Origin of the sequence: Pseudomonas bubulae (assembly GCF_037023725.1) — a bacterium.
Taxonomy (GTDB): Bacteria; Pseudomonadota; Gammaproteobacteria; order Pseudomonadales; family Pseudomonadaceae; genus Aquipseudomonas; species Aquipseudomonas bubulae.
Window position 1 is genome coordinate 2,814,907 of the sequence record NZ_CP146077.1, and the last position, 922,746, is coordinate 3,737,652.

General features: G+C 58.3%; 763 protein-coding genes, 4 tRNA genes, 27 pseudogenes and 4 riboswitches (2 of these 798 cut by a window edge). Of the genes and pseudogenes, 363 read left to right on the forward strand and 431 right to left on the reverse strand.

The genetic code is table 11. From position 1 onward, the window contains the following. From pseG to V6L81_RS13090, 7 genes are all read right to left on the reverse strand, one after another. Positions 1 to 892: the 5' portion of a UDP-2,4-diacetamido-2,4,6-trideoxy-beta-L-altropyranose hydrolase gene (gene pseG / locus V6L81_RS13060; protein ID WP_338660012.1), read on the reverse strand. It extends 206 nt beyond the left edge of the window; the window shows 892 of its 1,098 coding nt (coding positions 1–892); the start codon lies at positions 890 to 892; its stop codon lies beyond the left edge, outside the window. Between the two features lie 11 nt (positions 893 to 903). Beyond that, positions 904 to 1,599, reverse strand: a complete 696-nt coding sequence (pseF, locus tag V6L81_RS13065) for a pseudaminic acid cytidylyltransferase (RefSeq protein ID WP_240881291.1) — start codon at positions 1,597 to 1,599, stop codon at positions 904 to 906. Beyond that, entirely contained in the window at positions 1,596 to 2,756 is a 1,161-nt protein-coding gene (gene pseC, locus V6L81_RS13070; protein ID WP_338660013.1) for a UDP-4-amino-4,6-dideoxy-N-acetyl-beta-L-altrosamine transaminase, read from the reverse strand. Before pseC ends, pseF begins: the two co-directional genes overlap by 4 nt. A 3-nt stretch (positions 2,757 to 2,759) precedes the next feature. Further along, positions 2,760 to 3,758: a UDP-N-acetylglucosamine 4,6-dehydratase (inverting) gene (gene pseB / locus V6L81_RS13075; protein WP_235574709.1), complete on the reverse strand. Its 999-nt coding sequence runs from the start codon at positions 3,756 to 3,758 to the stop codon at positions 2,760 to 2,762. Between the two features lie 44 nt (positions 3,759 to 3,802). Then, positions 3,803 to 5,047, reverse strand: a complete 1,245-nt coding sequence (locus V6L81_RS13080) for a hypothetical protein (protein ID WP_338660014.1) — start codon at positions 5,045 to 5,047, stop codon at positions 3,803 to 3,805. 239 nt (positions 5,048 to 5,286) lie between these two features. Then, a complete protein-coding gene (locus tag V6L81_RS13085; RefSeq protein ID WP_338660015.1) occupies positions 5,287 to 7,515 on the reverse strand; it encodes a polysaccharide biosynthesis tyrosine autokinase in 2,229 nt (742 codons plus the stop codon). 40 nt (positions 7,516 to 7,555) lie between these two features. Further along, positions 7,556 to 8,020 (reverse strand): low molecular weight protein-tyrosine-phosphatase, encoded by a 465-nt coding sequence (locus V6L81_RS13090; RefSeq protein WP_095000567.1) that lies wholly within the window; start codon positions 8,018 to 8,020, stop codon positions 7,556 to 7,558. Positions 8,021 to 9,128: 1,108 nt separating this feature from the next. Here V6L81_RS13090 and V6L81_RS13095 point away from each other — a divergent pair. The 7 genes from V6L81_RS13095 to V6L81_RS13125 all read left to right on the forward strand — a co-directional run bounded on the left by V6L81_RS13095 (position 9,129) and on the right by V6L81_RS13125 (position 20,974). Continuing rightward, positions 9,129 to 9,476 (forward strand): DUF6124 family protein, encoded by a 348-nt coding sequence (locus V6L81_RS13095; RefSeq protein ID WP_095018130.1) that lies wholly within the window; start codon positions 9,129 to 9,131, stop codon positions 9,474 to 9,476. Between the two features lie 666 nt (positions 9,477 to 10,142). Continuing rightward, positions 10,143 to 12,347, forward strand: coding sequence for an OsmC domain/YcaO domain-containing protein (locus V6L81_RS13100; protein ID WP_095018129.1), 2,205 nt, complete (start codon positions 10,143 to 10,145; stop codon positions 12,345 to 12,347). Between the two features lie 165 nt (positions 12,348 to 12,512). Beyond that, positions 12,513 to 14,303: a bifunctional diguanylate cyclase/phosphodiesterase gene (locus tag V6L81_RS13105; protein ID WP_095000564.1), complete on the forward strand. Its 1,791-nt coding sequence runs from the start codon at positions 12,513 to 12,515 to the stop codon at positions 14,301 to 14,303. 136 nt (positions 14,304 to 14,439) lie between these two features. Beyond that, positions 14,440 to 19,125 carry a dermonecrotic toxin domain-containing protein gene (locus tag V6L81_RS13110; protein WP_338660016.1) on the forward strand — a complete coding sequence of 1,562 codons (4,686 nt, stop codon included), beginning with the start codon at positions 14,440 to 14,442 and terminating at the stop codon, positions 19,123 to 19,125. 72 nt (positions 19,126 to 19,197) lie between these two features. Beyond that, positions 19,198 to 19,497 carry a DUF5629 family protein gene (locus V6L81_RS13115; RefSeq protein ID WP_095000562.1) on the forward strand — a complete coding sequence of 100 codons (300 nt, stop codon included), beginning with the start codon at positions 19,198 to 19,200 and terminating at the stop codon, positions 19,495 to 19,497. After that, positions 19,487 to 20,659, forward strand: coding sequence for a lactonase family protein (locus V6L81_RS13120; RefSeq protein WP_138738922.1), 1,173 nt, complete (start codon positions 19,487 to 19,489; stop codon positions 20,657 to 20,659). Before V6L81_RS13115 ends, V6L81_RS13120 begins: the two co-directional genes overlap by 11 nt. Positions 20,660 to 20,710: 51 nt before the next feature. Continuing rightward, positions 20,711 to 20,974, forward strand: coding sequence for a hypothetical protein (locus V6L81_RS13125; protein WP_130871612.1), 264 nt, complete (start codon positions 20,711 to 20,713; stop codon positions 20,972 to 20,974). 79 nt (positions 20,975 to 21,053) lie between these two features. Here the strand turns inward: V6L81_RS13125 and V6L81_RS13130 are convergent, their stop codons facing one another. Then, positions 21,054 to 21,785, reverse strand: a complete 732-nt coding sequence (locus tag V6L81_RS13130) for an anti-sigma factor (protein ID WP_095026882.1) — start codon at positions 21,783 to 21,785, stop codon at positions 21,054 to 21,056. Further along, positions 21,782 to 22,288: a sigma-70 family RNA polymerase sigma factor gene (locus V6L81_RS13135; protein WP_095000559.1), complete on the reverse strand. Its 507-nt coding sequence runs from the start codon at positions 22,286 to 22,288 to the stop codon at positions 21,782 to 21,784. Before V6L81_RS13135 ends, V6L81_RS13130 begins: the two co-directional genes overlap by 4 nt. Positions 22,289 to 22,449: 161 nt before the next feature. Between V6L81_RS13135 and V6L81_RS13140 the strand changes: the two genes are divergently transcribed. Then, on the forward strand, positions 22,450 to 23,532 hold the full coding sequence (locus V6L81_RS13140; RefSeq protein WP_095018125.1) for a catalase family peroxidase: 1,083 nt from the start codon (positions 22,450 to 22,452) through the stop codon (positions 23,530 to 23,532). Further along, positions 23,529 to 24,071, forward strand: coding sequence for a cytochrome b (locus V6L81_RS13145; protein ID WP_095018124.1), 543 nt, complete (start codon positions 23,529 to 23,531; stop codon positions 24,069 to 24,071). The genes V6L81_RS13140 and V6L81_RS13145 overlap by 4 nt, the downstream gene beginning before the upstream one ends. Before the next feature lie 109 nt (positions 24,072 to 24,180). Here the strand turns inward: V6L81_RS13145 and V6L81_RS13150 are convergent, their stop codons facing one another. The 11 genes from V6L81_RS13150 to V6L81_RS13200 form a co-directional block, all read right to left on the reverse strand. After that, entirely contained in the window at positions 24,181 to 24,777 is a 597-nt protein-coding gene (locus V6L81_RS13150) for a glutathione S-transferase (protein ID WP_150628706.1), read from the reverse strand. Continuing rightward, positions 24,774 to 28,415 (reverse strand): AAA family ATPase, encoded by a 3,642-nt coding sequence (locus V6L81_RS13155; protein WP_338660017.1) that lies wholly within the window; start codon positions 28,413 to 28,415, stop codon positions 24,774 to 24,776. Before V6L81_RS13155 ends, V6L81_RS13150 begins: the two co-directional genes overlap by 4 nt. Beyond that, positions 28,412 to 29,656: an exonuclease SbcCD subunit D C-terminal domain-containing protein gene (locus tag V6L81_RS13160; RefSeq protein WP_095018121.1), complete on the reverse strand. Its 1,245-nt coding sequence runs from the start codon at positions 29,654 to 29,656 to the stop codon at positions 28,412 to 28,414. Before V6L81_RS13160 ends, V6L81_RS13155 begins: the two co-directional genes overlap by 4 nt. A gap of 66 nt (positions 29,657 to 29,722) precedes the next feature. Then, positions 29,723 to 31,357: a BatD family protein gene (locus tag V6L81_RS13165; RefSeq protein WP_095025998.1), complete on the reverse strand. Its 1,635-nt coding sequence runs from the start codon at positions 31,355 to 31,357 to the stop codon at positions 29,723 to 29,725. Then, on the reverse strand, positions 31,354 to 33,096 hold the full coding sequence (locus tag V6L81_RS13170) for a VWA domain-containing protein (protein ID WP_338660018.1): 1,743 nt from the start codon (positions 33,094 to 33,096) through the stop codon (positions 31,354 to 31,356). Before V6L81_RS13170 ends, V6L81_RS13165 begins: the two co-directional genes overlap by 4 nt. Beyond that, the gene (locus V6L81_RS13175; protein ID WP_095025859.1) at positions 33,093 to 34,166 is read right to left on the reverse strand and encodes a VWA domain-containing protein; all 1,074 of its coding nucleotides are present in this window, start codon (positions 34,164 to 34,166) and stop codon (positions 33,093 to 33,095) included. Before V6L81_RS13175 ends, V6L81_RS13170 begins: the two co-directional genes overlap by 4 nt. Next, positions 34,159 to 34,653 (reverse strand): DUF4381 domain-containing protein, encoded by a 495-nt coding sequence (locus tag V6L81_RS13180; protein WP_095000550.1) that lies wholly within the window; start codon positions 34,651 to 34,653, stop codon positions 34,159 to 34,161. Before V6L81_RS13180 ends, V6L81_RS13175 begins: the two co-directional genes overlap by 8 nt. After that, positions 34,650 to 35,594 (reverse strand): DUF58 domain-containing protein, encoded by a 945-nt coding sequence (locus V6L81_RS13185; protein WP_095000549.1) that lies wholly within the window; start codon positions 35,592 to 35,594, stop codon positions 34,650 to 34,652. The genes V6L81_RS13180 and V6L81_RS13185 overlap by 4 nt, the downstream gene beginning before the upstream one ends. Before the next feature lie 3 nt (positions 35,595 to 35,597). Next, positions 35,598 to 36,557 (reverse strand): MoxR family ATPase, encoded by a 960-nt coding sequence (locus V6L81_RS13190; protein WP_016780594.1) that lies wholly within the window; start codon positions 36,555 to 36,557, stop codon positions 35,598 to 35,600. 320 nt (positions 36,558 to 36,877) lie between these two features. After that, on the reverse strand, positions 36,878 to 37,624 hold the full coding sequence (locus V6L81_RS13195; RefSeq protein ID WP_095020999.1) for an amidohydrolase: 747 nt from the start codon (positions 37,622 to 37,624) through the stop codon (positions 36,878 to 36,880). A gap of 91 nt (positions 37,625 to 37,715) precedes the next feature. Then, complete coding sequence (locus tag V6L81_RS13200; protein WP_095000542.1) at positions 37,716 to 38,072, reverse strand: hypothetical protein; 357 nt, start codon at positions 38,070 to 38,072, stop codon at positions 37,716 to 37,718. Positions 38,073 to 38,505: 433 nt separating this feature from the next. On the opposite strand from V6L81_RS13200, the gene V6L81_RS13205 reads away from it, so the two are divergent. Then, positions 38,506 to 43,362, forward strand: coding sequence for an NAD-glutamate dehydrogenase (locus tag V6L81_RS13205; RefSeq protein ID WP_095020998.1), 4,857 nt, complete (start codon positions 38,506 to 38,508; stop codon positions 43,360 to 43,362). Between the two features lie 77 nt (positions 43,363 to 43,439). Here the strand turns inward: V6L81_RS13205 and V6L81_RS13210 are convergent, their stop codons facing one another. Further along, positions 43,440 to 43,703, reverse strand: coding sequence for a DUF4404 family protein (locus V6L81_RS13210; protein WP_095000540.1), 264 nt, complete (start codon positions 43,701 to 43,703; stop codon positions 43,440 to 43,442). Between the two features lie 297 nt (positions 43,704 to 44,000). Here V6L81_RS13210 and V6L81_RS13215 point away from each other — a divergent pair, with 297 nt between their 5' ends. The 3 genes from V6L81_RS13215 to rssC all read left to right on the forward strand — a co-directional run bounded on the left by V6L81_RS13215 (position 44,001) and on the right by rssC (position 46,696). Beyond that, on the forward strand, positions 44,001 to 44,690 hold the full coding sequence (locus V6L81_RS13215) for a VacJ family lipoprotein (RefSeq protein WP_095000539.1): 690 nt from the start codon (positions 44,001 to 44,003) through the stop codon (positions 44,688 to 44,690). A 342-nt stretch (positions 44,691 to 45,032) separates the two neighbouring features. Then, the gene (gene rssB / locus V6L81_RS13220) at positions 45,033 to 46,217 is read left to right on the forward strand and encodes a two-component system response regulator RssB (RefSeq protein ID WP_095000538.1); all 1,185 of its coding nucleotides are present in this window, start codon (positions 45,033 to 45,035) and stop codon (positions 46,215 to 46,217) included. Beyond that, positions 46,214 to 46,696, forward strand: a complete 483-nt coding sequence (rssC, locus tag V6L81_RS13225; protein WP_095000537.1) for an anti-sigma factor antagonist RssC — start codon at positions 46,214 to 46,216, stop codon at positions 46,694 to 46,696. The genes rssB and rssC overlap by 4 nt, the downstream gene beginning before the upstream one ends. A gap of 95 nt (positions 46,697 to 46,791) precedes the next feature. Here rssC and V6L81_RS13230 read toward each other — a convergent pair whose 3' ends face one another. Beyond that, positions 46,792 to 47,913 (reverse strand): aryl-sulfate sulfotransferase, encoded by a 1,122-nt coding sequence (locus V6L81_RS13230; RefSeq protein ID WP_095025858.1) that lies wholly within the window; start codon positions 47,911 to 47,913, stop codon positions 46,792 to 46,794. 82 nt (positions 47,914 to 47,995) lie between these two features. On the opposite strand from V6L81_RS13230, the gene V6L81_RS13235 reads away from it, so the two are divergent. After that, positions 47,996 to 49,066, forward strand: coding sequence for a helix-turn-helix domain-containing protein (locus V6L81_RS13235; RefSeq protein WP_338660019.1), 1,071 nt, complete (start codon positions 47,996 to 47,998; stop codon positions 49,064 to 49,066). Positions 49,067 to 49,122: 56 nt separating this feature from the next. On the opposite strand, the gene V6L81_RS13240 is transcribed toward V6L81_RS13235, so the two are convergent. Then, positions 49,123 to 50,031, reverse strand: coding sequence for a LysR family transcriptional regulator (locus V6L81_RS13240; RefSeq protein WP_130871603.1), 909 nt, complete (start codon positions 50,029 to 50,031; stop codon positions 49,123 to 49,125). A 124-nt stretch (positions 50,032 to 50,155) separates the two neighbouring features. On the opposite strand from V6L81_RS13240, the gene V6L81_RS13245 reads away from it, so the two are divergent. The 9 genes from V6L81_RS13245 (at position 50,156) to dctM (ending at position 59,074) form a co-directional block, all read left to right on the forward strand. Then, the gene (locus tag V6L81_RS13245; protein WP_095026873.1) at positions 50,156 to 50,983 is read left to right on the forward strand and encodes a MaoC family dehydratase N-terminal domain-containing protein; all 828 of its coding nucleotides are present in this window, start codon (positions 50,156 to 50,158) and stop codon (positions 50,981 to 50,983) included. A gap of 21 nt (positions 50,984 to 51,004) precedes the next feature. Then, positions 51,005 to 52,168, forward strand: a complete 1,164-nt coding sequence (locus tag V6L81_RS13250) for an acyl-CoA dehydrogenase family protein (protein WP_095000532.1) — start codon at positions 51,005 to 51,007, stop codon at positions 52,166 to 52,168. A gap of 16 nt (positions 52,169 to 52,184) precedes the next feature. Further along, positions 52,185 to 52,577 (forward strand): VOC family protein, encoded by a 393-nt coding sequence (locus V6L81_RS13255; protein WP_095018112.1) that lies wholly within the window; start codon positions 52,185 to 52,187, stop codon positions 52,575 to 52,577. Further along, a complete protein-coding gene (locus V6L81_RS13260; RefSeq protein ID WP_095025855.1) occupies positions 52,574 to 53,944 on the forward strand; it encodes an MmgE/PrpD family protein in 1,371 nt (456 codons plus the stop codon). Before V6L81_RS13255 ends, V6L81_RS13260 begins: the two co-directional genes overlap by 4 nt. Then, the gene (locus V6L81_RS13265; RefSeq protein ID WP_150629041.1) at positions 53,941 to 55,146 is read left to right on the forward strand and encodes a CaiB/BaiF CoA-transferase family protein; all 1,206 of its coding nucleotides are present in this window, start codon (positions 53,941 to 53,943) and stop codon (positions 55,144 to 55,146) included. Before V6L81_RS13260 ends, V6L81_RS13265 begins: the two co-directional genes overlap by 4 nt. A 16-nt stretch (positions 55,147 to 55,162) precedes the next feature. Next, a complete protein-coding gene (locus V6L81_RS13270) occupies positions 55,163 to 55,990 on the forward strand; it encodes a CoA ester lyase (RefSeq protein WP_338660020.1) in 828 nt (275 codons plus the stop codon). 76 nt (positions 55,991 to 56,066) lie between these two features. Further along, entirely contained in the window at positions 56,067 to 57,059 is a 993-nt protein-coding gene (locus tag V6L81_RS13275) for a TRAP transporter substrate-binding protein (RefSeq protein ID WP_095000527.1), read from the forward strand. A 99-nt stretch (positions 57,060 to 57,158) separates the two neighbouring features. Next, entirely contained in the window at positions 57,159 to 57,797 is a 639-nt protein-coding gene (locus tag V6L81_RS13280; protein ID WP_338660021.1) for a TRAP transporter small permease, read from the forward strand. Continuing rightward, positions 57,794 to 59,074, forward strand: coding sequence for a C4-dicarboxylate TRAP transporter large permease protein DctM (dctM, locus tag V6L81_RS13285; RefSeq protein ID WP_095000525.1), 1,281 nt, complete (start codon positions 57,794 to 57,796; stop codon positions 59,072 to 59,074). The genes V6L81_RS13280 and dctM overlap by 4 nt, the downstream gene beginning before the upstream one ends. Before the next feature lie 399 nt (positions 59,075 to 59,473). Here dctM and V6L81_RS13290 read toward each other — a convergent pair whose 3' ends face one another. Together V6L81_RS13290 and V6L81_RS13295 are read right to left on the reverse strand one after the other, a co-directional pair. Then, a complete protein-coding gene (locus V6L81_RS13290; RefSeq protein WP_338660022.1) occupies positions 59,474 to 60,007 on the reverse strand; it encodes a peroxiredoxin-like family protein in 534 nt (177 codons plus the stop codon). 4 nt (positions 60,008 to 60,011) lie between these two features. After that, positions 60,012 to 60,524, reverse strand: a complete 513-nt coding sequence (locus V6L81_RS13295; RefSeq protein ID WP_095023521.1) for a MarR family winged helix-turn-helix transcriptional regulator — start codon at positions 60,522 to 60,524, stop codon at positions 60,012 to 60,014. A gap of 112 nt (positions 60,525 to 60,636) precedes the next feature. Here V6L81_RS13295 and V6L81_RS13300 point away from each other — a divergent pair, with 112 nt between their 5' ends. Continuing rightward, positions 60,637 to 61,848, forward strand: a complete 1,212-nt coding sequence (locus V6L81_RS13300) for a YeeE/YedE family protein (RefSeq protein ID WP_095000522.1) — start codon at positions 60,637 to 60,639, stop codon at positions 61,846 to 61,848. 38 nt (positions 61,849 to 61,886) lie between these two features. Here the strand turns inward: V6L81_RS13300 and V6L81_RS13305 are convergent, their stop codons facing one another. From V6L81_RS13305 to V6L81_RS13325, 5 genes are all read right to left on the reverse strand, one after another. Further along, positions 61,887 to 62,252 carry a hypothetical protein gene (locus V6L81_RS13305; RefSeq protein WP_165484574.1) on the reverse strand — a complete coding sequence of 122 codons (366 nt, stop codon included), beginning with the start codon at positions 62,250 to 62,252 and terminating at the stop codon, positions 61,887 to 61,889. 197 nt (positions 62,253 to 62,449) lie between these two features. Next, complete coding sequence (locus V6L81_RS13310; protein WP_095000520.1) at positions 62,450 to 63,964, reverse strand: nucleobase:cation symporter-2 family protein; 1,515 nt, start codon at positions 63,962 to 63,964, stop codon at positions 62,450 to 62,452. A 96-nt stretch (positions 63,965 to 64,060) separates the two neighbouring features. After that, complete coding sequence (locus V6L81_RS13315; protein ID WP_095000519.1) at positions 64,061 to 65,419, reverse strand: 8-oxoguanine deaminase; 1,359 nt, start codon at positions 65,417 to 65,419, stop codon at positions 64,061 to 64,063. Positions 65,420 to 65,979: 560 nt separating this feature from the next. Then, the gene (locus tag V6L81_RS13320; RefSeq protein ID WP_095018105.1) at positions 65,980 to 67,683 is read right to left on the reverse strand and encodes an amidase; all 1,704 of its coding nucleotides are present in this window, start codon (positions 67,681 to 67,683) and stop codon (positions 65,980 to 65,982) included. 215 nt (positions 67,684 to 67,898) lie between these two features. After that, complete coding sequence (locus V6L81_RS13325) at positions 67,899 to 68,768, reverse strand: LysR family transcriptional regulator (protein ID WP_095000508.1); 870 nt, start codon at positions 68,766 to 68,768, stop codon at positions 67,899 to 67,901. Between the two features lie 154 nt (positions 68,769 to 68,922). Between V6L81_RS13325 and V6L81_RS13330 the strand changes: the two genes are divergently transcribed. From V6L81_RS13330 to V6L81_RS13360, 7 genes are all read left to right on the forward strand, one after another. Beyond that, on the forward strand, positions 68,923 to 69,960 hold the full coding sequence (locus V6L81_RS13330; protein WP_095000507.1) for an amino acid ABC transporter substrate-binding protein: 1,038 nt from the start codon (positions 68,923 to 68,925) through the stop codon (positions 69,958 to 69,960). Positions 69,961 to 69,973: 13 nt separating this feature from the next. Further along, positions 69,974 to 71,128, forward strand: coding sequence for an amino acid ABC transporter permease (locus V6L81_RS13335; protein WP_095018094.1), 1,155 nt, complete (start codon positions 69,974 to 69,976; stop codon positions 71,126 to 71,128). A gap of 2 nt (positions 71,129 to 71,130) precedes the next feature. Then, complete coding sequence (locus tag V6L81_RS13340) at positions 71,131 to 72,228, forward strand: amino acid ABC transporter permease (RefSeq protein WP_095000505.1); 1,098 nt, start codon at positions 71,131 to 71,133, stop codon at positions 72,226 to 72,228. Continuing rightward, positions 72,225 to 73,001, forward strand: a complete 777-nt coding sequence (locus V6L81_RS13345) for an amino acid ABC transporter ATP-binding protein (protein WP_095000504.1) — start codon at positions 72,225 to 72,227, stop codon at positions 72,999 to 73,001. Before V6L81_RS13340 ends, V6L81_RS13345 begins: the two co-directional genes overlap by 4 nt. Continuing rightward, entirely contained in the window at positions 72,998 to 73,957 is a 960-nt protein-coding gene (locus tag V6L81_RS13350; protein ID WP_095000503.1) for an isoaspartyl peptidase/L-asparaginase family protein, read from the forward strand. The genes V6L81_RS13345 and V6L81_RS13350 overlap by 4 nt, the downstream gene beginning before the upstream one ends. A 65-nt stretch (positions 73,958 to 74,022) precedes the next feature. Further along, the gene (locus tag V6L81_RS13355) at positions 74,023 to 74,328 is read left to right on the forward strand and encodes an NIPSNAP family protein (protein ID WP_095000502.1); all 306 of its coding nucleotides are present in this window, start codon (positions 74,023 to 74,025) and stop codon (positions 74,326 to 74,328) included. 29 nt (positions 74,329 to 74,357) lie between these two features. Next, a complete protein-coding gene (locus tag V6L81_RS13360) occupies positions 74,358 to 74,768 on the forward strand; it encodes an SRPBCC family protein (RefSeq protein ID WP_337859057.1) in 411 nt (136 codons plus the stop codon). A gap of 557 nt (positions 74,769 to 75,325) precedes the next feature. Here the strand turns inward: V6L81_RS13360 and gudD are convergent. Together gudD and V6L81_RS13370 are read right to left on the reverse strand one after the other, a co-directional pair. After that, positions 75,326 to 76,675 (reverse strand): glucarate dehydratase, encoded by a 1,350-nt coding sequence (gene gudD / locus V6L81_RS13365; RefSeq protein ID WP_095020980.1) that lies wholly within the window; start codon positions 76,673 to 76,675, stop codon positions 75,326 to 75,328. A 13-nt stretch (positions 76,676 to 76,688) separates the two neighbouring features. Further along, positions 76,689 to 78,029 carry an MFS transporter gene (locus V6L81_RS13370; RefSeq protein WP_095020979.1) on the reverse strand — a complete coding sequence of 447 codons (1,341 nt, stop codon included), beginning with the start codon at positions 78,027 to 78,029 and terminating at the stop codon, positions 76,689 to 76,691. 321 nt (positions 78,030 to 78,350) lie between these two features. Between V6L81_RS13370 and V6L81_RS13375 the strand changes: the two genes are divergently transcribed. Further along, on the forward strand, positions 78,351 to 79,061 hold the full coding sequence (locus V6L81_RS13375; protein ID WP_095018091.1) for a FadR/GntR family transcriptional regulator: 711 nt from the start codon (positions 78,351 to 78,353) through the stop codon (positions 79,059 to 79,061). 6 nt (positions 79,062 to 79,067) lie between these two features. On the opposite strand, the gene V6L81_RS13380 is transcribed toward V6L81_RS13375, so the two are convergent. The 13 genes from V6L81_RS13380 to V6L81_RS13440 all read right to left on the reverse strand — a co-directional run bounded on the left by V6L81_RS13380 (position 79,068) and on the right by V6L81_RS13440 (position 95,017). Beyond that, positions 79,068 to 81,401, reverse strand: a complete 2,334-nt coding sequence (locus V6L81_RS13380; RefSeq protein WP_095025848.1) for a tetratricopeptide repeat protein — start codon at positions 81,399 to 81,401, stop codon at positions 79,068 to 79,070. Positions 81,402 to 81,425: 24 nt separating this feature from the next. Next, the gene (locus V6L81_RS13385; RefSeq protein WP_338660023.1) at positions 81,426 to 83,912 is read right to left on the reverse strand and encodes a fused MFS/spermidine synthase; all 2,487 of its coding nucleotides are present in this window, start codon (positions 83,910 to 83,912) and stop codon (positions 81,426 to 81,428) included. Positions 83,913 to 84,056: 144 nt separating this feature from the next. Beyond that, positions 84,057 to 85,643, reverse strand: a complete 1,587-nt coding sequence (locus V6L81_RS13390) for an arylsulfatase (protein WP_095000495.1) — start codon at positions 85,641 to 85,643, stop codon at positions 84,057 to 84,059. A 51-nt stretch (positions 85,644 to 85,694) separates the two neighbouring features. After that, entirely contained in the window at positions 85,695 to 86,780 is a 1,086-nt protein-coding gene (locus V6L81_RS13395; RefSeq protein WP_252342275.1) for an HAD family phosphatase, read from the reverse strand. Continuing rightward, on the reverse strand, positions 86,777 to 87,829 hold the full coding sequence (locus tag V6L81_RS13400) for a hypothetical protein (protein WP_338660024.1): 1,053 nt from the start codon (positions 87,827 to 87,829) through the stop codon (positions 86,777 to 86,779). The genes V6L81_RS13395 and V6L81_RS13400 overlap by 4 nt, the downstream gene beginning before the upstream one ends. Beyond that, on the reverse strand, positions 87,826 to 89,403 hold the full coding sequence (locus tag V6L81_RS13405) for a VWA domain-containing protein (RefSeq protein ID WP_338660025.1): 1,578 nt from the start codon (positions 89,401 to 89,403) through the stop codon (positions 87,826 to 87,828). The genes V6L81_RS13400 and V6L81_RS13405 overlap by 4 nt, the downstream gene beginning before the upstream one ends. Before the next feature lies 1 nt (position 89,404). Beyond that, positions 89,405 to 90,397 (reverse strand): VWA domain-containing protein, encoded by a 993-nt coding sequence (locus tag V6L81_RS13410; RefSeq protein ID WP_338660026.1) that lies wholly within the window; start codon positions 90,395 to 90,397, stop codon positions 89,405 to 89,407. Then, positions 90,384 to 90,872, reverse strand: a complete 489-nt coding sequence (locus V6L81_RS13415) for a DUF4381 domain-containing protein (RefSeq protein ID WP_338660027.1) — start codon at positions 90,870 to 90,872, stop codon at positions 90,384 to 90,386. Before V6L81_RS13415 ends, V6L81_RS13410 begins: the two co-directional genes overlap by 14 nt. Beyond that, positions 90,869 to 91,819 carry a DUF58 domain-containing protein gene (locus V6L81_RS13420; protein WP_095023536.1) on the reverse strand — a complete coding sequence of 317 codons (951 nt, stop codon included), beginning with the start codon at positions 91,817 to 91,819 and terminating at the stop codon, positions 90,869 to 90,871. The genes V6L81_RS13415 and V6L81_RS13420 overlap by 4 nt, the downstream gene beginning before the upstream one ends. Further along, positions 91,819 to 92,799 carry a MoxR family ATPase gene (locus tag V6L81_RS13425; RefSeq protein ID WP_095000489.1) on the reverse strand — a complete coding sequence of 327 codons (981 nt, stop codon included), beginning with the start codon at positions 92,797 to 92,799 and terminating at the stop codon, positions 91,819 to 91,821. Before V6L81_RS13425 ends, V6L81_RS13420 begins: the two co-directional genes overlap by 1 nt. A gap of 24 nt (positions 92,800 to 92,823) precedes the next feature. Further along, positions 92,824 to 93,339: a hypothetical protein gene (locus V6L81_RS13430; protein WP_338660028.1), complete on the reverse strand. Its 516-nt coding sequence runs from the start codon at positions 93,337 to 93,339 to the stop codon at positions 92,824 to 92,826. Further along, positions 93,336 to 94,097 (reverse strand): DUF2092 domain-containing protein, encoded by a 762-nt coding sequence (locus V6L81_RS13435; protein WP_338660689.1) that lies wholly within the window; start codon positions 94,095 to 94,097, stop codon positions 93,336 to 93,338. The genes V6L81_RS13430 and V6L81_RS13435 overlap by 4 nt, the downstream gene beginning before the upstream one ends. A gap of 11 nt (positions 94,098 to 94,108) precedes the next feature. Next, on the reverse strand, positions 94,109 to 95,017 hold the full coding sequence (locus V6L81_RS13440; RefSeq protein ID WP_095000488.1) for a transporter: 909 nt from the start codon (positions 95,015 to 95,017) through the stop codon (positions 94,109 to 94,111). Between the two features lie 375 nt (positions 95,018 to 95,392). On the opposite strand from V6L81_RS13440, the gene V6L81_RS13445 reads away from it, so the two are divergent. Both V6L81_RS13445 and V6L81_RS13450 read left to right on the forward strand, forming a co-directional pair. Then, positions 95,393 to 95,746, forward strand: coding sequence for a hypothetical protein (locus V6L81_RS13445; protein ID WP_165446478.1), 354 nt, complete (start codon positions 95,393 to 95,395; stop codon positions 95,744 to 95,746). 7 nt (positions 95,747 to 95,753) lie between these two features. Continuing rightward, the gene (locus V6L81_RS13450) at positions 95,754 to 98,117 is read left to right on the forward strand and encodes a DNA polymerase II (protein WP_095023539.1); all 2,364 of its coding nucleotides are present in this window, start codon (positions 95,754 to 95,756) and stop codon (positions 98,115 to 98,117) included. Here the strand turns inward: V6L81_RS13450 and V6L81_RS13455 are convergent. The 3 genes from V6L81_RS13455 to V6L81_RS13465 all read right to left on the reverse strand — a co-directional run bounded on the left by V6L81_RS13455 (position 98,114) and on the right by V6L81_RS13465 (position 99,154). After that, a complete protein-coding gene (locus V6L81_RS13455; protein ID WP_016781210.1) occupies positions 98,114 to 98,395 on the reverse strand; it encodes a hypothetical protein in 282 nt (93 codons plus the stop codon). The two genes, V6L81_RS13450 and V6L81_RS13455, sit on opposite strands and share 4 nt — an antisense overlap. Before the next feature lie 84 nt (positions 98,396 to 98,479). Beyond that, positions 98,480 to 98,848, reverse strand: a complete 369-nt coding sequence (locus V6L81_RS13460) for a type II toxin-antitoxin system HigA family antitoxin (RefSeq protein WP_095018083.1) — start codon at positions 98,846 to 98,848, stop codon at positions 98,480 to 98,482. A 3-nt stretch (positions 98,849 to 98,851) separates the two neighbouring features. Next, the gene (locus V6L81_RS13465; RefSeq protein ID WP_338660029.1) at positions 98,852 to 99,154 is read right to left on the reverse strand and encodes a type II toxin-antitoxin system HigB family toxin; all 303 of its coding nucleotides are present in this window, start codon (positions 99,152 to 99,154) and stop codon (positions 98,852 to 98,854) included. A 248-nt stretch (positions 99,155 to 99,402) separates the two neighbouring features. On the opposite strand from V6L81_RS13465, the gene crcB (V6L81_RS13470) reads away from it, so the two are divergent. Together crcB (V6L81_RS13470) and crcB (V6L81_RS13475) are read left to right on the forward strand one after the other, a co-directional pair. Beyond that, complete coding sequence (gene crcB, locus V6L81_RS13470) at positions 99,403 to 99,783, forward strand: fluoride efflux transporter CrcB (protein WP_095018081.1); 381 nt, start codon at positions 99,403 to 99,405, stop codon at positions 99,781 to 99,783. Positions 99,784 to 99,798: 15 nt separating this feature from the next. Continuing rightward, the gene (gene crcB, locus V6L81_RS13475; RefSeq protein WP_095018080.1) at positions 99,799 to 100,203 is read left to right on the forward strand and encodes a fluoride efflux transporter CrcB; all 405 of its coding nucleotides are present in this window, start codon (positions 99,799 to 99,801) and stop codon (positions 100,201 to 100,203) included. A gap of 59 nt (positions 100,204 to 100,262) precedes the next feature. Here crcB (V6L81_RS13475) and kch read toward each other — a convergent pair whose 3' ends face one another. From kch to V6L81_RS13530, 11 genes and pseudogenes are all read right to left on the reverse strand, one after another. Beyond that, positions 100,263 to 101,438, reverse strand: coding sequence for a voltage-gated potassium channel protein (kch, locus tag V6L81_RS13480; RefSeq protein ID WP_095026517.1), 1,176 nt, complete (start codon positions 101,436 to 101,438; stop codon positions 100,263 to 100,265). A gap of 90 nt (positions 101,439 to 101,528) precedes the next feature. Further along, on the reverse strand, positions 101,529 to 102,587 hold the full coding sequence (locus V6L81_RS13485) for a HoxN/HupN/NixA family nickel/cobalt transporter (protein WP_095000482.1): 1,059 nt from the start codon (positions 102,585 to 102,587) through the stop codon (positions 101,529 to 101,531). 27 nt (positions 102,588 to 102,614) lie between these two features. Beyond that, positions 102,615 to 103,595 carry an urea transporter gene (yut, locus tag V6L81_RS13490; protein ID WP_338660030.1) on the reverse strand — a complete coding sequence of 327 codons (981 nt, stop codon included), beginning with the start codon at positions 103,593 to 103,595 and terminating at the stop codon, positions 102,615 to 102,617. Positions 103,596 to 103,785: 190 nt separating this feature from the next. Continuing rightward, the gene (locus V6L81_RS13495; RefSeq protein WP_095000480.1) at positions 103,786 to 104,748 is read right to left on the reverse strand and encodes an urease accessory protein UreD; all 963 of its coding nucleotides are present in this window, start codon (positions 104,746 to 104,748) and stop codon (positions 103,786 to 103,788) included. Beyond that, positions 104,745 to 105,392: an urease accessory protein UreG gene (ureG, locus tag V6L81_RS13500; protein WP_016781201.1), complete on the reverse strand. Its 648-nt coding sequence runs from the start codon at positions 105,390 to 105,392 to the stop codon at positions 104,745 to 104,747. Before ureG ends, V6L81_RS13495 begins: the two co-directional genes overlap by 4 nt. Positions 105,393 to 105,457: 65 nt before the next feature. After that, positions 105,458 to 106,144 carry an urease accessory protein UreF gene (locus tag V6L81_RS13505; protein WP_095000479.1) on the reverse strand — a complete coding sequence of 229 codons (687 nt, stop codon included), beginning with the start codon at positions 106,142 to 106,144 and terminating at the stop codon, positions 105,458 to 105,460. Between the two features lie 21 nt (positions 106,145 to 106,165). Continuing rightward, complete coding sequence (gene ureE, locus V6L81_RS13510) at positions 106,166 to 106,837, reverse strand: hypothetical protein (RefSeq protein WP_095018078.1); 672 nt, start codon at positions 106,835 to 106,837, stop codon at positions 106,166 to 106,168. 80 nt (positions 106,838 to 106,917) lie between these two features. Further along, on the reverse strand, positions 106,918 to 108,636 hold the full coding sequence (locus V6L81_RS13515) for an urease subunit alpha (RefSeq protein WP_095000477.1): 1,719 nt from the start codon (positions 108,634 to 108,636) through the stop codon (positions 106,918 to 106,920). A gap of 203 nt (positions 108,637 to 108,839) precedes the next feature. Then, positions 108,840 to 109,136, reverse strand: a pseudogene (locus tag V6L81_RS24205) (urease subunit beta); the annotation flags it as partial. Between the two features lie 159 nt (positions 109,137 to 109,295). Next, positions 109,296 to 109,598 (reverse strand): urease subunit gamma, encoded by a 303-nt coding sequence (locus tag V6L81_RS13525; protein WP_016781195.1) that lies wholly within the window; start codon positions 109,596 to 109,598, stop codon positions 109,296 to 109,298. 431 nt (positions 109,599 to 110,029) lie between these two features. Then, positions 110,030 to 111,130, reverse strand: coding sequence for an FUSC family protein (locus V6L81_RS13530; RefSeq protein WP_095000476.1), 1,101 nt, complete (start codon positions 111,128 to 111,130; stop codon positions 110,030 to 110,032). A gap of 315 nt (positions 111,131 to 111,445) precedes the next feature. Here V6L81_RS13530 and V6L81_RS13535 point away from each other — a divergent pair, with 315 nt between their 5' ends. The 8 genes from V6L81_RS13535 to V6L81_RS13570 all read left to right on the forward strand — a co-directional run bounded on the left by V6L81_RS13535 (position 111,446) and on the right by V6L81_RS13570 (position 122,352). Continuing rightward, a complete protein-coding gene (locus tag V6L81_RS13535; protein ID WP_095023544.1) occupies positions 111,446 to 112,354 on the forward strand; it encodes a LysR family transcriptional regulator in 909 nt (302 codons plus the stop codon). Between the two features lie 312 nt (positions 112,355 to 112,666). Next, on the forward strand, positions 112,667 to 114,205 hold the full coding sequence (locus V6L81_RS13540; protein WP_130871580.1) for an MFS transporter: 1,539 nt from the start codon (positions 112,667 to 112,669) through the stop codon (positions 114,203 to 114,205). Further along, a complete protein-coding gene (locus V6L81_RS13545) occupies positions 114,202 to 115,266 on the forward strand; it encodes an HlyD family secretion protein (RefSeq protein WP_095000473.1) in 1,065 nt (354 codons plus the stop codon). Before V6L81_RS13540 ends, V6L81_RS13545 begins: the two co-directional genes overlap by 4 nt. Then, complete coding sequence (locus V6L81_RS13550) at positions 115,263 to 116,693, forward strand: efflux transporter outer membrane subunit (RefSeq protein WP_338660031.1); 1,431 nt, start codon at positions 115,263 to 115,265, stop codon at positions 116,691 to 116,693. Before V6L81_RS13545 ends, V6L81_RS13550 begins: the two co-directional genes overlap by 4 nt. 182 nt (positions 116,694 to 116,875) lie before the next feature. Further along, positions 116,876 to 118,195 carry an MFS transporter gene (locus V6L81_RS13555; protein WP_095018075.1) on the forward strand — a complete coding sequence of 440 codons (1,320 nt, stop codon included), beginning with the start codon at positions 116,876 to 116,878 and terminating at the stop codon, positions 118,193 to 118,195. Positions 118,196 to 118,279: 84 nt separating this feature from the next. Beyond that, entirely contained in the window at positions 118,280 to 118,774 is a 495-nt protein-coding gene (locus V6L81_RS13560) for a sigma-70 family RNA polymerase sigma factor (protein WP_095000470.1), read from the forward strand. Between the two features lie 23 nt (positions 118,775 to 118,797). After that, complete coding sequence (locus V6L81_RS13565) at positions 118,798 to 119,775, forward strand: FecR family protein (protein ID WP_338660032.1); 978 nt, start codon at positions 118,798 to 118,800, stop codon at positions 119,773 to 119,775. Between the two features lie 228 nt (positions 119,776 to 120,003). After that, positions 120,004 to 122,352 carry a TonB-dependent receptor gene (locus V6L81_RS13570; RefSeq protein WP_232527615.1) on the forward strand — a complete coding sequence of 783 codons (2,349 nt, stop codon included), beginning with the start codon at positions 120,004 to 120,006 and terminating at the stop codon, positions 122,350 to 122,352. Between the two features lie 114 nt (positions 122,353 to 122,466). Here the strand turns inward: V6L81_RS13570 and V6L81_RS13575 are convergent, their stop codons facing one another. Beyond that, positions 122,467 to 123,618 (reverse strand): MFS transporter, encoded by a 1,152-nt coding sequence (locus V6L81_RS13575; protein ID WP_338660033.1) that lies wholly within the window; start codon positions 123,616 to 123,618, stop codon positions 122,467 to 122,469. A 146-nt stretch (positions 123,619 to 123,764) separates the two neighbouring features. On the opposite strand from V6L81_RS13575, the gene V6L81_RS13580 reads away from it, so the two are divergent. Further along, on the forward strand, positions 123,765 to 124,187 hold the full coding sequence (locus V6L81_RS13580; protein ID WP_095024768.1) for a RidA family protein: 423 nt from the start codon (positions 123,765 to 123,767) through the stop codon (positions 124,185 to 124,187). A gap of 113 nt (positions 124,188 to 124,300) precedes the next feature. Here the strand turns inward: V6L81_RS13580 and uvrB are convergent, their stop codons facing one another. Further along, positions 124,301 to 126,316: an excinuclease ABC subunit UvrB gene (gene uvrB, locus V6L81_RS13585; protein ID WP_095000466.1), complete on the reverse strand. Its 2,016-nt coding sequence runs from the start codon at positions 126,314 to 126,316 to the stop codon at positions 124,301 to 124,303. A gap of 323 nt (positions 126,317 to 126,639) precedes the next feature. Between uvrB and V6L81_RS13590 the strand changes: the two genes are divergently transcribed. The 3 genes from V6L81_RS13590 to V6L81_RS13600 all read left to right on the forward strand — a co-directional run bounded on the left by V6L81_RS13590 (position 126,640) and on the right by V6L81_RS13600 (position 128,725). Beyond that, complete coding sequence (locus V6L81_RS13590) at positions 126,640 to 127,836, forward strand: amino acid aminotransferase (protein WP_338660034.1); 1,197 nt, start codon at positions 126,640 to 126,642, stop codon at positions 127,834 to 127,836. A gap of 65 nt (positions 127,837 to 127,901) precedes the next feature. Beyond that, positions 127,902 to 127,977: transfer RNA gene (locus V6L81_RS13595), tRNA-Asn, on the forward strand. A 73-nt stretch (positions 127,978 to 128,050) separates the two neighbouring features. Further along, entirely contained in the window at positions 128,051 to 128,725 is a 675-nt protein-coding gene (locus tag V6L81_RS13600; RefSeq protein WP_095026509.1) for a hypothetical protein, read from the forward strand. 74 nt (positions 128,726 to 128,799) lie between these two features. Here the strand turns inward: V6L81_RS13600 and V6L81_RS13605 are convergent, their stop codons facing one another. Genes V6L81_RS13605 through V6L81_RS13615 form a run of 3 tightly spaced genes read right to left on the reverse strand, consistent with a single transcriptional unit; the run spans position 128,800 to position 134,496 of the window. Then, entirely contained in the window at positions 128,800 to 131,031 is a 2,232-nt protein-coding gene (locus V6L81_RS13605) for a DEAD/DEAH box helicase (RefSeq protein ID WP_338660035.1), read from the reverse strand. Further along, the gene (locus V6L81_RS13610; protein WP_153326118.1) at positions 131,006 to 132,301 is read right to left on the reverse strand and encodes an ATP-binding protein; all 1,296 of its coding nucleotides are present in this window, start codon (positions 132,299 to 132,301) and stop codon (positions 131,006 to 131,008) included. The genes V6L81_RS13605 and V6L81_RS13610 overlap by 26 nt, the downstream gene beginning before the upstream one ends. Beyond that, complete coding sequence (locus V6L81_RS13615) at positions 132,298 to 134,496, reverse strand: TerB N-terminal domain-containing protein (RefSeq protein WP_095026507.1); 2,199 nt, start codon at positions 134,494 to 134,496, stop codon at positions 132,298 to 132,300. Before V6L81_RS13615 ends, V6L81_RS13610 begins: the two co-directional genes overlap by 4 nt. Before the next feature lie 468 nt (positions 134,497 to 134,964). On the opposite strand from V6L81_RS13615, the gene V6L81_RS13620 reads away from it, so the two are divergent. The 8 genes and pseudogenes from V6L81_RS13620 to V6L81_RS13655 all read left to right on the forward strand — a co-directional run. Continuing rightward, the gene (locus tag V6L81_RS13620; RefSeq protein ID WP_153379295.1) at positions 134,965 to 135,675 is read left to right on the forward strand and encodes an HpcH/HpaI aldolase/citrate lyase family protein; all 711 of its coding nucleotides are present in this window, start codon (positions 134,965 to 134,967) and stop codon (positions 135,673 to 135,675) included. Between the two features lie 17 nt (positions 135,676 to 135,692). Further along, positions 135,693 to 137,780 carry a TonB-dependent siderophore receptor gene (locus V6L81_RS13625; RefSeq protein WP_338660036.1) on the forward strand — a complete coding sequence of 696 codons (2,088 nt, stop codon included), beginning with the start codon at positions 135,693 to 135,695 and terminating at the stop codon, positions 137,778 to 137,780. Positions 137,781 to 137,854: 74 nt separating this feature from the next. Beyond that, positions 137,855 to 139,054, forward strand: coding sequence for a siderophore biosynthesis protein PvsA (locus V6L81_RS13630; protein ID WP_338660037.1), 1,200 nt, complete (start codon positions 137,855 to 137,857; stop codon positions 139,052 to 139,054). Further along, a complete protein-coding gene (locus V6L81_RS13635; protein ID WP_322213016.1) occupies positions 139,051 to 140,832 on the forward strand; it encodes an IucA/IucC family protein in 1,782 nt (593 codons plus the stop codon). Before V6L81_RS13630 ends, V6L81_RS13635 begins: the two co-directional genes overlap by 4 nt. Then, positions 140,817 to 141,959 carry an MFS transporter gene (locus tag V6L81_RS13640; protein ID WP_338660038.1) on the forward strand — a complete coding sequence of 381 codons (1,143 nt, stop codon included), beginning with the start codon at positions 140,817 to 140,819 and terminating at the stop codon, positions 141,957 to 141,959. The genes V6L81_RS13635 and V6L81_RS13640 overlap by 16 nt, the downstream gene beginning before the upstream one ends. Then, complete coding sequence (locus V6L81_RS13645) at positions 141,956 to 143,716, forward strand: IucA/IucC family protein (protein ID WP_338660039.1); 1,761 nt, start codon at positions 141,956 to 141,958, stop codon at positions 143,714 to 143,716. The genes V6L81_RS13640 and V6L81_RS13645 overlap by 4 nt, the downstream gene beginning before the upstream one ends. Further along, positions 143,713 to 144,897, forward strand: coding sequence for a type III PLP-dependent enzyme (locus V6L81_RS13650; protein ID WP_130871571.1), 1,185 nt, complete (start codon positions 143,713 to 143,715; stop codon positions 144,895 to 144,897). Before V6L81_RS13645 ends, V6L81_RS13650 begins: the two co-directional genes overlap by 4 nt. A gap of 76 nt (positions 144,898 to 144,973) precedes the next feature. Beyond that, positions 144,974 to 145,081 (forward strand): annotated as a pseudogene (locus V6L81_RS13655) (GNAT family N-acetyltransferase); the annotation flags it as partial. A 58-nt stretch (positions 145,082 to 145,139) separates the two neighbouring features. Here the strand turns inward: V6L81_RS13655 and V6L81_RS13660 are convergent. The 3 genes from V6L81_RS13660 to aroE all read right to left on the reverse strand — a co-directional run bounded on the left by V6L81_RS13660 (position 145,140) and on the right by aroE (position 148,094). After that, entirely contained in the window at positions 145,140 to 145,517 is a 378-nt protein-coding gene (locus tag V6L81_RS13660) for a DUF1640 domain-containing protein (protein ID WP_095000458.1), read from the reverse strand. 257 nt (positions 145,518 to 145,774) lie between these two features. Continuing rightward, positions 145,775 to 147,217, reverse strand: coding sequence for an MFS transporter (locus V6L81_RS13665; protein WP_338660040.1), 1,443 nt, complete (start codon positions 147,215 to 147,217; stop codon positions 145,775 to 145,777). 61 nt (positions 147,218 to 147,278) lie between these two features. Beyond that, positions 147,279 to 148,094 carry a shikimate dehydrogenase gene (aroE, locus tag V6L81_RS13670; RefSeq protein WP_322213013.1) on the reverse strand — a complete coding sequence of 272 codons (816 nt, stop codon included), beginning with the start codon at positions 148,092 to 148,094 and terminating at the stop codon, positions 147,279 to 147,281. 204 nt (positions 148,095 to 148,298) lie between these two features. Between aroE and V6L81_RS13675 the strand changes: the two genes are divergently transcribed. Then, positions 148,299 to 148,988, forward strand: a complete 690-nt coding sequence (locus V6L81_RS13675) for an HAD-IA family hydrolase (RefSeq protein ID WP_095000455.1) — start codon at positions 148,299 to 148,301, stop codon at positions 148,986 to 148,988. Positions 148,989 to 149,014: 26 nt separating this feature from the next. On the opposite strand, the gene V6L81_RS13680 is transcribed toward V6L81_RS13675, so the two are convergent. Further along, positions 149,015 to 149,485 carry an FAD/FMN-containing dehydrogenase gene (locus tag V6L81_RS13680; RefSeq protein ID WP_095020054.1) on the reverse strand — a complete coding sequence of 157 codons (471 nt, stop codon included), beginning with the start codon at positions 149,483 to 149,485 and terminating at the stop codon, positions 149,015 to 149,017. 150 nt (positions 149,486 to 149,635) lie between these two features. Here V6L81_RS13680 and yghX point away from each other — a divergent pair. After that, positions 149,636 to 150,519, forward strand: a pseudogene (gene yghX / locus V6L81_RS13685) (YghX family hydrolase). Positions 150,520 to 150,524: 5 nt separating this feature from the next. Here the strand turns inward: yghX and V6L81_RS13690 are convergent. Together V6L81_RS13690 and V6L81_RS13695 are read right to left on the reverse strand one after the other, a co-directional pair. Then, positions 150,525 to 150,707, reverse strand: a complete 183-nt coding sequence (locus V6L81_RS13690) for a DUF1289 domain-containing protein (protein WP_095018063.1) — start codon at positions 150,705 to 150,707, stop codon at positions 150,525 to 150,527. 3 nt (positions 150,708 to 150,710) lie between these two features. Beyond that, entirely contained in the window at positions 150,711 to 151,082 is a 372-nt protein-coding gene (locus V6L81_RS13695) for a hypothetical protein (protein WP_095000451.1), read from the reverse strand. A 411-nt stretch (positions 151,083 to 151,493) separates the two neighbouring features. Between V6L81_RS13695 and mqo the strand changes: the two genes are divergently transcribed. Next, positions 151,494 to 153,140 carry a malate dehydrogenase (quinone) gene (gene mqo, locus V6L81_RS13700; RefSeq protein WP_095018062.1) on the forward strand — a complete coding sequence of 549 codons (1,647 nt, stop codon included), beginning with the start codon at positions 151,494 to 151,496 and terminating at the stop codon, positions 153,138 to 153,140. Between the two features lie 80 nt (positions 153,141 to 153,220). Here the strand turns inward: mqo and V6L81_RS13705 are convergent, their stop codons facing one another. The 7 genes from V6L81_RS13705 to V6L81_RS13735 all read right to left on the reverse strand — a co-directional run bounded on the left by V6L81_RS13705 (position 153,221) and on the right by V6L81_RS13735 (position 157,931). Continuing rightward, complete coding sequence (locus tag V6L81_RS13705; protein WP_095000449.1) at positions 153,221 to 154,072, reverse strand: CAP domain-containing protein; 852 nt, start codon at positions 154,070 to 154,072, stop codon at positions 153,221 to 153,223. A 49-nt stretch (positions 154,073 to 154,121) separates the two neighbouring features. Next, positions 154,122 to 154,802: a GNAT family N-acetyltransferase gene (locus V6L81_RS13710; protein ID WP_095018060.1), complete on the reverse strand. Its 681-nt coding sequence runs from the start codon at positions 154,800 to 154,802 to the stop codon at positions 154,122 to 154,124. 191 nt (positions 154,803 to 154,993) lie between these two features. Beyond that, entirely contained in the window at positions 154,994 to 155,548 is a 555-nt protein-coding gene (locus V6L81_RS13715) for a UPF0149 family protein (protein WP_095020053.1), read from the reverse strand. 47 nt (positions 155,549 to 155,595) lie between these two features. Then, the gene (locus V6L81_RS13720; RefSeq protein ID WP_338660041.1) at positions 155,596 to 155,940 is read right to left on the reverse strand and encodes a hypothetical protein; all 345 of its coding nucleotides are present in this window, start codon (positions 155,938 to 155,940) and stop codon (positions 155,596 to 155,598) included. A 126-nt stretch (positions 155,941 to 156,066) separates the two neighbouring features. Further along, positions 156,067 to 156,468, reverse strand: a complete 402-nt coding sequence (locus tag V6L81_RS13725; protein ID WP_095000642.1) for a hypothetical protein — start codon at positions 156,466 to 156,468, stop codon at positions 156,067 to 156,069. A gap of 26 nt (positions 156,469 to 156,494) precedes the next feature. Beyond that, entirely contained in the window at positions 156,495 to 156,950 is a 456-nt protein-coding gene (locus tag V6L81_RS13730; RefSeq protein WP_169917009.1) for a GNAT family N-acetyltransferase, read from the reverse strand. 15 nt (positions 156,951 to 156,965) lie between these two features. After that, on the reverse strand, positions 156,966 to 157,931 hold the full coding sequence (locus V6L81_RS13735; RefSeq protein ID WP_095000444.1) for a threonine dehydratase: 966 nt from the start codon (positions 157,929 to 157,931) through the stop codon (positions 156,966 to 156,968). Between the two features lie 85 nt (positions 157,932 to 158,016). On the opposite strand from V6L81_RS13735, the gene V6L81_RS13740 reads away from it, so the two are divergent. After that, entirely contained in the window at positions 158,017 to 159,390 is a 1,374-nt protein-coding gene (locus V6L81_RS13740; RefSeq protein ID WP_095020051.1) for a PLP-dependent aminotransferase family protein, read from the forward strand. An 80-nt stretch (positions 159,391 to 159,470) separates the two neighbouring features. Further along, positions 159,471 to 159,695, forward strand: a complete 225-nt coding sequence (locus tag V6L81_RS13745) for a hypothetical protein (protein ID WP_095000442.1) — start codon at positions 159,471 to 159,473, stop codon at positions 159,693 to 159,695. 154 nt (positions 159,696 to 159,849) lie between these two features. Here the strand turns inward: V6L81_RS13745 and V6L81_RS13750 are convergent, their stop codons facing one another. Together V6L81_RS13750 and V6L81_RS13755 are read right to left on the reverse strand one after the other, a co-directional pair. Continuing rightward, entirely contained in the window at positions 159,850 to 160,527 is a 678-nt protein-coding gene (locus tag V6L81_RS13750; RefSeq protein ID WP_323165693.1) for an RES family NAD+ phosphorylase, read from the reverse strand. Beyond that, a complete protein-coding gene (locus V6L81_RS13755) occupies positions 160,527 to 160,928 on the reverse strand; it encodes an MbcA/ParS/Xre antitoxin family protein (protein WP_095000440.1) in 402 nt (133 codons plus the stop codon). Before V6L81_RS13755 ends, V6L81_RS13750 begins: the two co-directional genes overlap by 1 nt. A 245-nt stretch (positions 160,929 to 161,173) precedes the next feature. On the opposite strand from V6L81_RS13755, the gene V6L81_RS13760 reads away from it, so the two are divergent. From V6L81_RS13760 to V6L81_RS13775, 4 genes are all read left to right on the forward strand, one after another. Continuing rightward, entirely contained in the window at positions 161,174 to 162,952 is a 1,779-nt protein-coding gene (locus V6L81_RS13760; RefSeq protein ID WP_095018053.1) for a type I secretion system permease/ATPase, read from the forward strand. Further along, entirely contained in the window at positions 162,921 to 164,246 is a 1,326-nt protein-coding gene (locus V6L81_RS13765; protein ID WP_095018052.1) for an HlyD family type I secretion periplasmic adaptor subunit, read from the forward strand. The genes V6L81_RS13760 and V6L81_RS13765 overlap by 32 nt, the downstream gene beginning before the upstream one ends. A gap of 2 nt (positions 164,247 to 164,248) precedes the next feature. Beyond that, complete coding sequence (locus V6L81_RS13770; protein WP_095018051.1) at positions 164,249 to 165,631, forward strand: TolC family outer membrane protein; 1,383 nt, start codon at positions 164,249 to 164,251, stop codon at positions 165,629 to 165,631. A gap of 363 nt (positions 165,632 to 165,994) precedes the next feature. Beyond that, on the forward strand, positions 165,995 to 166,678 hold the full coding sequence (locus V6L81_RS13775) for a response regulator transcription factor (protein WP_095000436.1): 684 nt from the start codon (positions 165,995 to 165,997) through the stop codon (positions 166,676 to 166,678). Between the two features lie 61 nt (positions 166,679 to 166,739). On the opposite strand, the gene V6L81_RS13780 is transcribed toward V6L81_RS13775, so the two are convergent. Then, positions 166,740 to 172,382: a DUF5801 repeats-in-toxin domain-containing protein gene (locus V6L81_RS13780; protein ID WP_338660042.1), complete on the reverse strand. Its 5,643-nt coding sequence runs from the start codon at positions 172,380 to 172,382 to the stop codon at positions 166,740 to 166,742. A gap of 226 nt (positions 172,383 to 172,608) precedes the next feature. On the opposite strand from V6L81_RS13780, the gene V6L81_RS13785 reads away from it, so the two are divergent. Continuing rightward, a complete protein-coding gene (locus V6L81_RS13785; RefSeq protein WP_169917002.1) occupies positions 172,609 to 173,622 on the forward strand; it encodes a GlxA family transcriptional regulator in 1,014 nt (337 codons plus the stop codon). Positions 173,623 to 173,703: 81 nt separating this feature from the next. Beyond that, complete coding sequence (locus V6L81_RS13790) at positions 173,704 to 174,378, forward strand: MgtC/SapB family protein (RefSeq protein WP_095000434.1); 675 nt, start codon at positions 173,704 to 173,706, stop codon at positions 174,376 to 174,378. A 1-nt stretch (position 174,379) separates the two neighbouring features. On the opposite strand, the gene V6L81_RS13795 is transcribed toward V6L81_RS13790, so the two are convergent. Continuing rightward, complete coding sequence (locus V6L81_RS13795) at positions 174,380 to 174,676, reverse strand: addiction module antidote protein (RefSeq protein WP_095000433.1); 297 nt, start codon at positions 174,674 to 174,676, stop codon at positions 174,380 to 174,382. Between the two features lies 1 nt (position 174,677). Further along, positions 174,678 to 174,971: a type II toxin-antitoxin system RelE/ParE family toxin gene (locus tag V6L81_RS13800; protein ID WP_095000432.1), complete on the reverse strand. Its 294-nt coding sequence runs from the start codon at positions 174,969 to 174,971 to the stop codon at positions 174,678 to 174,680. Positions 174,972 to 175,128: 157 nt separating this feature from the next. On the opposite strand from V6L81_RS13800, the gene V6L81_RS13805 reads away from it, so the two are divergent. Continuing rightward, positions 175,129 to 175,371, forward strand: a complete 243-nt coding sequence (locus tag V6L81_RS13805) for a hypothetical protein (protein WP_307988251.1) — start codon at positions 175,129 to 175,131, stop codon at positions 175,369 to 175,371. A 656-nt stretch (positions 175,372 to 176,027) separates the two neighbouring features. Here V6L81_RS13805 and V6L81_RS13810 read toward each other — a convergent pair. Together V6L81_RS13810 and V6L81_RS13815 are read right to left on the reverse strand one after the other, a co-directional pair. Beyond that, entirely contained in the window at positions 176,028 to 176,684 is a 657-nt protein-coding gene (locus tag V6L81_RS13810) for a CoA transferase subunit B (RefSeq protein WP_095000431.1), read from the reverse strand. A 50-nt stretch (positions 176,685 to 176,734) separates the two neighbouring features. Next, positions 176,735 to 177,433: a CoA transferase subunit A gene (locus V6L81_RS13815; RefSeq protein WP_095000430.1), complete on the reverse strand. Its 699-nt coding sequence runs from the start codon at positions 177,431 to 177,433 to the stop codon at positions 176,735 to 176,737. A gap of 133 nt (positions 177,434 to 177,566) precedes the next feature. On the opposite strand from V6L81_RS13815, the gene V6L81_RS13820 reads away from it, so the two are divergent. Next, the gene (locus V6L81_RS13820; protein ID WP_095000429.1) at positions 177,567 to 178,448 is read left to right on the forward strand and encodes a LysR family transcriptional regulator; all 882 of its coding nucleotides are present in this window, start codon (positions 177,567 to 177,569) and stop codon (positions 178,446 to 178,448) included. A 103-nt stretch (positions 178,449 to 178,551) separates the two neighbouring features. On the opposite strand, the gene V6L81_RS13825 is transcribed toward V6L81_RS13820, so the two are convergent. The 3 genes from V6L81_RS13825 to V6L81_RS13835 all read right to left on the reverse strand — a co-directional run bounded on the left by V6L81_RS13825 (position 178,552) and on the right by V6L81_RS13835 (position 182,934). Continuing rightward, positions 178,552 to 180,681 (reverse strand): FAD-dependent oxidoreductase, encoded by a 2,130-nt coding sequence (locus tag V6L81_RS13825; protein ID WP_095018046.1) that lies wholly within the window; start codon positions 180,679 to 180,681, stop codon positions 178,552 to 178,554. A 76-nt stretch (positions 180,682 to 180,757) separates the two neighbouring features. Beyond that, entirely contained in the window at positions 180,758 to 181,585 is an 828-nt protein-coding gene (locus tag V6L81_RS13830) for an alpha/beta fold hydrolase (protein WP_095000427.1), read from the reverse strand. A gap of 17 nt (positions 181,586 to 181,602) precedes the next feature. Continuing rightward, on the reverse strand, positions 181,603 to 182,934 hold the full coding sequence (locus V6L81_RS13835; RefSeq protein WP_095020041.1) for an MFS transporter: 1,332 nt from the start codon (positions 182,932 to 182,934) through the stop codon (positions 181,603 to 181,605). 379 nt (positions 182,935 to 183,313) lie between these two features. On the opposite strand from V6L81_RS13835, the gene V6L81_RS13840 reads away from it, so the two are divergent. From V6L81_RS13840 to V6L81_RS13910, 15 genes are all read left to right on the forward strand, one after another. Further along, positions 183,314 to 184,048: an SDR family NAD(P)-dependent oxidoreductase gene (locus tag V6L81_RS13840; protein ID WP_095000425.1), complete on the forward strand. Its 735-nt coding sequence runs from the start codon at positions 183,314 to 183,316 to the stop codon at positions 184,046 to 184,048. 30 nt (positions 184,049 to 184,078) lie between these two features. Next, entirely contained in the window at positions 184,079 to 184,852 is a 774-nt protein-coding gene (locus V6L81_RS13845; RefSeq protein ID WP_095020040.1) for an SDR family NAD(P)-dependent oxidoreductase, read from the forward strand. 10 nt (positions 184,853 to 184,862) lie between these two features. Next, a complete protein-coding gene (locus V6L81_RS13850) occupies positions 184,863 to 185,492 on the forward strand; it encodes a nuclear transport factor 2 family protein (protein ID WP_095000423.1) in 630 nt (209 codons plus the stop codon). 9 nt (positions 185,493 to 185,501) lie between these two features. Further along, positions 185,502 to 186,575 (forward strand): alkene reductase, encoded by a 1,074-nt coding sequence (locus V6L81_RS13855; protein ID WP_095000422.1) that lies wholly within the window; start codon positions 185,502 to 185,504, stop codon positions 186,573 to 186,575. Continuing rightward, complete coding sequence (locus tag V6L81_RS13860; protein ID WP_338660043.1) at positions 186,572 to 188,434, forward strand: long-chain-acyl-CoA synthetase; 1,863 nt, start codon at positions 186,572 to 186,574, stop codon at positions 188,432 to 188,434. The genes V6L81_RS13855 and V6L81_RS13860 overlap by 4 nt, the downstream gene beginning before the upstream one ends. Next, positions 188,427 to 189,512, forward strand: coding sequence for an MBL fold metallo-hydrolase (locus V6L81_RS13865; RefSeq protein WP_153379326.1), 1,086 nt, complete (start codon positions 188,427 to 188,429; stop codon positions 189,510 to 189,512). Before V6L81_RS13860 ends, V6L81_RS13865 begins: the two co-directional genes overlap by 8 nt. A gap of 64 nt (positions 189,513 to 189,576) precedes the next feature. Beyond that, the gene (locus V6L81_RS13870; protein WP_095023571.1) at positions 189,577 to 191,244 is read left to right on the forward strand and encodes a DUF1302 domain-containing protein; all 1,668 of its coding nucleotides are present in this window, start codon (positions 189,577 to 189,579) and stop codon (positions 191,242 to 191,244) included. A gap of 140 nt (positions 191,245 to 191,384) precedes the next feature. Next, entirely contained in the window at positions 191,385 to 192,596 is a 1,212-nt protein-coding gene (locus tag V6L81_RS13875) for a thiolase family protein (RefSeq protein WP_095018040.1), read from the forward strand. 5 nt (positions 192,597 to 192,601) lie between these two features. Beyond that, complete coding sequence (locus V6L81_RS13880; RefSeq protein ID WP_338660044.1) at positions 192,602 to 193,540, forward strand: OB-fold domain-containing protein; 939 nt, start codon at positions 192,602 to 192,604, stop codon at positions 193,538 to 193,540. Positions 193,541 to 193,742: 202 nt separating this feature from the next. Further along, a complete protein-coding gene (locus tag V6L81_RS13885; protein ID WP_338660045.1) occupies positions 193,743 to 194,633 on the forward strand; it encodes a VOC family protein in 891 nt (296 codons plus the stop codon). A gap of 10 nt (positions 194,634 to 194,643) precedes the next feature. Beyond that, on the forward strand, positions 194,644 to 195,519 hold the full coding sequence (locus V6L81_RS13890; RefSeq protein ID WP_095000415.1) for a CoA transferase subunit A: 876 nt from the start codon (positions 194,644 to 194,646) through the stop codon (positions 195,517 to 195,519). Positions 195,520 to 195,530: 11 nt separating this feature from the next. Further along, complete coding sequence (locus tag V6L81_RS13895; protein WP_095000414.1) at positions 195,531 to 196,328, forward strand: CoA-transferase subunit beta; 798 nt, start codon at positions 195,531 to 195,533, stop codon at positions 196,326 to 196,328. Positions 196,329 to 196,343: 15 nt separating this feature from the next. After that, the gene (locus V6L81_RS13900; protein ID WP_095000413.1) at positions 196,344 to 197,249 is read left to right on the forward strand and encodes an enoyl-CoA hydratase; all 906 of its coding nucleotides are present in this window, start codon (positions 196,344 to 196,346) and stop codon (positions 197,247 to 197,249) included. Continuing rightward, positions 197,246 to 198,352 (forward strand): nitronate monooxygenase family protein, encoded by a 1,107-nt coding sequence (locus tag V6L81_RS13905; protein WP_095000412.1) that lies wholly within the window; start codon positions 197,246 to 197,248, stop codon positions 198,350 to 198,352. Before V6L81_RS13900 ends, V6L81_RS13905 begins: the two co-directional genes overlap by 4 nt. A gap of 120 nt (positions 198,353 to 198,472) precedes the next feature. After that, entirely contained in the window at positions 198,473 to 201,445 is a 2,973-nt protein-coding gene (locus V6L81_RS13910; RefSeq protein WP_338660046.1) for an RHS repeat-associated core domain-containing protein, read from the forward strand. 140 nt (positions 201,446 to 201,585) lie between these two features. Here the strand turns inward: V6L81_RS13910 and V6L81_RS13915 are convergent, their stop codons facing one another. From V6L81_RS13915 to V6L81_RS13930, 4 genes are all read right to left on the reverse strand, one after another. Next, complete coding sequence (locus tag V6L81_RS13915) at positions 201,586 to 202,353, reverse strand: SDR family oxidoreductase (protein ID WP_095018034.1); 768 nt, start codon at positions 202,351 to 202,353, stop codon at positions 201,586 to 201,588. Between the two features lie 23 nt (positions 202,354 to 202,376). Then, entirely contained in the window at positions 202,377 to 203,444 is a 1,068-nt protein-coding gene (locus tag V6L81_RS13920; RefSeq protein WP_095023575.1) for a phosphotransferase family protein, read from the reverse strand. A 201-nt stretch (positions 203,445 to 203,645) separates the two neighbouring features. Further along, complete coding sequence (locus V6L81_RS13925) at positions 203,646 to 203,960, reverse strand: SCP2 sterol-binding domain-containing protein (RefSeq protein ID WP_095000408.1); 315 nt, start codon at positions 203,958 to 203,960, stop codon at positions 203,646 to 203,648. 57 nt (positions 203,961 to 204,017) lie between these two features. Continuing rightward, positions 204,018 to 204,728 (reverse strand): histidine phosphatase family protein, encoded by a 711-nt coding sequence (locus tag V6L81_RS13930; protein WP_095023576.1) that lies wholly within the window; start codon positions 204,726 to 204,728, stop codon positions 204,018 to 204,020. A 207-nt stretch (positions 204,729 to 204,935) separates the two neighbouring features. On the opposite strand from V6L81_RS13930, the gene sohB reads away from it, so the two are divergent. Together sohB and V6L81_RS13940 are read left to right on the forward strand one after the other, a co-directional pair. Then, positions 204,936 to 205,955, forward strand: a complete 1,020-nt coding sequence (gene sohB / locus V6L81_RS13935) for a protease SohB (RefSeq protein WP_095000406.1) — start codon at positions 204,936 to 204,938, stop codon at positions 205,953 to 205,955. A gap of 179 nt (positions 205,956 to 206,134) precedes the next feature. Continuing rightward, a complete protein-coding gene (locus tag V6L81_RS13940) occupies positions 206,135 to 211,231 on the forward strand; it encodes an NEL-type E3 ubiquitin ligase domain-containing protein (protein ID WP_338660047.1) in 5,097 nt (1,698 codons plus the stop codon). Between the two features lie 55 nt (positions 211,232 to 211,286). On the opposite strand, the gene V6L81_RS13945 is transcribed toward V6L81_RS13940, so the two are convergent. From V6L81_RS13945 to V6L81_RS13955, 3 genes are all read right to left on the reverse strand, one after another. Further along, positions 211,287 to 211,781, reverse strand: a complete 495-nt coding sequence (locus V6L81_RS13945) for a DUF934 domain-containing protein (protein ID WP_095000404.1) — start codon at positions 211,779 to 211,781, stop codon at positions 211,287 to 211,289. Then, entirely contained in the window at positions 211,765 to 213,423 is a 1,659-nt protein-coding gene (locus tag V6L81_RS13950) for a nitrite/sulfite reductase (protein ID WP_016781107.1), read from the reverse strand. Before V6L81_RS13950 ends, V6L81_RS13945 begins: the two co-directional genes overlap by 17 nt. A gap of 527 nt (positions 213,424 to 213,950) precedes the next feature. Further along, positions 213,951 to 214,169: a DUF2970 domain-containing protein gene (locus tag V6L81_RS13955; protein WP_338660048.1), complete on the reverse strand. Its 219-nt coding sequence runs from the start codon at positions 214,167 to 214,169 to the stop codon at positions 213,951 to 213,953. A 145-nt stretch (positions 214,170 to 214,314) separates the two neighbouring features. Between V6L81_RS13955 and V6L81_RS13960 the strand changes: the two genes are divergently transcribed. Next, positions 214,315 to 220,836: an NEL-type E3 ubiquitin ligase domain-containing protein gene (locus V6L81_RS13960; protein ID WP_338660049.1), complete on the forward strand. Its 6,522-nt coding sequence runs from the start codon at positions 214,315 to 214,317 to the stop codon at positions 220,834 to 220,836. Positions 220,837 to 220,931: 95 nt separating this feature from the next. Here the strand turns inward: V6L81_RS13960 and metH are convergent, their stop codons facing one another. Beyond that, the gene (gene metH / locus V6L81_RS13965) at positions 220,932 to 224,642 is read right to left on the reverse strand and encodes a methionine synthase (RefSeq protein ID WP_338660050.1); all 3,711 of its coding nucleotides are present in this window, start codon (positions 224,640 to 224,642) and stop codon (positions 220,932 to 220,934) included. 154 nt (positions 224,643 to 224,796) lie between these two features. Between metH and V6L81_RS13970 the strand changes: the two genes are divergently transcribed. Both V6L81_RS13970 and nfuA read left to right on the forward strand, forming a co-directional pair. Next, complete coding sequence (locus V6L81_RS13970; RefSeq protein ID WP_338660051.1) at positions 224,797 to 227,094, forward strand: fatty acid cis/trans isomerase; 2,298 nt, start codon at positions 224,797 to 224,799, stop codon at positions 227,092 to 227,094. Positions 227,095 to 227,206: 112 nt separating this feature from the next. Beyond that, a complete protein-coding gene (gene nfuA, locus V6L81_RS13975; RefSeq protein ID WP_016781101.1) occupies positions 227,207 to 227,791 on the forward strand; it encodes a Fe-S biogenesis protein NfuA in 585 nt (194 codons plus the stop codon). A gap of 86 nt (positions 227,792 to 227,877) precedes the next feature. On the opposite strand, the gene cobM is transcribed toward nfuA, so the two are convergent. The 5 genes from cobM to V6L81_RS14000 form a co-directional block, all read right to left on the reverse strand. Beyond that, positions 227,878 to 228,624: a precorrin-4 C(11)-methyltransferase gene (cobM, locus tag V6L81_RS13980; RefSeq protein ID WP_095000399.1), complete on the reverse strand. Its 747-nt coding sequence runs from the start codon at positions 228,622 to 228,624 to the stop codon at positions 227,878 to 227,880. Between the two features lie 76 nt (positions 228,625 to 228,700). After that, a complete protein-coding gene (locus V6L81_RS13985) occupies positions 228,701 to 229,114 on the reverse strand; it encodes a cobalamin biosynthesis protein (protein ID WP_095000398.1) in 414 nt (137 codons plus the stop codon). After that, positions 229,111 to 229,812 carry a CbtA family protein gene (locus V6L81_RS13990; RefSeq protein ID WP_095023581.1) on the reverse strand — a complete coding sequence of 234 codons (702 nt, stop codon included), beginning with the start codon at positions 229,810 to 229,812 and terminating at the stop codon, positions 229,111 to 229,113. The genes V6L81_RS13985 and V6L81_RS13990 overlap by 4 nt, the downstream gene beginning before the upstream one ends. A gap of 11 nt (positions 229,813 to 229,823) precedes the next feature. Then, positions 229,824 to 230,012, reverse strand: coding sequence for a CbtB-domain containing protein (locus tag V6L81_RS13995; RefSeq protein ID WP_095000396.1), 189 nt, complete (start codon positions 230,010 to 230,012; stop codon positions 229,824 to 229,826). 95 nt (positions 230,013 to 230,107) lie between these two features. Beyond that, positions 230,108 to 230,319, reverse strand: a riboswitch (cobalamin riboswitch). A gap of 147 nt (positions 230,320 to 230,466) precedes the next feature. Continuing rightward, a complete protein-coding gene (locus V6L81_RS14000) occupies positions 230,467 to 230,832 on the reverse strand; it encodes a response regulator (protein ID WP_095024740.1) in 366 nt (121 codons plus the stop codon). A gap of 164 nt (positions 230,833 to 230,996) precedes the next feature. On the opposite strand from V6L81_RS14000, the gene V6L81_RS14005 reads away from it, so the two are divergent. The 5 genes from V6L81_RS14005 (at position 230,997) to V6L81_RS14025 (ending at position 237,525) form a co-directional block, all read left to right on the forward strand. After that, on the forward strand, positions 230,997 to 234,473 hold the full coding sequence (locus V6L81_RS14005) for a response regulator (RefSeq protein WP_095018158.1): 3,477 nt from the start codon (positions 230,997 to 230,999) through the stop codon (positions 234,471 to 234,473). Continuing rightward, on the forward strand, positions 234,474 to 235,289 hold the full coding sequence (locus V6L81_RS14010) for a protein-glutamate O-methyltransferase CheR (protein ID WP_095000394.1): 816 nt from the start codon (positions 234,474 to 234,476) through the stop codon (positions 235,287 to 235,289). A gap of 17 nt (positions 235,290 to 235,306) precedes the next feature. After that, complete coding sequence (locus V6L81_RS14015; protein ID WP_095000639.1) at positions 235,307 to 235,894, forward strand: chemotaxis protein CheB; 588 nt, start codon at positions 235,307 to 235,309, stop codon at positions 235,892 to 235,894. Further along, entirely contained in the window at positions 235,888 to 237,081 is a 1,194-nt protein-coding gene (locus tag V6L81_RS14020) for a hybrid sensor histidine kinase/response regulator (protein WP_095000638.1), read from the forward strand. The genes V6L81_RS14015 and V6L81_RS14020 overlap by 7 nt, the downstream gene beginning before the upstream one ends. 66 nt (positions 237,082 to 237,147) lie before the next feature. Beyond that, positions 237,148 to 237,525 (forward strand): response regulator, encoded by a 378-nt coding sequence (locus V6L81_RS14025; protein ID WP_095000393.1) that lies wholly within the window; start codon positions 237,148 to 237,150, stop codon positions 237,523 to 237,525. 120 nt (positions 237,526 to 237,645) lie between these two features. On the opposite strand, the gene V6L81_RS14030 is transcribed toward V6L81_RS14025, so the two are convergent. The 4 genes and pseudogenes from V6L81_RS14030 to V6L81_RS14050 all read right to left on the reverse strand — a co-directional run bounded on the left by V6L81_RS14030 (position 237,646) and on the right by V6L81_RS14050 (position 243,868). Then, the gene (locus V6L81_RS14030; protein WP_095023583.1) at positions 237,646 to 238,701 is read right to left on the reverse strand and encodes a tetratricopeptide repeat protein; all 1,056 of its coding nucleotides are present in this window, start codon (positions 238,699 to 238,701) and stop codon (positions 237,646 to 237,648) included. 106 nt (positions 238,702 to 238,807) lie between these two features. Further along, a complete protein-coding gene (gene mrdA, locus V6L81_RS14035) occupies positions 238,808 to 240,703 on the reverse strand; it encodes a penicillin-binding protein 2 (RefSeq protein ID WP_095020025.1) in 1,896 nt (631 codons plus the stop codon). Positions 240,704 to 240,977: 274 nt separating this feature from the next. After that, a pseudogene (locus tag V6L81_RS24210) lies at positions 240,978 to 242,884 on the reverse strand (M60 family metallopeptidase). A 21-nt stretch (positions 242,885 to 242,905) separates the two neighbouring features. Next, positions 242,906 to 243,868 (reverse strand): IS30-like element ISPpu17 family transposase, encoded by a 963-nt coding sequence (locus V6L81_RS14050; RefSeq protein ID WP_004577240.1) that lies wholly within the window; start codon positions 243,866 to 243,868, stop codon positions 242,906 to 242,908. 359 nt (positions 243,869 to 244,227) lie between these two features. On the opposite strand from V6L81_RS14050, the gene V6L81_RS14055 reads away from it, so the two are divergent. Beyond that, entirely contained in the window at positions 244,228 to 245,151 is a 924-nt protein-coding gene (locus V6L81_RS14055) for a 1-aminocyclopropane-1-carboxylate deaminase/D-cysteine desulfhydrase (RefSeq protein WP_095000389.1), read from the forward strand. Here V6L81_RS14055 and V6L81_RS14060 read toward each other — a convergent pair. Next, a complete protein-coding gene (locus tag V6L81_RS14060; RefSeq protein WP_095000388.1) occupies positions 245,148 to 245,696 on the reverse strand; it encodes a cytochrome b in 549 nt (182 codons plus the stop codon). The two genes, V6L81_RS14055 and V6L81_RS14060, sit on opposite strands and share 4 nt — an antisense overlap. Positions 245,697 to 245,790: 94 nt before the next feature. Continuing rightward, positions 245,791 to 246,747, reverse strand: coding sequence for a DUF1853 family protein (locus V6L81_RS14065; RefSeq protein WP_095018024.1), 957 nt, complete (start codon positions 246,745 to 246,747; stop codon positions 245,791 to 245,793). A gap of 101 nt (positions 246,748 to 246,848) precedes the next feature. On the opposite strand from V6L81_RS14065, the gene V6L81_RS14070 reads away from it, so the two are divergent. The 6 genes from V6L81_RS14070 (at position 246,849) to pepN (ending at position 253,481) form a co-directional block, all read left to right on the forward strand. Then, on the forward strand, positions 246,849 to 247,739 hold the full coding sequence (locus tag V6L81_RS14070) for an NAD(+) kinase (protein ID WP_095000386.1): 891 nt from the start codon (positions 246,849 to 246,851) through the stop codon (positions 247,737 to 247,739). Further along, positions 247,739 to 248,710, forward strand: a complete 972-nt coding sequence (locus tag V6L81_RS14075) for a metallophosphoesterase (RefSeq protein WP_095000385.1) — start codon at positions 247,739 to 247,741, stop codon at positions 248,708 to 248,710. The genes V6L81_RS14070 and V6L81_RS14075 overlap by 1 nt, the downstream gene beginning before the upstream one ends. Then, the gene (locus V6L81_RS14080; protein ID WP_338660052.1) at positions 248,707 to 249,579 is read left to right on the forward strand and encodes a rhomboid family intramembrane serine protease; all 873 of its coding nucleotides are present in this window, start codon (positions 248,707 to 248,709) and stop codon (positions 249,577 to 249,579) included. The genes V6L81_RS14075 and V6L81_RS14080 overlap by 4 nt, the downstream gene beginning before the upstream one ends. A 144-nt stretch (positions 249,580 to 249,723) precedes the next feature. After that, positions 249,724 to 249,984, forward strand: a complete 261-nt coding sequence (locus tag V6L81_RS14085) for a YeaC family protein (protein ID WP_016780738.1) — start codon at positions 249,724 to 249,726, stop codon at positions 249,982 to 249,984. Then, complete coding sequence (locus tag V6L81_RS14090) at positions 249,981 to 250,811, forward strand: DUF2797 domain-containing protein (protein WP_095000383.1); 831 nt, start codon at positions 249,981 to 249,983, stop codon at positions 250,809 to 250,811. The genes V6L81_RS14085 and V6L81_RS14090 overlap by 4 nt, the downstream gene beginning before the upstream one ends. A gap of 12 nt (positions 250,812 to 250,823) precedes the next feature. Next, complete coding sequence (pepN, locus tag V6L81_RS14095) at positions 250,824 to 253,481, forward strand: aminopeptidase N (protein WP_095018021.1); 2,658 nt, start codon at positions 250,824 to 250,826, stop codon at positions 253,479 to 253,481. 50 nt (positions 253,482 to 253,531) lie between these two features. Here the strand turns inward: pepN and V6L81_RS14100 are convergent, their stop codons facing one another. Then, positions 253,532 to 254,767: an alkaline phosphatase family protein gene (locus V6L81_RS14100; RefSeq protein ID WP_338660053.1), complete on the reverse strand. Its 1,236-nt coding sequence runs from the start codon at positions 254,765 to 254,767 to the stop codon at positions 253,532 to 253,534. A gap of 157 nt (positions 254,768 to 254,924) precedes the next feature. Further along, positions 254,925 to 257,039 (reverse strand): TonB-dependent siderophore receptor, encoded by a 2,115-nt coding sequence (locus V6L81_RS14105; protein WP_338660054.1) that lies wholly within the window; start codon positions 257,037 to 257,039, stop codon positions 254,925 to 254,927. 290 nt (positions 257,040 to 257,329) lie between these two features. On the opposite strand from V6L81_RS14105, the gene V6L81_RS14110 reads away from it, so the two are divergent. Then, the gene (locus V6L81_RS14110; RefSeq protein WP_095000379.1) at positions 257,330 to 258,514 is read left to right on the forward strand and encodes a sugar transporter; all 1,185 of its coding nucleotides are present in this window, start codon (positions 257,330 to 257,332) and stop codon (positions 258,512 to 258,514) included. A gap of 235 nt (positions 258,515 to 258,749) precedes the next feature. On the opposite strand, the gene mhpT is transcribed toward V6L81_RS14110, so the two are convergent. Further along, positions 258,750 to 259,964, reverse strand: coding sequence for a 3-(3-hydroxy-phenyl)propionate transporter MhpT (mhpT, locus tag V6L81_RS14115; protein WP_338660055.1), 1,215 nt, complete (start codon positions 259,962 to 259,964; stop codon positions 258,750 to 258,752). Positions 259,965 to 260,261: 297 nt separating this feature from the next. Between mhpT and V6L81_RS14120 the strand changes: the two genes are divergently transcribed. Further along, positions 260,262 to 261,545 (forward strand): OprD family porin, encoded by a 1,284-nt coding sequence (locus V6L81_RS14120; protein WP_095000377.1) that lies wholly within the window; start codon positions 260,262 to 260,264, stop codon positions 261,543 to 261,545. A 245-nt stretch (positions 261,546 to 261,790) separates the two neighbouring features. Here the strand turns inward: V6L81_RS14120 and V6L81_RS14125 are convergent, their stop codons facing one another. After that, a complete protein-coding gene (locus tag V6L81_RS14125; protein WP_095000376.1) occupies positions 261,791 to 262,279 on the reverse strand; it encodes a MarR family winged helix-turn-helix transcriptional regulator in 489 nt (162 codons plus the stop codon). A gap of 201 nt (positions 262,280 to 262,480) precedes the next feature. On the opposite strand from V6L81_RS14125, the gene V6L81_RS14130 reads away from it, so the two are divergent. From V6L81_RS14130 to V6L81_RS14165, 8 genes are all read left to right on the forward strand, one after another. Further along, positions 262,481 to 263,311, forward strand: a complete 831-nt coding sequence (locus V6L81_RS14130) for a p-hydroxycinnamoyl CoA hydratase/lyase (protein WP_019822412.1) — start codon at positions 262,481 to 262,483, stop codon at positions 263,309 to 263,311. Between the two features lie 72 nt (positions 263,312 to 263,383). Then, positions 263,384 to 264,832: an aldehyde dehydrogenase gene (locus tag V6L81_RS14135; RefSeq protein ID WP_338660056.1), complete on the forward strand. Its 1,449-nt coding sequence runs from the start codon at positions 263,384 to 263,386 to the stop codon at positions 264,830 to 264,832. A gap of 97 nt (positions 264,833 to 264,929) precedes the next feature. Continuing rightward, positions 264,930 to 266,813 carry a feruloyl-CoA synthase gene (locus V6L81_RS14140; RefSeq protein WP_095026478.1) on the forward strand — a complete coding sequence of 628 codons (1,884 nt, stop codon included), beginning with the start codon at positions 264,930 to 264,932 and terminating at the stop codon, positions 266,811 to 266,813. Beyond that, complete coding sequence (locus V6L81_RS14145) at positions 266,810 to 268,051, forward strand: thiolase family protein (RefSeq protein ID WP_338660057.1); 1,242 nt, start codon at positions 266,810 to 266,812, stop codon at positions 268,049 to 268,051. The genes V6L81_RS14140 and V6L81_RS14145 overlap by 4 nt, the downstream gene beginning before the upstream one ends. Positions 268,052 to 268,060: 9 nt before the next feature. Further along, a complete protein-coding gene (locus V6L81_RS14150) occupies positions 268,061 to 269,818 on the forward strand; it encodes an acyl-CoA dehydrogenase (protein WP_338660058.1) in 1,758 nt (585 codons plus the stop codon). A 443-nt stretch (positions 269,819 to 270,261) separates the two neighbouring features. Continuing rightward, entirely contained in the window at positions 270,262 to 271,593 is a 1,332-nt protein-coding gene (locus V6L81_RS14155) for an MFS transporter (protein WP_095026520.1), read from the forward strand. A 119-nt stretch (positions 271,594 to 271,712) separates the two neighbouring features. Next, positions 271,713 to 272,939 carry an OprD family porin gene (locus tag V6L81_RS14160; RefSeq protein WP_095000371.1) on the forward strand — a complete coding sequence of 409 codons (1,227 nt, stop codon included), beginning with the start codon at positions 271,713 to 271,715 and terminating at the stop codon, positions 272,937 to 272,939. Between the two features lie 235 nt (positions 272,940 to 273,174). Then, entirely contained in the window at positions 273,175 to 273,888 is a 714-nt protein-coding gene (locus tag V6L81_RS14165; RefSeq protein WP_095000370.1) for a GntR family transcriptional regulator, read from the forward strand. A 3-nt stretch (positions 273,889 to 273,891) separates the two neighbouring features. Here V6L81_RS14165 and V6L81_RS14170 read toward each other — a convergent pair whose 3' ends face one another. The 3 genes from V6L81_RS14170 to V6L81_RS14180 all read right to left on the reverse strand — a co-directional run bounded on the left by V6L81_RS14170 (position 273,892) and on the right by V6L81_RS14180 (position 276,782). Continuing rightward, on the reverse strand, positions 273,892 to 274,842 hold the full coding sequence (locus V6L81_RS14170) for a PDR/VanB family oxidoreductase (RefSeq protein WP_338660059.1): 951 nt from the start codon (positions 274,840 to 274,842) through the stop codon (positions 273,892 to 273,894). 64 nt (positions 274,843 to 274,906) lie between these two features. Continuing rightward, positions 274,907 to 275,965 carry an aromatic ring-hydroxylating dioxygenase subunit alpha gene (locus tag V6L81_RS14175; RefSeq protein ID WP_095000368.1) on the reverse strand — a complete coding sequence of 353 codons (1,059 nt, stop codon included), beginning with the start codon at positions 275,963 to 275,965 and terminating at the stop codon, positions 274,907 to 274,909. A gap of 379 nt (positions 275,966 to 276,344) precedes the next feature. Further along, positions 276,345 to 276,782: a hypothetical protein gene (locus V6L81_RS14180; protein WP_095000367.1), complete on the reverse strand. Its 438-nt coding sequence runs from the start codon at positions 276,780 to 276,782 to the stop codon at positions 276,345 to 276,347. 265 nt (positions 276,783 to 277,047) lie between these two features. On the opposite strand from V6L81_RS14180, the gene V6L81_RS14185 reads away from it, so the two are divergent. Genes V6L81_RS14185 through V6L81_RS14200 form a run of 4 tightly spaced genes read left to right on the forward strand, consistent with a single transcriptional unit; the run spans position 277,048 to position 280,740 of the window. Further along, complete coding sequence (locus V6L81_RS14185) at positions 277,048 to 277,944, forward strand: TauD/TfdA family dioxygenase (RefSeq protein ID WP_338660060.1); 897 nt, start codon at positions 277,048 to 277,050, stop codon at positions 277,942 to 277,944. A 25-nt stretch (positions 277,945 to 277,969) separates the two neighbouring features. Continuing rightward, positions 277,970 to 278,989 carry an ABC transporter substrate-binding protein gene (locus V6L81_RS14190; RefSeq protein ID WP_095024728.1) on the forward strand — a complete coding sequence of 340 codons (1,020 nt, stop codon included), beginning with the start codon at positions 277,970 to 277,972 and terminating at the stop codon, positions 278,987 to 278,989. Between the two features lie 5 nt (positions 278,990 to 278,994). Beyond that, positions 278,995 to 279,855: an ABC transporter ATP-binding protein gene (locus V6L81_RS14195; protein ID WP_338660061.1), complete on the forward strand. Its 861-nt coding sequence runs from the start codon at positions 278,995 to 278,997 to the stop codon at positions 279,853 to 279,855. Positions 279,856 to 279,873: 18 nt separating this feature from the next. Beyond that, positions 279,874 to 280,740: an ABC transporter permease gene (locus V6L81_RS14200; protein ID WP_095023836.1), complete on the forward strand. Its 867-nt coding sequence runs from the start codon at positions 279,874 to 279,876 to the stop codon at positions 280,738 to 280,740. Positions 280,741 to 280,831: 91 nt separating this feature from the next. On the opposite strand, the gene V6L81_RS14205 is transcribed toward V6L81_RS14200, so the two are convergent. The 9 genes from V6L81_RS14205 to V6L81_RS14245 form a co-directional block, all read right to left on the reverse strand. Beyond that, positions 280,832 to 281,452 (reverse strand): TetR/AcrR family transcriptional regulator, encoded by a 621-nt coding sequence (locus V6L81_RS14205; protein WP_095020006.1) that lies wholly within the window; start codon positions 281,450 to 281,452, stop codon positions 280,832 to 280,834. A gap of 55 nt (positions 281,453 to 281,507) precedes the next feature. Then, positions 281,508 to 282,605, reverse strand: coding sequence for an endonuclease/exonuclease/phosphatase family protein (locus V6L81_RS14210; protein ID WP_338660062.1), 1,098 nt, complete (start codon positions 282,603 to 282,605; stop codon positions 281,508 to 281,510). Positions 282,606 to 282,669: 64 nt separating this feature from the next. Then, a complete protein-coding gene (locus V6L81_RS14215; protein ID WP_095023838.1) occupies positions 282,670 to 283,929 on the reverse strand; it encodes a NupC/NupG family nucleoside CNT transporter in 1,260 nt (419 codons plus the stop codon). 41 nt (positions 283,930 to 283,970) lie between these two features. Then, a complete protein-coding gene (locus tag V6L81_RS14220; protein WP_338660063.1) occupies positions 283,971 to 284,387 on the reverse strand; it encodes a cytidine deaminase in 417 nt (138 codons plus the stop codon). Further along, positions 284,384 to 286,117, reverse strand: coding sequence for a bifunctional UDP-sugar hydrolase/5'-nucleotidase (locus tag V6L81_RS14225; RefSeq protein WP_240881187.1), 1,734 nt, complete (start codon positions 286,115 to 286,117; stop codon positions 284,384 to 284,386). Before V6L81_RS14225 ends, V6L81_RS14220 begins: the two co-directional genes overlap by 4 nt. A 19-nt stretch (positions 286,118 to 286,136) precedes the next feature. Beyond that, positions 286,137 to 286,784, reverse strand: a complete 648-nt coding sequence (locus V6L81_RS14230) for a MotA/TolQ/ExbB proton channel family protein (RefSeq protein WP_095000357.1) — start codon at positions 286,782 to 286,784, stop codon at positions 286,137 to 286,139. 65 nt (positions 286,785 to 286,849) lie between these two features. Continuing rightward, positions 286,850 to 289,090: a TonB-dependent receptor gene (locus tag V6L81_RS14235; protein ID WP_248097818.1), complete on the reverse strand. Its 2,241-nt coding sequence runs from the start codon at positions 289,088 to 289,090 to the stop codon at positions 286,850 to 286,852. 44 nt (positions 289,091 to 289,134) lie between these two features. Next, the gene (locus V6L81_RS14240; protein ID WP_095023841.1) at positions 289,135 to 289,893 is read right to left on the reverse strand and encodes an energy transducer TonB; all 759 of its coding nucleotides are present in this window, start codon (positions 289,891 to 289,893) and stop codon (positions 289,135 to 289,137) included. Positions 289,894 to 289,896: 3 nt separating this feature from the next. Then, positions 289,897 to 290,304 carry a biopolymer transporter ExbD gene (locus V6L81_RS14245; protein ID WP_095000354.1) on the reverse strand — a complete coding sequence of 136 codons (408 nt, stop codon included), beginning with the start codon at positions 290,302 to 290,304 and terminating at the stop codon, positions 289,897 to 289,899. Between the two features lie 480 nt (positions 290,305 to 290,784). Between V6L81_RS14245 and V6L81_RS14250 the strand changes: the two genes are divergently transcribed. Next, positions 290,785 to 291,771, forward strand: coding sequence for a hypothetical protein (locus tag V6L81_RS14250; RefSeq protein WP_095018007.1), 987 nt, complete (start codon positions 290,785 to 290,787; stop codon positions 291,769 to 291,771). Between the two features lie 19 nt (positions 291,772 to 291,790). Here the strand turns inward: V6L81_RS14250 and V6L81_RS14255 are convergent, their stop codons facing one another. The 5 genes from V6L81_RS14255 to V6L81_RS14275 form a co-directional block, all read right to left on the reverse strand. Next, positions 291,791 to 292,228 (reverse strand): YqaA family protein, encoded by a 438-nt coding sequence (locus V6L81_RS14255; protein ID WP_095023842.1) that lies wholly within the window; start codon positions 292,226 to 292,228, stop codon positions 291,791 to 291,793. A 147-nt stretch (positions 292,229 to 292,375) separates the two neighbouring features. Next, positions 292,376 to 293,257 carry an alpha/beta hydrolase gene (locus tag V6L81_RS14260; RefSeq protein WP_095026468.1) on the reverse strand — a complete coding sequence of 294 codons (882 nt, stop codon included), beginning with the start codon at positions 293,255 to 293,257 and terminating at the stop codon, positions 292,376 to 292,378. 19 nt (positions 293,258 to 293,276) lie between these two features. Beyond that, positions 293,277 to 295,499, reverse strand: a complete 2,223-nt coding sequence (locus tag V6L81_RS14265; protein ID WP_338660064.1) for a TonB-dependent siderophore receptor — start codon at positions 295,497 to 295,499, stop codon at positions 293,277 to 293,279. A 187-nt stretch (positions 295,500 to 295,686) separates the two neighbouring features. Further along, positions 295,687 to 297,033 (reverse strand): sensor histidine kinase, encoded by a 1,347-nt coding sequence (locus V6L81_RS14270; RefSeq protein ID WP_338660065.1) that lies wholly within the window; start codon positions 297,031 to 297,033, stop codon positions 295,687 to 295,689. Continuing rightward, positions 297,033 to 297,731: a response regulator transcription factor gene (locus tag V6L81_RS14275; RefSeq protein ID WP_307988197.1), complete on the reverse strand. Its 699-nt coding sequence runs from the start codon at positions 297,729 to 297,731 to the stop codon at positions 297,033 to 297,035. The genes V6L81_RS14270 and V6L81_RS14275 overlap by 1 nt, the downstream gene beginning before the upstream one ends. Positions 297,732 to 297,948: 217 nt before the next feature. Here V6L81_RS14275 and V6L81_RS14280 point away from each other — a divergent pair, with 217 nt between their 5' ends. Continuing rightward, on the forward strand, positions 297,949 to 299,160 hold the full coding sequence (locus V6L81_RS14280; RefSeq protein WP_095026464.1) for a M24 family metallopeptidase: 1,212 nt from the start codon (positions 297,949 to 297,951) through the stop codon (positions 299,158 to 299,160). Positions 299,161 to 299,523: 363 nt separating this feature from the next. Beyond that, a complete protein-coding gene (locus tag V6L81_RS14285; RefSeq protein ID WP_404824672.1) occupies positions 299,524 to 300,765 on the forward strand; it encodes an MFS transporter in 1,242 nt (413 codons plus the stop codon). A 61-nt stretch (positions 300,766 to 300,826) separates the two neighbouring features. Here V6L81_RS14285 and V6L81_RS14290 read toward each other — a convergent pair whose 3' ends face one another. Beyond that, on the reverse strand, positions 300,827 to 301,822 hold the full coding sequence (locus V6L81_RS14290; protein ID WP_095000345.1) for a GlxA family transcriptional regulator: 996 nt from the start codon (positions 301,820 to 301,822) through the stop codon (positions 300,827 to 300,829). A 144-nt stretch (positions 301,823 to 301,966) separates the two neighbouring features. Then, on the reverse strand, positions 301,967 to 302,941 hold the full coding sequence (gene tauA, locus V6L81_RS14295) for a taurine ABC transporter substrate-binding protein (protein WP_338660067.1): 975 nt from the start codon (positions 302,939 to 302,941) through the stop codon (positions 301,967 to 301,969). Positions 302,942 to 303,209: 268 nt separating this feature from the next. On the opposite strand from tauA, the gene V6L81_RS14300 reads away from it, so the two are divergent. Continuing rightward, complete coding sequence (locus V6L81_RS14300) at positions 303,210 to 305,252, forward strand: c-type cytochrome (protein ID WP_338660068.1); 2,043 nt, start codon at positions 303,210 to 303,212, stop codon at positions 305,250 to 305,252. 140 nt (positions 305,253 to 305,392) lie between these two features. Here the strand turns inward: V6L81_RS14300 and V6L81_RS14305 are convergent, their stop codons facing one another. From V6L81_RS14305 to V6L81_RS14335, 7 genes are all read right to left on the reverse strand, one after another. Continuing rightward, the gene (locus tag V6L81_RS14305; RefSeq protein WP_095026460.1) at positions 305,393 to 306,802 is read right to left on the reverse strand and encodes an efflux transporter outer membrane subunit; all 1,410 of its coding nucleotides are present in this window, start codon (positions 306,800 to 306,802) and stop codon (positions 305,393 to 305,395) included. Further along, complete coding sequence (locus V6L81_RS14310) at positions 306,799 to 309,978, reverse strand: efflux RND transporter permease subunit (protein WP_338660069.1); 3,180 nt, start codon at positions 309,976 to 309,978, stop codon at positions 306,799 to 306,801. The genes V6L81_RS14305 and V6L81_RS14310 overlap by 4 nt, the downstream gene beginning before the upstream one ends. A gap of 15 nt (positions 309,979 to 309,993) precedes the next feature. Next, positions 309,994 to 311,238 (reverse strand): multidrug efflux RND transporter periplasmic adaptor subunit MexE, encoded by a 1,245-nt coding sequence (gene mexE / locus V6L81_RS14315; protein ID WP_095000340.1) that lies wholly within the window; start codon positions 311,236 to 311,238, stop codon positions 309,994 to 309,996. Between the two features lie 541 nt (positions 311,239 to 311,779). Next, complete coding sequence (locus tag V6L81_RS14320) at positions 311,780 to 316,243, reverse strand: SpvB/TcaC N-terminal domain-containing protein (protein ID WP_338660070.1); 4,464 nt, start codon at positions 316,241 to 316,243, stop codon at positions 311,780 to 311,782. After that, positions 316,240 to 320,973 (reverse strand): neuraminidase-like domain-containing protein, encoded by a 4,734-nt coding sequence (locus V6L81_RS14325; protein ID WP_338660071.1) that lies wholly within the window; start codon positions 320,971 to 320,973, stop codon positions 316,240 to 316,242. The genes V6L81_RS14320 and V6L81_RS14325 overlap by 4 nt, the downstream gene beginning before the upstream one ends. A 34-nt stretch (positions 320,974 to 321,007) precedes the next feature. After that, positions 321,008 to 323,629, reverse strand: coding sequence for a Tc toxin subunit A (locus V6L81_RS14330; protein WP_338660072.1), 2,622 nt, complete (start codon positions 323,627 to 323,629; stop codon positions 321,008 to 321,010). Positions 323,630 to 323,832: 203 nt separating this feature from the next. Then, entirely contained in the window at positions 323,833 to 326,016 is a 2,184-nt protein-coding gene (locus V6L81_RS14335; RefSeq protein ID WP_338660073.1) for a TonB-dependent siderophore receptor, read from the reverse strand. 614 nt (positions 326,017 to 326,630) lie between these two features. Between V6L81_RS14335 and mtlD the strand changes: the two genes are divergently transcribed. Both mtlD and V6L81_RS14345 read left to right on the forward strand, forming a co-directional pair. After that, entirely contained in the window at positions 326,631 to 328,757 is a 2,127-nt protein-coding gene (gene mtlD / locus V6L81_RS14340; RefSeq protein WP_338660074.1) for a bifunctional mannitol-1-phosphate dehydrogenase/phosphatase, read from the forward strand. 61 nt (positions 328,758 to 328,818) lie between these two features. Next, complete coding sequence (locus V6L81_RS14345) at positions 328,819 to 329,829, forward strand: Ldh family oxidoreductase (protein WP_095026453.1); 1,011 nt, start codon at positions 328,819 to 328,821, stop codon at positions 329,827 to 329,829. Between the two features lie 90 nt (positions 329,830 to 329,919). On the opposite strand, the gene V6L81_RS14350 is transcribed toward V6L81_RS14345, so the two are convergent. From V6L81_RS14350 to V6L81_RS14380, 7 genes are all read right to left on the reverse strand, one after another. Beyond that, positions 329,920 to 330,837 carry a dihydrodipicolinate synthase family protein gene (locus V6L81_RS14350; RefSeq protein ID WP_095000333.1) on the reverse strand — a complete coding sequence of 306 codons (918 nt, stop codon included), beginning with the start codon at positions 330,835 to 330,837 and terminating at the stop codon, positions 329,920 to 329,922. Positions 330,838 to 331,055: 218 nt separating this feature from the next. Beyond that, positions 331,056 to 332,087, reverse strand: coding sequence for a trans-3-hydroxy-L-proline dehydratase (locus V6L81_RS14355; RefSeq protein WP_095000332.1), 1,032 nt, complete (start codon positions 332,085 to 332,087; stop codon positions 331,056 to 331,058). 9 nt (positions 332,088 to 332,096) lie between these two features. Next, positions 332,097 to 332,819, reverse strand: coding sequence for an amino acid ABC transporter ATP-binding protein (locus V6L81_RS14360; protein ID WP_095017989.1), 723 nt, complete (start codon positions 332,817 to 332,819; stop codon positions 332,097 to 332,099). Next, entirely contained in the window at positions 332,812 to 333,462 is a 651-nt protein-coding gene (locus tag V6L81_RS14365; RefSeq protein WP_095000330.1) for an amino acid ABC transporter permease, read from the reverse strand. Before V6L81_RS14365 ends, V6L81_RS14360 begins: the two co-directional genes overlap by 8 nt. Positions 333,463 to 333,471: 9 nt before the next feature. Further along, a complete protein-coding gene (locus V6L81_RS14370) occupies positions 333,472 to 334,137 on the reverse strand; it encodes an amino acid ABC transporter permease (protein WP_095000329.1) in 666 nt (221 codons plus the stop codon). Continuing rightward, a complete protein-coding gene (locus V6L81_RS14375; protein ID WP_338660075.1) occupies positions 334,130 to 335,899 on the reverse strand; it encodes an aconitase family protein in 1,770 nt (589 codons plus the stop codon). Before V6L81_RS14375 ends, V6L81_RS14370 begins: the two co-directional genes overlap by 8 nt. Before the next feature lie 10 nt (positions 335,900 to 335,909). Continuing rightward, a complete protein-coding gene (locus tag V6L81_RS14380) occupies positions 335,910 to 336,728 on the reverse strand; it encodes a transporter substrate-binding domain-containing protein (protein WP_095026449.1) in 819 nt (272 codons plus the stop codon). 310 nt (positions 336,729 to 337,038) lie between these two features. Between V6L81_RS14380 and V6L81_RS14385 the strand changes: the two genes are divergently transcribed. Further along, complete coding sequence (locus V6L81_RS14385) at positions 337,039 to 337,464, forward strand: hypothetical protein (RefSeq protein WP_176464261.1); 426 nt, start codon at positions 337,039 to 337,041, stop codon at positions 337,462 to 337,464. A 200-nt stretch (positions 337,465 to 337,664) separates the two neighbouring features. Here V6L81_RS14385 and V6L81_RS14390 read toward each other — a convergent pair whose 3' ends face one another. Next, positions 337,665 to 338,336 carry a GntR family transcriptional regulator gene (locus tag V6L81_RS14390; protein WP_231386332.1) on the reverse strand — a complete coding sequence of 224 codons (672 nt, stop codon included), beginning with the start codon at positions 338,334 to 338,336 and terminating at the stop codon, positions 337,665 to 337,667. 379 nt (positions 338,337 to 338,715) lie between these two features. On the opposite strand from V6L81_RS14390, the gene V6L81_RS14395 reads away from it, so the two are divergent. From V6L81_RS14395 to V6L81_RS14420, 6 genes are all read left to right on the forward strand, one after another. Next, positions 338,716 to 340,008, forward strand: a complete 1,293-nt coding sequence (locus tag V6L81_RS14395; RefSeq protein WP_095023859.1) for an MFS transporter — start codon at positions 338,716 to 338,718, stop codon at positions 340,006 to 340,008. A gap of 13 nt (positions 340,009 to 340,021) precedes the next feature. Further along, a complete protein-coding gene (locus tag V6L81_RS14400) occupies positions 340,022 to 341,497 on the forward strand; it encodes a sucrose-6-phosphate hydrolase (protein WP_130871520.1) in 1,476 nt (491 codons plus the stop codon). Between the two features lie 100 nt (positions 341,498 to 341,597). After that, positions 341,598 to 342,596, forward strand: coding sequence for a LacI family DNA-binding transcriptional regulator (locus tag V6L81_RS14405; protein ID WP_095000324.1), 999 nt, complete (start codon positions 341,598 to 341,600; stop codon positions 342,594 to 342,596). A 162-nt stretch (positions 342,597 to 342,758) separates the two neighbouring features. Then, positions 342,759 to 343,769: a zinc-binding alcohol dehydrogenase family protein gene (locus V6L81_RS14410; RefSeq protein WP_338660076.1), complete on the forward strand. Its 1,011-nt coding sequence runs from the start codon at positions 342,759 to 342,761 to the stop codon at positions 343,767 to 343,769. Positions 343,770 to 343,798: 29 nt separating this feature from the next. Further along, entirely contained in the window at positions 343,799 to 345,328 is a 1,530-nt protein-coding gene (locus V6L81_RS14415) for an altronate dehydratase family protein (protein ID WP_338660077.1), read from the forward strand. Positions 345,329 to 345,420: 92 nt separating this feature from the next. Continuing rightward, the gene (locus V6L81_RS14420; protein ID WP_095019978.1) at positions 345,421 to 346,131 is read left to right on the forward strand and encodes a FadR/GntR family transcriptional regulator; all 711 of its coding nucleotides are present in this window, start codon (positions 345,421 to 345,423) and stop codon (positions 346,129 to 346,131) included. 80 nt (positions 346,132 to 346,211) lie between these two features. On the opposite strand, the gene V6L81_RS14425 is transcribed toward V6L81_RS14420, so the two are convergent. Further along, positions 346,212 to 346,367, reverse strand: a complete 156-nt coding sequence (locus tag V6L81_RS14425; protein WP_153326233.1) for a hypothetical protein — start codon at positions 346,365 to 346,367, stop codon at positions 346,212 to 346,214. Between the two features lie 234 nt (positions 346,368 to 346,601). Here V6L81_RS14425 and V6L81_RS14430 point away from each other — a divergent pair, with 234 nt between their 5' ends. Further along, positions 346,602 to 347,966 carry an MFS transporter gene (locus V6L81_RS14430; protein ID WP_095000320.1) on the forward strand — a complete coding sequence of 455 codons (1,365 nt, stop codon included), beginning with the start codon at positions 346,602 to 346,604 and terminating at the stop codon, positions 347,964 to 347,966. A gap of 65 nt (positions 347,967 to 348,031) precedes the next feature. Here V6L81_RS14430 and V6L81_RS14435 read toward each other — a convergent pair whose 3' ends face one another. The 3 genes from V6L81_RS14435 to V6L81_RS14445 form a co-directional block, all read right to left on the reverse strand. After that, positions 348,032 to 348,523 (reverse strand): GNAT family N-acetyltransferase, encoded by a 492-nt coding sequence (locus tag V6L81_RS14435; RefSeq protein ID WP_323165882.1) that lies wholly within the window; start codon positions 348,521 to 348,523, stop codon positions 348,032 to 348,034. Positions 348,524 to 348,532: 9 nt separating this feature from the next. Further along, entirely contained in the window at positions 348,533 to 348,694 is a 162-nt protein-coding gene (locus tag V6L81_RS14440; protein WP_095031598.1) for a DUF2986 domain-containing protein, read from the reverse strand. 259 nt (positions 348,695 to 348,953) lie between these two features. Beyond that, on the reverse strand, positions 348,954 to 349,556 hold the full coding sequence (locus tag V6L81_RS14445; RefSeq protein ID WP_338660078.1) for a flavin reductase family protein: 603 nt from the start codon (positions 349,554 to 349,556) through the stop codon (positions 348,954 to 348,956). Between the two features lie 116 nt (positions 349,557 to 349,672). On the opposite strand from V6L81_RS14445, the gene V6L81_RS14450 reads away from it, so the two are divergent. Next, on the forward strand, positions 349,673 to 350,884 hold the full coding sequence (locus tag V6L81_RS14450) for an MFS transporter (protein ID WP_095017977.1): 1,212 nt from the start codon (positions 349,673 to 349,675) through the stop codon (positions 350,882 to 350,884). A gap of 29 nt (positions 350,885 to 350,913) precedes the next feature. Here V6L81_RS14450 and V6L81_RS14455 read toward each other — a convergent pair whose 3' ends face one another. Continuing rightward, positions 350,914 to 351,828: a LysR family transcriptional regulator gene (locus tag V6L81_RS14455; RefSeq protein ID WP_095000309.1), complete on the reverse strand. Its 915-nt coding sequence runs from the start codon at positions 351,826 to 351,828 to the stop codon at positions 350,914 to 350,916. A gap of 278 nt (positions 351,829 to 352,106) precedes the next feature. On the opposite strand from V6L81_RS14455, the gene V6L81_RS14460 reads away from it, so the two are divergent. The 4 genes from V6L81_RS14460 to V6L81_RS14475 all read left to right on the forward strand — a co-directional run bounded on the left by V6L81_RS14460 (position 352,107) and on the right by V6L81_RS14475 (position 358,952). Further along, positions 352,107 to 353,141 (forward strand): zinc-dependent alcohol dehydrogenase family protein, encoded by a 1,035-nt coding sequence (locus V6L81_RS14460; RefSeq protein ID WP_338660079.1) that lies wholly within the window; start codon positions 352,107 to 352,109, stop codon positions 353,139 to 353,141. A 320-nt stretch (positions 353,142 to 353,461) separates the two neighbouring features. Further along, positions 353,462 to 354,901 (forward strand): hypothetical protein, encoded by a 1,440-nt coding sequence (locus V6L81_RS14465; RefSeq protein WP_232527587.1) that lies wholly within the window; start codon positions 353,462 to 353,464, stop codon positions 354,899 to 354,901. Positions 354,902 to 355,053: 152 nt separating this feature from the next. Then, on the forward strand, positions 355,054 to 356,703 hold the full coding sequence (locus V6L81_RS14470; RefSeq protein WP_338660080.1) for a VRR-NUC domain-containing protein: 1,650 nt from the start codon (positions 355,054 to 355,056) through the stop codon (positions 356,701 to 356,703). After that, on the forward strand, positions 356,700 to 358,952 hold the full coding sequence (locus tag V6L81_RS14475; RefSeq protein ID WP_338660081.1) for an ATP-dependent DNA helicase: 2,253 nt from the start codon (positions 356,700 to 356,702) through the stop codon (positions 358,950 to 358,952). Before V6L81_RS14470 ends, V6L81_RS14475 begins: the two co-directional genes overlap by 4 nt. A gap of 61 nt (positions 358,953 to 359,013) precedes the next feature. Here the strand turns inward: V6L81_RS14475 and V6L81_RS14480 are convergent, their stop codons facing one another. Beyond that, positions 359,014 to 359,289 carry a peptidylprolyl isomerase gene (locus V6L81_RS14480; protein WP_083369510.1) on the reverse strand — a complete coding sequence of 92 codons (276 nt, stop codon included), beginning with the start codon at positions 359,287 to 359,289 and terminating at the stop codon, positions 359,014 to 359,016. 72 nt (positions 359,290 to 359,361) lie between these two features. Next, positions 359,362 to 360,213, reverse strand: a pseudogene (locus V6L81_RS14485) (sensor histidine kinase); the annotation flags it as partial. 282 nt (positions 360,214 to 360,495) lie between these two features. Here V6L81_RS14485 and V6L81_RS14490 point away from each other — a divergent pair. After that, the gene (locus V6L81_RS14490; protein WP_095000303.1) at positions 360,496 to 361,797 is read left to right on the forward strand and encodes an OprD family porin; all 1,302 of its coding nucleotides are present in this window, start codon (positions 360,496 to 360,498) and stop codon (positions 361,795 to 361,797) included. A 118-nt stretch (positions 361,798 to 361,915) separates the two neighbouring features. Here V6L81_RS14490 and V6L81_RS14495 read toward each other — a convergent pair whose 3' ends face one another. The 8 genes from V6L81_RS14495 to V6L81_RS14530 all read right to left on the reverse strand — a co-directional run bounded on the left by V6L81_RS14495 (position 361,916) and on the right by V6L81_RS14530 (position 371,371). Further along, positions 361,916 to 362,854, reverse strand: coding sequence for a carbohydrate kinase (locus V6L81_RS14495; RefSeq protein WP_095000302.1), 939 nt, complete (start codon positions 362,852 to 362,854; stop codon positions 361,916 to 361,918). 5 nt (positions 362,855 to 362,859) lie between these two features. Continuing rightward, on the reverse strand, positions 362,860 to 364,353 hold the full coding sequence (gene xylB, locus V6L81_RS14500) for a xylulokinase (protein WP_338660082.1): 1,494 nt from the start codon (positions 364,351 to 364,353) through the stop codon (positions 362,860 to 362,862). A gap of 133 nt (positions 364,354 to 364,486) precedes the next feature. Next, positions 364,487 to 365,962 (reverse strand): mannitol dehydrogenase family protein, encoded by a 1,476-nt coding sequence (locus tag V6L81_RS14505; protein ID WP_338660083.1) that lies wholly within the window; start codon positions 365,960 to 365,962, stop codon positions 364,487 to 364,489. Positions 365,963 to 365,979: 17 nt separating this feature from the next. Beyond that, complete coding sequence (locus tag V6L81_RS14510) at positions 365,980 to 367,083, reverse strand: ABC transporter ATP-binding protein (RefSeq protein ID WP_095019970.1); 1,104 nt, start codon at positions 367,081 to 367,083, stop codon at positions 365,980 to 365,982. A 22-nt stretch (positions 367,084 to 367,105) separates the two neighbouring features. Next, entirely contained in the window at positions 367,106 to 367,936 is an 831-nt protein-coding gene (locus tag V6L81_RS14515) for a carbohydrate ABC transporter permease (RefSeq protein WP_153380607.1), read from the reverse strand. A 10-nt stretch (positions 367,937 to 367,946) separates the two neighbouring features. Then, entirely contained in the window at positions 367,947 to 368,873 is a 927-nt protein-coding gene (locus V6L81_RS14520) for a carbohydrate ABC transporter permease (protein WP_095000297.1), read from the reverse strand. Between the two features lie 111 nt (positions 368,874 to 368,984). Next, complete coding sequence (locus V6L81_RS14525; protein WP_338660084.1) at positions 368,985 to 370,295, reverse strand: sugar ABC transporter substrate-binding protein; 1,311 nt, start codon at positions 370,293 to 370,295, stop codon at positions 368,985 to 368,987. 140 nt (positions 370,296 to 370,435) lie between these two features. Further along, complete coding sequence (locus tag V6L81_RS14530) at positions 370,436 to 371,371, reverse strand: AraC family transcriptional regulator (protein ID WP_095024697.1); 936 nt, start codon at positions 371,369 to 371,371, stop codon at positions 370,436 to 370,438. A gap of 85 nt (positions 371,372 to 371,456) precedes the next feature. Between V6L81_RS14530 and cobF the strand changes: the two genes are divergently transcribed. Both cobF and V6L81_RS14540 read left to right on the forward strand, forming a co-directional pair. Continuing rightward, positions 371,457 to 372,218, forward strand: a complete 762-nt coding sequence (gene cobF, locus V6L81_RS14535; protein ID WP_095038827.1) for a precorrin-6A synthase (deacetylating) — start codon at positions 371,457 to 371,459, stop codon at positions 372,216 to 372,218. 192 nt (positions 372,219 to 372,410) lie between these two features. Continuing rightward, positions 372,411 to 374,672: a glycoside hydrolase gene (locus V6L81_RS14540; RefSeq protein WP_095038852.1), complete on the forward strand. Its 2,262-nt coding sequence runs from the start codon at positions 372,411 to 372,413 to the stop codon at positions 374,670 to 374,672. Here V6L81_RS14540 and V6L81_RS14545 read toward each other — a convergent pair whose 3' ends face one another. Further along, on the reverse strand, positions 374,673 to 375,965 hold the full coding sequence (locus V6L81_RS14545; protein ID WP_095024696.1) for a glycosyltransferase: 1,293 nt from the start codon (positions 375,963 to 375,965) through the stop codon (positions 374,673 to 374,675). It abuts the gene before it with no gap. Between the two features lie 167 nt (positions 375,966 to 376,132). After that, positions 376,133 to 376,314, forward strand: a riboswitch (cobalamin riboswitch). 93 nt (positions 376,315 to 376,407) lie between these two features. Here V6L81_RS14545 and cobW point away from each other — a divergent pair. The 4 genes from cobW (at position 376,408) to V6L81_RS14565 (ending at position 383,087) form a co-directional block, all read left to right on the forward strand. Continuing rightward, entirely contained in the window at positions 376,408 to 377,478 is a 1,071-nt protein-coding gene (gene cobW / locus V6L81_RS14550; protein WP_315262947.1) for a cobalamin biosynthesis protein CobW, read from the forward strand. A gap of 3 nt (positions 377,479 to 377,481) precedes the next feature. Beyond that, on the forward strand, positions 377,482 to 381,252 hold the full coding sequence (gene cobN, locus V6L81_RS14555; RefSeq protein WP_095000293.1) for a cobaltochelatase subunit CobN: 3,771 nt from the start codon (positions 377,482 to 377,484) through the stop codon (positions 381,250 to 381,252). Between the two features lie 177 nt (positions 381,253 to 381,429). Continuing rightward, on the forward strand, positions 381,430 to 382,434 hold the full coding sequence (locus tag V6L81_RS14560) for an ATP-binding protein (protein WP_130871506.1): 1,005 nt from the start codon (positions 381,430 to 381,432) through the stop codon (positions 382,432 to 382,434). A 98-nt stretch (positions 382,435 to 382,532) separates the two neighbouring features. Continuing rightward, a complete protein-coding gene (locus V6L81_RS14565; RefSeq protein WP_271351153.1) occupies positions 382,533 to 383,087 on the forward strand; it encodes a VWA domain-containing protein in 555 nt (184 codons plus the stop codon). Between the two features lie 48 nt (positions 383,088 to 383,135). On the opposite strand, the gene V6L81_RS14570 is transcribed toward V6L81_RS14565, so the two are convergent. Further along, positions 383,136 to 383,402, reverse strand: a complete 267-nt coding sequence (locus V6L81_RS14570) for a hypothetical protein (protein ID WP_095000290.1) — start codon at positions 383,400 to 383,402, stop codon at positions 383,136 to 383,138. 333 nt (positions 383,403 to 383,735) lie between these two features. Here V6L81_RS14570 and V6L81_RS14575 point away from each other — a divergent pair, with 333 nt between their 5' ends. Then, positions 383,736 to 385,061, forward strand: coding sequence for a sigma-54 dependent transcriptional regulator (locus V6L81_RS14575; RefSeq protein WP_095000289.1), 1,326 nt, complete (start codon positions 383,736 to 383,738; stop codon positions 385,059 to 385,061). A gap of 48 nt (positions 385,062 to 385,109) precedes the next feature. Here the strand turns inward: V6L81_RS14575 and V6L81_RS14580 are convergent, their stop codons facing one another. The 21 genes from V6L81_RS14580 to V6L81_RS14680 form a co-directional block, all read right to left on the reverse strand. Then, entirely contained in the window at positions 385,110 to 386,399 is a 1,290-nt protein-coding gene (locus V6L81_RS14580; protein ID WP_095019208.1) for a transporter, read from the reverse strand. Positions 386,400 to 386,445: 46 nt separating this feature from the next. Next, a complete protein-coding gene (locus V6L81_RS14585) occupies positions 386,446 to 387,183 on the reverse strand; it encodes a hypothetical protein (protein ID WP_301448526.1) in 738 nt (245 codons plus the stop codon). Positions 387,184 to 387,229: 46 nt separating this feature from the next. Then, positions 387,230 to 387,910, reverse strand: coding sequence for a C39 family peptidase (locus V6L81_RS14590; protein ID WP_095000286.1), 681 nt, complete (start codon positions 387,908 to 387,910; stop codon positions 387,230 to 387,232). 62 nt (positions 387,911 to 387,972) lie between these two features. Further along, the gene (locus V6L81_RS14595; RefSeq protein WP_095000285.1) at positions 387,973 to 388,773 is read right to left on the reverse strand and encodes a hypothetical protein; all 801 of its coding nucleotides are present in this window, start codon (positions 388,771 to 388,773) and stop codon (positions 387,973 to 387,975) included. Between the two features lie 70 nt (positions 388,774 to 388,843). Continuing rightward, positions 388,844 to 389,419 carry an adhesin gene (locus V6L81_RS14600; RefSeq protein WP_301448525.1) on the reverse strand — a complete coding sequence of 192 codons (576 nt, stop codon included), beginning with the start codon at positions 389,417 to 389,419 and terminating at the stop codon, positions 388,844 to 388,846. A 1-nt stretch (position 389,420) separates the two neighbouring features. After that, positions 389,421 to 389,861, reverse strand: coding sequence for a hypothetical protein (locus tag V6L81_RS14605; RefSeq protein ID WP_338660085.1), 441 nt, complete (start codon positions 389,859 to 389,861; stop codon positions 389,421 to 389,423). A gap of 362 nt (positions 389,862 to 390,223) precedes the next feature. Beyond that, the gene (locus V6L81_RS14610; RefSeq protein WP_095019956.1) at positions 390,224 to 390,778 is read right to left on the reverse strand and encodes an AAA family ATPase; all 555 of its coding nucleotides are present in this window, start codon (positions 390,776 to 390,778) and stop codon (positions 390,224 to 390,226) included. Beyond that, entirely contained in the window at positions 390,775 to 391,338 is a 564-nt protein-coding gene (gene pnuC, locus V6L81_RS14615) for a nicotinamide riboside transporter PnuC (protein WP_095019203.1), read from the reverse strand. Before pnuC ends, V6L81_RS14610 begins: the two co-directional genes overlap by 4 nt. A gap of 109 nt (positions 391,339 to 391,447) precedes the next feature. After that, complete coding sequence (locus tag V6L81_RS14620; protein ID WP_095019955.1) at positions 391,448 to 393,055, reverse strand: glycosyltransferase family 39 protein; 1,608 nt, start codon at positions 393,053 to 393,055, stop codon at positions 391,448 to 391,450. A 75-nt stretch (positions 393,056 to 393,130) separates the two neighbouring features. Further along, positions 393,131 to 394,489: a UDP-glucose/GDP-mannose dehydrogenase family protein gene (locus V6L81_RS14625; protein WP_338660086.1), complete on the reverse strand. Its 1,359-nt coding sequence runs from the start codon at positions 394,487 to 394,489 to the stop codon at positions 393,131 to 393,133. Further along, positions 394,486 to 394,887 carry a 4-amino-4-deoxy-L-arabinose-phosphoundecaprenol flippase subunit ArnF gene (gene arnF, locus V6L81_RS14630; RefSeq protein WP_095000279.1) on the reverse strand — a complete coding sequence of 134 codons (402 nt, stop codon included), beginning with the start codon at positions 394,885 to 394,887 and terminating at the stop codon, positions 394,486 to 394,488. Before arnF ends, V6L81_RS14625 begins: the two co-directional genes overlap by 4 nt. Continuing rightward, positions 394,884 to 395,228: a 4-amino-4-deoxy-L-arabinose-phosphoundecaprenol flippase subunit ArnE gene (gene arnE, locus V6L81_RS14635; RefSeq protein ID WP_095000278.1), complete on the reverse strand. Its 345-nt coding sequence runs from the start codon at positions 395,226 to 395,228 to the stop codon at positions 394,884 to 394,886. The genes arnF and arnE overlap by 4 nt, the downstream gene beginning before the upstream one ends. Next, positions 395,225 to 396,874: a lipid IV(A) 4-amino-4-deoxy-L-arabinosyltransferase gene (gene arnT, locus V6L81_RS14640; protein WP_095019953.1), complete on the reverse strand. Its 1,650-nt coding sequence runs from the start codon at positions 396,872 to 396,874 to the stop codon at positions 395,225 to 395,227. The genes arnE and arnT overlap by 4 nt, the downstream gene beginning before the upstream one ends. Next, positions 396,871 to 397,755: a 4-deoxy-4-formamido-L-arabinose-phosphoundecaprenol deformylase gene (gene arnD, locus V6L81_RS14645; protein WP_095019952.1), complete on the reverse strand. Its 885-nt coding sequence runs from the start codon at positions 397,753 to 397,755 to the stop codon at positions 396,871 to 396,873. Before arnD ends, arnT begins: the two co-directional genes overlap by 4 nt. Beyond that, positions 397,755 to 399,746 carry a bifunctional UDP-4-amino-4-deoxy-L-arabinose formyltransferase/UDP-glucuronic acid oxidase ArnA gene (arnA, locus tag V6L81_RS14650; RefSeq protein ID WP_338660087.1) on the reverse strand — a complete coding sequence of 664 codons (1,992 nt, stop codon included), beginning with the start codon at positions 399,744 to 399,746 and terminating at the stop codon, positions 397,755 to 397,757. Before arnA ends, arnD begins: the two co-directional genes overlap by 1 nt. Continuing rightward, positions 399,743 to 400,756, reverse strand: a complete 1,014-nt coding sequence (arnC, locus tag V6L81_RS14655) for an undecaprenyl-phosphate 4-deoxy-4-formamido-L-arabinose transferase (protein WP_095000274.1) — start codon at positions 400,754 to 400,756, stop codon at positions 399,743 to 399,745. The genes arnA and arnC overlap by 4 nt, the downstream gene beginning before the upstream one ends. A 478-nt stretch (positions 400,757 to 401,234) precedes the next feature. Continuing rightward, entirely contained in the window at positions 401,235 to 402,059 is an 825-nt protein-coding gene (efeO, locus tag V6L81_RS14660; RefSeq protein ID WP_095038819.1) for an iron uptake system protein EfeO, read from the reverse strand. A gap of 25 nt (positions 402,060 to 402,084) precedes the next feature. Next, the gene (efeB, locus tag V6L81_RS14665; RefSeq protein WP_095026274.1) at positions 402,085 to 403,395 is read right to left on the reverse strand and encodes an iron uptake transporter deferrochelatase/peroxidase subunit; all 1,311 of its coding nucleotides are present in this window, start codon (positions 403,393 to 403,395) and stop codon (positions 402,085 to 402,087) included. Between the two features lie 17 nt (positions 403,396 to 403,412). Beyond that, entirely contained in the window at positions 403,413 to 404,606 is a 1,194-nt protein-coding gene (gene efeO / locus V6L81_RS14670; RefSeq protein ID WP_338660088.1) for an iron uptake system protein EfeO, read from the reverse strand. Between the two features lie 8 nt (positions 404,607 to 404,614). Beyond that, on the reverse strand, positions 404,615 to 405,457 hold the full coding sequence (gene efeU, locus V6L81_RS14675) for an iron uptake transporter permease EfeU (protein ID WP_338660089.1): 843 nt from the start codon (positions 405,455 to 405,457) through the stop codon (positions 404,615 to 404,617). A gap of 161 nt (positions 405,458 to 405,618) precedes the next feature. After that, complete coding sequence (locus V6L81_RS14680) at positions 405,619 to 406,626, reverse strand: DNA-binding protein (protein WP_095000269.1); 1,008 nt, start codon at positions 406,624 to 406,626, stop codon at positions 405,619 to 405,621. A 178-nt stretch (positions 406,627 to 406,804) separates the two neighbouring features. On the opposite strand from V6L81_RS14680, the gene V6L81_RS14685 reads away from it, so the two are divergent. From V6L81_RS14685 to ahpF, 3 genes are all read left to right on the forward strand, one after another. Further along, the gene (locus V6L81_RS14685; RefSeq protein WP_095000268.1) at positions 406,805 to 407,743 is read left to right on the forward strand and encodes a site-specific integrase; all 939 of its coding nucleotides are present in this window, start codon (positions 406,805 to 406,807) and stop codon (positions 407,741 to 407,743) included. 172 nt (positions 407,744 to 407,915) lie between these two features. Continuing rightward, the gene (gene ahpC / locus V6L81_RS14690; RefSeq protein WP_016780891.1) at positions 407,916 to 408,479 is read left to right on the forward strand and encodes an alkyl hydroperoxide reductase subunit C; all 564 of its coding nucleotides are present in this window, start codon (positions 407,916 to 407,918) and stop codon (positions 408,477 to 408,479) included. Between the two features lie 127 nt (positions 408,480 to 408,606). Next, entirely contained in the window at positions 408,607 to 410,169 is a 1,563-nt protein-coding gene (ahpF, locus tag V6L81_RS14695) for an alkyl hydroperoxide reductase subunit F (RefSeq protein ID WP_095000267.1), read from the forward strand. Positions 410,170 to 410,225: 56 nt separating this feature from the next. On the opposite strand, the gene gloA is transcribed toward ahpF, so the two are convergent. The 3 genes from gloA to V6L81_RS14710 form a co-directional block, all read right to left on the reverse strand. After that, positions 410,226 to 410,747, reverse strand: a complete 522-nt coding sequence (gloA, locus tag V6L81_RS14700) for a lactoylglutathione lyase (protein WP_095019190.1) — start codon at positions 410,745 to 410,747, stop codon at positions 410,226 to 410,228. Between the two features lie 541 nt (positions 410,748 to 411,288). Then, entirely contained in the window at positions 411,289 to 411,648 is a 360-nt protein-coding gene (locus tag V6L81_RS14705) for a histone-like nucleoid-structuring protein, MvaT/MvaU family (RefSeq protein WP_095019215.1), read from the reverse strand. A gap of 243 nt (positions 411,649 to 411,891) precedes the next feature. After that, entirely contained in the window at positions 411,892 to 413,439 is a 1,548-nt protein-coding gene (locus tag V6L81_RS14710; RefSeq protein ID WP_138737997.1) for an EAL domain-containing protein, read from the reverse strand. Positions 413,440 to 413,776: 337 nt separating this feature from the next. Between V6L81_RS14710 and hppD the strand changes: the two genes are divergently transcribed. Next, positions 413,777 to 414,853 (forward strand): 4-hydroxyphenylpyruvate dioxygenase, encoded by a 1,077-nt coding sequence (hppD, locus tag V6L81_RS14715; protein ID WP_095000264.1) that lies wholly within the window; start codon positions 413,777 to 413,779, stop codon positions 414,851 to 414,853. A 57-nt stretch (positions 414,854 to 414,910) separates the two neighbouring features. On the opposite strand, the gene V6L81_RS14720 is transcribed toward hppD, so the two are convergent. From V6L81_RS14720 to V6L81_RS14730, 3 genes are read right to left on the reverse strand one after another with little or no spacing between them, the layout of a single operon-like run. After that, positions 414,911 to 415,546: a DUF1345 domain-containing protein gene (locus V6L81_RS14720; RefSeq protein ID WP_095000263.1), complete on the reverse strand. Its 636-nt coding sequence runs from the start codon at positions 415,544 to 415,546 to the stop codon at positions 414,911 to 414,913. Between the two features lie 52 nt (positions 415,547 to 415,598). Beyond that, a complete protein-coding gene (locus tag V6L81_RS14725) occupies positions 415,599 to 418,700 on the reverse strand; it encodes an efflux RND transporter permease subunit (protein WP_095000262.1) in 3,102 nt (1,033 codons plus the stop codon). 2 nt (positions 418,701 to 418,702) lie between these two features. After that, positions 418,703 to 419,857 (reverse strand): efflux RND transporter periplasmic adaptor subunit, encoded by a 1,155-nt coding sequence (locus V6L81_RS14730; protein ID WP_095000261.1) that lies wholly within the window; start codon positions 419,855 to 419,857, stop codon positions 418,703 to 418,705. Positions 419,858 to 420,027: 170 nt separating this feature from the next. Here V6L81_RS14730 and V6L81_RS14735 point away from each other — a divergent pair, with 170 nt between their 5' ends. Next, on the forward strand, positions 420,028 to 420,729 hold the full coding sequence (locus tag V6L81_RS14735; protein ID WP_095000260.1) for a response regulator transcription factor: 702 nt from the start codon (positions 420,028 to 420,030) through the stop codon (positions 420,727 to 420,729). Between the two features lie 4 nt (positions 420,730 to 420,733). Continuing rightward, a complete protein-coding gene (locus V6L81_RS14740; protein WP_095019187.1) occupies positions 420,734 to 422,029 on the forward strand; it encodes an ATP-binding protein in 1,296 nt (431 codons plus the stop codon). Positions 422,030 to 422,045: 16 nt separating this feature from the next. On the opposite strand, the gene rarD (V6L81_RS14745) is transcribed toward V6L81_RS14740, so the two are convergent. From rarD (V6L81_RS14745) to V6L81_RS14755, 3 genes are all read right to left on the reverse strand, one after another. Continuing rightward, positions 422,046 to 422,927 carry an EamA family transporter RarD gene (gene rarD / locus V6L81_RS14745; RefSeq protein WP_095019186.1) on the reverse strand — a complete coding sequence of 294 codons (882 nt, stop codon included), beginning with the start codon at positions 422,925 to 422,927 and terminating at the stop codon, positions 422,046 to 422,048. Between the two features lie 320 nt (positions 422,928 to 423,247). Next, on the reverse strand, positions 423,248 to 424,132 hold the full coding sequence (rarD, locus tag V6L81_RS14750) for an EamA family transporter RarD (RefSeq protein ID WP_095000257.1): 885 nt from the start codon (positions 424,130 to 424,132) through the stop codon (positions 423,248 to 423,250). A 203-nt stretch (positions 424,133 to 424,335) separates the two neighbouring features. After that, positions 424,336 to 425,649 (reverse strand): MFS transporter, encoded by a 1,314-nt coding sequence (locus V6L81_RS14755; protein WP_095000256.1) that lies wholly within the window; start codon positions 425,647 to 425,649, stop codon positions 424,336 to 424,338. Positions 425,650 to 425,807: 158 nt separating this feature from the next. Here V6L81_RS14755 and V6L81_RS14760 point away from each other — a divergent pair, with 158 nt between their 5' ends. From V6L81_RS14760 to pssA, 3 genes are all read left to right on the forward strand, one after another. Beyond that, positions 425,808 to 426,905 (forward strand): sugar diacid recognition domain-containing protein, encoded by a 1,098-nt coding sequence (locus tag V6L81_RS14760; RefSeq protein WP_338660090.1) that lies wholly within the window; start codon positions 425,808 to 425,810, stop codon positions 426,903 to 426,905. Positions 426,906 to 427,013: 108 nt separating this feature from the next. Further along, entirely contained in the window at positions 427,014 to 428,150 is a 1,137-nt protein-coding gene (locus V6L81_RS14765; protein ID WP_095000254.1) for a glycerate kinase, read from the forward strand. A gap of 163 nt (positions 428,151 to 428,313) precedes the next feature. Continuing rightward, positions 428,314 to 429,657 carry a CDP-diacylglycerol--serine O-phosphatidyltransferase gene (gene pssA, locus V6L81_RS14770; protein ID WP_338660091.1) on the forward strand — a complete coding sequence of 448 codons (1,344 nt, stop codon included), beginning with the start codon at positions 428,314 to 428,316 and terminating at the stop codon, positions 429,655 to 429,657. A gap of 246 nt (positions 429,658 to 429,903) precedes the next feature. Here the strand turns inward: pssA and V6L81_RS14775 are convergent, their stop codons facing one another. Then, entirely contained in the window at positions 429,904 to 430,563 is a 660-nt protein-coding gene (locus V6L81_RS14775) for a metalloregulator ArsR/SmtB family transcription factor (protein ID WP_095000252.1), read from the reverse strand. A gap of 124 nt (positions 430,564 to 430,687) precedes the next feature. Between V6L81_RS14775 and V6L81_RS14780 the strand changes: the two genes are divergently transcribed. The 3 genes from V6L81_RS14780 to V6L81_RS14790 all read left to right on the forward strand — a co-directional run bounded on the left by V6L81_RS14780 (position 430,688) and on the right by V6L81_RS14790 (position 433,469). Next, positions 430,688 to 432,091 carry an MFS transporter gene (locus V6L81_RS14780; protein WP_338660092.1) on the forward strand — a complete coding sequence of 468 codons (1,404 nt, stop codon included), beginning with the start codon at positions 430,688 to 430,690 and terminating at the stop codon, positions 432,089 to 432,091. Between the two features lie 278 nt (positions 432,092 to 432,369). Beyond that, a complete protein-coding gene (locus V6L81_RS14785; RefSeq protein WP_016780913.1) occupies positions 432,370 to 432,975 on the forward strand; it encodes an SCO family protein in 606 nt (201 codons plus the stop codon). A 29-nt stretch (positions 432,976 to 433,004) separates the two neighbouring features. Continuing rightward, the gene (locus V6L81_RS14790; protein WP_095019180.1) at positions 433,005 to 433,469 is read left to right on the forward strand and encodes a copper chaperone PCu(A)C; all 465 of its coding nucleotides are present in this window, start codon (positions 433,005 to 433,007) and stop codon (positions 433,467 to 433,469) included. Between the two features lie 61 nt (positions 433,470 to 433,530). Here the strand turns inward: V6L81_RS14790 and V6L81_RS14795 are convergent, their stop codons facing one another. The 8 genes from V6L81_RS14795 to V6L81_RS14830 all read right to left on the reverse strand — a co-directional run bounded on the left by V6L81_RS14795 (position 433,531) and on the right by V6L81_RS14830 (position 441,832). Further along, a complete protein-coding gene (locus tag V6L81_RS14795) occupies positions 433,531 to 434,874 on the reverse strand; it encodes an OprD family porin (RefSeq protein ID WP_095019179.1) in 1,344 nt (447 codons plus the stop codon). Further along, positions 434,871 to 435,311, reverse strand: coding sequence for a pseudoazurin (locus V6L81_RS14800; RefSeq protein WP_338660093.1), 441 nt, complete (start codon positions 435,309 to 435,311; stop codon positions 434,871 to 434,873). The genes V6L81_RS14795 and V6L81_RS14800 overlap by 4 nt, the downstream gene beginning before the upstream one ends. 22 nt (positions 435,312 to 435,333) lie before the next feature. Then, the gene (locus V6L81_RS14805; RefSeq protein WP_133144610.1) at positions 435,334 to 436,095 is read right to left on the reverse strand and encodes an ABC transporter ATP-binding protein; all 762 of its coding nucleotides are present in this window, start codon (positions 436,093 to 436,095) and stop codon (positions 435,334 to 435,336) included. Beyond that, positions 436,092 to 437,108, reverse strand: coding sequence for an iron ABC transporter permease (locus V6L81_RS14810; protein ID WP_338660094.1), 1,017 nt, complete (start codon positions 437,106 to 437,108; stop codon positions 436,092 to 436,094). The genes V6L81_RS14805 and V6L81_RS14810 overlap by 4 nt, the downstream gene beginning before the upstream one ends. After that, the gene (locus tag V6L81_RS14815; protein ID WP_095024681.1) at positions 437,105 to 438,118 is read right to left on the reverse strand and encodes an ABC transporter substrate-binding protein; all 1,014 of its coding nucleotides are present in this window, start codon (positions 438,116 to 438,118) and stop codon (positions 437,105 to 437,107) included. The genes V6L81_RS14810 and V6L81_RS14815 overlap by 4 nt, the downstream gene beginning before the upstream one ends. Before the next feature lie 115 nt (positions 438,119 to 438,233). Further along, positions 438,234 to 438,432, reverse strand: a riboswitch (cobalamin riboswitch). Between the two features lie 33 nt (positions 438,433 to 438,465). Continuing rightward, positions 438,466 to 439,623, reverse strand: coding sequence for a DUF1624 domain-containing protein (locus V6L81_RS14820; protein ID WP_095019936.1), 1,158 nt, complete (start codon positions 439,621 to 439,623; stop codon positions 438,466 to 438,468). Positions 439,624 to 439,725: 102 nt separating this feature from the next. Further along, positions 439,726 to 441,024 carry an MFS transporter gene (locus V6L81_RS14825; protein WP_095019175.1) on the reverse strand — a complete coding sequence of 433 codons (1,299 nt, stop codon included), beginning with the start codon at positions 441,022 to 441,024 and terminating at the stop codon, positions 439,726 to 439,728. Positions 441,025 to 441,058: 34 nt separating this feature from the next. Continuing rightward, positions 441,059 to 441,832: an SDR family NAD(P)-dependent oxidoreductase gene (locus tag V6L81_RS14830; protein ID WP_095000241.1), complete on the reverse strand. Its 774-nt coding sequence runs from the start codon at positions 441,830 to 441,832 to the stop codon at positions 441,059 to 441,061. Between the two features lie 182 nt (positions 441,833 to 442,014). Here V6L81_RS14830 and V6L81_RS14835 point away from each other — a divergent pair, with 182 nt between their 5' ends. Beyond that, positions 442,015 to 442,350 (forward strand): RcnB family protein, encoded by a 336-nt coding sequence (locus V6L81_RS14835; RefSeq protein WP_095000240.1) that lies wholly within the window; start codon positions 442,015 to 442,017, stop codon positions 442,348 to 442,350. Positions 442,351 to 442,445: 95 nt separating this feature from the next. On the opposite strand, the gene V6L81_RS14840 is transcribed toward V6L81_RS14835, so the two are convergent. From V6L81_RS14840 to V6L81_RS14870, 7 genes are all read right to left on the reverse strand, one after another. Beyond that, complete coding sequence (locus tag V6L81_RS14840) at positions 442,446 to 442,949, reverse strand: PaaI family thioesterase (RefSeq protein ID WP_338660095.1); 504 nt, start codon at positions 442,947 to 442,949, stop codon at positions 442,446 to 442,448. A 77-nt stretch (positions 442,950 to 443,026) separates the two neighbouring features. Next, the gene (locus V6L81_RS14845; protein ID WP_095000238.1) at positions 443,027 to 443,473 is read right to left on the reverse strand and encodes a MaoC/PaaZ C-terminal domain-containing protein; all 447 of its coding nucleotides are present in this window, start codon (positions 443,471 to 443,473) and stop codon (positions 443,027 to 443,029) included. Continuing rightward, a complete protein-coding gene (locus tag V6L81_RS14850) occupies positions 443,470 to 445,107 on the reverse strand; it encodes an AMP-binding protein (protein ID WP_338660096.1) in 1,638 nt (545 codons plus the stop codon). Before V6L81_RS14850 ends, V6L81_RS14845 begins: the two co-directional genes overlap by 4 nt. Before the next feature lie 29 nt (positions 445,108 to 445,136). Beyond that, entirely contained in the window at positions 445,137 to 446,522 is a 1,386-nt protein-coding gene (locus V6L81_RS14855) for a GntP family permease (RefSeq protein ID WP_095000237.1), read from the reverse strand. 105 nt (positions 446,523 to 446,627) lie between these two features. Then, positions 446,628 to 449,687, reverse strand: coding sequence for an efflux RND transporter permease subunit (locus tag V6L81_RS14860; RefSeq protein WP_338660097.1), 3,060 nt, complete (start codon positions 449,685 to 449,687; stop codon positions 446,628 to 446,630). A 9-nt stretch (positions 449,688 to 449,696) separates the two neighbouring features. After that, positions 449,697 to 450,809: an efflux RND transporter periplasmic adaptor subunit gene (locus tag V6L81_RS14865; protein ID WP_338660690.1), complete on the reverse strand. Its 1,113-nt coding sequence runs from the start codon at positions 450,807 to 450,809 to the stop codon at positions 449,697 to 449,699. Positions 450,810 to 450,898: 89 nt separating this feature from the next. Further along, a complete protein-coding gene (locus V6L81_RS14870; RefSeq protein WP_338660098.1) occupies positions 450,899 to 452,446 on the reverse strand; it encodes an efflux transporter outer membrane subunit in 1,548 nt (515 codons plus the stop codon). 241 nt (positions 452,447 to 452,687) lie between these two features. Here V6L81_RS14870 and V6L81_RS14875 point away from each other — a divergent pair, with 241 nt between their 5' ends. The 7 genes from V6L81_RS14875 (at position 452,688) to V6L81_RS14905 (ending at position 461,763) form a co-directional block, all read left to right on the forward strand. Further along, positions 452,688 to 454,124, forward strand: coding sequence for a coniferyl aldehyde dehydrogenase (locus V6L81_RS14875; protein WP_095019932.1), 1,437 nt, complete (start codon positions 452,688 to 452,690; stop codon positions 454,122 to 454,124). Between the two features lie 112 nt (positions 454,125 to 454,236). Continuing rightward, complete coding sequence (locus V6L81_RS14880; RefSeq protein ID WP_095019168.1) at positions 454,237 to 455,406, forward strand: acyl-CoA dehydrogenase family protein; 1,170 nt, start codon at positions 454,237 to 454,239, stop codon at positions 455,404 to 455,406. 32 nt (positions 455,407 to 455,438) lie between these two features. After that, a complete protein-coding gene (locus V6L81_RS14885) occupies positions 455,439 to 457,301 on the forward strand; it encodes a long-chain-acyl-CoA synthetase (protein ID WP_338660099.1) in 1,863 nt (620 codons plus the stop codon). A gap of 136 nt (positions 457,302 to 457,437) precedes the next feature. Next, positions 457,438 to 458,679 carry a LuxR C-terminal-related transcriptional regulator gene (locus V6L81_RS14890; protein ID WP_095026257.1) on the forward strand — a complete coding sequence of 414 codons (1,242 nt, stop codon included), beginning with the start codon at positions 457,438 to 457,440 and terminating at the stop codon, positions 458,677 to 458,679. 101 nt (positions 458,680 to 458,780) lie between these two features. Further along, complete coding sequence (locus V6L81_RS14895; protein WP_095000229.1) at positions 458,781 to 459,818, forward strand: Rieske 2Fe-2S domain-containing protein; 1,038 nt, start codon at positions 458,781 to 458,783, stop codon at positions 459,816 to 459,818. A 23-nt stretch (positions 459,819 to 459,841) separates the two neighbouring features. Then, positions 459,842 to 461,032, forward strand: coding sequence for an MFS transporter (locus tag V6L81_RS14900; RefSeq protein WP_338660100.1), 1,191 nt, complete (start codon positions 459,842 to 459,844; stop codon positions 461,030 to 461,032). Positions 461,033 to 461,151: 119 nt separating this feature from the next. Beyond that, complete coding sequence (locus V6L81_RS14905; RefSeq protein ID WP_095019163.1) at positions 461,152 to 461,763, forward strand: dTMP kinase; 612 nt, start codon at positions 461,152 to 461,154, stop codon at positions 461,761 to 461,763. A 21-nt stretch (positions 461,764 to 461,784) separates the two neighbouring features. Here V6L81_RS14905 and V6L81_RS14910 read toward each other — a convergent pair whose 3' ends face one another. Next, positions 461,785 to 462,750 (reverse strand): endonuclease, encoded by a 966-nt coding sequence (locus V6L81_RS14910; protein WP_130871479.1) that lies wholly within the window; start codon positions 462,748 to 462,750, stop codon positions 461,785 to 461,787. 118 nt (positions 462,751 to 462,868) lie between these two features. Continuing rightward, a complete protein-coding gene (locus V6L81_RS14915) occupies positions 462,869 to 464,692 on the reverse strand; it encodes an NAD(P)/FAD-dependent oxidoreductase (RefSeq protein WP_133144619.1) in 1,824 nt (607 codons plus the stop codon). A 243-nt stretch (positions 464,693 to 464,935) separates the two neighbouring features. Here V6L81_RS14915 and V6L81_RS14920 point away from each other — a divergent pair, with 243 nt between their 5' ends. From V6L81_RS14920 to V6L81_RS14935, 4 genes are all read left to right on the forward strand, one after another. Then, complete coding sequence (locus V6L81_RS14920) at positions 464,936 to 466,831, forward strand: sigma-54-dependent Fis family transcriptional regulator (protein ID WP_338660101.1); 1,896 nt, start codon at positions 464,936 to 464,938, stop codon at positions 466,829 to 466,831. 263 nt (positions 466,832 to 467,094) lie between these two features. After that, positions 467,095 to 468,465, forward strand: coding sequence for an amidohydrolase family protein (locus V6L81_RS14925; protein ID WP_337859237.1), 1,371 nt, complete (start codon positions 467,095 to 467,097; stop codon positions 468,463 to 468,465). A 28-nt stretch (positions 468,466 to 468,493) separates the two neighbouring features. Then, complete coding sequence (locus V6L81_RS14930) at positions 468,494 to 469,123, forward strand: glutathione S-transferase family protein (RefSeq protein ID WP_095026252.1); 630 nt, start codon at positions 468,494 to 468,496, stop codon at positions 469,121 to 469,123. 484 nt (positions 469,124 to 469,607) lie between these two features. Further along, complete coding sequence (locus tag V6L81_RS14935; protein ID WP_338660102.1) at positions 469,608 to 471,071, forward strand: MFS transporter; 1,464 nt, start codon at positions 469,608 to 469,610, stop codon at positions 471,069 to 471,071. A 197-nt stretch (positions 471,072 to 471,268) separates the two neighbouring features. Here V6L81_RS14935 and V6L81_RS14940 read toward each other — a convergent pair whose 3' ends face one another. Beyond that, positions 471,269 to 472,276: a hypothetical protein gene (locus V6L81_RS14940; protein WP_095038796.1), complete on the reverse strand. Its 1,008-nt coding sequence runs from the start codon at positions 472,274 to 472,276 to the stop codon at positions 471,269 to 471,271. Between the two features lie 271 nt (positions 472,277 to 472,547). On the opposite strand from V6L81_RS14940, the gene V6L81_RS14945 reads away from it, so the two are divergent. The 3 genes from V6L81_RS14945 (at position 472,548) to V6L81_RS14955 (ending at position 477,124) form a co-directional block, all read left to right on the forward strand. Next, on the forward strand, positions 472,548 to 473,036 hold the full coding sequence (locus tag V6L81_RS14945; protein ID WP_095019918.1) for a GNAT family N-acetyltransferase: 489 nt from the start codon (positions 472,548 to 472,550) through the stop codon (positions 473,034 to 473,036). Between the two features lie 1,897 nt (positions 473,037 to 474,933). Continuing rightward, positions 474,934 to 476,220 carry a site-specific integrase gene (locus tag V6L81_RS14950; protein WP_338660103.1) on the forward strand — a complete coding sequence of 429 codons (1,287 nt, stop codon included), beginning with the start codon at positions 474,934 to 474,936 and terminating at the stop codon, positions 476,218 to 476,220. Positions 476,221 to 476,260: 40 nt separating this feature from the next. Next, positions 476,261 to 477,124, forward strand: a complete 864-nt coding sequence (locus V6L81_RS14955; protein WP_338661103.1) for a hypothetical protein — start codon at positions 476,261 to 476,263, stop codon at positions 477,122 to 477,124. Here the strand turns inward: V6L81_RS14955 and V6L81_RS14960 are convergent. Then, positions 477,114 to 478,076 carry an IS30-like element ISPpu17 family transposase gene (locus V6L81_RS14960; protein WP_004577240.1) on the reverse strand — a complete coding sequence of 321 codons (963 nt, stop codon included), beginning with the start codon at positions 478,074 to 478,076 and terminating at the stop codon, positions 477,114 to 477,116. The two genes, V6L81_RS14955 and V6L81_RS14960, sit on opposite strands and share 11 nt — an antisense overlap. 846 nt (positions 478,077 to 478,922) lie before the next feature. Between V6L81_RS14960 and V6L81_RS14965 the strand changes: the two genes are divergently transcribed. The 4 genes from V6L81_RS14965 (at position 478,923) to V6L81_RS14980 (ending at position 483,946) form a co-directional block, all read left to right on the forward strand. Continuing rightward, positions 478,923 to 479,201 (forward strand): DEAD/DEAH box helicase family protein, encoded by a 279-nt coding sequence (locus tag V6L81_RS14965; protein ID WP_232527586.1) that lies wholly within the window; start codon positions 478,923 to 478,925, stop codon positions 479,199 to 479,201. Positions 479,202 to 479,234: 33 nt separating this feature from the next. Next, entirely contained in the window at positions 479,235 to 479,957 is a 723-nt protein-coding gene (locus tag V6L81_RS14970) for a DUF6602 domain-containing protein (protein ID WP_198821510.1), read from the forward strand. Positions 479,958 to 480,070: 113 nt separating this feature from the next. Further along, the gene (locus V6L81_RS14975) at positions 480,071 to 481,708 is read left to right on the forward strand and encodes a Shedu anti-phage system protein SduA domain-containing protein (protein ID WP_198821512.1); all 1,638 of its coding nucleotides are present in this window, start codon (positions 480,071 to 480,073) and stop codon (positions 481,706 to 481,708) included. A gap of 600 nt (positions 481,709 to 482,308) precedes the next feature. Continuing rightward, positions 482,309 to 483,946: a hypothetical protein gene (locus V6L81_RS14980; RefSeq protein WP_130871466.1), complete on the forward strand. Its 1,638-nt coding sequence runs from the start codon at positions 482,309 to 482,311 to the stop codon at positions 483,944 to 483,946. 702 nt (positions 483,947 to 484,648) lie between these two features. Here V6L81_RS14980 and V6L81_RS14985 read toward each other — a convergent pair. The 4 genes from V6L81_RS14985 to V6L81_RS15000 all read right to left on the reverse strand — a co-directional run bounded on the left by V6L81_RS14985 (position 484,649) and on the right by V6L81_RS15000 (position 488,287). Further along, positions 484,649 to 485,017, reverse strand: a complete 369-nt coding sequence (locus V6L81_RS14985) for a histone-like nucleoid-structuring protein, MvaT/MvaU family (protein ID WP_198821514.1) — start codon at positions 485,015 to 485,017, stop codon at positions 484,649 to 484,651. Positions 485,018 to 485,094: 77 nt separating this feature from the next. Beyond that, on the reverse strand, positions 485,095 to 485,496 hold the full coding sequence (locus tag V6L81_RS14990) for a hypothetical protein (RefSeq protein ID WP_198821517.1): 402 nt from the start codon (positions 485,494 to 485,496) through the stop codon (positions 485,095 to 485,097). Beyond that, a complete protein-coding gene (locus V6L81_RS14995; protein WP_130871463.1) occupies positions 485,489 to 485,992 on the reverse strand; it encodes a 3'-5' exoribonuclease in 504 nt (167 codons plus the stop codon). The genes V6L81_RS14990 and V6L81_RS14995 overlap by 8 nt, the downstream gene beginning before the upstream one ends. 36 nt (positions 485,993 to 486,028) lie before the next feature. Then, complete coding sequence (locus V6L81_RS15000) at positions 486,029 to 488,287, reverse strand: hypothetical protein (protein ID WP_198821519.1); 2,259 nt, start codon at positions 488,285 to 488,287, stop codon at positions 486,029 to 486,031. 139 nt (positions 488,288 to 488,426) lie between these two features. On the opposite strand from V6L81_RS15000, the pseudogene V6L81_RS15005 reads away from it, so the two are divergent. Next, positions 488,427 to 489,069: pseudogene (locus V6L81_RS15005) on the forward strand (histidine phosphatase family protein). A 59-nt stretch (positions 489,070 to 489,128) separates the two neighbouring features. On the opposite strand, the gene V6L81_RS15010 reads toward V6L81_RS15005, so the two are convergent. Next, positions 489,129 to 489,782 carry a hypothetical protein gene (locus V6L81_RS15010; RefSeq protein ID WP_198417390.1) on the reverse strand — a complete coding sequence of 218 codons (654 nt, stop codon included), beginning with the start codon at positions 489,780 to 489,782 and terminating at the stop codon, positions 489,129 to 489,131. Between the two features lie 714 nt (positions 489,783 to 490,496). On the opposite strand from V6L81_RS15010, the gene V6L81_RS15015 reads away from it, so the two are divergent. Further along, a complete protein-coding gene (locus V6L81_RS15015) occupies positions 490,497 to 491,933 on the forward strand; it encodes a hypothetical protein (protein WP_338660105.1) in 1,437 nt (478 codons plus the stop codon). Positions 491,934 to 491,995: 62 nt separating this feature from the next. On the opposite strand, the gene V6L81_RS15020 is transcribed toward V6L81_RS15015, so the two are convergent. Further along, positions 491,996 to 493,146, reverse strand: a protein-coding gene (locus V6L81_RS15020) for an IS3 family transposase (protein ID WP_104502081.1) whose coding sequence is annotated in 2 segments (ribosomal slippage) — positions 491,996 to 492,912 and positions 492,912 to 493,146 — 1,152 coding nt in all. Because the reading frame shifts where the segments join, the coding sequence is not laid out codon by codon here. An 11-nt stretch (positions 493,147 to 493,157) separates the two neighbouring features. On the opposite strand from V6L81_RS15020, the gene V6L81_RS15025 reads away from it, so the two are divergent. Genes V6L81_RS15025 through V6L81_RS15035 form a run of 3 tightly spaced genes read left to right on the forward strand, consistent with a single transcriptional unit; the run spans position 493,158 to position 496,567 of the window. Beyond that, positions 493,158 to 493,982 carry a hypothetical protein gene (locus V6L81_RS15025; RefSeq protein WP_338660106.1) on the forward strand — a complete coding sequence of 275 codons (825 nt, stop codon included), beginning with the start codon at positions 493,158 to 493,160 and terminating at the stop codon, positions 493,980 to 493,982. Continuing rightward, positions 493,983 to 495,518 carry a hypothetical protein gene (locus V6L81_RS15030; protein WP_198821523.1) on the forward strand — a complete coding sequence of 512 codons (1,536 nt, stop codon included), beginning with the start codon at positions 493,983 to 493,985 and terminating at the stop codon, positions 495,516 to 495,518. Further along, complete coding sequence (locus tag V6L81_RS15035; RefSeq protein ID WP_130871458.1) at positions 495,518 to 496,567, forward strand: hypothetical protein; 1,050 nt, start codon at positions 495,518 to 495,520, stop codon at positions 496,565 to 496,567. The genes V6L81_RS15030 and V6L81_RS15035 overlap by 1 nt, the downstream gene beginning before the upstream one ends. Before the next feature lie 19 nt (positions 496,568 to 496,586). Here the strand turns inward: V6L81_RS15035 and V6L81_RS15040 are convergent. Together V6L81_RS15040 and V6L81_RS15045 are read right to left on the reverse strand one after the other, a co-directional pair. After that, positions 496,587 to 496,703, reverse strand: a pseudogene (locus V6L81_RS15040) (IS3 family transposase); the annotation flags it as partial. 303 nt (positions 496,704 to 497,006) lie between these two features. Further along, positions 497,007 to 497,241: pseudogene (locus tag V6L81_RS15045) on the reverse strand (transposase domain-containing protein); the annotation flags it as partial. 1,153 nt (positions 497,242 to 498,394) lie between these two features. Here V6L81_RS15045 and V6L81_RS15050 point away from each other — a divergent pair. Then, positions 498,395 to 498,955, forward strand: coding sequence for a hypothetical protein (locus tag V6L81_RS15050; protein WP_338661104.1), 561 nt, complete (start codon positions 498,395 to 498,397; stop codon positions 498,953 to 498,955). A 405-nt stretch (positions 498,956 to 499,360) separates the two neighbouring features. Here the strand turns inward: V6L81_RS15050 and V6L81_RS15055 are convergent, their stop codons facing one another. After that, entirely contained in the window at positions 499,361 to 501,319 is a 1,959-nt protein-coding gene (locus V6L81_RS15055; protein ID WP_338660107.1) for a hypothetical protein, read from the reverse strand. A 673-nt stretch (positions 501,320 to 501,992) separates the two neighbouring features. On the opposite strand from V6L81_RS15055, the gene rmuC reads away from it, so the two are divergent. Together rmuC and V6L81_RS15065 are read left to right on the forward strand one after the other, a co-directional pair. Then, a complete protein-coding gene (rmuC, locus tag V6L81_RS15060; RefSeq protein ID WP_198821529.1) occupies positions 501,993 to 503,792 on the forward strand; it encodes a DNA recombination protein RmuC in 1,800 nt (599 codons plus the stop codon). A gap of 283 nt (positions 503,793 to 504,075) precedes the next feature. Then, positions 504,076 to 505,225: pseudogene (locus V6L81_RS15065) on the forward strand (IS3 family transposase). Positions 505,226 to 505,583: 358 nt separating this feature from the next. On the opposite strand, the gene V6L81_RS15070 reads toward V6L81_RS15065, so the two are convergent. The 4 genes from V6L81_RS15070 to V6L81_RS15090 form a co-directional block, all read right to left on the reverse strand. Beyond that, the gene (locus tag V6L81_RS15070; RefSeq protein WP_130871456.1) at positions 505,584 to 507,149 is read right to left on the reverse strand and encodes a PAS domain-containing methyl-accepting chemotaxis protein; all 1,566 of its coding nucleotides are present in this window, start codon (positions 507,147 to 507,149) and stop codon (positions 505,584 to 505,586) included. 288 nt (positions 507,150 to 507,437) lie between these two features. After that, positions 507,438 to 508,970 carry a diguanylate cyclase gene (locus V6L81_RS15075; protein ID WP_338660108.1) on the reverse strand — a complete coding sequence of 511 codons (1,533 nt, stop codon included), beginning with the start codon at positions 508,968 to 508,970 and terminating at the stop codon, positions 507,438 to 507,440. A 778-nt stretch (positions 508,971 to 509,748) separates the two neighbouring features. Next, the gene (locus tag V6L81_RS15085; protein WP_130871454.1) at positions 509,749 to 510,171 is read right to left on the reverse strand and encodes a DUF6691 family protein; all 423 of its coding nucleotides are present in this window, start codon (positions 510,169 to 510,171) and stop codon (positions 509,749 to 509,751) included. A gap of 2 nt (positions 510,172 to 510,173) precedes the next feature. Further along, positions 510,174 to 510,608 (reverse strand): YeeE/YedE family protein, encoded by a 435-nt coding sequence (locus V6L81_RS15090; protein ID WP_198821531.1) that lies wholly within the window; start codon positions 510,606 to 510,608, stop codon positions 510,174 to 510,176. A gap of 472 nt (positions 510,609 to 511,080) precedes the next feature. Here V6L81_RS15090 and V6L81_RS15095 point away from each other — a divergent pair, with 472 nt between their 5' ends. Together V6L81_RS15095 and V6L81_RS15100 are read left to right on the forward strand one after the other, a co-directional pair. Continuing rightward, the gene (locus tag V6L81_RS15095; protein WP_130871452.1) at positions 511,081 to 512,955 is read left to right on the forward strand and encodes a DUF294 nucleotidyltransferase-like domain-containing protein; all 1,875 of its coding nucleotides are present in this window, start codon (positions 511,081 to 511,083) and stop codon (positions 512,953 to 512,955) included. A 2-nt stretch (positions 512,956 to 512,957) separates the two neighbouring features. Then, positions 512,958 to 513,680 carry a 3'-5' exonuclease gene (locus tag V6L81_RS15100; protein WP_095019783.1) on the forward strand — a complete coding sequence of 241 codons (723 nt, stop codon included), beginning with the start codon at positions 512,958 to 512,960 and terminating at the stop codon, positions 513,678 to 513,680. 90 nt (positions 513,681 to 513,770) lie between these two features. On the opposite strand, the gene V6L81_RS15105 is transcribed toward V6L81_RS15100, so the two are convergent. From V6L81_RS15105 to V6L81_RS15120, 3 genes are all read right to left on the reverse strand, one after another. After that, on the reverse strand, positions 513,771 to 515,435 hold the full coding sequence (locus tag V6L81_RS15105) for a BCCT family transporter (protein ID WP_095023404.1): 1,665 nt from the start codon (positions 515,433 to 515,435) through the stop codon (positions 513,771 to 513,773). A 188-nt stretch (positions 515,436 to 515,623) separates the two neighbouring features. Beyond that, on the reverse strand, positions 515,624 to 516,025 hold the full coding sequence (locus V6L81_RS15110; RefSeq protein ID WP_232527585.1) for a hypothetical protein: 402 nt from the start codon (positions 516,023 to 516,025) through the stop codon (positions 515,624 to 515,626). Positions 516,026 to 516,610: 585 nt separating this feature from the next. Then, positions 516,611 to 516,976, reverse strand: a complete 366-nt coding sequence (locus V6L81_RS15120) for a histone-like nucleoid-structuring protein, MvaT/MvaU family (RefSeq protein WP_130871451.1) — start codon at positions 516,974 to 516,976, stop codon at positions 516,611 to 516,613. A 688-nt stretch (positions 516,977 to 517,664) separates the two neighbouring features. Here V6L81_RS15120 and chrA point away from each other — a divergent pair. From chrA to ppa, 3 genes are all read left to right on the forward strand, one after another. Beyond that, the gene (gene chrA, locus V6L81_RS15125) at positions 517,665 to 518,858 is read left to right on the forward strand and encodes a chromate efflux transporter (protein ID WP_130871789.1); all 1,194 of its coding nucleotides are present in this window, start codon (positions 517,665 to 517,667) and stop codon (positions 518,856 to 518,858) included. Between the two features lie 72 nt (positions 518,859 to 518,930). After that, positions 518,931 to 518,991: riboswitch (Fluoride riboswitch) on the forward strand. A gap of 137 nt (positions 518,992 to 519,128) precedes the next feature. Continuing rightward, positions 519,129 to 519,512 carry a fluoride efflux transporter CrcB gene (crcB, locus tag V6L81_RS15130; RefSeq protein WP_130871450.1) on the forward strand — a complete coding sequence of 128 codons (384 nt, stop codon included), beginning with the start codon at positions 519,129 to 519,131 and terminating at the stop codon, positions 519,510 to 519,512. A 165-nt stretch (positions 519,513 to 519,677) separates the two neighbouring features. After that, entirely contained in the window at positions 519,678 to 520,208 is a 531-nt protein-coding gene (gene ppa / locus V6L81_RS15140) for an inorganic diphosphatase (protein ID WP_095019787.1), read from the forward strand. A gap of 216 nt (positions 520,209 to 520,424) precedes the next feature. Here ppa and V6L81_RS15145 read toward each other — a convergent pair whose 3' ends face one another. Together V6L81_RS15145 and V6L81_RS15150 are read right to left on the reverse strand one after the other, a co-directional pair. After that, positions 520,425 to 520,859: a universal stress protein gene (locus V6L81_RS15145; protein ID WP_130871449.1), complete on the reverse strand. Its 435-nt coding sequence runs from the start codon at positions 520,857 to 520,859 to the stop codon at positions 520,425 to 520,427. A gap of 67 nt (positions 520,860 to 520,926) precedes the next feature. Continuing rightward, the gene (locus V6L81_RS15150; protein WP_338660109.1) at positions 520,927 to 523,659 is read right to left on the reverse strand and encodes a cation-transporting P-type ATPase; all 2,733 of its coding nucleotides are present in this window, start codon (positions 523,657 to 523,659) and stop codon (positions 520,927 to 520,929) included. Positions 523,660 to 524,576: 917 nt separating this feature from the next. Between V6L81_RS15150 and nhaA the strand changes: the two genes are divergently transcribed. Further along, entirely contained in the window at positions 524,577 to 525,779 is a 1,203-nt protein-coding gene (nhaA, locus tag V6L81_RS15155; protein ID WP_130871447.1) for a Na+/H+ antiporter NhaA, read from the forward strand. 112 nt (positions 525,780 to 525,891) lie between these two features. On the opposite strand, the pseudogene V6L81_RS15160 reads toward nhaA, so the two are convergent. Beyond that, positions 525,892 to 526,112 (reverse strand): annotated as a pseudogene (locus tag V6L81_RS15160) (DNA mismatch repair protein MutT); the annotation flags it as partial. A 125-nt stretch (positions 526,113 to 526,237) separates the two neighbouring features. Here V6L81_RS15160 and V6L81_RS15165 point away from each other — a divergent pair. Further along, on the forward strand, positions 526,238 to 526,807 hold the full coding sequence (locus tag V6L81_RS15165) for a MepB family protein (RefSeq protein WP_130871446.1): 570 nt from the start codon (positions 526,238 to 526,240) through the stop codon (positions 526,805 to 526,807). 393 nt (positions 526,808 to 527,200) lie between these two features. Here V6L81_RS15165 and V6L81_RS15170 read toward each other — a convergent pair. After that, positions 527,201 to 527,290: pseudogene (locus V6L81_RS15170) on the reverse strand (DNA mismatch repair protein MutT); the annotation flags it as partial. Positions 527,291 to 527,566: 276 nt separating this feature from the next. Here V6L81_RS15170 and V6L81_RS15175 point away from each other — a divergent pair. After that, a complete protein-coding gene (locus V6L81_RS15175) occupies positions 527,567 to 529,024 on the forward strand; it encodes a TrkH family potassium uptake protein (protein WP_198821535.1) in 1,458 nt (485 codons plus the stop codon). A gap of 134 nt (positions 529,025 to 529,158) precedes the next feature. On the opposite strand, the gene crcB (V6L81_RS15180) is transcribed toward V6L81_RS15175, so the two are convergent. From crcB (V6L81_RS15180) to V6L81_RS24215, 8 genes and pseudogenes are all read right to left on the reverse strand, one after another. Further along, a complete protein-coding gene (crcB, locus tag V6L81_RS15180; RefSeq protein ID WP_198821537.1) occupies positions 529,159 to 529,563 on the reverse strand; it encodes a fluoride efflux transporter CrcB in 405 nt (134 codons plus the stop codon). Positions 529,564 to 529,579: 16 nt separating this feature from the next. Next, entirely contained in the window at positions 529,580 to 529,882 is a 303-nt protein-coding gene (locus V6L81_RS15185) for a CrcB family protein (protein ID WP_338660110.1), read from the reverse strand. Between the two features lie 474 nt (positions 529,883 to 530,356). Beyond that, a complete protein-coding gene (locus V6L81_RS15190) occupies positions 530,357 to 531,430 on the reverse strand; it encodes an ArsO family NAD(P)H-dependent flavin-containing monooxygenase (protein WP_338660691.1) in 1,074 nt (357 codons plus the stop codon). A gap of 148 nt (positions 531,431 to 531,578) precedes the next feature. Beyond that, positions 531,579 to 532,292 (reverse strand): arsenical resistance protein ArsH, encoded by a 714-nt coding sequence (gene arsH / locus V6L81_RS15195; RefSeq protein ID WP_198823145.1) that lies wholly within the window; start codon positions 532,290 to 532,292, stop codon positions 531,579 to 531,581. A 46-nt stretch (positions 532,293 to 532,338) separates the two neighbouring features. Beyond that, a complete protein-coding gene (locus tag V6L81_RS15200; RefSeq protein ID WP_338660111.1) occupies positions 532,339 to 532,809 on the reverse strand; it encodes an arsenate reductase ArsC in 471 nt (156 codons plus the stop codon). A 432-nt stretch (positions 532,810 to 533,241) separates the two neighbouring features. Further along, on the reverse strand, positions 533,242 to 533,706 hold the full coding sequence (locus V6L81_RS15205) for a DUF3429 domain-containing protein (protein ID WP_198823143.1): 465 nt from the start codon (positions 533,704 to 533,706) through the stop codon (positions 533,242 to 533,244). A 575-nt stretch (positions 533,707 to 534,281) separates the two neighbouring features. Then, positions 534,282 to 534,959 carry a glutathione S-transferase family protein gene (locus tag V6L81_RS15210; RefSeq protein WP_198823142.1) on the reverse strand — a complete coding sequence of 226 codons (678 nt, stop codon included), beginning with the start codon at positions 534,957 to 534,959 and terminating at the stop codon, positions 534,282 to 534,284. Positions 534,960 to 535,048: 89 nt separating this feature from the next. Further along, positions 535,049 to 535,348 (reverse strand): annotated as a pseudogene (locus V6L81_RS24215) (TetR family transcriptional regulator C-terminal domain-containing protein); the annotation flags it as partial. A 375-nt stretch (positions 535,349 to 535,723) separates the two neighbouring features. On the opposite strand from V6L81_RS24215, the gene V6L81_RS15215 reads away from it, so the two are divergent. After that, positions 535,724 to 539,437 carry a PAS domain S-box protein gene (locus tag V6L81_RS15215; RefSeq protein WP_198823141.1) on the forward strand — a complete coding sequence of 1,238 codons (3,714 nt, stop codon included), beginning with the start codon at positions 535,724 to 535,726 and terminating at the stop codon, positions 539,435 to 539,437. A gap of 277 nt (positions 539,438 to 539,714) precedes the next feature. On the opposite strand, the gene V6L81_RS15220 is transcribed toward V6L81_RS15215, so the two are convergent. Then, positions 539,715 to 540,671 (reverse strand): aromatic alcohol reductase, encoded by a 957-nt coding sequence (locus tag V6L81_RS15220; RefSeq protein WP_198823140.1) that lies wholly within the window; start codon positions 540,669 to 540,671, stop codon positions 539,715 to 539,717. 96 nt (positions 540,672 to 540,767) lie between these two features. Here V6L81_RS15220 and V6L81_RS15225 point away from each other — a divergent pair, with 96 nt between their 5' ends. Then, positions 540,768 to 541,226 carry a helix-turn-helix domain-containing protein gene (locus V6L81_RS15225; protein ID WP_046809916.1) on the forward strand — a complete coding sequence of 153 codons (459 nt, stop codon included), beginning with the start codon at positions 540,768 to 540,770 and terminating at the stop codon, positions 541,224 to 541,226. A gap of 24 nt (positions 541,227 to 541,250) precedes the next feature. On the opposite strand, the pseudogene tnpC reads toward V6L81_RS15225, so the two are convergent. Beyond that, positions 541,251 to 541,892, reverse strand: a pseudogene (gene tnpC / locus V6L81_RS15230) (IS66 family transposase); the annotation flags it as partial. 274 nt (positions 541,893 to 542,166) lie between these two features. On the opposite strand from tnpC, the gene V6L81_RS15235 reads away from it, so the two are divergent. The 4 genes and pseudogenes from V6L81_RS15235 to V6L81_RS15250 form a co-directional block, all read left to right on the forward strand. Further along, a complete protein-coding gene (locus V6L81_RS15235) occupies positions 542,167 to 542,631 on the forward strand; it encodes a thiol-disulfide oxidoreductase DCC family protein (RefSeq protein ID WP_046809914.1) in 465 nt (154 codons plus the stop codon). A 153-nt stretch (positions 542,632 to 542,784) separates the two neighbouring features. After that, positions 542,785 to 543,345, forward strand: coding sequence for a GTP cyclohydrolase I FolE (folE, locus tag V6L81_RS15240; protein ID WP_046809913.1), 561 nt, complete (start codon positions 542,785 to 542,787; stop codon positions 543,343 to 543,345). Between the two features lie 36 nt (positions 543,346 to 543,381). Further along, positions 543,382 to 544,092, forward strand: a complete 711-nt coding sequence (locus tag V6L81_RS15245; protein WP_198823138.1) for an SDR family NAD(P)-dependent oxidoreductase — start codon at positions 543,382 to 543,384, stop codon at positions 544,090 to 544,092. Positions 544,093 to 544,106: 14 nt separating this feature from the next. Next, positions 544,107 to 544,275, forward strand: a pseudogene (locus V6L81_RS15250) (metal ABC transporter ATPase); the annotation flags it as partial. A gap of 69 nt (positions 544,276 to 544,344) precedes the next feature. Here V6L81_RS15250 and V6L81_RS15255 read toward each other — a convergent pair. Beyond that, positions 544,345 to 544,548 carry a hypothetical protein gene (locus V6L81_RS15255; protein ID WP_082113429.1) on the reverse strand — a complete coding sequence of 68 codons (204 nt, stop codon included), beginning with the start codon at positions 544,546 to 544,548 and terminating at the stop codon, positions 544,345 to 544,347. 623 nt (positions 544,549 to 545,171) lie between these two features. Between V6L81_RS15255 and V6L81_RS15260 the strand changes: the two genes are divergently transcribed. After that, complete coding sequence (locus tag V6L81_RS15260; RefSeq protein WP_198823137.1) at positions 545,172 to 545,618, forward strand: thiol-disulfide oxidoreductase DCC family protein; 447 nt, start codon at positions 545,172 to 545,174, stop codon at positions 545,616 to 545,618. A 532-nt stretch (positions 545,619 to 546,150) separates the two neighbouring features. Here the strand turns inward: V6L81_RS15260 and V6L81_RS15265 are convergent. Then, positions 546,151 to 546,930: an EAL domain-containing protein gene (locus V6L81_RS15265; RefSeq protein ID WP_046809910.1), complete on the reverse strand. Its 780-nt coding sequence runs from the start codon at positions 546,928 to 546,930 to the stop codon at positions 546,151 to 546,153. A gap of 377 nt (positions 546,931 to 547,307) precedes the next feature. Here V6L81_RS15265 and V6L81_RS15270 point away from each other — a divergent pair, with 377 nt between their 5' ends. Continuing rightward, the gene (locus tag V6L81_RS15270; RefSeq protein WP_198823136.1) at positions 547,308 to 547,769 is read left to right on the forward strand and encodes a PAS domain-containing protein; all 462 of its coding nucleotides are present in this window, start codon (positions 547,308 to 547,310) and stop codon (positions 547,767 to 547,769) included. A 654-nt stretch (positions 547,770 to 548,423) separates the two neighbouring features. On the opposite strand, the gene V6L81_RS24220 is transcribed toward V6L81_RS15270, so the two are convergent. Further along, positions 548,424 to 548,861: a methyl-accepting chemotaxis protein gene (locus tag V6L81_RS24220; RefSeq protein WP_404824673.1), complete on the reverse strand. Its 438-nt coding sequence runs from the start codon at positions 548,859 to 548,861 to the stop codon at positions 548,424 to 548,426. A 99-nt stretch (positions 548,862 to 548,960) separates the two neighbouring features. Continuing rightward, positions 548,961 to 549,776 (reverse strand): annotated as a pseudogene (locus tag V6L81_RS24225) (PAS domain-containing protein); the annotation flags it as partial. 247 nt (positions 549,777 to 550,023) lie between these two features. Between V6L81_RS24225 and V6L81_RS24230 the strand changes: the two are divergent. The 4 genes and pseudogenes from V6L81_RS24230 to V6L81_RS15290 all read left to right on the forward strand — a co-directional run. Beyond that, positions 550,024 to 550,247: pseudogene (locus V6L81_RS24230) on the forward strand (DUF393 domain-containing protein); the annotation flags it as partial. A 176-nt stretch (positions 550,248 to 550,423) separates the two neighbouring features. Beyond that, positions 550,424 to 550,757: pseudogene (locus V6L81_RS15280) on the forward strand (cryptochrome/photolyase family protein); the annotation flags it as partial. Positions 550,758 to 551,087: 330 nt separating this feature from the next. Beyond that, positions 551,088 to 551,633, forward strand: a complete 546-nt coding sequence (locus V6L81_RS15285) for a thioesterase family protein (protein ID WP_046809907.1) — start codon at positions 551,088 to 551,090, stop codon at positions 551,631 to 551,633. A 231-nt stretch (positions 551,634 to 551,864) separates the two neighbouring features. After that, a pseudogene (locus tag V6L81_RS15290) lies at positions 551,865 to 552,017 on the forward strand (DUF2946 family protein); the annotation flags it as partial. A 16-nt stretch (positions 552,018 to 552,033) separates the two neighbouring features. On the opposite strand, the gene V6L81_RS15295 reads toward V6L81_RS15290, so the two are convergent. Then, on the reverse strand, positions 552,034 to 552,330 hold the full coding sequence (locus V6L81_RS15295; RefSeq protein ID WP_046809906.1) for a hypothetical protein: 297 nt from the start codon (positions 552,328 to 552,330) through the stop codon (positions 552,034 to 552,036). Between the two features lie 158 nt (positions 552,331 to 552,488). Next, positions 552,489 to 553,049: pseudogene (locus V6L81_RS15300) on the reverse strand (recombinase family protein). A gap of 341 nt (positions 553,050 to 553,390) precedes the next feature. Here V6L81_RS15300 and V6L81_RS15305 point away from each other — a divergent pair. Together V6L81_RS15305 and V6L81_RS15310 are read left to right on the forward strand one after the other, a co-directional pair. Then, the gene (locus V6L81_RS15305; protein WP_148561553.1) at positions 553,391 to 553,843 is read left to right on the forward strand and encodes a hypothetical protein; all 453 of its coding nucleotides are present in this window, start codon (positions 553,391 to 553,393) and stop codon (positions 553,841 to 553,843) included. 547 nt (positions 553,844 to 554,390) lie between these two features. Beyond that, positions 554,391 to 554,530, forward strand: a pseudogene (locus tag V6L81_RS15310) (IS3 family transposase); the annotation flags it as partial. A gap of 686 nt (positions 554,531 to 555,216) precedes the next feature. On the opposite strand, the gene V6L81_RS15315 reads toward V6L81_RS15310, so the two are convergent. The 4 genes from V6L81_RS15315 to V6L81_RS15330 form a co-directional block, all read right to left on the reverse strand. After that, positions 555,217 to 555,585: a hypothetical protein gene (locus tag V6L81_RS15315; protein ID WP_130871444.1), complete on the reverse strand. Its 369-nt coding sequence runs from the start codon at positions 555,583 to 555,585 to the stop codon at positions 555,217 to 555,219. 49 nt (positions 555,586 to 555,634) lie between these two features. Beyond that, a complete protein-coding gene (locus V6L81_RS15320; protein ID WP_130871443.1) occupies positions 555,635 to 556,039 on the reverse strand; it encodes a DUF6957 family protein in 405 nt (134 codons plus the stop codon). A 112-nt stretch (positions 556,040 to 556,151) separates the two neighbouring features. Continuing rightward, the gene (locus V6L81_RS15325) at positions 556,152 to 556,880 is read right to left on the reverse strand and encodes a metallophosphoesterase (protein ID WP_130871442.1); all 729 of its coding nucleotides are present in this window, start codon (positions 556,878 to 556,880) and stop codon (positions 556,152 to 556,154) included. 3 nt (positions 556,881 to 556,883) lie between these two features. Continuing rightward, a complete protein-coding gene (locus tag V6L81_RS15330; protein WP_130871441.1) occupies positions 556,884 to 557,387 on the reverse strand; it encodes a hypothetical protein in 504 nt (167 codons plus the stop codon). A 326-nt stretch (positions 557,388 to 557,713) separates the two neighbouring features. On the opposite strand from V6L81_RS15330, the gene V6L81_RS15335 reads away from it, so the two are divergent. Next, on the forward strand, positions 557,714 to 558,172 hold the full coding sequence (locus V6L81_RS15335; RefSeq protein WP_130871440.1) for a helix-turn-helix domain-containing protein: 459 nt from the start codon (positions 557,714 to 557,716) through the stop codon (positions 558,170 to 558,172). A gap of 204 nt (positions 558,173 to 558,376) precedes the next feature. Continuing rightward, complete coding sequence (locus V6L81_RS15340) at positions 558,377 to 558,589, forward strand: hypothetical protein (RefSeq protein ID WP_130871439.1); 213 nt, start codon at positions 558,377 to 558,379, stop codon at positions 558,587 to 558,589. A 623-nt stretch (positions 558,590 to 559,212) separates the two neighbouring features. On the opposite strand, the gene V6L81_RS15345 is transcribed toward V6L81_RS15340, so the two are convergent. From V6L81_RS15345 to V6L81_RS15360, 5 genes and pseudogenes are all read right to left on the reverse strand, one after another. After that, positions 559,213 to 559,758 (reverse strand): hypothetical protein, encoded by a 546-nt coding sequence (locus V6L81_RS15345; RefSeq protein WP_198822686.1) that lies wholly within the window; start codon positions 559,756 to 559,758, stop codon positions 559,213 to 559,215. A 93-nt stretch (positions 559,759 to 559,851) separates the two neighbouring features. After that, positions 559,852 to 560,274, reverse strand: a pseudogene (locus V6L81_RS24235) (hypothetical protein); the annotation flags it as partial. A 1-nt stretch (position 560,275) separates the two neighbouring features. Further along, the gene (locus V6L81_RS15350) at positions 560,276 to 561,007 is read right to left on the reverse strand and encodes a hypothetical protein (protein ID WP_130871437.1); all 732 of its coding nucleotides are present in this window, start codon (positions 561,005 to 561,007) and stop codon (positions 560,276 to 560,278) included. Beyond that, on the reverse strand, positions 561,004 to 561,876 hold the full coding sequence (locus V6L81_RS15355; RefSeq protein ID WP_130871436.1) for a TniB family NTP-binding protein: 873 nt from the start codon (positions 561,874 to 561,876) through the stop codon (positions 561,004 to 561,006). The genes V6L81_RS15350 and V6L81_RS15355 overlap by 4 nt, the downstream gene beginning before the upstream one ends. Before the next feature lie 2 nt (positions 561,877 to 561,878). After that, positions 561,879 to 563,708, reverse strand: coding sequence for a Mu transposase C-terminal domain-containing protein (locus tag V6L81_RS15360; protein ID WP_338660112.1), 1,830 nt, complete (start codon positions 563,706 to 563,708; stop codon positions 561,879 to 561,881). 840 nt (positions 563,709 to 564,548) lie between these two features. Between V6L81_RS15360 and V6L81_RS15365 the strand changes: the two genes are divergently transcribed. Beyond that, complete coding sequence (locus V6L81_RS15365; protein WP_004577240.1) at positions 564,549 to 565,511, forward strand: IS30-like element ISPpu17 family transposase; 963 nt, start codon at positions 564,549 to 564,551, stop codon at positions 565,509 to 565,511. Positions 565,512 to 565,850: 339 nt separating this feature from the next. Here the strand turns inward: V6L81_RS15365 and V6L81_RS15370 are convergent, their stop codons facing one another. Continuing rightward, positions 565,851 to 566,051 carry a hypothetical protein gene (locus V6L81_RS15370; RefSeq protein WP_338660113.1) on the reverse strand — a complete coding sequence of 67 codons (201 nt, stop codon included), beginning with the start codon at positions 566,049 to 566,051 and terminating at the stop codon, positions 565,851 to 565,853. A gap of 20 nt (positions 566,052 to 566,071) precedes the next feature. On the opposite strand from V6L81_RS15370, the gene V6L81_RS15375 reads away from it, so the two are divergent. Next, positions 566,072 to 566,275 carry an AbrB/MazE/SpoVT family DNA-binding domain-containing protein gene (locus V6L81_RS15375; RefSeq protein ID WP_240881102.1) on the forward strand — a complete coding sequence of 68 codons (204 nt, stop codon included), beginning with the start codon at positions 566,072 to 566,074 and terminating at the stop codon, positions 566,273 to 566,275. A gap of 6 nt (positions 566,276 to 566,281) precedes the next feature. After that, the gene (locus V6L81_RS15380) at positions 566,282 to 566,563 is read left to right on the forward strand and encodes an XRE family transcriptional regulator (protein WP_338660114.1); all 282 of its coding nucleotides are present in this window, start codon (positions 566,282 to 566,284) and stop codon (positions 566,561 to 566,563) included. A gap of 332 nt (positions 566,564 to 566,895) precedes the next feature. On the opposite strand, the gene V6L81_RS15385 is transcribed toward V6L81_RS15380, so the two are convergent. Next, a complete protein-coding gene (locus V6L81_RS15385) occupies positions 566,896 to 568,461 on the reverse strand; it encodes an alkaline phosphatase D family protein (protein WP_338660115.1) in 1,566 nt (521 codons plus the stop codon). Positions 568,462 to 568,643: 182 nt separating this feature from the next. Here V6L81_RS15385 and V6L81_RS15390 point away from each other — a divergent pair, with 182 nt between their 5' ends. Both V6L81_RS15390 and V6L81_RS15395 read left to right on the forward strand, forming a co-directional pair. Then, positions 568,644 to 569,126: a cupin domain-containing protein gene (locus tag V6L81_RS15390; RefSeq protein WP_095019149.1), complete on the forward strand. Its 483-nt coding sequence runs from the start codon at positions 568,644 to 568,646 to the stop codon at positions 569,124 to 569,126. A 276-nt stretch (positions 569,127 to 569,402) separates the two neighbouring features. Then, the gene (locus tag V6L81_RS15395) at positions 569,403 to 571,823 is read left to right on the forward strand and encodes a glucose/quinate/shikimate family membrane-bound PQQ-dependent dehydrogenase (RefSeq protein WP_338660116.1); all 2,421 of its coding nucleotides are present in this window, start codon (positions 569,403 to 569,405) and stop codon (positions 571,821 to 571,823) included. An 874-nt stretch (positions 571,824 to 572,697) separates the two neighbouring features. Here V6L81_RS15395 and V6L81_RS15400 read toward each other — a convergent pair. Continuing rightward, entirely contained in the window at positions 572,698 to 574,263 is a 1,566-nt protein-coding gene (locus tag V6L81_RS15400; protein WP_095019147.1) for a TerC family protein, read from the reverse strand. 261 nt (positions 574,264 to 574,524) lie between these two features. Next, positions 574,525 to 575,421 carry a LysR substrate-binding domain-containing protein gene (locus tag V6L81_RS15405; protein WP_338660117.1) on the reverse strand — a complete coding sequence of 299 codons (897 nt, stop codon included), beginning with the start codon at positions 575,419 to 575,421 and terminating at the stop codon, positions 574,525 to 574,527. Between the two features lie 156 nt (positions 575,422 to 575,577). Here V6L81_RS15405 and V6L81_RS15410 point away from each other — a divergent pair, with 156 nt between their 5' ends. Next, positions 575,578 to 576,879: an FAD-binding oxidoreductase gene (locus V6L81_RS15410; RefSeq protein WP_095023383.1), complete on the forward strand. Its 1,302-nt coding sequence runs from the start codon at positions 575,578 to 575,580 to the stop codon at positions 576,877 to 576,879. Positions 576,880 to 576,929: 50 nt separating this feature from the next. Then, positions 576,930 to 578,018 carry a polyamine ABC transporter substrate-binding protein gene (locus tag V6L81_RS15415; RefSeq protein ID WP_095023382.1) on the forward strand — a complete coding sequence of 363 codons (1,089 nt, stop codon included), beginning with the start codon at positions 576,930 to 576,932 and terminating at the stop codon, positions 578,016 to 578,018. A 3-nt stretch (positions 578,019 to 578,021) separates the two neighbouring features. Here the strand turns inward: V6L81_RS15415 and V6L81_RS15420 are convergent, their stop codons facing one another. Further along, a complete protein-coding gene (locus V6L81_RS15420; RefSeq protein ID WP_095000205.1) occupies positions 578,022 to 578,219 on the reverse strand; it encodes a PLDc N-terminal domain-containing protein in 198 nt (65 codons plus the stop codon). Between the two features lie 83 nt (positions 578,220 to 578,302). Next, complete coding sequence (xerC, locus tag V6L81_RS15425; protein WP_178110299.1) at positions 578,303 to 579,271, reverse strand: tyrosine recombinase XerC; 969 nt, start codon at positions 579,269 to 579,271, stop codon at positions 578,303 to 578,305. Between the two features lie 269 nt (positions 579,272 to 579,540). On the opposite strand from xerC, the gene V6L81_RS15430 reads away from it, so the two are divergent. Then, positions 579,541 to 580,017, forward strand: coding sequence for a hemerythrin domain-containing protein (locus tag V6L81_RS15430; protein WP_095019143.1), 477 nt, complete (start codon positions 579,541 to 579,543; stop codon positions 580,015 to 580,017). A 21-nt stretch (positions 580,018 to 580,038) separates the two neighbouring features. Here the strand turns inward: V6L81_RS15430 and V6L81_RS15435 are convergent, their stop codons facing one another. Then, positions 580,039 to 580,677: a LysE family translocator gene (locus tag V6L81_RS15435; protein ID WP_095000204.1), complete on the reverse strand. Its 639-nt coding sequence runs from the start codon at positions 580,675 to 580,677 to the stop codon at positions 580,039 to 580,041. Between the two features lie 129 nt (positions 580,678 to 580,806). On the opposite strand from V6L81_RS15435, the gene V6L81_RS15440 reads away from it, so the two are divergent. Further along, a complete protein-coding gene (locus V6L81_RS15440; RefSeq protein WP_095019911.1) occupies positions 580,807 to 582,210 on the forward strand; it encodes a PLP-dependent aminotransferase family protein in 1,404 nt (467 codons plus the stop codon). Here the strand turns inward: V6L81_RS15440 and V6L81_RS15445 are convergent. Together V6L81_RS15445 and V6L81_RS15450 are read right to left on the reverse strand one after the other, a co-directional pair. Beyond that, positions 582,197 to 582,832 (reverse strand): response regulator transcription factor, encoded by a 636-nt coding sequence (locus V6L81_RS15445; protein WP_296300995.1) that lies wholly within the window; start codon positions 582,830 to 582,832, stop codon positions 582,197 to 582,199. The two genes, V6L81_RS15440 and V6L81_RS15445, sit on opposite strands and share 14 nt — an antisense overlap. Positions 582,833 to 582,834: 2 nt before the next feature. Then, on the reverse strand, positions 582,835 to 584,640 hold the full coding sequence (locus tag V6L81_RS15450; RefSeq protein WP_095026232.1) for a PAS domain S-box protein: 1,806 nt from the start codon (positions 584,638 to 584,640) through the stop codon (positions 582,835 to 582,837). 180 nt (positions 584,641 to 584,820) lie between these two features. Here V6L81_RS15450 and V6L81_RS15455 point away from each other — a divergent pair, with 180 nt between their 5' ends. Both V6L81_RS15455 and V6L81_RS15460 read left to right on the forward strand, forming a co-directional pair. After that, positions 584,821 to 586,443: an acyl-CoA synthetase gene (locus V6L81_RS15455; protein ID WP_095000200.1), complete on the forward strand. Its 1,623-nt coding sequence runs from the start codon at positions 584,821 to 584,823 to the stop codon at positions 586,441 to 586,443. Between the two features lie 139 nt (positions 586,444 to 586,582). After that, the gene (locus tag V6L81_RS15460) at positions 586,583 to 588,355 is read left to right on the forward strand and encodes an acyl-CoA dehydrogenase C-terminal domain-containing protein (protein ID WP_095026231.1); all 1,773 of its coding nucleotides are present in this window, start codon (positions 586,583 to 586,585) and stop codon (positions 588,353 to 588,355) included. A gap of 66 nt (positions 588,356 to 588,421) precedes the next feature. On the opposite strand, the gene V6L81_RS15465 is transcribed toward V6L81_RS15460, so the two are convergent. Next, on the reverse strand, positions 588,422 to 588,718 hold the full coding sequence (locus tag V6L81_RS15465) for a putative quinol monooxygenase (RefSeq protein ID WP_095026230.1): 297 nt from the start codon (positions 588,716 to 588,718) through the stop codon (positions 588,422 to 588,424). A 26-nt stretch (positions 588,719 to 588,744) separates the two neighbouring features. Beyond that, on the reverse strand, positions 588,745 to 588,981 hold the full coding sequence (locus tag V6L81_RS15470) for a YdcH family protein (protein WP_095000197.1): 237 nt from the start codon (positions 588,979 to 588,981) through the stop codon (positions 588,745 to 588,747). Between the two features lie 517 nt (positions 588,982 to 589,498). Here V6L81_RS15470 and bcsE point away from each other — a divergent pair. The 9 genes from bcsE (at position 589,499) to bcsC (ending at position 603,356) form a co-directional block, all read left to right on the forward strand. Continuing rightward, positions 589,499 to 591,046 carry a cellulose biosynthesis protein BcsE gene (gene bcsE / locus V6L81_RS15475; RefSeq protein ID WP_338660118.1) on the forward strand — a complete coding sequence of 516 codons (1,548 nt, stop codon included), beginning with the start codon at positions 589,499 to 589,501 and terminating at the stop codon, positions 591,044 to 591,046. After that, a complete protein-coding gene (gene bcsF / locus V6L81_RS15480; RefSeq protein ID WP_095000196.1) occupies positions 591,043 to 591,243 on the forward strand; it encodes a cellulose biosynthesis protein BcsF in 201 nt (66 codons plus the stop codon). The genes bcsE and bcsF overlap by 4 nt, the downstream gene beginning before the upstream one ends. After that, positions 591,230 to 592,876, forward strand: coding sequence for a cellulose biosynthesis protein BcsG (gene bcsG / locus V6L81_RS15485; protein ID WP_095000195.1), 1,647 nt, complete (start codon positions 591,230 to 591,232; stop codon positions 592,874 to 592,876). Before bcsF ends, bcsG begins: the two co-directional genes overlap by 14 nt. Beyond that, positions 592,846 to 593,082: a cellulose biosynthesis protein BcsR gene (bcsR, locus tag V6L81_RS15490; protein ID WP_095000194.1), complete on the forward strand. Its 237-nt coding sequence runs from the start codon at positions 592,846 to 592,848 to the stop codon at positions 593,080 to 593,082. The genes bcsG and bcsR overlap by 31 nt, the downstream gene beginning before the upstream one ends. Then, positions 593,079 to 593,801, forward strand: coding sequence for a cellulose biosynthesis protein BcsQ (gene bcsQ, locus V6L81_RS15495; RefSeq protein ID WP_095000193.1), 723 nt, complete (start codon positions 593,079 to 593,081; stop codon positions 593,799 to 593,801). The genes bcsR and bcsQ overlap by 4 nt, the downstream gene beginning before the upstream one ends. Next, positions 593,798 to 596,398 (forward strand): UDP-forming cellulose synthase catalytic subunit, encoded by a 2,601-nt coding sequence (gene bcsA, locus V6L81_RS15500; RefSeq protein ID WP_095000192.1) that lies wholly within the window; start codon positions 593,798 to 593,800, stop codon positions 596,396 to 596,398. The genes bcsQ and bcsA overlap by 4 nt, the downstream gene beginning before the upstream one ends. Before the next feature lie 97 nt (positions 596,399 to 596,495). Beyond that, positions 596,496 to 598,721 carry a cellulose biosynthesis cyclic di-GMP-binding regulatory protein BcsB gene (gene bcsB, locus V6L81_RS15505; protein WP_338660119.1) on the forward strand — a complete coding sequence of 742 codons (2,226 nt, stop codon included), beginning with the start codon at positions 596,496 to 596,498 and terminating at the stop codon, positions 598,719 to 598,721. Positions 598,722 to 598,725: 4 nt separating this feature from the next. Next, positions 598,726 to 599,838, forward strand: a complete 1,113-nt coding sequence (gene bcsZ, locus V6L81_RS15510; protein WP_095038781.1) for a cellulose synthase complex periplasmic endoglucanase BcsZ — start codon at positions 598,726 to 598,728, stop codon at positions 599,836 to 599,838. Continuing rightward, positions 599,826 to 603,356 carry a cellulose synthase complex outer membrane protein BcsC gene (gene bcsC / locus V6L81_RS15515; RefSeq protein WP_095038780.1) on the forward strand — a complete coding sequence of 1,177 codons (3,531 nt, stop codon included), beginning with the start codon at positions 599,826 to 599,828 and terminating at the stop codon, positions 603,354 to 603,356. The genes bcsZ and bcsC overlap by 13 nt, the downstream gene beginning before the upstream one ends. A gap of 107 nt (positions 603,357 to 603,463) precedes the next feature. On the opposite strand, the gene gorA is transcribed toward bcsC, so the two are convergent. Beyond that, complete coding sequence (gorA, locus tag V6L81_RS15520) at positions 603,464 to 604,822, reverse strand: glutathione-disulfide reductase (protein WP_095000188.1); 1,359 nt, start codon at positions 604,820 to 604,822, stop codon at positions 603,464 to 603,466. Positions 604,823 to 604,956: 134 nt separating this feature from the next. After that, complete coding sequence (gene galU / locus V6L81_RS15525) at positions 604,957 to 605,796, reverse strand: UTP--glucose-1-phosphate uridylyltransferase GalU (RefSeq protein ID WP_016780941.1); 840 nt, start codon at positions 605,794 to 605,796, stop codon at positions 604,957 to 604,959. Between the two features lie 225 nt (positions 605,797 to 606,021). Between galU and V6L81_RS15530 the strand changes: the two genes are divergently transcribed. Further along, positions 606,022 to 606,204, forward strand: coding sequence for a hypothetical protein (locus tag V6L81_RS15530; protein ID WP_095000187.1), 183 nt, complete (start codon positions 606,022 to 606,024; stop codon positions 606,202 to 606,204). A gap of 31 nt (positions 606,205 to 606,235) precedes the next feature. Beyond that, complete coding sequence (locus tag V6L81_RS15535; RefSeq protein WP_095000186.1) at positions 606,236 to 606,517, forward strand: hypothetical protein; 282 nt, start codon at positions 606,236 to 606,238, stop codon at positions 606,515 to 606,517. A 40-nt stretch (positions 606,518 to 606,557) separates the two neighbouring features. On the opposite strand, the gene V6L81_RS15540 is transcribed toward V6L81_RS15535, so the two are convergent. The 3 genes from V6L81_RS15540 to V6L81_RS15550 all read right to left on the reverse strand — a co-directional run bounded on the left by V6L81_RS15540 (position 606,558) and on the right by V6L81_RS15550 (position 608,664). Continuing rightward, positions 606,558 to 607,481 (reverse strand): c-type cytochrome, encoded by a 924-nt coding sequence (locus tag V6L81_RS15540; RefSeq protein ID WP_338660120.1) that lies wholly within the window; start codon positions 607,479 to 607,481, stop codon positions 606,558 to 606,560. Beyond that, positions 607,478 to 608,128, reverse strand: coding sequence for a cytochrome c (locus V6L81_RS15545; RefSeq protein ID WP_095019908.1), 651 nt, complete (start codon positions 608,126 to 608,128; stop codon positions 607,478 to 607,480). The genes V6L81_RS15540 and V6L81_RS15545 overlap by 4 nt, the downstream gene beginning before the upstream one ends. A gap of 182 nt (positions 608,129 to 608,310) precedes the next feature. Beyond that, on the reverse strand, positions 608,311 to 608,664 hold the full coding sequence (locus tag V6L81_RS15550; protein ID WP_095000183.1) for a hypothetical protein: 354 nt from the start codon (positions 608,662 to 608,664) through the stop codon (positions 608,311 to 608,313). A gap of 209 nt (positions 608,665 to 608,873) precedes the next feature. Between V6L81_RS15550 and V6L81_RS15555 the strand changes: the two genes are divergently transcribed. The 6 genes from V6L81_RS15555 (at position 608,874) to modC (ending at position 612,681) form a co-directional block, all read left to right on the forward strand. After that, the gene (locus tag V6L81_RS15555; protein WP_048379727.1) at positions 608,874 to 609,176 is read left to right on the forward strand and encodes a DUF1883 domain-containing protein; all 303 of its coding nucleotides are present in this window, start codon (positions 608,874 to 608,876) and stop codon (positions 609,174 to 609,176) included. Between the two features lie 19 nt (positions 609,177 to 609,195). Beyond that, positions 609,196 to 609,363, forward strand: coding sequence for a hypothetical protein (locus V6L81_RS15560; protein ID WP_095000182.1), 168 nt, complete (start codon positions 609,196 to 609,198; stop codon positions 609,361 to 609,363). Between the two features lie 3 nt (positions 609,364 to 609,366). Continuing rightward, positions 609,367 to 610,017, forward strand: coding sequence for a DNA oxidative demethylase AlkB (alkB, locus tag V6L81_RS15565; protein ID WP_095018547.1), 651 nt, complete (start codon positions 609,367 to 609,369; stop codon positions 610,015 to 610,017). Positions 610,018 to 610,141: 124 nt separating this feature from the next. Continuing rightward, positions 610,142 to 610,909: a molybdate ABC transporter substrate-binding protein gene (modA, locus tag V6L81_RS15570; protein ID WP_095019906.1), complete on the forward strand. Its 768-nt coding sequence runs from the start codon at positions 610,142 to 610,144 to the stop codon at positions 610,907 to 610,909. Next, positions 610,910 to 611,590 (forward strand): molybdate ABC transporter permease subunit, encoded by a 681-nt coding sequence (modB, locus tag V6L81_RS15575; protein ID WP_095000179.1) that lies wholly within the window; start codon positions 610,910 to 610,912, stop codon positions 611,588 to 611,590. A gap of 2 nt (positions 611,591 to 611,592) precedes the next feature. Beyond that, entirely contained in the window at positions 611,593 to 612,681 is a 1,089-nt protein-coding gene (modC, locus tag V6L81_RS15580; RefSeq protein WP_095000178.1) for a molybdenum ABC transporter ATP-binding protein, read from the forward strand. Here the strand turns inward: modC and V6L81_RS15585 are convergent. Beyond that, the gene (locus V6L81_RS15585) at positions 612,656 to 613,954 is read right to left on the reverse strand and encodes a Wzz/FepE/Etk N-terminal domain-containing protein (protein ID WP_338660121.1); all 1,299 of its coding nucleotides are present in this window, start codon (positions 613,952 to 613,954) and stop codon (positions 612,656 to 612,658) included. The genes modC and V6L81_RS15585 overlap by 26 nt on opposite strands. Positions 613,955 to 614,303: 349 nt before the next feature. Here V6L81_RS15585 and V6L81_RS15590 point away from each other — a divergent pair, with 349 nt between their 5' ends. Continuing rightward, a complete protein-coding gene (locus V6L81_RS15590; protein WP_095024650.1) occupies positions 614,304 to 615,239 on the forward strand; it encodes a LysR family transcriptional regulator in 936 nt (311 codons plus the stop codon). Here the strand turns inward: V6L81_RS15590 and surE are convergent. Then, positions 615,236 to 616,012, reverse strand: a complete 777-nt coding sequence (gene surE, locus V6L81_RS15595; RefSeq protein WP_338660122.1) for a 5'/3'-nucleotidase SurE — start codon at positions 616,010 to 616,012, stop codon at positions 615,236 to 615,238. The genes V6L81_RS15590 and surE overlap by 4 nt on opposite strands. Positions 616,013 to 616,093: 81 nt before the next feature. Further along, positions 616,094 to 617,068 carry a porphobilinogen synthase gene (hemB, locus tag V6L81_RS15600; protein ID WP_095000174.1) on the reverse strand — a complete coding sequence of 325 codons (975 nt, stop codon included), beginning with the start codon at positions 617,066 to 617,068 and terminating at the stop codon, positions 616,094 to 616,096. A 250-nt stretch (positions 617,069 to 617,318) separates the two neighbouring features. Between hemB and V6L81_RS15605 the strand changes: the two genes are divergently transcribed. From V6L81_RS15605 to V6L81_RS15620, 4 genes are all read left to right on the forward strand, one after another. Beyond that, on the forward strand, positions 617,319 to 617,615 hold the full coding sequence (locus V6L81_RS15605; protein WP_019822791.1) for a helix-turn-helix transcriptional regulator: 297 nt from the start codon (positions 617,319 to 617,321) through the stop codon (positions 617,613 to 617,615). A 54-nt stretch (positions 617,616 to 617,669) separates the two neighbouring features. Continuing rightward, positions 617,670 to 618,680: an NAD(P)-dependent alcohol dehydrogenase gene (locus V6L81_RS15610; RefSeq protein ID WP_095018544.1), complete on the forward strand. Its 1,011-nt coding sequence runs from the start codon at positions 617,670 to 617,672 to the stop codon at positions 618,678 to 618,680. An 80-nt stretch (positions 618,681 to 618,760) separates the two neighbouring features. Further along, positions 618,761 to 619,234 (forward strand): YbaK/EbsC family protein, encoded by a 474-nt coding sequence (locus V6L81_RS15615; RefSeq protein WP_338660123.1) that lies wholly within the window; start codon positions 618,761 to 618,763, stop codon positions 619,232 to 619,234. Between the two features lie 173 nt (positions 619,235 to 619,407). Further along, positions 619,408 to 621,279, forward strand: coding sequence for a DUF3857 domain-containing transglutaminase family protein (locus V6L81_RS15620; RefSeq protein ID WP_153380291.1), 1,872 nt, complete (start codon positions 619,408 to 619,410; stop codon positions 621,277 to 621,279). A 61-nt stretch (positions 621,280 to 621,340) separates the two neighbouring features. On the opposite strand, the gene pgm is transcribed toward V6L81_RS15620, so the two are convergent. Then, the gene (gene pgm, locus V6L81_RS15625; RefSeq protein WP_095000170.1) at positions 621,341 to 622,981 is read right to left on the reverse strand and encodes a phosphoglucomutase (alpha-D-glucose-1,6-bisphosphate-dependent); all 1,641 of its coding nucleotides are present in this window, start codon (positions 622,979 to 622,981) and stop codon (positions 621,341 to 621,343) included. Positions 622,982 to 623,178: 197 nt separating this feature from the next. Between pgm and eco the strand changes: the two genes are divergently transcribed. Continuing rightward, positions 623,179 to 623,661, forward strand: a complete 483-nt coding sequence (gene eco, locus V6L81_RS15630) for a serine protease inhibitor ecotin (protein WP_095000169.1) — start codon at positions 623,179 to 623,181, stop codon at positions 623,659 to 623,661. A 114-nt stretch (positions 623,662 to 623,775) separates the two neighbouring features. Here eco and V6L81_RS15635 read toward each other — a convergent pair whose 3' ends face one another. From V6L81_RS15635 to V6L81_RS15660, 6 genes are all read right to left on the reverse strand, one after another. After that, a complete protein-coding gene (locus tag V6L81_RS15635) occupies positions 623,776 to 624,873 on the reverse strand; it encodes a PQQ-dependent sugar dehydrogenase (RefSeq protein WP_370688636.1) in 1,098 nt (365 codons plus the stop codon). A gap of 69 nt (positions 624,874 to 624,942) precedes the next feature. After that, on the reverse strand, positions 624,943 to 625,296 hold the full coding sequence (locus V6L81_RS15640; RefSeq protein ID WP_095019900.1) for a hypothetical protein: 354 nt from the start codon (positions 625,294 to 625,296) through the stop codon (positions 624,943 to 624,945). Between the two features lie 81 nt (positions 625,297 to 625,377). Continuing rightward, complete coding sequence (locus V6L81_RS15645; RefSeq protein ID WP_232527584.1) at positions 625,378 to 625,836, reverse strand: hypothetical protein; 459 nt, start codon at positions 625,834 to 625,836, stop codon at positions 625,378 to 625,380. Between the two features lie 246 nt (positions 625,837 to 626,082). Further along, entirely contained in the window at positions 626,083 to 626,397 is a 315-nt protein-coding gene (hdeA, locus tag V6L81_RS15650; RefSeq protein ID WP_095000165.1) for an acid-activated periplasmic chaperone HdeA, read from the reverse strand. Positions 626,398 to 626,475: 78 nt separating this feature from the next. Continuing rightward, positions 626,476 to 627,516 (reverse strand): zinc-dependent alcohol dehydrogenase family protein, encoded by a 1,041-nt coding sequence (locus V6L81_RS15655; protein WP_095000164.1) that lies wholly within the window; start codon positions 627,514 to 627,516, stop codon positions 626,476 to 626,478. Between the two features lie 142 nt (positions 627,517 to 627,658). Further along, positions 627,659 to 627,934: a DUF2798 domain-containing protein gene (locus V6L81_RS15660; protein ID WP_095000163.1), complete on the reverse strand. Its 276-nt coding sequence runs from the start codon at positions 627,932 to 627,934 to the stop codon at positions 627,659 to 627,661. Positions 627,935 to 628,060: 126 nt separating this feature from the next. Between V6L81_RS15660 and V6L81_RS15665 the strand changes: the two genes are divergently transcribed. The 6 genes and pseudogenes from V6L81_RS15665 (at position 628,061) to V6L81_RS15690 (ending at position 633,630) form a co-directional block, all read left to right on the forward strand. After that, the gene (locus V6L81_RS15665; protein ID WP_307988200.1) at positions 628,061 to 629,032 is read left to right on the forward strand and encodes a LysR substrate-binding domain-containing protein; all 972 of its coding nucleotides are present in this window, start codon (positions 628,061 to 628,063) and stop codon (positions 629,030 to 629,032) included. A gap of 178 nt (positions 629,033 to 629,210) precedes the next feature. Next, positions 629,211 to 629,378 (forward strand): hypothetical protein, encoded by a 168-nt coding sequence (locus tag V6L81_RS15670; RefSeq protein ID WP_165446468.1) that lies wholly within the window; start codon positions 629,211 to 629,213, stop codon positions 629,376 to 629,378. 470 nt (positions 629,379 to 629,848) lie between these two features. After that, a pseudogene (locus tag V6L81_RS15675) lies at positions 629,849 to 630,067 on the forward strand (hypothetical protein); the annotation flags it as partial. A 20-nt stretch (positions 630,068 to 630,087) separates the two neighbouring features. After that, positions 630,088 to 631,674 (forward strand): ABC-F family ATPase, encoded by a 1,587-nt coding sequence (locus V6L81_RS15680; RefSeq protein WP_029611422.1) that lies wholly within the window; start codon positions 630,088 to 630,090, stop codon positions 631,672 to 631,674. 231 nt (positions 631,675 to 631,905) lie between these two features. Further along, a complete protein-coding gene (locus tag V6L81_RS15685) occupies positions 631,906 to 633,093 on the forward strand; it encodes an MFS transporter (protein ID WP_338660692.1) in 1,188 nt (395 codons plus the stop codon). A gap of 147 nt (positions 633,094 to 633,240) precedes the next feature. After that, positions 633,241 to 633,630: a tail fiber domain-containing protein gene (locus tag V6L81_RS15690; protein WP_095000160.1), complete on the forward strand. Its 390-nt coding sequence runs from the start codon at positions 633,241 to 633,243 to the stop codon at positions 633,628 to 633,630. Between the two features lie 2 nt (positions 633,631 to 633,632). On the opposite strand, the gene V6L81_RS15695 is transcribed toward V6L81_RS15690, so the two are convergent. Then, positions 633,633 to 634,703, reverse strand: a complete 1,071-nt coding sequence (locus tag V6L81_RS15695; RefSeq protein ID WP_338660124.1) for a dienelactone hydrolase — start codon at positions 634,701 to 634,703, stop codon at positions 633,633 to 633,635. A gap of 138 nt (positions 634,704 to 634,841) precedes the next feature. After that, the gene (locus V6L81_RS15700; protein WP_095000158.1) at positions 634,842 to 635,453 is read right to left on the reverse strand and encodes an FMN-dependent NADH-azoreductase; all 612 of its coding nucleotides are present in this window, start codon (positions 635,451 to 635,453) and stop codon (positions 634,842 to 634,844) included. 126 nt (positions 635,454 to 635,579) lie between these two features. Here V6L81_RS15700 and V6L81_RS15705 point away from each other — a divergent pair, with 126 nt between their 5' ends. After that, complete coding sequence (locus tag V6L81_RS15705; protein ID WP_095000157.1) at positions 635,580 to 636,488, forward strand: LysR substrate-binding domain-containing protein; 909 nt, start codon at positions 635,580 to 635,582, stop codon at positions 636,486 to 636,488. 5 nt (positions 636,489 to 636,493) lie between these two features. Continuing rightward, positions 636,494 to 636,838, forward strand: a complete 345-nt coding sequence (locus V6L81_RS15710) for an MmcQ/YjbR family DNA-binding protein (RefSeq protein WP_095018561.1) — start codon at positions 636,494 to 636,496, stop codon at positions 636,836 to 636,838. On the opposite strand, the gene V6L81_RS15715 is transcribed toward V6L81_RS15710, so the two are convergent. Both V6L81_RS15715 and V6L81_RS15720 read right to left on the reverse strand, forming a co-directional pair. Beyond that, on the reverse strand, positions 636,827 to 637,243 hold the full coding sequence (locus V6L81_RS15715) for a DUF1294 domain-containing protein (protein ID WP_169916327.1): 417 nt from the start codon (positions 637,241 to 637,243) through the stop codon (positions 636,827 to 636,829). The genes V6L81_RS15710 and V6L81_RS15715 overlap by 12 nt on opposite strands. Further along, on the reverse strand, positions 637,240 to 638,070 hold the full coding sequence (locus V6L81_RS15720) for an undecaprenyl-diphosphate phosphatase (protein WP_338660125.1): 831 nt from the start codon (positions 638,068 to 638,070) through the stop codon (positions 637,240 to 637,242). The genes V6L81_RS15715 and V6L81_RS15720 overlap by 4 nt, the downstream gene beginning before the upstream one ends. A gap of 283 nt (positions 638,071 to 638,353) precedes the next feature. Between V6L81_RS15720 and V6L81_RS15725 the strand changes: the two genes are divergently transcribed. Next, positions 638,354 to 639,988, forward strand: coding sequence for a methyl-accepting chemotaxis protein (locus V6L81_RS15725; RefSeq protein ID WP_095000154.1), 1,635 nt, complete (start codon positions 638,354 to 638,356; stop codon positions 639,986 to 639,988). A 62-nt stretch (positions 639,989 to 640,050) separates the two neighbouring features. Here V6L81_RS15725 and V6L81_RS15730 read toward each other — a convergent pair whose 3' ends face one another. The 6 genes from V6L81_RS15730 to V6L81_RS15755 form a co-directional block, all read right to left on the reverse strand. Beyond that, positions 640,051 to 641,901, reverse strand: a complete 1,851-nt coding sequence (locus tag V6L81_RS15730) for a polyurethanase (protein ID WP_338660693.1) — start codon at positions 641,899 to 641,901, stop codon at positions 640,051 to 640,053. A 25-nt stretch (positions 641,902 to 641,926) separates the two neighbouring features. Then, positions 641,927 to 643,282, reverse strand: a complete 1,356-nt coding sequence (locus tag V6L81_RS15735) for a TolC family outer membrane protein (RefSeq protein WP_338660126.1) — start codon at positions 643,280 to 643,282, stop codon at positions 641,927 to 641,929. Between the two features lie 13 nt (positions 643,283 to 643,295). Then, positions 643,296 to 644,606 (reverse strand): HlyD family type I secretion periplasmic adaptor subunit, encoded by a 1,311-nt coding sequence (locus V6L81_RS15740; RefSeq protein WP_222434747.1) that lies wholly within the window; start codon positions 644,604 to 644,606, stop codon positions 643,296 to 643,298. Between the two features lie 17 nt (positions 644,607 to 644,623). Next, positions 644,624 to 646,366 carry a type I secretion system permease/ATPase gene (locus V6L81_RS15745; protein ID WP_338660127.1) on the reverse strand — a complete coding sequence of 581 codons (1,743 nt, stop codon included), beginning with the start codon at positions 646,364 to 646,366 and terminating at the stop codon, positions 644,624 to 644,626. A 121-nt stretch (positions 646,367 to 646,487) separates the two neighbouring features. After that, positions 646,488 to 646,877, reverse strand: a complete 390-nt coding sequence (locus tag V6L81_RS15750; RefSeq protein WP_095018535.1) for an AprI/Inh family metalloprotease inhibitor — start codon at positions 646,875 to 646,877, stop codon at positions 646,488 to 646,490. A 57-nt stretch (positions 646,878 to 646,934) separates the two neighbouring features. Further along, positions 646,935 to 648,377, reverse strand: coding sequence for a serralysin family metalloprotease (locus V6L81_RS15755; protein ID WP_338660128.1), 1,443 nt, complete (start codon positions 648,375 to 648,377; stop codon positions 646,935 to 646,937). A 659-nt stretch (positions 648,378 to 649,036) separates the two neighbouring features. On the opposite strand from V6L81_RS15755, the gene V6L81_RS15760 reads away from it, so the two are divergent. From V6L81_RS15760 to V6L81_RS15780, 5 genes are all read left to right on the forward strand, one after another. Continuing rightward, positions 649,037 to 650,065, forward strand: coding sequence for a LacI family DNA-binding transcriptional regulator (locus V6L81_RS15760; protein ID WP_095000621.1), 1,029 nt, complete (start codon positions 649,037 to 649,039; stop codon positions 650,063 to 650,065). A gap of 83 nt (positions 650,066 to 650,148) precedes the next feature. Next, positions 650,149 to 650,931: a TIM barrel protein gene (locus tag V6L81_RS15765; protein ID WP_338660129.1), complete on the forward strand. Its 783-nt coding sequence runs from the start codon at positions 650,149 to 650,151 to the stop codon at positions 650,929 to 650,931. Then, positions 650,924 to 651,895, forward strand: coding sequence for a sugar kinase (locus tag V6L81_RS15770; protein WP_095000148.1), 972 nt, complete (start codon positions 650,924 to 650,926; stop codon positions 651,893 to 651,895). The genes V6L81_RS15765 and V6L81_RS15770 overlap by 8 nt, the downstream gene beginning before the upstream one ends. Before the next feature lie 48 nt (positions 651,896 to 651,943). Beyond that, positions 651,944 to 653,239: an MFS transporter gene (locus V6L81_RS15775; RefSeq protein WP_095018532.1), complete on the forward strand. Its 1,296-nt coding sequence runs from the start codon at positions 651,944 to 651,946 to the stop codon at positions 653,237 to 653,239. A 20-nt stretch (positions 653,240 to 653,259) separates the two neighbouring features. Continuing rightward, the gene (locus tag V6L81_RS15780) at positions 653,260 to 654,234 is read left to right on the forward strand and encodes a D-glycerate dehydrogenase (RefSeq protein WP_095000620.1); all 975 of its coding nucleotides are present in this window, start codon (positions 653,260 to 653,262) and stop codon (positions 654,232 to 654,234) included. Here the strand turns inward: V6L81_RS15780 and V6L81_RS15785 are convergent, their stop codons facing one another. The 4 genes from V6L81_RS15785 to V6L81_RS15800 are packed head-to-tail and all read right to left on the reverse strand — an operon-like array spanning position 654,235 to position 658,015. Next, positions 654,235 to 655,314, reverse strand: coding sequence for a polyamine ABC transporter substrate-binding protein (locus V6L81_RS15785; RefSeq protein ID WP_095000146.1), 1,080 nt, complete (start codon positions 655,312 to 655,314; stop codon positions 654,235 to 654,237). A gap of 54 nt (positions 655,315 to 655,368) precedes the next feature. Then, entirely contained in the window at positions 655,369 to 655,710 is a 342-nt protein-coding gene (locus V6L81_RS15790; protein WP_095000145.1) for a cupin domain-containing protein, read from the reverse strand. Positions 655,711 to 655,741: 31 nt separating this feature from the next. Next, positions 655,742 to 657,148 carry an FAD-dependent oxidoreductase gene (locus V6L81_RS15795; RefSeq protein ID WP_338660130.1) on the reverse strand — a complete coding sequence of 469 codons (1,407 nt, stop codon included), beginning with the start codon at positions 657,146 to 657,148 and terminating at the stop codon, positions 655,742 to 655,744. 48 nt (positions 657,149 to 657,196) lie between these two features. After that, complete coding sequence (locus tag V6L81_RS15800) at positions 657,197 to 658,015, reverse strand: helix-turn-helix domain-containing protein (protein ID WP_338660131.1); 819 nt, start codon at positions 658,013 to 658,015, stop codon at positions 657,197 to 657,199. A 241-nt stretch (positions 658,016 to 658,256) separates the two neighbouring features. On the opposite strand from V6L81_RS15800, the gene V6L81_RS15805 reads away from it, so the two are divergent. Beyond that, a complete protein-coding gene (locus V6L81_RS15805) occupies positions 658,257 to 658,535 on the forward strand; it encodes a DUF1652 domain-containing protein (protein ID WP_176464278.1) in 279 nt (92 codons plus the stop codon). A gap of 86 nt (positions 658,536 to 658,621) precedes the next feature. Here V6L81_RS15805 and ggt read toward each other — a convergent pair whose 3' ends face one another. After that, positions 658,622 to 660,397, reverse strand: a complete 1,776-nt coding sequence (gene ggt, locus V6L81_RS15810; RefSeq protein ID WP_338660694.1) for a gamma-glutamyltransferase — start codon at positions 660,395 to 660,397, stop codon at positions 658,622 to 658,624. A 68-nt stretch (positions 660,398 to 660,465) separates the two neighbouring features. Further along, entirely contained in the window at positions 660,466 to 662,937 is a 2,472-nt protein-coding gene (locus V6L81_RS15815; protein ID WP_338660132.1) for a UvrD-helicase domain-containing protein, read from the reverse strand. A gap of 257 nt (positions 662,938 to 663,194) precedes the next feature. Here V6L81_RS15815 and V6L81_RS15820 point away from each other — a divergent pair, with 257 nt between their 5' ends. From V6L81_RS15820 to V6L81_RS15835, 4 genes are all read left to right on the forward strand, one after another. Then, on the forward strand, positions 663,195 to 663,890 hold the full coding sequence (locus V6L81_RS15820; RefSeq protein WP_338660133.1) for a pirin family protein: 696 nt from the start codon (positions 663,195 to 663,197) through the stop codon (positions 663,888 to 663,890). A gap of 463 nt (positions 663,891 to 664,353) precedes the next feature. Further along, the gene (locus tag V6L81_RS15825) at positions 664,354 to 664,701 is read left to right on the forward strand and encodes a DUF6124 family protein (RefSeq protein ID WP_095023364.1); all 348 of its coding nucleotides are present in this window, start codon (positions 664,354 to 664,356) and stop codon (positions 664,699 to 664,701) included. A 272-nt stretch (positions 664,702 to 664,973) separates the two neighbouring features. Then, complete coding sequence (locus tag V6L81_RS15830) at positions 664,974 to 665,720, forward strand: outer membrane beta-barrel protein (RefSeq protein WP_095000140.1); 747 nt, start codon at positions 664,974 to 664,976, stop codon at positions 665,718 to 665,720. A 244-nt stretch (positions 665,721 to 665,964) separates the two neighbouring features. Beyond that, entirely contained in the window at positions 665,965 to 666,381 is a 417-nt protein-coding gene (locus V6L81_RS15835; RefSeq protein ID WP_095000139.1) for a hypothetical protein, read from the forward strand. Positions 666,382 to 666,453: 72 nt separating this feature from the next. Here V6L81_RS15835 and V6L81_RS15840 read toward each other — a convergent pair whose 3' ends face one another. The 7 genes from V6L81_RS15840 to V6L81_RS15870 form a co-directional block, all read right to left on the reverse strand. Next, the gene (locus tag V6L81_RS15840; protein WP_338660134.1) at positions 666,454 to 668,667 is read right to left on the reverse strand and encodes a TonB-dependent siderophore receptor; all 2,214 of its coding nucleotides are present in this window, start codon (positions 668,665 to 668,667) and stop codon (positions 666,454 to 666,456) included. 112 nt (positions 668,668 to 668,779) lie between these two features. Further along, positions 668,780 to 669,775, reverse strand: coding sequence for a siderophore ABC transporter substrate-binding protein (locus V6L81_RS15845; protein ID WP_095019886.1), 996 nt, complete (start codon positions 669,773 to 669,775; stop codon positions 668,780 to 668,782). After that, complete coding sequence (locus tag V6L81_RS15850) at positions 669,772 to 670,551, reverse strand: ABC transporter ATP-binding protein (RefSeq protein WP_095026216.1); 780 nt, start codon at positions 670,549 to 670,551, stop codon at positions 669,772 to 669,774. Before V6L81_RS15850 ends, V6L81_RS15845 begins: the two co-directional genes overlap by 4 nt. After that, the gene (locus V6L81_RS15855) at positions 670,548 to 671,498 is read right to left on the reverse strand and encodes an iron chelate uptake ABC transporter family permease subunit (protein ID WP_095038905.1); all 951 of its coding nucleotides are present in this window, start codon (positions 671,496 to 671,498) and stop codon (positions 670,548 to 670,550) included. The genes V6L81_RS15850 and V6L81_RS15855 overlap by 4 nt, the downstream gene beginning before the upstream one ends. Then, a complete protein-coding gene (locus V6L81_RS15860) occupies positions 671,495 to 672,436 on the reverse strand; it encodes an ABC transporter permease (protein WP_138738086.1) in 942 nt (313 codons plus the stop codon). Before V6L81_RS15860 ends, V6L81_RS15855 begins: the two co-directional genes overlap by 4 nt. Then, positions 672,436 to 674,196 (reverse strand): ABC transporter ATP-binding protein, encoded by a 1,761-nt coding sequence (locus tag V6L81_RS15865; RefSeq protein WP_338660135.1) that lies wholly within the window; start codon positions 674,194 to 674,196, stop codon positions 672,436 to 672,438. The genes V6L81_RS15860 and V6L81_RS15865 overlap by 1 nt, the downstream gene beginning before the upstream one ends. After that, positions 674,190 to 675,977, reverse strand: coding sequence for an ABC transporter ATP-binding protein (locus V6L81_RS15870; RefSeq protein WP_338660136.1), 1,788 nt, complete (start codon positions 675,975 to 675,977; stop codon positions 674,190 to 674,192). The genes V6L81_RS15865 and V6L81_RS15870 overlap by 7 nt, the downstream gene beginning before the upstream one ends. A gap of 193 nt (positions 675,978 to 676,170) precedes the next feature. Between V6L81_RS15870 and V6L81_RS15875 the strand changes: the two genes are divergently transcribed. The 7 genes from V6L81_RS15875 to glcF all read left to right on the forward strand — a co-directional run bounded on the left by V6L81_RS15875 (position 676,171) and on the right by glcF (position 681,955). Beyond that, positions 676,171 to 676,794 carry a TetR/AcrR family transcriptional regulator gene (locus tag V6L81_RS15875; RefSeq protein WP_095023357.1) on the forward strand — a complete coding sequence of 208 codons (624 nt, stop codon included), beginning with the start codon at positions 676,171 to 676,173 and terminating at the stop codon, positions 676,792 to 676,794. A 151-nt stretch (positions 676,795 to 676,945) separates the two neighbouring features. After that, positions 676,946 to 677,113 (forward strand): hypothetical protein, encoded by a 168-nt coding sequence (locus V6L81_RS15880; RefSeq protein WP_165446467.1) that lies wholly within the window; start codon positions 676,946 to 676,948, stop codon positions 677,111 to 677,113. 33 nt (positions 677,114 to 677,146) lie between these two features. Continuing rightward, positions 677,147 to 677,356: a hypothetical protein gene (locus tag V6L81_RS15885; RefSeq protein WP_095000131.1), complete on the forward strand. Its 210-nt coding sequence runs from the start codon at positions 677,147 to 677,149 to the stop codon at positions 677,354 to 677,356. A gap of 90 nt (positions 677,357 to 677,446) precedes the next feature. Continuing rightward, positions 677,447 to 677,992: a DUF4410 domain-containing protein gene (locus V6L81_RS15890; RefSeq protein WP_095000130.1), complete on the forward strand. Its 546-nt coding sequence runs from the start codon at positions 677,447 to 677,449 to the stop codon at positions 677,990 to 677,992. Positions 677,993 to 678,173: 181 nt separating this feature from the next. Beyond that, the gene (gene glcD, locus V6L81_RS15895) at positions 678,174 to 679,673 is read left to right on the forward strand and encodes a glycolate oxidase subunit GlcD (RefSeq protein ID WP_095026212.1); all 1,500 of its coding nucleotides are present in this window, start codon (positions 678,174 to 678,176) and stop codon (positions 679,671 to 679,673) included. Beyond that, a complete protein-coding gene (gene glcE, locus V6L81_RS15900; RefSeq protein ID WP_095023355.1) occupies positions 679,673 to 680,734 on the forward strand; it encodes a glycolate oxidase subunit GlcE in 1,062 nt (353 codons plus the stop codon). The genes glcD and glcE overlap by 1 nt, the downstream gene beginning before the upstream one ends. Positions 680,735 to 680,737: 3 nt before the next feature. Continuing rightward, the gene (gene glcF, locus V6L81_RS15905; RefSeq protein ID WP_338660137.1) at positions 680,738 to 681,955 is read left to right on the forward strand and encodes a glycolate oxidase subunit GlcF; all 1,218 of its coding nucleotides are present in this window, start codon (positions 680,738 to 680,740) and stop codon (positions 681,953 to 681,955) included. Here glcF and V6L81_RS15910 read toward each other — a convergent pair. Both V6L81_RS15910 and V6L81_RS15915 read right to left on the reverse strand, forming a co-directional pair. Further along, positions 681,952 to 682,767, reverse strand: coding sequence for an alpha/beta fold hydrolase (locus V6L81_RS15910; RefSeq protein WP_240055604.1), 816 nt, complete (start codon positions 682,765 to 682,767; stop codon positions 681,952 to 681,954). The genes glcF and V6L81_RS15910 overlap by 4 nt on opposite strands. Positions 682,768 to 682,875: 108 nt before the next feature. Continuing rightward, entirely contained in the window at positions 682,876 to 683,769 is an 894-nt protein-coding gene (locus V6L81_RS15915; RefSeq protein ID WP_095000125.1) for a LysR family transcriptional regulator, read from the reverse strand. A gap of 105 nt (positions 683,770 to 683,874) precedes the next feature. On the opposite strand from V6L81_RS15915, the gene V6L81_RS15920 reads away from it, so the two are divergent. Genes V6L81_RS15920 through V6L81_RS15935 form a run of 4 tightly spaced genes read left to right on the forward strand, consistent with a single transcriptional unit; the run spans position 683,875 to position 687,066 of the window. Next, complete coding sequence (locus V6L81_RS15920) at positions 683,875 to 684,555, forward strand: RraA family protein (RefSeq protein ID WP_095018515.1); 681 nt, start codon at positions 683,875 to 683,877, stop codon at positions 684,553 to 684,555. Further along, the gene (locus V6L81_RS15925; protein WP_095000123.1) at positions 684,555 to 685,217 is read left to right on the forward strand and encodes an RraA family protein; all 663 of its coding nucleotides are present in this window, start codon (positions 684,555 to 684,557) and stop codon (positions 685,215 to 685,217) included. Before V6L81_RS15920 ends, V6L81_RS15925 begins: the two co-directional genes overlap by 1 nt. Next, entirely contained in the window at positions 685,217 to 685,855 is a 639-nt protein-coding gene (locus tag V6L81_RS15930; RefSeq protein WP_095000122.1) for an RraA family protein, read from the forward strand. The genes V6L81_RS15925 and V6L81_RS15930 overlap by 1 nt, the downstream gene beginning before the upstream one ends. Next, a complete protein-coding gene (locus V6L81_RS15935; RefSeq protein ID WP_338660138.1) occupies positions 685,852 to 687,066 on the forward strand; it encodes a pyridoxal phosphate-dependent aminotransferase in 1,215 nt (404 codons plus the stop codon). Before V6L81_RS15930 ends, V6L81_RS15935 begins: the two co-directional genes overlap by 4 nt. Positions 687,067 to 687,210: 144 nt before the next feature. Here V6L81_RS15935 and V6L81_RS15940 read toward each other — a convergent pair whose 3' ends face one another. The 10 genes from V6L81_RS15940 to V6L81_RS15985 all read right to left on the reverse strand — a co-directional run bounded on the left by V6L81_RS15940 (position 687,211) and on the right by V6L81_RS15985 (position 696,450). After that, positions 687,211 to 688,680 (reverse strand): TolC family protein, encoded by a 1,470-nt coding sequence (locus V6L81_RS15940; RefSeq protein WP_338660139.1) that lies wholly within the window; start codon positions 688,678 to 688,680, stop codon positions 687,211 to 687,213. Between the two features lie 31 nt (positions 688,681 to 688,711). Then, positions 688,712 to 690,754 (reverse strand): MacB family efflux pump subunit, encoded by a 2,043-nt coding sequence (locus V6L81_RS15945; RefSeq protein ID WP_338660140.1) that lies wholly within the window; start codon positions 690,752 to 690,754, stop codon positions 688,712 to 688,714. Positions 690,755 to 690,812: 58 nt separating this feature from the next. Continuing rightward, entirely contained in the window at positions 690,813 to 691,940 is a 1,128-nt protein-coding gene (locus tag V6L81_RS15950; RefSeq protein ID WP_095026208.1) for an efflux RND transporter periplasmic adaptor subunit, read from the reverse strand. Positions 691,941 to 692,346: 406 nt separating this feature from the next. Continuing rightward, positions 692,347 to 693,627 (reverse strand): translesion error-prone DNA polymerase V subunit UmuC, encoded by a 1,281-nt coding sequence (gene umuC, locus V6L81_RS15955; protein ID WP_095018511.1) that lies wholly within the window; start codon positions 693,625 to 693,627, stop codon positions 692,347 to 692,349. Then, complete coding sequence (locus tag V6L81_RS15960) at positions 693,617 to 694,045, reverse strand: LexA family transcriptional regulator (protein ID WP_095018510.1); 429 nt, start codon at positions 694,043 to 694,045, stop codon at positions 693,617 to 693,619. The genes umuC and V6L81_RS15960 overlap by 11 nt, the downstream gene beginning before the upstream one ends. Before the next feature lie 105 nt (positions 694,046 to 694,150). Then, positions 694,151 to 694,645: a GNAT family N-acetyltransferase gene (locus V6L81_RS15965; RefSeq protein ID WP_338660141.1), complete on the reverse strand. Its 495-nt coding sequence runs from the start codon at positions 694,643 to 694,645 to the stop codon at positions 694,151 to 694,153. Positions 694,646 to 694,656: 11 nt separating this feature from the next. After that, the gene (locus tag V6L81_RS15970; protein ID WP_133145164.1) at positions 694,657 to 695,094 is read right to left on the reverse strand and encodes a GNAT family N-acetyltransferase; all 438 of its coding nucleotides are present in this window, start codon (positions 695,092 to 695,094) and stop codon (positions 694,657 to 694,659) included. 4 nt (positions 695,095 to 695,098) lie between these two features. Then, on the reverse strand, positions 695,099 to 695,362 hold the full coding sequence (locus V6L81_RS15975) for a hypothetical protein (protein WP_240881043.1): 264 nt from the start codon (positions 695,360 to 695,362) through the stop codon (positions 695,099 to 695,101). A 45-nt stretch (positions 695,363 to 695,407) separates the two neighbouring features. Further along, complete coding sequence (locus V6L81_RS15980; RefSeq protein WP_095024628.1) at positions 695,408 to 695,803, reverse strand: GFA family protein; 396 nt, start codon at positions 695,801 to 695,803, stop codon at positions 695,408 to 695,410. Further along, positions 695,803 to 696,450 (reverse strand): class I SAM-dependent methyltransferase, encoded by a 648-nt coding sequence (locus V6L81_RS15985; RefSeq protein WP_095023346.1) that lies wholly within the window; start codon positions 696,448 to 696,450, stop codon positions 695,803 to 695,805. Before V6L81_RS15985 ends, V6L81_RS15980 begins: the two co-directional genes overlap by 1 nt. Before the next feature lie 146 nt (positions 696,451 to 696,596). Here V6L81_RS15985 and V6L81_RS15990 point away from each other — a divergent pair, with 146 nt between their 5' ends. From V6L81_RS15990 to V6L81_RS16000, 3 genes are read left to right on the forward strand one after another with little or no spacing between them, the layout of a single operon-like run. Continuing rightward, a complete protein-coding gene (locus V6L81_RS15990) occupies positions 696,597 to 698,015 on the forward strand; it encodes an FAD-binding oxidoreductase (RefSeq protein ID WP_095018507.1) in 1,419 nt (472 codons plus the stop codon). Between the two features lie 52 nt (positions 698,016 to 698,067). Further along, complete coding sequence (locus V6L81_RS15995; protein WP_095000111.1) at positions 698,068 to 699,006, forward strand: LysR family transcriptional regulator; 939 nt, start codon at positions 698,068 to 698,070, stop codon at positions 699,004 to 699,006. A 47-nt stretch (positions 699,007 to 699,053) separates the two neighbouring features. Further along, complete coding sequence (locus tag V6L81_RS16000; RefSeq protein WP_095023344.1) at positions 699,054 to 700,382, forward strand: MFS transporter; 1,329 nt, start codon at positions 699,054 to 699,056, stop codon at positions 700,380 to 700,382. Positions 700,383 to 700,391: 9 nt separating this feature from the next. Here V6L81_RS16000 and V6L81_RS16005 read toward each other — a convergent pair whose 3' ends face one another. Beyond that, positions 700,392 to 701,420 carry an LLM class oxidoreductase gene (locus tag V6L81_RS16005; protein WP_095032103.1) on the reverse strand — a complete coding sequence of 343 codons (1,029 nt, stop codon included), beginning with the start codon at positions 701,418 to 701,420 and terminating at the stop codon, positions 700,392 to 700,394. Between the two features lie 14 nt (positions 701,421 to 701,434). Further along, the gene (locus V6L81_RS16010; protein ID WP_338660695.1) at positions 701,435 to 702,058 is read right to left on the reverse strand and encodes a glutathione S-transferase family protein; all 624 of its coding nucleotides are present in this window, start codon (positions 702,056 to 702,058) and stop codon (positions 701,435 to 701,437) included. Between the two features lie 139 nt (positions 702,059 to 702,197). Here V6L81_RS16010 and V6L81_RS16015 point away from each other — a divergent pair, with 139 nt between their 5' ends. Next, positions 702,198 to 703,085 (forward strand): LysR substrate-binding domain-containing protein, encoded by an 888-nt coding sequence (locus V6L81_RS16015; RefSeq protein WP_338660142.1) that lies wholly within the window; start codon positions 702,198 to 702,200, stop codon positions 703,083 to 703,085. Here V6L81_RS16015 and V6L81_RS16020 read toward each other — a convergent pair. From V6L81_RS16020 to V6L81_RS16030, 3 genes are all read right to left on the reverse strand, one after another. Continuing rightward, positions 703,060 to 703,554, reverse strand: a complete 495-nt coding sequence (locus tag V6L81_RS16020; protein WP_095000106.1) for an ATP-binding protein — start codon at positions 703,552 to 703,554, stop codon at positions 703,060 to 703,062. The two genes, V6L81_RS16015 and V6L81_RS16020, sit on opposite strands and share 26 nt — an antisense overlap. A gap of 159 nt (positions 703,555 to 703,713) precedes the next feature. Beyond that, positions 703,714 to 704,913, reverse strand: coding sequence for a collagen-like triple helix repeat-containing protein (locus tag V6L81_RS16025; RefSeq protein WP_338660143.1), 1,200 nt, complete (start codon positions 704,911 to 704,913; stop codon positions 703,714 to 703,716). A 280-nt stretch (positions 704,914 to 705,193) separates the two neighbouring features. Beyond that, a complete protein-coding gene (locus V6L81_RS16030; RefSeq protein WP_338660144.1) occupies positions 705,194 to 706,039 on the reverse strand; it encodes an SDR family oxidoreductase in 846 nt (281 codons plus the stop codon). Between the two features lie 155 nt (positions 706,040 to 706,194). Here V6L81_RS16030 and V6L81_RS16035 point away from each other — a divergent pair, with 155 nt between their 5' ends. Beyond that, positions 706,195 to 707,100: a LysR family transcriptional regulator gene (locus V6L81_RS16035; protein WP_095000103.1), complete on the forward strand. Its 906-nt coding sequence runs from the start codon at positions 706,195 to 706,197 to the stop codon at positions 707,098 to 707,100. Positions 707,101 to 707,162: 62 nt separating this feature from the next. Here the strand turns inward: V6L81_RS16035 and V6L81_RS16040 are convergent, their stop codons facing one another. Then, complete coding sequence (locus V6L81_RS16040) at positions 707,163 to 707,858, reverse strand: class I SAM-dependent methyltransferase (RefSeq protein WP_095000614.1); 696 nt, start codon at positions 707,856 to 707,858, stop codon at positions 707,163 to 707,165. Between the two features lie 238 nt (positions 707,859 to 708,096). Here V6L81_RS16040 and V6L81_RS16045 point away from each other — a divergent pair, with 238 nt between their 5' ends. Genes V6L81_RS16045 through arsH (V6L81_RS16060) form a run of 4 tightly spaced genes read left to right on the forward strand, consistent with a single transcriptional unit; the run spans position 708,097 to position 710,937 of the window. Beyond that, positions 708,097 to 708,444 (forward strand): metalloregulator ArsR/SmtB family transcription factor, encoded by a 348-nt coding sequence (locus V6L81_RS16045; RefSeq protein ID WP_095018501.1) that lies wholly within the window; start codon positions 708,097 to 708,099, stop codon positions 708,442 to 708,444. A gap of 8 nt (positions 708,445 to 708,452) precedes the next feature. After that, positions 708,453 to 709,736 carry an arsenic transporter gene (locus V6L81_RS16050; protein WP_095018500.1) on the forward strand — a complete coding sequence of 428 codons (1,284 nt, stop codon included), beginning with the start codon at positions 708,453 to 708,455 and terminating at the stop codon, positions 709,734 to 709,736. Positions 709,737 to 709,759: 23 nt separating this feature from the next. Continuing rightward, on the forward strand, positions 709,760 to 710,230 hold the full coding sequence (locus V6L81_RS16055; protein ID WP_153380111.1) for an arsenate reductase ArsC: 471 nt from the start codon (positions 709,760 to 709,762) through the stop codon (positions 710,228 to 710,230). Positions 710,231 to 710,241: 11 nt separating this feature from the next. After that, the gene (gene arsH, locus V6L81_RS16060; protein WP_095000099.1) at positions 710,242 to 710,937 is read left to right on the forward strand and encodes an arsenical resistance protein ArsH; all 696 of its coding nucleotides are present in this window, start codon (positions 710,242 to 710,244) and stop codon (positions 710,935 to 710,937) included. Between the two features lie 56 nt (positions 710,938 to 710,993). Here arsH (V6L81_RS16060) and V6L81_RS16065 read toward each other — a convergent pair whose 3' ends face one another. The 3 genes from V6L81_RS16065 to V6L81_RS16075 form a co-directional block, all read right to left on the reverse strand. After that, positions 710,994 to 711,302, reverse strand: a complete 309-nt coding sequence (locus V6L81_RS16065) for an AzlD family protein (RefSeq protein WP_095000098.1) — start codon at positions 711,300 to 711,302, stop codon at positions 710,994 to 710,996. Continuing rightward, positions 711,299 to 712,009: an AzlC family ABC transporter permease gene (locus tag V6L81_RS16070; protein WP_095000613.1), complete on the reverse strand. Its 711-nt coding sequence runs from the start codon at positions 712,007 to 712,009 to the stop codon at positions 711,299 to 711,301. Before V6L81_RS16070 ends, V6L81_RS16065 begins: the two co-directional genes overlap by 4 nt. Before the next feature lie 102 nt (positions 712,010 to 712,111). Next, entirely contained in the window at positions 712,112 to 712,462 is a 351-nt protein-coding gene (locus V6L81_RS16075; RefSeq protein ID WP_095018497.1) for a DUF2834 domain-containing protein, read from the reverse strand. A 114-nt stretch (positions 712,463 to 712,576) separates the two neighbouring features. Here V6L81_RS16075 and V6L81_RS16080 point away from each other — a divergent pair, with 114 nt between their 5' ends. Continuing rightward, a complete protein-coding gene (locus V6L81_RS16080; protein ID WP_338660145.1) occupies positions 712,577 to 713,383 on the forward strand; it encodes a helix-turn-helix domain-containing protein in 807 nt (268 codons plus the stop codon). Between the two features lie 7 nt (positions 713,384 to 713,390). On the opposite strand, the gene V6L81_RS16085 is transcribed toward V6L81_RS16080, so the two are convergent. Further along, a complete protein-coding gene (locus V6L81_RS16085) occupies positions 713,391 to 713,921 on the reverse strand; it encodes a glyoxalase superfamily protein (protein ID WP_095000095.1) in 531 nt (176 codons plus the stop codon). Between the two features lie 226 nt (positions 713,922 to 714,147). Between V6L81_RS16085 and V6L81_RS16090 the strand changes: the two genes are divergently transcribed. From V6L81_RS16090 to V6L81_RS16110, 5 genes are all read left to right on the forward strand, one after another. After that, positions 714,148 to 714,588, forward strand: coding sequence for an EamA family transporter (locus tag V6L81_RS16090; RefSeq protein ID WP_095000612.1), 441 nt, complete (start codon positions 714,148 to 714,150; stop codon positions 714,586 to 714,588). Positions 714,589 to 714,716: 128 nt separating this feature from the next. Continuing rightward, positions 714,717 to 715,946 (forward strand): alanine racemase, encoded by a 1,230-nt coding sequence (gene alr, locus V6L81_RS16095; protein ID WP_095018494.1) that lies wholly within the window; start codon positions 714,717 to 714,719, stop codon positions 715,944 to 715,946. Positions 715,947 to 716,135: 189 nt separating this feature from the next. Further along, positions 716,136 to 716,648 carry a sigma-70 family RNA polymerase sigma factor gene (locus V6L81_RS16100; RefSeq protein ID WP_095000093.1) on the forward strand — a complete coding sequence of 171 codons (513 nt, stop codon included), beginning with the start codon at positions 716,136 to 716,138 and terminating at the stop codon, positions 716,646 to 716,648. After that, positions 716,645 to 717,616 carry a DUF4880 domain-containing protein gene (locus V6L81_RS16105; RefSeq protein WP_095000092.1) on the forward strand — a complete coding sequence of 324 codons (972 nt, stop codon included), beginning with the start codon at positions 716,645 to 716,647 and terminating at the stop codon, positions 717,614 to 717,616. The genes V6L81_RS16100 and V6L81_RS16105 overlap by 4 nt, the downstream gene beginning before the upstream one ends. Positions 717,617 to 717,727: 111 nt before the next feature. Further along, the gene (locus V6L81_RS16110) at positions 717,728 to 720,139 is read left to right on the forward strand and encodes a TonB-dependent siderophore receptor (protein WP_338660146.1); all 2,412 of its coding nucleotides are present in this window, start codon (positions 717,728 to 717,730) and stop codon (positions 720,137 to 720,139) included. Between the two features lie 45 nt (positions 720,140 to 720,184). On the opposite strand, the gene nikR is transcribed toward V6L81_RS16110, so the two are convergent. Beyond that, positions 720,185 to 720,592 carry a nickel-responsive transcriptional regulator NikR gene (gene nikR / locus V6L81_RS16115; protein ID WP_095000090.1) on the reverse strand — a complete coding sequence of 136 codons (408 nt, stop codon included), beginning with the start codon at positions 720,590 to 720,592 and terminating at the stop codon, positions 720,185 to 720,187. Between the two features lie 90 nt (positions 720,593 to 720,682). On the opposite strand from nikR, the gene nikA reads away from it, so the two are divergent. The 5 genes from nikA to V6L81_RS16140 are packed head-to-tail and all read left to right on the forward strand — an operon-like array spanning position 720,683 to position 725,596. Beyond that, a complete protein-coding gene (gene nikA / locus V6L81_RS16120; protein ID WP_338660147.1) occupies positions 720,683 to 722,257 on the forward strand; it encodes a nickel ABC transporter substrate-binding protein in 1,575 nt (524 codons plus the stop codon). Between the two features lie 3 nt (positions 722,258 to 722,260). Further along, positions 722,261 to 723,202, forward strand: coding sequence for a nickel ABC transporter permease subunit NikB (gene nikB / locus V6L81_RS16125; RefSeq protein WP_095000088.1), 942 nt, complete (start codon positions 722,261 to 722,263; stop codon positions 723,200 to 723,202). Continuing rightward, the gene (nikC, locus tag V6L81_RS16130) at positions 723,199 to 724,044 is read left to right on the forward strand and encodes a nickel ABC transporter permease subunit NikC (protein WP_095038887.1); all 846 of its coding nucleotides are present in this window, start codon (positions 723,199 to 723,201) and stop codon (positions 724,042 to 724,044) included. The genes nikB and nikC overlap by 4 nt, the downstream gene beginning before the upstream one ends. After that, positions 724,041 to 724,814: an ATP-binding cassette domain-containing protein gene (locus V6L81_RS16135; RefSeq protein ID WP_095000086.1), complete on the forward strand. Its 774-nt coding sequence runs from the start codon at positions 724,041 to 724,043 to the stop codon at positions 724,812 to 724,814. The genes nikC and V6L81_RS16135 overlap by 4 nt, the downstream gene beginning before the upstream one ends. After that, on the forward strand, positions 724,811 to 725,596 hold the full coding sequence (locus V6L81_RS16140; RefSeq protein WP_095000085.1) for an ATP-binding cassette domain-containing protein: 786 nt from the start codon (positions 724,811 to 724,813) through the stop codon (positions 725,594 to 725,596). Before V6L81_RS16135 ends, V6L81_RS16140 begins: the two co-directional genes overlap by 4 nt. Positions 725,597 to 725,757: 161 nt before the next feature. Here V6L81_RS16140 and V6L81_RS16145 read toward each other — a convergent pair whose 3' ends face one another. After that, complete coding sequence (locus tag V6L81_RS16145) at positions 725,758 to 726,852, reverse strand: polyamine ABC transporter substrate-binding protein (protein ID WP_338660148.1); 1,095 nt, start codon at positions 726,850 to 726,852, stop codon at positions 725,758 to 725,760. Beyond that, a complete protein-coding gene (locus V6L81_RS16150; protein ID WP_338660149.1) occupies positions 726,849 to 727,673 on the reverse strand; it encodes a carbon-nitrogen hydrolase family protein in 825 nt (274 codons plus the stop codon). Before V6L81_RS16150 ends, V6L81_RS16145 begins: the two co-directional genes overlap by 4 nt. 93 nt (positions 727,674 to 727,766) lie before the next feature. Between V6L81_RS16150 and V6L81_RS16155 the strand changes: the two genes are divergently transcribed. Then, complete coding sequence (locus V6L81_RS16155) at positions 727,767 to 728,549, forward strand: helix-turn-helix transcriptional regulator (RefSeq protein ID WP_095000082.1); 783 nt, start codon at positions 727,767 to 727,769, stop codon at positions 728,547 to 728,549. 103 nt (positions 728,550 to 728,652) lie between these two features. Continuing rightward, positions 728,653 to 730,392, forward strand: a complete 1,740-nt coding sequence (locus tag V6L81_RS16160) for a dipeptidase (RefSeq protein WP_095023327.1) — start codon at positions 728,653 to 728,655, stop codon at positions 730,390 to 730,392. A gap of 77 nt (positions 730,393 to 730,469) precedes the next feature. Here V6L81_RS16160 and V6L81_RS16165 read toward each other — a convergent pair whose 3' ends face one another. The 10 genes from V6L81_RS16165 to V6L81_RS16210 all read right to left on the reverse strand — a co-directional run bounded on the left by V6L81_RS16165 (position 730,470) and on the right by V6L81_RS16210 (position 744,447). Then, positions 730,470 to 731,570: a P1 family peptidase gene (locus V6L81_RS16165; RefSeq protein WP_338660150.1), complete on the reverse strand. Its 1,101-nt coding sequence runs from the start codon at positions 731,568 to 731,570 to the stop codon at positions 730,470 to 730,472. 88 nt (positions 731,571 to 731,658) lie between these two features. Then, on the reverse strand, positions 731,659 to 732,759 hold the full coding sequence (locus tag V6L81_RS16170) for a polyamine ABC transporter substrate-binding protein (protein ID WP_095000079.1): 1,101 nt from the start codon (positions 732,757 to 732,759) through the stop codon (positions 731,659 to 731,661). A 269-nt stretch (positions 732,760 to 733,028) separates the two neighbouring features. Then, complete coding sequence (locus V6L81_RS16175) at positions 733,029 to 734,615, reverse strand: FadD3 family acyl-CoA ligase (protein ID WP_095019854.1); 1,587 nt, start codon at positions 734,613 to 734,615, stop codon at positions 733,029 to 733,031. Between the two features lie 19 nt (positions 734,616 to 734,634). Next, positions 734,635 to 735,666, reverse strand: a complete 1,032-nt coding sequence (locus tag V6L81_RS16180; RefSeq protein WP_338660151.1) for a ferredoxin--NADP reductase — start codon at positions 735,664 to 735,666, stop codon at positions 734,635 to 734,637. Between the two features lies 1 nt (position 735,667). Beyond that, complete coding sequence (locus tag V6L81_RS16185) at positions 735,668 to 736,429, reverse strand: SDR family oxidoreductase (protein ID WP_095000076.1); 762 nt, start codon at positions 736,427 to 736,429, stop codon at positions 735,668 to 735,670. Continuing rightward, a complete protein-coding gene (locus V6L81_RS16190) occupies positions 736,426 to 738,147 on the reverse strand; it encodes an FAD-binding protein (protein WP_095024614.1) in 1,722 nt (573 codons plus the stop codon). The genes V6L81_RS16185 and V6L81_RS16190 overlap by 4 nt, the downstream gene beginning before the upstream one ends. Beyond that, positions 738,144 to 739,889, reverse strand: coding sequence for an FAD-binding protein (locus V6L81_RS16195; RefSeq protein WP_095023322.1), 1,746 nt, complete (start codon positions 739,887 to 739,889; stop codon positions 738,144 to 738,146). Before V6L81_RS16195 ends, V6L81_RS16190 begins: the two co-directional genes overlap by 4 nt. A gap of 56 nt (positions 739,890 to 739,945) precedes the next feature. Next, positions 739,946 to 741,133: an acyl-CoA dehydrogenase family protein gene (locus V6L81_RS16200; RefSeq protein WP_095000073.1), complete on the reverse strand. Its 1,188-nt coding sequence runs from the start codon at positions 741,131 to 741,133 to the stop codon at positions 739,946 to 739,948. 219 nt (positions 741,134 to 741,352) lie between these two features. Further along, positions 741,353 to 742,918, reverse strand: a complete 1,566-nt coding sequence (locus tag V6L81_RS16205) for an amidase (protein WP_095000072.1) — start codon at positions 742,916 to 742,918, stop codon at positions 741,353 to 741,355. Between the two features lie 92 nt (positions 742,919 to 743,010). Beyond that, positions 743,011 to 744,447 carry a coniferyl aldehyde dehydrogenase gene (locus V6L81_RS16210; protein WP_095000071.1) on the reverse strand — a complete coding sequence of 479 codons (1,437 nt, stop codon included), beginning with the start codon at positions 744,445 to 744,447 and terminating at the stop codon, positions 743,011 to 743,013. A 173-nt stretch (positions 744,448 to 744,620) separates the two neighbouring features. On the opposite strand from V6L81_RS16210, the gene V6L81_RS16215 reads away from it, so the two are divergent. From V6L81_RS16215 to V6L81_RS16240, 6 genes are all read left to right on the forward strand, one after another. Beyond that, positions 744,621 to 745,601 carry a flavin reductase family protein gene (locus V6L81_RS16215; RefSeq protein WP_095000070.1) on the forward strand — a complete coding sequence of 327 codons (981 nt, stop codon included), beginning with the start codon at positions 744,621 to 744,623 and terminating at the stop codon, positions 745,599 to 745,601. A 30-nt stretch (positions 745,602 to 745,631) separates the two neighbouring features. After that, positions 745,632 to 746,405, forward strand: coding sequence for a glucose 1-dehydrogenase (locus V6L81_RS16220; protein ID WP_338660152.1), 774 nt, complete (start codon positions 745,632 to 745,634; stop codon positions 746,403 to 746,405). Positions 746,406 to 746,507: 102 nt separating this feature from the next. Continuing rightward, complete coding sequence (locus V6L81_RS16225; RefSeq protein ID WP_095000068.1) at positions 746,508 to 747,299, forward strand: fumarylacetoacetate hydrolase family protein; 792 nt, start codon at positions 746,508 to 746,510, stop codon at positions 747,297 to 747,299. A gap of 21 nt (positions 747,300 to 747,320) precedes the next feature. After that, complete coding sequence (locus V6L81_RS16230; protein ID WP_095000067.1) at positions 747,321 to 748,250, forward strand: acetaldehyde dehydrogenase (acetylating); 930 nt, start codon at positions 747,321 to 747,323, stop codon at positions 748,248 to 748,250. A 10-nt stretch (positions 748,251 to 748,260) separates the two neighbouring features. After that, a complete protein-coding gene (dmpG, locus tag V6L81_RS16235; RefSeq protein ID WP_095018480.1) occupies positions 748,261 to 749,283 on the forward strand; it encodes a 4-hydroxy-2-oxovalerate aldolase in 1,023 nt (340 codons plus the stop codon). A gap of 71 nt (positions 749,284 to 749,354) precedes the next feature. Continuing rightward, complete coding sequence (locus tag V6L81_RS16240) at positions 749,355 to 750,668, forward strand: MFS transporter (RefSeq protein WP_338660153.1); 1,314 nt, start codon at positions 749,355 to 749,357, stop codon at positions 750,666 to 750,668. Here V6L81_RS16240 and V6L81_RS16245 read toward each other — a convergent pair. Together V6L81_RS16245 and V6L81_RS16250 are read right to left on the reverse strand one after the other, a co-directional pair. Next, entirely contained in the window at positions 750,641 to 751,723 is a 1,083-nt protein-coding gene (locus V6L81_RS16245) for a nitronate monooxygenase family protein (protein ID WP_095024610.1), read from the reverse strand. The genes V6L81_RS16240 and V6L81_RS16245 overlap by 28 nt on opposite strands. Before the next feature lie 142 nt (positions 751,724 to 751,865). After that, positions 751,866 to 753,425: a murein L,D-transpeptidase gene (locus V6L81_RS16250; RefSeq protein ID WP_095000063.1), complete on the reverse strand. Its 1,560-nt coding sequence runs from the start codon at positions 753,423 to 753,425 to the stop codon at positions 751,866 to 751,868. 144 nt (positions 753,426 to 753,569) lie between these two features. On the opposite strand from V6L81_RS16250, the gene V6L81_RS16255 reads away from it, so the two are divergent. Together V6L81_RS16255 and V6L81_RS16260 are read left to right on the forward strand one after the other, a co-directional pair. Beyond that, positions 753,570 to 754,289 (forward strand): murein L,D-transpeptidase catalytic domain family protein, encoded by a 720-nt coding sequence (locus tag V6L81_RS16255; protein ID WP_095000062.1) that lies wholly within the window; start codon positions 753,570 to 753,572, stop codon positions 754,287 to 754,289. 53 nt (positions 754,290 to 754,342) lie between these two features. Next, positions 754,343 to 755,200 carry a GNAT family N-acetyltransferase gene (locus tag V6L81_RS16260; protein WP_095000061.1) on the forward strand — a complete coding sequence of 286 codons (858 nt, stop codon included), beginning with the start codon at positions 754,343 to 754,345 and terminating at the stop codon, positions 755,198 to 755,200. A gap of 164 nt (positions 755,201 to 755,364) precedes the next feature. Here the strand turns inward: V6L81_RS16260 and V6L81_RS16265 are convergent. The 3 genes from V6L81_RS16265 to V6L81_RS16275 form a co-directional block, all read right to left on the reverse strand. Continuing rightward, positions 755,365 to 755,439, reverse strand: a tRNA-Gln gene (locus V6L81_RS16265). A gap of 274 nt (positions 755,440 to 755,713) precedes the next feature. After that, positions 755,714 to 756,196 (reverse strand): anti-virulence regulator CigR family protein, encoded by a 483-nt coding sequence (locus V6L81_RS16270; protein WP_338660154.1) that lies wholly within the window; start codon positions 756,194 to 756,196, stop codon positions 755,714 to 755,716. An 87-nt stretch (positions 756,197 to 756,283) separates the two neighbouring features. After that, positions 756,284 to 756,796 carry a GNAT family N-acetyltransferase gene (locus tag V6L81_RS16275; protein WP_338660155.1) on the reverse strand — a complete coding sequence of 171 codons (513 nt, stop codon included), beginning with the start codon at positions 756,794 to 756,796 and terminating at the stop codon, positions 756,284 to 756,286. Between the two features lie 396 nt (positions 756,797 to 757,192). On the opposite strand from V6L81_RS16275, the gene V6L81_RS16280 reads away from it, so the two are divergent. Next, positions 757,193 to 758,029 carry an endonuclease gene (locus V6L81_RS16280; RefSeq protein ID WP_138737922.1) on the forward strand — a complete coding sequence of 279 codons (837 nt, stop codon included), beginning with the start codon at positions 757,193 to 757,195 and terminating at the stop codon, positions 758,027 to 758,029. Between the two features lie 126 nt (positions 758,030 to 758,155). Here V6L81_RS16280 and V6L81_RS16285 read toward each other — a convergent pair whose 3' ends face one another. The 5 genes from V6L81_RS16285 to V6L81_RS16305 form a co-directional block, all read right to left on the reverse strand. After that, positions 758,156 to 758,704, reverse strand: a complete 549-nt coding sequence (locus V6L81_RS16285; RefSeq protein WP_323166274.1) for an AAA family ATPase — start codon at positions 758,702 to 758,704, stop codon at positions 758,156 to 758,158. A 185-nt stretch (positions 758,705 to 758,889) separates the two neighbouring features. Beyond that, positions 758,890 to 759,201: a dihydrofolate reductase family protein gene (locus tag V6L81_RS16290; RefSeq protein WP_337859203.1), complete on the reverse strand. Its 312-nt coding sequence runs from the start codon at positions 759,199 to 759,201 to the stop codon at positions 758,890 to 758,892. A gap of 13 nt (positions 759,202 to 759,214) precedes the next feature. Then, positions 759,215 to 760,111, reverse strand: coding sequence for a serine hydrolase (locus V6L81_RS16295; protein ID WP_095038876.1), 897 nt, complete (start codon positions 760,109 to 760,111; stop codon positions 759,215 to 759,217). 133 nt (positions 760,112 to 760,244) lie between these two features. Further along, positions 760,245 to 760,595 (reverse strand): DUF6124 family protein, encoded by a 351-nt coding sequence (locus tag V6L81_RS16300; RefSeq protein WP_095018473.1) that lies wholly within the window; start codon positions 760,593 to 760,595, stop codon positions 760,245 to 760,247. Positions 760,596 to 761,456: 861 nt separating this feature from the next. Continuing rightward, positions 761,457 to 761,705, reverse strand: coding sequence for a hypothetical protein (locus V6L81_RS16305; protein ID WP_338660156.1), 249 nt, complete (start codon positions 761,703 to 761,705; stop codon positions 761,457 to 761,459). 439 nt (positions 761,706 to 762,144) lie between these two features. Between V6L81_RS16305 and V6L81_RS16310 the strand changes: the two genes are divergently transcribed. From V6L81_RS16310 to V6L81_RS16320, 3 genes and pseudogenes are all read left to right on the forward strand, one after another. Next, a complete protein-coding gene (locus tag V6L81_RS16310; RefSeq protein WP_095018471.1) occupies positions 762,145 to 762,429 on the forward strand; it encodes a helix-turn-helix domain-containing protein in 285 nt (94 codons plus the stop codon). Positions 762,430 to 762,653: 224 nt separating this feature from the next. Next, positions 762,654 to 762,797 (forward strand): annotated as a pseudogene (locus V6L81_RS16315) (ribbon-helix-helix domain-containing protein); the annotation flags it as partial. 108 nt (positions 762,798 to 762,905) lie between these two features. Further along, on the forward strand, positions 762,906 to 763,475 hold the full coding sequence (locus V6L81_RS16320; RefSeq protein WP_338660157.1) for a DJ-1/PfpI family protein: 570 nt from the start codon (positions 762,906 to 762,908) through the stop codon (positions 763,473 to 763,475). Between the two features lie 115 nt (positions 763,476 to 763,590). On the opposite strand, the pseudogene V6L81_RS16325 reads toward V6L81_RS16320, so the two are convergent. Then, positions 763,591 to 763,704: pseudogene (locus V6L81_RS16325) on the reverse strand (integrase); the annotation flags it as partial. Between the two features lie 101 nt (positions 763,705 to 763,805). Between V6L81_RS16325 and dusA the strand changes: the two are divergent. Then, entirely contained in the window at positions 763,806 to 764,816 is a 1,011-nt protein-coding gene (gene dusA / locus V6L81_RS16330) for a tRNA dihydrouridine(20/20a) synthase DusA (protein WP_095000053.1), read from the forward strand. A gap of 80 nt (positions 764,817 to 764,896) precedes the next feature. Here dusA and V6L81_RS16335 read toward each other — a convergent pair whose 3' ends face one another. Continuing rightward, positions 764,897 to 766,486, reverse strand: coding sequence for a tannase/feruloyl esterase family alpha/beta hydrolase (locus tag V6L81_RS16335; RefSeq protein ID WP_338660158.1), 1,590 nt, complete (start codon positions 766,484 to 766,486; stop codon positions 764,897 to 764,899). A 177-nt stretch (positions 766,487 to 766,663) separates the two neighbouring features. Beyond that, positions 766,664 to 767,326, reverse strand: a complete 663-nt coding sequence (locus tag V6L81_RS16340; protein ID WP_095000039.1) for a TetR/AcrR family transcriptional regulator — start codon at positions 767,324 to 767,326, stop codon at positions 766,664 to 766,666. Positions 767,327 to 767,539: 213 nt separating this feature from the next. Between V6L81_RS16340 and V6L81_RS16345 the strand changes: the two genes are divergently transcribed. The 3 genes from V6L81_RS16345 (at position 767,540) to V6L81_RS16355 (ending at position 770,435) form a co-directional block, all read left to right on the forward strand. Continuing rightward, the gene (locus tag V6L81_RS16345) at positions 767,540 to 768,379 is read left to right on the forward strand and encodes a TauD/TfdA family dioxygenase (RefSeq protein ID WP_095000038.1); all 840 of its coding nucleotides are present in this window, start codon (positions 767,540 to 767,542) and stop codon (positions 768,377 to 768,379) included. A 51-nt stretch (positions 768,380 to 768,430) separates the two neighbouring features. Further along, positions 768,431 to 769,201 (forward strand): class II aldolase/adducin family protein, encoded by a 771-nt coding sequence (locus tag V6L81_RS16350; RefSeq protein ID WP_095021136.1) that lies wholly within the window; start codon positions 768,431 to 768,433, stop codon positions 769,199 to 769,201. Positions 769,202 to 769,331: 130 nt separating this feature from the next. Further along, on the forward strand, positions 769,332 to 770,435 hold the full coding sequence (locus V6L81_RS16355; RefSeq protein WP_338660159.1) for an alkene reductase: 1,104 nt from the start codon (positions 769,332 to 769,334) through the stop codon (positions 770,433 to 770,435). 48 nt (positions 770,436 to 770,483) lie between these two features. Here V6L81_RS16355 and V6L81_RS16360 read toward each other — a convergent pair whose 3' ends face one another. The 3 genes from V6L81_RS16360 to V6L81_RS16370 all read right to left on the reverse strand — a co-directional run bounded on the left by V6L81_RS16360 (position 770,484) and on the right by V6L81_RS16370 (position 773,098). Continuing rightward, positions 770,484 to 771,431: a LysR family transcriptional regulator gene (locus V6L81_RS16360; protein WP_153326635.1), complete on the reverse strand. Its 948-nt coding sequence runs from the start codon at positions 771,429 to 771,431 to the stop codon at positions 770,484 to 770,486. A 161-nt stretch (positions 771,432 to 771,592) separates the two neighbouring features. Then, positions 771,593 to 772,036, reverse strand: coding sequence for a nuclear transport factor 2 family protein (locus tag V6L81_RS16365; protein WP_095000034.1), 444 nt, complete (start codon positions 772,034 to 772,036; stop codon positions 771,593 to 771,595). A 168-nt stretch (positions 772,037 to 772,204) separates the two neighbouring features. Next, positions 772,205 to 773,098, reverse strand: a complete 894-nt coding sequence (locus tag V6L81_RS16370; protein WP_095018463.1) for a LysR family transcriptional regulator — start codon at positions 773,096 to 773,098, stop codon at positions 772,205 to 772,207. Positions 773,099 to 773,207: 109 nt separating this feature from the next. Here V6L81_RS16370 and V6L81_RS16375 point away from each other — a divergent pair, with 109 nt between their 5' ends. From V6L81_RS16375 to V6L81_RS16385, 3 genes are read left to right on the forward strand one after another with little or no spacing between them, the layout of a single operon-like run. Continuing rightward, positions 773,208 to 773,867, forward strand: a complete 660-nt coding sequence (locus V6L81_RS16375; RefSeq protein WP_095000032.1) for an ankyrin repeat domain-containing protein — start codon at positions 773,208 to 773,210, stop codon at positions 773,865 to 773,867. Positions 773,868 to 773,886: 19 nt separating this feature from the next. Next, a complete protein-coding gene (locus tag V6L81_RS16380; RefSeq protein WP_095021140.1) occupies positions 773,887 to 774,348 on the forward strand; it encodes a nucleoside deaminase in 462 nt (153 codons plus the stop codon). Beyond that, positions 774,335 to 775,531, forward strand: a complete 1,197-nt coding sequence (locus V6L81_RS16385) for a CynX/NimT family MFS transporter (RefSeq protein ID WP_095018460.1) — start codon at positions 774,335 to 774,337, stop codon at positions 775,529 to 775,531. The genes V6L81_RS16380 and V6L81_RS16385 overlap by 14 nt, the downstream gene beginning before the upstream one ends. Here the strand turns inward: V6L81_RS16385 and V6L81_RS24240 are convergent. The 10 genes from V6L81_RS24240 to V6L81_RS16430 all read right to left on the reverse strand — a co-directional run bounded on the left by V6L81_RS24240 (position 775,463) and on the right by V6L81_RS16430 (position 793,868). After that, complete coding sequence (locus V6L81_RS24240; RefSeq protein WP_404824627.1) at positions 775,463 to 775,627, reverse strand: colicin E5-related ribonuclease; 165 nt, start codon at positions 775,625 to 775,627, stop codon at positions 775,463 to 775,465. The genes V6L81_RS16385 and V6L81_RS24240 overlap by 69 nt on opposite strands. Positions 775,628 to 776,134: 507 nt before the next feature. Further along, entirely contained in the window at positions 776,135 to 776,605 is a 471-nt protein-coding gene (locus V6L81_RS16390; protein ID WP_095024599.1) for a hypothetical protein, read from the reverse strand. An 893-nt stretch (positions 776,606 to 777,498) separates the two neighbouring features. Next, positions 777,499 to 777,858: a hypothetical protein gene (locus V6L81_RS16395; RefSeq protein WP_338660160.1), complete on the reverse strand. Its 360-nt coding sequence runs from the start codon at positions 777,856 to 777,858 to the stop codon at positions 777,499 to 777,501. A 3-nt stretch (positions 777,859 to 777,861) separates the two neighbouring features. Next, the gene (locus V6L81_RS16400; protein ID WP_338660161.1) at positions 777,862 to 788,034 is read right to left on the reverse strand and encodes a hemagglutinin repeat-containing protein; all 10,173 of its coding nucleotides are present in this window, start codon (positions 788,032 to 788,034) and stop codon (positions 777,862 to 777,864) included. A 333-nt stretch (positions 788,035 to 788,367) separates the two neighbouring features. Next, positions 788,368 to 789,639, reverse strand: a complete 1,272-nt coding sequence (locus V6L81_RS16405; protein WP_095018457.1) for an OmpP1/FadL family transporter — start codon at positions 789,637 to 789,639, stop codon at positions 788,368 to 788,370. 538 nt (positions 789,640 to 790,177) lie between these two features. Continuing rightward, positions 790,178 to 790,253: transfer RNA gene (locus tag V6L81_RS16410), tRNA-Gly, on the reverse strand. Positions 790,254 to 790,316: 63 nt separating this feature from the next. Beyond that, the gene (pgsA, locus tag V6L81_RS16415) at positions 790,317 to 790,874 is read right to left on the reverse strand and encodes a CDP-diacylglycerol--glycerol-3-phosphate 3-phosphatidyltransferase (protein ID WP_016781234.1); all 558 of its coding nucleotides are present in this window, start codon (positions 790,872 to 790,874) and stop codon (positions 790,317 to 790,319) included. 32 nt (positions 790,875 to 790,906) lie between these two features. Then, entirely contained in the window at positions 790,907 to 792,730 is a 1,824-nt protein-coding gene (uvrC, locus tag V6L81_RS16420) for an excinuclease ABC subunit UvrC (protein WP_338660162.1), read from the reverse strand. Between the two features lie 2 nt (positions 792,731 to 792,732). Then, positions 792,733 to 793,371: a UvrY/SirA/GacA family response regulator transcription factor gene (uvrY, locus tag V6L81_RS16425; protein WP_095000027.1), complete on the reverse strand. Its 639-nt coding sequence runs from the start codon at positions 793,369 to 793,371 to the stop codon at positions 792,733 to 792,735. A 116-nt stretch (positions 793,372 to 793,487) separates the two neighbouring features. Next, complete coding sequence (locus V6L81_RS16430; RefSeq protein ID WP_095000026.1) at positions 793,488 to 793,868, reverse strand: helix-turn-helix domain-containing protein; 381 nt, start codon at positions 793,866 to 793,868, stop codon at positions 793,488 to 793,490. A gap of 81 nt (positions 793,869 to 793,949) precedes the next feature. Here V6L81_RS16430 and V6L81_RS16435 point away from each other — a divergent pair, with 81 nt between their 5' ends. The 7 genes from V6L81_RS16435 (at position 793,950) to V6L81_RS16465 (ending at position 800,617) form a co-directional block, all read left to right on the forward strand. Next, positions 793,950 to 794,192 (forward strand): DNA-binding protein, encoded by a 243-nt coding sequence (locus V6L81_RS16435; RefSeq protein ID WP_095018455.1) that lies wholly within the window; start codon positions 793,950 to 793,952, stop codon positions 794,190 to 794,192. Positions 794,193 to 794,846: 654 nt separating this feature from the next. Next, positions 794,847 to 795,935: a 3-deoxy-7-phosphoheptulonate synthase gene (locus tag V6L81_RS16440; RefSeq protein WP_095000025.1), complete on the forward strand. Its 1,089-nt coding sequence runs from the start codon at positions 794,847 to 794,849 to the stop codon at positions 795,933 to 795,935. Between the two features lie 109 nt (positions 795,936 to 796,044). Then, positions 796,045 to 796,926, forward strand: a complete 882-nt coding sequence (locus V6L81_RS16445) for a triacylglycerol lipase (RefSeq protein WP_095018453.1) — start codon at positions 796,045 to 796,047, stop codon at positions 796,924 to 796,926. 106 nt (positions 796,927 to 797,032) lie between these two features. Next, the gene (locus V6L81_RS16450; protein WP_016781241.1) at positions 797,033 to 797,314 is read left to right on the forward strand and encodes a peptidylprolyl isomerase; all 282 of its coding nucleotides are present in this window, start codon (positions 797,033 to 797,035) and stop codon (positions 797,312 to 797,314) included. A 123-nt stretch (positions 797,315 to 797,437) separates the two neighbouring features. Further along, positions 797,438 to 798,208, forward strand: a complete 771-nt coding sequence (locus V6L81_RS16455; protein ID WP_186348372.1) for a 3-hydroxybutyrate dehydrogenase — start codon at positions 797,438 to 797,440, stop codon at positions 798,206 to 798,208. 147 nt (positions 798,209 to 798,355) lie between these two features. After that, positions 798,356 to 799,462 (forward strand): enoyl-CoA hydratase/isomerase family protein, encoded by a 1,107-nt coding sequence (locus V6L81_RS16460; protein ID WP_338660163.1) that lies wholly within the window; start codon positions 798,356 to 798,358, stop codon positions 799,460 to 799,462. A gap of 3 nt (positions 799,463 to 799,465) precedes the next feature. Continuing rightward, positions 799,466 to 800,617 carry an acyl-CoA dehydrogenase family protein gene (locus V6L81_RS16465; protein WP_095000022.1) on the forward strand — a complete coding sequence of 384 codons (1,152 nt, stop codon included), beginning with the start codon at positions 799,466 to 799,468 and terminating at the stop codon, positions 800,615 to 800,617. 118 nt (positions 800,618 to 800,735) lie between these two features. Here the strand turns inward: V6L81_RS16465 and V6L81_RS16470 are convergent, their stop codons facing one another. The 5 genes from V6L81_RS16470 to V6L81_RS16490 are packed head-to-tail and all read right to left on the reverse strand — an operon-like array spanning position 800,736 to position 806,308. Further along, positions 800,736 to 801,509: an enoyl-CoA hydratase gene (locus V6L81_RS16470; protein ID WP_095026169.1), complete on the reverse strand. Its 774-nt coding sequence runs from the start codon at positions 801,507 to 801,509 to the stop codon at positions 800,736 to 800,738. Positions 801,510 to 801,525: 16 nt separating this feature from the next. Then, positions 801,526 to 802,653, reverse strand: coding sequence for an acyl-CoA dehydrogenase (locus V6L81_RS16475; RefSeq protein ID WP_095021148.1), 1,128 nt, complete (start codon positions 802,651 to 802,653; stop codon positions 801,526 to 801,528). 9 nt (positions 802,654 to 802,662) lie between these two features. Beyond that, the gene (locus V6L81_RS16480; RefSeq protein ID WP_338660164.1) at positions 802,663 to 803,856 is read right to left on the reverse strand and encodes an acetyl-CoA C-acyltransferase; all 1,194 of its coding nucleotides are present in this window, start codon (positions 803,854 to 803,856) and stop codon (positions 802,663 to 802,665) included. Between the two features lie 10 nt (positions 803,857 to 803,866). Further along, entirely contained in the window at positions 803,867 to 804,634 is a 768-nt protein-coding gene (locus V6L81_RS16485; RefSeq protein WP_095021149.1) for an SDR family NAD(P)-dependent oxidoreductase, read from the reverse strand. Positions 804,635 to 804,649: 15 nt separating this feature from the next. After that, positions 804,650 to 806,308: an AMP-binding protein gene (locus V6L81_RS16490; protein ID WP_338660165.1), complete on the reverse strand. Its 1,659-nt coding sequence runs from the start codon at positions 806,306 to 806,308 to the stop codon at positions 804,650 to 804,652. A 201-nt stretch (positions 806,309 to 806,509) separates the two neighbouring features. Here V6L81_RS16490 and V6L81_RS16495 point away from each other — a divergent pair, with 201 nt between their 5' ends. The 3 genes from V6L81_RS16495 (at position 806,510) to V6L81_RS16505 (ending at position 807,759) form a co-directional block, all read left to right on the forward strand. Next, positions 806,510 to 806,869, forward strand: a complete 360-nt coding sequence (locus tag V6L81_RS16495; RefSeq protein ID WP_095021151.1) for a VOC family protein — start codon at positions 806,510 to 806,512, stop codon at positions 806,867 to 806,869. Between the two features lie 265 nt (positions 806,870 to 807,134). Further along, positions 807,135 to 807,527 (forward strand): type II toxin-antitoxin system RelE/ParE family toxin, encoded by a 393-nt coding sequence (locus V6L81_RS16500; RefSeq protein ID WP_306452835.1) that lies wholly within the window; start codon positions 807,135 to 807,137, stop codon positions 807,525 to 807,527. Further along, entirely contained in the window at positions 807,457 to 807,759 is a 303-nt protein-coding gene (locus V6L81_RS16505) for an addiction module antidote protein (protein ID WP_095000014.1), read from the forward strand. Before V6L81_RS16500 ends, V6L81_RS16505 begins: the two co-directional genes overlap by 71 nt. A gap of 60 nt (positions 807,760 to 807,819) precedes the next feature. Here the strand turns inward: V6L81_RS16505 and V6L81_RS16510 are convergent, their stop codons facing one another. The 10 genes from V6L81_RS16510 to V6L81_RS16555 all read right to left on the reverse strand — a co-directional run bounded on the left by V6L81_RS16510 (position 807,820) and on the right by V6L81_RS16555 (position 819,206). Further along, the gene (locus tag V6L81_RS16510; RefSeq protein ID WP_232527576.1) at positions 807,820 to 809,202 is read right to left on the reverse strand and encodes a DUF1329 domain-containing protein; all 1,383 of its coding nucleotides are present in this window, start codon (positions 809,200 to 809,202) and stop codon (positions 807,820 to 807,822) included. A gap of 88 nt (positions 809,203 to 809,290) precedes the next feature. Continuing rightward, the gene (locus tag V6L81_RS16515) at positions 809,291 to 810,979 is read right to left on the reverse strand and encodes a class I adenylate-forming enzyme family protein (RefSeq protein ID WP_130871347.1); all 1,689 of its coding nucleotides are present in this window, start codon (positions 810,977 to 810,979) and stop codon (positions 809,291 to 809,293) included. Between the two features lie 37 nt (positions 810,980 to 811,016). Then, positions 811,017 to 812,156: an acyl-CoA dehydrogenase family protein gene (locus V6L81_RS16520; protein WP_095018447.1), complete on the reverse strand. Its 1,140-nt coding sequence runs from the start codon at positions 812,154 to 812,156 to the stop codon at positions 811,017 to 811,019. Positions 812,157 to 812,167: 11 nt separating this feature from the next. Continuing rightward, positions 812,168 to 813,358: an acyl-CoA dehydrogenase family protein gene (locus V6L81_RS16525; protein WP_338660166.1), complete on the reverse strand. Its 1,191-nt coding sequence runs from the start codon at positions 813,356 to 813,358 to the stop codon at positions 812,168 to 812,170. Positions 813,359 to 813,500: 142 nt separating this feature from the next. After that, the gene (locus V6L81_RS16530; RefSeq protein ID WP_095018445.1) at positions 813,501 to 814,670 is read right to left on the reverse strand and encodes an acyl-CoA dehydrogenase family protein; all 1,170 of its coding nucleotides are present in this window, start codon (positions 814,668 to 814,670) and stop codon (positions 813,501 to 813,503) included. Next, positions 814,671 to 815,849: a lipid-transfer protein gene (locus tag V6L81_RS16535; protein WP_095000008.1), complete on the reverse strand. Its 1,179-nt coding sequence runs from the start codon at positions 815,847 to 815,849 to the stop codon at positions 814,671 to 814,673. A gap of 17 nt (positions 815,850 to 815,866) precedes the next feature. Then, positions 815,867 to 816,286, reverse strand: coding sequence for a MaoC family dehydratase (locus tag V6L81_RS16540; RefSeq protein WP_095018444.1), 420 nt, complete (start codon positions 816,284 to 816,286; stop codon positions 815,867 to 815,869). Next, positions 816,258 to 817,391, reverse strand: a complete 1,134-nt coding sequence (locus V6L81_RS16545) for an acyl-CoA dehydrogenase family protein (RefSeq protein WP_095021155.1) — start codon at positions 817,389 to 817,391, stop codon at positions 816,258 to 816,260. Before V6L81_RS16545 ends, V6L81_RS16540 begins: the two co-directional genes overlap by 29 nt. Positions 817,392 to 817,401: 10 nt before the next feature. After that, the gene (locus V6L81_RS16550; RefSeq protein WP_095021156.1) at positions 817,402 to 818,379 is read right to left on the reverse strand and encodes a bifunctional MaoC family dehydratase N-terminal/OB-fold nucleic acid binding domain-containing protein; all 978 of its coding nucleotides are present in this window, start codon (positions 818,377 to 818,379) and stop codon (positions 817,402 to 817,404) included. Between the two features lie 53 nt (positions 818,380 to 818,432). Continuing rightward, positions 818,433 to 819,206 (reverse strand): SDR family oxidoreductase, encoded by a 774-nt coding sequence (locus tag V6L81_RS16555; RefSeq protein ID WP_095018441.1) that lies wholly within the window; start codon positions 819,204 to 819,206, stop codon positions 818,433 to 818,435. A gap of 143 nt (positions 819,207 to 819,349) precedes the next feature. Between V6L81_RS16555 and V6L81_RS16560 the strand changes: the two genes are divergently transcribed. After that, a complete protein-coding gene (locus tag V6L81_RS16560) occupies positions 819,350 to 820,135 on the forward strand; it encodes an enoyl-CoA hydratase (protein WP_169917220.1) in 786 nt (261 codons plus the stop codon). Between the two features lie 59 nt (positions 820,136 to 820,194). On the opposite strand, the gene V6L81_RS16565 is transcribed toward V6L81_RS16560, so the two are convergent. Further along, positions 820,195 to 821,622: an FAD/NAD(P)-binding protein gene (locus V6L81_RS16565; protein ID WP_338660167.1), complete on the reverse strand. Its 1,428-nt coding sequence runs from the start codon at positions 821,620 to 821,622 to the stop codon at positions 820,195 to 820,197. Between the two features lie 74 nt (positions 821,623 to 821,696). Then, positions 821,697 to 823,099: pseudogene (locus tag V6L81_RS16570) on the reverse strand (LLM class flavin-dependent oxidoreductase). 261 nt (positions 823,100 to 823,360) lie between these two features. Here V6L81_RS16570 and V6L81_RS16575 point away from each other — a divergent pair. Beyond that, positions 823,361 to 824,587 (forward strand): acyl-CoA dehydrogenase family protein, encoded by a 1,227-nt coding sequence (locus V6L81_RS16575; RefSeq protein WP_095018437.1) that lies wholly within the window; start codon positions 823,361 to 823,363, stop codon positions 824,585 to 824,587. Positions 824,588 to 824,681: 94 nt separating this feature from the next. On the opposite strand, the gene V6L81_RS16580 is transcribed toward V6L81_RS16575, so the two are convergent. From V6L81_RS16580 to V6L81_RS16635, 12 genes and pseudogenes are all read right to left on the reverse strand, one after another. Beyond that, complete coding sequence (locus tag V6L81_RS16580; RefSeq protein ID WP_338660168.1) at positions 824,682 to 825,659, reverse strand: ABC transporter permease; 978 nt, start codon at positions 825,657 to 825,659, stop codon at positions 824,682 to 824,684. Beyond that, on the reverse strand, positions 825,656 to 826,651 hold the full coding sequence (locus tag V6L81_RS16585; RefSeq protein WP_095032379.1) for an ABC transporter permease: 996 nt from the start codon (positions 826,649 to 826,651) through the stop codon (positions 825,656 to 825,658). The genes V6L81_RS16580 and V6L81_RS16585 overlap by 4 nt, the downstream gene beginning before the upstream one ends. Beyond that, positions 826,638 to 828,182 (reverse strand): sugar ABC transporter ATP-binding protein, encoded by a 1,545-nt coding sequence (locus tag V6L81_RS16590; protein ID WP_095026156.1) that lies wholly within the window; start codon positions 828,180 to 828,182, stop codon positions 826,638 to 826,640. The genes V6L81_RS16585 and V6L81_RS16590 overlap by 14 nt, the downstream gene beginning before the upstream one ends. Beyond that, positions 828,179 to 829,126, reverse strand: a complete 948-nt coding sequence (locus V6L81_RS16595; RefSeq protein WP_238705493.1) for a sugar ABC transporter substrate-binding protein — start codon at positions 829,124 to 829,126, stop codon at positions 828,179 to 828,181. The genes V6L81_RS16590 and V6L81_RS16595 overlap by 4 nt, the downstream gene beginning before the upstream one ends. 251 nt (positions 829,127 to 829,377) lie before the next feature. Beyond that, positions 829,378 to 830,304: a catechol 1,2-dioxygenase gene (gene catA / locus V6L81_RS16600; RefSeq protein WP_095018433.1), complete on the reverse strand. Its 927-nt coding sequence runs from the start codon at positions 830,302 to 830,304 to the stop codon at positions 829,378 to 829,380. Between the two features lie 42 nt (positions 830,305 to 830,346). Further along, complete coding sequence (gene catC, locus V6L81_RS16605) at positions 830,347 to 830,637, reverse strand: muconolactone Delta-isomerase (protein WP_095018432.1); 291 nt, start codon at positions 830,635 to 830,637, stop codon at positions 830,347 to 830,349. A 127-nt stretch (positions 830,638 to 830,764) separates the two neighbouring features. Further along, complete coding sequence (locus tag V6L81_RS16610; protein WP_095018431.1) at positions 830,765 to 831,883, reverse strand: muconate cycloisomerase family protein; 1,119 nt, start codon at positions 831,881 to 831,883, stop codon at positions 830,765 to 830,767. 27 nt (positions 831,884 to 831,910) lie between these two features. Next, entirely contained in the window at positions 831,911 to 832,672 is a 762-nt protein-coding gene (locus V6L81_RS16615; protein WP_095018430.1) for a 1,6-dihydroxycyclohexa-2,4-diene-1-carboxylate dehydrogenase, read from the reverse strand. A 20-nt stretch (positions 832,673 to 832,692) separates the two neighbouring features. After that, positions 832,693 to 833,705, reverse strand: a pseudogene (benC, locus tag V6L81_RS16620) (benzoate 1,2-dioxygenase electron transfer component BenC). Positions 833,706 to 833,774: 69 nt separating this feature from the next. Beyond that, on the reverse strand, positions 833,775 to 834,263 hold the full coding sequence (benB, locus tag V6L81_RS16625; RefSeq protein WP_094999990.1) for a benzoate 1,2-dioxygenase small subunit: 489 nt from the start codon (positions 834,261 to 834,263) through the stop codon (positions 833,775 to 833,777). Continuing rightward, complete coding sequence (gene benA / locus V6L81_RS16630; protein ID WP_094999989.1) at positions 834,260 to 835,618, reverse strand: benzoate 1,2-dioxygenase large subunit; 1,359 nt, start codon at positions 835,616 to 835,618, stop codon at positions 834,260 to 834,262. Before benA ends, benB begins: the two co-directional genes overlap by 4 nt. A 214-nt stretch (positions 835,619 to 835,832) precedes the next feature. Further along, the gene (locus V6L81_RS16635; RefSeq protein ID WP_095023288.1) at positions 835,833 to 836,789 is read right to left on the reverse strand and encodes an AraC family transcriptional regulator; all 957 of its coding nucleotides are present in this window, start codon (positions 836,787 to 836,789) and stop codon (positions 835,833 to 835,835) included. 191 nt (positions 836,790 to 836,980) lie between these two features. Here V6L81_RS16635 and V6L81_RS16640 point away from each other — a divergent pair, with 191 nt between their 5' ends. Further along, on the forward strand, positions 836,981 to 838,315 hold the full coding sequence (locus V6L81_RS16640) for an amidohydrolase (RefSeq protein WP_095018428.1): 1,335 nt from the start codon (positions 836,981 to 836,983) through the stop codon (positions 838,313 to 838,315). 539 nt (positions 838,316 to 838,854) lie between these two features. Beyond that, positions 838,855 to 839,184, forward strand: a complete 330-nt coding sequence (locus V6L81_RS16645; RefSeq protein WP_094999986.1) for a hypothetical protein — start codon at positions 838,855 to 838,857, stop codon at positions 839,182 to 839,184. A gap of 52 nt (positions 839,185 to 839,236) precedes the next feature. Here the strand turns inward: V6L81_RS16645 and V6L81_RS16650 are convergent, their stop codons facing one another. From V6L81_RS16650 to V6L81_RS16685, 8 genes are all read right to left on the reverse strand, one after another. After that, positions 839,237 to 839,698, reverse strand: coding sequence for a hypothetical protein (locus tag V6L81_RS16650; RefSeq protein WP_095021165.1), 462 nt, complete (start codon positions 839,696 to 839,698; stop codon positions 839,237 to 839,239). Between the two features lie 198 nt (positions 839,699 to 839,896). Next, a complete protein-coding gene (locus V6L81_RS16655) occupies positions 839,897 to 840,826 on the reverse strand; it encodes an FAD-binding protein (RefSeq protein ID WP_338660169.1) in 930 nt (309 codons plus the stop codon). A gap of 2 nt (positions 840,827 to 840,828) precedes the next feature. Further along, positions 840,829 to 841,578 (reverse strand): electron transfer flavoprotein subunit beta/FixA family protein, encoded by a 750-nt coding sequence (locus tag V6L81_RS16660; RefSeq protein ID WP_133145057.1) that lies wholly within the window; start codon positions 841,576 to 841,578, stop codon positions 840,829 to 840,831. Positions 841,579 to 841,614: 36 nt separating this feature from the next. Then, positions 841,615 to 843,042 carry a cytosine permease gene (locus tag V6L81_RS16665; protein ID WP_095039041.1) on the reverse strand — a complete coding sequence of 476 codons (1,428 nt, stop codon included), beginning with the start codon at positions 843,040 to 843,042 and terminating at the stop codon, positions 841,615 to 841,617. Positions 843,043 to 843,119: 77 nt separating this feature from the next. Next, positions 843,120 to 844,262 carry an acyl-CoA dehydrogenase family protein gene (locus V6L81_RS16670; protein ID WP_095020696.1) on the reverse strand — a complete coding sequence of 381 codons (1,143 nt, stop codon included), beginning with the start codon at positions 844,260 to 844,262 and terminating at the stop codon, positions 843,120 to 843,122. Beyond that, positions 844,259 to 845,419 (reverse strand): CaiB/BaiF CoA-transferase family protein, encoded by a 1,161-nt coding sequence (locus V6L81_RS16675; protein ID WP_095018698.1) that lies wholly within the window; start codon positions 845,417 to 845,419, stop codon positions 844,259 to 844,261. The genes V6L81_RS16670 and V6L81_RS16675 overlap by 4 nt, the downstream gene beginning before the upstream one ends. Before the next feature lie 292 nt (positions 845,420 to 845,711). Next, positions 845,712 to 846,464, reverse strand: a complete 753-nt coding sequence (gene hutC / locus V6L81_RS16680; protein ID WP_095018697.1) for a histidine utilization repressor — start codon at positions 846,462 to 846,464, stop codon at positions 845,712 to 845,714. Between the two features lie 80 nt (positions 846,465 to 846,544). Beyond that, on the reverse strand, positions 846,545 to 847,249 hold the full coding sequence (locus V6L81_RS16685) for a YoaK family protein (RefSeq protein ID WP_095023745.1): 705 nt from the start codon (positions 847,247 to 847,249) through the stop codon (positions 846,545 to 846,547). Positions 847,250 to 847,509: 260 nt separating this feature from the next. Here V6L81_RS16685 and V6L81_RS16690 point away from each other — a divergent pair, with 260 nt between their 5' ends. Together V6L81_RS16690 and V6L81_RS16695 are read left to right on the forward strand one after the other, a co-directional pair. Next, on the forward strand, positions 847,510 to 848,184 hold the full coding sequence (locus V6L81_RS16690; RefSeq protein ID WP_095003338.1) for a histidine phosphatase family protein: 675 nt from the start codon (positions 847,510 to 847,512) through the stop codon (positions 848,182 to 848,184). Positions 848,185 to 848,372: 188 nt separating this feature from the next. Continuing rightward, positions 848,373 to 848,594, forward strand: a complete 222-nt coding sequence (locus V6L81_RS16695) for a YgdI/YgdR family lipoprotein (protein WP_338660170.1) — start codon at positions 848,373 to 848,375, stop codon at positions 848,592 to 848,594. A 44-nt stretch (positions 848,595 to 848,638) separates the two neighbouring features. Here V6L81_RS16695 and V6L81_RS16700 read toward each other — a convergent pair whose 3' ends face one another. The 3 genes from V6L81_RS16700 to V6L81_RS16710 are packed head-to-tail and all read right to left on the reverse strand — an operon-like array spanning position 848,639 to position 851,405. Further along, complete coding sequence (locus V6L81_RS16700; RefSeq protein WP_338660171.1) at positions 848,639 to 849,931, reverse strand: FAD-dependent oxidoreductase; 1,293 nt, start codon at positions 849,929 to 849,931, stop codon at positions 848,639 to 848,641. Then, positions 849,928 to 850,584 carry an amino acid ABC transporter permease gene (locus tag V6L81_RS16705; protein ID WP_095003335.1) on the reverse strand — a complete coding sequence of 219 codons (657 nt, stop codon included), beginning with the start codon at positions 850,582 to 850,584 and terminating at the stop codon, positions 849,928 to 849,930. The genes V6L81_RS16700 and V6L81_RS16705 overlap by 4 nt, the downstream gene beginning before the upstream one ends. Before the next feature lie 59 nt (positions 850,585 to 850,643). After that, entirely contained in the window at positions 850,644 to 851,405 is a 762-nt protein-coding gene (locus V6L81_RS16710) for an ABC transporter substrate-binding protein (RefSeq protein WP_095018695.1), read from the reverse strand. 171 nt (positions 851,406 to 851,576) lie between these two features. Here V6L81_RS16710 and V6L81_RS16715 point away from each other — a divergent pair, with 171 nt between their 5' ends. Next, a complete protein-coding gene (locus V6L81_RS16715; RefSeq protein WP_338660172.1) occupies positions 851,577 to 852,353 on the forward strand; it encodes an IclR family transcriptional regulator in 777 nt (258 codons plus the stop codon). 133 nt (positions 852,354 to 852,486) lie between these two features. On the opposite strand, the gene V6L81_RS16720 is transcribed toward V6L81_RS16715, so the two are convergent. The 8 genes from V6L81_RS16720 to punC form a co-directional block, all read right to left on the reverse strand. Further along, positions 852,487 to 853,500 (reverse strand): AraC family transcriptional regulator, encoded by a 1,014-nt coding sequence (locus tag V6L81_RS16720; protein ID WP_338660173.1) that lies wholly within the window; start codon positions 853,498 to 853,500, stop codon positions 852,487 to 852,489. Positions 853,501 to 853,627: 127 nt separating this feature from the next. Further along, positions 853,628 to 854,665: a Rieske 2Fe-2S domain-containing protein gene (locus V6L81_RS16725; RefSeq protein WP_095003331.1), complete on the reverse strand. Its 1,038-nt coding sequence runs from the start codon at positions 854,663 to 854,665 to the stop codon at positions 853,628 to 853,630. Positions 854,666 to 854,873: 208 nt separating this feature from the next. Next, positions 854,874 to 855,707: an SDR family NAD(P)-dependent oxidoreductase gene (locus V6L81_RS16730; protein WP_095003330.1), complete on the reverse strand. Its 834-nt coding sequence runs from the start codon at positions 855,705 to 855,707 to the stop codon at positions 854,874 to 854,876. A gap of 16 nt (positions 855,708 to 855,723) precedes the next feature. Beyond that, on the reverse strand, positions 855,724 to 856,491 hold the full coding sequence (locus tag V6L81_RS16735; RefSeq protein ID WP_095003329.1) for an SDR family oxidoreductase: 768 nt from the start codon (positions 856,489 to 856,491) through the stop codon (positions 855,724 to 855,726). A gap of 89 nt (positions 856,492 to 856,580) precedes the next feature. Further along, positions 856,581 to 857,825 carry a helix-turn-helix transcriptional regulator gene (locus V6L81_RS16740; RefSeq protein ID WP_370688638.1) on the reverse strand — a complete coding sequence of 415 codons (1,245 nt, stop codon included), beginning with the start codon at positions 857,823 to 857,825 and terminating at the stop codon, positions 856,581 to 856,583. 155 nt (positions 857,826 to 857,980) lie between these two features. Beyond that, complete coding sequence (locus V6L81_RS16745; RefSeq protein WP_095003327.1) at positions 857,981 to 860,407, reverse strand: RND family transporter; 2,427 nt, start codon at positions 860,405 to 860,407, stop codon at positions 857,981 to 857,983. Then, the gene (locus V6L81_RS16750) at positions 860,404 to 861,381 is read right to left on the reverse strand and encodes a YCF48-related protein (RefSeq protein ID WP_095023740.1); all 978 of its coding nucleotides are present in this window, start codon (positions 861,379 to 861,381) and stop codon (positions 860,404 to 860,406) included. Before V6L81_RS16750 ends, V6L81_RS16745 begins: the two co-directional genes overlap by 4 nt. Before the next feature lie 261 nt (positions 861,382 to 861,642). Then, positions 861,643 to 862,824 carry a purine nucleoside transporter PunC gene (punC, locus tag V6L81_RS16755; protein WP_095003344.1) on the reverse strand — a complete coding sequence of 394 codons (1,182 nt, stop codon included), beginning with the start codon at positions 862,822 to 862,824 and terminating at the stop codon, positions 861,643 to 861,645. Between the two features lie 119 nt (positions 862,825 to 862,943). On the opposite strand from punC, the gene punR reads away from it, so the two are divergent. After that, positions 862,944 to 863,903, forward strand: coding sequence for a DNA-binding transcriptional activator PunR (gene punR / locus V6L81_RS16760; protein WP_095003325.1), 960 nt, complete (start codon positions 862,944 to 862,946; stop codon positions 863,901 to 863,903). On the opposite strand, the gene V6L81_RS16765 is transcribed toward punR, so the two are convergent. Together V6L81_RS16765 and V6L81_RS16770 are read right to left on the reverse strand one after the other, a co-directional pair. After that, positions 863,839 to 864,450, reverse strand: coding sequence for a LysE family translocator (locus V6L81_RS16765; RefSeq protein ID WP_338660174.1), 612 nt, complete (start codon positions 864,448 to 864,450; stop codon positions 863,839 to 863,841). The two genes, punR and V6L81_RS16765, sit on opposite strands and share 65 nt — an antisense overlap. A 227-nt stretch (positions 864,451 to 864,677) precedes the next feature. After that, complete coding sequence (locus V6L81_RS16770) at positions 864,678 to 865,214, reverse strand: DUF4174 domain-containing protein (protein WP_095018690.1); 537 nt, start codon at positions 865,212 to 865,214, stop codon at positions 864,678 to 864,680. Positions 865,215 to 865,440: 226 nt separating this feature from the next. Between V6L81_RS16770 and V6L81_RS16775 the strand changes: the two genes are divergently transcribed. The 3 genes from V6L81_RS16775 to V6L81_RS16785 are packed head-to-tail and all read left to right on the forward strand — an operon-like array spanning position 865,441 to position 867,343. Continuing rightward, positions 865,441 to 865,980, forward strand: coding sequence for a DUF3455 domain-containing protein (locus V6L81_RS16775; RefSeq protein WP_095003322.1), 540 nt, complete (start codon positions 865,441 to 865,443; stop codon positions 865,978 to 865,980). A gap of 50 nt (positions 865,981 to 866,030) precedes the next feature. Further along, complete coding sequence (locus V6L81_RS16780; protein ID WP_404824632.1) at positions 866,031 to 866,624, forward strand: sigma-70 family RNA polymerase sigma factor; 594 nt, start codon at positions 866,031 to 866,033, stop codon at positions 866,622 to 866,624. Then, positions 866,621 to 867,343: an anti-sigma factor domain-containing protein gene (locus V6L81_RS16785; RefSeq protein ID WP_095003320.1), complete on the forward strand. Its 723-nt coding sequence runs from the start codon at positions 866,621 to 866,623 to the stop codon at positions 867,341 to 867,343. The genes V6L81_RS16780 and V6L81_RS16785 overlap by 4 nt, the downstream gene beginning before the upstream one ends. Here V6L81_RS16785 and V6L81_RS16790 read toward each other — a convergent pair. Both V6L81_RS16790 and V6L81_RS16795 read right to left on the reverse strand, forming a co-directional pair. After that, entirely contained in the window at positions 867,330 to 867,926 is a 597-nt protein-coding gene (locus V6L81_RS16790) for a DedA family protein (RefSeq protein WP_095003319.1), read from the reverse strand. The two genes, V6L81_RS16785 and V6L81_RS16790, sit on opposite strands and share 14 nt — an antisense overlap. A gap of 46 nt (positions 867,927 to 867,972) precedes the next feature. Beyond that, on the reverse strand, positions 867,973 to 869,019 hold the full coding sequence (locus V6L81_RS16795; RefSeq protein WP_095020707.1) for an EamA family transporter: 1,047 nt from the start codon (positions 869,017 to 869,019) through the stop codon (positions 867,973 to 867,975). Positions 869,020 to 869,309: 290 nt separating this feature from the next. Between V6L81_RS16795 and V6L81_RS16800 the strand changes: the two genes are divergently transcribed. Then, positions 869,310 to 869,396, forward strand: a tRNA-Leu gene (locus V6L81_RS16800). Between the two features lie 198 nt (positions 869,397 to 869,594). Here the strand turns inward: V6L81_RS16800 and V6L81_RS16805 are convergent. Then, a complete protein-coding gene (locus V6L81_RS16805; protein WP_095020708.1) occupies positions 869,595 to 870,023 on the reverse strand; it encodes a MarR family winged helix-turn-helix transcriptional regulator in 429 nt (142 codons plus the stop codon). After that, on the reverse strand, positions 870,020 to 870,445 hold the full coding sequence (locus V6L81_RS16810) for an SRPBCC family protein (protein ID WP_095018644.1): 426 nt from the start codon (positions 870,443 to 870,445) through the stop codon (positions 870,020 to 870,022). Before V6L81_RS16810 ends, V6L81_RS16805 begins: the two co-directional genes overlap by 4 nt. Before the next feature lie 2,067 nt (positions 870,446 to 872,512). Here V6L81_RS16810 and V6L81_RS24245 point away from each other — a divergent pair. From V6L81_RS24245 to V6L81_RS16855, 10 genes and pseudogenes are all read left to right on the forward strand, one after another. Then, positions 872,513 to 873,238, forward strand: a pseudogene (locus V6L81_RS24245) (ESPR-type extended signal peptide-containing protein); the annotation flags it as partial. A gap of 39 nt (positions 873,239 to 873,277) precedes the next feature. Then, entirely contained in the window at positions 873,278 to 877,966 is a 4,689-nt protein-coding gene (locus V6L81_RS16815; protein ID WP_338660175.1) for a YadA-like family protein, read from the forward strand. 105 nt (positions 877,967 to 878,071) lie between these two features. Next, positions 878,072 to 878,962, forward strand: coding sequence for a hypothetical protein (locus tag V6L81_RS16820; RefSeq protein WP_338660176.1), 891 nt, complete (start codon positions 878,072 to 878,074; stop codon positions 878,960 to 878,962). A gap of 553 nt (positions 878,963 to 879,515) precedes the next feature. Further along, positions 879,516 to 880,379: a MurR/RpiR family transcriptional regulator gene (locus V6L81_RS16825; protein ID WP_153326693.1), complete on the forward strand. Its 864-nt coding sequence runs from the start codon at positions 879,516 to 879,518 to the stop codon at positions 880,377 to 880,379. Positions 880,380 to 880,417: 38 nt separating this feature from the next. Beyond that, on the forward strand, positions 880,418 to 880,969 hold the full coding sequence (gene ddpX, locus V6L81_RS16830) for a D-alanyl-D-alanine dipeptidase (RefSeq protein ID WP_095002831.1): 552 nt from the start codon (positions 880,418 to 880,420) through the stop codon (positions 880,967 to 880,969). A gap of 150 nt (positions 880,970 to 881,119) precedes the next feature. Next, a complete protein-coding gene (locus V6L81_RS16835; protein ID WP_150628153.1) occupies positions 881,120 to 882,700 on the forward strand; it encodes an ABC transporter substrate-binding protein in 1,581 nt (526 codons plus the stop codon). A gap of 75 nt (positions 882,701 to 882,775) precedes the next feature. Further along, the gene (locus tag V6L81_RS16840) at positions 882,776 to 883,792 is read left to right on the forward strand and encodes an ABC transporter permease (protein WP_338660177.1); all 1,017 of its coding nucleotides are present in this window, start codon (positions 882,776 to 882,778) and stop codon (positions 883,790 to 883,792) included. Position 883,793: 1 nt separating this feature from the next. Then, the gene (gene ddpC / locus V6L81_RS16845) at positions 883,794 to 884,675 is read left to right on the forward strand and encodes a D,D-dipeptide ABC transporter permease (RefSeq protein WP_095018638.1); all 882 of its coding nucleotides are present in this window, start codon (positions 883,794 to 883,796) and stop codon (positions 884,673 to 884,675) included. A gap of 2 nt (positions 884,676 to 884,677) precedes the next feature. Then, positions 884,678 to 885,670 carry an ABC transporter ATP-binding protein gene (locus tag V6L81_RS16850; protein WP_095002835.1) on the forward strand — a complete coding sequence of 331 codons (993 nt, stop codon included), beginning with the start codon at positions 884,678 to 884,680 and terminating at the stop codon, positions 885,668 to 885,670. Beyond that, entirely contained in the window at positions 885,667 to 886,638 is a 972-nt protein-coding gene (locus V6L81_RS16855) for an ABC transporter ATP-binding protein (RefSeq protein WP_095002836.1), read from the forward strand. Before V6L81_RS16850 ends, V6L81_RS16855 begins: the two co-directional genes overlap by 4 nt. An 83-nt stretch (positions 886,639 to 886,721) precedes the next feature. Here the strand turns inward: V6L81_RS16855 and V6L81_RS16860 are convergent, their stop codons facing one another. Beyond that, complete coding sequence (locus tag V6L81_RS16860; protein WP_095020714.1) at positions 886,722 to 888,077, reverse strand: MATE family efflux transporter; 1,356 nt, start codon at positions 888,075 to 888,077, stop codon at positions 886,722 to 886,724. A 210-nt stretch (positions 888,078 to 888,287) separates the two neighbouring features. On the opposite strand from V6L81_RS16860, the gene V6L81_RS16865 reads away from it, so the two are divergent. The 11 genes from V6L81_RS16865 (at position 888,288) to V6L81_RS16915 (ending at position 904,011) form a co-directional block, all read left to right on the forward strand. Further along, positions 888,288 to 888,971 carry a response regulator transcription factor gene (locus V6L81_RS16865; RefSeq protein ID WP_016780653.1) on the forward strand — a complete coding sequence of 228 codons (684 nt, stop codon included), beginning with the start codon at positions 888,288 to 888,290 and terminating at the stop codon, positions 888,969 to 888,971. Further along, positions 888,949 to 890,337: a HAMP domain-containing sensor histidine kinase gene (locus V6L81_RS16870; protein WP_095002838.1), complete on the forward strand. Its 1,389-nt coding sequence runs from the start codon at positions 888,949 to 888,951 to the stop codon at positions 890,335 to 890,337. Before V6L81_RS16865 ends, V6L81_RS16870 begins: the two co-directional genes overlap by 23 nt. 550 nt (positions 890,338 to 890,887) lie before the next feature. Further along, the gene (locus V6L81_RS16875) at positions 890,888 to 892,711 is read left to right on the forward strand and encodes an ABC transporter ATP-binding protein (protein WP_095039033.1); all 1,824 of its coding nucleotides are present in this window, start codon (positions 890,888 to 890,890) and stop codon (positions 892,709 to 892,711) included. Positions 892,712 to 893,380: 669 nt separating this feature from the next. Then, entirely contained in the window at positions 893,381 to 894,190 is an 810-nt protein-coding gene (locus tag V6L81_RS16880) for an energy transducer TonB (RefSeq protein WP_095002840.1), read from the forward strand. A gap of 53 nt (positions 894,191 to 894,243) precedes the next feature. After that, entirely contained in the window at positions 894,244 to 894,948 is a 705-nt protein-coding gene (locus V6L81_RS16885) for a MotA/TolQ/ExbB proton channel family protein (protein ID WP_095002841.1), read from the forward strand. Next, on the forward strand, positions 894,948 to 895,349 hold the full coding sequence (locus V6L81_RS16890) for a biopolymer transporter ExbD (RefSeq protein WP_016780647.1): 402 nt from the start codon (positions 894,948 to 894,950) through the stop codon (positions 895,347 to 895,349). Before V6L81_RS16885 ends, V6L81_RS16890 begins: the two co-directional genes overlap by 1 nt. Positions 895,350 to 895,569: 220 nt before the next feature. Continuing rightward, positions 895,570 to 898,296 (forward strand): TonB-dependent receptor, encoded by a 2,727-nt coding sequence (locus tag V6L81_RS16895; protein WP_095018633.1) that lies wholly within the window; start codon positions 895,570 to 895,572, stop codon positions 898,294 to 898,296. 136 nt (positions 898,297 to 898,432) lie between these two features. Further along, a complete protein-coding gene (locus tag V6L81_RS16900) occupies positions 898,433 to 900,310 on the forward strand; it encodes an extracellular solute-binding protein (protein WP_095002843.1) in 1,878 nt (625 codons plus the stop codon). A gap of 1 nt (position 900,311) precedes the next feature. Beyond that, entirely contained in the window at positions 900,312 to 901,382 is a 1,071-nt protein-coding gene (locus tag V6L81_RS16905) for a microcin C ABC transporter permease YejB (RefSeq protein WP_095002844.1), read from the forward strand. Next, on the forward strand, positions 901,382 to 902,404 hold the full coding sequence (locus V6L81_RS16910; protein ID WP_095002845.1) for an ABC transporter permease: 1,023 nt from the start codon (positions 901,382 to 901,384) through the stop codon (positions 902,402 to 902,404). The genes V6L81_RS16905 and V6L81_RS16910 overlap by 1 nt, the downstream gene beginning before the upstream one ends. 8 nt (positions 902,405 to 902,412) lie before the next feature. After that, positions 902,413 to 904,011 (forward strand): ABC transporter ATP-binding protein, encoded by a 1,599-nt coding sequence (locus V6L81_RS16915; protein WP_095002846.1) that lies wholly within the window; start codon positions 902,413 to 902,415, stop codon positions 904,009 to 904,011. A gap of 78 nt (positions 904,012 to 904,089) precedes the next feature. On the opposite strand, the gene V6L81_RS16920 is transcribed toward V6L81_RS16915, so the two are convergent. Then, positions 904,090 to 904,827 (reverse strand): hypothetical protein, encoded by a 738-nt coding sequence (locus tag V6L81_RS16920; RefSeq protein WP_095002847.1) that lies wholly within the window; start codon positions 904,825 to 904,827, stop codon positions 904,090 to 904,092. A gap of 207 nt (positions 904,828 to 905,034) precedes the next feature. Here V6L81_RS16920 and V6L81_RS16925 point away from each other — a divergent pair, with 207 nt between their 5' ends. The 3 genes from V6L81_RS16925 to V6L81_RS16935 all read left to right on the forward strand — a co-directional run bounded on the left by V6L81_RS16925 (position 905,035) and on the right by V6L81_RS16935 (position 907,376). Further along, a complete protein-coding gene (locus tag V6L81_RS16925) occupies positions 905,035 to 905,841 on the forward strand; it encodes an ABC transporter substrate-binding protein (RefSeq protein WP_095002848.1) in 807 nt (268 codons plus the stop codon). A gap of 134 nt (positions 905,842 to 905,975) precedes the next feature. Then, positions 905,976 to 906,704, forward strand: coding sequence for an amino acid ABC transporter permease (locus tag V6L81_RS16930; protein ID WP_095020718.1), 729 nt, complete (start codon positions 905,976 to 905,978; stop codon positions 906,702 to 906,704). A 3-nt stretch (positions 906,705 to 906,707) separates the two neighbouring features. Then, the gene (locus V6L81_RS16935) at positions 906,708 to 907,376 is read left to right on the forward strand and encodes an amino acid ABC transporter permease (RefSeq protein WP_095002850.1); all 669 of its coding nucleotides are present in this window, start codon (positions 906,708 to 906,710) and stop codon (positions 907,374 to 907,376) included. Positions 907,377 to 907,480: 104 nt separating this feature from the next. On the opposite strand, the gene V6L81_RS16940 is transcribed toward V6L81_RS16935, so the two are convergent. From V6L81_RS16940 to V6L81_RS16955, 4 genes are all read right to left on the reverse strand, one after another. Further along, entirely contained in the window at positions 907,481 to 907,816 is a 336-nt protein-coding gene (locus tag V6L81_RS16940) for a DUF3325 domain-containing protein (protein ID WP_095002851.1), read from the reverse strand. Position 907,817: 1 nt separating this feature from the next. Beyond that, on the reverse strand, positions 907,818 to 909,356 hold the full coding sequence (locus V6L81_RS16945) for a PepSY domain-containing protein (RefSeq protein ID WP_095032049.1): 1,539 nt from the start codon (positions 909,354 to 909,356) through the stop codon (positions 907,818 to 907,820). Continuing rightward, a complete protein-coding gene (locus V6L81_RS16950) occupies positions 909,353 to 909,643 on the reverse strand; it encodes an iron transporter (protein WP_095002853.1) in 291 nt (96 codons plus the stop codon). The genes V6L81_RS16945 and V6L81_RS16950 overlap by 4 nt, the downstream gene beginning before the upstream one ends. 103 nt (positions 909,644 to 909,746) lie before the next feature. Next, the gene (locus tag V6L81_RS16955) at positions 909,747 to 912,005 is read right to left on the reverse strand and encodes a FepA family TonB-dependent siderophore receptor (RefSeq protein ID WP_095020720.1); all 2,259 of its coding nucleotides are present in this window, start codon (positions 912,003 to 912,005) and stop codon (positions 909,747 to 909,749) included. A 306-nt stretch (positions 912,006 to 912,311) separates the two neighbouring features. Here V6L81_RS16955 and V6L81_RS16960 point away from each other — a divergent pair, with 306 nt between their 5' ends. The 3 genes from V6L81_RS16960 (at position 912,312) to V6L81_RS16970 (ending at position 914,592) form a co-directional block, all read left to right on the forward strand. Beyond that, positions 912,312 to 912,653 carry an FKBP-type peptidyl-prolyl cis-trans isomerase gene (locus V6L81_RS16960; RefSeq protein WP_095002855.1) on the forward strand — a complete coding sequence of 114 codons (342 nt, stop codon included), beginning with the start codon at positions 912,312 to 912,314 and terminating at the stop codon, positions 912,651 to 912,653. A gap of 35 nt (positions 912,654 to 912,688) precedes the next feature. Next, the gene (locus tag V6L81_RS16965) at positions 912,689 to 913,798 is read left to right on the forward strand and encodes a DUF1615 domain-containing protein (protein WP_338660178.1); all 1,110 of its coding nucleotides are present in this window, start codon (positions 912,689 to 912,691) and stop codon (positions 913,796 to 913,798) included. Positions 913,799 to 914,052: 254 nt separating this feature from the next. Further along, the gene (locus V6L81_RS16970) at positions 914,053 to 914,592 is read left to right on the forward strand and encodes a DUF1523 family protein (RefSeq protein ID WP_095002857.1); all 540 of its coding nucleotides are present in this window, start codon (positions 914,053 to 914,055) and stop codon (positions 914,590 to 914,592) included. Positions 914,593 to 914,682: 90 nt separating this feature from the next. On the opposite strand, the gene V6L81_RS16975 is transcribed toward V6L81_RS16970, so the two are convergent. Further along, positions 914,683 to 915,984, reverse strand: a complete 1,302-nt coding sequence (locus V6L81_RS16975; RefSeq protein WP_095002858.1) for an MFS transporter — start codon at positions 915,982 to 915,984, stop codon at positions 914,683 to 914,685. 273 nt (positions 915,985 to 916,257) lie between these two features. Further along, on the reverse strand, positions 916,258 to 917,121 hold the full coding sequence (locus V6L81_RS16980; RefSeq protein WP_095018626.1) for a sensor domain-containing diguanylate cyclase: 864 nt from the start codon (positions 917,119 to 917,121) through the stop codon (positions 916,258 to 916,260). 183 nt (positions 917,122 to 917,304) lie between these two features. Here V6L81_RS16980 and V6L81_RS16985 point away from each other — a divergent pair, with 183 nt between their 5' ends. Beyond that, positions 917,305 to 917,676 (forward strand): GFA family protein, encoded by a 372-nt coding sequence (locus V6L81_RS16985; protein ID WP_338660179.1) that lies wholly within the window; start codon positions 917,305 to 917,307, stop codon positions 917,674 to 917,676. A 57-nt stretch (positions 917,677 to 917,733) separates the two neighbouring features. On the opposite strand, the gene V6L81_RS16990 is transcribed toward V6L81_RS16985, so the two are convergent. Further along, a complete protein-coding gene (locus V6L81_RS16990) occupies positions 917,734 to 918,114 on the reverse strand; it encodes a RidA family protein (RefSeq protein WP_095002861.1) in 381 nt (126 codons plus the stop codon). A 160-nt stretch (positions 918,115 to 918,274) separates the two neighbouring features. Here V6L81_RS16990 and V6L81_RS16995 point away from each other — a divergent pair, with 160 nt between their 5' ends. Next, positions 918,275 to 919,177, forward strand: a complete 903-nt coding sequence (locus V6L81_RS16995) for a LysR family transcriptional regulator (protein ID WP_095020727.1) — start codon at positions 918,275 to 918,277, stop codon at positions 919,175 to 919,177. Here the strand turns inward: V6L81_RS16995 and V6L81_RS17000 are convergent. Continuing rightward, a complete protein-coding gene (locus V6L81_RS17000; RefSeq protein ID WP_095018624.1) occupies positions 919,125 to 919,709 on the reverse strand; it encodes a TetR/AcrR family transcriptional regulator in 585 nt (194 codons plus the stop codon). The two genes, V6L81_RS16995 and V6L81_RS17000, sit on opposite strands and share 53 nt — an antisense overlap. Before the next feature lie 105 nt (positions 919,710 to 919,814). On the opposite strand from V6L81_RS17000, the gene V6L81_RS17005 reads away from it, so the two are divergent. After that, positions 919,815 to 920,315: an HPP family protein gene (locus tag V6L81_RS17005; protein WP_095002864.1), complete on the forward strand. Its 501-nt coding sequence runs from the start codon at positions 919,815 to 919,817 to the stop codon at positions 920,313 to 920,315. A gap of 202 nt (positions 920,316 to 920,517) precedes the next feature. Continuing rightward, complete coding sequence (locus V6L81_RS17010; protein WP_338660180.1) at positions 920,518 to 922,668, forward strand: TonB-dependent receptor; 2,151 nt, start codon at positions 920,518 to 920,520, stop codon at positions 922,666 to 922,668. Between the two features lie 42 nt (positions 922,669 to 922,710). On the opposite strand, the gene V6L81_RS17015 is transcribed toward V6L81_RS17010, so the two are convergent. Further along, on the reverse strand, positions 922,711 to 922,746 hold the 3' portion of the coding sequence (locus tag V6L81_RS17015; protein ID WP_095026701.1) for a RidA family protein. It continues 468 nt past the right edge of the window; only the last 36 of its 504 coding nucleotides appear in the window; its start codon lies off the right edge, out of view — the gene reads right to left on this strand; the stop codon is at positions 922,711 to 922,713.

The following is a 922,746-nucleotide window of genomic DNA, read 5'->3' on the forward strand; positions in this document are numbered from 1 at the left end:
GGGCCTGGTTATCCGCCAGCACCACCATAATGGTAGGCAACCCCAGGCAGCAGCGCTCCCATGACGTTGCGCCCGCCGCACCAATAGCCAGATCGCTTTCGGCCATCAGTTGTGCCATGTCGCTGATACCGACTTTCACCGTGGTCGGCCAGGGCATTTTCCCGGCCAGTTGCTGAACTTCTGCCAGCCATGGCGCGGTACTGCCCATCACCACGCTGAAATGACAATCCGCCGGCAGATCCGTGTTTTTCAGTGCCTGCAGGATTTTCCCGGTGGCGTTGTCCTTGTCCACACCGCCCATGGTGATCAGCAGGTGTTGCAGTTGCGGGTTGCGCCGACGCTCGAGGCTGAAGTCTCGCAAGGCTGCGAATTCGGGCCGCAGTAGCGAAAATTGCGAGCCACAGAGCAGGGTGCATGTCTGCGGGGTCCAGGGGGCATAGTCGCTGGCGTCTCGGCCGAAGGTCTGATCCAGCAGCAGGTCACTGATATGTGGCCGGTCTGCCAGGTCGTCGATCACCATCAATTTGCGGTAATACGCCGCCAGCGCGGCTTCCCATCGGGCATCCAGCGCGTAGTGATCCACGATAAGCCAGTCGGGTTTGAGCTGACGAATAATGGATGTGCATTGCTGTGCATCTTCTTCTTGCGTGGCCCCGAGCCAGGCTGCATGTGCCAGTACGGGGCCATCGATGGCTATCGAACCCGTAGAGGGCAGTTCATGCACATCAAAACCCTGGCTGCGGATATGTCCTATCAGGTTGCCAGCATGTTCCCTGCAGATGAATTCGCATTTATTGCCTTGCTGCTTGAGTGCGTTGGCCAGGGTCAGGCAGCGCATGACATGACCTGTGCCCATTTGCAGCGAGGCATCGACACGCAAAACAATCTTCATCGGGGTTGTGCTCACTGCGCTTCGGCCTGCATGGCCTTGAACAACCACTCGGCACGTACCCAATCTTCGGGTGTGTCGATATCCTGTACCCGGTGACGCGGTAGCGGCACAGGCACAGAGCCAGTACCGAAGATCATTCGCCCTTGAAGCCACGCATCTGCGGTGCCCCAGTAGAACTGACCGGCATCGTGAAACGCCTCTTCAAGATCCTGGGAGCGGATGTTGAAGTACTCGGGATTGAACATCTGCACCCGACCTTCATCATTGAGGCGAATTGCCCGCTGGATGGGGAAGGCATAGCTGGTCACTGAGAAGGCGTAATCGCTTTGGGTGGCGTCCAAGATGTCAAGGCCGCGATTGATATCTTCAGCGCTGACAAAAGGGGCCGTGGCATACAGGCAACATGCCTGCTCGACGGGTTGGCCCTGGGCATTGACCCATTCAATGGCATGCTGGATCACCGGAACAGTACCGGTGTGGTCGTCAGACAGTTCGGCTGGGCGCATAAAAGGCACCGTTGCGCCGTACTGACGTGCGACCTCGGCAATCTCTTGATCATCAGTGGACACTATGACCTGATCAAAGCAGCCACTTTGCAGGGCTGCATCAATGGACCAGGCGATCATCGGCTTTGCGCAGAACAGCTTGATGTTCTTGCGTGCAATACGCTTGCTGCCTCCGCGTGCGGGGATGATCGCCAGTTTCATGCCTGCACCGCTACGCGCAGAGCAGCAATTACTTCATCCTGCTGCTCATCCGTCATGGTTTGAAACATCGGGATGCTGATTGCTTCCTGATAGTAGGTTTGCGACTGCGGGAAGTCGTCCGGTTTAAAGCCCATGCGCTCATAATAAGGCTGGGTGTGTACCGGAATGTAGTGCAGGTTTACGCCGATACCCAATTCGCGCAGCGCTTCGAACACCTGGCGATGGGTCTTCTGGATCTTGTCCAGTTGCAAGCGGATTACATACAGGTGCAGACCGGAGTAGCTGTCGGCATGCTGCCATGGTGCGGTTACGGGCAAGCCGGTCAGCAGGTCGTCATAGCGACGGGCCAGTTGATGGCGGCGAGCAACGTACTGGTCCAGGCGCTCCATCTGGGTCACGCCCAGAGCGGCCTGCAGTTCGGTCATGCGGTAGTTGAAGCCCAGATCGATCTGCTGGTAGTACCAAGGACCATCCGCTTCGCGGGTCATCTGCGCCGGGTCACGGGTAATGCCGTGGCTGCGCAGCAGGGCCATTTTATTGGCCAGTGCTTCATCGTTGGTCAACGCCATGCCGCCTTCGGCGGTGGTGATGATTTTTACCGGATGAAAGCTGAATACGGTGATGTCGCTGTAACGGGAGTTACCGATGAACTCACCCTGGTATTTGCCACCAATGGCGTGAGATGCATCTTCAATAATCTTGAATCCATAGCGCTGGGACAGGGCATGGATGGCTTGCATATCGCACGGCTGACCACACAAGTGAACGGGAACGACGACTTTAGGCAGAGTGCCTTCGCGTTCGGCCTGTTCCAGCTTGAGGGCAAGCGCCTGCGGGCAGAGATTGTAGGTGCGTGGGTCGATATCGACAAAATCCACGTCGGCGCCACAGTACAGCGCGCAGTTGGCCGAAGCCACGAACGTGATTGGCGTTGTCCACAACCGGTCGCCCGGGCCAAGCCCGAGGGCCAGGCAGGCAATGTGCAATGCCGAGGTGGCACTGTTGACAGCCAGGGCATGGGTGGCACCCACATGCTGCGCCACGCTTTGTTCAAAGCGGGGGACCATGGGGCCCTGGGTCAGAAAATCGGATTGCAGTACCCCCACGACCGCATCGATATCGGTCTGGGTGATGTCTTGGCGGCCGTAGGGAATCATGCTTTAGATGCTCCCGATCTTGGCGCGGTTGATTTCGATCCAGTTTTCCAGATCGGCATCGCTCATCCACTCAGTGTTGTTGTCACTGGCGTAGACGAAGCCTTCAGGTACCCGCACACCATCCTTGATGCGTTTAGGGCAGTCTGCCCAACCGTTGATGGTCGGCAGGATCTTGAAGTGTTCCGGGTATTCGTAGGTGTAGTAGGCGTCTTCAGCGCTGATCATCTGCTCGTGCAGTTTTTCGCCCGGGCGAATACCGATAACTTTTTGCTCTGCTTCAGGGGCTACTACGCGGGCCAGATCCGTGACTTTCATCGACGGGATCTTTTTAACGTAGATCTCACCGCCTTCCATATCTTCAAAGGCGTGCCAAACCAGTTTCACTGCATCTTCCAGCGAGATCATGAAACGGGTCATGCGCTCATCAGTAATCGGCAGCACGCCTTTGTCCTTGATGGACATAAAGAATGGGATGACCGAACCGCGCGAGCCCATTACGTTGCCGTAACGCACTACGGAGAAGGTTGAGTCATGGCTGCCGGAGTAGGAGTTGCCAGCCACGAACATTTTGTCGGAGGCCAGTTTGGTGGCGCCGTACAGGTTGATCGGGCTGCTGGCTTTGTCAGTGGACAAGGCAACGGTGCGATGAACGCGCTTGTCGATACAGGCATCGATAAGGTTCATGGCGCCATTGATATTGGTTTTTACGCATTCGAACGGGTTGTACTCGGCAGTCGGTACAATTTTGGTCGCTGCGGCATGCACCACATAATCCACGCCGTCCAGAGCACGGTACAGACGCTCCTTGTCACGCACATCACCGATGAAGAAGCGTACACGGGAGTCGCCTTCAAACTTCTTGGCCATATCCCACTGTTTCATCTCGTCACGGGAGAAGATGATGATTTTTTTCGGGTTGTACTTGGCCAGGGTCATCGGTACGAAGGTATTACCGAAAGAGCCGGTGCCGCCAGTGACAAGAATCGTTTTGTTGGTAAGCATTCAACAGGTTCCTTTGTGAAATTCTTTAAGGGATGGATAAGGTATTACCGGTACTGCGCCGGGGTTAAGCGGACAAACGCCAGGCATTTCCACAGCAAGATAAACAGGAAGGCTATGCACAGGCCTGCAGGTACTGCTTGCAAGGGCCAGTAACGCGACAGTAGCCAGGTGACTGGAATAAACATCAGCAAGCTCGTGATATGGCTATGAATTATGGGGCGGTCAAGGCCTTGAGCATATAAGGCGTAATGCGGGATCATACCGAGCGAGTAAAGCAGTGTTATTGATAGTGTCCACGGGAACAGATTTTTATGGTCCAGGTAGATAGGCTTGTTCAGCCAGACCAAGAGCGGATCTATTATAAGCAGTGCAACGATCGCGAATACACCAGAAAAAAGCAGGGTTTGCAAAAGTAAGGCGCGCAACTTTTGTTTGAATGCGGCGGCATCTTTATTGTGGTGCGCGCTGATAAGACCTGGATAGATGAATGCAAATACACCGGCATCGAGGAACGATACGAGTGCGCTGCTGATGCCCATGAACAATACATAGGCCCCCAGCGTCTCCAAACTTGCAAGGTCCGCAAACCAGTAGCGATCAACTGTAAATAATCCGCGCAGGGTCAAGGTTGCAACCAGTAAAGGGACGGCAATTTTTAGCCCTTTGCCTATCCATTGCCAGTCAATGCTTTTTTCCCATCCTGATATATTCAATTGCTTCAGGCGATAAGCCCCCAGCACCAAGGCTGAGAAACTACCTAGCGTCCATGCACCGAGCACCATGTTCAAATCGCGAGTGTCTGAACGCAAGAGCATTATGGCAGTGACGATGACGGCCCAAATGCCGGAGCGAAGAAACAGCATGACACTGGCAAGCAGTTGTTCGGAAATAGTGATTAGCAGTCGACTTATTTCTTGTGTCAAATGTTCCAGCACCAATAGCACGAAAAACCAGCCTGCAATATTCCAGGGCAAAAGCCCTTTAACGAAAATCAAGCTAAGCAATGGCAAAAAAATGGCATACAAAATAACTGACAGTGCCCCTTGATCCTTGAGCAGGCCACCCCATTCATCACGCTCGCGCTTCAAAATCTCCCGAGTTGTGAAGGTGTAAAAATCGAGACCAAGTAAATAAAGCGCGTAGCTGACAGTGACGACAAGCAAGCCATAAAGACCCAATTCTTTCGGCTCAAGAAACTTGGCGAGAAAGAAAATCAACAAAAACTTGCTGGCGAGAGTTATGCCGCGCAGTGCGATATTGATAAAACGTATGAGGCTTTGCTTCGGCATGAGTCGTGATGCCTTTTAATAAACGTTTGAAATATTGGGTTTGCCAATTGGGTAGTGTCACTGTGCCATATGTCGCTGCTCGGCATTTACAGTCGTTCAGGCACGCTACCGCCACAAGATTAATCGCCAGTCCTTGAGGGCGGTATATTTGATTGGAATGTATTGTTACTTGGGGCTTGAGGCATTAAAAGAGCGCCCTGAAAAAGCGGGGCGCTCGGGGTTATTTGAAGCTGCTGTAATTAAACGCTGTCGGATTTGTATTCGTAGTTGTAATAGCCGTATGCACCATAGCCATATTTGGCTGATGCCCGTTTTTCAACGCCGTTGAAGATGGCGCCTTTAAGATCAATGCCATTTTGGGCAAAGCGACGCATGGTCAGCTCTACTTCACGGGCCGGGTTTAGCTCAAAGCGGGTCACAATCAAGTTGGTACCGGACTGGCGGCCGACAATGGCGGCATCAGTCACCGCGAGGAATGGCGGTGTATCGAGAATGACCTGGTCGTAGTCGGCACTAACTTGCTCAAGGAACTCGGTAAAGTTCTTATGCATCAGCAACTCGGACGGATTTGGCGGAATTTGACCTCGGCCAATGACATCAAGGTTTTCAACTTCTGTTTTATGAATGGCGGTGTTCAGATCGCAGCGTTTTGCCAATAAATCGGACAAGCCATTTTCAACCGGGATGCCAAACATTTTATGGATATAGCCTTTACGCATATCCACGTCTACCAGCAGTACACGCTGGCCGGATTGTGCAATCACTGCGGCCAGGTTGGCAGAGACAAAGGATTTACCAACCTTGGGGCTTGGGCCGGAAATCATCAGGCGGTTATTATCCGCTTCCAGCATGGCGAAGTGCAGGCTGGTACGCAGGCTGCGCAACCCTTCAATCGCCAGATCTGTTGGATGGCTACTTGCTAGTAGCGGGGTAACACGTGTACCACGGCCACCTGGGCTCTTTTCATCTTCAACTTTTTGCAGAGAACTGAAGGGGATCGAGGCGTAGACCGGTAGACCGAGTTTTTCGATATCGTCCGGGTTTTGTACGCCGCGGTTCAATGCCTTGCGGAACAACACATAGCCGATGGCCAGAAAGGCGCCGAGCAAAGTGGCGATCAATACGATCAGGGCCTTTTTAGGCTTGACCGGGAAGCGAAGGTCTACGTCTGCAGTATCGATCAGGCGAACGTTGCCCACTGCGCCGGCGCGCATTACATCCAGCTCCTGGGACTTGTTAAGTAACTGGGTATAGATCTCGGTGCTGACTTTCAGGTCGCGGGTCAGGCTGAGCAATTCCTGTTGGGTGCTGGGCAGGCCTTCAACTTGTTTGGCCAGACGGTTTTGTTTGGCGGTCAGCTCAGCCAGTTGACCCATCAGCGCGCGGTAGGCCGGATGCTGAGGCGTAAACTTGCGATCCATCTCGGCTTGTTGCAGTTTCAGGGTCGAGATGCTTGTGTCCAGTGCCACGATTTGATCGAGGATGGCTTTGGCTTCCAGGCTGATATCAATCGATTTGCTGCGAATCTGGAAGGCATTCAGTGCGTTTTCGGCTTTTTCCAGATCCTTGCGAACCTGTGGCAGCTGGTCTTTCAGAAAGCCCAGGCTTTGCGCGGCTTCGGCCGAAGTGCGCTCAATATTCTGCTGTACATAAAGGCGGGCGATTTCATTGAGGGTCTGAATGGCGACTTCAGGATTGGTATCTTCCAGCGCCATGCCGATCATGCCGGACTCTTTGCCGCGCTCGGAGATATCCAGCGCTTTCTGATAAGCCATGATGGTAGTCAGGCGGGGCTGACGGACCACGCTGAATGTTGTTCCTGGGTTGGTTTGCAGTGTTTCTACCAACAGCCTGACGCCATTTTCATTAATGGCCGTACCCACTTGGCCTTTGGCTAGTACGTTGTCGTCTTCATTCAGCAGGGTAAAGCTGCCTGCGTCACCACTGATCAGTGTCAGTTCCTCGCCCAGCAATTCCTTGGGCAATTCCAGCTCGGCAATCTTCAGTTTTTCACCACCCCATGCATAGCTGCTCATACCGAACAATGGGCTGGCCACAGAATTTTCTGCATCCGGCTTGAAGCGTCGTGCCATAAACTCGCCGATCAGCGGAAAGTAATTGGGTTCAACTTCAATGTCCAGCTTCAGATTATCTACGGCAGCACCGATATTTCTGCGGGACTTGATCAGCTCGATTTCTGTAGCCGATGGCGACTCTTTACCCAGCATGCTGCTGATATCGGAGAAGCCCAGAGGGTCATTCTTCTTGGCCTCCACCTGAATCAACGCATTAGCCTGGTACACCGGTGTAGCCAGTAGGGCATAAGCAACCCCAGCAGCCATAAACACGCCCGTGACGCCGGCAATCAGCCATTTATGGTCGATCAGCGTACCCAACAACCCCATCAGGTCGATTTCGTCGTTGTCGTCATCTTGTTCATGGGGCTTTGTCACGGGTGTTTGCTGCATAAGTCGGTTTCTTATCTTCACAGGTAATTCGAGGAATGACTCAGCGTTTGATCCGCTGGGCCCATGCATTTACGGCGGCGTCAATCAGTGCGTACGCATGCACAAAAGCAGGCTTGCCCTGGCGGTACGGGTCGTTGATTTCGCGGTTGTCTTGCCATTTGCCCAGCAGAAAAACTTTGCCCCGAGCCTCTGGAGCGAGGCTTAGGACACCATTAATATGATGTTGTTCCATGACCAAAATAAGATCGGCTTCATTTATTTTGGCGGCGGTCAGCTGGGTGGAGATATGTTCAGGCACAGCGTGGCCATGTTCTTCAAGAACGGCCGCCGCTGTGGCTTCGATGGGCTTGCTTTTTACGGCGCTCAGGCCTGCGGAGCTCACGACGATGTCGGTAGGCGCAAGGGCGACCCGCAAGAGATGCTCGGCGGTAGGGCTGCGGCAAATATTGCCAATGCAGACAATCAAGATTCGTTTAAACAAGGCAGCTTCCTTTGTGCCATACATGCTCAGCCGGCGAGAGCACTTAACGAATCGTCACGACCAATACTCCCTGTCCAGGGAGTGGCTGTGCCTATCAATAAAGGCTGCCGGCATCAGTATGATGTGGCGATGGCCTGGGCAGGAGCACAGTTGCTCCGGCTTTATTACAGATAAAGGGTCGGTACGAAATTGAACGGGCAAAATATTAACTGCGAACCGATTGCAATATCAACCTTTAAATCTGCAGGCGATTTTGTTTGAGCTATATAGCTGTATTTCAATATCTATTGTTCGACAATAAATAACATTTCGGCCATTTTCGACCAAAAATAACTCCGCTCAATGGCAGGTCTCTTGAGCCGGGCCCTTTGCTGGCGGGCGCTGCCCCGGACTTGGGTGCGGCCCTTGCCGGGGCCGTGTACAGACGGGTGGTGTGCGCAGGCCGGTGTTTATGGGCCCGAAATCGGGTGTTTTTACCGCAGGTTTGTGCCACGCCCTAGCCCTGCCAGGGCTCGGTCGGGTGGGATAGTGGCACTATGATATGTCTGTGTAAATAGTGTTTTAGAACTTGTTTCGGGGCAGGGCAGGCATGGCTTATAACCCTGGAATAATAGTTCTGACTATAAAGCTATATAATTTAAATGATGGCTTAGTTGCTGCGTTAAGTTAGTGCATGTTTCAAAGTTGTGCCCGGGATTGTGTCAGTACAGTGACTTGAATATGGCTTATGGTCGCGATAGGGGCGGCGCAGGGGTGAATATTCACAGTTTGCTGCTTGGGAGGTGGGTTGTCGTTGTTGGGTGGTACGGGGCCAGGTGGGGTTTTTTGACCTTTGTTTTCAGGCGTTTCGTACGACGTTTCGCTTTCATTGCCGTGAAACATCCTAGAAAATCCCCCTGGCTTGCGCCTGTCCAGTTCGGGGCATAGTCTCGGCCCATCGCTGCCTTTCAGCGGTCGGGTTTAGTCGCTCGGCTGGTAAACTTGACGCAAAATGCCATTGTTATGGTGGCCGTGCGTAGGGCACCTTCGTGTGCGCCGGTTTCCAAGTTTTCCGGTCGACTAACCTGCGTACGGCTGCCTTCCCATTCGTTTAGTCGCGATCAAGGGCAGCTCCATAAATTTGGAGAACCCCATGAAAAAGATCACCCCCGATCCACCCGTGTTAGCCCTCGCTGCTGCTGAGGCTAACGACCCGTTGCTGGACCGTGCCGCCGCTGAGCGCGCGCTCAATTACTACCTGCAAAACCATAAGCCTCTTCGCCCCTTGGGCACGGCCTTGTTTGCCATCCCGCACAGTGTCAATTCAGAAGCGGCCCTGGCCCAGGCGTCAGACTTGTTGCGTTGTGCGGGTGCCTGCGCGAATGAGGCGGGGAATGGCTTGAGCGGGCCCGCGCGCGATCTGGTGTTGTCGGTCATGCACTTGGTGGAGCTGGCCAAGGGGTATGTCGACAAGTCGCTGGATACGCTGGCAACGCACTGAAGCAGCACGCGCCTGATTGGCGACAGGCGCGTTATTCAGGCTTGTTGGGGTCGTAATACTACTGATCCACTGCGTACATATCCGGCATTTGTGTCTAACTGGAATATTGGTTTCGCTCTTACAGCGAGTCCCTTTTGGAAGGACCCAAAATGAACCAAAAGGTCCTCGCCCCATCGTACGGCCTTCGCTGCGCTCAGGTTCCCTCGCTCCGGTCCTGCTCCGTGGGCACGCCGTCACGGGCCATCCATGGCCCATCACGGCTCTCCCGGCATCCATGCCGGTCGACCCACTCCACAGAACCTCCTCTCGGCCTCCCGGGAGGGCAGGCAGATCAAAAGCACTGCGCCCCGAGGCGGCCGACCGGCCGGCCTGTTCAGTTCGCGTGTACTGCTCTATTGCTGTAGTCGCTGACGAGGAACGAAGGCTGCGTTCGGCGTGATGCGGCACTCCGACGAAGTCGTCGCAAAATCAGGCAATGTGTTGTGTCTGTTAAATCAGGTTCGCAGGGTTTACGGCTGCTGCGCAGTCGATCGCAGCCTCGTTCCTTCGGCAGTTGCTCCAGGAGCGGGGGCGCTTGGCCGCGGGTTATGCGCAAAAGCACAACACTTCACGCGTAAAAGCCGGATAATGGCCGCCATTATTTGTTAGCAACTCTGGTAATCCCGCATGGAAATCAAGGTCAACTTTCTCGACAACCTCCGACTTGAAGCCAAGTTCGATGACTTCACCGTGGTTGCCGATCAGCCCATCCGCTACAAGGGCGATGGTTCGGCTCCTGGTCCGTTCGATTACTTTCTGGCTTCGTCGGCGCTGTGCGCGGCTTACTTTGTGAAGTTGTACTGCTCGACACGCAATATTCCCACCGAGAATATTCGCCTGTCGCAGAACAATATTGTCGACCCCGAAAACCGCTATAACCAGATTTTCAAGATTCAGGTCGAGTTGCCGGCGGATATTTCCGAGAAGGACCGTCAGGGCATTCTGCGTTCCATCGACCGCTGCACGGTAAAGAAAGTGGTGCAGGCCGGCCCCGAGTTTGTCATTGAAGAGGTGGAGAACCTCGACGCCGATGCCCAGGCCCTGTTGATGCCGGCGTCCGGTTCTGAAGGCGGTACCTTTATCGCCGGCAAGGACCTGCCCCTGGAGCAGACCATCGCCAATATGTCCGCCATTCTGGCTGGCCTGGGGATGAAGATCGAAATCGCTTCGTGGCGCAATATCGTGCCCAATGTGTGGTCGCTGCATATTCGCGATGCGCAGTCGCCGATGTGTTTTACCAACGGCAAGGGCGCTACCAAGGAGGGCGCGCTGGCGTCGGCCCTGGGCGAGTTTATCGAGCGCCTGAACTGTAACTTCTTCTATAACGATCAGTTCTGGGGCGAGGAGATCGCCAATGCCGAGTTTGTGCATTACCCGGACGAGCGCTGGTTCAAGCCGGGGCCCGAGGATGAGTTGCCGGGCGAGATTCTCGACCCGTACTGCCTCAAGGTTTATAACCGCGAAGGTGAGCTGCGCGGCTCCCATCTGATCGATACCAACTCGGGTAATGAAGCACGCGGGATCTGTTCGCTGCCTTTCGTGCGCCAGTCAGATGGCGAAGTGGTGTACTTCCCCTCCAACCTGATCGAAAACCTGTTCCTGAGCAATGGCATGAGTGCCGGTAACACTCTGGCCGAAGCCCAGGTGCAGTGCCTCTCGGAGATTTTCGAACGGGCGGTCAAGCGCGAAATCATCGAGGGTGAGTTCGCCCTGCCGGATGTACCCCAGGCGGTGCTGGCCAGGTACCCGTCGATTCTGGCCGGGATCCAGGCGCTGGAAGAGCAGGGCTTCCCGGTGCTGGTCAAGGATGCGTCGCTGGGCGGTGAGTTCCCGGTGATGTGCGTGACCCTGATGAACCCGCGTACCGGTGGAGTGTTCGCTTCGTTCGGGGCGCACCCGAGCCTGGAAGTGGCGCTGGAGCGCAGCCTGACCGAGTTGCTGCAGGGCCGCAGCTTTGAGGGGCTTAACGATTTGCCACAGCCGACCTTCGAAGGTCAGGCGGTAACCGAGCCGAACAACTTCGTCGAGCACTTTATCGATTCCAGCGGTGTGGTGTCGTGGCGCTTCTTCAGTGCCAAATCCGATTACGAGTTTGTCGACTGGGATTTCACCAGTCAGGGCGAAAACGCCAATGCCGAAGAAGCCGCGACCCTGTTCGCGATTCTCGAGGGCATGGGCAAGCAGGTGTATATGGCGGTGTACGAGCATATCGGCGCCAAGGCCTGCCGCATTCTGGTTCCGGATTATTCGGAAATCTACCCGGCTGACGATCTGATCTGGGACAACACCAACAAGGCGCTGTTTTTCCGTGCCGATATCCTTGACCTGCATCGCCTTGACGAAGAAGCGCTGCAGGGGCTGGTCGAGCGCCTGGTGGAAAGCGAGCTGGATGATTACACCGATATCACCACGTTGATCGGTATCGAGTTTGACGACAATACCGCCTGGGGCCAGTTGACCATCCTGGAGTTGAAGCTGCTGATCTGGCTCGCCCTTGAGCAGTATGAAGAGGCGAAAGAGGCGGTGGAGATGTTCCTGCAGTACAACGACAACACCGTGGAGCGCGGTTTGTTCTACCAGGCGGTGAATGCGGTGCTGGAGATGAAACTGGACGAAGATCTGGAGCTGGAAGATTACGAGGCCAATTTCCGCCGTATGTTTGGTAACGAGCGTATGGACGCCGCCATCGGTTCGGTGAACAGTACAGTGCGTTTCCATGGTTTGACCCCCACCAGCATCAAGCTGGAAGGGCTGGACAAGCACCTGCGCCTGATTGACAGCTACAAGAAGCTGCATGCTGCGCGGGCCAGGGCAGCGGGCCTGGCCGGCTAACCCGCAGCGCAGGCAAAAAAGCACCTCAGGGTGCTTTTTTTGTTTTTGGCGTTCATGGTGAAGCGCGGGTATCGGTGCTTTACTGGATCTTTAAACGGGCACGGGTCGCTAGCCAGGGAGGCCGGCGGATCAGGCACCTAACAGCCTCTTATTTGAGCGCGTTCCATGTCCAATACAGCTGCCACACTCTTGATCGTGGATGACGATGTTCATGTTCGCGAGCTGCTTGAAGCCTTGCTGCAAGAGCAGGGTTACCACACGCTGACGGCCAGTTCGGGTGAGCAGGCCTTGAGTACGGTTGCGCAACAGCAGCCGGATCTGATTTTGCTCGATGCGATGATGCCGGGCACTGACGGTTATCAGGTTGCCCGCCAGCTCAAGGCCAATTCATCCACGGCCAATATCCCGATCATCATGCTGTCGGGGCAGGGCGAGCAGAGTGCGCGCCTGCTGGGGCTGGAAGCGGGGGCAGAAGACTTCCTGTGCAAGCCTGTGAGCAGTGACGAGTTGTGGTTGCGGGTGCGCAATCTGTTACGGCTCAAGGCGTTTGGCGATTATCAGGCGGTGCATACCCTGATGCTTGAGCAGCAGCTTGAAAAACGCACCAGCGATCTGGAGCGTTTTCGAACGGCAATGGGGACTGATGAGCGGCTGCTGAAGATGGCCAATTACGACCCGCTGACGGGCTTGCCCAACCGCGACCTGTTTTACACCACCTTGCAGATGGGCCTTACCCAGGCGGTGCTGCGCGGCTGGCAGCTGGCGGTGGTGACGGTTGGCCTCAATGACTTCAAGAATATCAACCTGACCTGGGGCCATTTAATGGGGGACAAGGTGTTGGCCGAGTTCAGCCAGCGCCTGTCCAATTGCCTTAATGTCAGCGACACCCTGGGGCGGATGGACGGTGACGAGCTGGCCTTGATCCTGATGATCCGCAAGGGGCAGCCCGGCCCGCGGCAGATGGTTGACCGTATCCGCGAGGTGCTGCGCGAGCCGTTCAGGCTGCAGGGGCATGACACGCCGATGACGGCCAGTTACGGGATTGCCCTGTATCCGGATGACGGTGCCGAGGCGCACCGCCTGATCAAGCACGCCAATACCGCCATGGGCCTGGCCAAGCAGGCGGGCAAGGACACTTACCGGTTTTACACGGCCCAGATGAATGTCGAGGTGCTGGCCCGGCAAGAGCTGGAAACCGCGCTGCGTGATGCGGTGCGCAAGCAGGCCTTCGAGGTCTATTACCAGCCCAAGATCAGCCTCAAGGACGGCAGGATTTGTGGCGTCGAGGCGCTGTTGCGCTGGCACCGGCCAGGGGTTGCGACGATTTCGCCTGCGGTTTTTGTGCCGCTGCTGGAAAGCCTCGGGCTGATTTCCCGGGTGGGGCAGTGGGTGATTGACCGGGTCTGCAGCCAGATTGCCCAATGGCAAGGTGCGGGGCTTGGCGGGGTGGAAGTGGCGGTCAATGTGTCGGCACAACAGATTTGTGAAGGCGACCTGGTCAGTGATATCGAGCGTTCGCTCAAGGCCCATCAACTGGATCCGCACTTGCTCGAGGTGGAGCTGACGGAGGGTTCGCTGATGGAAAACACGCCCCATACCGTGGCCAGCCTGCTGACGCTGCGCGATATGGGGGTGAAAATTTCCATTGATGACTTTGGCACGGGGTATTCGAGCCTTGCTTACCTGAGCCGTTTCCCCATCGACAAGTTGAAGATTGATATTGCGTTTATCCGTGAAGTCACCTTGAGCCCTCAGGATGCGGCTATAGCCCGGACGATTATCGAGTTGGCGCACAGCCTGAGTTTGCAGGTGATTGCCGAAGGTGTAGAGACCCGGGAGCAGCTGGCGTTCCTGACCGACAACGGTTGCGACCAGGTGCAGGGTTATCTGTTTTGCCGACCTTTGCCGGCCGAGGAGCTGGAGGTCTTGCTGCGCGAGCCGCGCAGTTTTATCTAAGCCCTAGGTCTGTAGCAGCTGCCGAAGGATACGGATATGGATATGATTTCAGTGACCATGCACTAGCCCGTTACCCCAGGTTACGGCCGAAAATTCCTTTAACTGTTGCCTTGACCCAACAGTGAAGGATACCCCTGTGAATACAGCCGATTTACCCGACACCCGGCTGCTCCAGCAAGCCGTGGCCAGTGAGTTTGCCTTGCGCCCCAATCTGCGCAGCGTGGTTCACCAGTTGCTCCTCCAACAATTGACCGAGGCCTTCGCGCCGCAGGTCTTCGATATTTTTCATACCTGGCTGGTGCATACGGTGGCCCCGGACGGTACTGCGCTTGAGCAGCCCGGCTATCGGTTGCTGAGCAATGTGCTGCTGGAGCATATCGCCAGCCAGCAACCGCTCAACGACGACTACTACTCCGGCGAAGAGTGTTTTATCGGGGTAAGAACCGCCCATTCGCAGATGAGCCCTGTCGCGCCCATCAGCCGGGTCGTAGCACTGATGCGCAACGTGGTGCAGGGCTGGCGTGTGGCGCTGCAACAAGCCCTGGTCGAGTACTGGAATCAACCCGCCGATGCCGGGCCGAGCCGTTTGATCTGGTTGTCGCGCCTCATTCAGGATCAGCTACTGGCCAGTGCCGAGACCACGGTTAACCTGAGTGCCCGGCAGCGCGCCGTGCTGCGCTCGGTGTTCAGTTACCCCGACCGGCTCGATCGCTACGGTTTGCCCGGCCTCGACAGCAGCACCCGGGTCTACACGGTGGCCGCGAAGATGATGGCCGCGGGCAAGACCTGGGAGGTGCTGACCCCCGATGTGCTGATTGTGCATGGGCTCAGTGGCGAAAATGGCGTTTTCCACTGCAAGGTCGACGGTACTATTCAGGCTTTCGCGTCCATCAGCGGCTTTACTCAACACTGGGGCGGCGACATGGCGGCGCGCTATGCACTGGACTCCATAACCCGCGTGCTTTATGAGCCTGAAGGCAACTTCGTGCAGGCCCAGGCCATGTGCATACTTGAACGTCATCTGGATGCCATTATGGCGCCCGTGCCGCCGGCAAGTACTGATGCCCTGGAAGTTCAGGTGCTGGACATTACCGACACCTCATCCGTGTTCAGCGCCACGCAAGCACGTGCGCCGCGGGACCTGTCAAGTCTCTACGCCAGCCTGCCCGAGTGGTTGCGCCAGGCATCTGCAGCCGACCGGTTTGCTTATCGCAGCCATCTGACGGCGTTGGCCAGCACCAATCAGCAGGCCAATGGCCGTCGTTTCAACGACGATATCCCCAGCCTGCACGACTTCACCGTCGATGCCCTGCGCCGGCGGATGGGCCGGGATCAGCCACTGGCACCGGGCTATAACCCTGACGAGGTCGTGCTGACCTTTAACCAGCCGCTGGGCCCGGGCGGTGAGGGCACGGTCGGCACGCTCAACCCTTACACCCTGACCCTGACCGAGCTGGCCGTGCAAAACCTCAGGGGCGCACTGAGCCGCCCGGTGCGCATCAGCCATGCCAAAGGCCAGTTGATCCAGGACTGGTGGATGACCCCGGACTATGTCCGGCGCCTGGTTCAGGCGGTCGATATTGGCCAGAACTACCCGCAATGGATCAGGCGCTGCCTGCTGGGCAACCCCGAGCATGCCCAGGCAAGGGAGCGGTTGTTTGTCGATGAGCTGCGGGTGCACTTACCTTTGCAGGCGCTGGAATGCAAATTGCGCCAGCGCTGCAACTTTACCGAACGCGGTTATCAGTGCGTAAAGGGCCTGATGATGCTCGACCCTGCGTTGCGCACGATGCCCGGGCAGGCGGTGGTGATCCGGCCGCTGGCTTTTTTGGCAGCGCCCACGGCGCGGGCGGATGTGGTGCGCAACATGTTCGTGATCGGCCCTCAACAGGTCTCGGCGGGGCCCCATGTGCTTTATCGGCCCTTGTATAAGGACGCGCTGGTGGAGTTTCCGTCCTGGGCGGCACTCAGGGCGTCCATTGTGGCGCCGGGGCCGCTGCAGCAGAGCGTCCTTGACTGGCTGCCTGCCGGTGTTCGGGAGGGCTATGCGGTCGCTGGCTTCAACCGCGCTTTCCCGGCATCGTCATGGGTGTTTGACGAGTTTCCCGTGCCGCCTGTTTCCCGCCCGGCCCAGCTGGGCGAGGACGCCCTCGAGGGTGACTTCGGGCATACGTTATATACCGAAATGGCCCTGGCACTGAGCGATCTGGCAGACCGGCAAACCCTGTCCAACAGTGAGCGCCGCTGGGCCTCACTGCTGGAAGGGGGCTGGCTGCTGTTCAATACGGTGGTGCCCATGCTCAAGTTGCCAGGGGCGCTGCATGTGCTTAATGCGGTGGTGATGACAGTGCTGGCGTTGCAAACGGATATGCAAAGCCTGCGCAGCCCTGACTCAACCTCCAGGGCGCCGGCGCTGATCGATCTGCTGTTCAATGTCGGGCTGACTCTGTTGCATCTGCGACCCACCCAGTTACCGTTACCGGCAAGGGTGCTACGCCCCGATACCGCGCTGCTGCCGCCTGAATTTCAGCAGCGACGCATTGCCCCGGAGGCCGAACCCCCGGTGCCTGCAGCTATCCGCGAAGGTGTGACTTTCTTGCCCGCAGTGCCGTTGGGCAACCATAAAAGCCAGCTGGACCATGCCTGGTTCAACAACAATTGGGTGCATATCAAGCCTTCCCATCTCGAATGGCTTGATCGCAACCGGGGGGAATGGTCCGCCACGCAAAATATGTATGTGCGGGAGGGGGTCTATAAGGGGTTGTACATACTGAACGGCAAATGGCATGCCCTTGTTGAGGATTTCCCCTATCAAATCGGAATGGATTCGTCAGGGGTCTTTCTGGTCAGTCCACGTAACCCTTCCGAGCGGGGGCCGCGTATTCAGGGTGATCACGAGGGGGTGTGGCGGTTTTCCCGCGAGGCAGGGCTGCGGGGAGGCAGCGATGTGCCCCAGGTTCTGCCCAGAGGCGTCGCCCGTATCAAGCGCATCAATGAATTGCGCAAAAAAATGGCGCTCTACAATGAGCGGGTGCCGGTTCTGCAGGCTGAAATTAACCAAGCCACCCTGGCTTATGAACAACTCGGCGCTCAGGGTGCGCCACCGACTGCCTGTATCCAGGCGCTGGAGCGCTGTATTGCGGTGTTTGAAAAGCAGCTGCCGGAATACCTTGAGGCGCTGGATCATCTGCTGCAAAAGCACGGGCTGCTGGTGGAAGACCATGACCATGTGATCGTGTCGCAGCAGTACAAAAACCTGATCCTGCTGACGGCGCATCTGTTCGACTCGAGAGTGAGTATCTGCCGTTCTCTGCAGGAAATGCACCCCGAGGTGTTCAGGGGCGAGAAGCAGGTAGTGGATGCCGCGATGTTCAAAACGGGGGCTTATCGAGCCGATTGCCTGAGGATTTTCGAACAGCTGGAGGGCGCCGTTAATGACTTCAAGGCCATGCAGGGGTATCTGGAGAAGCTGCGCGGGGTGCCCAAGTCGGGTTTCAGGGAGGCGCAGGATGCGCGCAGGCGCTATTTCGGCTATGAGGTCGAGATTGAGGGTGAGACGGTCACCCGTTACCGCTCCGATGTGCTGTGCCGATCCCATCAACTGGTGGTGCTGCGTGATCTTGTACCGCTGGAGCCGCTGGGCGATGACCGTCGCGCCGTGGATGAGATTGTCGGGCCGCTGTATTTCAAGGCTAAAAACCAGTCCGAACTTGAAGACGAAATCTTGTTCAGCCGCAGTGAACGCCTTGAAGTCCTCAGTGATGTGCGCGAGCACTACGCTGCGGCTGATGATGCGTTGAGCATTTTTCTTATGCGCCCGGGGACACGGCTCGATCAACGTCAGGTTGGGCAGGTCAGGGCGGTGATCAAGGCCCTGGATACCCGGGCCGAGGCGATGCAACTGGAGCAGGCCCGGGCCCGGGATGAATGGCTGCCGGCGCAGCCGGGGCCTTCCCGTGTGCCTAACGCCAGGCGCAAAATCGTGCGCACGCGCAACAAGGGACTGCTGATCGGAACCGTCAGGGCCAGCCAAGTACAGGGCGAGGCGTCAATTGTCGATATCGGCGACCTGCCGGTGGCCCGTGCGGCGGGTGGTCTGTCGACGAATGTCTCGACGGCCTATCAACAGACGGCGGCGGATCAATGGGTCGAGCTGCACACGCCTGAGGTCGCGCCGGTACGCCCCTATGGCACGGTCAGGACCCAGGCTGCCACCCTGTTAAAGCAGGTCAATGGCGAAATTCATCGCGTAAAAAGCCACGTCAAACGCACGAAGTTCCCGCCGGAGCTGTATGGCTCTCTGGATCGCTTTGCCCATAACCTTGACCGGCTCGTGGCTGAAATCAAGGCGTTGCATCCCGATCGGGGGCCCGCGGCGGTGCCCGTACCCGATACGCCCCAGGCATTGATCGGCCGTCTTGAGGCCGCATCAACCCGATTGCGCGCCGAGGGGCTGGGCATCCTTCTGGGCATGCCGCCGACCTCGGTGACGGTGGATTTTTTGCTGAAGCAGGGCCAGGTGCAATTGGCCAAAATCAATCAGCGCATCGCCATGATCGGTGAGCGGCAGGATTTCGTGCAGGAATATGCCGTGCAGGATCGCGCCGGTCAGGTGCTCTGGTACGCGCATTTGCACTATGCCCAGGCGCGTGGCGGGGACGAGCACCCGACGGCGGCCCACTTCAAGCTGCCCGGCCAGCGCATGGACAGTAAAAAGAGCCTGGAGGCCAAGGCCGGGCCCGGGCAGAAAGTGCCCGAGGTGTATTACGCAACGATCAGCGAACAGTTGCTCAAGACGCATTTTTTTGGCAAAGAAGCCTGATCGCGCATCGGGTACGTGGGTTCCCGGGCTCAATTGACCTATCATTACGCCTTTCCAACAGGTGATTGATCAATGAGCGATTCAAACCAGACCTTGCGCACAGCCCTTGAAACCAGCGATATGCTGGTGATTGACGGGCTGCATGCCTGGGATTTCTCTCTGGACGATGTGCAATTGCTCATCAAGTGCATGGACGGACGTGCTGAAAAGCGCTGGCATTTCACTGCGCCACAGATTGACGCGGCGCAGTTTGACCAGGGTTTGCAAAGCTGGACCCTGGTGGGCGACTCGGGCGAGCATCGCCTGGTTTGCCTGAGCGCCTTGAGCGCAAACAACGACGACGATGAAGCCGAGGCCGAAGATGAAGTTTAAATCGCTGCCAATGCTGATGGCGCTGAGCGTGGGCGCCATGTCGGCCCAGGCCGAGTCCCGCGATGAAGTCGAACTGCTGGTGGGTTCCTATACCCAGGGCAAAAGCCAGGGTATCTACCGCCTGCAGTTTGACAGTGCCAAGGGGCATATCACCCCTGAGCCGCTGCAAGTGTTCAAGGCTGCCAACCCTTCGTGGCTGACCCTGTCCAAAGACCAGACCCGCCTGTTTGTGGTCAATGAAAACGGTCAGGGCCAGGCCGATGTGGTCGGGCGCGCCAGTAGCGTTGCCATCGATCCGAAAACCAACGCGCTGACGCTGATCAACCAGGTCAAGACCTTGGGCGAAGAGCCGACCCACTCCAGCCTGAGCGCCGACGAGCGTTATCTGTTTGTGGCCAACTACGGGGTTCACGCCGACCCTGGCGGCAGCCTGGCGGTATTGCCGATCGACGCCGCAGGCCAGTTGCAACCTGTGACCCAGATGAGCAGCCACCCGGCCAGTCGGGTCAACCCCGAGCGGCAGATGTCGGCGCATGTGCATTCGGTGGTGTCCTCGCCCGATGGCAAGTTTGTGTACGCCAGTGACCTGGGTGCAGACAAGGTGTTTGTCTACCGTTACGACCCGGTAGCCAGCCCGGAGCATCCACTGGTAGCCGCGGCACCGGCTTTCATTGAGTTGCCGGCAGGTAGCGGGCCGCGTCATCTGCTGTTTTCCAAAGATGGCAAGCATGCGTACCTGACCACTGAAATGAGTGCCCAGGTGTTTGTGTTCGACTATGCCGATGGCCAGCTCAAGCAGCGTCAGGTGGTGGAGCTGGCTCAGGGTATGCCTGCGCAAAACCGTGCCGCCGGTGCTGTGCATGCTTCACCTGACGGCCGTTTCCTGTATGTCAGCAACCGTGGCAAGGCCAATGAAATCCTGGTGTTTGCGATCGACCCGGGCAATGGCGAGTTGACTGAAATCCAGCGCCGCTCGGTGGAGGGTGATCACCCGCGCGAGTTTGCCCTGAGCCCCAATGGCAAGTTTTTGCTGATTGCCAACCAGATGAGCAATGCCATTGTGGTGCTTGAGCGTGATCCTGCCAGCGGCAAGCTGGGCAAGGCCGTGCAGTCCCTGGCAATGGACGCGCCGTCTGATGTGAAATTTATCAACCGCCCGTAATCAAGGGCGTGCTGGCCTCTATCAATTGCGCTGATAGAGGCTAGTGCTGCAATGAATTTCTGCACGATCGCCCTTGGCGTTAAGTTGGTTGCACGGCCTGAAAAGGCAAGCAAACCAACTGAATCGTCGAGGGTTAGTGCCATGAACTTCAATCTGTTCTCTGTAATTGCTGCTTCAGCCATCTCCGCTACTGTGGCTTTGCCTGCCAGCGCGACCCCGGTGCTTGGCGACAAAAAGTCTGCGGCCTATACCCAGAAATACCTGCAACAAAGCGCCCATTTTTATGCGGCGCTGAATCATAAAACCCGCTCTTGAGAGCACGCTATCCGTAGCAGCTGCCGAAGGAACGAGGCTGCGTTCCTTCGGCAGCTGCTACGTACTACTTGTGCGCCGTTTAAAGCTTCACCGTCTCCAGCAACCCGGCCGGGCCAACCATGGCGTAGTTGTAGCCAGGGCCGGACCAGTACTGGGCCTGCAGTTCGCCATCCTGGCGGTTACCCCGTGGCAACAGGCTGTTGTGTGGCCCAGGCGGACGGATATAGAAGCTGATCTGGCGCCCTTGCCGATCCTGGTATAACACCATCGCTGCGCCGCCCTGGTCGGTGGTCAGCAGGCGACTGCTCACCGGTCTGAAGCCTGCGCCCGTCAGATCCGGCAAGCGTTCGGCGTGGCTGAAGTAACGGTCAACCCAACCTTGCATCTCGCTGCTTTGCACGACGTTATAGTCCGCGGGCAAAAAACCCTGCTCGGCAAACATGCGATGAGCTGCCAGGGCGTCGCTCATGGGCAGGCTGCCAGGCTGGATGATTTGTCGGGCTTGCCAGCCCCCCAGCCCACCCACACTCACGGCAATCAGCAGCACCGCCGCACTGGCCCAGTGGCGCCGTGATTGTCGGCGCTGGCGCTGGCGCAGGGCCGTCGGGTCAAGTGCCGGGTTGGCCGGTTGCAGCAAGTCTTGGTTCAACGCAGAGCGCAGGTTCTGTGCATCGCGCTGCCAGGCTTCGACCTGGGCGGCGATAGGCGGGTTGGCTTGCAGATAAAGCTCAACTTGATGGCGTTGAGCATCGCTGAGCGCGTGATCGACGTAAGCATGAAGATCGCGCTCGCTGGGCGGGATGCTGATCATTTGAGTCTCCGCAGGGCAGGGCGGGTGATTTCGCCCTCGCTGAGTTGGCGCAAGGCGTTGCGCGCTCTGGACAGGCGCGACATGACGGTGCCGATCGGCACGTCGAGTATTTCGGCCACTTGTTTGTAGCTCAAACCCTCCACCGACACCCACAACAGCAGGGCGCGCTGTTCGGTGGCCAATTGGTCGAAGGCTTCGAGTGTCGATTGGGCAAGTACCGTGCGCTCAGTCGAAGGCTGGGTGTCATCGCGGCCGGTAAAAAATTCCAGCATGCGCGCATAGCGCCGTGACCGCCGGTGGTTGTCGACAAACTGGCGATACAGGATGGTGAACAGCCAGGCGCGCAAGTCACCGTCAGGGCGTTTATCGGCAACGCTGCCGAGGGCTCGCTCCAGGCAGTTTTGCACCAGGTCGTCGGCATTGCTGGCATGACGGGTCAGCGACAGGGCGAAGCGCCGCAGGCGCGGGATCAGTTCACGCAGTTGCTCATCAAGTGAGGTCATCGTCTGGCCAAATGACTGGGTGGGTGCAGGCAAGACGTTCAGGATGAGGCCTTATTCCCGGTGTTGTCGAAAAAAATTAATCGTTCATGGCTGGAATAAGGTTTTGCGGCCTGCGTCCTATAGGTCATTCACCTCACGGTCCTGTGGCCCCGGAGTTTTATATGGTCGATCAATTGCCGCCTGTGCGGCCCGCCACACCCCCCTTGAGTCCTGCCAGTGTGCTGTTGCGCCTGGCGGGCATCGGAGGGGTGGTGGCGGTCATTCTCGGCGGGTTCTATTACGTCAACGGCACGCTGGACCCGCAGCGGTTGAGCCCCGGCAAGCTGGTCAATGCGCTGGAACACAATAACGGCGTGCATCCGGGTTACCGGCGTAACCATGCCAAGGGCCTGTGCGTGGCGGGTTATTTTGAGGGCAGTGGTGCTGCGCAGGGGTTGTCTACCGCGCAGGTATTCGGTACCGGGCGTACGCCGGTGGTCGGGCGCTTTGCCTTGCCCAGTGGCAACCCCTATGCCCCCGACAGCAGTGTGCCGATCCGCAGTTTTGCCCTGCGCTTTACCCAGGCCAATGGTCAGCAATGGCGTACAGGGATGAACAGCATGCCGGTGTTCCCGGTGGGCACGCCTGAGGCGTTCTACCAGATGCTGCAAGCCGGTGCCCCAGAAGCGGCCACGGGCAAGCCTGCGCCCGGTGCCATGCCGGCGTTTTTTGCCGCGCACCCGGAAACGGCGGCCTTTTTGCAATGGGTCAAAACCGCGAAACCCTCGGCCAGCTATGCCACCGAGAGCTATAACGGGATCAATGCGTTTTATCTGGTCAACGCAGCCGGGCAGCGGCAGGCGGTGCGCTGGGGTGTGGTGCCGTTGGGGCAGGACGCGCCGGGTGCTGCGGCGCCCGACGATGCCGATTATCTGGAGCAGGATCTGGATAAACGCCTAGCGGCGGGGCCTTTGAAATGGCAGTTCAACCTGACATTGGCCGAGGCGGGTGACCCGACCACTGATGCCAGCAAGGCCTGGCCAGCGGGGCGCAAGGTGGTGGATGCAGGCACCCTGGTACTGGTTAAGGCCCAGGCGCAGAACGACGGCGAATGCCGCGATATCAATTACGATCCGCTGATTTTGCCCAGTGGCATAGAGGGCTCGGCTGACCCCTTGCTGGCGGCGCGCTCGGCGGCCTATGCCAGTTCCTATGTACGACGCACCAGCGAAGTTGACCAGCTACCCAAGGAGACACGGCCATGAGCGCACCCACTAAGCATTTCGCCCCGGTGGCGCGCCTGCTGCACTGGCTGATGGCGCTGATGATTATTGCCATGCTGTTTATCGGGGCAGGTATGGCGGCTTCGGTGTCGCAGCGGCATGAATGGCTGCTCAATCTGCACAAGCCCTTGGGTATCGCCATCCTGTTGCTGGTGGTGGTGCGCCTGTTTGTGCGTTTTGCTACCCGCCAGCCGCCGTTGCCTGCAGATCTGCCTGGGGTACAGGTGCTGGCTGCCAAGCTGTCCCATCTGTTGCTGTATGCCTTGATGCTGGTGTTGCCGCTGGTGGGCTGGGCGATGATTTCGGCAGCGGGGGATCCGGTCATGCTGGGCGGTTCATTGCAGTTGCCGGGTATTCTGCCGGCTGATCCCAGGGTGTTTGCATCGTTGCGCAAAGCGCATACGTTTCTGGCTTATTTGCTGTTTTTTACCGTCCTGGCCCATTTGGCAGCGGCGCTGTTTCATGGCTGGGTGAGGCGCGACGGGGTGTTGCAGAGCATGGTGCGGGGCAAGCAGGGTTGAGCCTGAGTCAAAAGCCCCTCACCCCAACCCTCTCCCGGAGGGAGAGGGAGCTGATTATCAGTGGTCTTGAAGTCGCGTGTGCTCAGTCCCCTCTCCCTCCGGGAGAGGGCTAGAGTGAGGGGCTTTTGACCATCGCCGAAGCAAACAGGTCAGAAGCCAGAAACCGCTCCAGCCAGGTATTCAAGTGCGGCAAGGGCGCCTGCGCAAACCACTCGCGATCGACATGGGCAAACTGTCGAACAAAGGGCGCCAGAGCCACATCGGCAAGACCCAGCGCAGACCCTGCAAGGTACGGCGTGTGCGCCAGCACATCTTCCAGCCGCTGCAAATACTCGACACCCTGAGCCCGGTAATGCTCCATCGGATGCTCCGGATAGCGAATGGCGTATTTGTAGCGATCCAGAAGTACCTTGAACACGCTGTCATTCGCCTCGATCAGCCCCCTGTGATCCGCTTGCAACCAGTTGTCCGGGTCATGTTGGCCCAGCGCCCAGAGCATGATCTCCAGACTTTGTTCGATTACCCGACCATCAGCACAGACCAGCACCGGCACCGTGCCCTTGGGCGAGGCCGCGAGCATTTCGGCCGGCTTGGCCTTGAGGCTGACCTCGACGATCGATAACGGCACGCCGCTGTAACGCAAGGCCATGCGGGCCCGCATGGCATAGGGGCAGCGGCGGAAGGAATAAAGCAGGTGCCGGTTCATTTCACCTCCACGGTGCTCAAGCCGTTGCCCTGGCGCTGCACCTGGATTTGCACCGGGATGCGTTCATGCATTTCCTGCACATGGGAAATCACCCCCACCTTGCGCCCCTGGGCCTGCAGGCCGTCCAGGGCGTCCATGGCCAGTTGCAGTGATTCGGGGTCGAGGCTGCCAAAGCCTTCGTCGATAAACAGCGATTCGATTTTCAGGGTGCTGGAGGCCATCGACGCCAGCCCCAGGGCCAGGGCCAGCGACACCAGGAACGTTTCACCCCCCGACAGCGAATGCACCGAGCGCAGCTCGTCGCCCATTTCGGTGTCCATCACCAGCAGGCCAAGCATGCTGCCGCCACGCTTGAGGCGGTAGCGGCGTACCAACTGGCGCAATTGCGCGTTGGCGTGATGCACCAGCAGGTCGAGGTTGTAGGCCTGGGCGATCTTGCGGAATTTGTCGCCGCTGCCCGAGCCGATCAGCTCGCTGAGGCGCGCCCAGCGTTGCCATTCGCTGTCGGCTTGGGCGATACGTTGCCCAAGCGCTTGATTGACGTCCTGGCGTCTCTGGTCTTCTGCCTGTTGTGCGCGCAGTTCGGCGATCTGCTGTTCGCTGGCGCTGATCAGCGCAGTGAGTTCGGCCAGTGCCTGGTTGAGGGCGTCGGCGTCCAGGTTGCCATTGGCTTGCGCCTGGTGTTGGGCCAGGCGCTGTTCGCGCTCCTGCAGCAGTACGCGGGCTTGCTCGACGGCTTTTTCGCCGTTTTGCAGTTGCTGACGCAGTTCGCGCACCTGTGTGTCGTCGTAACTGAGCAACTGTTGCAGTTCGTTGTCATCAAGTTCGCTGTGTAGCGCGCGCCATTCGCTGAGCCGGGCGCTCAGGTTGGCGTGTTCCTGCTGCAAGGCCTGCAGGCGCTCCTGGCCGGATTTGAGCTCGGCGGCCAGTTGCAGCAACTGGTTGGCGGTGACCTGCAAGGTTTGCCCGGCCTGGGTCTGGACCGTGCGGGCCTGTTCGACAGCCTGCTCCAGGGCCTGCTGCCACTGTTCGGCGCTGCTGTAGTCACCCAGCAACGCCTTGAGGCTGTGCTGGCTTGCCTGTTGCTGGGCCTTAAGTTCGCTGACGCTGCGCTGCAGGGCGTCCAGTTCCTTGCTGCGATTGGCTTGCTGATACTGCTCGCGCTCGATGCTGCTGGCCCGCTGCGCCTGCTCCGCCTGTTCGTCGCGCTGCTGATCGAGTTGGGCCACTCGCTCAGCCACTTGCTGGTCGAGGCTTATAAAGCAGGCGGATGCGTTGTCGCGCAGGGCATTGAGGGTGGCCGGTGGCAGCAGGCTGGCAAATTCGCGCAGCTCGTCCTCAAGGCGCTGGCTGTCGGCATTGAGGTGTAATTGCTGCTCTGCCAGATGTTGGCCAGCGAGCTGGCTGGTCTCGCTGCAGCGCTGCACTTGTTGCTGCAGGTGGGCCGCTTCCTTTTGCAGGCCAAGCAGGACGTTCTGACGCTGCTCGTCCTGGTTGATGCTGTGCTGCAACTGGTTCAGGCGCAGGGTCAGCCATTGTGCGCGCTTGTCCGGGTCCTGGGCCTGCCACTGTTGATGCAGTGGATGCGCTTCAAGGCTCGGCGCGAGGGCCTGTTGTTCTTCAATGAGGTGTTGATGTTGCACACGCAGTTCCTGGATCTGCGCTTTCATTGCGCTGAATTTATCGCGCAACTGATCCAGTGTTTCTTTAAGCCCGTCTACGGTTTGACGGGCGTTGGTTTCTTCCCGTTCATCGTGGCGGGACAAGCTGTGCAACAAGGCTTCGGGCTGGTGGTAGGGGTGTTCGTGGCTGCCGCATACCGGGCAGGGCTGATCGTCCTGCAGTTGTTCGCGCAGCTCTTCAACGCTGGCGCTACGGGCCAGGCGCTGGCGCTCCAGTAGCTGGCGGGTGATTTGCAGGGCTTGCTCGGCAGCCTCGTACTGACTTTTGGTCTGGTTGCCTTGCTCGACCAATGTTTCGCGCTCGGCGTGCAGTGCCTGCAGTTTGGTGTGTAACGCCAGCAGGCGATTGTCGAGGGTCTGCCGGGTGCTGCTCAGGCGTTGCAGCTCTTCAAAGGCGCGCTGCTGCTGGCGGTTGTCCTGGAGCAGGCTGCCCAGGGTCTGGATTTGCTCGTTGACCGCATGGGGCTCGGCGCCTGCTTCCTGGAACAGGATTTCCAGGCTGTTGCGCAGCTCGGTCAGTTGTTGCGTGGCCTGCTGGGCGCGTTGTTCAAGGCCGGGCAGTTCCTTGCGCCCGGTAGTGAGGTTATTGCTCAGCCGCACCAAGTGTTGCAGCCGGGGGCGATAGGCGTCCCAGGCGCTGGCCAGTGGCGCCAGTTCGCGGCTGTGTTCGAGTTGTGTGGCTATGTGCGCCAGGCGTTCGGTGCCTTGCTGCTGGCGCTCAAGCAGGGCATTGAGTGCCTGCTGGCCTGTGCTGCAGGCCTGTTCAGCCTGCTGCTGGAGGGCTTGTTGGGTGCTCAGCGCCTGGGTCAGGCGATCGAAGTTGGCTTGTTCCAGCAGGGCTTGCTGGACCTGCGGTGCGGCTTCCCGTTGCTGCGTCTGTGCCTGGGTTGCCGCCAGCGTGGCGCTTTGCACCTGGGCTTGCAGCTGGACCTGGCGCTGGCTCAGTTCGGTCTGTTGCTGCAGCTGGGCGCCGATGTGCTCGGCCAGCGGGTTCAGTTGCCCATTTAGCTCGGCAAGGCGGGCAAATTGATGCCGTTGCGGCGCCAGTTGCTCAAGCAGATGCAGGGTCTGGCGCTGTCCGGCCTGGCTGTCGAACAGGGTTTGTGCCTGTTGCAGTTGCTCGACCGCGCTCTGGCGCTGTGCTTGCAGTTCGACCTGGGTGTTGAGCCAGGTCTGTTGCAGCTCTAGCTGTTTGAGCTGGCCCTGCCGGTTTTTCAGCTGTTGCTGCGCTTCGTTGAACTGTCGGTCCAGTTCGGCACGGGCTTCGGGTTCCAGGGGGGTAATGCCCACAGCCTGGTCTTTGAGTTGCTTGAGCGCTTCCCGGGCTTCTTTGGCCTTGTCGAAGGCACGTTTGCCCAGGCGCGTATAAAGGGCCGTGTCGGTGAGCTTTTCCAGCAGTTCACTGCGCTCGTTGTCATCGGCCTTGAGAAAGGCGCTGAATTCGCTTTGCGCCAGCATCACCGCACGGGTGAACTGTTCGAAGTTCAAGCCCAGGCGCGCTTCGAGCTGGACTTTGTAATCGCCTTTCTGGCTGGCCAGCAATTGATCGCTGTCCAGGTCGCGCAGGCTCTGGCGGCTGGCCTGCAGCTTGCCGGTGGCCTTCTCGCGGGCGCGGTTGGCTTCCCAGCGGGCGCGGTAGCGGCGCCCGTCGATACCGACAAAATCCACTTCGGCATAGCCTTCACCGGTGCCGCGGCGCAGCAGGGTGCGCGGGTCGCCGGTGGCGATTTCACCGTCGGCATCCGGCACTTTGGCATCGCGACCGGTGTTGTTCAGCCGTGGCACGGCGCCAAACAGGGCCAGGCACAGGGCGTCGAGCAGGGTGCTTTTACCGGCGCCGGTGGGGCCGGTAATGGCGAACAGGCCGGCACTGGCCAAAGGTTCGGCGGTAAAGTCCAGTTCAAAGGGGCCCGCCAGGGAGGCAAGGTTTTTCAGGCGAATGGCGAGGATTTTCATGGCTGTTCACCTTCTAGCTGTACTTCCTGCAGCAATACGGCAAAGTCCTTGAGGGTCTGTTCGTCGACTTCGCTGCCGTAGCTTTCCTGCCAGGCGCGGCTGAACAGTTCCTGGGGGGTGAGCTGGTCGAGTTCGATCAGGCGGGTGGCATCGTCATCGCCGTGGCGGCTGCCGCTGCCGGCATAGTCGGCGGCGATGCGCACCAGGCGTACGGACTTGCCCTGCAGCGCGGTTTCGATCTGCTGGCGTAAATCGGGCTGCGGTTCGTCGAGGGTGACCCGCACTTCGAGCCAGGGCTGGCGCTGGGTATCGGCGAGCAGGTCGATATCAGGCAGTGCGGCCAGGTGGGTGAGGATTTCAGCCAGTGGCAGCGGGCCAATGCGTTGCAGGTTGACGGCGCGGGGAATCAACAGCGGCTCAACGCTGACCAGGGTTTCGCCTTTGAGGGTGACATCGAGGATCTGGTGCTGATAGCCAATTTCCGAGAAGGACAACGGGATCGGCGAGCCGCAATAGCGGATGCGTTCTTCGCTGTTGACCCGCTGCGGCTTGTGTAAATGGCCCAGGGCCACATAGCTGATATCGGGGCCGAAGAGGCTGGCGGGCAGGGCTTCGGCATTGCCGATGATCAGGCTGCGCTCGGAGTCTTCGCTGACCGAGCCGCCCGCCATATGGGCATGGCTGATGGCGATCAGGGCCTGGCCCGGCTTGCGTTTGGCGTTGGCGGCTGCGATCAGCCATTCATGCACCTGGCCGATGCCGCGCAGGTAGTCATCGCCCAGGTGGGCGCCGGTGACTTCGGCGGGGCGCAAAAACGGCAGGGCCAGGCACCAGGCGGCAATTTTGCCCTTGGCATCGGGCAGGGGGATCAGCAGGCGTTCGGCATCGAGCTGGCCGTCGTCGAGCCACAGCACCCGGCCCAGGGCATGGGTGCGCAGGCGGCGCATCAAGGGGGCGGGCAGTTCGATCCGCGAGCCGGAGTCGTGGTTGCCGGCAATCATCACGATGGTCAGTTTGGGCTGTTGCTCATGGGCGCTGACGATAAAGTCGTAGAGCCGCTCCTGGGCTTTGACCGGCGGGTTGACGGTGTCGAAGATATCACCGGCGATCAGCAACACATCGGGCTTGTGTTCTGCCAGCCGGGCCAGTAGCCAGGTGAGAAAACAGGCGTGTTCGAAGTCGCGGTCCTGGCCGTGGAGGTTTTGCCCCAGGTGCCAGTCGGAAGTGTGAAACAGGCGCATGACAGAATCCGTTTTCAAAGGTGCAGGCAGCCCGTTCGCACAGGCGGTTCAGGGGCTGCCTTGAATTTATTTGGGGTAAAGCGGCGGCAGGCTGCTCGGCTCGGCGCTGTCTTGCTGCTCGCGCTCGGCGGCAGGAATGCTGCGGATGGCCTTCCACAGTTCTTCGCCTTGCCAGTGCTGGCCGGTTTCGCTGTAGAGCGCCCCATTGAGGCCGTCGAGGGCATCGGACAGTAATACAAAACGAGCGGCCATGTCGGCCAGGGTTTCCGGCTGTTGCCGCGCCCAGGCATCCAGGGCCTGGCGGGTGGCTTGCGGGTCGTTGGCCAGGCTCGCGCGCTTGAGGTCGTCCAGCAGGGTGCGCGGGCTCGGGCCGGTTTGCGCGGCGCGCAGGATTGCCGGTTGCCAGCGGGCACGCCACCACAGGCCCAGGCTCGCCAGGGTGGTGAATGCCAGGAACAGGGTGCTCAGTTGCCAGATCCACAGCGAAGACGTTTCGTTCAGGGCTGCGGGTGTGCCGCTGGCAGGTGTGTCCACGGCCAGGTTGGGGTTGGCCGCCGCCATCAGGGTGCGGGCGGGCAGGTAAGTGCGCTCCAGATGATCTTCGTGGGTGTTCCACCACACCACTTCGACTGCGGGCAGTTCAATCTGGCCAACCCGGGTCGGTACCAGTGCTTCGCGTTCTTCGCGGCTGCCGATCAGGCCGTTTTCGGTGATCTGGTTGCTCAGTTGCGGCAGGTCAGGGTAGCGCCGCAGGCCGTTGACATCGGTGGCAGGCAGGGGCGGCAGCTGGGCGCTGGACAGGCCTTCGGCCTTGAGCGTGAGGGTGCGGGTCAGGGAGTCACCGACGAGTGTATGGTCAGGTTCCGGGTTCCAGGTTTCGCTTATGCTCAGGCTGCGCGCAGGCAACCAGGGAGCCGTGGCTGGCCAGGCGTCGGGCTTGGGCAACACGCTCAGGGGGATTTCAGCCGAGGTTACGTGGACCATCTTGCCGGGCGTTGGCCCCAGCGGGGCAGGGGCCGTGGCTTGCTGGCTGTCGACCTGGGTAGCGCTGAAGGTTTGTGCCGGGATGATCAGTTCACCGCTGCGCTGCGGGTAGATGCCGTAGCGGCGTTCGATCACACCATGGCGCACGCCGTTGATAAGCTTTTCATAGGTGCGCGACTCGCCCAGTTGCTCGACGATGGCGTCGTCCAGGTGCAGGGTGGTCAGGCTGCTGTCGTCGTACAGCGCTACGGAGTGGTAAATGCGCAGGGTCAGCAGCGCTTGTGCCTGCACATAGACCTTGGGCTGGTCGAGGCTGGCCTCGATAAACACCGGTTCCAGTTCGCTTTCGCTGGCCACGCTCTGGGTCACGGTGAGGGTGATCGGCTGGCTGTGGTAGTCGCCGATTTGCAGTGACGGGATGATCACCGTGCCGGTCTGTCTGGGTTGCAGGGTGATGATCCAGCGGGTGGTGCCCTTGTTGTCGTCGCTGAGGCTGTTGAGCTGGTTGACCTGGCGAGTGCCGCGCACTTCGAACAGCCCGTCCAGCGGGGTGAGGTCGGGCTTGCCGAACTGGGTGACGTCGTCGGATTCCAGGGTCAGTTCGACGGTTTCACCGGAGTTGAGCTGGTCGCGGTCAACACTGGCGATCAGGCCCAGGGCGTTTGCCGGCAAGGTCCAGCAACACAGCAAAAGAAGCAAAACACAGAGGCGGTTCATTTGGGCGTGTCCTGATGGAGCTGCTGTTCGTACCAGAATTTGCGGCGTAACAATTCGGCAGGGTTGTCGGGGATCTGTCTGAGCCATTGTTCCAGGGCCTGGCGCTGTTCTTCTGCGGTCTGGTTGGCGGCCGGGGCGGGCGGGCGCGTGGTGGGCCCGTCGTCCGGTTCGCCGTCGGCGTGCGGAGCAGTGTCGGGGTCGAGCTGCTCGTGCGGCGCAGGCTCGGTGGTGGGGCTGGTGGCCGAGCTGTTGTCTTCATTGCGGGTGCTGCTGCTGGTGGCACCCTGTGCGCTGCTGCTCAGCGGGGTTTCAGTCTCGGCTGGCGCGGGCGGCTCGGGGGGGTGTTCGGCTTCGGCTTCAGCTTCGGCCTGGGCGCGTTGCTGCTCGAGCAGCTGTTCGACCAGGGCTTTGTTCTGTGCCGCAGCCTCCAGCTCGGGTTGCAGTTCCAGCGCCTGTTCCCAGGCATCGATGGCCGCTTCCAGCTCGCCGTTCATGGCCAGTGCATTGCCGCGATTATAGTGCGCGCTGGCGCTGTTGACTTCGGCAAAGCGTCGGGCTGCACCCGCATAGTCGCCCGCCCGGTACAGGGCCACGCCCTGCCAGAGCGGGTCAGTGAAGTGTTCCACGGCCAGCAGCGGCTTGTTTTGCTGCAACAGGCGCAGGCCCTGTTGGTCGGGACGCAGCCACAGGTCGGTAAAACTTATGGCCTGCGCCGGCTGCGGTTGCAGCATAAACAGCAGGGGCAGGCAGAACAGCCAGCCACGGCGGCCCGCGCAGGCCACCAGCAGCAGAAGCGGCAGCAACAGCCAGTAACCCTGGTCGGCCCAGGTATCCAGTTGCAGGGTCTGGCCGTCATTGCGCAGGTTGCGCGGGCCGTCGAGCAGGCCCAGGCCGCGCAGGTCGTTGTCATCCAGACGCGCCTGGCGGTAGCGGCCACCCACATCGAGGGCAAAGGCGCGCAGGCTCGGGCTGTCGAGTCGCGGCAGGAGAATGGCACCCTGGTCGTCCTGGAGAAACTGCCCGTTTTCATCCACCACGGGGGCGCCTTCGCGACTGCCAATACCCAGTATCAGCAGTTGCGGTGCATGGCCGCTCAAGGCCTGGCGGATGCCGTTGCGCTCCAGTTCACTGAGCGATGAGGTGATCAGCAGCAAGCGGCCCTGGCCCAGTGCGCTCTGATCCAGCAGTTCAAGGGCTTTGCCAATCGCCAGGTCGGCGCGATGGCCCGGCTGCGGCATGATTGACGGCTTGAGGGCTTCAAGCAGGTTGCGGCTGGTGGCCATGTCATCGGACAGCGGCACCAGGGTATGGGCGCTGCCCGCGTAGACGATCACGGCGGTTTGCGCGTCGCTGCGGTTTTGCAGCAGGTCGTAGATTTTGCGCCGTGCCTGCTCAAGACGGTTGGGCGAACTGTCGGTGGCGAGCATTTCGGGGGTCAGTTCGAGCATCACCACCAGCGGGTCTTCGGGTTTCTGCGAGGACTGCTCGACGCGCTGCCAACTGGGTCCGAGCAGGGCCAGCAGGGCCAGCAGCCAGCCGAGCCCGAGGGCGATCCATGGCAATTTGCTGCTACGCCCGGTGCCGCCGCTGAGCAGCACCCGATGAAAGGCCGGCGGCAGGATTTTCTGCCAGCGGCCCGCGCGTTTTTCCCGGTGCCAGCGCTGCCACAGCAACCAGCCGAGTAGCGGCAGGATGAGCAGCCATTCGGGGCGGAACCAGTGCGGCCAGAGCGTGCTCATCGACGCCTCCGCAGGCGCAGGCGTGTGAGGCGCGCACGCCAGTCAGGATGTTGCTGCAGAAAATGCTCCTTGCTCAGCCAGCGCTGCACCGGGTTGTTGGGCCACAGTTCGCGGATCACCAGCAGCATACTGAGCAACAGGGCCGCGGCCAGCGGCCAGCTGTAGAGTGCCTGCGCCGGACGCGCCTGGGTCGGTTGTTGGGCCACAGGCTCCAGTTGGTCGAGGGTGTCCTTGATGGCCGCCAGTTCACCGCCGTTGCGGGCGCGGAAGTAGCGGCCACCGGTGACTTTGGCGATTTCTTCGAGTGCCGGCTCATCGAGGTCGACCCCGGGGTTGATGCTGAGCAGGCCCTTGCTGCTCTCGTCCGGGTCTGCGCCGATGCCGATGGGGTAGATTTTGACTCCCTCTTCGGCAGCCAGGCGAGCGGCGGTCAGCGGGTCGATATGCCCGCCGTTGTTGGCGCCATCGGTAATCAGGATCAGCACCCGGCTTTGTGCCGGGCGTTGGCGCAGGCGCTTGAGGGCCAGGCCAATGGCGTCGCCGATGGCGGTGTTCTTACCGGCGATGCCAATGCGTGCTTCGTCGAGCCAGGTATGCACGGTGTGGCGGTCGAAGGTCAGCGGCGCTTGCAGGTAAGCCTGGCTGCCGAAGAGGATCAGGCCGACGCGATCGCCCTCACGGTTTTCGAGGAACTCGCCGAGCAGGTTTTTGACCAGGTCCAGGCGGGTTACGTCTTCGCCCTGCCATTGCATGTCGGGGTAGTCCATCGAACCCGAGACATCCACCGCCACCAGCAAATCACGGCCGCTGGCGGCAATTGGCAAAGGTTCGCCCAGCCACTGCGGGCGGGCAGCGGCCGTCAGCAACAGCAGCCAGAGCAGGACATGGGGAATTTGCTGGCGCCAGGAAGGCAGGGTGGCGCGGGCCTTGCGCCGGGTCAGTTGTTCAAGGTCACTCAAGAAACTGACCTGCAGCGCCGCCTCCCCGCTGTCGGCAGGCGGCAGCACCAGGCGCATCAACCAGGGCAGGGGCAGCAGGATGAAGATCCACGGCCAGGCAAATTCAAACATGTTTGCGAATCCAGGTTTCGACCGCCTGATTGAGCCCGGCAATGGCCTTGTCGTCGAGCTTGCACTCGGGCTTGTAGGCACCTTCGACCAGCACCATCCAGCGGGTCAAGCCGGCAGCCGGGCAGCGGTTGTCCAGGAACGCCAGCCACTTGCGGCCATTGAGGGTGTGGCTCTGGCTGTAGGGGTAGTGGTTGCGGCACAGGCGCTTGAGCAGGCCGTTGAGCTGTTGCAACCAGGCGCCGGCCGGTGCGCCATCGTAGGGTTTGGGGAACCGGGCCAGTTCTTCCAGGGCAGCCAGGCGTACCGGGTCGAGCGGTTGTTCGGTGCGTGCCGGCAGGCGCTTGGCAGGCAGGTAGCGGCGCAGCCACCACAGGCCCCATCCCAGGGCGGGCACCACGAGCAATAATAGCCACCAGCCCGGCGCTGGCGGCCAGATGCCGAGTGCAGGCGGCAGGATCAAGGGTTGCAGTTGTTCAAGTTCTTTCATGAGGCTTTGCCGGGGCGTTTGGCGTTCAGGTATTCGCGCAGCTGTTCGACCATCTCGCTTTGAGTGCTCAGCGGCATCAGCAACACCCGCAGTTTTTGCGCCAGCAGTTCCCAGCGGGCGATGCGGGCCTCGGCCTGGGCGCGGTAGGCCTGGCGCAGATCATAGTTGAGGGTGTCCAGTTCCAGTTGCGCGCCGCGCTCGGCAAAGCGCAACAACCCGGCAGCGGGCAAGGCGTGGTCGAGAGGATCGGACAACGGCAGTAGCATCAGGTCGCAATGGCGTGACAGCAGGCTCAGTTGCTGCTCGGCGGCGTCGGTGAGGCCGCGTTCATCACAGATCACGATCACCAGGCTGCCGGGGCGCAGTACTTCACGGGCGCGGATCAGGGCCATGCCCAGCGCGTCGCGGTCCGATTGCACTTCGGTGTGCAGCGACTGGTTGACCCGCACCAGGCGGTTCAGCAGCTGCAGTAGGCTCTGCTTGCTGCGCCGTGGTTTGATTTCGTAGTGTTCATGGTCGCCAAATACCAGCCCGCCAACACGATCGTTGTGACCTAGGGCGGCCCAGCCGATTAGGCTGGCGGCCTGGGCGGCAAGCACCGACTTGAACATCAGCCCCGAGCCGAAAAACAGCCGCCGGCTTTGTTCGGCAAGGATGAAAATTGGCCGCTCGCGTTCCTCATGGAACATCTTGGTATGCGGTTCCTGGGTACGCGCCGTGACGCGCCAGTCAATGGTGCGCACATCGTCACCGGCCTGATAGACCCGCACCTGATCGAAGTCGACCCCGCGTCCGCGCAGTTTCGAGTGATGCAGGCCCACCAGCGGGCTGCGCTGGCTGGGCGAGGCGAACAGCTGCACTTCACGCACCCGATGGCGCATCTCGATCAGTTCCGCAAGGGTGACGCGGATGCCGGGCTCGGCGGGCAGGGGGGTGTTCATGGGTCAGGCAACGGCCACGACGTCGAGGATGCGTTGCACCACGCGGTCCTGGTCGATACCGGCGGCTTCGGCTTCAAACGACAGGATGATGCGGTGGCGCAGCACGTCAAACAACACAGCCTGGATATCTTCGGGGCTGACGAAGTCGCGCCCGGCCAGCCAGGCGTGGGCCCGTGCGCAGCGGTCCAGGGCAATCGAACCGCGGGGGCTGGCGCCGTAGGCGATCCACTCGGCCATTTCCGGGTCGAACTTGCCCGGGGTGCGGGTGGCCATGACCAGTTGCACCAGGTACTCCTCCACGGCATCGGCCATGTACAGGCCGAGGATTTCCTTGCGCGCGGCGAAGATGGCCTGCTGGCTGACCCGGCGCTCGGGCTTGGTTTCCCCGTTAAGGGCTTCGCCGCGTGCCTGCTGCAGAATGCGGCGTTCGACGGCGGCATCCGGGAAACCGATTTTGACGTGCATCAGAAAGCGGTCGAGCTGGGCTTCGGGCAGCGGGTAGGTGCCTTCCTGCTCAATGGGGTTTTGCGTGGCCATGACCAGAAACAGCGGCGACAGCTCATAGGTACTGCGCCCGACACTGACCTGGCGCTCGGCCATGGCTTCAAGCAGCGCCGATTGCACCTTGGCCGGGGCGCGGTTGATTTCGTCTGCCAGTACCAGGTTATGGAAGATCGGCCCTTGCTGGAACACGAAGCTGCCGGTTTCCGGGCGATAGATCTCGGTGCCGGTGATATCGGCAGGCAGCAGGTCGGGAGTGAACTGGATTCGATGGAACTGCGCTTCAATACCTTCTGCCAGCTCCTTGATGGCCTTGGTCTTGGCCAGGCCGGGGGCGCCCTCGACCAGCATATGGCCATCAGCGAGCAAGGCGATCAGCAGACGGTCGATCAGTTTTTCCTGACCGAGGATCTGGGTTGAAAGAAAGGTTCGCAGCGCCAGTAGCGCTTCACGATGTTCCATCGATGACTGTTCCTGAAAAGGACACCGGCGGCGCAGAAATTACACCGGGGCTGGGGGCGTTACTTTAATCCATTGGAGGCTCTGCGGACTAATGGCGGTGGGGATTTTTACAGGAAAAACCTGAAATGCCCGGGCTTGTTGAGATTGGTGCTCATCTGCACGGGGTCTTGTAGCCGCTGATGAGCGTAGCGAGGCTGCGAACGGCTGCGCAGCAGTCGTAAATCCCGGCCATCCGATAGTTCGGCTGCACCGCGTCTATCGGATTAGCGAACGCTTTGCGTTCGATCTTGGCCTCGCTACGCTCGTCAGCGGCTACAGGATTAAAAGCCATAAAAGCTGCGTGCGTTATGCCACAGGGCTTTGTGTGCGCCATCTTCGCCAAGGGCCTCTACCAGCAAGGCGATATCGTTGTCCTCAAAGGCCCGTGGCGCCCGGGTTGATGGCAGGTCCGTAGCAAACATCAGGGCGTCGGGGTTGATGCTATGGATCTGTTGCAGTACTTGCGGCACGGCAAAATCAACCCGGCCAAAACCGCAGGCCTTGATCCGCACGCCGTGCTCCGCCAGGCGCAGCAGGCTGGGCAGGCCCTCATGGCTTAAACCCAGATGGTCGATGCTCAGCGCCGGCAGGCGTCGCAACCGGTCTTCCAGCCCTGACAGTTCCCGTGAGTCAACGTACAGCTCGGAATGCCAGCCCACTTGTTCATGCACGCGCATGGCCAATGATTCGAGCTGGTCAAGTTGTTCGGAGCCTCCGCGCTTGAGGTTGAAGCGCAGGGCGCGGATGCCCTGCCGGCGCAGGGTCTGCAGCTCGGCATCGGTGACACTGGCGGGCAACTGGGTCACGCCCACAAACCCCGGGCCTAAACGCTTGAGTGCAGCGATCAGGTAGCTCTGGTCGTAGCCCTGAAAGGAACCCGATACCACGGCACCGCCCACGATACCCAGGGGGGTGGCCCGGGCCAGGTAGTCATCGACACTGAAGAACTCGGGCACATAGCCATTGTTGGGAATCAGCGGGTAGGCGCTGTCAATGATATGGCAGTGGGCATCGAAGATCGGGCGCATGGTGGTGAGCTCCAGTGGAAGTGTATGACTGTGGGAGCGAGCCTGCGCGCTCCCACAATGTGCCCTGCAAGACTCCCTTCCTCATGGAGGATTAATTCAGCTCGCTGATATAGGTACCGGTGCCCTTGAGGATGTTCTGCAGGGTCTCTTCGACTTCGCCAAGGTCTGCCGCAGGGGTGTTGTGGAGGATTTCCAGGTGGTCATCGCCCTTGAGAACGTCCGCATCACCCGCGCCGATTTCGATCAGCAGGCGGGTAGGGCTCAAGGTGACCTTGACGCCGTCCAGGGTCGAAGGCTCGTCTTCCAGGGTGATTTCCAGCTCGTCTTCGTCCGGGTAACGGGTCATCAGAAACATTTCGCCGCTGTCGGTGTGGCAGCACAGCATGGCCATATTGTCTTCTTCGTCGTCGCACGGGTTGGCGAGCAGGTGGTCGGTGGTCATTTGCATGGGTAATTCCTGGCGCTCTGGGCGCGGGTAGGTCGATCAGAGGCCAATTTTGCCAGCCTGAACCGATTTGTGCAGGTTTGAATGGAACAACTGGGCAAATGGTCAGTCATTTCTGTTGCTCGCTACGGAAACTACGGTGCTTTTATGAAGGTTTTTCGCTTGCCGATGCTAGGGTTGTTCTATGTCCGCCCTGGCGGTTGCGTCCCGATGACCGAATATGTCGCCGCACCGTAAGCAGGCCGTACAGCGCAATCGTTAAGCTGCGCGGTGATTGTTATCTCTAAAGACACAGCCTGTTCAACCGGCAGTCGTTTTTGTAGATCACCATCCTTGCAGGTGAATGTGACCCGTGGGTCACGGCCAGCTTCACCTCCTCACGCGGGAACAACACGCGACGCTTCTCTCAATAACAAGCCCAAGCGGAGTACCACAGATGGCGTTCTTCACCGCAGCCAGCAAAGCCGACTTCCAGCATCAACTGCAAGCGGCACTGGCGCAGCACATCAGTGAACAGGCACTGCCACAAGTGGCGCTGTTCGCCGAGCAATTCTTCGGCATCATTTCTCTGGATGAACTTACCCAGCGGCGCATGTCCGACCTCGCCGGCTGCACGCTGTCGGCGTGGCGCCTGCTGGAGCGTTTCGACCCGGCCCAGCCGCAAGTGCGGGTGTTCAACCCCGACTACGAGCGCCACGGCTGGCAGTCCACCCACACGGCAGTTGAAGTCCTGCACCACGACCTGCCGTTTCTGGTGGACTCGGTGCGTACCGAGCTGAACCGTCGCGGTTACAGCATTCATACCCTGCAAACCACGGTGTTGAGCGTGCGTCGCGGCGGCAAAGGCGAGTTGCTGGAAATCCTGCCCAAGGGCACCACGGGGGAAGGCGTCTCGCAAGAGTCGCTGATGTACCTGGAAATCGATCGCTGCGCACACGCTGCCGAATTGAATGTGCTGAGCAAGGAACTGGAGCAGGTTCTGGGTGAAGTACGGGTTGCCGTGGCTGACTTCGAGCCGATGAAGGCCAAGGTGCAGGAGCTGCTGGCCAGTGTCGACAACTGCCAGTACGCCGTCGATGCCGATGAGAAAGCCGAAGTCAAAAGCTTCCTGGAATGGCTGGTGGGCAACCACTTCACCTTCCTGGGCTATGAAGAATTTGTGGTGCGTGACGATGCCGATGGCGGTCATATCGAATATGACCCCGACTCGTTCCTGGGCTTGACCAAGCTGTTGCGCGCCGGGCTCACCGCCGAAGACCTGCGTATCGAAGACTACGCCGTCAGCTACCTGCGCGAGCCGACCCTGCTGTCGTTCGCCAAGGCCGCGCACCCGAGCCGTGTGCATCGCCCGGCGTACCCGGACTATGTGTCGATTCGCCAGATCGATGCCAGCGGCAAGGTCATCAAGGAGTGCCGCTTTATGGGCCTGTACACCTCTTCGGTGTACGGCGAGAGCGTGCGGGTGATCCCTTATATTCGTCGCAAGGTGGCAGAAATCGAGCGCCGCTCGGGCTTCCAGGCCAAGGCTCACCTGGGCAAGGAACTGGCTCAGGTGGTGGAAGTCCTGCCCCGTGACGACCTGTTCCAGACTCCGGTGGACGAACTGTTCAACACCGTGATGTCGATCGTGCAAATCCAGGAGCGCAACAAGATTCGCGTGTTCCTGCGCAAGGACCCGTACGGCCGCTTCTGCTATTGCCTGGCCTACGTACCGCGGGATATCTATTCCACCGAAGTGCGGCAGAAAATCCAGCAGGTGCTGATGGAGCGTCTGCAGGCGTCGGATTGCGAGTTCTGGACCTTCTTCTCGGAGTCGGTGCTGGCCCGCGTGCAGCTGATTCTGCGGGTTGACCCGAAAAACCGCATCGATATCGACCCGCTGTTGCTGGAAAAAGAAGTGGTCCAGGCCTGCCGCAGCTGGCAGGACGACTACGCCAGCCTGGTGGTCGAAAGTTTTGGCGAGGCCAATGGCACCAAGGTGCTGGCCGATTTCCCCAAAGGTTTCCCGGCAGGCTATCGCGAGCGCTTTGCTGCACATTCGGCCGTGGTCGACATGCAGCACCTGATGAACCTGAGCGAAAAGAACCCGCTGGTGATGAGTTTCTATCAGCCGCTGGGGCAAAGTGCCGGTCAGGAGCTGCATTGCAAGCTGTATCACGCCGATACGCCGCTGGCCCTGTCCGATGTCCTGCCGATTCTGGAGAACCTCGGCCTGCGCGTGCTGGGCGAGTTCCCGTACCGTTTGCGGCATGCCAATGGCCGTGAGTTCTGGATCCATGACTTCGCCTTTACCGCTGGCGAAGGCTTGAACCTGGATATCCAGCAACTCAACGACACGCTGCAGGATGCGTTCGTGCATATCGTACGCGGCGATGCCGAGAACGATGCGTTCAACCGCCTGGTACTGACTGCCGGCCTGCCATGGCGCGACGTGGCGCTGCTGCGTGCGTACGCGCGTTACCTGAAGCAGATTCGCCTGGGTTTTGACCTGGGTTATATCGCCAGCACCCTGAACAACCACACCGACATCGCCCGCGAGTTGACCCGGCTGTTCAAGACCCGCTTCTACCTGGCGCGCAAGCTGACGGCCGAAGACCTCGAAGACAAGCAGCTGCGTCTGGAACAGGCGATCCTGACAGCGCTGGACGATGTGCAGGTGCTCAACGAAGACCGCATCCTGCGTCGCTACCTGGACTTGATCAAAGCCACGTTGCGCACCAACTTCTACCAGCCGGATGGCAACGGTCACAACCGTTCGTACTTCAGCTTCAAGTTCAACCCGCACCTGATCCCCGAGCTGCCAAGGCCGGTGCCGAAGTTTGAAATCTTCGTCTACTCGCCGCGGGTTGAAGGCGTGCACTTGCGCTTCGGCAACGTGGCCCGTGGCGGCTTGCGCTGGTCGGACCGTGAAGAAGACTTCCGCACCGAAGTGCTGGGCCTGGTAAAAGCCCAGCAAGTGAAAAACTCGGTCATTGTGCCGGTGGGTGCCAAAGGCGGCTTCGTGCCGCGCCGCCTGCCGCTGGGCGGCGGCCGTGATGAAATCCAGGCCGAGGCGATTGCCTGCTACCGGATCTTTATTTCCGGCCTGCTGGACATCACCGACAACTTGAAAGACGGCGCATTGGTACCGCCGTTGAACGTGGTCCGTCACGATGATGATGACCCGTACCTGGTGGTGGCTGCCGACAAGGGCACCGCGACCTTCTCCGATATCGCCAACGGCATTGCCATCGATTACGGCTTCTGGCTGGGCGATGCGTTCGCTTCGGGCGGTTCGGCCGGTTATGACCATAAAAAGATGGGCATTACCGCCAAAGGTGCCTGGGTTGGCGTGCAGCGTCACTTTAAAGAGCGCGGGATCAACGTTCAGAAAGACAGCATCAGCGTGGTCGGTATCGGCGATATGGCCGGTGACGTGTTCGGCAACGGCCTGCTGATGTCCGATCAGTTGCAACTGGTCGCGGCGTTCAACCACCTGCATATCTTTATCGACCCGAACCCGGAGCCTGCCAGCAGCTTCGCCGAGCGTCAGCGCCTGTTCGATCTGCCGCGTTCGGCGTGGTCGGACTACGACACCGGCATCATGTCGGCGGGCGGCGGGATCTTCTCGCGCAGCGCGAAAAGCATCGCCATCTCCGCGCAGATGAAAGAGCGCTTCGCGATTACCGCTGACAGGCTGACCCCCACCGAACTGCTCAATGCCTTGCTCAAGGCCCCGGTGGACCTGCTGTGGAACGGCGGTATCGGCACCTACGTCAAGGCCAGTAGCGAAAGCCATGCCGATGTCGGCGACAAGGCCAATGATGCATTACGGGTCAACGGCAATGAGCTGCGCTGCAAGGTGGTAGGCGAGGGCGGCAACCTGGGCATGACCCAGCTGGGCCGTGTCGAGTTCAACCTCAATGGCGGCGGCTCCAATACGGACTTTATCGATAATGCCGGCGGTGTGGACTGCTCTGACCACGAAGTGAATATCAAGATCCTGCTCAATGAAGTGGTGCAGGCCGGCGATATGACCGAGAAGCAGCGTAACCAGCTGCTGGGCAGCATGACCGATGAGGTGGGCGGCCTGGTCCTGGGCAACAACTACAAGCAGACCCAGGCCATTTCGCTGGCCGCGCGCAAGGCCTATGAGCGGATTGCCGAATACAAGCGCCTGATGAACGATCTGGAAGCCCGTGGCAAGCTGGACCGTGCCATCGAGTTCCTGCCGTCAGAAGAGCAGCTCAACGAGCGCGTAGCGGCGGGCCACGGTCTGACCCGTGCCGAGCTGTCGGTGTTGATCTCCTACAGCAAGATCGACCTTAAAGAGGCGCTGCTCAACTCCCGGGTGCCGGATGACGACTACCTGACCCGGGACATGGAAACCGCGTTCCCGCCGATGCTGGTGAGCAAATTTGCCGAAGCCATGCGTCGCCATCGCCTGAAGCGTGAAATCGTCAGCACCCAGATTGCCAACGATCTGGTCAACCATATGGGCATCACCTTTGTCGAGCGCCTGAAAGAGTCGACGGGGATGAGTGCTGCCAACGTGGCCGGCGCCTACGTCATCGTGCGTGATATTTTCCACCTGCCGCACTGGTTCCGGCAGATCGAGGCGCTGGACTATCAGGTACCGGCTGAAATCCAGCTGGCGCTGATGGATGAGTTGATGCGTCTGGGTCGCCGCGCTACACGCTGGTTCCTGCGCAGCCGTCGTAACGAGCTGGATGCTGCACGGGATGTGGCGCATTTCGGCCCGCATCTGGCGGCATTGGGCCTCAAGCTCGACGAACTGCTGGAAGGACCGACCCGCGAAGGCTGGCAGACCCGCTATCAGGCCTACGTCGAGGCGGGCGTGCCGGAGTTGCTGGCGCGCATGGTAGCGGGTACCACGCACCTGTATACCCTGTTGCCGATTATCGAGGCTTCGGATGTCACCGGGCAAAATGCTGCGGATGTGGCCAAGACGTACTTCGCCGTGGGCAGTGCGCTGGACCTGACCTGGTACTTGCAGCAGATCAGCAACCTGCCGGTGGAGAACAACTGGCAGGCCCTGGCCCGCGAGGCGTTCCGCGACGATATCGACTGGCAGCAGCGGGCAATTACCATTTCGGTGTTGCAGATGACCGAGGCCGGGGAAAGTATCGAGGCACGGCTGGCGCTGTGGCTTGAACAGAACCACTCGATGGTTGAGCGCTGGCGCTCGATGCTGGTGGATCTGCGTGCCGCCACCGGCAGCGACTATGCCATGTACGCGGTGGCCAACCGCGAGCTGCTGGACCTGGCGTTAAGCGGTCAATCAGGGCTCTGACAGCCTGAGTTGCAAAACAAAGCCCCGGCTCATGTGCAATGAGTCGGGGCTTTTTTGTTTCTGGGGGTTACCGGAAATCAGATGCCGATATTGCCCAAGGTTTGCACGATGCTGCGCAGGGTAACGGCGAGAGTGGGATGATCGACCTCAAAGCGCTCTACAGCGAGGTTGACGCTGTCGGCAAGGCTGGAATCGTTGGTCGCTTTTTCGATGTCGATCTGAGCCTGGATTTGTGTGGCGAGCTGGTTCAAGTGTTCACGCTCTTCCTGGGTGAGCGGCGGGTTCTGTTCCAGTTGCTCGCGCAAGGTATTGAGTTGTTCTTGCAGATCGCGGGCAGGCATAGCATTCATCCTTTATTGATAGGCTCTGGTGTAGACCTTCGAAGTGAGCAAAAGGTCTGTCTCTAGATTAATCCACTCGCGGGCGAAGTGCATGATCTCTATCAAAATCCCCGGTGCGTGTTTTTGTCGTTCAGGCGGGTGGTTTTAAAAGAATCGGCAGCGGGGGGAACGTCTATCTTTTATACAAGTCTGTTTAGGCGATTGCTTGGGGGCTGCCTAAAAGCCATTTGCCGTTATACTGATGTTCAGACTCAGGGCATAGCGCCCAAGTGTTGAGTAACTTCAGGGAGTTTTGCTATGCGCTGGACTGTTCGTCTCGCCCCATTGTTTGTCTGTGCCGGTGTGGCCATGATGCCGTTTGCTGCCAATGCCGCCACCGAGGATGACCCGTGGGAAGGGTTTAACCGGGTTGTGTTCAAGTTTAACGACACCCTCGACACCTATGCCCTGAAGCCGATTGCCCAGGGCTACCAGTTCATCACTCCGCAGTTTCTGGAGGATGGCATCCACAATATGTACCGCAACGTCGGTGACGTGCGCAACCTGGCCAACAACGTGCTGCAGGTAAAACCCCACGCTGCGGGCGTGGATACCGCCCGTTTGCTGATGAACACCATTATCGGTGTCGGCGGCTTCTTTGATGTGGGCACCAAGATGGGCCTGCAGCGCAACGACGAAGACTTTGGCCAGACCCTTGGCTACTGGGGGCTGAGCAGCGGCCCTTACCTTGTATTGCCGCTGCTGGGCCCAAGTACGGTGCGAGATGCCCTGGGCATCTACCCGGACTCCTATGCCGAACCTTACCGCTACATGCATGACGTTTCAGCACGTAACACCGTTGCCGGGATGAAAATCATCGATGCCCGCGCCAATCTGCTGTCGGCCGAAAAATTGATCACGGGGGATAAATACATCTTTATCCGCAATGCGTATCTGCAAAGCCGTGAATTCAAGGTCAAGGACGGACAGGTTGTCGACGACTTCTGAGTCGTTTGACCGATGCGCAAAAAACGGCCCTTGTGGCCGTTTTTTGTATGGGTGCAGATGAGAATCAATCGGCTTTGCGGCCTTTGTTACCAAGGTTTTAGTTGCCGTAAACGTGGTTCTTATAACCCGCAGTAATTTAACGTGACGAACACCTCAAGCCGCTATCGGCCTGAGCTTGAAACACCCCGCGGATGGGAGTACCGTCTGCGCCTTACACGGGCACCTTTGTAGGATCGAGCAATACAGTCGATTTGAATCAGGGATGTTCACAAGCCATTTCAGTTGTTGAGCCCGACGTTTACGAGCTTCAACGACAACCTAATTCTGGCGCCATTTGCCCACATGCAAAAAACCAGTGCCACGCTGCTGATCATTGATGACGACCAGGTAGTACGCGCAAGTCTGGCGGCCTACCTGGAAGACAGCGGCTTCAGCGTCCTTCAGGCCAATAATGGCTTGCAAGGCCTTCAGATGTTCGAGCAAGAGCAGCCAGATCTGATCATCTGTGACCTGCGCATGCCGCAAATGAGTGGCCTGGAGGTGATTCGCCAGGTTGCCCAGCGGTCGGCGCAAACGCCGGTGATCGTCATCTCGGGCGCAGGCGTGATGAGCGATGTGGTCGAGGCTTTGCGCCTTGGCGCTGCCGACTACCTGATCAAGCCGCTGGAAGACCTTGCCGTGCTGGAGCATTCGGTTCACCGAGCTCTGGATCGTGCGCGGTTGCAGCTTGAGAACCAGCGCTACCGTGAGAAGCTGGAGTCGGCCAACCGGGAACTGGAAGCCAGCCTGCATTTGCTGCAGGAAGACCAGAACGCCGGCCGGCAGGTGCAGATGAACATGCTGCCGGTCAGCCCCTGGACCACTGATGAGTTCAGTTTTGCCCACAAGATCATCCCGTCACTGTATCTGTCCGGGGATTTTGTCGACTACTTCCGGGTTGACGAGCGTCGGGTCGCTTTTTATCTGGCGGATGTTTCCGGGCACGGCGCCTCTTCGGCCTTTGTCACGGTGCTGCTCAAGTTCATGACCACGCGCCTGCTGTTCGAGTCCAAGCGCAATGGCACCTTGCCGGAGTTCAAGCCCTCCGAAGTGCTTGGGCATATCAACCGTGGTCTGATCAACTGCAAGCTGGGCAAGCACGTGACCATGGTGGGCGGTGTGATCAATGAAGAAAGCGGCGAGCTGACCTATAGCATTGGCGGGCACTTGCCGCTGCCGGTGCTCTACACTCCAGACAGTGTCCGTTATCTGGAAGGGCGGGGTTTGCCCGTTGGCCTGTTCAACGAAGCCACCTATGAAGACCAGGTTATGAAATTGCCTGAAGCTTTCAGCCTGACTCTGATGTCTGACGGTATCCTGGATCTTTTGACCGAGCCGACGCTCAAAGAGAAAGAAGCTGCTTTGCCGCAACGGGTGAAAGCAGCAGGCGGCAGCCTGGATGGTCTGCGCAAAGTGTTTGGATTAGCTACGCTAGGGGAGATGCCGGATGATATCGCCTTGTTGGTGTTGAGCAGGAATCTTAAATGAGTACCGGTAGAATTCAGTTCGCCGAACAGGACGGCACTTTTGTCCTGAAGTTTGTGGGTGAAGTGCGTCTGACGTTGTGTTCGGCACTGGATGCGACGATCGAGAGGATTTTCACGGCGTTGAATTTCAATGCCATCGTGATTGACCTCACCGAAACCCGCAGTATCGACAGCACCACCTTGGGTTTGCTGGCGAAACTGTCGATATTGTCGCGCCAAAAAACAGGCCTGTTACCGACTGTTGTCACCACCCACGAAGACATCACCCGGCTGCTGGAGTCGATGGGCTTCGATCAGGTGTTCAACATCATCGGCAAGCCGATCCCTTGCCCGGATTGCCTGACCGACCTGCCTTCGCAGGATCAGACAGAAGAAGTTGTGCGGGTAAAAGTGCTGGAAGCGCACAAGATTCTGATGGGGCTCAACGACTCCAACCGTGAAGCTTTCCATGATCTGGTGAATGCACTCGAGCGGAATTGATTTCCGGTCGCCTCATCCCGCAGGTTGTCAAAGATCAAAAGCCCCTCACCACGCCTCTCCCTCCGGGAGAGGCGTGGTGAGGGGCTTTTAGCTTTTTATGTTACAACCAACCATGGTATTTCCCGGCGCTGATAACGGTGCGCGCGGAAGATCGCGTTGTTTTCACCCGGCAGATAGGCTCTGGAGGCTGCATCCGGGTACGGGGCAAAGAAGGGATTGATATATTCCCAGACCACTTCTCCCGTCGGCGTGATTTCAAACAGTCGACCAAAATTGGCCTCGGTCACCAGCGTATTGCCGTTGTGCAGGCGTTGCGCGCCGCCCATGAACGGGGTGAAAAAGGCATAGCCCGGGGTATCGGCGTACTGCCACACGATCTGTTGGCTCAGTGGCTCTATTTCCAGTATTCGTGAGTGCGGCATGCTGGTATGTGGCCGAAAGATGCCGTTGTCGAATACCAGCACGTTGCCGTTTTCCAGCTCGCTCGGGCAGTGCTGTTGCGCAACCAGATCATGGCCCAGGCGCCACAGCACCTTACTGCTGCTGCGCGAAATGGCAATCACCGCAGAGACGCTGCGCAGGCTGAGAATGATCTTGCCATCGCGGCCCGGCGAGACGGCGTTGGTCATCGGCCAGTGGTAGCGCTCAAACGCATCATGCAGCGGATAGTCTTCAGGGCGCAGGTGCTCCCAGCTGCGCCACTCCCACACCACATGGCCCTGGCGGTCGACTTCTTTGACCACATCGGCATAGATCACCCCGCCGGGTGCTTCGCTGCCAGGAATGCCACCCACCACGCGCGCGGCCAGCTGCGGGCTCAGCGGTTCAACGGTGGTGTAGAGCAGATGACCGTTGTCCAGCCATTGGGCATCGTGATGGTGCATCAGGTCAGTGTGTTCCCAGACCACTTCTCCCTCGGCAGTGACTTCGCTGAAGGCGCCGCCGTGCCAGACTGACCAGCCCGTAAACAACTCTGGCGAGTCGGGGTGGTTGCCGTTGTATCCCAGGTTGCCGTTGCGCAGTATTACGGCGTCGCGGCCGGGGCGCCAGGGCAGCTTCCAGCGGTGTACGATTTCGCCTTCCAGATCGATCAGGAATACATTGCCATCTGCCGTTTGCGGGGCGAACAGTGTGTAGCCACCGGCGCTACGGGCGTGGTCGACGCCGACCAGACCGGTCTTGTGGCGCTTCAGGGTGGTGTTGTGCAGTTTTGACATGGTGCCACTCCCACTAGGTTCCACTGGTATTGTGCGCGGCAGGGGAGCATTGTCGGTCTCCCCTGTGTGCGTGGAATCGAGTATGTCGAGGCAAACCGTGGCGCTCCATGCCAAACACCCCTCTTTTGCTGCCATGCCGGGCGCCACGCCGCGTACGGTGGTGGTGCTGGCATTCGATGAGCTGTTGTTGCTCAACGCCGCGGGGCCACTTGAGGTCTTCGCCGCGATACCGCGGCTGTTGGGCGGCACTTTTGCCAGCGATCCACCTTATCGGCTGTTGCTCGTATCGCCCATGGGAGGCCAGATAACCTCGGTTTCCGGGATCAGCGTCAATACACTGTCCCTGGAACAGATCGACCAGCAAGCGGACGTTATCGACACCCTGATCGTGGCAGGGGGGCCGGGTGTGGCAGCACTTGAAGCCAGCGTACCTGTGTGCAGCTGGTTGCGCCGCCGCGCCACGGCCGTACGCAGGCTGTGTTCCATAGGTACTGGTACATTCGCCTTGGCCGCTGCCGGTCTGCTTGAGGGGCGCAAGGTGGTGACCCACTGGAAGTTTGCCGAAGAACTGCAAGCCCGCTACCCGACGCTCCAGTGCCAGACTGAAGGGTTGTACCTGCATGACGCGAATCTGTGGACGTGCGCGGGAGCTGCTGCCGGTATCGACCTGGCGCTGGGGCTGGTGGAGCAGGATCTCGGCCCCCATGCGGCATTGGAGCTGGCGCGCTATTTCACCGTTTTCGTATGGCGCTCGGCGGCTCAACCCCAGCTCAGCGCTTCGCTCAATGCCCAGTCCCTGGCTTTGCGTACAGCCCCTGACGTGCGCCTGGTGCGTCTGCATGCCTGGATTGCAGCCAACCTGCAAAGCGACCTGCGTGTGGAAATACTGGCGGAGCAATTTGGCATGAGTGCGCGCCACTTTGCCCGTGCCTACGTGGCCACTACTGGCCATACACCTGCACATGCGGTAGAGCTCTTACGTATTGAAGCTGCCTGCCAGTTGCTGAGAACCACCAGCGAGCCGATCAAACGGATAGCCGAAACCGCAGGTTTTGGTCGGGAAGAGCGTATGCGGCGAGGGTTTCACAAGCACTTGGGCATCGGCCCGCAGCATTACCGCAACCAGAGTCGATGCGCTGCACCGCAAGGCTGATCTGACGGCTTATCGCATGCCGGGTCTGATCGCTGGCCAAGGATATCGGTGCAGGACTAATTGCCTGGTTCAACGCTCTTGTGATGCTCCAGCACCCTGTTGATCAAGGCCCGGGTCACCTTGGGCAGTGCCTGCAGGTCGCGCACCAGAATGCTGCGTTCGCGCACCCGCCAGGGCTCGTCCAGTTCGATCACCGACAGGCCCATGGTCTGCTGGTGACGACGGGCCGAAGACTCCGGCAGGATGGCGATACCCACCCCGGCTTCGACCATCCGGCACATCGCTTCGAAGCTGTAGACCTTGATGCGCATGTTCAGGGTATTGCCGTGCAGGGCGACCTGCTCATTTAAAAATCGCAGCAGGGTAGTGCCTTCGTGCAGGCCGATATGCGGATAGGCCAGGGTTTCGGCCAGCTTGATCGACCTGGAGCGGGCCAGGGGGTGATCCAGTGAGGTGACCAGGATCAATTGGTCGGTGCTGAAGTGGATGACCTGCAGGCTGTCAGCCTCGACCGGACCGGCAATGATGCCCATATCCGTTGAGCCATCCATGACCCCGCGGACGATATCGCGGCTCAGGCGCTCTTGCAGGTCCACTGTTACACCGGGGCGTTCGGCAAGAAAACCGGCCAGGATACCGGGCAAGAATTCAGTGGCCGCCGTGGTGTTGGCAAAGATCCTGATATGCCCCGACGCGTCGGTGTCGTACTCGGTGAACTCGCTTTTCATATAGTCCACCTGGCGCATGATCATCCGCGCATGGTGCAAGAACAGTTCACCGGCGGGGGTCAGTTCAACCCCGCGGCTGTCGCGGTACAACAGGCGGCTGGCCAGGTTCTCTTCCAGGCTCTTGATCCGTGCACTGGCGGCTGGCGGCGAGATAAACGCCTTGCGCGCACCCTGGGTGAGGCTGGGGGATTCGGCGATATGAATAAACAGGCGCAGGTCGACAAGATCAAAATGCATGGCTGATTTCCGTTGGGCTTGAGCGTTAAGCAAAACCGAACGCCCCCTTACCGAAACGCAGATTCACAGATCGCCCGGCTTTTGGCAATCATGGCCAAAATAACAAGCCACGGGGCAATCACCGATGAGCGATAACGCACTGGCCGACTGGATCGGTCGTACTGAAGAAATCCATGACGTTCTTAGCCTGAACCTGGTCACCCGTATCGCCGCTACCTTCGGTGAGAAGGTGCCGCAGGCCGGGGAGCCTCTGCCGGCGTTGTGGCAGTGGTGTTTCTTTCAGCCCACGGTAGAGGAACAGGGGCTGGGTGATGATGGTCACCCGGCCCGGGGCGGCTTTTTGCCTCCGGCCCACAACCGCAACCGCATGTGGGCGGGCGGGCGTGTCGAGTTCTTTACTCCGCTCAGGGTGGATGCCAGGGCGACGCGTTTTTCCACCATTCTCGATGTTCGGGAAAAACTCGGTAAAACCGGCTCGCTGCTGTTTGTCACTGTCCAGCATGACTATCTGCAGGACGGCCAACTGGCCATTCGCGAAGAACAGGACATTGTCTACCGCGAACCAACCCCGCCCAAGCTGGCAGAGGGCGAGCCCTTGCCTGCGGGCATCTGGCAGGAGTCGATCACGCCGAGCCCCACCTTGCTGTTCCGCTACTCGGCGGTCACCTTCAATGGCCATCGCATCCATTACGACTGGCCTTATGCGACCGCAACGGAAGGCTACCCGGGGCTGGTGGTACACGGGCCGCTGATGGCCACCCTCAGCCTCCGAGCTTTTTGCCGCGCCAATCCCCAGGCCCAAGTGCGGCGCTTTGCCTATCGCGGCGTGCGGCCGTTGATTGCACCTCAGCCCTTTGTGCTGCGGGGGCGTGTCGTGGCGGCGGGCAAAGCCGAGTTGTGGGTGGGCAACGCAGAGGGTATCGCCCAGCAGGGCGAAGTGAGCTTCGACTAATAACGACAACAAGGAGCGCTAATGAATCCGTATCTGAACGAAGACTATAACGCCATTCGCGAGGGTGTCCGCGCCCTGTGTGCGGAGTTTCCAGCCGAGTACTGGCGCAAGATTGACGAAGACAAGGGCTTTCCTGAAGCCTTTGTCGCCGCCATGACCGAAGCCGGCTGGTTGTCGGCGATGATCCCCGAGCACTACGGCGGTTCGGGCCTGGGGCTGGCTGAGGCCTCGGTGATTCTTGAGGAAGTGAACCACTGTGGCGGCAACTCCGGCACCGTGCATGGCCAGATGTACAATATGTTTACCTTGCTGCGTCACGGCAGCGAGGCGCAAAAAAGTTATTACCTGCCCCGGCTGGCCAGTGGCGAGCTGCGCTTGCAGTCGATGGCAGTGACCGAGCCGACCACGGGCACCGACACCACCAAGATCAAAACCACTGCCGTGCGCCAGGGCGACACGTATGTGATCAATGGCCAGAAGGTGTGGATTTCGCGGGTTCAGCATTCCGACCTGATGATCCTGCTGGCCCGCACCACGCCGTTGGCCGACGTGCAGAAAAAAGCCGACGGCATGTCGATCTTTCTGGTCGATCTGCGCGAAGCCATCGGCAACGGCCTGACCGTGCAGCCGATTGCCAATATGGTCAATCACGAAACCAACGAGCTGTTTTTCGACAACCTGGTAATCCCCGCCAGCAGCCTGATCGGCGAAGAGGGCAAGGGCTTTCGTTATATCCTTGACGGGCTCAATGCCGAGCGCACGCTGATCGCCGCTGAATGCATCGGTGATGGCCGCTGGTTCAATGAAAAGTCTGCACAGTACGCCCGTGATCGTGTGGTATTCGGTCGTCCGATCGGGCAGAACCAGGGCGTACAGTTCCCGATTGCCGAAGCCCATATCGAGCTGGAAGCCGCTGACCTGATGCGCTGGCGCGCCTGCGAAGAATACGACAGTGGGGGTAAAGCCGGGGCGGCGGCCAATATGGCCAAGTACCTGGCAGCCAAGGCCAGCTGGGAAGCGGCCAATGCCTGCCTGCAAACCCACGGCGGTTTCGGTTTTGCCAATGAGTATGACGTCGAGCGCAAGTTTCGCGAGACCCGTCTGTACCAGGTGGCGCCCATCTCCACCAACCTGATCCTGTCCTATGTGGCCGAGCATCTGCTCGAGTTGCCGCGTTCCTTTTAATTAACGGAGACAGAACATGCAGATCAGTCATCTGGACCATCTGGTCCTGACAGTACGGGATATCCCCACAAGTCTGGATTTTTACAGCCGGGTGCTGGGCATGCAGCCCGTGGTGTTCGGTCAGGGCCGCCATGCCCTTGGGTTCGGCCAGCAAAAGATCAACCTGCACCAGGCCGGTGCCGAGTTCGAGCCCAAGGCCAGCCAGCCACTGCCGGGTTCGGCAGACCTGTGTTTTATCGTCGCGACCCCATTGGATGCTGTAATCGAGCAGCTGCACGGCCTGGGTGTTGCCATCCTCGAGGGGCCGGTCATGCGCACCGGTGCCCAGGGGCCGATTCGCTCGATTTACCTGCGTGACCCGGATCTGAACCTGATCGAGTTGTCCAATCGAGTGGAGAGCGCGGCATGAGTCAGCACACGCAAGCGCTCACCCGTTTTTTGGCCAGCCTGGATTACCAGCAATTACCCGAAGCCGTTATCAGCCGTACTGAAGAGCTGTTTCTCGACTGGCTGGGATCGGCCCTGGCCAGTCAGGGCGCGCACCCGATCCCGTTGTTTGAACGCTACGTGGCGAAGATGGGCCCGGGCACCGGGCCTGCCGGTATTCTGGTCAATGGCCAGACCACCTCGGCGTATTTTGCCGCGCTGGTCAATGGCGCCAGCTCCCATTTGGTGGAGCAGGACGACCTGCATAACAGCTCCGTGCTGCACCCGGCGACCGTGGTGTTTCCTGCGGTGCTGGCGGCGGCACAGGACCTGGGAAAATCGGGTCGCGATCTGATTGTCGCCGCCGTCGCCGGTTATGAAGCGGGCATTCGCATCGGTGAGTTTCTTGGCCGTTCGCATTACCGCATCTTTCACACCACGGCTACGGTCGGCACCCTGGCGGCAGCGGTGGGGGTCGGCAAGCTGATGGGGTTCAACCCGCAGCAGTTCACCCACCTGCTGGGCACTGCCGGGACCCAGGCCGCGGGCCTGTGGGAGTTTCTGCGCGATGCCGCGGACTCCAAGCAGCTGCATACCGCCAAGGCCGCCGCTGATGGTTTGCTGGCTGCTTACCTGACGGGCGAAGGTCTGAGCGGTGCGCAAAATATTCTTGAGGGTGAGCAGGGCATGGCTGCCGGCATGTCCAGCGACGCCAACCCGGCGTGCCTGTCCGATCGCCTGGGCAGCCGCTGGGCGCTGACGGAGACTTCGTTCAAGTTTCACGCCTCGTGCCGCCACACCCACCCGGCGGCCGATGCGCTGCTGGCGTTGATGCAGCGGGAGGGGCTTGGAGCAGAGGATATCGCCAGTGTCACCACCCGCGTCCATCAAGCCGCCATCGATGTATTGGGCCGCGTAGAGGTACCGCAGAGCGTGCACCAGGCCAAGTTTTCCATGGGCACGGTGCTGGGCCTGATTGCCGTCTATGGCAAGGCCGGCTTGCCCGAGTTTCATCAACATGCGCTGAGCGATGCGCGCGTTGGCGCGTTTCGCGACAAGGTGCGCATGGTCCTCGATAACGACGTTGACGATGCGTATCCACAACGCTGGCTGGGCCGGGTGCTGGTGACCACGGTGCAGGGGCGCAGCCTGCAGGGCAGCATCGATGAGCCCAGAGGCGACCCGGGCAATACGTTGAGCCGCGCCGAACTGGAAGACAAGTTTCGCCGCCTGCTGGCCTTCTCGGGAGCGCGTAGCGACGAACAGGCCAGCGGGCTGCTCGAGCAGGTCTGGCACCTGCGCCATCTTGACGACTTGAGTGTACTGACCTGCATCGGGAGACCATCATGACCGCCACCGCGCACAAACCCCGGCCGCTGGACGGTATTACCGTGATCAGCCTGGAGCACGCTATCGCCGCGCCGTTTTGCACCCGCCAGCTGGCTGACCTCGGTGCACGGGTGATCAAGATCGAGCGCCCCGGCTCCGGCGACTTTGCCCGCGACTATGACGGGCGGGTCAACGGTCTGGCCTCGCACTTTGTCTGGACCAACCGCTCCAAGGAAAGCCTGACCCTCAACGTCAAGCAGCAGCAAGCTGCCGACGTGCTCGACAAGCTGCTGGCCACGGCCGATGTGCTGGTACAGAACCTGGCGCCGGGGGCGGCAGAACGTATGGGGTTGTCGTTTGCAACCCTGCATGAGCGTTTCCCGCGGTTGATCGTCTGCGATATTTCCGGTTACGGCGAAGGCGGACCCTACGAGCAGAAAAAGGCTTACGACCTGCTGATCCAGAGTGAAGGCGGGTTTTTGTCGGTGACCGGCGGGCCGGATGAACATGACATGGCCAAGGCCGGTTGCTCGATTGCCGATATCGCTGCAGGCATGTATGCCTACACCGGAGTGCTTTCGGCGCTGCTGCTGCGGGACAAGACCGGGGAGGGCAGCCGTATCGATGTGTCGATGCTCGAAAGCCTGGTGGAGTGGATGAACTACCCGCTGTATTACGCCTACGACGGTGCCGCGCCCCCGCCGCGGGCGGGGGCCGCGCATGCCACCATCTACCCCTACGGCCCGTTCCCTGCCGGCGACGGTGGCACAGTGATGCTTGGCCTGCAGAATGAACGCGAATGGCAGCAATTTTGCGACAGGGTGTTGCTACAGCCAGACCTGGCGAGCAACCCGCGCTTTAATGCCAATGCGCGGCGCTCAGAGAATCGCAGCGAGTTGCGGGCCATCATTGTCGAAACCTTTGCCGGAATGGGTACCGATGAAGTGATTGCCCGGCTCGACGGGGCATCGATTGCCAATGCCCATGTCAACGATATGGCCGGTGTGTGGGCTCATCCGCAACTGGCCGCCCGTAAACGCTGGCGCGAAGTGGACAGCCCGGCGGGCAAGTTGCCGGCGCTGCTGCCACCGGGGTGCAACACCGCTTTCGAGCCACGTATGGAGGCGGTTCCCGGTCTGGGCCAGCACACCGACAGTCTGCTGGGTGAACTGGGTTATGGCGCGGACGAGATCCAGCGTCTGCATCAACAAGGAGCGGTATAAGGCATGGAGCATCGTGATGGATAACACCAGCATACGTTCAGCGCTGTTCGTCCCGGCTACTCGCCCCGAGCGGATACCCAAGGCGCTGCAAAGCGGCGCCGATCAGGTGATCGTCGATCTGGAAGACGCTGTGGCCGAGGACCTCAAGGCCCAGGCCCGCGCCAGTCTGGATGCTTTCCTTAATGACAATCCGCAGGCCAGGGTGCTGGTGCGGATCAATGCGCCGCAGCATCAGCAGCAGGCAGCCGATATCGAGTTGTGCCGTCGCCAGCCCGGCGTGGTGGCGGTATTGCTGCCCAAGGTCGAAAGCGCTGCACAGGTCGAACAGGCTGCGGCGTGTGGCAAGCCGGTGTGGCCGATTATCGAAAGCGCCAGGGGCTTGCTTGAATTGCCGGCCATTGCCCGGGCTCGCGGGGTGGAACGCCTGAGTTTCGGTGCGCTGGACCTGGGCCTGGACCTGGGCCTGGCCAGCGATACGGCTGGCGCGCAGCGCATTCTCGATCAGGCCCGCTACGCCATTTTGCTGCACAGCGTCCTGGCGCAACTGGCGCCGCCGCTGGACAGTGTATTTGCGGACATCAACAACAGCGCCGGCATGGCCCGCATGGCCGCCGATGCCAGGGATATGGGCTTTGGCGGCCTGCTGTGCATTCATCCTGGTCAGGTGGCAGTGATTCACGCCGCTTTTATGCCGCGTCAGGACGAGCTGGACTGGGCGCGGCGGGTTCTGGATGCGGTTGCATCCACAGGCGGGGTGTTTGTGCTCGACGGGCAAATGGTCGATGCCCCGGTCATCGGCCTTGCCCGGCGGGTATTGCGCCGGGCCGGTCTGCCTTGTAACTGAGGCCAGGCGAAGCGGTTAAACGCAGCACAGGCAACACCAGGCACTACCAAATCTATAACAACAAGAGGTATGTCCCATGTTCAAGCACACTCTCAAGGCTCTGGCCTGCGCATTGCCATTATTCGCAGGTTTTGCGGGCGCTGCCGACCCCATCAGCATCAAATTCGCCCACGTTGTCGCCGAGCACACACCCAAGGGGCAGGGCGCGCTGTTGTTCAAGAAACTGGCCGAGGAACGCCTGCCCGGGCAGGTCAAGGTCGAGGTCTATCCGAACTCCTCGCTGTTTGGCGACGGCAAGGAAATGGAAGCGCTGCTGCTGGGTGACGTGCAACTGCTGGCGCCGTCGCTGGCCAAGTTCGAGCATTACTCCAAGCCGATCCAGATTTTCGATTTGCCCTTTCTGTTCACTGATATCCAGGCCCTCGACCGTTTCCAGCAAAGCCCGCAAGGTCAGGCTCTGCTCAAGTCGATGGAGGGCAAGGGCATTACCGGCCTTGGTTACTGGCATAACGGGATGAAGCAACTGTCCGCCAACAAAGCGCTCTACGAGCCCAAGGACGCCCGCGGCCTGAAGTTCCGCGTACAGGCTTCCGCCGTGCTGGATGAGCAGTTCAAGGCCCTGCGCGCGGCGCCACGCAAGATGAGTTTTGCCGAGGTTTATCAGGGCTTGCAGACCGGTGTGGTGAATGGCACCGAGAATACCTGGTCCAACTACGAAAGCCAGAACGTCTATGAGGTGCAGAAGTTCTTCACCGAGTCCAACCATGGCGCCATCGATTACATGGTGATCACCAATACCAAGTTCTGGAATGGCCTGCCTGAAGAGGTGCGCAACACCCTGGATGCGGTCATGGCCGAGGTCACCGTGGAGGTGAACAAGCAGGCCGAGGCGCTTAACCAGGCTTCCCGCCAGCGCATTGCCGATTCCGGCAACAGCGAAATCATCATCCTTACCCCGGAACAGCGCGAGTTGTGGCGTGAAGCCATGCGCCCGGTATGGAAGAAGTTCGAGAGCGACATCGGCCCTGATGTGATCGCGGCCGCCGAGCAGGCCAACCAAAGCAGTTAATAGTCGCCAGCGCTGATTGCCGTCGGTGGTCCCGCAGGGGATCGCCACGGCAACCTTTGCTTTGTCGTTTCTCGACCGTTCTTTCAAGGGAGATTACCCATGCACGCAGCCGTTCGTGTCTGGAATCACGCGGAAGAAATGCTGGTGGCATTCCTGCTTGCAGGCATGACCCTGGTCACCTTCGCGTATGTCGTATTCAACAACCTCTATGGTGTTTTCTATTCCCTGGGGGACTCGCTGCCGTTCGCCAACGAGACCCTGCTCGGCATCGGCGACAGTATTCTCTACGTCGCCCAGGAGATGACCTGGAGTGTGGCCCTGACCAAGGCCATGTTCGGCTGGCTGATTTTTGTCGGCCTGGCCTGGGGCGTGCGCATTGGCGCGCATATTGGCGTCGACTTGTTGGTGCGCCAGTTCAAGCCTGCCAATCAGCGGCGGGTGGCCTTGCTGGCAGTGGCCATTTGCCTGGGCTATTGCGTGCTGATGGCGTACTCCAGCGAGCAGTGGGTGGCCACGTTGTATGCCGTTGGCACCAGTGCCGAAGACCTGGACCGCTACGGTATCAGGCAATGGCAAATCGTGATGATCGTGCCGATCGGTTTTGCCTTGATGTTTGTGCGTTTTCTGCAGGTTTTTATCCGCATCATTCAGGGCAAGCAGCAAGGCCTGGGCTTGCACAGTGAAGTGGAGGACGCCGTCAAACTGGCGGAAAACGACCAGCAGGGGACTCCAAAATGACTATTGCCTTCCTTTTTGTCGCCCTGTTCGTGCTGATGTTTGTCGGTATTCCGGTGGCGATTTCCCTGGGCTTGTCCGGGGCCATGACCATTCTGTTCTTCAGTAACGACTCGGTGCGTTCGCTGGCGATCAAGCTGTTTGAAACCAGCGAGCACTACACATTGCTGGCGATCCCGTTTTTCCTGCTATCGGGTGCATTCATGACCAGCGGCGGCGTGGCCCGGCGCCTGATCGATTTCGCCAACGCCTGCGTCGGGCATATCAAGGGTGGCCTGGCCATCGCCGCAATCCTGGCCTGCATGCTGTTTGCGGCGCTGAGTGGCTCTTCTCCGGCCACGGTGGCGGCGGTGGGCTCGATCGTTATCGCCGGCATGGTCCGTTCTGGCTACAAGCAGGATTTTGCTGCCGGTATCGTCTGTAACGCCGGGACCCTGGGCATCCTGATTCCGCCGTCGATCGTCATGGTGGTTTACGCTACCGCCACCGAAACCTCGGTGGGCAAGCTGTTTATGGCCGGTGTTGTGCCGGGTCTGTTGCTGGGGCTGGTATTGATGGTGACCATCTACATCCTGGCGCGGGTCAAGGACATGCCATCGCTGCCCCGGGCCTCGTTCAAGGAAATCGTCACCGCCGGGCGCCGTGCCGGCTGGGGCCTGATGTTGATCGTGATCATTCTCGGCGGTATTTACTCGGGCATGTTCACCCCTACCGAAGCGGCTGCTGTGGCAGCGGTGTATGCAGCGTTCGTGGCGATCTTTATCTACAAGGACATGACCGTCCGCGAATGCCCGAAGGTGATTGTCGAGGCGGGCAAGCTGAGCGTGGTGCTGATGTTTATCATTGCCAACGCCATGCTTTTTGCCCATGTGCTGACCACCGAGCAGATCCCGCAGTCGATTACCGCCTGGGTGGTGGAGCAGGGCTTTACCCCGATTGAGTTCCTGTTGGTGGTCAATATTGTGCTGTTGGTTGCAGGGACTTTTATGGAGCCTTCGGCAATCATCCTGATTCTGGCGCCGATCCTGTTCCCGATTGCCATGCAACTGGGGATTGATCCGATCCATCTGGGCATCATCATGGTGGTGAATATGGAAATCGGCCTGATCACCCCACCCACCGGGCTAAACCTGTTTGTCACCTCGGCGGTCACGGGTATGCCGCTCACTCGAGTGGTACGTGCGGTATCGCCGTGGTTACTGGTGATGCTGGCGTTCCTGGTGCTGGTGACCTATGTGCCGTTTGTGTCGCTGGCGTTGCCGAATTGGCTGGGGATGTAGCGGGCGGGCGCAGGGAATAGTGTGGGAGCGGGCTTGCATCGCGATGCAGGCGACGCGGTCTGGCAGGCTCATCGTATGGATGCCATCGCGGGCAAGCCACGCTCCCACAGGTTTTGTGTCGTAGTTAAGAGCTGCGGTTTGCAGGATTCATTGTGATGCAGGCGGCGCGGTCTGGCAGGCTCACCGTATGGATGCCATCGCGGGCAAGCCGCGCTCCCACAGGATTTGTGGCGTACTTAAGATCTGCGGTCTGCAGGATCCATGTGGGAGCGGGCTTGCTCGCGATGCAGGCGGCGCGGTCTGGCAGGCTCACCGTATGGATGCCATCGCGGGCAAGCCGCGCTCCCACAGGTTTTGTGGCGCACACATGAGTTGATGCCTGCATGCACGCTACTTGGGTCAAACGCGGCCGACTGCCGCAATCAATTCCTCAGGCTCCACCCGTTGCGCGTAGTCCAGGTTGACGAACGCTTCGCGTATTACCGCATCCTGGTCGATTACAAATGCACTGGCCAGTGGCAGTGTAAGCGAGTCAGACCCGTTGACGCTCTTGAGGTCCGCACCCAGGGAACGGTAGATTTCGTCCAGTTCGTCCTCAAGCTCGAAAACAATGCCGTACTGACGGGCAAGGTGGTTGTCGATATCACTGAGCAGCAGGTAAGTGATCCCCAGCGCTTCACGGGTTTTACCCGTGAACTGCGGCGTCTGCGCCGAGACGGCAACCAGCGTCGCCCCCGCGGCCGTTAGATCACTGACCATCTGCTGGTATGCACTCAAGGCCTGATTGCAGAACGGGCACCACAGGCCTCGGTAGAACACCAGTACCAACGGCCCCATGTCGAGAAAATCGCGCAGATCGACGTTCTGCCCGTTTTCGTCCTTGAGTATCGCCAGCGGCGCCTTGTCGTTGGCTTGCAACGCCTTGCTGCTCAAATGGCTATCGACCAGCTTTTGTAGCGAGGTCGAGCGCTTGGCTGGCCGAGAGGCAATAGATCGACTCGGCCAGGGCCTGGCGTTGCCCGGGAGGCAAGTCCTGGATCATTCCGCTGATCCAGGCGGTGTGCTCGACAAAAACGTCATCGACCACGCGCTTGCCTTGCGCGGTCAGCGTAATAATCAATTTGCGCCGGTCCGTCGGGTCGGTTTTGCGCTTGATCAACGCGGCGCGCTGCAAACCATCGAGCAGCCCGGTGACCGTTCCCGTGGTAATCGACAATCGGGTCGCCAGTTCCAGAGGGGAGAGCTTGCCTCCCGCGTTTTTGAGGGTCAGCATGATGACAAAACGGCCCTCCGACAGGTTGTAGCGGGCCAGCCGTGTTGCGCAGGCGCGATTGATCGCCGCTGCCGCCGAGAGCAACTCGAAACACAGCTTTACGCTGTCCCTGACCTCAGGCGCTGCGCTCTCTAGTTCACACAGCATGATGTGGTGCTTGTTCTCTAAAATATTCATAAGGCGCAGTTTATCTTGGCGCCTTACTAAGTCAAACGGTTAGGCCGAAGCCCCGCCTGGGGTATACTTTGCCGCCACGCAATTTAGCCAAATCATACGTATCGGGATTTCCATGAGTCGTTCTCTTTCCATAACCCCTGGGCGCAAACCGCTTGCGCCGCTGTTGGCCTTTATCTTGTTGCTGCAGGGCGCTGTTTTCCTGCAAAACAATGTCGGTACGCGCCAGGTGTTGTTGCTGATCGTCGGCGCGGCGCTGGGCTTGACCCTTTATCACGCTGCATTCGGTTTTACCTCGGCCTGGCGAGTTTTTATCAATGATCGCCGTGGTGCAGGCCTGCGCGCGCAAATGGTGATGCTGGCCGTGGCTGTGGTGCTGTTTTTCCCCGCGCTGGGAGCGGGCACCCTGTTTGGCCAGCCGGTCGTCGGGCTGGTGGCGCCGATCGGTGTGTCGGTGGTGTTCGGTGCGTTTATTTTCGGCATCGGCATGCAGTTGGGCGGCGGGTGTGCGTCCGGCACCCTGTTCACTGTCGGCGGCGGCAATGCGCGCATGCTGGTGACCCTGTTGTTCTTTATCTGCGGATCATTAATCGCCACTCAGCATGTTGACTGGTGGTTTGCCCTGCCTGCGTTTCCGGCGACCTCTATCGTTAAAAGCTTCGGGGTGGTTCCCGCCTTGCTGCTGAGCCTGGCCGTGTTCGCGATCATCGCCGCAGTGACTGTACGCCTGGAGAAATCCCGTCACGCCAGCCTTGAAGCAGGGGTGACCAGTGAACATCAGGGCCTGCGCCGCTTTTTGCGTGGGCCGTGGCCTCTGGTCTGGGGGGCGATAGGTCTGGCGCTGCTGAACTATGCCACGCTGGCACTGGCCGGGCGGCCGTGGGGTATTACTTCGGCGTTCGCGCTGTGGGGCGCCAAGGCGGCAAGCGGACTGGGGGTTGATGTTGGCAGTTGGGGGTTCTGGCAGATGCCGGGCAATGCCAAGGCACTGGCCGCGCCGGTGTGGGAAGACATCACCAGCGTAATGGATATTGGCATCGTTCTCGGTGCGTTGTTGGCCGCCGGCCTGGCCGGTCGTTTTGCTCCCAGCCTGAAAATCCCGCCGCGCTCGCTGCTGGCGGCAGTGATTGGTGGCCTGCTGCTCGGGTATGGCTCGCGTCTGGCCTACGGCTGCAATATTGGCGCGTACTTCAGCGGCATCGCCTCAGGCAGCCTGCATGGCTGGGTATGGCTGGTGGCAGCGTTTATCGGCAACACGGTGGGCGTACGCCTGCGACCACTGTTCTTTACCGGCGAGCGGCCACAGGCGGCGTTGAGCGGCTGCTAAAAAAGGTACAGGGGCTGCTTTCTCGGCAGCCGTTTTTTTCAGCGACGATAGTCGCGGTGATGGTTGTCGTAACGCTGGTGCATGGCCCGGTCATGACGGCGGCGCTCGGCTTCGCGGCGGGCTTGCTCCCGACGCCATTGATCGCGACGCCAGTTTTCTCTGCGGCGATCGTCTCTGCGAGCTTGCCAGCGGTTGTCATACCGGTGGTGGTCGTCACGGGCAAGCAGGGGCGCTGTCTGTTCAGCGGCCAGCCTTGGCCAGGGATTGGCAGCCGTCGTCTGAACGGCTCCAGGTTCAGTAGCAAAAACCGCGGGCGGGGTCTTTGTCGGTGTAGCTGATGCCGAGCCCATTGCCGCAAACGCGAACAGGCTCAAAAGCACCATCCGTGGGGCGTGGAATTTCATGAGCGAAGATAACCTCTGAATATCATTCGAATGTGTCGCCATCTGCTGACTGACGCCTGGAGCTCGCGCTTGTCGCGCAGATACGCGTACTCACATAGACAGATAAACAGGGAAAAGTTCGCAAGCCGGCTGCTTGTGTAAATCGGCGCAGTATGCAAAACGGCGCCTGAGCGCCGTTGTGCCGGGTTTAAGGCAGGTTAGTGTTCTTGCTCGAAGCTCTTTTTACGCAAGGGCGGGGACTGTTCGTAGTGCTCGTCGGACTCCACCACGGGTACTTCCTTGCCATTGCAGTCGAACAGCTTGCCATCGCGAAATACATCGCCATCGTTGAGGCAGCTGATATCCCGGGAGCGCAGGATACGGTCGCTGGCGGCGACGAATACCGACTGCTGGTCGGAGTTGCCGGCCCGCAGATGGTTGAACAGCAGGTTGAGCAGGATGGCCATGATTGCGGCCGAGCTGATGCCGGAGTGGAAGATGGTCTCGAACCAGGTCGGGAAGTGCTGGTAGAAGTTGGGCGCTGCAATGGGGATCATGCCGAAACCGATCGATGTGGCGACGATGATCAGGTTCATGTTGTTGCGATAGTCCACCTGCGCCAGGGTGCGGATGCCGCTGGCGGCGACGGTACCAAACAGGACCAGACCAGCACCGCCAAGCACGGCAGTGGGCACGGCGGCGACCAGGCGACCCATCACCGGCAGCAGCCCCAGTGTCACCAGGATCAGGCCGCCGGTGGCCACCACATAACGGCTCTTGATACCGGTCACGGCGACCAGGCCAACGTTCTGTGCAAAGGCGCTCTGGGTAAAGGAGCCGAACAGCGGCGCCAGGGCACTGGAAATCATGTCTGCGCGCAGGCCGTTGCCAAGGCGTTTGGCGTCGACCTTGGTGTCGATGATTTCGCCCACTGCCAGGATATCGGCGGAGGTCTCGACCATGGTCACGATAATCACGATCAGCATCGACAGGATGGCTGCGAGGCGGAACTCGGGCATGCCGAAGTGCAGCACCTCGGGCAATGCGACCAGCGGGCCTTCCAGCACCCGGGAGAAGTCGGTCATGCCCACGGCCGTGGCAACCAGTGTGCCGATAACGATAGCCAGCAGAATCGACAGGCGTGAAATACTGGCGCTGCCCAGCTTGCTGAGCAGCAGCACGAGCACCAGGGTGATTGCCGCCAGGCCGATGTTGGCCATGCTGCCGAAGTCAGGTGACTGACTGTTGCCGCCCATGGCCCAGCGCGCCGTGACCGGCATCAGGGTCAGACCGATGGTGGTGATGACGATGCCCGTCACCAGGGGCGGAAAGTACTTGGTGATGCTGGAAAACAGCGGTGTGATCAGCAGGCCGATCACGGAAGCCACGATCACCGCCCCGAACACCACCGGCAGGCCTCCTGCGCCGTCACCGCCAATGATGGCGACCATGGTGGAGACACCGGCGAAGGACACCCCCTGCACCAGCGGCAGGCGACAGCCAAAGAAAGGGATACCCAGTGTCTGCAACAGTGTGGCCAGGCCACCGGCGAACAGCGAAGCGGCGATCAGCAGGCCAACGTCGGCCGATGAAAGGCCGGCTGCCTGGCCAATGATCAGGGGCACCGCAATGATGCCCCCATACATTGTCAGGACGTGCTGCAGGCCGTAGGCCAGGTTGGCGCCAGTACCGAGGTTTTCGTCTTCTGGACGAGGGGAAGCGGTAGAAGTCATGGTGAGTAGCTCGCTTTTGTTATTTTAGATGCGTCTAACAGCACGTTCTCAGTTGCATCCGTTGAGCCCTGTCAGGAACTCAACGGCCTGAAGGGGTTATTCACCGCTGACCAGCTGGTGGGCCAACTGGTTGTGGCGTTCCAGCACCCGCGGCAGGTCGACGGTGGTGAGGTGGCCATCCCTGACCACCACGCGACCATTGATCACGCTGGTATGGACCTGGGTCGGGGTACAGAACACCAACGCTGCCAGCGGGTCGTGATGGGCTCCGGCGTAGGCCAGATGGCCCAGATCGAAAGCGACAAAATCCGCCACCATGCCCGGTGCCAGTGCACCAATATCATTGCGGTTAAGCACCTTGGCGCCCCCCAATGTGGCAATTTCCAGCGCCTCGCGGGCGGACATCGCATCGGGGCCAAAACCCACCCGCTGCAACAGCAGGGCCTGACGTACTTCACCAATCATGCTGGCGCCATCGTTGGACGCAGAACCGTCAACCCCCAACCCCACCGGCACGCCGTGGTCGCGCATCCTGCGAATCGGCGCGATCCCCGAAGCCAGGCGCATGTTCGAGCACGGGCAGTGGGCGACCCCAGTACCGGTGCGGGCGAACAGCTCGATGCCGTGCTGGTCGAGTTGTACGCAATGGGCGTGCCAGACGTCGTGGCCGACCCAGCCCAGGTCTTCGGCGTACTCGGCAGGGGTCATGCCGAACTTCTCGCGGCTGTAGGCGATGTCACTGACGTTCTCGGCAAGGTGGGTGTGCAGCGAGACCCCGTACTGGCGGGCGAGTACTGCGGCCTCGCGCATCAGGTCGCGGCTGACCGAGAAGGGCGAGCAGGGCGCCACGACCATGCGCAGCATCGAGCCATGGCGGGGGTCGTGGTAGTCCTCGATCAGACGCTGGGACTCTTTGAGAATATGGCTTTCTTTCTCAACCACCGAGTCGGGCGGCAAGCCGCCCTGGCTACGGCCCACGCTCATGCTCCCGCGTGCGGCGTGAAAGCGCATGCCGATCTCTGCAGCGGCATGGATGCTGTCGTCCAGCTTGCAGCCGTTGGGGTAGATATACAGATGGTCACTGGAAGTGGTGCAGCCAGAGAGAATCAGCTCGGCCATTGCTGTTTGGGTCGAAACCGCGATCATTTCCGGCGTGAGTCGCGCCCAGATTGGATACAGGTTGTTGAGCCAATTGAACAACTCGCCGTCCTGGGCTGCCGGTACAACGCGGGTCAGGCTCTGGTACATATGGTGGTGGGTGTTGACCAGGCCCGGGATAACCACCTTGCCGGTCATGTCCAGAATCACGTCGGCCTGTTGCGGCAGGGATTCGCTGGGGCCGACCTGCTTGATCAGGTTGTCTTCGATAAACAGGCCGCCGCGCCGGATTTCCCTGCGTTCACCATCCATTGTGACCAGCAGTTCTGCGTTCTTGACCAGTAAAGTCTTTGCCATGGGTATTCCTCTTCCGTTTGGAGTTTGCTTTCAACGTGATGCGGTTGCAGGCATCGGTTTTCGGCTTGAGCCAAGCCCTGGCAGCCGGATGCAGCATGGCTGGGCAGGGGCGGTCGGTTCACTGGCACACCCATGGGCGCAGTGAATACGCGATGACATGCGCCGGTAAGGCGCGTTGAATTGAAGCGGCTGTGCAAGCTGCATGGTGTTTGACCATCGCAATACGCAGCGGCGATTGCCGGAGTCGTAGGCGTGCAATGATGTAACCAGAATTGGTTATTATTGTATACAACTAAAAATGCAGTGATGTTGTCGATTGTGACCGGGGGCTGGCAGGGGAGAAGATTTGCTGGAGTCTGGAGAGTCGATCAGGAGCGGGTGCGGGGGCGGGTAATGTGGGAGCGAGCCTGCTCGCGATGCAGGCGACGCGGTCTTTCGGGTAAACCGCAGGGATGTCTTCGCGAGCAGGCTCGCTCCCACAGGAATTGCGGGGTGTTTTTATCACCGGGTGCGAGGGCGGGACCTATGAGCGGTGCTGCTCACAGATCCCGCCCATGCCATCACGTCAACGCTGGTGTACGCGGCGGGATCATGCGTTTGCTGCCGGTTGCCTCAAATGCCGAAGCAAAGCGCAGCAATGTCGAATCGTCATAGGCGCGACCGGCAAACGTCAGCCCCACCGGCATGCCGATGTCGGCCATCACGCCCATGGGCACGGTCACGGTCGGTACGCCCAGATGGCGGATGGCCAGGTTGCCGTTGGCCACCCACACGCCGTTGCTCCAGGCGATATCCGCCGACGCCGGGTTCACATCCGCATCTGCCGGGGCCACATCGGCCACGGTCGGGAACAGCACGGCATCCAGCCCCAGGCGATCCATCCAGTCTTCCAGGTCGATGCGCCGGGTTTTTTCAAGGCCGCGCAGACCGTCTGGCACGCTACTGATCTGATCCCACGGGGTAATGCCGCGCTGGGCCATGCGCACGTATTCGTCCATGCCAGCCGCCAGTTCGTCTTCACGGTTGGGCAGGGTGCCCGGGTCGTGAGGGAAAATCAGCGGCCCATCGACGTCGGCCAACCGGTTGAGTTTAGGGTCACCGTTGGCGCGCAGGAAATCATCGAACGCCCACGCGGACAACTCCCAAAGCTCGTCATGCATAAACTCTTTGGATACCAGCCCGCGGGTGAACACGGTTGGCGCGCCGGGGCGATCGCCTTCGCAGTTGGAAACCAGCGGGAAGTCCACTTCAATCACTTCGCCGCCCTGGGCCTCGATGGCCTTGCGCGCGGCTTGCCACAGGTCGATCACCGAGGCACGGGTGATGATGCGTTGCCCGGTGGGGCCGCCGATGCCCGGTGCTTCGGATGTGCCGGCCTCGGGGTCGGCATTGATATACATGCGCGGTACGCCAAAGCGTTTGCCGGCCAGTGCTTCGCTGCCGGCATTGAGTTGTGCATAGGAGGCCGGACGCACCGAAGCCACACTCGGAATCGGTACCCAGGGCTGCAGGCGCCACAGGTCTCCACGGGTATCAGTATCTTCAGCGACGACCACATCGAGCACTTCGAGCAAGTCGGCCATGGTGCGGGCAAAGGGCACCACCACGTCCATGGTCGGCGTCAGCGGCCAGTTGCCACGTACCGAAATCACGCCCCGTGAAGGGGTGTAGGCGCACAGGCCGTTGTTGGACGCCGGGCCGCGCCCGCTCGACCAGGTTTCTTCCGCCAGGCCGAAGGCCGAGAAGCTGGCCGCCGTGGCCGTACCCGCACCGTTGGACGAGCCGGAGGCAAAAGGTGCCGTCAGGTAGTGGGCGTTGTACGGGCTTTCAGCGCGGCCATAGACCCCGCGCTGCATACCGCCGTTGGCCATGGGCGGCATATTGGTCTTGCCCAGGCAGATGGCACCGGCACCGCGCAGGCGCTCGATGGTGAATGCATCGCGGTACGCCACCAGGTCCTTGAAGGCGGGGCTGCCCGACGCGGCGGTCAGGCCCTTGACCAGGTAACTGTCCTTGGCGGTATAGGGGATGCCGTCCAGCGGGCCGAGGGTCTGGCCCTTGGCCCGGCGGTCGTCGGAGGCCTGCGCCTCGGTCATTGCCAGGGGGTTGCGCACCACCACGGCATTGAGGGCGGTGGGGGTGTCAGCTGTGTCGTAGGCGTCGATCCGCGCCAGATAAGCCTGTACCAGTTCTACCGCCGTGGTCTGGCCGGATTCGAGCGCGGCGCGCAGTTGGGCTATGGACACCTCGGTGACTTCAATCATGGGCTTACCGCTTGAGGACAATGGGAAACCGCAGAGCTTAGCGAAACTCCTGCCTGCACAGCCAGCCCATGTGATATTTGATGTCGTAAATATGTACCGTGCCTTGTGGGAGCGGGCTTGCTCGCGATTGGGTCGGCGCGGTGTATCCGCAATACCGAGGCGCTGGCTTCGCGAGCAAGCCCGCTCCCACAAGGGGCTTGCGCATCAGGTGGATTTTACAACCGCTGCCAGAGCGCTTCTGCCTGGGGGTTGCGGTTGTCCCGCCAGCGCACCAGGATCACTTCCAGATGGTCGGACTCCATGTCCGGGTACACGCGCACCAGTTCACCGCGCTCAATCAGCGGCGCCACCATGCTGTGGGGCATGCACGCCACCCCCTGGCCACTGGCGACCATCGGTTTGAGTGCCTCGGACACCGTGGCCTCGAATACCTGCAGCAAACGCTGAGGCTGGGGGTGACGGTTGATCTGGGTACGCGACAGTTCATGCAATTGCGCACTGCGCGAATAGCTGAGCAGCGGGATCGGTTCGTCGGTCTGGGTGCAATGCGCCGCCAGTTGCGGAGTGGCCACCCAGTACAGCTCGTCATGACCCAGGGACTTGACCTCGAACTCGCTCTGGCGCGAGTAGGGTGCGGTCTTGGTGTCGCGATAGAACAGGATGAAGTCGCAGCGCCCGGACATCAGCGCCATGTAGTAGTCGTCGGTGCTGCGATAGCCCGTGTCGATACGGGTGAACAGCGGCGCCTGCGGGCTGTTCAACTGGCTGATCCAGCCCGGGAAAAAGTTGCACGCCAGGGTATGCAGCGAGGCAAAGGTCAGCGGCCGGTTGAGCACCTTGACGCTTTGCTCGCAGTCGCGGGCCATGCGTACCAGCTCAACGGCATTGGGCAGCAGCGCTTCGCCAGCAGCGGTCAGGCGCACCGGGTTGCGCTCGCGGTCGATCAGGGTCGCGCCCAGGTGGGCTTCCAGCAATTGAATGCGTCGGCTCAGCGCCGATTGCGATGAGTTGCGCATGCTGGCCGCGGCCGTGAACTTGCCGGTATCGGCCAGGGCGAGAAAATCTTCGTACCAGTCAATGTTCATAGACTTATTCCAATATTCGATAGCCCGTCCAGCATAGTGGATCAATTGCCGCTATCCGCGCCATGCCGCCGTCTTTATTGTGCACCTAAACCGCCACCTGCCGTTGGATTGTGGTTGACAGGCATAACAAGAAGAATTTTAAAAGGGCAATGATATGCACAAATTGAATAGGGCCAAGCTTTTGCTGGGGGCTCCGCTGTTGGCCCTGCTGTTGACCGGTGCCCAGGCTGCCCAGGCAGGTGTGCTGGACAAGGTCAAAGCCCATGGCAGCGTGCGCTGCGGGGTAGCAGGTGACAAACCGGGGTTTTCGCTGATCGATGACAAGGGCCGCTGGACCGGTATGGACGTAGACCTGTGCCGCGCTGTGGCCGCTGCGGTGCTGGGGGATGCAGACAAGGTCGAGTACCTGACCACCACCGCCAAAAACCGCTTTACCGCCCTGGCTTCCGGGGAGATCGACATTCTGTCCCGTGCCGCTTCCTGGACCGCTGAACGCATAGCCAACCTGGGCGTGGACTTCACCACGGTCTGGTTCTACGACGGTCAGGGCTTTATGACCCACGCTGCCGACGGCATCGAGAAACTCACCGACCTGGACGGTGCCACTTTCTGCCTGTCACCGGGCACCACCTCCGAGCAAAACCTGGAGGACTATTTTGGCCGCCGTGGCCTGACTTACAAAACCGTGGTCATCGAAAAAAGCCCCGAACTCTACGCTGCCTTCCAGCGCGGGCGCTGTAACGCCATTTCCAATGACTCTTCGGGGCTGGCGGCGCGTTTGGCGCTGATGAACAACCCCAAGGACTATGCGCTGCTGCCCGAGGTGATTTCCAAGGAGCCGTTGGGGGCCTTTGTCGCACAGGGTGATACGGTCTGGCGCAATATTGTGACCTGGACCGCCTATGCCCTGATGACCGGCGAAGAACTGGGCGTGACCTCGGATAACGTCGACGAGTTGCGTGGCAACAAGAGCGCATCCACCGATATCGCCCGTTTGCTGGGCACCGAAGGCACCATCGGCAAGTCCTTTGGCCTGGACAGTGACTGGGCCTATCGCGCCCTCAAGCAAGTCGGCAACTACGCGCAAATCTACGACCGTAACCTCGGCCAGCAGACGGCATTGAACATCCCGCGCGGCCTCAACCGCAGCTGGAAAGACCATGGCCTGATGTACGCGCCGCCGATTCGCTGAGGGGATTTCTGTGATGTCGACCCATCGTTCGCCCAATCTGCGCCTGTCGAGCGTGCTGCAGCAGGGGCTGGTACTGGCTCTGGTTGCCGCGGTGTTTTATCTGCTCTCCAGCAACGCCGCGCTGAACTTGAAGAACCTCAATATCGCCTCGGGATTCGGTTTTCTGTCCCAGCGCGCAGGCTATGACATCAGCTTCTCGCTGATTGATTACACCCCGGATGCGACCTATGCCCGCGCCTATCTGGTGGGCTTGCTCAACACGCTGCTGGTGTCGGTGCTGAGCATTGTGCTGGCGACCCTGCTGGGAGGTGCGCTGGGCATGGCGCGCGTCTCTGACAACTGGCTGATCAAGCGCCTGAGCGGCACCTGCATCGAATTTTTGCGCAATGTGCCGCTGGTGGTGCATCTGGTCTGGTGGTACGGCCTGGTGCTGGCGCTGCCCGGGGTCAAGCACTCGGCCTCGCTGTTTGGCGTGGTGTTTCTGAACAACAACGGCCTCACTCTGCCCTGGCTCGAACAGGGCAGTGTGGTCGGCTGGGGGCTTTTCCTCATGCTGCTGGGCACGTTGCTGGCTTATGTGTTTTGTCGCTTGAAGGAAGCCCGCGGGCCATGGCGCGGTTTTGCCTGCAGACGCTGGCCCGCGCTGTTGGCTGGGGCGGTGCTGCTGCCCGTGCTGGTGTATGCCTTGAGTGATGCCCATGTGCAATGGGAAGTACCGGTGCAGCGCGGTTTCGGTTTCAAGGGCGGAATCACCCTGGTGCCGGAGATGCTTGCGTTATGCCTGGCCTTGTCGTTCTACAGCGCCAGTTATATCGCCGAGATTGTGCGTGGCGCGATTGAGTCGGTACACCGCGGCCAGTACGAAGCGGCCAGGGCGCTCGGCTTCAAATCCGGTTCCACAATGCGCCAGTTGATCGTACCCCAGGCCATCTACCCGATGATCCCGCAGATCACCAACACGTACCTGAATATCGTCAAGAACTCTTCACTGGGGGTGGTCATCGGTTTTATGGAACTGGTGTCGTCCACCGGCGGAACAACCCTGAACCAGACCGGCCAGGCCATTGAATGCATCGCGCTGGTTATGGGCACTTACTGCCTGATCAGCCTGGTGATCTCCCTGGGGATGAACATCTACAACCACCGTATCGGCCAGAGGGGGCACTGAACATGACCGCAATGAATCAGGCACTGGCAGTCCCGCTGGCACCGCCGCGCTTGCCCTGGGTACAGCGCGCCGCAGCCTGGAGCCGCAGCCAGTTGTTCCCCAGCGTGGGCCACAGCCTGCTGACCCTGGGCGTGCTGGCGCTGCTGTGCTGGTGCATTCCTGCTGCGCTGAACTGGCTGGTATTCGATGCCACCTTCATCGGCAGCAGTGCCAAAGACTGCAACCCCGGCGGCGCCTGCTGGTTGCCGATTACCCAACGCTGGAACCTGTTTGTGTACGGCTTCTATCCGCAAGCCGAACAGTGGCGGGTAAGCCTGGCACTGGTGCTGGCAGGGGCGGCGTTTGTCTTGCTGTTTTTCAAGCGCCTGGACCGTCGCCTGCTGCTGGCGTATCTGGCGTTGCTGCCGATCGTGATGTGGTGGCTGCTCAAGGGCGGTGCCGGTTTGCCCGAGGTGTCTTCGACCAAGTTCGCCGGGATGCTGGTGACAGTATTCCTGGGCACCGCCGGGATGATTTTCGCGCTGCCGCTGGGGATTTTGCTGGCGCTGGGCCGACGTTCGAAACTGCCGGTGGTGCGCATGCTTTGCGTGCTCTATATCGAACTGGTGCGCTCGGTGCCGGTGATTTCGCTGCTGTTTATGGCTTCGCTGATGATTCAGCTGTTCCTGCCGCCGGATTCGGCCTTCGACATCCTCTTGCGGGTGCAACTGGTGCTGATCCTGTTTACCGCCGCCTATATGGCTGAAACCCTGCGCGGCGGTTTGCAGAACCTGCCCAAGGGCCAATACGAGGCGGCCATGGCGCTGGGTTTTGGTTACTGGAAAACCATGGGCCAGATCATTTTGCCGCAAGTGCTCAAGCAATCCATTGCGCCCTTGCTCACGCAGTTTATCGGCCTGTTCAAAGAGACCACGCTGGTGATGATCGTCGGCGTACTGGACATCGTCGGTATCGCCATGAGCACCGCCGTCGCCCCGGAATGGGTTGAGTACGGCCACGAAATCTACGTCTTCCTGGCGATCTACTTCTTCGTCATCTGTTTTGCACTGTCGCGCTATGCCCGACACCTTGAACAACGTATGGAGCAAAGCCGCTCATGATCAGCAAACCCAAGGCTGATGCCGCCGCAATGGTACGCATCGAACAATTGAACAAGTGGTTCGGCAATGCCCATGTGCTGAAAAACATCTCGCTGAATGTCCATGCCGGGGAAAAAGTAGTGATCTGCGGGCCTTCGGGCTCCGGCAAGTCAACTCTGATCCGCTGCATCAACCAGCTGGAACAACACCAGCAGGGCCTGGTTGTCGTGCTGGGCGAGGAACTTGACGGCAACCTCAAGGGGCTTGAGCGCATCCGCCGCCAGGTGGGCATGTGCTTCCAGCACTTCAACCTGTTCCCGCACCTCACGGTGCTGAAAAACTGCACGTTACCGCAGACTTCCAACCTGGGCGTGCCCGAGGCTGAGGCCATTGAACGAGCGCTGGGCTTGCTGGACAAGGTCAAGATGCGCGACCACGCCAACAAGTTTCCGTCGCAGTTATCCGGTGGCCAGCAGCAACGAATCGCCATAGCCCGGGCGCTGTGCATGCAACCCAAGGTCATGCTGTTTGACGAGCCGACCTCGGCCCTGGACCCGGAAATGATCGCTGAAGTGCTGGACGTCATGACCGGCCTGGCCCAGGAAGGCATGACCATGATCTGCGTGACCCACGAAATGGGTTTTGCACGCAAGGTAGCCGACCGCATTGTCTTTATGGATCAGGGTGAAATCATTGAAGAGGCCCCCCCGGAGCGGTTTTTCTCGGCCCCTGAATCACCTCGAACCCAACGTTTTTTGAGCCAGATCATCAATCACGGAGTGCATGCCCAATGACCCAATCCATTGCGATGGCCTTGCATGGCGGTGCCGGTGTGCTGATGCCCGGTGTTTTGACCCGCGAAGACGAACAGGCGATCCACGCAGCACTGCTGCAGGCGCTCAAGGCGGGTGTCGATGTCCTGGAAAAGGGCGGCAGCAGTCTGGATGCGGTACAGGCCAGTGTGGTTGAGCTTGAAGAGTGCCCCTGGTTCAACGCCGGCAAAGGCGCGGTGTTTACCCACAGCGGTGACCACGAACTGGACGCCGCGATCATGAACGGGGCCAACCTGGAAGCCGGAGCCGTAGCCGGCGTGCATCATGTGCGCAACCCGATATGCGGTGCGCGGGCGGTGCTGGAGCATAGCGAGCATGTGCTGCTGGCCGGTGCCGGGGCGGACTTGTTCCTGTCCGAACAGGCGGGTCTCGAACATGTCAGCAATGACTGGTACGACACGCCTTTGCGTCGTCGCCAGTGGGCTGCGCAACAGCAGCAACCGGAGACGGTGTTGCTGGAGCCGGGAGGTGTGGAGAAAAAATTCGGCACTGTGGGGGCTGTCGCCCTGGACCGTCACGGCCATGTAGCAGCAGCCACCTCCACCGGGGGCATCACCAACAAACGCTACGGCCGGGTGGGTGACTCGCCACTGATTGGCTCCGGCACCTGGGCGGATGACCGCAGCGCGGCGATTTCGGCGACCGGCCACGGCGAGTTCTTTATGCGCACCGTGGTGGCCCACAATATTGCATCGCGTATTCGCCTGGTGGGCTCGAGCCTGGCAGACGCCTGCGAGCAAGTTGTACAGGGCGAGCTCAAGGAGCTGGGTGGTAACGGCGGCGTGGTCGCCGTGACACCGGGCGGCGAGACCGTGCTGAGCTTTAATACGCCGGGCATGTACCGCGCCTGGCTGGATACTGACGGCGGCCTGCACACCGCCATTTATGCCGAGGACGACTGCCTGCATCGACTTTGAGTGAATTGACCCGCGGGGCGGCTGGAGATTAGTCTCGATCTCCTTTCGCCCCGTGGAATGCATCGATGATCACCTGCTACCTGCGTTACGTGATTGACCCTTACCAACTGGCCGAATTCGAGGCCTATGCCAAAGTCTGGATCCCGCTGGTAGCCAAATTTGGCGGCCAGCATCACGGTTACTTCCTGCCCTCGGAAGGTGCCAATAACATTGCTCTGGCCATGTTTACCTTCCCCAGCCTCGCAGCCTATGAAGACTACCGCGAACGCTCAAAAACGGATGCCGAATGCATTGCCGCGTTCAAACTGGCTGAAGATAATCGCTGTATCCTGAGTTACGAGCGCAGCTTTTTCAGGCCGGTTTTCGACTAACCCCCACTTCTTCAAAGAGGCATGCCCCTATGGCAACTGCATCCGCATTTATTGATATTCCCGCTTCACCCGATCAGGTCTGGCAATTGATCGGTGGTTTCAACTCGCTGCCGGACTGGTTGCCCCTGGTTGCCGTCAGCGAAGCTGGCGAAGGCGGGCGCTTGCGCCATCTGCAGACCGTGGATGGCACGGTGATCGTTGAGCGCCTGCAAGCATTCGACAATGCCGGCAAGACCTACAGCTACTCCATTGTCGAGGCGCCGTTTCCGGTGACCGACTACCTGGCGACCTTGCGCGTTGAAGCGCTGGGCGACGGCGCCCGTGTGACCTGGTCGGGGCAGTTCACCCCGGCAGGTGTAAGCACTGAAGCTGCCGAAGAGCTGTTTACCGGGGTCTATCAGGGTGGGCTGGCGGCGCTGAGCGGCAATTTCGCAGGCTGATTTGTTGTGGGAGCGGGCTTGCCCGCGATGGTATCGACGCGGTTCGACGGGCACACCGCAGCGCCTGAATCGCAGGCAAGCCAGCTCCCACAGGGCATGTTGTGCTCACATAAATGAGGTTTGCCTGATCATTATTGTGGGAGCGAGCCTGCTCGCGAAGGTATCGATGCGGTCTACCAACTGAACCGCGTCGCCTGAATCGCTCGAGCCCAGTTCCCACATTAAATGCAAGCGCAAAAGTGGGTTGAAAATACCCGTTATCCGTGCCGTGATGGCCATTTCAAATCAACTAAATCTTAAAAAGTGTGGCTATTTAATGACTTAGGTCAGTATTGCCTTGAAATAAAATGTGCAGAATCACTTGTTACTGATTGTTACGATAGGGTAAGATCGCCCTGCGTTCACCTACCACGGTTTATGCATTTTTAAGCCCCAAGTTTCCATCAGCTACTTGGGCTTTTTTTTGCCTGAAATTTGATATTGGATCCAATTTTCGGGCAATAAAAAGGCGCCAATCGCTGGCGCCTTGTGGCAGTTGCCACGCTCTAATAAGCGACTCAGCGCACCAGGCAGGGTTTTTTGTTGTCGTATTTCCAGCCGGGAATCATGTACTGCATGGCCACGCTGTCATCCCGGGCACCCAGGCCCATGCCTTTGTACAGTTCGTGAGCCTTGGCCACGGCGTCCATGTCGATGTCCACGCCCAAGCCAGGCTTTGTCGGAACCTTGATATGGCCGTCGACAATTTTCAGCGGTTCACGGGTCAGGCGCTGGCCGTCCTGCCAGATCCAGTGGGTATCAATGGCGGTGATGTCCCCCGGCGCTGCAGCCGCAACCTGGGTGAACATGGCCAGGGAAATGTCGAAGTGGTTGTTGGAATGCGAGCCCCAGGTCAGGCCCCATTCGTGGCACATCTGCGCAACGCGTACCGAGCCCTGCAGGGTCCAGAAGTGCGGGTCGGCCAATGGGATGTCCACGGCCTGCGATTGAATCGCATGGCCCATTTCGCGCCAGTCGGTGGCAATCATGTTGGTGGCGGTGCGCAGGCCGGTGGCGCGGCGGAACTCGGCCATGACTTCGCGCCCCGAATAGCCGTTTTCGGCGCCGCAAGGGTCTTCGGCATAGGCCAGTACCCGATGCTGGTCGCGACACAGGGCGATGGCTTCCTTGAGAGACCAGGCTCCATTAGGGTCCAGAGTGATGCGGGCATCGGGGAAACGCTCGGCCAGTGCAGTGACCGCTTCGATTTCTTCGCCGCCGCGCAGCACGCCGCCCTTGAGCTTGAAGTCGTTGAAGCCGTAACGGGCCTGTGCCGCTTCCGCCAAGCGCACGATGGCCTGTGGGGTAAGGGCTTGTTCATGGCGCAGGCGTGTCCAGTCATCGCCATCCGCTTCGCTGCGGTAGGCCAGATCGGTGTGTTGACGGTCGCCAATATAGAACAGATAGCCGAGCATCTTCACGGAATCCCGTTGCTGGCCTTCACCGAGCAAGGCGGCTACCGGCACGTGCAGAAATTGACCGAGCAAGTCGAGCAGGGCGGCTTCCATTGCCGTCACGGCGTGGATGGTGATGCGCAGGTCGAAGGTTTGCAGGCCGCGCCCCGCCGAATCCCGTGCGGCGAAGGTGCTGCGCATGGCGTTGAGGACAGCCTGGTAATTGCCGATGGGCTGGCCAATCACCAGGCTGCGGGCGTCTTCCAGAGTTTCGCGGATGCGCTCGCCACCGGGCACTTCACCCACGCCGGTATTGCCGCTGCTGTCCTTGAGGATAACGATATTGCGGGTAAAGAAGGGGCCGTGGGCGCCGCTCAGGTTGAGCAGCATGCTGTCATGGCCCGCCACCGGGATCACCTGCAGGCTGGTCACGATCGGAGCTTGGCTGGCGTGGTGTTGATGGTCGGCATTCATGGTCTGGTCCTTGTCAGGCAGTTTGCAGGGCGGTGGGGGTCACGGCCGTGGGTGTGGGTTTGGTTTTGGCAAAGAACACAATGAGTGCCGCAATGATCGACGTGCCGGCCAGGCCATAGAGCCCGCCCTGAATCGAGCCTGTGGTTTGTTCCAGAAACCCGAAGGTGGTGGGGGCGACGAAGCCGCCGAGGTTGCCGATGGAATTGATCAAGGCAATGACTGCCGCCGCGATACGTGCATCCAGGTAGCCTTGGGGAATGGGCCAGAACAGCGCCGAGGCCGACTTGAAGCCGATGGCGGCAAAGCAGATGGCGATAAACGCAAAGATCGGCCCGCCGGTGGTGGACATAAACATGCCGATGGCGGCAATCACCAAGGCGGCCGCCACCCAGGCCTGCTGGAACCTGAATTTGCTGGCCAGCGAGGCAAAGGCATACATGGCAATGATTGAAATCAGCCACGGGATCGAGTTGTAGAAGCCCACCTGGATATCGCTCAGGTCACCCATTTTTTTGATGATGCTCGGTAGCCAGAACGTGGCCGCGTAAATGGTCAGCTGGATACAGAAGTAAATCGCGCAGAACAGCATGATCTGGCGGTCCTTGAGCAGCATGCCCAGGGTCGGCTTGACGGTGTTGGCGGCATCGCGTTCACGCTGTTCGCGGTCAATTTCGTTAACCAGCGCATCTTGCTCTGCAAGGCTGAGCCATTTGGCGTCATGGGGTTTTGAGTCCAGCCAGAACCACACAAACACGCATAGCACCACCGAGGCCATGCCTTCGATGATGTACATCCACTGCCAGCCGTGCAGTCCCATGCCGGTGATTTGCAGCAGCAGGCCGCTCAGTGGTCCCGAGATCAGCGAGGCCAGTGCCGAGCCGCTGAGGAAGATGGCAATCGCCTTGCCGCGTTCGGCGCCCGGCAGCCAGCGGGTGAAGTAATAGATCACGCCCGGGAAGAAGCCCGCTTCGGCGACGCCAAGCAGAAAACGCAGAATATAGAAGTGGGTTTCGTTCTGGATAAAGGCCATCAGGGTGGCGGTGATACCCCAGGTGAACATGATTCGGGTGAGCCAGATGCGGGCGCCAACTTTTTGCAGCAGCATATTGGACGGCACTTCAAACAGTGCGTAGCCAATGAAAAACAGCCCGGCACCGAAACCATAGGCGGCGGCACCAATGCCCAGATCGTGCTCCATGTGGCTGCGCACAAAGCCGATGTTTACCCGGTCGATGTAGTTGACGATAAACATGATGACGAAAAGTGGCAGTACATGCCTCTTCACTTTTTGGATCGCACGCGCCAGGACGGGGTCGTTGGCGTACGCAGCAGACGGATTGCTGGAAGTGTTCACAATTCAAAGCCCCACTGATTATTTTTATGCGGGTTGTGTGTGCTGCAGATGGCTCTGCAGTTGCCAGACATCATACGAGTTGGTTTTTTCCCTAGCAATGCCATGAAACAAACGAAAAAGTTATAAAAGATGCAGCTTTAGATACCTTTTATGAGGTTTTATCGCTGTTTAGAGCATTTTAAAGCCAGAGGTCAGGTTCGGAAACGTATCTGCCTGGGGGGCAGAACTCGTTTAAAACCCAAGGTTTTCTGAGATTTATATAGCTTGTCATACATGTTGGGGTGCTAGTATCAAGCGGTCTTGTACGAATGGATTTGCCCCATGCATGACCCCCAGAGTGCGCCGCTGCGCAAGCGTTCACCGGGCCTGGCCCACGACATCGTGGCCGAGCTGACCCAGCGAATTTTGCTGGGCCAACTGGCGCCCGGCGAGAAGTTGCCTTCCGAGTCGGCCATCGTGCGCGAGCACGGTGTAAGCCGCACGGTGGTGCGTGAAGCGATTTCAAAATTGCAGGCATCCGGGCTGGTCGAAACCCGTCACGGCATTGGTACCTTCGTGCTTGAGCGCGATCCGCGCCAGGGTATCCACCTGAGCCGTGATACCGCAGCCAGCGTGCGCGGTATCGTCGAATTGCGCCTGGGCCTGGAGACCCAGGCTGCGGCGCTGGCCGCGAGGCGGCGCACGGAGGAGCAACTGCTGCAGATGCGCCAGGCGCTGGATGACCATCAAAGCTCACTGGCCAACAACGACAGCAGCGTCGAGCCGGACCTGCGTTTCCACCAGTTGATCGCTCAGGCCACGGGCAACGCTTATTTCACCGATATCATTGCCCAGTTGGGGCGTTCGGTGATTCCGCGTACCCGGATCAATAGTGAAGAGCGCGGTGATGCCGATCTCAAGCAGTTGGGGCAAATGGCTGTGCTGGAACATGAGGCGATCTTGCGCGCGATCCGCCGTCAGGACCCCGACGCCGCCCGCGCTGCCATGCTGCTGCATTTGAGCAACAGCCTGGAGCGCATGGCGGGGGGGTGAGGGCTGTCACTTCAACGCCATATCCTCAGGATTGATCTGTTTCCAGGCTTGCAGCACCACCTGCGCTTTGGGCTCCTGGCCGCTGTCGAGGTAGAACTGGATCAACGCCAATCGGGCATCGCGAAACGCCGGCTGGCGTTTGAGCAGTTCTTCCATTTGCGCGCAGGCCTGTTCGAGCTGACCGCTCTGGTGCAGGGCCACCGCCAGCACATAGCGGTACTGGCTGTTGTCCGGTTCCAGTTTTACGGCCTGCTGCAAAGCTTTCATCGCTTGTTCGGGCTGGCCACCGCGAATCAATGCCAGCCCCAGGCTGTGTTGCAACAACGCTGCCTGCGGTTGTGCCTTGATCGCGTCGTTGAGCAGGGTCGAGGCCTCGGCACTGCGCCCACTGGCTTCCAGCCATTGGGCCAGAGTGACCAGAGCCGGGTAGAAGTCCGGGTCGCGCAGCAGGGCGGCGCGCAGTCTGGCCTCGACCTCGGCATTGCGCCCGCTGGCCTGATACAGCATGGCCAGGTTGAGGTTGGACTCGGCCCGTTCGGCCAGGCTCAGCTGCACGCTTTCGTATTCACCGATGGCCTTGTCCCACGCCACTTGATTCGTGCCCAGGCCATTGCGCGCAGCGCCCTGCAAGTTGCGCGCGGCGATGATGCGCACTGCACGCACGCTGTCACTCAACAATGGGCTGAGCAACGCGACCCGCTCTGCCGGAGGCAAGAAAGCGCTCACTGCCCGCACCGCGCTTTCACGCACTTGCGGGGCAGGGTGATTGAGGTCCTTGCTGGCCAGTTGCAGTGCGGATTCGCTGGGGTAGTTGGCCAGTTCAGCCAACAACGTGGCGCGTTGAATCGCTGGCAGGTTGCTGCGCCGCAATTGCTCGTAGAGCGCCTGCGCAGCACCCGGCCGGCCGCCGCGGATCAGCCACAGGCTTTCATCGTACCGGGCTGCTTGCGGTGCATCGTGGGCGGTCCAGAGCTTGAACTGCTCCGTCACCCTGTCACCGGCCTTGCCCTGATGGCAGCCCAGGCAGGCATCCGTTGTGCCCAGGGCTTTGGCCCGCACCGGGTTGGGGATGCTGAAGCTGTGGTCATGGCGATAGTCGTTGCCCATGTAGAACTTGCCGGGCATATGGCAATCCACACATTGCGAGCCCGGTTGGCCTTCGGCATGGCGATGGTGGTCGATGGCGTCATAGTTCTTCGCTTGCAGGCCCTTGCCATCAATCCCGGCAATGGCTGCTTTGCCGGCCGTGTTGTGGCATTGCAGGCACAGTGCATTGCCCGCTGCCTTGAGTTCGGTGCTGTGGGGGTTGTGGCAGTTGCTGCAACGCACGCCCTTGTCGAACATCTTGCTTTGCAGGAACGAGCCGTGTTCGAACACCTCGTCCTTGATCTTGCCGTCCAGTGCGTACAGCTCGCGGGTCAGTACGCTGGGCAGGTAGTCGTCCATCAGCCGCTTGCCCACGGTAAAGCCATCGCCCAGCGGGGCGCGGCGGGCATGGCAGCGGGCGCAGGTTTCGAGTTCTACCGTGGCGTCCTTGCTTTTAAGGTCGACGTCAAAGCCGCTGTGGGGCAACGGGTTGTTTTCCGTGACAGCGCGCAGATGGCTGGACGCCGGGCCGTGACAGGCCTGGCAACCGACGCCGAGGCTGTTCCATTGGCTGTTGAAGCTGTTGCTGGCGGCATCAAAGTTACGTTTGTAGCCGGTGGTGTGACATTCGACGCACATAAAGTTGGCGTTCTGGTTCGGTTTGCTCCAATGCAGCGGGTTCTTGAAGCTCACCCCCTGGCCTGGGTACAGATGGAACCAGCGGTGTTTTTCGGTATCCCAGGCCACCCCCAGGGCTTGCAGTCTGCCGTCGCCAACTTCGATCAAATACTGCTGCAACGGCGCAATGCCGAAGGTGTAAGCGACCTTGAAGTCGGCGGGTTTGCCATCCAGCCCCGGCGTATTGACCCAGAACTCGTCGCCCTGGCGAAAAAACCGGCTGTTTTCGCCTTCGCCCTTGAACGTGGCATTGCTGAAGTCGGCCAGTACGGTCTGCGGCGCGGCCACCTGCATGGCCAGTTGATGATGAGAGCCTTGCCAGTCCTTGACCTGGGCGTCGTGACAGCCCTGGCATTGTTGCTCGTCGACCATCTGCGCCGGGGCGACGGGCTCGGCCACCGCAGCCGTGGCCAGCACCTTGGGCTCATACACCGGCGCCGGGCGGCTGAGATAAAACCATAACCCGCCCAGCACCACCAGCAACACGGCTGCGCTTACGGGTAACAGGTAACGGCTCATCAGGGTGGGGCGCGAATCAGGTGGGTTTGCAGCTTTTATAGTTTTAGTTTTGGGCATTGCGACTTCCGTATCCAAAAGGCTCTAGCGTTCACCGACAAACCAGCGGTAATAGGGGTTGGCGCCATCGTCACGCATTACTTCACGGATATCCCGGCTCCATGCCTCGCGGTCGCCATCATAGGCATGCAGGCTGGAACGGTAAAACTGCATCAGGCGTTGCTGTTGGCTGTGCATGCGCTCGACAAACTCCGGGGCGGCGTTGAGCAACGGTATCGGTTGGCGCAGATCGAGCAGCGCCGGCAGCACCCGGCTGATTTCTTTGCTGCGCACCCACGGAGCGTACTCGATACGCGGTTGGTCGTCCGTGACGGCCGGCGCATCTGCAGCAAAGCGCACCAGCCCTTCACGGTCGGTCACCCAGGTTGCCAGCAGTGCCGCTGGCGAAGCGACGCCCACATCCTGCAGGGCGTTGCGTACACCCGGTTGCCCGAAACGGGCGCTGATGCGCGCGGCATCCAGTTCAATGGGCTGCAATGAACCCACCAGCAGCATTTCGTGAAACTCGCTGGTCCATAGCGTGGCGTAAGGGAATACGTCGAGAAAACTGCGCACCAGCGAACGCGAGTCGTCGATATTCTGCGTCGGCAACGGCAGCCATTGCGCAACTATCCCTTGCGGGTGCAGGCGCTGTGCAGCCAGTTGATAGAAGTCCCGCGAGTACAGATTGACTACGCCGGCGGCGGAGGGCGGTGGTGGTTCGAGGGTGATCAGGTCATAGCGCTGTTCGCTGCGCAGAAGTTCCTGGCGACCGTCGCGCAAACGCACCTGCAAGCCGGGGTTGGAAGCCGCAGCGAAGTTGCCTTTGAACAGGGTTGAAGCCTTGACCACCGAGGGCAATAACTCGGCCACCACCCGTTGTTGCAGTCCCGGGTAACTCAACAGGGCCCCGGCAGTGATCCCGGTGCCAAAGCCGATCACCAGCGCCGAGCGTGGTTCGCCGTTGTGGATCAACAGCGGCAACAGGGCCTGGATACGCATGTAGCGCAGTGAAGGCATGGCATCACCGGTGTTGGACACGCCCTGGATATACAGGCGATGGAAGCGGCGTTCACCCTTGCCCTGGGCCACGACGGCGACGGTGCCGCCGCGACCTTCCTGGTAAAACACCAGCTCACCGTTACGGGCTCCGGGCAGCAGTTCGGCGAGGCGCTCAACCGGCGTTAAGACGGCTACCAGCAGCGCTGCCAGGCTGAACGCAACGACTGCCTGGCGATGGCCTTTCTTGACCCGGTGCCCCTGCTGTACCGCGATCAAACCTACTGCAGCGGCGATGACTGCCAGCATGCCGAGCGTATGTACCAGCCCCAGCCAGGGGATCAGGACAAAACCGCAGAGGGCAACGCCGACGATCCCGCCCAGCGTGTTGAACGCCACGACTGCACCGACATCCCGCCCGATCCGGCCGGGGCCGACGCACAGGCGCAGGGCTATCGGGAACGCTGCGCCCAACAGCAACGTAGGGATAAACACAATGCTCAGTGCAGCCACTGCGAAGCGGGCGCTCATGCCCAACAACACACTGCCACCCAAGGCCAGTGCCGCAGTCTCTGCCTGGGTTTGCAGCAGGATCAGCCAGCGTCCGAGCAGGGCAACTTCCAGCAGGGCAACCAGTCCGGCCCCGGCAATCAGCAAGGCAAACACACCCCAGGGATCGCGTAGCCGATCAACCCGGCGCGCCATCAGGCTGCTGCCGATAAACAGTCCGGTCAGGTAAGTGGCCAGCACCACGGCAAAGGCGTAGGTACGGGTGCTCATGAACTGAACGATCGATTGCGACCAGACCACTTCGTAGCCCAGTGCCACACCGCCCGCGATGGCATACAGGGCCATGGCCAGCCGGGCCGGTTTGTGTGCCGCGCTGGTCGCCACCGGATCGGCGACAATGGTGTGCTGCCCGCGTTGCAACCACAGGGCACCCGCGGCGGCAATCAGGTTGAGTACGGCGGCTACAACGGCACTGGCGAAAACACCGAGGCTGGCAATCAGGATAAAGGCGGTCAGCAGAGTGCCGACAATCGCCCCGCCGGTATTGGCGGCATACAGGCGGCCACCGGCCTGGCCCAGATGTTGCGGCTCGGATGCCAGTGCGCGTATCAGCACTGGCAGCGTGCCGCCCATCAAGAAGGCGGGCAGCCCCACCAGCAGCAATGGCAGCAACCAGGCGGGCAGGCCGATCCGTTGTTCGAGCCAGGCGAATGGCGCCGCGGCCATACCCAGCCCCAGCGTGGCGCCGATGCCGAGCACGGCCACACCCACTTCAAGGCCCGCATACAACAGCAAGGGTTTGCCCAGGCGGTCGGCGCAGCGGCCAAACAGCAGCCCGCCAAGGGCCAGCCCGGCAAAGAAGGCGCTGATGCCGGTGGTGATGGCGTACACCTCCACACCGATCACCAGCGACAGTTGCTTGATCCACAGCACCTGATAGATCAGGGCGGCAGTACCGGAAATAAATAGCAGCAAGGCAGTGGCAGACAATGCAGTACGGCTGGGCGGTAAGGGTGACGGCATTGCGCGGGAGCCTTGTGCAGAAGGAATTCGGGAAGGAGTCGTTACCCCGTGTGGGAGCGGGCTTGCTCGCGATGGAGGCGGCGCGATCTGACAGATGCAGTGCGTCGAGACAATCGCGGGCAAGCCCGCTCCCACAGGGCAGGTTTACTGCGCTGGCTGATTTTTCATTTTTTCCGCAATCTTGGCGTCTACCGCTGCCCGTACCTGATCGATACTGAAGCTTGGCGGCTTCTGGCTCGGCGGGTAATCGACGAAGGTTTCCAGGAAGTTGGCCGCCTTCATGATTGCCAGTTCGTTCAAGTAGACGTTTTTCGTGCTCCAGTCGTAATACTGATCGGAGACCACGTCAGCCCGTTCGAACGGGTCCATGCGCAGGTTGAAGATTTTCGGCACCCGCAGGCATACGAAAGGTTCGCTCCAGACCTTGAAACCGCCCGGTTCGCGTTGCTCGCAGAACACCACTTTCCAGTTGTCGAAACGCATCGATACCAGCATGCCGTCATCGTTGAAGTAGTAGAACTCGTTGCGATTGCCCTTGGGTTGTTCGCCGGTCAGGTACGGCAGCTGGTTGAAACCGTCCAGGTGCACCTTGAAGTTGTTGCCACCTGCCACCGGGGCCCAGCCCTTGAGCAACTTGTCTTTGACATCGGCATCGCCAGCCACCGCGAGCAGGGTCGGGAACCAGTCCAGCCCCGAGAACATCTCGTTACTCACTTCGCCAGCCTTGATTTTCCCCGGCCAGCGCACGATCGCCGGGACACGGAAGGCACCTTCCCAGTTGGAGTTCTTCTCGTTCCGGAACGGCGTGGTGGCCGCGTCCGGCCAGGAGAACTGGTTCGGCCCGTTGTCGGTGGTGTAGACCACGATGGTGTTGTCGGCGATTTTCAGGTCATCGAGGGTTTTCAGCAGTTTGCCGACGTCGCCGTCATGCTCAAGCATGCCATCGGCGTACTCGTTGCCGGGCATACCACTCTGGCCCTTCATCGAGTCGCGCACGTGGGTAAAGACGTGCATGCGCGTGGTGTTCATCCACACAAAAAAAGGCTTGTCGGCCTTGGCCTGCTTTTCGATGAACTCCTGCGCGGCCGCGGTGGTTTCGTCGTCGATGGTTTCCATGCGCTTGGCGGTCAGGGCCCCGGTGTCTTCAATCTTGCCGTCGGCAAAACTGTGGATCACGCCACGGGGCGAGGTGGCCTTGACGAAAGCCGGGTCATCCTTGGGCCAGTACGGGCGTTCGGGTTCTTCCTCGGCATTGAGGTGGTAGAGGTTGCCGAAAAACTCGTCAAAACCATGATTGGTCGGCAAGTACTCGTCGCGGTCGCCCAGGTGGTTTTTACCGAATTGTGCAGTGGCGTAGCCCTGGGATTTGAGCGCCTGGGCGATGGTGATATCGCGCTTTTGCAGGCCTACCGGTGCTCCCGGTATGCCGACTTTGGACAGGCCTGTGCGCAGCGGCGTCTGCCCGGTGATAAACGACGAGCGCCCGGCGGTGCAGCTGTTCTCTGCGTAGTAGTCAGTGAACATCATGCCTTCTTTGGCAATCCGGTCGATGTTGGGGGTTTTGTAGCCCACCACACCCATGGAGTAGGCGCTGATATTGGACTGGCCAATGTCATCACCAAAGATCACCAGGATATTGGGTTTTTCGGCGGCCACGGCGGTGGCGGACAACGCCATCACCGAAGCCGCCACGAGGGCTAGCCGGGGGAACCACTTGGCTGTTCGAGTCATGCAACTTGCTCCTTGTTGACCTGGTTGGTGCACTGCTGACGGCTGTTTTTCTTATTGCTGTTGCTCGTTGGCACTGGTCTCGAACGGGTAGATCCGTCGCCATTGCGACGCCATATCGACGATAGTCCAGTCCTGCTGTTTTGCCTGATCGAGCGCCTTGTCCAGGCGGCCGATTTTCGAGTCCTTGTCATAGGCCCATTCGCGTTTGGCGTCGGTGTGATGCACCAGCCCCATCAGGCGCGGGCCGTCGCCGGCGGCGGTCCACTGGAGCATCTGCAGGTCGCCGTCGGAGTTGCCGAAGGCGAGGATCGGTCGGCGGCCAATCACGCTGTCGATACTTACCGGCTTGCCGGGGCCGTCATCGTTGTGGGCAATTTTGGCGGTGCGCAGGATTGACGGTTTGCCGTCCTTGACCTGGTATTCGGTGACAAACGTGGAGCCGATCACGTGCTCTGGCGGTATGCCATAGACCTCTTCGGCAAATACGCGCATAAAGCCGGTATCGCCGCCGGACACGATGTAGGGCTTGAATCCCTGGCTGCGCAGGTAGGTCAGCACTTCCAGCATCGGCTGGTAGACCATCTCGGTGTAGGGCTTGCCGCTGGTGGGGTGGCGTGCGCTGCTTAGCCAGCGCTGGACGTTGTCGCGGAACTCATCGGTGGTGAGCCCTGCGTGGGTCGTCATGAAAATGTTCAGCAGGCCCTCCATGCCGCTTTCGGCCAGGGCCTTGTGGTCGTTTTCCAGCACCGCCTTGAACGGTTGCTGGTCTTTCCATTCCGGGTGTTGGGGGGCCATGCGTTTGATTTCGTCGAAGGCAAACAGCTCCTCGAAATAACCAGGTTGCTCGCTCCACAGGGTGCCATCGTTGTCGAACACGGCGATACGCGCTTCGGGTTGTACAAAGCCCTTACTGTCTGGCGTGGTAACCGTCTCGACAAATTCGATGATGCTTTTTTTCGCCGGCCCTTGGTTCCAGGAGGGCAACGGGTCGGCAGCCAGGGCGAACAGGGGCAGGGCGAATAGCAGAGTCGCTGCCGTTCTTGACGAGATCCTTTTGCTCCAGTGGGAGCGAGCCTGCTCGCGAAGGCCATTCGCGAGCAGGCTCGCTGCCACGGCTACAGTTTTTTGTTTATTCATTTTTGGAAGTCCTTTTCATGTCTTGGGTTGAGCGGGCGCAAACCATAGTTTTTGCGCGGCGGGCGGTTGTGTTTCCACTGACGCATGGCATTGAAAGCGTGGAGCAAGCGCCGCCGGTTCACAGACAGAGCAACGGCCAGCAGCAATAACCCGATGCCAACCAGCAACGTGGCGGGCAGCCGCAGCCGGGTGGGTTGGCCCATTTGCCTGAGGTCGTCAACGATCGAGAACACCGGGGTGTAGCTGCTGCTGGCTGTGGCCTTGAAGGTGACGGCCGGGAGTTCGCCGAAACGGATTTGGCGGTTCACGCTGTCCCACCATTTGACGCGGATTGCCGGCAGCTCGAAATCGCCTTCGCGCTCGATGCGATAACTGACCCGGTCAATGCGCTGACCGCCATTGAAACCGCCCCGGCCGTCGTCCAGATTGCTCATCTGCGGGGTCTGCGGGTAGGCACCGAGTCCGGCCACCGAGCCCCGGGGCGGAGCGGGCAGGGCCAGCCCCGGGGTACCGTCGGCCTGTAACGTCACGCTGCGGGTCAGGCTGTCACCCACCTTGAACGGGCCGCCTGGCGGGGTAAGGGTCTGGCTCAGGCGCAACGCGCTGGCCACCAGTACCGGTTCGCCGGGGCTGAACCCTTCGGGCAGACTGGCACGAAAGGTCAGCACCGGGGTTTGCCCCGACAGCTCATGGCTGGCCTGCGCCGGGGTCGCGCGCACTGTCAGTGGCGCGATCGAGAACGCTTGCGCCTGCGTCGGGGTGATTCGGTAGGTGTAGCGCAGGCCGCTGAAGGTCTGGCCCTGAATCGTCTGCGACAGGTGCCCGGCCTCACCATTGGGCGGTGTCACATCGGTACCGTCCAGGTTCAGTTCGGGTAATGACGCACCACGGGTGAACCAGCTGTCGGTGAGCACATCGACCTGCAACTGCAAGGTCTCGCCCACCACCACGGCATCACCCGGTACCAGCCGGGCCTGCACCAACAGTTGCGGTTCGTTGGCCTGTGCCAGGCCGACGCACATCAGCAGTACCAGAGCGCAGGGCTTCATGGCGCCACCTTTTGGTCTTGCAGGCTGAATTTTTGCCGCAGGAAATTGGCCGGAGAGGTGGTCAGGTTTTGCAGCCATTGTTCGTCGCTGGCCGCCTGCGGGGTTTGCAGCGGTTTGCTCTGGCCTTTGCCTGGCGGTTTGTCGAATTTGATCGCGTCAGGTTTGACTTCGGGGGTGTTCTGCTCGGCGCTGTCGGTATCTTTTTCCAGGGCAATGGCCAATGCCAGGTTGGCACTGGCTTCGGGGAACTGCGGTTGCAGGGCCAAGGCCTGGCGATAGGCGGCAATCGCCTGATCGAACTTGTAGCGGCGTACGTAAATATTGCCCAGGTAAAAGTACGCCGGGGCGGTGTTCAACCGGGCAAAGCTGGCCAGTGCCAGATCGAAATCGGCGGCGTTATAAGCTGCGATGCCTTTCCAGTAAGGATCGACAAATAACTCGGCTGCTGCGGGGTAGTGCTGGTGCTCAAAGGCCCAGCGCCCTTGCTGATCCCGGGTGAAGAAGGCATCGGTCAGTGCGTTGGCCTGCGCCGGTGACGGTTGCAGGGCCAGCCCTGCGCCCAGCAGCAGGACGGCGTTCCAGTTGAGGCTCCAGCCACGGCGCACCGAGAACCAGGCAAGCAATAGCAGGGGCCCGCATAACCAGTAACCGGCGTCTTTCCATTGCAGCTCGCGCTGCTCGTCGCTGGCGGCCTGGAAGTGCTGTTGGGCGTGGCCTTCGACCCAGTCCAGATCATCGTTGTTTATGGTCAGGCTGCCCAGCGGTGCATCGGTGGCCGCGGCCAGTTGCTTGAGCGCGGCGCTGTCGAAGCTGCCCAGTTGCGGGCGACCGGAACTGTCGGTGCGCGGTTGGCCGCGGGCATCACGAATGATCCCGCCATTGCTGCTGCCCACTGCCAGTACCAGTACTTGCAGGGCATTGTCTTGCAACAGGGCTTTGAGGCTGTCCAGTTGCGAGGTGTCGGCGCCATCGGTGATCAGCAGCAGGGTGCCCGGAGCTTTCTCGGCCTGCAGCAGGCGCCTGGCCTGTTCGATCACCGCCGCCACGTTTTTGCCGGGCCGGGCAATCAGGTCGGTGCCCAGGGCCTGGATAAAACTGTCGAGCAGCGCCGGGTCGTCGGTGGCGGGCAACACCAGATGGGCGCTGCCCGCGTAGGCAATCAGGGCCGTGCGGGCACCGCTGCGCCGGGCAGTCAGGTCATGCAATTTGTGCTTGGCGGCTTCCAGCCGCGTGGGCTGCACATCGCTGGCATCCATTGACGGGGACAGGTCGAGGGCAATGATCAACGGCGCGCGGTTTTGCAGGAATGCCGGGCGGTCCTGTTCCCAGGTGGGGCCTGCGGCCGCAATGGCGCCGATGATCAGCAGGGCAGCGGTCAAATGCACCGGGCGCAGGCGGTGGCTGTCGGGCGGGGTGACCAGCAAGTGTGGCAACAGGTGGGGAGCGATGATCGCCCGCAAACGCCGTTGCTGGTCATGGCTGCGGCGCCACATTAGCGGTAGCAGGGCACCCACAATCGCCAACAGCAGCCAGGCCGGGCGCAGAAAGTGGAAGTCACTCAGGCTGATCTCCATTTCAGGCCTCCCGCGGTGGTGAGCGCGGGTGGCGCCGTGAGGCCAGCAGTGCGAGCAGGTGATACAGCGTCATCAGGCTGATGGCGGCCGCTACGGGCAACCAGAACAGGTCACGTTTGGGCTGGTGGCTGAAGGTTTGCACCCTGTGCGGGGTGAGCTGGTCGAGGGTGGCGTAGACCTGGTTCAGGCTGTCACGGTCTTCTGCGCGAAAGTACTGGCCGCCGGTGCTTTTGGCGATGCTCTGCAGGGCTGCAAGGTTGACCTTGGCTTCGCCGTCGGCATCCGGGTCGCCTATGCCGATGGTGTGGATCACTACCCCTTTGGCCGCCGCCATGGCCGTGGCACGGGGCACGGGGATGGCGCTGCTGGTGTCGTTGCCGTCGGTGAGCAGGATCAGTACTTTCTCCTGCTCGTGGGCCTGGTCGAGCAGTTTCAGGCTCAGGCCGATGGCGTCGCCGATAGCGGTGTCGGGCCCGGCCATGCCGATGCCGGTGTCGTCCAGCAGCAGCGACAGGCTGGCGTGGTCGAGGGTCAGTGGCGCTTGCGGATAGGCAGCGCTACCAAACAGGATCAGGCCGATGCGGTCGTCCTTGCGCCGGGCGATAAAGTCCTGCACCACGTGTTTGACCGCGCTCAGGCGGTCGATCCTCTGCCCGCTGGCGTCGGTGAAATCCGTGGTTTGCATCGATTGAGAGATATCGATGGCAAGCATCAGGTCGCGCACCGGTTGCTGGCGCTCGATGGGTTTTTCGACCCATACCGGTCTGGCCACGGCCACCACCAGCAATGTCCACACCAGCAGGTTGAGCAGCAATTGCCAGATGTTGTGCTGCGCGCCTGCGATCTGTGGTGCTTGATCGACAGCGCGGCTCATGGCGTTGAAAAACGGTACGCGTACTGCACTGCGGGCTTCGCGGTAAGCGGGCAGCCAGCGGTAGCCGAACCACGGCAAGGGCAGCAACAGCAGCAACCAGGGATAATCAAACTGCCACATGGTGCAGCTCCACCCAGCGTGTACAGGTGTCGACCAACTGCTGGCGTTGTGCTGCGGGCAGGGCGAGCAATTGCTCATCCTGGGCGTAGGCCAGAAACGCCAGTTGCTGGCTGAAATCCTCGGGCACAGGCGGCGGGCCGTGGCGTTGTAAAAAGTCCTGCCAGGCCTCGCCCTGCAGAGGCGCCGCTGCCTGCGGGACGGGCATGGACAGTGCCACCCGTTTAAGCAGCGTGGGCAGTTCGCGCAAGGTGCCCAGCGGATCGTTGGCCGCGCGCAGTTGTGCCAGCCGTTGCAAGGCCTCGCGCCGGTAGCGCTCACGCCGCCACTGCCAGCAGGCGCGTGCCGCCCAGACCGCCAGGCCGGTCAGCACAACCGCAAGCAAGGCCCACCAGCCCCAGGTCTGCGGCAGGTAGCTGACGGGTGCAGGCAGGGCCAGGGTTTGCAGTTGCTCAATGCTGGGGATAGGACTGGTCATGGCCGCGCTCCGCCCAGTTTGCCCAGTTCGATCCGCAGCTGGCTGTGAGTATCCTGCGCGGTGCTGAACATCATCAGCGGCACCTGGCTGCGGCGCAGCAGGCTGGCGATGTCCTTGAAGCGCCCGCTGAGGAAGTCGCCCAGCGGCTGGCGTACGTGTGCGTGCTCTACCGCCAGCTCCACTTGCAACTGGCCCTGGGTAACCAGCAAGCGCCCGGTGTCGGGCAGGTCCAGCGCCAATGGGTCGTAAACCTGCATGGCGATGACATCGTTGTGCACTGCCAGTTGGCGCAGCAACTGCAGGGTGTGCGGCCCGGCCCCGGCGAAATCGCTGATCAGGCAAATCAGGTGGTCATGCCCGGCAATGGCCAGGCAATGTTGCAGGACCTTGTCCAGTTGGTCGGCGTCTTCGCAGTCCGGTTGAGTGGCATTGAGTTCCTGGTTTTGCCGGGCAATTTTGCTGCACAACGCCTCCACCCGTTTGCGGCTGCGCAGCGGGGCAATACTGTCGATGCGTTGATCGTTGAATACCAGGGCGCCCACCCGGTCACCGGCGTTGAACACCATCCATGCGGCCAGTGCACCCAGTTCGGCAGCGGTGGCGGATTTGAAGCTGCGGCTGGAGCCAAAAAACATCGACATGCGCTGGTCGACCACGATCAAGGCCGGGCGGTCGCGTTCTTCGGTAAAGGTACGCACCACTGGCTTGCCAGTGCGCAATGAGGCGCGCCAGTCGAGGTGGCGCAGGTCGTCACCGGGTTGATAGCGGCGTAGTTCGTCAAAATTCAGGCCGCGGCCACGCAAGCGCGAAGCATGGTTGCCCGAGAGGATACTGCCGTGGGGTTGGCGGGCGACAAAACTCAACGCCCGCGCTTTGAACTCCAGCGCCATCAGTTGCGCAAGCGAGACGTATACCAGGCCGTCGGCCTCCTGCCGTTGAGCGTGCATCAGGCAGGTATCGCGACTTTGTCGAGTATGCGTTGCAGTACCTGATCAGCGCTGACGCCATCGGCCACGGCGTCGTAGCTCAGTTGCAGGCGGTGGCGCAGTACCGGATACGCCACGGCGCGCACGTTGTCCGGGGTGACAAAGGCCTGGCCGCGCAGCCAGGCGTCGGCACGGGCGCAGCGGTCAAGGCCGATACCGCCGCGGGGGCTGGCGCCGATACTGATCCAGCGGGCCAGATCGGCGTCATAGTCGGCAGGACGGCGGGTGGCGTTGATCAGGTCGATCAGGTAAGCATCGATGGCGGGGGACACGGCCACTGTGGCGACTTCGCGGCGAGCCGCGAAAATCACCTCCTGACCCAGGGTAAACGGCGGGGCTGTATCGGCTGTGGCGTGCTGCACCTGTTCTTCAGCGCGCAGCATGCGCAGCACCCGGGATTCATCTGCCGGGCTGGGGTAGTCGAGCAGCACTTTCATCACAAAGCGGTCCATCTGCGCCTCGGGCAGCGGGTAGGTACCTTCCTGTTCGATGGGGTTTTGCGTAGCCAGCACCATAAACAGTGCGGGCAGCGGGTGGCTGTTGCCGGCGACGGTGATCTGCCGTTCTTCCATGGCTTCAAGCAGGGCCGCCTGCACCTTGGCCGGGGCGCGGTTGATTTCGTCGGCCAGGATCAGGTTGCCAAACAGCGGCCCGGGTTGAAAACGGATCAGGTTCTGGCCGTCCACCTGGTGCAGCACCTCGGCGCCGGTGATGTCCGATGGCAGCAGGTCAGGGGTGAACTGGATACGGCTCATCTGCGCCTCCAGGTGCCTGGCCAACGCCTTGACGGTGCGGGTCTTGGCCAAACCCGGCAGGCTTTCGAGGAGCAGATGACCGTTGGCCAGCAAGCCGACGATGATCTGGCGGATAACCTCGTCCTGGCCCAATACCGCTTCGGCGATGCTGGCTTGCAGGGCATTCAGATCGTTGAGCGCTGTCATAAAGCATTCCTTGCTTGAGCACGATTACCAGGGGGCGGGGACCACCACAAACTGCACGTTGCCACCCACATAGCGGGGCTGATACCAGGTTGGTCCGCAGTGTTGATACGCCACATTGTTGGCCACGACCGATACGCAGTCCGCAGGCACGCTGGTGACTTGCGAGCCGATGGCTATTGCCGTGGCCGTGGTTGCACCCACCACGGCGGCGGCTGCCCACGGGTGATACCAGTTGTCCGGTGGTGGTGGCGCAGGCAAGGGCCGTGGCGGAGGTGGCATGGGCCGTGTTGCCGGGTAGGGATGCGGTTGGGGGGCCGGCTGCGGGTAGGGGGGCGGCCCCGGCTGTGGATGCGGCTGTGGATGCGGCTGTGGCTGTGGCTGTGGCTGTGGCATGGGGTGCGGCGCTGGGTGTCCGCCAGTGTGCGGCAGCACAAAAGTCCGTGCGCCGCCACCACCGCGCAGTTGCCAGGCCAGGGCGACAGAGGTGTGCAGCAGGCAGGCGCTGAGCACGCCACAGAACAGCCAGTGCAGACGCTTCATGGTTGCGCCTCCAGGCTGTATTTGCTCGGGGCCCACTGCAACGGCACTTCCTGGGCACCTGCGGGCGGATCAAAATCAAAGCTGTGGGCGCTGATTGCCGGTGTGAGCTGCCAGGTAAAGTCGACGCTGTGACGCGGCTGCTCGGGTATGTCGCGGCGGGTGATGGTCAGGCGGCACGGCAGGCGCTGTTCGCCCTCACGCAGCCACAGCTGCCAGTCGATAGCATCCTGACGCAAGGCGTAATGATCACAGCGCTGGCCGTCCAGCGTCTCACTGCCAATCAGCACGGCCGAACGCAAACCGGCCTGTCTGACGGTGTTGGCGTTCCAGCGAAACAGGTCGGCCAGCGGCAACTCGATGCCATAGCGACTATTGAGCAGGTCGATCAGTGCGTTGATGTTCGCCGGGGCGGGGGCGCTTGCGTAGTAGGGGCTGGGGCTCTGGTAGAGGGTGAAGCGCTTGCCGTTGTAATAGAGGGTGCGGTGTATGCCCTGATTGTCCACCGAGACCAGCAGCTTGTCCGGCTGTTGGGCCAGCAGTCGGGTGGTGTGCCGAAATTCGACGGTCTGGCCGTTATCCAGTACCTGGTCTGTCTGGCTGCGGGCCTCGACGCCAAATTGCTTGAGGCTGCGCAGGTAACTGCCCATCTGCTCCAGGGCCTGCACAGCTGCGGGCTCGATGGCGGGCGGGTCGCCGGCATGGGCGTGCAAGGCCAGGGCCATTAACAGGCCTGGCACTACGCGACGTACCCGAGGCATGGTCACGACGCTTACCAGACGTACTGCATGCGCAGCGTCCAGGTGGCGATATCCGGTGAGCCTTTGCGCTCGCTCACGGTGTCGGTATAGGCCAGCAGGCCGCCGAATTGGGGGGTGAGCATAAAGCCCATGCTGGCGCCTGCCAGGGTACTTTCCTGTTTGTTGTCCTGCCAGTCGCCGTCAATTTTTGTCTCGCCGCCCCGGCTATAGGTGGCGTCCAGCGAAGCCCACAGGGCGCGGTTGAAGTCGTAGCTGTAATGGCCTTCGATGGCATACAGGGGTTTTTGTTCGAGCTTGCTGTTGCCCTGGTATTCATCGTTGGACCCGAACAACGACACCATGGTGTTGATCTCCAGCCAGGTGGGGCCGATGGGGGTGCCGAAACCCAGCTCGGGTTTGTACACCCAGCGATTGGCACCGATATTGATCACCCGGTTCTTGTCATAGTCGCCGGTGGGGGTGGTGACTGTCAGGGCTGCCGTGAGAAAGGTCTCGGGAGTCCATTTGGCGAACTCCTCCTTGCTCAGGGCGGGGCCGCCAAAGATGTTGTGTGCGAACACCAATTGGGTGTCACCCATGCCACCGTTGTGTTTGGTACCGGTGAAATAGCGGGCGTTGTCGAATGATGCGGATAGATCGGCGTAAGGCTGCAGGATCTCGAAGGCACTGTTGCGCCCGTCGATACCGAAGCTACGGGCATAACGCAGGATATACAGGTCGGCATTGAGGGACAGACCGTCGATGGGTAGCGAGGTGTCGATGGGGGTATTGGAGTCGACGCGGTTGTAATAGCCGAACAGCATGTTCAGGTCGGTGGGGGTGTTTTGCCAGTCACGGGCGTTGTCGGCCCAGCCTGCCAGCGGCGTCAGGATCAGGGTGAGGGCGGTAAAGCTGGCCTTGCGAGCGGTACTTGCTCCCATCGTAGTGCTCCTTCAATCGCTCTTTGGCGGTTTATCGTCCGATGCCCGGCGTGTTTATTTGTTTACTGAAGCTAGCAGCAACCGCGAAATTCGCTGGCTGGTGACGCAAATGCTGCTGATTCTGTGGGCTGGGTCTCTTTTAAATGACGAGCGGTTATAGGTGTTGCGCTCGGGGAGCAGGGTTGGTGTTGTTCAAATTTTTGCTTTTGCTGTAGCCACCCCCATGAATGAATTTGTCCCCGGTGGTTTTAACTGCAATACCGGCGACATATTTTCTCTATGGGACCAAGCCCATTCAGCGGACTACTGGTTATTTAGCCACCTATGAGCACTGGCTGCGTGATATCGTATTGACCTTTATCCAGAGGCTATCCAATGCGAATGCTGATTAGCGTCATGAGTCTGGCCATGCTGGCCGGTTGTGTGTCTCCTGCGATGGACACTGCCCGTAGCCAGGCCCCGACCCGGGTGCTGGCTTCGGAAAAAGCCACGGCGCTGGTCGCCGAATGCATCAAGTTTTCCTGGCAGGATGAAAGCGTGTTCGGGGTCGATGCCAGTGCCTATATCAATAACGACAAGGCTGGCAAACAGACCGTCTACACCCGTGGCGCCGAGTCCTTTGCCGATCTGACGCCCCAGGGCACCGGCACGGCAGTGAGCTACTACGCCCAACAGCCGGGTGATGCTGCTGCCATGCGCCGCTTGGCGATGCTGGCGACATGCCTGTAACCGCGTAATGGACTTGAGGCAGGGCTTTGTCCTGACCCGGCACTGGCGTGATACGCCGTCGGGTATCGAGGTCGACTTCTGGTTGGCCACCGATGACGGGCCGCAGCAGGTGCGCCTGCCTTACCAAACCTGCACCGCGTTTATCCCCAAGATTCAGCTTGGCCAGGCCCAGGCTCTGCTGCAGAACGAGCGCGATATCGAATGGCGTGAGTTGGCGCTGTGTGATTTTCAGTCGCGCCCGGTGATCGGCCTCTACTGCCGCCAGCATGCCCAGTTGATGGACATCGCCCAGCGCCTGCGCCGCGCCGGGGTCGATGTGTACGAGGCCGATATACGCCCGCCGGAGCGGTTCCTGATGGAGCGTTTTATCACTGCGCCGGTGAGCTTTGGCGGCCGTGTACAGGGCGATGGCCCGCTGCTGGACGCCCGGATCAAGCCGCATCCCGACTACCGGCCACGGTTGAAACTGGTGTCCCTGGATATTGAAACCAGCGAGCAGGGCGATCTGTATTCCATTGCCCTCGAGGGCTGCGGTCAGCGTCAGGTGTATATGCTGGGCAAGGCCACCGCGGCCGATACCCCGGTGGATTTCGACCTGGAGTTCTGCGCCAGCCGCGGCGACCTGTTACTGCGTCTTAACCAGTGGATGGCCCGGCATGACCCCGACGCGATCATCGGCTGGAATGTGGTGCAGTTCGACATGCGGGTGTTGCACGAGCATGCCCGGCGCCTTGGTATCCCGTTGCTGCTGGGGCGTGGCAGCAGTGAAATGCAGTGGCGCGAACACGGCACGCGCAAAAACCATTTTTTCGCCAGTGCTGCGGGCCGCTTGATCATTGACGGCATCGAGTCGTTGCGCTCAGCGACTTGGTCGTTCCCGTCTTTCAGCCTGGAAAACGTCGCCCAGACCCTGCTTGGCGAAGGCAAGGACATCAGCACGCCGTACCAGCGCATGGACGAAATCAACCGCATGTTCGCCCACGACAAACCTGCGTTGGCGCGCTACAACCTCAAGGACTGCGAACTGGTCACGCGGATTTTCGCGAAAACCGAACTGCTGACCTTTTTGCTGGAGCGTGCCTCGGTCACGGGGCTGGAGGCCGATCGCAGCGGTGGCTCGGTGGCGGCCTTTTATCACCTGTATATGCCGTTGATGCACCGTCAGGGCTTTGTCGCCCCCAATCTGGGGGACAAACCGCCCCAGGCCAGCCCCGGCGGCTTTGTCATGGAGTCCGAGCCGGGGTTGTATGAGTCGGTGCTGGTGCTCGATTACAAAAGCCTGTACCCGTCGATTATCCGCACTTTTTTGATTGACCCGCTGGGGCTGGTTGAAGGCTTGCGCGAGCCTGGCGATGAAACCTCGGTACCGGGCTTTCGCGGTGCGCGTTTCTCTCGCACCCGGCACTGCTTGCCGGCCATTATCGAGCGCGTGGCCAAGGGGCGCGAAGTGGCCAAGCGGGACAAAAACGCGCCCCTGTCACAGGCCCTGAAAATCATCATGAATGCGTTTTACGGGGTGCTGGGCTCCAGCGGTTGCCGGTTTTTTGATACGCGGCTGGCATCCTCGATCACCCTGCGCGGGCATGAAATCATGCTCAAGACCCGCGCACTGATCGAGGCTCGGGGCTATAGCGTGATCTATGGCGACACGGACTCCACCTTTGTCTGGCTGCGCAGTCAGCACAGTGAGGAGGACGCGGCGAGTATCGGCCGTGAGCTGGTGCAGTACGTCAACGACTGGTGGCAGGCCCATGTGCGTGACGAGTATGGGCTGACCAGCGCACTGGAGCTGCAATTCGAGACCCACTACAGCCGCTTTTTCATGCCCACCATTCGTGGCGCCGAAGAGGGCAGCAAAAAGCGCTATGCGGGGTTGGTGGTGCACGCCGACGGCCGTCGGGAGATGGTCTACAAGGGGCTTGAGACCGTGCGCAGCGACTGGTCACCGCTGGCCCGGCAGTTCCAGCAGGCGTTGTACCTGCGCATCTTCAATCGTCAGCCCTGGCAGGCCTACGTGCGTGACTTTGTGCGTGCCACCCTGGCGGGTGAGCATGATGAACTGCTGATCTACCGCAAGCGCCTGCGCCGCCCGCTCAGTGATTACGAGCGCAATGTGCCGCCCCATGTGCGGGCGGCGCGGCTGGCCGATGAGTATAACGACCGGCAGGGGCGGCCCCGGCAGTACCAGAATGGCGGGACGATCAGCTACGTGATCACCGTGGCCGGCCCCCAGCCGTTGGAGAACCGCACCGCAGAAGTGGATTACGAGCACTATCTGTCGCGTCAGCTGCAACCGGTGGCCGACGCGATTCTGGTGTTTGTCGATGACAATTTCAGCGCCCTGGTGGGCGGGCAACTGGGGTTGTTCTAAGCGTCGCTGGCAGGGCTGGCGGCGGCCTTGGAGCGGGCACGATCCTTGGCGGCCTTGGCTTCGGCGGCCAGGCATTCCAGGCAGAACTGCTCGGCATAGCTCATCAGGATTTCGGTGGTGTCGCCCTTGATCGTGCGGGACCCAGCGAGGATATAGCGCATGCGTTTTTCCGTGACCCCGAGGCGCAGGGCAATCCAGGCCGGGGTCTGGCCGATACGGTCGACCAGTTTGTTGGCGTATTCGGTGGAGTGGTTGTAGCGTTCAGCGTTGGGAAACATAGGGGTTCCATGGGGCGATAGGATGAAGCCGGAGGGCATGGTACTCCTTTTCACCCGCGCCCATGATTTTGCCTACCCCGGCGGTCACGACTTGACCGGCTTGATCAGACTCTCTGCCGGGATGCCAAACATCTCATGCAGCTTCCAGATCATGGGCAGGGTCAGGGAGCGCTTGCCGTTGAGCACTTCATACACCCGGTTCTGCCGGCCGATCGCAGGCACCAGGTCAGCCGCTGACAACCCGGACTGCTCCATCCTGAAGCGGATGGCATCCAGCGGGTTGGGCAGGTCGACGGGAAAGTGCTTGGCTTCGTAGGCTTCGATCAGGGTGATCATGACCTCCAGGTAATCGCCCTCAGGTGTCCCGGGCTGCGGTTCATTGTCGAACAGCGGCGAAACCGACTTCAGTGCGTCTTTGTAGTCCTGCTCGGTGCGAATTGGACGAATATTCATGGCTTACTCCATTTCCACGGTGTTGGCATCGATGGCGTCGTACTGCTGGTGAGTGTCTGCGAATTTGATATAGATGGCGCTGAAGCGGCAGGCCACAGCTACCACGAGCCGATAGTCGTTACCTTTGATGTTGAACACGACCCGGTTGCTCTTGAGAATGCTGGCATGGCGAAACGGCGCCTTGATGTCGGCCGGCGTTTGCCAGTTTGCCTTTTTCGCTTCATCTATCCAGCAGAGGAAGGATTGCTCTGAGCCTGGGTGCTGTTGCCAAAAAATCTTGAGCTGACTGACTGCGATGATTCTCATAAAACGATCCTGGTCCCATGATGGGACTTTTGCAAGTTGGCTTTACGTCCTGTGCTGCTCAAATACCCTGCAACTCTCAGGAGCGCCAGTTTGAAAGCTTGAGCAAATATGAGCTGCGCCATTCAGGCCTCACTGCCCCCGGCATGGACTCTTCTGTAACAGCGAAAGACCCGGCCCAAGTCATGCCCGCCCGCTGTTTTATGAACTAGAGTTTCCCCCACTCACCAACAGACACGAGAGGGACTTTCATGACTGCGCTGGATGTTTTCTGGGTCGGGCTGGGGGGCGGGCTGGGCTCGCTGTTGCGCTGGTGGATCGGTTTGCGGGTAGGGCAGTTCTATAAGGGGCCGTTTCCGCTGGGTACATTTTTGATCAACGTCAGCGGCGCCTTTGTAATCGGTTACCTGAGCATCCTGTTTACCGTGGACTGGCGCGACCGCTACGGCGACTTCCTCAGCGCCGCGGTGCTCACCGGTATCCTGGGCGGTTACACCACATTCAGCAGCATGCAGCTGGATGCCTCGAAACTGGCCAAGGCCAGGGATCGTGCATGGGCCGCAGGTTATCTGATCATCTCGGTACTGGTCGGCCTGGCCGCCGCCGCTTTCGGCGCCTGGCTGGCGCGCTGACTCAGGAGTCACACCATGCTCAACATGATTATTCTGATTTTCGTCGGTGGTGCGTTCGGCGCCATGTGCCGCGAGTTCGTCATGCTCTCGGTGCCGCGCCTGGCCGATGGTTTTCCCATGGATATCTTTGTCGCCAATATCGTCGCCGCGTTCCTGCTGGGCGTGGCCACGTCGCTGTTCAAGAGCAACCGCATCAACCAGTACGTGCACGTGATGGTCGGCACCGGGATCATGGGCGGGTTATCCACGTTCTCCAGTTTCGTGTTTGGCGCAGTCGAGATGATGCAAGACCCGGGCAGTGTTTTTGTCTCCATCTGCTATCTGGTGATCAGCCTGGTAATCGGTTTTGCTGCCGTCGAACTGGGTCTGATTGCCGGGGCCAAGGTTACGCCGCTGCCTGCATCCGATACCCCGCAATAAGCCCTTGCAGCGCCCATGAAAAAGCCCTCGTCAGAGGGCTTTTTTTATCCTGCCAAGTCTCAGGCCAAAGACGTACGCTTGCCGAAGAACATCTCGGTGATCAGATCATTGTTGATTTGATCGCCCTGCAGGGTACGCACCAGCAACTCACTGCCCAGCAACGGCAACGACAGCACCATGGTCGGGTTGACGCGTTTGACCTTGGGCATGTTCCGCGTTTCGTTGACCAGTGCGATGATCTGGGTTTCGTCGCCTGCCACTTCCTTGGCCGCGAGGATGGTGAACACGTTTTCGGCGTCGCTGTCGCACAGGGTGACGATGTACTTGGCGTCCGCTGCACCGGCCAGTTTCAGGGTCGACGCGGCCGACGGGTCACCTTCAATGATATCGGCCTTTTCCGGCAGGTCATGCTGGCTGCCGGCCACGCATACCACCGTGACGTGTTCGCCGCGATCGGTCAGACCTTTATAGACGTTTTGTGCCAGGGAACCAACGCCAACGAGAATGTAGTGATTTTTACGCGCCATATGGGTAATCCTGCCTTTAACAATACGTTGGATGTTGTTGCTGATCAGCGGGCCGGCAATGGACGCCACCGAAATCGCGAAGATGGTGATGCCCAGGATGATCACTGTCAGGGTGAAAAAACGCGCATCGGTGGTATGCGGGACGATGTCACCAAAGCCTACGGTGGACATCACCACGATGGCGAAGTAGAACGCCGATGGCAGGTCCGTCACCGGCGGTGCAAAGCCATCACCGATGTAGAGCGTGCCCAGCGTGCTGTAGACGATCAGTGAGGCGATGCTGACCACCGCAAAGAAGCTGCCCGAGGCCAGGCTGTAGTGGTCAAAACGGCGCCAATAGAAGGCCAGCACGGCAATGGTGACCAGCGAGAAGAAGGTCACGCCGTCAGGTTTTTTCAGAATGAAAAAATCCACGCAGACCGTGGCCACCAGCAGCAGCAGGGAAAAAAACCAGCTGATGCGTGACTTGATCAACAGCCCCAGTGACATCAGCAGGAGTACAAGCCCCACCACAAACCCGGGGATTTCCAGCAAGGCTAAAAAGCTTAATGCCTCCTTCCAGGTATCAAAGGAGCCGGATTTGGCATTGGCATGGGCAACGCCACGTTCCAGCACCGGCAGAAACAAAAGAAAGCCGTTGATCGCAACCAGCAAGGCGACCCCATAGGCAAAGGAGATCCGATTTTTTACGTCCTGTAATAAAGTCATGGCACCTACGACGCGTCAGTTAAGGGGTGAGGGGAGTGTAGGTCAGGTTTATCGGGCTGCCACCAGCAGCCCGTGTGCTTGAGCCTCTGATCAGGCGTTGGCAGGCAGTTGGTCATAGCCGCGGATGTAGTAATTGAGGGCCGAAATCAGCCAGCACAGGACAAACATCCCGATGATCCAGTAGCCAATCTCGCCGAAGTTTTCACTGATGGCATTGATCGGCGTCCATATCCCGCCGGTGAGTTGCAGTTTTTCGGCAATCAGCCCCAGCGCTTCGACACCGCCGATAAACAGGGCCACCACCACCGAGGCGGCAGTGATGGTGATGTTGTAGTAAAGCTTGCGCACCGGTTTGGAGAACGCCCAGCCGTAGGCGCCGATCATCACGAAGTTGTCCAGTGAATCGATCAGGGCCATGCCCACCGCAAATAGCACCGGGAACACCATGATTGACCACAGGCTGATGCCGTGGGAGGCGCTGGTGGCGCTGATGCCCAGCAAGCCGATTTCGGTGGCAGTGTCAAAGCCCAGGCCAAACAGAAAGCCCACCGGGTACATGTGCCAGCTTTTGTTAACCAGGTTGAACACCCGACCAAAAATTCGCGCCATCAGGCCACCCTGGTGGGTGGTGATCAGGTCCAGTTCTTCGGGGGGCAGGGTGTGGCCGGCCTTGACCTGTTTGAACTTCTTGTACACCGAGATCAGGATGACCAGGTTGAGCACGCCGAACAGCAGCAGGAATACCGAGGACACCAGGGTGCCGATCAGGCCGCCGGTTTCATGGAACCACTCCATATCGTCCTTGAACGCCATTGCCGTGGCCGCAATCGCGAAAGACGCCAGCACCACAATGGTCGAATGCCCCAGGGAGAACCAGGTGCCTACGGCTATCGGGCGTTTGCCCTGTTGCATCAGCTTGCGGGTGACATTGTCGATGGCGGCAATATGGTCGGCGTCCACGGCGTGGCGCAGGCCGAAGCCGTACGCGAGCAATGCGGTGCCCATCAAGACCGGGTTGTTGCCGAACTCGATAAAGGCCCAGGCCCAAGCCAGCAGGTTGGCCACGATCAGGCCGGTCAGCAGATAAATGGCGCGCCGTGTGGTGTTCGACGGCTCGGCATTTGTCAGGGGGTAGGCAATCGCGGTCATGGAAAGACTCCGGCAAAGGGATCGAAATTATTGACGGTGGGCCGGCATGACGTCTTTGTTGGGCACCAGAAACAGCCAGGAAGCCAGTACAAAGGGCATGGTCAATGTCGGGATGCCAACCGGGGCCAGTACTGTATTCAAGGCGCCTTGCACAAATACAGTGAAAACCACGCCAATCAGGGTGTAGATCAACACGCGCCAGCTGGGCTTGTTGAAGGTCGAACCCAGGGCGATGGCAGTCAGCACGGCGCTGAAGGCATACAGGCCGTTATTGATGCTGGCGTGTTCGGCTTGCAGCACCACGGCCACCAGCACCGCCAGCAGCGAGCCCAGCAGGCCGAACACCGCGGCCCACAACGATGACACCGCCAACCCGGCGAGAAACAGCACGCTGCCGATCACCGTGCTGATCAAGAACACTTCGGAGATCCCGTAGAACGTGCTCTTGAACAGGTCGATACCATCGAACAGGCTGGTGTTGTACGCGACCAGATCATGGGGCAGGTTGGGCACGGGCAGGGCGCTGGTGTTCAGGCCGCCAAAGGCATAGCTGGCCAGCAGCATGGTCCAGGTCACCAGCACGAAGGGCGCCGTGAGGGCGGCGACTTTCCAGGTCTTCAGAATATCGGCGATGCAGATGGTGACGATTACCGAGACCACACTGCCGAGGATAATGCACAGCCACAGGATGGGTGTGACAGCGAGGAAGGTAGGCAGGGCAGCGCCGACCAGGCAGCCGTTATAGCCATAGAGGCCGGCCTTCCAGGAAGTGCGGTCCTTGAGGTGCATACCGGTAAGGGTTGCCACGACCGTGCCCAGCACACTGCCGAAGGCCATGGCCGGGTTGCCTTCGCCAAACGCGCCGACAAAAATGGCGGCAAAAAACAGTAGCCCGGTCAGCGGGTTATTCTGGAACATGACCTGAGCACAACCACGCAGGGTGACGTCGACAAACTCAAGTACGACGTTGCCATCCACGATTTTCGACCACTTGGATGCAGCTTCCATATTGACTCTCCCAATTGAGCATTTGGCCAGGATCAGCTTGCGTAGCAGCTGCCGAAGGAACGAGGCTGCGTTCGGCGGCGCAGCCGTCGCAAAATCAGGCACTGCGGTGTGCCAGTCAAACCCTGTCCTCAGGAATTACGACGGCTGCGCCGCCGGACGCAGCCTCGTTCCTTCGGCAGCTGCTACACAGCTACTTCCACAAAAACGCCGGTTGCAGGGTCACGCCCAGGATTTCTTCGCGGGCCACCTTCCAGAACTCGCGGATTTGCGCCTTGACCTCGCCACTGTCGTTGCCCAGCACCTTGAATATCAGCCCGCAGTCGTTGGGCAGGCGGGTCACCCCGCTGGCCAGCCCGGCCTGCATGTCAAACAGCGCCGGGATGCGCTCGACAATCCGGTCGTGATGCTCCCTGGGCGTGAGCAATACCACGTTGCCGAACACATCGAAGGTCTGCATCACGCCAATGGCGTCCAGGCTCTCTTTTTTTGGCTCAAGAATGTACTTCTCGACAAACAGCTCGCGACCCTCGAGGTTCTCGGCGCGCACCCGGGAGGAGTACACGTCAAAGCCGAAACGCTCATCCACATGATGATACTTGCGCCCCGACATCAGGATTTCGCAGTAGATGGCCGTCGCCGTGGGGTGGATCCTGATTTGCGTGTCGGTGATAAACCGTGCATTGCGATGGGGGATCAGCGGGTCGGGCATAAACTCCAGGTAGCCGCCTTCTTCGATCGTGAAGTGCTGGATTTGCGAGGCGTAGTTGGCATTCATCGAATGCACTTTGGTCGCCGACTGGGTGGTGACGTGCCCGCAGGCACCCACCCCCACGTTGACATCTGTGGCCAGGCGGTCGCCCTGCAGCACGCAGCCCGAAGTTGAAATCATGGTCACACAGGGCAGCTCGGGCATTTCCTCGTCCCAATACAAGGCCCGTTGCACCAGCGATGGTACGCGGCGCTCCATGTCCGCCAGCACGCTGCGGTTACCGCGCTTTTCAAAACCCAGGCGCAGGTAGCCGCTTTTACCCACGGCACCGCTGTGCATTTGCGCCGGTTCGTCCTGGTACTGCGACAGCTCCGGCGCATCAATGCCGAGTGAGTGAGCGCGTAGCCGTGACGGGTTGTTCACGATCTGGCTCTGCGCTGTCATGCACTGACCCCGCTTTTGACCGCCGGTTTTTGTGCGAACAGGAACATGTGCTCGATCATGTCCACCAGTTCTTCAATGCCCTGACCGGTCTTGCAGTTGGTGAGGATATACGGGCGGTTGCCGCGTACCACTTTGGTGTCGCTTTCCATCACATCAAGGCTGGCGCCAACGTAGGGGGCGAGGTCGATCTTGTTGATGATCAGGATATCGGCCTGCACCAGCCCCGGGCCATTTTTGCGCGGGATTTTCTCGCCTTCGGCGACGTCGATCACGTAGATATAAAAGTCGGCCAGGGCCGGACTGAAGGTCAGGGTCAGGTTGTCGCCGCCGCTCTCGATCATGATCAGGTCGCTGTCGGGGAACTTCTCTTCCATTTCCTCGACCGCGGCAATGTTCATACTCGGGTCTTCACGCACGGCGGTGTGCGGGCAGGCACCCGTTTCCACACCGAGGATCTTGTCTTCATCGAGGATACCCTTGAGGGTACGTTTGACCTGTTTGGCATCTTCGGTGGTGACGATATCGTTGGTGATGATCAAGGGCTTGTAGCCACGGTTGATCAGGATCGGAGTGATCACTTCGATGATCGCGGTTTTACCTGAACCGACCGGGCCGCCAATACCAATACGAGTAATCTTTTTCACGGTTATTTCCTTACCAGATAGGGGAGCGGAAGCTGCGTCGACACATGCCGACGCAGCCCGGGGTGTCAGTTCATGAATAGCCGTACATGTGCCTTGACGTGCACGGCGGCGAGCACATCGACTATCGGGACATAGGAGGACATCTGCTCGATATCGCCGACTTCGGCGATATCGCAGAACGCTTCAATGTCGTGGTTGAGTTCGAACAGGATGTGCTGGGTGTCCAGGTGCGTGACCCGCATCAGGCGCATGGCCGCGCTGAGGATGGTCATGGCCACGCCGTACTGGTGCATCACCACGACCTCACGGGCACCGATGCCCTGGGTCGACATCACCACGGCCTGGGTGACGGGGTAGGTGCCTGCCGCGTTGCCGGCCTTGATCTGTTCAAGCCACCAGCGCACCAGCGGTTTTTCGACGACATGGATCGACATTTCCGCCAGTTTTTTGCCCATGCGCGTGGCCATCAACCGGCTTTCTTCATTGAGCTTGCGGTTATTCACCGCCCAGTCGGCGCGTAAAATGCCGTCGCGGTCTTCTGCCACGGCAGCCCGGTGCGCAGCGACCACGCCCATGCCGTCACAGCTGGCCGCCTGCTTGAGGGCGGTGAGCACAAAACCCTTCAGGGTCGGGACATCGTGGACGATGCCTTTTTGAATGGCCGATTCCACGCCGTTGGAGAACGAAAAGGCACCGACCGGCAATACGGAATCGCCAAACTGCATGATGCGAATTAGATCTGATGCGTTCATCTATGCGCCTTCTTGCCGGGTTCAGTGCTTATGGCTGTGAAACGTATGGCCGTTGTCGTGACTGTGACTGTGTGCGTCATGGCTGTGCACGCCCTGGATCTTCAGGGCGGCAGCGTCCAGCTTGTCTTGCGGGCTGGCCACGTGAACATGGGTGTCGGTTTCTTCGGCACCGCCAAACAGCAGGCGCGCCTCGGATGTGGTCAGCAGCGGCAGGATTTCGGCGCCGCCAACAAAAGCGTACGGCAGGTGTTGAAAGCCGTGGGTGCGCATCACCGAGTCCATCATTTTGGTTTCGACGGTGAGCGGGATATAGACCTCGTTGTTTTTGGTCACGGCTTTCCAGTGCTGGTTGCCGAGGGCATGGCCGAGCTCGAAGCTGGTTTTGATCAGCACGTCCAGGGGCTGTTTTTTCAGCTCCTTGAGATCGATGACCATCACGTCGCGCAGGTTCAGTTGCACCACTACGGCGGTGTTGGAGCCTTCATCCCAGAGCAGCACATCGCCGTCCGAGAGCACCACGTTACGTTCCAGCGAAATGCCCAGGTCAAGACCGCCGAGGCTGGTGCGCCGGCAGCGACTTTTTTGCGCTTCACGCTGGTCGAGCACCAGCAGGTCAACCTTGGCGCCTTCGAGTTTGTGTTGCCAGTGCGGGTCTTTCTTGGCGTTGCCGAGTATGTGTTCAATCAAAATCACGTCGCAAACTCCTTCCCTGAATCATGTGCCGGGCGCGTGCTACCGGGTGCAGGTGCCCCCGGTAGCGGCCCGTTCAGGCATTAGCCAAAGAAATAACGCTGGTTCATGGTGGCCACATCGATGGGCTTGCACGTGGCGTGTACGCCGTCGACTTTTACCGCGAAAGTTTCCGGATCAACATCGATATGCGGGGTCTGGTCATTGCGCACCAGGTCCTTTTTGGACACGGTGCGGCAACCGCGCACCGCCATGACCTGACGCTCCAGCCCGGCCTTTTCTTTCACGCCGTCTTCCAGCGCCGCTTGCGACACGAAGGTCACGCAGGTGTCTTGCAGGGACTTGCCGAAGGCACCGAACATCGGACGGTAGAACACCGGCTGCGGGGTTGGCAGAGAGGCGTTCGGGTCACCCATGGCGGCCCAGTTGATCATGCCGCCCTTGATCACCATTTTCGGTTTGGCCCCGAAGAAGCGCGGATCCCACAGCACCAGGTCGGCCATCTTGCCGACTTCCACCGAGCCCAGCACATGGCTGATACCCTGGGCCAGTGCCGGGTTGATGGTGATCTTGGCCACGTAACGCAGCACCCGGAAGTTGTCGTTATCGGCGCTGTCTTCCGGCAGTTTGCCACGTGACACTTTCATCGCATGGGCGGTTTGCATCACCCGCAGCCAGTTTTCACCGACCCGGCCCATGGCCTGGGAGTCACTGGAAAACATGGAGATCACGCCCATGTCCTGCAGCACGTTTTCGGCGGCAATGGTTTCCGGGCGTACGCGGCTTTCAGCAAACGACACGTCAGCCGGCACGTTCGGGTTGAGGTTGTGGCAGACCATGATCATGTCGAACAGCTCGGCCTGGCTGTTGACGCCGTAGGGCAGGGTCGGGTTGGTCGAGCTTGGCAGCACGTTGCTCTGGCTGGCCACCTTGATGATGTCGGGGGCGTGACCACCACCGGCGCCTTCCGTGTGGAAGGTGTGAATGGTGCGACCTTCGAAAGCATCAATGGTGTCTTCGACGTAGCCACATTCGTTCAAGCTGTCAGTGTGCACCGACACCTGCACGTCCATCTCGTCGGCGGTACGCAGCGCATGGCGCAGTGCGTTTGAGGTTGCGCCCCAGTCTTCGTGAACCTTGAGCCCGGCGACACCGGCGATGATCTGTTCGGCCAGCGGCTCGCGGCCAAAAGAGTTGCCCTTGCCCAGCATGCCGACGTTGATCGGCAGCCCTTCGAGCGAACGCAGCATCTGGCGGATGTTCCAGGGGCCGGCAGTCACGGTGGTGCCGTTGGTGCCATCGGTAGGGCCGATACCGCCGCCGAAGAAGGTGGTGATGCCGTTGGACAGCCCGTGGTAAGCCTGCTGCGGCGAGATCAAGTGAATGTGGGTGTCGATCCCGGCTGCAGTCAGGATCAGGTGCTCGCCGGAGATGGCGTCGGTGCTCACACCCACGACCAGGCCGGGAGTCACGCCGCTCATGATGCCCGGGTTGCCGCTTTTGCCGATCCCGACGATCTTGCCGTCACGGATACCCACGTCGGCTTTGATTACGCCCTGGATCGCGTCGATGATGGTGACGTTGGTGATAACCAGGTCCAGTACGCCGTTGTCACGGGTCAGGGTATTGTCGGCGCCCATGCCGTCGCGCAGGGATTTGCCGCCGCCGTAAACGGATTCTTCACCGTAACCGCGCAGGTCCTTTTCAATCTCGACAAACAGGTTGGTGTCACCCAGGCGGATTTTGTCGCCCGTGGTTGGGCCGAACAGGCCTGCGTATTCTTTGCGTGAAATGGTTGGCATCGGTGGCTCCTTTTCTAATGCCGCGCGAGCGTCAATGGTTCAACGGCGCGAGTGCAAAGTATGAGAATGCGTGGTTACTTGTCGTTGACGGGCTTGGACGGCTTGGCCGGCTCGGAGAACTTGAAGCCGCGATCGACTGCGCGCTGGATGGCCTGCAGTTTTTCCGGGCGCTCATGGTTGCTGGTGAGCTTGTCCGGTACCCAGCCATCGACCAGGTTGTTGAAGCCGTAAAGCGTTTGCTTGCCACCGTAGGGGATCAACGGCACTTCGATTTCGTCGCCCGGCTCGAAGCGGATGGCTGTGGTGGCCGTGATGTTCAGGCGCTTGCCAAAGGCGGCGGCGCGGTCGAATTCCAGGGCACGGTTGACTTCAAAGAAGTGAAAGTGCGAGCCGATCTGGATCGGACGGTCACCGGTGTTGCGCACCTTTACCTTGGTGACGGGGCGGTCTTCGTTAAAGGTGATGGGCGTGCTGGCGTAAATCGTGCCGCCCAGAGGCACATCGGCTTCATTGCCCTTGCTGACGCCACCGGGGTTCTTGGCGTGGGGGATGCTGTGGTTCGGGTGAGTATCCTGGTGCGGGCCTGCTGTCTCTTTGGTGCTCATGACTGATTCCTCAAAACGTGAAAGTTTTGCGTTTACCGGGTTTAAAGCAGACGGTTACTTGATCGGGTCGTGGACCGTGACCAGACGACTGCCGTCGGTGAAAATCGCTTCAACCTGAACGTTGGGAATAAGGTCGCTGACGCCTTCCATCACGTCATCCTTGGTGAGTACTTTGCTGGCCTCGGTCATCACATCCTCAACCGACTTGCCATCGCGTGCGCCTTCCAGGGCGGTCACGGTGATAATTGAAACAGCCTCTGGATAGTTCAATTTCAAGCCGCGAGCCTTGCGCCGGAATGCGACGTCCGACAGGGTGTAAACCATCAGCTTTTCGACTTCTCTGGGGGTGAGCTGCATAAGCCCTCCTATCTACAGTGCGGTAAGAATTAACGTTCTGGAGTGCCGCTCAGGCGTGCGCGCATGCAAAACACTCCACACGATGGGTACGTGTGAAGGCGGGTTGACGAGTGAGTGGGTTTTTTTAATGCCTGTTGTCGTTTCATAAGCTCAACCGTTCAAATCCATTAATACGGGTGCGAGCAGAGCCTAGACCATAATTTCAGGCAGGCCAGGTGTTGCAGGCGTGCGGGTCAGAGGTTGTTGACACGATATGAAATCCAAGGTTTTGTTAAAAACTTCTTATAAAACAATTTGTTATATGTTTTGAGTTTGTGGTTTAAGCGTCGTTAATCGCTGAAAATTCCATGTTTATGTACGAAGATTCTTCATCTTTAGTGCGATAAGTCATCTAAATGAGTCGGATGTAACTTTTTGCTGTGGGTGTTACGTTATTTTTCGTCGGGCAACTTGTCGTTTTTAAACAAATGCCGATGGCCGCAGTGGTACAGCGCGGCATGCAACTGGTCATTGAGTTCGGTCAATTGCCTGAGCATCTCCAGGCTTAGCCAGACATAGGCATAAAAGGGTGTCTCGGTGATCTTGCCGTCCAGGCTCTTGAGCACAAGCTCCTTGAGATCGTGGGCTTTCTGGCGCAGTTCGCCGCTGATCTGGTTGTTGGAAATGCCCATACACAGCTTGTTCTGCAGCGATTCGAGCGCTTGCGGGATCAACTGGTGCAGACCGTTCAAGGCGGGCTCGCTTTCGATCAGCAGGTGGCTTTCCCGTGATGACCAATACGCATCGATCATCAGGCTCATGGTGGCCAGCAGGTTGCGGTGCAGGGTTTGCAGGGACTCGAACACTTGTGGCTTGAGGTTGCTTTCGTTGCTGGCAGGGGTGATGTAGTTGCGCAACTTGATGACCGCGTCCAGTTCGTTCTTCAGTTGATCATCCAGATTGGGGCGTTCGGGGATTCGCGGGGAGAAGTATTGCGAGTACAGGGTATTGATCTTGCCCAGGCTCTCGCTGAACTTGATCCGCAGGTCGGTATAGGCCCGCTGTGGGTAAATGCTGGTGTAGAGCATGGCCAACAAAGAACCTGCCAGCACATAGCCGCTGCGGGTGAGTGCCGACTCCATGTCATTGGGCGGGGCGCAGCTGACCACCGCCAGGGTTGCTCCGATCAGCAGGGCCATATAGGGGTGTTTGCCCAGGGTCAGGTAGCCGGCAATAAACATCATCACCGCGCACCAGAGCAGCATCAGGCTAAAAGAGTGCATCTCGAGATACAGCGCCACCAGCCCGGACAGCGCGCCCAGTACTGTGCCGCCGGTACGCTGCAGGGCCCGGGAGAATACGTTGCCCCAGTAGGGCTGTGGTCCCATGACAATGAGCATGGTGATCAGGGCATAGGAGGCGCCGTCGAGCTTGAAGAAGCGGATGACAACAAAGGTAATCAGGAACGCCAGGCTGATGCGGGTGGCGTGGATCCAGCGGTAATTTTTGCAGACCAACTGTTCCAGATTCGAAATCTTTTTACCCAGCCGCATAAAGTCCCCAATTGCTGTAGTGGATTGGGCTGGCAGCGTAGTTCAGGTCTGGCGGGTCCACCACTGGGGATGGCTCTATCGTGGGGCAGGAAAAGCGGCAGGCGTAAAAAAGGCCATTACCATCATGGGGATCCGGTAATGGCCAAAAATCTCAACCAAAGAGAGCGTCAGGCGCAAACCTGACGAGCGGCAATGTATCAATGCCACTCTTAGTTAGCTAGCTAAGAGTGAGCGAAACTGTTTTACCTGCTGCGCAACAATGGTGCATTGCTGGTTGGCTAGGCAGGGGGAGCGTTAGCCGATACCCTTTGCTCCATGCAAATACCTGACTTGAATCTACTGGTTACCTTGAATGTCTTGCTCGAAGAGGGCTCTGTGGTGGGTGCTGCCCGACGCATGAATCTGAGTGCCCCGGCCATGAGCCGCACCCTGACCCGGATTCGCGAGGTATTGAACGACCCCATTCTGGTGCGTTCAGGGCGTGGCCTGGTGCCCACGCCCCGTGCACTGGAGTTGCGTGAACAGGTGCGCGGTGTGGTGGAGCTGGCGCACGGGGTGTTCACCCAGAGCCAGAACAGTGATTTGCGTGAGCTGGAGCGTACGTTCAGCATTCGCGCCAATGACGTGTTTTTTGGTGTGTATGGCGCAGCACTGCGCCAGCAAATGGCCCTGGAGATGCCCAAGGCTACGTTGCGGGTGGTACCTGAGGGTTTTACTGATGACGAGGCACTGAATGAAGGTCGCATTGACCTGACTATCTGCGCCACTAACCGCTTCAGCCCGGATATCAAGGTCCAGAGGCTGTTTACCTGTCCGTTTGTGGGGTTGGCACGGGAAGGGCATCCGATTTTCGATGAGCCTGTTACGGCCCGGCGCTTTGCCGGTTTTGACCACATCAGTGTGTCCCGCAGGGGCCATGCCCGCGGGCCGATTGATGCGCTGCTGGCCGAACTGGGGCTGGAGCGTCGGGTGTCGTTTACCACGCCGACGTTCTACTCGGCGATTTTTGCCCTGGCAGGGGAGGATCTGATCCTGCCGCTGATGCCCCAGGTGCTGCTCAAAAACCTGGAGCCACTGGGCCTCAAACTGCGCCCGTTCGAGCTGCCGATCACCCTGCAGCCGGTGGATATCGTCCAGGCCTGGCATCCGCGGCTGGACAACGACCATGCCCACCGCTGGCTGCGTCGTACCCTCAAGACCTTTTGCGACAACGCGGTGATTTGACCGCAACCTCTGTAGATACTCTGTTGCAGGTCAAGCCCTATTGTGGGAGCGAGCCTGCTCGCGAACGACCTTCGCGAGCAGGCTCGCTCCCACAGTTGCAGTGTTCCTGCAGCTGCCTCGTTCCTTCGGCAGCTGCTACAGGGAGGGAGTCAACATTATAATGGTTGCGTCTGACGCACTCCACAGTTAGTTATTTATCAATTTTTATAGCTATGCCGGCTGATTAAACTTTCTGTCATCTATCAAGACGACGGAGTCAGCCATGTATTGGCGGTTTGACCATGGGCGCAGTCTGGCGCCTGGAGCTGCGCTGTGACGGCGCTGGTTGCGGGTGCCGTGGCTCCCGCCCCGGCCCCGGCCAGCAGTGCGGCGTTTGGCCTGCGGATTTTTACCGGTCTGCTGGGCGTTTTGCTCGCCGTGCTGGTGTCGGGGTTCAACGAGAATGTCACCAAGGTGGCCATGCCCGATATCCGCGGGGCGATGGGTATCGGTTATGACGAAAGCACCTGGCTGCTGGCGGTGTATTCGGCCACGTCCATCAGTGCCATGGCCTTTGCGCCGTGGTGTGCAGCCACCTTTTCCCTGCGCCGTTTTACCCTGTGTGCCATCGGCGCCTTTTTACTGTTGGGCATTCTTTGCCCTCTGGCCCCGAATGTTGATGCGCTGATGCTGCTGCGCACCTTGCAAGGCTTTGCCGGTGGGGCCTTGCCGCCGATGTTGATGTCAGTGGCGTTGCGCTTCCTGCCGCCGGGCATTCGCCTGTATGGCCTGGGCAGTTATGCGCTGACGGCCACTTTCGGGCCCAGCTTCGGCACGCCGTTATCGGCCTGGTGGGTGGAGTACGCCGGGTGGCAATGGGCGTTCTGGCAAATCATCCCCCTGGGCCTGTTGTCGATGGCCTGCGTGGCCTGGGGCTTGCCGCAAGACCCGTTGCGTCTGGAGCGTTTCAAGCAGTTTGACTGGCGCGGCCTGCTCCTGGGTTTGCCGGGGTTGATCATGCTGGTACTGGCGCTGGAGCTGGGTCAGCGCCTGAACTGGTTCGAGTCGCCGATGATCCGTTTTTTTATCGTCGCCGGCACGGCCCTGATGGTGCTGTTCTTTATCAATGAGTGGTCCCATCCGCTGCCGTTTTTCAAGCTGCAACTGCTGAAAATCCGCAATCTTGCCCATGCATTGTTGACGCTGGGCGGGGTGTTGTTTGTGTTGCTGGCAGTGATCAAGATTCCGTCCAGTTACCTCGCTCAGGTGCAGGGCTATCGCCCCCTCGAAACCGCGCCGGTGATGTTGCTGGTGGCCTTGCCGCAATTGATTGCGCTGCCACTGGTCGTTGCGTTGTGCAATCTGCGCTGGGTCGATTGTCGCTGGGTGCTGGCCATTGGTCTGGGGTTGCTGGCGCTGGCCTGCGGCATCGGTTCGCAAGTTACCTCGGTGTGGAACCGGGAAAATTTTTACAGCTTGCAGGCGATACAGATCATCGCCCAGCCCATGGCAGTGATTCCTCTGCTGATGCTCGCCACCGGCGGCCTGAACCCGGCGGATGGCCCGTTTGCATCGGCCTGGTTCAACACCGTCAAAGGGTTTTCGGCGGTGGCAGCAAGCAGTGTGCTGGGGGTGCTGACGCTCAATCGCGAGCACTACCACTCAACCATGTTGCTCGATCGGCTGGGCAACTCGCCGCTGGTCAATTCCGGCACAGACCTGGCGCGCCGGGTTCATCAGCAGGCCGTGGTGCTGACCAGTTCCGATCTTTATCTGTACATGGCCGTCCTGGCGCTTTTTCTGATTGTGTTAATTCCTTTTGGCCCCACGCGGATCTACGCGCCGGGCACAGCTGCTGGAGTTGTGAAATGAGTACAACAAACGGGCGCAAGCCCTGGGTTCTGGTCGGCGCAGTCGCGTTGGCAGTGATCGTGCTGTACGGGTTGTGGCGGTTGGTCTTTGCCACGGGCACCGTGCAGAACACCAATGATGCCTTTGTCAGCGCCGATTACACCTTGATTGCGCCAAAAGTGGCGGGGTTTATCGACGAGGTGCTGGTGCAGGATAACCAGCCGGTCAAGGCCGGTCAGTTGCTGGCGCGGATCGATCCGCAGGACTACCGCGCTGCCGTGCAGGCTGCGCAAGCCAGCGTGGCGACGGCACAGGCACAACGGGTCAATGCCCTGGCGATGCTGGAGCGCCAGCGATCGTTGATCGAGCAGGCCAAGGCCACGGTCGATGCGGATCTGGCGCAGGTCGAATTTGCCGAGCATGAGTTGCAGCGTTATCAGCATCTGGCCGGGCAGGGCGCAGGCACGCTGCAGAACTCCCAGCAGGCGAAAAACCGTTCGCTCACCGCGCGTGCCGAGTTGGCACAGCACAAGGCTGCACTGGAAGCTGCTCGCCAGCAAACCCGGGTACTGGCCGCCCGGGCTACGGCCGCGCAAGCCTCGGTGCAGTATGCCGAGGCCTTACTGGCACGGGCCGATCTGGACTTGTCGCATACACAACTGCTGGCACCGTTTGACGGTGTGGTGGGGCGTCGCAGTGTGCGCCTTGGCGCTTACGTCAAACCCGGCGACACCGTGCTGGCGGTGGTGCCGCTGGCCGACGCCTATGTGGTGGCCAACTTTCTCGAGCACCAGCTCACCAACATGCAGGCAGGGCAGCGTGTGACGATCAAGGTCGACAGTTTTCCGGGGCAGACCCTGCAAGGCACCGTGGACAGCATCGCCCCGGCCACGGGGGTGACGTTCTCGGCGATTGCCCCGGATAACGCCACGGGCAACTTCACCAAAGTGGCGCAACGTATTGCGGTGAAAGTCACTCTGGATCACGGGCAGTTACTGGCCAGCCAATTGCGCCTGGGGATGTCGGTGGATGCCTCCATCGACACGGCAATGGCTCACGATCAGCAGGTCAGCACTCGATGAACAAAACTGCAGTGGCCCTGGCTGTGGCCTGTTACAGCGTACTGAGCCTGAGTGGTTGCGTGGTCGGCCCGGACTTCAAGGCTCCCGTGCCCAAGTTGCCTGCGAACTGGGCGTCGGTACCCACTGAGGCGGGGCACAACCATGCGCTGCAAACAGCGGTGGACCTGCACTGGTGGGACCGTTTCGGCGACAGGCAATTGTCGGCGCTGGTGCGCGAGGCGCAGCAGCGCAACTTTGATGTGCAACTGGCTGCAAGCCGCTTGCAACAAAGCCTGGCTATCCGCCGTCAGATCAACGCCGACACCTTGCCCGAGGTCGGTGCAACGGCGGCTTACAGTCGGAGCCGTAACAGCCAGAAAGGTTTGAGTGACCCTTCCGGGCACAGTGGCAAGCAGGCTTTCAACCTGTGGAATGGTGGCCTTGGGTTCAGTTGGGAGGCTGACCTCTGGGGCCGGGTCAAGCGTTCGGTGGAAGCGGCTGATGCCTCGGTACAAGTGGCGGTGCAGGACCGCAACGCGGTGCAACTGTTGGTGATTGTGCAGACCGCGCAGCACTATATTCAGTTGCGCGGCACTCAGCAGGCATTGGCCGTGGTGGAGCAAAACCTGCAAATCGCCCGCCGCAGCCTGCAACTGACCCGGTTGCAGCTGCGGGAGGGCGTGGCTACGGATTTGCAGGTGTCTGAAGCTGGCGCCCAAGTGGCCGAGATCGAAGCACGTCAGGCCCCCTTGCAGCAACGCAGTGCACAGTTGATCAATGCTCTCGGCTTGCTGCTGGCCCGCGAGCCAAGAGCCTTGCAGGCGCAATTGAGCGCAGCGGCAGGGGTGCCGGCCTATGGCGCCGATGTGCCGATCGGTCTGCCCAGCGAATTGGCGCAACGGCGGCCCGATATTCGTCGTGCCGAGGCCCGATTGCATGCAGCCACTGCAGCGATCGGCATGGCCGAGGCGGACTTCTATCCGCGGATTACCCTGTCCGGCAGTATCGGTTTTCAAGCCACGCAGCTGTCGGATCTGGGCAGTTGGGGCTCGCGCAATTTTGCATTCGGCCCGGGCTTGAGCGTACCGGTGTTCGAGGGCGGGCGTTTGCAGGGGGCCTTGCAGTTGCAGGAAGGGCGCCAGCAGGAGGCGGGCATTGCCTACCAGCAAACCGTATTGCGCGCCTGGCATGAGGTGGACGATACGCTGGTGGCGTATCAGGCCAGCCAGCGCCGGCGCGACAGCCTGCAGCAGGCGGTGATGCATAGCCAGCGGGCGCTGGACAGCGTGCACCAGCAATATGCCCAGGGTACGGTGGACTTTCTCAACGTACTCACGGTGCAAAACGCGTTGCTGGCCAACGAAGCGGCGCTGGTGGACAGCACTGCGCAGGTCTCGTTGTCCCTGGTGGATGTGTTTGCGGCGCTGGGTGGGGGGTGGCAGGGCTAGCTGCTTGCAGATTCTGGTGGGAGCGGGCGCATCGACCAAGTTATCCCGGCAAACCGCAGTGACGGCATCGCAGGCAAGCCAGCTCCCGCAGGTAATGAGTGATTGCCCACAGGTTTTGCTATGCTCGCGCCTTCGACCGCAAACGCCAATATAGGCGTGCCCCGTTCATATTGAGCCTATTTATGTCTGCCGATACCCAAGCCACAACGGTGCGTTTTTCCCGTTCCGACTACAGAACCCTGGGCCTTGCTGCCCTGGGCGGGGCGCTGGAGATCTACGATTTTATCATTTTCGTGTTCTTTGCCCTGACCCTCAGCCAGCTGTTTTTTCCCCCGGACATGCCCGAATGGCTGCGTCTGCTGCAAAGCTTCGGGATTTTTGTGACCGGCTATCTGGCGCGTCCGCTGGGCGGGATTCTGATGGCGCATTTTGCCGATCACCTGGGGCGCAAACGGGTATTCAGCCTGAGCATCCTGATGATGGCGCTGCCCTGCCTGCTGATCGGCATCATGCCCACTTACGCCGAAATCGGTTACTTCGCCCCGCTGATCCTGCTGGCCCTGCGCATCCTGCAGGGCGCAGCGGTCGGTGGCGAAGTGCCCAGTGCCTGGGTGTTTGTGGCCGAACATGCGCCGGCCGGTCGCCGCGGCTTTGCCCTTGGTTTTTTGCAGGCCGGGCTGACTTTTGGTTACTTGATCGGGGCCTTGACCGCCACACTGCTGGCACAGCTGTTTACCCCGGCAGAAATCCTCGATTACGCCTGGCGCTTTCCGTTCCTGCTCGGTGGCGTGTTCGGCGTGATTGGCGTGTGGTTGCGCCGTTGGCTCAGTGAAACGCCGGTGTTTCTGGCCCTGCGTGAACGTAAAGAGGGCCGGGCCGAGTTCCCCTTGCGCACAGTATTGCGCGAGCACCGGGCTTCATTGCTGCCGGCAGCGCTGCTGACCTGCGTGCTCACCAGTGCCGTTGTGGTGTTTGTGGTTATCACGCCGACCGTGATGCAGCAGCGCTTCGGCATGACTGCCAGCCATACCTTTGCGTTGAGCAGCCTGGGTATCGTATTTTTGAATATAGGCTGTGTGCTGGCCGGGTTAATCGTTGACCGTATCGGCGTATGGCGCAGCATCGCACTGTACAGTCTGCTACTGCCGCTGGGCATTGGCGTGTTGTATGCCAGCCTGGTCGGGGAGTGGGTTTTGCCCGGCCTGGCCTATGCGTTCGCCGGCTTGACCTGCGGGATTGTCGGGGTGGTGCCGTCGGTGATGGTCGGACTGTTCCCGGCCCCGATCCGGGTTTCGGGGATTTCCTTTACCTATAATATCGCCTATGCGCTTTGGGCCAGTACCACGCCGTTGCTGCTGATCGCGCTGATGCCATGGAGTCCCTGGGTGTGCCTGGGGTTTTGTGCGCTGATGGGGCTGGTGGGCCTGTCAACTGCATGGCGTTACGGTTTCAGCGGTGTTACAGCGGTTGAGAGGCGTTTGCTGGCCAAGGCCGAAATGTAGTGCGAAGACCTTCTGTCATCCGGGTGATTGCTGGCTCTAATAGGAAGCATTACTATTCGCGCCCCACCTGTGCAGTCCTGTGCGATGACTCAGAAAGTGCCCCGTAGAACGGGCTTCTTTGAACACTACGAAGAGTTGATCGGCACCTGGACCCGGCGCCTGCGCAATCGGCAGCAGGCGCAAGACCTGGCCCATGACACCTTTGTCCGCGTGCTTGAATCCAACCCGGATGCGGTTGAGCAGCCACGCGCCTATTTGCATCAGACTGCACGCAATATTGCGGTGGACGGTTTTCGCCGCCAGGAGTTACGCGACGCCAAGGAGCTGGCTGCCGTTCCCCCAAGTTCGTCGCAAACCGGCGATCCGGAGCAGTATATGCGCGCTATCCAGTTGGCTGAGTCGGTCGAAAGGGCTTTGCAGGAACTGCCGCTCAATTGTCGCAAGGTTTTCGTCTGGCAGAAAATCGAAGGCCTGACCCAGGCCGAGATTGCCGAACGCCTGGGGCTGTCCAGGAACATGGTGGAAAAGTATATGATCCGCACCCTGCGCCATCTGCGTGAACGGGTGGAGGCGCCGTGATGACATCGGTAAAGGATTGCAGGATGGATACACGAGACTGTACCTGTGGCAGCGCCAACGTGCGTGATGCGGCGGCCACCTGGTTTACCCGCGTGCAAGCACAAACCCTGGGTGCGTGCGAGCAGGCCGAGTTTGAAGCCTGGCGTACGCAGCATGCCAGCCATGAGGCGGAGTATCAGTGGCTGGCCAGCCTGTGGTCAGCCGCCGATCTCTTGCCCCGGGCCCGCATGCGGGCGCTGTGTGAAGTGCCGGTGGCGAAGCCGACACGCCTTTCGTTACTGGCTTGCGGGCTGGCCGCAGGTATTGTGGCCGTGGCGGCGGGGGCGGGTGTATGGATGCAACTGCAGTCGTCGGCGGGTTATCACGCCGAATTTGCCACGGTGTTGGGAGAGCACCGCACCCTTGATTTGCCTGATGGCTCGAGCATTGAACTCAATGGTCGCAGCCGTGTGCGCGTCAGCTTTGCGCGTGAGCAGCGCAATGTTGAACTGGAGCAGGGCGAAGCCATGTTCAGTGTGGCCCATGATCCGGAGCGGCCATTTGTGGTGCAGGCCGGGGCCGGCAGGGTAACGGTGACCGGTACCCGTTTTGATGTGCTGCGCGAAGCCGAGCAGACGCGGGTTGCGGTGGAATCAGGGCATGTGCGGGTCCAGGGAGGCAATCCGGATGCACAGGTCAACCTGACTGCCGGATTGGGTACCGTGGTCGATGCCCGGGGCCATGTAGCGGCCGCGCAGGCAGTTAATACCGGGGCGCTGACGGCCTGGCGCAAGGGGCAACTGGTATTTGAAGATGCCAGTCTGGGCGAGGTGGCCGCCGAGGTCTCGCGCTATCGCGACAAGCCGCTGCACGTCAGCACCCCAGCGCTGGCGCAAATGCGGCTTTCCAGCGTATTCAAAACCGATGACACCGATGCCCTGCTCGAGGCGTTGCCGCAGATCCTCCCGGTGGCTATCAAAACCCGCGCAGATGGCAGCCAGGAGATCATTGCCAGAAAATAATTGCGCTGGGGATTCAGGTTTTTTTCGAGTTCTTCGTCTTCTTGATCAACTGCAACTGGTTTGTATTAACAGTTGCACTCAAGTGCGATCCATAGGGCAAGACTCGACGTGAAAAACAACAATCTTCGTGGGCGACTATCCTCGCTTGAAACACCCCTGAGCATTCCATCTTCTGTCGCCCGGACGCGCCTGCTACCGCTGGCTTTGGCCCTGGCGGTGAGCGCGGCAATGCCCTGTGCTTTTGCTGGCGAATCTGCGCCGGCTGTGATCCATATTCAATCTCAGCCCCTGGGCTCGGCCCTGAGCCAACTGGCGCAGCAAACGGCATTGCAAGTGTTTTTCAGCCCGCAGCTGGTGGCTGGCAAGCAGGCTCCGGCGGTGAATGGCAACCTGTCGCCAGAACAGGCGCTGGCCCGACTGCTGCAGGACAGTGGCTTGAGCTACGAGCTTGACGGTGATGCTGTAACCCTGCGTGCGGCGCCCACGGTCAGTGCTGCTGCGCCAGCGTCCGGGCCGCTGGAACTGGGGCCGGTGGATGTAAAGGTGGTCGGCAACTGGCTGAGCGATGCCAATGACGCGGTGGTGCAGAACCACCCGGGGGCGCGGACAGTGGTGCGTCGCGAAGCGATGGTCGAGCAGGGCACGATGAACGTCAGTGATGCCCTCAAGCGTATCCCGGGTGTTCAGGTGCAGGAGTCCAACGGCACGGGCGGCAGTGATATCTCGCTGAACGTGGGGGTGCGGGGTTTGACGTCGCGTCTGTCACCGCGCTCCACCGTCCTGATTGACGGTATTCCGGCAGCGTTTGCACCCTACGGCCAGCCACAATTGTCGATGGCACCGATTTCATCGGGCAACCTGGACAGCATCGACGTGGTGCGGGGTGCCGGCTCGGTGCGCTACGGGCCGCAAAACGTGGGCGGGGTGATCAACTTTGTGACCCGGGCCATTCCCGAGACCTTCCAGGGCGAGGTCGGCACAACCCTGGAAACCTCCGAGCGTGGTGGCTGGAAACATATTGAATCGGCATTTCTCGGCGGCACGGCGGACAACGGTATCGGTGCTGCATTGCTGTATTCCGGAGTCAAGGGTGATGGCTATCGCGCGCGCAACAACGACAACGATATCGATGACGTCTTGCTCAAGACCCACTGGGCACCCACCGACCAGGATGATTTCACCCTCAATTTCCACTACTACGACGCCACCGCGGACATGCCCGGCGGCCTGACCCAAAAGCAGTTTGACGCTGACCCGTACCAGTCGCTGCGTGACTACGACAACTTTACCGGGCGACGCAAGGATGTGTCCTTCAAGTACCTGCGTCAGATCGACGACCAGACCCAGTTTGAAGTCCTGACCTATTACACCGACAGCTTCCGTGGCAGCAACATTGCAGCCCGCAATCTGCAAACCCTGGCTTCGTATCCGCGCAGTTACCACACCTTCGGTATCGAGCCGCGGGTGTCCCATGTGTTCACCCTGGGGCCGGTCACGCAGGAAGTGGGGCTGGGTTATCGCTACCTCAAAGAGGCGATGCATGAAGAGGCCAGCCAGGTGTACCTGGTCAATAACGTGCCTGTGCCGGGGCCCGGGGCAGACGGTCATGTCTATCAGGATCGCACAGGTGGCACCGAGGCCAACGCGTTCTATATCGATGACAAGATCGATGTGGGCAACTGGACGGTCACCCCGGGTATCCGCTTTGAGCGGATCAGCACCAACTGGCACGACCGCCCGGTACTGGGCAATAACGGCAAACCAGTGCAGGAAAAAAACCGCAGCATCGACAGCAGCGAAGCACTGCCGGCCCTGAGCGTGATGTATCACCTGTCGGACGCGTGGAAACTGTTTGCCAACTACGAGACCTCGTTCGGCAGCCTGCAGTACTTCCAGCTGGGCCAGGGCGGTGTCGGCGATGCGACCGCAGCGGGTTTGCGTCCTGAAAAGGCCAAGACCTATGAGCTGGGTACGCGTTACGACAATGGTGTGTGGGGCGGTGAAGTGACGCTGTTCTACATCGACTTTGCCGACGAGTTGCAATATGTGAGCAACGATGTGGGCTGGACCAACCTGGGCGCGACCAGGCACCAGGGTATCGAGACCTCGGTTCACTACGATATGTCGGCACTGGATGCACGCCTTGACGGCCTGTCGGTCAATGCGGGCTTTACCTACACCAAGGCGACGTCCGAGGGTGACATTCCCAACTTCAAAGGGCGTGATCTGCCGCTATATTCGCGCCAGGTGGTCAACCTCGGGGCGCGTTACGTGGTCAACCGCTGGACCTACAACCTGGACATGTTTGCCCAGTCCCAGCAGCACGCGCCGGGCACTGGCGGGGTGTACATCACTGATCCGACCCCGGATGGCCAGTACGGCGATATTCCTGGGTATGCGACCTGGAGCACCCGAGTCGGTTACGACTTCGGCCCTGAAGCGTCAAACCTGAAAGTGGGAGCGGGGATCAAGAACCTGTTCAACCAGGAGTACTACACCCGCTCCAGCGACAACAACGCGGGGATTTACCTGGGCGAGCCGCGTACGTTCTTTGTGCAGGCGAGTGTGGGTTTTTAAGCCAAAATGCCCCTCACCCGGAGGGAGAGGGGACTAAAAGCAGAAGCAAATTTGTGCAACACCACCCATCGGCCCCCTCTACCGCCGGGAGAGGGCTGGGGTGAGGGGCTCGCTCTAAACCCGCAAAATCCGCCCGCTGATGGCTACGGCTATGAGCATGGCGGTGATCAGCAAAAAGGCCGCGCCCAGGCTGCTGGCATGGGCAATAAAGCCGATGGCCGCAGGCCCTGCCAGAATCCCCGCATACCCCAGGGTGGTAATGGCTGGCACGGCGATATGTTCCGGCATTACGGTCTGTTTGCCCACGGCGGTGTACAGCACCGGCACGATATTCGAACACCCTGCGCCCACCAGCGCATAACCGAGCAATGCTGACTCCCAGTTCGGTGCCAGGGTTGCCAGGGCCATGCCCGCAGCTGCAAACAACCCACCCAGGACAATCACCAGCCGCGCACCCAGGCGCTTGACGATGGTATCGCCCATCAGTCGGCCCGCGGTCATGGTCAAGGCAAACGCGGCATAACCCAGACCGGCATAGGCATCGCCAATGCCTTTCTCGGAGGTCAGGAATACGGCGCTCCAGTCGAGCATTGCGCCTTCTGCCAGGAACACGGTAAAGCACAGTAAGCCGATAAAGAGCACCACGCCGTGGGGCACGGCAAACGCCGGGCCGTTGCTTTCGCTGCCATAAGGCAGCAGGTGCGGAGCAGCCTTGAGCAGGGCTGCGAGGATCAATGCAATCACCACCACAATCGCCCACAGCGGCGTCAGGCCCAGCGCCAGCAGGGCGCTGACCCCGGCCGCACCGGCAATTCCGCCGACACTGAACAGCCCATGAAAACCCGACATCATGGTGCGCCCGCTGGCACGCTCGACGATCACGGCCTGCAAGTTGACGGTGGAGTCGACGGCGCCGAGCCCAGCGCCAAACAAGAACAGTGTGGCGATCAGTAGCGGTATGGCACTGACCGTTGCCAGCAGTGGCAGCGCGAGGCAGATCAACAGCGTGCCGCCCACCAGCACCCGGCGGCAGCCATAACGGCTGGCGAGGATGCCGGCAATGGGCATCGCCAGGATTGAGCCCGCGCCCAGGCACAGCAATAACAAGCCCAAAGTGGCCTCGTCCAGTCCCGCACGGGCTTTGGTGTAGGGCACCAGTGGCGCCCAGGCGGCGAGGCCAAAACCGGCGATGAAAAAGGCAATGCGGGTCGACATTTGTTCGAGGCGCCCCGGCACAAGGGGCATTTGGGTGGTGATGGCAGTCATGGTCATCCTTGGAAAACGGCTTTGGTGCGCTGCGGCGTAACATCCTTGCATATTTGCGGCCTGTGTCGCGAGGGCGCTGGCGTACGGCTTGGCGAGAGTGGTTGAATAGCGCGCTTGCTTATCCCACTGCCACTGGTGCGTATTTTATGGACAAGAATTCTGACTCCGCAGTGCTGTTGCTCAACCCCGTCGGGCTGTATGACCCTGCGCCCAACGGTTACTCCCATGTTGCCCGTGTGGCCGCGAATGTGCGGCTGGTGTACACCGCCGGCCAGGGCGGCGAGAACGCCGACAGTGAGCTGTCGACGGACTTCGCCGAGCAGGTGCGCCAGGCCTTTGCCAACCTGCAGATCGCCCTGGCAGCGGCCGATGCACAGATCAAGGACGTGGCCAAGATCACCGTATTGATCGTGGATCACAGCCTGGAGCGCTTGCAGATTTTGGGCGCCGAAGTGAAGCGGGTATGGGGGGAGCTGCCGGCCCCGGCCTGCACCTTGATCCCGGTGCCGCGCCTGGCGCTGGATGAGATGTTGTTTGAGGTCGAGGCGGTAGCGGCGGTAGCCGTCTGAGAGATTGCCCTGTGGGAGCGGGCTTGCTCGCGATAGAAACGGCGCGGTTTACCTGATACACCGCATCGATCCAATCGCGAGCAAGCCCGCTCCCACAGGGACAATGTGGGGCGTTAAACCTGCAATAACCGCTCGCGCAGTTTGCCGATTTCGTCGCGCATTTGCGCTGCCGCCTCGAATTCGAGATCGCGGGCCAGGGCGTACATTTTTTCTTCCAGTTGGCGAATGCGCTTGCTGATCTCGCTGGGCGAGCGCAGCTCGTTCTCGTACTTGGCGTTTTCTTCCGCGGCCTTGGCCATGCCTTTGCGCTTTTTGCTGCGCGAACCCGGCACCACCGCACCCTCCATGATATCCGCGACATCCTTGAACACGCCTTTGGGCGTAATGCCGTTGGCGAGGTTGAAAGCGATCTGTTTCTCGCGCCGGCGTTCGGTCTCGCCAATGGCGCGTTCCATCGAGCCGGTGATGCGATCAGCGTACAGAATCGCCCGGCCATTGAGGTTACGCGCCGCCCGGCCAATGGTCTGGATCAACGAGCGTTCGGAGCGCAGGAAGCCCTCCTTGTCGGCGTCCAGGATCGCCACCAGCGACACCTCGGGCATGTCCAGCCCTTCACGCAGCAGGTTGATCCCCACCAGCACGTCAAATACGCCCAGGCGCAGATCGCGGATGATTTCGACGCGCTCCACGGTGTCGATATCCGAGTGCAGATAGCGTACCCGCACGCCATGGTCGGCCAGGTAATCGGTGAGGTCTTCGGACATGCGTTTGGTCAGGGTGGTGACCAGCACACGCTCTTCCAGCGCCACGCGCTTGGCAATCTCGGAGAGCAAATCGTCGACCTGGGTGAGGGCCGGACGCACTTCGATCTGCGGATCGACCAGGCCGGTGGGGCGCACCACCTGCTCGACCACGCGGCCCGAATGTTCGGCTTCGTAGTTGCCAGGGGTGGCGGAAACAAAAATGGTCTGCGGGCTGATGCGTTCCCATTCGTCAAAACGCATCGGCCGGTTGTCCAGTGCCGAGGGCAGGCGGAAGCCATATTCCACCAGGGTCTCTTTACGCGAACGGTCGCCTTTGTACATGGCGCCCACTTGCGGCACGCTGACGTGAGACTCGTCGATCACCAGCAGCGCGTCGGCCGGCAGGTAGTCGAACAGGGTCGGTGGCGGGGCCCCGGACTCGCGGCCCGAAAGGTAGCGCGAGTAGTTTTCGATGCCGTTGCAGTAACCCAGCTCCATGATCATTTCCAGATCGAAGCGGGTGCGCTGTTCCAGGCGCTGGGCCTCGACCAGCTTGTTGTTGGCCCGCAGGTATTCGAGCCGCTCCTTGAGTTCTTCCTTGATCCCTTCCACGGCGTCGAGCAGGGTTTCGCGCGGTGTCACATAGTGGCTCTTGGGGTAGAAGGTAAAGCGCGGCATCTTGCGGATGACTTCGCCGGTCAGCGGGTCAAAGGCACTGATGCTTTCGACTTCATCATCGAACAGTTCGATGCGCACCGCCTCCAGATCCGATTCGGCAGGATAGATGTCGATCACATCGCCGCGCACGCGGAAGGTGGCGCGGGCAAAGTCCATATCGTTGCGGGTGTATTGCAGATCGGCCAGGCGGCGCAGCAACTCGCGCTGGTCGAGCTTATCGCCACGGTCGACGTGCAACACCATCTTCAGATAGGTCTCGGGGCTGCCCAGGCCATAAATGCACGACACCGTGGTAACGATGATCGCGTCCTTGCGCTCCAGCAGGGCCTTGGTTGCGGACAGGCGCATCTGCTCGATATGGTCGTTGATCGAGGCATCCTTCTCGATAAAGGTATCGGAGGAGGGCACGTACGCTTCGGGCTGGTAGTAGTCATAGTACGAGACGAAGTACTCCACCGCGTTGTTCGGGAAGAATGACTTGAACTCGCCGTACAGCTGGGCAGCCAGGGTTTTATTGGGCGCCAGCACCAGGGTGGGGCGGTTCACATGGGCGATCACGTTGGCAATGCTGAACGTCTTGCCCGAACCGGTTACCCCGAGCAGGGTCTGGTGCGACAGGCCGGCTTCGATGCCTTCAATCATCTGGCGAATGGCTTCGGGTTGATCGCCTGCGGGCTTGAAGCGGGTAACAAGCTGAAAATCGGGCATGAAGGACCTCAGGGTTTGCTTCTATAAAAGCAGTAGCCTTTATAAGTGCATGCGACTCAGGCCGCAGGAAAAAACAGGATACGGCTAAATATGGAGGTCATGTCCGACTGTTTCAAGGTACAGCTCTGATACGGGCATATCGGCAAAGATTGCAATTAGACCAGTGGCCTGAAAATAAACTCAAATACTTGGGTAAAACCGGCAATAGGCTGTTGCCCGAATCCTGATCGGGCTTATACTTGCTCCCCGTTTGTGCACCGCTCTAGTGCAATCGGCTGGAGCGTTGTCACCCCCTCCATTCCCCATTCAGAGCCGCCGTAATAATGAGCCTGTTCTCCGCTGTCGAAATGGCACCACGCGATCCTATCCTGGGCCTCAACGAAGCATTCAACGCCGATACCCGTACCAGCAAAGTGAACCTGGGGGTTGGTGTTTACTGCAACGAAGAGGGACGAATTCCGCTCTTGCGTGCCGTTGTCGAAGCCGAAACGATCCGGGTTGCCCAGCACGCGTCGCGCGGTTATTTGCCGATCGATGGTATTGCCGCCTACGACCAGGCCGTGCAAAAGCTGTTGTTCGGTGCCGAGTCGCCGTTGCTGGCAGCTGGCCGGGTGATCACCACTCAAGCCGTTGGCGGTACCGGCGCGCTGAAAATCGGTGCTGACTTCCTTAAGCAACTGCAGCCAGGCGCAGTAGTCGCGATCAGCGATCCAAGCTGGGAAAACCACCGTGCACTGTTTGAAGCCGCCGGTTTTCCGGTGCAGAACTACCGTTATTACGACGCCGCCAGCCATGACGTCAACCGTTCCGGCATGCTCGAAGATCTGAATGCCTTGCCCGCCGGCTCCATTGTTGTGCTGCACGCTTGCTGCCACAACCCGACCGGTGTCGACCTGACCCCGGCCGACTGGCAGAACGTGCTGGACGTGGTCAAGGCCAAAGGCCTGATCCCGTTCCTGGACATGGCCTACCAGGGCTTTGGCGACGGCATCGACGAAGACGCAGCAGCAGTACGCCTGTTCGCCGGCTCGGGCCTGAGCTTCTTTGTTTCCAGCTCGTTCTCCAAGTCGTTTTCTCTGTATGGCGAGCGTGTCGGTGCACTGTCGATCATCACCGAATCGAAGGAAGAGAGCGCCCGTGTGCTGTCCCAGGTCAAGCGCGTGATCCGTACCAACTACTCCAACCCGCCGACTCACGGTGCAACCATTGCTGCAGCCGTGCTTAACAGCCCTGAGCTGCGTGCGATGTGGGAAGGCGAGCTGGCAGAAATGCGTCTGCGCATTCGTGGCATGCGTCTGCAAATGGTTGAGCTGCTATCGAAAAAGGCTCCTGGGCATGACTTCAGCTTTGTTGCACGTCAGCGTGGCATGTTCTCGTACTCCGGTCTGACCGTTGAACAAGTAACGCGTCTGCGTACCGAATTCGGTATTTATGCCCTTGATACCGGCCGAATCTGCGTAGCTTCTTTGAACCAGCGCAACATTGAGGCGGTAACCGACGCCATTGTTCAGGTCATCTGAATAATGCAGGGAGAAGCCAGCAAAAGTGTTGACTTCTCTTTTTATATCAGTAAGATAGACGCCATTCCGCGATAGCTCAGTTGGTAGAGCAAATGACTGTTAATCATTGGGTCCCTGGTTCGAGTCCAGGTCGTGGAGCCAGATAGTAAAAAAGCCGCTAGCGATAGCGGCTTTTTTTTGCCTGAAATTTGGTAATGGACGGGTGGAGGGGTGTATGTATTACAAACTCAAGTATTTCCTTTTAGGCAGTCTGTTGGCTGCGGCTTTAGTCTGTTTGACCCCGTACCTTGTGAGCGGCGATGAGGACTCCAGCCTGTATGCCGGGTGGGCAAGCGGGTTTGCGGCATTGGTGATTATTTTTGGCTTGCTGCATTTGGGGATCGAAAGAGATAACAGGATTTTTCTCGAGACTATTCGCAGGCATGAGAAATGCCTGATTTCTCATCGGCTGTCTGGTAAAAGATTGCTTCACAAGTTGGCCCGTCGACAGTTACTGCCTTATCCGCCCGTGAGAAGTGGACTTCCCAAGTTTCTGGTTGATTTGATGGACGGAAAGGAGAAATCAATTTGGGTATCTCCCGGGGCACCCGCAGACGTGCACCAGTTGCTTTTGGGAACTGTTTCCACAAAAGAGTGGGTCATGGCTTTGTCTTTCGAGGTTTCGAGCGCCGATATTGTCATGCCGCCGACGCTCATCAAGAGGCTTTTCGGTACTTCTCAGCAACGGATTTTAAAGACTGTAGATATACCGGATGACGCGGATATTTATACTCGTGTTTCTGGGAGATGGGAAAAGCTGGAAGGCAAAGAGCGTGATCAATGGTTTGATTTGGCAGATCGTATTGCCAGCAACAAGAGGATGCTGAGACGGGCCCTGAAGCAGTTTTAGTATGATGTTTTGGCGTTTAAAAGCCCCATGCCCGGCTTTGTGTGCAGGCCGCTAACGGCCTGCTGATGTGCCAGTCAAAGAGTTTGAGCCTTTGCAAAGGCTATGGCCGTCCCGATATCCAGAGAGATGGAAGCATAAGACTTTACCAGCAGCGACTCAGGCAGTGCCCAGTCCCATTTTTCTCGTCGCATATTCTCAACATCGGCCAGCAACGTTTTCAGGTCGCTGGCGTCCAGCGCTGCAACCTGTTCAAGTGCCCACATCATCTTGTCGCTCTTGGCGTTGGTTGAAATCAATAAACCGTCCCCCTCACAACGCAGCCCTACGTGATTAAGCAGCAAGCACAGGGCGTCATTGGCGTGATCACCCAGCCAGCTTACGATCTGGCATGTGTCGCCTGTCAGCAGGATATGTCGCTGCGACAGCCCAAGCGCAGCAAAAGTCTGGCGTGCTTCGTCCAGTAACGCCTGGGCCGTGCGATCAATAAAAGGGCACGGGGTGCTTTCAGCCAGCAGTGCGCGCATTTCTTGGCGCACCCGATCATGAATCATTGCACCCAGCCCTTCAAAATAGGGGGGAGCACCACCCCGTGAGGGGGAAACGGTAATGATCTTGGCCTCAAGGTCAACGTCCTGAACTTGCCAGCGACGCCCGCCGAAGATGATTCGCTGATCCTTGGCCAGCGGGCGGCTGACCGGTAACGAACCCAAAGGCTTGCCTGCACACACCAGGCGAAACTCCTCATCACTGCTGAAGGCGCTGTAAAACTCATAATGGTTGATCAATCGCTCGCCAATGACTCCCGGCAGCAACAGGCCTGAACTTTCCTGGGTGATAAGTTCTTTTGCACCAAGGTTTTTCAGCAGTTCAACAAAGTCTGCCTTTTCAATCCGGGTGAACGCACCGTCTGCAACCAGGCGCCTCCATAGCTCGGGGGCAGTGGCCCCCCCGCATTGAGCAATGATGGAAAGGCATTGCTGAACCAATGTGGACGCATGCACACCTTGAGTGCGCGGAGGTTCGAACCATGATTGTGTGAGCAGGCGAATCATGGCAATGGTCTGTACAAGCCCCTGGCGTAATCGATCTGAAAGGTCGGAGCTGGCTGTTAACGGCTGTTCTTTGCAGTAAGCCCGCAAAATAGCAGGTTCGCCCGGGCGCCTGCCGGAGCGCCCCAGGCGTTGACGCAGGCTGGCGACAGAGGGCGGGCAGCCAATCTGCACGACATTCTTGATTGAGCCAATATCGATGCCCAGCTCAAGGGTCGATGTGCAGATGCCTGTTGCGGGAAACTCCCCGGATTTCAAAGCGTGCTCGGCTTGTTCGCGCAGATCTTTGGACAGGCTGCCGTGGTGAGGCCAGAACTCATTGGGTACGGCATCGCGCTCACAACATCGTCTAAGTCGATCAGCGAAAGACTCAACCTGGGTACGGCTATTGGGGAATACCAAGTTGTTACTGCCCCTGAGCACCTTGTAAAGATGCTCGGCGATTGCGAAGTCAGGGGAGTGCTGGTCTTCAGGCTCATCATCAGAGGCCGATTCAAGTTTATCCCGGCCTTCGAGCAACTTGCACATGGGTGGCTGGATATAGCCTTTAACCTGGATCTGCAGCGTCTGCCCCGCGTTTTTGGATTCAATGACCGTGACCCCCTCGGCACGCCGAGGGCAAAGAAAGTTGCTGGCCATCTTCATATCACCCAGCGTTGCCGACAGGCCCACTCTCGGCAAGTGTCGACCGACGACAAGTTCTACACGGTGCATCAGTGATTGCAGTTGTTTGCCGCGCTCACTGCCTATAAACGCATGTAATTCGTCAACTACGATGTAACGCAGATTTTTGAATAGGGCGCCCATGTTGGAACCACGGTTCACGAAAAGAGCTTCCAGCGATTCTGGCGTGATGAGCAAAACACCTTCAGGCGATTTCAGGAATCGATGTTTCTTGTTCGCCGAAATGTCTCCGTGCCAGGCAATTACCGGGATGTCCAGTTGCTCGCACAGACGACCCAGGCGCTCCCATTGATCGTTAATCAGGGCTTTGAGGGGGCTGATATACAGCACGGCTCCGGGTATATCGGGATGATTGAGCAGGTGCGTCAGAATAGGCAGGAAAGCAGCCTCGGTTTTACCCGCCGCAGTGGCTGCAGCAATGATGACATCTTGATCAGCGCCTACCAGAGCAGCTATGGCTTGCTCTTGGGCATCCCTTAGCGATGTCCAGCCTTCAGCCCAGATCCAGCGTTTAATCCTGGAGTCGAGAAGGCTGAAAGAGGAAGACTCAGAGCTCGAAGGTGGCAAGTTCATCATCCTGCTCCACAGTCAGGTCTGACGCTCCACCGGTGTCTTTTGCCACGTCAACACTGCCAATCAGTTCGCGCCAATCAGAACCAGGGTTCTGCTCAAGGATTGCCAGCAGGTTGATAAATGCAGTGATCGTTGTGCGTGGGGTACGAAAGTAAGCTTCCCCAAGACGCTGATTACAGTGTGTCATGAATTTTGGCAGTGCTTCGTCGGGGAGCAAGTACTTCTGCGGATCTCCCGAGGCATAGACGTGCCGTAGCTTTTGCAGTAACACGTAAAAGTCTTCAGGCGTCAGACTGGTGAGGCGGATTACCGGGCCTGAGAGGTCAATCAGTCCGCTTTTGGCAAAGGAGTTCTCCGCCAGCCGTGACTGCAGGGCAGGGTAGCTGAACAACCCGCGACGAGTATCCATCAGGAACTCAGGAGTGCCTCCCAGAACAAAACCCAACCCTTGTGAAGCTCCTTGCAAGGAGTCGTTGAGAATACGCAGGATTTGTTCATAGTTGGCGTTACGGGCTTGGGTGTTTGCCAGCTTGTAGAGATTGACCAGTTCATCAAGGCAAACCATCAACCCGGCATACCCGGCCAGGCGTACGAATCTGGAAAGCAGTTTGAGCTGATCATAGACCGAGGCGTCGTCAATAATGGTCCGAACGCCGAGCGCTGCTCGCGCATCGGTCTTTGTTGTAAATTCACCCCTTAACCAGCGAATGGCATCGGCCTTGAGTTGCTCGTTGCCCTCGTCAAAGCCCCGGCAGTAAGCTGCGATCACGTGCGCAAAGTCATACCCGTTGACCATTTCAGTCAGCTCATTGAGGCGTACCTGGATTACGTTTTCGGTACTTTTACCCGATGTCTTAGCCTCTGCTTTCGCCTGGGATATGAATTTTTCGACGATACCTTGCATTGCTCCACCGTCAGGCTTTGTACGTGTGGACATGTTTTTCGCCAACTCGGCATAAAGCGACCGGGCCTGCCCGCCGCTGGCATGCAAGCGGCGGTCCGGGTTCAAGTCTGCATGCATCGTGACCAGCTTGCGCTCCATGGCAATTGCACGAACCAGGTTCAAGAAAAAGGTCTTGCCCGCACCGTATTCGCCTATCACAACACGAAATGCAGCACCACCGTCTGCCAGGCGATCCACATCTTTGAGCAGCGCATCCAGTTCGCCTGCGCGGCCAACCTGGATAAGGTGTTGGCCCACACGCGGCACAACCCCTGCGCGCAGTGATTGAATAAGCGCATCGCGATCTTTTGTTCGAATAGTGCTCATAGGGCCAATTTTTCCAAAATTTCCGGGTTGATTTCGACGGGCTCTTCACCTTCGGTAACGGGCATGTCGAAGTGTTCAAAGGCAAGTTCGTTGATGTGTTCCAAAGCCCCGTCGAGCATCAGATCCATGTCGCTCGCGGTGTCTTGCAGCTCAGAACGACTCCACTGGGGGCGCGAGAGCAACAGCCTTAGAAAGGCGAGATGCTCACCCTCCAACCCGGGGATAATTGCAACAGCATCAGCCTGCACTTCGATCACAAGGGCAGTGGGCTCTGGTTCAGGTTCGAGGGCAGAGTCTTCAATAAACACTTTAGCCAGTAATGCTGAGACTGCTTCGGTTTCCCGCTGCAGCAGAGCAATACGATCCAGATTAAGCGCTATGCCGCCGACTTCAGGCATCGATTCAAGTACAGGCGTGGTCAAAGGAACGCCGAAGTGCTCCGAGAACGCTCGTGGTGCAGTGGCAACATGCAGGTTGCCGTAAAGCGTCATTGGATCTAGCTGAAGTGTTTTGTAAATGCGCTCCAGCAGTTTGACTTCTTCGCAACTGACAGACCCGTCTGCTTGCGCAAGGCTGGCAAGGAAGTGAGCAATGGTCTCCTTCTCAGTGATGGATAAAGGCTCGAGCCTGCTCTTGAGGCTTGCTAGTGTGGGGGGTTGATGCAGTTGAATGCCAAGATGGGCTTTAAGGCGTTTGCGCTGAGCAATACTCAAGTGTTGCCAGGCATCAATCTGGCTCAACAGCAGTGAGACTTCTTCTGCCGAAATCTCTCCGTCTGCAACGGTTACTGCGCTAGCCAGATCAAGTGTCAGGCATGCAGCGTTAAAAGCAGGTGTCGCCCGGAGCACGCCATCGTCAGGTTGCGTGACAAAGAGGGCAATACAATCATCGGGTTTGGGCATTCTGCTGCCAGCCAACACGTCTGGTTCCATGCCTATTTGCAGTGATTCTAATGCCCGAGCCATGGCCATAAGCAGGGGGCGGGACAAAACACCGTTACTATTGAAGCGTTTACCCAGCTCTGTAAAGGTCATGACCTCGAGGTCATCCTCTATCCTGGCTTTCAGGCTTTCCAGCTCATCGCGCAAGGTTGCTGGCCACAGTGAAACGGGTAATTGCAGCAAGCCCTCCAGCTTTTGCGTGTGGTCGGGGTAACGCCCAATAAAACGGCTATAGGCGTCCAGGTCGCTGGAACAGCGATCGAGCAAAAACTGAAGTTTCTTGCGATTCAGCGCGCTGGCCGAGACGTCGGGAATATCACCCATGCTTATCACCGCTGCACCCACCACTCTAGAAGCTGCCCGGTAAGCATGTTTGAGCCTGGTTTTGTTGTGGCTCAGCAGAATGCCCTGCGGGTATATCCGTTCATATTCCGTTATAAAAAGTTTGCTCAGTAAATCGGGGCAACGCGTTGCCGGTGTGCGCCTGATGATGTCGGGGTCTGACAGTGCCCAGGCAATAGCCCATTGCGCATTAACGGGATGTTGATGCATAGCCATTTGCCCTAAACCGGCTCTCAGGCCAATCGACATACTGGATCGTATTGCCGTGGTCACCGCAGGGGGCTTTAAATACAGGTTGTCGTCGATGCTTGAAGAGCAAAGGTAATCGAGAAAACCTTCTGCATAGCCTCGCAGTGAGCTATTTGAACCGTAGATACCGAGAAGTCGCTCGACTTCTTCAACGATATCCGACAGATCGGCAATGGCGTCTTGATCTTCGCCCGCGTCGATCAGGGCGCGTCGCTCCAGGCCGTAGAAAAATAAAAACACATAACCGATATCAGCGCGCGGATCACAACGGCCGCCTGCCAACCATTGCACATATCCCCGGCGCGCTTGTGCAGAAATGGACTTGTAATCAGGCCAATAGGTCATCAGTGATAAGGAGGAGTCGACCTCGTCAGATGAAAGCTTGAGCAAGGTATTTATTAGAGAAGGCTCATACAGCCCCGCACAGGGATCAACGCATAAGGTGGTGTAGATCAGTCCTCCGGGGATCAGGAACTTGCCTACCGAAAGTGTTTGCCCTTTCTTTAACCAGCGTGCGGCGACGTTAGGCCCAGCAAGGCCGGGAGGGAGCTGGATTGAGCAATCCTGCGCTTCTTGAATCGGTGGCGGGGGGATTCTGAATGCCTTGTCAGGGCGAGTGCCTAGATTGATTGTGAAGAAATCAGAGCTGGAAGTGCTTGCCATTGGGATGTTCTCAAATGGGCTGCTGGTAACTGTCCAGAGAGCAATTGAATCTTGAGGCCAGGATGATGGCTTATCGGCAGTATCTCTATTTATTCGACTATGACCAAGTGTTCAAGGCTGGGGTGGGGTAGAACTCAGAGCTGGCGTGGGCAGAAAACTGATGATTTTCGATATTTTGCCCTGCGGTGGCCTGGGCAATAAGTGCGGCAGCCAATGGCTAATGGCGTCTAGCACAGTGGCTGCAGAGCGATTCATATTGCGAATCTAATACTAAAAAAAAAGACACCGGGCAAAACTGTTTTTTATGCGGTGCATCACGAATATCGCTATTCGATAATAATAATTGTTTACCTGTATCTGAGAATGATTATTATTGGCGCCAGTGTTGCCTCGCTAAAAGGACCTGTGTCAGTGATAAAAACTTCTCCGGTTTTTTCCCGGCTACAAGACGGGAAAGTTGTTTATGGCATGCTCAACTCCCTGCCTTCACCCATGCTTTGCGAGATGCTCGCGTTTGCCGGCTACGACTTTGTAATTCTTGATCTGGAGCACTTGCTGCGCTCCGAAGAAGACATCATGCATTGTGTTCGGGCATGTGAGGCCGCAGGTATTTCGCCCTGGCTGCGCATGGCGCAAGTGGACGAGAAACTGATCGGCAGGGCGCTGGACGCCGGTATCGAAACCATCGTGCTGTCACGCACCGAAAGCGCCGTACAGGTTCAGCGCGCCATTGAGGCGGCCTTTTTTCCGCCCCTGGGCAAGCGCGGCATGACCGGTGGGCGCATCACCGGCTTCGGTCGCCTGCCACTGCCCGAATACATCGATCTGGCCAACCGCCAGACCCCCATCATTCCCATGATCGAAAGCCGCGCCGGTGTTGACGCGCTGGGCGACATCCTGCAACTGGACGGGGTCGGCATGATCATGGAAGGCGCCCTGGACCTGGCCCTCGATCTCGGCCTGGGGCCTGATCCTCTCAATCCTCGGGTCTGGCAAACCCTGCAAGGCATGGCCGACGCCTGTCTTGGCGCCGGCGTCGCTTTTTGCGCCAACCCCCGCACCGTCGAACAGAACGCGCTATGGCGCGCCCGCGGCGTGCGCAGTTTTCTGGCCGGTGAAGACCGTGGCTTGCTGCATAACGCACTCAAAGCCCGCCTGCATTCTCTCCAACAGCAATAATGAGTCGACGTAGTCCAATGAAAACAATATCCCTACACTTTTCACTGAGCCTCATGACACTGGGTATTTGCCAGGCTGCCATGGCCGCCGATCAACAACCCCCCGGCCATAGCGTTGAGCTGGCGCCCATGACGATTGAGGGCGATGTACTGGGTGCCGCCAGCGATCAGGAAGTGCGTACCTATGCCGGGAGTCGCAGCGTCATCGATTCGAGCGACCTGAAAAAAGCCAGCACCCGTGGCCTGGATGATGCGCTGCAACGGGTTCCGGGCATCAAGATTTTCGACGAGACCGGTACCGGTGCGCTGCCCCAGATTTCGGTGCGCGGCCTGTACGAGAGCCGCAGCGGACGCATCCAGGCCTTGTCGGACGGCATCCCGCTCGCGCTGGCACCCTATGGCCAGACCGGCCTGTCGCTGTTCCCAATGACCATGGCCACGGTCGACCGGGTTGATATCGTGCGCGGGGGCGCAGCGGTGCAATACGGTCCGAACAACGTCGGCGGGGTGATCAACTTCATCAGCAAGCCGATTCCCCGCGAATGGGAAACCACCCTGCAGGAGAAAACCACGTTCAATGCTGGCGGGCGCCAGTTGTGGGATACCTATATGGGCACCGGCGGCTACCTGACCGACAACTTCGGGCTGCAACTGGACATCAATACCCTGAGCGGCGAATACGGGCGCGAACACTCTGATACCGATGTGCAGAACTACCGCCTGCGCGGCCAATGGAACATCGATGATGACCGGGATCTGAGTTTCGGCGTTCAGCATTACAAGGCCGACATGGACCTGGCCGGAGCCCTCAGCGTCAAGGACTACAAGGACGACCCGCGTCAGTCAACGCGCCCGCTGGACCGCTTCGAGGGTGACACGGATCGTGTGTGGGGCACTTACACCCAGCGTCTTGGCGCCATGGGGCCGTTCGATTCGGTGGAGTTCAGCTGGACCAACTTTGCCCACAACAGCTACCGCAATTTCGTCGTAGGCCTGCCGTTCACTCCGGACGGTACGGCCGTGACCAAGCAGGACGGCCCGCGTGACTTCAAGGTTTGGGGTTCGGAGCCGCGCATCAGCGCCACCATCGATGGCGACACCGTCGGCCAGACCTGGCTACTCGGTGCCCGCTATGTCAGCGAAGACATCAGTTACAAGGTCAACCGGCAGAGTCTGGCTACGGGTGTGACTGCACCGTTTCGCGACTGGAAATTCGATGACAGTGCTCGTGCCTTCTACATCAGCAACGCCATCAGCCTGCTTGATCATCGCCTGACCATCACCCCCGGCGCGCGCTATGAAAACGCGCGCATGAACTACAGCGATGGCATCACCGGGTTCGAGCGCGAGAACAAGTCTGAAGAATGGCTGCCGGGCCTGACCGTGGGTTACCAGGCCAACGACGCCTGGTATGTCTATGCCAACGCCCAGAAGTCCCTGCGTCCGCCTCAGGTTACGCAGATCGTCAAGGAAGGTGCGGTCGGTGCCGAGCTGGCCTGGAACTACGAGACTGGCGTGCGTTACACCCCGTGGGAGGGCATGCGTGTCGACTTCAACTTGTACCGCATCGACTTTGATGACCAGATTGTCTACAACGCCACCACCGACCGTTTCGACAACCTTGGCAGCACACGTCATCAGGGTTTCGAGACCGATATTTTCTGGACCCCGCAGGCCATGCGTGATCTGGACCTGCATGCCGGTTATGCCTACCTCGATGCCAAACAACGCAACGGCACTTACAAAGACAACGAAGTGCCGTACTCCTCGCGAAACCAGTTTATGGTGGATGCCCGCTACCGTTTTGCCGAACACTGGACCTACAACCTCGACGGTCTGTACATCAGCAAGGCCTACACCGACGCTGCCAATACCCGCGAAGAAAACGCCTCTGCCAGCGTGGGTGAACTGCCTTCTTACTGGGTGTGGAACACGGCTATCGAACGTGAGTTCCCGCTGGCCGACAAGAGCATCCTGACCGCCTCGGCGGGCATCAGTAACCTGTTCAACCGCGAATACTATTTCCGAGGTATCGACACCAGCCCTTGGGGTCGTCAACCCGCGCCAGAGCGTTCGCTCACCTTAGGCGTCAATTACCGCTTCTAAACCGCGCACACGCGCTTTTGTAAATCAGTTGCCCATCCTGCGGGACGGGCAACTGTTGCCCCCAGGAAAGTGCCATGCAACGTCCATTCGTCATCCTTGCTCACGTCGCACACCCAGCCATTCTCGAGGGCTTTATGCCAGCCGCGCAGCAGCGCGGGCTGCCAATTGTGCTGATCACCGATCATGCTCAGGAACATCGTCGCCTGCTTGCCGGCTCGTCTCTTTCGCCGGACCGGCTGCAGGTGATCGAATGTGATGTATTCAACCCGCTGGCGGTCATCGAAACCCTCAATGGCCAGGGTTTGCGCCCGGTTGCCGTATTTTCCAACAGCGATCACCTGCAAACCGCGACAGCAGTCGTGGCGGAGGCGTTCGAGTGCCCCGGCAAGAACTGGCGGTTGTGCCATGCCGCCAAGAACAAGGCCGCCATGCGTGAGCGCATGCAGCGTCTGGGCCTGCCCGGGCCGTGGTTCCAGGTGCTTGCCTCGGGCTGCGCGTTGCCTGCTGATGCGCCATGGCCAGTGGTGGCCAAGCCCCGTGAAGGGGTGGCCAGCCTGGACGTGCGCTTGTGTCACAACGCCGCTGAACTGAGTGCTTACTGTGAACGGTTCTGGGAGCAGCAACCGGACCGTGCACTGCTGCTGGAGGCTTACCTGGAAGGGCCACTGTTCACCCTTGAAACCCTCGGTGACGGTCGTAGCCTGCAAGCCATTGGCGGCTTTGACGTAAGCCTTTCTGCGCCGCCCCATTTTGTCGAACTCGCTGCCCGCTGGAATGGCCCGCTAAGCAGCGCACAGCGTACCGCGGCGCTGGCGCAAGTGGCGGCATTCGGGGTCAATTTTGGCGTTTGTCACAGCGAATTCATCCTCACCGCACAAGGCCCGGTGCTGGTCGAGATCAACTATCGCAGTATCGGTGACGGCCGCGAGTTTTTGCTGGACCGGCTGCTGCCACAGGGCTGGTTTGACCGAATCGTTGCCCTGCATCTGGGGCAGGCGCTGGTCGACGCACAACCGGCTCGGGCCCAGGCAATCGTGCACTATCTGGTGGCCGAGCGTTCGGGGCGGCTGGATCAGGCCAGTGCCAGTTTCAATGTCGAATCCGCAGACCACTGGTGCGATTACCGGGCGCTGCAACATCCCGGCGACACGGTGACCATCAGCCACTCCAACAAGGACTACGTCGGCGTATTGCGCCTGATTGCCCCGGATGACGTGAGCCTGGATGCGCAATTGCATTCGACCCTCAACGACCTGAAATGGGTGGTGGCATGAACCTGCAACCAGAAGTTGCCGATCAGGCCTACATCACCCGCCGCATCATCGATTGCTGCCTGCGTGAAGATATCCGCGGAGTTGTCAGTCAGGGCCGGATCTGTCCGCTGCCCGAGGCGTTGCATCAGCTGCTTGCGCATCAACCCAGCGGCATCTGGCTGCGGATCACCGATCTGGCGGCTGACGAGTTGTGGCTGCCAGTGGTCAAGGCGTATCCGTTGCAGGATTGGAGTGTTACCGGCGATGCCTGGATCCGGGTATCGCGACAGCACCCGCCTGAGGTCCAGCGTGGCTACTCACTCTGGCTTGGCCATCTGAGCCAGGGGCTGGACGCTGAAAGCCTGGGGTTGTTCGAGGCGTATCTGAAAGAGGCCGATTGCGCCACGCAACACCGGACCCTGTGCAAGCAAGCCGGTCAACGCAATGCCGCCGCGCTCGGCGATGTGATCGGGCTCCAGCACTGGTCGCAGCGCCTGTTGAAGATTGACCAGCTGGCCAGCTATCTGGACCACCCGTACTACCCGACTGCACGGGCCAAAAGCGGCTTCGATGGCGCAGCCCTTGAACGCTATGCGCCGGAGTTTGCACCGCGTTTCGAACTCAACTGGCTGGCGATCCCCAGGCAGGCCATGACCCTCACCAGTGTGCAGCCGCCGCACTGGCCGGGTTTCGAGGAAGTAGGCTTGCCAGGCACTTTGCACAACAGCCACTCACTGCTGCCGGTGCATCCGTTGACCTGGGCTGTGCTTGAACAGTATGGCTTGCCTGAGGGCGCACTCAAGGCGCCACGCACGGCCATGCAGGTTGAGCCGACGCTGTCTGTGCGTACGGTGGTGTGCATTGATCAGCCTCATTGGCATATCAAATTACCGTTGCTGGTCACTACCCTGGGCGCGCGCAATCTGCGTCTGATCAAGCCAAGCACCCTGTACGATGGCCACTGGTTTGAAACCACCTTGCAGGCGCTCGCCAGGCGAGATCCGGAGTTGGGATCACGCTATTTGCACGTAGATGAACAACACGGCGGTCATGTCGCCCAAAGCCGTCATCTGGCCTATATCGTGCGCCGCTATCCGGCGGGGCTGGAGCACACCACACTGGTGCCGGTGGCTGCACTGGCCAGCCCTCTTGCGGGTGGGCGCCTGTTCCTCGAACAGCTGGTCGAGCGTTTTTATGCCGGCTCCCTGCAACACTGGCTCGACGACTACCTTGACCTGTTACTGCAGGTTCATCTACGGCTGTGGCTGCGATACGGCATCGCGCTTGAGGCCAACCAGCAGAACGCCGTGCTGATATTCGAACACGGCCGGCCAATGCGCCTGTTGATGAAGGACAACGACGCCGCGCGCCTTTGGCCGCAACGTTTCGCTGCAGCTTGTGCTGATCTTGCCGGGCTGCCAGCCGCCTTGCAGGATGAGCGCATTCGTGTCAACAGCAGTCAGCCTTTGGCCGAGATGTTCTGCACCATCACCCTGCAACTGAATATCGTCGCAATTTTGCAGGCCATTGCGGCAGCGGGGCTGGCGCCTCAAGCCAGCCTGTACGACACGCTGCGCCGGCGCTTGACCGGTTGTCTGCAGCAGCTCGAAGCCGAAGGCATCAACTGTGACGACGCACGCCGCTGGTTGCTCGACAGCCCAAGGTTGCCGGTCAAGTACCTGCTCAGCGCCGGCAGCCTGTTCAGCAAGGCCCATTCCGGTGCCAGTGATATCAACAAGTTCTATGGCTACAGCGCGGCGAATTTCCTGCTGGAGGAGGTGCCATGCAGCGCCGTTTAATCGCCAGCGTCTTGTTGGGGCATTACCTGTCGGCCTTTACGGCGCTGGGGATTCCGCTCTATCTACCGCGCATCCTGGGCGACCTCGCGCCCGGCTTGCCGGGATGGGCCATCGGCGTGCTGTTTGTCCTGCCAACCCTGTGCACCGCCCTGGCCGCGCCAGTATGGGGGCGCTGGGCCGATCGCAACGGTTGTCGTCTGTCGTTGCTGCGCGCCCATGCCGGGTTGTTCGCGGGTTTTCTGCTGGCAGGCTTGAGCCCCAATCTGACCGTGTTCGTGCTGGCATTGGTTATCCAGGGCACCTTCGGCGGAGCAATGGCGGCCTCCAACGCCTACCTGTCGACCCAGCTCAAGGGCTCCGGGCTGTCCCGCGCCCTGAACTGGACTCAGTATTCGGCACGGCTGGCAATGATCAGCGGCCCGATCCTGCTGGGGCTGCTGACCTCCCGGGGCTTGGGCATCAACCTTTACAGCTGGCTGGCGTGGTTGCCGCTGCTGGCTTTTGTTCTGGTGTTGGCACTGCCCAACGACAAGCCCGGGCATGCCCTGGACCGCAAACAAAAACCGCCGCCAGGCCAACTGCCAGCCGACATGGCGCGCCTGCTGGCGGTGCAGTTTCTGTTCAGCTTCGCCATGGTGGTCACCTTTCCCTACTTCATGCCATACGGTGAACAATTGGGGATAGGTAACGACACCTTGATCGGTGTGCTCTACAGCCTGCCGCATTTGGTTTATCTGCTGGCCTTGCCCTGGGTCCACAAGCATCAGGGCAACGTCCTGTTGCCGGGGCTGGCGCTGCTGGCGATCAGCAATGCGCTGCAATTCTGGAGCGTGCAGGCAGAGCCGTTGTTCGCCCTGCGTCTGCTCAGTGGCGCGGGCATGCTGCTCAGCTTTGTCGGGCTGCACCGCTGCCTTAGTCAGCGCAGCCGGCAAGGCAGTGCAGGGCGCCTGTTCGGCTGGTTTGACTCCAGCGGCAAATGGGCCGGTACCGCTGCCGGTGTTACGGCTGCTCTGGTCACTCAGACCTGCGGCATTGCATCCCCTTTTCTGGTTGCCTGCCTGGCTGCCATGGCCGCCATGGTCATGGCGCGCCCTCTAATGATCACTTCCCGGGAGATTCCGGCATGACGTTCGTTCCCAATACCTTGTCCCTGAATGACCATGCCCTTGATGGTGAAGCCCAGCGCCATGCCATCGAGTGCCTGCTCAATTGCTATTTGCGCGAATATGCATTGCCGCGCAACGAAGCCGATCTGAATTACCAGGCACAGGATGTGCCGATGAGCCTGCGTCAGGCCGGCGCTCGTTGCATCAGCATCAGCCTGCCGGGCGGCCGTTTGGTGGTGCGCATCGACAGTGCCAGCCTGCTGGGCCGCTGTCATTACATCGGCGCGCCTTATTTCAAGGGCAACCAGCAGGGCTGGCGGCCACTGGAGGCCCGGGAACTGGCCAGCCTTCTGTGTACGCCACTGAGCGGTGCCGGGCGTGTCGGCGAGATGCTGCAACAGTTCGCCAACAGCCTGCAGATCACCCGGGCCTTCCTGCGTCATTCCCGTCCGGCCAACGAAGCTGCCGACAGCCTGCTGGCATCCGAGCAGCATCAGCTCTGGGGGCATGCCCTGCACCCGACACCGAAAAGCCGCGAAGGTATTTCCCATAACGATTTGCTGGCCTGCTCGCCTGAGGTTGGGGCGTGTTTTCAGTTGCACTGGTTCAAGATCGACCCGGCGCTGTTTCGCCATCAGGGTGAGGACCCGCGCAGTACCCTGCAGCAACTGTCGGGGCGCGACGACGCCTATCCGTGTCACCCCTGGGAAGTCGCCCGCATACTGGCCGATCCGCTGGTGCAGCGGGCGCAACAGCAGGGTCTGATCGAATACCTCGGCCCTCTGGGTCAGGCCATGTTCCCGACCTCGTCGGTGCGTACGCTCTACCACCCGCAACTGGCTTATTTCATGAAGTTCTCGATGCATGTGCGGCTGACCAATTGCGTACGCAAGAATGCCTGGTATGAGCTGGACAGTGCCGTGGCCCTGACTCATCTGCTCCGGCCGGTCATGAGCGAGCTGGCAATCCGGCAACCGGACTTTTTGCTGATGCCCGAGCCCGCAGCCTCCAGCCTTGATCTCGGTGCTTTGGGTACGCTGGAGCAGGCCCGCGAAGTCACCGAATGCTTCGGTATCGTTTACCGGGAAAACCTGTCCATGGCCGATCGCGGGGCGTATCAGCCGCAGGTGGCAATGGCGCTGTTTACCTGGGACTTGCAAGGTCGCAGTGTCTGTCGTCACCAGGTTCGACGTTATGCCGACATCACCGGCCTGGGCATTGAGCAGGCCACGCTCAACTGGCTGGATGCCTATGCCGCGAAAATGCTCGGCGGCGTGCTGCACTGCCTGTTCCGTCAGGGGGTGGCGCTGGAGCCGCATTTACAAAACACGGTTGTCGGCTTTGCTCAGGACGGCTTGCCGAACCGGGTGTGGATCCGCGATCTGGAGGGCACCAAGCTGGTTCCTGAAATCTGGCCGGCAGAACGCTTGAGCGCGCTCGACGAGCGTACCCGCAACTCGGTGTACTACAGCGCGCAAAAGGCCTGGCAGCGGGTGGCTTACTGTGCGCTGGTGAATAATCTGGGTGAGGCGATTTTTCATCTGGCCAATGGTAGCGATGCTCTGGAACAACAGTTGTGGACGCGCACCGGCGAGCTGTTGCACGAACAGTGCGCGTTTCTCGGTCATCCGCAGCAGCTGCGCGAGTTGTGCGCCGGTGCGCCATTCCCCGGCAAGGAAAACTTTATGACCCGTCTGATGATGCGCGCCGATCGCGAGGCAGGTTACACCCAGCTGCCCAGCCCATTGGCGTTTATTGCAAAGAGTAAGTGCGCATGACTCTTCCTGTCGCTGTCACCCGCTGTATCGATCAGCTCAAGGCTGAACACGAGGGGCCATTGTGTGCCTATGTCTACGACTTGCTTGCCCTTGAACAGCATATAAAGGCAATGCGCGAGGTGCTGCCCGATAACTGCGAATTGTTCTATGCCGCCAAGGCCAACCCGGAGGCGCGGGTGTTGAAAACCCTTGCACCGTGGGTAGACGGTTTCGAAGCGGCCTCGGGCGGGGAGCTGGCCTGGCTGCATGAGCAGTGCCCCGACGAGCCACTGATCTTTGGCGGCCCGGGCAAGCTTGATCGTGAACTGGATATCGCCATGCAGTACAGCGTCTCGGCGTTTCATGTAGAGAGCGTGACCGAGCTTCGCAGTCTGGCGCGCATCGCTCGCCAGCGTGGCGTGAGGGCTGCGCTGATGTTGCGCTTGAACCTCAAGCTGACGCAGGCACCGCAGAGCAGGCTGGTCATGGGCGGCAAGCCCACGCCGTTCGGGCTGGACGAGCAGGGGCTGGCAAGTGCACTGCAATTATTGCGCGAAGAGCCGTCTCTGGAGCTCAAGGGGCTGCACTTTCATATGCTGTCACACCAGCTGGATGTCGATGCGCACCTTGCGTTGATACGCAGCTACTTCCTGACTTTCCGCCAGTTGTGTGTCGACCACGACCTGCAACTGCCAGTGCTGAATGTCGGAGGCGGCATGGGCATCAACTACCAGAACCCGGCGCAGTCGTTCGACTGGCCAAGGTTTTGTCAGGGGCTCAAGGGGCTGGTTGATGAGTTCGGCATGGGCGCGACCCGAATCCGCTTCGAAATTGGTCGCTTTATCAGCGCAGCCTGCGGCTATTACGTCATGCAGGTGCTGGATATCAAAAGCAGCCACGGCGAATTTTTTGCCATTGGTCGAGGCGGCACTCATCATTTCCGCACGCCTGCAGCGCAAGACCATAACCATCCGTTCACGGTTATGCGAGGCACAAATCCCCCGCAGATAAGCGGTCAGGACGTCACCCTGGTAGGCCAGTTGTGCACGCCCAAGGATGTGCTGGCCAGGCAGCAACCTGTTGCGCAACTGGCGATTGGTGACCTGCTGGTGTTTAGCCTGGCGGGTGCCTATGCCTGGAATATCTCGCACCAGAACTTCCTGATGCACGAACCGCCTCTGAAGGTGTTTATCGACGGGTGATGTCATGGAGTTGCCAGCCAGGGTGCCGGCAACTCCATCCTTGGCAATCAGCCATCCACGCTGATTCCTGGTATGCATCGAACTCTATAAAGAGCTCGGTTATCAGGAAACCCATAGGGCCACGCAATACGGCTTTGCCCGGGTTTTCATGCGCAAGCTGCTTCAAGCCCAAGCTGGATACTGAACAGCCCATAATGATGGAGGCTGTTCAGTTGAAGTCATCACCCAGGTCGGTCAGGGATTTACTCCCCCAGTAAAGCCCTGTTGAGAAAGTCATATCCCAATTTGATCGATGGCACGCTGATGCAAATGAAGATGATGCCGAACTGCCAGTGAACAATCTTGCCCTGGGCCTCCAGCGCAGTAATTGACGAGCGCAGTTCGAGGCCTTGTTCCTTGACGGATGACCTGAGCTCTACACCTTGCTCCCTTATCAGAACGCGCAGTTCAGCGCCCAATTCTGAAATGGAGGCTTTCAGGTGCCGTTCGGTTTGCCCCAGGTCTGATTTGGAGGCGAGATCTTTCACTTCATTCTCCCAGGCTTCGACAACGGCTTTAGTTTTACCTGAAGGCATACTGATGGATGTCAGCGCGTCGTAAAGGGTAATGGATGATTTCATATTGTCTCCTGCGATTGGCAAGTGACGTCGGGCCGCCATCTGACGCCTGACTCCTGTCACTGTGAGGGCGATTCACTCCTTGCCTGAGATTCTACTTTTATCCCGAATCAATACAGTCAGACCTTTCTTAGCGTTGCGTCAGTCGCGGTGGTATTTCTGGTGACCGATTATGATTACGAGTAGAGCAGCATCGTGCTGGCGCAAAAAAGCCTGCAGTCAGCAGGCTCTTTGCATGAGTCAGGTTGCAGCACGCAGCATCAGCGTGGCGTCGGTTGCACCACCGGCTGTGGCGTCATCTGCGGAGCGTTGTGAGCAGGCAGCATTTCCCAGGCATCACGGGGCTCGTCCAGATCTCGGTTGAGGGTTTCCGGGGTCTTGAAGGTGGTGTACAGGGTGATCAGCGTCAGCAGCGACAGGTAGCAGGCAATCGGCAACCAGGCGCCGATACCGGCGCTGGCATCGCCATCGTGGCTGGCCACGACCAGAGCGATCAGCCCGGCGCCAATCAAGGGCGCAATACCGCCAGCAATCACCGCCGAGGCTTCCCGGGCAATGGATACGCCCATATAGCGGTGGCGCGAGCCGAACAGTTCAGGCATCAGCGCCGCCTGGGTGCCGAACATGCCCCAGGTGCCGATGCCCAGCGCGATAGAGATAGCAATAATGCTCGCGATCACATTGCCCTGGCTCAGTATCCACCATACCGGGAACGCCAGTGCCAGTTGCAGCAGCGCAAAGGCCCGGTACACCACTACACGGCCAAAACGGTCGCTGAGTTTACCGGCAATCGGCACGGTCAGAGCACCCAGGCTGGCGGCGCAGATCAAGGTGAGCACGCCCACCGGCCCTTGCAGGCCGACCACGCCAACGATGTAACTCACCGCCAGGGCCTGATAAATCGAAGACCCGCCGTTTTCTCCCAGGCGTAGGCCAATGCCCAGCAGCAGCGTCGGTTTTGAGTGTTTCATCGCACTTTTTAGCGGGTTGTCGCAGACGCGCTTGAGGGCCTTGAGGCGGATAAAGGTCGGCGATTCCTTGAGCGACAGGCGCATGTAAAGGCCCAGGGCGACGATCACCACGCTGCTGAAGAACGGTATGCGCCACAACCCGCTTTCGAGCACGTTGTCACTGCTGCTGATAACCATGAAGTACACCAGAGCGGCAAGGATGGTGCCCAGTTGAATGCCAAGGAAGGGCAGGGCAGCGTAAAAACCGCGTCGACCCGGGGGTGCATACTCGGTCATCATCACTGCCGCGCCGGCCTGTTCGGCACCTGCACCGAGGCCCTGGAGCAAACGCAGCACCACCAGCAGCACCGGGGCCAGGTAGCCGACTTGATCAAACGTGGGCAGGGCACCGATCAGGGTGCTGGAAATACCCATCAGCAACACCGTGGAGGTGAGCACGAACTTGCGTCCCACGCGGTCGCCGATCATGCCGAACAGCACACCACCCAATGGCATTATCGCGAAGCCCAGGAAGTAGGTGCCGAAGCTGGCAATCAGGCTCATGGTGCGGGTTTGTTCAGGAAAGAACAGCGGCCCGAAAATCAGCGCCGCTGCCAGGGTGTAGAGGGCAAAGTCGTAGTATTCCAGCGCACTGCCCAGGGAGCAGGCCCAGGCGGCGCGGTGCAGGTCTTTTTTGTGTTCCGGGCTTTCGGGGACCAATTCAATATCAGATGAAGCATGATCGTGAGTCATGTTGGTACCTTCTGGTAGGCGCCTTTACGGCATCTTGTTATCGATAGGCAGCAGGGGGGGCTTACAATTTGAGTCGATGTATCTCCTCGAGCATGGCCTGCTCCATGATGTCGATGGGGGCCTCCATGCCGGTGTACAACTCGATTTGCCGGCAGGCCTGCTGCACCAGCATGCGTGTGCCGGACACGGTGCGGCAGCCCAGCGCGGCGGCTTGCAGAAGCAAGGCGGTACGCACGGGCATAAAGGCTACATCCATGACGATCAGATGGCTGGCCAGCAGCCCGTCCAGCGGATTGTTGTCGGGCTGCTTGAAGCCCACGCTGGTGGCATTGATCACGATGTCGAAATCCCGGGCTGCGAAGGCCTCGACACTGCCACCCCAGTGCGCGCCCAGGTCTGTGCTCAGGGCCTTGCCCCGTTCACTGCTGCGGTTGAACACCGTGACCCGGGCTGCCGCTTGCAGGCAGCCAAAGACCACGGCCCGCGCTGCGCCTCCGGCGCCGATCACGGCAATGCGCTGGTTGTTGAGTTCGCAGACTTCCTGCAGGGCGCGTACTGCACCGAGGTAGTCGGTGTTGTAGCCGGTGAGAACGCCGTCGATGTTATTGATGGTGTTGACCGCGCCAATGACCAGTGCGGACTCATCGATCGCGTCCAGATGCTCCATCACCACGGTTTTGTAGGGCATGGACACGTTCATGCCGCGCACACCCAATGCGCGGATGGCCGCGACGCCCGCCACCGGGTCCTCGATGCCGAAGCAGACGAAGGTGTAGTCCAGGCCCAGGGCCGCGTAGGCCGCATTGTGGATTTTCGCAGAGAGAGAAAAGGGCGAGCCCATGATCGAACCGCACAGGGTTGGCAGGGACTGGGGCATGCGTGCCTCCTAGTATTGGATTTATGAGTGGGGCAATAAGCCCACTTTCAACCCCTGCAGCGCAGTGTGCCAATCGTATATGGTGATGCCGTGATCACGGATGCTGATCACCAGCTGAGAGTTGATGATTGGCGATGACTGCAGCACATTGTGCTTCTCCCGGTGTTATGGTGCTGAATCCTTCCTGCCAACGGATTTGTTGTGATGACTACACCGCGTGCTGCTGTCGGCCCGATCAAGGCCGTGATTTTCGATATGGACGGGTTATTGCTGGATACTGAGGGTATTTACACCGAAGTCACGCAGATCATCGCCGAACGCTACGGTCGCACCTATGACTGGAGCATCAAGCAGCACATCATCGGCCGTGGCGCCCTGGACCTGGCAGAATTTCTGGTCAAGGCGCTGGAATTACCGATCACCGCGCAGGAATTTCTGGTTGTCCGCGAGCCGTTGCTAAAAGAACGCTTCCCCAAAGCCACGGGCATGCCGGGTGCCGAGGCGCTGGTGCGCCATCTCAAGGCCCACAAGGTGCCAATTGCCGTGGGCACCAGTTCATCGCAACATTCCTTTGCCCACAAAACCACCTTGCATGGTGAGTGGTTTGAGCTGTTCGACACCATTGTCACCGCTGACGACCCTGAAGTGGGGGCAGCCAAGCCTGCACCGGATATCTTCCTGACGGCGGCACGGCGCCTGGGTGTTGCGCCCGAGCACTGCCTGGTATTCGAAGATTCGCCTTTCGGGGTAACGGCTGCCAAAGCCGCCAACATGACTGCGATTGCCGTACCTGATGTAGCCATGGCCGACAGCAAGTACACGCATGCCGACCTGATCATCCGCCAGCTGGCCGACTTTGATCTGGCGGCTTATGGTTTGCCGCCGATGCGATAAGTGCTAGCCAGATCCCTTACACGCGATTATTGCACCGGCAGTTTTTCCAGTGCCGCACGCAATTCGTCGGCGCTGGAAAACTCTTGCTGTGACATTAGTTTGCCACTATCCAGTTGCAGCCACAGTACCTTGTCTTCGGCACCGGGGTACTGGGCGGCAACAGCCCCGTCGCGGTCAAGCACAACACGGTAGCTGTAGTCACGCATGGCCGGGATGGCGATAAATTTGCCGATCAGCGAGGGCATGCGCTGCACATCGGCGAGAAACACCACATTGCGTGCTTCCAGGTAGCCCTTGGCCCGGTTTTCCAGCGCAGCCTTGACCAGCTTGGAGCCGTCCATGTTGCGCGCCACCAGTAGCACGCGGGTTTTTTCGTCCAGGGTGTAGGGTTGGTCATGCTGGTCGTTCAGGGTCCATGGCGTCAGGCGCTCACCGATATTCGCGGCCTGGGCCAGCATGGAAAACGCGCTCAACAACAGCACAAGTGCAATTCTCACCGTTTGATACCCCTTCTGTTAATGGTTCTGGCCTGACAGGTTTCAGGCATGGCCGGTATGGTATCCCACAGCACAAGGTAAAAGGCCTGAGACGCATTTAGCTACAAATTGCTCTATGGTTAAGCGCTACCGGCCCAAGGAAACGCCAAGATGACGCGTCTGACAGCGAAAGACTTTGCCCCTGAATTACTTGAGCTTTATGACTACTACGCCCACGGCAAGATCAACCGTCGCGAGTTTCTTGACCGTGCTGCTGTATTCGCCCTGGGCACCACTGCGTTATCGGTGCTGACGGCGTTGAGCCCAGACTACGCACTCGCCGAGCAGGTATCCTTTACCGACCCGAAATCATTGCCGAGTACATCATGTACCCATCGCCCAGGGGCAACGGCCAGGTGCGCGGTTATCTGGTGCGGCCAGCCAAGGCAGCGGGCAAGCTGCCAGCCGTGGTGGTGGTGCATGAGAACCGCGGGCTGAATCCTTACATCGAAGATGTTGCCCGGCGCCTGGGCAAGGCGGGATATATCGCTCTGGCACCCGATGGCCTGACGTCAGTGGGCGGATATCCCGGCAATGACGAGCAAGGCCTGGCGCTGCAGCAAAAAGTCGACCCTGCCAGGCTGATGAATGACTTCTTCGCGGCGGTGGAGTGGTTGATGCAGCATGATGCCAGTACCGGCAAAGTTGGGATTACCGGGTTCTGCTATGGCGGCGGGGTGGCCAATGCGGCGGCAGTGGCCTACCCGGAGCTGGGAGCTGCAGTGTCGTTTTACGGGCGCCAGCCCGGTGCAGACGAGGTCGCCCGTATCCAGGCACCGTTGATGCTGCACTACGCCGGGCTGGATACACGGATCAATGACGGCTGGCCAGCTTTTGAGCAGGCGTTGAACAGCAACGGTAAAGTCCATGAAGCGCATATCTACCCGGGAGTGAATCACGGCTTTCATAACGACTCGACGCCTCGCTACGATGAAGCCGCGGCTACTCTGGCCTGGAACAGGACCCTGGGCTGGTTCGGCAAGTATCTGGCGTAGCGGGCTTAGCCGTTCTTCTTGCGCAGGCTCTTGAGCCGAGCGCTGGCGCGCTGCACGGCGGCCATTTTTTCCGGGCGCTTCATGCCCCGCCACTTGCGGATATCTTCCCGGGTTCGACCGCAGCTCACGCAGAGCTCACCACTTAACTGGCAAACTGCAATGCACGGGTTTTCAATGTCTTTTGCCACAGTTCAACTGCGTCCGGTCTGTTTTTGCGCCAGGCGCTTGGGCCAGTTGCCGCCACAACTGCGCTGGCACTCTTCTTCTGAATCGAAGAATACATGGGCCGAGCCGTTACGCACCTTTACACCGGCATCCGCCAGCGCCTGGGCCGTCAGCTCACCCATATAGCGCGCCTCGCCATCGGCCAGGGCGAAGTCTTTGCTGGCTTGCGTATCGAACACCCAGACCACCTTCAGGCTGGCCGGGAAGGCCTCGTAGTCAACAACATGGGTCAACCAGGCAAACCCCGGGATCTGTGATTTGGCCGTTTCGCAGGCCTCGGTCAGGGAGGTGATCAGGCGACGTTCGATCTGTGCCTGGGTGCGTTTGCTTAAAGACATGGGTGAATCCTGTTGATAGGCGGGGCAAAGGCACGATTATACCTGAGCGCGGGGCTTGGCTACTGCTGCTTCGCCCAGAGTGCCACCTGAGGTAGAATGTCGCGGTAAGTCGGCTGGCCGCCCTGGAGCGTCATGCCCACGCAGGTTCCCCGGAAGGAGCCGCGAGCAGGCCGGACATCAAGGGAGTCACATCCGCTGTACCCAAAATGTTACCCAAGTAGCTGAAGCCAAGACCAACAAGAGATCAGCGCCCAAGGTACATGAAGTGAGGTCTGTAACGTGCACAGGCCTTATATGTCTGCCCGTTCGGGGCTTGAAGCTGGCTCGATTGCAGGTGACCGTCTGTAGTGGGTCAGGCAAATTCAGGCACCGAGTGCCGGGCAGATGGCGTTTTATCTTAGGTACTACAACATGTTAAAAAAAATGAACAAGGGGCTACTGGGCCTGGCGCTGACCATGGGGATTACCTCCGTGCATGCGGCAGAACCTAAACACGTGGATGTACTGCTGATCGGCGGCGGCATCATGAGCGCTACTCTGGGTGTATGGCTCAACGAGCTGGAACCCGGCATGTCCATGGAGATGATTGAACGTCTCGATGGCGTTGCCCTGGAAAGCTCCAACGGCTGGAACAACGCAGGTACCGGTCACTCCGCCCTGGCTGAGCTGAACTACACGCCGGAAGACAAGAACGGCAACGTTGAAATCCCGAAGGCCATTGAAATCAATGAAGCTTTCCAGGTATCGCGTCAGTTCTGGTCGTGGCAGGTCAAGAACGGCGTACTGAAAGATCCGCGCTCGTTTATCAACTCCACGCCGCACATGAGTTTTGTGTGGGGCGATGACAACATCAAGTTCTTGAAAAAGCGCTATGAAGCCCTGCAGGCCAGCCCTCTGTTCGCGGGCATGCAGTACTCCGAAGATCCAGTGCAGATCAAGAAGTGGGTTCCGTTGATGATGGAAGGGCGCGATCCCAACCAGAAAATCGCGGCCACCTGGTCTCCGATCGGTACTGACGTGAATTTCGGCGAAATCACACGCCAGTTCGCGGCTTACCTGCAAACCAAGCCTAACTTCTCGCTGAAACTGTCGAGCGAAGTTGAAGACATCAAGCGCAATGAAGATGGTTCGTGGCGCGTGGTGTACAAAAACCTGAAAGATGGCAGCAAAACCGAAACTGACGCCAAGTTCGTCTTTATCGGCGCTGGCGGCGGTGCCCTGCACCTGCTGCAGAAGTCCGGCATTCCTGAAGCCAAGGAATACGCAGGCTTCCCGGTTGGCGGCTCGTTCCTGGTAACCGATAACCCGACTGTTGCCGAGCAGCATCTGGCCAAGGCCTACGGCAAGGCTTCGGTTGGTGCGCCACCGATGTCGGTTCCGCACCTGGACACCCGCGTGCTGGATGGCAAGCGCGTTATCCTGTTTGGCCCGTTCGCGACTTTCTCGACCAAGTTCCTGAAAGAAGGTTCGTACTTCGACCTGCTGACCAGCACCACCCCGCACAACATCTGGCCAATGACCAAAGTGGGTATCGAACAGTACCCACTGGTTGAATACCTGGCCGGCCAGCTGATGCTGTCGGACGAAGACCGCTTCAATGCGTTGAAAGAGTACTTCCCGAACGCCAAGTCCGAAGACTGGCGCCTGTGGCAGGCCGGTCAGCGCGTGCAGATCATCAAGCGTGACGAAGAGAAGGGCGGCGTGCTGAAACTCGGTACCGAGATTGTCAGCGCCAAAGATGGCAGCATCGCCGGTCTGCTGGGCGCATCCCCGGGTGCCTCCACGGCTGCACCGATCATGCTCACCGTGCTTGAAACCGTGTTCAAGGACAAGGTTGCAACACCGGAGTGGCAAGCGAAGCTGCACCAGATCGTGCCGAGCTATGGCACCAAGCTGAACGGCGATCCTGATCGCGTTGCCCAAGAGTGGGCCTACACGGCTGAAGTCCTGCAATTGACTCCACCACCGGCGATCCCGGCGGCAACTCACACTGCAACGCCTGCTACGGAGCCGGCAAAGCCTGCTCCAAGCAACCCAGCGGCTGACATGGCGCTGTAAAAAAACGGCCCCACCCGAAGCTGCTCGGGTGGGGCTGCTTTATCTCGCGTTACCGCCTCGCTCAACCCCTTCGCAATACCTCACTGCGTCCCGAACAGGGCCGTCCAGTAAATCCCTGCATCACTTTTTGGGTCTACCGCGTAGGCTGCGCCCAGCTCGCGAAACCCCGGATTCATCACGTTGGCGCAATGACCAGGGCTGGCCAGCCAGCCGTCGACCAGCTTGCGCGTGGTGTCCTGCCCGGCGGCGATATTTTCACCGATCTGCTGCGCGATATAGCCCGCCAGTTCAGCGCGATCCCCCGGGGTGCTGCCATCGCGGCCCTTGTGATCGAAGTAGTTATTGTTGGCCATGTCCCGTGAATGACTCTCGGCAGCGCTAGCCAGGGTGGTGTTCCAGGTCAGGGGCGCGGCAGGGCCGAAGGCCTGGGTGCCGCATTGGCGGGGTTGGTTACGGGCGCTGTTGAGCATCTCGAGGACCTTCTGGCCTTCGGCCTGCCAGTCTCCCAGGCGTGCCGCCAGCAGCGGACGGGCCAGAACGATGCGCCAGTCACGCTGGTCGTGGCTGACGCCGATATCGACAAATTGCGGGTCCAGCACCACGCGGCAAAAGCTTTCCTGGACGGCTTTCATGGCGGCCTGGGCGTCACGGGGGCCGGACAGGTTGATCGCCTGTACGTTGACCATCGGGTATGCCGCCTGTGCCAGGGCTTGCTGCAAATCGCCAAAACTGCTGGCCGGCAGCACCAGGCGGGTGTCGGCCGACAGTGGCGGCAACTCTTGCGAGGCCTGCCCTGCGCACAATTGAATCTGGCTGCGGTAAGCATTGATCGAGTCGATCAGTTGCGATTCTTCGCTGGCCACGGCGCCAGCGCTGAACACCAGACTCAGTGTCAAGGCGCCGAGACGGGGCAGGGTGAAGTGAGCGCGCATACGGGTTCCCTCTTAACGGAGTGCAACCATGATGCGTTATTTCGCCCCTTTAGTCTTTTGCCAGGGCCACAAAGGCTTTGGCCCGGGCAGTCAGTTGATCGATCTGGCGATCACGTTTCTTCTCGGCGTCGAGCATGGCCTTTTTGCCGTTGCGTTGCAGCAGGTAGGTATGGATCTGGCGCACTTCGGTGGACTGGTAGATCGCGGCGACGTCGAGCACGGCCATCAGGCCGTCGCTGCTATGGTCACGGGTGTTCATCAGCACTTGCGGGCCGCGGGTACCGATGACTTGCAGCCCCATTGCCTCGAATTCCGCAACCTTGGTCACACTGCAAGTCAGCTCGGTGTGAGGGTAGCGGCGCACGACTTCCTCGAGCATCGAACGGGTCACCCCCAGATGGCGGTGGCTGGCCAGCTCGGCCATATAGGCAATGCCGCAGGCCTGGGGGTCGTCCTTGAAAGGCAGGTACAAGGCGAAGCCCGTTACTTTTTCCGGGTCCTGGGCATCGGTGGCGACAATCAGCTCGACCGCAATGCCTTTGGTGCCGTCGAGTGCCTGCAGGTACAGATGCACTTCAAAGCCGATGGCGTACTGATAAATGCTGTACAGCAGATTGCTCGGGGCGATTTCCATCGCACTGATATCGCTCAGGTGATCGACCACGAGCTGCAGGATCTGGCTGTTGATCGGTTCGCTGACCGGGGAATCGAAATGGCTGAGGGTGGTCATGGGGATGGTTTCTATAGTGTGCCGCAGCACAATTCGTAGCAGCTGCCGAAGGCTGCGTCCGATTGCGAAGCGATCGTAAATGCGCAGTGCAAGGTTTATCTGGATAATCGCGGTGGCTGATTTTACGGCGGCTTCGCCGCCGGACGCAGCCTTCGGCAGCTGCTACAAAATCAAAATCAGCTTCGCCGAGGTCAGCGCTGGCTCAACCAGAAGTCATGCAGCGCCCGGGCCGCAGGGGCAATGGCGGCAACGCTTTGCTGGTGGGCGGCAACGTCGAGGTCGTCGGGCAGTTCGAAGTTGTCCTGCTCGGCGCAGTCGGCGATGGCCTGGAGCAAGCGTGCTTGCGGCGCCGGAAGTGCTGGCCAGTTGCTGATGGCCACCGCACGGGTGTAACCAAAACACCACTCTTCCGCCAGGGTTACATCCTGGCCCAGATGTTCGGTCTGCTCGAAACGCGGAACAAATGCGCTGCTGTCCTCAGCCAGTTGCCGGGCCAGGGTATTGATATGGCGAACGCTCAGTTCGATGAACTGTTTGGCTTCCTCAGGGTTTTCCCAGGCCGGGTTCTGACCGCCCCAGATTGCCGGGAACCAGTCGGCGATATCGACCCGAGTCGGGCTTGAAACCAGTGCGGTGAAATAACCGTCGAGCTCCGAAGGGTTGAGCACGGAGTGATCGTCGCCGTATTTGAGCAGCGTGTTTTCGATCACGTCAAAGTCGCTGGCGTTCAGGGGTTGCGATTGCATGTTCGGGCTCCTTGGTGTGGCGGCAAAACGGGTGGTCTGCGGCAGACTCAGTCCACCGAAACAATAGACTCGAGTTCAAAGTATTTAAAGCCAGCCTTGGCCAGGGCTTTTTTCGCCTCTTGCTCGGCGTTGAATCGGCTCAAATCCTTGGAGTCATGGACAAACAGGCTTTCATCGCCGTCAAATACCTTGGTCACCCGCATGGTGACGCGCAGGACAGGCCCGCTGCGCTTTTTCGGCACAGGTGATGGCGCTTTGGCAGGTGCCGCAGCTTTTTTCGGAGCAGGGATGGTTTTGGCAGGAGCCGGTTCAACTTCAGGTTGAACCGGGGCAGCAGGCAGATCAAGGCCGAGCGCTCTGCGCATGCCGTCCTCGGTGAATCCGGCACTCATTGGTATGACTCAGTTAATTTAAAAGACGCGCTTATAGGGCAGAGATTCGGGTTATGGCAAGCGAATTTGTTCATATGCCGCAAAATATGACCTTTTCCGGGGTTAAAGCCCTTGTTCAGAGCCGATTCAGGGGTCGCTAAACAAGCCGTGACCATCCAGCAGTTTCCAGGCAATTTCAGGTCGTTTCTCCAGCGCCCGGCGGATGGCGGCCGGGATTGCCTGTCGGGTTTTTCGGCACAGGCCCGGTTGCTCGGCGAGGTGTATCGCAATGCCTCGCATGGTACGCACTTCTGTGACGCCGGGGTCGATCAGCACTTCAATGCCCAGTTGCTCGTGCATGCGGCGCTGCATATGTTCAAGATCGTCGAAGCTTTTCAGGTTTTCCAGCCGCTCGATCAGCACTTTCTCGGCCTGACGCGTGAGGTTGAGGATGCGCAGGTCGGTGCCAGGTGTCGCCAACAGTTGCTCCCGCTCGCAGATGCAGGCGCCGGGTGGGCAGGGTGAGCGCAGCGACGCAGAAGAAGTCATCAGGCTCAGCATAGCTGCCCCGGGATTTAGTCGTCCAGACGCAGGGCCATGATCACGGTGCGCTCGTCCCCATGGAACTCGTCGCGTACTTTCGCAAAGCCCAGTTGCGCGTAGAAGGACTCGGCCGTAAGCGAGGAGGGTACCCGCAGCTCCTGAATCTGCGCAACAATGGCCGCCTCCTTGATGCGTGCCATCAATTGCTGGCCTATGCCTCGGCCCTGATGGCCCGGATTGACGAACACACTGCGCACCACCGCGTGATCCAGGCTGGCAGTTCCCACTACAAGGTGTTCGTGTACGGCCACGTACATCTGGCGCTGCTGCATCAACTTCAGAATCTCGGCCGGGCAGAAGTTCTGCCCGATCCGGGTGATCACCTCGGGGGAATAGTCCCGGGCATTGGATTCGCGCAAGGCGGCAATCACCACCTTGCTGATGGCCTGGGCATCGCCCGGTGTGGCGCGGCGAATCAGGTACTGCATACACACTCCTTTAGGTTATGCGTCAGCGCTGTTGGCCAGAATGGCGGCATACAGCAGGCGGTCAATGTTGGCGCCGCTCAGGATCAGTGCAACCCGGCGCCCTTTTTGCCTTGAGCGCTCGCTGATCAGGCCGGCCAGCGCGGCGGCGCCTGCGCCTTCAGCGGTGTTATGGGTGGTTTCATGGTAGACCCGAATCGCATGGGCGATCTGCTGGTCGGACACCCGAATCACCCGCGCCGCGCCCTTGGCAATAATTTCCAGCGCCTCGGGCAGCGGTTGGCGACAAGCCAGCCCGTCAGCAAACGTGTGGGCCGACTCGGTGCAGACCACACGGCCCTGCTCGACACTTTGCGCATAAGCATCGGCGTGCGCAGACACCACACCGACAATCTCGGTCTTCAGGCCCAGCAAGTCGCGGGCCTGGATCAGCCCGCAAATTCCCGAGCCCATGCCGATGGGGACATACACTGTGTCCAGTTCTTCCACTGCTTCTAGCAACTCCAGCGCATAAGTGGCCACGCCGCGAATCAGGTCGGGATGGAAGGCGGGGACCAGGTGCAATTTATAAGTGTGTGCCAGCACCGCCGCATGGGTGCGGGCCTCGTCAAAATCCTTGCCGCATTCAATCACGGTAGCGCCGAGGGCCCGCATGGCGGCATTCTTTTCCACCGAGTTGCCTTCCGGCACCACGATCCGGATTGGAAGGCCTACGCTGCGCGCTGCCAGTGCGAGGCTCTGGCCGTGATTGCCGCGTGTGGCTGTGACCAGGCCTTTGGTGCCCGGTTCGCGGGCCAGCAACCCCTGCACATATAACAGGCCGCCGCGCACTTTGAAGGCACCGGTGGGCGTGTGGTTTTCATGCTTGACCCATACCGTGCAACCCATGCGTTCGGTCAGCAAAGGCCAGGCCAGTTGCGGTGTGGGCGCCAGGGTCTGGTGCACGGTATGGGCTGCAAGGCGAAGGGCATTCAAATCAAACATGGCACACCGTCATCGAGGGATTTGACTCGATTCTAGGCACGACGCATTGTATGGGCCGACCCTTATATTGCATGGCCAACAATAAATGTGGATGCCAACACTCAATGACACAGACCAGCCGCGCTATCTTGCGCTGGTCGATGCAATCACCCGGGCCATCGCCTGCGGCGAACTGCAACCCGGTGCACGTTTGCCACCCCAGCGGCGTCTGGCCTGGGCGCTGGGCTGGAACCCCAGTACCACGATGCAGGCTTATCGCGAGGCGGCCAGGCGGCATCTGGTTTCGGGTGAGGTAGGGCGTGGTACCTATGTGCTGGCCAGCAGCCAGGAGGCGACGCTGTTCAGGCTGCAACACGCCGATGAGCAGACACCCCGTATCGACCTGCGAACCAACCTGCCCGCCATTGACCATCTTGGCGAAGAGGATGGGTTGGCCTTGTCCTGGTTGCTCGACAGTAACCAGGCGATCCGCTTGCAGGGTTATTTGAGCGCTGCGGATCTGTTGCAGGCACGGGCACAGGGCGCGGCCTGGCTCAAGGGCCGCGGGCTGGACTTGAGCGTGGACAACATCATGCTCTGCACCGGCGCCCAGCAAGGGCTGTTTACGGTGCTGCTGTCGTTATGCCAGGCAGGCGATGCGGTACTGGTTGAAGCCTTTACTGCGCCGGGAATCAAGGCTGCCTGCGCACAGTTGCGTTTGCCCATGCATGGCGTCGCGATGGATCGGGAAGGGATCCTGGCGCAGGACTTTGACCGGATGATCCGCGCCACGGGTGCGCGGGTTGCCATACTGACCCCGACCCTGCAAAACCCGACTTCGGCGGTGATGAGCGTTGAGCGCAGGCTGGCGATTGCCGATATTGCCCGACGCCATGGTGTGCAGGTGATTGAAGACGATGTCTATGGTGCGCTGACCGATAGCCCGCCGTTGTACCGCTTTTTGCCCGAGCTCGCAGTGCTGGTCACCAGTTTGTCCAAGACCGTTGCGGCGGGAGTGCGCCTGGGCTGGATTGTGGCTAACCCACAGCTGCTGGCGCGTATTGATCCCTATGCGCAGTCGGCGCACTGGGGGGTATCGCCGCTGTGCCAGGCCATCGCCTGCCAATGGATCAGTGATGGCACAGCACAAGCGCGGCTGGAGTGGCAAACCCTGGAAGTGAGCCGGCGCTGGCGTCTGGCAAAAAAGTTTTTGGGGGCTGCGATGTATCAGACAGACACGCCATCACCGCATATCTGGGTGACTGTGGAAGACGGCGCCGAGGCGTGTCGCGCCGTTGGCGTTGAGGTGGTGCCGGCGGATGTATTTGCGGTGAAGTCCAGCGCTGGCCATGCGGTGCGCATCAGCCTGACGGCGGCTGCCAGTGTACAGGCTTTGAAAGTGGCGCTGGAAAGGATTGCGGGTTTGCAGCCCTCTGCAGGAGGGAGAGGGAACAGGCCGCAACCAGCAAACAAACTTTAGCGTCTCCCAATCAAGTCCCCTCTCCCTGCCGCAGCGCGTTAGGGTGAGGGGCTTTTCATCTGGCTAACCAAGGAACCCCTATGCGCAGAGAAATCGGCTACTGGCACCGCGAAGGTCGCGAATTGTTCTACTACCTGGAATTCAAACCTGAAACCGCCGAGTTCTACCTGACCTGCGAACACACGCCCGCCGAAGGCGAGGGCAGTGTGCGCTCGGTATTGCTCAGTGAGGCTCGCGGCGAGCGCTACTACGAAGATGCGCTGTTGATCATCAAAGAGGAACTGTTCAAGCAATACACCCTCTGAAGGTTGCTGGCAAAACCTGCCACGCGCTGGTCACGCCGAGCATGGGCTTGTGCAAAGCACGGTTTTCCCTGCGGTTCACAGCCTGAAGTTCAGGGACTTCAAAGGCTGGGCTGAAGAAATCGATCAGGTGACCCGTTCGCCGGAATCCCTGGCCTTATCTTGGCACTTCGCTGAGCTGCAGGACCCAGGTAATCGCCTGCGCCTTGTCATCCCATACATATCTCAAATGCTGGCCCTGAACCGGTAGTGAAAGTGCTGGAGGGCGAAACGCAGCCACGCATTCGTGGCCGGTCAGGCGCACGCTGTTGTACAGCAGGCCCCAGGCGCCATCTGCCCGCAATGGCCGGGCGAAGGCCTGGGGCAGGCCATATCGGGCAGGTGAAGGATCGTGCAGTCGGGCAACGCCACGTATATCGATCATCGGCTTTACCACGCGATTGATATAGGTGCGCAGGGTGATTTCAATACTGGCTTCCCGGGTGGCCCGCCAGAATTGTTCCTGATGAAAGCAGGTCTCAGCAATGGCGGCCTCGAGGCTGTTGGCACAGTAGTACACACCATAAGTGCCATCGGTAAAACGACTGGCCCGGCCAATATGGGTAAAGGCGGCCATTATCGGCGTCGAGCCTTCGCCGCACAGACGGTCTTCTGGCGTTACCCGTTGCAGCACGCCTGCCTGGTCACGCAGGCGGTCATTGGTCAGGCTTTCGAGGGCGAAGGCGATTTCAAGATCTGCTGGATCCAGGGTGTCTTCAAATACCGAGATGGGCGGGAAGGCGCTATTGATGATGCGGTAAGCCTTGATCCATTCAGGCAGCACTGCATCTGGCATCAGCCGCGTACTCCATCCAGATAACGACGCACGTCTGCCAGATCGACCACCTGACCGGCGAGCATGTAGCCCAGGGCGCTCTGGCCATTAAAGGGCGCTGCGGTGTTGGGTTTGTGTACCCATTCGTAGGCCCGCTCAGGCTTGTTGCTGAACAGGATGCGCAGAGCTTTGTGTACGCCCATCAAGTACGAAATGCGTTCCAGAGTGTCGTGGGGCAAGCGCACGTTCGGCAGTTTTTTGTATTTGAAGTAGGTGGTATTACCAATGGCGCCGAGCAGGGTGCACTGTTGATCCTTGGTGCAACCCCAGTGCTCCATCAGGCTGAAGAAAAAGGTCAGGGCAACACGACCTGCATCGCCGCTGGTGATGTCGGGCTCAGGATTTTGGGCGACTAGATGCATGACTGCCTCCGATACAGGTATAAATCCAGCCTACTCCGGATATGAATAAATTCAAGACGACCGTTCGTAACTGAATGTTTGCCCCAGTGGCCCGGCAGTGAGTTTTTGCCCCGTGGGGGATTGCCTGTGCGTTGGTCTGTCAGTCTTTGTCTGCCAGTGAAGTTTTCGTGCCGCTCCACGCTAAGCACACCGCGCGGGCATGATCTACGCTTTACTAATGAAGGCTTTCAAAGCTGGAATTTTCAATGCGTAGCCCATCTGAAAACAGCCTGCACACTGCGTTGAAAGCCTGCCGGGAAAGCTTTCTCTCCGTTGGTTTTTTCAGCTTCTTTATCAATGCGTTAATGCTGGTTCCCACGTTCTATATGTTGCAGGTCTATGGGCGCGTGATCACCAGCGGCAGCCTGACCACCCTCAGCATGTTGACGCTGATCATGACCGGTCTGGTGATCACCCTCGGCTGCCTTGAGTGGACCCGATCACGGATCATGGTCCGGGTCAGCAACCGCCTGGACATGCTGCTCAGCCGCCAGGTCTACAAGGCCAGTTTCAAGCGGGCCCTGGAAAGCGGCGGGATGGACGCCTCGGCCCAACCGCTGAATGACTTGACCGGCTTGCGTCAGTTTCTCTCCGGTAACGGCTTGTTTGCCTTTTTTGATGCCCCCTGGCTACCCATCTATATCGCCGTGATGTTTATGTTTCACCCCTGGTTTGGCTGGGTGGCGACGGGCAGTGCGCTGTTGTTGCTGTTGCTTGCGTTTGTTAATGAAAGATTGACCGGGCCGACGCTGGCCCAGGCCAACAAGGAGCATATTGGCGCTTCGCTCTACACCACGAAAAACCTGCGCAATGCCGAAGTCATCGAATCCATGGGCATGCTTGAAACCTTGATGGACCGTTGGTGGACCCGGCAAAAAAATGTGCTGTTGCTGCAATCCCGGGCCAGCGATAAAGGGGCCATGATCAGCACCCTGTCCAGGTCGTTCCGGATTCTGGTGCAATCGCTGATTCTCGGACTGGGGGCCTATCTGGCCGTTGATCATCAGGTGGGGGCAGGGCTGGTGTTTGCCGGGTCGGTGCTGCTGGGCCGGGCACTGGCACCCATTGATCTGATTATCGGCAGCTGGAAAGGCTTTATTGCGGCGCGCTCGCAGTACGCCCGGCTTAACGCGATCCTGGCCAGCCAACAGGCTCAGCCCGAGCGCATGTCATTACCGGCGCCCAAGGGCGACGTGCACGTTGAGAACCTGACCGTTGCGGCTCCCGGCTCGAATATTGCCATCATCAAGAACATCAGTTTCAGTGTGCCGGCCGGTTGCGTGGTCGGCATTATCGGCCCCAGTGCGGCGGGCAAGTCTACCCTCGCCAGGGCGCTGCTGGGCATCTGGGCGCCGCTGCAAGGTGTGGTGCGCCTGGATGGCGCGGATATCAGCGCCTGGGATAAACATGAACTGGGGCCCCATATCGGCTACTTGCCCCAGGACATCGAGCTGTTCGAAGGCAGCGTCAGCGACAACATTGCCCGTTTTACCCGGGTCGATTCCGAGAAAGTCATTCTTGCGGCCACCACGGCCGGTGTTCACGACATGATCCTGTTGTTGCCCGATGGCTACGACACCGTGATTGGTGGTGACGGCGTGGTACTTTCCGGCGGGCAGCGCCAGCGCATAGGGCTGGCTCGCGCCCTATACGGCAGCCCGCGGCTGATCATCCTCGATGAGCCCAATTCCAATCTCGACGAAGTCGGTGACCGAGCCCTGATAGCTGCCCTTCACAGGATCAGGCTGTCAGGTGCCACCCTGTTTGTGATTACCCATCGCACCAATATTGTGTCCCAGCTTGACCGGCTCATGGTGATGAGCAACGGCGGCCTCAGTCTGTTCGGGCCGCGTGAGCTCGTGCTGACGGAGCTCAACGCACAGCAGGCGCCAAAACAGACCATGCAGGCTGAAACCGCCATGGCTGCGGTGGCTAATGGCAAGGACGGTTCCGATGAACCCCATGATCCCAATTCCATCAACTGACAACTTTGCCGAACTGACCACTAGCGACCGAAAAATCCGACGCCTGGGTTTTGTCATTGTGGTGCTGACTTTCGGCGTGTTCGGCACCTGGGCTGCGTTCGCGCCGCTTGATGGCGCGGCCTATGCACCGGGTGTGGTGACCGTGCAGGCGTATCGCAAAACGGTACAGCACCTTGAAGGCGGCATCGTCAAAGAGGTGCTGGTACATGACGGTGATACCGTCAAACAGGATGACCCGCTGATCATTCTCGACGATACGCCGCTGCGCTTCGAATACCAGATGACCCGTGGGCAACTGATTGCCGCCAAAGCCATGGAAGCCCGGCTTGTGGCAGAGCGCGACAATCTGCCCGAGATTGCTTTTGCACCGCTGGCCACAGCCGACATCCAGCGGGGCGGCGAAGCGCGCCAGGGCGAAATCCGGGTATTCAACGCCCAGCGAGGCTCGCGCCTGGGGCAGATTGCCGTGCTGCAAGAGCGCATTGACCAGTTGAATGAACAGATCAATGGCACCCAGGCGATTATCGGCGCCAAGGGGCATCTGGACAGGTCCTACAGTGGTGAAATTGTCGAATTGACTGACCTGCTGGCCCAGGGCTTTGTCGACAAACAGCGTCTGCTCGAGCAGGAACGCAAGCGCCAACTGCTCAGGTCGGAAATGGTCGAGCACCGTTCCGCAATCACCACCAGCCGCTTGCAGATCAATGAAACCCGGCTGCAGATCCTGCAGATCGACAAGGACTTCAATGCCGAAGTGGTCAAGCAACTGGCAGAGGTCCAGAGCAAAATTTACGACCTGCAGGAGCGCGCCAGCGCCCTGGAAGACCGCCTGGGCCATAGCGTGATTCGTGCCCCTGAAGCGGGCATGGTGATCGGCATGACCGTGCATACGATTGGCGGCGTGGTGCGCCCGGCGACCCCGTTGCTGGACATCGTACCGTCAGTGTCGGGGCTGGTTATTGAGGCCCAGGTGGCGCCGGTGGACATTGATCGTGTTGCCATCGGCAGGCGTGCCGATATTCGTTTTGGCGCGTTCAACAGCGCCACCACACCGGTGATCGAAGGCGAGGTCAGCAGTGTTTCGGCAGACCGGCTGATCAATGAAAAAACCGGGGCCGGTTATTACCTCGCCCGGGTCAAGGTGACCAAAGCCGGTGAGCACACCCTGGGGGAACGCAAGTTGCTGCCGGGCATGCCGGCGGACGTGTTGATCATCACCGGGCAGCGCACTCTGCTGCACTACCTGATGCAACCGGCGCGCAATGCCCTCTCACAATCGATGATTGAGGAGTGATCATGCAAGTGACTGCACGCGTGCTGGGTGGTTTGTTCGGGCTTGCCGCGGGGGTTGCCCTTGCGCAAGGCGCAGTGCCGGCGGCGCAAGGGGTCAGCGCATCGACATTCACCACTGACCTGATGCAGTTGTATCGCGAGGCCCGTTTGCAGGACCCGCGAATATTGGCCTCCCGTGCGCGGGCGCAAGCAGGGCAGGAGTACCAGCGTGAAGCCATGGGCACCCTGTTGCCGCAGGTATCGCTCAACGCCGGGGTCAACCGGATTCACCAGGAAAACGAGCTGGTGCAGCAGAGTTTCGACAGTGAAGTCTACAGTCTGGTATTGCGTCAGTATCTGTACAACAAGTCCACCTGGGAGAATTACCAGAAGTTCAAAAGCATGGCCAAACAGTCCGATTCCGAAGCCCTGGAGGCCCAGTCCGAGGCCACGGTGGAGCTGGCCCGGCGGTACTTCACGGTATTGGCCGCCGAAGATGAACTCGAACTGATTCAGGCCGAGCTGCGTACCACGCAAAAAAGCCTGGACCGGGTCAACGCGCTGTACGCCAAACAGCTGGCCTTGATTACCGATCAGCTGGACCTCAAGGCCCGTGTCGACGGCCTGGCGGCGCAGGTCCTGGATGCCCGTAACCAGGTCAGCGTCAGTCGCGCAGCGCTGGCCGAGATCGTCGGACGGCCGGTCAAGGAGAAGCTCAGTCGCGTGCGCGACGATCTGCAGTTACGGGTTTCGACGCAGAGCCTGGAAAGCTGGGTGCGCGAAGGGGTTGCGCAAAACCCGGCACTCAAAGCCAATGAAAGCGGGGTAGAGGTGGCTGGCGCGGCCTTGCGTAGCGGCAAGGGCGGGCACTATCCGACTCTGAGCCTGACCCTCAGCGCGCAGCAGTCCAACGAAGGCTATAACAATGCCCTGGTGCCGCGCACCGACAGTTATGTGGCCGGGATCGGCCTGCAGGTACCGATATACAGCGGCGGCTCGACCTCGGCACGGGTGCGCGGGCTGTATCAGGATCAGATCGCGGCCGAGCAACAGCTGGAGTCGGTACAGCGGCGGGTGGTCAAGGAAATCACCAGCGCCTACCTGACGGCCGATACCAGCGCAGAGAAGATCAGCGCCAGTCGCCATGCCCTGGCTTCGGCACAGCTGTCCAGAGCCGCCGCAGAAAAAGCGTTCGGTTACGGGATGGTGAATGCCGTCGATGTGCTGACCAGTGTGCGTAACGAATACCGGGCTCATCGGGATTTGCTCAAGACCCAGTACGACTTCGTCACCAATGTCATTACGCTCAATCGCTGGGCGGGCAAGCCACCTGGTGAAAGTGTCGCAAGCGTGAATCTGTGGCTGAATCCTGGCAGTCCGGCGGCGGACATTGCGGATCCGCGATAACGCCATTTAATTGACCTTGTGCTTATCTGTTAACCTGGCGTTACACCATCTGTCTGTTTTTTTGACACGCATGATGCCTGTCATACATGCCACGTCCCCCCGGCAGCACGCCTAAGGCCTTGATTTGCGTGGTCTGCTGGCCGCATGCGGGAATAAACACGAGGTGTCTGATAAAAAAACTCATTGCCCGATTGCCGTTCTGGCAGGCGGGGCAGCACGCAGGTCTGTCCTAGACTTAGCTGACAGCCCGAGGAAGAACATCAACAGGCGCAAGCTATTGATAAGTACTCCTGATTGTTTTTGCTTCTACTCGAACGGGCAGCGGGTAGAGGTGATTGATGGTTCAAGGGAGTCAGGAAGGTAATGCCCCCCCTCAGAAAACCCATACGTGTGATGCTGATCGACTGTCGCCCGCTTGTTCTCAGAGGTCTTCACGACTTGATCAATGCCAGGAAGCCTCAAATGGAAGTGAGTGGCCAGGCCACCACCTATACCCATGCGCTTGACCTTGCCGATCAGTTACGACCCCATGTCATATTTTTTAGCTTCTTTCCGGACGCGCTGAACCCGCTGGCGGTCATCACCCAACTCACCCGCAGTACCGGGATTAAAGTGCTGGTGCTCAAAGGGCTGTACGAGGTCATACCCGCAACCCAGGCAATGGAAGCGGGTGCTCGTGGCATCGTACTGGCGGAAGACCCGACCGAGTCGATCATCCTTGCCATCATCAAGGTCCACCATCGAGACACCGGGCTCAACAGGGCCTGGACCGGCGGCCTGTGTGACTATGCTGCGAGCGGGCATACGGCCTTGAAACACAATCTGGAACTGGAGAAACAATCGCGTCTGACCTTGCGCGAAAGAGAGCTGATTCGCGCCATCGTGGGTGAGCCCTCGGCCAAGTACATGAGCATCGCCGGAAGCCTGGGCATCAGCGAGCACACCGTGCATAACCATCTGAGCAACATTTACCAGAAGCTTGACCTGATCAACCGTACGGACTTGCTGATGTACGCAATCAAGCACGGGTTGTTTGACAGCAAATAAAGGCCCGACAAAAAAGGCCTGGCTCCTTGTGGGAGCCAGGCCTTTTTACCTGCTGCGACATTTACACAATGTCAGTCGGGGCGATATCCGTCACACCCACCAACTTGATAATGCCGGTGATCCCCGTGCCGTCACCGTCGTATGCCAGATAGCCGTCGCCTCCAACGACGCCAAAGTAGTAGTTGGTGGTGCCATTGAGCGCCGTATCGGCGGCGGTAATAAAGGCTGCCACGTTGGCCGCGGGGGCCGCCACTTCCATATAGTTCGCCCCTGTGCCTGCGGTCGGGAAGTTCAGCGTGTCCACCCCGGAAGTGAAGCCGGAGGAGATCACTGTCGTTGCCGCAGTCAGTGAGCTATCGGTATCCAGGCCGCTGAAGTTGAAGGTGTCGGCCCCCACACCACCGGTGAAGGTTTTGTCCCCTTCGATGGTCACATTCAGGGTCTGGGCTGCGGTTGAATCGGCATCCGCATCCGTCACCACGACGTTGAAGGCCAGATGGGCATCCGGGGTGGTCGAGGTGACAAAACCCAGGTCAGTGATCTTGATCACATCGCCATCCCAGGTTCCCGCTTCACCGGCTTCTACAGGGTTGCTTTTACTGCCCTCGCCGGACTCGTTGCTGAAGGTCAATGTGCTGCCGGTACTGACCCCGCTGACGCCCACATTGCCATTGAGGTTGTAGCCGCTACCGCTGACACCCTCGGTGGAATCCAGCACCTGCAGGCCCTGGATCAGGTAGTTCTCGCCGCCGAAGTTGTAGTCGTTGCTCTCGATAATCACCGCACCGTCGTTCTGATCCAGGGTGATCCCGTAGGCTGCGGGGTTGGCAATCGGATGGAAGTTATTGGGTGAAGTCGAGGCGTTTTTTATGATGATGTCTTCGCTGTCGACAATGATCGCCCGGGTGATTTGGCTGTTGTCGTCAGGATCGATAAGCTTGAGCACCAGTACCAGGTCCTCGCTGCCGATGCCGTCGAACTTGACGTAGATCCCTTTGCTGGTGGCTGTGGGCGCTGCGGCTGTATCACCGAACGGGCTGGCGGTGAAGAAGTCCAGGTCCATTACCTCGCCTTGCTGGATGGTGTCACCGGCCACGCCGGCGGCGGTCCCGGAAACACTGACCCATGAGGTGGCGGCAGAGAACAGCTCACCGGGGACGAAGGCGCTGTTGCCACCGGCCATGATGTTATTGGCACCGGTGCCTGAACCCTGTTCAGCGAAACCGCTGAACTGCACAAAGAAGTCGTCGGCCAGCTTGGCCACCGACACCGGCGGTTGCTGGTTGATTGGCGTTGTGCCGCCAATGTTGTAGCCGGTGAAGCCTTGTGCTGCGGAGGTTTTCAGGATGCTGAAGCTGTCGATATCGTCCGTCAGGCTCAAGGTGTAGGTATCTGCCACCTTGTCAAAGGTCATGGTACCGGTTGCGTTGGTCAGCGCGCCCAGCGTCGGGTTGTTGGAAACATAGGTGAAGGAGAGGTTAAACACCGCACTGGTGTCTGACTCCGAGGCCCATGTCACCACTTTGTTGCTGATGGCGGTGGTGCCCACCGTGCTGTCTCCCATGCTCACGGACAGGTCGCTGTTTGCAGAGCTGTAGACCGTTCCCAGGCGCTCATCCGCGCCGATGTCATAGGCAAATACGCCAGTGCCGCCTGGAGTCGGGTTGCTGGCGTTGGCATAGACCACATTGGACTTGGCGGTGACCACGGGCGAGTCGTCATCCACGGTAATCAGCAGGCCGTTGGCGGCGGCCGTGATGCTGTCGCCGTCATAGTCCGTGGCGTTGATTGCAGTGCCCAGAGCGATGTTCAGATCGTTCTCGTTCAGGCCGGCGGCATGGTCGAGTTGATCGAGCAGCATAAAGGCATAGGCCCCTGTCGCCGCTTGCACGCTGAAGGTGAACACCGAATTGCCGGCCCCGGCAGAAGCGGTCAGCAACCAGGTGTTACTGCCCGCGTCATAGGCAGTGGCATAGGTCACCGTGACCCCGCCGCTTTTCAGGCCCAGGGCTGACAGGCCATTGGTGGTCAGGGAGTAACTCAGCGGCTCGTCTGCGCCGGACTGGAACAGGGCGCTGACATTGCCGCTGGCCAATACGATTTCCCCGGCCACGTCCCCGGTACCGCCCGGGATACCATCACCGGGGCCAGAGTCGGCCGCGCCTTCAAGTACACCGTCTTCGTCCACCGTGCCGGTGAGCAGATTGATCGATGCGAGTGGCGTGTCGTCATCCACCGTGATCACCAGGCCATCGGCCGCTGCCGTCACACTGTCGCCGTCAAAGTCGGTGGCGTTGAGGGTCGTGCCGAGGGCGATGGTCAGATCATTCTCGTTCAGGCCGGCGGCATGGTCGAGTTGATCCACCAGAGTAAAGGCATAAGCGCCGGTTGCAGCGTGTAGGCTGAAGGTGAACACCGTATTGCCAGCTCCGGCCGAGGCCGTCAGCAGCCAGGTGTTGCTGCCTGGGTCAAAGGCGACCGCGTAAGTGACGGCCACGCCGCCGCTCATCAGGCCCAGTGCTGCCATGCCGGTGGTGGTCAGCGAATAGCTCAGGGCTTCGTCTGCACCCGACTGGAACAGGGTACTGACATTGCCGCTGGCCAATACGGTTTCCCCGGCCACATCCCCGCTACCACCGGCGATGCCATCGCCGGGGCCGGCGTTAGCCGTGCCTTCCACCACACCGTCTTCGTCCACCGTACCGGTGAGCTGATTGATGGAAGCGATCGGTGAATCGTCGTTCACCGTAATCACCAGGCCATTGGCCGCTGCGGTCACGCTGTCGCCGTCAAAATCAGTGGCATTGACGGCAGTGCCGAGGGCAATGCTCAGATCGTTTTCGTTCAGGCCGGCGGCATGATCGAGTTGATCCACCAGGGTAAAGGCATAGGCGCCGGTTGCGGCGTGCAGGTTGAAGGTGAACACCGTATTGCCTGCTCCGGCCGAGGCCGTGAGCTGCCAAGTGTTGCTGCCTGCGTCAAAGGCGACCGCATAGCTGACGGCCACACCGCCGCTTTGCAGACCCAGGGCCGCCATGCCATTGGTGGTCAGCGAGTAGCTCAGCGCTTCGTCCGCGCCGGACTGGAACAGGGTGCTGACGTTGCCGCTGGCCAATACGATTTCTCCGGCCACATCCCCGGTACCACCGGCGATACCATCGCCGGGGCCGGCGTTAGCCGTGCCTTCCACCACACCGTCCTCGTCCACGCTGCCGGTGAGCTGATTGACTGTGGCGACAGGGGTATCATCGTTCACCGTGATCACCAGGCCGTTGGCGGCTGCCGTTACCGTGTCGCCATCAAAGTCGGTAGCGTTGATGGCGGTGCCAAGGGCGATGGTCAGATCGTTCTCGTTCAGGCCGGCGGCATGATCGAGTTGATCCACCAGGGTAAAGGCATAGGCGCCAGTGCTTGTGTGCAGACTGAAAGTGAACACCGTATTGCCTGCTCCGGCTGATGCAGTGAGCAGCCAGGTGCTGCTGATGGCATCAAAGGCCACCGCATAGGTGACGGTCACTCCGGCGCTTTTCAGCCCCAGGGCTGACAGGCCATTGGTGGTCAGCGAATAGCTCAGTGGCTCGTCCGCACCGGAGGCAAACAGGGTACTGACATTGCCGCTGGCAAGCACGATTTCCCCGGCCACATCACCTGTGCCGCCTGCGATACCATCACCGGGACCAGCGTTAGCCGCACCTTCGAGCACACCGTCTTCGTCCACCGTGCCGGTGAGCTGAGTGACGGTGGCAATCGGGGTGTCGTCATCCACGGTGATTACCAGTTTCTGCGCCGTAGCGGTGACCGAGTCACCGTCCTTGTCGGTGACCTTGAACACCGAACCCAACTGCAGCAGCAGTTCGTTTTCGCTGTTGTCGCCACCCACCGTATCCGGGTGGTCGAGTTGATCGAGAAGGGTGAAGGTATAGCTGCCGTCAGAGGTATTGATCAGCTCCAGCTTGAACACCGCGCGGTCAGTGGCGGCGACGTATTCAGCAGCGGCACCGACATAGCCCCACAGGGTGTTGCCGATCACGTCATATTTCACCGCCTCGCCTTTGGAGGCCAGCGCCACCGCAGTCGCGGCGCTGTCAACTACTTGCACGCCGGAAGTGTCGTTGGACAAGGAGTAGCTTGCCGGTGCATCAGTACCAGATGTGAATACAGTGGCCACAGTGCCTGAGGCCGATGCCGGAACCAGCAGGCCCGCGTCGCCGACACCGCCGTCGATGCCGCCAATCAGACTGTCTTCATCCACCAGTGCCGTTACTGGTAGCCCGGCAGCAGCAGGGCCGTCGTCTTCAAAGTTAAACTGGCTGCCGACCTCCTGAGGCACGGCCACCACATTGGGCAGATGGAAACCGCCGATATCGAACGTGGAGTTGCCGGTGCCGCTGTTTTCAATTACCACGCGATTGTGGGTGCCCTCAACGGTATATTGCAGGGAGAAGTTGGCTTCGAAGCCGACAATCGTTGCGGTGCGGTCAAGGCCGCCATTACTGGTGTTGAAGGTCACACTGATGCTGCCGAGCGTGGTATTTGCCGTGACCCCGGTCAGGCCGGCGATGGCAATACCATTGGCACCGATCACCGTGATACTGGCGATATAGCCAAGATTGTCTGCCCCGTTTACCGCATGGCCATTACCGTCAAGCAGGCCGTCATAGTAAGCCGATCCGACCTCCAGGCCGGTGGTGAAGGCGCTGATAGTGGCCGCACAGGTTTTCGGGGGGGTGGCCTGGGCGATGACAATGGTTGCGCCGCTTGCCGCGAAGAGCCCGCCAAACAGGATGTTGCTTTCGTTGGTCGCCTCACCATGGGTCAGGTCTGGCACGGTGTAACGCGCGTCCGGGTTGCTCACAAAACTGAAGATCATGCCTTCGCCAGCCTTGATCCCCTGGCTGTTGGTGCCGATGGTGGTAGGGCCGGCACCCTGGCTGGTATTGACGGTGTCAGCCTGATTGGCAGGTACCTGATCCGGGTCCATGCCGGTAACGATCAAGCCGGTGGTACTGCCACCTGCCTTGAACATCAGAAAGCCGTTCTGCCCGGAGGGCAAACCGGCGAAATCAAAAGCCAGATCCTGGCTGGCGGTTACCCAGAGGTGGTTGGTCATGTCGACCACATCATCGGGGTTGGCGGTGTCCGGGTGCAGCAGCGGTTCTTGCTGCACCATCCAGACCTTGGCCCCGGTTGCGGTTTCCTCCAGATAGGCAGCAAAAATAAGGGTACCGCCCGGATCTGCCAGGTCGTCCTCGGGTGCGGGTGTCGCCCCTTCAGTGCCAGCACGGCCCAGCACGATATTGTTGGTCGTGTCCGTATAAAGAAAGATTCTGGTGCCATCGAGGGTATACAGGCCGCTCCAGTCCGAGCCGCTGTTGGCGTTGGTCGGGTCGCCCAGCGCCTTGCCCTGGGCATCGGTAAAGGCCAGGTCCGCGTAGGTACCGGTGATGGTGATCAGGTCGGCACCGCTGTTGCCAGCGGCGCCGGTATAGCCACTCAGCGCCGCATTCTTGACCGGTGTGGCGCCCAGCAGAGTGAACAGACGGGACTCGAATGCGAAGGGCAGGTCGCCGGTATCATCGGTACCATTGATGGCCGCGACGGTGATGTCGTTATCGTTGATATCTTCGATATCGGTGGAGGTGGCGGCGTTCTGCAAACCGCTCGTTTCATCGACCGTGATACTGCTGTTCAAGATGATAGCCATGACGCTCTCCTGGCTGATTCCGGACACAGAGCTGACCGCTGGGGATTTATTGCGACAGATCTCAACTATGGGTTTGTGCGTCAGGTTGCGCATCGGCCGATACTCCCAGGCGGTCTGGGAGTATCGGCCTATCAGGGAGGGGAAGCAGGAGAGCTGAGGCAGGAGCTTTTTCACCTGCCTACGGTTAGCATTGCGCCTTATAAATACACAAGAAACGGATCGAATCTTGACCGAACGACGTCAATTCAGCACCGGCATGAAGGGCAAGAACCTTCGCTACCTCAAAGACAGTGCCATAGAGCCAGGGCCCATGGTGCGTACCGGTTTTGTGTTGCTGGAGCATTTCTCGCTGCCGGCCTTCACCCAGGCGCTGGACACCATCATTACTGCCAACCTGCTGCGTGCCGGTTTGTTTTCTTCGCGCACCTATGGCTTGAGCGACGGTGAGGTGGTCAGCGATCTGGGACTGGTTATCCGCCCCGATGCGTGTATTGATCCGGCGATGATCCATGAACTGGACCTGTTGGTGATCTGCGGGGGTTACCGGACCGAGTTGAAGCTCAACGATGAGTTGAGCAGCCTGCTCAGGACGGCTGCGCGTGCGGGTATCACGCTGGGCGGGTTATGGAACGGCGCCTGGTTTCTCGCCAGTGCCGGGGTGCTGGACGGTTATCGTTGCGCAATCCACCCAGAGCATCGCCCGGCACTGACCGAAGTGGCCAAGGCAGCGCAAGTCACCAGTGAACCCTATGTTATCGATCGTGACCGGATGACCGCCTCCAGTCCTGCCGGAGCCTTCCAGATGGCTCTGGGCTGGATCAAGAGCCTGCATGACAAGGCACTGGTGGAAGGCATCGAGGATATTCTGGCGTTCGAGGAGTCACGCTACCGAAGGATCAAGCCGGCGGAAAATATCTGCGTCAGTGCGCCCTTGCGCGAAGTGGTCAAGCTGATGGACGCCAATCTCGAGGACCCTCTGGAGCTTGAACAGCTTGCGGTTTATGTCGGCCGGTCCCGACGTCAGCTCGAGCGCCTGTTCAAGGAGCAACTGGGTACCACGCCGCAGCGCTATTACCTGGAACTGCGCATCACTGAAGCGCGGCGTTTGCTGCAGCACACCGAGCTGTCTCAAGTCGATGTTTTGGTGGCATGCGGGTTTGTCTCGCCCAGTCATTTCAGCAAGTGCTACAGCGCCTATTTCGGCTATCGACCATCCAAGGAAGTGCGCCTGGTCAAATAACTCAGCCCGGCACAGTGCCGATCCTTGACTATGCTGTGGGCACTTACTGCGCAGGCAGATGCTCTGGTTAGAGGGGTTGGGATGATTTCAGAATGGGAAATGATTGGCCGTTTGCTGCTGGCAGCGGTGCTCGGCAGCTTGATTGGCTTGCAGCGCGAGCATCAATTCTGGACAGCAGGTTTGCGGACGCACATGTTGGTGGCGACCGGGGCATGCTTGTTTATGACCGTGTCGGCCTTTGGTTTCCAACAGGCGCTAACCCAGCCGGGCACGCAACTGGATCCTTCGCGGATTGCTGCGCAAATTGTCACCGGCATCGGCTTTCTCGGGGCCGGGTCGATCATGATGCGCGGCGAAGTAATCAAGGGGTTGAACACGGCGGCTAGCCTGTGGGCAGTGGCGGCTATCGGTATGTCCATTGGCGGCGGCATGTATGTGCTGGGCGTAGCTGCGACCGTGTTGATTCTGGCCATTTTGATTGCCATCGGGCCTATCGAGCACCGCTATCGCGATTATATAAAGGTCCATGTGATCAAGCTGGTGGCCCCTCTTGGGGTGGTGAATCGCCAGAGCCTTGAGGAGTTTCTCGGTGAGGATGCTGCGCGACTCAAGCAGGTGGTGGTTGAGCAGGGGCCGGACATGGGGACCGAGAGCATCACGGTGGAGTTCAAAAGAACCAGCCGGGTTGAGACGGCAGAGCTGTTGAAGCGGATTTTGACCATTCCGGATGTCAGGGAAGAGCAGGCGCCGCATTAATTCAAGGCCTGTTGCCCTGGGTTGTAGCCTGCAAATCAATACCCAGGGAGTGCATGACTTTAATTACGGTTTCAAAACGAGGCTTGGCACCCGCAGCGAAAGCCTTGTACAAACTGGCACGACCAAGCCCGGTGGCATTGGCTATTTGCCCCATGCCACGAGCTTTTGCAACGTAGCCAACGGCACGGATCAGTTCGTCAGTGTCACCGTCGGCAAGCACTTGAGTCAGGTATTCGCTGATGGCCTCATCGCTGTTCAGCAGCTGTGCCATGTCGAAGGGCAGTAGCGTAGTGGTCATGTTAAATCTCCTTTGCCATTTTATGCGCCTGGCGGATATCGCCAGGCTGTGTGGACTTGTCACCCCCGGCCAGCAAAATCACGATCGAGACCTCGCGCAGGGTGAAATACACCCGATAGCCTGCGCCGATATCAATGCGCAGCTCAGATACGCCATTGCCCACGGATTTGAAATCACCCAAGTTGCCGGTTGATACCCGGTCAATTCTTCGGGCGATGGCGATCCGTGCACGCATGTCTCTTAAATTCAGCAGCCAATCAGCAAAAATTATGGTTTGCCGTATCTCGTGATTCATCAATGATTGTCTCCATTTGGAGACGATTTGCAAGCCTTGTTGTATGCCAGCATGATTTGCTCCGATGAGTGGTTGCGGCTTGGGTGGTGGTCTCGAAAAAGACTAACCACCGGCCTTCATCGCAGCAGGACAAATATGTGAGCGGCCATGACAAACCATGCCCTTGATGCAGGCGACTACGCGGGCTGGGCCATGGCTGGTGTTTGACGCACTGTCACAGCCCTCGCAGTTGGTGGACACCGCCACCGAACAGCCGCTGGCCTTGATGCAACCGGTGGCTGCGGATGGTCGGGTGATTGGGCCCGGGCAAATCCGGGTAAAAAAATCGAGGTGTGAAGTCTTGAGTCCTGCAGCCGCTGCGGCTTCAGAGTTCACACTCGGATTACGCTTGCACCTGTAGATACTCTGTTGCAGGTAAAGTCCTATTTGGGAGCGAGTGTTTCTGTAGTCGCTGCCGAGGAACTACGCACGAACCGAACAGGCCGGCCGGTCGGCCGCCTCGTGGCGCAGTGCTTTTGATCTGCCAGCCCTCCCGGGAGGCCGAGAGGAGGTTCTGTGGAGTGGGTCGACCGGCATGGATGCCGGGAGAGCCGCGATGGGCCATGGATGGCCCGTGGCGGCGTGCCCACGGAGCAGGACCGGAGCGAGGGAACCTGAGCGTAGCGAAGGCCGTACGATGGGGCGAGGACTTTTTGGTTCCTTTTTGGTCCTTCAAAAAGGGACTCGCCGTAAGGGCGAAACCAATATTCCAGTTAGACACAAATGGCGGATATGTACTCAACGTATCAGTTAAAAAAACAAGATCAAGCAGATCACAACCATCACACAACAATTGACAACCTGTGCGAAAAATCCTGAAAAAACGTGAGCTGGCAGTCTCTGGAGATACTCTGTTGCAGGTCAAGCCCTATTGTCGGAGCGAGCCTGCTCGCGAACGACCTTCGCGAGCAGGCTCGCTCCCACAGTTGCAGTGTTTCTGTAGTCGCAGCCTCGCTCCGCGAGTCAGCTGTTACAAAGAGCCCTTGACCGGTAACAGAGTAACTACAGGAATTTCGGTTAAAACTGCATCTCGGGCACATGCTCGGGGACGATCAGTTTGCCGGCGGTTTTGCTGACGATTTCTTCAACACTGACACCCGGGGCACGTTCTTTGAGGATGAAGGCGCCGTTGTCGATTTCCAGATAGGCCAGGTCGGTCAGCACGCGCTTGATGCATCCGGCGCCGGTCAGTGGCAGGCTGCAACGCGCCAGCAGTTTGGACTCGCCGTCCTTGGACGCATGGGTCATGGTGACGATGATGTTCTCGGCACCGGCCACCAGGTCCATCGCTCCACCCATGCCCTTGACCAGTTTTCCGGGGATCATCCAGGAGGCGATATTGCCCTGTACATCGACTTCAAATGCGCCGAGCACGGTCAGATCAATATGGCCACCCCGGATCATTGCGAAGGATTCTGCCGAGGAAAAAATCGACGCCCCGGTGCGCGCAGTCACAGTCTGCTTGCCGGCGTTGATCATGTCGGCGTCGGCTTCACCGACGCGGGGGAAGGCACCCATGCCGAGCAGGCCGTTTTCCGATTGCAGCATGACTTCCATGCCTTCGGGGATGTAGTTGGCAACCAGGGTCGGAATACCGATACCCAGGTTGACGTAGAAACCGTCCTGCATTTCACGGGCGACGCGCTGTGCCATTTGTTCTCGGGTAAGAGCCATTTTTGTTCTCCGTGCTCAGGTTCAAAAGCTTGGGGCAGGGGGGCTGAGGATCAGTCGCGCTCGGTGAGCTGTTCGATGCGTTTTTCAAACGTGCCGCAAATGATCCGGTCGACGTAGATGCCGGGAGTGTGGATCTGCGTCGGGTCCAGTTCGCCGGGCTCGACGATTTCTTCGACTTCGACCACGGTGATCCTGCCGGCCGTGGCGGCCAGGGGGTTGAAGTTCTGCGCGGTGTGGCGATAAATCACGTTGCCGAAGTGATCGGCTTTCCAGCCTTTGACAATGGCAAAATCGCCGGTGATGGACTCTTCCATCAAATAGGTACGCCCTTTGAATTCACGGGTTTCCTTGCCGTCGGCGACCGGGGTGCCGACCCCGGTAGCGGTGAAAAACGCCGGGATACCGGCACCGCCGGCGCGCATTTTTTCCGCGAGCGTACCTTGCGGGGTCAGCTCCACTTCAATTTCGCCGCTGAGCAACTGTTTTTCGAACAGGGCGTTTTCACCGACGTACGAGGCAATGACCTTGCGGATCTGACGGTCTTGCAGCAGTACGCCAAGGCCGAAACCGTCGACTCCGCAGTTGTTGGATACCACGGTCAGGTCACTGATGCCCTGGCGCTTTATCTCGTTGATCAGGTTCTCCGGGATGCCGCACAGGCCAAAGCCGCCAGAGATCACGGTCATGCCATCCTTGAGCCCGGCCAGAGCTTCTTCATAGGACGCCACACGCTTGTCGAAACCTGCCATATGCACCTCTTTTATTGTTCGCCGGCTGTGCTCAGCCATTGGTGATGAGTGTTACTGCGTATCATTGATTTGATAAGTTGATTTTTGCGTCGGATTAATAGATAAAACAAATCAATAAGCCTGAGGCCTGGCCATGACCGTAAAACAAATCCGTGCCTTTCTTGCGGTGGCCCAAAGCCTGAGTTTTGCCGTGGCCTGCGAACGTCTGCATTTGTCGCAGTCGGCCCTGAGCCTGACCATCAAGGCGCTGGAACAGGGCCTGGGCGGGCGATTGTTCAGTCGCACCACGCGCAATGTCGCCCTGACCCCGGAGGGCGAGTCGCTGTTGCCGCTGGCCCGGCGTTTGATTGCTGACTGGGACAATGTCGAAGACCAAATGCGCCAGCGCTTCACCCTGCAGCGCGGGCGCGTCACCCTGGCCGCCATCCCGTCGTTTTCGGGCAACTTGCTGCCGGCCATTGTGAAAAATTTTCGCGCGCGGCATCCCAAGGTCAACGTCACGGTCAACGATGTGATCAACGAGCAGGTACTGGAGATGGTGCGTGACCGGGAGGTGGAGCTGGGTGTGGCCTTCGAGCCGGCAGGCGCTTCGTCGCTGACGTTCACCCCGCTGTATCTGGACCGTTTTGTAGCCGTGGTGCCCCGTGACTCGGCACTGGCCGGGCTTGACTTGATCGACTGGCAGACCCTGCTGGAACAGCCCTTTATCACTCTGCAACGACCGTCTGCGGTGAGGGTGCTGCTGGAAGAACACTTGCAGGCGCGGCAGATGAAATTGCCGGTTGAATTTGAAAGCCATCAGTTGGCCACGGTGGGCCGCATGGTCGCCAGCGGGCTGGGCGTGAGCGTGGTGCCGGCCCTGTGTGCCGAACAGATGCGTGAGCTGGGAGCCTGCTGCATCACCTTGCATGAGCCGGTGGTGGAGCGGGCCATTGGCGTTTTGACCAAGCCAGGCCATGAGCTTTCGTCGGCGGCCCAGGCGATGTTCGACAGCTTGTTGGAAAGAACCTGGTAATCGCGGTTGTGGGAGCGGGCTTGCTCGCGATGGCATCGACGCGGTTCAACCGCTATACCGCGCCGCCTGCATCGCGAGCAAGCCCGCTCCCACAGATGAACCGCTAGGCCTCGCGTCCGGCTTTGTGCCCGGCGCTGATTGCGCCTTCGATATAACCGATACTGTGGCAGTCGCCGATGCTGCTGGCGCTCAACCCCGCTCGGGTCAGTTCGTCGAGCAGTCCGGTATCGGGCTGGGCGCCGATGGCAAGTACCACGGAGTCGGCGTCACTCTGCGCCGAAGTGCCATCGGCCAGTTGATAGCGCACGCTGTGGCCGTCGATCGCCGTAACGCTGGCCCCGGTGATCAACTCGCCGCCATGCACACGAATTTCATGCAGCACCCGCCAGCGCCGCACAATGGCCAGCTCCCGGCCCAGGTGAGTACCGCTTTCCAGCACGGTGACCTGACGTCCGCGGGCAATCAAAAATTCCGCCAGCTCCAGGCCTACCAGGCCGCCACCGATAATGGTCACGCGCTTGCCCAGCGGCATCCACACCCGCGACAGTTTTTCCATGGCTTCACGGCTATCAGTCACGCCAGTCAGGCTGCCGGCCTTCATCAGTGCACGCTGGGTGAAGGACAGTTTGCGTTTGGCTATTTCTTCAGCACGGTCACCCGTCATCAAACGGCGCAGTTCGTCGCCACTCCAGACATGGTCCTGATCGGCGCCGGGGATGGCCGGTGCCGCACGTTCGGCACCTACGGCCACCAGCACCTGATCGGCACCCAGGTCGCGCAGCAGGGCAGGGCTGGCCAGGGTGTTGAGGCGGATATCAATCGCCGACTGCTGCACCTGCACCTTGAGATTTTCCAGCAGGCGGGCGTTTTCGGCATAGGCGAGGCCGGCGAAAAACAACGTGCCACCGAGGCGGTCGCTGCGCTCGAGCAGGGTCACGCGATGGCCGCGTAACGCGGCGATGCGTGCGGCTTCCATCCCGGCAGGCCCGGCTCCCACCACCACCAGATGCTTGGGTGTGGCAGTGGGGCCGATGACGTATTCGAACTCATGGCCGGTCATTGGGTTGACCGCGCATTTGACCCGCTCGTTGATAAAAATCTGGCTCACGCACACGTAGCAGTAAATGCACGGGCGGATACTCGCTTCCTGGTCGTTGAGCAATTTGTTGGGCAGGTCCGGGTCGGCGAGGAACTTGCGGGCCATGGCAATGAAGTCGCAGTCGCCGCGCTTGAGGGCGGCTTCACCGACCTCCGGCTCGATCCGCCCCACGGCAATCACCGGGACTTGCACGCTACGCTTGAGCGCAGCGGTCCATTCCAGATACCCCCCAGGCTTGTGCACCAGTGGCGCCTCGGTAAACACCACGCCGCTGGTGATGCGCGCAGTGGCCGAAACGCTGACCGCATCTACACCTGCCGCCTCGGCCATGCGTGCCACGGCGATGGCATCCTCAAGATTGATGCCGCCGGGGGTGTGCAGTTCTTCGGCATCCAGGCGCAGCCATACGGCAAATTCATGGCCGACTTTGGCCCGTATTGCAGCGATGATTTGCAGCAGCAGCCGGGCACGGTTCTCCAGCGAGCCGCCGTACTCGTCTTCACGCTGGTTGTAATAGCCGGAGAGGAAACCGGCGATGATGTAGCCGTGGGCCGCATGGATTTCCACACCGTCGAAACCCGCTCGCCTGGCGCGGTCGGCGGCACTGGCAAACCACTCGATCATCTGCGCGATATCGGCGCTGTCCATTACACGGATCGGTGAGCCTTCGGCGCGACGCTTCATGGAGCTGACAAAATTGGCCAGTTCTTCGGGCGTCAGCGCGGCCATCATGTCGCTTTGCAGCACCGGTGGCACCGAGGGCACCCATAGTTGCCGGCCTTCGGCCATGTCGCGCACTGCCGTCTTGCCGGCGTGCTGCAACTGCATGGCAATTTTTGCGCCGTGCTGGTGGACGCGCTCGGCGAGCCGGCTCAAACCGGGGATAAAGTCATCGCTGGAAACGCCGACCTGGAATGGCTCGGCGGTCCCGGCCGGAAACGCCACCGAGCACACACCCATGATCAATAGCCCGGCGCCGCCACGGGCGCGGGCTTCGTAATAGGCCTGAATGCGCTCGCCACACTGGCCATTGGCCTCGGCGAAGTTGGAGCCCATGGGCGCCATGATGATGCGGTTGCGCAGTTCAAGAGAACCTATGCGACCGGGTGCCAGTAACTGAGGGTATTTTGTCATTGTTATTTCAGCCCGAGCGGGTGTCTGGAAGGGCTACGGCCGCCCGCAGGCAGCCGCAGGTCATGCAGGTATACGGTTAGCCGCGCAGGAACTCCAGGCACGCCTTGTTGAACATGTCGCGGTGTTCGACCTGTACCCAGTGGCCGCACTGATTGAGCATGATAAAACGCGCATTGGGAGCGTGGGTCAGCACTTTAAGCGCGCCGGATGCGGGGTTGAAATTGTCGTCGGTGCCCCAGAACCCGAGGATCGGTGCCTGCAGCTCTTCAAGGCGCTCGGTCATGTTGGGCACCATCATGGTGCTGAACAGATTGCGCGGCTGATGCACGGCCACGGCCACGCGCTCGGCCAGCAGGTTGTCGTCCAGTAGCGCGGTGTCGAACAGTTGCAGGCTCATGATCCGGCGCATTTGCTCGATGCCCAGCGGGCCTGCGTTATACAGCTCGACCATGCGCTGGATGCCGATCATCTTGAAGTAGGTTTCGCGCTCTTCAACACCGCCTGGCGCCATGAGAATCAGTTTTTCGACGCGCTCCGGCTCAGCCAGCGCCAGGCCCAGGGCAATCGCACCGCCCAGGGAATTGCCGAGCAAGGTGGCGCGCTTGACCCCCACTGCCTTGAGAAAGCCCGACATGGCGTTGACGAAGAACGCCAGGTCGTAGTTCACATCTTCCGGTTTGTCGGAGCGGCCGAAGCCCGGCAAATCCACCACCAGATTGCGAAAGCCGTTAGCCACAAACTGCGGATAGTTGCCCTTGAAGTTGCTGTAGCCACTGGCGCCCGGGCCACTGCCGTGCAACCACAATACGACCGGGCCGCTGCCCTCGTCGAGAAAGTGCAGGCGCAGGCCGCTGTCCAGTGTCACAAAGTGGCCGATGGGCAGGGGAAGGTCTTGTTCGGTCATCACTCAATCTCCAGTTGTCAGGCAGTGGCCGCGTCAGCCAGCGGTGCTGGGGTCGGGGTCTTGTTCATCAGGTGGTTGCGGTAGCGCGGCAAGGCCATGGCCAGAAACACCGAGGCCAGAACCAGCAGCGAGATACAGGAAGCCAGGGCATAGCGCAGGCCTTCGTTGCCCAGGGTATGGGCAAAGCCGTCACTGAGCATGCCGATCAGCAGCGGCCCGACACCGACCCCGAGCAGGGTCATGGCCATTACAAAAATTGCAGTGGCCTGGGCCAGGCGGGTGGCTGGAAACAGATGGGAGATGGCGCCCAGGCAGGGCGTTGCCCACCAGGTGCCAAAAAAGCTGAATACGCAATAAAACAGAAACGCGGTCGGCATGGGTGTGCTGCCCATATAAAATGCAGTGCCCACTGGCCAGAGGAAATACGCCAGACCGAACGGGATGCTGATCAGCGTGCCCAGCAGCGGCACCCCGATTTGCCAGCCCTTGTCGCGACGCACCAGGCGATCACACAAAATGCCGCAGGTCAGGGTGCCGATGGTTGCCCCGGCACCGCCTGCGACCCCGGCCAGCAGGCCCGCGTCCTGCAGGCTCAGGCCGTGGGAGCGGATCAGGAAGCTCGGGCTCCAGGTGCCGATGGCATAACCGGCAATGGCCGCCGAGCCGCCGGTGCACACCAGCCAGAGAAAGGACGGTGTCTGGAACAACTCGCGAACCGTGACCAGCCAGTGGTCTTGCGCGACCAGATTGGGGCTGACCAGCATCGCCGGCTTGGGTGCCCGCACGGTAAACAGCAGGATCAGGCCGAGCAAAATCCCCGGTGCGCCGATCACCACAAAAGCGAAACGCCAGCCGTAATGCTGGGCAATCCAGCCGCCCAGACCGAGGCCGAAAATCGCCCCCAGACTTGAGCCCAGCATCAATACCGACAGGGCGGTCGAGCGGCGGTCGGGCGGGTAGAGGTCCGAGACCATGGCCATTGACGGCGCGGTGCCCCCGGCTTCGCCGATAGCGACCCCGATCCGGGCGATCACCAGCATGGTAAAGCTGGCGGCAAAGCCGCAGAAAATGGTCATGACGCTCCAGGCAATACAGCTGAAGGCGATGACTTTTTTGCGCCCGATCCGATCGGACAGGCGCCCCAGCGGAAAGCCGAAAAGGGTGTAGAACACGGCAAAGGTCACACCTGAAAGCAGACCTATACCGGTATCGGAAATGCCGAACTCGGCCTTCACCGGTTCGATCAAAATGGCCATCAGCAGCCGGTCTATGTAGTTGAAGATATAGATGGCTGCCAATACGCCCAGTGCGTAATGGGTTCGCCAGGTGGGGCGCAAGGGTATGGACACGACGGGTCTCCCGGTTTTTGTTCTAGTGAGTGAGTTATTCCACGAACCGGCTGGAGGAACATCGTCCATTTAGACCAGCCGGTCATGCACAGAATCTCTCTGGGGATGAAAGCTGTAGATACTCTGTTGCAGGTCAAGCCCTATTGTGGGAGCGAGCCTGCTCGCGAACGACCTTCGCGAGCAGGCTCGCTCCCACAGTTGCAGTGTTTCTGCAGCTGCCGTAGGAACTAGGCTGCTCGTCAGCTGCTACGGTCGTCATCCGCTCTTGAGCTGCTTAGTCCCATCGGACGATGTTCAGCTTTTAGCCGCAGTCAATGATTGCTCCCATACACCGTCCGGGCTTACCGGCGGGCCGACTTCGGGCAGGTGGGAGAACAGGATGAAATTGCTTAACAAAGTGGCGTTTGTAACCGGTGCAGGCCAGGGCATGGGACGAGCGATTGTTCGTCACTTTGCCGAGCAGGGTGCCAAGGTGGTCGCCGCCGACATCAACCTCGATGCCGCGCGTCAAAGTATTGAAGGGCTGGGCGAAAAGGCCCTGGCAGTGTCCTGTAACGTCGCTGACAGCGACTCGGTCGCCACCGCGATGGCTGCCGTGCATGCACATTTCGGCAGCCTCGATGTGCTGGTCAATAATGCCGGTATCGGCTCCATCGATGCCTTCGCACAAACCCCGGACGAACACTGGCAACGAGTGATCGGGGTCAACCTGACCGGGCCGTTTTTCTGCAGCCGAGAAGCGGTGAAGCTGATGCTCGCCGCTGCCACGCCCGGCGTGATTATCAATATCTCCAGCACCGCCGCCCTGACCGGCGAAGGTCCGAGCCATTACTGTGCAGCCAAGGCCGGGGTAATGGGCCTGACCCGCAGTATGGCGCGCGAACTGGCCGGCAACGGCATACGGGTCAACACCATCGTTCCCGGCCCGACCAACACGCCGATGATGGCTGACATCCCGGACGACTGGATGCAAAGCATGCTCAAGGCCATCCCCTTGGGTCGCATGGGTGAAACCGATGAAATCGCTCGCGTCGCGGCCTTTCTGGCCAGTGATGACGCAGCGTTCATCACCGGTCAGAACCTCGCGGTCAACGGCGGCATGGCGTTTATCTGAGTGCCGCGCACAGCAATGGGAGAGCAGATCATGGGTACTCGTTTACAAGACAAAATTGCCTTTATCAGCGGCGCCGGTTCAGGCATCGGCGCGGCCACGGCGTTGCGCTTTGCCGAAGAAGGCGCGCTGGTGGTGTTGTGCGGGCGACGCATCGAGCCGCTGCAAGCCGTAGCGGCACAGATCCGTGACAGCGGCGGCCGCGCCGAATGCGCGGTGGCCGATGTCAGCAATGAAGCCGCTTATGTCGGCGCCATCAGCGAGGCGGCACAGCGCCACGGCCGTCTGGATATTCTGGTCAACAACGCCATGGCCTACAGCTGGGGCGCGATTGACAGCACCTCGACCGCTGACTGGCATTCGAACTTCGCCACCACGGTGGACGGCACCTTTTGGGGCACACGCACGGCCATGGGCCTGATGCGCGCCCAGGGCAGCGGTTCGATCATCAACCTGGCCTCGATCTGCGGGCAGTTCGGTACGCCGTGGATGGCCGGTTACTCGGCGGCCAAGGCCGCGGTGATCAACTTCAGCCGCGCTGCGGCCAGTGAAGGTGCCAGCCACAACATCCGTTGCAACGTGGTCAGCCCGGGTGTGGTCGAGACACCGGCCACGGCAGGCATGCTCACCGATGACAAGACGCGCACCAATACCGAAAAACTGATCCCGCTCAAGCGCGTCGGCCAGCCGGTGGAAGTGGCCAACGCCATTCTGTTCCTGGCCAGTGACGAAGCTTCATACATCACCGGTGCTTGCCTGCCGGTGGATGGCGGACGCAGCAGTGAGCTGTACACGGTATTGGAATAAGGACCCTTTTATGGAACAGAGCGCTTTGTTAGCCCGTCTCGATCGGCTGGAATCGATTGATGAGATCCGCCAGCTGGCTGGTAAATATTCGTTGTCGCTGGACATGCGTGACCTCGATGCCCACGTCAATCTGTTTGCCGAAGACATTCGCGTAGGCCGCGAGAAAACCGGGCGTGCGCACCTCAAGGCCTGGGTCGACGACACGTTACGCGACCAGTTTCACGGCACTTCCCATCACCTGGGCCAGCACCTGATCGAGTTCACCGACCCGGACCATGCCGTGGGCGTGGTGTATTCCAAGAACGAGCACGAGACCGGCCCCGAGTGGGTGACCATGCAAATGCTCTATTGGGATGACTATGAGCGCATGCAGGGGCGCTGGTATTTCCGCCGTCGCCTGCCGTGCTACTGGTACGCCAGTGACCTCAACAAACCGCCGATCGGCACGCAAAAAATGCGCTGGCCGGGGCGCGAACCCTACGCCGGTACGTTCCACGATCTGTTCCCGTCGTGGACCGAGTTCTGGGCCAGCCGCCCGGACAAGGAGCAACTGCCGCAAGTGGCGACAGCGGCTCCGCTCGAGCACTTTCTTGCCACCCTGCGCCGTGGGGCTGGCGCACCGAAAATCCGCGTGCGCTGAGGAAATACCATGAGCATTCTGTTTGAACCCGTGCGCCTGGGTGAGCTTGAACTGGCCAACCGTATCGTCATGGCGCCCATGACCCGCAGCCGCGCCGATCAACACGGGGTGCCGACGGCCGAGATGGTGGAGTATTACCGTCAGCGCGCTTCTGCCGGATTGATTGTCGCCGAAGGCACGGCGCCCTCGGCCAGTGGCCTGGGCTACTGTCGCACCCCGGCGATTTACTCCCCGGCACAAATTGCCGCCTGGAAAGCCGTGACCGATGCAGTGCATGCCGAAGGTGGCCTGATTGTGCTGCAACTGATGCATGTGGGGCGTGCAGCCAGCGCCCACAACAAACCGGCAGGCGCCGCCACGGTAGCGCCGTCGGCCTTGCGCGCCCGCACCCAGCTGTTTACCGACACTGCCGGGATGGTCGATACCGACGAGCCGCAGGCCTTGTCGCCGCACGACATCGAACAGGTCATCGAAGATTACCGCCAGGCCGCACTCAATGCACGCCAGGCCGGTTTTGATGGCGTCGAGCTGCACTGCACCAGCGGTTATCTGCCGATGCAATTCATGGCCTCGGGCAGCAACCGGCGTGAAGACCAGTACGGTGGCAGTGTTGAAAATCGCGTGCGCTTCCCGCAGCAGGTGCTGGCAGCGATGGCTTCGGCTATTGGCCCCGGGCGTGTCGCCTTGCGCCTGTGCCCGGGCAATCCGTTCAACGATATCGATGACGAAGACCCGCTGGCCACCGCAGTTGCCCTGTGCAAGGCCGCCGAGCCGATGGGCCTGGCTTATGTGCATATCATGCGCTCACCGCTGGCGGAACTGGATGCCTTTGCCCTGGCCCAGCGTCATTGCAGCAACGGCCTGATCCTCAATGACGGTTTTGACGGCGAATCGGCACAAGCCGCGCTGCAGGCCGGGCAGGGCGATGCGGTGTCGTTTGCCCGGCACTTTATTGCCAACCCGGACCTGGTCGAGCGCTTGCGCAAGGGCTTGCCCCTTGCCCGCTTCGACCGCAAGACCCTGTACTCACCTGGCCCGGAAGGCTACAGCGATTACCCGCTGGCCGAGGCGGTGGCGCCATGAACGACATGTCCCGCATCAGCACTCTGACGGCAGTCAGACAACAGCCCGTGCCCCGTGATCAGACCCAGGCACTGCTGGATTTGCGTTCTGCGGCCAGCGGCCAGATCAAACCGGCGGACCTGTATACCCTGGCCGACCGTCTTGAAGGGCAGGCCCGTGCATTCCCCGATCGGCCTTTTTTGATCGACGGCGAGCAGCGTATCACCTACGCCGCCGTGGAAGCCCAGGCCAATCGCATGGCCCATGTGTTTTATGCCAAGGGTCTGCGCCCCGGGGATGTGTGCGCGATTGCCATGGAGAACCGTCCGCAGTTCTTCTACAGCTGGTTCGGACTGGTCAAGCTCGGTGTGGTGGTGGCGTTTATCAACACCCAGGTCAGTGGCAAGCCACTGGTGCATGCCTTGCAATCCACGGCGGCCAGGGCGGTGGTGGTGGGGGAAGAGTGCCTGGCCAATCTGCTGGGCACTCAAGGTTTGCCCGATGTCCCGCTGTGGCTGGTCAACGATGCACTGAACCCCTTTGGCGGCGAGCTGCCGGCCATTGTCGATATTGACTTTGAACAGCACGTCGCCGCTGCCCCGGCCACGGTCTTCGCCCGTGACGTGCGTGCGGCGATTACGGCCGAAACCACCACGCTGCTGATATTTACCTCGGGCACCACCGGCCTGCCCAAGGCGGCACGCTATAGCCATATGCGCTGGTTGTCCTCGGGTGACGTGATGGAAGTCACCCTGGGGGCCACCTGTGACGACGTATTTTACTGCTGCCTGCCGCTGTACCACGGCGCGGCGGCCACTTCGGTGACGTCCACGGCACTGCGCGCAGGTGCGAGCATTGTGTTGCGGCGCAAGTTCAGCGTGCGTGAGTTCTGGCCGGATGTGCGCCGCAACCGCATTACCGTGTTCCAGTACATCGGCGAGATCTGCCGCTACCTGCTCAACCAGCCAGTGGTGACCGGTGAGCGCGAGCACAGTTTGCGCCATATGCTCGGCGCCGGGCTCACGCCTGAATCCTGGCAGCGCTGGCTGGAGCGTTTTGGCCCGATCCAGGTGTTCGAGGGCTGGGGTGCCACCGAAGCCAACGCCAACCTGATCAATGTCGACAACTATGTGGGCTCCTGTGGTCGCGTGCCGGACTGGAGCCGCACCAATCTGCGCCTGGTGCGTTACGACGTGGAAAGCGACAGCCATCCGCGGGATGCAAACGGTTTTTACCAGTTGTGCCAACCGGGAGAAATCGGCGAGGCAATGGGCTTTATCGTTGATCACCCGCAGATAGGCGGTGGGCGTTTCGAGGGGTACACCAGTACTGCGGCCAGCGAGAGCAAGATCCGCCGCGATGTGTTTCAACGTGGTGATGCCTACTGGAGTTCGGGCGATCTGCTGCGTTATGACGACGACGGCTATTTCTATTTTGTCGACCGCATCGGCGACACCTTCCGCTGGAAAAGCGAGAACGTCTCAACCCTGGAAGTGGCCGACACCCTGAGTGATATGCCGGGGCTTGAACTGATCAACGTGTACGGCGTGCAGGTACCTGAACACGAAGGCCGTGCGGGGATGGCGGCGATCTTGATGCAGCCCGGGCATAGCTTTGACCCGCAGGCTTTTTATGAGCTGACGCAAACCCGTTTGCCGCGTTATGCCGCGCCGGTGTTTGTACGGGTAACACTGGCGGCGGACCTGACCAGCACCTTCAAGCTGCGCAAGGTTGATTTGCAGCGTCAGGGTTACGCGCCGCAGTTGTTTGCCGATCCGCTGTTTGTGCGCGATGAAAGTAGCCGCACCTATCAGCCGTACTCCCTGCAAGTGCTGGCCCGTAACGGTCTGCTGCCGTTTGCAGGTGCCGGCCATGAATGAACTCGACGCTCAAGGCCATCAATGGCGTGACGGCCTGCGCTACCCCTGGCCACAGGCCCCGGCCAGCGGCCAGGTGCAGGAGGTGGCCGAGGGCGTGCTCTGGCTGCGCATGCCGCTGCCGTTTGGCCTTGATCACATCAACCTGTATCTGCTGCGTCACGGTGACGGCTGGGTGGCGGTGGATACCGGGCTGAACAGCGATCAATGTCGCGCCGTGTGGGAGCAGGTGTTTGTCGAAGCCATGGCTGGCTTGCCCCTCAAGGCGGTCATTTGCACCCATTTTCACAGTGACCACACCGGTGTGGTGGGCTGGCTGGCCGAGCGATTTCGTTGCCCGGTGCTGATGACCCATGGCGAGTTCGAGGCGCTGCACCATGGCCCGCCGCGAGCGACGGCACCGGACTGGGCGTTTCTGGATTTTTATCAAAAGGCCGGCTTCAGCGCCGAGCGCGCGACGGCGTTGCTGCCGCTGATCCAGGGCGAGCACTTTCGCCCGCAACTGGTGGCGGGGTTTACCCGGTTGAACCAGGGCAGCCAGTTGACCATCGGCGGGCGGCGCTGGGAGGTGGTGATGGGGAACGGTCATTCACCGGAACACGCCTGTCTGTATGCGCCGGACGATGGTTTGCTGATCTCCGGCGACCAGGTGTTGCCGCGCATCACTTCCACCATTGCCGTGTATGTCAGCGAGCCTCAGGCCAACCCTTTGCGGGACTGGCTGGACTCGATCGAACGGTTGCGCACGATCCCCGACCACGTACTGGTGCTGCCGGCCCATGAACGGCCGTTTTACAACCTGCATCTGCGCCTGGACCAGTTGCGCGACCACCATCGCCAGCACCTGCAGCAGTTGCTGGCAGCGTGCGAACAACCGCGCACCGGGCTGGAAATGATGGGGGTGCTGTTCAAGAAACTGTCAGGCCGTTTCGACGAGCTGATGGCGCTAGGCGAGACGTTGGCGCATGCCAATTACCTTATGGCCGAGGGGGCGCTCGTTCGTGAGGAAGAAGGAGGGCTGCATCGTTATCGACAGGCCCCGACAGGAGTCGTGAAGTTCGACCCGCTTGAGTTGCTTTGAACACAACGCAATGACGCTTGAACCCATCGAAGCGGCCACCGAGTCGCTAATCAGGAGAGGCAGAGTGATCAATAAAAATAACAATAATTGTTCAGGGCAGCGCCCGCACAACTTCCAGGCCAGTGGCCTGGCCGTTGCCGTGGCGCTGGTCTGCAGCCCGCTGTGGGCAGGGGACACCATCGAGTTCGATGACGGCACCACGATTGATTGGTCGGTCACCACCAGCTATGGCATCGGTACGCGGCTGGGCAATCCCAGCGGCCGGTTGATGGGGGTCAACGTCGATGATCCGAACCGCAACTTTGATCAGCACAGCCTCACCACCAACCGGGTGGGCGCGCTGGGCGAAATGATCCTGCGCAAGGACAACTACGGTGCGGTGGTGCGCGCCAGTACCTTTTACGACGATGTGTATCACCGCAAGAATGACAACGATTCACCGGCCACCGTCAACAAATACGGCGACAACGACGAGTTCACCAGTGACACCCGCTACTACAGCGGTGGCCGCACGCGCCTGCTCGACGCTTATGTGTTTGGCGGCTGGCGTTTTGAAAACGACACCATGCTCGACGTAAAAGCGGGTCGGCATATCGAGTCATGGGGCGAGAGCCTTTACTACCCTGGCGTCAACGGCGTGCAGAACCCGTCCGATGCGGTCAAGGCCGCGCAGCCGGGGGTTGAGGTCAAAGAGGTGCTGCTGCCGGTGGGGCAGTTCTCGGCGTCTTACCGGATCAACCCGCAAATTACCCTGGGCGGTTATGTGCAGTACGAGTGGAAGGGCACCGAACTGCCGCCGGTGGGCAGCTTTTTGTCGACTTCCGACGTGATCGGCCCGGGCCGCGAATTTTTGTATATGGGCGCCAACAAGGTGCCTTACCTGGGCACCGACGAGCCGCGCGACAGCGGCCAGTGGGGTGCTCAGGTCCGCTACAGGCCGATTACCGACCTCGAAGTATCGCTGTTCCATGTTGTGTACCACGACAAAAACCCGGCCACTGCGCTGGTGGGCTGGGACCCGATACCGGCAGGCCCCGGTGGCCTGGCTTACAAGGCCAACGGCTACCGGGTCAAATATTTTGAAGACATCAAACTCACCGGTATCAGTGCCACCACCAAGCTTGGCGAGTACCAGCTTGGTGCGGAGTGGTCTTATCGCGACGGTGCTCCGGTGATGGTCAATACCGGTCTGGGCCCGGTGCCGGCCAAGGGTAAGGGCCAACAGTTCCAGTTGTCGGCCATGCGCATCCTGGGGGACCGCCCCTGGGCCAGCCAGACCACCCTGACCGGTGAGTTTGTCACGGTGCGTGCCGACCACGCCGACGAAACCTCTGCCGCGCCGAACCTTGAAGGTGTGGGCCTGTTGCCGTCGCTGGTGCCGTCCGTGCAACCGTCCGATCAGTACACCTACAAAACGGCCACGGCCTGGCGTACCCGCTCCTCAAGCGCGTACACCGTGGGCGCCTCGTTCAGTTACCCGGGCGTATTCCAGGGCTGGGACCTTGAAGTGCCGTTCACCTTCTCCAACGTATTCAGCGGTGCGGCACCGATGTCGGGAACCATTGCCGGGGTGGCGGGGGACAGGCGCCTGAGTGCGGGTACCACCTTCAAATACCTGGGCAACCTGGAAGTATCGCTCAGGTATATCGGGTACCTGGGCTCCCCCGACCCGATCTACCGCCCGCTGGCAGACCGTGACTACGCCACGTTCTCGATGAAATACACGTTCTGACGACTTGCCTGCCCCTGTGTGGGAGCGGGCTTGCTCGCGATACAGGCACTGAGGTTTTGCAGCAGAACCGCGTCGGTGCCAGCGCGAGCAAGCCCGCTCCCACGGAACGGCCTGATTTGCACTTTTAAAGAGAGAAAACCATGGGTCTTAAAGGTCATGCCGCCATTGTTGGCAGCGCTCAGTACAAACCGGAGAAATACGCCACGGCCCCGCGCATGTTCCATCTGGAACAAGTGGCTGACCTGGCGGCCCGGGCGTTACAGGATGCCGGCTTGCAGGCATCGGATCTCGACGGGCTGGTGATCAATGGCCCGCATTTTCATGAAGCCTCAGTGTTCGTCCCGGCCATGGCCGCCGAGTACCTGGGCTTGCGCCTGAATTTTGCCGAAGTGGTCGACCTTGGCGGCTGTACCTCGGTGGGCATGGTCTGGCGCGCTGCCGCTGCGATTGAGCTGGGTTTGTGCCAGGCGGTGCTGTGTGTGCTGCCCGCGCGCATGGCGCCCATGGGCCCGGATGAAGACGCCAGCTGGATGGCCCGGGCCATGCGCTTTGGCGGCCACAGCACAGCGTTCGGTGCACCTGAAGCCGAGTTCGACTTGCCGTATGGGCATATGGGCCAGAACACCGGCTACGCGATGATCGCCCAGCGCTATGCCGCGCAATATGGTTATGACCCGCGGGCACTGGCAAAAATCGCGGTCGATCAGCGCACCAATGCGCAGTACAACCCCGAAGCGATGTTTTACGGCCAGCCGCTGACCATCGAGCAAGTGCTGGCCAGTAAAAAAGTTGCCGAACCGCTGCATGTACTGGAAATCGTCATGCCGGTGGCCGGTGGCGCCGCGATGATTATCGCTTCCAAAGAGGTGGCAGCACGGGCGCGCAAGCGGCCGTCGTGGATCACCGGCTTCGGCGAGCACCTGGCGTTCAAGTCGCCGTCCTATGCCCAGGACATGCTGCACACACCTATCGGGCCTGCCTCGCAGCGCGCATTCGCAATGGCCGGGCTCAAACCGGCCGATGTGGATGCGGCACAAATTTACGACTGCTACACCATCACCGCCTTGCTGACCCTGGAAGACGCCGGTTTTTGCGCCAAGGGCGAAGGCATGAACTTTGTCCGTGAACACGACCTGACCTGGCGCGGCGATTTTCCGATGAACACCCATGGCGGCCAGCTCAGCTTTGGCCAGGCCGGCGCGGCGGGGGGGATGAGCCAGGTGATCGAGGCGGTGACGCAAATTGCCGGAGAAGCGGGCGAGCGCCAGCTCAAACGCTGCGACACGGTATATGTCTCAGGCACCGGTGGGGTGATGAGTGAGCAGGGCGCATTGATACTTCAGGGAGCATAAATCCGATGTCGAACAACAAACCAATGCCGGTTCCGACCGAGATTTCTGCACCGTTCTGGGAAGGCCTGAAGGCCGAGCGCCTGCTGATTCAGCAATGTGAACGATGCAGCCACTGGGTGTTTTATCCGCGCAGGCACTGCCCGGCGTGCTTTACCCATGCCCTGACCTGGCGTGAAGTCAGTGGTGGCGCGACGCTGTACAGCTTTACCGTGACACGCATCGCGACCCTGCCGGACTTTGCCGATGAAATGCCGCAGATACTGGCGGTGGTCGAGCTGGATCAGGGTGTGCGCATCAATACCAATCTGGTCGGGCTGGACGAGTCTGAAGTGAAAGTGGGCATGCGCCTGCAACCGGTATTTGCCGAGGTCGATGCCAAGGGCAACCGGCTGCTGCGTTTTACCGGGCTGGACAAGGATGCCGAGGCGTTGAAGACGCTGCGTACGGTTGAGCAACCGGTGCCAGAAACCGCAGTGCCAGTGCGCCAGATTGCCCTGGATGACGAAGAGGGCCTGCAGGCGCTGGTCAGCGACGAGTTCAGCCCGTGGAGCAACCAGGTGGTGGTCGATCAGGGCCTGATTGACAGCTTTGCCCAGTTATCCGGGGATGATTACTGGATCCACACCGATCCGGAACGTGCGCGCAAGCAAAGCCCGTTTGGCGGGACCATCGCCCACGGTGCGCTGGTGCAGATCCTGCAGTCACGGATGAAACTCAACCTGGGTTATGAGATCACCGGGTTCACCAATATGGCCAACTATGGTTCGGATCGCCTGCGCTTCCCGGCACCGGTGCCGGCGGGCTCGACCATCCATGCGCGGGCCCGGGTCAAGCGGGTAGAGCGGGTCAGAAGCGGTACTCAGCTGACCCTGGAACTCAATACCCATGTGCTGGGCAGCGAGCGGCCGTCGGTGATCAATGAACTGGTGATTTTGTATATGTGATGCCCTGTGGGAACGGGCTTGCCCGCGATGCTATCGACGCGGTTTTAATGACACGCCGCGCCGCCTGCATCGCGGGCAAGCCCGCTCCCACCGGTTTAAGGCGCCCCACCCGAGCGCTTTAGTCTCAACGGACGATGAACCCCACCCCCATCCTTCCCATACTCCTCCAAGCCAATAAATACAGGCATTGAGGAGCAGGCACATGATCGACATTCGTGGTTTGAGCTACTTCGTTGCAGAGTCTGCAGATCCCGCTCAATGGCAGCGTTACGCCGAAGACGTGCTCGGGATGATGGTCAGCGAAGCACCCGCCGGCGGCTTGTACGTGAAGATGGATGAGCGTCCGTATCGCATGCTTATCGTGCCGGGCGGTGAGTCGCGGTATCTGGCTTCCGGTTGGGAGCTGGCCGGCGAAAAGGCTTTCAACGCCGCGATCGAAGTGCTGGATCAGGCCGACGTCAACTGGCGCCTGGGCAGCGCCGAACAGTGCGATCAGCGCGGTGTGCAAGCACTGCTGCACGTCACCGACCCTTCAGGTAACCGCCATGAATTGAGCTGGGGCCATCGCTCCGATTGCCAGCCCTTTGTCTCGCCCCAGGGAGTGCCGGGTTTTGTCACCGGTGATATGGGCCTGGGCCACACCGTACTGCCCGCGCCAAATTTCGATGCCACCCTGGCGTTTGCCAAGGATGTGCTGGGCTTTGAGCTGTCGGATATTTTCAACTTCCGTCCCGACCCTTCGGCACCACCGATCCGCATCCATTTTCTGCATTGCAAAAATAGCCGTCACCACAGCCTGGCCCTGGCCGAGTACCCGGTGCCGTCCGGCTGCGTGCATGTGATGGTCGAGGTCGAGTCGATGACCGAAGTGGGCCGCGCCCATGACCGGCGCATCGCGCATGACGTACAGCTGTCGGCCACCCTCGGCCAGCATCTGAATGACCGCATGACCTCTTTTTATATGAAAACCCCTTCAGGTTTTGACCTGGAGTATGGCTATGGCGGCTTGCTGGTGGATTGGCAGGACCACAGCGCTTTTGAATTCACCCGGGTAAGCCTGTGGGGCCATGACTTCTCCGCAGGACAGTCGTAAGGAGCACTACATGAACAAGCAAATGACAGCGGCAGACGTGGTCGGCCAACTGCGCGACGGCATGACCATCGGCTTCGGCGGCTGGGGCCCGCGGCGCAAGCCAATGGCGATCGTGCGCGAGATCCTGCGTTCTGACGTCAAGGATCTCACCGTGGTCGCCTATGGCGGTCCCGAGGTCGGCATGCTCTGCGCTGCCGGCAAGGTCAAAAAACTGATTTTCGGCTTTGCCACCCTCGATGCCATCCCGCTCGAAGCCTACTTTCGCAAGGCCCGCGAGGCCGGAGAACTGGAGCTGATGGAACTGGACGAGGGCATGCTGCAATGGGGCCTGCGGGCCGCCGGCATGCGTCTGCCGTTCTTGCCGACCCGCTGTGGCCTGGCCACCGATGTCAGCCGCCTGAACCCCGGGATCAAGCAGGTGCAGTCGCCCTATGCTGATGGCGAGGTGTTGCTGGCCATGCCGGCGCTGAATCTGGATATCGCCTTTTTGCACGTCAACGTTGCCGACCGCCTGGGCAATACCCTGGTAACGGGCCCCGATCCTTATTTCGATCATTTGTATGCCCGTGCCGCCAAACAGTGCTTTGTCTCCTGTGAGCGGATCGAGGAGCGCTTGAACCTGGATGCTGCCCAGGCCCGCTTCAACACCTTCGAACGTTATCTGGTCAGCGGCGTGGTGCATGCACCCTTTGGTGCGCATCCGACAGCCTGCCCGTCCGACTACGGCTGGGACCTTAGCCACTTGAAACGCTACAGCGCCAGCGCTGCCGAAGAAGGTGGCTGGGAAGGTTATGTAGCCGAGTTTGTGACCCCGGGCGAAAGCGCCTACCAGGCCAGCAATGGCGGGGTCGATCGATTGAGCGCTTTGCCGCTGCCCGTGTTTTGAGGAGTGTGGACATGACTGCTACTAGCGAATTTACCCTGGCTGAACTGTTGATCGTGGCCGCCTGTGAAGCCTGGCGCGGTAACGGCGAAGTGATTGCTTCGGGCCTGGGGGTAATCCCGCGCCTGGGCGCGAGCCTGGCCAAACTGACCCATAGCCCGGAACTGTTGATGACCGACAGCGAGGCATTTCTGGTGGAAGAGCCTATCCCCCTGGGGCCGCGTGGAGATTTTGTACCGCGTTATTCGGGCTATCTGTCGTTCGAGCGGGTGTTCGAGTGCGTGTGGGGCGGGCGTCGCCACGCCATGATCGGTCCGACCCAGATCGACCGCTGGGGCCAGACCAACCTGTCGTGCATTGGCGACTACCAAAAGCCCAAGGTGGCAATGCTCGGGGTGCGCGGTTTGCCGGGCAACAGCATCAACCATATCAACTCGTTCTTCGTGCCGTCGCACAACACCCGGGCGTTTGTCGCCGGGGAAGTGGACATGGTCTCGGGTGTCGGCTTCAAGCCCGAGCGCTGGGAAGAGGGCATGCGCAGCGACCTGATGGACATCCGCCTGATCGTCACCGACCTGTGTGTGATGGACTTCGGCGGACCGGACCGGGCCGTGCAGGTGCGTTCCCTGCATCCGGGCGTGAGCTTTGAAGAGGTACAGGAGAAAACCGGTTTCCCGCTGCTCAAGGCCGCCGACCTCAAGCAGACCGTGGCGCCGACGCCGGAGCAACTGGCGCTGATCCGCCGCCTCGATCCCCATGACTATCGCGCCTCTGCGCTCAAGGGCAACCCGCCCGGCATTCGTCAGGCCTGATGGCCAGGAGTTCATATGAGCAGCGACAGCGAATTTGTGCAGCGGGCTGACACCGCTGTGTATGAAACCGAGGACCCGGTGCTTTATGGGGTGGCCGATGGTATCGCCACGCTGACCATGAACCGGCCGACCGTCAATAACGCGCAAAACTCACAGATGACCTACGCCCTGGACGACGCCTTGCGCCGTGCCGTCAATGACGATGCGGTGAAGGTCATTGTGCTGCGCGGCAATGGTAAGCATTTTTCCGCAGGGCACGATATCGGCACGCCGGGGCGCGATATCAACAAGGAATTTGAGCGCGCCAGCCTGTGGTGGGACCACACCAACAAGCCGGGCGGCGAGTACCTCTATGCCCGCGAGCAAGAGGTGTACCTGGGCATGTGCCGGCGCTGGCGCGAACTGCCCAAGCCGACCATTGCCATGGTGCAGGGGGCGTGCATTGCCGGCGGGCTGATGCTGGCCTGGGTCTGTGATTTGATCGTGGCCAGTGACGATGCTTTTTTTCAGGACCCGGTGGTACGCATGGGCATTCCGGGGGTTGAGTATTTTGCCCACCCCTATGAACTGAACCCGCGCATTGCCAAGGAGTTTCTGTTTACTGGCGATCGTATGAGCGCCGAACGCGCCTACCAGATGGGCATGGTCAATCGCCTGTTTACCCGCGAAGGGCTGGAGGCCGGTACCTATGCGCTGGCAGCGGCCATCGCCAAACAGCCGCGCATGGGCCTGGCCCTGACCAAGCAGGCGATCAATCACGTCGAGGACTTGCAGGGCAAGCGTACGGCGATGGACGCGGTGTTTGCCTGGCATCACTTCGCCCATAGCCATAACGAGCTGCTGTCCGGGGACAAGCTGGGCGGCTATGACGCCAAGGCCATGATTGAAGCGAACAAGAGTGCTGCGGGAGAGCGTGGATGAGTGACTATCTGCAAACGGCGTTGACCGATGCCCTGGGCTGCCGTTACCCCATTGTGCAAACCGCGATGGGCTGGGTAGCGGACGCCAATCTGGTGATCGCCAGTACCCGTGCGGGGGCCTTCGGTTTTCTGGCCGGAGCGACCATTGCGGCGGATCAGCTGGAGGGCCAAATCCTGCGGGTGATCGAGGCCACGGGGGGGAGTAATTTCGGCCTCAATTTCCATATGTTCCAGGAAAACGCCGCGCAGTGCGTGGACCTGGCCATCAAGTACCGCCTGCGAGCCGTCAGCTATGGCCGCGGCCCCGACCGCCAGACCATCGGGCGTTTCAAAAAGGCCGGGGTGTTGTGCATTCCCACCGTGGGTGCGCTTAAACACGCACTCAAGGCCGTGGAACTGGGCGCAGACATGGTCACCGTACAGGGCGGCGAGGGTGGCGGGCATACCGGGGGCGTGCCGAGCACCATTTTACTGCCGCAGGTGCTGGATGCGGTGCGGGTGCCGGTGATTGCCGCGGGGGGCTATTCCACCGGGCGCGGGCTGGCCGGAGCGCTGGCCACAGGTGCGGCCGGGGTGGCCATGGGCACGCGGTTCCTGATGACCCAGGAATCGCCCACCCCGATCGCGACGCTGGAGCGTTACGTGAAAGTGACCGACCCACAGCAGATTCGCGTGACGACGGCAGTGGATGGCATGCGCCACCGCATGATCGAAAACGCTTTTATCAATCGTCTGGAAAAAGCCGGTGCCTTTGGCCGCCTGCGCATTGCCCTGGGCAGCGCCTGGCACTGGAAGCAACACACCGGCATGAGCCTTGGGCATATGCTCGGTGTATTTGCCAAATCAATAAAAGAAGACCCTGCTGCGCTGTCGCAGACGGTGATGGCGGCCAATCAGCCGGTGCTGTTGCAGCGCTCGATGGTGGATGGCGTACCGGATGAGGGGATTTTGTCCAGCGGGCAGGTGGCCGCTGCCATTGGCGAACTGAAAAGTTGCCAGAGCCTGATCGACGAGATGGTGCAAGAGGCCGAGCGCTGCCTGATAGCGGTGAATGCACGTCATCAGGCAGCGCGCTGTAAGGCGGGGGAAGCGGCAGCCATCTGAAACGGCTGGCTCTGCTGTAATTTAACTTATCTGGATACAAAGCCTGTCCGCTCTGGCCCGTGGGGCAAGCATTCTGATCACTACACTTTTTAATTATTGTGCAGTTCAGGAAGCTGATTTATGCCCCAAGCCTTGCATCGCCATACTCCCTTGCTAACCGCTTATGACCCTCGCGGGCTGGCCATCTGCACGGTGGCCTGTCATCGGCGCACTGCGGCGCAGGAACCTGAAGCGAGGATCAGCCGCCAGGTGTTTGGCCCCAGCGGTTTTTTGACCGAACAGTGGGATCCGCGTCTGGTGGCATTGCGCCGTAAAAATCCGACTACGGTGCCCAATCAGCGCAATCGATCTTCGCTGTCGGGGCGCCTGCTGCGCAGCGACAGTGTTGACCGCGGCGTGCGTATCAGCTTGGCAGGGGCGGGCGGGCAACTGCGCTTTAGTTGGGATGCCCGGGGTACCCGCAGCATCTGGGAATACGATGAACTGCTGCGCCTGAACGCCGTATTCGAACAGGGCGCCGGAACTGAGGTTGCGCATTGTGTCGAGCGTCTGACCTATGCCGACAACAGCGCTGTGCATGCGCGCCAAAATGGCTGCGCCCGGCTGATTCGTCATGACGACCCTGCCGGCACGCTGTGGTTTGAGGGCTATGACCTGCTGGGGCATGTGACGAGTCAGTCACGGCGATTCGTACGTGACGCATCCCAAGCGCCCAACTGGTCGCCGCAGGCCGGGTTGCGTGAGCAGCACCTTGAATCCCGAAGCTGGCGCACTCAATGGCGCCGTGATGCTGTGGGCCAGTTGGTTGAGCAAATCGATGCCCAGGGCAATCGGCAGCGTATGCGCCATGATGTGGACGGTCTGCTGGCTGCGGTGATGGTCAATCTCGGCAGCGGTCGCCAGCACAGTGTGGTGCAGCAAAGATCCTATAACGCGAGCGGCCAGATAGAAGTTGAACGGTCGGGCAACGGGGTAGTGCGTGCCCTGGCCTACAGCCCGTTGGATGACCGCCTGCAGCAACTGAAAACATGGCGCACCAGTAATCCGGGTGAAGCCTTGCAGGACTTGAACTATGTCTATGACCGGGTTGGCAATGTGCTGAATATCCGTGATGCAGCGCAACCTGTGCTGTGGTCTGATAATACCCGGCTGCAAGCATTGAGCACTTATACCTACGACTCGCTCTACCAGCTGATAGAAGCCACGGGCCGTGAAAACGCCAGCAATCTCAATGGCCCGCAGCTGCCCGTTGCTGCGGGCCTGGGTGCGGCCAACGGTCAGCGTATGCGTAACTACCGTCAGTCGTATACCTACGATGCAGGCGGCAATCTTGCCCGGCTGCAACACATGCCCAGCCACGGTTCCGGCTATACGCGACAGATGAACGTGGCTGACCACAGCAATCACGGCCTTGAACAAAAGTCGGGGCTGCCCGCCCGCCCCGGGCTGGCAAGCGGCTTTGACGCGAATGGCAACCAGCAGGTACTCGAACCGGGGCAGTGGCTGAGCTGGACCCTGCGCAATCAATTGCAGCGAGTTACCCGTGTCACACGCCAGGACGGTGCCAACGATGATGAGGCCTATGTCTACGACAGCAGCGGGGCAAGGGCGCTTAAAATCAGACAGTCCCATGGCCATCGTCAGCCCCGTCGTGAAGAGGTGTATTACTTGCCCGGTCTCGAAGTCCGGCGCAACAGCGCCACGGGCGAATGGTTGAATGTGCTGACGGTGGCCGGTGATCTCAATAGCGCGAGCATATTGCAGTGGGAGAAGGGGCGCCCCGAAAGCATCGATAACGAACACATGCGTTTAAGCCTCTCGGACCATCTGGGCTGCAGCATGCTGGAGCTGGATGGCTCTGGGCGGTTACTCAGTCAGGAAAGCTACTACCCCTATGGAGCCACTGCCTGGTGGGCGACGAAAAATACCCTTGAAGCCCGTTATAAATTTATTCGCTATTCGGGCAAGGAGCGCGATGCCAGCGGGCTTTACTATTACGGCTTGCGGTATTACGCACCGTGGCTGGCGCGCTGGATCAGCGCCGATCCGGGCGATGATATTGATGGCATGAACCTGTACGCGATGGCGCTGGGCAATCCCGTCGGCAGGGTCGACGAGCAGGGCCTGCTGAGTTCGGAGGCGGCTATTGGCCGGTTTGCCGGATTGCACTCGGCCATCTCCGGGCTGTCCAGGCAGATCAGGTCGCGGTGGCAGGCTTCGAGTGCCGCCGCGATTCGTGATGGGCTGGCAACCTGGATCAGTAATGTTGTCGGGGTGGGGGTCGACCTGGCCCTGTTTGAGGGTCGTCAACCGACTCACGGGCTCAATGTTGCCTTGCGAAGTACGGTAAATGCCATTGATGCACTGGCTGTCATGCACATGGGTACCGGGCTTTTTGCAAACTTGACTCACTGGAGCCCCTTTATCGGTTTTATTGCCGCAAACGTTACGCACAGGGGCTTTGAAATGCGAGGTGCCAGCGAGGGGGCGGGTTCTGATGAGGTTTGGGATCCCGTGGCTCGAGTGAGGCTGGCGGGGCATGTGCGCTCACTTACACGTGAAGTCCTGCAGCAGACCTTGAGAGGTTACGGTGACAGCGTGTCCTGGGGCCAGACCCCGGTAAGCTCCAGAGTCATGCGAACGATGATGAGCGCAGGTGCCTATGGCCTGGCTACTGTTCCCAACGCGGTCTATGGTCAGTTTGTGCCAGGGCCACTGCAGCCGAATATAGCCCCTGTGATCGAGGCTTATGACGGGGCGGCGGGTTCTTACATTCGCGCAGGCCATCAATCTGCTCAGCTGGATCGTCACGTGAATACGCTGCAGATCCCGCCAGGGATGGCCACGTTTCATGGAGGCATGAGCAGGATGTTCAATCAGACGTGGGTTTACTGGGCCGGGGTCGGGATCGAGGCCATCGCCGCGTATGTCACAGGTTCGCCGATAGCGCAGCAAAGTTCACGGGCCAGGGCCTGGGTGGGGGCTGCCAAAGGGGCGGTATCGGCACTGACCGAGGTGCGTGGGCTTTTGCTGCAAACGGCCAGAAGTGGTTACAACAGCCTGTTCAAGCGTTGGAGACCGGTCAAGCACTGATGATGGATAACCTGCGGCGGCGGGCCTGTTCGCGATGATAGTGCTCCGGTTTGGTGTGATACGCCACGCTGCCTGCACCGCAGGCATTGTGCTGCCCACGCTGTCTGAGGCTTGCCAGATCATCGTGGCAGCGCTTGGCATCAGGACAGAAATCCGCCATCTACATTCAGCGAGATACCCGTGGTGTAGCTCGATGCATCGCTTGCCAGATACAGCACAGCCCCGGCCATCTCGCCGGGGGCGGCGACGCGTTTGAGCGGGATGTGTTGCAGGGCGGTCTTGAGAATGGCGTCGTTGCTGACCAGCGCCGAGGCAAACTTGGTGTCGGTCAGCCCCGGTAGTAACGCATTGCAACGAATGCCGAACCCTGCACATTCCTTGGCAAACACCTTGGTCATATTGATCACCGCTGCCTTGGTCATCGAATACACACCCTGGAACACTCCCGGCGATACGCCGTTGATCGAGGCTACGTTAATGATGCTGCCGCCGCCGTGCTCACGCATCAGCTTCCCTGCCTCCACGGACATAAAGAAATAGCCGCGAATATTTACATCGACGGTTTTCTGGAAAGCGCCAAGGTCGGTGTCCAGTACGTTGCAGAACTGCGGATTGGTCGCGGCGTTGTTGACCAGAATATCGATGCGGCCAAAGTCTGCGCGTATGCGCGCAAAGGTCTGAGTGATCTGTTCCATTTCGCCAATATGGCAGGCGATGGCAGTGGCCTTGCCGCCCTCGGCGATGATTGCATCGGCCACTGGCTGGCAGCCTTCGAGTTTGCGGCTGGAGACAATGACGTGGGCACCTTGTTGGGCCAGCAGCCTGGCAATGGCTTCACCGATGCCGCGGCTGGCACCGGAAACAAAAGCGATTTTGCCATCAAGGTCGAACAGTTGAGTCCTGGACATGTTGATTCCCTGTTATCTGGGGCTTAGAGGCTGGAGCGGCGAATGACGTTGAGGCTCATCTGCTCCAGCAGCGCGTTCATTTGTATGAACTGGGCAAAACGTTTGTCTGCGGTCTGGCCGTGGTAGTAGCGGTAGTAGATCTGTTGAACGATACCCGCCAGACGAAACAGGCCGTAGGTGTAGTAGAAATCGTAGTTGTCTATCTGAATCCCGGAACGCTCGGCGTAGTAATCCACAAATTCGCGGCGGGTCAACATACCCGGAGCGTTGCTCGGCTGGCGCCGCATCAGTTGCACCGGTGCTGGGTCATCCGCCTCGATCCAGTAGGCGAGGGTGTTGCCCAGGTCCATCAGCGGATCACCCAGCGTAGTCAGCTCCCAGTCCAGCACGCCGATGATCTGCATCGGGTTGGCGGGATCTAGGATCACATTATCAAAGCGGTAGTCGTTGTGAACGATAGCCGGGGTCGGGTAGTCGGCTGGCATTTTGGCGTGCAGCCAGTCTTTTACTGCGTGCCAATGGGGTGCATCCGGGGTCAGGGCCTTTTCGTAGCGCTCGCTCCAGCCGCTGATCTGGCGCTGCACGTAGCCTTGCGGCTTACCCAGATCGGCCAGGCCGCAAGCGTTGTAGTCAACGCGATGCAACTCGACCAGTTTGTCGATAAAGCTCTTGCACAGGGTTCTGCTGGCGTCGGCGCCCAATGCCAGTTCCTGCGGCAGATCCGAGCGCAGGATGATGCCCCTGACCCGTTCCATGACATAGAACCCGGAGCCGATCAGACTTTCGTCGGAGCAGTGGGCGTAGGCCCTGGGGCAGTAGGGGAAGGCGTCCTTGAGCTGATTGAGGATGCGAAACTCGCGGCCCATGTCGTGCGCCGATTTGGCCTTTTGGCCAAAGGGCGGGCGGCGCAGTACCAGCTCTCGACCCGGGTATTCAATCAGGTAAGTCAGGTTCGAGGCGCCGCCGGGGAACTGGCTGATCGCAGGTTCCCCCACAAGGCCAGGAATATTTGCCTTGAGGTAAGGGTCAATGCGGCTGGCGTCGAGTTCTTCGCCGGTGCGGATGCGGGTGGACGAGTCGGTAAGCGCCATGTTTATCTCTTCTGTTTATAGTTGAGGCCTGACAACATTCGCTAATCTAATGGGCGGCCCGGGTCTCGACAAGTCGGCTGCTGCCTTAATAGGCAGGGCTGTTAGCAGGGGATCAGCGTCTTTGATGGCCACTGCCTCAATAAACCGCAGGGCAAAAAAAACCGAAGCGCGTGGGCTTCGGTTTTCGGTGCTGCGTGTGGCTTAGGCCGGGAACAGTTCGCTCAGTTTCATGGCCAGCATCATGTCGCCTTCAGCGCGCAGTTTGCCGCCCATAAATGCCTGCATGCCATCGGTTTCGCCGCTAACGATGCCTTCCAGGGTCTCGCCGTCCATCACCAGGGTGACCTGGGCGTCAGGGTTTTCACCTTCTTTGAGTTCACAAGTGCTGTCTTTAACGATCAGCGAGAAGTGTTTATCTTCATCGATGCGGAAACCAAAAACCAGGTCCAGGCCTGCAGCAGCGGCTGGGTTGAATTTGGCTTTCATTGCTTGAACGGCATCAGCTACAGAAGTCATGGTTCGATCCTTATATAGGGTGGAGTACGGCGGCCCGAAGGCCGCGGTTGCCGACGCTCAACGATAGGTGATGAGTGACGGCGTCTTCAACAGTTGCAAATGCACATGACTGTTGAAGGAAGCCAGGGTGACCCCGCGGCCATGAAACTTGAGCTGGCTGAGCGAGGTATTGACGATTTGCCAGCCGAGCTTGAAGGCATCGGTGGCCGGAATTCGGGTCAATAGGTGGACCAGGGCCGTAATGGTGCCTGCAGAAGTGAACACGACAATGTTCTGCTGGCCTTTGGCAAGGTCAAGAAGGCGATTGAGTCCGCCCTGAACCCGTTCGACAAAGCCCAGCCAGGTTTCCAGGCCGGGGGTGTCCCAGGTGCCGCTGAGCCAGCGCTCGATGATCAGCTCAAAGATACGCTGGAACTCGGCCGGATTGTGGGCGGCATTGTTCATCGCCGTCAGGGCCTCTGGCTCGTCCGGCAGCAAGCCGGGAAGCAGGGCATCAAGGATGGCGTAAGCATCGAATTCGTTGAAGGCAGCGTCTGTTTCCAGTGTAGGGGCGGGCAGCCCGGCGGCGTGCAGTTGTGCCAGGGCATGGCGTGCGGTGTCTTGCTGACGTGTCAGATCACCGGCCAGGCAACGGTCAAAGCGCAAATCCAGTTCGGCCAGATGCTGACCGGCAATTTGCGCCTGGTGCACGCCCAGTGGTGACAACTTGTCGTAGTCATCTGCACCAAAGGAGGCCTGGCCATGTCTGATCAAATAGATGCTGCCCACGTGCGCGTCATTCCTGAGCACTGAAAGTCAGGCGAGGTTAGGAGGATGGCAAGTGGCTGTCAATGAAAAAACATACGCTTGTTTGAATTGCTGCCAATGCCCCTGATCAAGGTGTTTCACGGCTGGCAGGCCCCGGTTGGCGTCGGTATGCTGGTTGTCATTGCGCGGCCCTGACCCTCGGGCTGCAATCGTTTTCAAGGAGAGGCTGTGGAATTTCTTGCCGAGTACGCCAGTTTTCTGGCTAAAACCGTGACTCTGGTGGTCGCCATTGTGGTGGTGCTGGTGACTGTTGCTGCATTGCGTGGCAAAGGGCGCCGTTCTACCGGGCAATTGCAGGTCACCAAGCTCAATGATTTCTACAAGGGCCTGCGTGAACGCCTGGAGCAATCGCTGCTGTCCAAAGACCAGTTCAAGGCACTGCGCAAGCAGACTGCCAAGGCCGACAAAAAACTGAAAAAACAGCCAGAAACCAAGGCAAATGTCTTCGTGCTGGATTTTCACGGTGATATCAAGGCTTCGGCGACAGAAAGCCTGCGCCATGAAATTACTGCCTTGCTGACCCTGGCCAGGCCGACTGACGAAGTGGTGCTGCGTCTGGAAAGTGGTGGTGGCATGGTGCACAGCTATGGCCTTGCGTCGTCGCAATTGGCACGTATCCGTCAGGCAGGCATTCCGCTGACGATCTGCATCGATAAAGTTGCTGCCAGCGGTGGCTACATGATGGCTTGTATCGGCCAGAAGATTATCAGTGCACCGTTTGCAATTCTGGGTTCCATCGGTGTGGTGGCGCAGTTGCCCAACGTCAATCGCCTGCTCAAAAAGCACGACATTGATTATGAAGTGCTGACGGCGGGCGAGTACAAGCGAACGCTTACGGTATTTGGCGAAAACACTGAAAAAGGTCGTGAAAAGTTCCAGCAGGACCTGGATATCACCCATCAGCTGTTCAAGAACTTCGTGTCCAAGTACCGCCCGCAGCTGGCGATTGATGAAGTGGCGACCGGGGAAGTGTGGCTGGGCGTTGCTGCGGTCGATAAACAGCTGGTCGACGAATTGAAAACCAGCGATGAGTATTTGTCCGAGCGGGCCGCGAATGCACAGCTGTATCACCTGCACTATGCCCAGCGCAAAAGTTTGCAGGAGCGTGTGGGGCTGGCTGCCAGCAGTTCGGCGGAACATGTTGTTGACTCATTGTGGAGTCGTTTGACCCAATCACGTTTCTGGTGATTAGTCAGGCGCTGTTGTAAGTTTTACAACAGCGCCTGCGTCTGTGTCTGGTGCGGTAGTTAATTATCGTTTAAAACATGTTTTTTAATAAATAACCTGATTCTTTATCAAGTATTCAGCCGACTATTTTTTAGTGTTGTCTATAAGCTGAAGGCACGAATCCCTATCGAGCCTTTACCATGACCGATGCTATTAGTTATCCGTTATCAGAGTCTGAACGATCCGTTGTCGACTATGCCCGTCGATTGGCGAATGTGCCGGTTGAAAACCAGCACGAAACCTATATTGCGGGGTTGCTTGCACCCTGGTTTAAATATGCGTCGCCGACGTTGCGCGAAAGATTACTTAACAGTTTCAAATTAGGGCAAATGGCTCAGCGCGAGGTCGCGCGCGTGCTGGCCCAAATCAAGCCGATAGAGTCGTTCGCCGAGCCGTTGCTCAAGGAGGCGCTGAAGGCACGTGGCTGGACAGATGCTGACCCCAAGAGGTATGGCATAAAACAGGTTCGCTTGTTGAGTAATCTGTTGCTGTTTTTTGCTCGGCAACAATTCAGGCTAGTTGATTCTCTGATCCAGCTTGCCTTGCCCGAGAAGTTCACACCTGAGTCATTGGAGCTGAACCTGGTATCGAGCGTCAGTCATCACAGCCTGCTGCAGGCAGCGTTGCAGAACTATGAGGCTTTTGAGGCTGTTGAAGGCGGCTTCGACCAGGGGTCGTGCATTTATGCACTCAGAGGTACGCAGCAGATTGAACAGGCCGAATTAAAGCCCGAAGGTTTTGCGCAGATCTGCCGTGACCTGAACCTGGGCATGCAATATCAATGGCATTTGACGCGTGTGTTTGAACCGGCGGATGATAATTGGCCTGCCGACAATGCCAATTCAAAGGCGTATAAGTTGCAAGCTGTATTTGTTCAGAATCTGCGCCAGGAATTTGCCTGCGCCTTGCATGTGGCCTATATGAAGGCGGAGGTCACGACACAATCATATAACTATATATTGAATTTTTTGATTCCGCCGGGTGCTCTCTTTTCGTATATTCACTCAGGTCATAGCACGCTTCAAATCATGGGCTTTGAGGTTCCCGGAGTTATTGTTTTTTGGCCGCAGAGAAAACCGGCCGAAGAGGCGCAGCCCTGCATACTTTATTTGCCGAACAGTTCCGGCACGGCGTTTCACGAATTCGAGTCGTTTGATTTATTAAAGGCGACGCTGCGCGAGTGGTTAAAAAATAGCGTCTTTGCCACGTATTTCTTTCACTTGGTTCCCTTGCGTTACCGCGCCGAGTTTATGCGGCGCACGGACTTGAAAAATATAACCTGGGATTCGTTGTTGTTACGCCGCCCACCGATCATCAATGAACCTGCATTGATGTCCGAAACCCGGCATCTGCCCAAGTTTGACGATCCATTTTTGATTGCCTGGGGGCTGCAGCTGGCCAAGATTAAAGATGATGCCAGGTTGCTGATCGTCCCCACGGAAGATGAAGACTCTAAAAGTCGTTTGGCACGTCAGGCCTCTTTCTTGAATCTGGGGGTGAGCTTGTTGATGGTTGCGTTGGGTTTTGTCCCGGTTCTGGGTGAGATCTTGCTGGTAACCAGTGTCATGCAACTGGGGGTTGAGGTGTATGACGGTATCAAGGCGTGGCAGCGGGGAGACCGGGCTGCCGCGCTGGAGTACTTGTTCGATGTTGCCGAGAATTTTGCGCTGGCTGCCAGCAGCACTGCAGCGGCAAAAGCACTCAGGCCATCGCCGGTCGTGGATGCACTGGTTGCAGTCACGTCAGTTAAAGGTCAAAAACGATTGTGGCGGCCGGATCTCAGGCCTTACCAATACCCAAACCTTGCGCTGGGTGATGCCGAGCCCGATGCGCGAGGGCTCTATAGCATGGGTAACAAGCAGTTTATCAAGCTGGAAGACAAGGTGTATCAGGTCAAAATCGATACTGCGACACAAAGGTGTCATATCCAGCACCCAACCGAGCCGTACACCTACACACCACGCGTCAGGCATAACGGCAGCGGTGCGTGGGTGCATGAACTCGATGATCCGATACAAATGTCGCGTATGCAGTTGTTCCGTCGGTTGGGCCCTGCGGCCCAAGGGTTATCGGACGCTATGGTCGAGCGTGTGCTGGCTGCATCCAATACCAGTGATGATGCGTTGCGCAGGCTGCACATGGATAACCTGCCGCCACCTCCTGCGTTGGCAGACAGCATGAGGCGCGTGCAGTTGAGTCAAATGATCCAACGCTTCATCGTACAAATGCAGCAGGGGGGCAAAGTGTCTACCGATACTGCGCAATTGCAACTGGAGCTGTTGACTCGTCTTGAGGGCTGGCCTGCGGACAGAGTTTTACGCGTGGTGAACATGCGCGGGTCCATGGTCATGGAGTACGGGCCTGAAGTGGAGTCTACGCATCCCCGCCTGCAAGTTACCGAAGCCCAGATCAAGAACGCAGAATTGCTCAAGACCACGCTGGAGTCCTTCTCCTCGGCGCAAATCGAGGTTTTGTTGGGGCAATCTGTCGATGGCCTTGAGCAACAGGAACAGGCATTGGCGCGCCAGTTGGGTCGCTTTGCCCAAGCTACAAAGTCTGACCTGTTCTCGCATCTGTATAAACGGGGCGAGGTGGTGACAGCCCGGATGGAGCTGTTGCAAAAACAGTTTCCGAGTTTGCCGGCAAGTGTGATGGGCGAGTTGATGGATCAACTTGCCCCGGCCGAAATGGCAACAGTGCAGAGCACCGGGCGCCTGCCGCTGCATATCCTGGAAGAGGCGCGCAGCTACACGCAGCTATTGCGTTTGAACCGGGCACTGGAGGGACTCTATTTCGAGGCTCTAAGTAACGTTGATAGCAATACATTGGCATGGCAAACCCTTACCCACTTGCCTGATTGGCCACCCAGTCAGCGCTTGCTATTGCGCGACAGAGCCACAGGTCAAGTACTGAGCTCCGTAGGTAATCCGTTGTCCAGATACAGCCAGGAGATTTTTAAAAGCGCGGGCGAGTACCATTTTTTGGGCCTCGCGACAGATGATATATACAGCAGCCCTTATCTTTGCAGATGTGTGGCCAAAGCCTTGCCGTCTTCCGCGCGTATGTCGCTTGGGCTTCCCGACACTGACCCGGGGGTGTTTTTAAGCTGGAAAATTGCATCCCATGCGGCCGGTCATCGCGCGCAAAGTGCCAATGCGCTGGGGATGCAGCAGGTTAAACCCTGGTTCAAATCGCCCATGCGCCTGGCCGATGGGCGGGCAGGCTACAGGCTCAGCGGTCGCTCAGGCCATGCCGCGCAAGCGAGCAGGCCATTGGTGATAAAGGATCTTGTGATGGATCTTTTTCCGTTGATGAGTGAGGAAACGGTCAGCCAGTTTTTATACCATCTTGAACTTTCACCTGCGTTGACCACCCGGGTACTGGCCAGGTTCAAGGCCGAACTTCAAACCTTGCGTAGCGATCTTGAGCGCTGGGTGGACTCGCCGGTCTGGAGTCAGCGGCGCAATGGCCCGCGGGTACTGGTGACGACCCAGGACAAGCGTGCAATCAGCCAGGCTTTGCTCCATGTCTGGCGCCGACAGACTGCAACCGTGAGCGTGGGTGAGCACACCGGATATGTGCTGAACCTCAATAGTTGGCCAGTTGATTGCTTGCCTGAGATATCGGCAGATTTTTCCCATGTCAGTGCACTGCACTTGAGCAACTCACCCAATGGAAAGTTTCCCGGTTCATTTTTGGAAAAGTTTCCCAACTTACGCATCCTGTCCCTGAAAAGTAACCAGCTCAGTGAGTTGCCCGTGGAAATTGCCGGTATGTCCGAATTGGTCAACTTGAACTTGCAGGACAATCATATTGTATTGAGCGGGCGAACCGCTTCGGCTCTGGCGGGACTGACCCGGTTGAAATCTTTGAATTTAACGGGAAATCCCTTGGGCAGGCGTATTTCGGTGACTCGCATGGTTGACCTTGAGCGTTTGTATCTACGCTACAGTGGTCTGCTGACTTGGCCTGAAGGGGTTGAGTCTCTCAGCCACCTGCAGACCCTGGATATGCGTGACAACAATATTAGTCGCATTCCACTGGAGGTTTTGTCACCTGGCAGAACAGCGATCAATAGTGTTACTCACCTGCATGACAATCCTTTGAGTGCCGACTCGTTACGCCGCCTTGAGAATTATCGGCGAGAGTACGGCATCAGTTTTGGTATTGCTCCGCGACGTCGGCATGTTGACCAGGTACGCGGCATCTTTCACTGGGCGTCCCGGCCAACGTTCTCAGAGACGCGTGTATGGAACAGCTTGAGGGATATCGCCGGGTCGAGTGATTTTTTTCGCGTGCTGGAAGACCTCAGTGCGTCCTCCCAGTATTTGCATGGACGTGAAAGTTTAAGCCAACGGGTCTGGCAAGTTCTCAATGCCATGCACGATTTCAGCGAATTACGTAACCAGCTGTTTGAGGTTTCAGCCAATCCCAATACCTGCGCCGATGGGATTCCGATGATTTTTTCGGATCTTGAACTTCGTTACCGGATCTTTATTGCGCAAAGCTCGGTCAATGCCGAAGCAGAGCTGCTGCAACTGGCACAAGGACTTCTGCGGATCGAACTGCTGGATAAACATGTACAGGGGGTTGTTGAGGCGCGAATTGCTGCAGTCCATGCCGAGCAATCAGAGTACGTGCGCCAATTGCAGGGCTTGATCGATGAGGTCAGCCCGGATTTTGCATCTGAGCCCTTGGCGAACATGACGGCGGAGGAACAACAGGGTGTGGCCTATCGTTTGGGTTCGGCACAAGCGCTGCGTCTGGCGCAGAGGCTCAGCCCGGCTGATTTGCAGGCGCGAATTGCAAAGGTTGATCCGCTGGAGATACAGATGTTTTATCAGGTCAAACTGGCTGCTGACCTTGGCTTGCCGGCGCGGCCCAAGAGCATGATTTTTGAAAGAGTCGCCAATGTCACGCTCGAGCAGCTTGAAGCCGCAAAGCTGTATGTTTTGACTGAGGATACAGCGCAAGCGAGGATTGCTTACATTGAAAAGCAGGGGTTCTGGGAGCGCTTTCTGGAGAAGAAATACCCCGAGCATTTTCAGTCGGTTGACTCACCGCTGCATGAACGCATGCAGGGGCTTTACCTGGCTAGGGAGAGGCTGTCCAGTCAGGAGTATGTGTCGAAAACCCAAGCTGTAGGGGAAAGTCGTTTGCTGGCCAGGCAAGAACTGATCAGCCAGTTGACCCGTGAAGAAGTTGAAAAACACCCTTTCGAGCAGGAGCAATCTTGACCCTGCGCAGGGTTATGCAGGCGCTGGCCCTGGGTAACCAGGGCCAGCCACAGCATCAGCGACGACGGAACAGCGGCATCGGCTCGTCGGTTGAAGACTGGTAGGTCACCGAGAAGTCCTTGAGGCCTTCCAGCGCTTCGTAAGGGTCTTTATCGGCACGGATGGCGAATGCGTCAAAGCCACAGCGATGCAGATAGAACAACTGGTCGCGCAGAACATCGCCAATGGCGCGAAGTTCGCCTTTATAACCATAGCGGTCACGCAGCAAACGGGCGTTGGAATAACTGCGGCCATCAGTGAAAGCCGGGAAGTTCAGGGCAATAACCTGAAAGTTCGCCACGTCCTCGCCCAGCTCTTCAGCTTCTTCGTCGCTGTCCAGCCACACGCCCAGGCCGCCGTCGCGGGCCTTGAGTGCGTGGCCGTGTTCGCGCCACATCACCAAAGGCACGATCAGGTCGTCGCAATTGGAGATTTCGTCAAAGCTGGTTTCCTTGGGCAGCAAGTGCCAGGTTTCATCGATGACCTGGTTGTTCTTAATTATTCGCTGCATAGACGCGCTCCTTGAAAGGGTCAATGCCGATACGCTGGTAGGTATCGATAAAACGTTCGTCTTCGGTACGTTTTTCAACATAGACGTCGATCAGCTTTTCAATCACATCCGGCATGGCGTCCTGGGCAAAGGACGGGCCCAGAATCTTGCCGAGACTGGCATCACGGCTGGCACTGCCACCCAGGGATACCTGATAGAACTCGGCGCCTTTTTTATCTACGCCGAGAATACCGATATGCCCGACGTGGTGGTGACCACAGGCGTTCATGCAACCGGAAATGTTCAGGTCCAGTTCGCCAATATCGAACAGGTAGTCCAGGTTTTCAAAGCGGCGCTGGATCGATTCGGCAATCGGGATCGACTTGGCGTTGGCCAGGGAGCAGAAGTCACCACCAGGGCAGCAGATCATGTCGGTCAGCAAACCGATGTTGGGCGTGGCGAACCCATTTTCGCGCAACTCGCCCCACATGGTGAACAGCTGGCTCTCTTCAACATCGGCCAGGATAATGTTCTGCTCGTGGGAAGTACGCAGTTGGCCAAAGCTGTAACGGTCGGCCATGTCGGCGATGGCATCCCACTGCTTGTCGGTCACATCGCCCGGGGCTACACCTGTAGGTTTGAGCGACAAAGTAACGGCGACATAGCCCGGTTTTTTGTGGGCCAACGTGTTGCGTACGCGCCAACGGGCAAAACCCGGGTGCTGCTTGTCGAGTTCGGCCAGTTCGGCGCCGAAGTCGGGCAGGGCTTTGTAGTCAGGATCGACGAAGTGCTTGGCGATACGCTGCACTTCGGCTTCGGTCAGGGTGTTCGAACCGCCGCGCAAGTGAACCATTTCGGCCTCAACACGCTCGGCGAACACTTCAGGCGTCAGCGCCTTGACCAGAATCTTGATCCGCGCCTTGTACTTGTTGTCACGACGGCCATAGCGGTTGTAGACACGCAGGATGGCCTCGAGGTAGCTCAACAGGTCTTGCCACGGCAAGAACTCATTGATGAAGGCACCGATTACCGGGGTACGGCCCAGGCCGCCACCTACCAGTACACGGAAGCCCACTTCGCCGGCGTCGTTGAGCACCGGCTCCAGGCCGATGTCATGCACTTCAATGGCTGCACGGTCAGATGTCGAACCGTTGATTGCAATTTTGAATTTGCGTGGCAAGTAGGCGAATTCCGGGTGGAAAGTCGTCCACTGACGCACGATTTCGCACCAAGGGCGCGAATCGATCAGTTCATCCGCAGCAACACCGGCGAACTGGTCGGTGGTGACGTTGCGCAGGCAGTTGCCGCTGGTCTGAATGGCGTGCATCTGCACGGTGGCCAGTTCTTCCAGGATGTCCGGGATGTCTTCCAGCGCAGGCCAGTTGAATTGCACGTTCTGGCGGGTACTGATGTGGGCATAGCCCTTGTCATAGTCACGAGCGATTTTGGCCATCATTCGCGCCTGACGCGAAGTCAACTGGCCATAAGGCACAGCGACCCGCAGCATTGGGGCAAAGCGTTGAACATAAAGGCCATTTTGCAGGCGCAGGGGGCGGAACTCTTCTTCGCTCAGCTCACCTGCCAGATAGCGTCGGGTCTGATCCCGGAACTGCTTGACGCGGTCCTCGATGATCTGCTGATCGTACTCGTCATATACGTACATATAGGTCCTGTTCTCAGGCTGCTAACAGCTTATCTGCGCGCACGGCCGCGCACTCCCCAAGGAGCGGGGCACGATACCAGTTTGTAGTTATGCGCAAAAGTGATGTTTAAGCATATGCAAAGAACCAAAACGACTATAAGCGTTTGATTCTCAATCCCTTACTTGTGGGAAGGGCATTGCTGGACTTAACTGTTTTAAGGACTTCAAGCAATCACCCATAAAACCGAAAAAAGGCGATGCGATGAGTACTCCAGTCAAAGCGCGTAAAAGCGACAGCAAGGTCGATGCATGGGCCATTTTCTTTCTGATCATTCTGGTGGTTTCTACTGCCGTGTACTGGGTCAGCCACCAGTAGCAAGCGTGCAAGGTCGAGGCTGATGAGGCGGATGTAGCCGCTAAAGAGCTTGTCGACATTACCTGGTGCCGCCCTCGCTGCCGTTGGCATGCTCAACAATGCCAACGTTGTGCATGGCCCCCCCAGGCCTTTGCGTGTCCGGCACTCAGGTACGCGCTGCCAATTTGCGTCCCTAAACCCCCGCCAGATGAACCACCAGCGTGACGATCCCGTACAGGGTCAAGGCAAACACCAAGGTAAATAGCAGCCCCATGAGAAGGAAGTGGGAGGCTTTTCCGTGGGAAAAATCCCGAGTCCTGTTTTTTCCGCTTTGCACGCCAAAGGCAGCGGCCATGACGCTGTGCAGCATTTGCCAGAAGCTCGGCGGCTTGTTGTCGGCAGGATCGTTCATAGATGCCTCGGCTGTCTGAGGTTGGAACGGCTACATCCCATAGCGTAGTCAACTTCAAGGCCCATTAACTATCTACCACCCATGCCCGGGCACTGTCGGTTGTACTGAGGCGCTCATTCACATGCGTTTCAGGAAGAAGCCGGTCATGGAAAGTTCGTACATTGTCTCGGGGCCGGGGCCCCACGCAGCCTTCATAAAATCCAGAATACCCGCCTGGGTCAAACACAGCGCTGTGGCAGATATCAAACGCCTCAAGCCGGGATTGTTTCCGGCGCATGCTTCAGAGGCTGGAGCAGCCGATGGTCTCGGCCGCGCACCAAGGTGGCTGCGTCAGGCCCTGCTCGACAGCCAGGCTCACAGCCGGGCTGCCAATCAGGCCTTGGCCAGGGCACTGAAAGGCCTGCAGGGGATCACCCAGTTTGCCGAGCCCCGCTTGCAGGAGGCATTGCACAGTCACCTTGGCCAAGGCCGGGCAATGGACGTCAACACAGACCGGCTGTTTTATCTGCGCCGCAATCAGCCCGTGCGCCAACACAGCCTGTTACAGGCTGCCTTGCTCAACTTTGACGGCAGTGAAGATTTTTCCCAAAGGGTCGCAGGACAACTTAGCGCGTTGGCGCCGCAGGGCGCTTTGCCTGTCGAACGGTTCCAGCCAGACAAGGGCCCTGATCAACTGGCCATTGTGTCGGACACCCTGGTGCATGGTTCTGGGGTTGTGGCACACAGATTCCGACAGGAGTGGGAAAGTCTTCGGCCGGTTCCCGGTTTTGCTTACCGCGAAACATTACCCATGTCACCCGAAGTGTTCTCACAGCTGTGCAGATCCCTGGATTTGGGGCAGCAGTACCAGGCCCATCTGCAGGCGGTTTTTGCTCCACCAGCGGTGCGCGCCCTAATGATCCGGGCGCAAAAAGCACTGCTGGCCGTACGCTTGCATCGGGCACTGCTGCAACGGCATATCACTGACTCTGGTTTTGCCATGATCAGTACGTTGCTGGAGGAGCAACCGCGCGTGTCGTTATATGCAAAACCTGTAGTGTTCAGCCAGCTCCAGCTCTATGGCCAGGTCTTGGACGAGGTGTTGATTATCGGCCCGGATCGTTCCAGGTGGCCGGTTCTGGAATGGGAGCGCACCGGATTGAGCGGTGTGCCGCTGATGAAAAAACCTGAGGTTGAGCCCGTGGTGGTCTATATCCCGGGGGCACCGTTCTCGGCACTCAAAGAATACCCCTCGCTGGAAGCATTTCAGTATGAGCTGGGTCTGAATTTGCGTCTGCCCGCGTATCAGCAGCTGTTTGCCAGTCTGGTCCCCCAAGGGAACGGCGCACTTTTTTTGCAGCGATTGAATCATCAGTTGTACAAGACCACGCCTGATCCGAGAGGTATCGAGCCAGCAGATTATGTTGATGAGGTGGACCTGAAGCTGGAGCTGGTAAGCATCGAAACGTCATCAGCAGGGCTGTTCACGGCCCTCAATACCCTTCATCTGGACAGGCTCAAAGCCAATGCCCGGGCACTTGCAGTGCCCACAGCCGATGCCGACAGCAAGCGCTTGCAGCAGCGTCTTGATGACTACCTTGGCCTTGGTCTTGATGTGTTGAATGTGGCAGCGTTTTTAATCCCCGGTGCAGGGGAGGTCATGATGGCAGTGATGGCTCTACAGATGAGTATGGACATCTACCAGGGCATCGAGTCGTGGCAGGCAGGCGATGTCGAGGATGCCTGGTCGCATGTGGAGTCCGTTGCGCTGAATATCGTGCTGAGTGGTGCAACAGGGGTTGCAGGCCACGTAGCCAGTGGCAGGTTGGCGACTGACCCCGCCGGGATCGACAGGTTCAGGCAAATCGTCTTGCCCAACGGTGAAACCCGTCTGTGGCGGCCCGAAATCGAGGCCTATCAATGCCAGTTGCCGCTCAATACCCGGCTTGAGCCCAATGCTCTGGGCCAGTATCGGGCAGACGGCAAAACCTGGGTCCAGGTGGGCCGACAGTTCTACGAGCAGGCCTTCGATCAGCAGCTTAATGCCTGGAGGATAAAGCATCCGAGCGACGAAAATGCTTATCAGCCAATCCTCATGCATAACCATGAAGGAGCCTGGCGTCTCGAGCATGAACAGCCCTTGCAATGGGAGCGCCCGACCTTGCTGCGTCGACTGGGGCACGTGACCCGCATGTTCGATGATGAAGAACTGGGGCAGATCGGCGACATCAGTGCGGTCAGTGACGAAACCTTGCGCAGGGTGCATGTGGACTGCCTGCCCGTGCCTGCTTTGTTGAGGGACACATTGCAACAATGGCGGGTTGAGCGGGAGCTGGGCATGCTGGTCGATGGCACAAGAGCGGGCAAGCACGCACTGCTTGCCCGACTGACCGGCACAGGCCGGACGGCTCAAGCGAATGTCGAATTAGTACGTCGACGATTTCCCATGCTGTCTGAGTCTGCGGCTCAGGAAGTGCTTGAGCTTGCCGTTGAGAATGATGTGGCACGCCTGCGCCGGACAGGTCGGGGGTCGAGGCGGCTGGACCGGCTGGCGCGTGAGTACGCGCAACAGGGCCGTTTGAACCGGGCGCTGGCCGGCCTGTATGTGCCGGGGCTGGCGAATCTCGACAGTGAGCGCCTGGCCATTGAGGCAATGTTGCACCTGAGCGCCAGTCAAGACGTCGTCAGCCCGGCTGCAGTGGCTCGCTACGCCACTTCGCACCGCAGGGAAATGGCCCGCACGCTGAAATTGCATCCTGTGGTTGCAAGACCCGCCTTGCAGAGAATCAATGGTCGGATCGGCTATGCCTTGTCGGGCAAAGGGGCAGCCTTTGACGTGAGTCCGTCGTTGATTAGCCGTGTGCGCGATATTTGCCCGCAAATCAGCGACGAACAGGCCGAGGCCTATGTGCGCAAGCGCATCGACGATGGAGAGTCTGCCCAGCATATCTTCGATTTTCTAGCCAGTCGCCAACGTGAGCTGGACACATTGCGTAGCACACTGGAACTGTGGTCGAGCACAGCCAGCGGGCCCTTTAACCAACGGATGCGGCGCTTGACGGCTGACCGGCTGGTAGGTTGTTGGCGGGAGGGTGTACTGAGTCGTATTGAACCTTTTGCTTATCTGGATCTTGAATTTGACCTTAGCTGGGCGAGTGAATTTCCTGTACTGGACGCTGACTTTTCCCATGTGCGGACATTGCGGCTGAGCGCCGACCTGATGGTGAGCGAGCCCGATGCCGGATTTGTCAAGCGCTTCCCCAGCGTGGAGCGCCTGGAAATAAGCCTTCAGCGATCACAGATGATGCCCGTTGCCGATGCATTGGCGCAGTTGCCCACGGTCAGCGAGCTGTCACTGGAAGCCGACTGGCAGGGCTTGACCCGTGAGTTCATGGACCGGCTGACAACCCTTGGGCAGATCGAATGCCTGTCTGTGCAGGGGGCACTGGAAACGCTGGATGTCAGTGGCTGGCCGCGGCTGCGGCAATTGCAGATCAAAGGACGACTTGTTCAGTGGCCAGCAGGCCTGTTGGATCTCACTGATCTTGAAACCCTGGACCTGTTTGGAACCTCGATAACAACGTTGCCCGATGAGCTGTTCACCGGACATCAGCAGTTATGGGCGGGCTTGCTTCTGGATTGGTCAGGCATTGAGCCGTCAACGGCCATGAGAGCCTACGAGCGCCTGCGTACCCATCCTGTGCGAACGGTGGATCTGGAGAAATGGACAATCGCTTACTGCACAGGTTGCCTGACCCGTTTCATGCCCCATGACCGACTGTTTGCCAGTACGGTAATTACGCGTTGGTCCCTTGGCGAACAAGCCGTGGCTGAGCTGATGCGGCGCGTTAACGGCTTGCATGAAGAGCACTACAGGTTTGCCGAGGCTCTGGAGGCTTGGGTGTCTCAGGATCCTGAGACGACGCAAACGCTGTTGCGCAGGCAAGCGGCTGACAAGATTCAGCGCTGCTGGCGTGCTGGAATTTCACCCCGACTGGGGTTGGAGGATGCTGGCGCCGGGCCTTCCTGGCGGGTCAGTACTGTAAATCAGGAGCTGGATCTGGCAGACGAAATAATCAGTTCTCTGCCACCTGTGCCGGGGGGGCAGGCGTTTGCCCATGTCCATCGCCTCAACTTGAGCGAGCTGGAGGTGGCTGTCGAGGAAATGGATCGGTTTCTGCAGGCGTTCGGCCAGCTCCGGGAGTTGGACCTGAGCCGCAACGGCCTGGATTTGCTGCCGAATGCTCTGGGTAATTTGCGCCAGCTCACAGACCTCAACCTGGCGCACAACGAGTTGGTGATGAGCCCCTCGTTGCAGATGCAGTTGAGTGGCCTGCATGGGCTCGTGCGCTTGAATCTGCAGGGCAACCGGGTGACAGCGCTGGATATCGGGGCGCTGACCAAGCTGGAGTCGCTTGATCTCAGTCATACGGCCATTCGCAGCTGGCCAGCCGGGGTTTTTGATCTGCCCCGGTTGCGGTTTCTGGATATGAGCAACAGCGCAATCAGGACTGTCCCTGCGACGGCTCTCGTGGGTCATGAGGCACTGATGCAGGGGGTGAAGTTGAATGGTTGCCAGCTGGATGCGCAAAGCTGTGCCGATTTGCTGGCTCATGCCCAGCGTTCGGGACGCGACACGGCAGGCAATATAGCGATCGGATTACTGGCAGCACGCAGGACCGGGGGAACGCCCGAGTTTTTCCCTGCCATTGTCGCTGACAAGCCGGACCTGTTGTTGGCGGCCGCTCCAGTATTGAAGACGGATGAAGTCTTGTTGAGCCCCGCACCGATATTTCAGCCCGGTGCCCCGGAATTGAACCGCACCACCCTGCTGCAAAGGGTCCATCCCGATCTGAGCCTGCATGATGCAGTGCAATACCTTGAACAGATGCAGGCCCGTGGCATGGGTGTGCTGGAAATCGACGCCCGGCTTGCCGAGTGGAATCACCAATACGACGCTCTGGTCCAGCGCCTGAATGGCTGGATCAATATTCCGGGCCACAGGGAAAGCGGACGCTGGGTCAGTGCCGTCGATCGCAGGCGTGCGGCTGACAGGATCATGCAGGCCTGGCGCGATGGGCTGGAGACCGTCACAACGGCGCAGCCCGAGTCTGTGCATACCCTGGACTTCTCGGACCTGTGCCTGGGGGATATACCGCCGCTGAATGTGTCCCAGACGCATATCACCACACTGAACCTCAGCGGTGTACGCATTACTGCCGGGGGCTCGCAAGGGTTTATCCGCGAATTTCCCGGCTTGCGTACCTTGCACCTCAATAATAATGAGCTGACCCGTTTGCCGGAGGGTATCGGCTCGCTTGAAAACCTCACCCGGCTGGAGGCTGCCCACAACCGCTTGCAGGACGAGGAGGGCTTGAGTCGCCAGTTGCAATCACTGGCGCACCTGGAATGGCTGGATCTGAGCTACAACAGGCTCGACACATTTGACCTTACTGGCATGAGCGAATTGCAAACCCTGAACCTGAGGGGGAACAGGCTGGTGCGCTGGCCGACCCGGGTACTCACAACCCCGACCCTCAGAACCCTCAACCTGAGCAACAACCAGATCGATACGATCCCTGTTGAGCTGTTTGAGGGCGATAACGACGCATTGATGGCTCATACTGATTTGTCCCATAACCTGCTCTCCACATCAGGCTATGCAACCTTAAGAGACTACAGGAGCTTTTCGGGCAATGACCTCGGATGCTCCCTTGAGGACATTGAAGACGGCCTGGCCTTCTCCGATAACGCTTCGCTCAGCAGTGATGAGCCTGAGTACGGGGCCGCTGGTGTCGACGAAAACCTCGATCATCTGGAGCACCTGACACCCGAGCAACTGGCCGAGCAAAAGGCCCGCTGGTGTGTGGGGGAGCCGCAAGGCTCGCCGAGGCCAGTGATCTGGGACGACCTGCTGGCGCAAAAGGAGAGCAGGGGGCTGTTCTATTTGCTGGATCAGCTGCAATTCACCCAGGACTATATCCAGGACAGACCGGGCCTGACCCGGCGGGTCTGGAATGTACTGCAGGCAGCTGCATCCGATAGCCAGTTACGCGACGAGCTATTTATCATCGGTCATTCCGATGTGACCTGTGGCGATGGTCGAATCCTGCTGTTCAGCGATCTGGAAGTGAAGGTGTTTGAGTTCAATGCCCTGCGCTCAGTGGTGGCTGGCCAGGAAGGGCCTGCGTTGCTCGAGCTGGGCCGGCGCCTGTTTCGCTTGGGGCAAGTGGAGGAGGTCGCGCAATTTGCCTATCAATCACGCCGTGGAGCGGACGCTGCGGAGGTTCGACTGGCCTATCGCATTAGCCTGAGCGAGCGCCTCGACCTGCCTGCGCAGCCCAGGGGCATGCAATACAGCCATGCGGCGAAAGTCACTGAGCAAGAGATTGAAAGTGCTTATTTGAAAATAAAGGCAGCCGAAAATTCTCCGGCCTTTATGGAGCAGTTGATCCTGCAGGGCTACTGGATCAATTACCTCAAGCGCCAGTATCCAGAGGAATTCCTGGCTCTGGAGGAACGTTTTGAAGTGGAGCATAAAGCGCTGGAAGACCGACATGCCGATCTCGGGGAGGTGTATCAACAGGAGCTCGGCGCTCTGGATGAGCGCAAGCGCAGCGAAGAGCAACTTTTGCGTGAACGTCTCTCGGGAGAGGTTCTCGCAACGCTGTCCACGCAGCCTGATTAACCCATAGTGACTGTCGTCGTTGCCGGACATTGCGATCGATTGGTCATCGATCGCATCCGGCAGCGACTGCAGGGTGTCGGAAGCGTTGCTACCTGTTAGTTGTCATACCCCAGGTTTGGCGCCAGCCAGCGCTCGGTCACGCTCAAATCTTGCCCTTTGCGCGCCGTGTAGCTTTCGATCTGGTCCTTGTCGACCTTGCCCACCGCAAAGTACTGCGCTTGCGGATGTGCGAAGTACCAGCCGCTAACCGCTGCCGCCGGGAACATGGCGTAGTGCTCGGTCAGGAACACGCCGCTTTTGCCCGCACGCATCTCTTCGGCCTCCGGATCCAGCAGCTTGAACAGGGTGGCTTTCTCGGTGTGGTCCGGGCAAGCCGGGTAGCCGGGAGCAGGGCGGATACCGCTGTATTGCTCCTTGATCAGCTCTTCATTGGCCAACTGCTCATCCTTGGCGTAGCCCCAGTAGCGGGTCCGCACCTGCTGGTGCAGCCACTCTGCGCAGGCCTCGGCGAGACGATCGGCCAGGGCCTTGACCATGATCGAGTTGTAGTCGTCCCCCGCGTCCTGATACGCCTTGGCCACTTCTTCGGCACCGATGCCTGCGGTAGTGATAAAACCGCCCACGTAGTCGGTCACGCCGCTGTCCTTGGGTGCGACAAAGTCGGCCAGGGAGAAGTTCGGCTTGCCGTCGGTCTTGATGATCTGCTGGCGCAAGTGATGCAGTTTGGCCAATGGCTGGCCATCGTCACCGTACAGTTCCAAATCGTCATCGTTAACCTGATTGGCCAGCCAGAAACCGAACACTGCCCGGGCGCTGATCAGCTTCTCGTCGATCAGTTTTTTGAGCATTTCCTGGGCATCGGCATACAGCGCCGTGGCCGCTTCGCCGACGACTTCGTCGGTGAGGATGCGCGGGAATTTTCCAGCCAGGTCCCAGGAAATAAAGAACGGCGTCCAGTCGATGTACTCGGCCAGTACCTTGAGGTCGATATTGTCCAGTACCTTGGCACCGGTGAAGGTCGGTTTGACCGGCTGGTAGCCGGCCCAGTCGAACTGCGGTTTTTTGGCGATCGATGCCGGGTAGCTCAGGCGCTCGGTGCGGGCACTACGATTGGCGGTGCGTTCGCGGACCTCAACGTACTCTTCGCGGGTTTTCTGAACAAAGGCCGGTTTCAGTTCCTTGGACAGCAATTGCGTGGCCACGCCCACGGCGCGAGAAGCGTCGGTGACATAGATCACGGCATCGTTCTGATACTTGGGTTCGATCTTGACTGCGGTGTGCGCCTTGGATGTAGTCGCACCGCCGATCATCAGTGGCAAGTGGAAGTTCTGACGCTGCATCTCGCGGGCAACATGCACCATTTCATCCAGCGACGGCGTGATCAGGCCGGAAAGGCCGATAATGTCGCACTTCTGCTCTTTGGCTACCTGCAGGATTTTCTCTGCCGGCACCATCACGCCCAGGTCAACGATGTCGTAGCCGTTACAGCCAAGCACCACGCCGACAATATTCTTGCCGATGTCATGCACGTCGCCCTTGACCGTGGCCATCAGGATCTTGCCCTTGGCTTCCGGTTTGTCGCCTTTTTCCAGTTCGATAAACGGGATCAAGTGGGCCACGGCCTGTTTCATCACGCGGGCAGACTTGACTACCTGGGGCAGGAACATTTTGCCCGCACCGAACAGGTCGCCGACGATGTTCATGCCCGACATCAGCGGGCCTTCGATCACTTCGATCGGGCGTTTGAACGACAGGCGCGACTCTTCGGTGTCTTCAACGATATGGGTGGTAATGCCCTTGACCAGTGCATGCTCCAGACGCTTGTTGACGTCCCAGCTGCGCCACTCTTCGGTTTCGGCTTCCTTGACGCTGCCATCGCCCTTGTACTTGTCGGCAATTGCCAGCAGGTTGTCGGTGGCATCGGGGGTGCGGTTGAGCACCACATCTTCCACGGCATCGCGCAACTCGGCCGGGATCTGGTCATAGATTTCCAGCTGGCCGGCGTTGACGATACCCATGGTCAGGCCGTTGCGGATCGCATACAGCAGGAACACCGAGTGGATCGCCTCACGAACCGGGTTGTTGCCACGGAACGAGAACGACACGTTGGATACACCGCCCGAGGTCAGGGCATAGGGCAGTTCGTCGCGGATATAGGCACAGGCATTGATGAAGTCCACAGCGTAGTTGTTGTGTTCTTCAATGCCGGTGGCCACGGCAAAGATGTTCGGGTCGAAAATGATGTCTTCCGGCGGGAAGCCCACTTCGTTGACCAGAATGTCGTAGGAGCGTTTGCAGATTTCTTTTTTGCGCGCCTCGGTGTCGGCCTGGCCGGCTTCGTCGAAAGCCATCACCACCACGGCGGCACCATAGCGCTTGCACAGTTTGGCGTGATGAATGAACTGCTCGACGCCTTCTTTCATGCTGATCGAGTTGACGATGCCCTTGCCCTGGATGCACTTGAGGCCCGCTTCGATCACTTCCCACTTGGAGGAGTCGATCATGATCGGTACGCGGCTGATATCCGGCTCGCCGGCGATCAGGTTGAGGAAGGTCACCATGGCCTTCTTCGAGTCCAGCATGCCCTCGTCCATGTTGATGTCGATGATCTGCGCACCGGCTTCAACCTGTTGCAGGGCCACTTCCAGGGCTTCGGTGTAGTTGTCTTCGCGAATCAGCCGGGCGAAGCGGGCAGAACCGGTGATGTTGGTTCGCTCGCCGACGTTGACGAACAACGAGCTGCGATCGATGGTGAACGGTTCAAGCCCGGAGAGACGGCAGGCCTTTGGAATGTCCGGGATCGGGCGCGGAGCATAACCGGCTACGGCGTTGGCGATGGCCTGGATATGCCCCGGCGTGGTGCCGCAGCAACCGCCGACAATGTTGAGGAAACCGCTCTGGGCGAACTCTTCAATGACCTTGGCGGTTTCCGCCGGCAGTTCGTCGTACTCGCCGAATTCGTTGGGCAGGCCGGCGTTGGGGTGCGCCGAGACGTAGGTGCTGGCCTTGTTCGACAGCTCTTCGAGGTACGGACGCAGTTCGCTGGCACCCAGGGCGCAGTTCAAACCCACGGAAATCGGTTTGGCGTGGGCCACCGAGTTCCAGAACGCTTCGGTGGTCTGGCCCGACAGGGTACGCCCGGAGGCGTCGGTAATGGTGCCGGAAATCATGATCGGCAACTCGACACCCAGCTCTTCGAAAACGCCCTGTACGGCGAAAATCGCGGCCTTGGCATTGAGGGTGTCGAAGATGGTCTCGATCAGGATCAGGTCGGCGCCGCCTTCGATCAGGCCTTTGGTGGCTTCGGTGTAGTTCTCCACCAGCTCATCGAAAGTCACGTTGCGGTAGCCGGGGTTGTTTACGTCCGGGGACAGCGAGCAGGTGCGGCTGGTCGGGCCCAGTACACCGGCAACAAAGCGTGGTTTGTCCGGGGTTTCCAGCGTTTTGGCATCAGCCACCTTGCGCGCCAGGCGGGCGCCTTCTACGTTTAGCTCGTAGGCCAGTGCCTGCATGCCGTAGTCGGCCTGGGAAACCTGGGTAGCATTGAAGGTGTTGGTTTCGAGAATATCGGCACCGGCATCCAGATAGGCCTTTTCAATCGAGCCGATCACGTCGGGGCGGGTGAGCACCAGAAGGTCGTTGTTACCCTTGACGTCGCTCGGCCAGTCGGCGAAGCGTGTGCCACGATAGTCGTGTTCCTCTAGACGGTAGCTTTGGATCATAGTGCCCATGCCGCCATCGAGAATCAGAATGCGCTCTTTGAGGGCTTGCTGAAGTGCTTGGAGACGAGCGCTGCGGTCAGACATAGGACTACCTGTTAGAGCCATGCAAAAGATGCGAAATCATAACAAACCTGCGTGGGATTTGAGCGTCTGCTGTTTTACATGAATTTGATTCATGTTCCGGCGTTTGTTCGACAGGTAGAATCGCGACATATTTTTGATATCAGGACAATGGCACATGTTTTTTCGCCTACTCACCAGCGCCGTGACGCTGGTGGTGTGCAGTACAGCGTTGGCACAGGCCCCGTTGGTCAGCCCGGCTATTTCCTATACGCGGGATATCCAGCCGATCCTCACCGAAAAATGCGTTGCCTGCCACGCTTGCAATGATGCGGCCTGCCAGCTCAACCTCGGCAGTGCAGAGGGCGCGACCCGCGGTGCGAGCAAGGTACCGGTCTACAAGGGCGACCGGGTGGATGCCGTGGCTCCAACGCGGATTTTCTACGATGCCAGCGGCCCCAATGAATGGCGCAACAAGGGCTTTTACTCGGTACTCGACGCCCAGGGCGCTCAAGCAGCCCTGATGGCCCGCATGCTGGAGCTGGGGCATAGCACGCCGTTGACCCCGAATGCCAAATTGCCCGAAGACATCGTCCTGGGCCTGAACCGCGAAAACGTCTGCCCCGCGCCCGGTGAGTTCAATGCTTATGCCCAGAGCCATCCCAAGGAGGGTATGCCGCTGGCCGTTACCGGCCTGACCGACCAGCAATACAGCACCGTGCAGACCTGGCTGGCGCAGGGCGCTAAAGTTGATCAGCAGGCCATCAAGCCCACAGCGGTCGAGGCTGCGCAAATTGCCGAGTGGGAAGAGTTGTTCAACCGTCCGGGTTCCACCGAAGCACTGGTGGCGCGCTGGTTGTACGAGCATCTGTTTCTTGCCCATACCTATTTTGACAACGGTGTGCCGGGGCATTATTTCCAATGGGTGCGCTCGCGCACGCCCAGCGGGCAACCTGTCGACCTGATCGCCACCCGTCGCCCCAACGATGACCCGGGCACGGCGTTTTACTATCGCTTGCAGCCGGTGCAGGGCGTGATCGTGCACAAGACCCATATCACCTACCCGATGGGGGCGCATAAGCTGGCGCGGGTCAAGCAGCTGTTCTACAGCGGCGACTGGCATGCCACCAAACTGCCGGGTTACGGGCCACGCGGGCGTGCCAATCCGTTTGAAACCTTTGAGGCTATCCCGGCAGTCGCGCGCTATCAATTTATGCTCGATAACGCTGAATACTTTGTGCGCACCTTTATCCGCGGGCCGGTATGCCGTGGTCAAATTGCCACCGATGTAATCCGCGACAACTTCTGGACCGTGTTTCAGGAGCCTGCCCGCGACCGTTATGTCACCGACGCGGTGTATCGCGGCCTGGCAACGCCCTTGCTGGCAATGCCCGGGCAGATCGACGACGTTGGCAGCGTTATTTCGCTGTGGCACAACTACCGCGACAAGCGTAACGACTATGAAAAGCTGCGGCAAAAGGCCTATGCCGATATGCCGCCTCCAAGCTGGTCGACCCTGTGGGCGGGCAACGACAACGCTTTGCTGACGGTATTCCGCCACTTTGACAGCGCCAGTGTCAGCAAGGGCCTGATCGGCGAGATCCCGCAAACCATGTGGCTGTTCGACTACCCCTTGCTGGAGCGCACCTACTACCAGTTGGCAGTCAACTTCGACGTATTCGGCAATGTCTCGCACCAGGCTCAGACCCGTCTGTACTTTGACTTGATCCGCAACGGTGCCGAAGTCAACTTCCTGCGCCTGATGCCCGCCGATTCCAGAGCGTCGATCCTCAGCGACTGGTATCAGAACAGCGGCAAGCTGAAGATGTGGATGGACTACCAGAAAATTGACACAGACACCCCGACCGGCATGAAGCTCGACCCGGCCGACCCCAAGCGTGACTTCGCCCTCAAGCTGATTGAGCGCACCGGCACCCTGAATGCGCGCCCCGACCCGATCAACCGCTGCTCGGGTGCATACTGCTCACGGCCCAATATTGCGCAGGAATTCAAATACGCCGAGCAAGCGCTCAGCCGTTTGACCTCGCGGCCTGCTGCCGGGCTGGACGTGATCAATCAATTGCCTGAAGCCACCATGCTGCGTATCGAAGGTGCAGACGGCAAGCGCGAGATGTACAGCATGTTGCGCAACCGTGCTCACACCAACGTGGCCTTTATGCTGGGCGAGGAGTACCGCCTGGAGCCGGGGCTGGACACCTTGACCATCTACCCGGGAGTGCTGAGCAGCTACCCCAATTTCATGTTCAACATCCCTGCGGATCAGGTCGAAGCCTTTGTCGAGGCCATGGAGCAATGCAAGGATCAGGCAACGTTCGACACCATCGTCGAGCGTTGGGGCATCCGCCGCAGCCACCCGCAGTTTTGGCAGTACTTCCATGATATAGGCCAGTACATCAATGAAACCGACCCGGTTGAAGCGGGCGTACTGGACATGAACCGCTACGAAAACCTGTAAAGGGGCGGTTGAAATTGAACGAATGGGACGCAGCTTTCCTGACAAAAATACTAGGACTTTGTCAGGCGCGCCGATTGGCGTAAACTGCGTCCCATGTCTGCGAGGAGATTCCATGAGCGCCATAACGATTACCGACGCTGCCCACGATTACCTGGCTGATCTGCTGTCCAAGCAGAACACCCCGGGTATCGGTATCCGCGTTTTTATCACCCAACCCGGTACTCAGTACGCTGAAACCTGCATTGCCTACTGCAAGCCGGCTGAAGTCAAACCTGAAGACACCGCCATTGGCCTGAAAAGCTTCACGGCCTGGATCGATTCTTTCAGTGAACCGTTCCTGGACGATGCCGTGGTGGACTACGCAACGGACCGTATGGGTGGTCAGCTGACCATCAAGGCGCCAAACGCCAAAGTGCCGATGGTCAACGCCGACAGCCCGATCAACGAGCGCATCAACTACTACCTGCAAACCGAGATCAATCCCGGTTTGGCCAGCCACGGTGGTCAGGTCAGCCTGATCGAAGTGGTTGAAGATGGTATCGCGGTGCTCAAGTTCGGTGGCGGTTGCCAGGGCTGCGGCCAGGCGGACGTGACCTTGCGTGAAGGCATCGAGCGCACCTTGCTGGAGCGTGTGCCGGAGCTCAAAGGCGTACGTGACGTGACCGACCACTCGCAGAAAGAAAACGCCTACTACTAACAGGGCGTTCGCTGCGAAGCTGAAGAAAAAACGGTGCCCCGTGAGCACCGTTTTTTTATGGTTGTTTAAAAGCCCTCAGGCCGCACTCAAGGTCGATACAAGTGTGCATGCCCCGCCCGGTACAGCGACGACTCGGCGAAACTGTCATTGGCCAGCACCCGGCCCACCAGAATCAGCGCGGTACGCCGGAAGCCCTTGGCCTGAACCTTGGCCGCAATATCCGCCAGCGTACCTTGCACCCAGTCCTGATCTGGCCAACTGGCACGGTGAATCACGGCAATAGGGCAGTCGCTACCGTAGTGCGGGATCAGCTCGGCAACGATTTTGTCCAGATTCTTGACCCCCAGATGAATCGCCATGGTTGCCTTGTGCTGTGCCAGGCTGGCCAGTTCTTCGCCGGCGGGCATCACGGTTTTCTCCGCATAGCGGGTCAGGATCACGGTCTGGGAAATATCAGGCAGGGTCAGTTCCGCCCCCAAAATGGCTGCGCAGGCCGCCGTGGCTGTCACTCCCGGAATGATTTCAAAAGCGATGCCCAGCTCGCGCAGGCAGCGTATCTGTTCACCAATCGCGCCATACAGGCTCGGGTCGCCGGAGTGTACGCGGGCCACATCCTGGCCTTTGGCGTCGGCCACCTTGATCAGCTCGATGATCTGTTCAAGGTGTAGCTCGGCGCTATTGATCACTTGCTCGGCCTGGTGGCCTGTCAGGACCGCTTGCGGCACCAGTGAACCTGCATAAATGATCAGCGGGCAGCTGCGAATCAGGCGCTGGCCCTTGACAGTAATCAGCTCTGGATCGCCGGGCCCGGCGCCGATGAAATAAACGGTCATGGCAGTCTCTTGAAAAGGTCGAGATAGAGCTGTTCGTGAACAACGCTCATAGTGAGGCGGGGGATTATCGCGGGTTTTACCGGGCGCAGGCTAACGCAAAGGTGGCCATGGAGGTTTTTTTACGTGTGATCAACAAAGTCGCCGGTGCCCCGGCCAGCTGTGTGGCCAGGGCCAGGGCAGCACTTTCGGCAATGCCAAAACAACCGGTTTGAGCGAACGCGGTAGCCGAGTGATGGCTGAGCCGGGGTGAAAACTCGGCCATTTGCGCGGCGCTGAACAGTTCCAGTTCGAGGTTTAGCTCTGTTGCCAGTTGCAGCAGCCCGGGCTCGTGGCGCTTGAGGTCAATACTGGCCAGGGCACGGATCGCACTCAGTGCAATGCCGGCCTGGCTCAGGCTGTCTTCGATCAACGCCAATAGCGCTTGTGCGCTGCAACCCCGGCGACAACCCAGGCCAATCACCAGGCTTGGCGCTGCGCCGGTCGCTGTCATGCCGAGTACTGACCTGCAGGATTGCGCCGGAACAGCCAGGCGCTGATCACGCCCAGTGCCAGCCAGAAAGCCAGGTTGGTCAGTTGTGCGGCAAGCTTGAACTGCGACTCCAGTGCCTCAGGTGCCAGGCTTGAATGCACCAGCGGCTGCGGCGCGCCAAAGAGATGCGGCACCAGCACAATCGCCACCCCCAGCACTTTGAGTGCCCAATGCTTGCCAAATACCAGCAGGGCAATGGCCACGGCCGTCGAGGCTGCAGTGCTGACCCACCAGAGCTGGCGTTGCAACAGATCCGCCGCGGCAGTGCCCGGCAGTTCAGGCGGCAAGCCCATGGTCGGCGCCAGGCAGAACACGGCATAGCCGGCCAGGCCCCAGAGCAGGCCCTGGGATGTGCGGGCGGGTGCGCGCAGGGTGTACAGGCCCGCCAGCATCAGGGCAAAACCCACCGCGACCACCAGGTTGCCACCGGTGGTGGACAGCACGCGCTGCCAGCCATCTTCCGGCTCCCAGGCCTCGGCGTCATGCTCATGTGCAGGCATGGCCATGTCGGCATGTTCGTGCACTTCGCTAGCAGCGGGTTTTTCGTAGGTTTCGGCCTGCAGAATCAGCGGGGCAACCCAAAAGCTTTGCAGCAGGGTCAGCAGCAGGGCGGCCAGCAGGCCGGTAAAGCCTGCCGTTCGAGCGATACGCTTGATCATGGCAGGCAGTCTCAATGGCACGGAAAGGCGGAGCTGTGACGGGTGTCATGAGCTGCGTTGTGCACGGCATCGATATGCGAAAAACCGGCGAAGTAAACGAGGAAAGCGCCCAGTACGGCAGCGCCGACAGCGGCCACGATACGTTGGCTTTGGGTGGTGCTACTCGCAGCGGAGTGGGTACGGCTGGTGCTGATGGACATGGCGCTTGCCTCGGGTCGGACGACGGGCAGCAAAGCGCAAGAAAACCCCGCGAACGAAGCTCGCAGGGTTTAACAGCGCCCGCCCACCGCGGGTTTGTTATTCGAAATAATCAGGCCGGTCTCCGGGCTTGCGAGGGGCTCATGGGCTGAACCTGCAAACATCTCCTTCCCATGCCAGTGGCACAGTGGACGTGATGTTTCTCTCGCTTACCGTTGCGGGGGCAGCGCCGGACTTGTCAGGGCAAAAGCCTGACGCACCGGTTTCCCGTTTCACCCTGTGAAGGGCACCTGATACAAGATGTGTAGGAAACCACAGCCCTGTGGGGCCGTCAATTGCAGAGGTATGCCTGGCTTTTGATTTTCATGTGTGTGGCTTGCCTGCGATGCGGGTAACGCGGTCTTTCAGGGGCACCGCAGTGACGCGATCGCGAGCAAGCCCGCTCCCACAGACTTCTCATGCATTGATCAGCATGCTTTTGACTTTTGCGCGCAGTTGGTCAATGGAGAAAGGCTTGCCGATCACCGCCATGCCTTCTGCAATCTCCAGGGTCTCGGCGTAGCCGCTGGCAAACAGCACTGGCAATGTCTGGCGCAGTTCGCGGGCCTTGGCAGCCAGTGTGCGGCCGTCCATTCCCGGCAGGCCAACGTCGGTCATCAGCAGGTCAATGTTGCGGGCTGTGTCCTCAAGCAGTTCCAGAGCGCGCTCGCTGCCATCGGCTTCAAGCACGCTGAACTCCAGTTCTTGCAGTACATCAACGATCAGCATGCGAACAATGGCGTCGTCTTCGACCACAAGGATGGTGGAGGGTGTTGCGGACATAATCATGATCTCGATAAAAATTTAAGCGCAGTTGCCACAGCGAGTAAGCATAGCCTTCACCTGCCTCCCTATGTGTGTAAAAACGTATTTAAAGGTAAGAAATTAGAACTATTGCTCGATAATCCGGCAAACTCCAGTTTTTTATGACTGTCACGGGCCTGAAAATGAACGCACCTGCATCAATCGACGAGCGAAGCTTTCGCAAGCTCCTGAGTCGCAACGTCGGTTTGCCTTTGGCCGTCGGTGTGCTCAGTGCTGCATTGTTTGTGGTTATGGTCAGCTATTTGCTGTCGGTGATCAGGTGGGTCGAGCACAGTGATCGGGTCATCAGCAATGCCAATGACGCGGTGCGCCTGACGGTCGACCTCGAAACCGGCATGCGCGGTTTTCTCATCACCGGTGATGAGCATTTCCTCGACCCCTATGCCGTCGCCAAGCCGCAAATCAATGTGCAATTAAAAGGTTTGCAGGAGCTGGTCAGCGATAACCCCCAGCAGATTGACCGCCTCAAGCGTCTTGAAGCGTTGCAGGATGAGTGGAATGTCTACGCACAGTCGATGGTCGACCTGCGCCGCCAGGACGGTGACTACCGTTCGGCAGTGCAGGCCGGACGCGGCAAGCGCCTGAGTGATGAAATCCGTAAGGAATATGACGATTTTATTCAAATGGAGCAGCAACTGCGCATGGCGCGCAGTGAAGACGTCAGCCGTACCACGATTATCTGTATCGCCCTGTACCTGTGTTTTGTACTGGGCTTGAGCGGCTTTCTGGCCTATGTAGGGCGTCGAGATTTAATAGAGCTTTCAAATAGTTACAACAATGTCTTCGAGTCGCAGATCAAGACTGCGCAGCGCCTGGAGCAGCAGGCGTGGTTACGCAACGGTCAGACTGAACTGGCCGAACAGGTGCTGGGGCGTCTGACCCTGAATATGCTGGGGCGCAATATCCTGCAATTCTGCGCCCAGTATCTGGGGTCGGTGGTGGCGGCGGTTTACGTGCGTGAAGATCATGGCGGCCTGAAGCGTGTGGCCAGCTACGGTTTTTCCCGTGAGCAAGAGGTACAGGACCAGCTGATTCACAACGACGAAGGCATCGTCGGGCAGGCCGCGCAGCAGGACAAGCTGATTCGTCTGGACAATGTGCCTGCCGACTACAGCCTCAAAGTAACCTCCGGGCTGGGCCAGGGCAGCCCGCACAGTGTGCTGGTGGTACCGACCAGTGATGATGACCGGGTCAACGGGGTGATTGAGCTGGGGTTTCTGCGCCCGCTGAGCGCGCGCGATATCGAGCTGTTCGAACTGATTGCCGACAATATCGGCACCTCGATCGAAGCTGCCCGCTATCGTCAGCGCCTGCAGGAAGTGCTGGCCGAAACCCAGCAGCTCAACGAGGAGCTGCAAGTCCAGCAGGAAGAATTGAAAACCGCCAACGAAGAACTCGAAGAGCAGTCGCGCATCCTCAAAGAGTCGCAAACCAGCCTCGAAACCCAGCAGGCCGAACTTGAGCAGACCAACGAAGAGCTGGCTGGCCAGCGTGACGCGATGGATCGCAAGAACACCGAGCTGAATCGGGTCCAGATCCAGCTTGAAGACCGCGCGGATGAGTTGCAGCGCTCCAGCAAGTACAAGTCGGAGTTCCTCGCCAACATGTCCCACGAGCTGCGCACGCCGTTGAACAGCTCGCTGATTCTGGCCAAGCTGCTGTCCGAGAACCCGCAGCAAAACCTTAGCGCAGAGCAGGTGAAGTTTGCCGAGTCGATTTACTCGGCGGGCAATGACCTGCTCAACCTGATCAACGACATTCTGGATATTTCCAAGGTCGAAGCCGGCAAGCTTGAAGTGCGCCCCGAGAACACCAGCGTCGGGCGTGTGGTTGAAGGCTTGCGCGGGATGTTTCAGCCACTGGCAGGTGAAAAATTCCTGGGCTTTGACGTGCAAGTTCAACCCGGCACGCCGCCGATGATCTACACCGACAGTCAGCGTCTGGAGCAAATCCTGAAAAACCTGCTGTCCAATGCGGTCAAATTCACCGAGAAAGGCCAGGTCAGCCTGGTCGTGTCCCGTGAGCCGGGAGAAGGAGTGGCCTTTGCTGTGACCGATTCGGGCATAGGCATCGCCGCGGATCAGCAGGAAAGCATTTTCGAAGCCTTCCGCCAGGCTGATGGCACCAGCAACCGCCGCTACGGCGGAACTGGCCTGGGCCTGTCGATTTCCCGCGACCTGGCGACCTTGCTCGGTGGTTCGATCACGGTCAGCAGCGAGCCGGGGCAGGGCAGCACCTTTACCTTGGTGCTGCCGGAGCAATATGTGGAGTCGGCCGAGGAGTTGGCGCAACTGTCCGCCACTGCCGCGCCACGGCCAGCACCCGCGGCCCTCAGGTCTCAGCCGTTACCCGTCGTTGTGCCACCGGTAGAGATTGCGCGCTTTATGGATGATCGCGAGCAGGCGCCGTTTGCCACGCGTTGCATCCTGGTGATTGAAGATGAGCCCAACTTTGCGCATATCCTCTTCGATCTTGCACATGAACTTGGCTATCGTTGCCTGGTCGCCCACGGTGCCGACGAAGGTTTCAGCCTGGCCGCACAGTTTATTCCCGATGCCATCCTGCTGGACATGCGCCTGCCGGACCACTCGGGGCTCACCGTGTTGCAGCGCCTCAAGGCCCTTGCGCCGACCCGGCATATACCGGTGCATGTGATTTCCGTCGAGGATCGGGTCGAGGCCGCGATGCATATGGGCGCGGTGGGCTACGCGGTCAAGCCGACCACCCGTGAAGAGCTGAAAAACGTCTTCGCCCGCCTGGAAGCCAAGCTGACCCAGAAGGTCAAGCGCGTGCTGCTGGTAGAGGACGACGACCTGCAGCGTGACAGCATTGCCCGCCTGATCGGCGACGATGACATTGAAATCACCGCCGTAGGTTTTGCCCAGGAGGCACTGGACCTGCTGCGCGACACGATCTACGACTGCATGATCATCGACCTCAAACTGCCGGACATGCTCGGCAACGACTTGCTCAAGCGCATGTCCACCGAGGAAATCTGCTCGTTCCCGCCGGTTATTGTTTATACGGGGCGTAACCTGACCCGCGATGAAGAGGCTGAACTGCGCAAGTATTCGCGCTCGATCATCATCAAGGGCGCCCGCTCACCGGAGCGCTTGCTCGATGAAGTGACATTATTTCTGCACAAAGTTGAATCTCAGTTGTCCCATGAGCGGCAAACGATGCTCAAGACCGCGCGCAGCCGCGACAAGGTGTTCGAAGGGCGCAAGATTCTGTTGGTGGATGACGATGTCCGCAATATCTTTGCCCTGACCAGCGCACTGGAACAAAAAGGCGCCATTGTGGTGATCGGCCGTAATGGCCGCGAAGCCATCGAACGCCTGGATGAAGTTGAAGACATCGACCTGGTGTTGATGGACGTGATGATGCCGGAAATGGATGGCTACGAGGCCACCGTCGAAATTCGCAAGAACCCGCGCTGGCGCAAGCTGCCAATCATTGCGGTGACGGCCAAGGCGATGAAGGACGATCAGGAGCGTTGCCTGCAGGCAGGCGCCAATGATTACCTGGCCAAACCTATCGATCTGGATCGACTGTTTTCGTTGATCCGGGTCTGGCTACCGAAAATGGAACGACTCTAAGTGCAACGAAACACCGATATCGAGTTACGGTTGCTGATTGAAGCGATCTATCTCAAATACAGTTACGACTTTCGCGATTACTCCGGCGCTTCGATCAAGCGCCGGGTCAATCATGCATTGCGTCAGTTCGATTGCCAGACCATTTCGGCCTTGCAGGAGCGCATCCTGCATGACCCTACGGCCTTTATGCAGTTATTGCAGTTCCTGACCATTCCAGTGAGCGAGATGTTTCGCGATCCGGAACACTTCCTGGCCATTCGCCAGGAGGTGGTGCCCATCCTCAAGACCTACCCGTCGCTGAAAATCTGGATTGCGGGGTGCAGCACCGGTGAGGAGGTTTACTCCATGGCCATCCTGTTGCGCGAAGAAGGCTTGCTGGATCGCACTATCATTTACGCCACTGATATCAACCCGCGGTCTCTGGAAAAAGCCAAGCAGGGGATTTTTTCCCTGGAGAACATTCGCGCCTATACCCACAACTACCAGAAGGCCGGTGGTCAGCGTTCGTTTGCTGATTACTACACCGCCGCCTACGACTACGCGATTTTTGACAAGACGTTGCGTGAGAACGTGACCTTTGCCGACCACAGTCTGGCAACGGACAGCGTGTTTTCAGAAACCAATTTAATTTCATGCCGTAACGTATTGATTTACTTCAATAAAGATTTACAAAACAGAGCCTTTGGTCTGTTTCATGAATCGCTCTGCCACCGTGGCTTTCTGATGCTGGGCAGCAAGGAAACCCTGGATTTTTCGAACTACAGCAAACAGTTCACCCCGGTGCTCAAGCAAGAACGGATCTACCGCAAGCTATGACAGCCCGGCACAGCCTGATGGCTGCACACAGACCAGTAGAAGCCGTGGTGATCGGTGCCTCGGCGGGCGGGGTCGAAGCCTTGCTGGCCCTGCTGGGCGATTTGCGACCTGGCTATTGTCTGCCGATCATCGTGGTGTTGCACTTGCCCGACGAGCGCCGCAGCCAGCTGGCAGAAGTGTTTGCCAAGCGCGTGGCCCTGCCGGTGCGGGAGGTTCAGGACAAGCAGCCGATCGAGCCGGGTACCTTGTATTTTGCCGCGCCCGGCTACCATGTCTCGGTGGAGCAGGATCAGAGTTTTTCCCTGAGCCAGGAGGAGAGGGTGCATTTTTCGCGACCTGCGATTGATTACCTTTTTGAGTCTGCGGCCGACGTGTATCAACAACGCCTGGCCGCGATATTGCTGACAGGTGCCAATCGCGATGGTGCGCTGGGGCTGAGCCAGGTCAAGCAGGCGGGCGGCCTGACCATTATCCAGGACCCGGACGAAGCCCATGTATCGACCATGCCCCGCGCAGCCCTGGAGCTTTTTCAACCGGACTGCATCCTTCCCTTGCGCGGCATTGGCCGTCTGCTTGTCGAGCTGGAACATATCCAATGCTGCTAAATGATATTCAAGCCAAACTGCTGATCGTCGATGATCTGCCGGAAAACCTGCTGGCCCTTGAAGCGCTGATTAAGCGTGAGGATCGCCTCGTCTACAAGGCCCTGTCTGCCGACGAGGCGTTGTCGCTGCTGTTGCAGCACGAGTTCGCAATGGCCATTCTGGATGTGCAGATGCCCGGGATGAACGGTTTTGAACTGGCCGAGATGATGCGTGGTACGGCCAAGACCAAAAACATCCCCATCGTGTTTGTCAGTGCCGCCGGCCGTGAGATGAACTATGCCTTCAAGGGCTACGAAAGCGGTGCGGTGGACTTTTTGCACAAGCCGCTGGATATCCATGCGGTCAAAAGCAAGGTCAGCGTGTTCGTTGAGCTGTATCGTCAGAGCAAGGCCATGAAGCAGCAGGTCGAAGCGCTGGAGCAGAGCCGCCGCGAGCAGGAGACCCTGCTGGCGCAGCTCCAGTTGACCCAGGTGGAGCTGGAGCATGCTGTGCGAATGCGTGATGACTTTATGTCGATCGTCTCCCATGAGGTGCGAACGCCGCTCAACGGGCTGATTCTCGAGACCCAGCTGCGCAAGATGCACCTGGCCCGCGACAACGCCGCGGCATTTACCCTGGACAAAATGCAGGCCATGGTCGAGCGTGACGAACGCCAGATCCAGAGCCTGATTCGCTTGATTGAAGACATGCTCGATGTGTCGCGTATTCGCACCGGCAAGCTGTCTATCCGCCCTGCGCCGGTTGATCTGGCCCAGGTCGTTGCACAGTTGCTGGAGAGCTTCTCCGCACAGATCAGCGCAGCGCAATCAAGTGTCAACTTCACGGCGGTGCAGCCGGTGGTGGGGCAGTGGGATGAGTTCCGGATCGAGCAGGTAATCAGCAACCTGCTGACTAATGCCCTACGTTATGGTGCGAAAAAGCCCATTGAGGTATCTGTTTACATTGACGACGATCAAGCCGTGGTCGATGTGCGCGATCAGGGCATCGGCATCAGCGAAGCAAACCAGCAGCGGGTTTTTCAGCAATTCGAACGGGTTTCAGCCAGCCATGTCACTGCAGGTCTAGGCCTGGGGCTGTTTATCTCGGAGCAGATTGTGGCTGCGCACAGCGGCACCATCAGCGTGCAGAGTACATTGGGTGAGGGGGCATTATTCAGGGTTTGCCTGCCGTTGGTACAAAAGACATAAATTGGGCGCAACCTATGACCGCGCCTGGGGTCATACTGGCAGCGATGGCATGAATTAAGGTTTCCTATGAGTGAAGATGCGCAAGATGTTGTTTTGATTGTCGAAGACGATCCTTCAATCCTGATGGTCCTGAGCGCCTATCTGTCGGGCGAGGGCTACAGGGTCTTGCAGGCCGAAAACGGCGAACAGGCGTTCGAGATCCTGGCGAGCAAGCCGCATCTGGACCTTATGGTTACCGACTTCCGTTTGCCGGGGGGGATTTCCGGGGTACAGATCGCCGAGCCTGCGCTCAAGCTGCGCCCGGACCTGAAAGTCATTTTTATCAGCGGTTACCCGGCCGAGATCCGCGACACGGGCAGCCCCATTACCCTGACGGCGCCGATCCTGGCCAAGCCGTTCGACCTCGACACCTTGCAGGCGCAGATCCAGAAGCTGCTGGCCTGAGCATCTGATTCATGCCGAAACCTGTGGGAGCGGGCTTGCTCGCGATGGCATCACCCGCGCCCCTCAGACAGGCCGGCTTGCCTGCATTGCGAGCAAGCCCGCCACTGCAGGTTCAGTGCTTCACAAGCCCTGCTGCAACGCCGGGTCATCCGGGTTTTGCTGCTCCAGTTGCGCGAGCAGCACCTGCACATTCTGCAATTGCCCGGCCTCCTTCCAGTAGCGAATCAACAACACGCGTGCCTTGCGATTGGCAGGCTGGCGTTGCAGCAGCTCTTCGAGCTGACGTTGCGCGGCTTCCAGTTGGTCGAGGTCGTGCAGGGCTGTGGCCAGTTTGTAACGGTAATCACTGTTGTCGGGCTCCAGCTCAACGGCCCTGGCCAGGCCAAGCAGGGCGTACTCGGTCTGGCCGTGATTGAGCAGCCAGATGCCCAGGGCATGCTGCAGATAGGCTGAGTCAGGATGGGCTTGAAGTTGTCTGGCCAGCAATTGCCGGGCCTGGTCGGCTTTACCGCGCTTGTCCAGCAGTTCGATTTGCGCGACGACGGCCTTGAGGTTGTCGGGGTCCAGGCGGGTGACTTGTTCCAGTGCAGCCTGGGCGTCGTCCAGCTGGCCTTCATGCAGGTACAGCCGGGCAAGTTGGCCTTGAGCCTGCGGATCATCGGGGCGGGTCTTGAGGTCGCGTTCGAACTCGTCGACCACTTGCTGCAAGGGGCCGAAGTACAGCCCCTGTTCATCTGGCGACAGACCAAGCAGGGCATTGGCAGCCGCAAAACGCACACTCTGTTCACTGTCATCGAGCAATGGTCCCAGCAATAGCGTGCGCTGGGCGTTGGGCACCAGCCCGACTATGCTCTGGATCGCAGCTTTGCGTACCAGGGGTGAAGGATTATGCAAATCGGCGTCGGCCAGCTTGAGCGCTTGCGGGCTCGGGTAGTTGGGCAGTTCGGCATGCAGGCCTGCGCGGCGGGTATCGGTCAAGTCGGTGCGAGCCAGTTGCTGGTAAAGCACGCGGGCGGCACCGGGTTTGCCGTTATGGGCCATATCCAGTGCGATGGAGTAGCGCTGGTTTACCGAAGGAGTAGGGGCGGCAGGATCAGGGCGCATCGAATACCAGAGGCCGCCGGCAACAAGTGCTGACACAAGGCTGATTACGAGGTAACGGCGGGGCTGGGTCATCCAATATCCAGAAACAGGCATGCATATGGGGTGCAAGAGTGGGTGACTCGGGAGCTTGAGTCAAATCGCCATGGCCACCCTCACCCTGAGGGCGAGGGTGCGGCTTTCACACATGCGGCGTGGCATGGCCCTTGACCTGCGGGCTGGCGTACTGCGGCTTGAGCAGGCCCTGGTTGTCCAGCAACCAGGCATCCATCACCTTGCGCACCACCGGGCCGGCCACCCGGCCACCGGCTTCGCCGTTCTCGATCATCACCGAAATCACGATCTGCGGATCTTCCGCCGGGGCAAAGCCAACAAACAGGGCGTTGTCCCGATTGCGCTCGGCGGTCTTGAGGCGGTTGTAACGCTCGCCCTGCTTGATTGCCACCACCTGCGCCGTACCGCTTTTGCCGGCAATCCGGTATTGCACGCCCTGGGCTGCTGCCCGGGCAATACCGCGCGGGTCGTGCATCACCAACTGCATGGCGTGATTGACCTGATCCCAGTCCCGCGGATCACGCAGCACCAGATTGGGGATCGGGTGTTCATCCACCGGCGGCATACCGTCCACGGTCCTGGCCAGGTGCGGACGGTTCCATACGCCCTTGTTGGCAATCAGCGCGGTGGCCTGGGCCAGCTGCAGCGGGGTAACCTGCATATAACCCTGGCCGATGCCCAGGATCACTGTTTCGCCAGGGAACCATGCTTGACGGCGGGTGCTGCGCTTCCACTCGCGGGACGGCATCAGGCCAGATGACTCTTCAAACATGTCCAGCGAGACTTTTTGCCCCAGCCCGAATTCGGCCATGTAATCGTGCATGCGGTCAATGCCCAGCTTGGATGCCAGGTCGTAAAAGTAGGTGTCGTTGGAGCGCATGATCGCCGCGTTCAAATCCACCCAGCCGTCACCACTGTGGTTCCAGTTGCGGTATTTGTGGTCGACATTGGGCAACTGGAAATAGCCGGGGTCAAACACCCGGGTCGAGGCGGAAATTACGCCGCTGTCCAGCCCTGCAATCGCCACTTCGGGCTTGATGGTCGATCCCGGTGCATACAGCCCGCGCAGGGCCCGGTTGAACAGCGGTTTGTCGATGGAATCGCGCAAGCCCGAGTAGTCCCTGGAGCTGATACCGGTCACGAACAGGTTGGGGTCGAAACTCGGTTTGCTGACCATCGCCAGCACCTCGCCGGTTTTCGGGTCCAGGGCAATGATCGAGCCACGGCGGTCGCCCAGGGCATCCTCGGCGGCTTCCTGCAATTTGATATCCAGGCTCAGCACGATGTTCTTGCCCGCCACCGCATCGGTGTGGCGCAGCACGCGCATGACCCGGCCCTGTGCATTGGTTTCGACTTCTTCAAAACCGACCTGGCCGTGCAGTTCGTTCTCATAGAAGCGTTCGATGCCGGTTTTACCGATCGATTGGGTGCCACGGTATTGAGTGGCATTCAGCTGCTTGGCTTCTTTCTCGTTGATGCGCCCGACATAACCGACTGAGTGGGCAAAGTGATCGCCCTGCGGATAGTGGCGTACAAATTGCGCCTCGACATCGATACCCGGCAGGCGGAACTGGTTGACGGCCAGCAGGGCGATCTGATCTTCCGTCAGCTCGTACAGCAGGGTTGAAGGGTCAAACGGGTGGCGCGCCTGTTTCATCGCCTTGGCAAATACGGCGCGATCTTCTTCGGGCAAGTGCAGGATGCTGATCACTGAATCCAGCACCTTGGCGGTATCGCCAGCCCGCTCGCGGGTGATGGTCATATTGAAGCTGGGCTGGTTATCGGCCAGCAGCACGCCGTTGCGGTCATAGATAAAACCGCGCTCCGGGGGGATGGGCAACACGTGCACCCGGTTGTTCTCGGAGACCGTGGAGTTGTAGTCGAACTCGGTGACTTGCAGAAAATACATGCGACCGATCAGGGCGCAGCTGATAGCCAGCACCAGCGCCGCACAGGCGATCAGTCTTTTATTGACCAGCCGTTTTTCGGAATCGTGATCTTTAAGAGGGATCGGCTCAGGCATATCCGGGGTGTCTCGCGTCAGAAAACAGATAGCAGCAGCCAGCAGGTCGTTAGCTGGCTACGAAATTCGGCGCACACCTTACCAAGAAGCCTGTGCTTGAGTCAGTTTATTGGCCGAAATGTGGATGAAAGCCGACGGGCAGTGGGCCTGCTGAGTGGCTTTGGACTCCGACCAAGAAAGCGTGTAGTCCTCTCCTCCCTTCGAGCGAAAAGGACTACAGCCAAGCCACGCTTAAGCTGGCGGGGATACACGTGCCCGCAGACTGTTAATACATTTATTGAAATGTATCAGCCACTGTAAACGGGATATCCAGTTGGGCACCCCAGGCAGGTAACTTCCAATCCCTTGCAGCGAGTTGAATACGGCCTCTTAGGTTGCCTTTAAGCCCAGGATTGTCTTGAGGGTGGTATTCGATGTTCCAATAGCTGTAACCCGGTTGAGCACAGCCAGTCGCGGAGTTTAAAGAGCGTTTTGCACAGCCCCCGTTGCTGCGTGTGCCCCGGAAAGTGAGGTAACTGATTTTATTTGATTGATCCCAGGCAGGCACGATCAGTTTCGTGTAGTTGGAGTCTGCCCATGTCAAGTCCACAGGGCCTTCATTGATGTTGTATGCGACGTATGCAATATTTTTTGCACTACCATCCTGCATCTGGCCATGTGTTGAACTTGCACTGTTTGCCGCGATAGCCCAGTTATTGCGGGTGTCAGCTCCTACAGGTTGTAAAGGTTGTGCCAGTTCCATGTTTGCGATGGTCTTGCTGGCTTCGGCTGAGTAAGCCACCCCCCATTTGTCGAAAAAGCTTCTTAGGTCACGGCCGGAAAAACGACTGGCATTGACAACGAACCAATCTTTTTTCTTGGCGTTGGTATTGAAAGCAGTCGCGTTGTCTGCATAGTTGAACTCTTTACGAAAAGCTTTTCCAAGTTGGGGGTAAAGGTTCTCATAGGAGGCCGCCAATTGGTTGAACATGACCGAGCGATTAAAGTCTCCTCCTTCAATTGCGCCGTCAAAGTTATAAGCCTTGCCTGATTTTAAATAGTTGCCCACGGATTCCCGATCCCAGGTTTTGTCCGAGTAGGCAGCGCCCGGATGACAGTCCTTCAATTCATACGACCCTTGAAGGCGACGGCAAGCGGCGACTGAGTAAAGGTTGACCGTAACTTCCGAGAGCCCCCCCACGTCCATCCGACCTGATTCATGTGGCCGTATTCATGCCAGTAACCCCATGAGGTGGGAACGGCAGCTCCGCCAAAGTTGATCTTGATGAGTCCCTGGCCACCTGATGCACTGCAACATGCAGCATAAGAAGCATTGATCAAGCCTGGCGTGGGCAAGTCGAGCGGGGCCGCTATCGACTGACTGTCAAATCCATTGAGCCGGTCGTTTACCAGTGTCATGAGCAGGTGCTCGCGCATTAACCGCATAATGTCAATGTTCTTGTTGCGGTTAGCGACTTTAGCTGGCATGTAGAAGCGGGTCCGCCCGTCGAATAACAGCACCTCTCCTGATGGATTGGGCTGTTGGCTGAGGGTTGTTTTCCATTCTTCTTTTGTTGTTATGCCAAAAATAAACATCGGTACATGTTGTGCATTGCCCTTGTTGACGTGTAGGGGAATCATTTTTCCGGCGTTCTGCATGTCGCGTGTCGGGTCTTGGCACGAAAGCAGCAGAGTCCCATTTCTGGAGGCTGTGTAAGTGACCGTGTACTCGGTCGGGGCAGCAGGGAGCCTGAGCTCATCATGTAAACTTGAAGGCACATTGAAGTCTGGGATGGTCCAGGCACTGCAAGTTATATTGCTGTCGGATGGGGTTCTTGTGATTTCTACAGACTGTGAGGTGCTCAAAAATACAGGGGTAGTAAAAAAACCATGCCTGCCATGCATGCTTGTCCTGTTTCGTCCATTAGTATGACCTTCGGTTACAGGTACTTTGTAATTTCCTGAGGTGTCGCCAGTATATTGCTCTAGTGTTTTGCGGATCCAGTAGAGGGGTGTCAGAGGATCATTGCTGTCTGTGAGGGCCTTGTCGGGATCGCTGTTCAATAATTGTGGTGAAAGGTTGAATTCTGCCAGGGCTTCGACGAATCCGGGCTTTGATTCGTGACTTCTCCACCACAGTGTTTGCTCCTGCGCTAGAGCAGGGGTGAATGCACTCAAGGAACATAGGCTGCCAAGTAACATTGCGCTAATACAGTCCTGAATTCAACACATAAGTGCAACGCTCACCCCTGTATGCACTTCGTACGGCGTCTTCCAGCCCAAGCGCTTGCGCGGGCGTAGATTGATCCTCGCTACTGTCCGATTGACGGCTTCGACGGTCAGCTTGCTGAAGTCGCTGCCCTTGGGGAAATACTGGCGGAGCAGACCGTTGGTGTTTTCATTGGTGCCACGTTGCCAGGATGAATAGGGGTCTGCAAAAAAGACCTGGCACTGGCTCCGTAGCGCGATGCGTTCATGCCCGGCAAACTCCCTTCCGTTATCCAGCGTCAGCGTGTGAGCGGCATGGCCCTGAAGCATCAGATTGATCGCCCGCGTTACCTGCCGGCGCGTTCTGCGCTTGACCGGATAGGCGCTCAGATAGCCGCTTTTGCGATCAACCAGGGTCACCAGGTTACCGCCCAGTCCATGTACCGTATCGCCCTCCCAGTCCCCCAGGCGCTCGCGGCTTTCGACCTCGGCTGGGCGTTCACTGATTGACACGCGATTACGCAGCTGCCCGCGCCGATCGTGGCTTCCATAGCGTTTCCGGTAGCGCTTTCGGCGATGTCGCAGATAGGTATAAAGCTCACCACCGGCGCGCTGTTCGGCGGCAATGAACCGATAAATCCACTCATGGCTGACCGCCCGGCTTGGCTGCTCCTGCTTCAACCGCTGGGCGATCTGCTCCGGACTCATGCCATGCTTGAGCCACACCGGGAGATGATGGCTGAGCCATGTCGCCGGCTTGCAAAACTTGCGCGCACCCGCTCGACGAGCATCACTTTCATGGGCCGCAGAAACAGCCTTGTAGATATTCTGGGTGCTGTTGCGGCGAACCTCGCGACTGATCGTCGAGGGATGCACGCCGACCCGCTTTGCAATGCTCGCCTGGCTCTCTGCGGCGCTCAAGCCAGCCTCAATCTGGTAACGTTGTCCCTGAGTCAGCTGCCGGTAATGCGTAGTCATCTGCGCTTGAATCCTTCGGTGTGAGAGCCTGGATTCTACCGGTGGCTGGCTCTCTGCCTCTCGTTTCAAGCGTTGCGCTTATTCTATGAATTCAGGAGTTGATGTTCATATCTTTCGGTCTTTTCATAGTTGTTTGTAGGGAAAGATACCGGCGTAGTCTGCCAGCTCCCTCAGATTGCATGAGCTTGGTCTTGGGAAATAGAGTTTTTTTCTTGTGATTTAGTAGGCATTTTAATGTTGTAGTCGTAAGTTGTAGGTAAAGTTAGCCAGGCTTGATATGTAAGCGGCCTGTATCAAAAAGCATGTTGAATACGGGGCAATGAAGTAAAATCCCTGTTTTTAGAGGAAATCGACCCTTAATGCTGTCTCTGATCGACTGGTACCCTCATGCACCTTTGCAGCCTTTAAACGTAGAGTGGCTGCAGCAGGCCGGGATCGAAGCAGCTGTATTGCGGCTGGACCTTATCGACCCGCTGATCAGCGGCAACAAGTGGTTCAAGCTCACTGACCATTTACGCAGGGCACGGGCAGCAGGGGCTGACGGGCTGATCAGCCTGGGCGGCGCCCATTCCAATCATTTGCATGCCCTGGCAGCTGCCGGCAAGCGTTTTGGCTTTGCCACCGTGGGGCTGTTGCGCGGTCACCCTCAACAAACCCCCACCACGCTCGACCTTGAGCGCTTTGGCATGCAACTGCACTGGCTGGGATTTGCCGGGTATCGGGCGCGGCATGAGCCGGACTTTTGGCAACCGTGGCAGGCCCTGTACCCGAACCTGCATCAGGTGCCCGAGGGTGGCGGCGGGCTGGCGGGGGCCCTGGGTTGCATGCCGTTGGTAAGCAGGGTGCGCGAGCAATTGGCGACTATAGGTTGGCAAGATTACGACGCTTGGTGGCTGGCCGCGGGGACCGGCACCACCCTGGCCGGGCTGGTGCTGGGCGAGGAGGGTAGGCGTCGGGTATATGGCGCGCTGGCGGTTCCCGAGGACCACGGCGTGGCCCCGCAGGTTGAGGCCATTTTGCAGGCTGGCGGGTTGCAGGAGCGAAATTTTGAGCTGGTCGATGCCAGTCGTGGCGGTTTTGCCAAGGTGGACGACGCCTTGCTGGCGTTTATGCGGGCCAATGAAGTGGCCAGTGGCATGCCACTGGAGCCGCTTTACACGGCCAAGGCTTTGATGGCACTGGCCCAGGCGGTTGAAAAGGGGGTCATTACACGGGGAATGCGTGTGGTGTTTGTTCACACCGGCGGCCTGCAAGGCCGCCGGGGGTTTGACCTGGGGCTTTAAGAACGCCCGGGCAACATGCGCAGCAAAGTGTTGTCCTTGATCAGATAGTGATGCCCCAGACCGGCCACGGCATGCAGGCCGATCAGCCAGTAACCGATGGTACCGCCCAGTTCATGCCAGCTCTTGATCTGCTTGGCGAAGTCCGGGTCCTTGGCGGTCAGGGGCAGGATATCGAAACCATAAAAGTACACCGGCTTGTCGTTGTAGCTCAGCACCAGGTAACCCAGCACCGGCATGGCGATCATGAACAGGTACAACGCCCAGTGCATCAAAGTGGCCAGAGCGGTCTGCCAGGCGGGTGGTGTCGGGGTGATTTTCGGCGCAACGCCCAGGGTTCGGGCCAGCAGCCTTAGCCAGACCAGTGCAAACACCGTCAACCCGAGCATGAAGTGCGCATCCTTCATCAGGTTGCGCCCGTCGCTGTCCTTGGGGAAGATCCCGCGAAACTCGATCGAGGCGTAGATCAATATAAACAGCAGCACCATCAGCCAGTGCAGGGCGATGGACATCCGGCTGTAGTGATGGGCGGTGCTTTTCCAGGTCATGGTGGTTCCTCACGGTTCAGGTCTAAAGTCCCCGTTCTTGTTGACGGAGTTCCTTTACTCTAAGTGGCCTGAGCAATCTTGCACTTGAGATGTGTCAGTTTTCAGGGCTTCCCGGCACATTAGGCCAAAGATCGGAAACCAGAAACAGGCGTTCAGCCTCTTCCCAGTCGCCCTCATCGTTTTCAGTCAGGCGAACCAGCAGCTGCGCCGGTGCTTGCGGGTGCAGTTCTGCCAGCCAGATATCCAGCTGTTGTGCCGCCCATATCCCCTCAGGAGCATAGCGCGCCGGAGCCAGCCAGGCATGCCGGGGCAGGGGTTGCCAGCAACCGGTGGCGCTCTGGCGGATAAACGCCGTCCAGTCGCGCTGATGCAACCAGCGCCCGCGCAGGTGTTGCGGGTTGGCACCGGCTGGTGGTCGGGCCTGCCCTGGCCACGGATACAGCAGGTAGCCGCCAAGCCACAAATGAGCGCTGAACGCCTGCACATCCAGCCCGGCCAGCACTTCACGGCTTTCCGGGCGGCTGGACATGGGTAGCTGGTGCTGGCAGAAATGCTTGAGCTTGCGGTCCAGGCGGTCATTGCTGCCGGGGCCTAGCCATTGCGCAGGGTCTGCGCCATCACCGTCCTGGGGGCCGAGGTAGAGTTTGATCGCCAGTTCCAGATGATGCACGCCGTCGCGGTCTCGCAGCACTAAATCGAGCTCACCCAGGGTATGCCCGCCCAGGCGGATCGGCAGGTTCGCGGCAATCAGCTCGACGCCCGGGGCATGCTGCACTGCAAACTGCCACAAGCGCTCGTAATAGCGCCCCAGGCGTCGGGTGGTGGCCAGTTCGAGCCAGTGCAGGAGTGGTTGGCAGTTGCGGTCCAGCTCGCGCAGCCAGTGCTCCAGTTGCTCCGGCGCCTGGACCCAGTCGCTGCCTGCCAATGGATGGCGTTGGGGCCAGGGGGTGTGGGTCAGCATCGGTGGTGCGAGGATCACCCACGCCAGATCGCGCACCTCGGGGTGGCGCAATTGATGGGGCAGGTTGAGCAAGTCGGGGAAGAGGGTCATTGTGCGAGCATAGCCGTTCACGGGGCTGAAAGGGTTTTGTCTATCGTCGTCTTTCGCCCATAATCGTTATTTTCGCACGCATAGAATCCCGCAGGAGCCCCATGGAGCAATTTCGTAATATCGGCATCATAGGTCGTCTGGGCAGCTCGCAAGTGCTCGATACGGTTCGCCGACTGAAAAAATTCCTGCTCGAGCGGCATATGCACGTGATCCTTGAAGACACGATCGCCGAGGTGTTGCCCGGTCACGGCCTGCAAACTTCGTCACGCAAAATGCTTGGCGAAGTCTGCGACATGGTGATTGTGGTCGGCGGCGATGGCAGTTTGCTGGGCGCCGCCCGCGCGCTGGCCCGGCACAATGTACCGGTGCTGGGTATCAACCGTGGCAGTCTGGGCTTTCTGACCGATATCCGTCCCGATGAACTGGAAGTCAAAGTTGCTGAGGTGCTTGACGGCCACTACCTGGTTGAAAACCGTTTTCTGCTGCAGGCCGAAGTGCGCCGTCACGGCGAAGCCATCGGCCAGGGCGATGCCCTCAATGATGTGGTGCTGCACCCGGGCAAGTCCACGCGCATGATCGAGTTCGAACTGCATATCGATGGCCAGTTCGTCTGCAGCCAGAAGGCCGACGGCCTGATCGTGGCCACGCCCACGGGCTCAACGGCCTATGCCATGTCAGCGGGCGGCCCGATCATGCACCCCAAGCTCGACGCGATCGTGATTGTGCCCATGTACCCGCATACCCTGAGCAGCCGCCCGATCGTGGTCGATGGCAACAGTGAGTTGAAAATAGTGGTGGCCAAGGACATGCAGATCTACCCGCAGGTTTCGTGTGACGGTCAGAACCACTTCACCTGTGCGCCGGGCGACACCATCAACGTCAGCAAAAAAGCGCAAAAACTGCGCCTGATTCATCCTTTGGACCACAACTACTACGAAGTGTGTCGGACCAAGCTTGGCTGGGGTAGCCGACTGGGCGGCAGGGCTGACTGATGCTCGATCCAGCGCGCAGTTACGATCTGATCGGTGACGTGCATGGCTGTGCTCATACCCTTGAGCACCTGCTGGAGCGTCTGGGCTATCGAAAACTCGCCGGTATCTGGCGACACCCGCAACGGATGGCGGTGTTTCTGGGTGACATTATTGATCGCGGCCCGCGCATTCGCGAGTCGCTGCATATTGTCTACGACATGGTACGCAGCGGTCAGGCCCTGTGCCTGATGGGTAACCATGAATTCAACGCGCTGGGCTGGTGCACACCCGCGCCAGCCGGAAGTGGCAAGCAGTTTGTGCGCGAGCACACGCCGCGCCATGCCCGGCTGATCCACGAAACCCTCGAACAGTTCGACAAGTATCCCGCTGAATGGCGCGAGTTTGTGCAGTGGTTTTACGACATGCCGCTGTTTGTCGATGCCGGGCGCTTCCGGGTGGTACATGCCTGCTGGGACAGCGAAGTGATCGCCACCCTGCGTGCGCAATACCCCGACGGCTGCATTGACGAGGCCTTCTTGCAGGCCGCGGCGGTGTCGGACAGCTTTGCCAGCCTGAGCTTCAACCGCCTGTTGCGTGGCACTGACATGCGCCTGCCGGGGGGCATGACCCTGACCGGTGGCGACGGCCTGACGCGGGCATTCTTTCGCACCAAGTTCTGGGAAGACGACCCCAAGACCTACGGCGATATCGTTTTCCAGCCGGACGCGCTGCCTGAACGGGTGGCACAGCAGCCGCTGTCCTCCACTGAAAAAAGTGCCCTGTTACGTTACGGCATTGATGAACCGCTGTTGTTTGTCGGGCACTACTGGCGCAGCGGCCGGCCCGCGCCGATCCGTCCGAACCTGGCGTGCCTGGATTACAGCGCGGTGTTGTACGGCAAACTGGTGGCTTATCGCCTTGACCAGGAAACCCGGCTCGATCCGGACAAATTTGTATGGGTGAATGTAGATCGCCCTGAGGCCATTCAATGAGTGTTGTAGCGGTATTGCGTTTGCCGTTGTCTGTGGACCTGAGCGGTTTTGTTGCTTTGCTGCGGCGCATGCAGGTGCCCCATCGGGTCAGTGAAGAGGCAGGCGAGCAGGTGCTATGGGCACCTGAGTCCATTGCCGACGACGTGCGCAGCCTGTACCAGCGTTTTCCGCTGGGTGACCCCGATCACGCCTTACCCGTTGTCGAACGGCCGCAGGCCATGACCCGCCCGGGTTTTGCGCAGCAGCTGCGCGATAGCCCGGCCACAGCCATCGTGTTGCTGCTGTGCGTAATCGTGGCCGCGGTGACGCAACTGGGTGACAATTTGTCGGCCCTGAGGTTTTTCACGTTTCTGGACTTCAGCATTTATGGCCAGTACATCGACTTTGTCCCCTTGTCTGACAGCCTGGCGTCCGGGCAGTGGTGGCGACTGTTTACGCCGATGTTGATTCACTTCGGTTTCCTGCATATCGCCATGAACGGCATGTGGTACTGGGAGCTGGGGCGGCGCATTGAAATGCGCCAGGGCAGCGTCAACCTGATCTGCTTGAGCCTGTTGTTCAGCCTGGTGTCCAACTTCGCCCAGTACCTGGTGGGCGGCCCGAGCCTGTTTGGCGGGTTGTCGGGGGTGTTGTACGGGCTGTTGGGGCATGTCTGGATCTATCAGTTGATGGCGCCAAACCCCCTGTATAACCTGCCGCGCGGTGTGCTGGTGATGATGCTGGTGTGGCTGGCATTGTGCATGTCGGGGCTGGTGTCGATGATCGGCTTTGGCCAGATCGCCAATGCCGCCCATGTGGGCGGACTGGTCATCGGTTGCCTGACCGGCTTGCTGGGCGGGCTTTGGGCGCGGCGCAGGCAGGCTGTATAAAGTTTCGAATTGTCGCGTGGGAGCGGGCTTGCTCGCGATGGGTTCAACCCGTTGATTCAGATGCACCGAGTTGCCTGAATCGCGAGCAAGCCCGCTCCCACAGATAGAAATGCCATCTGATTTTTAAAGAGCGGAAACAGAACCATGTCCTCTTTCAACGAAATGATTCAAAACATCACCCCCGAGATCTACCAGAGCCTGAAACTGGCCGTGGAAATCGGTAAATGGGCGGACGGCAACAAACTCACTGCCGAACAGCGCGAGCTGTCGTTGCAGGCGATGATCGCCTGGGAAGTGCAGAACCTGCCTGAAGACCAGCGCACCGGTTATATGGGCCCGCAGGAATGCAGCTCGAAATCGGCGCCGGTGCCCAACATCCTGTTCAAGTCGGATGCCATCCATTGATTGAGATTGGTCGCGGTGCAATCAGCAAGATGTCGGCAAGCCTGGAAACGCCGACCGTTCAATATGCGTTCCGTTTGGGCGATACCGAGGTGCCGGTCAATCCCTTGATTGGCACTAAACTGCGTCTGGAATACCTGGGGGAGATCAACTGCTCTCATTGCGGGCGTAAAACCAAGAAGAGCTTCAGCCAGGGCTACTGCTACCCGTGCATGACCAAGCTGGCACAATGTGATGTGTGCATCATGAGCCCGGAGCGTTGCCATTATGACGCGGGCACTTGCCGTGATCCGTTGTGGGGCGAGCAGTTCTGCATGACCGATCATGTGGTGTATCTGGCCAACTCCTCCGGGGTCAAGGTGGGCATTACCCGTGCCACCCAGTTGCCGACCCGCTGGCTCGACCAGGGTGCCAGCCAGGCATTGCCGATCGTGCGCGTGGCGACCCGTCAGCAATCGGGGTTTGTCGAAGACCTGTTCCGCTCGCAAGTGGCTGACCGGACCAACTGGCGTGCACTGCTCAAGGGCGACGCAGCGCCGGTAGACCTCGCCGCAGTGCGTGCGCAACTGTTCGAGAGTTGCGCCGAAGGCCTGCACACCCTGCAGGAACGTTTCGGCCTGCAAGCGGTACAGCCTTTGCATAGCGTCGAGCCCATCGAGATTTGCTACCCGGTCGAGCAGTATCCGACCAAGATTGTCAGCTTCAATCTGGATAAAGATCCGATCGTCGAAGGCACGCTGATGGGGATCAAGGGCCAATACCTGATCTTTGACACCGGCGTTATCAATATCCGCAAATACACGGCCTACCAGCTGGCCGTGCATCAGTAAAAGGACTCCAGCATGCGCACCGAACAACCGCAAATGATCTACCTGAAGGACTACCAGGCGCCCGATTACCTGATCGACGAGACGCACCTGACCTTCGAGTTGTTCGAGGATCACACCCTGGTTCATGCGCAACTGCTGATGCGCCGCAACCCGGCCCGTGGCGCCGGCCTGCCGGCCCTGGCGCTGGATGGCCAGCAGCTGGAGCTGCTGTCGGTCAGCCTCGACGATATCGAATTGACCGCCGAGGATTATCAGCTCAGCGACAGCCACCTGATCCTGCACCCGACCAGCGAACAGTTCGTGGTCGATACCAGCGTGCGCATCCACCCCGAATCCAACACCGCGCTGGAAGGCCTGTACAAGTCCGGCGGGATGTTCTGCACCCAGTGCGAGGCCGAAGGCTTTCGCAAGATTACCTATTACCTCGACCGCCCGGACGTGATGAGCAAGTTCACCACCACCGTGGTGGCCGAGCAGCACAGTTACCCGATTCTGCTGTCCAACGGCAACCCGATCGCCAGCGGCCCCGACGAAGACGGCCGGCACTGGGCAACCTGGGAAGACCCGTTCATGAAACCGGCGTACCTGTTTGCACTGGTGGCCGGTGACCTGTGGTGCGTCGAAGACACGTTCACCACCATGAGCGAGCGCAGCGTGGCGCTGCGCATTTATGTCGAGCCGGAAAACATCGACAAATGCCAGCACGCCATGACCAGCCTGAAAAAATCCATGCGCTGGGACGAAGAGACCTACGGTCGTGAATACGACCTGGACATCTTTATGATCGTGGCCGTCAACGACTTCAATATGGGCGCCATGGAGAACAAGGGTCTCAATATCTTCAACTCCAGCGCCGTACTGGCCCGCGCCGAAACCGCCACCGATGCCGCGCACCAGCGGGTCGAAGCCATCGTCGCCCACGAGTACTTCCACAACTGGTCGGGTAACCGCGTGACCTGTCGCGACTGGTTCCAGCTGTCGCTCAAGGAAGGCTTCACGGTGTTCCGTGATTCCGAGTTCTCGGCCGACATGAATTCGCGCACCGTCAAGCGCATCCAGGACGTGGCCTACCTGCGCACTCACCAGTTCGCCGAAGACGCCGGCCCCATGGCCCATGCCGTGCGCCCGGAGAGCTTTATCGAGATCTCCAACTTCTACACCCTGACCGTTTACGAGAAGGGTTCTGAGGTGGTGCGCATGATCCACACCCTGCTGGGCGCCGAGGGGTTTCGCAAAGGCAGTGACCTGTACTTCGAGCGTCATGATGGCCAGGCGGTGACCTGCGACGACTTTATCAAGGCCATGGAAGATGCCAATGGCGCCGACCTGAGCCAGTTCAAGCGCTGGTACAGCCAGGCAGGTACACCGCGGCTGGCCGTCAGCGAGCACTACGATGCGCAACAACACACCTATAGCCTGACTTTTGCGCAAAGCTGCCCGGCAACTCCGGACAAGATCGAAAAACTGCCGTTCGTCATTCCGGTCGAACTGGGCCTGCTGGACGCCGGGGGTAGTGAAATTGCCCTGCAACTGGCGGGCGAAGCTGCGGCCTCGGGCACCAGCCGCGTGCTGTCAGTGACTGAAGCCGAACAGACCTTCACCTTTGTCGGCATCAACGAAAAACCGCTGCCGTCCCTGTTGCGCGGGTTCTCGGCACCGGTGAAGCTGAGCTTCGATTACAGCCGTGACCAGTTGATGTTCCTGATGCAGCACGACAGCGACGGGTTCAACCGTTGGGATGCTGGTCAGCAACTGGCGGTACAGGTGCTGCAAGAGTTGATTGCGCAGCATCAGCGCGGTGAAGCACTGGTCATGGATCAGCGTCTGGTCGAGGCGTTGCGCACGGTGCTGGGCAATGAGCAACTGGATCAGGCAATGGTGGCAGAGATGCTCTCGCTGCCGGGCGAAGCCTATCTGACCGAAATCAGTGATGTGGCCGATGTCGAAGCCATCCACGTTGCCCGCGAGTTCGCTCGCAAGCAACTGGCAGACAGCCTGTTCGACGCCCTGTGGACGCGTTACCAGGCCAACCGCGAAGTGTCCAAAGCCACGCCTTATGTGGCTGAAGCCGAGCACTTTGCCCGTCGCGCACTGCAAAATATCGCGCTGTCCTACCTGATGCTCAGCGGCAAGCCGCAAGTGTTGGCAGCGGCGCTGGAGCAGTTCGAGCACAGCGACAACATGACCGAACGCCTGACGGCGCTGGCCGTGCTGGTCAACTCGCCCTACGAGGCGGAAAAAGCTGCGGCGTTGGCCAGTTTTGCCGAGCAATTCAAGGACAACCCGCTGGTCATGGATCAATGGTTCAGCGTGCAGGCGGGCAGCACCTTGCCCGGCGGTTTGCAGCGCGTGCGCGAGCTGATGCAACATCCGGCGTTCACCATCAAGAACCCGAACAAAGTGCGGGCCCTGGTGGGTGCCTTTGCCGGGCAAAACCTGATCAACTTCCATGCTGCGGACGGTTCGGGCTATCGTTTCCTGGCGGACCTGGTGATCGAACTGAATGGTTTCAACCCGCAGATTGCCTCTCGGCAACTGGCGCCGCTGACCCGCTGGCGCAAGTACGACGCTGCGCGACAGGCGCTGATGAAGGCAGAGCTTGAGCGCATCCGCAGCTCGGGCGAACTGTCCAGCGATGTGTTTGAAGTGGTCAGCAAAAGTCTGGCGTAACGCCTGGACGTAAAAAAGGCGCTGTCCGAGTGATCGGGCAGCGCTTTTTTTTATGGTTTTTTGTCGCCCAGAGTGATCAAGCGTGACACAGGCACTTTATCAATCACTGCCGTGTAATTGACTGGCCCTTTGAGTTCCTTGATGTCGTTGTCGATATAACCACGCCGGGAGTAGTCGACAGAGGCGATTTGCTTGCCATTGCGATAAATGTGCACGGGCTTGTCTGCGCTCCCATCGCCATTCCAGGTCAGATTCACCTGTGCTGCGTCAGGCGCTAACCGGGCAGAGAATAGCCTTGCACCCAGAGGCCCGGTCAGGGGCAGACCGTCCATGGCATGCCGGGCAGGTACGGGCTCGATGCCAAAATGGGCCAACAGGGTCGGAGTAATATCCGCCTGGCTGGCAAAACCGTAGAGGTTGTCGTGGCCCGGATTGTCCGGATTGGTGATGGGGCGGGTAAGTTGCTCGTTGGCGGGTTTGTTGAGTGCGATAAACGTGGTTTTCTCGCTCAGGGTTTGGGCGCCATGATTACGCCCATCGGGCAGGCGCCGGCCATGATCAGTTGTCACCAGTACTAGCCAGTCTTCATCGGGGTTGCTTTGTTTACGGCGCTTGAGTGCCGACAGTAACTGGCCGACCTTGTCGTCGACGCCCTGGATTGCGGTCTGATAGCGGGTTGAAAAACCGTATCTATGGCCGACATTGTCAGGCTCGTCGAAGTGCGCGAAAACCAGGTCCGAGCGACCATATTCAAGCTCATAGCTGGCCTTGTCGGCGACGCATTGATCGACGTCGGAGCATTTGATGGCAAGGTCGATAAAGCCTTGGGCAATATCATCGGCGAAGTTGTTGTTGATGGTATTCCAGCTGACAATGCTGCTCGTTTTGCGTTCAGGATCCGCCTGCTTGAGTTGCTTGAACAGGCTGGGCGCTTTGTTGCGCCATGCGTTGTTGTTGGAGGGGACTTTATGTCGGTCTACCCAGGTGCCGGTCAGTATTGTCGTCCAGCCCGGGCCGCTACCGGTAGTTTGCTCTGTCGCAGTTCCGTCAATCCCTCCGATGTAACTTTTGGCGGGGTTCAGGCCGGCAATATGGGGGGCCATATTATTTTGAATGGCTTGCTGAAGTTTTTCGTATTGCATGCCGTCGACACCAATCAACAAGGCCTTGTGGCTTTTGTAGTTTTGGGCGTCGGAGGTATCAGGGGGCGCGGCATGGGACAACATGACGGTGAATGTAAAACCCAGGCCGGTAGCGATAGATAAAGCAATATGGGTATGGCTCATGGCAGATCTCACTCAGTGAGTTGAACACGAGACGAATATGTAAGGGCTGTATGTCACTGACATTACGTTATTGCCAGCTTTAAATGCAGGATATTTCAGTACCCCGCACGTTCATACGCAGTTCATGTCGGGCCAGGGGAACTGGCCCGGCACTTCATCAGAACTTCCAGCTCACCGATGCCGTGACGTTGCGCGGGGAGCCGTAGTTGCTTTGCCCGTAACGTACGCTTTGCAGGTATTTCTCGTTGGTCAGGTTGTCGAGGTTGAGCTGGGTGCTCCAGTGCGGGTCGATATCATAGCTGGCCATCAGGCCCACCAGCATATAGGCAGCCTGGTTTGCTGCCGGGGTGTCGTCGTTCTCGACCTTGCTTTGCCACTTGAGGCTGCCACCCACTTTTACCTGCGGTGCCATCGGCAGCTTGTAGGCCATGGAGGTGGTCAGGGCATTGCGCGGTATAAACTTGCGCCCGCGGTTGTTGTCGGCATCGGTGATATAGACGTAGGTATAGCCCCCGCTGATTTGCAGGCCCGGCGCCAGTTCGCCCGAAGCTTCCAGTTCTACACCGCTGCTCTTGTACGACATGCCGTCATACAGGTAACCGCCCAGGGAAGGGTTGAAACCTGAGTAGGTGGCAACGTTATCCTGCTTGGTATGAAATACCGCTGCCGAAACGTCCAGTTTCTTGTCCAGCAGATGCCCCTTGATCCCGGCCTCGTAGCTCTTGCCTTCCAGCGGGTCGAGCACCTGGCCCTGGGTATTGAGGTAGTACTGCGGGTTGAAAATCTTGGTGTAGCTGGCATACAGCGAGTACTGCGGCGTCAGGTCATAGACTACGCCAGCGTACGGGGTGACTTTGCCATGAATGCTCACGTCCCGCCCCGAACCGTAGTTTTCGCCGTCGCTGTCGGCACTGAGCATGCGCGCACCGACGATCAGGTGCAGGTCGTCGGTAAGGCTCAACCGCGTACCAGCGTAGAGGCTCTTCTGGCGATCGGTGTAATTGGAGGTCGCGTCGGCATTGGCCATGTTGTAAGCAGGCTTGGGGATGACGCCGTTGAGGGCATCTTCCAGCGACACCGGGGTGTAGTACGAGGAGGTGCCGTACAGCGAGGTTTCCTGGGTACGGGAACGGGCCACGTTGGCGCCGAAGGTCAACTGGTGCTCGCGGCCGCCCAGGCTGAAAGGCCCGCTGAACGAGAGGCCGCCATCCAGCTCGCGGGTCTTGCCTTTGTAGTTGGAGGCCAGCCCGGTATAGCCGGTGCTAGAGGCGCTGTTGGCATAGATGTAGAACATGTCGGTGTCTTCGCGATGCTCCATGGCGGTTACGGTCAGCGTGGACTTCCAGTCATTGGCGAAGTGGTGCTGCCACTCGGCGAAGGCGCGACTGGTGCGTACATCCCAGTACACCCAGGGCTGGGCAATGTTGGCACTGGTGCTGCTGTAGTGCAGGGCGTTGCCGCTGCTGTCGGTCAGCGGCAGGGAGCCCCAGCTGGCACCGTTGGCATTGCTTTTCTGGTCTTCATAACCGACGGTCAGCGTGTCGTCGTCACTCAGGTCGAAGGCGAGCATGCCACTGAAGATGTTCTTTTCCCGGGAATAACGATCCAGATAAGAGTTGCCCACTTCGTTGGCATAGATCACTCGCCCGCGCACATTGCCCGCATCGGTCAGCGGCCCGGAGACGTCGAGATCGACCCGGCGCTTGTCCCAGGAGCCGGCGCTGACGCTGACCTTGGCCTCAGGCTCATAGGTGGGGCGTTTGCGGATAAAGTTAACCGTGGCCGACGGGTTGCCAGTGCCGGTCATCAGGCCGTTGGCGCCGTGCAAGACATCAACCTGCTCGTAGGGTGCGGTGTCGATATCACCCACCAGCACGCCGCCGGTGAGCCCCATGCCCATGCCGTCGTACTGGAAGTTGGTGATGTCGAAACCGCGGGCAGTGAAGTAAGTCCGGTCGGTCTCGACCTTTTGCACGTTGACTCCGGGGGTACTGTCCAGCACATCGCGAATACTGTTGAGCTTGAAGTCGTCAAGTTGCTCGCGCTTGATGCTGGTGATGCCCTGGGGTGTTTGCCCGGCGGTGAGGTTCAATCGCGTCGTAGTGGCGGCGGGTTTGGCTTGATAGCCCGGTGGTGCATCTTCACTGTCGGCGGTGCCGGTGACGCTGGTGGAAGGCAGGTTCAAGGTGTATTCGTCGGCTGATGCCGAATTGAGCATGCCCAGTGCGACAAGTGTGAGGGCGGACGTCGGAAGGCTGAGCAGTGAGCGCATGATCTGCGGATACTCCGGGCTGGAACTGCGTAAACGAGAATTAGTTACAAAGTTTTACATTTGTGCAAATGATAATCAATGCTCTTAACTATTCTTTACGCATTGTCGCAAAATCCTTGCTGCGGTCTTTTTATCGGGCACCTCGGCGCCTCGACAAAACGCCGCCTGCCGAGTATCTGCAAAATCTCGCCAACGGCTCTGCGTGAAGGCTATAAACTGTCAGCCTGTGTGGTTCCGGCTTGAAGCGTCGGAGCCGGTTCATCATCGATAGCGAGTAGTGCATTCATTAAATGAGCAACCCCACCTCTACCTCTAAAGCCAACTGGCAGCCTGTAATCGCGCTGGCGCTGGCCGCTTTTGTGTTCAATACCACCGAGTTTGTGCCGGTGGGGCTGCTGAGTGCGATTGGCGCAAGTTTTGACATGGCCACGGCCCGGGTCGGGCTGATGCTCACCATCTATGCCTGGGTGGTGTCACTGGCTTCCTTGCCGATCATGCTGGTGACGCGCAACGTTGAGCGGCGCAAGTTACTGCTGGTGCTGTTCGGGTTGTTTATCGCCAGTCATGTACTGTCGAGTCTGGCGACCAGCTTCGGCATTTTGTTGCTTAGCCGGATCGGCGTGGCGCTGTCCCATGCGCTGTTCTGGTCGATAACAGCCTCTCTGGCGGTGCGTCTGGCGCCTGAGGGCAAGCAGGTGCAAGCGCTGGGGTTGCTGGCCACCGGTACTTCGCTGGCGATGGTGATGGGGGTGCCCCTGGGCCGTTTGCTGGGCGAGGCCATGGGCTGGCGTACCACTTTTCTGGTGATCGCAGCGCTGGCGGTGTTGCTGGTGCTGTGGTTGGCGCGCACTTTGCCGTTGCTGCCAAGCCAGAATTCCGGCTCGCTCAGAAGCTTGCCGGTGCTGTTCAAGCGCCCTGCACTGGTGGCTGTGTATCTGTTGACGGCGGTGGTGATCACGGCGCAATTTACCGCGTACAGCTATATCGAACCCTTTGTGCAGAACGTGGCGGGTATGAGCGGCGCTACCGTGACCCTGATCCTGCTGCTCTTCGGCGGTGCGGGGATTTTCGGTTCGCTGTGTTTTAGCTGGTTCCACAAATACAGCCCGCTGGGCTTCCTGCTGACCGCTGTGGGCCTGATCGCGCTGAGCCTGCTGTTGCTGTTGCCGGCCAGTAACTGGATTGAATCCCTGGGGGTGTTGAGCATCATTTGGGGGATGGCGATCATGGGCTTTGGCCTGGCGATGCAGTCCAAAGTACTGACCCTGGCGCCGGACGCGACGGATGTGGCGATGGCGATGTTTTCCGGTATCTACAATATCGGCATTGGCGGCGGGGCATTGCTGGGCAGTTCGGTGGGCAGCCATTTCGGTTTTGCCTGGATCGGGCTGGCAGGTGGTTCGCTGGCGGGGCTGGCGTTGGTGTTCTACGCCTGGACCATGTACCGGCTAAACCGCAGCGCCGCACAGGCCTGACATACCGGGGCTTTGGCGCAAGGCCAGAGCCCCGGCAGGTTTACACGATGATCAGCACCCTCCCGATCGCAGCCTCGTTCCACTCGTCAACGACTACAACATGGAGTTGGTGGCAAGGCAGAAGAGACAACCCCTGATCTCAGGATTCAAACCTTTGAATCCTGAGATCAGCAGAACCTGAACAAACACGCTGTCGAGATGCTCCAGGCCATAGAGTGCAGCCTGGAGTTACTTGTCAGCGGCCACAAAGTCCCGGTTTCAGGCTTGCACTTTGATTGGCACGGGTAATCACCGTGATGACCGCCAATGCCGCAATGACCAGTCCCGGTGAAGTCGCCAGCAGCACCCCGGTCGTTCCGGCCCCGGCGGCGAGGATCTGACCTGCTGCCAAGGGACCTGCAACCGAACCCAGGCGCCCGATAGCGACTGCAGCGCCGACGCCGGTTGCCCGTACGGCTGTCGGATACAGCGGCGGAGCCATTGCATAGAGCACCAACTGCGCCGCCATTACAAACAGGCCCACGGCAAAGCCTGCAGTGGCCACGGGCACAATCCCTACCGAAAAGCCGATCCCGGCCAGTGATGCGAGTAGCCCGGCATAGACGCCCAGAACCACCTTGGTCGGGTTGCAGCGGTCCAGCAGCAGGCCACCGAGCAAGGAGCCCAAAGCACCGCCTATGTTGAACAGCATTTGCACCATGCCCGCTTGCGGCTTGGTGAAACCCTGGGCAAGCAGCAGTGTGGGCAGCCAGTTCAGCAACATGTACATCACGGTCAGGGTAAAGAAGTAACTGAGCCACAACGCCAGGGTCGAACGGCCACGACCTTCACCAAACAGTGCCTGGCCCGTAGACACGCGCAAAGCCTGGCTGGCGTCCTGGCGGAAAACCCGGGACTCGGGCAGCAGGATGATCATCAGCGGCACGACAAGCAACGGGGCTAGCCCGCCGATGATAAAGGTGGTTTGCCAGTGGTCATGGGAGAACATCGCCACTACCGCTGCCATTGCGCCACCCAGTGGCACGCCGCAATACATGATGCTGATCGCTGTGCCACGACGGCGTTCGTCTACCGCTTCAGCACATAGGGCGATCAGGTTGGGCAGGGCAGCTCCCAGACCAAGGCCCGTCATGAATCGCACCAGCAGCAAGTGGTAGTAGCTGTCTACATAGGCGGTCAGCAGAGAGAAGACGCCAAACAGGATGACCGCGCCGATGAGGATCTTTTTACGGCCGACTCGATCGGCAATCCAGCCGCCGAAGAATGCACCGGGCAGCAGGCCGATGATCCCGACACTGAACACCCAGCCCATCATTTTCGGGTCCAGGTCAAAGGTTTGACGCAGGCCGGCGGCGGCAGTGCCCGCGGCTTGCAGGTCAAACCCTTCGATAAGCGCAACGATAAAGCACAAAGCGATTGTCAGCGTCGAACGATGCTGTGGAGTGTTCATGGACGAACCTCGTTATTGTTTTTGTAGGGGGGCTTTCAGCGAGCCAAATAAAGATTAACAAAGATAACTAAAAAAAGAAGCTGCGAAGGTATTTGCTAAAAAATCAGCTTAAACGTGTTTAAAACAGGCTTTTAGCCAGTGCGTGCCTGTAATTATCAAAAATAGATAAGAAACATAATGTTCGATTATCGATCATTTAAGATTGACGTTGCTTTGACTTGTTTCCATTCTCTGGCCCAGGAAACGCCATGAGAGCGTTCTGGTTCTGTCAAAAACAACAATAAATGGACATTCAATATGCATACGCTCAACCAAGGCGCCCTGCGCTTGTTCCCGCTTTCGTGCATTGCCCTGTGCCTGCTCAGTACCCCTGTTTGGGCCCAGGGATTTATCGAAGACAGTCACGCCACCCTGACCTTGCGCAACTACTACATGGACCGTGATTACAAGGACGATGGCGTCAAGACCGCAGCGCGGGAATGGGCCCAGGGCTTCATTGCCAACATGGAGTCGGGCTTTACCGAGGGCACGGTCGGTTTCGGGCTGGATGTGCGTGGTCTGCTGGGGGTCAAGCTGGACTCTTCGCCTGACCGCAGCGGCACCGAACTGCTGCCGGTCAATAGTGACAAACAGGCTGCGGATGAGTACTCGCGACTGGCCTTCACCGGCAAGCTGCGTTTTAGCCAGACCACGCTCAAGACCGGTGATGTGTCGATTTTTCTGCCGTTTGCCTTTGCCAGCCCGTCGCGGCTTTTGCCCCAGACCTTTCGCGGGACCACCGTCAGCTCCAAAGAAATTGACGGTCTGACCTTCAACACCGGATATATCGACGCGATCAATAAACGTGACTCCACCAACTACCAGGCCATGACTATCGCGTCGCCCAATGGCCGATTCAAGGGCTCGGCTGAAACCTCGCACCTGGCTTACGGCGGTGGTGATTATCAGGTCAACAAGAACCTGAGCGTGCGCGCCTACCATGTCGAGGTGGCGGATTTGTACAAGCAAAGCACCCTGGCATTGCTGCACGATCTGCCCCTGGGTGATGGCGTGCTGACCACCGACCTGCGCAGTTTTTTCAGTGATGAGGCGGGCAGTGCCAAAGCAGGCAAGGTCGACAACATCAACGCATCGGCGCTGTTGGGTTATCGGCTGGGAGGGCATCGTTTAAGTGTGGGCTACATGCATTCCAGCGGTGATACGGCGACGCCTTACATCTCGGGTACAGAGTTGATGGGCATGAGCGAAATGACCATGAGTTCGGATTTTCTCAATGCCAAGGAGCGCACCTGGCAGGCCATTTACGACTACGACTTCACGGCGGTGGGGGTAGTGGGATTGAAAGGGCGGTTGCGTTATGTGCGCGGTGACAATATCGAACTGGCGTCCTTGAATGCGGATGATCGCAAGGAGCGCGAGTTTCAGATGGAGCTGGGGTACGTGATTCAGAGCGGGCCGCTGAAAAACCTGGGCCTTTTGGCGAGGAAGTCTATTTACCGCAATGACTTCCCGGCAGGTGCGGCCTTTCGCGACGAAAACCAGACCCGCTTCCTGGCCATCTATACCTTGCCGATCTGGTAGGGCCAATTGTCTATTTGCTGGAGAGCCGTGCGAGGCCCTGCGCGTGTTGCGGTTTTGCGACCGCTTCGCGCTCGAACGTAGCCTCGCTCTACTCGTCAACTGCTACGCAGTGGCATGAGTTGTGAAAATCGTAGCAGCTGCCGAGCCGTGCGAGGCTGCGTTCGGCTGCGCAGCAGTCGTGAATTCAGCTTTCACTATTGATCAGGCACTGCGCATGTTGCGGATTTGGTAGCTACAGCGCTGGGCTATTCCTGATACACCTTTTTCAGCAGGCGCAGCAGTTCTTCACGCTCGGCGCTATCCAGCGCCGAGGTCGCGTCGATGTCGCTTTGCGCAGCAATAGCCTTAAGCTCTTTGAGCAGGGCTTCGCCGGTCTTGCTCAGGAATATGCCGTAGGAGCGTTTGTCGGGTTTGCAACGAACCCGTACCGCCAACGCCCGACTCTCCAGCTTGTTCAACAATGGCACCACTTGCGGGGGCTCAATCGCCAGCGCCCGGGCCAGGTCCGCCTGCATCAGCCCGGGATGCTGGTCAATGATCGCCATTGCCGAAAACTGCGCCGGACGCAGGTCGTGGGTCGACAGCCGGCTGATCAGGTTCTGGAAAAGCTTGAGCTGGGCGCGGCGCATGGCATAGCCGATCAGTTCGTCCAGCGCGGTGTCCAGAGGAGCCTGTACGTCCGGGCTTTCAGGCATGGCCTCTTGGGCGACGACAGGGGTGGCTGGCTTGGCCATAAATAGAGGGGTCCTTGCTCGAATGAAGTTAATAAACGTATCTAGTTTGCCGCGGTTGCTGGTTGATAGCCATCGCTGCGTTATTTTACGAGCGTTTGCCGCAAAAAAAATTGGTTAATTTAATTAATGGTTAATTGACATAACTAATTATGCCGGTTAGTTTTCACTCATCTTCAAGCGAACAACAAGAGAGCAATCGCTATGAGCCAATACGAAGGCCGCTGGAAAACCGTCAAAGTCGAAATCGAAGACAGCATCGCCTGGGTGATACTCAATCGTCCGGAAAAACGCAATGCCATGAGCCCGACCCTGAACCGTGAAATGATCGACGTGCTGGAAACCCTCGAGCAGGACCCGCAGGCGGGTGTTTTGGTGTTGACCGGCGCGGGCGATGCCTGGACGGCGGGCATGGACTTGAAGGAGTACTTTCGCGAAGTGGACGCCGGCCCCGAGATTCTTCAGGAGAAAATCCGCCGTGAAGCGTCGCAGTGGCAATGGAAGTTGCTGCGCATGTACGCCAAGCCAACGATTGCCATGGTCAATGGCTGGTGCTTTGGTGGTGGTTTCAGCCCTCTGGTGGCGTGCGACCTGGCCATCTGCGCTGACGAGGCAACGTTCGGCCTGTCGGAAATCAACTGGGGCATTCCACCGGGCAACCTGGTCAGCAAGGCTATGGCAGACACCGTAGGCCATCGCCAGTCGCTGTACTACATCATGACCGGCAAGACCTTCGACGGGCGTAAAGCCGCCGAGATGGGCCTGGTCAATGAGAGCGTACCGCTGGCGCAGTTGCGTGAAGTCACCATTGAGCTGGCGCGCAATCTGCTGGAGAAAAACCCGGTTGTACTGCGTGCGGCCAAGCATGGCTTCAAGCGTTGCCGCGAACTGACCTGGGAGCAGAACGAAGATTATCTGTACGCCAAGCTCGACCAGTCGCGACTGCTGGATACCGAAGGCGGGCGTGAGCAGGGCATGAAGCAGTTCCTCGATGACAAGAGCATCAAGCCAGGCCTGCAAGCCTACAAGCGCTAATCTCGCTGTTCAGGGTGCGCCGGGCGCACCCTGTAAATGAATTCCCGATAACGACAATAAAGAGGAATCACCATGTTGGACGTGCCCCTGCTCATTGGCGGAAAGTCGTGCCCGGCCCGTGATGGTCGAGCGTTCGAACGCTGCAACCCGGTGACGGGTGAGGTGGTGTCACGCGTGGCCGCCGCCACCCTGGAAGATGCCGATGCCGCAGTTGCCGCGGCTCAGGCTGCTTTTCCCGTGTGGGCCGCGTTGGCGCCCAATGAACGGCGTACCCGGTTGCTCGCTGCTGCCGAGTTGATGCAGGCACGGGCGAGCGAGTTTATCGAGGCAGCGGGTGAAACCGGGGCTATGGCCAACTGGTACGGGTTCAACGTCAAGCTGGCGGCCGGCATGCTTCGTGAAGCCGCCTCCATGACCACCCAGATCAACGGCGAAGTAATCCCCTCCGATGTGCCCGGCAGTTTTGCGATGGCCTTGCGCCAACCCTGTGGCGTCATCCTGGGCATCGCGCCCTGGAATGCCCCGGTGATTCTGGCAACCCGTGCTCTGGCCATGCCGCTGGCGTGCGGCAACACCGTGGTGCTCAAGGCTTCCGAGCTGAGCCCGGCCGTTCACCGGCTGATTGGCCAGGTATTGCAGGACGCGGGACTGGGCGATGGCGTGGTCAACGTGATCAGCAATGCTCCGGTAGATGCGCCGGCGATTGTAGAGCGACTGATCGCCAATCCGGCGGTGCGTCGGGTCAACTTTACCGGCTCAACCCACGTGGGGCGCATTGTTGCCGAGCTGGCAGCCCGTCACCTCAAGCCGGCCCTTCTTGAGCTGGGGGGCAAGGCGCCGTTTCTGGTACTGGATGACGCTGACCTTGACGCCGCAGTCGACGCCGCAGCCTTTGGCGCTTACTTCAATCAGGGCCAGATCTGCATGTCCACCGAGAGGCTGATCGTGGACAGCAAGGTGGCGGATGCCTTTATCGACAAGCTGGCAGCCAAGATTGCCACCTTGCGCGCCGGTCATCCCCAGGCGGACGACTCGGTACTCGGTTCGCTGGTGGACGCCAGCGCCGGTGTGCGGATCAAGGCGCTGATCGACGATGCGGTCGGTAAAGGCGCGCGGCTGGTGGTGGGTGGTCAGGTCGAAGACAGCATCATGCAACCAACGTTGCTCGATGGTGTGACCCCGAGTATGCGCCTGTACCGCGAAGAGTCTTTTGGCCCGGTTGCCGTGCTACTGCGCGGGGACGGCGATGAGGCCTTGCTGAGTCTGGCCAACGATTCGGAGTTCGGTTTGTCGGCGGCGATTTTCAGTCGGGACACCGGGCGTGCCCTGGCACTGGCCCAGCGGGTCGAATCGGGCATTTGCCATATCAACGGCCCTACGGTCCACGATGAAGCGCAAATGCCCTTTGGTGGGGTCAAGTCCAGCGGTTACGGCAGTTTTGGCGGCAAGGCGTCGATCGAGCAATTCACCCAGTTGCGCTGGATCACCTTGCAGAACGGGCCGCGCCACTACCCGATCTGATTGTCTGCACAAGGCATAACAATAATAAGGAGTCATGCCTGCGCCATGCCGCTTAAGTGTCGGACGGGCCGCGCATGCCTTGTTGGAGGAGCATGACGTGAGTATCGAATTCAAATCCCCGGCCAAGTCCCCTACGTCCCCGGCACGTTATCGCGAGGTGGCCATCGGTCACCCGGCGGTCGAAGTGCTTGAGGTCGGCGGCATCTTGCACATGCGCTCCCTGGAAACCCTGGAGCCGATGCCCGAACGCTTGCTTGATCGCCTGGTGCACTGGGCGCAGGTCCGGCCCGAGCACACCTTTATCGCTGCACGGGACAGTGATGGCGAGTGGCGTCGCATCAGCTATGCCCAAATGCTGGAGGACGTTCGCGCCATTGCGCAAAGCCTGCTGGTGTATGGTCTGGGGGCAGAGCGTCCGCTGGCAATCCTGTCAGGCAACGATATTGAGCATTTGCAGATGGCGTTGGGGGCGATGTACGCCGGTATTCCTTACTGCCCGGTTTCACCTGCCTATTCGTTGCTGTCCCAGGATTTTGCCAAGTTGCGCCATGTCTGCGACCTGTTGCAGCCAGGCCTGATCTTTGTCAGTGATGCGGCGGTCTATCAACGTGCCGTGCACGCAGTATTGCCCGCAGGGACGCCATTGGTAGCGGTACGTGGCGAGATGGCGGGGCGGCCCCAGGTGAGCTTTGCCAGCTTGCTGGAGCAGGCGGGCGGCGCCGAGGCCCAGGCTGCGTTCATGGCGTCAGGCCCGGACACCATCGCCAAATTCCTCTTCACTTCAGGCTCTACCAAACTGCCCAAAGCGGTGATTACCACCCAACGCATGCTCTGTGCCAATCAGCAAATGCTGTTGCAGACCTTTCCGGTATTTGCCGAAGAGCCCCCGGTGCTGGTGGACTGGCTGCCCTGGAACCATACGTTTGGCGGCAGTCATAACCTCGGTATCGTTCTGTACAACGGCGGTACGCTGTACCTGGATGGCGGTAAACCAACGGCTCAGGGCTTTGCCGAAACCCTGCGCAATCTCAAGGAAATCTCGCCGACTGCCTACCTCACCGTGCCTAAGGGCTGGGAAGAGCTGGTCACTGCGCTGGAAACTGACAGCGACTTGCGGGCACGATTTTTTGCCCGCATCAAACTGTTCTTTTTCGCCGCAGCGGGCCTTTCGCAAAGTATCTGGGACCGGCTCGACCGGGTTGCCGAGCAACACTGTGGCGAGCGCATCCGCATGATGGCCGGGCTGGGCATGACCGAGGCTTCGCCTTCATGCACCTTCACCACCGGGCCGTTGTCGATGGCCGGTTATATCGGTCTGCCGGCGCCGGGCTGTGAGGTCCGGCTGGTGCCGGTGGACGGCAAGCTGGAGGGGCGCTTTCGTGGCCCGCACATCATGCCCGGTTACTGGCGCGCCCCCGAGCAGAGTGCCGAGGCGTTTGACGATGAGGGCTTTTACCGCTCAGGTGATGCCATCAAGCTGGCCGATCCTTGCAATCCGCAGTGGGGGTTGATGTTCGATGGACGACTGGCCGAGGACTTCAAATTGTCCTCCGGGGTATTTGTCAGCGTGGGGCCGCTGCGAAACCGGGCCGTGCTCGAGGGTTCGCCCTATGTTCAGGATCTGGTGATCGCAGCGCCGGATCGCGAGTGTCTGGGTGCGTTGGTATTTGCCCGTCTGTACGAGTGCCGACAGTTGTCGGGCTTGCCTGCGGACGCCAGCGATGCGCAGGTGTTGGCCAGTGAACCGGTACGCCAGTGGTTTGCTGACTGGTTGCAGCGGCTCAATCTCCAGGCCAGTGGCAATGCCAGTCGCCTGGAATGGATCGCGCTGCAGGATGAGGCCGCGTCGATCGATCGCGGTGAAATCACCGACAAGGGTTCGATCAATCAGCGTGCAGTGCTGCAATGGCGAGCGGCGCATGTGGAAGCACTTTATCGCGGGCAGGCGCCTTCGATCCTGCGTGCAGGCAAGCCGTCGTGAGCCCTGGAGGGCAGTACTCGGCATTCACCGATGTCGCCATTCTTGAGGCGGTTCGTACACCATGGGTCGACCTGGGTGGGGCATTGGCCCAGGTTTCACCGATCGATATGGGGATCAAGGTCGCCCGTGAAGTGCTGGCCCGTGCCGGGCTGGGCGGGCAGGCAGTGGACTCGGTACTGGCGGGTTCAATGGCTCAGGCCAGTTTTGATGCGTACATGTTGCCGCGTCATATCGGCCTCTACAGCGGTGTGGCACAACAGGTGCCTGCCCTGGCGGTGCAGCGTATTTGCGCCACAGGGTTTGAACTGTTGCGCCAGGCTGCCGGGCAGTTGCATGACGGCATGGAACTGGCGCTGTGTGTGGGCACCGAGTCCATGTCCCGCAACCCGATTGCCGCCTACACCCATCGTGGTGGATTCCGCCTGGGGGCGCCGGTCGAGTTCAAGGATTTTCTCTGGGAAGCGCTGTACGACCCGGCTCCCGGCGTGGACATGATCGCCACGGCGGAAAACCTGGCCAAGGATTATGGCCTGAGCCGTGAGGCAGTGGACGGCTATGCCCTCAATAGTCACCAGCAGGCACTTCGCGCCCAGGCCAGCGGCTGGCTGGGGGATGAAATCGTCACCCTGCGCAATGAAGTGTTTGAACTGGAGGGCTGTCAGCCGCGTGGTATCAGCCTGCCGCGTCGATGTGAGTCTGTCAGCCTCGACAGTCATCCGCGTGCCACCGACGCCGTGGCCCTTGCCAGGCTGGGAGCCATTCACCCAGATGGTGTGCAAACGGCGGGTAACAGTTGCGCAGTGGTGGATGGCGCCGCTGCCGCGCTGGTCGCCCGTGCATCGGCGGGGCAGCCGGCCCTGGCAAATTTGCTGGCGACGGCGGTGGTCGGTGTTGCGCCACAACGGATGGGTATCGGCCCGGTACCTGCGATCCAGTTGCTGCTCAAGCGCAGCGGTTTGGCGCTGGACGCGATTGATCTGTTTGAAATCAACGAGGCGCAGGGCGCACAGATTCTGGCAGTGGCACAGGCACTGGAACTGGACCGGCAAAAACTCAACTGCCGTGGCGGCTCCATTGCTCTGGGGCATCCCCTGGCTGCCACCGGCCTGCGCCTGGTGCTGACCCTGGCGCGGCAGCTGCGCGAGCAGAATCTGCGTTATGGCATTGCCGCTGCGTGTGTCGGGGGTGGGCAGGGCATGGCGGTACTGATCGAGAATCCGCATTTTTCCAAGATTTGAGGTTTTCCCATGTGGCAATACCAGGCACCGCTGCGCGACATGCAATTTGTCATTGAACACTGGCTCGAGGCCCCGCAGGCCTGGGCACAAACAGAGCGATTCCAGGATCTCGATCTGGCGCTGGCCCGCCAGGTGCTTGAAGAAGCCGGGCGGTTCAGCTCCCAGATGCTTGCGCCGATCAACAGCAGTGGCGACCGCCAGGGGTGCAGCTTCGAAGCTGGCCGGGTGACAACGCCAGCTGGCTTTGTCGAGGCGTATGTTGCCTACACCGAAGGCGGGTGGTCAGCCCTGGCGTGCGATGAGGCCTACGGCGGTCAGGGCTTGCCACAGCTACTCGACGCGGCGCTGCAGGAGATGCTCTATGCCAGCAACCATGGCTGGGCCATGTACACCGGCATCGCCCACGGTGCCTATCTGTGCCTCAAGGCCCATGCTCCGCAGTGGATCAAGGCGCGTTATTTGCCGCAGATTGTCAGCGGTGAAGTCTTGCCCACCATGTGCCTGACCGAACCGCAGGCAGGCAGCGACGTCGGCCTGCTGCGCTGTCGTGCCGAACCGCAAGACGACGGCAGTTATCGGGTAAGCGGCAGCAAGCTGTTTATCTCTGGTGGCGATCATGACCTGAGCGCAAATATCCTGCATCTGGTGCTGGCACGATTGCCCGGTGCGCCTGCTGGCAGTCGGGGCATTTCGCTGTTTCTGGTGCCCAAGCTGCTGGACCACCATCAGGTCAACAGCGTGCGTTGCGACGGTATCGAACACAAGATGGGGATCAAGGGCAGCGCGACCTGTTCGCTGGTGTTCGAGCAGGCACAAGGCTGGCTGATTGGTGAGGCCAACCGAGGCTTGGCGGCGATGTTCGTGATGATGAACTCGGCGCGGCTGCATGTGGGGCTGCAGGGGTTGGGGCACGCCGAAGCGGCGTGGCAGAACGCTCGCGACTATGCCCTGGAGCGCAAGCAGATGCGTGCGCCGGTTCGGCCTGCCGGGATCAGTGCTGACGCCGCCGACCCGATCCATTTTCACCCGGCCATGCGTCGTACCTTGCTGGAGTTGCGCGCCTGTACCGAGGGCATGCGGGCCGTGGGCTATTGGGTGGCGCATCTGCTCGATGAGGCAGAGCACCAAGGGAGCCAGGCTGACCGTCAGCACGCCCTGCAGCTGGCAGAAATGCTGACGCCAGTGATCAAGGCGTTTTTCACGGATCAGGGGTTTCGCCAGGCCAGCAACGCTTTGCAGGTGTTCGGCGGCTACGGCTATGTCAGCGAATTCGCTATCGAGCAAACCCTGCGCGACAGCCGTATTGCGATGATTTATGAGGGCAGCAACGAGATCCAGGCCAATGACTTGCTGTTGCGCAAAGTGCTGGGCGATGACGGTCGGGCGTTTGCCGCGTTGCTGGCGGTGATGCGCCAGGAGTCCGCGCTGGCCCTGGACGCCTCGGAGTGTGCCGGTTTTGCCGCCGAGCTGGAGCGATTGTGCGACAAGCTTGAAGCGGTGGTGGCTGCAGTTCGTGAGCGCGCTGGCGAGGACGTCGAGTATCCCTATCGGGTTGCCGGGGACTTTCTGCGGTTGTGCGGGGTGGCTCTGCTGGGGTTTGCCTGGGTACGAGGGGCGCGTGTGTCCCGTTTGCTGCCCGACAGCGACCCGGTACGGGCCAGTAAACTACAGACTGCGCAGTTCTTTTTTGCCTATGTATTGCCAGAAGCCGACTACCGCATTGCCTCCATCCGTGGCGCAATGGCGAGGCTGGCGTTTGTCGAGTGATACCCGGAAAGCATTGTTTCAGTGGATCCAATAAGCGGTTTTTAAAGTGAGTAATAATGGGTTTCTGGCCAGAGAAGATCTCTGGCCACGAGATTGGTCGATAATCGCACCCTAAAGTTTATCTGGTCCTGATGTGCTAACACGTTGAATTTAAAAAATAAAAACAGTTTTTATGTGTTGGGTTCTGTATCTGATGGACCGAATTATTGAAATTCTGACAAACCCTCATATTGCCTGTGGATCCATTAACGGGTTGACTAGCGCCCTGGCGTTGGCTGGATTCCTTCCTGACCGTCGCCCATAAAAATTACAAAAAAGGGTCTCGTCATGAAAGGCTTATCCAGAGCACAGAACTGTCACAGTTCTGTCCGCTTTATGTCTGCGCGTACTGCCGTGTTTTGCGCTTGCCTTGCCCGGGTTGCTTGCGACAGGCAGGTGCAATGATGGATATCAATCTGAAAGCTCGCGTTGATAACGGTCCGATGGTGCGATTTCAATGGCTCGCCATCGGGATCTGCATTGTTTTGAACATGATCGATGGCTTTGATGTGCTGGTGATGGCGTTCACGGCGGCTTCGGTGTCGGCCGAGTGGGGCCTGAGTGGAGCGCAAATCGGCATGTTGCTCAGTGCCGGGTTGTTTGGCATGGCGGCGGGTTCACTGTTTCTCGCCCCCTGGGCGGATCGCATTGGTCGACGCCCATTGATCCTGTTGTGCCTGGTGGTCAGCGGCACGGGCATGCTGCTTTCGGCATTGAGCCAGACACCGGTGCAGTTGGCGTTTCTGCGCGGGCTTACGGGGCTGGGGATTGGCGGGATTCTGGCCAGCAGCAACGTGATTGCCAGCGAGTATGCCAGCAAGCGCTGGCGTGGCCTGGCAGTGAGTCTGCAATCCACCGGCTATGCCCTGGGCGCAACGCTGGGGGGGTTGCTGGCAGTCTGGTTGTTGACCCATTGGGGCTGGCGTTCGGTGTTTGTTTTCGGCGGGGCTGTGACCTTTGCGGTGATCCCGCTGGTGCTGTTGTGGCTGCCCGAGTCGCTGGACTTTTTGCTTGCGCGCCGCCCGGCCACGGCCTTGCAGCGTATCAATAGCCTGGCCCGGCGCCTGGGGCAGCCAGTCTTGAGCCAGATGCCTGCTGCAGTGGTGAATCCGGCGGGTCACAGTACCGGTCTGAGCAAACTTCTGGCGCCTGCCTTGCGCCGCACTACGCTGCTGATCTGGCTGTTGTTCTTCCTGGTAATGTTCGGCTTTTACTTTGTGATGAGCTGGACGCCAAAACTGCTGGTCTCGGCCGGGCTTTCGGCGCAACAGGGCATTACCGGTGGCGTGCTGTTGAGCGTTGGGGGGATCTTTGGCGCGGCGCTGATCGGCGGCTTGTCATCGCGCTGGCCGCTGACCCGGGTATTGTCGCTGTTCATGCTGATTACCGCGGGCTTGCTGGTGCTGTTTGTCGGCTCGGGGTCTTCGGTCATGGCCGCGTTGGGGCTTGGGTTGCTGATCGGGCTGTTTTCCAACGGCTGCGTTGCCGGGCTCTATGCATTGTCGCCAGTAGTGTATGACGCATCCGTACGAGCGACGGGCGTGGGCTGGGGGATCGGCATTGGTCGTATCGGCGCTATCCTGTCGCCCATTGTGGCCGGTTTTCTGCTGGATGCCGGCTGGCAGCCCCTGCACCTGTATGGCGTGTTTGCAATCGTCTTCGTGATCGCGGCCGGTTGCTTGCTGCTGCTCAAGCCGTCTACTTCGCAGGCCCAACCGGCGCTGGCGCAGGCCTGATTCAACCTTCTGATCAACGCCCGGCCTGGCCGGGCGCATACCCATGTCTATCTATCTGTCTGGTCGGGCTGTGTCCGCTGCGGGGAGCGGCTGCGCCCAAAATTCGGAGAACAATAATAATGAAGATGCTTACAGGTTTGCTGTCGTTGTCTGTTTGTGCCTCGGCAATGGCCGAGGGTGAAGGTTTTTTTGACGGTGCGAAAGCAGATTTGATGTTGCGCAACTACTACTTCAATCGAGATTTTCGTGACCATAGCGCAGGCAAAAGCAAGGTGGATGAATGGGCGCAGGGCTTTATCCTGAAATTCAGCTCCGGTTACACCCCAGGGCCTGTGGGTTTTGGCCTGGAAGGGATTGCCATGCTTGGGATCAAGCTCGACAGCAGTCGCGTGGCCAGCGGTTCAGAACTGCTGCCGGTGAACAGCGATGGTCGCGCGGCCGATAACTTTGGCCGGGCAGGGCTGGCGGCCAAGGCGCGTTTTTCGCAAACGGAAATGAAGGTTGGCGAACTGCTGCCGGATGTTCCGGTGTTGCGTTACGACGATGGGCGACTGCTGCCGCAGACCTTCCGTGGCGCCATGCTGGTGTCCAGGGAGATTGAAGGCCTGGGGCTGCAGGCAGGGCAATACCGGGCCGTGAGTTTGCGCAATTCTTCGGACATGCAGGATCTCGCGGCGTGGGCTGCGCCGGGTGTGACCTCGGACCGATTCAACTACGCGGGGGCTGAGTACCGTTTCAATGAACAGCGTACCCAGGTGGGGGCGTGGCATTCGCAGTTGGCGGATATTTATCAGCAGAGCTATTTCAATCTGCTGCACAAACAGCCGGTGGGTGACTGGGTGCTGGGCGCCAATCTGGGGTACTTCATTGATAAGGACGATGGCAGCGCGCGTATCGGTCGGGTCAGCAGTCGCACAGCGTACGGATTGTTCTCGGCGGCTACGGGCGGACACACGTTGTACCTGGGGTTGCAGAGGGTCAGCGGGGATAGCGGCTGGATGTCGGTGTACGGCAGTAGCGGGCGCACGCTGGGCAACGACATGTTCAACGGCAACTTCAGCAATGCCGACGAGCGCTCCTGGCAAGCGCGTTACGACTACAACTTTGCCGCGCTCGGGGTGCCCGGGTTGCTGGCGATGGTTCGCTATGGTCATGGCGACAACGCCACCACCAAACAGGGGGCTAACGGCAAGGAGTGGGAGCGCGATACCGAGGTTGGCTATACAGTCCAGAGCGGCACGCTGAAGAACCTCAGCTTGCGCGTCAACAACGCCACCAACCGTCGCAGCTTCAACAGCGACTTCGACCAGACCCGTGTGATCGTGAGTTATCCGTTGTCGATGTAGGGGGGCTGCGATGCAGGCAGCTCGGAATGTCTGCCGAATTGCGTCGATGCCCTCGCGAGCAAGCCCGCTCCCACAATGAGGTGTGCCAGGCTGTAGGTTTTGAGAACGGCGCACTGCCTGTGGGAGCGGGCTTGCCTGCGATGGCGTGCTCGCCAGGGCCGATTTGTGCGCCGCTCAATCTCTATAGCTGCTCATGCGTTACTATGGCCGCTCATGTTTTCTGGATGCTGCCTGGATGAGCAAACCCGGTCAATTGGTGCTGATTGCACTGCGCAAGATGATTGCCTCAGGCGAGCTTGCCGCTGGCGAACGCCTCATGGAAATTCCCACTGCCGAGTTGTTCGGCGTCTCCCGCATGCCGGTACGCATGGCCTTTCGCACGCTTGAGCAGGAAGGCTTGCTGGTGCGTTTCGGCGGGCGCGGTTTTCAGGTGCGTTCGGTCAGTGCCAATGATATCGCCGGTGCGGTGGAGGTACGCGGGGTGCTTGAAGGCCTGGCGGCACGTTTGACGGCTGAGCGCGGGCTGTCGGGAGATGCGCGGGCCGCCCTGGAGTTGTGCCTGCTGCAGGGGGATGAGCTGTTCGATAAAGGCTTCGTCACCGAGGACGATCTTGAGATCTATCACGACCTCAATATGCGTTTTCATCAGGTTATCGTTGAGGGCAGTCACAACCCGGCCATAGCCGATGCCCTGGCACGCAATGATCATTTGCCGTTTGCATCAGTGACGGCGCTGGCGGTTGATCGCAAAGACATGGTCCGTGAATACCGTCGCTTCAACTATGCCCATATGCAGCATCATTCGGTGTTCGATGCGCTGGTCAGTCGTCAGGGCGCTCGCGCCGAAGCCATCATGCGCGAGCACGCCAACGCGACGTTGCGTTATGCCGAAATCTTCGGTTCGGCCACCGCCAATGAGCGGATGAAAGTGATCCACCGCTCCGATTGAAGCTTAGATATCCAGCACCAGCAGGGGCGATTTCGAGCGCGAACAGCACGGAGTGAACTGATCGTTGCAGGCTTGCTCATCTTCGGTAAGGAACATGTCGCGATGATCCGGAACGCCTTCCAGCACGCGGGTCAGGCACGTGCCGCACACCCCTTGCTCGCACGACATGGGTATATCAATGCCATGACTTTCCAGGACCTGGACCACGGTTTTGTCCGCCGGTATATCGAAGACCTGACCGGTGCTGCCCACCTTGACCGAAAAGCTGCCATCGTTGCTGCTGTCAATCGGGGCGGCGGCGAAGTACTCCCGGTGCAGGGCGTGCTCCTGCCAATCCTGGGCGCGCGCACTGTCGAGAACATGTTGCATGAAACCACCGGGGCCGCACACGTACAAATGGGTGCCGGGCTGCGGGTTGGCCAGTACCTGGGCTGCATTCATGGCGGTCTCTGGCTGCTCGTCGAAGTGCATAAACACCCGGTCAGCAAAAGACGAGTTGCGCAGACGTTCGACAAAGGCCGCTCGCTCGCCGGACCGTGCGCAGTAATGCAGTTCGAAATCTGCGCCGTTGTGGGCCAGACGCTCCGCCATGCACAAAATCGGGGTGATCCCTATGCCCCCTGCAAACAGCAAGCTGCGCCGGGCTTCGTGGGCCAGCGGAAACAGGTTGCGCGGTTCACTGATGCGCAGGCAATCGCCACTATTGATCTGTTCATGCAGGCTTTGCGAGCCGCCCCGTGAGGCTGGATCCTTGAGCACGCCGATCAGGTAGCGATGCTGTTCGTCAGGATGGTTACACAGGGAGTATTGGCGAATCAGTCCGCCGGGCAGGTGCACATCAATGTGCGAGCCTGCACTGAAAGCGGGCAGGGCGCTGCCATCGGTGCTGGCCAATTCATAGGTGCAAATGCCCTGCGCTTCGTTGTTGCGAGATACCACCACCACATCAATCATGCTGCTTCCTCAAAGCGTTGCCATTGAGGGGGCTGGCCCAAGTGTGCTCGCCCCCGTGCGGAAATTACTGCGCAGTGGCGATCAGTTGTGATTCGGACGTGCGTTCGCTGGCGATGATGCGGTCCAGGACGCGGCGTGACTGCACGCCACCCGAGTCGATATTGAGCTTGAGCAGTGCGCGTTGCGGGTGGTCCAGCAGGTTTTGTTGCTGTTGTTCGAGCATCTCCAGGTCTTCGCTGAAGATTTTGCCCTGGCCCTCGCGGATGGTCGCGGTAAGCGCATGATCCTGCGGGTTGAAGTTGCGTGCCATCCCCCAGAAGTACCAGATCGAGGTGTCTGTTTCCGGGGTGATGAAGTCGACCACGATGCTCGATGCCTTGAACTCGGGAGCTGCGTGATAGCCGCCTTTGCCCGCGTGAGCGACTCCGACTTCGATCAGGACGTGGCTGGGTGGCGAGAAGCGGCATATCTGCCAGCGGTCTACCGGCACATCGTCGGCTAGATTATTGCCGCGCAATGCCATGCGCCAGAACGGCGGAGCCATGATGTTTTCCATGTGCCGCGCCGTGACGACTTCGTTGCCTTCAACCGTGGTGTTCGGTGCGACTTCGTCGATTTCCTTCTGGCCAATGCTGGAGGCGTGTACGTAGGTTTCGTGGGTCAGGTCCATCAGGTTGTCGATCATCAGGCGATAGTCGCAGCCGATATGAAACAAGCCGCCGCCATAGGCCCATTCATCGCTCACCGCCCACTCCAGGTGGTGGATCAATGCAGGATCGGCTTGATCCTGATCACCGGGCCATACCCAGATAAAGCCGTAGCGTTCGACCGCGGCATAGGTTTTGTTGCACGGGAAACCGCGTACCCGTTGCCCGGGCATCTCGACGGTTTTGCCGTCGCAGCCCATGACCAGGCCGTGATAGCCGCACACCAGGTTGCCGTTTTCGACATAGCCCAATGACAGAGGGGCGCCGCGGTGCGGACAAAAGTTCTCGACAGCGGCGACCTTGTTTTCATGGCCGCGATAAAAAACCATTTTCTCGCCGCAAATCTGCCGGCCTAAAGGCTTGTCGGTGATTTCATCGGGGGTGCATGCGACGTACCAGGTGTTTTTTGGGTACATGACCAATCTCCAGATCAGGTGTTATTGCTCTTATGGATCCATTAGGCGGTATAGGGATCTTTCAAGTCAATTTTGCTCTGGAGTAATATCGGGTTTTAATAGGGTTTGTGGCGATTACCGAACACAAAATGTAAAGGTGGTCGCTGATAGTGGATCCATTAGAGGTTTTTGATGGCGTGCATGATGCCTGCGGCGCTATATGGGTGACCGCCAGAATTCAGAAGGAGTGTTGTGAGGGCTTGTCTTCAAGTTTGTCTTCATCGGGCTTCACCCCGTTGTAGATCATGGACAGGCCCAGGTCCAACAGGTGCAGGAAAGGTAAAAGGGTATATTTTTCACTGCTGGTTCGTACCCCTTCGGCAGCACCTACGGGGGATTGTCAGGCCGATGTGCTGACCATCGACCCCGAACTGCCACTGCCCTGGGCCGTCAATGCTTGCAGCAAGGCTGCCGTCGCCGCCTGCAGCGCTGCTGCTGTCGCAGTCACCTGGGCCTGGGCTCCGGCCACGGCGGCGGCTTTACTGGCTTCGTTCTGGTCGCTGGCCTGGATGCTTTGCAGGGCCTGCATCTGCTGCTGAAGCTGCTTTTGCAGCTGCGCGATCTGTTTTTTCAGCTGCTTGACCGTGTCCGAACTGTCGTCATCACTGTCAGCCGCAGGCGCCGCATTAGCGTCTCGGGCCGCCCGTGGCTTGACCTGCTCGGTGGCCGTCGCGCCGGCATCACTCACGGCTGTGCTGTCCGTGGCCTTGCTGGCCGTGGCGGCGGGGGTGCTCTGAATATTCAGGCTCGATGCCAGGGGATTGATGCTGCCAACCATGTCGATGCGTCCTTTAGACTCGTTGTCCTACAGGACATCGGCAGGTTGCGCTGGCTCTTTAATAGCGCGGCGGAAAAAAGCCGGGCAAGCGCTCATATGCTTATGCAATAAAAGTATTTAAATTTAATTTCTTATATCTATAAAGTCATACCCCTGCGTACAGGTCGACCAATCGACGCGCCGCACGAAATGAACCAGCACGGGGCCACCGTGAGTTTCTGATCGATCTGCGCGCCATTGGGCGTGCCCTGCGTGGGAGTGATTTATGTCTGCACCGTCTGCCTCTGGGATTGCCGCGAGCATCGCGCCTCAAGCCTTTGAAATCCGTCCTTTCAGCGGCGCCGTGGGTGCCGAAATCATGGGCCTGGATCTGGCTTTGCCGGTCAATGACCAGGACTTTGCGCGTATCCATCGTGCTCATCTGCAGCATCACGTGGTGGTGTTTCGTGATCAGCGCATTACCCCGCAGCAACAGATCGACTTCAGCCGTCGCTTCGGCATCTTGCAGATCCATGTGCTCAAGCAATTTCTGCTGACCGGTCACCCGGAAATCCTTATCGTCTCCAACATCATCGAAAACGGCCAGTCCATTGGTCTGGGCGATGCAGGCAAGTTCTGGCATTCGGACCTGTCCTATAAAGAGCTGCCAAGCCTGGGCTCGATGCTGCATGCCCAGGAGCTGCCCGCCGAGGGCGGCGACACTCTGTTCGCCGATATGCACAAGGCCTGGGATGGCCTGCCTCAGGCTTTGCGCACGGCGGTTGAAGGGCGTTCGGCTGCACATTCCTATACGGCGCGCTACAGCGAAAGCAAATTCGAGGGTAACTGGCGTCCGACCCTGACCCCGGAGCAACTGGCACAGGTGAACGAGGTGGTGCATCCGGTGGTGCGTACCCATCCGGAAAACGGCCGCAAGGCGCTGTTTGTCAGTGAGGGCTTTACCACTCGCATTGTCGGCCTGCCCGAGGACGAGAGCCGGCAGTTACTGGCCGAGCTTTACGCCCATAGCGTGCAGGAGCAGAACATCTATCGCCATCAGTGGCAGCCCCATGACCTGGTGTTCTGGGACAACCGTTCGCTGATCCATCTCGCCGCCGGATGCCCAAGCCATCTGCGCCGCAAGCTGTATCGCACCACCATCCAGGGCAACGCGCCTTTCTGATTGACTCATTTCAAGGAGCATTGCCATGCCCGCATCCATCAAAACCGTGGCCGCAAGTCTGGGCCTGAGCCTTAGTCTGCTTGCCGGCAGCCTCGTGGCACCGAACGTCGCCCATGCCGAAGGCGAAATCCGTATCGCCGAGCAGTTCGGCATTGTTTACCTGTTGCTCAACGTGGTGCGCGATCAAAACCTGATCGAGAAGCACGGTAAGGAGGAGGGCATCGATATCAAGGTCGATTGGACTCAGTTGTCAGGTGGCGCGGCAGTCAATGATGCCTTGTTGTCCGGCTCCATCGATATTGCCGGGGCCGGCGTCGGCCCGCTGTTGACCATCTGGGACCGCACCCATGGCAGGCAGAACGTCAAGGCCGTGGCCTCGCTGGGCAACTTCCCGTACTACCTGCTGAGCAATAACCCGCAGGTCAAAACCATCGCCGACTTCACCGAAAAAGACCGTATCGCGGTACCGGCCGTGGGCGTTTCAGTGCAGTCGCGCTTCCTGCAATACGCCGCTGCCAAACAGTGGGGCGACAAGGACTTCAACCGGCTGGACAAGTACACCATCGCCGTCCCGCATCCGGATGCCACCGCTGCGCTGATCGCAGGTGGTACGGAGCTGAGCGGGCATTTTTCCAACCCGCCGTTCCAGGATCAGGCGCTGAAAAATCCAAATGTGCATGTGGTGCTCAACACCTACGACTTGCTCGGCCCCAATTCCCCAACGGTGCTGTTTGCCACCGAGAAGTTCCGTAGCGACAACCCGAAAACCTACAAGGCCTTTATCGAGGCCCTGGCTGAAGCCGCCGAGTTTGCCCAGAACGACAAGGGCGCGGCCGCTGACACTTATATCCGCGTGACCAAGGCCAATATCGACCGCGCCGAGTTGCTTAAAATCATCGACAACCCGCAGTACGAGTTCAGCGTAACGCCGAAAAATACCTATCCGCTGGCCGAGTTCTTGTACCGCGTGGGTGCGATCAAAAACAAACCTGACTCCTGGAAGGATTACTTCTTCCAGGACGCAAAACCGTTGCAGGGGAGCTGACAATAATGAATGCCTCGGTGCAAGGCCACACGGCCAGCCACTTGAATGCAACAGGGCCAGCCCTGTTGTCGGTCGACCAGGTCAGCCTTGAATACCGCACGCCGCAGCGTGTGGTGCGGGCGACTCATCAGGTCAGCTTTGAAATTGATCCGGCCGACCGTTTCATCCTGCTTGGACCTTCGGGATGCGGCAAGTCGACCTTGCTCAAGGCTGTGGCCGGTTTTCATGCCCCCTGTGAAGGGCAGATCCGCCTGCAGGGCCAACCCGTCACCGCCCCGGGGCCAGACCGCATGGTGGTGTTCCAGGAGTTCGACCAGCTGCCACCCTGGAAAACGCTCAAGCAAAACGTGATGTTCCCGTTGCTGGCGTCGAAAACCTTGCCTCGGCGCGAGGCCGAGGAGCGGGCCCTGCATTATCTGGACAAGGTCGGTCTGGCGGCATTTGCCGATGCTTACCCGCACACCTTGTCCGGTGGCATGAAGGCCCGGGTGGCGATTGCCCGTGCCCTGGCCATGCAGCCGAAAATCCTGTTGATGGACGAAACCTTTGCAGCTCTCGACGCCCTGACCCGACGCAAGATGCAGGAAGAATTGCTGCTGCTCTGGGAGGAGGTGCGCTTTACCTTGCTGTTTGTCACCCACTCGATCGAAGAGGCGCTGGTGGTCGGCAACCGTATCCTGCTGCTGTCGCCGCATCCGGGGCGGGTGCGGGCCGAGATCAACAGCCATCAGTACAACCTGCACAGCCTTGGCGGTGCGCAATTTCAGCACACGGCGCAGCGCATCCATCGGCTGCTGTTTGATGAAGCGCACGCCGGTACCGACGAACAACCGCTGAATTTCGCCGATATCCGTATCGCATATTAAGCTGTGGAGGATTGTCCGATGAATCAATCATCATCTGTACGCCAGGAATATGAAGTGGTCCTGGAACCGCTGCTAAGTGTGCCGCTGGAGCGCCAATTGCCGTTGAGCCAGCGTCTGTGGCAGCAGGGCTGGTTACGTAAAAGCCTGATCCTGATCGTGCTGGCTGTGCTTTGGGAGCTGGTGGCACGCTATCAGGACAACGACCTGCTGCTGCCGACGTTTTTGCAAACAGCCAGTGCGCTGTATGACGGCCTGATCAGCGGCGAGTTGCTGAGCAAGGTGGGTATTTCCCTGGTGGTACTGCTCAAGGGCTATCTGATCGGCATCGTGCTGGCGTTTGCCCTGACCACGCTGGCGGTTTCGACTCAGTTGGGCCGTGATCTGCTGAGTACCCTGACTTCGATGTTCAACCCGCTGCCGGCGATTGCCCTGTTGCCGCTGGCGCTGCTGTGGTTCGGCCTGGGGCAGAACAGCCTGATTTTCGTGCTGGTGCATTCGGTGCTCTGGGCCCTGGCCCTGAACACCTATGCCGGGTTTCTCGGGGTGTCGGAGACCCTGCGCATGGCCGGGCGCAATTACGGGCTGAAGGGAATTCGCTTTGTGCTGTTTATTCTTATTCCGGCGGCGCTGCCTTCGATCCTTGCCGGTCTGAAAATCGGCTGGGCCTTTGCCTGGCGCACGCTGATCGCCGCCGAGCTGGTGTTTGGTGCCACCAGCGGCAAGGGCGGCCTGGGCTGGTATATCTTCCAGAACCGCAACGAGCTGTACACCGACAAGGTGTTCGCCGGGCTGGCGGTGGTGATTCTGATCGGCCTGCTGGTGGAGAACCTGGTGTTCGATACCCTGGAGCGCGTCACGGTCAAGCGCTGGGGCATGCAACGCTGACCAGCAAAACCGAGTGGGAGCGAGCCTGCTCGCGAACGACCTTCGCGAGCAGGCTCGCTCCTACAGGAGGGCCTGATCGTCAACCGAGTTTCTACAGGCTCAGCCCCACCCCGCGCAATATTACCGAGGTGATGGTCTGTACCGCCTGATGGTATTGCTGGTCGGACAGCGGCTGATGGCCGTTGAGTGCGCAGACCTGATAGTCGAAGTCGGCATAGTGCTGGGTCGAGGCCCAGATCATGTACAACAACGCTGAAGGCTCCACCGGGTTGATGCGTTTTTCGTCCACCCACTGGCGTATTTTCTGCTCCATGAGTTTGGCACCCTTGGCCATATGCTCATCGAGCATGTCCTGGAACATCGGTGCACCACGCATGATTTCGTTGGCCCACAGTTTGGAGCCGTGGGGACGGGTGCGTGAATGGTTCATCTTTTCCATGATGTAGCTGGTGAGCACCACCCGCGGGTCGTCGAACTTTTCGAAACAGGCACCTTCCAGCCCCCAGGTGTCCAGCAGGTTGACCAGAACTTCGCGGTACAGCTCGTCCTTGGTGGAAAAGTAGTAGTGCAGGTTGGAGCGCGGCAGTGCGGCTTGCAGGGCGATATCGGCCATCTTGGTCCCGGCATAGCCTTGTTCGGCGAAGACTTTCTCTGCGGCCAAAAGGATTTTTTCGACGTTTTTGCGGCGGATCTTTACTTTCGGGTTGCTCATCGAGTACCTGATTTATCACGACAGGAGAGGGCTGCGGCTGACGACACAGCATAGGTCAATTGCCAGGGGGCGCTGTGCGGAAAATCTCGGCGTACAACGGCCAGTGATCCGATACGCCCTGGGCATGACGGGCGCCATCGAAGCGTGCCGGGGTGCCCCAGCGGTTGACCTGATAAGGGCTGCTGTGCACAAGGCGAATGCTCTGCGGATCAACCTGCCAGCCATTGAAACCGCTGGCGCCGGTCATCTGTGGCGGGAACAGAAGCATGTCGAAGAACGACCACTCGCGTTTGCTGTGGTAGTAGTAACTGCCTTTGCAGCCCGCGCAGCCGATGAACTGGGACACCGCCCAGGTGCTGGCCAGGTCTTTGGCGATATAGCCGTGCTGCTGTTCTTCGCCGGCATTGATATTGAAGTCGCCGCCGACAATGGGCAGTACATCGTCCGGTAGTTCGCGCTTGAGCCGGGCCAGGTAGGCGACGGCCTGCTGGCGCAGGTAGCCCGGCGCACCGCCTGAGGGCAGGTGCAGGGAGAAAATCGCCGCTTTCTGGCCATCAGGCAACAACAGGCGAACTTCGAGAATGCCCCGGGTTTTGCTCACCCGTGCCGGGTCATCATTCCCCAGCGCCTGGTAGGGCACTGGATGCAGGCGGGCGGTGTCCCATTGAGGCAAACGGCTGAGTACTGCGGTGTCGATACCGCGCTCGTCCCAGCCCTCGATCAGTACGCGGGTCTGGTAGCCGGACGTGTTCAGGCGGGCATTGAGTTGCTCGACAACCTTGATGTTCTCAACTTCGTTGAGCATCAGGATATCCGGCCCGCGGCCTTGATTGATCTGTTTGATCACGGCGCTGAGGCGCTTGAGTTTTTCATCGAGCAAAGTCGGGGTCCAGTCGTTTTCTTCACACTCCTTGCGCCACGCCGGGACTTCGATTTTTGTGCAGCTGGCCAGGTACTCCGGGTGCGCGCGCTTGACGCTCAGGGGCAGGTAGGCGAAGTCGTCCTTGCCGTTGTCGTGCTCGGTGTCGAACAGGTTTTCGACGTTCCAGGTCATTAGCGAGACCCGGCCAGCTTCAGGCTCGACATGATTGGCGCAGGCGGTCAGCAGCAGGGTGCAGACGACGATCAGTAAATGGGTACGCAGAAATTTCATTGGCAGTCTATCCAGGCATAAAGGTCTGAGAGGGGGGATGCAGGCTTGTTTATGGGGGCGGGCTTCACAGGGAAATAAACACCCCCGCCAACGCAGCACTCATCAGATTGGACAGGGTGCCGGCAATTACTGCGCGCAGGCCCAGGCGGGCAATATCCTGACGTCGCGAGGGCGCCATGACGCCCAGGCTGCCGAGCAGGATGCCAATCGACGACAGGTTGGCAAAACCGCACAAGGCAAAGGTGACGATCACCTGGGTGGGCCCCGACAGTATCTGGATGCCTTTGGCAGCGGCTTGGACCGGGTCAAGATAGGCCGCGAAATCGACATAGGCGACGAACTCGTTGAGCACCAGTTTTTCGCCGATAAAACTGCCTGCCGTCATGGCCTCGCTCCACGGTACGCCGAGGACAAAAGCCAGTGGCGCAAACACATGGCCAAGAATCAGTTGCAGGCTCAGGTGGGCAAAACCGAACCAGTTGCCCACCCAGCCCAGGATGCCGTTGAGCATGGCTATCAGGGCAATAAAGGCCAGCAGCATCGCGCCCACATTAAGGGCCAGTTGCAGGCCGTTACTGACTCCCAGTGCGGCGGCGTCGATGACATTCGCCGGTTTATCGTCGGGGTATACCTCGATGTCACTGAAGTTGTCGCGCGGTTCAGCGGTTTGCGGCTCCATCAGCTTGGCCATCAGCAAACCGCCGGGGGCAGCCATAAAACTGGCAGCAATCAGGTATTTAAGCTCCACGCCCAGGCTGGCATAGCCGATCAGCACCGAACCTGCGACCGAAGCCATGCCGCCGACCATCACCGCGAACAGTTCAGAGCGGGTCATACCGTCCAGAAACGGGCGCACCACAATGGGCGCTTCGGACTGGCTGACAAATATATTCGCCGTGGCCGACATCGACTCGGTACGGCTGGTGCCCAGCACCCGCTGCAAGCCGCCGCCAATCACGCGGATCACCACACTCATGATGCCCAGGTAGTAAAGGATGGCGATAAAACTGCTGAAAAACACAATCAGCGGCAGCACCTTGATCGCAAAAACAAAGCCCTGGCTGCCAAACACTTCGCTCATTTTGCTACCTGCCAGAGGGCCGAAGACAAAGCTGATGCCTTCATTGCCATAGTCTTGCAGCAGGGCAACCGAATCGCTGATCGCAGCCAGCGTTGCCTGGCCCCATGGCACATAGAGGGCGAAGGCACCCAGGCCTGCCTGCAATACAAATGCCCCGACTACGGTCTGCAACTTGATTGCCCGGCGGTTGCTGGACAGCAGCACCGCCAGGAGAATCAATACCACCACTCCAACGAAACTCATTGACCAGATTCCCGTATGTCACGCATCAAGATCGCACCGGTTCAGAAACCGAAGGCACCGGGCAGCAATTGCTCGACCGTCCAGTCGCGGGCGGCCGCCGTTTCGTGGCCGACGCAATACACCACGCAGTGAGGGCTCATCAGATCGTGCATGACCTGACGGCAGGCGCCGCACGGGGAGATCAGCGCCACGTTCGGGGCATACACCAGCATCGCCTTGAAGCTGGCAGGTGCATGGCCCTGGGCAATGGCGCTGAACAGGGCGCCGCGTTCGGCACAGTTGGTCAGGCCGTATGAGGCGTTCTCGACGTTGCAGCCGCGAATGATCCGGTCATCGGCGGTGAGCAGCGCCGCACCCACCGGGAAGTTCGAGTGCGGGCACCAGGCTGCCCGGGCTGCGGCGATCGCTTCAGGTAACAGGCGCTCGTACTGCGCCTGAGCTTCGGGGCTGCGGTTCATGGGGCGTTGCTCGCGGTGACGTCAGCCAGGGTCTGGGCAACTTTTTCAATCCGTTGTTGTGGCGTGCTTGCTCCCGCTGGCTGCCCGGCGCGGTCCTGGGCTTGCAGATAATCGACCAGTGCCTGGAGATCGTTGAGGCCGGTATCCACCCGTTGACTGGCTTGGTTGAGTACGCTGAAGTTGTCACCGCCCCCGGCCATAAACGAGTTGACCGTGATCCGGTAGGTCTGCTCGGGTAGCACCGGTTTGCCATCGATTTTCAGGCTGTCGGCGATGATCCGCTGGCCCTGGGGCCTGCTGGCATCCCAGCGATAGCTGAGGGTGGCCGATGGCTGCAGGGGATAAAAACCGAAGCCGTTGTTCTGCCATTGCTGCTCCAGCAATTGCTTGAGCTGGGCACCGCTGAGGGTAAGGATGTTCAGGGTGTTGTTGAACGGTTGCACGGAGGCTACCTGGCCATAGGTCAGGTGCTGCTGGCCGGGTTCGAGCATCAGGTCGGTGCGGATGCCGCCCAGGTTGGTCAGTGCCACCTCGGCGCCCAGGGCGCGGGTGGCGTGCAGTTGCGCATCGGCAATCAGGTCGCCCATGGCCGACTCGCCGGCGTCGTTGAGGGTGCGGTTGATTTCGCGGGTGGCGATACGGGCCACGGGTTTGTTCAGGTGTTCGTTGCTGCGCGCTTCAATATCGGCCTGCAGCGCGGCAATTTCTGGCAGCGGCGTGTAGCGCGCGGGGTCGACCACGATGTTTTGTGCCTTTGCATCGAGCAGTTGGTGGTTGACCGGGTCCACGGTGAGGGTGATATGGGTCAGCAGGCGGCCGAACGAGCTGCCCTGGGTGATCAGCTTGTCGCCCAGGCGGCACAGGTAGCCCTGGTGGGTGTGAGCGGTGACCACCACTTTGATTTGCGGGTCCAGACGCCTGGCCACATCGACGATATCGCCCTTGAGCTGGCTGCAATCCTGCTGGTCGAAGCGTTCGGTGGTTTCACCGCCCTGGTGGATCACCGCGACCACGGCATCCACCCCTTGTTTGCGCAGTTCGGGCAGTTGCGCGTTGATCGCCTCGGCCTCGTCAATGGTGTACAGACCGTCCATGCTCTGCTGGCTTACATAGGCCGGGAGGTCGCGCAACACCGCGCCGACAAAGGCGATTTTGGCGCCGTTGGCCTGTTCGATACGGTAAGCAGGCAGCAGTGGTTTGCCGGTTTGCGCGTCGATCAGGTTGGCTGCCATATAGGGGAAGCGCGTGCCGCTGTAGTTGTTGTCAAACTGGCAGGCCTTGTCCGGGCGCGGCGACACGCAGCCGCCATTGATCTGGCGTTGCAACTCCAGTTTGCCCAGATCCAGTTCATGGTTGCCAACCACACTGAACTTGAGCCCCAGTTCGCCGAGGGCTTCGAGCGTCGGCTCATCGGCCCACATCGAAGACATCGGCGGGCTGCCGCCGATCATGTCGCCCGCACCAATCAACAGCAGTTGCGGGTCCTGTTTGCGCAGTTCGCCAACCACGCCGCTCAGGGCGTTGATACCCCCCGCCTTGAGCGACACTTTGCCAGCCGGTGCCGTGGCATCGGTGTAGGTGAACGGGGTGGCGGCCAGATTGCCGTGAAAATCGTTGATCGCGGCAATATTGATAGCGACCGGCTTGACCGGTTGCTGGCAGGCGGCCAGCACCAATGCTGCCGGGATGACCATACTGGCACTGCGCAGACGCGAGAGAAGATTCGACATGCAAGCTCCTTGGTGCCGGTCAGGCGGTACGTGGCTGGCCAGCAGTGGCGGCGGCAGGTGCTGACGAGGTGACGTATTGCGTGCCCAGGCCTGCGCGCAGCAAAAGCATCTTGAGGTGGTCGTTGATCAGTTCAAGGCGATCTTGCAGATGGCTATTGAAGACCATGCCCACTAGCGCGATGGAGATCCCCAGTGCGGTGGCGTACAGCGCCGTACCGATGCCACGGGACACTTCGCCCGGGTCGGAAACACCGGCCTCGGCCAGTGCCTTGAAGGTGTCGATGATGCCCATGATGGTGCCGAGCAGGCCCAGCAGCGGCGCACCGGCGACCACGGCTTCGAGGATCCACAGGCTGTGGGACAGCTTGCCGCGCATGGAGATGTAAATGGCCTGGCCGAGGTCTTCAAGCTCCTGGTGCGAATGCAGTTGGCGACGGCCGTCGTAGATCTGCGAGAGCAGTTGCAGGGGCAGGCTGTCGCGTGCGGTCAGCCCGGCAGGCAGGTCGGCGATGCTGCGGACTTTGCCATTGACCGCAGGCACCAGCTGACGCGCCTTGCGCAGCGAGTAGCTGAAGAAGATGCAGCGTTCGACGACCACAAAAGCGGCCAGGGCTGCGGCGCCGTACATGACGTAGAAGGTGATGTCGTGGAGCAGATTCATGTTCATTCGGGGTGTCCTCTAAATACGTTCATGACCCGGGCCTGTCGTGCTGGCAGGCCCGGGTGCGGGGGTCAGAAGCTGGCTTCGAAAGAGACCATGGCAGTGCGTTCTTCACCGACGTTGTAGTAAGGCGTGGCGGCGCTGACGCCGTTGACCGGTGCAGCGTTGAGCACCACGGTGCGCGCCGATGACAGGTACTCCTTGTCAAACACGTTGAGCATCGAAACGCGAATGGCCGCCGACTTGAGGATCTTCTTGTCCACCGGCAGGCGCACCCCGGCGTTGATATCGAAGGTGGTACGCCCGGAGATTTCCTGGTCGTTGGTCAGGTCGCCGTAGTAGCTGCCCACATACTTGGCGGCCACGTTGCCGTAGTAGCGCTTGTTGTCGTAACCCAGGCTGGCGTTGAGCATGTTTTTCGGCACGTTGGCCAGTTGCTTGCCGGAGGTGGGCAGTTCCTTGTTGCGTGTGGTCACGTCATCCTGCTGCTCGGCGCTGGTATAGGTGTAAGAGGTGTAGTAGTTGAAGTTGTAGGGCAGCAGGCCGCTCCACTCCAGTTCCAGACCCTTGTTGACAACGCTGCCGACGTTGAGCATTTCGTAGTCACCGTCCGCATTGGTGGTCGACAGCTGACGATCCTTGTACGAGATATGGAACAGGGTGGCGCTCAGCAGCATGTCGTCCTGGGTGAAACGCCAACCCAGTTCCTGGTTCCAGCTCAGTTCCGGGGCCAGGCTGATGGAGTCGCCGGCGTTGTAGAGCACGTAGTTGGGCGGCGTACGCATATTGCGGGTGACGTTGTAGAACGCCTGGTTCTGCTCGTTGATCTGGTAGCGCGCACTGAAGTTGGGCAAAAACTCGTGGTACCTGGCGTCACGCTTTTCGGGAGCGCTGTACAGGCTGCCGAGGTTGTTGCCGTCGCGTTCGACGTACTGGTAGGCAATGCCGCCGGTGAGGGTCAGGTCAGGGGTGACCGTCCACACGTCCTGGGCCCAGATTTTCTGTGCCGGGGTGACGGTGTACTGGTGACGGCCCTGTACCGTGGCGCCATTTTTGTCGGTGAGCTGGTTGCCACTGTTGTAGTCGCCCCAGATATCATCCGGCGTACCGTTTTCGGTGATGCTGATAAAAGGCTGGGTCTGGCGCTGGCGGGCACGTTCATACCAGTAACCGACATCGATGCTGTGGGCTTCGTTGAAGTCCCATTTCAGTTTGGTGGTCACGCCAGGGCGCCAGCTCTCGGTCCATGATGGGCGGTAGTAGGTGTCGTAGGCCAGTCCGCTGAGGTCAAAGTTGCCGGCCTTGTCGCTGGTCGAAGACAGCCCGGTCGCCGATTGGCCGCTGAAGCTGCCGCCATTGGACCAGAAGTAGTAGGGCGCGATGGTCAGCGCCAGGTCGTCACGCAACTGAAAGCGCTGGGTCAGGGTGGCTGATGCGTTTTCAAACGGGTTGCGGTTGATCTTGTAGTACTGGGTCAACTTGCCGCTGCTGTTGTAGATCGGGATTTCGGCATAGTCCAGGCCACGGCCCGACTTCTGAAACTGTGCCTTGCTCAGGGTGTTGTAGTTGTAGTTTTCCTGGGTGCTGTATTTGAAGATGGCATTGGTCGAGTTGCCGTTGCCATCTTCGAACAAGGTGTTCCACTCAACTCTGTCGGCGCGTACGGTGCCTTTGCCGCGCCACTTTTCGCCTTCTGTATGGGACGCCGAGACAAAGGTTTTAAAACCATTCAAATCGCCGGTGTTAATCCGCGCGAATGATTTGTTCAAACTGTTGGAACCGACCGACTGTTTGACAAAGACGCCGAAGTCCTTGGTCGGGCGCAGGGTCACCAGGCCAATGTTGCCGCCACTGGAGCCGATATGCGGGCCGTCGATTTCCGAAGAACCCTGGGTGACAAAGACTTCGCCGAGGTTTTCCGGGTCGCCGAGCAGGTTGGCATACACCGCATAGTCCCCGGAATCGTTGATCGGGATACCGTCCGAGGAGACGCCGACCTGGTCGGAGTTCATCCCGCGCATGGTGAAGCTGGTGCCGCTTACCCCTGATGCGTCGGTGCTGGAAACGTTGATGCCGGGGGTGTACTTGAGCTTGTCGATGGCGTTGGCAGTCGGTGCCATTTCGTCCATCGCTTCCTTGGTTACGGTCGAACGGCCTTTGGCGCTGTCTTCTTCGACCATAAGCCCATTACCCAGACTCTGTCCGGTGACATTAACCTTGCCTATATCAACGGTGTCTTCTGCGAGCGTTGATAACGTCCAGCCGCCAACCCCAACGGCCAGTAGCGTTGCGAATAAAGTATTGAGTTTCAAAACAGTTTCCCCTAAGCGTAAGTGTCAGAGCTGACGTGCTTTAGTTATGGCTCTGTGTTGTATACAAGCGTGGCGCTGAAACGGTATTTATCCTTGCCCGAGAAACTTTCCTCGGGGAAGGGCACAACTTTATCGAGGCGTTGCAAGCTGGTTTGTGCGGCGCGATTGAGCAGCATATTGGTCGCCTTCTTTTCAATGCCCGAGTCGAGCACCTTGCCGCTACGGTCAACCAGCAACCACACCACCACATTGCCTTGCGGGCGTTGCAGTGAAGCCTCGCGGCCTCGCGGGTATTGCTTGTATTTCTCCAGCTCCGCCAGCAGCCGGGCGATATAGCGGCTCTCCAGGTCTGCCGGGTTGGCGCGCGGGGCCTGGGCAATCGGTCTGGCTGGCGCTACAGGGGGGGCCGTAGCGGGTGCAGGCGTGGGCGCTTGCAGCACAGGCAGAGGCTGAGACCTGGGTGGTGTCGGTACGGCCTTGACCACCTGCGGCTTGGGCTTGGGTGGCGGCGGCCTGGGAGCTGGCGGTTTGGGTTTGGGTGGTGGGGGAGGCGCGATTTCCACGGCTTCGACCACTTCCTCCTCCGGTGGTGGCAACTCGGCGACCTGCTCGGGCTCCGGTTCAGGCTCGGGAGGGGGAGGCAGCAGTTCATCCAGATCTATCAGGGCCACTTCGACGCTGCTGTCGTCGTATTTGGGCGTGATTTTCAGGTCCGTGTCCATGCTGCTATGGACGGCCACCGCTAGCAGGCAGATAGCTGGCAAACAGGCGATGGCTTTGCGTGATTTGAAAAAAACCGACATGGCCTACAGCTTCCGCGTCGCAATGGAGACAGACGAGAAGCCGCTGCCCTTGAGCACATCCATCACGCTGACCAGACGCGCCACCTCAACACCTGCATCGCTGTTGAGGATGATCACCATTTTTTCGTCAGGGTTTTCCATGGCCTTGAGTTGAGCCACCAGATCGCTCTGGTTCAGATCCTTGCCATCCAGTTGCAGGCGCTCGTCCAGGCCCAGGGTGATGACCGCCTTGTTTTGCGGCTTGAGCTGCTGCGCATGAGCGGCACCTGGCAACTGGGTCTTGATGCCGAGTGCGGGTATCACGTTGAGACTGATCAATACAAAAAACACCAGCAGGAACATCATCACGTCGATCATCGGGATGATTTCGATATGCAGACGCTTTTTCTTGGGTTCTTCCCAGCTTCGCATTGCGTGTACTCCAATCCACAGAGGGGATCAAAAAGCTGAACATCCGTTCAGGTTTTCACTTGCGGTTTGCCAGGACGCAGAAGAAATGCCCAGAACCTGTCTCAAGTGACAGGTTGCAAAGGTAGAGGGGTGCTGTTTCATTTTGATTTCAGATTTTGTGTATTTTTTTGTTTTTTTTAATATCGAAACTAAACTGATTTTTGTGGTTAAAAGCGCCGTCTTTTCAGGATTTTGCAGGCATTTGCTTGAAATAGTATTTCGTTGCAAGGTGGCCAGGATAAATTTTTATAAACTTGACAGGCCTGTCAGCTTATAGATTTGGCATCAGGAATCATTCGCCATAACGCTGTTTTTCCACGGTTTTGGCTGTGAAGATGTCAAAGTGCTACTAATCTATTGTTGTTATGCAAAGGCATTGGCATGATGATATTAATCTGAAGTGCCGGCTGTTGAGATCAAGGGTTTAGCGGAGCGAACGCCATGCAGTTATTCAAAAAGCTGTTGAATATTTTGGGGCAGGCTGAGCGCAGCCGTGCTCACGTGGATAACCCTTTTCTGGTACCGCTTGAATTTGAAAGCCTCAAGCGTGAGCTGAATATCGTCGAGCAAGCCCGGCGCCATGGCGAGCAGGGCTATCCCCCCGTGGAAGCCACCCGGCTGACGGCCATTGAAGAACAGATCCGCACGACCCTTGAGTCAGAACGGCACAAGGTGCTGGCCTGGGCCGAGGCGCGCATCGCCCTGGTGCAAACCCGCCTGACAGCGCTGGATATTGTTGGCACGGTAAAACGTTGCGGCGAATTTGATCAGGCGTTCGAGCGAGCGGCACAGGACCTGCTGAACAATTACGCCGTACGCCTGCAACGTCTGGAATACCGCGCACGGGAGCGCGAGGCTGAATTGTGCGCCTTGCGTGCGCAAAATCACGCCGGGTATGGCAAACAGCAGAAACGTCGCAACGAAGCACTGGGTGTGTACCAGGACGAAATTGCAGATGTACGCAACGAACTGATGGCACTCAAGCATGAGTTCCTTGAACAGCTGGAGTCCGATGTGCTGGCCTGCAATGAGCAACTGGTGAGGTATCAGTCAGTTCTGGACGAAAAACGCAATCTGAAACCGCGCCTGGCCAGTGGCCTGAACAAGGCCGAAATGGTCATGGCGGGGCTTGTGCAATGCTATCGCGCCGAAAACCAGCTGCACCGTAATGGTCGGCGGGTGCCGGCTTACTTCAGTGACAGTATTGTGTTGCAGTCGCTGGCACTGCCCGACAGCAATACGGCCGAGGATGAAGTCAACCTGGCTTTGCAACAGCAGGCACTGACGCAGCTGATTGAGCAGCTTGAGCCGATTCGCGGGCGGATCCAGTCCTCGTTCTTTCAAAAGTACAATCAGCTGATGCCCCTGTCCTGGCTGCCTGAATACCCCCCGGCCATGGAAAACCGCATCGCCGCAGAGCCGGTTTGACACCCCGCTGGCTGGTTGTCTAGGACCAGCCCAGGGTTGCCGCGGTCAGTAGCAGGTACCGGGTACCTTTGGCCAGGGTGACGATCAGCACGAAACTCCACAGCGGTTCGCGCATGACCCCGGCGATCATGGTCAGCGGATCGCCGATAATCGGCATCCAACTCAGCAGCAGTGACCAGCGCCCGTAACGCAGATAGAACTGCTGGGCCCTGTCGAGCTTTTGCTCGCTGACCGGAAACCAGCGCTTGTGCCGAAAGCGTTCCACCGAGCGGCCCAACAGCCAATTCAGTACCGAGCCCAGCACATTGCCCAGGGTGGCGATAGCCAGCAGGGTCAGGGCTGCATATTTGCCTGACAGCAGCATGCCGACCAACACGGCTTCCGACTGCATGGGCAGCAGCGATGCTGCGCCAAAGGCGGCGAGGAACAGACCCAGATAGCTGGTTAATTCAAACACGTAAACTTCCAGGGTAGATGGACACCGCCGCATACCTTGTGGGAGCGAGCTTGCTCGCGATACAGGCGCTGCAGTCTGCCAGACCAACCGAGGCGCTGCCATCGCGAGCAAGCCCGCTCCCGCAAAAGTTGGCTGGGCTGGCAGCGGCTAAAAGTTTTGCAATACCCGCCGCAGCGAAGCCGGCAGGGTTTCGCCGTGGCTCATGCCGTCGAATGTCTGATAGTCAACCGCCAGTCCCGGGATATCACTCAGTTCACCCGCCAGTTGGCGGATCAGTCTGTCTGGCTCGCCGTCGCTCGGGCCGCGCGGGTTAGCGGGTTCGGCCGTGCCGCGCATCAACAGCAAATCGGCCTTGTGCCCGTTCATGCGTTGCTTGAAGTCCGCGCCGGGGTGGATGTCGGCCCACCACAGCGACGGGCTGGCCGCTGCGTAACGGGCAAATTCTCCGGGGCGGGTGAGCAGGGCGTGCAGCACCAGCAGGCCGCCATAGGAATGGCCCCATAAGATTTGCTCCTGCAGGTTGATCGGTGCCTTGGCCGCCACCGCCGGGCGCATGCGCTCGCGCAACAGGTCCAGGAAGACATCCGCACCGCCACTGGGCAACCCGCTCAGCGGGTCGGTTTGCACGGTCAGGCCAGGCCTGTTCGGGGTGTAGTCGTAAATGCGGGCAGTGCGCTCGATGCGCAGTGGTGTCTGGTAACCGATGGCGACCAGTAATGGTGCCTTGCCACGGGCAAGATCCCGCAGCAGGTCGGCATCCAGTGCGCCGATGGCGGCATTGCCGTCGAGCATCCACAGCACCGGGAAACCGTTTTTCGGCGGCGCGGCATTGGGTCGACCGATCCATAGCTGATAATGGCGCTGGCCATCGGCGGAGTCGATCAGCAAGCGGCTGAAGCGGTAGTCCATATCTGTACGCTGCAGCAGGCGGGTGTCCATCAGCTGGTCAGGCGCGGGCCGGGCCTGGGCGGCTTGCCCGGGGAGGGCCAGGGCAAGCAGCAGCGTCAATGGCAGGGTCAGGTTTCTCATCAGGCGATCTCGTTATGCTTTAAAACGACGCGGTCAGGCTGGTGTAGAGCGTACGCCCCGGCTCGTTGTAAGTCGCCGCCCCGGCCCCGGCGATATTGGTCACACCCTGGGCGTTGCCCTCACGGAACAGGCGCTTGTCGAACAGGTTATCGATACCCGTGGTCAGGCTCAGGTTGGCGGTAATGGCGTAGGTACCGCTGATGCCGGCAATGGCATAAGGCGAAAGCTGGTTGTTGGCGGTGCCGGTGACGCGGTCGCCGTGGTAGTCGAATTTTTTCGGTGTCTGTTTGCCGTACCAGGCCACGCTCGCTTGCAGCGACAGGTCATCGGTTGCCTGCCAGTCCAGCATGGAGTTAAGGGTGTAGCGCGGGGTGACGGACAGGGCGTCACCGGTCTGCTTGTTTTTCGATTGCAGCATATAGGTGAAGTTGTTGGTCCAGGTCAGTTGCGGCGCCAGGGGCAGGGTAAGGGTGCCTTCAAGGCCTTCGACCAGTGCCTTGGGTACGTTTTCCCACTGGTAGATCGCGGCATTGGCATAGGTGCCTGTTCCGCCCACGGCATTGCCGATGGGGCTCATGCCGGATTCGATCTTGTTTTTGTAATCGTTGCGAAAGTAAGTCAGGCCCGCGACGACGCCGTTTTCCTTGTACTCGATGCCCAGTTCCTTGTTGACGCTGGTTTCGGCTTTCAGGTCGGCGTTGCCTTGCAGGTAGCAACTGGTGCTCTGGCCATAGCAACCCTGGCCGCGGCTGTAGAGCAGGTAATCGGGGTTGAGCTGGTACAGGTTAGGCGCTTTATAGGCGCGGGCGATGCCGGCCTTGAGGGTGACTGTTTCGGTCAGGGCATGGGACAGGTTAAGCGACGGGCTCCAGTTGTTGCCGACCACGCTGTGGTGGTCCAGGCGCAGGCCGGGGGTGAGCATGGTGCCGGGTAGCAGCTCGATATTGTCGGCGGCAAACAACGAGAAAATCTGCGCCGAGGAGGTGGTGCTGCGATTGCTGCTGCTCAGGCCGCTGACCGAACCGCCTTCGCTGGTGGACTGGGTGTTGGCGCTGGGGTCGTCGAGCTTTTGCTGGGTCCATTCGCTGCCCAGGGTCAGGGTCTGGTCGAAACCTGCGTGCAGCGGCAGATTGACCTCGCCGTGGGCGGTCAGGTCGCGCAATACCGCAGTATAGAAATCACCACTGCTGAAAATGCCTTCGGTGCCGCCTGCCAGGCCTTCGTTGATCCGCGTATTGCGGGTTTTTTCGTATTGCAGGTAGGCCATGCTGTTACCAAAGTCCCATTCACCACGGTGGGTCAGGGCATAGGTTTCGCGGTAGGTACGGTTGGTCTCGTGGCCCAGCAGGCTTTTGACGTAGGCGTTGCTGTTGGTGTTTTGCGTATCGCCGGTATAGAGGTTGCCCTGACGGCTGTAACCAGCCTCGAAGTCGAGGGTCTGCTGCGGGGTCATGCGCCAGCTGAGCAGGCCGTTGACATCCTTGTTGCGCACGCCTTCGCGGCCAGCGGGCAGGGTGCCGGCCTGGTTGCCGGCGCGCTCTGATTCATGGCCTGAGTTGATGTCCCAGTCATCCGGGTCGGTCTTGGCGATATTGCCGTATACGCGATAGCTCAGGTTGTCGGTGAGCGGGCCGTTGAGGCCGAAACTCACGCGCTTGCTGGCGCCTTCGTCCTTGTGGGTCGGGAAGTTGGAATAGACCGTGACGTCGCCGTGGGTTTCGGCCCCGGCCTGCTTGGTGATGATATTCACCACGCCGCCAGCCGCGCCGTTGCCGTAGAGGGCGGCGGCCGGACCGCGCAGTACTTCGATGCTCTCTACCTGATCGGCAGGTACCCAGTTGGTATCGCCACGGCTGTCACGCTCGCCGCGCCAGCCGTAGCGCACCGAATTGCGGCTGTTGACCGGTTTGCCGTCGACCAGGATCAGGGTGTTTTCCGGGCCCATGCCGCGGATGTCGATCTGACGGTTGTTGCCGCGCTGGCCGCTGGTGGAGTTGCCCGTGAGATTGACCCCGGGCATGGTGCGGATGATCTGCGACAGATCGTTGGACGGTGGGCGTTTCTTGATGTCCTCTGCGGTGATCACCGAGACCCCGGGTGCCTGTTTGGTTTCTTCCAGGGCGGTGGCAACCACGTTGGTGTTTTCCAGCTCCAGCGCGGCAGCGGCATGCACGGAGCTGGCCAGCAAGCAGCAGCCGGACAGAACGAAGGGAGCGATAGGGCGCAGCGCATGTTGCAACATCGGGTGATCTCCGGGACAGCCTGATACAGGAAGATCACGAATGATAATGACTGCTAATTGAGAGTAAAGCGCATTAACTTTCTAAACACTTCACTGTGGGAGCGGGCTTGCCCGCGATGGGATCGCCGCTGTTTGTCTGTTGAACCGAGTTGGCGGCATCGCGGGCAAGCCCACAGGGTTTTCTGTTTCAGTCAGGAGGACGCGCCACCGGCAACAGCACATGCATGCACAGCCCCGGCTGGCCATTGCTGGCCCACAACCGGCCCTGTTGCAGTTCAATGGCACGTTGGGCGATGGCCAGGCCCAGGCCGAAGCCTTCGCCTAGCGAATCCTTCAGGCGCTGGTAGGGCACGAACAGGCTGGGCAGGTCCTGCGGATCGACGCCGGGGCCTTGGTCGCTCAGGCACAAGTGCCAGGCATCACCTTCACGCCAGCCGCTCAAAGTCACTTTGCCTGCAGGCGGTGAATAACGTATTGCATTGCGCAGCAGGTTTTCCAGGGCCTGGGCCAGGCTGTCGAGATGCACTTGCACGTAACAGTCTTCGCCCAGCAGACAGGGCAGTCGCTCGACCGGCCAACCGCTTTCAAAGCAGGCGTCTTCACACAGGGCTTCCCATACGGACAGTACCAGCACCGGCTCGCTTGCCAGTTGCGGGCGCTCGGTGTCCATCCAGGCGAGGTTGAGGGTGTCTTCCAGCAGGCGCTGCATATCGTCGATCTCGCGATCGAGTCGCTGGCGCATGTGCTCAGCCGGTAAATGGCTGTCGTGGGCGATGCGCAATCGTGCCAGGGGGGTACGCAGTTCATGGGACAGGGTGCGCAATAACAGGCGTTGCTGGTTGAGGCTCTGGCGCAGGCGGCTGGCCATGTGTTCGAAGGCCTGGGCCAGTTCCCCCAGTTCATCCCTGCGTTTGATCAGCGGCAGCGGTGCTTCACTGTCCAGGTCATCGGCACGCAAGGCGTCGGCGCGGTCACGCAAACGGTTGAGTGGCAGCACCAGGTGGCGGTAGATCAGCAGCCCGAGGAGCGCGGCCAGCAGCGTTGGCATCACGCCGTGACTGAGCACATGGGTCCAGGGTGTCAGGCCTCCGGGCAACAACCGCTCGGGAAGCTGGATCACCAGCTGGCCTTGTTGCGGCTGCCCGGGAAAGGGGATGCTGACATAGGGCAGCTCGTCCTGCAGACGTCGGCTCATGGGCCAGTTCAGTTGGCGCATAAAGGTCAACTGGTGATAGTTGTGGGCGGTGAGAGGGGTATTGCTCAGGCTTTGCAGGTTTGGCCCCAGTACCGTTACCCAGGTGTCCTCCCTCGCCATCAGCTCTTCGCTAAAACGTGCCAACCCGGCCGGGCCCTGGTTGTGCCAGATGCCTTCAGCCTGCTGTGCGTAGTCGGCCAGGTACTGCTGGTCGGCGGCCGAAAGAAAATAGGTGCGACGTTCGGCCGACACTCCCCAGATCCAGATGATCCAGGTCAGCAGCAGGCAGAAAGCGATTTGCAGCAGGGCCAGTTTCCATAGCAAGGGATGGCGGCGCATCAGGGGTTATCCATGCTGACCAGGATATAACCCTGGCCACGCACGGCCTGGATCTGCACATGCCGCACGCCAATGGCCGCCAGCTTGCGCCGCACATTGCACACATGCACATCCAGGCCGCGGTCCAGCCGGGTGTAGACGCGGTGAAGCACCTGCTGGTAGAGAAACGCCTTGCTCAAGGCCTCGCCATCATGTTCGTGCAGGATGCTCAGCAGGCGGAATTCGGAGTGGGTCAGGCCTGCACTCTGGCCGTTGTGCACCACGTCCAGCGCCTCTCCATCAAAGCTCAGCCGCGGGTGGTGCGGCAGCCCCGGCGGGCGCTGGAACATGGCCATGCGCCGCAGCAGGGCATCGGTGCGGGCGTCCAGCTCGGCGAGGCTGAAGGGTTTGGGCAGATAGTCGTCGGCACCTCGGGTAAACCCGGTGATTCGGTCTTGCTCGTTGCCCAAGGCCGACATCAGCATCACCGGGACGTTTTGTTGCAGGCGCAGGGCTTCCAGCAGCGCCAGACCGTCCATGCCGGGCAGCATGATATCGAGCAGCACCAGGTCGAAACACTGCGACTGCAAAGCGCTCAGGCCCTGGATGCCGTCGATGCAGGATGTCACGGCAAAGCCGCGTTGCAGCAGATGTCGCTCCAGATCGTGGCGCAGCCTGAAGTCGTCTTCTACCAGAAGTAGCCGGGGGGATGTGTGCATAGGGGTTCTAATGAGAATATTTCACATTTGCGAATATCCCATCATTGGCCATGCTGCGCAAATGCTATCAAGGATAGAGGGCAAGATTGCACAGCGGATCTGATCAACTACAGGTCGGATTCGCGCAAAAAAGCCGTGCCTGTATCTGTTCGAATGTTCCTCAACGACCCGCCTGCCGGCGGCTCCTGACGCTCGATCAATGACAGGGACATATGCCATGCAAATGCCGAAAACCATCCAGATAAAGAACGGCGAAAAGGTCACTCCGACGTTCTCGGCCCAGGAGTACGCCAACCGCCAGGGAAAACTGCGGGCCTATATGGCGCAGAACAACATCGATGCTGCTGTGTTCACCTCGTACCACAACCTCAACTACTACAGCGATTTCCTGTATTGCTCATTTGGCCGCAACTACGCGCTGGTGGTGACCCAGGACAGCGCGGTGACCATCAGCGCCAATATTGACGGCGGGCAGCCGTGGCGCCGGACCATGGGCACCGACAACATCGTGTATACCGACTGGCAGCGCGACAACTACTTTGTGGCGATCCAGCAGGCGCTGCCCAAGGCGGGGCGCATCGGTATCGAGTTCGATCACATGAACCTGCTCAATCGCGACAAGCTCGCCAGCCGCTATCCCCAGGCCGAGCTGGTGGACATCGCCGCGCCGTGCATGCGTATGCGCATGATCAAGTCGGCGGAAGAACACGCCATCATTCGCCACGGCGCACGGATTGCCGATATTGGTGGCGCGGCCATCGTCGAGGCCTTGCGCGATCAGGTGCCGGAATATGAAGTGGCGCTGCATGCCACCCAGGCGATGGTGCGTGAAATTGCCCGTACCTTTCCCGATTCGGAGTTGATGGATACCTGGACCTGGTTCCAGTCGGGGATCAACACCGACGGCGCCCATAACCCGGTCACCAGCCGCAAGGTGAACAAGGGCGATATCCTCAGCCTCAACTGCTTTCCGATGATTGCCGGTTACTACACGGCGCTGGAACGCACCCTGTTTCTGGGCCATTGCTCCGACGAGCACCTGCGCCTGTGGGAGGTCAACGTCAAGGTACACGAGGCCGGCCTGAAGCTGATCAGGCCCGGCATGAAGTGTTCGGACATTGCTCTGCAGCTCAATGAAATTTTCATGGAACACGACCTGCTGCAATACCGCACCTTCGGGTATGGTCACTCCTTTGGCACCCTCAGTCATTACTATGGCCGCGAGGCCGGGCTGGAGTTGCGTGAAGATATCGATACGGTGCTGGAGCCGGGCATGGTGGTGTCGATCGAGCCGATGATCATGATCCCTGAAGGTCGTCCGGGAGCAGGTGGGTATCGCGAGCACGATATCCTGATCGTCAACGAAAAGGGCGGCGAGAACATCACCCACTTCCCGTATGGCCCGCAGCACAACATCATCAAAAAATAGTCATTGCGCGGCATTGTGGGAGCGGGCCTGCCCGCGAAGGTATCACCGCGGCGCCTCGTCAATCCGGGGTGATACCTTCGCGAGCAGGCTCGCTCCCACTCCGAGCTCGATACCAACGTATGCGCACACAGATTGCGCAGCGTTTTCTGACCTGTTTACCCCTGCCAAAAAGAACACAATGAGGGTATCTGTCATGTCCCATGTCGCGACGTTGCTTGCCATTTTTCCATCACGCATCTCTTTCTCAGGAGGTGCTCAATGAGTATCCCCAGCGCAACTATCGCTTTGCCCCTGACCCCCGAACAGCAGGTCGAGCGCCTCAGTGAGCGCAAGGCATTGCGCCGTGCCGCCACAGCCAGCTTTATGGGCAACTTTGTCGAGTGGTTTGACTACGCTGCCTATGGTTACCTGGCGACGGTGATCGCCCTGACGTTCTTCCCGCAAACTGATACCACCACCGGGCTGCTGGCCACTTTCGCGGTGTTCGCCCTGTCGTTTATCGTGCGCCCGTTCGGTGGTCTGGTCTGGGGGCATTTTGGCGACAAATACGGGCGGCGCAGCGCCTTGTCCTGGTCGATCCTGATCATGACCGTGGCGACTTTTTGCATCGGCATGCTGCCCACCTATAACCAGATCGGCCTCTGGGCACCGGTGTTGCTGTTGTTGATTCGTCTGGTGCAGGGCTTTTCGGCCTCAGGGGAATACGCGGGCGCTTCGGCGTTTCTGGCCGAGTATGCACCTGAGGGCAAGCGCGGTTTTTATACCAGCATCGTACCGGCGAGCACGGCGGCCGGCCTGTTGTTTGGCGCGATATTTGTCGCGGGCATGCATGCCTTGATGACGGTTGAAAACCTGCACGACTGGGGCTGGCGCCTGCCGTTTCTGCTGGCAGCACCCTTTGGCCTGGTGGGACGCTATATCCGTGTGCATTTGCAGGACTCACCCAAGTTCCTGGAGATGGAAAAGCGTCTGGAAGCCAAGGAGTGTGCGACCCATGCCCCGGTTCGTGAGTTGCTCACGGTGCATCGTCGACCAGTGTTGATCGGCATTGGCGTGACCTGTCTGAATGCGGTGGCCTTCTACCTGTTGCTCAGTTACATGCCGACCTACCTGTCGACGGAAATGGGCATGAGCGAGAGTGATTCCTTTATCGCTTCCACGGTGTCGCTGGCGACCTATATCGGTCTGATTTTTTTGATGGGCAAGCTGTCTGACCGTTATGGCCGCAAGACCATGCTGGTCAGTGCCTCGGTGATGTTCCTGCTGCTGACCTTTCCGCTGTTCGGGATGCTGGGCAACCCGTCACTGCTGGTGATTCTGATGATCCAGATTGCCTTCGGTGCCATCCTGGCAATGAACGACGGCACCTTGCCGTGCTTTCTGGCCGAGATCTTCCCGACCCGGGTGCGCTTCAGCGGTTTTGCCTTCAGCTTTAACGTGGCCAACGCCGTGTTTGGCGGGACTGCGCCGTTTTTTGCCACCTGGCTGATTCAGATGACCGGCAACAAAATGGCTCCGGCCTGGTACCTGCTGGCCGCCGCGGCAGTGGCACTGGTGGCGATGCTGGCCAGCCGCGAGACCGCGCACAAGGCGTTGCAGGATTAACCTGCCGCCTCCTACCTCCGTAGCAGCCTCGCTCCGCTCGGCAGCTGCTACGGGTGATGTTTTAGTGCAACGCCACCTGCTTGCGCTCACCAATGGGCGATACACCAAACAGGCGGCTATAGCACTTGGAAAAATGCGCCGCCGAGACAAAGCCACAGGCCAGGGCGATATCCCGCACTTGTGATTCGCTGCGCAGCAACAGGCTCCGGGCCCTGGCCAGGCGTAACTCCAGGTAGTACTGGCTGGGTGTGCGTTGCAGGTGTTTGTGGAACAGGCGTTCCAGCTGACGTACCGACACTTCGTTCAACCGCGCCAAGTCTTCCAGGCTGACCGGCTCTTCCAGATTGGCCTCCATGATTGCCACCACCTGGCTCAGTTTGGGCTGCGATGTACCCAGCTTCTGGCGCAGCGGTACCCGCTGTTGCTCTTGCGGCCCGCGGGCTCGGTCACACAGCAGCAACTCGGCAGCGTGGGCCGCAATCTCGCGGCCACCCGGTTCGCGGGCAATCAATTGCAAGGTCATGTCCATCGACGCCACGCCACCCGAGCAGGTATAGCGGTCGCGATCCAGTTCGAATAACTGATTGGAAATAATGATCCCCGGGAAATGGTCCTTGAGGGTTTCGATATCTTCCCAGTGGATGGTGCAGCGATAACCCTTGAGCAGCCCGGCGCGGGCCAGCCAGTAGCTGCCGGTGCAGATCCCGCCCAGCGCCACTTGTTCGTGGGCCAGTTTGCGCAGCCAGTTGAGCACCGGGCGGCTGCTGAGGTGGGAGACGATCGGGTTTGAACCCACCACCAGCAAAATGTCCAGTTTTGGTGCATCGCCGATCACATAGTCGGGCAGGATACGCATGCCGTTGCTGGCCATGACCGGATCGAGGGTGGGGGCAATGATAACGCTGCGAAACATTTCACAGCGCGCTGCCATATTGGCCATGCGCAAGGTTTCGATGGCCGAGGCAAAACCGATGGTGGTGAAGTTTGGTATCACCAGAAAGCCCACGGTCTTCACGGCAGGCATATTTATCGGTGACGCTGTAACAGGCGTTGCCATCCTTACGCTCCTTATTATGATCCGGGACGCGTCTGGCGTCGGGGTTCACCCAGGTTGTTGCAGCGCCAGAGCGGAGCCGGCGGTGCAAGGCACTGTGTTGTAGGGCGTAACGAAGCATTTGTTGTGCCAGTGGCTAACAGCTTGTTATTGCGGCAAAAATTTATCGCTGACAAAGGCTGAATAGTCGGGCAGAACGGTTTCGATCTTGCCCTGCTCCTTGAGGAACAGGGCCGTCCCGGCGATATCTTTGGCCGTGCCACCCCCCAGCAACTGCGCCGACTTTTGCTCGGCTGCCGAAGGGAAGTGCGCGCCGTGCAGCAACTCGGGGATGTCTTCGGGGCTGGCGCCGGTCAGCCGGGCGATTGTCTGCACCTGTGGCGAATCGGTAGTCCAGGCGGTCTGGTGGGCGTTGTAGTCGGCGATGGCATCGAGGCTGACTTTGGCGAATTTAGCGACGATTTCCGGATGTTTGTCCGCGAAATCCTTGCGTGCTACCCAGACTTCAAAAGTCGGTGCGCCCCATTCGCTGACCTGGCCGGCGTCGGTGAGGGTTTTCCCGGTCTTGCGAATTTCCCCCAGGGCAGGCGACCAGGTGAACGCGCCGTCGATATCGCCACGCTTCCAGGCTGCGGTGATTTGCGCAGGGCTGAGGTTGACCACCTTGACCTGCTGCGGGGTGAGGTTCCAGTGTTTCAGCGCGCCCAGCAGGCTGTAGTGCGACGTCGAAACAAAGGACGTGGCGATGGTCTTGCCGATCAGGTCCTGCGGGCCGTTGATACCGCTGCCGTCACGCACCACCAGGGCTTCGGACCCCTTGATCTGCGCGGTGACGATAAAAGTCACCAGCGGCACATTACGCGAGGCCGCGGCAGCCAGCGGGCTTGAACCCAGATTGCCGATCTGCAGGTCCCCGGAGGCCAGGGCCGACACCACCGCCGGACCCGAATCAAAACGGCGCCAGTCAATCTTTTCACCGATGGCTTTCTCGTAGCTGCCCTCGGCCTGGGCGAGTTTGGTGGGGTCGATGCCGGTGATATAGCCGATGGTCAAATCAGCTGCCTGCGCGCCGAAGCTGAGGCCTGCGAGGGAAAGAGCAATCAGGAGTGTGCGCACGGACATGGCTTGGACCTTGTTGTAAGAAGATAAGAAGGGGCTGTCCGGCGGTCCGGTGCAGCGAATCTAAGTGCTTTAAATCAAAGGGGAAAATACCGTTTTGGAACTAGCTTAGAGCGCCCGGCCACACACCCTGGTTGCGGCGTGCATGATCCGGGTCAAACGTCGTGGCGGTAAAAGCCGGTACAAGCGTCCTGTGAGGAGTCCATAACAAAACCAGCACGGCCCGTTTCGAGGGGACCACCCCAGATCGACGCCTTAAAGGAATAACGCGATGCTTTCTACCTTTCCACGTCTGGCATTAGCCGGCCTGACGTTGCTGTGTACCCTTGAGGTGCAGGCCAGCGAGCCGACCCCGGCAGCCAACCCTGAGAAAAACCTGATTGAACGCGGCCACTATGTGGCCCGGCTCGGTGACTGCATTGCCTGCCATACCGCCATGGGCGGGGCCGAGATGGCGGGCGGGTTCGAGCTGAAAACGCCAATGGGCACGATTTACTCGAGCAATATCACCCCGGATCCCGAGACAGGTATCGGCCAGTACAGCTTTGAACAGTTCGACAAGGCCATGCGCCAGGGTGTGACACCTGCGGGGAAAAACCTCTATCCGGCGATGCCGTATCCGTCTTACGCGAAGATGAGCGAAGACGATATGCGCGCCCTGTATGCCTACCTGATGCACGACGTGGCCCCGGTAAAAATGGCTAATCTGGAAGCCGATATGGGCTTCCCGTTCAACCAACGCTGGGGGCTGGCGCTGTGGAACTGGGCGTTTGTCGATAATCAGCCGTTTGTCCCCGACCCGGACAAAAGCGTCGAACTGAACCGTGGCGCCTATCTGGTGCAGGGCCTGGGGCATTGCGGCTCGTGCCATACGCCGCGTGGTATCGCCTTTCAGGAAAAGGCCATGAGCGATGACGGCAGTGCCGGCAAGCACTATCTGGCGGGGGAAACCGTCGAGCACTGGCGCGCCTTGAGCCTGCGCAACCTGTGGACGGTGGAGGACACCGTGCAGTTGCTCAAGACCGGACAAAACCGTTTTGCTACGGTGTCGGGCAATATGGCTGATGTGATCCACCACAGTACCCAGCACTTTACCGATGCAGACTTGACTGCCATCGCCAGCTATTTGAAATCGCTACCTGCAGGCAAGGATGATTTACCGATGCCAGCCGTGGCGATCACACCCGCCAAGGCACCGGATACGCTGTACAGCAGCCGTGGCGGGTTGGGTTACACGCAGTTCTGCGCTGATTGCCATCGCCCGGATGGCGGCGGGGTCAAAGGCATATTCCCGCCGTTGAACGGCAACCCGGGGATCGTCGCGGCCAACCCGACGACACTCTTGCATATCACCCTGACCGGCTGGAAAACCCCGCAAACAGCAACGCATCCGCGGGTGTACACCATGCCTGGCTTCGCCCGGCTGGGCGATGATGAAATTGCCGAGATCCTCAGCTTTGTGCGCAGCAGCTGGGGCAACGCGGCTCCAGCGATCAAGCCAGGGCAAGTCGCGAAGATGCGCAAGCAGTTGAACCCCGAGACTGTCGACGAGACCGCCTTTGTCACCCCGCGCCTGGCCAATCTGCTCAGTGCCGCCAATGCCGATCAGGTGGTGCGCGGCATGCGCCTGCATCTGCAAACCAAGGCGCTGTTACCGGATAACGTCGGCAATGCCCTGAACTGTACCAGTTGCCACTTGAACGCAGGCACCGTGGCCGATGGCTCGCCTTTTGTCGGGGTCTCGGCGTTCTTCCCCGGCTATGCGCCACGGGCGGGCAAGGAAGTGACACTGGAGGAGCGGATCAATGGTTGTTTCCGTCGCTCGATGAATGGCCAACCCTTGCCCGTCGCCTCGCCGGATATGCAGGCGATGGTGGCGTATTTTGACTGGATGAAAATGAACACGGTAGCGGGGGACAAGGTTGCGGGCCGTGGCGTGGGCAAGGTCGATCCGAAAATCGTCCCCGATCCGGAAAATGGCAAACTGATCTATGCGCAGCAATGTGCGGTGTGCCACGGTGACGACGGCCAGGGCCTGAAACAGGCCGATGGCAGCTTTGTGTACCCGCCGTTGTGGGGTAACGAGTCGTTCAATATCGGCGCGGGCATGGCGCGCACTTACACGGCGGCGGCGTTTGTGAAACGCAATATGCCGATCGGCTTCCACGAGAAATTCCCGTTAGGGCAGGGTGGATTATCGGATCAGGAGGCAGTGGATGTGGCTGAGTACTTCTCCCATCAACCACGACCTGATTTTGTCGACAAGGCCAAGGACTGGCCCAAGGGTGGCAAACCGGTGGATGCGCGGTATTAAGGGCAAGCACTCCTTACCTCAAAACAGCGTTCGTGTTTGTGTGTTTGCCGGGCTTCAGCGAAGCAAAAAAAAGCCCCGCGACCGAATGTACGCGGGGCCAAAAAATGGTTGGTTGCGGCCAACCAAAGGAGCTCGTTGAATCAGTGCGCGCTGGCGACAGTCTCGGCTTGCCAGCCGCCGCCCAATGCTTTGTAAATAGCCACTACGCCGCGATACAGCTCAACCTCGGCCTGGGCCTGGCTGTCTTCTGCCGCAAGACGCTCGCGCTGGGCATCGAGCAGCACCAGAAAGTCCACCGTGCCTTCGCGATAGCGAATGGCTGCGAGGTCAGCTGCTGTACGACTTGACTCACTTTGACGTATTAACGACAGCAATCGCTGTTGGCGTTTGCCGTAGTCACTGAAGGCGTTTTCCGACTCTTCCAGCGCCAGCAGTACTTGCTGCTCGTAACTGGCCAGGGCGCCATCGGCCTCTGCATCGGCACCGCGCAGTCGTGCCCGCACGCTGCCCAGGTCAAATGCAGGCCAGGTAATGCGTGGGCCCAGTGCCCAGGCATTGGCTGCTGCTGAACCAATTTGCGAGCCACGTCCGGCAGTAAAACCGAGGAAACCGCTGAGGCTGACCCGCGGGAACAGGTCGGCCTTGGCCACGCCGATACGGGCCGTCGCCGCTGCCAGTTTGCGCTCGGCACTCATGATGTCCGGGCGTCGTTGCAGCAGGTCGCCGGGATTGCCGATATTCAGCGCCTTGGCAATGGCCGGTAGCTGTTTGGGGCTCAGATCCACGCTCAATTGCTCAGGTCGCTGGCCCAGCAAGGTGGCGATACGATTGCGCTCGCGCACCTGCTCGGCCTGCAATTGCGGCACGCTGGCTTCAACCGAGGCAAGGCGGGCGTCAGCGCGCACCACGTCCAGCTGATCGCCAACTCCGGCGTCACGCAGGCTTTCAGTGATGGCCTTGGAGTCCTGCTGGTTTTTCAGGTTATCCAGGGCGATGCGCTCGCGCAGCTGTGCACCCCGTAGTTCACCATAGGCATCCACCAGTTCGGCAATCATGGTCACTTGCAGTTGATACAGATCGGCCGCAGCCGCCTGCTCGTCGGCATCGCTGGCCTCCAGCTCGCGCTGGATACGGCCAAACAAGTCGATTTCCCAGGCCATGTCCAGGCCCAGGTCGTAGCGCTCACTGTTGACGCGCTTCTCGGTGGTGCCCGGAATCTGGCCCTTGCCCAGATCACTGCTGGCGCGGCTGGTGATGGTCGGCATGATGTCGTTGCTGACATCATCGCGAATCGCCCGGGCCGCCCGCAGGCGGGCAAATGCCACGCGCAGCTCGCGGTTGCCAGCCAGAGACTGGGTCACCAGCTGGTTGAGGGTCGGATCGTCAAACTGTTGCCACCAGATCCCTTCAAAATGTGCCCGGTCAAAGCCCTTGAGGTTGTCGGCACTGATCTGTGCCGGGGCCGTGGCCGGGGTCTTGTAGTCCGGGCCCACGGCGCAAGCGCTCAGGGCCAGCACCAACAGGCTCGGCAGAAAAACTTTCACGCTCATTGTTGCGACTCCAACGTGAGGTGCTTGACCGCTTTGCGCGCTTCACTGCGCTCTACATAGCGGCGAATCAATACATAGAACACCGGCGTCAGCAGCAGGCCGAAGAAGGTCACCCCGAGCATCCCGGAGAACACCGCAACACCCATCGCATGGCGCATCTCTGCACCGGCACCGCTGGACAGCACCAGAGGCACCACACCCATGATGAAGGCGAAGGAGGTCATCAGAATCGGCCGCAGACGCAGACGGCAGGCTTCCAGCACCGCTGCCAGCGGGTCGAGGCCTTCTTCCTGTTTGTCCTTGGCAAACTCGACGATCAGAATCGCGTTCTTGCACGCCAGCCCCACCAGTACGATCAGGCCGATCTGGGTGAAGATGTTGTTGTCACCCCCCGAGATAATCACCCCGGTAATGGCTGAAAGCAGGGTCATGGGCACGATCAGGATCACCGCCAGTGGCAAGCTCCAGCTTTCGTATTGAGCGGCCAGTACCAGGAACGCCAGCAGTACGCAGAGCGGGAACACAAACAGCGCGGTATTACCCGAGAGGATTTGCTGATAGGTCAGCTCAGTCCATTCGTAGGTCATGCCGTTGGGCAGTTCTTCCTTGAGCAGTTTTTCCATCGCCGCCTCGGCCTGGCCCGAGCTGTAACCCGGTGCTGCGCCGCCGTTGATTTCAGCGGTGACAAAGCCGTTGTAGTGCATCACGCGGTCAGGACCTGCGGTGTCGCTGACCTTGATAAAGGTCGCCAGCGGGATCATTTCGCCCTTGTTGTTACGCACCTTCAGCTGGCCGATCTGCTCGGGTTCGAGACGGAACTGCTGCTCGGCCTGCACATTCACCTGATAAGTCCGACCGAAGCGGTTGAAATCGTTGGCATACAGCGAACCCAGGTAGATCTGCAGGGTATCGAAGATGTCGCTGATGGCAACGCCGTGGGTCTTGGCCTTTTCGCGGTCGATAGCGGCATCGACTTGCGGCACGTTGACCTGATAGCTGGTGAACAACCCGGCCAGTTCCGGCACGTTATGGCTCTTGGCAATCACGTTCTGCACTTCTTTGTACAGCTCGTCATAGCCCAGACCACTGCGGTCTTCGACTTGCAGGCGGAAACCGCCAATGGTGCCCAGCCCCTGTACCGGCGGCGGCGGGAAGATGGCGATATAGGCGTCCTGAATGTCGGCAAACTGTGCGTTCAACGCGGCGGCAATCGCCGCTGCCGACTGACTTGGGTCCTTGCGTTCATCAAACGGCTTGAGCGGGGTGAACACGATGCCGCTGTTCGGGCTGTTGGTAAAACCGTTGATCGACAGGCCGGGGAAAGCCACCGAGTTGGCAACGCCAGGTTGCTTGAGAGCAATTTCGGACATGCGTTTTATTACCGCTTCTGTGCGGTCCAGGCTCGCGGCGTCCGGCAGTTGGGCGAAGGCCACCAGGTATTGCTTGTCTTGCGGTGGTACAAAACCGGTGGGCGTGTGGGCAAAGCCAGCCCAGGTCAGCACCATCAAACCTGCGTAAACCAGCATGGCGATGCCGCTGCCACGGATGATCCGCCGCACGGTACCGACATAACCGTTACTGGCCTTGACGAAGAAGCGGTTGAACGGGCCGAACAACCAGCCACCGAACATACGGTCCAGCAGACGAGTGAAGCGGTCTTTCGGCGCATGATGGCCTTTAAGCAATACTGCTGCCAGTGCAGGGGACAGGGTCAGCGAGTTGAAAGCCGAGATCACCGTCGAAATGGCAATGGTCAGGGCAAATTGCTTGTAAAACTGGCCGGTCAGGCCCGAAATAAATGCGGCCGGGATAAACACCGCACACAGTACCAGCGCGGTGGCAATGATCGGTCCGGTTACTTCGCGCATGGCCCGCTTGGTTGCATCGACGGGGTTAAGCCCCAGCTCGATATTTCGCTCGACGTTCTCCACCACCACAATCGCATCGTCCACCACGATACCGATGGCCAGCACCAGTCCGAACAGGGACAAAGCGTTGAGCGAGAAGCCAAACATATGCATCACTGCAAACGTACCGATCAGCGATACGGGCACAGCGACCAGCGGGATAATCGAAGCGCGCCAGGTTTGCAGGAACAGGATTACAACCAGTACTACCAGGATCAGGGCTTCAAACAGGGTGTGGACTACCGCTTCGATCGAACCACGAACAAAGATGGTCGGGTCGTAAACGATGTCGAAATCCATTCCCTCCGGGAAGTTCTTTTTCAGCTCGGCCATCTTGGCGCGAACGTCATTGGAGATCTGGATGGCGTTGGAACCCGGACGCTGGAAGATCGGGATCGCTACCGCTGGCTGGTTGTTCAGCAAGGAACGCAAGGCGTACTGGCTGGAGCCCAGCTCAACCCGGGCAATGTCCTTGAGGCGGGTGATCTGGCCATCATCACCGGAGCGGATGATGATGTTCTCGAACTCCTCCTCAGTGACCAGGCGGCCCTGGGTGTTGACCGACAGCTGGAAGCTGGTGGCATTGGGGGCGGGCGGGGCACCGAGGGCACCGGCAGCCACCTGGCGGTTTTGCTCGCGAATGGCGGTCACTACATCAGTGGCTGTCAGGTTGCGCGAGGCAGTTTTGTTTGGATCGAGCCATACCCGCAGCGAGTAATCGCCCATGCCGAACATCTGCACATCGCCAATACCGTTGAGGCGCGCCAGCTCATCCTTGATATTGAGGATGGCGTAGTTGGACAGGTAGAGCATGTCGTAGCGCTTGTCCGGCGAGGTCAAGTGCACAACCATGGTCAGGTCTGGCGAGGCTTTGTCCACCGTGATGCCGATGCGCGTCACTTCTTCCGGCAGTTTGGGCTGGGTGCGCGTCACCCGGTTTTGCACCTGCACCTGGGCGTTGTCCAGGTCTGTACCCAGGGCAAAGGTGATGGTCAGGGTGATCTTGCCGTCAGCGGTGGACTGCGAAGACATATACAGCATGTTCTCGACACCGGTGATGGCCTGCTCCAGTGGTGCGGCCACGGTGTCACCGATCACCTTGGGGTTGGCACCGGGGAAGTTGGCGCGCACCACAACGGTAGGCGGAACCACTTCCGGGTATTCGCTGATCGGTAACTGGAACAGCGAAATGCCGCCCGCAATCAGGATAAGCAAGGAAAGCACAGCGGCGAAAATCGGCCGCTGAATAAAGAACTGGGAAAAATTCATCGGAGTTATCGTCCCTTAACCGCGAGGAGTCGCGACGCTGGCCAACTTCGGCGCGCCAGTGGCGGGCTTGATTTGTGGCAGGTTGCTGGCTTCCAGGGCTTGTCGTTGTTGTGCCAGGGCGGCGAGGGTCTGTTCGTTGGCCATCGGGATCACTTCAGGCGTTACCGGCGAGCCGGGGCGCACTTTCTGCAGGCCCTTGACGATAATGGTGTCGCCCTTGTTCAGACCGCTGCGAACAATGCGCAGGCCTTCGATTTTCGGGCCCAGGTCCACGGCGCGGTAGGTCGACTTGTTGTCGGCGTCCATCACCAGCACGAATTTCTTGCCCAGGTCGGTGCCCACGGCTTCTTCATTGATCAATACGGCGGAGTAGGTGGCGCTACCGACCAGTTTCAGACGCGCATACAAGCCGGGGGTAAAGCTGCCGTCGGCGTTGTCGAACACGGCGCGGCCACGGATGGTGCCGGTTTGCGGGTTGACCCGGTTGTCGACGAAGTTCATCTGGCCCAGATGCGGGTTGCCGTCTTCGTTGGACAGGCCCAGGTACACCGGTGTGGTCTGGCCGCGTTGACCCTGACGGGCAAGCTGGTTGTACTTGAGGAACACACGCTCGTCAGCGTCGAAGTAGGCGTACACCTTGTCAGTGGACACCAGGCTGGTCAGCGGCGTGACATCGGCGGTGACGATGTTGCCCGCAGTGATTTCGGCACGGCTGACGCGGCCACTGATCGGTGCAGTGACGCGGGTAAAGCTCAGGTTGAGTTTGGCCAGGTCCAGTTCTGCCTGGATGGCCGCGACGCCGGCACGGGCTTGCTGGGCAGCGGTGGTGCGCGAGTCGGCCAGCTCTGCCGAAATGGCATTGCTCTGGCGCAGACGTTCGCCGCGCTGGGCTTCGTTGTCGGTACGGCTGGCATTGGCGCGGGCCTGTTGCACCTGGGCTTCAAGCTGACGCACGGTGGCCTGGAACGGGCGCGGGTCGATCTGGAACAGCAAGTCGCCCTTTTTCACCAGGGCGCCCTCGGTAAAGGCGACCTGATCAATCTGGCCCGACACGCGTGGACGAATTTCTACAGTCTCTGGAGCTTCCAGGCGACCGGTGAATTCATCCCATTCGTTGACCGGCTGTTCAAGCACCTTGGCCACACTGACTTTTGCAGCAGGAGCCGGAGCAGTCGCTTGGGGAGTTTTGCCGCATGCGCTCATCACCACAATGGCCAGGGCCGCAAGTGGGAAGCGCAAATGTTTAAGTGACTGTTCCATGAGGGGGAGTCCGCCGATCTATTGAGATGGGCGGATAATGCTGGCGCGAGTGCTGGCGCACGAATCGAACCCAGCGAAGATCAATATCATCCGGAATGATACAAAGCGTTACCAAGCTCTCTAGCCTGCGCTTTTTGTTAGGAAACTATCCATTAAATTCTGTGTTATTGCCAGCGTAGGGTGTGTTGCACGACGGGTAATAATAACCAATATGTACCACCTGCCACGCTGATTGCTTGCCTAGGCTGCGTGCGTCTATGTGCCAGTCAGGTCACGCATCTATGTCTTCCCTTCATCGATTCACACCTTTACTCACGGCCTTCGATTCCCGGGGCTCAACTGTGCGCACGGTGGCATACCACCGGCAGCGTGCTGGGGACGAACCCCAGGCGCGGCTCCATGCGGTTGATGTTTCGCCACCTTGGCGGGCCGCGCTACCGGGTGGTCGGGGTGCGCAACCCGCACTGATGATGCCCTCGCGAGCAAGCCTGCAGGATGACTATTTTCCTCCGGGCCCGGGCTTGCATCGCGATGTGGTTGGTCAGCTTGAACCAGGCTCCCAGGTGTCGTTTTCATCTTCGCTGATGCTGTACCAGGTGCAATGGGTCTGGCGGCTTAGATGCCCCCTGGCGTTGAGCTTGCTCGTCATGCGGCCCAACGGGTCATAGAACAGCTGATCGCAGTAGCCATCTATGCGCCGGGCTTCATCATCGATAAAGCGATAGTGATCGGCGAAGTAAGGCCGATAGTTTCGAATGGCCAGGCCCTTGTTGTTGTATTCGACCCTGCCGCTGACCCGCCAGCGATGTTCGCTGAACGCACGCAGGGGCTTGCCGTCACTGTCAAGGCTCAGTCGCCCCGACGGGGCAACCACATACGCTTCACCCGCCGAGGTTTTCTGCTTGGTTTGCAGCTCACGTCCAAAGCCATCGGTGAACGTCAGGCTGATCCGGATTTGCCGGTTAACGCTGTCGTCGCTCGACGGGTAGTTATCGGCTTGCAGCACAGCGGCATAGACCGGTTCGCGGCGTGCCTGGAGGATCTGTTCGTTCAGTTGGCGATTCGCCGTGATGCTCATGTCCAGTGTTGCCAGGCGCATGCGGCCGCTGGCACGTATATATCCGTCCGGAGTCAGATATCCCTGCGCTACCCATTGTGTGCCCGGGGGGGCTGCCGGGATGTGGCCCATCCAGTTGAAAGGGGCGTGGAAGCAGGCGCTGGTAGCATCGAGCAGCGCTGTTTGAGGGTTGTCGATGGCAAAAGCGGGGCTGTCATTGGCTGGGCGCCTGTAGTCCGTCAGCGGGGCGAACCCTGTTGGTTTGCCATTTTCCTGGCCGTAAACACTGGTTACTTGCAACTGGCCGAATGCATCGTAGCGCGCTTGCCGAACAGTCCCCTGGGGGTCGGTGATTTCGATGGGCAACATTAACCGGTAGTCATAGACGGATTGGGTGCTGCAACCGTCCACGGCCGTTACTGCGGCGATATGGCAACCGTAACGGTCATGGGTGAGTGTGGTCGCTGAGTGGCTTTCAGAGGCTCGCAACTGATTGGCCCGGTAGAAACCATGCACGTCGGTGTAACGGGTAAAGCCCTGTTTGAGTGACCACAGGGCTGGCGCTGCGCGGGTGTCTGTTGGCTCAGGCAGGAACAGGCTCATGGGATGGTAGTGCTCCTGGACGAGGGTGCTGGCCAGGTCGAACGGGGTTCCTCCGGGCAGTGCAGGCACATCGTCGTAGGCGGCAAGTGCCTGGTCGTCGAGTTCGGCCGACTCTTTGAAGGCCGTCAGCGCCTGAAAGCTGGCCTGGCCCGCCGGTAACGGGGCGTCACTCTGCGCCAGGCAGTAATACTGCACGGACAACCCCCCCAGAGTGCGCTGTGTCTGCGGTCGCACAGGGTTGTCAGCGGTGTTGCCGATTAACAGTTCATAGCTGGTATGAGCGCTGTTGAGGGCTTCTTTTTCAACCACCAGTGCATTGCTACGTTGCCGGTAAGGCAGTTGCAGGCGCCAGCGTTGAGGATTGTCCAGATGAATGAACTGCGCCCGGACCTCACTGATGTAGTGCATCTGCTGGGCCGGATCGTGGGTATCGCGCCACCAGGTCTGTTGATGGGGCTCATCGAATGGCGGCAGGTCGGATGCGCGCTTGCGCCGGGCGTAATTTATGGTTACCCCGTGTGTCAGGCTGCCATAACGATCCCGGCGCAGATTGATGATGTGCTGGCAGGCGGGGTCGGTTGCCTCGCGCTCGTAGCGGTAGACTCGTGACTCCAGGGCAAGTACCAGCAGGGATTCGGGCGCCTGCAATTGACGCAGCATATAGCGGTACTGGCTGACGGTAAAAGGCACTCGTGACGGTTCCGGGTCATCGGCCGCAAACACTTCTTCACGCAGTACCAGCCCGCTCAGTGCCAGAGCCATTCTGCGCCCGGAAGCAGGCGGTGGCAGTACGCTGTCTTGCTCCTTATCGGCTTCCAGGCGGGTCAGCAGTGTGTTGCCTGGCGCAAGGGCCAACCTGTCGCCCGCCCAGTATTGGTCCTGCGGCATATCAAGGGCTTTTCCGGTGTGAAACCAGGTCTTGCGCAGCAAGGGTGCGGTTGCTGCCTTGTCGAGTTTCTGGCCGGCAGGGCCCTCGGTGTCGGTTGCCATCAGCAAACCGAAGCCCTGGAACTTGCGTTCCAGACTGTCGTAGAAACCTTCCTTGTAAGTGAAGCGTTGGGTCAGCTGATTGCCGCTGATCTGATCCAGCTGTTGCTGCTCGCTGACCAGATGCAGCGCAAATGGCAGGCCACCGGTGCGCTGTGTCCGTTGCGGTTTTTCGTCCAGCCACTCCTGGGCACTGCTGCGGTAGGTGACCCGGCCTGATGCCCCCATGTTGTTGTCGGTACCGATCAACAAATAGGGTTTTTGCCGGACAAAGTCGTATCGCCAGTGACGGGCTGAAGGGAGAAGGACGGAGAGGATCAGGCTGGTGCAGCCCAGCCCTTGCAGGTCGGCCACACTGACCTGGCAAAAGCGGTCATGCCTGACCCCCTCGGGCCAGGGCAGCGGTGTGGGCACGGCTTGCAGGCCGTTGCCGCAGAGGTTCATGAAAATCAGTGCCCGATCGGGCTGAAGGTAGATCAGGTCACTGGCGCCGGAGCCATCCAGATCGGCCAGCAGTACTCGCGAGGCCTCAAATTCGGCGTAGGTGAAGGGCAGGGTGGCGAATACGAACCCTTTGCCAAATCGGCCCCGGCCCAGATTTGGCCAGCACTTGATTTCATCATGACGAATGCGCACCAGGTGTTGCTGGCCACTGCCCAGCAGATCGCTGAACGCCATCAGTTCAGTTTCGCTATTGCCGGGCAGTGGCAGATCGTTATCGGGATGCGGCATGTCCGCGGCAGGGGCAAAACCCTGCGAGCCTTTGTTGCGATAGAGCCGCACACTGTTGCGGCCAATCAGTGCCAGGTCGTCAATACCGTTGCCCATCAGGTCGGCGAGCTGGGCTGTCGGCTGGAAGAACTCCTGCGGCAATGCTGCAAAAGGCGCGAAGTTTGCCCAGCTCCGGTCGTTTTCCAGGGTGAAAAAGCCACTCATGCCCGGCTGGGCGATGATCCACTCCAGCTGGCCGTCGCCATTGAGGTCCGCCAGGGACTGGTACAGCGCACCAATCTGCTGCGCCACCGGGATACGCTCCAGCATTTGCAGCGGGCCATAGGCGACGTCATCAGGCTCGACCGGGTTGGCAGCCCGGACGGGTTCGCGGTAGTACCAGCTTTTGTCAGAGCGCCAGAGCACTCCCGGCAAGCCGTCGTTGTAGAGGTCAACCAGTTGATAGCGCTGGTTGTCGTTGATACCGTCCAAAGCGTCAAAGCGTTGATAGCCTGAAGGCATGCCAGTTAACTGGAAGTCGCTGTAAGTCAGCTCCAGGGGCGGCCAGTGGCAGATCTTTGCGCTGGCATCGCAGGCCTGGCTGTGCAGGGCCTGCAACAGGCTGCCTGCGGTTGCGGTGGTCATGTACTCCAGCAGCAGCCGGCGGGTCAACACCGGTTCGCGGCCCATTGCTGGCTCTTCAGGGAAGTAGTGGAACATCAGGACTTGCCGGCAAAGACGCCGGCTCGCCAGTTCAAAGCCATAGGCATAGTGACACAACGGATCACTGCGTTCCGGCCATGGTTGTTGCACCCCATAGGAAGGGAGGCGTGTCAGATCAGTTGTGCGTTCGCCGTAGTCAAAGACCAATTCAAAATGCCATTGTTTTTGCGCCGGTGTTTCAACTGTCCACAGTTCCAGATGCTCCCTGGGCACGATATTGGTGTAGCCGATACGGGCAAGGTAGCGCTGGGCGCTGTAGTCTCGAGGGCCACTGCCCCGGGTGTCAGCCTTGTACTGATAGTAGATCTGCTCGCCGTGGGGGTTGAGGCTTTCCTCAAGCAGCCATTGGGCAACATGGGCAGGCGCCTGCGGATCGGCGATGCGGGCCGCGTGCGTTTTGCCAAACAGGTACAGGTTGCCGTCTGCGCCCTGGACCAGCCAGAACCCTGCGGGGTCTGACGTCGATGACCAGTGCTCAATGCGATCGAAAGTGGTTTCGTGGCGTGGCAGGTAGCGCACCACAGTGTAGGTGGTGTTCAGTTGAAGCCCGTTGAAACGGCTGCTGGAACGGGTTTGCAGCATGCCTTGGGCTGTCCGTTCGGGGAGCAGTTCCGTACCTGACGGACCGATAAATACATCCTCACTGCCATAGGCGGGTACGCCCTTGAGCGTGCTGCGTGCAATCGAGCCAGCGAAGGCTGCCCAACCGATTCCGAACGGGCCATTACCCAGGGCACTGTTGTAAGTCAGGCTGATGGCCGGGTCGAAACCCCGGCCCGGCGACAGTGGCAGGGGAACCTCGAACGAGGCCGCACCGGTCATACCGACGGCTCCCCATGTGGTGCCGATACTTTGTATTGCGCCTCCGCCCTTGGGCAAGGACGGTGTTTGCACCTCGCCTGTACCGTGTTGTTGGGTCGTCATCCCTGACCTCCTGCGCTTCTCGCTGTGTAGCGCACATGCACGATGATGTCGCTGAGGGAATTAAGCATGGATGACTGGGCTGCAGGGTTGGGAAACGCCAGTCGCCATTTGGACACTGCCCCGGTGTACTCGAAGGGCAGATAGCGTTCGTCATTGTCGAAGTTGAGGGTGAACAGGCCGCTGTCATTGAGCCCTGTGGACAGTGCGACCTGCTCCCTGACCCGCATGTTGTCGAGCATATCGTCGTCTTTTGCAGACAGGTGGGTTCGGTTCCAGGTCTGGGTCAGGGTCGCGCAAATGTCTTCATAAGGTCCGAGCGTGGCAGGCAGCGAGACGCTGACGCTTTTTATCCGGCGCAGGTAATGACCGGGGTAGTCGTCGTCGAACAGCGCCTTGCTCAACTCAAAATCCACGGTGCCATTGACGATCATTTCGTGCTTCAGCGACGCCCAGTCCTTGTTCAGCGTGGGCACCCGATCCTTGCCATGCAACAGGCGCAAGGACAGGGTTTTGCTGATTTCCAGTTCACGCTGGTTACGTTGCATATAGGCAGTATTCATGTTCTGCAGGTCGAGCTTGAGCGACTCGCCTGCGGTCAGCCCCTTGAATTGATTGTGCCAGTGGCTGCTTTGGATAAAACGGGTGTTCCAGTCCGCACGTTCAAATTGCCAGCATGCCTGTGCGCTCAAGCACAACGAATGGGCTGCGTCGTAGGCCTGATAGTAGAAAGAAGCCAGATGACTATTGAGCCACTGATACAACTGTGCGCTGGAAAAATGCTTGCTGAGCACCTCGTAGGTGAATCTGGCCTGCTCCATAGCTGTTTCCGTGTGTCTGAGTTGCAAGCGCAGCACCGTGTTCTGCTGTTCGTGGGCCTGCAGTTGCAAGTCGGCCTGAATGAGCTCCTGACGGCACTGCTCCAGGGCCTGGGACCACTCCTGGACGCGGCGGTTGAACAGCGCTGTACGATCCAGATGACCGGCATTGGCGCGTTTTTCATTAGCCATATTTCGGGCCGCAGCCTGAATCGCATAAAAGGCGCCTTCATAGCGCATCCCACCGTTGGAAGTGCCGAAAATATTGGGTGCCAGCATCGCCAGCCCTGCAGCAGCCTCGGCTACGGATGCTTTGGTTTCCCACTGTGCGCTTTCAAGATATTGCTGGCTGGCCTGTGCTTCGGCTGGAGAGATACCTTCATTGAGCAGTTTTTCGAAATACTGCTGGCGGCTTACCAGTACCTGGCGACCGGCCAGCAGCGCCTCGCGGTTGGCTTCGTCAGCCCGCATGCCCTGGCGTTGTTGATCGACGGCGATTCTGGCGAGGTCCCAGGCATGTTGTTGCTGTAACTGAAGGTGCTCGTTCTGCTCTTTGCGCTCGAACAGCACAAGCAGGGTATTACCGAGCTGGATGACATTCTCGACCAGGGTCGCGGCATGGGCATGGACAACCTGGTAGCGATAATGGCCGATTTCCCTGGTTTGTTGGCGGGTCGCAGACAATGGGTCAGAGCTGGCATTGTGGGCGTAGTGGCTCAACAGCAGGTGCGGAGCCAGCGCGGGTGCGAACAGTGCCTGTTGCAAGGGTTTTGCGCTGATACTGAGGTGATGTCGAAGGTTGTAGAGACGACTTTCAAGTTTGTCCCAGCGTGACACCAGATCCGGATTCAGGGGCAGGTACAGGGTGCTCTGGCTTGATGCACCCAGATCCTGCAGGGTTATGGGTTGCCAGGGATCGGCTCGGCTGATTTGCGGCCTTGGCCCCAGCAGGCTACTGGCCCGAACGTACCAGAGCTTGGCCTCTGCCAGGCTATCGGCACTGGCTTGACGATAAGCGGCATCACCGCGATTGAGCAGGATGTCCAGGTACAACATATACAACGCTTGGCGGAAACAGGACGGGCTACTGAGGGCTATCTGGTGCGGATCGTCCGGGTTGTCCTGCAGGTAACCCGGCTCTGATTTGTCCTGGGTCAGGGCCGGCACTTTCCAATATCTTGAGTGTTGCTGCGGTTCAGTTGCCCTGCTTTCTGGATCGAAGATGTATTTGAGCCAGGATTGGGCCTCGGCATAACGCTGCTCCATGTTCAATCGGCAGGCCACCAACCAAGGAAGGAAGAGGAACAACTCCCGGAAATACTTGCCATGGGCGCCATGAAAATCCAGGGAGTGGGGCGTGGCATTGCTGGTAAGCGCCGGTTCGTGCGATTGATTTGTGGCTATCGTAAACAGCCGGTCGAGACTGACATTGGCGGCGGCGCTCAGGTGTCTGCCAATAGTGGTGTTCATGTGGATCGGCGCACGAAGGGTTCTCGGTGAAGCCACATCGCTGTACTTGAGAAGGGAGCCGCTGAAGTCGATAAACTCGGCTGTTCCTTCAGGCTGCGCCGGGCTGCGTGAGATTCTGGGCGCCAGAGGTGTAATGGGGGTGGCGTTATTGGGATCCAGTTTCAGTCTCAGTGACTTCAGTGCATAACCTCGCAGGCTGCGGCTGTTATGGCGTGTGTCCGTGTCGTAAATCAATACTCCGTGAAGGATCGTGATTGGCCGGGTACCCGTGCTTGCAATGCTGCTCACTTCCTCTTCAGGCCGTAGCGTTTCAGGATTGAGTTGAATATGGGCGCTGAACAGATGGGCCGGGGTCAGGCTTGTAAATACGCCGTTGAGTGCGCGGCGGGAGGTATTGGGTTCACCGACGATATAGCTGTTGTTGCGATGGATGTTGTAAGGGTGCGGTGTGTTTTCGTCCCGTGGAGTCATGATCACGGGCTTGTAGTGGCGGGTATATAACGTGGCAATGACACTATCAAATAACCAGTCGTTCTGACTGTTCACTTGCTCATTGAGTGTGGCGTAAAAATGAAGAGTAATGCGGTGGTCGGAATGAGCGTTTTCAAACAAGGTATTGAAAGCGTCGTATTCGATGTATCTGCCTTCCAGCGAAACGTTCCAGTCTTTGCGTACGGCACTTAACCTTTGCGGTTTTACGACGCTGAGGGCGTCGTCGGGAAATTCATATATCAGGCTGGAATAGGTAACGCCGGTTTTGTGACTGGTCATGGAGACCGATACCCAGCTGCAGGGTGGGATCAGTTCGGTCTTGAGAGTCAGCAGCGAGCTAGGTTCCAGCTTGAGTTTGCCGCTGCTACCGGGAAGCGGCCGCAGAAGGGCAAGATGGAGAGTAAGTTCGGCCCGGTTGGTACTCGCCCTGAAGGTGACCGACTGCTGTTCGGGGAATGCTTTTTCAAGCCTGGCGTTGACTTCCAGCGCACAGGATGTGGTGTTGAAGACAATATCGCTGTGGTAGTGCTGGTCACTTATATAAGCCTGTTTGTTCTCGAAGTTCCATCCTGTAAATGCCGGGGTCGGGGTACTGCTGACGATGTCTGTTATTGCGACGGTTTCGCTGGTCGGGGCGTGGAAATTGAAATTTCGCGAATTGTTGTAGATGAACAGGGATAAATAACGTTTCGCCAGTTTTTCGTGTTCAGCGTTGGGTTTAAGGTCTGCCACTGTGCCCCTTGAGAATAACCGCTCACTGCTGAAGTCCTGGTCGAGTCTCACGGCCTGGAAAAAGTCGCTGCGGGTGTGATCCCTGCCGGCGACGGGCTTTTGCGGAGCATGGGCGTTCAGCCCTAAAAACAAGGATGCCGGGCTAGTACTGGTGTCCAGCACTGCCACTGTTTCAGTCGCCTGCATCAAGGCGTTCTGGTCCAGTTTGTTAAGCTCTTTCATCACGCAGTATTCATCACTGCACACCCGTGGCACGCTCCAGCTGCCATCGTATTTCATGTAGGAGAAGTAAAGGCGGAACTGAATGAAACGACTTTTCAGGTAGTTTTCCAGGCGTGCTTTATAGTTTTTTTCCGATTCGTCAGGCTCTGACCAGAAATAATCAGCGCTGTAACTGGCCGCTGCCGGGGATATGCATTGAGCCCAGACAACAAACAGGCGGTTGTTAAAGCAAATCGGACGGACGCTGTGCTCCGGGATGTTTTCCGAGGCAGGCAGAGGTATTTTTTTCCAGTCAGACCAGGCGCCGGGCTGTGGTGCGTCCTGCTTGAGGGCAGGGGCACCCCCTGTGGCGGGATGCAAGTAGCGCCTGGACAGATCCAGCGAGCGCCAGTAGTAAGTGTTCTCGACAGTTGATCGGGCAACAAAGTAGTAAGTGCTCTCGGCGAACCTGTCTTTTTCACCATCAATGTAACCATTCAGGGTCTTGAGGCTGCAGATCTCTTCAAATCGGGCCAAGTAGCGTTGAATGGCAGGCAGTATATTGTCCGAGTTAATTCGACATTGATTAATGTCGTTTTCAAGCTGCTGGAAGCTTTCGGTTTTATCACGGCGTAACATCGGGTTCAGATAGTTGGCCGGAAAGCTGCGCAACTGTTGAATCGCACGCCAAACCGAATAGGCATGCAGATTGTTGCGCCAGGTGTTTTGTTGTTTGGTTGTCATGCCAAGTTTTTCGTAGCCAGGCTCCAGCCCTACTGAAATGGCGTTGATATATTGCTGCAGGCTGGCAATGGCGCTGGCCACACGACTGGTAGGCACTGCCTGACTGACTTGCACATCCAGCAGCCAGTAGGTGTACAGGTCGTTGGCGTTGTTGATTGTGTGCTTGCGAGTCGGTGTTTGCAGGATGGTGTCTTCAGGCAGCACGTAGGTGAGGTAGAACGCGAGCAAGGCATCGCGCAGCTGCTCATTGAGTTGCCGGTGGCGTTGGTCAGACATGGACATTCCTCGGAAAGATGTATGAGCGTTGCGCTCATGGGGCGGTGGCGAAGACGGCGCTGCCGACCTGCTGCCAGTCATCGGAACTGAAGGTGGTGGTCAAGCCTGTCGCCATCAGCAACATGCTTGCCGAAAGACCTGTCTGCCTGGCGGTCTCATGGCAGCGCATCAGCCAGTCCAGTTCAGTCATCGAGCGCACGCGTTTTTCCAGCAGGGGCTTTATCAATACCTCTATCTCGCTGGCGTTCCACCCCAGCATCTGGGCCAGCAATTCGCTGGTTTGCGAGTTCAGACCGGTTTGTTCGCCGTTCTGGTTTTGAGGGTTGGCCTGGTTCAGATAATTGAGCAGTGTGGCGTGGTTAATCCCGTAAACGTCGCTGAAATGACTGAACCTCTGGAACAGATACAGGGTGCTCAGGGTTAACTTGAGGGTTGAATGTGCCGATTGCTCGGACTCCAGCCAACCGGGGTCAAGCAGAAAAGCCTGCAGGGCTTCACGGCTGATGGGCAGTTGCAGTTCGGTTTCTGCATGGGGAAAGAACAGCAGCAGGTGTTTGAGGGATTCATTGGGTTTATCACTGCCAAGGGCACTGGCGAAAATACGCGAAGCTTGCCTGAAGGCCTGTTTCATCAGCTCGGGGGCCTCGCTGGCCAGGGAGGTATCCTTGAGTAATTGATCTATTTCTTTCTTGAAAGGATGCAATTGTGAGTAGGCTGCGGACAGCTGCGTATTGAGTGTCTGCTTGACCCGGGCCTTGAGTGCCTGGTTGCGCACCGCATCGGGGCTCAGGTTGACGTATTTGTCGACCATGTAGGCCACGCCTTTTTCCAGGCTGTCCGCTTTCGGTTGCGCGGGCAGCATGGACTGGGCCCGGAGCAGTCCTTTGGCCAGCAGCACATTCCAGGTGTAGGCAAGGGGTTTGCTACCGGCTTCCGGTTGCGGCAAGTCCAGCTCATCGAGTGTGGATTGCGCCAGCAGATATTGGGGCATGCGTTGCAACACCGCCTCGACCTGCGTGAGCCGCTGCTGTACGGAGGAGGGCAGCAACGTGCTCTCCAGTAACAATTGCTGGCGTAACTGTTGAACGCTTTTACCGCTGTCATTGAGCCAGCTAACCGCCCAGTCCAGTTGCATCAACACATCGAGAAAGTCCGCTGGCGAGTTGCTGCCTGACTGACGCAAGCCCGGCTTGACCAGTTGCTGGTGGTAGGTTTTGCCCCCCAGCAACTGGCACAGATGATCGCAGTCCATGACTGACAGTCCGAACATTGCGGGTAATGTGGCCTGTCGGTAAAAGCTGGAAAACGTCTCGATATTCCGGCGAGGCGTGGCGAAATATTGCTTGGTACGGGTTTTCAGCAACCCCAGGGACTGTGGTGTGTCTTCGAGGCCCAGAGCGCCACAGGCCCGATACAGAACCCCTTGTGTCGTACCGAGATCCAGCGGCTGGTTGTCGAGAGTCAGGGGGGCGTTGAGCCAGTGCGGCGGGTTGAACACCTGGTCGAATAGCGATGGGTGTTGCCCGACCCCATGAACGGGCATGTGGTAAAGCCATGCCGAAAATGTTCCGGGCGTCAGGCCATAGCGTTGGTTCAGGTAGCGAAAGACACCCATTGCACGCAGGCTGTTGTCGTTGATGGCAAGGTGTTCAGGGCTGCTGCCTTCACAACCGGCGATGCTATAGAGCAAGGTATCCAGATCTGCGAAAGGCATATCGAGCCAGCGTTGCAGGCGGATCATCCGTTGCAAACGGTCATGACGCTGTGGAGTTGTATTTTGCAGGTGGTTTTTTTTTGATGAGTCGATGCTCAGGCCCAGTCTCTTTTGCCCTGTTCTGTAGGGGCCATTGATAAAGCGAGCGCCTGCAGTGTGATCCCGGGCAATCTGATCTGCCGTCTGCACGACGTTGCCAGACAAGCGCGGCTGATAGCTGGCGTGGGCAAGCAGTTCATGGAACTGCTCGGTGCTCAGGCCGGTGTGCTGCATGAACCGTTGTTGGTCAGTGATGGGCTGGCTGTGGCCATAGTGTTTTTTGTAAAAGGTGTCTGTGCCCTGTTCTTCAAAGTCCTCGGTCAACAGGTTTTGTTGTGCAGGGCTGAGCAGGGTGAGCAGACGCTGCGCCTCATAGGCTTGCTGCTGCACCGTGCCGTACTTGTTCTCCGGCTGCTGGTCATAGGGCAGTTTCAGGCTGATGCGATAATTCAATGCACCAAGCCCCGGCTTGTTGCCCGCAAGCCCCAGCACGCATTGCTGATGGGCCAGGTCGAAAGGCAATTCAAAGGGGTAGCGTAATTCGGCCAGCACCTGATGCACCGTGCGGCCGCCATAAATGTCGCGATGCGTGTCCAGGTAGGTTTTGACCGGTGCGTTCAGGGCCTCGTTGACCAGCGTCAGCAGTGGCAACTGACGGGAAGTGTTTTCAGCATTGATCACCAGTTCCTTGAGCGCAGGTACACGTTGGGCGAGGGTGATTTTGTCTTGAGTGCCTTTGCCGGTTTGCTCCACTTCCAGGGCAAACCGGTAGAGCGCCTGCAGATACGCCGCGGGCGAGTCGACTGCGGCGAGGGAAGTCGGTGAGCAAAAGGTATCCCAGTCGTCTTTGAACAGGGCTGACCAGGTGGGGCCCGAGTCGGGAGAGGCGGTGTCCGTTGGCATGGTAAATCTCCTGTGCGCGCAGTGGGTGATCCACGGCGCGTGCAGAAAATTAGCATTGCCATACCTGGCGTCTCGGCCAGCTGAAAGCACCGAGAAGCTTGGGAATTGTCGCTGAATGACAAGCGTTCGTGTGTTCCGGACGCAGGCCTTTTATGCAAGAGGGTGAAGGCAGGAGGCTACATGCCCCCTGCAATGCAGCATGATCAGAAGTTGATCGAGGCACTCAACCTTGCCGTCAGCGGCGCGCCCTGGAAGACATAGTTATCGCCCATGTATTCGCCCACATCGCGCCAGTAGCGCTTGTCGAACAGGTTATCGACGGTCAGGCGAAACACCGTGTCATAACCTTCGATTCGGGTGCTATAGCGGCTGCCGATATTGAAGATGGCGTAGGCGTCGGCCTGTACCGTACCCACCTGGCTGGCGTATTTCTTGCCGCTGTACTGCACGCCGCCCAGCAGGGCCAGGCCGTCGATCCAGGGCAGGGCGTAGTCGCCGTAGAGGCTGGCGCGCAGGGTGGGTACGTTGATGGTCTGGTGGCCTTCATATTCGGGCGTGCCGCTACCGCTGACCCGGGAGCGGATCGCCGCGACGCTGGCCGCAATCTGCAGCCGGTCAGTGGCCCAACCGTTGGCCGCCAGCTCAATGCCGGTGTTTTTCTGCTGGCCCTGTTGGACGTAAGTGAACTCGCCATTTTCGGGGCGAGCATACTGGTACGCCTGGCGGATCTGGAACAGTGTGGCGCTCAGGCGCATGCGCTGCCAGTCGTATTTGATCCCGGCCTCTATTTGCCGCGATACGGTGGGCGGCAGGATGTCAAAGGCATTGCTGGCAAACCACGGCGCTGTGCCACCCAGGGACAGGCCCTTGCTGTAGCGCGTATACAACGTCATGTTTTGCACCGGTTTGTAGATCAGCGCGGCCTGGGGCAGGAATTCATAGCGTTGGGTGTGGCGGGTGGTGTCGCCCTGATCGTCGAAGGTCTTTTCATCCAGACGCACTTCGCGCCCGCCGATCATGGTCTGCCATTGCTCGTTGAAGCTGATCAGGTCATTGAAAAACACCCCGTACTGGCGGCTGTCCAGGCGGCGATGGCTGTCGTTGAGGGCGCCGTTGTAGCGCTCGAGGTTTTCAGGCTCGCTGTCGATATTGCCACTGCCGAGACTATGGTTGATGGCTACACGATTATTCACCACGCGCCGGAATGCACTGCTGCCCACGGTCAGCTCATGACCGATTGCGCCGGTATGGAAGCGACCGCTGAGCGCTGCCTGCACCTCATCATTGCGCCGGGTATCGTCAGGGCTGCGGAAGTCATAGATGTCGTAGCCGCCCTCGGGGGTGAAGTAGTTGCCGACATTGGGTGTAACGCAGCCGACAGTACAACCGCCCCAGGCAAACGAGCTGTAGTCGTCGATCACCACCTTGCTGCGTGAGGCGCTCAGACTGCCTTTCCAGCTGTCGTTGAAGCGGTATTCGAAGTTGCCGTTGATATTCAGAGAATCAATGGTCACAGGTTTCGAGCCGCTCTGGTGCGCCAGCAGCTTTTTCGGCGAGGCGTGATGCGGCAGTTCGCTGCCGCCGAGCAACTGATAGCCCGGCACCGAGCGCTGCTCCTTGTTCTGATACTCCACGTCCAGTTGCAGCAGGGCATCGGGGTTGATGTTCCAGTCGAACGCCACAGAGGCGAAGTCACGCTGGCCGTTGGCGTGTTCGACATAAGAGTGAATATCTTCATGGGCAACGTTGGCACGCAGGCCGAACTGCTGTTCGCTGCCGAACCAGCCCCCCACATCGGTGGCGATGTAACCGCTGCCGCGATCGTCGGTAGACACCGTTACAGAGCGCACATCGGCTGCCCGCTTGGTCACATAGTTGACCGCACCACCGGGCTCGGAAACGCCGCTTTGCAGGCCTGAAAGCCCCTTGAGCAGCTCTACCTGCTGCTTGTTTTCCAGCCCGACATTTTGCTCGCCGGTGATGGTGCGGCCATTGATCTTGTAGCTGCTGGCCGAGTTCAGCGAAAAGCCGCGCACTACAAAATTCTCGTAGTAGCCGACGGGCGCGTAGCTTTCGCCGACCGATGCGTCGTTTTTCAGCACATCGCTGAGCAGGCGGGCTTGCTGGTCTTCAATCAGGGCATCGGTAAACACCGCAATGGCGGCCGGCGTATCGAGCAAGGGCGCCGCGTCGAAACCACCGACCCAGGCGTTGTCGGCCTGATAATCGCCGTTGTCCGTGGCCGTCACCGACGTAGCCGGCAGTTCGGTCCCTGCTGCATGTGCCGCAGGCATGGCGCTGCCCAGCAGCAGGCCGAGGCTGAGCAAACTGAGAGAGAATCGCGGGGCGGACTCTCCCTGGCTGAAAGTCCGGTAAAGCATGTTCATGCACAGCTCCTGAACGGTGGGCAGGCTTGAGACCCGAGCCTGTTTCTCAAGCGCGCCATCATACAGTCGCAAGCCGGGTTGCGCTTGGCGCTTCGCCATCAGGGAGCCTGCCATGACGGCCTGTCAGGGCCTGGCCCGACGGTTTTTTTGCGCAGTCGTTACAGCCTGTTGCTAAAGGCAATCCTTGATTTAGACGTGTTGCATGGGTTATAGCTAAAAAGGTCAGTCGTAGTATTACAGGAAATTAAAACGCCCTTATGGATGGAATCACACGTATCAATCGCCAGTTGGGCTCACACTTCGCATCCCTGATTGCAAGCTGTGGGCCTCACGTCAAATGCTGCATCAGTGCAGTCACAGGGTTTGTTTCCCGCTTTCTCGCAAACTTCGCTATCCCCCACCTGAGACCCTGCTTCTCGGGCAGCTGCGCCAACTGGCGCCATTGTTACGTCCCTCCGCCTGATTATTTCTGACCGCCAGCCGTTCCGGTGCACTCACGCCCCGCTGTCAATGGTGCGTTCTGCTGCCCGGGATTTGTATTTGAAACCACGTTTTTGATCCAAAGCGTTTCCGCGGGCAGCCAATAATTGCTCGCGCTACAAGGAGCTGTGTTGATGATTTATTTTCAGGGTAAAAGAATTTTCAGTGCCATCTTCGATATGGACGGCACCATGTTCGACACCGAGCGCTTGCGCTTCAAAACGCTCAAGCAGGCCGCCGAGGAGATTTACGGCACGCCATTGAGTGAAGAAACACTGATCGGCTCATTAGGCCTGAGTGCCAAAAAAGCCGAGGCCCTGGCCAGGGCCAACCACGGCGAAGACTTCCCCTATGCCCAGGTTCGCCAGCGTGCCGACGAGCTGGAGCTGGCCTATGTGCGTGACCACGGCGTGCCGATCAAGGATGGCCTGCTGGAAGTGCTGGAGCGCTTGCGCAAATACGGCCTGACCATGGCGGTGGCTACGTCGAGCCGTCGCGCCATCGCCGAGGAATACCTGATCAATGCCAATGTGCTGAAGTATTTCGACGTTACCGTGTGCGGTGATGAGGTGACCCAGGGCAAGCCCCACCCGGAGATTTTCCTCAAGGCGGCCAGCGCGCTCAATTGCCTGCCAGAGCATTGCCTTATGCTGGAGGACTCGCAAAACGGTCTGTTGTCGGCCATTCGTGCCGACGGCCAGCCGATCCTGATTGAGGATATCAAGCCGCCAGCGCCTGAAGTCGCGGACTGCGCCCTCAAGGCCTACACCAGCATGCACGGTTTTTTGGGTGACCTGAACGAGTGCATGCCCGATCTCGGTCCTCCCGCGCTGACCGACAGTTTCCCGCCCACCCTCAATCAGTTCAGCGCCGGTATTCATGGTTTTGGCGCAATGGGCGGCGGTTACCTGACGCAGATTTTCTCGCACTGGGACGGCTACACCCGACCCTGCGAGATCATCGCCGCCACCCGCTCACGCATGCTGCGCGAGACCATCCAGGCGTTTGGCCGCTTCAGTGTGCGCTACAGCGCCACGTCCTTCGATCAGACCATCGATAACCTGCGCATGATCGACATGGACGACGCCGAAGCAGTGATCCGCATGTATGACGTGGCGGAAATCATCGGCCTGAGCCTGCCTGAAACGGCAATTCGCAAGCAGGCCGGGGTGATTGCCCGGGGCCTGGTGCGCCGCTACGAGCGCCGGGGGCGTGAGCTGACCATTTTGATTGTGCTGAACAAGGTCGGCGGTGCCGACTTTGTGCGTCGCCATGTGCAGGCGCAACTGGAGTTGCTGGTGTCTGCCGAGCTGTGCCGCAAGATTCTGGACAACACCCACTTTGTAGAAACGGTGGTCAGCCGCATCGTCTCAAAGTTGTCCAACGAAGCGCTGGTGCGCCAGTTGCGGATCAAGTCGAAGATGTTCCAGAACAGCCTCGATGACGAGCCTGACGCACCTCGCGCCGCACCGCGCACTCCGGTGCCCGAGTACGAGCGCCTGATCAGCCGCTTTCGACCTTTTACCCAGTCCAGCAACGCCTTGAGCCAATTGCATCTGATCCTGTTCAACAGCGAGCCGGACATGCCCTTGTACGCCCAGCGCTGCAGCAATCTGCTTGAGCGCTTGCGCCAGGTGAAGACGGTCGACGACATCACCCAGCCACAAGTCATCAAGAACCTGCTGTGGAATGGCCCGCACGCGATCATTGCCTGGTATGCGAGCCTGTTGGGGTACTCCTGGCTGGGGCAGGGCATGGGCGACCCGCGCGTCAGTGAGCTGGCGCAGCGCTTGATCGGTGAGGCAGTCGGCCCGGCACTGGTGGCCGAAAACCCGCAGATGGCAGATGCCGTGGCAGCATTTTCAGCCACCTTTCTGGAGCGCTGCAATACCTCCTTCAAGGACCCCTGTGCCCGTGTCGGACGTGATCCACTACGCAAACTGCAACGTAACGAACGGATCTTTCGCAGTATCGATCTGGCCAGAAAGCACGGGATTGACAGCAGTGCCCTGCAGTTCGGCGCGGCGCTGGCGTTGCACTATGCGCTGCGCAGCACTGACAGCAAGGATCTGGAGTGCCAGCAGATGCGTAGTCTGTATCAGGACAATGGCAGCATCGAGGCGGTCCTGACGTTTACCGGCAGCTATAACGGCCAGCCGTATCCGGGGTTGGACCCGGTCACGGATGCGGCGTTGATTGAGGCAATTGCCGGGTATTTTCATGGCCCGCTCTGTGCTGAATTCGTCATGCCCACGGCCTGAACCGATCAAGCCGTGAGCCTGAGGATGGTCCAGTCTGAAAGGTCTGTTCAAGGAGCTGACCATGAAACGACTGACCCTGGCCCAGGCTTACGAGCTTGCCGAATCGATCCTGTTGCATAACGGTTTCAACCAGGCACATGCCCGCGCGGTGAGCGCCACGGTGCTGGCCGGGGAGCGCGATGGTTGCGCGTCCCACGGTCTGTACCGGGTATTGGGCTGTGTCAATTCACTGCGCGCGGGCAAGGTCTCGGCCGATGCCGCGCCGCGGGTGATCGACCAGGCGCCGTCGATAGTGCGGGTGGATGCAGCCGGCGGGTTTTCCCAGTTGGCGTTCCAGGCGGGTTTACCGCTGTTACAGGAAAAAACCCGGGCCAACGGCATTGCAGCCTTGGCGATCAATCGTTGTGTGCATTTTTCCGCACTCTGGGTGGAAATCGAGCAGTTGACCGCGGCGGGGCTGGTAGCGCTGGCCTGTAACCCGAGCCATGCCTGGGTGGCCCCGGCGGGGGGCTGCCAGCCGGTGTTCGGTACCAACCCCATTGCCTTTGGCTGGCCACGGGCGGGGCGTGACCCGTTTGTCTTTGACTTTGCCACCAGTGCCATTGCCCGTGGCGATATCGAACTTCATCGCCGGGCCGGCAAGGCTATTCCTGAGGGCTGGGGTGTTGATGCGCACGGGCAACCCAGCACCGATGCCAATGTGGTGCTCGACAGCGGCGCGATGCTGACCTTTGGCGGGCATAAAGGCTCGGCACTGGCGGCAATGGTGGAGTTGATTGCCGGGCCCCTGATTGGCGATTTGACCAGCGCCGAGTCCCTGGCTTACGACGCGGGGAGCAAGTCATCGCCTTATCATGGCGAGTTGATTATCGCGTTTGATCCGCAGCGCTTTCTGGGTGCGGCAACCGAAGAGCATCTGGCCCGGGCCGAGGGTTTGTTTGCCGGGATCGAAGGGCAGGGCGCGCGCTTGCCGTCGCAACGCCGGTATGAGGCGCGGGCGCGCAGCGAGGCGGAGGGGGTGCAAATTCCGTTAGCCTTGTTCAATGACCTGCAGGCGCTGCTGAAGGGATAGATTTGCCGGGGTGGCGCTTGTTGTGGGAGCGGGCAAGCCCGCTCCCACAAGGGGGGAGGCGGCAACAGAGTATCTACAGTAAGCCGTTGATCAAAGACCGACATCAGGTAAGTGCGGGCGGTTTGCCAGAGCCTTGGCCATGATTCGTTCGACAAATTCACGATCTTCCCGTGGCAGGGCCAGGCGCGGGGGACGGGTCAAGGCGCTGCCGCGACCGGCAATGGCTTCGCACAGCTTGATGCACTGCACCAGGTCGGCACGGGCGTCCAGATGCAGGATCGGCATCAACCATTCATAGATCGGCATGGCTTCGGCGAAACGTCCGGCCCTGGCCAGGCGGAAGATGGTTTCGCCTTCCCTGGGGAACACATTGGACATGCCCGAAACCCAGCCTTCGGCACCCACGGCAAGGCTCTCCAGCACCACGTCGTCGAGGCCGGCAAACAGCACGAAACGGTCGCCTACTTCATTGCGGATATCGATAAAGCGGCGGGTGTCGCCCGAGGAGTCCTTGAAGCACACCACGTTGTCGCAATCGGCCAGAGAAATCAGGATGTCGGGGGTGACATCGTTTTTGTAGATGGGCGGGTTGTTATAGACCATCAGTGGCACGTCGGCGTGCTTGGCTACATAGCGGTAGTGTTCGGCGGTTTCGAAAGGCTTGGAACCGTAGACCAGCGCGGGCATCAGCATCACCCCATCGACGCCGACCTTGCGCACGGCATTGGCCACCTTGGCGGCTTGCACGCTGGTGAACTCGGCCACGCCGCAGATGACCGGCACCCGGCCGCCGGAGGCTGCCACAGCGACTTCGGTCACGGCGATTTTTTCTTCGGCGGTCAGGGAGGTGTTTTCCCCCACCGAGCCACAGACCACCAGGCCCGACACGCCGTCACGGATGACGTTGGAAATCACCTGGTGGGTCTTGTCCAGGTTGATGCTGAAGTCATCGTTGAATTGAGTGGTCACCGCAGGGAAGACGCCACTCCAGTTGATGCGCTTGCTCATGTTTGTTGCCTCCGGTCGCTAAAATAGTATTTCGTATACGTTTAGTCACGGTTTTATGTAGATACTCTGTTGCAGGTCAAGCCCTATTGTGGGAGCGAGCCTGCTCGCGAACGACCTTCGCGAGCAGGCTCGCTCCCACAGTTGCAGTGTTCCTGTAGATGACGAACGCAGCCTCGCTGCGCTCGTCAGCTGCTACGGGTATTGCGTAAATGCTCTGGTCAGTTGGCACCCGGCCAGGTATCGGACAGGCGATAGCCCTGTGGCCATGGGTCGCTCGGGTCGAGCAGGTGTTGATGGGTACCGGTAATCCACGCCCGTCCGGAGATGCACGGGTAGATCGCGACGCGGCCGGCCACTTCGGTCATGGAGTCGATGCGGCAATGAAATTCAGAGCCGATGATCGAACGGCCGATAAAGCGCTCGCCCACCTTGAGCAGCCCCTTGGCCTGCAACACCGCCATGCGCGCCGAGCAACCGGTGCCGCAGGGCGAGCGGTCGATCTTGCCCGGGCGGATCACGACCGCGTTGGCGCCGCTGGCAATACCGTTCTCATACACCACAGGCGCAGCGATCTGGCAAAACGAGATATGCGACCAGTCCGGGTTCAACGGGTGGGTGAAGCCCAGTTGCTCGTTGGCGGCGTGAGTGATTTTCAAACCGGTCTCAACGATGTCCCTGGCTTCATCCGGGCTGATGGCAAAGCCCAGTTCCTTGGCATCGGCGAGTACGAAGCTGTCGCCGCCATAGGCGGTGTCGACCTTGAGCGATCCCAGGCCCTCGACTTCGATCCAGGCATCCAGGCGGTCGGCGAAGGAGGGCACGTTTTTGATCTCGACCCGTTGTACCTTGCCGTCTCGACAGTCGGCTACGGCCTCGATCAGGCCACCGGGAGCTTCGAGCACCAGTCGGGTTTGCGGTTCGGTCATCGGCAGGATGCCGCTATCGAGCAAGACTGTGGACACGCAGATCGAGTTGGAACCCGACATGGGCGGAGTGTCGGCCGGTTCCATAATGATCCAGGCCATTTGCGCCCGTGGATCCTTGGCCGGCACCAGCAGGTTGACGTGCCGGAACACCCCGCCGCGAGGCTCGTTGAGCACAAAATTGCGCAGGGTCTCGTCCCGGGCGATCCAGCGCGACTGCTCCCATACGGTAGCCCCGGGCGGCGGCGCCACACCGCCGACGATCACGTCACCGACCTCGCCCTCGGCGTGACAGCTGACCACATGAATGACTTTCGATGAACGCATGTTCTGCTCCTATTTGACCGACTTGAGGAAGGCCGCGGTTTCCGCGTGCACAGGGTTGCCGATGACTTGATCGGGGGTACCGATTTCGTGCACCAGGCCATTGCGAAAGAACGCCACGCGGTCGGATACATCCCGCGCAAAGCGGATTTCGTGGGTGACCAGCACCATGGTCATGCCGTCTTCGGCGAGCATGCGCATGGTGTCGAGCACCTCGCCCACCAATTGCGGGTCGAGGGCCGAGGTGGCTTCGTCGAACAACATGTAGTCCGGTGACATGGCCAGGGCGCGGGCAATGGCCATGCGCTGTTGCTGGCCGCCGGAAAGCTTGCCGGGGAAGGCCTTGAGCTTGTCGCCCAGGCCCACATGGGTCAGTTGCTGCACCGCCAGGGCCTCGGCTTCGGCCTTGCTTTTGCCCAGCACCTTGCGCGGCGCCAGCATCACGTTTTCCAGCACGGTGAGGTGTGGAAAGGCGTTCCATTGCTGGAACACGATGCCGATTTTCTGGCGCAGATGGTTAAGGTTGGTGGCGCGGTCGTGGACTGCAATGCCGTCGACGCGGATATGGCCTTTCTGGATCGGTTCCAGGCCGTTGATGCACATCAGCAGGGTCGACTTGCCGGAGCCGGAGCCGCCGATAATCGAGACCACCTCACCCTTGTTCACGGTCAAGCTGACGCCCTTGACCACTTCGAGGTCGCCGAAGGATTTGTAGACGTTGTCGATCTCAATCATTTTCTTGCCACCTTTTTTCCAGGCGAGCACCAAGGCGCGCAACCACCAGGCTCATGACGTAATAGATAAGGCCCGCGATGCACAGCACCAGCATCGGTTCCTGGATGCGGGTGACGATGGTTTGCGAGGCGCGCAGCAGTTCGACGATGCCGATCCACATCACCAGTGCGGTATCTTTCATCACGCTGAGCACTAGGTTGAGCCAACCGGGGAAGGCCACGCGCATGGCAATGGGCAACACGATGTAGCGCAGGTCCTGCAGGTAGCTCAGGCCCAGCGAACGGCTGGCCCGGCGCACGGTAAACGGCACTGCCAGCACGCCGCTGCGCACGATCTCGGTGAAGTACGCGGCTGCGTAGACCCCCAGCACGATGCAGCCGACGCTGAAAGCGCTGATGTTCAGGCCGACGATGCTCTTGAGCGAGTTGAACAGCACGAACTGAATGAGCAAAGGCACGCTGCGAAACACATCCAGCACCCAGGCCAGCGGCAGGCTGGCCCGTGGCAGCAAGGCACGCATCAGGCCGAACAGCAGGCCGGCAACGGTGCCGAGCAAAATCGCCCAGCTGGTCAGTTGCAGGGTGACCCATGCCCCCTGCAGCAAAAACAGAAAATCGTTCCAGGTAAAGCTGGTGGAAAACATGGGCAGTCCTCAGTAACGGAACAGTCGCCAGGCCATGAGCCGGGCTGCTGCAACGATCGCCTTGGCAATCAGGTAATACAGCACCGCGGCAATGGCGAAGTATTCAAAGGTGCGGAACGTTTTGACGTTGTAGTCCTGGGTCACACCGGTGAGGTCGTTGTTCAGGCCCACGATCACCCCCAGCGAGGTCATCAGCACCGCCCAGACCATCTGGTTGGTCAGCGGGTAAAACACGATGCGCAGCAGCTGCGGTACGACGATCATGCGGTAGGTCTGGAAGGCGCTCATGCCCAGCGAGCGAGCTGCGCGTACCTGGGTTTCGGGCACTGCCTTGAGCCCGCCGCGAAAGTTCTCGGCCAGGTAACCTGCGTTGTTGAAGGTGATCCCGGCCAGCAGGGCGACCCATGAACTGACATGCAGGCCCAGGGAGCCGAGCCCGAAGTACAGGACATAAATCTGGAACAACGAGGGCGTGTTACGGGCAATGGACACCCAGGCATTACCGGCGCCGCGCAGCAGCGGGTTTTTGCTTTCGCGCATCACCGTCAGGGCCAGGGCGATCAGTACACCGAAGATCATCGACAGGGCAGCGGTCTCGAAGGTCACCAGGGCGCCGGCGAGCATGTCCGGCAAGGCGCGCAGGGCAGAGCGCCATTGGAAGGTATAGTCAAACATGGGGTGCGTTCTCCAGTGAGGCAGCGGCTTGCAGCCACTGCGGCAAGCGCCCGCTGGCCGTGGCGCTGCACGCCGCATCCACACACTCGGCGAGGCTGGCGAAGTGAACCTTGCGGCCCACCAGGCCGGGGGCGTAATGGGCGTATTTGCCCGAGTTGGTCATCAGGTTTCTGGCGGCTGGCGGAATCACTGGTTCACCGAGCATGCACCAGCAGGTATCGCTGATAATCACCGCACCAAAGGCTTCGATCACGGCGATATGCCCGGCGGCGCGGGCCTGCTCCAGCACGGTGCGACCACAGGTGATCGCCAGTACCACGTCGGGATGACGGTGGCGGCCCTGGCACAGGCTTGCCAAACGGGCGAACTCGCTGAGGGAAAAGTGCGGGTTGCCCAATGACACCACATCCACCCTGGCATCGCGGGCGCTGTTGAGCTCCTGCCAACTGAGCCGCAATTCCTCCAGGCTGAGTTTGAGCACCGGCAGCGGCCCATCGATCACCCGTGTCGGGTCGAGAGCTTCGGGGGTAACCCCGGCGATATGAAACAGCGCAGCGGCGCTGGTGGTGGCGAAGGCCGCACCGAATGCCTTGAGATCGTCCAGGATCGGATGCTGCTGCTGGAGCCCGGAAATCAGCGGGATCCGGCTGCCGGCCAGGGCACCGATGTGGTAGCCGAGCAGCGGGTAGAAAGAGTCGTCAAGGTTGGACAGGGGCGGCACTTCTATGTGCAAACGGGCCTTGCGCTGATCTTCCAGATGACAGCCAATCAGCGGTGCCCGGCCGGTGAGGGCGATACAGATATCCAGATAGTCGGGGTACTTGAGGGTGCGTGCGCCGAGCACGCTGTTGGCGTAAACCACCGCGTTGGATTCGGCCCAGACAATCTGCTCGCCGGCCTTGGGCGCACTGTCGAGCAGATAAGGCGCGCAGGTGAAACTCAATTGTGCGCCCATGGCCATATAAGCATCGCCCAGCGCGCTGGCGGGTACACCGAGCGCCGGGTCGATACCCAGTTCGCGCCAACGGCGCTGATCCACGGAAATCGAATTGAGGGTGGTGGGTACCCGCACCTTGGCACCCCATGCCACCAGTTGTTGCGCAAAGCGCAAACTCGCCGGCCCGGTATAGATGCAGCCGTCGATATGGGCCTGGGTGATGTCCACCAGATATTTGGCGCCCTGGATATGCGCCATGCGCAAAACGATCTGCATGGCCACCTGAGCGGCCTTGCCTTGGCTGCCGTCGAGCAGTGCACGGTCGTGTGCGGTCAGCTCGATCGAGCTGTGTGCATCTTCGGTTGGCCTGTCGTTGCGTGGTGCCGGAGTATCGTCAGGCGTTGAATCGTAAAGGCTCAAACCGGTGCCATCGACCCTGGCGAACGCTTTGCCGCGCAATTGGCCAAAGGCTTCCTTGCCGATGCACAGCACCGGCAGGGAACGTTGGAACAGGGTCTGTGCCACCAGCACGCCAAGGGTCAGGATCTCGTCGGCCTCGGCCAGCACCAGCGCAGCAGGAGCATGGCCATTGCTGATCAGTTCCATCAGCACACTGCTGCCGGTACAGGAGCCGCGCCCGCTGGGGATTGCCAGCACACGGCCGGCCAGGCATTCGCCGCTGAGCGGGTGATGGCGGTCGATCACCTCGCCGCTGAACGGGTCGACGCCGCCCCAGAAACTCAGGCCGACCTCGGCGTACAGCAGCGGGGCGGATGCACAACCATCAACCAGGCTGCGGCCTTCAAGAGAACTTATCCCGGACATGCTGGATACCTTAGTAATAAACGTGAGGTACGGTCAGATCAGCCGGTGGAATCTCGGTCCCGACCCATTTGGTCCACAGCTCCTTGTAGCGTCCGGTGCGTACTTGCTGGTTGACGAACAGGTTCAGGTAGTTGAGCAGGCCGTACTCGTTGCGCTTGGCGCCCAGGGACACGTAATCGACCACATAAGGCGCGTTACCGGCGACCTTGAGGTTTTTGTACTTGCCTGATTTAAGGGTAGCCGCAGCCACGGTGTTGGTGACCACGGTGGCCTCGATATGGCCCTGGGCAACGGCCAGCAGGGTGTCGTTCTGCGACTGATAGGCGCGGAATGAACCGCTGCCCCAGTTTTTCACGTCTTTTTCCAGGGCGATGGCTTCATAGGTGCCGCTGGTGTTGCCCAGGGCCTTGCCCTTGAGATCTTCAAAGCTGTTGATACCGGTGTTGTCGCGGGTCAGCACCACCATCTGGAAGGCAAAGTAAGGAATGCTCAGGCCAACGGTCTTGGCCCGTTCCAGGGTGTCGGAAGTGGAGGCCACAATGACATCGGCGCGCCCGGAGACCAACGCCGGAATCCGGTCAGGGAAGGGGGTTTCAACGATTTCGGCATCGACACCGAGCACTTTTGCCAGATCGTTGCAGTAGTCCACATCAAAGCCGACGGGCTTGTTGGCCTCGTCACGGGAGCCCATGGGCGGGAAGTCCAGGGTGACGGCGCAGCGCAACTTACCCGAACCGATAATATCGTCGAGCTTGTCGGCCTGCGCCGTGGCAATAAAGGAGGTACTGAGAACAGCGCTGAGAGCTACGGCAAGTACGGGGTTTTTCATGGAAGCCTCGGAGTCGTTGAAGGGCTGTTGATTAACGGTCTTTGGATTTCGTATACGATATTTGTTTTGCAAGGCGTGTGCCGATTTTTGCCGCAGGCCGCAATAAGTGAGCGAGCGCGGTATTTGCAGGCTTGCGTGATGGCACTCTGGTACTGGAGGGGTTGAGCGGTAGCAGGGGGGTGTTACAGAAGGGAGCATTACTGTGGGAAATGCCCCACAAAGGAACACTTGCTGGCTTTTTGGCGGTATTGGCTATTTTTTGCCCTGCGGGCAGTATGGGCTAGGTACTTTTTTTGGGAGTGTGAAGCCTATGCCTATCGATGATGACTGCTGGGTGTACTACATCAATACAGACCTGATGCTCACGGCTCCGGTGAATCTGGCGCCCTTGGCACAAGCCATGGCGCCTGGAGATCTGCCCGAAGAATCAATCAGTTGCCTGCATGACAGTCAGGCTGACGGCGACCTCTATCATTCTGTTTTTGAAGCCTCTGGCCCGCAAGGCAGTTACCCCACCCCTGATGAAAGCATCAGGGCCTTGCTCGATGCCATTGAGCAATTGCCGCAAGCACTGCAGCCGTTATGGCACGCCTGTACAAAAAAGACCCTGGATATTGGCTACAACAGCGGAGTTACACCACGTTCCGTCAGCCACCCGATCCCGATCGATACGTTGCTGCGCATGCAGTCATTGGGGATCGACCTGTGTATTACGGTGTACTCGGTGGGGGAGTGAAGAGCACGAAATCTTGTCGCCGCTGAGGAGCGCAGCGAGGCTGCGATCGATTGCGAAGCGGTCGTAAACCCTGAGCCCCGGATGTACTTGGCCCAACGCATTAACCGATTTTACGACTGCTGTGTCGCAGTGGCGCACCAAACCGATCGCAGCCTCGCTGCGCTCCTCAGCGACTACAAGCTAAAGCGTTGCGTACAGGCTCAATGGCTTTGCGGCAAATGCTCGAACAGGGTTTTGCACACGCCGGCAATATGCTCATCCAGCAACTTGACGGCCAGCTCAACATCGCCAGCGCGGCAGGCGTCAAGGATCTCCCGGTGTTCGTGATCGGCACGGTGTTTACCTGCCGACAAACTCATTTGCATACGCAGGTAGCGTTCCAGTTTGTCATTGACTGAGCGGATCAGGCTGATCATGAACGGTCGCTGCGCCGGCTCGTACAGGCAGGCGTGCAGTTCCCAGTTAAGCTCGGCCCAGCGGCCCACGTCATCTTCCCCGACAAACTCCTGGCAAATGCGTTCGGCACGGGCAAAGGTGTCTGCGGTCATGTTGGGAATGGCCAGGCGCAGCAGTTTGTCTTCAAGGAGCATGCGCACTTCGAACATCTGCGCCAGTTCGGCCTCGGAAATGCGCGTGACCATGGCGCCGCGGTTGCGCTGGAACATCACCAGCCCTTCAGCTTCAAGTCGCTTGAGGGCTTCGCGCACGGGGATTTTGCTGACATTGAACTGGCGGGCGATATCATCCTGGCGAATCGGTTCATCTTCAGCGAAATGCCCGGCGACAATCGCATCGCGCAAATGCAGGGTGATGATTTCCGATGTGGAAGGCGAATTGCCGAGGTCGGGTGCATTGAGTTTTGGATGGGCCACGGTGGTCATCATTCGCTTGTAAAAGATATATGGTATACGAAACTCAGCGGGTAAGCCTTGTGCCAGTCGCCCTGCGGCCTGTTACCTGGCAAGGGTCAGCCTGCAAATGCCAGCACATTACAGGCTAGCCTGAGCCCGACTGAAGGCTGGCGACGTAGTCGGGTTAATCCTTAACCTGCTTGATGTCCTTGCGCAGGGGTTCCCCTGCAAGGTGTCAAAAAAACACCTGATCAGGCACCGGGTCATCGCGACCTGATATGAGCTTCCAGGCCCTGTCCATTGCTGCTTTCCTGAGCCATGAGCTTGACAGCGAAGCTGTAGGCATCCGTAATAGGAGAAAATGTTAACGTTAACTTAAATAAGAACAAGAGGGACACCCATGCAACGGACGGTCAAGCGTGATTACTGGCTTATCAGCGGTTTGCTGTTTTTTTTCTTTTTTTCATGGTCTTCCAGTTACTCGCTTTTTTCCATCTGGTTGCATCAGGTCATCGGCCTCAATGGCGCGCAGACCGGCTATGTATTTGCCGCGAATGCAATCGCAGCACTGCTGATCCAGCCGTTCTACGGGGCATTGCAGGACAAGCTCGGTCTGTCCCGCAAGCTGCTGGTATGGATTGGCCTGCTGCTGTGCGCCGCCGCACCCTTCGCGATTTATGTCTATAGCCACTTGCTGGCTCAGAACGTAGTGCTCGGCGCAGTGGTGGGGGCGGTTTTCCTGGCCTTTGCCATGCTGGCCGGGGTTGGCGTGATCGAAAGTTATACCGAACGGTTGTCACGGCACGTGGGTTTCGAGTTCGGCACCAGCAGGATGTGGGGTTCCCTGGGCTGGGCTGCGGCCACCTGCATTGTGGGTGTGGTGTTCAACATCAACCCCAATATTGCCTTCTACATGAGCAGTGCTGCCGGCGTGGCGTTTTTGCTCATTCTGTTTCGACTGGACCTGAGCCGGTTCAACCAACCCGGCTGCGCCAGCGGCGCAAGTGGCGCTGCACCCGTATCTGTCGGTGATCTATGGCAATTGCTCAAGTTGCCGCGGTTCTGGGCCTTCAGTGTCTATCTGACCGGGGTGTGCGGGATTTACATGATCTACGAGCAGCAGTTTCCGGTGTATTTCTCGTCGTTTTTTGCGACCCCGGAACAGGGCATTCAGGCCTATGGTTACCTGAACTCATCCCAGGTCCTGCTGGAGGCCGGCTTGCTCCTGGTTGCCCCTTGGGTGGTTGGCCGTACCGGTGCGAAATACGGGCTGATCCTGGCGGGCAGCATCATGTGTTTTCGCATTCTGGGTTCCGGCCTGGCTACAGAAACCTGGGCCATCGCCGTGTTCAAGATGCTGCATGCGGTTGAGGTGCCGATCCTGCTGGTCTCGGTGTTCAAATATATTGCGTTCAATTTCGACCCGCGCCTGTCTGCCTCGATCTATCTGGTGGGCTTTCACTTCGCCCAGCAACTCACCGCCATGCTGCTGTCGCCCTTGGTTGGCTACGGTTATGACCAATACGGATTTGCCGATGTTTACCTGGCCATGTCCGCTCTGGCTGGCGCCTGCCTGCTGCTGTCCTGGACCCTGCTGCGCAACGATCCACGGCAACCACCGGGCAAAAACGCTGTTGCCGAAGCGCTGGCATTACCCGCCATCACTCAATCAGTTACCCGTTATGAACCCTGACAAGGACCACCCCATGCACGCTGCACGGCTGGACATGGCCCATCGCGCCATTGAACAAACACTGCCCGAACGCGGCAACGACTATCGCCTCGCCTATCACCTGGCCCCGGCAGCCGGGTGGATGAACGACCCTAACGGCCTGGTGTTCTTTCGCGGCCAATACCACATGTTTTATCAGCATCATCCTTTTTCTGCACAATGGGGCCCCATGCACTGGGGGCACGCCAGCAGCGACGACCTGGTGCATTGGCAGCATTTGCCCATCGCCCTGGCACCGGGTGACAGTTATGACCGTGATGGCTGCTTCTCAGGCTCTGCAGTGGTACTCGATGACACCCTGTACCTGATCTATACCGGTCACATCTGGTTGCAAGAGCCGGGTGATGACCAGCACATCCGTCAGGTCCAGTGCCTGGCCAGCAGCACCGATGGCATTACCTTTATCAAGCACGGGCCGGTCATCGACACACCGCCTGACCCGGCCATCATGCATGTTCGTGACCCAAAGGTGTGGCAGCGCCACGGGGCCTGGTGGATGGCGCTGGGGGCACGCCTTGGGGATGACCCGCAGTTGCTGCTCTATCGTTCAGATGACCTGTTGCACTGGGACTTTCTGGGCTGTGCGCTGCAGGGGCAACGTGAACTTGATGGGTATATGTGGGAGTGCCCGGATATTTTCGAGCTGGAGGGGCGCGATGTGTTGCTGTACTCGCCCCAGGGCTTGAAGCCCTGCGGATATGACAATTGGAACCTGTATCAGAACAGCTACCGCATGGGGCAACTGGACGACAAGGGTGTGTTCAAACCCGGTGGGCCGCTCCATGAACTCGATCATGGCCACGATTTCTATGCTGCCCAGACCTTGCTCGCACCAGATGGCCGTCGCTTGTTATGGGCCTGGATGGACATGTGGGAAAGCCCGATGCCCAGCCAGGCCGAGCACTGGTGCGGGGCGCTGACATTACCCCGTGAAGTCAGTCGCGACGGTGATCGACTGCTGATGCGTCCGGCCCGCGAGCTGATTGCATTGAGGCAGGCGGGGCAGGTGCTGCAGATAGGTGCGCTGAAGTCTGCCAATCAGTTGCTGGATACCTGGGGGGCGCTGCTGGAGATTGAACTTGAGCTGGATATTGCCGCCAGCAGCGCTGAACATTTTGGTCTGGCATTGCGCTGCAGCAATGATCAGCAGGAGCGTACCTTGCTGTATTTTGATGCCATGGCCCGGCGCCTGGTGCTCGACAGGCAACATTCCGGCGCCGGGGTGAGCGGAGTTCGCAGTGTACCGATCGCGGCAGGGCAGACACGCATTGCCCTGCGAATTTTTCTCGATCGTTCATCCATCGAAGTGTTCGTCGACGATGGCGCCTGGAGCCTGAGCAGCCGAATTTACCCAAAGACTGACAGCCTTGCGCTGCGGGCTTATGCCGTCAATGGCACAGGCCATTTTGGCGAGGCCCTGGTGTGGGGGCTGGCGGATCTGAAGCTATGAAGTCAGGCCTTTTGGCGCAGGGCGCGCCGTCCTTGCTCATGCTGTTCTGACGCTATCAGGCATGACATCATGCCCGGTCAGACACGTATGGCGCGTACCCATGGCTTCAGTAAAAGATGTTGCACGGCTGGCGGGGGTTTCCCTGATGACCGTTTCCAGGGCCCTCAACACCCCGGGAAAGTTGAATCAGGAGACCCTGGCAAAAGTGCTGCAGGCCGTCGAGACCCTGGGTTATGTGCCCAGTCTTTCTGCGCGCAAGACCCGCGGCGGCCACTCCAGTGGCAAGACCATTGGCATCTTTGCCCTGGATACGGCCACCACTCCTTTTGCCGTTGAAATGCTGCTCTCGATGGAGCGTACGTCCCGCGAGCATGGCTGGAACGTGTTTATCCTCAACGTGTTTGAAGCCCCGCCCTGCCAGAAGGCCATCGAGTTGATGCTCTCCCATCAACCGGACGGCATCATCTTCAGCGCCATGCAGCTTCGCCGGGTGGACATTCCTCAGGTACTGCGCAGCGTGCCGCTGGTTCTGGGCAATTGCGTCAGCACCGAAACCGGCATTGCTTGCTATATATCAGACGATGAAGACGGGCAGTATCAGGCGGTACGCCAAGCGCTGCGACAGGGCTACCGCCGTCCGCTCTGCATAAACCTGCCGCAAAGCAGTATGGCCTGGGGGTTGCGCCAACGCGGACTGGCCCGCGCTCTGGACGAGGCCGGGATCAGTGCCGCGCAACTGCCTCAGTTCGACCTGCCCGACGATGACGGCTATCAGCACACCCTTGTGGTGCTGGAGCAACAGCTGCTAGCGGGTAATGGAACTCCGCCCTTTGACCTGCTGATTTGCGGCAACGACCGGATTGCCCTGGTGGCGTATCAGTATCTGCTCAGTCGCGGCTTGCGTATTCCGCACGATGTGGCGGTACTGGGGTTTGACAATATGGTGGGGGTTGCCGAGCTGTTTTACCCACCCTTGAGCACCGTGCAGTTGCCGTATTACGAAATGGGTCGTCGCGCGGCACTGCATCTGATCGAAGGCCGGGACGACTGCGCCATCCACAAGATTGCCTGCCCGCTGGTTGAGCGCGACTCCTGCTGACCCGTTCGGTGGGTAAATCCAGGCATGAAATCTGGTAAGGCCAATTCATTAAAAAATTAATTGGTCTTGCCAATATTTTTTCCTCCGTGTAGTTTTCGAGCGGCACCCATTGTGGTCTCGCCAATACCCGGTAGCCCTTGCGCTATCGACGGAGAATAAAAAATGCTGACTGTGATCTGTAACGAACCCCGCTTGCTCACCACCCTCGAAAGCCCTATTCCCGAGCGTCGCCCCGGTGAAACCCTGATCAGGATCAAACGTGTGGGTGTGTGCGGTACCGACTTGCACATCTTTACCGGTAACCAGCCGTATCTGGAGTACCCGCGGGTGATGGGCCACGAATTTTCCGGCATCGTCGAGGCCAGCGAAGAGGGCAGCGCCCTGGTGCCGGGCGATGTGGTCTACGTGATGCCTTACATTTCGTGTGGTACGTGCATCGCCTGTCGGCAGGGCAAGACCAACTGCTGCTCGCGCATCCAGGTGCTGGGTGTGCACTGTGACGGTGCCTTTACCGAGTACCTGAGTGTCGCCCATCAGTTCATTCACAAGGCCGTCGGGGTGACCCTGGACCAGGCCGCAATGATCGAATTCCTGTCCATTGGCGCGCATGCGGTGCGCCGTTCGAACCTTCAGGCCGGGCAACGCACGCTGGTAGTCGGTACCGGTCCGATCGGCATGGCCGCGGCGATTTTTGCCGGCTTGCGCGGAGCGCAGGTCACGGTGCTGGATACCCGTGACGACCGTCTGGATTTTTGCCGCAAACATCTGAATATTCACGCCGCGGTGAAGATTGGCGACGGCGATAAAGATGCGCTCGCCGACCTGACCGATGGCGATTTTTATGATGTGGTTTTCGATGCTACCGGCAACGCCCGGGCCATGGAGCGTGGCTTTGAATTTATCGCCCACGGTGGCACCTACGTGATGATCTCGGTGGTGCGTGACACGATCACCTTCTCCGATCCCGAGTTCCACAAGCGCGAAGCCACCCTGATGGGTAGTCGCAATGCCACCGTCGAAGATTTCCGCTATGTGGAGCAATGCCTGCGCGACGGCCTGATCCCCGATCAGGCGCTCAACACCCACCGTATTCCCCTCAACGAAGTGGCCAGCCGTTTCTCCTCGCTGCTGGATCCGCAGCAGGGCGTGGTCAAGGCCATTATCGAGTGCTAGCAGCGCACCCTAACCGTTGAGGAACCAGCATGAAAATGAGCAACCCTGGATTACTTGTACTGACTGGCGGTGATGATGTGGCGGTGGCGCGCGGCGACATTGCCAAGGGTCAGCAACTGTTTGCCGATGGCCTGAGCGTGACTGCGCTGGCCGATATCCCTGCGGGGCACAAAATCGCCCTGCGTGCCGTTGCCCAAGGGCAGTTGGTGCGCAAATACGGGCAGTCCATCGGCCAGGCGAGTGCAGCCCTGCACCCTGGTGATCATGTTCACGTGCACAACCTGCAGATGCCGCAGACCAGCTCGAACCACACGCTGGCCAACGTGTACCAACCTACCGTCCAGGATGACGGCGGTGCCCGCTTTGCCGGGTATGTCCGTGCAGACGGGCGTGTCGGTACGCGCAACTACATCGGGGTGATTTCCAGCGTCAACTGCTCGGCAACCGTATGCAAACAGATTGCCGCGGCATTTGATGCGGGCTACCTGCGCGACTATCCCAATGTGGACGGCGTAGTGGCAATCACCCATGACAGCGGCTGCGGTATGGGCGCCAAGGGCGAGGGCATCGAGATTCTCAAGCGCACCCTGCGTGGCTATGCCGATCATGTCAATTTCGCCGGTGTACTGGTGATCGGCCTGGGTTGTGAAGTCAATCAACTGGCCCCGCTCATGGAACAATTGGCCGAGCGCAACGCGGTGCTCAAAGCAGGCCTGGTGATCCAGGACGCCGGCGGTACCCGCGAAACGGTGCAACGCGGCAAAGAGCTGGTCAACGCCATGCTCGATCAGGTCAACAGCCAGCAACGCAGCAGCGTGTCGGCCAGCCACCTCACCGTAGGCCTGCAATGCGGTGGCTCGGACGGTTATTCGGGGATTACCGCCAACCCGGCGCTGGGTGCGGCGGTCGACCTGTTGGTGCGCCACGGCGGTACCGCCATTCTCTCCGAAACACCGGAGATCTATGGGGCAGAGCATCTGCTGACGGCCCGCGCAGCGTCAGCGCAGATTGCCGACAAACTGATGGGCCGTATCCACTGGTGGGAGGCCTATGTACGCCAGCATGACGGCGACATGAACAACAACCCTTCACCGGGCAACAAGGCCGGAGGCATAACCACCATCCTCGAGAAGTCCCTGGGTGCAGTGGCCAAGGCGGGGTCTACCGGCTTGATGGCGGTCTATGAATATGGCGAGACAGTCCAGCGAAAAGGTCTGGTGTTTATGGACACGCCCGGCTATGACCCGGTGTCTGCCACTGGCCAGGTGGCGGGTGGTGCGAATCTGATCTGCTTTACCACTGGTCGTGGTTCTACCTATGGCTGTAAACCGACGCCATCGCTGAAAGTTGCCACTAATACCCGCCTGTTTGAGCGCATGGCGCTGGACATGGATTTCAATGCCGGAACGATTGTCGATGGCGAGGAATCGGTGATCGAGGCGGGCGCACGCCTGTTCGCACTGATGCTCACAACCGCGTCAGGCGGCAAAACCTGCAGCGAGGAAAACGGTCTTGGCGACAACGAATTTGTGCCCTGGCAAATTGGCGCGGTGATGTAACACCCACACGTCCAAGGGCTGGCTCCAAGCTTTGTGCAGCGCACCCGGGCCTGTGTGGTAGCCTTTGGCATCATTTTTTGGACGCTACCTCGATGGTCTCCACCTTTGCTCCTTCAGAGCGCAAGCTCTATCAGAAAATCGCCGACCGATTGCGCGACTACATCGTCCAGGGTGACTTCAAGGTGGGCTCGCGCCTGCCTCCCGAGCGCGATTTGACCCAGTTGCTGGGCGTCTCGCGCCCGTCGTTGCGCGAGGCCCTGATTGCCCTGGAAATCGAAGGCAGCATCGAGATCAGAATGGGCTCGGGGGTCTATGTGGCTGCCCGACCGAGCGAAGGCGGCGCCCGTACCGGCACTCATGGCGAGAGCCCGACTGAACTGATGCAGGCCCGCGCGCTGATCGAGGGCGAAGCGGTGGTGCTGGCCTGCATGCACGGGAAAAAGAGCGACTACCGTTACCTGAAGGAGTGCATTGATGCCATGCGCGCGAGCATCGAAGCGAACCGTCCGCCGCTGGAAGACGACCGAAAGTTTCATCATCGCCTGGCAAAGATGACCGGCAATGGTGCGTTGGTGCGCATCATTACTGCGCTGTTCGATGAGCGTCACAGCCCGATTTCTGCGCAGTTGAGCGAGCGTTCGGAAAACCACGGCACCTGGGATGCCGCGGTGGTCGAGCACGAGGCCATTTTGCAGGCCCTGGAATGCAAGGATGTGATTGCTGCCCAGACTGCCATGCGCCAGCATTTGCTGTGTTCCCAGGCGCGCTGGCTGGGAACGCTGGAAGCCCGGACAGGGGATTAGAGACAGACCGCAAAGCCGTGTAGAACCCAGGCGCGCAGTTTTACTGAAACACCGCAAAGCTCTTCAGCGACTACAACGTCTTAGTCCGGTAATGCATAGGCAATGATGTAGTCACCCACATCAGGCGAGTGGCTCATGCCGCCCGCCGAGATCAGCACATATTGCTTGCCCGTGGCCGGCGACTTGTAGATCAACGGCGCTGCAACCGCACCCACCGGCAAACGTGCCTTCCACACTTGCTCACCAGTTTCTGCGTATTGAGATCAATCGCACTCATGCTGCCGAACGTTCGGATGTTTTTTGGGAGAAATCCTCAGGCCTGAGAAACATTGTTGGTAAAGCAGCAATAATCCGGTGTGGCTACAAGGCTATCGACGAACATGAAATTTCGTCCGAGTGCGCAATCGGCCACAGAAAATATCCTCTGCAGGCCTTAATCTTGACGTTTTTGTCGTGTACGCGGATTGCTCATGTCTTCAGTTGTCGATGGTTTGCCCAGTAACAAACGCCTGCCTGCCGTGATCGCGATCTCCCTGGGGATTGGCATGGCGACCCTCGATACCGCCATCATCAACACCGCCTTGCCAACCCTGGCCGAAGGCATCGGCACTGACTCCGCCTCGGTCATCTGGGTAGTCAACGCTTACCAACTGGCGACCATTGCCGCGGTGTTGCCGTTTGCTTCCCTCAGTGACGTGTTGGGCCATCGCCGGGTTTTTCTCGGCGGCCTGCTGGTGTTTATCCTGGCCTCCCTGTTCTGCGGGCTGGCGTGGTCGCTGCCCACGCTGACTGCCGCGCGGGTGGTGCAAGGGCTGGGCGCTGCGGCGATCATGAGTGTGAATATCGCGTTGTTGCGCCACATCTATCCGGCAAAAATTCTGGGCAGGGGGCTGGGCTATAACTCGCTGGTGGTGGGGCTGGCTTTCACTCTGGGGCCAACGGCTGCATCGGCCATCCTGTCGGTGACGACCTGGCATTGGCTGTACCTGATCAATGTACCGTTGGGACTGCTGGCCGTTGTACTGGGCTTGCGCTCGCTGCCGGAAATTCCCAGAAGCGGACACGCGTTTGACCGGCTGGCCGCGATTTTGTGTGCCGGGCTGTTTGCCTTGCTGGTGCTGGGGCTGGGTTCGGCGGTACATGGCGCCGAGGGCGATTTAAGCCTGGGGCTGATCGGCGTGGCGCTGGTGTGCGGGGTATGGCTGATGCGCCGTCAGGCTGCGCATCCGGCACCGATGCTGGCGATTGATCTGTTCAAGCGGCCACTGTTTGCCTTGTCCTCTCTGACCGCGATCTGTGCGTTCAGCGCCCAGGGGCTGGCGTTTGTTTCGTTGCCTTTTCTGTTGCAGACGGCGCTTGGCCACAGCCAGGTGGCTACCGGTTTTTTGATGACGCCGTGGCCCGCGGTGGTAGCGGTTATGGCGCTGATTGCCGGGCGTCTGGCGGACCGCGTATCGCTGGCACTGCTGTGCGGCATCGGTCTGTTGATGTTGAGCGCAGGCATGGCAGCGCTGGCGTTATTGAGCGAAGGCGCTTCGACCTTTGATATTGGCTGGCGCATGGCGTTGTGTGGCGCCGGTTTCGGGTTTTTCCAGTCGCCCAACCTCAAGGCGATCATGACCAGTGCGCCGCTGGCCCGTAGTGGTGGTGCCAGCGGCATTGTCGCCACGTCGCGGTTGCTGGGGCAGACACTGGGCGCGTCACTGGTGGCGCTGTGCTTTCACTTGTCTGCGGTCAGCGGCCCGTACCATGCATTGTGGCTGGGCTGCGCTTTTGCCCTGGCGGGTGCGTTGGCCAGTGGCCTGCGTTTGATGCAGCAGCCCGGACAGGCTTGAGGTGCGGGAGAGTCAAAAGTAGGACTCTCGCGGTGGGCTATTGATCCGGCAAGCTTTCTCAGCCGTCAGAGCGCCATGACCATTTCATGCCAGGCCATGCCGCCATGCCCTGAGGGCGATGGCTGGACGTACTGATAGTCCATGCGGGTATAGAGAGGCACATGCTGTTGTTTGCACATCAGATGGATCGAGTGCTTGCCCTGGTTGCTCATCTGCCTGACAAACTCATTCATGAGCAGCCTGGCAAAGCCCTTGCCCTGGTGTGCGGGGGCAACCACTACGGACATGATTACCACATTGGGTGCAACAGGGTCGTGGCCGATCAGCTCCTTGAAAGCCTCATCCGACATCACGACGTTGTAGGCACAGCCGCTATTGATAAACCCGACGATTTCCCCAGCCTGCTCAAGCACAAGAAACCCTTGGGGATACTGGGCGATTCGCGTTCGGATCTTCTCCAGGGTGGCTGCTTCATCGCCTTCATAGGCCGAAACCTCGATCTGATAGCAGGATTCGGCATCCTGGGGCGTTGCCTGCCTGAAGAGGGGCTCGGGCATGACCATGGCTTAATCCCCAGTGGTTGTTGTGGTGTCCTGCTCCGATTGCTCGGCCAGCTTCAGGCGGTCAGCCTTGCTGATGTACGGGTTCTTGTTCTTCGGGGCCAGCTTGGCGTTGGCCTTCTTGGCATTGGCCTTCAATATCTGGTTGATTTTTTTACGACGGTTCATGGTTGTTACCCGGTTTGTAAGTTGTTGAACGGTGTCAGCTTGAAAAAATAGCCAGGCTCATGCTGTTGCAGAGAGTGGAGCGGTCTGCGGCTTCCCATGCGGGAGCCGTGATGGGCTGGCTGGAGTAGGTGAATGTTACACGGTTAGTTGTGGCATTGAATTGATGATTGGCAGCGTTGCTAGCACACGCTTGCCTTGTTCTTCTGTGTGCAGGGCAAAGAGGACTGCAGAATATTGCCCGCAACGACAGGAAGCGCCTCTACAGATTGCTCTCATCCACATCCACATCCACATCCACATCCAGCGCCTGGCCGATAGCGTAGTAATGTCCTCCGGCGATGTAATGCAGGCTGCGCAAGGTCGGGGCGGCAGTTTCAAAGTGCCAGTGACCTTCGCTGAAAACGCGAGTGTCGGCCCAGGCCCCAACCACTTCCCCGATAAACAGGTCGTAAGTTTGTTGGTTGTGCGGTTCGGGGATCAACTTGCAGGCCAGCCAGGCTGAGCAACCTTCAACAAATGGCAGGTCATGGGCAGGCATCTCGAACAGTTGCACCGCGCAATGCTCGAGTTTGTCCGGGTCATCGACCAGGCTGACGCTGCCGACCAGGCTGGTCAGCCTGATTTGGGCTACGGTAGGTACCTGGATCACAAAGACCCCGCTGTTTTCCACCAAGGCGCGGGTTTTCACGTTTTTATCCAGCACCACGGTCAACTTGGGCGGGTCGAAGTCCAGGGCGCATGCCCAGGCTGCTGCCATGACATTCTGCACCCCTGCATGGCGGGACGAGACTAGAATCGTCGGGCCGTGGTTAAGCAGTCGGTAGGCTTTGTCCAGAGGGACGGCTGCAATATGTTCGTGCATTGTGGCTCCGCAATCGGGCAGTTTTAAAGTGCGGTCAAGGCCGCCGGCTTTGACTTATCGCCAGAAGGATACGACGCTGGATTCTTTATCTGAAGCGTCTTTGAACAGGAATAACCATGGCCAACCCTTACCGCGAACTTCTGGCAATACCTGGCGTCATGGGGTTGGTGGTGGCAAGTTCGATTGCCCGTTTGCCGCAGGCAATGATCGGCATCGGCATCATCACCATGCTGGTGCAGCAAACAGGGCTTTACTGGCTGGCCGGGGCGGTGGCCGGAACCTTTACCCTGGCCAATGCCCTGGTGGGGCCGCAGATATCAAAACGCGTCGACCGGTTGGGTCAGCGCCGGGTGCTGCCGGTGTTCACCGCATTCAGCATCGCCATGCTGCTGGCGTTGATCGCCGCAGCACATCTGCGTGCCGACGCACCGTTGCTGTTTGTCCTGGCGGCACTGGCAGGCACCATGCCAAGCATGCCGGCCATGACCAGGGCGCGCTGGACCCAGCTTTTTCGCGGCAAGTCGCTGCTGCATACCGCGTTCTCCCTGGATACCGTGCTAACTGAAATGGCCTTTATCCTGGGGCCGCCCCTGGCGATTGGCCTGAGCACCGGGCTGTTTGCCGAAGCCGGGCCCCTGGCGGTGGCCGTATTGCTGGCGGTGGGCGTTACGGCGTTTGTGATGCAGCGCCAGACTGAGCCACAGATCATCAAATCGGCCAGCACTCATACAGGCTCGACCTGGCGTCTTGCGGGCCTGCCTACCATTGTCCTGGCCTTGCTGGGCATGGGCGTTATCGGCGGCTCCGTCGATGTGGCCGTGGTTGCCTTTGCCAACGCCCATGACTGGCCGGCATCTGCCAGTTTTATCCTTGCCGCCTATGCTCTGGGGTCATTGATTGCCGGTCTGGCCTTTGGCGCTTTCAGAATTGCCATGCCCATGGCACAGCAATTTTTTATCGGGATTCTGGTCACGGCCATCACTGCGGTATTGCCGATTTTTTCATCTGGTGTCTATGTCCTGGCCCTGTTGCTGTTTGTTTCCGGGGTGTCTTTCGCACCAACCATGGTGATTGTCATGAACCTGGGCACGCTTATATTGCCGCCGCAGCGGGTCACTGAGGGTCTGACCTGGATGTCCACTGGCATCAGCATCGGCGTGGCATTCGGCGGGGTGGTGGCAGGCCTGGTAATCGACGCCTGGGGCGCCCGCGCCGGTTTTGCCGTTCCTATTGTCGCCGGAGCGGTGATGGTGCTGATTGTATTGCTTGGCCTGCGCACGCTGAATGTTGCAGCACAGGCTCAGTCACAGCAGGATTTTGCCAGGTGAGTGGTAATTGCTCCTGCGCCTTGCAGGTGTCAAAGGCTGTCCGGATCTCCGAAAAACATCTGAATCCGTGATCGCAACCAGCGCTCCCCGGGATCGTTGTCCTGGGCGCCGCGCCAGGCCATATGCAGCTCGAAGCTTTGGGTGTCCAGCGGCGGGTCTTCGGCGCGCACGCCACCCGCCGCGGTAAGGGCTTCGGCCGTATAGTCGGGCACGGTGGCGATGATATCGGTTCCTGCCAGCAGGGTGCTCAGGCCATTGAACTGCGGTACGGCGAGCACCACATGACGCTTGCGGCCCATTTTTTCCAGTTCGGTATCGATAAACCCGCTCAGGTCACCGGCGAACGACACCAGTGCGTGGGGGCGTTCGCAGAAGTCGTCCAGGCTCAGGGGGCCGGGCATGGTGTCGGCACGTAACAGTTTGGGACGGCTACGGCGCAGTACTTTGCGCTTGGCGTTGGCAGGCAGGTCGCTGGTGTAGCTGACGCCCACCGAAATCTCGCCCGAGGCCAGCAGTGGCGGCATCAGTATGTAGTTGACGCGGCGGACAACCAGGACGATACCCGGTGCTTCTGCACGCAAGCGCTTGAGCAGCAGCGGCAGCAGGGCGAATTCGACATCGTCCGACAAGCCGATGCGAAACACTGAGGTGCTGGTCGCCGGGTTGAACTCTGAAGCGCGGCTCACCGCCGTGGAAATCGAGTCAAGGGCAGGCGAGAGCAGGGCAAAGATCTCGATCGCCCGGGCAGTCGGCTCCATGCTGCGCCCGGTACGGACAAAAAGCGGATCGTCGAACAGATTGCGCAAGCGTGACAGCGCCGCACTGATGGCCGGCTGGCCCAGAAACAGCTTCTCGGCTGCACGGGTCACACTGCGTTCATGCATCAGGGTTTCAAAGACGATCAGCAGATTCAGATCGACGCGACGCAAGTCGTTACGGTTCATCGGGCAGGCTTCGCAGTCGGTTCAACAGGTAGTGAGGTAACGGATCTTACTGGCAAAACTGTTTTTTCGTCACTCGGTAGATTTTCTTTCTTGCTGGACTGTAGGAGGTTTAACTCCTGTTTATGGTGGTTTCCCCGGTTTTTCAGGGCTTCTGCTCGCTGTAAACCTGTCGGCGGATCAATGCCAGGCATGTCGACTATTAATGCTGTCTGTTAGTCTTGCGCACAAAGCCCGGATAAAGTCCCGTGGTATTAGCGATTAATTAGGCGAGGTTGGTAATGTCGCGCACGATCCGTTTTCACAAGTTTGGTCCGGCCGAGGTGCTCAAGTGCGAAGAGCACGAAGTCGCCGCGCCTGCTCCCGGCGAAGTGCAGGTCCGTGTTCAAGCCATTGGCATCAGCTGGTATGACGTGCTCTGGCGGCAGAACCTGGCCCCCAGCCACGCCCGTTTGCCTGCGGGTATCGGCCATGAAATGGCAGGTATCGTCACCGCCGTCGGTGCCGGGGTTGATGATCTGGCGATTGGTGACAAGGTCGCCAGCTTTCCGGGCCAGAGCGCCAATGACTACCCGACCTATGGCGAGCTGATTTTGATGCCACGCTCCACGCTGACCCGCTACCCGGACGTATTGTCTGCGGTAGAGGCCAGCGTACATTACACACCGCTGTTGATCGCCTATTTCGCATATGTCGATCTGGCCCAGGTCAAGCCCGGGCAGACCGTACTGATCACCGATGCCAGCCATTGCGCCGGTCCTTCGTTCGTGCAGTTGGGCAAGGCGATGGGCCTGAAGGTGATTGCTGCGACCAAGGACGCCAGTGAGCGCGAGTGCCTGCTGGCACTGGGTGCCGACAAGGTGATTGTCACCGAAGAGCAGGACTTGCTGATGCAGATCAACAAGATCACCGACAACAAGGGCGTGGATGTGGTGCTCGATGGTCTGGGTGGCCCGCAAATGTCAGTGCTGGGTGATGTCCTGGCGCCTCGTGGCAGCCTTGTTCTGTATGGTTTGCAAGGCGGTAACCAGACAGGGTTTCCGGGCTGTGCGTGCTTTCAGAAGAACATCAAGTTCTTCGTGCACTGCATCGGTAACTTCACTGGCAAGCCCGAGCTGGGTATCGCACAGGACGAAGAGGCGATGAAACGTGCCTTGCGTGATATCAACCAGCTAACTGCTGACCGGGTGCTCACACCGCTGGAGATCAAGGTGTTCCCTTTTGAGGACTTTGTAGAAGCCCATCGTTATATGGATGGTTGTCCGTGCCGGGGGCGAGTTGCTTTGCAAGTGGCTTGCGACCTGAAGCCTGACTAGGCTGCGCAAAACTTCCCGTCTCATAAACGCGGCCCTGAACATAGTGTTCAGGGCCGCGTTTTTTTGTGTCTGGCCCCAGCGGACTTTTGGTTTGCTTTATCCAGAAAGAAAGTGCGACTGAAGAACATGTCATAAGAGTGCAGCATAAGAAAGTATGTATTCTATTGAGTGGTTTTTGTAGGTTTGTTCCTGTGCGTATGTGCGTCTCGTCTCTTCCGGGTCCAAGAGTTGCAGTAAATCTGGGCGCGTCTAATTGGGCGTGCTGATAATAAGAAGCTCGATCCGGAGGATAATCCATGAACAACTTTCATGAACAGGCCATGGGCTTTGTGTATCAACAAGTTCTGCATCGGCTTCTGGGGTGTTTCAGTCGTCCCGAGCGCATTGCATTGCAGTTGTTGATTCAACGTTTATTAGTGGCGGCCGGTGGCGTGGAGCGCATAGGGAATTACCGGGTAATGGTGGTTCATGAGGGCGGCAAGGAGTGTGCCTATACATTGGCTTTTTTACGCGCCGCACAACTGAGTATTGCCGGGCGCTCGCCAGAGACGTTCAAGTTACGCATTGCGATACTGCGCCAGCCACGCATGACCGCCAATGTGATGGAGCGAATTCAGACCCAGTGCAACGAGTTGTTTATCTATGAAGATATGCGTGTCGAGTTGTTGATTGTCGATGAGCAGAGTACAACCAGGCTGCATAAACAGACGGTTTTCGAGAGCCTGCCTTCGGTGATGAATCGTACTCAGGTGCTGATGTCAGGACACCTGACCCAAGGCGACGCCAGAGCGACATTCTTTTATTCCGACCTGCTGGCCCGGGCCAAGCTGTACCGTCAGGCATGCAGATGGGGCGCCAGGGTGGACGCCCTGATTGACCGGCGCCCGCCCAGCCATCTGGGGCAATACGTGACGTGGATCCAGCAGGTTGCAGAGCAGCACGGGCATGCACCGCCGGGTGATGACCATGAAAGCTTTGAAAACGCAGTCAAGTTGTGCAGCAAACTGGATGATGACTATAAAGAGTTCTTGAAATTGCCTCCCGCGTATCGGGGTGAGTTTTCTGCAATCAGTGGCGGCAGCAATGATATTGACGTGATCAATATTTTTGATTGTTTATGCCACGAAGCGGACGTGTTGAGTTCTCAGGTACTGATGTTTGTGGAGGGACCATGGAATATAAAAATGCTGGACATTGAGGAGCCGCAAGCGGCGGTCGTGTTAGTGGCTGCCCACCTCCAGGGTTTGCGTGGCACTTACCAGTACGGGGTGGAATACAGTGTCGGTGCGGATGCTTACTTGCGCCGTGCATCGCTGGAAAATCAGTGCAATGAACGGTTTAAAGGTCAATTGATAAAGAGGCTCGGCGCTTCGTTCAATACACCGAAACGAATTAGAAAGTTGCACGGTGTCGCCACTCAGTACCTGGGTGAACTGCACGGTGTCAATAATGAACAGTTGGGCTGCTTTATATGTTCGCCTTTTGTTAATAAAGCCGATGACCTGGAGTCCTTTCTACAAAACTGCTACCCCGAAAAATTGCAATACATCCACGAATTTCGACGGGTACTGATGGACCCGGACAGCTCTTCGCAGGTCGATATCGCCTGGCTGGAGTCTGTAAGCGGACTGCCCCTTGCATCGTTGCAAGCGCTTTATCACATGGAAAAAACAGACGTGAGAACAAGCAACACCCTGATTGCCACATTGTGCGCTCACGACCCAAGCAAAAAACCCTGGCACCCAGTACTTGCGGGCTAAGGCAGGTGGTTTGGGGGCGGGTGAGTACCACCCCGGCCTGCTGGCGGGGACCCGGCGAACGCACCGCTCATCCAATAGCATTTGCCAGAGCCCCGGGCAAACTGATATCTGTACGCATATCCAGTATTCATGCTCAGTGGTTAGTTCTGCCTGTGATTTCCAATCCCCTCGAAGACCCGTTTTACTACCTGAAAAACTTCCGGCATGTGCTTGACTGGATCGCTGCCCGTTATGAAGACGTGCTGACTGTCGACGAGCAACGGTTTATCGCAGGGTTTGCCCAATTACCCGGCCCCTCGCAAGCGCTGTGGGTGCGCATGATCATGCGCAAGGGCGATCACTTCCGGGCCGGCAGGCTCAATTACCCGGAAATCGGTGATACCGCGCTGGCGGCGGCCCCCTTGCTGGCTCTTGGCTGGCTGGATAATCAGGCGCCCTTGGCCTTGGCCGACGTGTTTGACGTACTGCAAAAAGCGGAAATCCTGGCCTGTTTCAGTGCCCGTATCACGCAACCCAAGGGTAAAAAAACGGACTGGTTCGAGCAACTGGCTGCCGACTTGACCCAGCACCAACCCCTTTCCCAATGGCATCCCGGCCTTACCGAGCCGCTTTACACCCTCAACCACCGAGCGCTGTGTGACCGCCTGCGGCTGATGTTTTTTGGCAACCTGGGGCAGAGCTGGTCCGATCTGGTACTGGCCGACCTCGGCCTGTTTACCTATGAGAAGGTCGATTTCAGCCACGAGTCCCGTGCTCTGGGGTGCCGGGCCGATATAGAGGGCTATTTGCAGCTCCATGCCTGTCGCGAGCAATTTGAGCTCAGTGGCGATGCCGCTGCCGTGCTGCAACAGGTGCTCGACTACCAGGCAGGCAACCGCTGGCTGCAACGGCGCCGCGGGCGCTTGTTGTTTCAGCTGGGTCAGCATCTGGAGCGGGCAGGGGATCTGACGCGGGCACTGGAGGTCTATCAGCACAGCCTGCACCCCGAGGCTCGCCAGCGCAGCATTCGCGTGCTCGAGCGTCAGGCGCACTATGCACCGGCATTGCAGTTGGCCGAAGACGCGCAACAGGCCCCACTGACTGATGCCGAGCTTCAGCATCTGCGACGAATCATCCCGCGCTTGCGCCGCAAGCTGGGCTTGGCGCCATTGCCCGTGGCCCAGGCAATGCTACCCGACCGGCTCGACCTGAGCCTGCCACGGGACGAAGCGGCCAGTGTCGAGCTAATGGCTGCCGCGCACTTGCACAGCGCTGCAGCGCCTGTGCATTACGTGGAAAACACCCTGGTTAACGGGCTCTTCGGTCTGCTGTGTTGGCCGGCGATTTTCGCACCCTTGCCGGGCGCCTTTTTTCACCCGTATCAGAGTGGTCCGGCAGACATGCTGGAAGATGATTTCTATCAGCAGCGTGCCGACAGGTTCGAGGCTTGCCTGGCGCAGCTCGATGATGGCCGTTACCTGACCACTATCCGCGACACCTATGCTGCCAAATTTGGCGTGCAGTCTAACTTCGTGGCCTGGAATCACCTGAATCAGAACCTGCTGGAAGAGGCATTACGGTGTTTGCCCCCTGCGCACTTGAAACTTTGGTTTCGGCGTCTGTTGCTGGATATCAGGGCCAATCGCAGCGGTATGCCCGACCTGATCCAGTTTTTTACGGCGCAACACACCTATCGCATGATTGAGGTCAAAGGCCCGGGTGACCGTCTGCAGGACAACCAACTGCGCTGGCTGGCCTTTTGTGAAGAGCACGGGATGCCGGTGACCGTGTGTTATGTGCAATGGCAGGAGCTGCAAGGGTGAATTATCGCGTTGCAGTGCGTGCCTTGTGTGAATTCACCGCCAAGACTGGCGATCTGGACTTGCGATTTACCCCTTCGCCCACGGCGCAACAGGGCATAGCCGGGCATCGCACGGTTGCCTCGCGGCGCAGCCCGGAGTATCAGGCGGAGCTGAGCCTGGAAGGACAGTTCGGCGCCTTGAGCGTTCGCGGTCGTGCAGACGGTTATGACCCCGCGGCCAATGTCCTGGAAGAAGTGAAAACCTTTCGCGGCGAATTCACTGCAATACCGGCCAACCACCGTCAACTGCATTGGGCTCAGGCCCGGGTCTATGGCTGGTTATTGTGCCAGAGCCTGCAGTTGCCACAGGTTGACCTGGCGCTGGTGTATTTTGACATTATCAGTGAAAAGGAAACCCGCCTGCAGGAAACCTGGTCAGCATCGGACCTGCAGCAATTTTTCGAGCTGCAATGCGGGCTGTTCCTGGCCTGGGCCGAGCAGGAAATGGCCCATCGTGCGGCCAGGAATGCTGCCGCCCGTGCCCTGGCCTTTCCCCATAAGCAGTTTCGAACCGGGCAGCGGGCTTTGGCAGAAGCGGTATACAAGACCGTCAGCACCGGGCGCTGCCTGATGGCCCAGGCCCCCACCGGGATCGGCAAAACCATCGGTACCCTGTTTCCGTTGCTCAAGGCCATGCCCGGCCAGCAGCTCGACAAGCTGCTGTTTCTGACGGCCAAGACGCCGGGGCGCAAACTCGCCCTCGATGCGATGCAGGTGCTTTTTCCCGAAGGGCAGGACGCTCCGTTGCGTGTGCTGGAGCTGGTGGCGCGAGACAAGGCCTGTGAATACCCGCAAAACGCCTGCAATGGTGACTCTTGCCCTTTGGCCAGAGGCTTCTACGATCGTTTACCCGCTGCGCGAAGGGCTGCGATTGGCCAAACCCCCCTCGATCAGAAGAGCCTGCGCAATGTCGCGTTGGAGCACGAGGTCTGTCCTTATTACCTGAGTCAGGAAATGGCGCGCTGGGCTGATCTGGTGATTGCCGATTACAACTATTACTTCGACTTCAGTGCCTTGCTTTATGGTCTGGCCCAGGCCAACCAATGGCGGGTCGGGACCCTGGTGGATGAAGCCCATAACCTGGTCGAGCGGGCGCGCGGGATGTACAGCGCAAGCCTCGATCAGCAGACCCTCAACAGCGTACGGCACACGGCTCCGGCACCGCTGGACAAACCCTTCAAACGCCTTGACCGCGAATGGAGTGCCCTGCACAAGACGCAGGCGGGCCCCTATCAGGCATACCCGCAACTGCCAGCCAAATGGCTGAATGCCTTGTCTTCCTGCATCACCGCCATAGGCGATTACCTCAACGATCACCCCCATGGGCTGGCGGGAAACCTGCAGGCGTTCTACTTCGAAGCCTTGCAGTTCAATCGGGTGGCGGAGTTGTTCGATGACAATTTCCTGTTCGACGTCAGCCTGGTTGAAGGCGGCAAGCGGCGCCTCTCGCAACTCAATCTGCGCAACATTGTGCCTGCCGGTTTTATCGGCCCGCGTCTGGCGAGTGCTCACAGCAATGTGCTGTTTTCCGCCACCCTCAGCCCGCAAACCTATTACGCCAATCTGTTGGGCTTGCCGGAGGATGCGCTGTGGATGGATGTCGAATCGCCATTTGGCGCCGAGCAACTGGACGTGCAGGTGGTGAGCCGCATATCCACCCGTTTTGTCCATCGTCAGGCTTCGCTGGAGCCGATTGTGGAGCTGATTGCCAGGCAGTTCGGGCAGCGTCCGGGCAACTATCTGGCGTTTTTCAGCAGTTTTGATTATATGCAACAGGTTGCCGAACTACTGGCCGAGCGCCATCCGTCGATATCACGGTGGCTGCAGGCACGACGAATGGACGAAGCAGCACGTCAGGACTTTCTCGACCAGTTCACCCTGACCAGTCAGGGCGTCGGTTTTGCCGTGCTGGGCGGAGCATTCGGTGAAGGCATTGATTTGCCTGGCGCGCGGCTGATTGGTGCTTTTGTCGCCACCCTCGGTCTGGCCCAGTTGAATCCGGTCAATGAACAGATCAAACAGCGCATGGCGGCACGGTTTGGCGCCGGTTATGACTACACCTACCTTTATCCGGGTGTGCAGAAAGTGGTGCAGGCCGCCGGCCGGGTAATTCGCACCCAGAGCGATCAGGGCACGCTGTTTCTGATTGATGACCGTTTTGCCGAGCCGAAGGTGCAGCAACTGCTGCCGCGCTGGTGGCGACTGCAGTGACCGAAATCTCGAGTACCCCAAACCCTGTCTTCGAGGGTGCCGTCAGAGGGCAGGGGGCTGTTCAGTCGCGGTAAAAGACTTGCACCAAGTGATAGCCGAACTTGCTCTTGACCGGGCCATGCACCACCCGCAGCGGTTTTTTGAAGATGATCTGGTCAATGATACCAACCATCTGCCCGGGCCTCACTTCGCCCAGATCGCCGCCGCGTTTGCCTGACGGGCAGGTGGAGAATTTTTTCGCCAGCACATCGAAGGCTTCGCCTTTGGCGATGCGTTGTTTGAGCGATTCGGCCTCTTCGGCTGTTTTCACCAAAATATGGCGGGCTTGAGCTTTCATGTGATCTGTACCTTGGAACAGTGGGGCATAGTGCGCGGTCGCGGATTATGCCTGAGTTTTCGCCTCCGGGTGATGATGGCGCGGCAGGTACAAGCACACACGGGTGCCGCATCCGCTCAGGCTGTTGATGCTGACATGCCCGCCGGACTGCTGGGCAAAGCCGTAAATCATCGATAGCCCAAGCCCGGTTCCCTGGCCCACGGGCTTGGTGGTGAAAAACGGGTCAAAGGCCCTGGCGAGGACCCGCGGGCTCATACCGGTGCCGTTGTCACTGACCTCGAGCATGACGTAATCCCCGGAGCTGACTGATTCCAGAGTGCCGAGATCGCTGGCATTGAGGTAATGATTGGCGGTTTTGACTACCAGGGTGCCACCGTCGGGCATCGCATCCCGGGCATTGATCATCAGATTGAGCAGGGCACTTTCGAGCTGGCCGCTGTCAGTATTGACCGGCCAGATGTTTTGCCCCAGTTCCAGGATCAGGTCGATATTCGCGCCTTTGCTGCTGCTGAACAATTCCTGCAGTGATTTCACCAGCTGATTGGGGTCCAGCGGCTTGCGATCCAGCGACTGGCGACGGGAGAACGTCAGCAAGCGGTTGGTCAGCGCGGCGGCGCGCTGCGCAGAGTTGACGGCGGCATCGGCAAAACGCTCGACCTCGTCAATACGGCCTGCCGCGATGTAGCGTTTCATCAGATCCAGGCTGGCGATAATGCCAGTGAGCATATTGTTGAAATCATGGGCGATGCCGCCCGTCAATTGCCCTACCGCCTCCATTTTTTGCCCGTGGCGCAGGGCTTCCTCGGCACGGGCCCGCTCCTGTATCTCGAGCTGCAATTGCATATTGGCCTCGGCCAATGCCCGGGTGCGCTCGGCCACACGCTCCTCAAGGGTTTCGTTAAGCTCAAGCAAAGCTTGTTCGGTGGCGCTGGCCTGCAAGCGTTGGTGGCGCCTTGAACTCTTGATTGGCATGGTAGGTCCTGAATTTGAATCTGTAAGTCGGTCTGTTTAAGGCCGCATACCGGTACAAGGCTGTCAGCCTTGCTGCAAAGCCCGGTCTTGACCGTGCGACTAAGGTCGAATGAGGCTCCAGCTTAGCCTTTCGTACAATTGCGCCCCTTTTTTTGATTGAGGACGCTCACTTTGTATCCGAGCGTGTCTTCGGTCGTTTTCACCCTGCCAATGATTGGCTGCTGGAGCTTGTACATGGTTCATCCTTTTTCATTGTTGGCGCATCGCCGGGTAGCACACTTGGGCGCGCTGGCAGTGTGTGCCGGCTTTGCCGCACCGTCACAGGCCGGCGGCTTTTTTGAAGACAGCAGCGCCAGACTGGAAGCACGTACGGTGTACTTCAATCGCGATTTTCGCGATGGTAGCAGCTCAAACCCCCAGGGCGCCTCCAAGCGCGATGAAACGGCGCAAGGGTTTATCCTCAATCTGCAATCGGGCTATACCGAGGGCACCGTCGGTTTTGGCCTGGATGCACTGGGCATGCTGGGCCTGAAGCTGGATTCCAGCCCGGCCGACAGCAATAGTGGCCTGCTGCCTTCGACCGGCAGCGACCCGCGTCGTTCCAAGGATCAGTACGCCAAATTTGGCCTCACGGCGAAAATGCGCGTATCCGACACCGTGCTCAAATACGGCGCGCTGCTGCCTGATCTGCCGTTGCTCAAATACAATGATGGCCGTTTACTGCCAAACATGTTCAATGGCGCCATGCTGGTATCCCAGGAAATCAGGGATCTCAAGTTCATGGCCTCGCGCCTTGACCGTTATACCGCCCGGGACTCCACCGACTCCCAGGACCTGCGCCTGAACTGCAAAAACAAGCGTTATGGCTGCAATATCACCGCTGATCACTTCAGCATGTACGGTCTGGATTACAAGGTTAACGAGCATCTGACTGCGCAATACCACTACGGTGAATTGCAGGATATCTATCGCCAGCAGTTTGTCGGTTTGCAGGCCAATCAACCGGTCGGTCCTGGTGTGTTGTCCGCCGATGTGCGCTTGCTGAAAAGTGATGACTCGGGTTCGGCCAAAGCTGGCACTATCGACAACCGCGCATTGGGCGCCATGCTCGGCTATGCACTGGGCGGGCACAAGATCAGTGCTGGCTGGCAGCGCATGAACGGCGATACTTCAATGCCGTACCTGGATGGCAGCAACCCGTATCTGGTCAACTACCTGCAGGTCAACGACTTTGCCAACGCTCAGGAGCGTTCCTGGCAACTGCGTTACGACTACGACTTCAAAGCCATCGGCATCGACGGTCTGTCGTTCCTGACCCGCTATGTCAATGGCGACCATATCAAGGTGGTGGGCAGCAGCGAAGAGGGCAAGGAGTGGGAGCGTGACAGCGAGCTGAAATACATCGTGCAAAGCGGTACGTTCAAGGACGTCAGCCTGCGCTTGCGTAATGCCACCTACCGCACCAACTACTCCCAGTTTGCCCGTGACGTGGATGAGACCCGTTTGATCGTCAGCTATAACCTGTCGATCTGGTAAGTGCTGTAGCCGCTGAGGAGCGCAGCGAGGCGGCGATGGGTTGCGCAGCGACCCTGAAATATTGAAGGTCCTGCGGCCCTTATCGCAGCCTCGTTGTGCTCCTCAGCGGCTACAACGGTTATAGCAGCTGTTCGCGGTAGGGCAGGTCCGGGCCGGTTTTACTGCAGGTCAGGGCTGCGGCACGGCTGGCGAAGTCGAGCAGGGCGTCCAGTTGCACCGCACTCAGGCCCTGTATGCCTTCGATCGAGTCCAGCCCATGCCCGGTCAACCATGCAATCACTGCGGCCTGGAAGGTATCCCCCGCGCCCACGGTATCGGCTACCTCCACCAGGCTGGCGGGCACCGAACGCTGGCCATGTTCGCGACTGAACACACTGGCGCCCTGGCTGCCCCGGGTCAAAAACACCAGTTGGCAACGATGGTTGAGCCATGACCGGGCAATTTCCTGCGCGTCCTGTCCGGGGTACAGCAACTCCAGGTCTTCATCACTGACCTTGATCACATCGGCATAGGGGATCAGTTCCTTGATCCGCTGACGCCAGCGTTCGATGTCCGGCTCTGGATTAAGGCGCACATTGGGGTCAAGGCTGATCAGCCGTTGCCCGCTCTCGCGCTTGACCAGTGCCAGCAACGTATCGCCCACCGGCTGCACCACCAACGAAAAAGACCCCACATGCACACCCCGCACCTCGGGCCCCAGCAGCGGCAGGTGATGGGCGTGCAATTGCCGGTCGGCGCAGCCCTCACCGCGAAAGCTGTAGGCGGGCGAGCCGTTGGCATCCAGCGCGACCATGGCCAGCGTGGTGGGCGCGTCCAGATCATGCAGGTATCGCGTGCTCACGCCTTCATTCACCAGCACCTGTTTCAGCCGCTGGCCCAGGTAGTCGGTCGACAGCCCGGCAAACAGTGCGGTGTCGACGCCCAGGCGACGCAGGCCCACCGCCACGTTGAAGGGTGAGCCGCCAGCAATGGCCTTGAAGTCCACCTGGCCCGTCGGCGTACTCTCAGGCGACCGGGCAAAAAAATCGAATAAGGCTTCTCCGCATACCAGATACATAACATTTACTCGGTTAAGGCTGCGACCTGTAGTCGGTAGCGTTGATAGAAGTGTTCGTAGGCCCGGACGTTATCGGCCTCGGGCCGGGTTTCACCCGCAGGATCCAGGCGCACGCAACGCCGGCACAGATCAGCCAGTGTCGGTGAGTCAGCAGCCACACACCAGGCAGCCTGAATTGCAGCCCCCAGTGCGGCTGCTTCGCTCTGCTCAGGGCAGACTACCGGGGTGGCCATGATATCGGCCACTAACTGGCGCCACAGGGGGCTTTTTGAACCGCCGCCTACCAGGCGGATGACGTGGCTTTGCAGGCCGTTGCGGCGCAGCAGATCGAGGCCATAGCGCAAGCCATAGGTGGTGCCTTCAATGGCTGCGCGGCACAGATTGGCCTGGGTCATGTTGGTCAGTGTAAGGCCCTGAAAATTGCCGGTGGCATCGGGCAGGGCAGGCACCCGCTCGCCGTTGAGGAAGGGCAGCAGACTGACGCCCTCTGCGCCTGCGGGTGCCTGCCTGGCCATCTGGTTGAAACCCTCCAGAGACAAGCCGAACAGCTCGCGCACGGCACCGGTGACATTGGTCAGGTTCAGGGTACAGATCAGCGGCAGCCAGCCGCCGGTGCTCGAGCAGAAGCTGGCCACTGAGGCCTCAGGGCGGGCCTGTGGCTGCGGGTCAAAGGCATACACCGTACCCGACGAGCCCAGGCTCATGGTGATGATTCCGGGTTCGATATTGCCGGTGCCGATGGCTGCCATCATATTGTCGCCGCCCCCGCTGGATACCACGGCATCGGGGTTCAGTCCCAGCAGCTGCGCGATAAGCGGGCGGATACGCCCGATCGGTTGGCGGGGCTCGATCAGCTCGGGCAGCGCCTGCTCCAGATGGCCGTCGGGATCGATATGATGCAACAGTTCGCGATCCCACTGGCGAGTGCGCACGTTGAAATAACCGGTGCCGGACGCATCACCGTATTCGCTGCAGCAGCGTCCGGTCAGCCAGAAATTCAGGTAGTCATGGGGTAACAGGATATGGGCAGTGCGTGCCAAAATCTGAGGATGATGGTGTTTTGTCCAGAGCAGCTTGGAGACCGTGTAGCCTGGCGCGATCACCAGGCCCAGCCGCTCCAGGGAGCCGGTTTCGCCGCCCAGCCATTCTAACAGTTGGTTGTTTTCGCCAGTTGACTCGGTGTCACACCACAGTTTGGCCGGGCGCAATACATCGCCTTGGCTATCGAGCAGCACCAGCCCGTGTTGTTGTGCGGACACGCCTATGCCCTGAATCTGCTGGCCGCTGATGCCGGCTTGGGTCAGGGCCTGGCGGGTGGCGTGTTGCAATGCATCCAGCCATTGCCCGGGATCCTGCTCGCGCCGCCCCTGTGCGCCCTGGATTAACGTGTGTGGGGCGCTGCCCAGCCCGAGCACCTGGCCGGACTCGCTGTCGAGGATCAGGGCCTTGGTGCCCTGGGTGCCGCAATCGATGCCCAGGTATAAGTGGGTTGTGCTCATGGGAACCTGCTCTTAGCCAGATCAAAAGCCTCAAACAGACCCTTTCCGCAGGGATAAGGGACTGATCGGGGATAACGGCGCACTTGCGACTGCTCAATTCAGCACCCTCTGCCAGAGAGGGCTGGGCTGGGCATCAAAGATGAAGCAGATTTTCCAGGGTTTTGCTCACCCCGACATCACGCAAGCTGTTCAGGCACCACTCGAACGCAGCAACAAACTCGGCAGACCGGGGAATGGCGCCGCCAAAGATCTCTTCAACGCTCAATAATCGCTGCACGATCAACTCATCATCCGCCACCAGGGCCTGGCAAAACTCCGCTCGCGGGTCGGGAATCGCATAGTGCAGCCCATTTTCATCAACTCCCTTGAGATACATCGCCCAGGCTGCAACCACCAGTGCCGCACGTTTCAACTCGCCACCATCGCTGATCAGCCGGTTGATGGCAGGCACGGTGAACTTGGGAAGCTTCGACGAGCCATCCGAGCACACGCGCTCCAACTGGTCGGCAATGGCCTGATTGGAAAAGCGTTCCACCAGGGTGTTCTTGTAGGCCGTCAGGTCAATGCCGGGCACCGGCGCCAGTTGCGGCGTTACGTCCTGATCCATGTAGGCACGCATATACGTCACGAACAGGGGATCGCCCATGGTTTCGTGAACAAACCGATAGCCCTTGAGGAACCCCAGGTACGTCAATGCCAGATGACTGCCATTGAGCAGTTTGATTTTCATCTCTTCATAAGGCGTGACGTCGTCGGTGAGCTGTACGCCCACGGTTTCCCATGCCGGGCGGCCGCAGGCAAATTTGTCTTCGAGTACCCACTGGATAAACGGCTCGCAGACCACCGGCCAGGCGTCGTCTATACCCAGTTGGTCATGCAGTTGCAAACGATGGGCGTTACTGGTCATGGGCGTGATGCGATCCACCATGGCATTTGGAAAGCTGACATTGGCAGCGATCCAATCATGTAGTTCAGCACCGCGCAGCGCGGCAAAAGCCAGCAGGGCCTTGCGCGCGACAGCGCCGTTGTGGGGCAGGTTATCGCAGGACATCAGGGTAAAGCCCCGGATACCGCTGGCCTGGCGTCGGGCCAGGGCGGCGCATAGCACACCAAACACGGTTGTCGGTGCTTCGGGGTGGGTGAGGTCGTGCTGGATCTGTGGCAGTGCAGACATAAATTCGCCGCTGCTGTCATCGATGCAATAGCCGCCCTCGGTGATGGTCAGCGAAACGATGCGAATAGCCGGGCTGGCCAGCTTGTCGATCAGCGCATTGATGCCGTCTTCGGCCAGCAGCATGCCGCTGATAGAGCCGATGATGCGGCTTTGGGTGTCGTCGCTGTCGCCCAGTTCGAACAGGGTATAGAGGTAGTCCTGATCGGCCAGAGCGTCGCGCACCTTGCGGTCTTCGCCCCGCAGACCGATGCCGCAGATGCTCCAGTCCAGATCCTGGCCCCGGTTCATCAGGGCATCGGTGTAATACGCCTGGTGGGCGCGATGAAATCCGCCCACGCCGATGTGGGCAATGCCCTGCCGGGTATCGCTGCCAAGGTAGGTGGGTTTGGCCACCAGGTTGGTAAGGGTGTCGAGGTTTCGGCGATTGAGTTTCATGGGGCAATCTCGTGGGTTTAGGCAGCTGCGCGCAATGGACGGGTCAGGGCCAGGCCCCCGGCATCGAATAAATGGCAATGTTCACTGTCCAGGTGCAACTGCAACTGCTCGCCATAGCGGCTGGCCATATCACCGCGCACGCGCATGGTCAGCGGTTCACCGCAGGCAGTATTGACGTGGCAATAGGTGTCGCTGCCCAAGCGCTCGCCGACATCGGCGGTCACACTCAGGGTGCACTCACCGGGTTTGGCCAGGTTCAGGTGCTCCGGACGAATGCCCAGGGTGACCGGGCTGCCCAGGCTCAGCGCAGGGCTGCTCAGGGGTAACTGGATACGGGTGCCAGCGTCCAGCTCGACTTCGCAACCCTGGCTGTCAACGCGGCTGATCCGGCCTTTCAAAAAGCCCATTTTCGGTGTGCCGAGAAAGCCTGCAACAAACAGGTTGGCGGGGTGGTGATACAGCTCCAGCGGTGAGCCAACCTGTTCGATCCTGCCGCCATTGAGCACCACCACCTTGTCGGCCAGGGTCATGGCTTCGACCTGATCGTGGGTCACGTAGATCATGGTTGCTTGCAGTTCCTGATGCAGGCGTGCCAGTTCCAGACGCATTTGCACCCGCAGCGCGGCATCGAGGTTGGACAACGGCTCATCAAACAGGAAGATCTTGGGGTTGCGAACAATCGCCCGGCCAATGGCCACGCGCTGACGCTGACCACCGGACAGGTGTTTGGGCTTGCGCTCAAGTAAGGGTGCCAGTTCCAGAATGCGGGCGGCTTCGTTGACCTTTTTTGCCACTTCGGCCTTGGGCACGCCTGCCAGGTCGAGGGCAAACGACATATTTTTGCGCACGCTCATATGCGGGTACAGGGCATAGGTTTGAAACACCATGGCCAGGTCGCGCCTGGCCGGGCTGACTTCGGTGATGTCGCGACCGTCCAGCTCGATGGTGCCGTGCGTCACTTCCTCAAGCCCGGCAATCAGGCGCAGCAGTGTGGATTTACCGCAGCCCGACGGCCCGACAAATACCACGAACTCACGGTCGTTGACCTCAAGATCAATGCCTTTGATGATCGAGAAACCTTCAAAGCCCTTGTGCAGATTGTTGATTCTCAGGTTGGCCATAGTGGGCCTCCAATCAGTATTTTTATTTGACTGCGCCGAAGGACAAACCGCGCACCAGTTGCTTCTGGCTGATCCAGCCAAAAATCAGGATCGGTGCGCAGGCCAGGGTCGAAACGGCCGACAACTTGGCCCAGAACAGGCCCTCGGGGCTGGAGTAGGACGCGATCAGTGCAGTCAGAGGCGCGGCGCTGGAAGAGGTCAGGTTCAGTGACCAGAACGCTTCGTTCCAGCACAGGATCAGCGACAGCAGCAGGGTTGAAGCCAGGCCGCCCTTGCTGATCGGCAGCAATACGCGCACCACCTCCTGCCACAGCGTGGCGCCGTCCAGCCGTGCGGCTTCGAGGATGTCTTTGGGAATATCCTTGAAGTAGGTGTAAATCATCCACACCACGATCGGCAGGTTGATCAGGGTATAGATGATGATCAGTGCCGCCCGTGTATCCAGCAGGCCAAAGCTCTTGGCCAGCAGGTAGATGGGCATCAGTACACCCACTGGCGGCAGCATCTTGGTGGAGAGCATCCACAGCAGCGTGCCCTTGGTGCGCTTGGTTTCGTAGAACGCCATCGAGTAGGCCGCCGGGATAGCGATCAGCATGCACAGGGCCGTGGCAGTGAACGAGATCACCACCGAGTTCCAGGCGAAGTGAAAGTAACCGCTGCGCTGTTCGATATGCAGGTAGTTCTCCAGCGTGGGCGTGAAAATGAACTGGGGCGGCGTGGCAAAGGCGTCGAGTTCGGTTTTAAAACTGGTCAGGAGCATCCAGAAGATCGGGAAAAAGATCAGGATGGCGATAGCCCAGGCCAGGGTGCCCAGCAGCAGGCTTTGCAGGCGGCGCGATTGTTGAAGTGTCATAACTGAGCCCTCACGGCTTGTCTGTCAGGTTTTTGCCGAGCATGCGCACCAGAATGATGGCGGCAATATTGGCGATGACCACGGCGATCAAACCGCCGGCCGAGGCCATGCCCACATCGAACTGCACCAGCGCCTGGTTATAGATCAGGTACGCGAGGTTGGTGGATGCATAGCCCGGGCCGCCGTTGGTGGTGGTAAAGATTTCGGCGAACACCGACAACAGAAAGATGGTCTCGATCATCACTACGACGGCAATGGGGCGCGCCAGATGGGGCAAGGTCAGGTGCCAGAAAATCGCGATGGGGCCGGCACCGTCCAGGCGCGCGGCTTCTTTTTGTTCCTGGTCCAGAGACTGCATGGCGGTCATCAGAATCAGGATCGCAAAGGGCAGCCATTGCCACGACACAATGATGATGATCGACAGCAGCGGGTAGTGCGCCAGCCAGTCCACCGGCTGGGCGCCAAACAACTTCCACACGGCGGCCAGGACGCCGGATACCGGATGGAAAATCAGATTTTTCCAGATCAGCGCGCCCACGGTCGGCATGATGAAAAACGGCGAGATCAACAGCACCCTTACGATGCCGCGGCCCATGAATTCGCTGGCTTCGAGCAGGGCGCTGATCAGTACGCCGAGCACCACGCTGATCAGCAGCACACTGCCAACCAGCAGCAAAGTGTTGGTTGCGCCGGGCAGGAAGCCCGAATCGGTGAGGAAGTAGGTGAAGTTCTCCAGCCCCACGAACTGGTTTTCGCCGGGATAGAGCAGGTTGTAGCGGATCAGTGAAAAGTACAGGGTCATGCCCAGTGGCACGATCATCCACAGCAACAGAAGCGCCACAGAGGGCGTTACCAGAAACCAGCCGGGATTGAACAGGCGCGGACGCCGCCCCGTTGGCGGGGCGTCGAGCGCGGCAATAACAGTCGAAGTCGTCATCGTCAATACACCTGAATTGCTTTGCGTGGGAGCGAGCCTCCTCGTGAAGGAGTCGACGCGGTATTCGCGAGCAGGCTCGCTCCCACAGACCAGAGTTTGGTGTTGGCAGTGCTACTTGGGATAACCCGCCCGCTTCATTTCGCGCTCGGTGCTCTGCTGGGCCGCGGCCAGTGCCTGGTCCACGGTGGTCTGGCCAATCAGCGCGGCACTGAACAGCTTGCCAACCTGGGTGCCCACCGCCTGGAACTCCGGAATGGTGACCAACTGGATACCCACATAAGGGACGGGCTTGAGGGTCGGGTCCTGAGGGTTGGCAACTTTCAAGGACTCGAGGGTGACCCTGGCAAAGGGTGCAGCTTTCAGGTACGCCTCGGTATAGGTCGAGGCACGGGTGCCCGGGGGTACATTGGCAATGCCGTCTTTTTCCGCTACCAGTGCACCGTATTCTTTGGACGTGGCCCAGGTGCTGAATGTCCTGGCGGCGTCCTTGGCTTTGGAACTGGTGGGTATGGCCAGTGCCCAGGAGTACAGCCAGGCACTGCCTTTATCGGTCACAGCATGGGGGGCGAAGGTAAAGCCGACATGCTCGGCGACCTTGCTCTGGCTACTGTCGGTGACAAACGAGCCAGCAACACTAGCATCGACCCAGATCGCACATTTGCCGCTGTTGAACAGCGCCAGGTTTTCGTTGAAACCATTGCTGGTCGCACCCGGCGGGCCTGAGGCTTTCAGTGTGCCGACATAAAAATTCAAGGCATTTTGCCACTCGGCCCCGTTGAACTCCGGTTGCCATTGTTCATTGAACCAGCGCGCGCCGTAGGCGTTGGCGATGGTGCTGATCAGCGCCATGTTTTCACCCCAGCCCGCCTTGCCGCGCAGGCAGATGCCGTATTGTTCCTGGTCAGGTTTGTTGAGGGTGCGGGCAAAGCCGGCGATCTGCTCCCAAGTTGGATGCTCGGGCATGCTCAGCCCGGCATCCTTGAACAGGTCGGTACGGTAATAGGTCATCGAGCTTTCGGCATAAAACGGCAGGGCATAGAGCGTGCCCTTGACGGACAGGCCGTCGCGAACCGCCGGGAACACATCGTCGATGGCATAGGTGGCGGGCAGGTCGGTCATGGGCTCGAGCCAGCCCTTGGCACCCCAGAGTGCGGCTTCGTACATGCCGATGGTCAGCACGTCAAATTGTCCGCCCTGGGTGGCAATGTCCGTGGTCAGGCGCTGGCGCAATACGTTTTCTTCCAGCACCACCCAGTTGAGCTTGATCTCGGGGTGCTCGCTCTCGAAGGTTTTCACCAGCTTTTGCATGCGGATCATGTCGCTGTTGTTGACCGTGGCAATGGTCAGGGTTTGCGCGCCTGAACTGATGCCACTCAGGGTCATGCACGTGGCGACACATAACGCTTTGACAGGAATATTCATTGAGCACTCCACTTCAGCGGCCTGGCGGCTTTTGAAGGACGGTTATTGTTTTTATAGCGGCTCGCACGGGGCAAGCGCCTGGGCCGATTACAGCCCTCAATCACCGGCGTGACAAATCACTGGAAGCACATCAATCGATACTATTTTGCACTGCGCAGGCGTTCACTCGGTGCACGCTGGTTTTGCTCGGTCAAACGCTGCACCGCCAGGCGACGATAGTGTGACGGGGTCATTCCTTTGAGTTGCTGAAAGCGACGGTTGAAGTTGGAAATATTGTTGAAACCTGACTCGAAACACACATCTGTGACGGGCTTTTGACCATCGGCCAGTAACTCGCAGGACTTGCTGATGCGCAGTCGATTGACGAACTCGATGAAGCAGCGCCCTGTGGCTTGCTTGAATACGCGGGAAAAATAGGTGGGCTTCATGCCCATGTAGTCGGCGACTTCTTCTAGCGGCAGCTCGCGGGTGTAGTGGCTGAAGATATAGTCGACAGCCCGGTTGGTGCGGTCGATGGTTTGCTCGTCGGCCAGATTTCCGGCGGTGACCCCAGACAGCAGCTGGTAGTCATCACAGCCGGCCAGCAGTTCCAGCAGGATCAGGAAATGGCCAAGCCGGGTGATGCCGCTGGAGCCGGCAATTGCCTGCATCAGGTCCATAGCCTTGCGGATCGTGGCTTTACAGCGGAACTCGATCCCGTGGCGCGCCCGTTCAAGCATTGGCGTGAGGGACTTGAGTTCGGTGAGTACCGAGGCGGCGTTCTCAAGCAGTTCATCGGTGAAGTTGACCAGCATGTCGCGGGTGGGCACCACCTCGTCACCGGCCACCTGGCTGATCCAGTTATGAGGCAGGTTGGGCCCGGTGAGGAATAATGTTTCAGGGTGGAAATTACCGATATAGTCGCCCACAAACACCTTGCCGCTGCTGGCAACGATCAGATGCAACTCGTATTCCTTATGGAAGTGCCAGCGCACCAGCGGACAGGGGAAGCCATGCTGGCGATAGATGATCGACAGGCCATTGTGGTCGTCCATCAGTTCGTAGGACGGGTCTGTGGCGCGGGCGGGGCGGGTCATGGGCTGGGCCGTCGTCAGTCTTGTTATGGCGTGGATCATGCCGGTTCCTGCGGTTAAGTCCAGTCAGATTTGAGGGTATTACAGGATGAAAACACTGTTGTTGATCGGTATCGGCGCCGGAGACCCGGAGCACATCACCGTCCAGGGGATCAACGCGCTGAATCGCGCCAATGTGCTGTTTGTGCTCGACAAGGGCCAGGCCACCGAAGACCTGGTGCGCATGCGCCTGCAGATCTGCCAGCGCTATATCCGTGAGCCGGGCTACCGTGTGGTGCAGGTCAACGACCCGCAGCGTGACAGCTCAACGGCGTGCTACACCGATGGCGTCGAGGATTGGCACCAACAGCGGGCCGAAGTGTTTACCCACTTGATCGAAGACCAACTGGCCGATGGCGAATGCGGGGCTTTTCTGTTGTGGGGCGACCCGGGGCTGTATGACAGCACCTTGCGTATTCTCGACCGTGTCCGGGCCGGGGGCTGCAGCGACTTCGAGCATGAGGTGATCCCCGGTATCAGCAGTGTGCAGGCCCTTGTCGCCCGCCATCGCATTGCGCTCAACACTATCGGCCAGCCGATCCGCATCACCACCGGACGCAAGCTGGTGGCCGAGGATCTGGATAATGTCGTGGTCATGCTCGACGCACATTGTGCCTTTGAAGCCTTTGTCGATGAAAATGTCGATATCTATTGGGGCGCCTATATCGGCACTGCGGACGAGATTCTGATCGCGGGCAAACTGAGCGAAGTGTGCGAGCAGATCAAGCAGGCCCGCAGTACTGCCCGAGCAAGCAAGGGCTGGATAATGGACACGTATCTGCTGCGCAGGCGCACCCGCCTGAGTGAATAGGCAGTTGCGTCGAAGTCTTTTTCGTACATGTTTTGTAGAATTAGATTATGGCGTCAAGTTGATACAGCTGCCTACAGTTCGGCTCCTGTATTGCGTCGTTTACATGAGTCAGCTATGAAAGCCCATCTTGCCTGTTTGCGTTGTTACCGTGGGTTCTTGTGTGTCCTGCTTTTTGCAGCATGGGGGCTTGTGATGCCGGGCCCTGCCAATGCCACTGGCAGAGCCAGTTTTGCTGTCGCTCAGGGTACCTTCGATGTGAACCGGGCAACCCTTGAGGTGTTCTTGCTACGGCCCGGCAAAGCGCCCTTGTTGCTCAGTGGCGGTGCATTCAGGCAGGACAGCGAGGTCACTGAACTGGCTTCCGACAGCTGGACGATTAGCGAGGAGGGGAATCAATACCGGGTCGACATCAAGGTTGAGGACGACAGGTTGCGCGTTTCGATACAGGCGTCCCGCCCTGCAAGCTTGCGTTGGCCGCGCCTGCAAACCGACATTCGCGCCTACGCCATTCCTTTTGGCGAGGGTAGCTATATACCGGCCAATGACCCCGGCTGGCTTAACTGGCTGGTCAAGCGCTACTCCGGCGGGCAGTTGCTGGGTGAGTTGAGCATGCCGTTCTGGACTCAATTGCACGAGGACCTGTCGGTCACCTGGATAGTAGAAACGCCCTTCGACACCCTGTTTAGTATCAAGCGAGTCAAAAACACTGCGGTGCCGCAATTGCAGCATGACTTCAACCGGCTTGCACCTGATGCGCCCTTTGTGATCAGCATCGCCCCCGGCCCTGCACAACCGTTATATGGCGCAGGGCTATATCGCAAATGGCTCAAGAGCAGCGGCCAGTTCGTTTCACTGACAGATAAAATTCGTGCGGTGCCGCAAACTGCCCTGCTCGGCGGTGCAGCCCATATTTATGTTTGGGACGCAGGGCCGCTGAAAGCCACAGACGTCCTCAACTGGGCAAGCTTTATCACGGCTTTTGACCGGGCGCGCCGTACCCCCGGGCATCTGGCTGCCAATTTATGGTCAAGCTTTGATCCGCAAACCCGCAGCGTATTTGACATGAGTTTGTCGAGTACGCGCTCACGGCTACGAATGGTTTCACCGTTCAATCAACTGCAACTGGTTCGTGCCATCAACCAGGGAATGCGGCAGGTTGTAGCGGTACCCGCCAAGGAACCTCTGGACGGGGGGCATGATCCGGCTGGCGAGGTGCTGTGGGGGCAGGCAGCCAGAACTCAGCTGGTCGAGGCTTTCGGGCCTTACCTGTTACCGGCCGAGCGCTGGGGAGGAGGGCTGTCTGTGGATACGGTCAACGCGCTCAAACAAGCCGGGCTCACCCGTGCCTGGCTGGGTGCCAAGGACTGGCTTGATGCATTCTGGCACCCGCAGGCTGTGGCATTGGCTAAGCAAGCCGGGTTTCTGGTGGCGGTGTACGACAACTACGCAGACGCTCATGCACCCGCCGAACCGGAAACCTGGGCCGCTGCGCAAATGGGCGCGAACCTGGCCAGTGCAGGGCAGCATGACGCGAGCGGTACTACGAGCAAGGGGTTTAATGGCATTGGCGTCTTTGCCAATCCCCGGGAGGCCCAGGACTATGCGCGCCAGCGCATCAAGGCTGTGGCAGGTGCTGCCGGGCTCAACAGCTATTTTCTCGATGTCGATGCTGCGGTCACTGCACAGGCGGACTACACCCCCGGCCGGGAAACCAGTGAAAGTGAAAATGCCCGGGTGATTGCCCGGCGCCTGGATTACCCGGGCGAGTCGTTGGGGCTGGTCACGGGCAGCGAGGGGGCGGTTTCTACGTTTGCAGCCAATATTGCCTACAGCCACGGCATTGCCACACAACCATTCGACTGGACCGACCCTGACATGTCCGGTAATCAACAGTCACCTTTCTTTGTAGGGCAGTACTGGCCCCCGGAGACGCCAACACTGTTTTTCAAGACTGTTCCGATCAAACGGCAACTGGCAACTTATGTCCGCTCCTGGAAGTACCGCTTGCCGCTTTACCAAATGGTGCTTCACGACAGTCTGGTCAGCACGCATCACTGGGCCTACCCATCGTTGAAATTTTCCAATGAGCAGCAGAACACGGCACTGCTGCAGCTGTTGTACATGACGCCGCCCATGTACCACCTCAATGCCGCCGTGCTGGAGCGCGACTTGCCCTTTATCGCGGCCTACAACGAGGTTTTTTCGCCCTTGCATCAACGGCTTTTTACCCAGGCACTGGTTGATTTTCAGGTGCTCAGTGCAGACCGGAGCCTGCAGCGCACGGTGTTTGATGATGGAACCCGAATTACGGTCAATTTCAATCCAGACAATGCGCAAAGTGCCGACGCCATGCAATTTGCGCCAATGTCGGCAAGCGTCCAGATACCGGGCGAAAAAGACCGCATCATCATGATTGCCGAGATGTTCAAGGCGACGCGACTGGCACAGCCCTAGTCAAACCGTTCGATTCTTTGCCTCGATCCACTGCGACATGTACTGGGTACTTTTATGCTGATGATGGCGCAGCATGGCACCGGTGAAGTTGTTGCGCCGATGCTGTTGCAGGCCGGCGCGGCAGGCTTCGATGCACTCGACCAGTGCCGGGCCGTGGGTACTTTGCAAATAGCGCTGCGCCAGTAGTGCCGTTCCGTGCTGCTGGGCCTGATGCCAGGCGTCAGGGCTCTGATACAGCTGCACCGCAGCGGCAGCAATCGCACTGGCACTCTGTTCGATGGCACCTGCCCACGGCAGGTCGCCATGCATGCCTTCGGCGCCTACGGGAGTTGTGACGTTGGGCGTGCCGCAGAGCATGGCATCGGCGATTTTGCCCTTGATTCCTGCACCAAAGCGCAGGGGGGCCATGCAGATCCGCGCATTGCTCATCACCTCAAGCGCATCTTCGGCCCAGTTGAGCACGTGAAAACCCTGTGCCGGGTTGTGCAGCGCAGTGGCCTTGGGCGGGGTGTAAGCACCATAGACATGCAATTGCGCCGTGGGCAGTTGCTGACGGATCAATGGCCAGATCGCGGTTTTCATCCAGAGCACGGCATCCCAGTTGGGGGCATGACGGAAATTGCCGATGCTCAGGAAATGCTGGCGCTGGTCAAAGGGTACGAACTGCCCAGGTACGCTGTCGACCATCAACGGGCACCAGTGCAGCAGGGCTCGGGGCACCTTGAAGTGCTCTACGAGCAGATCGATTTCGTATTCGGAAATCATCAGGTTCAAGTCGCATCGATAAATCGCCGCGATCTCCCGTTGCGCCAGATCGGTAACGGCCATCTGCTCGAAGGTCTCCCGTTGTGCCGGGGCGAACAGGCTGCTGAAATCATCAGTGTCGGCGTCAAGTTTGAGGCGCGCCTTGAGCTGTTGCTGGCGGGCGTCGCGCAGGCTTTGCAGGTCGGAGGTTTCCAGTACGCGCAGGGCCTGCGGGCAATGCTTCTCCACGCGCCAGCCGAACTGCTCTTCCATCATGAAGCGGTCGAACAGCACGATATCCGGGGCCAGCTCGGTGATGAAGGTATCGAAGCTGCTGTTATTGAGCGCGATACTGACTTCATCAATGCCCAATGTCGCCAGATCAGCCTTGTGTTCGCCAATGCCTGCCGGGCTGCTGAAGGTGATGTGCCAGCCTTGCTGCAAGAAACTTTCGATGATCTGCATCATGTGTCCGCCCGCCGCCGAAGAGCGGGGCTCGGGCCACACGTAGCCAATAATCAGGACGCGGGTTGGGCGAGTGGACGGCATGGGCAGATCCTTGAAGCGCTGTGGCTGATAAAAGGCGGCAATTAGAACACAAGTTGCCTACAACACCTGTGGTCGCTGCCTCTTACCTTGTGAGCGGCTACAGGAATACTGCACCTGTGGGAGCGAGTATCTAAACGTATCTGTGTTGACCTGTTACAAAGCACTGCGTAGCCTTGCGCGTTCGAGGTTCTTCGCAGCGCGAAGCTAAGAAGGGAACGCGGTATGCCGCGGCTGCCCCCGCAACTGTAAACGGTCGTTGATCTTGCAATGCCACTGCCTCACAGGCGGGAAGGCGCAAGGTAGGTATCAGCCGTAAGCCAGGAGACCTGCCTCGTAACAGATTCTTACTTCAACCGGGCGGGGTGATCCGGTGGCGAAGACTGACCGCGCACTGCTTGCGGCCGTCGTCCCGTATGCCCGCCGTTTTGCCAAAGGGCATCCGATGAAAACACTGGCCAAAACCCCCGTCACTATCGTTACCGGCTTTCTCGGTTCGGGCAAGACTACCTTGCTGCGTCATATGCTGGACAACGCCAACGGCCGTCGCATTGCAGTGATCGTCAACGAATTCGGCGAACTGGGTATCGATGGCGAAATCCTCAAGCAATGCGCTATTGGCTGCACCGAAGAAGAGGCCAAGGGACGCGTCTATGAACTGGCCAATGGCTGCCTGTGCTGCACGGTGCAGGAAGAATTCTTCCCGGTGATGCGTGAGCTGGTGGCGCGCCGTGGCGATATCGACCATATCCTTATCGAAACCTCGGGCCTGGCCCTGCCAAAGCCGTTGGTTCAAGCCTTCCAGTGGCCGGAAATCCGCAGCGCCTGCACAGTTGACGCGGTGATTACCGTGGTCGACAGCCCGGCGGTGGCGGCTGGCACTTTCGCGGCCTTCCCGGATCAGGTAGATGCCCAGCGCAAGCTCGACCCTAACCTGGACCACGAGTCGCCGCTGCACGAGCTGTTTGCTGACCAACTGGCCAGTGCCGATCTGGTGATTCTCAACAAGGTTGACTTGATCAGCCCTGAAGACCTGGCCCGTGTACGTGCCGAAGTGGCTGAAGAACTGCCACCGGCGGTCAAGATCATCGAAGCCAGCAGCGGTCGCTTGCCGCTGGACGTGCTGCTGGGCCTGGAGACGGGTTCGGAAGACCATATCGATGGCCGCCACAGCCATCACGACCATCATCACGATGGCGATGATGACCACGACGACCACGATCACGATGCCTTCGACTCGATCTCTATCGAGCTGCCTCAGGCAGAGGAGCGCGCGCTGATGGATGCTCTGAGCCAACTGGTGGTCAAGCACGGCATTCTGCGGGTCAAGGGCTTTGCCGCGATTCCGGGCAAACCGATGCGCTTGCTGATCCAGGGCGTGGGCACGCGCTTTGACAAGCACTTTGATCGCGCCTGGTGCAGCGACGAAGCGCGCACCACCAAACTGGTGCTGATCGGCCAGGACCTGGACGCGACCCTGCTCGAGTCCACCCTGCGTACAGCATTGAGCGCCTAAACCATGCATTTGCTCAGGACCCAGCCCGGCGGCTTTGTAGCGGACGACAATATTGCCGACCTCGGCCAGACCCCCGCCGAGCTGGTGATCCTGTGCAGCGGTGATTCAAGCCTGGCCCTGCTCGCCGAAGCGGCGCAGCAGTTGCCTGACGATTATCCAAGCCTGCGTCTGGCCAACCCGATGCAGGTGCAAAACCACGGCTCGGTCGACCTGTATGTCGATGAGGTCCTGCAACACGCCAAGGTGATTTTGTTGTCACTGCACGGTGGCATCGGCTACTGGCGCTACGGCATTGAACGGCTAGTGCAACTGGCTGAACGCGGTGTGACCCTGATTCTGGTGCCGGGCGATGACCGCCCCGACCCGGAACTCAGCGCCCTGAGCACAGTGCCCGTCGAGCAGGCCGAACGGCTCTGGCACTTTTTGCGCCAGGGCGGGCGGCATAACGCCCTGCAGCTTTATCGTTGCCTGGCCAGCCAATGGCTGGGTCGCGACTATGCCTGGGACGAACCGCACACCTTGCCCCGTACTGCCATTTATCATCCGGCCCATTCCAGCCCTGCACTGCAGGACTGGCAAGGCGACTGGCAGCCGGGCCAACCGGTGGCGGCGCTCTTGTTCTATCGCTCGCATTTGCAGGCGGCCAACACGGCATTTGTCGATGTGTTCTGCCAGCGTCTGCAGGCGGCAGGGCTCAATCCGCTGCCGATTGCGGTCGCCAGCCTGAAGGAGCCGGGCTGCCTGGCGGTGGTACAGGACTTGCTCGATGAAGTCGGCGCAGGGGTCATTCTCAATACCACCGGGTTTGCCCAGTCCAGCCCGGAAGCTCCGCATTTGCGCCCGTTTCGCCGCAATATCCCGGTGATCCAGGCCATTTGTGCCCAGGACAACCAGCCCGGCTGGCAAGCCAGCGAGCAGGGTCTGGGCCCGCGCGACCTGGCCATGCACATTGCCTTGCCGGAACTGGACGGGCGGATCATCAGCCGGCCGATCAGCTTCAAGGACCTGGCGTGGCGCAGTGAGCGCAGTCAGTCGGATGTGGTGTGTTACAGAGCGCATCCCGAACGGATGGATTTTGTCGCAGAACTGGCACGGCGCTGGGTGGAGCTGGCACGTGTGCCGAACCCGCAAAAGCGTATCGCCCTGATCCTGGCCAACTACCCGACCCGCGATGGCCGTATCGGCAATGGCGTAGGGCTGGATACCCCGGCTGCGGCGCTGAATATTTTGCGCGCCTTGCAGGGCGAAGGCTACCCGGTGGCTGCTGAGCTCCCGGATACCGGCACCGCGTTGATTCAAGCTCTGTTGGGCGGTGTCAGCAACGACCTCGACAGCCTCGACCTGCGCCCGTGCCATCAAAGCCTTGGGCTGGATGAATACCAGGCGATGTTTAATCGTCTTCCAGAAGCCAATCGCCAGGCGGTGATTGAGCGTTGGGGCGAGCCACAGCACGACCCGATGTTTCGCAGCGGTCGCCTGATGATTGCCGGGCTGCGTTTTGGCCTGACCTTTGTCGGCATTCAACCGGCGCGGGGATATCAGGTAGATGCCAGTGCGGTCTACCATGACCCGGACCTGGTACCGCCCCATGCTTATCTGGCGTTTTATTTCTGGCTGCGCAACACCTACGGCGCCCATGCGGTGGTGCATGTGGGCAAGCATGGCAATCTGGAATGGTTGCCGGGCAAGGGCGTCGGGCTGTCTGAACACTGCTGGCCGGATGCTATTTTGGGCCCCATGCCCAACGTCTATCCGTTTATCGTCAATGATCCGGGTGAGGGCGCACAGGCCAAGCGCCGGACCCAGGCGGTCATTATTGACCACTTGATGCCGCCGCTGACCCGGGCCGAAACCTATGGCCCTCTACGCGACCTGGAGCTGCTGGCCGACGAGTATTACGAAGCGCAACTGCTTGATCCGCGCCGGGCGCGGGAGTTGCAACGGGATATTCTCAAGCTGGTGCGCGATACCCATATCGACCGCGAGCTGCAACTGGACGCACACCTCGACAGCGACAGCGATGCCGCAATCTGGCTGCCACGGCTGGATACCTACCTGTGCGACCTCAAGGAATCGCAAATCCGCGACGGCCTGCATATTTTTGGTGAGTCGCCTGCCGGGCGTCTGCGCATCGACACCTTGCTGGCATTGCTGCGCATCCCCCGCGGTGATGGCCGCGGGGCGCAATCAAGCGTGCTGCGGGCGTTGGCCAAAGCCTTCGGGCTGAGTTTTGATCCGCTGGACTGTGCGCTGGCCGAGCCCTGGACGGCACGTCGCCCCGCGCCTTTGCAAGCAGTCAGCGAGGCGCTGTGGCGCACCGCAGGCGATACCCGCGAACGTCTGGAACTGTATGCTGCGCAGCTGATCGAGCAGGCGTTGGCGGGCACGCTGCAATTGCCCGACACCGAGCAATGGAGCGAAGTGCGAGGGATTTTTGAGGCGTTGCTTGGGGTTGTTGCACCGCGTCTGGATGCCTGCGGCCCGGCCGAGATGCAGGGTCTGCTTGATGCTCTGGCGGGGCGTTTTGTCCCTGCCGGCCCCAGTGGTGCACCGAGCCGCGGGCGCCTGGACGTACTGCCTACCGGGCGTAATTTCTTTTCCGTGGATGTACGCAACTTGCCCACCACCACGGCCTGGCGTATCGGTTTTCAGTCGGCCAACCTGATTCTTGAGCGTCATTTGCAGGACCACGGCGATCACCTGCGTCAGCTCGGCCTGTCGGTATGGGGCACTGCGACCATGCGCACCGGCGGTGATGATATCGCCCAGGCAATGGCGCTGATGGGCGTGCGCCCGGTGTGGGCCACGGGTAGCCAGCGGGTGGATGATTTTGAAATCCTCCCGGTGAGCCTGCTGGACCGGCCGCGGGTGGACGTGACCTTGCGTGTATCCGGGTTCTTCCGTGATGCCTTTGCCAATCTTATTCGCCTGTTCGATGCCGCTGTTCAGGCGGTGGCGGCGCTGGACGAACCTGATGACCTGAATCCGCTCGCGGCAAAAGTGCGCAGCGAGCGTGAACAGCTGGAGCGCGAAGGGCTGGCCCCGGAACTGGCGGCCCGTCAGGCGGGCTGGCGGGTGTTTGGTGCCAAACCCGGGGCTTACGGTGCCGGGGTACAGAACGCAATCGATGGGCGTTTGTGGCAAAGCCGCGACGACCTGGCCGAGGTGTATCTGAACTGGGGCGGTTATGCCTATGGCGGCGCCGATGAAGGCACGGCGGCCCGCGGTCAGTTTGCCCAGCGATTGGGGCAGATGCAGGCGGTGGTACAAAATCAGGACAACCGTGAACATGACCTGCTCGATTCCAATGACTACTACCAGTTTCAGGGTGGCATGCTGGCGGCGGTAGAGAGCCTGCGTGGGGAGGCAGCAGCCAGCTACCACGGCGACCACAGCCAGCCGGATCTGCCGAAGATCCGTACGCTCAAGGAAGAGTTGAACCGGGTCATCCGTTCCCGTGCGGCCAACCCGAAATGGATAGAAGGGGTCAAACGCCATGGTTACAAAGGCGCATTTGAAATGGCCGCTACCCTGGACAACCTGTTTGCCTTTGATGCAACCACGCACCTGATCGATGATCATCAATATGCATTGCTGGCGGATGCCTATTTGCTGGACCCGGATACCCGTGAGTTTGTGCGTGAGCACAACCCGCATGCCCTGCGCGACATGACCGAACGCATGCTCGAAGCGCAGCAGCGCGGGCTGTGGAGTGAACCGGGGGAGTATCAAGCGGCGCTGGAGAATCTGTTGCTGGATATAGAGGAAGAGTAACCAGGCAACCCTCACCCTAACCCTCACCCTAACCCTCTCCCGGAGGGAGAGGGGACTGATCGGGGGATGTTCAGGATTTATACCTCACCAAAAATCGGCCCCCTCTCCCTTTGGGAGAGGGCTGGGGTGAGGGGCTATTAAGGCCGATCACTATTCTAAAATCTGGAGCCCGAAAACATGACTGACACCCCACATTTCCCTTTATCGGCGGTGGTCGGCGCGGACTCATTGAAACTGGCGCTGTGCCTGACCGCCATTGACCCGAAAATTGGCGGCGTACTCATCGAAGGCCCGCGCGGCATGGCCAAGTCGACGCTGGCACGCGGTCTGGCCGACCTGCTTGCCAGCGGCCAGTTTGTCACCTTGCCGTTGGGCGCAACCGAAGAGCGTCTGGTTGGTACCCTCGACCTGGATGCCGTACTGGGCCAGGGCAAGGCGCAGTTCTCCCCGGGGGTGCTGGCCAGGGCCGACGGCGGCGTGCTCTACGTCGATGAAGTCAACCTGCTTGCCGATCATCTGGTGGACGTGCTGCTGGATGTGGCAGCGAGCGGCACCAATGTGGTCGAGCGTGATGGTATCTCCCATCGGCATGCTGCGCGTTTCGTGCTGATTGGTACCATGAATCCGGAAGAAGGCGAGTTGCGCCCGCAGTTGCTCGACCGCTTCGGCCTGAATGTGATGCTCAGCGGCCAGCCGCAACCGGAAGAACGCAGCGAAATCATCCGCCGGCGCCTGGCCTTTGACGCTGATCCGCAGAAGTTTTGCGCGCAATGGGATGAGGCGCAAACGACCTTGCGCGAGCGCTGCCAGCAGGCCCGTGAACGGCTGAGCAGCATCGCTCTGGATGATCAGTCTCTGGCTGTTGTGACTGAGCGCTGTTTTGCCGCCGCGGTGGATGGCATGCGTGCCGACCTGGTCTGGCTGCGCGCAGCGCGGGCCCATGCCGCCTGGCGCGGGGCCACGGCCATCAGCCTGGAGGATATTGATGCCGTGGCCGAGTTTGCCTTGCGTCATCGCCGCCGAGAACCTAAAGGCCAGGCGTCAACACCACCACCGCAGTCCCCCCCTCAGGCCAGCAATGCTTCGCCTCAATCGGGGCAGGGCCAGTGGGGCGAACTGCCTGCACAGGTGCAACCCATGGGCGCGCGCCGTGAAGTGCCGAGCTGGCCAAAAAAGCCCTAGGCATCCGCCCCCGTTCTGCAGTGGGGGCGGATGCCAGGCCCCGGTCAGGTCAGCTCTCTGCGGGCAGGCAAGGCGCAAGCCGCAGCGCCGGCAGCGGGATGATCGACTGGGTGCAAACCCTGCTCGGCGGTCGTCCCCGGCTGCACGCTGATCTGGCCTGGAAAACCCGGCAAAGTGCAGCGCCGGAACTCTGGCTGGTGGTGGTGGATGCGTCTGCTTCAACCCGTCGCCATCAGGCGCTGAGTGACGCCAAGGGGCTGCTGGCCCAACTGTTTGAAGATGCGTATCGCCAGCGGGTGCGGGTGGCGGTGATGACGGTCAGCGCAAAGGCGCCGCAGTGGCAGGTCATCGGCTCCAAGGCGTCTGCTGCCTTGAATGACTGGTTGCAGGGCTTGGGTGCTGGAGGCGGGACGCCTTTGCTGGAGGCCTTGCAGGAAGTTGCTGACTGGCTTGAAAGGCGCCGCAAACAGTGTCCAGAGGAACAACAGCGCTTTTTACTGTTGACCGATGGCCGACTGAAAGAGTGGTCAACGCTGCCTGCCATTGACTGCCCGGGACTGTTGATCGATATCGAGCGTGGCCCGCTTCGTTTGGGCCGCTCGCGTCAAATGGCCGCCGAGTTGAATGCAGAGTATGTACACATTGATGGCTGATTATTTGTGGGAGCTGGTCAACCAGCTCCCAAATCAGTCAGCCGCTTCTCAAGCAGGCATGACCCAAGGCTGCAGGGTGTAGCCTTCGCTGCTGATCTCGGCGCGGGCTTGTGCCAGCAGGCTTTCCAGCTGAGCGGCGTCAGCGCAGGCGCTGCGCGGGATCTGTTTGCGGCCGATACGGGTATTGGTGCGATCGATAACAGTCAGGCTCAACTCGCCATGACCATCCTGTGCAGCCCAGGCAACGCATTGAAAAGGTTCAAAAGCGTGGCCGGCAATCAAAAGAGCTTCGTTGAAACGGAGCGGGGCGTTCATAGGGTGTTCTCTCAAGTATGCCCATCAAGTGATTAACCGTCGGCTGGGCTTACCGTTCGGTTGGTTACTTGTACTGATGACTTTAGAGGGGCATCAGGTCACACACTTTCGTCATATTTTTAAAAGTTTTTTTATATGACTGATCCAGATCAATTTTCAGTGAGTGTATCTATCGCCCCTGCTCTTGGAACGAGGCTGTACAGTTTGATTGGCTATTAGGGTTATAAACAAACGATCCAGAAAGCGCCCAATGGCTTGCTAAGGTTACGCGTAAGTTGAACAAGGGACTGTTTTTAATGCTGTTTTATGTTTTTCTGGCGCCAAGGAACAGTCATGCTTGCAATGTCCTCTCCCCGACGTCTGCTGGTGGTCGATCCCTGTGCGGATTGTCATGAATTGCTCCCCGGTCTGCGAACCATAGGCTGGGCGGTCGACAGCTGCACTCTGGCAACCGTTGTTGACCGCTCTTGCGATGTTGGCCTGTTCAGGCTGCAACCTTTTCATCTGGAACGTCCCGAAGCGGTAAAAGACATGATCAGTCGCAGTGGTACCGAGTGGATTGCGGCGCTCACCCCTGACGTACTGAAAATGAACAATGTGGGGGATTTTGTCTGCGAATGGTTTTTTGACTTTCACACCTTGCCCTTTGACGTCTCCCGGGTCCAAGTCACACTCGGCCGGGCCTTTGGCATGGCGTGCCTGCGAGGGCAAACTTCAACCCCGTCCGATGTACAGGAAGATGAACTGCTGGGTGACAGCCGATTGATGCGGGACCTGCGCATGACGGTTAGCAAATTTGCACCCACCCAGTCGCCCATCCTGATTCGCGGCGAGAGCGGTACGGGCAAGGAGCTGGTCGCCCGCACACTGCACCGTCAATCCCAGCGCAACGGCAAGCCCTTTATTGCAATCAATTGCGGCTCCATTCCCGACCACTTGATCCAGTCTGAGCTGTTCGGCCACGAAAAGGGCTCCTTCACCGGCGCCCATCAGCGCAGGGTTGGACGCATTGAGGCCGCGAATGGCGGTACGCTTTTTCTGGATGAAATTGGCGATCTACCGTTGGAATTGCAAGCCAGCCTGTTGCGTTTTTTGCAGGAAAAACACATCGAGAGAGTCGGCGGCAACCAGCCGATCCCCATCGATGTTCGTATTCTGGCAGCGACCCATGTTGATCTCGAGGCGGCAGTCGCCAACGGTCAATTTCGTGAAGACCTGTATTACCGCCTCAACGTGTTGCAATTAACCACCGCCCCCTTGCGAGAGCGACATGGTGACCTGGCCATGCTGGCCAGTCACTTTGCCCGTTTCTACAGTCTGGAAACAGGCCGTCGCCCGCGTACGTTCAGTGACGAGGCGTTGATTGCCATGGGCAATCATGGCTGGCCGGGAAATGTCCGCGAGCTGGCCAACCGCGTGCGTCGTGGGCTGGTATTGGCCGAAGGGCGGCAGATCGAAGCACATGATCTGGGCCTGGAGTTGCGCCCGTTGTTGGTCGGCACGATGAACACCCTTGAACAATACAAGGACCGCGCCGAACGCCAGGCACTGTGCGAGGTGCTGGACCGGCACAGCGACAATTTGAGCATGGCCGCCAAGGTGCTTGGGGTTTCGCGGCCGACGTTTTATCGGTTACTGCACAAGCATCACATTCGTTAAAAACAGCAAAAGGCCCCCAGCGCTCAAGCGCGGAGGGCCTTTTGCTGTTTAGAAGTAGTAAGGGAATTTCAGGCTGAAGGTGAAGTCTGGCGCATCGTCGGTCAAGCCTATGGACAGGTTGGGCACGATGGTCAGGTTATCGGTCGCTGCTACGGTCATGCCGATATTGAAGTAACCGGCGTTGGCATCACTGGTGGTAACAGTTTGCCAGTCACCGCCATCCTGCTTGAGTTTGCTCTTTTTCTGAATCAGGTCGGACACGGAAAACGACATACTCATTTTTTCGTTGAGGGCAAAAGCAACCCCTGCGCCAATCTGGAAGCTGTCACCCAGTTTGACCTTGCCAGGCTGCTTCAGGTTTTGCGTGGAACTGATGTCGTCAAATGACTCTTCAAGGTTATGGGTATACGAGAGAGAGCCGAACAGCACAGCTGGGTCGAAGGTCTTGACCAGGGAAATGGCAGGGCTGATCGACCACACACCATTGCCGGTGGGCAGGTCTTCAGGGACAAACAAGTTGGTGTTTTCAGAGGCTTTGACCAGTTTGATGCCAAACGGGTCCTTGCCGGTGGGGGCCTTGACCCGCACGCTGAAGACCGCATCCGGGGTATTGACCGACTCGTCGAGGAACTTGTACGCGACTCCGAAGTTGACGTCGCCAATGGTCGGGTCGCGGGTAACCGTTTGCTCTGAAGTGGCTTGCGCATCACCGCCGTTGGCCCCGCCGGACTGGTAAGTACTCTCGCGGTAAATCACCGGAACGTTAACGTCAAACTGCCAGCGGTTATCCAGGTTATAGCGTCCGGTGAGGTCAAGGGTCCAGTTGTCGGCCTTGATCCGGTCGAGGTTGAGGTTGCCCAGGAAAATTGAATCCAGGGCCAGAAAACCATTGAGAATCAGCTGGCGTGTGTCATAACGCGAATAGGTAATACCCGTTTCGAGGCTGAACTTGCCGCCGCCGAAAAAGCCGCTGGCTTCATCGTAGAGGTTGACCACACTCTGGGCGGGGGCGGAGTCATCCTTGAGCGCGGCGCCATAAGAGCTGCCTTGTGCAGCGGTACTGGTGCCACTGGCAGCCGTAACGTTCTGGTTGCCCTTCATGTCGGCCGGTGATTTGGCCAGGCGCCTGGGTTGCGGCGTCGCAGGCTGATCCTCAACTTCACGCACCCGTTGCTCAAGCACTGCCAGGGCTTTTTGCTGTTGATCGTAACGTTGGCGAAGCTCCATAAGTTCTTGTTTTAGTAGCGCTAGATCGGCATCAGCCGCTGCATATAACAGGGGTGACGGGAATATAGTGCTCATACATACAACTGCGCGAAAGGTTATCGATCGATGCATGAAATAAGCCGTCCAGATAAGCCAAGTTGTAGAGCCTGAGCCTAGTTCAATAACCCATATTGCGAAGGCCTTTTAATTGATTGAGGTTGCAATCGAGCGCGCCGGGGCTGGGCAGGTTGTTACCCAGTACCACGTTAAGTTGTGCCATGTTATTGACCCTATTACCGCCGCCCAGCAAAGTAGTGCTTTGCAATACGCCACCCTGGGCGATTTGCTGCAGTGAGTTGCCTTGATTGTTGTTGGCCTGGATGGCCAGCTGAACGCCCCCAGCCGTGGCCGAGACGGTCACATTGCCGGCACCAGCAGCCTGGGTGATGGACGTATGGGTCGTGAGTAAAACCCCTTGCTGGTTGACCACGGGGGCCTGGTCGGCCTCGCTGACATTGATGTCGACGTTGTTATAGGCGCTGTTGTTGTCACCCGCAGCCCGAACGCTCTGGGTGACGCCCTGGGCTGTGGTCAGGCCCGCACCACCGGTAACCGAACCAGTGCCGTTTGAGCCAGGGGCACCGTTACCGGCAGAACTGTAAGTGGACACGTAAAACTTGGGTTCAATGGTGTTTTGCACATACATGGAAGTACTGGCGCCGACTACGCCACCATTGCTGCTGGTCCAGGTACTGTTCATCACGATGCCGAAACTGATGATCCGCCCGGGCATCACATAGCGGCCGCGCAACTCGGCCATTTCAGTGTCTTTCAATTCAACCGGTTTAAAGGACGCCGCCTGGGCGTGCAGGCTGGTCGCAAGGCATGCGGCAATCAGCCAAATGGAAGTTTTCATGTACGGCTCCTGGAGCGTCGGGCCCCGTAGTCATGATTGACGCACCTTAAAAAAAGTCGCTTTGGATAAAACCGAAGTCCATGAGTTCTGCGTCTTTGACCGGGTTAAACCCGTCGAGCTGGTTTTTTGCGGTCAGCGGGGCAGGCGGGGTCAATAACGCATTGGTCTTGTCGTAACCGGGGCCGATGATGGCAAACACAATGCCATTCCAGCCTTTGAGGAAATCTGCGTGGGAGTAGCGCTTGTGCCCCAGGACAGGGTCGCCGATATACACCCAGTCTTTTTGCGCGCGTTGCAGTACCACAAAGTGCTTGTAGCCACGGATATCCAGTAGCACCACAACGGGTATGTTCACGCTTTCAAGGCTCTGCGCCGGAATTCGGTAACCCCGGGCGCGCATGCCGATGCTCTCAACGTAGCGCTTCATGTCGAGCATTGAGAAGCCCTGGGTGCGAACCAGATCCTGATCAGCGTTTTGCAGCATCCCCTTGATGATCTGGTCTTCGTTGACGTCCAGCCAATAGGCCTGACGCAGCACGGTGGCGAGCGCCGCAGCGCCGCAACTGAAATCGGTTTTTTGTTCAACGATATCCGCAAAGCGCCTTTCACGAATGCTCTGCACCTGCTTGAACACCAGGTTGCCGCCAGGCAGGGCAGCGATTGGCATCTGTGCGGCATGGGCCATTGCGCTCAGGCCGAGGAAGAGGGTGAGGGCGACAATACGCATGATTGATACGCCTGAATAAGGAAAAAGGGTCTCATAAACGAGACCCTTCTTTAGCGTCGCGACTACATGCAGACCTTGCAGCCGGCAGCGATGGACAGCGAGTTGCTTTGTTGGTTGCCGGTACCTGCCGCAATATTGGCACCGCCATTACCCGAGTAGCCATTGAACGAATGGTCCATGGTGGCGTTGTTGACGACAGGGGTTTTGTTGTTCCAGCCCGACCCTTGATTCCAGGTATTCACATTGCTCAGGTAAGACGCACCGGCTTCGTTGATCACCGACAGGTTGTTCGAGGTTTGCGAGGCGGTTGCCCCGGCGCTGGCGATACGACCATTGGATACGGCGATGGCCAGGTTGTTTTTCTGTTGGTTGAACTCGCCCGAAGCAACGTTTATGCCGACGTTACCCGAACTGCCATTGGCCGAGCTTTTGATCGAAGCGTTGTTTTGTGCGCCATAGTTGTGCGAGTTGTTGTGGCTGTTGGTCTGGGTGGCGCTGGTCAGGGACGCAGCGGTACCAAACACAAAGCTCTCGTCTGAAGTGGCGATCGCTACGGCGTTGTCTTGCTGGTTGCCGGAGCCGGAAGCGGCGTTCGCGCCCATGTTGCCTTCAGACCCTTTGATCGAGTCCTTGATGGTTGCATTGTTTTCGACCGCCTTGTTGGTCACTTTGTTGTTATGACTGTTTTGCACGTCAATCACGACTGCAGCAGCGGCGGCATTAGGGTCAAGGGTGTATGCAGGCGGTGTCGATGGAGGCGGCGGATTGTTGTTGCCGTTGCCGTTACCGTTGGCTTGAGCAGATACGGCCACCAGTGTTGCCAGAGCGAAAGCCAGTGGCTTCAGAGCGATTGACGGTTTCATGGTGTTTCTCCGTGCATCATTAGTTGGGTTAAGTGTTGGCACTTTCCAATTGCACTGCGTTGTTGCCGGGTCAGTCAGCAACCCGGATATTCAGGGTGTTAGCCATGCGGTTCCCCACCCCTGCACTCTGGTTCAACTGCACCACCCCTCGGCTGCCGGTGAAGGCCTGATCGCTGGTAACGATCTGGCGACTGCCGCTGGCGGGGGATGCGGTACCCGAGTCTGGAAGCAGCGCCACGTTCTGCTGGGACAAGGCGCTGTCGTCGATACCTTGCGGCTGGGCACTGATGCTGACCCGCACGGCATTGACCATCTGGTTATTGGCTCCGGCTGACTGGTTGATACCGATCACGCCGCTGCCATTACTGAAGGAATTGCCACCGATAGTTGCCCGGGCATTGAGCGAGGTGTCGGCGGGGGTATTGAGTTTCTGGGTCACTGCAGTCATAGCGCGTGCCTCGGTGCCGATGGCAATTGCACGGATATTGACTTGCTGTTGCTGATCGCCAGAGGCCTGGTTAAGCGAGACATTGCCATGGTAGTTGGCCCCCGAATCCTTGATCGTGGCGTTGTTATCGGAAGCCGCCACAGCGAAGGAGGTGACCAGCAGCGCGGCAATCAGTGCAGGCAGGCGGCAGGCAATCATGTTATTTCCCCTGGCCCAGGGCAGAGAGCGGGCGCATCCCTTGGCTAATGCTGTTGCCAATCGTGCTGGAAATGCTGTTTGCGCTGCCGCCAGCATGACCATTGCTTATGCCTGGCAGGCCGTTGCTGGTGGTGAGGCCGGGCAGTGTGTTACCACTGGGCATAATGGATCGGGTGATCGCAGCTCCGCTGCTGACGCTGGCAAAATCACCATCGCTCAGTTCACGGGTTGCACCCATGACTTGAACCAAGGGGCTGGCATTGACGGTTAGCGGGTCAGGATCGGGATGCATGGGCGGATTGCCCACCGCATGGGGTTGCACGGTACGGGTAAGCACTATCTCGCCATTACTGGCGCCATGAACAACGGCGCACCAGCCCAGCAAGGCGCTCAGGCTGCAAGCCATCAGCAGGTGACCATTACCACAACATGCGTGCCCCATGACTGTGCTCCCTTATCGACGCTAGCCCTGGCAAGCGTGATAGGAAGAGAGCATGAGCTGTGCCATTTCCAATTTAATGTTTGAAAACAACAGCACACAGCACGATGACTGTTCCGGGCGAGATCAGGTGTAACGAACATGAGATGTCAGTGTGCAGCCCCGGCCCTTGTACAATAAGGGCCGGGCTGGACATTACGTGGGGCAGGGGGGTGTCTCGTTAGCCTTACAATTGCGCAAAGTCGTGCCTCAAACCAATGTTTTAGAGGCTTCACGAAATTTTCATGTAACAGCAACGGACATTGGCAAGAAGCTGAAAGCATTAAGTAACTCGCTTGCCAGTTGTTTGTTGTAAACAACCTAACTTATGGACTAATACTGTCTGAGCAAGTTTCCCGACTACCCATTAATTGTTCGACTGCGGCGCAGGCATGCTGTTGCCGGGCCTGCCAGTCGCCGGTTATCACTTGTACGGTTTGTTGATGATCGGTGAGCCAGTCAAGACTGGCCGCAAAAAACGCCTGGCGTTCCGCCAGTGAGGGTTGGCAGCGTTGACCGTCAGCGGTCCACTCCACATCGTCGGGGGACAGCAGCAAATGCAGGTCGTAGTGGCGCTTGAGCAGTTCAGTTTCAAGCCACTGGGGGCAGTCACCAAACAGGGTCTGGCTCCAGAGGATATTGCTGAGTAAATGGGTATCCAGAATCAGCAGCGCGGGTTGTTGGGCGCGCGCTTCGTCTTCCCAGCGAAGCTGCCCGAGAGCGATGTCCGGAATATCGGCCAGGCAGGTCTCGCGAGGGTTTTGCTCGATAAAGTAGCGCACATACTCGCCCACCATCGTGCCGCCAAAGCGCTGCTGCAATAACGCAGCGAGCCAGCTCTTGCCACTCGACTCCGGCCCCGCCAGAACGACCACCTTCATGTGCGCAGCGCCGGGTCGCGGCGCCAGTCACGCCAGCCTTGAATGGCTATCAGGGTAAACAACGCGTACAGGCCGGCGGTGAAGTACAGGTCCTGCCAGGCAAAAAAGCCGATATAAAGCACATCGATGACACACCACAATGCCCAACACTGCAGGCGTTTTTGCGCCATCCATAATTGGGCAACCAGACTGAAGGCTGTCAGCGTGGCATCTGACCAGGGGAAAGTGGAATCGGTCCAATGGGCCATTGAGGCGCCGAGAGCGACGCTGCCGATGGCGCCTGCAATCACCCCGCCGAGCACTTGCAATGGGCTTAACCGGCTGACGACACGGCCTTCATGCTGTGCCCCTGCGCGTGTCCACTGCCACCAGCCATAGACTTGCAACAGGGCAAAAAATACCTGCAAGAGCATGCCTGAATACAGTTTGATCTCGAAGAAGATCCAGCTGTAGAGCAGCACCATCACCAGACCGATGGGCCAGCACCAGGGGTTCTGTTTGACTGTCAACCAGACAGCAATGACGCCGAGTGCGGCGGCAAACAGTTCAAGCCCTGACATTGGGATTCCTTGGGGAGAGAGAAGGGCGGGGATTGTACCTGCAGGCGCACTGTTTGTGCTCTGGCGTTTTGCCGTAGTTGTGGGAGCGGGCTTGCCCGCTCCCACAGGATCAAGGCCGATGCAGCAACACATAGTCGTTCTTGTCGAAACGACCGCTCAGCGTCGGGGCAATATTACCCAGGTCACTGCCTTGCAAGGCCTCATAGTCCTTGCGATCCATGATGATCCAGGCCGGAGCCGGCAATGCTGCCAGTTCAGCGGATGACTGGGTGAACAGCGGTAGCAGATCACGATCCACGTTAACCATGAACTTGATCGCCTTGGCGTCCTTGCCCATGCCATGCAGTACTACTGGGGCCGGAGCCTGGTCGATCAGTTGCATGGCCTTGAGGGTAAAGGTACGCGTATCGTAAAGGCTGCGCTCTGCAGGTTCGAAGACCATGATGTAGCTGCTCCACATCGCCAGCACCGCACAGGTTGCCAGCCCCGCAACACGCCATTGGGCTTTGAACAGTACGCCAACGGCCAGAACCTGAAGCACGGCCAGGGCCACGAATATGACGGTCAAGGGTGGCAACTCTTCACCAAAACGCTTGCGTACAACCAGCAGACCGATAATCAGTAAACCCGGCAGCAGCAGGAACAACCCCTGAATCAAGCCGCGCAGGCCAGCAAAGACCCGCCCGTGCATGACCTGGAACGGGTAGGCCGCAATAATCGCGGCCATCGGTAACATGGGCAGCAGGTAACGGGCCTTTTTGGCCTGGGGAATCGACAGGCCGATCATCACGATCAGGGCTGCACCAACGCAGTACTTGACCAGTTGCAAGGCTGGCCCCGACGGCTTGCGCCCGGTAATCAGGATCGCCAGCAGCACCAAAACGGCCAGCGGATAAGCCAGCGCGTAATTGCCCATGGAACTGGTGAAGTAATACAGCACGCCGCTGGCGCCTTCGGTTCCATCCATGCGTCCTGTCACTTGCATGCGGATGACTTCATGTACAAAAGCCTCACCGCCACTGATCCAGGCCAGCATCAATAACGTGCCAATACACAGGATCAGCAAGACCAGCGCTTGCAGGCCAAAGCTGATCAGGCGCCGCCACTGGCCATTAAGCAGGTAATAGCTGCACAGGATACCGCTGGGAATGACCAGGCCGATCGGCCCGCGCACGGCAAAACCCAGTACCAGCAGGGCCAACAGCCAGAAATGACGGCGTGGTGCCGCAAAGTGATCGTGGGCGTAAGCCAGGTAGAAGGCACTGAAACTGAGCGCTGCCAGCATCTGGTCAAGCGATACCGCACGTGTTTCGGTGATAAAAGTCATGCTCAGCAACAGCAGTGCCACGCTGACCAGCGCCCAGGTGCGCGATTGCGCCGCTACCAGGCGATACATCAAGGTCACAGTGCTTGCACTGGCAATGGCCGTAGGTAGCCAAGCTGTCAGGCTGGTGACTTTGCCAAAGGGCAGGGACAGCAGCCAGGTAAGCAGGGTCGAGGTTGCGCTGTAGTCCGCGTAAGGCTGGCCGTAGGTGGTCGGGAAAAAACCGGGGCCGTGACGCAGCATTTCATTGGCGAACATGACAAAGCGCGAATCAAAGCCAATCGCGGCCTCTTGATGGTTGCCCAGGATAAACAGCAGCAAGGCGAGCGCGCCCAGAATCAGCGATTGCCTGCGCAAGGTGAGCAGGGCGGGGGAGGTGAAATCGGCACGCATGTCGAGTTTCCTTGTCTCATCGGGACGCACAAAAAAAACGCCGCCATTGTTGCCAATGGCGGCGCTGCTGAATCATCAAAGGGTTGTTGACCCGACCGGCAAGTTGCACGACTCGCCACGCCCCATCGGGAAGTACTGCAAGCCGGCCTTGGCCAGGCGCTCACCGTCATACAGGTTGCGCCCGTCAAAAATCACCGGCGCGCTCAGGCGTTGCTTGATCAGGTCGAAGTCCGGCGCCTTGAATTGCTGCCACTCGGTGCAGACGATCAATGCGTCGGCGCCATTAAGGGTAGATTCCGGTGTGCCCATCAGGCTCAGGCGCGGTTCATCGCCGTAAAGGCGCTGGGTTTCCTGCATGGCTTCGGGGTCGAAAGCGCGCACATTGGCACCCGCAGCCCACAGGGCCTCCATCAATACGCGGCTGGGTGCGTCGCGCATGTCATCGGTATTGGGTTTGAATGCCAGGCCCCACAACGCAAAGGTCTTGCCTTGAAGGTTGCCCTTGAAAAACGCGTTGATGCGTTCGAACAGCTTGTGCTTCTGCCGCTCGTTGATCGCTTCGACCGCTTGCAGCAGATCGCTGGAGCAATTGACCTGCTGGGCACTGTGGATCAGCGCGCGCATGTCTTTGGGGAAGCACGAACCGCCATAGCCGCAGCCAGGGTAGATGAAGTGATAGCCAATGCGCTGGTCGGCGCCAATGCCCAGGCGCACGGCTTCGATGTCGGCCCCAAGGTGCTCGGCCAGTTCGGCGATCTGGTTGATAAAGCTGATCTTGGTCGCCAGCATGCAGTTGGCGGCGTACTTGGTCAGCTCGGCGCTGCGCAGGTCCATGAAAATGATCCGGTCATGGTTGCGGTTGAACGGCGCGTACAGGTCGCGCATGACTTCACGCACTTCTTCACGGGCACAGCCAATGATGATGCGGTCCGGGCGGCGGCAATCAGTGACGGCCGAGCCTTCCTTGAGGAATTCCGGGTTGGACACCACGTCAAATTGCAGCGAGCGTCCGGCCTGCTCCAGGGCCTTGTTGATATGTACGGTCAGGGCATCACCGGTACCCACGGGGACTGTGGATTTTTCCACCAGGATCAGCGATTCTTTACGATGGCGGGCTACCGCGTCGCCCACTGAAAACACCTGACCCAGATCGGCCGAGCCGTCCTCGCTCGGAGGCGTGCCCACGGCGATAAACAGTACCTCGCCGTGCTCGACAGCGGTTTTTTCATCGCTGGTAAAACGCAGGCGCTTGCTCTCGAGGTTTTCACGCACCAGGGCTGAAAGCCCGGGCTCGAAAATGCTGACGTGACCTTGTTGCAGCGACTCGACCTTTTTCTGGTCAATGTCCATGCAGATGACGTCATGGCCGACTTCCGCCAGAACCGTCGCCTGCACCAGGCCTACATAACCACTACCAAATACACTGATTTTCATGCGCTGTTTCCGGAAGTACGTCGAGAATTGATCACAAGCACCCCAAGAATGACCAGCGTCACACCGAGGGTTTTTGAAAGGGTGAAGCTTTCATGGAAAATCGGCAGGCTGGCAGCCAGCAGGTAGACCAATGCATAGCTGACACTTAGCAGCGAATAGGCGCGGCCCAAGGGCAAATCGCGCAGGGCCAGCAGCCAGCAGAGCATCGACAGTGCATACGCGACAATGGCGGCAACTACCATGGCCAACGCCGGGAGCGAGACACTGCCCTGGCTGAACGCTTCAAGCCATTGGGCGGGCTGCGGCAACCGCGTCATGCTCCAGCGCATGCCCAGTTGGGCGCCGCTGACCAGTAATACACTGCCTGAGGCAAAGGCAAAGCCACGGTACAGGCTCATGCGTGTTGCCCCAGCAAAACCACCCCGGCTATTACCAGGCCAACGCCCAGCCAATGGCGCAGGTCGATGGTTTCTTTAAACAGATAGCGGGCCACCAGGGTGATCAGTACAAAATTTAGGCTGAGCATCGGGTAAGCAACCCCGACCTCGAGCCGTTGCAGCACCAGCAACCACACCAGCAAACCCAGGCCGAGGCATAGCAGTGCCAGCCATAACCAGGGGGAGCGCAGTTTTTGCGCCACCCCGGTGTCAACCCCGCGCCAACCTTCGACCGCGTATTTCTGGGCGATCTGGCCAGCACAGGTCAACAGACAGGCCAACAGCAATAGCGTCAGGGTCATGGAGCAATCTGCGGGTAAATCAGAATCACCATATTGCCTTCGTCATAGCGCTTGGCGTCTTTGGGCAACTCGTCCATTTCATGGCTCTCATCGCTGTCCTTGACGCGCATTACCACACCGACCGGGCCTTTGCGGCGAGCTTCAGCCATCCACGGGCCAACTTCGGTCAGGCTAATGCTTTTACCTTTGGCATCGTCGTAGGTCAGGCCGTACTTGACCTCACCCTGGGTGTTGTAGAGTGTCACGTCAGGTCGGCGCAGACGCCAGGCCAAAGCAGACGCTGCGCCCAGGTCGTTACTCAGAAATGTCTTGGCCCGGGACAGCTCATCCATATGTTCCAGGACAAACTGGTCAGGCATTTTGTTGTGAACCACGCTGCTCGGCATGGCGGCTGGCAGTACCAGTACCAGAACACCCATGGCCAGTGCCGGCGCAGCCCACATTTTCAGAGGTTTGGTCAGTGTCAGCAGGCCGGTAATGATCCACGTCAGCAGCACCACGACCAGCAGGGCCATATGCAGCGGTTCGTTGTCATAGAAGGGCTGTTTGACCTGGAAATACACCAGGGCCAGCAATGCCGCACTGCCGCCGATCAGGTTGACCGCGCCATTGAAGCGCAGGGCGCAGGTTTTGGCCTGTTCAACCCGTTGCATCATTGCGTGGCCCAGCAGCAGTGCCAACGGCAACATGCACGGCATGATGTAGGTTGGCAGTTTGCCCTTGCTCAGGCTGAACAGCCCCAGTGGCAGCAGCAGCCATAGCAGCACGAACACAATGCTTGCATGGCGTTTGTTGCTCCAGGCGTCCTTGAAGGCCACCGGCAACAACGCTGCCCAAGGCAGGCTGGAAACCACTAGCAGCGGCAGGTAGAACCACCATGGGCGACCGTGCTGGGCATCGTCACCGGCAAAACGGCGGATATGCTCGTGCCAGAAGAAGAAGCGCCAGTAGTCAGGCTCCTGGGCGTGTACTGCCAACACCCACGGCAGCGAGACAATGGCCGCCACCAGCATGGCCACCAGGCCGTACTTGACCAGTTCCAGAAAGCGCTTTTGCCAGAGCATGTAGGGCAGAGCGATCAGTACCGGCAGCAGCAGAGCCAGAAAACCCTTGGTCATAAAGCCCATGCCGCAGGCAAAACCCAGTACCGCCCAACTGATCAGGCGATCACGATTGGAGCTGCTGTCGACGGCAAACCACAGCGCCACCAGGCTCAGGTTGACCCACAGGGTAAACTGCGGATCAAGGTTGGAATAACCGGCCTGGCCTGCAATCAGGCCAAAGGTCATGTACACCAGGGCGCAGGCAAAGCTCTTGCGCGGATCGTTCCACAGGCGACGGGCCACGGCATAGGCCAGGAACACGCTCAAACCGGTGGCGATGGCCGAGGCAATGCGCACGCCAAACAGGTTTTCGCCAAAAATGGCCTGGCCGATGGCAATCATCCAGTAGCCGGCAATCGGCTTCTCGAAGTAACGCAAATCCATAAAGTGCGGGGTGACCCAGTTACCGTCGATCAGGATTTGCTGGCCGATCTGCGCGTAGCGCGTTTCGTCCGGGATCCACAAGCCGTGGGTGCCCAATGGCAACAGGTAAAAGGCGATAAAGGCCAGAACCAGCAGCGGTATTGTCCAGCGTGAAGTCATGGCTTCTGCACTCCCAACCAGCCTTCACGGCCTTCCAGCACGCCACGGCTCAATTGCCCGGCGGGCAGGCTCTCGAGGTCGGCGGGCAGCAAGTCCCGCAGGGGTTGGAAATGAATGTCACGGGCACGGGCCTGCGCCAGTAATTGACGGAAGTCATTGGCCATAAGAATCCCTTCTACTTCAGCATGGATGGTGTACGCATTCAGCTTTTGCGGGCTGAAGCGGTCAAGAATGAATGAGTTGAAATCGGCGGCACTGAGCTCGGGCCCGACCACTTCATCGAATGTGGGTAAGTCCACAGGGATTTGCGGCGCCCCCAGCCTGCCGTCGGCCAACCTTGGCCGAAACAGGCTGTGCCCGCGGCAATCACTGTTGTAGCGAAAACCAAAGGTTTCCTTGGCCCGGACCACGCGCTCGTCGGCACGCCAGCCAGCGGCCGCCGAACATTCGACGGCTTGCCCGGTGATGTCGCTCAGGGTGTCGACACCCCGGCGGATCTGCTCGATCAGCTGCGCCTCGCTCCAGCGCGCGGTATTGGCCTGCCAGCCATGGTGATCCCAGGCGTGCAGGCCGACCTCATGCCCGGCGGCAAGGGTCTGGCGCATCAAGTGCCCCAGATCCTTGCCGATCGGTTTGCCGGGCCAAGCGGTGCCAGCCAGCAAAATATCCCAGCCATACAGGCTGGCAGCCTTGGAGCGCATCATTTTCCAGAAGAACCGGGGCTTGATCAGCCGCCATAAATGGCGGCCCATGTTGTCCGGCCCCACGCTGAAAAAAAACGTCGCCTTGATCTGGGCTTCGTCGAGCAGTTCGAGTAGCCGCGGCACCCCCTCACGGGTGCCGCGGTACGTGTCGACATCGATACGCAGTCCAGCTTGCATCAGCGTTTTTCCGCGATTTCTACCATGGCTTCACGCAGGAAGAAGTCCAGGGTCTTGCCAATGGTTTCGCTCAGCTCGGTGGTGGGTGTCCAGTCGATCAGGCGACGGGCGTTTTCCACGCTTGGCTTGCGATGGCTGACGTCCTGGTAACCGGTACCGTAGAAAGACTGGCTTTCAACATCACGGAAACCGGCAAACGGCGGGAAGTTGTCACGCAGCGGATGCGCCTCGAACTGGCGCAGTAACTCTTCGCCCAGTTGACGAATGCTGGCTTCGTTGTCCGGGTTGCCGATGTTGATGATCTGGCCGTCGCACTTGCCATCCTTGTTGTCGATGATGCGCGCCAGAGCTTCGATACCATCGGCCACGTCAGTGAAGCAGCGCTTTTGTTCGCCGCCGTCAACCAGACGGATCGGGGTACCTTCCACCAGGTGCAGGATCAGTTGGGTGATGGCGCGTGAGCTGCCAACCCGTGCCGAGTCCAGGCGGTCAAGGCGTGGGCCCATCCAGTTGAACGGACGGAACAGGGTGAATTTCAGGCCCTTGGTACCGTAAGCCCAGATAACGCGATCCAGCAGTTGCTTGGAGACCGAGTAGATCCAGCGCTGTTTGTTGATCGGGCCAACAATCAGGTTGGAGGTGTCTTCGTCGAAGTTCTTGTCCTGGCACATGCCATACACTTCGGACGTGGACGGGAAAATCACGCGCTTGTTGTACTTGACGCAGTAGCGCACCAGCTTGAGGTTCTCTTCGAAGTCCAGTTCGAAGACGCGCAACGGGTTGCGGGTGTATTCGATTGGCGTTGCGATGGCCACCAGCGGCAGGACCACGTCGCACTTCTTGATGTGGTATTCGATCCATTCAGTGTGGATGCTGATATCGCCTTCCACAAAGTGGAAGTTGGGGTGGCTGCGCAGGCGATCGATAGCATCGGAGCCGATATCGAGGCCGTAGACTTCGTAGCGGTCGTCCTGTAGCAGACGCTCGGACAGGTGGTTGCCGATAAAACCGTTAACCCCAAGGATAAGCACGCGGGTGCGGCGTGCCGGGCGGCCGGACTCAGCACCACGCAGGCGCGAACCTTCGACCAGGCCCAGTTCACGGGCCAGTTGCGGGCCGCTCAGGTACAGACCGTTATCGTTGCGCTGACCGGCAGTGATGACCAGCGAGTCTGTGCCGCAGGCAATACGCAGCGGCTCGCAGCTGATGACCTGGCCAGGTGCATGGCCCTGGTTGCCGGCAACCACTTCGGCGCCCCACACAATCAGCTTGTGCTCACCCACGGCGCAGAAGGCGCCCGGGTAAGGTTGGGTCACGGCACGTACCAGGTTGAACAGTTCTTCAGCCGGGCGGTTCCATTGCAGCAAGCCGTCAGCCGGGGTGCGGCGACCAAAATAAGTGGCTTTGGATTCGTCTTGTGGGGTTTCGGTGAGCTTGCCTTGTGTCAGCAGTGGCAGGGCCTCGGCCAGCAGTTGGGCGGCGGTTTCGCGAAGCTTGGCGTGCAGGGTCAGGGCCGTGTCCGAACGCTCGATGCTGATACGATGCTGGGCCAGGATATCGCCTGCGTCAGCGCGTTTGACCATGCGGTGCAAGGTTACGCCGGTTTCGGTTTCGCCGTTTACCAGTACCCAGTTGGCCGGTGCGCGTCCACGGTAGCGTGGCAGCAGGGAACCATGCAGGTTGAAGGCGCCCTTGCTGACGCTTGCCAGCAACTCTTCGCCCAGCAGGTGGCGATAATAGAACGAGAAGATGTAGTCGGCGTTCAGTTTGCGAATGCGCTCGATCCACAATGGGTGGTTGGCGTCTTCAGGAGCGTGAACCGGAATGCCTTTGCGTGCACACAGCTGGGCAACCGAACCGTAGAAGTTGTTTTCTTTGGGGTCGTCAGCATGGGTGAATACAGCAGCAATTTCGTAGCCTGCATTGAGCAAGGCTTCGATGCCTGTGCAGCCAATATCGTGATAGGCGAAAACAACGGCTTTCAAACTCATGATTGAACCTGTGTCGAAGTAGAGGAAGTCGGGGTGCTGGTTGTAACGGAAGGCGTTGCAGAGTCGGCGCGTACGATTTTTTCAATGAAGAATCGTGGCCGTGCCCTTACATCGCTGTACATGCGGCCCAGGTATTCACCCAGAAGGCCCATGCCGATAAATTGGCCGCCGGTAAACACGAAGAGCACCGCAAACAATACGAAAGTACCGTCGCCGGCCCAGCTTGCACCGAAGATCAGGCGCAACATGATCAGGGCAATGGCGAAGACCGCGCCCAGTGCTGCCATGCTGAAACCGATGATGCTCAGCAGGCGCAGGGGCGTGGTCGTCATGCAGGTGATCAGGTCGAACATCAGGTTGATCAGGCGCATGGCGCTGTACTTGGAATCACCGTGCTCGCGCTCGGCGTGCTCGACCAGTACCTCGGTGGTGTGGCGGGCAAAGCTGTTGGCCAGGATCGGGATAAAGGTGCTGCGTTCGCGGCAGGCGAGCATGGCGTCGACGATGCTGCGACGGTAGGCGCGCAGCATGCAACCATAGTCGCTCATGGCAACCCCGGTGGAGCGTTGTACGGCCAGGTTGATCAGCCGTGAAGGCCAGCGGCGCCAGGCGGAGTCCTGACGGTTGTTGCGTACCGTACCGACCACGTCGTACCCAAGAGCAGCCTGTGCCACCAGGCGCGGAATTTCTTCCGGCGGGTTTTGCAGGTCGGCATCCAGCGTGATCACCACATCGCCCTTGGAGTGCTCAAAGCCGGCCATGATTGCAGCATGCTGGCCGTAGTTGCGATTGAGAATAACCGCAACGACGGGGCTGCCTTCACGTGCGGCAGCGTCTTCGAGAATTTGCGCCGATTTGTCCCGGCTGCCGTCGTCGACCAGTACGATTTCATAGGCCTGGCTCAGTTGTGCGCAGGCGGCTTCTGTGCGACGCAAGAGCTCGGGCAGACTTTCTTCTTCGTTGTAGACCGGAATGACGATCGACACACACTGGATTGGGTAGGGTTTCAAAGTATTCGTTCCAGTCAGTTTCAATGGCACAAGACGACATGTCTTTGTCGACCAAACTCAGGGCGCGTTAAAGATCCGGGCCCTTTACGAGTAAAGCCTGTTTCTAACAAAGGTAAAGTCGTTCTAAAGCGTTATCTACATGATTTTGTTGCAAAGTCTTGGGGCATTGCTTTCGTTGCTGTTGCATACGTTAAACGCGTCCTTGTGAAAAACCTATAAAAGTTGGGTCAACAGTGCATCCTATCTAAACGCTAGACAGGTGCTATTCAGGAAAGTATTTACAGCGCCCAAGCATTGTCTGACTTGACAGTAGTACTTTTCTTAAACAGGAAGATTCTTACATTGATTGAACGATTTTGAACAGTGATTCAGCACAGCTTTTATGACTAATGAGTAACAAGTGCGCAGGCAAAGCCCAGCGCCAACCTGCGGATATGTGACGTGAGTCACATCGGTTGGCGCTGCGAGAAACCTTGAATCAGTTCAAACCCAGCTTGCCGCGCAGGGTCGACAGATCTTCGGCCAGGGTGTTGACTGGCCCGATGAGGGCCTTGCGGTCGTTTTCCCTGACCTTGTCATAGGTCTCAAAGCCGCCGTCAGCAGTTTTGTACTTGGCCAGGATGCTGTTCACCGTGGCGAAGTTCTTGTCGACCTTGGCAGCAAAGGCCTTGTCGCTCTGTTCTATTTGCGCACGGAACAGATCGAAGATCTTTTTCGCGCCGTCCACGTTGCCCTGGAAGTCATACAGGTCGGTGTGGCTATAGCGGTCTTCTTCGCCGGAAATTTTGGTGGCGGCCACTTCTTCCATCAATGCTGCAGCACCGCCGACGACTTTTTCCGGCGGGAAGGTCAGCCCGGCAACGCGGGTCTGCAGGTCCTTGACGTCGTTATTCAGGCCGTCTGCGAGCGTGCCGAGCCCCTGGGTACTGTTCTCGGCAAACAGGCTGTACTCGATGCGGTGAAAACCGGTGAAGTCAGGCGCAGTGACGCCTTTTTCGTGATCATCTACGCGTGAATCGATCGAGGCGTCCAGGTCGCTGAACAGTTCGGCAATCGGCTCAATCGACTCGTAGTAAACGCGGGTCGGGGCGTAGAGTTTTTTGGCCGTGACCAGGTCACCCTTTTTCACGGCATCGGTGAATTTTTGCGTGTTGCTGGCCAGCTCATCCAGCTGCTCGGTGACGTAGATCTTGTAGTCGGACACGGGTTGCACCAAATCCAGTGGCGCGGTTGCAGCGAGCGCCGACAGAGGGGTGTGGAGCAAGCCCAGGGCCAGGAACAGTGCGAGCGGGGTCTTCTTCATGGGACTTTTTCCGGTGGGTTGAGGTTCAGGTGCGTGTAGCAGCATCGAGCAGCGAGCGGCCGATAAAATCCTGTTCGTCGCGCACGCCCGGCAGGGTGAAGAAGTATCCGCCGCCCACAGGCTTGAGGTACTCCTCCAGGGGTTCACCGTTGAGCCGGGTTTGCACGGCGATAAAGCCCTGTTCCAGGTCGCGCTGGTAGCAGATGAACAGCAAGCCCATGTCCAGCTGGCCGTTCTTGTTGACGCCATTGGAGTAGTTGAACGGCCGGCGTAAAATCAGGCTGTTGCGTGTCTGCGCGGTACGCGGATTGGCCAGACGGATGTGGGCGTCAAGTTTGGTGATCTTGCCGTGGGGGTCCTTGCTGTAATCCGGCACATCGGTCTCCCGGGCACCGTCCATGGGCGCGCCGCTGGCCTTGTTGCGGCCGAAAATGCTTTCCTGCTCCTGCAGGGGGGTACGGTCCCAGCGTTCGACGAAATTGCGGATGATGCGCACTGCCTGATAGCTGCCGTTGACCGCCCACTGCGGCTCGCCACTGTCGGGCTGGACCCAGACAATCTGGTTCATCGCTGTGTTGTCGTTGGAGTCGGGGTTGGCCGAGCCATCACGAAAGCCCAGGAAGTTGCGCGCACTTTGCGCCGGCTCGCCGGGCTTGACCGGTGCTTGCGGCGGCACGGTGCCTTCCTGCTTCCAGCGCACCAGCAGCAAGTCGGGCAGGTTTTTCACAATGTCACGCAGGGCGTGGATATTGGTGTCGGCGGTATTGGCGCAAAACTGCAGGCTCAAGTCGCCGTGGCACTGGGCCGGGTCCAGGGCATCGTTGGGGAAGCCCTGCATGCGGCTCAGGTGTTTGGGTTTGATCTTGGCCAGGGCAAAACGCTCATCGAACAGGGATTCGCCCACGGACACGGTAATGGTCAGGTTGTCGGGGCTGACCACCGGGCCGAGAATGCCCGAGTCCACTGGCGGCAGCTTGGGATCGACCTGGGCGACCGGGCCGCCTTTCATCAGGAAGGCGATGCGCTCATTCAGGGTGCGCAGCAGGCGTTCGAGACCTTCGCGGTCCGTGGCCAGTACATCAAAGGCCACCAGCATACCGGCGGCCGGGCGCGGGGTGACAATGCCATTTTGGTGCTGGCCGTGAAAGTCGTGATGATCCTGGGTCTTGTCGCTGCTCGGCGCCTGGGTGACTTGAGCATTGGCCGGGTTGGCGGCGGCCATGGCCGGACAGCTCAGGGCGCCGCCAGCCAGTGCCGCCCCGGCGACCCCCATGCCCATCAGGATGCGCCGGCGTTGCAGGTTGAACTCGTTCGGGGTGTGTGGTGAATCGCTCATGTACGTCTCGTCTGCAATTACAGGCCGCTAAGGCCGAGGGCGGGATCGATTCCATCGAGTGCATCGGCCATAACCTTGGCCTTGTTGCTGATTTGTTGGCGCTGCGGGGCGCTGACGGTGTCGTAGGTGCGGTAGCCCTGCGGGGTTTTCAGGCCATTGAGTTCGGCATCCAGCGCGCTGCTGGCACCGTCTATGGTGTGCAGCAGGTCGGCATTTTTCTTGAGCAGCAAAGGGCGCAGCAGATCAACCACTTTGTGCGCAGCCTCAAGGTTGGCGGCAAAGCCATTGAGGTCAATATGGCTGTAGCGCTCCTCTTCGCCGCTGTTGGCGCGGTTATCCGCCAGGTTGTGCAGGGTGCGGGCGACGATGCTGACCAGTTGTTCGGGGGGCAACGATTGGGCAAGCAACTGTTGCTTGAGCAGCAGGCTATTGGCTTGCAGCTGCTGGACAATCGGCGCCAGGCCTTGAGTGCTGCGCTGGTCAAACAGGCCGTATTCCAGGCGGTGGAAACCGGTAAACCCCGGATCCTGCTCGCGCTTTTCGAAATAGTCGGCGCTAGCATTGATGGCGTTGTCCAGCTCGGCAAGGCGTTGCGCTGCCGGCGCCAGGCGTTGATAGGCCTCGCGTGCGGGGGTGTACAGAGCCTGCGCCTGCTCCAGATCACCGGCGCTAATGGCTTGCGACAGGGCATCGACAGCCCTGGTCAGGGCGCTGCCCTGTTGGCTCAGGTAAACCCGAAACTCTGACAACGGCCCAACAAAGGCCACCATCGTAGGCCTGGCATTGGCGCTGGCTTCGGACGCTGCAGTGGGCGTCACATGCAGGGTGCCGCGGGGGTTGCTGAGCAGACCGCAGGTGATGGCGTAATCGCCGGGAGCGAGTGTCGCGTTGATCACCTGGCTCAGGCCCGGGGCAATGTTTTCCCGCTCTTCGACCACCAGCACGCCGTCGAGAATTTCCCACTCCACCGCGCGCTCGGAGGCATTGATAATGCGAAAGCTGTTGAAGCCGGCCGGTACAGTCAGGGCGTCGGGTTCGCAGCTATGCGGGTGGATGGTCACGGTTATTTCAGTGCCGTGAGCCTTGCGCTTGGCCGCGGCCAGTTGCGAGGCGTAGTAGAACAACCCGCCGGCTGCGATCATCACGATCACCGAGCCGGCCACCGCCCAGCGCAGAGCGCGTGGGGGTGTACCGCTTGCAGGGGTTGGCATGCTTGACCTTATGGGTTTGTTACTGAAGAAGGGTGTGCGGTTTTGGCGGGCGCCGGCGGGTGAAAGAACATCACCAGCGTGACGACCAGATAAATCACATACGCACCGAGCACGCTGACGGTGGGGGCGTCCTGATAGCCGAACATGCCAGCCAGTACGGAGCCTAGCGGGCCATCCATCGGCAAGTGGGCGCTGATATCAAAGACCACGTCTTGCCAGTGGTTCCACAGGCCTGCCTCGTGCAGGGCCTGTACCGAGTTGGCCAGGATGCCCGCAGCGACCACCAGAATAAACAGGCCGGTCCAGCGGAAAAACAGCCCCAGGTTCAGGCGCATGCTGCCGCTGTAAATGGCAAAGCCGACGCCGATGGCCAGCAGCAGGCCGAGCAGGGCGCCCAGGGGTGCGGCGGGGCCTTCGCTTTGCTGGAAGACGGCTAACAGGAAAAATACGGTTTCAAGCCCTTCCCGGGCGACGGCAAAAAAGACCATGGCAATCAGTGCCGTGACTTGATGCCGGGAGCCGGCGAGGGCGTGATCGAGGGAGGTGTGCAGCGAATGCTTGATTGAGCGCGCGACCTTGCGCATCCAGAATACCATTGAGCTGAGAATGCCCACGGCAATGAGGCCGACGATGCCTTCGAACAGTTCTTGCTGTTTTTGCGGGAACTCGGCGCTCATCAACTCCAGCCCGCCGCCCACCAGCAAAGACAGGGCGGCGGCCAGAAACACCCCGACCCATACGGCGGGCATCCACTGCCCGCGGCCTGTTTGCTTGAGATAACTGGCAATGATGCCGACGATAAGTGCGGCCTCAATCCCTTCGCGCAGCATGATCAGAAATGGAACCAGCATGGTGGGCTACCGCGTCGCAAATTAGTTAGGGTGCTAATTTGTAACATACTGATACGTATTGCCAAACAAGAATCGATTGCATTTGCTGAACGATTGCTGAACGAAGATGGGGGTGTCTATTCAGCTTTTGCGGGAGCGGGCCTGGATCGAGTCAGGTAGTTCTACTGGTCTTTGGTGAGCACGCTTTGTTCAGCATCCTTCTTTAGCTCCTGCAGGCTTTCCAGTGCGGTTTCAGCCTTTATGGCGCGCAAGGAAAGGGCTGCGTGGCTTTCCTGGATCTGTGCGTGGGCCTGTTTCAAGCCTTCACTTTCCTGCGTGGCTACGCGCAGGCGCTCTTGAAGCAGGGTGCGTTCACTTTGCAGTTGACTGAGTTGGGTGTTGAGCTGCGTATTCTGGTTGCCCAGCTTGTGCTGCAGGTCATTGGCCTGGTTCAGTTCCTTGCCCAGTGCGCGGCTCTCGCTCAGTACGCGCTCATTGTCGCGATGCAGCTGGGTGATTTCATCCTGGCGTACCAATGCACTTTGCTGGGCCTGACGCAGTTCCATTTGCACCTGCTGCAACTGGCCTTCATGACGGCGCTGATCCTGCTCGCGCTGTTCCTTGGTCGCGCTGCGATAGTGCTCCAGCGCATCGCGGGCATGCAGGTGCTTCTCTTCCAGCGAGCGGATCTGCTCGTCACGGTCCTTGAGGCGCAGGTCAAAGTCGCTGCACGCCTGGTTCAGGGCGGCATTGCGGGTCTGCTCGGTTTGCAGCATGGAGCGGGTGGCGTCGAGACTGGCGCTTTCCTGCTGCAGTGCTGTGCCCTGAATCTCCAGCTGCTGTTCCAGCTGAGCCCGGGCCTCCTGTGCTTCGTTCAACTGCGCCTGCAGTTGCACTTTGAGCTGTTCGTAATGCGCCTGAGCCCGGTCAATGGGCTCTTGTGCCTGCTCCTGCAGGCGCTGGGCGAGGCGGGCAACCAGCTCAGTCAGCTCATCATCGATTTGCTCACGAGGCACGCCGCGGCGCGAATCAACTTCGTCCAGTTCCTTTAGATAGCGATGGATCGTGGTTTTCGACCCGGTATTGCCCATCTCGATACGTACCGCATCAATGCTCGGGTGTTCGCCTCGAGCCAGGATCGCGGTGCGTGCAATTTGCACCACTGCCTTGTTTACGCCGCCACGGGCCATGGTCATCTCCTACGATTATGTACTGTGGTATGTATCATGTAATTACATACTAGATTAGCACATTTTATTGATGTTATTTAATGAAAAATAAGACGGGATATACTGGTATTATCCCGTGCCAGAGCCTTAAAACTGCTTTTAAGGCCTGTTTTCGGTACGCCACACAAGAGAACTGCCCATGAGCGAGCTGGATCGCTACCTGAACGCCGCGACCCGCGACAACACCCGCCGCAGTTATCGGGCGGCCATTGAGCACTTCGAAGTGACCTGGGGCGGGTTTCTGCCGGCCACCAGCGATAGCGTGGCGCGTTATCTGGTGGCTCATGCCGGGCAATTGTCGATCAACACCCTCAAGCTGCGCCTGTCAGCGATTGCCCAGTGGCACAACAGTCAGGGGTTTGCCGACCCGACCAAGGCGCCGATGGTGCGCAAGGTATTCAAGGGCATTCGGGCACTGCATCCCGTGCAGGAGAAGCAGGCGGCACCGCTGCAATTGCAGCATCTTGAACAGGTGGTCGAGTGGTTGGAGGCTGAGGCCCTGGCGGCGCAAGCCAGTGGTGATCAGCCGGGGCTGCTGCGCGCAAGGCGTGACGCCGCCCTGATCCTGCTCGGTTTCTGGCGCGGATTCCGCAGTGATGAGTTGTGCCGCCTGCAAGTCGAGCATGTACAGGCTGTAGAGGGGGCAGGCATTACCTTGTATCTGCCACGCAGCAAAAGTGACCGCGACAACCTCGGCAAAACCTTTCAGACCCCGGCCCTGCTGCGACTGTGCCCGGTGCGCGCCTATATCGAATGGCTCAATACCGCGGCGTTGGTCCGCGGCCCGGTGTTCCGCGGAATCGATCGCTGGGGCAACCTGGGGGAGGAGGGCTTGCACGCCAACAGTGTGATCCCGTTGCTGCGCCAGGCGCTGGAGCGTGCGGGCATTGCGGCCGAGCAATACACCAGTCACTCCCTGCGTCGCGGTTTTGCGACATGGGCCCATCAAAGTGGCTGGGACTTGAAGTCACTGATGAATTACGTCGGCTGGAAAGACATAAAGTCAGCCATGCGCTATGTTGAAGCCACCCCGTTTACCGGGATGAGCATCACCGCGCAAAAAAACATCGGCAACTGATCGACATCAAGTTGAAACCTGTTCAGGTGGATCATATTTAGTTTTCGGCTATTTATAGGTACGCCTGATAGCTAAAACCAATCGTCAGCATCAGCTTTGCCAATGAGCCAGATACGAAATGTGTTGTTAGGATTCACCCCATCAACTTTTCAACCCTGACGGAGAGTCAACGATGCCTATCATCAACAGCCAAGTTAAACCATTCAAAGCAACTGCCTACAAAAACGGCAGCTTCGTGGAAGTGTCGGACGCTGACCTGAAAGGCAAGTGGTCGGTGGTGTTCTTCTACCCGGCCGACTTCACCTTCGTTTGCCCAACCGAACTGGAAGACCTGGCTGACAACTACGAAGAGTTCAAAAAACTCGGCGTGGAAATCTACAGCGTGTCGACTGACACCCACTTTGCCCACGCTGCCTGGCACAACACTTCGCCAGCCATCGGCAAAATCCAGTACACCATGATCGGCGACCCTACGCTGACCATCTCCCGCAACTTCGACGTACTGATCGAAGAAGCAGGCCTGGCTGATCGCGGCACTTTCGTGATCAACCCTGAAGGTCAGATCAAGATCGTCGAGCTGAACGATGGCGGTGTTGGCCGTGACGCTTCCGAGCTGCTGCGCAAAATCAAGGCCGCTCAGTACGTTGCTGCTCACCCGGGCGAAGTGTGCCCTGCCAAATGGAAAGAAGGTGAGTCCACCTTGGCTCCATCGCTGGACCTGGTTGGCAAGATCTAAGGCCGTGAACCAGCCAAGGGCGGTGATCCGCACCTGAGTTGTAAGCCGCATCGCCCTCAAAACGCCCGGGCGAGATTCGCTCGGGCGTTTTTTTGTAAAAAATTCATGTTCAAAGGAGATCGCCCGTATGTTGGACGCCAATCTAAAAGCTCAGTTGAAGTCATACCTGGAGCGGGTCACGCAGCCGATCGAGATTGTTGCCTCTCTCGACGACGGTGCGAAATCCCGTGAAATGCATGACCTGTTAAAAGAAATCGCCAGCCTTTCCAGCATGATCACCCTGCTGGATAACGGTAACGATGTGCGCAAGCCTTCGTTTTCGCTGAACCGCCCGGGCGGCGATATCAGCCTGCGTTTTGCAGGCATTCCGATGGGCCACGAATTTACTTCGCTGGTGTTGGCCTTGCTGCAAGTAGGCGGCCACCCATCGAAAGCCAGTGCCGAAGTAATTGAACAGATTCGCTCCCTTAAAGGCGAGTTCAACTTCGAGACCTATTTCTCGCTGTCCTGCCAGAACTGCCCTGACGTTGTGCAGGCGCTGAACCTGATGGCAGTGCTTAACCCGAACATTCACCATGTGGCGATTGACGGTGCCCTGTTCCAGGACGAAGTGACCGAGCGTCAAGTGATGGCGGTACCCAGCGTTTACCTTAACGGTGTCAACTTTGGTCAGGGCCGCATGGGCCTGGAAGAGATTCTGGGCAAGCTGGACACCAGTGCAATTGAGCGTCAGGCCGAAAAAATCAGCGCCAAGGAAGCTTTTGACGTGCTGGTGATCGGCGGCGGCCCGGCCGGTGCTGCCGCGGCGATCTATGCTGCCCGCAAAGGCATCCGTACTGGTGTGGCTGCCGAGCGCTTCGGCGGTCAGGTGCTGGACACCATGGCCATCGAGAACTTTATCTCGGTTCAGGAAACTGAAGGGCCAAAGCTCGCCACTGCACTTGAGGAGCACGTCAAGCAATACGACGTCGATATCATGAACCTGCAGCGTGCCGACAAGCTGATTGCCGGCAAGGCAGGTGAGTTGCACGAGGTGAAGTTTGCCAGCGGCGCTTCGCTCAAGGCCAAGACCGTAATTCTGGCCACCGGTGCGCGCTGGCGTGAAATGAACGTGCCCGGCGAGCAGGAATACCGTAGCCGTGGCGTGGCTTACTGCCCGCACTGCGACGGTCCGCTGTTCAAGGGCAAGCGCGTCGCGGTAATCGGCGGCGGCAACTCTGGCGTCGAAGCAGCCATTGACCTGGCGGGTATTGTGGCGCATGTCACCCTGCTGGAGTTCGATACCAAACTGCGTGCCGATGCCGTGTTGCAACGCAAGCTGCACAGTTTGCCAAACGTGAAGGTCATCACCAATGCACAGACCACCGAGGTCACCGGTGACGGCCAGAAAGTGAACGGCCTGCGCTACAAGGATCGTCAGTCCGGTGAAGTTCATACGGTCGAACTGGAAGGGATCTTTGTACAGATCGGCCTGTTGCCAAACACTGACTGGCTCAAGGGTACTGTCGAGCTTTCGCCCCGCGGCGAGATCGTTGTCGATGCCCGCGGTGAAACCTCGATCCCCGGCATTTTTGCCGCCGGTGACGTGACCACCGTGCCATACAAGCAGATCGTGATTGCAGTGGGCGAGGGCGCCAAAGCCTCACTGAGCGCCTTTGATCACTTGATCCGTTCTTCAGCGCCGGAATAACCGGGCGCAAACAAAAAACCCCATGAGCAGTCATGGGGTTTTTTTTCGTTCGATTTTTACATCGGTTGTGGCTGGATGATTTCGACCCAGTAACCGTCCGGGTCCTTGACGAATGCCAGGGATTTCATGCGCCCATCGTTCAGGCGCTTCTGGAAGTCCACATTCAGAGCTTCAAAGCGCTCGCAGGCAGCACGAATATCCGGTACCGAAATGCAGATATGGCCAAAGCCGCGCGGGTCGGTGTTGCCGTTGTGGTAGACCACGCTGTCATCGGTTTCTGAACCGTGGTTATGGGTCAGCTCCAGGATGCCGGGGATGGACTTCATCCACAGTGTACGGGCTGCGTCGTCTGCCGGGATCTGCGCCTTGTCCACCAGGGCCAGAAAGTACAGGCTGAACTCGGCTTCAGGGAAGTCGCGCTTCTCAACCAGCGAGAAACCCAGGACGCGGGTATAGAAATCCAGGGATTTCTCGATGTTCTTGACGCGCAGCATGGTGTGGTTGAAAACGAAGTTGTGCGTTGCGCTATCCGGGGAAGCAGTGACGCCGGGAATGTTGTTCAGGTCTTGCAGGCTCATGAACCCTCCGAAAATAAGGCATAGGTGATCGGTCGCTACGTTGAGCGTGATGGGCGAATGATACGGAATGTGACGTCTGGCGCCAAACCCGTTTTCAGGGCGCAAGCGGTCTGCGGCAGGGAGGCAGTTGGGTTGCGGGGCAAATCACGGGCAAAAAGAAGCCCGCCGAAGCGGGCATGGGGCGCTAGTCCTTTAGCAGCCTCTATCCTGTGACCCGCGATGTGAAAAAATTGTGAAGCGCCGGCGTGTTCACGGTCTTTTGGACGCATGGATGTCACAACAGGATAATTCCTACTCGGTATTACTGTTTTAGCCGTAGTCAGTTGAGTGTTGGCGCACGGGCGGGGCAGTTATTGATGCAGGCATATTCAACGACGGAAGTGGGCAGTGCCTTTTCTGGCTGGCACCTTCATGTGGTGCATTAAACATCCGCCCAAGATTAAGCAAAGTTGAATCAAGTTGAACCTTTTAGTTAAACAGCTTTAAAAGTTGTGCGGATAAAAAAGCCCTGCACAGGCAGGGCTTAGAGTGTGCACGGGCTTTATGCACGAAGCCAGGTATCCACGGTGGCTGCGCCGTATTCTTCTTTCCAGGCTTTCAAACCGCGGTGGTTGCCGCCTTTGGTTTCTATCAGCTCGCCGGTGTGCGGATTCTGATAGACCTTAAGCACCCGCGCCTTGCGCTGCTTGGGCGCAGATGCCCCTTTTGACGCCGCAGGGTTGGGGTCAAGGATGGCGATGATGTCCCGAAGATTTTTACCGTAGGTTTTCATCAAGGCTTGAAGTTTTTCTTCGAACTCGATTTCTTTTTTAAGTCCGGCATCATTTTTCAAGGCTTCCAATTGAGCCAGCTGTTCTTGTAGCGCTTTTTCAGCAGCGCGAAACTCAGCAAGTCTAGACAAAGTCATTACTCCATTCACAGCTTCGGTGGTACGTGACCGAGGCGAATTAATGATGTTTGGTTTGGAATACACAAGATTTACAGTGCGTGCGTCCAAGGGGGTTGCTCCTGGTCGGCACGCCTGTTGATGCAATCATTTAAAGTTCGTGTCGCGACAAAAAAATTGTAGTTGTTAATTCTTGTGCTGCCAAGTCCCGCGCGGGGCAGTTTGAAAAAAGTTTTTAAACTGCACGGCTGTTTATTATTAAGTGGTCGTTAACTGTGCCTGCAAAGCCCGGATAAAGTCGACCGGTTGCATTGGCCGGGCAAATAAATAGCCCTGCAAAAAATCAACCCCATGGTCGGCCAGGTACTGGCTTTGCTCTTGTGTTTCTACGCCTTCGGCGACAATGCCCAGGTCCAGCTTGGCGCTTAGTTCAATAATGCTCTCCAGAATATGCCCGGATAATGCATCGGCGCCGATCATGGCGACAAAGCTCTGATCGATTTTCAAGTAATCAACGTTGAACTCGCGCAAGTAACTCAAGCTGGAATGGCCGGTGCCAAAGTCATCAATGGCAATCATGACCCCCAGTGCGTGCAACTGGCTAAACAATTGATGGGTTGTGGTGCTCGGTACGATCAACTCGCGCTCGGTAAGTTCCAGTACAAGATTGATATGCCCTGGCGGGAACGCTTCGAGAAAGCGCCGGCAGTCCTCTACCAACTCGAGATTCTGGCAATGATGAGCGGTAATATTGAATGCCAGGTGAAACCCGCGCTCCATGCTATTGGCATGAGGGGCCAGCAAGAGTGCGGTTTGTTCCATCAGCGAGCGCGTCATCGGCACAATCAATCCCGAATGTTCTGCGAACGGGATAAACAGATCGGGACGAACCAGCCCTTCTTTAGGGTGTTGCCAGCGCATCAATACTTCGGCGCCGGCCCATTGTTTGGTGTCGCCCCTTACAACCGGCTGCAAGTAAGGAATAAATTCGGCAGCGTCCAGGGCTCGCTGCAGTTCATGGGTGGGGGAGGTGGCGCGTTTTTTGAGTTGATGAACTGTCGCCGCAGAAATAACCCCGAGGAACATAAATAAAGCCATCAAGCCCGGGTATTGCGAGGCGACATAGCGCCAGATTTCACCCTCATTAAACCCGGCGACTACGCGGTAGGGGTAATCAGTTGAAGGTACTGTTGCTTGAGCTACGGGCAGATGAGGTGACGGTGTGTTGCGCACCAGGCCATAGCGATCAATCCATACATTGCCAACTTCTATCAGTAATTGGGTTTTCTGATTGATCAGCCCTAAAACGTTAACCAGATGAAAACCGTACAGGCTGATCAGCACGCCGCGCTTTTCCTGGTTTTGCCGATAAACCAGGACGGGGTCATTGGGTGTCACCAGCGTGCCTGGCATCAGCCACAACACACCACCCGCATAGTTTTCGGGGGTTACGGCTTCTTTGAAATTGCCAAATAAAGAAGTGCAGTAAATCTGGTTGTCCCACACCAGGTTAACCGAACGCACGAAGGGTCGGCGCGTGACCTGATCGCGCAAGGCCAGTTCAACGTGCTCGCAGTCCTGGCCTGCCAGCGGCAAGACGACATCGGCAGCAAGCTTTGCATTGTCGAGCATCAAGTCAAACTGACGCACTGCCTCTTGGGCGGTTTGTGTGGTCTCCTGTTTGAGTGACCGGTTGGCCTGCCAGACAATGATCAGAACCCCCAGTACTACTGGCAACAAGCCGCTAAGTACAATCAGGGCGTAGCGATCAGTCCATTTTCGGCTCAGCTTCAGAGTGAGTGGCATGCAGGATCCTGGTAACGCGTGGGGATGGCTTGGGTGCAAACTGACAGAACAATAGTAAAGGCATGCGCCGCACACAGGGCAATTTCATATGGCGTAGGACAAATATGATTACGCCATGTAGAATCGGCTTACGCATACAAGAATAACGACTTCTGCGAGCAGAAGCCCTACCGCGTAAGAGATGGATCGAAATGAAGCGATTCGGGTTGCAATTGATCTACGGTGATTTTCTCGCGCGCAGTGTACGCGGGATCTCCTGTGCGCCTCCTGCCAGCATCCGCATTCTTAGCAAATAACCTCTGTTAATTCTAAAAATGACCATGATGAGGCGCCAAAAATGGCTGATCTATACGAAAACCCGATGGGCCTGATGGGCTTTGAATTCATCGAATTCGCGTCCCCTGTACCCAATACCCTTGAGCCTGTATTTGAAATCATGGGCTTCACCAAGGTAGCAACCCATCGCTCCAAGGACGTGCACTTGTATCGCCAGGGCGATATCAATCTGATCCTCAACAATGAGCCCCACAGTGTTGCGTCCTACTTCGCGGCGGAACACGGTCCTTCGGTTTGTGGCATGGCTTTTCGCGTGCGCAATGCGCAACAAGCCTACAACCGCGCGCTGGAACTTGGCGCACAACCAGTGCATATCCCTACAGGGCCAATGGAGCTGAACCTGCCAGCCATTAAAGGCATTGGCGGCGCGCCGCTGTATCTGATTGATCGTTACGGTGAAGGCAGTTCGATTTACGATATCGACTTTGTCTTTATCGAAGGTGTAGACCGCCACCCGGTAGGTGCCGGGCTCAAGATCATCGATCACCTGACCCATAACGTGTATCGCGGGCGTATGGCTTACTGGGCCAACTTCTACGAGAAGCTGTTCAACTTCCGTGAAATTCGTTATTTCGACATCAAGGGCGAATACACCGGCCTCACTTCCAAGGCCATGACCGCTCCGGACGGCATGATCCGCATTCCCTTGAACGAAGAGTCGTCCAAGGGCGCAGGCCAGATCGAAGAATTCCTGATGCAGTTCAATGGCGAAGGCATTCAGCACGTGGCTTTCCTCAGCGATGACTTGATCAAAACCTGGGACGCCCTGAAAAAAATCGGCATGCGCTTTATGACGGCACCGCCTGAGACCTACTACGAAATGCTGGAAGGGCGTCTGCCGAATCACGGCGAGCCGGTTGAAGCCCTGCAATCGCGTGGCATATTGCTGGACGGTTCCTCTGACTCGGATGACAAGCGTCTGCTGCTGCAGATCTTCTCGGAAACCCTGATGGGGCCGGTGTTCTTTGAGTTTATTCAGCGTAAGGGTGATGACGGTTTTGGTGAGGGCAACTTTAAAGCGTTGTTCGAATCCATCGAGCGCGACCAGGTACGTCGTGGCGTATTGAGCGCTGACTAACAGAGTTGCTGACTAAAAGCCCCTCTCCCAAAGGGAGGGGGGCTTTGAACTGCCCGGTTAAAACAATCCCGCCGCAATATTGATCGAAAACCCCAGCACGGCCGTGTTGAACAAAAACCCCAGCAGTGAATGCCCCAGCACCGCCTTGCGCATTTCTCGGGTAGCGATACTCACATCAGCTGTTTGTACCGCAACACTGAGGGTGAAAGAGAAGTACATAAAGTCCCAGTAGTCCGGGTTCAGTTCCCCTTCAGGGAAGCGCAACGCCGGCTCGGTTCCTTCGTTGTTATAGAACAGTCTCGCGTAATGCAGGCTGAAAATCACCCCGATCATCAACCACGAACCCACCACCGTCAGCCCGGTAAAACCGTAATGCATCAGGCGATCGTCATCGCTGAGCTTGCTGCCTGACAGTTCAAGGGTAACGGCAGCCAGACTGGCAATCGAAGCAATGCACACGGTGATCAACACCATACTGGCGTTTTCATCTTCCACTTCGGCTGTACTTTTCACGTCACTGGCTTTGGAACGGATCACCAGCCAGAGCGTCATTGCCAGATACAGCCAGACACCGGCATTCCAGCCCAGCAGGAATTTGCTGGTCAGAGTGGAGGCTGGAGCAAAGATGCCTACTGCCACCCCGATCAGGGTGGCGACAGTAAGGCGAGGATGGGTGCGGGCAAGGTGCGGCATAAACAATCCCTGTTACCAGTTAATACAGCACCTTAGCACGCAGCGCGCTGGCTTAACGCTGACGAGGTTTACTTCTTGTCAGTTTCATTACAACAACGAAGAATACTGGCACAAATACCACTGCCAGGGTGGCGACGATCATGCCGCCAATCACCCCCGTACCGATGGCCTGCTGGCTGGCCGAGCTGGCCCCCGTGGCAATGGCCAGTGGCACTACACCGAGGATAAACGCCAGCGATGTCATGACAATCGGCCGTAGACGAAGGCGGGCGGCTTGCACGGTAGCGTCCACCAGATCATGGCCTTCGTCGTACAGCGTCTTGGCAAACTCGATGATCAAGATGGCGTTCTTCGCGGACAAACCAATAATCGTAATCAGGCCTACTTTGAAGAATACGTCATTGGGCATCCCGCGCAGCGTGACTGCCAGCACGGCGCCCAGGACGCCCAATGGCACTACGAGCAAAACCGCAGTCGGTATCGACCAGCTCTCGTACAACGCTGCCAGGCACAGGAACACGATCAGCAGCGACAAGGCCAGCAGAACCGGTGCCTGCGCCCCGGAAACCTGCTCCTGCAAGGACAGGCCGGTCCATTCCAGACCCAGACCTGCAGGCAACTGGTCGACCAGACGCTGCACTTCTACCATCGCCTCGCCGGTGCTGTGGCCGGCAGCCGACTCGCCGGAGATGCTGATCGCCGGGTAACCGTTGTAGCGGGTCAACTGCGATGGCCCCTGGATCCAGCGGGCCTCGACAAAGGCCGAGAGCGGTACCATCTTGCCCTGGTCGTTGCGCACATTGATTTTCAGCAAGTCTTCGACCTGGCTGCGCTGGTCGCCTTCAGCCTGCACCACGACCCGCTGCATGCGCCCCTGGTTCGGAAAATCGTTGATATAGGCCGACCCTACGGCGGTAGACAGCACTGCGCCGATGTCTGCAAAGGAGATGCCCAGCGCATTGGCGCGCTTGCGATCGACCTCCAGCTGCACTTGCGGGCTCTCTGCCAGTGCTTCTTCGCGGACATTGGCCAGCACCGGGCTTTTTTCCGCCAGTGCCAGCAGTTCGCTGCGGGCTTGCATCAAGGCGTCATAACCGACCCCGCCGCGGTCTTGCAGGCGGAACTCAAAACCACTGGACGTACCCAGGCCGCTGACCGGGGGTGGCAAGATGGCAAAGGCAATCGCGTCCTTGATTTCACTGAAGGCAGCGTTGGCCCGATCGGCGATGGCAGACGCCGAGTCTTTGGCGCCGCGTTGCGACCAGTCCTTCAGGGTGGTGAAGGCCAGTGCCGCGTTTTGCCCGCTGCCCGAGAAGCTGAAACCCAGAATCATCGTGGTGTTGCCCACGCCGGTCTCGCTGGCGTTGTGGGCCTCGATCTGCTCGACCACGTTGATTGTGCGGTTCTGGCTGGCACCGGGTGGCAACTGGATATCGGTGATGATGTAACCCTGATCCTCGACCGGTAAAAAAGACGAGGGCAGGCGAGCAAAGCACAACACCAGAACCACCAGCAAAGCACCATATAGCAGCAGATAGCGGCCGCTGCGCTTGATCAGATGCACCACCCAGTTTTCATAACCTGCGCTCAGGTGCTCGAACTTGCGGTTGAACCAGCCAAAAAACCCGCCCTTGGCGTGATGCTCGCCCTTGGCTATCGGCTTGAGCAGGGTTGCGCACAGCGCCGGGGTCAATGACAGGGCCAGAAATGCCGAGAACAGAATCGAGGTCGCCATCGACAGCGAGAACTGCTGGTAAATAACCCCCACCGAGCCCGGCATGAATGCCATCGGAATAAACACGGCCACCAGCACCAGGGTGATGCCGACAATCGCGCCGCTGATCTGGGTCATCGCCTTGCGTGTGGCCTCGCGGGGCGACAACCCCTCGCTGACCATGATCCGCTCGACGTTCTCCACCACCACAATGGCATCGTCCACCAGAATACCGATGGCCAACACCATGCCGAACATGGTCAGGACGTTGATCGAGAATCCCAGCACCAGCATCGTGGCGAACGTGCCCATCAGCGCCACCGGCACCACCAGGGTCGGGATCAGGGTGTAGCGAATGTTCTGCAAGAACAGGTACATCACCAGAAACACCAGCACCATGGCTTCGACCAGGGTGTAGATGACCTTGGTAATCGAGACTTTGACAAAGGGCGTGGTGTCATAGGGGATGGTGTACTCGACACCGGCCGGGAAGTAGCGGCTGAGCTCGTCCATCTTGGCGCGAATCAGGTTGCCGGTATTCAACGCGTTGGCTTCCGGGGCCAGCTTGACGCTGAAGGCGCTGGCCGACTTGCCGTTCAAGCGGGTGCCGTACTGGTATTCCTGGCTGCCGATCTCAACCCGGGCCACATCGCTGACGCGCACGGTTGAACCGTCCGGGTTGGCACGCAGAACAATATCGGCAAACTCTTGCGGGGTTGAGAGCTGGCCCTTGACCAGTACGGTCGCGGTGATCTCCTGGGTGGAACGCCCCGGCAAGTCGCCGATGCTGCCTGCTGATACCTGGGCGTTCTGGCTGGCAATGGCCTGGTTGACATCCGCCGGGGTCAGGTTGAAGCCGATCAGCTTCTGCGGGTCGATCCAGATGCGCATGGCCCGTTCGGCACCATACAGCTGGGCCTTGCCGACGCCGTCGATACGCTTGACCTCGTTCATCACGTTGCGCGCCAGGTAGTCGCTTAGCGCGACCTCGTCCAGCGTGCTGGTGCTGTCGGCGGTCAGGGTCACCAGCATCAGAAAGCCCGAGGAGATCTTCTCCACCTGCAAGCCTTGCTGGATAACCGCCTGGGGCAGGCGTGACTCCACCGCTTTAAGGCGGTTCTGGACATCCACCTGGGCCATTTCCGGGTCAGTGCCGGGCTTGAACGTCGCGGTAATGCTGGCACTGCCCAGGCTGCTTTGGGATTCGAAATAGAGCAGGCCGTCGGTACCGTTGAGCTCCTGCTCGATCAGGCTGACTACGCTTTCGTCCAGGGTTTGTGCCGAGGCGCCGGGATAAATCGCGTACACCTCGACCTGCGGCGGTGCCACATCGGGGTATTTGGCGACGGGCAGCTGCGGGATGGCCAAAGCCCCCGCCAGCATAATGAACAACGCAACGACCCAGGCAAAGACCGGGCGGTCGATAAAGAACTGCGGCATGCTCACCGATCCGTGGAGTGTGCGAGAGGAAGTGTCGGGTCATCTATTTGTACTTGTTCGCCCGGGCGGGCGTGTTGCAGGCCTTCAGTGACAATCCGGTCACCGGCCTTGAGCCCCGACGTGACCGCCCAGCGATCATTTTGCGCGCCGCCCAGTTGTACCGGTTGCAGCTGCACGCGGTTGTCGGCATCGATCAGCAGCACCTGGGCGATGCCGGCGCTGTCGCGCAGGATTGCCCGTTGCGGCACGCTGATGCCTTCCTTGTTGACGGCCTGTTCCAGGCGTACCCGCACAAAGCTGCCGGGCAACAGGTCGTAGTCCGGGTTGGGGAACTCGCTGCGCAGAATGATCTGCCCGGTGCTCGGGTCCACGGTGACGTCGGTGAACAGCAGCTTGCCCGGCAACGGGTAGAGACTGCCATTGTCACGAATCAGGGTGGCCCTGGCCTGTTGCTTGCCAACTTGTTGCAATTCGCCAGCGCGGAAAGCTTCACGCAGGTTGTCCAGGTCGCGGGTGGACTGGGTGAGGTCGACATGGATCGGGTTCAGTTGCTGGATGCGCGCCATTGGCGTGACCTCGCCCTGGCCAACCAGTGCACCTTCGGTAACCAGCGCCCGGCCAATGCGCCCGGAAATCGGCGCGGTCACGGTGGCATAGCCCAGGTTCAGTTTTGCCCGCTGGACGGCGGCCTTGTTGGCAGCCACATCGGCGTTGGCCTGCTGGGCCGCTGCCCGTGCGTTGTCATGATCCTGGCGGCTGATGGCATTGATGCCGATCAGCTCGGCATACCGCTGGTCCTGCAGTTTTGCCTGCAGGGCCACTGCCTCGGATTTGCGCAATGCTGCCTGAGCACTGTCCAGATCGGCCTGAAACGGTGCAGGGTCGATCAAAAACAGCACGTCGCCCTGTTTGACTTCACTGCCTTCGATGTACACGCGCTTGAGCACCACGCCTGCAACACGGGCACTGACTTGCGCCACGCGCGGGGCGACCACGCGCCCGCTCAATTCGTTATTGACCGACAGCGGCGCCGTAGCGATGACTTCGCTGCGCACTTTGGCCAAAGGAGGTCGGGTTTCAGCGACCGGACTTTTGTCACAGGCACTGATGGCCAGGGCCAGGGCCGTGAGAAATAGAGGGGCGAAGAGCTTTTTCAACGATCGTGCCTTCTGAAATATGCGGGATGTTTCTGTTTGGCATGCTAAGCGCAGCACGCAAGGGGCGTTGTGAAGCTATGTAGAGGGAGTGTGAAAAAGTGTGAAGGTTATGCGGCTATCCCTGCCAGGTTGTATATCCTTCGGGTTTCCCCCGGTTGTAAGCAGTTATTATGCCCACTATTTTGCTGGTCGAAGACGATGCCGCACTTTCGGAGCTGATTGCCAGCTATCTGGAGCGCAATGGCTATCAAGTCAGCGTGATTGCCCGAGGTGATCAAGTCTGTGACAGGGCGAGAAGCAACCCGCCGGACCTGGTCATTCTTGACCTGATGTTGCCAGGCCTTGATGGCCTGCAAGTCTGCCGTTTGCTCCGTACCGAGTCAGCAAGCCTGCCGATCCTGATGTTGACAGCCCGCGACGATAGCCATGATCAGGTGCTGGGGCTAGAGATGGGGGCCGACGATTATGTGACAAAACCTTGCGAGCCACGGGTGTTGTTGGCCCGGGTACGCACTCTTTTGCGTCGCAGCAGCCTGGCCGAGCCGCAAGTAGCCAGTGACCGTATCGTTATCGGCAACCTGTGCATCGACCTGTCGGAACGCACCGTCAGTTGGCGCGGGCAGATGATCGAGTTGTCCAGCGGCGAGTACAACCTGCTGGTGGTGCTGGCCCGGCATGCCGGCGAAGTGCTGAGCCGTGACCAGATTCTGCAGCGTCTGCGTGGCATTGAGTTCAACGGTACTGATCGCTCGGTCGATGTGGCCATTTCCAAGCTGCGGCGCAAGTTCGATGACTGCGCCGGCGAAGCGCGCAAGATCAAGACCGTATGGGGCAAGGGCTACCTGTTCAGTCGCTCGGAATGGGAATGTTGAATCCATGCTCAAGATTCTGATACGCCTTTATCTGGTGACCATCGTGACGTTTGCCACGGCCAGTTACCTGATCCCCGGGGTGATCGTGTCGCTGTTTCATGAGCGCTTCATGAACTACAACATCGACATGTCGCGGGGCATGCAGGCCTTGCTGGTCAAACAGTTCCATCATCTGCCCCCTGAGCAATGGCCCGAACTCGCCCGAGAAATCGACACGCAGTTCCAGCCGATACGGGTCAATCTGCTGCCCATTAGCGATGCCAAGTTCACTGCCGACGAGCAACAGCAGTTGAAGCAGGGGCAGGGCGTGTTGCGCATTGGCGAGTGGGGCTGGCGTACGCTGGTGGTTTCACCGCTGGACGATCAGGTTGCAATCGAATGGGTCATGCCGCCAGACCCCTTTGACATGAATGTGCTGTATTGGAGCATCAACGTACTGATCGGTGCCGCCATGCTCGGTGGCTTGCTGCTTTGGCTGCGACCGCACTGGCGCGACCTGGAGCGGCTCAAACTGACCGCGGCACGTATCGGTCAGGGGCAACTCAGCGAGCGTACGCAGATCTCCCAACGTTCCAATATTCACGGGCTGGCCACGGTGTTCGACGCCATGGCGCAGGATGTCGAGCACCTGCTCAACCAGCAGCGGGACTTGCTCAATGCGGTGTCCCACGAGTTGCGTACGCCATTGACGCGCCTGGACTTCGGCCTGGCCCTGGTTTTGTGCGACGACTTGCCCCGGGCTAGCCGTGAGCGCCTGCAAGTGCTGGTGGGGCATATTCGCGAACTGGATGGGCTGGTGCTTGAGCTGCTGTCATTCAGCCGCCTGCAAAACCCGGCCTTGATGCCGGAAAGGGTAGAGGTCTCGCTGGACGAGTTTATCGACAGCATCCTCGGCAGTTTCGATGAGGAGCTCGAGGCGCCCGAAATCGTGCTGGATGTGTTGTTACACGGTGCGCAGGAGCGTTTTGCCCTTGATCCGCACTTGACTGCCCGGGCGCTGCAAAACCTGTTGCGCAATGCCATGCGTTACTGCGACCGACGAATTCAGGTGGGTGTAAGCGTCACTGCGCAAGGCTGTGAGATGTGGGTAGATGACGATGGCATCGGCATTCCCGAACAGGAACGCGAGCGAATTTTTGAGCCGTTCTACCGCCTGGATCGCAGTCGCGACCGGGCAACCGGGGGCTTCGGCCTGGGCCTGGCGATCAGTCGTCGCGCCCTGCAAGCGCAGGGCGGGACGCTGAATGTAGAACAATCGCCTCTGGGCGGCGCCCGCTTCAAGCTCTGGTTGCCGGCCTGAAGAAGGAGACGGCGACCTAGATGGAACGTCGCTGGCGACTCACATGCTTCAAGCCTTCAATAATCAGCACGACCACCGCGAGCCAGATAGGGCCATAGGTCAGCCATTGGCCCTCTTCCAGGCTATCGCCCAGCAACAGGGCGACAGCGACCAGCAGCACCGGCTCGACATAGCTGAGCAAGCCAAACAGGCTGAAGGGCAGCAGTCGGCTGGCCAGGATGTACGAGAAGCCTGCCGCAGCACTGATAATGCCCATCAGCGGCACCAGCGCATACAGTGCCTGGCGTTGCTCGCCAAGGTCGATATGCGGCCCTGCCAGCACAAACCACAGGGACGCCGGAACCATCAGCAACATGTCCAGCCAGAGGCCACCCAGGTTGTCGATGCCGATCTTCTTGCGCAGCACGAAGTACATCGGGTAGCCGATGGCCACCACCAGGGTCGTCCAGGAGAAGCCGCCGGTGCGATACAGCTCATTGGCCACGCCGACCACGGCCAGGGCCGTGGCGATTTTCTGCAGGTGCGACAGGTGCTCGCCGTACACAATGCGGCCGGTGAGGATCATCGTCAGGGGCAACAGGAAGTAACCCAGCGACACATCCAGACCGTGTCCATTGAGCGGCCCCCACATAAACATCCACAGCTGTAGACCGACCAGGAAACTGGTAAGCAGCACGCAAGGAATCAGTAGAGGTTTATCGCGTAAGCGTTTGAAAATTATAGGAACCCATTTCCAGTCGCCAGAGAGGCAGATAAACAGGGTCATGAAGGGCAGCGAGATCAGTATTCGCCAGCCGAAGATTTCCTGGCCATCGAGGGGCCAGAGAAGGGAAGTGAACCAGTACAGAACGCCAAACAGACAGGAAGCCAAAATCGATAGAACAATGCCTTTAGACACAACAACCTCAATGGATCTACAACGTTACTCGTGTGAGTGGGCGCATAGCTTGAGGCTGTTGGCGGTCATTGGCAAACGCCTTTTAAACCAGTTACTTGGGAGTGATTCTTGTTGAGAATGTTGAACTTGCAAAAGCCTAAGCAATTACTGGGCCAAAGTCGTTTTAAACGAGCGTTCGTGTTATGAAAAAAACTGATTAACGGTGGGCTGTTACGGTGCAAAAGGGCAGATTGTGGGAGCGAGCCTGCTCGCGAAGCAGGCAACGCGAGCATTGCAGGAAATCGCAGTGATACCTTCGCGAGCAGGCTCGCTCCCACTGTTTACACAGAACGGCGCTGGCGTACCAGATGCTTGAAGCCTTCAAAAATCAACACCAGCACGGCCAGCCAGATCGGCAGGTAGGTCAGCCATTGCCCGGCGCTGATGCTTTCACCCAGCAGTAACGCCACCAGCACCAGCAATACCGGTTCGACATAACTGAGCAGGCCAAACAGGCTGAATGCGAGCATGCGGCTGGCGAGGATATAGCTGATCAGGGCCAGGGCACTGATGCCTCCCAAAACCGGAATCAGCGCGTACAGTGCCGGGCGATGGCTGGCCACATCAAAGCCTTGTTCGCCGCTTTGCACAAACCACCAGGCCACCGGCATCAACAGCAACATGTCGACCCACAGGCCGCCGAGGTTGTCGGTGCCTGAGCGCTTGCGCAGCACGAAGTACAAGGGGTACCCGATGGCCACCACCAATGTGGTCCAGGAGAACCCACCCACGCGATACACCTCGTTGGCAACCCCCAGGGTTGCCAGCGCAGCCGCGATTTTTTGCAGATGGGACAACTGCTCGCCATACACCAGGCGCCCGGTGAGCAGCATGGTCAGCGGCAACAGGAAGTAACCCAGCGAAACGTCCAGGCTGTGGCCGTTGAGCGGTGCCCACAGAAACAGCCAGAGTTGCACGCCCACCAGGGCACTGGACGCCAACAGCACGGCAAGGAATTTCGGTTGTTGGCGCAGCCGCGAGAAAATCACCGGCACTAGCCGCCAATCGCCGGAAAAACACATGAACAGGGTCATGCAGGGCAGGGTCAGGAGCATCCGCCAGCCGAAGATCTCGGCGCCGCTCAAGGGCCAGAGCAGGGATGTGAAGTAATACATGACACCGAACAGGCTCGATGCCAGAACAGACAGAACAATACCTTTGGACACAACAGCCTCGTTGAAACACGCATTTTGATTATTAGAAGTGCGTAGCTTGAGGCTCTGCGAGCTGCAGGGCAAATTCTTGATTGATTGTGGGCGCCAGATAATCAGTGGGAGCTGGTTTGCCTGCGATGCAGACGCCGCGGTCTGTCTGTCAGACCGCGGTGCTGCCATCGCGGGCAAGCCGGGCTCCCAAAGGTTGTGCTTGATTATGCGTTTTTGATTCCACGGGTCATGCGCAGGGCCAGCAGGCTGCCGCCCACGATCACCGCTGCCAGCAAGTACAGCGCCACGTCAGTGGAACCGGTGGCGTCTTTGACAAAACCCACCAGGTACGGGCTGAGGAAACCGGCCATTTGCCCCATTGAGTTGATCAGTGCCAGGCCGCCTGCGGCCGCCCCTGCACTGAGCATCGCCGTCGGCACCGGCCAGAACATCGGCAAACCGGTCAGTGCGCCCATGGTGGCAATGGTCAGGCCCAGAATCGCTATGGCCGGCTGGGTGGCGAAATTCACCGCAATCACCAGCCCCAGCGCACCCATCAGCATCGGCACCACCAGGTGCCAGCGGCGTTCCTTGTGCAAGTCGGCAGAACGCCCGACCAGCAGCATAAATACCGCTGCCAGCAGGTAGGGAATGGCGCTGATCCAGCCAATCACCAGGGTGTCGCTGAAACCCAGGTTCTTGATGATCGACGGCAACCAGAAGTTGATCGCGTACACGCCACTCTGGATGCAGAAGTAAATCAGGCCAAAGGCCCAGATGGCCGGGTTTTTGAACACTGCCAGCAGCGAATCGGTGGAAGAGGCCGGCTTGCTGTCCGCGTCCAGGCGATGGTCGGCTTCCAGTACCGCCCGCTCGTGGGCACCCAGCCATTTGGCGTTGGCAAAACTGTCACTGAGCAGGTAGATCGCCAGGCCGCCCAGCAACACCGTAGGCACGCCTTGCAGCAGGAACATCCACTGCCAGCCGGCAAGGCCGCCCTGGCCTGCAGCGAAGTGGCTGAGGATCCAGCCGGAGAAAGGCCCACCGATCAAACCCGAAACAGGAATGGCACACATGAACAGCGCCATGATCCGGCCACGACGAAACGTCGGGAACCACTGCGACAGATACAGCACCACGCCCGGGAAAAAGCCCGCTTCAGCCGCGCCGGTCAGCAGGCGCAGGGTATAGAAGCCAGTAGGCGTGGTGACAAACATCAGGCAGGTCGACAGTGTGCCCCAACTGATCATCATCACCGCAATCCAGCGCCTGGGGCCGAATCGGGTCAGGGCCAGATTGCTCGGTACGCCACACAAGACGTAGCCGATAAAGAAGATCCCGGCACCCAGGCCGTAGACCGTTTCGCTGAACTTGAGGGCGTCAAGCATCTGTAATTTGGCAAAGCCAACGTTTACCCGGTCGAGGTAATTGAACAGATAGCAGATAAAAATAAACGGAATCAAGCGCAGGGTGATGCGTTTGTAGATGGCGTTTTTATCGTCATCGCTGATCAGCGATGCGGTGGCGCTCTGTGACATCTTATGTCTCTCTTTATTATGTTTTTTCACGATCCAGGGGTAACGTTGACCGCAGCTTGAGTCTCGGTCACCACAACGCTGCTGTCTTTGTGCTGTCGCACAGCATTTCGCCAAGCGCTCTGTGCCCGTGAACAAATGTACCCAAGGATAGTCACCCCATGTTTGAACTGGACCACGATTTGGCGCAGGACATCGTTGACCGTGCGATGGCCATTTTGCCTTACAACGTAAACGTTATGGACAGCCAGGGCCTGATCCTGGGCAGTGGCGAGCCCGAGCGTATCAATACCCGGCACGAAGGGGCGCAATTGGTGCTGGCCAATGGACGGGTGGTGGAAATCGACGCACAAACGGCCAAATGCCTTAAGGGCGTGCAGCCGGGTATCAACTTGCCACTGCTGCTCGACCAGCGACTGATCGGGGTGCTGGGCCTGACTGGCGAGCCCGAACTGCTGCGTACCTATGCCGAACTGGTGCGTATGACCGCTGAAATGCTGGTGGGCCAGCGCTTTCAGCAGGCCGAGCAACAATGGCGACGCCAGCGTTGTGATGACTTGGTGGCTTTGCTGCTCAGCGAAGGCGGTGACTCCCCGCGCCTGATGGATGAGGCCCAGCAGCTGGGGCTCAAGCCGCAGCTGTCTCGCATCCCCTATCTGTTCGAGCTGGGCAACGGACAAAGTGCCGAGGCTTTGAGTGCCTGGTTGCAATCACGCTACCCGGACAGCTGGTGTGTGTGCCCGGCAACCGGGTCCCTGCTGTGGTGCCGCCCTGCAACCGCTGCACTGGATGATCTGCGTTTGCTGGAGAGGCTCGACGGCCAGGGCTGGCAGGTATTGCGCATTGCTGCGGGCGGGCAGGCCGATGCGCTCAAGGGGTTGCGCCGCTGTTACCGCCGGGTGGGGGATTTGCTGGCCTATGGCCGTGATGTGCTGCCGCACACCCGGTTGTTAACCCTTGATCGCTATCGCTTGCCGGTAATGCTGTGGCGCCATCGCAATGATGATGCATTGGAAGAACTGCTCGGCCCGCTGCACAAAGTAGTGGCCAAGGACGCCAATGGCCAATTGATTACCACACTGCGCAGTTGGTGCGAGCACGACGGCCAGAGCCAGGCCTGCGCCGATGCGCTGGGGATTCATCGCAACAGCCTGCGTTATCGGATGGAGCGCATCGCGGAATTGAGCGGCGTCGACCCCTTGAGCCTCAATGGCATGCTGGCCCTTTATCTGGGGGTGCAGTTACTGCCCCAGAGCTGAGCATTGTCCAAATGAACAACAAAGCCCGTGATTGCTTGTGCGCCCGACTGGCGTGTTTATGCCCGGTTACTGGCAGCATGGATGGCATAAGAACTGGAGATGCGCCCCATGAAAATCGTGATTGCCCCCGACTCGTTCAAAGACAGTCTGAGTGCCGAAAAAGTCGCCGATGCGATCGCTGCCGGTCTGGCTGATGTCATGCCCCACGCGCAGTTGATCAAATGCCCGATGGCCGATGGTGGTGAAGGCACAGTCGAAGCGATTGTCGCCGCCGGTAATGGCCAGTTGCGCCGCAATCATGTGCAAGGCCCTCTGGGCGCGCCGGTCGAGGCCCATTGGGGCTGGCTGCCGGACAGCCACACAGCCATCATCGAAATGGCCGAAGCCAGCGGCCTGCAACTGCTCAAGCCGGAGCAGCGCAATGCCTGCATCACCAGCACCTTTGGTACTGGCGAACTGATCAAGGCTGCCCTGGACGCCGGTGCCCGCAGGGTGATCCTGGCTATCGGCGGCAGTGCAACCAACGACGCCGGGGCCGGCGCGTTGCAGGCCCTGGGTCTGGGCTTGTTCGATGCCCAGGGCAACCACCTGCCGCGTGGCGGCCTGGCGCTGGCCCATGTGGCGCGTATCGAACTGTCAGACCTGGACCCGCGCCTGGCCGAAGTACGCTTTGAAATTGCCGCCGACGTCAACAACCCGCTGTGTGGCGAGCACGGTGCTTCGGCAATCTTCGGCCCGCAAAAAGGCGCATCCGCCGAACAGGTGCGCTTGCTGGATCAGGCGCTGGGGCACTTTGCCGATCACTGTGCAAACGTGCTGCCCAAGGATGTGCGCCACGAGCCAGGCTCGGGCGCTGCCGGCGGGCTGGGGTTTGCTGCCAAGGCGTTCTTCGGCGCGCAGTTTCGCGCCGGGGTTGAAGTAGTGGCCGAGCTTGTAGGGTTGGCAGAAGCGGTGAAGGGCGCAGACCTGGTGATCACCGGTGAAGGCCGTTTCGATGCCCAGACCCTGCGCGGCAAAACCCCCTTTGGCGTGGCGAGCATCGCCCGCGCTGAAGGGGTCCCGGTGGTGGTATTGGCCGGCACGTTGGGCGAGGGGTATCAGGCGCTGTATGAGCACGGCATCAACGCGGCATTTGCAATTGCCAGCGGCCCGATGACCCTGCAGGACGCCTGCGCCCGGGCAGCACCATTGCTCACCGACCGGGCGCGGGATATTGCGCGGTTGCTGATCCTGGCCCGGGGTTAAATCCCCCCCTGTGGCAGCGAGCTTGCTCGCGAAAGCATCGCTGTCGTTTGCCAGACCGACCGCGTCGTTTGCATCGCAGGCAAGCCAGCTCCCGCATTGAGGCTACACATCACAGAATCGTGTAAGCTTTGCGGCTCTTCGCATTCGACCCTTAGCGAGCCCTATGCCGTCGCTCTTCAAACGCTCCTTGCTGCCTAAACTGCGCAGCTTTCCGTTGTCCGCCGATGCGCTGAGCATCTTGCCCAGCCCTGCGGATTTTCGCCGCTGCCTGCTGGAGCAGATTGCAGGTGCACGCCATCGCATCACGCTGGTGGCCTTGTACCTGCAACAGGACGAAGCCGGGCAGGAGATCCTCGATGCCCTGCACGCCGCCAAGGCCGCGCACCCCGAGCTGGAAATTGCCGTGGTGGTTGACTGGCTGCGCGCCCAGCGCGGGTTGATCGGTGCAGGCAAACAGCCCGGCAACGCGGCCTGGTATCAGGCACAAACCGCAGCCCACGACACCCAAGTGCCGATTTATGGCGTGCCGGTGCAGACCCGCGAACTGTTCGGGGTGCTGCATCTCAAGGGCTTTATCGTGGATGACTGCGTGATCTATAGCGGTGCAAGCCTGAACAACGTGTACCTGCACAAGCTCGACAAGTATCGATTCGACCGTTACCACCTGCTGCACAACAAGCCGCTGGCTGACAGCATGCAGCACTTTGTCCAGCATGATCTGATCGAGAGCAAGGCCGTGCATCGCCTCGACCTGCCCACATTGCCTACCACTCGCAGCCTGCGCAGCGCTATCGGGGACTTTCGCAGCCACCTGAAAAAAGCCAGCTACGATACCAGCGCCGGGACTGTCGGCCACTTTGGCCTGTCGGTCAGCCCGCTACTGGGGGTGGGTAAAAACAATCAGCTGAGCCGGGTTATTTGTGAACTGATCGCCAGCAGCCAGCAACAGCTGACCATCTGCACCCCGTACTTCAACCTGCCATTGCCGGTGACTCGTGAAATCAACCGGGCTCTGGAACGTGGAGTGCGGATTGATATCGTGGTGGGCGACAAGACCGCCAACGACTTCTATATCCCGCCGAGCGAACCGTTTCGGGTTATCGCAGCGCTGCCGTATCTGTATGAGCTGAGCCTGCGCCGCTTCGCCAAGAGCCATCAGCGCATGATCGACAACGGTCTGTTGAACCTGCATCTGTGGCGCGAAGGTGACAACACCTACCACCTTAAAGGCATGTGGGTGGATGACCGCTACACCTTGCTGACCGGCAATAACCTCAATCCACGGGCATTCCGCCTGGATCTGGAAAACGGCCTGTTGATCGACGACCCACGCCGTGAGTTGCTGGAGCCGCGCAGCAAGGAGCTGGAGGCTATCTTTGCCCATACGCAACGTATCGACAACTTCAAGGACCTGGAAACCCTGGCTGATTATCCGCCAGCGGTGGCCAAGTTCCTGCGTCGCGTAAGCCGGGTACGGATCGAACGCCTGCTCTACCGAATTCTCTGAGTACCGGTGGGAGCGAGCTTGCTCGCGATTGCATCGACGCGCCGTGACAGGTACACCGCGTCGCTTCTATCGCGAGCAAGCCCGCTCCCACAGGGTATGGTCAGGGTAATTGCGGGATATACACCACGCTGCCACCTTCGCGTTTGTGCAACAACCGGTCGCCATTGTCCGGCTGGCTGGTTATGGCCGGCACGTTAATCGGGAGGATGTGGCTGGGAGGTGAAGCCGCTGTGAAAAAAATGCGCGTCAAGCAGGGGTTACCCGATACACGCAACGGCGACTGCCTGTGATCATGTGTTCTGTTCGCTCAACCTGCCCCGAGTCCCCGATGGCCGCCTGGAACACTTGCAACTCTGCCCGGCAAAAGCCCTGGCATTGCTGCGCTGCAACACAGATCGGGCAGTGATTTTCGATGATCAGCCAGTTCTCGCCTTCAGCTTCCATGCTCGCCATATACCCGGCGCTGTCGCGTATGGCCACCAGCACCTGAACTTTCTCTTGCAGGTTTCGCCCTTGCTCACAGGCTGCAACGTATTCGCGGGTATTGGCCAGTTCCATGCTCTCGACCACTTTGTCGATCCCTTCATTGCCGTAGATCAGCTTGATTGAATCAATCAACTGCGCCGTGAGCTGCGCATGGGTATTGGGGAATCTGGCTTGAGCGGCATCGGTCAACACCCATTTTTGCGAAGGGCGCCCGGCCCCAACCGGCGGCATCAGGCAGCCAACGATCATGGCGCCGTCTACCAGCTTCTGGACCTGCTGGCGCGCAGCTTCCGGGGTGATATCGAGCATTGCCCCAAGATCCGCGGTTTTCAGCGGCCCGCGGGTTTTCAGCAGAAACAGGATCCGCTCGGCAGTGGCACCGTTGTTGCGTGCAGCATCAGGGGAGTCAGTCGCGAGCATAGAACAAAGCCATCAGGGTAATGAGGTTTATGGGGGGATCATACCGCCTGGAGGATAAATAATTACCAAAGCATTTGCTTTTATAATAGGCTGATTGCATCGAAATGGAACTCAAGGAAGGGAAATGACAACGGCATCGGGATGGTCGGCATTGCTATGGGGCCGCAACGGGCTGCGATCGGTGGCACTGGCAGGCGGAGTGGCGTTGCATGCCATCAACGTGTATCTGGTGACAACCATCTTACCCTCGGTGGTCAAGGATATCGGCGGGCTGGATTACTACGCCTGGAACACCACACTGTTTGTGGTGGCCTCGATCATTGGCTCGGTAGTGTCGGCCAAATGCCTGTCGGCCCTTGGCCCCAGGCTCGCGTATAGCCTCGCCGGGCTGGTCTTTGCGCTGGGTTGCGGGGTGTGCAGCAGCGCCCCTGACATGGCCGTGCTGGTGTTGGGGCGCACCACTCAAGGCCTTGGCGGCGGACTGTTGTTTGCCCTGCCGTATTCAATGATCCGACTGGTGTTCAACCAAACCCTGTGGCCAAGGGCAATGGCCCTGATTTCAGGAATGTGGGGCGCCGCGACCTTGATTGGCCCGGCCGTTGGCGGGGTGTTTGCGCAGTACGATGCCTGGCGTGCAGCATTCTGGGCACTGATCCCGGTGACCCTGCTGTTTATGCTGCTGGCCTGGGCCATGCTGCCCGGAAAAAGCGTCGAGGCATCACCTCGTCTGGTCTTGCCCTGGCTGCAACTGTTGCTGTTGACTGGCGTAGTGATGGCGATTGCCCTGGGCAGCATCAAGCCATCGCCGCTGTATAACGCGCTTGGGCTGGTGATCGGGCTGGTACTGCTGTATGCCGTGTACCGTGTTGAAAGCAGCGACAGGCACCGCATGTTGCCCAAGCACAGCCTGAGCCCTGGCAGTGCGCTGTTGCCGATCTATCTGTCGATGAGCCTGATGGTCATTGGCATGACCAGCGAAGTGTTTGTACCGTACTTCTTGCAGGTTTTGCATCTGCAAACCCCGCTGGTGGCGGGCTATATTGCAGCACTGATGGCGGCCGGCTGGACCCTTGGTGCGCTTTACAGCAGCGGCCTGGCGCTGGCATCTGCCAACCGGGCAATCTGCTGCGGCCCCGTATTTGTGGTGTCGGGGCTGGCACTGGCGGCTGTCTGTGTGCCGCAAAGCGGCAGTTCATTGATCAGCCTGACCGGCGTTTCCCTGGCAATGATCGGCGTCGGTACAGGGATCGGGCTGGCGTGGCCGCATCTGCTTACCCGAGTACTGGCCAATGTGCCTGACAGCGAAAAGGACATTGCCGGTGCGTCCATTACCACCGTGCAACTGATTGCCACGGCGATTGGCGCGGCACTGGCGGGGATGATTGCGAATATGGCCGGTTTATCCGCTCCGGGTGGCGTGGAGGGGGCCGCCAATGCTGCCGCCTGGCTCTTTGGCCTGTATGCCGTGTTGTCTGCGTTGCTGTTTATAACGGTGCGACAGGTGATTGCCCATAGTGCAAAGCGCTGAATCCGCCAGAAATCATGCCTGTGTCGATTTGTCGCAGGTATTGCTGCATCCCCCGGTTTTACAGGCTGCCGGCGCTGTAGTGCACCATTGAGGGGCGTGACTGCCGTGCGACAGCCTAGCGACAGTGGTAAATTCTGCGCCCATGCAACACGTCTACCCCACAGCAATCGTGCGCGCCAAGCCGGTCACTCCTGGCATCGGGCAGCGTACACACCTGCCTGATAATACGCAGGTTAAAGGCCTTTTCCGTTGGAAAAGGCCGCTTAAAGGAACCTGACATGAATGATTTACTGACTCGCCGCCGCGTAGTCACCGGTCTTGGCTTGCTCAGCCTGGGCTTGATCGCAGGTTGCGACCCTGGCAGCGGTTTGTCATACAAGTACGGCAAAGACCTCAGCAATGAAATCCTCGGGCGCAAGTTCAAGCTCAGGGATGCTCAAGGCAACGAGATGATGCTGGGTAGTTTTCGCGGGATGATGCCGATGATTTTCTTCGGCTTTACCCAGTGCCCGGCCGTGTGCCCGACCGCCCTGGCCCGTGCCGCCCAGGCGAAGAAAATGATGGGCCCCGACGGCGACCGCTTGCAGGTGGTGTTTATCACCCTGGACCCGGAGCGCGACAAGCCGGCGATGCTTGATGCCTATGTAAAAGCCTTTGACCCAAGCTTTATTGCCTTGTCCGGCACCCTGGAAGAAACCGCGGCTACGGCCAAGGAATTCAAGGTGTTTTACGAGAAGATCCCTACCGGTGACTCTTACACCCTGTCTCACACCGCAACCAGTTTCGTTTTCGATTCCCGTGGTGTGTTGCGTCTTGGCCTGTCGCCTTCACTGTCAGCCAAGCAGTGTGCCGAAGACCTGCTCACCGTGATGTCAGTCTGCTAATCCTGTGCACTTTGGAATGAGCCAACCCTATGAAGCCTGTTAAGTATCTACTGTTGTCACTGCTGGGCATGAGCCTGCACGTTTCTGCGCAAACCGTTGTTGATGATGCCTGGGTACGCGCCACCGTGGCCGGTCAGCCTTCGACCGGTGCCTTTATGCACATTACTTCGAGCACCGACAGCAAGCTGGTTGAAGTCCGTTCTGCGGTAGCCAAGACCGTACAGATCCACGAATCGAAGATGCAAAACGACGTGATGAGCATGCAGCCAGTGACATCGGTAGCGCTACCGGCGGGCAAGAGCGTGGCCATCGAACCTGAGGGCTACCATGTGATGCTGATTGACCTGGTCAATCAGGTCAAAGCCGGTGACCAGGTACCTTTGACCCTGATTGTTGAAGACAGCAAAGGGGTCAAGGAACAGATTGAGGTGAAGGCCGAGGCGCGTGCACTTAATAGCATGCCGATGCACCACGATCATGGTTCGATGCACTGATTCGCAGTTAAACGCCGTAGCAGCAGCCTCGTTCCTTCGGCAGCTGCTACGGTTGGTTTACCTAAAACCGGCCCGTCAGCGGGTATTCGACCGCCAGGCGTATCTGGTCCGCGTCCAGTTCGGCCTGTGCGGTATTGCCGCGATGGACATTATGTCGCAATGACATGATGGTGCCCTTGGCTGCACCGCTCTGCACCACATAGCGCGCTTCGAGATCCCGTTCCCAGTGCTTCCCGCCTTTGCCATAGCCCAGGTACGCATAGCCGCCCCGCGGATCCACATGGCTGCCGTCAATCTGGCTACCTCGCACATACGCTGCGCTGAACACCAGCCCCGGCATACCCCAGGGTGTCATCGCCAGGTCGTAACGCGCTTGCCATGATTGTTCGTTGGGTGCGTTGAAGTCAGATAGCTGGACCGCATTGGTCAGGAAAATCGCGCCCCGTGTCACATAATCAAATGGCGTGTTGCCATGCACTTTCTGATAGCCCACGCTGAAACTGTGCGGGCCCTGGGCATAGGTGCTCAGCAAACTCCAGGTGGTGTTATCGATATTGCCCGACAGCGCCTTGCCTTCATCGGTTGTGCGGTACAGGTTGAGGTTCAGCGACAGCGAGCGGTTTTCATCCAGCGCGTGGCTGAAGACGGCGCCCAGGTAATGCTGGTTCCAGGTGTCCTCATAGCGCGAGGTGTAAAGGCTGGCGCTGAGGTTTTTGCTCGGGGTATACACCAGCCCGGCCAGGTCGAATGCATTGCCTTTGGGGCCATTGGAATAATTGACCACAAAGCCCTGATTGTGGCTGCTGGCATTGCGGTCGGTGCTTTCGGTGAAATGCCCACCGACCATTTTAAGGGCATTGAACTCGTTGCTGGTGAGGAACACCCCCGTGGCCGTTTCCGGCAGCAAGCGGCTGTCGGATGAGCTGAACACCGGGGTCTTGACCCGCTGCTCGCCCCAGGACAGCACCGTGTTGGACATACGCAGCTTGAGCGCCACGCCACCCCGGCCGTAGTTGTCCTTGGGGTAGCCGTCGTTGTCCAGCCCAAGCAGGCGGGCCTTGCCGGCGCGACCGCCGCCACTGTCCAGCTTGAGGCCCATATAGGCGTGGGCATCCACCCCGACACCGATCAGGCCCTGGGTAAAGCCTGATTGCAAGGTGCCCATCAAGCCGTAGGCCCACTCTTCGGCATAGCCATTGCGATCGGAGCGCGATTTATAGGCATTGCGTGCGCCGCTGTTGCTGGCTCCGTGGCGATACTCACGGCTGTCGTAGACCGTACGGTTGACCACACTCCAGGTGCTGTCTTCAATAAAGCCCTTGGCTTGCTCCTGGGCCGACTCCGCCACGGCCAGGGGGCTGGCGAGGGCGATCAGGATCGCGGAGCGCGTACCCACGGCACTCATTTCGCCACCTGCTGCTGTTGCAGTGCAGCAGTCAAACGGTCCAGTGCGCGTTTGGGTAACGTGGCGGGCAGCACCGGGGGCTCGGTAGAAGGTTCGCCCACCTGAATCAGCATGACCATGCCCATGGCCAGGTGCGGGGTGCATTGAATGCCGTAGAGGCCGGGCACGCTGAAGGTTTGCTCTACCTCCTGGTTGATCTTGCCCTTGAACGGTTGCGCACCTTCAGGCAGCAGTCCGGGCAGTGTGGCCGCATTGTGGCCGCTTTGTGTGGGGATGAACCTGACCGTGTCGCCGGGGGCGATCTGCAGGTAATCCGGTTCATAGACCATACCGGCCGTGGCACTGCGGGTGAGCATTTTCACTTCGTGGGTTTGTGCCCGTGCCGAAGTACAGAGCAGGGCAGTGGTCAGCAGCAGGGTCAGGGATGAAATACGCATGGGTGGCTCTCTTAAATAGTATTCAAACGCACATACGCAGGATCTGCGCGCCGTCAAAAGGGTCAGTCAGGTAATGCGCCTGTACCCCGAATGTGCTCTGCAGCCGTTGCGTGGTCAGGACTTCAAGGGGTTTACCAAGCGCCATCAAACGGCCACGTTCAAGAATCGCCAGGCGATCACAGCTCAGGGCCTGATTGAGGTCGTGCATGGCGATCAGGGTGGTCACGGGCAGGGCATGTATGGTTTTTAATATGGCCAGCTGATGCTGGATATCCAGATGATTGGCGGGCTCATCCAGCAACAGGATTTGCGGGCGCTGGGCCAGGGCCCGGGCGATATGCACGCGTTGTCGCTCACCACCCGAGAGCCCGCGCCAGGTACGGTTGCGCAGATGCGTAGCATCCACATCGGCCAGTGCCTGCTCGACAATGGCCGTGTCCCCGGCTGACCACGGGCTTAGCGCCGACAGCCAGGGTGTACGGCCCAGCGCGACGGCATCAAAAACGCCAATGCTGTCGTGGGTGTCGGCATGCTGCTCGACCACCGCCAGGGTTTGCGCAATGTTGCGCTGGCTCATTTTGCGCAGCGCTTGCCCGTGCAGTAAAACCTGGCCCTGGCCGGGCACCCGCAGGTTGGCCAGCAGCTTGAGCAATGTGGACTTGCCGGAGCCGTTGGGCCCGACTATCCCCAGGGTTTCGCCGCGCTGCACACTGAGGGTGATGCCCTGCAACAGCTGGGCATCACCCACGCGGTAACTCAGGTTGCTACAACTCAGTACCGTCATCGTGCATGTCTCCGGCCGATCAGGATCAGCGCAAATACGGGCGCGCCCACCAGAGCAGTGACCACGCCGACGGGAATCACCTGGCCTTTTATCAAGGTGCGTGACAGCACATCGGCGGCAATCATGAACAAGGCCCCGCCCAGGGCGCTGACGGGCAGCAGGCGGCCATGCCCGGTACCGGCCAGCAAGCGCACGGCGTGGGGAATGACCAGCCCGACAAAACCGATGGAGCCTACAATCGACACCATCACCGCCGTCACCAGCGCCGCACAACTGATCAGCAATAGCTGCACCCGGCGCACCGGGATACCCAATGAGGCCGCAGAGTCAGCACCAAAGGTGAATGCATCCAGCGCCCGTCGATGCCACAGGCACACCGCCAGCCCCAGCACCGCTGCAGGCACTGCCAGCCATACCGAAGGCCAGCGCACGCCACTGAGGTTGCCCAGCAACCAGAACATGATCCCGCGAGCCTGCTCGGAACTGGCCGATTTGGTGATCAGGAAGGCAGTGATTGCGTTGAACAACTGAGAACCGGCAATGCCTGCCAGGATGATCTGGGCACTTACACCGGAGGGCCCGCTGGCCCGTGCCAGCAGAATAACCAGGGCAAAGGCGCAAATCGCCCCGGCAAAGGCCCCGGCCGACAGTGAAATGGCCCCGGCGCCCAGGCCAAGCACCGCGACCACAACGGCACCTGTGGACGCCCCGGCAGAAATGCCCAGCAGGTAGGGGTCGGCCAGCGGGTTGCGCAGCAAGGACTGCAATACCACGCCGCAGATGGCCAGCCCCGCACCGCAGGCCGCGGCCACCAGAGCTCGGGTCAGGCGATAGTTCCAGACAATGCCTTCGTCGATCGGGTCCAGTGCATGCCCGGCGCCCCACAGTTTGTTGGCCAGTACCTGCAGCACCACATCGGGTGCGATCGGAGTTTCACCGATAGCGACCCCGGCGAGTACAGCCAGCAGCAGTGCTGTACAGGCGGCGAAGGCAGTGATCAACCGTGCAGTCATTTAGGCAGGTCGTGGCGGCTGATCGCAGTTGCGAGTGTTTCGATGCCGTCGAACAGGCGCAGGCTGGCCTGCATCCCGTGGGCATCGAGGACAATGATGCGGTTGTTTTTCACGGCATCCATATTGCGCGTTACCGGGTCGGTACGCAGGAATTCAAGTTTTTTCTCGACGTCATCCGCCGGGAAGCGTCGGCGATCCATGCGCGCGATGACCAAAAATGTCGGGTTGGCCTTGGCCAGGGTTTCCCAGCCGACAGTTGGCCATTCTTCATCGGACTCCACCACATTGCGCACGCCCAGGGTGTTGAGCATAAAGTCGGGGATACCCTTGCGCCCGGCAACATATGGGTCGATATCCATGTCCGCACTGGAGAACCAGAACAGCGCACTGGTGGCGCTCAGGTCCTTGCCCTTGAGCGAGGCAATGGATTTTTCTAGGCTCGCCTTGAGCTGGTTGTTCAGTTGTTCACCGCGCGCCTGCACATCGAAGATCTCTGCCAGCTGGCTGATGCTCTTGTAGACAGTGTCGATACTGAATGGCTGCATGCGCGTGCCGTCGGCGCCAACCAGGTTGTCTTTGCCCTCGCAGTCAGAAGGCATCAGGTAAGTCGGTATCTTCAGTTCGTGAAACTGCTCGCGGGTGCCCACCACACCCTGCGGCCCCACCATCCACTCCAGCTGCACGACCACCAGCTCCGGGCGTTTCCCAATGACGGCTTCAAAGCTCGGGTCATTGTCGGCCAGGCGCTCAACCTTGTCGTTCTGTGCCTGGTATTGCACGGGGACATCGTTGAACCACAAAGAAGTACCCACCAGCCTGTCACCAAGGCCCAGCGCATAGAGCATTTCGGTGCCGGCCTGGCCAATGGTTACCGCGCTTTTGGGGGCATGCTCAAACGTCAGCGGGGTGGCGCAGTTCTGCAGGGTCAGGGGGTATTGCGTGGGGGTCGCATGGGCCAGGGCCGGCAAGGCCAGCGTGACCATGAGCGTAACAACGCGGTGCAACAGCATGATGCAATCTCCATTTGATCGTACACGGGGCACAGGTGCACGGACGGGAATGCATCATCGGGTACTGCTGCAGCAACAGTACAAAGCAGGATGCCTCCCCGGACACCCCGCCGGTTAGTGTGTGGACTTTGCCGGCAGGTCTCCTGACTGATGGGTCATCGCTTGCTCCAGCCTTCCCGGGGGGTATCCCAGTGGCAATCTTGGAGCAGGCTCGTCATCTACAGTTGCGGGGGCAGTTCCGTTGGGTGCTGAAAAAGCACTGCGGATTCCCTTTTAACCCCCCGTTAGGGGGGACCGGCGGCAGGATGATAATCGATCCTGTTTGCTAAAGGGGGCCGCCGTCAGAATCAGAAATACTTGAGCCAGGTGATATCCCGCCGGCGGGCTTTCAAGTTGGCGAACCAGCGCACCGGCAAATACAACGAAATGGCCAGCAGCACGGCCGTTAACCACACCGCCCCGATACTGTCGAAACCGAAATAGTTGCCCTGATTCAAGCCAAACAGGGCAACACTGGCCAGGTACAGCACTTTGAGTGCATACAGATGCAACAGATAGAAAAACATCGGGGCTGCGCCAAACACGGCCAGGGTGCTGATCCACTTGCGTTGTTGTGCCCGCTCAAACGTCAGCAACAGCAACAGGCCCACACCCAGGGTCAAGGCGAGAAACAACAGCGAAGGCGGGTATTTAGTGATATTGAAAAAACTCATCACGCTGTGCATGGCGGAGTCATGGCTTGCCCAGGGGGCTTCGCCATAGCCATTGAACAAACGCAGCAGCATAAAGCCGAGCAGGGCGCCACTGCCCGCCAGCAACAGATAGCGCTGGCGCAAGGCTGGTGGGGTGGAGCGGGTGAACCAGGGGCCCAGGCAATAACCCAGAGCAATCACGCCGATCCACGGCAACACCGGATAGGACGTGCGCATGCGTAAGCTGTCGCCCACTTCAATCCAGCCGCGATCATGCAAAATCGCCCAGGGCACATGCATCATCGACCCCGCCGCAAAATGCAGGTTATCCAGCAGATTGTGTCCGGCGATGATTCCCAGGCCAAGTATCAGCAAAACCGGGCGTGGCAGCCACACCAGGGCGGCAAGGGCGATCATGCTGACGCCAATGGCCCAGATGACCTGCATGTAGATCACCGACGGCGGCAACTGGAAAGTCCAGGCGAAGTTGACCAGAGTGAACTCCAGCAGCACCAGAAACAGCCCGCGCTTGAACAGGAACGCCGAAACATCGCGTTTGCCCTGATACTTTTCGCCATACAGATACGCCGACAGGCCGGTCAGCAAGACAAATACCGGCGCACACAGATGGGCCAGGGTACGGCTGAAGAACAGTGCAGGGTCGGTGATCTCGATATTCATCGGGTCGGCTACTTGCCGGTGCAGGAAGAATGTCTCGCGCACGTGGTCCAGCAGCATAAAGAGGATAACCAGGCCCCGCAGGGCATCGATGGACAGCAGGCGCTGATTCAAGGGGGGAGTAGGGAGGGTCATTGAAGGGTCGCTGGCAAGGGAATGTTATAAAGTACTGATACTGTATAACATTCCCTGTTTCGCTGTCACCCCTTTGAGAAACACTCTCAAAGCTGGATATGTCTAGCGCAGCACTTTCACCCAGGCCATCAGCAATGCCGAAGACAGCACCCCGGCCGTCATAAAGATATACGCCGCCCCCGGATTGCCGGTAAGGCCGATCAGGTAGCCCACGATCCAGGAGCCGACAAAGGCCCCCAGAGCGCCACAGGCATTGATCAGGCCAATGGCTCCGCCGAACACGTTCGAAGGAATAATCTCCGGTATCAGTGCGAAAAAAGGCCCATAAGGTGCGTAAAGTGCAGCACCGGCAATAGTCAGCAAAGCAAACGACAACCAGAAATGTGAAGACCCTAGCAGGAACGAGCAGAAGAAGGCCAGCGCCCCCAAGGCCAGCAGCGGCCAGATGAAGGGTTTGCGCTGCTGGGTTTTGTCCGAAGCCCAGGACACAGCCAGCATCGTCGCTACCGCTGCGACATAAGGAACTGCGCTTAGCCAGCCAACTGTCACGATGTCCGCCGCCGCTGCCTGTTTGATAATGCTCGGCAGCCACATGATAAAACCGTACACGCCAATGCTCCACAGCGCATGCACACAGCACAACTGGATCACCACAGGGCTGGTAAACGCCTGACGGTAATTGCGCACTTGTTGCATGCCTTTCTGTTCATCAGCCAGGGTCGCCGCCAGTCGGGCTTTTTCCTGTGGCGTCAACCAGTTCACCTGTTCAGGCCTGTCTCGCGCCATGCGCCACCAGACGAAGGCCCAGAGCACCGCTGGCGCGCCTTCAATGATGAACATTTCGCGCCAGCCCCAGGCCTGGATCAGGTAGCCGGACAGTACCGACATCCACAATACGGTCACCGGGTTGCCCAGCACCAGGAAGGTATTGGCCCGCGAGCGCTCTTTGCGGGTGAACCAGTTGCTGATGAAAATCAGCATGGCCGGCATCACGGCCGCTTCGACAATGCCCAGGGAAACCCGAATAAACATCAGCATCGGGATATTGGTCACCAACCCCGTGGCCATGGCGCAAAAGCCCCACAGGATCAGGCTCCAGAACACCAGTTTGCGCACGCTGTACTTCTGCGCGTAGATCGCCCCCGGTACCTGGAAGAAAAAGTAACCGAGAAAAAACAGCGCACCGATCAGCGAGGACATGCCCTTGGTGATGCCCAGGTCCTGCTCGATGCCCGCCGCACTGGCAAAGCCGTAGTTGGCCCGGTCCAGGTAGGCCAGGCTGTAAGTAATGAATATCAGCGGGATCAGATACAGCCAGCGTTTGGTCGCGAAGCCCTGGGTCTTGACCTGCGCACTGCCGATCTCGCTCAAGGGCAGTGCTGGTTCTTTAAGCGTGCTCATGGGGTGTTCCTTGTTATTGTTTTTCAGGTGCGGGTCAAACAACGCTGGTCAGGCCCCCGTCCACAAACAGGGTTTGCCCGTTGATAAAGTCCGAAGCCGGCGAAGCCAGGAACACCGCGGCTCCGCACAGCTCATCAACCCGGCCCCAGCGGCCAGCCGGGGTGCGCTTGCACAGCCACTCGGAAAACTCCTGGTTATCGACCAGGGCGCGATTCATTTCGGTGGCAAAATAGCCCGGGGCCAGGCCATTGGCCTGGATGCCATGCCGTGCCCACTCGGCGCACATGCCTTTGGTGAGCATCTTCACTGCGCCTTTGGAGGCGGCATAAGGGGCGATGGTCGGGCGTGCCAGCTGGCTTTGCACCGAGCAGATATTGATGATCTTGCCGCGACCGCGGGCGATCATGTGCCGCGCAACAGCTTGGGAAACATGGAACACACCGTCCAGGTTGGTGCGCATCACGTCGTGCCAGTCGCTGGCGCTGAAGTCCTCCAGTGGCGCACGACGCTGGATGCCGGCGTTGTTGACCAGAATATCGATGGCCCCGACATCGCTCTCAAAGGTGTTGATCGCGGCTAGCAATTGCTCGCGGTCGGTCACATCGAAGGCCACGGATTCAGCCTTCAGCCCTTCGTCGCGCAGTTGAGCGGCCACGGCACGAGATTTATCGATATTGCGAGTGTTGATCACCACCGTTGCGCCAGCTGCGCCCAGGCCGCGGGCCAGTTCAAGCCCGATACCCTGGCCTGATCCGGTGATCAGGGCCCGACGCCCCTCAAGCTTGAAGCTGTTGATATTGAATGACATGCTGTTCTCCACAAATGGCCGTTTATTATTTTCAGCGGCCTTGTGGTTACTTCACCTCAAGCTATAAGTGCAGTCCAATCGTCATTGCTGATCTCGTGATCAATATTCTTGATTAAGATATTGGAACGTACTGCAGTGAGGGCTTGTCCATAAAGCCTGTACTCCCATACGTTGAGGTGAACATGCGCAGCTTGATTTCTGCATCAATAATGGCCGGTCTTTTGTGCGCCATGCCTTACGCAGCACAGGCTGATGACGACAAACCCGGGGACTGCAAGCCGGGGCAGATACTGGCTGAGTCCATGGACCTGAGCAGTTGCTATGGCAACGGCGACAAGGCGCCTGATCAATTCATCCGGGACGCGGAGGCGATCAAGGACTGGCACGCCCGGGGCCTGCCAAAACCTGATGAACATGAACAGTGGGTGCAAATCAGCGGCCACTATGTGCTGGTCAATCGCGTCAATGCGGTAATCAAGGAGATCCGCACCAAAGACGCCAGAGTCCTGAGTAAATAACGGCTGGATCCCGGACCAGTCAGCTCCCACCGATTGCGCTGCTGGCAATCAGGGTGGGAGCGAGCTTGCTCGCGATGATGTCACGCCGATCAGCTTTAACCCGCAGCGCGGCCATGGGCTGCCGTGGCCAGTTGCCCGGTGTCGACCCGTACGAAAATCGAATCGCCCACCGCCGTCAGCACATCCCCGGCATAGACCTCGCATAAAATCCGCGTTTTACGCCCCACGTCGCCTTCCACCCGGGCCCGCAAGGTCAGCGGCACGCCCATGGGCGTCGGTTTGATAAATTTGATTCCCAGGTTGCCCGTGACGCAATTGATCCGCGGCAGGCTGGCCGCATCGCGCTGCTCCATGCGGTAGTGATAAGCCATGGCCGTCCAGTTCGAATGGCAGTCCACCAGCATGGCGATCATGCCGCCGTATACCAGTTCGGGCCAACCGCAATATTTGGGGTCCGGCAGGTGTTTGGCAATCACATGCACACCGTCTTCGTGCCAGTAACTCTTGATATGCAAGCCGTGAGGGTTGTGGCTGCCGCAGCCATAACAGACTCCATCGGGGGCGGCGCTGTCTTGCAGAGAGGTCGTTAGCCGGGACATATCATATTCATCCTCAAGGACCCGCCGACTTGTCGTGGCGGGCAATGTTCACAGCCAGCCGGGCTGTTGGAAAAGGTCTAAACCGGCGTCCGATTGCTGAGCAAAATCTTGCCGCTGGCCTCGGCAATCTGCTCGCCGCGCTGGTTGCTGCAATAGCCGCTGAGTATCGCAATACCGCCATTGCTGCGGGGTTTGTCGAGGGTTTCGGTAATGGTCCATTCGACACTCAGGGTGTCGCCTGCAAACACCGGAGCGATAAACCGGCAGTTATGCTCAAGGTAGGCCACGGCGGTGCCGTAGAAGTACATGCCGATGGAAGCAGACATGAAGGCGCTGGTCATTGGCCCATGCAGGATCGGTCGACCGAAACGGCTGCTGGCACAAAATTGGGCATCGCTGTGCAACGGGTTGAAGTCACCAAACATGCCGCAGGCACGGCTGATGTGTGACGCATCGATGGTCAGCGACTGGCCAAACGTTTCGCCCCGGGTAATTTCGTCGAAAGCCTTTCCTAGAAAATTCATGCTTGCAGCTCCATCGCAGTACGTTGTTCTTCCAGTTCGCGCAGGGCCTTGCGAATGATTTTGCCCGTCGTGGTCATGGGCAGTTCGTCGAGGAATTCAATTTCACGGGGGTACTCATGGGCCGCCAGTTGTGCGCGAACATGCGCCTGCAGCTCGCGTATGGTGTTGTTGCTGGCGGCGTAGCCGTGGTTGAGGACGACAAACGCCTTGACCACCTCGGTACGAATCGGATCTTTCTTGCCGATAGCCGCCGCCATTTTCACCGCCGGATGCTTGATCAGGCAGTCTTCGATGGGGGTCGGTCCGATGCGATAGCCTGCGCTGGTGATGACGTCATCGTTGCGTCCAAGGAAGAAGATATAGCCATCCTCATCCATCGAGCCCTTGTCGCCCGTCACCAGCCAGCCGTTGAGGTATTTCTCGGCAGTGGCCTGGCTGTTTTCCCAATAGCGCAGCATCTGGCTGCCGTTGGGCGTGGCCACGGCAATATGCCCTGAACCACCTGTGGGCACGGGCACGCCATAGTCGTCGACGATGGCCACGTCAAACCCCTCGACCGCGCGGCCAATGGCATGGGGGCGGTAGATCCCCTGGCTGGCGCAGGAGGACACCACCAGATTGCATTCGGTCTGGCCATAAAATTCATTGATGCGCACGCCCAGCGCCTGGTCGCCCCAGGCCAGCAGTTCATCACCCAGTGACTCGCCACCACTGGCAACCGACCGCAGCGCGAGATGCCAGCGCTGTTGCGGGTTTTCGACAGGGCGTAACAGCTTGAGGGCGGTGGGCGGGAAGAAGACATTTTTAATCTGCAATGCTTCAATCAGGGCAAATACGTCTTCAGGTACAAACTTGTCAGCGCGGTGGGCCACCACCGGCACGCCGTGATACCAGGCAGGTAGCAGCACATCGAGCAACCCGCCAATCCATGCCCAGTCTGCCGGGGTCCACATCCGGTCACCGGGCTGGGGGAAGTCGTCGTGTGAACTGCGCACGCCGGGCAAATGCCCGAGCAACACGCGATGGGCATGCAAAGCGCCTTTAGGATGGCCGGTGGTGCCGGAGGTGTAGATGATCAGTGCCGGATCCTCGGCCGCCGTATCGAGGGTCTCGAACTGGTCACTGTGGCACTGCAGTTGCTCATGGTAATCAAGCACGTCATTACGATGCGCGGGTGCATCGATAACGTAGCACAGCTGTAAGTGGGCAAGGCCGGCACGAATTCCGTCGATCTTCTGCAGGCCGCTGGCGTCGGTGATCAGCGCACGCATTGAACAGTTCGAAGCGCGATGTTCGATGGCGTCCGCACCGAACAGCTTGAACAGCGGAACCGCAATGGCGCCCAGCTTGTACAGCGCGATATGGGCGGTGCCGGCCTCCAGGCCTTGAGGGAGCATGATCCCGACCCTGTCACCTGCGTTGATACCTTGTGCGCGCAAACTGTTGGCCAGGCGGTTGGCCTGTTGTTGCAAGGCCAAAAAGCTGTGGTATTGAACCGTGCCATCGGCATTTTTCTGGATGATCGCAATGCGTTCGGGGTCGTCAGTCCAGCGGTCACAGCAAGCCCGGGCAATATTGAAACGCTGCGAAGCATCCCGTTGCGGGTCGCTGGGAGAGAGAGGTGCCGTGTTCATGGTCGAGTCCTTGTTGTTATGCGCCATGGTCAGAAGCTGCCGAACGTTGAACCCAGCACCATGACCACCAGCAAGGCGGTCATGGGCACAACGGTCGTCATCATGAAAATTTGCGGGTAGGACTGGCGGTGCGTAAGGTTACAAATTGCCAGTAAGGTGATCACCGCGCCCGAGTGGGGCAGGGTGTCCAGGCCGCCGGCAGCAATGGTAGCGACCCGGTGAAACAGGTCGGGGCTGATGCCCGCGGCTTCGATCATGCGCAGATAGTCTGCGCCCAGGGTGCGGAAGGCGATGCTCAGGCCTCCGGACGAGGAGCCGGTAATGCCTGCCAGCACGTTCATGCTGAGCACGGCCGAAATCAGCGGATGCTCCGGCGAGACATTGAGGATGGTGTCCTTGATCAGCGCAAATCCGGCCATACCGGCGATCACCGCGCCATAGGCCACTTCCGAAGCTGTGTTGAAGATCGGCAGCAGGGCGCCGATGGTGCCCTTGTTGAGGGTGACCGTCAGGTTGTCCCAGCGGCGCCAGTTGAGCAGGATCACAAATACGATTGCGCACATCAGGGCCAACAGCACGGACCACAGCCCTATGACGCTCACCGGGTCGATATTGCCAAAGCGCTCTTCACGCAAAACGCTGAGGTCCAGGGCAGGCAGGATCCAGTAGCTGAACGCCGCGTTCAGGCCGATCACCACGATTATCGGCAGCAGGGCTACGAGCAGTCCGGGTTTTTTTATGCTGGCATTCGACGCAATTTCGTCGTCATGGGGGCCGTAGCCTTCACCCTTGGCCATGGCCTTGCGGGCTCGCGATTGCAGCATCCAGCTGCCCATCCACAGCATGACGATCGACGCGATGATGCCCAGGCCCGGGGCGGCGAAGGTGGTGGTGCCCAGATAAGCCGTGGGAATCGAGTTCTGTATCGACGGTGCGCCAGGCAGCGCGGTCATGGTGAAGGTAAAGGCCCCCAGCGCGATGGCCGCTGGCATATAGCGTTTTGGCGTGCCGGACTCACGAAAAATTGCCGCCCCGATCGGGTATACGGCAAAGGCCACCACAAACAGCGATACGCCACCGTAGGTCAACAGCGCACAGGCCAGCACTACGGTGAGAATTGCATGGCGATGGCCGAGTTTGCGCATAAACCAGTCAGCGATGGTATGCGCTGCTCCGGAGTCGGCGACCAGCTTGCCGAACAGGGCACCGAGTATGAACAGGGGGAAAAACTTGATCACATAGAGCCCCAGCTCCTTCATGAACAGCTGGGTAAAGGTGGGCATGATATCTGCGGCTGCCCCGCTGAGAAGAACGGCCAGCGCGGCCATCAACGGCGCCAGGATCAAAACCGTCACGCCCCGGTAGGCGAAAAACATCAACAACAGAAGGGATATCAGTATCGCCATCGTGCTCATGGGTGGCTCTCTTATAATTATTGTTTTGGCTTGTTTTTGTGCTTACGTTTACGTTTGCGTCAACCTAGAGCACGTATGCGACCCTGTCAACCTTGCCCCCTGTATTCATCCGCCGCGCGGACCTGTCGAGGGTCGTGCAGCCTGGAGGTGATGGCTGGAACCGATAAACATATACATCGCCGGCACCATGAACAGCGTCAGCAGGGTGCCGATAGACAGCCCGGCGAAGATCACCAGCCCCATGTCATGGCGCCCTGCAGCCCCGGCACCGGAAGCCCAGACCAGCGGCACCACGCCCAGTACCATCGCGGCCGTGGTCATCAGGATCGGCCGCAGACGCACGGCGGCGGCTTCTTCAATGGCCTCGCGCTTGCTGCGACCTGCGCGTTGCAACTCGTTGGCAAACTGCACGATCAGGATCCCGTGTTTGGTGATCAGCCCCAGCAGCGTCACCAGGCCCACCTGGGTGTACACATTGATCGAGGCAAAGCCCATGGTAATAAAGGCCAGCGCACCAAACAGTGCCGGCGGCACCGAGAACAGAATGACCACCGGATCGCGGAAGCTTTCGAACTGGAAGGCCAGGGCCAGGTAGACGATTAATATCGAGAACAGCAGCAAGCCGACAAAGCCGCCGGACTCTTGCATGAACTGACGCGACTCGCCGGAAAAGTCCGAGGTGTAACCCGAGGGCGCAATATCGTTCAGGATAGTGTTGAGCCTGGCCAGCAACTCGCCCTGGGCCACACCGCTGACGCCCGAGAGGGTCGCCGAGTTCAACTGCTGGAAGTGATTGATCGACTCGGGTTGTGTCGAGGTCTCGATATGCGCCACCGTGCGCGCCGGGATCATCACACCGGCGGGCGTACGGATGTAGTAATCGAGAATCTGCTCGGGGTTGAGCCGGTCAACCTGCAGTACTTGCGGGATGACTTTGTATGAGCGCCCGGCGGTCGAGAAGTAATTGACGTAGTTGCCACCCAATGCAGCTGACAGGGCTGCGCCGACATCTGCCTGGGTCATGCCCAGTGCGGCAATTTTTTCCCGGTCGACCACCAGTCTGGCCTGCGGTTTGTCCAGTTTCAGGTCCATGTCGGCAAACCAGAACAGCTGTTGCTTCTGGGCTTCGGCCATCACGGCCTGAGCCACTTCATTGAGGTTTTCTACCGAGTCGGTGGTGGTGATCACAAACTGCACCGGCAATCCCTGGGCGCCCGGTAACGAAGGCAATGGGAAGGCAGCGACGGTGGCCCCCGGCACCTGATTCCATTTTTGCTGAAGATCGAAGATCAGCTCAGCCTGGGAGCGTGTGCGTTCGCTCCAGGGCTTGAGCAAGACCCCGCCCAGGCCCTGATTGAGGGCGGGCAGCCCGGTCAGCTGGAACATCTGCGCGTATTCAGGCTCCTTGCTGGCGATCTGAAACGCCTGGTCGGCAATGCGCTCCATCTGTTGCGGTGCAGCTGTCGGCGGGCCTTTGATCATCATGAACACCAGCCCCTGGTCTTCGGTCGGTGACAGTTCGCTTTTGGCGGTCATGCCACTGGCGGCGACCAGTACAAACAGGACAAAGCCAAAGGTCACCAGCACCGGCCAACTATCCAGACCGGCTGACAAAACGCGATGGTAACGCCCGCGCAGCCAGTCAAAACACTGATCGAGCCGGCGCGCGAAGCGACCTTCATCCTGCCCGGGTTGCAACAGCCGGGAGGTCATCATCGGTGACAGCGTCATGGCCACCACTGCCGATACCGTTACCGCACCGGCCAGGGAAAAACAGAACTCCTTGAACAGTGCCCCCGTCAAGCCGCTGCGCAGCCCGATCGGCACATAGGCGGCAATCAGCACCACCGTCATCGCGATGATCGGGCCGCCCAGTTCACGCGCCGCCATCAACGCGGCTTCAAATACACTTTTGCCTTGTTCCTTGATATGCCGGTCGACGTTTTCCACCACGATAATCGCGTCGTCCACCACCAGACCAATGGCCAGAACCAATGCAAGCAAGGTCAGCAGGTTGATCGAGTAACCCAGCAGATACATGACAAAGAAGGTGCCGACCAGCGACAGCGGTATCGCCACCAGTGGCACTATCACCGCGCGGAATGAGCCGAGGAACAGGTAGATGACCACCGACACTATGACCAAAGCTTCCGCCAGGGTCTTGACCACCTCGATAATCGAAGTATTGATGAACGCCGTGGAGTCATAAACAATTTCGCCGCGCACGCCTGCAGGCAATTGCGCTTGCAGTTCGGGGAAGGCGTCGCGCACGCTGCTGGCAACGCTGAGGATATTGGCATTGGGCGCGGCCTTGATACCGACGAACACCGAACGTTTGCCGGAAAACGCCACGCTGCTGTCGTAGCTTTCTGCACCCAGGGTCACAGTGGCGACATCTTCCAGGTACACCAGGGCATCGTCGTTGTTCTTGATCACCAGCCGCTTGAATTCATCCACCGTGTGCAAGTCGGTTCCGGCCGTCAGGTCTACCGTGACCATTTGCCCGCGGGTTGAACCCACGGCAGACAGGTAGTTGTTGTTGGCCAGCGCCGCGACTACGTCCTGGGCGGTGACGTTATGGGCCGCCAGTTTGTCCGGGTCCAGCCAGGCACGCAGGGCGAACTGGCGCCCACCGAGGATTTCTGCGGTTTGCACGCCCTGGATCGAGTCGAGCTTGGGTTTGACCACCCGCACCAGATAATCGGTGATGTTATTGGTGGGCAGGGTGTCGCTGTAGAACCCCAGGTACATGGCATCCGTGGTTTGCCCCACCGCAACCGACAGCACCGGTTCCTGGGCCTGGGCCGGTAGCTGGTTCTTGACCGAGTTGACCTGGGTGTTGATCTCGGTCAGGGCCTTGCTGGCGTCGAAGTTCAGCCGCAGCGTGGCGGTAATGGTCGAGACCCCGGTAATACTCGACGAAGACAGATAATCGATGCCCTGGGCCTGGGCGATCGCCGACTCCAGTGGCTGGGTGATAAACCCGGCAACTGTGGCTGCATCGGCGCCGTAGTAGGCGGTAGTAATAGTGACCACCGCATTTTCGGTTCGCGGCCATTGGTTGACCGGCAATTCGAAGATCGAACGTAGCCCCAGGATCAGGATAAACAGCGAAACCACTACGGCCCAGACCGGGCGCTGGATAAAGGTATCGGTGAGCTTCATGGGTCACCTTTAATGTTCTTGAGGCATTGGCGCCGCATCGTTGAGCGGCGCAGCACTGTTGTCGATCTGCACCGGTGAGCCATTTTTGAGTTTCATCTGACCACTGGTGATCAACAGGTCGCCTTCCTTCACACCGGACAGGATGGCGACCTGATCGCCACGGGTCGGTCCGGTCTTGATAAAGGTCTGTTGTGCCGTGAGAACGTCTTCACCCTTGTCGTTCTTGCTCGACAGCGCGATAAAAACGGTGGTGCCGTAGGGGTTATAGGTGACGGCTGTCTGTGGCACGGTCAGGTAGCGCAGCACCGCCCCCGAGTCGACAACTGCGCGGGCAAACATGCCGGGCACCAGGTTCTTCCCGGGGTTGGCAACGCTGGCTTCGACCGTGACGTTACGCGTGGTCGGGTCGAAGCGGGTGTCTATGGTGCTGACGCGCCCCGTGAATGTCTGGTTGGAGAGGCCGTCGGCGGTCACCGATACTTTTTGGCCGACGGCAATGGCTTCCAGTTGGGTCTGGGGCACGTTGAAGTCGATATAGATGGGGTCGAAGGTTTGCAACGTGGCGATTTTGTCACCGGGGTTGAGGTATTGCCCGGGGTTGACAGCGGTAATGCCTATACGCCCGGCAAAGGGCGCACGAATGGTTTTTTGCGCCACCAGCGCCCGCTGCTGTTCTGCGGCGGCCAGTTTGACTTTGAGGTCTGCGTTGTCGGTGTCCACTTGCGCCTGGGACACGGCGTTGACCGCCAGTTGTGCGCGGTCACGCTTGAGGACGATGGCAGCCAGGTCCGCCGTGGCTTCCAGCGAATGGAGCAGGGCGATGTCCGAATCAGCATTCAATTGAACCAGCAGCGCCTGTGCTGCCACTTCCTGGCCCGGTGTAAAACCGATGCTGCGCACAATGCCGCCCGCTTCGGTGGTCACATCGACCCCGCGCACGGCTTTTATCGAGCCCACGGCGGTCACCGTCGGCTGCCAGTCGTCGAACGGTACTTGCATGGCGGTGACGACGGCGGCGGGCAAGGGCTGCTTTGCCTGGGCAATCATGGCTGAGATCTGCGCGAACTTGACCCCGGCGATGATCGCGACAATCACCAGCACCACCCCGATCATGATAAGCATCGGCCGCCACAGCCTGCGCCTTGCAGTGGGTTGCGCGAGTGAGTCGTTGTTGACGTCAGCCATGGTTGTTCTCGCTGTTTCAATGGTATTCAGTCGAGCCGCGTGGGTTTGGCGGGCGCGGTCTTGTTGTGACTCGGCATGAGTTCTTGCCAGGTCGGCAAGCCGAATCGGTCAGGGCGGCCCTGGGGGTCAGGGTCGCTGCGGTTCCACCAGCCGCCGCCCAGAGCCTGGAACAGCGCTGCGGTATCGCTGTAGCGCACGGCCTGGGCCTGGACCCGGCTGAGCACGGTGTTCTGGTAGGTTTGCTGCGCCGTGAGCAGGTTGATATAAGCCACCGCTCCCAGGCGGTACTGCGCCTGCACCAGGGCAAGGCTGGCCTGGGCGGACTGCTCCGCAGCCACTTGCTGCTTGAGCGCCTCGGCATCGGCCTCCAGCGCCCTGAGCGCGTTGGCCACATCCTGGAATGCGGCAAGCACCGTACCGCGGTACTGCGCCGCCGACTGGTCATACGCCGCAACCGCCGCCCGTTTTCGGTGTTCAAGCGCACCGGCATCGAACAGCGGTTGGGCAATTGCCCCGGCCAGGCTCCATACACCCGAGCCTGCGGAAAACAGCGTGCTGCCGCTGGCTACCGTGGAACCCAATGAACCGGTAATGCTGAACTGTGGCAACTGATTGGCCACCGCCACGCCAATATTGGCACTGGCCTCATGCAGTTGCGCCTGAGCGGAGCGCACATCCGGACGCTGTTCGACGATTGCCGAGGGCAGACTCACTGGCAATTCTTGCGGCAGATGCAGGGACGCCAGGTTGAAACGCTCGCCCTTGTCCTGATTGGGGAACCTGCCCAGGTAGGCCATCAACTGGTTCCGGGTTTGCGCCAACTGCTTTTGCAAGGGCGCCAGAGTAGCGCGGGTTTGCGCCAGGGCAGTTTGCTGGGTCAATACATCGGTATCGGCAATGGCACCGAGGCGCCGCTGCGCCTGCAGCAGGTCGAGCTGGTCGCTCTGTAGCTGGATGATTTGCCCGGTCGCCGCAATCTGATCGCGCAGGGACGCCAGGCTGACGGCGGTATTGACCACATTGGTGGATAGCGTGAGGTAGGTGGCCTCAAGCTGAAAACGCTGGTACTCGGCTTGCGCCGTGGACGACTCGATCTGCCGGCGCGTACCGCCGAAGACATCCGGCGCATAGGACACGCTCAGTGACGCGGAGCTGAGTGTGAGAATCGGCGACGACGCCGTACCGGATGTGGTCCCGGAGACTTTCTGGCGGGTTTTCGACAAATTGCCGTTCAGGACGGGAAACAAGGAAGCCTGATCGACATACACCTGCTCATTGGCCTGGCGCAATGCTGCTTGCGCGGCGCTGATATCCGGGTTGGCGCGCAAGGCCTCTTCCACCAGGGCGTTCAATTCCGGCGAGCGGAACAGTGTCCACCATTGCCCGGGTATATCCATGCCGGCAATCAGGCGTTGCGCAGCGCCGCCAGCGTCGATATCGGCCCGGGCGGTGGTCGTGAGGTTGTGCGTGGAGTAACCGGCATCCGCAGCGACTTCGGGACGAACAAAGTCAGGCCCCAGGGTACAACCTGCGAGGGCAATGAACAGCAGACTCAGCGGCAAACACCGTTGCATCCGACAGCCCTCCTGAAAGGGCAGGTAGTGACGGGATTCAAGTCACGTTGGCAGTTGGACTGAACGTTAATCCAAGCGCGGGACAACCGCAACCAGAGGAAACCTTCGCCCTCGGCGGGGTGTACAGGTTACGGGGCCACTCTGACTTACTCGTCCACTTGGACGAGGCGCTTGCACGCAGGATCGGGCTAGCTTTCGCTCAGGGTGTTGTGCGGGCCCTTGTTCAGTTGAGGAGGCATCAATGAGTTGTGCAATTTCTTGCGCTGATGGTCTGGCAGCCCTGTTGCTTGAGCAGAAAGCCGCGTTCAACGCTCAGGGCGCAGTCAGCGCTGCGCAGCGCCGGGCGCGAATCCAGCGGGTAATCGACATACTGGTGGACCACCACCTGGCGCTGGCCGAGGCGATGGATGCCGACTTTGGCGGTCGCCCCCGGGGGTTCTCATTGATGAACGATGTGCTGGGGGCACTGGGCTCGCTCAAGCACGCCCGGGACCACCTCGAAAGCTGGATGCAGGATGAACCGCGACAGGTCTTCAGCCCCTATGATCAGCTCGGTGCCCAGGCATGGGTGATGTACCAGCCCAAGGGCACCGTGGGCATTCTGGGGACCTGGAACGCGCCGCTGTACACACTGCTCAGCCCGCTGGCTTCGGCGCTGGCGGCAGGTAACCGGGCGATCCTCAAGCCCTCGGAGGTGGTACCGCGCACTGCCGCGCTGGTTGCCAGGCTGTTTGCCGAACTGTTCGACCCGCTGGAAGTGGGGGTGGTCACCGGCGGCGCCGACCTGGCCCAGGCTTTTACTGCGCAACCCTTTGATCACCTGGTGTTTACCGGCAGTACCGCCGTGGCCCGCTCGGTGATGGGTAATGCAGCGCAAAATCTGGTGCCGGTGACACTGGAACTGGGCGGTAAATCGCCAGTGATCGTTGCCCGCAGCGCGGATCTGGCCACGGCGGCCTTTCGCATTGCTCTGTCCAAGACCACCAACAGCGGTCAGGTCTGCATCAACCCGGACCTGGTCTACGTTGCCCGTGAGCAGCTTGAGGCGTTTATCAATGCCTTTGCTGGCGCTTACCGCGGGTTCATCCCCGAGGTAAGCGACAACCCGGATGTAGTTGCCGTGGTCAACCCACAACATCTGGCCCGGGTGGAAAATCTGGTTGACCAGGCCCGTCAGGCCGGTGCCCGGGTGATAAGCCTGCCCTATGCGCAAGCGGTCGATATGCAAAACCGTCGGCGTCCGTTGCAACTGGTTATCGACCCGCCTCAAGACAGCCTGATCATGCACGAAGAGATCTTCGGCCCGGCCATGGTCGTGCTGCCCTACGACGAGGTCGACCAGGTGATTGCGCATATCAATGACCGGCCACGGCCACTGGCCCTCTACTACTTTGGCAACGATGCCCTTGAACAGCGTCATGTGCTGGAGCACACCCTGTCCGGTGGCGTCACCCTCAATGACGTGATGATGCATGCCGCCTTGCATGATGCTCCGTTCGGCGGTATCGGCGGCTCGGGCATGGGCCATTACCACGGCCGTGAAGGGTTCCTTGAATTCAGCCACCTGCGCACCGTACTCAAGGCACCCGACCACGATCCGCGCGGCGAATGGGGCTTGCTGCCGCCTTATAGCGAGCATTTCGAGGCGGCAATGCTGGCGCAGATCACTCGGGATTGATCCTGGCAGACGGTTGTTTTGTTCGTCCATACAGACGAAGCGGCGGGGCGCAGACAGCCTTAGAGTGAGCCGCACACAAGCACGTTTTCTAACAGTCTGGAGGCGCGTCCCCATGTTTGTCGATCTCACCCCTGAACAGCATGCATTGCGACTCAAGGTCCGGGACTATTTCCAGAACCTGATGACTCCCGAGCTGCGCCAGCAGATGCGCGGTACCGAAGGTGGCGAGCTGTTTCGCCGCACCATCGCGCAAATCGGTCGCGATGGCTGGCTGGCGGTAGGCTGGCCCAAGGCCTATGGCGGGCAGGGTTATGGCCCTACCGAGCAATTGATTTTCTTTGAAGAAGCCAATATCGCCGGTGCGCCACTGCCATTCGTGACCATCAGTACCGTTGGCCCGGCGCTGATGGCCCACGGCTCGGCGTTGCAAAAGGATAAATTCCTGCCAGGGATCGCCGCCGGGGACATCAACTTCGCCATCGGTTACTCCGAAGCCAGTGCTGGCAGCGATCTGGCGGTACTGAAAACCACCGCCCGTGAAGATGCCGACGGTTTTGTGGTCAATGGCAGCAAGCTCTGGACCTCGGGCGCCGATGCGGCCGACTTCATCTGGCTGGCGGCCCGTACCGACCCCGAGCAGGCGCGTCACAAGGGCATTTCGATCCTGATTCTCGACACCCTTGCCCAAGGGTTTTCCAGCACCCTGATCCCGACCTCCGGCAACCCTACGGCGGCCACCTATTACGACAATGTGCGGGTGCCACGCAACATGCTGGTGGGTGAGCTGCATGGCGGCTGGAAACTGATTACGGCTCAGCTCAACCACGAACGCCTGGGCCTGGGGGCCTGGTCCGACAAAGTGGTCAGCCTGTTCAACCGCGTCTATCTGTGGGCACGTTGCGCCGATGAGCAGGGCCACCGCGCCACCGATGTGGCCTGGGTCAAGCGCGATCTGGCCGAGTGTTATGCCCGGCTTGAAGCGATGCGCCTGATCAATTTCCGGATTGCCGCCGACCTTGAACGCGACCGTGTGGACGTCGCACTGGCCTCGACCACCAAGGTCTACGGCTCGGAGTCGGCGATCGAGATCCTGCGCAAGCTGTCAGCCATCCTGGGTGCCAGTGGCCTGACCCGGGCCGGTTCGGCAGCGGCTTATCTGCTTGGCGAGCTGGAATATGAGGTGCGGGCATCGGTCAACCTGACCTTTGGCGGTGGCACCAATGAGATCCAGCGCGAGCTGATTGCCCAGTTCGGCCTGGGCATGCCGCGCACACAACGCTGAGTTACGCAGTGGCCCCAATATCGGAGATAAGGATGAACGATTTCAACAACGCAACCCTGCTGTCCAGTGCCGAACGCGCAGTTGTGCCACGGGAGCAGACGCAGGCAATTCTCGATTTGCGGGCCGCCGCCAGTGCCCGGATCAAACCGGCCGATCGCTACACCCTTGCCGATCGCCTCGAAGAGCAGGCGCAACGTCACGGCGAACGGCCCTTTATCATTTATGGCGAACAGCGTCTCAGTTTCGCCCTGATCAATGCCCGCGCCGACCGTTTGGCCCATGTCCTGTATGCCCGCGGCCTGCGTCCGGGTGATGTCTGCGCCCTGGCGATGGAGAACCGCCCGGAGTTCTTCTGTTGCTGGTTCGCCCTGGCCAAGCTCGGCGTGGTGGCGGGTTTCGTCAATACCCAGGTCAGCGGCCGGCCACTGGTGCACGCGCTGCAGGCGATCGATGCCAAGGCCATGCTGGTCGGCGAAGAGGTGCTGGGCAATGTGCTTGCGACTCAAGGCTTGCCACCGCTGCCCTTATGGCTGGTAGCGGATGCCGAGCAGCCATGGACCGGGGCCATGCCGTCACAGGTCGATACCGGACTGGCTCAAGCACTGGCCACAGCCCCCGCCATGCCATTCCCTCGTGATGTGCGCGCCGACCTGAGGGCCGAGAGCCCGTGCCTGCTGATCTTCACCTCGGGCACCACCGGCCTGCCGAAAGCGGCGCGCTATAGCCATATGCGCTGGATGTCGACCGGTGACATCATGGAAATCACCCTGCAAACCACCGCCCATGACGTGTTCTATTGCTGCTTGCCGCTGTATCACGGTGCAGCCGCCACGTCAGTGACGTCCACCGCGCTGAAAACCGGTGCAGCCATTGTGGTACGGCGCAAATTCAGTGTCCGTGAGTTCTGGAATGATGTGCGCAAGCATCATGTGAGCGTGTTCCAGTACATCGGTGAAATCTGCCGCTATCTGCTCAACCAGCCCGAGGTGGCCGGTGAACGTGACCACGGTCTGCGCTGCATGCTCGGCGCCGGGTTGACCCGCGAAAGCTGGCAGAACTGGCTGCGCCGTTTCGGGCCGATCCAAGTGTTTGAAGGCTGGGGCTCCACCGAGTCCAACACCAATGTGGTCAATGTCGACAATTATCTGGGGGCTTGCGGCCGTGTGCCGTACTGGGAAAAGAGCAACTTGCGCCTGGTGCGCTATGACGTTGAAACCGACAGCCACCCACGGGACGAAAATGGCTTCTACCAGCTGTGCGAGGCGGGCGAGGTGGGTGAGGCCCTGGGTTTTATCATCAACCATCCCGACATCGGCGGCGGGCGTTTCGAGGGTTATACCTCAGCCGAGGCGACTGCCAGCAAGATTCGTCGCAATGTGTTCAGCCAGGGCGATGCCTACTGGAGTTCAGGTGACCTGCTGCGTTTTGACAAGGACGGCTACCTGTATTTTATCGACCGCATTGGCGACACTTTCCGCTGGAAAAGTGAAAACGTTTCCACCCTTGAGGTGGCGGCTGCGCTGGGCGACTTCGAAGGCCTTGAGCTGATCAACATTTATGGCGTGCAAGTACCCGGGCAGGAGGGGCGCGCCGGTATGGCGGCGGTGTTGATGCAGCCGGGCCGCAGCTTCGACCCGCAGGCGTTCTATGCATTGACCGAAACGCGCTTGCCGCGTTACGCCGCCCCGGTGTTCGTACGGGTATCGGCAGCGGCTGACCTGACCAGTACCTTCAAGTTGCGCAAGGTCGACCTGCAACGTCAGGGCTATGCCCCTGCAGCATTCAGCGACCCGCTGTTTATCCGTGATGACAGCAGCCGCAGCTATGTGCCGTACAGCGCACAGGTGCTGGAGCGCATTGGCCTGGCCGCTTTTGTCGGGGACACCAGCCAGTGACCGGTCGGCCTGCGGGGCAGGTCTTCTGCACGATGCCCCGCATACCGTTTACAGCGACTGTCGGTAAACCTCAGTCAGGCACGACATAACAATAACAACGGGCAGGGCCCAGGCGGTGTCCCGTGAGGAGAGGGCGATGGATAATAGCGGCTTGAGTGTTCAGACCCTGGCAGACATGGGCTTGAACCTGACCGAGTATGACAGCCTTATCGGCGAGTTTTACGACGGCTCGCTGGAGCCCAGGCTGATGGCCAAGACCCTGCGCCATGTGCGCAATCTGTACCAGGCCAACTATGTCATCCTGATCTTGCGCGTCCCCGAGCAACCTGACCTGGGCCTGATGATCGTAGTGGGTGACATTGAGCGCGAAGGCGAGGTGAGTTACTGGGCCTACCCACAAGCGCTCACGCCATTCAACAACCCGCCAATGGACCGGGTGTTCACTGTCGACGACCTGATGAGTGAGGAACAGTGGACCCGCTCGGCTTACTTCAAGACCTATGGCACCGTGCACGACACCTACCACATCATGGCTGCCGATATTTCCACGCCTGATGGCGGCAAGCTGCGCTTTCGCATTACCCGGCCAAAATCCGCGCCCAACTTCAGTGCCAGTGAACGCAGCCTGTGTGGCATGTTCATACCGCATTTGCGCCGTGCCATGCATGTGCACAACCTGATCGACCGCAGCGAGTCGATGACCGAGCTGTACTCGCAGGCGATCAGTCGCCTGTCGGTGGCCACCATTGTGCTGGATCAACAGGGCAAGGTCCTGAGCCTGAACCCGATGGCCAGCGAACTGCTGGAGCAGGCAGACGGCCTCAAACTGGTTGGCGGACACCTTGAGGCGACTTACCCCAGCGACAATCGCGAACTGCAGCGCCTGGTCCGCAACGCCTTTAACCGTGACACCGGCAATGTGCAGGAAGGCACGCAGGCTGAAGCCATGTCAGTCTCCAGGCCCTCGGGGCAGATCAACCTGGGGGTGGTGGTCGAGGCCATTGCGACTCAGGACTGGGCCGAGGGCAAAGGCACCCCAGGGGTGGTGGTATACATCCGCGACGCTGCAGGACGGTCCATGGCCAGCGAAACCCTGACCAAGCAGCTGTTCAACCTGACCCGGGCTGAAACCGCCCTGGCGATGGAACTGGCCAATGGCCTGTCCCTGGAGGAAGCCGCCGAGGCGTTGAATGTGCGTCGTAATACTGCAAGGGCACACCTGCGCTCGATTTTCTCGAAGACCGGTGTGCGCCGCCAGACCGAACTGGTGCGCATCATCCTCAACAGTGTGGTTGCCCTGGGCAAGCCAGGGCTGGCGTTATTGCCCGGCGCCAAGGCCAGCAGAAAAAAAACCGGATTGACGCAAAACAGTGCCTGAAAGCAGGCATTGTTAGTCCATGCGGAGGATGAGGACGGCAGCGGGTTCGGTGAAAATCCAGCGGGCATAGGACCGGGGATTTTCACACGAGGACAATAACAATGACCAAACTCGCTGCAATCAATGTTGACAGTATTCTGGCACCTCGCTTTGGCCGGGGCTGGCATTGCCTGGGTGATGCGGCCGACTACCGTGATGGCCAGCTCCATACACTGAATATTTTCGGCACACGCTTGCTGGCGTTTGCCACGGCCAGTGGCGAGATCAGCGTGATCGATGCCCATTGCCCGCACATGGGCGCCGATCTGTCACAAGGCACCCTGGAAAACGACCGGGTTGTGTGCCCCTTTCACCATTGGCAATACGACGCCAGTGGCAAGTGCGTCGAGATTCCATATTGCAAGCGGATCCCGCCAAAGGCCAAAACCCGCCGCTGGTTGACCTGTGAAGAAAACAACCTGCTGTTCGTGTGGAACAACCCTGAGGGCAAGGCCCCGGCAGACAATGTGGTGATCCCGCATTTGCCGGAGCAGGACAGCGATGAATGGCTGCATGACTGGCACATGGACAAACTGGTCATTGAGACCAACCCCCGGGAACTGGTCGACAACCTCGCGGACGCCCAGCACTTCGGCCCGGTGCATGGCACGCCGACCAAGTACTTCGCGAATATTTTCGAAGGCCATATTGCCCAGCAGATTTTCCACGGCGACTCGGACCGGCTGGGCGGGGACCTGGTTGCCGAGTCTGCCTATTACGGCCCGGCGACGCATTTTACCCGCATGCGCGCAGTGTTCGAGGGCATGGAAATTCACTCGATCCTGCTCAACTGCCACGTCCCGATCGACGCCAACAGTTTCGAGCTGCGTTTTGGTTGCATGGTGAAAAAGATCCCGGGCTGGAGCGAAGAGCAGAGCAGGGCGCTGGCCCAGGATTATGTGCTGCGTAATCGCGATGCTTTCTATCAGGACGTGGTGATCTGGCAGCACAAGATCCGGGTCGACAAACCGGTGCTGGCTGAAGGTGATGGTCCGGTCTATCAACTGCGCGACTGGTACGCCCAGTTCTTTATGGACGAAGACAGCGTGCCGGCATCGACTGCCGGGCGCAGTGAAATCATCACCGTCGACCATCGCTGATCAACTCCGGGCAGGAACGCGCAATGAACATGAGTGGCCGCAAGACAATGGCGATCATGCTGGCCGCCAGCTTCGCCTCGACCATTGGCGGCTTGCCGTTCAATACCTTGCCGATCCTGCTTGGCTCGATGGTTGACAGCCTGGGCTTCAGTGTCGAACGGGTCGGCCTGCTGGGTGCCGTTTGTTTTGCCGGCTACCTGCTGGGCACCCTGATGGCCGTCGTGCTGATCGACCGTTTGAACTGGCGCTGGCTGACGCTGGGCTGCGCCACTGGCGCGGCTGCAGCGTACTGGATGACGTCATGGCTGCCCGCCACGGCGCAGTTGCCGTTGTGGGCGCTGATTGGCTTTTTTGCCGCACTCATGACCTGCCTGGGCATGCGTATCATGGGCGAAATGGCCAACAAAGAGCGCGCCCTGGGCTTGCGCCTGGGCATTGAATTGGGGTTGGTGGCAGCCGTGTTATTCGCGCTGCCTTCGCTGGTCATCGCGTATTTCCACTACACCGGTGCCGTAGTAATGCTCGCAGCGATCATCCTGCTGCTGAGCCCCAGTGCCCTGGCATTGCCCAGGCGCGAGGACTTTATCGGAAGAGACACACCACCCCGTAATGGCTCGGTGTTGTCACGTTTTCAATTACCGCCAGCGGCTTATGCCGCGCTGGGGTTTTTCTTCCTGTTCGGCGCCGGGCAAATCGGCCTGTGGGCTTTCCTGGAGCGACTGGGCCATGGCCTGGCACTGCAACCGGGCGAACTGGGTATCGTTTTTGCCGTATTGAAACTGCTGGGAGGGGCCGCAGCACTAACTCTGGCCGCGGTCGGTGACCGCCTGGGCGTACGCGTGCCGCATCTCATCGTCATGCTGGTGCTGGGCACCGGGCTGTTGTTGCTGGGCAATGCCGAAGGCTTTGTGATGTATGCCGCGGGCGCATGGATCTGGGAAGTAGGTTTCACCTGGGGCTGCGTTTATCAGACAGCAGCAATTGCACGGCTGGACCGTAGTGGCCGCTCGATCATGCTGATCCCCGGCGCGTTTGCCTTGAGCTCCATGGCCGGGCCGGCACTGGCCGGGCAACTGGTGGGTCAGGGTTACACGATGCTGTTGTGGATAGCCGCTGCCTGTGCCGTGATTCCGGTACTGGCGTTCACCTGTTTGCTGGCCCGACGCTTGGATGGGGAGGGTGTTGCGGTCGAGCGGGTGGTGGTGGCGGTGTGAAACGCGATGATTGCTGGTTGGCGGCTTTGGCTGCAGCGGCTGTAAGCCTGTAATTTTCAGGCCCGTTGGTACCTATTCAGGTTAGAGTGCTCATCAATGAATCAATTGTTAAGTGAAGAATGAACCGTGCGCTGTTTGTTTCTCTGGATGGGCCCAAGGGCGCTGGAAAAACCACACTGCTGGAGGCCGTCACCAAAGCTCTGAGGGCAGACAACAAAAAGGTGATCCGGCTTTGCGAGAAAAAAAGCGATCCCTATCGAGGTGAAACAATGGCCCTCGTCAACAAACTCGTCAGAAATCCCGGCCGGGAATTAGAGTTGCGGGTTTGTGAACGCCTTGCTGACAGCCGTACCTGGATATCCCGGCACGTATTGGCTAAGCAGCCACCCGACAGCATCATCCTGATTGATCGCTGGTACCCCTCTGATGCCGCATTTCGCCGGATAATCCCGTTTGCAGAGATTCTGCAGTTGAACATTGATCGAAACGTGCAAGTCCCGGACCTGCATGTCGGGGTTGTCACCGACCCTGATATTTCATGGGCGAGGGCAGCGGCCCGCTCGCGAGGGCTGAACAGTACGGTGATCCATAAGCTGGAAGAACATGTTGCCTGTACCCAGGCGTTCGAGCGGGCGATTGCAGATCACGGCTGGGTTTTATGCCGTAATGAGGGAACCATCGAAGACGCAACGATGCAGGTGATTTCGCAGATCCATAGAGTGCTTCGATAGCCCGGTATTCACCGAAAGCAACTATTTGCAGTTGCCTGCCTTTCGATATCCTGCTGCCTGAGCCTCAGATTCGGAGTCAAAGGTTACTTGGTTTTTCGCTGACACCTGGCCATAACCAGGGCACCCCATCGAGAGGTGGTAAAGCTGGCTTTTGCGGTTACCGATGATCGAACTCACGCCACTCGCGCTCGCCAGGATCGGCTGTGCGGGTACACGAGTGGGTTGAACAGGAATGGCACCGACTACCCCCTCACCGACGGTCTTGTACCCTTGCGTCCAGCGACGATCACCGGTTACGAAAGGATTGGAGTGCCCCATGATTGCTGCAATGCGGCGATCTCGCTCTTTCTCCCAGGGCGAAACCGGATATTGCTTGTCCCAGGCCATCAGTAGCTGTTGCTGCTGACGAGACATGTTCAGTTTATATCTGTCGAACATGTAAAAAGTTGTCCTCGCGACCAGGCCTTTGACCTCGTCACGCGGCTCCGCAGCACGTTGATTGAAATCAACCCGCGTCTTGCATTGCCCATATTGCGGCGCTACCCCGGTGGCCATGCCGTAGTTGAAATTACTACGGTCGCCGTTCACCTCGCCAACAGAGGGGTAGAGGTTGAACAGATCGGCTTCCATCGCCCGGAATACGGGATCGTCATCCACACAATGTTCTCGACCACCGTTCTTCCAGCATTGACGTTGGTTACCGAATGTCCAGGCAGGAACGATGTGCTCCCATTCAGTGCGTTGCGCGCGACTCTGTTGTTTCCTGGTTTGAAGGCCGCAAGACTCCGCATCAATACGGCCCCCCGACTTGCCTACCCATGTCCATTTGCAGCCGCAATACAGCTCGCCCATGGCACTGTTCGCCTGGTCGAGGTAGATCTTCTGCTTTGCGATGACCTTTGCTTCGGAAAATGTCGATGGAGGGCTTGAAAAGGCGGGGGTAATTACCGAGATGGTCAGCGCTACTACAGAAAACAGTTTTTTCATTGGACAGCTTAAGCGATTGATAGGAAACACATTGTACTCGAACGCCTGCAGCTTTTAGCCCGGAATGTATCCGGAATATTGTGCAAAGGCGCCCAACCACAGCTGGGCGCCATTTGAATCAGCCAGTGTGGTGACTCTTTGCAAGGCCGTAGACGGAGGTGTTGATCCCTTCGAAGCGCGCTTTTAGCTGCAGCGCCAGATACAGCGAATAATGCCGCGACTGATGCAGGTTGCCACCGTGGAACCAGAGGTTTTCCTGCTGTGTCGGCTTCCACATGTTGCGCAGCTCACCCTCGTAGGGGCCAGGATCATTCGTGGTGCCAGAACCCAGGCCCCAGCAGCGCCCGACTTTGTCAGCTACTTCCTGGGAAATCAGCTTTGCCGCCCAACCATTCATTGAGCCATAGCCTGTGGCGTAGACGATCAGATCTGCCGGTAGGCGGCTGCCATCGTTGAGTACGACGGCATCGGCTTCGATACATTCGACACCAAGGCCAGGTGCGCTCTTGAGCTTGATCGTGCCGTTAGCGATCAGTTCGCTGGCGCCGACATCGATGTAGTAACCCGAACCACGGCGTACATACTTCATGAAAAGGCCAGACTCATCGTCACCGAAATCGAGCATGAAACCAGCCTTGGCCAGGCGCTCGTAGAAGTCCTTGTCACGCTCCTTGATCGCCGCAAAGATGGGTTGATGAAAGCCTGGCATCACCTTGTACGGGATCGAGGCGAACAGCATGTCGGCCTTGTCCGTGGTCAAACCCGTCTCCAAAGCGTCTTCCGAGTAGAGCCCGCCGAAGACCAGCTCCATCAGACTGTCGGAACGCACGATGTGGGTGCTGGAGCGCTGCACCATGGTCACCTCGGCGCCGTTCTCCACCAGGTCGGCGCAGATGTCGTGAGCCGAATTGTTCGCACCGATGACCACCGCGCGCTTGCCGCTCCAGGCGTCGCCACCGAGATGGCGGCTGGAATGATACTGCTGGCCATTGAAAACCTCGGCACCCGGATAACGTGGCACATTGGGTACGCCAGACATGCCGGTGGCGAGAATCAACTGGGTCGGTTGTAGCGTCACAGGTTCGCCATCACGCTGTACTTCAACCTTCCAGGTGCCACTTTGCTCGTCAAAGCTGGCGCTCACGCATTCCGTACGCGGCCAGTAATTGAGCTCCATGACTTTGCTGTACATTTCCAGCCAGTCGCCAATCTGGTCTTTTGGGGTGAAAACCGGCCAATGATCGGGGAAGGGCAGGTAAGGCATATGGTCGTACCAGACAGGGTCGTGCAGACACAGCGACTTGTAGCGACCACGCCACTGATCGCCGGGTCGGTCAGCCTTGTCGATGATTAGGGTAGGCACGCCCATTCGCTTGAGCCGCGCAGCGAGCCCCAGCCCCCCCTGACCGCCGCCAACGATCAGGCAATAGGGTTGAGTGGTGATCCCCAGCGATGCTTCTTCATCGCGGCGGCGCTCCAGCCAGTTGCGCTTGTCAGCGTGGGCGTGACCATGACTGGCACCCATCGGACGACGGCGACCACTGGGTTCTTCAAAACCTTTGAGCTCACGCATGGCCGTCAGCAGCGTCCAGCACAAACCATCCTTCAGCCGCACATACCCTTTACCTCGCGCCGCTTGTGTTTCCAGGCTGATCCAGCCTTCGAGCACACCGTTATTCAGCGCCGCTTCACCTTCCACTTTCCACCGCTCGGGGCGAGTCTGGTCGAGGCGTGTTTCAAGCAGGTCGCGAATGGCAGGTTTGCCTTCCAGGGTCACCAGGTTCCAACTGAAAAGCAGCAGGTCGCGCCAGTGACACTCGCTGGCAAACAATGCCAGCGTGCCGTCCAGATCACGCTGGGCGAGACGTTCGTTGAGGCTCTCGACCCAAGCGGCAAGCTGAGCCGTAGGCGTGTGCAGGGGGGTTTCGACAGCGATGTTCATGGGGCTTCTCCCGATCTTGTTGTTTTAGTAACAACTTACCCAGAGCAAGGCCCGGGCCATCTCTATCAAAACCCCGTTGCAGAGCCGTTGCGGCATTACGGCTCAGATCTTGATCCGGATCTCTGTCACGTTTCTGGAAATGCTGATGACAGAGTGTCACCCGGTGCAAAAAGCGCTCGTTGCAATCTTTTCATATAAGCTGCCAACAGACCCGTGTCCTGACCGTAACGGAGAACAAGAATAATGAAGCCGGCCTTGATCAACGCCCATGCACAACAAGTGCTACAAGCCGTGCAGGGCACTGTCGCCAGCCACAGCCCTGGTGCTGACCTGGCCATTACACGCTCCTGGCGCCGCTGCCTTGACCAGTATCAGCTCGACCCTGCCAGTCGCCGCGCACCTAACGTGGTTGAGCATCCACGCTTGCAGGATCACCGCGCGCCACTGGAGCACATCATCGCCGTGGCGCATTGGCAGATGAGCAACTTGCACCAACAACTCGGGCGTGACGGCCATGTGGTACTACTCACCGATGCACGGGGGGTGGCCATCGACAGCGTGTTCAACGAATCCGAGCGAGCAGAGGTTCAGCGTTCCGGGTTGTGGCTCGGCTCGGTATGGAGTGAAGATTGTGAGGGCACCAACGGTGTCGGTACCTGCCTGGTCGAGCGACAGCACGTCACCATCCGCCGTGATGAGCATTTCCGTGGCAAGCACGTCGGACTTACCTGCTCGGCGAGCCCGATATTCGATGCGAGTGGAGAGCTGCTAGCCGTACTCAACCTTTCATCCGTGAGGGATGACCACAGCCTTCAGCAACACTTCCAGGCCATGGCATTGACCAGCTTGTCAGCCAGGCTGATCGAGAGCTCGTTTTTCCTGGGGCATGACCCGCATCGCTACTTGCTGCGCTTGCACCCTGAGGCTGGTTTCGTCGGGCTGCTGGGTGAAGGTCTGCTCAGTTTCGACGAGAGTGCCCGTATCTGTTCAATCAATGATGCTGCGCTGGATCTGCTGGGCCTCAGCCGTGACCAGGTGGTTGGGCAGCCTCTGACAATGCTGCTGGAAACACCTGTGGATCAGATAATGAGTCAGGCCAGCGCTCAGACGAGTGTCTGTTGGCCAATGCGGCTGGTGGACGGGCGCCTGATCTACGGACAGTTGCGGGAACCCGTGCACCGATCGCCTTTGCTAACGCCGCCAGCGCCCATCATCAACGACGTGCATGTATGCCTGGAAGACCCGCGTCTGCAACGCGGCTTTGCCCGCGCATTACGGGTTTTGGAGCGAGACGTTCCCGTATTTTTACAGGGCGAAACCGGTACCGGCAAAGAAGCTTTTGCGGCAGCGCTGCATCGTGCCAGCTCCAGAGCGGGCCAGCCGTTTGTGGCGATCAATTGCGCGGCCATTCCGGAAACGCTGATCGAAAGCGAGCTGTTCGGCTATCGTGGTGGCAGCTTCACCGGCGCACGCAAGGACGGGATGGTCGGTAAACTTGAGCAGGCCCATGGCGGCATTCTATTTCTCGATGAAATCGCCGATATGCCCCTGGCGCTTCAGACCCGACTGCTGCGAGTGCTGGAGGAGCGTCAGGTGATGCCGCTAGGTGGCGCGACAGCACGTCCCCTCGACGTACGCCTTATCAGTGCCAGTCACCAGGATCTGAACGCCGGTGTGGTCGGGGGGCGCTTTCGCGAAGATCTGTTTTATCGCATTGCCGGGTTCACCGTGCAGCTCCCACCGTTGCGTGAACGATCAGACAAGGGCAGTGTGCTCGACCTTCTGCTGCTCGAAGAGACAAAAGGTACAAGAATCCGGCTGGAGGCCGGCGTCAGAGAGCGCTTGCTGAAGCAACCCTGGCCGGGCAATGTCCGGCAGCTGCGTACGTGCCTGCGCACGCTAGTAGCGTTGTCATTGGAGGGGCGTGTCACTCTGGACGATTTGGCGGAGTTGCTGCCGGCAGTAGCAGTGCCAGTCGCGTTGGCCGAAGATCCGCTTGGCGTATCCGAACGGCAGACGCTACTGGCATTGATCGAGGCAGAACATTGGCATATCGCCCATGTTGCAGCCCGCCTGGGGATTAGCCGAAATACGCTCTATCGCAAATTGCGACACCACGGTATTGCACGGCCTGGTTGAAAGGAAAGCGACAGTGCCGCGCTTCCTGTCTCTGTGTACCTGCACCGGGGATACAAACGATAAATGTTCTCGAGCTTTCCCCTCGATCAGCGTTTTTAATTCGATCTATAGTCTCTGTTCCTGAAAATGCTTACGGAACGTTCGATATGAGGCTTAAATCTGCCAGGTCCAATACGCGTTTTACACCCAGTCATCATGTTGAACGTGAAGTACATGACCTGTGCACCTGTAGCTCGCCGGATATACAGGACTTTCACGCGAGAATGATGCTTGATCTGTCTCGACGTGATGTCTATAGCGGTATCAAACCCAAAGGTGCACAACTTTCTGCAGTGCGCGCATCGAGCGCCTCAGGACAAGGTACAAAAGCTGAATCCAGCGCGAACACGCTGTTGCTCAAGAATCTTCGCTTATTCAACGGTAGCGCTGTGCTTGACGATAACGTCTGCATCCTGATCAAGGATGGCGTGATCGACTCACTGCTACCCGCCAATACAGAGGTTGAAGGCGCCGTGGTTATCGATTGCGGGCGAAGAGTGGTGATGCCGGGATTGATTGATGCCCATTGGCACACTACGTTAGCGGGCATCACGCAACTTGACGCGATGAGCGCAGACCCGGGCTATATCCATTTAGTCGCCGCCCGCGAAGCAGAAAGCACCTTGATGCGCGGCTTTACGACGGTTCGCGATCCTGGAGGACCTTCGTTCGCATTGAAGCGTGCCATTGATGAGGGTGTTATTGCAGGGCCTCGTATTTATCCTTCCGGCGCAATGATTTCACAGACCTCTGGCCACGGTGATTTCAGGATGCGATCAGAGATTCCCCGCAGCTCACTCAGACCACTGAGCGTGACTGAGCAACTGGGTGCTGCAGCCATAGCTGATGGCGATGCCGAAGTGCTCCGACGGGCCAGAGAACAGCTTATGCTTGGGGCATCACAGCTAAAATTGATGGCAGGTGGCGGCGTTGCGTCTACGTATGACCATCTCGATAGCACCCAGTTTATGGAGTCAGAATTAAGAATGGCGGTTGAAGCCGCTGCCGATTGGGGCACCTATGTGATGGTGCATGCGTACACGCCCAGAAGTATCCAGCGTGCCATTCGCGCCGGTGTGAAATCGATCGAGCATGGCCAACTGGCGGATGAAGAAACCGCGCGCATGATGGCAGACAACGATATCTGGTGGAGTCTTCAGCCTTTTCTGCAAGATGAAGATGCCAATGTTTATCCTGATCCTGTACGGCGTGAGCGCCAGCGCGTGGTGGCTGAGGGCACCGCGAGAGCCTATGAGTTTGCTCAGCGCTTCAATATAAAAACGGCCTGGGGGACTGATGTTTTATTTAATCCGCAAAAGACATCCACTCAGGGAAGACAGCTTGCAAAGTTGACCCGGTTTTACGCTGCACACGACGTCGTGAACATGGCGACAAAGATGAATGGGGAACTGTTGGGGCTGTCGGGAGCCCGCAATCCATATCCCGGTAAAATTGGCCGGATAGAAGCAGGTGCGTTGGCTGATCTGTTGGTTGTCGAGGGAGATCCCACGGTGAGCCTGGGGTTTCTGGAGGCCCCGGATGCAACTCTCAGCATGATTATGAAAGGCGGGAAAATATATAAGAAGAACTTCTAATCATCCATCATAAACAGAGAGAGTCTTCATGATCACACTTCACCACCTCAACGCGTCCCGATCACTGCGTATTCTTTGGCTGCTTGAAGAAATGGGAGAGCCTTACACCCTGATTCGCTATCAGCGTGATCCTGCCACTCATCTCGCCCCTGCCTCACTGAAAGACATTCACCCGCTGGGCAAGTCACCGGTGATTGAGCTCGACGGACAAGTGCTGGTTGAATCCGGCGCCATCGTCGAATACTTGATTCGCCGCTTTGCGCCCCGGCTGGAGCCCGCGTTCAGCTCACCAGACTATCTTCAGTACCTGCAATGGATTCATTTTGCAGAAAGCTCGGCGATGGTGCCGGTGCTACTCAAGCTGTTCACCCAGTTTGAAATCAATGCAGGGACTCAGCTCAAGTTCCTGGACGGCTATACCCGGACTGAGTTCGATAAAGTACTGGGGTTTCTGGACAGTGCGCTTGCGAACAGAACCTTCATTGTGGGGGACACATTGTCAGGGGCTGACTTCATGCTGGCTTTTGTTGCCATCACGGTGGTCGAGCAGATGAAGTGCGGGGCGCAGTACCCACATCTGCAGGCTTACCTGCAACGCCTGGCAGCACTGGACAGCTGGAAGCGAGCATTGAAGCTTGAGCATGAACTCGACGAATAGTTGAGAGGCGGCTGGTCATAGGGGGGCCTTGCTCGTGATGATCTTCAGGGCCGCGCATTTACCCAGTAACTACGCATCATCGTTAACGACCATCGCGAGCAAGCCCGCTCCCACAGAGGCTGGAGCAGATTGTATCCGAGCCCCACTGGAAGTATCCGAACGGCAGACGCTGCTGAGGGGGACCGAGTCGATAGAGGTCGAGCAGGGCGCTGCCTGGGCGCCGATAGTGTCTTTTCATCAGGCCAGATTACAGTTTCCAGGGCAGGGCTGGATCGTCCTGGTTCAAACCCTGGACTTCACAAAGCTTCACATTTGCACGGCGGGAAAGCCGGGGGATATGGGTTAGCATCGCGGCGCAGCCTTGGGGCGCAAGCGTGGTAACAACAACGGCTTAAAACGGCTCATAACCGTTTGAAGACCGGGATCCCGGTAAAAAGGTCTCTTTATTGTGTCTAATGGCAACTCAAACCGTTGGTTAGTCCTCATGTCGGTCATTCTGGCTTTTATGCCGATTGTCCTGGATTACACCATTCTTCATGTCGCGGTTCCGTCACTGACCCTTGCGTTGCAAGCAACGGGCACCGAGATTCTGTGGATCATCGACATCTACCCGTTGTTGATGGCCAGCCTGCTGATTCCCATGGGCACGCTTGCGGACAGGGTCGGCCATCGCCGAATGCTGCTGGCCGGGCTGGGTATCTTCTGCGCAGGTTCGGTATTGGCCGCCTTTTCTCCCAATGTCGGATCGTTGATCGGGGCACGGGCGTTCATGGCCTTCGGCGGCGCCATGGTCATGCCCAGCGTCCTCGCGATTATTCGACAAACCTTTGAAGATCAGAGCGATCAAGCAGTAGCGCTGGGTATCTGGGGCGCTGTTGCCTCCACCGGAGCCGCCATCGGTCCCTTGGTCGGTGGTGCATTGCTTGAGCATTTCTGGTGGGGGTCGGTGTTCCTGATCAATGTGCCCGTGATGCTGCTGGTCATACCCTTGGTGATCGCCTACATCCCGCGACGAAGTGTGGTCGGCGATGGAAACTGGACCATTGGACAGTCCTTGATTCTGATCCTGGGTGTCATGGCAAGTGTTTACGCCCTCAAATCGGGCTTCAAAACCAACAGCTCTGTTTTCGTAACCGGTGCCTGTTTTGTCTTCGGAGCACTGATGCTTGTCTGGTTTGTACGCAAGCAGCTTCACACCACGACCCCGATGCTGGATCTGAGCCTTTTTTCCATTCCGGCGGTCAGCACCGGTATCGTCATGGCCCTGGTAACCATGGGTGCGCTTGCCGGGTTCGAATTGCTGCTGGCTCAAGAACTGCAGTTCGTCATGGGGCGTACCCCCCTGGAGGCCGGTATTTTCATGATGCCGCTGATGATTGCGGCTGCAATCGGTGGGCCTCTTGCCGGGGTCATCCTGAAGGCGATTGGCCTGCGGTGGGTTGCGAGTTGCTCGTTGCTGGTGTCAGCGGCAAGTCTGGTCGGGTTGGCCCAGATACACCTGGGCAGCGGCGGGGTAGCCGTTATTGTGATGCTGGTGGCACTGGGGCTTTCCCTGAGCATTGGTTTGACCGCCTCGTCAGTGGCGATCATGAACAGTATTCCTATGGAGAAAGCGGGCTCTGCCGGAGCCCTTGAGGCCACGAGTTACGACCTTGGCACCGGATTGGGCATAACCGTTTTCGGTATTCTTCTCGTATCCACCTATGAAAAATCCATACAGCTGCCTGACGGCACTCCATCTGCCATGGCCGAGACAGCCGTCCGGTCTATTGGTGAAACGATGATTGCGGCCAAAACACTTGGAGGCATTCAAGGCCAGCAGCTTGCTGCAGCCGGGCAAAAAGCTTTTAGTGCCTCCCACAGCATGGTTTTACTGACGGCGGCTGCACTGGTCGGCGCATTGAGCCTGTTGGTCTGGTTTGTGTTGAAGCACCACAAAAGCAAATAGGGTCATGCCCGTGCAGGCAGTTGAAAAAACTTGCCTGCACGGGAACAAAAGCTCTTCTGTTTACCCAGGTCGGCAATTGGGTGATCTCCCGAGTGTGCAAGCAAATCGCCGATTGGCAGCGGGCAGGTGAGGAGGGCACTCAGGTGACGGTCAACGTCTCCTGCCAGCAGACAGCTGATGAGACCTTCTCTAGATTCTCAGGTGACGAATGAGATTAATTTGACGACTCCCAGTTCGAATCTGAAAAGCCAATCAATAACGGGTTGTGCCAAATTACAATAGCTGTAGCTGCAGTTAAATTGCTGTATTGCTGGCGTCAAGTGATAGTGAGTTTGCACGAATAAGGGAGTGACCAGCAAAGCAATAGCAACACCCGCCACTGCATAAACCCTTATCTTTAGCCAGCTACCACCAGCCAATCCAAATACTTCACCTATGAAAACCAAGATGCTTAAGATCAGACTGAAAATGGTCGTGGCCAACACAACAGGTACAACGACAGTATTATTTACTCTTCGCAAATCGTAGTGGGCAGTATCAAATTCCCTTACAAAGCCTTCATATATCCAGTTATCTTTGGGCAGCCCCCATGGTTGCTGCTTGACTTGCGCGTCAACAGCATCATTGAAGTACAGTGCCATAAGGTCTTTGCCTCTGGTCTTGTCCCCTGTCACGAAAAGGGGGTCCTCAACCAAATAAAACATATTGACACTGAATAGCTTCGACTCAATTGTGCGAATGTTATCGCCGGAATATTCAGGGATGAGTACGTTTTTATAGCCGTTATCGCGCCACGCAAGACGTTGCACATAATAGGTGGAAATAGCGCGCTTGGCGGCGGCGGGGTACTTCTCAACCAAAGAAGTGCCAATATGAGATACCACAGCATTCTGGACGCCCCCCAAAACAAATCCAGATATTATGGCGGTAGCGATGATTGAATACAGGGCCTTTTCCAAATTAAACTCAAATTTAGACGCTACATATGCGGCAATCACAGCGCCAAGAATCGAAAACGTAACAAAGCCACCCAAGTCTGATTTCTTGGACACTGACTGGCTCCAGTCATACATCCTTAGACTGAGCAATTCCTCGACGCCAGAGACAGCAGAGTGATCGCTAAGTGTGTGGATCAAGTGCAAATTAATAAACATACCGAAAAGTGCAGCAACTGAAATTATAATTTTTGGCAGGGTTTTGATCATGCAATCTCAATCCTTAGTGATCGACTTGACTAGCGTGCTTATGGGTTTAGTGATTCTAGCAAGATTTGGCAGGATTAATGGCGCTGTCGCGCTATCTCGATGACGGCGGCGTACCCATTTTGAAGGACGTCCTCATGCGCCTGTCGACTCAGCGGGCAAGTGAGATTGCGGAGCTGCTGCCGCATCATAGGGTGCCCCGATAACCAGGCAAGGTGTTTGAGCAAATAGTAGTGGGCTAGAATGCCGAATGCATAGACCTCAAGGACGCGCGATGATATTGCAACACAGGCCAGTGAAGGCAGATGACATCAAAACTATCTGTAGCTTTCCCCTTAACGCTCAGGAACTGTTTTATATGTTCCCGAAAGCTCAATACCCCCTGACTGAAGCTCAGCTGTCTAACGCTATTACTCAACGATTCGACTCGACGGTTGTCGAAGCGGGGAATAGCGTCGTCGGTTTTGCTAACTTTTATCGGGCTGAAACGAGTGGAGTTTGCTGTATCGGCAATGTCATCGTTGCCCAAGAGGCACGAGGTAAAGGTGTGGCGACCTTCATCGTGGAGACGATGACTGCTCTGGCGTTCGACCGCTATGACGCCACAGAGGTGCAGATCTCGTGCTTCAATGAAAATACAGCAGGCTTGCTGCTATATCCAAAACTAGGCTTCTTGCCCTTTGCTGTCGAAGAGAGAAGTTCTCTGGATAGTCGTAGATCAGCACTCATCCATATGACCCGCAGCAGAGCGGCCCGACCATAGCCTCACCTTGAAAGCCCGGTTAATGCAGCTGCTTTAGGTATTCATCTCCCAACAGTCTCAATTGTGAGGCTCGGGGGTCTCTAGAGAATCCGCGGCTATTCAACGCCAGAATCGACTCGAAGTGGCAGACCAAGATGACGCCATCCAAATGAGCGTCTCGACTTTGGGCATAGGTATAGAAAGCCTGGACCGCAGGCAGATGTGCCGCCGCCGATAGTAAGCGCGGTGCCTGAGTTTGAGTCGGACGTAGATGAACAGAACGCGTATGGGCAACGGCTCCGGGTTAGCAGCGTGCACGAGCAGCGGAACACGCTGACCTGAAGAAAAGCGGCACTGAATCAGCTTCATCGGCAGCCACCTCATCGAAGTCTATGGTCCGTTGGGAGAGTGGACGTCAAAAGCGGATTCGTCGATTCAGTACCTTATGAACTTCATGAACATGATTTAACATAATATACATTATGCGAAACAGCGTATTGGAATGTCAGGGCCAGTGAGGCTGCTTTTCAACAGGCACTCAGTCGTCCAAGTCCAGATCCTTCCTTACGTCCGCCGCTGAATGCACAGCTTCTTGACCTTGGCGGACATGCTGTGGCCCTCCCTTGAAGATGGCGCCTTAAGTGGCGCCACCCATTTTTGTTCCGAAAGCTTTGTAGTCCGTGCCTCTGCGAACAATCCTCACTCTCGGAGAACGTCATTTCAATGCTTTTTAATCTGGCGGAATAGGCCCTAACACATGGTATGACTACTTTTTGTTAGTACGGGACGCCGTAAGCCGCGTAGAAATGCTTCCAAGCGTCCTGGTAAGCGCCCATTTCGAGAATGTTGCCCCAGTGCGATAAAGAGCCCGAATGCACGACCTCTTTTAAAACTGGCTGAAACCTTTAAAAATGACCCCGTCTGTAGCTCAATGAAAACGATGGTTTGCGATTTTCTGAAACCTAAAAAGCGCTAGCAATATGTGCTTGGCCGCGTAGGTGCGATCGTTCGCATCAAAACGTTCCAATCTCATCGATCCGTACGCGAAGATCCAGAAAGATCGAATATCAGGGTAGCAACCCGGAAGCTACGTCTAGGTAGGCTAAAATTCGCTTACGCCATGAAGGCTAAGCTTGGTTGAGGGCATGCAACACCGGCGTGTGTTGCCTGGATAAACATTGGAGCGACCGACCGATATGTCTGCACAGAGAGATCCAAGCACGGAGAATAGCGATATATAGACGAAAGCAGCGTATCTGAAAGTCTATTCCAGACTGAAGCTTCGTAGAAGCTTCATTATAAAATCACTAACAGCTCTGGATTTCAAGAGCATTTCTTATGAGCTGACAACGGGTTGTTCAAGATGCCGCCCTCATTTTAAAAAGATTTTAAAAATGATCGAAACCTTTAAAACTGCCCAGGCCCACTAATTATGGCGGTTGCTGCAGTGCAGTCCGTATTATTAGGATGGTGCAGCTATAACACTTTTAAAAATGGCTGAATCTTTTAAAAGTGGCCTCTTAGGTTATGGTTGTAGTGAAGACCAAATCCTCTATCTAAAGCGCTATTGACGCCTCTCAATAGCTGGGTAGGTTGAGCGTAGAACCCTTACAGCTTGGGGCTTGTAGCCGTGCAGTCGGCGTTTCTCCGCCAGAGCTCGGTCAAAGCTGTCAATATATAACTAATTAGTCTTTAGTTGTCTGGTCATCAATCAAGCTTTGAAAGAGAAAACTTGCAAAGACATGTTTGCCATGTATAACCTACATGCCATCGATCAAATAGTTAGGGCTATGCGATGAGCGATTCATTCAGGCAGACGGACACGCTCGCCTCGAACAAACGGAAGGATACGCCTCCTACTTCCGATAACTCCCAGAATCGGAAGTCTGCAATGCAGTATCCAGTAAAGGATAACAAGATGCCGGCCCCGTATCCGCTGTTTAACACCTATAAAGAATTCGTCAATCACACTAGCGATGAGCCCGACCCGTGCATACCGCTGGTGATGAACTATCTGGGGAATTTTGATGCACATCTCAAGCCCATGGATGGTTTCGAAGCCGTCCGCGGTTTTCTGCGTTCGTACTCCAACGTCGAAGCGACATTCGTTTCATATCGCACCCATGCCGAGCGCCTGCTGCTTTGGGCATTGTTAATCAGAAAGAAGCCCCTAATGGAGCTGCGTCGCGCAGACGCTGAAGCCTTCTTGGAATTCTGTATGGCTCCACCCATAGGTTGGCTCGGCCCCGTGACACGCAGTAGGTTTCAGATCGTGGCATCCAACAGAGATGCAGAGCTGTGCCCAAATCCACGTTGGCATCCATTCTCGGTGAAAACATCGAAGCACATGAATAATGCGGCTGATCTTGACCGCCCAGTTACTGGCGTACCATACCAACCATCACGAGGGAGCATTTCCCAGGTTTTCTCGGTTTGCAGCAGCTTGTACGAATACGGCCTTGATGAGGGCCTTACGTCAACGAATCCCTTCAGAGCGATCAAACAGAAATCGCGCTTCAAAGCGTCGCGCTCAATGAAGCAAACAGGACGCGCCCTCACGCCTCTTCAATGGGACTTCGTTCTGACCACCGCTGAAAAAATGGCAGCAACTGCTCCTGAACACCATGAACGCACCCTGTTCATCGCCGCGACGTTGTTTTCGATGTACCTACGCGTTTCAGATCTCTGTGGTCGGGTGAATTGGCAGCCCACAATGGGCTCATTCAAGACAGATCATGAAGGCAACTGGTGGTTCTACCTCATAGGTAAGGGTGACAAAGCCGCCAAGGTAGCTGTAAGGCCCGAATACATTGATCGTTACCTAAAGCGATACCGACGCTTCATGGGGCTGCCTGAACTGCCATTACCTAATGAACAGACCCCTCTGATTGCGACCTTGAATGGTCGTCCAGGGTTATCCACTCGAACAGTTCATTCGATCATCCAGAAGCTGTTCGGCCAGGCTATTAATGAAATGGTGAACGAAGATCGCCAACCTGGCGAGATTGAGGCTCTGCGACTGGCCTCCACACACTGGCTTAGGCATACGGCTGCGACACTTGATGCCCCTTGGCGAGACCCCAAGGACTTGCAGATGGATCTACGTCACAATAATTTGTCCACTACTCAGGACATCTACTACAGCAGTTACGAAGATAAGCGCTCGTACTCGCTTAAAAAACTGGGTTTGCAAAATCGCGACTGATATTCAGAGATAACTCTCAGAGACTACTGGTAGAAAAATCATGGGATCAATACCCCGTCCTTGCTTTGAAACGCTAAAAGAATTTGCAAAGCTAGACCCCGACAGCGTCGATGGCGAGCTCTCTGTAATTCAGGATTTTCTCAACCAATGCCCAGCTAGCAGTCTGTCTACAAAAAGCTACTTGCTGGTGAAGCAGTTCTTGATTAAGCATACCGAACCTACGCGCTATACAAACTACCGGAGCTGTATCGAACGACTCTTGCTATGGAGCATTTTGGAGGCAAAAAAATCCATAACTGATTTGAATGAAGGCGACATTCAAGAATTTATGAGTTTCTGCACATCCCCCCCGAATTCCTGGGTGGCAGATAAGTTTTGTCGGCGATTTACTCCCGGCAAACTGAAACAGGCAATAGGATTTAACCCCGCTTGGCGTCCGTTTCGCTTTGAACAACCGTTTATTGGGGGGGGTCGTAGTCGCATAGTGTACATGGCTGGTAGAGGCGCGCTTGCTATGCAGATGTCTGTAGTTGCAAGTTTTTTTATGCATCTGCACTACAGTGACCTTATAGCAATCAACCCAGCGCAAAGGTTACACGCTGCTGGCTTTTACGCTATAAGCCTTCCTGTTCACACTGGTGCGAATGTCTTCACCGACGAAGAATTTGCGGTGTTGATGTTGACGCTTAATAACCTTGCGAATAGGGACATCAAACATGAGCGTACGCTGCTCATGATTGCGTCCGTTTATTATCTTAGGTTGCAACCATCTGAGATCGATAGCCTAGGGGGAGATCTAACAATAAGTGCTATGCGCCTTATGCAGGATGGAACTTACGATTTAGTGGAGGAGAAATTTCCCAGCAATCACGCGTGGAAAATACATCCTGAATTCAACACATAAGTGCAACGCTCACCCCTGTATGCACTTCGTACGGCGTCTTCCAGCCCAAGCGCTTGCGCGGGCGTAGATTGATCCTCGCTACTGTCCGATTGACGGCTTCGACGGTCAGCTTGCTGAAGTCGCTGCCCTTGGGGAAATACTGGCGGAGCAGACCGTTGGTGTTTTCATTGGTGCCACGTTGCCAGGATGAATAGGGGTCTGCAAAAAAGACCTGGCACTGGCTCCGTAGCGCGATGCGTTCATGCCCGGCAAACTCCCTTCCGTTATCCAGCGTCAGCGTGTGAGCGGCATGGCCCTGAAGCATCAGATTGATCGCCCGCGTTACCTGCCGGCGCGTTCTGCGCTTGACCGGATAGGCGCTCAGATAGCCGCTTTTGCGATCAACCAGGGTCACCAGGTTACCGCCCAGTCCATGTACCGTATCGCCCTCCCAGTCCCCCAGGCGCTCGCGGCTTTCGACCTCGGCTGGGCGTTCACTGATTGACACGCGATTACGCAGCTGCCCGCGCCGATCGTGGCTTCCATAGCGTTTCCGGTAGCGCTTTCGGCGATGTCGCAGATAGGTATAAAGCTCACCACCGGCGCGCTGTTCGGCGGCAATGAACCGATAAATCCACTCATGGCTGACCGCCCGGCTTGGCTGCTCCTGCTTCAACCGCTGGGCGATCTGCTCCGGACTCATGCCATGCTTGAGCCACACCGGGAGATGATGGCTGAGCCATGTCGCCGGCTTGCAAAACTTGCGCGCACCCGCTCGACGAGCATCACTTTCATGGGCCGCAGAAACAGCCTTGTAGATATTCTGGGTGCTGTTGCGGCGAACCTCGCGACTGATCGTCGAGGGATGCACGCCGACCCGCTTTGCAATGCTCGCCTGGCTCTCTGCGGCGCTCAAGCCAGCCTCAATCTGGTAACGTTGTCCCTGAGTCAGCTGCCGGTAATGCGTAGTCATCTGCGCTTGAATCCTTCGGTGTGAGAGCCTGGATTCTACCGGTGGCTGGCTCTCTGCCTCTCGTTTCAAGCGTTGCGCTTATTCTATGAATTCAGGCATCCTGAGTTTGTAGATCACTATATCAATCGTTATCGTAAGAAATTTGGCCAACAATCCATTCCGTTGGAGCATGATCACACATTGTTGCTCGGAAAGATTCGTGGCAAAGATTCAATTAGCTCTGCTCATGCGAGACTGTTATTCCGGACAGTATGTCAGGCCGTCATTGATAGGCTTATCGAGAGCGGATGCGTGGTCTCGCCGGACTCAGGGTTCCGTAAAGCGAGTCTGCTCTGGTTGCGAGAAACAAGTATGCACCACAGTTCAAGGACGTTGGGGATGGATGATGTAATCAGACTTGTGCGAAAATCAAACGCCGAAACTGCCTACCAACGGTTCTTTGCGTGGCGTAGTTAGAATCCAGCAGGTCTGCCCTACGTTTCTGGGGGAAGTTTCAATCAAGCCTTTTTTAACTCATCTAAATGGTTCTTTAGTTGAGTTAGTTATAATGTTCTGCCGGTGGGCTGAATCTCTGCATCAGGCCACGTGACTTCATTGTGAGCACCTGCTCATCGCCCCCGGAAGTTCTGAAAGCCCGAACCACACTGTTAAGTTACGATGGTGCCTACCCTGCGGGGACGGCCGGCGTGAGTCGAGCCCCCTCTGTCGGCGGTGTTTCGTCCCTGCGTGCGCTCATTCGTACGTCTGCGTGCTCCGCATGCTAAGCGGCTCGCACTTGCATTGATGCGATTACGGCGTGCTACCATATCGCCACCCTCCCCTGAGTTTTCACACTAGGTAATCGCCATGGACGATCTAGTCATAACGCATTCGGATGTGTACCAGAGCTGGAAAAACCACCTCTTCAACTTCAGTCTCGACGATCCCAAAACGAATGTACCTGGGTTGCGCAAACCACAGTTGGCAGCGCTTTACGCAACCCAGGGGCATCTGGTGGTCGATCCCTCCTCCACCGCTACGGTGGTTATGCCAACAGGGACAGGGAAGACTGACACCATGCTCGGGCTGATCATCGCTGCGAGAACGGCTATTTCAAAGCTACGTTCACAGAAAACCAGCATCTGACTCAGTTTTATCTCAAAGAGCGAAATCTAGGTTATGACTCAATCATCTAACTTCCTAAAACAAAAACTGGAAGGCATACATGCCGCACTAATGCAGGCCCATGCAGACTCTACTAAATATGCTCCGAGCATTACCGGAGCCGAGAGAGAAATAATTAACCGGTCTCTTCTTTCTCTGATTTTGGCCCCTGGCTATCGCGTTGGCACTGGAACAATTTTTGATCAATACGGAAATGATTCAGGTCAGGTTGATATCGTTATTGAGCAACCATTCTCAATCAGCTTCCCGATCAGCAGCGACCAGAACCGACTATTCTTAGCTCCGTCTGTATGTGCCGCATTGGAAATCAAATCCAACCTTGCAACGCAAGGTAAGAAGGCGATGGACAAAGCAGCTTCCATCAAGGAACTGTTCAGAACTTCAGTAAAAGGTGATGACTTCCATTTTCTTGACGAAATTTCAATCCCAACATTTATTATTGGATTTAAAGGCCCTTCCACAGAGGAAGGTATTGAGAATATATATAAATCTTTTTCCAACAAATTCATTCCCAATGGGATATTAAGTATTGACGGCGCAATTTTTTATGGAAGAGCGCCCGGACAAAATGGCTTTACGATTGCCAAAGGCAAGGCCGCATCTCTTTTCGCATTTCTCCAGTGTGTTACTGCCACACTGCAGCATGCTGGCAGCAACGAATTTAAGCTAGATAAATTCCAGTCATTGATCGGGAAAACTCGAATACTGAAAAGCTAAACGCTGTTGTCTGCAGATCACTGCTCAGTTTGGCTATAGTTTTAGCACGTTAGGGCAATCACTCAAGGCTAGAAGCAACCAGCCACCTCAAGGGAAATCGTAGAAGGAATCGCATGGACATTGTAACTCTCGAAAACCAAGCCATTACTGAGTTCCTCAGCATAGTTAATCGGCAGCAAGCGTTACTTGCCCGCATAGAGGATCAAATCACCACGCAGCCGATAAAGCCCATCGAGAACAAATATAGAAGACAAGGCCAGAAGGCCAAAGATAAAAAAGCAAATCGTGGATCATCAAACAATTCACTTGAAATCCAAAGTCGCTCTGAAGGTTTACGAGAAGCACGTCTGCATGAAAAAATTGTAGAGTATCCATTTCTGCTACACACCCCTGAACTCTATGCAGGTGAATTACTGCTTGACTCAATAATTGACGAACTCGCACTCCCTAACAAACGCCGAGCTGACTTTGCCTTCATCTCAGGGCAAAACCAAGTAATAAAAATTTCGCTAGTCGAAATTAAACGCGCCTCCGACAAAGTATTCAAAGATAACGCCCAAAAAACTGAGTTTTCTAACAAAGCAAAAAAATGGATTTCACAAGTTGAAGAATGGAGAGATAGCTTTGCATCTGAAGATCGAAAAAAATCTCTACTCCTCAGCTTAAAACCTTTATTTAAAAACTACCCAGTCCCACTACTAACACTAGCGGACAATGTAGCTAGAGAAACCCAAATAGAGATAGACTACATACTAATCGCTGACAATGAAAAAGTTGACACCCCGAAACGCCAACATCTAGTTGATAGTCTCTACCTAGAAAATGATATTCTTCTAATGCCTTACCCTGAAATGATTGAACACGTTAAGAGGCACCCGCGCCCCAAACATATGATCTCAATATGGGCAACCGGAGTTCACGTAAAAACATCCTCACCGAGCCTACCGCATTTCGGAGATCTTAACGAAGATCCACTCGGCGTAAAAATGGCTGGCCTTGGGATGAATCACTTCGACACATCAAGAAGGAGGACTTGTTTTCATCCCGAGACCTTACGCGAAATATTCTACCGTTCCGCAGGCGTTTGCGAAATCCCTGGCTGCGGCGTAAAAATTGTAGCCAGCGATGGAGTCCAAGGACATCTTACGCCGATTTATAATAATTTTCCGGAGCGATCAACGCTCCCATTTGAAGCTCTTTTGTGGCGAGAGCACACTGCGCTTCTATGCGGTAACCATATAGCTGCATTTAATGAGGGTGAGATTTCTACCTTAGGGAACTGCCATTTCCTTAAGGAAAAGCTGCAGCACAAGTCCCCATATCGTGCCCACCTTGATCATGAGCTAATGGAGTTCATGACAACATTGACGAATAGAGTCGCAACCAAATTTCTAACCATCGCAAATTGTAGCAAAACAGAAAGCACTCTCTTCGCCAAAGAAATAACACAATGGATAAAATCCATCTCCTCTATACCCGTGGACATTAGACAATTCTATCAAGAAATCGTCATACACTACTTTAAGAACGGGAAACCAACAAGAGGGAAACACACAGAAAGCAAACTACTGATTTCGCTACCGTACTACTACCTAACAAAGGCCAGGTTATTGCGAAAAAACCCAGAAACGCTAGAAATAGAGCCAACCATGCTTGATGAACTTAAAAAAACTAACAATCTTAGTGATATTTACAGAGCGTTCACCTACTACAACATGTTGCACCGTAATGGACACAGCTGCCACTACTAACACTCTCAAATATTGAACGATACTTTTTCCTAAACACTCCAATAGTACAGAATGGCGGCAACCCCAAAATTTGCCTGTAGCTACTGCCACCTCCCGCTGATTGATGTACTGGGCGCCACGGTTTCGGGAGGTGCAAGGAAGCAGGGTATTGGTGGCACCCCATGACCGAGGAAGATAGCAGCCCTATCCGACAAGTCTCTGACCCAAAGCGCCGGCGCGCTCCGCTTGCACTTTCAACAGAGCATTGAATGTGAGCCTGCTCAGATGGCCCTGTATTGAGGTTCCGTGCCCTTGTTGACGGTGGGGCTGCCGGCCAGGCAGTTCCTTCTGATGAACGAGCCCTCGCGCAGATCCTCCCCAGCGGTTGCGCCCGCCCCACTCCGCACATCCGCTGCGAGCTGACATTGCCGGATACTTGCGGGGTCACCAACCAAGGGACATGAGGACTCCTAACTTAGATCCTGGCTCTACCTGCACGGCTCAACGCCCCCCTATACGACCTTGGATGACAGTCGTACACTTCAGTCGAAGCATCGAACACGTCACAAGCAATGTACGAAGAAATAAAGCCATCCACTAACTCAGCGCAATAGGTAAGAAATGCAACAGCTAGAAGACATGATCGATGAGCTTTTTGATGAAAACCCCATCCTAAAGCTGCCATTTCCATACATTTACAACCAGTTCTGCCAAATTGTTACGCATAGCCTTCTTGATACCAAGGAAGTGCCATTCAGCACCCTAATACCCTACGCCTTTATATTCAACAAAGTCACAAACTTCACTAATCACACCCTAGAATCATGCACCGACTCAATGTATGAAATTAACCAGGAAGACTTCAAACATCTTTTTGCCTGCGCCAACCTAAACATAGTATTCCCCTTTATTCGACATGAAATCTACAGCCTGACACAAGAAGGTGAAACTGAATCGTACATTGACTATTCCAGCAAGGACGCTGAAACCCACGAACTAAACGACATCATAGTTACCCAGCTATCACTACCGGTAATCCCCGCACTTGAGCGCAGCCCAAAAACTCTGGCGGAAAACATTAGATACCGGCTAATCAGGGGAGAATCGATGGATCCATTAGCTTATCGTGAATACATAGCCGCGATGTATACTAATCCGACAAACACTTTTATCGAAGCAGACATCGTCCCGGACGAGTTCTATACGCATATTGGTTTTTCGTCAGCAGAAGAATTCAAAAGAATCAGAAACGCGTTCGTGTGCGTTGGCCAAACCTACATTGACGTGTCGATCATGGTCAACATGTACCTAGCGGCAAACGAGATCTACGACAGCCCTCTAGGCAATCAGCTGTGGCAAGGCCTAGCTATGGCCAAACTCAAGAACTCCGTACTCAAAGAGTATATCCTGAATCTAACCAAGTCATCCGATGAGGATTACGAGAAATTCGCCGAATTTTTCTTTTGTAGCGCAGGCGAAAACACCGATCTACACAACAAATTTATACCTCCCTTCTGGCAAATTGAAGACGAGATCTACTTCTGCCCTGCCATAGTCCCAACTCTCCTGGGCGCCCGAAACCTTCTTATCTCCATTCAAAACAACAAAATCAAAAAAAAGAAATACAAATATGACAATATGATTTCCAATCTATTTGAGCCTGCACTGCTAAGAAGAGCAAAAAGTCACTTTGAAGCGCACGGCTTCGAAACAGCTTTTGAGAAGGATTTCGAAGGTGGAGAAATTGACCTCCTAGCGTACTGCAAGAAATCTCACTCCATCATCACAATCCAAGCAAAAGCGACACTTTATGCCGAATCTGCCCGTATGGCCATAAGGCTGGGCGACAGAGTATTGGAAGGTATTGATCAAACAATTCGCTTCGACATGCTAGATAAAAACTCGAAGGAAGCACTTTACAAAAAAGCATTCCCTGAAATCAAAAATACAGAAGAGGTTAATCACCTCCGCGCTATTCTCACCAACTCCGGATTTGGAACCACTTTTAGCTGGGAGAAACTGGAAGAACATAACATCACCCCAATAAACTGCAATATTCTCAGAAACATTCTCCCGCACTGCGAATCTCTACCTGACCTCCCCCAGAAGGTAAGCCAGTTCATTCAAAGGGCCAAGGCTGAAATTGAGTTTGATGAAACCACAAAGGTATTCGACCTGCCTGGACACACCATCTACCAAAGACATGTTGAGCCGTTAGGAATGAAAAAACTGTTCGATGCTCAGTATTGGGGAGAATAGTTAGAAACGACATCATCTAGGCCTTATACAGAGGCCTCGAGATCGCTCCGGGTAAGTGCTCAGTGCCGACAGCGGTGCGGAGAGACCACTGGCCAATGCGGGCATTAGCGCCATAGTGGCGGCATATAGGCCTACACAAAGCGCAGCGTGCTCCGGAAAATGCCTCTTCACCAAGGGTACATTCAGCACGTTTGCTGTGGCGATGCCCATAGCGATAAGCAACGGGCCGGTGTAGGTGCCACTGGAGCGAATGACACAGCCGATGGCTATCAGGCACAGAGCTCCGAACAATGCTTGTTCCAATCCAAATCGTCGAGTCAGCCGGGGAGCCAGTGGTGACGCGGACGCGAACATGAGCAAAGGCAGGGTGTTCAGGAAACCCGCCGCCGCAGGCTTAGGGAGAAATACTGCTGAACCTGATAAAGAACTGGCCCGAGAGATGTCATCGGCACACGCAGGTTGGCCGCAATTAGCAAAATGTCAATGAGAAAGGAAGAAACAAAAAGAGAATTCTCAGCGCGAACCGCTGAAGATGAGCCTGTCATGAGCACCACGCACAGCTGTGCATAGGAACGTTGCCAGTCTCTACGACTATCTCGACCGCCGACCTAAAGCTCTTTCCCAAATCATGCACTGCTGATCGAAGTATTTCCCCCCTAAAGAAGGGCCCCGCAGGGCCCTCTATTTGCGCTCTACAGATTTTTACTGGGCCAGCCAGCTCTCGACTGTGTCGGAACCGTGCTCGGCTTTCCATTCCTTCAGCACTTTGTGATTGCCACCCTTGGTCTCAACCACTTCACCCGAATGAGGGTTCTTGTAAACTTTAACCGCGCGAGCCTTGCGGGTGCCCTTGGTTTCAGCGGCTGCAGGAGCGCGGCGGCTAGAAGACTGCGGGTCGAGAATCGCGACGATGTTGCGCAAGCTATAGCCATACTCACCCAAGAGATCACGGAGCTTCTTTTCAAACTCGATCTCACGCTTCAGACCATCATCGTTTTTCAGTGTTTCAAGCTCTGCCAATTGGGCAGCAAGCTGTTGTTCAAGCGCGCGGAATTCAGCGCGACGGGACATGTAACACCTCAGATATTTAGTGTTGCCAGTATAGTCAGTACTATCCAAAGTAGACAATCGAAGGTGCCCTCCGACGCCTAGCGCTGACGCTCACGCCTTGCAGACATGTGAGCATCCAAGTGCTTCATTTCAGCCTGCCATTGAGTCAGAAATTTGTCCCAGTCATGGCCGTACGGGCCATCGACCAAGCGCGTCGAGCCGATGCTCGCTTGTAGAAAACGCTCACGCCACGGCTGTGGAATACTGGCCTCGTCAACGATGTTGATACCGGAACTGTGGCGCTCAATCAGGACTGCTTTGCGGACAGCATCAATATCGAGATGTGGATGACGCTGGTTTAAGTCGACGCGCTCTTGGTCTTCAATGTCGTCAAGCACATTCAAAATAGCGACAGCTTGTGGGTTGCCCGGCACCAGGTGCGAAAGTGTCCAGAGGGCTTTGCGCCTGACAGACTCACGCGTACGAAGATCTTCAGCCATGTTCAATGCCTCGATTGGAACCGGCAGTCAGTCGACGATAAAGGTCGGCTAAGAGGCGAGCATCCAGCAGCGCGTGATGCGGAAGTTCCGGGAGCGTCACGTCGCCGATATCATCCGCTTCGAGATGCCTGAATAGCAGGATCAGGTTGGTTGGACTATTGGCAACGTTAGCAGGCCAACGATGATTTACGTAGGCCAATTGGCAGAAGAGATCCCAGTCCCAATCCGGCGCGTCCGAGCAAATCTCGAGCGGGCCTTCAAGGTTACTCAAGAAAGCGAGCAGTGAGGTTTGAGCTTCGACCAAGGGTTGCCCATGTTCAGGCAGATTAAGCTGTGGCAGGACATTTTGAATCACGAAGTCGCTGCAGTCCTGAGTGACGTACGTGTCTGTGAGCTCGACGTAGTATTCGTGCCCGGCTTCGGACACGAGTGCCAGCGAAATCAACTTCGTGTCTCGGTTGAGCCGAGTGAACTCACAGTCCAAAAATAGCTTCATCCTCTCCTCCGTAGCCCTTACCCTTTTTCACCTAGTTTAGAGATCTACATCGTCAAAGATGTTACGTCCTCCCCCCGTTGCAGAGGGCCGAATCAAATCGCTCCGTCCGACTGCTGGTTCCTCATACCGCTCTTGCGAGACCTCACTCACCCAATCGTCAACTCGACGCCGTTGGGTATCGACCACATCCTCGATACCTGGCCATCCCGGAAAGGCCGCGTAAATACCCTCTAGCTCATCAATAAAATCAGAAAAGTGGTTATCAGGATCGTTTTCGTAGCAATACGATTCCTGCAGGGACTTGCGAACCCTGTCCAGGTCAGGCAGCACATGTTTCTGTACATCGCTGTAGAAGTCTTCACGCTCGTGGCTAGTGAAGAACTCATGCATCTCGTTATCGTAGATGTGCCCGAGCTCATCATGATCAAAGACAAAGTCCCGAATTTTGGTGGAAATCGCTTCTCTCGCTGACTCAGGTAAAAGCCCTTGCCGTAGCAGACGGAGAGCTAGATCAGACGACCTCGTGAACAGGTTTATCGCGAAGTCACGAACCAAGCTGGAATGCAGCTTTCCATCTACTCTCGAGTAGATGCATAGGAACGCGTCATTTGTCCTGCGTTGCAGGAAAGAATACAGCCTCCCCCGCCTCACGCGCTCCATCTCGCCTTCGCATGCAACGTATTCACAGCACCGATTCGCGATTGCTGCGAACATGCTTGAAGGCAGAATCGTAGCGTTTTGAACCCCTGCGTTGCCGCATGTCACCAGTTCCATCAACCGCTCAATCGGTGTTCCATCCACAAAAATCTGCAGATGTTCAGGACTCTGGGCGAGTATCAACGCAAAAGCATCCCCAATCGTAGGATGCTTATATCGCCAGAAACGTCCATCAGCCGTATCTGCCATCTGAAGAAAACTACCCCGAAGGCTCTCCAGTGCTCGGATACACCCGGCCTGGCTACCGCCCAGCCTTTCAATTGTCTGCATCTCGCCGCTAGACAGACTCACCGGACTTTCGATTGCTCCATGCTTCATGTAGAGAAGAGCAAGTGCGGCCTGGCTCTCGTCATCCATGCCCTGCATCGTCTCGACGAGCCATCGCTCCTGCTTCGCGACAAACTCGTCGATATTTTTCTGGTCAATCTTTAGCGCTTTGGTGAATTCAACACTTCCCAAGCGCCGAGCAGTCTCGGGAGCGAATCGACTGTGAGCTGCCACTGCAGGAAGAAACTCCTTCAAGATCGTCCGAACCCGCTGTGGTTGGTTTCCAAGCTTCACATGGTTGTAGAGGATTTCTGACTTTTCCTGGGAGGTTAGCTCTTTCACGTCGATGACAACCTGACTCTCTTCCATCAGAGGAAATGCTGTTTTCTTGAGGTCACGCCGTGCGCTGTTGTAAATGTAGTCACGGCTGGTCAGAACTATCCGATGCCCACCTCGGATCATGGTCGTGAGTGCAGGAAGAATTCGGTTCCACTCCATCACCAAGTCTGCTTCGTACTGCATCGCCCCGAAGGCGTCATCAACCCATACGAACTGCGATGCTTCTTCAGTATTCCAGTGATCTCTAATCTGCTCAGGCCTCTCCAGCTTCAATACTAGGCTTCCCCATTTATCCATCGCACACATGGCCATGAGTGAGGCAATCGTTGTCTTACCTGCTGCGGGCTCTCCAACCAACAGAACAAACCCATGCTGCTGAAGGGCTTGAAGCGCTTTGCGATAGGTGCCCGTCACCACGAGCTTTGAAAGGTCGGGAAGCTCCGTCAGCAACGCCTTCGTCTGCTTGTACCGTCTCTCATCCAAGATCTGGCTAAGGTCGCCAAGGCCGTAGAGTCGGGGCACATTCATGCGCAGATCACTGTTCAGCTGGATCTTCTCGCAGATCCAGGTCGAGCCCAGCAAAAGCACGTGCTTGGCCCCAGCATCCTCAAACGCCAACCGTATTTTGAGATTGCTATCCCCTGTCCAGCCTGCGTTTGTCATCAGGACATAGACATCACACTTTCCTTTCGCGACGAGTCTGCGCACCTTTTCAAGCTCACCATTCACATCAGATAAAGTGAGATTGTGATCACGGCGCGATGTGAACTTGCACTGGATGACGAATTCGCCTGCATACACTTCGTTTGGCTGAGGAGACCACGCTCCCTTGAACCCACCATCGCGGCCTCCGTCATTTCCTTCAAGGAACGTCTCGACTGTTTGGCCCAAAACTGTTGAGGCTACCGCCATGCACAGTTGCTGAAAACTATGCCAACCTAAGAGATGAAGGTCGTATTTTGGGGGCGTCATGGGCATTCGATCCTTGCAGCAAAATCTAGAGGTAGGACAGAGAACCATCATAGCGGAACTGCAATAACACCGGGGCTGTTGTGGCAGAAACCGCAATTACCTGGTTTCAGGAGGGTAGAATTGTGAGGATAATTGACATATGAAACATATCCGGCTGATTCTCCATGGCGAGAGCGCCGCGAACGCGGGCGAAGCCAGTACGGATCATGCGAAAATTCCTCTTACAGCGAGGGGTGTAAACAGGCGTACTTGGTGGCCAACTCCTTCACCGGTTCTCCCGGTCTGATCGTTGCCTCTTCCTTCTCTCGAACTCAGGCAACAGCTATGGCTACCGTAGAGAATTTCCCGGACGTCCCGTATGAGATCTGGCGCATTCATGAATTCACATACCTTGAGCCAACACAGTGTGTGAACACGACCGATGCCGAGAGGCGAAGGTGAGTGTCTAGATCGGATCCTGCGTTCGTGGACGGTTCCGGTGCGGAGTGTTTCCTAGGTTCGTAGCCAGGGTTCAGGCTTTCTTGGGTAGGCTTTCGGATCATCCTGCACAAAACATCGCAGTATTTTCACATGGGCAGGTCATCAATGCGGTGGCTTGGCTGATTGAGCGTAAACCGCAGCAGATAAATGACCGAGCTCTGGCTGATTGTCGTGAGTTCGAAATCCTGAGCCACGCCCCCAACTGTGGCGGTTACGCGATGACTAAGCCGGCTGAAGACCCCCATTGGAGAGCGAGCATCTCAATGCCTGAAGAACGAGGCGAAACGCGCCCAGAGCGGTGATGCCAACCTCGTTGCAAACCGATTGGCATTAATGTACTGAGCAGCGGCTTCGCCAGCTTCTACAAGATGGTACTCAATACCTCTCCTAGGCTCTCGCCCTTGCTGCTCTCAAAAATACCGGCCTCACCGAACAGCACCTGGATATTGGCCTCGGCGAAGAACTCGGCTGTTGTGAAGTCGGATGCAGTGCTCGCCGGCAGTACCAGGATCAGCTTGGTATCAGCAGTCCCGAAGCAATGCCGATAACATGCGAGCTGACCATACGCGGTGTAAAGCTGTGGCGATATGGAGGCGCTGATCTTGACCTCAAAGATTACCCTGGCCCTGTCTGTAGCCCTGTCTACCAATGCCAAGTCGACACGATGCTTACCAACCCGTAGCTCGGAATGGCCATCAACAAGCTCGTCCAGCTTGCGATGGAGGGCATTGCAGAGCGGGCCATGGAGATACTGGTACTCGCAGGAATCGCTGCTTGGAGTATAGGACTTGCGGCCCTCGAACTCTTCCTGCTCTCGCCATTTAGCACCCGATTCATCTTCGCCATCGAGAACTACACCTGAGTGCTCGGCATCATCCTCTAGCTTCGCCTTTCTCTGATCCTTGAGCTCTTTCACCTTGAATAGGAACTCTGCGATGTCATTCGCAATGCTGGGGGCGTTTGTTGAGTAAACAGCAATCACATCTGCTGATCGCCCGTCATCGTCAACCAACATCAGCCAATCCTGAAAGTGCTCAAGCGCGTCTGCACGAGGTACCCGGGTTCGCTGACTTTATTGCTGCGCTCAGTGTGACCACCACGCCAAGCGCAGACGGCAAACTCCGCCAGTCGCAAACGAGGTAAGCTTATGGGCGACCTCTCCCAGTCAGGGCCACCCAGTGTGCTGGTCAAATCCGATGCAAACGACTGGTCAAGTCAAATGCAAATGAGTGGGCAAGTTGAATGCAAATGGCTGGTCAGGAGGAGTGCAATTACCCACCTGTCACAGTTTCGTAGGGATTGGTGCTCCGGCTCATCCATGAGCCCCTCTAGAAAAGTGTGAAAACGTGCATGCCTAGCGACTGCTATAGCAGGAACAACAGACGACGCGACGGGCTCGGCGACATGCACTGAGATCTAAAATCTGCTTAGCGATGAACGCTGTCACTCGTCGGTTTGCGCCTAGATCAAATAGCCGTCGTCTTATGCCTTCAACGACATGGAGGATGTCCGACTATTAAGCGATAAGAGACACTGATAGCCACTTGCTTCTAGGGGGTGATGACGTCATCATTTCGCCATCATTTAGGCCATTTGAACTCGGCCCTGTCTTACTGACAAAACGCCCTGAGTCGGACTTTTCTAGTTTGCGCCTTTGGTTGATGAGCACGCTGACCTCGGTATGCTCGTGGAATGTCAGTAGTCCCTAAAAATAGATATGGATATTTTGATGTCGTTTTTGAAGAGCATCACTGGGGGGATCAAGGCACTGTTTTCTAGCCAGGAATACGAGGGCAGTGAACCACTTCTACCGAAAATTGATCCTGAAAAGCTCAAAAAAGAGCTCCGGATTTTAGAGATCGCTCAAGCCCATGGAGCCGCAGGCATTCCTGCCTTCAACGACACTCAGTTGACGGATGTGGAGCACCAAATTCGAGGCACCCTCGGAAAAAAACGTGAGACCACGGTTAAGTACGGTCAGCAAGTTATCCAGCAAATTCAGCAGCGAATGGACTCCATCGACATTACTGCACAAAAAAATCAAACCTTAAATCAGGGTAAAGAGTTTGAGCATATCGCTAACCAGATACTCTCAGCACAAGATGGACGCTTGGCAGAGGCTGAACGAGAAGCCAAGTCAAAAAAAAATCTACTAGACGCGTTTCGTATCCAGAATAGACTGCCAGATATTGAGGCCGAAAGGATCAGTTCGGATGGAAAGTTACTTAAAATCGCTGTGTTGGCTACATGTTGTGTTGTGGAAGGATTCGTAAATGCCAATTTTTTTGCATCTGGAATGGCAGGAGGCTTAGTAGGCGGGTTCCTTTTAGCCTTCACACTTTCATTTGCAAATATCATAGTTTGTTTTGTTGCTGGTCAACTTTATACAAATAAGAACCATGTAAAAGTTGGTCGTATCCTCTACGGTTACCTTTCAGGATTGATTGGACTTTTCTTTACTATCGGACTTGGTATTTTCGTGGCCTACTGCCGGTACGCTTTACCCCTTATGGAGGACGAAGCGCAGAGTCCACTCGCGCTTATTCTGCAAAGCATTCAGTCCCACGTCATTCCATTTCAGGATTTTGAATCCTGCGCCCTATTTGCAGTAACCATCATTTGCGGGGTTTTCGCGATATATGAGGGTTATTTCTATACCGATTGTTACCCAGGTTATGCCAAGGTCTTTTCCGCATACGCTAAGTCACAACGGAGGTATACAGCTCTGGTCGCAAATCTTCGAAAAAGCCTAGAAAATCAAAAGACTCAAACCCTGCAGATCATTGATGAGAGCGTAAAAAAAGCTGAGGCTGACGTTAAGGCATTAAAATTCAACATGGGGCAGAAGTCGATCATCAAGAAAAGAGTGACCGAGACATTAGTGATGGCGGACGAGACTTTGAAGGCGCTTACCCAATATTATCGATACGAGAATCGTTTGAAGCGTCCACAAAACTCCCCTAGACCTAACTACTTCGATCAACCTATTGAGTTTCCAGATTTGGAGATGCCTGACTTCACAATAGATCGCGACGAGGCTCGATTGACTACGCAGGAAAGGCTTTTGAGCGAAATGATTGAAAACATCGAGCCCATTCGCGGGCAGATCCTATCTTCATTCAATTCCAAGTTTGACCAACTGCAACCTCTGCAAAGCTCGATTTAAGGATCGCCATGTCGCTTTACGAAGAAGATCGGAGTATGGGGAAATGAATCGCCCCGGGTTTTCTAGACACTCTCAAGGCTCGCTGCGTAACGCTTTTCAAACTCTACCGGTGACAGCTGATTGTTGAAACTGTGGCGTCGTTTTGGGTTGTAAAACATCTCGATGTAATCGAACACATCATCTCGAGCATCCTGGCGTGTAGTGTAGATTTTACGCTTGATCCGTTCCCGCTTCAGCAACTGGAAAAAGCTCTCCGCCACAGCGTTGTCGTGGCAATTACCTCGACGACTCATGCTGGCTACCAGGTTGTTAGCTTTCAAGAAGCTTCGCCAGTCTGAGCTGCTGTACTGACTGCCTTGATCCGAGTGGATCATCACCTCTTGCTTCGGCTTACGTCTCCAAACCGCCATCAGCAGTGCATCAATGGCTACGTCGCTGGTCATCTGCGACTTCATTGACCAACCAATGATCTGGCGTGAAAACAGATCGAGCACCACGGCCAAATACAGCCAGCCTTCATATGTTCGGATGTAGGTAATGTCTGTGACCCAAACTTTGTTGGGTTCTCTGACATCGAATTGGCGCTTCAGTAAGTTCGGTGAGGCAACGGCTGGCTTACCACCGTATTTTCCAGGCCTCCGTCGATACCCAGTCTGAGAACGTAAACCTTCAAGGCGCATCAACCTAGCCACCCGGTGACGGCCACAGCTCTCACCAACCTCTCGCAGGTCATCATGGATCTTTCGATAGCCATAAACGCCACCGCTTTCCAGCCAGGAGTGTTTGATCAATCCAAGCAGTCGCTGATCGTCCTTGGCTCGCGCAGATTTTGGTTCTGACAGCCACGCGTAGTAGCCGCTGGGATGAACCTTGAGCGTCAGGCAAAGCCGTCGAATCGCGTAATGACCCGCTTGCTGCTTAATAAAGGCGTACTTCAGCCGCACTCCTTGGCAAAGTACGCGGCGGCCTTTTTTAAGATGTCTCGCTCCTCCGTCACCCGTTTCAGCTCGGCACGTAGACGACGAACCTCAGCGCTCTGATCATCCTCCTCAACGCGCTGTTCCTGGGGCTTGGTGTAGCGCTTAACCCAGGCATAGAGGCTGTGCACAGACACACCCAATCGTGCAGCCACCTCCGAGACAGGAAGCTGCTTTTCGGTCACTTGCTTGACCGCCTGGATTTTGAATTCTTCGGGATAACGCTGGTTGCTCATGGCACCTCCTAATGGGCCTCATTTTAAGGCTTGGAGGTGTCTACGAAACTAGGGGCGATTCAAAACGCTTATTGGCAATTACCCTTATCTTCCTAGCTGCAAGTGCGGCGTGTTGGTTCGGCTATGCCGCCTTTACTAAAGAGACCTTAGATAAGGTCACATTGTGTCCGAGTAAGGGGCCTCGCGGGCAGTATGTTGTGCTTATCGACAACACCTCACCATTTCCCTTCACGCAGAAAGCCGCCATGGGGCAGCGCCTAAAAAGTATGGTGCTGAACGAAATCCCGGAAGGCTATCTGCTATCGGTCTTCTTGCTTGATGAGGACTACAAACAAAACGAAAGCCCAATTTTCGAAAAGTGTAATCCTGGTCAATGGGGTGACAAGAACCAGTACACGTCATCTAAAAATTTCGTTACTCGTGATTTCAATGAGAAATTCGCCAAGCCGCTCGATGCTGTGGTGCGTAAGATTTCATTGAGTGGGCGAAGTAAAAACTCCCCTGTCTTTGAAATTCTTCAATTAGCTGGAATTAACGGATTCCAGCACAGCAACGTCCAAGGCGACAAAAAATTGGTTGTCTATTCCGACATGATGGCCAATATGCCTCAGTTCAGCATGTACAAAGGCGTGCTACCCGCTTATCCCGAGTTCCGTAAAACCTCATATGGACACCTTTCCGTTGCGCCGGGCCTTGAAGGTGCAAGGGTGACGATAAACCTTTTAGCAGCTGACCAGAAAACGATTCCATACCTCAAGCTTACCCAATTCTGGGCCGAGTACTTCGAAGCAAATGGAGCTTCCCTCGAAACTATCGAACCTATGGAGGGTCTCTAAATGGATCTGCAGTCGTTATTCAAGAAGGTTAAGACCTACTTCATAATCGCGGTAGCTCTGAAGATTGGACTTGCGACGGCAAGCCTGAAAGTGGCCGATCCGTTCTTATTAGGTTTTGTGCTGCCATTGCTGGTAATGCTTATTTACTGGGGGGTTGGCTTTCGTGTCAGAGATAAATGGAATACAACGCTAACGCTAGCCAAGTTTGCGGACTCGGTGTACTACTTAGGTTTTTTGTTCACTGTTGCCAGTATCATTATCTGCCTGCTCGATATTAACTCTATAGGCGACAGCCTGAATGGGATGGCCATACGGTTCGGGGCCGCGATGGTTAGTACTGCAATTGGAATGTTGGCCAGAGTACTGCACACGGGCTTCAAGGTAGACACCAACGACGCAGTCAAGAGTGTTGAGGAGCGCGCGATTCATTCTGCCGAAAACCTCGCTATGTCTTTTGATTCCACCAGCCAACAGCTTGAAGTTTTCAGAGATCAAGTCATGGCTGCTTCGAAAGAAGCGGTGCAGAGCGTACATGAACAGATAACTACCATCTCAAAGCACAGTACCAATACGATGGATGCATTTTTTGCCAATGCGACCAGTCAAAGTAACCAAGCCTTTGAACGAATCCTCAAACAAGCCTGCGATGCGAGCTCGAGTTTGCTCACCACCATCGACGGACTTTCCGATAAGAGTAAGCAAACACTAGACCGTATGGAAAATCACGCCCTCGACTTCGGCCAAAAAGCGCAGGAGCGAATGGAGCAGACCTTGTTCCCGGATGATCTCTTTGCACAAAAACTAAAGCCAGCAATTGAAACGCTGTCCGGCACCACCGACAGCCTAAACGAAGGCGTCTCAATATTGGCTACCGATGTTAAGACAGCCGCTCGCATGGTCGGTAACGCGATTCGTGGCTTAAACACCAAAACGGAGTCAATAGGGGAAGCCGTTGCTTCGGTAGGCTCCATCGTGGAGAGCCAAGAACAACTTGTAGTCGCGATGAGGTCACAGACCAAAGACGCGATGGAAGGCATGGAGAGAACTCAGAAAGAGTTCATGGACTCTCTTGATGATCAGCGGGAAGATTTCATGGAAGATATGAAAGCTAATCACCAATTAATCGCCAAGATCGTCGAGAAGCTAGAGGAACTAAGTACGATCGTCAGAGAGAGCAGCGCTAATGACCGTATCAGTAATGAGGTGGGCCGCGCGCTGTATGCCATCAACGATGCAGGTATTAAGTACAATGAGACCGTTGCGGAAAATATCCGTTTGACACTGACACCTCTGGTCGAAGCGGTCTTGGCCAACAATGAGAAGCACAAATCTCTCCTGGCACGTGTGGATCAGAGTGACCGAACCATCGAGGTTGCCCACTCGCATCTAGACGAACTTATTGGCAAAATCGAAAAGATCAACACTCTCAATGTGCTTCCATCTACCGTTAATGAAGCCATCGTAATGCCTGAAACCGCACTTCTAGCCGACTCAGCGTCAGCACTCGATAATGCAGCTGACGTGAGAACTGCCTGATGAGCTCCAAAAATGATCAGGTGTTTCAGCTATCGCTTACGGAAATCTGGATCATCTTATGCTTCATTCTGCTGCTCCTGATGGGCTACAAAGTTTGGGAGCTCACGCATAAAAATAAGGAGATGGCGGAGAGGATTGTTACTTTCCAAAATTTCGATGAGCGCGAAAAAGCTATCAAGTCTGCAAGTGATGAGCTCAAAGTCCGTATGGCTTCCTTGGATGTGAAAAATCCCGACGAAATCATTTCGAAGCTGGTCGACGCCTCTAAAGCGAAAGAGGAGACCGGACGACTCAAGGTGCTTCTGACTCAAAAGAATGAGCAGCTGACAGCGCTAGCGGTTATCGATAAGGCTCTACAGGAGGCTGGAACTAAAAATAAAGGAGAAGAAGCAAAGCGCCTGATCTTAGAGACGATGATGTCCTATGAACAGCTCAAAAAGCTGGTAGTCGATCCCGACCAAGAAAAGGATGCCCAGCCTACAGACGTTATCAAGCGAATTGGCGCTCTCCAAGCAACCGAGCAACTGTTAAAGACTGCGATAGGCCAAGACGGTATTCCCACATCTGAACAGATATCTGAAATCGTCAAGAATGCCCAAGCCTATGCTCAAGCAGAGAAGCAAGGTGCGAATCCAGCGACACTGCAAAAAACCAACAGTGATTTGAAAGGGCAGGTTCAATTTCTGCAGAACAAACTCAACAAAGGCAAAGGCGGTGATCTTCCGCCGTGCTGGGCAAATGAGGCTGGTAAGGCAGAGATGTTCCTCACGGTATATCTGAAGGAAGACTCATTGAGTTTTGAGTCAGCCTGGCCCCCGACTCGTAAGGCTGATGCCGAGGCGCTTCCAAATTTCTCCGCATTGATGGCAAATACCACTCGCACATACGAGGATTTTCTTCAGGCAGCACGCCCCATTTCAGACCTTGCCAATCAGCGAGAATGTAAATTTTATGTTCGATTGGCGAGTAAAATCCAAGGCGCCGTAATGTCTGATCGACGTCGGCTGATGATAGAGAACCTGTTCTATAAAATTGAGGTCAGACGTTAGGGGCTAACTACGCGGCGGCCTGTTTTAATATGTCTCGCTCTTCAGTGACGCGCTTGAGTTCCGCTCGCAGACGACGCAGATCATCGTCCTGCTGCCGTTCTTCTTAGGGCTTGCTGTGGCGCTTTATCCAGGCATACCAACAACGACCTCTTCAATACTCCTGACTCTGAAAACGCCACGGTGGTTGGCAGGCTTTATCAGGATGTTGTCGATGAAATTCGCAAGGGGAGTGAAAAGGCGTCTATCCCTGTGGATGCTTTGTCGGCGATTTATTATCGGGGGCCTAGTTATCCTTCCTGGGTGACATGCCCCTTTGATTCGGCGATTGGCTGGCTATCGGCCCGTCACGCCGTAGCCAGCGTAGAGTCCAAAATTTCGAATCTGGATTACGGGGTCAGGGAGGTTCGTGGTAAGCGTCCGGGCATCACGTCTTGCGTATCTAAGCCGGTTGCCAGCGAGGCCAGTTCCTGGATCTCACTTGCCCGCTGCGTCGGCAGGCGAGTGAGAACGTCCTTCAAGTAGGCATACGGATCATGTCCGTTGAGCTTGGCCGACTGCATCAAGCTCATCAGCGCAGCAGCCCGTTTGCCATTGCGTAACGACCCTGCGAAGAGCCAGTTTTTTCTTCCAAGAGCCCAGGGACGAATTTGCTGCTCGATATGGTTGTTGTCTAACAGAGCTGACACAAACGCTGAGTGCGCGGCGTTCAACGGCTCGAACCTTACGTGATTGGTCTCTTGGTTTCCTACCTGTCCCAAGCTAGAGCCAAGGCGTAGGTATGTCCTGATAGCCTGCGATTGATCCAATATTCCCGTAGTTCCCAGGGTTTCCGTAGTTGCCCGCGTTGCCATAATTGCCGTAGTTTCCGTAATTAACACCTCTGTGCATGCTTACCCTATTAAACATTAACCGGTTTTTCATGATTTTTTCACCGAGATATCGCCCGTGCATGTCGATAAAGATATTCTGAGATTCTAAAAAGTGGCCAATGTTCGGCCCTCGCGGCGAATGTAATTGACCGTTAACGAAATTTGCGATGTGCTGCCCCCGGCTATTGAATAAAAACTCCACATTTACTCCTACTCAAGAATTTGGTTGAACTTTAATAATGACTTATCTCGCATAGCATAGGTATTGGTCAACCCAATGGGTGGTACCTTGGCAGGCGAACCGCGCGTCATTCCTCTTTTTTCTGGGCCAGCTAGGCTAGTTGAATGAATTATGAGTATATAGATGCCGCCCACGGCATAGACCTCCCCCAACTCTCAAATTCCTCAGCTGTAACAGAGACGTTGCTCGAAGCTAGAGGCAGAGCTGAAGGCTACATCCATGGCCTTGTAGACGCTGGGCATCTGTCGACGAGAGATACCGACCGTGATTACCTAATTTTGAGCATTGTCCAACGGAGGCGTGAGTATTTGCATAAACTGCTGAACGATTTTGGCTATTAAACCAAGGCGAGCTATGAATCCATCCGATGGATAAATGAGTTTCACCGGATAGCGGCAATTTGGAGCGCTCCGCACGTCTAATTCGGAGCGCTGCTGATCAAAACCGTATTAGCCATCCAGCGCTCATCAACTGCCATGCAGTCATACCTCCACTACGCCAGAGATCAAGCATTCAATCTTCTGATTCGAGACGATCACACGACCGAAGCAATTTAAGAAAGCTAAGTCGCCCGCCCCCACGCTTGAAGCTACCAACGATGTAATTTCCCTCCCCCGTTTCCAAAAGCCAGAAACGCCCTTCTTTCCATGCCCTTTGAATTTTCGTCGTACAAATGATTCCGCCATTGGCTATTCGATACTCCTCGTCTTCCTGGAGGTGATCGAAGAATACGCCAAGGCACCTGTCTTCTATGATCACCGCATCACTGATAAAAGCTGTAATGGCTACGGTGTATTTTCGAAGACTTGCCTGTACAAGACGACTCAGTTGAAAGTCACTGAGATACTTACTATGAAACTAGTGGCGATTCAAAGCCGCCTTTGCAAAGGACAATACAGTTTTGCGAAAACCTATTTCGGATGGGGGCTTCTGGGGACAGTTGCACTGTCGGTAAGCATCTTCTGGTTGCTTGGCCCGATTTTCTTTCAACAGGATCATGGCAGAGGTGATAGGGCAATTTCGGTAACCTTCAGGATTTGGAGTTTCGTTACTACTTTCTACATGATAGGGGTCTGCATTGGTCTCAATCACATCCGAAAAAGAGACGATCGTCGGCTGTTGAACCTCTACATCATCATGCTCATCGTCTGCACTGCTTTATTGTTCCTATCCAGCTTGGCGGCAGCGCCCGTTTACTGGTTTAGTTACGGAGTGACGGCCTTCATCGCATACAAAATTCGGACGAACCAAAATCTTCGGGAATCGTCCAAATCCTAGAATGACTGAAGCAAGAGCAAACTAGAAAGCTACCAACGTTTTTTGTGGGCGCTAGTTCATCACAATTGAACTCACCATGGCTCACCGACGCTCTAGGCGCGCAATAGTCCCTACTTCAGGCCCATAGTGTCAGAAAAGTACTTTTACGTATGGGCCCCCACAAGAACTATCAGCAGGTCGGCTGCTTACCCCTCACCAGGCGGTAGGCGTACCTGCATCCGATGATGCCGACTGTGTGTACGATACTTGGATGTGCAGCGAGAGCTTATGGAGTAGTCGTTGAAAGACTGGGACTTGAGCTATGAAAGCAGGCTTGCCGGCGAAGTGTCAAACCTCTGTTGCCAGATCCTAGACCTGCTGACCTCATTGCTAGCAAGCTCGTCTACCACAGTTTTTGACTACAGGTCAGGTCAACAGATCGCCCCATTTACGCTGAAACGCTTGTTCGTCTGCCACCATCTGCTGGGTAAGCGCGGTGATCCATCCGGTGGCAAAGGTGTTCGCTTCACGCAGCAGCGACATAATATCGTCGACCTGAAATTCACCTGGTTGTTGCACCGCCTCTGCTTCGGTCAGCATTTTCCGCACCATCATGTTCAGGTCTTGTTTGGAAACGACTTTGGCCAAGCCGTAGGCCATAGGCACCGATTCGTTTTCGACGTCCACCACGGCACCTGGCAGTTCCAGGTACTTTTCGCAAATCATCAAAAAACCCGTGAAGTACGCTTCAAACACATTGTCGTGGCGTAATTGTTCCGGGATCTTGTGGTACGAGAAACCGTACATGAACGAAAGCGCAAAAAAGATGTGCGATTCCACATCGGCTTGGGGCTCGCCCGATAATTTATGTGCCTTGGTCAGTACAGCATCGAGGCATTGAATCGGCAGACTGAACAACAATACGTCGTCGGCGTCGGTGAGTTCGGCTTGCAGGGCTTGCGAGATGCCGCGCATTTTGGCGATGGCGGCGGCTCCATCGGCCACCAGTGGTATGGTGTCATCGCCCAGCAAATTATCAAGCTGATTGTCGAAACCAAGCATGGCCACCGATGCTGCCGCCGCCAAATTTGGCTGGGGCTGGAGTTGTTCTTGCAGCAACTTGTCGAGGATCTTGTCGCGATTTTCCAGCACGAATTTGACGAACACATGCTCCTTAAGCGCCAGTCGCACAAAACCGGGCAAGAAGGCGTACAGAATGCCAGCTATCTTTTCGATATTTTCATCGTTCCGCAAAGCCGCCAGCGACGCTTCGCCGGTCTTCTCCTTCAAATAAGGGATAATTTTCGATTTGTTCTGCTCAATGGCTCCGCCGACATAGCCAAGGAGTTTGTCCTTGGTGCCATTTTTAACAGGCGCAGCTGCTTTTTCCGGCGTGATTTTTTCCGTCTGCGCAGTCACCGTGCGCACTGGTGCTTGCTGAAGCAAAACATCAGGTTCAATGAACGTAAGCGATTCCACTTCATCGTTGGCAGTGTGAACGGGCTCCACCGGCGCTGGCATTTCGACCGAAGATCTGATCACTTCGCCAGCGCGCGAAGCTTTCAACGCCGCATTGATCGCGGAAAAAAACGGCCCGAGCTCCTTTTCGCCAGCCTGAGTTAGCGTGCCGATCTTGCGGCCATTGATATACAGGTCGCGCTTGATAAAATTAATAGTTTCAGCGTGGCGCCAGAAGAACAGCCGGGGCGAATCCATCAGTACTTTCAGGGCGAAGGTTTCGCGACCAAACAGAAGCCCTTCCTTTGCGCCGCCGAACAGCGTGTCATCGATCAGTATCAGCACATCATCAGCGATCAGTGATCCGCCGTAGGACTCGAGCGCACCTTGAAGTTTTTTCGGCGGAATGTTGGGTTTCACGAACACCCGCTCGGGCGCCAGGCGCTGCGCTGCAGTGACCATGCGCTCCACCACCTGCTGCACATGCACATCGGAAAGCTCGGCTGGGCCGCCGAGCACCACTTGGGCGACCGCGCCGCCAGTACGAACCACTTCCCGCCACTCACTCAACAAAGAAAAAAAGTGCTGGAGGTTTTTTTTGTCCACCACGGACATGCTCGTGACGGCTTCGCCGTTAAGGTGGATTTTGGCGCCTTTTGCTTCCAGCTTTCCCACATCCTTGAACTCGAAAGGCTCCATGTCGGCAAACACTTCTTTGAAGCCAAAGAAGTCCTCTGCTATCAACGCGCCTTCTTTTCCGCTACCAAACACCGTGTCGTCGATCAGAACCCTGATGCTAGCTGGGTCTTCATTTAGGCCATACGAGTCCAGTGCATTATTCAGCAGCTTGAGTGGAATTTGCGGGGCGACGTAAATACGGTCGGCGCCCGAATAACGTTTGGCTGCAAGAAACTCCAGTAACAACATATGTGCACCTTCAATTCGGCCGCCCGCTCCGAGCAAGCAGTTTAAAAAATAAGATCTAAGGGGATTTCTTAGCATGTTGTCGGCCGATCTGCCGCAATCTTGAGCGCGCATATTGTCTGACATACCACTTCACGCGCCCTGCTCGCGTGAGTGAGCAAGTTTTGAGAAAAGCCCTCATGGCAATTTTCACGATATATTTTTCTGATCTGCAACCCCGACCATGGCTCCAGCTCAATCGCCCGACATGAGCATCCTCGTTGAATCCCATACGATATTTCATTCCGTGGCGCTACGAACCAAGTTGTCTTTCCAGCCGAACCCCTTCAGAGCGGACGACAATTTTTAGTGGCACCTTGAGCAAATACCATCTGCCAAATCTTGTGCATGTCGACAGTAAAAAAAGCGAGTTTTTTGACTTCGCAGTTTTCGAGCGGGTCAGCCTACCGTGCATTGCGTCTATGGGCGTTTGGCTATCATCACGAAACGTGGTCTATGCTCGGCACTGCACACATGATTGTTAGCCTTTTCTATCTCGACGCCTGCTGTCATGGGCGTTTTGACATCAGTCCCTTGTAATGGGCACGGCGCAAGATGTGGGTGAGCGAAAGTGAAGCGTTATCGACGTCGGCGGGAACGAATGCTTTGGAAACAATCTAGACGCAGGAGATTCAACGTGGAAGAAAAATGGATGTTGGTCGCATTCCCCTTAGCTGCGTTCATCGTCGCATGGGTACTTGCCAGCTGGCGCGCTCAACGCAACCAGCAAAAGATGCTCACGGAAGTTGAGGTCACTCGTTCCACTTTAGAGCAGGCCAAAGCTGAGTTAGCAACTCAAGAGACAAAGCTCGCTCAGCTGTTGGAGCAAAAAGCCGCCCTAGATATCGCCTATGGACGTATGGAAACGGATCGGGACAACAACAAAGACCAATTAGCCAAGCTCGATGCGGAAATCATTGACCATAAAACCGAACTCAAACGCGCCCGACAATCAGAACAGGTAGCTCGTGAGAGCAACTCGAAGGCGCAGGAAACCGCTGCAAAACTACAAGAGCAGATAACCAGTAACGCCGCCACATTCACTGAACGATTGGCTGAGCGCGATCAACAGCGCGCGAAATTGGAAACTCAGCTATCAACGCTCGAAACCCAGATCAAACAGACTGCAACCCAGCTCGGAGAGACGCGCGAATTGCACGCGCAGGCTCAGACCCAATTATTAGAGAAGCAAAATGAGCTGAGCACCTATAAAGGGTGGTGGGAAACCACAAAAGCCGATCTCAAAATTGCGCAGGAAAACTACGCTGCTTTGGAAAACGCTCACGTACAACTCAATACTTCGTTGCAGGAAAAACAATTGAGTTTCGACGCGCAATTCAAACAGTTGAACGAAAACCGGGAAAGCCTTACCAAAGAGTTCGAACGCTTGGCCAACGATGTGCTGGAGCGCAAGGGGAAGGCTTTCAAGGAGCTCAACCAAGAAAGCATAAACAATCTAATTGCCCCACTACAGACCGAGATGAAAGGTTTTCGCTCGCGCATCGAGGACATCCATACCAAGGACGCCGAACAAAGGGTTGAACTGCGTACCGAGTTGAAGAACCTCCAGATTCTGAACAAAGACATCACCGACCAGGCGGAAAAGCTAACTACGGCCCTGCGTGGCCAGAAGAAAGTCCAAGGCAACTGGGGTGAGTTGATGTTGGAGAACGTTCTCGACAACTCCGGCTTGCGCTTAGGCACTGACTACAAACGCGAGGTGAGCTTCAACACGGAAGACGGCCGTCAGCGTCCGGACGCCATCGTTTATCTGCCACAGAACAAGCACATGATCATCGATGCCAAGACATCGTTGGTCGCTTACACCGATTTTATCAATGCCCAGGATGACCTAATAAGGGCCCAAGCTTTGGCGGCCCACACCGCAGCCGTGAGTGACCGCATCAATGAGCTAGCCGACCGGAATTATTACCGCCTCGCAGGACTGAATTCGCCGGAGGTGGTGATCATGTTTATCCCGATTGAGTCCGCGTACGTTGAAGCGCTACGCCATGATGAATCGCTTTTCCAGCGGGCCATTGAGCGAAATGTACTGGTAGCTACTCCGACTACATTGTTGACCAGCCTGAAAATCGTTAAGCAGCTGTGGAGTTTTGAAGATCGCAACAAACACACCGCAGAACTAGCCAGTAGAGCCCAGCGCTTCTACCAGAAGCTTCATGGTTTCCTGACGAGCATGCTGGCTGTAGGCAACCAGCTTGATAAAGCTAAGGATACTTACGAAAAGGCGTTGGGACAGCTTTACACAGGAAGAGGGAACTTGATAAAGCAAGCGTCTGAATTCAAGGAGTTGGGCGTGTCCGTGCAGAAAGAGCTACCAGTTGAACTGCTGGAGCGGGCAAAGCTGGAACTCGATGCTGATGTTGCGTTAGCAGTGGCAGAAGAAGCGGCCCCACCACTGATCGCCGTGTCTTAAAAAGCTTTGAAATGGGAATCAGTCTAATGCTGCGAGTGCTTGGCAAGCATCTATCCAGTCACGATTGTAAGGGCGATGGTAGCCTGAGTTTTTGGACGCCATCGCCCCTACTCCCAGGTCTGCTTAACGCCAACGAACTTTATCCCAAGCCCTGCGCAGTTTAAAAACCTTCCAGAATTGCATGCGGCCTCGCGTATCGACGCTCCTTAATCCACTGCGACTGAATCGCCCCGGGTTTCGTGGACACCTCTTTGCCTTAAACTGAGGCCAATTAGGAGGTGCCATGAGCAACCCGCGTTACCCCGAGGAATTCAAAATCCAAGCAGTCAATCAAGTGACCGAAAAGAAGCTGCCTGTCGCTGATGTAGCGGCGCGTCTCGGCGTGTCGACGCATAGCCTCTATGTCAGCATAAAGCGCTACAGCAAACCTCAAGACGAACGGCAGCAGGAGACGATCAGCACGCTGAACTGAGTCGTCTGCGAGCGGAACTCAAGCGCGTCACTGAAGAGCGAGACATATTATAAAAGGCCGCCGCGTACTTTGCCAAGGAGTGCGGTTGAAGTACGCCTTTATCAAGCAGCGAGTCGGCGACTATTCCATTCGACGGCTATGCCTGACGCTGAAAGTCCATCCCAGCGGTTATTACGCCTGGTTGTCTGAGCCGCAATCTGCACGCGCTAAAGACGACCAGCGACTGCAGGGTTTGATCAAGCATTCATGGTTGGAGAGCGGAGGCGTTTATGGCTATCGTAAAATCCATGACGATCTGCGCGAGGACGGTGAGGATTGTGGTCGTCATCGTGTGGCGAGGCTGATGCGTATTGAAGGTCTCCGTTCTCAGACAGGTTATAGACGCCGCCCCGGAAAGTACGGCGGTAAGCCAGCGGTCGCCTCACCCAATTTGCTGAAGCGCCAGTTCGATGTCGTGGAACCCAACAAGGTTTGGGTCACCGACATCACCTACATTCGTACGTATGAAGGCTGGTTGTATTTGGCGGTGGTGCTAGATCTGTTTTCTCGTCAGGTCGTTGGCTGGTCAATGAAGTCGCAAATGACCAGTGATTTGGCCATTGATGCGTTATTGATGGCGGTTTGGAGGCGTAAACCGAAGCAAGAGGTGATGGTTCATTCCGACCAAGGCAGCCAGTACAGCAGCTCCGATTGGCGCAGCTTTTTGAAAGCGAACAATCTGGTTGCCAGTATGAGTCGCCGAGGCAACTGCCATGATAACGCCGTGGCCGAGAGCTTTTTCCAACTTCTGAAACGGGAGCGGGTCAAACGAAAAATATATACCGTGCGGGAAGATGCTCGTAGTGATGTGTTCGATTACATCGAGATGTTCTACAACGTAAAACGCCGCCATGATTTCAACAATCAGCTGTCACCGGTAGAGTTTGAAAAGCGTTACGCAATGAGCTTGCAAGGTGTCTAGAGAATCCGGGGCGATTCAGTATAGCGGTTGCCCACCGGCAGTCAGCCTCGACCCAGAGCTGTCGCTGGCCAAAGACAGTTATCGGTCACTTGCATGCTTCCTTGCGCTGTAACCTGCCAGTCAGCTCGCGGTATTTACCACGTGTAAGCACGAGTCACATCGGTAACTGGGCGAAGGCTTCTGACAGAAACCGGGACACTTTGCGCTCAGCATGGGAGAGGGTTAGCTGATTGGCACCGCTATCAACAAGCCCCTCTAAACCTTGGATTTGCTCTCGCAAAACCTTGAGATCAGAGCCAAGCTAAGAGCGCAATTGAGAGCCCGCACAGAGCGGGCTTTTGTAGAGAAGGTTCGTTTGTTACCGGTTGAATCGTTCGACCAATGAGTACTGGGTCGTCGCTGTTTGAGTTAATTCTTTGCTGAGCTCTGCCGAGCTTCTTGCTTGTTCAGATGTTTGATCTGCAAGATTTGCGATGGTCGTAATGTTGCGACTAATCTCCTCTGCAACGGCAGTTTGCTCTTCAGTCGCTGCGGCGATCTGGGTGGTCATATCAGTAATGTGAGCTACCGCTTCACTAATTCCAACCAATGCCTTGTCAGCTTCTAGTACCCAGGCGACTCCTTCTTCAGCTTGGCGATGTCCATTCTCCATGGTTTTAACAGCACAAATTGACGAGGTTTGCAGCTTGGAGATCAGGCTATGAATTTGAATAGTTGACTGAGTGGTGCGTTGCGCCAACTGACGCACCTCGTCTGCAACCACAGCGAAGCCTCGGCCCATATCTCCAGCACGTGCAGCTTCGATCGCGGCATTCAAAGCAAGCAAGTTGGTTTGATCGGCAATACCTTTAATGACATCGACAACCGTTCCGATTTCATTGCTGTCTTTAGCTAACTGTGCAACCGCTTGGCCAGTCTCTCCGACAACGATCGAGAGGCGTTGGATGGCCTCTCGGGTATCTCGAGCTACATCACGGCCCCGTCCTGTTAGCTCATTGGCTTCTTGAGTAGCGCTAGCGGTTCTCTGAACGTGGGTTGCGACCTCCTGCGTGGTCGCAGCCATCTGACTAACTGCAGCTGACACTTGCTCAGTCTCGACTCGCTGACGTTCAAGTCCGCGCGAGCTATCTGAGGCAAGGTTATCCGATCTTTCAGCCAGACCAGTGAGCTGCTCTGCGGTGTCTTGCAAACGAGTAAGGCAAGTCTTGAGCCTCGATGTCTGGCTCACAAATGCGGTTTCAAGCCGCGCCTGTGGGCCGCGCTCATCGCTATACATCTGTGCAATTAACTGATCCGAGGTAGTGGGGTCAGCCATTTTCAACAGATGCAGCGCCCCTTGATTTTTCTGACGCGAAACAATCAGCCCGAAGAGAGCAGATATTAATACCGCCAAGGTTAATGCCAGAGAAGCACTGAAAAATACTCCCCCTAAGGAGCCCACTAGCCCCATAGCCAAAAGTGGTAGCCAGTCCATGAGGACAGGTTGCCATTTGTCACTGCAGGGAATAGCCGACTTGCCTAGGTTTAGGCGATTGTAAAGGTTCTCTGCGCGTCGAATTTGATCGGTCGTAGGCTTAATTCTGACCGATTCATAACCAATTACCTGGCTGCCCTCGAAAATCGGAGTGACATAAGCATTCACCCAGTAATGGTCGCCACTGCTAGTTCGGTTCTTTACGATACCCATCCAAGGCTGGCCCTGTTTGAGAGCGCCCCACATATGAGCAAATATGGCAGAGGGGACATCGGGATGTCGGACGATATTTTGGGGCGCGCCTATTAGATCTGACTTATTGAAACCGCTGATCTCGACAAAAGCATCATTGCAATACGTAATGACACCTCGTGCATCAGTTGTAGAAATAAGTTTTTGTTGCGCTCCCAAGGCAATCTCGCGCTGCGTGACCGGTTGATTGTTTCTCATTTAGATAGATCCCTTGCCCTGTGTCAAGGGTATCGGCAGCTAATATGAAAAGCTTAATGAGTATTTCCATAGGGTATTTTGCACCTAGTAATCCGTCTGCGCTCGGAATGCGACCCATTGGCAACAACGAACAAGCTGCCACCAAACTCTATGAGTCCTCCATCGCGTCAACACGACCAGGGTGTAAAACAGCTCCAATAAATAGCCGCTTCGCGCAGGCTGTGACTTACCTTGAAAAATAAAAGCCACGCTTACTTTATTCAGCCCGCTTAAACTTGCCGCCAAACACTAAGAGTCATTTGTCGACATTGTCGTAACTTGCGAAGCGTCATCATTACCACGAGCAGAACAGACCCTATTACGACCAGCTTGTTTTGCACAGTAAAGCGCATCATCCGCTCTAACAACTAACTTACTCGGGGTATCTCCCGAGGGCAGCGCGAATGCTACACCCATGCTAACAGTCACCCGAACTAGACCTTTACTTGTTGAAATCTTTGAGCTTTCAATCGCCAGCCGTAACTTCTCTGCAATACCGAGGGCGCTTGCCCCATCCGTACATGGGAGGATCACACCAAACTCCTCCCCCCCTAGCCGACCAAAACTATCATGTGCTCGAAGTTCGGCGCAACACACAGCAACGACCTGTTTCAGAACAATATCTCCAATCGGATGCCCATACGTATCATTTACTTGCTTGAAATAATCAATATCAATCAATATCAAGCTTAACTTCGTACCGCAGGATTCTGAATCCCTGAACTCCTTCTCAAGGACTTCTAAAAAATGGCTCCTGCTCAGTGCGCCAGTTAAAATATCAACATTTACAAGTTCCCGAAGAGTTTTGTGAGCCTGCTTGAGGGCTTTTGCATCCTTCAAATGCTGCCACACGGTGGCATATATCAACAAAGCAAAAGACAGTAGCAATATCGTGACAGCACTTGCACAAAAAATTAGCACTCTATGACGCTTACCAGATGACATCAAATAATCTTCAGGTGAAAGCTGAACAAGAACAACCAAGCCGGCGTCTTCTAAACGACGGTATGCGGTCAAGCTCTCAGACCCATCGAATGCACTAACTCCTCTATACAGCCCTTCAGGCAACGCTTCCTTAACAAAATATGGCGCACTTTTCAAAAGCAATAACTCGCCAAAATTAATAGCGCCACTATCCTTTGATGCCACTGCACGAGGAACACGATCCATACCTACAAGAGCAATCAAACCATTAGCCCCAACATTAATTTTTTTATAAAAATCCGAAAAGAAAGACATAGGGATTGACACTACCACGACCCCTAAGAACTTATCACCTTCAATTACTGGCCGAGTGAACTGTATAGACCAAATACCAGAAACCCTACCAAACACGGGCTTACTAATAAATAACTTATCTTTTGAAGGATTATCACGATGGGCGCGAAAATGATCGCGACCACTCAGATCTACCGCGCCAAAGGCTGGGGCTAGCGACGAATAAACTAGCATCCCCTCCGGAGAAATCAGCGCAACTTGAGCAACCATATTCCCATAAAGTACAAGCTCCTCTTTAACTATGCGCCCAAAATCATTTCGATCTTTAACAGCATGCTCACGCAAATCTTGAGTTAAAGTATCTACAAAACGAACCACGCTTTGAACGTGCACATCGAATGCAACGGCAAGATTCATAGCATCACTACCCGCAGCTTTTTCTACCAAAACGTTCTCTTGATCAAGCCAAGCATGGAGCGTGCCCCACATAGGCACGAGCGTGATCAATAGAAACGCGATGGCTGCTAAGCCCGCTTTCGTTTTGGTAGCACGATGCTGGTACAATCTGAACCTCCATTACTGACCAATAGCCATTAAGATAACTATTCAGATTAGTGACATAATTCAACATACTTAGACTCCTGAACATCAGCTAATCAAAGTAGCTGACTAGACCTTAAAAACAGAGCAGCACAATAGACTTACCGCAACCTCCACCCTTTCGCCTAGAGTAATCATAGTACAAAAACCCGAACTACAGACTGAGACTAAAGGGGCAAGCTCCTTATAGCGCTTTGTTTGGTTTGATCAACTAACTGGTTCAAAATCTAAAGACAGCACCTCCAAAACATGTTGATTCGATCACTCCTTTTTTTACTTGCCGATACTTCCTGGGTAGGTTTTCAGGGCGATCAGCCCATGGTCGCCGACGATTCGTCTAGCATGAGCTCGGTCAAGTTGGGCTCTATGGGCGTAATAAACCACGCCGCAGTTGTGGCGGTGACATCGAGTGGGGCTGACAGCCGCAGATCAGCAGCAAAGCGGTCACGAAGGCGTGCTTGTTTGGTTTTTCAATCGGTCAGCTTTGGCTGTCAGATTCTGCGCGAGGGTCGAGTTGGGTATTGGAATTTGCAGCATAGTCCGGATCGTTCAATCAAAATCTAAACGCCATCAGCGAAAGTTTTATTCGGTTCCAGGCCAGCAAGAATCGCTCAGCGAAAATGAAGACTTGTGAATCGTTCAGCCCGGACATCAAATATTCATTGGCCGGAAATACGTGTTATCGATCTGGTCAGCAGGTTTGAGAGTCTGACTGTGCTGTACTCGTCTCCACGGTTTCAGCCTAATCGGGTCGTGCGCTACGTTCTAATAGGTTAAACAAGTACATTCCGGCCAACATGGCCAATACGAATATGATGATTTGGCCGTGCCCTGTAAGCAGAATTGTTAACGCTGGCCCAGGGCATATCCCCGCAAGACCCCAACCTATACCGAACAACAGGCTGCCGCCAATCAAGCGGGAATCCAACTCCCTTTTCATTTGAAACTGCATCGGGGCACCCAACAAGGATTGTTTGTTTTTGCGCGCCCAATTCAAGGGAATAATCGCCACCGCGATGGCCCCACCCATCACCAGTGCGAGTGATGGATCCCAGGCCCCGGCCAAATCAAGAAAAGCTAATACTTTGGCGGGATTCGCCATGCCTGCCAGGAGAAGACCAAGGCCGAAGATCAGTCCTGCAAAAAAGGCGGTCAACTTGATCATTTTCATGCTCCCACCACATGACGGGTGACGTACACCGTTGCAAAGCCAGCAAACATAAAGCACATCGTTGCCGTGATGGATCGTGCTGAGAGTCGAGAGATCCCGCAAACGCCATGGCCGCTTGTACAACCAGATCCGTAACGAGTACCCACTCCGACAAGCAAGCCCGCAATGATCAGCGTCGGCCACCCTGCCTTAATCTCGATCTCTGGCATTACGGTAAACGCTCCCCACAACAACGGAGAAATCAGTAGACCAAGAAGAAATAACACCTTCTCACTCCAACCCTCACTATCGAATCGCAGCACGCTTCCAAGCAGTCCACTGATGCCGGCGATGCGTCCATTCGCGAGAACAAACAAGCTAGCAGCCAGCCCTATCAAGGCGCCTCCAGCTAATGAAGTCCAAGGCGTGAAGTTGATCCAATCAATGCTCATTTTGCATCTCCTGCATATAAGTGCTGGTAAAAGACATGGATTTCAAAGGTGTCACCTGAGATTCTGAGCTCCCCTTAAAGGCGATCAAAGACCCTGTCGAGACCCGTATAGGATTTCAGCCCCTGAATCCGCCCCGGCTCTCCTAGAGATATCGAAGTCTCAAAAGGACACAAGATGAGGCAAGGCTCGATTAGTCCGCTTTTGGCTGGTTGCCGCATTTCAGGAGGGCCACCTCTAGGCGAATAGTGATTGCTGAACACCTCAGAAACCCGGGGCGATTAATATTGATCCTCTGGGTATCGCAAAAATTACCGTACGCAGTTACTCAAAGTGGTTACAACGCATAACGTAAGTCAGCCACGAAGCTTGATCCGAGTCACCGGATGTGATGTGGTGGCCGATACAGAAAGACTATTCCCATTCGCCAACTATGGCGCTCGCGACTTTTATTTTTCCAGCATCACGAGGTTTCATGCAGATTGAGTTACAGGAGATTAGCGACCACCTCTATCGTTTCGCTCCTTTTGATGCCCTGCCAAAGGAGTCGGTAGACGCCATCGCTCGGCGAATTGAAGTGAGTTATTTCAAAGCCGGCAGTGACATTCTTGAAGCCGGTGCGACCATTCAGGATCTGCATTATGTTCGTAGTGGTGCGGTGGAGATTTATCGGCGTAATGGTGAGCTCTATGACCGTCTCGTCGAAGGTGACCTATTCGGTCAGGCAGGTCTGTTACGTAGCAACAAGGTACGCTTTCCCGCCCGAGCGTTGGAAGATAGCCTGATCTATTACATCCCTGCCGACGTTTTCGCTGACCTTTGTGCGCAACATGATGCTTTCGCTGACTTCGTTGAAGCAGAGGGAAACTCGAGACTCAAAACTGCTGTTGAAGCTCAGGGGCGTGCTAGTGAGCTTATTCAGCTCAAATGTCGCGCCCTCATCTCACGTCCCTTGGTGTGGGTCACGTCAGATATCTCTGTCGGCGGAGCTGCAAAAATCATGACTGAGCAAAGTGTATCCTGCGTTCTAGTCATGTCTCCGGCAGGTTTAAAGACGGCTGAAATAGAAGGGATCGTCACAGATAGAGACCTTCGCACGCGATTTGTTGCAGTGGGCCTAAACGCTGACGAAACTCGTGCCAGCGACATTATGACAGTCGATCCGGTTGTAATTGGCTCCGATGATTCAGTGTTTGAAGCCATGCTTGTGATGTTGCGCCGCAATATTCATCACTTGCCGGTTGTGCACGATGGTAATCCAATTGGCCTTATAAACCTGTCGGATATCATCAGGTACGAATCGCATAGCAGTTTGTACTTGGTTAACAGAATCTCTAACCAGACCTCAGTTGAAGGCCTGAGATCACTTTTGCGTGACCTGCGAGGAACCTATATCCGCATGGTGCGTGACGGGGCTACTGCGCACATGATCGGAAGCGCGATTTCAGGTATTGGCCGTGCCTTTACCCAGCGTTTGCTTGAGCTGGCCGAGAAAAAGTTAGGCCCGTCTCCAGTGCCTTACTGCTTTATGGTTTTGGGATCAATGGCGCGTGATGAGCAGTTGTTAGTGACTGACCAGGACAACGCGTTAGTACTCGACGACAGCTTCGATCCGATCCAACACGACTCTTACTTCCGAGCCCTGGCAACGTTTGTTAGCGATGGACTGGCCGCGTGCGGTTACAGCTACTGCAAGGGCGGGGTCATGGCGACCAACGAGCAGTGGCGACAGCCTTTGAAGGTATGGCGAAGTTACTTCGATCAGTGGATCGAAAAACCTAATCCAACTACGTTGCTTAATAGCTGTATTTTTTTCGATCTGGATGGGGTTTTTGGCAAGCTTGAGTTGGTACAAGAGCTTAAAGACCTGTGCGCTCGAAAAGCAAGTACACACCCTGTATTTCTAAGCGCAATGGCTCGTATTGCCCTTAATCGAACGCCGCCATTAGGATTCTTTCGTACTTTTGTCGTTGAGACTGACGGACAGCAAAAAAGGATCATCAACCTTAAAGGGCGTGGCACGGCACCGCTGACCGACCTTATCCGGATTCATGCGCTAGCATGTGGCAGTACCGCTCAGAACTCATTTGATCGCATGGATGCTATAGCCCGAAGTAAAGTCATTCCTCCAGAAGCATTAAAGCAACTTCGGTACGCACTAGAGTTCCTGTCGATGGTGCGTATTCGACACCAGGCGGACGCACTTGAACAGGGGGCATCACTCAATAACTACATTGAGCCCGAGCGCTTTTCTAGCAGTGAACGACATAACCTCAAAGAAGCGTTTCAGGTGTTGAGCAATGGCCAAAATTTCTTGCGATTCCGATATCCTTCAAAGGGCCGCTTTTAGCGATGAAAAACCTAAAAAAGCAGCCTAAAAATAGAGTGCTGGACTGGTCTGCCGAGTTCGAGACATTGGCGAAGATTTCGGTTAATCCTCTATTACGAAAGTTCTATCAAGCTGGCGCGGTTTCAGCGCTGGCACCCATTGAGAGCGTTCAACTGCTGGCCATGGACGTAGAGACTACCGGCCTTGACTCACAGTCCCACAGCATCGTGAGTATTGGTGTTATGCCGTTCACGCTGAATCGTATTTGTTGCGGGAATTCACTCTACTGGGTGATAAAACCATCGTCCGAACTGAATGAAAAGTCAGTGACCTTTCATCACATAACCCATGCCGAAATTTTAGATGCCCCTGTGTTTGCGCAGGTGCTTGATCCTTTGCTTGAAGCCATGGCGGGCAGAGTGATTGTCGTCCATTACCGGAATATTGAGCGCGCCTTCTTGGATCAGGCAGTGCGTAGGTATTTAGGTGAAGGCCTTAAGTTTCCAGTCATCGATACGATGCAGTTAGAGGCACACTTCCATAGGCAAAAAATTAGCTGGTTCGGCCGACTGATTGGACGCAAGCAACAGTCCATACGGCTGGCAGACAGCCGCTCTAGGTTAAACCTGCCGGCTTATCACGCACATCATGCATTAACCGATGCTCTCGCGACTGCCGAGTTGTTGCAGGCGCAGATAGCAACTCACTACTCGCCACTCACACCTGTCGGTGAGTTATGGAATTGAACCAAGTTAATAGCTTCAAGGTGCAAGCAGATAGATATGTTACACCTTGAAGCTTGAGGTCAATCTTACCTATAGCCTAGCTCATACTGACTAGCGAGGCTCAGACATTAGTCCTTTCACTAGAGAGATACACCCTATCATTAGAACTATTGCGAAAGGCAACCCCGTGGATACTGCCATTGCCTGCAGTGCCACCAGACCGCCCCCCAATAGCAGTGCAATCGCAATCACGCCTTCGATTACCGCCCAGAACACCCGTTGAGGAACAGGCGCGTCAACCTTGCCTCCAGCTGTGATGGTATCGATCACCAATGAGCCGGAGTCAGAGGAAGTAATAAAGAACACTATGACCAGAATAATACCTAGGAATGAGCTGATCTCCTTGAGGGGGAGCTCTCCCAGCATGGCGAACAACTTCAGCTCTAAGACCGCGTCCTTGACTCCCATAAGGCTTTGAGTGGTCACTTGGTCAATTGCCGTACCGCCAAACGTAGTCATCCATAATACAGAAACTACTGAAGGCACAAGTAGAACAGAGATCAGAAACTCTCTGACAGTTCGACCACGACTGACGCGAGCGATAAACATGCCTACAAATGGCGACCAACTGATCCACCAAGCCCAGTAGAAGGCAGTCCAGCCTTGAGTGAACTCGATATCAGTACGTCCAAATGGGTTTGAGAGCGCAGGCAAATATTCAACATAAGTCACCAGATTTTTAAAGAATCCAGTGAAAATAGCCAGGGTCGGCCCCACAATGATGACGAACACCAACAAGAGCAGCGCAAGTCCCATATTGATCTGGGAAAGCATTTTGACGCCCTTGTCCAAGCCGGAAAGGACTGACCAAAGAGCGATTATGGTGATCCCAACGATCAGTACAACCTTGCTCAGATTCGTCGATTGAATACCGAAGAGATATTCAATCCCTGCAGCAGCCTGTTCTGCGCCAATCCCTAAAGAGGTCGCCAAACCAAATAGCGTGGCAAATACCGCTAGTATATCGATGATATGTCCCGGCCATCCCCAGACACGCTCACCCAATAGTGGATAAAAAATTGAGCGTATTGAAAGCGGCAAGCCTTTGTTATAAGAAAACAACGCTAAAGACAGCGCCACAATCGCGTATATAGCCCAAGGATGGAGTCCCCAGTGAAAGATTGTAGCCGCCATCGCCAAGTCAGCAGATGCCTTCATATCACCTTCGGCACCTCCTAGGGGCGCCCAATCCGTGCGTAAACCGCTCGCATCGACTGTCACACCTCCCATTGAAGCAGCGTAATGCGACATGGGTTCGGCTACCCCATAAAACATCAACCCAATGCCCATCCCCGCAGCAAAAAGCATTGAAAACCAACCGACGTAACTATGGTCTGGTTTGGCATCTCTACCGCCCAAACGAACCTTGCCCAGCGGAGAGAAAATAAGTGCAATGCATAGCAAGACAAAAACGTTCGCAATGCTCATGAAGAGCCAGGCTAGATGGCTGGTTAGCCAGTTTCGAATGGAGCTAAAAAGGGGTTCTACTTCATTCTGCAATGCCAGCGTCAAAATCACGAATAGTAAAATGGTGGCTGCTGAAATGATGAAAACTTTACCGTGGATATCGAGTGAGAACGAAAACTCTCCCTTGATGTTGTCTTGACCAATGACATAGTCAGTATCGATAAGATTGGCCGCTCCAGTAGGAGCAGGAATGCCTTCACTGGGTTGAGAAGGTGTGTTTGGACTATCATCCGTAGGCTTTCCAACCATTAGATTCCCCTTTTGAGATTCACGTCATAAAACGTGTAATTATCATTATCCCCGCTGTTCCTATGGTAAAACGAGATTTTAGCCAAGCTATCCTAGCAAGCTTTGGGAACAAAATTTCTAAAACCTCAGCTCTTTTAACTTCTTACCAGCTACTTCTCTCGCGTAGCCTTGGCAGGCTTGCAACGCGATTAGTCCCTGATCGCCGTCGCCGTAGACTCCGATAATTCGTTGGGCATGCGCTGGAACAAGTTGGGTTCTAAGGGCACCATAAGCCATGCCGCCGGCACCGGTGGTAGGTTGCACTGCGTCACAACCATTCGTAGCTCCGTCGAGTTGGACTTACAGCCGCAGGTCGGCAGTAGCAAGCGATCACCCAGGCGTGATTGTTTGGTTTTTGCATCGGTCAGAGTTCGGCAATAGGATCGGTCACTGGCTGCCAGCGATTGCTCCAGGGTAAGGAGCTTGCCCTGCTCTGCCAGAACCCGCGTGGGGCTGGCATTGGCCAGAAGGGTGAACTTGGTTTGGTGGGCAGCTTCCTTGGCGACCAATTGCTCATCGTAAGCGTGGCCTGCCACGACCATGCAGTTCACGTGCTGCCCACCATTAGGGCAAGGATGATCAGACCCAGCACCGTATCCTCCATCACGCCAACACCTTGAGCGCTGGGCATACAGCGCCTGCCGATCGGCCACCCCATTCTGGTCACCATTGATGCGCTGGGTGATCCTGTCGAACTGACTAGTGTCGGCAAAGGTGTTGCCGGTCTCTTTGCCAACTCGCCCCGTCGGTGCGATTAAACGCTTGTGGCTCCGGTAGTGCCTAGGGATATTCTCAAGCTCTCAGCTTAAGTAATACAAACACTCATTCACGCACGGAACCATGAACAGGGGTGGGCTTTTTTTAAAGTCGATGTCGCAAATACGACGGGAAAAACCGTCTTTGTTTATCAGGTTATTGTTTTGATACTCAGCAGGGGTGGTCAGGATGGGTCGTAATCTGGGGGAGTTGGCTAACACTAAGCTTCTATGGCCAGAAACGCACAGATTTCAGCGTCAGATAGGAGTTACTCAAGAGCCTCTGGAGATGCTTGAATTCTCCGCCGAGAAGATCAACCACCTATCTCAAATAACATACAAAAAGGGCCCTCGAAGGGCCCTTTTGTACTCAAACCAAAATCACTTGGTCAGCCAGGACTCAACGGTATCTGGGCCGTGTTCTGCCTTCCACTCCTTCAGACCTTTGTGATTCCCACCTTTGGTTTCGATAACCTCGCCAGTGTACGGATTTTTGTAGACCTTCACCTGACGTGGCTTACGAGTGCCAGCTTTGGATTTCACTACTGGAGTGCTGCGGCCAGTCTGAGGATCCAACAAGTTGATGATGTTAGACAGGCTGTAACCGTATTCAGCAAGCAGAGCGCGCAGCTTCGACTCAAACTCTATTTCCTTTTTGAGGCCAGCATCGCCTTTCAGTGTTTCGAGAGCCTCGAGTTGTTCGGCAAGGTGTTTTTCGAGTTGGCGAAATTCAGCAAGTTTGGACATGTTTAATCTCTACGTAGTTAGTCCCATAACAATACACCAACTTTGGAGTTTTCCGCCAATCGTTTAGGTATAAGATCCATGAGTAACGATCACGAAGACGCGCACTGTGGAGTCTGGGCTCACACTCTAATTTTATTCGCTCCCTGTCAAAAGCGAAGTATTGAGGTCAACATCTTTGTGGCATGGATGTGTCTATGAAACTAGGGGTTATTTAGGATGATGTGCTGAGTATTCTGAGATTTACCCAGCAGCTGCAGACGCGGCTGTGCCTTATAGGTCGGTTGAGCAAGGGCGAATCGCGACTTACTCCGCTCACGCCGAGTATCTCACTAACGAGATACTGAAAATCATGCCCGTCGGGACATTGCCGACCAATTCGAAGGGTTCCCGTCTTGAGGCAGATTTGGGTATGTAGATCGGACACCGGGCCCAGCCCAAGCAGGCCTTTTAAATCCACTGAATGTCCAGTCACGCCTCGGGCTACTTCAACGGCTTCTTGCGGATTGACCTGCTGACTAAGGTAACCATCGCCCTGCCTCTGCCCAAAGTCGTCGGTGTGTGTGTAAATCGATGTAAGCGCCTCCTAAAACAGGCATATTGGATTGTAGAGCGTAGCCACAGTGTTAATTGGTCAGTACAGCAGCTATTTTTGGGAGCATGAATCTTGTCAGCTGAAAGTAGTACCAAGATGATTACAGCCCATACCCCGTGGACGGTTTTTCTGGTGTTCTTGCGCTTGGGATTCATCTCCTTCGGAGGGCCAATTGCCCACCTAGGTTACTTCCGCGAAGAGTTTGTTGTTCGGCGCCAATGGCTCAGTGAGCGCAGTTATATCGATTTGGTCGCCCTGTGCCAGTTTCTGCCAGGGCCTGCCAGTAGCCAGGTAGGCATAGGTTTGGGGCTATCGCGTGCTGGTTTCTCTGGAGCAGTTGCCGCGTGGGCTGGGTTTACACTGCCATCGGCAATAATCCTCGTTTTGTTTGCGCAAGGGATGTCCGCGTGGGGAAATGCATTCCCAAGCGGTCTTTTGCACGGACTTAAGATCGTCGCGGTCGCTGTTGTTGCTCAAGCCGTCTGGGGAATGGCGCGCAATATTTGTACTGATGTGCCCAGGGTAACCATCGCTGTGTTTGCAGCTTGCGCAGCACTCATCTGGCCAAATGCCTGGGGGCAGATCGCCGTGATTATCTGCAGTGCTGTCATCGGTCTGATGCTTTTCAAGCCCGCTCAACAGCATACAGCTGAGCCCCTTCCAATATCAGTTAGCCGAAAAGTAGGTCTGGTATCATTGGTGGTGTTCTTTGGCTTATTGGTAGGCCTACCATTATTGATCCAGGTTTGGCCCTCTGAAGCACTAGCCATGACGAATGCCTTTTTCCGAGCAGGGTCATTAGTTTTTGGAGGGGGGCATGTTGTACTACCGTTACTTCAGTCTGCGACCGTATTCAACGGATGGGTAACCGACGACACATTCATTGCAGGGTATGGCTTAGCACAGGCCGTACCGGGCCCGCTCTTTACCTTCGCAGCATTTCTCGGAGCGTCCATGAACGCCCAACCCTCTGGTTGGATCGGAGCTACGGTATGCCTGGTCGCTATCTTCGCACCTTCATTCCTACTCGTAATCGGCGTGCTGCCATTCTGGGAGCAACTACGACATAGTTTTCGCACCCAATCGGCCCTTGCAGGAATTAATGCGGGAGTAGTAGGGCTACTCTTGGCGGCCTTATATAACCCAGTCTGGACGAGTGCAATTTTGAAACCTCAAGACTTCGGTTTGGCGCTGATAGCCCTTGTCGCCCTAATGTTTTGGAGGGTTCCCCCATGGGTAGTCGTCTTGGGCAGTGGAATGCTTGGATGGTGGCTCAGCGGTGTACTTTGAAAGCAAGCATCAGCCAAAGGTATCTTGATCTGTATAGGAGGTTATTGATGTCAGTAGCGCGGATGCTATAGGATCTTATCAGGAGATTGCATTCCTCCTTTAACCGCCTTGTGCTGATGATGCCTACGTGAACCCTGGACAGGGTGCGTAGGTGTGCCTCCCTGTCCCTAATTTAGGACAGGATATGATCTTACTTTTCGTGATTCGCCCATCTTACAGCGCTGTCCCTCTGCATGCTTGGCCCTCCAGGTTTGGTAAGGAGTGCTCGCCATGCTGAAATCATTGATCGTCATTGCCATCGGCGCCTCAGTTGGTGCTTGGTTACGCTGGCTTTTGGGTATAAAGCTGAACGCTCTATTTCCTACGATTCCTCCCGGGACTGTAGTCGCGAACATGGTCGGGGGTTATCTCATAGGGCTGACCATCGCCTTCTTGGCTGCATCGCCTTCGCTCAGCTCTGAATGGCGCCTCCTGATCATCACCGGATTTTGTGGTGGTCTTACCACTTTTTCTACATTTTCAGCCGAAACAGTCACCTTGATTCAGGAAGGAAAACTGCTCTGGGCGCTTGGCTCAATTTCGTTGCACGTGGTTGGTTCGTTGACGATGACCACTGCCGGGCTTCTTTCATACCAAGTGATTGGTACTCGCTGAGGGGATAGACATGAAAGGCTTTATGGTCGTTTTCTTTACTCAAAAAAACCGTCGCTATCAGGGAAAGATGTTAGGTGAATGGATCGTCGATTTGCCAAAAGAAATGAGCCCACTTGGGATAGATCCGTCCGACGCAACCACTTCTACAACATCGGAGGTAAGAACATGAGCTACGCGGACATTCCTGCTGGTAACGCGATCCCCGATGACTTCTTCACAGTTATTGAGATCCCTGCAAACCACTCGCCGATCAAGTACGAGGTCGACAAGCAGAGCGGACAGATCTTCGTTGACCGCTTCCTAAGCACACCGATGTTCTATCCGGCCAACTACGGGTTCATTCCAAATACGTTGAGCGATGACGGAGATCCTCTGGACGTCCTGGTGGTTTGCCCTTATCCCGTCTCACCTGGAGTTGTCATCCGCAGTCGCCCGGTGGGTGTGATGTATATGACTGACGAAGCCGGAGCGGATGCCAAGGTGATTGCTGTGCCTCATGAAAAACTCAGCTCGATGTACAACGACGTAAAGGAGTGCTCAGACCTCCCTGCGCTACTCCTCGCACAGATCCAGCACTTCTTTGAAAACTACAAAGCATTGGAGCCGGGTAAGTGGGTGAAGATGGGGCGTTGGGGGAGCGCGGATGAGGCGCGGGAAGAGATTCGCAAGTCGGTAGCTGCGTATATTCCCAAGTAGGTTTCACTCCAAATTGAAAGCATCAGCCGGGAGTCAGAACTGAGGGGCAAGTGATTTGCCTCTCAGTCGCTCGGGACATCAAATGTCGAGGGAACCACACGCATAGAAAAGTGGATGGCTATGCTGCGCATGACTCAACTCAATCAAAGTCATTCCAGAATATCGGCCTTTGATAACCCACTTATGGGGTCGCGCTATCATGCATTTGACGATTTCCTATTTGACTAAGGTGATTGGTATATCTGAGAGCTGAATCACCTTTGCCGCGACAGAGCCCAGAAAAATCCCTGCAAGAAAGCCGTTGCCATGTGAGCCTAGGATGATGTTGTTACATCCTAAAGAGTGTGAGCACGCCACGATTTGGCTTGCTGCATCGCCTTGCAAGGTGTGAAGTGTAAATGCAACCCCTTCCTGCTTCAGAAGCACCCCAGCTTTTTGTGAGCTCTCAGCACTTTTATCACCGTAGTAACGATCAATCTCATCCGCTCTCATGTCGTGTGCAATTCGAGTTGGTAACAGTGGCTGTACATTCACCAGATGTACCTCAACACTACCGCCCAGTAATCCGCCATCTTGGATTAGCCCAAGAAGGTAACGCACTGCGCGCTCCGAGTGCTCGGAGCCATCGACAGCTACAAGTATTTTATGCATTTTCTAAATCCTCTTTCAGTGGCATGAAGATGCTTGTCGTTAGGGGATTGCCAGCTTGCAATCAGTTCTACTCGGACAGGCGGATTCGAATCTGTTTTTCAATCTCGATGATCGCAAAGAGCGCAACACCGACCCCGATGATAAGTAGGCCATCAAGGAAGGGGATCGCTTCTGTGGCAAACACCTTTTGCAGAGGTGGCGCGTAGGTGATGGCGAACTGGGCCAAGGTAACCACTGCGACGGTCATCCACACGACCTTGGTGCCACGAACGCCCTTCCAGGTGAGCGATGTGCTGTAGAGATTACGAATAAAGAACAGATGGAAAATTTCCATCACGACTAGCGTATTCACCGCGATGGTTCGGGCCAACTCCACGGAGTAGCCACGGTCGAGCGCATACGAAAAAATGCCGTAAACACCACAGAGGAACAGAATAGAAACAAGCACCATATGCCAAACCAACGCACCGCTTATGAGTGGCTCCTTGCGGGAACGGGGCGGTCTGCGCATTGTGTTTTCTTCGGTAGGCTCGAACGCCAATGCGATGCCGAGCGTTACTGCGGTAATAAGATTAATCCACAGAATCTGTATCGCCGTGACCGGCAGTGTAAGGCCGAGGAGCAGGGCCACGATGATGGTCATGGCTTCACCCGCGCTTGTGGGAAGCGTCCAGCTCAGGACTTTCTTAATATTGTCGTAGACTGTACGCCCCTCGCGCACTGCAGCAACGATGGACGCGAAGTTGTCATCAGCCAGCACCAGGTCGGCAGCTTCCTTGGCGGCGTCACTACCTTTCCCCCCCATAGCGATGCCAGCATCGGCACGCTTTAGCGCTGGTGCGTCATTAACGCCATCGCCCGTCATTGCCACTGTCATGCCATTCGACTGCAGCAGCATGACTAACCTGAGTTTATGTTCAGGGCTGGTACGAGCAAAGATATTGACTTCCTTTACCGCCTCCTTGAGGGCGGCATCGTTCATGGAGTCCAGGTCTACACCAGTCAGCACCTTGTCGGGATTATGCAAGCCAATCTGACGACCGATTGCGGCGGCGGTGCCGCCATGATCGCCAGTGATCATTTTTACAACAATGCCCGCTGCCTGGCATTGTTGAACTGCCTTTATCGTCTCGGGTCTAGGCGGATCAATTAGCCCGACCATGCCCAACAAGGTTAACTTCCCTTGCACGTCCCCAAACTCCAACACAGTGTGCTCTGGCTGAACTGACCTAGCTGCAAACGCCAATACACGCTGCCCTTTTGCGGCGATGGTGTTTGCCTGTTCGTACCAGTAGTCCGCGTTAAGGGGCTCAGTCACGCCATCGGTTACGAACTGCCGCGTGCTCATGGCCAGTATTTGCTCTGGTGCACCTTTTACATAGATAGAAGCATGGCTATTATGGTTGTGATGGAGGGTCGCCATAAAACGGTGTTTCGCGTCAAACGGAATGGCATCGCTTCGTGGCCAGGTACGATGATCTTCATCGCTATCTATTCCGGTTTTTCCGGAAAACGCTAGCAAGGCTCCCTCCATCGGATCGCCTTCAACCGTCCATAAGTCTTTATTCTGGCGCAGCACGGCATCGTTGCAGAGACCTGCTGCTCGCCCCAATTCTGAGAGCGCAGGGTGAGACGATATCTCGATCAGCTGATCGGCAATCCTGAAGCCTCCCGCTGGCTGATAACCTGCGCCATCGACTGTGAAGAGAAGATCGTTCGTGACGACCGATGCGACCATCATTTCGTTGCGGGTCAGTGTTCCAGTTTTGTCAGTGCAGATGACGGATACCGAGCCTAGTGTTTCGATGGCAGGCAGGCGACGCACGATAGCGTTGCGGCGAGCCATTGCGCGAACTCCGACAGCCAACGTGATGGTAAGGACGGCGGGCAATCCTTCAGGTATCGCCGCTACTGACATCCCGACTACGATCATGAAAATCTCTGTGAACTCGTAGTGCGCGACATAATGGCCGAACATGAGCAGAAGGCCACCGACTAGCAAGATCAAGATCGTCAGCCAACGTGCAAAGACGTTCATTTGCTGCACCAGCGGAGTTGTCAGCGTTTCTACTCTAGCAAGTAGCGTACTGATGCGTCCGATCTCAGCTGCAGCTGCGGTAGCAACTACAACCCCTGTAGCTTGTCCGCATGTCACGAGCGTACCGCTGAACGCCATGCAGGTACGATCACCCAGAGCGGCTTTAAGGCCCACTGGTTCGGTATGCTTTTCTGCTGGTACGGATTCACCTGTGAGAATTGCTTCTTGAATTTGTAGTCTGTTCACGTGCAGCAGACGTAGATCAGCAGGTACTTTGTCTCCGGCTTCCAGCAATACGATGTCGCCCGGTACTAGCTCCTCACCTACAACGCTCAAGCGTTGGCCTGCGCGAATCACGGCGGCGTGCGGTGCCAGCATCTGCCGGATAGCTTCCATGGCCTTTTCCGCTTTACCTTCCTGGACGTAGCCAATGATCGCGTTTGCAATAACTACCGCAAGAATCACCACCGTATCCCACAGATGTTGAAGCATCGCGGTAATCGCTGCAGAACCTAGAAGCACATAAATCAGAATGTTGTGAAATTGCAGCAAAAATCGCAGCCACGCAGGTCGCCGTGCTACTTCTGGCAGGCGATTAAAACCAGTTCGGTCAAGCCGAGTTTGAACCTCGGCGGCCTCTAGCCCGACATGCTCATTAACCTGAAGGAGGTTCATTACCTGCTCTGCAGGCAAGGCATGCCAAGCCGCAGAGTTTGTGAGGGTTGGTGTTTGCTCAGTTGCTGCGTAGACCACCGGCTTCATCAATGAGTACCTTCTGTGTACGCAGCTCAACTGAATCGAGCTTGAGTGGTCGTGAATAAATCGAAATGCTAAAAAGTCGGTTATCGCTTTGAAAGCCTCTCAGCATACTAGCTGACACCAAGTCAAAAACTCACACAACCAACAGTCAGATGATTATTGACCCAAATCATGTTATTGGTGACCTGTAGTGTGACAAGATATTTTGCTGAGCAACCAACCTCCTTACAGCCAATAGCAGTAATCATATCGACAGGCAGACAGGCAGACAGGCAGACAGGCAGACAGGCAGACAGGCAGAATAAAAAACACAAACAAACACAAACACAAACACAAACAACCTATTATTATGATAATAAAACCAGCACACAATATGCCCTCCCCTGAAAACTTATACACCCCCTTTAGATCTCACACTGATCAAACCTAAAATCATCGCCCAACCGTACAAACACTTAGATTACTGAGTGTAACTATCGGACTGCACCTCATCCAGCTTTTATGACAAACTTTACAAACCGGCATTCACGCCCACACTAAAATCAATACCGCACACAATCGTAAAGCGGACGAGCAAAACCAATCCACTCTAAACAGCGATGTTAATATACTAAACTGCAACCAGTTACGAGTTACGTTCAAAACACAGGCTTCACAAACAGAGACTCTTCATGCGCAACCTGCAAATCACACTACATAATCAATAGATCGCTCGAGACATAAAATAATTTTTATTATTTAGCAAATGACCGGCGCAACTATTACAACAGTACTACCCAAAGCAGCAATTTCAGGCTAAATACAAAGACAGCCAACAAGCAACCTTGCCTTTAACTCAACTGTTTCAGGTTATTTAATACCACGCACTGGAGTGAATCAGATGTTAATATATTGCTTTATAAGTGACCCTAAGGATTTTGATGACTAAACATCAACCTGCAGCCGCCCTCCCTAGAGCCACCGCGATTTTAGCTCGTTTCCTATCGTCGGAGTCAGCCGGCGGTATAGTACTGATGGGCGCAGCACTGGCAGCCTTGATTGTAGCTAACTCGCCTCTGTCCCAAGGCTACTTCGCAGCGCTGCACAGCATATGGCTAGGGATGTCTGTGGAACATTGGGTCAATGACGGCCTGATGGCCATCTTCTTCCTCATGGTCGGCCTCGAGATTAAAAGAGAAGTGCTTGCTGGGGGACTTTCCACCTGGAGCCAGCGCGCCTTGCCTGGATTTGGTGCTTTAGGCGGCATGGTTGTGCCTGCGCTTATCTATATCGCCATCAACTGGGGTAACTCTGAGACCTTAAAGGGATGGGCCATCCCTGCCGCTACCGACATCGCATTCGCTTTGGGCGTCCTATCGCTCCTGGGCAAGCGAGTCCCTACTTCGCTGAAGGTTTTCCTTGCCGCCCTAGCGATCATTGACGACCTAGGTGCTGTAGTCATCATCGCCTTTTTCTATACCACTGGTCTTTCCATGCAGATGTTGCTGGTATCGTTTGCAACCCTGGTCATTCTGATCGCAATGAATCGATTGGGCGTCAGACGATTATTCCCATATTTGCTGGTCGGTAGCGTGCTGTGGTTCTTCGTGCTGCAGTCGGGAGTGCATGCCACCCTTGCGGGTGTTGCTGTTGCACTGTGCGTCCCTATGGGCAAGCCTGAAGAGGAAGTTCGGTCTCCACTTCTGTTCCTAGAGGAAAAGCTGCATATGTGGGTAGCGTTCGCTGTGGTGCCGATTTTCGGCTTCGCCAATGCGGGTGTTTCACTGGCCGGTATTTCCATGGAGAACCTGGTTGATCCAGTTCCGCTGGGCGTTGCGCTCGGCTTGTTGGTGGGCAAGCAGATTGGTATCTTCCTATTGGCTGCTCTGGCCATTCGTATGGGCTTGGCCAAACTACCGGAAGGCAGCAATTGGGCACAGCTTTACGGCGTTGCGCTCCTGTGTGGCATCGGCTTCACCATGAGCCTGTTCATCGGAAACCTAGCGTTTGCTGGATCAGCTCACCTGATTGATGAGGTTAAAGTCGGTGTGTTGATCGGTTCCACCTTGGCTGCAATAGGTGGTGTCATGATTTTGCGCCGCAGCGCTGTGCCTGCCATTGCCGCCGCCACGCTTTCCAAATAAGCGTAAGCGAGCCGGCCATAGCGTTTCTCACTGCTAGAAATTCTGTGGCCGGCGCATAGTCTGACGAAGTGTGGTTACCCTTTTCCATACCAAAAACTGCCGATATATGGTCTCAACGGCTGATTGGCGGCATCCACTCGGACGCGACTTTTTCAGCATGAACGTTTCACGCTGAATGCACTGCCCCATCGATGGCTCCCGACGCTGCATCACGGCTTCGTTATGCGATATGGCCTGATGCAGATTGATCCAGTCAGGCCACATTCCATTAGCGATTTCGTTACTTTCTATTCTGACGGGCTCTAGCTGGGGCGCTACTTCGCATAGATAAAAAGTAAGCGGCTGGCTACCCCACCTTGCGTTCACGGGATGTAGTAGTCGGCTTCGGCATGTCGAAGGGAGTAACATATGCCCTGGAATGGGTCGTGTGGTCATGAATCGTTTAGGAGTTGTTCCCGTTGAAATCCGATTTAGCTGAACTAGGCACAAAATATTCAGGCGTGGCAGACCCTTCCCTCGGCCATATTCCAAACGAACTGGTAGCTGCTATCCAAGATGTGTACAAGCCGGCGGGAATGCAATTGACGGATCTGGCTTTACGCGAGGCTGAGAGTCCCGAGTATAGTGCCTCCCGCTTTGGCCTAGACGGACACACCATTGTCTTCCGCGTGGCTAAAACAACGCCGACGAAGATTGGACAGTTCGTCACAATATGGAAGCGCCCGAGGTCAGGCAGCACCATTGCACCTCTCGATGTCGATGACGGCGTAGCTTTTGTTGTAGTGAGTGTGTCCGATGCAACTCATCGCGGACAGTTTGTTTTCGACCATAAGATACTGGCATCAAAGGGCATCATGGCGATTAACGGTAAAGGCGGTAAGCGCGCTATCCGCGTTTATCCACCCTGGGTCAAACCAGTCGCCAAAGAGGCCGTTAGGACACAACAATGGCAATTACGATACTTCCTTTCTCTTGAACAAAGCGGAAGCGCCGATTCCGTGCAGGTGCGTCGGCTATTTGAAGTTTAAGATCCTTAACCGTCACTCATGAGCGTTCTGGGTAAGCTCGACGTCCACCTATGGGGCAGCAACTGATCGATTGCTCGCAAAGCAACAGCTCGATGATCGCCAATGCTTCCGCCTGCCGTTTGGGCGTAGCTCCCAACGGAACGAAAGCTGTCAACGCCCCTGGTTAATGATTTCGGTAAAGTGGTAGTCACTTGCGTGATCACGTTGGTGTAGATGGCGATGCTGGATAGGTTTGCGCCCGGCTGCAGGCATTCCTGAACAACCTGGGCGGGTAAGAGCTTCGTTGGCGCATGGAGATCCTGACATTAAGGGCGATCGCGTCCGCTTAAAAATACGCGGACACCATCGCCCTTAATGGTGGAGTTCGGAAGGTGACATCCCCAGCCGCTTACGATAAAAATGCAATGTCATGTGCATCAGATCGTATTGAGGCTTCCGATAGGAGCGATACTCCTCGATGTAACCGTAATGCTTAAGCACCTGTCGTTACCTCTAATCAGGTCTAAACCCTTCTCAGTAAGGAACTACAAAGCAGAGACGCTCAGAAAAGTGCCAACTAACTGTCGCTTATTTTTTTCAGTCGACTTTTGATCTACTTGGTGCGAAAGGGTCTTTTGAGCGCATGACGGCTCACTAGAGTCTGCTAAAAGCTGGTGCTTCTTGCGTCCCTGATTTATTAAAAGATTTTACGAAAAATTTACAAGCCATAAAGGTGGAGCATCCGATACTGTACTGCGCTAACTCAGTAGGCTACTTTTTATGTCTCTCGCAGGACTAAGATTTATCGGCTTCATTTTAGGAATTTTTCTGATCACGCTAGCTTTAAGCATGGCTATCCCAATAATCACACTCATGGTCTATGAGCAGGACGGTGGCGATCTTTCGGCATTCCTGTGGTCAAGCTTAATCACATCTGTCTGCGGCCTTCTGTTGATCGCGCGGGGACGCCCAGATACCGCCCAGCTTCGTCCCAGGGATATGTACCTGCTAACTACTGGCAGTTGGGTTGCGGTGTGCATCTTCGCATCGTTGCCAATGGTGTTTATCAGCGACATCAGTTACACCGATGCATTCTTTGAAACAATGTCGGGCATCACAACTACAGGGTCAACGGTACTCACTGGTTTGGATACCGCTTCACCGGGATTATTGATCTGGCGCTCAATGCTACATTGGCTCGGAGGTATAGGCTTCATAGGCATGGCTGTAGCGATCCTACCGCTGTTGCGGGTGGGTGGCATGCGTCTCTTCCAGACAGAGTCCTCAGACTGGTCGGAAAAAGTAACGCCTCGCTCCCATGTGGCCGCCAAATACATCCTCTTTCTCTACTTGGGACTCACGGGGCTCGGAGCGCTAGCTCTTTGGGTCGCTGGAATGACGCCGTTTGAAGCGGTCAACCACGCCATGTCATTGATCTCAACTGGAGGATTCTCGACTTCGGACTCTTCACTGGGGCATTGGACGCAGCCAGCGATCCACTGGGTAGCTGTGGTCATCATGATTCTGGGTAGCCTACCGTTTACCTTGTATGTTGCGACATTGCGCGGCAACCGGCGTGCGCTGATTAAAGATCACCAAGTACGTGGATTTATTGGATTCTTGATTGTGACCTGGCTGGCCGTAGGGACATGGCTCTGTTTTCACAGCGATTACGGATGGTGGGATGCGTTTCGTATCGTCGCAGTCAACGTGACTTCTGTGGTCACTACTACTGGAGTTGCTGTTGGCGATTACACGCTCTGGGGGAGCTTTGCAGTTCTTTTGTTCTTCTATTTGACCTTTGTTGGAGGATGTTCGGGTTCCACAGCTGGGGGCCTCAAAATCTTCCGTTTTCAGGTTGCTGCGACTTTACTGATAGGTAGCTTAAAGCAACTAATCCATCCAAGAGCCGTGATTCAGAAGAAGTACAATGGCCATCCAATTGACGAGGAAATATTACGCTCGCTTTTGACTTTCTCATTTTTCTTCAGCATCACCATTGCAATTATCGCCTTAGGACTTGCCTTGATCGGCCTGGACTGGACAACGGCATTGAGTGGCGCGGCTACTGCGGTGTGTAACGTGGGCCCTGGAATTGGCACCATCATCGGGCCTGCTGGTAACTTCTCATCATTACCTGACGCAGCAAAATGGTTGCTCACCATCGGCATGCTGCTGGGCCGATTAGAGATACTCACTGTACTGGTACTTATCACCCCCGTTTTTTGGAGGTACTAATGATGATTAAGAAAGTAGCCATCTAAGACTCTGGTTGGTTAGATTTTAGCCAACCCATCATGAAGCCCGGATGGCTACAAATATACGAAATAAAAAGCCCTCAATACTCAAGGGCTTTTATGTATCAGGAAAGTTTAGTGCGAAGAGTCCGCTGCTGGTATTGGCAAGACCTTGGCCCCGGCTACGAGGCCCAACTCCACTGCAGCAAATCCGATGACTAGACTGAGCACTAGATAAGTGATGGACACGAACACACTGGCGGGATCTTTCATAATCTCCACGGCGCCAAAGACAAAGCTTGAGAACGTCGATAGGCCGCCCATGATCCCTGTGCCGACCATGACGTGTACGTATTGAGTGATCCGGTTGCTTTTGAACAGCGACGTGGCCACCCCCAGCAGGAAGGCTGCGACGATATTGACGACAAAAATATCCATGGGAAAGCCGTCGGCCAAGCGCGGCACTGACAGCATGACAACTTCGCGGCACATGGCGCCAAACGCGCCGCCGACGAAAATCAGAATAATCATGTTCAACATGGTGTTTGCTCCTGTGTCAGCGCGCCAGCCAGGCGCCGAATGCGGCGGCGGCCAGACCGACCAGTACCGAGATGATCAGATAACCGGCCGCCCATGCACGATCCTTCGCCTTGGCCAGTTTGGAAGCATCCAGCTGCATGCTACTGAACGTGGTGTAGCCGCCAAGAATACCAGTGAGCACGGCAGCACTCAGGAAGTCGCCGTAGCGGTCACGCCAGTCAACGGCAAACAGAATGCTCAAGTAACCGATCACAAAGGCGCCACTGACGTTGATCAAAAACGTGCCCAGCGGGAATGATCCCTTATAGAACTGCCCCACCCGCAGTCCGATACACCAGCGCAGCAAAGACCCCAGCCCGCCCCCCCCCCCCCCAATCCGACCCAAAAAACATCCAGCGCAGTCATGAAGTTCCCTCTCGTGCCTGTTGATAATTTCAGGGAACTCTAGTTGATAAAAAACGCGTAGACATGAATGAGGCATCAATCGTTAGGACACGTCGCCTGCATGGTAGGCAAGCCAGTACCGACATAAGTGGGGGCTGTACAGCCCTGTCCGCCCTCTTGCTTAAAAGCAACCGTTTCGGCTGAAAATATAGAAAAGTGGCGTGACCGCAACAGAAACCCGTGTTTATAAGGAGGTGCCACTTAGGGTTTAAGGGCGTAAAGTCCAAGGTATGAGGCTGACCTAATCAACGCTCATTGAGCATCTTCTGCGCAGAAGTACTGATAGTGGGCATTGATCCCCAAGCTTGAAGTCGTGTCATAGTAGGTGCGCTTGATCTACTACGAACCATCAGGCTACGCCCGCGAGATAGCTTTGCACTTGTTTGACCGCATCTCGTGCAGTACGGGTCACGCCGATTAATGTTGCAGAAGCGAGCCCCGTCCAATCGCCGTAACCCACCAGCCATAAATTGGGTAAATCAACACTTCGGTTTTCGTCCACTGCTACTTTGCCGTCCTGACCTACAAGGCCTAGGTAGGTAAGGTGGTCTAGCGCTGGAAAAAACCCGGTGCACCAGATAACGACATCCACCGTTGTCTCATGTCCTGACGGCCATACGACACCTGTCGGAGTAAAATGAGTGAACGGTCGTACCGCGTTCAGCACACCGCGTTCACGAGCCTCTTTTACCGATGGAACCATAACGATATCACCTAGCCCAGCTATGAGTTCTTTAGGTTCTGAGCCCTCCTGCTGGGCTTTCAATCGAGCCGTAGCTCGTTCGAACAGGACGCGGCCGTCAACCTGATCAGGCAGAAACCTTGGGACTTCTTGAGTCACCCAGGTTGCCTGGGCTACTTTGGAAACCTCGGCGTAAATCTGGGCTCCCGAGTTCCCCCCGCCCACGACAAGGACAGTCTTTCCCTCAAACCTATTCGGCCCTACATAATGAGCGGAATGAAGCTGCTGTTCTAAAAATAACTCCTGCCCTAAATAACTTGGAATGAATGGACGGTTCCAAGTGCCTGTTGCACTGATGACCGCTTTGGCATCCCAATATCGATCCCCCGAAACAACGCGCAAACCGTCTTCAATTCTCTCAACACGGGATACCCACGTAGAACGAATGATGGGAAAGTTGTATCGCTTTTCATACTGAGTCAGATAATCGACAACATCGTCACGGCGAGGCGTTTCTTCCGACACAGCAGGCATAGGCCAGCCTGCAATCGAACTCCATGAAGACGGGGAAAATAGTCGGAGTGAATCCCAACCATGCCGCCATGCGCCTCCTGGCGCCGGGTCTGCATCAAGTAGCACGTATGACATACCTGAACGCTTCAGAAAATAGGCGGTTGTAAGCGCGGATTGGCCACCGCCAATAACTACAACATCAAATTTAGAATTTTGATTCACCGCCATCCCTCCAAGCTCATTCATTCAGCTTCATTTGCATCGGTTCAGACTTTGCAGCCATTGTTGCGGATCAACGCCAAGGTGTTGCGAGAGGTGCCACACTACGTGCTCTAGCAAATCGTGATCTGACTCATGCAGTTCCCACGTAATGACACTAAATAGAGCGCTGATTGACACGCTTGGACAGCTCTTCTGCGGACTCTTTGCGCTCGGAATATCTATCAACAAGATAGTCCTGGCGATCCCTCAGAAGTAGGGTGAACTTCATAAGTTCTTCCATTACGTCCACTAGACGGTCGTAGTACGAGGACGGCTTCATCCGGCCTGCCTCATCAAACTCGGTGAACACCTTGGCCACCGAAGATTGGTTGGGGATAGTGAACATACGCATCCACCGACCCAGTACCCGTAACTGATTGACCACGTTGAAAGATTGCGAACCTCCACAGACCTGCATCACAGCAAGAGTCTTCCCCTGCGTAGGATGTACGGCTCCCATTGCCAGCGGAACCCAGTCAATCTGGGCCTTGAAAACTGCACTCATGGAGCCATGACGCTCTGGGGAACACCATACTTGGCCTTCAGACCACTGCATCAGCTCGCGCAGCTCAGCGACCTTTGGATGAGTCTCCGGGGCACCATCTGGCAATGGCAAACCCGAGGGGTCGAAGATTTTGGTTTCAGCGCCAAACTCCCCCAGCAAGCGGGCTGCTTCCTGAGTTACCAACCGACTAAAAGAGCGCTCACGCGTTGATCCATAGAGAAGCAAAATTCGAGGTTTATGGAGTGACGTCGTGCGCGGCTCCAGTTGTTCCAGCGAAGGGATATCGATCAGGCCGTCGAGTACGTTCGGCAATGCCTCTTGCATATAAACTCTTGCAGCGGCGCCAAGCTGGCACCACCTCTGTTGATCTTTAAAGCGTACCGATACGGTTCAGTTCAGCTTTGAGCTCGTCAGCGCTCATGGTTTGCAGCGGCAGCGTAAGGAACGTGACAACACGCTCACGAATTTTGTCGAGAGTGACGTCAAACGCCGCCGTAATCTCGGACTCTGTGCCTTTGGCTTCGGACGGGTCGACCAAGCCCCAATGCGCCTTCAAGGCTGGCCCGAAAAAGATTGGGCACGCCTCACCCGCAGCCCGATCACAAACGGTAATAACGATATCTGGAGGGGAGCCTTCAAAAGCATCCGAAGCCTTGCTGCTCAATCCCACCGTGGAGATACCGACCGCCTCCAGCGTTTGCAAAGCTCTTTGATTCACTCGACCACTGGGAAAGCTACCCGAGCTAACCGCTTCTACGCCTTCAGGTGCTAGGTGGTTTAACAGCGCCTCAGACAGAATGCTTCGGCAGCTGTTGTGGGTGCACATAAACAAGACTTTCATCAAATAATTCCTTGATTCAGAAACTGAGGCGCAATGCCAGGGCGCACAGGGTGACGACGAGGATAGGTAAGGTCAGCACTTATCCCTATTTTGAAGTAGTACCCCCAGCTGATAGTGCACGAGCCACTTCGTGTCTCGACCATCCATCACGCCTGCGCGCTCCGCTTGCCCCCAGCAGCAGATGTCTGCACCTCCACGCTAACATGAATGTAGATTTCATCCTCTGTAGCTTTAAAACATTTTGCCACCCGTGCCTTCAGCTTCGGAGCCAACAGGTACAAACCTCCCACCTTACGATCCAGAAACAGTACATCAACAGGTGGTGTGTGCCAGAAGTCGCGGTCGGCACCTAGTTCCCAGCCGGCATCACACAGGCGTACGGCTAGGTCAGACGTCGCGAAGTCACGGGCAACGAGCCGGGCACACGAGGCTTCATAAATGAAGCGCCTCAACCATCGCGGCAAGAAGCAAGCAGACGCTAGCCACGAGGGTAAGCCGTAATCGCATCGGTAGGTACCAGCCGGGCAAGCTTATAACCCGCAACAGCTTCCTGTCCTGCAGAAGGTGGACAACTAAGCCGATGACCAACAGCAAGCAGCCCAATGACATTGGCAGTAACGTAGCAATCCAAGCAATAAGCGCAGGAATGACACTCCAGATGAACCGGTCTCTGCCCTGCTCGGCGCTCATATCTTGCACGGTCATAGCGAAGCCCCAGTGTAAGGCGCCGACGAAGCTCAGGATGACTGCGCCATAGTTAACAAGCGCAATCGCAAACAACGGCCGATAGTCGAGAGAGAACGGGATCAGTAGCGCCAGAAAAATAAACGGCAACAGACCTCCATAACCCAGCAGGCTGACGTGCTTTGGCGGAGAGGTTGAAGGCAACACGTTCATTTGTATTCCTTGCAGTGAGCGACACTCAAGACTGTAGGCCCAAAAGCCTCGCTTGGGAGAGATATTGATGGCGAGGTGGGCTATATGACTGCAGCCCTGAGCTGTTCCAAACTTCGTTTATCTGTTACGCAAACGTTCAGCACAAACTCGCGCTTAGCGGAGGCAGGGATCAAATTTTAAACTGCATCAGCTTTCCTCGCGTTGCTTACCCTAGCTACGCTGGAAATTGTCGCTCTGGCTGCAGGCACTCCTGGACGACCTGAGCTTTGAACGATTTAAGATCAGAGCTTCGTTGGCGCATGAAAAACCTAGCGAAGGGGTGATAGCGTCCGCTTAAAAATACGGGGAGACCATCGCCCTAAATACTGGATTTCGGTAAAGCACTGTGAATAGGTAAAGGCAGCACGGTACGGGCCCCTTTTAGGGGCCCGCAGTCTTGAACCGAGCAAATTGCTCCACTTTTACCAATGCTCACTGGAGCAATGACTTGCGAAAGCCCGGAGGCCTAAAAGTAAATTAAACATGTACCCATAGGCAGGAATCCAGCAATGCCAGTCGATCATGATCTGGCCCGTCTACTGAGTAATCTGAGGGAACATTGCCTTACGTGCGTCAGCATCCATCTCGGTCTTGTAACTGTGCAGGGTCTTCAGCTCTTCGGTTCGCTGTGCTGCCGGTCGAGCATTGATGCCATCAAGGAACCGTTTTACGTTTGGAAGTTTTACCCAAGCGTAATCACCTAGGATGAAAGGTACCGCACGCGCCCAACCCCATACGGCCATGTCAACCAGCGTGTACTCACTTCCGAGCATATAAGGCTGTTTGGCCAGGTGCTCGTTGATAATCGTCCAGTGACGCCAGGCTTCGAAGGTGTAGCGGGTAACGGCGTAGTCTTTTGGCTCGGGTGCGAAGTGCTTAAAGTGAACAGCCTGTCCAGAGTAAGGGCCGATACCGGTCGCGACAAACATGAGCCAGGAATACATCTCACCTCGCGCTTTGAGATTGTCAGCAGGCAGGAACATCCCTGTCTTTTCGGCTAGATAGAGCAGTATGGCGTTGCTGTCGAATACCACGTTGTCACCATCAACCAGAGCCGGTGTCTTGGCATTCGGATTGATCTTAAGAAACGCCGGATCGTGCTGTTCACCCTTGCGCGTATCAACAGGGATGAGTTCGTACTCAAGGCCTGACTCCTCCAAGAAAAGCGCAACCTTGGCGGGGTTAGGAGACGGGTGATAGTAGAGCTTGAACATATTGATTCCGTGCAGTGGTTTTCAGAGAACATCGCTAAAGCCAAGGGAGGAAGATCAAAGCTTTTGATTGCAATACTAATGGCGACTGTTACAGACGCAGCATCGAGATTAATCCGTGCCAAAACTCGAATGCCCAGCAACACACTGAGCAAATGATGCGCCCCCAGCTTCACATCAATCTCCAAAGAATCGACAGATTGCATGCGGAAGGTTTGCAGGCTGCCTTCAAAAAAACTGCGAATGGCCTCGAATTCTTCTGCGACGGCCTGTTGCAAATCCGTGTCTTCTGCATTTGCCTCGAGGGCAGAATTCACCAGCAGACATCCACGATGAAAAGGATCGTTCAGTGTGCGACTCAACACCTCTGCAAAGAATCCAGTTATGGCCATTCCAGCTTTTGGAAGAGTTTCAAGGCGCCGAGTTCGATCACGCACACTGCACTCTAGATAGTGCACGAGGGCGCGACGTTCAGAATAGCTCTGGATTAAGGCTTCAGACGCGGGGCGGCACTATCACGCTATATCGATGATGACGCCGTCCCCATTGTGCTATTAATAACCAAGGCATTTATCCTTACCTGGATCCAGATCATAAGGTTCTTTAGGTAAACGCCTACCATATCACCCTAGCCCACACACCTGCGTAGCTCCAACGCTCGCGAGCCCAAGAACCCCAACTAACTAAAAACCTGATGGGCCGATGTTTATCAAGCAGCACTGCACGGACAGCTTGATTCGAAACACAACCTTCAGAAGGATTGTTCTATGCGCGGAGCACCCTACCGGCAAAACGAGGATCAGACTCTGCTTGCGCTGGAGGCACTTGAGGTGCTCGATACGGCTGCTGAAGCGGAGTTTGAAGCAATTGTGCATGCCGCATCGGTTGTGTGCCGCGTACCCATTTCACTTATAAGTTTGATCGACGAGCGCAGGCAGTGGTTCAAAGCCCGTGTGGGGCTACCCAATGTCATGGAGACAAACCGAGACATTGCCTTCTGCGCGCACACGGTTCTGGGAGACGAACTGTTTGAGGTGCCCGACACCCTTAGCGACCCACGCTTTATAGACAACCCCTTGGTGACGGGAGACCCAAATATTCGTTTTTACGCGGGAGCGCCTTTGCGACTGAGCTCCGGCGAGCGGATCGGTACACTATGCGTTATTGATCGCACACCTCGGTGGCTGACTTCAGAGCAGCGCGAAACACTCAAGGCTCTTTCGGTTGCAGTGGTCAAGAGTCTTGAAGGTCGCGCCGCAGCTCGGCAGCTCAAACAGTCCACCTTGATGAATGCTAGAGCCGCCACGGTACTTGAACATAGTGCCGATGCTGTTATCGGATTGTCGGTAACAGGCAAAATAGAACGCTGGAACCCAGCGGCCACTCGCCTATTTGGCTACGAAGCAGCGGAAGCGATTGGACAGTCCCTCAGTCTACTCATCCCAGAAGCAGATCTTGCACAAAAGGCGACCAGGATCCTGCGTAGGGAGCAAACGCGGCATTTCACCTATGAAGCTGTGCGCAAACGTCAGAATGGCAAGCTTCTAGACGTATCGGTAACCGTTGTGCAAGAGATCGACGTTGACGGCACCCTGTTGGGATCGACTAAGTTTGTGCGCGACATCACAGCACGTAATCGAATCGCGAGCGACTTGGCCCAAGTGGCAGCAGATTTGCGCTTAGTTACAGATAACTCTCCATCCATGATGGCCTACTGGAATAGGGATTTGACCTGCCGGTTTGCCAACCGAGCCTACCGTTCCTGGTTCGGCAGAGATCCCTCAGAGCTTATAGGGAAACCTATCTGGGACTTGCTGGGGGCAGAGCTTTTCGAACGCAACAAACCACATATTGAAGCCGTTCTATCAGGTGTGCCGCAAAATTTCGAGCGTGAGATTCCGGGGCCAAGTGGTATTTCTCGCCACAGCATCGCGAACTATATTCCTGACATCGTCGACGGTGACGTTAGGGGGTTTCTCGTTGAGGTCACAGATGTCACGTCGCTGAAAAACTCCCAGTTGGCGCTTCACGAGGCTACTGCCTCAATGCGGCAGGCACAGCGTTTGGGTCAGATAGGAAGCTGGGAGTGGGAAATCGCTACAGATACTACAACATGGTCACCCGAACTCTACCGCATCATGGGTTTCTCACCGACAGCTAAGCCTCCCGGCACTAAAGAGCTATCTCATCTGTATCAGCCTGAAAGCTACGCCCGGCTGCAAGAAGCTATTACGCATGCTAAGAAGTCCCAACAGTCTTTCAGAATCGAAGTTGAGATCGTCAGACCCGGTGGTGAAAAGCGCATTTTGGATGCACGAGCAGAGCCTATAATCGATAACACTGGGTCGATGGTTGCGCTACGCGGCACAAGTCAGGACATTACTGAGCGAAAGCAATCCGAAGATCTACTACGTCGCTCTGAAAGCTTTCTTGCCCGTACCGGCGCACTCGCTGGTGTGGGTGGTTGGGAAGTTGATTTGGTAACGGGAGATGTGAAGTGGTCAGACCAAGTCTGTCACATCCATGGATTGCCATCAGGTCATCAGCCCACATTAGAAGAAGGCATATCCTATTACTTGCTAGACTCTAGAGCGCGTATCCAGCAGGCAGTCAACATCGCCATAGCCGGAGGGGGCGGCTTTGACCTTGAGTTACAAATCATGCGCAGTGACGGCGAGCACCGATGGATCAGAACAGTGGGCGCAGTGGAGCTCGTCAATAGTCGCCCCACGAGGTTGGCTGGCGCAATCCAGGACATCACAGAAAGCCACTATCTAGCGATACAAGTTGCACAGCAGCATGAGCTGATGCGAGTCACCTTGCAATCCATTGGCGACGCAGTGATCACTACCGACAAAGATGCTTTGGTTACCTGGCTGAATCCTGTCGCCGAGCGTCTGACCGGCTGGACTGCCGTTCAAGCTCGTGGTCGGCTACTTGAGCAAGTCTTTAACATCATCAAAGAGGATACACGTCTACCTGCAGAGAGCCCGGTCAGTATCTGTTTGCAGCAAGATAAGGTGACAGGACTCAGGTACAACACTGTACTGGTATCTCGTAGCGGTGATGAGTTCGGTATTGAGGATTCTGCTTCGCCCATCCGCAACGAGTTGGGAGAGCTGCTGGGGACGGTTCTGGTCTTCCATGACGTGACCGAGCAGCGCCGGCTTAGTAGTGAGATAAATTATCGAGCCACACATGATGCGCTGACCGGATTGGTGAACCGGCTTGAGTTTGAAGTTCGGCTGGAGCATGCGCTTTCAGAATGCAAAGACAGCGATAGTGAACACGCCCTGATGTTCATCGACTTAGATAGATTCAAGCTGGTTAACGATGCCTGTGGACATGCGGCGGGAGACTTACTATTGCAGCGAGTATCGCGTTTACTAAGCGATGCAGTGCGCGGCGGAGACACTGTTGCAAGGATGGGAGGCGATGAGTTCGCCGTGTTGCTGGAAAATTGCACGATAGAACACGCTCAGAAAATTGCGCAGCAGATGTGCGACCTAATGGTTGACTTTCGCTTCTTGTACGATGGCAAGAGCTTTCAAGTCGGGACAAGTATAGGACTGGTACCCGTGGATGGACGCTGGGATTCTATCTCGGCCATCATGCAGGTAGCGGATAGCTCCTGCTATGCGGCCAAAAGTGCAGGCCGCAACCGCGTCCACGTCTCGTTTAATAGCGACACTGTTCTGGAAGCACATTCTGGCGATATGCAATGGGTGACACGCATAGAGCAGGCGCTTGCTGAAAACCAGCTCGTTCTCTACGCGCAGCGAATTTTTCCCTTGGGTAGTGAGTCGCGGTTGCTACTTGCAGAAGTGCTCATTCGTATGCGTGAAAACGACGGCAGTATTATGACGCCCTGCTCTCTCTTGGCGGCTGCCGAGCGCTTTAACCTGGCTAGCAATATCGACAAATGGGTGCTCAGGCGCACCATTACACTGCTAAAGGCACTCCCGACACTGGATAATATAGAAATGCTCTCCTTGAGCTTTTCAGATCAATCAGTGAGTGACCGAGCTTTACATTACGAGGTCTTTCAGATCCTCGAGGAAGCAGGCGAGGCAATATGCAAGCTGCTCTGCATCCAATTTAAAGAAACAACCGTCATCAATCACTTGGCCGATGTCAAACACTTCATAGGGCATGCAGGCAAATTGGGTATCCGTATCGCACTAGACAATTTCGGAGCTGGCGCTACTTCATTCGGCCACCTCAAGTTACTGCGCATCGACGAGTTAAAGGTCGATGGTCAGTTCATGCGCGACCTACTCACCGATCCGCTTAACGACGCTGCGATGCGTTTTTTTGTGACCGTGGCCAAAGCGACGAAAGCCAAGACAGTAGCGAAATTTGTAGACAGTGCCGAGGTGCTAGCGCTAATCCGCGAAATGGGTATCGACTATGCGCAGGGTGATTATCCTCACCAGCCGGAGCCTATTGAGGCACTCTTTAACGACATGACTCACCGTTAGTTCTTCAGCATAAAGCGCGAGTAACGCCAATTTCATTAACTATTACGGTACAGAAGCACATCGGCATAGCCGAATACGCGTCTCGGGAACCCGGGGCGATTCAATAGATAGTGAAGTAGGACGCTTCAGACCTTGGCAGATGGTGCGGATGAGATAAAGATTCGGTCGTCTTGGATTACCAGACCCGTACTCCGCGCCTTAGCTTCGGTCATCAGCACCCATTATCAGACTGAGGAGCTTTTTAGCAGGTCAACTCCCAGCGCTAACGTTCGTTCATCTACTGCCCTTGTGCTGATGAGGTTGGCAGATTTGCACGTGCCCACTCCTCAGCGGTCGTGACTTGAATCGACTGCAGCGCGTTGAAAGTGCCTGCTTTAGGCCAGGCCACACCTCTGCCCTGAGCGAACACAGCACGGTACTTTTTGATGTGATGCGTTGGGTCTTTCTCCAATTTTTGGAGCAAGTACGGAACAGTCCACACGTTACGTTTGAACGGGCGGCCCAGTACACGTTCGAGGAGGCTCGCAACCTCTCCGTACGTTACTGTGTCTCCCGAGAGATACACAATCTGATCGCGGATGCGAGGTTCGAAGAAAACAATTTCCGCTGTCAACGCACCAATGTCGTCTGGAGTCGTGAGCGTCACGCTGGTCTCAAGACTGCCTAGCGCGTTCACGGTATCGTTTTCGAAGTCAACCACCTCGAATACTGGCTCGAACAGAAAGCTGGTGAACATACCCGTCGAGATGATTACCCATTCAGTTTTATCCTGGGCACGAAGCAATTCGCGAACATCAAGCTGAGCATCGAAAAGATCCTGAGGACTGCCCCTACCGATTACCTCGAAGTCGACACCAAACTGCCAAGGGAAGTAGCGCTTCACACCAGATTTGAGAGCAGCGGTAGCCAGCTTCATTGGGGTTTCACGGCCTGCAACCATGCCTGCACAGCCTATTAGGGTATCGAAACGTGCGAATACTTCAGCCAACTGATCGATTGAGTCATTCACGAGGTCTGCGGCTACCATCTGGATGCCGAGTCCCAGAAGCTCATCGATTTCGACCTTTTTCTCGTGTACTTGAGTGTTGATGGTCGAATCCCTGAGCAGAACACTGATTGTGGAACCGGGCGTGCGCTTTGCTACTCGCGCAAGATTGCGCAGAACCGGCAGCCCAAGCTCACCGGCGCCTAGAACGAGAATAGATTGGGGGGGAAACTGGGTCACTTCGGTCATGATTTCTCCTGAGACCTGTTGCCTGTAAGATGAACAAATGCTTGCACGATTAGGCGACATTCGTAAGAAGGCACACCTGTGATACCAGAGAAAGAAATGACCGATCAGGAGGCTCTCAGCCAGGCAGAAACAATTTGCCGAACGCTTAGAGAAGACGATGATGGCGTCAGACGAGAAGTGCTTGCTCACGCAGGCAGCCGTTGGTCGTTAGGTATTCTGCATGCCCTAGGGGTGTACGGCACGATGCGCCATGCCGAAATAAAAAGGCAGATGACTGGGGTGACTCAGCGGATGTTAACCAAAACGCTACGCTCCATGGAGCGGGATGGCCTAGTGGTTCGGCGGGAGTTCGGTGAGATTCCGCCACGTGTCGAGTATGGGCTGACGCCGCTGGGTATGGGGCTATTGATGCGCATGTCCCCTATCTGGACTTGGGTTGTCGAGAACGTTGAGGATTTCCGCAAGGCGCGGCGTATTTTCGACAGTCAGGATGACAAAAAACCTGCATGGCAAATACCTACATCGACACCGTTAGACTCAGAAGCGTCTGACTGATGACTGAATGTAGCTCACAGCGTATTAGGAACCCTGTGCCCATTGATTCGGTAGTAATTGGTCAATCGCACTGGCCCTCTGTTTCGGCAACCGCGTAAGTACATCCTTGAGATACGCGAACGGATCATGCCCGTTCATGCGTGCCGATTGAATCAAGCTCATAATTGCCGCCGCTCGTTTACCGCTACGCAGTGATCCGGCGAAGAGCCAATTCGAACGGCCAAGGGCCCAAGGCCGGATCGTATTTCCGACCCGGTTGTTGTCGATGGGCACAGCACCATTATCGAGGCAGCGCGTCAGCGCTACCCAGCGTTTCAGGCTCTAATCCAGAGCCGTGGCCGAGGCCTCGGTCACAAGTTCGCGCTGAGCCAGCATCCACTCATACAACTTCTCCGCGATGGACATCGCCATTTCTTGGCGTAATCGCCAGCGATCTTTATCGTTCATCTATTTGGCCTTCCGTTCAACCTCGTATAGGCCTCAGATTGAGTGCAACGACTGTTCGGCTAGTTGGCTTTTGTTCGCCACCTGCAGGTCGAAGAACTTGCGGCGAGCATGGGCCATGCAGCCGATTTTGGTGATGCCACCTTCGAAGCCGGCCTTGTAGCCTTCGAAGTCATCGCAGACCAGCTTGCCGTTCCAGGTGACCAGGAAGTTGCGTGCATGCACTAACTGCGTTTTAAAGGGTTTGGAATAAGAGCTACGTTGGCGCATGGTAATCCTCGCAATAAGGGTGATCGCGTCCGCTAAAAATTAGGCGGACACCTTCGTCCTTAATTCTGGAATTCTGAAGGTATGTTCACCGGGCGCTTACGAATGGACGGGCGATCCGCTTACTAAACTGGGCGTGAGAGTCCATCGCGCGGCAACAACATAGTGCCCATTGTCAGTCCGCTTCTTTCAGCATACCCTGCATAAAACTTATACAAGATCATTACATATGTACAAGAAAGTGAATTGGCCGCTGACGCTGTATTTTGACGGTGAATGCCCTCTGTGTGCGCGCGAGATCAAGTTCTTGCAAGGGCGCGCCGCAAAGGATCGACTGTTTTTTGTGGACATCAGCAGCGGTGCATTCGATGCCAAGGCTCTCGGATTCACGTTCGAGCACATGCAGTCCTCGCTGCACGCCTGTTTCGCTGATGGGCTATGGGTAACCGGCCTGGATGCCACCCTGTGGAGCTGGCGAGCCGCCGGCTTGGGTTTTTGGGCAACGCCACTAACGTGGAGTGTATTCCGCCCGCTGCTTGAATTCGGTTATCGCCTTTTCTGCCGCTTACGTCCCCATTTGGCTTGGTTACCTCATCCAGATAGTGGCCGCCGCTGTGTCGATAAGCGTTGCGCGGTGCCGACGTCCAAACTCGCGTCAGACGAGCAGTCCACTTTGAAAACAAAGCAGACCTAGAAAGATCCACTTTGTAATGCGCCGACGAAGAGCATGGGTCATAGCTGATCTGACGACCCTGTGTTATCTGCGTCAGATCGTGCGCAGCAGATAGTCTCCTATTGCCAAGGATTGGCTGACACATAAAGCGCAGCAAGGCTGCGAGGAATCAACATGACCACATCATTAGCCGAGCATTACAGTGAAATTCTTGTCGGCGTAGGCGAGAACCCTGAGCGTGAGGGACTGCTGGACACCCCTAAGCGCGCAGCCAAGGCGATGCAGTATCTGTGCAATGGCTACACAATGAGTCTTGAGGAATTGATCAATGGCGCATTGTTCGAATCGCAAAACGATGAAATGGTCATAGTGCGAGACATCGAGCTGTATTCATTGTGTGAGCATCACATGCTGCCCTTCATCGGCAAGGCTCATGTAGCGTACATCCCTACCGGAAGGGTACTGGGCCTGTCAAAGGTGGCCCGAGTGGTGGATATGTTCGCCCGTCGCCTACAGATCCAGGAAAACCTGACCAAACAAATTGCCGACGCCATTCAGCACATCACCGATGCCGCCGGCGTGGCGGTGGTCATTGAAGCGAAGCACATGTGCATGATGATGCGGGGCGTGGGGAAACAAAATTCGGTGATGACCTCATCCGTGATGCTGGGCGCCTTTCGCGAGTCCTCCTCTACGCGTCACGAGTTCCTGCAACTGATAGGGCGACAGGGTTAACACCAACAAATCGCATCAGACTGCAGGAGAGCCTAGATGAACAGTCCCTTGACGATGAACTCCCTTAGTGAGGGCTATCGTGCCCTCGTAATAGGCGCCAGTGGGGCGCTCGGCTCAGCGTTTTGTGAGTTGCTCAATCAGGATCCACGGTGTGCGTATGTTCGTGAGTTAGGGCGCAACAGTGTTCCCTGCCTCGACCTGGAGGATGCCGACAGTATCGCCAAAGCGGCAGCCGAATTGACTGAAGAAGCACCGTATCAGTTGATCGTGCATGCCGCAGGTCTGCTTCATCGCGACGAAATAAAGCCTGAAAAAAGTTACTACGCGATTGAAGCAGACGCGTTGCAGTCGGTATTTCAAATCAACACGTTTGGGCCTGCTCTGGTTTTGCGTCACTTCTTGCCGTTGCTGGACGCTCATGGCGCAATGGCGATGCTCTCTGCCAAGGTGGGTAGCATCGGCGATAACCGCCTAGGCGGCTGGTACGCCTATCGTGCCTCCAAGGCAGCACTGAACATGCTGATTAAAACGGCGGCCATCGAACTGGCACGAACGCGGCCTCAGATCCGCTTGTTGAGTCTTCATCCCGGCACCGTCATCTCGGGCCTGTCACACCCATTTCGTGGTGCCTCAGCAGCCAGGCCGGCGAGCATTGCTGCCCATGAGTTGTTATCTCTGATTGACCGCTTAGAGCCTGCTGACAGCGGCAATTTGTTTGCCTATAACGGAGAACGCCTTCCTTGGTAGGCAGGGAGTGAACCTTGAATCTCCAGGCGCTGACCGAAAGGGCCACGAATGGGGAAGTACGCGAATTGGAGCAGTTGTCGCTGGAGGGCGATTTTTATCTGGCACGAGTCAGGATCGATAAGGGCCAGTTCACTTTGCTGGACGAATTAAAAGAGGCCTATTCACCTTCGCGCCATCGGTCATGGCATCTCAGATGCCCGGTGCCAGAGGTAAGGTTTAGTACATGAAAGCTCCTGATGTTTACGGTTAAACCTAGCGTACGTCGAGGTTCTTTTTGAATCCCCGAAGGTTCATTATGAAAAGGCAAACTTGCAGCACGATAAGAGCATAGGCTTCTACGTATACCCCCCAAGTCACCCACAATATGTTGCTCAGGCTAAAGCATACAAATCCTGTCATCCGTCTTGCTGGTCGTTGAGACCCGATAAGCCAGGCGGCAAGCACCGTCACAAACATCGCAGGCCATTGAACCCAATCTAGATAAGCCAAGCCTTTAACCCCGTTCCAAATGGCGATTTACTATTTACGCAGCGTCGATATGGCAGGCTCGTCTGGGCTTCTAAACCCACACCTCTGTTTTTTGCCTTAGCTTCACTCTTCTTATGATTATTTTTCTTCAGGCATCATTAGACAATGAGAGTAAGCACCTGACGATTACACCCTATGCGACATCAAGCCATCGATTGGCCAATTAAGATACTGCACAATACTGCGTGGGATTCCAGTGACGCCTTAGGAACAGGAGCGAAACAAACACATAACCGCGATCAGGGGGCATGCCAACCACTTCTTGACTAAAGACCGCAGCTGGACTCAAGACTATAAGACAGTGGGCTACGGAGTGGTAAGCACCCATCCGGCGAAGTCGGCGCAAGCGAAAAAACCAACAACAATATCTCGCCTGACTTCAGCCAGTGACATCATCGGCAATAGTAAAAGCCATGCTTACTATCTTCCTGAAGGTTGCCCAATCCACGACAAGGTATCCTCGAGAAACCAGATAACCTTTGAGTCAGAATCCGCAGCTAAATTGGCGGGCTACGGGAAAGCAGGAAGCTTTAAATGAGACAGCAGCCCAGATGACTATGGAAACCGAATCCCCTGCCCCGTTCCTACAATCGGGCGACACAGCACTGCTATTCGACGGCACCTGCAAGCTCTGTAACGGATGGGCGCGATTGATTATCCACTATGACCATGCTTATCGAATTCAGCTCGCTGCGGTTCAGTCGCCGGAAGGCCAAGAGCTGTTGAGGTGGGCCGGGCTACCTCTGGACGAATTCAACACCATTGTTCTTATCTCCAACAACAAGGTGTCCATACGTTCTGAGGCGATGTTCGAGATTTTGAGTCGCCTGGATGCACCATGGCGCTGGCTAAAAGCTGCTCGAGTCATGCCGGCAGCAATGCGGGATTGGATGTATGACAAAATTGCCCTGAATCGTTACAGGCTTTTCGGAAGATATGACTCCATCCATCTTCCGACCGCCGATCATGATCGCCGTTTTTTGAAAAAAAATCGGTAACCATGGACTCTAGATACTCTAGTAGGCGTAGCATAGTGGTACTGGCCAAGACGTAGGCTCAGGAGCATAGCTCCCCTCATTTTGCATGATGGAGTTGAAAGTGACAACTTGCCACATAAGGCCAAGTATTTCCAGGTTCAAGCTTTTAGAGATGAGTTCGCAATAATATGCGTCTATTGCGTTAAAACTGGTGGCGAGGCGTTTGGTGAAAGAGTGAGGCAAGCGCTAGATCAGGCGAGTATTAAAGCCTAATTGGGCTTAGCTACGATAAGTACAAAAACAACATTTAATCAGCACTGAAACTCGCGAACAGAAAGATACACGAGTAGAAAAGACTAAAAAATTCAGCGCAACCAGGATTTAATTTGAGACGAAAATAAATCTCGAATTTTGGTATGTCCGACACCAGAAACTATATTTTAGCTTCAGGTCATCTGCGTTTTTTCACCATATAATTAAAGCATATCATAACACCTCTATTTAATTTATATCCTAATCGGTTTAAATATCGAGAAATTGGGAAAAACCTGCATTAGGAAAAAATCGCAAGTGCCAGTCTGGACGTATCAGGTCTTGCAAATAAGTATCCCTGCATAAGATCTACCCCTAAACCGAGCAGTGTATCACTCTCCTCACAGGTCTCAACACCTTCGGCCACGATCATTATATTTAAACGTTTTGCGACTAACACCACACCTTCAACTATTGCAGTTCTAACCGGATCTTTATCGATATTTCTAGTAAGCGCCATATCAATTTTCAGTACGTGCGGCTGAAACATAGCCAATAAATTTAGACCCGAGTAACCCGAGCCGAAATCGTCGATTGAGGTAGTAAACCCTTGACGTTCGTACTCTTCGAAAATTCCCTTTAGATGAATAGGATCATCGACACGCTCACCTTCGGTCACTTCGAACATGAGTCTTTCTGGAGGAAATCCAAATAGCCTGGCGGCCTCTAGAGTTGCTCGAATGCAGGTCTCGGCTCGATACACGGCATTTGGCAAAAAATTGATGCTTAGCTTACATTCTGGAATGCTCAGCAAACCTAATTGCGTCGCTCTCTCGATAGCCTTGACTCGACATGCTTGGTCAAAGCGGTATCGGTTTTCATCATTAACCTGATCCAAGATGCTTGCCGCCGACTCACCGTTCACCCCGCGTACAAGGGCTTCATAGGCAAAGGTTGTGCGCGTTCTTACGTTAACGATTGGCTGGAAAGCCATTATGAAATCGAACCCCAACCCATCTATATTTTGGCACTCTGTGCAGCCGACTGACACGACCGCAGTGCGTACGATATTACGGGTCATGGCTGATCCTCCAATTTCAAGCGAGTGTGAAGCTACATTTTTTCGAGATTTCACTGAGTTATCGGTACGAATCTAGTTTTGCTGAAGGCTCATGTTTATCGCGTGCAAGGCAGCAACGAAATTGAGCCTATGGCCCTGATTTTACTGACACTATCAACCTGCTTGCAAGCGAGGCATTTGCAAGAGAGTGCAATTACCTTGACCGTTCGGCGGAGTAACCTTGACGGCATTTAGTTTGGCACACTGGATCGATTTAGAGAAGTAATCAGAAATGATTTAGAAATTGATTCCGCAGCGATAAAAATATTGCATTGGTACCTCAAAAAGTTAGATCCGCCAGCTATTATAAAATTTTAAACTCTCAATGGAGACTGAAGGTGATCGACGCAAAACTACTGACACTAATGATTGAGACATCTAATGATGGCATCGTTATTGCTGAACAGGAAGGCGATGAGAACATCCTGATCTACGCTAACCCCGCCTTCCAGCGCCTGACGGGTTATGACGTTGACGACATCCTGTATCAAGACTGCCGCTTCCTGCAGGGTGATGACCGAGACCAAGCGGGCTTGGCCGTTATCCGCGAGGCGATAAAGATGCATCAGCCCTGCCGGCAAGTCATTCGCAACTATCGTAAGGACGGCAGTATTTTTTGGAATGAGCTATCTATCACCCCAGTATTCAACGAGGAAGATCAACTTACCTATTACATCGGTATCCAGAAGGACGTTAGCGTCGAATTTGAGGCTAGCAAGCGCGTGCATGAGCTAGAAGCGGAGGTTGCAAGGTTAAAAACTCAATTGGCTCAATCGCAACGTGAATCGCCCGAAGCGTGATAGCACCTGAATTGAAGCTTGGTCTGCGTCGGCGTATAGAACATCATCGACACGAAGATACTCATAGAGTGCCTTCCCAAGACGATAGACAATACGTTCGTCATTATGCTGAAACTCGGGTAAAACCTGCTGTTTGAGAGGCTATATGATGCTACCTGTTACACCCGCGCTGCGGGCAATGGGCTCGTGAATTTGCCACTCTGCCTGGGACTTCCACCAAGATGCAGTGACCAGAATAGCCAGCTCGGTTAATCGAAGCTCTAAGCGAGTACCGTATCTGCAAAACGCACCAAGCCTTTGGGCATGGCTGGCAAGCTCGGGACTTTGAATCCATGCTCAAAACGGGCCATCAAGCTTGCCTCGTGGGCCGATAAGAATTTCTCTAATGACGGCTCTTTGTGATTCGTCCATCTGATCTTCAGAAAGCGGTGTGAGGCGCGATTGTATGGCCATATCTAATAATCCTTTAGGCGCCACCTCGCAGGTAGATTTCTAGAATATATTCGCAGCGTTTTTTCTGATTTTTGGATTAAAACTGCTGCTCGCATGAAACCGCCTGCAATAGTTTAAATTTGCATAACTCAACACTGGAAAAGATGAGGGTAGCCCCCATCTGGCGGCTAGGACGCTTCGCATTCCGGCGTGACATACTTCCTAAGCGATCTGATTTGCGAATTTTCCTACGGCGTCGACCACCCTCATGGCACCATCCTGAATTTCTACAATTACCTCGCCTGCCTGGGTAGCTAATTCGAGGCCCTGCTCCGCTTGGGACTTGCTATTTGCCATCTCACCCATGGTCTCATCGACCAGTTTCTGATTTTGCAAGACGACAGACGCAATTTCTTCCGTAGCGGTACTGGTGTGCCCTGCCAATTTCCGGACTTCGTCAGCGACGACAGCAAAGCCTCGACCCTGCTCACCTGCGCGGGCAGCTTCAATTGCAGCATTCAATGCCAACAAGTTGGTTTGTTGGGCGATGCCGCTGATAGTTTGGATGATCGAGCTGATCAACACTGACTGCTTTCCTAGCGCTTCGACGCCAGCGGAGGCGACCTGCATATCGACCGCGACTTTGCGCATGGTGTGCATAGTATCCTTAACTACGACTGCTCCACGCTGAGCAGTGACATCAGTCTGCTGCGAGATTTCAAATGCAGTTTGGGCTGCCTTACTGACCTCTTGTTCGTGGGTAACTTGGTCGGTGACAACGGTCGCAAACTTAACCACTTTGCAAAGTGCTCCTTCAGTGTCATAAACCGGGTTGTACGTAGCTTCCAGCCATACAGTTTGACCACGACTGTCAATTCGTTCAAATCGGCCTGCGACAAACTCACCCTTGTTCAAGGTTGACCAAAAATCCTTGTATTTCTGGGATGAAGCTGCCTCTGGCTTACAGAAAATACGATGGTGACTGCCTTTAGCTTGGCCCAAGCTGTAGCCCATCGCTTTTAAAAATTGGTCATTAGCCATGAGCACATGCCCCGTGAGATCGAACTCGATCACCGCCGTCGAGCGAAGTAGTGCATCAATGAAGGACGCGTTTTCGGATGCTTTTTCCACTCGAGAGGTAATGTTCGTCGCATGGCAGGTGATATGACTCAACCTGCCAGCGCAATCAACTATGGGCTGCCAATGTGCATGCAGCCACACCAACGAACCGTCAGCATGCAGGTACCTGTATTCGTCTGAGATGGAATTACCTGCGGCTACTGCTGCGCGAAAGTTATGAAAACACGGAAGCTTGGATACGTATTTCGGAACGATATCAGCCATGGCACGACCTAGAAGCTGATTCTGGGTGTAGCCCAAAGCATGCGCAAAACTTTCATTGCATGCGGTAATTTCGAAAGCAGAATCAATAATCAGCGTAAGCATTTCTCGATTTAAGCCGTCGCGTAGTTGACGCAGCTCCGACAGCTCCGCTGTTTGAGCCTGCAGCTGATTCTTGATTTTCTTATTGAACATGCGAAACCACCTGTTGAGTGTTAATGATTCTATCGGCATGGTCAGTTGCACTTTGAGCCATGAGACGAGCGAAAGCTGTACGGAACGGAATGACACTGTCAGGTTGCTAAGCTATCTTGACTTGGCGTACTCCGTCGAAGCCCGAAAGACAACCTCAGATCCGCCATAAGGCACCGCGAAAAAACTGATTTCGGGGTGAAAGTTGGGGCCGCTCCCAGCTTTGAGCTTTGAGCTTTGAGAATTTATTGTAAAATAACTTATACAAAATGAATATCGCTGTACAAGAATTAGAGATAGCGACTACCCCCTTTATTTTGAGGGTGAGCGCATACTCTGTGCACGAGGAGCAAGCTCCTAAGTGCGCGGGCAACACAAGATCGTCTTCTATTTTTTGAAATCAGTGACGCCTTCGACGCAAAATCTCTGAGGTTAGCTCTCATGCAAATCGAGTCATCACTGCACGCTAGGGTTGACGATGGAACGTGGATCACAGGCTTGGACGCTGCGCTTTTGTAGTAGCAGATGCTAAACAAACTCCAGGCAGCCAAACGTCGCCTGTCGGAGGTGTTGATGAAAAAATGCTAACTGCCTGTGCCTGATCTTGGGTGATCAGCTGTCGTTCGAGCTCGCCTCACTGCAGAGCTTGAATGACGAAAGCTATACGGTGCTAATGGTGGATGTGATGAGAAAGCCAGCCATTACTTAACGGCGGCGGGAGCCCTGTAGGAGGCGCTTGGAACTTTGATGCTGAAAACCGAAAGGCGCTATCTAAGGGCGTAAGGCACCCGTAACCCGCGCGCTTCGCACCTGACGCAATCACTGAAGATGCCCTGTCATTGGTGCTCAAGTTATTCACAAGCCACTATGGCACTCTCAACACGTTCAACTATCCGGTTAACCATGCTGAAGCTCAGGCCCTCTGGCCTCTGGGATTACTTCCTCGAATAGGGTCTGGCAGCCTTTGGCGACTATCAGGACGCAATGACGAGCAATGAACCGTTTCTGTTTCATGTCCGGATACCTGTACGTCAGTTCGCAGCACTGAAGGCTGATTGTCGTGATACAGGTTGGCTCAAATACTTCTGAAATGAGCACAGGTTCGCCTCAGACGGCGTGATTGACTAACATTCTATCGCCCATTTCCAAATTGGATTAAGGAGTTCGTGATTTGGATGGACGGCTATGTCGTAACATCCTAGAGCCTAGACAACATATAGCTCCCATAGAAGCACTAAGACGCAGCATTAGTGATCATAATTTACTTTTCATGCAGATTAAGTCATTTACAGTCCTACCTAGCCCAAGCCTAAGTCTTTAGAGTGCACCGAACACTCAACTATCGGCGTCATTATGAATCTCTGGTTTCGACTTCTCCTCATGCTACTGCGGCGACCTTGGCGCAACCCGGCACAAGGACTGGAGTCAACCGTCATCCGAATGCGCGTATGGCCACTGGATCTCGATTTCAATCGACACGTCACCAATGGCCGATATTTCACGCTAGCTGATGTCGGACGCATGGATTTCGTTCTGCGCAGTGGCGCATATCGAGTGGCGATTAGAGCAAAAGCGCTACCAATCGTTGGTGACACCTGGGGTAAATTTCGTCGTGAGCTCAGGCTCTTTGAAGCGTTTGAAGTACACACCAAGATGCTGGGCTGGGACGACAAATGGAGCTTTATGGAACATCGGTTTGTGAGCAAAGGCAGGGTGATCGGAGTTGTAGTGATGCGGGGTCTATTTCGCTCAGCAAAAGGGATTATTCCACCAGGCGAGTTTGTTCGAGACTTGGGATTGCCCGAAAAGTCGCCAGCGATGCCGCAATGGCTGACATCGTGGTCAGAAAATTGCGATGTCATGAGCAGTGAACTCAGAGACGAAGAAAAGCATCAATGATCGATCATGCATAAGGTACGGAAATGTCCAGACGTTACATTTGAATGGGCATCCCAAAACACGTTCAAGCATACTCGCAAGATGTGCTCGCAGGCCTCTTACTAGCTACATTCTCTCTACGGCGAATTAGCGCAGTTGTGAGGCTGTTACATCGCCACCGAACTCTGGCTAAATGCCATCCCCTTTGCGGCAACTTAATTCATGTCTTCGTTGAAACGAATCAGCACTTGAATAGCCTGCTCGGCAGTCTTACTGAACATGCTCGCCATGCCGCTGAGTCATGCTATACAAACCTGGGACGTGCGGCTGATGCTTTGGGGCGAGTTCTGCTCTGGCGGGAGTTCGAGTGTCCTGCCTAAGGATCCTGGCAAGGTGATTGATGCCTGTAGATAAAGAACACTCACTGCACAATCTCTTCGGCCTGTTGTATGAATTTGGCCGCCTGTTTTTCACTCAAGCGATCGTCTTTGACTAGCTGCCGTAAGCAAGTACCCCAGCCGGTTAGACCGGCGCCACCATGGTCGGCCAGTTGTTTTCCTAAGCGGTAAATCATCTGCCGCTGCACATCTCGGTCATGCGGCGCGATCTTTTCAAAGTTGAGGGCGCGAAACACGGCCGTCGTTAACAATCCTTCGGCTGGGTGGGCCGCCCGTAGGTCTTTCATGCAGCGTTTTAGTCGCCCTTGCACAAGAGGCATGCACGGTTTCCTTGTCCGAGTCAGTGACCGACTGCTCGTAAAGCCAGTAGCCATGGGGGTGGCGTACCAGTGTAGGGGGCTGTGGTTTCCGTGCCCACAAAAAAAGGCCCCAGACTCTTATCAAGTTTGGGGGCCTTTGGACATAAGCTGCGTTCAATCTATTTAGGCAACGCACGGTATAGCGTGGCTCGATGCACACCCAAAAGACGTGCAACCTCGGCCACTGATTTACCCTCATTAATCAACCTACGTGCTTGGGTTATCTACTCAGAAGTCAAAACAGGCTTTGGCCCAAATCGAACGCCTTTGGCTTTCGCAGCAGCTCGGCCAGCACTGGTTCGCTCGCCAATGATAGAGCGCTAAAAGTCAGCAATCCCGGCGGATATCGTTAAACCATGCGCCCAGCTGGAGAGGTGGTGTCGGCCCAAGGCTCAGCAAGTGAACGCAGGCCTACACCTAAATTTTTGAGTCGTTCTGAAATGTGGAGCAGGTCGGTTGTTGACCTGGCCAATCGATCCAACCGCGTCACGGTCAATACATCACCTGGTCGCAAATGATCGAGCAGCGTCTCAGTTCAGGACAGTCTTGCTTAGCCCCACTGACCTTTTCTTCAAGGATTCGCTGACAACCATTTTGCCCTAGGGAAATCCGTTGCTGCTCCAGATACTGACCTGCGTCGAAACCCTAGCGTAACCAATCTGCTGCCCTGCATGTTCCATGAAGCACCTGTCGCATTTGTTGTCGCAGGTTGTTTATGACGTGCGACAGATTTATGCGACAAGTCACAGGCAGCAAATCCAGCGGCAGAACCGCTGCCGCACAAATTAGGAGTAAGGCGACAGTTAAGGCTTGCCGCAACGTGTAGGCCGGGCCAAAAGCAGACAGTGGTGCATCAGTAATGATGCACCCATCACTGTCGCGCTCGTACGTAGTACTGTCGCGCTTAAAAAATCATCTTTTAGGCTGATCAAAAGATTATGTATGGCGATGAAAAGTTATACGACATACACTCAGCTATTCTGCGACAGGAATGTCGCCTAATAAAAAATAAGGAGCAATTATGAAACTTATCGCAGCATTCACAATTTTGTTATTTGCATTGACAGGATGCGCTACAACTGGGAGCCAATCACCACAGCAAGCCGCACAATCTGCGGCAATTTTATTTGAGCAACAAGAATTCAATTTAGTTTGGGTTCCCGCAGCGAATAACGGCATATCCGGAGCTATGGCATCCGCTCTTATCGGAAGTGCAGGTTTAAACTCTCCAATTGTTTCAAGCATCCACCAAATAATTGCCCCTGCAAGCAAAACTGATGTTCGTGTCGCCATCTCAGGAACTAATAGTTCTTTTGCAGCCAACTCAGCTATTGCAGCTTTAAGTAACACATCATACATGCTTCCTAAACTACAACTTGCATTTGTCGGCTCGAACTCAGACGCCGGGGCAGTTCGTTCGGCAGTTGAAGCTAAAGGCGGTAAATTCTTACACTCCACACCAAATGGCTCCTAACTAGCTGTTCAAGTCGTACGCTTCGCTCACTGTGACGGGCTAAAGCCCAATGCCTCGTTACACGGGCGCAGCGGCTCCAGCCCCGCATGCAGTCACGCCACGAGCACATCCGACGGATCCGCAAAGCCTATCGAGCGTGCTCTGCTGCCTGAGAGGTGTTTGCTGCATAGGCGGATTTACTACAGAGGCACATCGCATCCCTCAAATAGTCCCAGGTGCTGCGGTTTGGAAAGCTTCGGCGGGGACTTTCTAGTGATTTGCGGCTCTGAACCTAGCTGGATTTACCAAACAGCCGTGTTATTCGCAACGCGATCACTCGCTAGCAACTCTCCAGACCAGACTGTCGTGTTCCAATCGCCGAAGACGGTAATTGATCACCCCGGATTCGCTAGACACCTTAGAGAGGCTGCTTATGGCCGGAATTAGCTTGCGGGTGTCTAGATAAATCGGGGCGATTCAATCGACCAGTCGGTAAGAGAAGGTGATAAAGCGAGTGGACGCTATGTCAGCGTCAGTCAACAACCATGTCGCGTTCGCCATGGTGACCATGTCGGTTCAGCAGGCGCAACGAGACATCAGCCATTATTTGATGCATCGCTACAACTGGATACCCATCGTCAATTCAATGGCGGGCTGGCGCCCGCTCAGGCCGAGAAAAAACTTAACCTCGTGTCCGGGATTAGTTGACCACTACATTTAGGCTGAGGTATCCCATATCGACCTCCGGGCTAGGAAATTACTTGCTGGATAGCACTGTCTGTATGTTCCACAATGTTCAAAGACCTCAGCGATAGCGTGCACCATCATTGAAATCGTGCCTTCGCGCTAGCGCCTACAAAAAATCATCCTACAACAAGCGATTGATAGCCTCGGCACATACATCACTGTTCTGAGAGCACACCTTGAGCACAGCCACCGCACCCAACGATTTCAACACACTGATCAATGCACCAAAATTTTCGGACGACCCGGTTGGTCGGCGTCAAATGAAGCAGTGGCAGCTCATCGCGGAAGACATCTACAAAAGCACATCCACAGAGACGTTGCTCCAAGCTAGAGGCAGAGCTGAAGGCTACATTCATGGCCTTGTGGACGCAGGGCACTTACAACGAGAGACCCCGACCGTGGCAACCTCATTTTGAATATTATCCAACGGAGGCGTGAGTTTTTGCAGAAACTGCTGAACGAGTTCGGTTAGTGAAGAAGGGCTAACTGTGAATCCGTCCGATGGAAAAATGAGCTTCACTGGATAGCGACAGTTTGAAGCGCTCCGCTCGTCTAACTCGGAGCGCTGCTGATCAAAACCGTAATAGCCATCCAGCGTTCATCAACTGCCATGCAGTCATACTGCCACTACGCCAGAGATCAAGTATTCAATCTTCTGATTTGAGACGTTCACATGATCGAAGCAACTCAAGAAAACTACGTCGCCCTCCCCCACGCTTAAAGCTACCAACGAGGTAATTTCCCTCCCCCGTGTCCAAAATCCAGAAGCGTCCTTCTTTCCATGCCCTTTGAATTTTTTTCGTGCAAATGATTCCGCCATTGGCTGTTCGATACGCGTCATCTTCCTGAAGCTGATCGAAGAACACCCCAAGGCACCTATCTTCTATGATCACCGCATCGCTGATAAAAGCCGTAATGGCCACGGTGTATTTTCGAAAACTCGCCTGTACAAGACGACTCAGCTGAAAGTCACTGAGATACTTACTATGAAATTCAATTTCAATGATTTCTGGCATCCGGCCAAAGCTCCAAAATTACACATTATGTATATGTGCTGACCGTCGATTACCCGGCTTTCATGGAAAAAGCAGCGCCAATGCTTGCCTCTTTTCTCAGACCTGAACCTAAAAGAAGGTAGACGGTACTCTTGGTTTCAAACATGCAGCCTTCAGTGAAGGATTTTCCGAAGTTACTGCGTACCCACATGCCAGATTGAAAACGACCTTTACTGTCTAGGACGATTTCATGAGCGAAAAGTGTCGCTGGAAGTAGACCGAGACTCGTAAGCTTTTCCCTTTCAACCGGCGTCACGGTGAGATCGATTAAGATCCACTTTTTCACTACACAGAATGCTTTGCCTGGAAACATCTTTGCTGCCAAAGAGATCAATTCTTCTTCAGAGCCCTGCCAGCCAAGCGATTCATCTCCGGTTCCGTAAAGTAACTGCGAGATTTCATTCAAAGTGACCATTCAAAAACCTTAGATTCACACTAAATATCAACCGTTCGAGCAAACTCGCAGCCGCTAGTTTTGATCTATCAACTCCGAGCTCATGGAGGACACTGACGAGATCTATTCACCATCAAACCACTACCAAGTACTCAGGATCGAAGCCTGTGCTTTGACCCGGATAACCGCGCGGATTGGAAACCACTCGGCACCCATTCTTGAGGAAGTCTGCTGCAAAATGCGTGTGCCCATGTATCCAAAGATCAGCCTTAGTAAGTAACTCTGACCAATCGTTCGCATAGGCTGCAGCCAGGTGTCCGGGGTGATCGTCACCCAGATGATCCAACACTGGTGCATGGTGTGTGACCACCACTGTTTTGCCATCGAAAGGTCTATTAAGCTCTTGGGTTAACCAGCGGTAAGCTCTCATCGATTTCGCGACTAAGTCGTCTGGACGCAAGCGCCTGTAATCCAAATCGGCTCGAATAGCCAAGAAATCGTTCATCGAATCCCATGCAACCCGCTTTGCCGCAACCACATCACCCGTAGCCGAATAATCCGTCCAGGCAGTTGTGACCAAAAAGCGTGTGCCATCGAGAATGAGCATCTCGTTTTCGAGTACATGCACATGGGGCAATGCAGCGTCTTTCATCTTTAACAGTGTGTGACCTATGTGCCCGCCGTAGTACTCATGATTACCGCAGACATAGATAACAGGGCACTGGAATGTGTCGTTCGCCCATGAGACTCCGCGCGATTTGATATCAATATCGCCGGCGAGAATCAGTACGTCCGCGTCGGTTGGGTCGGGATCGAACCGAGCGAACTCGAGGTGCAGATCTGAATAGATTTGTAGTTTCATGGATTAACCTGCTGCCGTTGTAGTGGCAGAGCGATTCGGGGTTTGATAGTTGGTGCAATGGAAATGCTTCCCGGCGGCAGTCATGGCGTCGTAGATCGTTCGAATATTTCTGAGCAGGCCTGCGTCGATCACGCCGGGCGAGCTGCTGTAGACTGCTCCGCTATCGACTTTATGAAGCAGTACGCACTCACCGCTTCTGTCGTAGCCGACGATTGCACTGATCAACTTTTCCATACGTTCTAAAGGACTCCCATTCATCCAAGGGGAAGTCACAACCTGAACCACCTCAATCTTGTGCTCTGGGCTCCGCTGCGAGAGTAGGTGTGTCAGCATCGAAGGGTCTGATGGCATCAATTTTTTGAACCGAGCCCCTGCTCCTTCACAAATTCGAAAGCGAACGTGATACCAAAAATCTTCCGAGTCTCGCTCGACCATCCGCCAAGCCGAGCGGCCAGGCCCGGGAAAACCCGGTAGGCCGACAAGACAAATTTCATCTGAAATAAACATGATGGTTATATCCGTACATCAATATTTCGGTTTGAGAGCTCTTAAAGTGTGAGTGACACCACCCGCCATAACACGCTCTGCGGCGCTTCTTCTGCATTCAACGAGCCTGGAAATGTGGCTTTCGGACGAAAAGGAATGAGTCCTTGCCGACTTTTTGCGTCCACTCATCAGGTGTCAATTTATGCCTAATGTTTTTTGTTGCATCATTCTTGAAAGTATGGTTTAGATAAGAAGAGCATAACGATACCAGACCCATATACTCGATGTACAGAGTAGCTGGGTCTTTAATTTGCTGGCCTTATCCTCCGCTTTGAGGACAAGTCGTCATGCTGACTCAGAGTCTCGCGGTGGTGCTTCGCGCGCTACGAAAAACTAGAGAGCTCACTCAGGAACGACTCCCCTCTAGTAGGAGCTACGCCTTTGCCCTAGAGGCAGGTACATCGAAAAATATATCGCTAGGGAAGCTACGGGAGCTTTCAAAAAGCCTTGAGATCACTCCCCTGGCGCTTATGGTGTTATGCGAGTCTATCGAGAGTGAACAGGACTCTCTGGATGTCATAGGCAAGCTGAAGGAGGAGCTTCGTCAACTCCGCTCGATCGGCCTAGATGAGGAAATACGCGAGGAGCAGCGAAGCTCCAGCCTCGTATCAAAAGCCAAGGCTCGCGAAATCGCTGACAGCAAGAGACTCGCTGTCAAGCGACTCAAAGAGGAAGGCAAATCAAGAAAGGAAGTCGCCGAAGCACTAGGTATATCAAAGTCTTCTGTCCAGAGATTCTGGGTTTGATTATTTCCAGCTATTCACCTGGGCTTAAATCATCGGTGGCTAGATCCGCTGTGTTGAAACCAGTAGCGGACAAAAACTCGAGTTGTCTGGGGGATGCAGGGCGACACTAAAAGTACGGGCATATCAACTAATATATGCGTGCGTAAGATTGCCGCAACGATCCGGGTAGTCCGCTTGGTGCGCGGGCTGGCATACGGAGACTTGGTGCCTATCAACGCTCGCACGAACATCAGTGCGCTCGAACGCGAGAAGATCGACATCACTGTTGATAAATTGATCGAGCTATCCACGCCCCTGAAGCTTGACCCTATGGCCCTTCTAGCCATTAGCATCCCCCTGGGCAATGACGAGACGCCCGAAGCGGCCTTGGAACGAGCCCGTTTAGAGCTAGACAGGTTCCGATTAGAAGGACGTTAAAACTACGCAACTCAACGCTTTAGGCATCTCAGCTGATTGGCAGGGACAGTTTAAGGACTGAAAGCTATTAGCGAGGCCGGCAGGAAGACGGACGCCACCGGAGAAAATTGATGCGATTTTCGCTTGTCGAGCTCAGGGCATGACTCAGAAGGAGACGGCTAATCAGCTTGGGATTTCAACGTCGATAATACAACGAATTTGTAATCGGCCTAATCCAGATTGAACATGCCGACATTACTCCACTTTGCTATCTGCCTTGTTCGCAACCATCACCGATTCCCTTTAGATCGAGACCTCGTTCTTAGAGCTAGCCTTGCCTCAAGTCACCGATATATGCGAACCGAGTGGGTCGCTCTAGCCGTAACTCGTTAGCTTGGGAGCTTCTAAGACCGCGGTAAGGTGTCCGTATTGAAGCTTCAAAAAAACCGCCTTGAACAGTTGTGTGGGGGCTCAAATGTGTCTAGATCTACTACATTTTATCGAAGTCAAAAACAGTCGCCTACGACGCGTGAAGTCTTCACTCCACCGCTGCCAGGCTGACTGAGTTTTACGGCGCTCGACAATGTTGGTCTTGAAGATCTCATATCCTGCGGAACGATTTAGCCCATTAACGCGTGGACGATTTAACGCTTTGGCCGGTTTGAACGAAGGGAGCGGGATGCGGCCTCACCGAAACCCTCCAAAAAATTCGACATCATGGTGGATGATATCTCCCTCAGGTTGACCAGTTTCTCTCGAACAACCATCACCTCCTCTGCACTTAGGGCTAGAGCTACCAACCGTCCCAATTGCTGCGGTGAGGGTGGCAGCGTTCTGTGGACGCAATGGTAATGGCGCCCCAAGTAAACGATCTCTGCTGGTGAAACAATACCGCTCAACCATCCGATCAATAGCAAAGCTCCCATCCGCTGGTACGGATCGCTGTCATTCAATCCGAATTCGATGCGCTCATGCAGATCCAAGTTTACTTTGCACAGGAGTTGCTGAGTGCGAGAAAACCCTGCTGAGGCTATCCCACCGGGTGCAAACGCCGTCCTCTTCGCAAGCAGCAGTCCATACAGAGTTTCCACCCCTTCATTGAGTGCTTGTCCCGCTACTAGAGAATCAATCCACTGCTGTACGCGTATTGTGATTCCCGCAATCCGCCGATCAGATAAAGAATGCTTCACTGACCGCTCCCCTTTTGAATAGATGTAAGCATCCCAGATCCGCCTTTCGGGGGTAAACGTATTCCGAGGCCTGATTAAAATGCGTCGGTGATCAACGCAAAATGCAGTGGTCGTGTAGCACCATGGTTGGCGCCAAATGGGAAAACCTGTTCTCCGCATACTTTCTTTGAGACATATAGAACAGTAGGCGTGTCGGTAATGGATGTGAATCAAACGAGACTGACGGGCGGCAAATAGCTGCTGCAGTAAAACCCCATCGATACCATAGGTTGCACGCATTACTCTGAAAAGCTCGGTGGTGCAATCAAACTCAATGTCCTCGAATGCGGGGAAAGGCCACGATTCCACTATCCCGGGAAGCACGCGCTTGGGGACAGAAAGGCCACGATTGATTGCCTCGCGAAATAGGTGAGGGTTTCGAAGCTTGTTGTGGGCAAGCCCCCGCATCACCCAGGAAAGAAGCGTTTCTCCCAGAACGAAACGAGGCGCTGCCCCTGATGAGAACTCGTCGAGCAATTTAGAAATTCCACGTGTTACGCAGACACTGGACTGGTAAAGACGGACAAGCTTTGTAGCTGGAGTTACGCGCTAGCGTCTGGAGGATTTGAATGAGAGCTCCACTGGCACCATGAGACCTAACCAAAAGACCCTTGATGAAATCGTCATTGAGCAATTGAGAGCGTTTGAAGCCACATGTCTCCCCAACTCGTGAAATGAAGGTTCGGAACTGTTGGTCATCCTGCCACAAACCGATGTCGACATAGCGAGCTTCCTTAGCAACGATCTTTTTCAGATCTCCATCTAAAATATAGGGCCCAGACACAGCCAATATCTTTAAGTTCTGAAATCGCTGTAGCAAGGCCCCGACTAAATCAATAGAATTATTTCTTTGCTCCGCACCGCCGCCAAAGTGAACACTTGCATCATCAAACACCAGACGAAACTCTCGACCACCGATCAAATCCTCAAGTGCATGTTCAACATTTCGAAAAGACATAAAATGACTGTTCAAGGGAAGGCCCAGAGCTGCCGCGAATGCCGAGTAGACGTTGTCATATGCCTTAGTAAACCTTCCAGGCACATAAGCAGCATACACTTGTGCCCGATCGGAATTTTTAACCAACCGCTTGGCAACAGTGGTTTTTCCTGTCCAAGTCTCCCCACCTAGAATAGTTGGTACGTTAGCGGAAAAACCTCCCAAGACGTTCTGCTCAGCTAGATACTGTTTTGGACACAATAAATACTTCACTCGACAGTACCCTTTGGTCTTACTCGGGTATTCCACTTCGAACGTGTAGCAGCCTGCAAGCTTTGAAGTGTAATTTTCTCATCGCCCCATATCACTGCTAGGCAAGCAGCCGCTCGAAGTAATGTGCAAATACTTCCAATCACCCCAGAAGTACTAGTATAAATATAGTCAGACATTGCCTTAGAAGAAAGATGTGACCTCTTTGAAAGCGGAACAATCTCCTCCCACGTATCCAAAAAGTTAAGGTACTCTGCATCATTTCTCGACCAAGGAGTAAGCTCATAGAGCTCAAATCGGCGGACGTACTGGGCGTCAATTGCGAGAGCATTGAGGGCCTCATCGGTACCGAAAACAAAAAAGCTTAGGTAAGTAGGCGCCCCGCACAAACCCCTCAGCAAGGAGAGAAACGTATCCTGCTCGCCCTTAGAAAGTCCTTTGATAGAGTCATGAAACTCATCCATAAACACACCGCGAATATCGTTAGCGATACAATATTCGGCTACCATGCTAATGGGTATCCCAGCTTTCCCAGGTTCCATGCCCAAAGCCGTCAAGAGCTTCACCATTGGCTTTGTCTTACCAGTATCCTTGACAAAGGTCACAAACCTGATTTTATGACGCCATGATTCATCCATCCCCATGACCGCATTGCAAATCGTGGTCTTTCCATGGTTAGATCCGGCAGATACGACTAGACACGGAGCCTCCATACTGCCGCGTACGATGCTAAGCATGTTGTCGACAATGTTGGACACGGTGAGCAAGTGTTCGGTATCGACCTTAATATCCTGCCGAATAATCTTACAGCGTTCATCATTTGACAGAATCAAAGCGTGACGCCGGCTCTCATGCAGATGTTCCCCATCCATTCTCAGTCTTCCCACTTAAGTTTTTTTCGAGTTTGATCAGAGCTCGGTTCTTTGGTATTCCCCTGAAGCAAAAGCTCTTCCCCGCCGTAGGAAAGAAAAGACATAGTTTCAGCGGCCGTAGCTTTCTTGGCGACGTTTTGCCGGAGCCGCTTGGTCGTAGCCTTTGAATTTTCCACTAACTCATGGTTCTCCAAGCGAACTTGGTGCAACTCCTTGTCCACCAGTGTTCCCGGACGACGGGCGCGAGGTCGCGAAAACGCCCAGTACTCGCTGTACGAAACAGGTGTTTTTGTCAGATCAGAATAAGGAATTTCATGATACCGGCCATCTTGGCGCAACCATATTTTCGAAAGATTCAATGGATTGTACTTAAACGAAAGTCGTGATCCAACGAACCTACTGAGTATTGCCGAAGAGTAAAATGACCTACTAAGCTCGACACCTTTTGATTGCACCGTTCGTAGCACACTTGGAAAGAAGTCAAGAGCAAATGTTTGAAAGTTCCCCGGCATTGGAGGTACATAATCCAGCCCCTTCTTGGCCATCTCTGCATCCCAAACCTCGAACGGCGCAAGTCTGTTCAACCCTTCATGAGCACGCCCATGATAGATCGCCACTTCGTTTGCGAACCACTCACAAAATGCTGAAAAGGTCATAGCTGAATGCTTGGCAGAGTCGTAGTCTGCTTTCTTCAACACATTCGAGTAGGTAGTACCTGGCAGAAGATGCACCTTCCCCATCAGCGTACCAATAATTCGCTCAACGTGCCCTCCGTAATGCTTTTTCCCAATAGGCCGCAGCATGGGGACGATTTTGTAATATTGCAGGGTGGCTTCAAGTTCTGGGCTAGTAAATTCCGCGGCGTTATCCATACCAATTGCACCAGGCACTCCCCAGAACCTGTGGCGAGTATTCTGACCACCACCGAGAGCGATTGGAAAGGCTTGTTTAGGAAAACAGGCCGAAAGCATCGCCATGGCAACGCTGAGGGCGCTAGGCGGATGGAGTGCAAGATAGTAACCAAGAATAACGCGACTCTTAAGATCGATAACTACCGTCAGCCAAGGCCGCATGAGTGGTCGACCATGCTCGTCGCAGATAATTACGTCCACCCGTGTGTGGTCGATTTGCACCATAGTAAGTATGGTATCTACGTGAATCATCCCTGGTTTCAGCTCAAACTTTTGAAGCATCGGCTCTCTGCCGTGCAGCAGTGAGTAAACGGCTTTCTGCCCGAACGATTCAAGCCTTCGCTTCAGAGCATTAAGACTCGGGGTTTTAACACCCATGGTGTGACATAGAGAGTCGACATATTCCCAAAGAGAAGCAAACGCCTCTAATTTTTTGGTTTTATCATTAAGGCGTTTCGAAATTGCTTTCTCCATGATTTTCTCTTGAATATCAGAAAGCAATCGCGAATTTTTTTTACGCCCTCTGATACTTCTAACAAGAGAAACAGCACCAAGCTCTGGATCATATCTTTTCAATAGACGTCGAGTCGTTGTTTCCGATGAGCCAAGTTTTTCGATAAGCTCGGCCCGCGAAACTTTTCCCTGAAAGTAGTCGTTAATTTTTTTTGCCCGATCCGAAGCAATAGCTAACTCTTTCGGATTGACTTCTGTTTGTTCCAACCAAATCAAACGGCGATCATTGTATAGCTCATGTTTTTCTTGATCGACCTCAACCAGATTTACCTGAGTAAAGAGCACATCAAATGAGTGCTCACTTTCAAGGCTTTTTAGGGTAATGGCACCGTCAGCTCGACAAGCTATTACACGATATACCTTTTCCTCAAAGCTAACTAAGTTTCCTTCGACGATGGGTTTCAACATAAGGACTCGGCACCGACTGTTTTAAACTCTAGGTGCGCAAGCATAGCTCTATGACTACCGAACTTGTCAACGGTCATAAAATTGGCGTTCGGCATTAAAGATTTTTCGTCAGGCATTAAAGACTATTTGTTAGGTACTGACTTAAATTGCATGTATTGACGGAGGGCTTTAACTAATATTGTGTTAATTGACACCAAGCTTAAACATATTGAATCAATTGACGAGCACGCATTTAGCAATAAGCGAGCCCAGTACCTGCGAGCCCCGAATTCACGACTCATTGATTATTATTTGATATAACTTTCTGCTCGCCGCCTGAAGTGTCAATATATTCAATACATTCAATTAAAGTGACTGAAATTCAAGCCGGAACTCTTGATGCATGAGCCTCGCTCACACTCCAGAGCGTATTTTCTGAGCCAGCCCCGAAGTCAATTAACAAATTTGAAAGCACTTTTTGGATTTTGCGACTCGAAATAACCGCCAAGATAATGACGCATTATCTGTAAATAGGAGTCTTAGATGCCGCATCCGACAGCCAAAAAAGACTAACTATTGAGTCAAAAATCTGCTTTTACTTATATTGACATCGAGCTAAGTCGATCTATTAGGGCGCCTGTTATCTCAGCCTGTGAGCCGCACTCCTCTTTCAATGGCATATCAAGGGTTATCTAGCCTCTTCCCCCTCTCGTAGCCAGAAGAGGTTAAACGTCGACGTAATGTGCCCTCCAACACCCTATGGGGCCTGAATTCATAGAATAAGCGCAACGCTTGAAACGAGAGGCAGAGAGCCAGCCACCGGTAGAATCCAGGCTCTCACACCGAAGGATTCAAGCGCAGATGACTACGCATTACCGGCAGCTGACTCAGGGACAACGTTACCAGATTGAGGCTGGCTTGAGCGCCGCAGAGAGCCAGGCGAGCATTGCAAAGCGGGTCGGCGTGCATCCCTCGACGATCAGTCGCGAGGTTCGCCGCAACAGCACCCAGAATATCTACAAGGCTGTTTCTGCGGCCCATGAAAGTGATGCTCGTCGAGCGGGTGCGCGCAAGTTTTGCAAGCCGGCGACATGGCTCAGCCATCATCTCCCGGTGTGGCTCAAGCATGGCATGAGTCCGGAGCAGATCGCCCAGCGGTTGAAGCAGGAGCAGCCAAGCCGGGCGGTCAGCCATGAGTGGATTTATCGGTTCATTGCCGCCGAACAGCGCGCCGGTGGTGAGCTTTATACCTATCTGCGACATCGCCGAAAGCGCTACCGGAAACGCTATGGAAGCCACGATCGGCGCGGGCAGCTGCGTAATCGCGTGTCAATCAGTGAACGCCCAGCCGAGGTCGAAAGCCGCGAGCGCCTGGGGGACTGGGAGGGCGATACGGTACATGGACTGGGCGGTAACCTGGTGACCCTGGTTGATCGCAAAAGCGGCTATCTGAGCGCCTATCCGGTCAAGCGCAGAACGCGCCGGCAGGTAACGCGGGCGATCAATCTGATGCTTCAGGGCCATGCCGCTCACACGCTGACGCTGGATAACGGAAGGGAGTTTGCCGGGCATGAACGCATCGCGCTACGGAGCCAGTGCCAGGTCTTTTTTGCAGACCCCTATTCATCCTGGCAACGTGGCACCAATGAAAACACCAACGGTCTGCTCCGCCAGTATTTCCCCAAGGGCAGCGACTTCAGCAAGCTGACCGTCGAAGCCGTCAATCGGACAGTAGCGAGGATCAATCTACGCCCGCGCAAGCGCTTGGGCTGGAAGACGCCGTACGAAGTGCATACAGGGGTGAGCGTTGCACTTATGTGTTGAATTCAGGGGGCTTTGGAGTCATCCCTGATGCCCCGTGTTAGCAAACGCTCCTTGAGAAACAGCTTTATGAAGGGAACAGGAAGCGATCTTTCTGGACTTTTAGAACTGGCACCATTCACAAGGCCACACGGGCTTAAACTCTTATAAATAACCGTTACAAATCAACTGGTTGGTTTGCATTACCAAAATCTGGGCGCGAAAGTTATTTCAGCCCCCCTGCATTTACGGGCTAAAACTGCACTCCTTTTAAAATGTTCAAATTCACTAATGCATTGAAGCTTTTAGCCATTTTCAAAAGTCAGAATCGCTAGAAGCCACGGATCCTAAGGGTTTGAGCGTTTAACCACTTTTAAAGGAGGGCCACACATGCTGCAAAATCTCCATTGCTTCAATGCGCATTTTTGCGCGTGCAACAACGGCCATCGCTTCGGCAATATAAGCCGCGTCGCCAGTGTCGTTAGCATCAGCTAAAAAGATGTTTATGGTGTCAGTATCAACCAGCGAGTCTGCCGGATCGTAATCAGGAATTGGCTCTGTCATTTGAATACCTGGGGAAAAATATGAACCCAACACATGACCTCAAAAGTAAACGTTGGACAGTCACATGCCAAGACGCTGCCGACGACACTGGCGACATGATCGTGCCGTTGCCCGATGATCTGCTCAGCCAAATGGGCCTTGTCATTGGTGACACGTTGACCGTAGAAAAACAGCCTGACGGTTCGTTAACGCTGACCAATATTTCTCAAGCCACTCAAGGTTAATCAGCCATGAAAATAGAGAAAAGCTCTGGCAATGTTTACGCAGATATCGGCGTGGCCAACCCTGAACAGATGCTCAGGAAGGCCCTAATTGTTGCGCAAATCAGCCAGGTGATTACCTACTCAGAAGACCGAATCTCAAGGGCTGTGGGCATCTTGGGGCTCAGTGAAACAGAGCTGAAAGAGCTTCTACACGGACACTTTCATGACTATCGGGAGGCCGATCTGGTTGAATACCTTGAGAAACTCCACCAGGACAAGAGTTTCGCGGGCGCGAAACTGGGTAAATGAGAGGTCAATCCTGCTACTATCGCTCTTTTAAGATGATCCAGTTATAACTCTACTAAATGGTTGTTTAGTTTAGTTATAATAGGAGTTTTTGAATCTCAGAATAAAACGCCCGTCCCGCCCGGAAAGTATCCCTCTGAAAGCTGGCTGGCGAATCGACCTGATGCCCAGACCGAACAACGGCGAATCAAGCCGGTTCAAGCAGTTCTCCTCCCCCTGTTTCCCCTTCCGGACTGCTACTGGCGCATGGTGACATGCCCGCTCCGGCAGGGTCAGCGGATCAGGACTACCCTCCACTCGCCCGGATTTACGACTGGCTCCACTCTTAAGCCTGCCTATACCTCATGCCCGAAAGGCTTCAACTGCTGCTCAAACACCGCTACACCGTCCAGGTCGCGAAGGGTTACCGTGAGACTCTTGTCACGAGCATTAATGTTGACCTCGCCGAAGAACTGCAGCCCTGCCAGGGGCGAGATGTTCGGTTCAGTCGGTGCCTTCTCGAAGACCACCTGCGGGCCAAAGGTCATGTCCAGAGCACAAGACGGAAAACTGCCCGCATTTAAAGGTCCGGCGACAAATTCCCAGAACGGCTCAAATTGCTGGAACGCTGCTCGATCAGGATGATAGTGGTGAGCTGCACAGTAGTGCACATCGGCAGTTAGCCACACAACATCACGGACCTGTCGTTGGCGCAGGAAATCCAGTAACTCGGCAATCTCCATTTCTCGTCCCAACGGTTTGCCATTGTCACCGTTGGCTATTGCCTCCCAGCGCGGCACTCCGGGCGACATTTCGCCATCCGCCACGGCCAGGCTAAGCGGCATATCGGCAGCGATCACTTTCCACTGGGCCGTAGAATGTACCAGCGCCTGCTTGAGCCAGTCGAGTTGCGTGCGCCCCAGAAACGCCGTCTGTGGGCCCGGGACAGCGGACAAGTTGGCGTCATTGCTACCTCGGTAACTGCGCATGTCCAGTACAAAGAGCTCCAGCAAAGGTCCATAAGGGAGGCTCCGATAGATGCGACCGCCCTTATCGCCAGGCTGAGGACGCATCGGGGAGTACTCGAGCCAGGCTTGCCGTGCCGGACCGAGCAGATCCCTGATGGCGGCACCGCCATAGCGTGAGTCAAGCTGTTTGCCTGACGACCAGTTGTTGGTCGTTTCATGGTCGTCCCACTGCCATATCTGCGGCACCTCGGCATTAAACCGCCGCACGTTCTCGTCCATCAGGTTGTATCGGTAGTTACCCCGGAAGTCGTCGACAGTCACCGCGACATGGCTTTTGGCTTCAGTGGTCAGGTTGCGCCAGACGCGACCATTTTCCACGACCTGTTGGGCCGGAACCGGGCCATCTGCGTAGATAGTGTCGCCACTGTGCAAGAAAAAATCCGGCAAGCGTCGACGCATGGCGTCGTAGATGCGCATGCCGCCTATTTCAGGGTTGATGCCGAACCCTTGACCGACCGTATCACCACTCCATACAAAACGAATGTCCCGCGGCAGCCCTGGCACACTGCGCAGGTGCCCGAACCACGGTTCGCCCGCTGTTCCGGTGCGGGCGTCCTCGAACCAGGCGCGATAAAAGATAGATTGATCGGCGGGCAGCCCTCTGAGTTCCACCCGGGCGGTGTAGTCAGTGCCTGCATGTGCCTGCGCCGAAGCGGCGCGCCGGGGCTGAGCAAAAGTGCTGGTGGTGTCCCACTCAACCACCAGTTTGGCTGGCCGGTCACTACGGCTCCAGACCATCGCGCGGTCACCCAGTAGATCCCCGGATTGCACGCCGTCTGTCATCTGGGGCCTGTCCTGGACATTCGCCAGGATAGCCGGCGCGAGGCTGGGCAACACAAGTCCCGCAGAAAGCGTTTGGATCAGGCTGCGACGGCGGACTGGAAACTGTGACATGGATGATCTTCTCGAGTGGAAGGAGTCACTATTTAAGCCCCTGCCAATGACAGCCATGTTTCAGAGCAGCACAGCCACGTGCCGGCTATGCTGGATGTCTGATGGCACTTTCAGGCAGTGCAGATTGCCAAGGCGGTTGCACTGCCCCTCTGTGTTTGGCTGTTGATCTTGAGGGACGCACCATGATCCGCCCCACTGAGCAAGGCCCGATCAATGCTTGCGATGCAGCGCAGAGAACCCGCCCCAGCAACTACCCCGAGCCCTTCGCGTCCCTGATGCAGGGCCGCACCAAACGGCCTCTGGGTGATCTGTTCAACTTGAAGAATTTTGGCGTCAACCTTGTACACCTGCCGCCAGGCAGTCTCTCCGCCCTTCATCACTCGCACTCATTACAGGACGAATTTATCTATGTCCTGGAGGGTCATCCGACCTTGTTCAGAGGTGATGAAAGCGTGCAACTGGCTCCGGGGATGATTGCGGGCTTCCCCGCCAAAGGGCTTGCCCACCATCTGGAGAATAAAACTGACACCCTCTGCGTGGTTCTTGAAGTAGGCGACCGTAGTGTCGGAGATAGCGTGACTTACCCGTCAGACGATATACAGGCGGTGACGGCAGTCGACGGCACATGGCACTTCGTCCATAAAGATGGCAGCCCCTATGGCTGAAGGGCATCTGCGCGCCCTTTGCCCTCCCCCTGACATCCCCTCTTATCGGACTCTCGACACTGACAATTTGTCGCAGGCCCGGGTTTTTGTTAAAGTTATAAAACTAACCGTTTAGTACATAACTGTTTCGGACGTTTCCCGGTCTGTCGACCTGGCCTGTTCAAGGCCTCGACGACGTGCAGAAACGCCGACACGTCTGCGCCTGCCTTGCAAGCCGCTACAGTTAAACGCTATGCCCTCCTCCCAACCGTTCATGCATCAATAGGGTCATGCACAATGAATAACGCTCAACCTTCGGCAGCCGCAAGCCGTTGGCCCATCTGGGTCGCCGCTTTAGGCGTGCTGGTTTTCGGTTTGCTCTATGTCGCCGGTGGCGGCTACCTGGCCACGCTCGGTGGTAGCCTGTACTTCCTGCTTGCAGGCCTGGGCATGGTCGCTTCGTCCGTGTTGCTGTTCAAGCGACGCCTGGCTGGTGCCTGGCTGTTTGCTGCCATCATGCTCGCCAGTGTTATCTGGGCCCTGGCGGATGCCGGGCTGGTGTTCTGGCCGCTGGTTTCACGTCTGTTTGCCCTGGCTGTGCTCAGCCTGGTCGTGGCGCTGGCTTACCCTTCGCTGCGCAAGGCCAATGGCCTGAGCGGCAACGCCGGTTATGCGCTGGGTGCAGTGCTGGCCGTGGCCATCGCCGCCGGCTTCTGGGGGATGTTCCAGCCTCACGCCTCGATCGCACCGACCGGTGACGGCCCGGGCCTGACCAAGGTTGACCCGGCCAAAGCCCAGAAAGACTGGGCACACTACGGCAATGACGAAGGTGGCAGCCGCTTTGCTGCTCTGGATCAGATCAACCGTAGCAACGTGTCCAAGCTGGTACCGGCCTGGACCTACCAGACCGGCGATGTGGCCATCAGTGATGGCAATGGCGCAGAAGACCAGATGACCCCGCTGCAAGTGGGCGACAAAGTGTTTATCTGTACGCCACACAACAACCTGATCGCGCTGGACGCCGATACCGGTAAAGAGTTGTGGAAGAACAACATCAATGCCAAGGCCGCCGTCTGGCAGCGTTGCCGTGGCCTGGCGTACTTTGATGCCAGCGCCCCAGTCGCAGCACCCACCGATGGCAGCACCCCGGCCGCAGCCGTCACCGTTGCCCCGGGCGGGGCGTGCCAGCGTCGCCTGCTGACCAATACCATCGATGCACGCCTGATCGCGGTAGATGCCGACACCGGCCAGTTCTGCCCGGATTTCGGCAGCAATGGCCAGGTTGATCTCAAGGCCGGCCTGGGCAATGTGCCCGACTCCTACTACCAGTTGTCGTCGGCACCGTTGATGGCAGGTACCACGGTGGTGGTTGGCGGTCGCGTGGCTGACAACGTCCAGACCGATATGCCAGGTGGCGTGATCCGTGGTTTCGACGTAGTGACCGGCGCCATGCGCTGGGCCTTCGACCCGGGCAACCCGCAGGACAAGCAAGCACCGGCAGAAGGCAAGACCTACGTTCGCAGCACGCCGAACAGCTGGGCACCGATGTCCTATGACCCGCTGATGAACACCGTATTCTTGCCGATGGGCAGCTCGTCCACCGACATCTATGGTGTCGAACGTACCGAGCTGAACCACAAGTACGGTGCATCGGTACTGGCACTGAACGCCACCACTGGTGAAGAAAAATGGGTGTACCAGACCGTCCACAATGACTTGTGGGACTTCGATCTGCCGATGCAGCCAAGCCTGATCGACTTCGCCAAAGCGGACGGCAGCAAGGTCCCGGCGGTAGTGATCGGCACCAAGGCCGGGCAGATTTTTGTCCTCGATCGCCACACCGGCCAGCCGCTGACCAAGGTTGAAGAAGTACCGGTCAAGGCCTCGAACATTCCGGACGAGCCCTACTCGCTGACCCAGCCAAAATCCGTGGGCATGCCACAGATTGGTGCGCAGACCCTGACTGAATCGGACATGTGGGGTGCAACCCCGTTTGATCAGATGCTGTGCCGTATTTCCTTCAAGAAGATGCGTTACGAAGGTCTGTACACCGCGCCGGGCACTGATGTGTCGTTGAGCTTCCCGGGTTCGCTGGGTGGCATGAACTGGGGCAGCCTGTCGACTGACCCGGTTCACGGCTTTATTTTCGTCAACGACATGCGCCTGGGCTTGTGGGTGCAGATGGTTCCGCAGCAAAAAGACGCCAAGGCCTCTTCTGGCGGTGAAGCCTTGAACACCGGCATGGGTGCAGTACCGCTCAAGGGCACGCCTTATGCGGTGAACAAAAACCGCTTCCTGTCGGTAGCCGGTATTCCGTGCCAGGCCCCGCCTTTCGGTACGCTGACCGCCATTGACATGAAGACTCAGAAGGTCGCCTGGCAAGTACCGGTCGGTACCGTGCAGGACACCGGCCCGATGGGGATCAAGATGGGTCTGCAACTGCCGATCGGCATGCCGACATTGGGCGGTACCCTGTCGACACAAGGTGGCCTGGTGTTCATCGCTGGCACTCAAGACTTCTACCTGCGCGCTTTTAACTCGGCCAACGGTGAAGAAGCCTGGAAAGCCCGTTTGCCTGTTGGCAGCCAGGGCGGTCCGATGACCTTTGTTTCGCCTAAAACCGGCAAGCAATACATCGTGATCACCGCTGGTGGTGCCCGTCAGTCGCCGGATCGCGGTGACTACGTGATCGCTTACGCACTGCCTGACAGCAACTAAGCACTGCCCTCCCCTGTGGGATCGGGCTTGCTCGCGATAGCAGCGCCTCGATCCTTCAGACAGACCGGGTTGCCTGCATCGCGGGCAAGCCCGACTCCCACACTGACCGCGCAAACCTTTTACTGTGGGAGCGGGCTTGCTCGCGATGGCAGCGCCTCGATCCTTCAGACAGACCGGGTCGCCTGCATCGCGGGCAAGCCCGGCTCCCACAATGACCGCGCTAACCTTTTACTGTGGGAGCGGGCTTGCTCGCGATAGCAGCGCCTATGTCCTTCAGACAAACCGGGTTGCCTGCATCGCGGGCAAGCCCGACTCCCACACTGACCGCGCTAACTTTTTACTGTGGGAGCGGACTTGCTCGCGATGGCAGCGCCTATGTCCTTCAGACAGACCGGGTTGCCTGCATCGCGGGCAAGCCCGGCTCCCACAATGACCGCGCTAACTTTTTACTGTGGAAGCGGGCTTGCTCGCGATAGCAGCGCCTCGGTCCTTCAGACAGACCGGGTTGCCTGCATCGCGGGCAAGCCCGACTCCCACACTGACCGCGCTAACTTTTTACTGTGGGAGCAGGCTTGCTCGCGATAGCAGCGCCTCGGTTCTTCAGACAAACCGGGTTGCCTGCATCGCGGGCAAGCCCGGCTCCCACACTGACCGCGCTAACTTTTTACTGTGGGAGCGGGCTTGCTCGCGATAGCAGCGCCTCGGTTCTTCAGACAAACCGGGTTGCCTTCATCGCGGGCAAGCCCGGCTCCCACACTGACCGCGCTAACCCTTTACTGTGGGAGCGGGCTTGCTCGCGATAGCAGCGCCTCGGTCCTTCAGACAGACCGGGTTGCCTGCATCGCGGGCAAGCCCGGTTCCCACAATGACCGCGCTAACTTTTTACTGTGGGAGCGGATTTGCTCAGCAACACCCGCGTCACCCTCCGCTCTTCTACCTCGACTACGGTCAAGGTCCAGCCTTCCCACGTCAGCTTGTCGCCAATCATCGGCAGACGATCCAGTAAACTCATGACCATACCTGCAAGTGTCTGATAGTCATCCGTGGCCTTGGCTGCAAAGCCGATGTGCTGGCGAATCTGGCTCAGGTTCAAGGCGCCGCTGACCAGATAACCCTCCTCCTGGGCAACGATATTAGGCCCCTCTATCTCGCTGGCATCCGGCAGTTCACCAGCGATCGACTCGAGAATGTCAGTCATGGTCAGCAGGCCGATGAAGTCACCGAACTCGTTGATGACAAACGCAATGTGCGTCGACTCTTTACGCATCTGTTCCAGAGCGTTGAGAATCGTGAAGCTGTCCAGCAGATTGATGGCCTTGCGCGCCATCGCCTCCAGATCCGGTTCATGCCCCGCCAACAGCTCCTTGAGCAGCTCCTTTTTATGCACAAAGCCCAAGGGTTCATCTACCCGGCCATCCCGGATCAGGGGCAGTCGGGAATACGATGAATGCATCAGCTTTGTACGAATGATCTCTGCCGAATCAGCCAGATCGATATGATCGATCTCGGCACGGGGCGTCATCACCGTGCGAATCGACCGTTCCGCCAGTTGCAATACGCCACTGATCATCACGCGCTCGCGTCGATGGAAGACGTTCTGATGACTGCCACCGTCAAGCATGTCGGCAATCTCTTCGCCCACTTCATCAGCACTCAGGGTGCGCCCGCCAAGCAAGCGCATCACCGCATGGGCGGTGCGCTCGCGCATGGGCCGCAGGCCCTGCACGCTTTTCTTGCGGCGCGCACGGGCAATCTGGTTGAGTACTTCGATCAGGATCGAGAAGCCGATGGCGGCGTACAGATAACCTTTCGGGATATGAAAGCCCAGGCCCTCGGCAGTCAGGCTGAAGCCGATCATCATCAAGAAGCCCAGGCACAGCATGATCACCGTAGGGTGACTGTTGACGAAGTGGGTCAACGGTTTGCTGGCGATGATCATCAGGCCGATCGAGAACACCACGGCGATCATCATCACCGACAGATGTTCAACCATGCCTACCGCGGTAATCACCGCGTCCAGGGAAAACACCGCGTCGAGCACGACAATCTGCGCCACAATCGGCCAGAACATGGCATAGCCCAGCGCCGATGAGCGCTCGGCCACATGCCCTTCCAGGCGCTCATGCAACTCCATCGTGGCCTTGAACAACAGGAACAAGCCGCCGAACAGCATGATCAGGTCGCGCCCCGAGAACGCTTTGTCGAAGACTTCGAACAAAGGCTGCGTCAGCGTGACCATCCACGAGATGCTGGCCAGCAGGCCCAGGCGCATGACCAGGGCCAGCGTCAGGCCGATGACCCGGGCACGGTCGCGCTGCTCCGGCGGCAGTTTGTCGGCGAGGATGGCGATAAACACCAGGTTATCAATACCCAGTACCAGTTCCAGCACAATCAGGGTCAACAGGCCGAGCCAGGCCGTGGGATCTGCAATCCATTCCATAGGTATCAGTCAATCTCACGAAGGTGCTGGGTTAACGGCGAGCGCGCACAGACAAGCGCAGCAGCAGAGGTGCTGGCGCTAAACAGAGGGCGGGGAATGGGTAACGCGTGCTCGATTGCGAGGATCAAGCCTGGGGCAAGCGCAGATTCAAAACTGCGACTGGGTGGTTCCTGAAGGGTGTTCATACAAGCCTTTAGTGAATTGGGGATGCAATCCTACAGCGATTAAACTCATTTCCTGCTAGCGGACTTATTACAAAATTTAACAAGTTCTCCCTCCTCCGCCTTGCTCGACCTGACTGGCGAACCATTGCAGCACCGCCGGACACGCCGGATGCAAGTCTGCAGCAAGTTGCAGGCACAACGAATAGTTACCACCGGTTTTCAACGGCTCACCAAACGGAATCACCAGTGCCCCGCGTTGAATGGACTCCGCCGCCAGGGTCATGTCCGTGACCGCCACCCCCAAGCCACGCGCGGCAGCATCGAGGGCCAGCTCATCGAGATTGAACGGGATATGCCGATAGCTGTGCAGCGGCTTGCCGTCATTGGCGGCTAGCCAGTCGTGCCAGGCTTGCTGGTCGGCCGAGCGATGCAACAGCGCAAAGCGCAGCAGATCTTCCATCGACGCCAGCGGCCCCAGGCTGGGTGCACACACTGGCACCAGAGCCTCATCGAATAAAGCCATGCAGGCCGGGTCAGTGGAGGGTCGGGGCAAGTACAGGATGTAGGCATCGCTGTCGCTGGCCGGTTCGACAACCTCGGTGGCGACCGTTTCAATCGACAAGGCTATGTCCGGGTGCTGCAAGTAAAAGTCACTGAGTTTGGGCAGTAACCAGCGCACGGCCAGCGATACATGCATGCGGATACGGAACGGTCGCTTTTGCGGCGACAAACGATCTTCCAGCAGCTTTAACTGTTCAAGAATGCCGCGGGCACTGGCCAGCACCTGTTCGCCTTCGACGGTCATGCGCACGCTGCGACTGGTTCTGACAAACAACGTCACACCAAAGTGAGCTTCCAGTTGCTGGATTTTCCGGCTGATAGCGCTTTGGGTCAGACACAGCGTTTGCGCCGCCTGGGTGAAGCTGCCCGATTCAGCCACCTCCACCAGTGCCTGCAAACCCTGCAACGAGGGTACGTGACGAACCTTATCCATGTTTTTTTTGCATCAATCAATGAATTAATAGCGTTGGTTATATCACTTGGTACCGCCTAAATTCCATTCATAACCAGCGCCAGCAACGGCCAGCCATGCAATTAGCGCATGTATTCAAAGGCCGGGCAGCCCCCTGACCGGCAAATGAGGTGAAACGTGAAGAATGAATGTGGCTGGATTGCCCTGGCAGGAAGCTCCCCCCTCCGTGATCACCTCAAAGGCATCGAGAAAGCCGACTGGTTGATTATCGGTGCGGGCATTACCGGCCTCAGTGCGGCCCATTCCCTGGCGCAATTGCACCCGCAAGCTCGCATTCTGATTGTCGACAGGCAACGTGCAGCCCAAGGGGCATCAGCACGCAACTCCGGTTACGCGGTGGCCCATGAAAACCCGGCGGATGACGAGCTGATCGGCAAGGGTGGATTTGCCGGCTATGCCGTGGACTCGACAATCGGCCAGGCGGCCGGTGATGAAGTGCGCATGCGCATTGCGCGCCACGGCATCGACTGCGAGTACCGGGATTCGGGTTACTACTTCGCCGTCAACGACCCGGGCAAATTGACCCAGGTTGAGGCCAAGCTCAAAACCCTGCATGCAGTCGGCGCATCTGCACACTTTCTGGAAGGCGCGCAACTGGCGCAGACACTCGGCACCCGCCATTACCAGGCGGCCATCTGGTGCGGCAATGGCAATGCGTTGTTGCAGCCGGCGAAATACGTCAAGGGTCTGCTGGATGCCTTGCCGGCCAATGTCAGCCTTTTTGAAAACACCGACATCATCGGGCTTGAACGCCTGAGTGGCGGACGCATTCGGGCCAAGGGTATCCAGGGCAGCATTGAAGCCGCACAGGTACTGGTATGCCTGAATGCCTTTATCCCCCGCGCCGGGATCGACAACAGCGCAACCTTCCCGATGGAGCTCAGCGCCAGCCTCACCCGCCCCCTGAGCGACAAGGAGTATCAGGCCATCGGCAGTGTCGAGCCCTGGGGCGTACTGTCGACGAGGCCGCTGGGCGCCACGGTGCGACTGACTCCGGATCGGCGGGTAATGATCCGCAATACCGCGGAATACCGTACGCGCGATTTGTCCGGCAGTGACTTGTCACTGCGTCGAAAACACCATGCACTGGGCCTGCAACGTCGCTTCCCCGGGCTCGGTGAGCAAGACATCCGCTACACCTGGACCGGCCATCTGAGCGCTACCCGCAGTGGCCAGCCGTACTTTGCCAAGGTCGAGGAAGGCATCTATGCCGTGGCGGGCTGCAATGGCTCCGGGGTTGCCCGCGGCACGCTGTGGGGCCGTCTGCTCGCAGAGCTGGCCTGTGGCGCCAGCTCGCCCCTGCTGCAGTCGGTCATGGACAGAGCGCAGCCGGGCTGGTTGCCGCCACGGCCATTTTTTGACGTCGGTGCAGCGCTGCGCATGCGCATGGAAGCCCTCAGAGCCAAAACAGAAATCTGAACACCCTCACACCACAAAAGAATAAAAGCTCCTTGAAAAGGTGATTGAACATGAACATCAGCCCGGTTTCCCTTGCGGTCATGCTCGCCGCGTTTTCGGCCGTCAGCCACGCCGACGAGAGCGTGAATATTTCCAACTGGAACGGCTATATTGCCGACGACACCCTGACCACCTTCACCAAGGAAACAGGGATCAAGGCGACCTACGATATTCACGACAGCAATGAAGTGCTGGAATCCAAGTTGATGACCGGTAATACCGGCTATGACGTGGTCAGCCCTTCGAACCACTTTATGTCCCGCCTGATCAAGGCCGGTGCCATCCAGAAACTGGACAGGAGCCAGTTGCCAAACTGGAAGAACCTGGATCCGGTGTTAATGAACAAACTGGAAGCCAACGATCCCGGCAATCAGTACGGCTACCCCTACATGTGGGGCACGGCGGGGATCGGCTACAACGTCGAGAAGATCAAGGCGATTTTTGGTACCACGGATGTCACCCGCTCTTGGAGCCTGTTTTTCGATGAAAACAACATCAAAAAACTGAGCCAGTGCGGTGTGGCGATTATCGACAATCCGACGCAAGTGTTGCCGATCACTCTCAACTACCTGGGCTTGCCGCACCATAGTCATGAGCCTGAGGACTACAAGAAAGCCGAAGCGGCGCTGCTGAAAATACGACCTTATGTTCAGTATTTTCATGCATCCAAATACATCAGTGATCTGGCCAACGGCAATATCTGTGCGGTGATCGGCTTCAACGGTGATGTGGTACAGGCTGCGGCAAGTGCGCGGGAAGCCGGGAACGGGATCGACATTGCGTATTCGATCCCAAAGGAAGGTTCGACGTTATGGCTGGACATGGTGGTCATGCCCAAGAGCGCGCCCCATGAAAAAAATGCCTACACCTACATGAACTACCTGCTGACCCCGCAAGTGATTGCCACTATCAGCAACCATATCCACTACGCCAACCCCAACCAGGCGGCAGACCCGTACCTTGCGCCGGACGTGAAACAGGACCCGGCGATCTACCCGTCCAGTGAAGTGATCGACACCCTGTTCACCGTGGAAGACCTGCCGGCCAAAATCGCCCGTCTGAGCACCCGTTTGTGGACCAAGCTCAAGACCAATACGTGATATTCAATGGTGTGTGCTCGGCTGCCTTGGCCCGGCAACCAGCCACGCCAGCATGCCCAGCAACGGCGCGAAGATGATAATGGCAATCCACATCAGCCGGCTGCTTGACCGTGCCCCACTTTTCATCACCCCGCGGATTGCCCAGAGCTCCAGCAGCACCAGAATAATTGCCAGTACCACCCATATGGTTTCGATTTGCATGCGCGACCTCCTGTGGTTGTTAAACGTTAGGCGGGGAGATGGCGCGAGGGTTCATTAATTCTTAAAACCGCCAACCGTTGCGCTTACAACAGGAAGCGGTCGGTCACATTGCGCCGCTCGTTGTCATCGCGCACGTCATAGCTGACGGTGGTGGCAATGTTGGCGTGGTGCGCCAGCTTCTGTGCGATCGACACGTCGTACTCTTCAATCACCCGGGTAATGAACGAGCGACGAAAATCATGGGGCATGATGTCGACCCCTACCTGCCTGCCCCGCTGCTTGGCGATATAATAGATCGCATGTTTGGTCAGGCGATCACGAGTGATATGGTTGCCGCGGCGGATGCGATTGAACAAAAAGGTGTCATCACTGACCCCGTCCGGCAGGTTCGCCCGGCGGAACGCCAGCCACTCTTCCAGTTTTTCGAAAGCCCAGGCCGGTGCAAACTTGATCAGTTCCTTGTTGCCCTTGCCCAGCACCTGCAAGCTGCGCTGTTCTACATCGACCTGCCACAGGTCCATATTCACCGACTCGGACTTGCGCATCCCCGAGCCATACAGAATTGCGATGATCGCCGCGTCCCTGAGCCCTTGCGGACGGGGGTCTGCGGCACAGACGTCCATCAGCTCGCGAATCAGATTGCGCCGCAGGTTACGCCCCTTGACCAGCCGCGAACCGCCTCCCGCCTTGACTGCGCGTATCTTGAGCAAATGATCCTGAGTGATCAGGTTTTGTTGCCAGGCCTGATTCATCACGCCGCGAATGGCGTTGACATAGAGCGATGAGGTATTTGGCGCGTAACCGTCTTCACGCAACGCCGCCACCAGTGCGGTGATATGCCCCGGTTGCAGTTGATGCCAGGGGAATTCATCAATCGCCACGTCTTCAGCGCCCAGGCGGTCTGCCGCTTCCTGCAAGACATAACGCATGGTCTGGCGGCTGGACGGCGCCAGCCGCTGAAGATAAAGCGCCACAGGCGTTTGCACCGGGTTTAACACCAAGGAAGAAAGCGGCGGTAGCGGGGAGTCAATCGTAGACAAAACCAATCTCATTACAGGCAGAAACAGTTCGCAATATACCCCATGCGGCGGGGATTTCCGCGTTTAGCGCATTAACGCCAACCTACTCGCGAATTGCATGACCTGGGCGCGGCATACATGCATTCTGCACGAATAGAAACGTCAGCTTTGAAACTTAACTAATTGATTTTTATTAATTTTATATCGTCCGTTCAAGTTGGTACAGCTAATGCAATATTCACCCCTGAGGGTCGCATGCATAAAGGCCCATCCCTATCCGTGAAAGAGACAGGTGAGTGAATATGAATGCCATCGATTTGCTGTTGGAAGACCACAAACGAGTCAAGGCCATCTTGAGCCAGCTCAGCGACTCCACCGAGCGCGCCGTGAAAAAACGCACTGAACTGCTCAACAAACTGGAAATGGAAATTACTATCCACACCCGCCTTGAAGAGGAAATCCTCTACCCGGTCTTCAAGAAAGCCGGTGGTAAAGAGCAAGCCGTCATGTACCACGAAGCGAAGGAAGAACACCGTACTGTGGACTCCCTGGTATTGCCTGACCTTAAGAAAACTGCCCCCGATTCTCTGGAATTCTCCGGTCGTGCAAAGGTGGTCAAGGAACTCCTCGAGCACCATATCGAAGAGGAAGAAACCGAGATGTTTCCCCAGGCCCGCAAGTTGCTCGGTAAAGCGGTGCTCGATGAGCTGGGAAAACAGATGGAAGCGATGAAAGCCGAATACAAAAAGTCCCTGAACAGCAAGCCCCTGGCGGCGTGATGACACCAGCGCCCGGCAGGTTCAGCCCTGGGTAAAACCTCGCGCCAGCATCACTGCAACCCCTAGCAACATGCAGGCTGTAGCCCGTTGCAACAACACTTGTCGCGACGGGCTTTGCAGCACCCGGCGAATACGTTGACCGAAGTAACAATACAGGCAACCACTGGCAAACTGCAGCAGCAAAAAAGCCAGCCCCAGTACCGCCAGATCCAGCATTCGGGAATCACTGCCCTGCCCGGCGAACTGCGGGAATACGGCGCTGAACATGACGATGGTTTTCGGGTTGGAGAAACCGGTGAGCAGGCCCTTGCCAAAGCGCCCTGTAAAATCGTTGTGCAGTGTGTCGGGACTGTCCAGTTTCAACCCGGTGCTGGTCCACTGCCGGTACGCCAGGTACAGCAAGTACGTAACCCCCACATACTGGATCCCGCGACTGATTAACGGGTTGCCCTTGATCAGTTCGGCGAAGCCTACGGCAAATACAAGAATCGACACCAGATACGCTGCGCTGGCTCCCAGTTGTACCGGCATGGAACGCTTGAGCCCCTGCTGCATGCCGAACCCCATCAAGAGCAGGGTCATGGGCCCGGGGCTGAAGGTCATGGTGGCGCAAAACATCAGAAAATACAGAAATGAAGCGAGTGTCAGTTGCGTGGCCATGACGGTGGTTGAATCCAGAAATTACGGTCGCGCAGTCTAGGCAGGGCCTGCTGGCTATTGGCAGAGCAAGCACTGACAAACTTTACCGACCTTTACTGGTAGCATGACCGGTAAAGTACGAGGCCCTGCATGCACTTACCTACCGTTGCGTTTCAACCCGGCCTGTCCAAGGTCCAGCAGATTGTTGATGCCTTGAGCCAGGCCATTGATCAGGGTCTGCTCAACCCCGGCAGCAAACTGCCTTCGGCACGCGAGATGACTGCTCACTGGGGCGTCAGCAAATTCACCCTGATCGAAGCCCTGGATCGCTTGCGCGGGCAGGACAGAATCACATCCAGTCAGGGCCTGGGCTACTTTGTTGCGACGAAAACGCTGCAGAGCGGACGCGCCACTGCCCTTGACCTGCTGCCGCAAGACTTGCACAGCGTCTTGCGCCGCTCCCTGACCGGTGCCAGCGGTGCCCTGCGCCCCGGCAGCGGGCATTTACCGGAAAGCTGGCTGGAAGCCAGCGCCCTGCGTGGCAACATGCGCCAGCTCAGTCGCTCGCCAGCCCTGCGACTGACCGGTTATGGTGACCCGGCGGGCTATTTGCCGCTGCGTCAGGCCTTGCAGCAGAAACTGTTGAGCCAGGGCCTGAATGTGGGGGTCGAGCAGATCATCACCACGGCCAATACCGTGCTGGGGCTCGACATGCTGCTGCGCTTGCGCGTGCGCCCCGGCGATACCGTGCTGTTGGACATGCCCTGTTATTTCAATTTTCACGCCAACCTGGCCTTGCATGGCGTGCGCGTGATCACTGTGGAGCGCACTGCCCAAGGGCTGGACCTGCAAGCGCTGCAAACCCTGTTCAGCCAGCACCGGCCAACGCTTTACCTCACCACCGGGCTGCTGCATAACCCCACCGGGCACTCCTTCACACCCGGGCAGGCCTACGGACTGCTCGAGCTGGCCAAGCGTTATGAGTGCGCCATTATCGAAGATGATCTTTATGGCGACCTGCACCCAGAACCGCCCCCCCGACTGGTGGCGCTGGCAGGCGTGGAGCAAGTGACCTACCTGAGCGGTTTTTCGAAAACCCTCAGTGCCAACCTGCGGGTGAGCTTTGTCGTGGCCTCTGCGCAGATGGCCGCCGAGCTGACCCAGATGAAACTGATGTGCGGCGGGATTACTTCGGAAATGCTTGAGCAACTGGTGTGCTCGATGCTCAATGACGGCACTTATCACAAACACCGCAAGCGCGTGGTGCAAGGCCTGCAGGCCAGTGGTGCAAGGGTTTCGGGCTGGTTGCAGGGCCTGGGCTTCAGGTTGAGCGCGCCCTACGCCGGCGGCATGTTTATCTGGGCCACATTGCCTGCCGGGCTGGATGGCGAAACCCTCGCCCAGCAGGCGCTTGCCCGTGGCCTGGTGCTCGCGCCCGGGATCCTGTTCGGTTTTGATCCGCAACTGCGCCGCTGCATGCGCTTCAACGTCGCCCACACCGACACGCCTGCCGTCATGGCTGGCGTCGAGGCATTACTGGCTAACCCAACCTGAGCGGATCAACCAGCCCGGCAGCAATGGCCATGCCCACCAGATCGGGCAAATGCCGGGCCTGCATGCGCTTCATCACCCGGGAGCGATACAGGTCGATAGTCTTGGTACTCACCCCCAGCAGCGCGGCAATTTCACGGGTGGTGCAGCCCTTGACCAAAGGCATGAATACATCTTGCTCACGCGGTGTCAGGCTTTGCAGACGGGCCTCAAGTTCGGTCTGTTCCTGGCTGGCGCTTTGCTGCGCGGTATCGCCACTCAGGGCCTGCTGTACGCTGTCGAGCAACAACTGCTGGTTATAGGGCTTCTCGATAAAATCATGGGCACCGGCCTTGAAAGCCCGTACCACAATGGGCACATCGGCATGCCCGCTGACAAAGATCACCGGCATCCTGATCCCTCGTTCACGCAATGCCTGCTGAACATTCAGGCCGCCCATGGCCGGCATGCGGATATCCAGTACCACACAGGCACACAGGGTCGGGTCGCAAGCGTCAAGAAAGGCCTGCCCGCTTGTAAACGCCAGCGCATTGAGGCCCACGGACTCGAGCAACCAGACCGTCGAGTCGAGCATGCCCTGATCGTCATCCACCACATACACCACAGGCCGGGTTTGGGTTGTCATCGTTACTCTCTTGTCGTGTTGAGTGAAGCCATCAATGGCAGGCAGCAGCACATCAGCAAGCCGCTGGTTTGTGGTCGGGCATTGAGTTCACCGCCAAAGCCTTCGACGATGCTGCGGCTCATCGACAAACCCAGCCCGAGACCTTCTGCCTTGCTGGTGTAAAACGGTGTGAACAACTGCTCAAGCTCCCCGGCGCTTACCCCCGGCCCCTGATCCTGCACGCTGATTTGCAGGGTGGCGCCATCAAGGGTTTGAGCCTGCAGGATGATCCGCGAAAGCTGACCCGGTAATTGCTCGTTGTTGGCATCTATGGCATTGCGCAACAGGTTGAGCAGCACCTGCTCCAGCAACACCCGGTCGGCGTATACCCATGGCAGGGACTCCGGCAACTGCAGCTCGATAGTGACATTTCGTTCCCCGGCCTCCCAGGCACACAGGCTGACGGCCTGGCGCGCCACCTCACTGATATCCAGCGCTTGCAGGTTACGCCGCCCCTTGCGCAAAAAACCGCGCAGGCGCTTGATCACTTGCGCGGCGTGATTGGCATGCAGGTTGATCCGCTCCAGTCCCTGGGCCACACGCTCGACTGCGGCAGGATTACTGTCCAGGCTTTGCAGGTAACGTTGGCTGGCATTGGCGTAATTGACCACTGCCGCCAGCGGTTGATTGATTTCGTGGGCAATCCCCGATGCCAGTTCGCCCAGTGTGACCAGGCGCGCGGTATGGGCCATTTCATCCTGATGATGGCGCTGCTGGGCTTCGCGCAGTTCACGCTCGCGCATATCCCGTGCCACCAGCGAGAAAAACCGCTCTCCGGCAGTCGAGCGATGAGCCAGCAGCAGTAACGACACCGGCACCGAAGGCTCGCCATTCAAGGGCAACAAACGGGTCTCGTGACTCCACAAACCCTGCGCCTCTGCACTGTGCCAGCCGTTGCTCTCCAGGGTAGCCAAGACTTGCGCGGTCAAAAAATCAGCCAATGCGGGCATGCCTTCTGCGGGCAGCAGACCCAGCAGACGCCGTGCTGCCGGGTTGAGATACGACACCCCGCCAGCCGGGTCGATAAACAGCACCGGATCAGGGTTGGCTTCCACCACTTCAGCCAGACGCCGCTTGTTCTCTTCAGCCTGGACGCGGGCCGTGATATCCCGCGACACACTGACCACTTCGACGACCGCCCCGGTGTAGGTTTCACGAATTGCCCGGCTGGCTGTTTCAAACCAAAGGTAATGCCCTGCCTGATGGCGAATGCGGTAGGTCATGGTGTGATAGCCGTCGAGTTGCAGGGCATCACGGGCCTGACGCAGCGCCAGCTTCAGGTCGTGAGCATGAAACAGACGCTGGGCCAGGGTCCCGCGCAGCGTTTCGGGCCAGTAGCCAAGCAGGGTCCAGGACGCCGGCGAGGCATCCAGAAAACGCCCATCAGGCGTATGGCGCGAGATAAGGTCCGTGGTGTTTTCGGTAATCAGCCGGTACAGGCGTCGGGCTTTGGCCGCCTCTCGCCCGGCCAGCAGTTCTGTACTCGCTTCACGCCCGCGGGCCAGCACACACTGGCTGTCGGGGTCGGGAATAAGCGTCCAGAGCCAGACCTGCTGAGCACTTTGCGCCTCTACCTGCTCGATGGCTCTGCCCTGCTTGAGGCAGGCGCGGACCAGCTCCGGCAGATTGCCCGGCAACAGCGCGCGCGCCTGGCTCAACGCCTTGCCCGCCAGCAGGCGGATCAGTGCGTCGTTGGCTGCCAGCGCCAAGCCGTCTCTATCAAGCACTACAGAGGGTTGAGGGTCATGGGGAAGCAGCGCGATCGGCATTGGGCATCCAGGACTTGAGCGAATTTTTCTTTATATAGTACAACTACTATATTGCTTAGGTATTACTTCCATATCAAACCCGGAGTGAGCTATAAGTCAGACCGGACATAAAACTGACCCGCTCGCCATCGGCAGAGCAGGCAGCCATAGAGCTAACAATCAGCCACCGGAATGACCTTCATGTCGATTTTTGAGCACGGCCTTGAGCCGACTGCCGTAAACCATATTGCCCTGTCTCCGCTGAGTTTTATCGAACGTACAGCCAGCGTCTACCCCGATTACCCTGCCGTGATTCACGGCGCCATCCGCCGCACCTGGGCGCAGACCTACAGTCGTTGCCGCCGCCTGGCTTGTGCCCTGGCCGGGCGCGGGATTGGCCAGGGCGATACGGTAGCGGTGATGCTGCCCAATATCCCGGCGATGCTTGAAGCGCACTTTGCCGTGCCCATGATCGGCGCGGTGCTCAATGCCCTCAATGTTCGCCTCGATGCTGAAGCCATCGCCTTTATGCTCGCCCACGGCGAAGCCAAGGTACTGATTGCCGATCGCGAGTTCCATGACGTAGTGCATGCGGCCGTGGCCATGCTCGATCACCCCCCGCTGATCATTGATGTGGATGACCCCGAATACGGTGAAGGCCAGCCGGTCAGCCAGTTGGACTATGAAGCGCTGCTGGCCGAAGGCGATCCCGAGTTTGATTGGCAATGGCCCGCAGATGAATGGCAGGCCATTGCCCTCAATTACACCTCCGGCACCACCGGCAACCCCAAGGGCGTGGTGTATCACCATCGCGGTGCTTACCTCAATTCCCTAGGCAACCAGATGGTCTGGGCCATCGGCAATCACCCGGTGTATTTGTGGACCTTGCCGATGTTCCACTGTAACGGCTGGTGCTACCCATGGATCATCACCGCGCTGGCTGGCGTGCATGTGTTCCTGCGCCGGGTTGACCCGCAAAAGATCCTCACGTTGATTCGCGAGCATCAGGTCACCCATCTGTGTGGTGCACCGATTGTGCTCAACGCCCTGGTCAATATGCCCGAGTCCGCCAAGGCTGCCATCGACCACCCGGTGCATGCGATGGTCGCAGGCGCTGCGCCACCGGCCAAGGTGATTGGTGCCGTGGAAGAAATGGGCATCAAGGTCACCCACGTCTATGGCCTGACTGAGGTGTATGGTCCGGTGACGATTTGTGCCTGGCATGAAAAGTGGGATGCGCAGCCTCTGGCCGAACGCGCACAGATCAAGTCCCGCCAGGGCGTGCGCTACCCGACGCTGGAAGGCGTGATGGTGGCCGACCCGAAAACCCTGGTACCGACGCCCCGTGACGGCGAGACCATGGGCGAGATTTTCATGCGCGGCAATACGGTAATGAAGGGCTATCTGAAGAATCCCAGCGCCACGGCCGAAGCCTTCGAAGGCGGCTGGTTCCACACCGGTGACCTTGCCGTGTGCCACCCGGACGGCTACGTCGAAATTCGCGACCGGCTCAAGGACATTATCATTTCCGGTGGCGAGAACATTTCCACCATCGAGGTCGAGGGTGTGCTCTACCGACACCCGGGCGTCATGGAGGCGGCCGTGGTGGCGCGGCCCTGTGAAAAGTGGGGTGAAACGCCTTGCGCCTTTATCACTCTCAAGGCCGATCATCAGCAGGTGCGCGAGGCCGAGATCATTGCCTTTTGCCGCGATCACCTGGCCGGGTTCAAAGTGCCCCGTACGGTGGTGTTCACCCTGCTGCCCAAGACCTCCACGGGCAAGATCCAGAAGTTCGTGCTGCGTGATATGGCCAAAGCACTGTAACTGCCCCCTATAGACCCACTGTGGGAGCGAGCTTGCTCGCGAAGGTGTCGCTTCGGTTACCCAGACAGGCCGCGGCGCCCAAATCGCGAGCAAGCCCGCTCCCACAGAATGCCTTCAGCTGCAAAAAACGAGGTTTTTCATGCCTGAATTCAACGCCCCCCTGCGCGATATGCGCTTTGTCCTGCACGAAGTCTTCGAAGCCCCCGCACTCTGGGCCAGGCTGCCAGCCCTGGCCGACCACGTCGACGCCGATACCGCCGACGCCATACTTGAGGAAGCCGCCAAGGTCACCGGCCAACTGATCGCCCCGCTCAACCGCAGTGGCGACGAAGAAGGCGCACACTGGCTGGCGGGCCAGGTCACCACACCTGAAGGCTTCAAGTCAGCCTACAACACCTACATCGAAGGCGGCTGGGTAGGCCTGTCGGGCAATCCTGAATTTGGCGGCCTGGGCATGCCGAAAATGCTCGCCGTGCAATTTGAAGAAATGCTCTACGGCGCAAACTCCAGTTTTGCCCTTTATTCGGCGCTCACCAGCGGTGCTTGCCTTGCCATCGATGCCCACGCCAGCGAACCCCTCAAAAGCCGTTACCTGCCACCGATGTACGAAGGCCGCTGGGCCGGTTCCATGTGCCTGACCGAGGCCCATTCCGGCACCGATCTGGGGATTATCCGCACCCGCGCCGAACCGCAGTCTGACGGCAGTTTCAGCCTCACCGGCAGCAAGATATTCATCACCGGCGGCGATCAGGACCTGACCGCAAACATCATCCATCTGGTGCTGGCCAAGCTGCCGGATGCGCCAGCAGGGCCCAGGGGCATTTCGTTGTTTCTGGTTCCCAAGGTGCTGGTAAATGACGATGGCTCACTCGGACAAGGCAATGCGGTGAGCTGCGGCTCCATCGAGCACAAGATGGGGATCAAGGCTTCGGCAACCTGCGTGATCAACTTTGACGGCGCACAGGGATGGTTGATCGGTGAAGCCAACAAGGGCCTGGCCGCGATGTTTACCATGATGAACTACGAGCGTCTGTCGATCGGCATCCAGGGCATTGGCTGCGCCGAGGCCTCCTACCAGAATGCCCGCACCTATGCCCGCGAGCGCCTGCAAAGTCGTGCCCCGACCGGAGCCGTGGCACCGGAGAAGATTGCCGACCCGATTATCGTCCACCCCGATGTGCGACGCATGTTGCTGAGCATGAAGGCCATGACCGAAGGTGGACGGGCATTTGCCAGCTATGTTGGCCAACAACTGGATCTGGCCAAGTTCTCTACCGAGCCGCAGGAGCAGCAGCAAGCCACTGCGCTGGTAGCCTTGCTGACCCCAGTGGCCAAGGCCTTCTTTACCGATACCGGTTTTGACAGTTGCGTGCTGGGCCAGCAAGTCTTTGGTGGTCATGGCTATATCCGCGAATGGGGCCAGGAACAGCTGGTTCGCGATGTGCGCATTGCGCAGATTTATGAAGGCACCAACGGCATCCAGGCGCTGGATTTGCTGGGCCGAAAAGTGATCGCCAATGGCGGTGCAAGCCTGCGCCTGTTTACCACACACATCCGTGACTTCGCGACCCGGCCCGGCAAGCCTTATGCCAGCGAACTGCTGGACGCAGTGCAGCGTCTTGAGGATGTCAGTGACTGGCTGCAGGCACGGGCCAGGGCCAACCCCAATGAAACAGGCGCCGCCTGCGTCGAATATCTGCACCTGTTCGGTTATGTGGCGTATGCCTGGCTATGGGCACGCATGGCCGATGTGGCGCAGCGCTCGCGCAGTACCGACCCCGGGTTTTATGACACCAAGCTGGCGACCGCACAGTTCTATTTCTCCCGCTTGTTGCCTCGCACCCTGAGCCTGGAGCAAGGAATACGGGCTGGCAGCGAATCACTGTTCCAGATCGATGCCGCACATTTTTAAACGTCCGCCAATAAAAACGGCGGCCTGTTCAGGGCCGCCGCAGGCTGTTGCGCACTTGAACCGGGCCTAAACGCTCAGTTCGTCCAGCAACAACACTTCGCGATGCGCCAATAGATCGCCCACGGCCTGGGCCATCGCCTGGTAGTGCGGGGTGGTTTTATGATGCTCGATCGCCTCCATGTCCGCCCAACCTTCAATAAAGACAAAACGCTCGGGGTCGGTACGATCCACGTGCAAGTCATAGAAACGGCAGCCCGGTTCGGCCCGTGAGCCTTCGACACAGGCGCGCAGTGCCTGCTCGACAGTTTTGCCATAACCAGGCTTGGCACGCAATGTGGCAACAATTTTGATGATTCGGGACATATCTACTTCCTGCAGCTTGCGGTGACTTAAGCGCTGAGGATCTGCGCGATTTTATCCTTGATCTGCAAGCGCTGCTCCTTGAGCGTGCGCAGTACATCATCAGGGACGCCTATGGCGTCGTTGGCTTCAGCTTCAACGACCTCGGCATCTTTTTCGCCGTACTGTACAAACAGCTGATTCAGATGCGGGTTTTCGCTGCGAAACTTGCTGACGGCCTCTTTAGTGAGCCCCAAGTCCTGTAACAAGTCGTGCTTGACTGGCATATCTGCACCTCATGGCTATTTCAGTGGCAGGTTCAGGTTCTGAGGGCGAACCTGATCACAATGGCTCTGTTCACAATGAACCCGCGTAAGCAATAGCACGCAATGGGACTCTCAGAAAGCCGGGCGCGTACTTTCCTCTCCCTTTAGCCGGTTTTCTCGCGAGCGTTACCTACAAATACCTTGGCCTGAGGTGCGGAGCCCTCGAATATCAGCCTTTCCAGGCGAGCAGCCAATTTAATGACTACAATCATATTGCCGTTATTTTTTTGACGATCCTCAGTCTCAAGCCACTCAACCAGATGTTTCAGATGATAAAGTACGCGCTTTCTTACACTCATTCGAGTGTAGTACTACGCTTGTCATAAATGATGCACAGCACACAGTACAAGAAGAAACAACTGAGACGTAACGGGTTAAATGTTGACAGTCATTCTATTGACACCTAAAGAAATAGACAGGTGATGGCTGGCAGTACCCGAACGCCTTAACACCTGTTCATCCTTGGGGGACGTTACGCTTGGTTCATATCAGTTTGGCCATAGGCGGATTGCCGGATCAACACATTGTGTTGCGCGCAGGCGGCTTGTATTGGGTCACGGTCGGTCACTCCGCTGACGCAAAACTGCTTGCTCGGCAATTTCTTGAAAACATACCCGAAAGCGTGCCGGCAACCTTGATTGCCAGCACCGGCTACGCACAAGGCCTGGTCAACGACATGGCGCCCGATCGCGGGCCGGAAAAACTCAAGCTGTTCGAGATCGCACCAAGAGTCATCGTGCCTGGGCTGGCCACGTTGAACCGCGACCTTGCGCGTGCCGGTACCGCCCCTTCAAGCCAGATCCTGCTGGTGCTGCCTGCCAACAGTTGGGCTGAGACCACCACAGCGGTCCAATTGCAACGTTGGTTCGAGCGCATGCGTTCCTGGCTGCTGGAGCGCAACGCCACATTGCTAGTGATTACCCATGGCGAGGCAGCGCTGCTGCATGCGCAGTTGCTGCAACTCAATCAAACCCTTTCCGGTTTAAGTCGCTTGTACCGCTACAACGGCGACCTGCGCTATCAGTTGCACTTTTGGCACAGCGATCTGGGCGTTAGCGCCGGGCAGGAGTTCAAGTTGTCGGACCAGGACGCGACCTTGCGCCTGATCCCGCAAACCGAGGTCGATACCCAGCCCCGGGTAGCGGACGATCAGCACGTTTATCTTGCCGAGCGCTCCGTGCTGGAGGGTGCGCCGTCAATGTCCAAGCACTGGTACCTGTTCGAAAACCGTGATGCATTGCTCGAAGCAGCCCAGTCAGCCAGCGCCGCGACCGTAATTGTCGGCATCGACAACAGCTACCAGTTACTTGAGCTTGCACAGCAGTTGCACGACTTGCGCGAACATTGCGGGCCGCAGTTGAAGATCGTTGTGCGCGAAATGGAACCGTCGGTGCGCTACCGCGATGAACGTCTGTTGCTGGCCTGCGGGGCCAACCTGATCGTTCCCGACGGCACCCTGCTCTCACGTTTTCTGAGCATGATTGAAAGCATTCAGGGGCAGCGCTGGCAGTACACGCAGAACATTGATTTCAAGACCCTTCTGGAACGTCAGCGCCCGCCGCAAATTCGCGGGCTGGTGAGCCCCCGTGATTTTTTCGAAGCCGTTGCGCAGATCTACCAGGACAGTTCGGGTGAGGTAACCCACCAGTTGATGAAGTTCGAACCGGTGCCCGGCATTGGTGAGGAACTGTTCCTCAATCAGATGTGCCTGCGTCGATTCGGCGACTTTGCCTGCCTGCTGGATGGCGAGCTTTACCTCTTTCTGTTTGCCTGCCGCGCTGACGGACTGGAACCGGCACTGGGCAATGTTTGCCGCCTGCCCTGGCGCGACATGTTCAGCCAGCGCCGCATGCTCAGCGGGTTGTCCGATCTGCCGGCTGACGCCTTTATGAAAGCTGGCGCCGTGCCTGCACACTTGCATATCCCCGTCGAGACCCATGCGACGCAAGCGGTATCTGCTACGGGTGAACGTGCGCCGTTAAATCCGCAAAGATTCACCCTGCCTATCAGTGAGCCACAGTCATGACGTTCCTTGAGCTAATCGATGTCATTGCATTGACCTGTGTGGTGACCGTACTGCTGACGCTGTTCTGGCAGCGCATGCGGATGTACTTGAAAAGTCATTTCGAGCAGTACCTCTCTCCCCGCTATTTGAAATCGTGCGGCGTTCGCCGTCGCATGCCAGCCAGCCCTGCTCAGAGAACGCCTGATGAGTCTGTTTAAGTCTGACGCACCGGCGCACAAAATTGCCGGATCCTGGAGCGGCCTGGGCGCCTGGAACCTGTATTTCCTGGCCAAGTTCCTGCTGGCCTGGACGGGGCATCTGAACATCCAGATTTTGCCCAACCTGATCTTTGCTGCTGTTTTGCTGATTCCGATCGCCAACCCGGCGCTACGCCGTTTGCGCACCCTGATTGCCATTCCGGTGGCCGTGGCCCTTCTGTACCAGGACACCTGGTTCCCGCCCTTCAGCCGCCTGCTGGCACAACCGGGGGTGTTGAACTTTTCGTTCGACTATATCGTCGAGCTGCTGGGGCGCTTTATCGACTGGCAAGTGTGCGCCCTGTTGCTGTTGCTGTTTGTCGGCTACCTGTTCCTGAACCAGTGGCTGCGCCTGACCACCCTCACCCTGCTGGGCTTTGCCTGGTTGGGCATGGGCAATCTGCAGTGGCTGTTGCCACCTTCCGTGCAACCGCAAATGGCCGGCGCACAGACTGCCACGGGCGTGCCGACCGTCAGCGCAGGCGAGCCCGACGACGCGACGCTCAATGGCTACCTGGAGAAGTTCTATCTCAACGAATCCACGCGCAAGGTCGAGTTCAAGGAACCGGCAGTCAAGCCGCCCCCGTTCGATCTGCTGGTGATCAATATTTGTTCCATGGCCTGGGACGACCTGGATGCCGTGGGCTTGCGTGACAACCCGTTGTTCAGCCAGATGGACGTGATATTCGACAACTTCAACTCGGCCACCGCCTACAGCGGCCCCGCAGCCATTCGCTTGCTGCGCGCCAGTTGCGGCCAGACCTCCCATGCGCAGTTGTACAAACAACCGGCGGATCAGTGCCTGTTGTTCGATGACTTGCGCAAGCTGGGCTTTTCCAATGAGCTGATGCTTAACCACACCGGTGAATTCGACGGTTTCCTGCAGGAAGTGCGTGAACAGGGCCAGTTGCCTCCTCCGGCTCTGGGTGTTGTACCCGCAGGCCTGCCGCGTACCTATGTCGGTTTTGACGGCTCGCCGATCTGGCGCGACCGTGATGTGCTGAGCAAGTGGTGGCAGCACCGCATGACTGAAGACTCACCCAATATGGCGCTGTTCTACAACACCACCAGCCTGCACGACGGTAACCGCCAGGTGCAGTCCGATGGCGGCACCCAGGCCGCTGACTACCGCAGCCGGGCGCAGATCCTTCTCGACGATCTTAATGCCTTCCTTAAAGAGCTGGAAAAAAGTGGCCGTCGCGTCGTGGTAGCCATCGTCCCTGAGCATGGCGCAGCGCTGCACGGTGACCGCATGCAGATAGCCGGCATGCGCGAAATCCCCAGTGACTCCATCACCCATGTACCGGTGGGTATCAAGCTGATCAATATGGGCGACAACGCGCAAACCCAGCCTATCCACGTCAGTGAACCCAGCAGCTACCTGGCCGTGGCAGAAATCATAGCTCGCCTGTACGCCGATCCGGCGCTGAGCAATGGCCAGACCGTGGACTGGTCCAGGCTGCTCACCGATCTGCCGAAAACCGCGAAAGTATCGGAAAACTCAGGGACCGTAGTACTCGACTACAACGGCAAACCTTATGTGCGAATCAAGGAGAACGGCGGATGGCTGCCTTACCCACAGCGGTTCAAATAAGCGCCGATATCCTTTCGCGCAAAGAACGGGCCGATGATATTGCCCGGCTTAAATCCATGATGGAGCTGCATGCCCTGGAATATGTCGATGTGTCGGCACATATGGAGCTGTTGCAGGCCTTTGAGCGCTGGCCGTTGCTGGCCTATCTAGAGGCGCAGTACAAGCAGCCCCCGTTGCTGGCCAAGGACACGGAGCAAACCCCATGATCAGCATGAGTTTGCGTGGCGTGCGGGGTGGCGTGGGCACCAGCTCAACCCTGGCGGCCCTGGGCCATGCGCTGCATGAGCTGGGGCAGAAAGTGCTGCTGGTGGACATGTGCCCGGAGAACTCCCTGGGCCTGCACTTCAATATGGACCTTGCCCCACGTGAAGGCTGGGCGCGGGCGACCCTTGACCGGCAACCCTGGCACGAACACGCCTGGGTGGTAGAGCCAGGCCTGTGCGTGCTGCCCTATGGCCAATTGAAGCCGAGCGAGCTTTTTGCCCTCGATGCCCTGCTGATTGAACAGCCAAAGCTCTGGAGCCAGCGCCAGGCTGCGCTGGCGAACGCGTTTGACTGGATACTCTTCGACCTGCCGCAACGCTTGCCTGGGCATATGACCAACCCGCACTGCGCACTCTCGATGATGGTTACCAACGCCGATGCTGCCTGCCATGTGCTGTTGCAACCGCAGCTGACGCAGACCCCGCTGTTTCTGGTCAATCGCTTCGATGCCGCCAGCCAGTTGCAGCGCGATCTGCTGCTGATCTGGCAACAGCGTTATGCCCATGCACTGGTGCCAGTCAACCTGCATGCCGATGAAGCCATGGCCGAGGCCCTGGCCAGAAGCGAGCCTGCCGGGCGCTATGCGCCCTCCAGCCTGATTGCCCTGGACATTATCAGCCTGGCCAGTTGGTGCCTGCTGCGCGGCAGGAGGCTTGAATGATCAGGCGTTGGTTCCCCTATACACGATTGCGGCGGGAGCAGAACTGCACCCGTTTTACCGCCTTCACCCTGGCGCTGATTCAAGCGCTGGGCTGGATCTTCCTGCGCCTTGAATCACCCCGCTGGCAAGCCTTGCGCGAACAGCACCGGCGCCTGTATCCGCACCTGGCGGACAAGCCCTCGACCATCGGTGACCCGCTACGCTACACGGTGCAAACCCTGTGGCTACTGCTGGTGCGAACGCCCAACCAGGACCAGATCGGCCGGCAACGCTTCCGCCAGCGCACGGCCAGCTTTTTCTCGGCCTTGCTGATGATCGTGCAACGGCCATGGAACCTGCTGTCCAATGCCTTTGCCCGCTTGCCCACCACCCTCAGCCCGCAAGTCACCAAAGGCTCGCACTGGTGGGACAACATTCAATGGCCGCTGCGCAAGGGCCTGTATATCGCCATGGGCGTACTGGCCCTGGCGTTGATTGTGCTGTGCATTACCGAACCGTTCGGTTTCCTTGCGCAACTGGTGTTTGTCGTCTTGCTGTGGATGCTGGCCATGCTGGTCCGGCGCATGCCGGGGCGCTTCCCTACATTATTGCTGATCGTGCTCTCGGTCATCGTGTCGTGCCGTTATCTGTGGTGGCGCTATACCTCGACCCTGAACTGGAACGACACCTTCGATCTGGTCTGCGGCCTGACCTTGCTGGTGGCCGAAACCTATACCTGGCTGATCCTGTTGCTGGGTTATGTGCAAACCTCATGGCCGCTCAATCGCAAACCGGCACAGCTGCCGGCAGACACCGATCAGTGGCCGGTAGTGGATCTGCTGATTCCCACCTACAACGAAGAATTGTCGGTTACCCGTGGCACGGTGTATGCGGCGCTGGGTATCGACTGGCCGAAAGACAAGCTGCGCATCCATTTGCTCGATGACGGTAACCGCCCAAGTTTCAAGACCTTCGCCGAGGAAGTGGGTATCAACTACATCGCCCGCACCGACAACCGTCACGCCAAGGCGGGTAACCTCAACCATGCCCTGAAATTGCTCGACGGCGATCTGGTGGCGATTTTCGACTGCGACCACATGCCTGCCCGCTCCTTCCTGCAATTGACGGTTGGCTGGTTTCTGCGCGATCCGAAACTGGCGCTGGTGCAAACCCCGCACCACTTCCTCTCGCCGGATCCGTTCGAGCGCAACCTGGGTACTTTCCGTAACCGCCCCAACGAAGGCGAGCTGTTCTACGGACTGATCCAGGACGGCAACGACATGTGGAACGCCGCGTTCTTCTGCGGCTCCTGCGCCATACTGCGGCGTACCGCAATTGACTCCATCGGCGGTTTTGCTGTCGAAACCGTGACCGAAGATGCCCATACCGCCTTGCGTCTGCACCGCAATGGCTGGACCTCGGCCTATCTGCGTATTCCGCAGGCGGCGGGGCTGGCGACCGAAAGCCTGTCGGCGCATATCGGCCAGCGCATCCGTTGGGCGCGGGGCATGGTGCAGATTTTCCGCACTGACAACCCGCTGTTGGGCAAGGGCCTGACGATCTTCCAGCGCATCTGCTACACCAACGCCATGATGCACTTTCTGGTGGGGCTGCCGCGGCTGGTGTTCCTCACTGCGCCCCTGGCATTCCTGTTCTTCCACGCTTACATCATCTACGCCCCGGCGGCGATGATCCTGTTGTACGTGCTGCCGCACATGATCCACGCCAGCCTGACCAACTCGCGGATGCAAGGCGCCTACCGCCAGACATTCTGGGGCGAGGTGTATGAAACCGTGCTGGCCTGGTACATCGCACGGCCCACCACGGTGGCCTTGTTCAGCCCGTCACGGGGCAAATTCAACGTCACGGCCAAGGGCGGCATGATGGAGGAAAACCAGTTCGACTGGCAGACCGCCAAGCCCTATCTGATTTTGTCGGTGTTGAACATCCTCGGCCTGGGCTTTGCCGTCTGGCGCCTGTTCTATGGCCCCAGGGATGAAATCTTCACCGTGATCGTCAGCGTCCTGTGGGTGATCTACAACCTGCTGATCATCGGGGCTGCGGTTGCAGTTGCCGCGGAAGTACGCCAGGTGCGCAACACCCACCGGGTACTCGCGCGCTTGCCGGGGGCGGTGAAACTGGCTGACGGGCACAGCTACCCTTGTGAGCTGGTGGACTACTCCGACGGTGGCGTCGGCCTGCAACTGAGCCAGGCTCTGCAATTGCCCGTCGGCACGCCGGTGTCACTGATTCTGCAACGCGGCAACCGCGAGTTTGTATTCACCGGCACCCTGACCCGTTCCAGCGAACGTTTTATTGGTCTCAGCTTTGCCCGGTTACCGGCCGAAGAAAAAATTGCCTTCGTGCAATGCACCTTTGGCCGCGCCGATGCCTGGCTTGATCACAACAGCGGTTTTGAAGCCGACAAGCCGATCCAGAGTCTCAAGGAGATCCTGGCCCTGGGCATCAAGGGTTATTACCGCCTGTATGAATACCTGCCGGCGTGGGTCCGCGTGTTGGCAAAACCTTTCCTGCACATCTTTCAGTGGCTGGGCAGCTTTTTGCCGCGCATGCCCACCTCCACCCCTCTTATTTCCCGGCCAGTGAGCAGATCATGAGTCGTATAACCAAAAAAACCATTTTCGCCAGCCTAGCGCTGATGACCTTCGCCTCACAGCTGATGTCGGCCCCCTGCCTTTGCCGGGGAGCTCACCAGTGGCCGAAACGCTGCCAAAACCTGCATTTGCACAAACCGATCAGGTACTGCCAAGCTGGCCGGTGACCTATACCTTTGAGCAACTGGGGCGCCCCGGTGACTCCCTGCTGCTGGGTATCAACAGCGCCGACCAGGTGGAATTCGGCATGCGCCGGGACCGCATTGCCAGCGACGCCAGCCTGCAGCTGGAATACACGCCCTCGCCTTCGCTGATCCCGACGGTTTCCCATATCCGGGTTTACCTCAACGATGTGCTGATGGGCGTGCTGCCGATCGAGAAGGACCAGTTGGGGCGTAAAACCACGCAAAAGATGGCCCTTGATCCGCGACTGATTTCGGACTTCAACCGCGTACGCCTGGAGTTTGTCGGCCATTACACCGAATTCTGCGAAGACCCGGCCAACAGCACCCTGTGGGTCAATATCAGCCGTGGCAGCAGCATTACCCTGCAGGAACAGGCGCTGAGCCTGCAAAACGATCTGGCGTTTTTCCCGCTGCCGTTTTTCGACCCGCGCAACAGCGGCAAGCTGGAACTGCCGTTTGTCTTCGCGGCCAACCCGACCCTGGGCGAACAGAAAGCCGCCGCGATTCTGGCTTCCTACTTCGGTAGCCAGTCCAACTGGCGCGGGGCCAATTTCCCGGTCGTGTTCGATACCCTGCCAGGCGTGCAAGACAAGGATGCCGTCCAGCCCACCGTGGTGTTTGCCACCAACGATCACCGCCCTGCTTTTATGAGCGATCTGGAGAAATTCCCGGCCGTGACCGCGCCTGTGGTCGAAATGATCAATCACCCGGATGCGCCTTACAGCAAAATCCTGCTGGTCATGGGTCGCAACGAAGAAGACCTGGCTACAGCCGCCAAGGCCCTGGCCCTGGGCGGCAACCTGATGCGCGGTTCCCGTGTGACCATCGACAAGGTCCAGGAACTGCAACCGCGCAAACCCTACGATGCTCCGGCGTGGATGCGTACCGACCGCCCTGTGCGTTTTGCCGAACTGGTCAGTTACCCGCAACAACTGCAAGTCAGCGGGCTGGTGCCACGCGCCATCACCCTGGACGTCAACCTGCCGCCTGACCTGTTTGTCTGGCGCAACCAGGGTATCCCGCTGCGCACCCAGTACCGCTACACCGCGCCGTCGGCCAATGATGATTCGCGCTTGAATATCAGCCTCAATGACCAGTTCCTCACCAGCCTGCCATTGCTGCGCAAAGACACCAGCAACCTCGAAGAACTGCGCCTGTCGGTGCTGTCCAACGACTCAGCCAACGTCAATGACAAACTGATCGTGCCTTCGCTGAAAATTGGCGACCGTAACCGTCTGCGTTTCGACTTCAACTTTGCCAGCACCATGGGCAGTTCACAGAAAGATCGCTGCCAGACCATCCTGCCGGCCAACACCCAGGCAATTATCGATGAGGACTCCACCATCGATATGTCCGGCTACTACCACTACATCAGCATGCCGGACCTCAAGGCCTTTGCCCGCAGTGGTTTCCCGTTCAGCCGCATGGCCGACATGTCCGAATCCATCGTTGTCGTACCCAAAGACACCACACCGACACAAATCAGCACCCTGCTTGAAACCGTGGCCAGCATTTCTGCGCGTTCCGGCTACCCGGCGTTCGGCTTGCGCCTGACCGATGACTGGCAATCCGCCTCCAAGGAAGATGCCGACCTGCTGGTACTGGGACAAATGGCACCAGACCTGCGCGATAACCCGGACTTGAGCGTATTGCTGCAACGCCAGCGTGACATGCTGGTACAGCCACATGGCACCACCGGTATTGATGCCAACATTCGTCTCACGCCGTCGACCGACGCACGCAACGTGCCAGCCAACAAGGTGGAAGTCACAGCGCAGGCCCCGATTGCAGCTATCCTGGGCATGCAGTCCCCGACCCATAACCAGCGCAGTGTCGTGGCAATGTTGGCCAATGACGATGCAGACTACAACTTGTTGCGCGAAGTCCTCGGTGACAGCGGCAAGCTGGACGCAGTAGCGGGCTCCGCGGCACTGATCCGCAGCAGCGGTGTTTACAGCCAACTGGTGGGTGACCAGTACTTTGTTGGCAACCTGCCATGGTACCTGTTGCTGTGGTACCAGCTCTCCGAGCACCCGGTGCTGCTCACCGTGCTGGCCGTGATCAGCGTTCTGCTCAGCGCCTTCCTGCTGTGGCGTGCCTTGAGCTGGGCGGCCAACCGTCGCCTGAACAAGCATGACTAACGCCATGAAGCGACTGGCGGCACTTACCCTGAGCTCGACCCTGGGGCTATTGCCTCAGGTGGCGAGTGCGCAATCCTGTGACTGGCCCGCCTGGGACAGTTACAAGAAGGCCATGATGAGCAGCGACGGGCGCATTATCGATGGCTCGTCGGCGCAAATGATCACCACCTCGGAAGGTCAAAGCTACGGGTTGTTTTTTGCTTTGCTGGGCAACGACAAAAAGAGTTTTGCGAGCATTCTCGAGTGGACCCGCAATAACCTCGCCGGTGGCAGCCTTGAGGCTCATTTGCCAGCCTGGCAATGGGGTCTGGCAAAAAACGGCAAGTGGCAGATCCTGGACAGCAACAATGCCAGCGATGCCGATCTGTGGATCGCCTACAGCCTGCTCGAAGCCGGCCGGCTGTGGCAGTGGCCCGAGTATGTCGCGCTTGGGCAGAACATGCTCTGGCGCAGCGCTGCGCAAAGCCTGCGCAAGCTGCCCGGGCTGGGCCTGATGCTGTTGCCCGGGGATGTGGGTTTTGACAGCCCCAAGGGTTGGCGCCTGAACCCCAGCTATTTGCCACCGCAACTGTTGGCCCGTTTTGCGCGTATATCACCGATCTGGGCCGAACTGGCGAGCAACCAGCAACGCATGCTGATAGAGACTTCGCCCAAAGGCTTTGCCCCGGACTGGCTGCAGTGGAAAGCCGGTGGCGGTTGGGCACCGGACAGCAAGGAGGGTTCGCTGGGGGACTACGATGCCATTCGCGTCTACCTGTGGGTTGGCATGCTGGCCCAGGACGCGGCCGGTCGCCAGCCACTGCAACAACATTTTGCGCCCATGGCCAACCTCACCCAAACCCTGAGCTATGTGCCAGAAAGCGTCAATGCCGTTACCGGCAAATACACCGGCACGGGGCCGGTAGGGTTTTCCGCCGCCATGCTGCCGTTACTGTCCAGCCTGGACTCCCCCGCGCTGGCTGTTCAACAGGAACGGATCAAGCAACAGCCGCCTGCGGCCGATGCCTATTACAACCAGTCACTGCTGCTGTTCGGCCAGGGCTGGGATGAACAACGCTATCGCTTTGACAAGGATGGGCAGCTTTTACCTTCGTGGATCAAAACATGCCAAAAATAACAACGTGGGCGTTCCTGCTCGGTGGGTTGTCCACTGCAGCCATTGCACAGCCGAGCACGGTGCAGGAGCAGCAACAATGGCTGCTGGAGCAGGTTCGGATCGGCGAAGCCATGTACCGCGAAGACCTGGTGCGTGACTCGCTGGCACGGCTGCAATTGATCTCACCCAACAACCCGCAAGCGTTGGTGGCGTCGATACGCCAGGCATTGCTGGAGAAAAACCCGGAGCTGGCCAGGCAGCGTCTGGCCCAGTTGCAAAATGTTGCCCCTGATTCGGCGGCACTGCGTCAGGCCCAGAGCCTGATGAAGCTGCAAGACCCACAAAGCCAGAAAGACCTGCAACAGGCGCGCCTGTTTGCTGCGGCCGGTCGTCCTGAAGAAGCCGTGGCGATTTTCGAGCGACTGTTTGGCAATGCCCCGCCGGATTTTGCCACGGCACTGGAATACCTGCGCATCCGCAGCAATATCCAGGGCCAGCGTGCACAGGTCATCGAGCAACTGCGCAGCCTGGACAAACAGTACCCGGGCAACCCCGGCCTGCGTCAGACCCTGGCCGACCTGTTGTTCCGCGAAGACCGTGCGCCAGAAGCCCTGATCGTCCTGCAGCAACTGGCCAAAGACCCGGTCGCCAGTAATGCTGCGGCTGAGCGTGAATACACCTACCTCAGCACATTGCCGGTGGATCGCACATCGGCACAGGCCTGGCAGGGCTTTATTGCGCGCTATCCAAATTCGCCGCTGATTGGCGAGGCCAATAAAAACCTGCAAAAGCAGCAAAGCCTGCTGAATGACCCGGCATGGACCGCCGGCGCCCAGGGCAAGCAAATGATCGACCAGTCGCGCAGCCCGGCAGCCGCCGAAGGCCTGCTGCGCCGCGCTCTCAAACAATACCCCGACGACCCGACCCTTTACGGTGCCCTGGGCATGGCGCAGTTTCGCCAGGGCCGCTATGCCGAAGCCAACAGCAACTTTGCCACCGCTCGCAGCAAAGAACAGGACACATCCAATATCAGCAAGTGGCAAGACCTGATGGACGCCAGCCGCTACCGCATGCTGCTCAGTCAGGGCGACAAGGCCCTTGAACAAAATAACCCGGCAGCGGCGCGCACGGCCTTTACCCAGGCACGCAAGGCCAAGCCCGGCGATGCCGACCCACTCATAGGCCTGGCCAGCGTGGCCCAGGCCGAGCACGACGATATCCAGGCCGAAGCCTTGCTGTTGCAGGCCCGTCGTCTTGAGCCCGGCAATGGCAGTGCGGTGCGTGGGCTGATGCGTCTGTACAGCGCGCAAGACCCGCAAAAGGCCAAGGCTTTCCTTGATCGCCTGCCGCCGGCCAGCCAGAAGGAATTTGCCAGCCTGCGCCAGAGCATCGAACTTGACGAACTGAACCGTCAGGCCGATGCCGCTACCGAGCGCAAGGACTGGCCGCAAGTGGTCGCCTTGCTCAGCAAAATCCGTAACCTCAGCCCCGATGAGCCTTGGGTCACTTATCGTCTGGCCAACGCCCAGCGCGAAATCAACCAGCCGGGCGCCGCTGATGACAGCTTCAAACAGCTGATGACTCGTCAGGGTCGCAACCCTGAAGCGCTTTATGCCTACGCGTTGTACCTATCAAGTACCGAGCGCGATGCCAGTGCCTTGAGCGTTCTGGAACAACTGCCCAAGACGCAATGGAGCGACTCCATGCGTGAGCTGGATACGCGGCTGCAACGCAATGTACTGGTGGCCCGGGCTGAAAGTCTGCGCGCCGCCGGGCAAGAGCCGCAAGCGATTGCCCTGTTGATGCAGAACTCGGACAACGACGATCTGATGACCATCGCTGGCTGGGCCCAGGAGCGTGGTGACTATGAACAGGCGCAAAACCTCTACAGCCAGGTGCTGAAAAAAGAACCGGGCAACACTGATGCGCGCCTGGGCCAGATCGAAACCCTGATTGCCAGCAAACAGCTGCCTTCGGCTCGTCAGCAACTGACACAGTTTACCCCTGCCCCCGGCACGCCATTGACCCCTTCACAGCAACGTCGGGTAGCCAATGCCTGGGCCGCCGTGGGTGAGCCTGAAAAGGCCCAGGCCATCTATGCCCAATTGTTGCAATCACCGCAGGCTGACCCGCTGATGTATCGCGACGCGGCGCGGCTGATGTCGGCCAGGGAGCCGCAAAAGGCACTGGACTACTATGCCAAAAGCATGGCCGCCGCAGGGCTGATTACCCCTGAGCAAGGCAACCCCCGGGACAATCGCGCCATGACCATGGCCAGTCGTGAAAAGGACGATGACGAGTGGCTGGCCCGTAGCTTGCGCAGTGATGTGGACGAACTCTACCAGCGGCAAAATCCGACAGTTCATCTGTATACCGACTATGGCTGGCGTTCGGACGATGCTTCCGCCGGCACTTCGGACACCGACACCCGAACCACCATCCTGCAACTGGACCTGCCGGTGGCCGATGGCAGCGGTTTTCTGCGCGCAGAACAGTTGAATATGGATGCAGGAAAATTCGATGCCGACCCGGACGGACTCGTGCGCGAGAACTACGGCACCTGTGCTGTGGAGGTCAATCGCAAGGGTACCAATGGCCCTGACTTCTCTGGCTGCGATGACCGCTCGCAATCGGTCAACGGCACGATGATGGCGGCGGGCTGGAAAAACGAGGTGTGGAACATCGATATCGGTCGTACACCGGATAACTTCAAGGTACCCAACTGGCTGGGCGGTGTGGCCTACAGCAGCAAGATCGGCTCACTGGGCTGGACCCTGACCGGTTCACGTCGCCCGCTGAGCAACTCGATCCTGTCCTATGCCGGGGCTACCGATCCCAACACCGGTGTGACCTGGGGCGGCGTCACGTCCAACGGTGTGACCTTGAGCCTGAGCCACGACGAAGGGGGCGTAGACGGTGTATGGGCCAGTTTCGGCCAGCACTGGTTGCGCGGCAAAAACGTCGAAGACAACCACAAGAGCACGGCCATGGCCGGTTATTACTACCGTCTGGTGGAGCGCGCCGACGAACGTTTGCGCACCGGTCTGACACTGATGTATTGGGGGTATGACAAGGACTCGAGTGAATACACTCTCGGCCAGGGCGGTTACTACAGCCCGCAGAAGTACTATTCGATTGGTGTGCCGCTGAACTACGCCTTCCGTACCGCCAACTGGTCGGTGGCATTGGAAAGCTCGGTGAGCTGGTCGTATGCGAAAACCGATGCCAATGACCTTTACCCGCTGGACGGACTGAACAGCAAACTGCTGCAGCGGCTCGATGATGCTGGCTACCAGCTTGCCGACGGTCTGGGGCAGACCTCGGGCGGCAGCAGCACTGGCATTGGTTACCGCGTACAGGGGCTGGTAGAGCGCAGGCTGTCGGATCATCTGGTACTGGGCGGCGGAGTGCTCTATCAGCACAGCGATGACTATGCCCCGAGCCGGGCGATGCTCTACCTGCGTTATACCTTCGACGTGTGGCAGGGCAACTTGCCGATGCCGGTGCAACCGTTGATTCCGTATGCCGATTTCAGGTAATTGGCAAATCAGTGTGGGAGCGGGCTTGCTCGCGATCGGAGCGACGCGGTTTAACAGATAGACCGCGCCGTCTGCATCGCGATGCAAGACCGCTCCCACAGTGAAAATCAGCGTTTTACCGGCGTGCGCATGGTCACAAACTCTTCAGCAGCCGTCGGGTGTACGCCGATGGTTTCGTCAAAGTGCTGTTTGGTCGCCCCGGCCTTCAAGGCAATCGCCAGTCCCTGCACGATCTCCCCCGCCTCCGGCCCGACCATATGGCAACCGAGCACCTTGTCGGTGTCGGCATCCACCACCAGCTTCATCAACGTACGCTCCTGGCACTCGGTGAGTGTCAGTTTCATCGGGCGAAAGCTGCTTTCGAAAATCTGCACCTTGTGTCCCGCCTCAATGGCCTGTTCTTCGCTCAAACCCACCGTGCCGATGTTAGGCAGGCTGAACACAGCCGTCGGGATCATTTGGTAATCCACCGGCCGATATTGCTCGGGCTTGAACAGGCGGCGCGCCACGGCCATGCCTTCGGCCAGCGCCACGGGCGTCAACTGCACGCGACCGATCACATCGCCAATGGCCAGGATCGATGGCTCGGCACTCTGGTACAGATCATCCACTTCGACAAAACCGCGCTTGTCGAGTTTGACCCCGGTGTTCTCCAGGCCCAGGTTATCGAGCATCGGCCGACGGCCCGTGGCGTAGAACACACAATCGGCGATCAGCTCGCGACCGTCCTTGAGTGTGGCTTTGAGGCTGCCATCGGCCTGCTTGTCGATCCGCTCGATATCGGCATTGAACTGTACGTCCATGCCGCGCTTGATCAGTTCTTCGTGCAAGTGCTTGCGCACTGCACCATCAAAACCGCGCAGGAACATCTCGCCACGATAGAGTAAGGACGTTTTCGCACCCAAACCGTGGAAAATCCCAGCAAACTCGACGGCGATATAGCCACCGCCCACCACCAGCACACGCTTGGGAAGCTCTTTGAGGAAGAATGCCTCGTTGGAACTGATTGCATGTTCATGGCCCGGGATGTCGGGAATCTGCGGCCAGCCGCCGGTGGCGATCAGGATATGTTTGGCGGTATGACGCTGACCGTTGATTTCAACTTCATTGGGGCCGGTTATTTTCGCGTGACCTTCGATCAGGGTCACACCGCTGTTGACCAGCAAGTTGCGATAAATACCGTTGAGACGATTGATCTCGCGGTCTTTGTTGGCGATCAGGGTCGCCCAGTCAAAGTCGGCCTCACCCAGGCTCCAGCCAAACCCCGAGGCTTGCTCGAAATCTTCAGCAAAGTGCGCGCCGTACACCAGCAGCTTTTTCGGCACGCAGCCAACGTTCACGCAGGTACCGCCCAGATAGCGGCTTTCTGCTACAGCCACTTTTGCGCCAAAACCTGCGGCAAAACGTGCAGCACGCACGCCACCAGAACCCGCACCAATGACAAATAGATCAAATTCGTAGGCCATTTCTCTCTCCTAGGCAGGCCATCAGCATAATCGCTCCTGCGCGATTGACCAGCGCTGGAAGTTGCCGACAGCAAAAAAACGAAAAAGCCACCCGAGGGTGGCTTTCTCTTGAAGCGATCTACAACGGGCCGCTATCAGTAAGCTTTGCCGGTTTTGTAGAAGTTTTCAAAGCAGAAGTTGGTTGCTTCGATGTAGCCTTCGGCGCCACCGCAGTCAAAGCGCTTGCCCTTGAACTTGTAAGCAATCACGCAACCGTTTTGCGCCTGCTTCATCAGCGCGTCGGTGATCTGGATTTCACCGCCTTTGCCCGGTTCGGTCTGTTTGATCAGATCGAAGATATCCGGAGTCAGGATGTAACGGCCGATGATGGCCAGGTTGGAAGGTGCATCTTCCGGAGCTGGTTTTTCAACCATGTTGCGCACGCGGTAGAGGTCGTCACCAATCAGGTCGCCAGCGATCACGCCGTACTTGTTGGTTTCTGCCGGATCAACTTCCTGGATCGCGATAATGGTGCAGCGGTACTGATTGTACAGCTTGACCATTTGTGTCAGGACGCCGTCGCCTTCCAGGTTGACGCACAGGTCGTCTGCCAGAACCACGGCAAAGGGTTCGTCGCCGATCAGCGGGCGGCCAGTCAGAATTGCGTGGCCCAGTCCCTTCATTTCGGTTTGACGGGTGTACGAGAACGAGCACTCGCTCAGCAGGCGGCGGATACCGACCAGGTACTTCTCTTTATCAGTACCCTTGATCTGGTTTTCCAGCTCGTAGCTGATGTCAAAGTGGTCTTCCAGGGCGCGCTTGCCGCGGCCCGTCACGATGGAAATTTCAGTCAAGCCAGCGTCCAGTGCTTCTTCAACCCCGTACTGGATCAGTGGCTTGTTCACCACCGGCAGCATTTCTTTTGGCATGGCCTTGGTCGCTGGCAAAAAGCGAGTGCCGTAACCGGCTGCTGGGAACAAGCATTTCTTGATCATATGAGTCCTTTAAAGGGCTGTACGTTCCAAATTTGGCGCAGTCTAATCAGGCAGCATCGACGTTACAATGCTTCTCGATAGCAAACTGATGCCAACCTAGATAAATATTTTGCCCGTTAGTTCCTTTGCGATTGAATTTGATTGGCGCCCATCGTGTTTACCACTACCCGTGATGCCCTTGCGCTATTATCACGCCATTAATCCAGCCAATCAGGCAGCTTTTCGATGTCAGCAACAATCAGTGTTAACGGTTATGAGATCAAACCCGATGAATCGGGCCAATGGTGCGTGTTTGCTGCCTCGGGTGAAAACGTTGCCGGACCATTCAGCTCGCAACAGGCCGCAGCAGAAGTCGCCTCGGTATTTCAGGACCAACCTGAGCCAGCAGCCCGACGCAGCAAAAAATAACAGCAACTCCACTTATGTGATGGTTACCCGGATGAAGAAAGTTCTGACACTGCTCGCATTGGTGACTCTGGGTGGGTGCGCGACGGCATCCAGCACTTACCTGGCCGATGGCAAACAAGGGTTGAGCATAGACTGTTCTGGCGAGGCCATGTCCTGGGCCAAGTGCTATGAGAAAGCCGAGGCCTCATGTGCCGGTACTGGCTATACCATCATTGCCACGGATGGTTCGCCTGCGCTTGCGCAAAGCGAGAAAACCCTGGGCGCAGATGTAGGTAATTTTAAAAGTCGCACTGTCGTAGTGGCCTGCAAGTAAGGGATACCGCTAAAGCGCATGACTTTAGCGGTAACTGCAATTACCGGGTGCCCTGGCCGACCAAAACGCCATTCACGGTTTGCCCATAAACGTTGACGCCGTCATTGGCATGGAACTTCAACCGGGTTTTTTCCACTGAACCTTCGACCAGTCGAGGGTCCTGTGGCCGTTCGTGGGTGTTGATGTACGCCGCCACATCCCAGGCCTGCTCGTCACTCAAGCTGTTGGCCTTGCCCAGTGGCATGTTGTGCTTGATAAACGATGCCGCGGTATTGATCCGGTGCATGCCGGCTCCCCAGTTGTAGGAATCCTTGCCCCACAATGGCGGCATCACATAGTCCTCCCCCACCTTTTGCCCCTGCCCGTTGTCACCATGACAGACGGCACATTGGTCCTTGTACAGCGCAGCACCACGGCTCAAGTTGTACCCAGCCTTGGGCTCGGGCACATCGGGATACCCTCGTCCCGGCAACTCAACCCCCGTAGGAGCCTTGGTTGACAACCAATAGGCATAGGTTGAGAGCGCCGTGATCTCGCGGCTATCGGCAGCCGGTGGCGTACCGCCATTCATGCTGAACTGAAAGCAGCCCTGCAGGCGTTCGGCAAAGGTATTGACCTTGTCGTTTTTCTTGCGGTACGCCGGGTACATGGGGTACGCCCCCCACAGCGGGGCTGAGTTGGCCAGACGACCCTGATCAAGATGGCAGTTCGTACAGTTAAGGCCATTGCCGACAAACTTCGGGGCCTGGCGTTTGGTGTCAACAAACAGGGCATAGCCGTCCATGACCATTTTGCCGTAGGCGTTGTCGGGCAATTCGCTTTGTTGCGGCGGCTGAAAGTAGGTGATGTTATCGGCAGGTGCAGGCACCTTGATCTGCGACTGGTCTTCCATCGCAATGGGCGCTGCATGGACCGCGCTGCCAAAGAGGAAGGATGCCGCACAGGTTGATATCAGACGTTTCATGGTTTGACCTCCTTGTGCCCTACAGTGCTGAAATAGTCGGCAACCGCCTTGATTTCGTCTTCGCTCATGGCCTTGGCAATATGACCCATCAGGTCATTGGGATCGTTGCGCCGGGTGCCATCGCGCCAGGCATTGAGCTGCGCCGTCAGGTACAGCGCCGGTTGATTGGCCAGGGGCGGGAAGGCACTTCCCACCCCCACCCCACCCGGGCCATGACAGCTGACGCACTCGGGTATCTGACGCTCCCAGGCGCCGCGCAAGGCCAACTTTTCTCCAGGGCCTGAAGGCATGGTGCTGCGGTTGATGGCAGGCACCGCAGGGGCCGGCATGGCGGCAATGCTGGCGGTGACCGCGGCAATTTCCTGGTCGCTCAGGGCCTTGGCCAGGGGTTGCATCACCGGGCTGACCCGTTTGCCACTTTGAAAGTCGTGCAGTTGCTTGCTCAGGTAATCGGCAGAAAGACCGGCTAATCGCGGAAACCCGGCAGGTGCCAGCCCCATGCCATCCGCACCGTGGCACGCCACGCAGGCCGTGGCACCCGGTTGGGCACCGCCCTGCAGGTAGATGTTGGGGGTCGGTTGTGCCTGGGTATTGCTCACGGCGAGCAGCATGAGGCTGCTCAATAGCGTTCGCTTGAGTGGAATCATGACCAGCTCCATTATTGTTATATGCTTAGGCCTATAAAATATAAGCCTACAGATCCTAGGAGAATTCTTACCTGGTCACAACACTGCTTCGGATCCAATGGTAAAGCAGGACAAAAAAAACCTGACGTTCGCAAGGCAAACGTCAGGTTGGGGTCTTGCCGCCGGTTGACTGAGATAAGGCGTCAGTCACCGGAAATACAGTGAGTGGCGGCTTTGCGAATATCGCCCGGGCGCACCGGTACATTGGACATGCTTTCGTACACCTTGATACTGCTGCCGCCGGAGCGCTCTTCAATATCAATGACCGCCGTTGGATTGGAGGTCAGCTTTTGCGGGACGATAATCCGAAAACCGTCTTTATGCGGTTCAATCTGAGGTGCCCTGCGTGTGCTGGACAGTTGTTGCACCACACATTGAGCATAGGCGTCGGGCTTCTTGCCCGAAATCACACTCATGGTGGGCAGCGTCTGCTCAATATCGGTAACGGATGCACAGCCACCCAAGGCCAGCAACGCCGCTAATACGCCCCACTTCATAGACATTCTCCGTTAAAGACACTACGACAATGGATATGCGGAATTTCTCCCGGGCCATAGTGAATAAATACTCAATAGTGGCGGATTATCCACGTTTTACGTCAAACTCACCCGCATCACGGCATAATACTCGGCTTTAGCCCCCTGATAGGGCTGAAGCACATGCTATCGTGCTGATTATTCAGCAGATTCACGTTTTTGGAGACACCATGAAATTTATTCACCAGCGCGAGCACCTCAACGAAGACGACATCGTCGTCATCGAGTGCTCCCAGCCTTGCAACATCCGCCTGATGAGCGATGCGCACTTCCGCAGTTTTAAAAATGGTGGCCGCCACTCCTACCATGGCGGCGCCTTCAAGGACTTCCCGGCCCGCATCACCGCGCCGAGCACCGGTTTCTGGAACATCACCATCGATACCGTGACCAGCCGTGCCATCAGCGTAACCCGCAAGCCAAGCTTCAAGCCGACCATTAAAATCGTGCGTCGCTCAAGCTCCAAACTTCGCTAAACCCAAAGCAGGAATTACCGTGCAAACCACCAAGTACGTGATCAAGTACAAGCTCAACGGCGAGCGTCGTTTCGAGTTTGCCCAGCTCCAGTCGGGATCGGAACAAGAAGCTCGCGCAGCACTTGAAAAGATCCATGGCGATGCTGACGAAGTAATTACCGACATCAAGGCAAGCAAGGCACTTTAAGCCGTGGACTTGTTTGCCGAGCAGGACCTGCAGCAGCCCGCCCGTGTCGAGCGTATCAGCGACCAGGCGTTTGCGCTTCGCGGGTTTGCCTTGCCCAAGGCCAAGGAGCTGCTGGCAGCCCTTGATAGCGTTCTGCTCCAGGCACCCTTGCGCCAGATGCAGACGCCCGGTGGCTACACCATGTCCGCCCGACTGAGCAGTTGCGGTGCTCTGGGCTGGACCACTGACCGCGATGGTTACCATTACAGTCCGCTCGATCCGCTAAGTGCCCGACCCTGGCCAGCCATGCCCGGCGTCTTCCTGGCGCTGGCTGCAGCGGCGGCCAGCAGCGCAGGCTTTAGCGGTTTTGTCCCTGATTCCTGCTTGATCAATGCCTATGCGCCAGGCGCAAAAATGTCGCTGCATCAGGATAAAAACGAGCGCTGCCATACCGCACCGATTGTTTCCATTTCTCTGGGGCTGCCGGCGATTTTTCAGTTTGGCGGTTTCGAACGAAGTGACCCGACTCAACGAATAGCATTGTTTCACGGCGACATCATGGTCTGGGGCGGCGTTGACCGCCTGCGGTATCACGGAGTAATGCCCATCAAGCCCGGGCATCACTCACTGTTGGGCGAACAGCGGATCAATATCACCCTGCGTCAGGCAGGCTGAACCGCAGTTACCTGCTTCACTTCCCCCTTTCCTCGCACGCACGCTGACAAAGCGCTGTAAATATTTCTATATAGCGGATATCTTGCCAACGCCTGACACGGCCTAATAAAAACGGAGTTTTGCCATGAATGTTCGTGCCCGCCCCTTTATCCCTGCCGCGCTGGCTGTTCTGATCGGATGTACCGCATTCACTTCGGTCCAGGCCGATGAAGTGCAGGTTGCCGTGGCAGCCAATTTCACGGCGCCAATCCAGGCCATTGCCAGCGACTTTGAAAAAGACACCGGGCACAAGTTGATAGCGGCCTATGGCGCAACAGGCCAGTTCTATACCCAGATCAAGAACGGTGCACCATTCGAAGTGTTTCTGGCCGCAGATGACACCACCCCCGAGAGACTTGAAAAAGAAGGCGATACCGTTCCCGGTTCACGCTTCACCTACGCCATTGGCACCCTGGCGCTGTGGTCAGCCAAAGAGGGTTATATCGATGGCACCGACAAAGCGCTGCTGGCCAATCAGTACACGCATCTGTCGATCGCCAACCCCAAAGCCGCGCCCTACGGCCTGGCAGCAACGCAAGTGCTGGCCAAACTGGACCTGACTGACAAGGTCAAGAACAAGATCGTTGAAGGCCAGAACATTACCCAGGCCTACCAGTTCGTTTCCACGGGCAATGCCGAGCTGGGCTTTGTCGCCCTGTCGCAGATCTACAAAAACGGCAAAGTCAGCGACGGTTCGGCCTGGATTGTGCCCGAGGCGATGCACGACCCGATCCGGCAAGATGCCGTTATCCTCAAAAAAGGCGAAAACAACCCTGCTGCCAAGGCCCTTGCCGACTACCTTAAAGGTCCTAAGGCCACCGCCATTATCAAATCCTATGGTTACCACCTGTAAATGCCGCTCACGAGTGCTGACTTCGCAGCCATCTGGCTGACTCTGCAACTGGCGTCGCTGACCACCCTCATTTTGTTGCTGGTCGGCACTCCCATCGCCCTGTGGTTAGCGCACACCCGCTCGCGGTTGCGCGGCCCCATCGGGGCGATTGTGGCCCTGCCACTGGTTTTACCGCCCACTGTCATAGGTTTCTATCTGCTGCTGGCGATGGGGCCCAATGGTTATGTTGGCCAGCTCACCCAGTACCTGGGTCTGGGCACACTGACTTTCAGTTTCGCCGGGCTGGTGATCGGTTCGGTGATCTACTCCATGCCCTTTGTCGTGCAGCCTTTGCAGAATGCATTTACGGCCATTGGCCCCAGACCGCTTGAAGTCGCCGCGACTCTGCGGGCCAACCCGTGGGATACCTTCTTCAGCGTCATTGTACCTCTGGCCCGACCCGGCTTTATAACGGCCTCTATTTTAGGGTTTGCCCATACGGTCGGTGAGTTTGGCGTGGTACTGATGATTGGCGGCAATATCCCGGAAAAAACCCGTGTGGTGTCGGTGCAGATCTACGACCATGTCGAAGCGCTGGAATATGCTCAGGCACACTGGTTGGCGGGAGCAATGGTGGTGTTTTCCTTTCTGGTGCTGCTGGCGTTGTATTCAAGCCGCAAATCGCAAACCGGCTGGAGCTGAAGATGACGTCGCAGATCAACCTTCGGTTGCAGCACCGCTACCCCGGTTTTGCTCTCGACCTGGACCTGCAACTGCCGGGCAAGGGGGTCACCGCCCTCTACGGTCACTCCGGCTCGGGCAAGACCACCTGTCTGCGTTGTATCGCCGGTCTCGAACGGGCCAGCCAGGCCTATGTACAGGTCAATGATCACATCTGGCAAGACAGCCAGCGCAATCACTTCGTACCGGTGCACCAGCGGGCGCTGGGCTATATCTTTCAAGAAGCGAGCCTGTTCCCCCACCTGTCGGTGCGGGCCAATCTTGAATTCGGCCTCAAGCGCATTGCCCATCAGGAACGTCGAGTGGATCTTGCCCATGCCACCGAACTACTGGGCATCACCCACCTGTTGACGCGGGCGCCGCACAACTTGTCCGGCGGCGAACGCCAGCGGGTCGGTATCGCCCGGGCCTTGCTCACCAGCCCGCAACTGCTGTTGATGGACGAGCCCCTGGCCGCACTGGACAACCAGCGCAAAGGCGAAATACTGCCCTACCTTGAGCGCCTGCACGCCGAACTGGATATCCCCGTGCTCTACGTCAGTCATTCTCTGGACGAAGTTGCGCGCCTGGCCGATCATATTGTGTTGCTCAGCGAGGGCAAGGTATTGGCCAGCGGCCCTGTCAGTGAAACCCTTGCCAGGCTCGACCTGCCACTGGCGCGCGGGAATGATGCCGCAGTGGTGATTGAGGGCCGGGTCAGCGATTACAACCTAAACTACCAACTGTTGACTCTGCACCTGCCCGGCAGCGCCCAGCAGCTGAGGGTTGCCCATGCCTCAATGGCCATCGGCCAGCCGTTGCGCGTCAAAGTGCAAGCCCGGGATATCAGCCTGACCCTGGCCCCGTCGGAGCACAGCAGCATCCTTAATAGCTTGCATGCAAGGGTGGTCAGCGAAACGGCCGCCGACAACCAGGCTCATGTGCTGATACGCCTGGATGCCGACGGCACTCCCCTGCTCGCCCGGATAACCCGTTACTCCCGGGACCAATTGGGCCTGCACCCCGGGCAATTACTATGGGCGCAGATCAAATCGGTGGCTGTTCTGGCCTGATGCCTTGCTTGCGCCGCTGGAGCAGGAAGCGCACGGTCGCAATCGTCAGCCCCGCCAACAGGCCCAGAACCAGTGCCAGAGCGACTATCAGGGCCTTTTTCGGCTTGATCGGATCAGTCGGCATCTGTGCCTTGCGATCAATACTGACCAACCCAAGCTGGCTCATATCCGTATTCAGGCGGCCAAGGCGCACGGCTTCGGCACGCAAGGGCTCGATGTCATTGAGGAATACATCCTCATTTGAGCGTTTACCAAGCATTTCGACCTGGCGATTGACCTCAAGCAATTGGATCTTTTTGCGGATCTGCGAGATACGGTTATCGGTAAAATCGTCCGTGGTTCGCTTGAGCAAGGCTGCACGCTCGGCCTCCAAGGCCTGGGACCCCATAAAGTACAAGGGGATACTTTGCGAAGTGATTTCGGTGCGCACCAGCCTGGCCGATGAGCCCTGCGCCGCATCAGCCATCGCCGACGGTGTGGTCGGACGGGTAATACCCAGGGATTTGGCAATGGCGATAGCTTCGTCAAGCTGCTGTATGCGCGCTTCCCGCTCGATTTTCAGCTGCAGGCGCAAGGCCTTCAGCTCATCCTCCAACTGCGCCTTTTGGAGGCTGTCAGTTTCAAGGAATGTGGCAATTTTTTCTTCTTTATCAGATGTATAGCTTGAGCGTGCGGCATTTATCTGGGCGTCCAGCTCTCTGAGCCGGTTACCAATAATAACCTTGAGGTCGGCACTGATTTGCTCGCGCTGCTTGGTGATCGCGTAGTCAACAAAACCATTGAGAATCGCAACCCCATCAAGGGAGGCCGGGTATGTTAGCTCCAGCTTGAGATAAGGATTATCTGAACTGGCCTTATTGGGCGCAGGCTGAACCAGATTGAATGCATCCCGGTTAAACACTTCGAAGCTTTGCTCCAGACTTCTGCCAGGTTGAACCATAGGTTTGAACAAGTCCTGGTGGTCGCGAAAAAAACTCAACCGGTTTTCATAAGACTCAAGTGCCAGGCCAACTTTAAGCAAGGCATCAGGAGCAGGCAGGGTATAAACCTGGGAGCGGTTAAGGGCATCAAGCTCATTGATAGCTGCAGGGCGCAGCAGGCTGCTGGTTTGATAGACCTGTTGCGCAAACGACACATAGCCAAGTGCCATCAATCCGGCAATGACTACGGTGCCGCCAATCAGTTTTTTTTGTCGCCAAAAAGAATGGATCAAGTCAAAAAAATCGATCTCAGCGTCGACTTTACGTCCTTGTGGGTACTGATGAATAGTCAAATGAATGCACCTTGTAAATAAAGCTTAGTCAAGCTGGCTACTGAGGGCGTATCGATCACATGATGACGCAATGTGTTTGACAGGCAATTCCTAGAAAAATTCGCATCTTTATAAATCAAGCACATAGAACAACAAAAGCAAGTAATTAGAAAATGATATCCAACATCTTTATTAAAAATAGGATGCACCCTAGTTTCTAATGAGAATTGCCTCACAAAAAATAAAGGCAAAATAACAATGTGTCTGTGCCGTTTTCATCGAATCTCCACGCCAGGACGGCACAGCTTCCTGGACTGTGTAATTATTGCCGCCACAAGAAAGCACGCTTACGTGTGGGGTAATAATCAGAATGGATATTTTTCAGGCGATGCGGGTGTTTGTCCGCGTAGTCGAAACCGGCAGCTTTACCGCTGCGGCGCAGGCTCTGGGTTATTCAACGGCGCAAACCTCACGGTTGCTGTCAGAGCTTGAGTCCTCGCTGCAAGCACGGTTGCTGCAGCGCAGCACACGGCGCCTGGCCTTGACCGAGGTGGGTGCGCGTTACCTGGAACGCTGCCGGTTGATACTGAGCGAGATTGAAGATGCAAATGCTGAAGCAGCGGGGGCGCACTTGATCCCCCGTGGCCATTTGCGTGTGCAATCAACTACAGGCCTGGGGATCCAGCTACTGGCACCGCTGGTAGCCCGTTACACGGAGCTGTATCCGCAAGTCCATGTCGATCTCACACTGTCACAACGCCAGCCCGATCTGCTTGAGGAGGGCCATGATCTGGTGATTACCCTGTCGGCCCACCTGCCGGACTCGGAATTGATCGGCCAACCGCTGGGCAGCATTTTCAGTGTCATCAGTGCTGCGCCTTCCTACCTCGAGGGTCGGAACATCCCGAAGGTTCCTGAGGATCTGCACCAACACCGCTGCCTGCATCTGGTTGACCCATTGTTTACCGACAGCTGGACCTTTCGTGATGATGAGGGCGAGCAAGTCATCCGCCCCGGTAACGTATTTCAGGTCAACGTGGCCGAGGCCATGGCGAAGGCCGCCGAGGCCGGGCTTGGAATCTGCCTGCTGCCTGATTATGTGGCGGTGGGTTCTTACCAGCGCGGCTCACTGGTGCGCCTGCTGCCGCATTATCGGCTGCATGAAAAAAACATCTATGCACTCTACCCTTCCCGGCGATTTCTGGATGCCAAGGTCAAGACTTGGGTCGAGTTTTTGAAAGAGGAGATACCCAAAGTGCTTGAAAGACACCAGGCCATCGTCGATGACCCGGCGCACTGGGCTTAGACGACTTGAACCGCCGTACGCAGATGCTCGCGCAAGGCGATGGCGGTGCGATCAAACTCCAGTGGTGTCACTGAAATACCACCCTGGGTGACCACGCGGGTTTCGGTATCCAGCGCTTCCGGGTGCTGGTGGCGAGTGATGCTGAGCCAGTAATACTTGGCTTCGCGAAAGTCGGTACGCTCGATGGCTTCCACCCCGTCCATGCGACCGGTGCCCTGGCGGGTGATCTGGATCGGGCCGGCCTCATCGGCAGGCACGTCAGGGAAGTTGATGTTCAGGCACGCCGACTGCTCCCAGCCCTTGCCCAATAGTTGCCGGATAACACCAGGAGCCAGTGCACGGGCCGTTTCCCAGCGTACCGAGCTGCGGCGGGTAAAGTACTGGCTCAAGGCGATGGATGGAACGCCCATCAACAAGCCCGTCATGGCAGCACCCACGGTTCCTGAAAACAGGGTTTCAACCCCAAGGTTGGCACCTTTGTTGATGCCGGAGAGCAACAGCTGCGGGGGTTTATCCAACAACTGCTGCAAGGCCATCGCGACACAGTCTGCCGGTGTTCCTGAAACCGAAAAACGCCGCTCGCCACGTTTTGTGACGCGCAAGGGGTGGTGAATACTGATTGCCGTGGATATACCGCTCTGGTCATGGTCAGGCGCCACGACCCACACTTCGTCCGCCAACTCACGGGCCACCGCTTCCAGCACTGCAAGGCCTGGTGCGTCGATCCCGTCGTCGTTGGTGATCAAGATTCGTTCGAGTCGAGCGTCTGGCATGAGGGGGCTCCTTGTGTGGGATGAAGCAGCTGCAAGCTATCAGATAAAACTAGCTTGATGCTTGCAGCTTGCAACTATCCCTTAAATTCCCTGCAGGGCCAGATCCATCGCGAAATAAGTCAGGATCATGTCGGCACCGGCACGCTTGATCGACCCAAGGCTCTCGCGAACGACGCGGGCCTCGTCGATGGCCCCGGCCTGGGCGCCAAATTTGATCATCGCGTATTCGCCGCTCACCTGGTAAGCCGCCAATGGCAGATGCGAGGCCTGGCGGATATCGCGAATAATGTCCAGATAGGCACCGGCAGGCTTGACCATCAGCACATCTGCGCCTTCCTGCTCGTCCAGCAATGACTCACGGATTGCTTCACGGCGGTTCATCGGGTTCATCTGATAAGACTTGCGGTCGCCCTTGAGCGCGCTGCCCCCAGCTTCACGGAACGGGCCATAGAGGGCCGAGGCAAACTTGGTGGAGTACGCCATGATCGAGGTGTCGGTAAACCCTGCACCGTCCAGGGCGCTGCGGATGGCCTGCACCTGGCCGTCCATGGCCGCTGATGGCGAGATAAAGTCGGCACCGGCCGCTGCAGCGGCAACTGCCTGCTTGCCCAGGTTGATCAGGGTCGCGTCGTTGTCGACGCCGTGGTCATGCATCACGCCGCAATGGCCGTGGGAGGTGTATTCACAAAAGCAGGTGTCGCTCATCACCACCATGTCCGGCGCGGCATCCTTGCTGATACGCACCATGCGCGACACCAGGCCATCTTCACGCATGGCATCGCTGCCGGTTGCGTCCAGATGATGGGAAACACCGAACAGCATCACCGACTTGATACCCGCACGGGCGTAACGCTCGATTTCACCGGCCAGTTTTGACTCGGGAATACGCATCACACCGGGCATGCTGGTGATCGGCACAAAATCGTCGATTTCTTCTTCGACAAAAATCGGCAGCACCAGATCATTCAGGCTGAATTCGGTTTCCTGAAACATGTCGCGAAGGGTCTGGGAGCGGCGCAGGCGGCGCGGACGTACAGCGGGGAACTGGTTAGGCATCATGGTTCCTGATGGGCAGATTCAAAAAACAGACGAGCCTTGGCTCAATGGCGCAACAAATACAGGATTGATCCTGCAATTGCAAAACATCCGCCCGGCCTGCGGCCGGTGGTCGCGGGGTGTTTCTTGAGGGAAATGCCGGGGCTGACAGCTACACCTCATAGCCTGTATCGCGAGCAAGCCCGCGCACAGGCCAGGGCAATCGGTCATATGCTTGAACATTTCGTTAAAAAGCGTAACATTGCCGACCATGATACTCGAACAGCTCAAAGCCCTGGGCAATGACACTCGCATGCAAATGATGGAGTGGCTCAAAGACCCGCTCAGCAATTTCCCGCCTCAGGATCACGGTGATCCTGCCATCGGCGTGTGCGTGACCCATCTGCAGCACAAGGCCGGGTTGTCGCCTTCTACTGCTTCGGCGCATTTGGCTATCTTGCAGCGCGCCGGCTTCGTCCTGACCACCCGCATCGGCAAGTGGACCTACTACCGACGCAATGAACAGGCGATCGATGACTTTGCGGCTAGGCTGAAAATCGAGTTGTAATTTTTAATTATACATTTCGTTATTTCGCGCAATGTAAAAATATGAGGAAGCCCCATGAGCACCAAAGCAATTTTCGTCCAACCTGGCGGCGGTTATGACAATGTAGTGGTTGGCAGCAGTGAAGCGCGCGCCCCCGGGAACGGCGAAATCACTGTACGTTTGCACGCCAACTCACTGAACTACCATGATTTTGCTGTCGTAAGCGGCATGTGGGGTCCGAGCGAAAATCGCATCCCCATGGCCGATGGCGCAGGCGAAGTAATTGCCGTTGGCGCCGATGTCAGCGAATTCAAGGTGGGAGATTCGGTGGTCAGCACCTTCTTCCCGGACTGGATCGACGGCACCCCTCTGGTGGAAGGTTTTGTTACCGTACCCGGTGATGGCATCGACGGTTATGCCCGCGAGCAGGTAACCGCCAAAGCCACGTCCTTCACCCTGGCACCCACCCGCTGGAGCCATGCCGAAGCGTCAACCCTGACTACAGCCGGCCTGACCGCATGGCGCGCATTGATGGCCGACGATTCGCTCAAGCCGGGCGACACGGTATTGGTGCAAGGCACCGGCGGTGTTTCGATTTTCGCCCTGCAGTTCGCCAAGATGGCCGGTGCAACGGTCATTGCCACCTCCTCCAGCGATGAAAAACTGGAGCGCCTCAAAGCGCTGGGCGCAGACCACGTGATCAACTACCGCAAGGACACCCACTGGGGTGAAACCGCCCTGGCCCTCACCGGCGGGCGCGGTGTTGACCACATTATTGAAGTCGGCGGCCCTGCGACACTTGAACAGTCGATGATTGCCATCCGTGTGGCCGGGCATATCTCGATCATCGGCATCCTCAGCGGCGTTAGCGGCGCAATGAACTTTGTCCCGATGCTGGTCAAGCAAGCCCGCCTGCAAGGCGTGCTGGTCGGTAGCCGCAGCCAGCAGCAAGACATGATTCGCGCCATCAATGCCAACGGCATGCGCCCTGTAATAGATCGCCACTTCCCCCTGACGGACATTGTCGAGGCTTTCAAGTACCAGGAAACCAACCAGCATTTCGGCAAGATCATTCTGGACATCTAACCGCGACATCGCCGATGGCGCATTGACAGTGCGTCATCGGCTTCTCTAGATTCAGGCTTTTGCCCAGAGAGCCGAGTCTGATGAGCCTTGAATCCGTACGCGCATTTTTTCACGCCAACGCCCCTGACCTGCACATTATCGAATTGGCCACCAGCACCGCGACGGTCGCTCTGGCGGCCGAGGCCCATGGGGTGGAACCTGGTCAAATCGCCAAAACCCTGGCCTTTCGCGTCGGCGAACGCAACGTTCTGCTGGTGGCCCGCGGCGATGCACGTATCGATAACAAAAAAATCAAGGATGCCCTGGGCAGCAAAGCCAAAATGCTCGATGCCGAAACCGTCGTTGCCTTGACCAGCCATCCGGTGGGGGGTGTTTGCCCATTCGGCTTGTCCACCGATCTTGCCGTGTACTGCGATATTTCCCTGCAAAGCTTTAGCGAAGTCATGCCTGCAGCCGGGGCTACGCATACGGCGGTGAAAATTTGCCCGACACGCATGGCGGATCTGGTTAACGCGCAATGGGTCGATGTGTGTCAGCCCCTACCTGCCGCCTGAATTCCAGGAAAAGGCTCTGGAACGGGCATCTGCGCGAGGTTGATTGTCTGACAATGTAGAAAATACAGTTGCGATCGATTATCATCCGCTGTTCGCGCAGCATCCTGCAACCGTCTATCAACATAACTAAAACGTCGCAGGGTGCTGTTTCAAGGGAACGACCTGAGGCGCTCATGCACCGCTTTACTTTCAGCAAATCATTGATTTGCGCAACACTGGGGATCGTCAGCCTGCCGTCTTACGCGGCATTGCAACCGGCGTCAGAGGCTGCTCTGGCTGGCGAAACAGCAAAAAACTGCCATTTCAACAAAGACACCAGCACCGACTGCACTACCACGTACCGCTATACCATCCTGACCAACAATGGCCGCGAGATGCTGTCGCGCATCGACTTCAGCTTCCCCGAAACGGATCGGCTGGAGATCATTGACGCCCAGTCGACACAACCCGGTGGCAAACCGGTCGCGCTGGCCCCCTCGCAAATCGATACGCGCATGGCCCCCAACCCCGACCAGGGTTTTCAGCGAGCGCGGCAAACATCGATCGCTTTCCCCAACCTGCGCATCGGCACCCGTATCATGTACACCGTGCGTGAGCATACGGTGGCGAAACCGCTGATGGAGCACTTCCACTACCCGATGATGTTCGGCCCTGCCCCCGTGCGCTCGGATGCCTTCAAAAGCACGTTCACCGCTGAGCAGCCGATGGTCTGGCGCAGTGAGTTGATGGAGGACTTTACCTTCAACCCCTCTTCCGACAACAAGACCCTGGTGATCGAGCAGCAAAAACCGCGCTTCGTGAACTACATCAACGAAGCCGGCAACGCCTATATCCGCCAGATGCCACGGGTTGAAATCGCCAGTTCCAGCCAGGTGCAGGATCACTTCGGCAACCTCGCCGCGCGGTATCAGCAAATCCTCGGCGCCAGCCTGCCTGCGGGCGCCGCCAAGGTTGTTTCGGGCCTCAAGGGTTTGCCTGCCGCCGGGCGAGTGTCAGGCGTGATGCAGTACATCCACGAGCAATACCGTTATATGGGTGACTGGCGCGCCACAGATCGTGGCTATGTACCCTTTACCTTAAAGGAGATCGAAGAGCGCGGTTACGGCGATTGCAAAGACCTGTCCGTATTGCTGACTGCCATGTTGAAGGCCAGCGACATAACCGCGCAAACCGCCTGGGTCAGCCGTGGCAGCAACCCGCTTGGCCTGTTGCTGCCTGGCACAGGCGCAGCCAATCACGCCATCGTCAAGGCTCAAGTCAACGGCCAGGTCTGGTGGCTGGACCCTACCAACCCGGTGTTTATGCCGGGGCGCAGCATGCCCGATATCCAGAATCGCTGGGCACTGGTCATCGATGCCGAAGGCAAGGTGTACCAGGATCATATTCCGGAAGAACAGCCGAGCCTGAGCATGGGCGTGAAGAAGTTCGAACACTTCAATCGTGATGGCCAGGCCCGCACCACGGCTGAAGTACAGATGGGGCAAATGACGCTGATGCAGCTCAGCTACGCCGACACAGACTCCGGGGTTAGTGCCACCGACCTGAACCTGTGCAACCATTTCGGCAAGGAAATCGGCGACTGCAAGATCAGTCGCGAGAAAACCGGCTTTGTCGTACCCGAGCGTTACAAGGTGCAGGCAACGCTGACCAACCTTCGGCCACTGGAAAACCTCTCCGGGCAGCAGGTATACAAACCCGCCTTTGCGAGCGAGCGCTGGGACAGCCTGATGAACTATCGCCGCACCGGTCAGCTGGCGGATTTGTACATGGCCGATCCGGAGACAGTCACCTACGACATCACCCTGTCAGGGGCCGAGGTTGGCAAGGAGATCAAGACCTGCAAGGTGAACTCGCCGTGGTTTGATATGGAGCTGAGCAGCAAGCGCAGCAAAGAGGAGTACCGTTACCTGTACTCCATGACGCAAAAGCACAGCTGGTTGAGCCATGACGAAATCATGAGCGCGCCATTCGAAGCAATGCTCCAGCAAGCCCGTGCCTGCAACGAAAACATGCAGCAAGTGGTGCAACTGGTCACCCGCAGCTGAGTGCTTTGCGCTGAGCCACAAAAAAGCCCGACCCCATTGCGGGGTCGGGCTTTTTATTGGCTTAGGCGATGGCGGTATCGACCAGTACCTGCGCTTCCTCAACCAGACGGCTGAGGTGCTCGTCGCCGATAAAGCTCTCGGCGTAGATCTTGTAGATATCTTCAGTGCCCGAAGGGCGTGCAGCAAACCAGCCGTTTTCAGTCATGACCTTGAGCCCGCCGATGGCCTGATTGTTGCCCGGTGCATGGCTGAGGATTTGAGTGATCGGCTCACCTGCCAGCGTGGTCGACTTGACCTGCCCGGGCGACAGCTTGCCCAACAGCGCTTTTTGCTGCGGGGTGGCCTTGGCATCGACACGGGTGGAGAACGGCTGGCCCAGCTCTTCGGTCATTTTCTGGTACAGCTGAGAAGGGTCGCGACCGGTACGCGCCGTCATTTCAGCAGCCAGCAACGACGGAATCAGGCCGTCCTTGTCGGTCGACCAGACGCTGCCGTCCAGACGCAGGAACGAGGCGCCGGCGCTTTCTTCGCCGCCAAACCCCAGCGAGCCTTCAAACAGACCATCGGCAAACCACTTGAAGCCTACCGGCACTTCATACAGGCGACGATCCAGACGCGCGGCTACCCGGTCAATCAGGCCGCTGCTAACCACGGTTTTGCCCACGGCGGCATCGGCGCGCCATTGCGGCCGGTTGCGGAACAGGTAGTCGATGGACACAGCCAGGTAGTTGTTCGGGGCCAAAAGACCGCCCGATGGCGTAACAATGCCGTGACGGTCGTGATCCGGATCACAGGCAAACGCCACGTCGAAGCGTTCTTTCAGGCCGATCAGGCCCTGCATGGCGTAGCTGGAAGACGGGTCCATGCGGATCCGGCCATCCCAGTCCACGCACATAAAGCGGAACGTCGGGTCGACCGAGGTGTTCACCACGTCCAGATCAAGGCCGTAGTGTTCGCCGATCGCCGACCAGTAGCGCACACCTGCGCCACCCAGCGGATCTACGCCCAGGCGCAGATTGGCGCCGCGCAGGGTGTCCATGTCGATCACGTTTTTCAGATCGGCAACATAGGTATTCAAGTAATCATGACGATGGGTAGTGCTGGCTTTAAGGGCCTGCTCGTAGCTTATGCGCTTGACCCCGGCCAGCCGGGCCGCGAGCAGTTCATTGGCCTTGGCTTCAATCCACTTGGTGACATCGGTATCAGCCGGGCCGCCATTGGGCGGGTTGTACTTGAAACCGCCGCTTTCTGGCGGATTGTGTGAAGGCGTAATCACCACGCCATCAGCCAGCCCGCTGGTGCGGCCACGGTTGTAGCAAATGATTGCGTGGGAAATCGCTGGCGTCGGGGTGTATTCGTCGTCAGCGGCTATCATGGTTTCGACGCCATTGGCGGCAAATACTTCCAGAGCACTGGCGCCGGCAGGGGTAGACAGCGCATGGGTGTCGATACCGACAAACAGCGGCCCGTTGATTCCCTTCATTTGACGATACAGGCAAATGGCCTGGCTGATAGCAAGTACATGCCACTCATTGAAGCTCAGTTCAAATGAACTGCCGCGGTGCCCTGAAGTACCAAAGGCGACACGCTGGGTCGTGATGGCTGCATCGGGTTGACCGGTGTAATAAGCGGTCACCAGTCGCGGAATATCGACCAGCAACTGAGCCGGGGCCGGCTTGCCCGCAAGAGGACTGAGTGTCATGCAAAACCTCGGTAAATTAATGATTCGCAGGAAAAAAAGCAGTTTACTGGCTGTTCGACCCTGGTGCGAAGTAATCTATCCGTACCCGGTGGCCGAACGGGCACTTTAATCGACTGTTAGTTGTCTGAAGTTGATCCCGGGCAGGTTGTTTAATTCAACTGTAGGTATATTTTTAGCTCTGAAATAAGGAAAGCACCATGAAATCACTGGTGATCAGCGCAGCCGTATTACTGTCTTTGAGTACGCTGTGCAGCGTGGCCAACGCCGCCAAACTGGAAGATGTCGCTCCCTATCCAAAAGCCGAAGCAGGCTTTAGCCGTCAGGTCATTCATTTGCCCAAGCAAAAGAATGAAGACGACTACAAGGTACAGATCATCGCGGGCAAGACCCTGCAGGTTGACTGCAACCAGCAGCGTCTTGGCGGTAAGCTGGAAGAAAAAACCCTCAAGGGTTGGGGCTACCCGATGTATCGCCTGAACAAGGTCAGCGGGCCCATGAGCACAATGATGGCTTGCCCTGAAGGCAAGGCGCACCCCGAGTTTGTGCCGGTGGTCGGTGAAGGCTTTATGCTGCGTTACAACAGCAAACTGCCGATCGTGGTGTATGTGCCCAAGGATATTGAAGTGCGCTACCGTATCTGGTCGGCCTCCAAGCAGATCAAGCAGGCTGTGAGCGAGTAAGCGCTTTTATTTTTCATTGTGAGAGCGGGCTTGCCTGCGATGCAGACGACGCGGCTGAACGGTCAGACCGCGTTGATGCCATCGCGGGCAAGCCCGCTCCCACATTGATGAGTGTTATTGCAACCCCACGCGATACAGCACGCCGTCATCCTCATCGGTCAATACATATAAATAGCCATCAGGGCCTTGGCGCACATCGCGGATACGGGCATTGAGATCGCCGAGCATGCGCTCTTCATGCACCACCTTGTCACCGCTCAGTTGCAGGCGTATCAGGTCCTTGTCTGCCAGGGCGCCAATAAACAGACTGTGCTGCCAGGGTTTGAAGCGATCTGAATCATAAAAAGCCATGCCGCTGATACCCGGGGATTTTTCCCATATGTGGTGCGGAACCACAGTGCCTTCGACGATTTTGCCCTGAGCTTCCGGAATCGGCTTGGAAGAGTAGTCAATCCCGTGGGTTGCCAGCGGCCAACCGTAGTTTTTACCGCGCTCGATCAGGTTGATTTCGTCGCCCCCCTTTGGCCCGTGTTCGTGGGTCCACAGGGTCCCGGTCCAGGGATTCAGTGCCGCGCCTTGCTGATTGCGATGGCCGTATGACCAGATTTCCGGCCTTACCCCCTGCTGCCCTGTGAAAGGGTTGTCCTTGGGCACACGCCCATCAGGGTAAATGCGCGCAATCTTGCCTTGCAGCTTGTCCAGATCCTGTGAGGTCGGACGCTGGTTGTTTTCCCCAAGGGCGATAAACAAGTAGCCATCGCGATCGAACACCAGCCGTGAGCCGAAGTGGTTACCGGTAGAGAGCTTCGGCTGCTGGCGAAAGATCACTTCAAAGTTGCTCAATCGGGTCAAATCATCCGACAAGCGCCCACGGCCCACCGTGGTACCGGCCTTGCCGTCTGCACCACCTTCGGCGTACGACAGATACACCAACCGGTCTTCACCGAAGCTGGGCGACAACACCACATCGAGCAGGCCACCCTGCCCCTTGGCCCACACTTGCGGCACACCTGAAAGCGGTGCGGACAATTTACCGTCAGGGCTCACAACTCGCAGATTGCCCGCCCGCTCGGTAATCAGCATGCCTTGCCTGTCGGGCAAAAAGGCCAGTGCCCAAGGATGATCGAGCCCTTCGACCACCGGCGTGACGGTAACGGCCCCGGACTCGGAAACAAACGTATTCTGCCCATCGGCATGGGCCGTGAACGCCATACCGAGCAGCGAAGTGGCACACATTGTGGCCAGCAGGGTTTTTCTCAACATCAACTATTCCTTGTTCGTTTAAGGTTTGTCCCGCGGCTGCAACGAGGGTGCGGTCGGCTTGATTGTCGGTGGCACTGGCGGGTTACGCGGGTAACCATTGCCTATTTTGCCGCTATCAATGCCCTGGGGCTGCACCGCAGGCGCAATACCCGGGCCACTTGCCCCCGGCACGGAAGCACCGGTGCCCTGACGGCTGTTGGGGTTGATACGGCGGATGGGGTTGTTAACGGGCGGGGTGTTGGTGATCGGGGTGTTTTGCGCCAGCTGCTGATACTGAGCCGGCAAAGGTTCTGAAAGGGGTTGCGCCTGTAGCTGGGTGGCGAGTACACCCCCCAGCAGCAGAAATGCAAAACTGGTTCTGAACGTGTTCATCACGCCCTCCGTTTTTGATCGACCTTGAACCTTTGAGGGCCCTGCGCGTAACAGGTTCGATTGCAAGGTGTACAAAACGTGTCAGCTATCGGTTTCAGGGCCGATCACAATCACCGTCGAGTCTCTGGCTTGCGCCAGCAATGCCTCGCGGCAAACCTGATAACAATCTTCGATATGGCCATTGCCCACCAGTTTCATCACACCAAAACTGATGGTTGCCGCCACGGCCTGCCCCACAAAAGGGACAAAGCGAACCACGGATTTGGTCGCCACTTTGGTGCCCATCTTGCGGACCAGGGACATGACCAGCGTACGGCTGATGAATTTGCCGATCACTTCACTGCCAATACCACTGACAGCCACCACGATCAGACGCTTGGAACGTGAGTCCATCTGTTCGATCTGATGTGGGGTAAGGCCGAACTTGCTGTTGATGGCCGGCAGCATTTCAACCAGCAACGCGACATCCGTACCGATATCAAGCCCCGGGATGGGGATCGCAGCCGCACCTGCCGAGACGGCCGAGCGCTTGGTGACCATGGAACGGCACTCGTCACGAATACGGTCAAGCTCAGCTAATGACTTGATTAACATAGGGTTCCCCGACAGATAGAGATAAAAAAAGCCTAGTCTACTACGCCCTTTTGACCAGTAAGGCAGGCCTGTCTTTATGTAGAGGGGTTACAGCGCAGGAAATTCACAACGGCGAGGAGGTTATTGGCCGCATACGGGCCAGGATTGCACCGCAGAGGCCTGTACTCGCGTGAAGTACAGGCCGGGTTTGGGTTAAACGTCTTTTTTGACTTTTGCCCACTCAGCCTTGAGCTTGGAGACGAAGGATTCTTTAGGGGTTTCCTTGCAGGCCGTCACCACCAAAGGAGTGATTTTGGCGATACCGTCTACATCCAGCACCGCATCTTCAACTTTGCCCTGTTTGTTGATGGCTTCGCCCAGGCCAACGGCGGTCGGCTGGAAGCTCTCATCCACGGCCAGGAAATCCGCGCACGTCCATTTTGCGACGGGTTGTTTGGTTTCAGCTTGTGCAAGTGTGGAAAGTGCCGCCAAACCCACAACGCCAACTAACAAAATGTGCTTTTTCATATGCCAATATCCCTATTATCAACGATTAAGTAACATTAGTTCTGCCGCAAACAACATAGTAGTGGATGGTGTATCTGTCTATTGTTGCGACAGAATCACCTTCATTGCCTTCTCCTTGGCTGCGTTCCCGAACACCTCGTAAGCCTGGAGGATGTCTGTGAGCGCAAAGCGGTGCGTAATCAGCTTGCCCGCATCGATTTTTCCGGACTGCACGGTTTTCAGGAGCAGAGGGGTGGTATTGGTATTGACCAGCCCGGTTGAAATGGTGACGTTCTGGATCCACAATTTTTCAAGGTGCAACTCGACACTTTTGCCATGTACGCCCACGTTGGCGATGCTGCCGCCCGGGGCTATCACTGATTGGCAGGTGTCAAACGAGGCAGGAATACCCACCGCTTCAATCGCAACATCCACCCCGACGCCATGGGTCAGCTCAAAAATACGTTCAACCGCGTTTTGCGTATTGATATCGATGATATCCGTGGCCCCAAAACGCTTGGCGACCTCAAGCCGGTTTGTATCACCATCCACCATGATCAATTGGGCCGGCGAGTAAAATTGCGCGGTCAACAGCGCTGCCATACCAACCGGCCCTGCCCCCACGATCACTACACTGTCGCCGGGCTTGACCTTGCCCGCGAGCACGCCAATTTCAAAACCGGTGGGCAAGATGTCACTGAGCATCACCAGGGCTTCTTCATCAGCCCCGGCGGGAACCGGGTACAGACTGTTATCTGCGTGGGGAATGCGTACTTTTTCGGCCTGGGTTCCGTTAATCAAGTGCCCCAGAATCCAGCCGCCATCCGCACAGTGGGAATACATCTGACGTCGACAATTGGCGCAGCTGCCACACGAGGTGATGCAGGATATCAATACATGATCGCCGGGCTTGAAATTGCGCACGGCCGAGCCGACCGCTTCAACCACCCCCACACCTTCATGCCCCAAAACCGTGCCGCGGGTCACTTCGGGAACATCGCCTTTGAGAATGTGCAGGTCGGTGCCGCAAATGGTGGTGTGCAGGATGCGCACAATGGCATCGGTCGGCTTGTCGATGACCGGATCGGGGATCTCGGCCCAGGCTTTTTCGCCGGGCCCCTGGTAGGTGAGCGCTTTCATGATGGCCTTCCTTTACCTGATCAAAAATCATCCGTGGCTGCCACTCAGGTACCCCTGTCTGGCAGCCGCCAAAATCACTGATGCAGTTAAGCAGCCTTTTTCTGCTGCGCCCTTGCCACAGGTCACAAAAAGGGTTTTCGGACTAACGGTGCGGGTGCACGGTAAATGACACCAGTTTCACTACAATGGGCCGCACCACCAAGATGCACAGGAACGCAACCGGCATTGCCAGCTGATAAGCATGCAGCGCATTGCTCAGGTAATCTTCCTCAATGCCGGAGTTGGCTGCGGTGATTACCAACGACATCAGAAAGGCCATGATCGTCGACATGTAGAAAGCAAAGACATAAGGCGTAGCCCGCGCGGAGAGCTTCATGCGCTTCGACGAAAGTACGGCGCTGGATGTTTTGGAGGTCATAAAAGGCCTTTTTTGAGCATGTAATAAAGAGATGACGCACCTTAGCAAGATCAAAAACGGTCAACTAGACGTTCTAGAGCACTTACTTTATAAAGAAAATCTTACGAATAACCTGTAGAGCCCCTCATGAATCTGCTCGCGGCGATTGCCAGCTTTATTAAAGTGGTCGAAACAGGGTCCATCGTGGGCGCGGCAAAAAATCTGGGGCTCAGTGCCGCCGCCGTCAGCCAGACCATCAACCGCCTGGAGGAGCACCTTGGCGCTCGGTTGCTGCACCGCACCACGCGCAGTATGGCGCTGACAGAAAGCGGTGCGTTGTACTACGCAAGAGTCAGACGCGTCGCTGCAGACCTTGAGTCTGCACAAATGGCCATCAGCGCTGGCGAGACAGAACTGCAAGGGCGTTTGTGCATTGCATCGACCTCCGCGTTCGGCCGCCATGTACTGGCTCCCTTGATTGCCGGTTTTGCGGCACGCCACCCGCGCCTGCGCCTTGAACTGTGCACCACTGACGGCAAAATAAACCATATCCAGGACGGCATTGACCTGAGCCTGCGGATCAAGCCGCAGCTGGAAGAAGGCATTGTTGCGCGAAAGATCGCTTCAGTACCTTTTGTGGTGTGCGCCTCCCCTGCCTATCTGGAGCGGGCCGGTATCCCGCGCAGCCCTGAAGATCTTCAGAGGCATGCCTGCCTGGCCTTTCGCTACCCGCTTGACGGGCGCTTGTTGCGCTGGGGGTTTTTCCGCGAGGGGGAGCATTACTATGTAGCGCTGAACTTCACGGCTATCAGTGACGATATCGACGCACTGACCCAAATGGCCATTTACGGTGCCGGGATTGCCCGCCTGGCAGAGTTCGTGGCTGCCCCCCATGTCGATTCAGGCCGGCTGATTGCACTGCTCAAACACAGTCACGACTCAAGCCAGTCCTGCGTCGAGCCACTGGATATTTATGCCTGCGTACAGGATCGCTCTGCCCTGACGGCCAAGGTCAAAGCGTTCATGGATTATTTGACGGAGAACCTGGACAAGAGATGGCTTAGTGCCACCATCCCAATAACAACCGCCAACTTGCACTCACTTTCAGCTGCGCACTAAAAAAGTGCAAAACTCGTTTAGATGACCATCTAAATTTAATACATTCGAAACAATTTAGTGCAGCTAAAACTTGAGCATGGCGACATTCCTTGCCAGAAAAACACCCTCATACGGAGTAGTCCATTTATCCAAAAGTGCTGATACACTCAAAATATAAAATCTTTCAAGGATGAATAAGATGAGTGCTGTAACTAAGCGCGGCTGGAAATGGGCTTATCGCAAGATGCGCGACCTGCACTGCACGCGGCCTTCGGCTTTCTACCGAGCGACCTTGTACGTACTGCGCGGCGATACGGGGACCTTTATGTGTGAACTCACCCGTAAAAAAATCCGCATCAGCCGCTGATGCTGCCCACTTTATAAACTTGCAGCATTGCTTACTAACACTGCAATTCAGGGCGTGGCTTTTAAATTGTTCATCCCTACAAATCAAAGGCATTCATTGTCTCTTTGAATGATTGACCTCTGCACGAACTTCGCCCGACTACCGGGGCTTGCAGTTCCAAGGTGTGCACAAAGCACCCTATGAGTGACGCTGCCCACCATGATTGAATATGGGCCTTTCGCAAGATGCGCCGCTCATTCACATCGGCTTTCTACAGGGCAACCCTGTAGGCCATACGCGGAAATACCGGCAGATTTGCCTGCAAAAAAACCCTATGCAAATTCGTATTTGCCGCTGACGGCTTCTCATAGCCTCCATTAAAAGCAGGCTTCTCACGGGTCAGGCGAAATCCTTGGGCCGCTTGCGCTTCAAAGAGAGGTACCTGTCATACCAAACCAGGGTTTTGTGCAGTCAGCCAGCAAACACACTGAATCAGATGCCCGGTGCCATACAACTGTAGCCATACCTATGAGACAATACGCTCAATGTCCGGTTTGAATCCCGCCTTCATTTCCCAGCAGCTTGGCCATAGCGTCCAAATGTTGCTGTCAACGTATGCGCATTGGTTCGACTCAAGCTCAGATTGGAGCGAGCTGGAAAAGCTCCAAATTGGTCCCATATGGGTACCGGCTGAAACCAGCGAACTCTAAGCTATTGATAGGTAAAGTAATTGATCTCCACAGCAAATATCACGATGCAGTTCGGCGCAAAGCCGCTATTCGAGAACGTTTCAGTAAAATTTGGCGCCGGTAACCGCTACGGCCTGATCGGTGCCAACGGTTGCGGCAAGTCCACCTTCATGAAGATCCTCGGTGATGACCTTGAGCCGTCCGGCGGCCAGGTCATGCTGGAGCCGAACGTGCGTCTGGGTAAATTGCGCCAGGACCAGTTCGCCTACGAAGAATTCACCGTGATCGATACCGTGATCATGGGTCACGAAGAGCTGTGGAAGGTCAAGGCCGAGCGCGATCGCATTTATTCGCTGCCGGAAATGACTGAAGAAGACGGCATGGCCGTAGCCGAACTCGAAACCGAGTTCGCTGAAATGGACGGTTACACCGCCGAATCCCGTGCCGGCGAGCTGTTGCTGGGTCTGGGTATCGGTATCGAGCAGCATTTCGGCCCGATGAGCGAAGTGTCGCCAGGCTGGAAACTGCGCGTATTGCTGGCTCAGGCGCTGTTCTCCGATCCTGAAGTACTGCTGCTCGACGAACCCACCAACCACCTGGATATCAACACCATCCGCTGGCTGGAAAACATTCTGACCCAGCGCAACAGCCTGATGATCATCATCTCCCACGACCGTCACTTCCTGAACAGCGTGTGCACTCACATGGCTGACCTGGACTACGGCGAGTTGCGTCTGTTCCCGGGCAACTATGACGAGTACATGACCGTCGCGACCCAGTCGCGCGAGCAACTGCTGTCGGAAAACGCCAAGAAGAAAGCGCAGATCAACGAACTGCAAGCGTTCGTCAGCCGCTTCTCGGCCAACGCCTCGAAATCCAAGCAGGCCAGCTCCCGCGCCAAGGCAATCGACAAGATCACCCTGGCCGAGGTCAAGCCTTCGAGCCGTGTCAGCCCGTTCATTCGCTTCGAGCAGAACAAGAAGCTGCACCGTCAGGCTGTGATTGTCGAGCAAATGGCCAAAGGCTTTGATGGCAAGACTCTGTTCAAGGACTTCAGCTTCACCGTTGAAGCCGGCGAGCGCGTTGCGATCATTGGCCCGAACGGTATTGGCAAAACCACCCTGCTGCGCACCCTGGTCAACGAACTGACCCCGGATGCCGGTACGGTGAAGTGGACTGAAGCCGCCGAACTGGGCTACTACGCCCAGGATCACGCTCACGATTTCGAAGACGACATGACCCTGTTCGACTGGATGGGCCAATGGACCCAGGGCGAACAAATGGTGCGCGGTACTTTGGGCCGCATGCTGTTTTCCAACGATGACATCCTCAAGTCGGTCAAGGTTATTTCCGGTGGTGAGCAAGGTCGCATGCTGTTCGGCAAGTTGATCCTGCAAAAGGCCAACGTGCTGGTCATGGACGAACCGACCAACCACTTGGACATGGAATCCATCGAGGCGCTGAACCTGGCACTCGAGAACTACCCGGGCACCCTGGTATTCGTCAGCCATGACCGTGAGTTCGTATCCTCCCTGGCCACTCGTATTATCGAGCTGAGCCCAAGCGGCGTGATCGACTTCAGCGGCACCTACGATGACTACCTGCGCAGCCAGGGCGTTACGTTCTGATTCAGGCACTGCCTGATCAGCTATAACGAAAACCCCGTCCTGGTGATGGGGTTTTTCGTTTCTGGCCTTTAGCCACTCGCGTGAGGCCTGATACAGCGCAGCGCCTTTATCGCGAGCAAGCCCGCTCCCACAGGCTGTGTGCGTGGGCCAATATTACCGTTAGCCTGCTTTCTTTTATCCCGGGGCCGCGCCATCATGTCGGTTACCGATCGCCAGCCGGACTCCCCGCTAATGCCCGCGCAACACCCTTCCCCTGCAAGCTCCCTGTCGATCACCCTGCAGATCCTGTCGATCGTGTTCTACACCTTTATTGCCTTTATCTGTATTGGCTTGCCGATAGCCGTTTTGCCGAGCTATGTGCATGACCAACTGGGCTTCAGTGCGATCGTCGCAGGGCTGGCCATTGCGTCGCAGTATCTGGCCACCCTGCTGAGCCGCCCCTCAGCCGGGCGACTGGTCGACAGCATCGGCACCAAGCCCGCCATCGTGTATGGCTTGACCGGCATCGCCATCAGCGGCGTGCTCACGTCCCTGGCCGTAGCGCTGCAAGACTGGCCACTGCTGAGCCTGGGCGTTTTGATTGTCGGCCGGGTATTTCTCGGCATTGCCCAGGGCCTGATCGGTGTCGGCACCATCACCTGGGGCATTGCCCAGGTGGGATCTCAACATACCGCCAGGGCTATCGGCTGGAATGGCATTGCGTCCTATGGCGCGATCGCCATTGGCGCGCCTCTGGGCGTGGTGATGGTCGACCGGCTGGGCTTTGCCATGCTGGGTGTAACCCTGTTGCTGCTGGCGCTGGCAGCCTTGGGGCTGATTCGCAAAAAACCGGCAATCCCGGCGGTCGCTGGCGTGCGCCTGCCCTTTTGGTCAGTGTTTGGTCTGATTGCTCCCTATGGCATCACCCTGACCCTGGCCTCTATTGGCTATGGCACGCTGACCACCTTTATCACCCTGTTTTATATTGACCAGGGCTGGGACGGGGCTGCGTATTGCCTGTCAGTATTTGGTGTGTGTTTTATCCTGGGCCGCCTGATCTTTACCAACAGCATCAGCCGCTTTGGTGGCTACAACGTGGCGATTGCCTGCATGAGCATCGAAACGCTGGGGCTGGTCATGCTGTGGCTGGCACCCAGCACCGCATTTGCCCTGGCAGGGGCAGGGTTGACCGGCTTTGGCTTGTCCCTGGTGTACCCGGCCCTGGGTGTCGAAGCGGTCAAGCAAGTGCCTGTTTCCAGCCGCGGCGCCGGGCTAAGTGCCTATGCCGTGTTTTTTGACCTGGCTCTGGCCATCGCGGGGCCGATCATGGGGGTTATAGCGCTGAACATGGGGTACCCGTGGATATTCTTCAGTGCAGCGGTGATGTGCATTCTGGGATTACTGTTGAGCGTTTGGTTGTCAAACCGAAAAACGCGTTAAAACTTCTTCTGACATGGCGAACTGATTACGCTCAGTAATAATCGGAAAAAGTTAAATCGTTTAGCCATCATTGTGCGAAGAGCACTTAGGGATATTATTTTCTGCGCTGTAATACCAATTATTTTGGATAACACTGCAGAGTATCATATGAAAAAGTATCTAACGATAATGGCAGTACCTTTTTTGTTCATGGGCCTGCAAGCAACAGCCCACGCGGAGTCCAAAGATTTTTATGACTTCCCGCCGGGATGGCCGTGCTGCCCGTTCAGTGATGCGAACCTTAAAACCAATATTCAGCCAATGAAAAATGCCACTGACACGTTACTGCAAATTCAGGGCGTAACTTTCGACTGGAAGGACGGTGGCCGTAAAGATATCGGCGTTCTTGCCCAAAACGTACAAAAAGTTTATCCGCAGTTGGTGCGCGAGGATAACAATCAGTTACGCGTCGACTACGAGAAACTTGTCGCCCCCCTGATCGAATCAGTGCGCGAAATGGATGCGCGTATCAAACAACTTGAAGCCGCGCAAAAATAGAACTAACAGTGGCGAGCGCCCAACCGGCCAACAGGGCAAGTCTGGTGGTCGGTTGAAGCGGTTCTGCCCTGTGCTGCAGGTTCCAGGACCTTGCTGAAAAACCTCCCCGCCTCATAAATCAGGTCACGATGGATGTCTTCTCGATCAACCCCTTGAGCATCCGTGCATAAACCGGGCATAACCGCCATTTGCTCGTCGCTGCAGGGCGCCATGAAGACGAAGTGCCCGGCACCGGGGATCATCTTGAACTCAGGTTCCACGGGCAGCTTGCGCGCCAGGGCATCGGCATTCTTATCGGGAAACACCAACTGATCGTTGTCACCGCTGTACAGCAGCACAGGCACATTCACATCAGCCAGGGTTTGCCGGCCGAACATCAGGCTCAAAGGCGCCATCAGCAACAGGGCTTTTACGCGAGGGTTCGAGACAGCTACCAAGTCATCACGATCGGCGATCAACTCGCCCTTGGTAGTACAGGCATCACGGTCTTCAGGGCGTTCCTGGCAATAGCGGCGCAGTCGATCCAGGTCAGGCTGGGCGCCGGCCAGGATCAACGCCGTTTCGCCCCCTGCCGAGTAACCGATGACCCCTGCTTGATCGTCTTGCACATAGGGTGACAAATCGTGATCGGCCAGAGTCGCGCTGAGTGCAGCAGATATTTGCATCGGCCGCCCATAAAGGTTACTCAGTGTGCCCAGACGGCTGTGATCCTTGTAATTGTCGCCAGGGTGCAGCACGGCGACTACTACAAACCCCTTGCGCGCCAATGAGGTGGCCAGGTCATGCAACGCCAGTGGCGTGCCGGTGTTTCCATGGGATAGCATCAGCAGCGGATAACGGCCCATGGCGATTTTCGCGCCTTCGGTGGCTTGCACTTCGTAGCTGCCCATCTTGCTGACGCCTTCGGGATCCGTGGAAGGATAAAAGGCAATGGCGCGCATGGGCTGATCGTCCAGCGGATCGAGAAAGCTCAGGCGATGAAAACCCGCGCTCCAGTGGTATCCGGGCTCAGCTTGCACCATGACAGGGCAACCTGCGATCAACAACACCAGTACCGCACACAGACGCATCATGGAGGCTCACCTTCAACGGTGCATTGCTCGACAGCATCACACTCTGCACAACCCGGGCCAGACGCAAAAAACTCCGTACCCCGATCCTTTTACAAAGACCAGAATACAGAGTTTAGACAGTGCTGCGCCTGAGATTGCTTACGCTGCGCTGAACAGATCCTGCTTGATATGCGCATGTGCATCGCTCATGGCTTTGCTGCGTACCTCGTCGCCATAGGCCAGGCCGTGGGCGCGGACAAATTCGACGTCGGTAATGCCCATGAAGCCCAGCATCACTTTCAAGTAATCTTCGTGAGCTACGCCGGTTTCCTGACCCGCATGCAGGCCACCGGAGGTCGATACCACTACTACTTTCTTGTTGCCGCACAGCCCTACAGGGCCGGCTTCGGTATAACGAAAGGTCTGGCCAGCAACTGCGATGCGGTCAATCCAGGCCTTGAGCTGGGTTGGAATGGTGAAATTGTACATCGGCGCTGCAATCACCACCGCGTCAGCCGCGAGAAACTGGGCCAGGGTGTCAGCACTCAACTGGGCTTCGTGTTTTTGTGCCGCATCACGCAGCTCGGCCGGAGTACCGGCAGCCACCAGGGTAGCGGCCGAGAAATGCTCAATGGCTTCAGCGGCCAGGTCGCGGTAGCTGACCTCTACTTGTGGATCAGCAGCCTGCCATGCCTTGACCACTTCGCTGCTCAACTGACGGGATGCCGAGTTGTCGCCCAGAATGCTCGAATCGATATGCAACAGTTTCATGGTGATCTCCAGATGATGACCGCCTCTGGGCGATCTCGATGGAGGGGATACTACCAATGAAAGCAATCGACGATAAGTTGGCCATTATGCGATAGTTCGTCCCACCTGCAGGACAGTGAGCACGCCATGCAAGACCTTAACGACCTTTACTATTTCGCCAAGGTGGTCGAATCCGGTGGCTTCGCTGCTGCCGGACGATTGCTGGGCATCCCCAAGTCACGTCTGTCGCGGCGCGTGGCCGAACTTGAAGAGCGTCTGGGCGCCCGCTTGCTGCAGCGCACCACACGTCAGCTCAAGCTGACCGCTGTGGGCGAGCGTTATCTGCGCCATTGCCAGGCCATGTTGCTGGAAGCCGAAATGGCCGACGAAGCCGTTGCCAGCATGTCCAGCGAGCCACGCGGCCCCTTGCGTGTGTCGTGCCCCGTGGGGCTGGCCCATGAATTTATGCCCGGGGTGATCAGTTCCTTTCTGCAGGCCTATCCCCTGGTGCAGCTGGAGGTCAACCTGCTCAACCGTCGCGTCGATCTGGTCACCGACGGCATCGATGTGGCCTTACGGGTGCGCGAAGAAGGCGATGAAGACCCGTCGCTGGTCACGCGGCGCCTGCGTCAGGCCCGCACCGTGATGGTAGCCACCCCCGAGTTTGCCCGTAATTGGCCGGTTGATAGCCCTGAAGACCTGAAAAAAATCCCGCTGCTGGGAGCGCTCGAGGCCGATCGCATGGTTCACTTGCGCATGCTCGACGAGCACGGCAAGGGCTGCAACCTGGTGCTTGAAGCACGCCTGGGGGTTGACGATTTTATCGTGCGCAAAGCTTGCACCTTGGCCGGCCTGGGTTTCACCGTGTTGCCCATGATGTATTGCGAGCAGGAGCTGCAAGACGGCCAGCTTGTTCAACTATTGCCCAAATGGACCCTGCCCGGTGGCTGGCTGCACGCAGTGTATCCCCACAGACGCGGGGTGATACCAGCCGTGCGGGCCTGGATCGACCACCTGGTTGAGTCATTCGAAAGCTGTGGAGACAAACTGCTATGACCGCAATGACCAAACAGGATGTAGCCGAATTCTGCCGAAACCTGCCGGGCGCTCAGGAAGCAGTGAAATGGGGTGGGGTCGAGGTTTTTTTTATCGACGACAGCAAGATGTTTGCCCTGTTCAACCTCAACAGCAACGGGCTTTCGTTCAAGGTCGAGAAAGAACTGTTTCTGGGCTACATCGATCGGCCGGGTATACGCCCGTCGCCTTATCTGGCGCGAGCGTACTGGATCAATATGCAAGCACCTTATCCGATGGGCGCTGAAGAGCTGCAGGACCTGTTGCGCCGTTCCCACCAACTGGTGGTGGGAAAACTGGCGAAAAAACGTCAGATCGGTTTACTGCTGTAACCGCAACAGCGGGAGAAACGACCTGTTCAGGAACAGGACGTCGATCCATACCACCTGATGCACAGCCACAATCAACCAGAACAACAGCTGATAAGACAATTTGCGGGTTTTGTGGCGAAACATTTGTTGCGCCACCAGTGCCCCTGGCCAACCGCCCAGCAGCTCAACCCCGTGCAAGACTTTCTCCGGCGTGCGCCACTGACCAGCCGCGGCCTGTTGCTTGTCGTAGCGGTACAGGCCGAACGCCAGCAGGCTGGCCACTGCATAGGCCAGCAGCGGCAGCGGGCTGCCCCCGGTGAGCAACACGCTCACCGAGCCACCCATCGGCAAGGCGCACAGCACTAGCAATACCAGCAACTTGAGCTTCAAGCCACGCACCGGTGCGCCGTTATGCCCATTCCTCACGCTGCAGCTGCCGTCCAGTCAATCCAGCCGAACTGCCAGGTGGCCAGGATCAACAGGCCAAAACCAATACGATACCAGGCAAAAGCGGCATAGCTGTGATTGGAAATAAACTTCAGCAAGGCGCGTACTGCGATCATGGCGAAGATAAACGAGGTGACAAAACCTATCGCGAAGACCGGCAGGTCGTCAGGCTGGAACAGATGACGGTACTTGTAGCCGGAGTAAACCGCAGCACCGACCATGGTCGGCATGGCCAGGAAGAATGAGAACTCGGTGGCCGCCTTGCGCGACAGACCAAACAGCAGGCCGCCGATAATGGTCGAACCCGAGCGCGAAGTGCCGGGAATCATCGCCAGACACTGGGCAAAGCCGATTTTCACCGCGTCTTTCCAGGTCATGTCGTCCACGGTTTCAGCGCGAATCACATGCTGGCGGCGCTCGGCCCACAGCATGATCACACCGCCAATCACCAGGGCCGTGGCCACGGTAATCGGGTTGAACAGGTACTCGTGGATCACATCGGCAAAAATCACCCCCAGCACCACCGCCGGCATCACCGCGATAATCAGGTTGATGGTGAAACGACGTGCCTCGGGCTTGGTGGGCAAACCAACGACAACATCGATGATCTTGCGGCGAAACTCCCAGACCACAGCCAAAATCGCACCCAGCTGGATGATGATGTTGAATGCCATCGCCCGCTCGCCGCCAAAGTTGAGCAAGTCGGCCACAATAATCTGGTGGCCCGTACTCGAGATCGGCAAAAACTCCGTCAAGCCTTCAACGACGCCCAAAATCAACGCCTGAGCGGCAGTCCAAAGATCCATTATTCCCCCATAAAGCCCTGCCTCATGCAGAGCTGATTAGTCTTGATTAAGGTGTTGCAGCCACGGCTCCGGAGCAGGACAAAAGTGCGACATGCGCCCCGACGCGCTGTGAAAAAACTGTCAGAAATCAATAAAGATGAAGCTTTGCCAATTTCGGCCGAGATCCTATCAGACACGTTCCACTTTCGCTGCTATGACATGAGCTCGGTCTCGTCTGACAGGCAAGTCTGAAAAAAGTTGTTCTGTGAATCACCACAAGAAGAAAAACCAGGAGTGAGCCTTTATGAATACCCTGCGCGGGTTATCCATCAGCCGACGTTTATGGCTGATCTTGATTGTGGCCATGGCCATGCTGCTGGCGTTGGGATTGCTGATGCTAAAACAGATACATGACGATTTGTATGAAGGTAAAGCCCAGAAAACCCGGCACGTGGTACAAGCGGCCAGCGGGGTACTCAACTATTACCAGGGCCTGGAAGCTGCCGGCAGCTTGAGCCGTGAAGCCGCGCAACAGCAGGCGCTGACCGTGATCAGCCAGCTGCGCTATGACCACGATGACTATTTCTGGATCAATGACCTGCGCCCTTATATGGTCATGCACCCCACCAACCCCAAACTCGATGGCAAAGACCTGTCGGCCATCAAGGACCCGGACGGCTTTGCGATTTTCAACGAGATGGCCAGCCTGGCCAAAAGCAAAGGTTCGGGCATGGTGGACTACCGCTGGCCAAAACCGGGCGCCGAAGCGCCTGTGCAAAAAACCTCTTATGTACAACTGTTCGAGCCGTGGGGCTGGGTAATAGGCTCGGGCGTGTATATCGACGACATGCAGGCCGAGTTCCGCGCTCAAGCCTGGAAAGCCAGTTGGGCTGGCCTTGGCATCGCGTTGATCATGGCGCTGCTGGTGACCCTGATTGCTCGCAGCATCGTGCGACCGCTGCAAGAGGCCGTGCAGGCCATGGCCAATATCGCCAGTGGTGAAAGCGACCTGACCCGAAGCCTGGATACCCACGGCCGTGATGAGGTCACTTTACTGGCCCATCATTTCAATGCCTTTACCGCCAAGCTGCGCAATGTGATCAGCCATTTACAGGCCACTGCCACGGCACTCGACCAGTCCTCCACGGAACTGGGCAGTGACGCCAGCGCCGCGCAACAGCGCAGCCAGCAGCAAGCCCTGCAAATGGATCAGGTGGCCACGGCGATCAACGAAGTCACCTATGCCGTGCAAGATGTGGCGAAAAACGCCGAGCACGCAGCCAGCGAAATGCGCGGTGCGCAGTCACAAGCCGAGCTTGGACAGCAGAATATCGATACCAGCCTGGAACAGATCGGCCAGCTGTCCGCCACCATCCATCAGGCCGTCGAGGTGATCCGCACCCTGGCCACGCAAAGCAGCGAAATTGGCAGCGTGCTTGAAGTGATCCGCTCGATTGCCGAGCAAACCAACCTGCTGGCCCTCAACGCTGCGATCGAAGCAGCCCGCGCCGGTGAGCAGGGTCGGGGTTTTGCGGTGGTGGCGGACGAGGTTCGACTACTGGCCCAGCGCACGCAAAAATCCACGGCCGAAATCCAGACCATGATCGAAGGCCTGCAAAAACACTCGGAAGCCGCCGTCAACGTGATCGGCAGCAGCAGTCGCGCCTCCCAGCTGACCATCGAACAGGCCACCCAGGCCGGGCAGAGCCTGACCAGCATCGGCCAGGCCCTGAGCAACCTCAACGACCTCAATGCCTCGATAGCCAGCGCTACCCTGCAACAGGCCCATGTCGTGGAAGACATCAACCTGAATGTGACCCAGGCCGCCGAACTGTCCCAAGGCACCGCCCTGGCGGCAGAGCAATCAAGCGCTGCCAGTGCCCACCTCAAGGAGCTCAGCGTGCAGCTCAATGGGCTGTTACGTCAGTTTAAGGTTTAGAGGTATCTGCAAGCGGCAAGTGACAAGCAGCACGCTTGAAGCTTGCCCCTTGCAACTCGCCGTCAGGCGATGACAATGTCCGTGCTCGCCAGGGAGGCCAGCCCTACACCCACCAGGGTCACCGAGTCGCTGCCAAAGCTGAGCACGGTGTCATGCCCCGTCGCGCTGGCATGGGCCCGGTAGTCCGCGTTGTAGCCACCATCCACCCCCAGGAATACCAACTTGTCACTGGGCTGGTAGCCCAGCAGTGTGTCGTTGCCAAAATGACCGCTGAACACAAAGGTGTTATTACCGCCTGCCGACTCCAGCAGGTCATTGCCTGCGCCGCCAACAAACACCGTATTGCCGTGCAAACCGATCAAGTGATCGTTGCCGCCCTGCCCCAGCAGCCAGTCACCCTGCTCAACGGCCGTGAGGGTACTGTCCGCAGCCCCTGCCTTGACCGAGTGAGTGTAATCAGTGCGGTCTTTGCCGGCCCACAGCCCCTGATCATCAACTCGATGGCTGACTTCGCGGTGGGTCAGGCCCAGCCAGGCGGGCTCTTCGGTTATCAGGAAACTGATATCACGGGCAATAGTGATCCCGCCGTGGCTATCGCGCACATACAAGGCGCCCTGCCCGTCATTGACCACATCCACGCGGCTCAACGATTGTTGCAAGTCCAGCGTATTGACGCCTTTGCCACCCAGAATGATGTTGTAGCCGCCACTGTCACGGAAGGTGTCATTGCCGTCGCGACCTTCCAGGAAGTCATTGCCGCGCCCCCCCTGAATCAAGTCATTACCGTCGCTGCCTATGATAAAGGTGCTGCCCTTGTGCGGTTCGGCGTTGCGATTGAGGTCCTGGACCCAGGTGTTTTCCCGTGCCGGACTGGACAAGTTGGCGACCACAATGGTCGAGTCCTTTTCGGTCAGGTCATAAAACGCCGAGTCGAGAATCCGCGTCATGCCGCTTTCATAGCCACTGGGCAAGTGGGTGATCCAGGTCGAAATATTAGCAATCGAAAAGGGCATCAGATTCCACGCGGTGGACGCGTAGTGATCATTGAAACTGACAATATTGTTGGTGGCGGATGGCTGATGCGCGTCATGCACGCCCAGCGACGACAGATTGAAATCCGAACCATTGAGGGCACGGAACACCGGGTCGTTCTCGTAGCCGATATTGAGCACGTTGTCGGTGCTTTCGCTCTGGGTGGGTGAAGCAAAGGCTATGTACTTTGAGTCGCGATAAAACCCCGCCCAATGATCGCCACTCAGGTCTGCCAGGCTGTTGACGGCCAGGCCGCCAAGGCTGTGGCCACTGACCAGTACGTCGCTGCCGCTCAACCCTTGCGCGCTGGCAAAGGTCGCCACTTTGCCCAGGAGCATGTCAAACGCGTTGGCGCTGTAGTTTTTAGCGTAATCGGCAGGCCCGATCGCTGCCAGCAAATCGCTGATGGCATCGCCGATGGAATCGCTAATCAGCGACTCACGCGGTCCGCTGGTGCCGCGAAAACCGATACCGATGGAAGTCAGTTGGCCATCGGCTGCGTACTTGCCGAGGATCTCCACCTGGGCAGTGCCGTAGCCGGCTTTTTCACCAAAAAAAGTCCCGCGCTGATCGACTTTGCCTGTGTAGCCCAACTGTTCTGCACTGATAGGGGTCCACCCGGCTTTTTCGACCGCCTCGCGGGCAAGCTTTTCCGAATCGGGGTTCCAGGGAATCCCCGGCACTACCCCTTGGGCATCGGTACCGCCGAGCAAGGCCTTGACCAGTGTGGCAGGCAGCCCGGTGCCAAGACCATGTTGCTGGTAACCCACGGCAAAGCCGTTGTCCAGGTTGTGATAGCTGTACAGCATGATTGCCATCGCATCCTTGAACTGTGTTGCCGATACGCTGGAACCCACATCCTTGTAGTCAAACACTGCCATGGTTTTTCTCTCTTCGTTGATCAAATCAATATGCTTGCCCCGGCGCGATAAACGCTTCATCGACCCGTGCCAGGTCCTGTGCGCCCAGGGTGCCTGCGTAAAAATGCAGCTTGGTCCAGGCCAGCAGATAGTCGTAACGGGTTTGCGCAAGGTCACGCCGCGTGCTGTACAGCTGCTGCTCGGCGTTTAGCGCATCGAGATTGACCCGCTCCCCGCCCAGAATGCTCTGACGGGTCGATACGACCAGCGCCTCGGCTGAAATCAGCGCTTTTTGATAAGCCCGTAGTTTGCTCACGCCCGACTGGCAGGCATTGAACTGGCGTCGCAGTTCGATAAGGGTTTCACGGGTTTTGCCTTCCAGCTCGTACTCCACTTGGGCCAGATTGCTGCTGGCTTGACGCACCGAAGCCGACACCCCGCCCCCTGCATACAGCGGCACACTGATTTCAATGCCGATGGTGTTGGTGTCGTAGCGCTGGTTGTAGGTGTTGCCACTGTCGGATTCCATCTTTCGCACGCTGGCATAGGCATTGAGTTTGGGCAGATGCCCTGCCCGGTTGCGCTCAACTTCGTACCTTGCCACTTCCAGCGCCTCACGCTGCGACGCCAGTATCGGATTACTCTCCAGTGCCATTTCATGCCAGCTCGAGAAACTCCCCGGTTCCAGCGGCAATGAGCTGAAACTGCGGGTCAATGGCGTCAGCTCATCGATATCCAGGGTGGCCACGCCAATCAACGCGCCCAGCTCGCGCAAGGCCGCATCCTGTTCGTCATGGGCCTGGATTTCCTCGGCAGTGGCCAGCTCGTAACGCGACTCGGCTTCAAGAATGTCGGTGCGGGTGCCCTCGCCCTGGCGAAACATGTGCTCGTTTTGCCGAAACTGCTGCTCATAGGCTTTTTTCTTGGCCCGGGCATTGTCGATCTGGTCTTGCGCAAACAACGCCTGGGTGTAATGGGTCAGCACCCGCACCAGCAGTTCCTGACTTTTGCTGCGAAATGTCTCATCGGCAAACAGCGACTGGGCCACGCCTTTACGGTAATTGGCGTACGCCTCGTAATCGATCAATGGCTGCTGCAAGGTCAAGGTCGAGCCATAACTGTTGTAGTTGCGGTCGTCGTGGGTATTGCCACGCTCATTCAAATAGGTGGCCTGGGAGTTATTACGGCCTTTGTTGTAGTTGTACGAGAGTTTGGGCAGCAGCCCGGCACGACCAATATTGCGACTCTCCAAGCCCGCGTCCCGCGCCTTGATGGCGGAGAGGAACTCGGGATCATTGCGCAAGGCCTGTTCATATACCTGAAACGGCCCCAGTGCCTGTGCGCTGGCTGCGAGGCCCGCCCACAGCGCGAGGCCCAGGCCCAACATCGAAACTGTTTTCATAAATTGCAGCATCCTAGCGCTCAGTCAACGCAGACCCTGCGCGATCCAGCAGCGGTTTAAACAGGTAATTGAGCAGCGAGCGCTCGCCCGTGCGTACAAACATCTCGGCCGGCATGCCAGGTTTAATCACCAACCCGTTGAGTTTCTCCAGCGCCTGATCACTCACCGAACTGCGCAGCACGTAGTACGGCATGCCGGTTTTTTCATCGAGCAACTGGTCGGCGGAAACCAGGTTGACCTGCCCCGACACACGCGGTGTGCTGCTTTGATTGAATGCCGTAAACAGAATATCCACTGGCAACTGGCTGCCCACCCTGTCCACCAGATGCACCGGCAGGCGTCCCTCGACCTCAAGGCGGGTGCCCTGCGGCACGATCTCCAGCAGGGTTTCGCCCGCCCGCACCACCGCGCCTTCGGTATGCACGCTGAGGTTGACTGCGATGCCATCAGCTGGCGCAGAGATTTCACTGTGCTGCAGGTCAAACCCGGCCGAAGTCAGTTGCTGCTCCAGGGTCAGGGTTTTGAGCTGGGCATCGGCCAGTTGGCTACGCACTTCCTTCTGATATTCATCGATGTGCTGCGCCAGTTTGAGCCGCGACTCCACAATACCCTGCTCGATACGCCCGCTTTCACCGGCGTTCTGCGCCAGATCCTGCTGCACCTGTGACAGCTGCCGCTCGTATTCCATCAGGCGATTGCGCGGGATATAACCTTTTTCAGCCAGGGGGCGCAGGTTGCTCAACTGCTGGCGCAGGGAGTCGGCCTGCGCTATTTGATCGCTGCGCGCACGACGCATACCGTCCAGTTGCCGGGTTGCGCCTTCGACACTGGCCTTGAGCCCGGCCTGTTCACGGGCAAAGGCTTCGCGCCGGCTACTGAACAACTGCTGCTGCCCCTCCAGTACCAGGGCCAGCCGAGGGTCAGGGTCCAGACTCAATTCCGGCGGAAAACTCACCCGTGCCAGGTTGTCACGCTCGCTTTGCCAGCGCGCCTGGCTGGCCCAGGCCATGCGGTACTGCGCGCGCAAGGATTGCACGTCAGCTTCAACCTGGGTCTGGTCCAGTCGAAACAATACCTCGCCCTGACGTACTGTCTGGCCCTCGCGCACCAGAATCTGGCTCATCACTCCGGCACCCAACGACTGCACGGCCTTGCGCTTGCCCGAGACCACCACCGTACCCTGTACCGGTATGCCTTCGTCCAGCGGTGCAAGGCTGGCCCAGAGAAAAAAGCTGCCCGCTCCGACCAGGGTCAGCACCCAGCCTGCCCGCACGTAAAATCCCGCCCCGCGCTCGCGCACGGGCGGTTGATTGTGGTCATTCATCAATCCAGCGTCCTTGCTCATGCTTCAGCACTCTGACGGTTGATACTGGCCGCCTGCGGCGCGGCGTGTTGCTGCTGGGCCCCGGACAAGGCTTTGAGCACCTCGGCACTTGGCCCGAACACCTGGCAACGACCTTCATTGAGTACCAGCAGTTTGTCGGCCTGGGCCAGCGACGCCGAACGGTGCGTCACCAGCACCACGGTGCAGCCCTGCACCTTGAGGTGAGCAATGGCCCGGGTCAGGGCTGCGTCACCGACGGCATCGAGGTTGGAGTTGGGTTCATCCAGCACCACCAGCCGCGGATTGCCATACAAGGCACGCGCCAGAGCGACCCGCTGCTTTTGCCCGCCCGACAGGCCGCTGCCCTCGTCACCCAGAACCGTGTCGTAACCTTGCGCCAAACGCAAAATCATCTCGTGAACCCCGGCCTGCTGCGCCGCAGCGACCACCTGCCGGGGATCTGCCTCACGAAAGCGGGCGATATTCTCGGCAATGCTGCCGCTGAACAGCTCGATGTCCTGGGGCAGGTAGCCGATATGTGGGCCTAATTGATCGCGGTTCCACTGGTGAATGTCCGCGCCATCCAGGCGCACCGTGCCCGCCAGCGTCGGCCAGACGCCTACCAGTACCCGCGCCAGGGTCGACTTGCCCGAACCCGACGCACCCAGCACACCGAGCACCTCGCCGGCATTGAGGCTAAAGCTGACCTGATGCAAGGTGGGCAGGCGCTGTCCCGGCGGTGCCGCACTGACCTGTTCAAAGCTCACCTGACCCATGGGGGCTGGCAGCTGCATGTTGTCTTCACTGGGCGGATGCTCGCGCAACAGACTGTCCAGGCGTTGATAGGCCAACTTTGCCGAGCTCCATTGCTTCCAGACAGCGATCAACTGATCGATGGGGCTCAGCACACGGCCCATCAAAATCGAACCGGCAATCATCATGCCCGCGCTCATATCACCGTTGATCACCAGCAAGGCACCCAGGCCGAGCACCAGTGACTGCAGGCACAAGCGCAAGGTTTTACTCACCGAACCAATCACTGCGCCGGTGTCACTGGCCTTGTTTTGCTCGGCCAGAAATCGCGAATGCAGGTTAAACCAGCGTTGACGCAACACACCCAGCATGCCCATGGCCTGAATGGTCTCGGCATTGTGCAGGTGGCTGGTAGCCAATTGGCTGGATTGTTGGGAGTACAGGCTGGCCTGGCTCAGGGGCTTGCGCGTCATCACCTCATTGATGCACGCCAGGGCTATGAGCAGCAGTGCCCCAGACGTCGCCATAAGACCGAGCCAGGGACTGAACAGAAAGATCACGCACAAATAGACGGGAAACCACGGAGCATCAAAGAAGGCGAACAGCGCCGGACCGGTGACAAACTGGCGGATCAGGGTCAAATCCCCCAATGCCTGCCCGGCGTGGGCCTGGCCGCTGAACAGGTTGCGCTCGAACGCGGCGCGGTACACCTGTTGGTTGAACCTGCGCTCCAGCTGGCTGCCGATGCGGATCACAATAAAACTGCGGACCGTTTCAAGCATCCCGATAAAGATGAAAAAACCCACCACCATGAATGACAGCATGGCCAGCGTTGTTGTGTTCTGTGACGACAGTACCCGGTCATACACCTGGAGCATGTAAATCGATGGCACCAGCATCAATATATTGATCAGGGCAGTAAAGCAGCCCACGCTGACCAGAATGCTCTTATAGTCAGCCAGTGCATGTATCAACGGCGCAACGGTGCTGTTTTTCAATCGCCTCATGAATCGTCCTTGATCGATAAGTACGGCTTTCGCACATAAATAAAACTGACAGGCGCACTTGCGCCGCTCCTAACAGGGGGCGCCCAGCCTCGCGCGATTGAAGTTACAATTTCAGTACAACTTAATGATTGCCACGCACCATCACCAACACTGTTTCGGGTTTGATCTTTGCTTCATAGTGACCGGGCTCAATCCGGTTCATATGCACCAGTGCTGTTCCATCCTCGCCCATCAGAAACAGACCGTCCGGTGTTGGTGACCAACTTTTTGGCACTTCGCCCAACCATGTTTTCAAACACTTCACTTGCGCACTGAAGGTTTTATGTTCGGCAATCAACTGCACCTTGCAGGCCTCTTTTGCATCGCCCTGCAGGTAAAACGTCCAACTGCCCGCCAGTTGTGCGGGGCTCATCAACAGCAAGGAATTGGCCATGGCGCTCTCTGTGGTAAAAGTCAGCAGTGCGGCGATACACCCCACTGCCCTGAATAAACGGTATGCCAAATGACTCATGATTTCAGGCTTCCTGGCAGAGGGCAGCGCTTGCGCGCTGCCCGTGTACCGGCAGGCTTAGACAACGATGTCGTAAGTTGCCACTTGGCCCACAGTGTTCACCAGGAAGTCGGCAACGGCATGACCGCTGAAATCGACCGCAAAGTGGCCCAGGTTGCTGGCCGTGTCATAGCTGACAATCGCTTCACCGGCACGGCCGGTAAAGGCCTCGACAAAGTTAAGCCCGGCCAGCTTGGTGATGGCCGATACATCAATTTTGTCGATACCGGACTGGAAGTCCATGATGATATCGGATGCACCCGGCGCAGAGTCAGACACCGCGCCAAACACAAACACATCTGAACCCGTACCGCCCCACAAGGTATCAGCACCGCCGCCGCCATAGATAATGTCGTTGCCGGCGCCGCCCTTGAGCACATTGTCAGCGCTGTTGCCGATCAGCAGATCGTTGCCCGAACCGCCAATGGCGTTTTCCACGGTGACGCCCTGGGCAATCGACACGTTGCCGGTCATGCCGCCAACATCGGAGAACGAACCGGCGGTGAGGTTGATCTTCTGGTTCTGGCTAAAGCCGGAGAAGTCCAGGGTGTCGTTGCCGCCACCGTCCCACACCGAGAAAATCAGCTTGGAACTGGCAGACGTCGCGCTGTAGAAATCACGATCGGCGGTGGAGTTGAAGCCATAGACCGTATCGCCAGCGCGGGTTTCGAGGTTGGCGCCATAGAGTTTCTGCACCGCCGCAATATCATCCAGCAATGGCGCAGAGGCGTAAGCACCTTCGCCACTATTGGTGAAATGCTGGCCGGTGTTGCTTTCACTCCAGTAGCTCATAACACTGTAGGCACGGGTGTCTTCGCCATACACCGCATCCCGGTAGGTCGGGTTGCCATTGCCGGCGTTGTAGTCACCCGGGTGCGACAGGCCCAGTGTATGGCCGATTTCATGGGTCAGGGTCTGGCGACCATAATTGCCTTCACCCGGGGTCTTGTTGACCGCATAATCCTTGTTGATCAAGTACCACGACTCACCCTTGCGCGAACTGCTGGGTAGATAGGCAAACGCCGCACCGCCGTTACTTGCACTGAAATTGGCAAAGGTCATGTGGCCATCACCGCCACGGACTGCAGCGCCTTCAGTGAAGGTCACCTTGGCCACATCGGCCCAGGATTCCAGCGACAGCTTGGCCTGCTCTTTCTGCAGCGAGGAGAACTGGCTGAAAGTGCCCAGGCCACGGGTCGCGTAACCCACCGGCGGTGCCGTGAGAAACGTGTAGGTAAGGTTGATCACACCGTCGCCGTTGAGGTCGTGCCAACTGGCGCCGGAGCGCGTGAGCTGATCGGCGGCCTGGTCGGTAGTGAGCGAAGGTTTGCCATTGACCAGATGATCACCACGATCATAGAAATGGCTAAAGTTATCAATCTGAGTGAAGGCAGAACTGCTGGCGCTTGCCGCTTGTACCTGGCCAACGGACAGTGCCGCTTTCTCTTTAAGTTTCGACATGTAAACATTTCCTTGTTTAGCAGTAGAAAGTTTATTGACAGACCACGACGACCCCTTGGCGAGATCGTCCTATCACTCGCCGTTTATGGCGGAGCAAAACTGACACAACCTGAAATATTTAGTCCAGTACTTTTTTACGGCTTATTTGCGCAAACGGCGCAAGTTCCCGGAAACATTGAATACTTGACCGGCAGTATTTTTTTATCCGTTATCGACCACTAACTGACTGCCTGGTCTAATTATAAAAAGTTAAATTAAACGGCTTCCCGTTCGTCTCTAACCTGGGCCGAAAGCAGATTGATATAACACTCGTCATATAACTTTCTCACCACGGCAACTTCTCGATTTTTATATGTGCAACGTCGCTAACTGACAAGTTTGCGTCGCAACTAGCAAGTTGCCTGATCGTTGTAGCCGCTGAGGCGCGAAGCGCTCGTAAAACCGGCAATTTCGGTATGTCTGAGAGGTCGAGCGGCCTGGTTCTACGACTGCTGCGCAGCCGATCGCAGCCTCGCTTCGCTCCTCAGCGGCTACAGGTCCGGGTATCCCTTAAAACCATTGTCACTTGACGTCATCAGGGTATTTGGGTTTCCATGAAACCGGTTTCAGCGCCCACCCGCGAAATCGCCTGCGATAACACCAATAAAAGGTTTCAGGCCGTGAACAGTTTTTCCGCAGCTCAACGCTCCCGCGTAACCATGCTCGATGTTGCCCAGCGCGCCGGCGTCTCCAAGGCCAGCGTGTCACGCTTTATCGGCGAAGACCGCGCCTTGCTCTCCGTAGCCATCGCCGAACGGATCGAGCGCGCCATCAATGACCTGGGCTATCGCCCAAATCAAATGGCCCGTGGCCTGAAACGCGGACGCACACGGCTGATCGGCATGCTGGTGGCCGATATCCGCAACCCCTACTCCATTGCCGTCATGCACGGCGTCGAAACCGCCTGCCGTCTGCACGGTTACAACCTGGTGGTGTGCAATACCGACCGTAATGACGAGCAAGAGCGTCAGCATCTGGCAGCGCTACGCTCCTACAATATCGAAGGATTGATCCTTAACACCCTTGGCCATGACCCTGACGCACTACAAGAACTGCATCAGGAAATGCCCATCGTGCTGATCGACCGCAAAGTCGAGCAACTGCATACCGATCTGGTCGGCCTCGATAACGCTGACGCGGTGCGCATGGCTGTGGAGCATCTTGAGCAGCAGGGCTATCGCGATGTGCTGATGGTCAGTGAGCCGGTCGATGGCACCAGTTCGCGAATCGAGCGCATCGACAGTTTTACCCGCCAGTTGGCTGCGCGCCCTGCCCTGCACGGCGCCGTAGTAAAAACCGGTACAGGCCTTCGCGCTGCCATCCAGACCTTTATGCAAGCACCCGGCCACGGCCCCAAGGCCATATTTTGTGCCAACGGCCTGGCTGCGCTGGCTTGTACCCAGGTGCTGCGCGACTTGAATTGCCGCTTGTTTGAAGACGTGGGCCTGATTGCCCTGGATGACCTGGAATGGTTCCCGCTGGTGGGTAACGGCATCACTGCCCTGGCCCAGCCTACGCAACAGATCGGTGCCAGCGCTTTTGACTGCCTGCTTAAACGCCTGGGCGGTGACAAATCTGCACCCCTGGCACTGGATTTTGCCCCTCAATTGATTGTTCGCGGCTCAACCCGATCACCCATGACTGCCTGACACTTTACCGGCTGACAACCTTGACCCGGTTACCGGCCGTTTGATGCACAACAAAATGAAACCGGTTTCAGAGAATAATGACAATGACTACATTTCCCGTTTCCATCAGTTTGTCGAGCTACGGTGCCGATCTGGTTCGCCAGCGCGGCCAGGCCAGCTTTATTGAAGTGTTGGCCAACGCCGGTGTGTCACGCATCGAACTGCGCGAAGAACTGCTGACCACAGAAGATCCGACCACATTCAGCCAGGCCATGCAGGATAACGGGCTTGAATGCGTGTTCTCATCGCCACTGGAACTGTGGGAAGCCGGGCAATCGCGGCCCAATACCCAACTGCTGGCCACCTTGCAGCGCGCCCACGCTTTCGGCGCCCAATGGCTGAAAGTGTCACTGGGCTATTTCACCGAACACTGTGACCTGCAAAACCTCGCTGCCCTGCTCAACCAGCAACCTGTACGCCTGCTGGTAGAAAACGACCAGACGTCCTACGGTGGGCGCATTGAGCCCATGCAGCGTTTTTTCGATCAGGTTGAACAACAGCAAGCGCCAATCAGCATGACCTTCGATATCGGCAACTGGCACTGGCAGGATCAGTCAGCCAGTACCGCAGCCCGCTTGCTGGGCCGCTACGTCACCTATCTGCACTGCAAAGGCGTGAGCCGTCGCCCGGACGGCAAACTGGTCGCCACACCGCCAACCGACACCGACCTGCAGCACTGGCAGCACCTGATGACCCATATGCCCCACGGTCTGACCCGGGCCATCGAATATCCGCTGCAGGGCTCGGATCTGGACGGCTTGACCCAGGAACACGTCGCCGTACTGGCGCGCTTGAGCCAAAAACAACAGGAGTTGAGCCATGTCTAAGGTCGATGTGCTGTCGTTTGGCGAAACCATGGCCATGCTGGTGGCTGAAGAAACTGGCGATCTGGCCCTGGTCGAACGGTTCCACAAACGCATCGCCGGGGCGGACAGCAACGTGGCCATTGGCCTTGCGCGACTGGGCTTCAATGTCGCCTGGTTGAGCCGAGTGGGCGCGGACTCCCTAGGGCGCTTTGTACGCCATGCACTGCAAGCCGAAGGGCTGAACTGCCAGTACGTGACCACTGATACGCAACATCCCACGGGCTTTCAGTTCAAATCCCGCGTTGACGACGGCAGCGACCCACAGGTGGAGTACTTCCGCCGGGGCTCGGCCGCCAGCCATATGGACCGCTCCGTGCTCAACCCGCAGTTGCTCGGCGCCCGCCACCTGCACGCCACCGGCATACCGCCTGCGCTGTCGGCCAGCTGCAATGAACTGTCCTTTGAGCTGATGAAGTCGATGCGCGCAGCAGGTAACAGCGTGTCGTTCGATCCGAATCTGCGCCCATCGTTGTGGGCCAGCGAACAACAGATGATTCGCGACATCAATGCGCTTGCTGCCCACGCCGACTGGGTACTGCCGGGCTTGAGTGAGGGCCGGCTACTGACAGGTTTTGAAGACCCGTCCGATATCGCCGCCTTCTATCTCGATCAGGGTGCTGAAGCCGTGATTATCAAACTGGGGGCCAAAGGCGCGTTTTATCGCACCGCCCAGGTTGAGCAGTTTGTCCCGGCTGTGCCGGTGGCCAACGTTATCGACACCGTGGGTGCCGGTGATGGCTTTGCCGTCGGGGTAGTCAGTGCCTTGCTGGAAAATCTCGGTTTTGCCGAGGCCGTACAGCGCGGCAACTGGATTGGCAGTCGCGCCGTACAGAGCCGCGGCGATATGGAAGGCCTGCCCACCCGCGACGAATTGAACCACTACAACGCGCTGCACGCGCCTCTTGAAACACCGCTATCTGCTTGACCTGTCACCTGCTGCGAAAAAACAAAAACAAGCTCAGGAGCACCCTCTATGCAATCCCTAAAACTCGCCGCCCGTCGTTGGTGGTACATCATGCCGATCGTGTTTATCACCTACAGCCTGGCGTACCTTGACCGTGCCAACTACGGTTTCGCAGCTGCCTCAGGAATGGCCGAAGACCTGAACATCACTCCCGGGCTGTCGTCGTTGCTGGGCGCGCTGTTCTTTCTTGGCTATTTCTTCTTCCAGGTACCCGGGGCGATCTACGCCCAGAGAAACAGTGTGAAAAAGCTGATTTTTGTCAGCCTGATCCTCTGGGGCAGCCTGGCCACATTGACCGGCGTGGTGTCCAACGCCTACTGGCTGATTGTTATCCGTTTTACCCTCGGAGTGGTTGAAGCCGCCGTAATGCCGGCCATGCTGGTGTACCTGTGCCACTGGTTCACCCGTGCCGAACGTTCGCGGGCCAACACCTTCCTGATCCTGGGCAACCCGGTGACCATGTTGTGGATGTCAGTGGTATCGGGTTATCTGGTGCAGCATTACAGCTGGCGCTGGATGTTTATCGTCGAAGGTCTGCCTGCAGTGCTTTGGGCCTTTATCTGGTGGCGCCTGGCCGATGACCGTCCAAGCGAAGCCAAATGGCTGAGCAATCAGGAGAAACAAGACCTGCAAAGCGCACTGGATGCCGAGCAAGTGGGCCTCAAGCCGGTGAAAAACTACGCTGCAGCGTTCCGTACGCCCGCCGTTATCCTGCTGGCCTTGCAGTTTTTCTGCTGGAGCATCGGCGTCTACGGCTTTGTCCTGTGGCTGCCTTCGATTCTCAAGCAAGGCGCGCAGATGGACATGATCGAAGCTGGCTGGCTCTCGGCCCTGCCCTATTTGGCAGCCGTGATTGCGATGCTGGTGGTGTCCTGGGGCTCGGACAAAATGCAAAAGCGCAAACGCTTCGTCTGGCCACCGCTGCTGATCGCGTCTGTGGCGTTCTACGCTTCCTACATGCTGGGCGCTGAACACTTTTGGTGGTCCTACGCGCTCCTGGTCATTGCCGGGGGCTGCATGTACGCCCCTTATGGTCCGTTTTTCGCCATCATTCCGGAAATCCTGCCCTCCAACGTGGCCGGTGGTGCCATGGCGCTGATCAACAGCATGGGCGCACTGGGTTCGTTTGCCGGTTCGTACCTGGTGGGTTACCTGAACAGCTCCACCGGCTCGACGGGCGCATCGTTTCTGTTGATGAGTGGCGCGCTGATGATTTCGGTACTGCTGACCCTCATGCTCAAACCCGCTGCCAAAGACCCTGCTGCGCCGCAACACAGCACCTCGCAACGTCTGGCCCACTCTTGAATTCAATGTCGGTGAATCCCTTGAAAAAGAATGTAGTGCTCTACAAAGAACTGTCCCCGGAACTGATGCAGCGCCTGCAAGCCCAGGCCGATGTCACGCTGATCAAGAAGCTTGACGCCGCAGGCATGGACCAACTGCGTGCCGCCCTGCCCCGGGCGCAAGGCATTCTGGGCGCAAGCCTGAAGCTGGATGCGCAACTGCTGGACCTGGCACCGAACCTTGAAGCAGTGGCCAGTGTGTCGGTGGGTGTCGACAACTACGACATCGACTATATGACCGAGCGCAAGATCCAGCTCACCAACACCCCTGATGTACTCACCGAAACCACCGCAGACACCGGCTTTGCCCTGGTTCTGGCCAGCGCCCGGCGGGTGGTTGAACTGGCCAACATGGTGCGCAACGGTCAATGGCAGAAAAACGTCGGCCCCGAGCATTTCGGCACCGACGTTCACGGCAAGACCCTGGGTATTATCGGCATGGGCCGCATCGGCGAAGCCCTGGCCCAGCGCGGCCATTTTGGCTTCGGCATGCCGGTGATTTACCACAGCAACTCGCCCAAACCCGCAGTAGAGGCGCGTTTCAATGCGCAGTACCGCAGCCTCGACGAGCTGCTGCAAGAAGCCGACTTTATCTGCCTGACCTTGCCCCTGACCGCACAAACCGAGGGTTTGATCGGCGCCGAGCAATTTGCCCTGATGCGCCGCGAGAGCATTTTTATCAATATCTCCCGAGGCAAAGTGGTGGACGAAGCGGCGCTGATCAACGCCCTGCAACAAGGTCAGATCCGCGCTGCCGGGCTGGATGTGTTCGAGCGCGAACCGCTGGAACTGACCTCGCCCTTGCTGAAGCTGGATAACGTGGTGGCCACGCCACATATCGGTTCGGCCACCTTCGAAACCCGCGAGGCCATGGCCCGTTGCGCGGTCGAAAACCTGCTGGCGGCATTGGCCGGTGAACGCCCGGCCAATCTGGTCAACCCGCAAGCATTGCGCTAGTTACTTGCCGCTTTTGATATTGGTCCAGACACGCGTGCGTACCCGGTCAATATTCAGCGGCATGGCCTCCAGGGCAAACAGCTTGTCCATCATGGCGGGGGTTGGATAGACCTTGGTGTCAGCCTTGATTTCAGGGCTGACCAAGGCATCGGCCTGCTCGTTGCCATTGGCGTAGTGCACGTAGTTGGTGATCCCGGCCATTACATCCGGGCGCAGCAGGTAGTTCATAAAGCTGTAAGCAGCTTTTTCGTCAGGTGCATCGGCGGGCATGGCAACCATGTCAAACCAGATGGCGGCACCTTCCCTAGGAATCGAATAACCGATTTCGACGCCATTTCCGGCCTCTTTAGCGCGGGTTTCGGCCTGCAAGATATCGCCAGAGAAGCCTACGGCCACGCAAATATTGCCGTTGGCCAGGTCGCTGGTGTACTTCGATGAGTGAAAGTAGCTGATATAAGGTCGGACCTTGAGCAGCATCTCTTCAGCTTTCTTGTAGTCAGCCGGGTTTTTGCTGTGATGAGGCAACCCCAGGTAGTTGAGTGCCGCTGGCAAGATCTCCGGGCCATTATCCAGAATCGCCACGCCGCAGGATTTGAGTTTCTCCATATTCTCGGGCTTGAAGATCAGATCCCAGGAATCCACCGGCGCGTCATCCCCCAGCACGGCTTTTACTTTGGCGATGTTATAGCCAATGCCGGTGCTGCCCCACAGGTAAGGAAAACCATGTTCGTTGCCCGGATCATTGACCTGCAGTGCCTTGAGCAGCACCGGGTTGAGATTCTTCCAGTTTGGCAACTGGCTCTTGTCGAGCTTCTTCAGCGCCTTGCCCTGGATCTGCCGCGCCATAAAGTGGTTGGACGGAAACACCACATCATAACCGGATGAGCCCGTCATCAACTTGCCGTCCAGCGTTTCGTTGCTGTCAAACAGGTCATAGCTGAAAGCAATGCCGGTATCGCGCTGAAAGTTCTTCATCGTGTCGGGGGCAATGTAATCCGACCAGTTATAGACTTTTACGGTTTCACCGGCCTGACACAAGGTAGTGGCCAGCATCAGGGGCAACAGGCTTATACGGATCATGATTCGATTCCTTGCATGTTTTAGGCAGCTGTTTTTATAGGCAGGTTTCGGCGATCAAAGGATCAATACATAGGTCTTGCGCACGGTTTCCTGGATATCCCAGATACCGGTGCTGTTGGCAGGCAACATCAGTGCATCGCCCGCTTCTATGGTCAGGGTTTCACCGTTGTCCGGAGTAAAGGTGCAGCGGCCTTGAATGAAGTGGCAGAACTCCTGCTCCATGATCTGCCGGCGCCATCGGCCCGGGGTGCATTCCCAGATACCGGTTTCGACGCCGTCGTTACGCTCCACGCAGGTCACCGAGGTCACCGCCACCGGTGTACCGAGGGGCGCGGCCACGGGGAAAGACTCCTGCAACGTCACCTGGGCGGTGTTTTTGAACTGGGTAATGCTCATGGCGTGCTTCCTGTTGAACGCAAATGTCGGATTACTTCATAAAGCCTTCCATCACCCCGGCCAGGCGGCGGGCAAATTGCCGACGCCAAGGCGGGCTGTTGGGGTTGGCCAGGGTTTTGTCTTCGTACACAAAGCTGCGAATGATTGCGTTGTAGCCCAGCCAGCGGCACGGCTCTGGCTCCCAGCTCTTCAGCGCACCCAACCCGCCTTCGGTCAAGACCCAGGGCTGGCGGACTTCGAGGGTGTCGCGCTGCAGGATCAGGTCGGCCAGGGTGCGCCCGCCCAGATGGCTGGCCCCCACGCCCTCGCCACCGTAGCCGCCGGCCAGGGCAATGCCCTGCTGCCGATCACACAGCATGTGCGGCTGAAAACGTCGCGACATCCCCAGGTTGCCACCCCATGCATGGCTGATTTCGGCGTTTTTCAGTTGCGGGAACAGTTCGCTGAATAAATAGCGACGCAGTTCGATTTCATCGCGGCTGAGGTCAAAGTTCTCACGCAGGCGCCCGCCAAACTGATATCCGCCCCGGGCACCAAATACCAGGCGGTTGTCGGCCGTGCGCTGGCCGTAAGTGACCTGACGGCTGCTCTCACTGAAGGCCTGGCCCTTGCACAGGCCAATCTCGTCCCACGTGGCTTGAGGCAATGGCTCTGTTGCCACGATCAGACTCTGTACCGGCAGTTGATAGCGGCCCAAAGGCGCCAGGGTGTTGGCATAACCTTCCACGGCAGGCACCACCCAGCGGCTGCGCACCTGCGCCCTGGCCGTGCGTAGGAACCCTGCCTGCCACTCGGATACCGGGCTTTGTTCGTAGATCTGTACACCCATGCGCTCAACGGCGCGGGCCAAACCACGCACCAGTTTGGCCGGGTGAAGGGTGGCGATGTGCGGTGTGAAAATCCCGCCATAAGGCCGGTTGATGCGGATCTGTTGCGCCAGTTCGGTCGGGGTGAGCCAGCGGTAGTCGGATTCGTTCAGGCCTTCGGCATGCAGGCTGGCCAGATAACTGCGCAAGCTGGTCTCCTGCTCCGGGTAGCGCGCCGCGCAATACAAGGCGCCCCCTTTACGGTAATCGCAGTCGATACCCTCACGATCGATAACATTCTTCACTTCATCAGGAATACCGTGCAACAAGTCGAAGGATTCCCGGCGTTGTTCCCCAGGCAACCCTGCAAGCAAGCGGTCTTCGCCCAGCAGGTTGCCCATCAGCCAGCCGCCGTTGCGTCCGGAGGCACCAAAGCCCGCTGTTTGTGCCTCGACGATGGCAATGCTCAGTTCAGGCGCATGGCGCTTGAGGTAGTACGCGGTCCACAGCCCGGTATATCCGGCGCCGATGATAGCCACATCGACATCCAGATCGTGCTCAAGGGACGGTCGGGGTGCGAGTTCCTCCCCAAGCTGGTCCATCCACAAACTGATTGAGCACCATGCTGGCATTGCCGACTCCACACCGATCCAGGAATGGCTCGATCCTAGTCGCAGGCATCAGGGCGCGTCTTGCGTGCGTGCCCGCAAAGAAATTTGTTTGGCATAAGCCTTGGGCGATTGCCCGGTGTGCTGGCGAAAACAGCTGTAAAACGCCGAAATCGAGTTGAAGCCTGCCGAAAAGGCCAACTCATCAACCTTGACCGACGTCTCGGCGGCATCCATCGCAGCCAGTACATGGCGTAATCGTGCGTGATTGAGATAGCGGTAAAAGCTTTGCCCCAGCACCTGATTGAACAGATACGACAGCTGATTGCGTGTATAGCCACAGGCTTTGGCCACTTGTTGCAAGTCCAGCTCGGGGTCGAGCCAGGGTTGCTGTCGTTCGAAGTAGGTTTGCAGGTCACGGGCCATAAAGCCCAGCTGCCGCGCCGAAAGCCCCAGGCGGCTGACCGCGGGGCGTGTTGAGCCCTGCCGTGCCGGATTGACGGCTGACTCATGAACCAGCGAGGCGTACTCGTTGACGCGCCAGATCAAACCATCGCGCACGGTAATGGCTTCACTGGCACGAAATGACACCAACCCCTGGCTGCCGCGCAAGGTCATGCGGTATTGAATAAAGGCGGTATTGCCATCCAGACGGATGCGATCACTGTGCTCAAGGGCTTCATCCGGTTCTCTGGGCATGGACGACTGCACATACTCGCGCAGTTCATTGAACACCATGACCCGATTCTGGAAGAAGTCGTTGTAGGTCACATCGGGGTGATACAACGCCATTACCCCGTCCAGATCCCGATGCTTCCAGCACAGGTGGTAACGCAGCACGATTTCGCCGGTGGCGCGGGTATTTTCGGGACCGTCGTCTGGAGCTGGCATGGGGGGCTCGAAGGTAAAAAAACACAGAGTGCCGAGTTTGCCCATGGGCTTCAATGGGTACTGGCTGCGGATAAATAACCTAAGTGCATGATTCACATCAAAGTACGGGCAAACAACCGGGTTGCGGGAAAAATAAGGCTTAGCAGCAACTCTCCCGAGTGTTAGGTTTGATCACGAAATACTTGAAAACCTATGCGGTCAGAAACAACCGCCCCTTATCTTGAGCTAAAGGAATTGCTCTATGTACCCCATGGACAACATCAACAAAGTCACCTTCCCCAATGCCTGCCAACTGATGCGCTGGCACTTCCACCCGATGGGCTTCGAGGCAACCATGGACGCACCAGGCAGCATGGTCGCCCGTTTGTTTGACCGTGCCAGTGGTGAAACCGTGATTACCGTCGCCGGTATCCCCTGCTCGGCGGTGATGACCCCCGGTCAAGTGGGGCGCCTCATTCAATGCGTAGAAGACGAACTCGAGAGTTTTGTGCCGCCGCTGGCATGGCAGGCACAGGCCTGATTTTGCAGCGCCTGTAGATGCTCTGTGGCAGATCAGTACCCTCTCCGTGCGGGAGAGGGTTGGGCTAAGGGGCTTTTGACTGCGTATCAATCCCCTGAAGCTGTACCTTCACGTCGCGGATCGGCACCACCCACCCAGCCGTTGTTGTCACGCACAATAATCTGCGTGCCACTGGTCATTTCTATCAGCGCCACCTTGTGCCCGCGGTCTTGCAACTGTTGCACCAGCGCCGGGCTGAACCGGCCAGCCTCAAGCTCAGTGTCCACATTGCGGCTGCCAAAGTTGGGCAGGCTGATTGCGTCCTGGGGGTTCAGCTTCCAGTCCAGCAGGCCAACTACCGACTTGTTGACGTACTCGATGATTTGCGAGCCACCCGGTGAACCAATAGTTGCGACCAATTCGCCACTTTTGCGTTCGAACACCAGGGTCGGGGCCATTGAAGAGCGCGGGCGCTTGCCCGGCTCGATGCGGTTGGCCACCGGCTTGCCGTTTTCTTCGGGAATAAACGAGAAGTCGGTGAGCTGATTGTTAAGGATAAAACCCTGGGTCATTACGTGTGAACCAAACGCAGCCTCAACCGAAGTGGTCATGGCGATCGCCCCGCCCTGGTCATCGACAGCGGATATGTGGGAGGTCGAAATGCGCAGTGGCGAGCGATCAGGAGCCAGGGCAAGGTTAATGCCTGCCGGAACACCGGCCTCGGCACGGCCCATGCTCTTGTCACCGATCAGAGCGGCCCGCGTCCTGAAATAGGCTTTATCCGTCAGCCCTTTCACATTGACTGGTACGAAGTCGCTGTCCGCCAGGTACTGTGCCCTGTCAGCGTAAGCCAGGCGCTCGGCTTCTGCGATCAGGTGTACCGCTGAAGGCGAAGGCTCAAGACCTGCACCGGAGCTGCTCGGTACGGGGGGCATGCTGGCGAGATCGAGGGCCGGGGATTTATCTTGCAGGGCCTCAAGAATCCCCAGGGTCTGCAACACGGCGACACCGCCCGAAGACGGTGGTGGCATACCGCAGACTTGCCACTGCTTGTAGTCCGCACACACCGGTGTGCGCTCCCTGGCCTGGTAACCACTGATATCCGCCAGGGACAGGGTCCCGGCACGAGGGTGGGATCGAACGTTGTCGACCATCGCCTGCGCGACGGCCCCCTGGTAAAACCCATCGGCGCCACGGCTGGCAATTTTTTGCAAGGTGCGTGCAAGTTCCGGGTTTTTCAGCAAGGTGCCAACCGGCAACGCTTGCCCTTGAGGTGTAAGGAAATACCGGGCCATTTCCGCCGAGCCGGCGATAAACCTGTCGGCGGCGATTTGCGTATGCAAGCGCTGGGAAACAGGAAAACCTTCGCTGGCCAGTTTGATTGCCGGTAGGAACAGATCACTCCAGGGCAGTTTGCCATGCTGCTGATGGGCCATTTCCAGCGCCCTGAGCACCCCGGGCACGCCGACTGAACGTCCGCCTATCTGGGCCTCGGAGAAAGGCATCGGTTGACCTTCTGCCCCCATGAACATCCCCGGGGTGGCACCTGCCGGAGCAGTTTCGCGGCCATCATAGGCCTGCACCCGCTTGCCGTCCCAGTACAGAATAAACGCACCGCCGCCGAGGCCACTGGACTGGGGTTCAACCAGTGCAAGTACGGCTTGCATGGCGATTGCTGCATCGATTGCCGAGCCGCCCTTGCGCAGTATTTGCTGCCCCGCCTCAGTGGCCAGCGGGTTGGCTGCAGCAGCCATATGCCGGGTGGCGTGTACCGGGGCCATATCGGTACGCAAACCCGAGGCTATTTCGGGCGCAGGCGGCAACTCGGAGGGCTTGTGCAGCTCGGGCTCCCCGGTACTGCATCCGGCCGTCCACAGGGCCAGGGCTGACAAGGCGAATACGCGCAGACTGTTGTTTTTGGCAAGCAGAAGATCAATCAAAAGGTATTCCTTCAATTATTGTCAGTGAGTCGCAAGTCCTGAAAGAACGCCTTGCCCTGGGGCACACGGTCCGAGGCCCTGGGGATATTCGGACCCTGGGCATCCTGGTTTTCCACATACCAGTAACAATGCTTCACTGCCCGGGTAATACCGACGTAGGCCAGACGCAGGATTTCATCTTTCTGGGCATTGTCATACGGCTCGGGGTCACCCTCCTTACCCAGACCGGCCATGCGGTAAACCTGGTTCTTATAAGGTGAGGTTGTCAGATGCTGACAATCCCCCAGCAGGAAAACAGCATCCGCCTGCAAGCCCTTGGAGCTATGATAGGTCAGCTGCTTGAGCCTGCGATCTTCCGGCGCCAACCTCGAATCAACATTAACTACTGATTGAATATCCTTTTCTATCAGTAACTTATCGCTACTTTTTCGAAACAACATCAAGATACTGTCCCCGGCGTTGTAATGCTCGATCAACTGCGCGGCCAACCCCTGGTCATCGCGATGCAACACATTGACCGGGACTGCCACCTTGGGCTCACCGCTGGCCTTGGCCCGCTTGCCGGCAATGGACGGCGCGGCACGCACGATATGTTCGGCGGCATCGATGATGTGTTGATGGCTGCGAAAGTTGTCACTGAGCATCACCCGGGTGGTGGCAGGTGACGGAAATTCCTTGTTGAACTCCATGAAGTATTTGGGCGAACTGCCCCGCCAGCCGTAGATCGATTGCCAGTCATCGCCCACACACAACAACGATGAACGCTGGGCTCCACGGCCTACATGCATGGCCGGGCCACGGCTGCGGATCTCGCGCAAGCTGGCGCGTAGCCAGGACACGATCTGTGGTGAGACATCCTGAAACTCATCAATCATCAAATGCGACAACGGCCGCAGTTGCTCATGGCTGAGCAGCTTGAAGTTCTGCGGGGTGTTCTCGCCAAACAGGGAGAACATGCGGTTATAGGTCATCACCGGCGGGGTCTGTGCCAGCAGGTGGTCTTCCAGCGCCCGCCAGAAAAGGCTCAAGGCCTCAAAAAAGAAACGGTCCGGATCATCCTTGGCAAAGCGCATATCGCCCACTGCGGCGGCCACGTCCAGCCCCAGGTTTTCAATAAAACTGGCGGCGGCGACAAAACTGTCGAGCAAAGGCGCCGAGCCCAACTCACCTTTGAGCTTGTAATCAAAGCCGGGGCCTGCGCTGGCATCCCCGGCGAGGGCACTGACTACACGCTTCGCAGACTCGTAGTTTTCCAGCCATATCAATGGTTTGCTGCAAAAAGCTTGAAACAGGGTGCGCTTGACTGCCCACTCGGCGCGCACGCTGAGCTTGGCCCCGGGGCGGCAGATCTGCGGGTTTTCACGGGGATCGAAGCCCAGTACCACCCAGGCATCCAGCTCGGCAATATAGCCGTGGCAATGGAACTGCGCGCCATTGATCTCGATGGTTTCGCGGTTGGGCTCAATGCCTTTGATCGGCCAGGCGCCGGCGGCAAACCAGAGGTCTTCCAGGGTGTCGCAGAGTTCTTCGTCGCGCCTGGCGGCCAGTTCGGTCACCGCCATGCGCTTTTGCACATCTGGATGGTCGCGCTCCAGCTCCTTGAGCTGCAAGGCATGCAGTCGCAGTGGTGCCAGGGTCTGACGGAAGCGCTCATCGCGGTTATATAGCCCGTGATAACAGGCATTCAGTTGCTGACGCTGGGCATCGTTGATCCGCAGGTCAAACGGGTTGCTGTCGGTCTCGTCGTCGTTGAGCAGGCTGCGGCTATTCAGGGTCTCGAAGGCCTGTAACTGGCTATAGCCGGGCAAGCTGCGCACCATGGGCAAAATCCGCGAGTGAAAGGTACGCACCACATCCCGGGCTTCCTTGAGCGACAGATTGCGCCCCCACAAGGCGAAGATTTCCTGCAGCTTCTTGATAAAGTCCTTGCGCGACTCCCGGGTAAAGGTCACCACGGTCATCGAATCGAGTTCAAAGCCCAGGTAATGGGTCAGTAGCAGAATGCGCAACACCAGCGAGGTCGACTTGCCGGCTCCGGCGCCTGCAACCACCGAGGTCGACGGGGTATCACTGAAAATCATCTTCCACTGTGCGGCACTGGGCTGGGCATGCTCGGGCAGGTTGGCAGCCACGTCGGCCTTGATCAGCTTTTTCAGTTCCGGGCCCAGCGGCAGGCGCCAGTCATCGAACAGATTCTCGTCGATCCCGGGAGCACGCAGCTCCTGCGGGCGCATATCGCTGATAAACAGCACCTGGCGACCCTCTTCGAGCCCTTCGGCATGCCCCTCCTTGAAACCGTAATCCACCCCGGCACTGTGCCCGCTGCGGAACCCGTCTGCCTGGCCCTGCAGCCAGGACGGCGCATGTTGCGCGCGCAAACGGCTCAAGCCACTGCCAAACACACGCGCGGCAAGGCGCTTGAGCAAGGGCAATTGGGTAATGGGGGCAAGGTCTTCAGGCAGTTCGGGATTGTGTTGCGGCACGCTGACTCCAGGGTGTGAGGCTGTCCGGGTGGAGGGGCTATGGTCACCCCATTGCGCGCCGATTTCTAGCTAATTGCTTGGGCATCAGCCGTTTAGAGCCTGTACTAAAGGTAAATAGCGATTGACTGGCTTGCTAATGCATCTAGTAAACCGATTGGTTTAACGCATTTTTTCAGCTTTTTATCGATATGTTGCTGATGGAGAATCACCTCATCGCCAACCGGTCAACCCTTGGCACCCTTCTCAGGAGAAGCATCATGCTTGAACTCAGACCTTTCAATACGCTGGGCGGAGCAAACCACGGCTGGCTGGACGCCCATCATCACTTTTCGTTTGCCGAATACTACGACCCGCAGCGGATGAACTGGGGCAACCTGCGGGTCTGGAATGACGACGTGATCGCCCCCGGCACCGGCTTCCCTAAACACCCGCACCGCGATATGGAAATCATCACTTATGTCCGCGAAGGTGCTATCAGCCACGAAGACAATCTGGGCAACAAGGGTCGTACCGAAGCCGGTGATGTACAGGTGATGAGCGCCGGTACCGGGATTGCGCATAGCGAATACAACCTGGAGTCCACACCGACCCGGATCTTCCAGATCTGGATCGTACCCAACCAGCAGGGTGATGCTCCGGCGTGGGGCGCCAAGCCTTTTCCCAAGGGCGGCCGTGAGGGTTTTGTGACCCTGGCCAGCGGCAAGGATGGCGACCCTGAAAGCCTGCGCATTCGTGCCGATGCGCGACTGGTAGCGGCGAACCTGAAGGCCGGGGAAACCGCCGAGTACCGTCTGGACAACGGCCGGCGAGCCTACCTGGTGCCTGCCACCGGGGTGATTGAAGTCAATGGCCTGCAGGCCAGCGCACGGGACGGTGTGGCCATTGTCGATGAGACCCTGCTACGGGTCACCGCGATTGAAGACAGCGAGATTGTGCTGGTGGATGTGGCCTGATTCGCCTGTTACGGCGGTCGACCAGCCTGTTAGAAGCAAGTGTGCGCTGCGTAATCTCCTGTCGCCGCTGCCGAGGAACGCAGCCTTCGTTGCCGGCAGCGGCGACAGGATCGTGGCAGGCTTTGGGCCTTTAACATCAGCCGTTTCGTACGACGTTTCGCTTTCATTCCAATGAAACATCCTAGAAAATCTTGCTCGCTTGCGCCGCCTAAAATCGGGGAATAGTCTCGTCCCATCGCTGCAAAATCAGCGGTCGGGTTTAGTAGCCCGGTTTTAGTGTTTGGCGCAAGGCGCCACCTCCGTGAGGCGCTTTTTACGGCCTGCGTTTTATGGTGGCCGTGCGCAGGGTGCCCTCGGGCACACCGGTTCCCAAACACGCCGGTCTACTAACCTGTGCACGGCTGCCACCCATTCGTTTAGTAGCTAAAAGTGGCAGCTTCCTTAACGTGTTTGGAGTTAAGCCATGAAAAAGATCACCCCCGACCCACCCGTTTTACCCCTCGATGCTGCTGACGGTAACGACCCGTTGCTGGACCGTGCCGCCACCGACCGTGCGCTCAATTTCTACCTGCAAGGCCATAGGCCCGTTCGCGCTTCGGGCACGGCCCTGTTTGCCATCCCGTCCAGTGTCAATTCAGAAGCGGCCCTGGCCCAGGCGTCAGACTTGTTGCGCTGTGCGGGTGCCTGCGCGAATGAGGCGGGGAATGGTCTGAGCGGCCCTGCGCGCGACCTGGTGTTGTCGACCCTGCACCTGGTGGAGCTGGCCAAGGGGTATGTCGACAAGTCGCTGGACACGCTGGTAACGCACTAAAGCAGCACGCGCCTGATTGGCGACAGGCGCGTTATTTCTTTCATGTGTTTGCTCCTCCGGGATCTATGGCCACGGGTTTACAGCCCTCAAACCTGCAATAGCGGTAAGCAGCCACAACGGCTCAAGGTCAAAAAAGACCCCGGCGGGCATGGGGCAGCAAAACTTGATTCGGAGCGGGTTTTAGCTTCTTATCGATTCGCTCTGAACTTATCAGAGTCGTTATATCTAAATAGCCGTAAACATTTTTATCTACGTCATGGAGACATTCACGAATGCTTACCGCAAAACTGCTGCGTCACACCTGTGCCCTGGCGCTGTTCGGCGCACCATTGGCAGTGATGGCAGCCCCAAGCACTGACCCGCTCTTCACCGTCGGTTTACTGGGCTCCTACACCAAGTTCAAATTCGAAGGTGGTAGCAAATCCGACAAGGAGGATATGGGTCAGGCCGGTGTGTTCGCCAACTTTGGCAACAAGATGACCGCCGAATCCGGTTTCATCTACCAGATCGGTGGTGAAGCCAAATACAGCAAGAAAAACGACAACAAGCTCAAGGAAGCCCAGGCCGACCTCGACCTTGGCTGGCGCGCAGCGCTGGATGCCCGCAACTTCGTCGACGTTATCGTCGGTGGCGGTTACAGCTGGACCCGTTTCGAACCTGAAATCAACGACCTGGACACAACGTTGACCTTCAAATCGCCGTTTGCCAAGGCCGCACTGGGTTACAACCACCAGTTCGACACCTCGACCCTGCGTGTAGAAGTAGGCGCCCGTCACGCTATGGATGGTCGCGCACGGCTGAAAGTCGACGGCTTCGGCAGCGGCAACGTCGACATGAAAGACCGCACCAACCCCTACGCTGAAGTTTCGCTGCTGATGAACCAGAACGGTGATATGCCGATCAATGCAGGCGTGTACTACACCCGTACGGAGTACAAAATCGACGAAGATTCGCCAATTGCCGACAACACCAAACTCAAGCGTGACGAGTTCGGCGTGAAGGTCGGCCTGGCATTCTGATCGCTTCTGGCAGGTCCCTTCAGCTGTCGGGGCCTGCATCGGCCGCATCGCCGCGGCTGCCCTTGCCTGATTCAGGCATCACTCAATGAGCATCTTGCTGCGGAAAATCTATTTAGCTTCCTGCAAATAGAAGACGCTATGCCGTTATCGAACTTTATGCCTGGTAAGCCGTCAAATTCTGCACAGGCAGGACTCTTACTCTCCTGCATACATCTCTTGATCACTTTCGATTCAGGTGAATGACATGCGTATTACATTACCCGCCCTGGTGCTGGGCATCGTGATTTCGCAGGGAGCAATGGCTGCCGGGGATGGATCTGCCGCGGTCGGAGGCGGTGTTGGCGGCGCACTGGGCAATATTGTCGGTCAACAGCTGGGCGGCTCTTCAGGAGCGGCCATCGGTGCAGGTGTGGGCGCCGCTGCCGGTAGTGCAGTGGGTGCACCCAGAGGCAGTAAAACCGAAGCCGCCATCGGTGGCGGCGTCGGTGGCGCTGGCGGCTCGCTTATCGGCGGTCAACTGGGCGGTTCCACCGGCTCTACCATTGGTGCCGGGCTGGGTGGCGCAGTAGGTGGTGCAGTGGGCAATAACCTTGGCGACGACGGCGACAGACACAGCTCCGGCGGCAAGGGTAAGCACAAGCACAAACATAAGCACCGTTGACTTTCCAGTGTCCAATGGCCAAGAGCCCGACTTCGTGTCGGGCTTTTTTATTCGATATCTGGCGGCCCGCCTTTAGAAGTCAATGGTCGCGGACAACTCAAAGGTACGCGGCGCACCCAGGCCCAGGCTGGACAACAGCGGCGTCCCCCAATAGGCCTTGTTGGTCACGTTGTTCACACTCCCACGCAACGTCACCGGTTGGCTGGCCACCCGGGTGCTGTAGCGTGTGCCCAGGTCGTAGACCGTGTAGCCCGGTATCGACTGGGTATTATCGGCGCTGATGTATTGCTTGGACACCGAGGTGGCGTTGGCCGTCAGTGTCAGGCCTTCGATGACCGGGGTGTCCCATTCCACACCCAGCTTGCCCTGCAGCCGGGGCTGGCCAATGGCGGTCTTGCCCTCGTTGGTGCCGCCCTGGGCCTTGGTGATTTTCGGGTCGACATGGGCCACACCGCCCATCAGGCGTACGTCGTGCAGCGGCGAGCCGAAAAAGCCCCACTCGACCCCTCGGTTACGCTGCTCGCCGCCAAAGGAAAAGATATTGGTATCCGGGTCCAGGTAGCTGCTGGGGCGGGTAATTTCATACAGGCTCAGGGTGTGGGTGAAGTCACCGAGGTCTACCTTGAGGCCTACTTCCTTCTGCTTGGACTTGTAGGGGGCGAACACGTCACCGAAGTTTTTCGCCGTCATCGGTGCCGCCGCGCCCTCGCTCAGGCCTTCGATGTAGTTGGCATACACCGACACCTGGTCGGTGATCTTGACCAGCAGTGCCGCTGCCGGGGTGGTGGCGCCTTCGTCATAGCGGTTGGTGCGTGCGCCGGTGGATGTGCTGAAGCTGTCGGTCAGCACTTGCTGGCGACGTACACCCAGGGTCAGTTGCACCCGGTCTTCGAGAACCGACAGTGTATCGGCCAGGCCATAGCTGGTCAGGCGGCTCTTGGTATGGGCAATGTACGGGAAGCTCTTGGCCGCAGCTGGCCCCCACTGTGGGTGGTAGATGTTGGTGACCCAGTCCGCGCCCGGCACCGAGCGGCGCCCGTAGTCCTTTTGAGTGTCGCCGTAGTGTGTGGCATTGAGGGTCCATTGATGCTTGATCGCGCCAGTGTGCAGGTTGCCCTTGAGGCCGACCTCGCCGGAGGTTTTCTCCAGGTCCATTTTCAACTGGCCCATGGAGGTCTTGAAGTCACCCGCGTCGTTGAACACCGTCGCCATCATGGTGCCGCTGTACTCGTAATGGGTTGTGCTCATGCCATACGCCGCATAAGCCATCAGGTTGTCGCTCAGGTCGAACTCACCGCGCACGATGGCCCCCCGGTCCGTGGTTTGCACATAGGCCCAGTCAGGGTTGAGCAGGGTGTCGGCCTTGGGCGGTTTGGGCACGGCCACGCCGGAAGCCAGGTTGATACCGCGGTTCTGCCCGCGCACACGGTCTTCACTTTGATACAGGTCGGCAGACAGCCGCACGCGTTCACCGCGCCAGTCCAGGCCCAGGGACGTGAGCTCGGCTTTCTGCCGCTGGTGGTTGATTGCGCCGTCACCGTCACGGTACACACCGTTGAAGCGTACGCCGAATTGCTGGTCTTCACCGAAGCGCCGGCCCACATCGAGATGGCCACCGAACTGCGCATCGGACATATAGGTGCCCGTCAGCCGTGTCAGCGGTTCGTCGCCCGCCCGTTTGGGTACCAGGTTGACCGCCCCTCCGACCGAGCCTCCCGGCGGCATGCCATTGAGCAAGGCCGACGGGCCCTTGAGCACTTCGATACGCTCATACATTTCCGGTGAAATCCGGTAATACGGGGCCACCCCAAACAGCCCGCCCATCATCACGTCGCTGATATTGCTGGCGAAGCCACGGATGGAGTAGTTCTCACTGAAGGTCCCGGTCAGGCCGTTGCTGAACACCGAGGGATCGGTCGCGGCAATCACCTGGGTGATGTTCTGCGCCTGACGGTCGGCAATGTACTGCTCCGTATAGCTGATGGTACTGAACGGGGTTTCCATAAAGTCCTTGTTGCCCAGCAGCCCAACCCGGCTGCCATAGGCCACCTGCCCGCCTGCGTAACCGGGCGGCAAGTCGGCCGGGGTGGCCATATGGCCCTCAACCATCGTGGCAGGCAGCGTTGATGCGCCGGGTTCTTTCTCGCCGGGGATGGTCTCGGCATGGGCTGCCAGGCTTGTCATGGCCAGCGTCAGCAACACGGCATGTACCGCCGTGGCGGTACGGTTCAGGGCAAAAACTGCGCGCGGGGGCGCAATGCGGGTAGGAAAATGACAGTGACTCACGTGAAGACTCCGTTGGACTGGCAGGGAATGGTTTTTGTTAATCTGAATCTAAGGAATGGTTCTAATGAGAATCGTTATATGCCAGAAAAATGCCTGGCAGCGCCTTCAGGCGTTAGCCCTGATAGCCCTTGATCACATCGTCGATTACCAGTTTCAGGGCGGTCGGACTGGCACCTGTGACGTACCAGGCCTGGGGATCGACAACGATCACCCGGCCGTTTTTCCAGGCGTTGGTCTGACGCAGCAACGGGTTGCCCAGGCTCTCGATAGCCATTGCCGGGCGGTGTTCCATTACCGCCGTACGGTCCACGATGTAGATGATGTCGGGGTTGGCCTGCTGGATAAATTCGCTGGATACCGGTTGCCCATGCAGCCCCGCCTCTGCCGTAGGGCTGGCGGGTTTGACACCCAGGCCGGTGAAAATAAAGCCGTAGCGCGACTGCACGCCGAAGGAGCTGAACGCGCCGTTGTTATGCAGCACCACCAGCGCTTTTTCAGGGCGCCCGCGGGTGATGCCTCTCGCCTCCTCGACTTTCGCGTCCAGTGCCCGGGCTTTTTCCTCCGCGAGCCCCTGTTTGGCGAACATCTGCCCCAGGGTCAGCAGGTGCTGCCTGATCACCTCGATATGGCGGGACTCGCTGTCACGATAATCGACATCGAAATGAACGGTCGCGGCCATCTCGCTCAAGGCTTGATAGTGGTTGGCCTGCAGTGAGGTGATCAGGATCAGGTCCGGCCTGGCGGCATGTACCCGTTCCAGGTTGGGCTGCACAATCGACCCCAGATCCTCGACACCCGGTGCATCCCGATAGCGGGCGAGAAAGTGCGGGATGAAATCCTTGGGCATGCCCGCCACGGGGACACCCAGTTGATCGAGGAAGTCGACTTCATTCATGTCCAGTGCAACCACCCGCTGCGGTACACGTTCAATGACCGTGGTGCCCAACTGGTGTTGCACCGTAAGCGGCGCAAAAGGCGTCTGCACGGCTTGCACAGCGGTGGCGGCCCGTGGGGGCTCTGCCGGTTTGTCATTGCAGCCCTGCACTGCCACGGCCGCGCCGAGCAGCAGGGCCAACGGCCATAACCGATCTTTGTTGTGGATCATCATTTCGCGTCTCTTTCCAGGGGGTTGAAGTAGTTGCACAGGCGACCGCGCGGGCTGTGGGTGATCTCGAAGTCCAGCCCGTAGAGTTCGCCCAGCCGCGCTTCAGTGATCACCTCGTCAACGCTGCCGGCGCAATGCACCGCGCCCACCTTCATCGCAACGAAGTGATCGCAGTAGCTGGCGGCAAAGTTGATGTCATGCACCACCAGAATCACCGTGCGCCCCTGTTCGTCGCACAAGCGGCGCAGCGCCCGCATAATCTGTACGGCGTGCTTGATATCGAGGTTGTTCAGCGGCTCATCGAGCAGCAGGCAATCGGTTTGCTGGGCGATGGTCATGGCCAGAAAGGCCATCTGCCGCTGCCCGCCGCTGAGTTCGTCGAGGTAGGCATGGCGCAGCGCTTGCAGCGACAGAAAGGCGATGGCCTCGTCGATGATCCGTTGATCTTCGCCGGTCAACACACCACGGCTGTATGGGAAGCGCCCGAAGGCAACCAGTTCCTCCACCCGAAGGCGCAGGTTGAAGTCCGGTGACTGGCGCAAAGTGGCCACGCGCCTGGCGTAATCGCCAATCGCGATACCCGCGACCCCACGCCCCTCGATGCGTACTTCACCGGCCGTGGGCTCCATCAGCCGCGCTATCATCATCAACAGCGTGGTTTTGCCCGCGCCGTTGGGGCCGATCAGCGCCGTCAGTTGCCGGGGCGGGAAACTCGCGTCGACACCGCGTAGTACGGTCTTGCTGCCATAGGTTTTATGGATGCCGTGAACAGTGATCATGGAGCTCCTCGGGTACGCACCATCAACACCAGGAAATACCCGCCGCAGACCAGGTTGACGAGAATGCCGACGGTGGTTTTGTAGTTGAAGACATGCTCGACCAGCAGTTGCGCAACGATGAAAATGCCGATGGCAATCACGCTGCCCAGCGCCAGCGTGACCCGGTGCCTGAAGGTGCGGGCCAGCGCATAGGTGATGTTCGCCACGAAGATCCCCATAAACGCCGTGGGCCCCAGCAGGCTGGTTGAGACCGCCACCAGTGCCGCAATCAGCGCCAGGTGCAGGCGCACGCTGCGCCGGTAATCGACCCCCAGGGACATGGCCTGGTCGCGCCCCAGCGCCAGCACATCGAGGGTTGCCAAGGTTCTGCTGCCCACCAGGCACACAGCGCCCACCAGCAGCCCCGCAATCAGCAACTGCTGCGGCTGGACGCGGTTGAACGAAGCCAGGCTGAAACCCTGCAAAACCGAAAACTCGCCGGGGCTGACCTTGAGCTGGACAAACTGGGTGAACGTGCCTATCACCATCGTCAGCACCAGCCCGACCAACAGCAGGAAATACACGTTGCTCTTGCCGTTGCGCAGCAGGTAACGATGGATAAGCCACGAGTAGCCAAGCAACAGCAGCACAGACACCATAAAGTTGCCGTTACTGCCCAGTAACACCGCACTGCCGGTGCCCAGCAACAGCACCAGCAAGGCTTGCAACAGCAGGTAAATGGCCTCGTAGCCCATGATTGCCGGGGTCAATATCCGGTTGCCGGTGAGGGTCTGGAACGTGATCGACGACCAGGCGATGCACACACCGCCAATCACCATGGCCATAAGCCGGGCGATCCGCTTGGGGATTACATAATCAAAATCCATGCCCGACCCCAACAACACGAAGGTCAGCGCCAGGGCCGCCACCAGAACCCATACCCCATGCCGGGGTTGCAGACGCCTCATCGGTGCCTCCAGATGATCAGCGCCAGGAACAGCACACCGCCCACGCTGCCTGCCATCAAGCCAATGGGCACTTCAAACGGGTAAATCAGCAGCCGTCCGAGGATGTCGCACACCAGCAGCATTGACGCGCCGCCCAGGGCAACGATGGGCAGCGTACGGCCCAGGTGGTCGCCATAACGCAGCGCCACCAGGTTGGGAATGACCAGCCCGACAAAAGGAATCGCCCCTACCGTGATGACTGTGGCTGATACCGTGACCGCCACCAGCAGCAAGCCCAGGGCAACGTTTGCCGAGTAGTTCAGGCCCAGGCTTGTAGCCATGCCCTCACCCATGCCCAGCACGGTGAAACGGTGGGCATACAGATAGGCCAGGGCAACAATCGGCAAGATCAGGTAGATGATCTCGTAGCTGCCCTGCACCACCCTGGAAAAGTCGCCCAGCAGCCAGCCCTGCATGCTTTGCATGATGTTGTGGTGGTAGGCGTAGAACTCGGCAATGGCGCTCAGCACGCCGCCATACATCAGGCCGATGACCGGCACCAGCACCGTGTTTTTGAATCGGATCCGGCGGATGATCACGACAAATATCAGCCCCGAGGCGAAACAAAACACCAGCGCAAACAGCATGCGCCCTGTCATGCCGGCGCCGGGCACCGCAGCCAGCGATACCAGGATGCCGAGCCTGGCCGCATCCAGCCCGCCCGAAGTGCCTGGCTCAACGAACTTGTTGTGCACGATGTGTTGCAGGATCACCCCGCACACTGCCAGGCCAGCCCCGGTCAGCACCAGCGCCGCCAGGCGCGGCAAGCGGCTGGCCGTGAGCGTCAGCCAGGCATCGCCCGACAAGGACCACAGCTGCGACCACTCCAGTTGCCGGGCCCCCACCAGCAGTGATGTGACGCAGAGCATGGCAAATACCCCTAGCCATCGTGCCCGCATCATTGCAGCTCACTGCCGCTTGCCACCCGCCAACCCTTGGCAGCCCGACGCTGTTCAAGAAACTTCGCGTAACGCCCCTTGGTGGCAAGCAATGCCGCGGGCGTGCCCTGCTCGGCCACCCGGCCGTGATCGAGCACCACGATCCGGTCGGCCATCGACACCGTAGACAGTTGATGCGCAATGACCACCAGCGTGCGCTGCCCGCGCAACCTGGCCAGTGTCCGGGCGATCACGTGCTGATTCTCGGCATCCAGCGCCGCAGTGGCTTCATCCACCAGCAAGATGGCCGCCTCCTTGATCAGTGCGCGTGCAATTGCAATACGCTGGCGCTCACCGCCCGACAGCCGTGCACCACCCTCGCCCACCGGTGTGTCGAGGCCTTGCGGCAAGCGCCCGACAAGTTCGCCAAGCCCGGCCTGCTGCGCCGCCTCGAGGATTTCGTCAGCATTGGCGGTGGGTTTGCCGATGCGGATGTTGTCGGCAATGCTGCCCTGAAACAGGTAACAGTCCTGGAATATCTGACTGATCTGACCCGCCAACTGGCTGTCGGACATGTGCCGCACATCCACACCACCCACGAGCACGCACCCTTCGCGCGCATCGAAAAACCGTGCGATCAGCCGTACCAGCGTGGTCTTGCCCGAGCCCGAAGCACCGATCAACGCTGTCATGCTGCCCGGCTCAATACGCAGGCTGACATCATGCAGCACATCGGGTTGATCGGGCGCGTAAGCCATGCTCACTGCGCGCAACTCTATAGAGCCATCCCGTGGCGGTTGTGGCTGATCCGGCTCCGGCAAGGGCCGGGCGGCAAAGATGGCCTGCACCGCGTCAAGTTGACCGCTGGCACTGCGCAGGATCTCGGCATAACCGGCCACGTCCAGCAACGGCTCGATATAGCGGCTGCTCAACAACAGCGCAACGACTACCGCAATCACCGAAGCGTTATCCCGCGTGTCGCCCATCAGGCCGTTAAGCCACAAGGCGGCTGCGATCAACAGGGCCGCAAAGATCACCTGCACGACCCAGGTATTGAGTACCACCGAAAGCGATGACTGATAGATCAGGCGCAGCCCGGACTGGCGCTGGCGCTCGAGCGCCTGTTCCAGCAACTGCGTCCCGCCCCCTTCGCCATTGAACGCGCGCAGTACCGATTGCGCCTGGGCAAACTCGACCATGCGCTGGCTGGCATCCGCGAAGTGCCGCTGGAAAGCCCGGTCAGTACGCTGCCCCAGGCGCGCGCTCAACAACAGCGCCCCTGCCAGTACCGCAAGTCCCAGCAGCGCAATCAGCCCCAGTGGCCAATGCACGGCAAACAGTGCGGCGACGATCACCAAAGGCGTCACCGCGCCACTGATCACAGGGGTGAAAACGTGCGCCGGCAACTGCGCCACCGCCATCATGCCCTGGGTAATTACATGCCCCAGATGGCCGGTGTTCTGCGTCGTAAACCAGCCCAGGGGCAATCGCGCCACATGGTCGCCGATGCGCTGGCGCGCCCCCTGCAAAAGGGCCACGCCCACCGCGACACCGGCGCGCTCCACCCGGCGCCGGCAGGCCCAGCACACAGCCATGCCGGCAAGCGTCAACAGCAGCCACAATGCTGCACCTCGTAGATCGTTAGCGAGCAAATGCCCCAGCACCGGTACCAGGGTGGTGAGTGTCAGCCCGCTGAGCAAACCATAAAACACTGCCATCCAGACATAACGATGCAGCACGGGCGCGTCGTCGCCCAACAGTTCTAACAAGGGTTTCAGCATGACGGCACCGCCAGTTCTGCAGAGAATGAGTAGTCGCCCTGCGCCCACAGGCGGGCATAAAGGCCCTTGCGGGCAAGCAGTTCGCCGTGGCTGCCCTGCTCGTGAATCGTGCCGTTGTCGAGCACGATGATCTGGTCGGCGTGCATCACGGTGTCGAGTCGGTGCGCGATGACCAGCAAGGTGCGGCCGCCGGCAAAACGTGAGAGTGCATCCTGGATGGCCACTTCACTTTCGGCATCCGCCGCCGCCGTGGCCTCGTCGAGCACCAGCACGGGCGGATCGAGCAACACGGCACGGGCGATGCTCACCCGCTGCAACTCACCGCCGGAAAACTGCGCATCCTCACCCACCACCGAGTCATAGCCACGCGGCAGGGCAACAATGCGCGCATGGATATTGGCCGTGCGCGCAGCATCCTCAATCTGCTGGCGGGTGGCCGTTGGTCTGCCCAGGGCAATGTTGTCGTGCACACTGGCGTGGATCAGCCGCACCTCCTGCAATACAAAACCGATATGCCGGTACAGGGTTGCCGTCTCAATCTGACGCAGATCCACACCCCCCAGGGTGATGCGCCCTTGCGTCGGGTCAAAAAAACGCAGCAGCAGGCGCGCCAGGGTTGACTTGCCGGCGCCGGAGCACCCCACCACAGCGGTGGTCGTGCCGGGTTTGAGAACCAGGTTGATGTCCGCCAGCCCCCGGCCCGCGCTTTCATAGCAGTAGCCAACGTGCTCAAAACCAATTTCGCTGCCCCGGGGCATCTGCTGCATGCCCGGTGCCGGTTGCTCCAGCACCGGTGTATCGAGCAGGGCCTGCACACGCCGGGCCGCACCCACTGCATTGTTGAGGTCATGGGTGATGTAGTGCAGCAACAGCAAGGGGCCACACAGGCCCGGAGTCACCAGGGCGAACGGCAGCACATCCAGCGCAGCGATCCAGCCCAGTGCCACGAACAGGGTGCCGAACGCCAGCACGCCGCCCAGCACCGCGACCGGCGCGATCATTGCGTTGGCATTGGCCATCGAACCCACCAGCGGGCGAGTGAAACCGACAAAAGCCCGGGCGAAGGCATCGACGGCCTCACGGTAACTGCCGTGTGCCTTGCCGACAGCCCCGAACGACTTCACTACCGGGATGCCATTGACGAACTCGACCACGGCATTGTCGATACGCCTCATGCCCTCGACAAACGCCTGCATGTTGCTCTCGCTGGCTTTCAGGGCGCGGGTAAAAAACAGGAAGAACCCCGGGAACGGCAGGATCGAGACAATTGCCATGCGCCAGTCCATTACAAACAGGTAGACCAGCGAGAACACAATGGCGCCGACCGCTCGCCCCACGGTGGTGTAGAAATGCGCCGTCAGACTGTGCAGGGTATTGATGTCATCCTGCATCGCCTGCTTGACCTCACCCGAGCCCCGGCTGGTGAACCAGCCCAAGGGCACGCGGCTCAGGCGCTGCACAATGGCCAGGCGCAGGTGGTGGGTAATACGGTTATCCGCCAGATGGGCCAGCAGCTCCCCGGTGGATATCAACAACATGCCCGCGCACAGACTCGCCACGCCGACACCTACTGCCCGCCACACCTCATGAGCAGTGATTGCGTTGTCACCCAGAACCAGCCCGGCGACATGCGCAATACCTGCCAGCGGTACCAGCGTCAGCATGGCGCCAACGCCCGCAAGCAGGGCGGCAATCAGCAGCCGCCCACGAATCGGGTGAAGCACTTGGCTGACAGGGCCACGCATCTTGGGTGTGGCCGCAGCCGTGTGAGGAGTTTCCATGCCAGTCAAACATCCGCAATGTCATAAGAATGGAAGGCCACTGGCATTCCGGTTAAGCGCAAACAAGGGGGGTGTATGCGCAACTGATAGTGGCTCGCAAATGAGAACCTTAATTAGTTGCATGACTATAAACTAATTTGCGAAATGCTGACAAGACAGCTACAAGACACTCCTCACCGATCAAGGAACGGCCATGAACGCCTCACAACCACCCGCGACCCGCGGGCGCCCTCGCACCATCACCCGCGAGCGCATCGTCGAAGCAGGCATCGAGATCGGCCTGCCGGGTATCACTTTTGTCGGCGTTGCTGCCGCTTTGGGGGTCAGTCATATGGCGCTGTACAAGCATGTTGCCAATCTGGAGGCGCTGAAGAATCTGATCGCCGAAGAGATCTTCACCCGCTGGCAGATACCGCGGGTCGACGCCGATCAGCGTGGTGAACTCAAGGACTACCTGACGGTGTTTGCCACCTCGGTGCGCCTGTTTGTAAAGGCCCACCCCGGCTTGACGCCCTACGTGATTCGCCGCTTGGCGGCGACCCAACCGATGCTCGCCAAGATCGACGAGCATCAGAGCCATATCGCCCAGGTCTACGGCATTACCAAGGCGCAGGCCCGCTGGCTGCTGGCAACCGTGGCCTTCCACGGAATTGCCGTAGCCGACACGGTGTATTCAGTCACCGGCCAGCCCGTTGAAGAAGCCCAGCGCCTGGCCGAAGAAATCGAGATGGAGGCCGAGCTGGACCGCGGCATGCGTGCACTGATCGTTGGCGCACTGGTGCTCATGGATGAAGAGGAATTCCAGGCAAAGCCATAGGTTTGACATCATGTAAATCAATAACTTGCATATGACTGTTCATGTAAATCATTTTGTTTGCGCCGTCATTGCCAGGGAACTACTGAGCGAAATCGAGTCAAATCAGGTTCATGTCGTTCAGGATCTAGATGATGAAAACGCAGGCACACCGATGAGCAGTAAAACCAACCACGGCTGGGCCTGGGCGTACCACAAGATTCGCGGCCTGCAATGCACACGGGTGACATCGGCCTACAGGGCCACCCTTTATGTGCTGCGTGGCGATACAGGCACCTTCCACAGCGATGCCAGTTGGCAAAAAAACCGCATCCGGCGCTAGTATGCAGCCATTACTTATGGCGCAATTTTTGACATGTCCAAGAAGCAAACCGCAGAAAACCCGGCAGCTACGGCAGCTGGCATAGAACAATCGATCCAGGCCCTCAACAAAATGGCCGAACGCCTGTGGGGTGATGGCCGCGAAGCCGAGGCCAAGGCCCTGATCGACGCGCTTGATGCTCTAAATCGGGCGCTGGACCGGATCCGGATTGGCGAAATCGGTCGGGCGGCGACGCTTCACTGATGCCGATACTGGCCAAGAGCCATTAAAGCCGGTGAAAAATCTGAGGCGTTGCGGTATAGATAGCGTTCATCCCCAGAATATGGACATTCAATGAACGCTTCCAAACTCTCGTCTGCGCTGTACTGTGCCGTGGCCATTTCACTGTTGAGCGGCTGCGCGGCCTCGGTTAAAAGCGGTGGCAGCCCCATGCTGCCGATCCAGGCAACAGCCAAGCAAAACCTGCGCGTCAACTTTGAAGGCAACAGCAAGGTTCAACAGAACGAGGACTGGCCCCTGCTGAAGCAAGAATGGAAGGAGGCCTTGCATGCCGAAGCCTCTGCAGAGGGCTACCGCCTTGCTGAGTCCCAACTGCTCAGCCTTGATGGAAAAGACGGTGTGGGCATCAAGATCAATGTAAGCAACTTCCGCTACATCACGCCGGGTGCACGGTATGGCGCAGGCATCATGGTGGGGAATGCCTGGGTCAACTCAAGTGCAGACTTCACCGACCTGAAGACCGGCCAGTTGCTGGGGACCCGGACCTACGATACGTCATCATCGGCCTGGGAAGGCGTCATGTCGGCCATGACCCAGGAGCAGGTCGAAGCCATCGCCCGGCAAATCATTGCCGATATCAAAAGCGCCAAGGCCTATTGACCTTTTGCCCCGCAAGCGGGCCCTTGTACCTCAAGGGCCAGTAGCACAGCGCTTTTTATCACCCCCGGTTTCAACACCGACGCCACCGATATCACCCTGCAAGTGATACAGGGCGCACTTTGCGACTAGGCTGCATACGGAACAGACCTCCAATAAGAACAATCGAGTGTCGTGAGCCGCCATGAACATTCTCTACGATGAACGCGTCGACGGCGTCCTGCCGGACGTCGATAAAGCCGTATTACTGCGCACCCTGCGCACACGCTTGCCAAACCTTGAAGTCCTGCATCAGCGTGAAGAACTCAAGCCCTACGAATGCGACGGGCTTAGCGCCTATCGCACCACGCCCCTGCTGGTAGTGCTGCCACGCCAACTTGACGAGGTACAGGGCGTGTTGCGCATCTGCCATGAGTTGCGCGTGCCGGTGGTCGCACGCGGGGCCGGTACCGGTTTGTCCGCAGGGGCATTGCCCCTGGAAAAAGGCGTGCTGCTGGTAATGGCGCGCTTCAACTCTATCCTTCATATCGACCCCGACGCCCGCACTGCACGGGTTCAGCCCGGTGTGCGCAACCTGGCCATTTCCCAGGCAGCGGCGCCGTATGACCTGTACTACGCGCCGGATCCGTCCTCGCAGATTGCCTGCTCGATCGGTGGCAACGTCGCTGAAAACGCCGGTGGCGTGCATTGCCTCAAGTACGGTTTGACCGTGCACAACCTGCTAAAGATCGAAATACTGACCGTTGACGGCGAGCACCTGACCCTGGGGGCGGATGCCCTCGACTCCCCCGGTTTCGATCTGTTGGCACTGTTTACCGGTTCCGAAGGCATGCTCGGGGTCATTACCGAGGTCACGGTCAAACTGTTGCCCAAACCGCAAACCGCCAAAGTGCTGCTGGCAGCCTTCGACTCGGTTGAAAAAGCCGGTCGCGCCGTGGCTGACATCATCGCCGCCGGCATCATACCCGCAGGGCTGGAGATGATGGACAACCTGGCCATCCGCGCCGCCGAAGATTTTATTCATGCCGGTTACCCGGTCGAGGCCCACGCCATCTTGTTGTGCGAACTCGACGGCGTCGAAGCCGATGTACATGACGATTGCGCGCGCGTGCGCCAGGTGCTTGAACGGGCTGGCGCCAGCTCCGTGCGCCAGGCCAGGGACGAAGCTGAGCGGGTGCGCTTCTGGGCCGGGCGCAAGAACGCCTTTCCCGCTGTAGGTCGCCTTGCGCCGGATTACTACTGCATGGACGGCACCATTCCGCGCCGTGAGTTGCCCGGCGTACTGCAGGCCATTGCCGGATTATCGACCCACTACAACCTGAGAGTGGCCAATGTGTTTCATGCCGGTGACGGCAATATGCACCCGCTTATTCTGTTCGATGCCAATCAGCCCGGGGAACTTGAGCGCGCCGAAGCCCTGGGCGGCCAGATCCTTGAGCTCTGCGTCAAGGTCGGTGGCAGCATTACCGGCGAACACGGCGTAGGCCGCGAGAAGATCAATCAGATGTGCGCGCAGTTCAACAGCGATGAACTGACCCTGTTTCATGCCGTCAAGGCCGCCTTCGACCCCGGCGGCTTGCTCAACCCCGGCAAGAACATCCCCACCCTGCATCGCTGCGCCGAGTTGGGCGCCATGCACGTGCATATGGGGCAACTGCCCTTCCCCGAACTGGAGCGGTTCTGATGCGCAGTGCAGACAATGTCGATACCAGCGCCCTGTTGCTGGAGCAGGTCAATCAGGCGCTGCAATACGCCACCCCGCTACGTATCCAGGGCGCCAACAGCAAAGCCTTCCTTGGCCGCAGTGTGCCCGGTGAAGTGCTCGACACCCGCGGCCATCGGGGCATTGTCAGCTATGACCCCACCGAGCTGGTGATCACCGCACGCTGCGGTACGCCTCTGATGGAGCTGGCGCAGGTGCTGGATAAAGCCGGGCAAATGCTGGCCTGCGAACCGCCCTCTTTCGGTGCCGCCACGGTCGGTGGCATGGTTGCCAGCGGCCTGTCGGGGCCGCGCCGGCCCTGGTCAGGTTCGCTCAGGGACTTTGTCCTCGGCACCCGGGTGATCACCGGGCACGGCAAGCATTTGCGTTTTGGCGGCGAAGTCATGAAAAACGTCGCTGGCTATGACCTGTCCCGATTGATGGCCGGCAGCTACGGCGCACTGGGAGTCATCACCGAAGTGTCACTCAAGGTGCTGCCCAAGCCGCGGCAATCCCTGAGTATCAGCCTGGAACTGGACACGGCGCGAGCCCTGCTGCGCCTCGCCGAATGGGGCCGGCAACCGCTGCCGATCAGCGCTGCCTGCCACGATGGCCAGCGCCTGCACCTGCGCCTGGAGGGTGGCGAAGGCTCGGTGATGGCGGCTCACGAACGCCTGGGCGGCGAGCGCCTGGACGCTTCGTTCTGGACACGGCTCAACGAACACCAATTGAGCTTCTTCGATGAGGGCCAGCCCCTCTGGCGCCTGTCCTTGCCCAACAACACCCCGGAACTTGAGCTGCCCGGTGAGCAGTTGATCGATTGGGGCGGTGCCCAGCGCTGGCTCAAGTCGGATGCTGAGGCGAGCTTTATCCGCACGGTTGTAACCGAGGTCGGCGGCCATGCCACCTGCTACAGCCACGGTCTTGTCGACAGCCCGTTCCAGCCGTTACCGGAGGCTCTGATGCGCTACCAGCGTAGCCTCAAACAACAACTCGACCCGCGGGGTATTTTCAACCCCGGGCGCCTGTACGCGGAGCTTTGAACCATGCAGACCACGTTGAGCGAACAGGCCCGCCAATTGTCCCGCGCCGGGGAAGCTGAGCGCATCCTGCGCAGTTGCGTGCACTGTGGTTTCTGTAACGCCACCTGTCCGACCTATCAGTTGCTCGGTGATGAACTGGACGGCCCGAGGGGGCGTATTTACCTGATCAAACAGGTACTGGAAGGCAATCAGGTGACGCAGAAAACCCGACAGCATCTGGACCGTTGCCTGTCTTGCCGCAATTGCGAAACCACCTGCCCCTCGGGCGTCGACTACCACAACCTGCTGGACATTGGCCGGGCAATGGTTGACGCCCAGGTACCCAGATCGCTCGGGCAACGCTTGCTGCGTCAAGGGCTGCGCAGCGTCATACCGAATGCGGGCCGGTTCAGGTGGCTACTGCGCAGTGGTCAGATCTTGCGCCCCTGGCTGCCCGCACGCCTGCAAGACAAACTGCCAGGCCAGGTCCCTGCGCCCGGGCTGCGACCTACCCCCCGCCATGCCCGGCAAGTCCTGCTGCTCGAAGGCTGCGTGCAACCGAGCTTGTCACCCAACACCAACGCAGCAGCTACCCGAGTGCTGGACCGATTGGGCATCAGCGTGATTCCTGCCCGAGAAGCCGCTTGCTGCGGTGCAGTGGACTACCATCTGGACGCCCAGGCCGCAGGACTTGATCGCGCCCGGCGCAATATCGATGCCTGGTGGCCGGGGATTGAACAAGGGGCCGAAGCAATCGTGCAAACCGCCAGCGGCTGCGGTGCCTTTATCAAGGAGTACGGCCACCTGCTCGGCAACGACCCGGCCTATGCCGAAAAAGCTGCCAAGGTCAGTGCGCTGGCCAGGGATCTGGTTGAAGTGCTGCGCGACGAGCCACTGCACACCCTCGGTGTGCACAGCAATCAACGGCTGGCGTTCCACTGCCCCTGCACCTTGCAGCACGGGCAAAAACTCGGCGGCGCGGTTGAAGGCATTCTCACCCGGTTGGGGTTCAACCTGACCGCGGTGCCCGACAGCCACTTGTGCTGCGGCTCGGCAGGCACTTATTCGCTGACCCAGCCCGAACTGTCCCGGCAACTGCGCGACAACAAACTCAACGCACTGGAAAGCGCGCACCCCGAGGTTATTGTCACGGCCAATATCGGCTGCCAGGCACACCTCGACAGTGCAGGCAGAACCCCGGTGCGGCACTGGATCGAGCTGGTGGAGGCGGCGTTGCCCTAGCCTGAAATTGCCCCATAAAAATCGGCCATGTGCTGCCACATCGCAATCGGGTTGGAATACATCGGGAAGTGGCCGCAAGCCGGGATCTGCCCCAGGCGTACGCCGTGAGCCGCGATATGCGGCAGGTAGGACAGTGACGCGTTCTGGTCGCCAAACATAAACATCTTCGGGCACGGCAAGCCGAGAAACTTGCCCATCAGGTTGGCGTTATCGGACAGCTCGACCATCGACTCGAAAATCCCCCGCACCGCTTGCACACGCACCTTGTGCCTCAGGTTCGCGGCATACAGGGCACTGGCATAGGCCGGGGCATGGCGGGCACGCTCGATAAAGGCCGTAAAAAACAGCTCAGGATCATCACTCGGGCAGTCGATGATCTGACGGCTGAGAAAGCAGTCCTCGGGGGCAATATTGCCTTCGATATCGACAAAACTGAGTACCCGCTGCGGGAACTGATGGGCCAGCATCAGGGCGGTCAACCCGCCCATGGAATGGCCCACCAGATGGAAGCGTTCGATGCCAAAATGCTCGAGCACTTGCAGCGCCGTTTGCTGCAAAAAAGGGATGGAAACCCGGGCAAGATCACTGCACCCGCTGTCACCACACCCCGGCGCATCGTAGGCCAGAAAGGCATGCCCGGCGAACTCCGCACGCAGCGCGATATCGGCATAGTCTTCCTTGCTCGAACCGAAGCCATGCAGAAAGACAATCGGTGCCAGTTCCCCTTCTCGGTGAAGAGCGGCAATAGTCAAGTGCACACCCTCTACCTCCAGCGGCACTTGGGTATGGGCAAAGGTTGCGGGTACGGGCACGGGCATGACTCCTGAAGCGTTAAGGCGGCGGACCAATGTCAGGCACATCGGCCCTGGTGTAAATGCCTAAGACCAGAAGGTTTACATAGGCCAAACCTATCAAAAACATCATGCCTTGGCGCTTAAACGAGCAATGATCGCCTCTATCAGCGGGTTCGACCGATTGGCATTCCATGCCACGGCAGTGGTCACCACGTTGAGCTTTTCGCTCAGTGCACGGAATACCACATTGGCGGGAGCCAGCTTTTTCAAGGACGCAGGCACCAGCGCAATGCCCTGGCCATAGCTGACAAAGGCGATTTGCGAGGCCACGGAACGCACTTCGTGCAACACCCGCGGGGAAAAACCGCTTGCCCGGCAGGTGGCAATCAGATTGTCGAAATACACCGGGCTGACCTTGCGCGAAAACATCACCAGAGGCTCATTGGACAGGCTGGCCAGGCTGATGCGCGTGCGCGCTGCCAGCGGGTGATCACTGGGCAGGGCCAGCATCAGGCGGTCCTCCAGCAGCGGCAGTGACTGGATTGAGTCCCCCAGATCACCGTCCAGACGGGCAAACGCCAGATCAATATCCCCCGCCTCCAGCGCCGGCACCGCTTCGACGCTGTCAATTTCCCGCACCGAGACGGTCAAGTGCGGGTAATCCTCCTTCAACCGCTCGATCAGGCCCGGCAGTACATCAAACATGGCCGTGGAAATTGCGCCAATGGTCAGCATCCCCGACTGCCCCGCCAGCGCTTCATCCACGGCCAGCTCCAGACGCTCCAACTGCTCGGCGAACTTGCGTACGGCCGGCAGAATTGCCGTCCCCACCGGCGTCAGCTTGGCACCGCGCCGCGAGCGCTCGAACAGTTTGACCTTGAGCGCTTGCTCCAGCACCTGGATCTGCTCGCTCAGCGGCGGCTGGGACATGCCTAGGCGCTTGGCGGCGCGGCCGAAGTTCTGCTCTTCGGCGACGGCCAGAAAGAGCCAGAGGTGACGGATCAGACGGAAATTGATCATGGTTTTTCCATAGGTTTAACGTATCCAAAGCTTACGTGAACAGGAATATACCTATCAAACAGCCTCGCCGACACTGAGCACCTACACCACCACTGAGGCTGCGCGATGACGCTCAAAAGCACGACCGACAGGACTGTACTCCAGCGTCTGGCGGCACTGGACAGTAATACCGTGTCCGATGCGCTGGATTTTCTTGGTCTGGCAGGGGCCACTGTGGGGCTGCGGCCGCTGTGGAACTGCCCGCCGATCGTTGGCCGTGCCAGTACCGTACTGTTGGCCGCAAAGACCGACACGGTGCCCAGCGCCCACCTGATCACCCCGGTGGTCGAACACATCAACACGGATGATCGGGTGCTGGTGATCGCCGGCGGTATCGAGGGCATCTCTTGCTGGGGCGATATCCTTGCCAATGCGGCGCTCGCCAAACAGGTGCGAGGCACCATCATTGACGGTTGCAGCCGCGATATTGATGGCAGTGCGGCAATCGGTTATCCGGTTTACGGCCGTGGCGTCACCATGATCAGTGCGCGCAATCGCGTGATGCAGATAGCGGCCGCCGTGACAATCGAAGTCGCCGGGGTCAATGTCAGCGAAGACGACTATGTGATCGCCGACAACTGCGGCACGGTGTTTGTGCCCCAGGCCCATATCGCTCAGGTCGTCGATCTTGGCGAACGTATCGCCCGGCGTCAGCAAGTCATGCTCGACGCTGTGCGCAGCGGTCGCTCCGTAGCCGAAGTCATGCATGACAGCCAGTTTGAAGCCATCCGCACGGAGCACGCCTGATGAACCCTGAAGATCAAGCACTGGTCGCCCTGTTTGAGGGCCTGGACACCCCGGGGGTTTCCGATGCCCTGGACAAGCTCGGCCTGCCCGGCCAATGCCTGGGCGTGATGCCGCTGGGCAACTACAGCACGGTTATTGTCGGGCCGGCATTCACGGTGCAGTACGTCCCGGCCAGCGTGCCTGCCGGGACCGTGGGCGACTTTATCGAGCAAGTTCTGCCCGGTGACGTAGTGGTGATCGACAATGCCGGGCGCACCGACTGCACCGTATGGGGCGACATCATGACCCAGTACGCCGGCAGCCGAAACATCGCTGCCACGGTTATCGACGGTGTTTGCCGTGACGTGAACAAGGCGCTGGGAGACGGTTATCCGATCTTCAGCAAGGGCCGCTTTATGCGCACCGGCAAGGACCGTGTCCAGGTGCAGTCGATCAACCAGCCCGTTTCCATTGGCACCGCCCGCGTCTGTGCCCGTGACATCGTGGTGGCCGACGCCAATGGCGTAGTGATCGTACCCCGCGCCCATGCCGCACAAGTGGCCGCCTGTGCGCGGCAGATTGAAACCGTCGAAGCGCAAATCCGTACCTTGATCAGTCAAGGCCAGACCCTTGCAAGCGCCCGCGCTGCACTGGGCTACCACAGCCTGCAGAGGAAAGCCTGATGAGCACACTCGCCCTGCCCCTGAACTACCACGAACGAGCCAGAATCCTCGGCAGTTCGACCCTGTATGAGGCATCACACCTGGCCTGTGCCGTGGACAGCGGCATCCGCCCGATCTGGGATGGCGCCTTTATCGCCGCGCCGGCGTACCCGCTGCAATGCGCTCCTGGCGATAACCTGGCCCTGCACCTGGCACTGGAACAGGTGCCCCGCGGCAGTGTGCTGGTAGTGGGTACCGGTAATTTTATTGCCGGTTACTGGGGCGAAGTCCTTACCGTAGCGGCACAGGCAGCCGGTGTGGTCGGCCTGGTCATCGACGGCGGGGTACGTGATATCGCGGCCTTGAAGGCGCGCCGGTTTCCGGTATTTGCCCGCGGCATCTCGGTCAGAGGCACCGTCAAGGCCAGCGCCACCTCGGTAGGTCAGGCTTTCAATTTCAACGGCGCAGAGGTGGCGCCGGGGGATCTGCTGGTGGCTGACGATGATGGTGTGATCATCATCCCCAAGGCACATGCCGCACGTACCTTCGCCGAAGGCGAATCCCGTGCCGACAAGGAAGCTCATATGATGCAGGCTCTGACTGAAGGCCGCTCCACGCTCGAACTGATGAACCTGACTCACTGGAGACACCGCCCATGAGCAGCGATATCCAGCGGCTCAACCGGCACCTGGCAAGCGCCCTGCCCTCGGCCACCTATCGGATCATCGACCGTGTTGCAGAGCGCCGCGCCCAAGGCGCCACGATCATTTCACTGTGCGCTGGCGAACCGGACTTCGATACGCCCGAGCCTGTGCGCGACGCTGCAATCCGCGCCATAGGCCAGGGCCACACCCGCTACACCCAGGTCGCTGGCGCACGTTCACTGCGAGAAGCGGTAGCGGCCAAATTCCGTGGTGAAAACGGCCTGGATGTCGGCTGGCAGGACACCCTGGTCTGCAACGGTGGCAAACAGGTGATCTACAATGCCCTGGCCGCGACCCTCAATGAGGGAGATCAGGTCATCATCCCGGCGCCTTACTGGGTCAGTTATCCCGAGATGGTTCAGTTATGCGGCGCACAAAGCTGCTTCGTGACCTGCCACGCAGCGTCCGGTTTCAAGCTGACCGCAGCGGCACTGGCAGCGGCAATCACCCCGCAAACGCGCTGGCTGATCCTCAACTCGCCCTCCAACCCGACGGGGGCGGTGTACAGCCGCGACGAGCTGGCGGCACTGGCCGATGTGCTGCTGGCCCATCCTCATGTATTGATCCTGGCGGATGATATCTACGAACACCTGATCTTCGATGATCAGCTGTTCCATACCCTGGCCCAGGTTGAACCACGCCTGGCAGCGCGCACCCTGACCATGAACGGCGTGTCCAAGGCCTACGCCATGACCGGCTGGCGTATCGGTTTTGCCACAGGCCCGCGCTGGCTGTTGCAAGCCATGGAAACATTGCAAGGCCAGCAGACTTCGGGAGCCGGCTCAATCTCGCAGCAGGCCGCTCTCGCCGCTCTGGAAGGCCCCAAGGACTTTATCCACAGCAGCCGTATCGCGTTCCAGAAGCGCCGCGATCTGATGGTCGACCAGCTCAATAGCATACCGGGCCTTGAATGCACCAGCCCGGCAGGCGCCTTCTACGCGTTCGCCTGCTGCGCCGGACTGATCGGCCGCACCTCGCCCGCAGGCAGGGTGCTGTCCACCGATGAAGACGTGGCCCTGGCCCTGCTCGACGAAGCCGGTGTAGCCGTGGTGCATGGCAGCGCCTTTGGCCTGGGGCCCTATATCCGTATTGCCTATGCCCTGGATGACGCCTTGTTGCGCCGGGCCTGCGAGGCGATCAGGAGGTTTTGCATGGTTGTGCGTTGACGTGCAGCAGGATTGGCCGGCCCCGGAAAACATTACATTCCATTAAACGCATGGCTTGAGTTGAAACTCACACATCAACCAGGCCTGCGAGCACTTAACGCACACAGCCGGCAAATAAACCTGAAGCACCTGACCAGGTACCTTTCATCGCAAGGCATCAGCGCATCCATCACCGCAACCGCCACCGATAGACTGATGAAACTTGACCATGGCAATCAACCGATCAGTGCGACTCTTACCCAGTCGCAGTTCGATACTGCGCTTCGCATCCTGTTGATCCAGCCATTCTTTTATATTCGACTGCCCAAGGCGATAGCGTATTTCAGCAATGCGCTCTGCCCGGGATGAAGATTCATGGGCACGGGCCAGGTAGAGCCCCTCATCGGTGAGCTGTTTATAGGCCGACAGTGAGTTCTCAACATCCTGCAGTGCATCAAGCAACTGCTTTTTGTATAACTCGATACTCTCCTGGTACGTTGCTTCGGCGATTTCAACTTGCAACTTGCCTTTATTGAACTCAAAAAACGGAAGCCGTAAATCTGCCGTAAAAAAACCCACCGGATTTCGCAGAATATTTGACAGTTCGCGTGTCCCTCCTCCAGTGATACCTGCCGTAAGATTCACTGCCGGATAGAGGTTTCTTTGCTGGATCTCAATATTGCTGAAATGAGCGCGCAACCTGAGTTCAGCAGCCCTCATGTCGGGTCGCTGGCTCAGAATGTGGGCAGGTATCTCCGACCGTAGCGCTGTAGACGGTTGAGTCGGAACTGGACGAATCTTGATCGTGTCATCCCATCCCATAGGCGACGCCAATAAAACCAACAAGGCATTGCGGCTTTCTTCACGCTGTTGAAGCCGCCCTGTTTTATCGGCCAGCAGTACACTTAACTGTTGCTCTGCCTGAATCGACTGAAGACGCCCCTCCTGCCCAACGGATTCACCCAGGCGTGCCAGCTCAAGGATTGAACGGGCGCTGGCAATGCTGGTGTCGTTAATTTCAATGCTTTCATTCAAAAACGCTAATCGCCAGTACAGCTCCATTGTTGTACCGATCAGTTGCATCGCGATGTGCTCACGATCCTCCCGGGTCGCCATGGCTTCCCAGGCCGAGATATCGCGAGCCTTTGCAAGACGCCCCCATAAATCCAGCTCGTAGCTCAAGGAGAATGTGCTGGTAAAAGCCTTTTGTTCCGAACTTCCTCTGTTCAGTTCCTTGCTACTGCTCAGTTTGAATCCACTTGATACACCTGGTGTTAAATTCGTCCTGACAATACCCGCTTGTGCCTCTGCCTTTTTGACCCTGTATGCAGCCGCTGCCAGGTTATTATTATTGCGCAGTACACGTTCCACCAGAGCGTCCAGGTCAGGGTCCTGAAATGAGCGCCACCAATGCTGTGTCTGCTTTATATCTTTACCCTCAGGTAATGCATTACGCCATTTTGCAGGCAGCGCCAGTTGTGATTTGACAGCGTTCACATCGGGCAGATGAGTGCTACAACCTGCCAACAGCATCACGCTACAAAACACAGCAGGGTAATATCTAGTAATCACAATGATATTCTCAAGAACATTGGAGCGCAGTGTTGACTGCGTCCAGCAAGGCATCGACTTCATGTTGAATGATTACGATGGCAAACCCATTGACTTACGCCCGGGACAAAGCCTCGACAGGATCCAGCCTGGCGGCATTTCGAGCAGGTATATAACCAAATACAAGACCAATAACGGTAGAACTTGCAAACGCTACCATGAACGACCAATAAGAAAATTTAAGCGGAAAATCAGTTTGTAATCCGCCTAAAATTTCCCCGGCAAGCAGGGCCAGCAAAAACCCAAAACCACCGCCAAATATGCACAGCAAACAGGATTCGCTGAGAAACTGCTGCATGATATTTCGTCGACGGGCACCGAACGCCATACGAACGCCTACTTCATAGGTTCGCTCTGCTACTGAGTAAAGCATCATATTCATCAAGCCAATTCCTCCAACCAGGAGAGAAATCGATGCGACCGATATGCTCAGCACGTTCAAGACTCTGGTAGCACTGGTCACCGACCGGAGTATTGAGTCTGCAGAACTTGTGAAAAAGTCTTTGCTGCCGCGTTTGAGTTCCAAAAGACGATTGATATTACTTTCGGCCAGTTCGTTTGAAATCCCGTCAGCCACGCGCACTACAATGCTCTCAAGAAATGACTGGCCCGAAATACGTGACATCAACGTGGTATAAGGCATATACATCTGCAGAACAGGTGCCTCACCAAATGAAGACGGTGTATTTTTGATAACCGCTATGACGATTGCCGGCATCGGGCCTACCAATATGACTTTTCCAATCGGGTCCTCCCAGCTCGGGAAAAGTCTTTTGCGCATATTTTCATCAATGACTGCAACTTGCGCCTGCCGTTTAACATCATCACTGGAAAAAAAAGTACCTTGCGCAAATACCTCGCCTCTCACCCTGGCAAACGCTTCACCGACACCCAATACCTGAGCTGAAAGGTTGGCGTTTTTTGATGTAATGGTGGCTGTCGCAGAAGTGACCGGGGAGATGCTGTCAACGTAGGGAAGTGATCGCAGATAGTCCACATCAGATTCACTCAGCGCTTTGTTTGAACCCTTGTAGATATCACCCCAGTCCTTCCCGGAGTAAATATCGATGGTGTCAGCACCCAGGGCGCTGATCTCTTGAACTATGCGGTCGCGCGCCCCCTCACCCAGGGCAATAACCGATGAAACCGCAGCAATGCCGATGACGATTCCCAGTACCGTCAATCCCGCATGCAAGGGCTTTCTGACCAGCCACGAAAAAGCAATTTTAATTGCCTCCACCCAGCCTGACAGCATGTTTATCGAGGAGCCCTGTGCAGGTTTCAACCCCGGGCCCCCTCGCGGCCCTGCCGTTGACGAGGCAGGGTGATTGCCTGTATCCGAAGAGATGCAGCCATCCTGAATATGAATCAGCCGCTGCGCATATGAAGCAATGTCATTATTGTGCGTAACAATAATGACGGTATGCCCTTTTGCATTCAGTTCACATAAGGCGGCCATCACCTCCTCACCGCTCTTGGTATCCAGCGCACCGGTCGGCTCATCGGCCAATATGATGTCGCCGCCATTCATCAGTGCACGCGCAATGCTGACACGCTGTTGCTGCCCACCTGACAACTGTCCCGGAAAGAAGTGCAAGCGGTCACTCAACCCAAGACTGCTCAACAGCATTTGCGCGCGTGCACGCAGTGTTTTCTTCTCCCCTTCGACATAAAGGCCTGGAGACAAAACGTTTTCTTCAGCATTCAGGTGGCCCAGCAAATGGTAGCGCTGGAATACGAATCCGAAAGTGCCCCTGCGCAAATCTGCCAACTCATTATTCGTCAGACGGGTCACACTCCGCCCGTGCAGGATGTATTGCCCTTGCGAAGGCGGGACAAGGCACCCCAGAATATTGAGAAGGGTCGATTTTCCCGAGCCCGATGTCCCGACAATTGCAACCATCTCACCTGCACGGATATTCAGGTTGACGTCTCGTAAAGCCTCTGTAGATGAATGACCATTGAAATAGCTCCTGCTGACATTTATCAATTGGATTAATGGCGCGGATAAGCTCAGGTTTTCCTCTGGCAGGTTGCCAGGCTTTACGGCATCCTTCGTGGGCCGAGTTCGAAACTTTATTTTCCTGAGACATTCCATACACTACCCGACAAATAAATATTAACAATGACTCCCACAGCACAACGTCAATCAACGCCTATTCGATAATGACATTGTCGCCTAGCTCAAGCCCCGACTTAACTTGCACATGCGTATTGTTTCGCAGACCGATCGCAATGGATCTTGCAATCACTTCTTTCTGCTCCGTCAATATACGCACTTCATAAAGATTGCCCGCAGACTGCTTTTTTCCGAGAGCGGCCAAAGGAATTGCCATCACCTGACCAACGCTTTCCTGAGTGATTTTAACGTTGGCTGTCATCAAAGGCTTGAGCAGACGATCAGGGTTATCAACTTCAAACGTAGCATTGTAGTAAACAGGAACATTGGACGTTGCATTGGGCTTTGAGAGTTCTTTGCTGTCAGTAACGACGGACTCCGGCAGAAGTTCAACGGCAAGAATGTTCGATTCGAAAGACAGCTCCGGTGCACCGGTCACGGTAAAAACAACCTTTTGCCCCTCCTGCACTCGTACAATATCCGACTCGGATATTCTGGCCTTGACTGTCATCCTGTCCATATTGCCCATAATCAGAATGGTCGGTGATGTCTGGGCGGACACAATTGTCTGGCCCTCTTTAGTCACAATAGCGATGATTTCGCCATCGGCAGGCGCCTTGATTTTCGTATACCCGAGATTAGCCACTGCGCTATCCATCTCGATTTGAGCCAAATGAATCTGGCTTTTTAGAACGAAGACTTCAGCCCGGGCATTTTCCAGCTCCACTTCGGCTTGCTCAAGGTCTCTTTTTGCGCTGGCATCTGCCTGGTACAGCGCTTGCTGGCGGGTAAATACCCTCTCTGCGCGCTGGCGCGCTTTTTCCTTGGCCTTTTGCTGTGCCAGTACAAGATCGCGGCTGGCTTTCGCCTTGCTCAAGGCATTTTCCTGAAGCTCCGGATCAATCTCCACTAATACCTGGCCTTTTTTGACCTTGTCACCCAGTCGCACATGGATTGTTTTAACTTGACCATTAACCTGCGCGCCGACATCGACCAAGCCCGTTGCGACTATCGGGCCTGTTGCCAAAACCAGACTTTCCATGTCGATTTTCGTTACTGGCGCAACGATATGGCTCACTTCATCAGACCGATCAAACAACCCATAAAATGCAAAAGAAGATAATGCGACCAGCCCGACAACAAAAACAATCCATTTAAATCGCATAAGTGAGCAACCAATACAATGCAACTGTGTTTATCATCTTTAATCCTGACCTTGCCTGATAGCAGGCACGTACCGGCATCTGCTTTTTTGACTTTTCTTGATAGTCTTGATAGCCCGCCACTCTTGCAATTAAAACCAGTGCCTGTTCGGCAATGGGTATAACAGGGCAACACCATTAGTACAGCATCAGTACTAACATTCAACTACCAGGAGCAAGCGCAAGAATAACCCCACTATTAATTCAGGGTTTTCCTACCTTGATTTTTCTTGAGTCTTCAACAAGCAAACCAGCAGCACACGACAGCCCAGTGTTCTGAGCAGGCCATATGTTTGAACTTCACACACCGGATCTCCACTTTGCGCGTACAGTTCATTGCCCACAGTTCTGCACAATCAACGGCCGTATTTATCGGCACGAAACCTGCCAAAGCTGATCCACCCGCGTCGTATAACTCTGGCTCATCATCTCCCGGCGCATCCCCCAGTCGGGTTTGCCCGGCACGCTGGCGGCCCGTAACGTGCCCCTGCCCCAGCGGCCATTGATGGCATCCAGTACCGCCATCACCCGTGAAGCTTCTGCCGGTTGATTGACGGCAAACAGATCGTCGGAAAACTCCCCCGGCTGGCGCAGGTCGAGCAACAACACTTCGGCCTTGCTGTATCTGAAGCCGGGCTGAAACACATGCTCCAGAGCATCCACCGCTGCTCTGGTGAGTAACCGCACATCATCGGTAGGATAGGGCAAGGTCACCACCACGCCCTTGGCGTACTTCGCCTCGTCCGGGTTGAACATGCCGGTACGAATGCTGACCCGGACTTTTTGGCAGTATGACTTTTGTGCCCTGAGTTTTTCCGAGGCACGCATCATATAGGTGGCTACGGCCTCCTTGATCGGTGCCAGCTCGGTCAGGCGCTTGCCAAACATGCGGCTGCAGCAGATCTCCTGCTTGGGCGGGTCGGGCTCGTCCAGGGCCAGGCAGGATGTACCGTTCAATTCACGGGCCGTTTTTTCGATCACCACGCTGAATTTTTTGCGCAGCGACCACGGGTCCGCTTTGGCCAGGTCCATCGCTGTGCGAATCCCCATACCTTCAAGATGCGCGGTCATGCGTCGGCCAACGCCCCAGACCTCCGACACCGCGGTATTGCGCAGTACCCAGTCACGTTCATGGTCGCCACACAGGTTCACCACGCCCCCCGTGTGGGCCTGCAAGCGCTTGGCGGTGTGATTCGCCAGCTTGGCCAGGGTCTTGGTATGCGCGATACCGACCCCCACCGGAATGCCCGTGCATTGCAGGATGCGACTGCGCAACTGACGGCCCATGGCGGTGGCGTCAACGATACCGCTCAGGTCGGCAAAGGACTCGTCGATGCTGTAGACCTCGACAGCCGGTAACATCGCCTCGATCAGGCTCATGACACGCTCGCTCATGTCGCCATACAACGCATAGTTGGACGAGAACGCCACAATCCCCAGTTGCTCGAGCCGATCCTTGATCTGGAAATACGGCTCGCCCATTTTCACGTGAGGCTTGGCGTCATAACTGCGGGCGATCACGCAGCCGTCGTTGTTGCTCAGCACCACAATGGGCACCTTGGCCAGGTCGGGCCTGAACACACGCTCACAGCTGGCGTAAAAACTGTTGCAATCGATCAGGGCAAAAACCGGCGCAGGCTTAGTGGCCATGGCTGCGCACGGTATAGGTAATCACGCCCCAGACTGTCAGTTCATCACCTTCGAGTACATACCGGTCCGGATACTTCGGGTTTTCGGATTGCAGCACAATGCTCTTGCCACGCAGGCACAGGCGTTTGCATATCGGCTCGTTATTGAGCAGCGCCACCACCACATGGCCATGCCCGGGCTCGATAGCACGGTCCACCACCGCCAGATCCCCTGAAAAAATCCCCACACCCTGCATGCTGTCGCCGTCGATGCGCACCAGATACACATGGGGCGCACGGATACCGAGCAGTTCATCGAGGGAAATTTCCTTCTCGATATGATCCGCCGCCGGTGACGGAAACCCGGCGGGGACTTTGAAAGAGCAAAGTGGCAGGCGAACGCCATCTTCAGCAATGGGACCCAGGGAAGTGAAGCTCATGACGCACGCCTTACGATAACTGTATGAACATACAGTAAACTGCGTAGGATCATTCTGGTCAATTTTTCTGACAGATATTTCGACGAGAGGAGTGTGTAGCCGATTTCAGGGGCTGTCTGGAGTCACAACCCAGCACATCGTCTGCAACCTGATAGAGGGATGACTTGCCAAGGGTTCCCATTCATCCCTGAACCTGAACCCTTGCTTCAGGTAGAAGCTGGCAGCTCTTGCGTTGTCCGGGGCTACCTCGAGATAAACGTACTCATGCCCACCCTGCAGCGCCCGGGCCTTGACTGCGCCAACCAGCCGGGCGGCCACATCGGCGCCGCGCACGCCGGGCTCGACCCACATGCCGATCAAGTTATAGCGCCGGTTTTCGCTCACCCCGGCACCGATCATGCCCACCGCCTTGCTGTCCTCGATGGCCAGCCAGAATTGCGTCCCCGCCCCTGAATCAGCGCGCTCTTGCCACTGCTCGTCGGTGTAACTGGCCGCCGTTTGATAGCTCACGCCAAATGCCGTCGGGGTATCCAGAAGCGCTGCCAGGCGAACCTGCTTCAACAGCATCCAGTCACTGGCTTGCGTCAATCGAATGTGCATACCCTTCCCTGCTACGTCCGTGATTTTTCAAAACGAACATCACCATCAGGCAAATTCGCCACCGCCTGCCAGCCAAGGTGCCGATAAAAACCGCTGGCACGGCTGTTTTCAGCGGTCTCCAGCCAAATCGTGGGGTGATGCTGAAACAGAAACGCCTCGGCCTTCGCCATCAGTCTGCGACCCAGCCCGAGCCCCTCGAATTCGGCCAGGACAAATGCGGCAAAGACACAGCCATCCTCGGCATCGGCCATGGCAAACCCCACCGTAACACCCTCGACCTCGGCCACCCAGATACAGGGAGCGGCTTCCATCGCCTGACCTATGGCGTCGGGGGTAATGCCCATTTCAGTTAACTGTTGGTGAGAAAGAGGGTTCTCCCTGACGCGGGTACGGATGACAAAAATTGTCGGGATATCTGCCTGATTGGCAAGTCTTATGGCTATGTTCATAAATTCAGGGCTCCATCCCTTGCAGCTTGCGCTTCAGGCGCTTGAGGTAGCTGTTGACAATAAGTTTGTGCGCCGGCCCCACCGGCAGCAATAACGAAGAAATCCCGTCTCGGGTTCGAAACGCCAGGCGCATCAGCGGCCCCTGCCCGGCCGTCATCAGGTTCCAGGCTTGCAGCGCCGTGATCTGCACAGGCAGCAGCACCGATCTGCTGTCATGGTAATCAAGCTCGGGCAGCGGACGCAGGGTATGCACAGATGCACGGGTCACTAACGGTTATCTCCCTGATAAAAGTTAAATAATGCCACTGAAGCCCTAGCGCCCCGGCTGCCATTGCGGGTAGACCGCAAGGTCTTCATGTTCAAGCCATGGGACATCATGCTCAGCCCAGATATGGTATTGCGGGCGATCGCCCGGGTCCTCTTCCAGGGTCGCAACACGAACAATCACAGCCGCGGCTGTGTCACGTTCAGCCACAAGGTGACAACCGCACAGCGAGCAAAAGCGCCGCAGCTTGCCGGGGGAAGACTCGTAGTTGCTGAGCTTTTCCTGCCCCCTCGTCCAATGGAAGTGCTCACGCAAAACACCGGCCGTGGTGACAAACGCAGCAGCATGGGTTTTGCGGCACGACTGGCAATGACAATGGCTTACAGGCAGGTCGATACGATCAATTTCATAGCCAACGGCACCGCAGGCGCAACTTCCCTTCATCACAGGCTCCTTTGTTCAGTACGGTATTTATCGTCGCCTTGCGGCTTGCTGGCAATGATATCGAAGCGGTGCCAGGCGATGTCCCCCTGCAAACTGGCACCCGGTTGCTCGAATTCGCGCAACAGATGCAGCTCAAGATTACCGCACAGCAAGCGCGCCTGCGCTTCGGTCTGAAAGGTCATATGGGCAAGTGCCGCCCAGCCGTGCCGTTCGCCAAACAGATGGCCGACAAATACACCACCCGGTTCAAGCGCCGCAGTAACAAGCCGCCAAAGGGTCTCAAAATATTCTGGCCGACAGAACGGCAAGGCGAGACCGGCATGGATCAATCTGGATGCAGGTAACTGCGTCAGCTGTTCAAAATCGCAGGCCAGGGTCGCCAGCCGCCCACCGCTGACACCTTGTGACAATGCAGATGTTCGCGCAATGGCGCCGGCTTCGCGGTCAATGGCCAGTACGTCCCAGCCTGCGGCCAGCAATTGCCGGGTTTCCATTCCGGCCCCACAACCCAGGTCCACGGCCTGACGTGAACCCTCATTCGCGCTGATCAGGTTCAAGGCCCTACTCAGCAAGGGCGATTGCCCGCGCTGTTCACTTGCCTGGTAATAGGCTTCCCAGTCACTCAACTCAAGTTCCTTCTTGATCATTACGTCTGTCACAGGCCATCTCAAAAACAGATGGATCCATCTGAATTCAGCACTACGAGTGTGTACCCAAGGCTGCCTAAGATAAGTCATAACTCCCTGATAATGCCGCCCGTTTTACGCGGTGCACAACAACCGGAGATTGTCTGATGACCCATCCTGCTGCCTGCGAACACCCGCCCCTGGCCGAATCCTTGCGCGAGGAGCTGGGCCAATTGCTCGGCACCCGCTTCTCCACCTCGGCCAGCGTGCGCGAGCACCACGGCAGCGATATTTCCGCACTAGACCCCATGCCGCCGGATGCCGTGGCCTATGCCAACAGCCTTGAGGATATCGTCAGTATCAGCAGCGCCTGTTATCGCCACGATACGCCGATGATCGCCTATGGCAGCGGCACCTCGCTGGAAGGCTGGCTGCAAGCCTCCCACGGTGGCGTCAGCATTGATGTCTCGGGCATGAACCAGGTGCTTGCCATTCGCGTTGACGATATGGACGCCACTGTACAACCGGGGGTGACCCGCAAACAGTTGAATGCAGCGTTGCACGGCACCGGGCTGTTTTTCCCTATCGACCCCGGGGCCGATGCGTCACTGGGCGGCATGGCGGCGACCCGTGCTTCCGGGACCAACGCCGTGCGCTACGGCACCATGCGCGAAAACGTGCTGGCCATGACGGCAGTGTTGGCCGACGGCCGGGTGATCAACACCGGCGGGCGGGCGCGCAAGTCTTCCGCCGGCTATGACTTGACCCATTTACTGGTCGGCTCGGGCGGGACGCTGGCGACCATCGCCGAACTGACCGTCAAGTTGCACCCGATTCCTGAAGCCATTTCAGCTGCCGTGTGCCGCTTTCCCAGCGTGGATCTGGCCGTACGCGCCGTGATCCAGATCATCCAGCTCGGTGTGCCGGTCGCCCGCATTGAACTGCTCGATGCCTTGACCATGCGCGCCCTCAACGCCTACAGCAGCACGCAGTTGCGCGAGGCGCCGTCGCTGCTCTTTGAACTGCATGGCTCTGAAGCCGGCGTGAAAGAACAGATCGAGACCGTGCGCATGGTTGCCGATGAACATCAGGGCATGGACTTCGAGTGGGCTGTGCATCCGGAGGATCGCAGCCGTCTGTGGCAGGCCCGGCATGACGGCTACTTCGCCGCCCTCGCCCTGCGCCCCGGTTGCCGCGCCCTGACCACCGATGCCGTAGTACCGATTTCACGACTGGCCGAGTGCATTGAAGCGACGGCAGCGGACCTTGCGCAAAACGGCTTTCTCGCACCGATTTTCGGTCATGTGGGCGATGGTAACTTCCATGCCGTGATCCTGGTCGACCCGCACAACCCCGACGAAATCGAACGCGCCGAAGGCGTGGCCCATCGCCTGGCCGAGCGGGCCATTGCCCTGCAGGGCAGTTGCACCGGCGAGCACGGCATCGGCTTGACCAAACAGCACTTCATGGCCGTTGAACACGGGCAAAACGCCGTGGACGTCATGCAGTCGATCAAGGCGGCGCTCGACCCGAAACAGCTGATGAACCCCGGCAAGATATTCCCTCGAGGGCGCTCTGCAGGCTGACCCGCGGTACCATCACCGGCCCGCATATCCGAGTCCTGCAGGAAGCACCGCAATGGAAATCCGCCAGATCAAATACTTTGTCGCCGTGATCGATTGCGGCAGCCTGTCCAAAGCCGCCCGCCAGGTGCATGTGGCGCAATCGGCCTTGAGCAAGCAGATGTCGGCGCTGGAGGACGATCTGGGGGTTCAGCTGTTCCATCGCAGCCACAACGGCGTAGTCGCCAGCGAGGCCGGCAAGGTCTTCTACGAATACGCCCAGGGCATGCTCAAGCATCTGAGCGATGCCCGGGCTGCCGTCAGCAGCAGCCCCGACTCGGTCAGTGGCTCGATTATCGTGGCGCTGCCGCAAAGCGTCGCCACCCTCCTTGCCATGCCGCTGATGCGCGCCGTGGCCGCCCGTTACCCGCAGGTGGCATTCCATCTCAACGAAGAGCTGACCGGCAACGTCATGGACCAGTTACTGCACGGGCGCATTGACCTGGCCCTGTTCAGCGCCATCGACCTGCCCCCGCAAGTGTTGTTCAGCGCATTGATCGAAGAAGATTTTTACCTGATCCACCGTGCCGATGCCGCCGACGCCCCCGCTGCCGGTGAAGTTTGCCTGGCGCAGGCGCTGGCCCGGCCGCTGGTATTTCCCAGTCAGGCCCACGGTCACTGCACCCGCACGCTGGTCGAGCACGCGGTAAAACAGCACGGGCTGGCCGTGGGCGAAATCGTCATGGAGGTCAACTCCGTGCATATCCTCAAAAGCGCGGTCGAGGCCGGTATCGGTCACACCATCATGCCGTTGAACCTGGCCGTGCGTGAAATCGATGACGGTCGGCTGGTGGCCCACCGCATTGCCGCTGACGGCTTGACCCGAACCCTGGGTATCTGCAGTTGCGCTTCGATGCCCGCCAGCCATCTTAAAACCCTGATCAGTGAGTTGATCCGCGAAGTCGTGCACGCCATGTGCGCGTGCGGCGAATGGCCGGGAGGCCGTGCGCGCTGATCGGTGATTGCACACCTGCCCCTACAACAACAAAAAAGAGGCTCCAGATGAACACCCTACCGCCACCCCCTGCTGACATGCCGGACCATGCACTGCATTCGGCCTACCGCAAAACCGCCTGGCGAGTCATTCCGTTGCTGATGGTCTGTTATCTGGTCGCCTACCTGGACCGGGTCAATGTGGGCTTTGCCAAACTGCAGATGCTTGATGACCTCAAGTTCAGCGAGGCGGTGTACGGGCTCGGTGCCGGGGTGTTTTTTGTCGGCTACCTGATGTTCGAAATCCCCAGCAATATCGCCCTGCACAGGTTTGGCGCCCGGCGCTGGATCGCGCGGATCATGATGACCTGGGGCCTGCTGTCAGCGGCCATGATGTTTGTCGAAACCCCCATGAGCTTCTACCTGCTGCGCTTTTTGATCGGCATTGCCGAAGCAGGCTTTTTCCCGGGGATTATTTTCTATCTCACCACCTGGTTTCCGAGCCATCGCCGGGGCGTGATGATTTCACTGTTTATCGCCGCCCTGCCGATCTCCAGCATGCTGGGCTCGCTGATTTCCGGCTTGATCATGCAGACCCTCGATGGCGTGGCAGGGTACGCCGGCTGGCAATGGCTGTTCGTGATCGAAGGCTTGCCGGCGGTGGCCCTGGGCGCCGCCGTGTTCTTTCTGCTGCGCGACCGGATTGCCGACGCCCGCTGGCTCAGCGCCGAAGAAAAACGCGGCATGCAGGCGGCGCTGGATCGCGAAACCCGTGCCAAATCCCACCACTCCGTACGCGATGGTCTGCTCAACCCGAAAATCTGGCTGCTGGGGGCGGTGTACTTTTGCCTGGTGCTGGGCCAGTACGTGATCAGTTTCTGGATGCCGACCATTATCCGCAACAGCGGTGTCGCCGAACCCTGGGCCATTGGCGTGTTGAGTGCTATTCCCTATTCCGTGGCCGCGGTGAGCATGGTGCTGGTGGGACGCAGCAGCGACCGTGTTCGCGAGTATCGCTGGCACCTGGCAATCTGCGCCTTTATCGGCGCTGGCGGGGTGGTATTTGGCACCCTGTTCGGCGCCAGCCTGTGGCTGTCAATGATCGGCCTGACCGTCGGCACAGCAGCTATGATCAGCAGCTTGCCGGTGTTCTGGGGCATGCCTACCGCGGTGGTGGGCGGTGCAGCCGCCGCTGCGGGGATCGCGCTGATCAACTCCCTGGGCAATGTCGCCGGATTTTTCAGCACCATTGTGGTCGGCTGGTTGACGCAGTTGACCGGCAACACCCAGGCGGCAATGTACTTTATGGCCGCCGCGCTGGTGCTCGGCGGGCTGCTGGGCCTGAGTGTGTCACGCACGCGCAGTGACCCGGTTGTTGAGATCAAGGCAGTGGCCTGACAGGTGCCTTCACCATGCTGGCCCGACACGCCCCGGCCCCTGATGGGAAGGAAAATGCGGCAACACGTGCTCTGCCAGCTCCTGTATGACCTCTGCCGCAGGCCGCGCCGAAAACTGGATACCCAGGGCCGCATGGTTGACCCCTGCTGCTTGCCATTCACCCAGCAGATCAATCAGGCCATTGCGCCCGGTGCGCAACACATAACCGCCCTGTAAAGAGGTGCGGGGATAATCGGGGTCATCAACCAGGTCGAGCCATTCATTGGTCATGTGCGGCCTGAACCCGCCGTCCGGGATCAACTGGCGCCAGGCCCGGATCTTTTCGCCCAGGCGTTGCGGCCCTGCGCGGTCGTGGGTCGATTCGGGAAAGGTCAGCCAGCCATCGGCATGCTCGCCAATCCAGGCCAGTGACTGACGGGATGAACCGGTGACCATCAGGGGGATGGCTCCCGCCACGGGCCGGGGCAGAAATTCGGCTCCGGCCATGTGCCCCAGTGCCGAATCAATAACCGGCGCACGGGCCTGCATCAGTTGGCGGAAATACGTCACGCTCTGGGCAAACCGCTCACCCCGCCGGGCGTGCTCCAGACCATAGGCGGGAAACTCAATGGCCCGGTCTCCCGAGGCGATCCCCATGACCAGGCGCCCGTTCGACAACTGATCGATGGTGGCGCTGGCCTTGGCCAGATCAATGGGATGGCGCAACGAAAAGATTGCACTGCCGGTTGCCAGCGCAATTGAGCGGGTGTGAGCCGCCAGAAACGCCAGGTAGGTAAAGGGATCGAATACTTGCCCCGCATCACCGAAGGCAGGATCGAACAGCGGTACGTCGCGCACCCAGACTGCGGCAAAACCATATCGGTCGATGTCGCGAACCCGCTCGGCCTGCCCGGCCAGTACCGCCATGTCGCCCTTGTAAAAGCGCAATGGCAGAAAAATCCCGAGGGTCAGCTGATTGGCCGCGAACATGCGCCGATAACCGCGGTGGCTGGCAAATGCGGGCGACGACTGGCCTGTGATCTGATCTGTAGTGTTCATATTGATCCCCTGATTCAAGCGCCGGTGGCGCGAGTAGGCAGAGCGATGCCGCGCTGCACTGCAGGTCTGGCGCCAATGCGCTGGTACCAGGCGCTCAGGTGCTTATAGGTGCTGAAATCGAAGTCGATGACTTGCGCAATATGGGTCCAGCCAAACTGGGCAATATCGGCAATCGAGTACTCGTCACCGGCCAGATAGGGGTGCTCGGCCAGGCGGTTGTCCAGGGTGGTAAAGGCTTCATCCATCAAGCGCCGATAGCGCGAAATGGCCTGGGGAATTTTGTCTGCGGCAAACAGCTCGAAGTGAACGCGCTGGCCCATCACAGGCCCCACGCTGGCAGCATGAAACATCAGCCACTGGATGGCTTCCCAGCGTTTGGCGGGTTCTACAGGCAAGAGCTGACCACTGATATCAGCCAGATACAGGAGGATGGCTGCCGATTCAAACAGCGTGATGCCGTTGCTTTCGTCGACCAGCACCGGGATACGCCCGTGCGGGTTGAGGCGCAAAAACGCCGGGCTGCGGTTCTCGCCCTGGTCAATGTTTACGTGCCGCAGGTGGTAGGTTAAACCGAGCTCCTCCAGGGCAATGGTGATCTTGAAACCATTGGGCGAGCTGTCGGTATACAACGTGATCATGGGGTTCATGCAGGGCGTCCGGTTAGATATAGTTTTACTGAACTTGCACAGCATCTCTAAACTCGGAACATCATCGCTTTCGCTGTGTGTCAGCGGAAACGATCATTTCTGCACACCAGATTCAGGAAAACTAAAGCCTATGGCAGCTTCACTGCCCCTTCTCGCCTTGCGAGCATTTGTCGAAGTAGGCCAGCAAGGCAGCATCAAGGCGGCCGCGCAAACGCTGAATGTCACCTCAGGTGCCGTCAGCCAGCAGATCCGTCTGCTGGAAGACCGGGTCGGCATGCCGCTGTTTACCCGCGAACGCAGCGGCTTGCGGCTTACAGAGGCCGGCGCCGGTGTTCACCCGGCCCTGCTTGAGGCCTTCGGGCAAATCGAGCAGGCCATGCTGTCACTGCAACAAAGCACTGCGCGCCAGACCCTGACGATCAGTACGGTGGCAACCTTTGCCGCCTCATGGCTGGTGCCGCGCCTGGGACGATTCAACCGCCTGCACCCGGATATCGAGGTGCGGGTGGAGGCCACTTCCGCGCTGGTGGACATGCACCGCGGGCGTGTCGATATTGCCTTGCGCCATGGGCTTGGGGTCTATCCCGGCCTGCACGTGACCCGTTTGATGGCACCTGTACTGATCCCCGTCGCCAGCCCCGCCCTGCTGGCTGGCAACCCGGGGCCGGCACAGCCGCAGGACTGCCTCGACTTCCCCCTGCTGCATGACGCTGACCGTGCCGACTGGCTGTTGTGGCTCAGCGCCCATGGCGTGGGCAAAGACCCGCGCGCCGAGCGCGGGACTGCTTTTGAGGACGATTTTTTATTGATCCGCGCAGCCGAAGCAGGCCAGGGGCTGGCCTTGGTGCCCCAGGAGTACGCAACCGAAGAAATCGCTGCAGGCCGCCTGGTACAAGTCATGGACAAGCCCTGGCCGGCGCGCTTTGCCTACTACGCCGTAACGCGGGTGGAGGCAATGCAACGGGATGCGGTCAGGGCATTTATGCACTGGATCATGCAAGAGGCCGGGGGTAAGTAACAATCACCAGCCCCTCGTCTGCATCCGGGGAACGAAAGTAGGTGGTGATCAGATCAAACTCGGCATCCGATGCGGCAAAGTCATGCTCGGCAAGCTGGTTGCGTACATGCAGGCGCGCACGGCAGGTGTCGTCGTCCACAGCGAGATAATGCAGGCAGTGCGGCACACGCGCGGTTTCTGCCAGGCCGAGCAACCATTCACGGCCGGCAATGGTATTGGCAGGAAAATCCAGCACCACATCCACACCGGACTCCAGCAGGTCGATCACCAGAGGCCCCAGCACACCGCGAATCCTCAGGCTGTAGGCTGCGTAATCGGTTACCGAATTGATCGCACCGGGATAAAGCGATGAGAGCCATTTATCTTCGCTCAGCAATATCGCGCTGTGCTCCACCGCAAGCGTTCTGGCCAGGGTTGATTTGCCTGATGCGATCTTGCCGCACATCAGATGCAGTGTCGCAGTGACCATGGGACGCTTCCTTGAGTGCGGACATTGGATGATGCCCAGCGCTGGCAGAGAACGCAATTGCCAATAAAACCAGCCAAGGGTGAACGAAAAACAGCCCGGTCTGCACCTGAACTTCAGGGGTACAGACCGAACCGTACAACAGCGTCCGCGCGCGGCCAGTCAGTTTTTGTTTAGCAGGCCGCCAAGCAGACCACCCAGCCCGCCGGAAGCACTTGCGCCACCCGAGGTGCCGGTGTTTGTCTGGGTACCGGTCGTGCCGCCCAGGCTGCCAAGCAAGCCAGTGCTGCCACCCAGTAAACCACCTGTGCCGCCGGTGTTTGTCTGAGTACCGGTTGAACCTGTGGCCGTGCCCAGCCCGCCCAGCAAACCGCCCAGCCCGCCGGTAGTTGTGCTTGTGCCGGTGCCGGTGGTTGTCGTCGGGTTCAGGTAACCGCCGGATTTATCCAGTGCCCCACCCACACCGCCTAGCACATCGCCCACCACATTGGTGAGCGGGTTCTTGCCGGTATCGACTACCTTGTCACCCAGCCCGCCGACCACGCCGCCAACCTTCGTCAACAACCCGTCCACCGGCTGCCCCAACCCGGTGGTGGTGCCTACCTTGCCTGTGACGTTTTCCACCATTGAGATCACGGGGACCACGACCTTGTCATTCAAACCACCGGTAGCCTTGCCCAATTGCCCGCTGGTCACATTGGTGGTCAGTGTGTTGCCAAGCATGGTGACGGTGGTGCCGACCTTGTCCACCAGCCCGCCCGCGGTGCCGGTGACCTTGCCCACTACGCCGCCTACCAGCGGGACCTGACTGATCGGTGTGTTGTCGACCAGAGCGCTGACACCTGTGCCGAGAGACGAAACGCCTTTACCCACATCGCTGACGCCATTGGTAACACCTGCCACGGTAATGCCCAGCGAGTTTTTGTCAGTGCCCAGCGAGCCCAGGCCATTGGTCACGCCATCGGTAATGGAAGTCACGGCATTACCGGTGTTGACCACCAACCCGCCTGCTGCGCCGACCACAGGAACGGTGGTCAGGGTGGTGCCCACGCCGCTGACCAGGGTGCCGACACCGCCCAGTCCGGTGCCGACTTCACCGGCGACCTGTCCCGTGACCAGAGGCGGGGTAACTGCCGGGTTAGGCGGATTGGTTGGATTGGTTGGATCAGTCGGATCTGTCGGATCTGTCGGATCTGTCGGTGTAGTGGGATCAGTTGGCGTGGTCGGATTGGTCGGCGGCGTCGGCGTGCTTGCGCTGTCACTGCTGTGATGCCCGCCACCACCACTGTGGCAGCCCGCCAGGCTGGCGCTCATGACCAACAACAGGGCCGTGCTTGTTTTCAACCAGAGTTGGGTGTTCATAATCAGCTCCCTTGAATCTGTCATGCCTGAGTTCGAAAGCTCCCAGCACTCGCATCAGAGGGAGTTTCCATCCTGGGGAACATGACAACGCCACGGGCTCGAACCCACAACTCACTCCTTGGTATTAATACTCTCTATAAGGCTGCCGCGACTCGACTTAAGGACTAATGCTCAGGTTATAAAAAGCGCTGCATATCAACTTGCACAGGGCTTTTTCACGCAATGGCCGCAGCGCCCCCTACTTAAGTGGTAAGCACAATTAACAAGACCGACCCCAGCATCAGCATTCCTTGATCTGCTCCCACAGGCGGGCGACCTGCTCGGCGCTGTCGGCCCTGATTCGGGCCAGATCCAGGGGGTAGTCCACCCCGGGATTCTCGACAAACCGCGTTGCCGTGAACTGACCATTGCTGGCCCGCAGAATATAGCCGCTGTCCTGGCACTGATCCGAGGCCAGAAAGATCACACCGGGGGTCACCCACTGGGGCTTGAGGTTGTCCGGTTCGCCGTTAACGCCCCACATCCGGGTCTTGGCCACCGGCGCTACTGCGTTTACCAGGATGCCATCGGCGGCACCCTCCCTGCTCAGGGCATTCATGATGCCCAATTGTGCCATCTTGCCGGCGGCGTAGGCGGTCAGGCCCGGCTGGGCATAGGGCTGGTACATGGCCCGGTCCGAAGAGGTCAGCACCACCCGCGCCGCCGATGATTGGCGCAAGTGCGGCCAGGCATGTTTGCACAGCCAGATCGGGCTATACACATTGATCCCCAGCGCGCGCTCGACAAACTCAGGCTGCGCTTCTTCAATAGCCTGGTAACCGACCCAGCCCGCGTTGTGGATCACAATATCCAGCCGCCCGAACGCTTCGACGGCCGTTTCGACCAACTGCCGGCAACCCGTCTCGCTGACCAACTCACCGTGATGACCGATCACACTGTAGCCCTGGGCTGCCAGCGCTTGCGCGGCGTCATGGGCAACGGATGCATCTGCTGCTGCGCCTTGCCTGTCTGCGCCAATATCACTGATCAGCACATGGGCGCCCAGCCGTGCCAGCTCCCTGGCATAACTCAAGCCCAGGCCCCGGCCAGCACCCGTTACAATTGCGGTTTTGCCGTTAAAGTCCATAAGGATGCCCTCTTGATTGATACTTCACCGTAACAATCAAAAGGCGCGTTGTTTAATACCGTTCAACAGGCCCGTTGATACCCGCTGCCTATCAGCCCCTCTGTGAGAGCGGCGGTGTTCGCAGATAACCCCGTTCAAAGGAAGGAACACTGCACATGATCGAAACCCGACTGCTCCGTCAGTTCATCGCGGTGGCTGAGGAACTGCATTTCCACAAGGCCGCCGTGCGCCTGCACATGGCCCAGCCACCCCTGAGCCAGGCGATCAGCCGACTGGAAGACAAGCTGGGGTTAGCCCTGTTCACCCGCAGCAGGCGCGAGGTCAAGCTGACGCCCGCAGGCCAGGCCTTTTTGCAGGCGGCCTGTCGCACACTCAAGGAACTGGAACAGGGGGTGGAGTACGCCCGCCAGGTGGCGCAAGGGGTAGCCGGTGTGCTCACTGTCAGCGCGGTGTCTATCGCGTACTACGAGCCGTTGCTCAACAGCCTCAGGCAGTTTCGCCAAACCTTTCCCCAGGTCCAGCTGGTGATCAAGGAAATGCCTTCCTCCAGCCAGGCCGAGGCGCTGCTGGCTGCCGAGACCGATATCGCCTTTATGCGCAAACTGCCCTTCATCGCAGCCGACATCGAATCGCGCCTGTTGCTCGACGAGGCCATTGTCATGGCCCTGCCCCTGGATCATCCCAAGGCGCAGTCAGGGCCCATCGAGCTGCGCGATTTTGCTGACGAAGACTTTGTCTTTACTCCACAAGCCCTGGGCAGCGGCTATCACGGCCAGTTGATCGGCCTGTGCGAAAACGCCGGGTTCTACCCCAGGGTGGTACAGGAGGCCGCACAGCTGCATACCCTGATCGGCCTGGTAAGTTGCGGTTTTGGCGTGGCCCTGGTGCCGCAATCCCTCGCCGGCTCGACGCTGCGCGACAAGGTAGCGTTCCGTCCGATCCGGCCGCTGACAGGCGCTGCCAACCCGACCATCGGCCTGTACATGAACTGGCATGCCCATAACCCGTCACCGCTGATACAGCACTTTATTGCCATGCTCGATGGCAACACTCAACCCTGAACAGGCTCAGCGAACCCCTTCAAGTAAACTTGCTGGCATGGCTGCGCCGCATGAGTCGAGACTCAAGCCAGCAGTTCGCTGATCCATCTGACCTGTCGGGCAATTTCCTCCACCCGGGCTTCGGGCACGGCCTGGCGCGCCAGGGCAAGATTGCTCAGAACCTTGCGTTTTTCACCCAGCATACGTTGCCACTTACCCAGAAACAGCGGGCTGCGCGCCTGCATCTGGAAGGGGCCAAAGTACAATTGCTCGGCGGTATAGCTCACCGGCCCGATGCGTTCGGCGACGATGATTTCGTAGTAGAAACGGTTTTCCCGCAGCAGTTCTTCGCAAAGGATGTGGTAGTGGTTTTCCATCAGCCATTGCCGTAAAGGCTGCTCGCCGCCGTTGGGTTGCAGGATCAGGCGCTCCCGTCCGCTCAGGTGTGCCTTGCCACTTGCAAGAATATCGCGGATGGTCTCGCCGCCCATGCCGCAGATGCTGATCGCCGTAATCTCGTCCTGCGGCCTGATCGCTGCCAGGCCACTGGCATGGCGCACGCTAATGCGTTGCTCGAAGCCGTTTTCGCGCACGGTACGCCGGGCCGCCTGAAAGGGCGTCAGGGCCACCTCGCCCGCCACGGCGGCGGCAATGGCCCCCCGACGCAGCAACGCCACCGGCAGGTAGCCGTGGTCCGAGCCGATATCGGCCAGCCGCGCACCGGCCGGCATATGGGCTGCCACGCGCTCCAGACGCATGGACAATGTGTGTTCGTTCAACTGCTGTTCCTTTTCACCACGGATGCCCGCCAGTGTGGGGGGCGGCACATGATGCGCGGTGAGCAGGCCCGGGTAAAGCACCGGCACACGCCGCCCCTGAGGGAGCGGGCTTGCTCGCGATACCGCCGGCAAGCCCGGCTCCCACCTTTACCGAGCACGTCTTGCGGGGGATCAAGGTTGCTATTGCATATGGATATCCGTATATTCGTATTTCCATATGTATAGACAGAGAGTCACCATGCTCAGTCCCGCCGCACTGTTCAAATGCCTGTCCGATGAAACCCGCGCCAGGGCCACCTTGCTGATCGCCCGTGAGGGCGAGCTCTGTGTATGCGAACTGGTCTGTGCCCTGGATGAAAGCCAACCGAAAGTTTCCCGCCATCTGGCCCAGCTTCGAGGCTGCGGGTTGCTGCTCGACCGCCGCCAGGGGCAGTGGGTGTATTACCGCCTCAACCCGCAACTGCCGGACTGGGTGCGCAGCGTTCTTGAAACCACCCTGCTGGCCAACACCGAGTGGCTTGCGCACGACAGTGCCCGGCTCTCTGCCATGGGCGAGCGCCCGCTCAACACCATTGCCTGCTGCTGAGACGTCCGATGCTTATCGCCTTCGCAATTTTTTTGGTCACTCTGGTTCTGGTCATCTGGCAGCCCAAAGGCCTGGGGGTGGGCTGGAGTGCCTCACTGGGTGCGGTTGTGGCACTGCTTGCGGGGGCGGTATCACTGCACGATATTGCCCAAGTGTGGGCCATTGTATGGAATGCCACGGCCACTTTTATCGCCGTGATCATCATCAGCCTGTTGCTCGACGAAGCAGGTTTCTTTCAGTGGGCGGCCCTGCATGTGGCCCGCTGGGCCAAGGGTGATGGCCGCCGCCTGTTTGTGTTTACCGTGCTGCTGGGGGCCGGTGTATCGGCACTGTTTGCCAATGACGGCGCGGCACTGATCCTGACCCCCATCGTGATCTCGATACTGCTCGCCTTGCGCTTTTCTGCCGCCTCAACCCTGGCGTTTGTCATGGCCGCAGGCTTTATTGCCGATACTGCCAGCCTGCCGCTGGTGGTGTCGAACCTGGTCAATATTGTCTCGGCCGACTACTTCGGCCTGGGTTTCAGCGCCTATGCCGCGGTCATGGTACCGGTCAACTGCGTTGCAGTCGCCGCCACGCTGCTGGTGTTGTACGGGTTTTTCCGCCGCGATATTCCACGCCACTATTGTCATGATGAGCTGCCCGAACCACGAAAGGCCATACGCGACCCGTTGACGTTTGCTGTCGGCTGGGGGGTTCTGGTCTTGCTGCTCACAGGCCTGTTTGCACTGGAACCACTGGGCATTCCAGTCAGCGCGATTGCTGCAGTGTGCGCCGCCCTGCTATTCGCTGTGGCTGCGCGCAGCCACGTCATTTCAACGCGACGGGTGTTGCGCGAAGCTCCCTGGCAGGTGGTGACGTTCTCACTGGGCATGTACCTGGTGGTGTACGGGCTGAAAAATGCCGGGCTGACCCACCACCTGACGCTGGTTCTCAATCAGTTGGCCGAGTCCGGCCTTTGGGCCGCCACCCTGGGCACCGGGGTGCTCGCCGCACTGCTGTCTTCGGTGATGAACAATATGCCCGGGGTCTTGCTCGGCGCGCTGTCAATCCAGGCCAGTGATGCCAGCGGGGTGATCCGCGAAGCGATGATCTACGCCAATGTCATCGGCTCCGACCTGGGCCCGAAAATCACCCCCATCGGCAGTCTGGCCACCCTTCTGTGGTTGCATGTGCTGGCACGCAAGGGCATTCGCATCACCTGGGGTTACTACTTCAAGGTGGGGCTGATCCTGACCCTGCCGATTCTGCTTGTCACCCTGTCTGCCCTGGCTTTGCGCCTGAGCCTTTAATACCACCGCAAAGAGCAACTACCATGCGTGTTCTGTTTATGTGTACCGCCAATAGCTGTCGCAGCATTCTGTCCGAAGCCATGTTCAACCATCTGGCGCCACCAGGGTTCCAGGCCATCAGTGCGGGCAGCTTTCCCCGGGGGCAGGTGTTGCCCCGCAGCCTGCTCACCCTGCAAGAAGCCGGTATCGGCATAGACGGCCTGAGCAGCAAGGGCAATGACGCCTACGAAGACAACCCGCCGGATCTTGTCATCACCGTCTGCGACAAGGCCGCCGCTGAGGCGTGCCCGGTGTATTTCGGCCCGGCCATCAAAGCCCACTGGGGGTTGGCAGACCCTTCAGAGGTCAAGGGTGACGAGGCGACCGTAACCGCCGCGTTCCACGCCACCCTGGCGCATATCGAAACGCGCTGCCGGGCCTTTTTCGCCCTGCCCTTTACCCGGCTTGAGCCCGCGGCACTTAAACGCGAACTCGACCGTATCAGCACCCTGTAACCGGAGCCACCATGAGCGACACACTGCCCAATCTCGACACCACATTGATTTCTGCCAAAACCGTGCAACCCGCTAGCCCGCACAAACCACGCATCCTGTTGTTATACGGTTCGACGCGGGAACGCTCGTTCAGCCGCCTGCTGGTAGAGGAAGCGGCCAGATTGCTCGAACACTTTGGCGCCCAGACTCGGATCTTCAACCCCTCGGGCCTGCCGCTGCCCGATGACGCCCCGAATGATCACCCCAAAGTCCAGGAACTGCTGGAACTGATGCAGTGGTCTGAAGGGCAAGTGTGGTGCTCGCCGGAACGGCATGGCGCGATGTCAGCTGTGTTCAAGGCGCAAATCGACTGGGTGCCTCTGGCATTGGGCGCGGTACGCCCGACTCAGGGCAAAACCCTCGCGGTGATGCAGGTGTGCGGCGGCTCCCAGTCATTTAATGTGGTCAACCAGTTACGCGTGCTGGGTCGCTGGATGCGCATGTTCACCATCCCCAACCAATCTTCGGTGCCCAAGGCCTATCTGGAGTTTGACCAGCACAACCGCATGAAACCGTCTGCGCTGTATGACCGCGTGGTCGATGTCATGGAGGAACTGGTGAAGTTCACCGTATTGCTGCGCGATCGCCCGGACCTGGTTGACCGGTATTCCGAACGCAAGGAGTCGGCGCAAGAACTGAGCCAGCGGGTCAATCAGCGCTCAATTTGAACAGTGGCTGTTGTTGAAGAAGTCGACGCGCGCCTCGACTTCTTCAACCTGGTCATTTACAGATGCCTGAACACCGCAGCCGCGATCACCCCTGCGGCAATCGCCGGCAGCGGCTTCTTGAGCAGCAGCATCACTGCTGCGGTGGTCAGCAAGGCCAGCCGTGCGCCGTTATCGCCGTTGAGGGCCAGGGGCGCGAGCAAGGCGACCAGCACCGAGCCCGACATGGCGCTGATAAATTGCTGCACCCGGTAGTTGATGGGCACGAAGGACATCACGAAAACGCCCCCCAAACGCGTAATCAACGTGACCACAGCCATAATCAGAACAATGATGAAGGTGCCGTAACCGGCGGTATCGATGCTCATTTTTTCTTCTCCATCCACACCGCACCCAACACCCCGCCCGCCAATGCGCCGACCACCACATGGCTGTTTTCAGGCAAGTAGCGGTACGCCAACAGCGACGAGGCGCCCGCCACGCACCAGATAATCAGCATGCGCAGGTTTTTTTGCCCGCCGATTACCATCGCCAGCAGAAAACAGCCCATCACCATGTCCAGGCCCAGGCTGACCGGGTCTTCAATTGCGCTGCCGAAGTACACGCCCAGCCAACTGCCCAGCACCCAGGCCGCCCACAGGGCTATGCCACCGCCCAGGATCAGGCCGATGCCCGATTTGCCGCTGTTGAATGCCTGCATCGACATTGCCCAGTTGGCATCCGAGATCACCATCATCACTCCGTAGCGCTTGGCCGCAGGCAGCTCGCGCAGCCAGGGATACAAGGTCGCACCCATCAGCAGATGGCGGGCATTGATGGCAAACACCGTGACGATCAGGGGCACAACCGGGACCTGCGCCCCCCAGAGATCAAGGGCACCAAACTGCGAGGCCCCGGCGAATACCAAAGCGCTCATCAACAAACTGGCGCTGTTGTCCAGACCGGTCTGCGCGGCAGCCAGACCGAAGGCCACACCGAACACCACCACAAACATGGAAATGGGCAACAGCTGCTTGAAACCATCCCCTACCTCGGCCCAGTTCAGCTCGACCACGCTTTTATCACTGCTCGACAACACACCACCCCTTCTGCGCTACGCCACACTGTTTTTATGCCCGCATTATGCGGGGCTGAATCTAATGCACAACAGTGCGCAGGTGTGAAAGGTGTCGCAATGTCAGGGTTGGCGCGGCGTTTTCAGACAGGCCCGGCTATTTGTGCCCGGGTTGCGTACGAACCCCTCGACCACGATATACAGCAGCGGGCCGATGGCGACGAAGACCGCGGTCAGCAGCAGGTACGGCAGCACACTGGCCAGCGAGCGGCCTTTACCGCGTGCATCGCGGTACATCCACACGCAAGCCAGCGCCGCCATCAGGTACAGGTCGATCACCACTTGAGCCGTGTCCGGGCTGGCCATCAGTTCCAGTCCGAAAGCTGCAAGGGACTGGTGGGCGGTCAACATCGTGAAGATTGTGTAAGCAGAGAACCCGAGCAACGCGGCAAGGGCGAGACAGGATTTTTTCATTAGCATTTCCGAATCGACGAAGTGGACAAGGCTCCAGTTAGTGATACTTTTCCCCCACCGGCAATGACCTCACAGGTCATGGACTCAGCCTTTTGCCCCTGCCAGAGTTTATGGATGAACAACCTGACCTTTCCCCGCATCAACACCCCGACAACCGCTGGCCCGCAGCTGCGTCTGCTGCGCCGTCAGGCCGGTATGAGCCAGCTGGAGCTGGCCTTGATCAAGGGTATTTCCCAACGCCATTTGAGCTGCATCGAAACCGGGCGCGCCAAACCCGGCCCCGGCACCTTGCATAACCTGCTGATGGCCCTCGAGGTACCGCTGGAGCAGTGCAACAGCCTGTTTCTGGCCTCGGGTTATGCGCCGCGCTACGAGACAACGCCGCTCTCTTCGCCGGCCATGGAGGCCGTACGTGAGGCCATCAGCCATGTGTTGCACGCCAACAACCCCGCCCCGGCGATTGTGTTGGGCAGCCACTGGCAGGTGCTGGATGCCAACGCCAGCACCGCAGCCCTGTTCAGCCTGGTCGGACTGCCCGCAGACGCGGCCCGGGACTTGAACCTGCTGACGACACTGCTGCAACCCGGCGGCCTGGGTGATTACCTGATCAACCCCGAAGAAATAAGAACCCTGGCCTGGCAACGGGCGACACGCGAGGCCCTGTCCAACCCCGTACTGGCCAGTCTTATGCAAACCCTCAGCGCCCCGGACACCCTCGCGGCCCTGCCCCGGGAACTGCCGCCACTGGTCTTGACCCGCATTGCCTGCGCCCATGGCGAGCTGAACTTCATGTCCACCTTCACCACATTCGGCATGCCGCTCGATATCACCGTAACCTCAATGCGTATCGAGCATCTGATCCCGGCGGATGCACAAACCTGGCAGATCATGACAGCGGCTTATGAGCGCTCACGGGGCTGAAGATCCGTCAGTCCTGGCAAAAACGGATGCGGTTGCCAAACGGGTCATGAACCTCCAGCACCCGTCCCCAGCCCTGCTGGACAATCTGCGGGCGGCCATAACCGTAGCGCTTGGCCATTAGCTCGTCGTGCAGCAACTCGATATTGTCCATGGGTACGAATACCGTGGAGCCGGGGCTGGCATCGCCATGATGCTCGGAAAGATGCAGTTGCAAGCCGCTGCGGCTGATGCCCAGATAGAGCGGCAAACCTGCTTCGAAGCGGTGCTCGAACTCAACGCTGAAACCCAGGAAATCCAGATAGAACTCTCGGGCCTTGGCCTCATCAAACATCCGCAATATCGGAATCGGCCTGTCGAAGCTAATTGCCGGCGCAGCACTCTGCACAGGCAGCCGTGCGCTGGCCGTATTCCAGTCCTTGTAACCCAGTTGCCTGGCAACCAGTTCAAGGGCGATGGCATGGGTGACTTCCAGATTGCGCGCCTGCAGCGAGGTTCGCAGGCTCTTGGCCATCTGTTTGGCTTGCTCGATTGACAGCATCAGTGCTCCCGGGGGCGAAGGCTTTTGGTGCTCGCGTTGCCAAACCTCGACCGTCAAGAGAGAGGGGAAAAGGCAGATAATCATGCTTTCACCTTCCCATGGGGAGCGAGCGGCGGGCAGCATCGGCCAGTGCCGATAGTACACAAGCCCTGCACCGGGTTACAGCCTCAACGCCCCTGCATGACATATGCTTGAAAGCACCTTCAGCGATCACTCAGGCAAACCCATGGGCTCGACTTTCTATTCAAGCTGGACATTCTGGGCATTACTTTCGGCGGTGTTCGCTGCCATGACGGCGATTTTCGGCAAAATTGGCATTACCGGCATCAACTCCGATTTCGCCACCTTACTGCGTACCGTCGTCGTGCTGGTGAGCCTGGCACTGATCCTCTACGCAACCGGCCAGTATCAGTCGCTGGGCTCGATTTCGGCGCGCAGCTATGTGTTTCTGGTGCTCTCGGGGCTGGCCACCGGGGCCTCGTGGATCTGCTATTACCGAGCCCTGCAACTGGGCCAGGCGTCACTGGTGGCGCCGGTGGACAAACTCAGCGTGGTGATCGTGGCCGTGCTGGGCGTGACGCTGCTGGGTGAAAAGCTCGATATTCGCCAATGGGCGGGGATCAGCCTGATTACCGTGGGTGTGGTGTTGCTGGCGTGGCGGCGATAGGTGCCCTTTGGCACCACGACACTTTCAGACAGATACGCGGCCCGGGGAGTGACTTTTCCTGCAAGCCAATCCTAGTATTGCCGCGCGTCACCCTGCCGCAAAAAAAATAACGTATGGAAACTCAGCAAATGCCCTTCACCCGTACCCTTCTTGCCCTGTCTTTGGGCATGGCTTTAATGCACAACCCGGCCTTCGCCGCCCCGCCGCTGTCGATGGTCGATGGCGTTGCCCAGGTCAATACACAGGACAGCAACGCCTGGGTCGAGATCAACAGAGCCGCGTTCGTCCACAACATTGGCGTGTTGCAAGCGACTGTGGGCGACAAATCGAAAATCTGCGCCGTGCTCAAGGCCGATGCCTACGGCCACGGCATCGGCCTGCTGATGCCTTCAATCATCGCTACCGGTGTGCCTTGCGTTGGCGTGGCGAGCAATGAAGAGGCTCGCGTGGTACGTGAAAGCGGCTTCAAGGGCCAACTGATCCGTGTGCGTACGGCAGCACTCAGCGAGCTGGAAGCGGCGCTGCCGTACAATATGGAAGAGTTGGTAGGCAACCTTGATTTCGCCGTCAAGGCCAGCCTGATTGCCGAAAAACACGGCCGTCCGCTGGTGGTGCACCTGGGCCTGAACTCCAGCGGCATGAGCCGCAACGGCGTGGAAATGACCACCGCCGAGGGCCGCCGCGACGCGGTCGCCATCACCAAGGTGCCGAACCTGGAAGTGCGCGCGATCATGACCCACTTCGCGGTAGAAGACGCCGACGACGTGCGTGCAGGGCTCAAGGCGTTCAACGAGCAGGCACAATGGCTGATCAATGTTGCAGAACTCGATCGCAGCAAAATCACCCTGCATGCGGCCAACTCGTTCGCCACCCTGGAAGTGCCGGAATCGCATCTGGACATGGTTCGCCCGGGCGGTGCGTTGTTCGGCGACACGGTGCCGTCGCACACCGACTACAAGCGCGTGATGCAATTCAAGTCCCATGTCGCTTCGGTCAACAGCTACCCCAAGGGCAACACCGTGGGCTATGACCGCACCTGGACGCTGGGCCGCGACTCGAAACTGGCCAATGTCACCGTGGGTTACTCCGACGGTTACCGCCGTGCCTTTACCAACAAGGGTATCGTGCTGATCAACGGCCATCGCGTGCCGGTGGTGGGCAAGGTCTCGATGAATACCCTCATGGTCGACGTTACAGACGCGCCGGATGTCAAAAGCGGCGACGAAGTGGTGTTGTTCGGGCAACAGGGCAAGGCCGAAATCAGCCAGGCGGAAGTTGAAGACATCAACGGTGCATTGCTGGCCGACCTGTATACGGTGTGGGGCAACTCCAACCCGAAGGTCCTGGTCGAGAAGTAGGGCCTGCGTAGAGCTTGTAGAGACTCTGTTGCAGGTCAAGCCCTAGTGTGGGAGCGAGCCTGCTCGAGAACGACTTCGCGAGCAGGCTCGCTCCCACATCTGACACAGCGCGAAACATTCCCGAGCATACGCTAATGAGAAGCGCTATCATTGCGATCCTTGTCAGTGTCTGCTCCGGGATTGCAATCGATGCTCACGTCCTCCCCTTCCTCACGCCGTGCCGTGGGTGAACTCTATGTTCAGCATCACGGCTGGGTGGTGCAGTTGCTGCGCCGCAAGCTGGGCAATCAGGAGCAGGCTCTGGATCTGGCCCAGGACACGTTTGTGCGCATGCTGCGTACCGACACACCCGCGCCGCTGCGCGAACCCCGGGCCTATCTCACCACCATTGCCAGCCGTCTGTGCGGCCAATACTTCCGTCGTCAGGCGCTGGAGCGGGCCTATATGGAGTCCCTGGCGCTCCTGGAGCCGCAGCTTGTGCCCTCCCCGGAATCTCGCCTGCTGGTGTTGGAGGCACTGGACGCCGTCGGCCAGGTGCTCGATGGCCTGGGCGCAAAAGTGCGGGAGATTTTTTTACTGTCGCAACTGGACGGCCTGACCTACCCGCAGATCGCCGAACGCATGGGCCTGACCGTCAACGTGGTGCAAAAAGCCATGCTCAAGGCTTACCGACACTGCTACAGCGCGGTCTACACCGGGTGAGTCTGTTCGAGCCCGCCAACACCCAGCGCCTCGACCAGGATGTGGTCGAGCAAGCCTTGCAGTGGATGGTCACCGTGCAATCGGGCGTCAGCACCGAGGCCGAGCTTCTGGCCTGCCAGCATTGGCGCGCGCAATCCGCGCAACATGAACTGGCCTGGCAGCGCCTCACCGGGCTTAATACCGACATTCGCGACAGCACCCGCATGCTGCCTGCCGCTGGTGCCCGGACGTTGCTGCGCTCGCGCAATGCCCCGGGCAGACGCACGCTGCTCAAGGGCTTTGCCGGCCTGGGCGTGATGCTGGCTACCGGCTATGGGGTGCGGGAACGGGTGCTGCTGCCAGAGCTGTTCAGTGACTATCGCACCGCCACCGGCGAGCGGCGCCAGTTAACTCTGGCAGAGGGTGTCGACCTGACCCTCGACACCCACACCGCCCTCGATACCCGCACCACCGCCGCTGGCACGGAACTGTTCCTGAGCCTGGGCCGCGTGCTGGTCAGCGCTGGCGATATCAGGCTCAGCACCGCCAATGGCCAGGTGCTGCCCGCGCCCCGCTCACGCCTGGTGATCAGCCACAACCTGCCGTGGCAGGCAGGCACCCAGGTCCAGGTGCTGAGTGGCAGTGCATCGATCAAGCTGGCACGGGGCGACAGCTTGAGTCTGGATGCCGGCCAGCAGGTAACGTTCGACAGCCAGACAGACAGCACACCGCGCCCGGTCACGGTCGGTGCCGATGCCTGGGTCAACGGCCTGCTGATCGCCGAACGCATGCCACTGGGCCAGGTGATTGCCCAGCTCAACCTCTACCGCCGTGGCGTGGTGCGCTGCGACCCGCAAGTCGCGGCATTGCGGGTGTCAGGATCGTTCTCCATCGACCGCCCCGATGCCAGCCTCGACCTGCTCACGCGGGTGCTGCCAATCCGCGTGCAGCGAGTGTTTGGCTACTGGGCCAACGTGGTCGCGGCCTGAAAATAATTATTTTCAATACCGCCGGCAGTTTTTCTTATCTGGTGCATCAAGTTCAGGGAAGACGCTGATTAACAGCGCAACGCCGACCCTTTTCACACATGGACAGTCTTTATGCACAGCCGACTTACCCCCCTCGCCGGTGCCTTGCGCACCTTTGTATTCGGTTTATCCATTGCCACGGCCAGCCAAGGCGCATTCGCAGCCTCAGGCAGCGAGCATGCCTACAGCATTGCGCCGGGCAGCCTGGACGCGGTGCTGGGCAGTTTTGGCCAACAGTCCGGGGTGATGATCGCGGTGGATTCGAGCCTGACAACCGGTATGCGCAGCAGTGGCTTGAGCGGCAACTTTGCCGTCGACGAAGGCCTGCAACGGCTGCTCGCCCCGCTGGGCCTGCAGGCGGTCACTGACGGCGACGGTTACCGGGTTGTTGCCAGATCAGCGCAAGGCAACGGTGAACTGCAATTGCAGGCCACCCAGGTCACCTCCAACCAGCTTGGGACCATCACCGAAGGCAGCGGCTCGTATACCCCCGGCACCATCGCCACGGCCACACGCATGGTACTGACGCCACGGCAAACGCCGCAGTCGATCACCGTGATTACCCGCCAGCATATGGATGATTTCGGCCTCAACTCCATCGACGAGGTGATGCGCCATACCCCTGGCATCACCGTCTCGACCTTCGACAGCGAGCGCACCAACTACTATGCCCGCGGTTTCTCGGTGGAGAACTTCCAGTACGACGGCATTCCCACCCTGCGCAACTCGGCGTACTCCTCGGGCCAGACCCTGAGTGACATGGCCATCTACGACCGCGTGGAAATCCTCAAGGGCGCCACGGGCCTCTTGACCGGTGCCGGAGCCCCGGGGGCGACGATCAACCTGATCCGCAAAAAACCGACCCGCGAATTCAAGGCCAGCATCGATGTCGGTGCCGGCAGTTGGGATAACTACCGCACCCAGGTTGACGTCAGCGGCCCGCTGACCGACAGCGGCAACATTCGCGGCCGTGCCGTGGCGGCCTACCAGGACAAGCACTCGTTCATGGACCGCTATGAGCGCAAGACCGGGGTCTATTTCGGCACCCTCGAAGCCGACCTCAGCGATGACACCCTCCTGACCCTGGGCTTTGATTACCAGAACAACGACCCCCACGCCTCGGGCTGGTCGGGCAGCCGCCCGCTGTTCGACCGCAACGGCGAGCGTATCGACGTCAAGCGCTCGTACAACAACGGCGCCAACTGGAGCCGTTGGGAGCAGACCACCCAGAGCGTGTTCGCGACCCTGGAGCACAGCTTCGCCAACGGCTGGGTCGGCAAGGGCCAATTGACCCATCAGGTCAACAGCTACGATGCGCCGCTGGGTTCGGTCATGAGCGGCCCCTTCCCGGCCACCGGCCTGTCGTCGATCTATGCCAACAAATTCACCGGGAACACCCGCACCGACGCCGCCGATGCCTACTTCAGCGGCCCCTTCAGCCTGGCTGGCCGCGAGCATGAACTGGTGATCGGCGCATCGGCCTCCAGCGCCCACTGGCAAGGCAAGGACTACGGCAACCCGACCTTCCTCAGCGCCAACGTCATTGATTTCTGGAACTTCGACGGCAAGACCACCGAGCCGGACTGGGGCGCACCGACCCAATACAACGACACCACCACACGCCAGACCGCAGGCTACATCAGCGCACGCTTCAACCTGACCGACGACCTTAACCTGCTGTTGGGCACACGGCTGGCCAACTACTGGCTGACCGGGGATTACCACACCACCGAGACCGGCCGCCTCGTGCCTTACGTGGGTGTTACCTACGACCTGAACGACAACTTCACCGCGTATGCCAGCTATACCGACATTTTCATGCCGCAAACCTACAACCGCGATCGCAACAACAAAGTGCTTGAGCCCGATGAAGGCAAAAACTACGAAGTGGGAATCAAGGGCGAGTTTTATGGCGGCAGGTTGAACACCAGCCTGGCCTATTTCGAGGTACATGAAAGCAACCGCGCCGAACCGGACGCCGAGTACAACGCCGATCCGACCAACCCGTCGATCCTCTATGCATCAGTCGGCACCAAGGCCAAGGCCAAGGGCTTCGAAGCCGAGATGTCCGGCGAACTGGCACCGGGCTGGCAGGCCCAGGCCGGTTTTACTCACAAGGTCATTCGCGGCAGCGACGACGAAAAAATCTCGACCTGGGAGCCCGAAGACCAGTTGAGCCTCTACACCACCTATAAATTCAAGGGGCCGCTGGACCGCTTGACCATCGGTGGCGGCGCGCGCTGGCAGAACCGCAGCTGGCAGAACATCTACAACCGCGCCAAGGACCAGTACCAGGACTTCAGCCAGGACGCTTACTGGCTGGTCGATGCAATGGCCAAGTACCAGGTCAGCGAGCACCTGTCCACCACACTCAACGTCAACAACCTGTTCGACAAGCAGTACTACACCAATATCGGCTTCTACAACACGGCGTATTACGGTGACCCGCGCAATGTAATGGTCAATACCCGCTGGGATTTCTAAGGCGCATTCTTTGCGCCCGCTGGACACTCAAGCACTGACCCAGCGCTACTCGAGATCTCCCAATGGAATAATCTGTGCGCTGCCATGGCGCACTCCGCGCTCGGCCATCACCTGGCGCGTCAGCTGCGCCACCTCGCCGACCGTGCCCTTGAGCACCGAGACTTCCATGCACTTGCCCTGGTCCAGATGCACATGCAGCGTCGACAGGGTCAGGTCATGGTGCTCGTGAAAGGCCGTGTTCAGACGCTTGGACAGCTCCCGGGTGGCGTGGTCATAGACGTAACTCAAGGTTGCCACGCAGGCACTTTGCGGGTCGCCCTGCTCCGGTTCCAGCAGGCCGGCGCGCAACAGATCGCGAATGGCCTCGGAGCGCCCCTGGTAGCCGTGGGTGCCAACGCGCTCATCAATTTCGGCCAATAAAGCATCGTCCAGCGAAATAGTGACCCTCTGCATCTAATCGGCCTCGCAGTTATGAACTTTTGACATAGACTTCATACCCAGCATCTGATCAGGCCACTGGCCATCAACTGAGGGAGACGCAGTGTGAAGCAGTCATGGACTAAAAAACAGCTGACCTTATGGATGATTGGAGCCTGCCTGAGCGCAGGCTTGTCGACTGCATGGGCGGGCGATGCGACCCCCACACTGACCTACTCGTGGCCAACCAATGCCGGGGCGCTGGACCCTCGCGGCTATTCGCCGAACCAGATGTATGCCCAGGCCATGGTCTATGAACCGCTGGTGCGCTATACCGCCCAAGGCACTCTGGAACCCTGGCTGGCCACGTCATGGACGGTGTCAGCAGATGGCAAGACCTACACCTTCACCCTGCGCGACGGTGTGACCTTCAGTGACGGCAGTTCGTTCAACGCAGCCGCAGCCAAGGCCAACCTCGACGCGGTGCTCGCCAACAGCAAGCGTCATCAGTGGATGGAGCTGGTCTCCACCCTGGAGCGTGTCGAAGCACCGGACGAGCACACCCTGGTGCTGGTGCTTAAACACCCCTACTACCCGACCCTGATGGAACTGGCGCAGGTTCGCCCGTTGCGCTTTGCCGCCCCCGAGGCAAAGCCCGGCGTGCCGGTGGGCACCGGGCCCTGGGTACTGACGCAAACCCGCCGTGGCGAGTTCGACCGCTTCGAGCGCAACCCGCACTACTGGGGGCCCAAACCGGGCTATGGTTCGGTACTGGTGAAAGTCATCTCCGACCCGGACAGCCGCGCCATTGCCCTGCAAACCGGTGAAATCGACCTGATTCAGGGTGCCGACGGCGAAATCTCCCCCGGTACCTTTGTGCGCCTGCGCGATTCGGGCTTCAAGACGGCCATTTCCGCACCGCTGGCCACCCGTACCGTGGCAATGAATACCGGCCTGGCTCCGACCAATGAACTGGCCGTGCGCCAGGCGATCAATCAGGCCGTGGACAAGGACACTATCATTGCCAAGGTGCTGCATGGCCAGGAGCCGCGGGCCGATGCGCTGTTCGCCAGCAACATGCCGTATGCCGACCTGGGCCTCAAGGCACTGCCCTACGACCCCGAGCAGGCCAAAAAAAACCTGGAAGCGGCAGGCTGGAAAGTCCCTGAAGGCAAACGCATTCGTGAAAAAAACGGCCAGCCGCTAAGTATCGAACTGGTGTTTCTGGGCCCCAGTGCCCTGCAAAAAAACCTCGCCGAAATCATTCAGGGCGAACTGGCCAAGGTCGGCATCGACGTCAAGTTGCGCGCCGAAGAAGACGGTGCCCTGGTGCAGCGCCAGCGCGAGGGCAAGTTCGGCATGATCTTCGCCGATACCTGGGGCGCTCCCTATGACCCGCACTCGTTTGTCAGCTCCATGCGCTACGCCGGACACGCCGACTACATGGCCCAGCTCGGCCTGCCGATGAAGGCGGCCATCGACCGGAAAATCGCCGAAGTACTGGGCGAAACCGACGCGGGCAAGCGCGCTGACGATTACCGCGAGATCCTCACCACCCTGCACGATCAGGCCGTGTACCTGCCGATCTCACACCTGACGGCCATCAGTGTCAGCGGAAAAAACGTCGACAATGTTCAATTCGGCAGCACGCTGTTTGATGTGCCGTTCGAAGTGATGCACCCCACCACAGGGAAGCCATAAACCATGCTGCGCTATATTATCCTGCGGCTTGTGCTGCTGATCCCGGTGCTGCTGGGGGTGTCACTGATCGTCTTTGTCCTGCTGCACCTGGGCAATGGCGACCCGGCCCTGGACTACCTGCGCCTGTCGCAGATCCCTCCAACCGACGCTGCGCTGGCCGAGGCACGCCACGCACTGGGCCTGGACCGGCCACTGCCCGAGCAGTACCTCACCTGGCTGTGGAACGCCGTGCACCTGGACTTCGGCACCTCCTATATCACCGGGCGCCCGGTGCTCGATGACATCCTCTATTACCTGCCCGCCACCCTTCAGCTGGGTGGTCTGGCGCTGCTTGCCACGCTGGTAATGAGCATTCCGCTGGGTCTGGCGGCGGCCCGCTGGAAAGGTCGCTGGCCCGACCAGGTGGTGCGTTTCATCACCTTTATCGGTGTTTCCATGCCCAATTTCTGGTTGGCTTTTTTGCTGATTGCATTGTTCTCGCTGTGGTTGGGCTGGTTGCCGCCGATGGGCCGTGGTGGTCCGCAGCATCTGCTGATGCCGGTACTGGCGATTGCCCTGATGTCGATGTCGATCAACGCCCGCCTGCTGCGCGCCAGCCTGCTGGATGTGCGTGAGCATCGACACGTGTTTTATGCCCGGGCCCGTGGCCTGAACGAAAAGCGTGTATGGCGCGACCATATCCTGCGCAATGCCTGGATGCCGCTGGTGACCGCCACCGGCATGCACATTGGCGAGTTGCTCGGAGGTGCCCTGGTGATCGAAACCATCTTCGCCTGGCCCGGCGTTGGCCGCTTCGCGGTCAGCGCCGTGCTCAACCGTGACTTCCCGGTGATGCAATGCTTCACCCTGCTGCTGACCACACTGCTGGTGCTGTGCAATCTGGTGGTGGACATCTGCTACGCCTGGCTAGACCCGCGCACACGTTTCTCGGGGGTGATGGCATGAGCACAATAGCGGCGGTCTATACCGGCAAAAAATACGCCGCGCGCATCGGCTACGGACTGGTCGCCCTGCTGTTGCTGATGGCGCTGTTCGGCCCCTGGCTGGCACCCTACGACGCCACCCTGGTGAATCTGGACGAGCGTTTGCTGCCCGCCAGTACCAGCCATTGGCTGGGCACCGACCACCTGGGGCGCGACGTGCTCTCACGCCTGATCGTTGGTACGCAACTGTCCCTGGGCAGCGTGGTGCTGGTGCTGGGTCTGGTACTGGTGCTGGGCGTGGTGATTGGCGGTATCGCCGGGATAGTCGGCGGCAAGCTCGACATGTTCCTGATGCGCCTGTGCGACATGTTCCTGACCTTCCCCACCCTGGTGCTGGCGTTTTTCCTGATCGCCTTGCTGGGTACCGGCCTGACCAATGTGATCATCGCCATCGCGCTGTCCCACTGGGCCTGGTATGCGCGGATGGTTCGCGGCATGGTGCTGGCCCAGCGTAACCGGGATTATGTGCTGGCTTCACGACTGGCCGGTGCCTCGCGCCTGACCCGGCTGCGCCAGCATGTAATGCCCAACGTCGTGGGGCAACTGCTGGTGCTGGCGTCGATGGACATTGGCCACATGATGCTGCACGTCTCGGGCTTGTCCTTTCTGGGTCTGGGCGTCAGCCCGCCAACCCCCGAGTGGGGCGTGATGATCAACGATGCCAAGGAGTTTATCTGGACCCAGCCGCAGTTGCTGCTGTGGCCGGGCCTGATGATCTTTATCTCGGTGATGGCCTTCAACCTGCTGGGCGACGCCTTGCGCGACCGCCTTGACCCCAGCGTACTGGCGGAGATCAAGGAATGAAACACACATTGGTGATTCGCGACCTGACCCTCAAACACCGGCAACGCACCCTGGTCGACCGGGCCGAACTGACCCTCAGGGCCGGCCAGGTGCATGCGCTGGTCGGTGCCAGCGGTTCAGGAAAATCGCTAACCAGCCTGGGCATCCTCGACTTGTTGCCTCCTGGCGTACACAGCAGCGGCGCCACCCTGTTGCTGGATGGCCAGGTGGTGGATGCTGCGCAATTACGCGGGCGCGAAGTGGCATTGGTGCTGCAGAACCCGCGCAGCGCCTTCAACCCGGTACGCTCACTGCGCCAGCATGCCCTTGAAACCCTCCAGACCCGCGACCTGCACGGTGCCGAGGCCGAGCAGCTGATTCAGAGCACCTTGCAGGAAGTGGGCCTGCACGATGCTCAACGGGTGCTCGACTCATTTGCCTTTCAATTGAGCGGCGGCATGCTGCAACGGATGATGATCGCCCTGGCCCTGCTCGCCGACAGCCGTTTTTTGCTGGCTGACGAACCTACCAGCGATCTGGATGTTGTGGCGCAGGCACGTTTTCTCGACCTGCTGGAACGGCTGGTAGCGCAGCGCAACCTTGGCGTGCTGCTGATCACCCATGACATGGGCGTGGTGGCGCGCTGCGCCGATCAGGTCAGCGTCATGGCCCACGGCCGTATTGTCGAACAGGCCGATGTTCACCGGCTGTTCAATTCACCGCAAAGCCAGGAAGCACGCACGCTGCTGGCAGCACACCACTCATTGACAATGGAGAGCTGCGCGCCATGAGTTTTATTCAGGTACGCGACCTTGAGCACGGTTACAGCGCTGGCGGGCTGTTCAGCAAACGGCATCGGGTACAGGTGCTGAGCGGCTTGAATCTGGACCTGCACGAAGGTCAAAGCCTTGGCCTGCTGGGAGGTAGCGGCAGCGGTAAAAGCACCCTGGCGCGCCTGCTGATGGGGCTGGAAAGCGCCGACCAGGGCAGCATTGTGTTCAAGGGTCAGCCTCCGTTTTTACAGCGTGTGCAGATGGTCTTTCAGGATGCCCTCAGCGCTTTCAACCCCCAGCGCAGCATTGGCTGGAGCATTGCCGAGCCTTTGCGCCATCTTTCAGACATGGACGCCTCGGCGTGCAGGGCCCGGGTTGAGCAATTGCTCCAGCAAGTCCAGCTTGAGGCCCGTGACATCGACAAGCTCCCGGCACAACTGAGCGGCGGGCAACTGCAGCGCGCCGGTATTGCCCGGGCCATGGCGATCGGCCCGCAGCTGATTATCCTCGACGAAGCCCTGTCCAACCTTGACCGGGTGCTGCAAGTGCAGATTCTGGATTTGCTCGCACAGGTACGGCGCGAGTCGGGCACCGGTTTTTTGCTGATCACCCATGACCTGAGCCTGGTGCAGCGTTTTTGCCAACGGGTGGTAGTACTGGCAGACGGCAAGCTGGTGGAAGACCTGCCGGTCACGGCGCAGATGCGCTTTACTCACCCGGCTGCGCGAACCTTGCAGGAGGCGGTGTTGCCGGCGATGCCCAGGGCCAGGAGCGTTCGTGAGCCGCAGTTGCAGGCCTGAAACGGCTAACACCCACAAACCGTAGCAGTTGCCTGTTCCTTCGACAGCGGCTACAGGAAACTGCAACTGTGGGAGCGAGCCTGCTCGCGAAGGTCGTTCGCGAGCAGGCTCGCTCCCACAATAGGGCTTGACCTGTCACAGAGTATCGACAAAGGCTGGCTTCACGTTCCGCTTTTAACCTTGCTCCACACCCGCGTGCGCACCCGTTCAAGCTTGAGCGGCAACGGCTCCAGCGGGAACAAAGTGGCCATGACTTTCTCGTCAGGGTAGATATCCGGGTTGTCGCGCAACGACGGGTCCATCAGTGGCCTGGCGTCCTGGTTCGCATTGGGATATTTGAGGTAGGTCGAAGTCCGGGCTATCACCTGCGGGCGCAGCATGTAGTCGATAAAGGCCAGCCCCTGCTGCGGGTTGGGCGCGTCGTTGAGCAACACCATGCTCTCAACCCAGATCGGCGCCCCTTCACGGGGGATGCTGTAGCGGATATTGCGCCCATTGCCGGCCACCTGCGAGGCGGTTTTGGCGTCTTGCACCCCGCCTGCCCAGCCCACCACCACGCAAATGTTGCCATTGGCCAGGTCGGTAATGAATTTCGACGAGTCAAAATAGCGGATATAAGGACGTAACGTCAGCAGCAACGCTTCGGCCTTGGCATAGTCCCGGGGGTCGCTGCTGTTGTATGGCAAGCCGAGGTAGTGCAAGGCGATTGGAATGATTTCACCGGGGGCGTCGAGCATGGCTACACCGCACTGGCTCAATTTGCTCAGGTTCTCGGGCTTGAAGATCAGGTCCCAGGAATCCACCGGCGCATCCGGCCCAAGTATCGCCCTGACCTTGTCGACGTCATAACCCACCCCGGTCGTGCCCCACAAATACGGCACGGCATAACGATTGCCGGGGTCAATGCTCTGCATCTTGGCAAGGATGGCCGGGTCCAGGTGTGCGAGGTTGGGCAACTGCCCCCGATCGAGTTCCTTGAGCACCCCGGCCTTGATCAGGTTGGGTAGCAGGTCACCGGTGGCCACAACCACGTCATACCCGCTGCGACCGGCCATCAGCTTGCTTTGCATCACATCGCTGTTGTCGAACACGTCGTACATCGAGGCTGTGCCGGTTTCGGCCTGGAAGTTTTTCATCGTGTCCGGAGCGATAAAGTCGTACCAGTTGTAGATATTCACCTGAGGTTCGGCGGCGTGAACCAGGCTGCAACCCAATAGCGCAGCCAGGGCAATAACCGTCGTGTTTTTAGTCTTCATTGGCTGGCTCCGATCAACAGTTCGCGACGCCCGTCCGAGTGCTCAATCTGTTCACCCGACAGCAGCAAGCGACGATCCTTGAGGTAGTCGTAGTCACGCCGGGCAGCCTTGAGCTGATCCAGATCCAGCGCTACAACATGGCGAATCTCATCGCGCCCGGCCTCGAGCAACACCCGCCCGAACGGATCGACCACCATGCTGCCACCCGCGAACACCAGCCCGTCATCCCCGCTACCGACGCGATTGACCATCACCGCAAACGCCTGGTTCTCCTGGGCACGGGCCATGATCGAGGTACGATGCACCGGGCCGTAGGGGTCCATATTGCCGTTGGTGACAATGATCAGTTCAGCCCCCAGTTGCGCCAGTGCTCGGCCGGTTTCCGGCAGTTCAATGTCATAACAGATCAGCAGGCCAACCCGCACGCCCTGCCAGAGCACGGTGGTAAAACGGTCGCCGGGGGTAAAGTCGCCGCGTTCACTTGGCCACAAATGGGTCTTGCGGTACTGCAAGGCGATCCCCTCGGGCGTGACCAGTACCGAGGTGTTATAGAAGGTGCCGTGATGATTTTCCGCCAGCCCCACCACCACACTGACTCCACGTTCGCGTACGGCCTGCAATACCGCACCCAGGGTCGGGCCGGTCAATGGCTCCGCCACCTGCGCCAGTTGCTGGCCGCCGACAAAGCCGGTCAGGTGGGTCTCCGGGAATACCAGCAGCGCAGTATCGTCAGCGCAGCTGGCGATGGCGCTCAATGTACGCGACAGGTTATAAGCGGTGTCGCCGTCACGGCCTGCCAGTTGCACCAGTTCAATGTTCATCTCGGATCCTTGCAGGGTGGGATGAGCCGAGTATGGTGCGCGGCACCGCGCCAATAAATGACTTCGATGGGGTAACACCCGGTGGGTAGTGAGATGAATCTGACCTTGCAGGATGTGGCCTGGCATGACGCGATGGGCCGCGTGATCGAAACCCTGGACCGGCCCAATTTCTGGACTGCGCTGGTACGTTTGCTGGGCCGCTATGTACCCGTGGACAACTGGGTGGTGCTGATCTACAGCGCCGGCAAGCCACAGGTTCTGGCCGAGTCCCCCGGTGCAGACGGTGGCATGGATTCGCTGTTCCAGGACTACCTCAAGGGGCTTTACCTGCTGGACCCGTTTTATATCGCCAACCGTGAAGCACCGCAAAGCGGCTTGTTCCGCCTGCAGGACGTGGCCCCCGAATGCTTTGAACAGACCGACTACTACCAGCGTTATTTCCGCCTGAATATCGTTACCGACGAGGTGCATATCAATGTGCAACTCGACAATCAACGCACCCTGAGCCTGTCACTGGGCAGCCAGTGCCGTTTCAGCCTGGAACAGAGTGCATTGCTGGGGTTGGTGCAGCCGTGGGTGGCCGCCTTGATGCGCCAGCGCCTGGTTTTTGAGCGCGACCCCAAGGAGGCACCGGAGCTCACGCCCAACTGGCAAAGCCGCCTTGAAGCGGCTGCCGAGCAGTTGACCTCGCCGTTGACCGCACGCGAAATGGAAGTCGCCCTGTTGCTGCTAAGTGGTTGTTCAAACAAGGAAATCGCCCGAAAACTGGCAATCTCTGCGGAGACCGTCAAGGTCCATCGCAAGCATATGTACGGCAAGTTGGGAATCAAGTCACAGTCCGAACTGTTCTCGCTGTTTTTGCAGGCGCAAGAATAAAAAGCGCTTAACGTGGCAGCGCCTCGCAGTGTAAGTTTGGAAATGTTTTGTTTCACTTACTTCATGTTTCCATTCAACGACCTGTACAGGAACGCCCTGCAAAATGGACTTTTCACTTAAACAACTGGCCGCTGCAACCATGATGATGGCCAGCCTCGCTGCGTTCAGCACTGCAGCCCACGCCACCATCACCCCGCAACAGAGTGCTGTCATCCTCAAGACGTTCAGCGACACCCATGTCACTGACTTCCGTCAGTTTCTGGGGGCGTTGGCCAAGAGTGAGCTGGCGCAAAAAGATAATCTCGGCCCGACCATCAGCGCCTTTCTCGACAACAAGGCACTGGCCCCCGAGCAACAGAACGAGATCTATCGCCTGCTGGGCCTGTATACCCGGCTCAAATACGGCAAGGCGGCTACCGACACCCTGCGTGAACTGGTGGCCATCCCCACCGTCAACCTGGACGACGTACCCCAGTACGAGAACCCGCAATTTCTCAAGATCGCCGACAAGATCAAGGATCTGGCCAAGGCCTTTAACCTGAACTTTCGCAATATCGACAACCGTGTCTATGAAGTCTCCCTCGAAGGCAGTGGCGATGAAGTGGTCGGTATTCATGCCCACGCCGACGTAGTGCCGGTAACCCCGGAAAACTGGGTACTCAAGGACGGCACCCAACTCGACCCGTTCAAGGTCACACTGATCGGTGACCGTATGTACGGGCGCGGTACGGAGGATGACAAAAACGGCATCGTGGTGGCGATGTACGCCATGAAAGTCATCAAGGAAGAACAACTGCCACTGGCCAGGAACTTCAAGTTGCTGATCGACACCACCGAAGAAACCAGCGGTGATGCCATTCCTTATTACTTCGAACACAACCCGGTGCCCAACTACAACCTGGCGCTGGATGGCGGCTACCCGGTGGTGATTGCCGAAAAAGGCTACGGCACCGTTATGGCCACCTTTGCCCGGCGCAAGGGCGAAGGCCAGGGCGCCGAAATCGTCTCGCTGACCGGCGGCATGGCGACCAACCAGATCCCGTCGACGTCGGTAGCAACCCTGGTGACCGACAAACCCGCCGAACTGGCTGCCAGCCTGAACAAGGCCGGTGCAGAATATGCCAAACGCAATGGCGGTGATTTCGAGGTCAATGCCAAGGTGGTTGGCAAGGATGTCGTGCTGACCGTAACCGGGGTTTCTGCCCACTCCTCAGAGCCCGAGTCGGGGGTCAACCCGGTGGCACGGATGCTCGACTTTATCAGTAGCGTCGACGGCCCTATCGCCCTCAAGCACAACCACATTACCGACGCAGCGCACTATGCTGCCGACAACTGGGGCCTGGACTACAAGGGCGGCAAGCTGGGGGTCGGTTTTGCCGATGACTTTATGGGGCCGCTGACCACCTCACTGACCTTTGTGGGGCTGGACGACAAAGCGCTCAAGCTGGCGGTCAACCTGCGCGTGCCCAAGGGCAAGTCGCCGGAGGCGCTGAAAGCGCAGATTGCCGAGAAGCTGACAGCCTGGAGCAAGAGTCAGCAGGTACCGGTGAGTTTCGAGTACTCGATTGCCGAGCCGATGTACCGCAACCCCGAGGGTGAGTGGGTCAAGGCGCTGTTGGCGGTAGCCAGCGAAAACCTGGGCATGGAGCACACGTACGGTACTTCGGCGGGTGCAACCTCGGTGCATGAACTGCCTAATGGCGTGCAATTCGGCTTGGCCATGCCGGATGTGAAATACACCGGGCATACCGATAACGAATTCAAGACCGTGGAGCAGTTCATGCTGGACCTGCAGATCGTCACCGAGATGATGGCCCGGGTGGGGCAGTTGCCGAAACTGTAAGGGCACATCCCCGTAGCAGCTGCCGAGGAACGCAGCCTCGTTCCTACGGCAGCTGCTACGCAAGGTTGAGGCAGCCCTCAGGAGGCTTTCCAGCCCACCTGCTGCAACGCTGCCAGCAACAGTTCGGGCTTGAGCGCCAGAACGGTATTGCCACATCCGCTCAGGTCATCCGCACCGAGCATGGCATTGAGTATCGCCTCCTCTACCGCATCCGCAGCCGCCACAAACAGCGCCGAGATGTAATCGTTGTTGACCATCTGCAATGCCGTGGTCGGCTCCCCCGGATGGCCGAAGTTGGCCGCCGGCAAATTGCTGTTGCCCACCGCAAAGGCAATAAAAATATCGCCGCTGGAGTCTTCAGTGCCGCCCCCCACTCGCGCCAGCCCGACACTGGCACGCTGCGCCAGACGGGTACACTGGTGTGGCAACAGCGGCGCATCGGTAGCGATGGTTATCACGATCGAACCCATGCCCGGCACGCCCACATTTTTCTCGCTGTTAAACGGGGACGGTACGTCATCCAGCACGGTACCCACCGGGTAACCCCCCACCCGCAAGGCTTCGCGCACACCATAGTTGGCTTGCACCAGCGCACCGACGGTCCAGCCCCCCTGCTCCGGGCTCAACACTCGCGAGGATGTGCCAATGCCACCCTTGAACTCGTGACAGATCATCCCTGTGCCACCGCCCACATTGCCCTCCTGCACAGGGCCTGTCCTGGCATCCTGCAGGGCAAGTTGCACATGCTCGGCCGTGACATGCTGGCCCCAGATATCGTTCAGCGTGCCGTCGTAGGTTTCCAGCACCACCGGCATGCACCAGTAGGTGTGCTGCTTGCCCAGCTCACGTTCGGCTGCCACCAGCGCATCGCGCACCACGCCAACACTGTGGGTATTGGTATAGGCAATCGGCGAGGTCAGCAAACCGGCTTCGCGAATCCACTCCAGCCCCGTGGCGTCGCCGTTGCCATTGAGCACATGCACGCCGGCGAAGCAGGGTTGCAGGTGGGTGGCTCCCGCACGCGGCTCAATCACGGTGACACCGGAATGGATGGAAACATCGCCGTTTTCAACGTTGAGGGTGTGATGACCCACTCGCACACCCGGTACGTCGGTGATGGCGTTGTACGCCCCCGGGGTGCCCGAACCGATGGTGATGCCAAGCTCACGGATACGCATGGTGCTTTCTCGTCGTTCGATTAAGTGCAGCCAGTGTAAGAACCTGGCCGGCACTTGACGATAACCCCCATGCACTACCTCCGAGGGGTTACTTGTCCGACTTGATACTGGTCCACACCCGGGTGCGCACGCGCTCCATTTTTTGCGGCAACGGTTGCACCACATACAGCGACTTGAGCGCCTCGCTGGTCGGGGTCAGGTTGGGGTTACCGGTGATGTCCTTGTTGATCAGTGCCAGCGAGTCCTTGTTGGCATTGGGGTAACCCAGAAAATCACTGATCCCGGCAATGACCTTGGGCTCCAGCAGGTGGTTGAGAAATTCGTGGGCCTCTTCGACATTTTTTGCACTTTTAGGGATGGCGAAGGTGTCAAACCAGATCGGTGCGCCCTCCTTGGGCAAGCGCCAGTCCACCACCACGCCGTTGCCCGACTCTTTGGCGCGGTTGCCAAACTGGTAGAAGCTGCCGGAATAACCAATGGCCACGCAGATGTCACCATTGGCGATATCCGTCATGTACTTGGCCGAGTTGAAGTAGGTCACGTAGGGGCGGACCTTGAGCATCAGCGCCTTGGCTTTTTCATAATCGGCCGGGTTCTGGCTGTTGGGGTCCAGCCCTAGATAGTGCAGGGCCAAGGGCAGGATTTCCGAAGGTGAATCGAGCATCGCCACGCCGCAGGATTTGAGTTTGGCCATGTTTTCGGGTTTGAACACCAGGTCCCAGCTGTCCACCGGCGCATCCTCACCCAGCGCAGCCTTGACCTTGGCCGGGTTGAAACCGATCAGCACCGTGCCATACATGTAGGGCACGGCGTACTGATTGCCAGGGTCATTGGTGTCCAGCAGTTTGAGCAGCGCCGGATCCTGGTGCTGCCAGTTGGGCAGCTTGCTCTTGTCCAGCTTCTGGAATACCCCCGCCTTGATCTGGGTATCGAGGAACTGGTTGGACGGCACCACCAGGTCATAGCCCGAGTTGCCGGTGAGGAGTTTGGCTTCCAGGGCTTCGTTAGTGTCGAAGGAGTCCCAGGTGACCTTGATGCCGGTCTGTCTGGCGAAGTCCTTGGGCACAGACGGCAGGATATAGTCCGCCCAGTTATACACCCGCAGCTCGCGCTGTTCGGCCTGTACGGCACTGGCCAGCAGCGTCAGCCCACAAACAGTGGCGCTCATCAAGCGTTTCAGAGTGTCCATGGCTCAGTTCCCCGGATTCGGCGTGAGATCGATCGTTGTTATGTTCTGTACACGGCAGCGGCCTGCAAAAGGCCAAGGGCAAGGACGAAGTGGTTTGTTGTTATTGAGTGACGGGGTTGATTCTTGCCGAGAGCCCGGCACGATCACAGAGGGAGGCAGGCCAAAAGGGGACAGTTATGGCCATTGTCGATGTCCGGTTCTATGTCCGAAAAAGCCCCCCTCACCCCGGCCCTGGAGGCCAGAGTGAGGGCGAGCGCACAGGTGGCCCGTTACATGAATCCCGCCCGCAACTCATTCTTCGCCACCTTGTTCGACGCATTCACCGGCAGCGCGTCATGGAAGCGCACCACACGCGGTACCTTGTAATTGGCCATATGTTCACGCGCCCACTGGATCAATCCTGCCTCATCCAGTTGCACACCATGACGCAACACCACGCACGCACACCCTACCTCGCCCATACGCGCGTCGGGTATACCGATTACCGCCACCTGGGCAATGCCCGGATGCTCCATCAGGCCGGCTTCTATCTCAGCCGGGTAACAGTTGAAACCACCGACGATAAACATGTCTTTAAGCCGGTCGGTGATGCGCAGATTGCCCGCAGCATCCTGCTGGCCTATATCCCCGGTGTGCAACCAGCCTTCACTGTCGATGGTTTCAGCGGTGGCCTGCGGGTCTTCAAAGTAGCCCTGCATCACATGAAAACCGCGCAGGCAGATCTCCCCCGTGCTGCCCGCCGGTAAAGCCCGGTTTTGCGGGTCACGGATGCTCACCTCGGTGCCCGGAATCGCCCGGCCACTGGTGCTGGCGATGATCGTCGCCGAGTCAGCAGGGTCGCAAATAGTGGCCAAGCCGCCGCATTCGGTCAGGCCATAGGCCGTGGTCACCACCGCAAAGCCCAGTTCGCTGCGCATGCGCTCGATCAGGATCGGCGGCACCGTCGCCGCGCCGGTCACGGCAATGCGCAGGCTCGACAGGTCGGTTTCCGCCAGCTTGGGATGGGCCAGCATCGACAGGTACAGGGTCGGCGGCCCCGGCAACACGGTGATGCGCTCTGCGGCAATGCGCTGGAACACCGCTTCGGCGTCGAACACCGGGTGCGGCAGGATGGTCGCCCCCGCCAGCAGGCAGGTCAGCCACCCCGCCTTGTAGCCAAAGGCATGAAAAAACGGGTTGATCACCAGATAACGGTCACCGGCCTGTAAACCGATCACCGACACGTATTCGCTAAAGGCCCGAATCGTTTGACCATGGGCGCTCATCACGCCCTTGGGCTTGCCGGTGGTACCGGAGGTAAACAGCAGGTCGCTGAGGTCATCGCTATTCACGCTGGCTGCACGCAACAGCGCGGCAGACTCGCTGGTGGCCGCGCCAATGGCCACAAAACCGTCCCAGTCCAGGCCGGCGGAACTGGCCGCCGTGGTTTCGCCCAGCAACACCAGGCACTTGAGGCTGGCCGGTCGATAGGGCGCGAGCAAAGCCAGGTAATCGGTGCCCAGAAAACTCGGCTGCACAAACAGCAGACGGCTGCCGCTGCGCAGCAAGATATCGGCCGCTTCAGGGCCTTTCATCCGGGTGTTGATCGGCACCATGACCGCCCCCGCGCAATGAATGCCCAGCGCGGCAATGATCCAGTCCCGGCCGTTGGGTGCCCAGATCGCTACCCGGTCGCCCTTGCCAATGCCCTGAGCCATCAGGCTGCGGGTTACGCCCAGGGCCAGGCGCGGCAGTTCGCTGTAGTCGATGCATTGGCCATGTTCTTCAATGGCCGTGCGCCCGGCATGCTGCACCGAGGCGTTGAACAGCAGTTGCGGGATCGAGCGCGGCAGGCTCTGTTGCAGGCTGGAAGTCATCGGTCACTCGTCTGGCAGGTTATTCGGGAAAGCACACGCGCAGCTGTTCGCTGCTGGGCACCGCTTGGCACGCCAGCACCCAGCCGTCATTGAGTTCTTGTGGGTCCAGGGCATCATTGCGCAGCATTTCGACACTGCCGCGCTCAACCGTACACATGCAGGTTGCGCAGGAACCCACCAGGCAGGAGCTGGGCGGTTTCAGGCCGGCGCGATGCATGGCATTGAGCAGGGTTTCGCCTTCTGCACAGGGCACTTCGTACTCCTCCCCGTCCAGGCGCACCGACAGCTGGCTGCCGATCACATCGGTGTTGACCGGTGCCGGAGCGGCCACACTGCCCTCTTCCGGCAGCGAGACAAAACGCTCGACGTGGATGTGCCCGTGCTCCATGCCGATGTCGTGCAAGGCGCTGACGGCCGCATCCATAAACGGGCCGGGGCCACAGATATAAGCCTGGGCATGCACAAAAGGCTGTGCCATCTGCGCCAGTTGTGCCACCGCCGGTATGCCCTGGACCGAGTCCAGCCAGTGGATCACTTGCAATCGTTGCGGGTGGGCGCTGGCCAGGGCTTTAAGCTCGGCGGCAAAGATCACCGACGCTTCATCGCGATTGGCGTAAATCAGCAGGATCCGGCCTGTGCCGGCAATCAGCGCCGATCGCAGGATCGACAGCACCGGTGTGACCCCGCTACCACCGCCAAACAGCACAAAGTCATTGTCAAAATGCCGCGGTACAAATACCCCGGCCGGCGCCAGCACTTCCAGCTGGTCGCCCTCACGCAACTGCTCACACAGCCAGTTGGAGGCACGACCGTCACGTACTTGCTTGATGGTGACGCGCAGGGGCTCGTCCTCCAGCGGGGTGCTGGAGAGCGAATAACAGCGCGGCAACCAGCCGCCTTCAAAGGGCACGCGCAGGGTCAGAAACTGCCCTGACTTATAGGTGAACTGCTCACGCAAGGCCGCAGGGACATCGAACACCAGGGAACGGGAGTCCGCCGTTTCAGTCACAATTTGCGCTACGCGCAGGGAGAAATACGCCGGTTGGCTCATATCAGATACTCATCACAAACTGGCCGCTGTCGATCCGCAGCTCGATACCACTGATGGCGCGGGACTCGTCACTGGCCAAAAACAGCACGCTGGCGGCGACATCTTCGGGCAGGCACATGCGCCCCATGGGGTCGGCATCGATGGTCAGGCTCCACGGGTCGAGCCCGGCGGGCAAGCCCGCGGTGGTCATCGGTGTGAGGATGCCGTCAGGGTGCAGGGAATTGCAGCGAATGCGGTATTTGCGCCGGCGGCACAACACCGCCACGGTACGCGACAGGGCGGCGACGGCGCCTTTGGAGGCGCTGTAGGCAACGTAATCATCGCGTCCGGCCACCGCCGCAATCGAAGACATGTTGATAATGGAGCCGCCCTCGCTTTCTTTCATCAGGCTTATGGCGGCGCGACAACCCAGGAAGACACTGTCGGAGTTGATGCGCTGCACCCGTTGCCAATCACTATAGGCGGTATTTTCAATATCGCCCTTGAGCAGGATCCCGGCGTTGTTGAACAGGATATCCAGCCGCCCGTGGTGCTCGCGAACGGTGTCGATCACCCGCGTCCAATCTGCTTCGCTGCCCGCGTCATGCTCAATAAACAATGCTTGCGCACCGATCTCTTCAGCCAGGGCCAGGCCACCCGCCACATCGATATCGCTGATCACCACACGGGCACCTTCACGGGCGAGCAGCAGCGCCGTTGCCCTGCCCACGCCACTGGCCCCACCGGTAATCAACGCCACCTTGCCTGCAACACGTGCGCTCATAAGGTCACCCTTGCACTGTCTGTGGGAGCGAGCCTGCTCGCGATTGTTGTGCCAGGCTCGTTCCTGCCTGAGGCGGCAAGGCCGGCACGGCGCCCCGAAAACACGCAGTCGGCCAGGGACAAGCCACTGATATACAGGTGCGACGCCACACCGATGGCGGTGCGCCCGGCGCTGAACAGGCCGGCAATCGGCTGGCCATCGGTATCGAGTACAGCGCCGTTGCTTTCATCAACTTTAAGCCCGCCCAGGGTCAGCGCCCCCAGCGGAAAGATCGGGTTACCGACGCTGATATCGCAAGCGTAAAACGGCCCCTTATCCAACACCTGGCGGCTGCCTTCAGACTTGCCGAAAGCATCCGGCCCATCGCCCCGGGCACCGGCGTTGTAAGCGCGCAGGGCACCACTCAGCTCCCCCGCCTGCATGCCGCAAACGCTGGCCAACCGGTCCGGGTTGTCACCCTTGCGCACCTTGAGCAGCATCAAGGCCAGTGCCGGCAGGCTCTGGAACCACCAATAGCCACCGAACAGCGCCTGACGGATTGCCTGTTTGCGCAAACGCGCATCCAGCACCAGCCACGCCTGCCCGCCCTGCTCATCGCACAGCGGCTGGCCAAGGGTGGCGCCGTAGACCTCTTCGTTGCAAAAACGCTGGCCATTGCTGTTGACCACAATGCCCTTGGGCCAGCAGTGCGGCGGGTTGATAAAGCGCCAGGCCGACACCCGGCTCAACCGCTCGCTTCGGGCCCCCACCGACTGCCCCAGCAGCAGACCGCTGCCATCGCAACCGGTAGCGCCCACCTTGAAATTGCGCCTGAAGTTGGGCGCATGATCGCGAATCAGCCCGCGATTGAAGATAAAGCCCCCGGTGCTGAGGATAACCGCGCGCCGGGCCCGGATCAGCAACGGCTGGCCATGGTCACGCTCCAACTGGCTGACTTTGAGGCGCAGGCGGTCGCAGTAACCGGGGGCGAAGTTTTGCAGGCGCTCGGCCCGTGCCGCCAGGCGTGCATGCAAGCGCGCTTCGCGGCTGCCCTGGGGCAGGCGCCAGAACTCGGCACCCACCACCCGCCCGCTGGCATCCACCACCAGCCGACGTGCCGCCGATTGCAACAGCGGTTGCACCCCGGCCCGCAGACACGCGGCTTTGAGATGTCCATACAGCACCGCGCCACACTGGCCCTTGCCCACCGTACGATGGCCGCGGGGGGCCGGTGGCCGGGTGCCGGCATGGGAAGGCACCAGCTCATTGCCCGAGTAATACAAAAAATGGCCATCGGACGGGTATGAGGTCTTCCCTCCCGGCGGCACGCTATGGGCATAACGCGCGCCGTGGCTTTCAAGCCAGTCAAGATTGCTGACACTGTCATCGCAGAATTTTTGCAGGGTTGCGTCGCTGACCACGCCCTGGGTTTCGTGCTTGAGGTAGTCAAACATCGCTTGGATGCTGTCGGTGAAACCTGCGGCCTGTTGATGCCGGGTGCCGCCACCGGCGTAAACCACACCACCGCTTTTGGCACTGGCGCCACCGCCGGTAAAGCGGTCCGCCACAATCACCCTGGCGCCATTGCTGCTGGCCTCCAGCGCAGCGCAGGCACCCGCCGCCCCCCAACCTATTACCAGCACGTCGCAGGTGTCGTGCCAGTCCCCTGCACTCAGGCGCTCGGCCTGCAAGGGCGCGAGAATTTTGCTGTTGCTGGACGTATGCTGTGCTCGGCTCATGACAGTGCCCGCACCTTGCTGCTGGCCGTAGCCGGCACGCTGCTGGCGATATGATTGGCGGCGATATAACCAAAGGTCATGGCCGGGCCCAGGGTGCCACCGGCGCCCGGGTAGCTGGTGCCCATCACCGATGCCGAGCAATTGCCGATCGCATACAGGCCGGGGATCGGCTGGCCGTCCTCACGCACCACCTGGGCATGCTGGTTGGTCAGTAACCCGCCCTTGGTACCGATATCACCGGCATCCAGGCGCATGGCGTAGTACGGCCCCTTGCGCAACGGCGCCAGGCACGGGTTGGGTTTGATATTACTGTCGCCGTAGTAGCGATCGAAGACGTTGCCGCCGCGATCGAAGTCCAGGTCGACACCCGTTTGGGCGTAGCCATTGACCTTCTGCACGGTGCTGTCCAGCCCCTGCGCATCCACGCCGATCTGCATGGCCAGGGCTTCAAGGCTGTCGGCCTTCCAGTACACGGTGTTGAGCCACTCCTTGCGCAGCCGGCTGTCGGGCATCACCTGGGCCGGCATCAACGGGCCCATGGCGTAGTGGAAGCGAAAGTGCCCGTCGAAGATCACCCACGAAGGCACTGATCGGCCATCAGTCTTGCGATTGTCCTGATACATGGCGTCGACGAATTCCAGGTACGGCGCCGCTTCGTTGACGAAGCGCTGACCCAGGCTGTTGACCACAATAGCCCCCGGGAACGCCCGTTCGGCAAACACCCCGCGGGGTTTTTCTTCGCCGGGTACGGCAATGGTCGGTGCCCACCAGGCCCAGTCCATCAGCGCGGTGGCCGCGCCAATGTGCATGCCGGCCTCAAGCGCTGCCCCGGTATTGTTGCCCGGTGGCGTGGCGCTCCAGCTGGCACGGGTCGGCTGCGGCAGGAACTTCTCACGCAGCGTCTGGTTCTGTTCGAAACCGCCAGAGCCGAAAATCACGGCGCGACGGGCCTTGAGTTCAAGCACCTTGCCGCCGGTGGCGACCTTGATGCCGCACACCCGGTCACCGTCGAGCACCACATCCTGAAAGTCGGTGTTGAGCCACAGCGGCACGTTGCGGTCCATCAGTGAACGACGCAACGACGCCACCAGCGAACTGCCCAACGCAGCGCGGCGGTCGTACTTGCTTTTGCGCCGCCATTTGAAGTCGAGCTTGTAGCGCGCCATCAACTTGAAGATCAGCCATTGCCAGCCAAAGCTGCGCGCCATGGCCTTGTGCGCGTCGCGGGCCGTCCAGGCAATGCGCCCCATCAACAGGGTGGAGGGTGAAGGCTTGCGCAGGTTGGGCAGTTCTTCGGCCAGCAGGCTGGTGTCGAACAGCTCCGGGTCCAGGGTGCGACCACCCGGCAAGGCGCCGGGCAGTTGCGGGTAGTAATCGGGGTATTTGTCGGCCACCGCATAACGCACGTGGCTGTTGGCAGTGAGCTTTTTGATCATCGGCGCGGCGTGATCCAGATACGCCTTCAGGCGCACCGGGTCGCCATGCTCGCCGGTGGCCGCCTTGAGGTACTGCATCGACAGCTCGGGGCTGTCCTGCCCGCCGAGCGCGGCAAAGTAGTGGTTGTTGGGGATCCAGATACCGCCACCGGAAATCGCCGAAGTGCCACCGTATTTATCGCTTTTTTCGACAATCAGGACCGACAGGCCCTGATCAGCCGCAAACAGGGCTGAGGTCATGGCGCCGGCGCCGGAGCCGACAACAATTACGTCATAGCTGGACTGAGACTGATCGTGAGCCGTCATTATTGTTATGCCTTGCGCTGAGGTCAGAGGTGTTTTGCCGGATGTAGATCAGCCGATCACACAAACGGATCCGCGTTGGGCAGGCCCAATTGCACCAGGCCGTAACTGCGCCGGTAAGCCGCCTCGTTATTGGCGATATGCCCGCGAGCCTGATGCAGGTCACGGAAGAAGCGCGCCACCGGGTTGGTGTTGTACAAGCCCGATGCGGCCATGCAGCGCAGCAGGTCACTGACCCGGTCGGCGCACACATTGGTCACATGGGAAGACTGGTAGCGATACAGCAAGCGGGTTTCCACATCCGGGTATTCCCCGGCGGCGGCCAGCGCCATCAGGTTGGCGTAGTTGCGCATCAGCACCAGTTTGAGCGAGTCGACGGTGATGATGGCTTCGGCCACGGCAGCCTGGGCGGCCGGGTCTTCGGCGGTTTTGGCGCCATGCTTGCCGATGTGCTTGGCCGCGTTGTCACGGAACTCGTTGATCGCGCCTTGCAGGGCGCCGAGGGCCGAGGTAGAGACGGCACGGGCAAACACCTGGGCAAACGGGATGGCGTACATCGGGTTGGTGTTGACCAGCCGCCCCGGTGTGGCTTCGATGCCGTAATTGTTGGTGCGCTGTACTCGATGGGCCGGCACAAAAGCGTCTTCAACGACGATATCGTGGCTGCCGCTGCCGCGCAGCCCCAACACGTCCCAGTTCTGCTCGATACGGTAGTCGCTGGCCGGGATCAGAAAGGTGCCGTGTTCGGTAGGGCCGGTTTCATCTTGCGGCACGATGCCGCCAAGCAGACACCACTGCGCATGCTGGCTGCCACTGGAGAAGCCCCAGCGCCCGCTGACCTGATAGCCGCCCTTGACCGGCGTGACCTTGGCCACGGGCATATAGGTCGAGGCCACCAGCACCGAGCTGTCCTCGCCCCACACATCACGCTGCGCCTCTACCGGGTAACGCGCCAGTTGCCACGGATGCACACCCACTACGCCATAAACCCAGGCGGTGGACATGCAGCCTTCGGCCAGGGTCATCTGGATTTCAAAAAAGGTGCGCAAGTCGATTTCATGGCCGCCCCACTTTTTCGGTTGCAGGGCACGAAACAGCCCGGCTTCCTGCATTTCGCGAACGGTTTCGTCAGGTAGCTTGCAGTCCTTGTCCGCCTGGGCTGAACGGCTTTTAAGCGCAGGTATCAAATTGCGCGCGCGTTGCAGCAGCTCAAGCTCAATCGGACTTTTCTCTCGTATCTGATCCATCCGTGTGTTCTCCGTCAGTCTCTCGCTGCGCGAATGCGCGGGCGGTGTGTGACGAATAATCCCGCCAGCGGGGTTGTGGATCATCGTCAAAGCGGACTAGTCGGGATATCGGGTGAAGGCTGGCCCTCACCCCAACCCTCTGCCAAAGGCAGAGGGAGCTAGCCGCAGGGCAAACGCCAATCAATCCCCTCTCCCTGAGGGAGAGGGTCAGGGCGCTTTTTAAACCACCGGTAACTTCGCAAAAGGCCGATCCTGCTCGATCTGCGCGCCCAAACGCAGCAACACGTCTTCACCGCCCAATGGCGCGGTGAACATCATGCCGATGGGCAGGCCGTTGTCGCTCATGCCCACCGGCAACGACAGCGCCGGCTGCCCGCTGACGTTGGCCAGCACGGTAAAGGCCGCGCTGCCCATGGCGTTGTGGGCATAGCTGTCCCACGGCTGGTTCAGGCTCAGCAGGCCCAGGTCCGGGGTAATGTTGGCTGTTACCGGCGACAGGATCACGTCGTACTTCTGGAACTGCTCTTCCATATAACCGCCAATACTTTCGAACGACTGCCGCGCCCGGTACAGACCCTCTCCAGTGACTTTTTGGGCATTGCCCAGTACCACCTGAGTGATGCGTTCATAGTCATCGGCCGTGGCGCTGCGCCCCAGCACTTGCTCGCGATCGTGCACCATGGTCAGCAAGGCATCGCCAACCACCGAGCCGTGGGCTCCGAACAACTGCCGCGGGTCGATGCTCAGGCGCAATTCTTCAACTTCATGGCCCTGGGTGGCCAGGCGTTTGGCAGTGTCGTCCAGCACCCTGACCACCGCCGGGTCCAGCGGCGAGCCGGTCAACGAGTCACGCACCACACCGATACGCAGACGGCCCGGTGCAGTGCGCAGCTCTTCAACGTAAGGACGTACCAGCGGTTTTGCCCAATACGGGCTGCCCGCCTCATGTCCCTGCCCCACGTCCATAAACAGCGCCATATCGCGCATATTGCGCGACACCACGTTGCCCACGCTGGCACCGAACCAACCCTCGTACTTGCCCGGGCCGCTTGGTGTGCGGTAACGCGTCGGCTTGAGCCCGACCAGCCCGCAATAAGACGCCGGAATGCGGATCGAGCCGCCACCGTCGGTGGCATGGGCCACCGGCACAATACCTGCGGCAACCGCCGAAGCAGCTCCGCCGGACGAGCCGCCGGCGCTTTTGGCCAGGTTCCAGGGGTTGCGGGTCTGGCCCCACAGCAGGGATTCGGTGGTGGTGGTCAGGCCGAATTCCGGGCAGGTGGTCTTGCCAAACGGCACGGCCCCGGCTGCCTGATAGCGGTCAATCAGGGTACTGGTGTGGGGCGCTGGTGGCGCGTCCTTGTACAACCTGCTGCCATTGGTGGTGCGGGTACCTTGCAGGTAGGTGTTGAGGTCCTTGATCAGGATCGGCACCCCGGCCAGTGCGCCGGTATTCGCAGTCCCGCTGGCACTGCGGGCCTTGAGCAGTGCCTGGGCGTAGTCGTCATGGCGCATATTGACGGCATTGACCTTGGGGTTGACGGCATCACAGCGGGCCATGGCCGCTGCCAGCAGAGCGTGCGGGCTGAGTTCGCCCTTTTGTACGGCGCGGGCCATGTCGGTGGCATCCATTGCCAGGTACTCGGCGGGCGAAATGGCGGTGCCTTCAGCGGCATTGGCAAAACGCCCCAGCAGCCCGGCACCCACGGCCAGGGCGCCCGCTTTGAGGACGTGACGACGGGGCCAGCCAGTGGATTGTTCAGGTGTTTCGGCAGGGTTTTGCAAGGTCAATCTCCAGAGCAAATCTTGTTTTTATTTAAAGAGCAACGCCCCTTGTGGGAGCGAGCCTGCTCGCTCCCACAAGGGCATTTCGGGTTTCAGTCGGCGGTGACCATCGCCTGCATGGCGGGTAAAAAGTGCTCGCCATAAGGCGGCAACAGGCCCCACTCGCGGCGCGGGTCGTGGGCCGCAGCCTTGTACACGGTGCGCATATGGCTGAACTCCAGGAACCCTTCGCGGCCGTGGTAATGGCCCATGCCCGAGGCGCCAATACCGCCAAAAGGCGCATCGTGCAAAGCCGCATGCATCATCACGTCGTTGATGCTGACCCCACCGGAAATCGTGTTTTGCAGCACATGACGCTGCTCTTCTTCACTTTGCCCGAAGTAGTACAGCGCCAGCGGGCGCTCGCGTGAATGGATATCGGCCAGCGCACGGTCAAGCTGCTCATAGGGCAACAGCACCAGTGCCGGACCGAAAATTTCTTCTTGCAGGATCAGGCTGTCGCGGGGCGGATTGATCACCACCTGCAACGGTCGCCTGCGTGTGAGCGCGTCAACCTCAAGAGCCCGAGGGAAGCGCTCGACACGCGCGCCACGCTGGCGGGCGTCCTGCACATAGCCTTCGATACGCTGCAGATGCCGGTCGTTGACCACCGCAACCACGTCAGGATTGGCGTCGGTGGCGGGCAACAGCTCACTGTAGGCCGCGCCCAGCAGGCCAAGGAAATCTTCCATCTGTTCGCGGGGCACATACACCACGTCCGGGTTGATGCAGATTTGCCCGCCGTTATTGGCCTTGGCCACGGCAATGCTGAAGGCCGCCTTGGCCAGGTCGGCACTGCGGGAAATAATCACTGGCGACTTGCCGCCCAGCTCCAGGGTCAACGGCACCAGGTGTTGCGCCGCATTGCGCATCACCGAGCGGGCCACCGCAGTGCTGCCGGTAAACACCAGATGGTCGAAGGCTTGCGCAGTAAACACTTGCGCCAGTTCGGCGTCGCCGGTGACCACGGCGATTTCCAGCGGATCGAACAGCTCGGCAAAAGCCCCGGCAAGCACATCGGCGGTACGCGGCACCACTTCAGAGGGCTTGAGAATCGCCCGGTTACCCGCCGCCAGCACGCAGGCCAGGGGGCTGAGCAAGGTGAACAGCGGCGCATTCCAGGTGCCGAGAATGCCGATACTGCCCTTGGGCTGGTGCATCACCCAGGCCTTGGCGCCCAACTGGTCATAGGGCGCAAACACCTGGCGCGGCTCGTCTGCAACCCAGTGCTCGAGATGGTCGCGGGCGTATTTGAGCGAGGCCAGGGAACCCAGCACGTCATTCATCAACGAAAAGCCCTGGGGCCTGCCGCCAAAGTCGGCATCCATGGCCTCGACCAGCGGCTGCTGGAAGCGCACCAGCAACTCGATCACCCGCTGGATGCGCTCCCGACGCAGCTCGGCACTGACGTGGCCTGCGCCGACAAAGGCTTTTTTCTGCGCCGCCAACAGGCTGGTCAGCTGTTCTGGAGCAGTGCTGCTGAACGTCATGGATAAGTCCTCTGATACACCGGTTCGATCAACCGACGCTAGCGAACTGCGCCCCGCAATGCCTCGTCCGATCGGACGATAATCGGCCATATCCGTTAGTCCATTAAGACGATGTAGCCCCCGCAAGCCAGGGGAATACTGCCAGCACGAAAATTCAATCCATGAGGTTCGTCATGGCAGTGCAAAGCAGTTTTGACCCGCAGGCATTCCGTACCGCGCTGGGCACCTTCACCACCGGGGTGACGATCATCACCACCCAGGCCGAAGATGGCTCGCCCATTGGCATTACGGCCAACAGTTTCAACTCGGTATCGCTCAACCCGCCGCTGGTGCTGTGGAGCCTGGCCAAGTCCGCCCGCAGCCTGCCGGTATTCAGTGCCGGTTCGCACTGGAACGTGCATGTACTGTCGACAGAGCAGGAGCCGCTTTCCGGGCGCTTTGCCATGCAGGGCGAGAACAAGTTTGCTGAAATCGAGCTCGATAACGGCATCAGCCCCGCGCCGCTTCTGCAGGACTGCACCGCGAGGTTTCAGTGCCGCACGGCCTTTCAGTATGAAGGCGGCGACCATGTGATTTTCGTCGGGGAAGTACTCGCCTTCGATCACAGTGACCGTGCACCGCTGGCCTTTCAAAGTGGCCAATATGCCCTGGCAACCCGCAAGCCGCGCAGCGAGCTGCGCCTGGCGACCACCCCGCCACCGCCGGAATGCAGCTACACCGAAGACCTGCTCGGTTACTTGCTGGGCCGCGCCCATTATCAGTTGCTCGACGCCCTGCATCGCCTGCTGAGCAACCAGCAACTGGACGAACATGCCTTTTTTATCCTGTCAGTGCTGTGTATTCGCGACAACCTGACCCTGGATGAAATCAATCACTTCGTCAGCTATACCGGGCATGTGGTAAGCGTGGCAAGCATGCGCTTTCTTGAAAAGCAGAACCTGGTCGCCCTCGAAGGCAGCCAGCAGGCGCCACGCTATGTGCTGACCGCCACCGGCCGCGAGGCCTCGCTGCAACAGGTGGCGCTGGCCAAGGCGGTGGAAGAGAACGTGTCGGCCCGTCTCGCTCCCGGTGATGCCCAGGCGCTCAAGGTGCTGCTCAAGCGCCTGATTGCCGCCAGTGATCCGGGCTTGCCCGACCTGTGGGCGCCCCGCTAGCTTTCTACCTAAAAAGGAAAAGGACTTTTTATGAATATTATTCAGCGCTTCAACCTGACCGGCAGCGTGGCGGTGATCACCGGCGGCGGCCGCGGCATCGGGCGCGGCATCGCCCTGGCCTATGCTGAAGCAGGCGCCGACGTGGTTCTGGCTGCCCGCACCCTGGCCGACGTTGAAGCCGTAGCCGAAGAAGTACGCAGCCTCGGCCGTCGGGCCATGGCCCTGAGCTGCGACGTCAATGACAGCGAACAGCGCAGCGCTCTGGTCACCCAAGCCCGCGAACAGATGGGCCGCATCACCCACCTGGTAAACAATGCTGGCGGCGCCGGGCCCAACGACCCGTTGACCCTGAGCGTGGAGCGTTTTGAAGAAATCATGCGCTTCAACGTGTCTTCGGCCTATCACCTGAGCCAGCTGTGCGTGCCGCATATGCGCGAAGCCGGCAGCGGCAACATCATCAATATCACCTCGGGCGCGGCGCGTTATGCGCAAACCCAATTCAGCGCCTACGGCACCGCCAAGGCCGCGCTGAGCCATATGACCCGCCTGCTGGCCCAGGACTTTGCGCCGCAGGTACGGGTCAACGGCATTGCTCCCGGCCCGGTACTGACTGCCGCCCTCAATGGCGTACTGCCGGTGGCCATGCGCGACGGCATGATCAAGGCCACGCCGCTGCAAAGCCTGGGCGAAGTTGAAGATATCGCGGCTGCAGCGCTGTACCTGGCCAGCCCGGCTTCACGCTGGGTCACCGGCAAGATCCTGGAAGTAGACGGCGGCGCCGAATCGAGCGTCTGGCCGGGTTGAGCCACCATCAAACCGTGGGAGCGAGCCTGCTCGCGAAGAAGTTTCGCGAGCAGGCTCGCTCCCACAAGAGGATTTTCTGCATAGCCTCCCGAGAGCCAATTTATGGACACACAGTTGATTGAAGCCCTGGGCGACGAGTTGTTTCACGCCCTGCTGGAGCGGCGCAGCCTTGAGCCATTGACCGCCCGTTACCCGGATCTGACCCTGGACACGGCCTACCGCATCTCCCTGCGTTTCTTGCAACGCCGCCAGGCGCTGGGCGAGCAGGTGGTCGGCAAAAAAATTGGCGTTACCAGCCGTGCCGTGCAGGACATGCTTGATGTGCACCAGCCCGATTTCGGCTTCTTGACCGACCGCATGCAAGTCGCCGACAACAGCGATGTGAGCTTTGCCGCCCACCACCTGGTGCAGCCACGGGCTGAAGGCGAAATCGCCTTTATCCTCGGCGAAGACCTGCACGGCCCCGGCATCACCGCCGAAGACGTAATGGCAGCCAGCCAATGGGTGGTGCCGTGTTTCGAAATTGTCGACTCGCGCATTGCCGACTGGAAAATCCGCATTCAGGACACCGTGGCCGACAACGCTTCCTGCGGTGTGTTCGCCCTGGGCGAACAGCGCATCAACCCGCGCGAGCTGGATCTGGCCAAGGTCGAGTTGCACTTGCTGAAAAACGGCCAGCCCGCCGGTCATGGTTTTGGCTCGGCGGTACAGGGCCACCCCTGCGAGGCCGTGGCCTGGCTGGCCAATACCCTGGGCAAGTTCGACATCCCGTTTCGCAAGGGCGAAATCATCCTTTCCGGCGCACTGGCGCCGCTGGTTCCGGTACAACCCGGCGATGAGGTCAGCCTGACTCTCAGCGGCCTGGGCTCTGCCAACCTGCGCTTTGTGCCCTAACCCCCCTTCGAGACCTTAGCCATGAGCAAAAAGATCAAATGTGCCCTGATCGGGCCGGGCAATATCGGCACCGATCTGCTTTACAAGCTGCTGCGCAGCGAAGTGCTGGAGCCCGTGTGGATGGTGGGCATCGATGCCACCTCCGAAGGCCTGAGCCGCGCCCGCGAGATGGGCCTGAAGACCACCAGTGACGGGGTCGACGGTCTGTTGCCGCACGTGCTGGCAGACAATATCCAGATCGCCTTCGATGCCACCTCGGCTTATGTCCATGCTGAAAACAGCCGCAAGCTCAACGAGCTGGGCGTGCTGATGATCGACCTGACACCGGCTGCCATTGGCCCGTATTGCGTGCCGCCGGTCAACCTCAAGGCCAACCTCAAGCGCGGCGCCATGAACGTCAATATGGTCACCTGCGGCGGCCAGGCGACCATTCCGCTGGTGGCGGCCGTGTCCAGCGTCCAGCCGGTGGCTTACGCCGAAATCGTCGCCACTGCCGCGTCCAAATCGGTGGGCCCGGGCACGCGCAAGAATATCGACGAATTCACCCGCACCACGGCCAGTGCCATCGAGCAGGTGGGTGGGGCGAAAAAGGGCAAGGCGATCATTATCGTCAACCCCGCCGAGCCGCCGCTGATCATGCGCGATACCGTGCATTGCCTGACTGAAACCGAACCGGATCAAGCCGCTATCAGCCTGGCCATCGCCAGCATGATCGAGCAGGTGCAGCAGTATGTGCCCGGCTACAAGCTGGTCAACGGCCCGGTGTTTGACGGCAACCGGGTCTCGATTTTCATGGAGGTCGAAGGCCTGGGCGACTACTTGCCCAAGTACGCCGGCAACCTGGACATCATGACCGCCGCGGCCGCCCGCACCGCCGAGATGTTCGCCGAGGAAATCCTCAAGGGCGAGCTGCAACTCAAGGCATCAGCCCCCCAACCTGCCCTCGCTTAAGGAGCCGATCATGGATCTTCGCGGCAAAAAAATTACCGTGCATGACATGTGCCTGCGCGACGGCATGCACCCCAAGCGTCACCAGATCAGCCTGCAGCAGATGAAAGACATCGCCTGCGGCCTGGACGCAGCCGGCGTGCCGCTGATTGAGGTCACCCATGGCGACGGCCTGGGTGGCAGCTCGGTGAACTACGGCTTCCCGGCGCACACCGATGAGCAGTACCTGTCGGCCGTGATCCCGATGATGAAAAAGGCCAGGGTGTCAGCCCTGCTGCTGCCGGGTATCGGCACCGTGGACCATCTGCAAATGGCCCATGAACTGGGGGTCAATACCATCCGCGTGGCGACCCATTGCACCGAGGCGGACGTGTCCGAGCAACACATCTCCTATGCCCGCAAGCTGGGCATGGACACCGTGGGTTTCTTGATGATGGCCCATATGAACAGTCCCGAGGGGCTGGTCAAACAGGGCAAGTTGATGGAGAGCTTCGGCGCCAACTGCGTGTACCTCACCGATTCGGCCGGCTACATGCTGCCACACGATATCAAGGCGCGGGTTGCAGCCCTGCGTGCGGCCCTGCACCCGGACACCGAGATCGGCTTTCACGGCCATCACAACCTGTCGATGGGCGTGTCCAACTCCATCGCGGCCATCGAGGCCGGAGCCACCCGCATCGACGCTGCGGCGGCCGGGCTCGGCGCGGGCGCGGGGAATACGCCGATGGAAATCCTGGTGGCCGTTTGCGACCGCATGGGCATAGAAACCGGGGTCAGTGTGTTTGGCATTCAGGACGTGGCCGAGGATCTGGTGGTGCCGATCATGGACTTCCCGATCCGCAGCGACCGCGATGCCCTGACCATGGGCTACGCCGGGGTGTATGGCTCGTTCCTGCTGTTTGCCAAGCGCGCCGAGAAAAAGTACGGCGTGCCAGCACGGGAGATTCTGGTGGAGATGGGTCGCCGCGGCATGGTTGGCGGCCAGGAAGACATGATCGAAGACACCGCCATGACCCTGGCGCGCCAGCGGGCCTGAGGCGTCGCACCTTGACGGAGGCGCTGACCGGGTCAGCGCCTTCGGCGTTTTTACCTCACAGGAAACCCACCATGTCCAACACTCATGTCGGCTGGCGCAGCCATGCTTTGCTGTTATTGCTGGCAGCGGTGTTTGCCGACAACTTTGTCGGGCGCCAGATTCTGGCAGTGATGATTGAGCCGATCAAAGCCGAGTTCGGCGTCAGTGACACAGCGATGGGGCTGATTTCCGGCCTGGCCTTTGCCGCGGTATTCGCCCTGCTTGCCCTGCCTGCCGGTCGCCTGGCCGACCGTATGGTACGCACCCGCTTATTGGCCATCGCCTGTTTGCTGTGGGCCGTGGCAACCATGTTGTGCGGGCTGGCAGTGAGCTTCTGGATGCTCGCCCTGGCACGCATGGCTGTGGCGGTGAGCGAGTCGCCGACCACCTCGACATCGATGTCGATCATTGCCGACCTCTACCCGCCCCATCGCCGATCGTTTGCCATCAGTTGCTTCACGGCGGCACCGACCTTCTCCGCAGTGATCGGCCTCAGCCTTGGCGCCTGGGTGGTTGAGCACTATGGCTGGCGCACCGCGTTTATCGTGATCGGCATGCCGGCGCTGATGTTCTCCACGCTGCTGGCCTTTGTGGTGAAGGACCCGGCGCGTGGCCGCTGGGACCTGGCCAGCGCCCACGCGGCCCACCCCCTGCAGAGCATGGGCAGCGAGGCACGCAAACTCTGGGCCCTGCCCGCTTACCGTTGCCTGGTGATGGCGGGTGGTTTGACCACCCTGGGCTCTTATGCCATCGGCATGTGGAACACCAGCTTTCTGGTGCGCTCCCACGGTTTGTCACTGCAACATGCCGGGTTGCTGGCGGGTTTTATCTGCGGCGGCTTTGCCGGGATCGGCGCCTTGTTCAGCGGCTGGCTGAGTGACCACCTGACCCGGCGCAACCCGCACTGGCAAGTGGGCATTCCGGTCATAGGGCATGTGACAGCGCTCAGTGCGCTGTTCGCCTACCTGCTGTGGCCAAACACAGTGTGGCTGCAGTTGGGCAGCGTACCGGTGCCCAGTGCGATGCTGCTGTGCGCGCTCTACAGCTTTTTTTCGGTGTGGTGGGTCGCGCCGTCGTTCAATCTAATCACCCAACTGGTCCCGGCCAACCGCCGGGGTACGGCGATGGCCTTGCAGACCATTATTTCGACCCTGCTGGGGATTGGCCTGGGGCCGTTGCTGGCCGGTTTGCTCAGCGATGCCCTGCAGCCGGCTTTCGGTATTGAATCGCTGCGCTATGCATTACTGCTGGTAAGCCTGCCGGTGGCAGGTGCAATCATGTTGCTGATTCGCACCGCCAGCCATGCCGGGCAAAATTGCTATAGGCATGTAGAGCGGGCGGCATAATCGTCGATAAATTTGCGTGTCAGCTCATACGACGTCAGCTCGGCCATGCGCCCGGGGCTCAGGGGGAAAGCCTGGCCCGCCCACAGGTTGATAAAGTCGCCGCTGTCAGCCCCGGATTTGGCCTTGAGCGGCAGCAGCACACCACCGGCCAACGGAAAAGCCGGGGCCTGGGGATTGAGCGGGCCCAGTTCGCGCATGACCCGATTGACGATGCCCCGTGCTGGCCGCCCGGTAAACAGATTGGTCAGCGCGGTATCACTGGCCTGAGCCTCGCGCAACGCACGGTGATGAGCCCTGGCCAGCTTTGCTTCAGGGCAAAACAGGTAAGCAGTGCCGATTTGCACGGCACTGGCGCCAAGTGCAAACGCCGCCGCGATCCCTCGCGCATCGGCGATGCCGCCTGCAGCAATCACCGGCACTGACACGGCATCGACGATTTGCGGCACCAGAGCGAAGGTGCCGATTTGCGTGGTCAGCTCACGATGCAGGAACATCGCCCGATGACCGCCCGCTTCATAGCCCATGGCGATAATTGCGTCACAGCCGTGGTGTTCCAGCCATTGCGCCTCGTCAACCGTCGTGGCCGAACTGAGCACCCTGGCCCCACAGGCCTTGACCCTGGCCACAAACTCCGGTGCCGGCAGGGCAAAGTGAAAACTCACCACTTCGGGGCGCAATTCCTCGACCAGGGCGCAGGTGGCTTCATCGAAAGGCGCGCGGCTGGATATCGGAGTGGGCGCGTCATAATCGGCCCCGAGCTCGCTGTAATAGGCCTTGAACAGCGACTTCCACTGCTCGATGGCAGCCTCGTCGTACTCCGGAGGCTGATGGCAGAAAAAGTTCAGGTTGAGCGGCTGGTCGCAGGCAGCCCGAAAGGTTGCCACCTCGCTGCGGATGGCCTCCAGGCTCAACGTGGCACAGGCCAGTGAGGCCAGCCCCCCGGCCTGTGCCACGCCGATCATGATATCGGCGCCAGCGCCCAGCATCGGTGCCTGGATCAGGGGATGGGCAATGCCCAGCAGATCGGTGAAGCGCGAATCGGGCCAGCAGCTCATGGGGGCTCTCAGGGTCGACAATCGGGAGCTGGATACTAGTGGCTCGCCTGCAGATGAGGCAAGTTGCCCAAGACTATGTAGCAGCTGACGAGCGGAGCGAGGCTGCGTTCGTCAGCTGCTACGAAAGTCCGCAATAGCCGAATTATTTTTTGCTGGCCAGTGCCGCAATCAATGCCGGGTCATGATTGTAGATATCCGGTGCATAGGTCACCTTGCCGTCCTTGTTTGCCTGGGCGGTCCAGTAGGTCATCAGGATCGGTGTCGGGTTCGACAGCCTGAACTCATGGGTCAGCCCGGTACCCAACAGCTCCTCGCTACGGACTTTTTCGGCAGGTGTCACCAGCAAGTCACGCAGCTGGAACACCGCTTCAACCCGCACGCAACCCGAACTGAAAGCCCGTGGCCCCTTGCTGAACAAGGCCTGGCTAGGGGTGTCGTGGAGGTACACCGAGAACGGATTGGGGAAGCGGATGGCAATACGGCCCAACGGGTTCCTCGGCCCCGCGCCCTGGCGCAGCAGGATGTTGCCCGGTCGATCCCAGTCGATATCCTGAGCCGCCAGCGGCTGGCCGTTGCTGTCCACAATCTGCAGGTCCTGACGGCTGAGGAAAGACGGGTCGCGACGGATCTGCGGCAGTTTGTCTTCACGAAAGATGGTCGGCGGAATGGTCCAGGTCGGGTTGAGCGTAAGGCGATTGACCCGGGACTTGAGCAGCGGGGTCTGGCGCTCGGCACGACCGACCTGGGTGCGTGTCTGCCACACCGGCACACCGTTGCGGTACACGGTAAGTTGCGCTGCGGGCACATTGACCAGCAGGATATCGGGCTCCAGATCCTGGGCTATCCAGCGAAAGCGCTCCAGATTGATGCGCAGCTGCTCACGCCGCGCCTGGGGGCTGATGTTGAGTTCTTTAAGGGTGCCCGCGCCGATTACACCGTCGGCCTGCAACGAATGGTCGAGCTGGAAGCTCTTCACCGCCGCCACCAGTTCATTGCTGTAATGGTGATCGACAGTCGCCGGCAGGTGGCTGAGGTAGCCTTCACTGACCAGTCGCCGGGCCAGCTCGGGCACCCGCGCATCCTCAGCCCCCGGACGCAGCAACGGCCCGCTGGCCAGTGGTTGCCATTGTGGCAAGGGTTGCTGACGCTGGCGGGCATAGACCCGACGCAGGTTTTGATACAGCTCGTTTTGCGGGCGCGCCTGTTCAAAAGCCCGGGGCAAGTCCGCCAGGCCCGGGCCGGCAAAGGCCAGGATGCGGGCCTGGCGGTCTTGTGCAACCTCACTGGCATGCCATACCGGCTCGAACCGCGACTGCTGCAGGCGACCATAGTGCAGGTCCTGCAAGGCTTGCAGATACTGCTGGCTGATCCCGATATCGGCACACAGATCACCAGCGACAGGCAGTTTGTAGGTGTCGGGGTCCAGACCGTCATCCGCCAACTGCGCAAGCTCCCCTTGCAGGGCGCTCAAACGGCCATTGACCGACCATACCGGCTGGTCATTCTGCCCCTGATAAAACCCCTGCAGCATTCGCAGCATCGGTGCATTGACCCGTGGCGCCAGGACCGGACAGGCTTGCGGCAGTTGGCTGAGCGCTTGTTGTACCGGGCTTGTGGTGTCTGCCTGTAGGGGATCGGCTACAGCGACCAGTGGCACAGTCAGCAAGGCAATGCTCAAGTAAAATGCGCGTTTTTTGAACAACTGCTTTACTCCAATTATGGGCCGTCATCTTTAACTTCAGCTCAATCAGCGGTCACGGCAAACCCACAGGCTAGCAGTTAAAACCCAAGCGCCAAGTTATCGGCGCAGCATTACTGGTCTGACTCCATCGAGAATACGCAAATCATGCTCAACTTTTTACGCCGTTTTTGCTTTGCAGCCATCGCCTTAAGCGCAACCTGCACTACTGCCTACGCTGCTAATCCGCTCTTGCTCAACAAGCTCAGCCATGCCGCCCCGGAACTCAACCCCCAGGCCCTGAAAAGTGCCCTCAGCGCCATGCAGTGCGCGGTCAATAACGGAGCCAAACAGGCTCGGCATCTGGCGGTAATCGACTTCTCGCAACCTTCAACCGCTCGCCGTCTCTGGATCTTTGACCTGACCCGCAAGACATTGGTTCTGCGTGATCTGGTGGCCCACGGAAAACAATCCGGCGAGAACTTCGCCACCAGCTTCTCCAATACCGAAGGCAGCAACCAGTCCAGTCTCGGCCTGTTCAGCACCCAGGAAAGCTATGTGGGCAGCCATGGTTACTCATTGCGCATGGACGGCCTTGAGCCCGGCATCAATGATCAGGCCCGTGAACGGGCGATCGTGATCCACCCCGCCAATTACGTGAACCCGCTGTGGAGCAAAACCCAGGGCCGCATCGGCCGCAGCCTCGGCTGCCCGGCGGTCCGCCCGCAAGTGGCGCGTCAGGTCGTAGATAAACTCAAAAATGGCCAGTTCATGTTTGCCTGGTACCCCGACCAGCAATGGCTGCAATCCTCGGCCTACCTCAACTGCCAGCCACGTCAGGTGGCGAGCATCATGTCGGCCAGGCATGAGGTCGCACACGGGGGTTGAAAGCGCGGCGGCAATACCTGTAGATAGTGCGCACATGTTCCAGGAGTTTCATCATGCCCGCGCCGCAACAGGCTGCCTTCACTTACCGCGCCATGATCCGGGCCGACTTGCCCGCCGCCCACAGGTTGTCCGCGCAACTGAACTGGCCCCATCGCCTGGAAGACTGGGCGTTGTTGCACCGGTTGTGCAAAGGCTTTGCGGCCTGCGAAGGTGAGCGCTTGATCGGCACGGCGTTCGCCTGCCCACAAGGTGCGTTTGCAACCATTGGCCTGGTGGTGGTCAGCCCCGATTATCAGGGCCAGGGTGTTGGCCGCCGATTGATGGAGCTGGCGCTCGAGGCCTGCAAGCCGGCCACGGCGATCCTCAATGCCTCGGCAGCAGGCGCACCGCTGTATCTGAGCCAGGGCTTTATCGAGTTCGGCACCCTCGAGCAGCGCCAGGGCCCGGCACAATGTATGGCCCTTGAACCGCTGGCCGCAGACGAACACTGCCGCAGCCTCAACGCAGAGGATCAGGCACGGCAACTGGCACTGGCCAACGCTGGCAGCGGGCTGGATCGCAGTGCCATTTTCGCCCATCTGCACGACACTATCGAACACACGGCCGGTATCGAGTGCGGTGGCCAGTTACAGGCGTTTGCCCTGTTGCGCCGCGCCGGAAAGGGCCATTGCATTGGCCCGGTGATTGCCCAAAATCCCCGGCAGGCCAGGCACCTGATCGCCACCCTGCTCTCACGGATCCCTGGCCAGTTTGTGCGTATCGATGTGCCACATAACAGCGGTCTGTGTGAATGGCTGACGCGGGCCGGCCTGGGCCCAGTAGACCGGGTGAGCCAAATGGCCCTCGGCACACCCCCGCAATCCACTGAAGGTGTTCATCAGTACGCACTGCTTTCACAGGCAATGGGTTGAGCTGCAGAAACGCGCAGGACTGATCCGCCACAAACCGGATGGGCAAGAAAAAGACAGTGGTATTAATTGGTATGGGATGGGTGACTAGCGAGGTTGCGTCAGGCCGAACGGCGTTGACGCTGTGCTTGGAGACTCTTGCCCGATGCTGGACAAGATCTGAAAAATGGCAGGGGCGGCTGGATTTGAACCAACGCATGGCAGGATCAAAACCTGCTGCCTTACCGCTTGGCGACGCCCCTGTAGTTGTTGCGATGAATGCCTGGCATTCATTTAACGTCCTTGCAGCTTGCGAATGTTGCCAATCGCCGTGAACCTGTAAGGGTTCGCTGTGAGAACGAGCGCAAATATACCCGCACTCTGAGGATATGGGAAGCACTTTTTAAATAAATTTATTCAAAAACAGCCACTTAGTGAGAAACACTGGCACATTGCCCCGGCTGGCCGGGCTTTTCCCGGGTCTAGTCGAGGGATAAGCCCGGAGTTTCAGGCACTGATCGACACAACGGCGTCACATCAATCAAAGGCACCATTGAGAATCTCATAAACCAACCCGGTGGCAATGGAGACCAGAATCAACTCCGTGCCCACCTGCTGCCATTCGTACCCCTCGTAATGAGGCAGCCTGCTGGCCAGTCGGCCATCCAGCTTTTTGGCAATACCCGGCGGCAGCGGCTTGCCCCGCGCCAGATTCTTCTGGATGCCGGGCGGCAGCGCCTGGCTTCGGCTCCAGTAATCTCTATGCCCGTGAATGATTTCAAGCGTGGCTGCACGATTGATACTCGGGCCATGCGCCCTGTCGTCACCGCCTGACTTTTTACCTTTATTGCCCTGGCCACCTTGCTTGCCATGATTTTGGTCATAGTGCTGACCGCCTTTGTCATTGCCTTTACCGTTCCCGTTACCGTTACCGTTACCTGGATCGGCCGAGGCAGTGACCGGGCCACAAACAAGCGCAACACACGTAATGGCTGTAATCAGTGAACGAGGCGTTAACATGGTCGAGGACTCAGAATAAGGGTGGTCCTCTGACTATAGACGACAGCTTAAGTTCGTCAGGGCATCAAGCTGCCACCCAGTGCTGCTTCAGCTCTGCTCAGGTGCGAACCAGGCCATGGTGATATCCGCGATCAGACTGCCATCGGGTAGGCGTATACGCTTTTCAAGACGACCTTCTTCCACAAAGCCGAACTTCAGATAAAGGTGCCTCGCACGGCGATTGACCTCACGCACCCGCAGTTCGACTTTCACCAGCCCCGGGCGATCCCCGGCCCACTGCAACAAGCGCGTCATCAACACATGGCCGATACCCTGCCCCACATAGTCGGGATGCACAACGATAGTCAGGCTCATAACGTGCTTAAAGGCCTCAAGCCCCATTGGCTCAAGCAAAGCATGCCCGACAATCTGGTCATTCCATTCAACCACCAGGTAAAGGCCATCATCCTTCAGGGCAAGAATTTTTCGCTCAAAGGCTGCAGTGTTAAACTCACCTGGCCGCGAGACAAGCAAACCGGGGGTTTTGGCCGTTTCACGCTCGGCATTGCAGAGCTGCGTCGCATCCGTTAGTTGCGCATGACGAATGACCAGGTTTTCCAAGCGATAGCTCCCTATAAACTGTTCTGAGTAGGTCAACTGCTTGCGCTCGAAAACACGCAATTCCTGATTAACTTACGCACCCTTACAGCGCACACAAATCTGCGCGGTCTGCATTTCCCTCCGCCCTCAGCCCTTCAAGCAATAACTGTTCCCGTTGATCAATCCTCGTAGAGCAAGGCGTTCTTGCGATGTGTTTTGTAGCACTCCCGTGGTACAAACAGCAGTAATACGTGACATTGAATACCCTGACGCGTCAGGCATTGAGCGAGCTTCTGGCACATCACGCCTGGACTATTGGTAAAAGCCACGAGGCGAGGTGTTCAATTGCATTGCCCCGAGCTGAAATTGGCCATGCTTGGTACATAGGCCTACTGATCCACCTTGAAGGTGCACCCCATGCCCGCCCCTACTGCTCGCCCCGACCTTGTTTATACATACCCGATCCACCTGCGCGCTCAGGTCGAGGCCGCCCCGCGAGCACCCGGGGTGTATTTCTTTTACGCTGCTGGCGAGTCCATGCCGCTCTATATCGGTAAAAGCATCGATATACGCAGCCGACTGCTTTCCCACCTGCGCGCACCGGAAGAAGCCCGAATGCTGCGCCAGACACAACGGATCGAATACCAGCAAACCGCAGGAGAAATCGGCGCCCTGCTGTTGGAGTCCCGCCTGATCAAAGAACTGCAACCCTTGAAGAACAAGCGACTTCGTCGTCAACAGCGTCTGTGCTCATTGCGGATTGTCGACGGGGTACTGGAAATCATCGACACCACCACCATCTGCGACGGGCCACAGTTGTACGGGCTTTTCCGTAACCGGCGGATGGCCACCGAAGCCCTGATGCAGATTGCGGACGAGCACCGGCTCTGCCACACCCTGCTGGGCCTGGATAAATCAACGGGACGGGGCTGCTTTCGGGCTCAGATAGGCAAGTGCGCCGGTGCCTGCAAAGGGGCAGAAAGCCATAAGGCGCATACCCAACGCTTGTTGAGTGCCTTGGAACGCTGGGCCGTGCATCACTGGCCCTATCCAGGCGCAATCGCATTGCACGAGCAGCATGGCGAGATCGAGGAGTACCACGTCGTGGACAGCTGGCGCTATATCGGCACCTATACCTGCGAGTCTGAAGCCAGACTGGCCCCCAGACTGACAGGGCAGGCATTCGATGCCGACTGCTACAAAATTCTGGTGCGGCCCGTCTTGCTCGAGAGCACGGCAATCATCATGCTTTGATTGCGAACGTGCCGATCCAGGATAACTGCCTCGAGCTTTTTGACTGCCTTAATGTGCCGCTGAATGACTGGCCCATCTCTTCCACTCGCTTGGCAAGCTGGACGTAAGCCTACAGCCAACACACGTTCACATGACTGACGGTGCGTGCTTCAGTCCGTCGACTGCATCCCGTATTTGCCGCACCCGATCTGTAACAGACATGTCCCCTTCAAGCTTTAAGACCGTACAGGTAAGCGCAGACAGCCATTCCTGGTGCCTGGCCAGGCTACGTCCAGGGACGCCCCCCTCATCGTACTGAGCTGCCCAAGCCAGAAACTCCGGCTTTGCTTGACCGAAGCGTTTTACCTCTCGACGTTCTAGCCTCTCCAATCTGAGTTCAACCGGAAGATAAAGGAACACCACAAGATCAAATTCGCTCTCAAGCGGTTGACCCCAGCCCATTACTGATCCGGCAACCACTGCACGGTCATGAGAGCGCATTTCATGTAGCAAGCGCTCTCCTCGTTGCGTTTTGTCAGCCAGATGCAGATAGGGCGGGTTACTGGGCAGCCACAAAAAATCATCTGCTTCCAGGTGAGTTGCGCTCAGATCCTTAGCTAAAGCATCCGCCAAAGTCGTGGTGCCGGTACCTGCCGCGCCTGTGATCAAGATGTAACGTGCCGTCTCTTTTGTCATTTCGTTTCAGCCACTCTAAAACTTTGCCATCTCCGATAACTTAACAGTGCCCCACTGATGTGGCAGCCGAGCAAGAACGTCCTCGAGACATCGAGCCAGTGGTGGCCAGCGCCTGCAAATGTGGGTCGGTTAGCTACGACCTGACTTTGAACGTCGCTATGCACCAAATGACGTGCGGGCAGTCATCAAATCTCTAGAGCCCTGCAATCAGATCCTGTTTTCTCAACTGAGCAAGCCTGGGCGAGCACTTGGTAACGACTCTGTACAAATCCGTTATCAGACGCTGAGGAGTCAATCAGACTTAAATTTAGCTCGCCACCCAACTGGCTGAACAAAGGAATTCCTTTGCCCAACAACACTGGAATGCGCGTAATAGTGATCTCGTTGATCAATCCCGCAGCGAGGAAAGCCTGGATGGTCTGACCTCCGTCAATATAGAGATGCTTCAGACCTTGAGCCGCGAGCTGCGCCACGATAAGTAGCGGATCGCCGGCCAATACATCGAAGGACTCAGACGACTTTACCCCCCGACCGCAAAACTTGTATCAGTTGCTCGGCGGCGAGGGTTTCGACGGTGCCTTCACGGGTGCCTGCGCCGAAAACAGCGCAACAGGCCGATGTGTCGCCGTCGCAGATACGGTAAACGGCAATGACGCTGCCAGGCCCGCACCCTGTGTGTCCGCAAAGGGTAAAACCACCGTCGATCGAACCCCGCATTAAACCCAGGCCGTATCCCGGTGTAATCCATGGGCGTCCTGGAATCGAACCACCCAATGCCTTTGCTATCTGCATGTCCTGGAGCAAGCCTGTGGGGAGCAGATGCCCTGCGAAAAGTCGGTCGAGGAAGAGTGCGGCTTGCGAAATGGGGCCGATTAACAAGCCGTGATACACCCAGCCGGGGTCATAATTTGATGTATTTCCAAGGTGGGTATCTTGTAAGTCTGCTGGCGTTTTAGCGAAGCGAACCCTCGAGAGCCCCAAAGGCGTCAGTGCGTATCGACCCACTGCCTCTTCAAGCGACAAGTCAGTCAGCTGTTCAATTAGCTTGCCTATGAGAAGGTAACCCACATTGGAATAGCGCCATCCAGTTCCGGGGGTATATCGAAGCCGAGCGCCATCAAGGCGCTGCATCATTTCGTCTGCTGACCATGCAGCCTCATGGTTGGCAACGGCGGCGTGATAATCTGCAAGTTCACCATAATCGGCGAGCCCTGCCTCATGCCTAAGCAGTTGGCGCAACGTGAATGGCTGATCAGGTATCGGGGTGTCCAGTCCGACCCGCCCATCACGTACTAATGACAGGGCGGTTACAGCCAGGATGGTCTTCGTAAAGCTCCACCAAGGCACCACCAGTTCTGATTGATCCGACGTTGGGTGCTGACCATTTGATACCAGTGAACTCAGCATTGACTTCCTTGTATTGTTGGGCAGCTTGTCAGCTACCTAGGGAGGCTCCGATCATCTTGCCGCGATTTTCGAAAAGTACCCAATATACCCAGAGATCAATAACGCGCCTGCCGCCAACCAGGCGCGTGCTGCATCAGTGCATCGCCACACCGTCCAGCGATTTATCGACATACGCCCTGGCCAGCTCCACCAGATGCATGACCGACAACACCCGGTCGCGCGCGAGCCCGCACAAACCATCCCCCGCCTCACTCGCCGAAGCAACCGCACAGCGCAACAAGTCTGACGCTTGGGCCAAAGCCGCTTCTGAATTGACACTGTCCGGGATGGCAAATATAGCCGTGCTTATGGGGCGAGCAGGCTTATGGTCGTGCAGGTAATAATCGAGCGCACGCCTGACGGCCGCACGGTCCAGCGACTGTGAATCGCACTGTTCAGCATCTTGCAGGGTCAATGAGGGGGGATCGGGGACAACTTTTTTCATACCGTTAACTCCTGGCTTCTAAGAGGAGCTGTCACTTATCGCGACCAAACGAATGGGTGGCAGCCGTACGCAGGTTAGTCGACCGGAGAAACCAGGAACCCGGCGCGCCCGAAGGCGCCCTGCGCACGGCCACCAAAAACCGGAGGCAAAAAAACGCCTCTCTGAGGTGGCGCTGTGCGCCTGATTTCACTACGGGCGACTAAACCCGATCGCTGATTTTGCAGCGATGGGCCGAGACTATTCCCCGATTTGAGCAGGCGCAAGCGAACGGGATTCTCTCGGATGATTCGCGAGATGGAAAGCGAAACGTCGTACGAAACGGCTGATAACAAGCCTTATAAACCTGACCGTAGCCTACCGCCTGCGGCTAATGACCAGCCACCCAACGCGGCACAATGCTGCCTTGACGAGACCATCGCAGGGGAATCACCTTGCACTCGAGGACTGCAACTGCGCATTCGTCGGGACTGGGTACCCGTTTTATCCCCACCGCATTTTGGCAGCAGAGAAAACTGGTTTCTCTGAAGTAGTGACGATCAGCCTGCTGATCGGATCCTGAACCCAGGGCATCCGTGCCGGGAGCTAAAGAATCGCTGCGACTACTCCTCCACTACACCTAAAAGGCGTCCTCTGGACGCCTTTTTTATTTCAGCGCGAGCTATATTTGCGCACGAATGACCTGCCCAACCAGTGTCCCGCTCGCTTTACGCTTTGGATACCGCGTAACAATGTAGTAACCAAAGCCACTGCGCTCCTCCCGAGGTTCCAATACTAAAGACCCTGCTGGTGTTTTCATGACTGTCAGCCGATGATTGCCACGGATATCACGAGCCTCGCAATATATCGGCGCGTTGTGCACGATCATGTTCGCAATATGTGGGTTACTTGATCAATGCAGGTGCAACCACATGTGGCCAGGTCGGCTTCGTGAGCTTCCCAAATATGACGAATACCAAAACCACGGCCTTCCCCTTTGTGGACGCCCACGCGCAAGAAGATTTCCCCGCCTTTCAAACCGAACTTGGGCATGTCCGGGATAGTTCCAAAGCTGTCTGTGCCCGACGGGTGAGCAATCAAGACATTTTGTTTTAAATTGAGCAGTTCCGACAAAACACATTCCTGACCAATACAGGTGATGAACCAGCAGGTTAGTGTGGCATGTTCAGTGAAAGTCGGAATGGCTGCTTGTTACCAAGTAATTCGCAATACCAGGGTGTTGCCACTGGCAGGGTGTGAACGGCTATATAAGTCTGCTGGGTTCATTAATAAATAACGCGCCTGCCGCCAACCAGGCGCGTGCTGCATCAGTGCATCGCCACACCGTCCAGCGATTTATAGACATACGCCCTCGCCAGCTCTACCAGGTGCATGACTCATCGCTGGGTTGAGCGTAGGGTGGCGTGGCGATCCCCTTTACCAACGGTGAAGGGGTAAAGCCCTAGCTATGACCCGACTCAAAAAATGTACACCTGTCACTTTTTTAAAAGAACTTGTAGCAAAACAGTTGTCCAAAAATTAGTAAGCAAGTGATTGATCAGAGGAAAAGTGTATGTCAAACGAACGCCCTACCAGTGTCTGGGATGCGTTGGTTGATACGCCAGAAGAAGCCGAGAACCTGCGTGTCCGTTCTCAGTTGATGCGAGCCATCAGGCGGGTAGTGAAAACCTGGGATGTATCGCAAAAAGAAGCGGCCCAGCGGCTGCATATCACTCAGCCAAGGCTGAATGATTTGCTCAAGGGGAAAATTGAAAAATTTTCTCTGGATGCTTTGGTGAATATGTTGGCCAGTGCAGATCTGGAACTCGAAGTTCGCATCAGTAACAAGGCAGCCTGATTTTCAAGTGGCGGTTCAAGCAAGCAAAAAGGCTGGCCATGATGTGGCTGGCCTTTTTTCGCTTTAATGGCACCCAAGGACGAAAATAAGCTATCGCAGGTAGTTTGCAGAGACACCGGTGCGTTTGTCTGAAGCTACAAGAAACCTCTGTTCTCATCAGCCACTTGGGTGTGCAGTTTTAGAACCCGTATACGCTGTATACACTCAAGAGTGAGGACCCCATCATGGCATCACCCGTGTTGTCATTCTGTGTTGAAGAGGCGCTCGTGGAGCAGCTCGACCAGTTGTCCCAAGCCACCGACCGCGACCGTCAGTACCACCTCAAACGTGCGTTGGCCCGCTACGTCGAGGCTGAGTCCTGGCATATATAGGTAAGGAGCAGATTTTTGCGAGCGACTGCTATCCGACCCAAAGCAGCCCTTGATATCCATTTATTGTCGCCATAGGGTGTTGGCATTCATGGAGGATTCTGACTGATGGCACGCATAGGTTTAATACTGAGCCCCGGTTTTGCTGACTGGGAATATGCTTTTATAGCTGGAACTGCGTCCCCATTTTACGGGATCGACGTCAGGTTTTTCGCTTTTGCTCCGGGACAGATCCACTCGCAGGGCGGGCTGGCTGTAACGATCGATAGTAACTTGCAACAATGCCTGGACTGGAAACCGGATGTTGTGGTCGTTATCGGGGGAATGGTCTGGGAACGTGCAGAAGCACCGGATATTCGAGACTTTCTTCATGCCAGTCGTTCAAGTGGAGCGACGATTGCAGGTATCTGTGGGGGAACTCTGGCACTTGCGAGGGCCGGGCTTCTCGACAAGATTCCACATACCTCAAACAGTGCTAATTTCTTACAAGAGAATGCTGCAGGTTATGAAGGTCACGGGTTTTATCGAAACAGTCCGATAGCGGTGGTTGCAGACCGCATCATAACCGCTCCAGGCCCTGCCCCCGTTAGCTTCACCTGCGCAGTGTTCGAAGGTGCCGGGCTATCTTCAGAGAGTATTTCCCAGTTCAGATCAATGTTGGCAGCGGAACATAAGTGACCGTTTGGCGCTGCAAAACAGCGCTCAGGTTATGTTGTTCGAGTGGCTGCATCTGTCCGATTGCTGCCTGTCGCAAAGTCCCGCAATCGACCCAAAGCTGCCGGGCCGTCTGTTATCGGGCGAAGATCTGGCTCTCTTGGTAGACTTGCAACCCATCGCAAAACAGGCGTACTTGTGCCGTGTAACTGATGCTGCCGTCAGTACGCTTGCGTGCTCGGATAGTGGCCATGATCGCCTGGTACAATTGTTGTTTTGATTGGTAAATTGTACCAGTCGACTTCAAAATACGCCCTTTTACCCCCTAAAATCGCAGCAAAAACGTAGAGCACAATGGTACAGAATATTGCTTCAAAGCCAGTAAACACAGGGGCTGCGCTGTCTCGGCGGTTTTCTGTTGCGCCCATGATGGACTGGACAGATCGCCACTGTCGGTTTTTTCTGCGTCTGCTATCCAAAAACGCCTTGCTGTACACCGAAATGGTCACTACGGGTGCGCTGATCAATGGTGATGCCGAGCGCTTCTTGCGTCATGACGCGTCTGAGCATCCGCTGGCCTTGCAACTGGGAGGGAGTGTTCCGGCTGACTTGGCCGTTTGCGCACGCATGGCTCAGGATGCAGGGTATGACGAGGTGAACCTGAATGTCGGCTGCCCCAGCGATCGGGTGCAGAACAATATGATCGGTGCCTGCCTGATGGCGCACCCGGCCCTGGTGGCCGATTGTGTCAAGGCCATGCGCGATGCGGTCGCTATCCCTGTCACGGTCAAGCATCGTATCGGCATCAACGGCCGCGATAGCTATGCACAACTGTGCGATTTCGTCGGTACGGTTCGTGATGCCGGCTGCACCAGTTTCACCGTGCATGCGCGTATTGCCATTCTCGAAGGGCTGTCGCCTAAAGAAAACCGCGATATCCCGCCTCTGCGCTATGACGTTGCCGCGCAGTTGAAAACCGATTTCCCTGAACTGGAGATCATTCTCAACGGCGGGATCAAGACCCTCGAGCAATGCCAGGAACATTTACAGGTGTTTGATGGTGTGATGCTCGGTCGCGAGGCCTATCACAACCCGTATATTCTGGCCGAGGTCGATCAACGTCTGTTTGGCAGTTCTGCCCCTGTCATTTCGCGGGTAGAGGCGCTCACGCTGTTGCGGCCTTATATCGCAGCGCATATAGCCGCGGGTGGTTCAATGCACCATATCACGCGTCATATTTTGGGGCTGGGCCAGGGGTTCCCTGGCGCCAGGCGCTTTCGTCAACTGCTGTCGGTGGATATCCATAAGGCCAAGGACCCGTTGGCATTACTGGATCAGGCCGCAGAACTGCTGGTAGGCCGCTGAAACCAGCGCAATAGCGCCGGCGCAAGGTACACAAAGGCCTGCATGAGACTTCTCATGCAGGCCTTTGTTTTTTTGCACCACTATTGCGTTACTTCGACACAGGCATAACTGTCGGCATTGTCGATATCGCCCTTGCCCGCGTAACGGGCGGCCTGCGGCCAGGCACATAGCGGGCGGGTGCGCACAACCTTGCCGTCTTCGATTTTCGAAGCGACGATGCGCTGCGGTGCTACGCCGTGCTCCACCCAATTGTCGATAATAGCCAACTTGTCAAAGGTGTCGCAGCCCGCACCGCCGTAACAATGGCCCATGCCCGGGACCAGAAACAGCCGGGCCGAAGCCCGGGCCGCCTTGCCCGAATCGCGCAGCAGTGACTGGTAGTAGTCGATCAGCTCCTGGCCGTTATGAAAATCGTTCCAGCCCACATAAAGCAGTAGCTTTGCCCCCCGGTCGAAAAATGCCGTGAGGTTGGAGTCAACGTGCAACAAGGGCCCGAGCCTGTTCACAGCCTCATTCACGGTCTTGTCCCAGTCCATGGTCGTCCAGTCCCAGTCCGGATCCTGGAAAGCCGCGTACTTGAACAGGTCCAGGGCCACCGGGAACGCTTGGCCATCGACAAAATCACCGAGCAGGTTTTCATTGCCCTTGGCCACGCCAGGAAAGATCACTTCCCCGGTACGCGGGTTGATCGGCCCTCGATAGAGCTGCTGCATCAGCTCTACCTGCCCCGCCGTCAGGCAGTCGGCTGTCTCGGTGCCTTTGCACTGCAATTGTTCTGGCTCAAAATCGCAATGCTGCGGGTCGTCGATAAACCCCTGCTTGAGGCCAATGGGCGTGGCGCAGGCCTTGAGCGCCGCCTTGCTGACCATCTCGAGCTTGGCCTTGGTCATGTTCACATCGCGGTGGCGACCGAGCAACCAGCCGGGCCAGAGCTGGGCGGCATTGAACTTGACCAGCGGGTTGGGCGGCGCACCGGCGACGATACCATCGTAGTCATCGGGAAAGCGCCTGGCTTCGATCAGACCTTCAAGGCCGCCCAGCGAACAGCCTATCCAGTACGCCCGGCTGGCCGGTTTTCCGTAGTAGGCCTTGATCAGTTTCTTGGCATGTACTGTCATCAAGTGGTCGGCGCGCCAGGCATAATCGATCAGTTTTTCCGGGTGGCCCAGGGCGAACTGCCCGCCCTTGCCTTCTTCAGTACTGCTGTCGTGTCCGGTATCGGTCGCTGCCGTGGCGTAGCCCTGCTCAAGCCCGGCGCGCATGGCCGGGTACATCATCGCTCCGCCCCAGCCAAAACTGCCGACACCCAGTAACTTGCCGTTCCAGCCATTGAGCGGCAACCAGACTTCGATCTTGATATCTGAATCGCTGCTGGGCCTGAGTGTGGCAGCAACCCTGCAAAAGGCCGGGTTGGGCCCGACTGCGGGGCGCCCTGCCGGGTTCATGCCGGAGAAACTCGCCAGCCGGGTCAGCGGATTTTCCGGCATTTGGTACTGCCCGGGGGCAATGGCCTCGGCCACGGTGATGGTCGCATCGGGCAAGGCCCTGGCGGCCAAGGCGCTGCAGGTGTCTTCGGCATGGGCTTGCGCTGCCATAGCCAGGGTCAGCAAGCTGACGGCTGCGTACCGGAGAAACGGGCGTAGTGCTGAACATGGGTGATTAATTTGCATATCCCTGCCTTCGGATCACGCTCAAGAACAGACGCTGCGCGGTGGGTGCACTACCACGACCTTAGTTGCAGGATAAAGAAGGTCAAGGTGCAACTGGCTGTTTCAAGCTGACTGATGATCCGTGTAGCGCCCGCAACTGCTCGGCGTGCGAAGCCGCACAGCGGGCCGACCTCCAGATCACTCCCGCGTGCAAGGCCGCAGGCACCCCATGGCCATGGCCACCAGGCTATCGAGCAGCGCCCTGGATTCAAGCTGGTCCGGCATGTCTTCCAGTACCGAGCGGATAACACTGCGCAGCCCCTGCCCGAGCAGGTAAGCGGCCATGGCCGGGTGTTGCGTGGATATTTCATCCTCATACAACTGCAGCAGGGGCAACCAGGTCGCTTCGATAAATTCCCCGGTGGTGGTATATGGCCCGCGCCACATGCCCAGGTGCAAGGCCGAGTGATAGCGCAAATGAAACACCTTGTTCAGCCTGAACAAGCGTGTTTCGACGCGAATGATGTTGGCCAGAATTTGTTCCAGCGCCGACTTCAGGGGCACGCCAATCAACTTTTCCCGCACCTTCAGCAGCTGCTCGGACTCTTCGTCGAGCACACGCTCGTACAGCAAAGCCACGATGGCGTCCTTGCTGGGAAAATACTGGTAGATCGAGCCGACCGCGACACCAGATACCTCGGCGATGCGGGCGACCGTCAGCGCCGCCTCTCCTGCTTCATCCAGAATCTGCAGGCAGGCTTGCTCAACAGCATCGACCAGTGCCCGTGAGCGGGATTGCACCGGCCGCTTGCGCAGCGCAGGCATCAGACCCTTTGTATTGTCATCGGCTGGCTTGCTCATGGGAACCCGAGCGGAGTATTTACTGCTGTTCTTAATTTCAGATATTTTCCTTTTATATCAGTAGGTTAAACACACAATCAGATGCCCGCAGAATGCGAATATCTCAACCCTGATGACGTCAGTATGATCTTTGGAGACGCTCGGACATCGTCCAAACGTGTAGTGATACGCCCTCTATAAGATCGGATATTTCAGCCTGCCGGGAGATTGCCCATGCCTTCACCACTCACCCTCCAGCCCCTTGGCCCACACCTGGGCGCCGAAGTGCTTGACCTGGATCCTGCCACTGTTTTTCAGCCGCAAACCCTGGCGGCACTGGAAGCTGCGCTGGTCAAACATGAAGCCCTGGTACTGCACGCCCCATGGCTACAGCCAGAACAACACCTGGCCATTGCACGATATTTCGGCGAGCCCGAAGTTCACACGTTCTATCCCAACCTGGGCGCAGGCTTTGAACAGATCACCGTGATCGACTCCAGGCTGGGTGACCGGGCGGATATGTGGCACCACGACGAGAGCTTCCTGCCCGACCCGCCGATTGTCACCATGACCCACGCCCAGATCCTTCCCCCCTGTGGCGGCGATACATGCTGGATCAGCATGACCACGGCCTATGACAGCCTGTCCGGGCGTATGCAGCACTACCTCGACGGGCTCAGCGCCTGGCACGACATGAACGGGCCCATGACGGCAGCGCTGCGCCAGAGCGTCGTCAGCCATGAGCGCTATGCCGAGGTCGTGCAGATGAACCGCCGCCACCTGCACCCGCTGGTGATCCAGCACCCCGTGTCCGGTCGCAAAGCCCTGTATCTGAGCCCGACCTACACCACCCATATCGACGGCTTGGCCCCCTCTGAAAGCGACGCGATCCTGGACTATCTGCACGCGCACTGCCAGCACGTGCAATTCGGGTTTCGCCATCGCTGGCGTGTCGGTGACATGGTGCTCTGGGACAACCGAAGCGTGCTGCACAACGCCATTCTGGACTACCAACCCCATCAACGGCGCATGCAGCGCACCTCGGTATTCGCCCGCGAACCCTTGCAGGCGTGAGTTCTGAAGGAACAATCACGGATCACAACCGCTGCAGAGGAGCACACCTGAATGATGAACGATGAACTTAATCACGACCTCCTGGCCCGCTACATTCCCAGGCCAGGCCGGTATGCACTGTTGCCCGAACTGACTGCGCACCAACGCGTGGCGCTGCTGTGCCGGGTGCTGTATCGAGAGGGTTATAACGACCATATTGCCGGTCATGTCACCGTCAAGCAGGACGATGGCACCTATTTGGCCAACCCCTGGGAGCTCACCTGGGGCGAAGTAACCGCCTCGGACATCCTGCGCCTCGACCAGACCGGCAAGGTCATCGAAGGCGAATGGAACATCACCCCGGCGATCAACCTGCATATGGATTTACATGCCGCGCGCCATGATGTTGAGGTGGTCATCCATAACCACCCGCGCTGGGCAGGCGTCTGGTCAGCCGCGGGGCGCATCCCGCCGGTTTACGACCAGACCTCCGCCCTGGTTGATAGCGACCCGGTGCTCTACGACGAATATCGCGGTACCGTCGAGGACACCGTCCTCGGCCGCGCCGTAGTGACGGCACTGGGGGCCCAGAAATGGGCCATGCTCGCCAACCACGGCGTGCTAGTGGTCGCCAATGGCATTCGCCAGGCCCATTTGCGCGCGATCACACTGGAGTGGCGCAGCCGCCTGGCCTGGCATGTCGAGGCACTCGGTGGCGGCGCGCCGCTTCCTGCCCATGTCGCCCTCGCCACGGGAGAGCGTACCGATGCCAACGGTTTCCCGTTTCTGTGGGAAGCCATGGCACGGGAAGAAATCCGCCGCGACCCGACTGTTCTGGAGTAATTAACCCCGCAAATTATGGAATTCAACTCCGCAATGTTTGGAATCCAGGACCGATTATCCGGGATCAATATCACCGTATATTGGCCCGGACTGGCGCCACGCAGCGCCCCACACCGGAGGTCCCTGCCCTATGAGTATTCTGTTTTCTCCATACACCTTGTCGGGAATGGAGCTGAACAATCGTGTCGTGATGGCGCCCATGACCCGTGCCCGCGCCTTGAACGATATTCCTGACGAGTTGACGGTTCTTTACTACCGCCAGCGTGCAAGCGCCGGCCTGATCATCAGCGAAGGTGTGCCGGTTTCCATCCAGGGCCGCGGCTATCTGTTCAACCCCGGCCTTTATAATCAGGAACAAGTGGAAGGCTGGAAGCACGTCACCCGGGCCGTGCATGAGGACGGCGGCAAGATCTTCGCCCAGCTCTGGCATGTCGGCCGGGTATCCCACACCACGCTGCAACCGGACGGCGGTGCGCCGGTGTCATCCAGCAACAAGGTGGCGGCCAACTCAATGACCTATGCCTATGACGAGCACGGTCAACCGGGCCCGATCCAGGCCAGCCAGCCGCGCGCGCTGTCGACCGAAGAAGTCGGAGCGATCAAAAATGACTTTGTTCAGGCTGCCCGCCGGGCTATCGAGGCGGGGTTTGACGGGGTCGAAATTCATGGCGCCAACGGCTACCTGTTCGAGCAGTTTATCAATCCGTGTGTAAACGATCGTACCGACCGTTATGGCGACTCAATCGAAAACCGCATTCGCCTGCTGCTGGAAACCATTGATGCGGTTGCCGACGCCATTGGGCGTGGCAAGGTTGGCGTGCGTATCTCGCCGTTTGGCCGCCTGTTCGACATGGCGCCGTTTGATGACGAAGCCCAGACCTGGGTCGCGGTGGCTCACGCCATTCATCAACGCGACATTGCCTACGTGCACTTGAGCGATCAATTAACCATTGGCGCCGAGCGCATGCCCGAAGGCTTTGCGCAGACTTTTCGCGAGTCGTATCAAGGCACACTGATTGCCGCTGGCGGCTTTGATCGCGAGTCGGCGCAAGCCGCACTGGAATCAGGCGCCCTGGACCTGGTCGCGTTTGGGCGGCCTTTTATTGCCAACCCGGATCTGGTGGAGCGGATGAAAAATAACTGGCCGATTGCAACCCCGGACCGCGCCACGTTCTACGGCAACAGCGGCGAAAAAGGCTATGTCGATTACCCCTTCCACTCGCCGAACCTGTAACGGTATTCAGCTGCAGCGCTTCACGTCATGGAGCTTGAGGCGCTGCATTCATGAACCCTGGGGGTTGGGCACGCCCTGATCCGGGCGAAAAATCCCGGCATCGCGTCGGGCCAGTGCCAGCAGTTCATCGACGACCATTCTGATCTTGGGCTGTATGTAGCGCGTGCGTGGCCAGATCACGTGAATAGGCATCTCGGCACCGGCATATTGCTCAAGTACGGGCACCAGCAACCCCTGCTGGATAGGCGTCTGCACCAGCCAGGTGGGCAGTTGGGCCAGGCCGCCCCCGGCCAGTGTCATGTCCAGCAACATTTCACCGTCTCCCATCTCATGCTTGACCCGCACGTCGTGCTCGTTGGTCTGCCCCTTTTCATCCACCAGCATCCAGCTTTTGCGAGTGCCGTTGCGCCAGCCGACAATGCAGTCATGCTGCAGGAGATCAGCCGGTGCCTGGGGCGTGCCATGCCTGTGCAGGTATTCGCGGGTCGCGCAAATCAACAGGCTCTGGCTGCCCAGCCTGCGGGCCACTATTTCAGCGTCATCTTTCAATGAACCGATTCGGACCACAAGATCGATGCCCTCATTGACGATATCCACCAGCCGCTCACTGAAGCTGATGGAGAGATCGAGCTGCTGGTATCGCACCGCCATATCGATCAAGGTCGGCAAAATATGTCGGCGACCAAAGGCCGCCGGCAGATCGATCCGCAACCGACCGACAGGTTCCTGTTGGCCGGTGGTCAAAAAGCCCTGGGTCTCGGCCAGTTCATCCATTACCCGCAGGCAGCTGGCCAGATAGGCCTCACCCTCGCTGGTGAGGTTCAGGCGCCGGGTGGTGCGATGCAAAAGCTTGACGCCAAGGCGCGCCTCCAGGCGAGTCACGCTCTTGCCAACGGCGGAACTGGTCACGCCAAGCTCCAGGGCTGCCGCTGTAAAGCTCAGTGACTGGGCCGCAGACACAAACTCACGAATACCGTCAAATGGGTTGCCCGTCATTGTGGCGTCCAAGGCTAAAGTTTAAGGATCTGCAGCTGAACAATAGCAAAGCCATGCAGTAATAGAGGGGTAAAACCCCGGGACTTACCTTCTGCGCAAACAAAAATGCGCCCTGGATATAGGCGCATCGTTCATGCTCAATCCTCGGAGCCGGCCCTGGATCAGGCTGCACGCTCAGGCCAGACCACTTCAAGGCGGGTATGGGTGATACGCCACTCGCCATCGATACGCCGGTACGTGTCGGCGTACAGCCCGAGCAACAGCAGCGGGTTCGGATCGGGCTTGGATGCGGTCTCGAAATCAATCAGGTAGCAACGCCCTTGCGCGGTATCGGGCCCGGTCAACTTGATCCAGTGGTTGGCGATCGCATGCAGAAACGGATAACTGCCCTGGTGGTCGCGATCGAAGAGTTTGAAGGCATCATTGAGGCCACTGCGGATGGCATCTATACCCGTCATTTTGCCGACCGTAACCTCCACCACCGCATCTGCCGAGAACACTTCGTCAAGGGCGTCGATAGTGTTGCTGTCCAGGTGATGTGCATAGAGGGTTCTGAGATTGCGAATCTCTTCGCGATCAAGCAACGCTTTGAGTTTGGTATCCATAACCTGTGACCTCTGTAGTAACTGGCTTGCCTGTGAAGGCGCTGGGCTGCTCAGGACAATCAGCTCCTGACCTGTAAAACCTCTACTTTAGTCATGTTCCAGCACAAGATAATCACCCACAAATTCCAAACATTCTGGAATCACAGGATCAAATTGTTTCACTCTCACTCAACTGGCCGCGTTTTGAAGGGCTCGTTCACCAGCCTGCTCATCGTTAGCAAGCGTCTGGCACAGATCCAGCAGCTGGCATTGCAGCAATTTGCCCGCATGGCTCAGAGCGTTTTGCCCATACAACGCCAGAAATACCCCCTGGATATCCGGCAGGCCGCTGCCGGCATCAATCACCCTGTGTTCCGGGCTGATCACCCGCAACGGCAACAAGCTGATACCCAGGCCCGCCGCCACGGCGGCACAGACACTGGCCAGACTTGCGCTGGAGTAGTTGATGCGCCAGCGCCATCCCCCCACTTCAAGGTGATGGAGCATTTCATTGCGGTACAAACCGCCCACCGGAAACGCCACCAGCGGCAAGGGCTCGCGCCCCAGTGCGGGCGCTGAACGGCTGTCGACCCAACACATGGGTTCGGGCCAGCAAGCCAGGCAATCATCGCCCTGCCCCATCTGCTTGACCAATAACAGGTCGAATTCATTCTGGCGATAAAGCCGCATCAGTTCAGGCCCCAACCCGCTGGTGACTTCCAGGCGCACTCCCGGGTGCTCCAGGCCGAACCGCGAAAGGATCGGCATCAAGCGCTCGGCAGCAAAGTCTTCAGGCACGCCGAGGCGCAACACCCCCTCACTGGCCTGGTTGAACAGCACATCGCGGGCTTCCTGATCAAGCGCCAGAATGCGCCGCGCATAGGCCAGCAGGCGCTCACCTTCAGGGGTGGCAATCACCCGGCGCTGTTCGCGGTCGAGCAGCTTGCAGCCAAGGCTGTCCTCCAGACGGCGGATCTGCTGGCTGACCGTCGACTGGGTGAGATGCAGACGCTGCGCCGCCCGGGTGAAATTGGCGCAGTCCACCACCGCGACAAAACTGCGTAACAGTATGGGATCAAGCATCCGCCTCACCATTCACATTGCCACTTAAAGGCATGGCTATATTTAATTTCAGAATACCTGCTGCGCTGACCATACTGGCTTTTCACGGGATGTAAAAGAGGGCTCACCCATGGGCAGCCTGACACGCAAATGCGGCCTGCTGACGGTCGCGCTGTTGATAATGGGAGCGGTGATGGCAAGCGACAAGACACTCCTCAATGCCGTCAGCGACGGCGAACTGGACAGGGTCCAGCAACTGATCAGTGAAGGCACGGACCTCAACGTACAGGCGCTGGATGGCAGCAGCGCGCTGCTGCTGGCAACCCGATCGAACCAGATCGAAATCGCCCGGGCCTTGATCCAGGCTGGGGCCGACGTCAACCAGAAGAACCTGATGCGTGACAGCCCCTATCTGTTGGCAGGCGCCAGTGGGCGTAACGAAATCCTGCAAATGACCCTGGCTCACGGTGCCGATCTGCAGAGTACCAACCGCTATGGCGGCACCGCCCTGATCCCGGCATGCGAGCGCGGACATGTTGAAACGGTACGCCTGCTGATCGCAGCAGGGGTTGATCTGAACCATGTCAATCGCCTGGGCTGGACCTGCCTGATGGAAGCCATCGTGCTCTCCGACGGCGGCCCGGCGCATCAGCAGATCATCACCCAGCTGATCAATGCCGGTGCCGACCTGAACCTGCCGGACAGCGACGGCCACACCCCCCTGCAACAAGCGCAGCAGCGCGGCCAGGGCGTGACCGCACAATTGCTGCGTGATGCCGGCGCGCACTGAATCACACCCTGGAGTTGTTATGCATAGCGATGAGTTTTACCTGCAACGCGCCGTGGCCCTGGCCGCCAGCAACGTTGCCGGCGGTGGCCGGCCTTTTGCTGCGCTACTGGTCAAAGACGACCAGGTGATCGTTGAGGCCGTCAACACCCTCCATATCAGCCAGGATCCGACTGCACACGCAGAACTCTTGGCCATACGGGCTGCCAGCCAGCAACTGGGCCCGCGCCTGGAGGGTTGCGTGATCTATGCCAGTGGCCAGCCTTGCCCCATGTGCCTGAGTGCCATGCACCTGTGTGGCGTAACCCGAGTGGTGTATGCCGCCAGCAACCAGCAAGGGGAACCCTTCGGGCTGTCTACGGCAGCGATTTATCAGCAACTGGCGCTGCCGTTGAGCGAACAGAAACTGGCGATACAACACATACCCCAACCGGCCATGGTCGAGATCTATAGTGACTGGAAAGCCTGCCATGAGCCTGGATAAACACCCTGCGCGGGTGTTCGCCAATTGGGCATTGCTGGTGGTGCTGGGGCTTAACCTGCGTCCGCTGCTCAGCTCCATCAGCCCGCTGTTGCTTGAGATACGTCATGACACGGGCATGAGTTTCCAGAGCAGTGCCTGGCTGACCAGCCTGCCAGTGATCTGCATGGGTCTGGTGGCCTTGCTCGGCGTACGCCTGCAGGCCGGTCTGGGCGAGCGCCGTGGCGTGGCCCTGGGCTTGTCGATGATCCTGGGCGCTTGCCTGTGGCGCTTGTCTGCCGATCAGGCAGAAACCCTGATGGCCACGGCCTTGTTGGGCGGTGCCGGGGTTGCGCTGATCCAGGTGCTGGTTCCGGCGCTGATCAAGCGCCAGTTTGCGCAGCGGGTTGCGCTGGCTTTAGGGGTGTACTCCGCCTCCCTTATGGCCGGCGGCGGCCTGGCTGCACTCGTCAGCCCGCTGGTGGCCGGCCATTTTGGCCATTGGCAGGCCGGACTGGGGATTTGGCTTGCGCCTGCTCTGGTCGCACTGGTGCTGTGGGGCTTATTGCCCTTTGCCAGCGGTGCCCGAACCGCGGGCGAGCCAGCCATGCGCCCGTGGCGCAACCGGCGCGCATGGTTACTGGCGCTGTACTTCGGCCTGGTGAACTGTGGCTATATGAGCATGGTGGCGTGGTTGCCCGCCTACTATTTGCAGATGGGCTGGAGTGCAGCACAAAGCGGCTCGCTTCTGGCGTTCATGACCATTTTTCAGGTACTGGCTGCGCTGGTGATGCCTGCGCTGGCCCACCGCAGCACGGACAGGCGCCCGCTCTTGGCGGTCAGCCTGGGAGCGCAGGCACTGGGCTATAGCGGACTGGTCATGTGGCCGCTGGAATCGCCGTATGTGTGGGTGGCCTTGATTGGTTTTGGCCTGGGTGCCTGTTTCGCCCTGAGCCTGATCCTGACCCTGGACCATTGCCGCAAACCCAGCGAAGCCGCTCAGCTTGCAGGGTTCGTGCAAGGCGCGGGATTTCTTGTCAATGCGGTATCGCCATGGCTGACGGGCTGGCTTCGCGAACTCACGGGGAGTTTTGTTACTGCCTGGTGGGTTCTGGTTGTGGCGGTTGTTGCAATGCTGCTACTGACGCGGATTTTCAGCCCGCAGAGTAATATACGCTGTGGCGGAATCATTCAAGCAGCTGCCTGAAATGCAATCAAAACGAGGATCTGTCGTCACAATAGTTTTTGCTGGATTTACAATTACAGACTGGGTAGCATTTTCCGTCCATCCTCGCTTACCCATTTGACCGGCAATTTATTGACTCGATTGCTATAGATATTCCTTTTGCACCCTCTTAACTATAACTATTTTAAGTTTTTCAACTGCCTGATTCAACAGAAACATAAATTCTTCAAGCTCAAAACTCCAAGTCCCGTCTTGAGCAGACGGTTATATTTCTATCTCAACTGATCTTCCAGGCTCGTGGGATACTTCAGCTAGTTGATCAGCGTCCATCCAGATTTCGAATACTAAATTTTCTCGATCTGGAGGGCTGCTCATCAAAGAGGATAGATGTGTCATGGCTTCGGTGGTTCCAGCAGACCAATAAATCCCCCACTCGCATCGTAGCGAAGCCCCCTTCCGTCGGGAGCAACTACATCTATAGCTTTCCCAAACCTCCCGGAGTCTTTGTAGGTTACGGTCGACGCGGGATTACTCAGAATATCATCAGCTATTTTTTGACCTTGAGCATTGATTTCGGAAGGACTGCCTTTGACGCTAGCAAGGATACATGCCTCTTTGCCCCCATCAACTCACAGAGATAAGGCTCAGCCCCTCACTGATCACTATTTCCTCTGGGATCTCATCATAGATAAAAAGCTCATCTCCTAAGTTTAAAATGGATAGGCAAAAACCGTTATCAAACGAAAGAGCAACGCCCACCACTATGTCTTCTGCTAAGGACTGCACAAGTGATGCTGACACCAACCTCCTTCCTACAACATCGGAGAAATAAAGCTCACCAGAGATACAAAAAATATCTTGCCTACCGTATTCACCTAAATCGCAGTTTGAAATCGGACTCAAAGAAAAACAGAGAGACGCACCATCAGGCCCTCCATAGAGCCTCCCAAACTCAGACTGTTCGAATAGAAGGCCAACCTCTTGAGGGGCAGAATCCCTCTCGAAACAGAAAACATGGAATAGAGCATTTACTGACAGTAATTTCTTCCCGAGCACTGTTAACAGCCAGGTAATCATAAGCTCAGGAGAGTTCATTACCTGACGCCCTCCTTCAATGCACTCTGTACAGATGGATTCAGAGCTACCCCATCCTTCAGTATAGTAACGAACGTTCCATCAGGCTTGGTAACAACCACATCATTACCCTTAACTCTGAAAAACACATCACCTCGTGCGCCATTTACACCTTGCCCAGCAAAAGTCCCGGGGATTACCTTTTCAGGATTACCTCCAACGTCATAAATTTTATCGAGTACCATTTTACGATCTCTTGGGCTAGCCGCGTTGCCGCCAAAATCCTCAACGTGCTTACCGGGTTTTGCACCAACTAAACTATCAGTTTATGCAGTGAAATTTTACTATCTGAAAATTTAACCACACCTTTTGTAACTGACAGACACTCATCAGACTCAGTCACGCTAAGACCGCAGCCTCCGAAACCCAAATAAACGCCAACACGGACTTCGCCTACATCACTTATCCTATACTCATATACCGGCAATAATTTCAACCCCGGGTATTTATCGACCCCACTTAGTGACTTGATTGGATACGCAAACTCATCATTTATCTCAGACAGCTTCAGCAATTCCAGATCTGAATCCAGCTTTAAAAAACTTTGACACTCCCTCGCTAACTGTTAATGAGACCCAGCCTGAATCACACAACTTAAAAAATATCAAGAACTCACAAAACAGATCACCAACCATAAAAAATGAGCGGACTCTGACATCGTGCAACACCTCATTGATCAGCACCGTCTTTATGCCCTCCACACCAAGCATGCTTTGTTAGCGCTCTAGCAGCTTTAGTCAAGCCTTCTTTGTTGATAGGTTCACCCGTCGTAGCGATCAGTACGTTACTAGTGCGTCCACCGAAATTCTGGAGAGCAATTGCCGATCCTTTTGCACCAAAAAAATCTTATAGCATTAAGTATTACCTAAATAAACGGGCCCGTCCGAGAACTCCATCAGCCAAGGCTCAGTTGATAACGAACAAAATGCATTCAAGATGCGGCCATCAGACAATTTGAAAAATGGATCGATTGGCTGAGAATCAATAAGCCAACCCACCTCAATAATAGACAAACCTAAAAGATCAGAAACATGGTCAAGGGCGTCGTCATCCCAACAACCGAAAAGCAGTTCCCGCCCCTTAGAAACGCGCCACGCACTCTCAGTCCGAAAGCTCCAGTCCGCCGAAAAAAGCATCAAAGTATCGCCATCCCAAAATACTCTTTCAATTTTAATAGGCAACAAAAGAGCCACGGCTTGCAACAATTCACTCATCTTTTAGTCCACTTGCTCAATATGCGTACGCTTTCTAATCCACTGCTTCCGCTCAGCCTTCGATAAACCTTGCGGGGGCTGCGGCGGATTTCCAGTAGTAGGGTCAACAGGTCCGCCATTAGCGTTCTCGAATGACGCGCGCCGAGGACTCCGACCATCCGCCTGCATCACCCGAACTCGCGAACCATCAGGCAAGATGTATTGAGTTCCGACCACATTTCCGCTGGTCGGAGAAACTACTGGTTTTGTTGGGTACCCTGCTGTTTCAAAATTAGCAATCATCTTAGACTGACTTTTAGGAAGATTCACTCCAGAGATATGACTAATTGACCCCACATTTGCTTTTGCACCAACACCCGCAGCAGCCTTACCAGCCGCCAATTTGGCAAGAACCGCCTCAACAACAACCTTGGCGCCCTTACCTGCCGGCATCAACAGCATAGCAGCATCAAGCTCGGGCGCTATGGTTGTAATCCCTTTGCCTGCCAAATCTGACAAACGCTGGGTAGCCGATTTTATACCTGACTCAGTACTGGACAACGCACCCATTTCTTTCGAATGCGCGCTGGTTTGCTCCTGGCCGTATTGCCGCCATTGCTCATACACCACGCCTTGACCATGCAAGACTGACGCATTGAACAGCGTTGAGTCATTGAACTGTTTTTCGGTTGCTCTGAACGCGAAGGCTTTCTCGCCATTGGCAACAATTTGGCTTCCATCGCCCCACTTCAGAGGGATTTTCTGTGCCGCCAGTTGCCCAATAATCCCTTTGGCAATATTCAGGTCATCGATAAAATTTCGGGACTGCGGATCATTGCCTGTGGACTGCGCAACCAAACCGCTCAAACGGGCTTCATCAGCAGCATCCAGGGCGCCACCCGCAGCAATCATCAACAAATCCAGCCAAAGGGCACTGGATCTTGGCGCTCCCAGGGTTTTGTAAAGCTCTTCGGCCTTTTTCTCCAGAACCGGAATTTCTTGTTGCTTATGCAGCTGCCTATTGAAGGCTTCCACACCAAACCCTGCCCCACCTGCCACCACAGCCTCGCCGGGCCCACTTCCAGCCCCCGCAGAGGCTCCAACGCCTGTCGCAATCAATGCAGCTATAGCATCTTGTTCCTGACGAGACAGCCCACTGTCTTTCAGCGCCTGACCCACCGATGGCATCAACGCCGCAGAGGCTCCAGCTCCCAGAGCACCCGCCTGCGCATTGCCGCTGGACAAACCTATTGCCGCACCCGCCAACGCATGCAGCAAGACACGAGCTGCACCGCCTTCATCCCAGGCTGCCTTTACTGCACTGTCCGTAGATTTATCTCTTTGCGCGGTAGCGAAATCACCGATTTTTTTAAAAATCTCACTGGATGATACGTTCGCAACAACACCCACAGCCGTACTGCCCGTTGCCCCTCCCAGGCCCGCCGCGATCAGGCCCGATGCAATATTGGCCATCAGCCGTCTATCGCCCCCGACCTGCCAGCTCCTGGCGTCATCCAGCGCAAGCGCAGCCGCTTGTTGTTGCTCTGGGGTAGTTGCCTCATTGGCCTGTTTGGTTGCCGCATCAGCCTTGGCTTTGGCCACGCTATTAATTACGCTGCTGGACAGCTGCGCCGAGCTTTGAATCAGGTCGATGCGTGCTTGCATGGCCTTTTCATCAGGCCGATCCAGATGCTGATTGGCGTTCACGGTGTCGCGGTTCAACCCCACCAGGTCATTGCCGCCATCGGGGTTGCGCACGGTGATGGTGCCTTCACTGATGGCGCTTTGGGTTTTACTCTTCTCAGAGTCCTTGAGAAACACCGGCAGCGTGCCGCCAGCGACCGAGCGGGCATCCACCCCGCCCCCTGCCAAGGCCCCGGAATAGCTCAAACTCCCGGCCTGACTTGTTATGGCGCTTTTATTTTTGATGTCACTGACCAACAGGCGATCAGTGCTGAGATGGTTTTTGTCAGCCGGCGCATCGCTGGCAATCACGGCGCCTAGAAGCGCGGTGGTTTTTCCGACGTTGATGTCGTAACCACCTGTGCCCGCAGACAGGCCCGTCTGATCGGTCACAGCCTGATAATCGCTGTTCATTTTGCTGCCAGCGATATTGGCCGAAGCGGATACCGGAGCGCCCACACAAAACGGGGGCACACAAATACTCCCGCCCACGCCAGCGCTGGTTTGCCTGTTCTTCTGGCGGGCTTCATCCTGACGTGAAGCCATGCTCAGATTGCCACTGATATCAGCCTTGATGGCATCCGCCCGCACTTGAGCACCGGCCAACGCAGTGTCCTGGCCGCTTTTGAGCACCAGCAGTCCAGTGTCTAACGTGCTGTTGACCTGGCTGACTTCCCGCCCTTTACCCATGCCCTTGGCCAGTTGTGCGCCAAGGTCGAGGGTGAAACCCGTTTGTTCACCCACATTGAAGCTGACACCCATACTGGTTTTGTCGTTTTTACTTTGGTTGTCCCAGCTTTTCCGGTCTTGGGCGCTTTCCAGGGTGATGTCATGCTCTGCCCGCAACAGGGTGTCTCTAGCCTTGAGGCTGCTGCCAATGACATGAATATCGCCCTGGGTGTCGGGGGCATTGCCTGTTGCCACAATGGCCAGACTGCCGCCACTGTTGAGGGTGGATTGCCTGGCTGTTTCAGCGTTGTACTCACTGCTGCTTTTCTTGTTAGTGGAGCCCAGTTCGGTACCGATTTTTATCAGCGCGCCACCGCTATTGGCAGGCTTACCTTCTGACACATTCGCGGCACTGGCATCCATATTGCCTGCGGCGTTGTAAGCAGACAGCAACGCCTGCGCGCCCTTGACTGCCTTGAGACGGCTGTCGTCAGCCTGCTGCGAAGCCCGCACGTCGTTACGAATGCTGGTTACCGTATCGACCACCATGCCACCCACAACCCGCCCCACACCCATACTCCTGGAGCTGTCTTGGGTGGTCTGGTGCGCGGTTTCAGTACCCGCGGCGATGGTGACATTGGAACCGCTCAGGCCCATGTCCTGGGTACTGACCAAGTCACTGGCTATCACCTTCAACTCACGACCCGCAGTCAGGGTCACGTCACCGACGCTGGAGCCCAGGGTGCTGCCCTGCAAGGTGCTCTCCTGTGCAGTGCCGTTGTGCTTTTGGCCACTGTTGGAGAGATGCAGGTTGCCGCTAATATCGTCCAACCCAAGGTTGTTCCCGGTCAGCACACCTGTGAGGTCGCGCTTTTTCTCCTTGCGCATCTCAGTTCGCGAAAACGTGTTGATTGCCGCATCAACAGTCAGGTCACGCCCGGCTTGAACAGTAAGGTCATCGGTGCTGACCAGCGCCGAACCCGTGACTTTTACGTCTCGCCTGGCAGCCACATTGACCGTGTCACCCGAGACAATGCTTCCTACAGCTGTCGTGCTGGCTTCACTGACCTGACGCTTGGCCTTGCTCGAGTTCAGGCCACCCCAACTGCTTTTACTTTGACTGTTCTCGTGGCGCACACTGCTGGAATCACTGGCGGCGAGGATCTGAATATTGTTGCCCGCAAGCAGCTTGGCAGCACCTTGCTTTGCATTGACCGCACTGACTTGCAAGAGCAGGTCATCACCCGCCACCAAGGTGCTGTTACCCCCCGAGGTGACCAGACTGCCAACGTTAGTGAGGGTGTCGGTTTCGTTCAGGCGGAAGGATTTTCCGGACGAGCTTTTTTTGCTCTTGCTATAGAAGCTGTAATCCAGTTCCTCTGCGGATTTGAGCTCAAGGCTTGCGCCAGCCACCAGGTATGCTTCACCGCCCGCCTCCACCCGACTGCCAATTACCGCCATATCCTGCCCGGCACTCAGCGTCACATCGCCACCGGCCTTGACCACGCTCGAGACCTGGCTGACGCGATCGTCCCGGGTTTTGACTTTTTTGGTGTTGAGCGCGCTGTGCTGCTCGTTTGCAGCCGAGGCCAGGGTCAGGTCGCCCGATGCGGCCATGGCCAGGTCGCGGGTGGCTGCAATCTGGCTGGCGATAGCGCTGATATCCCGCGCGGCAACAATCTGGAAGTCGCGACCCGCTTCAATGACAGAGCCATATTGGGTGACGCTCTCGCCACGCGACAGTGTGCCGGCAACCTGGCTGTTGCGTTGTTCTGTGGCAATAAGGTTGACGTCACGACCTGCCTTGATGGTGGTGTCTGCGCCGCTTTTGATTACGCTACCAACACTGTGGACGTCGCGGCCCGCGTGCAGAGACAGGTTGTTCGCCGCTTCAATGCGAGCGGCGCTGTCCATGAAGTCGGTGCGTTCGCTGCGATAGCCGTTGCTGCTGTTATGACGGATAACGGTGCGCTCATTGAGTAGATCACCCTTGCTGGCCGTTAGGCTGATATCGCGCCCGGCAAGGATGCCGCCCGCCTTGTTGCTCAGGTTATTGCCCGTCAGCAGGTCGAGGCGGTTGCCGGCGTCGATCAGGCCGCTGTTGATCAGGTGGTTACCTGCGTTGGCTGACAGGTTTTCTGTGGCCCGCAAGGTGCCGACGTTTTTGAGGTCTTGACCTGTGATCAGGTTGACGTTGTTTCCGGCAATCAATGCGCCATTAGGGGCCAGGCGTTTGTTCGCCTGGGCCATGTACAACACCGGAACCAGCACTTGCTGGTTGTTGATCGTGGTGTTTTCCAACCAGACGATATCGTGGGTCAGGGCCACGATCTGTTCGCTTGTCAGGGTGATACCCACCGAGAGGTTGAGCGCCTGCTTGCTGGCGACAGCATTGTCCATCAGGTATTTAAACGTCGCCGCATCGCTGGTTTGGCCGTCGATAAAACGCTGGCCAGTACGGGCGGTGAGGGCTTGCTGAATCAAGCGCTGTTCATAAAAGCCGTCACCCAGGCGCTTCTGGCTTTGGTCCGGCTCGTAACCCAACTTCGCCAGCAGGTAGTCCGAGCCCATAAATTGTTTGAGGTGGGTCAGAGCCGGGTTGGTTTCGATCAGGTATTTGTGCGGGCTGGTTACAACGTTTGTGTCAGGCAAGCCCTGAACACGGTTGATGGTCAGGCCGTCAATCGCTGTTGCAGAACCTGCTGCACCTGAGAGGTCGACCGGTAGGGAGGGAGAGTGAACGGCCGACACAGTGCTGCTGCCCTGCCCGCTCAGGCGAAACAGGCCGTTCTGGCCCTCAGGCAAGCTGAAGCCGGGCAGCTCTACCGGGTTCACTTGTTGCTGGGCCACATCCGCTGGCAATTGGGCGTTGATGTGGATCGGTGTGGAGTAGCCACTTCCCGCGCCCGTGTCGGTTGGCGTACGGCCGGCAGCGACATAACCGTAGTACGGCCGGATCACGCTGTTGTTAAGGCTTTGCCCGGCACTGAGGTTGACGTCGCCCCCGGCTTGGATCACAGCGTCATGGGCCTGCCCGTCGATGTTTTGGGTGCGGGTGGTGTGCGATAGCTTGCCACCGCCCAGCAGGCCAATAAAGTAACTCAGGTCAGACTCAACGGTGGCCGAGGGTGTGGGGCTGTTTTTGGCATTGAAATTGGCAGCCGCCGGGATGGCCGCAAAAATCTGTGTGACATAGTTCCAGTACGTGCGGGTGGTGGTGATCTCCTGCGCTTGCACGCCCAGGTTGTTAAGGGTCTCTGCGGTGGCCGTCACGTTGCCTGTGGCGGCAATGGTGCTGCTGTGGTTATTGAGCGTCCCGGCGAGGATCTGGAGGTCCGCGCCACTGCCCAAGAGCGAAGCCGCTGTGCTTCGGGTAACGTTCAGGCGATCGATTTCATCGATTTGCCACAGGCCGTTTCGCCGCCCTTTACGACGAAAGTCACAACCGGCACCAGGTATCAAGTTGCAATCGAGCTCAGTGATGGTCACCGAGCTTTTTTCCTGGGCCGTGTATTCCAGCACATCCCGCACGTTATTCACGGTCATGGCGCGGATGCTCAGGTTCTGCGCGCTTTCAACCGTGCCGGAGCGGTTGTCCAGCAAATCGGCCTGGTTGTGATCTGTATCTTTGGCGATCAGCACATCGCCCAGGCCATAGACCGTCGCATAGGCATTGGTGAAGGTGGTGGACAGCAGCTGCATGTCACCGCCGCTGAAAATCAGACCATCGCGATTGAGTGCTGTGTCGGCAGTGAGCATAAGGTTCGCGCCAGCCCCCAGTGTGCCGGTGTTGGACACCTCATTGGCAATGAGGTTGAGGTCGGTCGCAGACGTCATCCGCCCGGCGTTGTTCAACTGTCCTGCCACTGTGACCCGGGTGCCGTCACCACCGGCCAGGGTGGCGGTTTCGCTGAAGTGCAGTTGCGCGGCGCGCAGATCCAGGGATCCGAGGCTGCTCAGCCGACCACTGGCCGAATAAGTACCCTCCAGGTTGATACTCAGAGTGCCGTCACTGGCGAGCAAACCGTTGTTGGACCAGTTCCCGCCTGCGCCAACAAAACTGTTGGATGCCAGTAACTGGCCGCCCGCAACTTGATTGAGGCTGTTGACGTTGACTGTCAGGCGCGCGGCCTGAATCAGGCTGCTGTTGGTCCAGCTGTCCTGGTTGAGGGTCAGGCCACCTCGACTCACCAGACTGCCGCCAACGTTGTCGAGGATCGACGGATCAATGGCGAAAGTGCCGCTGCCGGAATGCAGTACCTTGCCACCCGCGTTCTGGAAGCTGCCCGCGAGTAACGTCAACTCAGTATTGGCGCTTTCCAGGGTGCCGTTGCGGTTGTCCAGCAGCCCGCCAATCTGTAACAAGGTATCGCCGCTGGTACCCAGCGTACGCAACTGCCCCGTCCGGTTATCCATGCTGGCGGCGCTGACACTCAGGGTTCCTGTGCTTTCGATAAGGCCTTTATGGTTATTCAGGGCGTCACTCAGATCGAGGCTGACGTGCTCTGCTGCCACACGCCCACCTGTTTCGCCGCTGTTGTCGAAGGCGTAGCCGGTTATTGTCAGCAGACGCTTGACGTAGAGATTGCCGTCGCGATTGTCAAAAGCGTCGGTGGTCACGAGGGCATCGCCCACTTGCGCTGAGATTTTCCCGCCGACGTTATCGATACTGCCCGCGATCAGATTCAGACGCAGGCCCTGGATGATCCCTGCCACACCGTTGCGCAGTACACCGACTACGCGAGCATTGAGGGCTTGCTTGAGGCTGCCAAGCTCACCACCACGGTTATCCAGGTTGGCGGCCTTGATCGCCAAATCACCGTTTTGGGCAATCAGTTTGCCACCCTGATTGTCGATATTTTCAGTAATGTCCAGTTCTAAGCCGGTCTTGCCTTGCACCTTGCCCTTGGCGTTGTCCAGGCGGCTAGCGGTAAGTTTGAGCTCGCCGTCCTGGCTGTAGATCAGGCCGTCATTGCTGTTTTGCACCAGGCCACTGACGCTAATGTCCAACTTGCCATCTGCCGCGACTGTGCCGCGATTGCGGTTGTCCAGGCCAGCGGTCATCAGGCTCAGCACGCTTCTGCTGACCAGCTCACCGCCCTGGTTGTCGATCTGCGCCGCCCGCTGGATCAATAGCGGGCCACCGCTGGACAGCTTGCCGCGGGTGTTGGACAAGGTGCCAGGCAGGTCGAGGGTTGTGGCGGCGGCACCTTTGATACTGCCAGCACTGTTGTCGAGATCACGCGCACTCAGATACAGAGCCGCACCACTGTCAATCACCCCGCCCTCGGCGTTGTTCAGCCAACCACTGACATCAAGGCTTTGGGCGCCAGCACTGGTTATATTGCCCTGACCGCTGTTGTCCAGGTTGGCCGCTGTGACGGTCAGGTTTTTTTGGCTGACCAGAATACCTGTACCGCTATTGAGAAGGCTGGAGCTGAGATGGGCATCAAGGTTGCCGTAAAGGCTGGACAGTTTGCCGCTGTTGCGATTGTCGAGCGTTGTACCGGTGGCATTCAAACCCTGCCAGCCGGAGATCAGCCCGCCCTGATTGAGCAGGTTGTCGCCATTGATGTCCAAAAGGTTATTGCTGATCAGCTTGCCGCCCGTATTATCAAGGTTGCGGACACTCAGGCGGAGGGTTTGCGTAGTGGAAATCTCGCCGCCACGGTTGTTCAGGTCACGCAGGTGCTTGAGGGTCAAAGGGCCTGCTGTGGTGATCAGGCCGCCCATATTGTTGAGATCGCCTGTGGCAGTACCCAAGTCGAGCGTGATGGCCTTGCCCTGCAGCGAACCCTTTTCGTTGTTCAACCCACCACTGCTGATAGCAAGTTGGCCAGCGCTGGAAATGCTGCCCTGGTGGTTGGACAACTCAGTCGCAGAGAGGCTTAACCCGCCTTCACTGCTGATCAGGCCCAAGGTGTTTGCCACGCCGGCACTAAGCTCAAGACGGCTGTGTTTTTCGCTGGTAAGCCTGCCGCCCGTGTTGTCCAGCCGAAAACCCTTCAACGACAAACCAGCCTGGCTCGACACTTCGCCTTCACGGTTATCGATATCGGCCACATCAAGCGTCAGCCCTTGAGCGCCGCCGACCAGGCCTTTATGACGGTTGTCCAGGGTATTACTACTCAGTTGGACGGCACCTTGGCCGATCAGTTGACCTTGCTGGTTGTTTAGATCCTGCACTTGAACCTTGAGGTTCTGCTTGCCGGAAATCCGGCCGCTGCTGTTATCGAGGCGGGTTGCAGTTACGCTTGCGTTGCCGTCGGCTATCACTACGCCACTGCGGTTCTGCAATGTGCCATCAACGGCCAGGCGCATCTCACCCTGACTGCTGAGCATGCCAGTGCGGTTGTCCAAGCTGCCGATCCGGGCGTCGATGCTGCTGGCTGAAACCAGACCTTGGCTGTTAAGTAACCGATCAGTTTTGAGGTCGAGACTGGCGCTACTCAGAATCCGCCCTTTGTTCTGGTTATCCAGAGTGTCTGCACGGATGCTGGCGGCCTGTTTGGCGCTCAGCGTGCCCCCCTGATTGCTCAGGATTTGGGCGCTAGCTGTCAGGTGACGACTGGCAATGATGCTGGCGTGTGTGTTCGCAAGCGTTTTTGCGGCGATGTACACATCGCCATGACTGTTGCGGGAATGGTCGGCATTGACCCCTGCCTCGATAATGCCGTGATTGGTCAACTGCGCGCCGCTGGAGAGCTTTATGCTGTCACGTGCGATAAGGTTTTTACGGCTGCTCAGGTTGCCTTGAGCCTGCATATCCAGTGTGCTGCCAGCATAGATCGCCTCTTGGGCATCGAGACTTCCAGCCTTGCCTGTGATCGCACTGCTGGCCGTGACTTGAGCCATACGCAAATGCCCATTGGCATCGAGCTGTATATCCCCGCCACTGGCCGCCAGCGTGCCGTCCAGCTTGACCCCGACTCCGGCCTCGGTACCCACCAGCCTGATGGCGCCCGCATACATTCCGCCCAAGGCGCTGGAGTCAATGGCCAACTGCGGCTTGGCGCTGCCGTCATCCGCGCGCGCAGTGGCGTGCAGGGTCCGGGCATTGACGTCGTTGCGACCGGCAATCACCGTCAAGTGACGCGCATTGATCTGGCCGTTGATCTTCGCCGAGCGGGTGATGATGTCGAAGCGATCGATATTACTGGCGTTCAAACCCTGACCGTCAATGGTCACCGTACCGCCATCAACCTGATAACGATCCAGACGACCATTATCAAACAGAGGTTTGCCCGTGCTAAGCGTGACACTGGGAGTATTGATAAAACCGCAGCCATTACAGGTAATACCGTAGGGGTTGGCCACGATCACCTTGGCCGACTGCCCCGCCACTTCGGTATAACCGCGCAACTGGCTGGGACTGCCGCCGTTGACTTCGTTGAGAATGATATGGGCGGCGTTGCCCTGCAGGTTCGGGTTGCCTAGGATGATGCCGCCCAGTTGGGTCGACTGGGTACGGTCAATGCCGTTGTTGAGGATCAGGCCATTGGCACCGACGTTGTAGTCATTGAACTGGTTATGCGACAGACCGCTGCCATTGGGTGCAGCAATATTGACGATCGGAACGCCATTACCCGCCGCTCCCAGGCTGGTGCCTGGCCCGCTGACAACGATGCCTTCGGCCTGCACCAGCAGTGGTTGCCAGAACAGCGCATTGGCCAAAATAAAGGCCAGGCCACGTTTAGGCATGCCCAGGAAAGATTCCCGGGCATGCAGTGCTGCTGAAGACTGGCGGGCCAAGAAGGCTGAATGCCGATCATCCCTGTCGGTTTCTGGGGATAACAAACCCAGCTTGGCCAGGCTGCCCGGTACAACCGGAAATAAAGACCTCATCCCGAGATAACATCCAAACATGCTTACTCCATCCGTGATTCGCCAAACTTGATGAGTGAGGCAAAGTCTTTTCAACGAGACAATTCGCAGGCAAAAGCCTTGGCGCGTCTCCGGGTGGGGTAAGTTTTGGATATGTTTGAATGAAAAGAGTTAGGACGCTTCCGATATCAATAGCGAAACGTCTCTTCAGAGCAGCTGACTGTCACTGCCATAAATTTGATCTGTAGTAGCACGCCCTAGGGTTTGAGCCAGATATGCGCCGCAATAAATGCGAAACATATCTGGCCCTACTCTGCTTCAGATCACTGCAGTGATATTGCGTAAACCCGCAGATCAGAAACGATAGGTGATCGAAGTACCAAAACCGCTCGCGCTGTTTTTGTAGGTAGAGCTGTACGCGCCCTTGGAAGCCGAACTGTCGTTGACCTTGGTACTGTCTTCCCACAGGTAGGAGTACGCCAGGTCGATCGTCATGTTACTCACCGGCGTCCAGCCAGCGCCGAAGCTGATGGCGGTACGGTCACCGGTGGGGATACGCGGCGAACGGTTGCTGTTGTTGGTCGGCGACTCATCGACTGACAAGCCCGTGCGCAACACCCATTGCGGATTCAACTGATACGCGACGCCAATGGCGTGGGCCCAGGTGTCGTGCCAGTTCTGCTCCTCGGTAATGGTGCTCAACGAGCCGCCAAGACGCGGGCTGACATCACTGTTCTGAGCGGTAATATCCTTGAGGCGGCTCCAGCGGGTCCAGGTGCTCCCCGCATACAGGGTCCAGTCATCATTGAGCTGGTGAGTGACCGAGAAGTCCACGGACTCCGGCGTGTCCAGGTCCAGCTTGGCATCGTAGCTCTGGCCGCTCAGGCCCAGCAGGCTGAAGGTACCGCCAGTGACCTTGGTAGTGCCCTTGAGGTTGTAACTGACCTTGGAGTGATACGTCAGGCCCACACGGGTGCTGTCAGTGGCCTGTACCAGGATGCCGGCGTTGAAACCGATGGCCGTGTCATCGCCGCTGATCTTCACCTTGCCGTCGTTACTGCCCGGGGTAAGGGCATTTGGCACTTGTGAAGTCAGTTCACCGTCAATGCGGTTGATGGTCGGACCAAACCCGATCGACACCTTGTCATTGAAGGCATAGCTGACCGTAGGCTGGAACGTCATGACTTGAATCTTGCTTTTATTGGCGAAGTAGCGGCCGGCGAAACCACTGCCATAGTCCGTAATCAAACCAAACGGCACATAGAAACCGACACCGAAAGCCCAGTGTTCATCAATCGGCTTGACGTAATAACCCATTGGCACCGCAGTCAACGGCACCATATCGCCGTCTTCCTTGCCGCCAAAGGTACTGCGGGTATGGCTGATATCGGTTTTCGCCACGAGCAAGGCAGCACCTGCACTCACCTGCTCCTGTTTCAGGCGCGCCATGCCGGCAGGGTTGCCGTAAACGGTACTGGCATCATCCGCGGAGGACGATCGACCGGCGAAACCGGTGCCCATACCGCTGATACTTTGTTCATTGATTGCAAGACCGCTGGCAAGTAGCTGAGACGACGCAAGTGCAACGGCAAGACCGAGGGTGGTCTTGAAGAATAGTTTTTTCATTATTAGAGGTCCAGTGATCAACGGGGCGCAAACTACCAATATTCCTGATCCGTTGCCAGAGCCTGTTATATAGAAATCAATTGCCTTGTAGGACAATATAACAAGAGCGCGCCGTTATTCAGCGGGCGAATACCCGCTGATGGGCAGAGCTGATCAACTGATTGATTTCGCTAACATATTAAAGCGCTAAAGATCATTAAACATGATGCACTAAACATGAAATCGCAATCTGCTGTCCGGGAGCTGATGGCGCCGGACTTGAGTGAAGTGGATCGCTGGCGGGGCAAGTGCGCTTTTCTTGAAAGAGCTGCGAACTTTAAATAAACCCATATTCAACGTCTCAATCAAACAGGCCAGGGAATAGCAAACGGTTGGGCATTTAATAGATCAATACGCTGTGTCGGGCGCACATCATTTTCAGCCCGCGGCTTCAGAAGAGCGACTCAGCATCCCCGAATAAAACGCCAGAAACGAAAAAAGGACCCGAAGGTCCTTTGTTCTGCCCTTGCGAATCCGATTGAATTCACTGGGCCATGTTTGGAGCGGGAAACGAGACTCGAACTCGCGACCCCGACCTTGGCAAGGTCGTGCTCTACCAACTGAGCTATTCCCGCTTGGTGATGCGCATTCTATAGAAATCTAATAACGCGTCAAGCCTTTGTTTTAAAAAGTTTTATTTATTTTACCGAGGTGGTCTTCAGATGCGGCCAGGCAGCCCGCAAATACTGGAGCATCGACCACAGGGTCAAGCCGGCAGCTACCAACAGCAACCCGTACCCTACCAATACCCAGAAGCTGAAGTCCGACGGATTGGCCAGCAGTATGACCAGAGCGAGCATTTGCGCTGCGGTTTTCCATTTGCCCATGTTCGAGACCGCTACCTGGGCCCGTGCCCCCAGCTCCGCCATCCACTCGCGCAACGCGGAGATGACGATCTCACGGCCAATAATCACCGCCGCCGGCAAGGTCAGCCACACGTTGTGATGCTCTTGCACCAGCAACACCAAAGCCACAGCCACCATCAACTTGTCGGCCACCGGATCCAGAAAGGCACCAAAAGGCGTGCTCTGCTCCAGCCGGCGGGCCAGGTAGCCGTCAAGCCAGTCGGTCGCCGCCGCAAAGGCGAAGACTGAGCTGGCGGCTGCATAACTCCAGCTGTAAGGCAGGTAAAACAACAAAATGAAGAAAGGAATAAGTAGAACGCGTAGTACGGTGATCAAATTAGGGATATTCATCGGCACAACTGGCTACGAGGTGAGGTGGCATTCTACTCGCTGTGCAGGTTTGCATAAATCAACTCAGCGAGCTTTTTACTGATCCCGGGTGCTTTGGCGATCTCCTCGATGCTTGCACGAGATAGCTCCTGTAAGCCACCAAAATGTTTCAATAAATCTCGGCGGCGGGTCGGCCCTACCCCTGCAATGCCTTCCAGCGTTGAGGCTCGACGGGTTTTTCCGCGTCGCGCCCGGTGCCCGGTAATTGCAAAGCGGTGGGCCTCGTCACGGATTTGCTGGATCAGATGCAAGGCCGGCGAGTCACCCTTGAGGGTGAATTCATGGGCCGCATCATTCAGGTAAAGCGTTTCAAAACCGGCCTTGCGCGTCGTACCTTTGGCCACGCCAAGCAAAATCAGGTCGGGTACTGCCAATTCATTCAGCACATCACGGGCCATCGACATCTGCCCCTTGCCACCGTCGACCAGAAGAATGTCCGGCAGTTTACCCTCTCCCTCCTTGAGTCGACTGAAGCGCCGCATCAGTGCCTGGTGCATGGCGGCATAGTCGTCGCCTGGCGTGACACCTTCAATGTTAAAGCGCCGGTAGTCGGACTTGATCGGCCCCTCGGGGCCAAACACCACGCAGGACGCCACAGTGGCCTCGCCGCTGGAGTGGCTGATGTCATAGCACTCCAGGCGCTGCGGAATCTCGTCGAGTTTCAATACCTGGGCCAAGGCTTCAAAACGCGCCGCCACATGCAGGCGATTGGTCAGGCGGGCCATCAGCGCTTGCTCGGCATTGGTGACCGCCAACTGCTGCCAGCGCGCCCGGGTGCCGCGCACACGATAGCTGATCGCCAGCTCTCGGCCACGCAGCTCGGCGATTGCATCGATAATCGCCCCGAAGCTCTCATGCTCCACGTTGACGATCAACTCGCTGGGCAGGTCGCGCTCGGGGCTGCTGATGTAGTACTGGCCAAGAAAGGCCGCCATGACTTCGGCGACATCTTCCTCAATACCTACCTGAGGGAAAAAATTCTTGCTGCCCAGCACACGCCCGCCGCGCACGTTGATCAGGTGCACACAGGCGCCGCCCGGGTTGACGAAAGCGGCAATTACGTCCACGTCGCCGTTACCGCCCTCCATGCTTTGCTGGTCCTGAACCCGGCGCAGCAAGGAAATCTGGTCACGCACCTCAGCGGCACGCTCGAAGTCCAGCGTGCTGGCAGCCTGTTCCATGGCTGCGTTCAACTCATCGGTCAGGGCACTGCTACGCCCTTCAAGGAACATGATCGAATGGCGTACGTCCTCGGCATATTCCTGCGGGTCAACCAGGCCGACGCAAGGCGCCTTGCAACGCTTGATCTGGTACTGCAAGCAAGGTCGCGTTCTGTTTTTGAAGTAGCTGTCGTCGCACTGACGCACCAGAAAAGTCTTCTGCAGGATACTCAGACTTTCACGGATGGCGCCGGCGCTGGGGTAAGGCCCGAAATACTTGCCTTTCAGTTTTTTGGCACCGCGGTGAATACTCAGCCGCGGGTATTGACCATCCGACAAAAACACATAGGGGTAGGACTTGTCGTCGCGCAACAGGATGTTGTACGGCGGACGCCACTCTTTGATAAGCGTCTGCTCAAGCAACAGCGCTTCGGTTTCGTTGGCGGTAATAGTGGTTTCAATTTGCGCGATACGCGCAACCAGTGCAGCCGTCTTGGGCGCCAGGCCGGTTTTGCGAAAATAGCTGGCCAGGCGTTTTTTCAGGTGCTTGGCCTTGCCCACATAGAGAAGCCGCGCATCGCTGTCGAACATGCGATACACGCCGGGTCGACCACTGCAGGTCGAAAGAAATGCACTTGCATCAAACACGTCTGTCATCTCTAACCAGCATCAACCATGCCGTGACGAACGGCCAGCAAGGCCAGCTCAACATCGCTCTTGACCGAGAGCTTCTCGTAAATACGGTAGCGATAGGTGTTTACCGTCTTGGGCGACAAACAAAGCTTGTCAGAAATAACCTGAACCTTCTGACAGCCAACAATCATCAGGGTGATCTGGATTTCGCGCTCGGACAAGGCATCGAAGGGAGAGTCGCTGGCAGGCTGAAAAGATTTGAGCGCCAGTTGCTGTGCCACTTGCGGACTGATATAGCGCTGGCCTGCGAACACCTGGCGAATTGCCTGAACCATTTCAGCCAGACCGGCACCTTTGGTCATGTAACCCGCCGCGCCTGCTTGCAGCAAGCGCGTAGGAAAAGGGTCTTCTTCACACACGGTCACAGCGACAACCTTGATATCCGGGTGGCTGCGCATCATCTTGCGAGTAGCCTCAAGACCACCAATGCCAGGCATTTTGACATCCATCAGGACCACATCCGGCTTCAATTCACGAGCCTTGAGCAACGACTCTTCGCCGGACTCGGCCTGACCGACCACCTGCAGACCTTCGATATCGGCCAGCATTCGTGTGATCCCTGTACGCACAAGATCGTGGTCATCGACCACTAGAACCCGAATCAAGTCGACACCTCGCAAATTGGTCTTGGTTGATTGCCGACACCTTAGCAAAAACTAAAGCACCAACCTATCGACTTGCGTCAACTATCCCTGCCAAAGCATTAAATCCTTTTAAACATTCATTCCTTGACGGGATCTACCTCCTTAGGATCACGGCGTTCCTTTGCCGCTTGAGGTGCCGATAATTCTGCCAGGGTAGTGGTGAGGCGGCGAATGGCGTCCTGATCCTCCTTGTGCAGCACCCTGTAACTGATCAGCACCTTCTCTTCAAGATGACTCAAATTATCGAGCAGGGTCGGGGTTGGACTGCCGGTCAACACGTAAAGCACGTCAACACCCCGGGCAGCAACGCGCGACAAGTAATCTGCCTTGGGTGCGCGGTCACCATTTTCATATTTGCCCTGGGCATTAGCCTCGACACCACCGATTTCGCCAAAAGTTTTTTGCGACAAACCTAGCCGCTCTCGCTCCTGCCGCAAGCGCAAACCAATTCCACTCATTTGGATGTAGGATCCCATTTTAAACACCCACAAGGATGGTATAATCGATAAATATTAAACAACTTTGAACGGTTTTGAACTATGACCGGAATTCGTACCGCTGCACAAGCCAAGGCATGGCTGGAACACCAGGGAAAGTCCGTTCAAGAGTTCGCTCGGGAACATGGCATAGACCCGGCTACCACTTATCAAGTGCTCGCCGGGCGCAAAAAGGGGAAACGTGGTGAAGCCCACAAGGTAGCGGTTCTTCTGGGCATGAAGGACGGGATCATTCCGTCTCAGGGCACGCATCTGACAGAAGCTAAGGATGATGAGTTAGCTTGAGTATGCGCCTAATCGGGCGACAGGCCCGATTTAGTGTTCATACTGGCTCAGGGGCCCGATTACAGGGCTCTGCGCCCTGCCCCGGCATTGCACACGTACAGGTCAATAGTGATCGTGGGAGTTCCAGATAGTATTTTCTTATTGAATCTGCCCGTTCGCCTCGCGTAAGCTGCAAACCATCAATCGGAGACCACCCATGTTGCATCACGCCACCACCGCCATCTGCATGACCACACGCCAATCGCGTCTGGCTGCTGCTGTGTGCGCGAACAACATGCACTCCACAGCACGATTTTATTTTGGGTATTGGTTTAGCCACTGGCGCGCCTGATACCCACACGGCGCCCACTACTTAGGGGTCGCCTGACAGAGAATTCTCACCCCCGGTCGGCTTCCCGACCGGGGGTTTTGTTTTTTTGGCCCCTGACATTTTCTTGAATTGAGGATTTACCCCATGAACTACGCCACTTATTACCGTTTCGACCTTTGCACTTCATGGCGATTTATCAGCCGCCGTTCGGGACAGCCTGCCGCCTCCGAACGGACCCACATTGGTGGCACGCACGTACTTACAGCCAGTCTGGCCAATTGTCGAACACCCCACTAGGGCTGAGCGCGCGGGACAACCCGCCGCCTGCCCAGGAAGCCCGAACCATGAACGCATCCGTATCCGCCCTGCCAACCGTACACGCCGTATCTGCCCCGGTGACGACCCGTCGCCTGCCCACGGCAGCACAACTCAAACAGCAACTGCCCCTCAGCGATGCCCTGCGCGTCCAGATCAGCAGCCAGCGTCAAGCCATTCGCGCCATCCTTGACGGTGAAGACTCCCGTTTACTGGTGGTGGTCGGCCCCTGCTCCATCCACGATCCCGTCGCCGCCCTGGAATACGCCAGCAACCTGGCTGCCCTCGCCCATGATGTGCGCGACGACATGCTGCTGGTAATGCGTGCTTACATTGAAAAACCGCGCACCACCGTGGGCTGGAAAGGCCTGGCCTACGACCCGCACCTGGACGGCAGCGATGACATGGCCCACGGCCTGACCCTTTCGCGCGAATTGATGCTGGAGATGCTGCGCATGGGCCTGCCGGTCGCCACCGAGCTATTGCAACCCATCGCCGCCGGCTACTTCGACGACTTGCTGGGCTGGGTAGCTATTGGCGCCCGCACCACGGAATCGCAAATCCACCGCGAAATGGCCAGCGGGCTTGATTTGCCGGTGGGCTTCAAGAACGGCACCGACGGCGGCGTGGCCATTGCCTGCGACGCCATGCGTTCCGCCGCCCACAGCCATCGTCACTTCGGCATCGACAGCCAGGGCCACCCGGCAATCGTCGAGACCCGTGGCAATCCCGACACCCATCTGGTGTTGCGCGGCGGCCACAGCGGTCCCAACTACGACCGCGCCAACGTCGCCAAGGCGCGTGCAGGGCTTGAGAAGTCCGCCATCCCGGCCCGCATGATGGTCGATTGCAGCCACGCCAACAGTGGCAAAGACCCGCTGCGCCAGCCGCAAGTCTTCAATGATGTGCTTGAACAACGTCTTGCCGGCGATCACTCGCTGATCGGCATGATGCTCGAAAGCCATTTGTTCGAAGGCTGCCAGTCCCTGGGTGCAAACATGCGCTACGGGGTCTCGGTGACCGATGGCTGCCTGGGCTGGGACGCGACCGAGCAACTGCTGCGTAACGCCGCACATCAGTTGCAAACACAGCGCCACACCGCCAAGGCCATCGCCTGACAGACGCGTTCGGCAAACCGCAGCGCAACCAGGGACAATGCCTACGGTTGCGCGAAGCCGGTATCGACTAAGGTGTTTTTATGGTTCAAAAACACCTGGAAAATAGCCCATGGACGACTCAGCCAATACCAAGTATCCGATATTACTGGTACACGGCCTCTTCGGTTTCGGCCGCATAGGCCCATTCAACTACTTCAAAGGCATCAAGCAAGCGCTCGGCGGATCGGGCGCCCGGGTTTTCGTACCGATCATCTCGGCCGCCAACAACAACGAGACCCGGGGCGAGCAGCTGCTTGAATACATACGCGGGGTTTGCTCGCGCACCGGGGCAACACGGGTCAACCTGATCGGCCACAGCCAGGGTGCCCTGACAGCCCGCTATGCGGCAGCCGTGGCCCCCCTTATGATCGCCTCCGTCACCTCCGTCAGCGGTCCGAATCATGGCTCCGAAGCAGCAGACCGCTTGCGCCAGGCCTTCGTGCCCGGATCGCTCCCCGAAACCGTCGCCGCCGCCCTGACCACCTCGTTTTCCAGTTTCCTGTCAGCGATCACCGGCCACCGGCAATTACCGCAACACGCCCTTGAAGCCCTCAACGCGCTGACCACCGAAGGCGTTGCCGCCTTCAACCTGAAATACCCCCAGGGCCTGCCCGCCACTTGGGGCGGCATGGGCCCCGAGCAGGTCAATGACGTTCTTTATTACTCATGGAGCGGCATCATCAAGGGTTCACGGTTGTCGGAGTCGCTAAATCTGCTCGACCCTCTACACAATGCCTGCCGCATCTTTGGCAGTTTCTTCACCCGCGAGAGCAAACAGAACGACGGGCTGGTCGGACGTTTCAGCTCGCATCTGGGCCATGTGATCGGTTCGGACTATGCAATGGACCACCTGGACACCATCAATCACCTGGCCAGAATGAACCGCACACGCATTGACCCTGTCGCCCATTACCTCGATCACGCCAGACGACTAAAGGCAGCGGGAGCATAAGCCCACCGGCAAACTCGCAACGAAATATAGCTAAGCGCACTTTTTGCCGAGAAAAACCCTACTGAATCCGGTAGGCTCGGCACTTTCTTGAAAGGAGTACACCCTCATGGCCAAAGCCACTGCCCGTCATATCCTGGTTGCCACCGAAGACAAGTGCAACGAACTGAAAGCCCAAATCGAAGGCGGCGCTGATTTCGCCGAAGTTGCCAAGGCCAATTCTTCTTGCCCGTCCAGCCGTCAGGGCGGCGATCTGGGCTCTTTCGGCCCGGGCCAAATGGTTAAAGAATTCGACACTGTCGTGTTCAGCGCGCCAATCAACGTGGTGCAAGGCCCGGTTAAAACCCAGTTTGGCTACCACCTGCTGGAAGTCACCAGCCGCCAGGACTGATCCTCTGCGCGCTGCGTGAAGACGGCCCGCCTTTTGGCGGGCCGTTTCGTTTGGGCAACGGCAAATCCCCGTGCTACGTTTCCTCATTCACGAATCCGTCGTGACTCATCCGAGGAATTGATCATGAGCCTTACAGGTAAAACTGCATTGGTTACCGGCTCCACCAGCGGCATCGGCCTGGGTATCGCATTGAGCCTGGCCAAGGCCGGAGCCAACCTGATCCTCAACGGTTTTGGCGATCCGGCCAAAGTGATTGCCGAAGTCGAACAGTTCGGCGTCAGGGTAGGTCACCACCCCGCAGATGTCAGCGACCCGGCGCAGATCGCCGACATGATCGATTATGCCGAACGCGAATTCGGCGGCATCGACATCCTGGTCAACAATGCAGGCATTCAGCATGTAGCCAGCGTCGAAGAGTTCCCGGTAGAGCGCTGGGATTCGATCATCGCCATTAACCTGTCCAGCGTGTTCCACAGCACCCGCCTCACCCTGCCCGGCATGCGCAAGCGCGGCTGGGGGCGCATCGTCAATATTGCCTCGGTTCATGGCCTGGTGGGCTCGGTCGGCAAGGCCGCCTATGTCGCCGCCAAGCACGGGGTAATCGGCCTGAGCAAAGTGGTGGGCCTGGAAACCGCCACCAGCAATATCACCTGCAACGCCATTTGCCCGGGCTGGGTGCTGACGCCGCTGGTGCAAAAACAGATTGATCAGCGCATCAGCCAGGGCATTGACCCCTATCAGGCGCAGCACGACCTGTTGGCCGAAAAACAACCTTCGCTGGAATTCGTCACCCCGCCGCAACTGGGCGAGCTGGTGCTGTTTTTATGCAGTGAGGCTGGCAGTCAGGTACGGGGCGCGGCATGGAATGTCGATGGTGGCTGGCTGGCGCAATAAGATCGCGCATTGCTGCACGCCCAATATGCAAAAATGCACAGCAACCCTGCACTTATCAGGGTTGTAATGGGCAAATTTGCACTGTTAGCATCGGTTATCGTTCACCCGTGAACCCCCTTAAAAATAATATAAAGCAGGGAGTTAGTGATGACTGCTCAGGTTTCCTCCTCACCGACACCGGATATCGCGCAGCTGCAAAGCACCGTTCTGGCCGAGGTCCGCAACCATATTGGCCACCTGACCTTGAACCGCCCAGGCGGACTCAATGCCATCAATCTTGAAATGGTCCGCAGCCTCCAGCAGCAACTCGATGCCTGGGTCGAAGACCCGCAAGTCAAGGCCGTGGTACTGCGTGGCGCGGGCGAAAAAGCCTTCTGCGCGGGCGGAGATATACGCTCGCTGTACGACAGCTATCAAAACAACAACACCCTGCATACCCTGTTCTTTGAAGAGGAATATGCCCTCGACCTGACCCTGCACCGCTACCCCAAACCCGTTGTGGCCTTGATGGACGGCTTCGTTCTCGGCGGCGGCATGGGCCTGGTGCAAGGCGCGGATCTGCGCCTGGTTACCGAGCGCAGCAAATTGGCGATGCCGGAAGTGGGCATCGGTTATTTTCCTGACGTTGGCGGTAGCTACTTCCTGACCCGAACGCCAGGTCAGTTGGGCACTTACCTGGGCGTCAGCGGGGTCCAAATCCGCGCTGCCGATGCCTTGTACTGCGGGCTTGCTGACGGCTATCTGGAAAGCACCGCACTGACTGAACTGGACAAGGGCCTCGACAGCCTCAACTGGCAAAAATCCCCTATCGATGACCTGACCGCGCTGGTAGCCCGATTCGCCGTAACCGTATTGCCCGACCCACCGCTGGCCAGGTTGCGCCCGCTGATTGACAGCGTTTTCGCCCAGGTCGACATGCCACGGATTATCGCTCATCTGCGCGCTGTCATAGCCCCGGAAACTCGCGACTGGGCCAATGAAACCGCCGACTTGTTGCAAACCCGCTCGCCGCTGGCGATGGCCGTGACCCTAGAAATGCTGCGCCGTGGCCGAGCGCTGCCCCTTGAGCAATGCTTCGCCCTGGAACTGCACCTGGATCGCCAGTGGTTTGATCGCGGCGACCTGATGGAAGGCGTGCGTGCATTGATTATCGACAAGGACAAGAAACCGCAGTGGAACCCGCCCAGCCTGGATGCACTGGATCCAGCCCATGTCGCCAGTTTCTTCACCGCATTCAACGCCAAGGGAGCCTGAGCCATGCAAGACATCGAACTGAGCGAAGAACAAGTGATGATCCGCGACATGGCTCGCGACTTTGCCCGGCGTGAAATCGCTCCCCATGCCCAGGCCTGGGAAAAAGCCGGCTGGATCGACGACGCGCTGGTGGCCAAGCTTGGCGAACTGGGGTTGCTGGGCATGGTGGTGCCGGAGGAATGGGGTGGCACTTATGTCGATTACGTCGCCTACGCCCTGGCCGTGGAGGAAATCTCAGCGGGCGATGCCGCTACCGGCGCCCTGATGAGCATCCACAATTCGGTGGGCTGCGGGCCGATACTGAAATACGGCAGCGAGGCACAAAAACAGACCTGGCTGGCGGAGCTGGCCAGCGGCCAGACCATCGCCTGCTTCTGTCTGACCGAACCCCAGGCCGGCTCCGAAGCCCATAACCTGCGCACCCGCGCCGAGTTGCGTGACGGTCAATGGGTGATTACCGGTGCCAAGCAGTTTGTCAGCAATGGCAAGCGCGCCAAACTGGCCATTGTCTTTGCGGTAACCGACCCTGATCTGGGCAAAAAAGGTATTTCGGCGTTTTTGGTACCCACCGCCACCCCCGGTTTTATTGTCGACCGCACCGAACACAAAATGGGCATCCGCGCCTCGGACACCTGCGCGGTAACCCTCAACAGCTGCAGCGTGCCTGAAGCCAATATGCTCGGCGAGCGCGGCAAGGGGCTGGCCATTGCCCTGGCCAACCTGGAAGGCGGGCGAATCGGCATTGGCGCCCAGGCATTGGGCATCGCCCGTGCGGCCTTCGAGGCAGCACTGGGTTACGCCCGTGACCGGGTGCAATTTGACAAGGCGATCATTGAGCACCAGAGCGTGGCCAATATGCTCGCCGACATGCAGACCCGCATCAATGCGGCACGCCTGCTGATCCTGCATGCGGCGCGCCTGCGCAGCGCGGGCAAGCCCTGTCTGTCAGAAGCTTCGCAAGCCAAACTGTTTGCTTCGGAAATGGCCGAGTATGTGTGTTCCAAAGCCATCCAGATCCACGGTGGCTATGGCTACCTTGAAGACTATCCGGTGGAGCGCTACTACCGCGATGCGCGGATTACCCAGATTTATGAAGGGTCGAGCGAGATTCAGCGCATGGTGATTGCGCGGGAGCTGAAGAATTATCTGCTTTAGAAACTGATTCACAACCTGTGGGAGCGGGCTTGCTCGCGATGCAGTCGGCTCGGTGCAGCTGACACACCGCGTTGAGGCTATCGCGAGCAAGCCCGCTCCCACATAGAGGCATGTGCAGTTATTGGTTCTTGAACTGCGCCTCGCGTTTTTCAACAAACGCCGCCATGCCTTCTTTCTGATCCTGTGTGGCGAACAAGGCGTGGAATACCCGACGCTCGAAACGCACACCTTCAGCCAGGTTCACCTCAAAGGCACGGTTGACGCATTCCTTGGTCTGCATCAGCACCGGCAGGGACTTTTTGGCAATGGTGGCCGCTACCTTCAGCGCTTCGTCGAGCAATTCATCCACCGGCACCACACGGGCCACCAACCCCGAACGTTCCGCCTCTTCTGCGCCTATCAAACGCCCGCTCAGGCACATTTCCATGGCCTTGGCCTTGCCCACCGCACGGGTCAGGCGCTGTGTGCCGCCCATGCCCGGCAACACCCCCAGGTTGATTTCAGGCTGGCCGAATTTGGCGTTGTCCCCGGCCAGAATAAAGTCACACATCATTGCCAGTTCACAACCGCCACCCAGGGCAAAACCCGCGACTGCAGCAATAATCGGCTTGCGCCTGGCCGCCACACGGTCGCTGTCGGAAAACAGGTCATCAAGATAAATTTGCGGGTAGCTCAGGTCGGCCATCTCCTTGATGTCCGCACCGGCAGCAAAGGATTTCTTCGAGCCGGTGATAACGATACAGCCAATCCCGTTATCGGCTTCCAGGCTGTCCAGCGCGTGGTTTACTTCGCGGATCAATTGCGCATTCAGAGCATTCAGCGCCTGGGGGCGGTTCAGGGTAATCAGGCCCACTTGCCCATGGATGTCCAACAGAATGGTTTCGTAGCTCATCGCTAATGTCCTCGATTCAAAGATTGCGCGAAATGACCATGCGCTGAATATCACTGGTGCCTTCATAGATCTGGCACACCCGCACATCGCGGTAGATCCGTTCCAGCGGGAAGTCGCTCAAATAGCCATAACCGCCCAGGGTTTGCAACGCCTTGGAGCACACGCGCTCGGCCATTTCCGATGCAAACAGCTTGGCTTGCGAGGCCTCGACCAGCGCCGATTGCCCACTGTCACGCAGTGCCGCAGCGTAATGGACCATCTGCCGGGCGACGGCGATTTCCGTCGACATATCGGCCAGGCGAAACGCCACCGCCTGATGCTCCACCAGGGGCTGGCCAAAGGTCACGCGTTCGCGGGCATAGTCGCGGGCCGCTTCAAAGGCTGCACGGGCCATGCCTACGGCTTGTGCAGCAATACCGATGCGCCCGCCTTCCAGGTTGCCCAGGGCAATCTTGTAGCCTTGCCCCTCTTCGCCCAGGCGGTTGGCCACCGGTATCTTCAGGTCAGTAAACAGAATCTGGCAGGTGTCCGATGCATGCTGCCCCAGTTTGTCTTCAACCCGGGCCACGCTGTAACCCGGAGTATCCGTGGGTACGATAAACGCGGTAATGCCACGCTTGCCCGCCGCCGGGTCCGTCACCGCAAACACGATCACCACTCCGGCGTTTTGCCCTGAGGTAATGAACTGCTTGCAGCCATTGAGAATGTAATGATCGCCTTCGCGGCGGGCTCGGGTTTTCAGGTCACTGGCATCGGAGCCGGCCTGCGGCTCGGTGAGGGCAAACGCGCCGAGCATTTCACCGCTGGCCAGGGGGATCAGAAATTGCTGTTTTTGCGCCTCGCTGCCGTATTTGAGAATCGGCACGCAACCCACCGAGTTATGCACGCTCATGATCGTGGAGCACGAGCCGTCACCGGCGGCGACTTCTTCAAGGGCCATGGCATAGGCCTGATAACCCGTGTCACAACCGCCCCACTCCTCGGGCACCAGCATGCCGAAAAACCCTAATTGAGCCATCTCGGCAATTGCCTCACGAGGAAACCGATGCTGCTTGTCCCACTCGGCGGCAAAGGGTTTGAGGCGTTCCTGGGCAAACTCTCGGGCTGCTTCGCGTATTTGTAATTGTTCGGGTGTAGGCAGCATACAAAATCCTTAATACAGACATTCCACGGCAATGGCCGTGGCTTCACCGCCGCCGATGCAGATGGCGGCAACACCGCGTGTAGCCTTTTGCTGGCGCAATGCCGAGAGCAAAGTCACCAGTATTCGCGCACCCGAAGCCCCAATCGGATGCCCCAGGGCACAGGCGCCGCCGTAGATATTGACCTTGCTGTGGGGGATATCCAGCTCGGTCATGGTTACCAGGCTGACCACCGCGAACGCTTCGTTGATTTCAAACAGATCGACCTGGTTCAGATCCCAGCCAGTGCTGCTCATCAGGCGCTTGATTGCCCCCACCGGTGCAGTCGGAAACAACCCCGGCTCATCGGCAAAGGCGGCGTGGCCGTGGATAACCGCCAACGGCTTGAGGCCACGTCTTTGCGCTTCGCTGCGACGCATCAGTACCAGCGCCGCCGCACCGTCGGAAATCGAGCTGGAGTTGGCCGCCGTCACCGTACCGCCCTCGCGGAACGCCGGTTTCAGGGTTGGAATTTTTGCCAGATTGGCCTTGGGCGGCTGCTCGTCATCACTGATCAGGCGCTGCTCTTTACCCACGGTCACCTGCACCGGGACGATCTCGCTGCTAAAACTGCCGTCCTTGATGGCCTGCTGCGCACGGGTCAGGGAGGCCACGGCAAAGGCATCCTGAGCTTCACGGGTAAAACCGTGATTCTGGGCGCAGTCTTCGGCAAAAGTCCCCATCAGGCGGCCACGGTCATAGGCGTCTTCCAGGCCGTCGAGGAACATGTGATCCAGCACCCGGCCATGGCCCATGCGGTAACCGCTGCGGGCGCGATCAAGCAGGTACGGCGCATTGGACATGCTCTCCATGCCCCCTGCCACCACCACATCGGCACTGCCGGCCAGCAGCCTGTCGTGCCCAAGAATGGCCGCTTCCATGCCCGAGCCGCACATCTTGTTCAGTGTGGTGCAACGGGTACCCTTGTCCAGCCCGGCCCCCAGGGCGGCCTGACGGGCAGGTGCCTGGCCGATGCCTGCCGACAGCACACAGCCAAACAACACTTCTTGCACACCATCGGCAGCAACACCCGCGCGTTCAACCGCTGCACGGATCGCCGCAGAGCCCAGTTGCGGCGCGGTCAGGCCCTTGAAGTCCCCCTGAAAGCCGCCCATGGGCGTACGCGCAGCACTTACGATTACAACCGGATCATTGCTGATTGTCATATCTCACCTCTTATTTCGCGGCCATGCGCAAGGCACCGTCGAGTCGGATCACCTCACCATTGAGCATGCTGTTTTCAATAATGTGACGCACCAGCGAGGCGTACTCGTCAGGCTTGCCCAAGCGTGGTGGAAATGGCACACCGGCGGCCAGCGATGCACGCACTTCAGGCGTCATGCCAGCCATCATCGGGGTTTCAAAAATACCCGGGGCGATGGTCATTACCCGAATGCCGAAGCGTGCCAGTTCACGGGCTGCAGGCAAGGTCAGGCTGGCAATCGCGCCCTTGGATGCTGCATAAGCTGCCTGACCGATCTGACCGTCGAATGCCGCGACCGAAGCCGTGTTGATGATCACCCCGCGCTCGCCCTCGGCATCGGCAGTGGTTTCGGCAATCGCCGCTGCAGCCAGACGCAACATGTTGAAGCTGCCAATCAGGTTGACGTTGATCACCTGGCTGAATGAGTCCAGCCCATGGGGGCCGTTTTTACCGAGGATCTTTTCACCGCGCACAATGCCGGCACAGTTGACCAGCCCGTTGACCGCGCCAAAGGCGGCCACTGTAGCGGCCACTGCCGCCTGGGCGGCATCTGCCTGGCTGATGTCCGCCACAGCGCTGCGCGCCTGCTCGCCCAACGCCAGGGCCTGGGCGGCCACTGCTTCGGCGTTCAGGTCCACCAGCATCACTTTGGCACCTGCCTTGACCAGCATGTGCGCCGTGGCGGCACCCAGCCCCGATGCACCACCGGTGACGATAAAAACCTTGTTTTCGATTTGCATGATGATTCCTGAAAGTTAGACGCTGGCGCTTGCGGCCAGCTCAGCCTTGGCGATTTCCTGATTGCGCAAAATAAAGCGCTGCAACTTGCCGCTGGGTGTCTTCGGCAATTCGCTGACAAATTCGATTTCACGGGGGTAAGCGTGGGCAGCCAGCCGTTGACGCACGTGCAGGCGCAGGGTTTCAGCCAGTTGTGCATCCCCCAGATACTGAGGGTTCAACACCACAAAGGCTTTGACCAGCTCGGTGCGTTCACGGTCCGGCTTGCCCACCACGGCGGCCTCTACCACCGCCGGGTGTTCGATCAGGGCGCTTTCCACATCAAAAGGCCCGACGCGGTAACCGGACGTGGTAATCACGTCGTCGCTGCGCCCGACAAAACTGATGCTGCCGTCCGGGTTCAGCTCCACGGTATCGCCACTCAGGTAATAGTTGCCGACAAAAGCCTTGGTCTTGAAGCCTTCGTAGCCACCAAACCAGCACATCGGCGACTGGCTGCGATCAACCGCCAGAATCCCCGGCTGGCCAACGGGCAGCTCCTGATGATTGTCATCGAGCACCACGATGCGGTGGCCCGGCGAGGCAAAACCGGCGGCGCCCATATGCACCGGATGATCGAGCCCGTGATGGTTGCACAGCACCATGCCGACTTCGGTCTGGCCATAGTGGTCGTGGATGGTGACGTTGAGTTCATCGGCAAACCAGCGGATGACTTCGGGGTTGAGCGGCTCCCCGGCACTGCTGACCACGCGCAACTGGCCCTTGATCTTGCTGGCGAAGGCGCCACCGGCCGCAATCAACAGGCGATAGGCGGTGGGCGAACCGGTCAGGTTGGTAATACCGTATTTCCTGATGACCCGGCAGGTACTTTCGACCGTGAACGGGCCGTCGTACAGGGTGATCGGGTGGCCCATCGACAGTGGCCCGGTGATGCCGAAATAAATGCCATAGGCCCAGCCCGGATCTGCCAGGTTCCAGAACGAATCCTCGGGGCGCAGCCCCACTGCATCACGGGTGTAGCTCTGGAATGCAACGATGGCCTTGAGCGGCACCAGCAGCGGCTTGGCCGGGCCGGTAGTGCCTGAGGTAAACATCAGCAGGAACGGATCTTCACCGCTCAGCATCACCGGCTCACAGGTAGCCGGGTAGTTGTCCAGCTCTGCCCAGAAACTGAAGTCGCCACGTACCAGGCCCTGCCCCTTGGCTCCCGCCACCGTGACAATGGCCGGACAGTCATTGACCTCGTCCAACTTGACGCGGTTGACCGCATCGGTGACCACCAGCACGGCCCCCGAGCTGTTAAGCCGGTGTTCAATGGCCTTTGGCCCGAATGCAGTGAACAGGGGCTGGTAGATGGCACCAATGCGCCAGGCGGCGAATGCGACGATCAACAACTCGACATTGCGTGGCAGCAAACCTGCCACCTTGTCGCCCTGCTTGACACCCTGGGCGAGGAGAAAATTGGCAAAGCGCGCGGCCTGCTCCTGCAACTGAGTGAAGGTATAAGTCGCGCTGCTGGCATCGCGCCCCTCCCAGAACAACGCAATGCGGCCCGGCAAGGCATGACGGTCGCAGCACTCGACACAGGCATTGATCGCTGCCAGATGGCCATCCAGCGCACCGGCTACCGTGCGTTGGTAGTCAAAATCAGTCATCGAACTCAGATAGTCGCGCATCAGCAGAATCCCTCGGTCTTTATTTTTAGGATGGGAACCGTGAAAAATCCTGCTGATAATCGCCCTGCGAAGGCTCTGCAACAATGGTCAAAACACTCAAGCTGGGTGACTGCTTTGGCCAATGGCTACGAGCTTCTTGCGCTGATGAGAACCGCATGGCATTCAGCCAGTCACTTATCTATATTTGAGCCTCATAAGGAGATGCCCGTGACTACTGACAACCGCCAAAACAGAATCGACAACATCGAATTCAACGTCCATGACATCGCGCGCAGCAAAGTCTTTTATGGCGCCGTGTTCGGCTGGACCTTCACCGACTTTGGCCCCACCTACAGCGAATTCAGCGATGGGCGCCTGAGCGGCGGCTTCACCACTGGCGAACCTGTACGCCCCGGTGGCCCGCTGATCATTCTGTACGCCGACGACCTGGCCCAGGCTCAGCAAGCCATCAGCGCTGCCGGAGGTCTCATCAGCCGACCTGAATTCAAGTTTCCCGGCGGCAGCCGCTTCCACTTCACCGACCTGGATGGCTACGAATTGGCCGTGTGGTCGCAGGCATAATTAATCACTCCCCTTCGACACAACCCTCCCCCTCCCCCGGCAATGACTTGTTGCATTACCGGGGTCTGCCGCTGCGCCGCAAATGCGCCTATGTAATAAAACCTGCACAACCTTGCGATCCATCCTAATTGCCCTCGCTACACCGCAGCCCTAGCTTTGCCACGGCCACCTTCAATCACATTGAATGTGGGTCTGCACTGACGAACAGCCGTGCTTGGCGGTTAAAAATAATTGACCAAAGGGTAGCTTCAAAGCTACATTTCAAATGCTAGAGATAAGACACTACCTCAGCGAAACAGGTAACGACCCCTACCAGCAGTGGCTGGACCACTTAAAGGATCGCACGGCCAAGGCACGCATCACCGTGCGGGTCAACCGGCTTTCAGCGGGCGCTTTTGGTGATTGCAAAGCCCTGTGCCAGGGCGTATGGGAATTGCGTATAGATCACGGACCAGGCTATCGGCTGTATTACGCTCGGGACGGCAAAAAACTGGTGTTGCTGCTGCTGGGGGTGGCGACAAGCGCCAGCAACAGGCCGATATCGAAAAAGCCGTGCGCTGCTGGAACGAGTATCAGAAGAGGAAGCCATGAACAAAACCAAGAATCACGACGAATCCGTTATCGAGATGATCCGCCAGGATCCCGAATTTGCCATTGAATACCTGCGTATCGCCATTGATGAGCTCGATGAAGAAGGTGGCCAGGCCAGCTTTCTGACCGCGTTGCGCCATGTTGTCGAAGCACGGGGCGGCATGGCACAAATAGCCGAAAAGGCCGGGCTTTCCCGCGAAAGCCTGTACCGCGCCCTTTCGCCCAAGGGCAACCCGACACTGCGCACCATGCGTCAGGTCGTCCATGCCACCGGAATGACGTTTGCCTCACTGACCTGAGCCCATGAAAAAGCCCCGCAGGCGTTACACCGACGGGGCTTTTACCTGCAACCCTGCTGTTTACCTCCCCATCGCCCGCGCCGCATCAGCGGTGTACTGGTCAGGGGTGAACTTGCCTTCGTTGAGGATCGGGCCTTTCTTGGCTTCGTTGGTCATGCCGTAGCCGGTGTACTGCCCCGAGTTCAAGTCCATGAAGAACTGTGAACCGGCCTGCCAGCCACTCATGTCCGGGTGGTAGTAGTAGTTGATCATGGCGTGTTTCCACAACTGGCCACGCGCGTCGTAGTTGTCCGCCAGCACCGAGTTCCAGGTGTCTTCGTCGAGGAACAGTACACGCTTGCCGTATACGTGGCGGTAGCCTTCCTTGAGGTCGGCTTCAACCACCCACACCCGGCGCAGCTCATAACGCATCAAGTCCGGATTGGGGTGATTGGGCGTCAGCATGTCAGCGTATTTCACCGTACCTGCGTTGGGCTTGTAGGCGTTGGCCGGGATGTAGATTTCGCGCTTGCCCAGCAGCTTCCAGTTGTAGCGCTCCGGCGAGCCGTTATACAAACGGTCTTCGTCCACAGTCATGGTGCCATTGGTACCGATCATCGGCTGGTCGTAGCCGTAGCCTGGCAACAGTCGCACACGACGGGTCGAAGGGCTGTAGCTCCAGGCCTGGCGCGGGTCGGTGGCGAAGTTGTAGGGTTCGTGGGAGATGCTCAGCGTGCCGTTGTCACGGGTCGGCTTGAGGGTCATGTTGTTGCTCATGGCCTGGAGCTTGTTTTCAGTCCTGGGTTCTACCGTAGGCGAGTTGGCCATGGCCAGGTTACGGGCATAGGCACGGCCCCAGCCAATGCTGCCGTTGGGCAGCACGGAGGCCAGGTCACTGGTTTTTTCTTCGGTCCAGGCACGGGCCGGCAGTTGGTGGTTCCACAGCGCTTCCATGCCGTTTTTAGGAATCGGGAACGGCACTTGTCCCAGCCCTTCAAAGCCCATGCCATCATTGACCAGCTTGGCGTTCAAGGCGTTGTTCATGACCCGCTGGCACACGTAATCCGGGTAGCGGTAGTCACGGTGACCGGTGTAGATGTTCATCTTGTAGGTGGTCGGATAACGCTTGAGCAGCGCCTTCTGGCCTTCGGTCAGTTTGTCTTCGTACTGGGCCATGTTCTGCGCGGTAATCACCAGAATCGGCTTCTCCGCAGCGTAGGGGTCAACCGGCTGGTCGCCGGAAAACTTCACATGGTTCCAACCCGGCACTTCGCCCAGGTACTTGCCGGTATACGCAGGGATGGTGCCCGCGGCGTTACCCGCCTGCTCTGCCCCTACACAGGTCAGCTCCTTGCCCAGTTTGGCCGCTTCTGCGGGCGATACCTGAGCAGATGCCGTGCCGATGGCGACCACGTTGACGGCCATGGCGGCTGCGAGCATTACGCCTGTTCTTGTTATTTTCATGTATTGCCTCCTACGCGAATAAGGCTTGCTGGGGGTGTGCATCCATTCTTCGCCAATCAGCGGCGAGCACATCGTCCACAGAGACTACTCAGGCCGTTACCAGCAGTTCCTTGAGCACACTTTTTAGCGTCTTGCCCGAGGCATTGCGGGCAAAGGGTGTGTGCTGCACATGGATCTGCGCCGGCACCTTGTAGCTGGCCAGGCGCTGGGCGATAAAACTGCGCACGGCTTCGCTGCCTGGGGTTGCATCCGGCTCGCCCCGCACCACCAGAAACACCACTTCACCCAGCACATCATCAGGTACGGCAAATGCTGCCGCTTCAATCACCCCGGGCATTTCACAGGCACAGGACTCAACTTCGGCAGCAGCTATTTTCTCGCCGCCGCGATTGATCAGATCCTTGGCGCGATCCGTGATGTAGAGGAAGCCTTCGTCATCCAGCAAGCCGATATCGCCGGTGTCGAGCCAGCCATCGCACAGGGTCCGCGCACTGGCTTCGGGCAGGTTCCAGTATTCGCTCATCAGGGTTGGCGAGCGCATCCAGATCAGCCCGCTGACCCCGGCCGGCACGGGGCGATCCGGGCTGTCACCGATACGCACATCGACAATCGGCAAGGGCCACCCGGCCGATGCCGGTTTGTAGACGAACTGGTCGCCACCATGGGCCGCACAGATGCCATTACTTTCGGTCAGGCCATAGCCGCTGCCACCGATTGCTTCGGGCTTGCGCCGGGTCAGGTTGTCCAGCAGGCTGCTGGAGGGTGCCGCACCGCCCAGGCCCAGCCCGAACAGGCTCGCAGTGTCGGAGCTGCCAAAACGTGGCGAAGCCAGCAGTTGCTGCATCATCACCGGCGCACCGTTGAACTGGGTGCATTGTTCGTCACGTATCAGGTCGAGGGCTTTTTCCACGTCCCACTTGTACATCAGCAGCAAGCGCCGCCCACTGCGCAAGGCCAGCAGAAACTGGGCATGCAGGCCACTGACATGGAACAGCGGCACCGCCATCAGGGTGGCGGGAGCATAGCCGCTATTGATTACCACACTGATGCGTTCCGGCGAACTGACCGCACAGAATGCCCCCTGGAACTCCAGGGCGACCAGCGCCTGGCAGACTGCGCCATGGGTCGACAACACGCCCTTGGCCAGGCTGGTGGTGCCCGAGGTGTAGAGGATCATCGCCGGATCACTGGCACTGACCGACTGTACCGGCACGCTCAGCGCCGGGGCTGCCAGCAGGTCCTCCAGCCGATGGCAATGCTCCTCAAGCGGCACGCCTGCGCGCAACCCCGCCACCACGGTCGCCAGCCCCTGCTGGCGCAGGTCATTGGCGAGCAACTGCAAGCGTGGCTCGTCGCACAGCAACAGGGATGCGCCGCTGTCCTGCAGACCGTGGAACAGTTCGTCACGCAGCCCCCAGCTGTTGAGCGGTACACACACCGCACCGCAACGCTGGATGGCGGCAAACGCCACCAGCCAGGCGGGCTGATTGCGCATGGCAATGGCCACGCGATCACCCTTGCGCAAGCCAAAGGTCTCGACCAGTTGCCCCGCCAGGCGATCCACCTGATCGAAAAACTGGCTGAATGTCAGGCGCTGCTGCTCCCACACCAGAAATTCACGGTCACCGTGGATGCGCCCGCTATCAATCGCGGCCCAGACGCTGGCGGCGGTATGACGAAAAAATTTCGGCCCGCCATCGGCGGGTGTCTGTACTTCAAAAGGCGAGCCGGCACCAATCAGTTGCTGCCAGGCGCTCTGCCATTGTTCAAGTTTCATCTTGTTATTCTCCTGACTCGAACTGCCCGCTACAGGCTCAAGCGTGCGCCAGCTCCAGGGCTCCATAGCGCTCGCAGTGATAATCGGCATCGCCAAGGGTTGCCTGGGCCACCCGGATACGCTTGAGAAACAGGCCCACATCCAGCTCGTCGGTGACACCGATGCCGCCGTGCATCTGCACCGCCTCGTTGGCCACCTTGATCGCCGTCTGCCCGGCCTTCCACTTGGCCAGGCTGGCCAGGCGCTGACGCTCGGCCTCGCTCAGGCTGCTGTCGTCCAGCGCCGCCAGACCGGCCATCACGGCGCTGCGTGCCAGTGCCAGATCCACATACAACTGCGCCGCGCGATGTTGCAGGGACTGGAAGGTGCCTATCGCCACATCAAACTGCACACGGGTCTTGAGGTAGTCGAGGGTCAGTTCAAACAGCTTTTCAGACATGCCCAGCATCTCGGCAGCCAGACACACGCGGCCGCGATCCAGGGCGATATTCAAGGCCGGCATGGCAGACCCGGCGGCACCCAGCAAGGCATCAGCCCCGACCTGTACCTGATCCAGCTGCAAGCGCGCATGGTTGCGCGAGTCAATCAGCGGCAACGGGCTGACGGTCAGGCCCGGGGCATCTGCCGGCAGCAGGAACAGACTGATGCCTGCCGTGCCGGTGCGTGCCGCCACCAGATAAGCGTCGGCCCCCACCCCGTCGATAACGAAATATTTATCTCCGCTCAGGCTGTAGCCGTCGCCATTGGCCACAGCTTGCAACGCCACTTTCGCCGGGTTGTGCCGTGGCTGCTCGTCCAGCGCCAGCGCCACCCGCTGCCCCCCGCTGATGGTCGCCGACAGCCAGCGGTCCTGCTGCTGTGCATTGCCTTGCAGGTGCAGCAGCGATCCGCTGAGCACCACACTCGAAAGCAACGGCGTGGCACTGAGATTACAACCGATGGCTTCAAAAATCGGCCCCAGGCCCATGCAGCCAAAATCCAGCCCGCCGAGGTTTTCCGGGAAAGGAATTGCACTCCAGCCCAACGCCACCGCGTCTTGCCACAGTAGCGGGTCAAAGCCGTCCACCTGCGCTTCATCCCGCAAGGCGCGCTGACGGGACACCGGGCTGCGCGCGGCGAGAAATTCGCCGGCGCTGTCGGCCAGCAGTCGTTGATCTTCGTTGTAAAGCAGGTTCATGGTGAGTTTCCTTACTTCACGTCAGGCAGGCCCAGGACCCGCTTGGCAATAACGTTGAGCTGCACTTCCGACGAGCCGCCAGAGATGGTCAGGGCGAAGCTGTTCAACCAGCCGCGGGTGATTGCCTGTTGCTGGGGGCTGAAAGCATCCGGGTCCCAGCCCAGTCCCTGATAGCCCATGACATCGAGCAGCACTTCGAACTTGTCGCGCTCCTGTTCGGTGTGCACCAGCTTCATGATCGACATCAGCCCGCTGACGTCCTGCCCGACGCGGGCGGCTTCGCCCATGCGCTGCACGGTCAGGTTGTAGCTGTGCTCGTTCATGGCCGTGGCCACCGCTCGTGCAACCAGTGCCGACTCGCTCTGGCCGGTGGCCTCGGGCAAGTACTGTTTGACCAGGGGCAACAAATGAAAATGGGTCGGCAAGCTGAACTCGCCAAACTTGGACATGGCCTTGCGTTCGTGTTGCAACAGACGCTTGGCCAGGTTCCAGCCGCCGTGCAGCGGGCCGATCAACTGGCTTTTCGGAACTTTGACGCCATCGAAAAACACCTGACAGAACGCCGACTTGCCGCTGATCAAATCAATCGGCGTAACGCTGACTCCGGGGCTCTTCATGTCCAGTACGATCAGGCTGATGCCCGTGTGCTTGCTGGCCTTGGCATCGGTGCGCACCAGAGCGTACATCCAGTCCGACTTGTCGCCGTAGGAGGTCCAGATTTTGCTGCCATCGACCACAAAGTGATCGCCGGCATCCCGGGCCGATGTTTTCAGGCTGGCCAGATCAGAACCGGCATTGGGCTCGGAGAAGCCCTGGCACCAGCGCACCTCTCCACGGGTCATGGGTGCCAGCAGCTGTTTTTTCTGCTCTTCGGTACCGAACTCCAGCAGCACCGGGCCCAGCATCCAGATGCCCAGGTTGATTTGCGGCGGGCGGCATTTGAGGCGGCGCAGCTCGCTTTCGAGCACGGCGTTGTACTCCGCACTCAGCCCGGCGCCACCGTATTCAACGGGCCACTCGGGGCAGAACCAGCCTTTGTCGCGCATGCGCTCGAACCACAATTGCGCATCTTCACTGGGGAACTCCATCTTGCGGGCCCCCCACACCATTTCGCCTTCAGGGATGGCCTTGCGTTGCGATGGCGGGCAATTGGCCTCAAGCCAGCTGCGGGTGTGTTCTCTGAACTGGTCAATCGCGTTCATGTTGTTTCACCTTTCGGTTCTTGTAGCCGCTGGCGAGGTACGAGGCTGCGACGGGATGAGCAGCAGCCCCGGTGATCTGCAGGGCCTGCGCCCCTTGTCGCAGCCTCGTACCTCGCCAGCGGCTACAGGTTTTCGGCAATGTTTAACGCTGGGTACGCGGCATGCCCAAACCGAACTGGGCGATCAGCTCGCGCTGGATTTCATTGGTGCCACCGCCAAAGGTCAGGGTCACTGAAGCACGCACTTCGTACTCCAGTTCGCCGTGCAGCAGCGCCGCCGGTGAACCGCTGCGTATCAAGCCCGCGGCACCGACCATGTTGCTCAGGACTCGCAATATCTCGATCCCCGACTCCGAGCCGTAGACCTTGGTGGTCGACGCCAGCGCCACGTCCATGCGGTCGCGCTCGAGGTCGGCGGCAATGCGCAGGTTGATCAGGCGCATGGCTTCCAGCCGCGCGTAGCACTGCGCCAGTCCCGCACGCACCCAGGCCTTGTCGGTGGCACGCACGCCTCGTTCATCGGCTGCATTGGCCCACTTCAAGACCCGGCCAAACAGCCCCACGACCTTGTCCGACCAAGCGCCCAGGCCCAGACGCTCGTGGTTAAGTTGTGCCGTGATGAGTTTCCAGCCCCCATTCAACTCGCCCACCAGCATGTCGGTGGGCACCCGCACGTTGTCGTAGTAGGTGGCCGCCGTCGGGATGCTGGTGGTCGGGATCACCGTGCTGGCAAAGCCCGGCGCGCGGGTGTCGAGAATCAGGATCGACACGCCTTTGTGCCGCGGCCGCTCGGCGTCGGTGCGCGCCGCCAGCCAGATGTAGTCAGCCGACTCCGCACCCGAGGTCCAGAGCTTGTTGCCGTTGACCACGAACGCGTCGCCTTCGAGGCGCGCCGTGGTTTTCAGCGCAGCCAGATCGCTGCCTGCATCCGGCTCGGAGTAGCCGATGGCGAAGATGATTTCCCCTGCCGCGATACCCGGCAAAAACCGCGCCTTTTGCTGCTCGGTGCCGTGGGCCATCAACGCCGGCCCCACGGTGCTGATGGTTACGAACGGCAACGGCGCACCGGCGATATTGGCCTCTTCAAAGAAAATAAACTGCTCGGTAGGGCCATAGCCCTGGCCGCCGTGTTCCTTGGGCCAACCCACCGCCAGCCAGCCGTCACGGCCCATCTGGCGGATGGTGTCGCGGTACAGCTGGCCGCCCTCTTTGCCGCGCAATTGCTCACGCAACTGCGGGGTCATCAGGTTCTGGAAGTAGTCCCGCACCTTCAAACGCAGGGCATGTTGTTCTGGCGTCAGGTCGACGAACATTCAGGCTGCTCCCAGAATCAGGCCGCTGGTTGGCACACCGGTGCCGGCCGTCACCAGTACGTTCTCGACATTGTCGACCTGGTTGACCGAGCTGCCGCGCACCTGCCGCACCGCTTCGGCCACGCCGTTCATGCCGTGGATATAAGCCTCGCCCAGTTGCCCGCCATGGGTATTGATCGGGAATTTGCCGCCACGGGCATGGTGCCCGGCGCGAATAAACTCCTTGGCCTCACCGCGTTCGCACAGGCCGAATTCTTCCAGTTGCGGCAGTACAAACGGGGTGAAGTGGTCATAAATGATCGCCGTTTGCAGCGCCTCGGGGCCAAGTCCCGACTGGCGATACAGCTCTTTGGCGACAACGCCCATTTCCGGCAGTCCGGTGATGTCGTCGCGGTAGAACGAGGTCATGATCTGCTGGCCCGAGGTAATGCCCTGGGAACCGGCCTTGATCATCACCGGCTTCTGGCGCAAGTCCCTGGCGCGCTCGGCCGAGGTGATCACCATCGCCACCGCACCGTCGGATTCCTGGCAGCAATCGAGCAGGTGCAGCGGCTCGCAGATCCAGCGCGAAGCCTGGTGTTCTTCCAGGGTGATCGGCTTGCCGTAGAAAAACGCCTGGGGGTTGGTGGCGGCAAAATCCCGTACGGCTACCGCTACGCGGCCAAAGTCTTCGGAGGTGGCCCCGTAGGTATGCATGTAGCGCTGGGCAAACATCCCGACCCAGGATGCCGGCGTGTGCAGGCCGTGGGGCATATACCAGCCGTAGTTGACGTTCTCGAACGTCGGGGTCGAGGCAAAGCCGTAGCTGCCGCTGCCGAAGCGATACCACGAGCGCTCGTTCATGGCACGGTACACCACCACCACTTTGGCCACACCGGTGGCCACGGCCATGGCAGCGTGCATGATCGGCCCGCAGGCAGCACCGCCGCCGTGGGGTACCTGGGAGAAGAACTTGACGTCCTTGCACCCCAGCAACCGAGCGATTTCATATTCCGGCACTTTATCCACCGAGTACGAGCTGAAGCCCTCGACCTCGGAAGGGTCAATACCGGCGTCTTTCAACGCAGCCAGAGTGGCCTCCAGCGCCAGACGCAGTTCGGTGCGCCCGGAGTTTTTCGAAAATTCGGTCGCGCCCAGGCCAACAATGGCCGCGCTGCCGGAAAGTGACGATTGCGTCATGAGTACTGTCTCCGCGATCAGGGCAGAACCAGCGCGACCGTACCGGTCACGTGGTTACCCATGGAATTTTTGCCGCTGAGGGTGATTTCCACCGTGCGGGTAGTGGCATCCTGACGGGTGACCGCGCCATTGAAGGTCATGCTGTCGCCGGGATAATTCGGCGCGCCAAGCTTGATCTTCAGCGAGGCAAAACGCGCCTCGGGGCCGGCCCAGTCTTCGATATAGCGTTGCACCAGGCCGTTGGTGGTGAGGATATTCATGAAGATATGTGGCGAGCCCAACTCCCGCGCCGCCTCTACATCATGGTGGCCGGGGAAATAGTCGCGGGTGGCGATGGCACCACCGGCGATCAGGCCCACGGTGATCGGGATCGCCAGTTCCGGCAGGGTTTCGCCGGGGCGCACGTCGTCAAAGCGCTTGGTGTTCTGCAAGGTCATATTTCCATCCCAGCTTGTCGTTATGGCTCAGCCAGTCGCCGAGGCGTTCAAGGCATGCTGCCGATCCACCCAGGGCACAACCCAGGGCGCGGCTCCAGTAGAGGAAGCGGTGTATCGGGTAGGTCAGGTCGACACCTATGCCGCCATGTACGTGCTGGGCGTTGTGCCCAATCAGATGCCCCGCTTCACAGGCTTGCCAGGCTGTGGCCAGTGCTTCGCTGGGCGCCGGCAAACCGGCGTCCAGGCGGTAGCACAACTGCCACAGGGTGCTGCGCAGCGCTTCGAGGGCGATATGGGCGTTGGCCATGCTCATTTGCACCGCCTGAAAACTGCCAATGCTGCGTTCGAACTGGCGCCGCTCGGTGACGTATTCCACGGTGCGGCGGATCTGCTCGGCACTGACGCCCAGCTGCAGCGCCGCCAGTGCCGCGATGCTGCGCGGCTCCAGCCAGTCCAGCGCGGCTGGCGGGAGCAGGCACTCGGCGCGGATCAGCAGCCCGTCGATATGTACATCGGCAATGGCCTCACCATGGGTCATGCGCCCGGGCACGTGAGTGATCGCCTTGTCGCCCAGCTCGACCAGCGCCAACCGCGGCTGCCCGTCAACACTGACCAGCAGCAATGCCGCCTGCGATTGCTCGGCCAGCGCCAGAGCGCCAACACGGCCTTTGACACGCCAGCCACCGTCAGTCTCTACCCCGTGCAATTGAATGCCATGGGCGTTGAACAGGCCGCTCAAATCCAGGGTCAGCAATGCCCTGCCCGCGGCGGCCTCCTCAGCCCACGCCTGCAATGACGGATCGGCAAACTGCGCGACAGTGGCAGCCGCCAGTTGATGGCGCCACAGCGGCACCTGCCCCAACGCACGGCCCTGAGCCTGTAACACCAGCATCAATTCGGTCATGCCCAGGCCGCTGCCACCCTGTGCTTCAGGGATGGCCAGGGCTTGCAGGCCGGTTTCCACGCACAGTTCCCACAGCGGCTGCATATAGGCCTGCTCACTGGTATCGAACTGGCGCAGGCGGTCATCGCTGCAATAGTCGGCAAACACGCTGCCGGCCATTTCGGCGATGGCGCCCTGGTCTTCGCTAATGTCGAAATCCATGCTGGCTCCCTTACTCGACCACAGGTCGGAATAGCGGCAAGGTCAACTCGCCATCGAAGGTCTGGAACTCAAGCTGCAAGGGCTGGCCAATACGCAGGTCCTCGCGCTTGGCGCCTGCAAGCCCCGCCACCAGACGCACGCCCTCCTCCAGCTCGATCAGGCCGATCGGGTTGGGATGGTCGAACGGGGCAACTTCGGGGTAATGCATGATCACAAACGAATACAGGCTGGCGCGGCCGCTGGCCTGCACACTGTCCCAATCAAACGAGTGGCATTCGATGCACACCGGCGCCGGCGGATGACGCAAGGTCTGGCACTGGGTGCAGCGCTGGATCAGCAGCTTGCCGGCGTCACAGCCTTCCCAGAAAAACCGCGTGTCATCGCTCATGCCCGGCTTCGGTCGTTTGACCACCGCAGCCGCTTCGGCCTTGGCCGGAGCGGCCTCGACCGCATGGTTGTTGGCCGGGCGAAACTTGAATACGCGAAACAGCAACTGGCCAACGGCCTCGTCGCCACTTTTGTGTTCAACGAAGTAGTCCATCACCAGGGTGACAAAGAAGCCGGTGCCCAGACCGGTGGTTTTTTCGTCGCCCACCGAGTCAAGCCGCGTGGTGTAGTAGAGCTTTTCACCCGGACGCAGGTTGCGCTCGAAGGTCAGTTCGGAGTTGACCGCGACCACCGACGGATAACCGTAGGACTCAATCAGCTTGAGCACTTCATAGGGGTTTTCGGTGGTCGAGCCGGGGGCATAGTTGTTTATGTGAAAACCTTCCATGCACCACACCTGCAACATCGCAGGCGGCGCCACCAGCCCGTCCTGGGCGCTGTTGGCGGCAAAGGCCGGGTCGGTGTAAAGCGGGTTGTCGACGCCCATGATCTCGCACCACTGGCGGATCATCGGGGCGTTGACTTCGTCCCAGGCGTAGACGCGACCATATTCACGCCCCACCAGGGCGCGCACGTCGGTTAGCAATTGAGAATCAGCCAAGTTCGTCTCCTGCGTGTCAAGTGCAGCAACCGGGTGGTCGCCGCTGAAGGTCGTCAGTGCGCAGCGCTCAAAAAAGCCGGGCGTTCGCCGCCGCCGTGCAACAACAGGTTGCAGCCGCTGGCATAGCCGGCCAGGGGTGATGCGATAAACAGGCAGGCGTTGCCGATGTCTTCGGGCAGTGCCATGCGCCCGGCCGGGATCCCGGCGCTGACCGCCGCGATGCCTTGTTCGTCGCCAAAATGCAGATGGGCCTGCTCGGTGCGCACCAGCCCCGGACTGACCGCCACTACCCGCACCCTGGGTGCCCACTCCACGGCCAACGACTGCACCAAAGCCAGCACCCCGGCCTTCGCCGCGCCATACGCGGCGGTGCCCGGCGATGCGCGCAAGGCACTGATACTGCCGATAAATACGATGCAACCACCCTCGTCCTGTTGCTGCATAAGGGCATTGGCCTGCTGGGCAACGTTTAGCGGGGCGATCAGGTTGAGACGGATAATGCTTTCGTGAAAACGCGGCGAGACGCTGGCCGCATCGGCCGGCGGGCTGCCGCCGGCATTGTTGATGAGCACATCGAGGCGGCCGAAATCGGCGCGAATGCCTTCGAACAGTGCCTGGAGCGAGTCCGGGTCGCGCACATCGCAGGCCATGAACACCGCCTGTGCCGACCCCGCCCGGGGCAACACCTCGGGGGTTGTCCTGCCACATACGATCACCCGTGCCCCGGCTTGCAGAAAGCTGCGGGCGATTCCGGCGCCGATGCCTTTGGTGCCGCCGGTGACCAGCACCACCTTGGCGCTGTAATCCAGCCCTGAGAGTTGACCCATGACATGCTCCTTTTCTACTGATGGAGCCACTCTAGGGGCAATCCGGGGGCTGCTCGTCGTCTGAACGGACGATGAATCACGACCGGGTGAACGCAACAATCCAGCGCATGCTGTGGTGACAGCCCCCGTCAATGAGGAACCCCATGACAGATCCATCTGCCGCGCCGGTACTACTTGAATTCCCGAGCCCGGGCGTGGCCCTGCTGCGTCTGAACCGCCCCCAGGCCACCAACGCCCTGAGCCTTGAGCTGCAAGCGCTGCTGTCGCGTCACTTCACCGAGCTGGCCGAGAACCCGAACGTGCGCTGCATCCTGTTGACCGGTGGCGACAAAGTGTTTGCCGCCGGTGGCGATATCAACAGCATGGCCGGAGTCGGCCCGATCGATATTTACCAGCGTCATACCGAACGGCTGTGGGCACCCATCCAGCATTGCCCCAAGCCGGTGATTGCGGCGGTGTGCGGCTATGCCTATGGCGGTGGCTGCGAACTGGCGATGCTGGCGGACATCATCGTGGCCGGGCGCAGCGCCAAATTTTGCCAGCCGGAAATTCGCATCGGCATCATGCCGGGTATCGGCGGCACTCAACGGCTGGTGCGGGCGGTCGGCAAGGCCAAGGCGATGCGCATGGCCCTGACCGGGCAGCCGATTACCGCTGAAGAGGCCTGGATTTCGGGACTGGTGAGCAACGTTGTCGACGATGCCGAGGTCCAGGCCTATGCCCTGGAGATGGCGCAACTGATCGCCGCCATGCCGCCGCTGGCAGCAGAACAGATCAAAGAAGTGATTTTGGCCGGGGTTGACGGGCCACTGGAAACGGGCCTGGCGCTGGAGCGCAAAGCCAATGCACTGCTGTTTGCCTCCAGGGATCAAAAAGAAGGCATGCAGGCGTTTATTGAAAAACGGGCGGCTCGCTTTGAGGGCAATTAATTCATTTCAAACAAAAGCCCCCCCAACCCCCTGACTGCGAGAGAAGGTCGGGGGGGGTATTACAGCGACGCCAATCGCTCAGCCAATGCCTTGGCCTGCAAGGCAACATCGGTTACCGCGGTACTTTCCCACCACATGCCGCGCAATGGCGGGCCCATCGCAAACAACCGCTGTACGGGCTCGGCCTGCGCATTCAAAACCGCGCCGCCCGCATCGGCGGCAATGCCCAGCCCCAGATTGCCGGGCCGTATCAACCCGCGCTGCAACAGCTGGCGTGGCAAGGGTTTATCCACCCGGCGCCAGTCGTACTCGATGCCGGTGGAGTTGATCAGGCCATCACCCTCAATCCATACCGCTTCGGATTGCCCGCGATAACGCAGCCGGATCCGTGGCCCTGAGCTATCAACCCCTTGCAGCGACGCCGCATGGATGGTCAGCCGCCCTTCCTCGAGCAGACGCTGCAACAAGGCATCACCCTGAGGCGGCGAACGGTGATGATGGCTCTCCCACCAGGGCCGCACATGGCGTACAAACTGACGGCGCTGGGTATCATCGGCCTGACTCCAGAGCCTGGCGATATGCACGCGCACGGTGTCCAGCGGTGCCTGCCAGTCGATCCCGAGGGACTGGGCCAGGGTACATTGGCGGCGCAGTTCACGCAGCAGCTGCAAAGGACTGCGAAGGTCCGGGGCCAGGCTGAGAAAATCTTCCCATACCGGCGGCTGGCGTCGCACATGGGGCAACAGGCCATGCCGGGAAAAAACCTCGATCGGCCCTCGGTGTCCCGCCTGGTTCAGGGACTCAAGGGCATCCACCATGGTCAGCCCCGAGCCGATAATCAGTACCCGGGCATCCACCGGCAGCGCACGCAAAGCCTGGACATCCCAAGGGTCCAGCGCTGCCGCGTTGAGGCCACTGGACTGGCGCTGCGCCGTGCGGGCCGCCGGGAACATGCCGGTGGCCAGGACCGCAACACCGGCCTGCCACTGGCTACCGTCCTTGAGTGTGGCGATAACACCCTGCTCCGGGGTTTGCAGATCGATCACTTCATCACGCACATGGCTCAGGCTTGAGCCCTGCGCTGCGCCGATGGCCTGTGCTTCGGCCAGACGCTGGCGGGCATACACACCAAACAGCCCTCGCGGCGGGAACAGCTCGGCAACCGGCACCTGCTGCACCCCGGACTCGGGCCAGCCACCCCCGGCGATATGAGCCTGCAGCCAGCGGGTCAGGTCGTCGGCATCATCCGGTTCGACGCTCATGCGCGCGGCATTGCCGTTAAGGGTATGGCCCAGCTCGGTGGCGCTGTAGGCCTCGCCCCGGCCCAGTTCGGCCCGGGGTTCCAGCACCACGATATGCCGGGCACCCGGCAAGCGCAGCAGTTGCATGGCCAGCAAGGTACCGCTCAGGCCACCGCCAACAATCAGAATATCGGCCGTGCGGATGGCAGGGGTTGCCTGTCCGCTTGGCACATCACTTGAGGTCATTCACTCGTTCCTGGATTTATTGAGCGCTGAACGCAGAGTCAGTCACTGACCCTGCCTGTGTCCAGCCCCTGGTTTCAAGCAGGCTCTGTTGCGCGGCTGCGATTGAGTTCGCCCAGGTTGCGGTAGCCCGCCCCCCCGGATGCCCGTGTGCCAGACGCGGACCTTCGCCAAACAGCTTCTCGCGCAGGGTGCCCGGCGCGTAGTCCTTCTTGTACACGCCGCGCTTTTGCAGTTCCGGCACCAACAGCTCGACGGCATCGATAAAGGTCTCGTGGGTGATGGCGTAAGCCAGGTTGAAACCGTCCACATCGGTCTCGGCCACCCATTCTTCGAGCAGGTCAGCCACGGTTTCCGGGCTGCCGACAAACAGCGGGCCAAAGCCGCCGATGCCCACCCAGTCGGCCAGGGCATTGGGGGTCCAGACAGTGTTGGGGTCCGCCGTGGAAAAGGTCTCGACCGCCGACTGAATGGCATTGGTGTGCACATGTTTGAGCGGCTCGTCAGGCTTGAACTGACTGAAATCAATGCCGGTCCAGCCGCTGATCAGGGCCATTGCGCCTTCGTAGCTGACGTAGCTTTTGTATTCTTCGAACTTGGCCTTGGCCAGGGCATCGGTCTCGCCGAGGATCACTGTCTGCAGATTGAAAATCAGGATTTTGGCAGGGTCTCGTCCGGCTTCGGCCGCACGGCGGCGGATATCGGCGACGGTTTTTTTCAACAGCAACTTGGACGGCGCCGCGACAAACACGCACTCGGCCTGCTCGGCGGCAAACTGCTTGCCCCGGCCGGACGCCCCTGCCTGATAGAGCACCGGAGTGCGCTGCGGCGAGGGTTCACAGAGGTGAATGCCCGGCACCTGGAAATGTTTGCCGTAGTGGTGGATTTCATGAATTTTGCTCGGGTCGCTGAACACCCGTCGCTCGCGGTCGCGCAGGATGGCGCCCTCTTCCCAGCTGCCTTCCCAGAGCTTGTAGCAAACTTCCAGATATTCCTGAGCATAGTCATAGCGCGCATCGTGCTCGGTCAGCGCTTGCTGCCCGATGTTCCTGGCGCCGCTTTCCAGATACGAAGTGACAATATTCCACCCTGCACGGCCTTTGGTCAGATGGTCAAGGGTCGACAGCCGACGGGCGAACGGGTACGGATGCTCAAACGACAATGAGGCGGTCAGGCCAAACCCCAGGTGCTCGGTCACCAGCGCCATCGGCGGGATCAGTTGCAGCGGGTCATTGACCGGCACCTGCACGCCCTGGCGGATCGCCGCATCGCCATTGCCGCGATACACGTCATAGATTCCCAGCACATCGGCGATAAACAGTCCGTCGAACTTGCCACGCTCAAGGATCCTGGCCAGGTCTGTCCAGTATTCAAGGTCCTTGTACTGCCACGAGCGATCACGGGGGTGGGCCCACAAGCCCGGGGATTGATGACCGACACAGTTCATATCGAAGGCATTGAGACGGATTTCACGGGACATCTAATTACTCCACAGCAAGGCTTTTGAAAGCGCTATTGCACAGGCCGTGCCGGACATGCCCCAGCCTTGCGAGTACGAGCCTGCTTGCCCGCGCAAGGATTCTTGGTGCTCATTGCAGTGCGATTTGCGTACAACCTGATTGTTAACTGTTGCTCAGCAGTCAGTTGCCAAGGCCTGACTCCCGGTTTTGCGGGCTCGTCGCCTGCGGCACAAACCCTGCAACCCCCCACGACAGGAACCTTCCATTTCAGGAGAACTGCCATGACCGCATCACCTCTGTCCGTGGGCACCGACTACGAGACCCTGGCCAATCGTTTTCGCCCGCTGTTTCGCAAAATCGCCGCCGGCACGCTTGAACGCGAACAGGCCCGCGAGTTGCCCCATGAACCTATCCGCTGGCTCAAGCAGGCAGGTTTTGGCGCAGTGCGGGTGCCGATTGAATACGGCGGCTCCGGAGCGTCCATCGGCCAATTGTTCCAGTTACTGATCGAGCTGGCCGAGGCCGACTCCAATATCCCGCAAGCCCTGCGCGGCCATTTTGCCTTTGTCGAAGACCGTCTCAACGCTTCGCCAAGCCCGGAACGCGGGGCATGGTTCGCACGTTTTGTGGCGGGCGAGCTGGTGGGCAATGGCTGGACTGAAGTGGGCGCGGTAAAACTGGGGGAAATCCTCACCAGGATCACCCCCCACGGCGACAAGTACCTCCTCAACGGCGCCAAGTACTACAGTACCGGCAGCCTCTTTGCCGACTGGATAGATGTCTATGCCCAGCGTTCGGACAACGGCGCCGATGTGATTGCCCTGGTGCATGCCCATCACCCCGGCGTCACCCAGAGCGATGACTGGGACGGCTTTGGCCAGCGCACCACGGGCAGCGGCACCTCGGTGTATGTCGACGTGCCGCTGAGCGCCGAACACGTAATCCCCTTCGAAACACGTTTCAAATACCAGACCGCTTTTTACCAACTGGTGCTGCTGGCCGTACTCGCGGGTATTGGTCGTGCGGTGGAGCGCGATATTGCGCAAGAAGTGCGTGAACGCAAGCGGGTGTTCAGCCACGGCAATGCCGAGACCGCCAGTGGCGATGCGCAAATCCTGCAAGTGGTCGGGCAGATATCGGCTCAGGTCTACGCAGCCGAGGCGCTGACCCTACGCTCGGCCGAACCGCTGCAGAGGGCCTATGTCGCACGCCTGGCCGAGGATATTGAGGCCGAGCGCCTGGCCAATATCGACGCCGAAATCGAGACTTCCAAAGCCCAGGTGGTGGTGTCGGAATTGATTCTGCGGGCCACCAGCGATCTGTTCAATGCGCTGGGAGCCTCCGGGGTCAGCGTCAGCAAGGCGCTAGATCGCCACTGGCGCAATGCTCGCACTGCGGCCTCCCACAACCCGTGGATCTACAAGGCGCGGATTGTCGGGGACTGGGCGGTTAACGGTACTGCGCCGCTGTATGTTTGGCAGATCGGCAATAGCCTCAAAGCAGGCTAGACAGCGGTGTGGCCGCGGGCCTCGCGATGCAGACAGCGCGGGGCATTCGCACCAGCACAGGGCTGCCACCGCAGGCAAACCAGCCCCTTCAGGCTTACTGCTGCGCCTGCAATCGCCGACTGCCAAAACTGAACGCCAGCACCAGCAAAATCAGCGCCCCGGTCGCCACCTGTTGCCAATAGAAATTCCAGCCGATCAACAGCAACCCATTGGCAATCACATTGATAAACAACACCCCCAGCAGCGTGCCGGGGATGTTGGCGCGTCCGTTGCGACTCAAGGTAGTGCCCATAAACACTGCACCGATGGCATTGATCAAAAACGCATTGCCCGACATCGGTACATAAGCATTGACCGTGGAACTGAGCACAATCCCGGCCACGGCACAGGCCAGCGCGCTGGCAATAAACACCTTGAGGCTGATCTGGCGGATCGACAGGCCCGAATATCGCGCCAGTTGCACCTGAGTGCCAACCGCGAGAATTTCTCGCCCCAACCGCCCTCGGGCCAGAATCACCCCGTATACCGTCGCCACACCCAGCACCAGCCACAAAGGCAAGGGCACACCCAACCATGACATCGCGCTAAGCCCCGGCAACAGGTTCTGCGCGATATAGATCGGCTGCCCACCCTCGGACAGCAACTGCTGAATACTGGTGCCGATAAACAATGTGCCCAGTGTCGCCAGAAATGGCGTGATGCCAAGACCCGCGATCAGCCCCGCATTAAAACCACCCACCAGCGCCCCGGCCAGCAGGGCGCCGGGGATGGCAACGGGCAGGCCATAACCGCCATTTAGCAGCACGACAAAGGCCAGGCTGGCGAAATCCACCGCGGTGCCCACCGACAGGTCGATCCCCCCTGCCGCCACAGCCCAGGTCATGCCCATGGCGACAATCGCCAACAGAACGAAGTTGTTCAGCAGCAGGCTGCTCAAATTGCCCAGGGTCAAAAATCCCGGCGCAGCCACAGCGAAAAACACCACGATCACAACGATCAAGAGCGGCAGAATACCGCGCAGCAGGCGGGATATAAGCACCGCGGATACCGGCGTTGCAGCGAGCGTAGTCATTGTCCACCCTCCTCTTTGCGCAAGGCACTGGACATGGCCACCACCAATAGAATCAGCACCCCCTGCACACCGTTGACCCAGAAGCTGGCGATGTTCAGCAGTTGGAAACCGTTAATCAAGAAACCCAGCAGCAACGTTGCCAACAAGGTGCCGGGGATATTCGCCACCAGCCGCCGGGAGAACACCACACCGAGAAAAGCAATGGCCACTACCGACAGCAGCATGTCCCCGGAACCGGTGGTGCTGCCGCTGAAAAATGCCGCCGAACAAAATGCTGCAACCGCTGCACACAGCCCGGCAATCAGGTAGCTGGAAAACACATAGCGGCCTACGCCCAGCCCGGCCGCCCGCGCCGCCTGGGGGTATTCGCCCACCGCATACAGGCGCAAGCCATAAGGGCTGTGCTGAATCAACAAGCCCAGCAGCAAGGCAACCCCCAGCAACACCCAGGCCAGTACGGGTACCCGCAGCCATTCATCAGTGGCCAGGATGTCGAGCAAGGCCGAGTCGGTGGGCAGCACGCTGTTTTGGGTCAGCACCAGCTCCAGCCCGGCAATCAGGTTCATGCTCGCCAGGGTGGCGAGCAGCGGCGGCAGACGCAGCACCACTACGGTAAAACCGTTCAGGGCACCCACCGCCAGCCCGCAGAGCAAGGTCAGGCCAATTGCTTGCGCGGCGTTCAGCCCCGCATTGTTCAGGCTGCTGTAGACCGCTGCACAGAGGCCCAGATTGGCCGCCAGCGACAGGTCAAGGCCACCCGAAACCACATTGGAACCACCACCAATCACCACACAGGTAAGGCCGAAGGCGAGAATGCCGAGGATCGCCGACTGGGCAAACACGTTGGCGATATTGCCCGGGCTGAGGAAGTTTGGCGCACTCACGGCGAACACCGCCAGAATCAGCAAAAGCGCCAGCAGTGAGCCGCGCCTCAGAAGCAGCAAGCCAAGCCGTCGGGCCAGCGGTTGGACGAGGATTTCAGACGAAGGCATGTGCAGGCTCCCGCTCGCATTCAAGGGCCACAGTGGCTAATTCCCGCGCCCCCGTGGCACAGGCCAGCAAACGATCGCTGTCGACCTCACGGGCATCGAATTCACCGGCCAGCGCACCACGGTGCATCACCAGAATCCGGTCACTAATGCCAATCAGCTCCGGTAAATCAGAAGACAGCACCAGCACCGCCGCACCTTGCTTGGCCAAGCGGCCGATCAGGCGATAGATCTCGACCTTGGCGCCGATATCGATGCCGACACTGGGTTCGTCGAGCAGATACACCGCACAGCCCTTCCCTAGCCATTTACCCAGCGCGACTTTTTGCTGATTGCCGCCACTCAACTGCGAGACCCTGGCGTCATGTCCGGCGGTCTTGATCCCCAGTTCGGCAATCAGCCGATCGCTTTCCCGAACCTGTGCCGCAGAACTCAACAGCCCCCAGCGACTAAAGCGCGACAACCCGGCCAGGGTCAGGTTTTCCATGACCGAAAGCAGTGGTGCAACCCCGTGGCTGCGGCGTTCTTCGGGCACCAGCGCGATACCTTTGCGCACCGCATCGCGGGGCGACTTGAGGCGCGTAAGGCGTCCCTGCAAATGCACGCTGCCCTGCTCGGGCTGCACCAGACCAAACAAAGTCTTGAGCAGTTCCTTGGCACCAGAACCCACCAGCCCGGTCAGCCCCAACACTTCACCTTTGCGCAGGCTCAAGTGGATATCGCGATACGCCAGACCAGCACTGAGCCCCTTCAGTTCAAGCACCACCTCACCCGGCGTTACCACGGCCTTGGGGTACATCTCGCCGACCTCGCGATTGACCATCAACCGGGCAATCTGTGCCGTCGAAGTACTGCGCGGATCGACCACGGCCACGGCACGACCATTGCGCAACACGGTGACCCGGTCGCACAGGCTTTGGATTTCTTGCAGATAATGGGAGATGTACACAATCGTCAGACCCTGATCGCGCAGACGGCGGATAATGGCCAGCAACTGGTCAACCTCGCGCTTGACCAGTGACACGCTGGGCTCGTCGAACACCAGGACTTTCGGCTTGGCCAGCAAGGCCCGGGTAATTTGCAGAATCTGTCGCCGGGCGCTGTCCAGCTCGCTGACCAGCGCCCCGGCGGGGAACTCCAGGTCGAAATACTCACGCAACAACCGTGCGGCCTCGCGGTCCTGGGCACGCCGGCGGATAAAAGGCCCGCACCTGAGTTCGCGGCCGAAGAACAGCGCTTCACCTACGGTAAAACTGGCGGGCAACAAGCGCTCCTGGTGAATGAAATGCACGCCCAGCGCCTCGATCTGCCGCGGGCTCAACGCCGCAAAAGACTGCCCGTCCACTGCCAGGGTGCCACTGTCGGCCCGATGGATACCTGCCAGCACTTTGATCAGGGTTGATTTACCGGCACCGTTTTCACCGACCAGCCCGTGAATGGAGCCTTGCTCGACGCGCAGATCAACGCCATCCAGCGCCCGGGTGGCCCCGAAAGACTTGGTGATGCCCTGCAAATGCAGGGCGGGAGACGTCACTGATCGCCTCGCAGCTTTTGCACCTGCTCAAGGTTCGCAGCAGTAGTCAGCAGGGTCGGCACCTGGGTTTCCCTGGGCAGGTCATGTTGCCCGGCCAGATAGCGCGCAACGTTTTGCACAGCGGTTTTGCCGATCAAAGCCGGTTGCTGGGCTATCACCGCACCGACCGGCGAGTCGCTGCGTTTGAGCAACTCCAGCACTTCGGGCGTGCCATCGACGCCATAGGTCTTGATCTCCGTACGCCCGGCATCCACCAACGCCTTGCTCGCGCCCAATTGCGGAATATCCCAGGCAGACCAGATCGCGGTTACGCTGCCCTTGGGGTATTTGTTGAGCAGTGCACTGACCTGACTGTAGGCGTCCTGCACGGTATTGGGGATCACATCACGCAGTTCGGGATCAATGATTTTCAGCTCGGGATGATCCTTGAGCGCCAGTTTGAGCTGGTCATAGCGGATCGCACACACCGGCACCCCGTAAAAGCCGTTGAACACCAGAATATTGCCCTTGGCGCCACTGTCGGCTACCAACTGGTCGGCCAGATGCTTGCCGGTGGCGACGTTGTCCGATGTGGTGTTATTGAGGCTGTATTGCGACGGCGCATCAATCGTAAACAGAGGAATGCCGGCCTTGCTGATACGCTTGAGCCAGGGATCGATCACGCTCAGGGTGCCCAGGGTCTGGATCACCGCATCGGGTTTCTGGGTGACCACGGTTTGCAGTTGGGTCACCAGGTTTTTATCGTTGCGCCCGGCATCCAGGGTGATCGGTGTGCCGCCCAGGCGCCTGACTTCGGCAACCTGGGCGTCGAAGGCTTTGACATCAAAGTAGTGACTGGTGCCGGTCATGCTGATGGCAATGCGTTTGCCGGCCAGGGAAGGCACATCGTTGTCGTCGGCATGGGCCAGTGTGCCCAGCCCGACGCTGACCACCGCCAGCGCCATGGCCTGCCAGAAGCGTGTAGGGAAAAAGTGCGGTTTGCGCGAGGTGGCTGCAGGCATGACAGTGTTCCTGAAGGGTATTTCCAGGAGCTTTGCACAGACCATGCCGCAGCCCTTTGAGCCAGTGGCGCCGGCGGGCAGCGCTGTGGCACGGTTCCCAGAGCTGCCTGTTTGCCAACAGTCTGTCGGACCACTGTTGCCGGGCAAACACTTGCAGACCGGCACGGGTTCTCAGGCCTCGCTGCAGCCTGCTGTCAAACCTGCTGCAAGGCCCGCGGGCGATGGCTGCGCTGTTCGGCAGCAGGCGCAACGGCCTGTTGCAACTGGAAGTCGAACCTCAACTCGGCATAACGCCCGGCAACACCACGGGCACCGTCGTCGCGAAACTGCACTTCACCCACCAGGCCGTCGCGGGTGGCATAGGCAAAGTCGTCCCACAGGTACTTGTCCCCGGACAGGTTGATCTGGGTGGTCAGGTGACGGTGACCGGGAGCCGAGATAAAGAAGTGCACATGGGCCGGACGCTGGCCGTGACGGCCCAGTTGGTCAAGGCATTCCTGGGTCGGCCCCTGCGGGTCGCAGCCATAGCCCGAGGGCACGATGCTGCGGGCACGGTAGCGGCCCTGGGCATCGGTGATGATACGTCGGCGCAGATTGTACTCGGACTGGCTCTGGTCAAAGAACGAGTAGGTACCCTTGGTGTTGGCGTGCCATAGATCAACCGTGGCACCGGCCAGCGGTTGGCCCGAAAGATCGAACACCTGCCCTTCGAGGAACATCACGGTGGCAACACCCTCCTCGCTGCCGTCGTCCATCCGTGCCAACCCTTCGTACACCGGGGCACCGGCCACATACAGCGGGCCTTCGATGGTACGCGGGGTGCCGCCAGTCTGACCGGCCTGCTCGTCCTTGGCGTCCTGCAACAGGTCGATAAAATGCTCGATGCCCAGCCCGGCCACCAGCAGCCCGGCTTCCGAGCGGCCGCCCAGGCGGTTGAGATAGTCCACGGACTTCCAGAATTCATCTTCAGTGATGTCCAGGTCTTCGATGATTCTGGCGCTGTCCTGCAAGATGCGCAGGATGATGCTTTTCAGGCGCGGGTTGCCGTTATCGCTGGAAAAACCTGCGGCTTCCTTGAAGAAGCGCTGGATGACTTCGGTGTGGGAAATTTTCACGGTCATGGGGCTCACCTCATCTTGTTCTTGTGCAAGGGATAGAAAGCGTTAGCGGTCGTCGCTGTGGATCGAGGACGGGTGGCGGCACAGCCCTTCAATCTCGATATCCATGTAGGGAAAGAGCGGCAATTGCAGCAGGGTGTCATGCAGTTCTTCGACACTGACCACGTCGAACACGCTGTAGTTGGCGTAGTGCCCGGCGATGCGCCACAGATGGCGCCAGGTGCCTTCCTGCTGCAGCCGTTGAGCCAGTTGCTTTTCGTCGGCTTTGAGTTTTGCGGCCTTGGTCGGGTCCATGTCCAGGGGCAGATTTACGGTCATTTTTACGTGGAAAAGCATGGGGCTCTCCTTGAAGAAATAGGGGAAGTGGCTGTGGGAGCGGGCTTGCTCGCGATAGCATCAGCGCGGATGCACCGAGTCGTCTGCATCGCGAGCAAGCCCGCTGCCACAGGGGTTTTTCAGAGTGTCAGCGGCTAAAACGGGCCAGGCGCTCTTCGTCCAGCGTCAGGCCCAGGCCTGGAGTGCGCGGGATATGCAGCTCAAAATCACGGTACTGCGGCGCCTCGGTGACGATGTCTTCGGTCAGCAGCAGTGGCCCGAACAGCTCGGTGCCCCAGGTCAGTTGCTTGAGGGTGAGGAAAACATGGGCCGAGGCCAGGGTGCCCACCGAGCCTTCAAGCATGGTGCCGCCATACAGGGCGATACCGGCGGCCTCGGCGATATGAGCAGTGCGCAGCACTGCACGGGGCCCGCCGTTTTTCGCGATCTTGAGGGCAAATACACTGGCCGCACCGTCCGCCGCCAGACTGAAGGCGTCCTCGACACTTTCGATGGATTCGTCGGCCATGATCGGCGCCGGGCTGCGCAGATTCAGACGCACCTGCCCTGAACGATTAGCCCGGGAAATCGGCTGTTCGATCAGGTCGATACCGTGGTCACCGAGCACCTGGCAACCACGAATGGCCTGGGACTCGTCCCAATACTGGTTGACGTCAACCCGCACACTGGCGCGCTCACCCAGGGCCTTTTTGATCGCCAGCACATGTTTGAGGTCCTGCTCCAGCGGGTTGGCACCGATCTTCAATTTGAAGATGCGGTGGCGTCGCAGGTCGAGCATCTGCTCGGCTTCGGCAATGTCACGGGCAGTGTCACCGCTGGCCAGGGTCCAGGCCACTTCCAGACTGTCGCGCACGCGCCCGCCCAGCAACTCGCTGACCGCCAGCCCCAGGCGCTTGCCCTGGGCGTCGAGCAACGCGCTTTCGATACCCGATTTGGCAAAGGTATTACCCTTGGCAATCTTGTCCAGGCTGTGCATGGCGGCGTTGATATTGGCCGCGGGCTTGCCCACCAGCATCGGTGCCAGATGCGCATCGATATTGGCCTTGATGCTTTCCGGGCTTTCGTAACCGTAGGCCAGGCCGCCGATGGTAGTGGCTTCACCGACACCTTCGATACCGTCGCTGCAACGCAGGCGCACAATCACCAGGGTCTGTTTGCGCATGGTGTGCATGGCCAGCGTATGCGGGCGGATGGTGGGCAGGTCGACGATCAGGGTCGTCAGGCTTTCAATCAGAATTTGGCTCATGGCAGTTGTCCTTTTTTATCAGAGAAGTCAGCCGAGGTCGCCGCCACCCACCGGCAGGGTTACGCCGGTGATATAGGAGGCCTCGTCGCTGGCCAGAAACAGGATCGCGCCGACCTGCTCATCGAGGCTGGCGTAACGTTTCATCAGGCTGCTGTCGAGGGTCTGGTCAACGATTTGCCGGTACCAGACTTGCTCCTCGGGGCTTTGCTCGTTCTCATTGCGCGCAATCCGCCGCGGTGGTGCCTCAGTGCCCCCGGGGGCAGTGGCGTTGACGCGAATCCCGCGCTGGGCATTCTCGAACGCCAGGCAGGCAGTCAATGCATTCACGCCGCCCTTGGCCGCGCCGTAAGGAACGCGGTTGACGCTGCGGGTGGCGATTGAAGAAACATTCACAATCGCCCCGCTGCCCTGTTCGAGCATGTAGGGCAGCGCCGCATGGCAGCACCACAGAGTGGGGAACAGCGAGCGACGAACTTCGGCCTCGATTTCCTCGGCCCGGTAATGCTCGAACGGTTTGGCCCAGATGGTGCCGCCCACGTTGTTGACCAGCACATCGAGGCGGCCAAAGGTATTCACCGCTGCAGCCATCACCCGCACACAATCGGTGTATTGCTCCAGATCGGCAGTCAGGGCCAGCACGCCTTCGCCCTGCAGCTCAAAGACCAGCTCGGAACGGTCCACCGCAATCACTTGCGCGCCCTCGCCCAGCAGACGCTCGCACACGCGACGGCCAATGCCCTGGGCGGCGCCGGTAACCAGCGCGACCTTGTTGTGGAATCGGTTGTTCATGGCTAGCTCCAATCAAAGTGTCAGGCCGCAGCGGCAAACTTCTCGTAGTAGAAATTGGCCGGGGTAATGCCCTGCTCGCGGATATACAGGTTGACCGCTTCCACCATCGGCGGCGGGCCGCACAGGTACACATCGACGTCGCCCTGGTTGAGGTGGCCCGGCTCGATATGCTGGGTCACATAGCCCTTGAGCGGGTGCTGGCTCTGCGGGTTGGCCACGCAGGCGCTGAAGCTGAAATTGGCGATGCGCTCACTCAGGGCATGCAGGCGATCCAGCTCCACCAGATCGAAGTCGTTGCTCACGCCGTAGATCAGATGAACCGGGTAGGCACTGCCCTGCTCGGCGATTTTTTCCAGCATCGCGGTGAACGGCGCCAGCCCGGTACCACCTGCCAGCAACAACAAGGGCCGCTGGATCTGACGCAGGTAAAAGCTGCCCAAAGGGCCCGCCAGGGTCATGCTGTCGCCAGCCTTGGCGATGCCTGTTAAAAAAAGCTGCTCATCAGCCCGCCCGGGACATTGCGGATCAGGAAGCTGACCTCGCCATCCTTTTGCAGGGTGCTGAAGGAATAGGCCCGGCTCTGCCCGCTGCCGGGTACCTGCAGGTTGACATACTGGCCCGGCAAAAACGCCAGACTGCCCAGGGACTCGCCCTTTATCGACAGAGCGATGGTGCTCTCTGACAACTGCTGCACATTGCTGATAACGGCATCAAAACTGGCCTGCTGGGTCTTGCACAAGGTCGAAGAAGCAGGCACCCGCAATACGCAGTCGCTGGCGGCGCGCATCTGGCAGGTCAGCACATAGCCCTGCCCGGCCTCCTCTGCGCTGAGGGCGTCTTCGATATAGTCCTCGCCCAGCTCGTAGCGGCCAGCTTCGGCAAAGCACTTGCAGGTACCGCAGGCACCGTCGCGGCAGTCCAGCGGGATATTGATGCCCTGGCGGTAAGCGGCGTCAGCGACGGTTTCCTGGCCATTGGTCTCGATAAAACGGGTAACTCCGTCTTCGAAGTTGAGGGCAATTTGAAAACTCATAATGTACCTCGCAGGCAATGCCCGGCCCGGGCACCCACAGGCACTCCCAGGCACGCATCACAGCCTTGATCAGATGTGGTAGATGTCGATGACCTGACGCACGTAGTCATTCTTGAGCACGACTTTCTTGGCCTTGATCAGCGGCTGTGGGCCGCGCATGTCGAGGGTGTAAAAGCTGGTGCCGAAGTAGCTGTCGGTGGTCTTGTAGCGAAAGCTGAGGGTGTGCCAGTTAAAACGCACTTGGCACAGGCCGTCGGCCTGGTCGACGATCTCGATATTGCTCAGGTTGTGCGAAGTGCGGGTGTCGGGCACGGTCGCGCTGGAGCGCTCGGTCTTGATGCGGAACACGCGATCTTCCAGGCCACCGCGGCTGCCGTACCAGATCAGCGAGATTTCGCTTTGCGGGTCTTCGGTAAGGCGGTCGTTGTCATCCCAGCACGGCATCCAGAAACTGGCATCGGCGGCGTACAGCTCAAGCCACTGATCCCACTGGCCGTCGTCCAGGTAACGCGCTTCGCGGTACAGAAAATCCCGCACAATGGGGTAAAGGCTGTTCATTGCACAGCCTCCACGGGGATCAGCGCGGGCTCGCCGCCAGCCGCCTTGAGCATGGTTTGCTGCCAGTATTTATGTTGCAGCACAAACAGGCCTTCGTCTTCGGTACGCACCCCGGACAACAGCGGCTTGAGGTCGATTTCTGCGGCGGCGGCATCGGCGCCTTCGACCCAGTGTTCGGCCCCGCGGGACATGTCATTCCAGCCGCGACCTGCACCGTAACCGGTCTGGCAGGAGCGGAACTCTTCCAGATCGTCCGGAGTGGCCATGCCGCTGACGTTGAAGAAATCTTCGTACTGACGGATGCGCTTGGTGCGCGCCTCACTGCTTTCGCCTTTGGGCGCGATGCAGTAGATGGTGATCTCGGTCTGATTCACGGAGATGGGCCGGGCAATGCGGATTTGCGAGCTGAACTGGTCCATCAGGTACACATTGGGGTACAGGCACAGGTTACGCGAGTTCTCGATCATCCAGTCGGCACGGGCCTGGCCGAAATCCCGGGCCAGTTCGTCGCGGCGCTCGTAGGCCGGACGATCTTCGGGGTTGGCCCAGCGGGTCCAGAGCAGCAGATGGCCATGGTCGAAGGAGTAGAAACCGCCGCCGCCCTTGGCCCAGCTGCCGGCGCTCATGGTTTTGATCTCTTCACCTGCTTCACGCAGGGTGCGCTGGTTTTGCGTGGCCGCGTAGTTCCAGTGCACGGAGCTGACGTGATAGCCATCGGCGCCGTTTTCGGCGGTCAGTTTCCAGTTGCCTTCGTAGATATAGGAACTGGCACCGCGCAGCACCTCCAGGCCATCGGCGGACTGGTCGACGATCATGTCGATGATCTTGGCGGATTCACCCAGATGCTCGGCCAGGGATTTCACATCGGGGTTGAGGCTGCCAAACAGAAAGCCGCGATAGGACTCGAAGCGGGCCACTTTGGTCAAATCATGGGAGCCTTCGCAGTTGAAGCCTTCGGGGTAACCGGCGGCGCCCGGATCCTTGACCTTGAGCAGCTTGCCGCTGTTGTTGAAGGTCCAGCCGTGAAACGGACAGGTATAGCTGGCGCGGTTGCCGGTTTTGTGCCGGCACAGCATGGCGCCGCGATGGCTGCAGGCGTTGAGAAAGGCGTTGAGTTCACCGGCCTTGTTACGCGCGATAAAAATCGGCTGGCGGCCCATGGTGGTGGTCAGGAAGTCGTTGACGTTGGGGATCTGGCTCTCGTGGGCGAGGTAGATCCAGTTGCCCTCGAAGATATGGGTCATTTCGAGTTCAAAGAGGTCGGGGTCGGTGAACATCTCACGCTTGCAGCGGTAGATACCCTTGTCTTTGTCGTCTTCCAGCATGGCATTCAAGTAATCGATACCCAGGGACATGGCCAGGGCCTCCGTTGTTATTATCCAGGCCGGGTCAGGTTAGGGAGTCGATGTCCGGGGCACTATCCGTTTACTGCGGATCGTTATCCGGTTAGTGCAGGCAAGACGGGTATTTCAGTGGGAGCGGGCTTGCTCGCGATCCAGGCAGCGCGGTGTTCCGCTGACACCGCAGCGATCCCATCGCGAGCAAGCCCGCTCCCACAAAAGCCGTTGCTCAGTGCCGGCGCTTGAAGGTGCTTGAAGGCAGCTCGCCGTACTGCAAACGGTAGCTTTCGGAAAAACGGCCCAAGTGCATAAAACCGTAATCGAGCGCCAGCTCTGTGAGGCTGCGTACCGTGCAGCTCGGGTCGTTCAGGCAGGCATGAATCCGCGCAAGTTTGCGCTGGCGAATGTACTGCAAGGGCGTCACGCCCAACTGGCGCTCAAACAGGCTGTACAACGAGCGCTGGCTGATACAGGCCTGTGCTGCCAGGTCTTCACCGTTGAGTTCCTGTTTGAGATTGCGCTCGATGTAATCGAGTATGCGCTCAAGACCGGCACTGGCTGATGCCAGGTTTTCACGGCTGATATTGGTCTGCATCAGGGTCAACAGCTTGCTGCCGACAATCTGCGTGTAGTGCTCCTGCACCCGCAGCAGCGGATCGCTGGCCTCGGACTCCTGGCACACCATGCCCAGCAAACCGATAAAGCCCTCCAGCTCATCGAGCCGGTAGTGATTGCGCATAAAGCGCACACCGCCTGACGGCCGCCGCCAACGCTGATCGTCGCACACCGATTCGAGCAATTTGGCCGGTATTTTGAGGATGAACTTTTCGCAATCCTGAGAGTAAGTCAAATCGACCGGATCATCCGGATTGATCACCAGCAACTCCCCCGGCACCAGGTGCTGCTCGCGGTTCGGGCCGCGCCACAGGCAATTGCCGCTGAGCAGCACCTGCAAGTGAAAGATGGTTTCCAGTGCGGGCGAGGTCACGCGCACACTGCCGCCATAACTGATCCGGCACAGATCAAGCTCGGCGAATTTACGGTGATTGAGGCTGGCCAGCGGCCGGGTGGTTCTGGAAAGGCCGATGCAGTGCTGGCCAACATGCTGGTTTACATAGTCGGACACGGCATGTGGGTCGGCGTGTCGGAACACGCTACTGCGTTCACTCAGCAGGCGACTATCCATCGGCAAGGTACTCGGTGTTGTCATTATTATGGGTGTTGTCTGCGCCAGAGTAAGCACGACGGCAATGGCAGGGCAATTGGACACTCGGCTAATGGGCGGTAATCGAACGCTTTTAGCCCGGCGGTTGCGCCGCCTGTGCGAAAAACTGGCTTACCCTGAGCGCCCTAAAAACAACAAACAAGAGACCTTCAATGCTGCCCCGCCTTCGCCATGCCCCTTTGTACCTCGCACTGTTGAGCACGCTGACCAGCACCGGCCATGCGGCTGACCTGAGCTGGGTCGACCCCGCCGTCGCGACGGTCAATGAGCAGGTAATCTCCCTGCGCCACACCCTCCACCAGAACCCGGAGATGGGCAATCAGGAATTCAAGACCGCCGCCCTGGTCGCCGAGCAACTCAAAAGCCTGGGCTTGCAGGTGCGCACCCAAGTGGGCAAGACCGGTGTAGTGGCCGTGCTCAAGGGTGGCCTGCCTGGCCCGGTGATGGCCCTGCGCGCCGATATGGACGCCCTGCCGGTCAAGGAAATGACCGGCCTGCCCTGGGCCAGCACGGCCACGGGAGTGCGCCTGGGCAAAACCGTACCGGTGATGCACGCCTGCGGCCATGACACCCACACCGCCATGCTGCTGGGTGCAGCCAGAGTGCTGGCCGAGCATCGCGATCAGGTCGCCGGCACCGTGGTATTCCTGTTCCAGCCCGCTGAAGAAGGCGCGGCAGACCTGGACGAATTCGAAACCGAAACCCTGGTGGGTGCCCAGGCGATGATCCGCGACGGCGCCCTGGACTCCCCCAAGGTCGAAGCCATATTCGGCGTGCATGTGATGGCGGGTTACCCCACCGGTCATCTGTATTACAAGGCCGGTACCGTGCTCAATAGCAGCGACGGTTTTCGCATCATCGTCAAAGGCCAGCAAACCCATGGCTCGGCACCCTGGAGCGGCGTCGACCCGGTAGTAGCCAGCGCAGGCATTATCAACGGCCTGCAAACCCTGGTCAGCCGCCGGGCTGATCTGACCCAGGGGATGGGCGTGATCAGTGTTGGCACCGTCAATGCCGGTTCTGCAGCCAATATCATTCCCGAAAGCGTGGAAATGACCGGCACCATCCGCAGCAACAGCGCGGCAGTGCGCGACACCCTGCTGAAAAAAATGCCACCCCTGGTGCAAGGCATTGCCAGTGCCTACGAAACCGAAGCCAGCCTGCTGCTGGTCAATCATGCGCCGGTCACCAGCAACGACCCGCAGCTTACCGCCGCGATGGTCCCGGCACTGGAACTGGCTGCGCCAGGCAAGGTGCAGTTGCTGCCGGCGTCCCTGTCGCCCAGCGAAGACTTCTCCTACTACGCCGAAAAAGTCCCGGGCTTGTTCGTATTTTTGGGCGCTACGCCTGAAGGGCAGGACATGAGCAAGGTCGCGAACAACCACAGCCCCTACTTCACCGCCGACGATGCCACCCTGGCCACGGGCGTAAAGGCTCATGTGCAATTTGTGATGAATTACCCGGGGCGGGTGCGCAACAGCAACTGAGTGGGGCTCGCCTACCTTGAACTGCCGAAATAACGGGGGTATCGGCTACGGTTGGGGCATTTATCGGGGATGACCGGCATGCTGAAAATCGACCCGCCAGTCACATATGTAGTGCCTGAAAATAATCACTACATAAGTATTGACGGCTCGATTTTCCCCCAGCATTATGCAGACGTCTTCCCCACCGGAAGCGCTGGAAAGGGTTGTTGCAAGCATGCTCGACGAGCTGTCGGGCTGTTCCGGGATAGGTACTGCCCACAAGGCAGAATTGATGAAGCTGACCTGGCTTGATCGTCCGCGTCAAAGACGACAGGGGCTAGCGAAACGTCCTCAAGAAGCTTGTGGCTGATGCGTCATGTCACTCAGGCATCCTGGTTCACGCTGCTCTCCTTCGCTTTACGCTCTGTATGTAGTGCCGGGTTTTACTACTACATATGACGAACTCAAGACAGATCTGCTTTGGATGGACACTACGTAGCGCTGCATGTGCAGTTGCGCGAATCAATTAGACAGATCAACGAGTAGTCAAGGAGTTAGCCATGAACCTGAATAACCAACCGACTGTTAACGAGCTGGCTCGACTCTTCGCCGCCCAGAAAGACACGCTGAACGACCATATCCTGTGGATCAGCGAAGCCGGTGATGTACGTATCGATCCTGTGACGTCGTGCAAGGAAGAAACCAGATTCGAGGAGGAACGTCCACAAATGCGCGCCCACCTCAAAATGTACCGCCGTGGCCAAGGCTACGTGGGCAAGAAGGCTGCGGCCGATAGCGACTATATGGCGCGCGTGCTGCAAACCCTGACCCTGACCTGGCAAAAGGCTCAAACCGAGCCTGCCCTGGTAAAAGTTAACAGCTACAGCTGATAACCCGGGCCGTACAAAAAAGCCCCGGATAATCTCCGGGGCTTTTTCAATTTCAAACTTGCGGGGTTTTAATGCATGTTTCCGTACCATGGCCACCGCCATTGTAGTCGGGCGCATAGTATGACTTGTGCAGCGTGGTAGTGTATTGCCCCTTGCTGTTCTGGTCACGGGTAATGGTCGCAAGCCCGATGCCTCGATCCGTGGCGGCCTCCTGGCTGTCATTGGCAAAATACATTGCCAATTGCTGACCCTGGGCGGCGGCGTAGCCTGAATAAGTGGCCTTGTCGCCTCCAAGATCCACTTCAAGCGTGAAGGTATAAGCGCCGAAGTTCTGGCTGAAGTTGCTGGATTTCTCATTCACTTTGACACTCAGGTCGCCCTTGAAGGCCCCGTCATGACTGTCAAACCCTGTGCATTTATAGTTGCCGGTTATATACAGCGGATCATTGACTGCCGTATCGGCCAGTGCAGAACCGGTAAACGCCAAACTAAGCGCAACCACAAGAGTATTCATTACATTCCTGGAGAAGTTACCCGACATAGTCTTACCCTCGATACAACGTAATTAAGGATGGGATATTACCGTCGGGAATCTACACTCGAACTTGTACTTGCATCTATAGAACTACAAAACGGATTGTGGCAAAAATTGTGCTGCAAGCAGATGGCTTTATTCCTGCGGGAGCGGGTGAACCCGCCCCCCCTACAGAAGTTAGATCGCCTGTTCCAGCTCAGGCACCGCTTCGAACAAGTCCGCTACCAGGCCGTAATCGGCCACCTGGAAGATCGGCGCTTCTTCGTCCTTGTTGATCGCAACGATCACCTTGGAATCTTTCATCCCGGCCAGATGCTGGATCGCGCCGGAAATACCGACCGCAATGTACAGCTGTGGCGCAACGATTTTGCCGGTCTGGCCGACCTGCATGTCGTTGGGTACAAAACCCGCGTCAACTGCAGCACGGGATGCACCCACACCAGCGCCCAGCTTGTCGGCCAGCGCATACAGGTACTTGAAATTGTCACCGTTCTGCATGCCACGACCGCCCGAGACGACGATTTTGGCAGCGGTCAGTTCCGGGCGGTCCGACTTGGCCAGCTCTTCGCCAACAAACGACGAAGTGCCTGCATCGTGAACCGCTGCAACCGCTTCAACCGCTGCCGAACCACCTTGCGCAGCAACCGGGTCGAAACCGGTGGCGCGTACGGTGATCACTTTGACCGGCGCAGTGGACTGTACGGTGGCAATGGCGTTACCGGCGTAAATCGGACGAGTGAAGGTGTCGGCGCTAACCACCGAAATGATCTCGGAGATCTGATCAACGTCCAGTTGCGCAGCAACGCGCGGCAGGATGTTTTTGCCGTTGGAGGTGGCAGCGGCCAGGATATGGCTGTAGCCAGCGCCCAGCTCTGCAACCAATGGCGCAACGTTTTCAGGCAACTGATGGGCGTAGGCCGCGTTATCAGCAACCAGAACTTTGGCCACACCAGCGATCTGCGCAGCTGCTTCGGCTACAGCGCCAATGCCCTGGCCTGCAACCAGAACGTGGATGTCGCCACCGATTTTGGCGGCAGCGGCAACGGTGTTCAGCGTGGCCGGAGCCAGTGCCTTGCCGTCGTGTTCTGCGATTACCAAGATAGTCATGATTAGATTACCTTCGCTTCGTTTTTCAGTTTCTCGACCAGTTCAGCCACCGACTTGACCTTGATACCCGCGCTGCGTGCAGCCGGGGCTTCCACTTTCAGGGTCGAGTGGGTCGAAGCAGTCGAAACACCCAACGCGTCTGGCGTCAGTACTTCAAGCGGCTTTTTCTTGGCTTTCATGATGTTTGGCAGGGACGCATAACGCGGCTCGTTCAAACGCAGGTCGGTGGTGATGATCGCCGGCAATTTCAGCGAAACAGTTTGCGCGCCGCCGTCTACTTCACGGGTCACGGCAACCTTGTCACCTGCCACTTCAACCTTGGACGCGAACGTGCCCTGACCGAAACCGGTCAACGCAGCCAGCATCTGGCCAGTCTGGTTGTTGTCGCTGTCGATGGCTTGTTTACCCAGGATCACCAGCTGTGGCTGTTCCTTGTCGACAACGGCCTTGAGCAGCTTGGCCACGGCCAGCGAGGTCAGATCTTCGGCGGACTCGACGAGAATGGCGCGATCAGCACCCAGCGCCAGCGCGGTACGCAGCTGTTCCTGAGCGGTGGTCGGGCCGATGGAGACGACGACGATTTCAGTCGCAACGCCTTTCTCTTTCAGGCGTACGGCTTCTTCCACGGCGATTTCGCAGAAGGGGTTCATCGACATCTTGACGTTGGCGAGGTCAACGCCGGAGTTGTCCGCTTTGACGCGCACTTTAACGTTGTAATCGACCACTCGTTTGATACAGGCCAGCACCTTCATTGTTGCTCCCTCTATGGCTACTTGATTGGAAACCTCTTAAACCGTCGCGGGCTCAACAGGCAAAATCAGTTGATCCGGCACCGACTGCCCCGAGTTGCGTGCCACGAAGTAGTACACCAGCGCTGGCAGCGTCAGGCCGATGATCCAGGAAATATCAGTCCCCCCCAGGTGTTCCACCAGAGGCCCGGTGTAAAAGCTGGTGGCGATAAACGGCAACTGCACCACCACTCCGAAGGCGTAGACCAGAATACCGCGCAGGTTCCAGCGCCCGTATCGGCCATTCGGGTTAGACAGCGCCGGTACGTCATAGCGCTCTTTACTGATGAGGTAAAAGTCCACCAGGTTGATCGCGCTCCACGGCGTAAAAAAAGCCAGTAAAAACAGAATAAACGCCGAAAAATCCTTGAGGAACGAATGCTGCCCAAGCAAGGCCAGAGCAGTGGCAAAACCTACCATCAGCAGGATGTAAAACAGGCGTAAGGTCTTGGAGATTTCATGGTTGCCGCGAAAGCCGCTGACGATGGTGGCCAGGGACATGAAACTGCCGTAGGCATTGAGCGTAGTGATGGTCACCTTGCCGAACACCACGCAAAAATACAGCAGCGCCGCCATCGCCCCGCTCGCCCCCATGCCGACGATGTAGGCCACCTCATGCCCGGCAAACTGGCTACCGGCCAGGGCAGCCACAAACACACCGAAAACCATCGATATTTGCGAGCCGACGACAGAGCCCAGCCCCACTGCCAGAAAAGTTTTCAGCGACGAGGTATTGGCTGGCAAGTAGCGTGAATAGTCCGCCACATAAGGCCCGAACGCGATCTGCCAGGAGGCTGACAACGATATCGCCAACAGAAAACTGCTCAGGGAAAAGTGTTTATTGCTCAGCAACAGGCCAATGTCATTCTGAGCAATCAGGGTGTAGAACAGGTAGAAAAACGCCAGCACGCCGACCACGCTCGCCACACGGCCGATCATGTGAATGGTGCGATAGCCCAGAATGGTCAGCAGCACGATCAGGGCAGCAAAAATCAGGATGCCCCACGAGTCACTCACCCCCACCAGTTGCCCCACCGCCTGCCCGGCCAGCACCGAGCCGCTGGCCGAGAAACCGACATACATCAGGCACACCAGCACAATCGGGATCACGGCGCCGTAGACGCCGAATTGCACCCGGCTGGAGATCATCTGCGGCAGACCCAGCTTGGGTCCCTGCGCCGCATGCAACGCCATGATGGTGCCGCCCAGCACTTGCCCGATCAGCAGGCCGATCAGCGACCAGAACACGTCCCCTCCCAGCACCACGGCCAGGGCTCCGGTGACAATCGCAGTGACTTGCAGGTTGGCCCCGAACCACAAGGTGAACTGGCTGAACAGACGCCCATGGCGCTCTGACTCAGGGATGTAATCGATAGAGCGCTGTTCGACCAGCGAGGCCCGCGGTGAATCTTGGTTGAGCGTGGACATAAGCAGTTCCTTCAGGCTGGCACCCGGGGTGCGCCGTGTTGTTTTGGGAAAGACTTTTCCAATCCTTGGCCGGCGGATTATCTGGCTGCGTCGAGCAGGGCACGGGAGATAATGATTTTTTGTACCTCGGAGGTGCCTTCAAAAATCCGCAAGATCCGTGCATCACGAACATAGCGCTCCAGCGGCAAATCCCGGCTGTAGCCATAGCCACCGTGCAGTTGCAGTGCAGCATCGGTGATAAACCCGGCGCATTCGGCAGCGACCAGTTTGGCGGTGGCCGAGTCGAGGCTGAAACGCTCGCCGCTGTCACGCCGGGCAGCAGCTTTCATGGTCAGCATGCGCGCGCTTTCGAGCTGCGCATACATATCAGCCAGGCGCCATTGCGTGCCCTGATAAGCGGCCAGCGGTTTGGGCCCGATCTGCCGTTCACGCACCCAGCTCAGGCTGGCTTGCAGGGCGGCATTGGCAATCCCCAGCGACATGGCTGCCACTTCCACCCGCCCACGGTCCAGCACCGCCATGGCCGTGTTGAACCCCTGGCCTTCTACGCCGAGCAGTGCCGATTCGGGCAGCCAGCAGTCCAGCGCCAGTTCATAGATGGTACTGCCACGCAGGCCCATGGTTTTTTCCGGACTGGAGAAGCTGATGCCCGCCGTGCCCCGGGGCACCATAAAGGCACTGATGCCCTTGTGACCTGCATCTGCGTCGGTCTTGACGTAGAGCACAATAAAATCGGCTTCCCTGGCATTGGTGATGTAGTGCTTGTTGCCGCGCACCCGCCAACCACCTTCTTCACGTACGGCGCGGCTGCGCATATCCGCCGGGTTGGAACCCGCCGCAGGCTCGGTCAGGGCAAAGGCACCGAGCAATTCGCCGCTGGCTGCCCGTGGCAGCCACTCATGTTTCTGTTCCTCGGTGCCGCCCAGCAGGATCGAGTCCGTGGCCAGAAAATGCGCAGTCATGGCCGAAGCGGTAGAGGCACAGGCACCCGCTACTGCTTCCACCACGCGGCTCATCGCCAGGCTGCCAATGCCCAGGCCGCCATATTGCTCTGGCAGGTTGACGCCCATGCAACCCAGATCGCTCAACGCCCGGATGCTGGCCAGGCAAAAAGTTTCGGTTTCATCGTAGTGCTGGGCCAGCGGCTGAATTACCTCACGCGCCACTTGCTCGGCACTTTCAACTACGGCCAATTCTTCTGCGCTCATTTCAAAGTTCATGCTTTCTCTCCTGCTTTGTTCAAGCCAAATGCGGCGTTGTCTGCGCCCAATCGGGGGGCAATGGTGATGGCGTGGGGTTTACGGCCATTGAAGAACACCGGTTGCGGCACCAGCGGCAATACGCTGCCCTCGGGCTGGAACTGCAACTGGCGTACACGGGCATGTTCACTGCCCGCAGCCTGGGCCAGATCCCACACCGGTGAAGACGGCACACCGGCATCGAGCAGGCCGTCGCATAACTGTTCAACCTTGTGCTGTGTGGTCCAGGCCTCGATAACAGCGCGTAACGCCGGCTCATTCAGGGTGCGCTGGGTATCGTTGACAAAGCGCGCATCGGTGGCCAGCTCCGGCTGGCCCATGCATTGGCACAGGCGCTCGAACAGGCGATTGCTGGCCACTGCAATCACCACCTGACCGTCTGCCGCACGATAGCTATCAAACGGCGTCGATACCGGATGCCGGTTACCCACCAGCCCCGGCGCCACACCGTTTGCATACAGGTTGGACAGACCGGTCATCTGCAGGCTGAACAACACGTCGAACATGGCCACATCGATGTACTGGGCCCCCGGGGCATGCCGCTCGCGGGCAAACAGCGCCGAGCTGATTGCCCAGGCTGCATACACCCCGGCACACAGATCGCCGATGGCCTCGCCGCTGCGGGTCGGCCCGGTAGCGGCGAAACCGGTAACGCTCATCAGCCCGGACATGGCCTGCGCGACGATGTCATAAGCCGGGCGACTGGACAGCGGACCTTGCTGGCCGAAACCGGAGATGCTGGCGTAGATCAGCCGCGGGTTGTGCTGCTTGAGGCTGTCGAAATCGATGCCCAGGCGTTGAGTGACACCGGGGCGGAAGTTCTCGACCACGACATCGGCATCGGCCACCAGTTCGTAGAAACGCTGGCGGTCGGCCGGGTTTTTAAAATCGATTTCAACGCTGCGTTTGCCGCGATTGATCAGCCCGAAGTAGACACTTTCGCCGTCCAGAAACGGGCCCAGATGGCGGGCGTCATCGCCCTCCTCGGGCACTTCGAACTTGATGACGTCGGCCCCCAGATCAGCCAGCATCGCGGTGCAATGCGGCCCGGCCAGCACGCGGCTGACATCCAGCACACGCACACCTTGCAGTTGTCGGGTAAACGGACTGTCGTTCATTTTCACATCCTCAAATGCTCAAGCGGCACAAAGGTGCACACTTATACCAACCTGTATGTACAAGTGAATGCAAGTGAAGGGCCAACACCTGAACGAGATCAACCAGGAACGTACAAAACCAAGATAAATAGCTATTTAAATCAGATAGTTAAAAATTAAGAACTTTTTAATACGGAATATGAGCGCACAGAAAAAATGCAAAAAACTGCCGCAACTTTGGGCATAAACAGGCGGGAAGGTAACAAAAACGCACCAAAAGTAACGCGAGTAACACGGGGCCACCCGCGAGTACTCAGTTACCGCACTGCCCTTGCAGGCGATAGCGCGAACCCGGATAGACCAGCCGGGCACACCCCACCAACCCCTGTGCAGCCCAGGTCCGGCGGCGAATCAGCAGGCATGGCTCGTTGCGCTTTACGTTCAACAGGCGGCATTGCGCGGAAGTAGCATGAATCGCCTCCACCTCATGTTCGCCGCCGGTCAGTGGCGCCAGGTTCATCAGGTAGGCATAGGCTGTGGTGCGGGTGAAGTCCTGTTGCAGGTACTCAGGGGCGATCTCGGCATTGATATAGCGCTCCTCGATCTGCACCGGCACCTCGTTTTCGTAGTGCACCATCAGAGAGTGGAATAAGCGTTTGACCCCGTCCAGGGCAAAGGGCAACACCGGCGTGGTCTTGGCCGGGACCTCTTCGAGCACAATCACTTCGCAGCGGTGCACATGGCCACGATCAGCGATTTCCTGGGCGATATTGCGAATCTCGAACAACGCCGCACTGCCCTTGGGCACGGCGACGAAGGTGCCCACCCCTTGCATGCGCACCAGCAGCCCTTCGATGGTCAGCTCACGCAATGCGCGATTGATGGTCATGCGACTCACCCCCAGCTGGGCAAGCAGTTCACTCTCAGACGGCAACTTGGCATTGGGCAGCCAGGCCCCTGAACGGATTTTTTGCGTTATGGCCTGTTTGACCCGGGCATATAGCGGTGCCGGGCTTTCGATGGAAAATGGCGCAAGGGATGAATTGTCATCGACTGACTTGGACACAACGACTCCTGTTCGTAGGGCTGGGCATGCAGCCGGGCTGCGCCAGTTTACGCGCAGCCCGGGTCAAGCAAAACGAGGGATTAACGCGGCATGTAATCCCGTTGCCAACGACGAGGTATGCGCAACGACAACACGCCCAAAACAGCCGCAAAACCGGCGCTGAACAGCAGGGCCTGGAGGCCGAACTGCGCCTCCAGCAAGGCACCCAGCACTGCACCCAGCAACATCCCGGTCCAGGGCACCAGTTGCACGCGCCAGCCACTGCGCCGCTCACCCAGCAGCCAGCGGCCCAGCCCGCGACCAAAACGCGACAATGCCCCGGTCACATAGGTCAGGCCCACCGGCAGGCCATTGACCTGCTCCACCGCAGCATTGAGCATGCCCATTGCCACGATGGCTGCCAGCAACGCCGGCACCTGGCTGGCAAACGGCAGCAAAGCTGCCGCACACAACAACCCCGCAATCACCAGCATCAAGGGTAAGGCGCGCCGTCCGCCCCAGCGCCCCAGCAATACCCCCAGGGCGTTACCGACAATAAACGCCAGTACCGCAAGCAGCAGGCGCAACGCCATATGCAGGTCACCGTCACCGACGGCCACCGCCAGGCGCGTGGTGTTGCCACTCATAAATGAGACAAAATCACCGGTGGCCAAAAAGCCGATGGCGTCCGTCATGCCCGCCAGCACCGACAGGCTCGCCACCATGGCCAGCCCTACCCGGCCGCGCCAGGCACGTACTCGAAGATGCACGGGATTGCTCGGTTTTCGCAGTGGCGCTGGAAGCATGGCGCAAGCCTCTGTAGGAATACCAGACTAAAGAGTGAACGATTTTGTCATACAAAAAAGCCACCATAGCATTCACCCTGCAGGACAATTACCGATCTAGCGCAGGTAAAATCGAACCAATTGTGAAAAAGGCATCTAATAAACGCTTCTGCCAAGGATAAGAGGCTCAGGTTTGCAGTAATGACAAGGATCAACACAGGGGCTGCCATGCCCACTGTGCCAGGCCAGTCAGCCTTAACAGATGTATGCAGAAGAATCCCATGACCCAGTCTGTTTGGATTAAACCTCGACTCAAGCCCTATGCATTGGCGGCTATCCCGCTGTTACTGATTGCCGGCGCTGTTGCGCTGGCGGTACATGCGGATGACGTCTTTGCCCAGCCGGTAGACGGTGTGCAAACCCTGGTGTTTTTGCGCCATGCGGAAAAACCCGCCGATGGCCTCGGCCAGCTCACCTGCCAGGGACTGAACCGCGCGATTGACCTGGCCACCCTGTTGCCTCAGCGCTATGGCAAGGCTGACTACGTGTTTGCAGCCAACCCTTCGCGCCAGGTTGAAGAAGGCGCCAATGATGATGCCTACAGCTACGTACGGCCGTTGATGACCATCAACCCGAGCGCCATCAAACTGGGCTTGCCGATCAATCTGGAGTATTCGGCCAACGATACCCGCCAACTGGCCAAAGAGCTGACCGACGACCAGTATCACAGCTCAACGATCTACACCGCCTGGTCCCATGGCTACTTGCCGGAACTGATCAATAGCGTCGCCAGTCAGGCGCTGGGCAAGAAGACCTCGTTGACCGAAGACTGGTCCGGTGGCGACTTTGACTCGTTGTATGTGTTGACCCTGACCTGGAAAGACGGCAAGGCCAGCCTGCTCAGTCGCGTCGACAAACAGGACCTCAATAATGGCTCCAGGGCGTGCCCGACCTGATCTGATCCACCCGCACCGGGATCACGGCGCGGTGGCGGCGCGGTTGAATTTTTCAGCACAAATGCCGATCATCCGGCGCACTCTCGGCAAAAAACGCTGTCAGATGCCACACTGACTTTCCAGCGCTGGCTGCTCGAACAACCTCGGCGCGACCCATCTCCAACTTGCGAACAGCTCAAGGTACATGCATGAAGATCAAGGTTACCGGTTTACCCCTGCTGATAGTGGCCTTGCTGGGCCTGGCAGGCTGCGCGACCCCGAGCGTTGTGACCCTGCAAAACGGCACGCAATACCTGACCAAGGCCCTGCCCACTACCACCAACAAGGATGGCTTCTATGAGTTCGTCGATATAGCAGGCAAGCACATAAAGGTCAGGGCCGAGGATGTATCAACGATCAAGGCGGATTGAAGATCAGCGGCAAGCGCCAAGGCTGTTGACGCTTGCCCCTGCTTTTACCCGTTCAGGGCATCCAGCAACCGGTAGTAGCTGATACCCGCCGCCACATACAGGCGCTGCAAGCTGTGGAAGGGAATTCTGCGCATCGGCGTGACAGGGAACGGGAAGTCATTGCTGGCCCCCGAAACTCGCGCCGCCAGATGCTTGCCCAAGGTTGTCGCCATCGCAATGCCGCGGCCGTTGTAGCCCATCAGGATCGACAGGCCTGGCTGCGGCTCATGCAACTGTGGCAACACACTATGATTGAGCGCCACACGCCCGCTCCAGCGGTATTCGATCGCCACGCCTGCCAACTGCGGAAACACGCTGATCAATGAGCGCTCAAGGTGTGCCCAGTCTTCGGCACGCCGCGGTTCGGCAAACGGCCCGCGCCCACCCAGCAGTACACGCCCCTGGGCATCCTGCTTGAAGTACAGCAGCAGGCGCCGCGCATCGGAGCACACTTCCCCGCCCGGCAAAATGGTTTTGCGCAGCTCCGGCGACAGTGGTCGGGTGGCAATCATGAAACTGTTGGCCGCCAGCACGGTTTGCCGCAGCCCTGGCCACAAGCCATCGGTATAGCCATTGGTAGCCAGCACCACACGCTCGGCCGTCACGCTATGACCTTGTGCGGTGGTCAGTTGCCACTGCGTGCCGATGCGGCGCAAGTCCGTCACCTGGCTATCGCTGTGAATCATCACGCCACGCCCCAGTGCCGACCTGGCCAGGCCGCGAGCATAGTTAAGCGGGTGCAAGCTGCCAGCCCGCGGGTCAACCCAGCCACCCACGTAATTGTGCGTGCCGATGCGCTGGCATACGCTGTCACTGTCCAGCAACTCGGCGGCTACACCGCGCTGTTGCCACTGGCGGGCACGACCCTCCAGAGTCTTCATCGTCGCGCTGGAAAAGGCCGGCTGAATCCAGCCCTTGCGCGTGGCATCACACGCAATGCCATATTCGCGAATCAGCGAAAACACTTCATCTGCGGCACCGCCGCAGGCTTCGATAATTTTCTCGCCACGCTCAGCGCCAAAACGCTCAAGTAACTGATCGGGGTCGTATTTGAGGCCGGGGATGACCTGCCCGCCGTTGCGCCCCGAAGCGCCCCAACCCGGCTCACCCGCATCCAGCACACAGACACTGACACCCGACTCTGCCAGGCGCAGTGCAGTCACCAGCCCCGTGTACCCGGCACCGACAATCGCCACGTCCACCCGCTTGTTTTCCGCCAGTGCCTGGGTCAGAGCCGCGGGGCGCGCCGTAGCGGACCAGAGGGAAGGTGGCAAGATCAATTTCGAGGGTGCTTTCATGTACGCCTCCGCAGCGCAAAGCGGCCTTCCAGACGACGCAAGCCATAGGACAGCGGCAAGCTCATCGACAGATAGAGCAACGCAACCAGGGTGTAGACCGTCATGTTTTCAAAGGTCGAAGACGCAATCAGTTGCCCTTGGCGGGTCATTTCCGCCACGGTGATGGTCGACACCAGCGAGGAGTCCTTGAGCATCATCACCAGCGTGTTGCCATAGGGCGGCAAGGCAATGCGAAATGCCTGGGGCAGCACAATCCGGCGCATGATCAGCAGACCGCGCATGCCAAACGACTCGGCGGCTTCGATCTGGCCCAGGTCGATGGCCTGGATCCCCGCCCGAAAGTTCTCGGCCTGATAGGCTGAATAGGCAATGCCCAAACCGATCACGCCCGCCTGCATGGCGCTGAGCTGGATACCGAAGTCGGGCAACACAAAATAGATATAAAACAGCTGCACGATGATCGGCAGCCCGCGAATCACATTGACCACGCCGATGGCGAACAAGGCGATGGCGCGAATCTTGGAAACCATCATCAGCGCAAACAGCAGGCCAATCACTGAACTGAGCAGGAACGAACCTGCAGTGACCTGCACAGTGACCACTGCGCCTTTGAGCAGAATTGGAAGAAAGTCCAACGCGTCCTGGAGAAACATAAACTACCTGCGCACCGCTACAAGAAGTGACCCGCCGCAACACGGGGGCCACAGGATCATCAGTTCAGTTGCCACTTCTCGATGATGCGTTGCAGCGAGCCGTCGGCCTTGATGGCGGCAATGCCCTTGTTGACCTGCGCCAGCTTCTCGGCATCGCCCTGGCGCATCACCAGGCATACGTCGCCCATCACCACCGGCACATAGGTGCTCGACAGTTTTACGTCCGGGTTTTTACCCTGGGCCAACTGGTAGGCGATGATCGGGCGATCACCGAATGCCGCCTTGATACGGCCCAGCTTGAGGTCCCGCATCAGGTCAGGAATGGAGTCGTAGCTGCGCACTTCCTTGAAGCCGCCGTGCTTGTTCAGCGCATCGAGAAAGACCGTACCAACCTGGGCGCCGACCACTTCACCGGCCAGGTCATCCATGGTTTTGTATTCTTTCGGGTCGTCAGATTTGACGATCAGGCCTTCGCCGTAGCTGAAAATCGGATCGGAATACTGCACAACCTTTTCACGCTCTGGGGTTTTGAGCATGGCGGCGGAAATCAGGTCGATCTTGTTGGTGGTCAACGAAGGGATCAGAGCCGCAAAGGTGGTTTGCTGGATCTCGGTGTCGAACCCGCCAGCCTTGCCCACCGCCTCGGCCGCATCGACCATCATGCCCTGGATTTTCCCGCTCTTGATATCGAGGAAGGTGAACGGGATGCCCGTTGCTGTCGCCCCGACTTTATAGACAGGCTCTGCAACAGCGCTGGCTGATCCAATCAACCCGGCAGCCATTGCGCATACCAGCGTCAGCACTTGAAAAGGTTTGTGCATAGCGAATCTCCCTGTGGTCGCTTTTATTGTTGCGATACGGCACTCAACAACCCCTGCAGCCTCTGGTGCAAAATGCCGCCATCGACTATAACCAATTTACTTAAATCGTAAAGAGATTTATAAGTATCGCATATCGATACTTATAGACCTGAAACAAGCCAAGGATGCGCCATGAGCGATAACAACAACCCTCTTTTCAACCAGTCACTGGAAAAGGGCCTGGCCGTACTTCGCGGTTTCGGCGCGGCGCGGCGCACCATGACCCTGGCAGATATAGCGTTGGTTGCAGTGATCAGCAAAAGCTCGGCCCAACGCATGGTGCATACCCTTGAAGAACTCGGGTATGTACGCAAACACCCGCAAAGCCGGCGCTTCCAGTTAACGCCCAAAGTTATGGAGATCGGCTACAACTATCTGGCCGCCGATATATTGGTAGATGTGGCAAACCCCTACTTGGCCGAGCTCAACCAGATCACCGGCGAGACGGTCAACCTGACCGAGCCCGACGGACTGGACATGGTTTACGTGTCACGTTTCGTCGCACCGAAATTTATCCCGATCCATATGCCTATCGGCAGCCGTATCCCCATGTACTGCACAGGTGGCGGGCGTGCTTACCTGAGTGGCCTGGCAGATGATGAAATCCGTGGTGTGCTGCAAGACAGCCAGCTGATCGAACTGACACGCCATACAATTACCGATGCCGACGCCATATTTGAACGGGTGCAGATCAGCCGCAAACAGGGCTATGCCACCAACAAGGAAGAAATGTTTCTGGGTGACATGACCATTGCCGCGCCGATTTTCAACAGTAACGGCCTGCCGGTCGCGGCGGTGCATGTGGTGGTGCCCAGCAGCCGCTGGAGCATGGAAGAAGCCGAAGAAAAACTGGCCTCTACAGTGATTCAGTGCGCCCGCGGGATCAGCAACTCGATCAGGACGCTGTAGCCCGTATATACGACGACTGTGGGAGCGAGCCTGCTCGCGAAGGTCGTTCGCGAGCAGGCTCGCTCCCACAAAAAGGCTTGATCGGCAACAGAGTCTCTTCAGGGGACAGAAGAGTCAGAGGCGCCAATGGTTTTCAAACCGCGCCCAAAATCAACCCGCGGTAATGCCCGGGGTTGGTCCCCGACCATTTGCGAAAGGCCTTGTAGAATGAGCTGGTATCGGCAAAGCCCAGGCGCTGGGCAATATCGGCATAGCTGTGCTCAGGCTCGGCCAGCCAGCCGATTGCCAGCTCCTTGCGCACGCTGTCCTTGAGCCCCTGAAAGGTTTGCCCTTCGTCCGCCAGGCGACGGCGCAAGGTCGATGCCGACATGCACAGACTCTGCGCCATGCCCTGGGTCTCGGGCCACTGCACGGCCGGCAACTGGCGCAGATTCTGTTTTATCTGACTGGCCAGGCTTTGCGGGTCGCGGTACTTGACCAGAATATTGGCCGGTGCTTCAGCCAAAAACCGTTTCAACTCCGGATCGGTGCGCTTGATCGGTGCATCCAGGCAATCAGCGGCAAAAATCATCCGCGTGCGTGGCCGCTCAAAACGCAGGTTCTCGGAGAACATCACTTCGTAGTCTTCGCAGTAATCGGGCGCAGCACAACGCAGCTCAATGGCCAGAATCGGAATCCTGCGCCCGGCCAGCCAGCAGGCCACACCGTGCACGATCATCCAGTAGGCAAAGTAGGTAAAACCACGGCTGGCCTGTTGCTCAGGCTCGTGCAGGACAATCTCGGCCACGCTTTGCTGACGCACCAGGCGTGCAGGCAAACGCTCCAGCATCAACGACAGAAACCCCAGTACCACCTCCAGCCCCCGGGCCAGGGTTGGCTGCGCCATGGCCGAGCGGCACATGAACTCCAGGCTGCCGGCCCGCAACTTGCGCGGGTCCATGCCAAAAAATTCGTCGTCCAGGCGCCGCGCCAGCAACCGCCACATCCGCGCATAGACCATGGCCGGTACACGGGCATCCGGCTGGTCAAGCAACTCGCGCGCGATGCCGACCTTGTGCAGCACTTCATCGGTGGCACTGCCCGGCGCGCAGCTTTGCAGCAGTGCCTCACGCACCAGATGAATGGAGATGGTGTCCTTGTTCAGCATTGGCCCTGTTCCATGCCCGATGACGTATCGATGACGGCCATCTTAAGCAGCACGGATCAAAAAGCCAGCAGTAACTTGCCGCTGGACGGGCAGCGCCAGCGGCACTGCCCGTGGCTCAGGCAATCAATCAGCGGTTATCCACCGTGGTGATTTCACGACGCTCGGCCATGCTTGCCGGCACGCCCTCTTCGTCGGTGAAAAACTGCTGGTACCACTCGCGTAGCTGATAGACCGGACCATCGCCCTCGGCCAGCACCGGGTTGTTGATGCGCACCTTGTGCGTCCAGATATCAACGTCCTGATAGAACGAGTCGCGGTTACGCTGCACATAATCCACGGCCAGCGCTTCGTTCTGCTCATGGGTCCAGCCCGGCACTTTTTTCACCATGCAGCCAAAACGCAGTTCAAAGCTGTTGGGGCCGATCGGCACGTGGCAATTGAGCAGGATGGACTTTATTTCCAGCCCTTCAAACACCGCGCTCATGCGTGTCAGGTGCGTCGCGGGGCCGTAATAGGCCGACTCGGCCACCAGGTCACCGCCCAGCCGCTCGGAGTCGCCATGGAAGATTTGCTGAGCAATATGCCCCTCGAACACATTGTGGAAGTACTTGGTCGGCGTGCCATGTACCGGACCGAAATGCTGGGCGTCCACCAGGTTGTCGACCAGCTCGCGCGGGTTGGTGTCGATGATCAGCTTGTCCATATGCCAGCTGTGCAGCCACTCATCGCTGTCCAGCTCAGGTAGATGGGGGATCACCACATCTTCGGCGGGCGGCTTGCCTTCAGGGTTGTTCCACACAAACAGCAGATTGTTGACCTCGCAGGTCTGCCAGGCACGGGTTTTGGCCTTGGGCGGAATGCGCTTGCAGTAAGGGATCTCGACACACTTGCCGCTGGCTTCGTACTGCCAGTGGTGAAAGGGGCAGACCACACGGTCGTTTTCGATAGTGCCCTGGGACAGGTCGGCGCCCATATGCGGGCAATGGGCGTCGAGCACACTGATCTCGCCCTTTGACGTGGCAAATGCCAGCAGTCGCGAGCCGAACACATTCAGGGTATGCAGCTTGCCATCACGGTACTCGTCTGCCTCGCCCAGGCAATGCCAGCCGCGACCATAGCGGGGCGACAAAGCATTCTCGACGTGGATGTGTGCGAGTTTAGTCATTTTTATTATTCCTCAGGTTAAGGGCCAGGGCGCTTTACCCGATGATCTTCACCGAGGTTCGGGGTGGGCTCATCGTTCAGATGGACTAGAGGGGCTGCCCTCACCCCAACCCTCTCCCGCAGGGAGAGGGAGCTGGTTAGCGGTGATCTTTGGGCCGCGTGCGGTCAGCCCCCTCTCCCCCTGGGAGAGGGACAGGGTGAGGGAGCGCTTAGCGCCAATCCTCGACAATCCCGTGTTCACGGGCAAACGGCTGGCAGTGGATGGTCTTGCGCTGGTGATCAACCGCCCCTTCATGGGTGGCCAGCCACAGCATCACCGCTGCTGGTACCTCCGGCGGCGCAGAGCCTGCACGCAGGGCAATGACGCCTTTGTCACCAATGGTGGCGCGCAATGCGTCAGTGGTCACCACACCCGGGTTGAGGGTGTAGGCACGAATCCCCTGCTCCCCCAGTTCCACCGACAATATGCCCGACAGCCTCGACACTGCCGCCTTGCCCGCACCATAGGCGTAACCCCAGCCGCCCTTGCCCGCTGCCACCGGCGGATCGGTTTCTCCAGCACCGGAGGTGACGTTGATCACCACACCGCCGCCCTGCTCGAGCATCTGGCTGACCACCGCCCGGGTCAGCAAGAACGGTGTCATCACATAGCCCTGAAAGACTCGCTCCAGGGTCTCGGGCTGCAACTGCATAAAAGGTACATTCAGATCGCTGCCCTGGTAGATGGCATTGTTGACCAGTACATCCACCCGGCCATATTCGGTAAACACAGCCTGGCTGGCGGCCAGTACCGACTCACTGTCGAGCAGGTCCATGGGCACCACCAGCGCCTTGCGTCCCAGCTCACGGATTGCCGCTGCGGTGGCATTCAAACTGCCGGGCAGCGGCGTGCCATCCGGGTTGCGCAAGCCGTGGGCATGGCTTTGACCTTCGTCCAGGCTGCGCGCACTGATGGCCAGATCAAAACCTGCACGGGCAAAGGCCAGCGCGGTTGCACGACCAATGCCGCGACTGGCGCCGGTAATAAATGCCACTTTGTTCATAAAAGCCCCTTAGCGGTCAGAAACGCTGTGTACGCACCATTGCGTCCATGCCGCCGTCGACAAACACTACGCTGCCGGTCATGAAACTGGCCTGCGCCGATTGCACAAAAGCCACAACCCGGGCCAGTTCTTCAGGAGTGCCCGAGCGCCCCAGTGGTGCGACAAACTCACGTACGGCCTTGCCAAACCGCGCATCGTCCTTGGCCGCCTGATGCAGCGGAGTTTCCACCGCGCCCGGTGCAACCACGTTCAAACGGATACCTTGCGGGGCCCATTGCACCGCCTTGCGCCGCGCGGCACAGGTCACCGCATACTTGGAACCGGCATAGGCCTGGTGCGTCTGACCCAGGGCATTGGCCAGTTCCAACGCCTTCGCCTCGTCACCGGCGAGCATCGCGGCAACCATTGGTTCCTGCTCGGCACCCGAATGGGTGGCCGCCACTGAACCGATCACCAGTGCAGCCGGGTTCTCCCCCTTGGCCAGCGCATCGGCCAGGCCATCAAGCAGTTCACTGACGCCAAAGTAGTTAACCGCCAGCACGATGCCGCTGGAAGGTGCGGTCACCCCGATCCCGGCGCAGCACACAAGCCCGTCGAGGACCCCGCCGCATTGCTCAAGCACCTGCGCCACTGCCGCCTGGCGCCCGGCACGGGTCGAAAGGTCAGCGACCACTTCGGCATTGCCACGGTCAATTCCGATTATCCGGTGGCCCGCAGCTCGTAATTGCGCGCACACGGCGGCGCCGATCCCGGAAGCGGAACCGCTGACAGCAGTAACTGGCATAAGACTTTCCTTGATGATGCAGGCGCAGGCGGCCTGGCTGACGAAAAACCGGCGGTGGCGCAAACACCCTCGCCGGCGGGCATAAATCCTTAAGCGCTTTTACGAACCGGACGCGCCAGTTGTGGCGCCGGCACCACCACGGACTCAGCCGCTCGCAAGGCGCACTTGGGCTTTCCCAACGCGACCACGCTGTTCAGCAAAATCCTCACCAGCTCGGTCTGGCGGCGCACACCGGTCTTGGAGAAGATCGAACGCAAATGCGCCCGCGCGGTGTTGCGCCGGATATTCAGGTTTTCCGCCGCTTCCTCCAGGGACAAGCCGTTGGCCAGTTCCATCGCCAGCGCCGTCTCGGCCTTGGTCAGGTTGAACAGTTGTTTGGTCACCACTTCACTGGCCAGCGATTTGCCTACCGAGTCGCGGATATAGATCACTGCCGCCGGCTTGCTCTTGCCTTCGGCCCACTCCAGCGACGGAATGGCCTCGACCACCAGCCCCAGGCTGACCTGACCCGAAGGTCGGGTCACGGACATCGCATCGGCTGTCGCCCCGCCCTCACGCACTTCCTGGCTGAAAGCGTGCTTGACCAGGCGTTGCAGCTCGCGGTTGTCGCTGGGGTAAGTGGCTTCCAGCCTGCCCCCCACCAACTTGAGTCCATCAGCGTTCTTGAGGATTTCTTCGGCCACCGGGTTGAGGCGCAGAACCTTGCCGGTTTCGTCGAGCACGATGGTCGCCACCGACAGGCGGCTGATGGCCTGGGCGTACAACTCGCTCATGGACTCGCTGCGATCGAGCAGGTTGTGCAGATGCAGGGCGCGGCGCAAATGCGGCAGAAAACTGCTGCACAGGGCACGCTCGGCACTGGAGAAAGCCGGGGAAGACTTTGGCCGGGTGATGCGAAACCGCAGCTTGCCGCCATCGGGAGTGGAAATGTCGGCGCCCATCACGTGATAGACATTCTGCGGACCGCAGTAGGCCTTGAAATAGGCCGACTGCACCCACTCGCTCTCGCTCATCAGGTCTTCGACGGTAAATACCTGGTCCAGCGCCTGCCCGACAAAGGGGGTATTGGTTTGCGGATAGGTTTGATAGGTCAGCTCGCCCTCGCCTTCGATATCTCCGGCAACGATCATCAAGCCCAGATCGGGCTGATCGGGCACTCGCAGGATCAGGGTGGCGTAGTTGGCCCGGAACATGCCACGCACGGTACACAAGGTACGACCCATTATTTTGGGGTCCAGGGCACCGTCATAAAAGCTGCCGACCATCTGATCGTAATCGGCCAGTTCAAGCCCCAGACCGGCCAGGGTCTGGTGATTCAAGGTCACTGTATCCACGGACTTATCCTCGCTTCGGGCCAGGTTCATGACCGGCCCTTTTTATTGTTCTTATGACTAGCGGCTAACCTTTGCACCACATCCGTAAAGCTGTGCAAAAGCGACTCAGTGTGTCTGTATGCCTGCCGTCATACAAGCCCGGCAAGCTGTCTGCTTCAGCGGTTTGAAGAGTCCTTCGCAGCAACGCTCGGCTTGAGCGGATAATGCCCGGCGGTCGCTTGCGCCGGGCGGGTTTTGACCTTGACCAACGGTCGTGCCAAATTGAACCAGGCCGCCAGCGCCGGTAGCAAAAAGATTGCGCCGAGCACGTTGACGAGAAACATGAAGGACAGCAGTACACCCATATCAGCCTGGAACTTCAGGGGAGCAAAGGCCCAGGTACACACGCCGATGGACATGGTCAGCGCCGTAAACACCGCCGCCGTACCCCGTTGGCACATGGCCTGGTAGAACGCCGTGCGCAGATCCTTGCCGTCAGCCATTTCATGGGCAATCCGCTCGTACAGATAGATCCCGTAATCGACTCCCACCCCCACGCCCAGTGCCATCACTGGCAGGGTCGCGACTTTCAGGCCGATGCCCAGGGTCGCCATCAGGGCGTTGCACAGGATCGCGACGATGGCCAGCGGCACCAGAATGCACAGCACCGCGCGCAATGAACCAAAGGTCAGCCAGCAGAACAGCGCCACCGAACCGAACAGCGCCGCGAGCATCACCACCTCGGCCTGCTTGACCGCTTCGTTGGACGCCGCCATCACCCCCACGTTGCCACCGGCCAGCAGAAACTCCACGTTTGGCCCTTGCAAGCCGCCGATGATGCGCTGGGTTTCGTCCACTACATGGCTCACGGTCGACCCTTCGTGATCGGTGAGGAACACCAGGATCTGCATGCGCTGGCAGCCTTCGGTCACCAGGCCGTCGTCCGGCATGTAAGCGCGAGAGCCCTGGCTCAGGCCGCGCTCGGAACCGGGGATCGCCGACCAGCGCGGGTTGCCTTCGTTATTGCCGGCAATCACGGCTTTACCCATGCCCGCCACGCTCTGCACTGACTGCACACCCGCCACGCTGCGGATCTGGAAGTCGAATGATTCAATGGCGCGCATCACTTGCGGTGCCAGGCAACCTTCTTCGATGCCCTTGACCTGCACGAACACCGACATCACATCCAGGCCAATCGAATAACTGTTGATGATCTTCTGGTTGTCCTGGTTGTAGCGCGAATCGGCGCGCAGCTCCGGCGCACCCACGCCGATATCGCCCACTGCCAGATCCCGGGCCTTCCAGGCACCGACACCGAGCAGCAGCAGGCTGACCACAAACACCGCCAGCGCCGGTTTTGGCTCGGCCAGCGCCGATAGCCGCCACCACAGCGCGTGCTTGCCCTGCACCTTGAGCCCCTGGGCCATCGCCCCCGGCTCAAGCTTGAGATACGACAGGATGATCGGCAGCATCAGCTTGTTGGTGATGATCATCAGCATCACCCCGATGCATGCGGTCACGCCCAGTTCATGCACGATGGGAATGTCGATCAGCATGATGACGCCGAAACCCAGGGCGTTCATCAGCAACGCCAGCGAACCCGGGATGAAGATCTTGCAAAAAGCGCCGTGCGCAGCCTGCACCGCAGAGCTGCCCGCCAGTACATCCTGTTTCCAGGCATTGGTCATTTGCACCGCATGGGACACGCCGATCGAGAAGATCAGAAACGGCACCAGAATCGACATCGGATCGATCCCCAGCCCCAGCAACGGCAGCAACCCCAACAGCCAGACCACCGGCAGCAGCGCCACGGCCAGCGCAACCACCGTGAGGCGCCATGAGCGTGAATACACCCACAGCATCAACGCGGTGATGACAAAGGCAATCACAAAAAAGCCGATGACCGTCGTCAGGCCTTCAACCACGTCCCCCACCAGCTTGGCGAAGCCGACGATGTTGATCTCGATATCATCATTGCTGTACTTGGCACGGATATCTTCCAGCCGCTGGGCCACCTCGGCATAGGACACCGATTTGCCGGTTTGCGGGTCCATGTCCTGCAGGTCGGCGCGCACCATCGACGAGGTCAGATCATTGGCCACCAGACGCCCGACCTGTCCGGAGCGGGCGACGTTGTTGCGGGCCTGGGACAAGTCTTCGGCCGTGCCGGTAAAGCGCGGTGGCATCACCACATCGCCGAAAAAACCGTCCTCGGTGATTTCGATATAGCGCACATTGGCGGTGAACAGCGACGTCACACTGGCACGGCTCACACCATTGATAAAAAACACGTCATCCGTGACTTTGCGCAGGGTTTCCAGGTACTGGCGGTTATAGATATCGCCTTCGCCTTTCCACTTCACACTGACCAGAAAGCGGTTGGCCCCCGTGAAGTACTGGCTGAAGTTGAGAAAGTTGACCATAAAGGCATTGCGCACCGGGATCTGCTTGTTAAAGCCCGGGTCCAGTTGCGTGTGTGTGGCGCTGTAACCCAGGGCCAGGGTCAATAATACAAACAGCGCCAACAGGCTCTTGCGCCAGACGATCAGCAAGTCGGCAATACGCTCGACCGTGCGATTTACAACACTGTTTTCACTGCTCACCGGGCACCTCCAAGGGCAGCAACACCGCCATCAGTCCCCTGGAACACACCGCGCTCGCCGCCTACCAGCAGCCGTGAACCCACCATTACCGCCGAAGTCAAAGTACCCAGCCCCGGCAAGCGCGTAGCGCTGACCAGTTCACCCTTGCCGTCCAGGCGTACCACCGAGCTGCCAGCACCGACAATCAGCAGGCCACCGTCGTTGGGCAATAGGACATGGCCATAGAGCGGCAATTGATTGCCGACTTTTACCGGTTCCCAGGTCTGGCCGAAGTCCTGGCTGACAAACACATGGCCGCGCATGCCGTAGGTCACCCAACGATCGGGGCTCAGGCGTACCACACCAAACAGCGAGCCGTTATAGAACGGCTCGAGCTTGTGCCAGCTGTGCCCGGCATCGTCGCTGCGCAGCACCAGCCCTTGCTCGCCGACCACCATGCGGCGACCGTCTGTTCCGCCATCCATGCCATTGAGGTGAGCGCTATCCACCTCCAGCGGCTGGGCTTGCCAGGTGCGGCCGTCATCCCCGGACTGGTAAAATTTGCCGAAACTGCCGAACGCCAGGACACGATTGCCGCCGGCACTCCAGATGCCCAGCAAAGGCTCGGCGATTTCGCCGTCGAAGCGCACCTCTGACCAGTTGGCGCCTTCATCTTCGGAGCGCACAATCCAGCCATCATGGCCGACCGCCAGCAGGCTTTTATCCGGCAGCGCCACCAGTGCGGTAAGGGTCAGATCACGCTGCGGCTTGACCGTCGCTGGCTGCCACGAGCCCCCCTGATCGTCGCTGAGCAAAATATTGCCGCGCTCGCCGACGGCCACCACCCGCTTATCCAGATACAACATACCGTTGATTTGCAGACGATCGGGCCGCAACTGGGCCGAAGCGACATCGGAGGCATGACGTGGAGAGAAGGTAAACGCGATGGTGACAGCGACGATCAGGCAAACCAGATAGCCAATTATTGAGCGCATGGTCGATGCCTCGCTGCACGATTCAGTTGCTGGGCAGAGTTCATGCAGCCAGTCCTCTTTTTATTATCGTGGATGCTCTGGCTGCCTCCTCGGCGAGGCGTCCAGAACCTTCCTTCGATAATCGGACTGGTGAGTCACAGGCACATCGTCCAAATGGCCTAGCTGGAATGGGGGGTGCAAGCGTATAGCCGGGTTTGACTGACGCGCCGGATAGATATCCGGCGCTTTCGTTGAGCTGAAATCACCGGGGCGACCTGCCCCTCAAGACGCCACTAATGCCTGCGCCTTCACCTTGCGTCGCTGAATAAAATACCCCAGCACCGCCAGCGGCGCCGTAGCCAGCATTACTTCAACCGTGATTTGCAGCGGCTGGCTGATAAAGGTCGACACCAGCAGGCTGCCCAAAAAGCACAACCCAAGCTGCAACGTATTTTGCAAACCCGCCGCCTTACCGGAGTTCTCCGAAAATGGCATCAGTGCGCTCGCGACAACAATCGGATAACTCGCACCGTTAACCAGCGCCATCAAACAAAACGGGATCAGCAAGGTGGTCAGCGTCGGCACGGTCTGGGTCGCAACCCCATACAGCCCGACCATGCTTGCGCAGTAAGCCACCAGCAACCAGGGTAACAGCGCCCGCCCACTGATCCGCTGCAACGCGCTGCGACAGCTGTAACCACCCACCATAAATGCCACAGTAGGCAGCGCGTAGCTCAAACCGATATCGCTTGGGCTATAACCCATATCGCCCAAAATAAAGGGTGAGGCCGTCAACCAGGCGAAAAAGCTGGCCGAACATGCGGCGAAGATCATGACGTTGCCACTGAATTTAGCCGTGCACAGCAGTTGCCAATAGCTCACCCCGGTTTTAACTGCCTTTGGCGCCACACGGGGTTTTTCCTTGAGCAACAACGTGGGTACGATCAGTAACACCGCCAGGCCCAGCAATACCGCAAAAATCGCTTGCCAGCCCAGGTGACTCAGCACCACGGCCCCCAGCAAAGGAGCCAGTGCCGGTGACAGTCCCATCAGCGGCATGATCCCGGCAAACACGCGGTTGGCCTGGTCAGGCGGGTATCGGTCGATGACCAGCGCCTGCCAGGTTACTGCCGCCGCGCAAATGCCGATGGCCTGAATAAACCGCAGGCTCAACAGCAGCACACTGTCCTGCACCCAGAACATGCCCGCGCACCCCAGGGCAAACAGCGACAACCCCGCCAACAACACCGGTTTGCGCCCCAGGCGGTCCGATAACGGCCCCCAGAGCAACTGGCCGATCGCGAACCCGGCCAGAAAGATGCTCAGGCTCGCGCCCACGGCACCGGCTGAAAGCCCCAGTTCACTGCGCAACGTGCCAAATGCCGGTAAGTACATATCCATTGCCAGGTAGCCCAGCATGCTCAGCCCGGCGAGATAACAGGTAAAACCAAAAGTGTTTTTCATGTGCACCCAAAAACTTGCCATCAAACAATTTGTTGACTGCCGCGCATTATCCAGCTGAGGATTTGCTTGTGAAGCGATAATAATTGCCAACTGGCATCGAATTTTTTGAAGGCAAACCCATGTGGTCTGAATACTCCCTGGATGTAATTGATGCAGTCGCCCGCCACGGCAGTTTCAGTGGCGCAGCCCAGGAACTGCACCGCGTTCCCTCCGCCGTCAGCTACACCGTGCGCCAACTGGAGCAATGGCTGGCGGTACCGCTGTTTGTACGTCGTCACCGGGATGTGGAACTCACGCCTGCCGGGCGGATGTTTGTCAAAGAAGCCCGCGACGTCATGAAAAAAATGCTCGGCACCCGCCGCCTTTGCCAGCAGGTTGCCAATGGCTGGAGCGGCCAGTTGCGGGTGGCCGTGGATTCAATCATCAAAAAACCGCGCTGCCAGCAGATGGTCATCGACTTCTACCGGCATTTCCCCGACGTGGAACTGATTGTTCAATACGAGGTGTACAACGGTGTGTGGGATGCCTTGGTAGACGGCCGTACCGATCTGGTTATCGGAGCCACCCGTGCAGTGCCCGTGGCGGGGAGCTTTGCCTTTCGCGACATGGGTTTTCTGCACTGGCTGTGCGTCGCCAGCCCGCGGCATCCGCTGGCGTCCATTGGCGGATTGCTGGGTGATGAGCACCTGCGCCCCTACCCTGCACTGTGCATGGATGACACTTCACGCAGCCTGCCCAAACGCGACACCTGGACCCTGGATAACCAGCGCCGCATGATGGTGCCCGACTGGGCTTCGGGGCTGGCCTGTTTGAGCGACGGTCTGTGTGTCGGCATGGTGCCCGCCCATCTGGCCCAGCCACTGATCGACCAGGGCCAACTGCTTGCGCTGAGCCTGCAGCGACCCTTTCCGGCCAGCCCTTCGTGCATTGCCTGGGCACAGAACAACCATTCCCCGGCCATGAGCTGGCTATTGGAGTACCTGGGTGACACCGCCACCCTGAGCCAGGAATGGCTCAATGAACCTCAAACAGAATCGGATACAGCGACACCACCAGCAGAATCGCCATCGTCAGGTTGAATGCCAGCAGCCACTTGGGCCGGGTCAGCACATTGCGCAACGCACTGCCGCAACCGGCCCACACGCAGACACTGGGCAAGTTGATGATGGCGAAGACCAGCGCGATGACAAACACGTTGGCGATATAACCCTGGGACGGCGTGTAGGTGGTGATTGCACCAATGGCCATCACCCAGGCCTTGGGATTGACCCATTGAAACGCCGCCGCGCCCCAGAAGCCCAGTGGCCTGCCCTGGGCCGCACCCGACTCGGACACCGGCCCCGAAGTGGCGACTTTCCACGCCAGATACAGTAAGTACGCCGCCCCCAGATAACGCAAAACGGTGTAGGCCATGGGCACGGTCTTGAATACACCCCCCAGCCCCAATCCAACCGCAAGCACCAGGAACATAAAGCCGAAGCTGATGCCCAGAGCATGGGGGATGGTGCGCCTGAAGCCGAAGTTGACCCCCGATGCCAGCAGCATGGTGTTGTTGGGGCCGGGGGTGATGGACGACACAAAGGCAAAGAGTGCAAAGGCAGAAATCAGTTCGAGGGAAAACGGCATCTTGTTATCCGGCAGTCTGGTGAGCGGTGTGTTCACACTATCGGATTACCGAGCCGGAATTGCGCTACAGATGGCCATTATTTTGACCACACACATTTGCCCGATCAAATGATTTGACTGCGCAATTTTCACATCACTTTCACATCGCTGCGCCTAGATTGGATCCACTCCTTTAGTGAATCCCATTTAGGCCCGCTTCCCCCAGCGGGCCTTTTTTTGGCTGGTGTTCAGTCATCCAGGGTCTGAGCCGCTTTTGCCGGTTTGGCGGGCTTTGTCGATTTGCCAGCGGCTGCGCCCTTGGCCGGCGTCTCCACCGCAACCGGTGCCTGGGTTTCCTTTTCGGCAGCGGGCAAGGCATCGATGGTTTTAAACAGCTCGGCCAGGTCAACATCCCCCACTGTCTCGACTTTCTTTTCCCCATCCTTGCCGATCAGGATCACTTTGGCCTTGTCGATAATCATCCCCGGCTTGAGCCCGCGAATCAGCGACATGGTGCTCTGGGGTTCAAGGTCCTTGCCATCGCGTTTGCCTGTAATGCCTACAATCGTATAGAGCACCATATTGCGCTGGTCAAAAGCCTGCTTGTTGGCCGGATCTTCAAGGGCTTTTTTGAGGTTGACCAGGGTTGGGTCGGCATCTGCACGGGCGACCACTACCAGCGGGCGAAACTTGCCGCGATCCTGTTCAAGCGGGCTTGGAACTTCAACGGCCTGCACCGTGCCTGCAACCAGCACAGAAGCAAGGATCAATAAACGGATAAACATCCAGATCTCCTTTTATTATCGGACCGGCTTCGCGAACGTGCTGCCAATGCCTTGAAACCCTTGGCGTTGAGCCTGTATTCCCAAGCTTAGGCCAAGGGATCCGTCACGCAACCGGGTTCCCGGACTTTGCCTTTCAAGTTTATTTTTTGCAACTGCATCCAAATCCTCCTGCTGCGGGTAGTACCCGTAACAGCAGCGTGCTGTTATCCCATCAGGAGATCGGAACATGAACGCAAAACCTTTGATCAGCCATGCCAGCCTGACACTTGCCGCCATGCTGCTGGTGGCAGCCCAAGGCGCCTGGGCACAGTCGAATTTGCCCGAAAACATTAGAGTTCCCGACGGCCACAAGATGGCAATGACAACAGTTGGTGTAGGCGAAATCACATATGAGTGCAAAGAAAAAGCCAGCACTCCAGGCGAAATGGAGTGGTTTTTTGTAGGCCCAAAAGCTCAGCTCAATGACACAACTGGTAAACAAGTTGGTAGCTACTTTGGCCCGCCCGCGACCTGGCAAGCCCTGGACGGTTCCAAAGTCACCGGCACCCAGCTCGCAGTGGCCCCTGCCGGGGCTGGCAACCTGCCCTATCAACTGGTCAAGGCCAATCCTGCAGAGGGCAAAGGTGCCATGAACGGTGTGAGTTACATCCAGCGTGTGGCACTCAAGGGCGGTGCGGCACCTGCCAGCGCCTGCACAGCCGCCAACAAGGGCCAGCGACAAGTAGTGCCATACCAGGCCGATTACATTTTCTGGGCCAGCCGCTAATGCGTTACATCGTCTACGCTGCTTCGATGGAGACCGGGCAATGACCGGAGATGTCCCATCTGCAACGGCGGAACACAGTGACACTACCTGAGCCACTATTTGACTATGAAGCCTGCCTGCTGGCCTGCGCCCGCGGCGAGCAGCAGGCGCTGGTGGCCCTGTATGCCCAGGAAAGCGCGCGCTTGCTGGGGGTAGCCAAACGCATTGCCCGCGACAGCGCACTGGCTGAGGACATCGTGCATGACGCTTTTATCAAAATCTGGATGCGCGCCGCCAGCTTCGATCCCGGGCGCGGTTCTGCACGAGGCTGGATTTTCAGCCTGACCCGGCATCTGGCCCTGAACTGCAGGCGCGACACTCGCCTGGAAATTCAAGTCAGCGAAAGCAGCGAACTGGCCTTGCAACCTCTGGCCACTCTCGACGGTCGCCACCAGATGCAGGACCCACTGCAATGGCCGGATGGCTGCGAGCGCATATACGGCTGCCTTGAGCAACTCGACCCGGCCCGACGCTCCTGCATTGTGCATGCCTATGTTGACGGCTATACCCATGCAGAAATTGCAAACAAACTGGACACCCCTCTGGGCACCGTAAAAGCCTGGATCAAACGCAGCCTGAGCGCCTTGCGCGAGTGCATGGGATGACTTTTACACCTGACAATAGCGACCCGGACGATCTCGATGCCTTGGCGGGCGAATACGTGCTGGGCACGCTCAATGGGCAACAACGGCGTGCGCTTGAGCAACGCCTGCCCCATGAGCCTGATCTGCAGGCCGCAGTCGATCGCTGGGAAGCCCGACTGTTGCCCCTCAACGACCTTGCCCCGGCGCAACAGCCTTCAGAGCGGCTGTGGCCGAGAATCGAGCGCAGCCTGAACGCCCTGAATGTCCCAGCCTCGCCAACACAGGCCAGTACTGGTTGGTGGAACCTTCTGCCATTGTGGCGCGGCCTGACGGCCGCAGGCCTGGCCGCAACGCTGGCACTGGGCGTGGCATTGTGGTCCGTGACACCTGCCATCTCACCGCCCGCCTATGTGGTGGTTCTGGTGGCACCACAAAGTCAGGCACCCGGTTGGGTCATCCAGGCCAACGATCGTGAACATATCCAGCTGATCCCCCTTGGCGTCGCGCAAGTGCCCGGCGACAAGGCGCTGGAGTTCTGGACCAAGGCCGACGACTGGGCCGGGCCTGTGTCCCTGGGGCTGGTCAAGCCGGGACAAGTGCTGTCACTGCCACTGGATCGCCTGCCGCCGCTGTCGCCCAATCAACTTTTCGAGCTGACCCTGGAAGGCCCCAACGGTTCGACAACAGGCAAGCCGACAGGGCCGATCCAGTTTATCGGCCGGGCTGTCAAAGTGATTTGACCGCTTTGGTTTTCGCCCTGGTTTTCGCCCTGTAGTGACGGGCAACGGCCACCACCACCATCAATGCGACCACGCCCAGGGCAATCGGCAAGCGATAGGGCTTAAGGTCGCCCAGTACGCCTTCGAGAAACTCCCCGGCCCAATAGCCGCCACTGGCAAACAGCGTTGCCCACACGGCCGCGCCCACGGCATTGATGCAGAGAAACTTCAATGGCGAGACCTTGCTGGCACCGATCACCATGGGCCCGATCAGGCGCATGCCATACAAAAACCGCACCGAAAAAATGGACACCGTCGGATACTGGCCAATCAACTGCGTCACGCGATCAATAGCGGCCTGCTGTTTGTGCAGGCGGGGCAACAGGCGAGCACCGAAATAACGCCCGAGCCAGAACAACAACTGATCACCCAGCATCCCCGCCAGGCTGGCATAACCAATCACCGGCAACAGCTTGAGGACATGCTGGTGTGCCGCCATCCCCCCGAGGATCAGAATGGTTTCACCTTCGAGCAAACAGCCGATAAAAATGGCCAGGTAACCATACGTTGCCAGCAGGTAATTGAAGTCAATATGTTCAAACATGCGCGATCCATAGCTCCATTGAAATCAGGGTTTAAAACGCAATGGCTCAGTGCCGGTGGCGATGATGGATATCCGGGAAATGCGGATGGTTATGGCTGATGACCGAATGCTGATGTGCATGACTGTGAGCCTTGCCCGCAGGAATATCTGCGGCATGCTCATGCTGGTGATGTTCATCGTGGGTATGGCGATGGGAGTGCTCCAGCGGCTGATGTAAATGCTCATGCTCATGGCGCTCGGTCAGATGCAGCCAGACCCCGACAATCATGCAGCCAGCAGCCAGCCAGAACAGCAGCGATACCGACTCGCCCAGCAGCACAATGGAAATTGCCGCCCCCAGAAAAGGTGCCGTTGAAAAGTACGCCCCGGTGCGCGCCGCCCCCAGGCCGCGTAATGCCAGGACAAACAGCACCAAACTGACACCGTAGCCCAGGAAACCGATCAGCAGGGTCGGGCTCAGTACCCCAAACGACGGAACCTTCGCCCCCAAAGCCAATGCAATCGCACAGTTCACCAACCCCGCGAAAAGGCCCTTGGCGCCCGCGATATACAGCGCATCAGAAGCAGATACCTTGCGCGTCAGATTGTTATCGACCGCCCAACAGAAACAGGCAAACCCCACCGCCAATGGCCCAAGCCAGGAAAGCGACACCGCCGCAGATGCCCCGGATGGCCAGGACAACACAACGCCGCCGGCAATGATTGCCAGCATCCCCAGCACGATTCGCCGGTCTGCGTTCTCCTTGAACACCACCCAGGCCAGCAGTGCCGTGAGCACTGGTTCAAGATTCAACATCAACGAAGCCGTCGCCCCGCTGGTGAGGGTCAAAGCGAACATCAACGCCACGGGACCCAGGATCCCGCCAAATACAATTGCGCCGAGCAGCCAGGGCCATTCACCGGCACCCAGACCCGAGGGCTTCCAGCCCCGATCGCGGACACAGCGCACCAACAGCAAACCCAGGCCACTGCCCAGGTACAACAGTCCGGCCAGCATCACCGGCGATACCTCGGTACCCAGCAGCTTGGCCAATGGCGTACTGGCCCCGAACAGCGCTGCCGCTGCCAATGCGTAAATCACACTCGTATTCATCACGCCCACTCATGTCCCAGCTGTGCAAGCAGCCTAGCCTACTCGGGAATACGCGCCGCAGCAGCGCTGCAAATACCCTCAACACAGCAGGGACACCCCCGGCGTGTTGCATATATCTATGATTTTTCGACGGTTTTACCCAGGCACGGAGAAAAAAAATGTACCACAATGGACACTATCGACCTTGCCTCATGAGCGCAGGCTCTATATATTCGTCCACCTGTTGCGCAGGCTCTGAGTACTTTCTTTGTTAAAGCACCTTCCTTCGTGACCCGCTTTATAGCGCTACCGCCCGAATGGCGAAATTGGTAGACGCATGGGACTTAAAATCCCCCGTTCGTAAGGACGTGCCGGTTCGATTCCGGCTTCGGGCACCAAACAAATCAAGGGCTTGCATGAGATTCTTCGTGCAGGCCCTTTGTTTTTGCTCTGCAAAAATTCAGACCGCTCCGCAATTCTGTTTTTTACCCCTTCTCTGCCTTCCTGCCAAAACGGGCGTCATTCTCCTGCGCAAACACAAAGCCCAGCACTAGGCCGGGCTCGGGGGTTATCACACCTGATTTCCAGACAGGTAATCAGGTGTTGCGCGTTAGAAAGAACTCTCTGTCGAAGCCTTCAACAATCGGCATAGCAGCACGCAATCGTCGGTGGCCCTCTTCGCTAAGTGACACCAGATTTGCGCGATGATCTTGCGGGTTCACTTGCTTTTCAATAAGCCCGTCCTTACCCAAGCGGGATATGATTTGCGAAATATGCATGCGATCCATACCGGTAAAACTGGCGATTCCATGCTGAGTCACCTGCTCGCCCTCTCTAGTCAGCCAACCACTTACAGCCAGGATAGCGAACTGTGGCTGGGTAAGTCCCAAGGGCTTCAAGCGGACATTAAGTTGACGCTGCCAGTCCAAAAAGTCGCGCCAGAGTCTGAATCCAGGGCTGTCGCTTGGCCCCGCGAAGGCAGAACCACTCCAGTTCTCCTCGACGCCGTCCTTGCTCACACTCATAGGGAGCTTGCCCGGGCTTCACTGGACTTCTTAAGCCCCTGCATCGTATTGGGTAACGCTGCCTGGATGGATCTACCTATCAGGTATCGAAACAGAAAGCTCAATGGCCCGGAGAATTCAACCCAGTGAGTTGCGACAGTGCCCCCCTCTTTTTCCGTGAGCAGGTGCCCGAATTCCATGCGACATAACGGCAAACGGCTTTGCGCCGAAAACGACTTTTCTTCGGTCATCTCAACAATCTGAATGCCAGCCTTGGGCCCTACCCTGGGTTTAAGCCAACCTTTGGCTCCCAACTTGAGACCGCCAGGCAAGCTGGCACTACTCACTTCTGGGTCCCAGTCAGCCCACCGTCCCGCATCCCTATACAAGCGGAACACTTGCGCGGGGGTCGATCTGATTTCAATAGACTCTTTGATTTCCATGGCCTTTGCCTTGCGTCTGTAGGGTCAAAATAATTGTAAATGCATTTACAATATAAAACCACACACCAGGAACGGCTGGTAAAAATCGCTACAAACACGATCCTCTTAGGACTCAGCTCCAGAGTTGGACTCCCTGCTCATCACCGGTCAGCACCAACGGCAATACAATAAGCACACCGCCGAGATACGACTCAGGCTCAGTGGCCAGCTGGGGCATACAACGGTCGTGATGACCGAGATTTACATCCGTCAAAGGGGCGGCAAAAAGGCAACCCAACCAAATGATTTTTGACGGGCATTCTTCACAGCAATTATTTTTGATCACGTAGAAGCAATGGCCTTCAGGGTCCTGGCACCGTCTCGCTGCGAAACATACACAGACACAGATCTAACCTACTGTTTTTAAAAAATAAATTTTTTGAATTAAAATCCCCCGTTCATAATGACGGGCCGGTTCGATTCCGGCTTCGGGCACCAAACAAATCAAGGGCTTGCATGAGACTCCTCGTGCAGGCCCTTTGTTTTGTTCGCTGCGATTTTTTCGGGTTATGCCATCGTTCATTGTTTCGAGTGGTTGGCGAGGTCTTCGCTTGACTGCCACCAATCGAGAACTGCTTGGTGTCGGGTCATGTTCAACGTCACTCCCTCAGCGAGCCAAACCCCCAGCACAGCAACAACCATTCCACTCCACGCCACGCCATGCCAACCCTGGCATGACCTCATCGAGCAATTAGTTCGCCATTACCGATGCCAATAGCGGCACCATGAAGAACAACGCCGACACCCGCGCTGCCTGATGAGAGCGGGCCATAGTCAATAGACTGAAAGTGCTGTCAGCCGATATTGCGCAATGAACTACAGCATCCAGGCGAAACATTTCTCCGCCGTTGAATGCACTGACGCTACCCACGCCCCCCACATATGCTCTTCGTCAGTAAACATCGAAAAGAAGGCAACTACCCTTGCAGCAGGGACTTCAACACAAGCGCATGAGCAACCTGTACAGAACCTATCCCCCGCTCGTTCAGACACAGGCTACACCAGCAAAAACATCGTGACCGGGCAGCGCCCTCTGGTTCTTTTCGCCATGCCATATTTATTATATTACTACTGACCGCCATAACAACAATGCAAATTAAAATCATAAAATTAAAGATCACCCATATTAAAACCGACATACAAAAACCACCCCACACCTCGCCTCATCACCTGAGACCCCACACTACAAGGCCGAGCAATTGCATTACCAGGACTGCACATGCGCGACCACTCAAACTGCAACAAGGCGCCACTAGCCTGCCACCAGCCACGCAGAAACACATCAGATTAAACAAACCATATAACAACTATCGTCAACACCCACCTGCTGCGCTGACTCATACCTAAAACCTCATAACATTAAGATCGAATTGATATTTCACCGTCTTCTCCTACAAACGCCCCTTCACAACGACAGCCAAGTGGTCTGGACTTTACATTAAGAGACATAACGTGCACCCACCGAAAACCATTAAAAATAAGACAAAAATGATCATTTTCAATCTCTTGAGCAGCCATACAACCACTCAAAACTTACCCAACCGCAATCATGCCAGCGCAGGACGCCCCCCCTTTTAATTACACATATACTTTTTAAAAACAATCAGCCCACCTCATTACTCGCACGAAAAACATCCGAACACTAGTTACACAACTTGAAATAACCTACAGCCGTACTACTTTAAAAATATGAGCCATCAAGACTACCTACTCACTGCTGGGCTGCCATGGTTTCGTGCGCGACTTATAGCTTAAATATCAGTAACGCGCTCGCACTGTTAAAACCGGATCCAATAACACTGTTTGATAGCAACATCTACCTCCCCTCAAGAGGCCTCGGACAACATGCACACCCCTTATTGTGCCGGAGCAACTAGCATTTGGCTTGCGCACAACAAAGCCCCGCCCGCTCGTCACAAGCGCCCTGGTCTTTAACCAACACTCAGATACCGCATGCAAAGGCGGTAGTTTCTGATGCACATCATATTCTTTCATCAGAGGTTGGCGTACATCCCGCCATAAACAATCATGAACAAGATTTTTTCTGTGGTATGGAATTACTCCTTGGGCAGTTGGGTAGTCACTAGTGAGTTTGCGCACAAGAAAAATAAAAGCGGACCTTGCAAGGGCATAAGAACATTAGTGATTGTTACTGTTGGACTGTCATTAGGGCTGCTACCCACATTTGCCTTTTCCAGCACGGCAATATCGGGAGGCGTGATCAGTAACAGTTCGGCAACAGGTAATGGTGGTGCGCCGGCGACCGTAGACTTCTATTCCGTAGCCATTAGCGCCGCCTCTGGCTCCACTGCCAGGAACAGAAGTGTTGCGATCGGTGAGGCTTCCGTTGCAACAGGCGACAGCTCTGAGTCATTCGGGCGACTTGCCGTCGCTACCGGCACTTCCTCTGTTGCTATCGGATTATCTAGTAATGCTTCTGGCACTAACTCTGTCGCATTGGGCGAAACCAGCAATGCCTCAGACTTGGGAGCCTCCGCCCTGGGTGCTGAAAGCGTTGCCAACAGCCAAAATTCGACAGCTGTGGGTACTTCCAGTCAAGCTTTAGCCATAAACGCTACCGCGCTTGGTTTCAATAGCAGGGCCTCTGGTGCAAGCTCTATGGCCTTAGGCGTCAGCAGCACTGCTTCAGGTATAGCCTCCGTAGCCCTGGGAGCTAGCACGATAGCGTCTGGCCAAGACGGCATTGCTATCGGCAGCACTTCACAGGCAACCGCTGCCAGCTCCATGGCTATCGGCTCGAACGCAAGAGCTACCGCAACCGGGGCAATCTCCATGGGTAGCGGCTCTCTGGCTAACTCGAACGATAGCGTCGCAATCGGTACCTCGGCGCAAGCCACTGGCGGCAAAGCCGTATCCATTGGCGCAGGCAACACAGCCACCGGCAACGGCGCTGTCGCCATCGGTGACCCTAACACGGCAACCGGCACCGGCGCAGTCGCCATGGGCGCCGACAATACCGCCAACGGCCAGGGCAGCGTGGCCCTGGGCAATGCCAATACGGCAACAGGCCAAGGTTCCGTGGCGCTGGGTAATAGCTCCCAGGCCAACAGCGCCGGTTCCATTGCCCTGGGCGATGCAGCCACTGTGGTCAACGCCGCTACCCAAGGGTTGGCACTGGGCTCAGGGGCAACATCCAACAACATCGGGGCCGTTGCACTCGGCGCCAACAGCACCACGGCGGCGGCAGTCGCCACCACAGGGGCAACCATCGGCGGCGTCGCTTACACCTTTGCCGGGACTGCACCCGCCAGCGTGGTCAGTGTCGGCAGCATTGGCGCAGAACGGCAAATCTCCAATGTGGCTGCTGGTCAGATCAGTGGTACCAGTACCGATGCCATCAACGGCAGCCAACTGTTCGCCACCAATCAACAGGTCACCACCAACACCACCAATATCGCCAGCAATACAACCGCGATCAACACCCTCAATAGCGGTGGAGGCATCAAGTACTTCCACACCAACTCAACACTGGCCGACTCCTCAGCGACAGGTGTGGATGCCACAGCGACGGGAGCAAATGCCCAGGCCCTCAATGCCTCGGATATCGCGCTTGGTGCCAACACCACCGCCAGCGGCGGCAACTCCCTGGCGGCCGGTTCGGGGGCAAGTGCCACCGCAGCCGGAGCGGTGTCCCTGGGTAACGGTGCCACATCCAGTAACGCCGGTGCCGTTGCACTCGGCGCCAACAGCACCACGGCGGCGGCAGTCGCCACCACGGGGGCAACCATCGGCGGCGTCGCTTACACCTTTGCCGGGGCAGCACCCGCCAGCGTGGTCAGTGTCGGCAGCGTTGGCGCAGAACGGCAAATCACCAATGTGGCTGCTGGTCAGGTCAGCGGCACCAGTACCGATGCCATCAACGGCAGCCAACTGTTCGCCACCAATCAACAGGTCACCACCAACACCACCAATATCGCCAGCAATACAACCGCGATCAACACCCTCAATAGCGGTGGAGGCATCAAGTACTTCCACACCAACTCAACACTGGCCGACTCCTCAGCGACAGGTGTGGATGCCACAGCGACGGGAGCAAATGCCCAGGCCCTCAATGCCTCGGATATCGCGCTTGGTGCCAACACCACAGCCAGCGGCGGCAACTCCCTGGCGGCCGGTTCGGGGGCAAGTGCCACCGCAGCCGGAGCGGTGTCCCTGGGTAACGGTGCCACATCCAGTAACGCCGGTGCCGTTGCACTCGGCGCCAACAGCACCACGGCGGCGGCAGTCGCCACCACGGGGGCAACCATCGGCGGTGTCGCTTATACCTTTGCCGGGGCAGCACCAGCCAGCGTGGTCAGTGTCGGCAGCGTCGGCGCAGAACGGCAAATCACCAATGTGTCTGCTGGCCAGATCAGCGGCATCAGTACCGATGCCATCAACGGCAGCCAACTGTTCGCCACCAATCAACAGGTCACCACCAACACCACCAATATCGCCGGCAATACAACCGCAATCAACACCCTCAATAGCGGTGGAGGCATCAAGTACTTCCACACCAACTCAACACTGGCCGACTCCTCAGCGACAGGTGTGGATGCCACAGCGACGGGAGCAAATGCCCAGGCCCTCAATGCCTCGGATATCGCGCTTGGTGCCAACACCACAGCCAGCGGCGGCAACTCTCTGGCGGCCGGTTCGGGGGCAAGTGCCACCGCAGCCGGAGCGGTGTCCCTGGGTAACGGTGCCACATCCAGTAACGCCGGTGCCGTTGCACTCGGCGCCAACAGCACCACGGCGGCGGCAGTCGCCACCACGGGGGCAACCATCGGCGGCGTCGCTTACACCTTTGCCGGGGCAGCACCCGCCAGCGTGGTCAGTGTCGGCAGCGTTGGCGCAGAACGGCAAATCACCAATGTGGCTGCTGGCCAGATCAGCGGCACCAGTACCGATGCCATCAACGGCAGCCAACTGTTCGCCACCAATCAACAGGTCACCGCCAACACCACCAATATCGCCAACAATACAACCGCAATCAACACTCTCAACAGCGGTGGAGGTATCAAGTACTTCCACACTAACTCAACACTGGCCGACTCGTCGGCGACAGGTTCGGATGCCACAGCGGCAGGAGCAAATGCCCAGGCCCTCAATGCCTCGGATATCGCCCTCGGTGCCAACACCACCGCCAGCGGCGGCAACTCCCTGGCAGCCGGTTCGGGGGCAAGTGCCAGCGCAGCCGGTTCTGTGTCGCTGGGTAACGGCTCGCTAGCCAACTCTGCAGATGCAGTAGCCATCGGCACCTCGGCACAGGCTACAGGGGGCAAAGCCGTGTCCATCGGCGCAGGCAATATCGCAACCGGTAACGGCGCCGTGGCCATCGGTGATCCCAACACTGCAACAGGTACCGGCGCAGTCGCCATGGGCGCCGACAACACCGCCAATGGTCAAGGCAGCGTGGCCCTGGGTAATCTCTCCCAGGCCAACGAGGCAGGTTCCATTGCCCTGGGTGATGCGGCCACAGTGGCTGTAGGCGCAACACAAGGGCTGGCTCTGGGCTCCGGCGCAACATCCAGTAACGCCGGTGCCGTTGCTCTCGGCGCCAACAGCACTACTGCCGCAGCAGTCGGCACCAGCGGGGCAACCATCGGCGGTGTCACTTACACTTTTGCCGGTGCCACACCGGGCAGCGTGGTCAGCGTCGGCAGTGTCGGGGCAGAACGGCAAATCACCAATGTGGCTGCTGGTCAGATCAGCGGCACCAGTACCGATGCCATCAACGGCAGCCAACTGTTCGCCACCAATCAACAGGTCACCACAAACACCACTAATATCGCCGGCAATACAACCGCGATCAACAGTTTCAATAGCGGCGCAGGCATCAAGTACTTCCACACCAGTTCAACCCTTGCTGACAGCGCGGCCACAGGCCTGGACAGCATCGCTATCGGTCCTCAAGCACAGGCCAGTGCTGCTCAATCCTTCGCCGCCGGTGCCGGAGCTCTGGCAAGCTCTACGGGTAGCGTGGCACTGGGTAATCTGGCCAGCGTATCGGTAAACGGAGGGGTTGCATTGGGGCAGGGATCGGTATCGGACCGTGCCATCGCACCGGCAAGCGGCGCCATCCCGGCAGGCAGCAGCACCTTAGCCTACGACACGACGGATGCAACATTGTTGGGTGCGCTCTCGCTGGGTTCAGCCGGTCAATATCGTCAACTGATCAATCTGGCGGACGGGACCAGTGCCCAGGATGCCGTGACCCTGCGTCAATTGGGCGGAGCCGTCGGCTCACTCAGTTCCACCGGCAGCATGTTCTTCCACGCCAATTCTGTTAACCCGCAGGACTCATTGGCTATAGGCCAGAACGCCATCGCCGTAGGGCCTGCAACTGTCGTCAATGCTGACAACGGTATAGGGATGGGTAACAACGCCGTGGTCAGCCAGGCGGCAACTGGCGGGATTGCATTGGGCGGTAACAGCCAGGTGTTGATGGCTTCCGGGGTTGCCATCGGTACCCAGGCCCAGGCCCAAGGTGAACAGTCAGTAGCGCTGGGAGCCGGGGCTGTAGCCAGTCATGCATCAAGCGTTGCCCTGGGCTCGGGTTCGATCACTACCGTCGGCGCACAGGCGGGATACACCGCTACGGGCCTGACTACATTGCAAACATCCGTGGGGGAAGTCGGGGTAGGTACTGCGCAGGGCAGTCGCCAGATTACCGGTGTAGCAGCAGGTTCTGCACCCAACGATGCAGTCAATGTCAGCCAGCTTGGCGGTGCCATAACACAGGCCAATCAGTACACCGATACGGCGGTCAACAACATAGGCGGGAATGTCTCACAGGTCCTTAACGACGTCACTAATATCAAGAACGGAACGGAAGGCATGTTCCAGGTCAATAACACCAGTGCATTGCCCACGCCTGCGGCCACAGGTACCGATGCGGTGGCGGGCGGTGCCGGCTCGCAAGCTTCCGGCAACAAAAGCACGGCCATTGGTACCAGTGCCAAGTCCGGCGGGGAGCAAGCAGTCGCGGTGGGCAACGGAGCAACAGCTACAGCTACAAACAGCGTCGCACTGGGTGCTAACTCGACAGCCACTCGCGACAACAGCGTTTCGGTAGGGGCAGCAGGCAGCGAACGGCAGATCACCCATGTCGCGGCAGCAACCCAGGGCACCGATGCGGTGAATTTCGATCAACTCAACAGCATTTCGGCGAACACCACCAACAATGCCAACAACTACACCGACCAACGTTTCTCGCAGCTCAATAGCGACCTGAAGAAACAGGACCGTGTCTTGAGCGCAGGGATCGCCGGGGCCATGGCCATGGCCAGCCTGCCACAGCCTTACGTTGCTGGCGCCAGCATGACAGCTTTGGGCGCTGCCACCTATCGTGGGCAAGGAGCGCTGTCGTTCGGCGTGTCGAGAGTCTCCGATAACGGCCACTGGGTGGCCAAGCTCCAGGCCAGTACCACTACCCAGGGCAATTTTGGGGTCGGTGTCGGTGTGGGCTACCAGTGGTGAGCATGAACTGAAGCAGTTACCAACGACGGTCAACACCCGTCACTGCCGCCCCGGCACGGCTCCATTGGTGCCGGGGCGTTAATCCAAAAAAACAGGGCGAATACCATGTCATTGCTCAAAACAACCGGATGGGTTATCTCATTGGCGCTGATGGCAGGCTGCGACGGCGCTCCACAAATTTTCGCCAACAGGGAGCCGCATGGCGTAATGCTCCCGGCACTGCCAATAATCCAGAGGGCAGTCATGGGGATGGTTCCCATGGTCGAAGGGCAGCGTAACGATGTGATGATGCACCATGTCTGCGCAATGGCTCGCGGTGAAAGTACCGCGCATCAAGTTGCTGAAACCTTGAAAAAACAGGGTGTCGATCTGAGCATAACGCCAGCAAAGGACGATCCATTATCATTGCTGGTGGATCCGGACATGTCTCACCGGGCGACCGCATGCGCAGCCTACATTGCAACTTCGCCAATGGTGCTGCCAAGAACCAGCGATTTCATGGTTGAAACGGTTAACGAACAAACGCGGGAAAGACACCCGAGAACGATGCATATAGACCCACAAAAACTGAACACCTACCTACGGGTACAATTGGCAATCGCCAAGTCCGATGCAGACGTATTTGCCCTTATTGCAAGTCAATTGGCACAGACCCCAGGCTTGACCCTGGATCAATACAACCAGCGTGCCAAAAGCCTGTTTACAATCATTGCCCCCGGGTACTTGCAGCGGGTCAAGGAGTTATATACCAACGCCAAGAATGATCAGTATACGTTGAAGGAATACTCTGACACCGGTTTCAAGTTTACCTCCAGCAGCGGACATTCATTTGAGTACGACTACAACGGTTTGAACCTGAGCTACAACCATATTCCCTGGTATGGAGCTGGCCAGTTGCTGGGTAAAACCTACTGGCTGGACGTGGCGTACTTTGATCCGGCATTGGTAGCAACGTTAAAAACGTTGCCGGGCACAACCACAGCAGTCAAACCTTGAGCGCATCTGCAACCTTAGTCCTCTGTGGGAGCAAAGTAGCTCCCACAGTTCAGACTAACAACATTACGCCTGTTAGTGCCTGGCCATTTCCTGCAACAGACGACCATCTCCGGCGAAAAACCCCCGTCATTTGCAACCCCACCCGCATCCCCCTCACCTGGCAGGCTGGCAGGCTGATCGCTGGCAAATCTGTGAGGTTCCAGCCGTGGTGTGACTGAGTACCGCGGGCGCACAACGATGTCCTTCTCACCCACCCACACCTCGCGAACATCAATCGCCATGGCGGTGCTCGGCACGCCGGGCAAAGCCAGCAAGTCAAAACCTTTGAACAAGCTCGCCATCTTGGCCACATGGCCTGGCATGAAAGGGGCATCGCGCTCTGACTGCCAGGCGAGCCCCGAGGGTGCTCGTTGCAACCGTTAAAAACACGCCATTGCTGAAAAAACGCAACCCGCAGAAAAGACATTGTGTTGTTTCGAAAACAAATGTTATGTTGCTAACAGAAGGCGAGAAAATGACACGCCGATAACAATCACATGCTTGGCGTGCTCCTATGTCCCCGGAAAAGAACAGTTTTCTTCAGTTGCTGGAACATGAGTTTTCCAACCTGACCCCCACCGGCAAGCGCATCGCCAGTTACTTGCTGGGCAATCCGCAGCAGTTGCCGTTCGAGTCTGCCGACAGCATTGCCCAGCAGGCCAGCACCAGCGGCATTTCCGTAGGCCGGTTCTTGCGCTCGCTGGGTTATCAGAACCTCGATGAGGTCAAGCAGAGCCTGCGCGGTGACGCTCCCGGCTCCTGGCTGATCACCGACCGCATCGGCGCCTTTCGCGCCGAAAACACCAACGACGATGCCCTCGAACGCTCCATGCACCGCGAACTCGAGGCCATCCAGCAGGTTTACGGCCTGGCCCGCAGCGACGCTTTTGCCCGTATCGTGCAGCGCATTCATCAAGCCGATGCGGTGTTTATCCTCGGCATCCAGTCCACCCGCGGGATTCTCACCGCGTTTCACAGCCACCTCGAATACATCCGCCCCAAGGTCTATTACGTTGACGGCCTTTCCGGCATCTATGCCGAAACCCTGAACTCCGGCTTTGCCAACCCCTACGCGATCATTGCCGATTTTCGCGCCTATTCCAGCGTCACCCAGACCTTCTGTGACGCCGCCATCGACAACGATTTACCGCTGGCCCTGATCACCGATCTGCAGTGCCCCTGGGCCCGTGACTACCCGACCCTGGATCTGTTGCAGATCAAGACCGATGTTGGCCAGTTCTGGGATTCACCGGCCCCCCTGGCGTGCCTGCTTAACCTGTTGGTGTCGGCCGTCGCGGAAAAATACGGCGAGCATCTGGATGCACGCCTGGCCAAAAACCGTCAGTTGCAAAAAGCTTTCGGCCAGTTCGAAGGCTGAGCCCCTCGCCCAAAACAAAACAGCACTGGAGTGTTTGTGTGAACCAAAGCGTTGCAAGCCCGAGCCCGCTCGTTGATATCGATGCCGAGCAGTACCAGGTGCAGATCGAGATGATCTATGCCACCGCCGACAACCTGGCCGGCAAAGTGATCTACCCCAACGCCCGCTGCCAGCTGCATCGCGATGCCGCCCAGTGCTTGCGCAAGGCCGTCGAGCTGGCCAGCCTGGCGGGTTTTACCCTGCGTATCTATGACGCCTACCGACCGCCCTATGCACAGTTTTTGTTATGGGAAGCCCTGCCCAATGGCGACTACGTGCGCGACCCGCACCTGGGCTCCCATCACAGCCGCGGCGTCGCCGTGGACCTGACCCTGGTGGACAGCGACGGCCAGCCGCTGGACATGGGCACCGCCTTTGACGCGATGCAAGACCAGTCCCATCAGTTCTACCCCGACCTGCCGGTCAACGTGCAGCGCAATCGCCTGCTGCTGCTGGGCATCATGCTGATCGCCGGGTTCCACGCGATTGCCACTGAGTGGTGGCATTACGAGTTGCCCAACGCCGACGACTACCCCCTGATCAACGAATGATACGGCCCACGAAACCACAGAGTTTCGAGGCCAGCGCCACTGTTTGAAGACAACAAGAAAACGCTGCACACCTGCTTGACCTGCTACTGCCCGGTTATAGATTCCAAAAATAAACCTACTTCCAGACATCAAATGTTGAAGGAAACCGGCATGACCCTCACTGATACCGTGACCCGCACCACCGCTTCACGTACCCGCTCACTGCTGCCTGGCCTGCTCTGCGCCGCCCTGAGCCTAGGGGCCTGGCAAGCCGCAACCGCGGCCACCGCCCAGGACACGCTGATTATCGGCAAGCCTGCCGACCCGCAGACCCTGGACCCGGCCGTGACCTTCGACAACAACGACTGGACCATCACCTACCCGTCGTACCAGCGACTGGTGGGCTACAAGACCGACGGCGAAAAAAGCAGCACCGAAGTCCAGGGTGACCTGGCCGAGAGCTGGACTGTGTCGCCGGACAACCTGGTCTGGGAGTTCAAGCTCAAAACCGGCAACAAGTTCGATGACGGCACTGAAGTCGACGCCAACGCCGTCAAGTTTTCCTTCGATCGCCTGATGACCCTCAAGCAAGGGCCGTCGGGGGCATTCCCGGAAGACATGGTGGTCGCAGTGGTTGATCCGCAAACCGTCCGCTTTACCCTCAAAACCCCGTTCGCACCGTTCCTGTTTACCCTGGCCCACAATGGCGCGTCCATCGTCAACCCGCTGGTGGCCAACAAGGGCGCTGAAGCCAACGCCTGGCTCTCCAGCCATACCGCAGGCTCGGGCCCATACCGCCTGGCCAGCTGGCAGAAAGGCCAGTCCCTGACCATGGAACCCAACCCCCACTACGCCGGGGCCAAGCCGGCGTTGAAAACCGTGGTACTGAAAATCATCGCCGAGCCTTCGGTACGCCGCCTGCAACTGGAGCGCGGTGACCTGGACATCATCGAAGACATGCCTGAAGACCAGCTCGGCTCACTGGCCAGCAAGCCAGGCGTGGTGGTCAAGGAATACCCGTCGCTACGGGTCACCTACCTGTACCTGAACAACAAGCAGGGCCCGTTGACCAACGTCGATGCGCGCCGGGCCATCACCGAGGCCGTGGACTACAACGGTATCGTCAAGGGTATTCTCAAGGGCAAGGCCGAATTGCTCAACGGGCCGATCCCGGACGGCATGTGGGCCTACGACAGCTCGCTGCCCGCCATGAAACAGGACATGCAGGCCGCCGCCGAGAGCCTGGCCAAAGTGCCGAAGAAAATCACCAACCTGAGCTACATGTACTCGGACAAGGACGCCAACTGGGAACCGATCGGCCTGACCCTGCAAGCCGCGCTGATGCCCCTGGGCATCAACCTCAAGCTGGAAAAGACCGCCAACGCCACCCTGCGCGAACGTGTCGGCCAGGCCGACTATGACATCGCCGTCGGCACCTGGAGCCCGGACTTCGCCGACCCCTACATGTTCATGAACTTCTGGTTCGACTCAAAAATGCAGGGTCTGCAGGGCAACCGCTCGTTCTACAGCAACCCCCAGGTCGACACCCTTATCCGTGAAGCGGCAACCACCAGCGACACGGGCAAGCGCACCGAGCTGTACCAGCAGGCGCAAAAACAAGTGCTCGCCGACAGCGCTTACGTTTACCTCTTTCAAAAGAGCTACACCCTGCCAATGCGTGATTCAGTCAAAGGCTATGTGTTCAATCCCATGCTTGAGCAAGTGTTCAACCTGGGCAGCATGAGCAAGTAAAGCTGCTGCTGCGTGCGCGCCGGCAATGGCGCGCACGGTTGTGGATTTCTGTCGTTAGAGTGACTGAGGTGCCCTATGGCCTTCCTGACGTTGTTGCGCAAGCGCCTGCTTGGCCTGTTACTGGTCGTGTTCGGTGTCTCGCTGATTACCTTTACCATTTCCCACCTGATTCCCGGCGACCCTGCCCGGCTGATCGCCGGTGACCGGGCCAGCGATGCGCTGGTGGCCGGCATCCGTCATCAACTGGGCCTGGATTTGCCGTTGTACCAGCAATACGGCCGTTACGTGCTCGACCTGGTGCAGGGCGACCTGGGCACCTCGATCCGCACCAATCGTCCGGTGCTGGAAGACTTGCAGGCGTTCTTCCCGGCCACCCTGGAACTGGCACTGGTGGCGCTGTTTCTGGCCTTCCTGGTCGGCGTGCCGCTGGGTGTGCTGTCGGCGGTCTATCACAATCGTGCCATTGACCAGATCGCCCGCACACTGGCCGTGACCGGCATCTCGACCCCGGCGTTCTGGTTGGGCCTGGGCGCCATCGTGCTGTTTTACGGCCACCTCGGCTGGCTGCCTGGCGGCGGGCGTTTGTCCGAAGGTCTGACGCCACCGTCGACAATTACCGGCTTCTACCTGATTGACGCATTACTGGCGGGTAACTTCAGCCTGTTTGTCGATGCACTCAAGCACCTGATCCTGCCCGCAGCCACCCTGGGCTTTGTGACCCTTGGGGTTATCTCGAGGCAAATTCGTTCTGCCATGCTCGACCAGCTGGGCGAGGACTATATCCGCACCGCCCGCGCCTATGGCTTGTCGAAATGGACCGTGATCCTGCGCCACGCCTTGCCCAACGCACTGATCCCTTCTGTCACGGTGCTCGGGCTGACCCTCGGCGACCTGCTCTACGGTGCAGTCCTGACCGAAACCGTATTCGCCTGGCCGGGCATGGGTGCCTATGTGGTCAAGTCGATCCAGTCCCTGGATTTCCCGGCGGTGATGGGCTTCGCCATTCTGGTGTCGTTTATCTATGTACTGCTGAACATGGCCATCGATCTGCTGTACCGCGTGATCGACCCGCGCATCGGCGAGGTGAATTGAAATGTCCGTGCCTTTGACCGCAATACCGCGCCCGCAATGGCGTGAAAAGCTCACTTACCTGACCTGGCAGATCCGCCGCAGCCCGCTGACCATGGCAGGCCTGCTGATCACCCTGATGGTGGTGATGTGCATGATTTTCGCCCCCTGGCTGGCCAGCCATGACCCCAATACCCTGAACCTTGCCGAGCGCCTGGCGCCGCCTTCCGCCGAGCACTGGTTCGGCACTGATGAAGTGGGCCGCGACCTGTTCAGCCGGGTACTGTACGGCAGCCAGCAATCGGTGGGTGTCGGTCTGTTCGTGGCCTTTGCCTCATGCTTTATCGGCGGCCTGCTGGGCTGTTTTTCCGGTGTAATAGGCGGACGCTTCGATGCCCTTACCATGCGCCTGATGGACATCATGCTGTCGGTGCCGTCGCTGGTCTTGATCATGGCCCTGGCCGCCGCACTGGGCGCCAGCCTGTTCAACGCCATGCTGGCCATCACCCTGGTGCGGATTCCGTCCTATGTGCGCCTGGCCCGCGGCCAGGCCCTTGGCATTCGCCAGATGGGCTACGTGAAAGCCGCCGAAACCTTCGGTGCCCAACGCTGGCACATGGTCCACTGGCATGTGGCGCGCAACGCCATGCCACCCTTGCTGGTGCAACTGAGCCTGGACATCGGCAGCGCCATTCTCATGGCTTCGGCCCTGGGCTTTATCGGCCTGGGCGCGCAACAGCCCACGGCGGAATGGGGCGCGATGGTCGCCACGGGGCGCAATTACATCCTCGACAACTGGTGGTACTCGACCTTTCCGGGGCTGGCGATCCTGATCACCGCCACCGGTTTCAACTTGCTGGGCGATGGCGTGCGCGATCTGCTCGACCCGCGGCAACAGGGGAAATGACCATGACTCACTCGCAACCGGTACTGGCCATCGACAACCTGAGCCTTGAGTTCCCGGCCTACAAGAGCAGCGTCAAGGCGTTGAACGGCGTGTCGCTGCACGTCAACCCCGGCGAGATTGTCGGTGTGGTCGGCGAGTCCGGCTCGGGCAAATCGGTGACCGCCATGCTGAGCATGCGCCTGCTGCCCGAACGCAGCTATCGCATCACCTCCGGCAGCCTGAGCATGCTCAACCGCGACATGCTCAGCGCCCCTGAAAAGGACCTGCTGAAAATTCGTGGCCGCGATGCGGCGATGATCTTCCAGGAGCCCATGACCGCCCTGAACCCGACCCGCCGCATCGGCCGACAAATGCTCGATGTCATCATCCACCACCAGAAAATCAGTGCTGCCGCGGCCCATGCCAAGGCTGTCGCCCTGCTGCGCGACATGCATATCGCCAGCCCCGAGCAGGTGCTGGAAAGCTACCCCTTCGAGCTGTCGGGGGGCATGCGCCAGCGGGTGATGATTGCCCTGGCTTTCTCTTGTGAGCCACAACTGCTGATCGCCGACGAACCCACCACTGCGCTGGATGTGACCGTGCAACGCCAGGTGCTGCTGTTGCTGCGCGAAAAGGCCCGACAAAAAGGCACCGCCATTCTCCTGATTACCCATGACATGGCGCTGGTGTCACAGTTCTGCGACCGGGTCTACGTGATGTACACCGGCGCGGTGGTGGAACAGGGGCTCACCGCCGATGTCATGAGCCACCCGCAACACCCTTACACCCGTGGCCTGCTCAGCGGCCTGCCGGAGATGGTCGAGCCGGGGCAACCGCTGCTGACCATCCCCGGGCAAGTACCCAACCTGGCACGCCTGCCCACCGGCTGCACGTTCGCCGAACGCTGCGTGCATGCCATGCCGGTGTGCGGTGAACGCCCGGTGCTGACCGCCATCAACCGTGACGAACAACGCAAAACCGCGTGCTGGTTGCCGCAACAGGAGCTTTCGCAATGAACAGCGCACTGATCTACCCCGTCAAGCAGAGCGGCCCCGAGATTCTGAAACTTGCCGATGTGCGCGTGCGCTTCCCTGTCAGCAACGACTGGCTGGGACGTCCCCGGGGCTATGCCCACGCACTCAATGGCATCGACTTGCAGGTACGGGCCGGTGAAACCCTGGGCATCGTCGGCGAGTCGGGTTGCGGTAAAAGCACCCTGGCACAATTGCTCATGGGCCTGCTCAAACCCAGCAGCGGCGAACTGAGCTGGGCCAACGGCAGCAAGGGCGAAGGCAGCAGCAACGTGCAGATCGTGTTCCAGGACCCGCAATCGTCGCTCAACCCGCGCCTGCCGATCTGGCGCATCATCACCGAACCGCTGTACGCCCGCGGCATGCGCTCGCGCGAACAAATGCGCAGCATTGCCGCCAAAGTGGCGGCCCAAGTGGGCATTCGCCCGGAATATCTGGACCGTTTCGCCCACCAGTTTTCCGGCGGGCAACGTCAGCGCATCGCAATTGCCCGGGCGCTGTCATCAGACCCGGACATCATCGTTCTCGATGAGCCAACATCTGCACTGGATATCTCGGTGCAGGCGCAAATCCTCAACCTGCTGGCCGAACTGCAGCAGGCGCGCAACCTCACCTACATACTGATTTCCCATAACGTATCAGTGGTACGCCATATGGCCGACCGCGTGGCGGTGATGTATCTGGGGCAAATCGTCGAACTGGGCAACGCCGCCCAGGTGCTCGATCAACCGCGCCATCCCTATACGCGCCTGTTGTTTGAAGCGGTACCGCGCCTGGGTGTGCCCTTGCTGGCCGAGCAGGTAGCGGCGCCCACCGAACTGCCGGGCAACCGCAAACTGCCCGAAGGCTGTTTCTTTCTCGAGCGTTGCAGCGCCAGTCGTGAAGGCTGCAAGCAACCACAGGTGATGCGCGGCGGCGAGCACCAGCGGGTGCGGTGCCACGTTATGGGCTGAAAGCGCTTTGCGGGCAGGCTCGCCGAACCGGCATGGATGCCGGTAGCGCCGGATATAGACCCGGTATCCGGCTTGGCCACAACTCAAACCAGCCGTTGTATCTGCTTATGCCGCCACACGAGTCGGTAATAAGCCGTCTGTAGCACCAGCATGGCCACATAGGTCACCGGGAACGCCATCCATACGCCTTGCAGGCCAAAGTGCGCATCCAGCATATAAGCCGCTGGCAGCTCGATGCACAGCACGCAAAAAATCGTGATCGCCATCGGCACCAGCACCACGCCACTGGCCCGCATGATCCCGCCGATCACTGCCTGGAAGCCAAACACCAGCACGCTCCACAGCATGATATGCAGCAAGTGCTCAGCCCGTACCCGCGCCTCGACATCGGTGATGAACAGGCCCAGCAACCAGTGCGACAGCACATAACCGAGCACCACCAGGGCACCGGTCAGGCACAGATTGATCAGCAAACCAGTGCGCAGGATCGGCCCGATACGCTCGATGCGTCCGGCACCAATGGCCTGGGCCCCGAGGATCGAGGCGGTAATGGCAATCGACAGCGCCGGAAACTGCACATAATTGACGATCTGGGTCACTGCGCCATAGGCCGCCGTAGCCTGGGAACCGTGACTGTTGACCAGCGCCAGAATCACCAGTTCGGACAGCGACAGCACCACCATCTGCACCCCGGTTGGCAAGCCGATGCGCAGCACCTTGCCCAGGATCTCGCGGTTCAGGCGCAGCGCGGCCCACAGTTCACGGTCAGGCGCCATCACATGTTTTTTATGACGCAAGCGCAGGACCAAAAACAGCATTGCCAGTACGTTACCCACCAGCCCTGCATAGGCCGCACTTTGAATGCCCAAAGTTGGCAAACCGCCCCAGCCCAGGATCAGCGCAGGGGTCAGCAGCAACCCCACCACCGTGGAGACCATCAGCGCCAGCAACGGCGAAACCGTATCGCTGACCCCACGCAAAATCTGGGTAAAGAGGATAAAGACCAGCAGCAACGGCATGATCAGCATCATCACCCGGGCATAGCCGACGGCCTCTTCCAGCACGTCAACCGGGGTGCCCAACGCCAGCAGGGCCGGGCGCGCCAGCAGGCTGCCCAGCACCGCGGCAACCAGGCCGATCACCGCGCCAAGGGTCAGGGTTGCCCCGGTGATCTGCTTGACCAGTGCGGTTTCCCGCGCGCCCCAGGCCTGTCCGATCAGCACCGAGGCACCGGCGCCCAGACCGATGACCAGGGCGATAAAGAAAAACACGATGGGAAACATCCCCGACACCGCAGCCAAGGCCTGGGTGCCCAGCAACTGGCCAACGTAAATCCCGTTGAGGGTGCCGGAAAAGCTCTGCAGGAAATTGGACAGGACCATCGGCGCCAGGAAGATCAGGTAGATCTGCCATAGCGGCCGTTGTGAAGGGGTATGCATGGAAAGTGAGTCCCGGAAAATAACGACGTGGGGTTATACCGCATATGTAACTTAATATTGAAGCCAATCCGCCCTCCTCCAAAGCCCCGGGCAATGGCCTTAGATCTGACTTTTCTAACAGCTGGCTGAACATGAAGAAATATTAAGAAACGTTTCAGCTTTTTCGAGGCAAAATGTGCTCACCGATAAAAAAGACCATCAGGTGGCGGTATGACCCGTATTTTGACCATTGAAGACGATGCCGTAACGGCGAAAGAAATCGTGGCGGAACTGACCAGCCACGGCCTGGAGGTCGATTGGGTCGCCAATGGCCGGGAAGGTCTGGTGCGCGCAGTCAGTGGCGACTACGACCTGATCACCCTCGACCGCATGCTTCCCGAACTGGACGGCCTGGCGATTGTCACCACCTTGCGCACCATTGGCGTGAGCACACCGATCCTGATGATCAGCGCCCTTTCCGATGTCGATGAGCGCGTGCGCGGCCTGCGGGCCGGGGGCGATGACTACCTGACCAAACCCTTTGCCAGCGATGAGATGGCGGCCCGCGTGGAAGTACTGCTGCGGCGCAAAAGCCCGGCCGACAAATACGAAACCTCGCTGCGCGTCTCCGACCTGGAGCTCAACCTGATTACCCGCGAAGCCAGCCGCAGCGAACAACAACTGAGCCTGCTGCCCACCGAGTACAAGTTGCTGGAATTCCTGATGCGCAACACCGGGCAGATCCTCTCGCGCATGATGATTTTCGAGGAAGTCTGGGGCTATCACTTCGACCCGGGCACCAACCTGATCGATGTGCACATCGGTCGTCTGCGCAAAAAAATCGATCCGCCGGGCCAGGTGCCTCTGATTCGCACTGTTCGAGGCTCGGGTTATGTCATTGCCGAACCCCTCTAAGGGCTGGCGTTCTTCCAGCAGCCGGCTGCTGGCGCTGTACAGTTTTCTGTTTGTGGCCTGGAGCTGCATCCTGATGGGAGTGCTGTATTACGAAGTCTCGGACTACCTGGGCAACCTGGCCAGACACTCCCTGATGCAGCGCCAACACCTGTTTGCTCGCTTTGAGGGTGAGCAACTCGACGAAGCGCTGGCCACCAGCATGACGTTCGATTTGCGTACAGTGGATGCCTATGGCCTGTTCGATGCGCAACACAGGCCGTTGAGCGGCCCGATCCAGACCATCCCTGCCGGGTTGCCACTGGACGGGCAGATCCATGCCTTGAGCACCTGCATTGACTCCGACGACCCCAATCTACCGCAAGACAGCTGCGATGCCGTAGCCACGCACACCAATGACGGGCGCTGGCTGGTGCTGGTGCGCGATAACGGCTCATTGTTTGCCGTAACGCGGATTATTCTGCATGCGCTGTTCTGGGGTGTGTCGCTGACCATCATCCCCGGTATTGCCGGCTGGCATTTGTTGCGCCGCCGCCCGCTGCAGCGCATCCGGTCGATTCAGGCCAGTGCCGAAGCAATTGTCGCCGGCGACCTGACCTACCGTCTGCCGCTGTCCAACCGCCGTGACGAACTGGACATGCTGGCCGCCATCGTCAACGCCATGCTCGATCGCATCGAACTGCTGATGCACGAGGTCAAGGGTGTGTGCGACAACATTGCCCACGATTTGCGCACCCCGCTCACCCGCTTGCGCGCCCAGCTGTACCGGATGCGCCAGCAAGCCGTCGAGGGCTCGGCCGAGGCGTTGCAGCTGGACGAAGTGATCGGCGAAACCGACACCCTGATGGCACGCTTTCGCGGTTTGTTGCGCATCTCGGAACTGGAAGATCATCAGCGTCGTTCCGGTTTCCTGCAACTCGACCCGTTGCCTCTGTTGCAGGAGCTGTACGATTTTTACCTGCCGCTGGCTGAAGAGGGTCAGGTGACGTTGACGCTCGAAACGCCAGCGGCCTTGCCTGGCCTCACGGGCGATCGGGCCTTGTTGTTCGAAGCCCTGTCCAACCTGCTGAGCAATTCGATCAAGTTCACCCCGCCCGGCGGCGAGGTGATCCTGCGGGCGACCGACGACAATGGCAGCCCGCTCATCGAAGTGCTCGATACCGGCCCCGGCATCCCCGAGGCCGAACGGGTGGCGGTGTTCCAGCGCTTTTACCGGGTTGATGACAAGCACAGCGGCTTTGGCCTTGGCCTGTCCATCGTCGCCGCCATCGTCAACCTGCACGGCTTCAGCCTGGAGGTGAACAACCGCGAGAGCGGCGGCGCCCGGCTGACCCTGCATTGTCGCCAGAGCCTGATCAATCCCGGCTGACCGCGTTGCCTTTAATCGCGAGCAAGCCCGCTCCCACATGGACGATGCACATCCTGTGGGAGCGGGCTTGCCCGCGATTGGGGGGCACCACGGTGCTCCCGCAAAAAACAATCCTCTGGCTCGATAGACACAACTTGGCACACTTTTTTCTTGTTATTTGCCGTTCGCAGTTTTTTCTCTGGAATCACAGCTTCCAGGGGGTGTAACCGCACCAGTTGCGAACAAGGGCGGTATAGCCGTCCATATTCAGTGCAAAGACCGACCAAAAGTCGCGTCAATGACCCGCTGTCATAAGGAATAACAACGATGTCTGATGTGTGCACGCCAACCCTCTCCCTGCATTCCCCCTATTTTTGTGCCTTGCGCCTGCGCGGCCAGAACGCCTGTCCAGGCACTGACACTTAGTCTGCCCAGCCTCTGAAGCCCCGCCTTGTGCGTACGGGCGACGGATAGCCACCTCCTGTTTTTCTGCGTACCCCCTGCTTGGCCGCCCTTTAAGCAAGTGCGGCAGAAGCGGCTCTTTTGGCATTGTTTACAAGACAGGTATGTCATGTCCGAATTTGACGCTATAACCGTTCCTCCCAATCGGCCGTGGGCCCTGGTATGGCATTACATCCGCCTGTATCCGCGCTGGTATTGGGGTATTACGCTGCTGCAAGTCGGCGCGGCGATGGCTGCCACGTTGATGCCCTACGCCATTGGCCGCATCACCGGCGCGGTCAGTGAAGGCGCCTGGCAACAAGGCGACCTGTTGCAGGCCAGCCTGCCCGCCCTGGGCCTGCTGTTCGCCCTGGCAGTGGTGCAATTGCTCTGTGCCAGGGGTGCCACGCTGTGCATGATCATGGTCAGGCCCCTGCAGAAAATTCGTATCGTGCGCGACATGTTTGCCTATCTGCAGCGTCACTCGGCCCGTTATTTCGGTGAACACTTTGCCGGTAGTCTGGCCCACCGGATCAATGAAGGCACCATCGGCCTGCTGGAAATCACCTGGCTGCTGATCGTGGAAATGCTGCCGATTGTCGCGGTGCTGGTCACCAGCCTGGTCATGCTGACCCTGGCTTCGCCCTGGCTGGGCCTGGGCCTGCTGGTCTGGGTAGCGGCGTACACCTGGCTGGCGTATCGGTTGTCGCTCAAGGCACAAAAACTCGCCGCCAGGCATGCCAGCGCGCGCAGCCTGACCACCGGCAAGATTGTCGATGCGGTGGGCAACCTCAACAGCATCCGTCTGTTCGCCCGCCAGGATTACGAACTCAACTACCTGAACCGCTACCAGATCGAGGAAAAACAGGCCGGACAACGCTCCTTCTTCTATCAGGAAAAGGTCCGCATGCTGCAGGACAGCCTGGCCATTGTGTTGCGGGTGGGGCTGGTGGCCCTGGCGCTGTACTTGTGGCATCTGGGCAAGATCGATGTGGGCCAGTTTGTCATGGTGGCCACCCTGGGCCTGATGATCGTGGCGCAATGCAGCTTTTTGAGCATGCAGTTCATGCATTTTTTCGAGTGCATCGGCAATATCGAGAGCAGTATCGATACCCTGCTGCAACCCCATGAAATGCCCGATCAGCACAGCGCCCAACCCGTCAATATCGAGAAAGGCGCCATCCGCTTTCGCGATGTCAACTTCGGCTATAGCCCCGACAGGCCGATCTTCAAGCACTTCAACCTGGATATTCGGGCCGGGCAACGGGTGGGTATTGTCGGTTTGTCCGGCTCGGGCAAATCAACGTTGCTAAGTTTGCTGTTGCGTTCGTACGATCCCCAGGGTGGCAAAATTGAAGTGGACGGCATCGATATACAGGCCATGACCCAGCAGTCGCTGCACACCCATATCGGCTTGATCCCCCAGGAGCCCGGACTGTTTCATCGATCCTTGCGCGAGAATATCGGCTATGGCGATGTGCATGCCGGTGACGCGCAAATTATCCTGGCCGCCAAGCGCGCCCATGCCCATGAGTTCATTCTGCAAATGCCCGAAGGGTATGACGCCCTGGTCGGTGAGCGCGGGGTCAAGTTGTCCGGTGGTCAGCGCCAGCGTATCGCTATTGCCCGGGCACTGTTAAAGAACGCGCCCATCCTGATACTGGACGAAGCCACCGCCAGCCTTGATTCAGAAACCGAAAGTCTGATTCAGAACAGCCTCGATGACATCATGTCGGACAAAACCGTACTGGTAGTAGCTCATCGCCTTTCAACTATCGCCCATCTCGATCGCATTGTTGTATTGGACAAAGGGCAGATTGCCGAAGATGGCACTCACCACCAACTACTGGAACGTAAAGGCCTGTACTACCGACTTTGGCAACATCAGTCCGATGGATTGTTGAGTGAACAAGATGAACTGAAAGATGACTTGCCAGTCACGGAAAAAGCGTAACAGCCCCTCCCCCCATATTATTCAGTTGCTTTTCCGCAACACTAACTGCCTGGTACGTTTTACGTTATTACTTGATGATAGTTGCCTATAAGCACCTGCCCACCGACATTCGGCTGGCCGGTGCTTTTTTATTTGCCATCGGTAACATCGAGGGGGTGCGCTCCCTGATGGCACACGCTTCCCAGCCTGCCAGCCATAGGACCCGACAACTGCACTGTTAGTTGGCAGTCACTGTTCACGTTGGTGCACTCTTTTATTACACCCGCCTGCGATTGCCTGATTGTCAGACAATGACGCCGTATCATTCATTCAACTAAGCCCCTTACTTTGTGCGACGCCTTAGTTCATGCCCCGTCATTATCCCTTGCACTATTACTCTGGATGAAACCTGTCACACCCTTATTAAATAAACCGCCATCACCCTACATTTCCTGCGCTGTTGGCATAGCTGTTGCTTTACCTAACTTAACGGAACTTTACAAACCTCCAGACACCGTACCTCTTGATTCAACACAAGGAATACACATGACATTCTTGCCCTCCCGCTTTTGACACACCGTAATAAGTGTTTTCCTGCACTTATTACACAACCGTTAAACAAACAGTTCTCGTCCCTGCGTGCAAGGGCGAACGGAGCCTTATTGCCCTTCATTTAGTCGAGGGACTTTTATGAGTGACGAGGTAAAGAATAAAACGCGGTCTGCCCCGCTGCTCGACGCCGAACGAGTACAGCAGTGGACCCATATTCCCCATGTAGCCAACACCTCGACACCCGCAGGCCTGGTTACATCGCGGGCGTTGTTGCTGGTGGGCCTGGTTGCCCTGCTGCACGCAGGCGCCTGGTGGGTCATGCAGCAGGCCAAGGCCGAGCCCGTGGTCACGCCGCCCGAAATTCCGGAAATGACCGTCGAACTGACCAGCCCGGCACCACCGGCGCCACCCGTGGAAGAGCCGCCACCGCCACCGCCGCCGCCAGAACCCGAAGCTCCACCCGAGGACGAAGATGCGGTGAAGGAGCCGCCAAAACCGGTGGAAAAACCCAAGCCCATAGAAAAACCCAAACCGGTGGTCAAGCCCAAGCCGGTGCAAAAACCGCAGCCGGTCAAGTCCGCCCCACCGGCGCCAGCTGCTCCGGCGGCACCGACTGCGCCAGCAGCACCCGCGGCGCCTGCCGCAGCACCGGGTCCGGTCAAGGAAACCGCAGCGGTATCGGGGCTCGCCAGCCTTGGCAACCCGCCGCCCGAGTACCCATCCCTGGCCTTGCGACGCAGTTGGGAAGGCACTGTGGTGCTGCGAATCAAGGTACTGCCCAACGGGCGCGCCGGGACGGTGGAGGTCACCAAATCCAGCGGTAAACAGGCACTCGATGACGCGGCTGTAGAAGCCGTACGCAACTGGAAGTTTGTCCCGGCCAAACGAGGGGATACCCCCATCGAAGGATTTGCCACCCAGACCATCTCTTTCAAATTGCCGGAATAACCCAGCCGGGTGCCGACACTAACTTTTATTTAGCCGCCGTGTGAGGTGTAACCATGAACGAGTCTATGTCTTCCATGATTGTCCCCGGGGTGCTCTGGGCACTGGTGCTGTTTTCGGTGGTGAGCTGGGCCTTGCTGCTCATCAAGTCATCGCAATACCTGCGCCAGAAAGCGCAAAACTCGCAATTCAGCAAAGCCTTCTGGGCAGCCCCTGACCTGCTGACGGCGGCCGAACACGCCAGCCAGTACCCCGGTGCCCTGGCCCGCATCGCCAACAGTGGTTTTGAAGCCATGATTGTTGATGACAGCCCGCGCACCACCCAGCAACTGGCCCACACCATCAACCGCTCCGATCGTCTGGAGCGCAACCTGCGCCAGCAGATCCAAAAAGAGCGCCGCGCCCTGGAAAGCGGTCAGGCGATACTTGCCAGTATCGGCAGCACCGCGCCCTTTATCGGTCTGTTCGGCACCGTGTGGGGAATCATGGAAGCGCTGCAAACCATCGGCGCAACCGGCTCCGCCAGCCTGGAGACCGTGGCCGGGCCCATCGGTCATGCCCTGATCGCCACCGGTGTGGGGATCGCGGTCGCGGTACCGGCAGTGCTGATTTACAACTTCTTCCTGCGTCGCCTCAAGCTGGCCTCGGCCAACATGGACGACTTTGCCCATGACTTCGACGCCCTCGCCCAGCGCAGCGCCTTTGCCATCGACCGTCAGGCCATTTCCAACAAGCGCACCCCAGTGCGGGAGGCAAGCTGATGTCTTTCTCAACCCAGGACAGTGACGAAGTACTCAGCGAAATGAACGTCACCCCGCTGGTGGACGTGATGCTGGTACTGCTGGTGGTGTTTATCGTGACCACGCCGATGATGACCAACGCGATCAAGATCAACCTGCCCAAGACCGACGCCGTGGCCTCGGCGCAAAAAAAGGACCCGGTGGTGGTCAGCGTTGACCAGGACGGCAAGTTCTACCTGGCCAAGAACGAAGTGGCCCCCGAACTGCTGGAAAAAAGCCTGCAGGACGTGAAGGCCCAGGACCCGGAAGTGCGCGTGCAGTTGCAGGCGGACGAAGGTGTCAACTACGGCCAGGTGGCCAAGGCCATGGCCTCCATTGAACGCTCGGGCATTACCAAGATATCGGTGATGACCGCCAGATGAAGCCCTCACCCCACCCCTCTCCCATAGGGAGAAGGCCAGGGTGAGGGGCTTTTGATCCTGATGTAACCACGCACCACCCACGCCGCGCAGGGGCTTTTGGCCCCTGCAGGGGAGCGGCTTGCTTGAAAAAAGTGTTTTGCCCGGGTCGACACAACCCAACTGGAGTCATGAGGGCTCACAAGGCCATTCCAATAAACGTCTGAATAAGCCGGAAATAACCATGCAGATGAAGAGTTCAGGTTTTACCCTCAAGCCGCTCGTTGCAAGCTTGCAGCGACACCGTTTTGTGCCGTTGTATCTGGTCGCTCTGGGGATGAGCGCGGGCCAGTTGCAGGCCGCCGAAGTGAGCACCACGGATGATTCGTCCGCTGCCGTCAGTGCGGCCACGGTCAGCACCGACAGCGCCGCAGCGCCGGCCACCACGCAACTGGACCGGGTCGAAGTGACCGGTTCGGCGATTCGCCGGGTGGATGCCGAAACCGCCGTGCCGATCACCATCCTGCGCGCCGAGCAGTTGCGCAACGAAGGCGTGACCACCACGGCCGAAATCATGCAGCGCGTGACGGGCAACCAGTCACTTCGCAACTCGGCCAGCTCCGTGGGTTCCGGTACCGGGGGGTCGACCTTTGCCGACATGCGCGGTATCGGTGCCAACAAGACCCTGGTGCTGCTCAACGGCCGCCGTTTGGGCAATAACGCCATTGACGGTTCTGCGGTAGACCTGAACACCATCCCGTTTGCCGCCATTGACCGCGTCGAGGTATTGCGCGACGGCGCATCGGCCTTGTACGGCACTGACGCGATTGGCGGCGTGATCAACTTCATCACCAAAAAATCCATGACCGACGGCACCCTGTCACTGGGCGGCGAAGGTGCAGATGCCAGTGGTGGCGGCGACAGCCACGATATCAGCGGTAGCTGGGGCTACGGCGATCTGGAAAAAGACCGTTTCAACGTCATGGCCGTTGCCGGCTATAACAAGCAAAACGCCTTGCATGCCAAGGACCGCACGTTCGCCAGTAACTACGAACCGGGCCGCGGTCTGGATCAGACTTCCGGCACGTCCAACCCCGCCAACTGGAGCCAGGGCAATATCAATACCAACCCGCTGGCGGCCAATGGTTGCAACGGGGCAAACCTGGTCCTGCGCCAGGGGCTATGCCGCTATGACACGCGCAACTATATCGACCTGCTGCCTGAAACCGAGAAGACCTCCTTTTTCGGCAAGGCGACCGGCAAGATCACCGATGACGACAACGTCAACCTGGAGTATTTCTGGGCCCGTAACAACAATGCCGTGGGTGTTGCCCCCGCACCACTGATTGGCGCCAGCATGGACCCGAGTTCGCCTTACTACCCGGGCAACGGCATAACCCCGGGCACCAGCGATCCGTCCTTCGACCCCTCGCAACCGATCGGCCTGAACTGGCGTGAAACCGCTGCCGGTGGCCGCCAGAGCAAAGACCAGAATACCAGCCAGCGCCTGGTATTGAGCTTCGATGGTGTGGCCAAGGGCTGGGATTACAATGTCGGTGCCTCGTACAACCAGAATCAGGTGAACTCCAGTGTGACTGGCGGTTACGCCAGCGACGCGGCCATGCTCAACGGCATTGCTGATGGCATCATCAACCCGTTTGGCCCGCAAACACCTGCCGGGCAGGCCTATATCGACGATCACCAATACCATGGCCAGTACATGTCCTCGGTGGGCCGGGTCACCGGTATCGACGGGCGCATGAGCCGTGAGATCGGCGACTGGTTCGGCGCAGGCCCGTCGGGCCTGGCGATCGGCGGTGAATATCGTCAGGAGAAGTTCCACCAGACCTTCGATGGTTTTGTCGCGGATATTTCCAGCCTCGGGGCCGACCCCGACGCCAGTGTCTCGGGTGACCGTAACGTCAAGGCGGTGTACACCGAGCTGAACGTGCCCGTACTCGACAGCCTCGAACTGTCAGCCGCCGTGCGTCACGACAAGTACAGCGACTTTGGCAGCACCACCAACCCGAAATACTCGTTCCGTTACCAGCCGGTCAAGGAGCTGGTGGTTCGCGGTGCCTACAGTGAGGGCTTCCGCGCACCGTCGCTGTACGAGCTGTACAACCCGCAGTACACCACTTACACCCAGGGCTACTACAACGATCCGCGCCTGTGCACCGGTGGCGTGGTGCAACCGGGGGGCAACGCCGGGCGCGATTGCGGCCAGCAGTTCCATAACCGCACCGGCGGCAACACTGAACTGTCCCCTGAAAAAGCCCGCAACGTGACCGTCGGTTTTGTCTACCAACCGGTGCGCAATCTGTCGATGGGCCTGGATTTCTGGTGGATCCACATCGCCAACCAGATTGCCGAGTTCCCGGAATCCACCGTCTTTGACGATCCGAACGCCTATGCCGACCGCTATGTGCGCAATGCCGACGGTTCGCTCAACTATGTACAGACCGGCCTCGCCAACCTGGGTGCTGTCAAGACCAGCGGTGTTGACGTGTCGCTGGACTACAAGTTCCCCAACACTCCCTACGGCCAGTTCGGCCTTGGCCTGCAAGGCACCTATGTGTCGCGCTATGACTACCAGACCACCATTGGCGGCAGCTACACCGACAAAGTGGGCGCGTTCAAGGATGACGGCATGGTCGCGCGCTGGAAACACGTGCTGAGCGGCACCTGGAACCTGGGCGCCTACCGGGCCTCGCTGGTCAACCGCTTCACCAGCGGCTATGACGACGCCGATCCGGACACCCACTCCCGTGTAGCGTCTTACACCTTGTGGGATATCTCCGGTGGCTACACTTTCAATAAGACCGTGGACCTGGATGCGGGGATCAAGAACATGTTCGACCGTAACCCGCCGTTCTCCAACCAGGCCTACAACTTCCAGAATGGCTTCGATCCGCGTTATGCCGATCCGATGGGCCGTACGTTCTTCGCCCGTGCCACCTATCACTTCTGAGCAACCACCGCTGCCGGCTCACTCCGGCTGGTAGCGGGTTAACTGCGAAATCGCGACCCCGCCGCATTTTAACGCGCAATGCGGCGGGGATTTTTCCAGGCAGTCGATGGTTCAACACGCGGTACAAGGAAGCCCAATGATGTCTGCATTTTTCCTGCCCCTGCTCCGTTCGCTGCTGGTGCCCGTGCTGTCCTGCGTGTGCCTGAGCGTCAACGCCGCGCCCGGCCATGCCCTGACGGTGTATGGCGAAGCGCCCAAATACCCGGCCGACTTCCAGCACTTCGATTTTGTAAACCCGAACGCGCCCAAGGGCGGTTCGCTCAGTCGAACATCGATGGAAATCGGTCAGTTCACCTACCTGTCGCCCTATATCGACCAGGGCACCGGTGTCGCCCAGGTCGATCAATGGGTGAATGCCCCCCTGGCCTTCCGCTCGCTGGACGAGCCCTATACGGTTTACGGGCTTGTCGCGCAGAAGATCGAGCGCGACCCCGACGGCCTGTGGGTGCGTTTCTACCTGAACCCCAAGGCCCGTTTCGCTGACGACACGCCGATCACCGCCCAAGACGTGGCCTTTACCTACGACACGCTGATGACCAAAGGCAGCCTGAGCTATCGCATGCTCTACGGCGAGGTCAAGGACAGGGTCATCGAAGGCCCGCTGCAGATTCGTTTCGACTTCAAGAACAACCAGAACCGCACCCTGGCGCTGGATCTGGCCAGTCTGCATATCCTCCCGGAACACTGGTGGAAGACCCGCGACTTTACCGCCGGTGGCGGCTACGAGCCACCGCTGGGCAGCGGTCCGTATTCGGTCTCCGGGGTTGACCCGGGGCGCAGTGTCACCTTTGCGCGCAACAAAAACTGGTGGGCCAAAGACTTGCCCGTCAGCAAGGGCCTGTACAACTTCGATAGCTTGAAAGTGATGTTTTACAGTGACATCGACGTGGCCCGCGAGATGCTCAAGGCCGGGGCATTCGATTACAACCGCGAGTTCTCCGCCACCGGTTTCAGCATCGGCTACGCCAGCCCGGTGCTCAGCGACGGGCGCCTGCAAAAAGGCGTGTTCGCCAAGGAAAAACCCAGTGCCGGCCAGGGGTTTACCTTCAACCTGCAAAACCCGTTTTTCCAGGATCGCCGGGTACGCGAGGCGCTGAGCCTGCTGTGGGATTTTGAATGGACCAACAAGCAGATGATGCGCAACTTCTATGTCCGCGCGCAGAGCTACTTCCCGAAAAGCGAAATGTCCGCCACGGCACTGCCCGACGCCCGTGAACTGGAGATTCTCGAACCCTTGCGCGGGCAGATCCCCGATGAAGTGTTCACCCAGGTTTACCAGGCGCCGAAAACCGATGGCAGCGGTTATATCCGCGACAAACAGCTGCAAGCCCTGGCGCTGCTCAAGGAAGCCGGCTGGACACCCAAAGACAACCTGCTGGTCAACGCCAAGGGTGAACCGCTGCGCTTCACCTTTCTCGACAGCCCCAGCGGCTTCGATCGCATGGTTTTGCCCTGGAAACGCACCCTGGCGCAGATCGGCATCACCATGGACATTCGCAAGGTCGACTCGGCGCAGTACATCAACCGCACCAATGCCCGTGACTACGACATGATGGTCGGCCAGTTCCCCCGCAGCGGCCAGCCGATCGTCTCGCCCGGCCGTGAGTTGTACGACATGTTTGGCTCACGCAGCGCCACCCAGGCGGGTGCTTCCAACAACATGGTGCTGCGCAACCCGGCCGTCGACAAGCTGATTGACGGGGTAGTCCAGGCCAACAGCCGCGAAGAGATGGTGCATTACACCCGCGCCCTCGACCGCGTATTGCTGTGGAACTACTACATGATCCCTCACTACTACTCGGTCGGCACCCCGACGGTGTACCTGAACCGCTTCGGCCAGCCCGCCAGGGAGGCCAAATTCGACGAAGGCCTGGACACCTGGTGGGAAGTCAGCAAAACCCCATTAACCAATGCTGCGTATGGCCAGGCCAACGCACAGCCGGAGGGTCATTGAGATGCTGCATTACATCAGCCGTCGCCTGTTACTCATCATCCCCACCCTGCTGTGCATTCTGGTGGTCAACTTTATGATCGTGCAGGCCGCCCCCGGTGGTCCGGTGGATCAGGCCATTGCCCGCCTGCAGGGCTTCGGTGGCGCTGCGGTCGGCGGCGGCGGTGGCGAAATGGCCGCGGCCGCCGGCGGGGCCAGCCGTAGCAGTCGCGGCCTTGACCCGGCCTTGATTGAAGAAATCACCAAGCATTACGGCTTCGACAAACCCATGCACGAGCGTCTCTGGCTGATGCTCAAGAACTACGCGCAACTGGACTTCGGCAGCAGTTTCTTTCGCGGGGCCAAGGTCACTGACCTGATCGTGGAGAAGCTGCCGGTATCCATCTCGCTGGGCCTGTGGGCGACGCTGATCACCTACCTGATTTCCATTCCGCTGGGCATCCGCAAGGCCATACACAACGGCAGCGCCTTCGATGTATGGACCAGCACGGCGATCATCATCGGCTACGCCATGCCCGCCTTTCTGTTCGCCATTCTGTTGATCGTGGTGTTTGCCGGCGGCAGTTATGTCAGCTGGTTCCCAGTGCAGGGCATCGTCTCGGACAACTTCGACAGCCTGAGTTTCTTCGGCAAGATCGGCGATTATCTGTGGCATATGGTACTGCCCGTGTCGGCGCTGGTGATCGGCGGTTTTGCCACCCTGACCATCCTCACCAAAAACAGCTTTCTCAACGAAATCAGCCGACAGTATGTGGTTACCGCGCGGGCCAAAGGCCTGACCGAGCGCCGCGTGCTTTACGGCCATGTGATGCGCAACGCCATGCTGCTGGTGGTAGCCGGGATTCCCCAGGCGTTGATCGAGGTGTTCTTTGCTGGCTCCCTGCTGATTGAAACCATCTTCAACCTCGACGGCATCGGCCGCATGAGCTACGAAGCGGCGGTATCACGGGACTACCCGGTGGTGTTTGGCACCCTGTTTCTGTTCACCCTGTTCGGCCTGCTGATCAAGCTGATCGGCGACCTGTGCTACACCCTGCTCGATCCCCGTATTGATTTCTCGGCGAGGACTGCCTGATGTTCAACCTCTCTCCTCTTGGCCGTCGCCGCCTCAAACATTTCAAGGCCAACCGCCGTGGCTGGTGGTCACTGTGGATTTTTATCGGGCTGTTCGTGGTATGTCTGGGCGGTGAACTGATTGCCAACGACAAGCCCCTGGCGATTCACTACAAGGACAGCTGGTACTTTCCGATTGTCAGCAGTCACCTCGAAACCGATTTCGGCGGCGAGTTGCCCTTTGAACCCGACTACCGCAGCGACTACGTACGCAAGCTGATTGCCGATCAGGGCGGCTGGATGCTCTTCGCGCCGATTCCGTTCAGCTACGACACCGTCAACTACGACCTCCAGGAGCCCTCACCCAGCCCACCGAGCGCCACCAACTGGCTGGGCACTGACGATCAGGCCCGGGATGTACTGGCCCGCGTGATCTTCGGCGCACGGATTTCCATCCTCTTTGCCTTGATCCTGACCGCCATCAGCACCGTGGTGGGCATTACCGCCGGTGCCCTGCAAGGCTTCTATGGAGGCCTGGTCGACCTGCTTGGCCAGCGCGTGCAGGAAATCTGGGCCGGGTTACCGGTGCTGTACCTGCTGATCATTTTGTCCGGCTTTGTCGCTCCGAGTTTCTGGTGGTTGCTGGGCATCATGGCGCTGTTCAGCTGGCTGGCCCTGGTGGATGTGGTGCGCGCCGAGTTCTTGCGCGGGCGCAGCCTGGAGTACGTCAAGGCTGCGCGGGCCCTGGGCCTGACTGACGGCGCACTGATGCGCCGGCATATCCTGCCCAACGCCATGACCTCCACCCTGACCTACCTGCCGTTTATCCTGACCGGTGCCATTGCCACCCTCACCGCCCTGGACTTTCTCGGCTTTGGCATGCCCCCGGGCAGCGCATCGCTGGGCGAACTGATCGGCCAGGCCAAACACAATCTGCAGGCGCCGTGGCTGGGCCTGACCGCGTTCTGTGCGCTGGCGCTGATCCTGTCGCTACTGGTGTTTATCGGCGAAGCCTGCCGCGACGCCTTCGATCCCCGGACCTGAGAATTGACATGACCAACACACTGATAGAAATCCGCGACTTGCGCGTGAGCTTTGCCGGGGCAGAAGTGGTTCACGGCATCAACCTCGATATCCGCCGTGGCGAGTGTATGGCGCTGGTGGGCGAGTCGGGCTCGGGCAAATCGGTGACCGCGCACTCGATCCTGCGCCTGCTGCCGGGCAAGGCTGTCGAGACCCAAGGCAGTATCCGCTACGACGGCGTCGATCTGGTGCATGCCAGCGAAGCCCAGTTGCGCAGCTTGCGCGGCAACCGCATTGCGATGATCTTCCAGGAGCCGATGACCTCGCTCAATCCGCTGCACACCGTGCAAAAACAGATCAGTGAAATCCTTATCACCCACAAGGGCCTGAAAACCCGCGCTGCGCGGCAACGCACCCTGGAGCTGCTGGAACTGGTGGGCATCCGCGAACCGGCCAAGCGCCTCAATGCCTATCCGCACCAACTGTCTGGCGGGCAGCGCCAGCGGGTGATGATCGCCATGGCCCTGGCCAATGAGCCGGAACTGCTGATCGCCGATGAGCCGACCACGGCGCTGGATGTGACGGTGCAGCAAAAAATCCTCGAACTGCTGATCGACCTGCAACAGCGCCTGGGCATGTCGTTGCTGCTGATCAGCCACGACCTCAATCTGGTGCGCAAGATTGCCCAGCGCGTGTGCGTGATGCGCGGTGGCGAGATTGTCGAGCAGGCCAGTTGCGAGGCCCTGTTCAACGAGCCGAAGCACCCCTACAGCCGCATGCTGATCGAGGCCGAGCCCAGTGGCCGACCGGTACCGGGAGAGCACCGTCACAACCTGCTGCAAGTGGACAACCTGAAAGTCTGGTTCCCCCTGCCCAAACCGCTGTTCAGTCGCGAGCGACACTTTATCAAGGCGGTGGATGGGGTCAGTTTTGAACTGAAAAAAGGCCGCACCCTGGGCATCGTCGGCGAGTCCGGCTCGGGCAAATCGACCCTTGGCCAGGCTATTTTGCGGCTGGTGGACTCAGAGGGCGAAATCCGCTTCGGTAATAAACAACTGAACATCCTCAGCCAGAACCTGTTGCGCCCGTTGCGCCGGCAAATGCAGGTGGTGTTCCAGGACCCGTTTGGCAGCCTGAGCCCGCGCATGTCGGTGCAGCAGATCATCAGCGAAGGCTTGCTGGCCCATGACATTGGCACTGAGCAAGAACGCGAGGCGGCGGTGATCCGGGTCTTGCAGGAAGTGGGCCTGGACCCGCAAAGCCGTCATCGCTACCCCCATGAGTTCTCGGGCGGGCAGCGCCAGCGCATCTCCATTGCCAGGGCGCTGGTCATGGAGCCGGAGCTGATACTGCTCGACGAACCCACCTCGGCCCTGGACCGCACGGTGCAAAAACAGGTGGTCGACCTGCTGCGCGACCTGCAGGCCCGGCATGGCCTGACCTACCTGTTTATCAGCCACGACCTGGCGGTGGTGCATGCCCTGGCCCACGACATGATCGTGATCAAGGACGGCAAGGTGGTGGAACAAGGGGATGCGCAGTCCATCTTCGACAACCCGCAACACCCCTATACCCGGGAACTGCTGCAGGCCAGCAGCTTGAAGACACAGGAGCATGAGTTTGCATAAACGCCCGCCCCCGTAGCAGCCTCGCTCCGCTCATCAGCTGCTTGTATGTTGGTGCTAGGGCCTTCCTGTGGGAGACGGTTAACTCCAGAGGCTACGTACCCAGCCCACTGCACGTTTACACAACGCTCTGGTTTTGTAGCAAAGACAATTGGTGTCCGGAGCATAAACGGGGTTGCTGCTGACCAACCCCAGCGCCTGCAAGTCAACCTGAAACGGCGCAGCGACAGCCCCCCAGCGTTTAGCTTGCTGTATCAGAGCAAAAATCATGGACACCGCCAAACAAGCGATAAACAACCAGAAACCGACCTTGTACCAGGTGATATATTGATTTAAATGCAGCTCAATCGCCGTGTTCATGTCGCTGTGAACCAGCAAATATATCCCTGCGCCAAGGGCGAACGGGAAAATGTCCCCCAGGTATCGCAAAAAGATTTTTGCGTACTGCCTGCAATTTCGCTCCATTCCCACGACAGGAATGATCTGTATATCCGTGATATGCAGTACATCACCGTGGGCCGTTTCATCGGCTGGGGTCCAGATCACGTCGCCTACCGCCCGCGTCCAGTACTGCCCCATAAATCGCTTGAAAAACAATAGGGTGAACAATGGGTGCGGCTTGAATTTCTCAAGTGCTTTTCCGGTGAAAACCAGTGCCGATTTTGGTGCGATTGCGCTGGTAGTGGCGTAGCGGCTGTGCTTGAACAGGTCGAGTGTATAAACCCGACCCTGGGTGTTGACCTTGAAATGTCGCTGGGCAAAGACGGTTACCGGCACCTTCGAATAATGAATCAAGGCTTTGGTCTTACAAAACAGCATCACAGGTAGTTCCGTCCAGAAAAACCGTGCAGCCTAGAGCAGTTTTTGGCCAATGGCCACTATCTAGCGAGTAAGGCTCAAGGCCCTTGCACTGCAAAGCCCTTATATCTCCAAATCGAATATATAAATCATTTTATATTCTTTTTTAAAAGCTAATTTTCCTGCAAGACTCTCGTCATAACTCTTCCAACTCATGATGAGAACGAAATGAAAAAATTCACTGCCCTCACCGCCCTGACCCTGGCTGTCCTGTCTGGCCTGGCCCATGCCGATCGTCTGGATGACATCAAAAAATCCGGTGTGCTGCGCGTGGCGTCCTTCGACAGCAACCCGCCCTTTGGTTTTGTCGATGCCAACAGCAAGCAGATCGAAGGCCTCGACGTCGACTACGCCAAGGCCATCGCCGACAAGCTGGGCGTGAAGTTGCAGTTGCAGCCAACCAACCCGGCCAACCGCGTACCGCTGCTGGTGGCCAACAAGGTGGACCTGGTACTGGCCAACTTCACCATCACCCCCGAGCGCGCCGAGCAGGTGAATTTCAGCATTCCGTACTTTGCTTCGGGCCAGCAATTTATCGTCAAGAAAGGCACCCTCACATCCCCCGAGGAGCTGAACAAATGGCGCGTAGGGGTGGACAAGGGCACGGTCAATGAAGGCGTGCTGCGCGAGAAATTCCCCGGTGCCAAAGTGGTGGCCTACGATGACACCCCGTTCGCCTTCACTGCCCTGCGCAACGGTAACGTCCAGGCCATCACCCAGGACGGCCCGAAGCTGATCGGCCTGCTGGCCAATGTGCCGGACAAGGACAAATACGAAGTGCCGCCGTTCACCATTTCCAATGACCTGATCGGTGTCGGTATTCCTAAAGGCGAAGCGCGCCTGACCGAGGTGGTCAACCAGACCCTCACCGACCTCGAAGCCCAGGGCAAGGCCCAGGGCATTTATGACGCCTGGTTCGGCCCGACCACCAAGACCCCGCTGACCCGCCTGTACAAGATTGGCGACAAGAGCTAAGCCACTGCCTCTGTGGGAGCGAGCCTGATCGCGAAGACTTTTCGCGAGCAGGCTCGCTCCCACAGTTCCTGTCTCCTTCAGCCCGTCACGGTCAACCGGACGGGTTTGCTCGTTTCTGGATGGACGCTGTTTCTATGTTCGGTGAACTGCTTGCCCCGCAATACCTGCACTGGTTGCTCGATGGTTTTGTCCTCACCCTGATCCTTTCCCTGCTGACCTGCCTGGTGGCTACCGGGCTGGGATTTTTGCTGTGCCTGGCACGCATCTCGCCTTTGCGTGTGTGGTCGTGGCCGGCACGGGCCTACCTGGCCCTGTTTCGCAACACGCCACTGCTGGTGCAGCTGTTTTTCTGGTACTTCGGGGTCACGGCCATGCTGCCCGAAGGGCTGGTGATGTGGCTCAACCAGCCGCGCAGCCTGTCACTGGGGCTGTTTGAAGTTGACTGGCCGTCGTTTGAGTTTCTCGCCGGGTTCTGGGGGCTGATGCTCTACACCGCCGCTTTTATTTGCGAGGAGTTTCGCGCCGGTGTCAGTTCGGTGCGGGTGGAACAACGGGCGGCAGGTCTGGCGCTGGGCTTGAGGCCGGCACAGGTGTGGCGCTATATCGTGTTCCCGCAGGCGCTGCGCACGGCGTTGGGACCGTTGCTGGGCCAGTATATGAACGCCCTGAAAAACTCGTCTCTGACCATGGCCATTGGCTTGGCCGAGCTGTCCTACGCCTCGCGTCAGGTCGAGACCGAAACCTTCAAGACCTTTCAGGCCTTCGGTTTTGCCACTCTGCTGTATGTGGCCAGCATTGCCTTGCTCGAAGTACTTGGCCAATTGATTGCACGCAGCAAGTGGTATCGCCAGGGAGGGGTGTAAGTCATGGATTTTTCGGTTATCAGCGACAACTTTTCGTATTTCATGCTCGGTGCCTGGCCCAACGGACCTTTGGGCGGTGCAGCACTGACGCTGCTGCTCAGCCTGTTGTCGGGGATCATCTCGGCACTGCTGGGGCTGGTGCTGGGCATTGCCCTGGTGATGATTCGCGGCAAGGTGCGCTGGCTGTTGTTGGGTGTTCTGGGCTTTTTGCGGGCAATTCCGGTGGTGATGCTGATTTTCTGGAGTTACTTCCTGCTGCCCATCCTGTTCAAGGTCGATGTACCCGCGCTGGCCACCGTGGTGTGTGCGCTGTCGTTGATCGGCGGTGCGTACCTGGCCCACTCGGTGTATGCCGGGATCAGCAGCCTGCCGGCCGGGCAATGGGCGGCGGGCAAGGCTCTCGGCCTGGGTAGCTGGCAAGTGTTGCGTCTGATCATTCTGCCGCAGGCCCTGCCGATGATGCTGCCCTCCTTCCTCAACCAATGGATTTCACTGATCAAGGACACCTCGCTGGCGTACGTGATCGGGGTCGGCGAGCTGTCGTTTGTTGCCACCCAGATCAGCAACCGGGTGATGGTGCACCCGACGGAAATCTTCCTGTTTGTGGCGCTGGTGTACTTTGTGTTGTGCAGTGGCCTGGACTGGATGGCCAATCGGTGGGTCAAGCGCTAACCACCTTCTCACCTGTGGGAGCGGGCTTGCTCGCGATGGCATCACTGCGGTTTGCCTGGCAGACCGCGTTGTCCAAATCGCGGGCAAGCCCGCTCCCACAACGATCAGTGCAAGGTTGCGATCACCGCCCAAACCGGCACAAAGCCCATTGGCAGCCACACGGCCAGTCGCGGCCGATACGGCAACAGCATCAGCAGGCTAAAACCGCTCAACGAGATCATGCCAAACCAGCCCACCGGCCCCATCGCCCAGCCCCAGGCCAACCCGCAAAACCAGAAACTCAGCCCCAGGCTTAGCCAACCGGCAACCCTTAGCACACGGCGCAAGCGGGCCGCAGGCGGCTTTCCCCACACCTGTTTGTAATGACGTTCCAACCCCTGGCACAAGGTAAGCATGCCGATGTAAGCGAACGCCAGTGCAGCAAAATAATCAGCCAGCATCTCAATTTACCTCGGCCATGACGGCGGTTTTTTTACGTGGCACCCGCTCAACCGCCGGTTGCGAGACTTTCCAGCAGGCCCACAGCAACAAAGCGCCCAGGGCCATAGCAGTCAGCTCGACGCCCATGCTGCTGTGCAGTGCCCAAGGCCGGTTGACGGTGAAGACACTCAACAACGGCAAGGCCAGGCACAACCCTCCCGCCAACCCGAGTTGCTCGCGCCAGGCCTGCATGCGCGGGCGCAGCAAGGCATGGGCAAAGCTCAACGCCCACATGCCGAAGAACACATTCAATTCAGCATCCGCCCGTTCGGTCATCCCCGACGGCAACAGCCGGTTGCCCCACAACAGGCTGATGCAGGCCAGGCTCAAGCCCGCCATAACGGTGACATTGATCGCCTCGACCAGACGGTAGAGCACCTGGGCGACGCGACTTTCACTGGCGTATTTGCGCCGCCGCTTGACGGTGAACAGCACCAGCCCGCTGGCGATCATGGCGCTGCTGATCAGGCCGCAAATAAAGTACAGCCAGCGCATCGGGTAACCGCCGAACTGGGCAAAGTGCAGCCCGGAAATCACCCGATGGGTCAGCACCGTTGGGCGCATTTCAGTGGGGCCGGACAACTGCTCGCCGGTGACGCCGTCAAAGCGCATGCCCTGGCCCTTGGTCAGGGCAATGCGATTGCCCAGGATCGGACGAATCTGGATTTCGGCATTGCTCATGCCGGGGTTGCTGATGCTGATCCCGCCCAACGGCCCCATGACAGCCCGGGCCTGGCTCAGCAACGGCCCCAGGGCCACCAGCGGTGCAGGCTCTGCGGTTGCCGGGCGCTGTACGGCAACGCTGGCCGGCGCCTTGTCCTGTGCCTTGAAAAAGGCCTCGCGGTCACCATCGAACAATGCATCCATGGCCGCCGGCATATAGATCACCAGAAAAATCGCCAGCCCGGTGTAGGTGATCATCAAGTGAAAAGGCAGCAACAGCACGGCACTGGCGTTGTGCGCGTCAAGCCACGAGCGCTGGCCTTTGGCGGGACGAAAGGTGAAGAATTCCTTGAAGAACTTCTTGTGGATCACGATGCCGCTGACCAAAGCCGCGAGCATGCCCATGGCCAGCGCACCCACCAGGTAAATGCCGATCATGCGCGGCATGTGCAGGGTGAAGTGGAACAGAAAGAAAAACCGCCCTCCTACCGTTTCGCGAACCGGCATCACCTCGCCGGTATCCGGGTCCAGGGTCACCGACACGCCATCACGGCGCCCGCCGGTGGAGGCCTGCAATTGCGGCGAGCGCTCATAGGGCAGGCTGATACCCCACTGTTTTGCGTCAGCCTTGTGCGTCTGCAAGTAGCTCAGTGCGCGTTGCGCGGCCTGCTCATCGGTCAGGTGGTGGGCCGGCAGCTCGGGGGTCATCCAGTTGTCGATCTCCTGATCGAACACGGCCAGGCTGCCGGTCAAAAAGATCACGAACAACAACCAGCCGACGATCAGGCCACCCCAGGTGTGCAGCCAGGCCATGGATTGGGTCAGGGTCTGTTTCATCCCAGTCGCTCCAGCAGTTGCGGCCAAAAACCGATGGCGGCCAGGGGCACGGCGAGCACCGCGCCCATCCAGGCCGACCACTGGTGGCGGGCAGCAAATGCCCACAAAATGGCGAAGGTGTAGATCACAAACGACAGCAGGCTGGCGACGATCATCGCGTCTACATTGTCCAGCGGCAGCAGCCGCGCCAATGCCGCAGTAAAGGCATAGGTAAAGACATAACCACCAACCAGTGCTGCCAGTGTGCGAGACACGATCGGCGCCCAGGCCGACGTTGCAAGTTTCATGTGTTCAATCCTCTATCGAGCTCCGGTTTTTGCCTGCGCCAGATGCGACAACGGCGCGACACCCGTTTTCACGGATGTCGCGCCTGCATGGGCCGCGGTGTTGTCAGAACGAACTGGTCACAGACGCAAAGTACGCACGGCCTGCCTCGTTGTAGGTTTGCGCGCCCGCCTCGTCCGAGTTGCCCTTGCGGTACAGTTGCTTGTCGAACAGGTTGTTGATGCCCACCCGCACACTGAAGTTTTTGTTGAACTCATAGCCGCTGCTCAAGCCCACCAGACCATAAGGATCGACGGGCTGCTGCACCGACTTGTCCAGTGCTTCATTGGCGCGGTTGTTGCGCTTGGGCGCTTCCTGCTTGCCGTAGTAAGTCCCGCTGACCTGGAACGACAGTTTTTCGGTGGCGTACCAGTCGAGCATGGTGTTGACGGTGTACTTGGGAATGATGCTCAGCGGGTCGCCGGTTTCCTTGTCCTTGCTTTCGATCATGTAGGTCAGGTTGGTGTTCCAGTCCAGATCCTCACGCAAGCTGACAAACAGGTTGCCTTCCACCCCCTGGACGATGGCCTTGCCGCTGTTTTCCCATTGCAGCACGCGACGGCCGTTGGGCAGGCGGAATGCCGATTCGTTGCTGGCATTGATCTTGTTCTGGTAGTCGTTGCGGAAATAGGTGGCGCTGGTGCGCCAGGTGCCCTTGTCGAACGCCAGACCGATCTCTTTGTTGACGCTGATTTCCGGTTTGAGATCCGGGTTACCCACCAGGTAGCAGCCACCGATATTCACTTCAACCGAGCTGCAGCCACCACCGCGGCTGTACAGCAGGTAGTTGGGGTTGGACTGGTACAGGTTCGGGGTCTTGTAGGCCCGGGCAATACCGCCCTTGATGCTCAACTCATCGGTGAGCTGATGCGAGGCGTTGAGGCTCGGGCTCCAGTTGCCGCCAAATTCGCTGTGGTGATCGAAGCGCACGCCGGGGGTAACGATGGTTTTGGCGCCGACTTCGATATTGTCTTCGACGTAGAACGCATAGCTGTTGGCCGTGGTTTTGGTTTGTGTACGGTCCGTACCCGGCAGGCCGGGTGTGCCGTCAGCCCCCGGATCCCAGCTTTGCGGACGCAACGATCCCGGGTCATTGAGCGACTCGTAGAGATATTCACCACCCAGAGTCAGTACCTGGGCGGTGCCCATGTTCAGCGGCAGATTGACCTCACCTGTAGCGCGGGTATTGCGCAGACGCGATTCAAAACTGCCGGCGCTGGCAGAAGGTGCACCTTCACCATAACCGGCCAGGCCTTCGTTGAGACGCGCGTTGCGGGTCAGGTCGTGGGTCAGCGAGGCCGAAGTCGAGCCCCAGTCAAACGAACCATTGTGGGTAGCCGAAAAGGTGCTCCGCTGCAGCACGCTGGTCTCTTTGCCGGTCAGGCTGTTGACGAAGTCACCCCCGCTGTTGAGCATGGTGTCGCCGGCAAAAATATTGCCCTGGCGGCTGTAGCTGGCTTCCAGGTCCAGGCTCTGCTCAGGGGTGAATTGCCAGCTGAGCAGGCCGTTGATGTCTTTGTTGCGCACGCCTTCGCGCCCCGCCACGACGCTGTCGGGGGAGGCCTGGGCAGCGGTATTGATGCCCGGATCGTCAGCATCGGTCTTGTTCAGGCCGCCATACACACGAAACACCAGATCATCCGTGATCGGCCCGCTGAGGTTGAAGTTGGTGCGTTTGCTGACACCTTCGGCGTCGTCTTCCGGCGCCAGGTAATAGGCGGTCAACGAGCCTTTTAGCTTGTCCGATGGACGCTTGGTGATGATATTGACCACCCCGCCCATTGCCCCTGAACCGTAGCGCGCCGCTGCCGGGCCGCGCAGGATCTCGATGCGCTCGACTTCTTCGGCCGGTACCCAGTTGGTTTCGCCACGGGTATCACGGTCGCCGCTCCAGCCATAGCGCTGGGCGTTGCGCGAAGAAGACGGCTTGCCGTCGATGAGGATCAGGGTGTTTTCCGGGCCCATGCCACGCAGGTCGATCTGCCGGTTATTGCCGCGGGCGCCGCTGGAACTGTTACCGGTGAGGTTGACCCCGGGTTCGCGACGAATGATGTCGGACAGGTCATTGGCCGGCGGGCGTTTCTTGATGTCTTCGGCGGTGATGATCGACACGCCGGGTGCCTGCTTCAGCTCCTGGGCAGCAGTGCCCAATACACGGGTTTCTTCGAGTTGCAACGCCTGGCGGGTGCCATCCACCGGCAAATCGGTGGCCTCTACCGGTACTTCGTCACGCTCACGCTCAAGTGCGTCGGCAAGCAGGGTGGGCGAAGCCAGAGCGGCCATGAGAGCCAGTGAAAGATGACTGCGGTTGAATCGAGACGACATGTCCAGTTGATCCCTTAACAATGGAGTGTGCTCAGCAGGCCAAAGGCTGGTAATTGCTGACGCACGACCTCGAAAGGACCTACGTGTTTAGCTTTCCCCGGCACTGCCAGGGCTGCGATGATAGGGGCTCTCATTTGAGAGTAAAGCGCAAATGACATCAATACTCATTTGGAAGTTCCGCAATCCCTTTGTTTTAGAGCCTTTTCCTACATAAAATAATTAATACAAAATGTAACAATGCCTTTGGATCAACAAATCCCCCTGCCCTGTACAATCCTTCATCCTACTTTTTTGAGCCTTATCGCCATGACTGACGAACTGCACATCACTGACCTGTTACCCGGAGACGGTAAAGCGGTGGTCAAAGGTGCCCTGATTACCACGCACTACACCGGCTGGCTCGAAGACGGCACGGTATTCGACTCTTCACATCAGCGCGGCAAGCCGTTCCAGTGCGTGATCGGCACCGGGCGAGTGATCAAGGGCTGGGACATCGGCCTGATGGGCATGCAGGTCGGCGGCAAGCGCGCACTGCAGGTACCCGCGCACCTGGCCTATGGTGAAAGAAGCATGGGCGCGCATATCACACCGAACTCCAACCTGCGGTTTGAGATCGAACTGCTGGAAGTGCTTACACGCGACGATTGAGCGCGACTGCAGGTTGCGCACTAATAGGGAGTTAAATGCTGGTGAATCGATTTTTCAGGTGTTGTTTACCGATTATTCCGCTAATGGTACTGGCAGGTTGCAGCAGTCAGAGCACACAAACACTGCCAAGCCGGACTCCCGACCAGACCCGCGCCCGCATTGTGCAACTGCTCCCGGCCAAGGTTGCAGACCGCACCGGCTGGGCAACGGATATCCAGGTCGCATTCACTGCCCAAGGCCTGGCGGCCACCGATGAAAACCTCTGTTCCGTGCTGGCTGTGACCGAGCAGGAATCGACCTTTCAGGCCGACCCGCCGGTACCGGGCCTGGACAAGATCGCCCGCAGCGAAATCAACCGCCGCGCCGGCAAGCTGCATATCCCCGAATTTGTAGTGCGCAGTGCCTTGAGCATCACTTCGCCCGACGGTAAAACCTACAACCAACGCCTGGATGCGGCCCGCACCGAGGGCCAGTTGAGCGCCATTTTTGATGATTTCATCGGCATGGTGCCACTGGGCAAAAGCTTGTTTGGCGGCTTGAACCCGGTGCATACCGGCGGGCCAATGCAGGTCAGCATCGCTTTTGCCGAAAAGCGTGCACGGGACTATCCCTACCCGGTGGCCCACTCGATCCGCCAGGAAGTCTTCACCCGCCGCGGTGGCATGTATTTCGGCATCGCCCATCTGCTCGGTTACCCGGTGGACTACAACCAGTCGCTGTACCGTTTTGCCGACTTCAACGCGGGCTGGTACGCCAGCCGCAATGCCGCTTTTCAGAATGCCGTCGGCCGTGCATCTGGCATACCGCTGGCACTGGATGGCGACCTGACTATTCCGGGCTCTTACGCGGTTGGCTCCACCGAGCGGGCTGTACGCGCCCTGGGCAAGCAACTGGGCCTGAGCAATAACGCTATCCGCCGTCAGCTTGAAAAAGGCGACAGCCTGGACTTCAACGAAACCGACCTGTACCAGGACGTGTTCGCCCTCGCCGACCGCCAGCAAGGCAAGCCGCTGCCCCGTGCGGTATTACCGGGCATCACCCTGCAAAGCCCGAAAATCACCCGCAACCTGACCACCGCCTGGTTTGCCCAGCGGGTTGATGAACGCCGTCAGCGTTGCATCAGCCGGGCAGCGGCCAGCCGTTGATTTTCTGTGGGAGCGAGCCTGCTCGCGAGGGTATCGACACGATCTACCTCACAGACCTTGTCGTCAGTATCGCGAGCAGGCTCGCTGCCACAAAGAGAGGTGCGCAGGCCTGCGAGCAAACGCACAGCTAAAATGCTACAAATTATGTAGCCAGCGCATGCAGGCCTTGTAGTCCCTTGGGCAGGCTGCGATAAGCTGCGCCGCAAGTTCAATCAACAGTCATCAGGAATAATTGATATGTGCGTGGTTTTTGCATGAAATGGCTCAAAGGCATCATTCTGGGGGTCATCCTGCTGGCAGTCGGCGCCGTGGGGCTGGGGCTGTTTTACTTTCTGCCCCAGCACGATGTGGTGATGGTCACGGGGGTTGAGGTCAAGCGCATGGATCACAACGGTGTGATCAGCGCAGAAAACCCGGCTGACGGCCCGACCCGGGATGTGTACTTCATCAACACTGAAGACCCGGTGACCAAGGAGGTCATGGTTTATCGCAACGAAGACACCGGCTGGTCCTTCCCCTGGTATTTCAAGTTCGACTCTGCCGATATCCAGGCCAAGGCCCAGGGTTACTCCCGCGATGCCAACCAGCTGGCGCTGATCCGCTACTACGGCTGGCGTATCAAGATCTTCTCGGTGTTCCCCAACATCACCGCGATCGAAGCCACCAACAGCCGGGATGAGCCTTTCCCCTGGTTCAACACGGTGTTCTTCAGCGTGCTGGCACTGCTCTTGATCGTGATTGCCGTCTTTATCAAGCGTCGCGTCAAACGTCGCCCGCAAATGCCGGTCAATTGATCGCTGCGCCCCTGCGGGGGCGCATTCCAGGGGCCGTCAATCGGTCACCCGCGACACCCTCCCCTACGGCCACACCGGCAGTCCTTGACCTCAAGGTTTGCCGGTAGCAACAGCCAACTCGTCTGACACCTCACCATCGGCCTCGCGCTCATGCTCCAGCACCGCCTGGGCCAGGTCTTCGGTGACGCGCATCTCGACCCCGACGGCCGACATTTGTGCCGCCGCGGTAAAGGGTGCAGCGGTCACTGGCTCCGAGCCCTTGGCACGACGCCAGGCAAACAGCAGCACCAGGCCCAGGTTCAGCGCGGCCAGGGCCCAGAATAGCCCGGCTTCACCGACCCGGGTCATCAGCGGCGAAATCACCAGCGGGCTGATGGCACAGCCCAGGGAGTTGATCAGCAACAGGCCCTGGATCATGCTCACAATCGCCCCCGACGATGCCCGATCCGCCGCATGGCTGACCGCCACCGGGTAAATCGCGAAGATACCGCCCCCCAGCAGAAAAAACGCCACTACCAGTAACGGCGAACCCGCTGGCAGCATCAGGATGATCAATGACAGCACTGCGCAGGCAGCGCCCAGCACGATCAATACCAGATGCCGGTCCTGATGGTCCGACCAGCGCCCGACCGGGTACTGCAACAGCATGGCGCCAAGAATCACCCAGGCCATCATATGCCCGACCTCGGTCACGTCCAGGCCGATACGTTGCAGGTACAAGGGCAGCAACGCATACACCGCGGCAATGGCAATACCCGAACCAAAACAGCCAATCACCCCGGTGGGCGTGGCACGCAGCAACTGCAAGGGCATCAGCGGTTCTGCGCGTTCAACAATCGGGGTTGCCCGCGGCAACATGACAATGGGCAACAACGATAGCGAGGCCAATATGGCGGCGATCATAAAGGGCACCGTGTCACCGGTCAGGGCAATGGCGCCCAGGTTGACCTGCCCCAGCAACCCCGCACCGTAGAGGGCAATCATGTACAGGGCCAGCAGGCGCCCGCGAATCTTGGGGTCGGCGGCCATCAACAACCAGCTTTCCACCACCAGGAACACGCCGACGCTGGCCCAACCGTTGACCAGGCGCAGGACAAACCATGTCCAGGGCTCGGATGACATGCCCTGGAACAGGATCGAGGTGGCAATCAATGCCGCGAAGCAGCTGTACGCGCGGATATGACCGATGCGTACGATCAGCCGGTCATTGAAGATCGAGCCCAGGGTCAGCCCGATAAAATACGCCGAAGACACGATACCGACCATGGTCGCCGACTGGCCCATGGTGTCCAGGCGCAGGGTAGTCAGCGAGGCAAGCATGCCGTTGCCGATACTGATGATAAACAGCCCAAGTAACGGCGCCAGCGCCATCGCCAGCAATTGGACAGACATGATTGACTCAAGACCTCATTGATCAATGGATAACCCGCTCGGGCAAAAGCACAGCGGCACCTGCCGGCAAAGGCCGGGGCGAGACAGAAAAACCGGGGTGTGTGATTGTGCATCCTCGACGCCACGGACGTGGCCGGCGAGTGACAGGCAGGGCTCAAGACAAGCATCGACCAGGCAGAATCAGGGCGCGCATAGTAGCCGCAGACAGGTACAAGTTGAAGAGCGCGGCCCGGGATTTGTCAGGCCATTTTGACGCAGGTACCCTCCCCCTTGTTACCCGGCTCTGGAACCGTGCCTTTTTATCCGGTACATGTCGCCATCGGCATGGCTGAGCAACGTATCGGCATCCTCTCCGTCCACGGGGTAAAAGGCCATGCCAATACTGCAGGATGGCATTTTGATCCCGCCGAATTCAGCCCCGAGCGGCTCGGCCATCGCCGCAGTAATCTGTTCGATTTTCCAGGCCACGTCGTCCGCGGACTGGATATCGGTCAACAGCACGGTGAACTCATCACCGCCCATGCGCGCCACCGTGTCCGATTCGCGCACACAACGGTGCAGGCGTTGCGCAGCCATGCACAACACGCGATCGCCCATGGCATGCCCATAGACATCATTGATGTCCTTGAAGTCATTCATATCCACAAACAGCAGGGCCAGGGTGCCTTGGCGCCGGTGTGCTGCACGCAGGGCAGATTCCAGGCGGTCATTGAACAGCGAGCGGTTAGTCAGTTTGGTCAGCGGGTCGTGATGGGCCAGAAAACGCAATTCGTCCTCGGCCGCCCTCAAGGCTGTCACGTCCCGCGCAACCCCGATCCGCGCACCGACATCCTCAGACCAGAAGGCAGCCCAGAGGATATGCACGACAGCGCCATCCTTGCGCACATAACGGTTGCGAAAATCGACATGAGCCTGGCCATTCATCACCCGAACAATGGAGGCCCGTGAAATCGCCAGGTCTTCAGGGTGTATATAGTCCGTGATCAGGGTCCCCGTAAGCTCGTCGGCACGGTAGCCGAGCAGGGTCTGGCAGGCATCACTGACAAAGGCAATCCGGTTGTCCCTGTCGACCACAAACACCGTGTCCAGCATCAGGTGGATCAGTTTGGGATAGAGCGCCTGCAGGTCAACGGCCATAGCTCAGGGTGTCCGATTTGAAAATCGCCTTGATCATAGCCTGATAGCAAAGCAATGGCCAAATTACCATTTTATGTGGCATTTTTGGCGTCAAAATCCGGACGTCCGCCTCTCTCACAGTGACATCCAACGGATTGCATCGAGGTGCTAAAGTCAGCATTTGCTCAAACACAGGGACGACCCATGACAGGGCGATATCAAGGAAGCTGCCTGTGTGCAGCGGTCCGTTATGAACTGCTCACAACGCCAAAAGCAGTGAGTCATTGCCATTGCGGACAGTGCCGCAAAGGCCATGGCGCAGCATTTGCTTCCTATGCCAGCATTGCGCGCCGCGCATTGCGGATAGTCCAAGGGGCGGACAGGATCACGGCCTACTCTTCTTCGCCGTCAGTGCTGCGCGAGTTCTGCTCTCAGTGCGGTTCGACCCTGTTCTGGTCACGCAGCGAAGGTGAATTTGCCGACTGGATTTCCATAGCACTGGGCACGCTCGACAGCCCCTTTGTGGCACAAAAGCAAACACACCTTTACCTCGACTCGCCTGTGCACTGGGTTTGACCCTCGCCCTATGGGAGAGGGTCAGGGCGAGGGGCTTTCAACCCCTTCGCCTTGTTATCAGCCCTTGGCCGCCATGGCCGTCACTTCAACCCGCATCCCCGCAACGGCCAGCTCGGCCACGCCCACAGCTGCCCGCACCGGCCAAGGCTTGGCAAAAAATCGCTTGTACACTTCATTGAACGCTGCCCGATCAGCCATATCGGTCAGGTAAATGGTCAGGTGCAACACCCGCTCCATCGAGCTGCCCGCCTTCTCCAGCGCCAGCTTGAGCGCCTGCAATGTGCACTCGCTCTGCTCGACAATCCCGCCCAGTTCCAGGCTGCCATCCGCACGGGTTGGAATCTGCGTCGAAACCAGCAAACCCGCAAAGCCGGCAACATCCGAAGAGATGGAGTCCGCATCAGGATCAGGGATGAAAGTCAGGTCGTGTTGCGACATAAGTGATCACTCGCTTGAGTTAAAACACCTATTGTCCAACGTCCGCTCGCGCCGTGCGCGTCTTTTTGCGCAGCAGCACATTGCCGTGCTTGGCTAAAACTGCCCGTGATCCATTACCATGCGCTTCGCCATGACGTCGTTGCATAGCCTGGAGTGCTCTGTGGAAATCAAACACCTGCGATCATTTGTGACCCTGGCCGAAGAGCTGCACTTCGGCCGCGCCGCGCAACGGCTGTCCATCGTGCAACCGGCCCTGAGCATGCAGATCAAAATGCTTGAAGAAGAGCTGGGGGTGCGTTTGTTCGAGCGTAACCGGCACTCGGTGGCACTGACCGAAGTGGGTACTCTCTTCCTGCCCGAAGCCAGGGCCACGCTCTACCAGTCGGCCCATGCCGCGGATGTAGCCAGGGCGTGCGGGCGCGGCGAAATCGGCCGGGTACGCTTTGGTTTTGTGTCCTCGGTACTGCCCCAATTGCTGCCAAGGCTGATCCGCTCGCTGCATGCCCGCTTCCCGCGCATCGAACTGGAACTCAAGGACATGCCGGGCCCGGATCAGGCCGTAGCACTGAAAAACGGCCAGCTTGATTTCGGACTGATGCGTCTGCCGGCCACCATCCCGGGCATCCAGACCCGCGAAGTGCTGCAGGAAAGCTTTATTGTCGCCCTGCCCGGCGACCATCCGCTGGTGGCCTGCACCAGCCTGCACCCAACCGACCTGAGCCAGCTGCCGGTGTTTATCCTGGCCCGGCGCTACGCCCCCGGTTTTTACGACGAAGTGATGCAGGCGCTCACCCACCGGGGCGCGCATCTGCAAAACGCAACCGAGCTGGGCGAGTTCACCACCATGCTGGCGCTGGTCTCTGCCGGGTTGGGGGTCGGTTTGCTGCCGGCCAATGCCGGCCGCGCATTACCTGCCAATGTCATCTCCAGGCCGCTGGAACTGCAGGGCTACCGGGCAACGACCGGGCTGGCATGGACCGAGCTCAACAGCGCAGTGAAAAGCACCGTGTTCAGCTTGCTGGATGAGCTCTTTGCGCCGGGTCAGCAGCCCGTTGAGCACTGAGCAAAACCAGCATCTCCTTGCCCGCCATGATCAGCTCAGGGCACGCACCATTGACCTGGCAGGACACGATCAGGCCCTCGCCGATCAGCAGTAACTGCATGGCTGCCACGCGCGGATTCATATAGCCCGCTTGCGCACATATTTCCTCAAGATAGGCCTGAAGGGCCTGCTTGTGCTGGTGCGCCAGCCTGTGCGGCTGCTCTGACAGACTGGCATATTCAGCGGATGCATTGATAAAGGCACAGCCGTAAAAATCCGCTTCCTGAACCCAGGATGCTATGAAATCAAGGTAGCCAGCCGGGCGCTGTGAGACCGCAACCGCATCCACTGCCGCTCGCACTTTCGCCATGAACTCGTTGTGGCGGAGTTCCAGAGCTGCCTCGACCAGATGGTCCTTGCTGGAAAAATGCCGGTACAGCGTCTTCTTGGTAACGCCTGCCTCCTGGCTCAACTGCTCCACCCCGGTGGCGTGAAAACCCTGTCGATAGAACAGGCGCAGGGCGGCGCGGGTGATTGCATCAGACGTACTCATGGGTACTGGCCTCCTGTGGAATGCAACACAGTGTATACCGATCGGTTGACTTGCAGGGATACCGATCGGTATCCTTTTGTCACATCCCCCGTCGCGAGTACTCCCATGTCTGCACGTCGCCTGCTCACATCCGGTGCGCCAGCCGCACCCTCCCTGCGTTTTACGCTGACATCGTTTATGGGTGCAGTCATCGCCATTGGTGCTACTGGCTGGCTGAGCAACCTGTCAGGCACTCCATGGCTTATGGCTTCAATGGGGGCCAGTTGCGTATTGGCCTTTGGCGTCCCCGACTCGCCGCTGGCTCAACCACGCAGCATCATCGGCGGGCATGTCATATCCACCCTGGTCGGACTGATTATTTTGCATACCCTGGGCAATTCGTGGTGGGCCTGCGCATTGGCCGTCGGGCTGGCTCTGGTTGCCATGCAACAGTCCCGTACCCTGCATGCCCCGGCAGGGGCCAACCCGATTGTGGTGCTGATGACCGGCGCGCCGCTGTCTTTTCTGCTGACCCCGGTGCTGGCGGGCTCCATTGTGATCGTGGTGGTTGCCTGGTGCCTGAATAACACACGCCACCGCGGCAGTTACCCCAAGTACTGGTGGTAGTGCGCTGCCTGCAACACCAAAGTAAATGATAAACATTCCTGCTGCTGATACGATTCAGCCCCGCTGCCGAGTCTGAAACGCGCGTCATAGCCGTTTCAACCCACGCACTGAACAGCGAAGTATCAACAACTTCGCACCGTTTATTGCCCGGTTCTCGGCAGCGCGTTCAGTTATCTGCCGTCATTGGTGTGGAGTGTTACGGATGTTGCAAAGGAAGCATGGATTCAAACGGGCAGGCTTTGTGCCACTGGGTGTATGTACCGGCCTGGTGATCAGTTGCACGGTGCTTGCGGGTGAAAACGCGCCCATGCAACTGCCCAGTATTCAGGTCGACGGCGTGCAATCTGCCGAAGACGATACGGACTACCGTGCGGGCTACAGCTCGACGGCTGACAAGACTGAAACGCCCTTTCTGCAGCAGTCGCAAGTGGTCGATACAGTGACCCGCCAGCAACTCAAGGATCAAGCACCGCAAACCCTCGACGACGTGATCAAGTTCATGCCCGGGGTGGTGGTCAGCAATAACTTCGGCGGCACCCAGGACAGTTTTATCAAGCGCGGATTCGGTAATTCCGATGATGGCGGCGTATTGCGCGATGGTGTACGCATGCCCATCGGCCGCAACTTTCAACGTGTCACCACCGAGCGCGTGGAGATGCTCAAGGGCCCTGCTTCACTGCTCTACGGCATGCAGGAACCCGGCGGAGTGATCAACGTGATCACGAAAAAACCGCAGTACCAATGGAACAGCACACTGGGCGGCACCCTGAGCGATCAGGGCGGTGGCGATGGCTGGTTCGATGTCACCGGGCCGCTGGGTGACAGCGGGTTCGCCTTTCGATTGATCGGGCAAAACCGCGACGAGGATTACTGGCGCAACTTTGGTCAGAACAAGTCGAAACTGGTCGCCCCTTCGCTGTCCTACGAGTCTGACGATCTGTCGTTTCTCGCCGCTTATGAATACAACGACTACAGCAATACCCTGGACCGTGGCGCGCTGTTCTACAACGGCCATCATGTGGGCAGCCGCGACAAACGCCTGGACGAAAAATGGACCCGCGCCCAAGGCCAGCGCCAGTCGCTCAACACCACCACCGAGTACCGCCTCGACCCCACTTCAAGGGTGCGCCTGACCACGGGCTGGGTGTATGACCATTACAACGACTACCAGGCCGACCCCAGTGAATATCGCCCGGCAACAGGCGAGCTGACCCGGCGGTTTCGTCGTAACGTGGGCGCCAACCGGGAGAACGCTTACCTGTCGCTGGACTGGATTGGTAACAAGACCTGGCTCGGTATCGATCACGACCTGGTCACGGGTGTCGACTATGAAACCCGCCGCGAAGCCAACGGCGACTTCCTGCAAAGCAGCAATGTCGGCGGTTTCTACCCGGCCGACCCGCAGTATGGCCTGCTGCCGCCGGTGGGTAAGGTGAACCCGTCCAACACCAACGGCAAAAGCCATATCAAGGGCCAGTCGCTGTACGTCAAAGACACTATCCACCTGGGCGAAAAATGGATTCTGGCCCCGGGCCTGCGCTATCAGCATTACTCGATCGACTCTGGCGCGGGCCTGGACTTCAAGCAAACCACCGATGAGGGCGAATCCAGGCTTTTGCCCTTCCTGGGGCTGGTGTATCAGATGCGTGACGACCTCTCGCTGTATGGCAACTACAGCCAGTCATTCGCACCCAATGAGATGGAAACCGGCACCACGTTCGAAGGCACCTACAAGTCTGAAACCGGCCGCCAGTACGAAGTCGGCATGAAGTATGACAACGGCGACTGGACCAGCCAGTTGGCGGTGTACGACATCCTGAAAAAGAACGTACAGCAGAACACCGGCGAGCTCGACGCGTTCGGCAATATGATCCAGCGCATTGCCGGTGAAGTGCAGTCAAACGGTCTGGAATGGAGCATGAGCGGACGCCTGAACGCGCAGTGGAGCGTCATCGCCAACTACGCCTACACCGATGCACGGATCAAAAAGGACACCCGGCAAACCGAGGGCAACCGCCTGTTCAACGTGGCCCGTCACGTGGGCGGGGCTTACCTGACCTATGAAGTTCCGGCCGATATTTTCGCCGGGCGCTTGCGCCTGGGCTCCGGGGCCCGTTATGTGGGCAAGCGCGCAGGGGATATCAGCAACTCTTTCGAACTGCCGGACTACACCACGGTGGATGCTTTTGCATCCTGGAAGACCAGCCATCTGCTGGGCAAGGAAACCTCACTGCAGCTCAACGCCAGCAACCTGACGGATCGCAGCTACTTTGTGGCTTCGGGCGGCAACACCCGGCGTGTGAGTTGGGGAGAAGGAAGGACGCTGCGCCTGACTGGAGAAGTCAGCTTCTAGCCTGACAGGCAGGCGCGCTCGCGCCTGCCCCTTGGCCCGGTGTTAAGGTCGGGCGGCCGTCACCTCGATCTCTACCAG

Bases quoted from the DNA above. Each gene is read 5' to 3' on its own strand.
- pseF (WP_240881291.1), bottom strand. From the start codon at position 1,599: ATGAAACTGGCGATCATCCCCGCACGCGGAGGCAGCAAGCGTATTGCA.
- pseC (WP_338660013.1), bottom strand. From the start codon at position 2,756: ATGATTCCCTACGGCCGCCAAGACATCACCCAGACCGATATCGATGCG.
- pseB (WP_235574709.1), bottom strand. From the start codon at position 3,758: ATGCTTACCAACAAAACGATTCTTGTCACTGGCGGCACCGGCTCTTTC.
- V6L81_RS13080 (WP_338660014.1), bottom strand. From the start codon at position 5,047: ATGCCGAAGCAAAGCCTCATACGTTTTATCAATATCGCACTGCGCGGC.
- V6L81_RS13085 (WP_338660015.1), bottom strand. From the start codon at position 7,515: ATGCAGCAAACACCCGTGACAAAGCCCCATGAACAAGATGACGACAAC.
- V6L81_RS13090 (WP_095000567.1), bottom strand. From the start codon at position 8,020: ATGTATGGCACAAAGGAAGCTGCCTTGTTTAAACGAATCTTGATTGTC.
- V6L81_RS13095 (WP_095018130.1), top strand. From the start codon at position 9,129: ATGAAAAAGATCACCCCCGATCCACCCGTGTTAGCCCTCGCTGCTGCT.
- V6L81_RS13100 (WP_095018129.1), top strand. From the start codon at position 10,143: ATGGAAATCAAGGTCAACTTTCTCGACAACCTCCGACTTGAAGCCAAG.
- V6L81_RS13105 (WP_095000564.1), top strand. From the start codon at position 12,513: ATGTCCAATACAGCTGCCACACTCTTGATCGTGGATGACGATGTTCAT.
- V6L81_RS13115 (WP_095000562.1), top strand. From the start codon at position 19,198: ATGAGCGATTCAAACCAGACCTTGCGCACAGCCCTTGAAACCAGCGAT.
- V6L81_RS13120 (WP_138738922.1), top strand. From the start codon at position 19,487: ATGAAGTTTAAATCGCTGCCAATGCTGATGGCGCTGAGCGTGGGCGCC.
- V6L81_RS13125 (WP_130871612.1), top strand. From the start codon at position 20,711: ATGAATTTCTGCACGATCGCCCTTGGCGTTAAGTTGGTTGCACGGCCT.
- V6L81_RS13130 (WP_095026882.1), bottom strand. From the start codon at position 21,785: ATGATCAGCATCCCGCCCAGCGAGCGCGATCTTCATGCTTACGTCGAT.
- V6L81_RS13135 (WP_095000559.1), bottom strand. From the start codon at position 22,288: ATGACCTCACTTGATGAGCAACTGCGTGAACTGATCCCGCGCCTGCGG.
- V6L81_RS13140 (WP_095018125.1), top strand. From the start codon at position 22,450: ATGGTCGATCAATTGCCGCCTGTGCGGCCCGCCACACCCCCCTTGAGT.
- V6L81_RS13145 (WP_095018124.1), top strand. From the start codon at position 23,529: ATGAGCGCACCCACTAAGCATTTCGCCCCGGTGGCGCGCCTGCTGCAC.
- V6L81_RS13150 (WP_150628706.1), bottom strand. From the start codon at position 24,777: ATGAACCGGCACCTGCTTTATTCCTTCCGCCGCTGCCCCTATGCCATG.
- V6L81_RS13155 (WP_338660017.1), bottom strand. From the start codon at position 28,415: ATGAAAATCCTCGCCATTCGCCTGAAAAACCTTGCCTCCCTGGCGGGC.
- V6L81_RS13160 (WP_095018121.1), bottom strand. From the start codon at position 29,656: ATGCGCCTGTTTCACACTTCCGACTGGCACCTGGGGCAAAACCTCCAC.
- V6L81_RS13165 (WP_095025998.1), bottom strand. From the start codon at position 31,357: ATGAACCGCCTCTGTGTTTTGCTTCTTTTGCTGTGTTGCTGGACCTTG.
- V6L81_RS13170 (WP_338660018.1), bottom strand. From the start codon at position 33,096: ATGAGCACGCTCTGGCCGCACTGGTTCCGCCCCGAATGGCTGCTCATC.
- V6L81_RS13175 (WP_095025859.1), bottom strand. From the start codon at position 34,166: ATGTTTGAATTTGCCTGGCCGTGGATCTTCATCCTGCTGCCCCTGCCC.
- V6L81_RS13180 (WP_095000550.1), bottom strand. From the start codon at position 34,653: ATGAAAGAACTTGAACAACTGCAACCCTTGATCCTGCCGCCTGCACTC.
- V6L81_RS13185 (WP_095000549.1), bottom strand. From the start codon at position 35,594: ATGAACACCCCCCTGCCCGCCGAGCCCGGCATCCGCGTCACCCTTGCG.
- V6L81_RS13190 (WP_016780594.1), bottom strand. From the start codon at position 36,557: ATGGAACATCGTGAAGCGCTACTGGCGCTGCGAACCTTTCTTTCAACC.
- V6L81_RS13195 (WP_095020999.1), bottom strand. From the start codon at position 37,624: ATGCGCCCGATCTTCGATGCCCACTGCCATATCATTGACAGCGCCTAC.
- V6L81_RS13200 (WP_095000542.1), bottom strand. From the start codon at position 38,072: ATGCAAATGACCACCGACCACCTGCTCGCCAACCCGTGCGACGACGAA.
- V6L81_RS13205 (WP_095020998.1), top strand. From the start codon at position 38,506: ATGGCGTTCTTCACCGCAGCCAGCAAAGCCGACTTCCAGCATCAACTG.
- V6L81_RS13210 (WP_095000540.1), bottom strand. From the start codon at position 43,703: ATGCCTGCCCGCGATCTGCAAGAACAACTCAATACCTTGCGCGAGCAA.
- V6L81_RS13215 (WP_095000539.1), top strand. From the start codon at position 44,001: ATGCGCTGGACTGTTCGTCTCGCCCCATTGTTTGTCTGTGCCGGTGTG.
- rssB (WP_095000538.1), top strand. From the start codon at position 45,033: ATGCAAAAAACCAGTGCCACGCTGCTGATCATTGATGACGACCAGGTA.
- rssC (WP_095000537.1), top strand. From the start codon at position 46,214: ATGAGTACCGGTAGAATTCAGTTCGCCGAACAGGACGGCACTTTTGTC.
- V6L81_RS13230 (WP_095025858.1), bottom strand. From the start codon at position 47,913: ATGTCAAAACTGCACAACACCACCCTGAAGCGCCACAAGACCGGTCTG.
- V6L81_RS13235 (WP_338660019.1), top strand. From the start codon at position 47,996: ATGTCGAGGCAAACCGTGGCGCTCCATGCCAAACACCCCTCTTTTGCT.
- V6L81_RS13240 (WP_130871603.1), bottom strand. From the start codon at position 50,031: ATGCATTTTGATCTTGTCGACCTGCGCCTGTTTATTCATATCGCCGAA.
- V6L81_RS13245 (WP_095026873.1), top strand. From the start codon at position 50,156: ATGAGCGATAACGCACTGGCCGACTGGATCGGTCGTACTGAAGAAATC.
- V6L81_RS13250 (WP_095000532.1), top strand. From the start codon at position 51,005: ATGAATCCGTATCTGAACGAAGACTATAACGCCATTCGCGAGGGTGTC.
- V6L81_RS13255 (WP_095018112.1), top strand. From the start codon at position 52,185: ATGCAGATCAGTCATCTGGACCATCTGGTCCTGACAGTACGGGATATC.
- V6L81_RS13260 (WP_095025855.1), top strand. From the start codon at position 52,574: ATGAGTCAGCACACGCAAGCGCTCACCCGTTTTTTGGCCAGCCTGGAT.
- V6L81_RS13265 (WP_150629041.1), top strand. From the start codon at position 53,941: ATGACCGCCACCGCGCACAAACCCCGGCCGCTGGACGGTATTACCGTG.
- V6L81_RS13270 (WP_338660020.1), top strand. From the start codon at position 55,163: ATGGATAACACCAGCATACGTTCAGCGCTGTTCGTCCCGGCTACTCGC.
- V6L81_RS13275 (WP_095000527.1), top strand. From the start codon at position 56,067: ATGTTCAAGCACACTCTCAAGGCTCTGGCCTGCGCATTGCCATTATTC.
- V6L81_RS13280 (WP_338660021.1), top strand. From the start codon at position 57,159: ATGCACGCAGCCGTTCGTGTCTGGAATCACGCGGAAGAAATGCTGGTG.
- dctM (WP_095000525.1), top strand. From the start codon at position 57,794: ATGACTATTGCCTTCCTTTTTGTCGCCCTGTTCGTGCTGATGTTTGTC.
- V6L81_RS13295 (WP_095023521.1), bottom strand. From the start codon at position 60,524: ATGAATATTTTAGAGAACAAGCACCACATCATGCTGTGTGAACTAGAG.
- V6L81_RS13300 (WP_095000522.1), top strand. From the start codon at position 60,637: ATGAGTCGTTCTCTTTCCATAACCCCTGGGCGCAAACCGCTTGCGCCG.
- V6L81_RS13305 (WP_165484574.1), bottom strand. From the start codon at position 62,252: ATGAAATTCCACGCCCCACGGATGGTGCTTTTGAGCCTGTTCGCGTTT.
- V6L81_RS13310 (WP_095000520.1), bottom strand. From the start codon at position 63,964: ATGACTTCTACCGCTTCCCCTCGTCCAGAAGACGAAAACCTCGGTACT.
- V6L81_RS13315 (WP_095000519.1), bottom strand. From the start codon at position 65,419: ATGGCAAAGACTTTACTGGTCAAGAACGCAGAACTGCTGGTCACAATG.
- V6L81_RS13320 (WP_095018105.1), bottom strand. From the start codon at position 67,683: ATGATTGAAGTCACCGAGGTGTCCATAGCCCAACTGCGCGCCGCGCTC.
- V6L81_RS13325 (WP_095000508.1), bottom strand. From the start codon at position 68,768: ATGAACATTGACTGGTACGAAGATTTTCTCGCCCTGGCCGATACCGGC.
- V6L81_RS13330 (WP_095000507.1), top strand. From the start codon at position 68,923: ATGCACAAATTGAATAGGGCCAAGCTTTTGCTGGGGGCTCCGCTGTTG.
- V6L81_RS13335 (WP_095018094.1), top strand. From the start codon at position 69,974: ATGTCGACCCATCGTTCGCCCAATCTGCGCCTGTCGAGCGTGCTGCAG.
- V6L81_RS13340 (WP_095000505.1), top strand. From the start codon at position 71,131: ATGACCGCAATGAATCAGGCACTGGCAGTCCCGCTGGCACCGCCGCGC.
- V6L81_RS13345 (WP_095000504.1), top strand. From the start codon at position 72,225: ATGATCAGCAAACCCAAGGCTGATGCCGCCGCAATGGTACGCATCGAA.
- V6L81_RS13350 (WP_095000503.1), top strand. From the start codon at position 72,998: ATGACCCAATCCATTGCGATGGCCTTGCATGGCGGTGCCGGTGTGCTG.
- V6L81_RS13355 (WP_095000502.1), top strand. From the start codon at position 74,023: ATGATCACCTGCTACCTGCGTTACGTGATTGACCCTTACCAACTGGCC.
- V6L81_RS13360 (WP_337859057.1), top strand. From the start codon at position 74,358: ATGGCAACTGCATCCGCATTTATTGATATTCCCGCTTCACCCGATCAG.
- gudD (WP_095020980.1), bottom strand. From the start codon at position 76,675: ATGAATGCCGACCATCAACACCACGCCAGCCAAGCTCCGATCGTGACC.
- V6L81_RS13375 (WP_095018091.1), top strand. From the start codon at position 78,351: ATGCATGACCCCCAGAGTGCGCCGCTGCGCAAGCGTTCACCGGGCCTG.
- V6L81_RS13380 (WP_095025848.1), bottom strand. From the start codon at position 81,401: ATGCCCAAAACTAAAACTATAAAAGCTGCAAACCCACCTGATTCGCGC.
- V6L81_RS13385 (WP_338660023.1), bottom strand. From the start codon at position 83,912: ATGCCGTCACCCTTACCGCCCAGCCGTACTGCATTGTCTGCCACTGCC.
- V6L81_RS13390 (WP_095000495.1), bottom strand. From the start codon at position 85,643: ATGACTCGAACAGCCAAGTGGTTCCCCCGGCTAGCCCTCGTGGCGGCT.
- V6L81_RS13395 (WP_252342275.1), bottom strand. From the start codon at position 86,780: ATGAATAAACAAAAAACTGTAGCCGTGGCAGCGAGCCTGCTCGCGAAT.
- V6L81_RS13400 (WP_338660024.1), bottom strand. From the start codon at position 87,829: ATGAAGCCCTGCGCTCTGGTACTGCTGATGTGCGTCGGCCTGGCACAG.
- V6L81_RS13405 (WP_338660025.1), bottom strand. From the start codon at position 89,403: ATGGAGATCAGCCTGAGTGACTTCCACTTTCTGCGCCCGGCCTGGCTG.
- V6L81_RS13410 (WP_338660026.1), bottom strand. From the start codon at position 90,397: ATGTGGCAGTTTGATTATCCCTGGTTGCTGCTGTTGCTGCCCTTGCCG.
- V6L81_RS13415 (WP_338660027.1), bottom strand. From the start codon at position 90,872: ATGACCAGTCCTATCCCCAGCATTGAGCAACTGCAAACCCTGGCCCTG.
- V6L81_RS13420 (WP_095023536.1), bottom strand. From the start codon at position 91,819: ATGCACGCTCAACGGCAGGAGGCCGACGGCCTGGTATACGTCTCGCTT.
- V6L81_RS13425 (WP_095000489.1), bottom strand. From the start codon at position 92,799: ATGACAGCGCTCAACGATCTGAATGCCCTGCAAGCCAGCATCGCCGAA.
- V6L81_RS13430 (WP_338660028.1), bottom strand. From the start codon at position 93,339: ATGAAGCGTCTGCACTGGCTGTTCTGTGGCGTGCTCAGCGCCTGCCTG.
- V6L81_RS13435 (WP_338660689.1), bottom strand. From the start codon at position 94,097: ATGCCTCGGGTACGTCGCGTAGTGCCAGGCCTGTTAATGGCCCTGGCC.
- V6L81_RS13440 (WP_095000488.1), bottom strand. From the start codon at position 95,017: ATGGGAGCAAGTACCGCTCGCAAGGCCAGCTTTACCGCCCTCACCCTG.
- V6L81_RS13445 (WP_165446478.1), top strand. From the start codon at position 95,393: ATGCGAATGCTGATTAGCGTCATGAGTCTGGCCATGCTGGCCGGTTGT.
- V6L81_RS13450 (WP_095023539.1), top strand. From the start codon at position 95,754: ATGGACTTGAGGCAGGGCTTTGTCCTGACCCGGCACTGGCGTGATACG.
- V6L81_RS13455 (WP_016781210.1), bottom strand. From the start codon at position 98,395: ATGTTTCCCAACGCTGAACGCTACAACCACTCCACCGAATACGCCAAC.
- V6L81_RS13460 (WP_095018083.1), bottom strand. From the start codon at position 98,848: ATGAATATTCGTCCAATTCGCACCGAGCAGGACTACAAAGACGCACTG.
- V6L81_RS13465 (WP_338660029.1), bottom strand. From the start codon at position 99,154: ATGAGAATCATCGCAGTCAGTCAGCTCAAGATTTTTTGGCAACAGCAC.
- crcB (WP_095018081.1), top strand. From the start codon at position 99,403: ATGACTGCGCTGGATGTTTTCTGGGTCGGGCTGGGGGGCGGGCTGGGC.
- crcB (WP_095018080.1), top strand. From the start codon at position 99,799: ATGCTCAACATGATTATTCTGATTTTCGTCGGTGGTGCGTTCGGCGCC.
- kch (WP_095026517.1), bottom strand. From the start codon at position 101,438: ATGACTTTATTACAGGACGTAAAAAATCGGATCTCCTTTGCCTATGGG.
- V6L81_RS13485 (WP_095000482.1), bottom strand. From the start codon at position 102,587: ATGACCGCGATTGCCTACCCCCTGACAAATGCCGAGCCGTCGAACACC.
- yut (WP_338660030.1), bottom strand. From the start codon at position 103,595: ATGGAAGCTGCATCCAAGTGGTCGAAAATCGTGGATGGCAACGTCGTA.
- V6L81_RS13495 (WP_095000480.1), bottom strand. From the start codon at position 104,748: ATGACAGCGCAGAGCCAGATCGTGAACAACCCGTCACGGCTACGCGCT.
- V6L81_RS13505 (WP_095000479.1), bottom strand. From the start codon at position 106,144: ATGAACGCATCAGATCTAATTCGCATCATGCAGTTTGGCGATTCCGTA.
- V6L81_RS13515 (WP_095000477.1), bottom strand. From the start codon at position 108,636: ATGCCAACCATTTCACGCAAAGAATACGCAGGCCTGTTCGGCCCAACC.
- V6L81_RS13525 (WP_016781195.1), bottom strand. From the start codon at position 109,598: ATGCAGCTCACCCCCAGAGAAGTCGAAAAGCTGATGGTTTACACCCTG.
- V6L81_RS13530 (WP_095000476.1), bottom strand. From the start codon at position 111,130: ATGCGGCTGGGTAAAAAGATTTCGAATCTGGAACAGTTGGTCTGCAAA.
- V6L81_RS13535 (WP_095023544.1), top strand. From the start codon at position 111,446: ATGCAAATACCTGACTTGAATCTACTGGTTACCTTGAATGTCTTGCTC.
- V6L81_RS13545 (WP_095000473.1), top strand. From the start codon at position 114,202: ATGAGTACAACAAACGGGCGCAAGCCCTGGGTTCTGGTCGGCGCAGTC.
- V6L81_RS13550 (WP_338660031.1), top strand. From the start codon at position 115,263: ATGAACAAAACTGCAGTGGCCCTGGCTGTGGCCTGTTACAGCGTACTG.
- V6L81_RS13555 (WP_095018075.1), top strand. From the start codon at position 116,876: ATGTCTGCCGATACCCAAGCCACAACGGTGCGTTTTTCCCGTTCCGAC.
- V6L81_RS13560 (WP_095000470.1), top strand. From the start codon at position 118,280: ATGACTCAGAAAGTGCCCCGTAGAACGGGCTTCTTTGAACACTACGAA.
- V6L81_RS13565 (WP_338660032.1), top strand. From the start codon at position 118,798: ATGGATACACGAGACTGTACCTGTGGCAGCGCCAACGTGCGTGATGCG.
- V6L81_RS13570 (WP_232527615.1), top strand. From the start codon at position 120,004: ATGCCCTGTGCTTTTGCTGGCGAATCTGCGCCGGCTGTGATCCATATT.
- V6L81_RS13575 (WP_338660033.1), bottom strand. From the start codon at position 123,618: ATGACTGCCATCACCACCCAAATGCCCCTTGTGCCGGGGCGCCTCGAA.
- V6L81_RS13580 (WP_095024768.1), top strand. From the start codon at position 123,765: ATGGACAAGAATTCTGACTCCGCAGTGCTGTTGCTCAACCCCGTCGGG.
- uvrB (WP_095000466.1), bottom strand. From the start codon at position 126,316: ATGCCCGATTTTCAGCTTGTTACCCGCTTCAAGCCCGCAGGCGATCAA.
- V6L81_RS13590 (WP_338660034.1), top strand. From the start codon at position 126,640: ATGAGCCTGTTCTCCGCTGTCGAAATGGCACCACGCGATCCTATCCTG.
- V6L81_RS13600 (WP_095026509.1), top strand. From the start codon at position 128,051: ATGTATTACAAACTCAAGTATTTCCTTTTAGGCAGTCTGTTGGCTGCG.
- V6L81_RS13605 (WP_338660035.1), bottom strand. From the start codon at position 131,031: ATGAACTTGCCACCTTCGAGCTCTGAGTCTTCCTCTTTCAGCCTTCTC.
- V6L81_RS13610 (WP_153326118.1), bottom strand. From the start codon at position 132,301: ATGAGCACTATTCGAACAAAAGATCGCGATGCGCTTATTCAATCACTG.
- V6L81_RS13615 (WP_095026507.1), bottom strand. From the start codon at position 134,496: ATGGCAAGCACTTCCAGCTCTGATTTCTTCACAATCAATCTAGGCACT.
- V6L81_RS13620 (WP_153379295.1), top strand. From the start codon at position 134,965: ATGCTCAACTCCCTGCCTTCACCCATGCTTTGCGAGATGCTCGCGTTT.
- V6L81_RS13625 (WP_338660036.1), top strand. From the start codon at position 135,693: ATGAAAACAATATCCCTACACTTTTCACTGAGCCTCATGACACTGGGT.
- V6L81_RS13630 (WP_338660037.1), top strand. From the start codon at position 137,855: ATGCAACGTCCATTCGTCATCCTTGCTCACGTCGCACACCCAGCCATT.
- V6L81_RS13635 (WP_322213016.1), top strand. From the start codon at position 139,051: ATGAACCTGCAACCAGAAGTTGCCGATCAGGCCTACATCACCCGCCGC.
- V6L81_RS13640 (WP_338660038.1), top strand. From the start codon at position 140,817: ATGCAGCGCCGTTTAATCGCCAGCGTCTTGTTGGGGCATTACCTGTCG.
- V6L81_RS13645 (WP_338660039.1), top strand. From the start codon at position 141,956: ATGACGTTCGTTCCCAATACCTTGTCCCTGAATGACCATGCCCTTGAT.
- V6L81_RS13650 (WP_130871571.1), top strand. From the start codon at position 143,713: ATGACTCTTCCTGTCGCTGTCACCCGCTGTATCGATCAGCTCAAGGCT.
- V6L81_RS13660 (WP_095000458.1), bottom strand. From the start codon at position 145,517: ATGAAATCATCCATTACCCTTTACGACGCGCTGACATCCATCAGTATG.
- V6L81_RS13665 (WP_338660040.1), bottom strand. From the start codon at position 147,217: ATGACTCACGATCATGCTTCATCTGATATTGAATTGGTCCCCGAAAGC.
- aroE (WP_322213013.1), bottom strand. From the start codon at position 148,094: ATGCCCCAGTCCCTGCCAACCCTGTGCGGTTCGATCATGGGCTCGCCC.
- V6L81_RS13675 (WP_095000455.1), top strand. From the start codon at position 148,299: ATGACTACACCGCGTGCTGCTGTCGGCCCGATCAAGGCCGTGATTTTC.
- V6L81_RS13695 (WP_095000451.1), bottom strand. From the start codon at position 151,082: ATGTCTTTAAGCAAACGCACCCAGGCACAGATCGAACGTCGCCTGATC.
- mqo (WP_095018062.1), top strand. From the start codon at position 151,494: ATGTTAAAAAAAATGAACAAGGGGCTACTGGGCCTGGCGCTGACCATG.
- V6L81_RS13705 (WP_095000449.1), bottom strand. From the start codon at position 154,072: ATGCGCGCTCACTTCACCCTGCCCCGTCTCGGCGCCTTGACACTGAGT.
- V6L81_RS13710 (WP_095018060.1), bottom strand. From the start codon at position 154,802: ATGACCACCCTCAGCCATTTCGATTCCCCGGTCAGCGAACCGATCAAC.
- V6L81_RS13715 (WP_095020053.1), bottom strand. From the start codon at position 155,548: ATGCAATCGCAACCCCTGAACGCCAGCGACTTTGACGTGATCGAAAAC.
- V6L81_RS13720 (WP_338660041.1), bottom strand. From the start codon at position 155,940: ATGAGTGCCGGATTCACCGAGGACGGCATGCGCAGAGCGCTCGGCCTT.
- V6L81_RS13725 (WP_095000642.1), bottom strand. From the start codon at position 156,468: ATGACTTCTTCTGCGTCGCTGCGCTCACCCTGCCCACCCGGCGCCTGC.
- V6L81_RS13730 (WP_169917009.1), bottom strand. From the start codon at position 156,950: ATGCAGTACCTGATTCGCCGCGCCACACCGGGCGATGCCCAGGCCATC.
- V6L81_RS13735 (WP_095000444.1), bottom strand. From the start codon at position 157,931: ATGTTTGATTTGAATGCCCTTCGCCTTGCAGCCCATACCGTGCACCAG.
- V6L81_RS13740 (WP_095020051.1), top strand. From the start codon at position 158,017: ATGTGGATGCCAACACTCAATGACACAGACCAGCCGCGCTATCTTGCG.
- V6L81_RS13745 (WP_095000442.1), top strand. From the start codon at position 159,471: ATGCGCAGAGAAATCGGCTACTGGCACCGCGAAGGTCGCGAATTGTTC.
- V6L81_RS13750 (WP_323165693.1), bottom strand. From the start codon at position 160,527: ATGCCAGATGCAGTGCTGCCTGAATGGATCAAGGCTTACCGCATCATC.
- V6L81_RS13755 (WP_095000440.1), bottom strand. From the start codon at position 160,928: ATGCATCTAGTCGCCCAAAATCCTGAGCCCGACATCACCAGCGGCGAT.
- V6L81_RS13760 (WP_095018053.1), top strand. From the start codon at position 161,174: ATGCGTAGCCCATCTGAAAACAGCCTGCACACTGCGTTGAAAGCCTGC.
- V6L81_RS13765 (WP_095018052.1), top strand. From the start codon at position 162,921: ATGAACCCCATGATCCCAATTCCATCAACTGACAACTTTGCCGAACTG.
- V6L81_RS13770 (WP_095018051.1), top strand. From the start codon at position 164,249: ATGCAAGTGACTGCACGCGTGCTGGGTGGTTTGTTCGGGCTTGCCGCG.
- V6L81_RS13775 (WP_095000436.1), top strand. From the start codon at position 165,995: ATGCCCCCCCTCAGAAAACCCATACGTGTGATGCTGATCGACTGTCGC.
- V6L81_RS13780 (WP_338660042.1), bottom strand. From the start codon at position 172,382: ATGGCTATCATCTTGAACAGCAGTATCACGGTCGATGAAACGAGCGGT.
- V6L81_RS13790 (WP_095000434.1), top strand. From the start codon at position 173,704: ATGATTTCAGAATGGGAAATGATTGGCCGTTTGCTGCTGGCAGCGGTG.
- V6L81_RS13795 (WP_095000433.1), bottom strand. From the start codon at position 174,676: ATGACCACTACGCTACTGCCCTTCGACATGGCACAGCTGCTGAACAGC.
- V6L81_RS13800 (WP_095000432.1), bottom strand. From the start codon at position 174,971: ATGAATCACGAGATACGGCAAACCATAATTTTTGCTGATTGGCTGCTG.
- V6L81_RS13805 (WP_307988251.1), top strand. From the start codon at position 175,129: ATGCCCTTGATGCAGGCGACTACGCGGGCTGGGCCATGGCTGGTGTTT.
- V6L81_RS13810 (WP_095000431.1), bottom strand. From the start codon at position 176,684: ATGGCTCTTACCCGAGAACAAATGGCACAGCGCGTCGCCCGTGAAATG.
- V6L81_RS13815 (WP_095000430.1), bottom strand. From the start codon at position 177,433: ATGGCAGGTTTCGACAAGCGTGTGGCGTCCTATGAAGAAGCTCTGGCC.
- V6L81_RS13820 (WP_095000429.1), top strand. From the start codon at position 177,567: ATGACCGTAAAACAAATCCGTGCCTTTCTTGCGGTGGCCCAAAGCCTG.
- V6L81_RS13825 (WP_095018046.1), bottom strand. From the start codon at position 180,681: ATGACAAAATACCCTCAGTTACTGGCACCCGGTCGCATAGGTTCTCTT.
- V6L81_RS13830 (WP_095000427.1), bottom strand. From the start codon at position 181,585: ATGACCGAACAAGACCTTCCCCTGCCCATCGGCCACTTTGTGACACTG.
- V6L81_RS13840 (WP_095000425.1), top strand. From the start codon at position 183,314: ATGAAATTGCTTAACAAAGTGGCGTTTGTAACCGGTGCAGGCCAGGGC.
- V6L81_RS13845 (WP_095020040.1), top strand. From the start codon at position 184,079: ATGGGTACTCGTTTACAAGACAAAATTGCCTTTATCAGCGGCGCCGGT.
- V6L81_RS13850 (WP_095000423.1), top strand. From the start codon at position 184,863: ATGGAACAGAGCGCTTTGTTAGCCCGTCTCGATCGGCTGGAATCGATT.
- V6L81_RS13855 (WP_095000422.1), top strand. From the start codon at position 185,502: ATGAGCATTCTGTTTGAACCCGTGCGCCTGGGTGAGCTTGAACTGGCC.
- V6L81_RS13860 (WP_338660043.1), top strand. From the start codon at position 186,572: ATGAACGACATGTCCCGCATCAGCACTCTGACGGCAGTCAGACAACAG.
- V6L81_RS13865 (WP_153379326.1), top strand. From the start codon at position 188,427: ATGAATGAACTCGACGCTCAAGGCCATCAATGGCGTGACGGCCTGCGC.
- V6L81_RS13875 (WP_095018040.1), top strand. From the start codon at position 191,385: ATGGGTCTTAAAGGTCATGCCGCCATTGTTGGCAGCGCTCAGTACAAA.
- V6L81_RS13880 (WP_338660044.1), top strand. From the start codon at position 192,602: ATGTCGAACAACAAACCAATGCCGGTTCCGACCGAGATTTCTGCACCG.
- V6L81_RS13885 (WP_338660045.1), top strand. From the start codon at position 193,743: ATGATCGACATTCGTGGTTTGAGCTACTTCGTTGCAGAGTCTGCAGAT.
- V6L81_RS13890 (WP_095000415.1), top strand. From the start codon at position 194,644: ATGAACAAGCAAATGACAGCGGCAGACGTGGTCGGCCAACTGCGCGAC.
- V6L81_RS13895 (WP_095000414.1), top strand. From the start codon at position 195,531: ATGACTGCTACTAGCGAATTTACCCTGGCTGAACTGTTGATCGTGGCC.
- V6L81_RS13900 (WP_095000413.1), top strand. From the start codon at position 196,344: ATGAGCAGCGACAGCGAATTTGTGCAGCGGGCTGACACCGCTGTGTAT.
- V6L81_RS13905 (WP_095000412.1), top strand. From the start codon at position 197,246: ATGAGTGACTATCTGCAAACGGCGTTGACCGATGCCCTGGGCTGCCGT.
- V6L81_RS13910 (WP_338660046.1), top strand. From the start codon at position 198,473: ATGCCCCAAGCCTTGCATCGCCATACTCCCTTGCTAACCGCTTATGAC.
- V6L81_RS13915 (WP_095018034.1), bottom strand. From the start codon at position 202,353: ATGTCCAGGACTCAACTGTTCGACCTTGATGGCAAAATCGCTTTTGTT.
- V6L81_RS13920 (WP_095023575.1), bottom strand. From the start codon at position 203,444: ATGGCGCTTACCGACTCGTCCACCCGCATCCGCACCGGCGAAGAACTC.
- V6L81_RS13925 (WP_095000408.1), bottom strand. From the start codon at position 203,960: ATGACTTCTGTAGCTGATGCCGTTCAAGCAATGAAAGCCAAATTCAAC.
- V6L81_RS13940 (WP_338660047.1), top strand. From the start codon at position 206,135: ATGACCGATGCTATTAGTTATCCGTTATCAGAGTCTGAACGATCCGTT.
- V6L81_RS13945 (WP_095000404.1), bottom strand. From the start codon at position 211,781: ATGCAGCGAATAATTAAGAACAACCAGGTCATCGATGAAACCTGGCAC.
- V6L81_RS13950 (WP_016781107.1), bottom strand. From the start codon at position 213,423: ATGTACGTATATGACGAGTACGATCAGCAGATCATCGAGGACCGCGTC.
- V6L81_RS13955 (WP_338660048.1), bottom strand. From the start codon at position 214,169: ATGAACGATCCTGCCGACAACAAGCCGCCGAGCTTCTGGCAAATGCTG.
- V6L81_RS13960 (WP_338660049.1), top strand. From the start codon at position 214,315: ATGGAAAGTTCGTACATTGTCTCGGGGCCGGGGCCCCACGCAGCCTTC.
- metH (WP_338660050.1), bottom strand. From the start codon at position 224,642: ATGTCTGACCGCAGCGCTCGTCTCCAAGCACTTCAGCAAGCCCTCAAA.
- V6L81_RS13970 (WP_338660051.1), top strand. From the start codon at position 224,797: ATGTTTTTTCGCCTACTCACCAGCGCCGTGACGCTGGTGGTGTGCAGT.
- nfuA (WP_016781101.1), top strand. From the start codon at position 227,207: ATGAGCGCCATAACGATTACCGACGCTGCCCACGATTACCTGGCTGAT.
- cobM (WP_095000399.1), bottom strand. From the start codon at position 228,624: ATGACCGTTTATTTCATCGGCGCCGGGCCCGGCGATCCAGAGCTGATT.
- V6L81_RS13985 (WP_095000398.1), bottom strand. From the start codon at position 229,114: ATGACAGCGACCGGCGCAGCGCCAAGCCTGGTGATTGGCCTGGGTTGT.
- V6L81_RS13990 (WP_095023581.1), bottom strand. From the start codon at position 229,812: ATGATCAAGCGTATCGCTCGAACGGCAGGCTTTACCGGCCTGCTGGCC.
- V6L81_RS13995 (WP_095000396.1), bottom strand. From the start codon at position 230,012: ATGTCCATCAGCACCAGCCGTACCCACTCCGCTGCGAGTAGCACCACC.
- V6L81_RS14000 (WP_095024740.1), bottom strand. From the start codon at position 230,832: ATGTCCGCAACACCCTCCACCATCCTTGTGGTCGAAGACGACGCCATT.
- V6L81_RS14005 (WP_095018158.1), top strand. From the start codon at position 230,997: ATGAACGCACCTGCATCAATCGACGAGCGAAGCTTTCGCAAGCTCCTG.
- V6L81_RS14015 (WP_095000639.1), top strand. From the start codon at position 235,307: ATGGCTGCACACAGACCAGTAGAAGCCGTGGTGATCGGTGCCTCGGCG.
- V6L81_RS14025 (WP_095000393.1), top strand. From the start codon at position 237,148: ATGAGTGAAGATGCGCAAGATGTTGTTTTGATTGTCGAAGACGATCCT.
- V6L81_RS14030 (WP_095023583.1), bottom strand. From the start codon at position 238,701: ATGACCCAGCCCCGCCGTTACCTCGTAATCAGCCTTGTGTCAGCACTT.
- mrdA (WP_095020025.1), bottom strand. From the start codon at position 240,703: ATGCCTGAGCCGATCCCTCTTAAAGATCACGATTCCGAAAAACGGCTG.
- V6L81_RS14050 (WP_004577240.1), bottom strand. From the start codon at position 243,868: ATGACTACGCATTACCGGCAGCTGACTCAGGGACAACGTTACCAGATT.
- V6L81_RS14055 (WP_095000389.1), top strand. From the start codon at position 244,228: ATGCTGTCTCTGATCGACTGGTACCCTCATGCACCTTTGCAGCCTTTA.
- V6L81_RS14060 (WP_095000388.1), bottom strand. From the start codon at position 245,696: ATGACCTGGAAAAGCACCGCCCATCACTACAGCCGGATGTCCATCGCC.
- V6L81_RS14065 (WP_095018024.1), bottom strand. From the start codon at position 246,747: ATGACCCTCTTCCCCGACTTGCTCAACCTGCCCCATCAATTGCGCCAC.
- V6L81_RS14070 (WP_095000386.1), top strand. From the start codon at position 246,849: ATGGAGCAATTTCGTAATATCGGCATCATAGGTCGTCTGGGCAGCTCG.
- V6L81_RS14075 (WP_095000385.1), top strand. From the start codon at position 247,739: ATGCTCGATCCAGCGCGCAGTTACGATCTGATCGGTGACGTGCATGGC.
- V6L81_RS14080 (WP_338660052.1), top strand. From the start codon at position 248,707: ATGAGTGTTGTAGCGGTATTGCGTTTGCCGTTGTCTGTGGACCTGAGC.
- V6L81_RS14085 (WP_016780738.1), top strand. From the start codon at position 249,724: ATGTCCTCTTTCAACGAAATGATTCAAAACATCACCCCCGAGATCTAC.
- pepN (WP_095018021.1), top strand. From the start codon at position 250,824: ATGCGCACCGAACAACCGCAAATGATCTACCTGAAGGACTACCAGGCG.
- V6L81_RS14100 (WP_338660053.1), bottom strand. From the start codon at position 254,767: ATGAGCCATACCCATATTGCTTTATCTATCGCTACCGGCCTGGGTTTT.
- V6L81_RS14105 (WP_338660054.1), bottom strand. From the start codon at position 257,039: ATGCGCTCACTGCTCAGCCTTCCGACGTCCGCCCTCACACTTGTCGCA.
- V6L81_RS14110 (WP_095000379.1), top strand. From the start codon at position 257,330: ATGAGCAACCCCACCTCTACCTCTAAAGCCAACTGGCAGCCTGTAATC.
- mhpT (WP_338660055.1), bottom strand. From the start codon at position 259,964: ATGAACACTCCACAGCATCGTTCGACGCTGACAATCGCTTTGTGCTTT.
- V6L81_RS14120 (WP_095000377.1), top strand. From the start codon at position 260,262: ATGCATACGCTCAACCAAGGCGCCCTGCGCTTGTTCCCGCTTTCGTGC.
- V6L81_RS14125 (WP_095000376.1), bottom strand. From the start codon at position 262,279: ATGGCCAAGCCAGCCACCCCTGTCGTCGCCCAAGAGGCCATGCCTGAA.
- V6L81_RS14130 (WP_019822412.1), top strand. From the start codon at position 262,481: ATGAGCCAATACGAAGGCCGCTGGAAAACCGTCAAAGTCGAAATCGAA.
- V6L81_RS14135 (WP_338660056.1), top strand. From the start codon at position 263,384: ATGTTGGACGTGCCCCTGCTCATTGGCGGAAAGTCGTGCCCGGCCCGT.
- V6L81_RS14150 (WP_338660058.1), top strand. From the start codon at position 268,061: ATGTGGCAATACCAGGCACCGCTGCGCGACATGCAATTTGTCATTGAA.
- V6L81_RS14155 (WP_095026520.1), top strand. From the start codon at position 270,262: ATGGATATCAATCTGAAAGCTCGCGTTGATAACGGTCCGATGGTGCGA.
- V6L81_RS14160 (WP_095000371.1), top strand. From the start codon at position 271,713: ATGAAGATGCTTACAGGTTTGCTGTCGTTGTCTGTTTGTGCCTCGGCA.
- V6L81_RS14165 (WP_095000370.1), top strand. From the start codon at position 273,175: ATGAGCAAACCCGGTCAATTGGTGCTGATTGCACTGCGCAAGATGATT.
- V6L81_RS14170 (WP_338660059.1), bottom strand. From the start codon at position 274,842: ATGATTGATGTGGTGGTGGTATCTCGCAACAACGAAGCGCAGGGCATT.
- V6L81_RS14175 (WP_095000368.1), bottom strand. From the start codon at position 275,965: ATGTACCCAAAAAACACCTGGTACGTCGCATGCACCCCCGATGAAATC.
- V6L81_RS14180 (WP_095000367.1), bottom strand. From the start codon at position 276,782: ATGGTTGGCAGCATCAATCCCCTGGCATCGAGCCTGAATATTCAGAGC.
- V6L81_RS14185 (WP_338660060.1), top strand. From the start codon at position 277,048: ATGTCTGCACCGTCTGCCTCTGGGATTGCCGCGAGCATCGCGCCTCAA.
- V6L81_RS14190 (WP_095024728.1), top strand. From the start codon at position 277,970: ATGCCCGCATCCATCAAAACCGTGGCCGCAAGTCTGGGCCTGAGCCTT.
- V6L81_RS14195 (WP_338660061.1), top strand. From the start codon at position 278,995: ATGAATGCCTCGGTGCAAGGCCACACGGCCAGCCACTTGAATGCAACA.
- V6L81_RS14200 (WP_095023836.1), top strand. From the start codon at position 279,874: ATGAATCAATCATCATCTGTACGCCAGGAATATGAAGTGGTCCTGGAA.
- V6L81_RS14205 (WP_095020006.1), bottom strand. From the start codon at position 281,452: ATGAGCAACCCGAAAGTAAAGATCCGCCGCAAAAACGTCGAAAAAATC.
- V6L81_RS14210 (WP_338660062.1), bottom strand. From the start codon at position 282,605: ATGAAATTTCTGCGTACCCATTTACTGATCGTCGTCTGCACCCTGCTG.
- V6L81_RS14215 (WP_095023838.1), bottom strand. From the start codon at position 283,929: ATGAGTTTCGTTGGAGTGGTGGTATTGATTCTCCTGGCGGTGCTGCTG.
- V6L81_RS14220 (WP_338660063.1), bottom strand. From the start codon at position 284,387: ATGAACCGCAGCCCCGAAGCTCAGGCGCAGTACGAGCGCCTGTTACCT.
- V6L81_RS14225 (WP_240881187.1), bottom strand. From the start codon at position 286,117: ATGTCGAATCTTCTCTCGCGTCTGCGCAGTGCCAGTATGGTCATCCCG.
- V6L81_RS14230 (WP_095000357.1), bottom strand. From the start codon at position 286,784: ATGAACATGAATCTGCTCCACGACATCACCTTCTACGTCATGTACGGC.
- V6L81_RS14240 (WP_095023841.1), bottom strand. From the start codon at position 289,893: ATGTCGGTTTTTTTCAAATCACGCAAAGCCATCGCCTGTTTGCCAGCT.
- V6L81_RS14245 (WP_095000354.1), bottom strand. From the start codon at position 290,304: ATGCGAAGCTGGGAAGAACCCAAGAAAAAGCGTCTGCATATCGAAATC.
- V6L81_RS14250 (WP_095018007.1), top strand. From the start codon at position 290,785: ATGCAGTTATTCAAAAAGCTGTTGAATATTTTGGGGCAGGCTGAGCGC.
- V6L81_RS14260 (WP_095026468.1), bottom strand. From the start codon at position 293,257: ATGAGAAACCTGACCCTGCCATTGACGCTGCTGCTTGCCCTGGCCCTC.
- V6L81_RS14265 (WP_338660064.1), bottom strand. From the start codon at position 295,499: ATGTTGCAACATGCGCTGCGCCCTATCGCTCCCTTCGTTCTGTCCGGC.
- V6L81_RS14270 (WP_338660065.1), bottom strand. From the start codon at position 297,033: ATGCGCCGCCATCCCTTGCTATGGAAACTGGCCCTGCTGCAAATCGCT.
- V6L81_RS14275 (WP_307988197.1), bottom strand. From the start codon at position 297,731: ATGCACACATCCCCCCGGCTACTTCTGGTAGAAGACGACTTCAGGCTG.
- V6L81_RS14280 (WP_095026464.1), top strand. From the start codon at position 297,949: ATGCAAATGCCGAAAACCATCCAGATAAAGAACGGCGAAAAGGTCACT.
- V6L81_RS14285 (WP_404824672.1), top strand. From the start codon at position 299,524: ATGGGCAACTTTGTCGAGTGGTTTGACTACGCTGCCTATGGTTACCTG.
- V6L81_RS14290 (WP_095000345.1), bottom strand. From the start codon at position 301,822: ATGGCAACGCCTGTTACAGCGTCACCGATAAATATGCCTGCCGTGAAG.
- tauA (WP_338660067.1), bottom strand. From the start codon at position 302,941: ATGTCCGTGCGCACACTCCTGATTGCTCTTTCCCTCGCAGGCCTCAGC.
- V6L81_RS14300 (WP_338660068.1), top strand. From the start codon at position 303,210: ATGCTTTCTACCTTTCCACGTCTGGCATTAGCCGGCCTGACGTTGCTG.
- V6L81_RS14305 (WP_095026460.1), bottom strand. From the start codon at position 306,802: ATGAGCGTGAAAGTTTTTCTGCCGAGCCTGTTGGTGCTGGCCCTGAGC.
- V6L81_RS14310 (WP_338660069.1), bottom strand. From the start codon at position 309,978: ATGAATTTTTCCCAGTTCTTTATTCAGCGGCCGATTTTCGCCGCTGTG.
- mexE (WP_095000340.1), bottom strand. From the start codon at position 311,238: ATGGAACAGTCACTTAAACATTTGCGCTTCCCACTTGCGGCCCTGGCC.
- V6L81_RS14320 (WP_338660070.1), bottom strand. From the start codon at position 316,243: ATGACGACCCAACAACACGGTACAGGCGAGGTGCAAACACCGTCCTTG.
- V6L81_RS14325 (WP_338660071.1), bottom strand. From the start codon at position 320,973: ATGTCTGACCAACGCCACCGGCAACTCAATGAGCAGCTGCGCGATGCC.
- V6L81_RS14330 (WP_338660072.1), bottom strand. From the start codon at position 323,629: ATGCCAACGGACACCGCCTCTCCCGACTCGGGCCCCACCTGGTCAGCC.
- V6L81_RS14335 (WP_338660073.1), bottom strand. From the start codon at position 326,016: ATGAACATGCTTTACCGGACTTTCAGCCAGGGAGAGTCCGCCCCGCGA.
- mtlD (WP_338660074.1), top strand. From the start codon at position 326,631: ATGATTTATTTTCAGGGTAAAAGAATTTTCAGTGCCATCTTCGATATG.
- V6L81_RS14345 (WP_095026453.1), top strand. From the start codon at position 328,819: ATGAAACGACTGACCCTGGCCCAGGCTTACGAGCTTGCCGAATCGATC.
- V6L81_RS14350 (WP_095000333.1), bottom strand. From the start codon at position 330,837: ATGAGCAAGCGCATCAACTGGAGTGGCGTCTTCCCTGCGGTGACCACT.
- V6L81_RS14355 (WP_095000332.1), bottom strand. From the start codon at position 332,087: ATGCGTTCATCGAAAGTCATTCATGTGGTCAGCTGTCACGCCGAGGGC.
- V6L81_RS14360 (WP_095017989.1), bottom strand. From the start codon at position 332,819: ATGATTGAGATCGACAACGTCTACAAATCCTTCGGCGACCTCGAAGTG.
- V6L81_RS14365 (WP_095000330.1), bottom strand. From the start codon at position 333,462: ATGTTTTCCACCAGCTTTACCTGGAACGATTTTCTGTTTTTGCTGCAG.
- V6L81_RS14370 (WP_095000329.1), bottom strand. From the start codon at position 334,137: ATGTTTGACTATACCTTCCAATGGCGCTCTGCCCTGCGCGCCTTGCCG.
- V6L81_RS14375 (WP_338660075.1), bottom strand. From the start codon at position 335,899: ATGTCCGGGATAAGTTCTCTTGAAGGCCGCAGCCTGGTTGATGGTTGT.
- V6L81_RS14380 (WP_095026449.1), bottom strand. From the start codon at position 336,728: ATGAAAAACCCCGTACTTGCCGTAGCTCTCAGCGCTGTTCTCAGTACC.
- V6L81_RS14385 (WP_176464261.1), top strand. From the start codon at position 337,039: ATGCCTATCGATGATGACTGCTGGGTGTACTACATCAATACAGACCTG.
- V6L81_RS14395 (WP_095023859.1), top strand. From the start codon at position 338,716: ATGCAACGGACGGTCAAGCGTGATTACTGGCTTATCAGCGGTTTGCTG.
- V6L81_RS14400 (WP_130871520.1), top strand. From the start codon at position 340,022: ATGCACGCTGCACGGCTGGACATGGCCCATCGCGCCATTGAACAAACA.
- V6L81_RS14405 (WP_095000324.1), top strand. From the start codon at position 341,598: ATGGCTTCAGTAAAAGATGTTGCACGGCTGGCGGGGGTTTCCCTGATG.
- V6L81_RS14410 (WP_338660076.1), top strand. From the start codon at position 342,759: ATGCTGACTGTGATCTGTAACGAACCCCGCTTGCTCACCACCCTCGAA.
- V6L81_RS14415 (WP_338660077.1), top strand. From the start codon at position 343,799: ATGAAAATGAGCAACCCTGGATTACTTGTACTGACTGGCGGTGATGAT.
- V6L81_RS14420 (WP_095019978.1), top strand. From the start codon at position 345,421: ATGGTCTCCACCTTTGCTCCTTCAGAGCGCAAGCTCTATCAGAAAATC.
- V6L81_RS14430 (WP_095000320.1), top strand. From the start codon at position 346,602: ATGTCTTCAGTTGTCGATGGTTTGCCCAGTAACAAACGCCTGCCTGCC.
- V6L81_RS14435 (WP_323165882.1), bottom strand. From the start codon at position 348,523: ATGCCCGAGCCCCTCTTCAGGCAGGCAACGCCCCAGGATGCCGAATCC.
- V6L81_RS14440 (WP_095031598.1), bottom strand. From the start codon at position 348,694: ATGAACCGTCGTAAAAAAATCAACCAGATATTGAAGGCCAATGCCAAG.
- V6L81_RS14445 (WP_338660078.1), bottom strand. From the start codon at position 349,556: ATGCACGAACATATTGCAGCCGTCCCTCTGGACAAAGCCTACCGACTG.
- V6L81_RS14450 (WP_095017977.1), top strand. From the start codon at position 349,673: ATGGCCAACCCTTACCGCGAACTTCTGGCAATACCTGGCGTCATGGGG.
- V6L81_RS14455 (WP_095000309.1), bottom strand. From the start codon at position 351,828: ATGAACCGTAACGACTTGCGTCGCGTCGATCTGAATCTGCTGATCGTC.
- V6L81_RS14460 (WP_338660079.1), top strand. From the start codon at position 352,107: ATGTCGCGCACGATCCGTTTTCACAAGTTTGGTCCGGCCGAGGTGCTC.
- V6L81_RS14465 (WP_232527587.1), top strand. From the start codon at position 353,462: ATGGGCTTTGTGTATCAACAAGTTCTGCATCGGCTTCTGGGGTGTTTC.
- V6L81_RS14480 (WP_083369510.1), bottom strand. From the start codon at position 359,289: ATGAAAGCTCAAGCCCGCCATATTTTGGTGAAAACAGCCGAAGAGGCC.
- V6L81_RS14490 (WP_095000303.1), top strand. From the start codon at position 360,496: ATGGTTCATCCTTTTTCATTGTTGGCGCATCGCCGGGTAGCACACTTG.
- V6L81_RS14495 (WP_095000302.1), bottom strand. From the start codon at position 362,854: ATGTATCTGGTATGCGGAGAAGCCTTATTCGATTTTTTTGCCCGGTCG.
- xylB (WP_338660082.1), bottom strand. From the start codon at position 364,353: ATGAGCACAACCCACTTATACCTGGGCATCGATTGCGGCACCCAGGGC.
- V6L81_RS14505 (WP_338660083.1), bottom strand. From the start codon at position 365,962: ATGAAACTCAATCGCCGAAACCTCGACACCCTTACCAACCTGGTGGCC.
- V6L81_RS14510 (WP_095019970.1), bottom strand. From the start codon at position 367,083: ATGGCCAACCTGAGAATCAACAATCTGCACAAGGGCTTTGAAGGTTTC.
- V6L81_RS14515 (WP_153380607.1), bottom strand. From the start codon at position 367,936: ATGACACTTCAACAATCGCGCCGCCTGCAAAGCCTGCTGCTGGGCACC.
- V6L81_RS14520 (WP_095000297.1), bottom strand. From the start codon at position 368,873: ATGACGACTTCGACTGTTATTGCCGCGCTCGACGCCCCGCCAACGGGG.
- V6L81_RS14525 (WP_338660084.1), bottom strand. From the start codon at position 370,295: ATGAATATTCCTGTCAAAGCGTTATGTGTCGCCACGTGCATGACCCTG.
- V6L81_RS14530 (WP_095024697.1), bottom strand. From the start codon at position 371,371: ATGACCCGCCCCGCCCGCGCCACAGACCCGTCCTACGAACTGATGGAC.
- cobF (WP_095038827.1), top strand. From the start codon at position 371,457: ATGAAAACACTGTTGTTGATCGGTATCGGCGCCGGAGACCCGGAGCAC.
- V6L81_RS14540 (WP_095038852.1), top strand. From the start codon at position 372,411: ATGCCGGGCCCTGCCAATGCCACTGGCAGAGCCAGTTTTGCTGTCGCT.
- V6L81_RS14545 (WP_095024696.1), bottom strand. From the start codon at position 375,965: ATGCCGTCCACTCGCCCAACCCGCGTCCTGATTATTGGCTACGTGTGG.
- cobW (WP_315262947.1), top strand. From the start codon at position 376,408: ATGAAAACACTGGCCAAAACCCCCGTCACTATCGTTACCGGCTTTCTC.
- cobN (WP_095000293.1), top strand. From the start codon at position 377,482: ATGCATTTGCTCAGGACCCAGCCCGGCGGCTTTGTAGCGGACGACAAT.
- V6L81_RS14560 (WP_130871506.1), top strand. From the start codon at position 381,430: ATGACTGACACCCCACATTTCCCTTTATCGGCGGTGGTCGGCGCGGAC.
- V6L81_RS14565 (WP_271351153.1), top strand. From the start codon at position 382,533: ATGATCGACTGGGTGCAAACCCTGCTCGGCGGTCGTCCCCGGCTGCAC.
- V6L81_RS14570 (WP_095000290.1), bottom strand. From the start codon at position 383,402: ATGAACGCCCCGCTCCGTTTCAACGAAGCTCTTTTGATTGCCGGCCAC.
- V6L81_RS14575 (WP_095000289.1), top strand. From the start codon at position 383,736: ATGCTTGCAATGTCCTCTCCCCGACGTCTGCTGGTGGTCGATCCCTGT.
- V6L81_RS14580 (WP_095019208.1), bottom strand. From the start codon at position 386,399: ATGCATCGATCGATAACCTTTCGCGCAGTTGTATGTATGAGCACTATA.
- V6L81_RS14585 (WP_301448526.1), bottom strand. From the start codon at position 387,183: ATGAAAACTTCCATTTGGCTGATTGCCGCATGCCTTGCGACCAGCCTG.
- V6L81_RS14590 (WP_095000286.1), bottom strand. From the start codon at position 387,910: ATGCGTATTGTCGCCCTCACCCTCTTCCTCGGCCTGAGCGCAATGGCC.
- V6L81_RS14595 (WP_095000285.1), bottom strand. From the start codon at position 388,773: ATGAAACCGTCAATCGCTCTGAAGCCACTGGCTTTCGCTCTGGCAACA.
- V6L81_RS14600 (WP_301448525.1), bottom strand. From the start codon at position 389,419: ATGATTGCCTGCCGCCTGCCTGCACTGATTGCCGCGCTGCTGGTCACC.
- V6L81_RS14605 (WP_338660085.1), bottom strand. From the start codon at position 389,861: ATGGGGCACGCATGTTGTGGTAATGGTCACCTGCTGATGGCTTGCAGC.
- V6L81_RS14610 (WP_095019956.1), bottom strand. From the start codon at position 390,778: ATGAAGGTGGTCGTTCTGGCGGGGCCGGAGTCGAGTGGCAAGAGCTGG.
- pnuC (WP_095019203.1), bottom strand. From the start codon at position 391,338: ATGTCAGGGCTTGAACTGTTTGCCGCCGCACTCGGCGTCATTGCTGTC.
- V6L81_RS14620 (WP_095019955.1), bottom strand. From the start codon at position 393,055: ATGCGTGCCGATTTCACCTCCCCCGCCCTGCTCACCTTGCGCAGGCAA.
- V6L81_RS14625 (WP_338660086.1), bottom strand. From the start codon at position 394,489: ATGAAAATCAGTGTATTTGGTAGTGGTTATGTAGGCCTGGTGCAGGCG.
- arnF (WP_095000279.1), bottom strand. From the start codon at position 394,887: ATGAGCCTGTACCGTGGCTTTGCCTTTGCCTCAGGCAGTGTATTACTG.
- arnE (WP_095000278.1), bottom strand. From the start codon at position 395,228: ATGACCCTGACGCTATTGCTGTTGGCCTGTCTGTTGACCTGTGCTGGC.
- arnT (WP_095019953.1), bottom strand. From the start codon at position 396,874: ATGACTTCACGCTGGACAATACCGCTGCTGGTTCTGGCCTTTATCGCC.
- arnD (WP_095019952.1), bottom strand. From the start codon at position 397,755: ATGCAAGCTGGACTGCGTATCGATGTCGACACGTACCGCGGCACCCGT.
- arnA (WP_338660087.1), bottom strand. From the start codon at position 399,746: ATGAGTTTGAAAGCCGTTGTTTTCGCCTATCACGATATTGGCTGCACA.
- efeO (WP_095038819.1), bottom strand. From the start codon at position 402,059: ATGAAGAAGACCCCGCTCGCACTGTTCCTGGCCCTGGGCTTGCTCCAC.
- efeB (WP_095026274.1), bottom strand. From the start codon at position 403,395: ATGAGCGATTCACCACACACCCCGAACGAGTTCAACCTGCAACGCCGG.
- efeO (WP_338660088.1), bottom strand. From the start codon at position 404,606: ATGCCAACCCCTGCAAGCGGTACACCCCCACGCGCTCTGCGCTGGGCG.
- efeU (WP_338660089.1), bottom strand. From the start codon at position 405,457: ATGCTGGTTCCATTTCTGATCATGCTGCGCGAAGGGATTGAGGCCGCA.
- V6L81_RS14680 (WP_095000269.1), bottom strand. From the start codon at position 406,626: ATGGCCCGTGGCGGCGTAAACAAGGCAGTGGTGCAAATTGCACGCACC.
- V6L81_RS14685 (WP_095000268.1), top strand. From the start codon at position 406,805: ATGAGCGAGCTGGATCGCTACCTGAACGCCGCGACCCGCGACAACACC.
- ahpC (WP_016780891.1), top strand. From the start codon at position 407,916: ATGCCTATCATCAACAGCCAAGTTAAACCATTCAAAGCAACTGCCTAC.
- ahpF (WP_095000267.1), top strand. From the start codon at position 408,607: ATGTTGGACGCCAATCTAAAAGCTCAGTTGAAGTCATACCTGGAGCGG.
- gloA (WP_095019190.1), bottom strand. From the start codon at position 410,747: ATGAGCCTGCAAGACCTGAACAACATTCCCGGCGTCACTGCTTCCCCG.
- V6L81_RS14710 (WP_138737997.1), bottom strand. From the start codon at position 413,439: ATGCCACTCACTCTGAAGCTGAGCCGAAAATGGACTGATCGCTACGCC.
- hppD (WP_095000264.1), top strand. From the start codon at position 413,777: ATGGCTGATCTATACGAAAACCCGATGGGCCTGATGGGCTTTGAATTC.
- V6L81_RS14720 (WP_095000263.1), bottom strand. From the start codon at position 415,546: ATGCCGCACCTTGCCCGCACCCATCCTCGCCTTACTGTCGCCACCCTG.
- V6L81_RS14725 (WP_095000262.1), bottom strand. From the start codon at position 418,700: ATGCCGCAGTTCTTTATCGACCGCCCGGTCTTTGCCTGGGTCGTTGCG.
- V6L81_RS14735 (WP_095000260.1), top strand. From the start codon at position 420,028: ATGCCCACTATTTTGCTGGTCGAAGACGATGCCGCACTTTCGGAGCTG.
- V6L81_RS14740 (WP_095019187.1), top strand. From the start codon at position 420,734: ATGCTCAAGATTCTGATACGCCTTTATCTGGTGACCATCGTGACGTTT.
- V6L81_RS14755 (WP_095000256.1), bottom strand. From the start codon at position 425,649: ATGTCACAGAGCGCCACCGCATCGCTGATCAGCGATGACGATAAAAAC.
- V6L81_RS14760 (WP_338660090.1), top strand. From the start codon at position 425,808: ATGTTTGAACTGGACCACGATTTGGCGCAGGACATCGTTGACCGTGCG.
- V6L81_RS14765 (WP_095000254.1), top strand. From the start codon at position 427,014: ATGAAAATCGTGATTGCCCCCGACTCGTTCAAAGACAGTCTGAGTGCC.
- pssA (WP_338660091.1), top strand. From the start codon at position 428,314: ATGCCGTCGCTCTTCAAACGCTCCTTGCTGCCTAAACTGCGCAGCTTT.
- V6L81_RS14775 (WP_095000252.1), bottom strand. From the start codon at position 430,563: ATGCTCGCGACTGACTCCCCTGATGCTGCACGCAACAACGGTGCCACT.
- V6L81_RS14780 (WP_338660092.1), top strand. From the start codon at position 430,688: ATGACAACGGCATCGGGATGGTCGGCATTGCTATGGGGCCGCAACGGG.
- V6L81_RS14785 (WP_016780913.1), top strand. From the start codon at position 432,370: ATGAATGATTTACTGACTCGCCGCCGCGTAGTCACCGGTCTTGGCTTG.
- V6L81_RS14790 (WP_095019180.1), top strand. From the start codon at position 433,005: ATGAAGCCTGTTAAGTATCTACTGTTGTCACTGCTGGGCATGAGCCTG.
- V6L81_RS14795 (WP_095019179.1), bottom strand. From the start codon at position 434,874: ATGAGTGCCGTGGGTACGCGCTCCGCGATCCTGATCGCCCTCGCCAGC.
- V6L81_RS14800 (WP_338660093.1), bottom strand. From the start codon at position 435,311: ATGCGTATTTCATCCCTGACCCTGCTGCTGACCACTGCCCTGCTCTGT.
- V6L81_RS14805 (WP_133144610.1), bottom strand. From the start codon at position 436,095: ATGACGGTACTGAGTTGTAGCAACCTGAGTTACCGCGTGGGTGATGCC.
- V6L81_RS14810 (WP_338660094.1), bottom strand. From the start codon at position 437,108: ATGACTGCACGGTTGATCACTGCCTTCGCCGCCTGTACAGCACTGCTG.
- V6L81_RS14815 (WP_095024681.1), bottom strand. From the start codon at position 438,118: ATGCTGTTGCACCGCGTTGTTACGCTCATGGTCACGCTGGCCTTGCCG.
- V6L81_RS14820 (WP_095019936.1), bottom strand. From the start codon at position 439,623: ATGACCCTCCCTACTCCCCCCTTGAATCAGCGCCTGCTGTCCATCGAT.
- V6L81_RS14825 (WP_095019175.1), bottom strand. From the start codon at position 441,024: ATGAGCACGCTTAAAGAACCAGCACTGCCCTTGAGCGAGATCGGCAGT.
- V6L81_RS14830 (WP_095000241.1), bottom strand. From the start codon at position 441,832: ATGTCATTCAATATCAACAGCTTCAAGCTTGAGGGGCGTCGGGCCCTG.
- V6L81_RS14835 (WP_095000240.1), top strand. From the start codon at position 442,015: ATGCGCAGCTTGATTTCTGCATCAATAATGGCCGGTCTTTTGTGCGCC.
- V6L81_RS14840 (WP_338660095.1), bottom strand. From the start codon at position 442,949: ATGTCCCGGCTAACGACCTCTCTGCAAGACAGCGCCGCCCCCGATGGA.
- V6L81_RS14845 (WP_095000238.1), bottom strand. From the start codon at position 443,473: ATGAATTTTCTAGGAAAGGCTTTCGACGAAATTACCCGGGGCGAAACG.
- V6L81_RS14850 (WP_338660096.1), bottom strand. From the start codon at position 445,107: ATGAACACGGCACCTCTCTCTCCCAGCGACCCGCAACGGGATGCTTCG.
- V6L81_RS14855 (WP_095000237.1), bottom strand. From the start codon at position 446,522: ATGAGCACGATGGCGATACTGATATCCCTTCTGTTGTTGATGTTTTTC.
- V6L81_RS14860 (WP_338660097.1), bottom strand. From the start codon at position 449,687: ATGAAGCTCACCGATACCTTTATCCAGCGCCCGGTCTGGGCCGTAGTG.
- V6L81_RS14865 (WP_338660690.1), bottom strand. From the start codon at position 450,809: ATGCTTATCATGATCGGGGTGGTGCTGGTGATTGTCGCGATCATCGCC.
- V6L81_RS14870 (WP_338660098.1), bottom strand. From the start codon at position 452,446: ATGCAACGGTGTTTGCCGCTGAGTCTGCTGTTCATTGCCCTCGCAGGT.
- V6L81_RS14875 (WP_095019932.1), top strand. From the start codon at position 452,688: ATGAGTTGTGCAATTTCTTGCGCTGATGGTCTGGCAGCCCTGTTGCTT.
- V6L81_RS14880 (WP_095019168.1), top strand. From the start codon at position 454,237: ATGTTTGTCGATCTCACCCCTGAACAGCATGCATTGCGACTCAAGGTC.
- V6L81_RS14885 (WP_338660099.1), top strand. From the start codon at position 455,439: ATGAACGATTTCAACAACGCAACCCTGCTGTCCAGTGCCGAACGCGCA.
- V6L81_RS14890 (WP_095026257.1), top strand. From the start codon at position 457,438: ATGGATAATAGCGGCTTGAGTGTTCAGACCCTGGCAGACATGGGCTTG.
- V6L81_RS14895 (WP_095000229.1), top strand. From the start codon at position 458,781: ATGACCAAACTCGCTGCAATCAATGTTGACAGTATTCTGGCACCTCGC.
- V6L81_RS14900 (WP_338660100.1), top strand. From the start codon at position 459,842: ATGAACATGAGTGGCCGCAAGACAATGGCGATCATGCTGGCCGCCAGC.
- V6L81_RS14905 (WP_095019163.1), top strand. From the start codon at position 461,152: ATGAACCGTGCGCTGTTTGTTTCTCTGGATGGGCCCAAGGGCGCTGGA.
- V6L81_RS14910 (WP_130871479.1), bottom strand. From the start codon at position 462,750: ATGAAAAAACTGTTTTCTGTAGTAGCGCTGACCATCTCGGTAATTACC.
- V6L81_RS14915 (WP_133144619.1), bottom strand. From the start codon at position 464,692: ATGAACATCGCTGTCGAAACCCCCCTGCACACGCCTACGGCTCAGCTT.
- V6L81_RS14920 (WP_338660101.1), top strand. From the start codon at position 464,936: ATGAAGCCGGCCTTGATCAACGCCCATGCACAACAAGTGCTACAAGCC.
- V6L81_RS14925 (WP_337859237.1), top strand. From the start codon at position 467,095: ATGATGCTTGATCTGTCTCGACGTGATGTCTATAGCGGTATCAAACCC.
- V6L81_RS14930 (WP_095026252.1), top strand. From the start codon at position 468,494: ATGATCACACTTCACCACCTCAACGCGTCCCGATCACTGCGTATTCTT.
- V6L81_RS14935 (WP_338660102.1), top strand. From the start codon at position 469,608: ATGTCGGTCATTCTGGCTTTTATGCCGATTGTCCTGGATTACACCATT.
- V6L81_RS14940 (WP_095038796.1), bottom strand. From the start codon at position 472,276: ATGATCAAAACCCTGCCAAAAATTATAATTTCAGTTGCTGCACTTTTC.
- V6L81_RS14945 (WP_095019918.1), top strand. From the start codon at position 472,548: ATGATATTGCAACACAGGCCAGTGAAGGCAGATGACATCAAAACTATC.
- V6L81_RS14950 (WP_338660103.1), top strand. From the start codon at position 474,934: ATGCCGGCCCCGTATCCGCTGTTTAACACCTATAAAGAATTCGTCAAT.
- V6L81_RS14955 (WP_338661103.1), top strand. From the start codon at position 476,261: ATGGGATCAATACCCCGTCCTTGCTTTGAAACGCTAAAAGAATTTGCA.
- V6L81_RS14960 (WP_004577240.1), bottom strand. From the start codon at position 478,076: ATGACTACGCATTACCGGCAGCTGACTCAGGGACAACGTTACCAGATT.
- V6L81_RS14965 (WP_232527586.1), top strand. From the start codon at position 478,923: ATGGACGATCTAGTCATAACGCATTCGGATGTGTACCAGAGCTGGAAA.
- V6L81_RS14970 (WP_198821510.1), top strand. From the start codon at position 479,235: ATGACTCAATCATCTAACTTCCTAAAACAAAAACTGGAAGGCATACAT.
- V6L81_RS14975 (WP_198821512.1), top strand. From the start codon at position 480,071: ATGGACATTGTAACTCTCGAAAACCAAGCCATTACTGAGTTCCTCAGC.
- V6L81_RS14980 (WP_130871466.1), top strand. From the start codon at position 482,309: ATGCAACAGCTAGAAGACATGATCGATGAGCTTTTTGATGAAAACCCC.
- V6L81_RS14985 (WP_198821514.1), bottom strand. From the start codon at position 485,017: ATGTCCCGTCGCGCTGAATTCCGCGCGCTTGAACAACAGCTTGCTGCC.
- V6L81_RS14990 (WP_198821517.1), bottom strand. From the start codon at position 485,496: ATGGCTGAAGATCTTCGTACGCGTGAGTCTGTCAGGCGCAAAGCCCTC.
- V6L81_RS14995 (WP_130871463.1), bottom strand. From the start codon at position 485,992: ATGAAGCTATTTTTGGACTGTGAGTTCACTCGGCTCAACCGAGACACG.
- V6L81_RS15000 (WP_198821519.1), bottom strand. From the start codon at position 488,287: ATGACGCCCCCAAAATACGACCTTCATCTCTTAGGTTGGCATAGTTTT.
- V6L81_RS15010 (WP_198417390.1), bottom strand. From the start codon at position 489,782: ATGTTGGTTGACGATGACGGGCGATCAGCAGATGTGATTGCTGTTTAC.
- V6L81_RS15015 (WP_338660105.1), top strand. From the start codon at position 490,497: ATGTCGTTTTTGAAGAGCATCACTGGGGGGATCAAGGCACTGTTTTCT.
- V6L81_RS15025 (WP_338660106.1), top strand. From the start codon at position 493,158: ATGGGCCTCATTTTAAGGCTTGGAGGTGTCTACGAAACTAGGGGCGAT.
- V6L81_RS15030 (WP_198821523.1), top strand. From the start codon at position 493,983: ATGGATCTGCAGTCGTTATTCAAGAAGGTTAAGACCTACTTCATAATC.
- V6L81_RS15035 (WP_130871458.1), top strand. From the start codon at position 495,518: ATGAGCTCCAAAAATGATCAGGTGTTTCAGCTATCGCTTACGGAAATC.
- V6L81_RS15055 (WP_338660107.1), bottom strand. From the start codon at position 501,319: ATGTTGTTACTGGAGTTTCTTGCAGCCAAACGTTATTCGGGCGCCGAC.
- V6L81_RS15070 (WP_130871456.1), bottom strand. From the start codon at position 507,149: ATGAGAAACAATCAACCGGTCACGCAGCGCGAGATTGCCTTGGGAGCG.
- V6L81_RS15085 (WP_130871454.1), bottom strand. From the start codon at position 510,171: ATGATCAAGTTGACCGCCTTTTTTGCAGGACTGATCTTCGGCCTTGGT.
- V6L81_RS15090 (WP_198821531.1), bottom strand. From the start codon at position 510,608: ATGAGCATTGATTGGATCAACTTCACGCCTTGGACTTCATTAGCTGGA.
- V6L81_RS15095 (WP_130871452.1), top strand. From the start codon at position 511,081: ATGCAGATTGAGTTACAGGAGATTAGCGACCACCTCTATCGTTTCGCT.
- V6L81_RS15100 (WP_095019783.1), top strand. From the start codon at position 512,958: ATGAAAAACCTAAAAAAGCAGCCTAAAAATAGAGTGCTGGACTGGTCT.
- V6L81_RS15105 (WP_095023404.1), bottom strand. From the start codon at position 515,435: ATGGTTGGAAAGCCTACGGATGATAGTCCAAACACACCTTCTCAACCC.
- V6L81_RS15120 (WP_130871451.1), bottom strand. From the start codon at position 516,976: ATGTCCAAACTTGCTGAATTTCGCCAACTCGAAAAACACCTTGCCGAA.
- chrA (WP_130871789.1), top strand. From the start codon at position 517,665: ATGATTACAGCCCATACCCCGTGGACGGTTTTTCTGGTGTTCTTGCGC.
- crcB (WP_130871450.1), top strand. From the start codon at position 519,129: ATGCTGAAATCATTGATCGTCATTGCCATCGGCGCCTCAGTTGGTGCT.
- ppa (WP_095019787.1), top strand. From the start codon at position 519,678: ATGAGCTACGCGGACATTCCTGCTGGTAACGCGATCCCCGATGACTTC.
- V6L81_RS15145 (WP_130871449.1), bottom strand. From the start codon at position 520,859: ATGCATAAAATACTTGTAGCTGTCGATGGCTCCGAGCACTCGGAGCGC.
- V6L81_RS15150 (WP_338660109.1), bottom strand. From the start codon at position 523,659: ATGAAGCCGGTGGTCTACGCAGCAACTGAGCAAACACCAACCCTCACA.
- nhaA (WP_130871447.1), top strand. From the start codon at position 524,577: ATGACTAAACATCAACCTGCAGCCGCCCTCCCTAGAGCCACCGCGATT.
- V6L81_RS15175 (WP_198821535.1), top strand. From the start codon at position 527,567: ATGTCTCTCGCAGGACTAAGATTTATCGGCTTCATTTTAGGAATTTTT.
- crcB (WP_198821537.1), bottom strand. From the start codon at position 529,563: ATGTTGAACATGATTATTCTGATTTTCGTCGGCGGCGCGTTTGGCGCC.
- V6L81_RS15190 (WP_338660691.1), bottom strand. From the start codon at position 531,430: ATGGCGGTGAATCAAAATTCTAAATTTGATGTTGTAGTTATTGGCGGT.
- arsH (WP_198823145.1), bottom strand. From the start codon at position 532,292: ATGCAAGAGGCATTGCCGAACGTACTCGACGGCCTGATCGATATCCCT.
- V6L81_RS15200 (WP_338660111.1), bottom strand. From the start codon at position 532,809: ATGAAAGTCTTGTTTATGTGCACCCACAACAGCTGCCGAAGCATTCTG.
- V6L81_RS15205 (WP_198823143.1), bottom strand. From the start codon at position 533,706: ATGAACGTGTTGCCTTCAACCTCTCCGCCAAAGCACGTCAGCCTGCTG.
- V6L81_RS15210 (WP_198823142.1), bottom strand. From the start codon at position 534,959: ATGTTCAAGCTCTACTATCACCCGTCTCCTAACCCCGCCAAGGTTGCG.
- V6L81_RS15215 (WP_198823141.1), top strand. From the start codon at position 535,724: ATGCGCGGAGCACCCTACCGGCAAAACGAGGATCAGACTCTGCTTGCG.
- V6L81_RS15220 (WP_198823140.1), bottom strand. From the start codon at position 540,671: ATGACCGAAGTGACCCAGTTTCCCCCCCAATCTATTCTCGTTCTAGGC.
- V6L81_RS15225 (WP_046809916.1), top strand. From the start codon at position 540,768: ATGACCGATCAGGAGGCTCTCAGCCAGGCAGAAACAATTTGCCGAACG.
- V6L81_RS15235 (WP_046809914.1), top strand. From the start codon at position 542,167: ATGTACAAGAAAGTGAATTGGCCGCTGACGCTGTATTTTGACGGTGAA.
- folE (WP_046809913.1), top strand. From the start codon at position 542,785: ATGACCACATCATTAGCCGAGCATTACAGTGAAATTCTTGTCGGCGTA.
- V6L81_RS15245 (WP_198823138.1), top strand. From the start codon at position 543,382: ATGAACAGTCCCTTGACGATGAACTCCCTTAGTGAGGGCTATCGTGCC.
- V6L81_RS15255 (WP_082113429.1), bottom strand. From the start codon at position 544,548: ATGTTTGTGACGGTGCTTGCCGCCTGGCTTATCGGGTCTCAACGACCA.
- V6L81_RS15260 (WP_198823137.1), top strand. From the start codon at position 545,172: ATGACTATGGAAACCGAATCCCCTGCCCCGTTCCTACAATCGGGCGAC.
- V6L81_RS15265 (WP_046809910.1), bottom strand. From the start codon at position 546,930: ATGACCCGTAATATCGTACGCACTGCGGTCGTGTCAGTCGGCTGCACA.
- V6L81_RS24220 (WP_404824673.1), bottom strand. From the start codon at position 548,861: ATGCACACCATGCGCAAAGTCGCGGTCGATATGCAGGTCGCCTCCGCT.
- V6L81_RS15285 (WP_046809907.1), top strand. From the start codon at position 551,088: ATGAATCTCTGGTTTCGACTTCTCCTCATGCTACTGCGGCGACCTTGG.
- V6L81_RS15295 (WP_046809906.1), bottom strand. From the start codon at position 552,330: ATGCCTCTTGTGCAAGGGCGACTAAAACGCTGCATGAAAGACCTACGG.
- V6L81_RS15305 (WP_148561553.1), top strand. From the start codon at position 553,391: ATGAAACTTATCGCAGCATTCACAATTTTGTTATTTGCATTGACAGGA.
- V6L81_RS15315 (WP_130871444.1), bottom strand. From the start codon at position 555,585: ATGCCAGAAATCATTGAAATTGAATTTCATAGTAAGTATCTCAGTGAC.
- V6L81_RS15320 (WP_130871443.1), bottom strand. From the start codon at position 556,039: ATGGTCACTTTGAATGAAATCTCGCAGTTACTTTACGGAACCGGAGAT.
- V6L81_RS15325 (WP_130871442.1), bottom strand. From the start codon at position 556,880: ATGAAACTACAAATCTATTCAGATCTGCACCTCGAGTTCGCTCGGTTC.
- V6L81_RS15330 (WP_130871441.1), bottom strand. From the start codon at position 557,387: ATGTTTATTTCAGATGAAATTTGTCTTGTCGGCCTACCGGGTTTTCCC.
- V6L81_RS15335 (WP_130871440.1), top strand. From the start codon at position 557,714: ATGCTGACTCAGAGTCTCGCGGTGGTGCTTCGCGCGCTACGAAAAACT.
- V6L81_RS15355 (WP_130871436.1), bottom strand. From the start codon at position 561,876: ATGGATGGGGAACATCTGCATGAGAGCCGGCGTCACGCTTTGATTCTG.
- V6L81_RS15360 (WP_338660112.1), bottom strand. From the start codon at position 563,708: ATGTTGAAACCCATCGTCGAAGGAAACTTAGTTAGCTTTGAGGAAAAG.
- V6L81_RS15365 (WP_004577240.1), top strand. From the start codon at position 564,549: ATGACTACGCATTACCGGCAGCTGACTCAGGGACAACGTTACCAGATT.
- V6L81_RS15370 (WP_338660113.1), bottom strand. From the start codon at position 566,051: ATGACAGAGCCAATTCCTGATTACGATCCGGCAGACTCGCTGGTTGAT.
- V6L81_RS15375 (WP_240881102.1), top strand. From the start codon at position 566,072: ATGAACCCAACACATGACCTCAAAAGTAAACGTTGGACAGTCACATGC.
- V6L81_RS15380 (WP_338660114.1), top strand. From the start codon at position 566,282: ATGAAAATAGAGAAAAGCTCTGGCAATGTTTACGCAGATATCGGCGTG.
- V6L81_RS15385 (WP_338660115.1), bottom strand. From the start codon at position 568,461: ATGTCACAGTTTCCAGTCCGCCGTCGCAGCCTGATCCAAACGCTTTCT.
- V6L81_RS15390 (WP_095019149.1), top strand. From the start codon at position 568,644: ATGATCCGCCCCACTGAGCAAGGCCCGATCAATGCTTGCGATGCAGCG.
- V6L81_RS15395 (WP_338660116.1), top strand. From the start codon at position 569,403: ATGAATAACGCTCAACCTTCGGCAGCCGCAAGCCGTTGGCCCATCTGG.
- V6L81_RS15400 (WP_095019147.1), bottom strand. From the start codon at position 574,263: ATGGAATGGATTGCAGATCCCACGGCCTGGCTCGGCCTGTTGACCCTG.
- V6L81_RS15405 (WP_338660117.1), bottom strand. From the start codon at position 575,421: ATGGATAAGGTTCGTCACGTACCCTCGTTGCAGGGTTTGCAGGCACTG.
- V6L81_RS15415 (WP_095023382.1), top strand. From the start codon at position 576,930: ATGAACATCAGCCCGGTTTCCCTTGCGGTCATGCTCGCCGCGTTTTCG.
- V6L81_RS15420 (WP_095000205.1), bottom strand. From the start codon at position 578,219: ATGCAAATCGAAACCATATGGGTGGTACTGGCAATTATTCTGGTGCTG.
- xerC (WP_178110299.1), bottom strand. From the start codon at position 579,271: ATGAGATTGGTTTTGTCTACGATTGACTCCCCGCTACCGCCGCTTTCT.
- V6L81_RS15430 (WP_095019143.1), top strand. From the start codon at position 579,541: ATGAATGCCATCGATTTGCTGTTGGAAGACCACAAACGAGTCAAGGCC.
- V6L81_RS15435 (WP_095000204.1), bottom strand. From the start codon at position 580,677: ATGGCCACGCAACTGACACTCGCTTCATTTCTGTATTTTCTGATGTTT.
- V6L81_RS15440 (WP_095019911.1), top strand. From the start codon at position 580,807: ATGCACTTACCTACCGTTGCGTTTCAACCCGGCCTGTCCAAGGTCCAG.
- V6L81_RS15445 (WP_296300995.1), bottom strand. From the start codon at position 582,832: ATGACAACCCAAACCCGGCCTGTGGTGTATGTGGTGGATGACGATCAG.
- V6L81_RS15450 (WP_095026232.1), bottom strand. From the start codon at position 584,640: ATGCCGATCGCGCTGCTTCCCCATGACCCTCAACCCTCTGTAGTGCTT.
- V6L81_RS15455 (WP_095000200.1), top strand. From the start codon at position 584,821: ATGTCGATTTTTGAGCACGGCCTTGAGCCGACTGCCGTAAACCATATT.
- V6L81_RS15460 (WP_095026231.1), top strand. From the start codon at position 586,583: ATGCCTGAATTCAACGCCCCCCTGCGCGATATGCGCTTTGTCCTGCAC.
- V6L81_RS15465 (WP_095026230.1), bottom strand. From the start codon at position 588,718: ATGTCCCGAATCATCAAAATTGTTGCCACATTGCGTGCCAAGCCTGGT.
- V6L81_RS15470 (WP_095000197.1), bottom strand. From the start codon at position 588,981: ATGCCAGTCAAGCACGACTTGTTACAGGACTTGGGGCTCACTAAAGAG.
- bcsF (WP_095000196.1), top strand. From the start codon at position 591,043: ATGACGTTCCTTGAGCTAATCGATGTCATTGCATTGACCTGTGTGGTG.
- bcsG (WP_095000195.1), top strand. From the start codon at position 591,230: ATGAGTCTGTTTAAGTCTGACGCACCGGCGCACAAAATTGCCGGATCC.
- bcsR (WP_095000194.1), top strand. From the start codon at position 592,846: ATGGCTGCCTTACCCACAGCGGTTCAAATAAGCGCCGATATCCTTTCG.
- bcsQ (WP_095000193.1), top strand. From the start codon at position 593,079: ATGATCAGCATGAGTTTGCGTGGCGTGCGGGGTGGCGTGGGCACCAGC.
- bcsA (WP_095000192.1), top strand. From the start codon at position 593,798: ATGATCAGGCGTTGGTTCCCCTATACACGATTGCGGCGGGAGCAGAAC.
- bcsZ (WP_095038781.1), top strand. From the start codon at position 598,726: ATGAAGCGACTGGCGGCACTTACCCTGAGCTCGACCCTGGGGCTATTG.
- bcsC (WP_095038780.1), top strand. From the start codon at position 599,826: ATGCCAAAAATAACAACGTGGGCGTTCCTGCTCGGTGGGTTGTCCACT.
- gorA (WP_095000188.1), bottom strand. From the start codon at position 604,822: ATGGCCTACGAATTTGATCTATTTGTCATTGGTGCGGGTTCTGGTGGC.
- galU (WP_016780941.1), bottom strand. From the start codon at position 605,796: ATGATCAAGAAATGCTTGTTCCCAGCAGCCGGTTACGGCACTCGCTTT.
- V6L81_RS15530 (WP_095000187.1), top strand. From the start codon at position 606,022: ATGTCAGCAACAATCAGTGTTAACGGTTATGAGATCAAACCCGATGAA.
- V6L81_RS15535 (WP_095000186.1), top strand. From the start codon at position 606,236: ATGAAGAAAGTTCTGACACTGCTCGCATTGGTGACTCTGGGTGGGTGC.
- V6L81_RS15540 (WP_338660120.1), bottom strand. From the start codon at position 607,481: ATGAAACGTCTGATATCAACCTGTGCGGCATCCTTCCTCTTTGGCAGC.
- V6L81_RS15545 (WP_095019908.1), bottom strand. From the start codon at position 608,128: ATGATTCCACTCAAGCGAACGCTATTGAGCAGCCTCATGCTGCTCGCC.
- V6L81_RS15550 (WP_095000183.1), bottom strand. From the start codon at position 608,664: ATGAAGTGGGGCGTATTAGCGGCGTTGCTGGCCTTGGGTGGCTGTGCA.
- V6L81_RS15555 (WP_048379727.1), top strand. From the start codon at position 608,874: ATGAAATTTATTCACCAGCGCGAGCACCTCAACGAAGACGACATCGTC.
- modA (WP_095019906.1), top strand. From the start codon at position 610,142: ATGAATGTTCGTGCCCGCCCCTTTATCCCTGCCGCGCTGGCTGTTCTG.
- modB (WP_095000179.1), top strand. From the start codon at position 610,910: ATGCCGCTCACGAGTGCTGACTTCGCAGCCATCTGGCTGACTCTGCAA.
- modC (WP_095000178.1), top strand. From the start codon at position 611,593: ATGACGTCGCAGATCAACCTTCGGTTGCAGCACCGCTACCCCGGTTTT.
- V6L81_RS15590 (WP_095024650.1), top strand. From the start codon at position 614,304: ATGGATATTTTTCAGGCGATGCGGGTGTTTGTCCGCGTAGTCGAAACC.
- surE (WP_338660122.1), bottom strand. From the start codon at position 616,012: ATGCCAGACGCTCGACTCGAACGAATCTTGATCACCAACGACGACGGG.
- hemB (WP_095000174.1), bottom strand. From the start codon at position 617,068: ATGCCTAACCAGTTCCCCGCTGTACGTCCGCGCCGCCTGCGCCGCTCC.
- V6L81_RS15605 (WP_019822791.1), top strand. From the start codon at position 617,319: ATGATACTCGAACAGCTCAAAGCCCTGGGCAATGACACTCGCATGCAA.
- V6L81_RS15610 (WP_095018544.1), top strand. From the start codon at position 617,670: ATGAGCACCAAAGCAATTTTCGTCCAACCTGGCGGCGGTTATGACAAT.
- V6L81_RS15615 (WP_338660123.1), top strand. From the start codon at position 618,761: ATGAGCCTTGAATCCGTACGCGCATTTTTTCACGCCAACGCCCCTGAC.
- V6L81_RS15620 (WP_153380291.1), top strand. From the start codon at position 619,408: ATGCACCGCTTTACTTTCAGCAAATCATTGATTTGCGCAACACTGGGG.
- pgm (WP_095000170.1), bottom strand. From the start codon at position 622,981: ATGACACTCAGTCCTCTTGCGGGCAAGCCGGCCCCGGCTCAGTTGCTG.
- eco (WP_095000169.1), top strand. From the start codon at position 623,179: ATGAAATCACTGGTGATCAGCGCAGCCGTATTACTGTCTTTGAGTACG.
- V6L81_RS15635 (WP_370688636.1), bottom strand. From the start codon at position 624,873: ATGGCGTTCACGGCCCATGCCGATGGGCAGAATACGTTTGTTTCCGAG.
- V6L81_RS15640 (WP_095019900.1), bottom strand. From the start codon at position 625,296: ATGAACACGTTCAGAACCAGTTTTGCATTTCTGCTGCTGGGGGGTGTA.
- V6L81_RS15645 (WP_232527584.1), bottom strand. From the start codon at position 625,836: ATGGTCACCAAGCGCTCGGCCGTCTCGGCAGGTGCGGCTGCGATCCCC.
- hdeA (WP_095000165.1), bottom strand. From the start codon at position 626,397: ATGAAAAAGCACATTTTGTTAGTTGGCGTTGTGGGTTTGGCGGCACTT.
- V6L81_RS15655 (WP_095000164.1), bottom strand. From the start codon at position 627,516: ATGAAAGCGCTCACCTACCAGGGGCCCGGCGAAAAAGCCTGGGCCGAG.
- V6L81_RS15660 (WP_095000163.1), bottom strand. From the start codon at position 627,934: ATGACCTCCAAAACATCCAGCGCCGTACTTTCGTCGAAGCGCATGAAG.
- V6L81_RS15665 (WP_307988200.1), top strand. From the start codon at position 628,061: ATGAATCTGCTCGCGGCGATTGCCAGCTTTATTAAAGTGGTCGAAACA.
- V6L81_RS15670 (WP_165446468.1), top strand. From the start codon at position 629,211: ATGAGTGCTGTAACTAAGCGCGGCTGGAAATGGGCTTATCGCAAGATG.
- V6L81_RS15685 (WP_338660692.1), top strand. From the start codon at position 631,906: ATGCCCGCGCAACACCCTTCCCCTGCAAGCTCCCTGTCGATCACCCTG.
- V6L81_RS15690 (WP_095000160.1), top strand. From the start codon at position 633,241: ATGAAAAAGTATCTAACGATAATGGCAGTACCTTTTTTGTTCATGGGC.
- V6L81_RS15695 (WP_338660124.1), bottom strand. From the start codon at position 634,703: ATGATGCGTCTGTGTGCGGTACTGGTGTTGTTGATCGCAGGTTGCCCT.
- V6L81_RS15700 (WP_095000158.1), bottom strand. From the start codon at position 635,453: ATGAAACTGTTGCATATCGATTCGAGCATTCTGGGCGACAACTCGGCA.
- V6L81_RS15705 (WP_095000157.1), top strand. From the start codon at position 635,580: ATGCAAGACCTTAACGACCTTTACTATTTCGCCAAGGTGGTCGAATCC.
- V6L81_RS15710 (WP_095018561.1), top strand. From the start codon at position 636,494: ATGACCAAACAGGATGTAGCCGAATTCTGCCGAAACCTGCCGGGCGCT.
- V6L81_RS15720 (WP_338660125.1), bottom strand. From the start codon at position 638,070: ATGGATCTTTGGACTGCCGCTCAGGCGTTGATTTTGGGCGTCGTTGAA.
- V6L81_RS15725 (WP_095000154.1), top strand. From the start codon at position 638,354: ATGAATACCCTGCGCGGGTTATCCATCAGCCGACGTTTATGGCTGATC.
- V6L81_RS15730 (WP_338660693.1), bottom strand. From the start codon at position 641,901: ATGGCAGTGTTTGACTACAAGGATGTGGGTTCCAGCGTATCGGCAACA.
- V6L81_RS15735 (WP_338660126.1), bottom strand. From the start codon at position 643,282: ATGAAAACAGTTTCGATGTTGGGCCTGGGCCTCGCGCTGTGGGCGGGC.
- V6L81_RS15740 (WP_222434747.1), bottom strand. From the start codon at position 644,606: ATGAATGACCACAATCAACCGCCCGTGCGCGAGCGCGGGGCGGGATTT.
- V6L81_RS15745 (WP_338660127.1), bottom strand. From the start codon at position 646,366: ATGAGGCGATTGAAAAACAGCACCGTTGCGCCGTTGATACATGCACTG.
- V6L81_RS15750 (WP_095018535.1), bottom strand. From the start codon at position 646,877: ATGAGTCATTTGGCATACCGTTTATTCAGGGCAGTGGGGTGTATCGCC.
- V6L81_RS15755 (WP_338660128.1), bottom strand. From the start codon at position 648,377: ATGTCGAAACTTAAAGAGAAAGCGGCACTGTCCGTTGGCCAGGTACAA.
- V6L81_RS15765 (WP_338660129.1), top strand. From the start codon at position 650,149: ATGACTACATTTCCCGTTTCCATCAGTTTGTCGAGCTACGGTGCCGAT.
- V6L81_RS15770 (WP_095000148.1), top strand. From the start codon at position 650,924: ATGTCTAAGGTCGATGTGCTGTCGTTTGGCGAAACCATGGCCATGCTG.
- V6L81_RS15775 (WP_095018532.1), top strand. From the start codon at position 651,944: ATGCAATCCCTAAAACTCGCCGCCCGTCGTTGGTGGTACATCATGCCG.
- V6L81_RS15785 (WP_095000146.1), bottom strand. From the start codon at position 655,314: ATGATCCGTATAAGCCTGTTGCCCCTGATGCTGGCCACTACCTTGTGT.
- V6L81_RS15790 (WP_095000145.1), bottom strand. From the start codon at position 655,710: ATGAGCATTACCCAGTTCAAAAACACCGCCCAGGTGACGTTGCAGGAG.
- V6L81_RS15795 (WP_338660130.1), bottom strand. From the start codon at position 657,148: ATGCCAGCATGGTGCTCAATCAGTTTGTGGATGGACCAGCTTGGGGAG.
- V6L81_RS15800 (WP_338660131.1), bottom strand. From the start codon at position 658,015: ATGCCAGCTCCAGACGACGGTCCCGAAAATACCCGCGCCACCGGCGAA.
- V6L81_RS15805 (WP_176464278.1), top strand. From the start codon at position 658,257: ATGTACCCCATGGACAACATCAACAAAGTCACCTTCCCCAATGCCTGC.
- V6L81_RS15820 (WP_338660133.1), top strand. From the start codon at position 663,195: ATGCTTGAACTCAGACCTTTCAATACGCTGGGCGGAGCAAACCACGGC.
- V6L81_RS15825 (WP_095023364.1), top strand. From the start codon at position 664,354: ATGAAAAAGATCACCCCCGACCCACCCGTTTTACCCCTCGATGCTGCT.
- V6L81_RS15830 (WP_095000140.1), top strand. From the start codon at position 664,974: ATGCTTACCGCAAAACTGCTGCGTCACACCTGTGCCCTGGCGCTGTTC.
- V6L81_RS15835 (WP_095000139.1), top strand. From the start codon at position 665,965: ATGCGTATTACATTACCCGCCCTGGTGCTGGGCATCGTGATTTCGCAG.
- V6L81_RS15845 (WP_095019886.1), bottom strand. From the start codon at position 669,775: ATGATGATCCACAACAAAGATCGGTTATGGCCGTTGGCCCTGCTGCTC.
- V6L81_RS15850 (WP_095026216.1), bottom strand. From the start codon at position 670,551: ATGATCACTGTTCACGGCATCCATAAAACCTATGGCAGCAAGACCGTA.
- V6L81_RS15855 (WP_095038905.1), bottom strand. From the start codon at position 671,498: ATGAGGCGTCTGCAACCCCGGCATGGGGTATGGGTTCTGGTGGCGGCC.
- V6L81_RS15860 (WP_138738086.1), bottom strand. From the start codon at position 672,436: ATGCGGGCACGATGGCTAGGGGTATTTGCCATGCTCTGCGTCACATCA.
- V6L81_RS15865 (WP_338660135.1), bottom strand. From the start codon at position 674,196: ATGCTGAAACCCTTGTTAGAACTGTTGGGCGACGACGCGCCCGTGCTG.
- V6L81_RS15870 (WP_338660136.1), bottom strand. From the start codon at position 675,977: ATGGAAACTCCTCACACGGCTGCGGCCACACCCAAGATGCGTGGCCCT.
- V6L81_RS15875 (WP_095023357.1), top strand. From the start codon at position 676,171: ATGAACGCCTCACAACCACCCGCGACCCGCGGGCGCCCTCGCACCATC.
- V6L81_RS15880 (WP_165446467.1), top strand. From the start codon at position 676,946: ATGAGCAGTAAAACCAACCACGGCTGGGCCTGGGCGTACCACAAGATT.
- V6L81_RS15885 (WP_095000131.1), top strand. From the start codon at position 677,147: ATGTCCAAGAAGCAAACCGCAGAAAACCCGGCAGCTACGGCAGCTGGC.
- V6L81_RS15890 (WP_095000130.1), top strand. From the start codon at position 677,447: ATGAACGCTTCCAAACTCTCGTCTGCGCTGTACTGTGCCGTGGCCATT.
- glcD (WP_095026212.1), top strand. From the start codon at position 678,174: ATGAACATTCTCTACGATGAACGCGTCGACGGCGTCCTGCCGGACGTC.
- glcE (WP_095023355.1), top strand. From the start codon at position 679,673: ATGCGCAGTGCAGACAATGTCGATACCAGCGCCCTGTTGCTGGAGCAG.
- glcF (WP_338660137.1), top strand. From the start codon at position 680,738: ATGCAGACCACGTTGAGCGAACAGGCCCGCCAATTGTCCCGCGCCGGG.
- V6L81_RS15915 (WP_095000125.1), bottom strand. From the start codon at position 683,769: ATGATCAATTTCCGTCTGATCCGTCACCTCTGGCTCTTTCTGGCCGTC.
- V6L81_RS15920 (WP_095018515.1), top strand. From the start codon at position 683,875: ATGACGCTCAAAAGCACGACCGACAGGACTGTACTCCAGCGTCTGGCG.
- V6L81_RS15925 (WP_095000123.1), top strand. From the start codon at position 684,555: ATGAACCCTGAAGATCAAGCACTGGTCGCCCTGTTTGAGGGCCTGGAC.
- V6L81_RS15930 (WP_095000122.1), top strand. From the start codon at position 685,217: ATGAGCACACTCGCCCTGCCCCTGAACTACCACGAACGAGCCAGAATC.
- V6L81_RS15935 (WP_338660138.1), top strand. From the start codon at position 685,852: ATGAGCAGCGATATCCAGCGGCTCAACCGGCACCTGGCAAGCGCCCTG.
- V6L81_RS15940 (WP_338660139.1), bottom strand. From the start codon at position 688,680: ATGAAGTCGATGCCTTGCTGGACGCAGTCAACACTGCGCTCCAATGTT.
- V6L81_RS15945 (WP_338660140.1), bottom strand. From the start codon at position 690,754: ATGGAATGTCTCAGGAAAATAAAGTTTCGAACTCGGCCCACGAAGGAT.
- V6L81_RS15950 (WP_095026208.1), bottom strand. From the start codon at position 691,940: ATGCGATTTAAATGGATTGTTTTTGTTGTCGGGCTGGTCGCATTATCT.
- umuC (WP_095018511.1), bottom strand. From the start codon at position 693,627: ATGGCCACTAAGCCTGCGCCGGTTTTTGCCCTGATCGATTGCAACAGT.
- V6L81_RS15960 (WP_095018510.1), bottom strand. From the start codon at position 694,045: ATGAGCTTCACTTCCCTGGGTCCCATTGCTGAAGATGGCGTTCGCCTG.
- V6L81_RS15965 (WP_338660141.1), bottom strand. From the start codon at position 694,645: ATGCACATTCGATTGACGCAAGCCAGTGACTGGATGCTGTTGAAGCAG.
- V6L81_RS15970 (WP_133145164.1), bottom strand. From the start codon at position 695,094: ATGAACATAGCCATAAGACTTGCCAATCAGGCAGATATCCCGACAATT.
- V6L81_RS15980 (WP_095024628.1), bottom strand. From the start codon at position 695,803: ATGAAGGGAAGTTGCGCCTGCGGTGCCGTTGGCTATGAAATTGATCGT.
- V6L81_RS15985 (WP_095023346.1), bottom strand. From the start codon at position 696,450: ATGATCAAGAAGGAACTTGAGTTGAGTGACTGGGAAGCCTATTACCAG.
- V6L81_RS15990 (WP_095018507.1), top strand. From the start codon at position 696,597: ATGACCCATCCTGCTGCCTGCGAACACCCGCCCCTGGCCGAATCCTTG.
- V6L81_RS15995 (WP_095000111.1), top strand. From the start codon at position 698,068: ATGGAAATCCGCCAGATCAAATACTTTGTCGCCGTGATCGATTGCGGC.
- V6L81_RS16000 (WP_095023344.1), top strand. From the start codon at position 699,054: ATGAACACCCTACCGCCACCCCCTGCTGACATGCCGGACCATGCACTG.
- V6L81_RS16005 (WP_095032103.1), bottom strand. From the start codon at position 701,420: ATGAACACTACAGATCAGATCACAGGCCAGTCGTCGCCCGCATTTGCC.
- V6L81_RS16010 (WP_338660695.1), bottom strand. From the start codon at position 702,058: ATGATCACGTTGTATACCGACAGCTCGCCCAATGGTTTCAAGATCACC.
- V6L81_RS16015 (WP_338660142.1), top strand. From the start codon at position 702,198: ATGGCAGCTTCACTGCCCCTTCTCGCCTTGCGAGCATTTGTCGAAGTA.
- V6L81_RS16020 (WP_095000106.1), bottom strand. From the start codon at position 703,554: ATGGTCACTGCGACACTGCATCTGATGTGCGGCAAGATCGCATCAGGC.
- V6L81_RS16025 (WP_338660143.1), bottom strand. From the start codon at position 704,913: ATGAACACCCAACTCTGGTTGAAAACAAGCACGGCCCTGTTGTTGGTC.
- V6L81_RS16030 (WP_338660144.1), bottom strand. From the start codon at position 706,039: ATGGACTTTAACGGCAAAACCGCAATTGTAACGGGTGCTGGCCGGGGC.
- V6L81_RS16035 (WP_095000103.1), top strand. From the start codon at position 706,195: ATGATCGAAACCCGACTGCTCCGTCAGTTCATCGCGGTGGCTGAGGAA.
- V6L81_RS16045 (WP_095018501.1), top strand. From the start codon at position 708,097: ATGCTCAGTCCCGCCGCACTGTTCAAATGCCTGTCCGATGAAACCCGC.
- V6L81_RS16050 (WP_095018500.1), top strand. From the start codon at position 708,453: ATGCTTATCGCCTTCGCAATTTTTTTGGTCACTCTGGTTCTGGTCATC.
- V6L81_RS16055 (WP_153380111.1), top strand. From the start codon at position 709,760: ATGCGTGTTCTGTTTATGTGTACCGCCAATAGCTGTCGCAGCATTCTG.
- arsH (WP_095000099.1), top strand. From the start codon at position 710,242: ATGAGCGACACACTGCCCAATCTCGACACCACATTGATTTCTGCCAAA.
- V6L81_RS16065 (WP_095000098.1), bottom strand. From the start codon at position 711,302: ATGAGCATCGATACCGCCGGTTACGGCACCTTCATCATTGTTCTGATT.
- V6L81_RS16075 (WP_095018497.1), bottom strand. From the start codon at position 712,462: ATGAAAAAATCCTGTCTCGCCCTTGCCGCGTTGCTCGGGTTCTCTGCT.
- V6L81_RS16080 (WP_338660145.1), top strand. From the start codon at position 712,577: ATGAACAACCTGACCTTTCCCCGCATCAACACCCCGACAACCGCTGGC.
- V6L81_RS16085 (WP_095000095.1), bottom strand. From the start codon at position 713,921: ATGCTGTCAATCGAGCAAGCCAAACAGATGGCCAAGAGCCTGCGAACC.
- V6L81_RS16090 (WP_095000612.1), top strand. From the start codon at position 714,148: ATGGGCTCGACTTTCTATTCAAGCTGGACATTCTGGGCATTACTTTCG.
- alr (WP_095018494.1), top strand. From the start codon at position 714,717: ATGCCCTTCACCCGTACCCTTCTTGCCCTGTCTTTGGGCATGGCTTTA.
- V6L81_RS16100 (WP_095000093.1), top strand. From the start codon at position 716,136: ATGCTCACGTCCTCCCCTTCCTCACGCCGTGCCGTGGGTGAACTCTAT.
- V6L81_RS16110 (WP_338660146.1), top strand. From the start codon at position 717,728: ATGCACAGCCGACTTACCCCCCTCGCCGGTGCCTTGCGCACCTTTGTA.
- nikR (WP_095000090.1), bottom strand. From the start codon at position 720,592: ATGCAGAGGGTCACTATTTCGCTGGACGATGCTTTATTGGCCGAAATT.
- nikB (WP_095000088.1), top strand. From the start codon at position 722,261: ATGCTGCGCTATATTATCCTGCGGCTTGTGCTGCTGATCCCGGTGCTG.
- nikC (WP_095038887.1), top strand. From the start codon at position 723,199: ATGAGCACAATAGCGGCGGTCTATACCGGCAAAAAATACGCCGCGCGC.
- V6L81_RS16135 (WP_095000086.1), top strand. From the start codon at position 724,041: ATGAAACACACATTGGTGATTCGCGACCTGACCCTCAAACACCGGCAA.
- V6L81_RS16140 (WP_095000085.1), top strand. From the start codon at position 724,811: ATGAGTTTTATTCAGGTACGCGACCTTGAGCACGGTTACAGCGCTGGC.
- V6L81_RS16145 (WP_338660148.1), bottom strand. From the start codon at position 726,852: ATGAAGACTAAAAACACGACGGTTATTGCCCTGGCTGCGCTATTGGGT.
- V6L81_RS16150 (WP_338660149.1), bottom strand. From the start codon at position 727,673: ATGAACATTGAACTGGTGCAACTGGCAGGCCGTGACGGCGACACCGCT.
- V6L81_RS16155 (WP_095000082.1), top strand. From the start codon at position 727,767: ATGAATCTGACCTTGCAGGATGTGGCCTGGCATGACGCGATGGGCCGC.
- V6L81_RS16160 (WP_095023327.1), top strand. From the start codon at position 728,653: ATGGACTTTTCACTTAAACAACTGGCCGCTGCAACCATGATGATGGCC.
- V6L81_RS16165 (WP_338660150.1), bottom strand. From the start codon at position 731,570: ATGCGTATCCGTGAGCTTGGCATCACCATCGGTTCGGGCACCCCGGGG.
- V6L81_RS16170 (WP_095000079.1), bottom strand. From the start codon at position 732,759: ATGGACACTCTGAAACGCTTGATGAGCGCCACTGTTTGTGGGCTGACG.
- V6L81_RS16175 (WP_095019854.1), bottom strand. From the start codon at position 734,615: ATGACTTCCAGCCTGCAACAGAGCCTGCCGCGCTCGATCCCGCAACTG.
- V6L81_RS16180 (WP_338660151.1), bottom strand. From the start codon at position 735,666: ATGAGCCAACCGGCGTATTTCTCCCTGCGCGTAGCGCAAATTGTGACT.
- V6L81_RS16185 (WP_095000076.1), bottom strand. From the start codon at position 736,429: ATGAGCGCACGTGTTGCAGGCAAGGTGGCGTTGATTACCGGTGGGGCC.
- V6L81_RS16190 (WP_095024614.1), bottom strand. From the start codon at position 738,147: ATGAGCCGAGCACAGCATACGTCCAGCAACAGCAAAATTCTCGCGCCC.
- V6L81_RS16195 (WP_095023322.1), bottom strand. From the start codon at position 739,889: ATGACGGCTCACGATCAGTCTCAGTCCAGCTATGACGTAATTGTTGTC.
- V6L81_RS16200 (WP_095000073.1), bottom strand. From the start codon at position 741,133: ATGGATCAGATACGAGAGAAAAGTCCGATTGAGCTTGAGCTGCTGCAA.
- V6L81_RS16210 (WP_095000071.1), bottom strand. From the start codon at position 744,447: ATGACGTTCAGCAGCACTGCTCCAGAACAGCTGACCAGCCTGTTGGCG.
- V6L81_RS16215 (WP_095000070.1), top strand. From the start codon at position 744,621: ATGGCAGTGCAAAGCAGTTTTGACCCGCAGGCATTCCGTACCGCGCTG.
- V6L81_RS16220 (WP_338660152.1), top strand. From the start codon at position 745,632: ATGAATATTATTCAGCGCTTCAACCTGACCGGCAGCGTGGCGGTGATC.
- V6L81_RS16225 (WP_095000068.1), top strand. From the start codon at position 746,508: ATGGACACACAGTTGATTGAAGCCCTGGGCGACGAGTTGTTTCACGCC.
- V6L81_RS16230 (WP_095000067.1), top strand. From the start codon at position 747,321: ATGAGCAAAAAGATCAAATGTGCCCTGATCGGGCCGGGCAATATCGGC.
- dmpG (WP_095018480.1), top strand. From the start codon at position 748,261: ATGGATCTTCGCGGCAAAAAAATTACCGTGCATGACATGTGCCTGCGC.
- V6L81_RS16240 (WP_338660153.1), top strand. From the start codon at position 749,355: ATGTCCAACACTCATGTCGGCTGGCGCAGCCATGCTTTGCTGTTATTG.
- V6L81_RS16245 (WP_095024610.1), bottom strand. From the start codon at position 751,723: ATGAGCTGCTGGCCCGATTCGCGCTTCACCGATCTGCTGGGCATTGCC.
- V6L81_RS16255 (WP_095000062.1), top strand. From the start codon at position 753,570: ATGCTCAACTTTTTACGCCGTTTTTGCTTTGCAGCCATCGCCTTAAGC.
- V6L81_RS16260 (WP_095000061.1), top strand. From the start codon at position 754,343: ATGCCCGCGCCGCAACAGGCTGCCTTCACTTACCGCGCCATGATCCGG.
- V6L81_RS16270 (WP_338660154.1), bottom strand. From the start codon at position 756,196: ATGTTAACGCCTCGTTCACTGATTACAGCCATTACGTGTGTTGCGCTT.
- V6L81_RS16280 (WP_138737922.1), top strand. From the start codon at position 757,193: ATGCCCGCCCCTACTGCTCGCCCCGACCTTGTTTATACATACCCGATC.
- V6L81_RS16285 (WP_323166274.1), bottom strand. From the start codon at position 758,704: ATGACAAAAGAGACGGCACGTTACATCTTGATCACAGGCGCGGCAGGT.
- V6L81_RS16295 (WP_095038876.1), bottom strand. From the start codon at position 760,111: ATGCTGAGTTCACTGGTATCAAATGGTCAGCACCCAACGTCGGATCAA.
- V6L81_RS16300 (WP_095018473.1), bottom strand. From the start codon at position 760,595: ATGAAAAAAGTTGTCCCCGATCCCCCCTCATTGACCCTGCAAGATGCT.
- V6L81_RS16310 (WP_095018471.1), top strand. From the start codon at position 762,145: ATGTCAAACGAACGCCCTACCAGTGTCTGGGATGCGTTGGTTGATACG.
- V6L81_RS16320 (WP_338660157.1), top strand. From the start codon at position 762,906: ATGGCACGCATAGGTTTAATACTGAGCCCCGGTTTTGCTGACTGGGAA.
- dusA (WP_095000053.1), top strand. From the start codon at position 763,806: ATGGTACAGAATATTGCTTCAAAGCCAGTAAACACAGGGGCTGCGCTG.
- V6L81_RS16335 (WP_338660158.1), bottom strand. From the start codon at position 766,486: ATGCAAATTAATCACCCATGTTCAGCACTACGCCCGTTTCTCCGGTAC.
- V6L81_RS16340 (WP_095000039.1), bottom strand. From the start codon at position 767,326: ATGAGCAAGCCAGCCGATGACAATACAAAGGGTCTGATGCCTGCGCTG.
- V6L81_RS16345 (WP_095000038.1), top strand. From the start codon at position 767,540: ATGCCTTCACCACTCACCCTCCAGCCCCTTGGCCCACACCTGGGCGCC.
- V6L81_RS16350 (WP_095021136.1), top strand. From the start codon at position 768,431: ATGATGAACGATGAACTTAATCACGACCTCCTGGCCCGCTACATTCCC.
- V6L81_RS16355 (WP_338660159.1), top strand. From the start codon at position 769,332: ATGAGTATTCTGTTTTCTCCATACACCTTGTCGGGAATGGAGCTGAAC.
- V6L81_RS16360 (WP_153326635.1), bottom strand. From the start codon at position 771,431: ATGACGGGCAACCCATTTGACGGTATTCGTGAGTTTGTGTCTGCGGCC.
- V6L81_RS16365 (WP_095000034.1), bottom strand. From the start codon at position 772,036: ATGGATACCAAACTCAAAGCGTTGCTTGATCGCGAAGAGATTCGCAAT.
- V6L81_RS16370 (WP_095018463.1), bottom strand. From the start codon at position 773,098: ATGCTTGATCCCATACTGTTACGCAGTTTTGTCGCGGTGGTGGACTGC.
- V6L81_RS16375 (WP_095000032.1), top strand. From the start codon at position 773,208: ATGGGCAGCCTGACACGCAAATGCGGCCTGCTGACGGTCGCGCTGTTG.
- V6L81_RS16380 (WP_095021140.1), top strand. From the start codon at position 773,887: ATGCATAGCGATGAGTTTTACCTGCAACGCGCCGTGGCCCTGGCCGCC.
- V6L81_RS16385 (WP_095018460.1), top strand. From the start codon at position 774,335: ATGAGCCTGGATAAACACCCTGCGCGGGTGTTCGCCAATTGGGCATTG.
- V6L81_RS24240 (WP_404824627.1), bottom strand. From the start codon at position 775,627: ATGGGTAAGCGAGGATGGACGGAAAATGCTACCCAGTCTGTAATTGTA.
- V6L81_RS16390 (WP_095024599.1), bottom strand. From the start codon at position 776,605: ATGAACTCTCCTGAGCTTATGATTACCTGGCTGTTAACAGTGCTCGGG.
- V6L81_RS16395 (WP_338660160.1), bottom strand. From the start codon at position 777,858: ATGAGTGAATTGTTGCAAGCCGTGGCTCTTTTGTTGCCTATTAAAATT.
- V6L81_RS16400 (WP_338660161.1), bottom strand. From the start codon at position 788,034: ATGAGGTCTTTATTTCCGGTTGTACCGGGCAGCCTGGCCAAGCTGGGT.
- V6L81_RS16405 (WP_095018457.1), bottom strand. From the start codon at position 789,639: ATGAAAAAACTATTCTTCAAGACCACCCTCGGTCTTGCCGTTGCACTT.
- pgsA (WP_016781234.1), bottom strand. From the start codon at position 790,874: ATGAATATCCCTAATTTGATCACCGTACTACGCGTTCTACTTATTCCT.
- uvrC (WP_338660162.1), bottom strand. From the start codon at position 792,730: ATGACAGACGTGTTTGATGCAAGTGCATTTCTTTCGACCTGCAGTGGT.
- V6L81_RS16430 (WP_095000026.1), bottom strand. From the start codon at position 793,868: ATGAGTGGAATTGGTTTGCGCTTGCGGCAGGAGCGAGAGCGGCTAGGT.
- V6L81_RS16435 (WP_095018455.1), top strand. From the start codon at position 793,950: ATGACCGGAATTCGTACCGCTGCACAAGCCAAGGCATGGCTGGAACAC.
- V6L81_RS16440 (WP_095000025.1), top strand. From the start codon at position 794,847: ATGAACGCATCCGTATCCGCCCTGCCAACCGTACACGCCGTATCTGCC.
- V6L81_RS16445 (WP_095018453.1), top strand. From the start codon at position 796,045: ATGGACGACTCAGCCAATACCAAGTATCCGATATTACTGGTACACGGC.
- V6L81_RS16450 (WP_016781241.1), top strand. From the start codon at position 797,033: ATGGCCAAAGCCACTGCCCGTCATATCCTGGTTGCCACCGAAGACAAG.
- V6L81_RS16455 (WP_186348372.1), top strand. From the start codon at position 797,438: ATGAGCCTTACAGGTAAAACTGCATTGGTTACCGGCTCCACCAGCGGC.
- V6L81_RS16460 (WP_338660163.1), top strand. From the start codon at position 798,356: ATGACTGCTCAGGTTTCCTCCTCACCGACACCGGATATCGCGCAGCTG.
- V6L81_RS16465 (WP_095000022.1), top strand. From the start codon at position 799,466: ATGCAAGACATCGAACTGAGCGAAGAACAAGTGATGATCCGCGACATG.
- V6L81_RS16470 (WP_095026169.1), bottom strand. From the start codon at position 801,509: ATGAGCTACGAAACCATTCTGTTGGACATCCATGGGCAAGTGGGCCTG.
- V6L81_RS16475 (WP_095021148.1), bottom strand. From the start codon at position 802,653: ATGCTGCCTACACCCGAACAATTACAAATACGCGAAGCAGCCCGAGAG.
- V6L81_RS16480 (WP_338660164.1), bottom strand. From the start codon at position 803,856: ATGACAATCAGCAATGATCCGGTTGTAATCGTAAGTGCTGCGCGTACG.
- V6L81_RS16485 (WP_095021149.1), bottom strand. From the start codon at position 804,634: ATGCAAATCGAAAACAAGGTTTTTATCGTCACCGGTGGTGCATCGGGG.
- V6L81_RS16490 (WP_338660165.1), bottom strand. From the start codon at position 806,308: ATGCGCGACTATCTGAGTTCGATGACTGATTTTGACTACCAACGCACG.
- V6L81_RS16495 (WP_095021151.1), top strand. From the start codon at position 806,510: ATGCCCGTGACTACTGACAACCGCCAAAACAGAATCGACAACATCGAA.
- V6L81_RS16500 (WP_306452835.1), top strand. From the start codon at position 807,135: ATGCTAGAGATAAGACACTACCTCAGCGAAACAGGTAACGACCCCTAC.
- V6L81_RS16505 (WP_095000014.1), top strand. From the start codon at position 807,457: ATGAACAAAACCAAGAATCACGACGAATCCGTTATCGAGATGATCCGC.
- V6L81_RS16510 (WP_232527576.1), bottom strand. From the start codon at position 809,202: ATGAAAATAACAAGAACAGGCGTAATGCTCGCAGCCGCCATGGCCGTC.
- V6L81_RS16515 (WP_130871347.1), bottom strand. From the start codon at position 810,979: ATGAAACTTGAACAATGGCAGAGCGCCTGGCAGCAACTGATTGGTGCC.
- V6L81_RS16520 (WP_095018447.1), bottom strand. From the start codon at position 812,156: ATGAACCTGCTTTACAACGAAGATCAACGACTGCTGGCCGACAGCGCC.
- V6L81_RS16525 (WP_338660166.1), bottom strand. From the start codon at position 813,358: ATGAACGCGATTGACCAGTTCAGAGAACACACCCGCAGCTGGCTTGAG.
- V6L81_RS16530 (WP_095018445.1), bottom strand. From the start codon at position 814,670: ATGTTCGTCGACCTGACGCCAGAACAACATGCCCTGCGTTTGAAGGTG.
- V6L81_RS16535 (WP_095000008.1), bottom strand. From the start codon at position 815,849: ATGACGCAATCGTCACTTTCCGGCAGCGCGGCCATTGTTGGCCTGGGC.
- V6L81_RS16540 (WP_095018444.1), bottom strand. From the start codon at position 816,286: ATGACCTTGCAGAACACCAAGCGCTTTGACGACGTGCGCCCCGGCGAA.
- V6L81_RS16545 (WP_095021155.1), bottom strand. From the start codon at position 817,391: ATGGATTTCGACATTAGCGAAGACCAGGGCGCCATCGCCGAAATGGCC.
- V6L81_RS16555 (WP_095018441.1), bottom strand. From the start codon at position 819,206: ATGGGTCAACTCTCAGGGCTGGATTACAGCGCCAAGGTGGTGCTGGTC.
- V6L81_RS16560 (WP_169917220.1), top strand. From the start codon at position 819,350: ATGACAGATCCATCTGCCGCGCCGGTACTACTTGAATTCCCGAGCCCG.
- V6L81_RS16565 (WP_338660167.1), bottom strand. From the start codon at position 821,622: ATGACCTCAAGTGATGTGCCAAGCGGACAGGCAACCCCTGCCATCCGC.
- V6L81_RS16575 (WP_095018437.1), top strand. From the start codon at position 823,361: ATGACCGCATCACCTCTGTCCGTGGGCACCGACTACGAGACCCTGGCC.
- V6L81_RS16580 (WP_338660168.1), bottom strand. From the start codon at position 825,659: ATGACTACGCTCGCTGCAACGCCGGTATCCGCGGTGCTTATATCCCGC.
- V6L81_RS16585 (WP_095032379.1), bottom strand. From the start codon at position 826,651: ATGCCTTCGTCTGAAATCCTCGTCCAACCGCTGGCCCGACGGCTTGGC.
- V6L81_RS16595 (WP_238705493.1), bottom strand. From the start codon at position 829,126: ATGGCGCTGGCGGTGGTCAGCGTCGGGCTGGGCACACTGGCCCATGCC.
- catA (WP_095018433.1), bottom strand. From the start codon at position 830,304: ATGACCGTGAAAATTTCCCACACCGAAGTCATCCAGCGCTTCTTCAAG.
- catC (WP_095018432.1), bottom strand. From the start codon at position 830,637: ATGCTTTTCCACGTAAAAATGACCGTAAATCTGCCCCTGGACATGGAC.
- V6L81_RS16610 (WP_095018431.1), bottom strand. From the start codon at position 831,883: ATGAGCCAAATTCTGATTGAAAGCCTGACGACCCTGATCGTCGACCTG.
- V6L81_RS16615 (WP_095018430.1), bottom strand. From the start codon at position 832,672: ATGAACAACCGATTCCACAACAAGGTCGCGCTGGTTACCGGCGCCGCC.
- benB (WP_094999990.1), bottom strand. From the start codon at position 834,263: ATGAACAGCCTTTACCCCATTGTGCGGGATTTTCTGTACCGCGAAGCG.
- benA (WP_094999989.1), bottom strand. From the start codon at position 835,618: ATGTCCCTGGGTATCGATTACTTGAATGCCATGCTGGAAGACGACAAA.
- V6L81_RS16635 (WP_095023288.1), bottom strand. From the start codon at position 836,789: ATGGATAGTCGCCTGCTGAGTGAACGCAGTAGCGTGTTCCGACACGCC.
- V6L81_RS16640 (WP_095018428.1), top strand. From the start codon at position 836,981: ATGCTGCCCCGCCTTCGCCATGCCCCTTTGTACCTCGCACTGTTGAGC.
- V6L81_RS16645 (WP_094999986.1), top strand. From the start codon at position 838,855: ATGAACCTGAATAACCAACCGACTGTTAACGAGCTGGCTCGACTCTTC.
- V6L81_RS16650 (WP_095021165.1), bottom strand. From the start codon at position 839,698: ATGAATACTCTTGTGGTTGCGCTTAGTTTGGCGTTTACCGGTTCTGCA.
- V6L81_RS16655 (WP_338660169.1), bottom strand. From the start codon at position 840,826: ATGACTATCTTGGTAATCGCAGAACACGACGGCAAGGCACTGGCTCCG.
- V6L81_RS16660 (WP_133145057.1), bottom strand. From the start codon at position 841,578: ATGAAGGTGCTGGCCTGTATCAAACGAGTGGTCGATTACAACGTTAAA.
- V6L81_RS16665 (WP_095039041.1), bottom strand. From the start codon at position 843,042: ATGTCCACGCTCAACCAAGATTCACCGCGGGCCTCGCTGGTCGAACAG.
- V6L81_RS16670 (WP_095020696.1), bottom strand. From the start codon at position 844,262: ATGAACTTTGAAATGAGCGCAGAAGAATTGGCCGTAGTTGAAAGTGCC.
- V6L81_RS16675 (WP_095018698.1), bottom strand. From the start codon at position 845,419: ATGAACGACAGTCCGTTTACCCGACAACTGCAAGGTGTGCGTGTGCTG.
- V6L81_RS16685 (WP_095023745.1), bottom strand. From the start codon at position 847,249: ATGCTTCCAGCGCCACTGCGAAAACCGAGCAATCCCGTGCATCTTCGA.
- V6L81_RS16690 (WP_095003338.1), top strand. From the start codon at position 847,510: ATGACCCAGTCTGTTTGGATTAAACCTCGACTCAAGCCCTATGCATTG.
- V6L81_RS16695 (WP_338660170.1), top strand. From the start codon at position 848,373: ATGAAGATCAAGGTTACCGGTTTACCCCTGCTGATAGTGGCCTTGCTG.
- V6L81_RS16700 (WP_338660171.1), bottom strand. From the start codon at position 849,931: ATGAAAGCACCCTCGAAATTGATCTTGCCACCTTCCCTCTGGTCCGCT.
- V6L81_RS16705 (WP_095003335.1), bottom strand. From the start codon at position 850,584: ATGTTTCTCCAGGACGCGTTGGACTTTCTTCCAATTCTGCTCAAAGGC.
- V6L81_RS16710 (WP_095018695.1), bottom strand. From the start codon at position 851,405: ATGCACAAACCTTTTCAAGTGCTGACGCTGGTATGCGCAATGGCTGCC.
- V6L81_RS16715 (WP_338660172.1), top strand. From the start codon at position 851,577: ATGAGCGATAACAACAACCCTCTTTTCAACCAGTCACTGGAAAAGGGC.
- V6L81_RS16720 (WP_338660173.1), bottom strand. From the start codon at position 853,500: ATGCTGAACAAGGACACCATCTCCATTCATCTGGTGCGTGAGGCACTG.
- V6L81_RS16725 (WP_095003331.1), bottom strand. From the start codon at position 854,665: ATGACTAAACTCGCACACATCCACGTCGAGAATGCTTTGTCGCCCCGC.
- V6L81_RS16730 (WP_095003330.1), bottom strand. From the start codon at position 855,707: ATGAACAAAGTGGCATTTATTACCGGCGCCAGTCGCGGCATTGGTCGT.
- V6L81_RS16735 (WP_095003329.1), bottom strand. From the start codon at position 856,491: ATGCCAGTTACTGCTGTCAGCGGTTCCGCTTCCGGGATCGGCGCCGCC.
- V6L81_RS16750 (WP_095023740.1), bottom strand. From the start codon at position 861,381: ATGCGCTCAATAATTGGCTATCTGGTTTGCCTGATCGTCGCTGTCACC.
- punC (WP_095003344.1), bottom strand. From the start codon at position 862,824: ATGAAAAACACTTTTGGTTTTACCTGTTATCTCGCCGGGCTGAGCATG.
- punR (WP_095003325.1), top strand. From the start codon at position 862,944: ATGTGGTCTGAATACTCCCTGGATGTAATTGATGCAGTCGCCCGCCAC.
- V6L81_RS16765 (WP_338660174.1), bottom strand. From the start codon at position 864,450: ATGCCGTTTTCCCTCGAACTGATTTCTGCCTTTGCACTCTTTGCCTTT.
- V6L81_RS16770 (WP_095018690.1), bottom strand. From the start codon at position 865,214: ATGTTTATCCGTTTATTGATCCTTGCTTCTGTGCTGGTTGCAGGCACG.
- V6L81_RS16775 (WP_095003322.1), top strand. From the start codon at position 865,441: ATGAACGCAAAACCTTTGATCAGCCATGCCAGCCTGACACTTGCCGCC.
- V6L81_RS16780 (WP_404824632.1), top strand. From the start codon at position 866,031: ATGTCCCATCTGCAACGGCGGAACACAGTGACACTACCTGAGCCACTA.
- V6L81_RS16785 (WP_095003320.1), top strand. From the start codon at position 866,621: ATGACTTTTACACCTGACAATAGCGACCCGGACGATCTCGATGCCTTG.
- V6L81_RS16790 (WP_095003319.1), bottom strand. From the start codon at position 867,926: ATGTTTGAACATATTGACTTCAATTACCTGCTGGCAACGTATGGTTAC.
- V6L81_RS16795 (WP_095020707.1), bottom strand. From the start codon at position 869,019: ATGAATACGAGTGTGATTTACGCATTGGCAGCGGCAGCGCTGTTCGGG.
- V6L81_RS16805 (WP_095020708.1), bottom strand. From the start codon at position 870,023: ATGAGTGTGAGCAAGGACGGCGTCGAGGAGAACTGGAGTGGTTCTGCC.
- V6L81_RS16810 (WP_095018644.1), bottom strand. From the start codon at position 870,445: ATGGAAATCAAAGAGTCTATTGAAATCAGATCGACCCCCGCGCAAGTG.
- V6L81_RS16815 (WP_338660175.1), top strand. From the start codon at position 873,278: ATGGGTAGCGGCTCTCTGGCTAACTCGAACGATAGCGTCGCAATCGGT.
- V6L81_RS16820 (WP_338660176.1), top strand. From the start codon at position 878,072: ATGTCATTGCTCAAAACAACCGGATGGGTTATCTCATTGGCGCTGATG.
- V6L81_RS16825 (WP_153326693.1), top strand. From the start codon at position 879,516: ATGTCCCCGGAAAAGAACAGTTTTCTTCAGTTGCTGGAACATGAGTTT.
- V6L81_RS16835 (WP_150628153.1), top strand. From the start codon at position 881,120: ATGACCCTCACTGATACCGTGACCCGCACCACCGCTTCACGTACCCGC.
- V6L81_RS16840 (WP_338660177.1), top strand. From the start codon at position 882,776: ATGGCCTTCCTGACGTTGTTGCGCAAGCGCCTGCTTGGCCTGTTACTG.
- ddpC (WP_095018638.1), top strand. From the start codon at position 883,794: ATGTCCGTGCCTTTGACCGCAATACCGCGCCCGCAATGGCGTGAAAAG.
- V6L81_RS16850 (WP_095002835.1), top strand. From the start codon at position 884,678: ATGACTCACTCGCAACCGGTACTGGCCATCGACAACCTGAGCCTTGAG.
- V6L81_RS16855 (WP_095002836.1), top strand. From the start codon at position 885,667: ATGAACAGCGCACTGATCTACCCCGTCAAGCAGAGCGGCCCCGAGATT.
- V6L81_RS16860 (WP_095020714.1), bottom strand. From the start codon at position 888,077: ATGCATACCCCTTCACAACGGCCGCTATGGCAGATCTACCTGATCTTC.
- V6L81_RS16865 (WP_016780653.1), top strand. From the start codon at position 888,288: ATGACCCGTATTTTGACCATTGAAGACGATGCCGTAACGGCGAAAGAA.
- V6L81_RS16870 (WP_095002838.1), top strand. From the start codon at position 888,949: ATGTCATTGCCGAACCCCTCTAAGGGCTGGCGTTCTTCCAGCAGCCGG.
- V6L81_RS16875 (WP_095039033.1), top strand. From the start codon at position 890,888: ATGTCCGAATTTGACGCTATAACCGTTCCTCCCAATCGGCCGTGGGCC.
- V6L81_RS16880 (WP_095002840.1), top strand. From the start codon at position 893,381: ATGAGTGACGAGGTAAAGAATAAAACGCGGTCTGCCCCGCTGCTCGAC.
- V6L81_RS16885 (WP_095002841.1), top strand. From the start codon at position 894,244: ATGAACGAGTCTATGTCTTCCATGATTGTCCCCGGGGTGCTCTGGGCA.
- V6L81_RS16890 (WP_016780647.1), top strand. From the start codon at position 894,948: ATGTCTTTCTCAACCCAGGACAGTGACGAAGTACTCAGCGAAATGAAC.
- V6L81_RS16895 (WP_095018633.1), top strand. From the start codon at position 895,570: ATGCAGATGAAGAGTTCAGGTTTTACCCTCAAGCCGCTCGTTGCAAGC.
- V6L81_RS16900 (WP_095002843.1), top strand. From the start codon at position 898,433: ATGATGTCTGCATTTTTCCTGCCCCTGCTCCGTTCGCTGCTGGTGCCC.
- V6L81_RS16905 (WP_095002844.1), top strand. From the start codon at position 900,312: ATGCTGCATTACATCAGCCGTCGCCTGTTACTCATCATCCCCACCCTG.
- V6L81_RS16910 (WP_095002845.1), top strand. From the start codon at position 901,382: ATGTTCAACCTCTCTCCTCTTGGCCGTCGCCGCCTCAAACATTTCAAG.
- V6L81_RS16915 (WP_095002846.1), top strand. From the start codon at position 902,413: ATGACCAACACACTGATAGAAATCCGCGACTTGCGCGTGAGCTTTGCC.
- V6L81_RS16920 (WP_095002847.1), bottom strand. From the start codon at position 904,827: ATGCTGTTTTGTAAGACCAAAGCCTTGATTCATTATTCGAAGGTGCCG.
- V6L81_RS16925 (WP_095002848.1), top strand. From the start codon at position 905,035: ATGAAAAAATTCACTGCCCTCACCGCCCTGACCCTGGCTGTCCTGTCT.
- V6L81_RS16930 (WP_095020718.1), top strand. From the start codon at position 905,976: ATGTTCGGTGAACTGCTTGCCCCGCAATACCTGCACTGGTTGCTCGAT.
- V6L81_RS16935 (WP_095002850.1), top strand. From the start codon at position 906,708: ATGGATTTTTCGGTTATCAGCGACAACTTTTCGTATTTCATGCTCGGT.
- V6L81_RS16940 (WP_095002851.1), bottom strand. From the start codon at position 907,816: ATGCTGGCTGATTATTTTGCTGCACTGGCGTTCGCTTACATCGGCATG.
- V6L81_RS16945 (WP_095032049.1), bottom strand. From the start codon at position 909,356: ATGAAACAGACCCTGACCCAATCCATGGCCTGGCTGCACACCTGGGGT.
- V6L81_RS16950 (WP_095002853.1), bottom strand. From the start codon at position 909,643: ATGAAACTTGCAACGTCGGCCTGGGCGCCGATCGTGTCTCGCACACTG.
- V6L81_RS16955 (WP_095020720.1), bottom strand. From the start codon at position 912,005: ATGTCGTCTCGATTCAACCGCAGTCATCTTTCACTGGCTCTCATGGCC.
- V6L81_RS16960 (WP_095002855.1), top strand. From the start codon at position 912,312: ATGACTGACGAACTGCACATCACTGACCTGTTACCCGGAGACGGTAAA.
- V6L81_RS16965 (WP_338660178.1), top strand. From the start codon at position 912,689: ATGCTGGTGAATCGATTTTTCAGGTGTTGTTTACCGATTATTCCGCTA.
- V6L81_RS16970 (WP_095002857.1), top strand. From the start codon at position 914,053: ATGAAATGGCTCAAAGGCATCATTCTGGGGGTCATCCTGCTGGCAGTC.
- V6L81_RS16975 (WP_095002858.1), bottom strand. From the start codon at position 915,984: ATGTCTGTCCAATTGCTGGCGATGGCGCTGGCGCCGTTACTTGGGCTG.
- V6L81_RS16980 (WP_095018626.1), bottom strand. From the start codon at position 917,121: ATGGCCGTTGACCTGCAGGCGCTCTATCCCAAACTGATCCACCTGATG.
- V6L81_RS16985 (WP_338660179.1), top strand. From the start codon at position 917,305: ATGACAGGGCGATATCAAGGAAGCTGCCTGTGTGCAGCGGTCCGTTAT.
- V6L81_RS16990 (WP_095002861.1), bottom strand. From the start codon at position 918,114: ATGTCGCAACACGACCTGACTTTCATCCCTGATCCTGATGCGGACTCC.
- V6L81_RS17000 (WP_095018624.1), bottom strand. From the start codon at position 919,709: ATGAGTACGTCTGATGCAATCACCCGCGCCGCCCTGCGCCTGTTCTAT.
- V6L81_RS17005 (WP_095002864.1), top strand. From the start codon at position 919,815: ATGTCTGCACGTCGCCTGCTCACATCCGGTGCGCCAGCCGCACCCTCC.
- V6L81_RS17010 (WP_338660180.1), top strand. From the start codon at position 920,518: ATGTTGCAAAGGAAGCATGGATTCAAACGGGCAGGCTTTGTGCCACTG.